The organism is Pseudomonas fluorescens (assembly GCF_003732425.1).
Classification (GTDB): Bacteria; Pseudomonadota; Gammaproteobacteria; order Pseudomonadales; family Pseudomonadaceae; genus Aquipseudomonas; species Aquipseudomonas fluorescens_BE.
The window spans coordinates 1-800,786 of the sequence record NZ_MOBX01000016.1; the positions used below are offsets into that span (position 1 = coordinate 1).

Below are 800,786 nucleotides of genomic sequence, written 5' to 3' on the forward strand. Positions count from 1 at the left end.
TTGATTTCTCGCGGAGTAACTTGTGATGCTGATAATCTTGTTGACTATCAGTCTGACTCCACAAGCACCCACACGAATTGCTTGATTCAGTTGTTAAAGAGCGGTTGGTTAAGATCTTTCGTCTCAACCGAGGCGCGCATTCTACAGCAGCCTCATTTGCTGTCAAGTGATTATTTTCAGAAGTTTTCGAAGATTTCTTCAACAACTTCAACCACTTGCGCTTCCGATCTCTCGTCAGCGGGAGGCGAATTCTACAGCGTTACACGCTGCTGTCAACACCTCTTTTTCAACTTCTTTTTGGCTTCGATGAACTGAAGCAACTCACTGTCGAAACCTACATAACTCATTGAATCTCAAGGAGTTTTCCGTTTCGACTGCGCCGGAAGTGGGGGCGAATTATAGACATCTGAAATTCGCCGTCAACACTTATTTTCAGCAATCACTCAGTTTTCAGAGTGATACGCGCAAACGCCTTCTTGCCCGCCTGGCAAACGTGGGTTGCGCCCAGTACATATATAAAGGAGCGATCAACAACCGCACCATCGACGCGCACACCACCCGACGCCAACAGATCACGCGCCGCCGCCGAGTTCTTCACCAACCCTGCCTTATTAAGGACGGCCGCGATCGGCATGTCCTCAGCAGAAGCCAACTCGATCTCCGGCAGATCGTCCGGCAACTCACCATCCTTCATACGGTTACCCGCTGCACGATGAGCACTGGCCGCAGCCTCTTCCCCATGGAAGCGCGCAACGATCTCTTCCGCCAGCTTGATTTTGACATCGCGCGGATTGGCGCCCGCCTCAACATCGGCGCGCAATGCATTGATCTCATCCATCGAGCGAAAGCTGAGCAGCTCGAAGTAACGCCACATCAATGCATCCGGGATCGAAACCAGCTTGCTATACATGACGCCCGGTGCTTCCTGGATACCGACGTAGTTACCCAAGGACTTGGACATCTTCTTCACGCCATCCAGACCTTCGAGCAGCGGCATGGTCAGAATGCATTGAGCCTCTTGCCCATAACCACGCTGCAACTCACGCCCCATCAGCAAGTTGAATTTCTGATCAGTACCACCCAGCTCGACATCCGCACGCAGAGCTACCGAGTCGTAACCCTGAACCAGCGGATAGAGGAACTCGTGAATAGCGATTGGCTGATTGGTGGTATAGCGCTTATCGAAGTCATCACGCTCAAGCATGCGCGCGACGGTGTACTGCGAAGTGAGGCGAATAAAGTCCGCCGGACCCATCTTGTCCATCCAGGTGGAGTTGAACGCGACTTCGGTTTTCGCCGGATCAAGAATCTTGAACACCTGAGTCTTGTAGGTCTCGGCGTTTTCCAGAACCTGCTCGCGAGTCAGTGGAGGACGCGTAGCGCTCTTGCCGCTCGGATCACCGATCATCCCGGTGAAGTCACCTATAAGGAAGATTACCTGATGACCCAACTCCTGAAACTGGCGCAGCTTATTAATAAGCACCGTGTGCCCCAAGTGCAGATCCGGAGCGGTCGGATCGAAACCAGCCTTGATACGCAGCGGTTGGCCGCGCTTGAGCTTCTCGACCAGCTCGGACTCGACCAACAGTTCTTCCGCACCACGTTTAATCAGCGCTAGCTGCTCTTCAACCGACTTCATAACAGACCCGCAAGGCTCAGATTCAAAGGGAACCAACCATACAAGATCGTGCACCAATTACAAGGTTTGCCCGGCGCACGGACACCAATCCACAGACGCAATGTCTGTAGACTTGCTTCAGAGATGATTTGGTTATATTTTATACAGTTATTTCATCTTCATCATGTCATTCATCTTTTCCAATTCATCATTTTTCAAAGTCAAAAATTACTTATGACCACAGAACAGTCTAAAGCGCCGCCGCTTTACCCGAAGACCCACCTGCTCGCCGCAAGTGGAATCGCCGCTCTTCTCAGCCTGGCACTCCTGGTATTCCCTTCCAGTGATGTAGAAGCCAAAAAGACGACCCTGAGCCTTGAACTGGAAAGTCCTGCTGAACAACTGACACACGATCAAGACGCTGCTGACGCGGTTCAAGCCACAAATGAGCCAGTAGCCTCGCCCTTTGCACAAATCGAAAACACTGACGAAAACGCTGCCGAGACTGCTGAAGCAGCACCGGCACCGACGCCTGTTGCTGAAAAACCGAAAGCCCCCGGGCATCGTGAAGTTGTCGTCGCCAAGGGCGATACGCTTTCGACCCTGTTCGAAAAAGTTGGCCTGCCGGCTGCGTCCGTCCATGAAGTTCTGGCCAGCGACAAACAAGCCAAGCAGTTCAGCCAGCTCAAGCACGGCCAGAAACTCGAATTTGAATTGAATCCTGAAGGCCAACTGACCAGCTTGCACAGCAAGGTCAGTGATGTCGAAACCATTACCCTGACCAAGAATGACAAGGGTTATGCCTTCAACCGGATTACCGCAAAACCGACCGTTCGCACCGCTTACGTCCACGGCGTCATCAACAGCTCGCTTTCACAATCCGCAGCCCGTGCCGGCCTCTCCCACAGCCTGACCATGGATATGGCCAGCGTCTTTGGCTACGACGTCGACTTCGCTCAGGACATCCGCCAAGGCGACGAATTCGATGTGATCTACGAACAGAAAGTGCTGAATGGCAAAGCGGTTGGCAATGGCCCTATCCTGTCTGCCCGCTTCACCAACCGCGGCAAGACCTACACCGCCGTGCGTTACACCAACAAGCAAGGCAACAGCAGCTACTACACGGCTGACGGCAACAGCATGCGTAAGGCGTTCATCCGGACGCCGGTGGACTTCGCCCGCATCAGTTCGAAGTTCTCCATGGGCCGCAAACACCCGATTCTCAACAAGATCCGCGCCCACAAAGGCGTTGATTACGCAGCGCCACGCGGTACGCCAATCAAGGCTGCCGGTGACGGCAAAGTACTGCTGGCTGGTCGTCGTGGTGGCTACGGCAATACCGTGATCATCCAGCACGGCAACACCTACCGCACGCTGTATGGCCACATGCAGGGCTTCGCCAAAGGCGTGAAGACCGGCGGCACCGTCAAGCAAGGCCAGGTTATCGGTTACATCGGCACAACTGGCCTGTCCACCGGCCCGCACTTGCACTATGAGTTCCAGGTCAACGGCGTTCACGTCGATCCGCTGGGCCAAAAGCTGCCAATGGCTGATCCGATTGCCAAAGCCGAACGTGCTCGCTTCCTTGCACAGAGCCAGCCGTTGATGGCGCGCATGGATCAAGAGAAGGCCACCATGCTGGCTTCGAGCAAGCGTTAAGCCATGGCTCTTTATATCGGTGTAATGTCCGGAACCAGTCTCGACGGTCTGGACATTGCCCTGATCGAACAGACCTCGGCGATCACACTAGTCGCCACGCATTACATTCCCATGCCTGAATCCCTGCGCACAGAGCTGCTTGCCTTGTGCGCCAGCGGCCCTGACGAAATCGCCCGCTCGGCCATTGCCCAGCAGAACTGGGTGAAGCTTGCGGCGCAGGGCATTCATACACTCCTCGATCAGCAGCAGCTCAAACCACGAGACATTCGTGCGATTGGCAGCCACGGCCAGACCATCCGCCACGAACCAGCACGCGGTTTCACCGTGCAGATCGGCAACCCCGCTCTGCTGACCGAACTGACCGGCATCACCGTAGTCAGCGACTTCCGCAGCCGCGATGTGGCGGCCGGTGGCCAGGGCGCCCCGCTGGTGCCTGCATTTCATGAAGCGTTGTTTGAAGAGCGTACGGGTAACCAGGCCGTGTTGAATATCGGCGGTTTCAGTAATCTGAGTCTGATTGAGCCGACCAAACCTGTAGCCGGTTTCGACTGCGGCCCTGGGAATGTGCTGATGGACGCCTGGATTCACCAGCAGCGCGGCAAAAACTATGATTGCAATGGCGACTGGGCAAAAACAGGCTCAGTGGAGCCGACGCTGCTACACACACTTCTCAGCGATCCGTTCTTCATCACCAAGGGACCGAAAAGTACCGGCCGCGAAGTGTTCAATCTGCCTTGGCTGGAACAACATCTCTCGCGCCTGCCAGCCTTTGCTGCCGAGAACGTGCAAGCCACCTTGCTTGAGCTGACCGCGTTGACGATCGTTGAATCTCTGCAAAACGCTCAAACCGATACTCAGGAGTTGTTGGTCTGCGGCGGTGGCGCGCACAACGTCACGCTGATGGAGCGTCTGGCCGAGCTGCTGCCGACCACCAAAGTCGCCAGCACTGCCACTCACGGCGTTGATCCGGACTGGGTCGAAGCCATGGCCTTCGCCTGGCTGGCCCATTGCTGCCTCGAAGGGATTGCCGCCAACCGCCCAAGCGTCACCGGCGCACGCGGGCTGCGGATACTCGGGGCCATCTACCCCGCTTAAAAAGCACGCACAGCAAAACGCCGCAGAACTGTGAGGCTCTGCGGCGTTTTGTTATCTGAAGCGAAGAGCGATCAGATCGAGAACGAAGATCCGCAACCACACGTCGTGGTGGCGTTCGGGTTCTTGATCACGAAGCGCGAGCCTTCCAGACCTTCCTGGTAGTCCACTTCAGCACCGGCCAGGTACTGGAAGCTCATCGGATCCACCACCAGGCTCACGCCTTCGCGCTCGACGATGGTGTCGTCCTCGGCCACATCTTCATCGAAGGTGAAGCCGTACTGAAACCCTGAACAACCGCCGCCCGTAACGAATACGCGCAGCTTCAAGCGATCATTCCCCTCTTCATCGACCAGGCTCTTCACCTTGTGCGCGGCACCGTGGGTGAATTGCAAAGCCGTGGGGGTGAAGGATTCGACGCTCATGCTGACTATCTCCCGGCGTTACGCCGCCATAATGCGTGATGACGCGCATTATCCGCTTGTCCGAGAAAATCGGTCAACTATTGTTACGGTATATCAATAAACCCGATCACCGGTTCTGAATGCAAAAAGGCCCGTTCAACGGGCCTTTTTGCTGTGCCGGATAAAGTCTTACGGCAGCATACCGGCGTGGGACAGGCCGAAACGCTCATCCAGCCCGAACAGAATGTTCATGTTCTGCACCGCTTGACCCGACGCACCTTTGACCAGGTTGTCGATCACCGACAACACCACCACCAGATCGCCATCCTGCGGACGGTGAACGGCGATACGGCAAACATTGGCACCGCGCACGCTACGAGTTTCCGGATGGCTGCCGGCCGGCATTACATCGACGAACGGTTCGTTGGCATAACGCTTTTCGAACAGCGCCTGCAAATCCACCGAGCGATCAACCACGGTCGCGTAGAGCGTTGAGTGAATGCCACGAATCATCGGGGTCAGGTGCGGAACGAAGGTCAGCCCCACGTCCTTGCCTGCCGCACGACGCAGACCCTGGCGAATTTCCGGCAGGTGGCGGTGACCTTTGACCGCGTAGGCCTTCATGCTTTCCGACGTCTCGGAGTACAGCGAGCCGACAGCCGCACCGCGACCGGCACCACTGACACCGGATTTGCAGTCAGCGATCAAACGCGAAGCATCCGCCAGACCGGCCTCGAGTAATGGCAGGAAACCCAACTGGGTAGCGGTCGGATAGCAACCCGGCACCGCGATCAGGCGAGCCTTTTTGATCTGCTCGCGATTGACTTCCGGCAGACCGTAAACCGCCTCGTCCAACAGCTCAGGCGCGCCGTGCGGCTGACCGTACCACTTGGCCCACTCTTCAGCGTCTTGCAGACGGAAGTCGGCCGACAGGTCGATGACCTTGGTGCCCGCTGCCAGCAATTCACCGGCCAATGCGTGAGCCACACCGTGCGGCGTGGCGAAGAACACCACGTCGCAAGCCCCGAGGGTCTTGATGTCCGGCACGCTGAAGGCCAGGCCGTCGTAGTGGCCGCGCAGGTTCGGGTACATGTCAGCCACGGCCAGACCGGCCTCGGATCGGGAAGTGATCACCACCACTTCTGCCTGCGGATGCTGCGCCAACAGACGCAGCAGTTCGACACCGGTGTAACCCGTGCCGCCGACGATACCGACCTTGACCATAACCTGCCCTCAAAGAACCCACTGGAAAGCCGTCGATAATAGGGGCCACGCAGCCCTGCGACAACCGTCAAGGTGACGTGCGGACGCTCAAGCCTCTACTATCCGGCTTACCGTGAATGAGGGAATAACCAAAAATGCTCTATCTATGGATCAAAGCGTTGCACATTGTCAGCGTCGTTTGCTGGTTTGCCGGGCTGTTCTACTTGCCGCGATTGTTCGTTTACCACGCGCAAAGCGAAGACACGATCAGCAAAGAACGCTTCAGCGTCATGGAACGCAAGTTGTATCGCGGCATCATGGGCCCGGCGATGATCGCCACGCTGATCTTCGGCGGCTGGCTGATTTACCTGAACCCGAGCATCTTCAGCATGGGCGGCTGGATTCACGCCAAACTGACCCTGGTCGTCTTGCTGATCGGCTACCACCACATGTGCGGCGCCCAGGTAAAGCGTTTCGCCCGTGGCGAAAACACCCGCAGCCATGTCTTTTATCGCTGGTTCAATGAAGTGCCGGTTCTGATATTGCTGGCTATCGTAATTCTGGTCGTGGTCAAGCCGTTCTAACTTCAACAAATACAGATCCTTGGGGTGTTCATAATGTCGCTGCCCGCTCTGCTCGAACAACGTCTGCGCCTGCCTGTCGTGGCAGCACCGATGTTCCTGATTTCCAACCCGGAACTGGTGCTCGCCTGCTGCCGCAATGGCGTGGTCGGCAGCTTCCCGGCGCTGAATCAACGCGAAAGCAGCGGATTCAAAGCCTGGCTGGAACAGATTGAAGCGGGGCTGGCGACTCTGGACAACCCGGCGCCCTACGCGGTGAACCTGATCGTCCATAGCAGCAACCCGCGCTTGCAGGCCGATCTGAGCATCTGCGTCGAACACAAAGTGCCGATCGTCATCACCAGCCTCGGCGCGGTGAAGGAGTTGGTCGACGCGGTGCACAGCTATGGCGGCCTGGTATTTCATGACGTCACCACTCGCCGACATGCCGAGAAAGCGGCCGAGGCCGGTGTCGACGGTTTGATCGCCGTGGCGGCCGGCGCCGGTGGCCATGCCGGGACCTGGAGTCCGTTTGCGCTGATCGCCGAGATCCGAGAGTTTTTCGATAAAACCCTGCTGCTTGCAGGATGTCTGAACCACGGTCATGAGATTCTCGCTACACAGCTGCTCGGTGCGGATTTGGCCTACTTCGGTACACGATTTATCGGCACCACGGAAAGTCACGCGCCTGACGCCTACAAGGAGATGCTGCTGACAGCCAAGGCTGCGGACATCATTCATACTCCAGCGGTCTCGGGAGTGCCGGCGAGTTTTATGCGTCAGAGCCTGGAGGCCGCCGGTTTCGATATGGCTGCGCTGCAAGGCAAAGGCGAGGTGAATTTCGGTGACAAGCTCAAACCGATCAGCGACGAAGCCAAAGCCTGGAAAACCGTCTGGTCGGCCGGGCAAGGCGTAGGACAGATCGATGACCTGCCGAGTGTGGATCAATTGATCGCACGACTGGACGCCGAGTATCGCCAGGCACAGGAACGCGCAGCCCGGCTACCGCAACGCTGGCCACGCTAAGAAAAATCAGGTCAGCCCCAACGGACTGACCTTACACTGCTGACCTTTCAATCCATTCGCGACAAGGATGCCTCGGCCATGAGCGAACCCCGTTACAAGATCGTATTCGACGGTGCTCTACAGCCCGGTGTCGATATCACCACAGCCAAACTCAATCTGGCGCGTTTGTTCAAGAGTGACGTTACCGCGATTGAACGCCTGTTCAATGGCAGCGTCGTCGCACTCAAACGTGATTTGTCCCACAGCGATGCGCAGGCCTATCTGCAAGCGCTGAGCAAGACCGGGATCGATGCGCGCATCGAAGCGCAAACAACCATCGAGCTGAACCTTGCCGATGTGCATGAGCATGCTCCGGCCGTGGCGGAACCTGACTCCCCTTACGCACCACCGCGCGCCAACGTCGGCGAGAGTCTGCCGGCGTTCGCCACCCTCAAGCCGTTCAGCGTCGAAGGGCGAATCGGTCGCCTGCGTTTTCTCGCCTGGACAATGGTCCTGAGTCTGGTGACCCTGCCCATCGTCGGCGTCTTCGCTCTGCTGGCTCTGGGGCTGGTCAGCGGTGATTCCACCACCGGCCTGATCATCGGCGGGATCTTCGCCTTCTTCCTGTTTATCGCCTTCCTGATTGTCAGCATTCTGTTCAGCGTTCAGCGTCTGCACGATATCGGCTGGTCGGGCTGGCTCTGGCTGCTGAACCTGGTGCCGTTCGTGGGTAGTTTCTTTCCGCTGGTGATCATGGTCGTACCGGGCAACTCCGGCGCGAATCGCTATGGCCCTCCCCCGCCGCCCAACAGCACCGCCGTGAAAGTGCTGTGCTCCCTGTGGATCGTGTTCTTCGCGCTGATCTTTGCCGGTGGCATGCTGGGTGGGATTTCGGCGATCCAGCAGGAGTACGAAAGCAATCTGGAAAGCAGCTACGAAAGTGGCTCGGTGACCACTGATGAAGTCGAAGTAGAAGCCCAATCACCTGTGGATTCCGCCGACGAAGCCGCCGAAGCGGCGCCGGCCCCTGTAGACTCTGCGAAAGAATGAACAGCGCTCCCCGCCGTGACACCCGCGTCGACGGCGCGGAGCTGTTGCGATGGAGAATTGCATGACCCGTTACGCTCTGATCACTGGTGCCTCCAGCGGCATCGGCCTGGCACTGGCCGAAGCGCTGGCCCGACGCGGCCGTAGCCTGATTCTGGTGGCCCGCCAACGTGATCAGCTGGAAAGCATTGCGATCGAATTGACTCAGCGCTTTGGCGTCGAGGTACTGTTCCGCGCCTGCGATCTGGGCGAGCCATTGCGTCTGTCCGGCTTCCTGCTGGAACTGGAAGAAGGTGACCGGCAGATCGACTTGCTGGTCAATTGCGCCGGCATTGGCACCTGCGGCCCGTTTCTCGCGCAGGACTGGATGACCGAGCAGGACCTCATCGAAGTGAACATCCTCGCCCTCACCCGACTCTGTCACGCCATCGGCAACAGCATGGCGCTGCAGGGCGGCGGGCAGATTCTCAATGTCGCCTCGGTGGCCGCCTTCAATCCTGGCCCATGGATGAGCACTTACTACGCCAGCAAGGCGTATGTGCTGCACTTCTCCGAAGCCTTGCGGGTCGAACTCAAACAAAGTGCGGTGAAGGTTTCGGTGCTCTGCCCCGGCCCGACACGTACGGCATTTTTCCGCACGGCGCAGCTGAACAGCGACAAACTCAAAGACAGCAAATTGTTGATGAGCCCCGAGGAAGTCGCCCTGTACACCGTGCGCGCCCTCGACAAGAACCGCGCCATCATCATTCCGGGGCGGCGCAACCGCTGGTTCGCGTTTTTGCCACGACTGGGCTCGCGCTGGCTCAATCGAACCATCGTCGGCATGGTCAACAAGGCTTACTGCCCGCGTTGAATTGTCCTACGGCAAATCACTGGGCGGGACCATTTCCCATGAGTACACTCAGACCAGCCCAAACAACGGAGAAAACAGCAGTGGATACTCTGTTCACCAAGATCATCAACCGGGAAATCCCGGCGAAGATCATTTACGAGGACGACCAGGTTCTGGCGTTCCACGATATCGCCCCTCAGGCACCGGTGCATTTCCTGGTGATCCCGAAGAAACCGGTGCGCACTCTCAATGACCTGACCGAAGACGATAAGGCACTGGCCGGGCATATTCTGTTCACTGCCCAGCGTCTGGCGTTGGAACTGGGCTGCGAAGAAGGTTTCCGAGTGGTGATGAACTGCAACGAAAAGGGTGGGCAGACCGTCTATCACATTCATATGCACGTACTCGGACAGCGCCAGATGAACTGGCCACCGGGCTAAGGCACGCCGCGACCTGTGTGTAGGAGCTGCCGCGGGCTGCGATCTTTTGATCTTCGAGGTATCAAAAACAGGATCAAAAGATCGCAGCCTTCGGCAGCTCCTACATAAAGCGCATCGCGCGCAGCAAATGACCCAGCGCAAACCTTCTCCGGCCGATTCAGTTAAACTGGCCGCCGAGATTCTTCCCGGAGGTCAGCATGACTACCCACCGTCACTACTCGCCGATTGACCGTCTTCTGCTGCAAGCCGATGCCGCGATGCGTACTCTGCTGCCTTTCAGTGGCCAGCCGTACCGTCCGTCGCCGGCGATTTTGCAACCGGACACGCAAATGAGCGACGAAGACACCCGCCACGTCGCCGGCCTGATGCGCATCAACCACACCGGTGAAGTCTGCGCCCAGGCGCTGTATCAGGGGCAGGCGCTGACCGCCAAGCTGCCACAGGTTCGCGAAGCCATGGAGCACGCGGCCGAAGAAGAGATTGATCACCTGGTGTGGTGCGAACAGCGCATTCACCAGCTGGGCAGCCATACCAGTGTGCTCAATCCGCTGTTTTACGGGATGTCGTTCGGGATTGGCGCAGTGGCCGGGTTAATCAGCGACAAGGTCAGCCTCGGTTTTGTCGCGGCGACCGAGCATCAGGTGTGCAAGCACTTGAACGAACACCTGGAACAGTTGCCGGCGGAGGATGAGAAGTCCCGGGCGATTCTGGAGCAGATGCGTATTGATGAAGAACATCATGCGGAAAGTGCGCTGGACGCCGGGGGTTTTCGTTTTCCGGCGCCGGTGAAGTTCGGAATGAGTCTGTTGGCCAAGGTGATGACCAAGAGTACTTATCGGATCTGAGGACTGTGTGGGTGCTGAAGGCCTCATCGCGAGCGGCGAAGGCCTGCAGCGTTCTGTGTTCCAGACATAAAAAAGGCGACTACCGCGAAGTAGTCGCCTTTTTTTGTGCCCGGGAATCTTAGGTCGGCATGTTGCGCGCGTAGAAGATTTCGAGCATTTCGTGTTTCACCCGGTCGGTCACCTGAGCGCGCTGCTCGGGAGACAGGTTGCTGGTGGCGTCGCCGAACAGGTAGTTATCCAGTTCGAAGTTCTTCAGCAGCATTTTGGTGTGGAACAGGTTTTCCTGATACACGTTCACGTCGGTCATCTGGTACGCGTCGCGGGTGTCTTCGGACAGGTAGTTCTGGATCGAGTTGATCTCGTGGTCGATGAAGTGCTTGTTGCCTTCAACGTCACGGGTGAAGCCGCGCACACGATAATCCACAGTCACGATGTCCGAATCGAACTGGTGAATGAGGAAATTGAGCGCTTTCAGCGGTGAGATGACACCACAAGTCGACACGTCGATGTCCACACGGAAGGTTGCAATACCGTCGTCCGGATGGATTTCCGGGTAGGTGTGCACCGTGATGTGACTCTTGTCGAGGTGGGCCAGGATAATTTCGGGCAACGGGCCCGGCGATTCTTCGATCTGGCTTTCAGTCGGGGTTACCGGCTCTTCAGAAATCAGAATCGTGACGCTGGCGCCCTGAGGTTCATAGTCCTGACTGGCAATGTTCAGGATGTTGGCACCAATGATCTCGACAACTTCTGTGAGAATCTGCGTCAGGCGTTTCGCGTTGTACTCTTGATTGATGTACTCAACGTAAGCCTGCTGGTCTTGCGGGGTTTCCGCGTAGCAGATGTCATAGATGTTGAAGCTCAAGGTCTTTGTCAGGTTATTGAACCCGTGGAGCTTGAGTTTGCTTTTCACCGTTAAAAACTCTCTATGTATGCGGCCCGGCCGCGTGATCAAGCATGCCCGTCAAGTGCGAACGACGCACCTGCGTAGGACGGTTAACACCTCTTCGCGATGGCGATTTTGGTTATCTGTTCAGGCGGATGACCTGTCGGCTGACCGATCACTGCCCTGAAAAAAGTGGCGCATTATGCAGACGTCAGCGGGGGATCGCCAGAGTCTGCACTGCTTTTATGATAGTTGAATGTCGGTTCAACCGAGTTCGACGATTTCGTAGTCGTGGGTGATCGCCACCCCAGCCGCACCAAGCATGATCGAGGCCGAGCAATATTTCTCGGCGGACAGTTCGATGGCGCGCTTGACCTGCGCTTCTTTCAAGCCACGGCCCTTGACCACGAAATGCATGTGGATCTTGGTGAACACCTTCGGATCTTCGGTTGCGCGCTCGGCTTCGAGGAAGGCTTCGCAGCTTTCCACGGCCTGGCGGGACTTCTTCAGAATGCTGACCACGTCGAAGTTGCTGCAACCGCCGACACCCAGCAGAAGCATTTCCATCGGACGAACACCCAGATTACGACCACCGGCGTCCGGCGGACCGTCCATCACCACGACATGACCGCTACCGGATTCGCCGAGGAACATGGCTTCGCCAGCCCATTGGATGCGTGCCTTCATCGCCCAGACTCCACTGTAAAAAAAGGGTCGCCAGCTTAGCACAGGGCTTGGCCCGGACAGCCAGCAACGCTCCTAGGACAGATGCTACTGCGCTGTAGGTAATTTCTCGAATTTGCGACGAAGTGTCTGTTAAGCTGGCGCCAATTCGCTGGCGCCCACGTCAGCTGCGTAGCGACCGCCTTCAGCGCCTCATAAAAAAATCAAACATCACCGTGCAGTCTTTTCGGGATACAACCATGGTTGCTATTACCCCCACACCCAAAATCAAGAACCTCGACAAGCTGTTGATGCATTGCCAGCGCCGTCGTCATGCTGCCAAGAGCAACATCATCTGTGCGGGCGATCGCTCGGACACGCTGTACTTCATCATCAAGGGTTCGGTAACGATCCTGATCGAGGATGACGACGGTCGCGAGATGATCATTGCGTACCTCAACGCCGGGGATTTCTTTGGCGAACTGGGTCTGTTCGAGCAAGCAGGCCAGGAGCAGGAACGCAGTGCCTGGGTGCGGGCCAAGGTCGAATGCGAAACAGCGGAAATCAGCTACGCCAAGTTCCGCGAATTATCGCAACAGGATCCAGACATTCTTTACGTGCTCAGCGGACAAATCGCACAGCGCCTGCGCAACACTACGCGCAAGGTCGGCGATCTGGCGTTCTTTGACGTGACCGGCCGAGTGGCACGCTGCCTGCTGGAGTTGTGCAAGCAGCCGGACGCGATGACACACCCGGATGGCATGCAGATCAAGGTGACCCGTCAGGAAATCGGCCGGATTGTTGGCTGCTCGCGGGAGATGGTCGGTCGCGTGCTCAAGGATCTTGAGGAACGTAACCTGGTCGATGTGAAAGGCAAGACCATGGTGGTCTTCGGTACGCGCTAAGCTCGAAAGTCAGGCGCTATAAATCTGCGCCAGCATCAAATGAAACAACTCATCGAGACGCGCCAAGGCCTGTGGCGCGTTGAATTTCTCGTGCAGGGCAATGTGGCTCTCCGCACGCACCCGCTGCTCAAGGCCACAGGCTTCGTTGAAGCGATTGACCGCCGCAACCATCGATTCTCGTTCGTTATCCATCAGCATCGCACCGTGCACCAGTCCGACCGAACGCTGTCCGCCCTGACTCTGTCGCCAGCGCTGGGCCGTACCGACCATTTTGCGGCCGTCGAGGTTGACGTTGAAACGGCCGTCGCAAAATGCACCGTCGATTTCACCCAACGATGATATGCCACCCAACTCATCCAGTAACTGACAGATCGGATCGCAGAGACGGTGGTAGCCGGTTTCGATGCGGTTCAGATCGCCTTCGCTGCGCGGTGGTGCATAGACCAGGGCGATGTTGATTGTCGCGGCAGATTGCGGGACGGGTTCGCCGCCGGTTTCACGCAGCAGGACTGGCCAGCCAGCGGCGGCGGAGATTTCGCAGGCATGGTCGAAACCGGGCAGACGATTGAGGCGGCGCGGCATGACCAAGGCGCGATCGCTGGGTTGCCAGAACAACAGGCCGAATTCCGCGTCGCCGGCGCAGACCGAGGCCAGCAAGTCCTGTTCGGCTTGCAGGCCGGCTTCGATGGTCAGGGGGATTGGCAGCGACATGGAAGGCTCCGGCAACATGGAAATCTTTAGCGGCTTCGATGGCCCCTTCGCGAGCAGGCTCGCTCCCACAGGGGGGAAATGCATTCCGAATGTGGGAGCGAGCCTGCTCGCGAAAGAGTCGACTCGGTCTGAAAGACTATCAGTCGAGGGTCGAACCGCTGATCGAAGTACCACGCTCCGGGAAGAACAGACGCTGCAGTTCAGTGCCCGGGTTTTCCGCGCGCATGAACGCTTCGCCGACCAGGAACGAATACACGTCGCTGATTTCCATCAGTTCGACATCGGCACGATTGAGGATGCCGCTCTCGGTAATCACCAAGCGATCACGCGGAATGCGCGGCAGCAGGTCGAGGGTGGTTTCCAGACTGACGTCGAAGGTGTGCAGATTACGGTTGTTGACCCCGACCAGCGGCGTATCGAGGGTTTTCAGCGCGCGTTCCAGTTCATCGCCGTCGTGCACTTCGACCAGCACATCGAGACCGACGCTTTTGGCAACAGAGGCCAGTTCGGCCATTTTCACGTCATCCAGTGCGGAGACGATCAGCAGCACACAGTCAGCGCCCAGGGCACGGGCTTCGACGATCTGGTAAGGATCGATCATGAAGTCCTTGCGGATCACCGGCAGTTTGCACGCGGCACGGGCCTGTTGCAGGTAGGCGTCGGCGCCCTGGAAGTAGTCGATGTCGGTCAGCACGGACAGACAGGTCGCCCCGCCCTTCTCGTAGCTTTTGGCGATGTCGGCCGGGATGAAGTTCTCGCGGATCACGCCTTTGCTCGGCGAGGCCTTTTTGATTTCGGCGATCACCGCTGGCTGCTTTTTCTTGGCCTGCGCCAGCAGTGCCTGGGCAAAACCACGGGGTGCATCGGCCGCCTTGGCCAGACTTTCCAGCTCGCTCAGGCTCACACGAGCGCTACGCTCGGCGACTTCCTGGACTTTGCGGGCCAGAATGTTTTCCAGAACCGTCGGTACACTCATCCCTCATTCTCCACTTTGAATACCGCGGTAAATGCACCCAGCTCCTCGAGTTTTTCCCGAGCAAGACCGGTGTGCAGGGCGTCGTGCGCAAGCTCAACGCCCTGTTTCAAACTACTCGCCACGTCGGCGGCGTACAGCGCGGCACCGGCGTTTAGCACAATCATTTCGGCGGCTTTCTGGCCGTTTTCGGTTTTGCGCTTGCCGAGAGCATCACGGATCAGCGCCAGCGACGCTTCCGGGCCTTCGACCGAGAGGCCGTGCAGACTCTGGCTCTTCATGCCGAGGTCTTCCGGCTCGACCCAATATTCGGTGATTTCGTTGTTCTTCAGTTCGGCAACAAAAGTCGGTGCGGCGAGGCTGAACTCGTCCAGGCCGTCCTTCGAATGCACCACCAGCACATGCTTGCTGCCCAGGCGCTGCAAGACTTCGGCCAATGGCCGGCACAGTGCCTGGGTGAACACGCCCACCACCTGATGTTTCACACCGGCCGGATTCGTAAGCGGGCCGAGCATATTGAACAGTGTGCGCAGGCCGAGATCGCGGCGCGGGCCGGCGGCGTACTTCATGGCTTTGTGGTGGGTCTGGGCAAACATGAAGCCGATGCCGACATTGTCGATGCAACGGGCAACCTGCACCGGCGTCAGGTTCAGGTAGATGCCGGCAGCTTCCAGCAAGTCGGCACTGCCGCTCTTGCCCGATACCGCACGGTTGCCGTGCTTGGCGACGGTGCAACCGGCCGCCGCGACGACAAACGAAGAGGCGGTCGACACGTTGAAGATGTTTGCACCGTCACCGCCGGTGCCGACCACATCGACCACGCCGTCGAGGGTCTTCAGTTCGACCTGGTCGGCCAGCTCGCGCATCACCGAGACGGCGCCGACGATCTCGTCGATGCTCTCGCTCTTCATGCGCATGGCCATCATGAACGCGCCGATCTGCGCGTCGGTGCATTGGCCAGTCATGATTTCGCGCATCACATCGCGCATCTCATCGGTGCTGAGGTCGAGGTGATCGACGATACGGCTCAGGGCTGTCTTGATATTCATGGGAAGTCCTTAGCGCGTGCCGCCGGTTTGTTTGAGGAAGTTGGCAAACAGCTCATGGCCCTGCTCGGTCAGGATCGACTCGGGGTGGAACTGTACGCCCTCAATGTTCAGGGTCTTGTGCCGCAGGCCCATGATTTCGTCGACCGAACCGTCATCGTGTTGGGTCCACGCGGTCAGTTCCAGGCAATCAGGCAACGTGTCGTGCTTGACGATCAGCGAATGATAGCGGGTGACGGTCAGCGGATGATTCAGGCCCGCAAAGACGCCCTTGTCCTCGTGGAATACCGGGCTAGTCTTACCGTGCATCACCTGACGCGCCCGCACGACATCGCCGCCAAAGGCTTGGCCAATGGACTGGTGGCCGAGGCAGACGCCGAGAATCGGCAGCTTGCCGGCAAAGTGCTTGATCGCATCAATGGAGATGCCGGCTTCGGTCGGCGTGCATGGGCCGGGGGACACCACGATGCGCTCAGGCTTGAGCGCTTCGATTTCAGCGATGGTCAGTTCGTCGTTGCGCACCACTTTGACTTCGGCACCCAGCTCGCCGAGGTATTGCACAACGTTGTAAGTAAAGGAGTCGTAGTTGTCGATCATCAGCAACATGGCGTGTCGAACCTCTTGAATTCTGATTTGAAAACAGCCTTCAGATCACTTGCCCGCAGGGCGCTGCACGATGTCGGACGCAGGAGGACGCGTCGGCACAGCGGCATTTCAAACAGGCAAGGAAGGCAAAGCGATACAGATCCGGCGGGGCCGGCAGAAAAGATTCAGGCGCGCCAACGCCAGCGGGCGTGTGCCTTGATGACTTGATCCAGAAGTTTGCTGGTGATCAACACGGGGAAGGTCTCGTTCATACGTTCCGGCACAGTAACTTAGCTGGGCGGAGCGTGCAATATGGCCGGGGCTGCGGGAGATAAAACCGGGGGAGGATTCGCGACCGATGGCAAAACGCCGGGAGTTTTTGGTACTGTCGTTTCGTTCACCTACAACAATAACTAAACGGACTTGCTCATGATCAAACAGACGTTGTTTGTACCGCTGGCCGGCTGCCTGCTCGCATTGGCCTGCGCCCAAGCGAATGCAGCACCCAATCCTTATTCGAATTTCATTGTTTTCGGCGACAGCCTGAACGATGCCGGGACCTTTACCGACACCGGCGGCCCGGCCGGCTCCACCGAGCGCTACACCAACCGTACCGGCCCGATCTATCAGAATGGCAGCGGTGAACTGTATTCATTGAATTCCACGCAGTTGCTCGGTGGACGCCTTGGCTTTTCGCCAGACCAGACAGCCTCTTCCAGTTCCGCCGTGCGCGCCGACAACGGCCAGCCGGACGGCAACAACTGGGCGGTCGGCGGCTATCGCACCGACCAGATTCTCGATTCGATCACCACGCAATCCGCCACCGGTGAACGCACCCGCGCCGGCTACCTGCCCTCGAACGGCTTCCGCGCCGACCCGAATGCGCTGTATTACATTTCCGGCGGCGGTAACGACTTCCTGCAAGGCCGGATTCTCAGCCTGCCCCAGGCCAACGCGGCGGCAGATCGACTCGCCGACAGCGTGCAGACCCTGCAAACCGCCGGTGCCAAATACGTGATGGTCTGGCTGTTGCCTGATGTCGGCCTGACGCCAGCAATCAACGGTACGCCGCTGCAAGCCTTCAGCAGCCAGCTCGCCACGCAGTTCAACAACCAGCTGGTTACTCGCCTGCAAGGGATCAACGCCGAGGTCATTCCGCTGAACATTCCGGTACTGCTGTCGGAGGTATTTGCCGATCCTGGCCGCTTTGGCCTGGCGACCGATCAGAACCTGACCGCAACCTGCTTCAGTGGCAGCAGCTGCACCGAGAACGCCCGTTACGGGATCAACAGTGCAACACCGGACCCGACCAAGCTGATTTACAACGACGGTGTGCACCCGACCGAGGCCGGGCAAAAGCTGATTTCCGACTACGCCTATTCCTTGCTCGCCGCGCCGTGGGAACTGACGCTGCTACCAGAAATGGCCCACGCCACGCTGCGCGCGCATCAGGATGAACTGCGCAACCAATGGCAGGCGGACTGGGAAAACTGGCAAGCGGTCGGCCAATGGCGGGCGATTGTTTCGGCGGGCGGCCAACATCTGGATGTCGACAGCCAAAGCAGCGGCGCCGGCGCCGATGGCAGCGGTTACAACCTCAACGTCGGCGGCAGCTACCGCTTGAATGAAGCGTGGCGCGTCGGTGTGGCGGGCGGTTTCTACCGACAGAATCTGGAGGCCGGTCATAACGATTCGGACTACAAACTCAACAGCTACATGGCCACGGCATTTGCCCAATTCCAGCAAAACCGCTGGTGGGCTGACGCGGCGTTGACCGGCGGCAAACTCGACTACGACAACCTCAAGCGCCAGTTTGATCTGGGCGTGAGCGAAGGCGCGGAAAAAGGCGACACTGACGGTAGCCTCTGGGCCTTCAGCGCCCGCGTCGGTTACGACATCGCCCAGCCGGGCAGCGCGTGGCACCTGTCGCCATTTGTCAGCGCCGACTACGCCAGCGTTGATGTCGATGGCTATTCCGAGAAGAGCAACCGCGCCACGGCGCTGACCTTCGATGATCAGACCCGCGACTCGAAACGTCTTGGCCTGGGCTTGCAGGGCAAATACAACATCACCCCGCAAACTCAGGTGTTCGGCGAGTACGCCCACGAGCGTGAGTACGAAGATGACGTGCAGAAGGTCAACATCGCGCTCAATACCTTGCCGGCGAATGACTTCACACTTGAGGGCTATACGCCACAAAGTCATTTGAACCGCTTGAGTCTGGGCGTCAGCCACAAGCTCACGCCGGATCTGGCCCTGCGCGGCGGTTACTCGTTGCGCAAGGATGATGACTTTACCCAGCAGGGCGTTAACGTCGGGGTCGTTCTGGACTTCTAAATCCCAGGCACAAAAAAAGCGGCGCCCTCACAGGCGCCGCTTTTTTATGGATCATTTTCTGGGGTGAGAGACATTTACCTGTGGTGAGGGGATTTATCCCCGACCGGCTGCGCAGCAGTCGCAAAGCCATTTCGCACGGTACACCTGAAGAATCCGTGTTGCAGGTTTTAGGGCCGCTTCGCGCCCCATCGGGGATAAATCCCCTCGCCACAATGAATCCCACACCACACATAAATCCCCATACCACACCAGCCCTCCCCCAAAGAGGGTTGGTGTCAGTCGGGGGTTTGCTCGGCGAGGGCCACGGCGCGGAACATCGCGCGGCGTTTGTTCAGGGTTTCTTCCCATTCCAGCGCCGGCACCGAGTCGGCAACGATGCCGCCACCGGCCTGTACGTGCAGTTCGCCGTTCTTGATCACCGCCGTGCGAATCGCAATCGCGGTGTCCATGTTGCCGTTCCAGGCAAAGTAACCGACCGCACCGCCATACACACCACGCTTGACCGGCTCCAACTCATCGATGATCTCCATCGCACGAATCTTCGGCGCGCCCGACAAGGTGCCCGCCGGCAGAATCGCCCGCAGTGCATCCATCGCCGTCAGCCCTTGTTTCAACTGGCCGGTGACGTTGGAAACGATGTGCATCACATTGGAATAACGCTCGATGACCATTTTCTCGGTGAGTTTTACCGAGCCGATTTCCGAGACACGCCCCGTATCGTTACGACCGAGATCGATCAGCATCAAGTGCTCAGCGATTTCCTTGTCGTCCGACAGCAGGTCTTCTTCCAGCGCCAGATCCGCTTCTTCGGTGGCGCCACGTGGGCGAGTACCGGCAATCGGACGCACAGTGATCAGATTGTCTTCAACCCGCACCAGTACTTCCGGCGAACTGCCAACGACGTGGAAGTCGCCGAAGTTGAAGAAGTACATGTACGGCGTCGGGTTGAAGCAACGCAGCGCGCGGTACAGATCGATCGGTGCAGCCTTGAAGTCGATCGACATGCGCTGCGACGGCACGACCTGCATGCAGTCACCGGCAAGGATGTATTCCTTGATGGTGTCGACGGCTTTTTCGTAATCGTTCTGAGTGAAACTCGAACGGAACAGCGGATCAGCCGCTTGCTGCTTGCTGAAATCCAGGCCACGGCGCGGGGTGATCGGCTGACGCAGTTTTTCCAGCAATGCCTGCAATTGCGCCTGACCTTGTTCGAAGGCATCCGCCTGCGCAGGGTCGGCCAGCACGATCGCGTGCATCTTGCCGGCGAGGTTGTCGAACACCACAACGGCGTCGGAGACCATCAGCAGAATGTCCGGCACACCCAGCGGATCCGGGTTCGGGCATTTGCCCAGACGCTTCTCGACATAGCGCACACAGTCGTAACCGAAGTAACCGACCAGACCGCCGTTAAAGCGCGGCAGGCCAGCGATGGTCGGCACGTTGTAGCGCGCCTTGAAGGTTTCGACGAAGGCCAGCGGATCTTCAACGTCGTGGCTTTCGGTCTCGACGCCATCAACGGTGATGCTCACGTGATGGTCGTGAACCCGCAGTACGGTGCGGCACGGCAGGCCGATGATCGAGTAACGGCCCCATTTCTCGCCGCCCTGCACCGATTCGAGCAGGTAGGAGTTGGGTTGGTCGGCCAGTTTCAGGTAGATCGACAGCGGCGTGTCGAAGTCGGCCAGGGTTTCGCAGGCCAACGGAATGCGGTTGTAGCCGTCAGCGGCCAAGCGCAGGAATTCTTCGCGGATCATAAGGTGCCTCGTGGTGTGAGGGGCAAATCAGTCAGGTATGCAAACGCGCCGGCAGGCCGGCCAGGAACAAGTCAGGCGCGCCAACGCCAGCGGGCCAGGGCCTTGATGACTTTCATCCAGAGTTTGCGAGTGACCACCACGATGGCGTTTCCAGAATGGGATTGAGCAGCGTCGGGCAACGTTATCTCAGCGGCGGAACCTAGGCAACCGGGAATTAGCTTGCGCAGATCGTCGATCACCAGTGCCGGCGATTCCTCGGCAATCGGTCGGCCGTGGTTGTAGCCATAACTCAGTGCCACGCATTTGACCCCCGCCGCTTTCGCCGCCAACACGTCGCTGCGCGAGTCGCCGACAAACAGCGACTGCGAGGCCGGGATGTTGGCCATTTTCATCACAAAGAACAGCGCCGCCGGGTCAGGCTTCTTCTGCGGCAAGGTATCGCCGCCGATGATCCACTTGAAGTAGCGGCCGATCTTCATTTGATCGAGCAGCGGCGCGACGAAGCGCTCCGGCTTGTTGGTGATCAGCGCCATGACCACGCCCTGCTTTTGCAGCCACTTGAGGGTGTCGCGCACGCCGGGATAGACCACGGTCAGCTCATGGCTCGCACCGTAGGCGTCCATGAATACTTCCAGCGCGTGCTCGGCCTCGACGTCATCCACCGCCGAATGATCGATGCCACCGGCCAAGGCGCGGCGCACCAGGACCGGCGCGCCGTTACCCACCCACTCGCGCACCGAATCGATGCCCGCCGGTTGACGGCCGAGGGAGAGCAGCATGGTGTCCACCGCGGCTGCCAGGTCCGGAACCGAGTCGATCAGTGTGCCATCCAGATCGAACATCACCAGCCGTGGCAGTTTCCCCGGGAACAGCTGCTCAAACCCACTCATGGGCGAGCCAGCGCCAGTTCGGAACGCATCTTGTCGATGACTTCCTGATAGTTCGGCGCATTGAAGATCGCCGAGCCGGCAACAAAGGTGTCAGCGCCAGCAGCGGCGATTTCGCGGATGTTGTTGACGTTGACGCCGCCGTCGATTTCCAGACGGATGTCGCGGCCCGACGCATCGATGATCGCCCGCGCTTCGCGCAGTTTGTCGAGGGTGCCGGGAATGAACTTCTGCCCGCCGAAGCCCGGGTTGACGCTCATCAGCAAGACCATGTCGACCTTGTCGATCACGTACTTGAGCACGTCCAGCGGGGTCGCCGGGTTGAACACCAGACCGGATTTGCAACCGCCTTCACGGATCAGCTGCAGCGAGCGATCGACGTGCAGCGTGGCTTCCGGGTGGAAGGTGATGTAGGTGGCACCGGCCTCGATGAAGTCGCCAACGATGCGATCCACCGGGCTGACCATCAGGTGTGCGTCGATCGGCGCGGTGACGCCGTACTTGCGCAATGCCGCGCAAACCATCGGACCGATGGTCAGGTTTGGCACGTAGTGGTTGTCCATGACGTCGAAGTGGACAAAGTCGGCGCCAGCGGCGAGAACGTTGTCTACTTCCTCGCCGAGGCGGGCGAAGTCGGCGGAGAGAATCGACGGAGCAATAACGAAGGGCTGCATGACGCACCTTTTCTGAGCTAAATCACGATGGCGCGCATTGTATACCTCAAGTTTCCGCGCGCGCACCGTGACCGCGATGATTGGGTTGTGCCATGACGGATGACCAGCGCTGACTCAATACGCCGCGCGGTAAATCTTCTCGATGTCGACAGCGCTGAGTTTGCGCGGGTTGTTGCGCATCAGCCGCTCGATCCCCGCTGCCTCCACGGCCATCGCCGGGATCGCCTCTTCCGGCACACCGAAACTGCGCAGGCCGGCAGGGATTTCCACCGCCACACATAAATCGGTCATCGCCTGCACGGCTTTGTCTGCTGCTTCGGCTGCACTCAGATGAGCAGTCTTCACCCCCATGGCTTCGGCAATATCCTGCATGCGTTCGACGCAGGCCATCTTGTTCCAGGTCATGACATACGGCAGCAGCAAGGCATTGCTGACGCCATGGGCAATGTTGAATCGCCCGCCCAGCGGATACGCCAGCGCATGCACCGCGCCGACCCCGGCATTGCCGAATGCCATGCCGGCCATCAGGCTGGCGGTGGCCATGTCTTCCCGGGCTTGCAGGTTGGCACCGTTGGCATAAGCCTTGGGCAGCGCGTTGGCGATCAGTTTGATAGCGCCGATGGCCAGCGAGTCGGTGATCGGCGAGGCGTTGACCGACAGATAGGATTCGATCGCGTGCACCAAGGCGTCGACGCCACTCGCAGCGGTGACGCTGCGCGGACAGGTCAGGGTCATCTGCGGGCTGACCAGCGCCACGTCCGGTAATAGAAAGTCGCTGACGATGCCTTTCTTCAGTTGCGCGACTTTGTCGGAAAGGATGGCGACATTGGTCACTTCCGAACCGGTGCCGGCGGTGGTCGGGATGGCGATCAGCGGCGGGCCCTTGCGTGGCACTTGGTCGACACCGAACAGGTCTTCCAGCGCACCGTGATAACCGGCGTACGCGGCAACACTTTTGGCGATGTCGATGGCACTGCCGCCACCGAGGCCGATCAAGCCGTCATGCCCGCCTTCGCGGTAAACGCGCATGCAGTCTTCGACGATGGCGATTTCCGGGTCCGGCAGTACGCGGTCGAAGATCTCGTAGTCACGACCGCCCAATTGGCACAGCGCCAGCTCCACGGTGCCGGACTTGACCAGCGCGGCGTCGGTGACGATCAGTGGGTTGTCGATATCCAGACGCGTGAGTTCGGCGGCCAGTTGTTCGATGGCGGCGGCGCCGGTGATCAGTTTGTGAGCGATTTTGAACTGGGACAGACTCATCGTGCGCAGCCTCTTATAGATGTGGGAGCTGGGCACAAGATTAGCTGGGGATTTGGGGTTGTCTGCTATTCAGGTGGTGAATGACCGCGCGAACCCTTTGAACGACTTCCCCCTGTAGGAGCTGCCGAAGGCTGCGATCTTTTGATCTTGATCTAAAAGCAAAATCAACAGATCACAGCCTTCGGCAGCTCCTACAGAGGACGATTCGGTTCCGGCAGGGGGCTGGGTTCAGACCTGGGCGGTGCGCAGTTTCTCGCTACGCCCGCGCAGCCACTCCAGGGTCAGCAGCAAAATGACGGAAAAGGCAATCAGCAACGTAGCAGCAGCCGCAATGGTCGGGCTGAGGTTTTCGCGAATTCCGCTGAACATCTGCCGTGGCAGCGTCGCCTGCTCAGGCCCGGCAAGAAACAGTGTCACCACCACTTCATCAAACGAAGTCGCAAAGGCAAACAGCGCCCCGGAAATCACCCCCGGCGCAATCAGCGGCAAGGTCACCCGGCGGAACGCGGTCAGTGGCGAAGCACCGAGACTCGCCGCCGCCCGCACCAGATTGTGGTTAAACCCCTGCAATGTCGCCGACACCGTGATGATCACAAACGGCACACCCAGCACCGCATGCACGACGATCAGCGAAAAGAAGCTATTGCCCAAGCCCAACGGCGCGAAGAACAGATAGCTCGCCACACCAATGATCACCACCGGCACCACCATCGGCGAGATCACCAACGCCATTACCAAGGATTTGCCAGGGAAGTCGCCACGGGTCAGGCCAATCGCCGCCAGCGTGCCGAAGACCATCGCAAGCACCGTTGCCGCCGGAGCGACGATGATGCTGTTCTTCAGCGCGCGCATCCATTCCGCCGAGGCGAAAAAGTCGTGATACCACTGCAGCGAAAAGCCCTGCAGCGGATAGACCAGAAAACTCCCGGAGTTGAACGACAACGGAATAATCACCAGCACCGGCAGAATCAGGAACAACAGAATCAGGCCGCAGAGGATCCGCAGGCTGTAGAACCACACCCGTTCAATAGGCGACATGTAAGGACTCAGCATTTCGAATTCCCCTTAGCTCAGGCGCAGGCGACTGGCGCCGACCAGCCAGCTGTAAATCAGATAAAGCACCACGGTCGCCAGCAGCAACAGCCCGCCCAGTGCGGTGGCCATGCCCCAGTTGATGCTGGTGTTGGTGTAGAAGGCGACGAAGTAACTGACCATTTGATCGTTCGGACTGCCGAGCAGCGCCGGGGTGATGTAGTAGCCGATGGCGAGGATGAACACCAACAGGCAACCGGCGCCGACACCGGCATAGGTCTGCGGGAAGTACACCCGCCAGAAACTGGCAAACGGATGGCAACCAAGGGAAATCGCCGCGCGCATGTAAGTCGGCGAGATGCCTTTCATTACGCTGTAGATCGGCAGGATCATGAACGGCAGCAGGATGTGCACCATCGAGATGTACACACCGGTGCGATTGAACACCAGTTCCAGCGGTTTATCGATGATGCCCATGGCCATCAGCGCGCTGTTGATCAGGCCGCCCGACTGCAGCAACACGATCCACGCCGCCACGCGTACCAGAATCGAGGTCCAGAACGGCAGCAGCACCAGAATCATCAGCAGGTTGCTTTGCCGCGATGGCAGGTTCGCCAGCAGGTAAGCCAGTGGATACGCGAGCAGCAGGCAGATCACGGTGATGACCAGACCCATCCAGAAGGTGCGGGCGAAGATGTCGAGGTAGATCGCCTGATCCGGGGTCGCCGGAGCGATTTCGCCGAGGTCGTCGATACGGTGATCGACCGCTGCCAGCAAGTAGTACGGGGTGATGCTGCTGGTGTTGCGTTTGACCGCTTGCCAGTAGGCCGGATCGCCCCAACGCTCATCGAGACCTTCGAGGGCTTCTTTATAAGAGGCCGGTTCGCTGGCGAAGGGCAGCGCCCGGGCGGTTTTGGTCAGCAGGCTGCGATAGCCGGCCAACTCCATGTTCAAGCGCTTGGACAGATCGCCCAGCGTCTGGTTTTTGCGGGCTTCGGCGAGATCTTCGCCGGCAGCCTTGTAGACCGGTTCAGCGGGCAGGCCACGGCCGTCCCAACTGGCGATGGCCGCCACGGTGCGCGGCATGCCGCCGACCACTTCGGGGTTGCCGACGCTTTTGTAGAGCAGCGCCACGATCGGCACCAGAAACACCAGCAACAGAAACAGCACCAGCGGCGCAATCAACGCCTGCGCCTTCCAGCGGTTGACCCGCTCGGCGTGCTTGAGCTTCTGCTTCAAGGTGGGGCTGTTGCCCTCGTTCAGGGGAACGGCGATGGCCATGACGTACTCCGCAAATCTTTGATCGTGACAGAGGTGGTGAACCACCGCTGTTGTGTTGAAACACAGCTACCTGTGGGAGCGAGCCTGCTCGCGAAGAGGCCAGCACGTTCAACATCTATGCTGGCTGATCTACCGCTTTCGCGAGCAGGCTCGCTCCCACAGGGGTGGGCAAGCCCACCCTCACCAGGTTCTGCTTATTTCGCCGCCCAGGAGTTGAAGCGCTGCTCCAGTTGCTCGCCGTTGTCAGCCCAGAAGCTGACGTCGATCTGCACCTGGTTGGCGATGTTTTCCGGGGTGGTCGGCATGTCTTTCAGAACATCCTTGGCCAGCAGCGGTACGGCTTGGGTGTTAGCCGGGCCGTAAGCGATGTTTTCCGAGTAGGTCTTCTGCTGCTGCGGCTGTACCGAGAAGGCGATGAATTTCTTCGCCGCTTCCGCGCGCTTGGCGTCCAGACCTTTCGGGATAGCCCAGGCGTCGAAGTCGTAGATGCCGCCGTTCCACACCACTTTCAGGTTGGATTCTTTCTGCACGGCAGCGATGCGACCGTTGTAAGCCGAGCTCATGACCACGTCACCGGAAGCGAGATACTGCGGCGGTTGCGCGCCGGCTTCCCACCATTGAATGCTTGGTTTCAACTCATCGAGCTTCTTGAACGCACGGTCCTGACCGTCCTTGCCGGCCAGCACTTTGTAGACGTCTTTCGGCGCCACACCATCGGCCATCAGAGCGAATTCGAGGGTGTACTTGGCGCCCTTACGCAGGCCACGTTTACCCGGGAATTTCTTGGTGTCCCAGAAATCCGCCCAGCTGGTTGGTGCGGTTTTCAGCTTGTCGGCGTTGTAAGCCAGTACGGTCGACCAGACGAAGAAACCCACGCCGCACGGCTGGATTGCGCCTTTGACGTAGTCTTCAGTCTTGCCGAACAGTGCCGGGTCGAGTTGTTCGAACATGTCTTCGTCGCAACCACGGGACAGCTCTGGCGATTCAACTTCGACCAGATCCCATGACACGCTCTTGGTGTCGACCATGGCTTTGACCTTGGCCATTTCGCCGTTGTATTCGCCGGCAACGATCTTGCCGTTGCCCGCCGCTTCCCACGGTGCATAGAAGGCTTTGACTTGCGCCGCCTTGTTCGCCCCGCCAAACGACACCACGGTCAAATCCGGGCCGGCGGCCATCGCGCTGGCCGCACCCATCAGGCCCAGGGTCAGGGCGGTGAACTTCAGGGATCTCAACATTTATTGTTCTCTCCACGTGCAGGGTTGGTGTTGGTATTGCCGGGGCGATTAATGCGCCTCTAGAAGTGGATCAAGCGCGCGAACGTGCTCGACCTGCCAGCCAAGCGGAACCACGTCACCGACCGCGAGCGCTGGATCGAGCTCGGCAATCGGTTGTTTCACGAAGAAGTCGGTCTTGCCGCAGACTTCCAGGCGCACCCGGACGTGGTCGCCCAGATAGATGAATTCCGCCACCCTCCCTGAGAAGCGGTTAACGCATTGATCGCTGGATCCGTTGAGGCTGACGCGCTCCGGACGGATCGACAGGGTCACCGGTTCGCCGGCCTGACCGACATTGACCGCCAGCGCCTCGACTTTTTCGCCACGGCCCAACTCGACCACGCAGCGCTCGCCGCTCTGGCTGAGCAGGCGACCGTTAAGGCGGTTGTTCTCGCCGATAAAGTTGGCGACGAAGGTGTTTTTCGGTTCTTCGTAAAGGGTCCGCGGCGGGGCGATCTGCTGGATTTCGCCTTGATGGAATACCGCCACGCGGTCGGACATGGTCAGCGCTTCACCCTGATCGTGAGTCACGTAGACCACGGTCACACCGAGGCGCTGGTGCAGGTGTTTGATTTCCATCTGCATGTGTTCACGCAGTTGTTTGTCGAGGGCACCGAGGGGTTCGTCCATCAGCACCAGTTGCGGTTCGAACACCAGCGCGCGGGCCAGCGCCACACGCTGTTGCTGACCACCGGACAACTGCGCCGGATAGCGCGAGGCGAACGCGTCGAGCTGAACCATGCTGAGGACTTTCTTCACGCGGTCACTGACGTCGCTTTTGTTCAGGCCACGGACGGTCAGCGGGAATGCGAGGTTTTCCGCGACAGTCATGTGCGGGAACAGCGCGTAGTTCTGGAACACCATGCCGATGTCACGTTTGTGCGGCGGCACGTTGTTGATCGAGCGCCCGGCCAGCAGGATTTCACCGGCGGTCGGCGTTTCGAAACCGGCGAGCATCATCAGGCTGGTGGTCTTGCCGGAACCGGATGGCCCGAGCAAGGTGAGGAACTCGCCTTTGCGAATGTCCAGGTTGAGGTCTTTGACGATCAGGTTCTCGCCGTCGTAGCTCTTCTGCACTCCACGAAAGCTGACCAGCACATCGCTGGCCCCTGCGTTTGTTTCGACCTGGCTCATACCCACACCTTTGTTGTTGATGACTGCTTGTGGATTAAGCCTAGTGGTTGCTGACAGGCACGCAAATCGGGGCGCAGGAGAGAATCGCCTCAGCCGGATGGAAGGTTGGGGGTAGGGATTGCCCTACAGGGATGGCGCGCATTGGCAAGCGAGCTACGAGCGCCAGGCTGCAAGCCGCAAGAACAAGCAAAAGCGCCTGTCGCTAACAGATATGCCCACACCCCCCCTCTGTAGGAGCTGCCGAAGGCTGCGATCTTTTGACCTTGTTTTTTAAGATCTAGATCAAAAGATCGCAGCCTTCGGCAGCTCCTACAGGGGATCGCGTTCAGGTCAGAGGAGTTTGTGTTCCATCGCGTATTTGACCAGTTCGGCCAGCGAGGTGATGTTGAGCTTCTGCATCAACCGCGCCTTGTGGGTGCTGATGGTCTTGCTGCTCAGGGCCAGTTGCTGGGCGATGTCGTTGACGTTGGCGCCCTGTGCCAGGCGCTCGAACACCGAGAACTCGCGTTCGGACAGCAACGAATGCAGCGGCCGCGCATCGGTCAGGCCGACTTCGAAGACCATGCGGTCAGCCAGATCCGGATCAATGTAACGCCCACCCGCCGCGACTTTGCGAATGGCGGTGAGCAACAGCGCCGGATCGCTGTCCTTGGTCGCATACCCGGCTGCGCCGACCTTCAGCGCCCGCGCGGCCATCTGCGCTTCGTCGTGCATCGACAGCACCAGAATCGCTGGCGGATTGTTTAACGCCCGGATCCGAGGTATCGCTTCAAGTCCGTTGACGCCGGGCATGGAGATGTCGAGCAAGACCACTTCGCACGGCACGTTGCGCAGGGTCTCGAGCAATTGCTCACCATTGCTCGCCTCGCCCACCACTTGCAGATCCTTGGCGAGGCCGATCAATTGCTTGATGCCTTCGCGGACGATGGTGTGGTCTTCGGCTACCAGTACACGGATCACTTGCACTCTCCTCGGTTGTTGTTTTAAGAGCAAAAGATCGCAGCCTTCGGCAGCACCTACAGGGGAACGCGATCAATGTAGGAGCTGCCGAAGGCTGCGATGTTTTAGCGATCTACCGGCACCCACACTTTAAGGCTGGTGCCCTCCCCCGGCTCACTCTCCAGCGTCAACCGCCCGCCCATGATCAGCACCCGTTCGCGCATGCCCACCAGACCAAACGAAGTCGGCCGGCCGGCAGCGGGGACAAATCCTACGCCATCATCACTGACCGTCAGACACAATTCATCGCCCTCGAGCGCCAGCGTCAGTTCCACAGTATGCGCCTGGGCATGGCGCATCACATTGGTCAGCGCCTCCTGCAGGATCCGGAACAGGCCAATCGCCTTGGCATCACTGAGCGCCGGCAGATTGTCCGGCACTTGCACCAGACACGGGATCTGCGTACGCGCCTCAAAGCGCCGCGCCTGCCACTCGATCGCCGAGGCAATCCCGGCATCGAGAATCGGCGGTCGCAGCGCCGTCGCCACATCGCGCACCAATTGAAACAACTGGGCGATCAGGCGCTTCATGCTGTTCAACCGTTCGTTCAGACCGGGATCGAGTTGCGCGTAAGCCAATTCGCACATCGACGTCTCCAGCTTCAGCACGGTCAACATCTGCCCCAGTTCATCGTGCACTTCGCGGGCGATGCGCGCCTTCTCTTCCTCACGCACGCTTTCAAGGTGCGCCGACAGTTCGCGCAGTTGCTCACGGGAGGCCGCCAGCTCCAGTTCGATACGCTTGCTCTCGGAGATGTCCCAGACGATGCCGTCCCAGACGTAAGCGCCATCCTCCAGTTGCCGGGTGATCGCCTTGATCTCGGCCCAGCGCTGCTCGCCCTGCCGCGTGAGGATCCGGCCTTGCCATGACCAGTCACTGTCGGTGTCCAGCGCCTGATCCTGGGTGCGGTGATAGCTGGCCTTGTCGTCGGGATGCACGAGGCTGCGCAGGCCTATGTCGCGATGGGCAATGGTGGCCGGGGCGTAACCGACCAGACTTTCGCTGCCCTCGCTGATGTAGGCAAAGTCGATCTGCCCGGTCACCGGCGCCCGCTCCAGCCGGAACACCAGCCCCGGCACGTTGGCGGCGATACCTTGCAGACGTGCCTCGCTTTCCTGCAACGCCGCCAATGCGCGTCGACGCTCGGTCACATCGGTGAGGTAAACCACCAGGTATTCGCTGTCGCGAAAGCGCAGAAAACTCAGTGACACGTCCGCCGGCAGAACACTGCCGTCGGCGCGCACGCAACTGGTTTCGAAACTCAGCGGCCCTTCTTCGCTGGCCCGCGCGCGCTTCCACAGATTGAGCCAGCGGTCCATGTGCAGACCCGGCTCGAAGTCGATCAATGGCCGCTCGATCAGTCCGCCGGAGGGATAGCCGAGCATGACTTCCGCCGCGCGATTGGCGTAGCGCACATGGCTGTCCCAGTTGACCCAGAGGATACCGACGGTACTTTGATCGATGGAGAACTGCGTCAACCGCAGCGCTTCTTCGCTGGCCGCGCGCAAGGCGATGTCTTCCCTGGCAGCCAGTAATCGCTGCTCAAGGCTGTGCTGTTGGCGGCGTTGCCAGAACACGATTGCGACACAACTGAACAGCATCACCGCAAACAACAGACTGAGGTTCTGCCAGAAGCCGGGCGACTCGGACAGTCGCGGGTATTTCGGTTGCAGCCATTGGTTGTGCAGCTGCTCCAGATCCTTGGCCGGGATCGCGCGCAAGGCACTTTGCACGATGCCGGCCAGCTCCGGCCAATCGCGCCGCGAGCCGACGCGCAGCAGTTGCGGCAGGCCGATATCGCCGACCACCACCAGTTCGGCGAACTCCGGCTCTACCGATAACCTTCCGAGTTGCGCCTCATCGACCACGGCGTAGGCGGCCTGCTGCGTCAACAGCAACTGCAAGGCCTGACGCTCCAGCGGCACGCCTTGCAGGTTCAGATGCGGAAAGTTGCTACGCAGATAGTCTGCAGTGCTGCTGGGCATGCGCACGGCGACGCGGACCTGGCTGTCGAGCTTCTCCAGATCGACCACGCCACTGGACTTCTGATCACTGACCACCAGTTGCGGCACGCGCATGTAAGGATCGGAAAACTGCCACAGGCGCAGTGCACTCGGAGTCTGGCTAAGGCCCGGAGCGATATCGATCTCGCCCTCGCGCGCGGCGGTTTCCAGTTGTGCAAGATCCTGGAAGTTACGCCAGCTCAGTTCGACATTGAGCGTCTTGGCCAACAACTTCATCAGCTCGACGTTAGCCCCGGACAGCCGCTGCAGGCGCCGGTCGTATTGTGCATACGGTGCTTGCAACACCAGACCGACGCGCAATTCATTGTGCTGCGCCAGCCATTGCTGCTGGCTCGCCGACAATTGCGCAACATGCGCCGGCGGCGCAGGCGCCGCCCAGCCCATCAAGGGAAACCACAAACAGCCGATAACCCACAGGCAGCAAAATCGCTTCATTGAAGTCTCGTACACTGACAAATTCTGACCAACCCATTAGGCTGCCGGGATACTTTCTGGCCTGGAATAACCGATGCCCTCTGTTTACCGCCTGGCAATGCCAGCATTGTGCCTGTCGCTGCTCCTGCCTTGTGCGTTTTCCGTCAACGCTGCCGACCCCGTCCCTGCGGTGGAAAAACCGGCGGAAGAAAAACCGGCCGAACGCCAGCCACTGCTTGAGCGTAGTCAGGAAGAGGCCGCCGCACTGGAACGTAAAGTCCCGGCGCAAGAACAGCAACAGTTGCAGGCCGGCAGCGACACCTTCCTTGCCCTGTGGAAACCGGCCAACACCGCCGAGCCCAAAGGCGCGGTGATCATCATCCCCGGCGCCGGCGAAACCGCAGACTGGCCGCAGGCAATCGGCCCATTGCGACGCAAACTGCCGGATGCAAAGTGGAGCAGCCTGAGTATCACCCTGCCCGACCTGCAAAGCGATGCCATCGCTCCGCGCGTGATCGAGCCCGTTGCCGCGCCGAAAGCACCGGAAAGCGGCAGCAAGGACGCCACCACCGCGCAGCCGATCGAGCAGGCAGCCGGTGGCGAAGCCGAAGTGGCGGATCAAGTGGTCGCCGAAACCACTGAAGAACAATCCAAGGCTGACGCCGAACGCATCTTCGCGCGCATCGACGCCGCGATTGCCTACGCCGAGCAGCAGAGCGCACGCAGCATTGTCGTGCTCGGACACGGCACTGGCGCCTATTGGGCCGCGCGCTACCTGAGCGAGAAACAAACGGCGCAGGTGGAGAAATTCGTCATGGTCGATGCGCAGATGCCAGCCAAGGCCAAGCCGCCCCTGGCCGAGCTGACGCCGACACTGAAGCTGCCGACGGCGGATATCTTCTACATGGACAAGCCGCTGGATCGCAACGCCGCACTGGAGCGCATGCAGGCGAGCAAGCGTTTGAAGACCTCGGCGTTCAGCCAGGTTGCGCTAAAGGCTTTGCCGGATAACAAGGCTGAGCAGGAACAGTTATTCCGCCGGGTGCGTGGCTGGTTGAATCCACAGAACACAGACTGATAAAAGCAAAAGATCGCAGCCTTCGGCAGCTCCTACAGGGAAATGCATTCCAAGGCAGGAGCTGCCGAAGGCTGCGATCTTTTAATCTTCAGCGGTTAGCGAAAATCCCGCCGCTCACGAATCAACGTGTAGGCAGTGTGCAGCTCCCGGGTTTTCTCGGTCGCTTCACGCACCTGCGCTGGCGTCGCTCCCGTGCCGGCAATCTTGTCCGGATGATGGCGACTGAGCAGGCGCCGATAGGCCCGTTTGATCTGCGCCGGTTCACTGGACGCCGACACGCCCAATACACGCATCGCCTCCTGATAGCTCACCGCAGCGCTGACGATCGGTCGTTTGCCCGGCTCGTAATCACCGGCTAGCGCCTGCACTTGATGCGGCGTCCAGCCCAGCCATTTGCCCCACTGCGCCAACAATTCACGCTCGCTGACGCCGGCGCGACCATCGGCCCAGACCATCCGCCAACACGCCCGCAAGACACCTTCGGCCGCGTGGGGTTGTGCGCTCAGACGCCGCAGATAGCCGCGCAGATTGTCATTTCCAGACTTGCCACGGTTAAACGCCGCAATGGCACGGCGCGTTGCCGGCTCACTCATTTCCAGCGCACGCATCTCGTTACGCGCCTGCTGGATATGCCCGTCGGTAACCCGCCCGTCACTCTTGGCCAGACGCCCGAGCAACACAAACAGCAGTTCGTCGTTGCGCAGCATCGGCCGCCCGCCGAGTTTTTCCCGCAGATGTCCAAAGCTTTGCAGGTTCAGACGCCGATCCAGCGCCTGCCCCAACAACGCACCAAGCATGGCCCCCGGAATGCTGGCGATCGCAAAACCCGCTCCGGCTCCAATCAGAGTCCCTGGCCACAACATGTCAGCGACTCGCTTCTATCAATGCTTCAGCTTCGGCCAGACGCTCGTGCGTACCGACGTCCACCCAGTGACCTTTCAGACGTTCGCCGCTCACTTCGCCAGCCGCCATAGCGTCGCGCAGCAGTGGTGCCAGTTTGAACGCACCGTCGGAGCAACCATCGAACAGCTGCGGATGCAGCACAGCAATGCCGCTGTAGGTCAGGGTTGCAGCATCAGGCTGGCCATCGATCACCTGACCGTCGGCCAATGTGAAATCGCCTTTGGGGTGATGCGCCGGGTTGTCTGCCAGCACCAGATGCGCCAAACCGTTAATCGGCTGGTGCAGGACGCTGAAGTCGTAATCGGTCCAGATATCACCGTTGACCACCAGGAACGCATCGTCGCCGAGCAACGGCAGCGCCCGGAAAATCCCGCCGCCGGTTTCCAGTGGCTCACCTTCCGGCGAATACTGAATGCTCACGCCAAACTGCGAACCATCACCCAGATAATCCTCGATCTGTTGACCGAGCCAGGCGTGGTTGATCACGATCTCGTTGAATCCTGCGGCCGCGAGGGCGCGCAGGTGATACTCGATCAATGGCACGCCACCCGCACGTACCAGGGGTTTCGGCGTGGTCAGGGTCAGCGGGCGCATACGCTCGCCTTTGCCTGCCGCCAGAATCATTGCCTTCATGCTGTTGCTCCACCCCGCAGGCTGGTAAATAGCACTTGCAACCCGGCCAGTTCAGGACGACGCGCAATCACCGCCTCTATATAAGAGAAGAACCGCGGCACGTCAGCGAGGTAGCGCGGCTTGCCGTCGCGGTGGCAGATGCGCGCGAAGATGCCGATGACTTTCAGATGACGCTGCACGCCCATCAGGTCGCTGGCACGCAGGAAGTCTTCGAAATCCGGCTGTACCGGAATGTTCAATGCCGAGGCTTGTTGCCAGTAGCTTTGCAGCCAGCCGCGCACGCGTTCTTCGGGCCAACTGAGGAAGGCGTCCTTGAACAGGCAGGTCACGTCGTAAGTCACCGGGCCGTAGACCGCATCCTGGAAATCCAGCACGCCAGGGTTCGGCTCGCTGAGCATCAGGTTGCGGGGCATGTAGTCGCGGTGCACCAGCACTTTGGGTTGAGCGAGTGCGCTATCGATCAGCAGATCGCTGACCTGCTGCCACTGCTGTTGCTGAGTCGAATCAAATTCGACACCGAGTTCACGCTTCACATACCACTCAGGGAACAGTTCCAGCTCACGGCGCAGCAGTGCAACGTCGTAGCTGGGCAACGGCGCGACCATCGGCAACTGCTGAAAAGCCAACAGCGCTTGCAGGGCGTCGCCGAACAATGCGTCGGCATTTTCGCCATCGATCACGTCGAGATAGGTCTGGTTGCCCAGGTCATTGAGCAAAAGAAATCCGCGCTCGAGGTCCTCGGCATAAATTTTCGGCACATTTATTCCGGATTTCGCCAGCAAAAAAGCGATATCCACGAACGGTTTGCAGTTTTCCTGGGGTGGCGGAGCGTCCATTACGACGAAGCTGCGACCCTCGCCCTCCCAGCGGAAGTAACGGCGGAAACTCGCGTCGCTGCTGGCCGCGGTCAACGTGGCCGGGGGCACGGGGCCCCAGCCTTGATCTGCAAACAGGATTGCCAACTGCTCATCGAGCCAAACTTTCAGGTGTTGCAAGCGTACATCTTGGTCAGGCATTGCAAGGGTCTCCGACGGCGCTAGCCGTCAAGCGGGTCATGCTTTATTATCCAGCATCTTTTTCAGACCATCGAGAGGCGTGCGGCCCACACCGCGGGCAGATGGCACGCAGGAAGCCCGGACTAATAAGATGGCATTGAAATCCCCCGCGTTTCGTAAAAAATTTCCGTTGTTGGTAACCGGCAGTCTGCTGGCTATGCAACCTCTGGCCAGTCAATTCGTTGTTGCCGCCGAGCAGTATGACTGCTCCGTCTCGGCTTCGGGTGGTTGGGCCTGTGCGCCCAAATCAACCGCTGCTGCGTTGCCACCGCGTCCGGTGCATGACGGCAGTGCCGTCAGCGCTACCGGCGAAGCGGCGACCGAGAACGGTTCGGCTGCCGACACAGCGCCTAAAACAGCGCTGGTCACCGAAGCCAAGGGCCGCGGTTTGAAATCCCGTAGCGAAGACTTCAGTCACCTCGACTGGGTTCCGCGCGAGAAGCTCACCGCCGCTCAACTGGCCGAGACCGGGCCTTACTGCTCTGGTGCCTATATCGAACCGATTCGTCCTGGCATGAATGACAAGACGAACAAAAGCGATGCTCCGACCTTTATCGGCGCAAAAGCCTCGCGCTATAACACCGATGATCAAGTCGGTACGCTGGCCGGTGATGTCGTCCTGCGTCAGGGCAGCATGCAGGTCGAGTCCGACGAGGCCAGCCTGTATCAGGCCGAGAGCCGCGCCGAACTCAATGGCGATGTGCGTATCCGCGACAACGGCGCGCTGATTGTCGGCGACCACGCCGATGTGCAGCTCGACACCGGTGAAGCCAAGGTCGACAACGCCGAATACGTGATGCACAAGTCGCGTATCCGCGGTAACGCGCTGTACGCCAAGCGTGCCGAAAACGCGATCATCCGTCTGAAGGACGGCACGTACACCACGTGCGAACCGAACAGCAACGCCTGGCAGCTCAAGGGCAACAACATCACCTTGAACCCGGCCACCGGCTTCGGTACCGCGACCAACGTGACGCTGCGCGTCAAAGACATCCCGATTCTGTACACGCCATACATCTATTTCCCGATCGACGACCGTCGTCAGTCGGGCTTCCTGCCGCCGACCATCGGCAGCGGCAGCGACACTGGCTTCATGCTGGTCACGCCGTACTACTTCAACCTGGCGCCGAACTACGACGCCACGTTGTACCCGCGTTACATGAGCAAGCGTGGCATGCTGGTGGAAGGCGAGTTCCGTTACCTGACCAAGTCGAGTGAAGGTCAGTTTGGTGCGGCGTATCTGAACGATGACGATACCGAGCGCAGCAAGCAGACGGACTACGAAAAAACCCGCTACATGTACAACTGGCAGCACAAGGGTGGTCTCGACTCCCGTGTGTTCACCGAAGTTGATTACACCAAGATCAGCGATCCGTATTACTTCCAGGATCTGCAGACCGATCAGATTGGTGTTAAATCCAGCGACTTCGTGAACCAGCAGGGCGCGGTCACCTACCGTGGTGACAGCTATACCGCCCGCCTGAATGCTCAGCAGTACCAGCTGGCTACTGTTTCGAACATCACGCCGTATGGCCGTCTGCCGCAGATCACCTTCAACGGGAAGCTGCCTTACCATCCACAAGGTCTGGATTTCACGTACGAAACCGAGATCGTGCGCTTCGAACGCGACCTGCTCAAAGGTAATTTCACCAATGAGGACGGTACAGTAGAGCGTCGCCTGGACTCGAACGTGTTCGGTCTGGCCCGTGCAAACGGTAACCGCTTGAATCTGAAGCCTGCAGTCAGTCTTCCGCTGAACTGGACTTATGGTTTCCTGAAGCCTTCGTTGAAGTATCAGTACACCCAATACGACCTTGACCTCGATGGCCAAGGTAAACGCGACGTTGCGTCACAAAACGCAGAGCAGGATCGCTTGAATGGCACATACAGTCGCGACCAGAATCGTGGCGTACCGATCGCCAGCATCGACAGTGGCCTGTACTTCGACCGCAACACGTCGTTCTTTGGCAAAAACTACCGCCAGACTCTGGAACCACGCCTGTTCTATCTCTACGTCCCGGAGAAAGACCAGTCCGACATTCCGGTCTTCGACACAGGCGAGTACACCTTCAATTACTCGTCGCTGTTCCGTGACAACCGTTTCGCCGGTTCCGACCGCGTCGGCGACGAGAACAAGCTGTCGCTGGGCGTGACCAGTCGCTGGATCGAAGATAACGGTTTCGAGCGTCAACGCATCAGTGTTGGCCAGGCTTTGTACTTCAAGGATCGTGAAGTTCAATTGCCAGGTATCGACGCCAAAACCCGTGACGACGCTAAATCCAACGTATCTCCATACGCGCTGGAATACGAATACCGCTGGAACCGCGATTGGCGCACCACTGCCGATTACAACTGGGACCCGGACAGCCGCAGCCCACGCTCCGGCAGTGCGATGTTCCACTACCAGCCAGAAGACAACCCGAACAAGGTTATCAACGTCGGCTATCGCTATCGCAACGACCAGATTCGTTACGACCAGAACACCGGTAAATGGTCGGTGGGCGGTGGTGACTACGGCACCCCTGGCCAGCCTGGCTACGTGAAGGACTACTACAAGATCCAGCAGCATGACTTCTCGGTCATCTGGCCGATCGTTCCACAGTGGAACGCGATCAGCCGCTGGCAGTACGACTACAACCGTAACCGTACGCTGGAAGCCTTCGGTGGTTTCGAGTACGACAACTGCTGCTGGAAACTGCGCCTGATCAACCGTTACTGGGTTTCCTATGACGAGTTCAGCCAGGAAGCTCCGCAAAACGAAAAAGGCGACCATGGCGTCTTCCTCCAAATTGTTCTGAAGGGACTCGGCGGCCTCACTGGCGCCAAGGTAGAGAGCTTCCTCGACAAAGGCATTCAAGGTTATCGTGAACGTGAAGACCAAGCTTTCTGATTGTCTGCGCCCGCTGATGCTGGGCGCGCTGTTCCTGGGTACTGCGGCTAATGCCGCAGTTCAATCCATCGACAAAGTGGTAGCGATCGTCGACAACGATGTGGTCATGCAGAGCCAACTGGACCAGCGCGTCCACGAAGTACAGCAGACCATCGCCAAGCGTGGCGGCGGCTTGCCGCCTCCTGGCGTACTGGATCAACAGGTGCTTGAGCGCCTGATCGTCGAAAACCTGCAACTGCAGATCGGCGAACGTTCCGGCATCCGCATCACTGACGAAGAACTCAACCAGGCAGTCGGCACTATCGCCCAGCGCAACAACATGTCGGCTGAGCAGTTCCGTGCCGCTCTGGCTCGCGACGGTCTGAGCTATGACGACGCCCGTGATCAGATCAAGCGCGAGATGATCATCAGCCGTGTGCGTCAGCGTCGTGTGGCAGAACGTATTCAGGTCTCGGAGCAGGAAGTGAAGAACTTCCTCGCTTCCGATCTGGGCAAAATGCAACTGTCCGAAGAGCTGCACCTGGCCAACATCCTGATCCCGACGCCGGAAAGCGCCAACTCTGAAGCGATTCAGAGCGCTTACCGTCAGGCCATGGACGTTTACCAGCAACTCAAGCAAGGCGCGGACTTCGGCCAGATGGCCGTGGCCAAGTCCGGCAGCGACAACGCGCTGGAAGGCGGCGACATGGGCTGGCGTAAAGCCGCGCAACTGCCACCGCCGTTCGACCGCGAGTTGAGCAGCATGGCCGTTGGCGACATCACGCAACCTGCACGCACGCCGGGTGGTTTCATCATCCTCAAGCTGCTGGAAAAACGTGGTGGCGAAGCACAGATGCGCGACGAAGTGCACGTACGTCACATTCTGGTGAAGCCAAGCCCGATTCGCGATGAAGCGAAGACCAAGGCTTTGGTTCAATCCTTGTACGAGCGCATTCTGGCCGGTGAAGATTTCGCCACACTGGCGAAAAACTACTCCGAAGACCCGGGCTCGGCGCTCAACGGCGGTGACCTGAACTGGATCGACCCGAACGTACTGGTGCCGGAATTCCGCGAAGTGATGGCCAAGACCCCACAAGGTCAGCTGTCCAAGCCGTTCCAGACCCAATACGGCTGGCACGTGCTGGAAGTCCTTGGCCGTCGCGCCACTGACAGCACCGAACAGGCCCGCGAGCAGCAAGCCATGACCGTCCTGCGTAACCGCAAATACGACGAAGAGCTGCAAACCTGGCTGCGTCAGATCCGTGACGAAGCGTACGTAGAGATCAAACTCCCTGGTGCAGACCAGGCAGCGCAGTGAAACCCAAGCGTTTCGCGCTGACACCCGGCGAACCAGCCGGCATCGGTCCCGACCTGTGCCTGCTGCTCGCCTCGCAAGCCCAACCACATCCCCTGATTGCCATCACCAGCCGCGACCTGCTCCTTGAGCGGGCCGCGCAGCTGGGGCTGGCTGTCAACTTGCTGGACGTCGGGCCGGATCACTGGCCGGATGCTCCGGCACCTGCCAACAGCCTGTACGTCTGGGATACGCCGCTCAGCGCCCCCGTGGTTGCCGGGCAACTGGACAAGGCCAACGCCGCATTCGTCCTCGAAACCCTGACCCGCGCCGGCAATGGCTGCCTGAACGGTGATTTTGCCGGGATGATCACCGCGCCTGTGCACAAGGGCGTGATCAACGAGTCCGGCATCGCTTTCTCTGGACACACGGAATTCCTCGCTGACCTGACCCACACCGCCCAAGTGGTGATGATGCTCGCCACCCGCGGTTTGCGCGTGGCACTGGTGACCACTCATCTGCCTCTGCGCGAGATTGCCGACGCAATCACACCCGAACGGCTGGAGCGCGTGACACGGATCCTGCACAGCGACCTGCAAAACAAATTCGGCATCGCCCGGCCGCGCATTCTGGTCTGCGGACTCAACCCGCACGCCGGTGAAGGCGGACACCTGGGCCATGAAGAAATCGACATCATTGAACCAACATTAGAGCGCCTGCGCGGCGAGGGCATGGACCTTCGTGGCCCGCTGCCTGCCGACACTCTGTTTACCCCCAAATATCTGGAGCACTGCGACGCAGTGCTGGCGATGTACCACGACCAGGGTTTGCCTGTGCTGAAGTACAAAGGCTTTGGCGCTGCCGTCAACGTGACCCTTGGCCTGCCGATCATTCGCACGTCGGTCGATCACGGCACCGCCCTGGATCTGGCCGGCAGCGGCAAGATCGACACCGGCAGCCTGCAAGTCGCCCTGGAAACCGCCTACCAGATGGCCGAGACCCGTTTATGACCGAGCAATACCAACACAAGGCGCGCAAACGCTTTGGCCAGAACTTCCTGCACGATGCCGGCGTTATCGACCGCATCCTGCGCTCCATCAGTGCCAAGTCTGAAGACCGCCTGCTGGAAATCGGCCCGGGCCAGGGCGCACTGACCGCCGGCCTGCTATCCTCCGGCGCACAACTCGACGTGGTGGAGCTGGACAAAGATCTGATCCCGATCCTCAACCAGCAGTTTGCCGGCAAGAGTAATTTCAACCTGCACCAGGGCGATGCGCTGAAGTTCGACTTCAACACGCTCAATGCCGCGCCGAACAGCCTGCGTGTGGTCGGCAACCTGCCGTACAACATCTCCACGCCGCTGATTTTTCACCTGCTGAACAACGCCAGCATCATTCGCGACATGCACTTCATGCTGCAGAAAGAAGTGGTCGAGCGTCTGGCTGCAGGCCCAGGCGGTGGTGACTGGGGTCGCCTGTCGATCATGGTTCAGTACCACTGCCGCGTAGAGCATCTATTCAACGTTGGCCCGGGCGCGTTCAATCCGCCGCCGAAGGTCGACTCGGCCATCGTCCGTCTGGTGCCGCACGCCGTACTGCCGCACCCTGCCAGGGATCATCGCCTGCTCGAGCGCGTTGTCCGCGAAGCCTTCAACCAGCGCCGTAAAACCTTGCGCAATACGCTCAAGCAATTGATGACCGCTGCCGAGATCGAAGCGGCCGGCGTCGATGGCAGTCTGCGCCCGGAACAACTGGACCTGGCCGCATTCGTGCGCCTGGCTGACAAGCTCAGCGAACAAGTCCCGGAAACTCCCGCCGCCGACTGACCGGCGATGAACGCTATCGGGCAGGACGCCACTCTGGTTTACTGCCCGATACTTGCCTAGACTGATTCCCCATCAGCTACGTCCCGCGTTCCGCTTCGCTTAAGGCCCTTTGCATGTCCGATTCCCGTTACCAGGTCGATGTCAGCGTCGTTACCCACTATCTGGCAGACCAATCGCAACCCGAGCACGACCGCTTCGCCTTCGCCTACACCATCACCGTGCAGAACAACGGAGAGAAGCCCGCTCGCCTGATGTCGCGGCACTGGGTAATCACCGACGGTGACGGACATGTCGAAGAAGTTCGCGGCGCGGGCGTCGTCGGCCAGCAACCGCTGATCGACGTCGGCAAAAGCCACACTTACAGCAGCGGCACGGTCATGACCACCAAGGTCGGTACCATGCAGGGCACCTACGAAATGGTTGCCACCGATGGCAAACACTTCGATGCCATCATCAAGCCCTTCCGTCTCGCCGTCCCCGGAGCCCTGCACTGATGACGACGTACGCCGTCGGCGACCTGCAAGGCTGCCTCGAACCGCTCAAATGCCTGCTCAAGCAAGTCGCGTTCGACCCGGCGCTTGATCGGCTCTGGCTGGTCGGCGATCTGGTCAACCGCGGCCCGCAGTCGCTGGAAACCCTGCGCTTTCTGTATGGCATGCGTGAATCGCTGGTCTGCGTGCTCGGTAATCACGACCTGCACCTGCTGGCAGCGGCGAAAAACATCGAGCGTTTGAAGAAGTCCGATACCCTGCGCGAGATTCTCGAAGCACCGGACAGTGCCGAACTGCTGGAGTGGGTGCGTCAACAAAAGCTTATGCACTACGACGAGCAGCGCGATGTCGCCATGGTCCACGCTGGCATTCCACCGCAGTGGTCGTTACGCCGCGCCTTGAAGTGCGCTGACGAAGTCCAGACGGCCCTGCGAGACGACAACATGCTGCTCGCCTACCTCGACGGCATGTATGGCAACGAGCCAGCGAAATGGGACAACGATCTCAAAGGTGTGGCCCGTCTGCGCGTCATCACCAACTATTTCACGCGCATGCGCTTCTGCACCGCCGAAGGCAAGCTCGACCTCAAGAGCAAGGAAGGTCTCGACACTGCCCCGCCCGGCTACAAACCTTGGTTTCAGCACAAGGATCGCAAAACCAAAGGCCTGCGCATCATCTTCGGCCATTGGGCGGCACTCGAAGGCAATATCCATGAGCCGGGCATCTCGGCGCTGGACACCGGTTGTGTCTGGGGCGGCAGCCTGACCCTGATGAACGTCGACAGCGGCGAGCGCGTGTCGTGCAAATGCGACGAACACGGCGGCCTCGCCCCGACCGTCGCACCACTTATCCCCGAAACTTCGCCAGTCAGCGTCCCGCGTTAGACTGCGCTTTCAGCCGAGCAACAGGAACCCGCCATGAGCGAATTCAAACGAATCCCCCCGGAACAGGCCCAGGCCCTGCGTGAGCAAGGTGCCGTTGTCGTCGATGTGCGCGACCCGGCCACTTTTGCCGCTCTGCACATCAGTGGCTCGAAGCATCTGGACAACCACTCGCTGCACGCTTTCATTCAAGGCGCCGACCTCGATGCACCGACCGTCGTCGTCTGTTACCACGGCAATTCCAGCCAGGGTGCCGCGGCGTACCTGATCAGTCAGGGTTTCTCCGACGTCTACAGCATGGACGGCGGCTTCGAGCTGTGGCGTACGACTTATCCTGCGGAAACTGCCCAAGGCGCCGCCGAATAATTTTTTTGTCACGTGCAGGCCCCGGCTGCCATGGGCCTGCGCCGACAGACGAACGGTCTTGCCACACATAATTACGTATCTCGCCTTTACCTCCCGAATTAGCAACTATCCTTAAGCCCAGGCCATCCAAAACAGGGGAGAGCCGGTACACCGGCGCACGGGTCATCGGGAGTGACTTTCGCGATTGTCGATCGCGAAAGTGTTCTGGGGGGTAAACAAGCAGCTGCCAAAACGGTTGTTTGCCAGCATCGACTGAGTGATCCGGCGTCGGCTCCACGTATCGAGCGAGGTGACGTCATGAGTATCTTTAGCCACTTCCAACAACGCTTCGAGTCCACACGCCAGGAAGAACTCTCGCTGCAAGAGTACCTGGAGCTGTGCAAGCAAGACCGTAGCGCCTACGTTTCCGCCGCCGAGCGTCTACTACTGGCCATCGGTGAGCCGGAACTGCTCGACACCTCGACCAATTCGAGGCTGTCACGCATCTTCTCCAACAAGGTAATCCGTCGCTATCCGGCCTTTGAAGACTTCCACGGGATGGAAGAATGCATCGACCAGATCGTCTCGTATTTCCGCCACGCCGCCCAAGGCCTGGAAGAGAAGAAACAGATCCTTTATCTGCTCGGCCCCGTCGGTGGCGGTAAATCGTCCCTGGCCGAGAAGCTGAAACAGCTGATTGAAAAAGTGCCCTTCTACGCAATTAAGGGTTCGCCGGTATTCGAATCGCCACTGGGTCTGTTCAACGCCACCGAAGATGGCGCGATCCTCGAAGAAGACTTCGGTATTCCACGGCGCTACCTGAACACCATCATGTCGCCTTGGGCGACCAAACGCCTGGCCGAATTCGGCGGCGACATCAGTCAGTTCCGTGTGGTCAAACTTTACCCGTCGATCCTCAACCAGATCGCCGTGGCCAAGACCGAACCGGGCGACGAGAACAACCAGGACATTTCCGCACTGGTCGGTAAGGTCGATATCCGCAAACTCGAGGAATACCCACAGAACGACGCCGATGCCTACAGCTACTCAGGCGCGCTGTGCCGGGCCAACCAGGGCCTGATGGAATTCGTCGAAATGTTCAAGGCACCGATCAAGGTGCTGCACCCATTGCTGACCGCGACGCAGGAAGGCAACTACAACAGTACCGAAGGTCTTGGCGCGATTCCTTTCACCGGGATCCTCCTCGCCCACTCCAACGAATCGGAATGGCACACCTTCCGCAACAACAAGAACAACGAAGCGTTCATCGACCGGATCTACATCGTCAAAGTGCCGTACTGCCTGCGCGTCAGTGACGAAGTGAAGATCTACGACAAACTGCTGTTCAACAGCTCGCTGGCCAAGGCTCATTGCGCGCCGGACACCTTGAAAATGCTCGCGCAGTTCACTGTGCTGTCACGCCTCAAGGAGCCGGAAAACTCCAACATCTATTCGAAGATGCGCGTCTACGACGGCGAAAACCTCAAGGACACCGATCCGAAGGCCAAGTCGATTCAGGAATACCGCGACTCGGCAGGCGTCGACGAAGGCATGAACGGTCTGTCGACCCGGTTTGCGTTCAAGATTCTCTCCAAGGTTTTCAACTTCGACCCGCATGAAATCGCCGCCAACCCGGTACACCTGCTCTATGTGCTGGAACAGCAGATCGAACAGGAACAGTTCCAGGCCGAGACGCGCGAGCGCTATCTGCGTTACCTGAAGGAATACCTGGCACCGCGCTATATCGAATTCATCGGCAAGGAGATCCAGACCGCTTATCTGGAGTCTTACAGCGAGTACGGCCAGAACATCTTCGACCGCTACGTGCTGTACGCGGACTTCTGGATTCAGGATCAGGAATACCGCGATCCGGAAACCGGCGAGATCCTCAACCGCGTCGCGCTGAACGAAGAACTGGAGAAAATCGAGAAGCCGGCCGGGATCAGCAATCCGAAGGATTTCCGCAACGAGATCGTCAACTTCGTATTGCGCGCACGGGCCAACAACAACGGCAAGAACCCGACCTGGCTCAGCTACGAAAAACTGCGGGTGGTCATCGAGAAGAAAATGTTCTCGAACACCGAGGACCTGCTGCCAGTCATCAGTTTCAATGCCAAGGCCAGCAAAGAGGATCAGCAAAAGCACAACGACTTCGTCACTCGAATGGTCGAACGCGGCTACACCGACAAACAGGTACGGCTTCTTTCCGAATGGTACCTACGGGTCCGCAAATCGCAATAAAGCAGCTGCAAGCTTCTAGCGACAAGCTGCAAGAGAACAGCAGAGACCGGTCTCGGGAACGGGAGAGCTTTCACTTGCAGCTTGAAGCTTATGACTTGAAGCTCCCCGGAGGGGTCTATGAGCTATGTGATCGACCGACGTCTCAATGGCAAGAACAAGAGCACGGTAAACCGCCAGCGCTTCCTGCGGCGTTACCGTGACCACATCAAAAAGGCTGTCGAAGAGGCGGTCAGCCGGCGTTCCATTACCGATATGGAACACGGCGAACAGATCAGTATTCCCGGTCGCGACATCGACGAACCGGTGCTTCACCATGGTCGCGGCGGCAAACAGACCGTGGTCCATCCGGGGAACAAGGAATTCACCGCCGGCGAACACATCGCCCGCCCGCCGGGAGGTGGCGGCGGACGCGGGCCGGGCAAGGCCGGCAATTCCGGTGAGGGCATGGACGAGTTCGTCTTCCAGATCACCCAGGAAGAATTCCTCGAGTTCATGTTCGAAGACCTCGAACTGCCGAATCTGGTCAAACGCAACCTGAGCGGCACCGACACCTTCAAAACCGTACGCGCCGGGATCAGCAATGAAGGCAACCCGTCGCGGATCAATATCATCCGCACCCTTCGCTCAGCCCATGCACGGCGCATTGCCTTGTCCGGCAGCAGTCGAGCGAAGCTGCGCGAAGTCAAAGCGGAACTTGAACGCCTGAGACGCGAAGAGCCGGACAACTTCGGCGATATTCAGGAACTCGAGGCGGAAGTCGAGAAACTCAGTGCGCGCATCCATCGTGTGCCGTTCCTCGACACGTTCGACTTGAAGTACAACCTGCTGATCAAGCAACCCAACCCCAGTTCGAAAGCCGTAATGTTTTGCCTGATGGACGTCTCCGGCTCCATGACCCAAGCGACCAAGGACATCGCCAAACGCTTTTTCATCCTGCTGTACCTGTTCCTGAAACGGAACTACGACAAGATCGACGTGGTGTTCATCCGCCATCACACCAGCGCCCGGGAAGTCGATGAAGAGGAGTTTTTCTACTCACGGGAAACCGGCGGCACCATTGTTTCCAGCGCCCTTAAACTGATGCAGGAAATCATGGCCGAGCGTTACCCGAGCAACGAGTGGAATATCTACGCAGCGCAGGCTTCCGACGGCGACAACTGGAACGATGACTCGCCGATCTGCCGCGACATCCTGATCAACCAGATCATGCCGTTTGTGCAGTACTACACTTATGTGGAGATCACCCCGCGCGAACATCAGGCCTTGTGGTACGAATACGAACGCATCGCCGAAGCCTTCTCTGACACTTTTGCCCAGCAGCAACTGGTCTCGGCCGGGGATATCTATCCGGTCTTCCGTGAACTCTTCCAGCGCAGGTTAGTGACATGACCGCCAAAGAGCAGAAGCGCCAACCCATTTCCACCGGCTCCGAATGGACGTTCGAGCTGATCCAGACCTACGACCGCGAAATCGCCCGGATCGCGGCCCGCTACGCGCTGGATACCTACCCCAACCAGATCGAAGTGATTACCGCCGAGCAGATGATGGACGCCTATGCCTCGGTGGGCATGCCGCTGGGTTACCACCACTGGTCCTACGGCAAACACTTCCTCAGCACTGAAAAATCCTACAGCCGTGGCCAGATGGGCCTGGCCTACGAGATCGTGATCAACTCCGACCCGTGCATCGCCTATCTAATGGAGGAAAACACCATCTGCATGCAGGCGCTGGTAGTGGCGCATGCCTGCTACGGCCACAACAGCTTCTTCAAGGGCAATTACCTGTTCCGCACCTGGACCGACGCGAGTTCGATCATCGATTACCTGGTGTTTGCCAAGCAGTACATCATGCAATGCGAGGAGCGCCACGGCATCGATGCGGTGGAAGATCTGCTCGACTCCTGCCATGCGCTGATGAACTACGGCGTCGACCGCTACAAGCGTCCTTACCCGATCTCCGCCGAAGAAGAACGCCGCCGGCAGAAGGATCGCGAAGAGCACATGCAGAAGCAGATCAACGATCTGTGGCGGACCATTCCCAAAGGCGCGGACAAGTACAGCGACAAGGACAACGCCCGCTTCCCGGCCGAGCCGCAGGAAAACATCCTGTACTTCATCGAAAAACACGCGCCGCTACTGGAACCGTGGCAGCGCGAGATCGTGCGGATCGTGCGCAAGATCGCCCAGTATTTCTACCCACAGCGCCAGACCCAGGTGATGAACGAAGGCTGGGCAACGTTCTGGCATTACACGCTGATGAACGACCTGTACGACGAAGGGCTGGTCACCGACGGCTTCATGATGGAGTTCCTGACTTCGCACACCAGCGTGGTGTTCCAGCCAGGTTTCGATAGCCCCTACTACAACGGCATCAACCCCTACGCGCTTGGTTTTGCGATGTATCGCGACATCCGGCGCATGTGCGAAGAGCCAACCGAGGAAGATCGTCGCTGGTTCCCGGAAATCGCCGGGACCGACTGGCTGTCGACCATCAAGTTCGCGATGAGCAGCTTCAAGGATGAGAGCTTCATCCTGCAGTACCTGTCACCGAAAGTAATCCGCGACTTGAAACTGTTCAGCATTCTCGATGATGACCAGAAGGACGATCTGCTGGTGCCAGCCATCCACGACGAACCCGGTTACCGGATCATCCGCGAAACCCTCGCGGCGCAATACAACCTCGGCAACCGTGAACCGAACGTGCAGATCTACAGCATCGACCGCCGCGGTGACCGCTCACTGACCCTGCGTCACCAGCAGCACGATCGCAAACCGCTGGGTGATTCCACTGAAGAGGTGCTTAAACACCTGCATCGCCTGTGGGGCTTCGATATTCATCTGGAAACCCTGCAAGGCGACCAGATCATGAAAACCCACCACGTTCCGCCACGCAGCGAGCACAGCGAAGGGGATTACGGTCGGCTTGACCTTGCCGTGATCCATCTTTGATCCGGTTCCAGCCTCCGAAAGTCTGACGCAAGGGTTATCCTGTCGGGCTAACGGAGGTTTTTTATGCAGATTTTCAAGGTTGGCGGTGCCGTACGTGATCGCTTGCTGGGCAAACCGGTCACGGACATCGATTGGGTCGTGGTCGGCGCCACCGCGGAAGAAATGCTCGCCCAGGGGTATCGCCCGGTTGGCGCGGATTTCCCGGTGTTTCTTCATCCCAAAAGCGGCGAGGAATACGCCCTCGCCCGCACCGAACGCAAAAGCGGGCGCGGCTATGGCGGCTTCACCTTTCACGCCAGCCCGGAAGTGACGCTCGAAGAAGACCTGATTCGCCGCGACCTGACCATCAACGCCATGGCCGAGGACGATCAGCACAATCTGACCGATCCGTACCATGGCCAACGCGATCTGGAAGCCCGGATCCTGCGCCACGTTTCTCCGGCGTTCGCCGAAGATCCCCTCCGAGTATTGCGCGTTGCTCGCTTCGCTGCGCGTTATGCCGGGCTGGGCTTTACTGTCGCACCGGAGACGCTGGAATTGATGCGCCAGCTCAGCGAGTCTGGCGAACTGCAGGCGTTGACCGCCGAACGCAGCTGGAAAGAAATCTCCCGTGCGCTGATGGAAGATCAGCCGCAGGTGTTCATTCTGGTACTGCGCGACTGCGGCGCGCTGAACGTACTGATGCCGGAAGTCGACGCGCTTTTCGGTGTGCCGCAACCGGAAGCGCATCACCCGGAAATCGATACTGGCCTGCACACCCTCAGCGTTTTGGAGCAATCGGCGCGGCACAAACAACCGCTGACGGTTCGTTGGGCCGGTCTGCTGCACGACCTCGGCAAAGGCCTGACCCCGCAAGCAGAATGGCCGCGGCACATCGCCCATGAGCACAACGGTTTGAAGCTGATCAAAGCGGTCAACGAACGCTTCAAGGCGCCGAAGGATTGTCAGGAATTGGCGTTGCTGGTCGGCCAGTACCACACCCATGGCCACCGCGCGCTGGAGTTAAAGGCTTCGACATTGCTGGAGCTGCTGCAGAGTTTTGATGTGTATCGCCGACCGCAGCGGTTTGAAGAGTTTATCGACGCGTGCGAAATGGATGCTCGCGGGCGCAAGGGGCTGGAGCAAAGAAGTTATCCACAGGCGGATTATTTGCGTGGCGCGGCCAGGGCTGCGCGGGAAGTCGCGGTGCAGCCATTGCTGGAGAAGGGATTCAAAGGCCCGGAACTGGGCGAAGCGCTGAAGCGTGAACGGCTCAAGGCGTTGAAAGCCTACAAAGAGAACGCCTGAAGCAAGATCAAAAGATCGCAGCCTGCGGCAGCCCCTACACAGGAATATGCGGTTCTCTGTAGGAGCTGCCGCAGGCTGCGATCTTTTGCTTTAAAGATTCTGCGGGGTCAGTTGCGCGCCACGCCACTCGAACGCTACTGGCGCCAGCACCTGATCAATCTGCGCTTCAGCCCACAATGTCGCGAAGCTTTTTCCCACACCCGGATGCACGCGATCCGGCGCAATCAACGACAGCGGCCACAAGACAAAAGCATTTTTCAGAATTTCCGCACGCGGCAAGACCAGACCGTCGAAATTTCCCACCAAATCGCCATACAGCAGCACGTCGATATCCAGCGGCAAGCCCTTGCGATCCGGCGCATAGCGGCCGTTATCCGCCTCGATGAATTTCAACCGCCGATCCAGCTCCATCAACGGCAGATCGGTATACGCCGAAATCACGAAGTTGAAGAACGGCCCGCTCTTGATTCCCACAGGCGCGCTCTCGAACACCGCCGAACAGCGGATATCCACCAGGAACGTCGCCAAAGCGTCGAGCCCGGCGCGCAAATGGGTTTCGCGCTCGATATTGCTACCAAGCCCGAGATACACCTGAGTCAGCGACATCCGCGCTCGATCTCCACGCCCACACCGCCCTTGGCGGCCGGTACTGCGCCGGGCTTGGTCAGCTTCAGGCGTACCCAAGTGATCTTGAATTCGCTCATCAGTACTTCGACCAGACGCTCGGCGAAGGTCTCGACCAACTGGAACTGTGCCTGCTCGGCAAAGGCCTGGATGCGCGTGGAAACGCTGGCATAGTCGAGCGCCAGAGTCAGGTCGTCACCGGCGGCAGCCGGGCGATTGTCCCAGGCGAAGCTCAGATCAAGTCGCAGGCACTGTCGGATGCCGCGCTCCCAGTCATAGGCACCAATCACGGTGTCGACTTCCAGGCCCTCGATAAACACTCTGTCCAAGCACTTCTCTCCGCTGCACGACAAGGGCGCGATGCGCCGTTAGAATCAGGGCGTCCTCGCCCGGAATAGTTAGCATGTTTTGGTTACTGGCGACTCTCGCCTACCTGCTCGGCTCGCTGTCCTTCGCCATTTTGCTCAGCCGCCTGACCGGAAATCCGGATCCGCGAATGAGTGGCTCGGGTAATGCCGGCGCCACCAACATGCTGCGCCTGGCCGGTCGCAAACTGGCGATCCTGACCCTGCTGGGTGATCTGTGCAAAGGCCTGGTGCCGGTGCTGATCGCAGCGGCGGTGGGCCTTTCGCTGCAGGATCAGGCGTGGATCGGCGTGTGCGCCGTCATCGGTCACCTTTTCCCGCTGTATTTCCGCTTCCGTGGCGGCAAAGGTGTCGCCACCGCCGCCGGCATGCTGCTCGGCCTGTATCCACCTGCCGCGCTGCTGGCCGTGTGCGCCTGGCTGCTGACGTTCTACCTGACCCGCACCAGCTCGCTGGCGGCGCTGATTGCCACGCCGCTAACCCTGCCATTGCTGGCCTGGCAGGAACCGGAAGCGCTGTTGCCGATGAGCGCACTGACCTTACTGATCGTCTGGCGCCACCGCGGCAATCTACGCGACCTGTTTGCCGGGCGCGAACGGCATTTTTAAATACCGTCGATGAGTGCCGCTCATCACAACGCCGACAATTGCTCCATCGGCCAGCGCGCCTGCACGCTGATCGCCAGACTTTCCTGCTGACCGGCCTGCAAACGCTGGCAACCGGCAAAGGCGATCATCGCGCCATTGTCGGTGCAGAACTCGGGACGTGCGTAAAACACATCGCCTTTCATATCGCCCAGCATCTTTTCCAGCGAAACACGCAACGCCTTGTTGGCGCTGACGCCGCCCGCAATCACCAGGCGCTTCATGCCGGCCTGTTTCAGGGCACGCTTGCACTTGATGGTCAAAGTCTCCACCACGGCCTGCTGGAACGCCAGCGCGATGTCGCAACGGGCTTGCTCGCTGTCGTCCCCGGCGCTGACGCATTGCTGCCAAGTGTTGAGGGCGAAGGTTTTCAAGCCGCTGAAGCTGAAATCCAGGCCCGGACGATCACACATCGGACGTGGAAAGGTAAAACGTCCTGCAACGCCCTTCTCTGCCAGCTTGGCGATTTCCGGCCCGCCCGGGTAATTGAGGCCCATCATCTTCGCGGTTTTGTCGAATGCTTCACCGGCGGCGTCGTCAAGCGTCTCGCCGAGCAAGCTGTATTGACCAATGCCATCGACCTGGACCAACTGCGTATGACCGCCGGAGACCAACAAAGCGACGAACGGAAACTCCGGCGGTTTTGGCTCCAGCATCGGCGCCAGCAAATGACCTTCCATGTGATGAACACCGAGCGCCGGAATGCCCCAGGCGAACGCCAGTGCTTGAGCGCAGGAAGCACCGACCAGCAACGCACCAACCAGGCCAGGGCCCGCGGTATAGGCGATCGCATCAATCTCGGTCGGCACGCAGTCGGCCTCGGCCAACACCTGACGAATCAAGGGCAGCATGCGTTTGACGTGGTCACGCGAAGCCAGCTCCGGCACTACGCCACCATAAGCGCGGTGCAGGTCGATCTGGCTGAACAGTGCGTCGGCCAGCAGGCCGCGTTCGCTGTCATATAATGCGACGCCGGTTTCGTCGCAGGAGGTTTCTAATCCCAGTACTAGCATGGGTTTGCGCCTTGTTTAGGCTGAATTCGAAGGCGCGCATAATAGTCGCCGCGTGATGCCCCGACCAGCGGTTTTCGATCAGAGGCTTTGCATTCCGAGCGATGAGGGGTTAACATCCGCAACCCTTAAAAACCGACGTCTTCAAGTGCTCTTTTGCCGCGAGGATGTTGACCCCGGTAATGAATGAAGGTAGCTCTGGATGCCAGCCGTCAAAGTTAAAGAGAACGAACCCTTCGACGTAGCTCTGCGTCGTTTCAAGCGCTCCTGCGAAAAAGCCGGTGTACTGGCTGAAGTTCGTAGCCGCGAATTTTACGAGAAGCCAACTTCTGAGCGTAAGCGCAAAGCAGCAGCCGCTGTTAAGCGTCACGCCAAGAAAGTTCAGCGCGAACAGCGCCGCGCCGTTCGTCTGTACTAATACACAGACGTTCGTAGCAAGCTTCTTGCCTAAGCCCGGCTCTCAGCCGGGCTAATGGCATTTGCGTAAAACGCTTGATGCTTCACCGTCGAAGCCGCACACGCGACCGAGACAAATCTGCTTCACGCGTCAGACCTGGCTCTTTTGCCAGCGGTGCACGTCTTTTCTGACGAGCCTTTCAAGGCTACTGACGAGCACACCCACTGATTCCTCTTACGACGATCAGCCCAAGGCACCTGCATGCGTGCCCGCTTTATTGAGCTATCCGAGGCCCTTGACCGGCCGTCAGCGGACTCAGCGCAACACTTTCAAATAGTCGACGACTGATGAGTACTAACGTCAGTGGATTTTCGGCAGATACACTTCCCGACAGCGATTACGCAGACGACACCGGTCGAGCCGCACATTTTGCGCGCTTCAAATAATGACCCGCGTCCGGCAGCCTTTCGCATCGGACTTATTACAGCGCAGACGACGAGAACGCCATGGCCGGGCTGATTCCCCAGAGCTTCATTGACGACCTGCTGAACCGCACCGACATCGTCGACGTGGTCAGTTCGCGCGTGCAATTGAAGAAGGCCGGCAAGAACTACACCGCCTGTTGCCCGTTTCACAAAGAGAAAACCCCGTCCTTCAGCGTCAGCCCCGACAAGCAGTTCTATTACTGCTTCGGCTGCGGCGCCGGCGGCAATGCCCTCGGCTTTCTCATGGATCACGACAACCTGGACTTCCCCCAGGCCGTCGAAGATCTGGCGAAAGCCGCCGGCATGGAAATCCCCCGCGAAGAAAGCGGCCGCGAGCGCAAGCCACGGCAGCCGACCGATTCGCCGCTGTATCCGCTACTCACCGCCGCCGCCGACTTTTACCGGCAGGCACTCAAGAGCCATCCGGCACGCAAAGCCGCGGTGGATTACCTCAAGGGCCGCGGCCTGACTGGCGAGATCGCTCGGGATTTCGGCCTCGGCTTCGCGCCGCCGGGCTGGGACAACCTGTTCAAACACTTGAGCAGCGATACTTTGCAGCAGAAGGCCATGATCGACGCCGGCCTGCTGATCGAGAACGCCGAAACCGGCAAACGCTATGACCGCTTCCGCGATCGCGTGATGTTCCCGATCCGCGACACCCGCGGGCGGATCATCGCTTTCGGCGGCCGCGTACTCGGCGACGACAAACCGAAATACCTGAACTCACCGGAAACCCCGGTCTTCCATAAAGGCCAGGAACTCTACGGCCTCTATGAAGCACGCAAGAACAACCGCAACCTCGACGAAATCATCGTCGTCGAAGGCTACATGGACGTCATCGCCCTCGCCCAGCAGGGGCTGAAGAATGCCGTCGCGACGCTGGGCACCGCGACCAGCGAAGAACATTTGAAGCGCCTGTTCCGCGTCGTACCGAACGTACTGTTCTGTTTCGATGGCGACCAGGCCGGCCGCAACGCCGCATGGCGGGCACTCGAAGCAACGCTCTCGAGCCTGCAGGACGGACGCCGCGCTCGCTTCCTGTTTCTGCCCGAAGGCGAAGACCCGGATACCCTGGTGCGCGCCGAAGGCACTGACGCCTTCAAGGCGCGGATCAATCAGCACGCTCAGCCGCTGGCGGATTATTTCTTCCAGCAACTGACCGAAGAGGCCGATCCGCGCTCGCTCGAAGGCAAGGCCCATCTGGCCACCCTCGCCGCACCGTTGATCGACAAGGTTCCGGGCGCCAACCTGCGCATTCTGATGCGTCAGCGCCTGACCGAAATCACCGGTCTGAGCAGTGAAACGGTCAGTCAGCTGGCGCAAAGTGCGCCCCAGGAAGCGCCGCCCGCCTACGATCCGGGCATCGATTACGACGCAATGCCGGACTACAGCGACTACCATCAGCCGCAGGCACAGGACATGTATGTGCCGCAGCAGGAGTGGACACCAAAGAAGTCCGGCGCTGGCGGCAAAAAGTGGGACAAAAAACCCTGGGACAAGAACGGCAAACGTGGCGGTGATCGCGATCAGCAGCGCCCGCGCACACCGATTGGCGTCGAGTCGCCAACCCTTACCGCCCTGCGCACACTGCTTCATCACCCGCAATTGGCCAAGCGCGTCGAAGATGCCGGGCACATTGCGGACGAGAATCAGACCAACGCCCAGTTACTTGTGGCGCTGCTCGAAGCCGTACAGAAGAATCCCAAGCTAAACTCATTTCAGTTGATCGCGCGATGGCACGGTACTGAACAGGGACGCTTGCTCAAGGCACTGGCAGAAAAGGAGTGGCTGATTGACGGCGATAACCTTGAACAACAGTTTTTCGACACCATTACTAGCTTGTCAGCCCGCCAACGCGAGCGAAATCTGGAACAGTTGCTCAGGAAAGCGCGTCAAAGCGAACTGAGCATTGAAGAGAAAAATCAACTGCGCGACCTACTAAGTCGCAATGTTTCCGCATCAAACCCGACCTCAACTGGCGCGTGAGGTCATAGCTCAGGTATAATCCTCGGCTTGTTTTTTGCCCGCCAAGACCTTCAGTGGATAGGGTGTTATGTCCGGAAAAGCGCAACAGCAGTCTCGTATTATTGAGTTGATCAAACTGGGTCGTGAGCAGAAGTATCTGACTTACGCCGAGGTCAACGACCACCTGCCCGAGGATATTTCAGATCCTGAGCAGGTGGAAGACATCATCCGCATGATTAACGACATGGGGATCCCCGTACACGAGAGTGCTCCGGATGCGGACGCCCTTATGTTGGCCGACGCCGATACCGACGAGGCCGCTGCGGAAGAAGCAGCCGCTGCGTTGGCAGCGGTGGAGACCGATATCGGTCGCACCACTGACCCTGTGCGCATGTATATGCGTGAAATGGGTACGGTCGAGCTTCTGACTCGTGAAGGCGAAATCGAAATCGCCAAGCGTATCGAAGAGGGCATCCGTGAAGTGATGAGCGCAATCGCGCACTTCCCTGGCACGGTTGACCACATTCTCTCCGAGTACACCCGCGTCACCACCGAAGGTGGTCGCCTGTCCGACGTTCTGAGCGGTTATATCGACCCGGACGACGGCATCGCGCCGCCTGCCGAAGTGCCGCCGCCGATCGAAGCGAAAGCAGCGAAGGCCGACGACGACACCGACGACGATGAAGCCGAATCTTCCGATGACGAAGAAGAAGCTGAAAGCGGTCCGGATCCGGTCATTGCCGCCCAGCGTTTCGGCGCCGTGGCTGACCAGATGGAAATCACCCGCAAGGCCCTGAAAAAGCACGGTCGCAACAACAAGGCAGCGATTGCCGAGTTGCTCGCACTGGCCGAGCTGTTCATGCCGATCAAACTGGTGCCGAAGCAATTCGAAGGCCTGGTCGAGCGTGTTCGCAGTGCCCTGGATCGCCTGCGTCAGCAAGAGCGTGCGATCATGCAACTGTGTGTACGTGATGCACGTATGCCACGCGCCGATTTCCTGCGTCAGTTCCCGAGCAACGAAGTCGACGAAAGCTGGTCCGACGCCCTGGCCAAAGGCAAGAGCAAATACGCCGAGGCCATCGGTCGCGTACAGCCGGACATCATTCGTTGCCAGCAGAAACTGATCGCGCTGGAAACCGAAACCGGTCTGACCATCGCAGAAATCAAGGACATCAACCGTCGCATGTCGATCGGTGAGGCCAAGGCCCGCCGCGCGAAGAAAGAGATGGTTGAAGCCAACCTGCGTCTGGTGATCTCGATCGCCAAAAAGTACACCAACCGCGGCCTGCAATTCCTCGATCTGATCCAGGAAGGCAACATCGGTCTGATGAAAGCGGTGGACAAGTTCGAATACCGTCGTGGTTACAAGTTCTCGACTTATGCCACCTGGTGGATCCGTCAGGCGATCACTCGCTCGATCGCCGACCAGGCCCGCACCATCCGTATTCCGGTGCACATGATCGAGACGATCAACAAGCTCAACCGTATTTCCCGGCAGATGTTGCAGGAAATGGGTCGCGAACCGACCCCGGAAGAGCTGGGCGAACGCATGGAAATGCCTGAGGACAAGATCCGCAAGGTATTGAAGATCGCTAAAGAGCCGATCTCCATGGAAACCCCGATCGGTGATGACGAAGACTCCCATCTGGGTGACTTCATCGAAGACTCGACCATGCAGTCGCCAATCGATGTCGCCACTGTTGAGAGCCTGAAAGAAGCGACTCGCGAAGTACTGTCCGGCCTTACTGCCCGTGAAGCCAAAGTACTGCGCATGCGTTTCGGTATCGACATGAACACCGACCATACGCTCGAAGAAGTGGGCAAACAGTTTGACGTAACGCGTGAGCGGATCCGTCAGATCGAAGCCAAGGCGCTGCGCAAGCTGCGCCACCCGACGCGAAGCGAGCATCTGCGCTCCTTCCTCGACGAGTGATACCAGAACCCCCGGCCCAGGCCGGGGGTTTTGTTTATATGGCAGATTAAATTCTTCGCAACGCCCCTCCCCCGCATACCCCGTCTACACTCGAAACAATCATCCCCGAGCCATAACGAGAGCGTTATGCCCAGATTGGCGTCCGTGCTTTTTTTGCTGTCACTGATGATCTGGACCGCAACGGCTGACGCGCTGACTCTGACCGATGAAGAACGTAGCTGGCTGGCGGCTCACCCGGACTTGCGCCTGGGTGTCGATGCGTCGTGGCCGCCCTTTGAGTTTCGCGACGATCAGAGCCGCTATCAGGGCCTGGCTGCCGACTATATCGACGTGATTCGCCAACGCCTGGCAATCAAATTGACGCCCATCGAACCGGTGAGCTGGACGGTGGTACTCGAACAGGTCAAATCGGGCAAGATCGACCTCCTGCCCGGCATCATGTCCACACCGGAGCGCCAGACTTACCTGTCGTTTACCCGCCCTTATCTCGACTTCCCTATCGTCATCCTCGCCCACATCGGCGGCGCGCAACCGCGCAAACTCGACGACCTGTACGGTTTGAAGATCGCCGTGGTGGAAAACTACGCCCCCCACGAACTGCTGCGCACTCACCACCCCGATCTGAATCTGGTGGCCATGCCCAATGTCAGCTCGGCGTTGCAGGCACTGGCGACCGACGAAGTGGACGCCGTCGTCGGCGACCTCGCGTCCAGCGTCTGGAGCCTGCGCCAGCTCAAGCTCGACGGTCTGTACGTCAGCGGCGAAACCCCGTATCGCTACCAACTGGCGATGGCCGTACCCCGCGACAACAAGGTGCTGGTGGGGATCCTCGACAAAGTCCTCGCGGACATGAGCCCTGATGAAATCAGCAGCATCCAGGAGCATTGGGTCGGCAACGTCCTTGATCATCGGACATTCTGGTCGGATCTACTGATCTACGGTTTGCCGGGTCTGTTGCTGTTGGTGACGATTCTCGCCGTGGTGATCCGCATCAACCGTCGTCTAAGCTCGGAAATCGCCCGCCGCATCGACCTCGAACAGGAACTGCGCAGCAGCGAATACCACTATCGCGGCCTGGTCGAGAGCCTGTCGGCCATCGCCTGGGAAGCGCGGATGAGCGACTTCACCTACAGCTATGTCTCGCCACACGCCGAAGATTTGCTCGGTTATCCACAATCCCACTGGCTGATCCCCGGTTTCTGGCACAACATCATTCATCCCGCCGATCTGACCCGCACCCAGAGTTACTGCAAAGAAGCCCTCAGTGAGGGTCGCGATCACATCGTCGACTATCGCGTGATCACCGCAGATGGTCGCTGCCTGTGGGTGCGCGACATCGTCAGCCTGATCGAGCACGGCCATGAGCCGGTGATGCGCGGTTTGATGATCGACATCAGCGAAATCAAGCGCACTGAAGAAGCACTGCGGCTCTCGGAGCAAAAGTTCGCCTCGGTCTTCCAGCAATGCCCGGATATTCTGGTGATTGCACGGCTGTCCGATGGCTGCCTGCTGGAGGTCAATGAAGCGTTTGAAGAGCAGATCGGGCTGAAAGCCGAAGAAGTCCTCGGGCAAACAGCGACCGAGCTGAATATCTGGGGAATTCCCGGCGTCGGCCCCGGATTGCTGCAGCGCCTGCAGGCAGGCAGCATTCGTAATCTGGAGATGCCTTTTCGCCGCAACAATGGCCAACTGTTTACCGGCCTGATTTCCGCCGAGCCGTTTGACCTCGACACAACCCCCGCGCTGGTTGTCGTAGTGCGCGACATTACCCAGCTCAAGGAAACCCAACAGCAACTGCAAACCTCCGAAGAGAAGTTCGCCAAAGCCTTCCACGCCTCGCCGGACGGCTTGTTGTTGTCCCGCCAGAGCGATGGCCTGCTGCTGGAGGTCAACGAAGGTTTCAGCCGCATCACCGGCTTCAATAGCGCTATGTCGGTGGATCGCTCGGCGCTGGATCTGGGGATCTGGGTCAATCTCAACGAGCGCAAACAGATGCTCGATCTATTGCATCGCGACGGCTTCGTCCGTGACTTCACCTGCCATATCCGTCGCAGTGACGGGCAGATTCGCCTCTGCGAAGTGTCCAGCCGTCCGCTGCCGATCGGTGACGAAGATTGCATGCTGACCATCGCCCGGGACATAACTGAGCGCCACCTGATGCAGGAAAAACTGCAACAGGCCGCGACTGTATTCGAGAGCACTGCCGAAGGTGTATTGATCACCGATACCCAACAACACATCAGCGCAGTCAACCGCGCGTTCACCGAGATCACCGGCTATAGCGAAAGCGAAGCACTCGGCCATACACCGCGCCTGCTCGCCTCAGGCCTGCACGACAGCGCGTTTTACGCGGCAATGTGGCACCAGTTGACCGATGAAGGTCACTGGCAAGGCGAGATCTCCAACCGGCGCAAGAACGGCGAGTTGTACCCGAGCTGGCTGACCATTAGTGCCGTACGTAACCGCGACAAGTTCATCACCCACTTTGTCGCGGTATTTGCCGATATCTCCAGCCTCAAGCATGCGCAGGCCAAACTCGATTACCAGGCTCACCACGACCCGCTCACCGGCCTGCCCAACCGTACGCTGTTCGAAAGCCGCTTGCTGATGGCACTGAACAGTCAGCAAGAAAACGGCGGCCAGGGCGCGGTGCTGTTCCTTGATCTCGATCGCTTCAAACACATCAATGACAGTCTTGGCCATCCGGTCGGCGATCTGCTGCTCAAGGGCATCGCCGTGCGTTTAAAGGAACAGCTGCGCGACATCGACACCGTCGCCCGTCTGGGCGGTGATGAATTCATTATTCTGCTCCCCGGCCTGCAGCAAGCCAGCGACGCCGACAACATCGCCACGAAGCTGCTCAACTGCTTCGGCGCACCGTTCCAGGCCGGCGAACACGAGTTTTTCATCAGCGCCAGCATCGGCACCAGCCTCTATCCGCGCGATGGTTGCGACGTGGCCACCCTGGTAAAGAACGCGGATGCGGCGATGTACCGCTCCAAAGCCAAAGGTCGCAACCGCGTCGAGAGCTACACCCGCGACCTGACTGCACAAGCCATCGAACGTGTGGCACTGGAGCACGAACTGCGCCGCGCCATCGAGCGTGAGGAGTTGTTCCTCTACTACCAACCGAAAATCAGTCTCGAAGATCACAGCCTGGTCGGCGCTGAAGCACTGATTCGCTGGCGTCATCCGACCTTTGGCGAAGTGCCGCCGGAACACTTCATTCCGTTGGCAGAAGAGAACGGGATGATTTTGCAAATAGGCGATTGGGTCCTGGAGACCGCCTGCCGGCAGATGTTCGAGTGGAACCAGATTTACGATAGCCTCGGGCCACTGTCGGTCAATCTCGCAGGCGCGCAATTGCGCCAGCCCAACCTGCTCGGGCGCATTGAGCAACTGCTCAAGGAAAACCGACTCAGGCCGGATTTACTGCAACTGGAAATTACCGAAAATTTCATCATGAGTCAGGCCGAAGAGGCGCTGGCGGTGCTGCATCAACTCAAACACTTGGGCGTACAACTGGCAATCGACGACTTCGGCACGGGTTACTCCTCACTCAGTTACCTGAAACGCCTGCCGCTGGACATCCTGAAAATCGACCAGTCCTTCGTTCGCGGACTCCCCGACGACCCCCACGATGCGGCGATTGTCCGAGCCATCATCGCCTTGGGTCGCAGCATGCAATTCACCGTGATCGCCGAAGGCGTGGAAACCCAGGCGCAACAACAATTCCTCGCGACCGAAGGCTGCGAGCAGATCCAGGGCTACATCGTCAGCCTGCCCCTGCCACCAGAAGAATTTGCTGCAACGTTTCTTCGTATTGCCGTATCCGATTTTTCGGATAGCACTGCCGAGAAACCGTCGCTATAATCCGCGACCTACTGAGGGCCTATAGCTCAGTTGGTTAGAGCAGAGGACTCATAATCCTTTGGTCCACGGTTCAAGTCCGTGTGGGCCCACCACATTCGAAAGCCGCGCTAAATGCGCGGCTTTTTTGTGCCTGCCACTTTCTGTTCACAAGATCGACCGCCTGTAAATCAACCATTAACCAGTTCGTTACTTCAGTATCCAGGCCACACCGCCGTGGCGCATCTGATGATCCGAAAAGGGAGTTTTCATGGTTGATGTTACTCGACGCTCATTCGTTGGATTCGCCGCAACTCTGCCGCTGCTGGCTCACACCCCATGGGCACAGGCTCAAATCGAAACTGTCCCGGCATCGTCGCCTTCCGATGACGTGTTGATCAACTTCAACGAAAGTCCTTGGGGACCCTCAGCGGCAGCCCGGCACGCGATGCAGCAAGGCATCGCCCTTTCGGGGCGTTATCCCTACAAGATCCAGTACCGACTCAATGCACTATTTGCCCAGCAGCAAGGCATTTCCGAGGATTTCGTCCAGACGTATTGCGGCTCCAAACAGGCCTTGCAGCATGCCGTGCATGCCTTCACGCAGCAGGGCAGTCTGGTGGTCGCCGCACCGTCCTACGAAGATCCCGCCCAAGCGGCTCGTGGCAGGAAAGTCACTGTTCACGAGGTGCCGCTGAACGCCGAGCATGCCCACGACCTGCCGCGCATGCTGGCTGCCGACCCTCAGCCCGGTTTGATCTACGTCTGCAACCCGAACAATCCGACCGGCACTCTCACGGCCCGCAGCGATATCGAACGTGCCCTGAAGGACAAACCCAAAGGCTCGATTCTGTTGGTCGATGAGGCCTACATTGATTTTTCGCAGGCCACGACGTGCATTCCCCTGGTCAAAGATCACCCCGACCTGCTGGTGCTGCGTACCTTTTCGAAAATCTACGGCATGGCCGGCGCAAGGCTCGGTATCGCGGTGGGCAATCCGGCGCTGCTGGAACAACTGGAAGTGTTTGGTAACTACAACGTCCCGGCCGCATCTTCTCTGTTGGGAGCAATCGCCAGCCTTGAAGACGCGTCGTTGTTGAGCCAAAGGAAACACAACAACACGCGCCTGCGCGAGGAAACCGTCGCGTGGCTGAATGCGCGGGTTTTTCGCTGCACAGCGTCCCAGGCCAATTGCTTCATGATCGACGTCAGGCGCCCGGCGAGTGACGTGGTCAAGGCACTGGCCGAGCGTCGCGTGTATGTCGGTCGCGTCTGGAAAGAATGGCCGACCTGGGTTCGGGTGAGTGTCGGCACGGACGATGACATGCGCCGGTTCCGAGAGGCGTTTGCCGAGGTTATGGCCTAAGCAACACGGGCGTGAAGTAACGGTCAGGTTTCAGCAGCTCAATATCGTCGACACGCAGGTGAAAACCCAATCATCGCCTGCAAGCGTCCCCTCTATTGAGCCTGTAACATGCGCAAGCCACCGATTCGCGCCAATGGAGCCGCCCCCTTGCCAGACATCCGCCCGCCCGTGCTTGATGAAATCGACCGTCAGCTGATCGCCGCCCTTCAGATCAATGCCCGTGAGAGCGTGGCCATGCTCGCCCGGCAATTGGGCATTGCGCGCACTACCGTGACGTCGCGGCTGGCGCGGCTGGAAAAGGCCAAAGTGATCACCGGTTATGGCGTGCGTCTCGGCCAGCGAGTGGTCGATGGTGGCTTGCAGGCGTATGTCGGGATCAAGGTGCAGCCACGCTCCGGCAAAGAAGTGTTGCGCCGGTTGAGTGCGATGGCGCAGGTACAGCAGCTGTGTGCAGTGAGTGGCGAGTTTGATTATGTGGCGTGGTTGCGTACGGATTCGCCGGAGCAACTGGATCAGTTGCTGGATCAGATTGGCAGTGTGGACGGGGTGGAGAAGACGACGACGTCGATCATTTTGAGTAGCAAGATTGATCGGGGGCAGCCGGTTTAAGGTTGTGTCCGGACTTCTCGGGTGGATTACAGGGCCTCTTCGCGAGCAGGCTCGCTCCTACATTTTGGTCGGTGTGTAGCCACCAATCGTCATATTGATCAGTTAATTAGCAAAACGACGACACTTTGCGTCTTATTAACGTGTTCTACGCTCCCTAGAATGGCTGGCATCTTTTCCTATACTCAGACGCGCATCCTGCATCGGGTCGCCAGCAAGGTCAGCCATGAACAAGAACAATCGCCATCCTGCAGACGGTAAGAAACCAGTCACCATTTTCGGCCCGGACTTTCCGTTCGGGTTCGACGACTGGATCGAGCACCCGGCCGGACTCGGCACAATTCCTGAGCACAATCACGGCGCCGAAGTGGCGATCGTCGGCGCTGGCATCGCCGGCCTGGTAGCGGCTTACGAGCTGATGAAGCTTGGTCTGAAACCGGTGGTCTACGAGGCTTCGAAGCTCGGCGGACGTCTGCGTTCGCAGGCGTTCAACGGCACCGACGGCATCGTCGCTGAACTGGGTGGCATGCGTTTCCCGGTGTCCTCCACCGCGTTCTATCACTACGTCGACAAGCTCGGCCTGGAAACCAAACCTTTCCCGAACCCGCTGACGCCGGCCTCCGGCAGCACCGTGATCGACCTGGAAGGCAAAACCCATTACGCACAAAAACTGGCGGATCTTCCTGCACTGTTTCAGGAAGTGGCTGACGCCTGGGCGGATGCACTCGAAGCCGGCTCGCAGTTCGCCGATATCCAGCAAGCCATCCGCGACCGCGATGTGCCGCGCCTGAAAGAACTGTGGAATACCTTGGTGCCGCTGTGGGACGACCGCACGTTCTACGACTTCGTCGCCACGTCCGAGGCCTTCGCCAAACTGTCGTTCCATCACCGCGAAGTTTTCGGTCAGGTCGGTTTCGGTACCGGCGGCTGGGATTCGGACTTCCCCAACTCGATGCTGGAAATCTTCCGCGTGGTGATGACCAACTGCGACGATCACCAACACCTGGTGGTCGGCGGCGTCGAGCAGGTACCGCAAGGCATCTGGCGGCATGTGCCCGAGCGTTGCGTGCACTGGCCCGAAGGCACCAGCCTGAAATCCCTGCACCGTGGCGCACCGCGTTCCGGTGTGAAGAAAATCGCTCACGCGCCGGACGGCCGTTTCGCGGTCACCGACAATAATGGCGACACCCGCGAATACGCCGCCGTACTGACCACCTGCCAGAGCTGGCTGCTGACCACCCAGATCGAATGTGACGAAACCCTGTTCTCGCAGAAGATGTGGATGGCCCTCGACCGCACCCGCTATATGCAGTCTTCGAAAACCTTCGTGATGGTCGACCGGCCGTTCTGGAAAGACAAAGACCCGGAAACCGGCCGCGACCTGATGAGCATGACCCTCACTGATCGCCTGACCCGAGGCACCTATCTGTTCGACAACGGCGACGACAAACCGGGAGTGATCTGCCTGTCGTACTCGTGGATGAGCGACGCGCTGAAGATGCTCCCGCACCCGGTGGAAAAGCGCGTTGAGCTGGCGTTGAACGCGTTGAAAAAGATCTACCCGAAAGTCGACATTGCCGCGCGCATCATCGGCGATCCGATCACCGTGTCGTGGGAAGCCGATCCGTACTTCCTCGGTGCGTTCAAGGGCGCCCTGCCCGGCCACTACCGCTACAACCAGCGCATGTACGCGCACTTCATGCAGGACGAGATGCCAGCTGAGCAACGCGGAATTTTCATTGCCGGTGACGACGTGTCGTGGACGCCGGCGTGGGTTGAAGGCGCGGTGCAGACGTCGCTCAACGCGGTGTGGGGGATCATGAAACATTTCGGCGGTTCTACACATAAAGAGAACCCGGGCCCGGGTGACGTGTTCAAAGACATCGGCCCTATCGCCCTGCCCGAGTAAGAGGAATCCCTGATGCGTGTAGCCCTTTACCAATGTCCACCGCTGCCCCTGGACCCCGCCGCCAACCTGCAACGCCTGCACCAAGTGGCGATGGAGGCCAAAGGCGCCGACCTGCTGGTGCTGCCGGAGATGTTCATGACCGGCTACAACATTGGCGCCGAAGCGGTCAGTACCTTGGCCGAGGTCTACAACGGGGAATGGGCGCAGCAGATCGGCCGCATCGCCAAGGCTGCCGGTCTGGCGATTGTCTATGGCTATCCCGAGCGTACCGCAGACGGGCAGATCTACAACGCCGTGCAGTTGATCGACGCAAGCGGTGAACGCCTGTGTAACTACCGTAAGACGCACCTGTTCGGTGATCTTGACCGCTCGATGTTCAGCCCCGGCGAAGGCGACTTTCCGGTGGTTGAACTGAACGGCTGGAAACTCGGCTTCCTGATCTGCTACGACCTGGAGTTCCCGGAAAACGCCCGTCGTCTGGCGCTCGCCGGCGCCGAGTTGATTCTGGTGCCGACGGCGAACATGATTCCGTTCGATTTCGTCGCTGACGTCACCGTGCGTTCCCGCGCCTTCGAAAACCAATGCTACGTGGCCTACGCCAACTACTGCGGCCATGAAGGCGAGATCCACTATTGCGGGCAAAGCAGCATCGCCGCACCGGATGGCAGCCGTATTGCTCAGGCCGGTCTGGATGAAGCGTTGATTGTCGGCGAACTGGATCGGCAGTTGATGGTCGATTCCCGTGCCGCCAATCGCTACCTCAGCGACCGCCGTCCAGAGCTTTACGGCGCGCTGAACAAGCGCTAATCCGCTAGCATGGGCACTTCACTGTTCTGGAAGTGCCCATGCCTGCGCCGACTCACCCCCGCCCTTATACCGAAACCCTGGCCAACGGCTTGCGCGTGACCCTGCGTCATGTGCCAGGCCTCAAGCGCAGTGCCGCTGCCCTGCGGGTGGCTGCCGGTAGCCATGACGTGCCATTGGCGTGGCCGGGGCTGGCGCATTTCCTCGAACATTTGCTGTTTCTCGGCACTGAGCGTTTTCCGGCGGACGAAGGGTTGATGGCCTACGTGCAGCGGCACGGTGGCCAAGTGAATGCCAGCACTCGCGAACGCACCACTGACTTTTTCTTCGAGCTGCCGACGCGTTCGTTCAGCGCCGGGCTACAGCGTCTGTCAGACATGCTCGCCAAGCCGCGTATGAATCCGGACGATCAGTTGCGGGAACGGGAAGTGCTGCAGGCGGAATATGTCGCCTGGTCACAGGATCCTGCAGCTCAGCAGCAGTTTGCGTTGTATGAGGGATTACCGGCAGAGCATCCGTTGCGCGGATTTCATGCGGGGAATCGGGACAGCCTGAAAGTGGAAATGCCAGCGTTTCAACAGGCCTTGAAAGATTTCCACCAGCAGTTCTATCGCACCGGGCAAATGAACTTGAGCCTGGTTGGGCCGCAAAGCCTCGAAGAGCTGCGTGCGCTGGCCGAGCAGTTCGCAGCGACTTTGCCGGTTGGGGATAAAATTACGCAGGCTGCACCCCCGCCGTTAGCGGTGAAAAGTTATCAACAGGTCGGTGAGCGACACGGCAATCTGTTATTTGCTTTTGAAGATTTGCCGGAGTCTTCCGGCGAGGCAATCGCATTCCTCTGCCATTGGCTGAACAGCGCCAAGCCCGGTGGGTTGCTGGCGCATCTGCAGGAACAGAATCTGGCGGATGATCTGAAAGCCGCGCCGCTGTACTGCTTTGCCGGGCAAGCCTTGCTGCATCTGGAGTTCAGTGCGCCAGCCGAATCGATGAGCGCGATGGGCGAGTATGTTTCGGATTGGCTGAATTTCTTCGCACAACAGGATTGGACGGCGCTGCGTGCGGAGTACGCGGCCCTGGTCCAGCGCCAGCAGCAAGTCAGCAGTGCGCTGCAACTGGCGCGGCTCGATACCGAGCAACGAGAACGCGGTCTATCCGACAGCGGCGTCTGCGCCCTCAAACATCTACTCCGTGAAATCGGCGTTGTGGATAACTTCAGCGCTCACTGGCGCTTACCCGCCGCCAATCCATTCCTGCGCGCCAGCGAACCGCTCGCCAATGCGGGCCTGATCCGTGGCCAGACCAGCGCACACCGCGGCCTGCGCACGTTTGCTCAGGATCGCTCGCGCGGCCGGCGTGAACGCTCGCCGATGCAGTTCAGCCAGGCACTGCCGGACAACGGCGAGGAAGGTGCGATTTATCTGCGTTGGCAGGTCGAGGCCGCCGCCAGTGCTGATCTGCAATCGCGCTTGCAACGCAGCCTTCGGCAAACGCAGCAAGATGCTCGGGAGGCCGGGGTCGAATTGTCGTTCAGCACGGTCAACACTCAATGGCTGCTCAAGCTCTCCGGCCTGCAGGAACCAATGCCCGGCGTCCTGGAGCATGCGCTGAAATGTCTGACGCAAGTTGATGCCGATTCGCCGCGTAGTGAGCCGGAAACGCCGCTGATCCCCATTCGCCAGTTGCTTAAAGCGCTGCCGGAACAGACGCTGGAATCGGTCAAAACCAGCGACGACGCCAAACACCTGTGGACAACTTCGCGCTGGGACGGCCTCGCGCTGGGACTGAGCCAACAGACCCAATCCGCCATGGGCCTGGCCCTGAGCCGTGTTCCCGGAATCCCGGACAATGAGCTGGCAGCGCCGACGGCGATCACCGCGCATAAACACTGGCGTCATGTCGATAACGCATCCAGTGAACACGCCGTGCTGCTGTTCTGCCCGGCCGCCAGTCACGACATCGCCGACGAAGCGGCGTGGCGACTGTTGGCGCAGTTGTGCCAGACGCCGTTCTACCAGCGCCTGCGCGTCGAATTACAATTGGGCTACGCGGTGTTCAGTGCGCTTCGCCAGATGAATGGCCAGACCGCCCTGCTGTTCGGCGTGCAATCCCCGAGTGCCAAACCTGCGGAGTTGCTCGAACACATTCAACAGTTCCTCAACGGTATGCCCGCGCTGATCGAACAGCGTGATGAGCTCAGCCTCAGCCAACAACGGCAAAACCTCGCGGATCAATTTGACGACGCCAACCTGTCCAGCAAAGAGGCCGCCGAGCTGCTCTGGCAGGCCAGGCTTGCTGGCCACTCGTCGGATTATCTGGTGCAACTGATCGCCGCCATCGGCCAACTCGATCACCAGGCAATGGGCGCAGCTGCGCAACGCTTGATCAACGCCGAAGGCAGCTGGGTTTGCCTCGCCAACGATCCCGCGCCTGGCACCCCATGGCAAACGACAAATTGATCATTACCGAGGCTGCAAGGAGCTTTCTCGAATATTCACAGGCAAACCCGGTGAAATTTTGAGTAACATAGCCGCCTAACTACTTGGAACATCTTCGCGCTGCCGTGGACTATACCTATGGACAGCGCTATCCCCCCCAACCTGAGGAGACACACTATGTCCTGGACTAAACCGGCTTACACCGACCTGCGTATCGGCTTCGAAGTCACCATGTACTTCGCCAGCCGCTGAGTTCTGCTTACGTAGAATGGCAGTGCAACGCCTCGGCTCGCCGGGGCGTTTTATTTTCCGCGTTGAAATGATGGAGTGTTCATGTTCGTCCAGATTCTGGGTTCGGCCGCTGGCGGCGGTTTTCCGCAGTGGAACTGCAACTGCGTCAATTGCGCAGGTTTTCGCGACGGCAGCCTGAATGCCAAGGCCCGCACCCAATCGTCCATCGCGATTTCCGATGACGGCGTGAACTGGGTACTGTGCAACGCCTCGCCAGACATCCGCGCGCAGCTGCAAAGCTTCGCTCCGATGCAACCGGGCCGCGCCCTGCGTGACACCGGCATCAGCGCGATCATTCTGATGGACAGCCAGATCGACCACACCACCGGCCTGCTCAGCCTGCGCGAAGGCTGCCCGCATCAGGTCTGGTGCACGGACATGGTTCACGAAGACCTCAGCACCGGTTTCCCGCTGTTCAAGATGCTCACCCACTGGAATGGCGGGTTGAACTGGAACCGCATCGAACTCGACCAGAGCTTCACCGTGGCCGCGTGCCCGAACCTGCGTTTCACCCCGCTGCCATTACGCAGCGCCGCGCCGCCGTACTCGCCGCACCGCTTCGACCCGCACCCGGGCGACAACATCGGTTTGATCGTTGAAGACCTGAACACCGGCGGAAAATTGTTCTACGCGCCGGGCCTGGGCAAGGTCGATGCGCCGTTGCTGGAGATCATGGCGGGCAGCGATTGCCTGTTAGTCGACGGCACGATGTGGGATGACGATGAAATGCAGCGCCGTGGCGTCGGCACCCGCACCGGTCGCGAGATGGGCCACCTGGCGCAAAACGGGCCTGGCGGCATGCTCGAAGTGCTGGAGCAGTTGCCTGAGCAGCGCAAAGTGCTTATCCACATCAACAACACCAACCCGATTCTCGACGAAGATTCGCCGGAGCGCGCGGAGCTGGCGCGGCGTAATGTTGAAGTGGCGTTCGATGGCATGAGTATTGTGCTGTAAGCCTTTGAGCCCGCTGCGCGGTCTATCGCCAGCAGGCTGGCTCCCACATTGGGTCTGTGGCGTTCACAAATCCCTGTGGGAGCCAGCCTGCTGGCGATGAGGCCCCAACAGACACAACAGATTCCAACGGTTGTTCCCCGGAGAACCGCAATGACCGACACCCCGTTGTCCCCCACCGAATTCGAAGCGGCCCTGCGCGCCAAGGGCGCCTACTATCACATCTACCACCCTTACCACGTGGCGATGTACGAAGGCCGCGCCACCCGCGAGCAGATTCAGGGCTGGGTCGCCAACCGTTTCTACTATCAGGTGAACATCCCCCTGAAAGACGCAGCGATCCTCGCCAATTGCCCCGACCGGGAAATCCGCCGCGAGTGGATTCAGCGCTTGCTCGACCACGACGGCGCACCCGGTGAGGATGGCGGTATCGAAGCCTGGCTGCGCCTCGGTCAAGCGGTCGGTCTCGACCCGGATCAACTGCGCTCCCAGGAGCTGGTACTGCCCGGCGTGCGTTTCGCTGTCGACGCATACGTCAACTTCGCCCGTCGCGCCAGTTGGCAAGAAGCCGCCAGCAGCTCGCTGACCGAACTGTTCGCGCCGCAGATCCACCAGTCGCGCCTCGACAGTTGGCCGCAGCATTACCCGTGGATCGACCCGGCCGGTTATGAATATTTCCGCACCCGCCTCGGTCAGGCGCGGCGTGATGTCGAGCACGGTCTGGCGATTACGCTAGAGCACTACAAGACCCGCGAAGGCCAGGAGCGCATGCTGGAAATTCTGCAGTTCAAACTGGACATTCTTTGGAGCATGCTCGATGCCATGAGCATGGCCTACGAACTGAACCGCCCGCCGTATCACAGCGTCACCGAACAACGGGTCTGGCATAAAGGAATCACCTTATGAGTTTCGATCGCAGCAAAGTCCCGACCTGGCGTCCCGGCTACCGCTTCCAGTACGAACCGGCACAGAAAGGCCACGTGCTGCTGTACCCGGAAGGCATGATCAAGCTCAATGAAACGGCCGCATTGATCGGCGGTTTGATCGACGGTGAACGCGATGTCGCGGCAATCATCGCCAAACTCGATGAGCAGTTCCCCGGCGTGCCCGAGCTCGGTGACGACATCGAGCAATTCATGGAGGTTGCCCGTGCGCAGCACTGGATCACCCTTGACTGATCTGCCGCCCAAGCCCGAGGTCGGCCTGCCGCTTTGGCTGCTCGCCGAGCTGACCTACCGCTGCCCGCTGCAGTGCCCGTACTGCTCCAATCCACTGGATTTTGCCGAGCAGGGCAAAGAGCTGAGCACCGAACAGTGGATCAAGGTGTTCCGCGAGGCGCGGGAGATGGGTGCGGCGCAACTGGGCTTTTCCGGGGGCGAGCCGCTGGTGCGTCAGGACCTTGCCGAGTTGATTCATGAAGCGCGGCAATTGGGTTTTTATACCAACCTGATCACCTCCGGTATCGGTCTGACCGAGCAGAAGATCAGCGATTTCAAGAAGGCTGGTCTGGATCACATCCAGATCAGTTTCCAGGCCAGCGACGAACAGGTGAACAACCTGCTCGCTGGCTCGAAAAAGGCGTTTGCGCAGAAACTGGAAATGGCTCGTGCAGTAAAGGCCCACGGCTATCCGATGGTGCTGAACTTCGTCACCCATCGGCACAACATCGACAAGATCGACCGCATTATCGAACTGTGTATTGCGCTGGAGGCCGACTTTGTCGAACTCGCCACCTGCCAGTTCTACGGCTGGGCGCAGCTCAACCGTGTCGGCCTGCTGCCAACCAAAGAGCAACTGGTGCGCGCCGAACGCATCACCAACGAATACCGCGCCAAACTGGAAGCCGAAGGGCATCCATGCAAGCTGATTTTCGTCACCCCGGATTACTACGAAGAACGCCCGAAAGCCTGCATGAACGGCTGGGGCAGTATCTTTCTGACCGTCACCCCGGACGGCACCGCCCTGCCCTGCCATGGCGCTCGACAGCTGCCGGTGCAATTTCCCAATGTGCGCGATCACAGCATGCAGCACATCTGGTATGACTCGTTCGGCTTCAACCGCTTCCGCGGTTACGACTGGATGCCCGAGCCGTGCCGCTCCTGCGACGAGAAAGAAAAAGACTTCGGCGGCTGCCGCTGCCAGGCGTTCATGCTCACCGGCGATGCGAGCAATGCTGACCCGGTGTGCAGCAAATCCGAACATCACGGCGTGATTCTCAAGGCCCGCGAAGAAGCCGAGACTGCCACTCAAACCATCGAACAACTGGCCTTCCGCAATGAACGAAACTCGCGCCTCATCGCCAAAGGCTGAGCCTTTCAGCGCCTCGCAAGCCGTCGCTGCCGGCATGGATTTCGCCGAACTGCAACTCGATGCCAACGGGCTGTTCTGGAATGAATACCGCCCGGAAGATGCCGCGTGCCGGATCTGGCATTGGCGTGATGGCGTGGCGAATTGTCTGACACCAGATGGTTTCAGCGTGCGCAGTCGCGTGTACGAATATGGCGGTGGTGCTTTTTGTCTGACGCCCGATGGGGTGGTTTTCGTTGCTGAGGCGGATCAGCAGTTGTATCACCAGGCGCTGAGTGGTGAGCCAGAGGCGCTGACGTCGGGAGAGTGCCGTTATGGCGATCTCCATTTTGCTTTCGGCCAGGTTCTGGCGGTGGAAGAACAGCAGGATCAACATCGACTCATAGCGATTGATCTGGCTGACGGTGTGCGGCATTTGTTGGCTGAGGGCGCGGATTTTTATGCGGCGCCAACCCTCAGCCCGGATGGCCAGCGCTTGGCGTGGATCGAGTGGAGCCGACCGCATCAGCCGTGGACGTCGACCCGGTTGATGGTGGCCAAGCGTTCAACTGGTGGCGCTTTTAATGCGCCGCGATGCATTGCCGGTGCTGAGCTTGAAGAATCCATTCAACAACCGCGCTTCGATGCCGAAGGTCGCCTGTATTGCCTGACCGATCGCGGTGGATTCTGGCAACCGTGGATAGAGACTGCCGACGGTTTGAAACCCATGCCCGCTGCGCCGGCCGATCATGCACCCGCGCCGTGGCAACTGGGCGGCTGCACCTGGTTACCGGTTGGCGATTCGTTTATCGCCAGTTGGAGCGAAGGCGGTTTTGGTCGCCTGACCCTCGGTGATGAAGACTTCACCGGCGACTACAGCCGCTTCCGTCATCTCGCTTTGGATGCACAATTTATCTACTGCATTGCCGCCTCGCCGATCAGCCCTGCAGCGGTCATCGCCATTGATCGGGCAACGCGCAAAGTGAATGTACTGGCCGGTGGCGTAGCGCCCTTGCCCGCAGAACGTATCAGCCGTCCGCAAACACTGCGTTATCCAAGCGGTTCAGGCGAAGCGCACGGGTTCTTTTATCCGGCCATGAGCGCCGAGACAAAACCACCGCTGGTGGTGTTCATCCACGGCGGCCCGACATCGGCATGCTACCCGATGCTCGACCCGCGCATTCAATACTGGACGCAACGCGGCTTTGCCGTGGCCGATCTCAACTATCGCGGCAGCAGCGGTTATGGCCGCAACTATCGGCAGGCCTTGCATCTGAGCTGGGGCGAGGTGGATGTCGAGGATGCTTGCGCCGTGGTGAGCTATCTTGCCGAACGGGGTTTGATCGACGGTGATCGCGCGTTCATTCGTGGCGGCAGCGCGGGCGGTTACACAACGTTATGTGCACTGGCGTTCAAGCAAGTCTTCCGCGCTGGCGCGAGTTTGTACGGTGTCAGCGACCCAGTGGCGCTCGGCCGGGCAACGCACAAATTTGAAGGTGATTATCTGGACTGGTTGATCGGCGATCCCCAGCAAGACGCCGAACGCTACGCTGCCCGCACACCTTTGCTGCACGCGAGCAACATCCGCGTGCCGGTGATTTTCTTTCAGGGTGAACTGGACGCTGTCGTAGTCCCGCAACAGACCCGCGACATGGTCACGGCGCTGGCGCAGAACGGCATCCCGGTCGAAGCGCATTACTACCCCGACGAACGCCACGGCTTCCGCCGCGCTGCCAATCAGGCGCATGCGCTGGAAAAGGAATGGGGATTCTATCGGCGGGTGATGGGGCTCGCAGACTGAAATCTGCGGCGCCCAATTCGCTAGCAGGCTAGCTCCCACAGGTTTTTTGTGTTGATAACACGATCAAATGTGGGAGCGAGCCTGCTCGCGAAAGCTATCTACGTGGCGCTGCAGAAACTAGCGCTTGGCGATGATATACACCGCATGCACGATCCCCGGAATATACCCGCACAGCGTCAGCAGAATGTTCAACCAGAACGCCCCGCCAAACCCGACCTGCAGAAACACACCCAGCGGCGGCAACAGAATGGCGATGATGATGCGAATGAAGTCCATGGGTCAGCTCCTGAATGGGGGTTGGCTCACATGAGCCATACAAGCTAATCGACCCGCGCCGTTCGTCAGGGTTCAGTGCAACTGCCATTTGATCGCCACCACCCCATACAAAAAAACGCCCCACGCCAAAAGAATCAGGCGTGGGGCGTGCGTTATACCGCGAGACGGTTCTGGAAACAGGCAGGAAAACTTCAGCTCAGACGGCAATCCCCTTGCGGCATTGCAGTTGCGCGGTGCGCACTCGCGAGAACGCGCGGCCCAGGCGCAGGAGCATTTCATCGATGTTGGTTTTGCTCACGGTGAGGGCAGGGGTGAAGCGCAAACAGTTGGCTTGCGGGGCGTAGAGCAACAAACCTTCGTGCAGGGCGGCGTGGACCACGGCCTCAGCGGAATCGTCCGACAGGGTCAGTCCGTAGAACAGGCCCTGGCCGCGCAATTCACCGTGGTCGTAGCGGTTTGCCAATCGGGCCAGTCCTTCGCGCAGATGCTGGCCGTTGTCGTTGACCTGCTGCAGGAAACTGCGGTCGTGCACGCTGTCGAGCACCACCAGCCCCGCCGCGGTCATCAGTGCGTTGCCGTGATGAGTGCCGCCGAGTTCGCCAGCGTCGAAACAGCATGCCTTGCCCCGCGCCAGCAGCGCCGCCAAGGGCACACCGCCGCCCAGGCCTTTGCCGAGCACGACGATATCGGCGCGTACGCCGTAAGACTGTTCGGCGAGCAAGGTGCCACAACGGCCGATGCCGGTTTGTACTTCGTCCAGAATCAGCAAAATGCCCAATTCACGGCACAACCGCTCAACACCTTTGAGGTAATGCTCGGTCGCCGGCACCACCCCGGCGTCGCTCTGGATCGGCTCAAGCATGATCGCCACGGTTTGCGCATCGACCGTCGCGTGGAGCGCCGGCAAGTCATTGAACGGCACCAGATCGAAACCCGGCAACAACGGCGCAAAACGATTGTGCAGATTGCAACTGTCCGACGCAGAAATCGTCGCCAGACTGCGGCCATGACAGCCTTGCTTCGCCACAATGATTCGCGAAGCGCCGCCACGATGCAGTTGGCCCCATTTGCGCGCCAGTTTGATCGCCGCTTCACAGGCTTCGCTGCCGCTGTTGAGCAGATAGGCCTGATCGCTGGAGGTGCTGGCGCACAGCCGTTCAGCGAGGCTGAGCATGCCGCGATTGTGCAGATTGAAGCCGGGATTGATCAGCGCCTGCGCCTGGCTGGCAATCGCTTTGACCAGCGCTGATGGGCTGTGGCCAAGACTGTTGGCGCCACCGGCCTGGGAAAAATCGAGGTACGCGCGGTCATTGCTGTCCCACAGCCACGAACCCTGACCACGCACGAACACCTGTTGCGGCCGTTCGACGCTGGGCATCAGGCGCTCGGAGCTAAGATTTTCGTTGATATCAGAGGGATCAGCCTCAAAAGCGAGGTCATCGAGACTCGGCGTCTGGCGCCGCAAACTGAACAGATTCATTGAAAAACACCGCGTTTAAGGTGTTTTGAACTGCCTATGCAAACACTGTCGAAGCGAACGCTATTCATCGCGCTTTCTGGCCCTGTAAGCCTTGTGAATGCGGTTAGACTAGGCTCATGAAGGCTTGCGGGCCATTTCGATTTCCCAGCATTTTCGATAAGCGTTACTTATGGATTTCAAACAACTGCGTTATTTCGTCGCGGTCTACGAAGAAGGCCATGTCGGCCGCGCCGCTGAGCGCCTGTCGATCTCGCAACCGGCGCTGTCGCAGCAGATCCGCCAACTTGAGCAGAACCTCGACGTCACCCTGTTCGAACGCAGCAGCAAACGCCTGCTGCCCACCCTTGCCGCGCACACGTTGTACAACCACGCCTTGCCGTTGCTCGACGGACTGCAGCGGGCACGTGAGGCGTTGGGCAACTTCAAGGGCCAGGCCTTGCGCACGCTGGCAATCGGCGTGCTGCAAACGGTTCACACCAGTCTCGTCCCGCAAATGCTCGAGCGGGTGCGCAAGGCACAGCCACATTTGGTGGTGCAGATCTATGAATTGACTGGACTTGAGATCGAACGGCGATTGCTCAACGGTTCTTTGGACATCGGCATCAGCTACCTGCCGCCGCGCCAACCCGGCCTGCACGGCGTGATGCTCTACGAAGATGAGCTGACGCTGGTCATCCCGGCGGATCATCCGCTGCGTGAATTCAAGAAAGTTTCGATGCGCCAGGCGGCTGAATTGCCCATGTTGCTGTTGGGCGAAGAGTTTCAGATCCGCCAGATCTGGCAGGCGCAACTGACCGCGCTCGGGCGTCGCCCGCAAGTGCAGGCCGAGCTGAACAACATGGTGGGGATTCTCGACAGCCTGCCGCACACCAAGCTGGCGACGGTGCTGCCGGGGCGTTCGCAAAAGGAGTACGACGATCAGGATCTGCTGTGGAAACCGCTGAGCGAACCACGGGTGCCGCTAAAGGTGGGTCTGGTGTGTCGTGATGTGCAACGCCAGCAGGCGTCTTTGGCGTTACTGCGGACGCTGCTCGAAGAAGTGATGGAGCGTGAGGTGAGACCGGCGCTGGATCCCTTGGCCTGATCACTTTTCTTCGGGCAAAAGAAAACCCCGCCGAAGCGGGGCTTTGCAGACTGTTTCCCTGACATCCATTTCACTCCGCCACCCTGGCAGAATCCTACGTGTCCGTGTTGTTGCTTTGCGCTTCCTGCGCGACGTCCATGAAATGTAGATTAGCCGTGGATCCAATCTACGCATATGGGAGAACAGCAGCACGTCATGTAAGACAATGCTTACATGACGTCATCGCATCAGAATTGCGCCGCATCCAGCAGGAACAGTGACTCGCTTCCGGCCTTCACCGACGCACTCAACGAGTGAATACGCGGCAGCAAACGGGCGAAGTAGAAGCGCGCGGTGCCCAGTTTGCTGGCATAGAAATCGTCTTGCGCTTCTTTGCCCAGCGAAGCTTTGGCCATCAATGCCCACATGTAGGCATACGCCGTGTATCCGAATGCTTGCAAATATTCGACCGAGGCCGCGCCAATTTCGTTCGGGTTGTTTTTTGCCCGGTCCAGCAACCACGAGGTCAGTTCGTCGAGGGTGTCGACGGCGGCGTTCAGCGGCTTGGTGAATTCACCCAGATCGGCGCTGGCCGTCGCGGTGAAATGGCGGATCTCGTCAGCGAACAGCTTGTAGAACGCCCCGCCGCTGCCGACGATTTTGCGACCGACCAGGTCCAGCGCCTGAATGCCGTTGGTGCCTTCGTAGATCTGGGTGATGCGCACGTCGCGCACCAGTTGCTCCTGGCCCCACTCGCGGATGTAGCCGTGGCCGCCGAAAATTTGCTGGCCGTGCACGGTGGTTTCCAGCCCCAGATCGGTGAGGAATGCCTTGGCCACCGGCGTCAGCAACGCGACCAGATCTTCCGCACGTTTGCGGGTAGTGGCGTCTTCGCTGAACTTGGCGGTGTCGAGTTGCATCGCCACGTAAGTGGAGAACGCGCGCCCGCCTTCGTTCGAGGCTTTCATGGTCAGCAACATGCGCCGCACATCCGGGTGGACGATGATCGGGTCAGCGACTTTGTCTTTGTTCTGCGCGCCGGTTGGCGAACGGCTCTGCAGACGGTCGCGGGCGTATTCGATGGCGTTCTGGTAGGAGCGCTCGCCAGTGGCCAGGCCTTGGATGCCAACGCCCAGACGCTCGTAGTTCATCATGGTGAACATCGCGGCCAGGCCTTTGTTCGGCTCGCCGACCAGATAACCCACGGCTTCGTCGAAGTTCATTACGCAGGTCGCGGACGCCTGGATGCCCATTTTGTGTTCGATCGAACCGCAGTTCGCCGGGTTGCGCGCGCCCAGGCTGCCGTCGGCATTGACCATGAACTTCGGCACCAGGAACAGCGAAATGCCTTTCGGACCGGCCGGGGCGTCCGGCAGTTTGGCCAGCACCAGGTGAATGATGTTTTCGGTCAGGTCGTGTTCGCCACCGGTGATGAAGATCTTGGTGCCGCTGACCTTGTAGGAACCGTCGGCCTGAGGCTCGGCCTTGGTACGGATAATCCCCAGGTCGGTGCCGGCGTGCGGCTCGGTCAGGCACATCGAACCGGCCCAGACGCCAGCGTACATGTTCGGCAGGTACGCGGCTTTCAGCTCTTCGCTGGCGTGGGCGTTGATCGACAGGCAGGCGCCGGCCGTCAGCATCGGATACAGACCGAACGACAGGCTCGCGGAGTTGACCATTTCTTCGACTTGGGCCGACACGGCTTTGGGCATGCCCATGCCGCCATAAGCCGGATCACCGCCAACACCGACCCAGCCGCCTTCGGCATAAGTCTGATAGGCCTGTGGGAAACCGGCTGGAGTGGTGACGGCACCGTCCGCCCAGTGGCAGCCTTCTTCGTCAGCGGCACGGCTCAACGGCGCGATGCTTTTGCTGGTGACCTTGCCGGCCTCTTCGAGAATGGCTTCAACGGTTTCGGCGTCGACAGTCTCGGCCAGGGCCGGCAGTTCGGCCCAGAGTTTGGCGACCTCGAACACTTCATTGAGGACGAAGCGCATATCGCGCAGCGGCGCTTTGTAGTCAGCCATGGCAAACCTCGCAAGATCTAAACAGGTGATTCGTGGAATGGTGTTTTCGTTGAGCCTGAGTGTACCTCAACAACTTTTGCGACACATAGGGTCAACCGGTGACCGATTTGTTATTTTTAGTCACCCAAAAATATCCTGCCTGGGCTCAAGGAAAATATGTGGCGAGGGAGCTTGCTCCCGCTTGAGTGCGCAGCACTCACCGATTGGGGCCGCTACGCAGCCCAGCGCGAGCGAGCTCGCTCGCCACGAGGACAATGTCAGAGGGCAAACATCTGCGCCGGCAGTTTCATCAAGCAATCACTTCCCGCCTCAATCGCCGCCCGATGCGCTGCCGTACGCGGCAATAGGCGCTTGAAGTAAAACTCGCACGTCGCCAATTTACCCCGCAGGTAATCCGCCTCACCCTCGCCAGCCTCCAGTTGCGCCTGCGCCACCAGTGCCATGCGCAGCCAGAGATAGCCGAGGATGATGTAACCGCTGTACATCAGGTAATCCACCGATGCCGCGCCCACTTCATCCGGGTTCTTCATCGCCGCCATCCCGACTTTCATGGTCAGGTCGCCCCACTGCTGGTTCAACTCATTGAGCTGTGCAACGAAACTGCCCAGTTGTGGGTGTTCGGCGTTGGCCGCGCAGAACTTGTGGACGATTTTGGTGAAACCGCGCAGCAACTTGCCCTGACTGCCCAGCACCTTGCGCCCCAGCAGGTCCAGCGCCTGTATGCCGTTGGTGCCTTCGTAAATCGGCGCAATCCGACAGTCGCGAACCAACTGCTCCATGCCCCACTCACGAATGAAGCCGTGACCACCGAACACTTGCATGCCGTGGTTGGTCACTTCCAGGCCGGTGTCGGTCATGAACGCCTTGCAGATCGGCGTGAGGAACGCCAACAGGTCTTCGGCCTCCTGACGCGCCTCGGCATCGCTGCTCAGATGCGCGACATCGAGCAACTGCGCGGTGAAGTAGGTCAGCGCGCGGTTGCCTTCGTTGAAAGCTTTCATGGTCAGCAGCATGCGCCGCACGTCCGGGTGGACGATGATCGGGTCGGCAGGTTTATCCGGGGCTTTGGCGCCGGTCAGCGAGCGCATCTGCAAGCGATCGTTGGCGTATTTGATTGCGCCCTGGAAGCTTGCTTCGCCCAGACATAAACCTTGCATACCAGTGCCGAGCCGCGCGTGGTTCATCATGGTGAACATGCAGTTCAGGCCCTTGTTCGGCTCGCCGATCAGGTAGCCCTTGGCGCCGTCGAAATTGAGCACGCAAGTGGCCGAGGCCTTGATGCCCATTTTGTGTTCGATCGAACCGCAGGACACGCCGTTGCGTTCGCCCGCCTCACCTGCAGCGTCCGGCAAGAACTTCGGCACGATAAACAGCGAAATCCCTTTGGTCCCGGCCGGCGCGTCCGGCAGCTTGGCCAACACCAGATGGATGATGTTGTCGCTCATGTCGTGCTCGCCGGCAGAGATGAAAATCTTGCTGCCGGTGACCGCATAACTGCCGTCAGCCTGGGGCACAGCGCGGGTCTTGATGATGCCCAGGTCAGTGCCGCAATGGGCTTCGGTCAGGCACATGGTGCCGGTCCACTGGCCGGCGGTGAGCTTGCTCAGGTAGGTGTCTTTCTGCTCGGCGCTGCCATGGGCATGGATCGCCGACATCGCGCCGTGGGTCAGGCCCGGGTACATGCCCCAAGACGTGTTGCTGGAGCCGACCATCTCGCTGATCACCAGCCCCAGCGAACTCGGCAGGCCTTGGCCGCCATAGGTCGGATCGGCCGCCAGACCGTGCCAGCCGCCTTCCACGTATTGTGCGAAGGCTTGCTTGAAGCCTGTAGGCGTTGTCACCACGCCGTTGTCGAAATGGCAGCCTTCTTCGTCACCGCTGCGATTGAGCGGCGCGAGCACGTTCTCGCAGAACTTCGCGCCCTCTTCGAGGATCGCGTTGATCATGTCCGGGCTGGCGTCGTCCGCGCCGAGCGCGGCGTAGTTGCTGTGGAAGTCGAAGACGTGGTCGATCAGAAAGCGCATGTCGCGCAGGGGAGCTTTGTACTCAGGCATGGTGGCTTCTCCGTCAGCAGATTTCTCCAACCTACTGCCGGCCACCACACCCCACAATCATTGTGCAGACGCTGAATGCGCCGTCATCACTCAACCTGCGGCGGTGTCCATGCGCACCGCACCGCGGCGGTTCTGCCCGTACGCCATCACGCAGTTACGCCCCGCGCCTTTAGCGGCGTACAGCGCCTCATCGGCGGATTTCAGCACTTGTTCCGGGTTGCGCTGCTCCACTCGTTCGGCGACGCCAATGCTCACCGTGACGGAAACGCTGGAGGCACCGGAGCCGGCGCGGCGCTGGCGACCTTGCTGATCATCCTGCGGACGGTTTTCCTGATTGCGCAGTTGAATGCTGTAGGACGCAATCGACTCGCGGATCACCTCCAGGTGCGGCATGCACTCCTCAAGGGTTTTGCCTGCGAACACCAGGGCGAATTCCTCACCGCCATAGCGATACGCCCTACCACCGCCGCTGATTTTCGACAGTTTGCTGGCGACCAGACGCAACACCTGGTCACCGACATCGTGGCCATGGGTGTCGTTGAATTTCTTGAAGTGATCGACGTCGCTCATCGCCAACACATAGTTGCGACCGAGGCGTTGCATGCGTTCATTGAGCGCGCGACGGCCCGGCAGACCGGTGAGTTCATCGCGGAAGGCCATTTGATAAGCTTCGTGCGCAACCGCGGCAGCGATCATCAACATCACCTGACTGCACATGATGTTCAGGGTAAACGGCAGGATGAAGGTTTTCGGCAGCATCCAGAACACGCCGAGCAGGCCAACCAATTGCGCCGCATGCAGCGGACGCGGATTGCGCCAGTACTGCCAGGCCAGCAGCAGGAACGCCGAGATAAACACTGGATACGAGAGCTGGATCAGACTCATCCACGCGCCGTGCAGCGCCGGCCAGCGGATCTCCGACAGCCACATCAGCAGCGCCTGGGGATAACTTTGCTCCAGGCCCAACGCGACACTGCCAAAGGCCAGCAACACGGCGAAGCGCGCGACCATGTCCTGAAACAGATGCGTGCGCTCCTGCCACGCGGCGAACAGGCCGAACAGCAACGGCAGCAGCAAACAGACGAGGTGGAAGACCACCGCAGCGTCTTCGCGGACCTTGCCGTTGTCGCGGTAATAATCGGTCTGGGTGTCGAGCAGAAAGTAGGCGATGTACACCGTGAGCATCAGAAACAGTTCGCGCTGACGGCGGTAAACCGCGCAATACGCGCCGCCCAATAGCAGGACCAGCGTGGGCAATACGTTGAACAGCGAAGTGAAGAACACACTGAGGTCTTTGACGTACGCAGCCGCCAACCCCGCAAGTAACAACAGCAGTGATGGCAGGAAATGACTGAAACGTACAGCGGAAGAACGCGGCAAGGGTAAAGCTCCGACCCGTCATGGCAAAAAGATGGCATTGTGCCTGCAATGCGTGCAGTTAAGCACACACAATGTGATCCAGATCACACGCAGTCTCTTTAACGGCAGAAAACCTGACTATCTGAGCGATTTGCCAAGTTTTTTGCCTCCAGCGAGCCGATGGCCATCATGAGTGATGGCCAGGCCTGGAATTATCCCTCACAGATCGTTGTAGAACGGCAACAGCGGCCCCTCCGCCGGGCTGCGCCCTTCGGCGCCATAGGGCTTGAGCGAGAACAAAGCGTCCGAAGCTTGGCGGGTGGTGACTTTCGGACTGGCTGGCCGTTGGGTCACGGCGTTTTCGTCACCGATCTCGCCTTGTGGCAGGACCAGCGACGGATGATCGAACGGCGCCCGCTCCCACGCCACGCGCGGATCGGTCAGGCCGACTTCCATGAATTTCACCAGTGCGTCGATCTCCTCTGGCGTCAGGTTGAGATTGGTCATGTCCGGATCAAGGTTCGAGGTGTTGTGCTGATTCGCCGCCGGGTGTTCGAAGCCGCTGGTGTTGTTGGCGTCCTCGCCACGACGGTCGCCGCCACGATTGTAGAACTCCATCACCTGCTTGAGCGTGGCGCGGCTGCCATTGTGGAAATACGGCCCGGTCAGCGCGATATTGCGCAGGGTCGGAGTCTTGAAGGCGCCGTCCACCGAATCGCGGAAGCCGACATTGGGCTTGAGCGAGGCGTCGCACGGGATCGCTGCGCTGAGTAGCGCTTCGAAGGTGCACACGTCGACGTCCAACGGATCGGGAATGCTGCCGCCCTGCAACACCTTGTTGTACTGACGGCTGAACGACCATGGATTGCCCCAGGCATCCGAGCCGCCGAGGGCCAGGTCTTCGGAGGTCGGACGCACGCCGGTGTTGTAGAAGCCGTTGTCGTAGAGCGTGGTCAGGTTATCGGCCATGACCATGCGTTCGATGCGTTCGCGCGGATGCATCAGCAAGCGGCTGGCAGCATTGGTCAGCTCCGGACCGCCATGGCAGTTCACACATTTGCCTTTGCCGAGGAACAGGTTCATGCCCTGAACCTGCTGCGCGTTCATCGCGGTTGAATCGCCCTGCAGGTAAGCGTCGATCGGCGCCTGATCAGAGATCAATGTCGATTCGTACATCTGAATCGCCAGACCGAAGAACAGCGGGAAGTTGGCCTCCATCTGCGTGTACGGCGCGCCGCCGACCAGCACATTCTGCGTTGCGTTCCACAGGCGCGGCTGGAAGGCGTTCTTGATCAGCTCGCGATAAGTCGGACGCCGCGCACCGGATACGGGCGCGAGCACGGAATCGCTGGAGGAGATCCGTTGTTGCTTGAGCATCAACTGGTCGAGCATGCGTCGACCGATGTCGGCAAAGGTGCGACCGCCGCAGGACATTTCCACCGCGCTGCCGGGTGGGCCTACCGCTTGCGAAGCGGCAGACGCATCGTTGAGTGCGAGTCTGACTTTGGTCGCCACGGGGTTGCGCTCGCTGGTCACGTAAATGCCGGCATCGGGATCACGATTGCCGAACGGCGAAAAACCGTTAAACACGTTGTTGGCCCGCCCGTCCCAGAAATTGCGCACGTTGAACGCGGCATTGATCACCGACGGCGCATTACGCCCGGTGCTACGCCGTACATTGATGCCGCCGACCTGAAAGATGCCGTCCGGTTGCTGCGTGCATTTGTCGAATCGCGGCTGATTGGGTTTGACGAAGTTGGCGTCGAACACGCCTTGCGAGCCGACCACGTCATCGCTCGAGTAAACGATCGGCGAGTTGCGATCCAGTGGATTACTCAGCACATGGGTCGGGAAATCGCTCTTTTTCAACGTGTAGTTCGGCCCACCCTTGCCGCCGGACAACGTCGCGTAGGACGCCACGTCACCGGGAATATCCGATGCGATAAAAGGCTTGTTGAAGATCGAGGCGACGTTGGCATTGGTGTGCGCCTGGCCGGGATTGAGCTGGTTGGTGATGCGGTGATCGACGCCGGCGTGGTAGTGGCAGGACGCACACGCTGTAGCACCATCGCTGCCGACTTCCATATCCCAGAACAACGCTTTGCCGAGCAGGATCGCGGCGGAGCGGTTGAGCACGTAGTCGGTCATCAGGTCGACCTTGCGCCCGCCCTCGGTTCCGGACGGGTCGGGCGGAACCATGCCGCGCAAGGACTGCAGGCTGGGTATTTCCGGGACGGGCGGATCGACTTCGGCCGGTGTAGCGGCCAGCGTGTGGAAGGTGGCGAGTGCGAGGGCTAACCAGACAAGTCGGCAGATGTTCATGTGCTTCACCCTGACGGTTGTTGTTATGCGTTGTGCCGGGCGAGAGGCGTCGTGGAGCAGGACTGGATGTCTCGTTTGCGCCGGTTAATGGGCGCAGTGCAATTAATTGGCCAGCCGCTGTAGAAACATTTTGCATCAATAAACTCAGGAGGCCGTGCGCTGACAGCCACCGTTTCTGCTGGGGAATCGCCCCCCAGAGTTGGGGACGGAATCCAGCGCAAAAAAAAACCGCTGCCCCGAGTAGGAGCAGCGGTTTTTCAAGCGACCGCGTTAAGGCTTAGTAGCCCAGTGCGAAGTCTTCTTCTTTCATGTCCATCAGGTTGTTGGCGCCCGACAGCATGGTGGCCACGTGGGTACGGGTACGTGGCAGGATGCGCTGGAAGTAGAAGCGCGCGGTTTGCAGCTTGGCGGTGTAGAACGCTGCATCGCCGCTGCCTTCTGCCAGCTTCTCGGCTGCTACACGCGCCATGTCGGCCCAGAAGTAAGCCAGGCAGGCATAACCGGAGTACATCAGGTAGTCCACGGAGGCCGCGCCGACTTCTTCGCGATCTTTCATGGCGGCCATACCGACCTTCATGGTCAGCTCGCCCCATTCCTTGTTGATGGCCGCCAGCGGTGCGACGAACTCTTTTACGGCTTCGTTGCCTTCGTTGTTCTGGCAGAACTTGTGGACAATCTTGGTGAAGCCCTTCAGCGCTTCGCCTTGAGTCATCAGCACTTTACGGCCCAGCAGGTCGAGTGCCTGAATACCGGTGGTGCCTTCGTACAGCATCGAAATGCGGCTGTCGCGAACGTTCTGCTCCATGCCCCACTCGGCGATGAAGCCATGGCCGCCGTAGATCTGCACGCCGTGGTTGGCGGATTCGAAACCGACTTCGGTCATGAACGCCTTGGCGATCGGGGTCATGAAGGCCAGCAGTGCGTCGGCTTTCTTTTTCTCTTCTTCATCGACGCCGTATTTGACGATGTCGACCTGTTTGGCGGTGAAATACACCATCGCACGGTTGCCTTCGGCGAACGCCTTCATGGTCAACAGCATGCGGCGTACATCCGGGTGCACGATGATCGGGTCAGCAGCTTTGTCCGGCGCTTTCGGGCCAGTCAGGGAGCGCATTTGCAGACGATCGCGAGCGTATTTCAGGCCGCCCTGGAAACCGATTTCGGCGTGGGCCAGACCTTGCAGCGCGGTACCCAGGCGAGCGGTGTTCATAAAGGTGAACATGCAGTTCAGGCCTTTATTCGCCGGGCCGATCAGGTAACCGGTGGCGCCGTCGAAGTTCATCACGCAGGTGGCGTTGCCGTGGATACCCATCTTGTGTTCCAGCGAACCGCAGCTCACCGCGTTGCGTGCACCGACGGTGCCATCGGCGTTCGGCAGGAACTTTGGAACGATGAACAGCGAGATGCCTTTGGTGCCGGCAGGAGCGTCCGGCAGGCGGGCCAGCACGATGTGGACGATGTTGTCGGCCATGTCGTGTTCACCGGCCGAGATGAAGATCTTGGTGCCGGAGACTTTGTAGGAACCATCAGCCTGAGGTTCGGCCTTGGTGCGCAGCATGCCCAGGTCGGTGCCGCAGTGCGGCTCGGTCAGGCACATGGTGCCGGTCCATTCACCGGAAACCAGTTTGGTCAGATAGGCTTCTTGCTGCTCAGGGGTGCCGTGCTCGGAGATGGTGTTCATCGCGCCGTGCGACAGGCCTGGGTACATGCCCCACGACCAGTTGGCTTCGCCAACCATTTCGCTCACTGCCAGACCCAGCGATTCAGGCAAGCCTTGGCCGCCGTGCTCAACGTCGTGAGCCAGGCTTGGCCAGCCACCTTCGACGAATTGCTTGTACGCCTCTTTGAAGCCAGTCGGAGTTTTCACGCCGGACTCGCTCCAGGTGCAACCTTCGAGGTCGCCCACTCGGTTCAGCGGTGCCAGTACCTGCTCACAAAACTTGGCGCCTTCTTCGAGAATGGCGTCAACCATGTCCGGAGTTGCGTCTGCGCAAGCCGGAAGGCTCTGATAGTGCGCTTCGTAGCCGAGCAGTTCGTCACGAACGAAGCGAATATCACGCAAGGGGGCCTTGTAGTCAGGCATAGCGATAAACCTCTGCTGATGTAACCGGGAATGAACGACCGTGTTGATTTGTTGTGACGGTCAAACAGTTGTTTGAAACATACGTTTACGCCGAAATCTTGTCAAGCGTCGATCTTTTGCCGTTCGTCATCGCATCTTGAAAACGTCGGACACAGCAAACCGCCATGCGCTCGATCGAGTCACGGGTGCTGAAAAAAGATTAGTTGAGGGAGAAGGACTTACAACGAAAAACGCCGCGACAAAGCGCGGCGTTGAGGATGCAGACGGCGAAAAATCAGGCGAAGGTGTCGATGATCGTACCGAGCATTTCGTCGGAAGCTTTGGCGACTTTCACGCCCAGCTCCACTTGAAATTTGCCTTGGGCCATTTGGACCATGTCGCTGCCCAGATCCATTTGCTGGCTGCGGTCAACGCCGCGCAGACGATCAACCTGCGCTTCCGAAGATTGGCTGGTGACCGAACGCTCAATGGTGTTGTTGGCAATCTGGCTGGCGGCCTGATCGACGCGGTTCTGCCCGCTCTGAATCGAGCTCAGACCTGCATAAAAAGCTGTGTTACCGGAGATTTCCATAGCAGTTCTCATCCTTGGGAAGGATCAATGGCGCCATTGAACCAGAGGCGTCAGAAAAACACCCGTCAAAAACACTAATGGCACAGTGCCTGCCCATAGAGAAAAGCTTAGTCGAGCAGATCCAGTTGTAAATGATCCGCCACGGTTTCTGCGCTCACGCTCTTGAGTTTCGGCACGCGCCCCAGGCACGGCGCCGGAATTCGCTCGGCTAACGTGGCGAGGTTCTCCTCCAGCCGTGAAGTCTTCGGATCGATGATATTGGCCACCCACCCGGCCAGTTGCAGCCCATCACGGGCAATCGCCTCGGCCGTCAGCAAGGCATGACTGATGCACCCCAGCCGCACACCCACCACCAGAATTACTGGCAGATTCAGCGCAATCGCCAGATCCGACAGATTGTCCTGATCCGCCAACGGCACGCGCCAGCCACCCGCGCCTTCGATCAAGGTGAAATCGGCATTCATCGCCAGAATCTCACGCATCGGCGCCAGCAACGATTGCACGGTCAGCGCCACACCCGCTTCACGCGCCGCCAGATGTGGGGCAATCGCCGGCTCGAACGCCACCGGATTGACCTGTTGATAACTCAGCGGCAACGAACATTCGGCCAACAGCGCCAGCGCATCGGCATTGCGCAACCCCTTGGGCGTGACGTCGCACCCGGACGCCACCGGTTTGCCCGCCGCCGTACTCAGCCCCGCCGAACGTGCCGCATGCAGCAGCCCGGCGGCAACTGTGGTCTTGCCGACATCGGTGTCCGTTCCGGTGATGAAATAGGCTGCGCTCATACGGGTTTCTCCAACACGGCGTAGACCACCTGATAAGTCGCCGGCAACCCCGACGCCTCACGGAACTGTTCGTAAGCTTCGACCAACCCGAGAATCCGCGCACGTCCGGTCAAACCACCCGGCCGCCCCGGATTCAAATTGTGCGCGCCCAAGGCTTTCAGCTCATGGGTCAGGCTGCGGACATCCGGGTAATGCAACACGTGGGGCTGTGTCTCCAGACTCAGCGTGCGCAAGCCACTGGTGGCGCACAATTGCTCATAGCGGGCGAACTCGCGGAAGCGGTTGACGTGCACCAGCCCGTCGACCTGCCGCCAGCTGTCGCGCAACTCAAACAACGTCCCTACACAAAGACTAGCAAACGCAAAGATTCCGCCCGGTTTCAGCACCCGAAAGGCTTCGCTGAGCACCGCATCGAAGTCCGCGCACCACTGCACGGCGAGGCTGGAGAAAATCAGGTCGCAGGTCGAATCCTGCAACGGCAGCCGCTCCGCATCACCGGCAATAAAATGTTCAGCGCCGCCCAGTGGCCGTGCGTGCTTGAGCATGCCCTCGGCAATGTCCAGCGCCAGACCGTGGCCCTCGGCAAAACGCGCGGCCAGTGCCCGGGTGAAATAACCGGTGCCGCACCCCAGATCCAGCCAACGCGCAGGCACGCATTTCGGCGGCAAGCGCTGAATCAACTGTGTACCGACATCACGTTGCAACTCGGCGACGCTGTCATAACTGGCCGCCGCGCGGGAGAAAGAGGCCGCGACCTGACGTTTGTCGGGCAAGCCGCCAGGCAGCACTAGAGACAAATCAGTCATCACCGCACTCATGGAGAAAAGCCTGGATAGCGCCCGCCAGTCCGTGGGGGTCTTCCAGAAGAAAGGCATGGCTGGCCTGTTCGATCAGGCCAATTTCGATATCCGGCAACAGGGCGAACAACGCCCCGGCCGCTTCCGCCGGGACCAGAGCGTCCTGTCCGGCGAACAGATGAAATTGCGGGCCGCGAAAGGCTTGCAGCGCTTCCCGGGTGTCCAGTTGCGCGAGCAGTTCCAGTCCCGCCATCAATGCAGCCGGCGCGGTATGAGGTGCGCCGCCGAGAATCATCCGCGACAAGCCGCGCGCATCTTGTGCGCCTTGAGCACAGAGCAGCGAGAAGCGTTTGAGAGTCAGCCGGGGATCGGCCTGACAACCGGCGAGAAATGCATCGAAGGTCTCGCCCGGCATCGCGTTCGGCCACTGCTCATGGGCAACGAAGGAAGGATTGCTCGCCAGTGTCAGCAAACCGCAGCAACGCTCGCCACGCCGGGCCGCCAATTCGGACGCGAGCATGCCGCCCAGCGACCAGCCACCCAGCCAGACGTCCTGAGGAATACGTTCATCGAGTTCATCGAGCCAGTCTTGCAGGTCACTGGAATCCAGCTCCGGCAGCGGCTCGATTTCCACGTTGAGATGCTCGTCGAGGCCCTGCAAAGCGGCGGCCAGAGGCTCCATCGGCGACACGCCGAGGCCCCAGCCGGGCAGCAGAATCAGGCGATTACGCATGGCTTGGCTCCGACGACAGTTGGGCAAAGCAATCGGCCAGTCCCTCTAACAATAGCTGCACCTGCGCCTCGCTGTGGGCGGCGGTCAGGGTCACGCGCAAACGAGCACTGCCGGCAGGCACGGTCGGCGGACGAATCGCGGTGACCATCAGTCCGCGCTCGCGCAACATCTGCGACAACCGCACCGCGCGCCCGGCATCGCCGATCATGATCGGCTGGATCGGCGTGAAGCTGTCCATCAGCTCCAGACCGATCTGCTCGGCGCCCTGGCGGAATTGGCGAATCAAGGTCTGCAGATGTTCCCGGCGCCAGTGTTCAGTGCGCAACAACTCCAGACTTTTCAGGGTCGCGCAAGCCAGCGCCGGGGGCTGGCTGGTGGTGTAGATGTACGGGCGGGCGAACTGGATCAGGCTTTCGATCAGCTCCTCGCTGCCGGCGACAAATGCCCCCGCCGTACCAAAGGCTTTGCCAAGCGTCCCGACCAGCACCGGCACGTCTTCCTGACTCAACCCAAAATGCTCGACGATGCCACCGCCGTTCGCACCGAGCGGCCCGAAACCGTGAGCATCATCGACCATCAACCACGCGCCTTTGGCCTTGGCTTCACGGGCCAATGTCGGCAGGTCAGCGAGATCGCCATCCATGCTGAACACGCCGTCGGTGACCACCAGCGTGTTGCCGGTGGCTTTTTCCAGACGTTTGGCCAGGCTCTCGGCGTCGTTGTGCAGATAGCGATTGAAACGCGCGCCGGACAACAGCCCCGCGTCGAGCAACGAAGCGTGGTTGAGGCGATCTTCCAGCACCGTATCGCCCTGCCCGACCAGCGCCGTGACCGCGCCGAGGTTGGCCATGTAGCCGGTGGTGAACAGCAGCGCACGCGGGCGCCCGGTGAGATCGGCCAGCGCTTCTTCCAGTGCGTGATGCGGACCGCTGTGGCCGATCACCAGGTGCGAGGCGCCACCGCCAACGCCCCAGCGCTCAGCGCCGGCGCGCCAGGCTTCGATCACTTGCGGGTGATTGGCCAGACCGAGGTAATCGTTATTGCAAAAGGCGAGCAACGGTTGGCCGTCGACCACCACTTGCGGCCCCTGCGGGGATTCGAGCAGCGGCCGCTGGCGATAGAGGTTTTCGGCACGACGGGCAGCAAGGCGTGCGGCGAGATCGAAAGACATGCAGGCCTCGATGTTCAAGTGACACAGATTCCCTGTAGGAGCGAGCCTGCTCGCGAAGAGGCCTTTACATCCAACATCAATGTCGAATGAGGCACCGCTTTCGCGAGCAGGCTCGCTCCCACAGGGGTTTTGCATTCCTTCAGAGGAATCCGCGCAGTTTTTTACACCGCGGCGTTATAGAACTGCTCGCTGCTCTTCTGCTCCACCAGCGCCTGCTCGATCGCGGCCTGATGCACCTCATCGGAATGCTCTTCACGGGCCTCCGGTTGAATGCCCAGACGCGCGAACAGCTGCATGTCCTTGTCAGCCTGCGGGTTGGCGGTGGTCAGCAGTTTGTCGCCGTAGAAAATCGAGTTGGCGCCGGCGAAAAATGCCAAGGCCTGCATCTGCTCGTTCATCGCTTCGCGGCCGGCGGACAGGCGCACGTGGGATTGCGGCATGAGAATGCGCGCCACGGCAAGCATGCGGATAAAGTCGAACGGGGCGACGTCTTCGGCGTTTTCCAGTGGCGTGCCAGCGACTTTCACCAGCATGTTGATCGGCACCGATTCCGGATGCTCAGGCAGGTTGGCCAACTGGATCAGCAGATTGGCGCGGTCATCCAGCGACTCGCCCATGCCGAGAATGCCGCCGGAGCAGATCTTCATCCCCGATTCACGCACATAGGCCAGCGTTTGCAGACGTTCGCTGTAAGTACGGGTGGTGATGATGCTGCCGTAGAACTCCGGCGACGTGTCGAGGTTGTGGTTGTAGTAATCGAGGCCGGCCTTGGCCAGTGCTTCGGTCTGATCCTGATCGAGGCGACCGAGGGTCATACAGGTTTCCAGGCCCATGGCTTTCACGCCTTCGACCATTTTCAGCACGTACGGCATGTCTTTGGCCGACGGGTGTTTCCACGCCGCGCCCATGCAGAAACGTGTCGAGCCGATGGCCTTGGCACGTGCCGCCTCTTCGAGGACCTTCTGCACTTCCATCAGCTTTTCTTTTTCCAGACCGGTGTTGTAGTGACCGGACTGCGGGCAGTACTTGCAGTCTTCCGGGCAGGCGCCGGTCTTGATCGACAGCAGGGTCGAAACCTGCACGCGGTTGGCGTTGAAATGTGCGCGGTGCACCGTTTGCGCCTGGAACAGCAAGTCGTTGAATGGCTGTACGAAGAGTGCTTTGACTTCGGCCAGAGACCAGTCGTGACGCAGGGTGGCAGTGGTGCTCGCGCTCATGGGTAGTTCCTTGGTTATGCTTGGCTGGCGGCTGCGGGAGAGGAATACCCACAGGCGCGACACGGATGTTCGGCATATTTAAGGAAGAGTCATGCGCTGTCAACCACGATACGAAGGACAGGTTTACATCTGTTTAAATAATGTACAGCACTGCCTACTTTGCGATGAGCTGGCGGAAGCAGAAATGCCAATCTGCGTGGCCTGCGAAACTGATTTGCCTTGGCTCGGTGACCACTGCGAGACCTGCGCCCTGCCACTCCCCGCCGCGGGCCTGATCTGTGACGAGTGCCTGCTAGAGCCGCCGGCGTTCGAGCAAGTGGTGGCGCCCTGGCAATATGGCTTCCCGGTCGACAGTTTGATTACGCGCTTTAAACACAACGCAAAATGGCCGTTTGGCCACCTGCTCGCCGACGTTCTCGGGCAATACCTGCAACATCGCTTCGACGAGGGTTTGCCAAGGCCTGATGGGTTGTTGCCGGTGCCGCTGGCGAACAAGCGCTTGCGTCAACGCGGGTTCAACCAGGCCGCTATGTTGGCGCGCTGGTTGAGTCAGTCGCTGGGACTGCCCTGCGAAGAACAGTTTTTGCGACGTACCAAGGATACCGACGCCCAGCAGGCTCTCGACGCCAAGGCGCGTAAAGGTAATCTGCGCACCGCCTTCAGCCTGACACCCGATTCCGCTGTGAAAGGCCGGCATCTGGCGCTGATCGATGATGTGCTGACGACTGGCGCTACCGCACAGGCCCTCGCCCGGTTGCTGATGAACGCCGGAGCGGCACGGGTTGATGTCTATTGTCTGGCCCGCACGCCAAAACCCGGAACCTGAAGCCAACACAATCCCCATGTGGGAGCGAGCCTGCTCGCGAAGAGGCCAGCACATTCAACACTAATGTCGGCAGACACTGCGCTTTCGCGAGCAGGCTCGCTCCCACAGGGTTCTGCGTCAGGCTTGACTCTCCCGTTGCAAGCGGCCAACTTCCCCCTCACCGCCACAGCAAAAAAGCACCCATCCATGTCCATGCCTTCCCTGCTCTCCCAGCACATCGTCCGCCGACCGCAGCGCATCGCCTTGCTGCAACACATCGCCGAACAGGGCTCGATCACCCGCGCGGCGAAAAGCGCAGGCCTGAGCTACAAAGCGGCGTGGGACGCCATCGATGAGTTGAACAACCTGGCGCAAAAACCATTGGTCGAACGCGCCGTCGGTGGCAAGGGCGGCGGCGGCGCGAAACTCTCCAGCGAAGGCGAGCGGGTTTTGCGCCTGTACCAAAAGCTGCAGGCCTTGCAGGCGCAGGTGCTGGAAGCGGCGGAAGACGCCAGCGATCTGGATCTGCTCGGTCGCTTGATGCTCAGAACCAGCGCGCGCAATCAGTTGCACGGCAAAGTCGTGGCGATTGAAGCGCAGGGCCGCAATGACCTGATCCGCCTCGAACTGGCCGAAGGGCTGTGCCTCGACGCGCAGATCACCCACGACAGCACCGTGCACCTGGAGCTGCAAGCCGGCACCGAAGTGGTGGCGCTGATCAAGGCCGGCTGGCTGGAATTGCTGAGCACCGAACAATCTGTAACGTCTGGTCACAATCTTCTCAAAGGCGTCATCGAAGCGATTCTTGATGCCGAGGATGGTCCGAGCGAAGTGCGCGTTGCCCTGCCCAATGGCCATACCCTCTGCGCCCTGGCGGAACCGCTGGACCTGCGCACTCGCGGGTTGAGCGTCGCACAACCGGTGCAGGTGCAGTTTTCGCCGTCCAATGTGCTGATCGGCACGCCGCTGTAATCAGGCGCTGCAACGAAAGCGTCATCGACGCTCATTAAGGTGGCTGCCAAAACCTAGCAGGGAGCCTGATGTGAGCCTATTAGAAGAAAACCAATCCACTGATCTGGAAAAAATGGTCGGCCTCAGCCGTCGCGGTTTCATCGGCGCCGGTGCGCTGTGTGGCGCCGCGATGTTCCTCGGCGGCAGCCTGTTGAGCCGCAGCGCGCTGGCCACTGGCGTCAGCGCCGGCAACAGCCGTCTGCTCGGTTTCGAGAGTATTCCGGCGGCGACCACTGACGTAATCAGCCTGCCCAAAGGCTACAAGTCTTCGGTGCTGATCAGTTGGGGCCAGCCACTGCACAAGAACGGCCCGGCCTTCGACCCGAGCGGCAACGGCACCGCCGCCGCCCAGGAAGTGCAGTTCGGCGACAACAACGACGGCATGAGCCTGTTCGCCTTCCCCGACGACCGCAACCGCGCGTTGATGGCGATCAACAACGAATACACCAACTACCGCTACCTCTACCCGCACGGCGGCATGCCGCAATCGGCCGAAGATGTGCGCAAGGCGCTGGCCTGCGAAGGCGTGTCGGTGATTGAAGTGCAGCGCAAGAACGGTCAGTGGCAGTTTGTTCAGGGCTCACGCTACAACCGGCGCATTCACGGCAACTCGCCGCTGCGCATCAGCGGCCCGGCGGCCGGTCATGATCTGATGAAAACGGCGGCCGACAAACACGGCAAGAAAGTCCTCGGCACCTTCCAGAACTGCGCCAACGGCAAAACGCCGTGGGGCACTTACTTGACCTGCGAAGAAAACTTCACCGACTGCTTCGGCAGCAGCAATGCCCAGCAGCCGTTCGACCCGGCGCAAAAGCGCTACGGCGTCTCGGTCGCCAGCCGCGAGATCAACTGGCACCCGTACGACCCGCGCTTCGACATGGCGAAGAACCCCAACGAACTCAACCGTCACGGCTGGGTGGTCGAGATCGATCCGTTCGATCCGCAATCGACCCCGGTCAAACGCACGGCGCTGGGCCGTTTCAAGCATGAGAACGCCGCACTGGCCGAGACCGACGACGGGCGCGCCGTGGTGTACATGGGCGACGACGAGCGTGGCGAGTTCATCTATAAATTCGTCAGCCGCGACCGCATCAACCATCGCAACGCCAAGGCCAACCGCGACATCCTCGATCACGGCACCTTGTACGTAGCCAAATTCGATGCCGGCGACGGCAATCCCGATCACCCGAAAGGTCAGGGCCAGTGGATCGAACTGACCCACGGCAAGAACGGCATCGACGCCAGCAGCGGTTTCGCCGATCAGGCCGAAGTGTTGATCCATGCGCGCCTCGCCGCCAGCGTGGTTGGCGCAACGCGCATGGACCGTCCGGAATGGATCGTCGTCAGTCCGAAGGACGGCCAGGTCTATTGCACGCTGACCAACAACGCCAAGCGCGGCGAAGACGGACAGCCGGTGGGCGGGCCGAACCCGCGCGAGAAAAACGTCTACGGACAGATCCTGCGCTGGCGCACCGACCGTGACGATCACGCGTCGAAGACGTTTGCCTGGGATCTGTTTGTGGTCGCCGGCAATCCGGGCGTGCATGCCGGGACGCCGAAGGGTGGCTCATCGAATATCACCCCGCAGAACATGTTCAACAGCCCGGATGGTTTGGGCTTCGACAAGGCCGGGCGCTTGTGGATTCTCACTGACGGTGATTCGAGCAACGCCGGCGACTTTGCCGGGATGGGCAACAACCAGATGCTTTGCGCCGATCCCAAGACCGGTGAGATCCGCCGCTTCATGGTCGGGCCGATTGGTTGTGAAGTGACGGGGATCAGCTTCTCGCCGGATCAGAAAACCCTGTTTGTCGGGATTCAGCATCCGGGGGAGAACGGTGGTTCGACCTTCCCTGAGCATTTGCCGAATGGCAAGCCGCGGTCGTCGGTGATGGCGATTACCCGTGAGGACGGTGGCATCGTCGGCGCCTGATACACAGCCTTCGTCGGAACGCCGCCCGGAGCAGGCTCGCTCCCACAGGGGGATCGCTTTCCTAATGTGGGAGTGAGCCTGCTCGCGATGGCTTCAGCGAAGACACCAACCACCTCCCCCGCTGCCATCTGCGCTACCATGCTGGGCCGGACGCGGCAGCCTGCTGCGCGCAGGAGTCAGCATGGCCCACCCGTTTGAAACCCTCACCCCCGACCTCGTGCTCGATGCCGTTGAAAGCATCGGCTTCCTCAGTGATGCGCGCATTCTGGCGCTCAACAGCTACGAAAACCGCGTCTATCAGGTCGGCATCGAAGACTCCGAACCGCTGATCGCCAAGTTCTACCGCCCGCAACGCTGGACCAACGAGGCCATCCTCGAAGAACACCAATTCACCTTTGAACTGGCTGATGTCGAAATCCCGGTGGTGGCGCCGCTGATCCACAACGGCGAAACCCTGCACGAGCATGCAGGTTTCCGCTTCACCTTGTTCCCGCGTCGCGGCGGCCGTGCGCCGGAGCCGGGCAATCTCGATCAGCTGTATCGCCTCGGTCAATTGCTCGGGCGGATTCACGCGGTCGGCGCGACCAAACCGTTCGAACACCGCGAAGCCCTCGCCGTGCAGAACTTCGGCCACGCCTCGCTGAACACCTTGCTCGAAGGCAACTTCATTCCGAAAAGCCTGCTGCCGGCCTACGAGTCAGTCGCCCGCGACCTGCTCAAACGCGTGGAAGATGCCTACGCCAACACCCCGCACCAGAACATTCGCATGCACGGCGATTGCCACCCCGGCAACATGATGTGCCGCGACGAGATGTTCCACATCGTCGACCTCGACGACTGCCGGATGGGCCCGGCGGTGCAGGACATCTGGATGATGCTCGCCGGTGATCGTCAGGAATGCCTGGGGCAGTTGTCGGAATTGATGGACGGCTACAACGAGTTCCACGACTTCGACCCGCGCGAACTGGCGCTGATCGAACCGCTGCGCGCCTTGCGCCTGATGCACTACAGCGCCTGGCTCGCGCGGCGCTGGGACGACCCGGCATTCCCACACAGCTTTCCGTGGTTCGGCACCGAGCGTTATTGGGGCGATCAGGTGTTGGCGTTGCGTGAGCAGCTATCAGCGCTTAACGAAGAACCTTTGAAGTTGTTCTGAATTAAAGATCAAAAGATCGCAGCCTTCGGCAGCTCCTACATGGATCGCATTCCCCTGTAGGAGCTGCCGAAGGCTGCGATCTTTTCGCTTTCTGACACGACACATCTATACAACCTCCTTACAATCCCTCCTTTGTTAGCTGCCTAAGCAAGGATTCTGCATGCAAGCCGCCAACCCGCGTCGCGGGTACATTCTGGGCCTGAGTGCCTACATCATCTGGGGCCTGTTCCCGATCTACTTCAAAGCCATCGCCGAAGTGCCGGCCGTCGAAATCATCATCCATCGGGTGCTGTGGTCGGCGCTGTTCGGTGCGCTGTTGCTGATGGTGTGGAAACACCCGGGCTGGTTGCGCGAATTGCTCGATAACCCCAAACGCCTGGCGATTCTGGCACTGAGCGGCACATTGATCGCGGCCAACTGGTTGACCTACGTATGGTCGGTGAATAACGGACGCATGCTGGAGGCGAGCCTCGGTTACTACATCAACCCGTTGGTAAACGTGCTGTTGGGGATGTTGATTCTCGGCGAACGCCTGCGCCGCATGCAGTGGCTCGCGGTCGGCCTGGCGGCGGTTGGCGTGGCGCAGCAGGTGTGGCAGGTCGGCAGTCTGCCGTGGGTGTCGCTGGTGCTGGCGCTGACGTTCGGCTTCTACGGCTTGATCCGCAAGCAGGCGCCAGTCAAGGCATTGCCGGGGCTGGTGGTGGAAACCTGGATGCTGGTTCCAATTGCTATCGCCTGGCTGCTGTTCAATCAGACCGCAACCAGCGCACAACCGGAATTCTGGACGACATCACAAGCCTGGTGGCTGGTCGCGGCCGGCCCGGTGACTTTGGTGCCGCTGGTGTGCTTTAACGCCGCCACCCGACACCTGCCCTACACCACCATCGGTTTTCTACAATACATCGCACCGACGTTGGTGTTGTTGCAGGCGGTGCTGCTGTTTGGCGAGCATTTGTCGTCCAGCACCCTGATCGCGTTCATGTTTATCTGGGCCGGTCTGGCTGTTTACAGCGTCGATGCGGTGATCAGTTTGCGCCGCCGCGCCTGATCAAAAAACGTACAAACCGCCGCAAGCCACGGTTCTCGTGGCCTGCATCGTTCCTTCCCAAGGTTATCCACAGCGTGATCCCCGCCGTTTGTGTGCAAGTCACTGAATACTGGCGATTTTTTGATCAGTTCCGCGCAAGCCCCGGCCGGCTTGACGCTGCGCCCGGTCTCTACAGGTTATCCACAGGCAGGTGCACGTTAAAACTGGATAACCCGGTCAGCGCTTAAACGTCTGTGCGTAACACCAGTTCAACCATCAGATCATCGGCCAGGGTTTCCAGCCGCGACTGCAATACATCCAGCGACAGGGTCAGCGGCACCGCGAGAATCGCTTCGGCGTGGAACAACGGCTCGCTGCTCATCGGTGCCGGACGCACTTCCGTCACCAACCGCTCAAGGTTAACGCCCTGTTCGCTCAACAGCCGGGTGATGTCGCGGACGATGCCGGGCCGATCGTTGCCGACCAATTCCATGGCAATCGGTTTCCAGGTGCAGGACTGCTCGATGCCGCTCTCGGCAATCAGCACGCGGATGCCGTGAGCCGACAGCGCTTGTAGGGCATCGACTAATTCGTCGTAAGCCTCTGCCGGCACCCCCACTCGAAGAATCCCGGCGAACTGCCCGGCCATCCGCGACATGCGGCTTTCCAGCCAGTTACCGCCGTGTTCGGCGATGCATTGGGCGATGCGCTCGACCTGCCCGGGCTTGTCCGGGGCGAATACGGTGAGTACGAGGTGGTCCATGGCGCAGCCCTCTTGTCATGACTTTTGTTGTAGAAGAGCAAGTATAGGCAAGGCACAGTCAGCCGCCTCAGACGCCCGAAACGACAAATCGTGTACAACTTTTTATATTTAACTGGAACAATCTATCTATTTTTTGAGAACATCCCGTTCCGCGACGTGACCGCAATGCGACATGAGGTCGCAGAACGACGTAATTAGTCTGATTTTCACAAGCGCAACTCATCATGTAGTATGCCGCAGCGCGCACTACATAACGCTGGATCGATGTCTGCCCAAGGCCTGTTCGCAACCCTGAAAGCCCCGTCAGCAAGGCCCCAAGCCGTTGATTGGTCCCAGCCCAGCCGCCAGCAATGGCATGTACTGGTCGGCAGGTTTGTGGTTTAAATGGCCAGAGGCTTCATTGTCAAATTGAAGAGCTGAAAAGCGAAATAGCTGAGCAGAGTGAGGCAAGCAATGACTGAACACGTTCAAGTCGGTGGCCTGCAGGTCGCCAAAGTCCTGTTCGACTTCGTGAACAACGAAGCCATTCCCGGTACCGGCCTCACCGCCGAAAAATTCTGGGAAGGTGCCGACAAGGTCATTCACGACCTGGCACCGAAGAACAAAGCCCTACTCGCCAAACGCGATGACTTCCAGGCTCGCATTGATGCCTGGCATCAGGAACGCGCCGGTCAGGCGCACGACGCCGTAGCCTACAAAGCGTTCCTGCAGGAAATCGGTTATCTGCTGCCAGAAGCGGCTGATTTCCAGGCAACGACGCAAAACGTCGATGATGAAATCGCCCGTACCGCCGGCCCGCAACTCGTGGTGCCGGTGATGAACGCCCGCTTCGCTCTCAATGCCTCGAACGCCCGCTGGGGTTCGCTGTATGACGCCCTCTACGGCACCGACGCGATCAGCGAAGACGGTGGCGCGGAAAAAGGCAAAGGCTACAACAAGGTGCGTGGCGACAAAGTCATCGCCTTCGCTCGTGCCTTCCTCGACGAAGCCGCGCCATTGGCTGCTGGCTCCCACGTTGATTCGACCGCTTACAAAATCGCTGACGGCAAACTCGTGGTCACCCTTAAGGGCGGCAGCAACAGTGGCCTGCGCGATGATGCGCAACTGATCGGTTTTCAGGGCGACGCCAACGCGCCTATCGCGATTCTGTTGAAACACAACGGCCTGCATTTCGAAATCCAGGTCGACGCCAGCACCCCGGTCGGCCAGACCGACGCCGCCGGCGTCAAAGACATCCTGATGGAAGCGGCCCTGACTACCATCATGGACTGCGAAGACTCCGTGGCCGCCGTCGATGCCGACGACAAAGTGGTGATCTACCGCAACTGGCTCGGCCTGATGAAAGGCGACCTGGCGGAATCCGTGTCCAAGGGTGGCCAGACCTTCACCCGCACCATGAACCCGGATCGCACCTACACCGCGCCGAATGGCGGTGAAGTGACTCTGCATGGCCGTTCGCTGTTGTTCGTGCGCAACGTTGGCCATCTGATGACCATCGATGCGATCCTCGACAGTCAAGGCAACGAAGTGCCGGAAGGCATTCTTGACGGTCTGGTCACTTGCCTGGCGGCGATGCACAACCTCAACGGCAACACCTCGCGTCGTAACACCCGCACCGGCTCGGTCTACATCGTTAAACCGAAGATGCACGGCCCGGAAGAAGCGGCGTTCACCAACGAGCTGTTCGGCCGTATCGAAGACGTGCTGGGCCTTGCGCGCAACACGCTGAAAGTCGGGATCATGGACGAGGAGCGCCGCACCACGGTCAACCTCAAGGCCTGCATCAAGGCGGCCAGCGAGCGCGTGGTGTTCATCAACACCGGTTTCCTCGACCGCACCGGCGACGAAATCCACACCTCCATGGAGGCCGGCCCGGTGGTACGCAAGGCCGACATGAAGGCTGAAAAGTGGATCGGCGCTTACGAAAACTGGAACGTCGATATCGGTCTGAGCACTGGCCTGCAAGGTCGCGCCCAAATCGGCAAAGGCATGTGGGCCATGCCTGACCTGATGGCCGCGATGCTTGAGCAGAAAATCGCGCACCCGTTGGCCGGCGCCAACACCGCTTGGGTGCCGTCGCCAACGGCTGCTGCGCTGCACGCGCTGCACTACCACAAGGTTGATGTGTTCGCCCGTCAGGCCGAACTGGCCAAACGTGCTCGTGCTTCGGTGGACGACATCCTGACCATCCCGCTGGCGGTCAACCCGAACTGGACGCCGGAGCAGATCAAGAACGAACTGGACAACAACGCCCAGGGCATTCTCGGTTATGTGGTGCGCTGGATCGACCAGGGTGTGGGTTGCTCGAAAGTGCCGGACATCAATGACGTCGGCCTGATGGAAGACCGTGCCACGCTGCGTATCTCCAGCCAGCACATCGCCAACTGGCTGCGCCACGGTGTGGTCACCGAAGCGCAAGTGATGGAAAGCCTCAAGCGCATGGCGCCGGTGGTGGATCGTCAGAACGCCAACGACCCGCTGTACCGGCCGCTGGCACCGGACTTCGACAGCAACATCGCCTTCCAGGCGGCGGTCGAACTGGTGATCGAAGGCACCAAACAGCCGAACGGCTACACCGAGCCGGTGCTGCACCGTCGTCGTCGCGAGTTCAAGGCCGCAAATGGTCTGTAATTTGCGCTGACGCTGGAAACGAAAAAGGCCCTGATCGAGAGATCAGGGCCTTTTTTTCTAAACGCAAAGTCAAAAGATCGCAGCCTTCGGCAGCTCCTACATGGGATCACCTGTAGGAGCTGCCGAAGGCTGCGATCTTTTGAACCTCAAATATTCAGGGCTCAATGCCCAATTCGTGTTTCACCAACTCAAGCAGCTTCCCCGTATCAATCGGCTTGAGCAAAAAATCCACCACGCTCAAATGCATCGCCGCAATCGCGTCTTTCACATCCGCATCGCCGGAAACAATGATGATCGGCAGCGCCGCCCGCACCGATTCGCGCACCTGCCGAATCAGTTCGAGGCCATCGACATTGCCCATGCGCAGATCGGTAATCACCAGCCCGATGGAAGGTTTTTCCGCGAGCATCTTCAGCGCCGTTTCGCCACTGGCTGCGGTCATGCAATGAATGCCGTCCAATGCGAGTATCTCCGACAACAGCTCCCGGGCATCCTTGTCGTCATCGACGATCAGTACACGCTGCGGCGGCAAGTCGGGTTCGAGCATTACAGCGCTGAGCGCTTCACGCTCGGCGTCGCTCAAAATATCGTGGTCGGACATGGCGTTCTCTACGTTTTCAAATCAATCACCTGGCACAGTCGTCAGACATCGCTAAGCAGAGCTTCAATGTGCACTTCGTCGGATTTTTTTCCAAGAGGCCGGAGGCCGAATTTCCGACTGTTTTTGTAGGGCACTTCCCAAATGTGCCGAACGGCAGCTCAAACCTAGACTTACGTCCAATGGGCACCCCGCCCGCAGGGGTCGACCATGGTCAGAACGATCCGACAACAACAATTCGAAAAAGACTGCGGTAATGGTTATGAGTAAAGCGGACGCCTTCACCCAGGCAGGGAAAACCGCGGTATTGCAAAACATCCAGGGCACCTTGCAATTCCTCCAGCGCTTCCCGCCCTTCAATCAGATGGAACACGCCCACCTGGCTTATCTGGTGGAGCAATGCCAGCTGCGTTTCTATGGCCAGGGCGAGAGCATCATCAAACCCGCCGACGGCCCGGTCGAACACTTCTATATCGTCAAGCAAGGTCGGGTGGTCGGCGAACGTCAGCACATCACCAAGCCCGGCACCGAGACCACGTTTGAAATCACCACCGGCGAATGCTTTCCGCTGGCCGCGTTGCTCGGCGAACGCGCGACCCGCACCGAACACCTGGCCGGCGAAGACACCTTCTGCCTGCAACTGAACAAACTGGCGTTCATCAAACTGTTCGCCCTCTCCAACGCCTTTCGCGACTTCGCCTTGCGCGGGGTCAGCAGCCTGCTCGATCAGGTCAACCAGCAAGTGCAGCAGAAAGCCGTGGAAACTCTCGGCACCCAGTACTCGCTGAACACCCGACTGGGCGAACTGGCAATGCGTCACCCGGTGACCTGCAGCCCCGACACGCCATTGCGTGAAGCGGTGAAGCTGATGCACGAGCAGCAGGTCGGCAGCATTGTTGCGGTAGATGAACACAAAGCCCCGCTGGGGATTTTCACCCTGCGCGATCTGCGTCATGTGGTGGCCGCCGGCGTCGGCGATTTCAGCGAAGCCATCGAGCGCCACATGACGCCCGCGCCCTTCTACTTGTCGCCGGATCACAGCGCGTTCGATGCGGCGATTGCCATGACCGAACGGCACATCGCGCACGTCTGTCTGGTCAAGGATCAGCGCCTGTGCGGCGTGGTCTCTGAGCGTGATCTGTTCTCGCTGCAACGGGTCGACCTGGTGCATCTGGCCCGGACCATCCGCAGCGCCCAGCGCGTCGAACAACTGGTCAGCCTGCGCGGCGAGATCGGCCAACTGGTCGAACGCATGCTCGCCCACGGCGCGTCCTCGACGCAGATCACCCACATCATCACCTTGCTCAACGACCACACCGTGTGCCGCGTGATCGAGCTGACCCTCGCGGAAAAAGGCGATCCCGGTGTGCCGTTCAGTTGGCTGTGTTTCGGCAGCGAAGGTCGCCGCGAGCAGACGCTGCACACCGATCAGGACAACGGCATTCTGTTCGACGCGCGGGACGCAGCACACGCGGCGGAGATTCGCGGCAAGCTGCTGCCAATTGCCCAGCAAATCAACCAAAGCCTGGCGCTGTGCGGCTTCACCCTGTGCAAGGGCAACATCATGGCCGGCAACCCCGAGCTGTGTCTGTCGCGGGCAGAATGGGCACGGCGCTTTGCAGCGTTCATTCGTGAGGCGACGCCGGAGAATCTGCTCGGTTCGAGTATTTATTTCGATCTGCGCGTGGTCTGGGGCGATGAAAAAAGCTGCGAACAATTGCGCCGCGGCATTCTCGACCAGGTCGGTGACAACCGTTTGTTCCAGCGCATGATGGCCGAGAACGCCCTGCGCAATCGTCCGCCGGTGGGGCGTTTCCGCGAATTCGTGCTGGCGCGCAAGAATGGTGAGAAAGCCACGCTGGACCTCAAGGTACAGGGGCTGACGCCGTTCGTGGATGGCGCGCGATTACTCGCGCTGGCCAATGGCATCGACGCCAACAACACCCTCGAGCGCTTCCGTCAGTTGGTTGAAAAAGACGTCATCGAGCGACTGGATGGTGCGGCGTATGAAGAGGCCTATCACTTCATTCAGCAAACGCGCATGCAACAACATCAACTGCAGACCCGGGAGAACCTGCCCTACTCCAACCGAGTCGACCCGGACAGCCTCAATCATCTCGACCGGCGCATCCTGCGTGAATCCCTGCGCCAGGCCCAGCGCCTGCAGAGCAGCCTGACGCTGCGGTATCAGCTATGAGCCTGTTCTCATGGCTGCGTCCGGCCAGCCCGGTGTTGCCGGTGGAGTGGCAACAGCGTCTGGCGAAGCTGCCGGTGATCAGCGAACTCGGCGAATGCAGCCTGCGTGAACAACGCTGGGTGGTGCTGGATCTGGAAACCACCGGGCTGAATCTGAACAAGGACCGTGTGTTATCGATTGGCGCGGTGGTGATCGAGGACGGCGCGATCGATTTCAGTCAGCAATTCGAACGGACGCTGCAATGTCGCGAGCTGAAGCTCAGTCCCAGCGTGCTGATTCACGGGTTGGGGCCGAATGCGATTGCGGCAGGCAGCGAGCCGGCCGAGGCGTTGCTCGAACTGATGGAGTTTATCGGCGACAGCCCGGTACTGGCGTTTCATGCGCCGTTTGATCAGCACATGCTCGGGCGTGCCTTGAAGGAGCATCTGGGGCACAAGTTGCAGCAGGTGTTTCTGGATGTCGCCGACATTGCACCGCTGGTGTGTCCGCAGGCGCACATTCGTGAGGCCGGGCTGGATGAGTGGATCGACTGGTTCAAGCTTGAGGTGTTCGAGCGGCATAACGCGAGTGCCGATGCGCTGGCGACGGCAGAACTGGCGCTGATCCTGTTCAGCCGGGCGCGGCAGCAGCAGATTCACAGTCCGTTGAATTTGCAGCAGCGGCTGAGTCAGTGGAAGCGGCGGCAGCAAGCTCCCTCCTTTTAGGTTGTCAGCGCCTGTTCTGCCTCTTCGCGAGCAGGCTCGCTCCCACAGGGTTTCGCATTCCAAAGTGGGAGCGAGCCTGCTCGCGAAGAAGGATGACGCGGTTTTACTGATGCCACCTGACCAGTGGCCAATTGCTAACCATTCCCACCTCTGCCACAATCGCGAACAATTCGCGTTAGTTAATATTTCCCAATCGGTGATGTCCGGTGTCGTCAGTCCCAAGCCCTAACAGTGAGCTCGTCGGTGCGCTGTATCGCGACCATCGCGGTTGGCTGCTGGCATGGCTGCGGCGCAATGTGGCGTGTCCGCAGCGTGCCGAGGACCTGAGCCAGGACACCTTCGTCCGCCTGCTCGGTCGCGACGCCATGCTGACCCCCCGCGAGCCGCGCGCCTTTCTGGTGGCGATCGCCAAAGGCTTGCTGTTCGACTACTTCCGCCGCGCGGCGCTGGAACAGGCCTACCTCACCGAGCTGATGCTGATCCCCGAAGGCGAACAACCGTCGGTGGAAGAACAGCAAATGATCCTCGAAGACCTCAAAGCCATCGACCGCTTGCTCGGCAAACTGTCGACCAAGGCCCGCGCTGCTTTCCTTTATAACCGCCTCGATGGCCTCAGCCATGCCGAGATCGCCGACAAGCTCGGCGTCTCGGTGCCGCGCGTGCGCCAGTATCTGGCGCAAGGCATTCGTCAGTGCTACATCGCACTGTACGGTGAGCCGACGTGAGCCCGACCAGTTCCAGACCGGTGCCAGCGCATGTGCTGGACGCGGCGATTGCCTGGCAACTGACCCTCGACTCGAGCAGTCCGCTGGAGCGCGAGGAGTTCGCCAAATGGCACGCGGCCCATGAAGAACACGCCCGTGCGTGGCGGCAACTGGGCATGCTCGATCAGCGTTTCAGTGTGGCCAAAGGCCCGGCCCGCAGCGCCTTGCTGCAATCGCGCGAAGGCATTCGCCGGCGGGTGCGCAGATTGGGCAGTGGGCTGGCCAGCATTGTGGTGCTTGTCGGTGTGGGGCTGTTTGCCAGCGAACGTTTTCTACCGCTGGATTACTGGCTCGCCGATCAACGCACCGCCACCGGTGAGCAGCGCACCGTGCGTCTGGCTGACGGCACTGTGTTGAATCTGAACACCCACAGTGCGGTGGATGTGCGGTTCGATGAGAGACGCCGGTTGATCGTGTTGCAGGAAGGCGAAATTCTCGTCGAGACCGGGCATGGCGATGCGCGCCCCTTCATCGTTGAAACCCGCGAAGGCAGCATGCGCGCCCTGGGTACGCGGTTTTTGGTCAAGCGTGAAGACCAAGGTACGCGCCTGAGCGTGTTGCAGTCGGCCGTGGCCGCACACCCGCAATCGAATCCTCAAGAGCAAATCCTCCATGAAGGCCAGCAAGTGCTGCTGCGCAGTGACGGGTTAGGCTCGATCGTCGCGCTCAATCCCGGCGCTGATGCCTGGACGCGCGGCATGCTGGTGGTCGATAACGCACGCCTCGGCGATCTGGTGCATGAGCTGGGACGTTATCGGCGCGGGCATCTGGGCGTGGCGCCGGACGTGGCGGATTTGCGCATCACCGGCAGCTTCCCGCTGCACGACACCGATAAGGCCCTGAGCGCATTGCTGCCGACGCTGCCGGTGCAGATCGAGCGGCATACGCCTTATTGGGTGACCGTGGCGAAGGCTGAAGCCAAGCCCTGAGTTCGAATTGAACCTGTGGCGCGGGAGCTTGCTCCCGCTCGGCGGCGAAGCCGTCGCAAAACCGCCCCATGCAATCGTCCTGAAGAAATGCCGGGGACCGCTTCGCGCTCCAGCGCGAGCAAGCTCCCTCGCCACAGGACTGTGCACCCTGCAGAAATAGGGCTGCTATCCAGTTAATCGAAATTATTTTCATCCAGCCCTATCACTTTCTGATTCTCATCCGGCACACAGGCAATTGAGAAATATTTCCATTCAGGAGCCGCCGTATGTCCCGTTCGCTAGACACCTTGTTGCGCCCCAGTCTGCTGGCCGTCGCCATCGCGCTCAGCGCGCCGCTGATCAGCAGTCCGTTGCTTGCCGCTGAACAAGCGTCCAGCGTGCGCGCCTACAATCTGCCGGCGGCGCCTCTGTCGACCACCCTGAACCAGATCGCCAGCCAGGGCGGCATCGCGCTGTCGCTGAGTCCGTCGCTGGCGGCGGGCAAGACCTCGGCGCCGGTCAGCGGCCAGTACGACGCGGCCGGTGCCTTGCGCGCGGCCCTGCGTGGCACCGGTTTGCAACTGGAACAAAGCAGCACCGGCACCTACACCCTCGTGGCCGTGCCTGAAGGAACATTGGCCCTGCCGGAAACTTCGGTCATCGGCGTGGAAAACTTCGAAAGCGCCTGGGGTCCGGTCGAAGGCTACACCGCCACCCGCACCGCCGCCGGCACCAAGACCGACACCGCACTCGTCGAAGCGCCGCGTTCGATCTCGGTGGCAACCCGTCAGCAAATGGATGACCGCAGCGTGCACAGCCTCGATGACGCGGTGCGCTACATGCCGGGCATCACCGCCAGCAGCTACGGCAGCGACACCCGCGCCGACTGGCTGCGGGTGCGCGGGTTCGAACCGACCCAGTTCCTCGATGGCCTGCCGCTGCCAAAAGGCGTGTACGCCAACCCGAAACAGGAAACCTGGAACCTCGACCGCCTCGCCCTGCTGCGCGGCCCGGCCTCCTCGGTTTACGGCCAGACCCCACCGGGCGGCTTGCTGGACATGGTCAGCCGTCGTCCAAGCGCTGAAGCCAGCAACGAAATCCAGCTGCAATACGGCAGCGACAACCACCGCCAGATCAACTTCGCCAGCACCGGCAAGATCGATGACGCCGGCCAGTTTCTCTACGGCCTCAGCGGTGTGGTGCGCGACAGCGGCACGCAGGTCGATCACGTCGACAACAAGCGCTACAACATCGCGCCGAGCCTGACCTGGAACATCGACGACGATACCAAGCTCACCCTGCTCAGCCAGTTCACCCGCGACGATACCGGCATCACCAGTCAGTTCCTGCCGATTCAGGGCACCAAGATCAAGTCGCCGTTCGGCGATATCTCTCACCACAAGAATCTGGGTGATCCGGACTGGGAATATTACGATCGCACTTACTACGCGCTGGGCTACGCCTTCGAACATCGTCTGAACGATGTCTGGCAGTTCAAGCAGAACCTGCGCTACACCAAGTCGGACCTGTCGTTCCAGTCGCTGACGCCGGGTTCCTACCCGTTCACCGAAGTGGATGATCAAGGCAACGTCGGGCGCACCAGCACCAGCGTCGAAGAAGACATCAGCCAGTTCGCCGTGGACAACAACTTCCAGGCCGACTTCGCCACCGGCGATATCCGCCACACCCTGCTGCTGGGCCTGGATCACCAGCGCAGCAACACCAACTACACCTCGATCTTCGGTGATGGCCTGACCACCAACGTCATCACGCCGATCTACGGTCAACCGATCGTACGTCCGGCGCGCTCGACGGCGTTTTACGATTACGACCAGAAGACCTACCAGACCGGCCTGTATATCCAGGATCAAATGGCCCTCGACCAGTGGCGTCTGACCCTTGGCGGCCGTGAAGACTGGGTGCACACCAGCACAAAATTCATCAACAAGGGCGATGCCACCAACACCCAGCGTGACAAGGCCTTCAGCGGCAACGCCGCGCTCAGCTACGTGTTCGACAACGGTTTCGTGCCGTACCTGTCGTACGCCGAATCCTTCCAGCCGACCACGGGCGCCGACGCCACCTCGACCGGTTCGCTCAAGCCGACCGAAGGCAAACAGTGGGAACTGGGCATCAAGTACCAGCCACCGGGCAGCAAAACCCTGCTGACCGCCGCCGTGTATGACCTCACTCAGAAGAACGTCTCGGTCAACACCTTCGTCAACAACGTGTCGATCACCAGTCAGACCGGCGAAGTGAAAGTCAAAGGCCTGGAGCTGGAAGCGGTATCCGACGTCACCGACAACCTCAAAGTTATCGCCGCCTACACCCTGGCCAAATCCGAAGTACAGAATGGCGTCGACAAGGGCAATCGCCTGCAACTGATGCCGAATCAGCAAGCCTCGCTGTGGACTGACTACACCTGGCACGCCGGCGTGCTCGACGGCTTCGGCATTGGCGGTGGCGTGCGTTACACCGGCAACACCTACGGCGACAAGGCCAACACCTGGCTGGGCAAGGCGGACGCCTACACCGTGTTCGACGCGAGCGTGCATTACGACCTCGGCCGCCTGGACAACAGCCTCAAAGGCGCGTCGCTGGCACTCAACGCGACCAACCTGTTCGACAAGGAATACATTTCCACCTGCGACAGCTTCTACTGCTACTACGGCGACACGCGCAGTGTCGTCGCCAGCGCCACTTACAAGTGGTAAGCGATTGAGCTGAAACAGGTCATTTCACCAGGCCGTCCCTCGTGGACGGCTTTGGTGTTTTTGAAGGTCATGAAATGAAAAGTAAAACAATTCGTCGCTGGTCGTTCGTCCACACCTGGACCAGCCTGGTCTGCACCGTGTTTTTGCTGATGCTGGCACTGACCGGTCTGCCGCTGATCTTTCATCACGAGATCGAGCACCTGCTCGGCGACGCGCCACAAGTGCGCGAGCTGCCGGCCGACACGCCACGGCTGAACCTGGCGCAACTGGTCGAGGCCGCCGAAAAACATCGCCCCGATGACGTCGTGCAGTACTTCGGTTTCGATGACGATGAGCCGAACGCCGTGCTGACGATCATGGCGAAAACCGCGGGCACCGAACCGAACTCCTCGCACACGTTCATGCTCGATGCACGCACCGGGGAGGCGCTGGAAACGCCTTCGGCCAACGGTGGTTTGATGCTGTTCATCCTGCGCCTGCACGTCGACATGTTCGCCGGGCTGCCGGGCAAATTGCTGCTGGCGTTCATGGGGCTGTTGTTTGTCGTGGCCATCGTGTCCGGGACGGTGTTGTACCTGCCGTTCATGCGCCGCTTGAAGTTCGGCACCGTGCGTCAGGACAAGTCGACAAGATTGCGCTGGCTCGACCTGCACAACCTGATCGGTGTCGTCACCCTGACCTGGGCGCTGGTGGTCGGCGTGACCGGCGTGATCAGCGCCTGTGCCGACCTGTTGATCGCAGCCTGGCGCAACGATGCCCTGAACACTTTGATCGCGCCTTATCGCGATGCCCCGCCACTGACGCATCTGGCGCCGGCCACGCGTTTGCTCGATATCGCTGGCGAAGTGGCCCCGGACATGCAGCCGGACTTCATTGCCTTCCCCGGCACGCGGTTTTCCAGTGAGCACCATTACTCGGTATTCATGAAGGGCGGCACGCACCTGACCTCGCATCTGCTGACGCCAGTGCTGATCGATGCCACCACGCTGCAGGTCACCGCCGTGGCCGAACGGCCGTGGTACATGGACGCCATGGGCATGTCGCAACCGCTGCACTTCGGCGACTACGGCGGCATGCCGATGAAGATTCTCTGGGCCACGCTCGATGTGCTGACGATCATTGTGCTCGGCAGCGGCGTGTATCTGTGGGTGGTGCGACGCAAAGCGGCGAAGCCTGTAGTGGAAACGGCGGAGGCGTCTGCATGAAGCCGCGTCAGTCGAGTTTCTGGAAGGTGTTCAGCACGCCGATCGTGATTGCGCTGCTCAGTGCGGCGGGATTGTTTGCGGCGTTGTTGGGGGATGGGGTTTGGGATGCGCTGAGTTGGGTTGGGCTGGGTGTTCCGGCATTTTTGGCGATCAGGGGATTGTTGCAGCGAAGCTAAAGAAACCTGTGGGAGCGAGCCTGCTCGCGAAAGCGCTCTGACATTCAACACCAATGTTGACTGTCCCGACGCATTCGCGAGCAGGCTCGCTCCCACATTGGTTCTGCGCTGGGCTTGAGGACGTGGCGTTACGCGCTATGCTGCCCCCTCACTGTCCTGATCGAGACCCTGCCAATGTCCGCCCCCAGCATGACCCTGTACCACAACACGCTCTCCCCGTTCGTGCGCAAAGTGATGGTGTTGCTGCATGAAACCGGCCAGCAGGATCGCGTGGCCTTGCAAGACTGCGTACTCAGTCCGGTCAGCCCGAGCGCCGAGCTGAATGTCGACAACCCGCTGGGCAAGATCCCCGCCCTGCGTCTGGCCGATGGCAACGTCATCCATGACAGCCGGGTGATCCTCGAATACCTCGATCAACAACACGTCGGCAATCCGCTGATCCCGCGCGAAGGCGCGGCCCGCTGGCGCCGCCTGACCCTCGCCTCGATGGCCGACGGGATCATGGACGCGTCGGTGATGGTGCGTTATGAGCTGGTGTTGCGCGCGCCGGAGAAGCATTGGGACGAATGGCTCGAAGCCCAGCGCGACAAGATCCGCCGCGCCCTTGCCGTGCTGGAGCGCGACGCGATTGCCGAGCTGACCAGCCACTTTGATGTGGCAGCGATCAGCGTGGCCTGTGCGCTGGGTTACCTCGACCTGCGCTTCCCGGACCTGGGCTGGCGGGATGCCAACCCGCAACTGGCCAACTGGTTCTTTGAGGTGAGTCAGCGACCGTCCATGATCGCCACGATGCCCAAGCCTTAAGTCGTCTGTTCCGGCCTCATCGCTAGCAGGCTAGCTCCCACAGTGGATTTGGGTATGGCAGAGAACTCTGTTTCACCACCAATCCTGTGGGAGCGAGCCTGCTCGCGAATGCACCACCTCGGTTCCGGAGGCAGCGCTGCAAAAATCAGCGTCACCAAAACCTCCACCTCTCGCTGATCTTCACGCAATCCCACCCGGCTCATTGCATCGCCCCCACATCAAACTCCAACGGCTTGGCCGATTTCTGCCCGATCCCGTACCAGTCCAGTTTGCGCGTCAGCACCATGAACACACCCAGCAGACCGAACAGCAACAACGAGCCCATCAACAACGCGTAATCCTCAGCGCTGAGCAATCCGTAGAGCAGGCCATACAACGCCGCCAGCCCCGCCGAAAAGCTCAAACCGTGACGCACACTGCGCAACACGTGGCAGACATAAAAGCCGATCAACAACACACAAGCGCTGGCCGACAACAGATACGCCGGGGCAAAACCGATGTGCTCCGACAACGACAGCAGCAACAGATAAAAGAACGCCAGCGCCACACCGACCAGCGCGTATTGCACCGGGTGCACGGCCAGGCTTTTGAGCACTTCGAACAGAAAGAAACCGGCGAACGTCAGGACGATGAACAGCAGCGCATATTTGATCGCCCGGTCACTCTTCAGATATTGATCCACCGGATCGATGAAACTCACACCAAAGCTGCGACCGTTGAACGCCTCGCAATCATTTCCGCTCACGCAACGGCTCATGGCGTCTTGCAGGTTGGTGGAGAAGAACGTGGTCTGCCAATCGGCGCTGAAACCCTGATCATTGATTTCACGTTTGCCCGGCAGGAAGTTGCCGACAAAGCTTGGATGCGGCCAGTTGGCGGTAAGACTGACGCTGCTGGTCTTGCCCACCGGCAACACTTGCAACGAACCGGTGCCTTGCAGACGCAGGTCGAAACCAAAGCTCAGCTCGGTGGTTTTGCTGGTGTCGAGCAGCGGCAGCGTGACCCGTACACCTTCACCGAGCCAACCGACTTGCGTACCTGGAACGAAGTCCAGACGCTGGCCATCGAGTTCCAGTTTCAGCGCATTTTCGATGCCGCGAATGTCGCTGATACCGACCGCGAGAAACGGTGCATCGAACTGGTAATCGGTGAAGTCTTCTTTGATGCCCAACTGTGCTGGCAGCGAAAAATGGCCGTTGATGCGGTTGTCGGCATGGAACAGCCGCGCTTCATAAATGCCCCGTGCACGCAGTTCGGTTTGCACCTGGCCGTCGAGTTCGAAACGCTCCGGCAGGAAGTACAGACGGCCGCGCTCTTCGCTTGGCTCGTCGTAGCGCTGATTGGTTTTGTCGTTGGTTTTCCAGTTGTGAATCACTTTGCGATACGGCACCACCATCACCGGGCCGCTCAGTTGCTGGCTGTAACTGGAGCTGCGGGCGATGTCTTCGAGCACACCGTCGCGCAACTGTTGGCGCTCGTCGATAACGCCGTCGATCATCAGCAGCGGGATCAGCAACAGCAGGATCAGCAGGGCAATGGCGCCGAGTTTGATCGTCAGATTCTTGTTCATGGGACTCTCCCTGTTTGGATGGGCAGAGTCTGCTGGTGCTGTATGAGGGCAATGTGGGGGGAATGTGGAGATTGTGTGGAGATATCAAAAGATCGCAGCCTTCGGCAGCTCCTACAAGTGTACGCAATCCAATGTAGGAGCTGCCGAAGGCTGCGATCTTTTGACGGTATCAAGGCAGGCGCAATGTCACCTCAACACCGCTCTCGACATTGCGAATCTGCATCGACCCACCATGCAACTTGACCACTTCTTCAACGAAGTTAAGCCCCAACCCGGTGCTTTTGCGCCCACTGTCCGGGCGTGGCAATGAGTAGAAGCGTTCAGTCAAACGCGGCAAAGCGTAGTCAGGAATCGCCGCCGTCTCATTGAACAATCGACATTCGATTTGCTCGCCCACCCGCTCGGCACAGAACCGCAGCAGCCCCTCAACCGGGGTGAAATCCAGCGCATTCTCCAGCAAGTTGCCCAGCGCCTGACGCAACAGAAACGGCTCGCCAATCAACAGCAGATCCGCCGCAATTGTCTGTTCGATGCGCAACTGTTTGCCTTCAATCCGCGCTGCCTGCCCCTGCAACAACTGATCAACCAGCGCCGCCAACGGCACGGCGACCCGCTCTTCAAGGCCCTGACGTTGTTCCACCTGCGCCAGATTGAGCAACCGTTCGATCAACTGCTGCATCCGCGCACTTTCGCTGTCGATGTTGCCGACAAACCGCAAGCGCTGAACCGGCGGCATATCGCTTTGCAGCAGTTCCGCCGCACCGCGAATTGCCGCCAGTGGACTTTTCAGCTCATGGGTCAGCGTGTGCACATAACGCTCGACGTAGGCCTTGCCTTCCAGTTGCGTGCGCATCTGTTCCACGGCGGTAGCCAGTTGTTCCAGTTCACCGCCACGATAATGCGGCACTTCTACCCGGCGGCCTGCGCTCACCGCTTGGGCATAACCGGTCAAACGGTGCAGCGCACGGCTCAGCCACCACGACAACAAAGCACCAAACAGCAAACCGAGGCCGATCAACCCGGCGCCATAAAACAGCAAGCGCCGTTCGGTGCGATCGACGTAGGGCTGCAATGAGCTGTTGGGCTTGGCCACGGTGACCACGCCGATGATCTGGCCGTTGTCGCGGATCGGCGCGCCGACGTGCATCACTGACGAACTCGCGTCATCCGGATCGCTGCGACTTGAGCGCGCGCCGTATTCGCCACGCAGGGTCAGGTAGACGTCGTTCCAGCGCGAATAATCCTGACCGACCGCAACACCACTGGAATCGAGCACAACGATGCCCTTGGCGTCGGTGACGTAGATACGGTGGTTGACCTGATTTTTCGGTAAGCCCCAGATCGTCGCTTGCGGCTGGCGCTCACCATAGGCACGCAGCAACTCGGGCCAGCGATTCTCACTGAGGGTGCCAGCCTTGAAATCATCACGGAGGATTTCCGCCATCAGGTTGGCGGTATCGACCAGGGTTTCTTCGGTGGACTGGCGCACGCCGGGGCGGATTTCTTCCATCACCGTGTTGAGCACGAAATACCCGGTGAGGCCGACAAACAGCACGTACACCAGAAAGATCCGCAGCCCCAGCGACATCAGCTGTGCCCCGGGCTGTAGCTGTAACCGAGGCCGCGATGGGTCTGGATCGGCTCGGCGTCGGCACGCACCAGCCGCAACTTCGCGCGCACACTTTTGATGTGGCTGTCGATGCTGCGCTCATAACCGGCGTCGGCCGCCACGCCCAGCGCATCAAGCAATTGCTCGCGACTAAACACTCGTTCGGGTTGTTCGAGCAGGCATTGCAGCAGGCGGAATTCGTGGCGGGTCAGGCTTAACGTCTGGCCGCGATAAATGATTTGAATCCGTTCCGGATCGATACGAAACAGCGCAGAACCGGCTTCTATAGCTGGACGCGGTGCCATGCGCTTGAGGATGGCCTTGACCCGCGCCGCGACTTCACGCGGGCTGAACGGCTTGACCACGTAGTCGTCGGCGCCGATCTCCAGGCCCACCACGCGATCAATCTCGGCATCGCGGGCGCTGAGGAACAGCACCGGCACTTCGCTGAAGCGCCGCAACTGCTTGCAGGTTTCGAAGCCGCTGATGTCCGGCAGGCCGATGTCGAGAATGATCAGATCGGCCGGGGTCTGGCGCTGATGTTCCAGCGCCGCTGCGCCGAGGCTCAGCCACGTGGTGGTGAAGCCCTCGCCCTGCAAGGCAAAAATCAGCGTGTCGGCAATCGCCGCTTCGTCTTCGACAATCAGGATATGAGGCATGGCGTCCGAGCCCGTGGGTTAGGTGCGCGAACGGTGCCCCAAGCCTGACGTTACGTCAATGAGACCACTTGGTTCAGCAGTCCGGCTTGTCCGCCGTGAAGCGCCGCGCCGGGTTCACCGCCGCGCCGAACTCGCGCAAGGCCTTGGCACCGATCAGCAGCGGATAGTTGAAGTTGCTGCGGTCGGTCAGGTTGACCTCGACGGTACGCTTGACGTTGCCCAGGCACAGCTCCAGATCGACCACCGGGCGTTTGGCGACTTCGGTACTTTCGCCCTCGTCCTCTTCATCCGAACGGCTCTTGATCTTGCTGATCCGCGCGACCTTGTGTTCGTAGACCTTGTTGCTGGCGTCCTTGGTGCCGAGGCGGAACCGTACCCATTCATCGCCATCGCGGGTGAAGGTTTCGATGTCCTTGGCCGACAGCGAGGCGGTCAGCGCGCCGGTGTCCATCTTGGCCTTGAGCACTTCACCGCCGATTTCCGGCAGCGCGATGTATTCGTAGCGCCCGTACAGGGTCGGCTCGGCGGCCATGACCGGCAGGGCGACGAGGGCAAACAGTGCAAGGAGGGATTTCACGTAAGGGGCTTCCTGAAAGAGTGGGCTCAGCGTCGAATTCTAGACAGCGGAAAACAATGGAAGTTGAAACAGCAGCCACCTTTGTGGCGAGGGAGCTTGCTCCCGCTCGGCGACGCAGTCGTCGTAAAACCTGTCTGTGCAATTAAGCTGATACACCGAGGCGCATGGATTCGGGGCCGCTTCGCAGCCCAGCGGGAGCAAGCTCCCTCGCCACCGGGTTCAGCGATGACTCAAGGGTAACCTCTCAAAAGTGAAACATTCGTCACCGCCGATTTGGCCTGTCGCGCGAAGCTGCTTATCATGGCGCGCCCATCCGCTTTCATAGAGTTGCTTATGCGCCGCCTGCTCACCGGCTGTTTCGTCACCCTGCTGCTGTTGCTCAACACCCTGATTCTGATCGGGCCGTTGCTGGTGTTTGCCCTGCTCAAACTGGTGGCGCCCGGCCGCTGGCGCGACTATGCGTCGGGCGTGGTGATGTGGATCGCCGAGACCTGGGCCGAAATCGACAAGCTGATTTTCCGCCTGTGCATCCCTACCCAATGGGACATTCGTGGCGGTGAAGACTTGCGCGGCGACACCTCTTACTTGGTGGTCAGCAACCACCAGTCGTGGGTCGATATTCCGGCACTGATCCAGACCCTCAACCGGCGCACGCCGTTCTTCAAATTCTTCCTCAAAAAAGAACTGATCTGGGTGCCGTTTCTGGGGCTGGCGTGGTGGGCGCTGGATTACCCGTTCATGAAGCGCTACACCAAGGCGTTTCTCGCGAAGCACCCGGAGCTGGCGGGCAAGGATCTGGAAATCACCAAACAGGCGTGCGAGCTGTTCAAGCGTCAACCGGTGACCGTGGTGAATTATCTGGAAGGCACCCGCTACACCGCGGCAAAAAGCACCCAGCAGCAATCACCGTTCAAGCACTTGCTCAAGCCCAAGGCGGGCGGCGTGGCGTTCGTGTTGGCGGCGATGGGTGAACAGCTGGATGCGATGCTCGATGTCACGGTGGTTTATCCACAGGCGAACATCCCGGGCTTCTGGGATTTGATCAGCGGCAACGTGCCGCGCGTGATCATCGACATCAAGACCCGCGAACTTGACCCGGCGCTGTGGCAGGGCGATTACGAGAATGATCCGGCGTTTCGTCAGACGATCCAGAACTGGGTCAACCAGCTCTGGAACGAGAAGGATCTGCGCATCGCCGAACTGCGCGGCGAGCGCGGCTGAATCAGCTACCGGTGCCGGCGCCCCAGATGCTGCCCAGACTTTGCAGCAGCGGGCCGCCAACGCCCTGATCCCCCAGATACTTGAGCAGCACCGGGGCAAACTGGCCGACCATGCCGCTGTCCATGCCCAGCGCGCCGAAGGCATTGTTCAGGTCATTGGTGTCCTTGACGTTGCCCAGCGCGTTTTCCAGCCCGGCTGACTTGCCCGACGAGCCCAGCAACCCGCTCAGCGCCGCCAGGTTGCCACCGCCGCCCGACAGCTTGTCGATGCCCGGCACTTCTTTGGCCAATTGCGAATAATCGGTGCTGCTCAATTGGTTCTTGGCCAGGCCCAGCATGGCGCTGGTGCCGCCGACGGCTTGCTGCGGGGTAACCCCCAGACCGGTGACGGCTTGCAGCAGACCGGCGGTTTCCGAGGTCGGCGCGGCGGCGGTGGCAGCATTGCCGCCCTGCATGCTCGAAGCCGCCTTGGTCACATCGTCCAGACTGAAACCGGCAAACACCGGACTGGCCGCAAGGGTCATCAGCGAAGCCATTGCAATACCGCGTGAAATCTTCATTCAGACATCCTCTTGCGCTGTGAAAACCACCCGTTGAACGGGCAGTGAAACTGCCGGTTTGACCGGGTATCCGCCGGCATGTTCCGGCGCGGCGCATCCATTTTCGTCCGGCCTGCGTATATAAAACGTGAAATCCCGGACACCCTCGCGATGAATGGCACAACCGCTGTCACTGAACTAGCCTGTGATCAGTCCGAGTCCAGCCCTCGTCGTTCGACCTTTGCCTGGAGAGTCGTCATTTCCATCGCCGACACCGATCAGTTGCGCCAGCTGTTGGCCCAGTGTGCACTGGGCGATCGTCGCGCCTTCGAAACGCTGTACCGCAGCGTCGGCCCGCGTCTGCATGGCGTGGCCCTGCGTTTTATGGGCCGCACCGATCTGGCCGAGGAAGTGCTGCAGGAAAGCTTCGTGCGCATCTGGAACAACGCCTCGCGCTACGAAGCGCACCTGTCGGCGCCGCTGACCTGGATGATCAACATCACCCGTAATCAGGCCATCGATCAGTTGCGCAAACATCGCGAACGGCCACTGACCGATCTCGAACAGGACACACTGCCGGACGAAAGCCCTTCGGCTCACGAGCAACTGAACAGCGCCCGTGAGGCCAAGGCGCTGAACCGTTGCCTCGAAACCCTCGAAAGCATGCAGCGCCAGTCGATTACCGCGGCCTACTTTCAGGGATTGTCGTGCTCGGAACTGGCCGAACACCTGGCCACGCCGCTGGGAACGGTGAAATCGTGGATTCGCCGTGGCCTGGAACGTCTGCGCCGGTGCCTTGAATCATGAACTACCAGACCCCTGCCCTGCGCCGCGCCCTCGCCGCCGACTACGCCATCGGCCTGATGTCTGCGCCTGCGCGGCGGCGCTTTGAACAGTTGCTACTGGATGACGCGGCACTGCGAGCCGAACTGGCGCAATGGCAGGAAAGCCTCGCCTCTCTCACCGAAGCGCTGCCAGAACATCCGGTTCCGGAACGCGTGTGGCACGGCATCACCGCGCGCATCGACCCGCAAGTGCTGCATGTGCCCGAGAAGCGGCCGTTCTGGAACTGGCTGCGGGTTACCGCCGCGCTGTGTTCGCTGGTGGTGCTGGTCTTCCTTGGCTCGCTGTACAACCGCGACGACGCCCGCTACCACGCCACGCTGCTGACCGCCGATGCGCAACCGGCGCTGAAGGTGGAAGCGCATGCGGATTATCTGCAGGTCGAGCCGCTGACATTGCCGGCGGTCGAGCCTGATCGAAGCCTTGAACTATGGGCAATTCCGGCTGACGGCAAACCGATCTCGCTCGGGGTCATTCCGGCGGGGGGCAAAGGCAAGGTTGAATTGAGCGAGGCGCAGAAAGCCTTGATCGGCAAGCCGATTGCGCTGGCAGTGAGTCTGGAGCCGAAAGGTGGTTCGCCGACCGGGCAGCCGACGGGGCCGGTTCTTTATCAGGGTGCTTTGGCGGCCCTATGAAACAAAGCCCCTCACCCTAGCCCTCTCCCAGAGGGAGAGGGGACTGACCGTGGTGTTCTCTCGAGTTTCATCGACCTGAAGTACCGAGCCGAAACTCGGGCCCGATAACAACGCAAATCTGCTCCCTTTCCCCCTCTCCCTTAGGGAGAGGGCTGGGGTGGGTAGCTTTTTACCTTGGATTTCAACAAAAAACGGCGACCCTGAGGTCGCCGTTTTGTATTGCGCTTAAGCCTTACGCCGCACTAAACAACTTATGCGGATCAATCACAAACTTCTTCGGCACACCGGCATCGAACTCGCCGTACCCTTCCGGCGCCTGATCGAGACTGATCACTTGCACGCCCACCACTTCGGCGATGTTGATGCGATCCCACATGATCGCCTGCATCAGTTGGCGGTTGTACTTCATCACTGGCGTCTGGCCGGTGTGGAAGCTGTGCGATTTGGCCCAGCCCAGACCGAAGCGGATGCTCAGGCTGCCCATTTTCGCGGCGGCGTCCACGGCACCCGGATCTTCGGTCACGTACAGGCCGGGGATACCAATCTTGCCGGCCACACGCACCACACCCATCAGTGAGTTGAGTACGGTGGCCGGGGCCTCGGCTTTGACGCCGTCGTGGCCATGGCCGCGCGCTTCGAAACCGACGCAGTCCACCGCACAATCGACTTCCGGTTCGCCCAGCAGTGCGGCGATCTGTTCGTGCAGCGGGGTGTCTTGCGACAGGTCGACCACTTCAAAACCCTGCGCCTTGGCGTGGGCCAGGCGGATGGTGTTGACGTCGCCGATGATCACTACCGCAGCACCGAGCAGACGCGCCGAAGCGGCAGCGGCCAGACCAACCGGGCCGGCGCCCGCGATGTAAACGGTGCTGCCCGGGCCAACGCCCGCAGTGACTGCGCCGTGGTAACCGGTCGGGAGGATGTCGGAGAGGCAAGTCAGGTCGCGGATTTTCTCCATGGCCTTGTCGCGGTCCGGCAGTTTCAGCAGGTTGAAGTCGGCGTACGGCACCAGCACGTACTCGGCCTGGCCGCCGGTCCAGTCGCCCATATCGACGTAACCGTAAGCGCCACCGGCACGGGCCGGGTTGACGGTCAGGCAGACGCCGGTGTGTTGCTCTTTGCAGGAGCGGCAGCGCCCGCACGCCACGTTGAACGGCACGGAGACCAAGTCACCGATTTTCAGGTTTTCGACGTCGGAGCCTTTTTCAATCACCTCGCCGGTGATCTCGTGGCCCAGCACCAGACCGGTCTGCGCCGTGGTACGGCCGCGCACCATGTGCTGGTCGGAGCCGCAGATATTGGTGGAAACCACTTTGAGAATGACCCCGTGCTCGATCTTGCGACCGCGCGGGTCCTGCATTTTCGGATAGTCGATTTTCTGTACTTCGACCTTGCCAGCGCCGAGATACACCACACCACGATTGCCAGACATGCTTTCACCTCGCTGTTGTTTTTATGGAACCGCGTTGCCCAGGCAGGCAGCGCGTTAAGTGCTCGGGTTATTGCTTGTTGGTTTTGCGTTGTTTGTTATGGCCCCTTCGCGAGCAGGCTCGCTCCCACAGTTGATCTTTGGTGTGACAGAGACCTGTGTTTCAACACAAATCCCTGTGGGAGCGAGCCTGCTCGCGAAAGCGATCTAAAGAACGACGGTTCTATTGGCGTTCAAAAACACCCGTCTCTCAATGTGATACCCAACGGCCCGCGCCAGTGTCAGGCCTTCAATATCCCGCCCCTTGGCAATCAGATCCTCAGGGTAATGACTGTGATCCACCGCCTCGACCCCTTGGGCAATGATCGGCCCTTCATCCAGATCGTTATTGATGTAATGCGCCGTCGCGCCAACCAGTTTCACGCCCTTGTTGTAGGCCTGGTGATACGGCTTGGCGCCCTTGAAACCCGGCAGCAACGAGTGATGAATGTTGATCGCCTTGCCATCGAGCTTGCGGCACAGCTCCGGCGACAGCACCTGCATGTAGCGGGCGAGGATCACCAGCTCGGCGCCGGACTCTTCGATCACCTGCCACACCTGCCGCTCCTGCGACGGCTTGTCGTTGGGGTCGAGGGGGAAATGGTAGTAGGGAATCTGGTGCCAGTCGGCCAAAGGCTTCAAATCCGGATGGTTGGAGACCACCGCCGCCACATCCATCGACAACTGGCCGATGCGCTGGCGGTAGAGCAAGTCGTTGAGGCAGTGATCGGCCTTGGAGACCATGATCACCACTTTCGGCCGGTAGTTCGGCGCGGTCAGTTCGAAGACCATGCCGAAGGCCTGGCCGCGTTCGGCGAGGCCTGCGCGGAAAGACTGTTCGTCGAAGCCGTCGGGCTGGCGGAATTCCACGCGAATGAAGAAACGCCCGGAGAGGCGGTCATCGAACGAGTGGTGCTCGGTGACGTAACAGCCCTGCTCGAACAGAAAACGCGTGACCGCGTCCACCGTGCCGAGGACGCTGGGGCAGTCGGCAGTCAGAATCCATGTGTCTGGGGCGCGGCTCATGGTGCGGTGACTCCTGTTTCAACAACGGTGAGCAGAGTGAACTCTGTGGCGAGGGAGCTTGCTCCCGCTGGGTTGCGCAGCGACCCCAAAATCAGCGACCGCATTTCTCCAGGAGAATGCGGGTACCGGTTTTGCGACTGCTTCGCAGTCGAGCGGGAGCAAGCTCCCTCGCCACAAATGCAGTCATGAGCCAAACGGGGTCAGGCCTGGACGCTGAGACCGTACTCGGCCGACGCATCCTGCAACCACAACCACCAGTAATCCGAAAAGCTGCGACGAATCAGCAGTTCCCAAGTGTCTTCAGCGGTGTGGCGAATCATCAGCTGCGATTTGGCGAACACCGTGCCGACCGCTTTACCGACCGGAAAGTTGTTCGGGTGCACGTCATAGCTGGTCGACTTCATCAGCACCTGACGCACGTTCGGCCCGCTCAGTTCGAGCACTTGCTGGCCGCCGCTGACGTTGACGATCGCGATGTGCAGATCACCCAGCGCTTCACGCAGTTTCTGCTCGGCGGCGAATTCTTCACCGCTTGGCACGATCAGCAGCCACTCATCCGGGCCCATCCATTGCAGGCTGGTTTCACCTTTGACGATGACGCTGAGGGCACCCGGCAGTTCAATGCCCAGGGCTTTGTGCACGCCAGCGGCGAACGCGGCATCGTGGCCATCGCCACGAATGGTCAGGTGGCCGAGGAGTTTCTTTTCCCGCACGATCACGCCGGCGTTCTTGCGGCCCTTGCCGACCAGGCTGGCGAGGTCGGCATGGTGCAGCGACGACTCGGCCTTGGCGCCGGTGGTCGGGCGTTGTTGGTACACATTGGCTGTGGTCATAAAGCACCTTTGCTGAATTCTGTTGGTTCCTGCGGAGGCTGATCTGCCGCTTTCGCGAGCAGGCTCGCTCCCACAGGGGAACGCGGTCGAATGTGGGAGCGAGCCTGCTCGCGAATAGCCGCCCGCCCACAGTTCTCGAGGCCGTCAAATGTTCTGGCGATCACCCTTCGGATCGAAGAACACCGAAGAAACGATTTCCGCCTCGATCACGCTGCCATCGGCCAGCGGTGCAAACACCCGCTCACCCATGCGCTTCAGACCGCCCTTGACCACACCCATGGCAAACGAATACCCGAGGGAGTTGTGCGCGTAGCTGGACGTCACGTGGCCGACCATGGTCATCGGGATTGCCTGTTTGGTGTTGAACACCAACTGAGCACCTTCCGGCAGCCATTTGGTCGGATCGATCGGCTTCAGGCCGACCAACTGCTTACGCTGATCCTTCACGCAGTCTTCACGGTTCATCCCGCGCTGACCGATCCACGAGAACGGTTTGGTGCGACCGACACACCAGCCCATGTTCAGGTCGTCCGGGGTCATCGAGCCGTCAGTGTCCTGACCGACAATGATGAAACCCTTCTCGGCCCGCAGGACGTGCATGGTTTCAGTGCCGTACGGCGTCAGGTTGTACTGCTTGCCGGCCTCGACGATTTTTTCCAGCACGCCCATCGCGTAGTCGGCCTGGACGTTGACTTCGTACGACAGCTCACCGGTAAACGAGATGCGGAACACCCGCGCCGGCACGCCGCCGACCAGACCTTCTTTCCAGGTCATGAACGGGAAGGCTTCGTTGCTCAGGTCGATGTCGGTCACGGCGCTGAGCAGCTTGCGGCTGTTCGGCCCGGACAGGGTCATGGTCGCCCAGTGGTCGGTGACGGAGGTGAAATACACCTTCATGTCCGGCCACTCGGTCTGGTGGTACAGCTCCAGCCACTGCAGCACGCGAGCCGCACCGCCGGTGGTGGTGGTCATGACGAAATGGTTGTCCGCCAGGCAAGCCGTCACGCCATCGTCGAAGACCATGCCGTCTTCTTTGCACATCAGGCCGTAACGGGCCTTGCCCACGTCGAGTTTGGTCCAGGCGTTGGTGTACACGCGGTTGAGGAACTCACGGGCATCCGGGCCTTGAATGTCGATTTTGCCCAGCGTCGAGGCGTCGAGCAGGCCGACGCTGTCGCGCACGGCTTTGCATTCGCGCTTCACCGCCGCATGTAGGTCTTCACCGTTTTTCGGGAAGTACCATGGACGTTTCCACTGGCCGACGTCTTCAAACTCGGCACCGCTTTTTACATGCCAGGCATGCAGCGCGGTGTAGCGCACCGGTTCGAAGATATGCCCACAGTGACGGCCGGCCACGGCGCCGAAGGTGACCGGCGTATAGTTCGGACGGAACATCGTGGTGCCCATCTGCGGGATGGTCACGTTCAGCGAACGGGCGGCGATGGCCAGACCGTTGACGTTGCCAAGCTTGCCCTGATCGGTGCCGAAGCCCAGTGCGGTGTAGCGTTTGACGTGCTCGACCGACTCGAAACCTTCGCGGGTCGCCAGTTCGATGGCGGCGGCGGTGACGTCGTTTTGCAGGTCAACGAATTGCTTCGGCGCCCGAGCGGTGCCCTTTTCATGCGGCACCTGGAACAGCGCCAGCGTCGGCTCTTCGAGCCGGCTCAGGGCTTTCGGCAGAGTGCCTTCGACCGCAGCGAAACCGGCTTCGCTGGCAGCGCGCACGCCACCCTCAAAACCATCGGCCAGCGAATCGCCGAGACCGTAAACGCCGTTGATACCACCGACGCACACGCGTTTCTGCGGGGCTTCACCCGGGATGAAACCGAGGATGTCTTCGCGCCAGGTCGGCTTGCCACCGAGGTGCGAAGCCAAGTGCACGACAGGGCTATAACCGCCGGAGCTGGCGACCACATCGCAGTCGAGCCATTCGCCCGGGCTGGTCACGGCATGTGCCTTCACATCAATCGCGGCGACGCGGGCCGCAGTAACGCGCTTGCTGCCACGGGCCTCGATCACGGCGCTGCCGGTGAGGATGCGAATGCCTTTGGCACGCGCCTCTTCCACCAATGCACCACGTGGATTGCTGCGGGCGTCGGCGATGGCCACCACTTGCAGACTGGCGTCGAGCCAATCCAGTGCCACGCGATAGGCGTGATCGTTGTTGGTCGACAGCACCAGTTTTTTACCCGGTGCCACGCCGTAGCGACGCACGTAAGTCGACACCGCACCGGCAAGCATGTTGCCCGGCACGTCGTTGTTGCCGTAGACCAGCGGACGCTCGCAAGCGCCGGTCGCCAGCACCACACGCTTGGCGCGAACGCGGTGAATGCGCTGACGTACCTGACCGATCGGTGCGCGGTCGCCGAGGTGATCGGTGAGGCGTTCGTGAATGGTCAGGAAGTTGTGGTCGTGGTAACCGTTGACCGTGGCGCGCGGCAACAGCAGCACGTCCGGGGTGTCCTTCAGTTCAGCGATGACGCTGGCAACCCAATCCATCGCCGGTTTGCCGTCAAGGCTTTCGCGGGAGTCGAGCAGGCTGCCGCCGAACTCTTCCTGCTCATCGGCAAGAATCACTCGGGCACCGCTGCGCGCAGCCGCCAGTGCAGCCGCCAGACCCGCAGGGCCAGCACCGACGATCAGCACGTCGCAGTGCTGGTTCATGTAGTCGTAAGTGTCCGGATCGACTTCGGTCGGCGAACGGCCCAAACCGGCAGCCTTACGAATGTACTTCTCGTAAGTCATCCAGAACGATTGCGGGTACATGAAGGTTTTGTAGTAGAAACCCGGCGGCATCAGCTTGCCGCCAACCTTGCCGAGAATCCCCATCATGTCGTTGTTGACGCTCGGCCAGCCGTTGGTGCTGGTCGCGACCAGACCTTGATACAGCGCCTGTTGCGTGGCGCGCACGTTGGGAATCTGGGTGGCTTCGGTCGCACCGATCTGCAGCACCGCGTTCGGCTCTTCGGCACCGGCGGCAAAGATCCCGCGAGGACGCGAATACTTGAAGCTGCGGCCAATGATGTCGACGCCGTTGGCGATCAGCGCGGCGGCCAGCGAGTCACCCTCGAAGCCTTTGTAGCTCTGACCGTTGAAGGTGAAGCTCAGCACTTTGTTGCGGTCGATCCGTCCACCGTTGGACAGGCGATTGGTCTGGCTCATACCTTCTCTCCCAGCGCCGTCGTGGCTGTTTTCGCCGAATCAGTCTTGTCGGTGAATTGCGGCTTGGTGCCGATCTTGTAGGTTTCGAGAATCTCGTAGGTCACGGTGTCGCGGGTGACGTTGAAGTACTGACGGCAACCGGCAACGTGATCCCACAGCTCGTGGTGCAGACCGCGCGGGTTGTCGCGGAAGAACATGTAGTCGCCCCACTCCTCGTCAGTGCAGGCGCCTGGATCGAGCGGGCGCGGAATGTGCGCCTGACCGGATGCGTGGAATTCCTCTTCGGAGCGCAACTCGCCGCAGTGAGGACAGAAGATATGCAACATGGGGATTTCTCCTGTTAGTGGGCAACCGCAGCAGCGCCGTGTTCATCGATCAACGCACCGTTGTGGAAACGGTCGATGGAGAAAGGTGCGGCCAACGGGTGCATTTCACCCTTGGCCAGACTCGCGGCAAACACGTTGCCCGAGCCGGGTGTAGCCTTGAAGCCGCCGGTGCCCCAACCGCAGTTGAAGAACATGTTCGGTACCGGGGTTTTCGAAATGATCGGGCAAGCGTCCGGCGTGGTGTCGACGATGCCGCCCCACTGCCGGTTCATGCGTACGCGGGACAACACCGGGAACATCTCGACGATGGCCTGAATGGTGTGCTCGATCACCGGGTACGAACCGCGCTGGCCGTAGCCGTTGTAGCCGTCGATACCGGCGCCGATCACCAGGTCGCCCTTGTCGGACTGGCTGATGTAACCGTGCACGGCGTTGGACATGATCACGCTGTCGATAATCGGCTTGATCGGCTCGGACACCAGTGCTTGCAGCGGGTGGGATTCGATCGGCAGACGGAAACCGGCGAGTTTGGCCATGTGCCCGGAGTTACCGGCGGTGACCACGCCGACGCGCTTGGCGCCGATGAAACCCTTGTTGGTTTCAACACCGATGCACACACCGTTTTCCTTGCGGAAACCGATCACTTCGGTCTGCTGGATCAAGTCGACGCCCAAGGCATCGGCGGCACGGGCAAAGCCCCAGGCCACGGCATCGTGACGGGCGACGCCGCCGCGACGCTGCACGGTGGCGCCCAACACTGGGTAGCGGGTGTTTTTCGAGCAGTCGAGGTACGGGATTTCGTCAGCGACTTGCTGGGCGTTGAGCAGCTCGCCATCGACGCCGTTGAGGCGGTTGGCGCTGACCCGACGCTCGGAATCACGGATGTCCTGCAAGGTGTGGCAGAGGTTGTAGACGCCACGCTGGGAGAACATCACGTTGTAGTTCAGGTCCTGGGACAGACCTTCCCACAATTTCATTGCGTGTTCGTAGAGGTGCGCCGACTCGTCCCACAGGTAGTTGGAGCGAACAATGGTGGTGTTGCGCGCGGTGTTACCGCCGCCAAGCCAGCCTTTCTCGACCACGGCGACGTTGGTGATGCCGTGCTCTTTGGCCAGATAGTAAGCGGTCGCCAGACCGTGCCCGCCGCCGCCGACGATGACCACGTCGTAGACCTTCTTCGGCGTCGGCGTGCGCCACATGCGCTGCCAGTTTTCGTGGTGGCTGAGGGAGTGTTTGAAGAGGCCGAAGCCCGAATAGCGTTGCATAGTCATTTACTCCAGAACGCTCAGCGGTAAACCGGGAAGTCTGCGCACAGGGCCGAAACCTGCTGGGCAACATTGGCCTCGACGTCGGCGTCGCCGAGGTTGTCGAGGATGTCGCAGATCCAGCCGGCCAGCACTTCGCACTGGGTCACTTTGAAGCCGCGCGTGGTCACCGCCGGGGTGCCGATGCGCAGGCCGGAGGTGACGAACGGCGACTGCGGGTCGTTCGGCACGGCGTTCTTGTTGACGGTGATGTGCGCGCGGCCAAGGGCGGCGTCGGCATCTTTGCCGGTCAGGCCCTGACGGATCAGGCTGACCAGGAACAGATGGTTGTCGGTGCCGCCGGACACTACATCGTAGCCACGTTTGATAAATACGCTCGCCATCGCCTGGGCGTTGTCGATCACTTGTTGCTGATAAGCCTTGAAGCCCGGCTCCAGCGCTTCCTTGAAGCACACGGCTTTACCGGCGATGACATGCATCAGCGGGCCGCCTTGGGCGCCGGGGAATACCGCGGCGTTGAGCTTTTTCTCGATCTCTTCGTTGGACTTGGCCAGGATCAGCCCGCCACGTGGGCCGCGCAGGGTTTTGTGCGTGGTGGTGGTGACCACGTCAGCGTAAGGCAGCGGGTTCGGGTACAGACCGGCGGCAACCAGACCGGCCACGTGGGCCATGTCGACGAACAGCAGCGCGCCGACTTTGTCAGCGATCTGGCGGAAGCGCGGGAAGTCGAGGGTTTTCGAGTAAGCGGAGAAACCGGCGACGATCATTTTCGGCTTGGATTCAACAGCCAGACGCTCGACTTCGTCGTAATCGATCAGTCCGGTGTCGGTGTTGATCCCGTACTGCACGGCGTTGTAGAGCTTGCCCGAGGACGACACTTTGGCGCCGTGGGTCAGGTGACCGCCGTGGGCCAGGCTCATGCCGAGGATGGTGTCGCCCGGCTGGATCAGCGCCAGGTATACGGCGCTGTTGGCCGAAGAACCGGAGTGCGGCTGGACGTTGGCGTAATCAGCGCCGAACAGTTGCTTGGCGCGCTCGATGGCCAACGCTTCGACTTTATCCACGTGCTCGCAGCCGCCGTAGTAGCGCTTGCCCGGATAACCTTCGGCGTATTTATTGGTCAGGCCGCTGCCCTGCGCTTGCATCACGCGTTTGCTGGTGTAGTTCTCCGACGCGATCAGCTCGATGTGATCTTCCTGACGTTGCTCCTCGGCATTCATCGCCGCCAGCAGTGCATCGTCGTAACCCTGGATCTGGTCTTGCTTGCTGAACATCGCGTCTCTCCCAGCGGCATCTGTGCGCCATTCGTCTCGGTAAGGCACTGGCAATGAAGGCAGTGCCCTTTGATGCCGATGGTATGACCGGCGCAGACAGCTCAAATGCCTGCGGACGCCACGCAAAGGTGCGTTTACGACATGGCAGAGAAAGCTCAGGCACACAATGCCTTCTGTGGCGAGGGAGCTTGCTCCCGCTCGACGGCGCAGCCGTCGCAAAACCTCAGCATGCGGTGTGCCTGATAGACCGTATGTTCTGGATTTGCGGCTGCTGCGCAGCCCAGCGGGAGCAAGCTCCCTCGCCACAGGTGTTAGACCAATACTGTGCGTAGCGTCAGCAAAAGCAGGAAATGCGCCGGGTAGAGGGCGTAGGCCCAACGGCGCATCGCTGGTGGCTGCAGATGTCGCCCATGTCGCAACAGGAACATTCCGAGCACTGGCGCAAACAGACAGGTGGCAATGCCGAGGATCGCAACGCTACTGCCGAACCTCGCCGAGTCAAACAGAACGTGCCATTGATTGGCGGCGAGACCAATCAATCCCGGCAGCAGGCTGAAATACCAGGGACGGCGAAACACCAGCAACATCGCCAGCGGCAACAGAACGCCGAAGAGCCCGAACATCAGTCGCTCCGGGAAAACAGCAGCCAGCACCAGCGCCGCCGCACCCAGCAATCGCGACAGCATTGCTTGATCCTGCCAGCCCCGCGCCACCAGCAGTCCCAGCGCCAGCGTCGGCATCACGTTCAACGTATCAGGATCAGGTAGGTACAAGCGGTAAGGAATCTCACTGACCGCGCTGAACAGCAACAACCAGCCCAGATAGCGCCATTCCATCTTCCGCGCCCCCTCACGCGCCAGATTCGCCGCCATCGCCAGACAGAACCACGGGAACGCCAGACGCCCTGGAACATACAGCCAATCGGCGCTGATCCCGACATATCGCAGGTGATCGAACAGCATGCTCAGTAACGCCATCCACTTGAGCAAATCCAATGCGCCGTCGCGTTTAGTCACGTGCATAATCAGGCCACAAACTGGTAATTTTCTGACAGCAACATCCCACGTGCTCCCCGGAAGATCTTCGGTAAAGTGCGCACCCTCATTGACCACGAGTCTTCACAAGAGTCTCGACCACGGAAGCCGGCCATGACCGACAAGAGCCAACAATTCGCCAGCGACAACTATTCCGGAATCTGCCCTGAAGCCTGGGCTGCGATGGAACAGGCCAACCACGGCCACCAGCGCGCGTATGGCGACGATGAATGGACCGCACGCGCGGCCGACCATTTCCGCAAACTGTTCGAAACCGATTGCGAAGTGTTCTTCGCCTTCAACGGCACCGCCGCCAACTCGCTGGCGCTGTCGTCGCTGTGCCAGAGTTACCACAGCGTGATCTGCTCGGAAACCGCCCACGTCGAAACCGACGAATGCGGCGCCCCGGAATTTTTCTCCAACGGTTCGAAACTGCTGATCGCCGGCACTGAAAACGGCAAGATCACCCCGCAATCGATCCGCGAAGTCGCGCTCAAGCGTCAGGACATCCACTACCCGAAACCGCGCGTGGTGACCCTGACCCAGGCCACTGAAGTCGGCAGCGTCTACACCCCGGAAGAAGTCCGCGCCATCAGCGCCACCTGCAAGGAACTGGGCCTGCACCTGCACATGGACGGCGCGCGCTTCTCCAACGCCTGCGCCTTCCTTGGCTGCTCGCCAGCGGATCTGACCTGGAAGGCCGGTGTTGATGTGCTGTGCTTCGGCGGCACCAAGAACGGCATGGCGGTGGGCGAAGCGATCCTGTTCTTCAACCACAAACTGGCGGAAGACTTCGATTACCGCTGCAAGCAGGCCGGGCAACTGGCGTCGAAAATGCGCTTCCTCTCGGCGCCGTGGGTCGGCATCCTCGAAAACGACGCCTGGCTCAAATACGCCCGCCACGCCAACCACTGCGCACAATTGCTGGCCGAGCTGGTCAGCGACATTCCGGGCGTAGAACTGATGTTCCCGGTGCAGGCCAACGGCGTGTTCCTACAACTGTCGGAGCCTGCCATCGCTGCGCTGACCGCGAAGAACTGGCGCTTCTACACCTTCATCGGCAAGGGCGGCGCGCGCTTCATGTGCTCATGGGACACCGAAGAAGAACGCGTACGCGAACTGGCCCGCGACATCCGCGAAGTGATGTCCGCCTGATTCATTGGCAAATGAACTCCCTGTGAGGGATTCCCTGTAATGAGGTGAGCCCCTGTGGCGAGGGGATTTATCCCCGTTGGGTCGCGAAGCGGCCCCAAAACCTGAGAACGCGGTCAACCAGGAAGTCCGCATTCTCAGGCTTTACGACTGCTGCGCAGCCGAACGGGGATAAATCCCCTCGCCACAACCGCCACTCCCCCAGCATCCTCAATCCTCCTTCCTCGCGCCCTGAAAGACTTGGTCTACAGTGTCTGTCGAGCCCTCCGCTCACATAACAATAAGCAGGAGCATCGGCATGTCGTTACAAGGCAAAACCCTGTTCATCACCGGCGCCAGTCGTGGCATTGGCCGTGAGATTGCGCTGCGCGCCGCCAGGGACGGGGCCAATATCGTCATCGCCGCCAAAAGCGCCGAGCCCCACGCCAAGTTGCCCGGCACCATTCACAGCGTCGCGGCGGAAGTCGAGTCGGCGGGCGGCAAAGCGTTGGCCCTGCAAGTCGATGTGCGTGATGAAGATGCCGTACGTCAGGCACTGGCTCAGGCCAACGAACATTTCGGCGGCATCGATGCACTGGTGAACAACGCCGGGGCGATCAAGTTGACCGGTGTGCAACACATCGAACTCAAGCGTTTCGACCTGATGCACCAGATCAACACCCGTGCGGTGCTGCTGTGCAGCCAGGCGGCCCTGCCCTATTTGAAAAAATCCGCCGGGCACATTCTCAACCTGTCGCCGCCGCTGAATCTGGCGAGCAAATGGTTTGCGCAGTTCAGTCCTTACACCGTGACCAAGTACGGCATGAGCATGCTGACGGTGGGCATGAGCGAGGAATTCGCCAGTTACGGGATCAGCGTCAATTCGTTGTGGCCGCAAACGATGATTGCCACGGCGGCGATCGAGTTTCAGTTGGGCAATCGCGAGTCGTTCAAACAGGCGCGTCTGCCTTCGATCATGGCGGATGCGGCGCATGTGATTCTGGATAGCAGCGGGCGGCAGATTACCGGGCGGTTGTTGATCGATGAGGAAGTGTTGCGCGAAAACGGCGCGACTGAATTTGATCACTACCGATTTGATCCGGGCAGCACCGCCACACTGATGCCCGACCTGTTCGTGGATTGAAACGCATAACCCCTGTGGGAGCGAGCCTGCTCGCGAATAGGCTGTGTCAAGCAGCGCACATGTTGAATGACACACCGCATTCGCGAGCAGGCTCGCTCCCACATTGGGTCTGTGCAACGCCTTAGAATTCGATCCGCACGTCGCCCTTCGGCACGCTGCAGCACGACAAGATAAACCCTTCCGCCTCATCGTCCTCGGTAATCCCGCCGTTGTGCTCCATCTCCACTTCGCCGCCCAGCTTCATCACCTTGCACGTGCCGCAAATGCCCATGCCGCACGCTTTCGGAATCATCAACCCCAGCTTGGCTGCCGCCGCGTGCACGGTCTCACCCGGTGCCACACGAATGCTCTTGCCGGACGCGGTGAATTCGACCTGATGCAGGTCCGCCGCATCGATTTCCGGCGCATCGGCGGCCTGTTCGGCCTGCTCGACCGCATCGGCACGGGCTTCCGGCGGTGTGGCACCGAACGATTCCTCGTGATAACGCGACATGTCGTAACCGGCCACTTCCAGCAAACGCTTGACCGCGTTCATATACGGCGTCGGGCCGCAGCAGAACACTTCGCGCTCGAGGAAGTCCGGCACCATCAATTCCAGCATTTTGTGGTTCAGATAGCCGCGATACCCGGCCCACGGCTCGCCCAATCCATGCTTCTCGCAGATCAGGTGCAGGCTGAAGTTGTCGATCCGCGACGCCATGTGCTCCAGCTCGCGGTGATAAATGATGTCTTTCGGCGAGCGGGCGCTGTGGATAAACGTCATGTCGACGTTGGCATTGGTGTCGTAGAACCAGCGCGCCATCGACATGCACGGCGTGATGCCGACGCCACCGCTCAGGTACAGCACTTTCGGGCTTGGGAAGTCGATGGCGTTGAACAACCCGACCGGACCGTGTACCGCCAGCTCCTGGCCTTCATGCAACGTGTCGTGCAACCAGTTGGACACCTTGCCGCCCGGCACTCGCTTGATCGTTACCGAAAAACTGTACGGCACCGACGGCGAACTGGAGATCGTGTACGAGCGCATGATCGGCTGGCCTTCGATTTCCAGCTCCAGGGTCACGAACTGCCCGGGCTTGAAGAAGAACAGGATCGGCTGGTCGGCCATAAAGCAGAAGGTGCGCACGTCCCAGGTTTCCTGGATGACTTTGACGCAACGGACGATGTGTCGGCCATTGGCCCAGGTCTGGGTGGTGACCGGATTCAGGAAGCTGTTGGACATGCTGTTCTCCACGGCCGACTGTCGGCCTTCATGTGGCGATTCTGCGTATAGCGCAGACCGCCCGTTTACCTATCCGCGACATCGGCATACTTATCGCGACCAGCCCCCAACCACCGGGGGTTGCGCGTCGGGAACAGATTGCACCATGTCGCCCATGGATAAGGTTCGGGGCAGCGCCGGCCCCACACTCGCCTCACACCAAGACAGATTCTTTACACCTTGCGTAGCAACCGTTAGCAGCACCCCTGATCAGCCACTTTTCGCCGGCCACGCAGATGGCCATGAGGATCACATCGATGGACGTCACCGCAAAAATCAGCCTGGGCGATCCGCTGGAACCCGCACGCAAGGCCACCGCACAAATGCTGCAAGAACGCGAGCGCACGTTCTCGCTGCCGCAACCGTTTTATAGCGACGAGCGGCTGTTCGATATCGACATGCAGGAGATCTTCCAGAAAGAGTGGTTGATCGCCGGCATGACCTGCGAAATCCCGGCCAAGGGCAACTACCTGACCCTGCAGGTCGGCAAGAACCCGATCATCGTTATTCGTGGCGCTGAAGGCGTCGTGCATGCGTTCCATAACGTCTGCCGCCACCGTGGCTCGCGCCTGTGCACCAGTGAAAAAGGCAAGGTCGCCAAACTGGTCTGCCACTACCACCAGTGGACCTACGAGCTGGACGGTCGCCTGCTGTTCGCCGGTACCGAGATGGGCGCCGACTTCGACATGAAGCAGTACGGCCTGAAACCGGTGAACGTGAAAACCGCCGGCGGTTACATTTTCATCAGTCTCGCCGAGAACCCGCCAGCCATTGATGACTTCCTGTCGACGCTGAACCATTACATGGAACCGTACGACATGGAGAACACCAAGGTGGCGATTACCACCACCTTGATGGAAAAGGCCAACTGGAAACTGGTGCTGGAAAACAACCGCGAGTGCTACCACTGCAACGCGTCGCACCCGGAACTGCTGAAAACCCTACTGGAATGGGACGACGTCACCGACCCGCGCGCCGATCAAGCGTTCAAGGATCACGTCGCCGCCTCCGCCGCTGCCTGGGAAGCCGAGAAGATCCCTTACGCCCACGCCAGTTTCGGCCTGCGCAACCGCATCGTACGCATGCCGCTGCTCAAGGGCACCGTGTCGATGACCCTCGACGGCAAACAGGGCTGCGCGAAACTGATGGGCCGCATCAAGAACCCCGATCTGGGTTCGATGCGCATCCTGCACCTGCCGCATTCGTGGAACCACTGCATGGGCGACCACATCATCGTCTTCACCGTGTGGCCGATCAGCGCGCAGGAAACCATGGTCACCACCAAATGGCTGGTGCACAAGGATGCGGTTGAGGGTGTCGATTACGACGTGGAACGTATGCGTCAGGTGTGGGACGCGACCAACGATCAGGATCGTCGTCTGGCCGAAGAGAATCAGCGCGGGATCAACTCCACCGCTTACCAGCCTGGGCCATATTCCAAGACTTATGAGTTTGGCGTGGTCAACTTCGTCGACTGGTACAGCGAACGGATGCTGAACAACCTCGGCGCCGAGCCAGCACCGTACCTCAAAGGCGTCCCGGTCCAGGGCTAAAAGCAAAGGCAAAGGCTTCGCGAGCAGGCTCGCTCCCACATTTGGAATGCGTTCCAACTGTGGGAGCGAGCCTGCTCGCGAAGAGGCCGGCCCAGTCACCACCTTATTTGGATGACCACCTCACACTGCCATCCTCACCAATAAACTCCTCAAATATCTCCTCTCCCACCAGCCTGATCTTCGCGTATCCATTCAACACCCGGACCGGATACGCCGGGTCATTCGCATTTTGCGTCTCCGACCACAGCACCCGCGAATGCCCGTCCAGCTCGCTGGCATTGCCATAGGGAATCGCCCCGTGCCCGGCACAGCGCGCATGCAGTCCGCCCTGCTGCGCATAGACGATGCCGTTGTGCAGATGCCCCCAATACCAGTAATCAGGCTCGCGCCCCAGGGCATCGCACACCGGTTGATACAGCGCGGTCTGATTGTGCCCGGAAATATCGAAGCCCTGATGATGGCTGAGCACCATGATCTTTTTGCGTTTCGGCAGGCCTTTCATCCACTGGATCTGCGGCTCGTTCAAGGTGCCGTCCATGTACAGGTTCATCGCATCAGACGCGTACGCGGAATCGAGTCCGACCACCAGCCAGTCATCGTTGATCAAAGCGAAGTAACTGGTGCCCTGCTGCCCCGGAAAACGCTTGGCCAGTTCCTTGAAATAGCCGTGGGCGCCGCTGTACATCTCGTGGTTGGAATTGAGGGTGAATGAGCCGTGGGTGCCCATCGGCCAACCGGCCATGTCGACGTCTTCCTGGGAATGACTGCCGGCGTAATACACATCGCCCAAATGAATGGTGAAATCAGCCTGGGCCAGTTGCATCTGATTGGCCACCGACACCGCCGGCGCATGGCTGTCGAACGGCCCGGTGCCCCAGTCGCCGGCGATCGCCAGGGTCACGTCGCGCTCCATCTGCACCACGGCGGGATCAGTGCCGAAGGTCGCGTGATGGCGCAGGTTTTCGATCCACTTCAACAGCGCCTCGCTCCACAGCAGATCCAGCAGTTCCCACTTGCGACACCCGAGCAGGCTGCCGTCCTTGAGCACCCGGGTTTGCAGTTGATCGCTTGACTGCGGTAATGGCTTGGCATTGCCGATGCGCAGGATCGACAAGCCGTGGGACAACTCCCACGGCACGCTCGGTTCGTCGCTCGGCAACTCGCCGTTCTTCAGCACGTATTGCGCCTGATCGTGTCCGCGTTGCAGCAGCTTGATGATCGCCTGAAACTCCTGCGGCTCCAGCTCGCTGACGAGCTTCATCCAGGCCATTTCCATACGCGTGAACAAACCGTGAATGCGCACTTTGACCTTGTCGTACTCGTGTTCCCAATGACTGACCAGTGACATGGCGTAATCCTCTCTCCGTAAGGCTTCACAGGGTTTTCATGAATTCGATCAGCGCACGCTTGTCGTCATCCGAGAGCGTCGTGCCATACAGGTGACCGCTGTTGTGATTGCCCTCCAGACGGGTGTCGTATTTGAAGTCCGCCGAGGCTTTGGCCTGGGCGCCGCTGGTGACGAAACCGACATTGACCGGGTCGTAAATATCCGAGCCGGTGATGAACACCTGCGGACGTTTTTCCGGCGGTTGCAGCAAGTCCCACAGGGTCGGCACCGAGCCGTTGTGCAGGTACGGCGCGCGCAGCCAGACGCCGTCAGTCGGGGTGTTGCTGTAGCTCTGGGTCTTGCGATACGCGCCGAAGTCGAACGGCGGTTTCTTGAAGGTGTGGAACGCGGTCACCAGACCGGTGGTGAACGAGTCGAGCCGATGTGGATCGGTGCCGAGCTGGTCGATGTTGGTCGTGACCTGTCCGGTGTCGGCACGGCCGAAGTCATGACAAGCCGCGCAGTTGGCGTCCCAGATCGGTTTACCCTGAGCGACTTTGGCCTGATCCAGCGCCCACGGCCACGCCGGCGCCTTGTGCCCGAGCAACCAGTTGGTCACGCGGTTGAAGCTCGGCGGCAGTACCGATTCCGGCGTCGCGCCCACGGCCATCGCGGCGGCGTAGTTGCGTTCGTGGATTTTGTTGTTATTGCCGTCCCAGTGCAGGTACATCGATTCCCGTGGTTTCTGGTTCCACACTTGCGGCAGGTCGACGGTGCCGATGGTCGAGTCATCCGGGAAGCCGAACACCACCATTTTCGTCGGGTTGAAGGTGTCGGTGCGGCCCGGGCCTTGTTGCGGACGCAGCTTCTGCCAGGCGTAGGCCTGCTTCTGTTTGAGCAAGGCGCTTTTCGCCATCGGCATGATCAGGTAGCGGTTGTAGAGCTTCTCGAAAAAGCCCAGCTGAAACTTGCTGTTGATCGCCGCCATCACCGCGTCGGTGGTGAATTTCGGATCGCTGGCGCAATCGTAGGCGAACCACTGGAAGGCCTGCAGTTGCAGGGTGTTGGCCGGCGCGCTCGGCACATTGACGGCGACGTCACTGGCATTGGCCCGGTAGGAGCCGGTGTGGCACAGCGCGCAGTTCGGCTCTACTGTCGGGTAGCCGATCTGCCGCTTGGCCATGCCGATCGGCAGGTCTTTGCCATTTTCGAAGAGGAAGCCGAAAACCTCCCAGCCGCCGGGTTTGGGCATTTTCTCCGGACACATCTGCGGCAACACGGCAAACAGGTAATACGGGATGCGTGCTTCGATACCGAGACCAATGGCGGCGTATTTGTAGTGGTCTTCGTCGGAGGCGTATTCCTGCTCAGGGACGACGCGGAGCATCTGATACCAGGTTTGGTAGCCGATGAAACCCAGCACCGCGATGACAACCAGCGTACCGACCTTAAAGGCGTGACTCTGCCATTGCCGCTGCCACGCCGCGCGCCATTCGCGCCAGCCATCGCAGAGCAGCGCCCATGGCCGGTTTTCAGGCGTGGTGCCGAGGTACAGCAGAATGCCGAGAATCAGAAAGAAGCTCAGATCACCCATCAACATCGGCACGAACACCGAGCCCTGGGTGCTGGTGTTGATCAGGTAGATCCAGAAGATCACGGCGATCAACCGCGTCAGTACGCACAGCCAGGAATGCACCACGTAGCGCGACGCGTTGAAGCCAGACGGCATGTAAAACACGCTGATGCCGACCAGCAGCATCCCGGCGTTTTCCAGCCACGGGTCAGACAGCTGCGGCGGCAGCCCGACCACTGATGTCAGCAACCCCGGCGCGAACAGCGCAGGGATGGCGAACACCATGTTCATTGCAATGCCTAGCCAGATGAAGCGTTGAAACCAGCGGATGTAGGTATCCATATCATCCATTTCCTTGTGCAGACCTGAGAAAGAAATCCACTGCTTAATCGGCCTTTGTGGCGAGGGAGCTTGCTCCCGCCGGGCTGCGAAGCGGCCCCAAAACCTGAGTGTGCGGTTTTCCTGAAACACCGCATCTGCCGGGTTTACGACTGCTACGCAGCCGAGCGGGAGCAAGCTCCCTCGCCACAGGGACTTCATCAACCAAGGGCCGTTTTCTCCAGGTGTTCAAGGATGATCGGATAGACATCAACCACCGCGTTCTTGCCGAACATGCAGTCGATGTGGCCGTAGCCCGGCACCACCTGCCGGCTGTAGCGCTCCGGGCCATGCATTTCGCACAAACGCTGGTAGGTCTTGAGGGTGCTTTCCGGCAGGTAACACTGGTTGTCGGCGCCGCTGATAAAGCAGATCGGCATGGTCAGCCGATCAAAGTGCGGCATGTACACATCGTTGCCTTTGAAATCCACCAGATGCCCTTTGCGCACGATCAGCGCCAGGTGCTCGAAGGTCTCGATGTTCGACTCACCGAACAACTCGTGCAGGTTGTCGTGCAAGGTTTCGTTAAGGGTGTCATGGCGATACAGCGACGCGTACATGAAGGTGATGCGGTGGCACACCGGGTTGGTGCAATAACCCTGCGCCTCGATCCGCGCGTAACCGTTGAGCGCCTTGTCGTAGAGTTTGTTGAACCAGTTTTCCTTGCTGTCGGCGTAAGCGGTCATCGACTTGATGCCGATCGCGTCGAGCATGCCCGGCAGGTGCAAACCGGCCTTCAATCCGGTCGCTGTGGCGACCACGGTGTCCGCAGCAATCTGCGAGCAGACCACCGAGCGTACGCCCTGCAAACCGGCGAGCAACGACATGAAGAAGGTCGTCGCACCGTAGCAATGCACCACGCATTGCACATCTTTGGCGTTGGTTTCCTGCTGAATCTGCGCGATGGCAGCCTTGAAATCGTATTGGGCGATCTGGTCGCCGTTCCACTCCTTCTTGCTCGCCGGCAACAGGATACTCACGCGGAAATCCAGCAACCACACGTCGTAGTCGTGTTTGCACAGGAATTCGAGCAGGTTGGTCTGGATGGTGTCGGTGGAAAAGATATTCGAGCCCACGCCCAGGCCATGCACCAGCATCACCGGGCCTTTGCTGCCGGCCTGGTAACGGCTCAGGCGCAGTTCCACGCCATCCTCGGTGGGGAAGAAATGCACCGCCGGGGTTGGCGCATCCAGCGGCCGTTTCAACCGTGGCGGCGCGTCGGGATTGAAGTAGATATCACCGGCAAACACCCCGCCGTAGCTTTCCCAGAGGATCCCGGCGAAGAACTTGCCAAAGCGTGCCAGGCCTTCGATGCGCTCACGCTCGTTGCGCGCATTGAGCACTTTCATGGTGGTCATCTGTTTGGCGAAATCGGTCGGATGAATGTGCATCACCCCGGAGCCGATCACTTCGCCGGTCTTGTCCGGCCCGCGATACAGCGTCACGTACAGCGTGCTGGTGTCGTGCCAGATATTCAGCACGCCGTTGTCTTCCGGCACGGTTTTGAAGGCGCTGAAGAAATAGTCGTTGCCGTCCTCGGCGGTCAGTTTCATGTCGTACTTCATGTGGCGCGTATCGACCTGTTGCTCGAATTGCTCGAACAGGTTGAACACGCCATTGCTGGCGGTCAGCGGTTGTGGCGACAGCGCCGGGGCATTCACCGTGCCGACAATGGTTGCCGCGTGCTCGGGCTCCTTGATCATGCGGTTGAGGTCGTTGGCGGTGATGGTCAGGGTGAAGTCGATCGGCGAATTGTCCGCCTCGCCGCGTTTGGCCGCCGCTTCGTAGACTTTCAGATCGGTGCTCTGCGCCGCAGTGAAGGCCCGGGAGAAATAGCCCTTCATGGTTTCGGTGAACTGCACGCCGAGGGTCGGTGGCGCCACCTGCTTGCGCGGCGCAGAAGGCAGCGTGTAGTCGATCCGCCAACCACGGTCGGCGGCGAGCAGGCCCATGTTGCGCTCACTCACAGCCGAGATGGTCAGCAGCGGATTAACCGCCAGCGACGTCGGAATCACCGCGCCATCGGTCACGTAGAGATTGGCGTAAACATCGGTGCCACTGGCGCCGCTGAACACCTGGCCCTTGTGATTGACCACGCCCTGCGCCGCGTCTTCGCCCATCACGCAACCGCCCAACGGGTGCACCGAGACGATGCTGTGCTTGAGCAGCTTGGTCCATATCGGGTTTTCCACCCAGACCCCGCCCAGCGCCTTGGTGCTCTGCTGCAAACGTTCGTTGCCGAGTTTGAAGTTCTCCTGCTCGCCAACGCCCGGCCAATCGATGCGCAGCTGATCCTTGCTATCGAGGACCATCCGCCCCTGGCCGCTGTCGTGGCTCATGATCAGGTAGGTCTGCATGTTGTGCAGTGCGCCGTAATACGGCCCGCGCAGAAAGCTTTCGGCTTCACGCTCCTTGTATTTGACCTTGCCGCTGAAGCTGTCATCCGTGGCCACGCCGATCATCTCGGCAAACCCGGCCATGGCCGGCACCATCGGCCGGCCGAGGGCGCCGGGGATCGAGCCTTCCTCAATGACCATACGGCTGCGCCAGTCACCTTCGGTGCGCATGTCGATGACCGAAGTGATGCACGGGCCGACCGGGTGCAGTTCCTTGGCCGGGTGCGCACCGAAACCGATGCCGTTGATGGTTTGTTCGCAGTTGTGGCCGAAGCCGAGGATGTCACCGTTGCCGCTCATGTTTTCGCCGAGCTGGCCGGACATCACCACGCCTTTGTCACGCGTGCGCAGAAGAATTTCCGTGGAGCCGAGGGTGCCGGCGGAGACCACGACGATGTCAGCCTTCACGAACAACGTTGGCGCAGAGAACTTCTCGCGGCCGCTGTCCAGGTACTGGAAGTGCACGATCCAGCCATCACCGTCGCGCTCCAGGTGCCGCACTTCGGCCTGGCAGAAAATCTCCGCGCCGTGGTTCCAGGCGTCTGGCAGGTAGTTCATCAGCGTGGTGTTCTTGGCCTTGTTGTTACAGCCCGACACGCAGTCGCCGCACTGGTTGCACGGCAGTTGCTCGACGCCGACATGGTTGAGGTTGTTTGGCAGTTTGTCGAAGGTCACGTTGATCGGCGGCTTGTAGAAATGCGCGCCTTGCTTGAGATAATCCGCGGATTTCTTGTTGGCGTCGAGTTTCGGCAGGTTGGGTGCAGTGCTCGGGTAGGGATTGGGTTTGAGCATTTCCCGGGCGCGGGCATAACCGTCCTTGAGTAGCGTGTCGCGGTGTTCGCGCACCGCTTGCGGCCAGCGCGGATCGTCGAATACGCCGGGCTCCGGCTCCAGGGCAACGTTGGCATTGATCAGCGACGTGCCACCGAGGCCGCAACCGACCACGACGTTCTGCTGGGCATTCACATGCAAGTCGAACAGCCCGGTGCGTGAGCCGATATGGCCGTCCGGGTCATGCACCTGCAGTTCCTCGGTGGCGGCGATCATGGTGTTGGGGTATTCGCCGGGCTGGATTTCCCGACCGCGTTCGAGCAGGCACACACGTTTGCCGGCACGGGACAGGCGCGAGGCAGCAATGCCGCCGCCGTAGCCTGAACCGATAACGATCACATCGTAGTGTTCCTTGATCTCGCTGATGGGCGTTGCGATCCGTGTCATGAGGTGGTTCCTCTAATCAGGCAGATGGGGGCAACTCTGCGGTTGCCTGCAATCAATGAACGAACGGGCACCTGGCCACCGGCTCAAGTCCGGCGACAGCACAGCGGTCTGACGGGTGTGGCGCGCTACAGGCGAGCGTGCTGATTGGCGGCGCGCCGGAGCGTGCGCTTGCGTGGCGAGGGCGGGGGGCGGTGCGGCTGACTATCCATCATGCGTTCTCCCAGAACCTGATGTGGATAACTGACGGCTGTCCTTGTGCCATTGCAGTGAAGACAGCGCGGGAATCGAAGTCAAGGCAACGTCTTAGAACTGTATGAAATGTGATCAATTGCCGTTTGGACTATACCGGGCGGGGCCTGCAGGGTTTGGCAAACAAGTTATCCACATAGCCACCCACAGCAAATGGGGGTAACTGTGGATGACTGGAAAAATAAACTGCTGATTTGTGAAGAAAAATCGTGACTTATCCAGAAGGACGGTTTGCCAGACGCATTGGCTGTTTTTTGATCATATCTTTGTAGACCACGGTTTTATTGGCCTGTAGCGGATGGCAAACACGTTATCCACAGAAGCGCCAACAGAGATCGGGGGTAACTTTGCTTGTGCTGTGGAAAAGCTCTGCAAGCTGTGTGAAACCCGGGTTTGCGCGCCGATTTCTCGCGCAATCAGATGGATTGACTATTTTTTGATCATATCGATGAAAGCCACGGTTTATATACGCCTCAGCAGAGAGCAAACATCTTATCCACAGAAGCGCCAACAGAGATTGGGGGCAACTTGATCAGTTATTCAGGAGAAAAAGCCCTGAAAATCCGTGACTTAGGCTGGTTGTTTTTTGATCGGAGGGCTGCAGGGCTTGATTGGCGTGGGGTGCGGGGATGGGCAAACACGTTATCCACAGATCCGCCAACAGGGATTGTGGGTAAATACCACGATATCGTCGGACTGCACATTCCTGTAGGAGCTGCGGCACGCTGCGATCTTTTGATCTTGATTTTAAAGATCAAAAGATCGCAGCCTCGTTTCACTCGACAGCTCCTACATGGGATTTGCGGTGTGTCAGCGGACGACGCCCTCTTCGATCAGCAGCTTGAGGATCGCTTCAGCACCGGCCTGCGCAGTAACGCCCTTTAGCACTTGCCCCCCGCCTCCACTGGCCTTGGCCGTCGCGGCTTTCATCCGGTCCGCCCCGCTTTTGGCCTTGATCACCTTCAAGCGTTTCGGCCGTGGCTTGGCCGGCTGCAAAGTGGCAACCGCGAGCAACTCATCGTCCACCACTTCGATGTCTTCAGCCTGCAACACTCCGCGTCGCGCCGGTCCATAGGCGCTCTGCCGAGGTTTTGGCGCAGCGTTATCCACAGTCGCCAGAAACGGCAGTTTCACTTTCAACCGGCGCCGCTGCCCACGCGGCAACGCTTGCAGCACTAGCGCCGAACCGTCATTGATCGACTCGACCTGCGCCAGGCCCACCACCAATGGCCAGCCCAGACCTTCCGCCAGCAGGAACGGCAACATCCCCGAACCCTCCCCGGTTTCCGCCTGACTGCCGGTCAGCACCACTTGCGCACCGGCATCGCGCAGATACGCGGTCAGCGCAGGCAGCGCATCGGCACCCGCGGGTTGTTCCAGCACGTGCAACTGCTCCAGGCCCATGCCCAAATAGGCGCGCAACGCCGGTTCCGCGACATCACCCGCATGCAGCACTTGCAGGTTATCCCCAGCCAGTTGCAGGCCTAGCTCCACGGCACGAGCATCCTGATCGGCGCGACGTGGCCGACCAGATGTCGGATGGGCGCCGATGGATACCAAGCTAATTACATTCGTCGTCATGGTCATGTCCTTAAGCCGCATCGCGCTTGGCGTCGTTGCGGTAAGCCTCAACCGCCGCGATCAAGGCCTGAAGAATCTCCGCGCTCTCGCCAATCACCGACAGGTCGGCGCGTTTGATCATGTCGCAACCCGGGTCGAGGTTGATTGCCACGACCTTGTCGCAAGCGCCAATACCTTGCAGATGCTGGATCGCCCCGGAGATCCCCACAGCGACATACACCCGCGCGGTGACCCAGGTGCCGGACGCGCCGACCTGGCGATCACGGGCCATGAAGCCATCGTCCACCGCCACCCGCGACGCGCCTTCGGTAGCGCCGAGCGCAGCGGCGGTTTCGTGGAACAGCGCCCAGTCCTTGACGCCGTTGCCACCGGAGAAAATGAATTCGGCTTCGGCCATCGGAATCGCCGCCGGATCCACGGCCACGGCGCCGAGATCTTCGATCCGCGACAGGCTGCGCGCCACGGTTGTGGATAACTCCACCGGCAGTGCTTCGTGACGGGTTTCGCTGACCGGTTCGGCGCATTCGGCCGCTGCCAGAATCAAGCGTGCGAGTGGACGGGCGAGGTCTTGCAGCCCGGCACCGGCGCGGCCGATGCACTCCTGATCCTTGACCTGCCAGACCCGCGTTGCCGGGCGTTCGCCCAATGCAGCGGTAAAACGGCGGCCGAGTTCGCCGCCACCGCTGCGGCTGTCCGGCAGTAGCCAGTGACGTGGGTTGAACTGGTTATCCACAGCGCGCAAACCTTGTACGCGTTGCTCCGGTGCATAACCGCTGAAAGCTTCACCTTCGAGCACCAACAAACGATCCACACCTGCGGTGGCGAAGGCGCTTTCCTTGTGCTCGCCAAAGACCACCGCCAACACCGCGCCGTCCTCGCCGGCAAGCTGATGGGCGAGGCCGAGCAAGTCGCGATCATGGCTGCTCAGGCGGCCGCCGACCATGTCCGGCACCACGCTGATATAGAACGCCGGGGCCGGCACCTGATGCAGCGGCAGTTGCACTTCAACCGTAGCCGAACGCTTGACCGCCCCGCCCTGTTGCGCGCCGCTGCGGTCGATCCGTTTGATGCCGTTGGGGCCGATAAAACCGATGCCGTGGAGGTTCTTGCGGATGATGCCGTTGGGTCCCATCCAGCTGTGTTGCGCCGGTTGCATCGCCGCATGCAGCGGATGCAGACGGTTACGCGCAATCCATTCGGCGCGCGGGTCGCGGCGGATAATGTCGCTCATCAGTGGGCCTCCGCAGGTTCACGTTTGGCCGGGGTGGCGGGCTTGTTCGGCGCGGCGTCTTCGAGCAGCGCGTCGGCCACCAATTCGGCAATGTCCTTGATCAGCGGACGCGGTTCGACCACGCCTTCGAGCATCGCCGTGCATTGTGGACAACCCACGGCCACCAGTTCGGCGCCGGTCTCGCGGATGTCTTCCATACGCATGTCGGGGATCCGCTGCTTGCCCGGAATGTCGGTGATCGGCGCGCCGCCACCGCCGCCGCAGCAGCGCGAGCGGAAGCCGGAACGTTGCATCTCTTTGACTTCGATGCCGAGGGCGCGCAGCACTTCACGCGGCGCTTCGTACTCGCCGTTGTAGCGGCCGAGATAGCAAGGGTCGTGATAGGTCACGCTGTTGCCTTTGTGCTGACCCAGATTGAGCGCGCCAGCCTGGATGATTTCCGCCATGTAGGTGCTGTGGTGCTGCACCAGGTAATTGCCGTCGAACGCGCCGTACTCGTTTTTCAGTACATGGAAGCTGTGCGGATCGCAGGTGACGATGCGGTTGAAGCTGTATTTGGCCAGGGTCTGGATATTGCGTTTGGCAAGCAACTGGAAGGTTGCTTCATCGCCCAGACGACGGGCCACGTCACCGCTGTCGCGCTCTTCAAGGCCGAGTACGGCGAAGTCGATTTTTGCCGCTTTCAGCACTTTCACGAACGCGCGCAAGGTGCGCTGGTTGCGCATGTCGAAGGCACCGTCGCCGACCCAGAACAACACGTCGGTGGATTTCTTCTCGCTGAGCAGATTGAGGTTCAGGTCCGCCGCCCAGTTCATCCGCCCGCCCGGGGCGAAACCGCCCGGGTTGTCGGTGGCAATCAGGTTTTCCAGGACTTCGGCGCCCTTGTTCGGGGTTGCGCCTTTTTCCAGGGTCAGGTGACGGCGCATGTCGACGATGGCGTCGACGTGCTCAATCATCATCGGGCACTCCTCGACGCAGGCGCGGCAGGTGGTGCACGACCACAGGGTTTCGGCATCGACCAGACCGTTGACGATCGGTTGATGTGGATTACCGCTGTGTTCGCCCACAGGCTTGCCCGGATACGGGCTGCCGGCGAATTTGGCATCGGTGCCACCGGCGAGGCCGACGACCATGTCCTGAATCAGCTTTTTCGGGTTCAGCGGCTGGCCGGCAGCGAAGGCCGGGCACGCCGCTTCGCACTTGCCGCACTGCACGCAAGCGTCGAAACCGAGCAACTGGTTCCAGGTGAAATCCTTGGGTTTTTCCACGCCCAGCGGTGCGGTCGGGTCGTTGAGGTCCAGCGGCTTCAAACCGGTGGAACGGCCGCCACCAAAGCGCTCGGCGCGACGGTGCCACGCCAGATGCAGGGCACCGGCGAAGGCGTGCTTCATCGGCCCGCCCCAGGTCATGCCGAAGAACAATTCCGACACGCCCCACAGCACGCCGACTCCCAAGATGGCCGCGAGCAGCCAGCCACCAAAGTTCTCCGGAAGAATCCCGGCCACTGGCAACGTCAGCAGAAAGAACGACGCCGAGAACGCCAGCAGGCTTTTCGGCAGACGCATCCACGGGCCTTTCGACAACCGTGCCGGCGGGTTGCGCCGACGCAGGTAAACGAAGATCGCGCCGACGAACATCACCGCCGTCATCAGCAGCAAGGCGTAACCAAGGATGCGGTTATGCAGGCCGAAACCGTGCACCAGAATCGCCAGCACGATCGACGCCACCGCGCCGCCCGCCGTGGCCACGTGGGTGTTGGCGATGTATTTGTCCCGCGCCACGACATGGTGCAAGTCGACCATGTAACGCTTGGGCATGGCGAACAGGCCGCCGATCAGATCGACCTTCGAGGCCCGGCCCCGACGCCACATCGCCACCCGCCGCAATGCGCCGAGGACACCAAGGCCCAGGGCTGCGAACAACAGGATTGGAAGAAGGGTGTTCAACATGGTGAAGCTCCCAAAGACCTCGGGGTCATTTGTGCGCTGGCAAGAGCAACGCACCTACTTGTGGCGAGGGAGCTTGCTCCCGCTGGAGTGCGCAGCGCTCCCAATACAGTCGCCGGTGTATGCCTGATACACCGCGACTACAGGTTTTGGGGCCGCTTCGCAGCCCAGCGGGAGCAAGCTCCCTCGCCACAGGTGATGGTGGTGATGCCGTTAGAAATCCTTGCAGAGCCGCAGGGCATCGTAGATCGCGGCGTGGGTGTTGCGCTGCGCCACGCAGTCGCCGATGCGGAACAGCAAGTAGCCGTCGCCCGCTTCGCTCAGCGAAGGTTGTGGCTGGATCGCGAACAACGCTTCGACGTCGATCTGGCCCTTGTTGCGCGAACCCTCTTTGAGCGCGTAGTAGATTTCCTCATCCGGACGCACACCGTTTTCCACCACCACCTGATCGACCACCCGCTCCTCTTTGGCGCCGGTGTACTCGTTCTCCAGCACCGCGACCAGTTTGTCGCCTTCGCGGTAGACCTTCTCCAGCATCATGTCGCCGGTCATGATCACTTCTTTCGGGTACATGCTGCGGTAGTAGGTCGGGAACGACGTACCGCCGATGGCCACGCCCGGTTTGATGTCGTCGGTGACGATCTCGACCTGGCTGCCTTTGTCGGCGAGGAAGTCGGCGACCGACATCCCGGTGAATTCGCAAATGGTGTCGTAGACCAGCACGTTCTTGCCCGGCGCGACCTTGCCGTCGAGCACGTCCCAACTGCTGACCACCAAGCCTTCGGCGGCGCCCCAGTGTTCGTTCTGCTCCAGGTACGGATGCCCGCCGACCGCCAGCACCACAACATCCGGACGCAAGTCCATGATGGTGTCGGCATCGGCCGCCGTGCCCAGGCGCAAATCGACTTTCAGTCGCGCCAGTTCCAGCTGGAACCAGCGGGTGATGCCAGCGATCTGGTCACGCTGCGGCGCTTTCGATGCGGTCGTGATCTGCCCGCCGATGAATTCTTTCTTCTCGAACAGGGTCACGTCGTGGCCACGCTCGGCGGCAACGCGTGCCGCTTCCATCCCGGCAGGGCCGGCACCGACCACCACGACTTTGCGTTTTGGCCCGGTGGATTTCTCGATGATGTGCGGCACGCCCATGTATTCACGGGACGTCGCGGCGTTCTGGATGCACAACACATCGAGACCTTGATACTGGCGGTCGATGCAATAGTTGGCGCCGACACACTGTTTGATCTGGTCGATCTGGCCCATCTTGATCTTGGCAATCAGGTGCGGGTCGGCGATGTGCGCGCGGGTCATGCCGACCATGTCGACGTAACCGCCTTCAAGGATGCGCGTAGCCTGGTTCGGGTCCTTGATGTTCTGTGCGTGCAGCACCGGCACCTTCACCACTTCCTTGATCCCGGCGGCCAGATGCAGGAACGGCTCCGGTGGATAACTCATGTTCGGAATCACGTTGGCCAGGGTGTTGTGTGTGTCACAACCCGAGCCCACAACACCGATGAAATCGAGCATGCCGGTGTCGTCGTAATACTTGGCGATCTGCTTCATGTCTTCGTGGGACAAGCCGTCCGGGTGGAACTCGTCACCGCAGATGCGCATGCCCACGCAGAAATCATCACCGACCTCGGCGCGCACAGCTTTCAAGACTTCCAGACCGAACTTCATCCGGCCTTCGAAGGTGCCACCCCATTCGTCGGTACGCTTGTTGACGCGCGGGCTCCAGAACTGGTCGATCATGTGCTGGTGCACGGCGGACAATTCGACGCCATCCAGACCACCGGCCTTGGCCCGGCGCGCAGCCTGGGCGTAGTTGCCGATCACCCGCCAGATTTCTTCCGGCTCGATGGTTTTGCAGGTCGCACGGTGTACCGGTTCACGGATGCCCGACGGTGACATCAGAGTCGGCCAGTGGAAACCGTCCCAACGTGAGCGCCGGCCCATGTGGGTAATCTGAATCATGATCTTGGCGCCGTGCTTGTGCATGGCGTCGGCGAGATTCTGGAAGTGCGGGATGATCCGGTCGGTGGACAGGTTGACCGAGCTCCACCACTGCTGCGGGCTGTCGATGGCGACCACGGAGGAGCCGCCACAGATCGCCAGGCCGATGCCGCCCTTGGCTTTCTCTTCGTAATATTTGACGTAGCGCTCGGTGGTCATGCCACCGTCAGTCGCGTAGACCTCGGCGTGCGCGGTGCTGAGCACGCGGTTGCGGATGGTCAGTTTGCCGATCTGAATCGGCTGGAACATTGCTTCGAAAGCCATGGCGGGTTCCTCGACTTACAACGGCTTGACGGTGAACAGGCCGTCGTCGTGGCCTTCTTCGGAGCCACCGTAGACTTGCTCGGCGACGGTGCGAATCTTGCTGCCGCGCGCCTCAAGAATCTGATCCATGGCCCCGGCAAACCAACCGGTGAACATGTAATCGACCTTGCGCCCGACCTTGCCGTAGACGTAGACGAATGCGGAGTGTTCGAGCTTGACGCTGGCAGTGCCTTTGTCGAGGTCGATATCCTGGATCTTGAACAGGCCCCAGCCGCGTTGCGACAGGCGCTTCATGTAGTGCTCGAATACCGCGACGCCTTCCAGGCCGTGGCATTCAGCTTCTTTTTCGCACCAGTGCCAGGCGGACTTGTAGCCGGCCTTGTAGAGGATTTCGGCATAGGCTTCAGCGCCCAAAACCTCTTCGATGCCCATGTGGTTGTTGACGAAGAAGTGCCGTGGTACGTAGAGCATTGGCAGGGCGTCGGAGGTCCAGACACCGGTCTCGCTGTCGACTTCGATTGGCAATTGCGGGGCGATCTTGGCCATGGAAACTTAACTCCAGAAATTTGGTTTGTTGCCCCCGGCGCGGACGGCCGGGGGAAAGGATTCAGAAGTGCGGTGGCTTATTCGCCCCAGACGTCTTTCAGGACGTTGACCCAGTTTTCGCCCATGATCTTGCGCACCACCCGCTCGGAGCGGCCGCGCTTGAGCAGGGTTTCGGTCAGGTTCGGGAACTCGCCGACGGTGCGGATGCCCAGCGGGTTGATGATCTTGCCGAAGCTGGTCAGACGACGGGCGTAGCCCTTGTCGTGGGTCAGGTATTCGAAGAAGTCCTGACCGTGCCCCTGGGTGAAGTCGGTGCCGATGCCGATGGCGTCTTCGCCAACGATGTTCATTACGTATTCGATGGCTTCGGCGTAGTCGTCGATGGTCGAATCGATGCCCTTGGCGAGGAACGGCGCGAACATGGTCACGCCGACAAAACCGCCATGGTCCGCGATGAACTTGAGTTCCTCATCGGACTTGTTGCGCGGGTGCTCTTTCAAACCCGACGGCAGGCAGTGGGAATAGCAGACCGGTTTTTTCGATTCGAGGATGACTTCTTCCGAGGTCTTGGAACCGACGTGGGACAGGTCGCACATGACGCCGACGCGGTTCATCTCGGCAACGATCTCGCGCCCGAAACCCGACAGGCCGCCGTCGCGTTCGTAGCAACCGGTGCCAACCAGGTTCTGGGTGTTGTAGCACATCTGCACGATGCCGACGCCGAGCTGCTTGAACACCTCGACATAGCCGATCTGGTCTTCAAACGCGTGGGCATTCTGGAAGCCGAAGAGGATGCCGGTCTTGCCCTGCTCCTTGGCGCGACGAATGTCGGCAGTGGTGCGCACCGGCATTACCAGGTCGCTGTTTTCGCGGATCAACTTCTGGCTGGCGGCAATATTGTTCACGGTCGCCTGAAAGCCTTCCCACACCGACACAGTGCAGTTGGCCGCCGTCAGACCGCCCTTGCGCATGTCTTCGAACAGCTCGCGGTTCCATTTGGCAATGATCAGACCGTCGATAACGATGCTGTCGGCGTGTAATTCGGCTGGGCTCATCAGGCGTCCCCTTATTGGCGATTCATGCGCCGAATCGTCTGCCGGCGCTTTGGGGCCAGCATATGCCTCGGTGCCGGGGCGACCGGGTGCAAAAACGACAGGGGAATTGCCGAAAGCGTCAATCCGCGACAAAGGGTCGCCGGACGCTCCGATCAGCTACCTGTTCAAGCCCGCCAGCTTGAGCCAGAATCTGGCGCATCTTGGGAAACACCACTGGATTAGAGCGGCGACAACAATGAAATCGATCTTCCTGGCTTTGGCTTTGATTGCGACCGGCGTACACGCCGCCGAAGAGTCCGACAACAACCCGTGCGACGCGGTGGAAAACGACGTCCAGACCCTGGAATGCTCGACCTACAGCCGCACCACCGCCGAAGACCTGCTCAAGGACAACTACGCCAGCCTCAACGAGCGCATGCAGACGGCGTACGGCAAGATCCCGACGCAACTGGCCGATATCACCGCCAAACTCAAAACCGCCCAGCAGCAGTGGCTGAAGACCCGGGATGCGGACTGCGCGGTAGAAGCGTTCCCGGCGACGGCGGGGAGCAAGGCCTTTACGATTGCGCAGAATGACTGCGTGGCGCGGATGAGTGATGAACGGTCGGAGTTTTTGGAGTCGATTGGGCAGGAATAGTCCTCAAAATTTGAAGGAAAATTGGAACTGCTTTTTGCATTTGCCTCGTGAATCTCTTCTTCTTACGGCACATGCCGACTTCGCCTACACCTATTGCGTGAAAGCTCCGATCTACGGGCCTTTCACGCAATATGCTGACAACAGTTCTTGATTGGTCGCTTTGAAAATATAAGTAAAGATTCGCGAATCTTATAAAAGACTTATATTCTTCCATGAACAGCATCCACTGGACACGAAAGGCCGTTAAGCAACTCTTGAAATTGCATTCTGTGCATCAGGTAAAGGTTCGGGATGCTGTTACGGCGCTTGCCGACATGCCTGATGTGGGCAATGTCAAAGCACTGATTGGCCATGACTACTCCTACCGCCTGCGTGTCGGCAATTATCGAGTGATGTTCGACTGGGACGGAGCAATCAAAGTGGTCAGTATTCAAGAGGTCAAAAAACGCGATGAACGCACCTACTGACATCCAAATCATTAATGACGCCGAGGGCAACCCCGCCTTCGTCGTCATCCCTTACGCGCAGTACGTTGCGCAAAAAATGCAGCCCGACCTGATTCCCCATGAGGTCGTCAGTCGGATGGTCGATGGGGCAACACCGATCCGTGCCTGGCGCGAACACCTCAACCTGACTCAAGAAGAAGTCGCCAAACGCATGGGTATTTCGCAACCGGCGTTTGCCCAGCAGGAAACAGTCGCCAAGCCTCGCAAGGTTACGCGTGAGAAAATTGCGTCGGCGTTCGGCATCACCGCCAATCAGCTAGAGCTGTAAGCTGCCCTCTTCACTTCAAGGAATTCCCCATGAACATCTGCGGCATCGAAATCAAAGGCAGCGAAGCGATCATCGCCGTGGCCGCTCTCGACGGTTCGGCCCTGAGCCACATTCCCCTTGCTACCAAGAAGATCGCTCTCGAAGACGATGACGACGCGGCCAACGTGAAGATGTTTGCGGCGCAGGTGGCGTCGTTTGTGCGCGAGAATTCGGTTGACCGGATTGCGATCAAGAAGCGCAGCAAGAAGGGTGAATTTGCCGGCGGGCCGACGACGTTCAAAATTGAGGGGGTGTTTCAGTTGCTGGACGGGTGTGAGGTGACGCTGTTGTCGCCGCAGACGATCAATGCACAGGCCAAGAAGCACAATTTCGAGCTGCCGGGGACGCTGAACAAGTATCAGCATGAGGCTTATAAAGCGGCGTGCTCGGCGCTCGTGAAGAAGTAAGCGTTTTTTCAGACAATGAAGATCCAAATGTGGGAGCGAGCCTGCTCGCAAAAGCGGTGGATCAGTCAATCCTGTATTGACTGACACGCCGTCTTCGCGAGCAGGCTCGCTCCCACATTGGTTTTGGGTACATCCATTCAGGCTTGGGCGGTACGGCGGTCTTCGCGGGGACAGCGGGCGAATTTTGCGCGGTAGCTGCGGGTGAAGTACGACGGTGATTCGAAACCGCAGGCGATGCTGACTTCAAGCACGCTCATGTCGGTCTGGCGCAGTAGCTGCCGGGCCTTTTCCAGGCGCAGGCGCAGGTAGAAGTTGCTCGGTGTGTCATTCAGATGCAGCCGAAACAAACGCTCAAGCTGCCGCCGCGTCACTTTGATCGATTCCGCCAGTTGCAGTGTGGTCAGCGGTGGTTCGCTGTGCTGTTCCATCTCGCCAATCACCTGAACCAGCTTCTTGTTGTTGATCCCGTAACGCGTGGCGACTTCCATGCGCTGGTGATCTTTGCGCGGACGAATGCGCCCCAGTACAAATTGCTCGCTGACCTGAATCGCCAGTTGCGGGCCGTGGGCCTGGGCGATCAGATCGAGCATTAAATCGATGGACGCCGTACCGCCCGCCGAGGTGATGCGTCGACGGTCGATCTCGAACAGCTCCTGGGTCACGCTGAGCTGTGGATAAGATTCCTTGAAGGCGTCGATGGCTTCCCAGTGCAAGGTCAGGCGATGGCCGTCGAGCAGGCCTGCTTCAGCGAGAACGAAGCTGCCGGTGTCGATGGCGCCGAGGGTCACGCCTTCGTTATCCAGCCGCCGCAACCAGTGTTCAAGGGTTGGCGTGGCGAACTTCAGCGGCTCGAACCCGGCCACCACCAACAACGTCGCGCCTTTCTTCAGCGGTTCCAGCGCCGCGTCGGCGTTGACCGACATGCCATTGCTCGCCAGCACCGCTCCGCCATCGGCACTGAGCACATGCCAGCGGTACAACTCACCACGAAAGCGGTTGGCCACGCGCAACGGTTCGATCGCAGAAATAAAGCCGATGGCGGAGAACCCCGGCATCAGCAAGAAGTAGAAATCCTGGGACATGTGCGCACTCGGTTAGCGGGTAGCGTGGGATGTTGATACGCCGATTGTCGTCAGCGTTCAAGCGCACAGGTCGCTACAGTGCAATTGCCAGTCGCCGCAGTGCGCTTTTACGGGGGCATAGCTGCGTAACTTGGCATCACCGGCGCATCAGACGCCGGAAACCACAATAAACGACCTGCCGAGGAACCCGACATGAAACGACTGATCAGCAGCTGTGTTCTTGCACTCAGCGGTACCGCTTTCTTGAGCGCCAGCGTCGTGGCGGCCGAACCCGCCTCGTGCCAGAACGTGCGCATGGGCGTGGTCAACTGGACCGACGTGATCGCTACCAGTGCCATGACCCAGGTCCTGCTCGACGGCCTCGGCTACAACACCAAACAAACCAGCGCCTCCCAGCAAATCATCTTCGCCGGGATCCGCGATCAGCGGCTGGACCTGTTCCTCGGCTACTGGAACCCGTTGATGACCCAGACCATCACGCCGTTCGTTGACGCCAATCAGGTCAAAGTCCTTGAGGCGCCAAGCCTGAAAGACGCCCGCGCCACCCTCGCCGTGCCGACTTATCTGGCCGACAAGGGCCTGAAAACCTTCTCCGACATCGCCAAGTTCGAAAAAGAACTGGGCGGCAAGATCTACGGCATCGAGCCAGGTTCGGGCGCCAATACGCAGATCAAGGCAATGATCGCCAAGAACCAGTTCGGCCTCGGTAAATTCCAGCTGGTTGAATCCAGCGAAGCCGGGATGCTCGCCGCCGTTGACCGCGCCGTGCGCCGCAAAGAGGCCGTGGTGTTCTTCGGCTGGGCGCCGCACCCGATGAACGTCAACGTACAGATGACGTATCTGACCGGCAGCGACGACGCCCTCGGCCCGAACGAAGGCATGGCCACCGTGTGGACCGTCACTGCGCCGAAGTACGCCGAGCAGTGCCCGAACATCGGTCGCCTGCTGACCAACCTGACGTTCACCGCCGAAGACGAGAGCCGGATGATGCAACCGCTGCTCGACCACAAGGACGCTTTCGAATCGGCCAGGCAATGGCTCAAGGATCACCCCGAAGACAAGCAGCGCTGGCTCGAAGGTGTGACCACGTTCGATGGCAAACCGGCCGCTGAAAACCTCCAGCTGACCAGTAAATAACCCCGACTGAAAGCCCCTCTCCCAGATGGGAGAGGCGCCTGAACCACGCTTCGCAGCCCCGAAAGGGCTGCGGACAGACCCATCACGCCTGAAGGAAACCGCACCATGAACCACGACGTCATCATCACCTGCGCACTCACCGGTGCTGGCGACACGACCGCCAAAAGCCCGCACGTGCCGGTCACCCCGAAACAGATCGCCGCTGCCGCCGTAGAAGCGGCCAAGGCCGGCGCCACCGTGGTGCACTGCCATGTGCGCGATCCACAGACCGGCAAGTTCAGCCGTGACGTGGCGCTGTACCGCGAAGTGATGGAGCGCATCCGCGAGGCCGACGTCGACATCATCGTCAACCTCACTGCCGGCATGGGCGGCGATCTGGAGATCGGCGCTGGCGAGAACCCGATGGAGTTTGGCCCGAACACCGATCTGGTCGGCCCGCTGACCCGTCTCGCCCACGTTGAAGAGTTGCTGCCGGAAATCTGCACCCTCGATTGCGGCACGCTGAACTTCGGCGACGGCGACACCATTTACGTTTCGACGCCTGCGCAACTGCGTGCCGGCGCCAAGCGCATCACCGAGCTGGGGGTGAAGGCCGAGTTGGAGATTTTCGACACCGGTCACCTGTGGTTCGCCAAGCAGATGATCAAGGAAGGCCTGCTCGACAACCCGCTGTTCCAGCTGTGCCTGGGCATCCCGTGGGGCGCCCCGGCGGACACCACAACCATGAAAGCCATGGTCGATAACCTGCCGGCCGACGCGGTGTGGGCCGGGTTCGGCATTGGCCGCATGCAGATGCCGATGGCCGCGCAAGCGGTGCTGCTCGGCGGCAACGTGCGGGTCGGTCTGGAAGACAACCTGTGGCTGGACAAAGGCGTGCTGGCGACCAACGGCCAACTGGTCGAACGCGCCAGCGAGATCCTCAGCCGCCTCGGCGCCCGGGTGCTGACCCCGGCGGAAGGTCGCAAGAAAATGGGCCTGACCCAGCGCGGTTAACCCTCAGCTCAAAAAATGGGGCTCTGACTGCCCCCCAAATTTCACCTGTAGGAGCTGCCGAAGGCTGCGATCTTTTGATTTTGTTTTTCAAGATCAAGATCAAAAGATCGCAGCCTTCGGCAGCTCCTACAGGGATTACCTTCCACGGGAAAATTCCTATGAGCTTTATCACCGAAATCAAAACCTTCGCCGCGCTGGGCAGCGGTGTCATCGGCAGCGGTTGGGTAGCTCGCGCCCTCGCCCATGGCCTGGATGTGATCGCCTGGGACCCAGCACCCGGCGCCGAAGCGGCGCTGCGTAAACGCGTAGCCAATGCCTGGGGCGCACTGGAGAAAAACGGTCTGGCGCCGGGCGCGTCGCAGGATCGTCTGCGCTTTGTTGCGACCATCGAAGAATGCGTGCGCGACGCCGACTTCATTCAGGAAAGCGCCCCGGAACGTCTCGAGTTGAAGCTCGATCTACACAGCAAAATCAGCGCAGCGGCCAAGCCTAATGCGTTGATCGGTTCGAGTACCTCGGGCCTGTTGCCGAGCGAGTTCTACGAGAGCTCAACGCACCCTGAACGCTGCGTGGTCGGCCACCCGTTCAACCCGGTTTATCTGCTGCCGCTGGTCGAAGTCGTGGGTGGCAAGAACACCGCACCCGAGGCCGTTCAGGCCGCGATGAAAGTCTACGAATCCCTCGGCATGCGTCCGCTGCATGTGCGCAAGGAAGTGCCCGGTTTCATCGCCGACCGTTTGCTCGAAGCGCTATGGCGTGAGGCGCTGCACCTGGTCAACGATGGCGTAGCGACCACTGGCGAGATCGACGACGCGATCCGCTTTGGCGCCGGCCTGCGCTGGTCGTTCATGGGCACATTCCTGACCTACACCCTGGCCGGTGGTGATGCCGGCATGCGTCACTTCATGTCGCAGTTCGGCCCGGCGTTGCAGTTGCCGTGGACCTATCTGCCGGCGCCAGAACTGACCGACAAGCTGATTGACGATGTGGTCGATGGCACCAGTGATCAGCTCGGTCGGCACAGCATTTCGGCGCTGGAGCGCTATCGTGATGATTGCCTGCTGGCGGTGCTTGAGGCGGTGAAAACCACCAAAGAAAAACATGGCATGGCGTTCAGCGAGTAATCACAAACCCTGTGGCGAGGGAGCTTGCTCCCGCTCGGCCGCGAAGCGGTCGTAAAACCAGCGAGTACGCCCTGACTGACACACCACGTTCAGAGGTTTCGGGACTGCTGCGCAGTCCAGCGGGAGCAAGCTCCCTCGCCACAAATATGTCCACCGCCAGCGATCTGTGGAGTTCCCTGATGCCTACCCTCACCACTTACCAAACCACCATCATCCCCGACTGGGTCGACTACAACGGCCATCTGCGTGACGCCTTCTACCTGCTGATTTTCAGCTACGCCACCGATGCCCTGATGGACCGCCTCGGCATGGACAGCAACAACCGCGAAGCCAGCGGCCACTCGCTGTTCACCCTCGAACTGCACCTCAATTATCTGCACGAAGTGAAGCTCGACACCGAGGTCGAAGTGCACACGCAAATCATCGGCCACGACAGCAAACGCCTGCACCTCTATCACAGCCTGCACAAGGTCGGTGGCGAGCAGGAACTGGCCGGCAACGAACAGATGCTGCTGCACGTCGACCTCGCCGGGCCGCGTTCGGCGCCGTTCAGCCCGGACACCCTGGGCCGTCTGCAAAGCATCGTCGCCGAACAGCAAGACCTGCCCGCTCCCGCTTACATCGGCCGCGTTATCGCACTGCCACCCGCCCGGTAATCCATCGATCTACAGGAACCCGCCATGCACACCGCTGCCGCTGTTGCCGACTTCCGTACTTATCCGTTGATCAGCGCGCTCGCTGGCGTGCAGACCCTGGCGGATCGCGTTGCCGTTGAATGGGCTGACGGTCGCGTCAGCCCGTTTCACCACGTCTGGTTGCGGGATAACTGCCCGTGCCCGCAGTGCGTCTACAACGTTACCCGCGAGCAGGTGCTCGAGATTGTCGATGCCGCTGAAGACCTCAAGCCTGCCGCCGCCCAAATCGACACCGACGGCTGTTTGCGCATCGACTGGCAGGACGGCCACCTCAGCCGTTTCGATCCGGGCTGGCTGCGCGCTCATGCCTATGACGATGAATCCCGCGCCGAACGCCTGGCCGGCAAGCCCAAGCCTTATCTGTGGCGCAGCGATCTGCAATTGCCGGTGTTCGAATACGCGGCACTGATGAACGACAACGCCGCACTGCTGCAATGGCTGCTCGCCGTACGCGACATCGGCCTGACGCAAGTGCGCGGTGTGCCCACCGAACCCGGTTCGCTGAAACTCATCGCCCAACGCATTTCCTTTATTCGCGAAAGCAACTTCGGTGTGCTGTTCAACGTGCAATCCAAAGCCGATGCCGACAGTAATGCCTACACCGCTTTCAACCTGCCGCTGCACACCGATCTGCCCACTCGCGAGCTGCAACCGGGGCTGCAATTTCTGCATTGCCTGGTGAATGACGCTGAGGGTGGCGAGAGCATTTTTGTCGATGGCTTTGCGATTGCCGATGCGCTGCGCAGTGAAGACCCGGCATCGTTTCAGGCGCTGTGTGAAATCCCCGTAGAGTTTCGCAACAAGGATCGCCACAGCGACTATCGCTGCCTGGCGCCGATCATTGCTTTGGATGCTTTGGGGCGCGTGACGGAGATTCGCATGGCGAACTTTCTGCGCGGGGCGTTTGATACGTCGGTTGCGCAGATGCCACGGTTGTATCAGGCGTATCGGCGCTTTATCGCGATGACCCGCGAGCCACGGTTTCGGCTGATGCAGCGGCTTAATTCCGGTGAGCTGTGGTGCTTTGATAACCGCCGCACGTTGCACGCGCGCAATGCGTTTGATCCGGCCACCGGGGCGCGGCATTTTCAGGGCTGTTATGTCGACCGGGATGAGTTGTTGTCGCGGATTCTGGTGTTGCAGCGCTAGACCATTCAAAGCAAAAAGATCGCAGCCTTCGGCAGCTCCTACATTGGAATGCGTTTTCCTGTAGGAGCTGCCGAAGGCTGCGATCTTTTGCCTTTCACAAAATGAAAAAAGCCCCGATACAAGCCGTGACAGGATCGGGGCAGAGGGTACTGTTGAGGAGCTGCCAAGCGAGGGTGACCAAACCTTCGTGTTGCAAGCTGAGCTCAGTGTGCCCACTCCCTGCAGCGGCGAGTTAGCCGAAAACGACCTGTTCATAGCCGTCGCAGCCACTGCGACAAATCGCCCTTGCCGTGCCCCGGCATGGCTACCAGAATCGAGCCACGACCTCCGTTATTGAAGAAGGATGCGCGTCATGATGTATGCCGATTTGATCGATCAGGAAGATTTGTTGGGCCAGCTCAAGGCGTTGGGTATTCAAGTACCCAGTGGCACTACCGCCGATCAGGCTTGCGAGTGCGCGGTGCGTGGTCTGGATAATGTTCGCGCGTTTGAACTGCGCAAGATGGTCAAGGACATGTACACCAGCGGTGCCAGTATCCAGCCGGCGGTGCGTCAGGCGATCGACAAACAATTACTGCCGGCATTGGCGGACTATCAGCAAAGCCATAGCGCCTGACAGCAGATCAAAAGATCGCAGCCTTCGGCAGCTCCTACATTGGAACGCATATCCCTGTAGGAGCTGCCGCAGGCTGCGATCTTTTGCCTTACAGCCTTACGCTGGCAAACGTCGACTCATTACGCGCCTGACTCAACGCCGACATCGGCCCCGACAGCGGCGACATCACAATCGCCTGCGGCAGCGGCAACATCGCCACTTGTTGAGTGGTGTTGGAGCCAACACGCTCGTCACGCGGCGGAATGCCGAAGTATTCGCGGTAGCACTTGGAGAAGTGCGGTGTCGAGACGAAACCACACACCGACGCCACTTCGATGATCGACATCGGCGTCTGCTTGAGCAGCTGCCGGGCGCGGATCAGGCGCAGCTTCAAGTAGTAACGCGACGGCGAGCAGTGCAGGTATTTCTGGAACAGCCGCTCCAGCTGTCGACGCGACACGGCGACGTACACCGCCAGTTCATCAAGATCGATTGGCTCTTCGAGGTTGGCTTCCATCAGCGCCACGATTTCCTGCAGCTTCGGCTGGTTGGTGCCGAGCATGTGCTTGAGCGGCACGCGCTGGTGATCCTGCTCGTTACGGATGCGTTCGTAGACAAACATCTCCGAGATCGCGGCGGACAGTTCACGGCCGTGATCGCGGCTGATCAGGTGCAGCATCATGTCCAGTGGCGCGGTGCCGCCGGAGCTGGTGAAACGGTTGCGGTCGAGGGTGAACAGGCGCGTGCTCATGGCCACGCGCGGGAAGGCTTCCTGCATCGCTGCCAGACATTCCCAGTGCACGCTGCAATCGAAACCGTCGAGCAGGCCGGCGCAGGCCAGAGCCCAACTGCCGGTGCACACAGCGCCAAGACGCTTGGACTGGCGTGCCTGGCTTTGCAGCCATGAAACGTGTTCACGGGTGACCGTGCGCTGAATGCCGATACCGCCGCAGACGATCACGGTGTCCAGCGGTGGCGCTTTGTGCATGGAGGCGTCTGGCGTGATTTGCAGACCGTCACTGGCCCACACCTGGCCGCCATCGACGGTGAGGGTGCTCCAGCGATACAGCTCGCGACCGGACAATTGGTTGGCCATGCGCAGGGGTTCTACTGCGGACGCCAGAGAAATCAGCGTGAAATTGTCCAGCAGCAAAAAGCCAATGGATTGAGGCGCACGGTTCTGGGGTTGGGCCCCGGAGTTGAACGACGTCATCGCGGTATCTCCTCACACAAAGCGGGTGATGGCCTCAGGCGGAGGCTCTTGTTATTGCCAGCGTTCTCGCGTGGGAGACGGGCTTTGTTATGACAGAGCAATTGCCATGCCTAAAATTGGATGGCCGTTCAATAACTCCTGAAAACGACGTCGCGACGTGTCTATACGAGACGTCCGACGAAAGGTATTTCGAAGTGCCATCAGCGTGGGTGAAAGCCCTGCCCCGCAGCGTGTGAGCAAATCGGTAGCACTTGTGGGAACTGGCCTGCGCGCAGTTTGTGGGGAGTGTAAACGCAGGCACGGGTGACGGACGGTAGGGGGTGCTGAAGGCATGTAACAGGTGGGAAAGACTCTTATCTGTTTGCGACGCGCTAAAAGGTGGCGTGATTTACTGTCTGTGTTCACTTGGTGAGCAGTTTTGACTGGTCTGGCCCCTTCGCGAGCAGGCTCGCTCCCACAGTAGACTTCCAGTGAACACAAAATGTGTGAACGCCAGGGTCCAATGTGGGAGCGAGCCTGCTCGCGAAGAGCACACCTCGGTGTCACTGATTCAGCACTCAACCGCGCTGACTGCTAACCCGCCCCGCGATGTCTCTTTATATTTGTCATGCATATCGGCACCGGTATCACGCATGGTGCGGATCACCCGGTCCAGCGAAATAAAGTGTTGTCCATCCCCACGCAACGCCATCTGCGCCGCGTTGATCGCCTTCACCGCGGCAATCGCATTGCGCTCAATGCACGGCACCTGCACCAGGCCACCGACCGGATCGCAAGTCAGCCCGAGGTTATGCTCCAGGCCAATCTCCGCCGCGTTGCACAATTGCTCAGGCGTAGCGCCAAGAATCTCCGCCAGCCCCGCCGCTGCCATCGCGCACGCCGAGCCGACTTCGCCCTGGCAACCCACTTCGGCACCCGAGATCGAAGCATTCTTTTTGCACAGAATCCCTACCGCCGCCGCACCGAGGAAGTAATCGACCACGTTGGCGTCAGTCACCGCTTCGCTGAACTTCATAAAGTAGTGCAACACCGCCGGAATGATCCCCGCCGCGCCATTGGTCGGCGCCGTGACCATGCGCCCGCCCGCCGCGTTTTCTTCATTAACCGCCAGGGCGAACAGGTTGACCCACTCCATCGCGCTCAACGTCGAGCCGATCACATTGGGCTTGCCCAACTCCTGAAGACTGCGATGCAACTTCGCCGCGCGCCGACGCACATTCAGTCCGCCGGGCAGGATGCCTTCGTGCTTGAGGCCCTGCTCGACGCAATCCTGCATCGCCCGCCACAGTTTCATCAGCCCGGCGCGGATTTCTTCCTCGCTGCGCCAGACCTTTTCGTTGGCCATCATCAATTCGGCGACGCGCAGATTGTTGCGTTTGCACAGCTCCAGCAGCTCGACCGCGCTGGAAAAGTCATAGGGCAATTCAGTGCGATCCAGATCGACCACACCGCTGGAGGCCTGTGCCTGATCCACGACAAAACCGCCACCCACCGAATAGTAGGTGTCGCGATGCAGTTCGCCGTGATCGCCCTCCGCAACAATCGTCATGGCATTGGGGTGGAACGGCAGGTTCTCGTCGATCAGGCGCATGTCCCGTGCCCAGACAAACGGCACCGACAAACGACCATCCAATAGCAGGGTATGCGTTTCGCGCAACGCCTGAATGCGCGGGCCGATCTGCGACGGGTCGATTGCGTCCGGCCATTCGCCCATCAGCCCCATGATCACCGCGTTGTCGCTGCCGTGACCAATGCCTGTAGCCGACAGCGATCCGAACAATTGCACTTCTATACGGCGCACTTGTTCCAACGGGTGTTTGGCCCGAAGCGACTCGACGAACAACGCCGCGGCGCGCATAGGTCCGACGGTGTGGGAACTGGAAGGGCCGATGCCGATTTTGAACAGGTCGAAAACGCTGATAGCCATTGCTGCAGAGCTCCTGAGGATGCCAATCCGGGGCGTGAAGCGCCCGCTGGCGGAGCTGCTACGCTCAAGCTGCGATCCGCCGGAATGCCCGCATCATCAGGCTTTTGTCGGGACGCACGGCGTCTGACACCGACGCACTCATGTCCACCAGCGCCGCGCCGTTTTCACCCCGGTTTTTCGCCGTTTTTGTGCGGTTCAGGTGGCCATTCGGGGCTGAAAAAAGCTGTAAGCGACGTCACTGACACTGGATGCGACCATCCCTGTACTGGATACGACCCCCCCTGTAGGCGTCAGATTTTCACTGGTACATGATCGTTATGACTCGATTGCAAGGCGCCGTGGTAGAGCTGTCTCCAGAACGCCATCCAACCGCAACCTATAAGTGCGGTGGTCCACAGTCGGAACACTGCCAAAAAAAACACCAAGGAGTCCATCCATGAAAGGTTCCCCGTCGTTGTTGTTGGCCGCCATGCTGAGTCTGCCGTTACTGGCGCAAGCTGCAGAACCGGCACAGTGCAGTACCGTTAACTTCTCCGATGTCGGCTGGACCGACATCACCGCTACCACCGCTACCACCTCTGTTGTGCTCAACGCCCTCGGCTACAAGACCAAGACCACCATGATCTCCGTGCCCGTGACCTACAAGTCGCTGGCCGACGGCAAGAACATGGACGTGTTCCTCGGCAACTGGATGCCGACCATGGAAAACGACATCAAGGCCTACCGCGACGCCGGCACCGTGGAAACCGTGCGCACCAACCTCAAGGGCGCCAAGTACACACTCGCCGTGCCGCAAGCGCTGTATGACAAAGGTCTGCATGACTTCGCCGACATCGCCAAATTCAAGAAAGAACTCGACGGCAAGATCTACGGTATCGAGCCTGGCAACGACGGCAACCGTCTGATTCAGAGCATGATCGACAAGGACGCCTTCGGCCTGAAAACCGCCGGTTTCAAAGTCGTCGAATCGTCGGAAGCGGGCATGCTCTCGCAGGTGGATCGCGCGCAAAAACGCGACACTGCCGTGGTTTTCCTCGGCTGGGCGCCACACCCGATGAACAAGCGCTTCAAGATTCAATACCTGACCGGCGGCGATGATTTCTTCGGCCCCGATTTCGGTGCTGCGACCGTGGCGACCAACACCCGCAAGGGTTACGCCGAGGAATGCAGCAACGTCGGTCAGTTGCTGAAGAACCTGGAGTTCACCGTCGACATGGAAAGCGAGCTGATGGGCAACATCCTCGACGACAAGATGAAGCCTGACGCGGCCGCCAAGGCCTGGCTGAAAAAGAATCCACAAGTGCTCGATACCTGGCTCGCTGGCGTGACCACCATTGACGGTAAACCTGGCCTGGAGGCCGTGAAAGCCAAACTCCAGTAATCGCTTATGCCGGGTGGGCTCGCCCACCCGGGCTGTTTATTTCCTTGCATGCGGACGTTCACTACCATGCTGATTGATCAGAAAATACCTTTAGGCCAGTACATCGCGGGCTTCGTTGAATGGTTGACGCAACACGGCGCCAATACCTTCGACGCAATCGCCGTGACCCTGGAAACGATGATCCACGGCGTGACGTTCGCGCTGACCTGGTTCAACCCACTGGTCTTGATTGGCCTGATCGCCCTGCTCGCGCACTTGATCCAGCGCAAATGGGGACTGACCGCTTTCGTTATCGCTTCCTTCCTGCTGATCCTCAATCTGGGGTACTGGCAGGAGACCATGGAAACCCTCGCCCAGGTCATGTTCGCGACCCTGGTCTGCGTGGTCATCGGCGTGCCGCTGGGCATCGTCGCCGCGCACAAACCGATGTTCTACACTGTAATGCGTCCGGTACTCGATCTGATGCAGACCGTACCGACCTTCGTTTACCTCATTCCTACCCTGACCCTCTTCGGGCTGGGTGTGGTCCCGGGCCTGATCTCCACGGTGGTGTTCGCCATCGCTGCGCCGATCCGCCTGACCTACCTGGGCATCCGCGATGTCCCGCAAGAACTGATGGACGCCGGCAAGGCCTTCGGCTGCTCGCGTCGCCAATTACTCTCACGGATCGAACTGCCTCACGCCATGCCGAGCATCGCCGCCGGCATCACCCAGTGCATCATGCTGTCGTTGTCGATGGTGGTGATCGCCGCACTGGTAGGCGCCGACGGACTCGGCAAACCGGTGGTCAACGCACTGAACACTGCTGATATCGCCCTGGGCTTCGAAGCGGGCTTGGCGATCGTACTGCTGGCGATCATGCTCGACCGTATCTGCAAACAACCCGACGCCAAAGTAGGGGGTGACGCATGAGCATAATTCGCTTCGAAGACGTCGACGTAATCTTCTCCAAAGATCCACGCGAGGCACTCAAGCTGCTGGATCAGGGCATGACCCGCAACGAGATTCTGAAAAAGACCGGACAGATTGTCGGTGTGGAAAAAGCCTCGCTGGACATCAACAAAGGCGAGATCTGCGTGCTGATGGGCCTGTCGGGTTCCGGCAAGTCGAGCCTGCTGCGCTGCATCAACGGCCTCAACACCGTGAGCCGCGGCAAGCTGTTCGTCGAGCATGAAAACCGTCAGATCGACATCGCCTCCTGCACCCCCGCCGAGCTGAAAATGATGCGCACCAAACGCATCGCCATGGTGTTCCAGAAGTTCGCCCTGATGCCGTGGCTGACGGTGCGCGAGAACATCAGTTTCGGTCTGGAAATGCAGGGTCGACCGGAGAAGGAACGCAAGAAGCTGGTCGATGAAAAGCTCGAACTGGTTGGCCTGACCCAATGGCGCAACAAGAAGCCTGACGAACTCTCCGGCGGCATGCAGCAACGTGTCGGTCTGGCGCGGGCGCTGGCGATGGACGCCGATATTCTGTTGATGGACGAACCGTTCTCGGCCCTCGACCCGCTGATCCGTCAGGGCTTGCAGGATGAACTGCTGGAACTGCAACGCAAGTTGAGCAAGACCATCGTGTTCGTGAGCCACGACCTTGATGAAGCGCTGAAACTCGGTAGCCGCATCGCGATCATGAAAGACGGCCGGATCATCCAGTACAGCGTGCCGGAAGAGATCGTGCTGAACCCGGCGGACGACTATGTGCGCACCTTCGTCGCGCACACCAATCCGCTCAACGTGCTCTGCGGACGCAGCCTGATGCGCACCCTGGACAAGTGCAAACGCATCAACGGTTCGGTGTGCCTCGATCCGGGCGGCGATTCGTGGCTGGATCTGGCCGAAGGCAACACCATCAAAGGCGCACGGCAGAATGGTTCAGTGTTGAACCTGCAGAACTGGGCGCCCGGGCAAGCGGTGGAAGGCCTGGAGCGCAAGCCAACGCTGGTGGATTCGAATATCGGGATGCGCGATGCGCTACAGATTCGTTATCAGACCGGCAACAAGCTGGTGCTGCACGATGACAATCATGTGGTGGGGATCTTGGGCGACAGTGAGTTGTATCACGCGTTGCTGGGCAAGAACCTGGGGTAAACACCGCAGACACAAAAACGCCGCGAGAGGATCGCGGCGTTTTTGTTAGTGCAGATATCGAGCTGTAAACAAAGAACCTGTGGCGAGGGAGCTTGCTCCCGCTGGGCTGCGAAGCAGCCCCAAACCAGACACCGCGGTGATTCAGACAGAACGCGTTATCCGGATTTACGACTGCTTCGCAGCCCAGCGGGAGCAAGCTCCCTCACCACAATGGTTCAGCGGTGCAGCTGACTGCACCGCTGAATCTCAAGGTTTAGCTGTACACCCGGCCAAGGAGCTGCCGATGGCTTTCAAACTGATCGAGCACATCCCGCGTGATCTGATCCTGCGTGAAGCCCATCAGGTCGTAATCCTGGCTGCCGTTGTGCAGGTACACCTCGGCGCGGTAGTAACGCTGGCGCGCTTCATCGGACTGCGCCGATTCGGTCGGGGTCGCCAGATAGCCGTCCAGGCTGACTTCGTAGACGAAAGGGTTACCCTCTTCCATCTCGACACGTACGCCCATGCAACGCTTGGATTTACCCAACAGCGTCTGCACTTCCAGGCCCTGTGCACGCATTTGTGCGGCAGCGTCTTCCAGCGCCGGGCTGACTTGCTTGTCCATGAAACGCTGCACCACCGATTGGCTCGGTTGCAGATCCAGTTGCGTCAAACGCTCGCTGAAACCACGACGACCGCGCTCAGCCAGTTGCGCCTGCTCCTGTTCGATCTGCACGTCCTGGCGCATGGCCTTGTGCAGGCCAAACATGAAGAACACCAACACCACCGAGAACGGCAGGCCGGCCAGCACGACCATGGTTTGCATGGCTTCGAAGTTACCGGCAAACAGCAGACCGATGGTCACCAGGGTGATCACCACCGACCAGAAGATCCGCAACCAGTGCGGCGCATCCTCATCGACGTTGCCGCCCTTGCAGGACAGATTCGCCATCATTACCGCGCCAGAGTCGGCCGGGGTCAGGAACAGCACGAAACCGACAAAGATCGACACACCGATGACGACTTTCGACGCCGGGTAGTGTTCAAGCAACTGATAAATCGCCATCGACGGCTGTTCCAGCGCCGTCTTGCCCAACTCAACCGCCCCCTGGTTCATCACCAGATCCAGTGCCGAGTTACCGAAGATCGACAGCCAGGCCAAGGTGAAGCCCAGCGGAATCAACAGCACGCCTGCCACCAGTTCACGCACGGTGCGGCCACGGGAAATACGCGCGATGAACATGCCAACGAATGGCGCCCAGGAAATCCACCAGGCCCAGTAGAACAGGGTCCACAGGCCCAACCAGCGGTCGGACTTGGCGTTGTCGCCTTCATAGACATAGAGGTCGAAAGTCTTCAACACCACGCCGTTGAGGTAGTCGCCGATGTTCTGCACGAAGCCGTTGAGCAGGTGCAAAGTCGGGCCGAACAGCAGCACGAAAATCAGCAGACCGCTGAACAGCACGATGTTCAGGTTGGACAGACGACGGATGCCGTTTTCCACGCCGGACACGGCAGCGATGGTCGCCACGGTGCTCATCACGATGATCACGATCAAAAGGTTAGTGTTGCTGTGTTCCATGCCGAACAGGTTTTCCAGGCCCGACGACACTTGCAGCGAGCCGATCCCCAGGTTGGTCACCAGACCCAGCAGGGTCACGAACATGCCGAAACCGTCCACCGCATGACCGGCCGCGCCTTTGACCCAACGCTCGCCGACCAGTGGATACAGCGCCGAACGCAGGGCCAGCGGCTGGTTATGACGGTAAGCGAAGTAAGCCACAGCCAGACCGACCAATGCGTAGATCGCCCAGCCATGCAGGCCCCAGTGCAGGAAGGTCAGTTGCACCGCCTGACGCGCGGCCAGGTTGGTGGCCGCTGCGCCTTCCGGCGGATTGAAGTAGTGGTCCAGTGGCTCGGACGCGCCGAAGTACAGCAGCGAAATACCGATACCCGACGAGAACAGCATTCCCGCCCAGGCGCCGTAACTGAAATCCGGGGTGTCGTCCTTGCTGCCCAGTTTGAGTTTGCCGTACGAGGAAAACGCCAGGCCCACCACAAACACCAGGTAAGCGGCGATCACCACCATGTAGTACCAGCCGAAGCTGCGCGACAACCAGGCCTGAGCGATACCCAACAGTCTGCCGGCCTCTTGCGGGGCGATAATCAGAATGGCGGTCAACAACAGAATCAGCGCGGTAGAGGTGTAAAACACCCAACCGTTGACCGTCACCTTCTCGGGCGGGGTCTTTATAAGCGAGGCAGAACTCATGGCACAAATGCTCCAGGCAGTGCGAGAGAAGAACACAAGGCAACACGGAACCCGACCAATCGGTTAGTTGGCAGCCGACCGGCGGGTGATATAAAGACACCCCGAAAAAAGCCCGAACCTGCCGAAATGGCGCTGCGAATCGCTTTCGTGGCCGAAGGTGTACGGACGTTCATCCGAAACCTGGCCCTGAGCGTCTTGCCCTTTCAACACGTCCATCGAATCGCGAACCGCGCCATGCCCCACGCAGGTTTCGAGCATTTTCGGATGTCGGTTTTATCGCCACTTACACGTAGGAAAAATCTGTAGACAGCGACGATTTGTCGCAGATCTTATTCTTTGTTGATTGAACGTTCAATCAAAACAAAATAGACTGGCCCTCAATCCGATAAGCGTTATTCGCCCGTCGGAAGGCCTAAGGAGATGTGCAAGATGCCCAAGGTCGGTATGCAACCCATCCGCCGCCAACAACTGATCGAAGCCACATTGCAGGCGGTCGATCAGGTCGGAATGGGGGACGCCAGCATTGCGCTGATCGCCCGTTTGGCCGGTGTCTCGAATGGCATCATCAGTCATTACTTTCAGGACAAGAACGGCCTGATTGCCGCCACGATGCGGTATCTGATGAATGTCCTCAGCGAGAACGTCACCGCGCGCCGTCAGGCGCTGGCAGATGACAGCCCACGGGCGCATCTGCAGGTGATCATCGAAGGCAACTTCGACGCCAGCCAGGTCAATGGCCCGGCAATGAAAACCTGGCTGGCCTTTTGGGCCACCAGCATGCACCAGCCGTCTTTGCACAGGTTGCAGCGGATCAACGATCACCGCTTGTATTCCAACCTGTGCTGCCAGTTCCGCCGTGTGCTGCCGCTCGAAGATGCGCGCAGCGCAGCGCGAGGATTGGCTGCGTTGATTGACGGCTTGTGGTTGCGCGGCGCTTTGTCGGGAGACGCTTTCGACACGGCGCAGGCGCAACAGATCGCTTACGAATACATGGATTTCCAATTGGCCAAGCAGGTGAGCTAGAGCACATAGAAAACGCTCGGCCCCTGAACTGTCACCGATCAGCGATGCCACAGTTACATGGCTCACCCGGTGACCAACGCCAACCACTTATGCACTTGCGAGGACACTATGGCCCGTTTCGAACTGCAAAAACTCTACATCGATGGCGCTTACTCCGACGCCTCCAGCGACGCCACCTTCGAAGCCATCAACCCGGCAAACGGTGAAGTCCTCGCACAAGTACAACGTGCGACCAAAGAAGACGTCGAGCGCGCCGTGGTCAGCGCCGAAAAGGGCCAGAAAATCTGGGCCGCGATGACCGCCATGGAGCGTTCGCGCATCCTGCGTCGCGCCGTCGACATCCTGCGCGAGCGCAACGATGAGCTGGCCGCGCTGGAAACCCTGGACACCGGTAAAGCCTTCTCCGAAACCAAGTACGTCGACATCGTTACCGGCGCTGACGTGCTGGAATACTACGCAGGCCTGGTGCCGGCTATCGAAGGCGAGCAGATCCCGCTGCGTGACACGTCTTTCGTCTACACCCGTCGCGAGCCGCTGGGCGTTGTCGCCGGTATCGGCGCGTGGAACTACCCGATCCAGATCGCCCTGTGGAAATCCGCACCAGCCCTGGCCGCTGGTAACGCGATGATCTTCAAGCCAAGCGAAGTCACCTCGCTGACCACTCTGAAACTGGCCGAGATCTACACCGAAGCCGGCGTTCCAAACGGCGTGTTCAACGTACTGACCGGCAGCGGCCGTGAAGTCGGCACCTGGCTGACCGAGCACCCGCGCATCGAAAAAATCTCTTTCACCGGCGGCACCGACACCGGCAAGAAGGTTATGGCCAGCGCTTCGGCTTCGTCGCTGAAAGACGTGACCATGGAACTGGGCGGCAAGTCCCCGCTGATCATCTGCGACGACGCCGACCTTGATCGCGCTGCCGACACCGCGATGATGGCCAACTTCTACAGCTCCGGCCAGGTCTGCACCAACGGCACTCGCGTGTTCGTGCCGAGCCACCTGAAAGCCGCTTTCGAAGCCAAGATCGTCGAGCGCGTTGCGCGCATCCGCATCGGCAACCCGGAAGACGAAAACACCAACTTCGGCCCGCTGGTCAGCTTCCCGCACATGGAAAGCGTGTTGGGTTACATCGCCAAAGGTAAAGAAGAAGGTGCCCGCGTCCTGTGCGGCGGCGAGCGTCTGACCGACGGCGAATTCGCCAAAGGCGCATTCGTGGCTCCGACCGTGTTCACCGACTGCACCGACGAGATGACCATTGTTCGTGAAGAAATCTTTGGCCCGGTGATGGCGATCCTCTCCTACGAGACCGAAGAAGAAGTGATCCGCCGCGCCAACGACACCGACTTCGGCCTGGCCGCCGGTATCGTCACCAAAGACCTGAACCGCGCCCACCGCGTGATTCATCAACTGGAAGCCGGTATCTGCTGGATCAACGCCTGGGGCGAGTCCGACGCAAAAATGCCGGTCGGCGGTTACAAGCAGTCGGGTGTTGGCCGTGAAAACGGGATCAGCTCGCTGAACAACTTCACCCGCATCAAATCGGTACAGGTCGAGCTGGGCGATTACGTCTCGGTGTTCTGATCTGACGCATATCTGAAGTTGGGGCCCTTGTGGCGAGGGAGCTTGCTCCCGCTGGGCTGCGAAGCGGCCCCAACTGCAGACACTGCGCTCATCCAGACGGAGCACGGTCGCAGGCTTTGCGACTGCTGCGCAGCCGAGCGGGAGCAAGCTCCCTCGCCACAGAAAGTGGCGCCTCGGCGACCTGACCACTATCAAAGAGGGTGCATCTAATGTCCCAAGAATTCGATTACATCATCATCGGTGCCGGCTCGGCCGGTAACACCCTGGCGACCCGTCTGACTGAAGACGAAGGCGTCACCGTCCTGCTGCTCGAAGCCGGCGGCCCGGATTACCGTCTCGACTTCCGCACGCAAATGCCGGCCGCGCTGGCGTTCCCGCTGCAGGGTCGTCGTTACAACTGGGCCTACGAAACCGATCCAGAGCCACACATGGACGGTCGCCGGATGGAATGCGGTCGCGGCAAAGGCCTCGGCGGTTCCTCGCTGATCAACGGCATGTGCTACATCCGCGGTAACGCGATGGACTACGACGGCTGGGCGAAACTGCCAGGTCTGGAAGACTGGTCGTACCTGGACTGCCTGCCGTACTTCCGCAAAGCGGAAACCCGCGACATCGGCCCGAACGACTACCACGGTGGCGAAGGCCCGGTCAGCGTGACCACGCCGAAGGCGGGCAACAACCCGCTGTTCCACGCCATGGTTGAAGCTGGCGTGCAGGCCGGTTACCCGCGCACCGAAGACTTGAACGGCTATCAGCAGGAAGGCTTCGGCCCGATGGACCGCACCGTGACGCCGAACGGCCGTCGTGCATCCACCGCCCGTGGCTACCTCGACGTCGCCAAGAAGCGCTCGACCCTGACCATCGTCACCCACGCCCTGACCGACAAGATTCTGTTTGAAGGCAAGCGTGCGGTCGGCGTGCGTTACCTGGTCGGCGACGCCGAAGAGCGTGTTGAAGCCAAGGCGCGCAAAGAAGTGCTGCTGTGCTCCGGAGCCATCGCTTCGCCGCAGATTCTGCAGCGTTCCGGTGTCGGTCCTGCCGAACTGCTGAAATCCCTCGACATCCCGGTCGTTCACGATCTGCCGGGCGTCGGTGAAAACCTGCAGGATCACCTTGAGCTGTATCTGCAATACGCCTGCACTCAGCCGGTTTCCCTGTACCCGTCGCTGCTCTGGTACAACCAGCCGGCCATCGGTGCCGAGTGGCTGTTCAACGGCACCGGTATCGGCGCCAGCAACCAGTTCGAAGCCGGCGGTTTCATCCGTTCGCGCCCGGAATTCGAATGGCCGAACATCCAGTACCACTTCCTGCCGGTGGCGATTAACTACAACGGCAGCAACGGTGTGAAAGAGCACGGTTTCCAGGCGCACATGGGTTCCATGCGCTCGCCAAGCCGTGGTCGCATCCAGGCCAAGTCGAAAGACCCGCGCCAACACCCGAGCATCCTGTTCAACTACATGGCCACCGAGCAAGACTGGCAGGAATTCCGTGACGGCATCCGCCTGACCCGTGAAATCATGCAACAGCCGGCGCTGGACGCTTTCCGTGGCCGTGAAATCAGCCCGGGCATCGAAGTGCAAACCGATGAGCAGCTGGACAAGTTCATCCGCGAGCACGCCGAAACCGCGTTCCACCCGTCCTGCTCGTGCAAGATGGGCACCGACGAGATGGCCGTAGTGGATGGCGAAGGTCGCGTGCACGGCATGCAGAGCCTGCGTGTGGTCGATGCCTCGATCATGCCGATCATCACCACCGGCAACCTGAACGCGCCGACGATCATGATCGCCGAGAAAATCGCCGACAAGATCCGTGGTCGCAAGCCACTGCCGCGTAGCAATGCTGCCTACTACGTCGCTGGCGGTGCGCCGGTGAAGGGCAAGCCGATGCGTGATATCACCCCGGCTGCTCAGTAAGACTTGGTACCGCATCAAGGCTGATCGCGAGCAGGCTCACTCCTACAAGGATCTCCAGTGAACACAAACTCTGTGGACACTGGAGATTAAGTGTAGGAGTGAGCCTGCTCGCGAAGGGGCCCTCACATTCAGTGCCAATTCCCCCGCTGCACAGTAAATCCTCCTACACCCCCTCTTCACTTGATCCTACCCCCACGCAGGCCTACTCTAGACCTCGCGCAACCGTTTCACCCCCTCCCCGCCGCTGCTCTACCGCTTCCCCCTGACAAGGAGGTTCCCGAATGTTCGATTTCCACCCCCAGCTCAAGCAGCGCTTTGCTGCCTTGCGCACGGGCGCTGAGTTCTTTTCCCTGCGGTATGTACGCGAATCCGGGCAATACCTGTCGGTGCGCAAGAATGTCGCCGAGCCGCCGAGCCTGAGCCGCGACGAAGGCGCGATGCTCACCGTGCGCGTCAACGGCGTTGAGGCCTACGCGGCGACCAACGACCTGTCGCAGCAAGGCCTGCAAGCCGCCCTCGAACGCGCCGAGCAGCAAGCCCGCCGCCTCAAGCCCCACGCCTTGCTCGACCTGCGCGAGCAGCCGGTGTCCAGCGATCGCGCTGATTACTTTTCGCCCAATCTCGAACAAGCCTTCCCGTCCCTGAGCGAATGCTTCGAGCTGCTCGGCGCGGAATCCGCCTCGGTGCCAAAGGATGAGCGCCTGGTGAACTGGCAAGTGAGCATCGGCATCACCCACGTCGAGCAGATTTACCTGAGCAGCGCCGGGGCTGAATTGCGCCAGGCCCAGCGCTTCGTCTACCCGGGCCTCGACGTCACCGCTTACGACGGCAACGACAGCCAGACCCGCAGCCTCGGCCGCGAGAACTTCGGCCAACAGGGCGGCGCTGACGTGATCAGCCGCTGCGGTTTGATCGGCGCCGGCCCGCAAGTCGCCGATCAGGCGCTGCAACTGCTGCTCGCGCCGAACACTCCGCAAGGCCCGCGCGACCTGCTGTTGATGCCGGATCAGATGATGCTGCAGATCCACGAATCCATCGGCCACCCGCTGGAGCTCGACCGCATCCTCGGCGACGAACGCAATTACGCCGGCACCAGTTTCGTCAAAGCCAGCGACTTCGGCAGCCTGCAATACGGCTCCAAACTGCTCAACGTGACGTTCGATCCGGGTATTCCCGAAGAACTCGCCAGCTACGGTCATGACGACGACGGCAGCAAGGCCAGCAAACAATTCCTGATCCGCGATGGCCTGTTGTTGCGCCCGCTGGGCGGTGCGCTGTCGCAGTTCCGCGCCGGTCTCGACGGCGTCGCCAACAGCCGCGCCTGTGGCTGGAACCGCCCGCCGATCGACCGCATGGCCAACCTCAATATCGAGCCGGGCGATCAGCCTCTGAACAAACTGATCGAAGGCATCGAGCACGGCATCCTGATGAGCACCAACCGTTCGTGGTCGATCGACGATGCGCGCAACAAATTCCAGTTCGGCTGTGAATGGGGTCAGTTGATCGAAAACGGTGAACTCAAAGGCGTGGTGAAAAACCCGAACTACCGGGCGATTTCCGCGCACTTCTGGAAAAGCCTGCGCGCCGTCGGCGACGCCAACACCGTCAAGGTGCTGGGCACGCCGAACTGCGGCAAAGGCGAACCGAACCAGGTGATCCGCGTCGGCCACGCTTCGCCGGCCTGCGTATTCAGCAACGTTGATGTGTTTGGGGGAGACGCCTGATGAGCATTTCGAAGAGTCAGTCCGACGCCTTCAAGATCATGGTCAATTGGCTGCGCGACAGCGTGCGCGAGCCGGAACAGTTCACCCTCAGCTACGCCGCCGAATCCTCGGCGTTCGTGCGTTTCAATCACGCCAAGGTGCGTCAGGCCGGGCAAGTGCAGCAGGCCAATATCGTCCTGAAACTGATCAACGACGGTCGTCACGCCGATTTGCAGGTCACGCTGTCCGGTGATCAGGAAGCCGACTTGCAACGGCTTGCCGAAGGCCTGCAACAACTGCGCGAAACCCTGCCGTTGCTGCCGCAGGATCCGTATCTGTTGCTCAATCACAACGGCTGGCAGAGTCAGAACGTGCAGGAACATCCGCTGCCGGACACTGAACAGGTTGTCGATGAAATCTGTGCTGCTGCTGAAGGTCTGGACTTGGTGGGCTTCTACGCGGCCGGCCCGATCAGCCGTGGTTTCGCCAGTTCAGCGGGGGCGTTCGGCTGGCATCAGGCCAACAGCTTCAACTTCGATTTCAGCCTGTTCCACGAGAACGGCGAAGCGGTGAAAGCCAGCTACGCCGGGCATGACTGGAGCAGTGAGGGTTTCGCCAAGCGCTTCGGCCAGGCCCGCGAGCAACTGGAATTTCTCGGTCGTCCGCTGCGCACCTTGGCGCCGGGGCAGTACCGCGCGTACCTGGCACCGGCGGCGCTGGAAGAAATCATGGGCATGCTGAGCTGGGGCGGTTTCTCGGCGCAGTCGATCGCCAGCAAGAGCAGTCCGTTGCAGAAGCTGTATGTCGGCGATCAGGCCTTCAGTCCGCTGCTGTCGCTGGATGAGAAAGTCAGCGAATCGTTGAGCCCGGCGTTTTCCGGCGAAGGTTATCCACGCAGTGATTTGCGCCTGATCGTCGAGGGCAAGGCCGGTGATCAACTGGTCGGCTCGCGCAGTGCTGCCGAATACGGTTTGACCGCCAACGGCGCCGGCGGCGGTGAAATGCCCAGTGCGTTGAACATGGCGGCGGGTGATCTTTCGCAAGCAGAGATCCTCAAGCAGTTGGGCACCGGGCTGTACATCAGCAACCTGTGGTACCTGAACTTCTCGGATCAACCGGCGGCGCGCATGACCGGCATGACTCGGTTTGCGACCTTCTGGGTCGAGAACGGCGAGATCCAGGCGCCGGTCAGCACCATGCGTTTCGACGACAGCGCCTACAGCCTGCTGGGTTCGCAGCTGGAAGCGTTGACCGTCGAGCGTGAGTTGTTGCTGTCGGCGAGTACGTACAGCCAGCGCAATACTTCGTCGGCATTGCTGCCGGGGGCGCTGGTCAGCCGCCTGACCCTTACGTTGTAAGAACAACACGCATCAACTGTGGCGAGGGAGCTTGCTCCCGCTGGGTTGCGCAGCGACCCCAATACCGGACAACACGGTGTTCCAGTAATGCCGCGTTGACCGGATTCACGACGGCTGCGCCGCCGAGCGGGAGCAAGCTCCCTCGCCACAGGGTTTCATGTCAGCACAAGAATCCGGATTAACCACCCCTCAGAGGTTCCATGCCCAACCGCCCGCCTCTCGACGCCATCACCGCACGCTGGTTGCCGTGGGTCGTCGCCATTGCGTTCTTCATGCAGTCCCTCGACGGGACCATCCTCAACACCGCGCTGCCCGCCATGGCTCGCGATCTGGCCGAAGATCCCTTGCGTATGCAGGGCGTGATCATCGCCTACATGCTCACCGTGGCCCTGCTGATCCCGGCCTCGGGCTGGATCGCCGATCGTTTCGGCACCAAGAAAATCTTCTTCGGCGCGATTCTGCTGTTCAGTTTCGGCTCGCTGCTCTGCGCCTTGTCGAGCAGCCTGAGCATGCTGATTGGCGCCCGGGTCATCCAGGGCCTGGGCGGCGCGCTGATGCTGCCGGTCGGGCGACTCGTCGTACTGCGCGCCTATCCGCGATCCGAACTGGTGCGGATCATGGGCTTCATCACCATCCCCGGCCTGCTCGGCCCGCTGATCGGCCCGACCATGGGCGGCTGGATGGTCGAATACCTGACATGGCACTGGATCTTCCTGATCAACCTGCCGGTCGGCGTGATCGGTTGCTACGCGGTGTGGAAATTCATTCCCGACCTGCGCGGCACCGAGCGCACGCGTTTCGATAGTTTGGGTTTCCTGCTGTTCGGCGCGGCGATGATTCTGATCACCATCGCCATGGAAGGCCTTGGCGAGTTGCACTTGCCGCACCTGCGGGTGATGTTGCTGCTGTTCGGCGGCATGGCCTGTCTGGCGGCGTACTGGTTACGCGCCGGGCATATCGAAAACCCGTTGTTCGCACCGTCGCTGTTCAAGACCCGCACCTTTGCCGTCGGCATTCTCGGCAACTTGTTCGCACGTCTGGGCAGCGGTGCCTTGCCGTTTCTGGTGCCGTTGCTGCTGCAAGTGGCGCTGGGCTATTCGCCGTCGCAAGCAGGGATGAGCATGCTGCCACTGGCAGCGGCGGCGATGTTTGCCAAGTGGATGGCGCGACCGCTGATCGAGCGGCTCGGCTATCGCATCGTGCTCACTGGCAACACCTTGGCACTGGGGATCATGCTGGCAAGCATGGGTCTGGTCAGCGAACAGACGCCGTACTGGCTGCTGCTGTGCCTGCTGGCGATTCTCGGCGCGATCAACTCGCTGCAATTCACCGCGATGAACACCGTAACGCTGATCGATCTCGACGACGCCAGCGCCAGCAGCGGCAACAGTTTGCTCTCGGTGGTCGCGCAATTGTCATTGAGTCTGGGGGTGGCGTGCGCCGGTGCGTTGCTCGGTGGCTTTACGGCAGAGATCGGCAACGATGGCGTGGAAACCGTGCTCGGCGCGTTCCAGCTGACCTTCGTTACCGTCGGGATCATGGCGATGCTCGCCGCGACGATCTTCTCGCAACTGTCGAAAGAAGATGGCCGCCGAGCCAAACGCCCGGAAGAACACATCGAACACTAGCGACAACTTTTGTAGAGAGCTTTTGTGGCGAGGGAGCTTGCTCCCGCTGGGACGCGAAGCGTCCCCCTGCTCTTAACCTCAAAAAGCAGGGGACTGCTGCGCAGTCCAGCGGGAGCAAGCTCCCTCGCCACAAGTAAATCCTTCACTTCTGGTTTTAGTCGCTGTTCGTCCAGAACTTTCGAAGAATGTGGCACGGGGCTGCTACACTGCGCGACATTTTGTTTTGCAGGCCAGTCCCGTGACCACCATCGCCACCGCTTTTAATACTCTGCCGCTGTCCGCCGCCATGCTGGCTAACCTCGAATCCCTCGGTTATGCCCAGATGACGCCGATCCAGGCGCAGAGCTTGCCGGTGATCCTCAAGGGGATGGACCTCATCGCTCAGGCCAAGACCGGCAGCGGCAAGACCGCCGCGTTCGGCATCGGCCTGCTCAACCCGATCAACCCGCGCTACTTCGGTTGCCAGGCCCTGGTGATCTGCCCGACACGCGAGCTGGCCGACCAGGTCGCCAAGGAAGTTCGTCGTCTGGCCCGCGCCGAAGACAACATCAAGGTCCTGACCCTGTGCGGCGGCGTGTCGTTCGGCCCGCAAATCGCTTCGCTGGAGCACGGCGCGCACATCATCGTCGGCACTCCGGGTCGTATCCAGCAGCACCTGCGCAAAGGTTCGCTGGTGCTGGATGGCCTGAACACGCTGATCCTCGACGAAGCCGACCGCATGCTCGACATGGGTTTCTACGACGCCATCGAAGACATCATCGTCAAGACCCCGGAGCGTCGTCAGACCCTGCTGTTCTCCGCCACTTACCCGGTGGGCATCAAGCAACTCGCCTCGAAGTTCATGCGTGATCCGCAAACGGTGAAAGCCGAAGCGTTCCACGATGACACGCAGATCGAGCAGCGTTTCTACGAGATCTCCCCGGAAGATCGCATGAGCGCAGTGACCAAAGTCCTGCACCATTTCCGTCCGGCGTCCTGCGTGGCGTTCTGCTTCACCAAGCAGCAGGTTCAGGAAACCGTTGATCACCTGACCGCCAAAGGCATTTCCGCCGTCGGCCTGCACGGCGATCTGGAACAGCGTGACCGCGATCAGGTACTGGCGATGTTCGCTAACCGCAGTACGTCGGTACTGGTCGCCACCGACGTCGCCGCCCGTGGTCTGGACATCGATGCGCTGGACATGGTGATCAACGTCGAACTGGCGCGCGATTCGGAAATCCACATTCACCGCGTTGGCCGTACCGGTCGTGCTGGCGAAAAAGGCATTGCCATCAGCCTCGTTGCTCCGGGCGAAGCGCACCGCGCACAAGCCATCGAACAACTGCAGAAATCGCCGCTGAACTGGGATCAGGTCGATAACCTCAAGTCCCAGGGCCTCGCCCCGCTGCAGCCGCCGATGACCACGCTGTGCATCGGTGCCGGTCGTAAAGACAAAGTGCGTCCGGGCGACATCCTTGGCGCATTGACCGGCGATGCCGGCATTCCGGGTGCACAGGTTGGCAAGATCGCGATTTTCGACTTCCAGGCTTATGTGGCCGTGGACCGCACCGTGGCGATGCAGGCCTTGCAGCGTTTGAACGACGGCAAGATCAAGGGCCGTTCGCTGCGCGTACGCATCCTCTGACCCCCTGTTGATTCACCTGTGGCGAGGGAGCTTGCTCCCGCTGGGCTGCGAAGCGGCCCTAAAACCAGCCAACGCGATTTCCAGGAATACCGCGTTGACTGGGTTTACGACGGCTACGCCGCCGAGCGGGAGCAAGCTCCCTCGCCACAAAAGCCGCCCAGGCTGATTATCGAAAATTGAGGACACCGTTTTGCGCTCTACCGAAGTCGTGATCATTGGCGCTGGCGCCGCTGGGTTGATGTGTGCACTGACCGCCGCCGGGCGCGGGCGTCAGGTCTTGCTGCTCGACCACGCAAACAAGGCCGGCAAGAAAATCCTGATGTCGGGCGGTGGCCGCTGCAATTTCACCAACATGTACACCGAACCGAGCAATTTCCTCTCGCAGAACCCGCACTTCTGCAAATCGGCACTGGCGCGCTATACCCAGTGGGATTTCATCGGCATGGTCGCTAAACACGCCGTGCCGTACCACGAGAAAAAACTCGGCCAGCTGTTCTGCGATAACAAGTCCAGCGACATCCTCGGCATGCTCCTCGACGAGTGCGATCAGGCCGGCGTCGAGCTGCATCTGGACACGTCGATCCAGACGATCGAGAAAGTCGAAAGCGGTTATCTGCTCGACACCACCCTCGGCCAGATCCAGTGCCAGTCACTGGTGATCGCCACGGGCGGTCTGTCGATCCCGACGCTGGGCGCCACCGGTTTCGGTTACCAAGTGGCCAAACAGTTCGGCCATGAACTGCTGCCAACCCGCGCTGGGCTGGTGCCGTTCACCATCACCGATCAGCTCAAGGAGCTCTGCACCGAGTTGTCCGGGACGTCGGTGGATTGCCTGGTCAGCTGCAACGACCAGAGCTTTCGCGAAAACATCCTGTTCACTCACCGTGGCCTCAGCGGCCCGGCGATTCTGCAGATTTCCTCGTTCTGGGAATCTGGCGATACGGTGGAGATCAACCTGCTGCCGGATCACGACGCGGCGAGCTGGTTGCAACAACAAGTGGCCGAGCGCCCGAACAGCGAACTGAAAACCCTGCTCGGTGAAATCTTCACCAAGAAGATGGCCAATTTGCTGGCAGACAACTGGTTTGTGTCCAAGCCGATGAAGCAGTACACCCATGCGGAACTGGCGGAAATCGCCGATAAGCTGGGCAGCTGGAAAGTCGTGCCGGCGGGCACTGAGGGTTATCGCACGGCCGAAGTCACACTCGGTGGCGTTGATACCCGCGAAGTGTCGTCCAAGACCATGGAATCGTTGAAAAGCCCTGGCCTGTACTTCATCGGTGAAGTGCTCGACGTCACCGGGCATCTGGGCGGCTTCAACTTCCAGTGGGCGTGGGCCTCCGGCTACGCTGCCGCCCAATACGCCTGATCCAAAATCAAACGCAATACCCTGTAGGAGCGAGCTTTTGTGGCGAGGGAGCTTGCTCCCGCTGGGCTGCGAAACGGCCCCAAACCATATATAGCGGTTCACTAGATGTAGCGCATTGACCGATTTTACGACTGCTGCGCAGCCGAGCGGGAGCAAGCTCCCTCGCCACAGTCAGCAATATCCTCACTACCTATGCACGTGTAAGGAACACTTTTTGCTGTCAGATGTGATCGGCGCCATTGCGTCGGCGTCATTACTGGCTCAATTTAGCGGCATCGCCTCGGAAGGCCTTCGCACTTCATGTCCTCGACCTCGTTTCGTCAGTCTTTGCGGCGCCTGTGGGCGCTGGATAAATTCAGCTACAGCGTGCGGGTGTTCATCGCCCTGACCGGCAGCATGGCGCTGTGTTGGTATCAGGATGAAATGGGCCTGCTGATCCCGTTGTTCCTCGGCATTATCGCCAGCGCCCTGGCCGAGACCGACGACAGTTGGCAGGGCCGCCTCAACGCCCTCGCCGTAACGCTAGTGTGTTTCAGCATCGCCGCGCTGTCGGTGGAGTTGCTCTTCCCCTACCCCATCGTATTTGCCATTGCCCTGGCGCTGGCCAGCTTCGGCCTGACCATGCTCGGGGCGCTTGGCGAGCGTTACGGGGCGATTGCTTCGGCGACGTTGATTCTGTCCGTATACACAATGATCGGCGTTGATCAGCGCGGTGGCGCGGTCACCGATTTCTGGCACGAACCGATGTTGCTGGTCGCCGGTGCGGCGTGGTACGGCTTGCTATCGGTGTTGTGGCAAGCGATGTTTTCCAACCAGCCAGTGCAGCAGAGTCTGGCGCGGTTGTTCCGCGAACTGGGTTTTTACCTGAAGCTGAAATCGGCACTGTTCGAGCCGATCCGGCAGATGGATGTCGAGGCCCGGCGTCTGGAACTGGCCCAGCAAAACGGCCGCGTGGTGGCAGCGCTGAACAGTGCCAAGGAAATCATTCTGCACCGCGTCGGCAATGGCCGCCCCGGCTCGAAAGTCAGTCGCTACTTGAAGCTGTATTTCCTCGCTCAGGACATCCACGAACGCGCCAGTTCCTCGCACTATCCGTACAACGCACTGGCCGAAGCGTTCTTCCACAGTGACGTGCTGTTCCGCTGCCAACGCCTGTTGCGCCAGCAAGGCAAAGCCTGCCGCGCCTTGGCCGAATCGATCCAGATGCGTCAGCCGTTCATTTACGACGCCAGTTTTGCCGAAGCCCTGAGCGACCTCGACGCCTCCCTCGAACACCTGCGCATCCAGAGCAATCCGGCGTGGCGCGGATTGCTGCGTTCGCTGCGTGCACTGGCAGCGAACCTTGGCACCCTCGACCGTTTGCTCAGCGACGCGAGTAACCCCGACGCCTTGGCCGATGCGACCGACAGCAGCTTGCTCGACCGCTCGCCGCGCAACCTCAAAGACGTTTGGATTCGCCTGCGTACGCAACTGACGCCGACCTCTCTGCTGTTCCGTCATGCCCTGCGCCTGCCATTGGCACTGAGTATCGGTTACGGCATGGTGCATTTGATTCACCCTTCGCAGGGCTACTGGATCATCCTCACCACGCTGTTCGTCTGCCAGCCGAACTACGGCGCAACGCGGCGCAAACTCGGTCAGCGGATCCTTGGCACCGCCATCGGCCTGACCGTGGCGTGGGCGCTGTTCGATCTGTTCCCGAGTCCGCTGGTGCAGTCGTGCTTTGCGATCGCTGCCGGCGTGGTGTTCTTTACCAACCGCACCACCCGCTACACCTTGGCCACCGCCGCGATCACCATCATGGTGCTGTTCTGCTTCAACCAGGTCGGTGACGGTTACGGGCTGTTCCTGCCACGGCTGTTCGATACCTTGCTCGGCAGCCTGATTGCCGGCCTGACGGTGTTCCTGTTCCTGCCGGACTGGCAGGGCCGACGCCTGAACAAAGTGCTGGCCAACACCCTGACCTGCAACAGCATCTACCTGCGCCAGATCATGCAGCAATACGCCGCCGGCAAGAGTGATGACCTCGCCTATCGGCTGGCCCGCCGCAACGCACACAACGCCGATGCGGCGCTGTCGACGACGCTGGCGAACATGCTCATGGAACCGGGGCATTTCCGTAAGGAAGCGGACGTGGGTTTCCGCTTCCTGGTGCTCTCGCACACGTTGTTGAGTTATCTGTCAGGTCTGGGCGCGCACCGCGAGACGCAGTTGCCGCCGGATGTGCGTGAGCATTTGATTGATGGCGCCGGGGTGAAACTGGCAACAAGCATCGACGAAATTGCCCAAGGGCTGGCGAACAAACAGCCGGTGGCGATTCAAAGTGACGAAGAAGAAGCGCTGGCCAACGAGCTGGAGCAAATGCCTGATGAGATTGATGAAGGGCAGCGGCTGGTGCAGACGCAACTGGCGTTGATTTGCCGGCAGTTGGGGCCGTTGCGGACGTTGGCGGCGCACCTGATCAAGGACACCAGTGAGGTCAGCGCTGGCTGACAGAGCGTCATCGCGAGCAGGCTCGCTCCCACACTGGATTTATGCACGACACAGACCCCATGTGGGAGCGAGCCTGCTCGCGAAGAGGCCATCAGACACCCAGCAAATTCAGGATCAGAAACTCACATCCCATGCTGCCTCAACAACTTGTCATAACTGCCATCCGCCTTCATCGCCGCTATCGCCTTGTCAAACCCCGCGACAATCTGCTCATGCTGCGGATTCTTCAGGCTCACCAATATATGCAGGCTGTTCTCACTCAACGGCTTGGGTAAAAACTCCACCGAATTGCGCACCTTGGCGGATTCCCGCGCCAGGTAATACTTCGCCACATACTCATCCTCCAGCGTCAGCTTGACCCGATCCGCCGCGAGCATGCGCACGGCCATGGCGAAGTTGTGCACAGGGACTTTCTGCAACGCCGTATCGGCATCGAACGGCGCCGAGTAGGCGTAGCCGCGCACCACCGCAATTGGATAGGTGTGCAGTTGCTGCAGGTTGGAGTAGTCGAGTGGCGTGTCTTTGCGCTTGAGAAAGCGGATGCGGTTGAGCAGGTATTCCCCGGAAAATTGCCCGAGCTTGGTCCGCTCGTCGTTGTACCAGGCGTTGACCAGCACATCGTAACGGCCCTCACCCACACCAAGCAGCGCCCGTGCCCACGGCACTTGCTCGTAACCGCTGGCGTAACCGGCTCTGGACAGCGCGGTGCTGACAATGTCGGTGGCCAGGCCGCCGTTGACCAGCGTGTCGTCGGTAAAGGGTGGCCAGATATCAAACACCAGCCGCAGTTTCTCCGCTGCGGCGGTCTGAGCCAGCAAGAGCAATCCGATCAAAGCAAAGGCTCGATGCAAACGCGGCATGCTTGAAATCCTTAGCGGGCACATTGCCCAGCATGTTTTCAGCCAAAACCCCAAGGCCCCTTACCGGCAAAACCCAGGCCCTAACATTAGCTCATTGCAGCCAGTGCACAGGGCTCTCCAGCAGATTACACAAAGTCGCCAGGGCTGCGAGAAAGGAATGATGGCATTTTGACCTTTGTCACAGACTCTTACGCCATACAGACATCTTTGGCGTCTGCGCTTAGTATCGGGCGACACGTTCAAGGAATCGGCAAATGACAATCGAATGGGTCTGCAAACATCACAGTGATCTGGGCAAGGAACAGCTGTACGCGCTGTTGAAGCTGCGCTCGGACGTGTTCGTGGTCGAACAGAAGTGCGCCTATCCGGACCTCGACGGTCAGGATCTGGAAGGCGATACCTACCATCTGATGGGGTGGGAGGATGACCAGTTGATGGCGTACCTGCGCCTGCTGGACCCGGAATCCCAGGGCGGCGACGTGGTGATCGGCCGCGTGATTACCGCACCGCAGGGTCGCGGCAAAGGGCTGGGCCACGAATTGATGGAGCAGGCGCTGAAGCAGGCCGAAAAGCATTGGCCGCAAGTGCCGATCTATCTATCGGCGCAGGCGCATTTGCAGGGTTATTACGGCAAGTACGGGTTTGTGGTGGCGGGGGAGGAGTATCTGGAGGATGACATTCCGCATATCGGGATGCGTCGCCCTTAAGTGCCCCTTCGCGAGCAGGCTCGCTCCCACAGGGAAACGCATTCCAACTGTGGGAGCGAGCCTGCTCGCGAAGGCGTCAGCTCAGGCGCTGCAGGACTCAGGGATATTCAAGAACAGCCTTGATCTGCCGCAAATTGCGCTCGATCCACCCGCGATCAATCGCCCCCCACTCGCGAATCCGATAGCGCCCGGCGTGATTACGCGCGCCCTCCTCCTGTTCGAATTCACAGACGATATCCAGATCTGCCAACGCGGCAATCGTGTCCTGCGCCGTGCGCCGGGGCATGCCGGTCACTTCGGTCAGCGTCGGCACACTCGGTGCCAGACCGCTGTCGATCAGGTACGCCACGTACAAGCGGCGGTAGAAACTGCTTTTGGTCTTGCTGACGTCCATCCACACCTTCCTGGTTGCGTACTGTTAAGCCTGCATATCCCGCCAGGTTAGGTACACGCGCAGATCAAACTCGACCTGGTGATACCCCGGCAGCATGTGCTCACACAATTTATAGAACGCCTTGTTGTGATCCGATTCCTTGAAGTGCGCCAGTTCATGCACCACGATCATTTTCAGAAAGTCCGGCGCGGCGTCCTTGAACAACGAGGCGATACGAATCTCTTTCTTGGCCTTGAGCTTGCCGCCCTGCACCCGTGAAACCGTAGTGTGCAGACCGAGGGCGCGGTGGGTCAGGTCGAGGCGGTTGTCGAACAGCACTTTGTCGATGGCCGGGGCGTTGCGCAGGTATTCCTGCTTCAGGTCCAGCGCGTAGCTGTACAAGGCCTTGTCGCTCTGCACATCGTGCCGCCCTGAATAGCGTTGATTGAGGTATTCACCCAGACGCCCTTCGGCAATCAGTTGGCGCACCTGGTCCTGCAATTGCGCGGGATAAGCCTGGAGGTACTTCAACACAGTCATGGACGAGCGACACGGTTGGAAAAAGGTCTGCCAGTGTAGCGAATTCAACCGGGCAGCGCGCTCCAGTCAAACGGTTCGGCGAAGCTGAGCGCATCCTCGGCCATTAATGGCCGCGCGACGAGGAAGCCCTGCACGTATTCGCAACCGTGGGCTTGCAGCCATTGGTATTGCTCGATGGTTTCCACCCCTTCGGCAATCACCAGCAAGCCATATTGTTTGCACAGACTGATCACCGTACTGACCAGTGAGGCGTCGCGCTTGGAGTCTGGCAATCGGGCAATGAGATGGCGATCAAGCTTGAGCGTATCGAGTTCCAGATCGCGCAGATGCGCCAACGAACACGGTCCGGAACCGAAGTCATCCAACGCCACGCGCACGCCCAGATTGCGCAGCAAACGCAGCTGTTTGCGGGTTTCGTCGGGATTCTGCATCAGCGCTTCTTCGGTGACCTCGACCTCCAGTTGCCGGGGCTGCAAGGCATGTCGCTCCATCACCTGACGCAACTCGGTAACCAGATTCGGCAGGCTGAACTGGGTGTTGCTCAAACTCACGCCAAGCACCAGATCTTCGGCAAACAGAGTTTCCCAGGCTTTGCGCTGGCCGGCGCCGCGATGATAAATCCAGCTGCCGAGGCGACTGATCAGCCGTGCCTCCTCCAGCAGCGGCAAGAACAATCCCGGCGGCACATCGCCGACGCTCGGATGCTGCCAGCGCAACAACGCTTCAAAACCGCGAATCTGGCCAGTGTCGATAGCCACTTGCGGCTGATAGACCAGATTGAAATCACGGTTCTCGATGGCGGCACGCACGCTCTCTTCGAGCATCAGTCGCGAACGCGCCCGACCGTTCATTTCATGATCGTAGAAACGATATTGCTGACGTCCGGCGCGTTTGGCCTCATACATGGCGATGTCGGAGGCACGCAGCAATCCGTCAAGGTTCGAGCCGCAGTCCGGGTAAGTGGCGATACCGATACTGGCGCCTAGGGCGATGTCCAACCCTTCAATCTGCTGACAGATCGACACCCGTTCGATGAGTTTCTCGGCAATCTTCGCCGCTTGCTCGGGAAACTCCAGATCCAGCAGCGCGGTAAATTCATCACCGCCCATGCGCGCAAGAATGTCGAACGGCCGCAGGCAGGCTTTCAACTGCTCGGAGACCCAGCGCAATACGCGATCGCCAGCGTCGTGACCGAGGGAATCGTTGACCCGTTTGAAGCCGTCTAGATCCAGATAGAGCAACACCCAACTGCTGTCGCTGCGCTCGCCGCGCAGCAGCAGATTTTCAACAGTCTGGTAAAAGCCGCGACGGTTGAGCAAACCGGTCAGTGGATCGGTCACCGCTTGAAATTCGAGCTGCTGGTGCAAGTGCCGCACCACCGACATGTCCAGTACGGTCACCACCATCGCGTGTTGTTCGGAGGGCAGCGCGGCGCAGGACAGCGCAACCGGCACTTGCTGGCCGGGCGCGGTGCGTAGCAAGGCGTCGTGCAGCCTTAACGTCTCGCCACGCTTGTAGCCGGCATAAAACTCGGAATCGGCCCACAGCGGGATGTGCGGTTTCTGTAGGTAGTCGAGAAATTCCTTACCCTCCAGCTCCTTCACCGGCGCATTCAGCAAGCGTGAAATCGCCGGATTGGCGAAGCGGATCAAACCGTCCTCGCCCACCACCAATATCCCCTCGGCAGCGTTATCCAGCACCGAAGCATTGAAGGCGCGCGCCAATTCCAGATCATGACTCAGGCGCTGCAACGCGCGGCGATTGCGCTGGTGTTCCAGCAACGCCTGCACCTTGGGCTTGAGGATCTGCGGGTCGAACGGCTTGAACAGGTAATCTACCGCGCCACTGGCATAGCCCTTGATCACGGCGCCCTGCGACTGTTCGTTGGCGGTCAGAAAGATAATCGGCGTCAGGCGCGTACGTTGGCTACCGCGCATCAGCCGCGCCACTTCAAAGCCGTCCATGCCCGGCATCTGCACATCCAGCAGCACCAGATCGACGTCATGGGAGAGCAGAATATTGAGCGCTTCAAAACCGGAGGCGGCGGTGAGGACGTGCCAATCCTGGCGCTGCAATAACGCGCGCATGCTGATCAGATTTTCAGGGTAATCATCAACGATCAAAAGGACAGAGCTGCCTTCACCTGGCGGGGGTTGCGCGCATTCCATGCTGCTTCTCTTGTCGGGACTTCAGGGCGATTCCGGTAAAACCGTACATACATCGAGCCTTCACTCTAGTCGCGGATCCGAAAAAGCAGAAGCTGTCATCAAGCCATCATTTAACCAAAGCGTGAGTTTGCCGACTAACGGTCACCGCTGAAGCCCCCGGAAACCGGCAGAGATGGCATTTCGACAGGATGTTGACGTCAATCATCTGCCAAACGGGCATTAACAAAAACCCCCTCTACGCTTATAAAGGCCGCCCGAAAAGGCGCGGGCTAGAGCTTCTGGCACCCGCGTTCAGGATGAACTGAGTGGAAGAACCGACATGATCGACCTCGCAACCTGGAACCTCAGCGTTCCCGTTGGCAGCCCGCCATACACCGTCGAAACCTCCAAACTGGTGAACGGCTTCAAAGATCAGTACTTCCATTCCGACACCGGCACCTTGTTCTTCTGGTCACCGGTTACCGGGTCAAAAACCGAAAACGCCATCTATCCCCGCACCGAACTGCGCGAAACCTACAGCAACGGTACCCTGCGCAACTGGTACTACCCGGACGCCGACAACCTGCTGCGCGCGACCGTCACAGTGAACAAAGTACCAAGCTCCGGCAAGATCGTCATTGGCCAGATTCACGCGTATGAAAGCCAGAAGCCGATGGTCAAACTCGAGTACCAGTACAAGACCAAAACCGAAACCGGCAACCTGGTGATCAAAGTCCGCATGCACCCGGATGATGACGAAAGCCGCGTCATCACCCTGGCCACCGGAATCAAACTGGATCGCGAGTTCAACTACCTCATCCACCTAAGCCCCGGCGGCGCACTCGGCATCAGCGCGGCGGGTTATCAGTGGGACTCACAGATCAGCGCGACGTGGCGCAACAAGCCGTTGTACTTCAAGGCTGGGGTGTATGTGCAGGACAACACCGGGTACACCAGCGAAGGTGGCCAAGTGACCTTCAGCAAACTCGATATCGATCACGACAAATAATCCCTATTGGCACACATCCCTGTGGCGAGGGAGCTTGCTCCCGCTGGGGCGCGCAGCGGCCCTAAAAAAGCGAGGCCTGCTGCGCAGTCCAGCGGGAGCAAGCTCCCTCGCCACAGTGTTATTTATTGCCAGTCGGAGATCCTTTAAACGGGGTTGTTTAGATTGGTCGGCGGTTACTTCCCGAAGCCTACAACAGCTTGCGTCGTTGCCTACGGGTACGCCAGAATCCGCCGGCTTGTGCGCCTGGCGGGCCATCGGTAACTTGATTTGCGTCACTGATTTCCAGTGATCGGGTTTAGTAGCCCGTGGTTACGCGAAGCGTATGTGCATCCGTTCAGTCAGGTATTTCTAAACCTGCACTTGATGGTAGCTGTTCGCAGGGCGCCTTCGGGTGCGCCGGTCGCGTCTCCCCGGTCTACTAACCTGCGTTCAGCTGCCACCCCTTCGTTTAGTAGCGATCCGGTGTCGGCTCCATTTACCGGAGACGAAACATGATCAGATCAACGCCTCACCCGCCGGTCACCGACCCGGCCTCCCCGTACGAATCCCTCGACTCAAAAAAACTCAACGACGCCGCCGAACGCGCCCTCGACCATTACCTAAAACCGTCCGCCTTCATCATGGCCAGCCCCCATAAACCCGAGCCCATGTACCTCGCCAACCCGAAGTACAACACCGAATCCCTGCTGGCCAACGCCAGCGAAACCCTGGGTTCCGCCAGCGAAATGCTCAACAACTTCGCCGCGATGCTCGACACCTCAAACCGCAAGACTGCGCTGGGCATCGCGCAAGTCGTCATGCTCGGTGAACTGGCAGTGAATCAAGCGCTGGATCATGTCGAGCTAAAGGAATAACCGGCCACAAAAAAAACCCGCCTCTCGGCGGGTTTCTTTTAAAGCAGTTTAACGCTCAGGCTTAGTTAACCTTGGCGTTCAACTCACCCTTCAGATAACGCTGGTACATCGCTTCCAGCGAGATCGGTTTGATCTTCGAAGCATTACCGGCAGTGCCGAACGCTTCATAGCGAGCGATACATACGTCACGCATCGCAGTCACGGTCGCGCCGAAGAATTTACGTGGGTCGAATTCGCTCGGGTTGGTGGCCATCAGGCGACGCATCGCACCGGTAGATGCCAGGCGCAGGTCGGTGTCGATGTTGACCTTGCGCACGCCGTACTTGATGCCTTCGACGATTTCTTCAACCGGCACGCCGTAGGTTTCTTTGATGTCGCCGCCGTACTGGTTGATGATCGCCAGCCACTCTTGTGGCACCGACGAGGAACCGTGCATCACCAGGTGGGTGTTGGGGATGCGCTTGTGGATTTCCTTGATACGGTCGATCGCCAGCACGTCGCCGGTAGGTGGCTTGGTGAACTTATAGGCGCCGTGGCTGGTGCCGATGGCGATGGCCAGGGCATCAACTTGAGTGCGCTTGACGAAGTCAGCGGCTTCTTCCGGGTCGGTTAGCATTTGGCTGTGATCCAGAACGCCTTCAGCGCCGATGCCGTCTTCTTCACCGGCCATGCCGGTTTCCAGCGAACCCAGGCAGCCCAGCTCGCCTTCTACCGAAACGCCGCAGGCGTGAGCCATGGCTACGGTTTGTTGGGTAACGCGGACGTTGTAGTCGTAGTCGGTCGGGGTCTTGCCGTCTTCGCCCAGCGAGCCGTCCATCATCACCGAGCTGAAGCCCAGTTGAATCGAGCGCTGGCAGACGTCAGGGCTGGTGCCGTGGTCCTGGTGCATGCACACCGGGATGTGCGGGAATTCTTCGATCGCGGCGAGGATCAGGTGACGCAGGAATGGCGCGCCGGCGTATTTGCGAGCGCCGGCCGAAGCCTGGACGATCACCGGGGAGTCAGTCTTGTCAGCGGCTTCCATGATGGCGCGCATCTGCTCAAGGTTGTTGACGTTGAAAGCTGGAACGCCGTAGCCGAATTCGGCTGCGTGGTCCAACATCTGGCGCATGCTGATAAGTGCCATTGTGTGTGTCTCTCCCGGTTGAGGGTCGTTAATCGTGCCAGCCTGCCGGAGCGGCGGCGGCTATTCAAGTGATTGCAGATCGGGGGTTGAGGCCCGGTCTGGTGATTCGATAAAGCAAAATCTGTATGCGTATTGACCTGTGGCGAGCGAGCTTGCTCGCGCTCGGCTGCGAAGCAGTCGTGAAACCTGCCAACACGGTCATTCTGAAACACCGAGCCATAAGGCTTTGGGACCGCTTCGCGCTCCAGCGGGAGCAAGCTCCCTCGCCACAAAGGCCATTACCACAATGAATCTGTGGCGTATTCGATTACTGCGCTTTACAGCCGCGGCCAATCAAATCATTGGTGGCGACCCAGTACACCAGGCCTTCTTCACCCTTGACGTGAAACGCCAGCATGCCATCGCTGTACAGCATGCCCGAGGCGCCCGGCTCTTCTTTCAGGCGATAGACCTGATCACCGCCACCCAGTCGAACGTCGACTTCCTTCTGGCCGGCATCGGCGTAACGCCAGAGCACTTTGGCCTGGCTGTCGCAGGTCCAGGTGGTCCAGTTATCCGCCGGGGCGGACGACTGAAACAGGTTCAACTGCGCGCAACCGCCCAACAATGCCAACGCCGCAATGGCGATCAAGCCTTTCATCCGTGTTCCTCGACTGACGGCGCATGCCGCCAGCCCTGAGTTAAAGAGTCAGACCCGTCAAGGACAACCATGTTCCTTGGCCGGGGTTTGCGTCTCGTACTTGTCCAGACCGTCCGGCCCAGAGCGCTTGTTCAGCACCGGGTTGGTTTCGGCCTGCCAGTCGGCCTGATAGCAGCCCTTCTGCGACTCGCTCGGCGCCGGCGTGGCTTCGGCCTTCGGGTTACTCCCGCAGGCCGCCAGCGTACCGGTCAGCAACAACAGCGCTAACGACTTGACCATGTAAACACTCCTTTGCCTGGCCAAACGGGCGGCCTCAGGCCTTGGCCCGGCTTTCCAGGACTTCAACGGCTGGCAGCACTTTGCCTTCGACGAATTCGAGGAACGCGCCGCCACCGGTGGAAATGTAGGAGATTTGCTCAGCCACGCCATATTTATCGATCGCGGCCAGGGTGTCGCCACCGCCAGCAATGGAGAACGCCGAGCTTTCAGCGATGGCCTGAGCCAACACTTTGGTGCCGTTGCCGAACTGATCGAACTCGAATACGCCGACCGGACCGTTCCACAGAATGGTCTTGGACGATTTCAGCAGTTCGGCGAAGTTGGCCGCGGTTTGCGGACCGATGTCCAGAATCATGTCGTCAGCGGCGACGTCAGCGATCAGCTTGACGGTGGCTTCAGCAGTTTCGGCGAATTCCTTGGCAACCACGACGTCAACCGGCAGCGGCACGCTGACCTTGGCGGCGATGGCGCGGGCGGTGTCGAGCAGATCCGGCTCGTACAGCGACTTACCGACCGGGTGACCGGCCGCCGCGAGGAAGGTGTTGGCGATGCCGCCACCGACGATCAGTTGATCGCAGATCTGGCTCAGGCTGTTGAGCACGTCGAGTTTGGTCGAGACCTTGGAGCCGGCAACGATGGCCGCCATTGGCTTGGCCGGAGCACCGAGGGCTTTGCCCAGTGCATCCAGCTCAGCAGCCAACAGTGGACCCGCAGCGGCGACCTTGGCGAACTTGGCCACGCCGTGGGTCGAACCTTCGGCACGGTGAGCGGTGCCGAACGCGTCCATCACGAACACGTCGCACAGGGCGGCGTATTGCTGGGCCAGTTCGTCAGCGTTCTTTTTCTCGCCTTTGTTGAAGCGCACGTTTTCGAACAGCACGATGTCGCCGGCCTTGACGTCAACGCCGCCCAGGTAATCGGCCACCAGCGGCACTTCACGGCCAAGGGCCTTGCTCAGGTAGTCAGCGACTGGCTTGAGGCTGTTCTCGGCGGAGAACTCGCCTTCGGTCGGACGGCCCAGGTGCGAGCAGACCATCACCGCCGCGCCTTTTTCCAGGGCCAGCTTGATGGTCGGCAGCGAAGCCAGGATACGCGCATCGCTGGTGACAACACCGTCCTTGACTGGGACGTTGAGGTCTTCGCGGATCAATACGCGCTTACCTTGCAGATCGAGGTCGGACATCTTCAACACGGTCATGGGTCGCACTTCCTACGGTTTTTTTGAAGTTGCTGTTTGCAGATAGTGTTCTGCAACGTCCAGCATTCGGTTGGCAAAACCCCATTCGTTGTCGAACCAGGCCAGGATGTTCACCAGCCTTGGGCCGGAAACACGGGTCTGACTGGCATCGACGATGGCCGAATGTGGGTCATGGTTGAAATCACAGCTTGCGTGGGGAAGCTCGGTGTAAGCCAGCAGGCCTTTGAGCGGGCCGTTGGTGGCGGCTTCGCGCAGGATCCGGTTGACCTCGTTGGCGTCGGTCGCGGTGGCGGTCTGCATCGTGATGTCGAGGCAGGACACGTTGACCGTCGGCACGCGTACGGCTTTGGCCTGAATTCGCCCGGCAAGTTCCGGCAGCAGGCGCTCGATACCGCGCGCCAGACCAGTGGACACCGGGATCACCGACTGGAACGCCGAGCGCGTGCGGCGCAGGTCTTCGTGGTGATAGGCGTCGATCACCGGCTGATCGTTCATCGCCGAGTGAATGGTGGTGATCGACACGTAATCGAGGCCGATCGCCTTGTCGAGCAGACGCAACAGTGGCACGCCGCAGTTGGTAGTGCAGGAGGCGTTGGACACCAGCAGTTCGTCGCCGGTCAGGCAATCCTGATTGACGCCGTAAACGATGGTGGCGTCGACATCCGCCTCGCTGGCCATCGGCTGCGAGAACAGCACGCGCGGCGCGCCGGCGTTAAGGAAACGCTGGCCGTCTTCACGGGTGTTGTAGGCGCCGGAGCATTCGAGCACCAGATCGACGCCCAGCGACGCCCAATCGATGCCTTCGGGGGTGGCACTGCGCAGGACCTTCACGCAGTCGCCATTAATATGCAGACAATCGCCTTCTACTCGCACTTCGCCCGGAAAGCGGCCGTGAGTGGAGTCGAAGCGTGTCAGGTATTCGATGCTGGCCATGTCGGCCAGATCGTTGATTGCGACAATTTCAAACCCGGCCTTCTCGCCTCGCTCAAACAACGCACGCAAGACGCAACGACCAATCCGGCCGTAGCCGTTGAGTGCAACTTTGTAAGGACGCGGTTGAGGCATGGGGTTCTCGATAGTGTTCGCTAACAACATAACCCCATGTAGGAGCTGCCGAAGGCTGCGATCTTTTGATCCTGTTTTTTAAGATCAAGATCAAAAGATCGCAGCCTTCGGCAGCTCCTACAGGGGAACGCGGTGGCCGGGGCCACCGCATTCGTACTGCTTAGTCTTCCAGCAGCTCTTCAGCCTGACCCAGGATGTTTTCCAGGGTGAAGCCGAACTCTTCGAACAGTGCCGAAGCCGGCGCCGATTCGCCGTAAGTGGTCATGCCGATCACGCGACCTTCCAGACCCACGTACTTGAACCAGAAGTCGGCGTGAGCCGCTTCGATCGCGATACGCGCGCCAACCTGCAACGGCAGCACGGCTTGTTTGTAGCCAGCGTCCTGAGCATCGAACACACTGGTGCAAGGCATCGAAACAACACGCACCTTGCGACCTTGCTCGGTCAGTTTGTCGAAGGCCTGAACCGCCAGACCGACTTCCGAACCGGTGGCAATCAGGATCAGCTCAGGCTCGCCTGCGCAGTCCTTCAGCACGTAACCGCCACGGCTGATGTCGGCAATCTGGCCGGCATCGCGTTCCTGGTGCTGCAGGTTCTGACGCGAGAAGATCAGCGCCGAAGGGCCGTCCTTGCGCTCCAGAGCGTTTTTCCAGGCCACCGCCGATTCAACGGCATCGGCTGGACGCCAGGTGTCGAGGTTCGGCGTGGTACGCAGGCTGGTCAGTTGCTCGATCGGCTGGTGCGTCGGGCCGTCTTCGCCCAGACCGATAGAGTCGTGGGTGTAGACGTGGATCACGCGCTTCTTCATCAGTGCCGACATGCGCACCGCGTTGCGGGCGTACTCCATGAACATCAGGAAGGTCGCGCCGTAAGGCACCAGACCGCCGTGCAGGGTTACGCCGTTCATGATCGCGGTCATGCCGAATTCGCGCACGCCGTAGTACATGTAGTTACCGCTGGCATCTTCAGCGCTGACGCCTTTGCAACCTTTCCACAAGGTCAGGTTGGAACCAGCCAGGTCAGCGGAACCGCCGAGCAGTTCCGGCAGCAGCGGGCCGAACGCGTTCAGGGTGTTCTGGCTGGCTTTACGGCTGGCGATGGTTTCGCCTTTGGCCGCGACTTCAGCGATGTAGGCCGAGGCTTTTTCCGAGAAGTCTGCCGGCAGTTCACCGCTCAGACGACGGATCAGCTCGTTGGCTTCGGTCGGGAATGCAGCGGAGTAAGCAGCGAAACGCTGATCCCATTCGGCTTCGGCAGCACGACCTTTTTCCTTGGCATCCCACTCGGCATAAATGTCGGCCGGGATTTCGAACGGGCCGTGGTTCCAGTTCAGCGCCTGACGGGTCAGGGCGATTTCCGCGTCACCCAGTGGGGCGCCGTGGCAGTCTTCTTTGCCCTGCTTGTTCGGCGAGCCGAAACCGATGGTGGTCTTGCAGCAGATCAGGGTCGGCAGCGGGCTCTTGCGCGCGGTTTCGATGGCGGTCTTGATCTCTTCCGGGTCGTGACCGTCAACGTTGCGGATCACTTGCCAGTTGTAGGCTTCGAAACGCTTCGGGGTGTCATCGGTGAACCAGCCTTCAACTTCGCCGTCGATGGAGATGCCGTTGTCGTCGTAGAAGGCGATCAGTTTGCCCAGACCCAAAGTACCGGCCAGGGAAGCGACTTCGTGGGAAATGCCTTCCATCATGCAGCCATCACCCAGGAACACGTAGGTGTGGTGGTCGACGATGTTGTGGTTTGGACGGTTGAACTGCGCTGCCAGAACTTTTTCTGCCAGAGCGAAACCGACGGCGTTGGCCAGGCCCTGACCCAGCGGGCCGGTGGTGGTTTCAACGCCCGGGGTGTAGCCGAATTCCGGGTGGCCCGGGGTGCGGCTGTGCAGTTGACGGAACTGCTTGAGGTCTTCGATCGACAGGTCGTAACCGGTCAGGTGCAGCAGCGAGTAGATCAACATCGAGCCGTGGCCGTTGGACAGCACGAAGCGGTCACGGTCGGCGAACGATGGATTGCTCGGGTTGTGCTTGAGGTAGTCGCGCCAAAGCACTTCGGCGATATCTGCCATACCCATAGGGGCACCGGGATGGCCGCTGTTGGCTTTTTGCACGGCATCCATGCTGAGGGCACGAATGGCGTTGGCACGCTCACGACGGCTAGGCATCGCTGATCTCCTGGGTTCTGGTAAGTCGAAACGGAAAAAAGGAGGGCATTTTCCCTCACCGGGGCGCCTCGGGGCAATGACAGATAGTCATCGGGGGGCGTTTTTCCAATGGATAGCGGCGCTTTCTGTTGGTGAAACCTTTCCGCTACTCGTTTGTAGAGTTAACCGCTTGGTGAGAAGTGCCATTTATCGAGCAATATCAAAACTTTTTGATATTGCCCTTGCGATGAATTGCCCCCCTCTCTAGACTGCCAGCCCTATGAACTTACGCGTGCCTTCCATTCGCCATGACGATTGCGACGAGCTGGCGGCCCTGTGCAAGGCCGGCGGCGATCCGTTGCGGCTGAATGTATTGCGCGCGCTGGCCAACGATTCGTTCGGCGTTCTGGAACTGGCGCAGATTTTCGGCATTGGCCAGTCCGGCATGAGCCACCATCTCAAGGTGCTGGCCCAGGCTGATCTGGTGGCGACGCGCCGCGAAGGCAATGCGATTTTCTATCGCCGCGCCTTGCCCCACACCGAACTGCTTGGCGGCAAGTTGCACGCGGCACTGTTAGAAGAAGTCGACAATCTGGTGCTGCCTGACGATGTGCAAGCGCGTATCGAGCAGGTTCACGGCCAACGTGCCGCGGCCAGTCAGGACTTTTTCGCCCGGGTGGCGGAGAAATTCCGCGCCCAGCAAGACTTGATCGCAGGCCTGCCGCAGTACCGTGACAGCGTGCTGGCCCTGCTCGACAAACTGAACTTCAATGGTGCTGCCACGGCCATTGAAGTCGGCCCCGGCGATGGTGCTTTTCTGCCGGAACTGGCCCGTCGCTTCGACACCGTAACCGCGCTGGACAACAGCCCGGCGATGCTCGAACTGGCGCGTCAGCTATGTGAACGTGAACAGCTGGCTAACGTCAGCCTGCAATTGGCCGATGCATTGAATGGCACAAGCCTTCAGGCCGATTGCGTGGTGTTGAACATGGTATTGCACCATTTCGCCGCGCCGGCCGATGCGCTCAAGCACATGGCCGACCTGCTGCAACCGGGCGGTAGTCTGCTCGTGACAGAGTTATGTAGCCACAACCAGAGTTGGGCCAAGGAGGCCTGCGGTGATCTGTGGTTGGGGTTTGAACAGGACGATTTGGCCCGTTGGGCCACCGCTGCGGGACTCGTTCCCGGGGAAAGCCTCTATGTAGGCTTACGTAATGGTTTCCAGATCCAGGTTCGCCACTTTCAGCGACCGGCTGGCGACACTCACCATCGGTAAATTCAGGAAAACATCGAGATGAGCGAATACTCCCTCTTCACCTCCGAGTCCGTGTCCGAAGGGCATCCGGACAAAATCGCCGACCAGATTTCCGATGCGGTGCTGGACGCCATTATTGCCCAGGACAAACACGCACGCGTTGCTGTGGAAACCCTGGTCAAGACCGGCGTGGCCATCGTTGCCGGTGAAGTGACCACCAGCGCCTGGGTCGATCTGGAGCAGATCGTTCGTGACGTGATTTGCGACATCGGCTACACCAGCTCCGAAGTCGGCTTCGACGGCGCGACGTGCGGCGTGATGAACATCATCGGCAAGCAGTCCCCAGACATCAACCAGGGTGTTGACCGCGCCAAGCCTGAAGATCAGGGCGCCGGCGACCAGGGCCTGATGTTCGGCTACGCCAGCAACGAAACCGACGTTTTGATGCCAGCCCCGATCACCTTCTCGCACCAACTCGTGCAGCGCCAGGCCGAAGCCCGTAAATCGGGTCTGCTGCCTTGGCTGCGTCCGGACGCCAAGTCGCAAGTGACTTGCCGTTACGAAGGCGGCAAGGTTGTCGGTATCGACGCGGTTGTTCTGTCGACCCAGCACAACCCTGAAGTGTCGTACAAAGACCTGCGCGAAGGCGTCATGGAGCTGATCGTCAAGCACGTGCTGCCTGCCGAACTGCTGAGCAAAGACACCCAGTTCCACATCAACCCGACCGGCCAGTTCATCATTGGCGGCCCGGTAGGTGACTGCGGTCTGACTGGTCGCAAGATCATCGTCGACAGCTACGGCGGCATGGCCCGTCACGGCGGCGGCGCGTTCTCCGGTAAAGATCCATCGAAGGTTGACCGTTCGGCTGCGTACGCTGGCCGTTATGTTGCCAAGAACATCGTCGCTGCCGGCCTGGCCGAGCGTTGCGAGATTCAGGTTTCCTACGCGATCGGCGTGGCTCAGCCGACTTCGATCTCGCTGAACACCTTCGGCACCGGCAAGATCAGCGATGACAAGATCATCAAACTGGTCCGCGAAGTGTTCGACCTGCGTCCATACGCGATCACCACCATGCTCGACCTGCTGCACCCGATGTACCAGGAAACTGCAGCGTACGGCCACTTCGGTCGCGCGCCAGAGACCAAGACCGTTGGCGAAGACACCTTCACCACGTTCACCTGGGAAAAAACCGACCGCGCCGACGCCCTGCGTTCTGCTGCTGGTCTGTAAGACTTTCCCCGCGGTACAAAAAAGCCCCGCACGGTTTGCGCCGTGCGGGGCTTTTTCATGCGTGTTCAATACCCTGTGGGAGCGAGCCTGCTCGCGAAGAGGCCCGAACAGACCACATTACTTTGCAACCGAAACACCCGGCAAAACACCCCGCCAACCCACTTCAAAATCCTCGCCTAGCCTTCAAGCATTCCCCCTGAGCAAGGACGCTCAACATGCTTGCCACGCTGCGCCTGTTTTCAATTCTCCTGCTGAGTTTCATCCACCCGATCGCCTACGCCGTTTGCCCTGACTGGTCTGCCGCAACCGCACAAACCCGGATCAGCGCCCTGCAAAAACAGATCGACCAATGGGACGACGCCTACCACCGTGAAGGCCGCTCGCTGATTGCCGATGAACTCTACGATCAGTCGCGCCTGCGCCTAAGTGAGTGGCAGCACTGCTTCGATTTGCCATCCACGCCTGCGCCACTGCGCACGGCCTCAGGCTCAGGCTCAATCGCACACCCCATCGCTCATACCGGTCTGGATAAGTTGCACGAGGCGGCTGCCGTGGAAACGTGGCTGCGCGACCGCCGGGATGTCTGGGTACAACCCAAGATCGATGGCGTCGCGGTGACGCTGATTTATCGCGCAGGCGTTCTGCATCAGGCCATCAGTCGTGGTGACGGGATTCGGGGCCAGGACTGGACGCCATCCGCGCAGAGGATCGGCGCCATTCCTCAACGCCTGACGCAACCGCTGGACCTGCTGGTGCAAGGCGAACTTTATTGGCGCTTGAACGAACATGTGCAAGCCAAAACCGGCAGCGTCAACGCTCGCGCCACCGTCGCCGGACTGATGGGACGCAAATGCCTGAATACAGAACAAGCCGCCGGAATCGGGTTCTTCGCCTGGGACTGGCCGCAAAGTCCCTTGGACTTGCCCAAGCGAATATCCGGATTGGCGGCGCTGGGTTTCGCCACGACGGCACCCTACAGTCAACCGGTGAGCGAACTCGCCGAGGCACAGAAATGGCGCGATCACTGGTATCGCTCACCTCTGCCCTTCGCAACCGACGGCGTGGTTCTGCGTCAGAGTCAGCGCCCACCCGCCGAACGCTGGCAGGCACGTGCACCCTACTGGGCCATCGCGTGGAAATACCCGTTCGCGCAGGTACTGGCCGAAGTCCGCAAGGTCAACTTCAAGATCGGGCGCACCGGGCGCATCACCCCGGTGATCGAGCTGAACCCGGTCATGCTCGATTACCGAGAGATCAAACGCGTCAGCGCCAGTTCGTTGAAACGCTGGCAAACCCTGGATATTCGTCCCGGTGATCAGGTGGCTATCAGCCTCGCTGGCCTGACCATTCCCCGGCTCGACGGCGTTGTGCTGCGGACCACCAAGCGGGCAGACATCGACATCCCCAACGCCGACGACTTCCATGCGTTGAGTTGCTGGCACCCTACCCCCGGTTGTGAAAGCCAATTTCTCGCCCGCTTGACCTGGCTCAGTGGCAAACAAGGGCTGGCGATGCAGCATGTCGGTCGCGGCACCTGGGAGAAACTTTTCGAAACAGGCCGCCTGAATAACCTGCTGGATTGGTTGACCCTCGATGGGCCGGAGCTTGCTAACATTGCCGGCTTCGGCGAGCGCAGCAGCGCCCGCCTGATGCACAGTTTTCACAGCGCCCGCCAACGCCCCTTCGCGCAGTGGCTCAAGGCCTTGGGCTTGCCGCCAACCGGTCAGGCACACCTGCCCGATTCATGGCAGGCGCTGGCACAACGAGACACCGAACAATGGCAGGCAGAACCCGGTATCGGCCCCGGTCGCGCAGCGCAATTGAGCGCCTTCTTCCGCGACCCGCAGGTGTTAGCCTTGAGCGATACCTTGCGCACCGCCGGCATCGACGGTTTCTGAGCACGCAATCCCGGTACCCCGGGAACCCAACCACCACCGAGGCGCTCCAACAGCGCAGTGCCGCCCCGACCCGATTGCCTTTGCACATGGAGCTTTTATGAAATTTCTCGCACCGCTCGCCATGCTGACCCTTTGCGGCGTGATGGCCGCCCCTGTCATGGCCGACGAAGACGCCCCGGGCCTGACCGGTTGTGCCGCCAAGAAGCAGGGCATCATGAACCAGATCGAACAGGCCAAATCCCGCGGCAATGCCGATCAACAGGCGGGTCTGGAAACTGCCCTGCGTGAAGTGACCGAACACTGCACCGACGCGGGCCTGAAGAAAGAACGCGAAAACAAGGTGCTCGAAGCCAAGCACGAAGTGAGCAAGCGTCAGGCCGATCTCGACAAGGCGATGAAAAAAGGCGACCCGGACAAGATCAACAAGCGCAAAGACAAACTGGCCGAATCGCGCAAAGAACTGCAGGACGCGCTGGACGAAATCGATAAGTAATTGATGACCCTGTGGCGAGGGAGCTTGCTCCTGCTGGGCTGCGAAGCGGCCCTAAAACCATTCAACCGCGCGGCCACAGGCAGACCGGTTAAATTGATTTACTACGGTTTCGCCGCCGAGCGGGAGCAAGCTCCCTCACCACAAGGCTACTCAGCAGCCTCAACAATCAATGATCGCGAAACTGTTTATGGCAAGCGCTGCAGGCATCTTCAACTTTCTGCACCGCCGGCCCGAGGTTGCTGGCCTTGTACGGCTGAACCTGGCTGGCAATCACCAATTCACCGGTGGCGGCTTCAAGGTTGCGGGCCATTTCCTGAAAGCGCGCCTGTTGTTTCCAGACATCGTCCTTGGCGCTGGTGTGATCTTCTTCGCGCACCTGCGGGAAATGCTTCCATGGCTCATGGGACAACGCATCGAGCTTGACCGCGCCTTCGGCGAACTTCGGCCCGTCGAACGGAATGCGCCCACGCAACATGCCACCCAGGTCTTCGCCGGTCTTGAGCATTTGCTTGAAGATCGCCTTGCGCTGGCCCAGTGGAGAATTCGGGTCGACACCGCCACAGGCGGACAAGGTCAGACAGGCCAGCAATACAACAGAAATGCTTTTAAGAGTCATGGTGGCTTCAGGTCACAGAATTCGGCGGCCAGTATCCTCGCGTCACCGTCAAACACCAATAGCCCTATTAAAAATACGGGTTGTTCGAGCGCATGGAGCACTTGGGCAACCAGCACAGGAATTACTCCATGAACAGCCCTTTCAAGGCCTGGCGTCACCCGCTGATCGCAACCCTGCCACTGCTGGCAATCCTTGCTGGCTGCAACGGTGGTGACAACGCCAAGCCGAAAACCCATGCACTGGCCACTTATTCCAGCGCCACCTGGGAAGCACTGCCAGCAGTGTCCGACAGCGATCTGGTCGCCGGTTTCGGCTCATGGCGCAGCGCCTGCACCCGCCTGAAGGCTGATCCGGTCTGGGGCACGACCTGCGCAGCAGCGGCCAATGTGCCGCAGAGTGCCAGCGAAATTCGCGCCTTCCTCAAGCAGAACCTCGACGTGTTTGGCCTGCGCGCTGAAAACGACAACCCCAACGGCTTGATCACCGGCTACTACGAACCCGTCTACCCTGGCAGCCTGAAGCCCACTGAAGTGGCCAACGTGCCGGTGTATGGCGTGCCGGAAGACATGATCATCGTCTCGCTGGACAGTATTTACCCAGAGCTGAAGGGGAAACGCCTGCGCGGTCGCCTTGAGGGTCGAGTACTCAAACCTTACGACGATGCCGCCACCATTGAAGCCAAAGGTGTGAAAGCCCCCGTGGTTGCCTACCTGACCGACCCGATGAACCTGCAATTTCTGCAGATCCAGGGTTCCGGGCGAATTCAGACCGAGGACGGCAAACAGCTGCGCATCGCCTACGCCGACCAGAACGGCCATCCGTATCGTCCCATCGGCCGCTGGCTGGTCGAGCAAGGCGAGTTGAAGAAAGAAGACGTGACCATGAGCGCGATCAGCAACTGGGCCAAGGCCAATCCGTCGCGCATCCCGGAACTGCTGGGCAGCAACCCGAGCTATGTGTTCTTCACTCGCAACCCGGACAGCAACGAAGGCCCCCGTGGTTCGCTGAACGTGCCGTTGACTGCCGGTTATAGCGCGGCGGTGGATCGCAAGGTGATTCCGTTGGGCAGTCTGCTGTGGCTGTCGACGACAAAACCGGATGGCACGGCGCTGGTGCGCCCGGTGGCGGCGCAAGATACCGGCGGCGCTATTGCCGGCGAGGTGCGCGCGGATCTGTTCTGGGGTACGGGTGATGCGGCCGGACAACTGGCCGGGGACATGAAACAGCAGGGGCAGATCTGGATGCTCTGGCCGAAAGGCGCGGCGCTGCCGCAAGTGCCGCAGGTGGCCGACAAACCTTAAAAGCAAAAGATCGCAGCCTGCGGCAGCTCCTACAGGGTTGAACACATATCCCGTGTAGGCGCTGCCGCAGGCTGCGATCTTTTAATCTTGCTTTATCTACACCGACACGAAGAAGAACGAAGCAATCAATCCCATCCCCACAAACCACACCAGTGACCGCAGGATTGCCCAGTCCGCCAGGTAGCAAATGATGTACAGCAGGCGACTGGTGATAAACAGTACGGCCAAAACATTCACCGTCACCAACTCCGCGGTTCCCACCAGGTGCGCAACGATCACCGCCGCCGCAAACGCCGGCATCACCTCAAAACTGTTCAGTTGCGCCGCGTGCGCCCGCCGGGCCACACCCCCCACACTGTCGAGAAAATCCCGGGGATCATGATTATCCCGCAGCCTGAAACCGCCCGAGGCCTTGGCCACAATCGTGCACACATACGGCAGAAAAATCGCGATCAACACACACCACAGAGCCACCGTCATAACGCCGTCCTTTTTCGAGTCATAGAATTCGCGAGCGGTCAGAGCTTCATTACCAGCATGCCGATCAGCACCAGCCCACAGGCTAAGAGCCGCGGGCGGCCGAAAGGTTCTTTCAAGTAGCGCATGCCGAACAGCACCACCAGAATCACGCTGATCTCGCGCAATGCCGCCGCTTCCGCAATCGAGCCCAACTGCATCGCCCATAGCACCAGAGCGTAGCTGAACAACACGCAGAACCCGACGGCCAGCCCCAGCTTCCATTGCTCACGCCAGAACTGCATGAACGCCGGGCGCTTGGCGACCCACGCCAGCAGTGGAAATGGCCAGGCGCTGAGCAACGTGACCCACACGAGGTAATCGAGCGGATGCGACCAGCGCCGCAACGCCTGGCCATCGATGTAGGTGTAGCAACCGATGCACAAACCGATCAGCGCCACCACCGGCAGCATCGACCACGGCAAATGCTTCCCGCCACCGCCTTGCCACAGCAGACAAACCATGCCGAACGGGATCAGCATGATCCCGAAAATCTGCTGCGTGGTAAGCACTTCTCCGGCGAAGATCAAGGTCAGCGCCAGCACCACCAACGGCGATAATCCGCGCATGAGCGGATAGACCAAGCCGAGATCGCCCACCCGGTAGGCCTGAATCAGCAGATAACGATAGAGCAGTTCGAAAGCCGCCGACGCGAGGATCCACGGCCAGATTTCCATGGGAGGCAAGCTCACGAATGGCAGCGCGATGGCGACTACCAACAGCGCCACGGTGTCCATGCACGCCACCACCAGCAGCCGCTCAGCGCTGAATTTGATCAGGGTATTCCACGCCGCATGCAACAGCGCCGCCACCAACACCAGAACTGTCGCAAGCACGTTTCACTCCTTGTTCTTATTGTTGAGCCAATTAGTCAGATTATTGATTCGCGATGTGTCAGCAGCTGTTTATACTGCAAGCGACCACGCCGCACTCAGTTGCGCACAGAAAAATACCAATAATTCCCGCCTGCACCGCCCTCCTTCGAGCTCGGTCATTGGCCTGCGTATGCCTGATCAAAGCGTCAAGACTACCGACAGAGACCTTGCGCATGCCACTCGCCTTGCTTGCCCTCGCTGTTGCCGCGTTCGGCATCGGCACCACCGAATTCGTCATCATGGGCCTGCTGCCCGATGTTGCCCGCGACCTCGCCGTGAGCATTCCACACGCGGGCCTGCTGATCACCGGCTACGCGCTGGGCGTGGTGTTTGGCGCGCCGATCCTGGCGATCGGCACCGCGAACATGCCGCGTAAAGCGACGCTGCTGGGGATGACGCTGATGTTCATCCTCGGCAACGTGCTCTGCGCACTCGCACCAAACTACGCGACGCTGATGGCCGCTCGCGTGGTCACGGCGCTGTGCCACGGCGCGTTCTTCGGCATTGGTTCGGTGGTTGCCGCCGGGCTGGTTGCACCGAACAAACGCGCGCAGGCGATTGCGATGATGTTCACTGGCCTGACCTTGGCCAACGTCCTCGGCGTGCCGCTGGGCACGGCGCTCGGGCAGTACGCCGGTTGGCGCTCGACCTTCTGGGCGGTCGCGGTCATTGGTGTGATCGCCGCCCTGGCGCAGTGGCTGTGGTTGCCGAAACACATCCCGATGGACAAGGCCAACCTCGCCAGCGAGTTCAAGGTGCTGGGCAAGATCAACGTGTTGCTGGCACTGGGCATGAGTGTGCTGGCGTCGACCAGCCTGTTCAGTGTGTTCACCTACATTGCGCCGATCCTGCAGGACATCACTGGTGTCAGCCCGCACGGCGTGACGGTGATGTTGCTGTTGTTCGGCGTCGGTTTGACCGGCGGCAGCATGCTAGGCGGGCGCTTGGCCGATAGCCGCTTGTTGCCGTCGCTGGTCGGCGTGGCCTTGGCGGTGGTGGTGATTCTGGCGGCGTTCAGTCAGACCAGCCGCTCGGTGGTACCGGCGGCGATCACGCTGGTGCTGTGGGGGATTTTTGCTTTTGCGCTGTGCCCGATCCTGCAACTGCTGATCATCGATCAGGCCCATGAAGCGCCGAACCTCGGTTCGACCTTGAACCAGAGCGCTTTCAACCTGGGTAACGCGGCGGGTGCGTGGATCGGTGGGCTGGTGGTTGCCAGTGGCGCGGATCTGGCGGACTTGCCGTGGACGGGGGCGCTGGTCGGCGTGCTGACCGTGCTGACGGCGCTTTTCTTTATCTATCTGCAACGTCGCGGCGCTGCAGCGGTCAATGTGTCCGGCTGAACTGAGCATGATTGCCATGCACCCACTCACCTGTGGCGAGGGAACATGATGTGTCCTTGACCTGTGCCAGCCCATCCAACCACCGCACCGAAGATTCGGTGCGCTGTCTTTCCACCCCTCATCCAAAGGACCCCGGATGCTTGAACTTGTCGCCGCTTTTATCTGTTTGACCACCCTCCTCACCTTCGTCAACTTCCGTTTCATCGGCCTACCGCCGACCATCGGCGTGATGGTCACTGCTCTGCTGTTCTCGCTGATCCTGCAAGGCCTGAGCGTGCTCGGTTACCCCGGTCTCGAAGAGCGCGTACAACAACTGATCGGCCAGATCGACTTCGGCGATCTGCTGATGAACTGGATGCTGTCGTTCCTGCTGTTCGCCGGCGCCTTGCACGTCAACCTCAATGACCTGCGCAGCTATCGCTGGCCCATCGGCCTGCTGGCGACCTTTGGCGTGTTGATCGCCACCGCCGTGATCGGCAGCCTCGCCTATTACATTTTTGCCCTGTTTGGCTGGCACGTGAGTTTCCTTTACTGCCTGTTGTTCGGCGCGCTGATTTCGCCGACTGACCCGATCGCGGTGCTCGGCGTGCTGCGTACGGCCAATGCGTCGAAACCGCTGAAAACCACCATCGTCGGCGAGTCGCTGTTCAATGACGGCACGGCCGTGGTGGTGTTCACCGTGTTGCTGGGCATCGCCCAACTCGGCGAAACCCCGACCATCAGTGCCACGGCCATGCTATTCGCCCACGAAGCCATTGGCGGCGTGGTGTTCGGTGGGCTGATCGGTTATCTGGTTTACCTGATGATCAAGAGCATCGAGCAGCACCAGATCGAAGTGATGCTGACCCTCGCGCTGGTCATCGGTGGTTCGGCGCTGGCTTCCGAACTGCACGTTTCCGCACCGATTGCGATGGTGGTTGCCGGCCTGATCATCGGCAACCTGGGGCGCAATCTGGCGATGAACGACATGACCCGCAAATACCTCGACGGCTTCTGGGAATTGCTCGACGACATGCTCAACGCGCTGCTGTTTGCGCTGATCGGCATGGAGCTGTTGCTGCTGCCATTCAACTGGCTGCACCTGGCGGCGGCGAGCTTACTGGCGGTGGCGATTCTGCTGTCGCGCCTGCTCACCGTAGCCCCGGCAATCCTCCTGCTGCGGCGCTGGCGCACAGTGCCGCGCGGCACGATCCGGGTGCTGACCTGGGGCGGATTGCGTGGTGGGGTTTCGGTCGCACTGGCCCTGTCGCTGCCACTGGGCGAGCAGCGCGACTTGCTGCTGAGCATCACCTACATCGTGGTGTTGTCGTCGATTCTGATACAGGGCCTGACCATTGGCAGGGTTGTCCGTGGCGTAACGGGCCAGCAAGAAATCAACGCTGAAAACTCCGCACACTGACGCATCACACGGCGCCGTCGTGGAGCTACCTCCACGACGGCGCGCCCTCAATTAGCGCGCAGCACCGCATCAACCTCTTGCGCAGCACGCAATAGCCTGCTGTCGTCTCTAAACCCCCCAATCATTTGCAGGCCAACGGGTAACGCCCCGGCATTGCGCACGAGCGGAATGTTGATTTGCGGCAAGCCAAACGCCATCCAGAACTTGCTGAAATCGGAAGGCCCGGTGGCTTCAAGGCCCAGCGGGGCGACGATGCCACAACTCGCACCCAATACGGCGTCAAAAGGCTGGAATATCGGCTCCAAAACGGTGGCCAACTTTGCCAGACGCTTCTTTGCCGCGGACTCTTGCTCCCAGGTTGTCAATCTGGCGCGTTCGATCATGGCTAACAGTTCTTTACTGAGTTTGTCCGGATGCATTTGCAGTTCTTTGGAAAGTGATCGGGCGCCCTCGCAATCGTTTATCAGCAGATGGTCATCAAATACCGTCGCAAACTCCTCAGGCAGCAACACCTCGCTCACCTGATGTCCGGCTGAGCGCAGCTCTTCAACCGCAGTTTCCAGAGATCTGGCCACGTCTTCGTCTACCTGATCCCAACGCGCCGTACGACAGAAGCCGAACGAGCATAAATTGCGTTCATGAGCACGCTGCGGGAAACCAGGTATCAAGACCTGAGCCATCAGCTCCAGATCACGAACAGACCTGCCATACCAACCCACCGTGTCAAAGCTCGGCGCTAACGGTTTGACCCCCTCCAGAGAAACCAGACCATACGAAGGCTTGAACGCACACAGTCCGCAATAGGCTGCCGGTTTGATCAATGAGCCGGCGGTCTGGGTTCCCAACGCGAGCGGGAAAAACCCGGCCGCCATCCCCGCTGCCGACCCGGCACTCGAACTGCCGGGGGTTCTGCCAAGATCATGCGGATTGCGGGTTGGGCCGGTATGCATGTAAGCGAATTCGGTTGTATGAGTCTTGCCCATGATGACTGCCCCGGCCTGGCGCAGCAGCGCAACGACATGGGCGTCACGCGAGGGACGGTTTTGCTCATAGATCGGCGAGTAAAAACGGGTGGGATGATCGACCGTGTCATACACGTCTTTGATCCCCACGGGCACACCTGCCAAGAGCCCTTTCGCGCTTCCGTTTTTTAATTGGCAAGCCTGACTGCGCACCGCGTCCGGATCGAACGAAACGAAGGCATTTATGCTGCGCTCGCGCGCTTCGACACATTCAAGAAAGTGCTCGGCTACTGCCTCTGCGCTCACGACATCCGCACGAACCATTTCAGAAATGGTGGTGGCATCCGTTTGATTAAAATTGTGCATATCGCTCCTTGGACTTCCCGTCGAAAGGCACCCGAGGGAAGTGCGCTTTATGGACGTTTCAAGTTGCATAAACTGACTGCAAATCAGTGAAGCCTTTTATCTCGATAGGGTTTCCGGCGGGGTCCAGGAAGAACATGGTCGCTTGCTCGCCAGGCTCTCCTGGAAAACGAATGGTGGGTGAAAGAACAAATTTCACCTGGCCTTCGATCAAGCGGTCCTTCAAGGCAACCCAGTCCGACAACTTCAATATCACCCCAAGGTGGGGCATCGGCACGTTGTGTTCACCTACTTTCCCGGTGTTGGTGACTGCAAACGGTTCGCCCAGATGCAGCGACAATTGATGCCCGAAAAAATTGAAATCAACCCAGGTCTCAGTGCTGCGACCTTCCTCACACCCCAGCAGATCACCATAGAACTGGCGGGAGACCTGTAAATCGCGGACGTGAAAAGCGAGATGAAAAATCGACTGCATCGGTAGCTCCTGAACATCGCCGGAAAGTGAAAATAACGGGCAGGGTTGAAGACTGTGCGGTTTCCATCAAAAGAGATAGCATGTAATTTTTTCGCTATCGAAAGTATTTCTTATGGATACGCGTTATCTGAAAAGCCTCATCACCGTCGTGGAATGTGGCTCCATCGCCCATGCCGCGCGCGTGGAAGGGTTGACGGCAGCAGCGGTCAGTCAGCGAATTCTCGCGCTGGAACGGCAACTCGGTTTTGAACTGCTATCTCGCGTCGGGCACGCAGCCAAGCCGAGCCAGGCCTGTCTGGGTTTATTGCCCAGGGCTAAACGCATCGTTCGCGAGATTGAATTGCTGGCGGGAGATGCCGACGTGGGAGGGCTAACGGGGCAGTTGCGAATAGGCGCAATCTCTACTGTGCTGACCGGTCTGCTTCCAGGCGCATTGCGCGCACTGACCGAGCTGGCGCCGGGGCTGACGCCAGTCATCGTCCCGGGAACATCGCGATCGTTGTATCAAGCGCTGCTCTCTGGAGAAGTCGACGCGGCCATCCTGGTAGTTCCACCGTTCGAATTACCAAAAGCCCTGCGGGCGGTATCACTTCGCAAGGAGCCTCTGGTTTTTCTGTCGAAGGAAAAACCTTCCGACAGCATCCCGACTCAACTGATGACCCAACCGTACATCCGCTACGATCCTGATTCGTGGGGCGGGCGGCATGCCGAACATTACTTGGCGGACAACGGCTTGCTGCCGACGCCGCTGGTCGATCTGGATGCACTGGAGACCATTGCCATGCTCGTGACTGAAGGGCTCGGCGTGAGCCTTGTGCCTTATTGGTCTGGCTTCGAACACTGGGGCCACAAGTGTATGGTCACCCCGGTTGGCAATGATCGCTATGACCGAGAGATTGCCCTGATCAGCCACATTCAGACTGACCGGCCCAAGATGATGAGCGCTTTGTCCAAAGTGCTTTCACCAGCACAAGCCTGACGGACTCAATCTGGCTTGGACTCGGCTTGATCTTCCTCAGGGCCGGTGGATTTCGGTGTTCCGCTTTCGCTGCGGATCTGCGCATGGCTGATCAGCGCGAAGATGAAACTGCCGCCGATGATATTCCCCGCCAGGGTCGGCCCCGCGAACACCATCCAGAAATCACTCCACGGCAACTCGCCAGCAAACACCAGATAGGACACCTCTGCCGAACCAACGACGATGTGGGTGAAGTCGCCGAGCGCCATGAGGTAGGTGATGAGGATGATGATCCACATCTTCGCGCTCTCCATCGACGGGATCATCCAGACCATGGTGGCGATCATCCAGCCGGAGACGATGCCTTTGGCGAACATCTGGCTGGCATGGTTTTCCATGACCTTGCGGCCGATTTCGAGGAAGGCATGGTCAGTCTTGGTGTCGAAGATCGGCAGTTCGAGCATCACGTACGCGACCAGAATCGTGCCGCAGAGGTTGCCGACCAGCACCACCGTCCACAGGCGGATCAGCCGGCCGAAGTTTTGCAGGGTCGGTTTGGTCATGACCGGCAGCACGGCGGTCAGGGTGTTTTCAGTGAACAGTTGCTGGCGGGCGAGGATCACTGCGAGAAAGCCTGCGCAGTAGCCGAAACTGGCAATCACCTTGAATTCGTCGCCGTCGGGCAACCGCGAAGTGAGCAGGCCCATGCCCATCAGCGAAAGGCCCATGGTCAGGCCGGCGGCCAGTGCCGACCACCACAGCGCGGCGATGCTGCGCTCCAGTTCCTGATCGCCCTGAGAGCGGATGATTTCATGCAGAACCGCCGCGCGGGGCGGCTGGCTTTTCTCGACTTCGTGCTGTTCTTTGGCCGAGAGGTCGGGGGTCTTGCCGTCGGTGGGAGTGGTCATGGCGTGGGAACCGGTGGGGGGGTGTCGTTTACCTACGACATTCGCACCATGAAATACGTTCTGTAGGCGCCGAGCAAATCTTTGGGCGTACGCGGAAAATGTAGGGGTCAGCGTTATGCTTGCGAAGTTAGCGCCGCCGATCTCAATCAGCGATCGCCGCGTTGTCCTGAAACTGGTCTTTGACGTACTTGATCTCGGTCCGTCCGTGCGGTGCCGGCAGGCCGTCTTCACCGAGGTTTACGAAAACCATCTTCTCGACGGTGAGAATGCTCTTGCGGGTGATCTTGTTGCGGACTTCGCACGTCAGGGTGATCGAGGTGCGGCCGAATTCGGTGGCGGTGATGCCCAGTTCGATGATGTCGCCCTGGCGCGAGGCGCTGACGAAGTTGATTTCGGAAATGTACTTGGTCACCACGCGCTGATTGCCCAACTGGACGATCGCGTAAATCGCCGCTTCTTCATCGATCCAGCGCAACAGGCTGCCACCGAACAGGGTGCCGTTGGGGTTGAGGTCTTCGGGTTTTACCCATTTGCGGGTGTGGAAATTCATCTTCACTCCTGAGTGTCTTGCCGAACGATGAGCGGTATCTTGGCAGACTGAGCGGTCAGGCTCCATGCGGCTTCGACTATGGTCGTCATTAACGATCTTCATCTGGCCGACAGAAACCCTTTGGAAGATCAGTCTAGACGGCTATAATCGCCCCCGTTTCAAAACGGTAACGTTCACTTGCTACCGTTTTCCCGCCACCTGTCCGAGGGGCGCTGCAGCAGGTTCAACCTGTCAGGCTCGGATGGGGCGTTGACTGGCTCAGGCCGGACACTAAACGCACAACGGCGCCCATTCGCATACATTACGAATGGAGGCTCTTCATGAGCGCTGTTATCACGCCTGCAGATTTTACCGATTACAAAGTTGCCGACATGTCCCTGGCTGCCTGGGGCCGTCGCGAAACCATCATCGCCGAATCGGAAATGCCGGCTCTGATGGGTCTGCGTCGCAAGTACTCCGGCGAACAGCCGTTGAAAGGCGCCAAGATCCTCGGCTGCATCCACATGACCATTCAGACTGCCGTGCTGATCGAAACCCTGGTTGCCCTGGGTGCCGAAGTACGCTGGTCGTCCTGCAACATTTTCTCCACTCAGGATCAGGCTGCTGCCGCTATCGCTGCTGCCGGTATCCCGGTTTTCGCCTGGAAAGGCGAAACTGAAGAAGAGTACGAGTGGTGCCTGGAGCAGACCATCCTGAAGGATGGCCAGCCATGGGACGCCAACATGATCCTCGACGACGGCGGCGACCTGACCGAGCTGCTGCACAAGAAATACCCGGCCGTTCTGGACCGCGTTCACGGCGTGACCGAAGAAACCACCACCGGCGTACACCGTCTGCTGGACATGCTGGCCAAGGGCGAGCTGAAAATCCCGGCCATCAACGTCAACGACTCGGTGACCAAGTCTAAGAACGACAACAAGTACGGCTGCCGTCACAGCCTGAACGACGCGATCAAGCGCGGTACCGACCACCTGCTGTCCGGCAAGCAAGCGCTGGTCATCGGTTACGGTGACGTGGGCAAGGGCTCCGCTCAGTCCCTGCGTCAGGAAGGCATGATCGTTAAAGTCTCCGAAGTTGACCCGATCTGCGCCATGCAGGCGTGCATGGACGGTTTCGAACTGGTTTCGCCGTTCATCGACGGTATCAACGACGGTTCCGAAGCGAGCATCGACAAAGCGCTGCTGGGCAAGATCGACCTGATCGTGACCACCACCGGTAACGTCAATGTTTGCGACTCGAACATGCTCAAAGCCCTGAAGAAGCGCGCCGTTGTCTGCAACATCGGTCACTTCGACAACGAAATCGACACCGCTTTCATGCGCAAGAACTGGGCATGGGAAGAAGTGAAGCCACAGGTACACAAGATCCACCGTACCGGCCCGGGCGCTTTCGACGCACAGAACGACGACTACCTGATCCTGCTGGCCGAAGGCCGTCTGGTGAACCTGGGCAACGCCACCGGTCACCCAAGCCGCATCATGGACGGTTCGTTCGCCAACCAGGTACTGGCGCAGATCTTCCTGTTCGGCCAGAAGTACGCCGACCTGTCGCCAGCCCAGAAAGCCGAGCGCCTGACCGTTGAAGTACTGCCGAAGAAACTCGACGAAGAAGTGGCCCTGGAAATGGTTCGCGGCTTCGGCGGCGTGGTCACTCAACTGACCAAGCAACAGGCTGACTACATCGGCGTAACCGTCGAAGGCCCGTTCAAGCCGCACGCTTACCGCTACTAAGTAACCGGCTGCTTTATTTGTCGGACTGGCTTGTTGTGGCGAGGGAGCTTGCTCCCGCTGGGCTGCGAAGCGGCCCCGAGATTTTGGGAGCGCTGCGCGCTCCAGCGGGAGCAAGCTCCCTCGCCACATAAGCACGCTCCTACAGATGAAACATACCGTAGGCTTTCGTGTTTCCAAGGGTATGACCATGTCCCAAGACCGTCGCTACAGCTTCGAGTTCTTCCCGACCAAGACCGATGCTGGGCATGAAAAGCTGCTCAACGTTGCCCGTCAGCTGGCAACGTACAATCCCGATTTCTTCTCCTGCACCTATGGCGCTGGTGGTTCGACCCGTGATCGCACCCTCAACACCGTTCTGCAACTGGAAAGCGAAGTCAAAGTACCGGCCGCTCCGCACCTGTCGTGCGTCGGCGACAGCAAGGACGACCTGCGCGGCCTGCTGAACGAGTACAAGGCTGCCGGCATCAAGCGCATCGTCGCGCTGCGTGGCGACCTGCCGTCCGGCATGGGCATGACCAGCGGTGAGCTGCGTCACGCCAATGAACTGGTTGAATTCATTCGTGAAGAAACCGGCGATCATTTCCACATCGAAGTCGCTGCCTACCCGGAGATGCATCCGCAAGCACGCAACTACGAAGACGATCTCGCCAACTTCGTGCGCAAGGCTCGCGCCGGCGCCGACAGCGCGATCACCCAGTACTTCTTCAATGCCGACAGTTACTTCTACTTCGTCGAGCGTTTGCAGGCGCTGGGTGTGGATCTGCCGATCGTGCCGGGGATCATGCCGATCACCAACTACAGCAAACTCGCGCGCTTCTCCGATGCCTGCGGTGCGGAAATCCCGCGCTGGATCCGCAAGCAACTGGAAGCCTATGGCGATGACACGCAAAGCATTCAGCGCTTTGGTGAACAAGTCGTCAGCGAGATGTGCGAACGCCTGTTGCAGGGCGGCGCTCCGGGGCTGCACTTCTATTCCATGAACCAGGCTGAGCCTAGCCTGGCGATCTGGAATAACCTGAAGTTGCCGCGCTGAAGCAGCGGCAAGCTTCAAGCTGAAAGCGATAAGCAAGATCAAAAGATCGCAGCCTTCGGCAGCTCCTAGAGGGGTGTCGCAGCTGCGATCTTTTGCTTTTAAAGGCCCGAAACAGAGCTTGTGCAGGCACTTTCTGGCTCTTTCGCGTTTCTCGTCGTAATCTCAAGCCATGCCTTTGATCACGCAATTATTCGCCGTGCTGGTTTTTGCTTGCCTGAGCTTCGCCGCTCGAGGCGAGAAGTTGCGTATTGTCACCGAGCCGTGGGCGCCTTACGTCTACGAAGAGAACGGTAAAAACCTCGGACTGGATTACGAAACCACGGCCATTGTCTTCAAACGTCTGGGCATCGAAGTCGAATGGCAGTTCCTGCCATGGAAGCGCTGCCTGTCGATGCTTGAGACCGGTCAAGCCGACGGTGCCCTGGACATTTTTCACAGTGACGAGCGCGACGCCACCCTCCTCTACCCGAGCGAGCCGCTGTCGGACGTCGAGTTCGTCCTGTTCTACGCCAACGACCGGCCGCACCCGTTCAGCAAACTCGAAGAACTCAAAGGCCTGACCATCGGCACCTCGCCGGGTTACCTGTATAGCTCCGATTTCAGCGAATCAACATTGTTTACCCGCGAACCGGCACCGACCCACGAAGCCAACTTCGGCAAACTGGCGCGTGGTCGCATCGACTTGCTGATCACCGATCGCCGCGTCGGTCAGCATTTGCTCGATCAGCTGAATATTCGCGATCAGATCACTGAAAACCCCACTGTCATTAGCCGCCAGAGCCAGTTTCTGGCGGTTCGGCGCAATGCTGGCATGGATTTGCTGGTGCAGCGTTTCGGCGCCGAGCTCAAGCGATTCAAGCGCGAACCGGCCTATGCCGAGCTGAGCGCCCGGTATGGCGCGGCTCCCGTTATGGCTGCGCCGCTGGGCAATGCCACGGCCAGCGGCAAAACCGTTGAGCAGCAGGAAAGCAGCGCGCAGTGATTGCTCTGTTATACTCCGGCGTTCCCGCCAGGCTCACGCCCGGACGCCCGGAACCGTAACAGGCCTCTCGACCCGCTACAGCGCAGCTTTGCAGCCCGCGCGAGCGCTCCAGACGTGCCTTCGGAACCGCAGCAGGACCGGACGGGATTGCGTCCTCTTAAACGCCATTCGCGCCAGGCAAGACTCCCATTGGGCCAAGCCCTAACTAAAACAGGATTACTCATGTCCTTTGCTTCCCTCGGTCTCTCCGAGGCTTTAGTCCGCGCCATCGAAGATGCGGGCTATACCGAGCCTACTCCGGTGCAACAGCGGGCCATTCCCGCCGTGTTGCAAGGTCGCGACCTGATGGTTGCGGCACAGACAGGTACCGGTAAAACCGGCGGTTTCGCCCTTCCGATCCTGGAGCGGTTGTTCCCCAACGGTCACCCGGACAAATCCCAGCGTCATGGCCCGCGCCAACCGCGCGTACTGGTCCTGACCCCGACCCGCGAACTCGCGGCCCAGGTTCACGAGAGCTTCAAGATCTACGCCCGTGACCTGAAATTCGTCAGCGCCTGCATCTTCGGCGGCGTCGGCATGAACCCACAGGTTCAGGCCATGTCCCGTGGTGTCGACGTGCTCGTTGCCTGCCCGGGTCGTTTGCTCGACCTCTGCGGCCAGGGCAGCGTTGACCTGTCCCACGTGGAAATCCTCGTCCTCGACGAAGCTGACCGCATGCTCGACATGGGTTTCGTGCACGACGTGAAGAAAGTCCTCGCGCGCCTGCCGTCCAAGCGTCAGAACCTGCTGTTCTCGGCGACTTTCTCCAAGGACATCACCGACCTCGCCGGCAAGCTGCTGCACAACCCGGAACGCATCGAAGTGACGCCGCCGAACACCACGGTCGAGCGCATCGAACAACGCGTGTTCCGTCTGCCGGCCAGCCACAAGCGTGCGCTGCTGGCGCACCTGATCACCGCCGGCGCGTGGGAACAGGTACTGGTCTTCACCCGTACCAAGCACGGCGCCAACCGTCTGGCCGAATACCTGGACAAACACGGCCTGCCGGCTGTGGCGATCCATGGCAACAAGAGCCAGAACGCGCGCACCAAAGCGCTGGCCGACTTCAAGGCCAACCAGGTGCGCATTCTGGTTGCGACCGACATTGCCGCACGCGGTCTGGACATCGATCAGTTGCCACACGTGGTCAACTTCGAACTGCCGAACGTCGATGAAGATTACGTGCACCGTATTGGCCGTACAGGCCGTGCCGGTCGTTCGGGCGAGGCGATTTCGCTGGTCGCGCCGGACGAAGAAAAACTGCTGAAAAGCATCGAGCGCATGACCAAGCAGAAAATCGCCGACGGCGACCTGATGGGCTTCGACTCGAGCACCATTGAAGCCGAGAAGCCGGAAGCGCGTGAGCGTCCGGACATGCGCAACCCGCGCAACCCACGTGGCCCACGCGGCGACGGCCCGAATGGCGGCGGCGGTGGCGGCGGTCGTAAAGACAAAGGCAAAGACAAGGGCAAGGAAAAACCGGCCGGTGAACGTGGCGAGCGCCCTGCCCGTCAACAGAAGCCGCGCGAAGGTACGCCGAGCCGCGAACAGCGTCCGAGCCAACCGCCACGTGCAGCGGCGGATCGTGCACCGGACGAGTTCCTCGACGACGATATCGATAACTTCGGTAACCGCGTTGACTACGTGCCAAAGCCTGCTCCAGCCGGCGGTCGCGGCCGTCGCCCAGGCGCACCGGCTCAGGGCGCAGGCGCTGGCACCGGCGCACCACGCGGCGGCCAGCCGCAAGGTCGCCAGAACGGTCCGCGCAACAGCAACGGATCGAGCACCGGCACCCCGCCAGCCAAACGCAGCGGCCCGCGCAACGGCGCACCGCGTGATGGTCAGTCGGGTCGTCGTGACGAGTCTTCGTCGCGCAATCGTCGCCCGGCCCGTGATGATCAGCCACGTACCGAACCCGCCGTGCAGAGCCCGCGCAGCAACGGTCCGAAGATCATGCACAAGGAATCGAAAGCCGACCGCTTCCCGACACCTGAGCAGCTCGATCAACTGCCAAGCCGCCCGCGTGGCGAAAAACCAGCACTGCTGACCCGCAATCGCTGAGTTTTAAGCTGCAATGAAAAATGCCCCGACTCGCAAGAGCCGGGGCATTTTTTTGCTGCCGCGAATATCCCTGAATCACCCCAATCCCCCCTGTTTACACCAAACACCGTGGCGAGGGGATTTATCCCCGATCGGCTGCGAAGCAGTCGCAAAACCATTCAATGCGGTATGCCTGATACCCCTCGGCTGGAGGTCATGGGGCCGCTGCGCGACCCATCGGGGATAAATCTCCTCGCCACAAACGCCGGCTCCCTACAGGGATCAGTGTTGTGAAGGGCAATAAAAAACGCCCCCAGCCTTTCGACCGGGGGCGCTTTTTGTGGCAGGGCGAAAGTTATTTAACTTTCACGCCTTCCAGCGAGATGTCCAGATCCGCAGTTTGCGAGGTAGGACCTGGGCCCTTGATCCCGAAATCGTTCAGGTTGAGGGTGGTCTTGGCATTGAAGCCAGCGCGCTCGCCGCCCCATGGATCCTTGCCTTCGCCGTTGAACGTAGCCTTGAAGGTCACAGGCTTGGTCACACCGTGCAGGGTCAGGTCGCCAGTCACGTCAGCAGTCTTTTCACCGGTCGATTTAACGGCGGTGGAGACGAACTTGGCGTCAGCGAATTTGCCCACGTCGAGGAAGTCTTTGCTGGCGATGTGCTTGTCACGCTCGGCGTGGTTCGACCACAGGCTGGCGGTTTTCACATCGACGGAGATCTTACTGGCTTCAGGCTTGGCCGAATCCCACGAGAACGTGCCGTCGAAGTCTTTGAAAGTACCGTGGATGAAGCTGTAGCCCAGGTGGCTGATTTTCCAGTCAACGAAGGCGTGCTGACCTTCCTTGTCGATTTTGTAATCCGCTGCCATGGCCTGACCAGCCGAGAGCAGTGCAGAACCGATTGCCAGAGCGGCCAGAGTCTTTTTCAACATGCTTTCTTTTCCTTTGAGTCGAGGTTGAACTTCAGGCTTTGCGACCGAGCATTCGCGTCAGGGTCGCATCACGATCGATAAAGTGGTGCTTCAATGCTGCCAACGCATGGAGACCGGAAAAAATTACCAGTGCCCACGCCAGCCAGAGATGAATCACCCCAGCGGTATCTGCCTGATCCGGTAGCCCGGAAACCAGTGCAGGAACTTCAAACAAGCCAAACACCGGGATCCCGACACCGTCTGCGGTGGAAATCAGGTAACCGGCAATCATCACAGCGAACAGCGCCAGATACAGAAACCCGTGGCCAAACTTGGCGCCGATACGGGTCATGCGGCTGTAGCTTTGCAGCGTCGGCGGCGGTGGGCTGATAAAGCGCCACAGCACCCGCAACACCATCACACCCAGCAGCACCAGACCGATGCTTTTGTGCAGGTCCGGCGCGTCTTTACGCCAGGTGCTGTAGTAATCCAGGCCGACCATCCACAGGCCGAGCGCGAACAGCCCGAAGACCACCAGCGCCACGCCCCAGTGCATGCAAATGCTGACCCAACCATAACGCGAAGAAGAGTTACGTAGCTGCATTGCCCAAATCCTGTGAGAACTGCGAACCAAGACTAGCGAGTTATCTATCGAATTAAAGCGGAAAATTTCGCTTTGAAATATCGAGAAATACGATCAAGAGTCTGAAAGTGGCGTGTTAAGGAAAGATTAAAGGCTACTGTGTCGCGGGGCGCTCGGGGCGGCGGGGTCGATTCTCAGCGATGGGGACGTGAAGTGCGCAGTGCTTAAAATGGGAGTTTTAACCCCCATTTTCATGATTGATCAGTTCCTGAAAACCGGCGGCGGCTGTAAACAGTCAGCGCTATATGGATCTATCTGGCACTTATGGGCAAGTTCAGAGCCGTACTTTCCTGAAAAATAATCGCCATTTACACAGCCGTGAAGTGCTACTAACAGAATTATCATCGCAAGCGCTTTCATAGAACATCTCCATTTTTTTCAAGCATAAAATGTGAGATCAAGCACCCGCCGTCATTCCGTTCGGATTGTTTTGTGGGAAATATCCTGCGAAGAGGTAGGCCACCGAGGATGAGCGGCTGAGGCTGTTACGAGATGTATTAAAAGGCAAAAAAACGCGGCCTCTTGGGCCGCGTTTTTTTTGCAGCGAAGGCTTACTGCGCCTTGGTCTCGGTCGTTGCAGCAGGCTTGGCTGCTGGCTTTTTCGCCGGTTCAGCCTTTTTTGCCGCTGGTTTGGCCGCAGGCTTTTTCGTTTCGGCTTTCGCAGCAGGCTTCTTCGCTGCAGGCTTGGCCGCTGCTTTCTTCGCCGGCTCGGCTTTCACCGGGGTTGCTGGCTTCGGCGCTTCCACCGGAGCGGGCGCAGGGGTTGGCGCAGGTGCTGGAGCTGCTGGCGCTGGAGCTGGAGCTGGCTCTGGAGCCTTCACAGGCTCAGGCTTCTTCTCGTCATCCGAACCACCGAACAGGTTGCTGAAGAAGTTGCCCTTCTTCGCCGCCACGGCACCCGCCGCGCCTGCCGCTGCTGCAGCCGGCACCACTTTCGCCGGTTCAAACGACTTGCCCGCTGCCAGATCTTCAACCTGACTCGCTGCACGCTGACCGGTGCGCAGTGCGCCTTCCAGAGTGCCCGGGTACAAGGTGTCGGTGTGTTCGCCAGCGAACGCTACGCGTTGCAGCGGACGTTCCCACAGGCGCCAGAACTTGCTGATCTGGCCCGGACCGTAGGCCAGGTAGGCGCCGCCCATCGACGGGTCGGTGCTGTAGCGACGGATTTCATAACCGGTGAACGAGCCACGGGCCTGTGGATAAAACGCGTGCAGACGGATCAGCACCTGATCGACCATCTGCTTGTCGCCGAACGCCTGCATCACGCGGGAGTTGTCGCCAGACAGGTTGATCACCACGTTGGCGCCACCCTTCAGCGCCGGCTCGATCCACAACATACCCAGACCTGCGTTGCTGTAGATTTCGCCGGACATGCGCGCCTTGCTTTCCCACACTGGCGTCTTGAACTTCAGCATGATCTGGTCGCGCCAGCCGTAGTTGGTGCCCTTGATCGCCGCCATATGCTGGGCATCCAGCGCCGGCGTCAGCTGAATCTTACTCAGCGCGCGCAGTGGCACGGCCAACACCACGTAATCAGCCTGATAACCGACACTGCCGACCTTGACGGTCACGCCGTCCTTGTCCTGGCTGATAGCGGAAACCGGCGAGTTGGTCTTGATGGTCTTGATCTGTTTGACGAACGCCTGCGCCAGCACCTGGCTGCCGCCGACCAGACGCGAAGCACGCAGGTCACGGTCGGAGATGCCGCGATACACGCGGTTCTGCTGGGCGAAGTACAGCAGCGACAGGCGCGAAGGCTCGTCGTAGTGGGTGCGGATGTCTTGGTTGATCAACTGACGCGCGGTGGCTGGCAGGTTCTGCTTGTCGAGCCAGCTCGACACGTTGATTTGGTCCAGTGCGTGCAGCGTGCTGGTCGCCGCCGGGTTCTGCGGGTCGTCGATGGAACGCGCCAGATCGTCGAGGGTTTTCTGGTAGCGCTTCAAGGCATCGGCGGTGGCCGGCTGCTTGGTCGCCAGATCAGCGGCGGAGAAATACTCGCCGTCGATCAGATAACCTGGGGTACGCACGAATTCCGGCGCCGGCGTGGTGCCCAGCTTGAACGTCGAGACATACTTGTTCAGCACTGGCTGGGTCTTGTCGTTGCCGATCCACTCGCTGGTGGCCATACCGGAGCGACCGCCCAGGCTCGGTTTGGCTTCCAGCAGGGTGACCTGCCAGCCTTTGTTTTGCAGCTCATAAGCGGCAGTCAGGCCCGAGAGGCCGCCGCCGATCACGATTGCAGTTTTATCCTTGGCCAGCGCTGTAACGCTGAACAGCCCCAACATCACCAGCGCACAGGCGCGCAGCCAACCGACAGACATTCAGCGAACTCCGGAAATACACGTAGGAAAAAGCAGTTTTGCGGGTCAGACGACCCAAAGAACCGCGAAGAATACGTTAGCCATCAAAACGCCGCCAGCGACGTCTATCGGCTCATACAAAGTAGCTCAATCGACACAATGGGTTGTTCCCGCGCGATGCATTGCATAGGCTTGCGCGATTGTTTGCCCGCGCCTGACGCGAGCCGCCTCGAGGAGACTGTAAATGGGCCTGAATAACCAGTGGATGCAACGCGACCTCGCGGTGTTGTGGCATCCCTGCACCCAGATGAAAGACCACGAACAGCTGCCGCTGATCCCGATCAAGCGCGGTGAAGGCGTCTGGCTTGAAGACTTCGAAGGCAAGCGCTACCTTGACGCGGTCAGCTCGTGGTGGGTCAACGTATTTGGCCACGCCAACCCGCGCATCAATCAGCGCATCAAGGATCAGGTCGATCAGCTGGAGCACGTGATTCTGGCCGGTTTCAGCCATCAACCGGTGATCGAGCTGTCCGAACGTCTGGTGAAGATGACCCCGGAAGGCCTGAACCGGGTGTTCTACGCCGATAACGGTTCGTCCTGCATCGAAGTCGCGCTGAAAATGAGCTTTCACTACTGGCTCAACCGCGGCCAGCCAAACAAAAAGCGCTTCGTCACCCTGACCAACAGCTACCACGGTGAAACCATGGCAGCGATGGCGGTCGGCGATGTGCCGTTGTTCACCGAGACCTATAAAGCCCTGCTGATGGACACCATCAAGGTGCCGAGCCCGGATTGCTACGGGCGTCCCGAAGGCATGAGCTGGGAAGAACATTCACGCAACATGTTCGCCGCCATGGAACAGACCCTGGCCGAGAACCATGACAGCGTCGCGGCAGTGATCGTCGAGCCGCTGATTCAAGGCGCCGGCGGCATGCGCATGTATCACCCGGTGTATCTGAAATTGCTGCGCCAGGCCTGTGATCGCTACGGCGTGCACCTGATCCACGACGAAATCGCCGTCGGCTTCGGCCGCACCGGGACCATGTTTGCCTGCGAGCAGGCCGGCATCCGTCCGGATTTTCTTTGCCTGTCGAAAGCCCTGACTGGCGGTTACCTGCCGCTGGCGGCGTGCCTGACCACCGACGAGGTCTACAGCGCGTTCTACGACGACTACCCGACCTTGCGCGCGTTCCTGCATTCGCACAGCTACACCGGCAATCCGCTGGCCTGTGCGGCGGCACTGGCGACCCTGGATATCTTCGAGCAGGACAACGTCATCGAGAACAACAAGGCCCTGGCCCAGCGCATGGCCTCGGCGACCGCGCATCTGGTGGATCATCCTAACGTCTCGGAAGTGCGCCAGACCGGCATGGTCCTGGCCATCGAGATGGTCAAGGATAAAGCCACGAAAGAGGCCTACCCTTGGCAGGAGCGACGCGGTTTGAAGGTGTTCCAGCATGCCCTGGAGCGTGGCGCGTTGCTGCGGCCGCTGGGCAGCGTGGTGTATTTCCTGCCGCCGTACGTGATCACCCCGGAGCAGATCGACTTCCTCGCCGAAGTCGCCAGCGAAGGCATCGACATTGCCACGCGTGACAGCGTCAGCGTGGCCGTGCCGAAAGACTTTCATCCCGGCTTCCGCGATCCGGGCTGATTTCTGAGGATTCAGACCAACCCTGTGGCGAGGGGATTTATCCCCGTTCGGCTGCGTAGCAGCCGTAAAATCAGCACATGCAATAGTCCTGACTCACCGCGATTGCAGATTTTGGGGCGGCTTCGCCACCCAACGGGGATAAATCCCCTCGCCACAAGAGCTCTGCATTGCAGCAACTACGCGCCAATTTTTAGAGACCCGAAATGAGACTGTCCCGCTTCTTTATCGACGCCCCCCTGAGCACCGGCGAACACGAACTGCCCGAGGCCCAGGCGCATTACATCAGCCGCGTGCTGCGCATGGCCGAGGGCGATGCGGTGCAGTTGTTCGACGGCTCCGGCCATGAGTTTCGTGGTTCGCTGGTGGAAGTCGGCAAGAAGCGCGTGACCATGCAGATCGACGAACAACTCGCCGGCCAGGTCGAATCGCCGCTGCACATCCACCTCGGCCAGGGCCTGTCCCGGGGTGAGCGAATGGACTGGGCGATTCAGAAAGCCACTGAGTTGGGCGTAAATGAAATCACCCCGATCTTCAGTGATCGCTGCGAAGTTCGACTCAAGGACGAACGCGCCGACAAACGCCTGCTGCACTGGCGCCAAGTGGCAATCAGCGCCTGTGAGCAGTGCGGGCGCTCGCGGGTGCCGGTGATTCATCCGCCGGTGTTGTTGGCGGACTGGATCAAGCAGACCGAAGCTGAGTTGAAACTGGTGCTGCACCCGGTGGCGGAGCCGTTGGTGAGTCACGCCAAACCGACGACGCTGGCGTTTCTGATCGGGCCTGAAGGCGGTTTGACGGATGCTGAAGTCGAGCAGGCCAAAGGCAACGGTTTTCACGCCGCCCGCCTCGGCCCGCGCGTGCTGCGCACCGAGACCGCGCCGGTGGTTGCACTGGCGGTAGCCCAACAACTTTGGGGTGACTTCTAAGGCCCCATCGCTGGCAAGCCAGCTCCCACAAGAGATCCTGAGTTCGCACAAATTTTGTGTTCACTGGATATCTACTGTGGGAGCGAGCCTGCTCGCGAAAGCGGTGTATCAGCCAACATCAGCATCAACTGTACTGACGCCTTCGCGAGCAGGCTCGCTCCCACAGGGGAATGTGGATGATTCGGTTTAGAGGACGTAAAACATAATCGCCACAAAGTGCAGCAAACTCCCGGCAATCACGAACAAATGCCAAATCCCGTGGGCATGCCGCAACCGGTGATCCAGGGCAAAAAAGATAATCCCCACGGTGTACAAAACCCCGCCCGTGGCCAGCCAGGCGAAACCGGTGGTGCCCAGCGCCGCCAGTAACGGCTTGACCGCCACCAGCACAATCCAGCCCATCACCGCGTAAATCACGATCGACAGAATCCGTGCTTCCGAACGCGGTTTGATCTCCTGCAAAATGCCGATCAGCGCCAGCCCCCAGACAATCCCGAACAACGTCCAGCCCCACGGCCCGCGCAGGGTCACCAGACAGAACGGCGTGTAGCTGCCGGCAATCAGCAGGTAGATCGAAAAGTGATCGACCTTCTTCATGATCGCTTTCTTGCGCCCGCGCACGCTGTGGTACACGGTCGAGGCGCTGTAGAGCACCAGCAAGGTAAACGCGTAGATCGCCACGCTGACAATTTTCCACGGACTGCCGTCCAGGCAGGCAATCACCAACATCCAGACGCCGCCGACAAAAGCCGCCACTGCCCCGACCAGATGGGTCCAGGCGTTCAATCGTTCTCCGTGATACATGTATTGCTCACCTCACATTCGTTACCGCAGCGCGCAAGGCTCGGGCCTTGAGCGTAAAAGCGCAATCAAAAGATCGCAGCCTTCGGCAGCTCCAACCTTCGAACGCATTCCAATGTAGGAGCTGCCGAAGGCTGCGATCTTTTGATCTTCAAGGCACAATCGACGCATTCTAAAAAGAGTCCGCGCCATGCTGATCGACGAAGAGTTGACCCTGAAAAAACTCGAGGTGTTCCTCGCCTTCATGCGCACCGGCAACCTCGCCCGCGCCGCTGCCGAGTTGCAGACCAGCAACGTCAGCGTGCACCGCGCCATTCACTCGCTGGAAAGCGCCCTGCGCTGCCCGCTGTTCAAACACGAAGGGCGCAACCTGACGCCGCTGGAAAGCGCTTACGTGCTCGAAGAACGCGCACAGAAGTTGATCAACGACGTCGTCGAAAGCGTGCGCCTGACCCGCGAAGCCGCCGGGTTCTCGGCTGAACGCTTCAAACTCGGCTCGCTGTATTCGCTGACGGTGAAAACCGTACCGCAACTGATCATGGGCCTGAAAATCCGCCGCAGCGAACTCAACATTGATCTGATCCTCGGCTCGAACATCGACCTGCTCTACAAGCTGAAAAACATGGAAGTCGACGCGATTCTGGTGTCGCTGGACGACAGCATCAACGACCCGGATTGCGAGCAGATTGCGCTGTTCTCCGACGACATCTTCCTCGCCACGCCGGCGGATTCAAAATTCGCGCAACGCAGCGAAGTCGATCTGGCCGAGGTTCGTGATGAAACCTTTATTACCTTGACCCAGGGCTTTGCCACCCATCAGGACGGCAACCGGGTATTCAAGCAGGCGGGGTTCGAACCGAAGGTGGCGATGCAGGTGAATGACATTTTCACGCTGTTGAGTATGGTCAGCTCGGGGGTGGGTTATGCGTTGCTGCCAGGCAGGATTGCGGCGGTGTATGAGAATCGGGTCAAGCTGATTCCGTTGCAGGAGAAGTACCGGTTGCAGCAGCACATTGGGGTGGTGTTTTTGAAGGCCAAGGAGCGGGATCCGAATTTGCTGGCGTTGCTGGCGGAGTGTCGGATGTATGCGAATCGGCAAGCCTGATACCGAGTTGTCCCCTTCGCGAGCAGGCTCGCTCCCACAGGAAAATGCATTCCAAATGTGGGAGCGAGCCTGCTCGCGAAAACGTCAGCCCGGTCAGCCCATCAAGCCACGCATCAGCAAAAACAACAGCGAAGGCCCAAGCAGGCAGCCCAGCGCGGTGTAGAACGCCGCAGTCAGGCAACCATACGGCACCAGCTTCGGATCGGTCGCCGCCAACCCGCCGGCCACGCCGCTGGACGTGCCCATCAAGCCGCCGAAAATCACTGCACTGCGCGGATTGTTCAGGCCAATCATCGGCGCCACGAACGGCGTCATCACCATCACCAGAATCGCCTTGATCAGCCCCGCCGCAATCGACAGCGCCATCACCTCGGAACTGGCGCCAATCGCCGCGCCGGTCACCGGGCCGACGATGTAGGTCACCGCGCCAGCACCAATAGTGGTCAGGCTCACGGCATCGGTGTAACCGAACGCCATCGCCACGCCAACCCCTGCCACGAAAGATGTTCCTACACCGACAAACAGCGCCAGTACCCCGACGAACCCTGCACGTTTCAGCTCATCGACACTCACGCCGAAGGCCGTGGCGACAATCGCGAAATCGCGCAGCATCGCGCCACCCAACAGACCGATACCCGACAACAACGGAATATCCACCACGCCTTTCTGCCCACCGGTCAGTGCCCCGCCGACATACGACAGCACCAGCCCCAGCAGAATGGCGATGGCCGAGCCGTGCAAACGGCCCTTGGTGAAGGTGTTGGACATCCAGTAGGAGACCCACATGGTCAGCCCGACAATCAGAAACCCGCTGATCAAACCGTAGCCGGTGATCACTTTCATCATCGATTCGTACATGGCGATTACCCCGCAGTCTTGGCTGGAGCAATCGGGGTCTGCTCCTTGTTACCCATGCGCGTCAGCACGGGCACCAGGGCAAAAGCGATCACCACTGCGAGGGTGCCGGCGAGAATCGCCATCGGCCCGCCCTTCAACGCGCCATAGACGTTTTGCTGCGCGGCCATGGCGACCACGATCGGAATGTAGATGGCGCTCCAGAACTCGACGCCCTGCTCAGTCTTGCCCTTGAGCCAGCCGCTTTTGTTCAGATAACTGCCGAGGCCGATCAACAGCAGCATCGCAATGCCGACGCCGCCGACGTTGGCCGGGACGCCGATCAGCTTGCCGAGCAGTTCACCGACCCAGATACCCACCAGCGTACAAAAGGCGAGAAACGCCACACCGTAAATAATCATTGTTGTAGTCCTCAAAGTGCATCGTCGAATGTTGTTTTTGTTGTTCGAAGCTTGAGTCGGCGGTTTTAGAGTTGGCGGCCACCCTCCTCTCGCAATAGCGCCTGCAAGGTGTCGAGACGAGCACTGTCGAAGGCAGTGACGGTGCCCTGCTCGAACACCCGGCGCGCCAGCCCGGTCAGCACCGCACCGGGCGGCAGTTCGATCTGTAACCGTACGCCGCGCTCGTAGGCGCTTTGCACGGTGCCGCGCCAATCCACCACGCGGCACATGTTGAAGGCGAGGTCGTCGCGCAGCGCTTCTACTTTGGTCACAGGGCGCGCGCGACTGCCGCTCAGGTAAGCGATTTTCGGCGTTTTCAGTTCAACCATGGCGAAAGCTTCGGCAAGGGTTTGCGCCGGTTCGTCCAGCAGCGGACAGTGCGACGGCACACTCACCGCCAAACGTTTTGCCAGACCGGCGCCACGACTGCGCGCCAGTTCAGCCACCGCTTGCATGGCCTCGTCACTGCCGGCAATCACCACCTGATTGTCGGCATTGATGTTGGCCAGATACACCGGCGAATCCTTGCTGTGCACTTGCGCCAGCAGCGTTTCGACTGTGGATAACTGCAGACCGATAATCGCGGTCATGCCGTAGCCTTGTGGATAAGCCTGCTGCATCAACTCACCGCGCAGGCTGACCAGATGCAGCGCATCGCTGAAGCTCAATGCACCCGCAACCACCGCTGCCGGATAAGCGCCGATGGACAGGCCCGCGACGTAATCCGCCATGAGTCCGTCGTGCAATAACTGACGCGATGCTGAAACGCCGGCGATCAGCAGGCACAGCTGAACCGCCCTTGTCGTGCGCAACGCTTCGCTGGAATCGAGCAGCGAAACATCTTCGCCGAGCACATCGCTGGCCTCGGTCAACGTTTCCCGGGGCAAGCGCTGGAGCATGCCCGCTTGCTGCGCACCCTGGCCGGGGAACACCAGCAGACTGCTCACGCTGCCTGCTCCTGCGGGTTCCACGGGTCAGCCACCAAACAGGCCTGATACTCGTTTTTCAGCAGCACTCGCGCCGAACCACCGGCCCATTCACGCAACGCCACAGCACCGAACGGCGTCTGCAATTGCAGGTCGACCCGGCACGCGGCTTGATCGAAAAGCTCAACCAGTTTGCGTGCCTGATTACGCGTGATCAGTTGCGGTGTCCGCAGAATCAGATCGAGGTCACTGGCCGCGTGCATCGCGATAAAACCACTGGCCAATTCAAACCCGACACTGCCGCTGACACCCCAGATCCAACCGCAATCGTCGAGCATCGGCCGCAATTGTTTGAGTGCCTGCATGACCGGCAGATCGCGCTCGCACTCAACATGACAAAGCGCTTCGGGACTGACCCGACAGGCAATCGAATCGACCGCCATAAACGCCGCCAGCCGCTGTTCGCGCAATACACCGCGCACGCCGACCGCGACGAAACCGTCAGCACTCAACGCCCGCCGTACCACCACCGGTTGCCCGGCGGCCAGCGACTCGACTGCCCACAACGGCGCATCCGCCGGCAACTGCGCCGGGCTCATGCCCCAGAGCAAGTCGTGGGCCAGAGGCGTGTTCACCACTGTGCCCTCAGCAGTTCGCGAACCTTGCTGGAGGCCGCACGGTTTTTCGCGCCGAGGCGATTGCTCAAGTCAGTGCTGGAGATATCGCTGATGGCCTGTTTCAGGCATTCGTTCACCCGTGCCAGATCCTCTACGGTCGGCTGTTCAATCTGCTGCACCGACAGGGTTTCCCAGAGCAATCCGAGGCTGGCGTAGCTGTCGATGTCATACGCCATCGGCGGCACACTGGCGGCCAGCGCTTCCAGCTCTTCAACACTGCGCAAGGTCACCCGCGCCGCCGACGCCTTGCCCATTGCATGCACCATCACGCCCGGATCGCGCAGCGCAATCAAACGATTGGCCTGATAACCATGAGCGAGAAACGCCCCGGACATGGCTTTGCCCACCAGCAGCGCAATCACCGGGTGCCCGGCCAGCCGTGCGCGGGCATAACTGTCTGCCGCACCGGCCAACGCCTGATGAATGCCGAGCGCTTCTTCGCGCCGACCATAAGCCTGGCTCGGTACATCGACGATGGCGATGATCGGACGCTTCTGCGCTTTATCACGATCAGCACTGATCGCGTCATCCACAGCCTTGGCCAGACCCCAGCCTTCGAGCAAACCGACTTCGCCGTTGCGCGCACGCGGGAAACGACTGTCCGGGTCAGCGACCACAGCGATAAAGCGGCCCAGCTCACCGTCGGCCACCTTCAACGATGGCGGCAACCCTCCGATGTTTTTAGCGCCCGCGCTCAAGGCGTTAAACCAGTTCAAACCGCGCAGTGAGTAACCGCTCATGAGCGCTCTCCTTGATACAGATCGCGAACCACCGACGGTTCGATTTGCGGGTCAGTGTTCAGACTGCTCAGGCGTTGCAGAAACCACTCGGCGCGCTGGCTACGCGGTTGCGCCGGCAAACCTTGCTGGAGCAATTCGCCGACCTGCTGACGAATCTTCGCCACGTCATCGGCGACATAACGATCCACCAGACCACTGGCGAAACGCTGTTCGCCACCGGTCAGGCTCCAAATGAAGGGCCGGTCGCGGGAGTCGTATTCTTCGATCCCTGCCTCTTGCTCGATCACTTGCGGGCCGTTCAGTCCGAGGCGTGCTTCCTGGGTCACCAGCAAATAGCTGCACAGTGCCGCCGCAATCGACATACCGCCAAAGCAACCGACACTGCCGGCGACCACGCCAACCACCGGTTGGTACTGCTGCAGATCGACAATCGCCGCGTGAATATCGGCAATCGCCGCCAGCCCGAGATTGGCTTCCTGCAAACGCACACCACCGGTTTCCAGCAGCAACACCGCGCGCGTCGGGATGCCTTTACGGTTGTCTTCAGCCGCCAGCTCCAACGCGCCAGCAATCTTCGCCCCGCCGACTTCGCCGAGGCTGCCGCCCTGAAATGCACCTTCAATCGCGGCGATGACCACCGGTAAACCGTCGAGGCTGCCCTTGGCGATCACCACGCCGTCATCGGCCTGCGGCACCACGCCCTGGCGTTCAAGCCACGGCGACATCACCCGTTGAAACGGATCGAGCAATTCGCGAAAGCTGCCGGCGTCGAGCAAGGCTTTCGCCCGTTGCCGCGCGCCGAGTTCGACGAAGCTGTGTTTGTTGAGCAACGCTGCGCTGTCAGTCATGGCCGATCTCCTCGAAACCTTGTTCCAGACGCAAGCGCACCACCCCCGGCGTCGCGCCGAAATCGTGGATATCGATGGCCATGGCCGGCGGCGTGGTGCCGTCGAACATCCGCGCAAACAGGTGCTGCCAGCGCAGTTGCGCGCCGTTGACCGAGGTCTGCACATTGATCGTCAGCTTGCCGGCCAGACCCGGTTCGATCAGTACTTCCAGATCCCCCGAACCGACACAACCGACCAGCGCACGCCCGCGTGGCGGCTGCCCGGCGGGGAATTCAAACGATAGGGTTTCCATCAAAACGCTCCCTGAAGGATGCCGTCGCGCTCGATGCGATCGAGCAGCAGCGTGGCGGCGAGCAAGTCGGCGGCGCCACCGGGCGAGGCATTCAATGCGATGAGTTGTTGATCCAGTTCGTGCAAGCGGCGACGACCGCTGAGGCTCGCGCTGCCACCGGCGTCGAGCACCGCTTGCGCGCCGCTTTGCATGGCGTACAGGCCTTCCTCGCCGGCGCGGTAGAGCACGCAGGTATCGGCGAGATCGGTCATGATCGCGAGCAAGGCGTCGAGTCGGGCGTTCTGCTCGCCGTGGCCGTTGGCGCGACTGCGTTTGAGTTGTGGCAGGCCGCGTTGCAGCACCGAAGGGAAGCCGAGTTGTGCTTCTTCACGAGCACCGCGTGCGCCATAACGCAGGGCGACTTGCGCGCCGTGGCTTAACGGATTGGGTGCGTAGCGGTCATCCAGCAAGGCCAGACGTGCGGCGCGCAGGGTTACGGCATTGGCGCTGGAGGATTGCGGTTCCAGTGCAGCGGCGGTCACCAACAGACCCAAGGCCCAGATCGCCCCGCGATGCGTATTCACGCCGTTGGTGGTCGCGAGCATCGATTGCTCACCTTCGCGACCGATCCGGCCAATCGCTTCGCGCAAGGTTGAATCGACTTCGCCGATTGCAACCGCCGCTTCAGCCATCTCCTTGAACGCCGGCCACAACGACAGCGCCGAAGCGTGCATCAGGCCCAGGTGCAGATCGGTGTGCGCGCCATTGCCGCGACGGTCGACCAGTGCCGGTTTTGGCGACAGATCGGCTTCGTCGATCAACGCGTCCACCGCCAGATCGGCCAATCGATCAGCCAGGGACAGCGGTTTCGCTTGCAGATTAAATGCGTGCATTACCAGCTCCTGAATTTGGCGGGCGGGTTGTACAGGCCGCCAGACCACTCGACCAGATCGGCCACGCTTTTCGCCGCCAGCAGTTCGCGGGTGGCGTCGGTGCGGCGGATGCCGAGGTCTTCGGGCAAGGCAATCAGGCCTTCGCGGCGCATGCGTTCGGTGTCTTTCGGGTTGTGGCGCAGGCCGATGGCAGTGACACCGGCGACGGCGGCGATCATCGCCTGGCGCTCTTCCAGCGAGCGCGCCTTGTACAGGTAGGCGATGCCTTCTTCGGTGAGCAGGTGGGTGACGTCGTCGCCGTAGATCATGATCGGCGCCAGCGGCATGCCGCTTTTCTTCGCCACTTCCACGGCGTCGAGGGTTTCGACGAAGGTCGGTTTGCCGCCCTCCTGGAAGGTTTCGACCATTTGCACCACGAGTTTTTTGCCGCGTTCGAGCATCGGTTGCTGCGCATCGTCGTGGCGCATATCCAGCCAGGCCGGGGTGCCGTGACGCCGACCGCGCGGGTCATGGCCCATGTTCGGTGCACCGCCGAAACCGGCGAGGCGACCACGGGTGACGGTCGAGGAATGACCATCGCCGTCCACTTGCAACGTCGCGCCGATAAACAGGTCCACCGCGTACTGCCCGGCGAGTTGGCAGAACATCCGGTTGGAACGCAGCGAGCCGTCGCGGCCGGTGAAGAACACGTCGGGGCGCGCGGCGATGTAGTTTTCCATGCCCAGTTCAGTGCCGAAGCAATGCACGCTTTCGACCCAACCGCTCTCGATCGCCGGGATCAGCGTCGGGTGCGGGTTGAGCGTCCAGTTGCGGCAGATCTTGCCTTTGAGGCCGAGGGATTCACCGTAGGTCGGCAGGATCAATTCGATGGCGGCGGTGTTGAAACCGATGCCGTGGTTGAGCGACTGCACGTTGTGTTTTTCGTAGATGCCGCGGATCGCCATCATCGCCATCAACACGTGCACAGGTTTGATGTGCCGCGGGTCGCGGGTGAACAGCGGCTCGATGTAGAACGGCTTGTCGGCCACCACCACGAAGTCGACCCATGAGGCGGGGATGTCCACGCGCGGCAGTTCGCTGACGTCGTCGACCAACTGGTTGACCTGGACGATGACGATGCCGTCGCTGAACGCGGCCGGTTCGATCAGTGCCGGGGTGTCTTCTGTGCTGGGGCCGGTATAGATGTTGCCGGCGCGGTCGGCCATGAACCCGGCCGAGAGCACGACGTTGGGAATCAGGTCCACCACCAGCCGCGCGTAGAGTTCGATGTAGGTGTGGATCGCGCCGATTTCCAGCAAACCGTCTTCGAGCAACTGGCTGATGCGCAGGCTTTGCGTGCCGGCGAAGGAGAAATCGAGCTTGCGGGCGATACCGCGTTCGAACAGGTCGAGGTGCTCGGAGCGACCGACGCTGGGCATGATCATGTGCAGGTCGTGAAGTTTTTCCGGATCGGCTTTGGCCAGCGAGCGCGAAAGAAAATCCGCCTGCTTCTGGTTGTTGCCCTCCAGCACCACACGGTCGCCGGGATGAATCAGCGCTTCGAGCGCGGCGACGATCTTGTCGGTGGGCAACACCACACCGTCGGCCAGCCCACGCACCTTGTCGAGGCGGCGCTGCTTCTCATCGCGCCGCCGCGTCCAGCGCGAGTCGGGGGAAATTGTTGTTGTCATGCTCACTCCACGGGGTTCGCTGTCGTGGAGCTAAGGTAGGCGTGTGGGGTGGGGGCATCAATCAAGCGCGGTGGTGAATCATTACGCTGAGCGTAACGTTCGCCGACGCCTGCGCGAGCAAGGTTTTGAGTTGTTCACCCAAATTCTGTAGGAGCTGCCGAGTGAAACGAGGCTGCGATCTTTTGATCTTCAGAATCAAGATCAAAAGATCGCAGCGTGCCGCAGCGCCTACAGGAGAACGCATTCCAAATGTGGGAGCGAGCCTGCTCGCGAAGGGGCCAGTGAGATCACCACATTACTCAGTCATGTCGGCACTAGCCTGTCCAACACCCGATTCACAGCCATCTCCGCCACCATCACCACCTGCGCAATACCTTGCACAGTCTTGCGGTGCGTGCCGTCCACCGTTGCCGCGTGATTGTTGAGCATGACCGTGGCCGAGCCAAGGGTTTCACTGGCGTCGGCCAGCAGGGATTCGGTGTCGGCATGGGGGTTGGCCATGTACAGCGTGTTGGGGGTGTAAGGCGTGGCCATCAGGTCGGCGTTGGTAGGGCCGAGGTAATGGTCGAGGGCGCGTTCGGCGGCTTCGTGGAATTTCTTGGAGTCGGGGGATTCGTAGGGGGATGCCGGGTCTGCGAGCGGGGGGTTAGGCGTTGGTTTAATCATCTTCAGGTTCCGAAATTAAGCTGGAACCGCTTCTCTGCTAAAAGAAGGGGTGGCAGCTGAACGCAGGTTAGCAGACCGGGGAACCTAAGGAAGCCGGCGCGCCGAAGCGCCCTGCGCACAGCCGCCATCGAATGCAGGCGCTGAGCCTGGCGATGATGTATGTGCACCCTTAGATTAACCACGGGCTGCTAAACCCGATCACTGGAAATCAGTGACGGAATCAAGTTACGCAGCATGCCCAAGGCGCACAAGCCGGCGGATTCTGGTGCATGCGTAGGCAGCGGCGCAAGGATTTGTAGGCTGGGGAGCCGTAACACCGGGTGTCTTTAAACAACGCGACTAAAAGGCGTTTATTGCGCACAGAGATTGAGGATTTGTCTGTCGGATTGGAGTGTGGCGACGGGCGCTTTCGCGAGCAGGCTCGCTCCCACAGGGGGTCTGTGTCGTACGCAAAATCCGGGATCACTGAAGATCCAATGTGGGAGCGAGCCTGCTCGCGAAGAGGCCAGCAAGATCACCGCAAACTCAGGATCAGTGAACCAGTCCCGCATCCACCAACAACTGCTCCAGCCCCAACAAATCCGGCACCTTCGCCACCTGCTCCCCGACCTGCACCGCCGCCTGCTCCAGCGAGCACAACGGCACGTCGACATAACTCAGCTGGCTATCAAGCTTGTACGAACGCGGAATCCCCTGCACCAGCAGCGCAATGAACTTCAGCTCCGGCAACCCGCCCAGCGCATTGAGAATCACGATCCGCGCGCGCTCGCCAATGACGATTTTCTGCCCGCAGGCCGATTCAAAACTCAGCAGCGGGATCTGCCGCTCACGCCACGTCACACGGCCCAGATACCACGACGGCGTATCCAGATCGAAGGCACTGGCCTGATAGTCAATCAACTCAGCGACAGCGACGTTAGGCAGGATCAAATTGCGATCCGCCAGCGGCAGCAGCAGGCCGGTGAGTTGGCTGGTGCGCTGATTGTGGCGGCGCTCATGCATGTTTCTTGCTCCACTGGGCAATGCTTTCAAGCAACACCGACTCCTGATACGGCTTGCCGAGGTAGTCGTTGACGCCGATGGCCATCGCACGGTCGCGGTGTTTCTGCCCGGTGCGCGAGGTGATCATGATGATCGGCAGGTGTTGCAGGCGTTCGTCGTTGCGCACCTGAGTGGCGACTTCGAAGCCGTCCATGCGCGGCATTTCGATGTCGAGCAGCATCAGGTCGGGCATGTGTTCTTCGAGCAGCAGCATCGCGTCGACCCCGTCCTTGGCGGTCAGCACGTTCATGCCGTGACGCTCGAGCAAGCGGCTGGTGACCTTGCGCACGGTGACCGAGTCGTCGACCACCATCACCAGCAGCGGTTTTTGCGGTTCACTGTCGATCTCCGGCAGCGTCGGCGCCTGCACAATCCGCGCCTGCATCGCGCGGATCGGCGCGAGCAAATCGAGAATCAGCACCACCCGGCCATCGCCGAGAATCGTCGCGCCGGACACGCCTTGCACCGCCGCAAATTGGGCGCCGAGGCTCTTGACCACGATCTCGCGGGTGCCGGCCATGGCATCGACCTGCACCGCGATGTGCCGGTCGTTGTAATGCACCAGCAACACCGGCAACGGCAGATTCTGCCCGAGCAGTTTCGGCCGTGGCGCGGTTTTCAGCAGCTCGCCCAGGTAGCACAGTTCATAGGTCTGGCCGCCGTAGTGGTAGCGCGGCGGATCCTGGCGGAAGTGCCCTTCCAGATCATTCGGCAGAACACGGACGATGCCTTCGATGGTGTTCAGCGGGATCGCGTATTGGTCCTCGCCGCACTGCACCATCAACGCGCGGTTGACCGACACAGTGAACGGCAGCCGAATGCGGAAATGCACGCCCTGCCCCGGCACCGAGTCGATGCTCATGGTCCCGCCCAACTGGCGGACTTCTTCGTGCACCACGTCCATGCCGACGCCGCGTCCGGAAATCTGCGTGATCTTTTCCGCCGTGGAAAAACCCGGCTGGAGGATGAACTGCAACACGTCGCGGTCGCTGATCTCGGCATTTGGCGCGAGCAGACCCCGTTTGATCGCCTTCTTGCGCACCGCTTCCAGCGGCACCCCGGCGCCGTCGTCGCGAATATCGAAAACGATGTCGCCGCCCTCGCGGGACAGGTCCAGGCTTATCGTGCCCTGCGCCGGTTTACCCGCCGCCAGCCGCACTTCGGCCGACTCCAGACCATGGTCGACGGCGTTGCGCAGCATGTGCTCCAGCGGCGCGGCCATGCGCTCGAGTACGTTGCGATCCATCTCGCCCTCGGCGTTGCCGACGACAAAGGCGACGTCTTTGTTCAGCTCTTCGGCGACCTGGCGGACGATGCGTTTGAGGCGCGGCAGCATGCGCTCGAACGGCACCATGCGCGTGCGCATCAGGCCTTCCTGCAATTCGGTGTTGATGCGGCCCTGTTGCTGCAACAGGTTCTCGGCGTCGTGGTTGCGGCGGTCGAGGGTTTCCTTGAGGTCGAGCAAATCTGAGGCCGATTCGAACAGCGCCCGCGACAGTTGCTGCAACTGCGAATGGCGGTCCATTTCCAGCGGGTCGAACTCTTCGTAGCCGAGGCGTTCGGCATCCACTTGCTGACGGCTGAGAATCCGTCCCTGAGTTTCAGTGTCGAGGCGGCGCAACTGATCGCGCATGCGCTCGATGGTGGTTTCCATCTCATTCAGGGCAATCTGTGCGTCGTTGACTTGCTGCTCGATACGGCCACGGAAGATCGAGGTTTCGCCGGCCAGATTGACCAGCTCATCAAGCAGTTCGGCGGAGACCTTGACCATGTCCGCACCAGCGTCGGCGGCTGGCGGCGCCACGTCAGTCTTGACCGGCACCGGCAACACTGGCGGCGTGTCGGGCGTCACCGGGTGGCTGAAATTCTGGATCGCATTGATCAGCCGATCGGCCGGCGGGCACGGTTGCCCGGCGCGCACGCCATCGAGCATTTGTGCCAGCCGATCATGGCCGCGCTGCACCAATGCAAACAGTTCCGCCGAGGGTTGCAATGCCCCGGTAGAGAGACTTTCGTAAAGGTATTCCAGCTCATGGGCGAGGTCGCCAATCGGGCCGATCTCGACCATCCGCGCGCCGCCCTTGAGCGTGTGCAAATCGCGCAACAGGGTTTCCACTTCCTGACGATTGCCCGGCTCGGCCTGCCAGCGCAGCAGCGCGGCGCCGGAGTTTTCGATGATGTCGAAACCTTCTTCGAGGAAGATCTCCAGCAATTCCGGATCGTGCCCGGCGCTGTCGTGATCGGCCACTGGCTGGGGCGTTTCGCTAACGCTTTGGCCCTGGCGCAGCTGACGCAGGGTTTCGATCAAATCGTCTGCTGGCGTCAGTGGCTGATGCTGTTGCAGTTGCTCCACCAGCAGCGCCAAACGCTCATGGCTCTTGAGCAGCAAGCGCCCCAACGCTTCGCTGTGGCTGTAGCGACGATCGACCAAACCTTCGTAGAGGCTTTCCAGTTCCTGAGCCAGATCGCCGATGATCTCGACTTCGGCCATCCGTGCGCCGCCCTTGAGGGTGTGCAAATCGCGCTGCAACGAGGACAGCGGCGCGGCGTTGTCCGGGTCATTGAGCCAACGCTGCAAGGCCTGGCCGGCGCTGTCGAGGATGTCCACGGCCTCTTCGATAAAGATCTCGACGATCTCGTCATCCGCTGCAAACGGGGTGGCCGCCTGCTGCAACTCCGCCGTGGCGCTACCCAGTTCACGGATGCTCAGGGTGCGGCTGCCATCGCTGCGAATCAGGCCCATGGACGACGGATCAAGGCTTTGATCGAGCAGATCATGCAACGCCCGGATCCGTGCCGGTTGCGGGGTGACTTCCTGGCCTGCGGCCAGTTCGTCGAGCATGTTGATCAGTGCTTCGTGGGCGTTCTGCGCTTCGCGGAAAAACTGTTCGCTGACCGCCAGGCTGCTTTCTTCCACCGCGCCATAGAGGTCGAGCAAGGCTTCACAGAGCACATCCACCGGCAGCAGATCGGCCAGGTGCGCGCCTTCGCCGAGGGTGGTCAGTTCATCCAGCAAGGCGCTGAGTTCCTGACGCTCGCCGGGGTGTTGCTGCCAGCGCTGTAACAGACTTTCGGCGTCGAGCAGGATGTCCATGCCTTGAGCAAGGAAGTTGTTGATCAGTTGCGGATCGCGTTTGATCCGCAGGCCGCTGTGTGGCGCATCGAGGATCGACGCCAGGCGCTCGGCGAGCAGGGTTTCCGAGCGTTTGATCAGCGACTGCGCACCGACAATCGGCGCCAGCGGATCATGCTTGAGCTGACGCAGGCCGACGCGGAGCAGGCCCTCGGCTTCGAGCAGCAATTCCACCTCGTCGAGGTCCAGCGGCAACTGGTGCGCCTTGAACTCGCGGGCCAGTTGATCGAGCGGTGCAGCGAGTTCGGCAATCGGCAATACGCCGGCCATCGAGGCGCTGCCCTTGAGCGTATGCAGGGCGCGTTGCAGTTCGTCGCTGGCGGGCAACGGCACATGTTCGGCGGCTTGATCGAGGAAGCGGTTGAGGCTGGCGAGGTGGGTTTCCGCTTCGTTACGGAAGATCTCCAGCAACAGCGGATCGAGCGCCGCCACATCGTCGACGTCTTCGGCGGCCAGCGGCTCGTCACCCTTGGCCAAGGCGTGAGCGCGTGCGGCGAGCTGGTCGACATCGCTGCGCTGTCGCTGACTGTTAGTGGCGAATTCGTTGATCAGTTCCGGCAGCAACAGCACCGTGTCGGTGAGCAGTTGCTGCACCACCGAGCCGGGCTCGACGCTCTGTTCCAGCACACGGTTGAGCAGGTTTTCCACCGCCCAGGCCAGTTCACCGAGGATCAGTGCACGCACCATGCGCCCGCTGCCCTTGAGGGTGTGGAAGGCGCGACGAAGTTCAGTCAGCGCGGCGCGATCCTGCGGATTGGCCGACCAGCGCGGCAGGTATTCGTGGAGGACTTCGAGGACCTCATCGGTCTCTTCGAGGAACACTTCGCGCAGCTCATCGTCGACCGGTTCTTCATCGGCCGGCGGCGGCATCAGGCTGCCGGGTGTAATCAGTGCAGGTGGATTGACCGCTGACACCGGGCTGGCCAAAACATCGGCCAGCGACTGCACGGTTTCCGGGTCATCGAGCGCCTGCATGTCCTGCATCACCAGCGCTTCGCTGGGGCTGAGCACGTCGTCGAGTACCGGCACATGCTGCGCGCCGGGCTGTTCATCGGGAAAGAAACCGAGACTGGCGAGGGACTTCTGCGCGACATCCAGCAACTGCTCGCTCGGCGCCTGCGGGTCGTCGCTCAAGCGTTCGAGGTAATACTCGAGGCTGCTGATGACATCGGCCAGATGATCGAGTTGCTCCCAACCCGGTTCGTGCGGATCGAGCAGCAGATGTTCGCGGATAAACCCGTTGCAGGCCTCGACCAGACTCGCCGCGCGGTTCAGCGGAATCATCGCCAGTGCCCCGCGCACCTGGGTCAACAGCGCCGGCAGTGGTTGCAGTTGCTGGCGATCCCAATCGGCGTCGATGTAGTCGACGATCATGTCCTTGGCCTGTTGCAGGCAGATGCGTGCTTCCTTGATCACGATCTGATGGATCTGCGTCAGGTCGGTGGTCGGCAGGCGCGCGTCTTCCGGACTTTCCGGTTCGACGGTGCCGACCATCCCGGCCAGGGTCGCTTCGACGTAGAGCAAGGCGCCGGCGACGTCCATCAGAACGGCGTCGTTCGGTTCACGCTGGCCTTGGGCGATGCTCAAGACCACCGCCAGTTGATCGATGATCACTTTGCGCGGCTGGCCAAAGCCGAGCACCGCGAGAGTGTCGGCGATCTGCCGCAGCGGTGCGAGCAGGCTTTCCAGATCCGAGGTGTGCTGGCGGTCGCTGCGCACGAACAGGTCGAGGCGCTCTTTGACCCGCACCAGTTCTTCACACAACGCCGCCAGCACCGAGCGCATCGCATCGCGGTCGGGGCCGGCCAGGCGCGCGCGTTCTTCGTCGACCATCGCGCTGTCGGGCAACGCGTCGTCCAGGGAGTAGCGATCTTTCATGGTCAGCATCTGCCCGGTGGGATGTTCGGCTTTGGCAATATAGAACAACAGGCTTTTCAGCAGCTCTGGCGGTGGCGCCTGGTTGAGGCCGGCCATGCCGTGCTCGAGCAGGCGCTTGAGCTCTTTGTCGGCATCCTTGAACAGGCTGCGCAGCGCCGGGCTGTTGGCGATGACGCCTGCGCGCATGCCTTCGACCAGCGCCGAGGCGACTTGCCACAGCGGGCTCAGCGGCGAGTCAGCGCTCAGCGCTTCGAGGCGGGTGAAGACTTTCGCCAGATAATCGAGGTGGGTCTGGTCATCCTGTTCGCGCAGCAAACCGACCAAGGCCATTTGCAGCGTCTGCCGCAGTTTGCGCAACACGTTCGGCAGTTCTGCCGGCTCGAGCAGTGCCAACGCTTCTGCGTTTAGCGGCGCCAGTTCGGGCAGTTGCGGGCTGAACAGGCTGGTTTCCGAGAGCAGGCTTTCGCCACGGGCACTGCGCAGATCGTTGATCAGCGGCAGCACCACCAACGGCAAATCTCTCCGGGCGCTCTGCACGCGGTCGAGGTAAATCGGCAATTGCCCGAGGGCTTGCAGCAACAGGTGCAGGGCTTCGTCGCGATGGCTGACGCGCTCATGCTGCAAGGCTTCGACCAGATGCTCCATTTCTTCGGCGAGCAAGGCTGCGCCGTAGAACTCGACCATCTGCAAACTGCCGTGGACCTGATGGATGTAATCCAGGCACTCGTCCAGCCCGGGAAAGGCCTGCGGATCATCGAGCACGGCTTCAATCGCCTGATGCGCCAGCTTCAGCGTTTCGGCAATTTCGCCTTTGACCCATTCGAGGGCCACATAGTCGTGCCGATCACCCATAACCACTCCACTCACGCTTTATCTGTCGCCGCCGGCAAGGTGAATCCGGACACCGAACGCCGTAACTGACTGGCCATTTTCGTCAGGTTGCCGATGCTCTCGGCGGTGGCCGTGGAACCGGACGAGGTCTGCGAGGTGATCTGCTGGATCACGTTCATCGTCAGCGAGATCTGCCCGGCCGAAGTCGTCTGCTGCTGCGCTGCGTTGGAGATGCTTTGAATCAGCGCCGCGAGGGTCTTCGATACGCCTTCGATTTCTTCCAGGGCCACACCGGCATCCTGCGCCAGTCGCGCGCCACGCACCACCTCGGTGGTGGTTTGTTCCATCGAGATGACCGCTTCGTTGGTGTCGGTCTGAATTGCCCGCACCAGGGTTTCGATCTGCCGCGTGGCGGCGGACGAGCGCTCGGCCAAGCGTTGTACTTCGTCGGCGACCACGGCAAAACCACGCCCGGCATCACCGGCCATCGACGCTTGAATCGCCGCGTTGAGGGCGAGGATATTGGTTTGGTCGGCGATGTCGTCGATCAGGCTGACGATGTCGCCGATTTCCTGCGATGACTCGCCGAGGCGCTTGATGCGTTTGGCGGTGTCCTGAATCTGCTCGCGAATGTTGTCCATGCCGTGGATGGTGTTGTGCACCACCTCGTTGCCCTTGTTGGCGATTTCCACCGAGCGCTCGGCGACCGCCGAAGACTCGGCGGCGTTGGCCGAGACCTGATCGATGGATTCGGCCATGTCGCTGATCGCGGTCGAGGCTTCGGAAATCTGCTGCGCCTGATGCTCTGAGGCCTGGGCCAGGTGCATGGCGGTGGCCTGGGTTTCCTGAACGGCGGCGGCGACCTGGCCGGCGGTGAGGTTGATGGTCGCGACCAGGTCGCGCAACTGGTCGACGGAATAGTTGATCGAGTCGGCGATGGTGCCGGTGAAGTCTTCGGTCACCGAGGCAGTCACGGTGAGGTCACCGTCAGCGAGGTCTTCAATTTCGTCGAGCAGACGCATGATCGCGTTCTGATTGCGCTCGTTCTTCTCGGCGGTTTCGCGCAACTGGCGGTTGGTTTCCCGGACCATGACCAGACCGATGAGGATGATCGAGGCCAGCGCCAGCAAACCGAGGACGTAACCACCGATGGTGTCGGTGTTGCGCCCACCGGCAAGATTTTCGAAGCGAGTGGCCAAGTGCGAGGCTTCGTCGAGCAGGGTTTGCGAGAGGCTGAAGATGTTGCTCGCCGACTCCCGCACTTTGAACAGCTCCGGCGAGGTTTCGAGGATTTCATCGACCGAGCCGGAGACGAACTGGAACAGCTCGGAGATTTCGCTCAGGCGTGCACGGGCATCGCGGTCTTCGACCTGGCTGATTTTCAGCGCCGGGTTGCCTTGCAGCATGCCGTTCAGCACTTGGCCGAAACGGGTGGCATCGCGGCCAAAGGCATCGGCGGCTTGCTGGGAGTTTTCGTCGCCGGCAAGCACGGTGTTGACCGCGCCGAGGATGCGTTCGGCGAGTAGCGATTGGCGCTGGGCCATCGCCACTTGCGCCGCCGGAGCACCGCGTTGCAGAAGGATTTCGACGACTTTTTCGTATTCGATCTGCAACTGCGGCACGGTTTCGGCCAGCGTCGCGGCGACCTGATGCAACGACAGCACGGTCTGTTCGCTGGACAGGATGGCGTCGGTGTTTTTCAGCAGGCGTTCCCAATCCAGCTGCACGGCGCGCATTTCCGGGCGCACGGTGGCCGGCGCGGGCGGCAGGCCGGTGGCCGGGTCACCCTTCTTCAGGTAACCCCAGCGCTGAGCGAAATCGTTACGCGCATCGCTGAGCAACTTGAACGCGGCAGCCTTGCCGGCGGCGGCTTCGGTGGCGTTTTTGGCGATACGTTGCGAGAGCACGCGCAGCTCACCGGCGTGGCCGATGTACTGTTTGTCGTAGTTCGCCTGGGTGTTGAGGTAAGCGAAGTTGGCGAACAGCAGCATGATGAACACGATCAGTGCGATGAACAGCACGATGATCTGCGAGCGACTGCGCGATCCTTCCGCCGGCTTGCCTGTTTTTGCTTTTATCATCGGTCCTCGCCCTTAACCCACACCTTTGAGGCCTGCTGCAATCCCTGTGGGAGCGAGCCTGCTCGCGAAAGCGCTGGGTCAGCCAATATTTATCTTGCCTGACACGCCCTCTTCGCGAGCAGGCTCGCTCCCACAGGGGACGGTGTTGAATCGGTTATATCGCAACGCTCATGAACACCGGGGATTTCGCCAACGCGAACAAACTGAACACCCGCCAGTTCTGCTCACGGCGGAAATAGCCTTTGACGAATTCGGCCTTCGAGCCCTGGCGCTTGCTGATCGACAGCGGTTCAAAACTGCCCTGCTCAAAATGCTGCAGGCCGATGACTTCATCGACCATCAACCCGGCGAACACATCGCCATGTTCGACCACCAACACCCGCCGCTGTTTACGCAACGGCGACAGTTCATGACCGAAGAAGCCGCACAGATCCATGATCGGCAGCAGCCGCCCACGCAGGTTAGCCACCCCTTTGACCCACGGCTTGACCCCGGGCAATTGCGTGAAGCGCGGCTCGTGCAGCACTTCACTGACTTCACCCATCGGCGCCACATACCAATGCTCGCCGAGGCGAAAGCCGATGCCGCTCCAGCGATCCTGGCGCGCCGCTTGCGACGGCAAGTCCGCCGCCAGCAAGCGGCAGCGCTGGTCGATCTGCCAGAGCAGTTCGAACGCAGTCAGCGATTCGCTCATGGTCGCGCGATCAGCCTTTGAGCACGTTGTTCAGGGTCTTGATCAGGGTGTCTTCGTCGACCGGTTTGGTCAGGTAATCCTTGGCGCCCTGGCGAGTGCCCCAGACCTTGTCGGTTTCCTGATCCTTGGTGGTGATGATGATCACCGGGATGTGACTGGTGTCGGCATCCTTGGTCAACTGACGGGTGGCCTGAAAACCATTGAGGCCGGGCATGACAATGTCCATCAGCACGGCGTCGGGTTTTTCCTGACGGGCCAGGGCCACGCCGTCGGCGCCATTCTCGGCCTTCAACACTTCATGGCCGTGCTTTTCGAGCATGCCGGTCAGTTTGTACATTTCAGTCGGCGAATCATCGACGATCAGGATACGTGCCATGGTCTTCCCCATTTTTCTTGTCGACACCCGGCCCGCTGGCCGCGTGTCTCTGTACGTGTGTTACTGCGGCAAAACGGCGGCGAAGCCCGGAACATGGGCCTGAATCGCGTTGAGCAGTTCTTCCTTGCTGAAAGGCTTGGTCAAAAATTGATCAGAACCGACAATCCGCCCCTTGGCCTTGTCGAACAGCCCGTCGCGCGATGACAGCATGATCACCGGTGTGGCCTTGAACGCACTGTTGTTCTTGATTAAAGCGCAGGTCTGATAACCATCCAGACGCGGCATCATGATGTCGACAAAAATGATCCCCGGATGGTTGTCGGCGATCTTGGCCAATGCGTCGAAACCGTCGATCGCCGTGATGACTTCGCACCCCACATTTTTCAACAAGGTTTCGGCGGTGCGACGAATCGTTTTCGAGTCGTCGATGACCATGACCTTCAAGGCGCTGGACTGCTGTTCCATAAGGGGGCTCTACCGTCGCCTTTGCGAATCAAATTGTCCGTTTTGCGATGAGTAATGGCTGGAAACCCTTGATGTTCAAGGGCCAGCACTGCATGGCAGCCTTTTTAGCACAGTCTCCAGATGCAATCTATCGACGGGTTTTCCCTTGACCGCAAACCCGCCCGGCGCCACTCTGGCGGCACTTTTTTCATACCGATCCGCTAGCCAATTTTCGAGGAAAACCCAATGAGCGTTCGCGTCGGGATTGTCATGGACCCTATCGCCAGCATTTCCTATAAAAAGGATAGCTCGCTGGCCATGCTGCTGGCCGCGCAAAAACGTGGCTGGGAACTGTTCTACATGGAACAGCGCGACCTGTATCAGGCTGAAGGTCAGGCCCGGGCGCGCATGAAGCCGCTGAAGGTCTTCGCCAACCCGGAAAAATGGTTCGAACTGGACGCCGAACAGGACAACCTGCTGAGCGATCTGGACGTGATCCTGATGCGCAAGGATCCGCCGTTCGACATGGAGTTCGTTTACTCCACCTACCTGCTCGAACAGGCCGAAACCGCTGGCGTGCTGGTGGTGAACAAACCGCAGAGCCTGCGCGACTGCAATGAAAAGCTGTTCGCCACGCTGTTCCCGCAGTGCACGCCGCCGACCATCGTCAGCCGCCGCGCCGACGTGCTGCGCGAGTTCGCCGCCAAACACGGCGACGTGATCCTCAAGCCGCTGGACGGCATGGGCGGCACGTCGATCTTCCGTCACCGCGCCGGTGACCCGAACCTGTCGGTGATTCTGGAAACCCTGACCGCCCTCGGTGGCCAGCAGATCATGGGCCAGGCCTACCTGCCGGCGATCAAGGACGGCGACAAGCGCATCCTGATGATCGACGGCGAGCCGGTGGATTACTGCCTGGCGCGGATTCCGGCGCAGGGCGAAACCCGTGGCAACCTCGCCGCCGGTGGCCGTGGTGAAGCGCGTCCACTGACCGACAAGGATCGCTGGATCGCCGCACAAGTCGGCCCGACCCTGCGTGAAAAAGGTCTGCTGTTCGTTGGTCTGGACGTGATCGGTGAAAACCTCACCGAAATCAACGTCACCAGCCCGACCTGCATCCGTGAAATCGACAACGCTTTCGGCACTGACATTGGCGGCATGTTGATGGACGCGATCGCCAAGAAGCTGCAAGCCGCCGGCAAAAAGCCACAAGCTTGATGCACGTCACATGCAGTCTGTCGCTTGAAGCGTGAAGCCCAAGGCGTGAAACCAACATTGCGTTATCATGCGCAGCCTCTGAAAAACGCGATGTTGGTTTTCTTGTCATGACCCTCCCGTCCGATCTGCCCGCTGAACTCGCCCATCGTGGCGTGCGCCCGGCCGATCGCCTCGGATTTACCCTGTTTCTCGCGGCGCTGATCCATTTGGCACTGCTGCTCGGCGTCGGTTTCACGATGGTCGAGCCCAAGCAAATCAGCAAAACCCTGGAAATCACCCTCGCCACCTTCAAGAGCGAAAAGAAGCCGGAGAAGGCTGACTTTCTCGCCCAAGAGAACCAGGAAGGCAGCGGCACGCTGGACAAGAAGGCGACCCCGAAGACCACCGAGGTCGCGCCGTTCCAGGACAATCAGGTCAAAAAAGTCACCCCGCCACCGGCCGCCAAACCGGTAGTGCAAGAGGCCGCGCCCAAGGCTGCCGTGACCACGGTTGCGCCGAAGCCGAAAAAGGCGCCGACCAAGAAAGAAGAAAGCAAAACCGAGGTCAAACCGACGGTCGACGCACCGGAGTTCGACAGCTCGCAGCTGTCCAGCGACATCGCCAGTCTTGAAGCCGAATTGGCCAAGGAACAACAGCTGTACGCCAAACGCCCACGGATTCACCGTTTGAGCGCGGCGTCGACCATGCGCGACAAGGGTGCCTGGTACAAGGACGACTGGCGCAAGAAGGTCGAACGCATCGGCAACCTCAATTACCCCGAGGAAGCCCGGCGCAAGCAGATCTACGGCAATTTGCGCCTGATGGTCTCGATCAACCGCGACGGTTCGCTGTATGAAGTGCTGGTGCTGGAATCCTCCGGCCAGCCGCTGCTGGATCAGGCGGCGCAGCGCATCGTCCGACTGGCGGCGCCGTTTGCCCCGTTTACCGGGGACTTGTCGGATATCGATCGTCTGGAAATCATTCGTACCTGGAAATTTGCCAGGGGCGACAAGCTCTCGAGCAACTGAATATTCCTGTAGCGATGAGATTCATTGTGGCGAGGGGATTTATCCCCGTTCGGCTGCGCAGCAGTCGCAGAACCATCATTCACGGAGTGTCAGGCAGACCGTATCAACGGATTCAGGGCCGCTTCGCGCCCCAACGGGGATAAATCCCCTCGCCACAAATGCCATGTTCCAACAAGGGGTCTGTGTTGTTGTCAGCATCTCCAGCTTGTCAGTTTGCCCCCCGAACGCCACACTAGCGCACATGAAAAACGTCAGCCCCAGCTACCTCAAGCATCACTTCCTGATCGCCATGCCACACATGGCCGACCCGAACTTTGCCCACACCTTGACCTACATCGTCGAGCACACAGCCAATGGCGCTATGGGGATTGTGGTCAACCGGCCGCAAGAGCTGAATCTGGCCGACATTCTTGAGCAATTGCGCCCAGACATCGACCCGCCAGCACTGTGCCAGCACGTGCCGATCTTCATCGGCGGCCCGGTGCAGACTGATCGCGGTTTTGTCCTGCATCCAGCGGGCAAAACCTTCCAGGCCACCGCGCAACTGGACGGTGATCTGGCCCTGTCGACCTCGCAGGACGTGCTGTTCGCCATCGCTGACGGCGTCGGCCCGGCGAAAAGCCTGATTGCCCTCGGTTACGCCGGTTGGGAAGCCGGGCAACTGGAAGCCGAATTGGCCGACAATGCCTGGCTGACCTGCCCGTACGACGCCGACATCCTCTTCAACACCAGCAGCGAATTGCGCCTCGAAGCGGCGGCCAGGCATTTGGGGATCAATCTCAGCCTGCTGACCAGCCAGGCAGGTCACGCCTGATGGCCCTGCGCCTGATTCTCGGCTTCGACTACGGCACCAAGCAGATCGGCGTCGCAGTCGGCCAGGTAATCACCGGCCAGGCCCGCGAGCTGTGCACCTTGAAGGCACAAAACGGCGTGCCGGACTGGAACCAGGTCGAAGCCCTTATAAAAGAATGGAAACCCGACGCCGTCGTCGTCGGCCTGCCGTTGAACATGGACGGCACACCGAGCGACATGTGCGTACGCGCGGAGAAATTCGCCCGCCGCCTCAACGGCCGCTTCAATCTGCCTTTCTATACCCACGACGAACGCCTGACCACGTTCGAAGCCAAGGGCGAACGCCTGGCCCGTGGCGGGCAGAAAGGCAGTTACCGCGACAACCCGGTGGACGCCATCGCCGCCGCTCTGCTGTTGCAGGGCTGGCTCGATGAAAACACTGCATTGTTTGAATCCTGACAAGCGCTTCGGCGCTTTTCTTTTGGCTATAACCCGAGCCACGTCCGGCAGGACGCAGCTCGGACTCAAGAAGGAGCAACCATGAGCCTGCCCAATCCCGCCGATCTGATCAGCCAGATGGCGACCCGCCTCAAGGCGCACCTGGCCCAGCGTGGCATCAGCGAACCGCGCTACATCGGCATTCGCACTGGCGGCATCTGGGTCGCGCAAGCCTTGCTCAAGGAATTGGGCAGCGACGCGCCATTGGGCACGCTGGATGTTTCCTTCTACCGCGACGACTTCAGCCAGAACGGCCTGCACCCGCAAGTGCGCCCGTCCGCCCTGCCCTTCGAGATCGAAGGCCAGCATCTGGTGTTGATCGACGACGTACTGATGAGCGGCCGCACCATCCGCGCCGCCATGAACGAATTGTTCGACTACGGCCGCCCGGCCAGCGTGACCCTGGTCTGCCTGCTGGACCTGGACGCCGGCGAGCTGCCGATCCGCCCGAACGTGGTCGGCGCGACCTTGTCGCTGGCCGCTCACGAGCGGGTCAAGCTGTCCGGCCCTGAGCCGCTGACGCTCGAACTGCAAGATGTCACCCTTTAATCCGCCCTATTGAGAGTCCCCCTCGCGATGACGCCTCTAGATACCAAGCGCCCGCTGCAGCTCAATGATCAGGGCCAGCTGCGCCACTTCCTCTCGCTCGACGGCCTGCGCCGCGAGTTGCTGACGGAAATCCTCGACACTGCCGACTCGTTCCTCGAAGTCGGTGCCCGGGCGGTGAAGAAAGTCCCGTTGTTGCGCGGCAAGACCGTGTGCAACGTGTTCTTCGAAAACTCCACGCGCACCCGCACCACCTTCGAACTGGCGGCCCAGCGGCTGTCGGCGGACGTGATCACCCTGAACGTGTCGACTTCGTCGGCAAGCAAGGGCGAAACGCTGCTCGACACCCTGCGCAACCTCGAAGCCATGGCCGCCGACATGTTTGTCGTGCGCCACGGTGATTCCGGCGCCGCGCACTTCATCGCCGAGCATGTCTGCCCGCAGGTGGCGATCATCAACGGCGGCGACGGCCGTCACGCCCACCCGACGCAGGGCATGCTCGACATGCTCACCATCCGTCGGCACAAGGGCGGTTTCGAAAACCTCTCGGTGGCCATTGTCGGCGACATCCTGCACTCGCGGGTCGCGCGCTCGAACATGCTCGCGCTGAAAACCCTCGGCTGCCCGGACATCCGCGTGATTGCGCCGAAGACCCTGCTGCCGATCGGCATCGAGCAATACGGCGTGAAGGTGTACACCGACATGACCGAAGGCCTGAAAGACGTCGACGTGGTGATCATGCTGCGCCTGCAGCGTGAACGCATGACCGGCGGCCTGCTGCCGAGCGAAGGCGAGTTCTACCGACTGTTCGGCCTGACCACCGCGCGTCTGGCCGGGGCCAAACCGGATTGCATCGTCATGCACCCGGGGCCGATCAACCGCGGTGTGGAGATCGAGTCAGCGGTGGCCGACGGCCCGCACTCGGTGATCCTCAATCAGGTGACCTACGGCATCGCGATTCGTATGGCCGTGTTGTCCATGGCCATGAGCGGGCAAACCGCCCAGCGCCAATTCGAGCAGGAGAACGCCCAGTGAAGCTCAGCATTCTCGGCGCACGCGTCATCGATCCAAGCAGCGGCCTGGATCAAATCACTGACATTCACGTTGAAGCCTGCAAGATCGTCGCCCTCGGCGCCGCTCCGGCGGGTTTCACGGCAGTGGAAACCATCGACGCCCAAGGCCTTGTCGCCGCTCCGGGCCTCGTCGACCTCAACGTCGCCCTGCGCGAGCCGGGCTACAGCCGCAAAGGTTCGATTGTCAGCGAAACCCGCGCAGCGGCCGCCGGCGGTGTAACCAGCCTGTGCTGCCCGCCGAAGACCAAACCGGTGCTCGACACCTCCGCCGTGGCCGAGCTGATCCTCGACCGCGCTCGCGAGGCCGGCAACACCAAGGTGTTCCCGATTGGCGCATTGAGCAAAGGCCTGGATGGCGAGCAACTGGCGGAACTGGTTGCCCTGCGCGACGCCGGTTGCGTGGCGTTCGGCAACGGCCTCGAAAGCTTCCGCAACACCCGCACCCTGTGCCGGGCGCTGGAATACGCGGCGACCTTCGACCTGACGGTGATTTTCAACTCGCAGGATCACGATCTCGCCGAGGGCGGTCTGGCCCACGAAGGCGCCGTCGCCAGTTTCCTCGGCCTGCCGGGGATTCCGGAAACCGCTGAAACCGTGGCCCTGGCCCGTGATCTGCTGCTGGTCGAGCAGACCGGCGTGCGCGCGCACTTCAGCCAACTGACCAGCGCACGCGGCGTGGCCCTGATCGCTCAGGCCCAGGCACGCGGCTTGAAGGTGACGGCGGATGTCGCGTTGTATCAGCTGATTCTGACCGACGAAGCGCTGATCGACTTCAGCAGCCTGTATCACGTGCAGCCGCCACTGCGCACACGTGCGGATCGCGATGGTCTGCGTGAAGCGGTGAAGTCCGGCGTGGTCTCGGCGATTTCCAGCCATCACCAGCCGCACGAACGCGACGCCAAACTGGCACCGTTCGGCGCAACCGAGCCGGGCATCAGCAGCGTTGAGCTGTTGCTGCCGCTGGCGATGACGTTGGTGGAGGATGGTTTGCTGGATTTACCGACCTTGCTGGCGCGGCTGAGCGCAGGCCCGGCCGAGGCGTTGCGCCTGCCGGCGGGCAAACTGGCGGTCGGTGGTGCGGCAGATATCGTGCTGTTCGATCCGCAGGCTTCCACAGTCGCCGGTGAACACTGGTTGTCGAAGGGTGAGAACTGCCCGTTTGTAGGCCACACGTTGCCGGGTGTGGTTCGCTACACCTTGGTGGATGGGCGGATCAGTCACCAGGCGTAAATCTCTGTGGCGAGGGAGCTTGCTCCCGCTGGACTGCGCAGCAGGCCCTCTTTTAAATCAAGAGAGGGGCCGCTTCGTGACCCAGCGGGAGCAAGCTCCCTCGCCACAACTTACTGGAAAGCGCCGCGGTTCTGGGCGTTACGCACCGACACCTGATCATTCAGCGTCCAGAAGTCATACAGCACGCCAATAAAGAACAACCCGCCCGTCAGCAGGTACAGCAACCCGCTGATCCACTTGCCTTGGTACATCCGGTGCACGCCGAACACGCCAAGGAACGTCAGCAGAATCCACGCCACGTTGTACTCGATCGGCCCTGCGGTAAAACGCAGATCCGCCTCACGGTCCATCGCCGGGATCAGGAACAGGTCGATCAGCCAGCCAATGCCCAGCAAACCGAAGGTGAAGAACCAGATCGTCCCGGTCACCGGTTTGCCGTAATAGAAGCGGTGAGCACCGGTAAATCCGAAAATCCACAGCAGATAACCGATGATTTTGCTGTGCGTATCTTGCTGCTGAACAAATTGTTGATAGGGGTTCATGAAGACCTCGATTCACACGATAGATAAATATTCTTGAATTCTTTGTGACTTTTTTACAGGTAGCCGACGTACGGCAAATGTTACCGTTACTACCGTCAAAGCCTTATAGCACCTGACTTCTGTCCGACAATTGCGTCCATTTGCCGCTTATTTGGTTCCGTTGGCCTCCAACTGAATCGACCAACGGACTCGGAATGAAAAAAAACTCTGTTATAAAGTTGCGCGCTATCACTAAAGAGCCACGCCTAATGCGACCATTTTTCAAGACATGGCTAACCATTTGCCTATTAATGCCACTGGCCGCCCACGCCACCAATCGTGAGCAACGTCTTCCCAACGTTAACGGTTTCACCCCTAAATCCCATGCTTCGGCTCCTTCGAGCAAAAGCAGCAAAAGCAAAACCACCACGCTGAGCAGCAAAAGCCACAGCAAGCTGGTGCCACCGATGGCGAGCAAGGAAAGCAGCAATGTGCTGAGCCGTGCGGTGAACGTCCTCGGTACCCCTTATCGTTGGGGCGGCAGCAGCCCAAGTAAAGGCTTCGATTGCAGCGGTCTGGTGAAATACGCGTTCAACGACGCCACGTTCGACCTGCCACGCACCTCCAACGCCATGGCCAGCGGTCACGGCGAGAAAGTCGAGCGCAAGGATCTGAAGCCGGGCGACCTGATTTTCTTCAACATCAAGAGCCGCCGGGTCAACCACGTTGCCATCTACCTGGGCAACGACCGCTTCATCCACGCCCCGCGTCGTGGCAAAGCGGTAAGCATCGATACGCTGAACAAGCCTTATTGGGAACAGCATTACGTGGTGGCCAAGCGTGTGTTGCCGAAAGAGCCTGCCGGCAAGCAGATGCGCGTGGTTCAGCGCTAACAAACGATCAACTGTGGCGAGGGAGCTTGCTCCCGCTTGAGTGCGCAGCGCTCACAAGCTTTTGGGGCCGCTGCGCAGCCCAGCGGGAGCAAGCTCCCTCGCCACAAATTTGCATTCCAACCCTCAGAAATTATCCGGCGTACGTGCCTTCTCCCGCGCATGCTCGCGGCTGATCAAACCCTTGGTCACCAGATCCTTCAGGCACATGTCGAGAGTCTGCATCCCCAGCGACCCACCGGTCTGAATCGCCGAATACATCTGCGCGACCTTGTCCTCACGGATCAGGTTACGGATCGCCGACGTGCCCAGCATGATCTCGTGCGCCGCCACCCGCCCGCCGCCGACTTTCTTGATCAGCGTCTGCGAAACCACCGCCAGCAACGACTCCGACAGCATCGAGCGCACCATCGACTTCTCGTCCCCGGGAAACACGTCCACGACCCGGTCAATGGTTTTCGCGGCAGACGTGGTGTGCAAGGTGCCGAACACCAAGTGCCCGGTCTCAGCAGCGGTCAGGGCCAGACGAATGGTTTCCAGGTCACGCATCTCGCCCACCAGAATCACGTCCGGATCCTCACGCAATGCCGAACGCAAAGCTGTGGCAAAACTGCGGGTATCACGGTGGACTTCACGCTGATTGATCAGGCATTTGCGCGATTCGTGAACGAACTCGATCGGATCTTCAATGGTGAGGATGTGGTGATGCCGATGGGTATTGAGGTAATCGATCATCGCCGCCAGCGTGGTCGACTTGCCCGAGCCGGTCGGCCCGGTCACCAGCACCAGCCCGCGCGGCGCATCGGTGATCTTGCGAAAGACGTCGCCCATGGCCAGGTCTTCCATGCTCAGTACTTTCGACGGAATGGTACGGAATACCGCGCCGGCGCCTCGGTTCTGGTTAAAGGCGTTGACCCGGAAACGCGCCACACCCGGCACTTCGAAGGAAAAATCGGTTTCCAGGTGTTTCTCGAAGTCGACCCGCTGGGTGTCGTTCATGATGTCGTAGATCAATTCGTGCACTTGCTTGTGATCCAGCGCCGGCAGATTGATCCGCCGCACATCGCCATCGACGCGGATCATCGGCGGCAGACCGGCCGACAAGTGCAGGTCGGAAGCGCCTTGTTTGGCGCTGAAGGCCAGCAGTTCAGTGATATCCATAGCGCTCCTCAATTCCAGTAGAATGCCGCGAACCTTCAGACCGCCGGCGCCTCTTGATGTCCACGATAGCAGACAACATTCTCCAGGTTGGTTCGCGCATCCAGACCGCGACCCAAGCCGCACACCGTCCTGAAAACAGCGTCCAGCTGCTCGCCGTGAGCAAGACCAAGCCCGCCGCAGCCCTGCGCGAAGCGTATGCCGCCGGCCTGCGCGACTTTGGCGAGAACTATCTGCAGGAAGCCTTGGGCAAACAGCTCGAACTGGTCGACCTGCCCTTGATCTGGCACTTCATCGGCCCCATTCAATCGAACAAGACTCGCGCCATCGCCGAGCATTTCGACTGGGTGCACTCCGTGGATCGCCTGAAAATCGCTCAACGTCTGTCCGAACAGCGCCCGGCCGAACTGCCACCGCTGAACATCTGCATTCAGGTCAACGTCAGCGGTGAGGCGAGCAAGTCCGGCTGCACCCCGGCCGACCTGCCAGCACTGGCCGCAGCCATCAGCGCCCTGCCCCGGTTGAAACTGCGCGGTTTGATGGCGATTCCCGAGCCGACCGAAGATCGCGCCGAGCAAGACGCGGCCTTCGCCGCCGTACAGAAGCTGCAGGCGAGCCTCAAGCTGCCGCTCGACACATTGTCCATGGGCATGAGCCACGACCTCGAGTCGGCCATCGCCCAAGGCGCCACCTGGGTGCGTATCGGTACTGCCCTGTTTGGTGCCAGAGATTATTCCCAGTCTTGAACGATTCCAGATAAGGACCACACATGAGCAACACACGTATTGCGTTTATCGGTGCGGGCAACATGGCGGCCAGTCTGATTGGCGGCCTGCGCGCCAAGGGTCTGGAAGCAGCGCAGATCCGCGCCAGCGACCCGGGTGAAGAAACCCGCGCCAAAGTCAGTGCCGAACACGGCATCGAAACCTTCGCGGACAACGCCCAGGCCATCGACGGCGTCGATGTGATTGTGCTGGCAGTCAAGCCGCAGGCGATGAAAGCCGTGTGCGAGGCGATTCGCCCAAGCCTGAAGCCGAATCAACTGGTGGTGTCGATTGCCGCCGGCATCACCTGCGCGAGCATGACCGCCTGGCTCGGCGAGCAGCCGATCGTGCGCTGCATGCCGAACACCCCGGCGCTGCTGCGTCAGGGCGTCAGCGGTCTTTACGCGACCAGCGAAGTGACCGCCGAGCAACGTCAGCAAGCCGAAGAGCTGCTGTCCGCCGTCGGCATAGCCCTGTGGCTCAACGAAGAACAGCAACTTGATGCCGTCACTGCGGTGTCCGGCTCCGGCCCGGCGTACTTCTTCCTGCTGATCGAAGCCATGACCGCTGCCGGCGTCAAACTCGGCCTGCCGAAAGACATCGCAGAACAACTGACCCTGCAAACCGCCCTCGGCGCCGCGCACATGGCGGTTTCCAGTGACGTCGACGCCGCCGAATTGCGCCACCGCGTGACCTCGCCAAATGGCACCACGGAAGCTGCAATCAAATCATTCCAGGCCAATGGCTTCGAAGCCCTGGTCGAAACCGCACTCGGCGCCGCCGCGCACCGCTCGGCCGAAATGGCCGAACAACTGGGCAAATAAGGAGCCTTACATGATTGGATTGAACACCGCAGCGGTTTACGTGCTGCAAACCCTCGGCAGTCTGTACCTGCTGATCGTGCTGCTGCGCTTCGTCCTGCAACTGGTGCGGGCGAACTTCTACAACCCGCTGTGCCAGTTCGTGGTCAAGGCGACCCAGCCGCTGCTCAAGCCTCTGCGCCGAATCATCCCGAGCCTGTTCGGTCTGGACATGTCGTCGCTGGTGCTGGCGATTCTGGTGCAACTGGCGCTGATGGCGCTGACCCTGCTGCTGACTTACGGCACCACCGGCAACCCGCTGCAACTGGTGATCTGGTCGCTGATCGGCGTGACCGCGCTGTTCCTGAAGATCTTCTTCTTCGCCCTGATCATCAGCGTGATTCTGTCGTGGGTCGCGCCGGGCAGCCACAACCCGGGTGCTGAACTGGTCAACCAGATCTGCGAGCCGGCGCTGGCGCCGTTCCGCCGCTTCCTGCCGAATCTCGGCGGTCTGGACCTGTCGCCGATCTTCGCCTTCCTCGCGTTGAAGCTGATCGACATGCTGGTGATCAACAATCTGGCGGCAATGACGATGATGCCGGAAATCCTGCGCTTGCTGATGTGAGCTGGTTCCGATGGGACGGTGACGACTTGATCCTCGAGTGTCACCTGCAACCGGCAGCCCGTAGCGATGATTTCGCCGGGCTGCACGGTGATCGGTTGAAGATTCGCCTGACTGCGCCGCCGGTTGAGGGCAAGGCTAATGCGTACCTGATGGGCTTTCTGGCCAAGGCGTTTGGGGTATCCAAGAGCCAGGTCAGTTTGCTCAGTGGTGAGTTGAACCGGCAGAAGCGGGTGAAGATCTGCTCGCCGAAGAAGCTGCCGGATTTGCCTGACCTGGTACGCCCCTGATCTCCTGTGGCGAGGGGATTTATCCCCGTTGGGTGGCGAAGCCGCCCCCTGCATTCTGGAAGACAAACCAGGTTGGCAGGTTTACGACTGCTGCGCAGCCGAGCGGGGATAAATCCCCTCGCCACAGATGAATGAAGCAGCGCCTGATCGTTGCTTGCCGCTAACCCCCCCGGTCTTTAGACTTACGCCTCATTTCAACGAGAGCAGGGTCGATGCCAACTGCCTTTCCCACCGATTCTGTTGGTCTGGTGACGCCGCAAACCGCGCACTTCAGCGAACCGCTGGCCTTGGCCTGTGGTCGTTCGCTGGCCGCCTATGACCTGATCTACGAAACCTACGGCACGCTGAACGCGCAAGCGAGCAACGCCGTGCTGATTTGCCACGCCTTGTCCGGCCATCATCACGCAGCCGGCTATCACAGCGTCGACGACCGCAAACCCGGTTGGTGGGACAGCTGCATCGGCCCGGGCAAACCGATCGACACAAACAAGTTCTTCGTGGTCAGCCTGAACAACCTCGGCGGCTGCAACGGCTCCACCGGCCCGAGCAGCATCAACCCGGAGACCGGCAAACCGTTCGGTGCCGACTTCCCGGTGCTCACCGTGGAAGACTGGGTGCACAGCCAGGCGCGTCTGGCCGACCTGCTCGGCATCCGCCAGTTCGCCGCAGTGATCGGTGGCAGCCTCGGCGGCATGCAGGCGCTGCAATGGACCATCACCTACCCGGATCGCGTGCGTCACTGCCTGGCCATCGCCTCGGCACCGAAGTTGTCGGCGCAGAACATCGCCTTCAACGAGGTGGCGCGCCAGGCAATCCTCACCGATCCGGAATTCCACGGCGGTTCGTTCCAGGAAGCCGGCGTGATCCCCAAGCGCGGCCTGATGCTGGCGCGGATGGTCGGGCACATCACTTACCTGTCCGACGACTCCATGGGCGAGAAATTCGGCCGTGGCCTGAAGAGCGAAAAGCTCAACTACGACTTCCACAGCGTCGAGTTTCAGGTCGAAAGCTACCTGCGTTATCAGGGCGAAGAGTTCTCCGGGCGTTTCGACGCCAACACTTATCTGTTGATGACCAAGGCGCTGGATTACTTCGATCCGGCGGCGAACTTCGACGATAACCTGGCGAAAACCTTTGAAAACGCCACGGCCAAATTCTGCGTAATGTCGTTCACCACCGACTGGCGTTTCTCCCCGGCGCGTTCACGGGAACTGGTGGATGCACTGATGGCGGCACGCAAAGACGTCAGCTACCTGGAAATCGACGCACCGCAGGGCCACGACGCCTTCCTGATTCCGATCCCTCGCTACTTGCAGGCGTTCGGCAATTACATGAACCGAATCACGTTGTGAGAAAGCCATGAGAGCTGATCTGGAAATCATCCAGGAATGGATCCCCGCCGGCAGCCGCGTCCTCGACCTCGGTTGCGGTGACGGCGAGCTGCTGACCTGGCTGCGCGACAACAAGAATGTCACCGGTTATGGCCTGGAAAACGACGCCGATAACATCGCCGAATGCGTGGCCAAAGGCATCAACGTCATCGAGCAGGATCTGGACAAGGGGCTGGGCAACTTCGCCAGCAACAGTTTCGACATCGTCGTCATGACCCAGGCCCTGCAAGCGGTGCACTACCCGGACAAGATCCTCGACGAAATGCTCCGGGTCGGCCGTCAGTGCATTATTACTTTCCCGAATTTCGGTCACTGGCGCTGCCGCTGGTACCTGGCGAGCAAGGGGCGCATGCCGGTTTCCGAGTTCCTGCCGTACACCTGGTACAACACGCCGAACATTCACTTCTGCACCTTCGAAGACTTTGAAGAACTTTGCCGCGAACGTGATGCGAAGGTCATTGATCGGCTTGCCGTGGATCAACAGCACCGTCACGGGTGGGCCAGTAAGCTATGGCCTAATCTGTTAGGTGAGATCGGTATCTACCGCGTCAGCAGCCCGCAGCTTGCAGACCACAAAGTCGCGGTCTGAATCCCGTCATTTCGAGGAGCACGATCATGGGTCGTTTAGCGTTGTTGTTATTAACTGCCTGCCTGAGCGCCAGCGCCCTGGCGGCCGACGTCATCAAGGGCGAGCGTCAGGAAACCTTTGGCGACGTCACGGTGCACTACAACACTTTCAACTCGACGTTTCTGACGCCGGACATCGCCAAGGCTGCGGAACTGGTGCGCAGCAAGAATCAGGGCGTGATCAATGTCTCGGTGATCAAGGACGGCAAACCGCTGATCGCCAACGTCACCGGCACGGTCAAAGACCTGACCAGCCAGAGCGTGCCGCTGAATTTCCGCCAGATCACCGAACAGGGCGCGATCTACTACATCGCCCAGTACCCGGTGGAGCAGCAGGAAACCCGCACTTTTGAAATCAAGGTGCAGAACGGCGACAAGATCAACACTATCAATTTCAACCAAGAACTCTTTCCCGGCGAATGATGAACATCAAGCAGCTCGTACTGGCCAGCCATAACGCCGGCAAACTCAAAGAACTTCAGGCCATGCTCGGCGACTCGGTGCAACTGCGCTCGATTGGCGAGTGGAGCAAGGTCGAGCCGGAAGAAACCGGTCTGTCGTTCGTCGAGAACGCGATTCTCAAGGCGCGTAACGCCGCACGTATTTCCGGGCTGCCAGCGCTGGCCGACGATTCCGGGCTGGCCGTGGACTTCCTCGGCGGCGCGCCGGGCATCTACTCGGCGCGTTATGCCGACGGCAAGGGCGACGCGGCGAACAACGCCAAATTGCTCGATGCGCTGAAAGATGTGCCGGAAGCCGAACGCGGCGCGCAGTTCGTCTGCGTGCTGGCACTGGTGCGTCACGCTGACGATCCGTTGCCGATCCTCTGCGAAGGCCTGTGGCACGGACGCATTCTGACGGCCGCCAGCGGCGAGCACGGTTTCGGCTATGACCCACTGTTCTGGGTGCCGGAGCGTGACGTGTCCAGCGCCGAACTGAGCCCGGCCTACAAGAACCAGATCAGCCACCGCGCCCGTGCAATGGATCTGCTGCGCCAGCGTCTGGGCCTGAAATGACCGACAGCCCCTCCGCGTCGTCGCTGATCATCGGCGGCGCCGCCTCTTCGCCTCGGGCGCCGCTGCCAACGCTGCCGCCCCTGGCGCTGTACATCCACATCCCGTGGTGTGTACGCAAATGCCCGTATTGCGATTTCAACTCGCATACCGCCAGCCCGGTTTTGCCGGAGCAGGAATACGTCGACGCCTTGTTGGCCGATCTCGATCAGGATCTGCACGCGGTTTACGGTCGTGAAATCAGCTCGATCTTTTTCGGTGGCGGCACGCCGAGCCTGTTCAGCGCCGAAGCGCTTGGCCGGTTGCTGGAAGGCGTCGAACAACGCATTCCGTTTGCCCGCGACATCGAAATCACCCTGGAAGCCAACCCCGGCACGTTCGAGCAAGAGAAGTTCGTCGCCTACCGCAAGTTGGGGATTAATCGCCTGTCGATTGGCATACAGAGTTTCCAGCAGGAAAAACTCAAGGCGCTGGGCCGCATTCACAACGGTGACGAAGCGGTGCGCGCGGCCGGTATGGCGCGTCAGGCCGGGTTCGATAACTTCAACCTCGACTTGATGCATGGCTTGCCCGATCAATCGCTGGAAGATGCTTTGAGCGATCTGCGCCAGGCCATCGCACTGAATCCGACGCACATCTCCTGGTATCAGCTGACACTGGAGCCGAACACGGTGTTCTGGAACCAGCCGCCGGTGCTGCCGGAAGACGACACGCTGTGGGACATTCAGGAAGCCGGGCAGGCGCTGTTGGCCGAGCACGGTTACGCGCAATACGAAGTGTCGGCTTATGCCCAGGCCGGGCGTCCGGCGCGGCACAACCTCAATTACTGGAGTTTCGGCGACTTTATCGGCATCGGCGCGGGTGCGCACGGCAAGCTCAGCCATCCGGACGGGCGCATCGTTCGTACCTGGAAGACGCGCCTACCGAAGGACTATCTCAACCCGGCGAAAAGCTTCCAGGCTGGCGAAAAAGCGCTGACCAATGACGAAATGCCGTTCGAGTTTCTGATGAATGCTTTGCGCCTGACTGCCGGCGTCGAATCGCGCCTGTATCCGGAGCGCACCGGGCTGTCGCTGGAAAGCCTCGCTGAAGGCCGGTCAGCGGCAGAACAAAGCGGTCTGTTGCAGGTCGAACCGTCACGTCTGGCGGCCACCGAGCGCGGACAGCTGTTCCTCAACGACTTGCTGCAACAATTTCTGAACTGAGCCCAACCCTCAACTTCAGCCCCAAGGAAAAACGCATGGATTTGATACTCGACCTGCTCGCCACCGTCTCCCGCTGGAGCCGCAGCAATCTCTCGGAAATCGCCCTGGCGCTGGTCGGCTGCCTGCTGGTGCTGTTCGGCGCTGACTTCAAAGGCTGGGTCGAGCAACGCCTGGGCAGCATCGCCGGCGCCTTGCGCGTGCCGCTGATGGCACTGCTCTGCGTGATCGGTAGCGGTGCAGCGCTGATTTACGCTACGCCGTGGGTGATCAAGGGTTTGAGCCAGTTCAACAACTACAGCCTGGCGCCGGTGTTGTTAGTGGTGCTGGTGTTGATCGGCGTAGTCGCCGACCGCCGCTAACTCCGCAACGCCCCAAAACAACTGTGGGAGCGAGCCTGCTCGCGAAGGCGTCATGTCAGCCAACATCACTGCTGAATGACCGATAGCTTTCGCGAGCAGGCTCGCTCCCACAGTTGATCGCAATGACAGGGAAGCTCATGAGTAAAAAACTGCTGGATGAGACGAGCAAATTTCTTAGTTACGTACTGCGCCACGAGCCTCAGGCGATTGGGCTGACGCTGGATTCGGAGGGTTGGGCAGATATCGAAGCACTGATCAGCGGCGCTGCGCGTGATGGTCGAAGCCTGGATCGCTCACTGATTGAAAACGTCGTAGCGAGCAGCGACAAAAAGCGCTTTTCGATCTCAGAAGACGGCCAGTCCATTCGCGCCGTTCAGGGCCATTCGACGAAAAGCGTAGCGCTTCAACTGGAGGAAAAGCAGCCACCGCAAACGCTGTATCACGGTACGGCGACGCGCTTCATGGACTCTATCAGCCAGCAAGGCTTGATCCCGGGATCGCGTCACCACGTGCATCTATCGGAAGAATCCGCCACTGCCTCAGCCGTAGGGCAACGCTATGGAACCGTGGTAACCCTAAAAGTCGCCGCGCAGCAAATGCATGAGCAAGGCTTCAAGTTTTATCAGGCCGAAAATGGCGTCTGGCTGACAGCACACGTGCCGGTCGACTTCATTTCCTCCTGACCATCCCCCAAAAACAACGGTAGGAGCTGCGGCACGCTGCGATCTTTTGATCTTGAAAAACAAAATCAAAAGATCGCAGCGTGCCGCAGCTCCTACATTGGGTATTGCGTAATGCTCAGGACTGCTTTTCGAACTTCAGGTCCCACACGCCATGGCCAAGACGTTCGCCGCGGCGTTCGAACTTGGTGATCGGCCGTTCGGCCGGGCGTGGTACGCATTTGCCGTCTTCGGCGAGGTTGCGATAGCCCGGAGCGACGTTCATCACTTCCAGCATGTATTCGGCATACGGTTCCCAGTCGGTGGCCATGTGCAGAATGCCGCCAACCTTCAACTTGCTGCGCACCAGTTCAGCGAACGAGGCCTGAACGATACGGCGCTTGTGGTGACGGCTCTTGTGCCACGGATCCGGGAAAAACAGCATCAGGCGATCGAGGCTGTTGTCGGCGATGCAACGGTTGAGCACTTCGATCGCGTCGCAATCGTAGACCCGCAGGTTGGTCAGGCCCTGAGTCAGCACGCCATTGAGCAGCGCGCCAACACCTGGACGGTGCACTTCAACACCGATGAAATCCTGATCCGGTGCCGCCGCAGCCATTTCCAGCAGCGAGTGGCCCATGCCGAAACCGATCTCCAGCGAGCGCGGTGCCGAGCGGCCGAACACTTGATCGTAATCCACCGGGGCATCGGCCAGCGGCAGCACATACAGCGGCGCGCCCTGGTCCAGACCGCGTTGCTGGCCTTCGGTCATGCGCCCGGCGCGCATCACGAAACTCTTGATGCGGCGGTGTTGGCGCTCGTCGCCTTCTTCCGTCTGGACAGGCGTGTCGTTCGATTCAGTCATCAATGGCTCTTACTTGATCAGACCATCCAGCGGCGAAGAGGCGCTGGCATAGAGTTTTTTCGGCATACGGCCAGCGAGGTAGGCCAGACGACCTGCAACGATGGCGTGTTTCATGGCTTCAGCCATCATCACCGGCTGTTGAGCGTGGGCGATGGCCGAGTTCATCAGCACCGCATCGCAACCCAGTTCCATGGCGATGGTTGCGTCGGACGCAGTACCGACACCGGCATCGACCAACACAGGAATCCTGGCTTCTTCGAGGATGATCTGCAGGTTGTACGGGTTGCAGATGCCCAGACCGGAACCGATCAGGCCGGCCAGCGGCATCACCGCGATGCAGCCGATTTCTGCCAGTTGACGGGCAATGATCGGGTCATCGCTGGTGTAAACCATCACGTCGAAGCCTTCCTTGACCAGCGTTTCCGCGGCCTTGAGGGTTTCGATCACGTTGGGGAACAGGGTCTTCTGGTCAGCCAGGACTTCCAGCTTCACCAGGTTGTGGCCGTCGAGCAGCTCACGGGCCAGGCGGCAGGTGCGCACGGCTTCGATGGCGTCGTAGCAACCGGCGGTGTTCGGCAGGAAGGTGTAGCGCTCCGGCGACAGTACGTCGAGCAGGTTCGGCTCGCCTTCGATCTGGCCCAGGTTGGTGCGGCGCACAGCGAAAGTGACGATCTCGGCACCCGAGGTTTCGATGGCCTGGCGGGTTTCTTCCATGTCACGGTACTTGCCGGTACCGACCAGCAAACGCGACTGGTAAGTACGACCGGCCAGCACAAAAGGCTTGTCGCTACGAACGATGCTCATGGGGAATCCTCTTTAAGGGTGAGGGTCTTGCAGAATTCTGTGCCCTTGCGGGCCGGGCGACTAGCCGCCGCCGATGGCGTGCACCACTTCAACGTTGTCGCCGTCATTAAGTGTGGTACTGGCATGCTGGCTGCGCGGGACAATATCCAGATTGAGTTCAACTGCTACCCGGCGTCCGGTCAGTTCCAGACGGGTAATCAGGGCCGCAACGGTTTCACCGTCGGGCAGTTCAAGGGATTCGCCGTTCAACTGAATGCGCATGCGCTAGGCCGCCATCATTTTTAGGGGCTGGCATTCTAGCCCGATCATGACCTAAAGGTCAGCACCAAGCGTCAAGCGGTTGGTTGCAAGCGCCAGGCGGCGAGACCCAGGCAAACCCATCCGACCAGAAACGCCAAGCCACCAAACGGGGTAATGATGCCGAGCTTGCTGATGCCGGTCATGGTCAGCACATACAGGCTACCGGAGAACAACAAGATGCCGACGGCGAAGGAAATGCCAGCCCAAGTGACCAGTCGCCCCTGAATCTGCGTGGCCAACAGCGCCACACCGAACAGTGCCAAGGTGTGCACCAGTTGATAGGTGACGCCGGTATGGAAAATCGTCAGGTACTCGGGGGTCAGGCGGTTTTTCAGGCCGTGAGCGGCGAATGCGCCCAAAGCGACTCCGGTGAAACCGAAAAAAGCGGCCAGCATCAAAAAGCCACGCAGCATTGGGAACTCCAGTCAGACGCGATCGGCAGGGTCTGTATAATGGCCCGCTCCACCGGTTCGGCCAAGCCATCTCTATGCTGCGTACTATTTTCCGTCGTCTCACGAAGGCCCTGCTCTGGTTCGCAGGCGGCAGCGTCTTGCTGGTGCTGGTGTTTCGCTTCGTGCCGCCGCCGGGCACGGCGTTGATGGTCGAGCGCAAGGTCGAATCCTGGGTCGATGGCGAGCCAATTGACCTGCAGCGCACGTGGAAGCCGTGGGACGAGATCTCCGACGACCTCAAAGTGGCGGTCATGGCCGGTGAGGATCAGAAGTTTCCCGAGCATTGGGGCTTTGATTTCAGCGCGATTCAGGCTGCATTGGCGCACAACGAACTCGGCGGCTCGATTCGCGGCGCCAGTACCTTGAGCCAGCAGGTGTCGAAAAACCTGTTTCTGTGGGCCGGCCGCAGCTATCTGCGTAAAGGGCTGGAGGCGTGGTTTACCGCGCTGATCGAAGTGTTCTGGCCCAAGCAGCGGATTCTTGAGGTGTATCTGAACAGCGTCGAGTGGGATGACGGGGTGTTTGGTGCTGAAGCGGCGGCCCGGCATCACTTTGGCGTGAGCGCCAAGTCGCTGACACGGCAGCAGGCGAGTTATCTGGCGGCGGTTCTACCGAATCCGCGTGTCTGGAGTGCCAGCCATCCGACCGCTTATGTGTCGCGCCGGGCCGGGTGGATTCGGCAACAGATGAGTCAGTTGGGTGGAGATAGCTATTTGCTGGGCCTCAACGATTCGCGCCGGGCACCTTGGTCGCGATAACACCGAGGATCGAAATGTAGGAGTGAGCCTGCTCGCGATAGCGGTGCATCAGTGACGGCAATGCTGACTGCCACACCGCTATCGCGAGCAGGCTCACTCCTACAATGGTTTTGTGTTGAAGCAGAAACGAAAACGCCCCGATCATCGCTGATCGGGGCGTTTTTTATTGCCGAGGCGCCGGTTTAGGCGGCGATCGACAACTTGAGCTTGTTCATCGCGCTCTTCTCGAGCTGACGGATCCGCTCGGCCGACACGTTGTACTTCTGCGCCAAGTCATGCAGCGTGGCTTTCTCTTCAGCCAGCCAGCGCTGGTAGAGGATGTCGCGGCTACGTTCGTCCAGCACTTCCAGCGCTTCGTGCAGGTTGTGGTTGGAGTTATCGCTCCAGTCGGCATCTTCCAGTTGACGTGCCGGGTCGTACCGGTGGTCTTCCAGATAGTTGGCCGGCGACTGGAAAGCGCTGTCGTCGTCGGCTTCAGCAGCCGGGTCGAAGGCCATGTCATGGCCGGTCAGGCGACTTTCCATCTCGCGCACTTCACGCGGTTCAACGCCGAGGCTTTCCGCCACACGGTGGACTTCCTCGTTGTTCAGCCACGCCAGACGTTTCTTCTGGCTGCGCAGGTTGAAGAACAGCTTGCGCTGGGCCTTGGTGGTCGCGACTTTCACAATGCGCCAGTTGCGCAGGATGAACTCGTGAATTTCCGCCTTGATCCAGTGCACGGCGAACGACACCAGACGCACACCCATTTCCGGGTTGAAGCGCTTTACGGCCTTCATCAGGCCGACGTTACCTTCCTGGATCAGGTCAGCCTGAGCCAGACCGTAGCCGGAATAGCTACGGGCAATGTGTACGACAAAACGCAGGTGGGCGAGCACCATCTGCCGAGCCGCCCCCAAATCCTGCTCATAGTAGAGACTCTCGGCCAGTTCACGCTCCTGCTCCGGCGTCAGCAATGGAATGCTGTTGACGGTGTGCACATAGGCTTCCAGGTTCGCACCCGGAACCAACGCATACGCAGGTTGCAAAGAATTGGTCATGCGAAAAAACCTCCCACTTACATACTCGTGCCTCTCGGCACTGCGAAAAATTGACCGGGAATTCAAGTGCAAGTTCCCAAAAAAACCGCAAGGTCAATCACGCGCAAAAAAGATTCTACTTCGGCGCCAGCTCCCTGAGATGACGTGCGACTGCAATCCATGCACCGATATAACCCAACAGCACCGCGCCAAGCAAGAGCGACAGACCATCGGCAACTGGCACTCCGGCCAGCGCGAAATCACTGCCGTACAAGCCGGCCAGCCCAACCACCGCATCGTTCAGCCAGTTCAGGCCGAACGCCAATACGCCCCAGGACAGCAGCCCCGCACCGAAGCCATACAACGCGCCCATATAAAGGAAGGGACGACGCACATAACTGTCAGTGCCGCCGACGAGTTTAATCACTTCTATCTCGGTGCGGCGGTTTTCAATATGAAGACGAATGGTATTGCCTATCACCAAAAGTAATGCAGAAACCAGCAGCACCGTCAGACCGAAGACAAACCGATCGCCAAGCTTGAGGATGGCGGCCAGACGCTCGACCCAGACTAGATCAAGTTGCGCCTGTTGTACCTTGGGCAACTCGGAAAGTTTTTGTCTTAATGCTTCCAGGGTCGGCTTGTCGACCTCGTTCGGGGTGACCAGCACCACGCCCGGCAACGGGTTCTCCGGCAGCTCGCGCAGGGCTTCGCCCAGTCCGGACTGTTGCTGGAACTCTTCCAGGGCCTGATCACGGCCGACGTATTCAGCATCAGCGACACCAGGCATGCCTTTGATCTGTTCACGCAACGACTCGCCCTGCTCCGGGCTGGCATCGAGTTGCAGGTACAACGAGATCTGCGCCGCACGCTGCCACGAACCGCCAAGACGTTCGACGTTGTTGAGCAACAGCGAAAGCCCCATCGGCAGGCTCAGCGCCACCGCCATCACCATGCAGGTGAAGAAGCTGCCGATCGGCTGTTTGCCGAGACGGCGCAGGCTGTCGAGCAGACTAGCGCGATGGCTCTCGATCCACGCGCGGAACAGTGTGGCGAAGTCCGGGCCATCGTCTTCGTCGTGTTTTTTCTTCTTCGGCGGCTGCGGGTCGGCGGCTTTCGGGGCCACGCGCTCGGAAACCTTCGGACTGCGTGTTGCACTCATACCCCAGCCTCCCCGTCGCCGATCAATCGACCGCGTTGCAGGGTCAGCATGCGGTGCCGCATGCGCGCGATCAGCGCCAGGTCGTGACTGGCGATCAGCACGCTGGTGCCCAGCCGGTTGATGTCTTCGAATACACCCATGATTTCCGCCGCCAGGCGCGGGTCGAGGTTACCGGTCGGTTCGTCCGCCAGCAGCAAGGCCGGGCGGTGAACGATCGCGCGAGCGATGCCCACGCGCTGTTGTTGACCGGTGGACAGGTCGCCCGGGTACAGATCGGTTTTATCCGACAGCGCCACACGCTCCAGCGCCGAATCAACACGCTTGGCGATTTCGGCCTTGGACAGCCCGAGAATCTGCAGCGGCAAGGCGACGTTGTTGAACACCGTGCGATCGAACAGCAACTGGTGATTCTGGAACACCACGCCGATCTGCCGGCGCAGGAACGGGATCTGTGCGTTGCTGATGGTGCTCAGGTCTTGCCCGGCGAGCAGCAGTTTGCCGCTGGTCGGACGTTCCATCGCCAGCAACAGGCGCAACAAGGTGGACTTACCGGCACCGGAGTGGCCGGTGACAAACAAGAACTCGCCACGACGGACTCGAAAGCTCAGCTCATGCAAGCCGACGTGACCGTTCGGGTAGCGTTTACCGACCTGTTCGAAACGAATCATGAACGCTCCCGCTCGGCAAACAATGCCTGGACAAAGGGTTCGGCTTCAAAGGTACGCAAATCGTCGATGCCTTCACCGACGCCGATGTAGCGGATCGGCAGGCCAAACTGCTTGGCCAGGGCGAAAATCACCCCGCCCTTGGCGGTGCCGTCGAGTTTGGTCAGCGCCAGACCGGTCAGCTCGACGGTCTGGTTGAATTGCTTGGCCTGGTTGATGGCGTTTTGACCGGTACCGGCGTCGAGCACCAGCAGCACTTCGTGCGGCGCATCGGCGTCGAGTTTGCCGATGACGCGGCGAACCTTTTTCAGTTCTTCCATCAGGTTGTCTTTGGTGTGCAGACGACCGGCGGTGTCAGCGATCAACACGTCGATGCCACGGGCCTTGGCGGCCTGCACGGCGTCGAAGATCACCGAAGCCGAGTCGGCGCCGGTGTGCTGAGCGATCACCGGGATCTTGTTGCGCTCGCCCCATACCTGCAATTGCTCCACGGCGGCGGCGCGGAAGGTGTCACCGGCGGCGAGCATGACTTTCTTGCCTTCCAGTTGCAGCTTCTTCGCCAGTTTGCCGATGGTCGTGGTCTTGCCAGCGCCGTTGACGCCAACCACCAGAATCACGAATGGCTTGTTCTGCGAGGCGATTTTCAGCGGTTGTTCGACCGGTTTGAGCATCGCCGCCAGTTCGGCCTGCAGGGATTTGTACAGCGCGTCGGCGTCGGCCAGCTCTTTGCGGGCAACCTTCTGGGTCAGGCGCTGAATGATCTGCGTGGTGGCTTCGACGCCAACGTCGGCGGTCAGCAGACGGGTTTCGAGGTCGTCGAGCAGATCGTCGTCGATGGTTTTGCGGCCGAGGAACAGACTGGCCATGCCCTCGCCGATGCTGGCGCTGGTTTTGGACAAGCCTTGTTTGAGGCGAGCGAAGAACCCGGCTTTGGTTTCTTCGGTGCGCGGAGTTTCGACGGGCGCTTCAGCCACTACTTCAACTGGAGTGACAGGAGCAGCGACAATCGGTGCAGGTGCAGGTGCAGGTGCAGGTGCAGGTGCAGGTGCAGGCTCGGCTTGCTGAACGAAAGGAGCAACCGGAGCAACAGGCTCAGCAACAACCGGCGCAGGCTCGACAACCGGCGCAACTACAGGTGCCGGAGCCAGCTCGGGCACAAACGCAGCAGGCGCAGGAATTTCCGGGGTAATGTGCGGCGCAGCCTCTTCAACCAACGCCACCGGCTCTTCCGCCACTGGCAAGGTCAGCCATGGCTCGGCCGCCGGAGTCAGCGGCAGTTCAGCCGCCACAGGCGCTTCAGGCTCGGGTTCTGGCTCGACCGGTTGTAGCACCGGCTCGGCAAGCGGCAGCACAATCGGTGCCGGCTCTTCTTCTATTACCGGAACCGGCGCCGGGGCAGGCTCAGGAATCGCGGGCGGCTGTTCGACGACGGGTTCCTGCGGTTTCTTACGCAGCCATCCGAACAGGCTTTTCTTCTCGCCAGCCGCAGCTGGGGTCTTCTTGTCGTCGTTGGAACCAAACATGGAGGACGGCTATCTCACGGTAGCGACGCGCCATAAGGGCGCCCCGGCAAATAAATATTCGATGCAGAACAGACTGTGTTTCATCCAGCTTGTTCACGCGCAACATTTTGTCGAAGCGCCAGCGGCACCTCAAAGATTCGTATTAACGAAGGACTAAACCGGCAAAATCGGCGAAAAAGCGAAGTTTAGTCGATAAACCACAGCTTTCTGCCGCCAACCTATACAGCCTTATCAAGCCTGAAAACCTGATAGGCGTGGTCGCCGGTAAAACGGATCAGTATCCTAGCACCTCCTCGCCCGCCTAGGCTAAGACCAAGCGGGCAGCCCAACAGGTTAAAAAACGAATGAATGCTCTAGCCCGCCGCGCTGCAGGCCTGCTGCTCAGCACAGTCTGCCTGCCCCTTTCGGCCCTGGCGGCCGACACGCAACCGACCCACGAATTCACCCTCGACAACGGCCTCAAGGTCGTTGTGCGCGAAGACCATCGCGCGCCGGTGGTGGTGTCGCAGGTCTGGTACAAGGTCGGCTCCAGCTACGAAACCCCGGGCCAGACCGGTCTGTCCCATGCGCTTGAGCACATGATGTTCAAGGGCAGTGAAAAAGTCGGTCCCGGCGAAGCCTCGTTGATCCTGCGTGACCTGGGCGCCGAAGAGAACGCTTTCACCAGCGACGACTTCACCGCTTATTATCAGGTGTTGGCCCGCGACCGTCTGGGCGTGGCCTTTGAGCTGGAAGCCGACCGCATGGCCAATCTGCGCCTGCCGGCCGACGAGTTCGCCAAGGAGATCGAAGTCATCAAGGAAGAGCGCCGTCTGCGCACCGATGACAAGCCGATGTCCAAGGCCTACGAACGCTACAAGGCCATGGCCTACCCGGCCAGCGGCTACCACACGCCGACCATCGGCTGGATGGCCGACCTCGATCGCATGAAGGTCGAGGAGCTGCGCCACTGGTACCAATCCTGGTACGTGCCGAACAACGCCACACTCGTCGTGGTCGGCGACGTCACCCCGGACGAAGTGAAAACCCTCGCGCAACGCTATTTCGGCCCGATCGCCAAGCGCGACGTGCCGCCGGCGAAAAAGCCGCTGGAGCTGGCCGAACCGGGCGAACGCCAGATCACCCTGCACGTACAGACTCAGTTGCCTAGCCTGATGCTCGGTTTCAACGTGCCAAGCATTGCCACGGCTGAAGACAAACGCTCGGTCAACGCCTTGCGCCTGATCTCGGCGCTGCTCGACGGCGGTTACAGCGGGCGCATCCCGACGCAACTGGAGCGCGGCGAAGAGTTGGTCTCCGGCGGTTCGTCGAGCTACGACGCCTACACCCGTGGCGACAGCCTGTTCACCCTGTCGGCAACCCCGAACACCCAGAAGAAAAAGACCATCGCGCAAGCCGAGGCCGGTCTGTGGAAATTGCTGGAACAGCTGAAAACCACTGCACCGTCCGCCGAAGAACTGGAGCGCGTGCGTGCACAAGTGATTGCCGGTCTGGTGTTCGAACGTGATTCGATCACCAGCCAGGCCACTGCGATTGGCCAGCTGGAAACCGTCGGCCTGTCGTGGAAACTGATGGACACCGAACTCGCCGATCTGGAAAGCGTGACTCCGCAAGACATCCAGAACGCCGCCAAGCTGTATTTCACCCGCGAACGTCTCAGCGTCGCCCACGTTCTGCCACTGGAGACGACTCATGAGTGAGCGCAAATCCCCACGCCTGCTACTCGGCCTGATCGCCGTGGCGGTGATCGGCTCCGCCGCGTTCTATTTGATGCCCGGCGCTGACAGCAATGCCAGCGAAGCCTTGGACAACGCCAAGTCCAGCCAGAAGCTGCAATCACTGACCGAACTGGACGGCAAAGCTCCGGCCAGCCGCAAACTCGACGTACAAACCTGGAACACCGCCGAAGGCGCCAAGGTACTGTTCGTCGAAGCCCATGAACTGCCAATGTTCGACATGCGCCTGATCTTCGCTGCCGGCAGCAGCCAGGACGGCAATGCGCCGGGCCTGGCGGTGCTGACCAATGCGATGCTCAACGAAGGTGTCGCCGGTAAAGACGTCGGCGCCATCGCGCAAGGCTTTGAAGGTCTGGGGGCGGATTTCGGCAACGGTGCTTTCAAGGACATGGCGCTGGCTTCGCTGCGCAGCCTGAGTGCTGCCGACAAGCGTGAGCCGGCGCTGAAGCTGTTTTCGGAAGTGGTCGGCAAACCGACTTTCCCGGCCGACTCCTTCGCGCGCATCAAGAACCAGATGCTCGCCGGTTTCGAATACCAGAAACAGAACCCCGGCAAACTCGCCAGCCTCGAGCTGATGAAGCGCTTGTACGGCGACCACCCGTACGCGCATTCGAGCGATGGCAATCCGCAAACCGTACCGAAGATCACTATTGCGCAACTGCGTGAATTCCACGCCAAGGCCTACGCGGCAGGCAATGCGGTGATCGCATTGGTCGGTGACCTGTCCCGCGCCGAAGCCGAGGCAATTGCCAATCAGGTTTCCAGCGCCCTGCCCAAAGGCCCGGCACTGGCGAAGATCGCGCCGCCGCAGGAACCGAAGGCCAGCATCAACCACATCGAGTTCCCGTCCAAGCAAACCAACCTGATGCTCGCGCAACTGGGCATCGACCGTGACGATCCGGATTACGCCGCGCTGTCGATGGGCAACCAGATCCTCGGTGGCGGTGGTTTCGGCACACGCCTGATGAGCGAAGTGCGCGAGAAACGCGGCTTGACCTACGGCGTGTACTCGGCGTTCAGCCCGATGCAGGCGCGCGGCCCGTTCATGATCAACCTGCAGACCCGCGCGGAAATGAGCGAAGGCACGCTGAAACTGGTGCAAGACGTGCTCGCCGACTACCTGAAAACCGGACCGACGCAGAAGGAGCTCGACGACGCCAAGCGCGAACTGGCCGGCAGCTTCCCGCTGTCCACCGCGAGTAACGCCGATATCGTCGGCCAACTCGGCGCCATGGGCTTCTATAATCTGCCGTTGAGCTACCTGGATGACTTCATGCGTCAGTCGCAGAGCCTGACCGTCGAACAAGTCCGCGACGCCCTGAACAAACACCTGAGCACGGACAAAATGGTCATCGTCACCGCTGGCCCGACCGTGCCGCAAAAGCCGTTACCGGCCCCATCTGATAAACCTGCCGAGCAACCGCTCGGGGTTCCGGAGCATTAATGGCTACCCGATCGCCTAAAAAACCTGCGCACAACGTCCACAACGGTGTGAACCAGCTGCGCATCATTGGCGGCCAATGGCGCAGCCGCAAGCTGAGCTTCCCCGATGCGCCGGGCCTGCGCCCGACGCCGGACCGTGTCCGTGAAACTCTGTTCAACTGGCTGGCGCCGTACGTTGAGGGGGCCAAGGTACTCGACCCGTTCGCCGGCAGTGGCGCGCTGTTTCTCGAAGCACTGTCCCGTGGCGCAGCCATGGGTCAGGCGCTGGACGCCAGCAACATTGCCGTCTCCAGCCTGAAAGAACACCTCGGCACCCTGCGCTGCACCAATGGCCAGGTACAGACTGCTGATGCCCTGCGTTATCTGGAAAGCCAGACCGCCAGCGCCTTCGACCTGGTGTTCCTCGACCCGCCGTTCAACCAGAACCTGCTGCCAGCCGTTTGCACACTGCTGGAAGAGCGCCAGTGGTTGGCCGCCGATGCGTGGATCTACACTGAAAGCGAAACCGCGCCATCGCTCCTCGGCCTGCCGGGCACCTGGCGCCTGCACCGCGAGCAGAAATCCGGGCGGGTGCATTACGCGTTGTGGCAGCGCGGCGCCTGATCCCGGCGTCGAGCTGATCGCAGCATTGGCAATAAATAGATACCGCACATCGCCTCTCGAATATCGCCAAAGTGGTTGCCGCAATCTGCGTTAATCACTTCGGACGATTCATGTATGGATACGTTATGCAGCAGGATGCTGCTCATTCTTGGCCTGGCGCCCTTGATGTCCCTGGCCGCCCCAACCCCAACGACTCATCAGTTCACCCTGGACAATGGTCTGCACGTGCTGGTGCGCGAAGACCATCGCGCGCCGCTGGTGACCTCGCAACTCTGGTTCAAGGTTGGCTCTGCCGACGAGCCACCGGGGTACAGCGGGTTATCGCACGCCCTCGAACACATGCTTTACAAGGGCAGCGCGAAAACCTGCGCCGGTGAAGCATCGGCGATTCTGCAAACCCTGGGCGCGCGGGAAAACGCGTTCACCAGCAAAGATGCCACGGCCTACTACCAGACGCTGACGCCACGTTATCTGGGGCTTGCGTTTGAGCTGATGGCCGACCTGATGTCGACCGCACACTTGCGCGCCTCGGACCTGATCCCGGAGATGGCAGTGATTCGTGAAGAGCGACGCTCGCGCACCGACGACAATGTCCAGAGCCTGGCATTTGAACGTCTCACCGCGGTAGCGCATCTGGCCAACAGCTATCGCACACCGATCCTTGGCTGGATGCATGACCTGCATCGGTTGAGTGCCGACGATCTGCGCCACTGGTATGAAACCCGCTATGCACCCGGCAATGCCACGCTGGTGGTGGTGGGTGATGTGACGCTCGATCAGGTCAAACCGCTGGTTGAGCGCTACTTTGGCAAGCTGGCGAAACGGCCCGTACCACCCGCCCTGCAGCCCCGGGAACTGACTGAGCCCGGTGAGCGCAAATTGACCCTGTACCTTCCCGTCCACACGCCGCGGCTGATCATGGTATTCAATGTGCCGGGGCTCGCCACGGCCGATCATCGCCGTAGTGTGGACGCCCTGCGCCTGATCGACATGCTGCTGGGCGGCAGCCACAGCGCACGCCTGCAAAAACGCCTGCACCTCACCGAGCAACTGTTCAGCGAGGTCGGCACCGCGTATGACCCGCTGACCCGTGGTGACAGCCTTCTGTCCCTGTCAGCAGACCTTGGCGGTGCCCATGCAGCCGATCTCGATACTGCCGAGAAACGGGTCTGGCAATTGATCGAAGAACTGCGCACCACTGCGCCCACAGCCGAGGAACTGGAGCGCGCACGTACACAATTGATCGCCAGGCACTTCTATCGCCAGGACTCCATCGTGGATCAGGCTCATGAGTTGGCCACACTGGAGAGTATCGGCCTGCCCTGGCAACTGATGGATCAGGAGGCTGACGCACTCGCACAAGTGACACCCGACGATATCCGGCAGACCGCAGCAACATTTCTGACCCGTGAACGCCTGACGGTGGCGCATGTGTTCAGGGAGGCCGGAAATGAGAAATGATTTCCTGCGCTCAGGCTACGCACTGCTCGGCCTCGTGATCGCTACCGGCCTCACAGGCCTTCAAGTACTGGCGAACACGGCACTGGTGGCGCCGGCAAACTTCCCTGCGCCACGCCTGCAATCGCTGCTGGATCTGGCACCCGACACCGGCACTGCGCGGGCGCTGTCGATCAAAGGCTGGAAAACCCTGACCGGCACCAAGGTGTTATTCATCCACACCACAGCGATGCCGATGTTCGATCTGCACGTCAGCTTCGCCGCCGGCAGCGCGCGGGACGGTGACATGCCGGGGCTCGCCGCTGCCACCATGAGCATGCTCACTGAAGGCGTGCCGGGCAAAGACTTGCCCGCCATTGTCGAGACCTTCGACGGCTTGGGTGCACAGCTGACAATGACCATTGATCATGACCGGGCCGACTTCGCTTTGCGCAGTTTGAGCCATGCGCAAAAACGGGCGCCCGCACTGGAGTTGCTTGCGCAGATCCTCGGTGAACCCTTGCTGACTGAGGGTGCGCTGAAGCGGGTGAAAAACGAGCTGCGGGACGAGCTCAACGCCAGATCGGTGGAGGCGGGCAATTCGCCCGAGCAAGCGATCAAAACAATGCTCGCGCCGCACAGTTCATGGTCGCTGCCGTTCTACGGCACTGAGCAGGGTTTGCAAACGGTGACCCGGGCAGCCGTACAAAACTTCCACCGACGCTTTTATCGCGCCAGTCATGCGCAAATCACACTGGTCGGTAGCCTGACGCTGGCGGAGGCAAAGGCGCTAAGCCTGCAAATCAGCGATGCCTTGCCGGTCATGTCAGCGGACACTCCCGCGACTCCCATGCCAACGCACGATCTTATCGGCACCGAAACGAGCCGGCATGAAGAGCAGTCATTGACTCAGACCCACCTGCTGCTCGGTCAGCCCAGCGTGTCGCGACAGCATCCGGACTATGCCGCGCTGTATGCCGCCAACCTGATTTTCGGAGGGTCACCCAATAGCCGACTGATGAACGCACTGCGAGAAAAGCACGGGCTGGTATACGACGCGTACTCGCAGAATACGACGTGGGCAACGGCAGGCTTGATGACCATTTCGCTGCAAGTCAGCGCGTCTCTGAGCCAGGCGGCGCTGGCGTTGACTGAAGCACTGTTCAGCGATTTTCTGCGTGATGGGCCGACGGAACAGGAAGTCGCCCAGATCAAGTTGCAAGTGGCCAACATGAGCGCACTGACCAGCGCCAGCAACAGACAGATCCTCCGGCAACTGGTGGCGATCAATCGCCATGATCTGCCACTTGATCTCGATTACACCGCGCAACAGGTGCAACGCCTGACACCCGGGATGATTCACGAGGCGCTGAACCGCCACTGGGCCGCTGACCGCTGGCGCAGAATGACGATCGGGGCAACCGTCGATCAGCAACCCCTGCCGACTCCGCCGGGCGGCCCCTCCCAGAGCATGTGTCGCGCCGAAGCAGGCTTTGTGGCAAGTTAGGTTACCCATTGAAAAGCGGAAGGCCTCCAGCGCCTGCCGCTTCGCGCAAGACCTTGTCGAGATCTGCCGTGCAACCCAGCTCACTGTCCCCCCACCCTCACTTCAATCCAGCCTTCGGTCTGGGCAATCCACACCTGCAAACCCTGTGGGGGCCGCTGTGGCGCAAAACCGTTCACCTTGATCGCCAGCGTGAGCGCCTGTGGCTTGAAGACGGTGATTTTCTCGACCTCGACTGGTACGGCCCGCACACGGTCGACGCCCCCCTGGTGTTGGTGCTGCATGGCCTGACCGGTTCCTCGAACTCACCTTACGTCGCCGGCATTCAAGCGGCGCTCGCCGCACAAGGCTGGGCCAGTGTCGCGCTGAACTGGCGCGGTTGCTCGGGCGAGCCCAATCTGCTGCCGCGTAGTTATCACTCCGGCGCCAGCGAAGACCTCGCCGAAGCCATTCGGCACCTGCGTGCCCGGCGACCGATGGCACCGTTGTATGCGGTCGGCTATTCCCTTGGCGGCAATGTGCTTCTCAAACATCTCGGTGAAGCCGGCAGTGCAAGTGGGGTACGCGGCGCGGTGGCCGTGTCGGTGCCGTTTCGCCTCGACCAATGCGCTGATCGCATCGGCCAGGGATTTTCCAGGGTTTATCAGGCGCACTTCATGCGCGAGATGGTCGCTTACATCAAGAACAAGCAACGCCAGTTCCAGCACGACGGACGCGACGATGGCGTGGCGGCCCTGGCGGCACTCGGTTCACTGGAAAACATGCGCACCTTCTGGGATTTCGACGGCCGAGTGACTGCGCCATTGCACGGCTTCAGCGATGCCGAGGATTACTACCGTCGCGCGTCGAGCCGTTACTTTCTCGCTGAGATCCGCACGCCGACCCTGATCATTCAAGCAGCGGACGATCCGTTCGTGTTCCCGCACAGCTTGCCGCAGGCCAGTGAGTTGTCGCCGTCGACCGCTTTCGAATTGCAGGCCCGCGGCGGGCATGTCGGCTTCGTCGACGGCTCGATTGGTCAGCCCGGTTATTACCTGGAACGCCGCATCCCCCAGTGGCTGGCCAACCTGCCGTCATGATCAATCAAGGCGAGTCGATTCGATTCTGGCAAACAGCGCCGCTGGCCGGGGTCGAGTTGTTGTCGGCGCGCTATATCGAGCAGCGTTTCGCCCCGCATGTCCACGATGGATTCGTGATCGGCATGATCATGGCCGGCGCGCAGCGTTATCGCTATCGCGGCGCCGAGCATCTGGCCGGCAGCGGTACGCTGGTGTTGATCAATCCGGACGAGTTGCACACCGGGCACAAGGGCACCGAGGATGGCTGGCGGTATCGGGCGTTCTATCCCGACACCGCGCAAATCGTTTCGCTGCTGGATGAGCTGGAACTGTCCACCACCAACCTGCCGGCGTTCGGCGCCACGCTGTATCGCGATGCGGATCTGGTCAACGGGTTTGCGCAATTGCACCGCTTGCTCGAAAGCCCGGCCACCGCGCTGCAACAGCAAACGCTGTGGCGCGAGATGATGTTGCTGCTGTTGCAGCGCCATGCGGCAGTGCCAGTGCCCGGTCGAACCGGCAAGGAACACCGCGCGGTGCTGTTGGGCAAAGAACTGTTGCACGCGCAACTGGCGGCGCCACCGTCACTGGAAGAACTGGCGGCGGCGGTCAATCTGTCGCCGTTCCATTTCGCCCGGGTGTTCCGCCGCGCGACCGGCATGCCGCCGCACACTTGGTTGATGCAACAGCGCATCGCCCAGGCTCGCGCACTCCTGCAGCACGGCTGCTTGCCGGTGGAAGTCGCCACGCAACTGGGATTCGCCGATCAGAGCCATTTGAGCCGGCAGTTCAAGCAGGCTTATGGCGTCGGGCCCGCCGCCTACCGTAGCGCCCGGCAGTTTCCTTCAGACACCGAATAACCAATGAGGGAGCGAGCCTGCTCGCGAAAGCGGTGGTTCACTCAACATTCATGCCGAATGGTCCGACGCCTTCGCGAGCAGGCTCGCTCCCACAGGTATTGATTATTCGCCCGTGGCGATACCGCGCGAAGGCTCGTTGATCCACTCACTCCACGATCCGGCATACAACGATCCCAACGGATAACCCGCCAGGCACAGGGCAAACAGGTTGTGACACGCCGTCACGCCAGAACCGCAATACGCAACCAGATCCGCTGGCGAACGCTCACCGAGCTTGGCGGCAAAACGCTGCTTGAGCTGATCCGCGGGCAGGAATCGCCCATCGCTGCCGAGGTTGTCGGTGAACGCCGCGCATTGCGCGCCCGGAATATGCCCGGCAACCGGATCAATCGGCTCGACCTCGCCTTTGAAACGCGGCAAAGCCCGGGCATCGATCAACGTCAGCGCCGGTTGCCCGAGCCGCTGTTGCAGTTGCTCGGCGCTGAGCAGCAGGCTCATGTCCGGCTGACCACTGAAAGTGCCGCGACTGACCGTCGGTGCATCCAGGCTCAGCGGCAGCCCCGCCGCATGCCACGCCTTGAGTCCGCCATCGAGAATGCACACGCCATCACGCTTGCCCAGCCATGCCAGCAACCACCACGCCCGCGCGGCGTAGGCACCGGGGCCGTCGTCATACAGCACCACATCGCTGTCAGGGTTGATGCCCCAGGCTTGCAGACGCTCGATCAACGCCGCCGGCTCGGGCAACGGATGACGACCGGTCACGCCTTTGACCACGGTGCCGCTGAGGTCACGCTCCAGATCGGCGAAGCTCGCCCCGGCAATGTGCCCTTCGGCATAGCTGCGCTGACCGTAGTCCGGGTCTTCGAGGGCAAAACGACAATCGAGAATCACCAGCCCCGGCTGCGCCTTGCGGGCATCCAGTGCTTCGGGGCTGATCAGTTGCGCAATCGGCATAACGGGCTCCTGGGATTTCAACAGAATTGTTTATTTCACGTCTTCGAGGGCCTGGGCCAGCGGCACGTAGAACTCCTCGAACAACGCATTGACCTCGTCACGCGCCTGCTCGGTGACAAACCCGGCTTCCAGCACCAGCACCTGATACACGCCACGTTTAATGGCTTGCTCACTGAGGTGGTTGGAGTTTTCGCGGGTGGTGCACAGGAAGCGCACCCAGGACGTCAGGATGATCCAGGCATTGAGGGTCAGGGATTCGATCTGCACGCGATCCATATCGAGAATCCCGGCGGCAACAAAACCTTCGTAGATCGCGGCGCCTTGAATCACGCAGCGCTGTGAGAAGCGCCGATAACGGGCGGCCAACTCTGGATCGCTGTCGAGCAGATGCTCGAGATCGCGGTGCAGAAAACGGTAGCGCCACATCGCTGAGAGCAATTCCTTGAGATAGAACCGCTTGTCCTCGACCGTCGCCGCGCGCCCCTGCGGCGGGCGCAAAAAGCTGTCCACGAGGCTTTCGTACTCACTGAACAACACGGCGATGATCGCCTGCTTGTTGGGGAAGTGGTAGTACAGATTGCCCGGAGAAATCTCCATGTGGGCGGCAATGTGATTGGTGCTGATGCTGCGCTCGCCCTGCTGATTGAACAGCTCAAGGCTGTTCAGCACGATACGCTCGCTGGTTTTTATTCGTGGGGCCATGGCTTGAGCTTTAATTCAGAGTGCGTTGGGGGGCATCTTACGACCTAACCGGAAATGGATAAAACACTGCTGTGCAAGGAAGTCATTTGACTTTCTAGAGCATAGACTCTAAAAAGTTCATCACTACAATAAATCCGGAGCAGACCATGACTGCCGACGTTGCTTACCTGCAAACGCTGCAACAACCGCTGGCCGAACTGGACCGGTTGTTCGAGGCGCAGCGGGCTGCGTATGCCGCCAACCCGATGCCGCCCGCCGCCCAGCGCCGGCAATGGCTCAAGGCACTGAGTGATTTGCTCAGCAACGAGCGTCAGGCATTGATCGAGGCGATCAGCTCCGATTTCAGCCATCGCAGTGCCGATGAAACCCTGCTCGCCGAGCTGATGCCGAGCCTGCACGGTATTCATTACGCCAGCCGCCATCTCAAGGGCTGGATGAAAGCCTCGCGACGCAAGGTCGGTATGGCGTTCCAGCCGGCCTCGGCGAAAGTGGTGTATCAGCCACTCGGTGTGGTTGGCGTCATCGTGCCGTGGAACTACCCGTTGTACCTGGCCGTCGGTCCGCTGGTCGGCGCCTTGGCAGCGGGTAACCGGGTGATGCTCAAACTCAGCGAATCAACCCCCGCCACCGGACTATTGCTCAAGGAATTACTGGCGCGGATCTTCCCCGAAGACCTGGTCTGCGTGGTGCTCGGTGAAGCCGACATCGGCGTGGCGTTCTCGCGCCTGCGCTTCGACCACTTGCTGTTCACCGGCGCCACCAGCATCGGCAAACACGTGATGCGCGCCGCCGCCGAAAACCTGACCCCGGTCACCCTGGAACTGGGCGGCAAGTCGCCAGCCATCGTCTCCCGCGATGTGCCGCTCAAAGATGCCGCCGAGCGCATCGCCTTTGGTAAAACCCTCAACGCCGGCCAGACCTGCGTTGCACCGGATTACGTGCTGGTGCCGGAAGATCGGGTCGGCGCTTTCGTCGAAGCCTATCGCCAGGCCGTGCAGGGTTTTTACCCGACACTGACCGACAATCCGGACTACACGGCGATCATCAACGAACGCCAACTGGCGCGGCTCAACGGCTACGTCAGCGACGCCACCAGCAAGGGCGCGCTGTTGATTCCGCTGTTCGAGCAAGCTCAGGGCCGACGCATGCCGCACAGCGTGCTGCTGAATGTCAGCGACGAGATGACGGTGATGCAGGACGAAATCTTCGGCCCGCTGTTGCCGATCGTGCCGTATCAGGATCTGGAGCAGGCATTTGCTTACATCAATCAGCGGCCACGTCCTCTGGCTCTTTACTACTTTGGCTACGACAAACGCGAACAGAACCGTGTGCTGCACGAAACCCATTCCGGCGGTGTGTGCCTGAACGACACCTTGCTGCACGTTGCTCAGGACGATATGCCGTTCGGCGGCATTGGTGCTTCCGGCATGGGCCACTACCACGGCCACGAAGGCTTCCTGACCTTCAGCAAAGCCAAGGGCGTGCTGATTAAACAGCGCTTCAACGCGGCCAGGCTGATTTACCCGCCCTACGGCAAATCGATTCAGAAACTGATCCAGAAGCTGTTCATTCGCTAAACACTTGTCACCGCCGGGTAATAAAAACAATGCACCCAAGCCTGACCGAAACACCCACCCTGTCACGCCGTGGCCTGCTGAAGTTCAGCCTCGGCGCCACGGCGTTCCTCGCCACCGCCGGACTCGGCGCCAGCCTCAGCGGCTGCTCGTCGAGCGTCGCGGCCAACGGTTTCGTGTCGTTGCGCGACGGCGACCTGCTGTTTCTGCGCGCGCTGATTCCGGTGATGCTCGACGGCGCCGTGGCGGCGGAAAAGATGCCGGCCGCCGTCGATGGCACGCTCAAGTCGTTGGACGACAGTCTCGATCACCTCTCGCCGGAAATGCTCAAACTGACCCGGCAACTGTTCGACGTACTCGGCATGGCGGTGACGCGCGGGCCGCTCACCGGGATCTGGGGCAGTTGGGAAAACGCCAGTGCCGAGGCCATGCGGCATTTCCTTGATCGCTGGGAAAACAGCTCATTGAGTTTGCTGCGCATGGGGCACAGCTCGTTGCAGCAGATGGTGATGATGGCCTGGTACACCCGCGCGGAGTCCTGGGCGCATTGCGGTTATCCCGGCCCGCCCACGGTCTGAAACCGTATCGCCCCCTTCGCGAGCAGGCTCGCTCCCACCTTTGCAATGCATTCCCCTGTAGGAGCGAGCCTGCTCGCGATGAGGCCCGCCATAACAACAAAAACAAGAGAACCTGATCGATGCCCGTACCCGACCCGTTCCGCGAAGGCCTCGCCCGAGGCTGGAAAACCTACAACGGCGCCCAGTTGAGCGACGACCTCACCCTTGAGGCCGACGTGGCCATCATCGGCAGCGGCGCCGGTGGCGGCACCACGGCGGAAATCCTCAGCGCCGCCGGCTACAAAGTCTTGCTGATCGAAGAGGGGCCGCTGAAAACCAGCTCCGACTTCAAAATGCTTGAAGACAAGGCCTACAGCAGCCTCTATCAGGAAGGCATCGGCCGCATGAGCAAGGACGGCGCGATCACCATCCTGCAGGGTCGCGCAGTCGGCGGGACGACGCTGATCAACTGGACGTCCAGTTTCCGTACCCCGGCTCCGACCCTCGAACACTGGGCCAAGGAACACAACGTCAAAGGCCACAGCCCTGCCGAGATGGCGCCGTGGTTCGAGAAAATGGAGCAGCGCCTCGGCGTCGCCCCGTGGATGGTGCCACCCAACGCCAACAACGACGTGATCCGCAAAGGCTGCGAGCAACTTGGCTATAGCTGGCACGTGATCCCGCGTAACGTGCGCGGCTGCTGGAACCTCGGCTATTGCGGCATGGGTTGTCCGACCAACGCCAAGCAATCGATGATGGTCACGACCATTCCGGCGACGCTGGAAAAGGGCGGCGAGCTGCTGTATCTGGCCCGCGCGGAGAAACTGCTGATCAACGGCGACAAAGTCACTGGCCTGCAATGCGTGGCGATGGATGAACGTTGCGTCGCGCCGACCGGACGCAAAATCACCGTCAAGGCGAGGCATTACGTGTTGGCCGGCGGCGGCATCAACAGCCCGGCGCTGCTGTTGCGGTCGGACGCTGCGGACCCGCATAAAACCTTGGGTAAACGCACTTTCCTGCACCCGGTGAACATGTCCGCCGCGCGCTTCGACGAGGTCATCAACCCGTTTTACGGGGCGCCGCAGTCGATCTACTCCGACCATTTCCAGTGGAAGGACGGCACCACCGGGCCGATGGCCTTCAAACTCGAAGTACCACCGCTGCATCCGGCGCTGGCGGCCACCCTGCTCGGCGGCTTTGGCGCAGAAAGCGCGCAACATATGGCGGACCTGCCGCACACCCATGCCATGCTGGCCTTGCTGCGTGACGGGTTTCACCCGGACAGTACGGGCGGTGCAGTCGAGTTGCGTGGCGATGGTTCGCCGGTGCTCGACTATCAGGTCTCACCCTACGCCTGGGAAGGCTTGCGCCGGGCCTTTCACGTCATGGCCGAAATCCAGTTCGCCGGCGGCGCAAAATCGGTGATGCCGATGCACGCCGACGCCCGTTACGTGAACACCCTAGCCGAGGCCCGCACGCTGATCGATGGTTTGAGCCTTGAGCTGTACCGTACGCGTCTGGGCAGCGCGCATGTCATGGGCGGCTGCGCGATGGGCGAAGACCCGAAAAGCGCAGTCACCGACAGTCTCGGCCGGCATCATCAACTGGCTAATCTGTCGATCCACGACGGCTCGCTGTTTCCCACCAGCATCGGCGCCAACCCGCAGCTATCGGTGTATGGCCTGACCGCGCAACTGGCGACTTCTCTCGCCGATCGGTTGAGAAACCCGTGAAAAAACCGATTAATCGCCTCGTCTATAGTGCTTTCTTACCCAACAGGCGACTTGGCCGACCGGGACGGCTGCGATACCATCCGACTCCCCAACGGACTCCCGCCAGGACGACGCGATGAACCGAGTGTTGTACCCAGGTACCTTCGACCCTATTACCAAGGGCCATGGCGATCTGGTCGAACGCGCCTCGCGCCTGTTCGACCACGTGATTATTGCGGTCGCTGCCAGCCCGAAGAAAAACCCGCTGTTCCCGCTGGAACAACGGGTCGAACTGGCTCGCGAGGTCACCAAACACCTGCCAAACGTGGAAGTGGTCGGCTTCTCGACGCTGCTGGCGCACTTCGCCAAAGAGCAGAACGCCAATGTGTTCCTGCGCGGTCTGCGTGCGGTGTCGGACTTCGAATACGAATTCCAGCTGGCCAACATGAACCGTCAATTGGCCCCGGATGTGGAGAGCCTGTTTCTCACCCCATCCGAGCGTTATTCGTTCATTTCCTCGACGCTGGTGCGGGAAATTGCCGCGCTGGGCGGCGATATCAGCAAGTTCGTCCACCCGGCCGTGGCCGACGCACTGACCCTACGCTTCAAAAAGTAGGAGCTGCCGAAGGCTGCGATCTTTTGCTTTTAAAAGATTGCGGTCTCGTGCCCTTGATCGCAGCCGCGTGCACTGCGCTCGCCAATGCGGCACAATTGCGCGCATTGATTTATAGCGCCCGGGCCTACCGCCCCGGCTGGAGTTAGCATGTCCCTGATCATCACCGACGATTGCATCAACTGCGACGTCTGCGAACCCGAGTGCCCGAACGCCGCCATCTCCCAAGGCGAAGAGATCTATGTGATCGACCCGAACCTGTGCACCCAGTGCGTCGGCCACTACGACGAACCACAATGCCAGCAGGTCTGCCCGGTGGATTGCATTCCACTGGACGAAGCGCATCCGGAAACTGAAGAACAGTTGATGGAGAAATACCGCAAGATTACCGGCAAGGCCTGATTAAACAGCTTTATAGCGCTCTTTCGGGCCTCTTCGCGGGAAGGCTCGCTCCCACATTGGAATGCATTTCAAATTGTGGGAGCGAGCCTGCTCGCGAAAGGGCCATCAGCTTCTGCGCAAATCCCTGATCAGCTCACTCACGCTGCTCAAACCCCTCCCCCGTACACCCCAGACAGCGCACAAACGCCGCTTTCGCCGGATCGACCACCAACGCCTGCCCAGCATCACCAATCCCGCCACCCAGTGCGGTAAACGGCAACGACACGACAAACGCCCCCGCACCGATCACCGTCGCCACCACCAATAAAGGTCGGGCAATCAGCAAGTCGCCGAGCATGGCGTAGGCCGGTGGATTCTGGAGGGTGTAGCGCGGGTCACCGCTGCCGTTTTCCGAGGCCTGAACCGCCAGACTGGAACACAGCAGCAGCGCAATAACGAGGACTTGCAAGGACTTCATGGCACGATCCTTCGGGCTGAACAGTGAGACCACTCACTATAGACCGTAGGACTTTTTCAGCTTTTTGCCTCAGGTCTGGCAGCGCGGGCAAAACACACTGGCGCGCTGACCCAGCTTCACTTCTCGCAAACCGGTGCCGCAGACCTTGCAGTGTTCACCACCACGGCCGTAGACAAACAGTTCCTGCTGGAAATAGCCCGGCTGGCCGTCGCCGCCAATGAAATCTCGCAACGTCGTGCCACCACGCTCGATGGCGGCGGCCAGAATGCGTTTGATCTCGATCGCCAGCTTCAGATATCGCGCCCGGGAAATGCCCCCGGCCTCGCGGCGCGGATCGATCCCGGCGGCAAACAACGCTTCGGTCGCATAAATATTGCCGACCCCGACCACCACTGCGTTGTCCATGATGAACGGCTTGACCGCCATCGACCGCCCGCGCGATAGCTGAAACAAGCGCTCGCCATCGAACAGATCGGTGAGTGGCTCAGGCCCCAAGCGAATCAGCAGTTCATGATTGAGAGGGTCGTTGCTCCACAACATCGCACCGAACCGGCGCGGATCGGTGTAGCGCAGCGCCAGCCCCGACTCCAGTTCGATATCTACGTGTTCATGCTTGAGCGCCGGCAAACCGACTTCGACCAGACGCAAATTGCCCGACATGCCCAAATGGCTGATCAGCGTGCCGACTTCGGCGTTGATCAGCAGATACTTGGCGCGGCGCTCGACCAGCACGATGCGCTGCCCCGACAGGCGCACATCGAGGTCGTCGGGGATCGGCCAGCGCAGCCGCCGGTCACGCACGATCACCCGACTGACACGCTGGCCTTCCAGGTGCGGGGCAATCCCGCGACGGGTGGTTTCGACTTCCGGCAGTTCAGGCATAGGGTCCTCGAATCAATGCGCGCCGAGGTCGCGGATCGTCTGTTTGAGGGTTTCGAAGTCGTAATCCGACAGCCCTACGTAATCGAGTACCAACGGCCCGACGGCGTTCCATTCAAAATCTTCGGTCTGGTTGCCCAACACGCGGTAAGACGCACAAATGTGCTCGGCCATCTTCAGGATCGCCAGCAGGTTTTTCAGCTGACTGTTGCGCGAAGACTCATCGTTGAAAATTGCCAAGGCGTTGTGGTGATTGGCGATCGCCGCGCTGACATGCTCCGGCAGGCGCCAGGACTTGGCGGTGTAGTAGCCGACCACGGCGTGGTTAGTGTTGAACTCGCTGTTCTCGGTGTCGACGACACGACATTCGGCGCTGGCATTGGCGTAGGCCGTTTCCAGCACCGACATATAGTTAGGAAAGCGCTGCAGCATCAGCGGCACGCCACAGTCGTGGAACAGACCCAAGGCATACGCCTCATCGCCGGCCTGAGTGCCGATACGCTTGGCCAGAGTCAGGCAGGTCATCGCCACGTCCTGGGCGGTGTCCCAGAAACGGTTGAGGGTGACGATGGTGTCGTCGTTCATCTCGCCCTTGATCGACTGCGCGTTGATCAGGTTGATGATCGAACGGCTGCCCAACAGGTTCACCGCACGCTGGATCGAGGTGATCTTGTTGCTCAGGCCGTAATACGGCGAGTTGACGATTTTCAGCAGCGAGCCGGACAGGCCGGGATCCTGGGAGATCAGCCTGGCGATCACCTCCAGGTCCGGGTCGGGCATGTACTGCTCCATTTGCAGATCCACCATGATCTGCGGTTGCGCAGGCACGCTGATGCCTTGCAGCGATTGTTGAATCTGTTCGGTGGTCAGCTCTTGGGACATAAGTACACACTCTGGGACAGGCGGCGATTCTAACCTCTAAAAACCGCACAACGACACACCAGTGGGCAATTGTCAGGAACTTTCATTCACGCCCAGGCTTCGGAATCTGTAATGCCCAACGGGTCACTCCGGCCCATTGCGGCGGCAAACTCCCACAGACTCAGGAGCTTATCGATGGCCACTTCCCTCAACGGCAAACGCGTCGCCATTTTAGTAACAGACGGTTTCGAACAGGTCGAACTGACCGGTCCCAAGCAGGCACTGGAGCAAGCGGGCGCGCAAGTCGACATCCTTTCCGCCGAGGCCGGCAAGGTCAAAGGCTGGAACCACGACAAACCGGCGGACGACTTCGAGGTCGACCAGACTTTCCAGAGCGCCAGCAGCGAGCAGTACGACGCGATCGTCCTGCCGGGCGGCGTGCAGAACTCCGACACCATCCGCATCGATCAGGACGCCCAGCACCTGGTCAAGACTGGCGCGTCTGCCGGCAAACCGATAGCGGTGATCTGCCACGGCGGCTGGCTGCTGATTTCCGCCGGACTGGTTAACGGCAAGACCATGACCAGTTACAAAACGCTCAAGGATGACCTGGTGAATGCCGGGGCCAACTGGGTCGATAAAGAAGTGGTCAAGGACGGTCACCTGATCAGCAGCCGTCAGCCGGATGATATTCCGGCATTCAGCAAGGAGCTGATCAACGCACTGTCTGCGTAGTACTCACAACCGCCTTCGCAAGCAGGTCGAATCGTCGCTCCCACATGGGTCTTGTGTCAGTCACAAATCCCCTGTGGGAGCGAGCCTGCTCGCGAAGAGGCCATCAGCGTTTCATCGCTCATCAAACCCGGCACAAGTCGCAACACGCTATACTCCCGCTCTTTTTTCCGGAGCGACGTCATGTCCCTGCCTAGCTTGCGCCTCAAAGCCAACGCCGACCGTCGCCTGCGCGCCGGTCACCTGTGGGTCTACAGCAACGAAATCGATGTAGCCGCCACGCCGCTGCACGGCTTCCACGCCGGTGACCAGGCCATCCTCGAAGCCGCCGGCGGCAAGCCGTTGGGCATCGTGGCGATGAGCCCGAACAACCTGATCTGCGCCCGCCTGCTGTCGCGCGACATTAAAGTTGCGCTGGACAAATCGCTGCTGGTGCACCGTCTGAACGTAGCCCTGTCGCTGCGCGAGCGCCTGTTCGACAAACCGTTCTACCGTCTGGTCTACGGTGATTCCGACCTGTTGCCAGGCCTGGTCGTTGACCGTTTCGGCGACATCCTTGTGGTGCAGATCGCCTCGGCGACCATGGAAGCGCATAAAGATGACGTGATCGCGGCCCTGACCCAAGTGCTCAAGCCAAGCGGCATCCTGTTCAAGAACGACTCCGCCGCCCGTGATGCCGAAGGCCTCAATCGCTACGTCGAAACCGTGTTCGGCCTGGTTCCGGAGTGGGTGGCGCTGGAAGAGAACGGCGTGAAGTTCGAAGCTCCGGTCATTCAGGGTCAGAAAACCGGCTGGTTCTACGACCACCGTATGAACCGTGCACGCCTGGCCCCCTATGCCAAAGGCAAACGCGTCCTCGACCTCTATAGCTACATCGGAGGCTGGGGCGTGCAGGCTGCGGCGTTCGGCGCCAGCGAAGTGTTCTGCGTCGATGCCTCGGCTTTCGCCCTCGACGGTGTTGAACGCAACGCCGCGCTGAACGGTTTCGCCGACAAGATGACCTGCATCGAAGGCGACGTCTTCGAAGCCCTGAAAGAACTGAAAGCCAGCGAAGAGCGCTTCGACGTGATCGTGGCCGACCCGCCAGCGTTCATCAAACGCAAGAAAGACATGAAAAACGGCGAAGGCGCCTACCGTCGCCTGAACGAGCAAGCCATGCGCCTGCTCAACAAGGACGGCATCCTGGTCAGCGCGTCGTGCTCGATGCACTTGCCGGAAGATGACCTGCAGAACATTCTGCTGACCAGCGCCCGTCATCTGGATCGCAATATCCAGCTGCTCGAGCGTGGCGGCCAGGGCCCGGATCACCCGGTGCACCCTGCCATCGCCGAAACCCGCTACATCAAGAGCATCACCTGCCGCCTGCTGCCCAACAGCTGATTTCGCGGATAACGGGGAGCCAGCAGGCTCCCCGTTTTGGTTTCAGGCACCGCCCTTCCCTTCGCTATCTCCCTCGACTTCCTACAATTATATTCCCGCACACATGCAGGAAATTTCCTTACGCCTTTTAATTACTGAAACTTACCCTACAAGTTCATTCCCTACTAAAGATTGCTCCGACAAAATTACTGGAAATTTCCTACTTAATATCCCCTTGCCAATAATCCATTACAAACTATTATGAAGTTGTCACCACGAGGTGACTTCAACTATCAATGAACAAGGAGTTCACATCATGAAAAGTATTTCTCTGGAAAGTAAAAAAATCGCAAACCTGGCTTTTCTGGTTGCCCCTAAAGCCCGCTAAGTAAGTCAGGACGCTGTGGAGTGCCGGCATCCCGGCGTCCTTTTTGACTTTTTCCAGAGTGAATCAACCTACATGCACATCAATCCTTACTTATTCATATTGCCGCGTTCTCCCGGACAAGTTGTGTGGAACTATAAAAACCATACACAACACGAACTCGACCTTAACTACGCAACTCGCCTTGCACAACTAATCAACAACCCCGAACTGTTCGACACCCACAACATAATAGACACACAACTATTGAGTGCGGACATTCTAACCGTTTCAAAAACAGACAATCCGCAATGGGGCTGGGACGAGCTGTCGAAGATTTATCACGTCGGCACGCAAAACATTCCCAGCGAACATACCCCACAGAATATTCACGAGTGGTCCCGACAATATCTCGCGCATTGCAATGAAGTATTGGCCACTCCAGCGCCCGCGACAGATCGCCCGACGCTTGAAACCGAACAGCGTATAACCCTGCCAGCGCCGTGCGCATTGAATGACGACAGCCTGGGAAATGTGCTGCTCCAGCGCAAAACCTGCCGCTCCTACACGGGCGCAGCGATAACCCTGAATGACGTCGGCACCCTGCTTTATCTCTCCCTCGGCTATCTCCATGAACGCGACCATGATCGCGACGACAGCATCGTCCAAGGGCTCAGCGCTCGGCGAAGCAGTCCGTCCGCGGGGGGCCTGAACGCTTGCGAAGGCTTTCTGCTGGCGCAGAACGTCGACGGCCTGGAGCCCGGTATCTATGTCTATCATCCGGCCGATCACACCCTGAGCCGGATTAATCCCCTGCCTGAACCAGCGCTGGGCCAATTGCTCGGCGGGCAGCACTTCATCAACAACCTGCCGCTAGGGTTGTTCATCACCGCCCGTTTTGACCGCCTCTGGTGGAAGTACGAACACTCGCGGGCCTATCGCATGGCCTTCGTTGAAGCAGGCCATTTGTCGCAAACCTTTCAACTGGTCGCCACGGCACTGGGCCTCAACACCTGGCTGACCGGTGCATTTGCCGACCAGCAGGTCGAAGCACTGCTCAATCTCGAGGGCAGCGCTGAACAACCACTGTTCTTTGTTGGCTGTGGACAAAGCGACGGGCAAGTGATGTGCGCCGAAATGCGCGAACTGTTGCGCGAGGGACAGGCATGACCCTGTCGATCGCCGACCCGGATCAAGCGCCGGTGTCCTGGGCGCTCAAATTTACCTTGGGAGACTGGGAGAACCGGGCCTCGGTGCGCAGCAGTACTCATGACTATCAATTGCCCGACGATGTGCCGCTGCAACTGCAAACCCGCCACTGGTTCCCACCGGCATTTCTGCCTTATCTGGCACATCCGGCCATCCAGGCGGCGGGGCGCGACGTACAGCATCGACTGGCAGCCAACCATCTGGTGCATTTTCTCGATTACACCACCTTGCTCGAACACCGCATCGTCAATCGTGCAGTGGAAGTCATCGTGCACCGGGAACTGCCCCTTTACGTACCTCTGCCGATGAAGCACGCCGCGCTGCAGCTCTACACCGACGAGGGTTATCACGCGCTGTTCTCCAATCGTCTCGCCGAGCAAATCGCCGCGTTCTACGGGTTCAGCGGACGTCCGACGCTTCCGAAGCGCATCAGCCGCCTCAACGCACTGATCGCCCGCACCCCGGAAAACAACCGGCCACTGGCATGGTTTCTGCTCGGCTTCGTCTCGGAAACCATCATTGCCCGGGAGCTGCTGGATGTCTGCCGCGACAGCCTGGTGTCCAGCGTGAACGACATGCTGCGCGACCATCTGACCGACGAAGCCCGCCACAGTCGTTACTTCAGCGAAGTGTTCCATTATTTCTGGCTGTCGATGAACAGCCGCCAGCGTACGTTTGTAAGCCGAACACTGCTGGAGATCATCGGGATTTTTTTCGAAGCCGACGAACGCTGGCTGCAACAGAGTCTGCGAGGAGCCGGCATCGCTGACAGTGAGGTGACGGAGATCGTCGGTGGCATGGCATCGGTGCAGGCCAATCGTGCGCGTGCACGGTCAGGCGCCATCGCGACACTGGAGGCACTGCGCAAGGCCGGTTTTTTCGCGCTCCCCCATAACCAGAAACTTTTCGCCAAGGCAGGACTGATCGATGGATAAAGGACAATCCGTGGCAACCGCCCGACAGCGCCGCGCCGCTGTCAGCCTGTTGCTGACCATGGTGCTGCTGGGTGTGTTTCCACTGGATGTTCTGCTGCCTTCCTTTCCGGCACTGGCGACGCACTTTCTCCGTTCACCGGCAGACATCGCACTGTCCATCAGCCTGTTCGCCGTGGGAATCGCGTTTGCCCAGGTTTTGATTGGCCCCCTCTCAGACGTGATCGGCCGCAAGGGCCTGTTACTCGCCGGCATGAGCGTATCGATGCTGGGTGCGTTCGGTTGCGTGATGACCTCCGATTACACGCTGTTCCTGGTATTTCGGGTGATGCAGGCCTTGGGCTGTGGGTGTTTCGTGCTATCCCAGGCGCTAGTGCAGGATCTGTTCGAAGGTGAGGAACGCGACCGGTTGCGGATCCTGATGGTCACGGCGACCGGAATATTCATCTCGGTGTCGCCGCTGGCCGGGACCTTTCTCCAGGCCACACTCGGTTGGCGCGGCAGCTTCTGGGTCTTTACTGCGCTGTCCGCCATGGTGCTAATCAAGGCCTGGCTGTTTTTACCGAGCAGCCGTCCAGCCTCGGGTGGTTCGCCGATCGGCGTCATTCAGTCCTACCGACGCGTATTGGGCGACTTCGAATTTGTCAGCTACTGGCTGATTTCGGCGTTTGCCTTCGCCTGCCACTTCTCGTTCATCGTGATTTCGCCGCTGATTTTCATGGATCAACTGCAGCTCGCGCCTTATGACTTTTCACTGATTCTGCTGGTTTACGGTGCGGCCTACGTTGTCGGCGGGATCCTCGCCGCAGTACTCAATCGACGGATCACACCGGCTCAGCAAATCTTCAGCGGTCTGAGCCTGATACTGCTGTCGGGACTGGCAATGCTGTACCTGGCAGCCAATCATGCGCTGGCGCCGGCCACGGTGTTGATTCCGATGCTGATCTGCACCGCCGGCACCACCATTGCCCGCCCCGCCGCCACCTCTCGGGCCATGAGCCTGTTTCCCGAAAACGCCGGCACCTCGGCCTCGGCGGGCAGTACGATCATCTTTATTAGTGGCGGGCTGATCAGCGCGTTGATCAGTCTCAGTCCGGCCAATCTGCAATCGACGCTGGGCTACAGCTTTGTGTTGCTGAGCGCGATCGCGCTGGTGCTCAACAACCGGCTCAGCCGTCGCGCCAGAAACCTTGAGGCCGGTGTCGTCGCGCAGACCGGCGGTGATTAAAGCCGCCGGTCGTCATTTCAAATACGCCGTCTGCACTGGAACAACGCTTTGCGCCATTCCCTCCAGACGCCAGCGGTGTAGAATCGGCTGATTCATCGCCATTCATCCCCCGGCGGGTTTATGAGCTCAGGCTGAGACCAGCGGCGATCCCGCAACGTCATCGGCAACTTCACGGACACACGGTCATTTCTGAGTGTTCCAGACGTCTATAGAAGCTCACTCCCCTTTGATACCTGATTAGCCGCCCGGAGTGCTCCATGCCAGATTACCGCTCGAAAACATCCACCCACGGCCGCAACATGGCCGGTGCCCGCGCACTGTGGCGCGCCACGGGGATGAAAGATGACGACTTCAAAAAGCCGATCATCGCCATTGCCAACTCGTTCACCCAGTTCGTGCCGGGCCATGTGCACCTGAAGGATCTGGGCCAACTGGTCGCCCGTGAAATCGAACGCGCCGGCGGCGTGGCCAAGGAATTCAACACCATCGCCGTGGATGACGGCATCGCCATGGGCCACGACGGCATGCTCTATTCGCTGCCGAGCCGCGAAATCATCGCCGACTCCGTCGAGTACATGGTCAACGCCCACTGCGCTGACGCCATCGTCTGCATTTCCAACTGCGACAAGATCACCCCGGGCATGCTGATGGCTGCTCTGCGCCTGAACATTCCGGTGATCTTCGTTTCCGGCGGCCCGATGGAAGCCGGCAAGACCAAACTCGCTTCCCACGGCCTCGACCTCGTCGACGCCATGGTGATCGCCGCCGACGCCAGCGCTTCTGACGAGAAAGTCGCTGAATACGAGCGCAGCGCCTGCCCGACCTGCGGCTCGTGCTCCGGCATGTTCACCGCCAACTCGATGAACTGCCTGACCGAAGCACTGGGCCTGGCATTGCCGGGCAACGGTTCGACCCTCGCCACCCACAGCGACCGCGAACAACTGTTCCTGCAGGCTGGCCGCACCATCGTCGAGCTGTGCAAGCGCTACTACGGCGAGAACGATGAATCGGTATTGCCGCGCAACATCGCCAACTTCAAGGCGTTCGAGAACGCGATGATGCTCGACATCGCCATGGGCGGTTCGACCAACACCATCCTGCACTTGCTCGCTGCCGCCCAAGAGGCGGAGATCGATTTCGACCTGCGCGACATCGACCGTCTCTCGCGCAGCGTGCCGCAACTGTGCAAGGTTGCACCGAACATCCAGAAGTACCACATGGAAGACGTGCACCGCGCCGGCGGCATCTTCAGCATCCTCGGCTCGCTGGCCCGCGGCGGTTTGCTGCACACCGACCTGCCGACCGTGCACAGCCGCAGCATGGAAGAAGCCATCGCCAAGTGGGACATTACCCAGACCAGCGATGAAGCCGTGCACCACTTCTTCAAGGCCGGTCCTGCCGGTATTCCAACGCAGACGGCGTTCAGCCAGTCGACCCGTTGGGAAACTCTGGATGACGACCGTGAAAACGGCTGCATCCGCAGTTTCGAACACGCCTATTCGCAAGAAGGTGGTTTGGCCGTGCTGTACGGCAACATCGCTCTCGATGGCTGCGTGGTGAAAACCGCCGGTGTTGACGAGTCGATCCACGTCTTCGAAGGCAACGCGAAGATCTTTGAAAGCCAGGACAGCGCCGTACGCGGCATCCTCGCTGACGAGGTGAAGGAAGGCGACATCGTCATCATTCGCTACGAAGGTCCGAAAGGCGGCCCGGGCATGCAGGAAATGCTCTACCCGACTTCGTACCTGAAATCCAAAGGTCTGGGCAAAGCCTGCGCGCTGCTCACCGACGGCCGTTTCTCCGGCGGTACGTCGGGTCTGTCCATCGGCCACGCTTCGCCAGAAGCCGCCGCCGGCGGCGCGATCGGCCTGGTGCAGGACGGCGACAAGGTGCTGATCGACATTCCGAACCGCTCGATCAACCTGTTGGTCAGCGACGAAGAACTGGCGGCACGCCGCGCCGAGCAGGACAAGAAAGGCTGGAAGCCTGTTGAAGTGCGTCCACGCAAAGTGACCACCGCCCTCAAGGCCTACGCCCTGCTGGCGACCAGTGCCGACAAAGGTGCTGTGCGTAACAAAGCGATGCTCGACGGGCTTTAAGCCTTAAGCGTCGAATAAAAAAATGCCCCGCCTGAGTGCGGGGCATTTTTGTGTCTGACCGAAATCCCAAAGTCACGGCAGATCAAACTGTGGGAGCGAGCCTGCTCGCGAATACGGTATGTCAGAAACAGAGAAGGTGACTGACACTACGCTTTCGCGAGCAGGCTCGCTCCCACACTGGCCCTGTATCTGTTACTGGATTTCTTCTGGCTTGACGATCACCCAGTTCTTGTCCGCCGTCACCGGCAACCCTTCTTTCGCCTGCGCCGCTGCATGCTTGGCCATCATGCCGTTCAGCTGAGTCATGTATTTGTCCTTGCGGTTGACCCACAAGTGAATCCCGCCCTTGGCCACGTCGACATCGTGAAACAGCATGTAACCATCGCTGGTCGGGGTATCGCCGCCAACCAGTACCGGTTTCTTCCATTCGTCGATGTAAGTGAGAATCGCCGCGTGCTTGCCAGCCATCCAGGTGGCCGGGGTCCAAAGGTACGGGGTCAGTTCGAGGCCAAGGTTGGCCTTCTCGTCATATTTGCCAGCGGTGATCTGCTTGCGTGCGGTGGTCAGCTCATGGGTCTCGCGGTTCTTGAGTAGCAGACTCACGCCGATGACATTTTGCGGTTTGACGTTGTAGCCATACTTCGGATCCGCCGCGACCATACGCACCAGTTCTTCCGAGGCGGCGGTCATCACGTAGACCTCTATGCCGTTCTCCATCAGCTTGTTGTACAGCTCTTGCTGGCCGGTGAAGATCTTCGGCGGATTGACGTCGAGTTTCTTGACCACATCGCCTTCGTAATAAGTCGCCGGCACCGGTTTGCCCGAAGCCATCAGCTCATCGACGTAACCCTTGAGCTCTTTGAGGGTGAAGCCGGAGAACACCTGCGCCACCCACGGGTAGCAGACCATGTCGTCGACTTCGCAGAGGCGATAGTAGTAACTGAACAGACTTTCCTTGTGGTCGGCGGTGTCCTTGAACGGCATCAGTTTCAGCGAAGGGTCGAGTTTGTCGCGGGTGATCAGGCCCTTGTTTTCCATGAACGGCAGCAACGACTCTTCGAGGTCGTAGCGGTAACTGGTGTTGTCCATGTCGAACACCGCGTAGTTACCCTTGTTGGCGTTGGCGGCGATCATCGCGTCCAGTGCCTTGGCCTGATCCGCCGGCCAGTGTTTCAGGTCGGTGGCGAACGCCTGAGTAGCCAGGCCCATGCCCACAGTCAGTGCGACAGCCAGAAATTTCGGTGCAAACTTCATAAGCCTCTTCTCCCTGATTCAAAGACATCGACGCTAACAAATAAGTGTGACAGTCCTCGTCTGTCAGCGACCGCCCGCGTCCCCATTGCGCCAGATGCATTGCCAACAGCGACATGCGCTTATTCCAAAAACGACGGACGACCTGCGATTTCGGTATTAATTCATTGCAAATCAAGCTGTTAGGCTTGCCGGTTCGCAGTTGCCCAAGGAGGCGACTGGCACAAGTCTTATCGGAGTCTTCATGAATCTGCCGCTGATCCTCAATCTGCTGGTGTTCCTCGCCCTGCTCTTCGGTCTGGCGCAAACCCGCCACACCACGTGGAGCCTGGCGAAAAAAGTCCTGCTCGCGCTGGTGCTCGGCGTGGCGTTCGGCGTAGCGCTGCACACCGTTTACGGTGCCGGCAACCCGGTGCTGAAAGCGTCGATCGGCTGGTTCGATCTGGTCGGCAACGGCTACGTGCAGTTGCTGCAAATGATCGTCATCCCGCTGGTGTTCGCCTCGATCCTCAGCGCCGTGGCGCGTCTGCACAACGCCTCGTCGCTGGGCAAGATCAGCTTCCTGACCATCGGCACCCTGCTGTTCACCACCGCGATTGCGGCGCTGATCGGCATCGGCCTGACCAACCTGTTCGGCCTCACCGCCGAAGGCCTGGTCGCCGGCACTCAGGAAATGGCCCGTCTGCAAACCATTCAGACTGACTACGCGGGCAAGGTTGCCGACCTGAATGTGCCGCAACTGCTGCTGTCGTTCATCCCGCAGAACCCGTTTGCCGATCTGGCGCGGGCCAAGCCAACCTCGATCATCAGCGTGGTGATTTTCGCTGCATTCCTCGGGGTCGCGGCGCTGCAGCTGCTCAAGGATGACGTCGAGAAAGGTCAGAAAGTGATCAACGCCATCGACACCCTGCAAGCCTGGGTGATGCGTCTGGTGCGTCTGGTGATGAAGCTGACCCCGTATGGCGTGCTGGCGCTGATGACCAAAGTGGTCGCCGGTTCCAACTTGCAAGACATCATCAAACTCGGCAGTTTCGTCGTGGTGTCGTACCTCGGTCTGGGCCTGATGTTCGTCGTGCACGGTTTGCTGGTGTCGGCGGCCGGGATCAACCCGCTGCGTTTTTTCCGCAAGATCTGGCCGGTGCTGACGTTCGCGTTCACCAGCCGTTCCAGCGCAGCAAGCATTCCGCTGAGCATTGAAGCGCAGACCCGTCGTCTGGGGATTCCGCAATCGGTGGCGAGTTTTGCCGCTTCGTTCGGCGCGACCATCGGCCAGAACGGCTGTGCGGGTCTGTACCCGGCGATGTTGGCGGTGATGGTTGCGCCAACGGTTGGCATCAATCCGCTGGATCCGCTGTGGATCGCGACGTTGGTGGCGATTGTCACGCTGAGCTCCGCCGGTGTGGCGGGCGTGGGTGGCGGTGCGACGTTTGCCGCGCTGATCGTGCTGCCGGCGATGGGCTTGCCGGTTTCGCTGGTGGCGTTGCTGATTTCGGTTGAGCCGCTGATTGATATGGGCCGCACGGCGTTGAACGTCAGTGGCTCGATTACCGCTGGGGCGATTACCAGTCAGGTGATGCAGCAGACCGATAAAGAATTGCTGGATGCCGATGAGCATGCGGAGCTTGCTCAGGCTTAACTGCAACACATACTTGTGGCGAGGGGATTTATCCCCGTTGGGTTGCGTAGCGACCCCATTATTTTGGGGCTGCTGCGCAACCCAACGGGGATAAATCCCCTCGCCACAATTTAGGCTTTTTCCCAAACTTCGAAGTTGTACGCGGGCTTATCTTCAACCGCCGGGTTTTCAACGTTGGAAACCAGCTTCCACTGGTTCAAATCAAACGCCGGAAACCACGCATCCCCTTCCGGGCTCAACGCCACGCGAGTCAGATACAGACGATCCGCCTGCGCCAGCCCTTGCGCATACAACTGCGCGCCACCAATCAGCATCAGCTCATCGACGCCCTGCGCCTTCGCCCACTCCTCGGCGCGAACCACGGCGGCCTCCAGCGATGAGTAGACCTCGGCACCTTCGAGCACCAGACCGGTCTGACGGCTGACCACAATGTTCAAGCGCCCCGGCAATGGCCGACCGAGCGAATCCCAGGTCTTGCGACCCATGATGATCGGCTTGCCCAAGGTGGTGGCCTTGAAGTATTTGAAGTCCCCCGGCAGGTGCCAGGGCATGCTGTTGTCGACGCCGATCACGCGGTTTTCACCGAGGGCTGCGATCAGGCTGAGGGGCAGTGATTTAGTCATGCCGGCGAGGATACCAGAGCCGCGCTTACCCCGATAAGCGCCACAGCGGTTATGCTCTTCAATCAATTTAGCGACGGGAAGCCGCGTGACTGAACTGACTCCACTGCAAAACCTCTGGCTCACCGAAACCGTGCGTCTGCGCGAAGAACACGCAGGCACTCTGGATGATCTGGAAGCCAACCGACTGGCGCGCACGGCCGGCGGTGATCTGCCGAGCCGTATTCAGCGCCGGGCGCTATGGCTGGCCGACCGCGACGGGCTGACCGCTGCCCTCAAACACTGGCTGCAAGGTGCGCGCCTGGCGCTGGTGCTGCTGATGATTTTCGCGGTGCTCAGTGGCGCCTGTCTGGCCTTCGCCGCGCTGGGGCAAACACCGGTCAATGTGTTCTGGGCCTTGGGCAGTCTGCTCGGATTGAACCTGATCCTGCTGCTGAGCTGGGCACTGGGGTTGATCTTTGCCGGTGAACACGGCGCCACCCTCGGAAGACTGTGGCTGTGGCTCAGCGAGAAACTTGCCCGCGACGCCAAAGCCGCGCAACTGGCGCCGGCCTTGTTGTTGGTGCTGCAACGCAAGAAACTCAATCGCTGGGCGCTCGGTACGCTAGTCAACGGCTTATGGTTGCTGGCAATGCTCAGCGCACTGGTGCTGCTACTGACGCTGATGGCGACCCGGCGCTACGGCTTCGTCTGGGAAACCACGATTCTCAGCGCCGACACCTTTATCCACGTCACCCATGCGCTCGGTTATCTGCCATCGCTGCTCGGTTTCAATGTGCCGACGGTGGAGATGATCCGCGCCAGCGGCGACGGCGCACTCGATATCGAAAGCGCTCGTCAGGCCTGGGCGACGTGGTTGGTCGGCGTGTTGGTGGTGTACGGCGTACTGCCACGTCTGCTATTGGCACTGTTGTGTTTCTGGCGCTGGAACAGCGGCAAAGCCGCGTTGCATCTGGACTTGAACCTGCCCGGCTACGCGCAATTGCGCGAACGTCTGATGCCAACCAGCGAACGCCTCGGCGTCAACGACCCGGAGCCGACGCAACTGCACCGCGTCGAAAGCAGTGTCGGCGAACTCGCCAGCGAAGGCGCGTTACTGGTCGCCATCGAACTCGACGAACAACGCCAATGGCCGCCCGCGCTGCCAAAAAATGTCAGCAACGCCGGCATTCTCGACAGCCGCGAATCCCGCCACAAACTCCTCGAACAACTCAGCCGCTTCCCGCCGGCGCGTCTGGCGATTGCCTGCGACCCACGGCGCTCGCCGGATCGTGGCAGCCTCGCCTTGATCGCCGAACTGGCGCGCAGTGCGGGCGAAACCCGCGTCTGGCTGCTGCAAGCGCCGCCCGGCGAAGCACTGGACGCTGAACGCCTCGGTGACTGGCACGTCGCGTTGCAACAACTGGAGTTGCCGTTTGCCGATTGCGCGCCGTTGAACTGGCTGGAGAACGGTCATGACTGATGCCTTCAAAGCGCCGCTGAAACTCGCGGTGGTCGGCCACACCAACGTCGGCAAGACATCGCTGCTGCGTACGCTGACCCGCGATGTCGGCTTCGGCGAAGTCTCCCATCGCCCGAGCACCACCCGGCACGTCGAAGGCGCGCGGTTGTCGGTGGACGGCGAACCGTTGCTTGATCTCTACGACACGCCGGGCCTGGAAGACGCCATCGCCCTGCTGGATTTTCTCGAACGCCTGGAACGCCCCGGCGAACGCCTCGACGGCCCGGCGCGGCTGGCGCGGTTTCTCGACGGCAGCGAGGCGCGCCAGCGTTTCGAGCAGGAAGCCAAAGTGCTGCGGCAACTGCTCGCCTCCGACGCCGGTCTGTATGTGATCGACGCCCGCGAGCCGGTGCTGGCCAAGTACCGCGATGAACTGGAAGTGCTCGCCAGTTGTGGCAAACCGCTGCTGCCGGTGCTGAATTTCGTCAGCAGCGCCAACCATCGCGAGCCGGATTGGCGCGAGGCGCTGGCGCGGCTCGGGCTGCATGCGCTGGTGCGTTTCGACAGCGTCGCACCGCCGGAGGATGGCGAGCGACGGTTGTATGAAAGCCTCGCGCTGCTGCTGGAAAATGCCCGGCCGCAGCTGGAACGATTGATTGCTGATCAGCAGGCTCAGCGCCTTGCGCGTCAGCAAAGTGCGGCGCGTTTGATCGCCGAGTTGCTGATCGACTGCGCCGCGTGTCGGCGCAGTGTGGTCAGTGAAGCGGAACAGGAACAGCACGCCATCAGCGAATTGCGCAAGGCCGTGCGTCAGCGTGAGCAGCGTTGTGTCGAAGCGTTGCTCAAGCTCTATGCGTTTCGCCCGCAAGATGCGGCGGCCAGTGATTTGCCGTTGCTAGACGGGCGTTGGGGCGATGACCTGTTCAACCCGGAAACCTTGAAGCAACTTGGTGTGCGCGTGGGTGGCGGGATTGCAGCCGGCGCGGCCGCCGGGGCTGGCGTCGATTTGCTGGTGGGCGGGATTACCCTCGGCGCAGCGGCGTTGGCAGGTGCGATTGCTGGCGGTGCGCTGCAAACGGCGCGCAGTTATGGCAGTCGTTTGCTGGGCAAGCTCAAAGGGCAGCGGGAATTGACGGTGGATGATGGCGTGTTGCGGCTGTTGGCGTTGCGCCAGCGGCAGTTGCTGTTGGCGCTGGATCAGCGCGGGCATGCAGCGATGGACGCGGTTCAGGTGGCGACACCGCAGGATAAAACCTGGCGTGAGGGTAAGTTGCCGGAGGCGTTGAGCAAAGCGCGGGCGCATCCGCAGTGGTCATCGTTGAATCCGCAGGCGAAGTTGAATCAGGCTGAGCGGCAGGAGCAGATTGAGTCTCTGGCCACAGATTTGTAGCGCTTGATCTGGCGCCATCGCGAGCAGGCTCACTCCTACAATGGATCGCGCTCATCTTGTAGGAGTGAGCCTGCTCGCGATAGCCGCAACTCAGTCCAGAGACTCAAATTGTCAGCAGCCGCGCCGCTTTCTCCTTCAATACACCCAGATCCATCACCGGCACCGCCCTCTCCTTGGCCAGCTCATCCCACTGCCGCATCCGCAAACTCACCGCACACAACGGATCACGCTCAAACACATTCGCCTCAGCCTCCGTCATCACCCCACCCTGATACGCCAACGTCCTGCGACTCGCCTCACTCAACCGCTCAAAATACCCCGGCTCACGCAACGTCAAATAACGCTTGGCCTCAACGTGATACTCCACCAACCGCGCCATCCGCTCGCTGAACCCGGCCTCACGCAAATAATCCGCGCCAAGCCGTTCATGGCTGACCACGCCATAGCCGCCCATGTTCTGCGCACCCTCGGCACACAGATGGCCGATGTCGTGGAAGAACGCGGCGAGCACCACTTCATCATCAAAACCTTCAGCCATCGCCAACTGCGCGGCCTGAGACATGTGTTCGATCTGCGACACCGGCTCGCCGATGTAATCGCTGGTGCCAAAGCGTTCATACAACCCAAACACGCGGGCAATGACTTGCTCGTGACCTGTCATCAAACCTCCTCCAGCAACTGCGCGATGTTGCGCTCGGCCATGGCCGGACCGACGCTCATGCCGACGCCCGTGTGCATCAACGCCACACTCAGCCCCGGCGCCGGACGCAGGAATGAAAACGGCCCCGGCCCCCGGGAACCATAGACGCCCTGCCAACGCTCGACCACTTGCACCTTGCAGCCCAGCGTCTGCTCGGCCAGTTCGAGCATCCAGTTGTCCACTTGCTCGGCGTTGAACGGTGAAGGGTCGCTGCCGTAATGGTGCGAGTCGCCGATGATCAGTTCGCCGTACGGCGTCGGGCTGATCAGCAGGTGGATGCCGTTGTCGTGCAGGTGCGGTTGCTCGCGCAGGATCTGCGCCTGCACCGCCGCCGCTTCTGGTAGATCCGCGAACGCGCCGTAATGCACGCAACTCAAGCCGGTGAGCAAGGCGTGTTGCAGATTCAGCTCGACCTGCGGTTTGGCGCGGAGCATTTGCAGACGGCAGATTTGCGGCTCGAGTGCGGCAATCGGCTCGGCGAGCAAGGTCTGATAATCGTGGCCGGAGCAGACGATGATCTGCTTCGCCGTGAAGCTGCCGGCGGTGCTATGTAGACGCCCCGGTTCGACGTCGCGCACCAGCGTGGAGAAATGAAACGCCACGCCAAGGTCGCGGCGCAGGTAATCGATCAGTGCCGGAATCGCTTCGCGCGAATACAGCTGTTGATCGTCCATGCCGTGCAACGCGGCGCGGTGGTGGCTGAACTGGCCTTGATACAGATCGCGCAAGGCAGCGCCGCGCAGCAACTGGATGTTGTAACCGTGCTCCACGGCGCGACCGTTGCAGAAGGCTTCCAGCAGATGTTCTTCGGCTTCAGTGCGGGCGAACAGATAGGAACCGTTGCGCTTGATCTGCAAACCGGCGAGTTGCGCCCAGTCGCCCCAGATGTCGCGGCTGGCCTTGGCCAGTTCGAGCATCGGTCCGGGTGGCTGGCCAGTGACCAGCGCCTGGCCGAAGTTGCGCACCGAGGCGCCGAGGGGGGTGGCGGTGCGTTCGAAGACGGCGACCTTGAGGCCGCGTTTGGCGGCGGCGTAGGCGTGGGAGAGGCCCAGAATGCCGGCGCCGACGATGAGCAGGTCTTGGTGGTGTGTCATTTAGAAATGTCCTGCATGAGAGACCGCTTTCGCGAGCAGGCTCGCTCCCACAGGGATTTTTAGTGCCCACAGCATTTGCGTTCACTGAAGATCCAATGTGGGAGCGAGCCTGCTCGCGAAGGGGCCCTGTCAGTCGATAAAGATCTTACTTGGCCGCCACTTTCTCGGACTTGCCGTCATAACGCTTGCGCCATTCGGTGAGGATCTCGTCGCGATTCTTCGAGGCCCAGGCAAAGTCGTTCTTGATCAGGCGCTGCTCGTAGTCGGCCGGCAGTTCGGTCTGCGGCTTGGCGATGCCCGGCTGGGCGAGGACAGCGAAGTTCTCCTTGTACAGATCCATCGCCTCGGCGCTGGCGGAGAAGTCGGCGAGTTTCTTCGCCGCGTCTTCATGCGGCGTGCCTTTGATCACGGCGGTCGCTTCGATCTCCCAACCCAGACCTTCCTTCGGCAGGATGATGTCCAGCGGCGCGCCCTGACGCTTCAGCTGCACGGCCGGGTATTCAAAGGAAATGCCGATCGGGAACTCGCCCGCCGCTGCCAGTTTGCAAGGCTTGGAACCGGAGTGAACGTACTGGCCGATGTTCTGGTGCAGACCGTCCATGTAGGCCCAGCCCTGTTTCTCGCCGAAGGTTTGCAGCCAGGCGCTGACGTCGAGGAAACCGGTGCCGGACGACGCCGGATTCGGCATGACGATCTTGCCCTTGTATTCAGGCTTGGTCAGATCCTGCCAGCTCACTGGCTTGGTCAGGCCCTGCTTCTCGGCCTCGACGGTGTTGAAGCAAATGGTCGCGGCCCACACGTCCATACCGACCCAGGCTGGCGGGTTGGCGGCATCGCGGTAGTTCGCACCGATCTTGCCGAGATCCTTCGGCGCGTAGCTTTGCAGCATGCCTTGCTGATCGAGGATCGCCAGGCTCGAAGCGGCCAGGCCCCAAACGGCGTCAGCCTGCGGACGGGCCTTTTCGGCGAGCAGTTTGGCGGTGATGATCCCGGTGGAATCACGTACCCACTTGATTTCGACGTCCGGGTTGGCCTTTTCGAAGGCTTCCTTGTAGGACTTCAGTTGTTCGGCTTCGAGGGCGGTGTACACCGTCAACTCGGTTTTTGCCGCGAAGGCATTCAGGCTGAAAGTAGCGAGCACAGCAGCGGCCAGGGCCATAGGCTTGAACATGATCGTTTTCCTGTCTTTTGAGTTGAAGGGCAGTTGAAGGTGCAAATCAGTGACCCGGCGCGGTTTGCCGCCAGGCCTGGGAACGGCGCAGCAAGCCGCGCGAAGCCCACGCCAGCAGCAAGGACACGCCCGCCGAGGTGAACAAAATCAGAGTCGACATCGCCGCCGCGCCGCCAACGTTGCCGGCGTCATCCATGTTCAGCACCGCCACCGCCGCGAGGATAGTGTCGGGGCTGTAGAGGAAGATCGCCGCCGACACCGTGGTCATCGCCGAGACGAACAGGTAGCGCACGATGTCGAGCAATGCCGGCAGGCAGATCGGTACGGTCACGCGCAGGTAATGCCGGTACAGCGGCGCCTTGAGCGACAGCGCGGCGGCTTCGAACTCGGCGTCGAGCTGACGCAGCGCGGTGGTCGCGGTCATTTGTGCGGTGGTCAAATAGTGAGCAATGGTGCAGACGATCAGCAGCGTCATCGTCCCGTAGAGCACGTGCAACGGGTTGCCGGTCAGGTTGAAAAAGAAGACGTAACCCAGACCGAGCACCAGCCCCGGCACCGCCATCGGCACGAAACTGAGCATGCGCAGGGCCAGATTGAGGCCGCGCTGGCTGCGGGTTTTCTCCATCAGGTAAGCGCCGGTGAAGATCAGCACGCTGCCGATCAACGCTGTACCCAACGCCATCTTCAAACTGTTGCTGTAGGCCAGCCAGCCACCGCCGGCGGTTTCATTGAACTGGTAGTGGTTGAGCGACAAAGACAGGTTGTACGGCCAGAACTTCACCAGCGACGAAAACACCGCCATGCCGAACACCAGCAACAACGCCGCACTGATCAACAGGACAATCGCCAGATAGCAGCCATCGCGCAGCTTCGACGGCGCCGGTTTAAACACCTGCGCGCGGCCACTCATCGAGTCGCCGTGACGTCGACGCAACCAGGCATCGACGCCGAAGCTGAACAGCGCCGGCAGCAACAGCACCATGCCAATCAACGCGCCGCGACCGAATTGTTGTTGGCCGACCACAGCTTTGTAGGCTTCCAGCGCCAGCACTTGATAGTCGCCACCGACCACCACCGGCACGCCGAAATCGGTGATGGTCAGGGTGAACACCAGACAGAACGCGGCAAACACAGCCTGACGCGTCGCCGGCCAGGTGATGCTGCGAAAGGCTTTGGCCGGACTTGCGCCCATGCTCGACGCCGCATCGAACAGTCGCGCATCGGCCAGCGACAACGCCGAGAGCAGAATCATCAACGCATGGGGGAAGGTGTAAATCACCTCACCCAGCACAATTCCCCAGAACCCGTAGATGTTGTCCGAGAGCAGACCGCGCAACATGCCTTGGTTGCCGAACAGATAGACCAGCGCAATGCCCGGCAGCATCGACGGCGCCATCAGCGGCAGCAAGGAGATGCCGCGCCAGATGCCCTTCGCCGGAATCATTGTGCGTTGCAGCGCGTAGGCAAACAGATAGGCCAGCGGTACGACGATGGCCGCAACGCTAAGGGAAACTTTCAGGCTGTTGCCGAGCAGCCAGTGAAAATTCTCGCTGCTGACCAATTCCTTCGCCGCAACCCAGCCACCGCCCTGCCCGGCTTCACTGCTGAAGCCGCGCCAGAAGATCGCCAGCAACGGCAGCAACACCGCGACGCCGAGCAACAGCAGCAAGACAACTTTGCCGCCGACGACAAAAATGCGGTCGCCGATCTCGGCTTTCGAAGTCTGCCGCACCTGCTTGTGCGGTAGCGGCAGCGCGAGATTGCTGTTCATCAGGCAAACACCTGCAGGCTGCGCGGCGGCAACGCGACCATGATTTGCTGAGCGCCGAGGCGCGGCATGGCTTCCGGCGCCAGTTCGGCGAGTAGTGCGTGACCGGGCAATTGATCGAGTTCGAAGCTCATGCGGCAGCGGTTGCCGAGAAAGGTGATCTCGCGAACTTTGGCCGGGAACAGGTTTTCCTCATGCACCAGCGGATTGACGTTGATCGCTTCCGGGCGGCAGAACAGTCGGCCCGAGGCGCCGCTGACGCTGCCATCCGCCAGACGCACATTCATCCCGCCGACCCGGGCATGACTGTCGCTGCTGCGCTGGAACGGCAGCCAGTTGCCCTGGCCGACAAACTCAGCCACGAACGGCGTGGCCGGGCGGTTGTAGATTTCCTGCGGGGTAGCGTACTGCTCGACACGACCGTTGTTCATCACGGCGATGCGGTCGGCCATCAGCATGGCTTCGTCCTGATTGTGCGTGACCATCAGGGTGGTGATGCCGAGATTGCGTTGCAGCTGGCGCAGCTCGGTGCACAGATGCTCGCGCACCCGGGCGTCGAGGGCCGACATCGGTTCGTCGAGCAACAGCAGCGACGGTGCCGGCGCCAGAGCACGGGCCAGTGCAACCCGTTGCTGTTGACCGCCGGACAATTGGCCGGGGTACTTTTTCTCACTGCCGGTGAGGCCGACCAGTTCCAGCATCTCACCCACACGGCGGCGCACTTCGTCGCGACCGCTGCCGGCGAGGCCGTAGGCAATGTTCGCTTCGACGGTCAGATTGGGGAACAGCGCGTAGGACTGGAACAGAATCCCGTAGTCCCGCGCTTGCGGGGCGAGGTGCGAGACGTCGCGGTCACCGAGGTACAACTCGCCACTGTCCTGTTTCTCCAGACCGGCGATGCAGCGCAGCAGCGTGGTCTTGCCGCAACCCGACGGGCCGAGCAGGCACACCAGTTCACCGGCGGCGACGTCGAGGGAGACGTTATCCAGGGCAGTGAACGCGCCGAAGCGTTTCTGCACGCCGCGCACTTTCATCGGTGCGCCGGGGCTGGTCAGGGTGGTTGCGATGGCAGGATTCATGGGACAGACCTCATCAAGCAGATGGGGCCAATCCTAGAGTTGTAATGCGTCCGTCATGTGGCAGTGAGGCAAAAACTGGTGATAGTGGTATTCGGGGATTTTGGTTCAGATTGTGTGTTGCCTGGGCTGACGCCTTCGCGAGCAGGCTCGCTCCCACAGGGGATAGTGTTCACAACCCAAATCCAATGTGGGAGCGAGCCTGCTCGCGAAGAGGCCAGCTCGCACACTGAAGATCTCAGGCCGGGGACATTTCCTGCGCCAACCCAAGAAACGCCGCCGGCAACCGCGCGCCCTTGCGCTCCTTGAGGCAATACAGATATTCAGGAATCTGCGGCGCATTCTCGATGGTCAACACGTGCAACTGCGGATCATGCGGCACTTCCTGCCGGGCAATGATGCTGATGCCGATATTGCGCAGCACCGCCTCACGGATCGATTCACGGCTGCCGATTTCCAGCAACGGACCGAAACTGACCCCGGCACTCGCCAGCAACTCTTCCGTCAGCCGCCGCGTGGTTGAACCCGACTCGCGCATCAACAAGGTATGCCCGGCCAGAGCGCTCAACGTCACATGCTCATGGGCCGCCAGCGGATGATTGCGATGCACCGCCAGTACCAGCGGATCAGTGCCGAGCACCCGGCGAATCAACCGCGCATCGTCGAGCAACTGCGACGAAGCGGCGACGTCCACCCGGTAATCCTCCAACGCTTCGAGCACCTGCTGCGAATTACCGATTTCCACCGACACTTCCACTTGCGGCAAGCGCTCGCGAAAGGTCTTCACCAGATCGAGGATGTAATACGGCGCCGTAGCGGCAATCCGTAACGTGCCCTGCACCTGACCGCTGTTGCGCAGGAAAAACTCGATGTCCGCCTCTTGCTGCAACAGCGCCTTGACCATCGGCAGCAACCGCGCGCCTTCATCACTGACGCTCAGACGGCGGCCGCCACGGTAGAACAGCTCCACCGAGTACTGACTTTCCAGATTGCGAATTTGCGTGGTCACGGTCGGTTGGCTAAGGCCGAGCTTCTTCGCCGCCAGCGTGATGCTACCCAGGCGGGCGACCATGTAAAACGCTTTCAGCTCGGCACTCAGCACAACCATCCCTCATCGTCTATTTGCGCAACAGGCGCAAACCGTTGAACACCACCAACAGGCTCACGCCCATGTCGGCGAACACCGCCATCCACATGGTGGCAAGTCCGGCGAAGGTTACCCCAAGAAAGATAGCCTTGATCACCAGTGCCAACGCGATGTTCTGTTTCAGGATGCTCGCGGTATTGCGCGACAGGCTGATGAACGCGGGGATCTTGCGCAGATCGTCGTCCATCAGGGCGACATCGGCGGTTTCAATCGCGGTGTCGGTACCGGCCGCGGCCATGGCGAAACCGATCTCGGCGCGGGCCAGTGCCGGGGCGTCGTTGATGCCGTCGCCGACCATGCCGACGCGATGGCCCTGCTTGTACAGGTCTTCGATGGCTTGCAGTTTGTCGGTCGGCAGCAAGTCGCCGCGAGCCTCGTCGATGCCGACCTGCGCGGCAATCGCCTGCGCGGTGTGGACGTTGTCGCCGGTGAGCATCAGGGTTTTCACCCCGAGTTCATGCAACTGGCGGATCGCTTCGCGGCTGGTTTCCTTGACGGTGTCAGCCACGGCGAACAGCGCCAGCGGGCCGGAACTGTCGAGCAGCAGCACCACAGATTTGCCCTGCTTCTCCAGTGCGAAGAGTTTTTCTTCCAGCGCTGGCGAGCACAGACCGAGTTCTTCGACCAGGCGATGGTTGCCCAAATGGTAAGTCTGGCCATTGATTTGACCTTTGACGCCACGCCCGCCCAACGCTTCGAAGTTATCCACAGTCAGCGCGGCGAAGTTTTTATCCACAGCGGCGTTAGCGATGGCCAGCGACACCGGGTGATCGGAACGCCCGGCCAGTGCGGCAGCAATTGCCGGGGCCGTGGCGTCGGCGGTCGGGTCGAGGGACAGGTAATCGGTCTGCACCGGTTTGCCGTGGGTAATGGTCCCGGTTTTATCCAACGCCAGATAGTCGAGCTTGAAACCACCCTCCAGGTACACGCCACCCTTGACCAGAATGCCTTTGCGCGCCGCTGCCGCGAGGCCGCTGACGATGGTCACCGGGGTGGAAATCACCAGTGCGCATGGGCACGCGACCACCAGCAACACCAGCGCGCGGTAGATCCAGTCGAACCACGCCGCGCCCATGAACAGCGGCGGAATGATCGCCACGGCCAAGGCAAAGACGAACACCACGGGCGTGTAGATTTTCGAAAATTGATCGACGAAACGTTGAGTCGGTGCGCGCGCGCCTTGGGCCTGTTCGACGGCGTGGATGATTCGCGCCAGCGTCGAATTGTTCGCCGCTGCGGTCACCGTGTATTCCAGCGAACCGGCCTGGTTGATGGTGCCGGCGAAGACTTTATCGCCGACGGTTTTTTCTACCGGCAGGCTTTCCCCGGTGATCGGCGCCTGGTCGATGGTCGAACTGCCGCTGACCACTTCGCCGTCCAGCGCGATACGCTCGCCGGGTTTCACCCGCACGCGGGCACCGAGTTCGACGCTTTTCACTTCCTGTTCAAGCCAGGTGCCGTCGGCCTGCTGCACCGTGGCCTGTTCCGGGGTCATCTGCATCAAGCCACTGATGGCGTTACGGGCACGGTCCAGCGAGCGCGCCTCGATCAATTCGGCCACGGTGAACAGGAACATCACCATCGCCGCTTCCGGCCACTGCCCGATCAACACCGCGCCGGTCACCGCGATACTCATCAGCGCATTGATGTTGAGGTTGCGGTTCTTCAGGGCGATCCAGCCCTTTTTGTAGGTGGTCAGGCCGCCGCTGAGGATCGACACCAGCGCGATGATCGCCACCACCCAGGTCGGTGCAGCATTGGTGAAGTGGATCACTTCGGCGGCGAGCGCACCGACACCGGACAGCGCCAGCGGCCACCAGTGTTTTTTCACCTGCGCAGAGGCCGGCGCTTCGACACCCGCCTCCAGCGGCTCGGCATGCATGCCGAGGGATTTGATCGCATCGATGATCGGCGCGTTGTCCGGCAGCGTGTGGGTTACGCCGAGCACGCGGTTGATCAGGTTGAATTCCAGTTGCTCAACGCCGGCCAGTTTGCCGAGCTTGTTCTGGATCAGCGTCTGCTCGGTCGGGCAGTCCATCGCCTCGATGCGGAAACTACTCAGCCGCGCATCGGCGCTGGTCTTCTCGCTCAGTTGCACTAACGCAGGCGCGGCGGCTTTCGACGAGCAGCAAGAATCGCCGCCATGTGAATGGTTATGCACAGGCTGCAATTTGTGGCTGTGATCGTGTCCGTCGCCGGGCTTGTGGGTGTGCTGGGAATCGCTCATTGGTCGCGTCCATGAAGGTGCCTGTTGCCAAGTAAAGACCCTGTAGCCACTATAGGGTCAAGCACCCATTTGGAGATGACCGTCATGAAGATCGGCGAACTGGCGAAACTCACCGACTGCGCCGTGGAAACCATCCGCTATTACGAGCGCGAAAACCTGCTGCCGGAACCGGCGCGCAGCGACGGCAACTACCGCGTCTACACCCAGGCCCACGCCGAACGCCTGACCTTCATCCGCAACTGCCGCACCCTCGACATGACCCTCGAAGAAATCCGCAGCCTGCTCGCCTTGCGCGACAGCCCGCAGGACCAGTGCGAAAGCGTGAATACGCTGATCGACGAGCACATCCAGCACGTGAAGGCGCGAATTGATGGGTTGCTGGCGTTGCAGACACAGTTGCTCGACCTGCGCCAACGTTGTGGCGAAGGGCCGGGTGCGGATCAGTGCGGGATTTTGCAGCGGCTGGAGGTGAGTGGCGGGGTTGTCGCGACGGAGGTTGAGCATTCCCACGTAGGCCGCAGCCACGGCCATTAAGAACACCCCAAACCTAATGTAGGAGCTGCCGAAGGCTGCGATCTTTTGATCTTGCTGTTTATAAGATCAAAAGATCGTAGCCTTCGGCAGCTCCTACATAGGGGTACTGCGTATTGCTCGTCAGACCGCCATTGGCGCGGTCATTGGCGCGTGGTGCTCATAACCTTCCAGCGAGAAATCGCTCGGCTCCACCAGCTCCAGCCACTCCGGCTGATACACACCCGTTTTGGCAAACTCCGGCACGCGATCCGAGATTTTAAGCTTCGGCATGGCGAACGGCTCGCGCTTGAGCTGTTCGTTGAGCATGTCCAGATGGTTTTCGTAGACGTGCGCGTCACCGATGAAATAGGTGAACCAGCGCGGCGTGTAGCCGGTCAGGCGACCGATCAGGCTCAGCAGCGCAGCGCCTTCGGTGAGGTTGAACGGTGTGCCCAGGCCCAGATCGTTGGAACGGATGTAGAGGGTCAGAGAAATCTCTTTGGTCTCGACGTTCGGGTGGAACTGGTACAGCAGATGGCACGGCGGCAGGGCCATTTCATCGAGCTGGGCGACGTTCCAGCCGTGGAACAGAATTCGGCGGCTGCCCGGATCCTTGATGATCGTATCGACGCACTGGCGCACCTGATCGATGGCTTTGTACAGCACCACGTAAGCCTGGCCGTCTTCTTCGCCTTGAGCGATCTGCTTGTAGCCGTTGCTCAGCGTTTGTTCGATGGCGGCGGTGTTGCTCAACGGGATCTGCTTGTACGCCGGCCACTTGCGCCATTGCACGCCGTAAATTTCGCCGAGGTCGTCGTCGCCCTGACGGAACGGGTTGGCCAGCCACTGCGCGTTTTCGTTGGCGTTCTGGTCCCAGACCTTGCAGCCCAGCGCCCGGAATTCAGCGGCGTTGTTGACGCCACGGAGAAAACCGCACATCTCGCCGATGGCCGATTTAAAGGCCATTTTGCGCGTGGTGATCGCCGGGAAACCTTCCTGCAGATCGAAACGCAGCATCGCCCCCGGAAAACTGATGGTGTTGATGCCGGTGCGGTTGGCCTGCTTGGTGCCGTTCTGGATGACATGCGAGACCAGTTCGAGATATTGCTTCATGAGTTACCTGTGTCCTTTGAGCCCCGGCGTCGCGCGCCGGGGTTCGTAGTTTAAGCCGTCGGTGCGAGCGGTGCTGCCGGCGCGCGACGATAGGCCAGCCAGATCAGGAACAGCCCGCCGATGATCATCGGCACGCAGAGCACCTGGCCCATGGTCAGCCAGTTCCAGGCCAGATAGCCCAGTTGCGCATCCGGGACGCGGACGAACTCGACGATAAAACGGAAGATGCCGTAGAACAGCGCGAACATGCCGGAAACGGCCATGGTCGGGCGCGGCTTGCGCGAGAAAATCCACAGGATCAGGAACAGCGCCACGCCTTCGAGCGCGAACTGATACAGCTGCGACGGGTGACGCGGCAGTTGCGCCGGATCGCTGAACGGCGGGAAAACCATGGCCCACGGCACGTCGGTGGCCTTGCCCCATAACTCGGCATTGATGAAGTTGCCGATACGCCCGGCGCCCAGGCCGATCGGCACCATCGGTGCGACGAAGTCCATCAACTGGAAGAACGACTTGCCGTTACGCTTGCCGAACCACAAGGCCGCCAGCATCACGCCGATGAAACCGCCGTGGAACGACATGCCGCCCTTCCACACTTCGAAAATCAGCGTCGGGTTGGCCAGGTAAGCGCTCAAATCGTAGAACAGCACATAGCCCAGACGTCCGCCGACAATCACGCCCATCGACAGCCAGAAGATCAGATCGGAGAGCTTCTCCTTGGACCAGGTCGGGTCGAAGCGGTTGAGCCGGCGCGACGCCAGCAGCCACGCACCGCCGATGCCGATCAGGTACATCAGACCGTACCAGTGGATTTTCAGCGGACCGATGGCCAGGGCCACCGGGTCGATCTGCGGGTAAGGCAGCATTGCGACTCCTCGTTAGAGTTGAAACCAAAATTCCCGGGCGACGCTGCCACCTCAGGATTAAGCCAGGATTGCGACGCGATTAAAGCAGGAAGCTCAAGCCCACGCTGAACAGCAAAGCGGCGAACAGCCGTTTCAGCAAGCGCGGCGACAATCTGTGCGCCAAACGCGCGCCGATGCGGGCGAAGACCATGCTGGTCAGGGCGATGCCCAACAACGCCGGCAAATAGACAAAACCGAGACTATGCGGTGGCAACAACGGATCGTGCCACCCCAGAATCATGAAACTTAATGCACTGACCAAAGCAATCGGCAGACCGCAGGCCGATGACGTCGCCACCGCTTGCTGCATCGGCACGCTGCGCCAGGTCAGGAACGGCACGGTCAGCGAACCGCCGCCCACCCCGAAAATCGCCGAGGCCCAACCAATCACACTGCCGGCCACGGTCAGACCGAGTTTGCCCGGCACCGTTCGGCTGGCCTTGGGTTTGATGTCCAGCGCCAGTTGCACGGAAATCACCAGGGCGAACACACCGATGATTTTTTGCAGGTTGGGTCCGGAGATCGCTTCTGCGGTCAGCGCACCGAAACCGGCGCCCAACAGAATACCGACAGCCATCCACCTGAAGATCGGCCAGCGCACTGCGCCGCGACGGTGATGTTCACGCACGGCGTTGACCGAGGTGAAGATGATCGTCGCCAGCGATGTTCCGACCGCCAGATGGGTAAGAATCGACTGATCAAAGCCCTGCAGAGTGAAACTGAACACCAGCACCGGGACAATAATGATCCCGCCGCCAACCCCGAACAGCCCGGCCAGCACGCCCGCACAGGCGCCCAGCGCCAGATAGAGCAGAAATTCCATGACCGTCTCCCCAGACCGCATCCGCAAAACCGGAGCGGCATGGTAACGGATGCATGGCCTTTGGCTCCACTTGCGATGGATGCACGGACGCCGGATGCGTAGAGTGAGCAAAAAACACACAAGGACCACCTTATGTGCCTGATAGTTTTCGCCTGGCGCCCGGGCCATGCCCAGCCGCTGATCGTCGCGGCCAACCGCGACGAGTTCTACGCCCGGCCGAGCCTGCCACTGGCACCATGGCCGGAGGCACCGCATGTACATGCCGGGCGCGATCTTGAGGCCGGCGGCACCTGGCTGGGGATTGGCGCCAACGGACGCTTTGCCGCGCTGACCAATATTCGCGATCCGCATCAACCGCCAGCGCGCAAGTCACGGGGTGAGTTGGTCGCGCGGTTTCTGACCGCTGATGCGTCGATTGATGATTATTTGAGCGATGTGGTCGGACGTGCGCCGGAATATGCCGGGTTCAACCTGCTGCTGGGCAATAGCCATGAGCTGTGGCACTTCAATGCGCGGATGTCGGAACCGGTAATGCTGGAGCCGGGGGTTTACGGGCTATCAAATGCGGGGCTGGATACGCCGTGGCCGAAACTGCTCAAAGCCAAGGCTGCACTGACTGCGGTGCTGGATGATCCGCAGCCTGAACGGTTGCTGGAACTGCTGGGCGATGCGCAGACCGCACCGTTTGCCGAGTTGCCGGATACCGGGGTGGGCCTGGCGACGGAGTCATTGTTGTCGAGTGTGTTTATCGCCAGCCAGAGTTACGGCACCCGGGCGAGTACGGCGTTGATCGTGAAGGCGGATGGGTCGCGGCGGATGGTCGAGCGGAGTTTTGGGCCGTATGGCGGACATCTTGGGGAAGTTGAGCTTTGCGTCTAAGAGCAAACCCTCACCCCAGCCCTCTTCCGGAGGGAGAGGGGGCCGACCGAGGTGTCTTGAGCCATGCATCGACCTGAAAGACCGAGTTGATTATGGATTCAACACGCACCTTCAAGTCGGTTTGAATCGATTATGGATTCAACACAGCACTTCCAGCCCGGTGCGGTTCGATTATGGATTCAGCACAACACCTCAAGTCGGTTTGAATCGATTATGGATCCAGCAAAACACTTTCAGGTCGGCGTAGTTCTGCAGCATCCCCAATCAGTCCCCTCTCCCTCTGGGAGAGGGTTAGGGTGAGGGGCTTTTGATCTTCAGAGGGCCTTGATGACCGCCGGCGGATGCATCTTCGACAACCCGAGGTTCTTCAGCGCCAATTGCAGCGAGCTGTGGATAACTTGCGGGTTATCAATGGTCATCAGCTCCGCCAACAACTCCTGAGCCTTGCTCAGATTGACCTGACGCAGCATCCACTTCACCTTCGGCAAGTTGGTCGCGTTCATCGACAGGCTGTCGAAACCCATCGCCATCAACAGCACCGCCGCCGCCGGATCACCGGCCATCTCGCCGCAGATGCTCACCGGTTTGCCTTCGGCATGGGCATCGCGCACCACGGTTTGCAGGGCTTGCAGCACCGCCGGGTGCAGGTAGTCGTAGAGATCGGCGACACGCGGGTTGTTGCGGTCGACCGCCAGCAAATACTGGGTCAAGTCGTTGGAGCCGACGGACAGGAAGTCGACCATCCGCGCCAGTTCCTTGGTCTGATAGACCGCTGCCGGAATCTCGATCATCACGCCAATCGGCGGCATCGGCACGTCGGTGCCTTCGTCACGCACTTCGCCCCAGGCCCGGTGAATCAGGTGCAGGGCTTCTTCGAGCTCGTGGGTGCCGGAGATCATCGGCAGCAGAATGCGCAGGTTGTTCAGGCCTTCGCTGGCCTTGAGCATCGCGCGGGTCTGCACCAGGAAGATTTCCGGGTGGTCGAGGGTGACGCGAATGCCACGCCAGCCGAGGAACGGGTTGTCTTCCTTGATCGGGAAGTACGACAGCGACTTGTCACCGCCGATGTCGAGGCTGCGCATGGTCACCGGTTGCGGGTGGAACGCGGCGAGCTGCTCGCGGTAGATCGCCAGTTGCTCCTTCTCGCTCGGGAAGCGCTGGTTGATCATGAACGGCACTTCGGTCCGGTACAGGCCGACACCTTCGGCGCCGCGCTTCTGCGCTCGCGCCACATCGGCCAACAGGCCGGTGTTGACCCACAGTGGCATGCGGTGGCCGTCGAGGGTCACGCACGGCAGGTCGCGCAGGGTGTCGAGGCCCAGCGCCAGTTGCTTCTCTTCTTCGACGACTTCGGCGAATTGCTTGCGCAGCACTTCGCTCGGGTTGGTGTAGACCTCGCCGCGTGTGCCGTCGACGATCATCTCGATGCCGTCGACCTTGGCGTACGGCAGGTCGACCAGACCCATGACCGTCGGAATGCCCATCGCTCGGGCGAGGATCGCGACGTGCGAGTTACCCGAACCGAGCACCGAAACCAGACCGACCAGCGTGCCTTCCGGCACTTCGCCGAGCATGGCCGGCGTCAGTTCTTCGCTGACCAGAATGGTTTTTTCCGGGTAGACCAGGTTCTGCTGACGCTCTTCCTGCAAATAGGCGAGCAGGCGGCGACCGAGGTCTTTGACGTCCGACGCACGCTCACGCAGGTAGGCGTCGTCCATCAGTTCGAAACGGTTGACGTGCTCAGTGACCACCTGACGCAGCGCGCCCTGCGCCCACTGGCCAGTCTTGATCACAGTGGTGATTTCGCTGCCCAGAGAAGCGTCGTCGAGCATCATCAGGTAGACGTCGAACAGTGCGCGCTCTTCCGGACGCAGTTGGGTCGCGAGTTTGGCGGACAACGCGCGCATGTCGGCGCGCACGCCTTCGATGGCGGTCTTGAACAGCGCCAGCTCGGCGTCGATGTCGGTGATGGTCTTGTCGGGCACCACGTCGAGATCGGCCGGCGGCAGCATGACCACCGCAGTACCAACTGCGGCACCCGGCGAACCCGGCACGCCGACGAATTTGGCTTCCTGGATACCCTTGCCCTGACGGCCCAGGCCACGGATCGACCCGGTGGCCTCGGCGTGGGCGATAACCCCGGCGAGCTGCGCGCTCATGGTCACGAGGAAGGCTTCTTCACCTTCGTCGAACTGGCGGCGTTCTTTTTGCTGGATGACCAACACGCCGACGACGCGGCGATGGTGAATGATCGGTGCACCGAGGAACGAGGCGTAACGCTCCTCGCCGGTTTCGGCGAAGTAGCGGTAGCGCGGGTGATCCGCGGCGTTTTCGAGGTTCAGGGGTTCTTCACGCGTGCCGACCAGACCGACCAGACCTTCGTTGGGTGCCATGCTGACCTTGCCGATCGAGCGCTTGTTCAAGCCCTCGGTGGCCATCAGGACGAAGCGGTTGGTTTCGGGATCAAGCAGGTAGACCGAGCAGACCTGGCTGCCCATGGCCTCTTTGACGCGCAACACAATAATCCCCAACGCCGCCTTGAGATCCTTGGCGGAGTTAACTTCCTGGACGATCTTGCGCAGCGTATTGAGCATGGCTCGGGGTCGAACTCCGTCGTCAGTCGCGCGCTAAAAGGCGCGGGGCAAGCTCTTTGAGGGCGCGGCGATACACCTCGCGCTTGAATGTCACCACCTGGCCCAACGGATACCAATAGCTGACCCAGCGCCAGCCATCGAACTCCGGTTTACCGGTCAAATCCATCCGCACCCGCTGCTCGTTGGAGATCAGGCGCAGGAGAAACCATTTCTGTTTCTGGCCGATGCACAGCGGTTGGCTGTGCGTACGCACCAGACGTTGCGGCAAACGATAGCGCAACCAGCCCCGGGTACAGGCCAGTATTTCAACATCTTCACGTTCCAGGCCAACTTCTTCGTTCAGCTCGCGGTACAAGGCGTCTTCCGGCGTCTCTTCAGGGTTGATTCCCCCTTGCGGAAACTGCCAGGCATCTTGATTGATACGGCGAGCCCATAGCACCTGGCCGGCGTCATTCGTCAGAATGATCCCGACATTGGGGCGGAAACCATCGGGGTCGATCACGGCAACAACCTCGCAAACGCATGTCGCCGCATTGTTCCACAAAGGTTGATAAGGCGGCAACGAGGCTTCCTACCTTATGTGCACTCTTGTGAAAAGACCGTATTCTTGTCGCCTTTTTACTGACTTTTCAGCGGGTAACTGCAATGCGCCTGGCTCTATTCGATTTGGACAACACCCTTCTGGGCGGCGACAGCGATCACGCCTGGGGCGACTATCTGTGTGAACGTGGCTTCCTCGACCCGGTTGCGTACAAGGCGCGCAACGACGAGTTCTATCAGGATTACCTGGCCGGCAAACTGGATAACGCCGCGTACCTGAACTTCTGCCTGGAGATCCTCGGCCGCACCGAAATGGCTGTGCTCGAGCAATGGCACAGCGATTACATGCGCGACTGCATCGAACCGATCGTGCTACCGAAGGCGCTGGAGCTGCTGAAACAACACCGCGACGCCGGCGACAAACTGGTGATCATCACCGCAACCAACCGTTTCGTGACCGCGCCGATTGCCGTGCGCCTGGGCGTTGAAACCCTGATCGCCACCGAATGCGAAATGGTCGATGGCCGCTACAGCGGGCGCAGCACCGACATTCCGTGTTTCCGCGAAGGCAAGGTGACACGCCTGAACCGCTGGCTGGAAGAGACCGGGTATTCGCTGGATGACAGCTATTTCTATAGCGACTCGATGAATGATTTGCCGCTGCTGGAACAGGTGGCGAATCCGGTGGCGGTGGATCCGGATCCAAATCTGCGCGCTGAAGCCGAGAAGCGTGGCTGGCCGGTGATCAGTCTGCGCGGCTGATATCGATTTCGCGAGCAGGCTCGCTCCCACATTGGATCTGTGTCGTGCACAAATCCCCTGTGGGAGCGAGCCTGCTCGCGAATTGGGCTGACACGGTCTCAAGCCTTAAACAGGCTTGGCTCCCATCAACCCGGCAATGGCGAGAAATCCGATGCCGCTGACAATCGCCAGCGCCAACGTGAATTTCCGGTTACCTACCCCGCTAGTCCATAGCCGATTAAGCCGCACCAACAGCCACACTGCACTCAACGTGGCCACGGCATAGATCACGCTGGACCCCAAAATCCACAACTGCCCCAATGGCCAGCCAATCAGATGCACCAGCCACCAGCCGGTGAAGGGCATGCTGAACATGCCGATCAGCATCAAACACCAGATGAACAACCAGGGACGCTGCATTGTGCTGGCCGCGCCTTTACCGCGATTACGCCAAGTCAGGGCGGCGAGCCCTAGCCCGCTCGCGAGGATCACCACGGTCGCCGCGACGTGAAGGACTTTCAGGGTGGTCAGGGTTTCCATGTGTTCGTCTTCCTTGGGCCATGCCCCTCAGCGTAGCCGCTCAGCCAAGAAACAGCTGATAGGCCGGGTTCTCGCTTTCATCCCAGTACGGGTAACCGATTTCCTCAAGCGCCGCCGGCACCAGATGACGCTCGTCGTGCGGGACTTGCAGGCCGGCGACCACGCGGCCATCGGCAGCGCCGTGGTTGCGGTAGTGGAACATCGAGATGTTCCAGCGCCCACCGAGTTTGTTGAGGAAGTTGAACAGCGCGCCCGGACGCTCCGGGAACTCGAAGCGAAACACCACTTCGTCAATCACGTGCGCCGCATGCCCGCCGACCATGTGGCGGATGTGCAGCTTGGCCAGTTCGTTGTCGGTCAGGTCGAGCACCGGGAAACCTTGTTCGGTCAGGCTCGCCAGCAATGCACTGCGCGGGTCGTTTTCCGGGTGGGTCTGCACGCCAACGAAAATGTGCGCTTCGCTGCCGGTGTTGTAGCGGTAGTTGAATTCGGTGATCTGGCGCTTGCCGATCGCTTCGCAGAACGCCTTGAAGCTGCCGGCCTTCTCGGGGATGGTCACGGCGATGATCGCTTCACGGCCCTCGCCCAGTTCGGCGCGCTCGGCAACGTGACGCAAGCGGTCGAAGTTGACGTTGGCACCCGAGTCTATGGCCACGAAAGTCTGGCCGCTGACGCCGCGCAACTCGACGTACTTCTTGATCCCGGCCACGCCCAAGGCGCCGGCAGGTTCGGTGATCGAGCGGGTATCGTCGTAGATATCCTTAATTGCTGCGCAGATCTCGTCGGTGCTGACGGTGATCACTTCATCGACGTAGTCTTTACAGATGTCGAAGGTGTGCTGGCCGATCTGCGCCACTGCTACGCCGTCGGCAAAGATGCCCACGGTCGGCAGCACCACGCGCTCGCCGGCAGCCATCGCCGCTTGCAGGCAGTTGGAATCATCCGGTTCAACGCCGATGACTTTGATGTCCGGGCGCAGGTATTTCACGTACGCAGCGATGCCGGCGATCAGGCCGCCGCCGCCGACCGGAACGAAAATCGCATCCAGTGGCTGTGGGTGCTGGCGCAGAATTTCCATCGCCACGGTGCCCTGCCCGGCAATGGTGTGCGGATCATCGTACGGGTGGATGTAGACGTAGCCTTTTTCATCGACCAGTTTCAGCGAGTAAGCCAGGGCTTCCGGGAACGAATCGCCGTGCAGCACCACTTTGCCACCGCGCGAACGCACGCCTTCGACCTTGATCTCGGGGGTGGTCTTGGGCATGACGATAGTGGCTTTGACGCCCAGCACTTTCGCCGCCAGGGCCAGACCTTGCGCATGGTTGCCCGCCGACGCGGTCACCACGCCACGGGCGCGCTCTTCGTCAGTCAACTGGGTGAGTTTATTGTAGGCGCCGCGAATCTTGAACGAGAACACCGGCTGCAAGTCTTCACGCTTGAGCCAGATGTCATTGCCCAACCGCTCGGAGAGCTGGCGAGCGTTCTGCAACGGGGTTTCTACGGCAACGTCATAAACGCGCGAGGTGAGGATCTTTTTGACGTACTGTTCGAGCATCGGAAAGCATCACTGAGCGGGTTGGGCAGGGCCAAGGAGTCTAACCCGGCTTTTGGGCACACGACCACACGATTCCAGAGGTTTTATCCCTGTGGCGAGGGAGCTTGCTCCCGCTGGAGTGCGAAGCGCTCCCCTGCATTTTTTCAGACAGCCCCCATGCACAGGTTTTGCGACTGCTTCGCAGCCGAGCGGGAGCAAGCTCCCTCGCCACAAAAGCCGCACCCTCCGAAACAATGCTGTCTGCCAATCGGGCAATGACCTGCCTCGCCCCCGGGCCTATAATGCCGGCCTTTCCGTTCTCACCTTGCCCGCTTCCGGAGCCCGCATGACCCAGGATCAACTCAAACAGGCAGTGGCTCAGGCCGCCGTCGACTTCATCCTTCCGAAACTCGACGACAAGAGCATCGTCGGGGTCGGCACCGGCTCCACCGCCAACTGCTTCATCGACGCCCTGGCCCAGCACAAGGGCGCGTTCGATGGCGCGGTCGCCAGCTCCGAAGCCACCGCCGCGCGCCTGAAGGGCCACGGGATTCCGGTGTATGAGCTGAACACCGTCAGCGACCTGGAGTTCTACGTCGACGGCGCTGACGAAAGCGACGCGCACCTGAACCTGATCAAGGGCGGCGGCGCTGCCCTGACCCGCGAGAAGATCGTTGCCGCCGTGGCCAAGACCTTCATCTGCATCGCCGACGCCAGCAAGCTGGTGCCGGTACTGGGCGAGTTCCCGCTGCCGGTCGAAGTGATCCCGATGGCCCGCAGCCACGTCGCTCGCCAACTGGTTAAGCTGGGCGGCGACCCGGTGTACCGCGAAGGCGTGCTGACCGACAACGGCAACATCATCCTGGATGTGTTCAACCTGCAGATCACCAACCCGGTGGAGCTGGAAGCGCAGATCAATGCAATTGTCGGCGTGGTGACCAACGGGCTGTTCGCGGCGCGTCCGGCTGACCTGTTGTTGCTGGGCACCAGTGAAGGCGTGAAAACCCTCAAGGCTGAGTAAGCCCGGTCAGCCACATATTTGTGGGCAGATGAAATACCCCTGTAGGAGTGAACCTGCTCGCGATAGCGGTCTGTCAGTTGATATTGATGTCGACTGACACACCGCTATCGCGAGCAGGCTCACTCCTACCTTGGTTTCGGGATGCTGGTTAGGGCTGGGTTGGTTTTTTGAAGACGTAAAACAGATTCGGCTCACTCACCAGATACAACGTCCCGTCATCATCCATCGCAATGCCCTCGGCCTGCGGCACGGCTTTCTTCAAACCCTGCCGACCACCACTGATGGACATGGTACTCAACGGGCGCCCATCGACATCCAGCTCCAGAATTAACCGCGACTCATCCGACAGCGCCAGCAAATGCCCGCTGCGCTCGTCGTATTGCAGGCTCGACAGATCGCGCACAAACATCCCGGCGTCGCGCTTGGGGTCGTTGATCACGTGCACCGCGTAGGACTTCTCCGGATTGAAATGCGGAAAGCCATGCACTTCGTAGATCAGCATCGGATTACGCTCTTTCGCGACAAACAGGCGCTTGCCCACCGAGTCGTAAGCCAACCCCTCGAAGCCCTTGTTGCCAGCCATGTGCACGCCGAGGGTCATCTGTTCGGCATCTGCAGCATCGAGGAAGGTGGTGTCATCTTGCAGATGAATCTTGATCAGCCGCTGCTGGCGCTCGTCAGTGATCACGTAGGTATCGGCGCTGATGTACTCGACCGCCTCCGGATCGCCGAAGCCAATCAGGGCGATGCGCCGCAGAATCTTGCCTTCCAGCGACAACTCGACCAGTTCGGCATTCTTGTTGGTCACGGTGAACAGGCTTTTGCGCACCGGATCGAAGGTCAGCGCCGAAACATCGGCCTCCAGCCCATCGATCACCCGCGCCTCGATGTCTACGCGATATTGATCCAGGCCGATGGCCTGACTGTTCAGCGGCTGCCACCACGTATGCAGGTTGAACCAGGCGCGCTCGAAAAGGCGCATGTATTGGCCGATCGCGATCAACGCGATCAGGGCAATCACCGAGAAGATGATGATCAGAGGCTTGGGGCGGGCAAGTCGACGCATTCGGGGTGGGCTCGGGATCAAAACAGGCGGATGAAATATCACGCCTGTCTGAACTGAAGCTTAATGGCCACTTGCCTGTCAGGACAATCAGACCTATCTGAAATTGCCGCGAGGACAGTTATTTCTGTTTTTCGAAGCGATAGAAAAGGTTCGGTTCGCTGACCATGTACAGCGTGCCCGCCTCGTCCATGGTCACGCCTTCGGCGCGGGGGATGGTGTTTTTCAGACCGTTGAAGCCGCCAAGCAGGGTCATGAAGCTGACCTGCTCGCCCTTCTCGTCCAGTTCCAGCAACAGATGCGAGTCGGCGGACAGCACGAGTGTGTGCTGAGTGCGCGGGTCAATCGCCAACGCCGAAAGGTTGCGAATATCCAGCTCGTCACTGACGAGTTTTTGCTTGTCGCCCTTGAGTGCCTGGCTGCCATCGCTTTTCCAGGTGAACAGCGCCGGTGGCCGCTCCTCGCCCAGCAGCAGTTGCTGGTTGTGCGAATCCCAAGTGATGGCTTCGAAGGCTTTGTTCTGGTCTTTCGACGGGCCGAGATCGTATTTCGGGAAATCGGCGATGTTCAATTCGCGGGTGTCCGCATCGACTTTGACGATCGACAGCATGTGCTGGCGCTCATCGACGATGGCCATCAGGCCGTTTTCCATAACGGTCAGGCCTTCCGGATTGCTCCAGCCCACCAGCGGCATCTTGCGCAGCACCTCACCCTGCAGGGTCAGTTCGGCGAGAAACGGGTTTTTACCCATGACCGAAAACAGCGTTTTGGTTTGCGGGTTGTACGACAGGTCTGAGGCCTCATCCTTCTCCATGCCCGTCAACGGCTTGGCATCAATCACCACCCGATAGTCCGGCAGCCAGATGCTGTCTTTCTGCTCAGCCTGGCTTTCGAAGCGTTCCTGCAGCCACAGCACACCGCGATCATCCCAATGCATGGCAAACGCCAGGGCATAAGCGGCGGCAAGCACCAGCAATAGCCAGACATACCAACGCAGGGCGAAACGTGAACGGCGGGAGGGTTTGAGCTGAGTTTGAGATGACATCGAAGGACGAGTTCCGAAAATTCAGGCTATGGGTAATAGCACAAAGAGGCCGGCCTCAGACGGCAGAATGAGAGGAATTATCCGTACACGATGTGAAAAAAACGGCAAATGGCGGGATTGCCCTGCACCATTGCGGGCCACAACACATTAACCAAACAGCAATGGACACTTGTGGCGAGGGAGCTTGCTCCCGCTGGGGCGCGAAGCGGCCCTGCTTTTCACTAAAAAAGCAGGGGCCTGCTGCGCAGTCCAGCGGGAGCAAGCTCCCTCGCCACAGTTGCGGTGTATCCCTATCGGTTAGCGCACGCTGCTGGTGAAGCTGCTCGCGCCGACCAGTTCGAGAACGATGTCATCGCCAACGTTCAGCGGGCCGACACCCACTGGCGTGCCGGTGAGGATCACGTCACCGGCCTGCAGCGAGAAGCAGCCGGCCATGTGCTGGATCATCGGCACGATCGGATTGAGCATCGCGCTGCTGTTGCCGTCCTGGCGTACTTCGCCATTGATGGTCAGGCGAATGCCGATGTCAGTCAGGTCAGCGAAGGTGCTGCCGACCACGAACGGGGCGATCACTGCCGCGCCGTCGAACGACTTGGCGATTTCCCACGGCAGGCCCTTGGCTTTCAGCTCGGCCTGCTTGTCGCGCAAAGTCAGATCCAGCGCCGGGGCAAAACCGGAGATCGCGTCGAGCACTTCTTCACGGCTCGGCTTGGTCGACAACGGCTTGCCGATCAACACCGCGATTTCGGCTTCGTAGTGCACCGAACCGCGCTCGGTCGGAATGCTGAAACCACCTTCAAGCGGCACCACACAACTGCCCGGCTTGATGAACAGCAACGGCTCGGTAGGCACCGGGTTGTCCAGTTCCTTGGCATGTTCGGCGTAATTACGGCCAATGCACACGACTTTCCCGATCGGGAAGTGAATGCGCGTGCCGTCGACGTACTGGTGCTGATAGCTCATTTACCGACTCCTGCCTTCATTGATTCATCAAAGATTGCCGATCAAACCGCAAAAATCTTGCCCGGATTCATGATGCCGTTCGGGTCGAACACCGCTTTGACCGCTTTCATGTACTCGATTTCGACCGGGGAACGGCTGTAGGTCAAGTAGTCGCGTTTGGTCATGCCCACACCGTGTTCGGCGGAAATCGAGCCGTTGTACTTCTCGACGGTTTCGAACACCCACTTGTTGACGGTCGCGCACTTGGCGAAGAACTCGTCCTTGCTCAGGTTATCCGGCTTGAGGATGTTCAGGTGCAGGTTGCCGTCGCCGATATGGCCGAACCAGACAATTTCGAAATCTGGATAGTATTCGCCGACGATCGCGTCGATTTCCTTCAGGAACGCTGGCACTTTCGACACGGTGACCGAGATGTCGTTCTTGTACGGCGTCCAGTGCGAAATGGTTTCGGAGATGTACTCGCGCAGCTTCCACAGGTTCTGCAGCTGGGTTTCGCTCTGGCTCATCACGCCGTCCAGCACCCAGCCCTGTTCGACGCAGTGCTCGAAGGTTTCCAGTGCGCTGTTGGCCACTTCTTCCGTGGTCGCTTCAAACTCCAGCAGCGCGTAGAACGGGCAGTCGGTTTCGAATGGCGCCGGTACGTCGCCACGACCCATGACTTTGGCCAGGGCTTTGTCGGAGAAAAATTCGAACGCAGTCAGGTCGAGCTTGCCCTGGAAGGCGTGCAGCACCGGCATGATCGAGTCGAAATCGGCGGTGCCGAGGACCATGGCGGTGAGGTTTTTCGGCGCACGATCCAGACGCATGGTCGCTTCGACCACGAAACCGAGGGTGCCTTCAGCGCCGATGAACAACTGCCGCAGGTCGTAACCGGTGGCGTTCTTGATCAGGTCTTTGTTCAGTTCCAGCACATCGCCCTTGCCGGTGACGACTTTCATGCCGGCGACCCAGTTGCGGGTCATGCCGTAGCGAATCACCTTGATCCCGCCGGCATTGGTGCCGATATTGCCGCCAATCTGACTCGAACCTGCGGAAGCGAAGTCGACCGGGTAATACAGGCCCTTTTCTTCCGCGACGTTCTGCAAATGCTCAGTGACCACACCCGGCTGACAAACAGCGGTGCGGTCGGTGAGGTTCACGTCGAGAATCTGATTCATGTAGTCGAACGACACCACCACTTCGCCGTTGGCGGCCACCGCAGCAGCGGAAAGCCCGGTGCGCCCGCCCGACGGCACCAGCGCCACCTTGTGCGCGTTGGCCCAACGAACCACGGCCTGCACCTGCTCGATGGTCTTGGGAAACACGATGGCACTTGGCGCCGGGGCGAAGTGCTTGGTCCAATCCTTGCCGTACGTATTCAGGGAGTCGGCATCGGTCAGGACCTTGCCAGGCTCGACCAGGGTCTTCAGTTCATCAATCAGGGCAGGATTGGTCATCGACAGAACTCTCGAACAATTCATGGTCATCCTGAGAACGCTTCACGTCGCAGGAATGAGTGTTTAGCGGGGAGGCTATGCTAGCATATCGACCCCGCAGGACAGTGCCCAAGGCCAGATCCGCGGAGACGACTTTCTTGTCGTCCGGGTCAGCGTCTGTTGACCATTTCCTGCCATTTTTCTCCGGGATACAGGTTTACGCAGATGAGCAAGACTTCTCTCGATAAGAGCAAGATCAAGTTCCTTCTTCTCGAAGGCGTCCACCAATCGGCTGTCGACGTCCTCAAGGCGGCGGGCTACACCAGCATCGAATACCTGACAGGTTCCTTGCCGGAAGCCCAGCTCAAGGAAAAGATCGCTGACGCTCACTTCATCGGCATTCGTTCGCGCACCCAACTGACCGAAGAGATCTTCGATCACGCGAAGAAGCTGGTCGCGGTCGGCTGTTTCTGCATCGGCACCAACCAGGTTGACCTGAGTGCTGCCCGTGAGCGCGGTATCGCCGTGTTCAACGCGCCGTACTCCAACACCCGCTCCGTTGCCGAGCTGGTGCTGGCCGAAGCGATCCTGCTGCTGCGCGGCATCCCTGAGAAAAATGCTTCCTGCCACCGCGGTGGCTGGATCAAGTCCGCAGCCAACTCCTTTGAGATCCGTGGCAAGAAACTCGGCATCGTCGGCTACGGCTCGATCGGTACGCAGCTGTCGGTTCTGGCGGAAGGTCTGGGCATGCAGGTGTTCTTCTACGACACCGTGACCAAGCTGCCGCTGGGTAACGCCACTCAGGTCGGCAACCTGCACGAGCTGCTGGGCATGTCCGACATCGTCACCCTGCACGTTCCGGAAACCGCGGCGACCCAGTGGATGATCGGCGAGAAAGAAATCCGCGCCATCAAGAAGGGCGGCATCCTGATCAACGCGGCGCGCGGCACCGTGGTCGAACTGGACGCCCTGGCGGACGCGATCAAGGACAAGCACCTGATCGGCGCAGCCATCGACGTGTTCCCGGTGGAGCCACGCTCCAACGACGAAGAGTTCGAAAGCCCGCTGCGTGGCCTCGACAACGTGATCCTGACCCCGCACATCGGTGGTTCGACCGCCGAAGCGCAAGCCAACATCGGTCTGGAAGTGGCAGAGAAACTGGTCAAGTACAGCGACAACGGTACGTCCGTTTCGTCGGTGAACTTCCCGGAAGTGGCCCTGCCGGCTCACCCTGGCAAGCACCGCCTGCTGCACATCCACGAGAACATCCCGGGTGTGATGAGCGAGATCAACAAGGTCTTCGCCGAAAACGGCATCAACATCTCCGGTCAGTTCCTGCAGACCAACGAGAAGGTTGGCTACGTGGTGATCGACGTCGACGCCGAGTACTCGGATCTGGCGCAAGAGAAGCTGCAGCACATCAACGGCACCATCCGTAGCCGCGTATTGTTCTGATCCAGCGTTGAGCGACAAAAAAGGGAGCCTTCGGGCTCCCTTTTTCATGCACGCCGAAAAAGTTATTCGACGTTGATGGTGATTTTCTTGGAGACGATTGGCGGGTCGAATGCCATGTGACCGCTGTCGCCAAGTTCCAGCTGCAAGGTGTGTTTGCCCGGGGCAAGCTTGATGTCAGCCTGGGTCTGCGCCTTGCCGAAGTGCATATGGTTGGCATCGGTAGGGACGACCGAACCGGCAGGAACAATTTCCTTGGCGTCGATCAGCAGGTGATGGTGACCAGTGTTTTTGGTGACATCACCAGCCGGTGCCAGCGCGATGTCCTTGGTACCGAACTTGACGGTGAAGGTCTGCGAAACCGTGGCTCCGTCTTCGGGAGAAACGATGAACACTTCAGCGCCTTTAGGGGCCGGTGTCGCCGCGCTGGCCAGCACCGAAACACCCATCAGGACACCCGCCAACGCTGCACGTGACATAAAGCTTTTCATTTTCTTCTCCAGTTTTTCCGTAAAATCCGCAGGGTCATGACAACTTCATGACCATTTGTTGTCGAAGGCACTCGACAACCATAGCAAAGCGAGCCTGACTCAGAGCGTCGCGATAATGATTTCAAAGGAGTGACCATGCGCTTTCTGCCTGGCCTGATCTGCCTGCTACCCCTTCTGAGCCCTTTGGCTCACGCCGAACTGATTGATGACGTCAACGACCGTGGCGAGCTGCGCATAGCCCTTGAGGCTAATACACCGCCCTTCAATTTCAAGGAAGGCGACACACTCACGGGGTTCGAGGTCGAGCTTGGGCAAATGCTGGCCAACGAACTGGATGTACGCGCCGACTTCATCGTCACGGATGAGGCCGACCTGCTCCAGGGCGTTGAAAGCGGCAAGTACGATGTCGCGCTCAACCACATAGCACTGACACCGGAGCTCAAGGATCGTTTCGACTTCAGCGAGTCTTACGGCAAGGTCGATGCGCAGTTGCTGGCGAAGAAGGATGAACAGCCACGGCCGATGGTGCTGGTGCAGTCATTAACTGAAGAGAAGCCGAAAGCGGACGCGCCGGTGGACTTGGCGATTCCGTTCCAGAAGGGTAATCCGGCGTTTCAGGCCAGCCTCGAGAGTGCGATGCAGCGGATCAAGGCGGATGGACGCCTCGCGGCGCTGACCGCGAAGTGGCTCACCAAACCCGAGTGAACACTAAACCTGTAGGAGCTGCCGAAGGCTGCGATCTTTTAAAAGCAAGATCAAAAGATCGCAGCCTTCGGCAGCTCCTACATGGGTTTCGACATGGGTTTTAATCGAGTTGGGTCAGGGCCAGCGCGGCCTGCGGCAGTTCGAGTTCGCTGAAGACTTGCACGCCATGGCGCTTGAGCAGCGCAGCCGTTACGCCTTCGCCGGAGACTTTGACACCGCTGAACGTACCATCATAGGTCAGCAGGTTTCCGCACGATGGGCTGTTGGCCTTGAGCACCGCCACACGAATGCCGTGTTTCTGCACCAATGCCAGCGCCTGCCGTGCACCATCCAGAAACTGCGCACTGACATCCTCGCCATCCGTGGTGATCACCGCCGCGACGCCATCGAGCACTTCACCACCCTGCCCGCCCGGAATCTCCGCCGCCGCCCGTGGCGTCGGCAAACCACCCGCGACCTCCGGGCACAACGGCACCACCCGCCCTTCGGCAATCCACTGTTCGAGCAAATCAAACGGCCCGCTGGCCCCGCCGTCGTAACGCACGCGATGGCCCAACAGGCAGCGGCTGACCAGAATCTTTTCCATTTCAGAAAGGCTCGTTGCCACGGCGGCGGAACCAGCCGGTCAGCGACAGGCGCTCGCGGTTCGCCGGCAGTACTTCGTGGGGCACTTCGCCGGAGAGAAACACCACCAGACAACCGCCGGTAGGTTGCACGTCATGCACGCGATCGTCTTTCAGATACATGCGCAACTGACCGCCATCCTCCGGCAGCCACGCGTCATTGAGGTAGACCACCACCGAGACCATACGCTTGTCATCGTCGCGAAAACGGTCAACATGCCGGCGATAAAACGCACCCGGCGGATATAGCGCGAAATGGCACTCAAAGTCCTCAAGCCCCAGAAACAAGCCACGGTTGAGCGCTTCGCGCAGGCTGTCCATCAGGTTCAGATAGCGGTCGCTGGAATCGGCCTGGCCTGGGTCGATCCACTGGATGTGGTCGCCGCGAATACCCTCGCGAATCTCTGAAAACGGCCCACGACCGACCGCCGCCGGCGCCAGTTCACCCTCAGCCTCACGTTTACGGCACTCGGCCGCCAGCTCGCGGGTCAAACCGGCGGGCAGGAATATGTTCTGCTGCGACCAGCCGTGTTCGGCCAGGTCGTCGACGATGCGTAACAGCAGTGGGTGTTCAGAGGATATTTGCATGGCGCGCATAGTATGTCGGCGGCAAGAAATCCGACAGAGCCACGCGGCGGCTTGCTACGAATTCTCGACAAGTACCGGCACCGCACGGAGAATAGTCCGCTGCTGACAGGAGTCCCTATGCGCCGTTTGCTTTTTTCACTGTTGATGTTCTGCGTTTTGCCCGCCTGGGCGGACGGCCACGATCAGTTGTACAAGGTCGCCGGCTGGCCAGATCAACGTGCGCATTTCAACGATGCCCTGACGGCCGCACAGCAGCGCTATCAGAACAGCCTGCCGCCCGCCGTGTTTCAAGCCTTGGTGAATAACAGCAACCAACGCTTTGCCCCGCAGGCCGTGGATCAACGCGCCGAGGCGCAATTGCGGCAGAACCTCGCCGATCCGAAACCGGCCCTGGCCTTCTTTCAATCGCCGCTGGGCAAGAAAATCGTCGCTGCCGAATTGCTCGCGACCCGCCGCGATCAACTGGCAAAGAACGCCAAGGGTCTGCCGAAAATGCAGGCCAGCGACAGCCGCCTGCTGATCATCGGCCACCTCGCCCAGGCCTTGCCGGCCCGTGAAGCCGGCGCCGAAGTGAGCCTGGCGATTGCCGGCGTCGCGGCGGACAGTTTGAGTTCGATGATCCCGGGGCTGCTCGGCGGCGGTCAGGCGCAAGGCATGCTTAATGGTCAGCGCCAGCGCTTGATGGATCAGATCGGCGCGGACATGAACAACACGTTGCTCTACGTCTATCGCGACCTGTCGGATGAAGAGCTGGAAGAGTTTGCGACGTTTGCCGAATCAACTGAGGGCAAGGCGTATTACCGGGCCGCGCTGGCAGCGATTCGGGCAGGACTTGCGGTCGGGCAATGATCTTTAGCGCCTGACCGACCGCCTTCGCGAGCAGGCTCGCTCCCACATGGGATTCGGGATGTTCACAAATTTTGTGTCCACTGAAGATCCAATGTGGGAGCGAGCCTGCTCGCGAAGAGGCCCTCATAGACGCTAAAGATTCCGGCCTCTGATGCGCTTGCTCAGAAACTCGAAATACTCCTCACGCATCTCCACCGTCTCATTCGCCAGATGATGCCGCGCCTCGGCCAGCAGCAAAATCTGTGGCCGGTCGAACTTCCACTTCAACACCTGCAAATTGTGCTGCCAGTCCACCGTCATGTCCGCCTGCCCCTGAATGATCAGCGGCCGTCGCGGACTTTTTTTCGCGTGCTCGACGCGGATGATCCAGCGTGACAGGGCGCCGACCCATTTGGTCGGCAAGCGCCGAGGCTGCAACGGGTCGGCCTGGAGAAACGGCAGGAAATCCGGGTCATTGGAATTCTCGCTGAAGCGTCGGGTGACGCCTCTGACAAACGGCCTGAGCAGGTAATAACTCAGCTGCGACCAGCCCCACGCCCGTGGCCGCACCAGTGGCGCCAGCAAAATCACCTGGCCTTGCGCCGGGCTGTTTTCGCCATGGTTGAGCAGGTGATCGACCACAATCGCCCCGCCGGTGCTCTGACCGCACAAATGCCATGGCTGCGGCAGCGCGATCGACTGTGCCTCGGCGAACAGCGCTTGCAGGACATCCTGGTATTCAGAGAAATCACGGATGCTCGCGCGCGGCCCGCTCGACAGGCCATGCCCCGGCAAATCGCAAGCGATCACTGCGAAGTCCTGATCCAGCGCCCACTCGATCACATGGCGATAGAGCCCGGTGTGATCGTAGTACCCGTGCAGCAGAAACAGCGTCGCCTTGACCTTTTCCGGCCACCAGCAATGGCTGACCAGTTCATAACCATCGACCTCGAAACGACCCATGCCACGCCAGACATCCCGCTCGGGGAAATCGGTTTGGTAAAAGCGCTGATAGGCCTTTGCCTCGTCCGACAACGGCTGCCACTCGGCCAATGGCTTGAGGCTGGCGCGTAAATGATCGGGATCGAAAGTGGCAGGCATGCGGGAATTCCAAAGCGGTAAACAGACTTTATCGGCCTGCGATATTCATCTGTAGAGGCAGACATGGCAAGCTAGCCCGCCTCTGAGGAACCAAATCCATGCGTTCGCCCTACCGCACCGCACTGTTTGCCAGCCTGCTTGCGCTGATTTGCGCCGGGGTGCTGTGGGCGGCGTACGACTGGTTTCAGGGGCGTTATCTGCGCGCGTTCAGCGAACACACGGCAGTGTTTTCCGGTGATCCGCTGCGCCTTCCCGACAATCTCGCCGGCCCCGGCAAGATCCGCCTGGTGCACTTCTGGGACCCGGCCTGCCCGTGCAACGTCGGCAATCAGCAACACTTGACCGAGATGATCGAGCAGTTCGGCGCCAAAGGCGTTGAGTTCTTCGCCGTGCAGAAAACCGGCAGCCACGGTCAGTTACCCGCCACCCTCAGCAGCCTGAAAACCATCACGATATTGCCCGGCTCCGAACAGGTTCCGGCCAGCCCGGCTGTGGCGATCTGGGATCGCAGCGGCAAACTGGCTTACTTCGGCCCCTACAGCGAAGGCCTGACCTGCAACTCCAGCAACAGTTTTATCGAACCGATTTTGAATGCCCTGACGGAAGATCGTCCGGTCAATGCCACGCACACCCTGGCGGTCGGTTGTTACTGCCCGTGGCCGGTGGAAACGCGGTAAGGCATTCCGGACTTTTCAAGGACAGCGCTGCACGGCACGGAAGGTCTGTGCTAATTGTTTGCAGTCCGACGGGCGGCAATCCCGCTTGCACAAGGAGTCATCATGAAGCGCGTGTTCACCGTTCTTGCCTTGCTCATCGTTGTGCTGCTTGCCGGCGTCGGTTGGTATGTCTACAGCAAACAACCGACGCGCCAGGGCCAGGTCGAACTGCGCAACCTGCAGGGCTCGGTGACCGTGCGCTACGACGAACGCGGCGTGCCACACATTCGTGCCGAGAACGAAACCGACCTGTACCGCGCCCTCGGCTATGTGCATGCCCAGGATCGCCTGTTCCAGATGGAAGCCATGCGCCGCCTCGCCCGCGGTGAACTGGCGGAAGTGCTCGGGCCGAAACTGCTCGACACCGACAAACTGTTCCGCAGCCTGCGCATCCGTGAGCGCGCCGCCAGTTATGTCGCCAGCCTCGACAAGCAGTCGCCGGCATGGAAGGGCCTGCAAGCCTATCTGGATGGTATTAACCAGTATCAGGACACCCACGCAGCACCGATCGAGTTTGACGTGCTGGGCATCCCCAAGCGGCCGTTCACCGCGGAAGACAGCATCAGCGTCGCCGGCTACATGGCCTATAGCTTTGCTGCAGCATTTCGCACCGAGCCGTTGCTGACTTATGTGCGCGATCAACTCGGCGCCGATTACCTCAAGGTCTTCGATCTCGACTGGCAACCCAATGGGGTGCTGGCCAACGGTCACGCCAAGCCAGCGCCGGCCCTCGCCGCCGGCGACTGGAAAGACCTCAATGCCCTCGCCCGCCTCAGCGAACAGGCGCTGATCGACCATGGCCTGCCGCAATTCGAAGGCAGCAATGCCTGGGTCATCGCCGGTAGCCGCAGCCAGAGCGGCAAGCCACTGCTGGCGGGTGATCCGCACATTCGCTTCTCGGTGCCATCGGTGTGGTACGAGGCGCAATTGTCGGCGCCGGGCTTCGAGTTGTACGGCCAGCATCAAGCACTGGTGCCGTTCGCGTTTCTGGGGCACAACCTGGATTTCGGCTGGAGCCTGACCATGTTCCAGAACGACGATCTGGACCTGATCGCCGAGAAGGTCAATCCGGACAATCCGAATCAGGTCTGGTATCGCGGCCAGTGGACCGACATGGTCGTCACCCAACAGCAGATCAATGTGAAGGGCCAGACGCCGGTGACCCTCACCCTGCGCCAATCGCCCCACGGCCCGATCGTCAACGATGCGCTCGGCAGCGCCGCCGGCAAGACGCCAATCGCGATGTGGTGGGCCTTCCTCGAAACACCGAACCCGATCCTTGAAGGCTTCTACCAACTCAATCGCGCCGACACCCTGGCCAAGGCCCGCGCCGCAGCGGCGAAAGTCCAGGCACCGGGACTGAACCTCGTCTATGCCAATGCCAAGGGCGATATCGCCTGGTGGGCCTCGGCGCTGCTGCCCAAGCGCCCGGCCGGGGTACGGCCGGAATTCATTCTCGACGGCAGCAGCAATCAGGCCGACAAGGACGGTTTCTATCCGTTCAGCGCCAACCCGCAGGAAGAAAACCCGGCGCGCGGCTACATTGTCTCGGCCAACTTCCAGCCAGTGTCGCCGACCGGCATGGCGATTCCCGGTTACTACAACCTCGCCGATCGCGGGCAGCAACTCAATCGCCAGCTCAGCGACAAGAACGTGAAGTGGACCAACGAAGCCAATCAGAAACTGCAACTGGGCACCGCCACCGGTTACGGCCCGCGTTTGCTCGCGCCGTTGCTGCCGGTATTGCGTGAAGTCGTCAGCGATCCGGCGCAGCTGAAACTGGTCGAGCAACTGGCGCAGTGGCCAGGCGACTATCCGCTGGATTCGGTCAGTGCGACGCTGTTCAACCAGTTCCTCTACGACCTCGCCGATGCGGCGATGCACGATGAGTTGGGCAACGATTTCTTCGAGACACTGCTGTCGACGCGGGTGATCGATGCGGCGCTGCCGAGACTGGCAGCGAATGCCGATTCACCGTGGTGGGACAACCGCAGCACGCCGACCAAGGAGACCCGCGCCGATATCGTCCGCGCGGCGTGGCAGGCAAGCATGCAGCACTTGAAGCTGACCCTCGGCGATAACTCTGCCGAGTGGAAATGGGGCGCGGCGCATACCCTGACCCATGGCCATCCGCTGGGGCAGCAGAAGCCGCTGGAGCGGATTTTCAATGTCGGGCCGTTTGCGGCGCCGGGCAGTCATGAAGTGCCGAACAACCTCTCGGCGAAGATCGGTCCCGCGCCGTGGCCGGTGACTTATGGGCCGTCGACGCGGCGGCTGGTGGATTTTGCCGATCCGGCGCATGGCCTGACGATCAACCCGGTCGGCCAGAGCGGTGTGCCGTTCGACAGTCACTATGACGATCAGGCTGAGGCGTATGTCGACGGGATGTATGTGCAGGCGCATTTCAATGCCGAAGAGGTGACGGCGAATACGCGCAGTACCTTGAAGCTGTTGCCGGCGCGGGCTGCGCAGTAGTTCTGCACTGGCCACTTCGCGAGCAGGCTCGCTCCCACATTTGGAATGCATTCCCCTGTGGGAGCGAGCCTGCTCGCGAAAGGGCCATCAGCAACACCTTAAATCTCAGAGCAGCACCGCAAAATTCAGCCGAAACTGCTGTGGCGTCACGCCCAGCCGGCGGTTGAACACACTGCGCATATGTTGCGCATCGCGAAACCCGCACTGATAGGCCACCGTTTTCAACGGCGCTGCCGTGCTCTCCAGCATCACCCGTGCCGCATCCACCCGCGCCCGTTCGACAAACTCCGCCGGGGTGACCTTGGCTTCCCGGGCGAACACCCGCGAGAAATTGCGCGCACTCATGTTCGCGGCGTTGGCAAGATCGGCAATCGTCAGGTCACCCGTGAGATTGGCCAGCACATACAACTGCACCAGCGCCACCGCCGACGTCGGTTCCGCGTGCGGCGTGAGGAACGGGCTGAACTGCGACTGCCCGCCGGAACGCTGGGTGAACACCACCAGCCGCTTGGCCACGCTCAACGCCACTTCAGCGCCGTGATCCCGTGCCAGCAGGTACAGCGACAGATCAATCCCCGCCGTGACTCCGGCCGAGGTGTAGAGCGTGCCGTCCTCGACATACAATCGGTCGGCCTCGACCTGGGTAGTCGGACACAACTGCGCCAACGCCTCGGCATCGTTCCAGTGCGTGGTGACGGTGCGCCCTTCCAGCAGTCCGGCCCGCGCGAGCATGAACGCGCCGTTGCAGATCGAACCAAAACGTCGCGCCCGGCCACAGGCCTCGCGCAGCCAGACGTCGAATGTCGCGCCAAAATCCATGAACGGCAGTTGCGGGCCACCGGCGACCAGCAGCAGGTCATAGGCTTCCAGAGCTTCGCTGAAATGGCGGTGAGCATTGAGGGTCAAGCCATTGGAGCAGGCCATCGGCCCGTGCTCGACGCCGATCACCAGCAGACGATAGTGATCCTCGGGGGCGAGAAACCGGTTGGCCTCGGCGAACACATCCATGGGCCCGGTCACATCCAGCGACTGCACGCCCGAGAACACCACGATGGCGACGGTTTTGTTCATTTTGAATTCCCCTGTAACCCTGTGGCGAGGGAGCTTGCTCCCGCTCGGCGGCGCAGCAGTCGTAAACCCGACTGACTCGATCTCTCTGACAAAACCGCATCGACTGTATTGGGGCTGCTGCGCAGCCCAGCGGGAGCAAGCGCCCTCGCCACAATGGATTGCATTCCAACCTATGAAGGGCAGTTGGCACGATTTGCAGGTGGATTGGCAAGGATCGCAGCCATGGGTCGATTGTCCGCTTTGAGTGTCGGGAACAGACTTCCCGCATCAGCGCCACAACGGCGTTTCAGTGAGGAAACCGCCCATGACCACGACCATCGCCGGCATCAAAATCCCTGACAGCGCCCTCGCCCGGGCCACCACCGAATACATCCGCGACATCGAATCCGACCTGCTCTACCACCACTCGCGCCGGGTCTTTCTGTTCGGCGCACTGAGCGGCGAGCGCCAGCAACTGGCCTACAACCCGGAGTTGCTGTACGTCGGCGCGATGTTCCACGACTTGGGTCTGGTCGAAGGTCATCGCAGTGATGACGAGCGTTTTGAAGTGGACGGCGCCAACGCGGCGTCGGCGTTTCTCAAACCGTACGGGTTGAGCGATGACGACATTGAGCAGGTCTGGCTGTCGATTGCCCTGCACACCACGCCGGGCGTGCCGAAGCATCTGCGTCCAACCGTGGCGCTGGTGACCGCAGGCGTGGAAATGGATGTGTTGGGCATGGACTACGCAGCGTTCAGCACCGTACAGCGTGAGGCGGTGGTGCATGCGCACCCGCGTGGAGAAGGGTTCAAGGAGTGCATCATCTGCGCGTTTGCCGACGGTTTGCGTCATCGTCCGCAGACCACGTTCGGCAATGTGAAGACCGATGTGTTGAAAGATCAGCAGGCGGGGTTCAAACCGATGAACTTCGTTGAAGTCATCCGCCAATCACCCTGGACTTCCTGAAACCGACTGTGGAATGACTCCTGAGGCGAGGGAGCTTGCTCCCGCTCGGCGGCACAGCCGTCGCAAAATCAACAACCTCGCAATGTCTGACTCTGCGATTGGGGCGGCTCCGCCACCCAGCGGGAGCAAGCTCCCTCGCCACAAAAAGCCTGGCGCCATGCTACAAAAAAAAAGCCTCACTACCTTTGCAGGGAGTGAGGCTTTTTTACCAGAGGGCTTACGCCGCTTCCGGCGCCGGGGCGCGACGCACGTCCGGCTGTTTCCAGGAATCGGCAGCGCTTTCTTCGATGGCTTGCTGGATCGCCTTCTTGCGCGCTTCTTCGGCACGGCGGCTGAAGAACCAGACCATGAAGGTCACGATCGACACCGCGAGCAGAATCAGACTGGCCACGGCGTTGATCTCAGGCTTCACGCCCAGACGCACCGCCGAGAACACTTCCATCGGCAGGGTCGTCGACCCCGGACCGGAGACGAAGCTCGCCAGCACCAGGTCATCCAGCGACAGCGCGAACGACATCATACCGCCCGCCGCCAGCGAGGGCGCGATCATCGGGATGGTGATCAGGAAGAACACCTTCCACGGCCGTGCACCAAGGTCCATGGCCGCTTCTTCGATCGACAGGTCCAGTTCACGCAGACGCGCCGACACCACCACCGCCACATACGCCGCACAGAACGTGGTGTGAGCGATCCAGATGGTGACGATGCCACGTTCCTGCGGCCAGCCGATCATCTGCGCCATCGCCACGAACAGCAGCAACAGTGACAGACCGGTGATCACTTCCGGCATCACCAACGGCGCGGTGACCAGACCGCCAAACAGCGTGCGGCCCTTGAAGCGGGTGATACGGGTCAGCACAAACGCTGCCAGCGTGCCCAGCGCCACCGCCGCAACGGCGGTGTAGCAGGCAATTTCCAGCGAGCGCAGCACCGAGCCCATCAGTTGCGTGTTGTCGAGCAGGCCGACGTACCACTTGATCGACCAGCCGCCCCACACCGTCACCAGTTTCGAGGCGTTGAACGAGTAGATCACCAGGATCAGCATCGGCAGGTAAATGAACAACAAACCCAGGACCAGCATCAGGCTGGAGAAACGGATGCGCTTCATTCTTTGCCCTCCATTTCTTTGGCCTGACTGCGGTTGAACAGAATGATCGGCACAATCAGGATCGCCAGCATCACCACCGCCAGCGCGGACGCCACCGGCCAGTCACGGTTGTTGAAGAACTCTTGCCAGAGCACTTTACCGATCATCAGGGTTTCCGGACCGCCGAGCAGTTCCGGGATCACGAACTCGCCCACCACCGGGATGAACACCAGCATGCAGCCGGCAATAATCCCGTTCTTGGACAGCGGAATAGTGATTTTCCAGAAGCTGTTGAAGGTGCTCGAACCGAGGTCCGATGCGGCTTCGAGCAGACTGTTGTCGTGCTTCACCAGGTTGGCGTACAGCGGCAGGATCATGAACGGCAGGTACGAGTAAACAACGCCGATGTACACCGCAAGGTTGGTGTTGAGGATCTGCAGCGGCTCATCGATCAAGCCCATGCTCATCAGGAAACCGTTGAGCAGACCGTTGTTGCTGAGGATGCCCATCCACGCGTAAACGCGGATCAGGATCGCCGTCCAGGTCGGCATCATGATCAACAGCACCAGCACCGTTTGCAGCTCTTTACGGGCGGTGGCGATGGCGTAGGCCATGGGATAACCGATCAACAGGCACAACAGCGTGCTGATAAATGCCATCTTCAACGAGCCGAGGTAAGCGGCGATGTACAACTCGTCGCCCGCCAGCATCGCGTAGTTGCCCAGGTTCAGCAGCAATTGCAGCTTCTGCTCGGCGTACGTGTAGATCTCGGTGTACGGCGGGATGGCCACGTCGGCTTCGGCGAAGCTGATCTTCAGGACGATGAAGAACGGCAGCATGAAGAACAGAAACAGCCAGATGAACGGGACCCCGATGACCAGTTGCCGGCCATTGGGGATTATTCGGTTGATGCGGCGTTTGAATTTGCGCATGTTCATGAGCGAAGTACCACGCCGCTGTCGTCTTCCCACCACACGTAAACCTGATCGCCCCAGGTCGGACGCGCGCCGCGACGTTCGGCGTTGGCGACAAACGACTGCACCAGTTTGCCGCTCGGCAATTCAACGTAGAACACCGAGTGCCCGCCGAGGTAGGCGATGTCGTGGACCTTGCCGCTCGACCAGTTGTATTCGCAGGTCGGTTGATCGGCGGTGACCAGCAGCTTCTCCGGACGGATCGCGTAGGTCACGGACTTGTCCTGCACCGAGGTGCTGATGCCGTGGCCGACATAGATCTGCCGGTCGAGGTCTTTGCAGGTGATGGTCGCGTGACCTTCGGCATCGTCGATCACTTCACCTTCGAAGATGTTGACGTTGCCGATGAATTCGCAGACCAGACGGCTGGTCGGGGTTTCATAGATGTCGATCGGGCTGCCGATCTGGGCGATCCAGCCCAGGTGCATGATCGCGATACGCTCGGCCATGGTCATGGCCTCTTCCTGGTCGTGGGTCACCATCACGCAGGTCACGCCGACGCGCTCGATGATTTCCACCAGCTCCAGTTGCATCTGCGAACGCAGTTTCTTGTCCAGTGCGCCCATCGGCTCATCGAGCAGCAGCAGCTTCGGCCGCTTGGCCAGCGAACGTGCCAGCGCCACACGCTGACGCTGACCGCCAGACAGTTGGTGCGGCTTGCGCTTGGCGTACTGGCTCATCTGCACCAGCTTGAGCATCTCGGCCACACGGGCATCAACCTCAGCCTTGGGAATCTTGTCCTGCTGCAGGCCGAAGGCGATGTTCTGCGCCACGGTCATGTGCGGAAACAAGGCATACGACTGGAACATCATGTTGATCGGACGTTCGTACGGCGGCATGTCGGTGATGTCGACGCCGTCGAGGAAAATGCGCCCCTCCGTGGGCCGTTCGAACCCTGCCAGCATCCGCAGCAGAGTGGATTTGCCCGATCCCGAACCGCCGAGCAGGGCGAAGATCTCGCCTTTCTTGATTTCCAGGGACACATCGTCCACGGCAATCGTCTCGTCGAACTTCTTCGTGACCCGGTCGATTTTGACCAACACCTGTTTAGGTGTCTGGTCGCCCTCGAGGGCTTTCTTATAGGCGCCGGAGGCAACTGCCATTTACGAAACTCCCAGAAAAAAAGAGTGCAGTTCGCCCAATGCGGACGAACCCAGGATAGTTGTGCCTTATTTGCCCGACTTGACCTTGGTCCAGCTGCGGGTCATCAAACGTTGAATATTGGGCGGCAACTCGGTCGACACGTAGGTCTTGTCGAGGACTGCCTGCGGTGGATAAACCGCTTCGTCGGTGCGGATGGACTGTTCCATCAGCTTGTCCGAACCCGGGTTGGGGTTGGCGTAACCGACGTAATCACTGACCTGAGCGATCACCTCAGGTTTCAACAAATAGTTGATGAAGGCGTGTGCCTCTTTGACGTTGGACGAGTCCTTCGGAATCGCCAGCATGTCGAACCACAGCGCTCCGCCCTCTTTCGGGATCGAATAGGCGATGTTGACGCCCTTCTTCGCCTCTTCGGCACGGTTCTTCGCCTGGAAGATGTCCCCGGAGAAACCGATGGCCACGCAGATATCGCCGTTGGCCAGGTCACCGATGTACTTGGACGAGTGGAAGTAGGTCACGTACGGACGCACGGCGAGCAGCTTGGCCGTGGCTTTTTCGTAGTCCTTGGTGTTGGTGCTGTTGGCGTTCAGGCCCAGATAATTGAGCATGGTCGGCATCATTTCATCGGCCGAATCGAGGAACGCGACGCCGCAGCTGTGCAGTTTCTTGATGTTTTCCGGTTCGAACAGCACGCTCCAGGAATCGATCTTGTCGATACCGAGCACTGCCTTGACCTTGTCGACGTTGTAACCGATGCCGTTGGTGCCCCACAGGTACGGCACGGCGTACAGGTTGCCGGGATCGTTCTGCTGCAGACGCTTGAGCAGCACCGGGTCGAGGTTGGCATAGTTTGGCAACTGCGCCTTGTCGAGCTTCTGGAATGCGCCGGCCTTGATCTGCTTGCCGAGGAAGTGGTTCGACGGCACGACCACGTCGTAACCGGTACGCCCGGCCAGCAGCTTGCCTTCCAGGGTTTCGTTGGAGTCGAAGACGTCGTAGACCGGTTTGATTCCGGTCTCTTTTTCGAAGTCGGCCAGGGTGCTCTCGCCGATGTAATCGGACCAGTTATAAATATGCACCGTACCGGCGGCCTGGGCTCCGACAGCGATCGTCAGGCCGGCAGTGGCCAGCAGGGCTTTGCGCAAAGAAGAAAAAATAGGCAAGTGGAGGTCCTCTAAATTAGTTGGGCCCAAGTTGCCCCGCGCTGCATGACAGCCATGGCTGCCCGGCAACAAAACCGGCGCGCAACTTACCCTCGAAAAACCGTTCCTGCAAAACTTCCTGTCATTTAATTAATCCGCTGGCCGCCCTCGCGGGGAATGACGGCCAGCGGTTGTTGCGTCAAACCGGCTTATTTACCGGATTTGATCTTGGTCCAGCTGCGAGTGATCAGGCGCAGGGTCGCTGCGTCCAGGTCGCTGATCGCGTAGAGCTGTTTCTTCACTTCAGCCGACGGGTAGATGCTCGGATCGCTGGTGATGTCCTTATCCACCAGCGGCGTGGCAGCTTTGTTGCCGTTCGGGAAACGCACGGCGTTGGTGATGCCCGCCATCACTTGCGGCTCAAGCAGGTAGTTCATGAACTTGTAGGCGGCTTCGACGTTTTCGGCATCCTTGGGAATGGCGACCATGTCGTAGAAAGTACCGGCGCCTTCTTTTGGAATGGTGTAGGCCAGCTTGACCTTGTCACCGGCTTCCTGAGCGCGGGTCTTGGATTGTTCCAGGTCACCCGAGTAACCGACGGCGACGCAGATGTTGCCGTTGGCCAGGTCCGAGATGTACTTGGAGGAATGGAAGTAGGCAACCGAAGGACGAATCTTCAGGAACAGGTCTTCGGCAGCCTTCAGGTCAGCCTTGTCCTTGCTGTTGGTCGGTTTGCCCAGATAGTGCAACGCCGCCGGAATCATTTCGGTCGGCGCGTCGAGGAAGCTTACGCCGCAGCTTTTGAGCTTCTCGATGTTTTCAGGCTTGAACACCACATCCCAGGAGTCGATCTTGTCGATGCCCAGCGCTGCCTTGACCTTGGCCGGGTTGTAGCCGATGCCGATCGAGCCCCACATGTACGGGAAGGCGTGCTTGTTGCCTTGGTCGCTGGCATCGCCAACAGCCTTGAGCAGGTCTTCGTCGAGGTTCTTCCAGTTCGGCAGCTTGGACTTGTCCAGCTCCTGGTAAACACCGGCCTTGATCTGCTTGGCGAGGAAGTTATTGGAAGGCACCACAATGTCGTAACCGGACTTGCCGGCCAGCAGCTTGGCTTCCAGGGTTTCGTTGCTGTCGAAGACGTCGTAGACGACTTTGATCCCGGTGGCTTTTTCAAAATTGGCCACGGTGTCCGGGGCGATGTAGTCGGACCAGTTGTAGACGTGCAGCACTTTGTCGTCCGCGTGAACCGCACCCGCCATCATGCCCGCCACGGACAGCGCGAGAAGTGTCTTGCCAGCAAGCTTTTTACCTAATGCCTTCATGCGTCATGCTCCAAATTTTTCTTTTTTGAACCACTTTGTTCAGCGGCCGAACCCGGACAACTGGAACCGCGGCTAGTCTGGCAAGATCCGAGGCGGTCTTTCAAGAAAAGACCGGCCTTTCTGACAGCTTTGAGCGAGAGTGCCGCAGCTCCCCCGCTCAGAGCCTAGCACTTAGCCTTGCAACGCACTGAGGGTCAGATCCAGACACTTGCGTGCTTTTGTAACCAGTTCATCGATCTCCGCTTTGCTGATCACCAGCGGCGGCGCGATGATCATGGTGTCGCCCACAGCGCGCATGATCAGGCCGTTGTCGAAGCAGAACTGACGGCAGATCATACCGACGCCCTTGCCCTCGTAACGCTTGCGCGTGGCCTTGTCCTGCACCAGCTCGATCGCGCCCAGCAGACCGACTCCGCGAACCTCACCCACCAACGGGTGATCGTTCAGTTCCCGCAGACGTTTCTGCAAATACGGTGCCGTTTCGTTGTGGGCGTTCTCGATAATTTTTTCGTCGCGCAGAATGCGGATGTTTTCCAGACCCACCGCTGCCGCCACCGGGTGACCGGAGTAGGTGAAGCCGTGGTTGAAATCGCCACCTTCATTGAGCACCGCCACCACCGAGTCGCGGACGATCAGGCCACCCATCGGGATGTAGCCGGAGGTCAGGCCTTTGGCGATGGTCATCATGTCCGGCTTGAGGTCGTAGAAATCGCTGCCGAACCACTCACCGGTGCGACCGAAACCGCAGATCACTTCGTCCGCCACGAACAGGATGTCGTACTTGGCGAGGATTTCCTTGATGCGCGGCCAGTAGGTGTCGGGCGGAATGATCACGCCACCGGCACCCTGAATCGGCTCGGCAATAAAGGCACCGACGTTGTCGACGCCGACTTCGAGAATCTTCTCTTCCAGCTGATTGGCCGCCCAGATGCCGAACTCTTCCGGGGACATGTCGCCGCCTTCGGCGAACCAGTACGGCTGTGCGATGTGAACGATGCCCGGGATCGGCAAGTCGCCTTGTTCGTGCATGTAAGTCATGCCACCCAGGCTCGCGCCGGCCACGGTCGAACCGTGGTAACCGTTCTTGCGGCTGATGATGACTTTCTTGTTCGGCTGGCCCTTGATCGCCCAGTAGTGGCGGACCATACGCAGCATGGTGTCGTTGCCTTCGGAGCCGGAACCGGTGAAGAACACGTGGTTCATGCCTTCCGGCGCCACGTTGGCAATCGCCTTGGCCAGTTCCAGTGCCGGCGGGTGCGCGGTCTGGAAGAACAGGTTGTAGTACGGCAGTTCGCGCATCTGTTTGGCGGCCGCGTCGGCCAGCTCATCGCGACCGTAACCGATGGCCACGCACCACAGACCGGCCATGCCGTCGAGAATCTTGTTGCCTTCGCTGTCCCACAGGTAAACGCCCTTGGCGTTGGTGATGATCCGCGGGCCTTTCTCTTTCAGTTGCTTGAAGTCACTGAACGGGGCCAGGTGGTGATCATTGCTGAGTGCTTGCCACTCGCGGGTTTGCGGGTTGTTGCTGGTCATGCCAATTCTCCTTGTTATCGGTGAAGGCGCGGCTGCTGCCAGCCGCGCCTGGCGTATCAGACGGCGAAGAGCAGGTACTCACGCTCCCAGGAACTGATCACGCGCTTGAAGTTTTCATGCTCGGCCCGTTTTACCGCGACGTAGCCAGTGATGAAGGTTTTACCCAGGTATTTCTCGATGGTGGCGCTGTTTTCCATACGCTCCAGCGCGTCTTCGATGGTCAGCGGCAGGCGCAGGTTGCGGCGTTCATAACCACGACCGACTACTGGCGCGCTCGGGTTGAGGCCTTCGACCATGCCGATGTAACCGCAGAGCAGGCTCGCGGCAATCGCCAGGTACGGGTTGGCGTCGGCGCCCGGCAGACGGTTTTCCACACGGCGGTTCTGCGGCCCGGCATCCGGTACGCGCAGGCCCACGGTGCGGTTTTCTTCGCCCCACTCCACGTTCACCGGTGCGGAGGTGTCCGGCAGGAAGCGGCGGAACGAGTTGACGTTCGGCGCGAACAGCGGCAGCAATTCCGGGATCAGTTTCTGCAGGCCACCGATGTGGTGCAGGAACAGCTGGCTCATGGTCCCGTCTTCATTAGAGAAGACGTTCTTGCCGGTTTCGATGTCGATGATGCTCTGGTGCAAGTGCATCGCACTGCCCGGCTCGCCGGTCATTGGCTTGGCCATGAAGGTCGCGGCCACGTCGTGCTTGAGCGCCGCTTCACGCATGGTGCGCTTGAACACCAGAATCTGGTCGGCCAGCGACAGGGCGTCGCCGTGACGGAAGTTGATTTCCATCTGCGCCGTGCCGTCTTCATGGATCAGCGTGTCGAGGTCCAGCTCCTGCAGTTCGCACCAGTCGTAGACGTCTTCAAACAGCGGGTCGAATTCGTTCGCCGCTTCAATCGAGAACGACTGACGCCCGATTTCCGGACGGCCCGAGCGGCCAATCGGTGGCTGCAACGGATAGTCAGGGTCGTCGCTGCGCTTGGTCAGGTAGAACTCCATTTCCGGCGCCACGATCGGCTGCCAGCCCTTGTCGGCATAGAGTTTCAGAACTTTCTTGAGGACGTTGCGCGGCGACAGCTCGATCGGGTTGCCTTGCTTGTCGTAGGTGTCGTGGATCACTTGCGCGGTCGGCTCGATGGCCCACGGCACCAGGTACACGGCGTTCTGGTCGGGGCGGCAGATCATGTCGATGTCGGCCGGGTCGAGCAGTTCGTAATAGATGTCGTCTTCGACGTAGTCGCCGGTCACGGTCTGCAGCAGCACGCTTTCTGGCAGGCGCATGCCTTTTTCGGCGATGAACTTGTTGGTCGGCGAAATCTTGCCCCGGGTGATACCCGTCAAGTCGCCGATCATGCATTCGACTTCTGTGATCTTGTGGTCTTTCAACCAATCGGTGAGCTGGTCGAGGTTGTTACTCATAAATGCCTCTGGGCTGAGTCTCCTGACATGATGTCAGGCAAAGTTTGACGCTTTGAGCGTCGCGTTAAAGGGCGGCTTGCTTGTGCGCAGTGCGGGCTTACGCCGGGCACCGCGCATAGACAATGAAAGAGGAGCTTACCTGCCCTTTACGCTGGCGTTGCATTTCCTGTGCACACACAAGGCGTGCAGAATCATGAGCACGGCTTGGCAAGCGGCACAGGCTTTGAGGGTGAAAGCGATCTATATTGGAAGGGGACGCCATAAACTGGATGCTTTCCCGTACGTCCAGAATATCGGACGCTGGCGCTTGAACGGCCATGGACGGGAACATCGTCGCTAACGGGCGAGCCATACTGGCTGCGCTATCGACGGATTTGTCGCCACTGATGTGATGAGCATGCAGACCGGACTGTTGCGAGCAGTCGGTGATGCCGATTAACGGCAGGCGAGACATGAAGCACCCCGGTATTATTGCTGTTATGGGTTTGATCGGAGCTTAGCCTTGTTCATTTTTTTACACAACACCCCCGTAAAAAATACAACACGGCCTGCTCAAGCCCGCGGGTGGCAAGCTTCATCAGGACAAAAAACTGCCCAAAAATGCCCCACAAATGCCCTCGCAGCGCTTTTTTAGGGCAAAAAAGGCCTCGCTTGACTTCGGCAGGCCGTTCGGGTTGACTGAAACCAGAAAAGATCAATGATTGATATTTTTAACAACAAAGGTGTTGCATCATGTCGGTACCCCCGCGTGCCGTTCAGCTTAACGAAGCGAACGCGTTCCTTAAGGAACATCCTGAGGTTCTGTACGTTGACCTTCTGATTGCGGATATGAATGGTGTGGTGCGCGGCAAGCGCATTGAACGCACCAGCCTCCACAAGGTTTACGAGAAAGGCATCAACCTGCCGGCCTCTCTATTTGCTCTGGATATCAACGGTTCTACGGTGGAAAGCACCGGCCTGGGCCTGGACATCGGCGACGCCGATCGTATCTGCTATCCAATCCCCGATACCCTGTGCAACGAGCCATGGCAGAAGCGCCCCACCGCGCAACTGTTGATGACCATGCACGAACTCGAAGGCGACCCTTTCTTCGCCGATCCGCGCGAAGTGCTCCGTCAAGTTGTTGCAAAGTTTGACGAGCTGGGCCTGACCATCTGCGCTGCTTTCGAACTCGAGTTCTACCTGATCGACCAGGAAAACGTGAACGGCCGTCCACAGCCGCCACGCTCGCCGATCTCAGGCAAACGTCCGCACTCGACGCAGGTCTACCTGATCGACGACCTCGACGAATACGTCGACTGCCTCCAGGACATTCTGGAAGGTGCCAAAGAGCAAGGCATCCCGGCCGATGCCATCGTCAAGGAAAGTGCCCCGGCGCAGTTCGAAGTGAACCTGCACCACGTCGCCGACCCGATCAAGGCATGCGACTACGCGGTACTGCTCAAGCGTCTGATCAAGAACATCGCCTACGACCATGAAATGGACACCACCTTCATGGCCAAGCCGTACCCGGGCCAGGCGGGCAATGGTCTGCACGTACACATTTCGATTCTGGACAAAGCCGGCAAAAACATTTTTGCCAGCGAGGATCCCGAGCAGAACGCCGCGCTGCGTCACGCGATCGGCGGTGTGCTCGAGACCCTGCCGGCGCAGATGGCTTTTCTCTGCCCGAACGTCAACTCATACCGTCGTTTCGGCGCGCAGTTCTACGTACCGAACTCGCCGTGCTGGGGCCTGGACAACCGCACCGTGGCGATTCGCGTACCGACCGGCTCTGCCGATGCCGTGCGGATCGAACACCGCGTCGCCGGTGCCGATGCCAACCCGTACCTGCTGATGGCCTCGGTTCTGGCCGGCGTGCACCACGGTTTGACCAACAAGATCGAGCCGGGCGCGCCTGTCGAAGGCAACAGTTACGAGCAGAACGAACAAAGCCTGCCGAACAACTTGCGCGATGCCCTGCGTGAGCTGGACGACAGCGAGGTGATGGCCAAGTACATCGATCCGAAGTACATCGATATCTTCGTCGCCTGCAAGGAGAGCGAGCTGGAGGAGTTCGAACACTCCATCTCCGACCTTGAGTACAACTGGTATCTGCATACCGTTTAAGCGGTTGTAGCGCCAAACAGAACGCCGTCGGCTCTCGCAGCCGACGGCGTTTTTTTATGGCCGAACATAATCCCCTGTGGCGAGGGAGCTTGCTCCCGCTGGGTTGCGCAGCAGCCCCAAGCCCCTGCGACTCGGTATGTCGGGAAATACCGGTCGGCTGGTTTTGCGATTGCTGCGCAGTCGAGCGGGAGCAAGCGCCCTCGCCACAAGGACTGTGTTGCATTCGGGCTGGGCGCTCCGCGTACAATGCCCGCTGCCCCGCAGGAGACTTCCATGACGCGACCCGCCCCCGTCCGCAAACCCCGCGCCCGCAGTCAGGCGCGCATCGATTCGATACTCGACGCCGCGCGCACGCTGCTGGCGACCGAGGGTGTGGCCAGTCTGTCGATCTACAGCGTCGCCGAGCGCGCGCAAATTCCGCCCTCCTCCGTGTACCACTTCTTCGCCAGCGTACCGGCATTACTCGAAGCGCTGACCGCCGATGTGCACGCCGCGTTCCGCGCCTGCCTGCAAGCACCGATCGATCACGAGGCCCTGCGTGACTGGCGTGATCTGTCGCGACTGGTCGAGCAACGGATGCTGGAGATCTACGACGAAGACGCCGCCGCCCGGCAGTTGATCCTCGCGCAACATGGTCTGACCGAAGTGACTCAGGCTGATCGGCAACACGACATCGAACTGGGCGACTTGATGCACAAGCTGTTCGACCATCACTTCGAGTTGCCGCGCCTGCCGAGCGATGTTGATGTCTTTGCCTTGGCGATGGAGCTGGGCGACCGCGTGTACGCGCGTTCGGTGCAGCAGCATGGGCAAATCACACCGCGCATGGCCGAGGAAGGAATGAGAGTGTTTGATGCTTACATCGGGCTGTATCTGCCGCCTTACCTGCCCAAAAGAATTCTCTAGCGTCTTTACCGGCCTCTTCGCGAGCAGGCTCGCTCCCACATTTGGAATGCGATCCCCTGTGGGAGCGAGCCTGCTTGCGAAGGCCGCGCCGCAAATTTCAAGACAGACACAAAAAACCCCGAAGGGCTCACGCCCTCCGGGGTTGTTTTTTGCTCACCGGCTTACAACTTGGCGATCGACACCTCGGTGGATTTCACAAAGGCGATCACTTCGCTGCCCACCGCCAGTTCCAGCTCCTTGACCGAACGGGTGGTGATCACCGAAGTGACGATACCCGAAGCAGTCTGCACGTCGATTTCCGACAGCACGTCGCCGAGGACGATTTCCTTGATCGAGCCTTTGAACTGGTTACGGACGTTGATGGCTTTGATAGTCATGATATTTCTCCTGAGGTCGAAATAAGCGGCAAGTGGCAAGCTTCAAGCGGCAAGCAAAAGCACAGCGCTTCTACTTGTAGCTTGTAACTTGAGGCTCGCAGCTGCTTCATTGCGCCCAACGCAGTTGCGTAGGCAGGGGTGAAACAGGTTCCGGCGCCGGCGGTTCGCCGGGCAGGGACAGAACACGGTTAAGCACTTCGGTTTCCAGCGCCGCCAGCCGATGCGAGCCGCGTACCCGTGGGCGCGGTAGTTCGACCTGCAGGTCGAGGCCGACTTCGCCGTCCTCGATCAGAATTACCCGGTCGGCAATCGCCACCGCTTCGCTGACGTCGTGGGTCACCAGCAGCACGGTGAAGCCGTGTTGCTGCCAGAGACGTTCGATCAGTTGCTGCATCTCGATCCGGGTCAGCGCATCCAGCGCGCCGAGCGGTTCGTCGAGCAACAGCAGGCGCGGTTGATGGATCAGCGCCCGCGCCAGTGCAACGCGCTGCTTCTGTCCACCGGACAACGCTGCCGGCCACTCATTGGCGCGATCGGACAGACCGACTGCCTCCAGCGCCTGCAAAGCTTGCGGGCGCCAGTTGCCCTTGAGTCCAAGACCGACGTTGTCGATGATCTTCTTCCACGGCAGCAGACGTGCTTCCTGGAACATCAGTCGCGTGTCTTCCCGCGCATCGCTCAGCGCTGCAGCGCCGGCCAACAGGTCACCGCCAGTCGGCTGATCAAGCCCGGCGAGCAAGCGCAGCAAGGTGCTTTTGCCGCAACCACTGCGCCCGACGACAGCGACGAATTGCCCCGCCGGAATGTGCAGATCAATGTCACGCAGCACCTGCCGCGCGCCGAAGGTTTTCTGCAGATTGCGCACCACCAGCGGAATCCCGCGCAGCAGGCGTGGAGGTTGTTGAGCGGTCATGCCGCACCTCCTTTGGCAACCTGATAGGCCGGGTGCCAACGCAACCACACACGCTCAAGTCCACGGGCGGCAAGGTCGGCGAGTTTGCCGAGCACCGCGTAAAGCAGGATCGCCAGCACCACCACGTCGGTCTGCAAGAACTCCCGGGCGTTCATCGCCAGATAGCCGATGCCGGAGCTGGCCGAAATAGTTTCGGCGACGATCAACGTCAACCACATAAAGCCCAGGGCGAAGCGCACACCGACCAGAATCGAAGGCAGCGCACCCGGCAGAATCACCTGCCAGAACAGGCTGAAACCGCTCAAACCATAACTGCGCGCCATCTCCACCAGCGCCGGATCGACGTTGCGGATGCCGTGATAGGTGTTGAGGTAAATCGGGAACAGCGTGCCCAACGCCACGAGAAAAATCTTCGCCGACTCGTCGATGCCGAACCACAGAATCACCAGCGGAATCAGCGCCAGGTGCGGCACGTTGCGGATCATCTGCACCGAGCTGTCGAGCAGGCGCTCACCCCATTTCGACAGGCCGGTGATGAAACCCAGGACCAGACCGATGCTGCCGCCGACGGTGAAACCGAGTGCCGCGCGCCAGCCACTGATCGCCAGGTGCGTCCAGATTTCGCCGCTGCGCACCAGGCTCACGCCAGCTTCGATCACCGCCACCGGTGCCGGCAGAATCCGTGTCGACAACCAACCGGCCGACACCGACAACTGCCATACCGCCAGCAACAACACCGGCAACGCCCAGGGCGCGAGGCTGTGGATGATTTTATTCATGGCGCGCCTCAGCTCTGCGACGCGGCTTTGGGAAGAATGTCGTTGGCGACCATCTCGCCAAACGGGCTGACATAACCGGCGCTTTTCGGCAGTTCCGGGCGCTCGATGTCGAGGTGCGGGAACAGCAGTTCAGCGATGCGGTACGACTCTTCGAGGTGTGGATAACCGGAGAAGATGAAGGTATCGATGCCCAGATCGGCGTATTCCTTCACGCGAGCGGCCACGGTCGGGCCATCGCCGACCAGCGCCGTACCGGCACCGCCGCGCACCAGACCGACGCCGGCCCAGAGGTTCGGGCTGACTTCGAGGTTGTCACGACTGCCACCGTGCAGTGCAGCCATGCGTTGCTGGCCGACCGAATCGAAACGCGCCAGCGAAGCTTGAGCACGGGCGATGGTGTCGTCGTCCAGATGCGAGATCAGCCGATCCGCCGCTTGCCACGCTTCAGCGTTGGTTTCACGGACGATCACGTGCAGACGAATGCCGAAGCGCACGGTGCGGCCGAGCTTGTCGGCTTTGGCGCGCACCTGTGCGATCTTCTCGGCAACGGCTGCGGGCGGCTCGCCCCAGGTCAGCACCATTTCCACTTGTTCTGCAGCCAGATCCTGCGCGGCCTCCGACGAGCCACCGAAATACAGTGGCGGACGCGGTTGCTGGATCGGCGGATAGAGCAACTTGGCGCCTTTCACGCTGATGTGCTGACCGTCGTAATCAACGGTTTCGCCTTCCAGTACCCGGCGCCAGATGCGGGTGAACTCCACAGAGGCCTGATAGCGCTCTTCGTGGCTGAGGAACAAACCGTCGCCGGCCAACTCTTCCGGGTCGCCACCGGTGACCAGATTGAACAGCGCACGGCCGCCGGACAGACGATCGAGGGTGGCTGCCTGGCGTGCAGCGACCGTCGGGGAAATGATCCCGGGGCGCAGAGCAACGAGGAACTTCAGACGCTGGGTCACCGGAATCAGCGATGCCGCCACCAGCCACGAGTCTTCGCAGGAGCGCCCGGTGGGAATCAGCACGCCGCCGAAGCCCAGACGATCCGCCGCTTGCGCGACCTGTTGCAGATAACCGTGGTCGACGGCGCGGGCACCTTCGGCGGTGCCAAGGTAATGGCCGTCGCCGTGGGTAGGCAGGAACCAGAAGATATTGAGGCTCATGGAGTGGTCTCCTTGGGGATTCGAATTACTGCGCCTTGGCCACAGCGGCCGGTGGTGTCCAGATCACGTCCTTGATGCTCAGCGGCTTGGGAATCAGCTTGAGCTGGAAGAACGTGTCAGCGATTTTTTGCTGCGCGGCGACCACTTCCGGGGTCAGGAACAGCGCGCCGTAGCCCTGGCGCTTCACCGAGGTCAGGGTGATGTCTGCCGGCAGGCCGAGCAGTGGCGTAACTTGTTGGGTGACATCTTCAGGATTGGCCTTCGACCACTCGCCAACCGCGCGCACTTCTTCCACGAGGGTCTTGATCACCTGAGGATTTTTCTCGGCGTAAGGCTTGGTCGCGAGATAGAACTGATGGTTGTCGACGATGCCTTTGCCGTCGCGCAGGGTGTGCGCTAGCAGTTGTTTCTCGGCGGCTGCCTGGTACGGGTCCCAAATGACCCAGGCGTCGACGCTGCCACGTTCGAACGCGGCGCGGGCATCGGCTGGCGGCAGGAATACAGTTTGAATGTCGGAGTATTTGAGACCGGCGTCTTCCAGGGCGCGCACCAGCAGGTAGTGGACGTTGGAGCCTTTGTTCAGGGCGACTTTCTTGCCCTTCAGATCGGCCACCGATTTGATCGGCGAGTCTTTCGGTACAAGGATCGCTTCGCTGTTCGGCGCGGGTGGCTCGTAGGCGACGTAGAGCAGATCGGCGCCGGCCGCCTGAGCGAAGACGGGCGGGGTTTCGCCGGTGACGCCGAAGTCGATCGAGCCGACGTTCAGACCTTCCAGCAACTGCGGGCCGCCGGGGAATTCAGTCCATTGCACGTCGACGCCTTGGGCAGCCAGACGTTTTTCCAGCGTGCCTTTGGCTTTGAGCAGCACCAGCGTGCCGTACTTCTGATAACCGATCCGAAGTGTCTCGGCTTGAGCTTGAGTGATGGCGCCGAAGGTGACAGCCGCAGCAAACAGAGCGACCAGACCACGACGCAAAAATACAGTGCGCATAGCGCTCTCCTTTTTGCTGTTGGGTTTTGGCTGCACCTGCTTGCCCGTTAGCGGGCGAGTAAGGCCAGTACTTCAAATTTCGGTAAGGCTTAAATGCTCCATCGAGCACTCAATAAACGTTCGTTCAACAGGCCCGGTTCCAGCGGTTTCGGCCGGCGGGCCATGGCGCCGATAAACTGATCCAGCGCCTCATGCAGTCGCTGCTCCAGCGCCGGAGCCAGTTGCGCCGCAGCACTGCCTTCGCCGTAAGCGATCTGGCTGTCCTCGGCGAAAATCCCCTGAAGCATTTCCTGGGCTTTCAACGCCGACAGCACCGGTTTGAGCGCGTAATCGACCACCAGCATGTGGGCGATGCTGCCGCCCGTGGCCATCGGCAAGACAATCTTGTGGTTCAAGGCGCGCTCCGGGAGCAGATCCAGCAGCGTTTTCAACGCGCCGGAAAACGAAGCCTTGTACACCGGTGTGGCGATCAGCAGGCCGTCGGCGTTTTCGATCTGTTGCAGCAGGTCGAGCACTTTCGGGCTGTCGAAGCGTGCATGGAGCAAATCTTCGGCCGGGAAGTCCCGCACCTGATAACTCACCACTTCCACCCCTTGCGCCTGCAACCAGCGTTGCGAGCGTTCCAGCAGCACCCCGGAACGGGAGCGCAGGCTGGGACTGCCACCGAGTGAGACGACCAGCATTGAGACAATTCCTTAAGCGTTACAGGCGATTCGCGGGTTGCGATCTCGCTTCGATGGGAGTGACCTTACCAGCTGATTTATATATCCATAAATCATATTTATTCATTTGGTTATGCATTTTGGAGATATGCGATTTACATTGTTAAGGGCGAAAAAAAGGCCGTCGTAACGGCCTGAAATCCCCTGCTTAGTGGTTCTGAATTCTGTGCTGCCCGGACTGACGCCTTCGCGAGCAGGCTCGCTCCCACAGGGGACTGCAATTCAAATGTGGGAGCGAGCCTGCTCGCGAAAGCGCCGGTAGCTAAAACAAATATCTCACTGGATTCACTTATTCGGCTGTGGCGTCAGGCGCAGATACGGCTTCACCGCGCGATAGCCCTTCGGAAAGCGTTGTTTGATCTCTTCCTCATCCTTGAGCGACGGCACGATCACCACCTCTTCACCGTCCTGCCAGTTGGCCGGGGTGGCCACCTTGTAGTTGTCGGTGAGCTGCAGCGAATCGATCACTCGCAGAATCTCGTGGAAGTTGCGCCCGGTGCTTGCCGGGTAAGTGATGGTCAGACGAATCTTCTTGTTCGGATCGATGACGAACAGCGAACGCACGGTCAACGTGTCGTTGGCGTTCGGGTGGATCAGGTCATACAGATCCGAGACCTTGCGATCGGCATCGGCCAGGATCGGGAAGTTGACGATGGTGTTCTGGGTTTCGTTGATGTCTTCGATCCACTTGTGGTGCGAGTCCACCGGGTCGACCGACAGAGCAATGGCTTTGACGCCGCGTTTGCTGAACTCATCCTTGAGCTTGGCGGTGAAACCCAGCTCAGTGGTGCACACCGGGGTGAAGTCCGCCGGGTGGGAGAACAGCACGCCCCAGCTATCGCCCAGCCATTCGTGGAAACGAATCTTGCCGGCGCTGGAATCCTGTTCGAAATCGGGGGCGATGTCGCCGAGTCTGAGGCTCATGGTGCTGCTCCTGATGAGTTGTTCGAGACCTCAACTGTAGCTCGGGTTTTGCCATCATGAAAAAGAATAAATAATGAGATATCTAGATCATTAGAGAATATTAAACTTCTGTTCACTGGACGCTGGCAGGCATCCCGACGAACATCGGCCGCAAGGTTCGAGAAGGCCTTGAGTTGCTGTAAAGAGGGAAATTTCGGGGAGGGCTTACGGGGGTGAGCCTGACTCGAAAACGCAAAAGCCCCGTCCGGCGCGATGCCGGACGGGGCTTTTTTTACATCAGGTGCAGGAACTCGCTATTACAGCAGCGGGATCGAGTAGCTGACGATCAGGCGGTTTTCATCCTGGTCACGCTGACCTGGGATGTCGTTGCGCCACATGGCGTTTTTCCACATCACGCCAACGTTTTTCAGCGGGCCTTCAGGCACTACGTAACCAACGGTGATGTCGCGTTCCCACTCGGAACGGCCGGTCGCGTTGGTGTTGACTTGACGGTCGCCGACTTTACCAGTGGTGTCGATGTTATCGCCACGCAGGTAAACCACACCGGCGGTCAGGCCTGGTACGCCAACTTTGGCGAAGTCATACGAGTAGCGAGCTTGCCAGGTACGTTCACCTGCGCGAGCGAACTTGGCGATCTGCATGTCGGTCGTGATGTAAGCCGACGAGCCGTCACCCTGGTTCAGCCAAGGGAAGTCGCTGTTGCCGTTGCTGACCTGATAACCGCCACCGAAGGTGTGACCTTCAACGGTGTACAGGAACAAGCCGCTGTACAGGTTGTTGTCTACCTTGCCTTTAGTGATGCCAGTGCCGTAGTCACCGGTAGTGTAGTAGGCAGGGTCGTTACCGTTGGCGCCATCGTCACGGCTGTTGAAGTAACGGAAGTCAGACTTCAATACACCCGGGCCGATTGCCCAGTTGTGCACCAGACCCAGGAAGTGTTGCTTGTAGTAGTCCTGCAGATTGCCGTAGTAGTACTGGGCAGTCAGGTCTTTGGTGATTTTGTAGTCGCCACCACCGTAGATGAACTTGTTGCTGTCACGACCGGCAGCGGTGTGAGCGTTGGAGCCAGCAATCGACAACTCTTCGTTGTTGCTCGAGTTACGGCCCTTGGCGTGCTCGATTTGACCAGCAACCAGCGTCAGATCCTTGATCTCGTTGGAAGTGATCTGGCCACCCTGGAAGGTTTGCGGCAGCATACGACCGTCGTTGGTCACGATGACCGGCAGTTTTGGCTGCAGAGTGCCCAATTTCAGTTCGGTCTGAGAGATCTTGGCTTTGGCAGTCAAACCCAGGCTGGAGAAGTTGTCGACCGCTTCACCGTTGGACTTGCTCGGGAATACAGTACCGCCATAGGAAGTCGACGAAGCACCGTTGGTGCCGCCACCCGAGTCCAGACGCACGCCCACCAGGCCGATGGCGTCGATACCGAAGCCTACGGTGCCTTGGGTGTAACCGGAGATGAACCGCAGATCGAAGCCTTGGCCCCATTCTTCTTGCTTGTTCTGAGCCTTGGCAGCTTTGGTATCGCCATCACGGTTATCAGTGTTGATGTAGAAGTTACGCAGCCCCAAAGTAGCTTTGCTGTCTTCGATGAAACCGGCGGCGCCTGCCTGCTGCGCCATAACCCCTACGGCCACAGCCAGGGCCAAGGTGGACTTGTTCATGTATCGCTCCTCTCGTTTCTAATTCTTTTGCTTTTTTTTACTGTCGGTTCCGGATCGATTGCCCGAAATCCTCAACGCTTGATCGCGGCGGACCATTTACCCCCAGTCAAAGCCGCGAAAGGATACCCCGGCATAGTCCAGAAAAGAATTGTTTCACTCTTTTTCAGAGCGCTTGGGCATATGGAAAGACACCGCAGACTGGAGGTATCGGCTTCAACACCGATTCCTGAAGCCTTCAGATTGTCGAGGGACAAAAATGCCAAAACACCGCAGCGTCTTTTGAATACCGGACGGGTCTACTTTAGGCTTTCGTCGAAGAACACAAAAAGAATAAAAAACACCGTAAGACTTATTTTTTGGAATATAGAAAAAATGCGCAAAAAAAACCTTGCCGAGCGGCAAGGTTTTTTTCAGGACTTGTTACAGGAAGCTGTAGGTGTAGTTGAAGATCAGGCGGGTCTGATCCTGATCGGCAATATTGATTTCGCTGCCGCGATAAACACCATTGCGCAATGTCACACCAAAACCTTTGAGAGCACCCTGTTGAACGGTGTAATCAATCCGCATGTCTCGTTCCCACTCGGACATATCGCTACCGGTGCCATTCGTTGCCTTGATGTTGTCACCATGCAGGTAAGCGATAGAGGCTTTGAGACCCGGTACACCCAGCCCTGCGAAGTCATAGGAATACTGACCGAAAGTGGTGTTTTCACCCGCTCGGACGAAACCGTTAATCATGGAGTCAGTGAACAGATAGAAACTGGCACCGCCGGCACCTTCAGGGCGACCGTTGCCATCGACCACGTTGCCTTGGTTCAGGTAGACGAAGCCACCGTCATCGTTGACGCGTTGATGGCCGAGCAAGAAGGCGTTGCCACCCAAGGTGTACGTGAACATGGCGCTCCAGGTCTTGTTATCGACCTCGCCCGGGTTCTTGGCATAACCACCGTTGTTATTGAAGCGGTAGCCTGCGTCCCCGTTTTTGCCATCGGAACTGCTGTCGAAATAGCGGATATCGGTCTTGAACGACTGGTTGGTGCCGATCGGAAGCACGTGTACCAGGCCAAAGAAGTTCTGCTTGTAATAATCCTGCAGGTTCGAATGGTAGTACTGCAGGGTCAGGTCTTTGGTGACTTTCCAGTCAGCACCGGCATAGCGGAACTGGTTACTGTCCTCGGTACCACCCGCTACCGCCAGGCCAGTGCTGTTTGTCGAGGCGCGACCCACAGCGTGCTCGAGCTGACCAGCATTGAAGGTGACGTTGTCGATTTCCTTGGAGGTGATCGTGCCACCCTCGAAGGTTTGAGGCAGCAGACGGCTATCGTTAGCAACCAGAATCGGCAAGCTAGGTTGCAGAGCGCCACCCAGGTGAGCTTCGGTCTTGGACAGACGTGCCTTGACGTTACCCGCTACGCGGCTCCAGGACTGCGTTGCTGAACCGTCGGAATCACTTGGGCTAAACGAGTTATTGTCTGGGTGATGCCCACGGCCACCATCCAGGTGAATGCCGCTGAGCGCCTGCACATCAAGACCAAAACCGACGGTACCTTGAGTGAAACCGGACAGGTAATCAAACTTGAAGCCCTGCGCGGCTTCTTTCTGATCTGCGCCGCCATCACGGTTGTCGTTGTTGAAATACATGGTGCGGGAACTGATAGAAGCCTTGCTGTCTTCGATGAAACCCGCGGCACCTGCCTGCTGCGCCAATACCCCAAAGGCCACAGCCACGGCCAAGGTGGACTTATTCATTGTTAAGCTCCTCTCGTTTCTAATTCTTGTTGACCTGGCCCGGATCGATGCCCGGGTTCCAAAGGTTAGCGATTAGCGCCAGAGCGTGACCCACAAGTCAATCGTAACTTTGTGTGTCTACGACCATAGTCTAATCAGCGGTTTTTGGTCCCTGCAGGTTCATGAGTTCGTCATGAATCTGAAAAGAATGGACACCTTCTTTTCTAATACCCTTTAGGAATTTAAGCCCTGTATTTGCACGCTCTGGTACTCCCCACTACAACGCGCGGATTAATTCCTGAAGAGTATTAAGCTGCCCTGTCTGAACGGATTTGCCCTGAAACAATCCTGTAACAGTTTCATCACCCCAGCAGCCAACCCAGCGCACTATCCGGATCAATTGTTACAGTTTGTGTGTCGGGAGAATTTTTTCACGCAAGGCGCAGCCGCCGTCCTTGCCGGAGAGCACCAAGTCATTTCAGCCGGGGATTTCAGCGGAGGGAATCAGAAGGAGAGGTTCAGAGTGGAATGCACAACAGGTGCAGCAATGTGGGGACTTTTTAGCCTGCCCCCACTCGCCACACCCTGATGAATCAAAGGGTCTTTTCGAAGATCTTCGAATTACGCTGAAAGTTGTACAGCGAAGCCCGCGCCGCTGGCAGGCGTTCAACGCTGCTCGGCTCGAAACCGCGCTCGCGGAACCAGTGCGCGGTACGGGTGGTGAGGACGAACAGCGTCTTCAAACCCTGCGCCCGCGCACGGGTTTCAATGCGCTCCAGCAGTTCATCGCCGCGACCGCCGTGGCGGTACTCCGGATTCACCGCCAGGCATGCCAGCTCACCGGCGTCGGAATCGGCAATCTGATACAGCGCCGCACAGGCGATGATCATGCCTTCACGCTCGACCACGCTGAACTGCTCGATCTCACGCTCCAGTACTTCGCGCGAGCGACGCACCAGAATCCCCTGCTCTTCCAGCGGACTGATCAGGTCGAGCAAGCCGCCAACGTCTTCAATCGCCGCCTCGCGGACCAGTTCGAATTGCTCTTGGGCGACCAGCGTACCGCCACCGTCACGGGTGAACAGTTCGGTCAGCAGTGCGCCATCCTCGACGTAACTGACGATGTGGCTGCGCGCCACACCGCCTCGGCAGGCTTCGGCGGCGGCATCGAGCAGTTCCGCCTGATAATTGCTGCTGCCCAGACGCTGCAAATGCGCCGGTACTTGCTGTGGACGCAACTCGCGCACCAGTTTGCCGTTCTCGTCGATCAGACCGAGGTCAGCCCCAAACAGCAGCAGTTTGTCCGCGCCCAGGTCGATGGCAGCGCGGGTGGCGACGTCTTCGCAGGCGAGGTTGAAGATTTCACCGGTCGGCGAGTAACCCAACGGCGACAGCAGAACGATCGAACGCTCGTCGAGCAGGCGATTGATGCCCTTGCGGTCGACCCGGCGCACTTCGCCGGTGTGGTGATAGTCGACACCTTCGAGCACGCCAATCGGCCGCGCGGTAACAAGGTTGCCGCTGGCCACGCGCAGACGCGAGCCCTGCATCGGCGACGACGCCATGTCCATCGACAAACGCGCTTCGATGGCGATGCGCAATTGGCCGACCGCATCGATCACACATTCCAGAGTTGCGGCATCGGTGATGCGCATGCCGTGGTGGTAATGCGGGGTCAGGCCACGGGCGGCGAGACGGGTTTCAATCTGCGGGCGCGAACCGTGCACCAGCACCAGGCGCACGCCGAGGCTGTGCAGCAGGACGATGTCGTGGACGATGTTGCCGAAATTCGGATGCTCCACGCCGTCGCCGGGCAGCATGACGACGAAGGTGCAGTCGCGGTGGGCATTGATGTAGGGGGACGCGTGACGAAGCCAATTGACGTATTCGGGCATGAACCTGGGCCTGTAATAAATAGCAGCCGAAAAAGGAGCGAAACGGAAAACGCACAGCGGGCTGATGGTTATCGTCGGAACAGGCTTGGCGACACGCGCGCTCTCCTCATGAATACGGGTTGGATTTCCACTAATTTAACGACTTGCCCTGTAGGAGCTGCCGCAGGCTGCGATCTTTTGACTTTGTTTTTAAAAGACAAGATCAAAAGATCGTCCGATCGCGGCCCGAGCCTTCGGCAGCTCCTACAAGAGATGCGTTCAATTCTTCAGGCAGTAATGTTCAATCAGTTGCCGTAATAGATGCACGGTAGGCTGCAAACGTGACATTTCAAGGTACTCGCCGGGCTGATGCGCACAGGCAATGTCGCCGGGGCCGAGCACGATGGTTTCGCAGCCAAGGCGCTGAAGATAAGGCGCTTCGGTGCCGAACGCTACTGCTTCGGCGCTGTGACCGGTGAGTTTTTCGGCGATGCGCACCAATTCGGCGTCTTCGGCCTGCTCGAACGACGGCACTTCCGGGAACAAAGGCTTGTAGTCGATCTTCACTTGGTGGCGTTCGGCGACCGGGTTGAGTTTGCGCAGAATCTCCGCGCGCAGGACTTTCGGGTCCATGCCCGGCAGCGGCCGCAGATCGAATTCCAGCGAACACTGACCGCAGATGCGGTTGGGATTATCGCCGCCATGGATACAGCCGAAGTTCATCGTCGGTTGCGGCACGCTGAACTGCGGATTGTTGAATTCACGCTGCCATAGCAGACGCAGGCCGCGCAGTTCGCCGATCGCATCGTGCATGGCTTCGAGGGCGCTATGGCCCAGGCGCGGATCCGACGAATGGCCGCTCTGCCCGAGAATGTCGATGCGCTCCATCATGATGCCCTTGTGCATGCGGATCGGCTTGAGCCCGGTCGGCTCGCCGATCACCGCCGCACGGCCGATTGGACGCCCGGCCTCGGCCAACGCTCGGGCTCCGGACATCGAGCTTTCTTCATCGCAGGTGGCGAGGATCAGCAACGGCTGCTTGAACGGTTGATCGAGCAGTGGTTGCACTGCCTCGATGATCAGGGCGAAAAAGCCCTTCATGTCGCAACTGCCCAGACCGACCCAACGGCCATCGACTTCAGTCAGCTTGAGCGGATCGGTCTGCCACAACGCATCGTCGTACGGCACCGTGTCGCTGTGCCCGGCCAGCACCAGCCCGCCGGGGCCACTGCCGAAGCTGGCGAGCAGATTGAACTTGCCCGGGCTGACCTGCTGGATATCGCAGTTGAAACCCAGATCACCCAGCCAACCGGCGAGCAAATCGATCACCGCGCGGTTGGACTGATCGAGGTTCGGTTGGGTGCAGCTGACCGATGGCGCGGCGATCAGCGCAGCGAACTGGTCTTGCATGGACGGCAAAGGCATCGCTGACTCCCAACTCCCGAATTGAAGTCCATCATAGAACCATCCGGCGCTCGGAATAAACCGCCGCAGGGCGTAGGAAGTTTGAGTCCTGTACACTGCACGGCCTTGGCAGCCACATATTCCCCGGCTGCGCTCCCGATCCTGGATTTTCCGGCCATGCAGAAAGAAACAGAAATCAAACTCCGCGTCAGCCGCGAAACCCTCGCCGCCCTGCGCGAGCACCCGCTACTGAAAAAACGCAACAAAAGTGGCTGGGAACGCCGTGAGTTGATGAACCAGTACTTCGACACCCCCGAGCGCGATCTGGCCCAGGCCAAAGTCGCCCTGCGCCTGCGCAAGGACGGTGACGAAGTGATTCAGACCCTCAAGACCCGTGGCCAGAGCGTTGCCGGTCTGTCCGAACGCAATGAATACGACTGGAAGTTGCCGAAAGCCAAGCTCGACGTGAAAAAACTCGACGGCGAATGCTGGCCCAAGTCACTGGCCGAGCTGGACAAGAAAACCCTGAAGCCGATCTTCACCACTGATTTCGTCCGCGAGCGCGCCGAAATCGCCTGGGGCCGTGGCAAGACCAAAGTGGTCATCGAAGCCGCGCTGGATCTCGGTCACGTGGTAGTCGGCAAGCAGAAAGAAGAAATCTGCGAACTGGAACTCGAGCTGCGCGAAGGTGAGCCTGCCGCGCTGCTGGAACTGGCTGCCGAGCTGGCCGAAACCCTGGCATTGATGCCGTGTGACATCAGCAAGGCTGAGCGCGGCTATCGTCTATACGACGCCAACAGCTACTCGCTAAGCCTGCCGGCAGCGGAGCTGACCCCGGAAACCCAACTCGACGACGCCTTCGCCGCACTGAGCTGGCACTTGCTTGGCAGCAGCCAGCGTCTGGCTGAACAGTACCGTTTCAACGGCCACTGGCGCCTGTTGCTCGACTGGGTCGAAAACCTCGCGGAAATGCGCGCCCTGCTCAGCAGCCTCGGCCAGGCCGCACCGCGTCAGTCGACCCACAACTTGCGCGTCGCGCTGGATGCGTTGCTGGAAGACTGGCGTCCGCTGGTGCAGGCCGGTATCGAAGATGAGGACGTACGCAAGGCTGCGCCGGAGCAGTTCCTCGAAGAACTCGAAGACCCGCGCTGGGGCCTGTTCTCGCTGAGCACGTCGCGCTGGCTGCTGGCTCGCACCTGGACCGCCGACCGCAACGTTCGCGGCAACCGTCAGGGTGGCGCACAGTTGCACAGCTGGTTGCCACGCCTGTTGGGCGAAGAAGCCACGGCTCTGCAACTGCAACGTTATCAGCAGCAGCCGGAAGATCTGGCTGAGCAACTGCCGCGTATCGAGCGCATTCAGGTCTGGCTGCACCACGCGCGCAACGTGCTGGAAATCCCGGAAATGGATCGTCTGTACGGCGAGCTGAACAAGTTGGCGCAACTGGCCAACGAGCCGACCATTACTGACGAACTGCTCGATGCACGCAAGCAGCAGGCGATTGCGGTTTACCAGAATCGCGCGTGGAAAATGCTCCTGCGCATGTAATGCTCAGTAACACCTGAACACTGTGGCGAGGGAGCTTGCTCCCGCTGGAGGCCGAAGGACTCCCAACTCCTGCGATTGCAGATTTTGGGGGCCGCTTCGCAGCCCGGCGGGAGCAAGCTCCCTCGCCACAAAGGCCGCCAGCACTAGACAGGCAGGCTGGTGGTGGACTTGATTTCGGAAAGCGCCACAATCGAATTCACTTCCTGAATCCCCGGCACCAGCGACAGCTTCTCAAAGAAGAACCGCTCATACGCCTCGATGTCCGCCGCGACAATCCGCAACAAAAAATCCACCGCGCCCATCAGCACATAACACTCGAGCACTTCCGGAAAGCCGCGAATCGCCTCGGTAAACTCGGTGAAGTTCGAACGCCCGTGGGCGTTGAGTTTGATCTCGGCAAAGATCTGCGTGTTCAGGCCGATCTTCTTGCGATCGAGCAAGGTCACCTGGCCACGAATGATCCCCTCCTCCTTCATCCGCTGAATCCGCCGCCAGCATGGCGATTGCGACAGACCGACCTGCTCGGCGATCTGTGCGCTCGACAGTGAGGCGTCCTCTTGCAGGAGGGCGAGAATCTTGCGGTCGTAGCCGTCCAGCTCACTGTGCATAGAAAAACCTCTAATCGAAGATCATGCGAATTAATCCATTCGATCAATCGCCAATAACGTCGATCATAGCCAAGAAATACCCGCCACCGAATGTAAAAATTCCTCCAGAAATTTTGGAGACTCGCCATGCCACACCTCGAAGCCGTCACCTCCCCGCCAACCCGCGCCGATGTCTGGAATGTCAGCAACGCTCATTGCCTGGCGCAATATCAGATTCTCGCCGAGGCCGAGCCGGATCTGCTGGTGCGGGTGCTCAACCTGTTCGCGCTGCAGTTCCTCACGCCCGAGCAGGTCAACGTGCAGCGCATGGATGATCTGTTGTCGATCGACCTGGTCATGGGCGGCCTGAGCTGGCATCGCGCGCAAGTGATCGCGGAAAAACTTCGTAACCTGATCAGCGTCTGTTCGGTGAACCTGCAAAACGCCGAAAGTACTTGGGACGCGCCGGCACAAGCCGCTGGCTGACAAATCCGGCAACGGCTTCGTCGGGTAGTGGCCCAACGGTCTGCGGGGCCGCGACTATCCTTTTGCGCACTGTCGCTCAAAAGGAAGCCCGCATGTCCGTTCAACTTGCCACTCAGGACCGCTGGCTGGAACTCAACGAGGTGCTGCGTGAACTGGTCGCCCAAGGCTTTATCGGCCAGGATGCGGCCGAGCAGGCGCTGAATGCCCGTCGCCGTCACGCGGCCCACGCCCAGATGCATCCGCTGGAGTTCATCGCCAGTCAGCAACTCGACGACCTCAGTCGTCCAGGCAAACACCTCGACCTGGAAAGCCTGACCCTGTGGCTGGCGCAGCAGGCCGGCCAGCCGTACCTGCGCATCGACCCGTTAAAGATCAACGTCGCCGCGATCACGCCGTTGATGTCTTACGCCTTCGCGCAACGGCACAAGATTCTCGCCGTGGCGGTCGATCGCGACTCGGTCACCGTGGCCAGTGCCCAGCCTTATGTCACTGGCTGGGAAGCCGATCTCACCCACGTATTGAAGCTGCCGATCAAACGGGTGGTGGCCAACCCGACGGATATCCAGCGCTTCAGCGTCGAGTTCTTCCGCCTGGCCAAATCGGTCAGTGGCGCCAGCAATGCCGATGCCCAGAGCGGCAACCTCGGCAACTTCGAACAACTGCTCAACCTCGGCGCCAGCGATCAGGAACCGGACGCCAACGATGCGCACATCGTCAACATCGTCGACTGGCTGTTCCAGTACGCCTTCCAGCAGCGCGCCAGTGATATCCACATCGAGCCGCGTCGCGAACAAGGCACCGTGCGCTTTCGCATCGACGGCGTGCTGCATAACGTCTATCAATTCCCGCCGCAGGTAACCATGGCGATTGTCAGTCGCCTGAAAAGCCTTGGTCGCATGAACGTCGCCGAGAAGCGCAAACCCCAGGACGGCCGGGTCAAGACCAAGACCCCGGACGGCGGCGAAGTCGAGCTGCGGCTTTCAACGCTGCCCACCGCGTTCGGCGAAAAAATGGTCATGCGGATTTTCGACCCGGAAGTGCTGCTCAAGGATTTCGACCAATTAGGCTTCAGCGCCGACGATTTGCGCCGCTGGCAGGACATGACCCGCCAGCCCAACGGCATCATTCTGGTCACCGGGCCGACCGGCTCGGGCAAGACCACCACGCTGTACACCACGCTGAAAAAACTGGCGACGCCTGAGGTCAACCTGTGCACCATCGAAGACCCGATCGAAATGGTCGAACCGGCGTTCAACCAGATGCAGGTGCAGCACAACATTGACCTGAGTTTCGCCGCCGGGGTGCGTGCGCTGATGCGGCAAGACCCGGACATCATCATGATCGGCGAGATCCGCGACCTGGAAACCGCTGAAATGGCGATACAAGCGGCGCTCACCGGGCACCTGGTGTTGTCGACCCTGCACACCAACGACGCCCCCAGCGCCATCAGCCGTCTGCTCGAACTCGGCGTGCCGCATTACCTGATCAAGGCCACCGTGCTCGGTGTCATGGCCCAGCGTCTGGTGCGCACGTTGTGCCCGCACTGCAAAGCACCGCTGACGCTGGCAGAGGAAGACTGGCAAACCCTGACCCGCCCGTGGCAAGCACCGCTGCCGGGCAACGCGCAACGTGCCATCGGTTGCGTGGAATGCCGCGACACCGGTTATCGCGGCCGCGCCGGGGTCTACGAGATCATGCAACTGAGCGACAGCCTCAAGGCGTTCATCACCCCGGACGCCGACCTCACGGCGATTCGTCGGCAGGCGTTCAAGGAAGGCATGCGCAGTTTACGTCTGTCCGGGGCACAGAAAGTCGCGGCGGGGCTGACGACCGTTGAGGAAGTGCTGCGAGTGACGCCGCAAAGCGAGCAGAAATGAGCAGATACGGGACGGCAGGGAACCGGATCGGGGAAGTAGCGATCCAAGGCCCTAGTTAACCCCCAGGAGTCATCACATCATGCGTCTCAAACTTGCTGTCGCCACTCTGGCCTTGCTGTCCCTTCCCGTTGGTTCGGCCATGGCGGACAGCTTTTGGCGTAACGTCATCTCGTCCGGTGCCACTACCGGTTCGACCTACCTGACTTTCAAGGATCACAAGCTGATCATCGCCGCACAGGACGATGCCGGCAGCTTCGTTGCCAGTGATGGCGGCATTCGTGGGCCCTATCTGGAAGCCGCGATGCAGAAAGTCCGCGCCGACAATCCGGGCCTGCAGGCCACGGACATGGAACTGGCGAACGCGATTCTGGCGAAGAACGCGGTGGCTTCCGAGTAAGCCTTGCCCCGACAAAAATGCCGCTCGATCGAGCGGCATTTTTTTAAAGCGAAATCAAAAGATCGCAGCCTTCGGCTGCTCCTACAGGGATCAGGGTAGGAGCTGCCGAAGGCTGCGATCTTTTGATCTTCAGCGGTAATCGTCCACCGGGACACAGGCACAAAACAGGTTGCGATCCCCGTAAACGTTATCCACCCGATTCACCGCCGGCCAATATTTGTGCGCCTTGGTGTGCGCATCCGGGGTGATGCCCTGCTCGATGCTGTACGGCCGTTCCCAAACTCCGGTGACATCCGCCAGGGTATGCGGCGCCCGTTTCAACGGGTTGTCCTCGGCCGGCCAGTTGCCGTTTTGCACTTCGGTGATTTCTGCGCGAATGCTCAGCATCGCACCGATAAAACGATCCAGTTCAGCCTTGGATTCACTCTCGGTCGGCTCGACCATCAAGGTGCCCGGCACCGGAAACGACATGGTCGGCGCATGGAAGCCGTAATCCATCAGACGCTTGGCGACGTCTTCTTCGCTGATCCCGGTCAGCGCTTTCAAGGGCCGCAGGTCGAGAATGCATTCGTGAGCCACGCGCCCGTTGCGCCCGGTGTACAACACCGGGAACGCGCCGGATAAATGCTCGGCCAGATAGTTCGCCGCCAGAATCGCCACCTCGCTGGCATCCGCCAGTTGCGGGCCCATCATGGCGATGTACATCCAGCTGATCGGCAGAATGCTCGCACTGCCCCATGGCGCCGCGCTGACCGCACCGTTCTGCGCCAGTGGCCCGTCGATCGGCACCACCGGATGATTGGCGACGAACGGCGCCAGATGCGCACGAATGCCGATCGGCCCCATGCCCGGCCCGCCGCCGCCATGGGGGATGCAGAAGGTCTTGTGCAAATTCATGTGCGACACATCGGCGCCGATGTCCGCCGGCCGCGTCAGCCCGACCTGCGCATTGAGGTTGGCGCCGTCCATGTAGACCTGACCGCCATGCTTGTGGATAACCTCGCAGATCTCGCTGATGCCCTCCTCGTACACACCGTGGGTCGACGGATAGGTCGCCATCAGGCACGACAACTTATCCCCAGCCTCGGCGGCTTTCGCTTTCAGATCTTCCAGATCGACGTTGCCGGCCTCATCGCACTCGACGATCACCACGCGCATCCCGGCCATCTGCGCCGAGGCCGGGTTGGTGCCATGGGCCGAGGACGGAATCAGGCAGATCTCTCGTGCCCCCTGCTGACGGCTCTCGTGGTATTTGCGGATCGCCAGCAGCCCGGCGTACTCGCCCTGAGCGCCGGAGTTGGGCTGCATGCAGATCGCATCGAACCCGGTGATTGCGCACAGCCAGCGCTCCAGCTCCTCGATCATCAATGTGTAACCGACGGCCTGCTCGCGGGGCGCAAACGGATGCAGATTGGCGAATTGCGGCCAGGTGATCGGGATCATCTCGCTGGTGGCGTTGAGTTTCATGGTGCAGGAGCCCAGCGGGATCATTGACTGGTTGAGCGCCAGATCCTTGTTCTCCAGTTGTTTGAGATAGCGCAGCATCTCGGTTTCGCTGTGGTGGGCGTTGAACACCGGGTGACGCAGGTAGGGTGTGTTGCGCTGCAGGTTGTCGGGTATGCCTGCAGCGAGGTTCTCAGCGTCGAGTTCGTCAACATTCAACCCATGATCGGCACCGAGCAGCACATCGAACAATTTCGCCACGGTGCGCTCATCGCAGGTTTCATCGAGACTCAGTCCGACCCGGCCGCGCCCGAGAATCCTCAGGTTGATCTGCGCAGCCTGGGCGCTCTCGATGATCGCCGTTTGCGCACCGCCGACCTCCAGCGTCAGCGTGTCGAAGAACTGCGCATTGACCCGACTGATCCCCTTGCGCTCAAGCCCGGCGGCCAGAATGCAGGTCAGCCGATGCACGCGCTGGGCGATGCGTTTCAAACCTTCCGGCCCGTGATACACCGCGTAAAAACTGGCGATGTTGGCCAGCAATACCTGCGCCGTACAAATGTTCGAGTTGGCCTTCTCGCGGCGGATATGTTGCTCACGGGTTTGCAATGCCATGCGCAACGCGACGTTGCCCCGGGCATCTTTCGACACGCCGATGATCCGCCCCGGAATCGCCCGTTTGTATTCCTCGCGGCTAGCAAAGAATGCCGCGTGCGGGCCGCCATACCCCATCGGCACGCCAAAACGCTGGGATGAGCCGAACACCACATCGGCGCCCAATTCACCCGGTGGCGTCAGCAATAGCAAACTGAGTAAATCCGTCGCTACACAGGCCAGCGCTTGCTGCGCATGCAAATGGTCGATCAGCGGGCGCAGATCACGCACCTCGCCATGGGTGTCGGGATACTGCAGCAGCGCACCAAACACCTGGTGCTGTTTGAGGTTATCCACAGCATCGATGATCAATTCGAAGCCGAAACCTTCGGCGCGGGTCTGCACCACCGAAATGGTTTGTGGATGACAGTTTTCATCGACGAAAAACAGATTGCTCTTCGACTTCGCCACACGCTTGGCGAGTGCCATGGCTTCGGCAGCCGCCGTCGCTTCATCGAGCAGCGAAGCGTTGGCCAACTCGAGGCCGGTGAGGTCGATGGTCAGTTGCTGGAAATTCAACAGCGCTTCGAGCCGGCCTTGAGCGATCTCCGGTTGATACGGGGTGTACGCGGTGTACCAGCCGGGATTTTCCAGCACATTGCGCAGGATGACGGTTGGCGTGAGGGTGCCGTGATAGCCCATGCCGATCAGGCTGGTCCAGACCTGATTCTGTTCGGCGTAACCGCGTAATTTGGCCAGCGCCGCTTGTTCGTCGAGGGCCGGTGGCAGATCCAGTGTGCGGTTAAGGCGGATGGCCGGCGGTACAGTCTGTTCGATCAGTTCGACCCGACTGCCGAGGCCGAGGCTGTCGAGCATCGCCTGTTGTTCGGCAGCATCGGGGCCGAGGTGTCGGCTTAGGAAGGCTTCGGGGTCGCGTAACTGGCTCAGGGACGGCAACTGGGACATGACGGGCTCTCTCTTGGCTGGCGCTCGGCGTCAATGCAACACGGTCAAACCAGCATAGCAGCCCGTGTCTAACGCAAATTTCAAGAACAGACCCCATTCCCTGTGGGAGCGAGCCTGCTCGCGAAGGCGCACTGTCAGTTGACATCCATGTGGCTGACCCACCGCCTTCGCGAGCAGGCTCACTCCCACAAGGGATTTTCGTCGCCCATAAAAAAGCCCCGACAGGTCGGGGCTTTGCGGTGTCGCTCAAAGCTTACTCGCCGATGGCAGCCTTGTAGCCGGCAGCGTCGAGCAGTTTTTCCAGGTCGGCGGCGTTTGCTGGCTTGAGTTTGAAGATCCACGCACCGTACGGATCGGAGTTCAGCAGTTCCGGAGAAGCGCTCAGCTCTTCGTTGACGGCGATGACCTCACCAGCGATCGGCGAGTAGATGTCGGAAGCGGCTTTCACCGACTCAACCACACCTGCCTGATCTTCAGCGGCGAATTTGTTACCCACTTCAGTCAACTCGACGAACACCACATCACCCAGCGCTTCCTGCGCGTGATCGCTGATGCCCACGGTGACGGTGCCGTCGGCTTCCAGACGTGCCCATTCATGACTTTCGGCAAAACGCAGTTCAGCGGGGATATTGCTCATCTTCGGTGTCCTCTGGAATTGGGTCAGCGGTCATGCCCGCCGGAAAAGGTTAGATCAAAGTTTTGCCATGGCGTACGAAGGTCGGTTTGACCACCCGTACCGGGTACCACTTGCCACGGATTTCCACTTCGGCGCGGTCGGCGGTGGCCATCGGAACACGCGCCAGGGCAATCGATTTGCTCAGCGTAGGAGAGAAACTACCACTGGTGATCTCTCCTTCGCCAACATCGGCGATGCGAACCACTTGATGAGCGCGCAAAACACCGCGTTCTTCCAGCACCAGGCCGACCAGTTTGTGCGCAACGCCGGCGGCTTTTTCCGCTTCCAGCGCGGCGCGGCCAATGAACTGGCGCGTGGCGGGTTCCCAGGCAATGCTCCAGGCCATGTTCGAGGCCAGTGGCGAAACGTCCTGATGAATGTCCTGCCCGTACAGGTTCATCCCGGCTTCAACCCGCAGGGTGTCGCGGGCACCGAGGCCGATCGGGGAAATGCCGGCACCGACCAGGTCGTTGAAGAACCCCGGCGCCTGATTGGCCGGCAGGCAGATTTCCAGACCATCTTCACCGGTATAGCCGGTACGCGCGATGAACCAGTCACCGTCGGTGTAGCCTTCGAAAGGTTTGAGATGCTGGATCAGCGTGGCGCGGGACTGGGTCACCAGTTCGGCAATCTTGTGCCGGGCCTGCGGACCCTGAATGGCGAGCATCGCCAGCTCGGAGCGTTCGTGCAGTTGCACGTCGTAACCGCCGAGCTGCGCGTTCATCCAGGCCAGATCCTGATCGCGGGTCGAAGCGTTGAACACCAGACGATAAGCGTCGTCGAGGCGGTAGACAATCATGTCGTCGACGATGCCGCCGCGCTCGTTGAGCATGGTGCTGTACAACGCACGGCCGGGGCGGTGCAGGCGGTCGACATCGTTGGCCAGCAAATGCTGCAGCCAGGCCTTGGCCTGGCTGCCGGTGACATCGATCACGGTCATGTGGGATACATCGAACACCCCGCAATCGCGGCGCACTTCGTGGTGCTCCTCAACCTGCGAGCCGTAATGCAGTGGCATGTCCCAACCGCCAAAATCGACCATCTTCGCGCCGAGGGCGAGATGCAGGTCATACAGAGGCGTACGCTGTCCCATGGGTTTCTCCTTCCGGGCGTGGCGAAGGTGCGGACAGCCGCTGCACGGGTGAAAGCCGCGAAATAGAAGGCTTTCAGCCGATTTCAGCGAACGGGTCTCTCAGACGAACCGCACCGAATGCCGCGCATTGTAGCCGCATGATTCAGGACTGACGACTAAGTGTTTCGGTGCGCCGAGCGCCGGATCAATCCGATAACCGGCAATAAGCCGACCAGAACCAGGGTCAACGCCGGCAACGATGCCCTCGCCCATTCGCCCTCACTGGTCATTTCAAAGATCCGCACCGCCAGCGTGTCCCAGCCAAACGGGCGCATCAGCAGGGTCGCGGGCATTTCCTTGAGCACATCGACGAACACCAGCAACGCCGCGCTCAGCGTGCCCGGCAGCAACAACGGCAGATACACTTTGAAAAACAGTCGTGGCCCACTGACACCGAGGCTACGTGCTGCTTCGGGCAAAGAGGGCCGTATACGCGCCAGACTGCTTTCCAGCGGCCCGTACGCCACCGCAATAAAACGCACCAGATAGGCCATCAGCAATGCCGCCAGACTGCCAAGCAGCAGCGGTTTGCCCGCACCACCGAGCCAACCGGAGAGCGGAATCACCAGCTCGCGATCCAGATAACTGAACGCCAGCATGATCGACACTGCCAGCACCGAACCCGGCAAGGCGTAGCCCAGGTTGGCCAGACCAACGCCGGAGTTGATCGCCTGCGTCGGCGCCAGCCGCCGGGCAAACGCCAATAACAGCGCAACGCTGACGGTAATCAGCGCCGCCATGCCGCCCAGATACAAGGTGTGCAGGATCAGCCCGGCGTAGCGCTCATCCAGATCGAAACGGCCGCGCTGCCAGAACCAGACGATCAGTTGCAGCACCGGAATGACGAAGGCGCAGGCGAACACCAGTGCGCACCAGCTCATCGCCGCGAAGGCCTTGAGCCCGCGCAAGTGATACAGGGCTTTCACCCGTGGCCGTTCGTTGCTCGCCCGATTGGCGCCACGCGCGCGACGTTCGCCGTAGAGCACCAGCATCACCACCAGCAGCAACAGGCTGGCCAGTTGCGCCGCACTCGGCAGGCTGAAGAAGCCGTACCAGGTTTTGTAGATCGCCGTGGTGAAGGTGTCGAAGTTGAACACCGAGACCGCGCCGAAATCCGCCAGGGTTTCCATCAGCGCCAGCGCCACGCCAGCGCCAATGGCCGGACGGGCCATCGGCAACGCCACCCGCCAAAAGGCTTGCCACGGCGATTGGCCGAGCACTCGCGCCGCTTCCATCAGACCTTTGCCCTGGGCGAGGAACGCCGTGCGCGCCAGCAGGTAAACGTAGGGATAAAAGACCAGCACCAGCACGATAATCACCCCGCCGGTGGAGCGCACGCGCGGCAGGCGCAGGCCGGTGCCGAACCATTCGCGCAGCAGGGTCTGCACGGGGCCGGCAAAGTCGAGCAGGCCGACGAAAACAAAGGCCAGCACATAGGCGGGAATGGCGAAGGGCAACATCAGCGCCCAGTCGAGCCAGCGCCGACCGGGGAATTCGCAGAGGCTGGTGAGCCAGGCGAGGCTGACCCCGAGCAACGTCACACCGACCCCGACGCCAACAACCAGCGTCAGGGTATTACCGAGCAGGCGCGGCATCTGGGTTTGCCACAAGTGCGACCAGATTTGCTGGTCGATGGTCTGCCAGGAGAGCAGCAGAACGCTCAGGGGCAACAGCACCAGCGCGGCGATGGCGAAGACGACGGGGTACCAGCGGCGTTGGGCGGGGTGGGCCAAAAGAGCTCTCAAAAATTACAGGGCCGACACAGGTTCTGCGCCGGCCATATTCTGTGGCGAGGGAGCTTGCTCCCGCTCGGCTGCGAAGCAGCCGCGAAAGATTACCAGATCAACTCAGACTAGCGGCGAGGACGCCTTAGGGCCGCTTCGCGCCCCAGCGGGAGCAAGCTCCCTCGCCACAGAGAAATCACTGGGTATCGTACGAGTGACCGGGTCAGTTCCAGCCCGCCCGATCCATCATCCGGATCGCCTCAGCCTGACGCTTGCCCGCCACTTCCACCGGCAAAGTATCAGCGATGAACTTGCCCCACGCCGCCACTTCTTCGGAAGGCGCCACCGCCGGGTTGGCCGGGAATTCCTGGTTCACGTCAGCGAAAATCTTCTGCGCCTCAGGCGTGGTCATCCATTCAACCAAAGCCTTGGCCGCTTCCGGGTGCGGCGCATGTTTGGTCAGGCCGATGCCCGACAGGTTCACGTGCACGCCACGATCGGCCTGATTCGGCCAGAACAGCTTCACCGGCAGCTCCGGCTTCTGCTTGTGCAGGCGGCCGTAGTAGTAAGTGTTGACGATGCCAACATCGCATTGACCAGCGTTGATCGCTTCGAGCACCGCAACGTCGTCAGAGAACACGTCAGTGGACAGGTTGTTCACCCAGCCCTTGAGGATCTTCTCGGTCTTCTCGGCGCCGTGGACTTCGATCATGGTGGCGGTCAGCGACTGGTTGTAGACCTTCTTCGCCGTGCGCAAGCACAGACGCCCTTCCCAGTTCTTGTCGGCCAGCGCTTCGTAGGTGGTCAGCTCACCCGGCTTCACGCGTTCGGTGGAGTAGGCGATGGTGCGCGCGCGCAGGCTCAGGCCGGTCCAGGCGTGGGTGGACGAGCGATATTGCAGCGGAATGTTGGCGTCGATGGTTTTCGAGGTGAACGGTTGCAGGATGCCCATCTGCTCGGCCTGCCAGAGGTTGCCTGCGTCAACGGTGAGCAACAGGTCGGCAGTAGCGTTTTCACCTTCGGCCTTGATGCGCTGCATCAGCGGCGCTTCCTTGTCGGTGATGAACTTGATCTTCACCCCGGTCTTGGCGGTGTAGGCATCGAAGACCGGTTTGATCAGTTCATCGATGCGCGACGAGTAAACCACCACCTCATCAGCGGCCTGGGCCGTTGTGCTGCCGATCAGGGTCAGGGCCAGTGCGGTCAGAAGACGCTTGGGTGCCAACATGGGAGTGGTCTCTCGGTCGGGAAATGTGGGCCAAATGATAAGGACTCACATTTACCACCTCAATCGAACTCTTGTTGAAGGAGTTACCAGATGTTGCACAGCCAGCATCAACTGCCTCCTGTGGCGAGGGAGCTTGCTCCCGCTGGAGGCCGAAGGACTCCCGTTTCGGCCAGCACCGAATTTGGGGCCGCTTCGCAGCCCAGCGGGAGCAAGCTCCCTCGCCACAAGGTCGTGTAAATCTCAGGGTTTGGCGAGGGCCGGAAGATCCCCGGTCAACCCGAGAGCTTCACGCACAAAAAGAGCCTTCGCCTCCGGCATCTGTTCAACCAGCTTCAACCCGGCATTACGCAGCCAGCGCACCGGCAACGGATCAGCCTGGAACAACCGCTCAAAGCCCTCCATCGCCGCCATCAGCGCCAGGTTGTGCGGCATGCGCCGGCGCTCGTAACGGCTCAGCACTTTCACATCCGCCAAACGCTCACCGCGCTCGGCCGCCTGCAACAGCACTTCCGCCAACACCGCCGCATCAAGGAAACCCAGGTTGACACCCTGCCCCGCCAACGGGTGAATGGTATGCGCCGCATCACCGATCAACGCCAGGCCTTCAGCCACGTAACGTTTGGCATGACGCTGACGCAGTGGCACGCACAGTCGCGGATCGGCACTGATCACTTCGCCGAGGCGACCTTCAAAGGCGCGCTCCAGCTCACGGCAGAAATCCGCTTCTTGCAGCGCCATCAAGCGCTCGGCTTCGCTCGGCGTGGTCGACCAGACGATCGAACACCAATCCTGTTGCCCGTCACGCTCCAGCGGCAGAAACGCCAACGGCCCGTGATCGGTGAAACGCTGCCAGGCGGTCATCTGGTGCGGTTTGCTGCTGCGCACGCTGGTGACGATGGCGTGGTGCATGTAATCCCACTCGCGCGTGGCCATCCCGGTGAGGCGGCGAACCGCCGAATTGGCACCATCTGCCGCGATCACCAACGGCGCGCGCAACTGACGACCATCGGCCAGCGTCAGCAGCCAGTCATCGCCGGAGCGGCGCATCTGTTCCAGCCGCGCATTAGCGAGCATGCCCAAATCGCAATCGTGCAAACGGTCGAGCAAGGCATCCTGTACCACACGGTTTTCGACGATATGACCGAGCACATCGGCATGCACGCTGCTCGCCGAGAAATGAATCTGCCCGGTGCCGCTGCCATCCCAGACGTGCATGTCGGTGTACGGGCTGCTGCGGCGCTTGGCGATGCCGTCCCACACGCCGAGGCGTTCGAGGATGCGTTGGCTGGCGGCCGACAAGGCGCTCACACGCGGTTCGAATGCCGCATCGACATCGAAGGGTTTGACGCTCAACGGGCTACCGTCGAGCAGCAGGACTTCCAGCCCGCTGTCCTGCAACGCCAACGCCAGGGCGCTGCCGACCATTCCGGCTCCGACAATCAGCAGATCTGCGCGCATTTCCATGCTTTAAGCCTGTCTCGCTTGCGGCTTGAGCCGCACGTAAAGGGTTTTACCGACCCGCGCCACGAGGTTGCCGGCGCCGTCATGAATGTCGACCTGCAACTGCGGCAGGTATTTCTCGCCATCGGCGGTTTGCCGGCGAATCTCGGCGAGCAGTGTCTCGTCGATGCTGAACCGGGCGAACACCGGGCCTTTGCCCGGCGCAATAAAGTCGATGTCAGCGGCTTTGTCCCAGACGATGTAGCGCGAACCGAGGTTTTCCATGAGCATCAGCATGAAGAACGGATCGACCATCGAATACAGGCTGCCGCCAAACTGGGTGCCGACATAGTTCCGGTTGTACCAGCCCAACCCCATCGACACCTGAACGTCGCGGAAGTCATCGCTGATATGCCGAACCCGAACACCGGCGCCAAGGTACGGCGGGTAGAACGTCATCACCCAGCGCATCAGTCGCGCCTTGCCGAATGTTGCGGTCAGCCACTTAAGCATCCGGTCGGGTTCCCAGACCCATCGCCTGACGGGCAAACCAGCGCTTGGCCGGCGGCAACAGATCGAGACCGAGCAGGCCGATGTTACGCCCCAGCGAAACCAGCGGCTGGGTGCTGCCGAACAGGCGCGTGACCTGATCGGAGAAACCGACGGTCAGGTCCTGATCGAGTCGCTGACGCTCGCGATACGCCTGCAAGGTGGCGAAGTCGCCCAGCGGTTTATCGCTGGCCAACAGTGCAGCGGCCAAGGCATCGGCATCACGCAACGACAGATTGAAACCCTGCCCGGCAATCGGATGCAGGCTATGCGCGGCGTTGCCGAGCACGGCCAGATGCGAACGTACTTGTTCTTCGGCCTCGACCAGCGTCAGCGGATAAAGATGCCGTGCGCCAACCTGTTTCAACGTGCCGAGGCGATAACCGAATACGCCCTGCAATTCGCTGAGGAAATCGCGCTCGCTCAAATCCGCCAGACGCTGCGCGTCCATTCCCAGACGGGTCCAGACCAGTGCGCAGCGGTTGTCCGGCAGCGGCAGCAGCGCCATCGGCCCTTCGTCGGTGAAACGCTCGAAGGCCATGCCGTTGTGCGCTTCGCTCGGGGTGATGTTGGCGATCAGCGCGCTCTGGTTGTACGGGCGCTTGCGCACGTTGATGCCCAACTGTTCGCGCAGCCCGGAGCGACCGCCATCGGCGAGCACCGCGAGGTCGCATTCAAGAGTGGTTTCATCGTTGAGGGTCAGGCGATAGCCGTCGGGCAGCGGTTCCATGCGCGTGACTTCCGCCGGGCAGCGCCAGCTGATCACGTCTTTGTCGATGTGCTGCCACAGGCACTGGCCGAGCCAGGCGTTTTCCACCACGTAACCCAAAGCCGGTACGCCTTCTTCCATCGCCGACAAACGCGCGGTGGAGAAGCGGCCACGATCAGAGACGTGAATCTGCTTGATCGGCTCGGCGCGACGGGAGATTTCCTGCCACACGCCCAGCCGTTGATAAATCTGCCGCGAACCGAAGGACAGCGCCGACGAACGTGCGTCGTAGCTCGGCTGCCAACTGTCGCCCGGAGCGAACGGCTCGATCAGGACGATCTTCCAGCCTCTCGCCTTGGCGCCGGCCTGCAGGGCCAACGCCAGACTGGCGCCGACCAGACCGCCACCGATAATTGCCAGATTGACTCGACTCATGCCGCGTGTGTCCTTGCTTGCGCCATCAGCGCTTCGATTTCAGCGACGGTTTTCGGCACGCCGCTGGTGAGGATTTCACAACCGGTTTTGGTCACCACCACGTCGTCCTCGATGCGTACGCCAATGCCGCGCCATTTCTTCGCGACGTTCTGATTGTCCGGGGCGATGTAGATGCCCGGCTCCACGGTCAGCGCCATGCCGACCTCGAGCACCCGCCACTCGCCGCCGACCTTGTACTCGCCGACGTCGTGTACATCCATGCCCAGCCAGTGACCGGCGCGGTGCATGTAAAAGGCTTTATAGGCTTCGCTGGCGATCAACTCGTCGACCTCGCCTTGCAGCAATCCAAGTTTCACCAGCCCCGTGGTAATCACTCGAACCGTGGCTTCGTGCGCCTGATTCCAGTGCTTGTTCGGGGCGATTTCGGCGAACGCGGCTTCCTGCGAGGCCAGCACCAACTCATAGATCGCTTTCTGCTCGGGCGAAAACGTGCCGTTGACCGGCCAGGTGCGGGTGATGTCACTGGCGTAGCAGTCGATCTCGCAACCGGCGTCGATCAACACCAGATCGCCGTCCTTGAGCAGCGCGTCATTCTGCTGATAATGCAGGATGCAGCTGTTGCGCCCGGCGGCGACGATCGAGCCGTAGGCCGGCATCTTCGCCCCGCCCTTGCGGAATTCGTAATCGAGTTCAGCTTCGAGGCTGTACTCGTAAAGCCCGGCCCGACTGGCCTGCATCGCGCGGATATGGGCTTGCGCCGAGATCCGTGCGGCTTCGCGCATCACCTTCACTTCTGCCGCCGATTTATACAGGCGCATGTCGTGCAGCAGATGATCCAGGGCAACGAATTCGTTCGGCGGCTGAGCGCCGAGGTGGGCCTTGGAGCGGATCACATTGATCCAGTCCATCAGGTGCCGATCGAATTCGGGGTTGCTGCCCATCGCCGAATACACCCGGTCGCGGCCTTCGATCAGGCCCGGGAGAATGTCGTCGATATCGGTGATCGGGAAAGCGTCGTCGGCACCAAATTCGCGGATCGCGCCTTCCTGGCCTGCGCGCAAGCCATCCCACAATTCGCGTTCGGCGTTGCGTTCACGGCAGAACAGCACGTATTCGCCATGTTCGCGGCCAGGCATCAAGACGATGACGGCTTGCGGCTCGGGAAACCCGCTGAGGTACTGGAAGTCGCTGTCCTGGCGATAGACGTGCTCGACGTCGCGGTTGCGAATGGCGACCGCGGCGGCGGGCAGGATCGCGATGCTGTTGGGTTCCATCTGCGCCATCAGGGCCTTGCGGCGACGGCTGTATTCCGCTTTCGGGATATGGGTCATGGGCAGATGGCTTTCCCTGGCACGCGATTAATGCAGCGACGGCTTGGCGGCTGGCGGCACGTCGGCTTTCTTGGTTTCCGAGAACAGCAGCAACGGCGCAACGCGCAGGTACTCCATGACTTCCATGTAGTCGGTTTCGCCGTCTTCGGATTCTTCGAGAGCATCCTGCACTTGGGAAATGGCGGCCAGATCCTGCAGCACTTCGGTGGCTTCAGTGCTGAGCATGCTGCTGTCGCGGCAGTTCAGGCCGAAACCGCTGAGGAAGCCCTGGCACCATTGGCCCAGAGCAGCGGCGCGGTCAGCCAGCGGCGCGTCATCAGTCGGCAGCAGCAGAACGACAGTGACGTCGTCGCCGGTCAGTTCGCCTTTGACCATCTCTTGCAGGCCGATCAGGGCGTTGCGGACGTTGTCCTGGATGTCGCCTTCGAGCAGTTCGGCGGCGTCGATCAACCAGCCTTCGTTATCGAAGCCGGCACCGGCGCAACTGCGCCCGAGCAGCAGGCCATGCAGTTCGGCAGGCGAGACGTTGTGGCCGCTGGAGGTCAGCAGGGTGGCAAAGGCTTGGTACGGGGAATTCGCAATGGTCATGGGCAGCTAGGCGCCAGACGGCGCTATGTCTAGAATGAAGGCCTTGTATCCTACATCGACAGACTCGCCAAGACTATTAAAGGCTGTCCGCCAGCTACCTCCCATCAGACGAACACGTGGACACAATGGAAGACACCGACCTGCAAGCGCTGATGGCCAGACTCGAACTGCTGATTGGCCGAGTCGAGCAACTAAAGAGTCAAAATGCACTCTTACTAGCTCAGGAAAAGACCTGGCGCGAGGAACGCGCTCACCTCATTGAAAAAAACGAAATCGCCCGGCGTAAGGTCGAATCGATGATTTCGCGCCTCAAGGCCCTGGAGCAAGACTCATGAGTTCAAGCAATAGCGTCACCGTGCAGATCCTCGACAAAGAGTATTCGATCATCTGCCCGCAGGAAGAACGCAGCAATCTGGTCAGTGCCGCGCGCTATCTGGACGGCAAGATGCGCGAGATCCGCAGCAGCGGCAAAGTCATCGGTGCCGACCGCATCGCCGTGATGGCTGCGCTGAACATCACCCACGACCTCTTGCACAAAGAAGAGCGCCCGGATATCCAGGCCAGCGGTTCGACCCGTGAACAGGTGCGCGACTTGCTCGATCGTGTCGATCTGGTCCTCGCCGACGATCAGAACACCAGCAAGGGCTGATTCAACCGGCCGCTTGCGGTATACTCGCGGCACTCCCTGGGGTGCTTGCCAGTTGACGATGTCCCTGAGCCGATTCGCACTACCCTGGAAGTTGCACGTTGGGCTGGTGTGCATGTCCGCTAGACGGAAAGCCTTAAAGTCTACTGCATCTTCCACCTTGAACTTTCGGGTTCAAGGGCTAAGTTGACAGCGGTTCATCCGGGGAGCCTGATTCGAATCCGATGTCGGTGAAAACCGCCATCGGATTTTTTATGCGTACGTTTTCGTCCAACCTGCCGAAGCCGAACCATGACCGAACCCGCGCTGCTGCCCCGCCCGCAACTCCGCCGCCTGCTGCGCAAGGCACGCCGCTCACTGAGCAAAAGTGAACAACGCCAGGCTGCCAAAGGCCTGTACCGGCAATTGGCACAAGACCCGCACTTTCGCCGGGCGAAACATATCTCTCTGTATCTGCCCACCGACGGCGAAATCGATCCGCGCCTGCTGCTGCGTGAAGCGCAGCGTCGGGGCAAAGCGACTTATCTGCCGGTGCTCAGCGCCTGGCCGCGAACCAAAATGGTTTTCCAGCGGATTCGTCCCGGCGAGAAACTCAAACCCAATCGTTTCCGCATTCTCGAACCGCGAGCCAATCTGGCTCGGCAACGCAAGGTCTGGGCGCTGGATCTGGTGTTGTTACCGCTGGTAGGGTTTGACGATGTCGGCGGGCGACTGGGGATGGGCGGCGGTTTTTACGATCGCAGCCTGGCGTATCTGGCTCGACGCAAAAGCTGGCGCAAACCAACGCTGCTGGGCCTGGCCCATGAATGTCAAAAGGTCGAACGCTTGGCGCAGGCGAGTTGGGATGTACCGTTACAAGGCACGGTCAGCGACAAGGCGTGGTATTTCGCGGGATAGGACGCCGCGCAGAACAGCGGCGTCGAAAAAGCCGTTTCAGCGCTTGAAGGCTGTCGACTGTTGCACCTGTTGCGCGACTTCAATCGGCGCATCGGCCTTGTTGGACCACAGGCTCTGCGCGTAACCGGTAGTCACGACGCCCAGGCCGAACAAAATTACCAAAGTCCATAGTAAATCCGGTTTGCGTTTCATCGATTGCCCCCCTCAAGGCACATCATCACGATGACAGCAGCGGTTTCCGTTTGTAGGCCGTGCAGCAGCGTCAAGCTTTAAAGGCCGGCATTTTGCGACAACGTGAACCTGCGCGCAAACGCTGACGTCAACCGACTGTCGGTTTGTCATAAAATTGCCGGACAACCTGCCCAATGACCGTTTCAGGAGCAAAAAACCATGGCCTATTGGCTGATGAAGTCCGAGCCCGACGAACTCTCGATCAAAGGTCTGGAAAAGCTCGGCACAGCGCGCTGGGACGGGGTTCGCAATTATCAGGCGCGTAACTTCCTGCGGGCGATGGCGGTGGGCGATGAGTTCTTTTTCTACCATTCCAGCTGCCCGGAACCGGGTATTGCCGGAATCGGCAAAATAATCGTGGCGGCGTACCCGGATCCCACCGCACTGGAACCGGAGAGTCATTACTTCGATCCGAAGGCCACAGCGGAGAAAAATGCCTGGAGTGCGATTGACGTTGAACACGTCGAAACGTTTGCGCGGGTGTTGAAGCTCGATTACCTGAAACAGCAGACCGCGCTGGCGGAAATGCCGTTGGTGCAGAAGGGATCGCGGTTGTCGGTGATGCCCGTTACACCAGAGCAATGGGCGGCGGTGATTGCGCTGCGCTGACGCGCGAAAAAAGATCGCAGCCTTCGGCAGCGCCTACATTGGAATGCGTTTCCCTGCAGGAGCTGCCGAAGGCTGCGATCTTTTGACTTTAAATGCTTACTGAATGATCAGGTTGTTGAACAACAGATCCTCAACCACCGGCTTGCCGGTCTCGTCATTCATCACTTGCTGGGTCTGTTTCAGCGCTTCCTGACGCAGCTTCTCTTTACCTTCGATACTGCCCATCGCCTCGGTGGTCTGCTGAGTGAACAGCGCCACCAGTTGATTGCGGATCAACGGCTCGTTGGCCTTGACCAGTTTGGTCGCCTCTTCGCCAGTCACGCGCAATGCCACATCGGCCTTGTAGACCTTGAGCTTCGGCGTGCCGTCCAGCCCGTAATTGCCCACGAAGGGCGGGCTCAGGGTGATGTAGTTGACCTTCGGCGCCTCGCCTTCTTTAGCTTCTTCGGCCAGCGCTGCCACAGGCAGAGACAGGGCCAGCAACAACATGATCCACGCTTTCACAATTCGCTCCTTATCCGGTTTGCGGCCTAGCATAACGACCCGCCGCGCAAGCACAAGCTTATGGCTGACTATCAGGGCCGGGCATGCTCGTTGACCCGTTGACTGACACATCTACACTTATCGGCCATCACTCCCAAAGGAATAGCCCTGATGAAAGCCGTGCTGTGCAAAGCCTTCGGCCCTGCCGAATCGCTGGTGCTGGAAGACGTCGCCAGCCCCGCCCTGAAGAAGAACGAAATCCTGCTGGACGTGCACGCCGCAGGGGTCAACTTCCCGGACACGCTGATCATCGAGGGCAAGTACCAATTCAAGCCGCCCTTCCCGTTCTCGCCGGGTGGTGAAGCGGCTGGCGTGGTTCGCGAAGTCGGGGAAAAGGTCAGCCACCTCAAGGTTGGTGACCGGGTCATGGCCCTGACCGGCTGGGGCAGTTTCGCCGAGCAGGTCGCGGTGCCAGGCTATAACGTGCTGCCGATCCCGCCGTCGATGGACTTCAACATCGCCGCCGCATTCAGCATGACCTACGGCACCTCGATGCACGCGCTCAAGCAACGCGCCAACCTGCAACCGGGCGAAACCTTGCTAGTGCTCGGTGCATCCGGTGGTGTCGGCCTGGCGGCGGTGGAAATCGGCAAAGCCATGGGCGCCCGCGTCATCGCCGCCGCCAGCAGCGCGGAAAAACTTGCCGTGGCCAAGGCTGCCGGCGCCGATGAGCTGATCAACTACAGCGAAACCAGCCTCAAGGACGAAATCAAACGCCTAACCGATGGCCAGGGCGCCGATGTGATCTACGACCCGGTCGGCGGCGACCTGTTCGACCAGGCCATCCGCGCCATCGCCTGGAATGGTCGCCTGCTGGTGGTGGGTTTTGCCAGCGGGCGCATCCCGGAACTGCCGGTCAACCTTGCCCTGCTCAAAGGCGCGGCAGTGCTCGGTGTGTTCTGGGGCTCCTTCGCCCAGCGCCAGCCGCAAGACAACGCGGCGAACTTCCAGCAATTGTTTGGCTGGTTTGCCAAGGGCAAGTTGAAGCCACTGGTGTCGCAGGCCTATCCGCTGAGCAATGCAGCGCAGGCGATCAATGACCTTGGCCAGCGCAAGGCGGTGGGCAAGGTGGTGGTGCAGGTGCGCTGAAACACTTCAACGACCGGGCGACGCTGGCATGTCGCCCGGCATCAGTTGTTCCTGAACCTTCTCGCTTCGCGACTGGATCAACTGCCCCTTGTCGTCGAAGCGCAAAACAATCAGCCAGTCGTAGACATCCACCGGCCATTTCGGCTGACCGATCAACGCCGGGCCATCACCGCCGAAAGCGGCAATCAGCTTATTGATATGGCCGTGGTGCCAGGCAATCAGCACGGTTTTCGCCTGATTGTGCTTGCGCAGAAGACTGACCAGTTTGTCGACCTCGTTATTGGCGCAGGGCTGTTCGATGGGCAGTTGCAAGCGCTGGGACAGTGGAATCAGCGTCTGACGAGGTCGCATGCTTTCCGCGCTGTCGGCGGTAGCGATCAGACGCTGAGGAGTGAGCGTCTGGCCATCCAGTTTCAACGGGGTGAAATAGTCGGCATAAGCCGCCGCGCGCTGTTCGCCCCGGGCATTGAGTTCACGGCCGACATCAGGCTTTTCCGCATGACGGACGATCAACACGGTGACGTTACGAAGGCCTGGCGCCGCAGAACCTTGGGCGAAGCTCAGTGCCAACACTGAAACAGTCACCGCTGCGACCATCAACAGTCTGGGCAATAGCTTGCGAACTTTAGGGGTCATCGTTTATCTCGCGAAATGAGTCGATCCGTGGATCGCGAGTCTAAGACACAACATTCCGAGCGCGACAAAAACGCCCTGTTCTTACAGCTGAGCGACAGGTTCGTAAAGGAACGCGCGACTTCCAACATTTTCCGCTATTTGCTCGATGCGAACCGGTGCTATTTTCGGTAACGAAACTGTAACATTCGCATCCGCAGTCAAAACAAGAAATCTGGAGCTCTTGAATGTTTGCTTTCTTTCGTCCTGCCGCACATCAGGTTCCATTGCCTGAAGAAAAAATAGACAGCACGTACCGACGCCTGCGCTGGCAGATCTTCGCCGGTATTTTCATTGGCTACGCGGGTTATTACCTGCTGCGCAAAAACTTCTCCCTGGCCATGCCGTACCTGATCGACGAAGGCTACAGCCGCGGCGATCTGGGTCTGGCGATGTCGGCGATTGCCATCGCCTATGGCTTGTCGAAATTCCTCATGGGCCTGGTGTCCGACCGCTCCAACCCGCGCTACTTCCTGCCGTTCGGCCTGCTGGTCTCGGCCGGGGTGATGTTCATTTTCGGTTTCGCGCCTTGGGCGACGTCGAGCGTGACCATGATGTTCATCCTGCTGTTCATCAACGGCTGGGCCCAAGGCATGGGTTGGCCGCCAAGTGGGCGGACCATGGTGCACTGGTGGTCGCAGAAGGAACGCGGCGGCGTGGTGTCGGTGTGGAACGTGGCGCATAACGTCGGCGGCGGCCTGATCGGTCCGCTGTTCCTGCTCGGCATGGGCCTGTTCAACGACTGGCACGCGGCGTTCTACGTACCGGCAGCGGTGGCGCTGGGCGTGGCGGTGTTTGCTTTCATTACCATGCGCGACACCCCGCAATCGGTCGGCCTGCCGCCAATCGAGAAGTACAAGAACGATTACCCGGAAGGCTACGACGCCAGCCACGAAGACGAATTCAGCGCCAAGGAAATCTTCGTCAAATACGTGCTGCGCAACAAAATGCTCTGGTACATCGCCATGGCCAACGTCTTCGTTTACCTGCTGCGCTACGGCGTACTGGACTGGGCACCGACCTACCTCAAGGAAGCCAAGGGTTTCACCGTCGATAAAACCTCGTGGGCCTATTTCTTCTACGAGTGGGCGGGCATTCCGGGCACGCTGCTGTGCGGCTGGATGTCGGACAAGATCTTCCGTGGCAACCGTGGCCTGACCGGCATGGTGTTCATGGCGCTGGTGACCGTGGCGACCCTGGTGTACTGGCTGAACCCGGCCGGCAACCCGACCGTCGACATGATCGCGCTGTTCTCGATCGGCTTCCTGATCTACGGCCCGGTTATGTTGATCGGTCTGCAGGCGCTGGAACTGGCACCGAAGAAAGCCGCCGGCACGGCTGCGGGCTTCACCGGTCTGTTCGGCTATCTGGGCGGTTCGGTCGCGGCCAGTGCGGCGATGGGCTACACCGTTGACCATTTCGGCTGGGACGGTGGTTTCGTGCTGCTGGTGGGTGCTTGCCTGCTGTCGATGGCCTTCCTGGCCCCGACGCTGTGGCACAAGCAAGTCGCCAGTCAGAGCCGTGAAGCGGTCGCTTGATCGCTTTGTGATTTACAGCGCTTGAGCCGCGCCTCCAGATTGCGGTCTGGCATGGCGTGGCTGCGCAGGGCGTGGGCGGTCTGCTCGACATAATCGCGAGTGGTACCGTAGCGCCCGCAAGCGCTTTCGAACACCTGGCTCAGCACGTGATCCGGCAGGTTGCCGGCATAGCTGGGCAAGTGTCGCTCCAGAACGAACCCCAACGCCTGTACCTGACTGCCATCTTCGAGCCGGCAGTTGAGCCAGTGTGGCCGATAGGACGGCACCGGCATCTCGCGTTTCCACAAGGCGTACAGCGCCGCGTCGAGATTGTCTTCCGGCAAACGATAGGCGAAGCCGCTGCACGAACCGCCGCGATCCAGACCGAACACCAGCCCGGGCATTTCCGGTGTGCCGCGATGCTCGTGCGACCACAGGTACAAGCCGCGATGGTAACCATGCACGCGCCCACGTACGCGCTCCACTGCCGAACATTCCGGCCGCCAGATCAGCGAACCATACGCGAACAGCCACACCGGCCCGCCCTTGTGGCGCGCCATGGTCGATTGCATGGAAGCGAGAAGTTGTTCGTGCGTCAGTTGCGGCCCAAGATCGAGCCGCGGAGGGTAATTCAAATTCAGAAAAGCGTTTTCAATGGCGCTCATGGCGAATAGCGTTCAGCTCCCCGCGGGTAAAGAATTACTTAATAGAACGCACCGCTGTAACAATAAGGCACATAAGTTTTAAGGCAATTTGAGTGCCATGGCACAGTTCTTAATTGATTGCCCGATTGGTATATAACCTAGCGGTATTTGTGCAATTACATAAATACCGATCGGCTATATAGCGAGTTATAACGAATCAGGAGCGAGGGGCGTAAGCGAATACGTCTGCGCGCATCTGATGAGCGTCCATCCCCGCTTCAACCAGCGCGTCCAGCGTGCCGTAGACCATGGCCGGCGAGCCGCTGGCGTAGACGTGCAGCGGTTTCAGGTCGGGGAAATCTTCACAGACTGCTTCGTGCAACATCCCGCAGCGCCCTTCCCAGCCGCATTGATCGCTGACGACTTTGTGCAGGAACAGATTGGGCAACTTCAACCATTCGTCCCAATGCTCGATCTGGTAGAAATCTTCCGGACGGCGCACGCCCCAGTACAGATGCACCGGGTGCTTGAAGCCGTTGGCGCGGCAGTGTTCGATCAGGCTGTGAATCTGGCCCATGCCCGTACCGGCGGCAATCAGCACCAACGGCCCGTCGGGCAATTCGGCCAGATGCGTATCGCCGAAGGGCAGCTCGACACGCACCATCGCGTTGCGTTGCAGCTGTTCGATCAGGCTCAGTGCACTGGCTTCGCGCGCCAGCACATGGATTTCCAGATCACGCCCGCCGTGCGGTGCCGAGGCCATGGAGAACGCTGATTTCTCACCGTTCTCGCGCTCGATCATCAAATACTGCCCGGCGTGATAGCGCGGTGGCTTGCCGGCCGGGGCACGCAGACGCACGCGCCAGGTGTCGCCACCAACCTCGCGGCATTCGATAACCTGACACGACAGGCTGCGCACCGGCAGTTCTCCCAGCGCGAGCACGCCATCCCACAGCAGGATGCAGTCTTCCAGCGGCTCGGCTATGCAAGTGTAGAACTCGCCGTGGTCATGGACCTTGCCGGCCTGCTCGATCCGGCCTTCGACCAGCAGCGCCGCACACACGTGACAATTGCCGTTACGGCAGCTTTGCGGGCAGTCGAAGCCCAGGCGCCGCGCGCCATCGAGAATCCGCTCACCGGGCCGTATCTCAAGCACCGCTCCGGAAGGCTGCAGGGTTACACGCATCAATCTATTCCTAACTGATTCCAGATGGCATCGATCCGTTGGGTGACGGCGTCGTCCTTGACGATCACGCGGCCCCACTCGCGAGTGGTTTCGCCCGGCCACTTGTGAGTGGCATCCAGGCCCATTTTCGACCCCAGGCCGGAGATCGGCGAGGCGAAGTCGAGGTAGTCGATCGGCGTGTTATCGATCATCACCGTGTCGCGCTTGGGGTCCATGCGCGTGGTGATGGCCCAGATCACGTCGTTCCAGTCGCGGGCGTTGATATCGTCGTCAGTGACGATAACGAACTTGGTGTACATGAACTGTCGCAAAAACGACCAGACACCGAGCATCACGCGCTTGGCATGCCCCGGATACGACTTCTTCATCGTCACCACGGCCATGCGATATGAGCAGCCTTCCGGCGGCAGGTAGAAGTCGGTGATTTCCGGGAACTGCTTCTGCAGGATCGGCACAAACACTTCGTTCAGCGCCACGCCGAGGATCGCCGGCTCATCCGGCGGACGGCCGGTGTAGGTGCTGTGGTAGATCGGTTTGATCCGGTGAGTGATGCGCTCGACGGTGAACACCGGGAAGCTGTCGACTTCGTTGTAGTAGCCGGTGTGGTCGCCGTACGGGCCTTCATCGGCCATTTCGCCCGGATGAATCACGCCTTCAAGGATGATCTCGGCGGTGGCCGGCACCTGCAGGTCGTTGCCACGGCACTTGACCAGTTCGGTGCGGTTACCGCGCAGCAGTCCGGCGAAGGCGTATTCGGAGAGGCTGTCCGGCACCGGCGTCACCGCGCCGAGGATGGTCGCCGGATCTGCGCCCAGCGCCACGGATACCGGGAACGGCTGGCCCGGATGCTTCTCGCACCACTCGCGGAAGTCGAGGGCGCCGCCACGGTGGCTGAGCCAGCGCATGATCACCTTGTTGCGGCCGATCACTTGCTGACGGTAGATGCCGAGGTTCTGGCGCTCTTTGTTCGGGCCTTTGGTGACGGTCAGGCCCCAGGTGATCAGCGGGCCGACGTCGCCGGGCCAGCAGGTCTGCACCGGCAACATCGCCAGGTCGACATCGTCGCCTTCGATGACCACTTCCTGGCACACCGCGTCTTTGACGACTTTCGGCGCCATCGAGATGATCTTGCGGAAGATCGGCAGTTTCGACCACGCGTCCTTCAAGCCCTTCGGCGGCTCGGGTTCCTTGAGGAACGCCAGCAGCTTGCCGATTTCACGCAGTTCGCTGACCGACTCGGCGCCCATGCCCATGGCCACCCGCTCAGGGGTGCCGAACAGGTTGCCGAGCACCGGAATGTCGTAACCGGTAGGCTTTTCGAACAGCAGCGCCGGGCCCTTGGCCCGCAGCGTGCGGTCGCACACCTCGGTCATTTCCAGCACCGGCGATACGGGAATCTGGATGCGTTTCAACTCTCCGCGCTGCTCAAGCTGCTGCACGAAATCCCGAAGATCCTTGAATTTCATTGACGATGGCACCCTCAAAATAGGCGTACATCCTACCTGCTCTGACGAGCAAACAGCAGCCCGTCAGTGCCCGGCATCGCTCAATTCTGGCTTGTCCCCAGCAGCACCGGCGCAAACAACGGACTCAACCGGGCGCTGCCAAGATCCGACAGGTGATCTTCATCCTTGTACTGCGAGTGGCCATTGACCTCGATACTGCAAACGTCATTCGCACACATCAGCGGTGTCGGATCGATCACATGGACCCCCGGATCAGCAGCGCTCATGGAATCGAACAAGGCACTGAGGAACTGCTGCCGCGCCAGATGCTCCTGGAGCGGGCGACCCAACCCCTCGGCCGAACGCCCGATCCGCGCCAGACTGGTCAAGCGATTGATGATGCCTTTACGCTGCAACGGCACTTCCTTGAACAACCAGACCTGCACGCCCGCCTCTCGCAGCGCGGCGACTCGCGCTTTGAGTGCAGCGGCCATGCGCTGTTCGGCCTGAGCCGTATTGTCGTGGGGATTGAGCAGCACCTTGTTATCGCCGTCTTCGCGACCGTAGACATAAAGGCTCCAGTTGGAAGCCAGCACCACGTCCTTGACGCCGAGGCTGCGCACTCGCTCCATGGTTTGCTCGTTGAAATCCTTGCAGCGCTGACGCGGATCATCACTGAGAATCGGCGGGCAGGCGCTCATGCTGTACAGCCACACGGGACGCCCTTCGCGCCGCGCATTGCTTTCGATGGCTGGCAGCAACGCGGCGGTGTGACTGTCACCCCAGAACAATTGGGTGGCCGGCACATCCTCGTTGCCGCCCACCAGGCATGCCTTGTCCAGCGATTTGTCCTGGGTGACCAACATGCACTTCATCTGCCCGGCCCGCCATTCCCGCGACTGTGCATATTCCAGCGCTTTGCCGGTCAGTCGCTGGGGCACACCGTCGGCAGAACGGATCGCCGAACCCGTCGCCACCAGCGCGACGATGGCAGCCAAGGCCCCCGTCAACATGGCGTTACGTCCGGCAAGCAGGCGTTTTTCCCGGAACGGCAACTCGATGTAACGCAGGCTCAGCCACGCCAGGCCGAGTGCCAGGGCCATCCAGCCGAACGCTTCGACAGGCTGGATACCATCAATGGAAATTGCGTTGGCGTAGACAAAAACCGGCCAATGCCACAGGTACAGCGAATAGGAGAGCAAGCCGATCCAGACCAATGGCCGCAGGCTCAACAGCCGCGCGGTGAAGCTCGCACCTTGCGCGCCCGACCAGATCAGCGCAGTCGTCCCCAGCACTGGCAGCAATGCCGCCCAGCCTGGAAACACCGTGGACTTGTCAAACGTGAACACCGCGACCAGCACAGCAGCCAGACCGGCAAGGCCGACCGCTTGATACAGCCATGGGCGCACGGCTTGTTTCGGTGCAGGTGTCACCGCGAGCATCGCCCCGCAGAGCAACTCCCAGGCGCGGGTCGGCAGCGAGAAAAAGGTGAACTCCGGTTTGTGCTCGATGTTCGCGATATTCAAGCCGAACGACACCAGCAACACCGCAAACAGCATCCAGCGCCAATGCCGGACATACCGGATCAGCACCGCCATCAGCAGTGGAAAGAAGATGTAGTACTGCTCTTCAACCGCCAGCGACCAGGTATGCAACAGCGGTTTCAGGTCGGAGGCCGGTTGGAAGTAACCATCCTCGCGCATGAACAGGATGTTGGAGATGAACAGTGACTGATAGCGCACCGTTCGCCCAAGTTCGGAGAAGTCCTTGGCCGTCAGCAGCAACCAGCCCAGCGCCAACGTGACCAGCATGACCACGCTCAGGGCGGGAATGATGCGACGGGCACGGCGTGCCCAGAAATCAATGAAACTGAAGCGCTGTGCGCTGATTTCACGGAACAGAATGGTGGTGATCAGGAACCCGGAAATGACGAAAAAGACGTCGACCCCGACAAAGCCGCCACTGAATGTACTGAATCCGAAATGAAACAGTACGACAGGAATAACCGCCAGTGCCCGTAATCCGTCGATATCACGGCGATTGCCAAACGTGTGCATGAAAAACCTTTCTCTTTTTGGATACAAAGTCCCTGGAAAGCGCGAAAGTTATCAGCAGCGTACATTTCAATCCAGACACAAATAATGCGGCGCAAAAAAAAACGCCCCTTTCGGGGCGTTCTTTTTCAAACGGCTTGCGTATTACTTGCGCTTCATCGACAAGAAGAACTCGTCGTTGGTCTTGGTCGTTTTCAGCTTGTCGACCAGGAACTCGATGGCAGCCACTTCGTCCATCGGGTGCAACAGTTTGCGCAGAATCCACATGCGCTGCAGTTCGTCGTCGGCAGTCAGCAACTCTTCGCGGCGGGTGCCGGAGCGGTTGATGTTGATGGCCGGGAACACGCGCTTCTCGGCGATCTTGCGATCCAGAGGCAGTTCCATGTTGCCGGTACCCTTGAACTCTTCGTAGATCACTTCGTCCATCTTCGAGCCGGTTTCAACCAGCGCGGTGGCGATAATGGTCAGCGAGCCGCCTTCTTCGATGTTGCGCGCAGCACCGAAGAAACGCTTTGGCTTCTCGAGGGCGTGGGCATCGACACCACCGGTCAATACCTTGCCGGAGCTCGGGATCACGGTGTTGTAGGCACGGGCCAGACGGGTGATGGAGTCGAGCAGGATCACCACGTCCTTCTTGTGTTCGACCAGGCGCTTGGCCTTCTCGATCACCATTTCGGCAACCTGAACGTGACGGGTCGGCGGCTCGTCGAAGGTCGAGGCAACCACTTCGCCGCGCACGGTGCGCTGCATTTCGGTCACTTCTTCCGGACGTTCGTCGATCAACAACACGATCAGATGAACTTCAGGGTTGTTACGGGCGATGTTCGCGGCGATGTTCTGCAGCATGATCGTTTTACCGGCTTTCGGCGGTGCAACGATCAGACCACGCTGGCCTTTGCCGATCGGGGCGCACAGGTCGATGACACGACCGGTCAAGTCTTCGGTGGAGCCGTTACCGGCTTCCATCTTCATGCGCACGGTCGGGAACAGCGGGGTCAGGTTCTCGAAGAGAATCTTGTTTTTCGCGTTCTCGGGACGATCGAAGTTGATCGTGTCGACCTTGAGCAGGGCGAAATACCGCTCGCCTTCCTTCGGAGGGCGGATCTTGCCAACGATGGTGTCACCGGTGCGCAAGTTGAAACGGCGGATCTGGCTAGGCGAGACGTAGATATCGTCCGGGCCGGCCAGGTAGGAAGCGTCAGCGGAGCGCAGGAAGCCGAAGCCGTCCTGGAGAATCTCCAGCACGCCATCACCGGAGATTTCCTCGCCGCTTTTCGCGTGCTTTTTCAGCAGGGAGAAAATCACGTCCTGCTTGCGCGAACGGGCCATATTTTCTATGCCCATCTGTTCGGCCAATTCGAGCAGTTCGGTAATCGGCTTTTGCTTGAGTTCAGTCAGATTCATATAGGAATGACGTAATCATTTATGGAGGGGGGAAATTAAGCTTTTGGCTTAATGAGGCCGCGCCGCAGAGAAGGCGACAGGATCGCGTACTTATTCGAAAAGGAGTGCGTCGGCGACGGCTAGCAGGGGGCAGTGGAGAAACCAGTGCGGGGCCGAATGTACCACCTGAGTTTCGGAGCGTCTAGCCCTGAATACGCAAAAAGCCCCGCTAATTGCGGGGCTTTTTTTCAGGCACTTTGCAGCGACGCTTAGATGTTGGCGTCGAGGAAAGCAGCCAGTTGCGACTTCGACAGGGCGCCGACTTTGGTCGCTTCAACGTTGCCGTTCTTGAACAGCATCAGGGTCGGGATACCGCGCACGCCGTGCTTGGCCGGGGTTTCCTGGTTCTCGTCGATGTTCAGTTTGGCAACGGTCAGCTTGCCTTTGTAAGTCTCGGCAATCTCGTCCAGAACCGGAGCGATCATTTTGCAAGGACCGCACCATTCAGCCCAGTAATCGACCAGGACAGCGCCTTCGGCCTTGAGTACGTCGGCTTCGAAGCTAGCGTCGCTAACGTGTTTGATAAGATCGCTGCTCATGGAATTCTCCAGGTTGTAAGCAAAAAAACGTGGCCCATCATAGCCGCCCTTCCCCTGTTCAGGAAGCCGCAGTTGATTGAGTCTTGCTATGGCACTCGATGAGTTTGGGTATAGCTCAAGTCACGCCGTGGCGGGGGCGATAAAGGCAATACCGGTGCGCAGGGCGGCGTTGCGCACGTGCTCCTGCATGGCTTTTTGCGCCGCACCGGACGCCCGGCGCGCGAGGGCACGGAGGATCTTGCGGTGTTCCTGCCAGGTTTCCATGGCGCGCTCGGCGCGGATGAACGGTAGTTTCTGGCTTTCGAGAAAGATCTCGGCGCTGGCGGTAAGGATGTTCAGCATCGCCTGATTACCGCTGGCCAGCAGGATCCGACGGTGAAATTCGAAGTCCAGTTTTGCCGCCGCTTCAAAGTCTCCGGCGCGTAATTGCTCACGCATCGCTGCAACATTGTCTTCCAGCGCATCCAGATCGAACGTGCTTAACGTGACCGCCGCCAGCCCTGCAGCGAAGCCTTCCAGCGCATAGCGCAACTGAAAGATATCCAGCGGCGAGGCTTGCGCCGCAAATGGCCAGCCCGGCGTCTGCGCGCCACGCGGCAACTCTACCGGCGACTGCACAAACACGCCTTTACCTGGCTGAATACTGACCACACCTAGCGCACTCAGCGAGGACAACGCCTCACGCAACGACGCCCGACTGACGCCCAACTGGAGCGCCAGATCCCGTTGCGACGGTAAAGCATCGCCCGCACCGAAACCCTGCTCGGTGATCAGTTTGCGGATCGCTTGCAGCGCCACTTCGGGTACCGCACGGGAAATCGAGTTCATGGTTTTTCAGACGCGCCAGGCCAATGTGCGGCTAGTTGTAAAGCTATTCGCCGAGTCCGGCAAGTCGTGCCCCAGCAGGGTTCGGTGAACCACGCCGGTGCGCCATGGCAGTGCGAAAAACAACCTGACTGTTCAGACCAGTAAGACCGAACAAAGCCGCTGAAACCGCGGTCTGCCGTGCCGAAACCGGTGTATTGGCACGGCCCATGCTCTGTCCGATCGCAGAAATCACTTCCCGCCGATCCGGAGATTGTCCATGACCAAGCGTTACAGCGCCCTCCTCGCCGCCTTGTTTTCCTCCCTGTTGCTCAGCCAGGCCCCCGCTCACGCCGACGGACTGGACGACGTGGTCAAACGCGGCACGCTGAAAGTCGCCGTGCCTCAGGACTTCCCGCCATTCGGCTCGGTCGGCCCGGATATGAAACCTCGCGGTCTGGACATCGACACGGCAAAACTGCTGGCTGACCAGCTCAAGGTCAAACTCGAACTGACCCCGGTGAACAGCACCAACCGCATTCCGTTCCTGACCACCGGCAAGGTCGATCTGGTGATCTCCAGCCTCGGCAAAAACCCTGAGCGCGAAAAAGTCATCGACTTCTCCCGCGCCTACGCACCGTTCTACCTCGCCGTGTTCGGTCCGCCAGACGCTGCGATCGCCAGCCTCGACGACCTCAAGGGCAAGACCATCAGCGTCACCCGTGGCGCCATCGAAGACATCGAATTGACCAAAGTCGCCCCCGAAGGCGTGACCATCAAGCGCTTCGAAGACAACAACTCCACCATCGCCGCTTACCTCGCCGGCCAGGTTGACCTGATCGCCAGCGGCAACGTGGTGATGGTCGCGATCAGCGAAAAGAACCCGAAACGCGTGCCGGCGCTGAAAGTGAAGCTCAAGGATTCGCCGGTCTACGTCGGCGTGAACAAGAACGAAGCGGCGCTGCTGGCCAAGGTCAACGACATCCTGACCACCGCCAAGGCTGACGGCGCACTGGAAAAGAATTCGCAGACCTGGCTGAAAGAGCCACTGCCGGCCGATCTCTGATCGACTGCGCGGGAGACTTTCATGGCTTATCAGTTCGATTTCATGCCGGTGGTGGAAAACACCGACCTGCTGCTGCGCGGGGCGCTGTTCACCCTTGAGCTGACAGCCATCGGTGCGTTGCTCGGGGTCGGCGTCGGGATTGTCGGGGCGTTGGTGCGGGCGTGGAACATCCGCCCGTTCTCGGCGATCTTCGGCGTCTACGTCGAGTTGATCCGCAACACGCCGTTCCTGGTGCAGTTGTTCTTTATCTTCTTCGGCCTGCCGTCGCTTGGCGTGCAGATTTCCGAGTGGCAAGCGGCGGTGCTGGCGATGGTGATCAACCTCGGTGCCTATTCCACGGAAATTATCCGTGCCGGCATTCAGGCGATTCCGCGCGGGCAACTGGAAGCTGCAGCGGCGCTGGCGATGACGCGCTTCGAAGCGTTTCGCCACGTGGTGCTGCTACCGGCGCTAGGCAAGGTCTGGCCGGCCCTGAGCAGCCAGATCATCATCGTCATGCTCGGCTCGGCGGTGTGTTCGCAAATCGCTACCGAAGAGCTGAGCTTTGCCGCCAACTTCATTCAGTCGCGCAACTTCCGCGCCTTTGAAACCTACGCGCTGACCACCCTGATCTACTTGTGCATGGCGTTGCTGATTCGCCAGTTACTGAACTGGATCGGCCGGCGCTATATCAGTCGAAGCAGGAGCAGCGTATGAGCGACTTCACCTTCTGGGACATCCTGCGCAACCTGCTCACCGGCCTGCAATGGACACTGGCGCTGTCGCTGGTGGCGTTCATTGGTGGCGGGATCGTCGGGTTGCTGATTCTGATCATGCGTATCTCGAAAAGCGCTCTGCCGAGCAGCATTGCCCGCACCTGGATCGAGCTGTTCCAGGGCACGCCGCTGTTGATGCAGTTGTTTCTGGTGTTCTTCGGTGTGGCCTTGGCCGGGATCGAAATCTCGCCGTGGATGGCGGCAGCGATTGCGCTGACCTTGTTCACCAGCGCTTATCTGGCGGAGATCTGGCGCGGCTGCGTCGAGTCGATCTCCAATGGCCAGTGGGAAGCCTCGGCGAGTCTGGCGCTCAATCCGCTGGAACAGCTGCGCTACGTGATTCTGCCGCAAGCGCTGCGTATCGCTGTGGCGCCAACCGTGGGCTTCTCGGTGCAAGTGGTCAAGGGCACCGCCGTGACCTCGATCATCGGCTTCACCGAGCTGACCAAGACCGGCGGCATGCTCGCCAATGCCACCTTTGAACCGTTCATGGTCTACGGCCTCGTCGCCCTCGGCTACTTCTTGCTCTGCTACCCCTTGTCCCTCAGTGCGCGCTACCTGGAAAGGAGACTGCATGCCTCTGCTTAGAATTTCCGCCCTGCATAAATACTACGGCGATCACCACGTGCTCAAAGGCATCGACCTCAGCGTCGAGGAAGGCCAGGTGGTGGCGATCATCGGCCGCAGCGGCTCGGGCAAATCCACCCTGCTGCGCACCCTCAATGGCCTGGAATCGATCAACGACGGCGTGATCGAAGTCGACGGCGAATACCTCGACGCCGCCCGCGCCGATCTGCGCAGCCTGCGGCAGAAAGTCGGCATGGTCTTTCAGCAGTTCAACCTGTTCCCGCACCTGACCGTGGGCGAAAACGTCATGCTCGCGCCGCAGGTGGTGCAGAAAGTGCCGAAAGCCAAGGCTGCGGAACTGGCGCGTGAAATGCTGGAGCGCGTGGGTCTCGGGGAAAAATTCGATGCCTTCCCGGATCGGCTGTCCGGCGGCCAGCAACAGCGCGTAGCGATTGCCCGGGCATTGGCAATGTCGCCGAAAGTGTTGTTGTGCGATGAGATCACCTCGGCGCTCGACCCGGAACTGGTCAATGAAGTGCTCAGCGTGGTGCGGCAACTGGCCAAAGAAGGCATGACGCTGATCATGGTCACCCATGAAATGCGCTTTGCCCGCGAGGTTGGGGATAAGTTGGTGTTCATGCACCACGGCAAGGTGCATGAGGTGGGGGATCCGAAGGTGTTGTTTGCCAATCCGCAGACGGCGGAACTGGCGAACTTCATTGGTACCGTTGAAGCCGTCAACTGACCCTGCACCGCCCTGTGGCGAGGGAGCTTGCTCCCGCTCGGCTGCGCAGCAGTCGTAACCCGCCGACCGCGATTTACCTTTATTACGAGGTGAATGGCTTTAGGGCCGCTACGCAGCCCAGCGGGAGCAAGCTCCCTCGCCACAGAAGCGGTGTTGGATCAAGGGTTTGAGTTGTGCGCGTTGGCGTCAGCGTTTGATCGTGGCACGATGTCGAGGTTATCGACCGAGACCCCCTGACCATGCCGCAATCCCAAGCCAAGAATCTGTCCCTGATCGCCGCAATCGACCTGGGCTCGAACAGCTTTCACATGGTCGTGGCCAAGGCCCAGAACGGTGAGATCCGCATTCTCGAACGCCTCGGCGAGAAGGTTCAGCTCGCCGCCGGCATCGACGATGAGCGCCATCTCAACGAAGAATCGATGCAACGTGGCCTCGATTGCCTCAAGCGTTTTGCCCAACTGATCAACGGTATGCCGCTGGGTGCCGTGCGCATCGTCGGCACCAACGCCCTGCGTGAAGCGCGCAACCGCCTCGAATTCATCCACCGCGCCGAAGAAATCCTCGGCCACCCGGTGGAAGTCATCTCCGGTCGTGAAGAAGCGCGGCTGATTTATCTGGGCGTGTCGCACACCCTTGCCGACACCCCGGGCAAACGTCTGGTCGCCGACATCGGCGGTGGCAGTACCGAATTCATCATTGGCCAGCGTTTCGAGCCGCTGCTGCGCGAAAGCCTGCAAATGGGCTGCGTCAGCTTCACCCAGCGCTATTTCAAGGACGGCAAGATCACCCCGGCCCGTTACGCCCAGGCTTACACGGCGGCGCGGCTGGAGATCATGAGCATCGAACACGCCCTGCACCGCCTGACCTGGGACGAGGCCATTGGCTCCTCAGGCACCATCCGCGCCATCGGCCTGGCGCTGAAGGCCGGCGGCCACGGCACGGGCGAAGTGAATGCCGAAGGCCTGGCGTGGCTCAAGCGCCGCCTGTTCAAGCTCGGTGATGTCGACAAGATCGATTTCGAAGGCATCAAGCCTGATCGCCGGACAATCTTCCCGGCCGGCCTGGCGATTCTCGAAGCCATATTCGACGCCCTCGAACTGCAACGCATGGATCACTGCGACGGTGCACTGCGCGAAGGCGTGCTCTACGACCTGCTCGGCCGTCATCATCATGAAGACGTGCGCGAACGCACCCTGACCTCGCTGATGGAGCGTTACCACGTCGACCTGGAACAGGCAGCGCGGGTCGAGCGCAAAGCCTTGCACGCGTTCGATCAGGTCGCGGTGGACTGGGAGCTGGATGACGGCATCTGGCGCGAACTCCTTGGCTGGGCGGCTAAAGTGCACGAAGTCGGGCTCGACATCGCCCACTACCACTATCACAAGCACGGCGCCTACCTGATTGAGCACTCGGACCTCGCCGGTTTTTCTCGTGAAGACCAGCAAATGCTTGCCCTGCTGGTGCGCGGCCACCGCCGCAACATTCCCAAGGACAAGTTTGCTGATTTCGGCGACGACGGCGACAAGCTGATCCGCCTGTGCGTACTGCTGCGCTTTGCGATCCTGTTCCACCACATTCGTGGCACCCAAGCGATGCCGCAGGTGGTGTTGCATGCGAAGGGCAACACCCTGGATGTGGAATTCCCGGAGAACTGGCTGGATGAGAACCAACTGACTCAGGCGGACTTCGGGCTTGAGGCGGATTGGCTGACGCGAGTGGGCATTGTCCTCACCGTCCACTAATCCTTGTGGCGAGGGAGCTTGCTCCCGCTGGGGCGCGAAGCGGCCCTTTCTTTAAAAGCATGGGCCTGCTGCGCAGTCCAGCGGGAGCAAGCTCCCTCGCCACAGGTGGGTGAACGACAGGTACAAAAAAGGCGATCCCGTGGGATCGCCTTTTTTATTGGGCTGAAGGTCAGCTGCTCACCGGCAAAATCGGGCTGCCCAACCGCTCCAGCAACGTCGCCTGCGCACTGCGCGGGTTCTGATTACCCGTTGGCGTGTTGCGGATGTAACGACCATCCGACTGCAGGCTCCAGCTGTGGGTGTTGTCGGTCAGATACAGCTCCAGCTCTTTCTTCACCCGGGTCAGCAGCTTCTTGCCTTCGACCGGGAAGCAAGTCTCGACGCGCTTGTCGAGGTTGCGCTCCATCCAGTCGGCGCTGGAGAGGAACATCTGCTCGTCGCCGCCATTGAGGAAGTAGAACACCCGCGTGTGCTCAAGGAAGCGGCCGATGATCGAGCGCACGTGGATATTGTGCGAAACCCCGGCGATGCCCGGACGCAGGCAGCACATGCCGCGCACCACCAGATCGATGCGCACGCCAGACTGGCTGGCCTTGTACAGGGCGCGGATGATCTTCGGATCGGTCAGCGAGTTGAACTTGGCGATGATGTGCGCCGGTTTGCCGTCGAGCGCAAATTGCGTCTCGCGGGCAATCATGTCGAGCATGCCCTTCTTCAGGGTGAACGGCGCATGCAGCAGCTTCTTCATGCGCAGGGTTTTACCCATGCCGATCAACTGGCTGAACAGTTTGCCGACGTCTTCGCACAGGGCGTCGTCGGAGGTCAGCAGGCTGTAGTCGGTATAGAGGCGGGCGTTACCGGCGTGATAGTTACCGGTGCCGAGGTGCGCGTAACGCACGATCTCGCCGGCCTCGCGACGCAGAATGAGCATCATCTTGGCGTGGGTCTTGAAGCCGACTACGCCATAGATCACCACGGCACCGGCCGCTTGCAGACGGCTGGCCAGTTGCAGGTTGGATTCTTCGTCGAAACGCGCACGCAGCTCGATGACCGCCGTCACTTCCTTGCCGTTACGCGCGGCGTCGACCAGCGCATCGACGATCTCGGAGTTGGCACCGGAGCGGTACAGGGTCTGGCGCACAGCGAGAACGTGCGGGTCTTTCGCCGCCTGACGCAGCAGGTCGACCACCGGGGTGAACGACTCGAACGGGTGCAGCAACAGGATGTCCTGCTTGCTGACGACGCTGAAAATGTTCTCGCTGTTCTGCAGCAGTTTCGGGATCTGCGGGGTGAACGGCGTGTATTGCAGCTCCGGATGGCTGTCCAGACCGGTGATGCTGAACAGACGGGTCAGGTTGACCGGGCCGTTGACCTGATACAGCTCGGTCTCGCTCAGGTTGAACTGCTTGAGCAGGTAGTCCGAGAGGTGTTTCGGGCAAGTGTCAGCGACTTCCAGACGCACCGCATCACCGTAACGCCGCGAGAACAACTCGCCACGCAGGGCGCGGGCCAGGTCTTCGACGTCTTCGGAGTCTAGCGCCAGGTCGGCGTTTCGGGTCAGACGGAACTGGTAGCAGCCCTTGACCTTCATGCCCTGGAACAGGTCATCGGCATGGGCGTGGATCATCGACGACAGGAACACATAGTTGTCGCCAGGGCCGCCGACTTCTTCGGGCACCTTGATAATCCGTGGCAGCAGACGCGGCGCCGGGATGATCGCCAGACCGGAATCGCGGCCGAAGGCGTCGATACCTTCCAGCTCGACGATGAAGTTCAGGCTCTTGTTCACCAGCAACGGGAACGGGTGCGTCGGGTCGAGGCCGATCGGGGTGATGATCGGCGCGATCTCGTCGCGGAAGTAGCGGCGCACCCAGGTTTTGATCTTGGTCGTCCAGTGGCGGCGACGGATGAAGCGCACCTGATGCTTTTCCAGCTCCGGCAACAGAATGTCGTTGAGGATCGCGTACTGGCGGTCAACGTGGCCGTGCACCAGTTCGCTGATCCGCGCCAGCGCCTGATGCGGCTGCAGACCGTCGGCACCGGCCTGTTCACGGGCGAAGGTGATCTGCTTTTTCAGGCCGGCGACGCGGATCTCGAAAAATTCGTCAAGGTTGCTGGAGAAGATCAGCAGGAACTTCAGCCGCTCCAGCAGCGGATAGGACTCGTCCAGCGCCTGTTCCAGCACGCGGATATTGAATTGCAGTTGCGAAAGCTCACGGTGGATGTACAGGCTGCTGTCATCCAGGCCCGGGATCGCAATCACTGGCGCCGCCGCGACAGGTTCGGCGACTGGCGCGGGTGGCGCAGGCTCCAGCTCTGGCGGGGTTTCGGTCATTTGCTCGACCACCGGTTGAGCTTCTTTTACTGCAACTTCCGTGAGTCCTTCGGTATTCATTGAATGTTCCTGGGAGGGCTATTTCTGCTCTCGTAACAATTGAGCGGCGCGGACAGCAAAGTAAGTCAGGATGCCATCAGCGCCGGCACGTTTAAAGGCGGTCAGTGATTCAAGAATTACCGCCTCGCTCAACCAGCCATTCTGGATCGCCGCCATGTGCATGGCGTATTCGCCGCTAACCTGATAGACGAAGGTCGGCACTTTGAAGGCATCTTTTACCCGGAAAAGAATGTCGAGGTACGGCATGCCCGGTTTGACCATGACCATGTCCGCGCCTTCAGACAAGTCCGCACCGACTTCGTGCAGCGCTTCGTCACTGTTGGCCGGGTCCATCTGATAGGAGGCCTTGTTGGCCTTGCCAAGGTTCGACGCCGAACCGACCGCATCGCGGAACGGGCCGTAATAGGCGCTGGCGTACTTGGCCGAATAAGCCATGATCCGCACATTGACGTGGCCGGCAATTTCCAGCGCTTCGCGGATCGCCTGAATGCGACCGTCCATCATGTCCGACGGCGCCACCACCTGCGCGCCGGCTTCAGCATGGGACAACGCCTGACGGACCAGTGCGTCGACGGTGATGTCGTTCTGCACATAGCCTTCTTCGTCGAGGATGCCGTCCTGGCCGTGGGTGGTGAACGGATCGAGCGCCACGTCGGTGATCACGCCAAGCTCCGGGAAACGCTCACGCAGGGCGCGGGTGGCGCGCTGAGCGATGCCCTCGGGGTTCCAGGCTTCAGCAGCGTCGAGGGATTTCAATTCAGGCGGAGTGACCGGGAACAGCGCCAGCGCCGGAATCCCCAGCTCGACCCACTTGGCCGCCTCTTCGAGCAGCAAGTCGATCGTCAGCCGCTCTACCCCGGGCATCGAGGCTACGGCTTCGCGGCGGTTTTCACCGTCGAGCACGAACACCGGCAGGATCAGGTCATCGACCGTCAGCACATTTTCCCGCACCAGCCGACGCGAAAAATCATCACGACGATTGCGACGCAGGCGGGTTGCAGGGAACAGTCGGTTGGCGGGGGTAAAGCTCACGGCGAACTCCTGAGCCCGCGCAAACGGGCGAGCGTGACAGTTATAGACGGCCATTATGACCAACAGATGACAGTTGTGTGCACCCCGTGACACGTAGCCGCATTCCATTCTCAGCGTAGGAATTGTTCACGTCGAGACACATTTGGACACTTTCATGAATGTGTCCGAAGGGTTAGGCTGCGCGTTCATTTCGCCAGCACCCAGACAATGCTCCAACAATTTCTGCATGACTTTGGCTATTTTGCCTTGTTCCTCGGCACGTTCTTCGAAGGCGAAACCATTCTGGTGCTCGCGGGCTTCCTCGCGTTTCGTGGATACATGGACATCAACCTGGTGGTGGTCGTGGCGTTCTGCGGCAGCTATGCCGGCGATCAGCTGTGGTACTTCCTGGGGCGCAAGCACGGGCGCAAATTACTGGCGCGCAAACCGCGCTGGCAGATGATGGGCGACCGCGCGCTGGAGCACATTCGCAAGCACCCGGACATCTGGGTGCTGAGTTTCCGTTTCGTCTACGGTCTGCGCACGGTGATGCCGGTGGCGATCGGCTTGTCGGGCTATCCGCCGGGACGTTATCTGCTGCTCAACGGTATCGGTGCGGCGATTTGGGCGACCGCGCTGGCTGCCGCTGCTTACCACTTCGGGGCGGTGCTGGAAGGCATGCTTGGTAGCATCAAGAAATACGAGTTGTGGGTGTTGGGTGCGTTGCTGGTGCTGGGCGTTGGCTTGTGGCTGCGCCGCCGCTTCAAGAATGCGCGGCTGGCCAGGCAGGTTTACGCCGACGAGCAAGCCGCGAAAGCTGCACTGCTGAACCAAGCCGAAGCGTCCAGGCCTGCCGAACCGAAGACGCCAGCCGAGTAAATCGCTGGCGATTTGCTACAGCCCGCCGGCACTGAGCGGGCTGGCCGGCCCCTTCAGTCAGATACGTCACTTTTATCCTCGCTGCGCTGGCGCATTCAAGTTCGCCAGCGGCGTTCTCACGCCAAAAATCTACCGCTCGTTCCGCAGCAGGCAACCCCAAATAATGAACACCCCGCCGTTGTTGCGATCCATGTAGAAAGCGTTCCTTGCAGGTGCAGCCACCACTTCAGCCTATGGCAACGCACGACAATTTAGTGGACATTTAGCGCCATGAATCTGGAGAGAAACCCATGAGCAAAAAAGTTGCAGTGATCCTGTCCGGCAGTGGCGTGTACGACGGCGCCGAAATCCACGAAAGCGTCATCACCTTGCTGCGCCTCGACCAACGCGGCGCGCAGGTGCAGTGCTTCGCCCCGAACATCGCGCAGTTGCACGTGATCAACCACCTGACCGGCGAAGAAATGCCCGAATCGCGCAACGTCCTGGTGGAGTCGGCGCGCATCGCCCGCGGCAACATCAAGGACATCCGCGAAGCCGACGTCGATGACTTCGATGCGCTGATCGTGCCGGGCGGTTTCGGGGCGGCGAAGAACCTCTCGAACTTCGCTATTGAAGGCGCTGGCTGCAGCGTGCAGCCGGAAGTGCTGGCACTGGCCGAAGCTTTTGCCGAAGCGGGTAAACCGGTCGGCCTGATGTGCATTTCTCCGGCACTCGCGGCGAAAATCTACGGCCCAGGCGTGACCTGCACCATCGGCAATGACGCCGACACCGCCACGGCGATGAACAAGATGGGCGCCACTCACGAAGACTGTGCGGTGACGGAAATCATCGAAGACAAAGCACGCAAATTGGTGACGACCCCGGCTTACATGCTGGCGCAGAACATCAGTGAAGCGGCTTCGGGGATCAACAAACTGGTCGACCGCGTGCTCGAACTGACCCACGAAAACGACGCCTGATCGAAATTGCTGGACACCCTTTGTGGCGAGGGAGCTTGCTCCCGCCGGGCTGCGTAGCAGCCCAAACTATTCAACCACACGGTGCCAAATACACTCGTTTTACAGGGTTTACGACGGCTGCGCCGCCAGGTGGGAGCAAGCTCCCTCGCCACAGAGATCCGGTTGAATCAGGGTTTGCGGGTCAGGCGTGTGAGAATGCGGTCCAGCGCATTGGCAAACGCCTGCTTCTCGCGATCTCCAAACGGCGCCGGTCCGCCGCTCATCTGGCCTTGTTCCCGCAGATCAGTAAACAGATTGCGTACCGCCAGGCGTTCGCCCATGTTCTGCGCATCGAATTCCTTGCCGCGCGGATCCAGCGCCGCGACGCCCTTCTTCACCAAACGATCGGCCAGCGGGATATCGCTGCAAATCACCAGCTCACCCGGCACCGCGTGCTCGACCAGATAATCGTCTGCCGCATCCGGGCCGCTCGGCACCACGATCAGTTTGACGATGGCCAGCCCCGGCTTGATCTGCGGCTGCCCGGCCACCAGCACCACTTCGAACTGACGCTTGAGGGCGAACTTCACCACCAGATCCTTCGCCGCTCGTGGACAAGCGTCGGCATCGATCCATACACGCATTTTTCCAACCTCCAAAAACAATTCGCGAGCAGGCTCACTCCCACAAGGTTAACGCTAAACCTGTGGGAGCGAGCCTGCTCGCGAATGTGAGCCCCAGCGAATGCCGTTAAGCGGCGACCCGCTTCTTCTCAGCCAGACGACTACGGCTATACAGCACGATGATCGCCACAATCGCCACCGCCTGCGCCGCCAGCGAATAGGCATCGGCATGAATGCCCAGCCAGTCGAAATCAAAGAACGCCACCGGCCGCGTGCCGAAGATCCCGGCTTCCTGCAACGCCTTCACGCCATGCCCGGCAAACACCACCGACAGCGCACACAGCAGCGCGGCGTTGATGCTGAAGAACAGCGTCAGCGGCAGTTTCGCCGAACCGCGCAGGATTACCCACGCCAGACCGACCAGCAGCACCAGCGCCGTCGCACCACCGGCGAGCACCGCGTCATGCCCGGCTGGTCCGGCCTGCAACCACAAGGTTTCGTAGAACAGGATCACTTCGAACAACTCGCGATACACCGAGAAGAACGCCAGAATCGCGAAGCCGAAACGCCCGCCACCACCGACCAGACTGCTCTTGATGTAATCCTGCCAGGCCGCCGCATGCCGGCGGTCATGCATCCACACGCCCAGCCACAAAACCATGACACTGGCGAACAGCGCCGTCGCGCCTTCAAGCAGTTCACGCTGCGAACCGCTGACATCGATCACATACGCCGCCAGCGCCCAGGTGCCGAGGCCGGCCAGCAGCGCCAGGCCCCAACCGACGTTGACGCTGCGCACCGCCGATTGCTGGCCGGTGTTGCGCAGAAAGGCGAGGATCGCCGCCAGCACCAGAATCGCTTCCAGACCTTCGCGCAGCAGAATCAGCAAACCGGAGATGTAGCTCAGCGACCAGCTCAAGCCATCACTGCCGAGCAATCCGGCGGACTCTTTAAGCTTGGCTTTGGCGGTGTCCAGGCGCTGCTCGGCCTGCTCGACCGGCAAGCCGTCCTGCAACGATTGGCGGTAAGCCATCAGGGATTTTTCGGTGTCCTTGCGCACGTTGGCGTCGACGTTATCCAGCGAGCTTTCGACCAGCTCGAAGCCTTCCAGATACGCCGCCACCGACAGGTCGTAGGCCTGATCGTGTTCGCCTGCACGGTAGGCCGCGAGGCTCTTGTCCAGGGTCGCTGCGGTGTAGTCGAGCAGTTGCGCCGGGCCACGCTTGACCTGCGGCGGTTGCGCACGCTGGGCGCGGAACGTCGCGGCGGCTTGCGCGCCTTCGGCCATTTGCACCTCGGCCGGGGTCTGACGAGCCAGATCGGCGATGTTGTAGGTCTTCTCCGCTTTGGCCGCCGCCGGATCGGCGCTGAAGCCGGCGATGTAAGTCGCCAGATCCCAGCGCTGCCGATCGTCGAGCTGATCGGCAAACGCCGGCATGTCGGTGCCTTCAACGCCCTGACCGAGGGTGTTGTAGATCGCATACAGACTCAGGTGATCCAGGCGCGCCGCATCCCGCAGATTGGCCGGTGCCGGGGTCATGCCGAGGCCCGCCGGGCCGTCACCGGCGCCACTGTCGCCGTGGCACACCGAGCAATTTTGCGCATAGAGCGGCGCACCCCGGGTGGGATCGGGGGTGATGATCGGCGCCTGGCTGACTTCATACGCCACCGCCAATTGCGCGCCGAGCTGCCGCGCCTGACGGGCCACTTCGACGCCGTCTTGCTTCGCGGTGATCGCTGCGTGCAAGGCGCTGACACCCTGCTCCAGCGCAGCCTTTTCAGGCTTGGCCGGCATGCCGGCGATCAAGCCTTGCAGCGCCCGCGTGAACTCCAGTTGCTCGCGGTATTCGGCATCATCGACCACCTTGCCCGCCGCTACCGTCGGCGGGTAGTCGGCGCTGATGTAATCGAGCAGGTGCAGCGCTTGCGGTGCGCCTTCCACGGTATCGGCCAGCAGATTGAAACTGCTCAGGGCAAACAACGGGAACACCAGCCAAGCCAGAAAACGGGACGAGGCAGTCATGAAGAATTCTCAAATGGAAATGCGAAGTTACATATTGTTCACTTCGAACGCGTTTCCCTCAAGCTTTGTCGACGTAACGCCACACATGACGCGAGCCATCGGCCTACAAAAACGCCAAATCACTTAGCCACTATTGCACCCTATACTGCCCGACCTGTCGTATTTCCCGCTCAAGGATGACCCCTTTCATGCGCCATCGCTTGCACTTGCCCCTGTTGATCGCCGCCGTTGTGCAACTGAGCGGCTGCGGTGCGTATCGCAATTACGATCTGGAACTGCAACAGACCACCGAGCAGTTCAAGGCCGGCAACATCAACAGCGCTCTGTCCGTGATCGAAGCGAACAATCCGGCCCCGGAAAAAGACCTGCTCTACTATTTCGAAAAGGGCGCTGTACTGAGTGCCGGCGGCGAATTTGCGCAGAGCCAGACAACCTGGCGCAGCGCCGAGCAGATGATCATCGAGCGCCAGGACACGATCGAAACCACCGGCGACAAGTTGCTCGCCGCCATGGGCGACCACTGGGGCAGCATCATCAATGACAAGTTGCGCCGCTACGATGGTTACGACTACGAAAAAGTCATGCTGACCACGCAAATGGCCCTCAACCAACTGACCATGAATGATTTTGACGGCGCCCGTGCCGACATCAAGAAAACCCACGAGCGCGAAACGCTGATCGCCCGGCAACGGGAGCTGGAATACGAAAAAATCGAAGAAGCGGCCAAGGCCCAGGGCGCGCGCGTGCATTACAAGGACCTGCAAGGCTACCCCGTGGTGATGCTCGAATCGCCTGCGGTGATTGCTCTGAAAAACGGTTACCAAAGTGCATTCAGTCACTATCTCGCCGGCTTCACCTACGAAGCGCTGGGCGAGAAAGATCTGGCAGCACCCGGTTATCGTCAGGCAATTGAACTGCGTCCGGACATGGCGTTTTTCCAACAGGCATTGCGCGACCTCGACAGCCCTGGCCTGAAGGCAGACGAAAGCGATGTGCTGATCATCGTGCAGAGCGGCCTGGCGCCGGCCCGCAGCTCCGTGCGCGTGCCCTACCCGGTGAAGCTCGCGGACGGCCAGGTCATCGTCGCCAATATCTCGTTCCCCATAATGGTGCCCGACACCTCGACGCCTTCATTCAACCAACTGAGCATCGATGGTCGTCAGAAAAAGCTGATTGCGGTCAACAGCATTACCGACATGTCCTTGCGCACCCTGCGTGACGACATGCCGGGCATTATCCAGCGCACAACCTATCGGGCATTTCTGGCGGCCGATGTTCAGGCTACGGACAATCGACGCGATCCGAGCAAAGCCTCCTACGTCACCCACTGGGATGCTTTCGAGCATGCCGACACGCGCACTTGGCGCACCTTGCCCAACCTTACTCAAGTCGTGCGCCTGCGCCTGAAAAAAGGTGAGCACCTGATCAGCCTGCCTAACGCCCCCGGCGCTGCGCCCTTGAGACTCCGCATCGACCAGAACCGCCAGGTCATCGGCCTGCGTGCTTTGGGTGATCGGGTGTTTGCCAATGGCAGCGCCTTCCAGTCCAGCGGGGCACCGGCAAGCAGCGTGGTATCCAACCTGAAATAAGTAATGGCACCCAACCAACCAGTGCAATTAAAAAGCTATTACATAGCCATCAGCACCCGCTTATAATGCCGCGCCCTCGTTATTGCGATCGGGCATTAAAGCTCCTCAGGTTATGAGGAATTGGCAGGAGGCCAGCGCCACTGTCGATGGGTCACACCAGCCCGACCAGCATTCGCGGCTGTATTACTCCAGGGAAGAAGTACCCCCATGGCATTCCGCGCTCCCACACTGATTGCGCTCAGCGCCGTCACTCTGCTGTCCGGCTGTTCGGCGTTTCGCAACTATGACTCCGAACTGGCACAGACCAACCAGCAACTGGCCACCGGCAATGTTGACGCCGCGCTGACCCTGCTGGAAAAGAACAACACCGGCCCCGACAAAGACCTGCTCTATTACTTCGAGAAAGGTGAATTGCTGCGCGCCAAAGGCGACCTGTCCGGTAGCCAGAACGCCTGGACCAGCGCCGATCAGGTGGTGGGCAAGTGGGAAGATTCGGTCAAGCTCGACACCGACAAGTACCTGGCCCAGTTCGGCAGCTTCCTGGTCAACGACAAGGTGCGTCGCTACGAAGGCTACGACTACGAAAAAGTCATGCTGACCACGCAGATGGCCCTGAACCTGCTGGCAGTCAACGATTTCGACGGCGCGCGCACCGCCATCAAGAAAACGCACGAACGTGAAGCAGTGATTGCCGACCTGCGTGACAAGGAATACCTCAAGAGCGAGGAAGAGGCCGAAAAAGAAGGCATCAAGACTCAGTACAAGGACCTGCAAGGATATCCGGTCGCCAGTCTCGACGCGCCGGAAGTGGTGGGTCTGAAGAACAGCTACCAGAGTGCGTTCAGCCACTACCTGGCCGGCTTCGTCTACGAAGCCCTGGGCGAGAAAGACCTGGCTGCACCGGGCTACCGCAAGGCCGCCGAGCTGCGCCCGAACACGCCGCTGCTGGAGCAGGCGCTGGTCAACCTCGACAAGCCGGGCAAGTCCGACGACAGCGACATCCTGATCGTGGTGCAAAGCGGTCTGGCACCAGCGCGCGACTCGATCCGCGTGCCGCTGCCTTTGCCGATTTCCAACAACGTGGTGATCACACCGCTGTCGTTCCCGATCATCAAACCAGACACCTCCACCGCGCCGTTCGCGCAGATCGGTGTCGATGGCCAGCAAGTCAACCTGACTGCTCTCAACAGCACCACTGCCATGTCCCGCCGCGCCCTGCGTGACGACATGCCGGGGATCATCCTGCGCACCACCGTGCGGGCGATCACCAAAGGCGTGGCGCAGAAGCAGATCAACGAAACCAACCCGCTGGCCGGTCTGGCCGTCGGTATCTCTTCAGCTGTGCTCGAAGGTGCCGATACCCGTACGTGGCGCACCCTGCCGGACAACACTCAAGTGGTGCGTCTGCGCTTGAAGAAAGGCGAGCATCAGGTCAGTCTGCCGAGCGCCGTGGGTGGTTCGGTGGTCAAGGTCACCGTCGACCAGCGTTATCAAGTGATCAGCCTGCGCGCCGTGGGCAATCAGGTGTTCGCCAGCGGTCTCGCCGCCCACGTGATCCCGAGCGCCGGCGCGACCAACGTCGCCAGCCTCAAACAACCTTAAGAACGGAGTCTTTGCATGCGCTTCAAACTCATCGCCGTCGCCACCCTCGCCTTGCTGGCGAGCGGCTGCGCCACCCCGCCACCGCCAGAGCCGGGCAGCGCCGCGAGCAAAGTCGTGGCCATGGGGCCGCAGAAACACATCGTCGTCGGCGCCATGCGCGTCGCCCGCGAAAACGGCTTCATGACGGTCAACGTGCAGTTGAGCAACACGCTCAACAGCAACAAGATTTTCTACTACCGCTTCGCCTGGCTCGGCGCGGAAGGCTTCCCGATTGCCGAAGAAGAAGTGTGGAAAAGCCAAATGATGTACGGCGCCCAGACCAGCTTCATTCAAGGCATCGCCCCGACCCCGAAAGCCGTGGACTTCCGTCTGGAAATCAAGACGCCGTAAGCCTGCCACCCTATTCCTGTTTTAGAGAGCACTCCCATGTTTGCACGCTTTTCCTGCATCGCCGTTATCGCCCTGCTGGCCTCCGGTTGCGCCAACACTTCGCCGACCCTGGGCAGCAAGAACATCAGCTACGGCGACACCAAAGCGGTTGAAACCGTGACCAACGAATTCGGTTCGACCGACCTGCAAATGATCGCCGAGTCGATGACCCGCTCGCTGGCCCAGTCCGGCATCCTGCAGGGCCGTCCGGTGGTTCAGGTCTACGACGTGAAGAACAAGACCAGCGAGTACATCGACACTCGCGAAATCACCACCAGCATCAAGACGCAGTTGATGAAAACCGGCGTGGCCCGCTTCGCCAGCGACAACAACGCCATGCAGAGCCAGGTTGACCAGCTCAAGCTGCAAAACCAGAGCGGTCTGTACAAGAAGAGCACCGTGGCCAAGACTGGCAACATGGTTGCCGCCAAGTACCGCATCGAAGGCTCGATCAGCTCGATCGTCAAACGCAGCAGCGATTACAAGGACGTCTTCTACAAATTCAGCCTGCAACTGATCGACGTTGAAAGCGGTCTGGCCGAGTGGATGGACGAAAAAGAGATCCGCAAAACCACGGAGCGTTAAGCAATGCGCGCATGGATTGGCATGATGGCCCTGGCTTGCGCGTTCAGCGCGCAGGCGGCCCCGAAAGTCGCAGTGACGGATCTGGCCTATCAGGAGCGTGTGGAGCAATACATCCACATCGTTTCGGCCCAGAGCAATCACCGCGACGGTTATTACAGCTCCAGTGGTTCTTCGAGCTACAACGAGATCGAAGCAAGCACCAGCTACATCGAGCAAGGCGAGCTGCGCAAATTCACCGGCGACATCAAGGGTGAAATTTTGCGCACCGGCATGTTCCAGCTGGTGCAAGGCACGCCTTACACCGCGTCCTCCAAAGGTGACGTCTACGACGTGATCAAGCGCATCAAGGCCGGCAACTTCAAGGGTGCCGACTATGTGCTGTTCGGCACCGTGTCGGACATCGACTTCACCCAGGACATGAACGAGCTGGCGCACACCGACAGCTATTCGGCGGTGCTGGGTCTGACGCTGGTGGCGGATTTCAGCCTGATCAACACCAAGACCTTCGAGATCACCTCGGCCTTCACGGCGATGGGCGAAGCGCAGGACACCAAACTGGTGAACGGCCGCGATATCAAGATCTCGCTGAACCGCCCACGGGTGGTGCGTGACGTGTCGAAGGCGCTGGGTGAGGACGTGGCCGGGCAACTGAGCATGCAGCTCGGTGGCGGCGGTTACGAGCAGCCGCGTGAGGCGCCGCAGCGCAACAATCTGCCGCGTGATACTGCGCCGGTGATTTTGCACTGACTCTTGGCTGAACGCGTTCTGTGGCGAGGGGCTCTGTGGCGAGGGGATTTATCCCCGTTGGGTCGCGAAGCGGCCCTCGCTATTGATTCAAGACGATTGGGACTGCTGCGCAGTCCAACGGGGATAAATCCCCTCGCCACAAAAGCTCGCTTGCCCCGATGTCTCGGTAGAAATAAAAAAGGCGACCTCACGAGGTCGCCTTTTTTATTGCCTGCGAGGTTTACGCCGCCGCTTTACGCAACGTCGCCATAAACGCTGCCGCACCAATGAACAGCCCGGCAAACGTGCGGTTCATACGCTTCTGCTGCTGCGGTGTGCGCAACAGACGCAACACCTTCGACGCCAGGCCGGTGTAGCCCGCCATGACAATCAGGTCGACGAAGATCATCGTCACACCGATCACCACATACTGAATCAGCAAAGGCGCATGCGGGTTGATGAACTGCGGCAGCACCGCGAGCATGAACACCAAAGCCTTGGGGTTGCTGATGTTCACCAGAAAGCCACGAAACACCAGCGCCAGCGGCTTGCCGATCGGCCGCACCGCCGCGTCATCGCTCATGTCCATGGGCAGCGCGCGCCATTGCTTGATAGCCAGATACACAAGGTAAGCGACACCAAACCATTTGATCGCGTGGAAAGCCGTTGCCGAAGCGGTCAGGATTGCGCCAACGCCGGCGCCGACAATCGCGATCTGCACCGCCAGACCGATTTGCAGGCCGAGGGCGTTCCAGTAACCGCGCCAGAAACCGTATTGCAGACCGCTGGACATCGACGCAATGGCGCCAGCCCCCGGGGAAAGACTGATCACCCAGCAGGCGGCAAAAAACGCCAGCCATGTTTGAAGCTCCATCGCACACCTCGCATCTGAATCGTGACAGACGCTCAAGCTAATGCGGATTGGGGCTAAAAGCAAAAGATCGCAGCCTGCGGCAGCTCCTACATTGAATGCGATCCCTGTAGGAGCTGCCGCAGGCTGCGATCTTTTGATCTTGCTTTAAGACTTACTTCTCGAACCCGCTCGAAGGGAATACATCGGTCCCGCGCCAACGTCGCACCGATCGCTGGAAGAACAGACTATTGGGCACTTGCACCATGGCGCTGCCCGTCCCGAGTTCTTCAGCCTCGATCAACGTGGTGTAGAGCAGATTGATCGCCACCACGCGGCCTTTGACGCCCGGCTTGTCAGTGGTGTCGACCAACTCGACCACATCACCCAACCGGAAGGGTCCGACGGTAAAAATCAGAATCGCGCAGAGCAGGTTCGACAGCACGCTCCACATCGCAAAGAACGCCACCGCCGCCACCGCGACGAACCCTGACAGCGCCGTCCACAATACCGTGGCCGAGACACCAAGGCGTTCCAGTACAAAGATCAGCGCACTGCCCATGATCAGCCAGCGCAACACGCCGCGCAGCGGCATCAGCAATTGCGGCGGGAACGGATAGCGCTCGCCCAGACGGGTCAGGCACTTGGCGACGAAGCGCTGCGCGACGTAACCGGCCAGCAGGATCAGCAGAATCTGCACGCCAAACCAGACCGGTTCGACCCACTCCGCCGGCAGCGGCAGCTTGAACGCTTCCATCAGGACAGCGCCTCCAGCTCCGCTTGCATGCTTTCCAGCGTCTCGAGCGCTTCCATCCACGCTTCTTCCAGCTCGGCTTCGCGAACCTTCAACTTGGCCTGCTCGGCGAGCAGATCACGCAACTCGTTCTTGCGCGCTGGCTCGTAGATGTCGCTGTCGCCGAGGCTGGCGTCGACCTTGGCCAGTTTCTCGTGAAGCTTGCCCAGCTCGGCTTCGAGCTTGTCGGCTTCACGCTTGTGCGGGGCCAGTTGCTGACGCAACGCAGCAGCCGCCTGACGCTGGGCCTTTTTGTCGGTCTTGTCCGGATTGACCGGAGTATTACTGACCGGCGCGTTGCGCTGACGGTATTCCACCAGCCAGCGCGCGTAGTCTTCGAGGTCGCCATCAAACTCTTCGACCTTGCCGTCAGCGACCAGGTAGAAGTTGTCGGTAGTGCTCTTGAGCAAGTGCCGATCGTGAGACACCACCAGCACCGCGCCGCTGAATTCCTGCAGCGCCATGGTCAGCGCCAGGCGCATTTCCAGATCGAGGTGGTTGGTCGGTTCGTCGAGCAGCAGCAGGTTCGGCCGCTCCCAGGCAATCAATGCCAGGGCCAGACGCGCCTTTTCACCACCGGAGAAATTCAGTACCGGCTCATCGATGCGCGCACCACGGAAGTCGAAACCACCGAGGAAATCGCGCAGGGTCTGCTCGCGCTCGGTCGGCGCCAGACGCTGCAGGTGCAGCAACGGGCTGGCCTTGGAGTCCAGCGAGTCGAGCTGATGCTGGGCGAAATAACCGACCACGGTGTTCTCGCCACGGGTCAGGCGCCCGGCGATCGGTGACAGCTCGCCGGCGAGGTTCTTGATCAGCGTCGATTTACCCGCACCGTTCGGGCCGAGCAGGCCGATTCGCGCACCCGGGGTCAGTTGCAGCTTGACCTTTTCCAGGATGATTTTGTCACCGTAACCGAGACGCGCATCCGACAGATCGATCAGCGGACTGGATATCTTGGTCGACTCGCGAAAGACGAAGTCGAACGGCGAATCGACGTGGGCCGCGGACAGCTCTTCCATCCGCTCCAGCGCCTTGATCCGGCTCTGCGCCTGACGGGCCTTGGTCGCCTGGGCCTTGAAACGGGCGATGTAGCTTTCCATGTGCGCACGTTGCGCCTGCTGCTTCTCGTAGGCCTGTTGCTGCTGGGCCAGACGCTCGGCACGGGCGCGTTCGAACGCGGTATAGCCGCCGCGATACAGGGTGATTTTGCGCTGATCGACATGCGCCACGTGATCGACGACTTCATCGAGGAAATCACGGTCGTGGGAAATCAGCAGCAAGGTGCCCGGGTAGCTTTTCAGCCACTCTTCAAGCCAGATGATCGCGTCGAGGTCCAAGTGGTTGGTCGGTTCGTCGAGCAACAACAGGTCCGACGGGCACATCAATGCCTGCGCCAGATTCAGACGCATCCGCCAGCCACCGGAGAAATCTCCTACCTGGCGATCCATCTGCTCATTAGTGAAGCCGAGACCGGCCAGCAATTTGCGCGCTCGCGCATCGGCGGTGTAACCATCGGCGCTGTCGAGTTCGGCGTGCAGACGGGCCAGCGCGACGCCGTCGTGAGCCGCTTCGGCCACGGCGAGGTCACGTTGCACCTCGCGCAGACGCAGGTCGCCGTCGAGCACATAGTCGACCGCCAGGCGTTCGAGAGTGTCGACCTCCTGGCGCATGTGCGCGATGCGCCAGTCGGCCGGCAGCAGGCAGTCGCCCGAATCCGGGTGCAACTCGCCACGCAGCAGGGCAAACAGGCTGGATTTGCCGGCGCCGTTGGCACCGATGAGGCCGGCTTTGTGGCCGGCGTGCAGGGTCAGCTCGGCGTCTTCTAGCAGACGTTGCGGGCCACGCTGTAAAGTCAGGTTCTGAAGTCGGATCATAATGGCGGCGGAGTCTACCAGCTTCGCTCACAACTGGCGCGAGTAGCACGATGTCCTCTGACCTGTGGAGCTTTTCCCTTGCCACCTACGCCCGCCCGGGCGTGGAAGATGCCTGCCTGCAACTGCAAACGGCGGGCGTCAATGTGTGCCTGCTGCTATGCGGCTTATGGCTGGAGCAGCGCGGGGTGATCTGTGATGAACAACGTGTAAGCCTGCTTCAGACGCTGACCGAGCCTTGGGATACCGAGGTGGTGCAGCCGCTGCGCGCACTACGGCTGCAATGGAAAGCGCGGGCCGTTGAAGATGCGGTGCTGAAAGGCATGCGCGAGCAGATCAAATCACTTGAGCTCGAAGCTGAGCGAGCGTTGCTGTCACGACTGGAGGGTGTTGCGCAGGAGTGGGGGCAAAACGGCGCAGGCTCGAAGACCTGGCTAGAAGGATTGGCCGGCTCGGCGGCCAGCCCGAACCGCGACGCGCTGCAAGTGCTGCGCGTCGCGGCAACCGGCGCTTAGGAAGCGCTGGTCGGGTTGTTGCTGACGCTCGACGCAGCGGCTGGCGATGGCGCAGTCGAAGGGGTCGAGGTGGTACCGGCTGGGGCAGCGGCGGCTGGAGTGGCTGGCGCGGCAGGCTTGGCAGCTGGAGTAGTAGCCGGTTTGGCAGCGGCTGGTTTGGCAGCAACTGGCTTTTTCACGGCGGGTTTTGCAGCTGGTTTGGCGGCCGGTTTGGCAGCAGCAGGCTTGGCAGCCGTGGTTGCTGGTTTAGCAGCGGAGGCCGGTTTCGCGGCTGGTTTGGCTGCCGGTTTGGCGGCGGCTTTCACTGCTGGTTTGGCGGCTGGCTTGGCGGCAGTTTTGGCAGCGGGTTTAGCTGCAGCTGGTTTGGCAGCGGCGGTTTTGGCAGCAGGTTTTGCGGCTGGTTTAGCGGCCGGTTTCGCCACAGCTTTCGCCGCCGGTTTGGCAGCTGCGGTTTTCGCTGGAGCGGCTTTGGTCGCTGCTGGTTTTGCGGCTGGTTTTGCAGCCGGTTTGGCGGCAGCAGTTCTCGCGGCAGGCTTGGCGGCAGCTGGTTTTGCAGCAGTGGTTTTAGCCGCAGGTTTTGCAGCGGTTTTGGCAGCTGGTTTAGCCGCTGCTTTTACCGGTGCCTTGGCCGCAGTTTTTGCAGCAGGTTTAGCCGCTGCAGTTTTCGCCGCTGGCTTGGCGGCAGCCGGTTTGGCAGCTGCTTTCTTCGCCGGCGCCGCTGCTGGTTTGGCGGCACGGGTGGACAGTACTTTGCCCACGGCTTCTTGAACGCGACCCACACCCTGGGCCAGTTTCAGGCTTTCCTGAGCATCGCGCTTGAGTTGCAGAATGTAGCTGCGAGTGTCGGACTGACGATCCTTCAAGGCATCGAGCAGGTCTTCCAGTTCTTTCACGGCGGCCTTGGCTTTGTTCTGCGCCTTGGCTTTACCGGCAGTGGCTGCGTCCTGCAATTTGGTGCGGGATTTGTGCAGTTTTTCTTGTGCCTTGCCGCGTTGCTTTTCCAGTTTGGCGAGCAGTTTTTCAGCATCAGCCAAGGCTTGGGAGCAAGCGTTTTCCAGATGCTCGAGCAGGCTGCCCGAGAGTTGTTGGAGTAAGTGCAACGGAGTATTTACAGGCTTCTTGGTGGCCGACATGGTTTACCTCCTGGCTGACGTGGGTGCGGCTCATACTAGACCTCTGCAGTTACCGCCGCTAGGGCATCTTGACAGTATCGATTGCGTTGCGTTGCACCGAATCAAAAATGTTCTACGCGAAGTCAAAAGCAGTTCACCGTTGCAGAGGTGCGCGCTGGCATAATCCACCGCATCTCAGGACGGAGAGTGCCCATGTCGCGCTACTTTTTTTTAACCCTCTGCATGGTTTTTTCGGCCGCTCACGCTGACGAAAAAACCACCGCGAACGATGCTCACGATCTGGCCTACAGTCTCGGTGCCAGCCTCGGTGAACGACTGCGTCAGGAAGTCCCGCAACTGCAGATCCAGGCGCTGATCGATGGCCTGCAGCAAGCCTATCAGGGCAAGCCGCTGGCACTGAGCGAAGCGCGCATCGAACAGATTCTGGCTGATCACGAAGCGCAAAATGCCGAGCACTCAGCACAACCTTCGAGCGATGCGGCGATGGAAAACGAGCAGCGTTTTCTCACCGCTGAAAAAGCCAAACCGGGTGTTAAGGAACTGGCTGACGGCATCCTGCTCACCGAGCTGACACCAGGCTCTGGCGCCAAGGCCGGCCCCGATGGAAAAGTGCAGGTGCTGTATGTCGGACGGCTGCCGGACGGCACCGTGTTCGACCAGAACAGTCAGCCACAATGGTTCAACCTCGACAGCGTGATTGCCGGCTGGCGCACCGCGTTGCAGAACATGCCGGTAGGTGCGAAATGGCGGCTGGTGATTCCATCGGATCAGGCCTATGGCGCTGACGGTGCCGGCGACTTGATCGCACCGTTTACACCGCTGGTGTTTGAAGTGGAATTGCGTGGCGCGACGAGTTGAGCAGGCAATAAAAAACGGTGCGCTTTGGGGCGCACCGTTTTTTTGATCAGGGTTCGGATCAGGCCTGAACCGGATCCTCTTCCTTGTGTGCCGTATGCAGCACTTCAATCAGGCAGTCCTCAAGTTCGAAGCGCTCGTGCAACAGGCCACCGAGTTCCTTGAACTTCTCGGCGACGCATTTGCCCTCATCGCACAAGTCATTGAACGCGAGCAGCTTCTCGGTGATGACGTCGATGCGCGGATAGAGCGTCTCGGCGAGTTCCAGACCACGCTTGTCGTTGAACGCCTTGGCTTCGCCGGTCAGCTGTTCGTAGATTTCGAAGTGCCCGGCCGACACGTAATCAACCAGCACGCCGCAGAATTCCTGCAAGGGCTTGCGGCTCTCGGACAGCGACTCAGGCTGCGCGCCGAGCTTGTCGTAGGCGCCGATCAGATCTTCACGCTCTTGCAACCAGCGGTCGATCAGCAGATGAACCCCACCCCAACGTTCCTGAGCATTCTGACAACTTTCGAGCATGGCGATCTCTCTTCCCTTGTGGGTCATGCTGCTCTACACCCGCGCCCCTCTTTTGATTTTGGCTTGGGGGACGGCCGGGCAGAGCGTCATCGAGCAACATAAATCCAATGACACGTGCGGGCCAGATTATGCCCGCACGCCTATGGCTTCAAGGTACGCAGGAGATAAAGTTCATACAAGTGTTTAATCCCGCAGCGGCACCGGGTGCGACGCTTCGCCGCTGAGCGGTCGTTGCAGCGCACTCCAGACCAGACGCAACAATTGATATACCGCCAGAATTGCTACCGCGAAAAAGAACAGCAGGCTCCACTCCGGGATGCTCAAGTCAAACAGCGTCCATGAAATTTCCGCACAATCGGCACCGCCGCTAAACATCCTTTGCAGCGCACAGATCCACGGCAGACCACCGAGCAATGTCTCGGGGGCTGGCGAGCAATTGAGCAATTGCAGCAGGGGATCGCTCTGTATCAATACCTGTCGCCAGGCCGCCGTGGTACCTCCCAGGCTCGCGCCCAGTGTCAACAGCCAGTAAAAACATAAACCGACACGCTTGGGGCCATGCACCGCCGCCAGACCACTGGTGGCGCACAGCAGCGTGAGGAAAAGGCGCTGCACCAGGCACAGGCTGCACGGCGTCAGACCGACTGCATATTCAAGATAATAGGAAGCTCCCAGAGCAAAGGCCCCCGCAGTGAAAGCCATGAAGAACAAGGAGCGTGAGCAGGCCAACGACATGGCTTTTCCGTAACAGTAGAGACAGGCGGTTACGGTAGAGGAAAGCGAGTCAGCCTTTCAAGGCAAGGTCCTGCGGACAGTTCACCAGAGGTGTAGGGAAAACCCGACAGGATCAAGAGGAATCGGTGTAGTCCGTTGTAGGAATTTGCCTCAGACACCCGCTGAAGTTGAAATTTCAGCCACAAAAGATAAGCGAGGGAGCGAGCTCCCTCGCCACTTCACGCGTGAGCCGGAACCGGCAACGGCGCGGCCAGCAGGCGCTCATCCAACAGGCCAAGGCCTTCTTGAAACAACCGATTGCTGCGCTCGGTATCGCCCAACTGGGCGAGCAGGCGCGCCAGCTCCGCACAGGCTTCCGGATTGCGCTGCACACGCAGGCTGCTTTCCAGATAATCCCGCGCCTTACCCCACAGACTGGCTTGCAGACACAGTCGGCCGAGGGTCAACAGCAGGCTAGGATCGTGCGGATGATCCTTCAACCAGCCCTCGGCGGTTTGCAACTGACGGGCCGGATCGCTGCCGCGAACCAGACCGTAGAGACGGGCCAGATGGCTGTCGTACTTGCGTTTGAGGGCAGTGCGCAGCACTTCTTCCGCTTCGACCTGAGCGCCCAACTGCCGCAGCTGTTCGGCGTACGCCAGCACCAGCGGTGGCTCCTGACGTTGCGCCGAGGTGAGCTGTTCCCACGCGCGCGTGAGCGACTGTAGACCAACGCTCCCATCCTCTTCACGCTGTGCGGCCAACGAAAGGTTTTCACCCCAGGCGCGGCGCTCGAGTTCGGCCAGTTCGGCGCGCGGCAGGACTTTGTCCTTGCGCAACTCCGGCAGCAAACGAATCACCGCCGACCATTCGCCGCGCTGCTGATACAAGCGCTGCAACTGGCGCAACGTCTGCGCATTGTGTGGGTGGCGATCATGCATAGCCTGCAGGGTCACCAAGGCGCCATCGGTGTCGCCACGGTCAGTCTGCAACTGCGCGTGGCTCAGGGCGATGGCCAGCTCCGCCTGGGGTTGACGTTCAAGGGCGCGCTCCAGCAACCGATCGCACTCTTCGTATAGACCCTGCTCGTTGGCCGCGCGGGCGGCACCGAGGTAATACAGCAACGGCTGGCGCTCGGCTTCAGCCGCTCGAGACAGGTGACGCTGAGCGCTGGCCCAGCGACCTTCGGCCAGATCCAGCTGGCCGTGCTCAATCGCCACCTGCACGCGGCGACTGCGGTTGCGTCGCGACCACGGATTGACCACGCCAGTCGAGGTCATGACCAGTTCGACCAACGCCTTGATACCCCAGATCAGCAGCCACAACACCGCGATCACCGCCAGTGTCGCCCACAGACTCGACTCGTAGCGGAAGCTCTTGTAGGCCACCAGCACGTAACCGGAGTGCTCGGCAATCGCCAGACCCAGCGCTGCTGTCGCAGCGATCACCAGAAACACGATCACATACAGGCGCTTCATGGTGTGCTCTCCTGCGCGGTGTTGGCGGCAGGCTTGGCGAAGGGTTTCACCGATTCTTCGGCGTTGACATTGCGTCGCTCAAGGTAGGCTTGCACCGCACTAAGGGTGCCGGCCAAGTCCGGCGTCGCGACCGTCACCGGTTCCTTGCTCAGCTCGCCAACCTGTTCCAGCATCACTTTGCTTTGCGGATTGTCCGGGTTGAAATTGCCCTTGAGCACATCCCGCGCCTCGGCCAGCGCCTGGGTGTAGACCGGCGCCTGACCGTTGAGGGCTGCCCACTGCGCCTGCTCCAGTGCCAGACTCAGGGCCAGACGTACCTGACTCAGGCTCTGCCCGGCCAGCAGCGGTCGCACATTCTTGTCAGCATTGAAATCGATACGGATGTAGCGCGAGACCTGATCCCACCACTGCGCCCAACGACTGGCGCCGTCACCGTCGGCGCTCAGGCCCAGCAGCGATTCGCCGCGATCCTTGTACTCCGGCGCCAGCTCGGTGAGGTCGATGACTTGATCCCGCAATGCGCCGAGACGCAGGAACAGACCGGTGCGATCCGGTTGCGAAGTACTGCGCAGCGCCACCAGGGTTTTCGCCACTTGCTCGCGGGCAGCGAAGGAGCCGGGATCGTTTTGCTCACGGAGGATTTCGTCAGCGCCCTGCACCAGCGCCTGAGCGCTGCTTATGTCCTGCAACGCCGACAAACGCAGGCTGGCCAGACGCAGCAGGTGCTCGGCCTCGGCCAGACGCCAGTCCTTGCGGCTGGCACCCAGCACAGTTTCCAGACGTTGATTGAGGCGCTGTTGATCGCCCTGAAGCTGCGTCACCAGACGCTGGCGCTCGGCAAGTTCGTCGGCACCCGGCAACTGCGCAAGGCGCTCGGTCAGACGCTGTTCGTTGAGTTTCAGGCTCTGTGCCTGATCATTCAACGCCTGCACCTGACCCGACTGTTGTTGCGTATTGGTCTGCAGATGACGGACCTGCCAGACACCCCAGCCGCCGATAGCGACACCGGCGGCACCGAGCAACAGGGCGACGATGGCCAGTCCATTGCTTCGGCGCGGCTCTGTTGCCGGCGGTGGAGTTTCAACCTGGGGTTCAATCACAGGCTGGACGTCATCTTTTGGCAAGGCTGTTTCGCTCACGTATCCATCCTTTGCATTAGGAAACGGGTTCGGGATACTCCCGCAACGCCGTCAGCAAAGCCGCGGCACTCGCGCCGCGGCAATCCACAACTGTTTGAGCCCCGGCGGCACGTGCCAGCTCGGCGACCCTTGGGCTTGGTACAAACAACGGCAACGACGCGATGGTTGGCCAGGCATCGCTGGCCATTTGGCGCAGGTGCTCGAAACCCTGTCCACTGCTGACCACCAGCCCGTTCAAGCGTTCCGCTTCGATCCGCCGTGGCAGCTCATCCGGGGCATAGGCTGGCAGGTCACGTCGATACAATTCCAGATACTCGACACTAGCACCTAGCTCACGCAAGCGCTCGGCGAGCAGTTCACGCCCACCCTCACCGCGCAGGATCAACACCAGCGCACCGGGCTGGCTGACCGCTTCACGCAGACGCGGTAATTTCAGCAACGCTTCGCTGTCATCGCCGGCGGCCGGGAAGTTCGCATCCAGCCCGTGATCCAGCAGAATCTGCGCAGTCGCAGCACCGACGCTGAACCAAGGCATCGTCAGCGCAGACGAGCCGGCGAGCAGATCCAGCGCAATACGTGCCGCCGGTTTGCTGACCACAATCACTGCGCTGCAACTTGGCAACTGTGTAATCGCCCGACGTATTTTGGCAGAGACCGGCAGCGGGGAAATTTCCAAAAGCGGCAGGCAACTGCTGAAAATCCCCTGCGCGGCCAACGTCTCAGCCAGCGCCGCACAGTCTTCTGCAGGGCGCGTCAGCAGCAGGCGCCAGTCCGTCACTCGTGACCTGCCTCGCCGTAAACCGCTTTGAGAATGTCGTCGGCGCCTTGGCTGAGCAGGTCTTCGGCAACCTTCACGCCCAGTGCTTCGGCGTCCGTGCGTGGCGCACGTGCCTCGGCGCTGAGCAACTTGCCGCCACTCGGCTCACCGACCAGACCACGCAGCCACAACTGCTCGCCTTCGAGCACGGCGTAGCAGGCGATCGGCACTTGGCAGCCGCCATTCAAATGTTTGTTGAGAGCACGCTCGGCGGTGACGCGCGACGAGGTGTCGGCGTGATGCAGCGGTGCGAGCAAAGCGTGGATTTCGGTGTCGGCACTGCGGCATTCGATGCCGACTGCACCTTGGCCACCGGCCGGCAGGCTGTCGTCAACACTGATCGCCGAGGTAATGCGATCTTCGAAGCCGAGGCGGATCAGACCGGCCGCGGCGAGAATGATCGCGTCGTACTCACCGGCATCAAGTTTGGCCAGACGGGTGTTGACGTTGCCGCGCAGGAAACGGATTTCCAGATCCGGGCGGCGAGTCAGCAGCTGTGCCTGACGACGCAGGCTGGAGGTGCCGACGATGGCGCCGGCGGGCAACGCATCAAGGCTTTGATAGGTATTGGAAACGAAAGCATCGCGCGGGTCTTCACGCTCGCAGATGCAGAACAGACCGAGGCCTGCCGGGAAGTCCATCGGCACATCTTTCATCGAGTGGACGGCGATGTCGGCTTCGTTTTCCAGCAACGCAGTTTCCAGTTCCTTGACGAAAAGCCCCTTGCCGCCGATCTTCGACAGTGGTGAGTCGAGCAGCTTGTCGCCACGACTGACCATGGGCACCAGCGTCACCAGCAGGCCCGGATGGGCCGCTTCCAGACGGGCTTTGACGTATTCGGCCTGCCAGAGGGCCAACGCACTTTTACGGGTGGCGATGCGGATTTCGCGAGAGGACATGGATCAATCCGTACTGAATAGATACGGCGGATAATAACAGCTCAGCCAAATCCACTTTGACTTGAATCAGAGTCGGCGCGGCCTCCCTGGCCCGCAATGCCCGGTAAAAAGGAGGTGGAGCTGCCCGGAGTGACCGGATTACAGGCCCTGCATCATCTTGCGCACACCAGCCACATGCCGACGGCTGACAATCAGCGCATCACCATTGAGACCTTTGAGGAACAGCTGGAAATGCCCCAGCGGCGTGCGTTGCAAACGTTCGATGCGGTCGCGGGCGACCAGCGCGTTGCGGTGGATACGCACAAAGCGCTCGCCGAATTCGTCTTCGAGGGCCTTGAGCGGTTCGTCCAGCAGCACTTCACCGGCCTCGTGGCGCAAGGTCACGTATTTGTGGTCGGCGATAAAGTAGACCACCTGATCCAGCGGGATCAGTTCAATGCCTTTGCGGGTGCGGGCGCTGATGTGGCTGCGCGGGCCGGTGCCACTTTCGGCAGCGGGACGGGTCAGGGCCGAGAGTTGCGTCCGATTGGGACGTTCAGCCCGTTTCAGGGCGTCATGCAGATGTTCGGTTCGCACGGGTTTCACCACATAGCCCACGGCGCTGGCCTGTAGGGCTTCCACGGCAAATTCATCGGGGCTGGTGCAAAACACCACGGCCGGCGGCGTTTCGCGTTCACACAGACGAGCAGCAACCTGCAGGCCATCGAGGCCCGGCATGCGAATATCGAGCAACACGATATCCGGCTTGTGGCTGTCGATCAGTGCCAACGCCTCTTCGCCATTCGTGGCGCCGGGCTCCAGAACTGTATAACCCTCGAGCTCGCTCACCATTCGGCTGAGGCGCTCGCGAGCCAGTGGTTCGTCATCAACGATCAGGACATTCATATTGCGCTGGATTCCTGCGTGAGTCTCGCACAAGGATAGCGTAGACAGGTGAAGTGACGTCCGTCACCGCGATCCACGCTAAGACTAGCCCGAGCGCCAAAAAGTGCCGTACGTCGGCCAGCAATATTTGCCAGTGTCCGGATCGTACTGCTCAAAGCCCGCTGTTTCCTGCGTTTTTCACGGGGAATGCCGAAGGACAATTACACCCATCTCCTCTTCTTATAGTCGGTGGCCAGACCTTCGCCCGATCCAAGTCACACCGACCCTTATGTCCAACTGTAGACGCTCGTCGGGCCGATATTGCTCAATCGAAAAATATCGTTGCGCAAAACTCCCCGAACCAACACCGACTATGACGCACACAATGAGAAAAAAACGTATCGACCAGTGTCAGCGACAGGATTGGCAACCCTGTTATTATCCGCGCCAGCGTTTCACGCCTTCTTTCTTCAAGCCGATACGAGCGAATTCATGAGCACTGACAAGACCAATCAGTCCTGGGGCGGCCGCTTCAGTGAACCCGTCGACGCCTTCGTCGCCCGCTTCACCGCCTCCGTCACTTTCGACCAGCGCCTGTATCGCCACGACATCATGGGCTCGATCGCCCACGCCACCATGCTGGCCAAGGTCGGCGTGCTGACCGATGCCGAGCGCGACAGCATCATCGACGGCCTGAAAACCATTCAGGGCGAAATCGAGGCCGGCCAGTTCGACTGGCGCGTCGACCTCGAAGACGTGCACATGAACATCGAAGCACGCCTGACCGATCGCATCGGCGTCACCGGCAAAAAGCTGCACACCGGCCGTAGCCGTAACGACCAGGTCGCCACCGACATCCGCCTGTGGCTGCGTGACGAAATCGACCGGATCCTCGCCGAGATCACCCGCCTGCAAAAAGGCCTGCTGGAGCAAGCCGAGCGTGAAGCGGCGAGCATCATGCCGGGCTTCACCCACCTGCAGACCGCGCAGCCAGTGACCTTCGGGCACCACATGCTGGCCTGGTTCGAAATGCTCAGCCGCGACTACGAGCGTCTGGTCGACTGCCGCAAGCGTACCAACCGCATGCCACTGGGCAGCGCCGCGCTGGCCGGCACCACCTACCCGATCGACCGCGAATACACCGCGCAACTGCTGGGCTTTGATGCCGTGGGCGGCAACTCGCTGGACAACGTCTCCGATCGCGACTTCGCCATCGAATTCTGCTCGGCCGCGAGCATCGCGATGATGCACCTTTCGCGCTTCTCCGAAGAGCTGGTGCTGTGGACCAGCGCGCAGTTCCAGTTCATCGATCTGCCAGACCGCTTCTGCACCGGCAGCTCGATCATGCCGCAAAAGAAAAACCCTGACGTGCCGGAGCTGGTGCGTGGCAAGACCGGCCGTGTGTTCGGCGCACTGATGGGCCTGTTGACCCTGATGAAAGGCCAGCCGCTGGCCTACAACAAGGACAACCAAGAAGACAAAGAGCCGCTGTTCGACGCCGCCGACACCCTGCGCGATTCGTTGCGTGCCTTTGCCGACATGATCCCGGCGATCAAGCCAAAGCACGCGATCATGCGTGAAGCGGCGCTGCGCGGCTTCTCCACCGCGACCGACCTGGCCGACTACCTGGTACGCCGTGGCCTGCCGTTCCGTGACTGCCACGAAATCGTTGGCCACGCCGTGAAGTACGGCGTCGACACCGGCAAGGATCTGGCCGAGATGAGCCTGGAAGAACTGCGTCAGTTCAGCGATCAGATCGAGCAGGACGTGTTCGCCGTGCTGACCCTGGAAGGTTCGGTGAATGCCCGTGACCATATCGGCGGCACTGCGCCGGCGCAGGTCAAGGCTGCTGTGGTGCGTGGTCAGGCGCTGATCGCCAACCGCTAAAAGCCCAAGCAGGCTGGCTCCCACATTGGACTGTATTACTGTGGGAGCCAGCCTGCTGGCGATGGCTGACTTCAGAACGCTACAAAACTCACTTTTTGGCCGCGATCATCGCCAAAAACGCCGGCATCGCCGCCTCCTTGTCCGCCGCAATCTTCTGCACATGCGGATTCTGCTCAAGCCGTTCCAGCAGCGCCTTTGCCTGCGGCATCTCAGCCAGAAAATCAATCCCGAACAGCTTCTGCCCGACCGCACAGGCCAGCGGCACGCTGTAGAGGAAATACAGATCGGCAATGCTCAGGCTGTCGCCCGCCACGTACGGGGCGAATTTGCCGTGCCGGCCCAACGCCGCGAAGCCGAGCAACAGTTCGGTCTTGGTCTTTTCCTTGATTGCATCCGGCAGAGTCATGCCGAAAAACGCTTCGCCATAACAGGCGCGCCCCGGCAGCTCGATGTACAGCTCGATTTCCTTGGCAATCGCCAACACCTGCGCGCGCTCGAACGGATCGCTCGGCAGCAGTGGCGCACCTTTCTGAGTTTGTTCGAGGTACTCGAGGATGATCGCGGTTTCATTGATGAAACCGGCGTCTACGCCGAGCACCGGCACCTTTCCACGCGGGCTGATGGCCAGCGATTCCGCGGTTTGCGCTGGATAGAACGTCACCTCTTCGAACGGCAGGCCCTTTTCCAGCAACGCCAGTTTGACCATGTTGTAGTAGTTGCTGACTGAGAATCCGTAGAGCTTGAGCATCACATAGCCTCCAGGCCGTGCAGGGTGGGCAGTGCCTGTTTATAGATCGCCCAGGCGTTTCCCGCCAGCAGCATCACGCCGCTGAATGCGGGTAAACTGGCGCCTTTCCATGAGGAGCCTGCCATGAGCGAGCCGACAAACATCGACAACGACGAAGAAGAGTTCACCGAGGCTACGTTGATCGAAGCCATCGAGAACCAGATCGAAAGCGACAACCCGCCAGCGGCCAAAGCGACCTTCAACAAGCTGACACTGGTGGGCGTGGAGCGCGAAGAGATCCTCAATCTGATGGCGCACGTGCTGGCCTACGAGATTGACGCGATGCTTGATGAAGACCGCGCATTCAATACCGAATGGTACGAAGCGGCGCTGCGCGCATTGCCGGATCTGCCACCCGAAAAGCAGTAAGCCAAACAGATCCCCCCAGTGGGAGCGAGCCTGCTCGCGAATACGGTGCATCAGCAAAAACAACGCTCAATGACACACCGCTTTCGCGAGCAGGCTCGCTCCCACAAGGTTTGTTACGTATCCATCCGGCCAACTCCCGCCTCACGACTACACTGGAATCCGCCTCAAGACAAAATCCCTGATCTGAGCACTGGACATGCCGCAAAAGCGGGTTCACCTTAGGGGCGCTGTCGTCCAATTCCTAGAAAGTCTGGAGTCCTTATGTCGCTTACCCCTGAGTTGGTTGCCGAACTGGAAGTCCTCGCACTCTTCAACCTGGACAGTTCCCAGGAAGGCCTGAAAATTCATCAGACCGCTGCCCCGAAACACATTGCCGCCGCCAAACGCCTCTTTGAAAAAGAACTGACCGACCAGCCCGATGGCGGGTATCTGACCAGCCTCGGTCGCGACGCTGCACAAAATGTGCAAACCGTGCTGACGATTCTGAGAGAGCAAGAAACCGCCTGATCCCCCTGACTTTGCCCACGGGAACTCCTGCCACGGGATTTCCGCGGGCTTGCCCTGCCGCCCGCGATAGAAATCTGACGTCAAAAAACAAATTCAGCTAAAAGTCCCGCTGTGCTAAGGCTAAACTGCCTCCCATTCCGAGACCCTCTACGTCCGAGCCTGCGAGCCGGTTTGAGCTGACATGACGCGCACCCACGAAATCCGCCCCGACCTGGACGAAGGCATCGACCGCAAGGTACTCAGCCAGCTGCGCGCGCGCTTTCTCAAATTCAATGAAGGCCGCCTCGGCCGCGCCCTCGAAGGCTTGTCGACCCGCCAACAGAGCGTGTTGACGCTGTTGCCGCTGTTCTTCCACGTCAATCATCCACTGCTGCCGGGTTACGTCTCGGGCAGTACGCCGGCCGGCCTGTCGAATTACGAGCCAGACGCCAACACCCTCGCCGAAGCGCAACGCCTGACCCGTTCGTTCTCCTACAAGCCGCGCCACGGCAGCAATCCGCCGCGACCGATTCACGGTCTGTTCCTGATGGGCAGCCTCGGCACGCTGGCGCAAGCCGACCAGAGCGACATGGACGTGTGGGTCTGCCACGCGCCGGATCTGAGCGAAAGCGAACTCGCCGAGCTGAGCAAGAAATGCCAATTGCTCGAAGCCTGGGCGGCGAGCCAGGGCGCTGAAGCGCACTTCTTCCTGATCGACCCGGAGCGCTTCGTCAAAGGCGAACGCGACTCCCAGCTCAGTTCGGAAAACTGCGGCACCACCCAGCACTATCTGCTGCTCGACGAGTTTTATCGCACCGCAATCTGGCTGGCCGGGCGCACGCCGATCTGGTGGCTAGTGCCGGTTTACGAAGAAACCGCCTACGACCGTTACACCCATACCCTGCTGTCCAAGCGCTTCATCCGGGCCAACGAAACCCTCGATCTTGGCCACTTGGCGAGGATTCCGCCGGGCGAGTTCATCGGCGCCGGCTTGTGGCAGTTGTTCAAAGGCATCGAGTCACCGTACAAATCGGTGCTCAAGCTGCTGCTGACCGAGGTCTACGCCAGCGAACACCCACAGGTGCAGTGCCTGAGCCTGCGCTTCAAAAAAGCCGTGTTCGCCAACCAACTGGATCTGGATGAACTGGATCCGTACATGGTCGTGTACCGGCGTATCGAGGAATACCTCACCGCGCGCAACGAGCCGGAGCGGCTGGAATTGGTCCGCCGCGCGCTGTACCTGAAGGTCAACCGCAAGCTCACCGGCAACAGCCGCACCCAGAGCTGGCAACGTTCGCTGCTGGAACGGCTGGCCAGTGAATGGCATTGGGATCAGCGGCAGCTGACACTGCTCGACAGCCGCAGTCAGTGGAAAGTCCGCCAGGTCAGCGCCGAACGCCGCGCGCTGGTCAATGAGCTGAACTACAGCTACCGCTTCCTGACCCAGTTCGCCCGCACCGAGCAGACCGTCAGCCTGATCAACAAACGTGATCTCAATGTGCTCGGGCGCCGGCTCTATGCCGCCTTCGAACGCAAGGCCGACAAGGTCGAGTTCATCAACCCCGGCATCGCCCCGGATCTGGCCGAAGACACCCTGACCCTGGTGCAGTCGCGCAACAAAAAAGAACCCGGGCAAACCCAGTGGGGCCTTTATAACGGCAGCCTCACGGCACTTGAGTGGGAACACTTCGCGCCAATCAAGCGCAGCCGCGAATTACTCGAACTGCTGACGTGGTGCCACCGTAACGGCGTGATCGACAGCAGCACACGTATCGCTTTGCATCCTGGCACCAGCGACTTGAGCGAGTTCGAACTGTTCAACCTGCTTGGCAGCCTGCAACAGTGCATCGCCCTGCCCCTGCCCACGGTGGCCGAAGAGCCGCTGCTGCGCGCCGCGATGCCGAGCGAAGTGCTGATGCTGGTCAACGTCGGCATTGATCCGCTCAAACATCACCGCGACCTGAACATCCTGATGACCACCGAGCGCACCGACTCGCTGAGTTACGCCGGCGTGCGCGAAAACCTCGTACTGACCCTGGATCAAGTCACGCTCAACAGTTGGAACGAAGTGCTGGTCAACCGTTTCGACGGGCCGCATGCTCTGCTCGATTGCCTGCGCGACTACCTCAACAACCTGCCGCGCGGGCCGTTGCAGCCGTCGCTGAAGGTGCGTTGTTTCTGTCACAACCGCGCGCAATTCATTGCCCGCCGTGTCGAGGAAATCGTCGACACCGCGCAGAACCTGCTGCTCAGCGAGTTGAACCACCGCTACCTGATTCAGGTGCAGCAGCATTATCACGTGCTGGAGTTGGTGCCGGGCCAGGTCAATCACGTCGCCCTCGCCACCTTGCCAGCGTTGCTCGATTACCTCGGTGAAGAGCAGCCGCGCTATAGCCCGCTGCACCTCGACCCGATGGCGCTGGAAGATCACGACCTCGCCCTGATCCTGCCGATGGGCCAGCCAGAGTGCATTCAGGTGTTCTACCGGATCACCGAGCAGCAGGCCGAGCTGTACGTGCTGGATGAGTTCAACGCGCTGTGGCAGCAACATTTGCCCTATCACGATGAGCAGAGTCTGTTGGTGCCATTGCAGCGTTTTCTGCAATCGATCCTGTTCCGCCGGGAAGCCGTGCTACCGATGGACGCCGGTCCGGATGCCCGTCTTGAAACTTTGTATTACCAGTTATTGCCTTCGGGTCCGGGGCGCGCACGACGGGTCGAAGCGCGACCGGCACCGCAGACGCCAGTGAACAAGCCGTTCTACGACGTGCAGGCGATCGTCGGCAAAGCCGCGCCGGGCGAAGTGCAGGTCACTCTCTATTGCAATCAACGGGAATTCAGCGAGCTGGAACATGGCGACCAGCTGTTCAGCGTGGTCGCCCGGGAGATCGTCGAGCAGCGCCGCGAGAGCGAGCGCTATCGCTGTTACATCACCGACCTCGACCTCTCGGGCCTGCTCGGTGATGGGCAAAGTTCAAGCAATCTGTATTTGCGCTATAAGGCTGACCTGGAACGCGCCCTGAACGAGGCGCTCGAACAGTTCTGAGGCGGGCTTACTCGCGGAAATCACCGCCGTTGGCCGGCTGCGATTCAACTTCCAGCAAAGTCAGTTTGAGGGTCTTGCCACCCGGTGCCGGCCAGTCGATGTGCTGACCGACCTTCAGGCCCAGCAGCGCACTGCCGACCGGCGCCAGGATCGAAATCTTGCCTTCATCGGCGTTGGCATCCTTGGGATAGACCAGCGTCAGGTGGTAATCCTTGCCACTGCCTTCTTCGCGGCAATGCACACGGGAATTCATCGTCACGACATCGGCGGGCACTTCATCGTGACCGACCAGCGTATCGGCGCGGTCCAGTTCGGTTTGCAGCGCGATCACGCCCGGCAGCGTGTCATCCAGGCTGTCGATCAGGCGTTCCAGACGTTGCACGTCCAGACGGGTAAGGGTGATGGAAGGTGCGGTCATGATCCGGGCAGACTCCTTTCTTCTGCACACAAAAAAAGCAAAACCCCGCCAAAAAAGACGGGGTTTTCACCAGGCCTCGATGGGTTGAGGCGTGTTCGGACACTATCACAGCTCAAAAAATATACAAGTCACCCTCCAGACCGGAGGAGACCCTTGTGGCGAGGGAGCTTGCTCCCGCTGGGGCGCGTAGCGGCCCTGAAATGCCTACGACTGCTGCGCAGCCGAGCGGGAGCAAGCTCCCTCGCCACAGATCGGATCAGGCTCGGGATTTTCGTGCGGCAGCCTGCTGGCAGATGACCCGACGGCGCTGATCGTCCGCCGAGCGCCATTCGCGAATATCCTCGACATGGCGAAAGCAGCCGAGGCAAACCTTCTGCTCATCCAGCCGGCACACGCCACTGCACGGCGAAGGCACGGCCGGGCTGATGTTGCTGTAGAGCGGCTTGGGCGGACGAACAGGAACGGTGTCGGTCACGGAATCACAGACCTTCGAAGTCGAATTCAGCGCCGGCCTGTTGCTTGACGATGCGTTCGAGCATTTCGCCCAGTTGCTCTTCGCTCTTGTCGCACATCCAGCGCTCGCTCTCTTCGTCGTAGTCGAAGTGGAAACCGCCGGACACCGCCGCCAGCCACAACTGACGCAACGGCTCCTGGCGGCTGAAGATCAGCTGCGAGCCGTTCTCGAACTTGACGGTCAACACGCCGGCCGAACTTTCCAGATCGATATCCAGGTCGCTGTCATCAAAGATATCTTCCAGCGTTTGCTGGGTAGCATCGACCAGATCGTGAAAACGGGCTTCGGACAAACTCATTGCGGCAACCTCAAAAAATGTCTGATCAGGCTCAAGCGCCGAAAGATACGGACGCTGCCAGCCGATTGCAAAGATTAACGACCAAGCACCCTGCCCCACTCCTGACACCAAACCCTTGTAGGAGTGAGCCTGCTCGCGATAGCGCAGTGTCAGTCAACATATATGTCTCTGACACTCCGGTATCGCGAGCAGGCTCACTCCTACAGGAGATTGCGGCGATTCGGGCAGCTTTGGGCAAGCCCCGCCGGACGGGAACCCCCTCGCATAGGCAAGCTGCCGGGTGGCCGGTATACTCCGGCGCAATTAACGCATTTTCAAGGATTTCGCCATGAAGCGCCTGATCTCTTCCCTTGCTGCGCTCGTCGCGGTTGCCTGCCTCGTTTCGGCCTGTGGTCAAAAAGGCCCGCTGTACCTGCCGGATGACGATCAGGACCCGGCCGAGCAAGCCCAGTCTTCGCAGAAGCAGCCGTCCAAAGCACACAAGCACGACGTTTACCAATAAGGGATCGCCATGGACGCTTTTAACTACCGTGGCGTGGAGCTGTTCGCGGAAGGTGTGGCGCTGTCCGCCATCGCTGACCGCTTCGGCACGCCCACTTATGTTTACTCGCGCGCGCACATCGAAGCCCAGTATCTGGCCTACGCCGATGCGCTGGCCGGCATGCCGCACCTGGTCTGCTTTGCCGTCAAAGCCAATTCCAACCTCGGCGTACTGAATGTCCTGGCCCGCCTCGGCGCTGGTTTCGACATTGTCTCCCGTGGCGAACTGGAGCGTGTACTGGCCGCTGGCGGCAGCGCTGACAAGATCGTCTTCTCCGGTGTCGGCAAGACCCGTGACGACATGCGTCGCGCCCTCGAAGTCGGCGTGCACTGCTTCAACGTCGAGTCCACCGACGAGCTGGAGCGCCTGCAAGTGGTCGCCGCCGAGCTGGGCGTTCGCGCCCCGGTTTCGCTGCGCGTGAACCCGGACGTCGATGCCGGCACCCACCCGTACATTTCCACCGGTCTCAAAGAGAACAAGTTCGGCATCGCCATTGCCGATGCCGAAGACGTGTACGTGCGCGCCGCGCATCTGCCGAACCTGGAAGTGGTGGGTGTTGATTGCCACATCGGCTCGCAACTCACCACTCTGCCACCGTTCATTGATGCACTTGATCGCCTGCTGGATCTGGTCGACCGTCTTGGCGACTGCGGCATTCACCTGCGCCACATCGATCTCGGTGGTGGCCTGGGCGTGCGTTATCGCGATGAAGAGCCGCCATTGGCTGCCGACTACATCAAGGCTGTGCGCGAGCGCTTGAACGGCCGTGATCTGGCGCTGGTGTTCGAGCCGGGCCGTTTTATCGTCGCCAACGGCGGCGTACTGCTGACGCAAGTCGAGTACCTCAAGCACACCGAGCACAAAGATTTTGCCATTGTCGACGCGGCAATGAACGACCTGATCCGCCCGGCGCTGTATCAGGCGTGGATGGACGTCACCGCGGTCAAACCGCGTGACACCGCTGCGCGCAAATACGACATCGTCGGCCCGATCTGCGAAACCGGTGACTTCCTCGCCAAGGACCGTGAACTGGCGCTGGAAGAAGGCGACTTGCTGGCCGTGCATTCGGCCGGTGCCTACGGCTTTGTGATGAGCTCCAACTACAACACCCGCGGCCGTGCCGCTGAAGTGTTGGTAGACGGTGATCAGGTTTTTGAAGTGCGCCGCCGCGAAACCGTGGCCGAGCTGTTTGCCGGCGAAAGCCTGCTGCCGGAGTAACCCATGCTGCTGCGTTTTACCAAAATGCACGGATTGGGCAATGACTTCATGGTTCTCGACCTGGTCAGCCAGCACGCGCATATTCAGCCAAAGCATGCCAAGCAATGGGGCGACCGCCACACCGGCATCGGTTTCGACCAGTTGCTGATCGTCGAGGCGCCGAGCAACCCGGACGTGGATTTCCGTTACCGGATCTTCAATTCCGATGGCTCGGAAGTCGAGCAGTGCGGCAACGGTGCACGCTGCTTCGCGCGTTTCGTGCTCGACAAGCGTCTGACCGCCAAACGGCAGATCCGCGTCGAGACCAAGGGCGGCATCATCGAGCTGGACGTGCGTAATGACGGCCAGATCGGCGTGAACATGGGCGCCCCGCGCCTGGTGCCGGCGGACATTCCGTTCGAAGCGCCGGCGCAGGCCAGCAGCTATCAGCTGGAAGTCGACGGCACCACGGTCGAACTGGCCGCCGTGTCGATGGGCAACCCGCACGCCGTATTGCGCGTGCAGGACATCAACAGTGCACCGGTGCATGAGCTGGGGCCGAAAATCGAACACCATCCGCGCTTCCCGGCGCGGGTCAATGTCGGTTTTCTCCAGGTCATCGACCGCAACCGCGCGCAGCTGCGCGTGTGGGAACGTGGCGCCGGGGAAACCCAGGCCTGCGGTACCGGCGCATGTGCAGCGGCTGTCGCTGCGATCAGCCAGGGGTGGATGGATTCGCCGCTTTTGATCGACCTGCCCGGCGGGCGTCTGTCCATTGAATGGGCTGGCCCTGGCCAACCGGTGCTGATGACCGGTCCGGCAGTGCGTGTATACGAAGGACAAGTACGTCTTTGAGTGAGCAGAAACCATGACCGATAAGCCTCAGGTACCCGCCCGACAGTCCGACGAATCAGCGTCCGAGAGCCTGGAGGCGGCAGCGGTTGCCGCATACCTGGAGGCTCATCCGGACTTCTTCGTCGAGCATGAAGAACTGCTGCCCGCCATGCGCATTCCCCATCGACGCGGTGACACCGTGTCCTTGGTCGAACGGCAGATGACCATCCTGCGCGACCGCAACATCGAGATGCGCCATCGCCTCTCGCAGTTGATGGACGTCGCCCGCGACAACGATCGCCTGTTCGACAAGACCCGCCGTCTCATTCTGTCCCTGATGGACGCCGCCAGCCTCGAAGACGTGGTGATCAGCGTCGAAGACAGTCTGCGTCAGGATTTTCAGGTGCCCTTCGTCAGCCTGATCCTGCTCGGTGACAACCCGGCGCCGGTCGGTCGCTGGGTCAGCCACGCCGACGCACAAGTCGCCATCGGCGGCTTGCTCACCGAAGGCAAAAGCGTCAGCGGCAGCCTGCGCGAGCATGAACTGGACTTCCTTTTCGGTGAAGAGCAGCGCAAGCAGATCGGTTCCACCGCCGTGGTTGCGGTCAGCCATCAAGGCATTCACGGCATTCTGGCGATCGCCAGCCGTGATCCGCAGCACTACAAAAGTTCGGTCGGCACGCTGTTCCTCAGCTACATCGCCGAAGTCATGGGCCGCGTGCTGCCACGGGTCAATAGCTCCCTGCGCTCGGTACGCTGAACATGGAACGGCAACTGGACGCTTACTGCGAACACCTGCGCAGTGAGCGACAGGTGTCGCCGCACACGCTGTCGGCTTACCGCCGCGACCTCGATAAAGTCCTTGGCTGGTGTGTGAAGCAGAACATCGGCAGCTGGGCCGCGCTGGATATCCAACGCCTGCGCAGCCTGATCGCCCGCCTGCATGCGCAAGGCCAGTCTTCGCGCAGCCTCGCCCGCCTGCTCTCGGCAGTGCGCGGGCTTTACCACTATCTGAATCGCGAAGGCCTCTGTGACCACGATCCGGCAACCGGTCTGGCACCGCCGAAGGGCGAACGTCGCCTGCCGAAAACCCTCGATACCGACCGCGCGTTGCAATTGCTTGAAGGTGCAGTCGAGGATGATTTTCTTGCGCGGCGCGATCAGGCGATTCTGGAGTTGTTCTATTCCTCCGGCCTGCGCCTGTCCGAATTGACCGGACTCAATCTTGATCAGCTCGACCTCGCTGACGGCATGGTTCAGGTGCTCGGCAAGGGCAGCAAAACCCGGTTGCTGCCGGTGGGCAAAAAGGCCCGTGAAGCACTGGAACAATGGCTGCCGTTACGGGCGATGACCAACCCCGCAGACGACGCCGTGTTCGTCAGCCAGCAAGGCCGGCGGCTCGGCCCGCGAGCGATTCAGGTACGAGTGAAACTCGCCGGCGAACGCGAGCTGGGGCAGAACCTGCACCCGCACATGCTGCGGCACTCCTTTGCCAGCCACCTGCTGGAATCCTCGCAGGACCTGCGCGCGGTGCAGGAATTGCTCGGCCACTCCGACATCAAGACCACGCAGATCTACACCCATCTGGACTTCCAGCACCTGGCGGCGGTCTACGACAGCGCCCACCCACGGGCCAAACGCATGAAAGGCGACGATTCATGAGCATCCAATTGATCACCTTCGACCTCGACGACACCTTGTGGGACACCGCCCCGGTGATCGTCAGCGCCGAAGCGGTATTGCGCGAATGGCTGAGCGAACATGCGCCGAATCTGGGCGCGGTGCCGGTGGAGCATTTGTGGTCGATTCGCGAGCGGGTGCTGACCAATGAGCCGGGACTCAAGCATCGCATCAGTGCTTTGCGTCGACGGGTGTTGTTTCATGCGCTGGAAGAAGCCGGCTATGCCCATGGCGAAGCAACCGACCTGGCGGACAAGGGTTTTGAAGTATTTCTGCATGCGCGGCATCAGATCGAAGTGTTCCCCGAAGTCGAGCCAGTGCTGGAGATTCTTGCCAACCATTACGCCCTCGGCGTGGTCACCAATGGCAATGCCGATGTGCGTCGATTGGGCCTGGCGGATTACTTCAAGTTTGCCTTGTGTGCGGAAGATATCGGCATCGCCAAACCGGATGCGCGCCTGTTTCATGAGGCGTTGCAGCGCGGTGGCGCCACGGCAGAAACCGCCGTGCATATCGGTGATCATCCGGGTGATGACATTGCCGGGGCGCAGCAGGCGGGGATGCGCGCGATCTGGTTCAATCCGGCGGGCAAAGTCTGGGAAGCCGAGCGTCAGCCCGATGCAGAAATTCGCAGCCTGACCGATTTGCCAGCCGTTCTCGCACGCTGGAATGCCATTTCCGCCTGATATAAAAGTGTTTTTTGTGGCGAGGGAGCTTGCTCCCGCTCGGCTGCGCAGCAGTCGTAAAACCAGCCAACACTGTATTCCTGAAAAAATTTGTTTGCAGATTTTGGGGTCGCTTCGCAACCCAGCGGGAGCAAGCTACCTCGCCACAATGTCGCAGTGAACGAGCGCTTTTATTTCAGGCATGAAAAAGCCCGCAGCGACGGCGGGCTTTTTCAGCAAGCCAGCGGCACGCCTCAGATAGGGCGGCTACCGTACTTATTGTCCGGCTTCTTGGGCGGATCGGCGACCACATTGGCCTCCACTTCCTGAACCTTGCCGCCGCGCGACAGGAACTCTTCCATGGCCTTGGCCAGGGCGTCGCGTTCCTTGTTCTTGGCTTCAATGCTCGGCAACTCGTCTACCGACACCGCGGCCTTGGCTTTGCCTTTGGCTGCCGGAGCCGGCGTATCGTCGCCACCATCGTCGTCAGCAACGTCTTCCGCTGCTGCTTCAAGACCTTCCTCGGCCTCGTCTTCGTCGCCTACTTCGAGGTCGTCGTTTTCCAGATCATCGTCGCTCATGTTCTACCTCATGACTTGCGAAAAGCAGATTAGTTATAGACCAGCTTTGGCAACTGTCGAAAGTCGCCGTTAAAAAATCAGTAACCATTGGTGACCAACGGTTTACGCCCCTTCACCGTGCAAGGTGGCGAGGACTTTTCGAGCACCGCCATGATCACGGTGCTCGCCCAGATAAACGCCTTGCCAGGTTCCCAGTGCCAGGCGACCTGCCGAAACCGGCAGACTGATCTGGCAGCCAAGCACGCTGGCCTTGAAGTGCGCCGGGAGGTCGTCCAGGCCTTCGTCGTTATGCTCATAGCCGTCTGTTCCTTGTGGGATCAGACGATTAAAAAATCGTTCGAAGTCGCGACGTACCGCCGGATCGGCGTTCTCGTTGATGGTCAACGACGCCGAGGTATGCTGCAGCCACAAATGCAACAGACCAACCCGGCACTCCCTGAGTTCAGGCAGCCCGGCGAGTAACTCGTCCGTTACCAGATGAAAGCCCCGGGGCCTTGCCCGCAGGGTTATCAGAGTCTGTTGCCACATACAGTTCTCCGCACGTTCGGGGCGCATTCTAGCGCGCTCTGGGAAAAAACAAAGGCCCTAATATTCCTGCAATTGCGTAAGCCATTGCCCGCAGAAAAACGCCCGTCGTAAACACGACCAAAGACGTACGAAAAATCCTTTCAGCTGCTCTCTCTGCGACAAATTCCAGACAAAAAAATGCCCGGCGAACCGGGCAAGTTTTTTAGTGCGCGTACTTACAGGTTGTAGCCGCGTTCGTTGTGTTGTGCCAGATCGAGGCCAACCGATTCTTCTTCCTCGGTCACACGCAGACCCATCACAGCGTCCAGAACCTTGAGGATGATGAAGGTGACGATCGCGGTGTAGATCACCGTGAAGCCGACGCCTTTGATCTGAATCCAGACTTGCGCGCCGATATCGGTAACGGTGCCGAAGCCACCCAGAGCCGGAGCGGCGAACACGCCGGTGAGGATTGCGCCGAGGATACCGCCGATACCGTGTACGCCGAATGCGTCGAGGGAATCGTCATAACCGAGTTTGCGTTTCAGGGTGGTGGCGCAGAAGAAGCACACCACGCCTGCCGCCAGACCGATCACCAGTGCGCCCATCGGGCCCACGGTGCCAGCCGCCGGAGTGATCGCTACCAGACCGGCAACCACACCCGAAGCAATGCCCAATGCACTTGGCTTGCCGTGGGTGATCCACTCGGCAAACATCCAGCCCAGCGCAGCCGCAGCGGTCGCGATCTGGGTAACCAGCATCGCCATACCGGCAGTGCCGTTGGCCGCCGCAGCGGAACCGGCGTTGAAGCCGAACCAGCCGACCCACAGCATCGCCGCGCCCATCAGGGTGTAACCGAGGTTGTGCGGGGCCATCGGGGTGGTCGGGAAGCCTTTGCGCTTGCCCAATACCAGGCAGGCGATCAGACCAGCCACACCGGCGTTGATGTGCACCACGGTGCCGCCGGCGAAGTCGAGTACGCCCCAGTCCCACATCAGGCCGCCGTTGCCGGACCAGACCATGTGCGCGATCGGCGCGTAAACCAGGGTGAACCAGATGCCCATGAATATCAGCATCGCGGAGAACTTCATCCGCTCGGCGAACGCACCGACGATCAGCGCCGGGGTGATGATCGCGAAGGTCATCTGGAAGGTGATGAACACCGCCTCAGGGAACAACGCCGCAGGACCGGTCAGGCTCGAAGGCGTGACACCGGCGAGGAACGCCTTGCCCATGCCGCCGAAGAACGAGTTGAAGTTGACGACGCCCTGCTCCATGCCGGTAGTGTCGAACGCAATGCTGTAGCCATAAATGACCCACAGGATGCTGATCAGACCGGTAATGGCGAAGCACTGCATCATCACGGAAAGAATGTTTTTCGAGCGAACCATGCCGCCGTAGAACAGCGCCAGGCCCGGGATGGTCATGAACAGCACGAGGGCTGTCGAGGTGAGCATCCAGGCAGTGTCGCCGGAATTGAGGACTGGGGCCGCCACTTCGTCTGCCGCCATTGCAAGGCTTGGCATTACGATGGACAACAGGGCTCCTAGCCCTGCGAATTTACGCAGAGTCATATTGTTTTCTCCTGGGGCGTTGGGGGTTTGTGGCGGCGCTTAGATCGCGTCGGTATCGGTCTCGCCGGTACGGATGCGGATCGCCTGTTCCAGATTGACCACGAAGATCTTGCCGTCACCGATCTTGCCGGTGTTGGCCGCCTTGGTGATCGCCTCGATCACCCGATCCAGATCCTTGTCGTCGATGGCCACGTCGATTTTCACCTTGGGCAGAAAATCGACCACATATTCCGCGCCGCGATACAGCTCGGTGTGACCCTTCTGCCGGCCGAAGCCTTTGACTTCAGTAACGGTAATGCCCTGCACGCCGATTTCGGACAGCGACTCGCGCACGTCGTCCAACTTGAACGGCTTGATGATGGCAGTGACTAGCTTCATGAAAACTCTCTCCCGAATTGGTGGACTTGCCCCAGGAAAACAAACCCGACTCAAGTCTAAGCGCAGTGCCTGGCTTTGTAACGCATCGTCGGCCTTACCTGCCCGACTGACGCCAGCTAACCGCTGCCGACGAAACTCCCCGCTCCGTCTGCCGCACTGCATTCGTCACAGCGACTGCATCAGTGCATGGGTCACAGGTGACTAAGCAGAAACCTTGCCATCTCGCCAAAACCCACTGATTTCAATCCCTTGGCCGCTGCCGCAGGCGCTCCCGTGCAAAAGGCGTCGCGGATACGCACAACAACAGTGCATCGCCATCCGTCCGCTTGCGCGAAAAGCGTGCATCCCTGCCTGCGAGATTGACTATAGACACTGCGTGATACACTGCCGGCCATTGTTTACAGGACACTTACCATGCTCGCGCCCAAAGACTTCCTCGACGCCCTGAGCGGCACCGCCTCCCGCCTGTTCAGCGGCGACACCCCGCTGCCGAAAGCCGAAATCGAAAGCCAGTTCAAAATGCTGCTGCAAAGTGCGTTCGGCAAACTCGATCTGGTCAGCCGTGAAGAGTTCGATAGTCAGATGGTCGTGCTGGCCCGCACTCGCGCTCGCCTCGAAAGCCTCGAAGCGAAGGTCGCCGAGATGGAAGCAAAGCTGACGCCACCTGCTGAGTAACTCCGCAATCCCCTGTAGGAGCTGCCGAAGGCTGCGATCTTTTGATCTTCAGCCCTTCAACCATCCCGGCAACGTCCTACAACTTGCACCACCGCCGTCCGATTGCGCCGAAAAGCCCAGGTTTCTAAGCTCACCCGATGCTGAATGTTCAGCACCGGGTTTGGCGACCTGGATAGCTTAAGGCGCACGACAACCATGATGGCGGCTACATTTACCGCCACATCGTTTCATGGCGGTTGTGCGTGGGAGACCTTCGGGTCTGCCGGGTTCCTTTTGCTCCGGTTCGCCAACCCGCGTACAACTGCCACCCAATCGTTTGGCGACGATTGAGGGCAGCCCCTTAAGCAAGAGGAACTGCTCTATGAATCAAGAAGAGACTTATCTAACGCCGCACACATTCACCCGCCACAAACTCCCCCTCCACGCCCTCCTCATCCAGAACCAACCCTGGTTCTCCGCCCGCGACCTCGGTCGCTTACTTCACATCTACCTAAACGAACGCATCCTGCGAAAACTCGACTCAGACCAATACCAGACCCGCAAAACCCTGATCCACAACCAAATCGAAAACACCCTGCTGATCAGCGAATCCGGTATCTACGCCCTCCTCGTCTACCACTACTGTCCCGAATACCGAGCCTTGCGCGAATGGCTCACCCACCAAGTCATCCCCACCCTGCGCGACACCCAACATCCCACCACAAGCGAACGCCCACACCTCAGCTTGCTCAACTGGCCGGACATGACATTGAGTTTGCTGCACTGGAATAACCAGCCATGGATTCGGTTGCAGGATGTGCCGTTGATGGTGGTGGAACGTGAAGAGCCGAAGCGCCCAATAACGGGGCCTTGGTGGAAAAGGGCTTCGCGGATGCTGCAGTCGCTATAAGCCCGCATGCCTGAGCTGGGCCCTGCGCAAATCGTAAGTCGACTGAAGACTCATCCAGAACTCAGGCGTCGTGTTGAGATGAATGGCAAGTCTGATTGCCAAGTCGGCGCAGATCCTGAGCTGGCATTTCACAAGCTTTTCGATCTCACTTTCCGGCCATTTCGTGGGCATGGCCAGATCCATGACCGTCATGCCCAGCGGTTCCATGAACTCCTTCTTCAGAATCGCTCCCGGATGAATCGGACGCATACCGTTGCGGTTCATTTTTCGTCTCCAGAGGCTGCATTGAGCGGCCAAACTGGAGCATCCGACTCCGCGATACAAGACCGTCGAAACCCTTTCGCCAGCGTCCTACAACTATTAGGGCACGGCCCTACAAACATCAGCGTCTGCGCCCAGTTACGCAGCCCTTACGCATGTCATTACATTGGCAAACGAAATACGCCCATCAAGATGGAGGTATCTGTGAAGAATAAGAAGAGGAAGGAAAAGCTATTTCAGATTGTTGATTTGCACCTCGAAGCACTCCGTTTGGCTGGGGATATGTCAGCCAATCAACGGCGATTTATTGAAGTTGCTGTTACATGTGGGCCAGCGCTTGAGCCAAGCGGCGCGCTGGCCGGTAGAAGGTCCTGAGTGAAAAATAAAAAAGGCGTCCATAGGACGCCTTTTTTGTGTTTGGAGGAGTAGTCGCAGCGATTCTTTAGCTCCTGGCTTTGCAGCCTTGGGTTCAGAATCCGACGAGCTGGCCCGTCGTCACTACTTCAGAGAAACCAGAGTTCTCTGCTGCCAAAAATGCGGGGGAGCTTTTACTGGTGCCCAGTCCCGACGAATGCGCAGTTGCAGTCCTCGAACGGGAGGATCCGTCAATGCCGGTCGAGAGTCAACGCTCCAATTCAGAGAAGCAGTGACACGCCACTGGGTTTTGATACGTCTTGTAAACCTCTATTCCAGCACTGAAACCCGGCTCAACTACCCTTCAAAAACCCGCAGGAAGCGGCTCCCCGATTCAGCTCAAGGAACGACCATGTCCCTCTCCATCGTCCACAGCCGCGCCCAGATTGGCGTGGAAGCCCCCGCTGTCACCGTCGAAGTCCATCTGGCCAACGGTCTGCCGTCGCTGACCATGGTCGGGCTGCCCGAGGCGGCGGTGAAGGAGAGCAAGGATCGGGTGCGCAGCGCCATCATCAATTCCGGGCTGCAGTTTCCGGCGCGGCGGATCACCCTGAATCTGGCACCGGCGGATTTGCCCAAGGATGGCGGGCGGTTTGATCTGGCGATTGCCTTGGGGATTCTGTCGGCGAGCGTACAGGTGCCGTGTCTCACGCTGGACGATGTGGAATGCCTCGGTGAGCTGGCGTTGTCCGGTGCTGTGCGGCCGGTGCGCGGGGTGTTGCCAGCGGCACTGGCGGCGCGCAAGGCCGGGCGGGCGCTGGTGGTGCCACGAGCAAATGCCGAGGAGGCGTGTCTGGCTTCCGGGCTGAAGGTGTTTGCGGTGGATCATCTGCTGGAGGCGGTGGCGCATTTCAACGGCCATACGCCGGTGGAGCCTTACGTGTCGGATGGTTTGATCCATGCCGCCAGACCTTATCCCGACCTCAACGAAGTGCAGGGGCAAAAAGCAGCAAAGCGAGCGCTGCTGATTGCGGCAGCGGGTGCGCACAACCTTCTGTTCAGCGGACCACCGGGAACGGGCAAGACATTGTTGGCCAGTCGATTGCCGGGGTTGCTCCCGCCGTTGTCCGAATGCGAAGCCCTTGAGGTTGCGGCGATTCAATCTGTCGCCAGCGGCGTGCCGTTGACCCATTGGCCACAGCGGCCGTTTCGCCAGCCGCACCATTCCGCATCCGGTCCCGCGCTGGTGGGTGGCAGCTCAAAACCGCAACCCGGCGAAATCACCCTCGCCCACCATGGCGTGCTGTTTCTCGATGAGCTGCCGGAGTTTGATCGCAAGGTGCTGGAGGTGCTGCGCGAGCCGCTGGAGTCAGGGCATATCGTGATTGCCCGAGCCAAGGATCGCGTGCGCTTTCCAGCGCGCTTTCAGTTGGTGGCGGCGATGAATCCGTGTCCCTGTGGATATCTTGGCGAACCGAGCGGCAAGTGTTCGTGCACACCGGACATGGTTCAGCGCTACCGCAACAAGCTTTCAGGGCCGCTGCTGGATCGGATTGATCTGCACCTGACGGTGGCGCGGGAAGCGACGGCGTTGAATCCGACGTTTAAGCCGGGCGAAGACAGCGCCACTGCCGCGCAACGTGTTGCCGAGGCGCGAGAACGGCAACTGAAACGTCAGTCCTGCGCCAACGCCTTTCTCGATCTGCCGGGACTGAAAAGGTACTGCAAGTTATCCACAGCCGATGAAACCTGGCTGGAATCCGCCTGTGAGCGACTGACCTTGTCGCTGCGCTCAGCCCATCGTTTGCTCAAAGTCGCCAGAACCCTGGCAGACCTTGAACAAGTCGATGCAATCAAGCGTGAGCACTTGGCCGAAGCGCTGCAATACCGGCCGGCGACGCCTTAATGCTCGGTCAGATCAACCAGCGGCGTTTGCCGCACTTCGGTTTCGCGCCCGGCCTGAATCTCGGTCACACGCTTCAAGGCGTTATCCACAGCACCTTTGTCTGCGAGCAGGCTGTAGCTGATCTGGAACTGTTTGTGTTCCTTCGGTGCAATGGTTGGCACCAGATTCAGCGGACGCTGATAGCGGCGGTTGTAGGAAAAACTGGTGCCCGGCTCCAGCCCCGTGACATAGCCCTGTCCTTGGGTATCGGTGTTTTTCCACAGGGAGAACACCGGCAACTGCTGCGTGTTGAAGCCAACGGAAACACCGAGGCTGCCCGCCTTGTTGTGCAACACAGTCAGGGTTTCGCCTTTGGCATCGGCGTAAGGCACGACGTTGTAGACGGTTTCGTCGTAGTCCTTGGTGGGTGCGCGGTAGGTCTGCCAGTCGGGCAAATCGCCTTTGGCCTTGTCGTTGAAAGGCGAGACCTGTTTTACCGGTGCAGCAAAACGGGCGCCCTGCTCGAGGAACGGCGTGCTGAAGTTGCTGTGATACAGCGCCTGGTATTCCTTTGGATAATCGCCGTTGTTGGTCAGCGTATCGTTGAGTGCAAAACGCACGCTACCGGGCTCGGTGACCAATTGCGTGACGACCGAGAAGTCGACTTTCTTGAAGGCCTGCTCTTTCAGCTCGCCGCGCAGACTGATCGCGTAGGGTGGTTTTTCGTCGATGTGCAGCGTGACAGTACTGGCCGGGATGTTGGCGGCGCGCCCATGGAGGGTCAGCAACTCGCCATTGTCCATGCCGGGATGGCCGACCCATTCGTAACCACAGCGGGTTACCAGTTCATTGAAGCCTTCCAGCCAGCCGAGACCGCCGCGCCCGTTAAGCTCGATAAAGGCCGGGTTGACCACGTCCTTGACCGGCGAATCCCAGCCCATGCGCACGTCGCCAACGGAGGCGTGCAGAACGTTCATGCCACGCGTTGGCACTACCGAGAGTTTCATCGTGCCGTTATCGATGTCGACGATGCTGACGCCTTCCTGCCGCCCACCGTGCAACGTACGCAGGCTCACGGAGAAGGGTTTGTCGGTTTTCACGCCGAGCTGCTCGCTGGTGATGGTCCAGTTTTGTGCGGGCTTGTTGGCATCGAGAAGGACGTAATCCCAGGCCATGGCGTGGGAAGCAGCAGTGAATGCGCCGAGGGCGACGGCAAGTTTGAGCGGGGACATGGCAGCAGCCTTTATTGGAGTTGTGCCATTTTTATAGCGCTGCGGAAACGTTTCAGCAAGCGTATTAGATCGATAGATTGCAGGTTCAGCCGAAGATCTTCAGTGATGCATTCGCGAGCAGGCTCACTCCTACAGGGATCTTCAGTGATCACAAACATTGTGACCACCCGATATGCCTGTAGGAGTGAGCCTGCTCGCGATAGCTATTTCAGCCCTACATCAACGGAAGCGATCAACTTCGGAACGCAAGTCCGCCGCCAACTTCTCAAGCTCCTTGGCGGTCACGGCCAAGTTGGAAACCACTTCACGCTGCTCGCTGTTGGCCAACGCAATGCTCTGCAAATTGCTGCTCAACAACGTCGCGGTGCTGCTCTGCTCCTGAGTCGCCGTGGTAATCGCCGCAAACTGCTGCCCCGCCGAACGGCTCTGCTCATCGATACGCGCCAGCGCCGACGCCACGTTGGCGTTGCGCGACAAGCCTTCCTGCATCAGCACATTGCCCTGTTCCATGGTGCTGATCGCGTTGCCGGTTTCCTGCTGGATGCTGTGGATCATGCTGGAAATCTCGTCGGTCGCCTGACGGGTGCGCGAAGCCAGGCTGCGCACTTCATCGGCTACCACGGCAAAACCGCGACCTTGCTCGCCGGCACGGGCGGCTTCAATCGCAGCGTTGAGCGCCAGCAGGTTGGTCTGTTCGGCAATCGAGGTGATCACGCTGACAATGCCGCCGATTTCCTGGGAGCGCTGGCCCAAGGTGTTGATCACGGTAGCGGTCGTGTTCAGCGCGCCAGCGATTTGCTCCAGAGAGGACGAAGCTTCTTCCATCGAGCTGCGACCGATCTGCGTCTGCTGGGCGTTTTCCTGCGCCAGGCGTTGGGTGGCGCCCATGTTGTCGGCGATGTCCAGCGAGGTCGCGCTGAACTCTTCAACCGCGCCCGCCATGCTGGTGATCTCGCCGGACTGCTGTTCCATGCCTTCGTACGCGCCGCCGGACAAACCGGACAACGCCTGAGCGCGGCTGTTGACCTCCTCCGAGGCGCGGCGGATGTGCTCGACCATGGTCGACAGCGCCTGGCTCATCTGGTTGAAGGCGCGGGACAACTGACCGATTTCGTCGTTGCTCGACACGTTCAGACGCACGCTCAGATCACCGGCGCCCAAGGCTTCGGCCTGACGCACCAGGTCACTCAACGGAGCCAATTTGCTGCGCAGCAGCCAGACCACAGAACCGACCGCCAGCAGCATCGCCAGCAGGCTGCCAATTGCCAGTTGCGTACCGACGCTCCAGGTCACCGCGCGGATCTCGGCTTTCGGCATGCTCGCCACGACCGCCCACGGCCCACCGTCGAACGGCACCGAAACGCTGTAGAAGTCTTCAGCCTTGTCGCTCCAGAACTGGCCTTTGCCCGGGGTTTTGGCCAAGCCGCCAATCACCGTAACCGCCTGATCCAATGCCTGCACGCCCGCCGGGGCCACCAGCCATTTATTTTGCTCATCCAGCAGCGCCAGCGAGCCGGTCTGGCCGATGCGGAAGCGCTTGAGGTTGTCGAACTGAGCGTTCTGCGCATCGGTGTAATCAAAGCCGACAAACAGCACGGCAATCACTTTGCCGCTGCCATCACGCACTGGCGTGTATTGAGTCATGTAGGAACGATCAAACAACAGGGCGCGACCGACATAACCCTGCCCGGCCATCAGCTTCGCATAGGCCGGGTGAGCGTGATCGAGCAAGGTGCCAATGGCGCGGCTGCCGTCCTGCTTGGTCAGGGAGGTGCTGACGCGGACAAAGTCTTCGCCACTGCGCACGAACAGCGTGGCGACGCCGGCGGTCATCTGCTTGAACTCGTCGACTTCCTTGAAGTTGTTGTTCATCACTTCACTGCCCAAGTGCAGGCCCGGTGTCTGGGTGCCGGCGACGGTCACCGGTTCACTCGGGTGAATGCTCAAACCTGCGCTGAAACGCTTTTCGAACAGCCCGCTCAGACGCTGGGTGCTTTCGCGCAGCGTGCCGTGGAAGGTGCTCAATTGGTCGGCGAGCAGACGCGCTTCACTGGCGAGATGCTCTTCACGGGTAGCAAGGTTGGCGGTATCCAGCGAACGCAAGGCGAATACCGTACTGCCGCTTATGACTATCGCCAGTATCACGGCGAGCGCGAGGCCCAGCTGCGAGGCGATCCGAGCGCGAGGTTGAGACATGATCAGCTCCTGGCCGAACTTGCCGATCCTCCTTGATCGCAGCTCGGATAATTTTCTAATGGGGGTGAATCTTGGATACCGGCACGACGGTTCCACATGCACGTATTCGGCGGCAGAGCCGAATACTTGAGCGGACAGTAGGGTTATGGCATAAGGCCGGCATTGTGGCGGCTCTAACGTTTCAGCTCAAGCGTGTTACATCCGGCAGCGCCATGGCACGGACTTCGCCTTGCAGAAAGTCGCTGAGGCGGCGCAAACGTTCACCTCCCGAACGCGTCTTTGGCCACACCAGGTAATAATTCAGTCCGCTGGCGACCGCGGTTGGCCACGGCAGGCTCAGTCTTCCTTGCGCCACGTCTTCGGCGACCATCAACAGATCGCCCATCGATACACCGTAACCACGTGCCGCCGCGATCATCCCCAACTCCAGCGTATCGAACACCTGTCCGCCCTTGAGCGAGACTTGATCGGCCAACCCCATATGCTCCAGCCAACTGCGCCAGTCGCGGCGGTCGGGTGTCGGGTGCAGCAATTCGGCACTGGCCAGCCGGGCCACGTCCCAGGGTTGATCGTTCAGCAGATTCGGTGCGCCCACCGGGATAAGCTCTTCGGGGAACAGCAGGCTGGCTTCCCAATCTGGCGGAAAATGACCGTCGCTGAGCAACACGGCGCAATCGAACGGCTCATTATTGAAATCAACCGAATCAACATCCATCCACGCGCTGGTCAGTTGCACTTCATTGCCCGGCTGCAAATGGCGGAACCGACTGAGCCGAGCCAACAACCAGCGCATGGTCAGGGTCGACGGCGCTTTCATGCGCAGGATGTCGTCTTCGGCGCGCAAGGTGTTGCAGGCGCGTTCCAGCGCCGCGAAGCCGTCACGGATACCCGGCAACAACATCCGCGCCGATTCGGTCAGTTGCAGATTGCGTCCGCTGCGGTGAAACAACCGACAGGCGAAATGCTCTTCGAGCGTACGAATATGTCGACTGACCGCGCTTTGGGTAATCGACAGCTCCTCAGCCGCACGGGTGAACGAGCTATGCCGCGCCGCCGCTTCAAATGCGCGCAGGGCATACAAGGGAGGAAGACGACGAGACATTCGGAAAGCTCCTACAGCGGGTTAATGCCAACTTGGCAGAATCCTCTCATGATGAGTTTTAATCATGCCACCCATCCTTTTTATCCTTTTGTGCATTGCCTTCCAAGCGCCGAGAATCGACGGTCTCCTGTTCCCTCTGAAACTGAGTGGTGATGACCATGCAGCATCCCGTGCGTACCGAACTCTGGGCCATCCTGCGGCTGTCGGGGCCGTTGATCGCTTCACAGTTGGCGCACATGTTGATGGTGCTGACTGACACCCTGATGATGGCGCGCATCAGCCCCGAAGCTCTGGCCGGTGGCGGTCTGGGCGCGGCGAGCTATTCCTTCGTGTCGATCTTCTGCATCGGCGTGATTGCGGCGGTCGGCACGCTGGTGGCTATTCGCAAAGGCGCCGGCGACATCATTGGCGCCGCGCGGCTGACCCAAGCCGGGCTGTGGCTGGCCTGGTTGATGGCGCTGGGCGCGGGCTTGTTGCTGTGGAACCTCAAACCGGTGTTATTGCTGTTCGGCCAGACCGAAACCAACGTCGATGCCGCCGGGCAGTTTCTGATTGCCCTGCCCTTCGCCCTGCCCGGCTATTTGAGCTTCATGGCCTTGCGCGGTTTTACCAGCGCGATTGGACGGGCGACTCCGGTGATGGTCATCAGCCTTGGCGGCACCGTGGCCAACTTCCTGCTCAATTACGCATTGATTACAGGCATGTTCGGCCTGCCCAAACTCGGCTTGATGGGCATCGGCCTGGTCACGGCGATTGTTGCCAGCTGCATGGCGCTGGCGCTGGCCTGGCACATACGCCGGCATCCGGCCTACGACGCCTATCCGTTGCGCGCCGGCCTGTCACGGCCGAACCGGCAATACCTCAAGGAACTGTGGCGCCTCGGCCTGCCGATTGGTGGTACTTATGCGGTGGAGGTCGGTTTGTTCGCCTTCGCAGCGTTGTGCATGGGCACCATGGGCAGCACCCAGATGGGAGCGCATCAGATCGCCCTGCAAATCGTCTCGGTGGCGTTCATGGTACCGGCGGGCATGTCGTACGCGATCACCATGCGTGTCGGCCAGCATTACGGCGCCGGGCAACTGAGTGATGCGCGGATGTCCGGGCGGGTTGGCATCGCTTTCGGCGCGGTGGTGATGTTGGGTTTCGCCATGGTGTTCTGGTTGCTGCCGAACCAGTTGGTCGGGCTGTTCCTCGACCATAACGATCCGGCGTTTGCCGAGGTGATTCGTCTGGCGGTGAGCCTGTTGGCCGTGGCGGCGTGGTTTGAATTGTTCGACGGCACGCAGACGATTGCCATGGGCTGCATCCGTGGACTCAAAGATGCCAAGACTACTTTTCTGGTCGGGCTTGGTTGCTATTGGTTGATCGGCGCACCGGCGGCGTGGTGGATGGCATTTCACCTGAACTGGGGACCGACGGGGGTCTGGTGGGGGCTGGCGCTGGGCCTGGCGTGCGCGGCGGTGAGTCTGACGCTGGCGTTTGAGTGGAAGATGAAGCGGATGATTCGGCGGGAACCGCAATCTCAGGGCTTTAACATCCCTCAGACTGAATGAGTTTCGGTTTGTGGGAGCGAGCCTGCTCGCGAATGCGGTCGGTCAGACAAATCATCTTTGCCTGACACACCGCTTTCGCGAGCAGGCTCGCTCCCACAGGGGTTCATGCCTAATCCGGAGATTGTGTTCAGCTGACGATTTCGAGCGCTGGTTGTTGGCTTGAGCCGAAGGTCAGATATTCGACCAGCTCCACCAACGGCAACGGCCGGCTGATCAGATAGCCCTGCACCTGATCGCAGCCAAACCCACGCAGCAGTTCCAGTTGCTCCGGCGTCTCGACCCCTTCCGCCACCACTTCCAGATGCAGGTTGTGCGCAAGATTGATCATCGCGTGCACCAGTTTGCGATTCTCTTCACGCTGTTCCATGCCACCGACGAAGCTCTTGTCGATCTTCAGCAAGGTGATCGGCAGGCTGTTGAGGTGCACGAACGACGAGAACCCGGTGCCAAAGTCATCCAGCGAGAAGCGCACGCCGAGGCGGCCGAGAGCATCCATGGTCTGTTTGACCAGATCGCTGCGGCGCATCACCGCGGTTTCGGTCAGTTCGAATTCCAGCCACTGCGCCTCTACGCCACGTTCGGCGATCAAGCGGCTCAATGTCGGTAACAGCTGACTGTCCTGAAACTGGCGGAACGACAGGTTGATCGCCATGTGCAGCGCCGGCAGCCCGCGCTCGCGCAGCGCCTGCATGTCTCGCAGCGCTCGGGAAATCACCCAGTAACCCAACGGCACGATCAAACCACTCTGCTCGGCCAGTGGCACGAATTCACTCGGCGGCAGCAGGCCGCGCTCGCTGTGACGCCAACGCACCAAGGCTTCGAGGCCGACAATCTGGCCATCCTGCATGTTCAGACGGGGCTGGTAATGCAGCTCCAGCTCATCGCGGCGCAAGGCCCGGCGCAGTTCGCTTTCCAGATCAGCCATGCTCCGCGCATTGCGGTTGATGCGCTCGTTGAAGATATGAAAGGTGCAGCCCTGCGTACTTTTCGCCTGCTGCATGGCGATGTGCGCGTGCCACATCAGCGGGTCAGCGCCGCCCTGCGCCCGGGCATGGGCGATGCCGAGACTGGAGCCGATCAGCAGGCTTTCGCCATCGACCCAGTAAGGTTCGGCGAGCGCTTCGGTGATGCGTTCGGCCATCCACTCGGCGCGTTGTGGCGCACGACGGGTATCGATCAGCAAGGCAAATTCATCGCTGCCGAGGCGCGCCAGTTGATCGCCCGCCTCGAGCTGACTTTTCAGCCGCGCCACCACTTGCAGGATCAAGCGGTCGCCCGCCTGATGGCCAAGCGCATCGTTGGCATGACGGAAGTTATCGAGATCGAGATGCCCGAGGGCCAGGCCGCGACCGTCGTTTTCCGCGAGGCGCGCGGCGAGCAAGGTCTGGAAACCCTGACGGTTGGCGATGCCGGTCAGCGGATCCTGTTCGGCGAGACGTTGCAGGGTGTTTTCGAGAACGCCGCGTTCGCGCACATGACGCAGGCAACGCCGGAGCATGTCGGCGTCGAGGGCGTCGAACACCAGCCAGTCGCTGACGCCAACGGGCGCGGTGTCCGGTTCATGTTCCAGCAGCAAGACCGTCGGCAGGCTGCAACGGCCCGGTGCCGGTTGCAATGCCGGAATGGTCAGCAACACCGCGTGGCGGTTGTCTTCGAACAAACGGCTGACCGACTCCCAGCTCGGCGCGCTGATCAGCACCGCCGCGCTCCCCAACGGAGCCAGACACTTGCGCAATAACGCTGTCCACGCTGGCTCTTCGGCCAGTAGCAGCAAACGCAAGGGTTCGACAGGCGTAGACAAGCTAGCTCCCTAGACTCTGCAATGATGTGGGCGGGGCATTATGCCGTTGCGATGTTCAATGACAACGATTATCAGAACGTTATTTTGTGTCACGAATGACAACATTAGCCGCAAAATCACCGTGCATCCTCCGCGAAAGTAACAAAACCGGCAAATTTGAATCGCGTGGTACGTCACAAGTCGGACAGAGCAGCACAAATCGCTGAGCCTGTTAAAATGCCGGCCCATTTCGTCAACGACTCCCGAATTTTCGTATGTCCCGACTCAATCCCCGGCAGCAAGAAGCCGTGAACTACGTCGGCGGCCCTCTATTGGTGCTCGCCGGTGCTGGCTCCGGCAAAACCAGCGTGATCACCCGCAAGATCGCGCACCTGATCCAGAACTGCGGCATCCGTGCCCAGTACATTGTCGCCATGACGTTTACCAACAAGGCTGCGCGCGAGATGAAAGAGCGGGTCGGCACCCTGCTGCGCGCCGGCGAAGGTCGCGGCCTGACCGTCTGCACGTTCCACAACCTCGGTCTGAACATCATCCGCAAGGAACATGTGCGACTGGGCTACAAACCCGGTTTCTCGATCTTCGACGAGACCGACGTCAAAGCCTTGATGACCGACATCATGCAGAAGGAATACGCGGGCGACGACGGCGTCGACGAGATCAAGAACATGATCGGCGCCTGGAAAAACGACCTGATCCTGCCGGCCCAGGCCCTGGAAAATGCGCGCAACCCCAAGGAGCAGACCGCTGCCATCGTCTACACCCACTACCAGCGCACGCTCAAAGCGTTCAACGCGGTGGACTTCGACGACCTGATCCTGCTGCCGGTGAAGCTCTTTGAAGAGCACGCCGACATTCTCGAAAAATGGCAGAACAAGGTGCGTTACCTGCTGGTCGACGAATATCAGGACACCAACGCCAGTCAGTACCTGCTGGTGAAAATGCTTATCGGCAAGCGCAACCAGTTCACCGTGGTGGGCGACGACGACCAGTCGATCTACGCCTGGCGCGGCGCGCGGCCGGAAAACCTGATGCTGCTCAAAGACGACTATCCGTCCTTGAAAGTGGTGATGCTCGAGCAGAACTACCGCTCCACCAGCCGCATCCTGCGCTGCGCCAACGTGCTGATCTCGAACAACCCGCACGAATTCGAAAAGCAGCTGTGGAGTGAGATGGGCCACGGTGACGAGATTCGCGTGATTCGTTGCCGTAACGAGGATGCCGAAGCCGAGCGCGTGGCCATGGAAATCCTCAGCCTGCACTTGCGCACCGACCGTCCCTACAGCGACTTTGCGATTCTCTATCGCGGTAACTATCAGGCCAAGCTGATCGAACTGAAGCTGCAGCACCACCAGGTGCCGTACCGCCTGAGCGGCGGCAACAGCTTCTTCGGCCGCCAGGAAGTGAAAGACCTGATGGCCTACTTCCGCCTGATCGTGAACCCGGATGACGACAACGCCTTCCTGCGGGTGATCAACGTGCCGCGCCGGGAAATCGGCTCGACGACCCTGGAAAAACTCGGCAACTACGCCACCGAGCGCAAGATCTCGATGTACGCCGCCACCGACGAAATCGGTCTCGGCGAGCATCTGGACAGCCGCTTCACCGATCGCCTGTCGCGCTTCAAGCGTTTCATGGACAAGGTCCGCGAGCAGTGCGCCGGCGAGGATCCGATCTCGGCCCTGCGCAGCATGGTCATGGACATCGACTACGAGAACTGGCTGCGCACCAACAGCTCCAGCGACAAGGCTGCCGATTACCGGATGGGCAACGTCTGGTTCCTGATCGAGGCGTTGAAAAACACCCTCGAGAAGGACGAAGAAGGCGAAATGACCGTCGAGGACGCCATCGGCAAACTGGTCCTGCGCGACATGCTCGAGCGTCAGCAGGAGGAAGAAGACGGTGCCGAAGGCGTGCAGATGATGACCTTGCACGCCTCCAAAGGGCTGGAATTCCCCTACGTGTTCATCATGGGCATGGAAGAGGAAATTCTCCCGCACCGCTCCAGCATCGAAGCCGACACCATCGAAGAAGAACGCCGCCTGGCCTACGTGGGCATCACCCGCGCGCGCCAGACCCTGGCCTTCACCTTCGCCGCCAAGCGCAAACAGTACGGCGAGATCATCGACTGCGCGCCGAGTCGCTTCCTCGATGAGCTGCCGCCGGACGATCTGGCCTGGGAAGGCAACGACGACACACCGACCGAAGTCAAAGCCGTGCGCGGCAACAACGCATTGGCCGATATACGCGCGATGTTAAAGCGCTAGAATTGACCCCTTTTTACTAGACCTTCGGCGCACAAAGCGCCAAATGAGGACAGCTTCATGGAAGCATTGCACCAGAAAATCCGCGAACAAGGCATTGTGCTTTCCGACCAGGTCCTGAAGGTCGACGCCTTCCTGAACCACCAGATCGACCCGGCCCTGATGAAGCTGATCGGCGACGAATTCGCCACGCTGTTCAAGGACTCGGGCATTACCAAGATCGTCACCATCGAAGCCTCGGGCATCGCCCCGGCGATCATGACCGGTCTGAACCTCGGCGTGCCGGTGATCTTCGCCCGCAAGCAACAGTCCCTGACCCTGACCGAAAACCTGCTGTCGGCGACCGTTTATTCGTTCACCAAAAAGACCGAAAGCACCGTGGCCATCTCCCCGCGTCACCTGACCAGCAGCGACCGCGTGCTGATCATCGACGACTTCCTGGCCAACGGTAAGGCGTCGCAAGCGCTGATCTCGATCATCAAGCAGGCCGGCGCGACCGTTGCCGGACTGGGCATCGTCATCGAGAAGTCGTTCCAGGGCGGCCGCGCCGAACTGGATTCGCAGGGTTATCGCGTTGAGTCGCTGGCCCGCGTGAAATCGCTGAAGGATGGCGTCGTTACCTTCATCGAATAACCAGCAACATCGCAGCTCCCCTGTAGGAGTGAGCCTGCTCGCGATAGCGTAGTGTCAGTCGATATTCGTCGACTAATCCGGCACTTTTGCGAGCAAGCCCGCTCCCACAGGTAAGTCTCAAGCCTTCGACAAATTCATTCTGTACCCCGCCCCCGGCACCCCTTCATGCAACGCAGCTTGAATATCCGCATACAAGGCATTCGCCTCGCCGGTAGTAATTGAGCGTGAACAATCACGCAGCACAACATGCAAAAGCACGTTCTCCTGTCCCGGTAACATTCCGAGTCGCTCAATAGCCTGAACTGGTAAATCCGAACGCTGCCAACGCCCCTTGATTCGCATCTCCTCAATCCAGTTTGAGCAATCACCCGCCGCTTGCAACATCCTCTCGGTCAATACCTCTTCACTCAATCCCGGCGTTACCGCCAACGAGATATCGCGGGCAATCGACGGCAAACGAGATACCGCAGTCCACGGATCCAGATCATGCATCTGCGCCTGCACGCGAACATTCTGATCACGCAACAAACGAATATCAGGAATGCCTTTGCGCAACATCGTCAGGCGATCCAGCCCCATCCCAAGAGCGAGCCCGCCATGGCGCAGCGGATCAATCTGCAAACGCTGTAATAGCGACTTCGCGATACGCCCGCACTCCAGAACCTCGACCGGCGCGCCATCATTTAACACATTCACTTCAATTCCGCCCTCGGTGTAGTGATGGGGACTATCGCTATAAACCCAGGATTTTTCAGGAACGGCCGACTGCAGAATATCGCCCACAAGACGCAGCAAATGCTCATGGGATGCCAGCTCCGGGTCGCCCAAAACCCAAATGTCCATTTGATGAGGCTCGGCACAGTGCCAGCGATCTCGGCTATCACGCCTGAAGGTGATACCCGGTGCCGCCAGCAAAATAGTTTGTCCCGGCTGACGAGCCTCGGCGGCCTGCTGAAGCGCCGCAGGAATCTGGCTCGTGGTCTGCGTTCGCAAAAGCGAATGCTCATCCACCCAACGTGTGTGCTCACTGCCGAGGGTAATTTCTGTCGGGTCGTAACCAAGCAAACCGTAGTTTTCTTCTGCAGACACAATCCTTGGCCCCACCTGCAACTGGGCTGGGGGCCAGCCCTTTTCTGCGAGTCCTTGAAGGACTTCATTGAGCAGTAGTCGGACTGCGTGGTCAGGTTGGTTTTTTTCGGTTAAGTCAGTCAGGAGTAAGGCTTGGTGGACAGATTCGTCTGTCAGGTATTTCTTTGATGTGTGCACTGTGTGCCCCTGTGTTCATGGTTGGCATGAGCCCCGAAAACAAAGCCCATAAATAAAACCTAACCAGACAAGACCTTTCACCACAATTGAAAAACCTTGAATTTACAACTTTCAGAATAGCCCTACAGACGCGATCTTCTTAAATAACCGAACCACCCATCTCTAAAAACAAGACATACGAATTGATTCTTAAAAAGCGAAAATAATTATTTAAAATAATTACCAACTTATGCATTAATCCGCTCACCCCCATGCGACATGGGGGATCACAACAAAATCAAAAAAAGGAAAATCAAATGCAAACTGAAAAAATCACAAAAGAAAATCTTAATCGAATCACTTCTGGCCCGGACAATTTTGGATGGGCACCGTTGGCTTGGGCGTATACCGAAGATTAATTGAAAGCACCGCGCGGCAACCGCCCTTGCCGCGTACTTCAGAAAAAGGAGGGTTTTATGGCACCGCCAGATATAGCGTCGACGCTCTTCAATCATGAAGAATTTTCGATTATCGCCGACTCGAATGAGTTCCTCAGAGAATGCGAGCTTTTGGGATTCGCAACGGCCAATATTGCTCAATTAGAGGTATTTCCAAAAAACAGCATCGTTTTTTCTTTCAGTAATGAAGCTGCAAAAATGACATTTGAGATCGCCAAAAAACAGAGCGAAAAAAATCATTTTCTGCGCGACCCAAGTATTTGAGCCATCCTTAGCCGCGGCACTTTACAGCCTAGAGCTTCTGATGGACAGCGACTTTCAGCAATCACTCTGCTCGCAGCGAGATGTATTGAATATGCTTAACTCCTACCAGACGTTTTCGTTGTCTGGTAACGATTCCAATGCAGAAGTATCTATTCTTCCCCATGCACAGCCTTATGCATTGCTTGGCGAAGATGTGACCGAGAACTTCGTGCAGTCCGTCGCAGAATTCTTTGAGGTTCATTACGCACACATGAACCCTTTAGAGCCCTGCCCTTTTATATTTTCAGGCACGTTAAATATTTCTGGAATACTGACTGTACTTAGAAAGCCTAATCCCGAATTACCTGCCGGTCTAAAAACATCTCTAAAATGGCTAAGCGATCGAATATCAAACGAAGAGGCTTCGCTCACAATAAAAGAAAACAACATAACTTCATTAAAAATAAATAATGAAAAACATATAAAACTTCTGGATCTCGCTGCTGGCAAACGCGGACTGAAACTTACGGAATTTGCCATCGGCGTTAACGATTCCATCTCGAACAAAATTGATTACAAAATCAACTCCCAGATGAATGAGGGTATCAGTGGTATTCATTTAGCTATTGGTGATGGTTCCTCTGGCTACCACATAGACTTTCTTAGCCCATCCGTGAGCGTCCATCCAATACACTCGTTTGCATGCGCCTAACCTGTAGGAGCCGAGCTTGCTCGCGATAGCGTAGTGTCAGTCGATATATTCGTCGGCTGAAACACCGCTATCGCGAGCAGGCTCACTCCTACAGTTGTTTTGGGTCCGGTAGTTATTGTGCGGTGGCTTTAAGGCCGGTGAGCAGTAATCGCTGAAAGAGGTCTTCTTTCAGGCCTTCCGGGTTTGTGAGTTGCATGCGTTCGAGGTGTTCGGGATACAGCGAAGCCTCCGGCGCATCGAGGGCTGCCTTGCCCAGTTCCAGAATCTCAGTGAGTTTGAATTTGCTCTTCAGCCAGTTCAGCGCCCGCAGCAAATCCCGTTCGATCGCGGTGAAATCGCAGCCCAGCGGATACTCCGGAAACAGGTTCGGATGCCGCGCGGCGATCGCCTGCAAACGTTGGGGCGTGTTGTCGGCGAAGCGTGGGTCGAGACGGAAATTCTTTGGCAGTTTGCCGACTTTTTGCGCTTGCTCGATCAGGCCCTGCTGAAAGCGGGAGTCGCTGATGTTCAGCAGCGATTCAATGACGACCGCGTCGGATTTACCGCGCAGATCGGCAATGCCGTACTCGGTCACGACGATGTCACGCAGATGCCGTGGGATCGTGCAGTGACCGTATTCCCAGACGATGTTGGAACTGACATCGCCCCCGGATTCACGCCAGCTGCGCAGAATCAGAATCGACCGCGCATCGTGCAACGCATGCCCCTGCGCCACGAAGTTGTACTGCCCGCCGACTCCGCTGAGCACCCGTCCGTCATCTAGCTGATCCGCGACGCCCGCGCCCAGCAACGTCATGGTGAACACGGTGTTGATGAACCGTGCATCAAGGCGCTGCAAGCGCTTCAATTCTTCCTGCCCGTACAGCTCGTTGATGTAGCTGATGCGGGTCATGTTGAATTCGAGACGTTTGCTCTGCGGTAACTCGCGCAGGCGCTCATAAAAACTGCGCGGGCCAAGGAAGAAACCGCCATGCACCGAGATGCCGTCAGTCTGCGCGGCCTCATCGAGGGTGCCAGCATTGGCCTGTTCCTGCGTCTGCACGTCGGGATAGACCTTGCGCCGGATAATCCCGGCGTCCGCCAGCACCAGCAGACCGTTGACGAACATTTCACTGCAGCCATACAGGCCCTTGGCGAACGGCGCGGTGCCACCCTCCCGTTCGATCAACTGCGCCCACTGACTGAGATTGATGTCATCGAGCAATGCTGAGTATCCGGCGTTATCTGCCTGACGTGCGAGCAGTGCGGCGGTCAGCGCATCGCCCATCGAGCCGATGCCGATCTGCAACGTACCGCCGTCGCGCACCAGCGTACTCGCGTGCAAACCAATGAAATGATCCTGAAACCCCACTGGCATGTTCGGCGTGGAAAACAGCGTGCTGCTGTCCTTCGCGTCGATCAGCAGGTCGAAGGTGTCGATATCAACTTCGGCGTCACCGGGCATGTACGGCAGATCGGTGTGCACCTGGCCGACCAGCAAAATGGTTTCCCCGGCGTCGCGGCGCTTGGCGATCATCGGCAACAGGTCGAGGGTGATGTCCGGGTTACAGCTCAGGCTCAGACGGTCCGGGTGTTCACTGCTGCTGGCCAGCAGTTGCGCCACCAGATTCAGACCGGCCGCGTTGATGTCGCGGGCGGCGTGGCTGTAGTTGCTGCTGACGTAATCCTGCTGGGCCGGCGCGCTGTTGAGCAGGCTGCCGGGCTGCATGAAAAACTGCTCGATACGGATGTTGGCGGGCAGGCTGTCACGGTGCAGATCGGCGAGGAAATCAAATTCCGGGTAATCACCGAAGACGCGCTCGACGAAGGGTTCGATGAAGCGCTTCTGCAAACCATCGCCCAGCGTCGGACGGCCCAGGCACAGGGCGGTGTAGATCGTCAGGTAGCGCTCGGGCAGGGCTTTGATCCGCCGGTACAGCGCGTTGACGAAGTGATTGGGTTTGCCCAGGCCCAGCGGCATGCCCATGTGGATATGCGCCGGCAACCGCGCCAGCACGTCGTCCACTGCCTGTTCGATCGAACACAACTGCACCATCTGAAGCCTCCTGCCCGTTCCGTGAATAGGGGTACGACCGAGATTGCCGGTTGTTTGCTGCAATGAACAGCCCTGTATTTGCTTTGAGGATTGGAAGGTTCATATCAAGCAGCGTGTTACGAGCACTTTTTACTGCGACAACCGGACATACCTTCGAAAGGCGAGATAAAAAACCTCTCAAATGTAACGAGACATAACTATCGAATAGAAAAATATTCATAAAAATCAAAAGTTTGAAAATGGTCTTAAGAGATTTTTCCACGACTATTATCTTTTGTGGATCCAATTTTTGCTTGGGATGGTTGACCATTCTCATGGCTAATAGCTATCGTATGGCCAACGACACAACAATTTTGTTGCATGATGATCCCAACTCTAGTAAATCCTCATTCAAGCCCTTGGGCGGTCCTCCCGGCCGGAATCCATGCTGCATCACTCCGAGAAATCGAGGATGTATTCACCTCGAATGCAAAGCGGAGGCGCCTTTTCGCCGGACTAAGGCTGGCCTGCATTGCACTGCGAGATGCCGGATGTAAGAAGCTGTATGTCGACGGGAGTTTTGTGACGGCCAAACCCATCCCTGGAGACTACGACATCTGCTGGGAGCCTGCCGATGTAGACCCGAACCGCTTAGATCCTGTGTTCCTCGATTTCGAGGACAAAAGACGGAATCAGAAGCTGAAGTATGGCGGTGAATTTTTTCCGTTCACTTGGCAGGTCGAACCGGGAAAAACTTACTTCGAATATTTTCAGAACGATAGGTTTACAGGGCAGCCGAAAGGCATTCTATCCATCGATTTGACTTGCGAGCCCCTTTAATGAGGGAGAGCACGAGCATGATATACAACGAAAGACAATATGCATCCTCACAAAAGCAGCTTGAAAATTTATCCGCTGCTCTAGGAAGTTTTCAGCCATCTGGACTCGAATGGTTGGACTCCGCTCAAGCTAGAGCCATTGAGTCTCAGATCAGGGAAATCAGGTCGGAAATCCGAGAGTATGAGCTTATAAAGGAAGGAAAGGTTTCCTACTCCGAGTGCTCCGGACTTTCTGAGCTACCAAAAGCCCTGATAACTGCACGCATCGCTTCAGGCATGAACCAAAAAGACTTAGCTGACAAACTAAAGTTATCTGTTCAGCAGATTCAAAGGTATGAAGCTTCAAATTACATGGCAGCTAGTCTCTCGAGACTTATAAGCATTGCAGAAATTTTAAATGTAAAAATCAAAGAATCTTGGACTGGCGCAAAAGCAAATGATGCCAGTACCGTTTACAGCTGGAGCAACACTGAAAATATAGACTGGGAAATGTTCCCAGCGAAAGAAATGATCAAAAGAGGATGGATAGCCAACAGCACTGGAGCTGGAAAAACAGAATTAGTGAGATCTTACTTCTTAGGTAATGGAGGAAAAAACTCACCGGTTCTACATAGAAAAAAATTCCATGGCGAAAATAAGCCTAATGAATATTCTCTCTTGGCTTGGCAAGCTCGCGTTCTGGAAAAGGCTAGAGGAAAAATTGAATCTGGCGACATTAACGAATACGAGCACACTGATACATGGTTGAAAGATCTAGCAAGATTAACAACTAGAAATGATGCCCCCCTTGCAGCTCGGGATTTTTTGGCTAAAAAGGGCATTGTCCTAATTGTTGAACGTCACCTTCCTGGCACTTACTTAGATGGTGCTGCGATGACGCTCGAAACGGGCAATCCGGTAGTTGCCATGACGATACGACATGATCGTCTAGATAATTTCTGGTTCGTTCTTTTTCATGAGCTTGCCCATGTATCACTTCACCTATTTGATTCATTACAAATGGATTTTTTCGACGAAGAAAGCAAAGACCAGGGAGATAATGTAGAAAAAGAAGCTGATGATTTTGCCTTAGAGTCTCTGATATGTAGCAAATCTTGGGACAGCTGCATTTCAAGATTCGCAATGACAAACGAATCAATATTACAAGATGCCAAACGGCTGGATATCCATCCTAGCATCATTGCTGGAAGGATAAGAAAAGAGAGCGGGAACTACAGCATCTTCTCGGATTTACTCGGCCAAGGAAAAGTTAGACCTTGCTTTGAGGAAGAAATATGAAATTTAACAAACAAAAATACGTCCCTGTATTGAAGTGGCGCCAAGGTGAATACCAAGCACTTTTCCTACTTAAGGATGAAATCAAAGATTGCGTTGTCCCGCTAATCGTCATCCCTCCTCGCGAGTATGATTTCGAGGAACAACGAATGAAAAAAACCATTCATGAGCACGTGGAAACTTTTCCCAAACGCCTCAAACAAAAATGGTCAACGCGATTGGCAATGGTCGATATCCATGAATCCCTAGAAAATGAAAAAATGGATGATGGAAGGCAGGTAGCGGATTTTGTTCTTCAAGAAGCCGCAGCAATAAGTTGTAAGGTGATACCCGTTATCGGCTTAACAAAAAGTCCGGGGTATTTAGCTAGCGTACGAAGTTTTGTCTCTGCACATGGTTGTGGCGTAGCGCTCAGGGTGAAGCTGGCAGAACTTAACCTGCCGAATATAGACAATGATATTTCAAAGCTTCTACGGTCTCTTGAAGTATCTTGGAGCAGCGTCGATCTAATCATTGATCTTGGCGATCCAGGAAATTTCCAACCTTACCCAATATTTGCAAAAATAATCTCAGAAGCAACAGCAAAGATCGGTGGCTACAACCTTTCGAGATCAATTACCTTAGTAGGTACTTCTTTAAATCTTACCGTAGTAAAAAAACCTGGAGCAACTCAAATTCGACATGAGTGGCCCCTTTATAAAGCGTTCCGTATAGAGCTCGAAAAAAACGAGCTCACCCCAAATTTTGGAGATTATACAATCGAGTCTCCGGATTTCGCAGACAGTGTAGATATGCGCATGATGAAACCAGGAGGAAAAATAGTATATACGACAGCAGATTCTTGGCTTATTCCAAAAGGCGGATCCTTTAGAGATAATAACTCTCAAATGATTGGGCACTGCGCCGCAATCATCTCATCTGGACACTATATGACAAGAGCGTTTAGCTCTGGCGACGAACGAATCGAAGATACTGCTAAAAAAATTAACAATTGCGGAAATCTAACCACTTGGAAATTCGTCGGAGTAAACCATCACATCACATATATTGTACGCCAGCTCGCCAATCAGTACGCAACATGAATTTTTCTTTAATTAATTGCGTAAGGTGCTTAGCTGTCATCTTTTCCGGAAGAAGTCTGTAGAGCGTCTCACGGGAGGATTTCAAGCTTTTCTCATCAATACCAAGCTGAGTCAGAATATCAATTATTTCCTTCCTCCAGAGAAAATGCGCCATAGCGTGAATTTCAAGCTGGGGATTTTTTTTTGCTCGACGAATAGTTTTGAATGCGACTCCGCCTTTACTACCCTTTGTTGCAAGGATTACTCCGCACCAATCCGGCAGCATAACTAACAACTTATCTAGATGATTAGGCGCCGTAATGATAGAAACCTTTTCAAAACACCTAGAATACTCAGCCAGCTGCTCTGGCAAACGAGACAAAGTATCTTTTGAGCTCTTTATCTCGTACCCATGTATTAGCCCATTGAGTACAGCGATATCGGCTCTAGCTTTTCCGTGCGCAATACCCAACTCATCTATAACAAGAGTATTTGGGCATTCATGATAATGGCGGAGTTTTTTTTGGTGGAAATGATGTCTAATCTCAAAATCACGACTTTCCATATTCCCTCCCTTATTACTACAGTTTTCACTGGTATGATCGGGTAATGGGTACACACCCATTTCCACAGCGCGCCATTTTACAGAAACTGAACCTTATCGCTAGGCAGTTTAGTCGATTGCTATGGAGTTTCTACCGAACGGCAGAGAGAAGGACTTCATTCAATCGATTTGGACTCGAACGTAGCAGGCACAAAAAAACCGTCCGAAGACGGTTTTTTTCGTCAGAAGCGCGCCTTACTTGAGGCCGGACATCTTCTGGATCGCGCCTTTGAGCTCGTCATCCGAGCAATCGGCGCAGGTGCCTTTCGGTGGCATGGCGTTGATACCGGTGATGGCCTTGGCCAGGATACCGTCGAGGCCGCCCTGGTGATCGGCACGTTCTTTCCACGCAGCGGTGTCACCGATTTTCGGCGCGCCCAACAGGCCGGTACCGTGGCAAGCATTGCAATGCTTGGCAATCACTTCGTCCGGGGTTTTCGCCCCGCCACCGCCGCCTGCGGAAGCGGCGACTTCCATCCCCTTGCATTCCTTGCCTTGCACACACACCTGACCGACCGGCTCGAGGCGTTTGGCAATGTCGTCATTCGTCGCAGCTTGAGCGCTGACAGCCCAGAGGGCCAGTACGGTTGCTGGTACAGCCAGCATTTTCATAATTAGATTCACGCGTTCACCCTCAATGGTGGCTATTCACGCCTGCGGCCACGGTTCGCAGGCGGGCGGAAGTATAGCGGGTAGCCCGCCACACTGAAACAACCCCATAGTCGAAGGGGTTATACCGCGCAGTCGAAAAACTGTGCGGATGCCTTTGCCATCATGGCCTGGCACCTCTGTGTTAAAAATTCGCCGGCGTGGCTGCGCTGATTAGTCGCGCAGGCGCGTCGAACGGATTACGGAAACGATGCGGCTTGGTACTCTCAAAATAGTAGCTGTCACCGGCTTCGAGAATAAAAGTTTCCAGACCCACCACCAGTTCCAGACGACCTTCCACCAGAATCCCGGTTTCTTCGCCTTCATGGGTGAGCATTTCTTCGCCAGTGTCGGCGCCTGGTGGATAGATCTCGTTGAGGAAGGCGATGGCGCGGCTGGGGTGCGCGCGGCCGACCAGTTTCATGGTCACGGCGCCGTCGGAGATGTCGATCAGCTCGTTGGCCTTGTAGACGATCTGGGTCGGGACTTCCTGCAGGATTTCTTCGGAGAAGAACTCGACCATGGACATGGGGATGCCGCCCAGTACCTTCCTCAGCGAACTGATCGAAGGACTGACGCTGTTCTTTTCGATCATCGAAATGGTGCTGTTGGTGACGCCCGCGCGTTTGGCGAGTTCACGCTGGGAAAGCCCTTTGAGCTTGCGGATCGATTGCAGTCGTTCACCGACGTCCAAGGCGGGAGCCTCCTGATGTTGTAAGAATATTGAGCGTTATCATGGCGACAGCGTTCAGTATTTACAACACTTGGCCCCCGCAGCGGCGTCAAGCCTCGGAATAGAGCCTTGGCACTCGACGCAGGTTGCAAAAGATCTGGTACGGAATGGTGCCCGCCCACTGCGCCACTTCGCTGGCGAGGATGTTTTTGCCCCACAGCTCAACGCTCGAACCGAGGCCGGCTTCCGGCACGTCGGTGAGGTCGATACAAAGCATATCCATCGACACGCGCCCGAGAATGCGACTACGTTTACCAGCCACCAGCACCGGCGTGCCGGTCGGCGCCTGACGCGGATAGCCGTCGGCGTAGCCCATGGCAACCACGCCGACGCGCATCGGCTTGTCGGTGATGAATTTGGCGCCGTAGCCGATCGGCTCGCCGGCCGGCAGTTCACGGACGCAGATGACTTTCGACTCCAGGGTCATCACCGGCTGCAGACGGTCAGCCACGGCGTTGGCCTCTTCGAACGGGGTCGCGCCGTAAAGCATGATGCCCGGGCGCACCCAGTCGCTGTGAATCTGCGGCCAGCCGAGCACGGCCGGCGAGTTGCGCAAGCTGACCTCGGCGGCTAGGCCCTGACGCGCCGCTTCGAACACCGCGACCTGATCGGCGCTGCTTTGCTCGTGCAGTTCATCGGCGCGGGCGAAGTGGCTCATCAACACGATCTTCGCCACTTTGCCGCTGGCCAGCAGACGCTGGTAGGCCGCTGGATAATCCTTCGGATGCAGACCAACGCGGTGCATGCCCGAATCGAGCTTCAACCACACAGTGATCGGCTTGCTCAGTGCCGCCTGCTCGATCGCTTCGAGCTGCCACAGCGAATGCACCACGGTCCAGAAATCATGCTCGACGATCAACGCCAGCTCATCGGCCTCGAAGATGCCTTCGAGCAGCAACACCGGGGCCTTGATGCCGGCAGCGCGCAACTCCAGCGCTTCTTCGATGCAGGCCACGGCAAAACCATCAGCTTCAGCCTCCAATGCCTGGGCGCAACGCACCGCGCCATGGCCATAGGCATCGGCCTTGATCACCGCAAGCGCCTTGGCGCCGGTGACTTCGCGGGCAATTCGGTAGTTGTGGCGCAGGGCTTCTAGGTCGATCAGGGCACGGGCTGGACGCATGGCGGCAGACTTCTAGGCGGTCATGGGAATAAAAACCGGCGCAGGCTGACGGCGTGAACCACCAACAGCGCCGGGAGAGGGATCTTTGAAACCGTTACGGCAGCGCGGCGACGATGGAAATCTCCACCAGAATGCTCGGCTTGGCCATCTTCGCTTCGACAGTGGCACGGGCCGGCGCAGCGCCCTTGGGCAGCCACTGGTCCCACACCGAGTTCATCCCGGCAAAGTGTGCTTCGATGTCGTTCAGGTAGATCGTCGCCGACAGCAGATGCTGCTTGTCAGTGCCCGCCAGATCGAGCAAGCGCTCGATATTGGCGAGGACGTCGCGGGTCTGCTGTTCAATCCCGGCGTCGAAGTCGTCGCCGACCTGCCCGGCCAGATACACGGTGCCGTTGTGGCTGACGATCTGACTCATGCGCTCATTGGTGAGCTGGCGCTGGATTGCCATGTTTTGCGGACTCCTGGGTCTTGTTGCCGTAACGGGAAATATCGAGGCCTTCGGCGCTGATCTGCGGCTTTTTCTTCGCCATCAGATCGGCCAGCAAACGACCGGAACCGCACGCCATGGTCCAACCAAGCGTGCCGTGGCCGGTGTTGAGGAACAGGTTCTTGAACGGCGTCGCGCCAACGATCGGCGTACCGTCCGGCGTGGTCGGACGCAGGCCGGTCCAGAAACTCGCTTCGGCCAGATTGCCACCCTGAGGATAAAGGTCGTTGACGATCATCTCCAGGGTTTCACGGCGACGCGGGTTCAGCGACAGGTCAAAACCGGCGATCTCGGCCATGCCGCCCACACGAATACGGTTATCGAAACGGGTGATCGCGACCTTGTAGGTCTCGTCAAGAATGGTCGAGGTCGGGGCCATCGCCGGGTTGGTGATCGGCACGGTCAGCGAGTAACCCTTGAGCGGGTACACCGGAGCCTTGATGCCCAGTGGCTTGAGCAGTTGCGGCGAGTAGCTGCCGAGCGCCAGCACGTAGCGGTCAGCGGTTTCCAGCTTGCCATCGATCCACACACCGTTGATGCGATCACCGGCATAGTCGAGTTTCTGAATGTCCTGGCCGAAGCGGAATTCCACACCCAGCTTCACGGCCATTTCGGCGAGACGCGTGGTGAACATCTGGCAATCGCCGGTCTGGTCGTTCGGCAGGCGCAGGGCACCAGCGAGGATGTCAGTGACGCCCGCCAAAGCCGGTTCGACGCGGGCAATGCCGGCGCGGTCGAGGACTTCAAACGGCACGCCGGATTCTTTCAGCACGGCAATGTCTTTGGCGGCGTTATCCAGTTGCGCCTGGGTGCGGAACAGCTGGGTGGTGCCGAGGCTGCGGCCTTCGTACGCGATGCCGGTTTCAGCACGCAATTCGTCGAGGCAATCACGGCTGTACTCGGACAGACGCACCATGCGTTCCTTGTTCACCGCGTAACGATTGGCGGTGCAGTTGCGCAGCATCTGCGCCATCCACAAGTACTGGTCGATGTCGGCGGTGGCTTTGATCGCGAGAGGGGCGTGGCGTTGCAGCAGCCACTTGATCGCCTTCAGCGGCACGCCCGGCGCAGCCCACGGCGAGGCGTAGCCCGGCGAGACCTGGCCGGCGTTGGCGAAACTGGTCTCCATGGCCGCGGCTGGCTGCCGGTCGACCACCACCACTTCAAACCCGGCACGGGCCAGATAGTAAGCACTGGCGGTACCGATGACGCCGCTACCCAAGACCATAACGCGCATTTTGTATCCCTCATCGCGGCTTTTCGCCGAGCTGTGTTGTTAGAGCAATGATGCGCGCAGTGTAAAAAAGAAATGCCAGTGCTTTTCACTATATAAGCGCCTATATTTGGCGACAATTCTCGGCAAAAACCCTTTTCACGGAGGCGCATCCCCTATGCGTACCAACACTCAGACCAAACGTGAGCTGGACAAGATCGACCGCAACATCCTGCGGATCCTGCAGGCGGACGGACGGATTTCCTTTACCGAACTCGGGGAAAAGGTCGGTCTCTCCACCACGCCTTGCACCGAGCGGGTGCGGCGTCTGGAGCGCGAAGGAATCATCATGGGCTACAACGCCCGGCTGAATCCGCAGCATTTGAAGGGTAGCTTGCTGGTGTTCGTCGAGATCAGCCTCGACTACAAATCCGGCGACACTTTCGAAGAGTTCCGCCGCGCGGTGCTGAAACTGCCGCATGTGCTGGAGTGCCACTTGGTATCAGGGGATTTCGACTACCTGGTGAAGGCGCGGATTTCCGAGATGGCGTCTTACCGCAAGCTGCTGGGCGACATTCTATTGAAGCTGCCGCATGTGCGTGAGTCGAAGAGTTATATCGTGATGGAAGAGGTCAAGGAGAGCCTGAGCTTACCTATTCCGGATTGAAGATCGGTGGCGCTCCATTCGCGAGCAGGCTCGCTCCCACAGGGGAATGCACTCCAAATGTGGGAGCGAGCCTGCTCGCGAAAGCGTCCCCTCGGTTCCGAGTGAGCGCGTTAAACCAACACCTGCCGATTCGCCGCCATGTACTCGAATATCTGCTTCTCGACGCGCGGATGAATCAGCTCCACCGGCCGTCGCTCATTCGGGCAAGGCAAGGTCTTGGTCGTCCCGAACAACCGGCAAATCAACGGTCGCTCCTCATACACCGTGCAGCCATTCGGCCCCAGATGCACACAGTTCAGTTCTTCCATCGCCGCATCCTGCTCGGCGCGACTCTTGCGCGGCAGACGGGCCATTTCTTCGGGCGAGGTGGTTACCGGGCCACAGCAATCGTGACAGCCGGGCACGCACTCGAACGAGGGAATCTGCTGGCGCAAGGTGCGGATTTTCTGGCTGTTGCAGCTCATTGCAGCGTTGACCGAAGAGGAATAGGCGGCAATTGTGCCGCAAAAGCCGCGATCCAGACACCGCAGGCCGACCAATGTTGCCCACGTTCGGGCGTGCGGCTTATGCTCCGTCAAATTTTCTCGACACTTAGCCGTTGGATGACGCCCATGACTGCCCGCGCCTACACCTCCGCGAGCCAACCGCACGTTGCCTCTTACTACGCCGCCAGTAGCTTGCCGCAGCCTGATCACCCGGTATTGCAAGGTGACGTGCTGGCCGATGTCTGCGTGGTCGGCGGCGGTTTTTCCGGGTTGAACACGGCGCTGGAACTGGCTGAACGCGGCCTCAGCGTGGTGTTGCTGGAAGCGCACAAGATCGGTTGGGGCGCCAGTGGCCGCAACGGCGGGCAGCTTATTCGCGGGGTCGGTCACGGTCTCGATCAGTTCGCCAACGTCATCGGCGCTGACGGCGTGCGCGAGATGAAACTGATGGGCCTGGAAGCGGTGGAAATCGTTCGCCAGCGCGTCGAGCGTTTTCAGATTGCCTGCGACCTGACCTGGGGCTACTGCGACCTCGCCAACAAACCGTCCGATCTTGAAGGCTTTGCCGAAGACGCCGAAGAACTGCGCAGTCTTGGCTATCGCTATGAAACCCGCTTGCTGCAAGCCAGCGACATGCACACGGTGGTCGGTTCCAAACGCTACGTCGGCGGCTTGATCGACATGGGTTCCGGACATCTGCACCCGCTGAATCTGGCCTTGGGTGAGGCAGCAGCAGCGCAGCAACTGGGCGTGAAACTATTCGAACATTCGGCAGTAACCCGTATCGACTACGGCCCTGAAGTGCAGGTGCATACAGCCCAAGGCTCGGTGCGCGCGAAGACGCTGGTACTCGGCTGCAATGCCTATCTCAACGATCTAAACCCGCAACTCAGCGGCAAGGTTTTGCCCGCCGGCAGCTACATCATCGCCACCGAGCCGTTGAGCGAAGCGCAGGCGCACAACCTGCTGCCGCAGAATATGGCGGTCTGCGACCAGCGTGTGGCACTGGATTACTACCGGCTCTCGGCGGATCGCCGCTTGCTGTTTGGCGGTGCCTGCCACTACTCGGGACGCGATCCGAAAGACATCGCGGCGTATATGCAGCCGAAGATGCTGGAAGTATTCCCGCAACTAGCTGGCGTGAAGATCGATTATCAGTGGGGCGGCATGATCGGCATCGGCGCCAATCGCTTGCCGCAGATCGGCCGGCTCGCGGATCAACCGAATGTGTATTACGCCCAGGCGTACTCCGGGCACGGGGTGAATGCCACGCACCTGGCGGGCCAGTTGCTGGCCGAAGCGATCAGCGGGCAACACAGCGGTGGCTTTGATCTGTTTGCCAAAGTGCCGCACATCACTTTCCCGGGCGGCAAGCATTTGCGTTCGCCGCTGTTGGCGTTGGGGATGTTGTGGCATCGCCTCAAAGAGTTGGTCTGATTGATCGTTCCCACGCAGAGCGTGGGACCGATCAGTGGTTCTCAAATCCGCCAGAACGGCTTCAACCCCTCCTCCAGCGCCTGCTCACGGGTCAGCCCGATGTCCTTGAGCTGATCCGCCGTCAGCGCCAGCAACGCCTTGCGCGTGTGCAGACGATGCCAGAACAGATCCCAGCGACTCAGGCCGGACGGCGTATTGCGCATGAGATTGCGCGCATTGTCCTTCTGCCCTGCCGCCAGTTCCTGACTGTGTAACGTCAGCCGCACATCGCTCAAGCCGTTCATTTTCAATGCTCCTGTTTACTTGGGTAGCCAGAGATTCCATGATGCGCGGGCGAGCAAAACCGTTACAGATTCAAAGCAACTGTATTAACTCCATACAGATTTGCCGCTTTACCGACTGAATTGTCGATTTTTGCCACATCTGTACTGGTTTATCGAATCACCGCACCGAGGCAGCGCCATGACCCTTTATGTAAATCTCGCCGAATTGCTCGGCACGCGCATCGAAAACGGCTTCTATCGCCCCGGTGACCGGCTGCCATCAGTGCGCGCCTTGAGCGTCGAACACGGGGTCAGTCTGAGCACGGTGCAGCAGGCTTATCGCATGCTCGAAGACAGCGGCATGGCGACGCCGAGACCCAAGTCCGGCTACTTTGTGCCGGTCGGCCGCGAGCTGCCAGAGCTGCCCGCCGTCGGCCGTCCGGCGCAGCGGCCGGTGGAGATTTCGCAGTGGGATCAGGTGCTGGAGTTGATTCGCGCGGTACCGCGCAAGGATGTCGTACAACTGGGTCGCGGCATGCCGGATATCAGCTCGCCGACGATGAAGCCGCTGTTGCGTGGGCTGGCGCGGATCAGCCGCCGTCAGGACATGCCCGGCCTGTATTACGACAACATCCACGGCACCCTCGAACTGCGCGAACAGATTGCCCGGCTGATGCTCGACTCCGGTTGCCAGTTGAGTGCCAGCGATCTGGTGGTCACCACCGGTTGCCACGAAGCGCTGTCCACCAGCATCCATGCGATCTGCGAGCCGGGTGACATTGTCGCGGTGGACTCGCCAAGCTTTCACGGCGCCATGCAGACCCTCAAAGGCCTGGGCATGAAAGCCCTGGAAATCCCTACCGACCCGCTCACCGGGATCAGCCTCGAAGCGCTGGAGCTGGCGCTGGAACAATGGCCGATCAAGGTCATCCAGCTCACGCCCAACTGCAATAACCCGCTCGGCTACATCATGCCGGAGTCGCGCAAACGCGCCCTGCTCAACCTCGCGCAGCGTTTCGACGTGGCGATCATCGAGGACGATGTGTATGGCGAACTGTCCTACACCTACCCGCGCCCTCGCACGATCAAATCCTTCGACGAAGACGGCCGTGTATTGTTATGCAGTTCGTTTTCCAAGACCTTGGCGCCCGGGCTGCGCATCGGTTGGGTTGCGCCGGGACGTTATCTGGAGCGGGTGCTGCACATGAAATACATCAGCACCGGCTCGACCGCGCCGCAGCCGCAGATCGCCATCGCCGAATTCCTCAAGGCCGGCCATTTCGAACCGCACTTGCGGCGCATGCGCACGCAATACCAGCGCAGCCGCGACCTGATGATCGATTGGGTGACCCGCTACTTTCCGGCGGGCACCCGCGCCAGCCGGCCGCAAGGCAGCTTTATGTTGTGGGTCGAATTGCCAGAGGGTTTCGACACCCTGAAACTGAATCGTGAGTTGCTTGACCAAGGCGTACAGATTGCCGTCGGCAGCATCTTTTCCGCCTCAGGCAAGTACCGCAATTGCCTGCGGATGAACTACGCTGCCAAACCGACAGCGCAGATCGAAGAGGCGGTGCGCAAGGTCGGCGAGACCGCTGTCAGATTGCTGGCGGAAGCCGACTGACCTTTTTCCAGAGAACCGCGTCCATATGCCGTCCCTTGCCGCCAACCGGAATGATCCTACGTGAGCTTCAGACAGCCCCTACTCGCTTTGCTGTTACTCGCCTCGTTCCTGAGCGGCTGTGCCAGTCTCGATGTTCCACGTGAGCCAAGCCAGGCGCTGCCAGCGTCCGATTCCAGCTTCGGCCGTTCGATTCAGGCGCAAGCGGCGCCCTACCAAGGCCGCTCGGGTTTTCGTCTGCTGTCCAACAGCACCGAAGCGTTCACCGCTCGCGCCGAGCTGATTCGCAACGCCCAGACCAGCCTCGATCTGCAGTACTACATCGTCCATGACGGCATCAGCACGCGGATGTTGGTAGAGGAATTGCTCAAGGCGGCCGATCGTGGCGTGCGTGTACGCATCCTGCTCGACGACACCACCAGCGATGGCCTCGACCAGATCATCGCCACGCTGGCGGCGCATCCGCAAATCCAGATTCGTCTGTTCAACCCGCTGCATCTGGGCCGCAGTACCGGCGTCACTCGCGCGGCGGGCCGCTTGTTCAACCTGTCGCTGCAACACCGACGCATGCACAACAAGCTATGGCTGGCGGACAACAGCGTGGCCATCGTTGGCGGACGCAATCTGGGTGACGAGTACTTCGACGCCGAGCCAAATCTGAATTTCACCGATATCGACATGCTCAGCGTCGGGCCGGTGGCCGATCAGCTCGGGCACAGTTTCGACCAATACTGGAACAGCGCCCTGAGCAAACCAATTGACGAGTTCCTCACCAGCAAACCGACCATCAAGGATCTGGAGAACACCCGCGCACGCCTGGAGGAGTCGCTGGAAGACACGCGTAAACAGAATCACGCTCTGTACCAGCAGTTGATGACGTTCAAGACCGAGCCGCGTATGGATATCTGGCGTAAAGAACTGATCTGGGCGTGGAATCAGGCGTTGTGGGATGCGCCGAGTAAGGTCTTGGCCAAGGGTGAGCCAGATCCGCAATTGCTTCTGACCACGCAGTTGGCGCCTGAACTCACTGGCGTCAGCAAAGAGCTGATCATGATCTCCGCCTACTTTGTGCCGGGACAGCCAGGGCTGGTGTATCTGACCGGGCGCGCCGATGCCGGGGTGTCTGTCAGACTACTGACCAATTCGCTGGAAGCGACAGACGTGCCGGCGGTGCACGGCGGTTATGCGCCGTATCGCAAGGCGCTGCTGGAGCATGGGGTCAAACTCTATGAACTGCGACGCCAGCCTGGAGACGGTGGCGGTAGCGGCCCGCATATCTTCTACAGCAAGTCATTTCGCGGCTCCGACTCAAGCCTGCACAGCAAAGCGATGATCTTTGATCGCCAGAAGTCGTTTATCGGCTCGTTCAACTTCGACCCGCGCTCGGTGCTGTGGAACACCGAAGTCGGGGTCTTGGTCGACAGTCCCGAGTTGGCCGAGCACGTGCGCGAATTGGCCTTGCAGGGCATGGCGCCGGCGTTGAGTTACCAAGCGAAATTGCAGGATGGCCATATCGTTTGGGTCACCGAAGACAACGGCCAGATGCATACGCTGAGCAAAGAGCCGGGGAGTTGGTGGCGACGGTTTAATGCGTGGTTCAGCACCACGGTCGGATTGGAACGCATGTTGTAATCCGACATAGATCCACTGTGGCGAGGGAGCTTGCTCCCGCTGGGCTGCGCAGCGGCCCCAAGATGTTGTGAGCGCTGCGCACTCAAGCGGGAGCAAGCTCCCTCGCCACAGGTCATCACTCAATTCAGAATCAGGTCAAGCAGGTTCGGCCACAGTTCCAAATGCACCTTGCCGCATCAGCAGAATCACCAGTCCAAACGCCCCAGCCGCCATCAACAGCGGCAACGCATGCCCGCTGATCCACTGACTGCCCGCGCCCGCCGCGAGCGGCCCGACCAGACAACCGACACCCCACAATTGCGCGATGTGCGCATTGGCACGCACCAGCGCATCGTCACGATAACGCTCGCCAATCAGAATCAGCGACAGAGTGAACAAGCCACCGGCACTCGCCCCGAAGAGCACCCACAACGGCCAGATCAACAGCGTATCGAGCAACAGCGGAATCGCCAGACTCGACAGCATCAGCACCAGCGCGCAGCCGGCGAACAACGTGCGTCGCGACAGATAATCGGCCAACGCGCCAATCGGCAACTGCAGCAATGCATCACCCACCACCACCGTGCTGACCATGGCCAGCGCTATCTCGGCAGTGAAGCCCTGCTGCAGGCAATACACCGGCAGCAACGTCAGGATCATCGCCTCGAACGCGGCGAACAACGACACCGCCCAGGCAATTGCCGGCAACTCGCGGGCGAAGGCCCACAACTCTCGGAACGTTACGCTGCTGGCCTCGCTGCTCGGTGCACCGCTGCGGCCCAGCAAGAGCAATGGCGACAGCAACAGCAAAGCGACACCGACCCAGAAACCGTAATCATGCTCGGTGCCCAGCGCGCCTAACAGCAACGGACCCGACAGTTGGCTCAACGCATAGCTGCTGCCATACAGCGCCACCAGTCGCCCGCGCCAGTTCTCGACCACCAGTTGATTGATCCAGCTCTCGCCGAGGATGAACACGATGGTCAGGATCACCCCGATCATCAGCCTTAACACCAACCAGATCGGGTAGCTCGGCAGCAACGCCAACAGACCGATCGACAGCGCCCCGGCCCACAGGCACAGGCGCATCAGGTTCGCCGTGCCGAAACGTGCTGCCAGATGGCTGGAAATCTTCGCGCCCAGCAGCACACCAATCGCCGGCATTGCCGCCATCACGCCGATGGCGAAGGCGCCGTAGCCCCAACCTTCGAGGCGCAACGACACCAACGGCATGCTGACCCCCAGGGCCAGGCCGACACTCAAGACAGACGCCAACACGGCGAAATACGTCGCCCACCGCATGTTCCACGCTCCTGTGGATAGTTATTTTTAGAGGCCACATCAAGCAAATGTGGGAGCGAGCCTGCTCGCGAATACGGCTGCACATTCAGCACATAGACTGACTGATACAGCGCTTTCGCGAGCAGGCTCGCTCCCACAGGGGATCTGCTTCGTCTGGAGGATCTGCTCTCGCGAACAGAACCTCTTAACGTCTTACAGCTTGATCCACGTCGCTTTCAGCTCGGTGTACTTGTCGAACGCGTGCAGCGACTTGTCGCGACCGTTACCCGACTGCTTGAAGCCGCCGAACGGTGCGGTCATGTCACCGCCATCGTACTGGTTGACCCACACGCTGCCGGCGCGCAATGCCTTGGCGGTCAGGTGCGCCTTGGAGATGTCCTGGGTCCATACCGCAGCGGCCAGGCCATACGGCGTGTCGTTGGCGATCTGGATCGCTTCTTCAGCCGTATCGAAAGCGATGACCGACAGCACCGGGCCGAAGATCTCTTCCTGCGCGATCTTCATCGCGTTGCTCACGCCGTCGAAAATCGTTGGCTCGACATAGGTGCCACCGGTTTCCTGCAGAATGCGCTTGCCGCCGGCGACCAGTTTGGCGCCATCGGTGTGGCCGGATTCAATGTACGACAGCACGGTGTTCATCTGCTGAGTGTCGACCAGCGCACCGACGTTGGTGGCCGGATCCAGCGGATTGCCCGGTTTCCAGGTTTTCAGCGCCTCGATCACCATCGGCAGGAATGTGTCCTTGATCGAACGCTCGACCAGCAGACGCGAACCGGCGGTGCAGACTTCGCCCTGGTTAAAGGCAATGGCGCTGGCAGCGGATTCGGCAGCGGCTTGCAGATCCGGCGCATCGGCAAAGACGATGTTCGGGCTCTTGCCGCCAGCTTCCAGCCAGACGCGTTTCATGTTCGATTCGCCAGAGTAGATCATCAGTTGCTTGGCGATCTTGGTCGAACCGGTGAACACCAGCGTGTCGACATCGTTGTGCAGAGCCAGCGCCTTGCCGACGGTGTGACCGTAGCCCGGCAGCACGTTGAGCACGCCTTTCGGAATGCCGGCCTCAACAGCCAGCGCAGCGATGCGGATGGCGGTCAGTGGGGATTTTTCCGACGGCTTGAGGATCACCGAGTTACCGGTCGACAGCGCCGGGCCGAGCTTCCAGCAAGCCATCATCAGCGGGAAGTTCCATGGCACGATGGCACCGACGACACCCACTGGCTCGCGGGTCACCAGACCCAGTTGATCGTGCGGCGTGGCCGCCACTTCGTCGTAGATCTTGTCGATCGCTTCACCGCTCCAGCTCAGCGCCTGCGCCGCGCCCGGAACGTCGATGTACAGCGAATCGCTGATCGGCTTGCCCATGTCGAGGGTTTCGAGCAGGGCCAGTTCTTCGGCGTGCTGCTTGAGCAGGCCGGCAAAACGGATCATGGTGGCTTTGCGTTTGGTCGGTGCCAGGCGCGACCAGACGCCGGAATTGAACGTGGTGCGGGCGTTTTCCACGGCGCGCTGGGCGTCGGCGGCGTCACAGCTGGCGATCTTGCCGAGCAGACGGCCGTCGACCGGGCTGATGCACTCGAAAGTCTCGCCGGAGACGGCGTCGGTGTATTCGCCATTGAGGTAGGCGCGGCCTTCGATTTTCAGGTCGCGGGCGCGTTGTTCCCAGTCGGCACGAGTCAGGGTGGTCATGTGAGTGTCCTCCTCTTGTTCAATACGAGCGCCGCGCGATCGTCGCCAGCGTCCTCAAAAATTCTGCCCGGCCAGCCTGCATTTCGGCCCAAGGCACCCGCCACCCTAAACCAGCGGCCGGGGTTGTTTCAATATATTTGACATAAGGCGGTTATACGGCCTTGCGGTGTTCATTTTAATAAACATAGACTTCCGCCCATTCCAACCATCGCGCCGTCATCACGGGAGAAAACAACAATGAACATCCAGAACGTCGTCGACATCAGCCTGACCAGCAGCGAAGCCGAACGCTATCGCCCAGACCCGGCCAAAGTGCTCAAGGGTGATCCTGAACAAGCCGTGTTTCATCAATACGAAAGCCCTTGTGGGCAGATGGGCGTCGGCGTGTGGGAAGGTGCGGTGGGTCAGTGGACGGTGAATTACACCGAGCATGAATACTGCGAAATCCTGCAGGGGGTTTCGGTGCTGCGTGACAGCGATGGCAATGCCAAGACCTTGCGGGTTGGTGATCGCTTTGTAATTCCGGCGGGGTTTCGCGGGACATGGGAAGTGCTGGAAGCGTGCCGCAAGATCTATGTGATTTTTGAGAAAAAATAACTATGTACCGCACGGCCTGGCGAAACTGATCAGAAAATCGGGAGGCCTGAAACAGGCACCGAACTCACGCATAAGGAAATGCGATATGACCAATGAAGAAGCACTGCAACAAATTCGACACCTGATCGGTACCCGCTTCGTACCCAGCGTAGTGGCTTACATCCGCGAGCTGACGGGCATTACAACTATTCGTGCCGGGCACGTTCGCACCACCGATATCCGTACTAATCGCCTGAACATTAACGAGGATCCAGCAGGCAATATCCATTCATTCAGCTTTAACTGAGATCAGTCCACACCCAGACCTGTGGATCAATCCACGGTAGCTCCAACAAAAAAGGCCCGTATCGTGAGATACGGGCCTTTTTCGTAAGTCCGGAAAAATCAATTACTTGATTTTGCCTTCCTTGTAGATCACGTGCTTGCGAACAACCGGATCATATTTCTTGATCTCGATTTTGTCCGGGGTAGTACGCTTGTTCTTGTCGGTAGTGTAGAAGTGACCAGTACCGGCGCTCGAGATCAAACGAATCAATTCACGCATGATTAGCTCCCTTAAATCTTGCCATCGCGGCGAAGTTCGGCGAGCACGACAGTGATGCCACGCTTGTCGATGATACGCATGCCTTTGGCAGATACGCGCAGACGCACAAAACGTTTCTCTTCTTCAACCCAGAAGCGGTGATGCTGCAGGTTCGGCAGGAAACGACGACGGGTTTTGTTGTTTGCGTGGGAAATGTTATTCCCAGTCACCGGACCCTTACCGGTAACTTGACATACTCTCGACATGCCTCAGCCCTCTAAAACCACATGCCCAACCCGGCATGGGTTGGCCGCTTAATCTCTCAGTCATTTGGCGCCAGGCGCCGCGTTTCTTTAGAGGTCTTACCGGCTACACCTACAGTGAAGGAACCGGGCCCCTAGAAAAGAGCGCTGCTTTATACCAGAAAGACTTCGCAGCAACAACAATCGGTGTGCAATCAATCGGTAAAAAGGCGTTTTTTCAGCCTGCGAACGCCTTGGATAAAGGCTGGCATCGATTTTTACCACTCGTCGCAGAAAACCGCTCTTGCCGGCGATCCCGACTTTTTGCCGCGCGCCGCGGTCTGAAAAACCGCCATCACTGTGCCCCGAAAATGCAAAAAGGGGATAGTCATTTGTAATCCAGACCTCTAGGGTAGGCCTTTTCCAGACTGCACTTGCAGATGGGCCTTCGATCTGTAAAAGGAAACCGACCATGCGCCTCGCTGCCTTACCCCTGTTGCTCGCCCCGCTCCTGCTGAGCCCTCTGGCCCAGGCCGCCGCGCTGAGCGTCTGCACCGAGGCCAGCCCTGAAGGGTTCGACGTGGTGCAGTACAACTCGCTGACCACCACCAACGCCTCGGCCGACGTACTGATGAACCGCCTGGTGGATTTCGACACCGCCAGCGGCAAAGTCGTGCCGAGCCTGGCCGATAGTTGGGAAGTCAGCACCGATGGCCTGACTTACGTCTTCAAGCTACACCCGCAGGTGAAGTTTCATACGACTGACTATTTCAAGCCGAGCCGTGAGCTGAGCGCCGAAGACGTCAAATTCAGTTTCGACCGCATGCTCGATCCGGCCAACCCGTGGCACAAGGTCGCCCAGAGCGGCTTCCCGCATGCGCAATCGATGCAGTTGCCAGCGCTGATCAAGAAGATCGACGCGCTCGATCCGCTGACCGTGCGCTTCACCCTTGATCACCCGGATTCGACGTTCCTCGCTACCCTGAGCATGGGCTTCGCCTCGATCTACTCCGCCGAATACGCTGACAAACTGATGAAGGCCGGTGCCACGGACAAGCTCAACAGCCAGCCGATCGGCACCGGCCCGTTCGTGTTCAATCGCTTCCAGAAAGACGCGGCGATTCGCTACAAGGCCAACCCGGATTACTTCGGCGGCAAGCCTTCGGTGGACCCATTGATCTTCGCCATCACCCCGGACGCCAACGTGCGCCTGCAAAAGCTGCGACGCAATGAATGCCAGATCGCCCTGTCGCCAAAACCACTGGACGTACAGGCAGCGCTGAAAGAACCGACGCTGAAAGTCGAAAAAACTGACGCCTTCATGACCGCTTTCGTTGGCATCAACAGCCAGCACCCACCGCTGGACAAGCCAGAGGTACGTCAGGCCATCAACCTCGCCTTCGACAAGGCCAATTACATCAAGGCTGTGTTTGAAGACACCGCCGAAGCCGCCAACGGCCCTTACCCGCCGAATACCTGGAGCTACGCGAAGAATCTGCCGGGCTATCCGCACGATGTTGCCAAAGCCAAGGCGCTGATGGCCAAGGCCGGTTTGAAAGACGGCTTCCAGACCACCATCTGGACGCGTCCGTCAGGCAGCCTGCTCAATCCAAACCCAAGCTTGGGTGCACAGATGTTGCAGTCGGATCTGGCGGAAATCGGCATTCAGGCGGAAATCCGCGTGATCGAGTGGGGCGAACTGATTCGTCGCGCCAAGGCGGGCGAGCATGATCTGCTGTTTATGGGCTGGGCAGGCGACAACGGCGACCCGGACAACTTCCTCACGCCACAGTTTTCCTGCGCGGCGGTCAAGTCGGGCACCAACTTCGCTCGGTACTGCAACGCCGATCTCGACAAGCTGATCAGCGCCGGCAAGACCACCAGCGAGCAAGGCGTGCGCACCAAACTGTATGAGCAGGCGCAAACGCAGATTCAGCAGCAGGCGTTGTGGCTACCGCTGGCGCACCCGACCGCTTATGCGCTGACGCGTAAAGACGTGCAGGGTTACTCGGTAAGCCCCTTTGGCCGCCAGGACTATTCGAAGGTAAACCTGAAATAACCTGCCCTGCACATCACCTGTAGGAGTGAGCCTGCTCGCGATGGCGTCATTTCAGTCAACCCATTCGGTGACTGGAAAATTGCTATCGCGAGCAGGCTCACTCCTACAGGGGTTTAGCGTTTTTCCCCTGAACTTTACATCCAGCCACACTCCGCCATCGATAACGGCTCACCATCGCCCACGATGAAGTGATCGAGCACCCGCACATCAATCAGCTCCAGCGCCTTCTGCAAACGCTTGGTCAGCAATCGATCGGCCTGACTCGGGTCAGTGTTCCCCGATGGATGGTTGTGGCACAGGATCAACGCAGCGGCGTTATTGGCCAAACATCGCTTCACAACCTCGCGTGGATGCACGCTGGTGTTGTCGATTGAGCCGCGAAACAGTATCTCGAAATTCAGTACTTGATGTTTGGAGTCGAGAAACAGGCAACCAAACACCTCATGCGGTTCGTGACGCAGCATCGATTTCAGATAATCGCGAACGACCTGAGGGTTTTCCAGGGCTGGTTTCTGCCGGGATTTCTCAGCCAGATGCCGCCTGTTCATTTCCTGAGCAGCTTGAAGTTGCGCAAACTTCGCCGGCCCGAGCCCCAATTGTTTGCTGAATGAGTCCTGATCGGACTCAAGCAGCAAACGCAGGCTGCCGAATTGAGTCAACAGGTTGCGCGCCAGATCCACAGCACTTAGTCCGGGCAAGCCAGTACGCAGAAAAATCGCCAGTAACTCAGCGTCCGATAGGCTCGCTGCCCCGTGTTCCAACAACCTTTCCCGCGGGCGTTCCGCCGCAGGCCAATCGCGAATACTCATAGCACTTCCCTGTCTGTGGGCGCCGCTGTTCCGTAGCGGTCGCTGTGATATCTTAGCCCATCTTTTTTGCGGGCGAATTCACCCTGGGGAGGGGGTTTCGCCACGTATGTCACCCACGAAATGAAAGGCAGACCTATGCAGCGGCTGTATCGGAAACGCATCGTTCTGGGCGTCGGCGGCGGCATCGCGGCCTACAAGAGCGCCGATCTGGTTCGTCGCCTGATCGATCAGGGCGCCGAAGTGCGCGTGGTCATGACCCATGGCGGCGCCGAGTTCATCACCCCGCTGACCATGCAAGCGCTGTCCGGCCACCCGGTCCACCTCGACTTGCTCGACCCGGCCGCCGAGGCCGCGATGGGCCACATCGAACTGGCGAAATGGGCCGATCTGGTGCTGATCGCCCCGGCCACCGCCGACCTGATCGCCCGCCTGGCCCAAGGCATCGCCAACGATTTGCTGACCACCCTGGTGCTGGCCACCGACGCCGTTGTGGCTGTCGCGCCGGCAATGAATCAGGCGATGTGGCGTGACCCGGCGACCCAGGCCAACCTGCAACTCCTTGAAAGCCGTGGCCTGAAGACCTTCGGCCCGGCCTCGGGCAGCCAGGCCTGCGGCGACGTCGGCATGGGCCGGATGATGGAGGCCACCGACCTCGCACAATGCGCGGCGGACTGCTTCCAGCGGCAGGCGCTGACCGGTAAACACGTGGTGATTACCGCCGGCCCGACCCAGGAAAACATCGACCCGGTGCGCTACATCACCAACCACAGCTCCGGCAAAATGGGCTTTGCCCTCGCCGAAGCCGCAGTGGAAGCCGGCGCCCGTGTCACGCTGATCAGCGGCCCGGTACACCTGCCGACGCCGGATCGCGTCACGCGTATCGACGTGGTCAGCGCCCGCGATATGCTCGCGGCCTGTGAGTCGGCGATCCCGTGCGACGTATTTATCGCCTCGGCAGCGGTCGCGGACTACCGTCCGGAAGTCGTCGCCCCGCAAAAACTCAAGAAAGATCCTACGAGCGGTGATGGCTTCGTCCTGCAAATGGTGCGTAACCCGGACATCCTGGCCACCATCGCGACCCGTCCCGACCGTCCGTTCAGTGTCGGTTTCGCCGCCGAGACCGAACACCTGCTCGACTACGCTGCACGCAAGCTGAAGGACAAGAATCTCGATTTGATCGTCGCCAACGACGTCGCCAATCCGAGCATCGGCTTCAACAGCGAAGAAAACGCCTGCAGCGTGATTGACCGTGCGCTGCACGCCACGGTTTTCGCCCAGACCAGCAAGAGCAAGATCGCTCGCCAACTGGTCACTTTTATCGCCGAACGTCTGAACCAGGTTTAATTTACATGCACGCTTTGCAAGCCAAGATCCTCGACCCACGCATCGGTACCGAATTCCCGCTGCCGCAATACGCCACCCCGGGCTCCGCCGGCCTCGACCTGCGCGCCATGCTGGAACAGGACATCGTGATCAAACCGGGTGAAACCGTGCTGATCCCCACCGGTCTGTCGGTATACATCGGCGACCCGAACCTCGCCGCGCTGATCCTGCCGCGCTCGGGCATGGGCCATAAGCACGGTATCGTGCTGGGCAACCTCGTCGGCCTGATCGACTCGGACTACCAGGGCCCGCTGATGGTGTCCTGCTGGAACCGTGGCCAGACCGATTTCACCATGACCGTCGGCGAACGCCTGGCGCAGCTGGTGCTGGTACCGGTGGTGCAGGCGCATTTCGAAATGGTTGAAGAGTTCGTCGAAACCGAACGCGGCACTGGCGGTTTCGGCCATACCGGCACCAAATAACAGATAACCCGTTACTGTGGCGAGGGATCTTGCTCCCGCTTGGGTGCGCAGCGCCCACAAGATCTTTGGGGCCGCTACGCAGCCCAGCGGGAGCAAGCTCCCTCGCCACAAAAAATGCGCTACATCGGCAGCAGGTTTTAACACCGAAAATCAGGGTTTTGCCGGCCGAAAGCCACGCCCGCCGAGGCATCATGGCCCTTTCACACCACGAACTCTCTGTGGAAAACGCCGTCATACCCTTCAGTTTGAGCCTGCCGTCGAACGATTCGTCGGTCTGTCCCGCCACTTTCGAGATGGAGCATTTCCGTAGATGAGCACCCCAGCCAAGATCGCCCCGAAGCTGCCCGACAGCATTTTCCGCGCCTATGACATTCGCGGCACCGTGCCGGAATTCCTCAATGCCGAAACCGCTTACTGGATCGGCCGCGCCATTGGTTCGCAGAGCCTGGCCCAAGGTGAGCCGAATGTATCCGTCGGTCGCGACGGCCGTTTGTCCGGTCCTGAGCTGGTTGCAGAACTGATTCGCGGTATCGCCGAAAGCGGCTGCCACGTCAGTGATGTCGGCCTGGTGCCGACGCCAGCGCTGTACTACGCCGCCAACGTCCTGGCCGGCAAATCCGGGGTGATGCTCACCGGCAGCCACAACCCGTCGAACTACAACGGCTTCAAGATCGTCATCGCTGGCGACACCCTCGCCAACGAACAGATCCAGGCCCTGCACGAGCGCCTCAAGACCAACAACTTGAGCAGCGGCACGGGCAGCGTCACCCAGGTCGAAATCCTCGACCGCTACAACACCGAAATCGTCCAGGACATCAAACTGGCCCGGCGCATGAAGGTCGTGGTCGATTGCGGCAACGGCGCGGCTGGTGTGATCGCCCCGCAACTGATCGAAGCGCTGAATTGCGAAGTCATCCCGCTGTTCTGCGAGGTCGATGGTAACTTCCCCAACCACCACCCGGATCCGGGCAAGCCTGAGAACCTCGTCGACCTGATCGCCAAGGTCAAGGAAACCAACGCCGATATCGGCCTGGCTTTCGACGGCGACGGCGACCGTGTCGGTGTGGTGACCAACACCGGCAGCATCGTTTACCCCGATCGCCTGCTGATGCTGTTCGCCCGCGACGTGGTGGCGCGCAACCCGGACGCGGAAATCATCTTTGACGTCAAATGCACCCGCCGCCTGGTGCCGCTGATCAAGGAATACGGTGGTCGTCCGCTAATGTGGAAGACCGGTCACTCGTTGATCAAAAAGAAAATGAAACAATCCGGTGCTCTATTGGCCGGTGAAATGAGCGGGCACATCTTCTTCAAGGAGCGCTGGTTCGGTTTCGACGATGGCATCTACAGCGCCGCACGGCTGCTGGAGATCCTCAGCAAGGAAAAATCCACCGCGGAAGAGCTGTTTGCGACCTTCCCGAACGATATTTCTACGCCGGAAATCAATATCCATGTGACCGAAGAGAGCAAATTCAGCATCATTGATGCACTGCACGACGCCCAGTGGGGCCCAGGCGCTGACCTGACCACCATTGACGGCGTGCGAGTCGATTACGCCAAAGGCTGGGGCCTGGTGCGCGCGTCCAACACCACACCGGTGCTGGTGCTGCGCTTCGAGGCCGATGACGAGGCTGAATTGCAGCGCATCAAGGATGTGTTCCACGCCCAACTGAAACGCGTTGCACCTGATCTCCAACTACCGTTCTGATTCACCCGGAGCCCTGAATGACCCTCGAACGCGAAGCCGCCGCCCACACCGCCCAGGTCCTGTCCGAAGCGTTGCCTTACATCCGACGTTATGTCGGCAAGACCCTGGTGATCAAATACGGCGGCAACGCGATGGAAAGCGAGGAGCTGAAAACCGGCTTCGCACGCGACATCGTCTTGATGAAGGCCGTGGGCATCAACCCGGTCGTGGTTCACGGCGGCGGCCCGCAGATCGGTGATCTGCTCAAGCGCCTGTCGATCGAAAGCCACTTCGTCGATGGCATGCGCGTCACCGACGCCGCAACCATGGATGTGGTGGAAATGGTCCTTGGCGGCCAGGTCAACAAAAGCATCGTCAACCTGATCAACCGTCACGGCGGCAGTGCCATCGGCCTGACCGGTAAAGACGCCGGGCTGATTCGTGCGAAGAAGCTCACGGTGACCCGCCAGACCCCGGAGATGACTCAACCGGAAATCATCGACATCGGTCAGGTCGGTGAAGTGGTCGGCATCAATACCGAACTGCTGAACCTGCTGGTCAAAGGCAACTTCATCCCGGTGATTGCGCCGATCGGCGTCGGTGAAAACGGCGAGTCTTACAACATCAACGCCGACCTGGTGGCCGGTAAAGTCGCCGAAGCGCTGAAAGCGGAGAAGCTGATGCTGCTGACCAACATCGCCGGCCTGATGGACAAGTCGGGCACCGTGTTGACCGGCCTGAGCACGCAGCAGGTCGACGACCTGATCGCCGACGGCACCATCTACGGCGGCATGCTGCCGAAGATCCGCTGCGCACTGGAAGCGGTTCAGGGCGGCGTGGGCAGCTCGCTGATCATCGACGGCCGTGTACCGAATGCGATCCTGCTGGAAATCTTCACCGACACCGGTGTGGGTACGCTGATCAGCAATCGCAAGCGTCCTTAAGCAGTAACGCACACAAAAAGACCCCGCTCAGCCAGGCTGAGCGGGGTCTTTTTTTGCCTGCAACCTCTGTGGCATAGCATTTTGTGGCGAGGGAGCTTGCTCCCGCTTGAGTGCGCAGCGCTCATACGCCTTTTGGGTCTGCTACGCAGCCCAGCGGGAGCAAGCTCCCTCGCCACAAAAGCTCACTCCACAGTTCAGACGCCGAACTGAGCGCGATAGGCTTCCACGGCTGGCAGGTGTTGCTTGAGTTGCGGATCATCGGCGAGGAATTCCAGCACCTGATTCAGCGAAACAATGCTGATCACCGGAATGCCGAAGTCGCGCTCGACTTCCTGAATCGCCGACAACTCGCCGTTGCCACGCTCCTGACGGTTCAGGGCGATCAGCACGCCAGCCGCCTTGGCGCCGTCCTGAGACGCGATGATCTGCATCACTTCGCGGATTGCCGTACCGGCGGTGATCACGTCGTCAATGATCAGCACGTCGCCAGTCAACGGAGCGCCGACCAGGCTGCCGCCTTCGCCGTGGGCCTTGGCTTCCTTGCGATTGAAGCACCATGGCAGGTCACGGCCGTGGTGCTCGGCCAGTGCGACGGCAGTGGTCGCCGCCAGCGGGATGCCTTTGTAGGCCGGGCCAAACAGAACGTCGAAAGAAATGCCGCTCTCGGCAATGGCTGCAGCGTAGAAACGCCCCAGCTGCGCCAGGGCCGAACCCGAGTTGAACAGGCCGGCGTTGAAGAAGTAAGGACTGGTGCGCCCGGACTTCAGGGTGAACTCACCGAAGCGCAAAACGCCGCGATCGATGGCAAAACGAATGAAATCGCGCTGATACGCTTGCATGAAAAAAACCCCAAATACCACGGATTTAGCTAATTAGCTTGACGCCGTGTATCATACACGCACGCGATTTTTGGGGCCATTTATGCGGATCATCAGTGTGAACGTCAATGGTATTCAGGCTGCAGTCGAGCGTGGTTTGCTCAGTTGGCTGCAAGCACAGAATGCCGACGTCATCTGCCTGCAGGACACCCGTGCCTCCGCCTTTGAACTGGATGACCCAGCCTTCCAACTGGATGGCTACTTCCTTTATGCCTGCGATGCTGAAGTCCCTGCCCAAGGCGGCGTGGCTTTGTACTCGCGGTTGCAACCGAAGGCTGTCATCAGCGGTCTCGGTTTCGAGACGGCCGACCGCTACGGGCGCTACCTGCAAGCAGATTTCGACAAAGTCAGTATTGCCACCTTGCTGCTCCCTTCGGGGATGAACGGCGATGAGGACTTGAACCAGAAGTTCAAGCTCATGGACGACTTCGGCAAGTACCTGGACAAACAGCGGCGCAAACGTCGCGAGTACATTTATTGTGGCTCGCTGTACGTGGCACAGCAGAAGCTCGACATCAAGAACTGGCGCGACAGCCAGCAATCCCCGGGCTTCCTGGCGCCAGAACGCGCCTGGATGGACGAGATTGTCGGCAACATGGGCTATGTCGATGCCCTGCGCGAAGTCAGCCGCGAAGGCGACCAGTACAGCTGGTGGCCGGACAATGAACAGGCCGAGATGCTCAATCTGGGCTGGCGCTTCGACTACCAGATCCTGACCCCAGGCCTGCGCCGCTTCGTGCGCAGTGCGCGCCTGCCACGTCAGCCACGGTTCTCGCAGCATGCGCCGTTGATCGTCGACTACGACTGGACGCTGACCATCTAAGCGTCGATTCGCCGACACAAAAATGCCCGTATCGAAAGATTCGGGCATTTTTTATGCGTCAGACCAGGGAAAGCGGGCTAACGCTCGTCGCTCGCGACGCTATGATCAAACAGCGGCAAAAAACGGTAGGGCCAAGTACAGCTTGATCACGATGACGTTAATGATGTCGATAAAGAACGCCCCCACCATGGGCACAACGAGAAACGCAATCTGCGAAGGCCCGTAGCGCTGCGTCACCGCCTGCATGTTGGCGATAGCCGTTGGCGTCGCGCCCAGACCAAACCCGCAGTGCCCCGCCGCCAATACCGCCGCATCGTAATTGCGGCCCATCATTCGGAACGTCACGAAAATCGCAAACAGCGCCATCACCAAAGCCTGCGCAGCCAGGATGATGAAGATCGGCAATGCCAGAGCGGCGAGATCCCACAGCTTGAGCGACATCAAGGCAATCGCCAGAAACAGCGACAGGCTGACATTGCCCAGCACCGACACTTCACGCTCGAATACCTGATACAGGCCCAACGCCGATAGCCCATTACGTAGCACCACACCTACGAACAAAACGCAGACAAACGTCGGCAACTCGAAGGCGGTTCCATGAAGCAGGCCATTGAGAACGTTGCCGGCCAATAAACTGACAGCGATCAGAGCCAGCGTCTCGATGAACGAAAAGGGGGTAATCGAGCGCTCTTTGTTCGGCTGTTCGAAGCCCTTTGGCAACCGAGGCGTTTCCTGAGGCTGGCAACCCGGCACCTGCACATGCTTGATGAGCAGACGAGCCACCGGCCCACCAATCAAGCCACCCAGCACCAGGCCGAATGTTGCGGAGGCAATCGCAAGCTCGGAGGCCGAAGCCAGACCGTACTTTTCACTGAACACCGCACCCCACGCCGCCCCCGTACCGTGACCACCTGCCAACGTGATCGAGCCCGTCAGCAGGCCCATCAACGGATCAAGTCCCAGCGTTTTGGCCAGACCAATGCCCAAGGCGTTCTGAACCACCAGAAGCCCGGTAACCGCCAGGAGAAAAATGCCGACTACGCGACCACCCTTCATCAGGCTGGCAAAGTCTGCGCTCAAACCGATAGTGGCAAAGAATGCCAACATCAAAGGCGTTTGCAGTGAAGTATCGAATCTGATTTCTATATCAAAAGTACGCAGCATCAATAAAACCAGAGCAACCACCAAGCCACCGGCGACGGGTTCAGGAATATTGTAATTACGCAGAAATCCGACTCGTGCAGTAAGTCCGCGCCCCAGTAAAAGCACCAGAGAGGCGGCCACGAGCGTTCCATAAAAATCGAGCTGAATCATTGGGATTATTCTTGGCTGTATATTCATCAGGCGCACTTTTACCCGCGCACGCCCACAGAATCGGCTGATTGTCTCAACACTGATTGATTTGGAATTCAAGAACCTTCGATGGCTTGAATATATCGAGATATTTCTGAAACAACGTTGTACGGAGTAACCTTAACAATCGCCAAGTCTTATTGCCAAGGACTGAGATCGCACTAAAGCACTACAGTTGTGACTAAAAGTGTAGGAGTTCAATGCACATATAAAATATCTACTACCGCTTGTCGCAGGTAGAACTAGTCCTACACGAAAGAGTAATTAGTCGAGTTGCAAAAACCCAAATGCCCCGACAAGTCAGGGCATTTGTATTAAAACCTTGCGAATTCCGGAGGCTTCGAATTGATCGTTATTTGATCAGCCGCCAGGTGAATGGATAACGATAAGGGAACCCTTCATTGGCTTTCACCCCCGCGATGATCGTCAATATCAGCGCCCCAATGGCCAGCAGGCCCAGCAGGAAGAAGCCAATAATCAGCAACATCAGCAGAAAGCAGATAGCCGCAGCAATCGCCACGGTAATCTGAAAATTCAGCGCTTCTTTGCCCTGAGCATCAATGAACGGGTCCGTGTCGCGCTTCATCTGCCACAGAATCAAGGGTCCGATCAGATTGCCGAACGGAATCCATATCCCCAGCAAGGCGGACAAGTGACAAAACATCGCCCATTGGCGAACCTCCTGGCTCGGCTTGGGCAGCAGCTCTTGCTCGTCACTCATCGCGTCCTCCTTGCGGTTAAAAACCTGCTCAGTCGGCCAGTGCAGCCTTTTGCAGTTCGAAGATTTCGTTCATGCCTTGTTTGGCCAGTTCCAGCATGGCGTTCAAGTCTTCAGGCTGGAATGGCGCGCCTTCGGCGGTGCCCTGCACTTCGATGAAACCACCGGTGCTGGTCATCACCACGTTGAGGTCAGTCTCGGCAGCGGAATCTTCAAGATAGTCCAGATCCAGCACAGCCTCGCCCTGATACATGCCGACCGATACCGCACCGATCATTTGCTTGAGCGGGTCGCCGCCCTTCAGGCCGCCACGTTTCTTGATCACTTTCAGCGCATCAACCAGGGCAACCATGGCGCCGGTGATCGAAGCAGTGCGGGTGCCGCCGTCAGCCTGGATCACGTCGCAGTCGACGTACAGGGTAACGTCGCCCAGCTTGGACATGTCCAGCGCAGCGCGCAGGGAGCGGCCGATCAGACGCTGGATTTCCAGGGTGCGACCGCCCTGCTTGCCACGGCTGGCTTCACGCTGGTTACGCTCGCCGGTGGCGCGCGGCAGCATGCCGTATTCGGCGGTCAACCAACCTTGGCCCTGGCCTTTGAGGAAGCGCGGCACGCCGTTTTCGACGCTGACGGTGCAGATGACTTTGGTATCACCGAATTCGACCAGTACGGATCCCTCGGCGTGTTTGGTGTAGTTGCGGGTAATGCGGATCGAGCGGAGCTGATCGGCAGCGCGACCACTTGGACGTTTCATAGGGAATACCTGTACTGGGGACGGAAAACTGCCGAGCATTATAGAGCGCTGCACCGCGCCTGGGCACTCGTTAAAAATACCGACCGACGATCGAAGGACCTGAAACACCCATTACCGACGGGCTGCAGCCCTTTGTCACACCGTGTGTTTGGGCGCATTCGCCGCACTGCGCTACAATCCTGCGCCTTTGCTGCCAGTCGGCTTAAATTCATTGATATCGAGCCTGCGGAACATCCCTGCTGCGCCGATCTGCATTGCGAGGTCACCGCCATGGTGCACAGCATGACCGCCTTCGCCCGCGTCGAAAAAGCCGGCGCACAGGGCACCCTGAGCTGGGAGCTGCGCTCGGTCAACAGCCGCTACCTTGAACCCCACCTGCGTTTGCCTGAGTCGTTTCGCGACCTCGAAGGCGCGGTGCGTGAAGCACTGCGTCAGGGCCTGTCGCGGGGCAAACTCGAATGCACCCTGCGATTCACCGAAGAAAGCACCGGCAAAACCCTGCAAGTCGATCGCGAACGCGCCGCGCAACTGGTCGCTGCGGCGGAGACCGTTGCCGGCCTGATCAAGAACCCTGCCGCACTCAATCCACTTGAAGTACTGGCCTGGCCCGGCGTACTGGTGGGCGATGCGACCGACCCGCAGGCGCTGAGTGCCGACGCACTGGCTCTGTTCAATCAAGGTTTGAAAGAGTTGAAGGCCGGCCGCGAGCGCGAAGGCGCGGAGCTGGCTCGCCTGATCAACGAACGCCTGACATCCATTGAAGAAGACGTTGTGACCCTGCGCGAACTGGTGCCGCAGATGCTGGCCACCCAGCGCCAGAAAGTTCTCGACCGCTTCGCCGACATGAAGGCCGAGCTGGATCCGCAGCGCCTGGAACAGGAAATGGTCATCCTCGCGCAAAAGAGCGATGTGGCCGAAGAACTGGATCGCCTGAGCACCCACATCATCGAAGTGCGCCGGGTGCTCAAATCCGGTGGAGCGGCCGGTCGCCGCCTGGATTTCCTGATGCAGGAACTCAACCGCGAAGCCAACACACTGGGCTCCAAGGCCTTCGACCCGCGCAGCACCCAAGCCGCCGTCAACCTCAAGGTGTTGATCGAGCAGATGCGTGAACAAGTGCAGAATATTGAGTAAGGCTATCCCGACATGACCCACAGCACCGGCACCCTGTACATCATTTCCGCCCCATCGGGCGCGGGCAAGAGCAGTCTGGTCAAGGCGTTGACCGACGCCATTCCGGAAATTCGCGTTTCGGTTTCCCACACCACCCGCGCCATGCGTCCAGGTGAAGTGGACGGCGTGAACTATCACTTCGTGACCCGCGAAGAGTTCGTGAAGATGGGCGAGCATGGCGACTTCCTCGAACGCGCCGAAGTCTTCGGCAACTTCTATGGCACCTCGCAAAGCCGCCTGCAGCAGACGCTGGACGAAGGTCACGACCTGATTCTGGAAATCGATTGGCAGGGCGCCGAGCAAGTGCGCAAGCTGATGCCGCAGGCACGCTCGGTCTTTATCCTGCCGCCGTCGCTTCAGGCCCTGCACCAGCGCCTGACCAACCGCGGCCAGGACAGCGACGAGATCATTGACGGGCGGATGCGCGAAGCGGTCAGCGAGATGAGTCACTATGTCGAGTACGACTACCTGATCATCAACGACGATTTTGCTCACGCACTGGACGATCTGAAGGCGATTTTTCGCGCCAATCAACTCCAACAGAAACGCCAGCAGGTACGTTTCGGCAAATTGCTGGCCGAATTGCTCGGTTAATCAGCACTTCCCAAAACAGCTGCAAGCGCTTTACATTGGTGCTTGCAGCGCGTTGAAGGGCTTGGTCAAAAAATCAGCGCTTCCCTAATCGCTGGTGATTTTTTAAACTGTTGAGTCCGCTCGCCCAACCGGGCAGCGCGCATATTGCATTCGCTCCGAGGAATACCATGGCCCGCGTAACCGTTGAAGACTGCCTAGAACACGTGGAAAACCGCTTTGAGCTGGTCATGCTCTCTACCAAGCGTGCCCGTCAACTGGCCACCGGCGGCAAAGAGCCACTGGTTCAGTGGGAAAACGACAAGCCTACCGTTGTAGCGCTGCGTGAAATCGCTGAAGGCCTGATGAGCTACGAGTACATCGCCGAGCAGGAAATCGTCCAGGATGAGCCGCTGTTCGCAGCGTTCGAGGACGAGTCCAACGAGGCCGTCTAAGCCTATGCCTGGTCGACGTAGCACGGCGCGGGATCACAGCTTGCGGCAGGATTTATCATGCCGAGCATAGACGCCCTCGCCGATCGCTTATCGACCTACCTCGGCAACGACCAGGTCAACCTGGTCCGCCGAGCGTATTTCTACGCCGAACAAGCCCACGACGGCCAACGCCGCCGCAGCGGTGAGGCGTACGTCACGCATCCTCTTGCCGTGGCGAATATTCTTGCCGACATGCACATGGACCATCAGAGCCTGATGGCCGCGATGCTGCATGACGTGATCGAAGACACCGGTATCGCCAAAGAAGCGCTGCAAGCGCAGTTCGGTGAAACCGTGGCCGAACTGGTCGACGGGGTCAGCAAACTGACCCAGATGAATTTCGAGACCAAGGCCGAAGCCCAAGCGGAAAACTTCCAGAAAATGGCCATGGCCATGGCGCGCGACATCCGCGTGATCCTGGTCAAGCTCGCCGACCGCCTGCACAACATGCGCACGCTGGAAGTACTGTCCGGGGAAAAACGCCGCCGGATCGCCAAGGAAACCCTCGAAATCTACGCGCCCATCGCCAACCGGCTGGGCATGCATGCGATCCGCATCGAATTCGAAGACCTCGGCTTCAAGGCCATGCACCCGATGCGTTCCGCGCGGATCTACCAGGCGGTCAAGCGCGCCCGGGGCAACCGCAAGGAAATCGTCAACAAGATCGAAGAATCCCTCGGCCATTGCCTCGCCATCGACGGCATCCAGGGTGAAGTCAGCGGTCGTCAGAAACATCTCTACGGCATCTACAAGAAAATGCGCGGCAAGCGTCGGGCCTTCAACGAGATCATGGACGTCTACGCGTTCCGGATCATCGTCGACAAGGTCGATACCTGCTACCGCGTGCTAGGCGCTGTACATAATTTGTACAAACCGTTGCCGGGTCGCTTCAAGGATTACATCGCGATTCCCAAAGCCAACGGCTATCAGTCGCTGCACACCACGCTGTTCGGCATGCACGGCGTACCGATCGAGATCCAGATCCGTACCCGTGAAATGGAAGAGATGGCCAACAACGGCATTGCCGCCCATTGGCTGTACAAATCCAGCGGTGACGAACAACCAAAAGGCACCCATGCCCGCGCCCGTCAGTGGGTCAAAGGCGTGCTGGAAATGCAGCAACGTGCCGGCAACTCGCTGGAATTCATTGAAAGCGTGAAGATCGACCTGTTCCCGGACGAGGTCTACGTGTTCACGCCCAAAGGCCGGATCATGGAGCTGCCGAAAGGCTCCACGGCGGTCGACTTCGCGTACGCGGTGCACACCGACGTCGGCAACAGCTGCATCGCCTGCCGGATCAACCGGCGTCTCGCGCCGCTGTCCGAACCGTTGCAAAGCGGCTCCACGGTCGAGATCGTCAGCGCTCCCGGTGCGCGGCCAAACCCGGCGTGGCTCAACTTCGTGGTCACCGGCAAGGCACGCACGCACATCCGTCATGCGCTGAAACTGCAACGCCGCTCCGAATCCATCAGCCTTGGCGAACGCCTGCTGAACAAAGTGCTCAACGGTTTCGACAGCTCGCTGGAAAAAATCCCGGCCGAGCGCGTCAAGGCCATGCTCACCGAGTATCGCCTCGAACTGATCGAAGACCTGCTCGAAGACATTGGCCTGGGCAACCGCATGGCCTATGTGGTCGCCCGCCGCCTGCTTGGCGAAGGCGAACAGTTGCCAAGCCCGGAAGGCCCGTTGGCGATTCGTGGCACCGAAGGTCTGGTGCTCAGCTACGCCAAGTGCTGCACACCGATCCCGGGCGACCCGATTGTCGGGCACCTGTCGGCGGGCAAAGGCATGGTCGTGCACCTCGACAACTGCCGCAATATCAGCGAAATCAGGCACAACCCGGAAAAATGCATCCAGCTCTCGTGGGCCAAGGATGTCACCGGCGAATTCAACGTCGAACTGCGCGTCGAGCTGGAACACCAGCGCGGCCTGATCGCTCTGCTGGCCAGCAGCGTCAACGCGGCCGACGGCAATATCGAGAAAATCAGCATGGACGAACGCGATGGTCGCATCAGCGTGGTCCAGTTGGTGGTCAGCGTCCACGACCGTGTGCACCTGGCCCGCGTGATCAAGAAGCTGCGCGCCTTGACCGGGGTGATCCGCATCACCCGCATGCGTGCATAACCTGCCTATTACAAGGAGTCATATATGACCAAAACCGTAATCACCAGCGACAAGGCCCCGGCCGCCATCGGTACTTACTCCCAGGCGATCAAGGCAGGCAACACCGTTTACATGTCGGGCCAGATTCCGCTGGACCCAAAAACCATGGAACTGGTGGAAGGCTTCGAAGCCCAGACCGTACAGGTGTTCGAGAACCTCAAAGCCGTGGCCGAAGCCGCCGGCGGTTCGTTCAAGGACATCGTCAAACTGAACATCTTCCTCACCGACTTGAGCCACTTCGCCAAGGTCAACGAGATCATGGGCAAGTACTTCGACCAGCCATACCCGGCCCGCGCCGCCATCGGCGTAGCTGCCCTGCCAAAGGGTTCGCAGGTTGAAATGGATGCCATTCTGGTCATCGAGTGATGCGCACGGCGCGGCCTTCAACCGCCGCGCCGACTGCTCAGCAAGAAAAGGTTTTGAAAGGATTCCACCATGCGCAAAGCGCTAGCTCTCCCGCTGCTCGCCATTTTCCTCGGCGGCTGCGCCAGCAACCCTGCCGACCGTGACATCAGCGGCACCTGGATCAACCAGGTGGCGATCGATGCCGCAGCCAAGGGCGGCCCCCTGCGCGAAGCGCTTCAGGCTTACGGCCCGAACCTTGAGTGGGACGTCAACACCAAGGCCGGTCAAGCCCGCTACACCAACGGTTTTGAGAACGTCGAAGGACGGCTGCTGGGCGAACAGTCCGGCGCCTGGAAAGTCGACTTCTATGGCAGCTCCGCCAGTGAGCTGAAACGCGACGGCGGGCAACTGCAGCAAGCCGCCAGCGAGAACGAACCCGAGCAGGTTTTCGACCGTGCCCAGATTCCTGTGCCGGAAGGTGCACCGATCGGTGCCAGTTTCGAACGTGCGCTGTATTCGGCCTACATGGGCGGTAACTGGACAATCGCCAGCGGTCAGGGCGAAGGCGGCACCGTGCAGTTCCAGGCTGACGGCCAGGTGTCCGGCCTGCCCGGCGCCGACCGTTATGCCTTGTGCCTGGCGGGCGATTGCGCGTCGATGAGCAGCACCAACGACAACATGTGGTTGCAGCTAAACGGTCAGGGCAACGCCTATATCTTTGCGCGCAAGGGCAAGGAGCTGGAGATCTTCCAGGCGGTGAACACGGCACTGGCGGATGAAATGCCGCAATACACGCCGGGCGAGCGCAAGTGGTTGCTCGAAAAGCAGTAAGCACACTCGGAAGCACCGCAGATCCAATGTAGGAGTGAGCCTGCTCGCGATAGCTATTTAACAGTCAGCATATGTGTTGAATGTTAAGGCCTCATCGCGAGCAGGCTCACTCCTACAGTTGTATTGGGGGTGCCTGGGAGTCAGCACTTACCTTCGAGGATCGCCGCGTAACCTTCGCGGTAGCTTGGGTAAGTCGGCATCCAGCCCAACGCTTTAGCCCGGGCATTGCTGCAACGCTTGCTGCCCGTGCGCCGAACGCTGGCGTCTTCCGCCCATTCGGTAACGCCCAGATACTCTCGCAACCAGGCCACCACTTCGGCCAAGGGCGCCGGTGCATCGTCGACGCCGATGTAGAAATCCTCCAGCTTCACGCCCTGTCGATCCTTCTCCAACAGAAACGCCAGTAATCCCGCCGCGTCGTCAGCATGAATCCGATTGCCATACAGCGGCGGCTCCACCGCCACGCGATAACCGCGACGTACCTGGGTCAGCAGCCATTCGCGGCCCGGGCCGTAAATCCCGGTCAGGCGCAGGATGCTCGCAGGGATGCCGCTGTTTAGAGCCACCTGCTCCGCCTCCAGCATCAAGCGCCCGGAATAACCGGCAGCGACGGTTTCTGATTGCTCATCCACCCACGCACCATCCTGCTGCCCATACACACTGCTGCTGGACACGAAGACCAGCCGCTCAGGCACCTGCCCGTAATCCTCCAGCCAGCTCAGGACATTCTGCAAACCCTGCACATAAGCCGCACGATAACCGGCCTCATCGTGATCGGTGGCAGCGGCGCAATACACCAGATAGTCCACGGCACCCACCGGCCAGGTCACCGGGCACTCTTCGTTGAACAGATCGCCGGCAACGCCAATCACCCCGTCGGGCAGCTTCGAAACATCCCGGCGCAAGCCATGAACTTCCCAGCCAGCCGCCAGCAATTGCCTGGCCAGACGACTGCCGACATCACCACAACCGGCAATCAAAACAGAAGGCGCGGACATCAAAAAACTCCTATCGGAAAGACACAGACTAGCGCTGGCAAAGGACGGACGGCTAGCAATGAAGGAAAAAAAGATACTCTATTACTTTTGTTAACAAGAATTACTTGCAATAATGCACGCCACTTTTGTTCTCGGCCTTACGAGGCCTGGTAGAGCATCACCGTTTTTCTATCTCAGGTCCGGCCAGCATGACACGCAATCAAATCCCCGCTTCGCCAACCAATCGACCTCGCGCCTGGAGCGCAGTGGCGGCTTTGCTGCTCAGCCTGATGCTGGCACCGACCGCCGCTTTCGCCGACGCCCAGGCACCGGCCACTCCGGCCGCCACCGAGCAAAGCGCACCTGCCGCCACTCCGGCTGCCCCGGCCGCTACCGATCCGGTACAGGCTGTTGATGCTGCCGACGTCCCTGAAGTCCTCGAAGCCGACAACTCCCTGGGCATGGCCCACGACCTGTCGCCGTGGGGCATGTACCAGAACGCCGACATCATCGTGAAAATCGTGATGATCGGTCTGGCCATCGCGTCCATCATCACCTGGACCATCTGGATTGCCAAAGGCTTCGAGCTGATGGGCGCCAAGCGTCGTCTGCGTGGCGAAATCGCCGCCCTGAAGAAAGCCACCACCCTTAAAGAAGCCAGCACCACGGCGGCGAAGGAAGGCACCCTCGCCAACCTGCTGGTGCACGACGCGCTCGAAGAAATGCGCCTGTCGGTCAACAGCCGCGAGAAAGAAGGCATCAAGGAGCGCGTCAGCTTCCGTCTCGAGCGCCTGGTGGCAGCCTGCGGTCGCAACATGAGCAGCGGCACCGGCGTCCTCGCCACCATCGGTTCCACCGCGCCGTTCGTGGGCCTGTTCGGTACCGTGTGGGGCATCATGAACTCCTTCATCGGTATCGCCAAAACCCAGACCACCAACCTCGCCGTCGTGGCGCCAGGTATTGCCGAAGCACTGCTGGCCACCGCACTGGGTCTGGTTGCGGCGATTCCTGCGGTAGTGATCTACAACGTTTTCGCCCGCTCCATCGCCGGTTACAAAGCGCAGGTTTCCGATGCCTCGGCAGAAGTTCTGCTGCTGGTCAGTCGCGACCTCGATCACCAGCCTGAGCGCAGCTCGCAACCGCACATGGTGAAAGTGGGGTAATCGGCCATGGGCCTGCATTTGAAAGAAGGCGCAGACGACGATCTGGCCGAGAACCACGAAATCAACGTCACGCCGTTCATCGACGTGATGCTGGTGTTGTTGATCATCTTCATGGTGGCCGCTCCATTGGCCACTGTGGATATCAAAGTCGACCTGCCTGCTTCGACCGCCAAACCGGCGCCGCGGCCAGAAAAACCGGTGTTCCTCAGCGTCAAGGCTGACCAGCGCCTGTACATCGGTGACGACGAAGTCAAAGCCGAAACCCTTGGCGCCGTACTCGACGCCAAGACCCAGGGCAAGAAAGACACCACCATCTTCTTCCAGGCCGATAAAGGCGTGGATTACGGCGACCTGATGAGCGTGATGGACAAACTGCGCTCGGCCGGTTACCTGAAGGTCGGTCTGGTCGGACTTGAGACGGCAGCCAAGAAATGATCACCACGCGCCATAAGCTGACGCGTTACAGCGGTAGCCTGGCCGTGGTGCTGGGCGTTCATGCGCTAGCCATCGCGCTGGCGCTGAACTGGACCGCCCGCCCGCCCATCGAATTGCCGCCGCAGGCAATGATGGTCGAGCTGGCCCCGGTTCCGGCCCCGCCACCGCCTGCTCCGCCGAAAGTCGTCACACCGCCGCAGCCACCGGCTCCGGTTGAAGAGTTGCCGATTCCGAAGCTGGCCGAAGCCCCGAAAGCTGAAATCGCGGTGCAGAAACCCAAACCGAAGCCAAAGCCTAAACCGCCGAAGCCGGTCGAGAAGAAGCTGCCTGATCCACCGAAGGAAAAACCTTCCGAGGAGAAACCGGCCGACACGCCACCGACTCCAGCGCCGACGGAGAAATCTGCTGCACCTGCGCCGGGTCCGTCACCGGCTCAATTGGCCGCCAAGGCCAGCTGGCAAGGCACCCTGCTCGCGCATTTGGCCAAGTACAAAAAGTACCCGCAAAGTGCTCAGGCACGGGGCAAGGAAGGCTTGAACCGACTGCGTTTCGTGGTAGATGCCGAAGGTAATGTGCTGTCGTTTGAACTGGTGGGCCGCTCCGGCAACGCCGATCTGGACCGGGCCACCCTGGAAATGATCCGCCGCGCACAACCGCTGCCCAAGCCACCGGCTGACATGTTGACCAATGGCTCGATCGAAATTGTTGCGCCGTTTGTGTACTCGCTCGAACGCCGCCGCTAAGCAACACCGCAGTACCTGTAGGAGTGAGCCTGCTCGCGATGGGGCCGTGTCAGTCAGTCATTTATCGCCTGACACACCGCTATCGCGAGCAGGCTCACTCCTACAAAGGTTCTTCGTCAGCCGTAAGAAACCCACCAAAAAGGCACCGAAAGGTGCCTTTTGCATATCTATCCACGGCAAACCCACATTGCCCGGTGTCGCACGCCTCCCTCAGTCTGATAACGTGCGTCTATCGATTGCAGCCGGTATGCTTGGCCCGCATCTTCATGGACGCTTGCTATGACCCTCACAGAATTACGCTACATCGTTACCCTCGCCCAAGAGCAGCATTTCGGCCACGCCGCCGAACGTTGCCACGTCAGCCAGCCGACCCTTTCGGTGGGCGTGAAGAAACTTGAAGACGAACTCGGTGTGCTGATTTTCGAGCGCAGCAAAAGCGCCGTGCGCCTGACCCCGGTTGGCGAAGGCATCGTCGCCCAGGCGCAGAAAGTGCTGGAACAAGCCCAAGGCATTCGTGAACTGGCCCAGGCCGGAAAGAACCAGCTGACTGCCCCGCTGAAAGTCGGCGCGATCTATACCGTCGGCCCGTATCTGTTCCCGCACCTGATTCCACAACTGCACCGGGTCGCCCCGCAGATGCCGTTGTACATCGAAGAAAACTTCACCCACGTGCTGCGCGACAAACTGCGCAACGGCGAGCTCGACGCGATCATCATCGCCCTGCCGTTCAACGAAGCCGACGTGCTGACCCTGCCGCTCTACGACGAGCCCTTCTACGTCTTGATGCCGGCCCAGCACCCGTGGACGCAAAAAGAAACCATCGACGCCGGCCTGCTCAACGACAAGAGCCTGCTGCTACTCGGCGAAGGCCACTGCTTCCGCGATCAAGTGCTGGAAGCGTGCCCGACCCTGACCAAGGGCAACGACGGCGCCAAGCACACCACGGTCGAATCCAGCTCGCTGGAAACCATTCGGCACATGGTTGCCTCTGGCCTGGGCATCTCGATCCTGCCGTTGTCGGCCGTCGACAGCCATCACTACGCCCCGGGCGTGATCGAAGTGCGACCACTGTCGCCGCCGGTGCCGTTTCGCACCGTGGCCATTGCCTGGCGCGCGAGTTTCCCACGGCCGAAAGCCATCGAGATCCTCGCCGACTCCATTCGCCTGTGTTCGGTGGCCAAGCCAGCGGCACCGGTTACAGCCGGTTAAGCGAGCGTCATGACGGAGCTGTCGCAAGTGTCGGTGACGGCACTCAAGGGTGTCGGCGAAGCCATGGCCGAGAAATTGGCCAAGGTCGGTCTGGAGAATCTGCAGGACGTGCTGTTTCACCTGCCGCTGCGTTATCAGGATCGCACCCGCGTGGTGCCGATCGGCGCACTTCGGCCGGGACAAGACGCCGTGGTCGAAGGCACCGTCAGCGGCGCCGATGTGGTCATGGGCCGCCGCCGCAGCCTCGTCGTGCGCCTGCAGGACGGCACCGGCGGCCTCAGCCTGCGCTTCTACCATTTCAGCAATGCGCAGAAAGAAGGCCTTAAGCGCGGCACGCGGGTTCGCTGCTACGGCGAAGCCCGGCCCGGCGCGTCAGGCCTGGAAATCTACCACCCGGAATACCGCGCCATCACCGGTGACGAACCGCCGCCAGTGGATGAAACCCTGACCCCGGTCTACCCGCTCACCGAAGGCCTGACCCAGGCGCGTCTGCGTCAGTTGTGCCTGCAAACGCTGACCCTGCTCAAGCCAGACACCTTGCCCGACTGGCTGCCGACCGAACTGGCGCGCGACTATCAACTGGCACCACTGGCCGATGCGATCCGCTACCTGCACAACCCGCCCGCCGATGCCGACGTCGACGAACTCGCCCTCGGCCATCACTGGGCCCAGCATCGTCTGGCCTTCGAAGAACTGCTGACTCATCAACTGTCGCAACAACGTCTGCGCGAAAGCATGCGTTCGCTACGCGCGCCAGCGATGCCGAAAGCAACCAAATTGCCGCCGAAATATCTGGCCAACCTCGGCTTCAACCCGACCGGCGCGCAACAGCGCGTCGGCAACGAAATCGCCTACGACCTCAGCCAGCACGAACCGATGTTGCGGCTGATTCAGGGTGACGTCGGCGCAGGCAAAACCGTGGTCGCCGCCCTCGCTGCATTGCAAGCACTGGAGGCCGGTTATCAGGTCGCGCTGATGGCGCCGACCGAGATCCTTGCGGAACAACACTTCATCACCTTCAAGCGCTGGCTCGAACCGCTGGGCATTGAAGTCGCGTGGCTGGCCGGCAAGCTCAAGGGCAAGAACCGCGTCGCTGCGCTGGAACAAATCGCCAGCGGCACGCCGATGGTGGTCGGCACTCACGCGCTGTTCCAGGACGAAGTGCAGTTCAAGAATCTGGCGCTGGTGATCATCGACGAACAGCACCGCTTCGGCGTGCAGCAGCGTCTGGCGCTGCGGCAGAAAGGCGTCGGCGGGCGCATGTGCCCGCATCAACTGATCATGACTGCCACGCCGATTCCACGCACGCTGGCGATGAGCGCCTACGCCGACCTCGACACTTCGATCCTCGATGAACTACCGCCGGGTCGAACGCCGGTCAACACCGTGCTGGTCACCGACACGCGCCGCGTCGAAGTCATCGAACGGGTGCGCAGTGCTTGCGCCGAAGGGCGTCAAGCCTATTGGGTGTGCACGCTGATTGAAGAGTCGGAAGAGCTGACCTGTCAGGCCGCCGAAACCACGTTTGAAGACCTCACCCTCGCCCTCGGCGAACTGAAAGTCGGGCTGATTCACGGGCGCATGAAACCCGTCGAGAAAGCCGCCGTCATGGCCGAATTCAAGGCCGGCAACCTGCAACTGCTGGTCGCTACCACGGTGATCGAAGTGGGCGTCGACGTGCCCAACGCCAGCCTGATGATCATCGAAAACCCCGAGCGTCTTGGCCTCGCGCAACTGCACCAATTGCGCGGCCGGGTTGGCCGGGGCAGCGCCGCCAGCCATTGCGTGCTGCTCTACCATCCGCCGCTGTCGCAGATCGGTCGTCAGCGCCTGGGCATCATGCGCGAGACCAACGACGGCTTCGTCATCGCCGAAAAAGACCTCGAACTGCGCGGCCCCGGGGAAATGCTCGGCACCCGCCAGACCGGCCTGCTGCAATTCAAGGTCGCCGACCTGATGCGCGACGCCGACTTATTGCCCGCCGTACGCGATGCCGCGCAAGCACTGCTGGAACGCTGGCCGACTCATGTCAGCCCATTGCTCGACCGCTGGCTGCGCCATGGGCAGCAATACGGCCAAGTGTGAGCACCGTCGCAGTTTCTGAACCCTCGTTCCAACCAAGCTGGTTATACTCCTGCAATTGTTTCAAAAACGGATACAGACCATGACCGAAGCTGCTCTCGCCCCCGAATCTCCGCACGCTCCGTCTGTTATTCGGCTGCTGCTCAACAAGCTGGGCGTTGCCTACGAAGAAGTGCTCGACCACCATGGCCTCAATGCTTCGCGCAAAGTGCAGGCGGTGTTGCTGGACGACGCGGTCGGTGCGCTGATGGTGCTGTTTCCTCAGAGCCAGTTGCTGGATCTCAATCGCCTCGCCGAACTGACGGGCCGTCGCCTGACCGCCGTCTCCACCGAGCGCCTGGAAAAGATGCTCGGCAAACACAGCCTGAGCCTGCTGCCGGGCCTGCCGGCGCTGACCAGTTCGCCGTGCCTCTACGAAGAAAGCCTGCTGCGCGAACCGAAGTTGCTGATCAACTCCGGCGAGCCGGGCCTGCTGCTGGAAATCGCCAGCGAAGACTTCAAGACCATGCTGACCAAGGCCAGCGCCGCCAACTTCGGCGAAGCCCTGAGCAGCATCCGCCCGAACCTCGACCGCCCGGACGATGACCGCGAGGAAATCACCCAGGCCGTGCAGGCGTTCACCGCGCGGCGCATTCAGCAGCGTCTGGAAGCAACCATCGAGATTCCACCGCTGGCCGAAACCGCGCAAAAAATCATCAAGCTGCGCGTCGACCCCAACGCCACCATCGATGACATCACCGGCGTGGTTGAAACCGACCCGGCGCTGGCCGCGCAAGTGGTGAGCTGGGCGGCGTCGCCGTACTACGCCTCGCCGGGCAAGATTCGTTCGGTGGAAGACGCGATCGTCCGCGTGCTCGGTTTCGATCTGGTGATCAACCTCGCGCTGGGCCTGGCCCTCGGCAAGACCCTGAGCCTGCCGAAAGATCATCCGCAACAAACCACGCCGTACTGGCAGCAGTCGATCTACACCGCCGCCGTCATCGAAGGCCTGACCCGCGCCATGCCGCGCGCCCAGCGCCCGGAAGCAGGCCTGACTTACTTGGCCGGTCTGCTGCACAACTTCGGTTACCTGTTGCTGGCCCACGTGTTCCCGCCGCACTTCTCGCTGATCTGCCGTCACCTGGAGGTCAACCCGCACCTGTGCCACAGCTACATCGAGCAACACCTGCTCGGTATCAGCCGTGAACAGATTGGCTCGTGGCTAATGCGCTACTGGGACATGCCCGACGAACTGGCCACCGCCCTGCGCTTCCAGCACGACCCAAGCTACGACGGCGCCTACGCCGAGTACCCGAACCTCGTCTGCCTGGCCGTACGCCTGCTGCGTAGCCGTGGCATCGGTTCGGGGCCGGATGAAGACATCCCCGACGCCCTGCTCGAACGTGTTGGTTTGACGCGCGACAAGGCTAACGACGTGGTCAGCAAAGTGCTTGAGGCTGAAGTGCTGCTGCGCGAACTGGCCTCGCAGTTCAGTCAGGCCTAAACGCAAACAGGCCCGCTCCCCCAGGATTTACACAATCCCCTGTGGGAGCGAGCCTGCTCGCGAAGAATCCACCTCGGTCCAACTGACTCATCGCAACCCCTGTGGCGAGGGAGCTTGCTCCCGCTCGACTGCGCAGCAGTCGCAAAACCAGCCGGCAGGGTGTGTCAGGCAAAACTCGGCTTTCAGGATTTGGGGCCGCTCCGCAGCCCAGCGGGAGCAAGCTCCCTCGCCACAAAAGCTCTTCTCATCAAGACTCGGCTCAAACCTTAGGCTTAGCCTTCCTCGGCTTCAAATACTTCATCAACCCCTGAAACCACATCACCAGCGCCGGATTACCCTTCAGCTGAATCGACTTGTCCTGAATCCCCTGCATAAACGCCAACTGCTTGTTCTTCGCCTGCATCGTGGCAAAGCCATAACCGGCATCTTTAAACGCAATCGCAAACGCCGGCTCAGCCACCACGCCAGACTTGCTGGTGATGCGCTGATCCTTGACCACGAAATGCCGCGCCACTTTCCCATCCAGCGTCTGCAGCTGAAACACCAGATCCTTGTCACCCAACTGCTGCTGGAACGCAGGATTTGTCCGGCTGGCCTTACCCATCAACAAACCCATCATCCACAGAAGAAAACGAAATTTCATGCGCACAGCCTCAAAAGGAAAATGAACGGCCGGGGCAGTGTAAGGGATTCGGACGATAACGCCAGTATCTGACTCTATTGGAGGATGATGCAGACCATTTCCCGCACGATGACCGCCAAGTCACGATTCCGTAAGCAACGTCCTACACCTGCACTGATCGTTCCCATGCTCCGCGTGGGAATGCATCCCGAGACGCTCCCATTCACCTTTCCTACACCTGTTGAAACACATCCCTGTAGGAGCTGGCGAAGCCTGCGATCTTTTGATCTTCCGGCCCGCGAATTTATGGGAAATTTCCTGCAAAGTGCGGGGCTGTCCATGAACTAGGCGAGTTGGCTGGCTATCGATAGGCTCTGTGGGTCGCCGCAAAATCGGTGACTCGGACGTGCAAGTCCGGTATCGGTGCACATCGGTTATAGCTATTCACCGAGCGTTTTCTTATGCTCGCGAACTGTTATGGCGGCTGTGTATGGGAGGCCTTCGGGTCTGCCGGTTTCCGAGTCCGGTCTTGCACACCTATACACAGCTGCCACCCTTTCGAAGCAAGCGAAACGGTGTTGGCTCCATAACTCGGAAAATACCTATGATCAAACCAACACCCAATCCCCCCGAAAACCCAGACGTTTCGCCCTACGAAACCCTGGAATCAAAGAAATTCCACGAAGCCGCCGAGCGCGCCCTCGACCACCATTTCAAACCAGCCGTCGAACCACATCCCAAACGTGAGAGCGGCCTCTTCAAACTCTCCCCCGGCACCGACGCCGAAGCCCTCATGGCCAACGCCTCCGAAGACCTCCTGTCCATCAGCGTCATCGCCTGCGACCTCGCCGACGACCTCCACGGCTCCCGCCGCTCGGTGGCCCTTGCCCTGAGCAGAATGGCGGACGGTGTGCGACTGATGGTGGAAGGGACGCTCGACCAGATTGAAGTGCGAAGCGTGGCAGCCAAGCCGTAGCGAGATTTGCGGATGAAAAAAAGGGGACGCCAAGTCCCCTTTTTGCAACTGCCTGTAAAAATCCAGGCACAAAAAAACTGCCAATCACGGCAGCTTTTTTGAGAATCCGAAACCTTCAGCCGGCCAGGCGACCGACAGGCTCAAAATCAATGCCTTTGGACAGTGCAACATCCAGAAAGCGGCTGCGCTTACCGGAACGTTTGGCCAAAACCTCACGAGCTTCAGCCTGGAACCGGGCAGCCATCATAGGCTTTGGTTCATGTTTGGACTTTTTCATGGAAACCCTGCGGGTATCGCGATTTGACCGGATATTAGAGGCGCGACGCCCCCAATAACAAGTCAACTACAAGGGAATATTGAGTCCTTTTCTGTCAGCGGACAGGTAAACAAAACGCAGGAAACGCTTTTAAACCAATCATTGCATCAACGATTCATAGGCAACTGAAAACGCATACGAACAATGCAATACGCGAAGTCTTCACGAAACAACCGGCCAACCATTTCGCAGTGCCCATCAGCGTATTGTTTCCAAAGCGGATCGTCGAAGGCTGCTCCGCCCAATCGCTCCATCGAAGTCGCCAGACCTTTTTCCCGGTCCTGCCCAGCCATGGCCGTGGCGGCTTTGTAAAAACCGTCCAGCGGTAACCCGGTTTGCAGAGCAATCAACTCTCCCAAACGTGCGTTGGTTGTTTGCACCAGACACCCAAGCCTATCAATCGGCGCTTCAGCACCCGGGAACGTGCCTTGATAGATCTCCTCGCAAAACCCTTCTTTGAAGCGCACCCAATTCTTCTGCACGTCTTTGAGTTGCATCTTTTCCGCAGGCGCTAAACTGACCAGCGCTTTCTTATATTGCTCATTCAAGGCTGCATCGACTTTCTCGAAAGTCTGCTGACCGCAGATGATCAAATCGCGATTGGTAAAGCTGTCAGGATTGCAGGCTTCCTGCGCATGCGCTGGAACTAGCGAAGCAGCCAAAAAAACACCCGCGATCAGCTCAAAGAACGTCTTGAGTTTGATCATGATCCGGATCCGCCAACACTGCGCTCAACCACCCTCGCCGGGATCTTCGAAGCCTTTCCCGCTTCCGACATACGCGATGCATATTGCTTGTACGCCGGCACCGCTCGCTCTTTATCGTTCATAGCCCAATAGCTATCTGCGAGATTCAGGTAAGCCACCGTCCGCTCTGGGTTGTGTGCAATTACCGCATTCAACAGTTCAATGGACTCAGCGTAATAACCCGCCTCGCCCAGTAGAAACCCGAGGTCGTTGGACCAACCTGGACGCTGCTGGTAGTAGTACTTTGCGACGATATAGCTATCCGGGGGACAAGTGTCATGCGAGCCACCGCCCATCAACGAGTAGCTCATCGTATCCTTGAAGGAAAATTCATCACCCTTTCGGTAGGCTGCCAGCGCCATATTCAGCAAATCAGCCGAATCGACGGTCATCAATTTCTTTCTCACGCCTTCAATACTGCCAGTACGAGCAACCTGCAGCTTCTGCAGCGCTTCACGCCCATCGAAAGCAGCGAGAGTGATGGGGCCTAATGTCTGCACCGGCAACTCCACTACGCTAACAAGCGACCGGTCACAGGAGTCGTTATTCGCCACTTCCAGTAGAGCTTTCAGCTCAAACTGCTTTGAACCTCTATTGAAGGCGAACAACAGGTTGAAGTTGTAAACCGCGTTATCTTCTTCGCTGGTTACCAGCGCGATGTAATCCCCAGCCTCAACGAACGGCTGCTTGACCACAGCTTCTTCAGCCTGCGGATCAATGACAGTCATGACGCCTGGGCGACCTTTGAGTACATGGACGCTGAAGACACCCTGAAGCGCAGACGAGTATTGACTCTTGATCAGAGGCAGCGCCTTCGACGTATCGAGCAAGATGTCCTCATCACGTGTCTGTACCGGCGCAATCAACAATCGGTTAGAAACTTCGTCCGCATCGCCCGCCAGCACAAACACCTTTTGCCGTGATGCATCACCCAGCAAGCTAGCCGGAATTTCCTTCAGGACTTGTGGGGCAGCGAGTGCGTATGAAGTGGTTAGCAGCCCAAGGCTCAACACGATAAAGCGGAAGAACATATTCACTGTTTCAGTCCCTGAATTTCAGATCGCTCAACGACGCGTTGCGGAATCTTCTGCGCTTTACCGGCGGCGCTCATTGCGTCGCGGTACTCGCGATAATAACGCTGCGCTTCTTCTTGCCGATCAAGTCGCCACAGCGAATCAGCCATGTTCAGCATCAGCACTGTGCGTTTGCCGACAGCTTCAACGCCTCGATAAAACTTCAGCGCCAACTCATCGTTGCCGCCCTCGGCCAAGTAGAAACCGAGGTCATTGTAAGCCTGAACATTTTGCGTCGGGGGATGACATGCCATGTAGGATTCGGGGCTTAAAAAGTCCAGGCTGCCTTCGATGGAGTCAGCCCGGGCCTGCGCAGTTTTAATCGTCGAGATATATTTCAACCAGTCCTTTGGGGACTGCGTTTCCAGGATGGGCGTGAGGACTTCGCCATCTTCCGAAAACCACTGATTACCAACCCATTTGCCTAGACAAAACCGAGGAGAGCGCTCAGCCAGCACGCAACCGGTCTCCATCGAAATCACATCGCAATGCTGTTGCGACACCAGTTTTTCTTCTTGATTCTCATCCGACAACATGCCGAAGACCACCGGGTCGAGCAACAAGGTTTTCTTGTCAGGGCTGAGCCAATCGGAGTGTCCATCGGCGCCAACGTCGGCGCTGAAGACCGGGAAGGTTTTGCCGTTGGCGGTGAACCATGCGGTCAGTGATTCCACACCGGGCATCGTCCATTTGGTCGCTCGAAACGTCACGGTGTGTCCGTCGATACCGACTATGGGCGGGTCCTCGGCAAGAGCGCTTGTGGCGGCAAAAAGGCAGCTGATCATCACTACCCACTTAAGGCTGACCATAGACGATCCTCTTCACCGCCGGGCTTTCTGACATTAACTGTCTCTTCGTAACACCATAGGCCTTGATCAACTCTTCCCGAGATCCCTTCGAGCCAAAAGAGCGTTGGTTATTATCGAAGCTGTATTGCTCCAATCGCCCTGCTGTCGAGTAATACCCATGCCACTCCGCGCAGGCACCACAACCGCCATATCCGCCTATCGAAACAAGACTGCCCTTGGTGCCTTCCACGCAATCCATCGCCACAACAACATTGCTCAACATTTTCGTCTTCGCACCGTCGGAAGTGAGTTGTGAAACTTTGCTGATATCGCGTCGAAGCACCTTACTACCGATGTTGATGGTCTGGTCGGAGCAAACCGGGATGACGTGGGTTTGCGCACCATCCACCGTCACCGATCGGCAGGACGACACCAACACCACTTCAACACCGCCGCACTGCATGACATCGCGCTGGGTAAAGGCGTCCGAAGGCGCGGCGAGAGCTGGCAGAGAGAGCAGCAGCGAAAGACTGCCCGCGAGAAGACGGCTCATCCACTCACTCCTCATCCATCGGCGACGATTCCACGTCGGTCATGCTTAGCAGCCGAAACTCATTGTTCACAAACTCGTAGTAACGATCCCGGTTACCGCTTTCCAAAGCGTTCCCTTGGGCGTCCTCTTCACCGTCGAGCGTGATGCCGGACACGATAATCAAGCGGCTCTCGGGCTGGTAAACCATGCCGAACGTGTTGCCGTCGTAAGCATTCGGCAGACCGCCAACGACTTCCCCAGTCTGAGCGTCCAGCACTTCGCCGCAAATGGCGCTGCCGCCACAGCCGAGCCTGTGCAGGATGTAATGGCCGGCGAAGTTGACCTTGCCTTTCAGGGCTAGCACCCGTGCCTGATCCATCATTGGGCTGCTGTTTTCTTGCGGCACCAGCTTATGGTTAGGGCCGGTGAAAACTGGCGTGACGGTGTAATCCTTGAAGGCTGGATCGGCAGCGAATGCCATGGACGCGGCAGCCAATATCAAGCTGCCGAGAAGAACCGAAAATCCTTTCACGTAGTAACTCCGTAAATGCAGTGGGGACCGTCGACTTACTCAGACTGCCCTTCATAAAGCTGTGTCTGCGGATTGAATTGCCACAGATGGGGCCGGGTCATGGCCTCTTTGCCCTTGTAGCGGATCTGGTCGCGCTTATCGCGGATGTAGGAGTAGATCTCGATGTCTTTTACATCGCCGCCGTTCTTGGGCGGTCCGTCCAGTACCTTGACCTCGGCGAAGTAATCGCCGCCGACATGCTTCAAGTAACCGTGGCACTGGATAAGGAAGGCGAAGGTCGAGTCACCCGCTGAACCACGGCTTGAGTAGGAGGTAAAAATGAAGTCCTCCTGTCCGTCGCCGTTGAGATCGCCGCGATACACCACCTTGCCCTCCTCCAGACTGAATCCATCAGTTTGAAAACTTGAATGTATGTCCAGGACGTAATCGGGTCTTTCCACCCATTGCGAGAGAAAATTCTTCGTATCGGTCTCCGAATTGCACAGATCCGTCGCCATGCTCACCATCGGCAACCAGGCCAAACAAATCAACAACAGTCGTTTCACTTCGCATCCTTCGAATTGATCAATTCCAAATACCCATCCCGATACACCACCTCACACCCCACCCACGCCGGATCCACCTGCGGTATCACTGCCGACGGCTTGCGCAACTCACGCAACAGAGTCGAGCCATGCGACAAGCGTCCGCCCATCCGCGCAATCACCGCCCGCGCGGTTTGGTAATGCGCGTGCCGCCCCGGATCGAGGGTGTCTTCGAGCAGGATGTCGGCGCCGAGGATGCCTTGCACCTGCCCCGGATAAATCATGAACCCGGTGGCCTGCTCAGCACCTTCGCGACCGTCCTGCCAAAAGCTGCCATCGCGGGTGCGCACATCGGGGTGCGGTGCAAACCAATGTTCGCGATCCGCCAGCGGCATGGCGTGGTGCAGGCGGAAGAAGATGCGCATCAGGTTGTCGCGATACCACTCGCGTACTTGCAGGTAGTAGCCGCGCAGGCCCGGCAGACCGCTCGAATGCGCGAGGCGGATCAGATTTGGCCATTGCGGGAATGGCTGTAGCGGCAGTTCGCTCGACGCGGGTCGAGGGGTGGCCGGATCGGTTTCCCAAGGCAATCGATGCGGACTGTTTTCAAGATTGTCGTAAGCGGTTGGCGGGCGCCCAAGCCAGTCGCCGCCACTACTGGCCAGCGCCGTGGCGATGCACAGATTGCCTTGCACCACGAACACGTAAAACCGGGTGAACCAGTCCGCCAATTGCTGACCATCGGCAGCTTGGGCGACGAGTTCGGTGAGCTCCTGATCGAAGCGCTGCAAACCATTTTCAAGGTTCAGCAAATGCGCGCGAGCCTTGCGTTGCATACGCAAAAACAGCGGCAACGAACGCAGCATTTTGAGCGGTTGCCACGGCAGATGCGGAGTCGCGCCACCGACTTCACCGGCGTAGTTATCGGCGCTGATGCCCCAGTCGGCCAGCCGGGCAAGAAACAGATCATTGTTGATGTAGGAAGCGCCGCCGAACACGGCAGTGAACGGCTCGTTGTCCTGCAACACTCGCGCATCCCACCGCGCCATGATCGCCGGAATACTCGCTGCCGCGCGGCGCTGAGCGTACTCGACAAAAACGCTCGGTTGCGGTGGCAAGATCTCGGCGATGTTCGCGGCGGTGAGGTGCCGGCGCCAGCCGTAATCGCTGATCGGCCGGTATTGCAGCAGCCACAGTTGCGCACCGTCCCAGGCCCATTCGACGTCGCCGGGCACGTAGTGGAACACGCGCAACACGTCTTGCAGAAATTGCCATAGCCGCTCTTCGGTCAAGCCGTGGGACGGCGTGAACGTGCCGCTGCGCCACGCATCGCCGAGCCGCGAAAGCGTTGCCCGCGAGGGGCTGACATGACCGTCGGCGAGCGATTCGAGATGGCCTTCAACCCATTCGAGTTCTACCGAAAGATGGCGCACGAAGGCAATCCCGGACACTACCGGGGTGATGAAGCGCTGCACCACCACTTCCTCGACGCCTTCAGCAGTCAATTCGGCGATGCGTTTCGGCACATTGGCGGTCGGCTCGCGCAGATAGGTGGTGCTCAAACCGGCATTCGCCGAGTCGGCCTGATCCTCGCCATAACTGGAGGAGCGCACCGCCCAGGTCACGTCGGGTTGGGCGGCGAGAAACGCGGGCAGACGCGGATCAGCGCAATCGTTGAGCGTCAGCGCTGTCGGCACCGGTTGCCGCGCCAGTTCAGCCAAGCGCAAACGCCCGCCCTTGGTGTGCGCGACAAACCCGCGCTCGCCCGACTCCAGCCACTGCGCGAATTCGGCGGGCGAGTCGATCCACGGGTAATGACCCCAACCGGGTTTGAGGCTGATGATCAGATCGGCGCGGGCAAGAATCGCCGACCATGCCGCCGCTTGCTCGATGCCGAGTACGGCGTCCTGATCGCCCCAAACCAGCTCGACCGGATCGCTGATCCACTCCAGCAGCGGCAACGCGGTGTCGGCGCGAATCAGATCCCAATGCGGCACGAACGCACGGCAGCGCGCATAGCCGGCGCCCATGCGCTGGTACTGCGCGGGCGTCCAGGTCTGGTTGGAGAACTTGCGCGCGAACAGCGTGGGTTTGTTCGACAGTAGCCAGTGAATGGTCTTGCGGATCGGCAGCGGCGACATCAGTGCCGGTAACCGCCGCTGCCAGAGAAACGCCCCGACCGGCGCCAACAAAACACTGCGGGAAAAGTGCCCGGGCCGACGTTGCAACGCATGTAGCACCAGCAATGCATTGACCCCGACTGCCATGATCGCGCTGCCCTTCTGCGTCATCGCCAACAAGGTCTGCGCGTAGTCCGCCAGATCCTCGCAAGGTGGCAGCGGATTGGCGCCGAAGCCCGGCAACTCCAGCGGCACCACGTCGTAGCGCTGGAAGTGCGGCAGCACGTCATCCCACCAATCGGTGGCGCTGCCGTTGCCGGCCAGCAGATACATCAAGGGCTTGCTCATGGACGATCCTCAGGTCAGATCGCGCAGAGCGGTGTCGAGGGTTGGATAGCGGAATGTGTAGCCGGCCTCGGTCAAACGCTGGGGCACCACGCGCTGACCGTCGAAAAACAGCTGAGCCATCTCCCCCGCCATTGCACGCACTGGCGCGGCGGGAATGTGCAACCACACCGGACGCTTGAGGACCTTGCCGGCCTGCTCGGCGAACGCTGCCTGACTGACCGTCTCGGGCGCGACCATGTTGTAGGTGCCGCGCAGAGTGTCGTCGTTGAAAGCCCGCGCGATCACCTGAAGCACATCGTCGCGATGCACCCAGCTCATGATCTGCCGACCGTCGCCCATACGCCCTCCGAAACCCAGGCGGAACGGCAGCAGCAATGGCGACAACGCACCACCCGGACCGAAGACCACGCCGAGACGCAGCACCACCTGACGCACGCCAAACTGGGTGGCCGGTTGCGCGGCGGCTTCCCAACGCGCGCAGAGTTCGGCCATGAAACCGTCGCCCTTGCTGGCGCGTTCGTCGAGGCTTTCGCTGGCATCGCGTACGCCGTAGAAGCCGATGGCCGAGGCTTGAATCCACAGCGTTGGTTTGTGCTTGGTGTTCTTCAGCCAGGTCATCAGTGCTTCGGTGGTGCCGACTCGGCTGGCGAGTAGTTGCGCCTGACGCTTGGGAGTCCAGCGTGGGCCGGCGACGGGCGCGCCGGCGAGATTGATCACTACGTCGAAGGCTTCGTCATGACTGAGTTCGCTGAGCGAATGCACGCAGCGGACGCGGCCGTTGAATAGATTGGCCGCGCTCAACGGATCGCGCGTCAGTACGCTGACCGAGTGGCCCGCGTCGAGTAATTGATTGGCCAAGGCTTCACCGATAAACCCGGTGCCGCCGGTGATCAGCACGCGCTTGAAAGCGCTGCCGGCAAACGGGTTGGATTGGCTCGGAGTCTTTATTGAAGGGGATTTTCGGCGGTCATGCCGATACAGCCAAAACAACGGTGGCAGTAAAACCAGCAACGCAAAACCGTCGAGCCACAGGTGCGACCAGACCTGTTGTTGCGCTGAAAGCCACATGTCCTGCGGCGCCCATAACAGGATGCCGGCGATCAACCAGACCCACGCTGCCGGGTTTTTCAAGCGATTGCCCAAGTGCACCAGCGCGAGCATGTACAGCGAATAACTTTGCAGCGTCGCGCCGAACAGCGCGAGCCACCAGACTTGTTGTTCGTGGCCGGCGGCGGGTACTGCGTCGGTGCCCCAGAATGCGAGTTCGAGGGTGTGCAGATAGCCGTCGAGTAAACCGGAGTGACCGGCCCAGGTCAGGGTGAGTCCGGCGAGTATGTGCACGATTGCGGCGGCGTATAGCCAGAGCACTAACGCAGGGCGAAGCGAGGTCGAGGGGGCTGGCATTCCGTGTCCTGAGCGCATTCCTTGGGGGGTGGGGAGTTTAAAGGAAATGCGTGAGGTTTCGGGAGTTGTCAGTAGCAGTAGCTGGGTTTGATTGGTGTGGTGGAGTTTTTCTTCAAGTGTTCCAAACCAAAACTCGCGCCTTCACTACCCTTCGCGAGGGCCATTTGGTAACAGGCCATGGCTCGGGATGGATCTTTGGTACCCCATTCGCCGCTCGCGAAGGTAGATGCCAACTTGCTGATCGCGTTGGCATTGCCCATTTTCACGGCGCCCATCAGTGCTTGCTCTGCAAGCGCAGGATTTTTGCAGGGGCCGTCTGATGTTAGTTCATTGCCATCGCAGTAAAACTCGGAAAGTCCCATCGCACCGTTCGGCAACGCAGTGGCCGCTGCTTTGAATAGTGACTCCAAAGTATCCGTCGGCACCTGCGGCGCCATGCCCGAGAGGCTCAAAACAGCTGCTTTATAACTGGCGAGTGGGTCCCCGGAGTGCGCTGCACATAACAAGTTTTCTAGCGTGGCCTCAAACAACTCAACGGTGCGAGGCTGGTCCTCCGGTGCACCCAATGCTTCGAACGCCTCGGCACGCTGGAAACAGTAACTCTCTTCCTTGCTCATCGTCGGCGTACTGGCCGCGACCAGGTCTTTCTCGCGAATAGACCAGTCTTCAACGCCTTCAAGCACCCAGCACGCCTGACGGGAAAAATTGAAGGCTTTGACATTGCTCCAGCCGGCGCGTCGATCCACAACAGTGGAGTGGCTGTCGTCGTATTCCCAAATCACAACACCCGGGGTTTTACGAGACTCGATAGGCGCCATCAACGGATAAACCAACCCAGCCCCCTTCTCGCCCGTGGTCACCGGTTCGAAACGACCCGGCTCGGACTTTGGCTTTAACACCAACGATTTGACGGTAAGCGCAGTGAGCCGGCGCTGTGCTTCTATATCGGCAGAAAATACTGCCAGGAACGGTAAGAAATCCTCGGATGGGCAAGCGTCGCTGGCATTGCCTTTATCGGATAGATGCGCGGACTGTTCCGGCGTAATCTTGTCCAGATACGCCGAACGCTCACGACTCATTCTGGCGATGCACGAGTTGACGGCGAACACATGCGCCGGCATCCCCGCCTCGATCTCGAACGCCTCCAACGGACAGTTCGCATCGCGCAATTTCAGCCACGCACGTTGCGACTCCTTGACCTTCGCCGCGTACTCCGCGCCCAACGCCGGATCTGTTCGATAGTCAGACTCAAGCCGCGTCATCAACTGCTTGTAGCTGACGTTCAATTGCGCATCGGCAGCCTTCTTCGCCGCCTCCGAGCACGGCACCATTTCTAGGCTTGAGGTGACATCGCTGCAGTCGTCCTGCGCATAGGCCGCTGAAGCGGGCAGCAGTACGGCCAGCAGGGTTAAAACAAAACGGTTCACTGTGTTCATCCTTGAGTCATTCAGGTTTTGCGTTTGGTGAATCGGGTGATGCATTGCTTGGGTAGGTTCATTTCCCAGTAAGTGCTGAGCAACGCTTTACGTTTTTTTGTCGACGCGCAGGTTAACGAAGCCATCGCCGCAATCCGGCTGCAACTCTTCGAAGGTGCCGGTTTTGACTTGGTAAATGAACACCCGGTAGTAGTGGTAAGTGCCCATGCCGTCCTCGAGTTGCCAGACCGCGAAATCCTGGGCGCCGTCGAAATTGAAATCATCGAACTGCACATGGAGTTCGTTTTCGGCTTCAAAATCGATTGTTCGCGACTCGCTGTGCGTTTCGCTTTTAACCGCGATGTTCAGCTTGAAGCCTTCGAGAACCAGCGTCGCGTCGACGCCTTTGGTTGGACTGAACGTGGTGGTTTGGGCTAACGCTGGGATCGTCCACATCAGGCCGAGCAGCGATACCGCCAGAGTTTTGAATCGCATGTACTGCCCTACTCCCACTTGCATCCGGACTCGAGAGAGGAGTCGATGCTGGTGCTGATTCCGAAGCTATAAGCCTTACCGTTGGACCGCTTCGTGTAAGACATCGAGACGATCTGCGAACCTTGAGTCATCAACTCATAAGTCCCCGTGACCTTGCCATTGACGATTTCGGACCAAGTTCTGGTGTGCTGCCAAGGCGCGTCCGGATCGAGGACTTCATTCTGAGAATCCGTCAACACAATGGAAATGGGCTCACTTGATTTGGCGTACTTCACGAAACCACCAGACCATTTGCTGGCTTCGTCGTAGTAGGTACGGAGTTCGAGCTTTACCGGGCTCGATTGGGATAGTTCGAAGCAAAGTGATTCGGTGGTGACTGCGCTTTGAGCGCCTAAAGGAAATAGCGCAAAAAAGAGAAAGAAAAGTTTGTTCATGCTCATCCAAGTCGACGCTTTCGCGCGAATGCACTGGCTTGTCCGTTTCAACGTCTGCTCTTGTCCGGTGCCAAAGCCAATTGGCGAGCACGCTCTATCGTCGCGCGAATTAGGCAGGCATCGGACCACTCACCGAAAACTGATTTATGCAATTTCGGGTCGGCCTGGCACTCCGCATCTCGAAATTTCATCCAGGCTCTTTGAGTTTCCCTCAGTGCTTTCTGACCGCTTTCGTCCAGCCGACCCATACGATCCCGATATACAGAATTCAGCAATGCATCCGCGTCAGGAACCATCAGATCAAGAACACCATTTCCCGAGGGAAACCACTCGACGTCCGCCAATGCCTGTTCGCTCTCATTGTTCCAATTGTAGAGGCCGTTTTCTTCGATCTTCAGTGTGGCGGATCGCTGATGGTGATTCGTCGGATCGCTCACGCTGACCTCCGAGCGATAAACAATTTCCAAATAGATAGGGTCGGTTGTGCGCTGAGGATCATTCAATAGCGTTTGCCGAACAATGGCCCGTTGCTTTTTGCTCTCAGTGATCTCTATCGAAAAGCACGGATCCGGCCCAGGACTTTCTGCGGACGCCCTCCTCTCCAGGCATTGATTACGAACCGCCATTGAAGGGGTATCCGAACCGCCACCCACATCAACGACTCTGACAAGCAACCGGACTTCCGGATCCTTGGAAAAGTCGGCCTGAAGGATGGTGGCAATCATCGTGCCCTCAGCCATGACCACAGGCGACAGTATTGAAAGTAAAAAAATGAGGCTGAATCTGAAAATCTGCATTCCTTGGCGTCCGTAAAAAACTCAGTGATCCGTTCAATTCTGAAAGGGCCTGCGACAGAAGATAGAGTCAGAACCGACAAACGGGCCAGATCTATTTAAGTTCTCAACCAAATTCAAAGCGGTCGAGCGCAACAAATAAATCCGTATCCTTTACCATTGACTAACCTCCCTCTGCATATCAGCATTCCTTAACAAATATATTCTCATGAATTGAAAAGCAATGAATTCACGAGGAGCGCTCAAAAAAACCGCTCCATGTTATCTCAACCTATCCGTGGATAAAGTTGCCACCATCGATATCAGAATAATTTTTCTACGGCGCCACGATCGTATCTGACAAACTTTTTCGCTAAGCCATCAATTGAAACATCTAGATAAACGGGAGCCGTCAGCGCACCTACATTATAAACAGAAAATACAAGACTTGAACCAAACGAGTATTTCCCAGCCCCACTCCTTAGAATTACCTTCGGAACTGAAGTACTCAAATCTTTTTTGTCTTTATAAATGCGAAACAACTCCGCACTGCCGATTTCCGCTTCTTTTACCTCTAGCGACATTGGGGGTATTTTCAAAACCGGCGCTATAGAAACACTGGCAGTCTCACTTTTCCACTGATCTGAAAATTCATACACTGTATCTTCATACCCCTCTACCAGAGGGCGACTCAATCCACACACAGCCTTATTAATCAGAATTCCGTTTTGCTCATTTCTAATACTTGCATAAATGCAATCTACTAAAATCTGATTTTCGTTCCTGCTCAAAGTGAAATATGCTTCAAAAGGCGAGCGCGATGCCAAATTTTCATAATGCAGCGCCTTACCACCGTTAAAATCTACAAGTTCTCTAACGTTTTCTCCCTCACTACCAACGACACCTTCAATTTTTTTGCTACCATTTGCCCAGGTTACATTTAAAAACTTATTCTTCGAATCAGCAAAGTAAACATCATCTTGATTTGCCAACACCACATTAGTCATTACTAAAGCAACGACAGCCATGGCAGCCCGAATTTTAAGCGTCATATTTATTTCGTCTCCGGCGCATTGGAAGTGGCTCTTAATATAGCTTCAAATTTTACAGCATAACTTGCAATTAAAACTTTCTGGTCAGACCCATTTATTATCCTACGAGCACCCTCATAATCTTTTGTGGTGTTATTGATATAATCACCAAGCTTCTTACCTGTAAATATACCTTCTTTCATCCCCCAAATCATAATTGGAATCGAGTTCTCAAAACCGGCGGCCTCATCGGGATTGCCAACAAAGTCAATACCAAAATAGTCCTTCGCTTTCTGGTAATTTTTCTTCCAAGTCAGATGGACAAGACCACGACCACGATACTTGAAACCATCACCCTGTACCGTATTGCCATTTTCTACCGCAGTTTGTCTGCGTACAGGTGTATCCGCAAGCACCGGATCATATTTATCAAAATATGAAGCATCGCCATATTCCGGAGCAGCACTGAAGTACTCAGGAATCATAAATTGATAAGCTTCGTGACGAGCAGTTGCAAACATATAAGACCATTCATATATCGTATAAACATCTTTCGTCTTATCTATATATTTATTAATATTTTCAACTATCAGACGAAGATTAGACTTAGATGCAGGAGAGAGATCTGGCGCCCCAGGTTGAAATGAAGCGTGCTGCTCGGCATACATAGCAACAAACCGATCGACATCAATAAGATTAGAACGACTCATGAAATTACTCAGCATCTCAATTGGATGAAAATGCCAAATCAAATCCGTACTCACACTAGCCTTGCCAATCAGATCATCCCAAAAAACATACTTTGTGATCCTTTCCTTTTCGTGCTTTAACGTTTTTGGAGCGTCCTCTAGCAGTTCATCAAGTCGGCTCCATTTAGCAGCATCTGCTTTGCTTTTCCATTCTGTAGGATGATGAGCAATGAGCTTCGCCCAACTTTCTCTTGTCTCTGCATTTTTCAATGCTTCAGCAAGCTCCCCCGGATCAACATCTCCATCATGGTTGGTATCCATTTTAGCGAAGAGATCTTTGAAAAATTGCGGCATGGCATCAGGATCGAGGAATCCATCCGCAGTGGAATTCAACTCTTCGACAACATGAAACCCTAACTTCCTCCAGTCATGCTGAGTGATTATTTCTGCCCCTATTTTTTTTATTAATCCTGCCACCAGCAGTCCATCTTCCACTACGCTAACTTGATAGTAATCCTCCCCACCTTCTTTTATCAGTGGTGCCTTTGTCAATTCGATCGCATGCTCTTTTTTTAGCTGCGTGGAACCTGTCGCCGGAGCTCTTTTCTTGAGCTCTGCCCCTGCCAATAGATGCAGATACTTTTTCCCGATTTTCAGGCCAGCGGTGTTTTCCAAAAACTCTATTACATTAGATTCTGCGGTGAATATCTCGACGTGAACCTGATATTTGCTCGAAACACCGCCATCCTCTCCGGTAAGATTTTGCGTCTGTCCAAGATATCCGATCGGATCACCAGCCTTAATTCCTATACTGGCGGGCACGACCGCGTCAAAATTAGTAGGGATTACATCCCAAGCAACATACTCATTTTCTACGATTGCCCAAAAACTAGGAGGAAGGTTTCCGTTCCCAGCAACGCTACCGCTGCTCGTGCATTTCGCCATTCGACGAATTGTCCCCGAGACGTTGAGATTCAAAACGTCCTTACTCTCAAACTCCAAGACACTTTGCGGGGTAAGTTGTAATGTCCCCATTTTGGCCCCTGAAGGTTGCCCATTTTGGGCTGAGACTGGATCTTGATAAATATCCAATCTCTTCAATGCAGTACCCTTAACTTTGCCTTGCCAATACTTTGGCTTTAGGCGCTCCGGGATCGGGTCTGCCAACCATATCCGGGCAGGTTTGGAGTTCTTGTAGGGCTCACCATCTTTCAAATAAGCGAACCAGACCTCTTTGCCAGCTTGGCGAACTTTGTGACCATTTTTTTTCACGCTACCGGACAGGATTTTCCCTTTCGCATAGGTAACGTTGACTACATCCTTCTGATCCAATATCTCAAGCTTAGTCCCAGCAACAAGCTTGCCAACATTCTGAATACTGTTGGTTTCGGGGAAATCATCGTAAGCGTTGAAGTCACTTACTTTCATGGTCACTTGCGGCTTCGGAGTTTCTTCTTCCGTTAGGGGATAACGCTTGAAGGGCAGAAGATGCATGTACAAGCTATAAAAATTCAGCTTGTTTTGCTTACCTTTATTCGTACCTTCTTCTGGGTTTGGCGCAGTGCAGTACTCATGTCGCACCAGACAGAAGGAATTGGAATACTTCAGTTTTTTCTCGTTTTCGCCGAACGTAGACTCTAGATAGTCTTCGTTAAGTCGATAGGCCACCACCTCGCCGTCGGCCATGCAGCGGATCGGTTCGTTCAAGATGCACTGGGGAGCGCTGGCATTGCTGATGTGTATACCACCGTGCCAGAACTTGTTGCTGCCCAGCAGGTAGTTGCCAGCAGTTTCGCCCTCGAGAGCTTTGTAAACCTCCTCCGCGTCGGTGAACTGCTTACCGTCACCTTTTCTGAACGGATATTGAAAGTTCATCAAGGGCGCAGGTCCTGCCGGGGCAGGGGCAGCCGCTGGGGCCGGGGCCGGGGCTGGCGCGGCACCTGTCCGATACTCCTCCTTAGCCCTTAAAAACTTTGTTGGAACAGGCCAGTAGTATGCAGGTGGGTTCCGCCCAAAGAACGCTTCCGAAGGTCCGTTAGTGGTCTGAGCACCAAAAATTTTTCCCTGGCCCGTCTCTGCGTTGTACTCCATGACAATGCCGGTATGAAACAGGCGACGATTGCCTCCCGTTAGAGGAAGGATGTCAATCCAAAGAGCAATGTCCCCTTTCTTGACCTCTGTCGGTGGCACCACGGTGTAAAAGCGAGAGGAGGCATTCATAGCTCTCGTCTCCTCATACTCAATCTCGTAGCCCGCGCCAGTGAGCAGAAGATTCACCATATGGGAGCAATCGATCAGTTTTTTCCCCGCAGCATTGGTTTGGGTGCCATTGCCCCCCATCAGGTAGACGTAATCACCGCCGGTGTACTGATTTCTTAAATCGAGTGGTTCGGACATTTGTGCATCCTGCAAATTAATAGCAATAGCTGGTCTTGATAGAAGCAGCGTTTTGCGCGTTTAAACGTTTCAAATTTCCGGCAGCGGTGTCGTTACCCTTGTCAGCGGCGAGGCGATAGCAGGCAAGCGCTCTGGAAATGTCTTTAGTAACGAGCTGCCCTTTTTCAAACGAGTAACCCAAGTAATTCATCGCATCGACCGAACCCATTGAGGCGGCGCGAATAAGCTCCTTTTCGGCTTGTTCTGGGTGTTGGCAACGTCCTTCAGGTACAGGGTTGTTCCCATAGCAATAAAAAGTCGAAAGCGAGGCTGCACCGTCGGCAAGCGTTGTCGCGGCAGCCTTGAAAAACGCCTCAACTTTTTCCGTTTCCAACTGTGGTGCCATGCCGGAAAGACTCAGGCCCGCAGCACTCAAACTTGCTTGTGGGTCTCCAGAAGCAGCAGCGCACACATAGTTTTCCAGCGCAGCCACAAACAGCTCGCCGGTCAGCCGATACTGCTCCAGCCCACCTAGCCCAGCGAAGGCTTGCGCGCGCTGATAACAAAAATTCTCGGCCGTGTTCATGGTCGGGGTACTTGCCACAACAAGATTTTTCTCACTAATCGACCAGTCCTCAACTCCCTCTAGAACCCAACACGCTTGGCGAGAAAAGTTAAAGATTTTGATGTTGCTGTTACCTGCACGCTTATCAACAACGTTGAAATGACTGTCGTCAACCGCTTCGACTTCGACACCTTCGGTCTTTTCTGTGGCTACGGGTGCCATCAGTGGAAATGCCAACGTCGAGCTCTTAACCCCCGTCGTTTGCGGATCAAAATTTCCGCTCTCCCCGGTAGGTTTCAAAACCAGCGACTTCACCGTCATCGCAGTCAACCGCTGCTGAGTTTCAGCATTCGCAGAAAACGCCGGCAGAAACTGGGAAAAGTCCTCGGACGGACATTCATCCGCATAAGCGCTGCCATGAAACAGGCTCAACAGCGACGCGGTGAAAACCGCTATCGCGATGCCATTGCTCTTCTTCAAAACACGATTCATGTCGATCACTCGGAAAACACAAAAAAAGCCTTCGGTTTAACTTTCTCAGGCGGCGCATTCAACAACGCCTGATCCATCAAACTCCCCGCCTTATCCTTATCCGCCGCCCCCGGCAGCACCGGCGGTTTAATCCCGATGCCAGTACCCGACCCAGCCGAGCCACCCGCATTGATCTTGATCACCGGCCCAACCACCGTAACCCCACCGCCATCGAGCTTGATAAAGCTCCCACCCCCAAGAATGGTCAGCTCCGTCCCCGCCTCAATAACGATCTTGTCCCCAGCCTTGAGGTGAATCTCTTTCCCCACGCTGGTCAGCTGCGCCGTGCCCAACTTCACATGCTGGTTCTGCCCAACCGTGAGGTGATCATCCAGCTTCGCTTCAACCTTACGGTCGGAAATCGTGGTGCGGTGTTCTTCAGCCTTCAGCTCGGTGTAGGTGTTCTTCACCACCGTGTCGTGACGTTCATTACCGACCCGAATCTTCTGGTCATGCTCAACGTTTTCATCCCAATCGCGCTGCGCATGAATGTAGATCTGCTCCGCACCTTTCTTGTCTTCAATGCGCAGTTCGTTATAGCCGCCACCACCCGGTGAGCTGAGGGTTTTGAACACACTGCGAGTCTTGTTCGCCGGCAGTGCATACGGCACCGGGTTTTCCTTGTGGTACAGGCAGCCGGTCACCAGCGGTTGGTCGGGGTCGCCTTCGAGGAAGGTGACGAGGACTTCCATGCCGATGCGCGGGATGCTGATGGCGCCGTAGCGGTCGCCGGCCCAGGAGCTGGAGACGCGCAGCCAGCAGCTGGTTTTGTCGTCGGCGAGGCCTTCGCGGTCCCAGTGGAATTGCACTTTGATGCGGCCGTACTGGTCGCAGTGGATTTCTTCGCCTTTGGGGCCGGTGACCATGGCGGTCTGGCTGCCGAGTACGCGTGGTTTCGGGTGTTCGAGGGCCGGGCGGTAGAACACGTCCCACGGGGTGGCGAGGAAGGTGTTGCGGTAGCCCTGGTGGAAGTCGTCCTTGTTGTCGGTGGTGTCGCTGGTCACGCCTTCTTCGAGGACTTGCGGCTGTTTGCCTTCGTGGAAGATTTCGGTGAGCAGCCACAGGTCGTTCCACTCGCTGCGCGGGTGGTCGGACATGGCCATGAAGTGGCCGCTGACCAGTTTGGTCTGGTCGCCGCGACCTTCGGCCTGGCGGTAGTCGGCGCGGTGGCGTTCGAGGGCGCGCTGGCTGAGGAACTTGCCGCGCGCGCGGTCGATGAAGCGGCCGGGGTAGTCGTAGTCTTCCAGATCCGGCTCGGTGCTCTCGCCTTCAGGTTTGTACGCCGCTTCCATTTGCAGGCGCGGTTTTTCGAAGTCGTAGTCACGGCGCGTGGTGCGGCTGGTGCGGGTTTCCAGGCGCAGTTTGAAGCCTTTGATCACCGGTTCTTCGGCGACCATGCCGCTGCCTTGCACGTACGCGGTCGGCTGGCCGAGGTCGGGGAACACGGTCTGATCGTCGCCGAACACCAGCAGGTGGCCTTTTTCGCTGTGCTGGAAGTGGTAGTGAATGCCTTCCTCTTCGCACAGACGCTGGACGAAGTGCAGGTCGGTTTCGTCGTACTGCACGCAGTAGTCGCGATCCGGGCACGGCTGGCTGAGCTGGAAGCTGTAGGCGTTGCCCTTTATCCCGTGTTCGTCGAGGATCAGCGCGATGATTTTCGGCGCCGACATCTGTTGGTAAATGCGCTGGTTAGTGCGGTGATGCAGGTATTGCAGTTGCGGCACCATCGACACTTTGTAGCGGGTCAGGCGCTTGCCGGCATCGCCTTGGGCAACGCGGTAGATCTGGCCGTGAATGCCTGAGCCTTGCGGATCGAATGCGAGAAAGGCTTGCTTGTGCAGCAGTTGTTCGAGGTCCAGGTCAGGGTTTTCGCTGACCAGTTCGAGGTCGAAGCGATACGGCTGGCTGATGCCTTCGGTGCCGGTGAACGACAGTACTTGCAGGTCGCCGACGTAGTCTTCGACCTTGAGGCTGAAGTGGGTTTCGTTAGCTGGGTTGAACATAAAGTGCTCCCTGTTCGAATGTCGTCCGTTACGCCCGAAGTCGCAACCGTTGCAGCCAAGACGAAGTGGCGCCCAAGGCGTCACGCAATTGTTGGGCAGTGATGGTGCGCTCTGCCGGGTCGAAGCTCAGCGCGGTTCGCAGCGCTGGCCAGCCGTGTTTCGGTAAGTTCGCCGGCGCATGCAGCTCGCGCTCCAGGTGCTCGTCGCGGGCCTGGGTCGAGGGCAAGCGGCGGAACGGGTGTTTGCCGCTCGCCAGTTCATAGATCACGCAGGCCACGCCGTACACGTCCGCGCTGGCCGACAACGGTTGGCCCTCAAGCAGTTCGGGGGCGGCGTAGCCCGGGGTCCAGGCGTTGAAACGCTCGCGGCTCAGGTGCGGCAGACCGGGCAGCACGCCCTCGTCTGCCTGGCCGAGACCGAAGTCGAACAGGCGCAGGCCGTCTTCGCTGAGCATGACGTTGCTCGGTTTCATGTCACCGTGCAGCACGCCGCGACCGTGGGCGTAGGCCAGCGTGTCGAGCAGCGGCAGCGCGATGTCGCGCGTTTCTTTCCACGGCAGGCCGAGGGGCCGCTCGCAGAGCAATTTGTCCAGGGTCAGGCCACGCATGTATTCCATGGTGATGAAGGCCCGCTGGCAGTCGGTGTCGACTTCAAAGGTGTGTGCACGCACGACGTTGTCGTGGCGCAGGCGTCGGGTCAGGGCGAACTCGCTGTAGAGCAAGGCACTGGCGTCCGGCGATTCGGCAAATTCTTCGCTGAGGATTTTCAGCGCGATGTAAGGGTCGGGATCGCCGAACTGTTCGTGCAGCAGATCCCGCGCCCGGTAAACGGCGCCCATGCCACCGGCCCCGAGCAGGCGCTCGAGGTGGTAGCGACCGGCGAGTACATCCGGCAGTGCTCCGATGCTGGCCTTGGTCGGCGCCAGCAACGGCTCTGCTTTGTTTTCCTTGGCGAAGGCGAAGTAGGTCAGGTTGTTGGCCTGTTCTTCGCTCATCAGCAAGTCATCGATGGGTGATTCGATTTTGGTCATTGGCGGATCACCACGGCTGTCAGGTTGTCGCGCGCGGCGCCACGCAGGGCGCCGTCGAACAAACGTTCCAGCGCCACGTGCGGCGCGCTGAGGCTGAGGGCGTTGCCGAGGGCATCGCTGCTCAGGCCTTGATACAAACCATCGCTGCAGAGCAAAAACGCATCGCCCGGATAGACCTCGAGTTCCAGCACATCCAGGGTCAGTGTTTCGGCAGCGCCGACGGCTCGGGTCAAGGCCTGAGCCGCTGGGTGCGCTGCCGCTTGTTCGACGCTCATTTGCTGTTCGTCGATCAATTGCTGTTGCAGCGAATGATCCTTGGACAGCTGATACAGCCGCTGCCCGCGCCACATGTAGCAACGGCTATCACCGGCCCAGATGCAGGCCGCACGATTGCCTTCCACCAGCAGCGCGACGACGGTGCTGCCCATGATGCTGTCGTGACGTCCGGCGGTGACGGTCAACTCTTGCCCCAAACGCCGGTTCAGCCAGTGCAGGCACTGGCGAATGGCTTTGAGGCGTTCGTCGAAGTCTTCGTGCTGCGGCAGTTCAGCCAGGCTGGCGACGATCAACTGGCTGGCGATGTCGCCCCCCTGATGACCGCCCATGCCATCCGCGACCACCCACAGCCCCTGCTGTGGCGAGTCGAGGAAGGCATCTTCGTTGCGCGCCCGCACCTTGCCCGGGTCGGTACGCGCCGCGCTGCGCCAGGCACTGGCCACCAGCATCAGAGCTGCACCGGCATACGGAAGGTGCGCAGCACGCCCATGTCGAACGGGTTCGGCGTGCGCTGGCTGGTCAGCAGGTAGTTGGCGCGCAGGCCACCCACATCGGCTTTCAGCACCAGCACGTCGCGACCGGTCAGGTACTCGGTCTGCATCAGGTCGAACAAACGGAACAGCGACCACGGGCCGGAGTTCTTCTCGATGCCGATCGGGCGCCCGGCCATTTTGTCCATGACCAGACTGGTGCGACCGTCTTCAGCATCGGTCGGCCATTTGAACGACATTGGCAGGATCGGACCGTGGCGGTATTCCATGGTCTTGTCGCCGAACTTGAACTCGGAACGGCTGACGGCCGGGTCGAGGGTGTACGGCTCCAGTTTGAACTGCACGGTCGGCTCGGCCGGGTTGATCGAGAAGAAGCTCTGACGAATCGTCAGCGCCGCCGCCATCTGGTCGAGATACATCTTCGATACCGGCAGGCTGTGACCGTCGACGCTGCGCATGCGGTAGTTGCCCGGATCACCGCTGACGAACGGACGCAGGTAGCTGTCGAAGAAGCGGTCGACGGTGCCTTGAGCGCGGAAGAACTCGCGGAAATCGCTGATCGCCACGTCGCTGGTGCTGCTGGCGCTGAACGGGTAACGCTTGCTGATGGTTTTGCCATACACGCTGTACAGCTCGTTCTGATAACGACCGTTCAGGTATTGGTAGGCATCGTTGAGCACCAGACGCCAGGAGTCTTCGGCCAGCACGTTGAACCACACGCTGAGCGGACGCGGCAGACGGCTAGACGCATTGCGCAGGTTGGTCAGCGCATCACGCTGGCCGCTCATGCGGGTTTTCGCCATTTCGAACGCGGCTTGTTCCGGCGTGCTGGAACGGGCCAGACCGGCCAGTTGCAGTTGCAGGTCGTTGAGCGCGCTCAGTGCAGGGGTCAGATCTGCAGCCGGGCCGTTGTTGTCATCGAGCAAACGATGCAGCGGTTCGAAGCGACGTTGCAGCGATTTCTTCGCGGTGTCTGGCAGGGTCTTCGCCACGTTCAGGGCCGAAGCCTTGTCCGCTGCGGCGGCTGCAAGTTTGCCAACCTTACCCAGTTTGCCTTTCTGCCCAGCCAGCGCATCAGCAGCGTCGCCAGCTTCTTCGACAGGGTCTGCAGCAGCCTGGAAGCGCGTGTTCTCGCGCACTTCGGTGAGCAAGGCCAGCACCGGCGAATTCGCCGAGGTCAGGCCTGCCAGTTGCTCAGCGCCTTCACCAGCATCGCTGATTGGCGGCAATGCAACCTGGCCGACGGCTTCACTCCAGTAGTTGGCGTAGTCGCGGAAGTACAGCTGCTCCAGCTCGACCATCAGGCGACGCAAGTCCATGTCGCTGATGCCCGCGCCTTCACCCAGCACCCAGTTGTCACGCAGGATGTCGGTGACCAGCGCCGAACCCTGTACCGAGAAATACTGCTGATAACCGGATTGCGTGTAGAAGCCCGGGATCACGTATTCGGTGCCGATAAACAGCGAGCCTTGTGGGCCGAGGTGTTGGCTGAAACGATAGTCCGGCAGGTTGCGCGCTTGCTCACGGAGCATGCGGTAAACCACGGTGGCCAACGATTCGCTGCGCAGTACCTGACGCGCCTGAGTGACCAACTGGTCGTTCAGCGGGTAGATAAACGGCTGCTTCAGCAAGCGATCGAGGTGCGCATTCAGACCGTTCTGCACGGCGGTGTTGCCGGTGTAGCGCGTTGACCAGTCAGTGGCGACCCAGTCCTTGAGCCACGCGGCATCGCGACGGTCTTTCATGTTCAGCATCAGGTACGCGCGCAGGCTGTTGAGCAGGCGGTCGCGGTCCTTCATGTTGGCGCGGATCTGCCCTTCGAGCATGGTCGCAACCCGTGGCAGCAGCTGCTTTTCAAGCTCGCGCTCGTAAGCCTCTTTGACCACTGGGTTGACGTCTTCACCCTGATACAGACCACCACGCTCGTGGTAGGAAACGTCGCCCTTCTTCGGGAACACCTGGGTCGCGGCGTAGCTGGTGTCGAGGGTTTTCAGCACGCCCATGGCGTCATCGCGCGGCGACAAAGCCGTGCGTTGCTGCGTCCAGTTCTGCGCCAGATTGCGCAGGTTTTCCAGACGCTCGTAGTTCGCCGAGAAACCGCCCGCCCAGAGCATGCCAAACAGTGCCAGCGAGGCCAGTGCGCCGACATACAGCGCACGCTGGCCCCAATGGATGCGGCTGCGCTCACGCTTGTCCAGACCGGCCAGATCGGCTTCGGGGAAAATCACTTGGCTGAACAAGTGATGGATGAACCGCGAACGACCGCTGCGCAGGGTCGGCAGCACGCCGGCGCTCATGCCGAGGCTGGCGCCGATGCCGGCGGTGGTCGCATCCATCTCTTGGGTCAGGTGCGGCGCGCTGGTCAGGTAGAAACCACGCAATTGCGTGGCACGCTGATAACGGTTGCCAGTGAACGCCATGTCGACGAACAGGCACAGGCGCTCGCCGATCTGCCCCAGTTGATGCGGGAAGTCGAGGATGCGGCCACGGCGCTGAGTGTCGCGCTCGGAGTGCATGCGCATGATCACTTGGCTGTTGAGACGGCGCAGCAGTTCTTCGAACTCGTTGCGCAGCACAGCAACGTCAGTGCCGACCTGGTCCTTGCGGAAACTGGTGCCGAGTACCTGATCACTTTCCTCGCGGGTCAGTTGATCGAAGAACTCGTCGAAGCCCAGCAGCTTGTCAGCCTTGCTCAGGACCAGATACACCGGCACGTCGACGTGCAGTTTCTGATGCACGTCTTGCAGACGGCCGCGAACCTGACGCGCGAGGGTGTCGATGTCCTGCTCACTGCCGCCGAGCAGGGTTTCCACCGGAATGGTCACCAGCACGCCGTTCAATGGACGCCCGCGACGACGCTTGCGCAGCAGTTCCAGCAGTGTCGTCCAGGCGCTGCCGTCGACTTCCGCGTCAGGCTGGGTCATGTAGCGCCCGGCGGTGTCGATCAGCACACCATGGTCGGCGAAGTACCAGTCGCAATGACGGGTGCCGAGGGTGTCGCGGGTCAGCTTGCGGTCGATCTTGTTGATCGGGAATTCCAGACCGGAAAAGTCCAGCAAGCTGGTCTTGCCGGAAGCCTGCGGACCGATCAACAAGTACCACGGCAAGTCATTGCGCCAGCGCTCGCTGCGGCCGCGATACAGGCTCGACGTCTTCAGGGTTTTCAGGGCGTCTTTGAAGCGCGCCTTCAACTCCTTCTGTTCTTCGTCGATCAGCTCTTCGCGGCGAATGCGGTCCTGGCCGTCCTCGCTTTCTTCCTCGGCTTTCTTGCGGATACCCGCGCGCCAGCTGACGAAGACCATGGTCAGGCCCCAGATCAGGAACAGCACGCTGATGGTCAGCAGACGTGAGGTCGCGCTCTCCCAGAACTTGTAATCATCAACCGCCAACAACGGGCCGACGAACCACACCAGCAGCGCCACGAACAGCACCAGCAGCAAGGTCCAGACCCAGGTCTGGCGCAGGAAGGCGCCGACTTTCTTGAAAAACTTTTTCATCACACGTCCCTGTTTACGGCTGCGACTGCGGTTGCACCGCGGCCGGATCAAGCGGCTGATAAGGTTGCAGAACGGTGTCGCGCTGCTCGCCCAAGACCCAGGCGAAGCCCGAATACATCACCACCAGGCAGACAAAAGTGAACAACACCACCATCCACGCCGGCACGATGCGCACCAGGTTGCGACGCTGATCGTTCAAGCCTTCCCAGTGCGGCGACAACTCGCGCGGCACGTCGCCACGCAACTGACGGATCTGCCGGTACAGGGCGTCACGGATGCCTTCAAGCTCGAGCATGCCGCGTGCCTGGACGCGGTACTTGCCCTCGAAACCGAGGGACAGGCACAGGTACATCAGCTCGAGCATCGGCAGGTGCTTGACCGGGTTCTTCGACAGTCGATCGAGCAACTGGAAGAACTTCTCGCCACCAAAGGTCTCGTTGTGGAAGCTGCTCAGCAGGCTCATCTGCGACCATTCGCTTTCGTTGCCCCACGGCGTGGTCACGACAGCTTCGTCGACCACGGTGCAGAGCACGTAACGCGCAGCCATTACCTGGCTGCTTTCGGCGCCGTTGTGCAGGGCGCGTACTTCAAACAATTTCAGCCCGGCAGTCAGACGCTCGTTGAGTGCGTACAAGTCTTCGCGGGTTTCGCTGTGCTTGAGACGCACCACTTCCGAAAGCAGCTCGGACGAGGCCGCCACCAGCGAATTGAGACTGATGTTGAACGCTTCCGCCGGGCGCAGGCGCGCGGCGTAGATCATGCGTTCTTCCAGTTGCTCGAAACGCGGTGGCGCGGCGAAGTCGGTCAGCGGACTCGATGCCGGTCCGTGGCCCTGACGATCGAGCAGGACGGTTTTGTCGTCCTGGTTGTAATCCGTTTCCTTGATCATGTCGGTCAGTTCCTGATGGCCCAGAATTTCAGTTCAAGCTCGGCGAATTCGCCGGACACGTGGAACGCGAAACCGCCGGAGCGCTCGAGTTGTGCCAGGTCTTCGGAACTGAGTTCGAGGATGAAATAGGTTTTGTTCGAATGGAACGCGATCTGCCGCGGGGCCACCGGCAACGGTTTGACCTTGATCCCCGGCAAGTGCAGGTTGACCAGTTGGCGGATGCGCTCCACCGGGCCGACCTTGAGGTGCGCCGGCAAGCGGTGGCGCAGTTCTTCGGAGTCGCAGTTGGCACTGGCCGCCAGCACGAACGACGCCGAGCCGAGCAATTTGTGGTCGTGCAACGGCGAGACGATGATGCCGTACTGACGCGCTTGCAGGATCAGTTCGATGGCGTGCTGTTCGAGCACCATCGACAGCACCTGACGAATCGCTTCCATCAGTTTGCGGAAGCTCCCACCCTGATCGGCGTGGGAGTAGCGACTGTCCAGACGCGGACGTTTGCTCTCGCCGGAGAAGGTCGCCAGATCGCCAAGCATGGTCAGCAGCGTGCGGTACAACTCTTCCGGGTGTACCTGCTCCAGGCCGAGGTAGTGGCGCAGCAGCAGTTCGGTGCGGTTGATCAGTTGCAGCATCATGAAGTCGCCGACTTCCGCACCACCGACCTTGCCATTGGAGCGAATCCGCTCGGCAATCGTGTCGCCACGGTGGCTGAGCATGCTGATGACTTCTTTCAGGCACGACAGCAAGTAGCTGGAGGCGTGAGCCTGAATGTAGGTCGGCACGAAGTCCGGGTCGAGGCTGATCACGCCGTCGGGCGTGGTGTCGAGTACGTCGCAGATCTTCAGTTTTACGTAGGCCTGATCGCTCTGTTGCTCGCCGAGCAACAGTTTGAAGTCCGGGCGACCGCAGCTGACCTGGCTGGCGGAATCGTCGCCGGCGTTGGAGTCGGCCACTTCGGCGTCATATGCGGTGTAACGCGCGAGCACGTCGGACTGCTCCGGACGGCGCGACTCGATGTGGTTACCGGTGACCAGCGGCAACGCCAGGTAGATCGGCGTGTTGCCGGTGTTCGGCGGTACGTCCAGGGCCAGCGGCTCGGTGTTGCCACCGAGTTCGAACAGGCTGCCGTCCGGCAGAATCCCCGAGGCTTCACTGATCACCAGTTTGCCCATGTTGAGGAACTGCAGGTCGATCTCCAGATTGAGAAAACCCCAGGTGTAGCCACCCAGCAACTGAGTGCGGGTTTTCATCTGGTGATCGTAATAGCGATCGTTGTGCTGGAAGTGCTGCGGCCGCAGCAGCATGCCTTCCTGCCAAATGACTTTATGGGTATTCATGTTCAGTCATCCGCCTTGGCGAGCACTTGATGGGTGTTACGGATGCCGGTCTGGTCCAGAGTCAGATCGACTTCGGTGACTTCCAGCGGAGTGATCTGAACCGTGTGGCGCCATTGGGTTTCCGGCAAGTCGCGGTATGCGGCAAGAACGCCAACATAAAGGCTGCCCTCTTCCACCTTGAGCTTCATTTCCACGGTTTCACCCGGGCGCAGTTCGAGTTCTTCGCTGGCCACCAGATCCGGGTTGAGGGATTCCTTGGCGCGCTCGTAGAGGCTGAAGAAGTCAGCGTTCTCGAAGGTCACCGGGTGCTTGAGTTCGAACAGGCGCACGACGATCGGCGACGGCCGACCGTTGAGGTCCGGGTTGAGCTGATCGCTGCCGGTCAGCTTCAGGTTGATCTTGGTTACTTTCGAGTACGGCGACAGCGACGAGCAACCGGCGAGCAGCACCAGTACGGTGAGCGCAGTCAGCGTCTTGAAAAAAGCGGTCGAGCGGCGAGACATGCGCATCATCCTTGGTGGTCGGTGTGGAGGGTGGAGATCAGGCGGATCTGTTCTTCGTAAGCCTGGGCGAAGTCGCGGGCCAGCAGACGCTCACTCCAGTCATCGTCCTGACGCAGCGCCTGGTGATATCGACCGAACGCTCTCCAGCGCCCGCCCGAGGTGGCGATCAACGGCTTGTTGTCGCGCTCGAAACGCAGGGTCAGTTGTTCCGGCGAAAAATGCTCCAGCGTGCCGCGTACGGCGGCGCGGCTGGCGGTCAGCAGTGCAACTTGATGCGCCTGCAGATCGCGGAACGCGCGGGAGATCGCTTGCTCGGCCGGCAGATGGCCGGGCTTGCTTGGCTGCAACAGAATCTGCAGCGCTTCGCTCGGATCGACGGCGAATTTCAGCGGATTCTTGTTGGTGCCTTGCACGGTGGTCTGGGCCAGACGCAGTTCGTTTTTCAGCTCCGAGCGGGTGCGCAGGCTCTGCTGCAAACCGCCGATGCTTTGGCGCAGCAAGCGCGCAGCGTTCAGCGCCAGGGCTTCGCGCTCGTCGTGGCTGAGGCCTTTGACGTCGACGCCCAGCGCCGCACCGAAGTGCTCCCAGAAACCTTCGCTCTGACGCTCAACGGCTTTCGGCGCCGGAGCGGGCTCAGGTTCGACCGGAGCGGCAATCAGCTCCGGCACCATCAGGCTTTCCATGTCGATGCGCGCGTAGTCGGCACGCTGACGGGAGTCTTCAGGTTTGGTGTTCGGCGCCAGCAGTTCGTCGATTTCCGAGTACACACGCTCTTGCTGCTCAAGGGCATTGAGCGGATCGAGATCGAGGAACGCGTCGTCAGGGATGATGCTGCCGGCCGCGCGCGGGCGACCGACTTCACCGTCGAAGGTCGCCGGGTCGCGCACCAGCCGCGCGCGAATCTCGAAGTCACCCAGCACGTAGGTGCTGCCGTGTTCGATGCGCACCGGTTCGCCCTTGTGCAGACGAGCGCCGCTGTCACCGTCCTGGACACCGTTGCTGCTGGTGTCGGTGAGGAAGAACGTGCCTTCGCGGTAGCTGACAATCGCGTGGTGATTGGACAGATGACGCTTGCGGTCAGGGATGATCCAGTCGCAGTCCTCGCCCCGCCCGATCACGCCGCCAGCCTGTTTAAAGGTCTTCTGGCACAACTCGGTGGGCACGAACTGCTTGGTGTTCAGCATTTCGAAAACCAATTCCATGTTTGATGCTCCTTGCGGTCACTTGCCGCGATTGACCGCTTGCGGATCACCCAACGGGCGATAGTCGTTGTCGTTGAATTTGTAATTGCCGCTACAGCCGCCCAGGCCGCATAGAACGACGAGGGTCAGCAGGACAGCGTGCCAGTGACGAACAGACATCAGAGGGTCTCCAGGTGTAGACAAAGCACAAAGCGCCGACCCTTGCGGGCGGCGCTGAAATGAGTTTTTGAGGTGTTCTCGAAGGCTCTACATCGGGGCCTTGAGCCAGACCACCGAGGTGTACGCACCTCCTGTGGTGAAGGAGCAACCTGTGGCGAGGGAGCTTGCTCCCGCTGGGCTGCGAAGCAGCCCCAAAACCAGTCACTGCGGTGCATCGGGGAAACCGTGCTCACCGGGTTACGACTGCTGCGCAGCCGAGCGGGAGCAAGCTCCCTCGCCACAGGCAATCTGCAAGCCCTAAGCAAATCATTGGCCACAGGAATGCGGCTCGCCGCAGCGATCAATTTGAGATCAGCCATCGAAGTCACCCAGATTGATATTCAGACGGCCGAGGCGGTACAGCAGCGTGCGTCGCGGCAGGCCCAGTTCGCGGGCGGCGAGGGTCTGGTTGCCGTCGTTTTTGCGCAGGCAATCGAGCAATAACGTGCGTTCGACCTGCTCGAGACGTTCGCGCAAATTCAGGTGGCTGTTGTCTTCCGGCATCGGCTCCATGCGCAGGGAGAAATGCTCGGCGAGCAACTCGCCGCCTTCGCACAGCAACACCGCACGCTCGACCAATGCCTTGAGTTCACGCACGTTGCCGGGGAAGTTGTAGCCGGACAGGTGCTCCAGCGCCGCGCTCGACCAACGCACCGGATCGCGTTGCAAATACGTGCAAGTCTTCTCGGCGAAGTGCTGGGCCAGTTCAAGGATGTCGCCGTCGCGCTGACGCAGGGCCGGCAGCTCGATCGGGAATTGCGCGAGGCGGTAGTACAAGTCTTCGCGGAATTTGCCTTCACTGACCAGCGTCGACAAATCGCGGTGGGTCGCGGCGATGATGCGTACGTCGATCTTATGGGTGTCGTTGGAACCCAGTGGACGAATCTCACCTTCCTGCAACACGCGCAAGATCTTCGCTTGCAACGACAGCGGCATGTCGCCGATCTCGTCGAGCAGCAGCGTGCCGCCATTGGCCGCATCAAACAGGCCGGCGCGGTCGCGATCGGCGCCGGTGAACGCGCCTTTGCGATAGCCGAACAGCTCGCTTTCCAGCAGGTTTTCCGGGACCGCCGCACAGTTCTGCACGATGAATGCCTGGGAGCGGCGCGGGCCGCAATCGTGAATCGCCCGCGCGACGACTTCCTTGCCGGTGCCGGTTTCGCCGCGCAACAGCACGGTGTAGGGGCTGTGCAGGACTTTGCTGATCAGCGAGTGGGTCTGGCGCATCGCCGCGCTTTTGCCGATCAAGCCATAGCCACTGATGCTCGGCACGCTGCGCACAACCGTTGCCGACTCTGCCAACGGCTGACGCAGGCGTTGCAGCAAATGCAATTGGCCCAGCACGAACGAGCCGAGCTGGCCGAGGGAATCGGCGAAGCCTTGCAGGTGGGTGCGACGACGGCTGGCGCACAGCAGCAAGCCTTCAACCGCCTTGTGCTGATTGACCAGCGGCACGCACAACAGCGACTGCCACGGCGAAGCCGCCGCCGGCAGAAAACTGGTTTCGTGCAGGCTGCCGCTCAAGTCGTCGAGGCACACCACGCGGTTCTGGCACAGGGCGAATTGCAGCAGTTGCTCACCGTTGTAATCCGCCGGCAGGCTCGCCGCTTCACGCGGTTGCAAGGCGCCGTCGAGGCATTCGGCGTTCATTCCCAGGCACGTGTGGGTGGCATCGAGCAAATACAGCTGCGTCAATTCGCAACCGCTCAGCTCGGCCAGACCGCGCACGAAGTCACCCAGCAACGCAGCACCGTCCGCCGCCCGCGACAGACTGGCGAACTGCGCCAGCAACGCTTCGGCATAGACCAGTGGCTGCGGCACCTGAGTGAACATCACACCCACCTCAGGCGAACTCGCAGGTCACGCTGGCTTCGCCGTCGAGCGTGGCATGCACGCGCTTGAGGCTTTCACCGGTGGCCATGGCGTCGAGCAAGCGGTCAGCCACCAGCGGCAGCACATGCTGATCGAGCAAATGGTCGATCAGGCGCGCGCCGCTGTCGCTCTGCGTGCAACGCTCGGACAGGTGATCGACGAGGTTCTGGCACCAGCTGAAATCCAGCTGACGGCGATTCAGGCGCTCGCCGAGGCGACCGAGTTTGATCTCGATCAGCTCGCGCAGCACCGGGCCGCCGACCGGGTAGTAAGGCACCACTTTCATCCGCGCCAACAGCGCCGGTTTGAAGTGCTTGCTCAGTACCGGGCGAATGGTTTCTTCGAGGACTTCGGCGGTCGGCCGTGCGCCGTTTTCGCAGAGGTCGCTGATCTTGTCGCTACCGAGGTTCGAGGTCATCAGGATCAACGTGTTACGGAAGTCGATCTCGCGACCTTCGCCGTCGTTGGCCACGCCTTTGTCGAAGATTTGGTAGAACAGGTTGAGCACGTCCGGATCAGCCTTCTCGACTTCATCGAGCAGCACTACCGAGTACGGTTTCTGCCGCACGGCTTCGGTGAGCATGCCGCCCTCGCCGTAACCGACATAACCCGGTGGCGCGCCGATCAGACGAGAAACGGTGTGTTTCTCCTGGAATTCGGACATGTTGATGGTGGTGATGAAACGATCGCCGCCGTACAGCAGGTCAGCGAGGGCCAGTGCAGTTTCGGTTTTACCGACGCCGCTCGGGCCGACCAGCAAGAACACGCCGACCGGTGCGTCAGGTTTGTTTAGGCCGGCAGCGGTGGCGCGCATCGAGCGATCCAGTGCGTGCACGGCTTGTTCCTGACCACGGATGCGCGTGCGCAGGTCAGTGGCGAAACTGGCGACTTTGGCGTTGTGCTCACGGGCCAGTTGCGCCAACGGCACGCCGGTCCAGGCGCTGATCACTTCGGCGACCAAACGCGGGCAGACTTCGAAGCTGACCAGCCGCTCTTTGACTTGTGCGGCGGTCAGGGCGCTGTGGGTTTCGTTGAGCTGGGCTTCCAGCGCTTCGACGCTCTGGCCTTCTTCAACTTCAGCGGCGATGGTTTCGATCACGGTGCCTTCGGCGTCTTCTTCAACACTGACGGTCGGCTCGACGGCAGCGGCTTCACGGGCCTTGGCCAGTTGCTGACGCAGTTCCAGCAGGCGCTCAGCCAGTTGCTTTTGCTCAGTCCACAGGCTTTCCAGCGCAACCATTTCAGTTTCGGCTTCGTCCAGACGCGCTTCCAGTGCCTCCAGCGCTTCGTGGTCGATCAGCAGACCGGCCTCGGCATCGCGACGCAGCGCCTGACGCTGACGACCACCTTCGGCCAGTTCGCCACGCAGGCGCTCAAGGCTTTCCGGGGCGGCGGCGAGGCTGATGCGTACGCGGGCGCAGGCGGTGTCGAGCACGTCGACGGCTTTGTCCGGCAGCTGGCGACCGGCCAGATAGCGCGCGGACAATTCCGCCGCCGAGACCACCGCGTCATCACGCAGGTAGATGCCGTGGCTCTTCTCGTAAACCTGAGCCAGACCACGGAGGATGGTCACCGCTTCGCTGACGGTCGGTTCGTGCAGTTGCACCGGTTGGAAACGCCGGGCCAGGGCCGGGTCTTTCTCGAAGTATTTCTTGTACTCGGCCCAAGTGGTCGCGGCGATGGTGCGCAGTTCGCCACGGGCCAGTGCCGGTTTCAGCAGGTTGGCCGCGTCGGAACCGCCAGCATTGCCGCCTGCGCCGATCAGGGTGTGGGCTTCGTCGATAAACAGAATGATCGGCTTCGGCGAGGCTTTGACTTCATCGATCACGCCTTTGAGACGACGTTCGAATTCACCTTTGACGCTGGCGCCGGCCTGCAACAGGCCCATGTCCAGCGACAGCAGCTCAACGCCTTTGAGCACTTGCGGCACTTCACCGGCAGCGATGCGCGAAGCCAGGCCTTCGACGATCGCGGTTTTACCGACGCCGGCCTCACCGACCACGATCGGGTTGTTTTTCCGGCGACGGGCAAGGATATCGACCATCTGACGGATCGCGCCGTCACGGCACAGCACCGGGTCGAGCTTGCCGTCGCGGGCCTGTTGCGTCAGGTTGTGGGTGAAGCGCTGCAGCAGCGATTCGCCCTGGGCGGCCGGTTTGCCATTGGCTGCCGGTTGCTCCTGTTGCGACAGGGCAAATTCTTTCAGGCGATCGATGTTCAACTTGGCGAGCAGCGGCTGATAGCGGCTGCCGGCATAACGCATCGGATTGCGCAGCAGAGCGAGGATCAGCGCCGCATCTTCAACCTGGGTCTGACCGAGTTCGAGGTTGGCTACCAGCAGCGCGTCTTGCAGCCACTGCACCAGTTCCGGGGCAAACACCGGATTGCGCGATGCACTGTGCTCGACGCGCGATTGCAGCGCGGCGCTCAGTTCACCGGCGTCGACGTCTGCATCCTGCAGTGCCCGCGACAGCAAGCCGTTCGGACGCTCGAGCAGGCCGAGCAGCAAGTCTTCGACGAGGATCTTGCTGCCGCCACGGGCCACGCAACGCTCGGCAGAACGTTCCAGATCACGACGGGTTTCGGCGTCCAGCGCCTGGATGAGTTGTTGCAGGTCTACGTTGATCATGGCTCACGTCCTTAATGAATTTTGCTGCCCAGGGTCACCACGCCGTCCGCTTTTTCGCGGCCCAGCCAACTGGTCCAACCGAGGCGACAGGCGTTCTGCTCACCGATGCGCAGTTCGCGGATTTCTTCCTGGCGCAGAACCAGGCGGATGTCGTAATCAAGCGGGTCACGCAGGGTGAACCGCACCAGCGCGCAGAGCGGCTGGTAACCGAAACCGATCGGCAGGAATTCATGGAATCGCTGCCAGTCGAGTTCGGTGATGTGAATGCGGAATTTGCCGCTGCGGTCGCGCACGTGTTCGCCAAGCACGAGGTCTTCACCGAGCAGGCTGTTGGCGCGGCCCAGACGATTGCGCTGCTCTTCGAGAATTTCCACGCGGCGCTCGATGCACTGCTCGATGACCAGGTCTTCGTGCTTGAAGTAGTAACGCAGCACGGCTTCGATCAGCGCCGCCGAGTGCGCCCGCAGGCTGAGCAGGCCGAGGTAAGGCAGCAGGCGTTTCCAGTTGAGTTCCTTGGCCTTGCGGATCTCGTCGCCACCCAGACCGATCAGGGCGAACAGCTGCGAGGAGAACGGGTCGATCGCGCCGCTCTGGAAGCTTGCGCGATAACGGTACTTGCGCCAGATCGGCAGCATCAGCCGTTGCAGGCGATGGTGGAACAGGTCGAGGAAATTGCGTGTCGGGTTGCCGTCCTCGCTGTCGCCCAGGGCTTGTTCGCCGTAGAACGCCGGCAGCGGCGAGCCCGAGCCGACCAGACCGATCAGGTTGAAACGCATGCGCGCGCGCATCTGCCCGTGTTCTTCGAAAAACTCGACGCGATCAACGTCGCTGCGCGGAAAGCCCAGGCTCGGGTTGGCCTGAAACTCCACGTGGTCGTACAGATCGTCTTCGCTCAGGTACGGGTGTGCCTCGCGCAGCCGGTCGATCACCAGCAGCACGGCCTGAAACAGCGAGTACTCGCGTATTACCTTGGTCAGCCCGCTTAAAGCAGGGGCTGCAGGCCCATACGTGGTGTCCATTGGTACACCTCTCCCTGTGTGCTTTTTACGCGCAGCTCATGGAATGAATTGAGACTGGCGTAAAGCGCGAAAAACTCGTTAAGAACCGAAGCGAAAACGAACAGGTCGCCTTCGCCGATGTACCCTTCCGGGTCGATGGTCAGTTCGGTGCGCAAACCGCGCACCGGCAACCCACGGTGCAAGCGGTCGACGTGGTGATGCTTGATGTGCTTGAGGCCGCCGAGCAGGCGCTTACTGACCTTCTCCGCGTGCTGGTCGTAGTAGCGCGGCAGGTCGTAGGTTTCGAGAATCACCTTCAACGCATTGACGTCGGCCAGCGACAGATAGTTAAGCGACATGTTGCTGATCAGCTTCCAGAGGAAGTCACGGTTCAGCGGTGGCGCGAAACTGGAAGTGGCCGGGGTGATGTTGCGGAAGCTCAAGAACTCCGGCGTCTCTTCGCAGGCCATGCAGATGTCGCCAAGCTTGAGCTTGCGCGGCAGGTTCTGGTTGGTGCAGATCAGCTCGATCGACAGGGTTTCGTGGGCTTCGGTGTGGCGGATGCCGAAGCTCAGGTAAGTGTCGAGGCCGTCGTGCAACAGCGAAGAGCGCTGGCGAATGCTGTAGTGCGGACGGCTGTTGGGCACGTCGAAACTCGGGTCGTGCTCGAAGGATTCGAACGGCACGTACTCCTGATAACCGAGGCCGCCGGGCTTCCAGCCGGTCACGGTTTCCACCGAGAACACACCGCAGTTTTCCAGATCGTATTCCGCCGGCAGCAACAGATATTCGTCCTGCTTGCCGTCGAGGCGGATCGGCAGCGCGTCGTGGGCGAACAGGTTGGCAATCGGCGTGCAGAACAGCTTCACGTTATCCAGGGTCGGCCGCATGCGCATGATGCCGCTCTTGCGGATATCAAAGCGCAGCTCAAGGCCGCGCATCTGCTTGAGGGTGTCTTCCGGCAGCGCGTTGATGATGTCCAGGCCGTTGACGTCGACGAACAGGAATTTGTCCTGGAAGGCGAAGTATTCCTGCAGGTAGCGATAACCACGGAAGGTGTTCAGCGGGTACGGGATCAACGCCTCTTCTTCGGCGAAGCCCACCGGTTTGACCCGATCACCGGGAATCTTGAACGCCATCGGCTTGCCGCTGACGCCATCAATCGGTTTGCCGGCGCCGTCGAGCGGGATCAACTCGATACCTTCGAGGTTGCGCAGCAGACTCAGATAAAGCATCTGGCTGATGTAGCGCTCACCGGCAAAGTGCAGGCGCAGTTTGCTCAGTTCCAGCTCACCGAGGTGGCCGTCGGCACTCATTTCCAGACGCAGGCTGAGCAGCGAACCGTCGCCCTTCACCGAGTAATTCAGCGCGGCCAGATCCAGTGGTAACACTTCGGTCGGGTAGCAGGTGCGGAAGCGGCAACGCACGTCTTCAATCGGTTTGCTCTCGATCGGTGTATCGCGCTCGACCAGCAGCGCCGGGCCGGAACGCTTGAGCGGATCGAACTGCAAAATGCTGAACGCCGGCAGCGGGCGCATGTAGTTCGGCCACAGCAGCTGCATCAGCGAATGGCTGAGCTCCGGCAGCTCGTCATCGAGCTTCTGCCGCAGACGCCCGGTGAGAAACGCAAAGCCTTCGAGCAACCGCTCCACATCCGGATCCCGCCCGGCCTGCCCCAGATACGGCGCCAACGCCGGACTACGCTCGGCGAAACGGCGACCGAGTTGGCGCAGTGCGGTGAGTTCGCTTTGGTAGTAGTGGTTAAAGGACACGGGTTACCTGCCTGTGGTTGGAATCGGGGAAATCTGATGGCTGGTGCAATTCTGCGCTGTTCGTGCGACTGGCATACTCGAGAGTTCGAGAGAAATCGCCAGTCTTCGACAGCCGAAAAATCATCTCAGGCAGGTGACTGGTTCAAATAAATACTTCCAATCACGTGCATGATCGGAATCATCATCACGCACACGAACATCATGATTTTATGCGTCTTCCTTTCCCTGACTCGCGCAGAAATCCCGGACAAAGCAACTACCAAGCAAATAATTGCCAAAGTGCCAAACAAATCGCTATCAGCCACTCCGGCCAAGTAACCTTGAATAGTCACTTATTGAACTCCATGAAATTCCATCGATAAAACAAAAAAATACTCAAAAAATCTTCGGCCATTGAGCCGGTGCTGAGATTTTTATAATTCCAACCTGCTTCAGCCTTTCGATAAAGCCCGGTCTCGATCAGCATGCCCGCGTACCCAGAGTTCTGCGGGTCAGCCATGTTTGCACCCATCCACTTCTGTATCGTTGTGATTGGACGAAAGCTGGCACCAGAGGTATTTCCTTGCCGGATCTCAATTTCCGTTTCAGTAATACGGACAACCATCTGAATGTGGTGCGCGAGATCAGCTGGACGATCCTTCGCCTGCGCTAGGATATCGCCAGGTAACAATCCCTCTACGGACTCCACTGCCAAGGTGTTTTCACCGACTCGCTGCATGTCGGGAGCACCGTAAGTCAACATAACCATTTCACTGAATCCAAACATATTGGACGCATATCTGTCATGGTTCGCTGCCGCGTAGTTCTCCATGTTACGGTATGTTCGGACACCCGTTTTCAACTTGACTGGTAGCCCACGCTTCGACGCGAACTCACACAACACCCTAAGTGCAAAATCTTCGCACGTAAATTTATTGTTAGTGACTGCGCCTTCTCTGTTCCAATACTGTTCATTGATCAATTTTTCTGCAATCAATGGCGCATCATTGTGAAAGTCGGCAACGTCTGCATCAGTCCAAAAAGCCGTTGTTTTCCAAAAAACCTTATAGGTCACTTTTTTTGGAGTCTTGTCCGCTTTCGGAGTCAAAGCAACCGAGCGAGCCATTAACGTCGACAGAACTTCTGCACTCATAGTGCCGCTCCATCAATCGCCGCGTGGAAGTCGAAAGTTTCACCCTCTTTTCCTCCGACTAACTCGGTTCTGCCCATTGCATCACTTTGACCGGTGATGACTTTCCCTTTGGAGGTTGTAATTTGATAAGGAATATCCGACAGCGGATTTCCATCCTGATCTTCCATCACCACCTGTTGTGTATGTGAAAACAGCATCAGCGGCGACGGCGGCACAAACGGCGCCGGCGTATGCGAATTCCCGATAATCACCGTCGAAGACCCAGCCGTAACCTTGTTACCGTGGGAGCCTACGGAATCAACAGTGGCAGCAGACTTACCGTTGATTTTCACCGTCGTGGCCAAACCACCAACCATCGCACCACCACACGCGGAGGCATCGCCTTGGCGGGCGGCCGCGAGGCCGTCGAAGAACACGTCGCCGGAACCGGCGGCGATCGGGTTGGTACCGTGGCCAGGAAGTGGGCAAGCGGTGGGGTCGGATACGCGTGCTGCAGGTTTGCCAGACATCGGGGTTCTCCTTAGGTGACCTTCACTTGTCCGCTGCCATCCAGGCGCGCGGAAAAACTGACCTGACGCTTGAAACCTTCAACTTCCAGCAGGCCTTCGATGCTGAAGGCGAGGCGAAGCTGATCGTGGTCACGCGGCAGGGAAATGACACGCACATTGCTCAGGCGCGGCTCGTAGGCTTCGATGAAGTTTTCGATGGCCAGACGGGCCTGACTCAGGGAGTCGTGCAGGCTCAGACGCATGTCATTGAGATCGGGCAACCCGTAGTCGGACAGCGTTTGCACGCTGCCGGCCCGGGTGCTGAGCATTTTGGCCAGATGGGCAGCCACTGACGCCATGGCACAAGCCTCAAGGCTGTTGCCCTTGCGTAGTTGCGCGTCGCCGTTGAGGCGTTCGAACAGGCTGCCGTATCCGTCCATGAGTCGCTCTTACTCTTTGTCCAGCTTGCCAACCAGCGACAGGGTGAAATCGGCACCCATGTACTTGAAGTGCGGACGCACGTTCAAGCTCACGCGGTACCAGCCCGGCTCGCCTTCAACGTCGCTGACGATCACTTGCGCAGCGCGCAGCGGACGACGGCCACGGACTTCGGCGCTCGGGTTTTCCTGGTCGGCGACGTACTGACGGATCCACTTGTTCAGTTCCAGCTCGAGGTCGGTACGCTCTTTCCACGAACCGAGTTGCTCGCGCTGCAGCACTTTCAAGTAGTGAGCCAGGCGGTTGACGATCATCATGTACGGCAGTTGGGTGCCGAGCTTGTAGTTCAGCTCTGCCGCCTTGCCTTCTGCGCTGATGCCGAAGAACTTCGGTTTCTGCACCGAGCTGGCGGAGAAGAACGCCGCGTTGTCGGAGCCTTTACGCATGGTCAGGGAGATGAAGCCTTCCTCGGCCAGTTCGTATTCACGACGGTCGGAAACCAGAACTTCAGTAGGAATCTTGGTTTCGATTTCGCCCATGCTTTCGAAGTGGTGCAACGGCAGGTCTTCAACAGCACCACCGCTCTGTGGGCCGATGATGTTCGGGCACCAGCGGAATTTGGCGAAGCTGTCGGTCAGCTTGGTGCCGAACGCGTAGGCAGTGTTGCCCCACAGGTAGTGCTCGTGGCTGTTGGCAACGGTTTCCTTGTACACGAACGATTTGACCGGGTTTTCTTCCGGATCGTACGGGTTACGCAGCAGGAAACGCGGCACGGTCAGGCCAACATAACGGGAGTCTTCCGAAGTACGGAAGCTCTGCCATTTGGCGAATTGCGGGCCTTCGAAGTGGTCTTTCAGATCTTTCAGATCCGGCAGACCGGTGAAGCTTTCCAGACCGAAGAACTTCGGACCGGCCGCAGCGATGAACGGCGCGTGGGACATGCACGAAACGCTGGCCACGTACTGCATCAGCTTCACGTCTGGCGAGCTTGGCGACATGTAGTAGTTAGCGATGATCGCGCCCACAGGCTGACCACCGAACTGGCCGTATTCAGCGGTGTAGATGTGCTTGTACAGGCCCGACTGCATGACTTCCGGCGAATCTTCGAAATCGTCCAGCAGGTCTTCTTTGGAGACGTTGAGGATTTCGATTTTGATGTTTTCGCGGAAGTTGGTGCGGTCGACCAGCAACTGCAGACCACGCCACGACGATTCCAGAGCCTGGAAGTCCGGGTGGTGCAGGATTTCGTCCATCTGACGGCTGAGCTTGGCATCGATCTCGGCGATCATACGGTCAACCATGGCCTTCTTGACCGGCTCACCGTTGTTCTGCGGCTTGAGCAGCTCTTCGATGAACGCCGACACACCGCGTTTGGCGATGTCGTAGGCTTCGTCGTCCGGAGTCAGACGGGTTTCGGCGATGATGCTGTCGAGAATGCTGTATTCGCCGCTGGCGGCGCTCTTCTCTTGTGCTGCGCTAGTGCTCATTGTGTTGGCTTCCTTGGCTGGAGTCTCAGGCGTCCGGGGCTGCGGCGTTCAGGCCCAGCTCACCGAGTACGCGACCGCGGGATTCGTCGTCGGCGAGCACGCCTTCGATCGCTTTACGGAACGCAGGTGCGTTACCCAGCGGGCCTTTGAGGGCCACCAGCGCATCGCGCAGTTCCATCAGTTTTTTCAGCTCAGGCACTTGCTCGACCAGGCTGGCCGGGTTGAAGTCCTTCATCGAATTGACGCGCAGTTGCACAGCCAGCTCGTCGGCCTCGCCATCTTCCTGCAGACGGTTCGGCACGCTCAGCGTCAGACCCAGTTCTTGCTTGGCCAACACTTCGTCGAAGGTCATCTTGTCGATGCTGATCGGCTTGCGATCTTCGATTTTGCGATCGTCCTTGCGGTGGGTGTAGTCACCAATTGCCAGCAGCTTCAGCGGCAGTTCAATCTCTTCCTGAGCACCGCCGGTGGCGGGTTTGAAGGTGACGTTGATGCGTTCCTTGGGGGCTACCGAGCCTTCTTTGGCCATGGCTTTTCTCCTTGCGGTTGTGGCCCTGGGGCCTATTCGAGTACCACTTCGAGGTCGAGGTGGCACAGCCTGCGATAAATCTCTTCCTTGCGTTCACGTACGGCATGGTTCTGCGGCAACAACTCGCAGCAACTGTGCAGCAGGTGCAGCACTTCCAATGCAAGATCGGGCTCCCAGGCGTGCAGGCCTGAGTCCTGTAATGTCTGATCGAGGGTTTCCAGCTGGTTCTTGGCCAGTTCGTACTTCTTGGCCATGAAGCACAGGCGTGCGAGGGCGAACTGCCAGAAGAAGCGTTCGCGCCCGCCGTGGGCCGACTGCAAACCCTGCTTGAGGGTCTGCACGGCAGGCTTCAAGCCTTCCTTGCGCAGCAGCGGCAGGACTTCCTCGAGGGCCTTTTCCCAGGCCGGCTGGGTTTCGACGTTTTCGCTTTCGACCTTGCGCGGCGCGCTGGCGCTTTGCAGGTGCGGCATGACGTTGGCGGCGATCCACGCCCGGGTGGACGGATCGGCAAACGGCGCGCCGTCATGGAAGCGCAACTCGACAATGCCGGGCAGCCGTTGAACCAAAAGCGCGAAGTGGATTTCCACTTCGCGCATTGCCAACTCGGCGTTGAGGTTCTGGAGACACTCCCAGACCATCCTCTGGCCATCGAACCAGAACGGCGCCTTCGCCAGGCTCGCCTCCAGTTCCACCAGCAGGTCGGCGTATTTGCCCTGATCGAAGCGGTCCTGGTAGAGCTTGAGTTTTTCCAGCGGCAGACCGCGCAACACGGTGATCTGTTCGGCGTTGCGCTCGGGTACTGCGTCGATGGTCATCCACAGCAACGTGCGATTGAGGCGCAGGGCGCGCAGGTCGGTGGCCTTCTGCTTGAGCCACCAGGCGCACAACGGCCGGGCACTTTCCTGTTGCGCGCGCAGGGCTTTATGCGCGTCTCGTTCGTTGTCGATCGGTGCGCCGGGGGTGAGCAACTGGCTCGCGGCCTGTTTGACCTGAGCCACCGCCGCACCGACCACACCGGGGGCCGGCTGGTTGTCGGCCGCGCGCTGGATCATGGTTTTCAGGCGACGGGAGATCGGCAGCAGCAGCGGCGAGTCATCGCCCAGGTGTTCAGCGCAGGCCGCTTCGAGACCGGACAGGTGCTCGGAGAGCTGCCGGAACATCGGCAACTGCTCTTTGATCGCAATGTTTTCGGTGATGACCTGCTCGAGACGCGGCACCAGCCAGCCAATGGCCGCGGCACGTGTGCGGGGTTTGAGCGGGTGAACGTCGGCCCAGTTGTTTTCCGACAAGTGGTGCAGCAGACCGAGGCCGGCCAGCAGCCCGGGGAAGGATTCGCGCTGGTACAGCGACCAGGTCAGCCAGGCGCCGACACGCAAATCCTTGGATTGGGTCCGCAGCAGATTTTCGCTGTTTTCGCGAATTTTCAGCCAGTCGATCTGCCCGCTTTCGTGCATCGACGAGGCTTTGGCCAGCTCACTTTCCAGCGCCTCGAATTCGCTCGAAAAACGAACGTCTTCGCCCGCGAAATTCTCTTTAGAAACAGAGACTTTTGCGAGTTCTAGGTAATGGGCGGAAAGTTTGCTTGAGTAGGACATCCATGGCCTTTATTAAGGATTACAGTCAGGCGCCTATTGGAGTAACCGCGGCGCGGGACAGTATCGAAGAGCAGTGCAGCGACTCATCCAATTGAGATGTGCTCTTTCAAGTGGGCGCATCGTAATCACTATGATGGCCACTAGCAAGCATCTGATTAAACAACAAGACGAAGTGTTCATTGGGGTGTGTAGGAGATCGCCCTATATGTCGCAAGGGAATCCCTGATAGTCATTTATATTCGCCACATTTCTCTCTCCCTTGCCAAAGCCCTGAGCTAGAGCGCTTCTGCGCGGCGAGACGACATCCTGCCGGACGCCCTTCCCATTACAGGGCGGCAAGCATGACAACTCTTGAAAAAAATAGAAGTAGGAGACTTCCTAAAATGCATCGGCCTCTTTGAATAATTCAGCGAGGACAATGACGAACAGAAAAAGTGCCATCAATTTGATGGCAAATTACTTTGTGAAACTTTCAGCAGGCCGGAAAAACTGCACATTCGTGCTAATTCAATAGTTATCGAACTCCCCTCCTCCAGTCATCTCCTTCAATTCATACAACACTTTACAACCCGGAAGTCTCTGACAAATGTCAGAGACGGTTCTTACATCAATTTATTTCCCCCGCAGCTAGCGTGCCTTGGCAAATTTTTTACGCGTGGCGATCAGGGACGATCGAACACCGCGCATCGACTCATTTTGCTTAAGGACAAGCGTATGTTCAGCACGGGCAATTGCGCGCCTTTTACCCTGCAGATTCCCGGAGTTCGCCACGACTTCAAGGTGCTCGCATTTGATGGTGATGAAGCCATCAGCTGCCTGTACGCCATCCGGGTCGAACTGGTCAGTGAACGAGCGGATATTGATCTAGAAGGTCTGCTCAGTCAGCCGGCGTTTCTGCAATTCGGGTTTAACCAAGAAGGCATTCACGGACGCATTGAAAATGTGCGGATGGGTGAAGCCGGAAAACGCCTCACCAATTACCAACTGACGCTGGTGCCGGCGTTGTACTACTTGCAGTTCAGCCATGACCAACGGATTTTTCAGCAGCGCACGGTGCCGCAGATCATCGCGCAGGTGCTCAAGGGTCACGGTATTCAAGGTGATGCGTTCACCTTTCATGTCACCCCGAACCCGCCACGCGACTATTGCACTCAGTACGAGGAAAGCGACTTTGAATTTATCCAGAGGCTGTGCGCTGAAGACGGGATCGCCTGGCATCACCAGCATTCGGCGGACGGCCATTTGCTGGTGTTCACCGATGACCAGGTGTTTCTCCCCAAGTTGGCCGCGCTGCCATATCTGCAGAAATCAGGCATGGTGGCCGAACATCAGGTCATCAGCCGATTCTGGGTGCGCAACAGTACGCGCACTAGCACCGTCACCCGTCGTGACTACGACCTGAAACGCCCGAGCCTGTTGCTTGAAAGCGGCTTCACCGCCGGATTCACTCCAACGCTGGAGGACTACCGTTATCCGCTGCTGATCGAGAACGCAAGGCGCGGCAAGCAAATTGCCCGTCAGGCACTGGAGCGCCACCGTAGCGATTACGAACTGGGCGACGGCGAAAGCGATCAGACGAATCTGCGCTGTGGCCACTTGTTTGAGCTAACCGGGCACCCGCGTAAAAAGTGCAACGACCTGTGGCTTCTGCTCAGCGTCGGCCATGAAGGCCGACAGCCACAAGTGCTTGAGGAGTCCAGTCCCACCGACGTCAAAACCGCCGATGGCTTTACCCAGGGCTACCGAAATCGCTTTAGCGTGATTCCCGCTGAGGTGGTTTTCCGGCCTCCGCTGCCTGCACCACGCCGCCCGCTGGTGATCCAGACCGCACGGGTTACCGGCCCTGAAAACGAAGAAATTTACTGCGATGAGTTAGGTCGCGTAAAGATCGAACTTCCTTGGGATCGCAAAGAACTCAACAGTGAGCGCAGCAGTTGCTGGGTACGCGTGGCGAGCAGTTGGGCCGGAGATCATTTTGGAGCTGTGACCATTCCGCGGGTCGGCATGGAAGTCGTGGTGTCCTTTTTGGAGGGTGACCCGGACAAACCGCTGATCACCGGTTGTGTGGCCAACAGAGTTACCACGCCGCCCTACTCTTTACCCGACCACAAGACCAGAACCGTCTTGCGCAGCGAAAGCTCGCCGCGCAATGGCGGCTACAACGAACTGTCGATTGAAGATCGCGCGGGACAGGAACTGATCTACCTGCGCGCGCAACGCGACATGGCGCAAAAAATCGGCAACAGCCTTCAACTGGAAGTGGGCAACGAACGCCGCGAAACCATCAATGGCAGCAGTTACACCCAGGCTGGAAAGTCTCTCGACATCGAGGCCGGCCAGCAAGTGCATCTGAAGGCCGGCGCCAGTGTGGTGCTGGATGCCGGCGCCAGCATCACTCTGAAAGCCGGCGGCCATCACCTCGTGATCGATGCGGGCGGCATTTTCAGCAGCACGGAAATTGAAACGGGACGCAAGCCACACGACAGTGAAGTCCCCCACCTGCTGCTGCCTGGACTGGATGGCGCATTACCCGTTGCGCCAGCGGTGCACACACGCGCAGACGACGAACTCGAAGAAGAGGAGGAAGAAGTCGAGCTGGAGGATGAAGCGCCGGGCGGCATCACCTTGCGCATCGGAGTGTTTTTCGATGGGACAGGGAACAATAAGGCCAACAGCGAAACAGTCGCCGCTTGCTACGCGCCGGATGCCAATCTCGCGGAGGCGGCCGAAGAGATACAGAAACACTGCGCTGCTTACGGTTACGACGGGGATGGAAACTCGCCGGATAACAGTTATGGGAATGATGTGAGCAATATTGTGCGGTTGTATGAGTTGTATACCGACCATACGTACGAAGCTTTACCGGATACCACTAAAAGCGCATCGATAGCGGTTTACATCGAAGGCATTGGTACCAAAAGCAATGGCACCGACTCTCTCTACTCACAAGCAACAGGTCGAGGCGAGACAGGAGTAGTAGCACGCGTCGAACAATGCCCAGCGGTTATCAAGGAGCAGATAAGCCTGCTTGTGGAACGAAATCCGCAGTTAGTAATTCAACAGATCGAATTCGATATTTTTGGTTTCAGTCGAGGAGCTGCAGCGGCAAGGCACTTTGCCAATGAGGTGTTCAAAGGTAGTGGGGGGCTTCTTGCCAAATCGTTTCCAAATGGCATCGAAGGTTTGGTAAACGGCTTTAGCTGGCGTCCGAAAATCGACACGCAGATCAACTTCATCGGGCTGTTCGACACCGTCGCAGCAATCGCCAACCCATGGCTGCTGGATTTTACCGGCGCTAACAGTAGGAACCCCGGGCTCGAATTAAGGCTGCCGGAAGGTTGCGCCAACAAGGTGGTGCATCTAGTGGCGCGTGATGAATACCGTGAGAATTTCGCGCTTAACAGCTTGGGCGAAATTGATCTGTTATTGCCCGGCTCACACTCCGATCTCGGCGGTGGATACTTACCCAGAGCCAAGGAAAAACTTCTGCTGAGCGACCCAATCACCAGCACCATCAGCCAAGGCAAAGAAGCGACCCGTAGTGGGGCCTATATCGCAGCTGAGAAGGAAGCGTTTTCATGGTATGCAAAGGGTGTTATCGATGATGACGGTTCGGGTAACCAGTTACAGGTGGCTGTGTGGGAAAGACCTGTTGCGCAAACAACAGAAAAGGGAAGAACCAACCCGGATCCCCAGAAGCAGGTTTACGCGGCAGCCCGCATTGAGCGTCCCGTTCATGGTGAGCTGTCGCTGGTGTATCTGCGCATCATGCGTGAACTTGCGCTCAGAAACGGTGTGCCATTGAAAGTTATCCCTGAGACATCCGCTCTTAATCTGCCCGAAGAGTTGGTACTCATCCATAAGAAACTCCAGGCTTACGCCTTAGGTGAGTCCTCCGTTGAAGGACTGACTATTGAAGAAAGAGCTTTGCTACGGAGCCGATATATACATCTTTCCGCTCATTGGAACGCGGCCAAAAATCTGAACAGCAGTGATATGAGCATTGTGTTCATAAATCGACCGGCTAAAAAAAACCAACGGGTGGTGCACCTGAATGAATGACTTCAATCGACCCATCATCAAAGGTGTGTGGCTTTTCTTAGGATTTGTACTGGCTGGCTGCATACAAAATATCTCCCAAGCGTCGGAAAAAACATCCTGGTTCCTTGGCTTTGGAGCACCCAGCTACATGGAGGTCTGGATTGAAACCGCCGATGTCGTGGATGTTCGGGAACGAGTGTTCCGGCGTGCTGGAGCTGGTATTGCGTCGGTACAAACGCCCGTTGGCCTCAAAGGAAAGCCCGCTGGCTGGCCAGAAAACCCCGGCAGAGGCAAAGGCAGATATGTAACCGGCGCCGACTTGCCACGCCTGATCTACGTGCGATGGCAATCACTTGCCGAATCTCAAACCTATGAGGCTTACATCGTCATTCCGGAATCCGCCCGGGAAATCATGCGCAAGTCCGAAAAAGCTTTCTGCAGGTTTGGTGGGGAGTGGATCACCGAATCCCGCGACAATATGGGTATTGGACTTGCGCCGGGGGGCATAGTGAAGGTCTGGCTTGGAGGGACTTGCCTGAAGGCAGTTGAGATTGCCCGGGTTGAAGGGACCGTCAACAAGCAGGGCCCGGATCAAGGAAAAAGTCAGGGCCGCTATGCACTACCTCTTTCACCTGAGTCCAGAGCCTATATCGAAAAATTCGGAATTCCCTATGGCTCGTGGTAACTACAATGCGGCTAACACACCGAGCATTCCGCGAGACCGCACCCAAACGGTCGCAGTTTTGCTGTTGGGATTACTGCTTGCGGGTTGCACGCAAGCCTATGCTCAATCTGCGGATAAAAAGCCATGGTTTCTTGGTTTTGGAGCACCAGACTATATGGAAGTCTGGATTGAAACTGCAGACGTTGTAGATGTCCGAGAACGTGTTTTCCGACGCGCCGGAGCCGGGATAGCGTCGGTACGAAGGCCGCACAATTACAAGGGCCACCCCGCGGGCTGGCCAGAAAATCCTGGCAGTGGCGCGGGTCGTGATGTCATCGGTGCCGACCTACCCCGATTGATCTATGTGCGCTGGCAGTCGCTGGTCGAACCTCAAACCTATGAGGTCTATATCGTCATTCCCGAATCGGCCCGGGAAATCATGCGCAAGCCGGAAAAAGCTTTCTGCAAGGCTGATGGGAAATGGATCACCGATTACCGCAATGACATCGGTATTGGTTTGGCACCCGGCGGAATTGCCAGGGTCTGGCTTGGAGGGCCCTGCTTGAAGGCTGTCGAGATTGTCCGCGTGGAAGGAACGGTCAATCCGAAAGGTCCTTACGAAGGTAAATCCGGCGGTAAACATCGACCTCTTTCTGATGCATCCAAAGCCTATACCGAAAAATTCGGTATTCCCTTTGGCTCGTGGTAAACACAATCCGGTGATCTCACCGTGGAATCCAAGCCATAACATAACCAAATACTTAAGTCCGCTTTTCGGTTTTCTGCTGGCGGTTTGCACTCAGACTCATGCTCAAGCGAAAGACAGACTGCCCTGGTTCCTTGGCTTCGGAGCACCGGACTACATGGAGGTCTGGGTCGAAACCGCCGATGTGGTGGATATTCGAGAGCGAGTATTCCGACGTGCCGGAGCCGGAATTGCTTCGGTGAGAGCTCCCGCTGATAACAAAGGTACGCCCGCAGGGTGGCCAGAAAACCCCGGAAGTGGCGCAGGGCGGGATATCACCGGCGCCGACCTGCCCCGCTTGATCTACGTACGCTGGCAATCACTGGCCGAACCTCAGACTTATGAGGCCTATATCCTCATTCCCGAGTTAGCTCGGGAAATCATGCGCAAACCCGAGAAAGCTTTCTGCAGGCTTGATGGGAAATGGATCACTGACTACCGCGACGACGTCGGAATCGGCTTGGCTCCCGGCGGCATAGTGAAGGTCTGGCTTGGAGGGCCTTGCCTCAAGTCTGTAGAGATTGCCCGGGTCGAAGGGAGTGTAGTGAAGCAAGGCCCGTATCAAGGAAAAAACGAGGGACGGTACGCCCTGCCTCTATCACCGGAATCAAAAGCCTACATCGAAAAATTCGGCATCCCCTTCGGGAGCTGGTAAGGAGCACTACCTCATGGAATTGAAACCCCTGTTGTTCGCAGCATTGATCTGGCTTCCCGTTACTCAAGCCTCCGCAGATACCCCGCCACTGGACGGTCATTACTATTTAAACGGCGCAATGGAAATGGGCGCCGAGTTGCTGCTGCGCAAGGACGGCACGTTTGACGCCGGCGTGGCGTATGGCAGTGCTGACGGGTTTGCCAAGGGTACCTGGCAGGTGGAAAACAACACCGTGACGCTGAAGAGCGAAACCAAACCGGCGTCGAACGGCGATTTGTCGGCCCTGTTTCAGGATCTGCAACTGGCGATCGAGCCGAACTGCCTGGCCGTGGATTTCGGCAACGGCAAGGCCTGCTTCCGGCGTCAATAAGCCGATTGGCAGGCACAAAAAATGGGCACCCGACCGCAATCGGTGTGCCCATTTTTTATTGCGCTGCTCCCCGTTATTCAGGGAGTTCGCCGCAATTAAGGATTAACGCTGTCTTTCAACGATTTGCCTGGCTTGAACGCAACGGTGTTGCTGGCCTTGATTTTAACCGGCTCGCCGGTTTGCGGGTTTTTCCCGGTGCGGGCGCCGCGGTGGCGTTGCAGGAAGGTGCCGAAGCCGACCAGCGTCACGCTGTCCTTGCGATGCAGGGCGCCGGTGATTTCTTCGAGAACGGCGTTGAGTACGCGGTTGGCCTGCTCTTTGGTCAGATCTGCTTTTTCAGCGATTGCAGCGGCGAGTTCTGGTTTACGCATTAGTGAAGCCCCTTTGACGGTTTTTTGTTGTTATGTCCGTGCTGTTCTCGTTGGAACAGCGCCCAAGGCGCCGCAGGCTCTACTCTGCGGCAGACGGGAGTGAGAATGGCACGCGGATACCGGCGGCGCCAGTCTCCCCGCGACCTTTGTAAGGGCAAAAGCGGGGTGATTCCGACAGAACGACCGGTATTTACGCCAGCAGGGCTGGAAGCAGTTTGTTCAGGGCGAGTTTTTCCATGACCGCCGCACCGGTCAGCGCGTAACCGAGCAATTGGCCGTCGGCGCTGTGACACAGGGCTTTGATGTCGGCGCCCTGCCCTTCAACCGTCCAGACGCCTTCGCTGCCCCGTGGCGGTGGCGAAACCACCAGAGGGCACACCGGGGTTTTCACGGTGATCGGCATCGGCCCGTAGCTCACGGCGGTCGGGTTTCCGGCGAGGGTTTGTGCCAGTGCTCGCGCACAGCTCATCAGGGGCATCACGTACAACAAATTCAGCCCGTCGACCTCGGCGCAGTCGCCCAGCGCGTAAATATTGGCGTGGGAGGTCTTCAGGTACCGGTCGACCACGACGCCGCGATTGACCTGTACGCCGGCAGCCGCCGCCAAATCGATGCGTGGGCGCAGGCCGATGGCCGAAACCACCACGTCGCAAGGAATGACCTGACCGTCGGACAGGTGCGCTTCGAGGCCATCAGCGACTTTCTGCAATCGGGTCAGCACCGGGCCGAGATGGAATTTCGCACCAAGACTTTCCAGCCCAGCCTGCACCGCAGCGGCAGCGGCCGGGTGCAGTAACATCGGCATGACCTGTTCGCACGGCGCCACCAGTTGCACTTCGTAGCCGCCAAGGATCAGGTCATTGGCGAATTCGCAGCCAATCAGGCCGGCGCCGAGCAACAGCACCCGGCGCTTGCCGGCCGCCGCTGCGCGAAAGCGCGCGTAGTCTTCAAGATCGTTGATCGGGAACACCAGATCGGCGCCATCGCCCTCGATCGGTACGCGCACGGTTTCTGCGCCCCAGGCGAGGATCAGATCGCGGTAATGGACCGCCTCCTCGCCAATCCACAAGCGCTTGTGGCCGGCATCGATGCCGCTGATGCGCGTGTGGGTGCGCACTTCGGCCTTCAACTGCTCGGCCATGGCGCCCGGTTCGGCCATGCTCAGGCCGTCGGCGTCCTTGTTTTTGCCGAAACCGGTGGAGAGCATCGGCTTGGAGTAAGAGCGGCCGTCATCAGCCGTGATCAGCAGCAGCGGGGTTTCACTGTCGAGCTTGCGAAACTCGCGGGCCAGGTTGTAGCCCGCCAGGCCGGTGCCGATGATGACGACAGGTGCGCTCATGCCTTACTCCTTGTGATTTGCTTAGTTGATTTCGATCATTTCGAAGTCCATCTTGCCGACGCCGCAGTCCGGGCACAGCCAGTCTTCCGGCACATCCTGCCAAGCGGTGCCCGGCGCGATGCCGTCATCCGGCCAGCCGTCGGCTTCGTTGTAGATCAGGCCACAGACGATGCATTGCCACTTTTTCATTCAGGTACTTCCTCAGGGTTCAGGCTTGGTGCCGACGCGGACGGTCGATGGGTGTTGCGCTGCCATCCGGCTCAGGGCGTTTTGTACTGATGGAGCCGGGCAGATGCAAGCCTGTTCGGCGCAACGGCGACCCGGATCAATCAATATCGCAGCTCGCCATGGTAAGCTCGCCGCCTCATTTGCGGCCAATAATGACTCATTGTGCAACATTCAAATGCCTGCCCGGCCCCGCTCTGGCTGACTCAAAGCCGACTGACGCGCCTTCCCGATTCGTTGACCCTCGACTGGCTGTTCGACGAAGGCTCCCTCACCCGCCGGCTGACGCGGCTGTCCGATGATGGCTTCAGCGTCACACCGTTATTCGAAGGCTGGGACACCCTGCGCAGCGACGAATGCGCTGCACTGGATCTGGCTGAAGGCAGTGAAGGCTGGGTACGCGAGGTGTATTTACGCGGTCATGGCGAGGCTTGGGTATTCGCCCGTAGCGTCGCTTCTCGCGCCGCCTTGCAGGGCGATGGCTTGCACATGGATGAACTGGGCAGTCGCTCGCTGGGCGAACTGCTGTTTTGCGACCAGGCGTTCCAGCGCCGCGCCATCGAAGTTTGCCACTACCCTGAACAATGGCTGCCACCAGCGGCGAAAGCGCCCGAGCTGTGGGGTCGCCGCTCGCGTTTCGACCGTGGCGCGCTGAGCGTACTGGTCGCGGAAATCTTCCTGCCGAGTCTGTGGAACGCCGCCCGCGCCCATCCGGAGAACTGCTGATGTATCAGAGCCTGCTCAAGTCCCTGAACCGCTTGAACCCGCGCGCCTGGGATTTCATTCAGTTGACCCGGATGGACAAGCCGATCGGCATTTATTTGCTGCTGTGGCCGACCCTGTGGGCACTGTGGATTGCCGGCAAAGGCTCGCCGTCGCTGGCCAATATCGTGATTTTTGTCCTCGGCGTGGTGCTGACCCGCGCCGGTGGCTGCGTGATCAACGACTGGGCTGACCGCAAGGTCGACGGCCACGTCAAACGCACCGCGCAGCGGCCGCTGGCCAGTGGCAAGATCAGTTCGAAAGAAGCCTTGGTGTTCTTCGCCCTGTTGATGGGCGTGAGTTTCCTGCTGGTGCTGTGCACCAATGCGCCGACCATCTGGTTGTCGCTAGGCGGTTTGGCACTGGCCTTCACCTATCCGTTCATGAAGCGTTACACCTATTACCCGCAAGTGGTGCTGGGCGCGGCATTCTCGTGGGGTATGCCGATGGCGTTCACAGCCGAAACCGGTGAGTTGCCGGCGGCGGCGTGGCTGCTGTGGATCGCCAACTTGCTGTGGACGGTGGGTTACGACACCTACTACGCGATGACCGACCGTGACGACGATTTGAAGATTGGCGTGAAGTCGACCGCGATTTTATTCGGCGAGGCGGACCGGGTGATCATCCTGAGCTTGCAGGCTCTGTCGCTGGGTTGCCTGTTGCTGGCGGGGTCGAAGTTCGAGCTGGGCGTCTGGTTCCATCTCGGCTTGCTGGTGGCTGCCGGGTGTTATGCATGGGAGTTCTGGTACACCCGCGATCGCGACCGCATGCGATGCTTCAAGGCGTTTTTGCACAATCATTGGGCCGGGTTGGCGATATTCGTCGGGATCGTGCTGGATTACGCATTGCGCTAAACGCAAATCAATGTAGGAGTGAGCCTGCTCGCGATAGCGGTGTATCAGTCGGCATTTTCGCTAACTGATACACCGCTATCGCGAGTAGGCTCACTCCTACAGGGTGGCCAGATTATTTCTGCGATTCGTGGACGACATGCCAGACGTCTTTCATGCCATCGCCCTTCATTTCTCCAGGCTTTTCATCCTTCATGAAGGTGTACAGCGGTTTGCCGTCGTAGGCGTACTGCATCATGCCGTCATCGCGTTTGATGACCGTCCACTTGCCCTCAGCCTTGGCTCCCGCCGGCGCCATCATTGGCGGCCAGTTCTTCGCGCAATCGCCGTTGCACATCGACTTGCCGCCAGCGTCCTTGTCGAACGTGTAAACGGTCATGCCTTTGTGGTCGACCATCATGCCGTCCTTCATCATGGCCGGCTCTGCGGCCATGGCAAATCCAGGCAGCGTCAGGGCGGCAGCCATCAGCAGTGCTTTGAAAGAAACAGTCATTTGAGTCATGGAAACCTTCTTTTGTGGTTGTCAGGATTCGGACTTAGAGCTTAGTTCAGGATTTGCACAATCGCCGCCGGACTAAAATACTGTCACACGACTGCAATAATTCCGTTATCTAATGCGGCGCAAGACAGTTAAATGACAAGAGGATTAAGGCATGGTTGGCAGGAGCATTCTGATCGTCGACGACGAAGCGCCCATTCGCGAAATGATCGCCGTTGCGTTGGAAATGGCCGGCTATGACTGCCTTGAGGCAGAGAACTCGCAGCAGGCCCACGCCATCATCGTCGACCGCAAGCCGGACCTGATCCTGCTCGACTGGATGCTGCCCGGCACCTCCGGCATCGAGCTGGCCCGTCGTCTGAAACGTGATGAGCTGACCGGGGACATCCCGATCATCATGCTCACCGCCAAGGGCGAAGAGGACAACAAGATCCAGGGGCTGGAAGTCGGCGCCGACGACTACATCACCAAACCGTTTTCCCCGCGCGAACTGGTCGCACGCCTGAAAGCCGTGCTGCGCCGCGCCGGCCCGACCGACGGCGAAGCGCCGATCGAAGTCGGTGGTCTGCTGCTCGACCCGATCAGCCACCGCGTGACCATCGACGGCAAACCGGCCGAGATGGGCCCGACCGAATACCGTCTGCTGCAATTCTTCATGACCCACCAGGAACGCGCCTACACCCGTGGCCAGTTGCTGGATCAGGTCTGGGGCGGCAACGTCTATGTTGAAGAGCGCACCGTCGACGTGCACATCCGGCGCCTGCGCAAGGCCCTCGGCGACGCTTACGAAAATCTGGTACAAACCGTGCGCGGCACCGGCTACCGGTTCTCCACAAAAGCATAAAAACAGCTGCAAGCTTCTAGCTACAAGCGGCAAGAAACAGCGAGCCGCTCTGACTTGTAGCTTGCAGCTTGAAACTTGACGCTGCGGCTAAGGACGCCCCCGTGAATCAAAACTGGCATGGCACCCTGATTCGCCACATGCTGCTGCTGGTCACCGCCTGCCTGGTGATCGGTCTGATCACCGGCTATTACGGCTGGAGCCTCGCGGCGGGCCTGGGGATTTATCTGGCCTGGACGCTCAAGCAATTGCTGCGTCTGCACGAATGGCTGCGCCAGCATCAACCCGACGAAGCACCGCCCGACGGCTATGGCCTATGGGGCGAAGTGTTCGACAGCATCTACCACCTGCAACGCCGTGACCAACGCGTACGCGGACGCCTGCAAGCGGTGATCGACCGGGTTCAGGAATCCACTGCCGCGCTGAAAGACGCGGTGATCATGCTCGACAGCGACGGCAACCTGGAATGGTGGAACCGTGCTGCCGAAACCCTGCTCGGTCTCAAGACTCCACAGGACAGCGGCCAACCGGTGACCAACCTGGTGCGTCATCCGCGCTTCAAGGAATACTTCGAGCAGGAGAGCTACGCCGAGCCGCTGGAAATCCCCTCGCCGACCAATGATCGCGTACGCATTCAGCTGTACCTGACCCGCTACGGCAACAATGAACACTTGATGCTGGTGCGCGACGTCACACGTATCCATCAGCTGGAACAGATGCGCAAAGACTTCATCGCTAACGTCTCCCACGAATTGCGCACACCGCTGACGGTGATCTGCGGCTATCTGGAAACCCTGCTCGACAACGTCGAGGAAGTGAATCCGCGCTGGAGCCGCGCCCTGCAGCAGATGCAGCAACAGGGCGGGCGCATGCAGACGCTGCTCAACGATTTGTTGTTGCTGGCGAAACTGGAGGCCACCGATTACCCGTCAGACAACCAGCCGGTGCAGATCGACACCCTGCTGCAATCGATCAAGAGCGATGCGCAGCAATTGTCCGGCGCGAAGAACCAGCGCATCACGCTGGAGGCCGACGCCGGCCTGTTGCTCAAGGGCAGCGAGGCGGAGTTGCGCAGTGCGTTTTCCAACCTGGTGTTCAACGCAGTGAAATACACCCCGGCCGAGGGCAACATCCGCATTCGCTGGTGGGGCGACGATCAGGGCGCGCACCTGAGCGTGCAGGACTCCGGGATCGGCATCGACAGCAAACACCTGCCGCGCCTGACCGAACGCTTCTACCGCGTCGACTCCAGCCGCAACTCCAACACCGGCGGCACCGGGCTGGGTCTGGCCATCGTCAAACACGTGTTGCTGCGCCACCGCGCGCGCATGGAGATCAGCAGCGTGCCCGGTCACGGCAGCACGTTCACCTGCCATTTCGCCCCGGCCCAAGTGGCCCAGGCACGGGCCATCAGCGCCGCCGAGTAAGACCGACCGGCACTCGCCACTAGGCAATCGCCATGTCAACCGCTACATTGGCTGACTTGTGCCTGCCTTTCAGGCGCGATTTTTCTCTCTCTTGAATCACACGGAACCCGCAAAACTCCATCATGGACCCTTCCCCTGGCTTGTCCCTCGCAACAATATTCGCCGATTTCGGCATGATCCTTTTTGCTCTGATCCTGGTTTTGCTCAACGGCTTTTTCGTTGCGGCGGAATTTGCCATGGTCAAACTGCGCTCGACCCGGGTCGAGGCCATCGCTGATCAGAACGGCTGGCGCGGACACATCCTGCGCACCGTGCACAGTCAGCTCGATGCGTATCTCTCGGCGTGTCAGCTCGGTATTACCCTCGCCTCCCTTGGCCTGGGCTGGGTCGGTGAGCCGGCCTTCGCGCACATTCTCGAGCCGCTGCTGAGCGCGGTCGGCGTGCAGTCGCCTGAGATTGTCAAAGGCGTGTCGTTCTTCACCGCGTTCTTCATCATTTCGTACCTGCACATCGTGGTCGGTGAGCTGGCCCCGAAGTCGTGGGCGATCCGCAAACCCGAGTTGCTGTCGCTGTGGACGGCGGTGCCGCTGTACCTGTTCTACTGGGCGATGTACCCGGCGATCTACCTGCTCAACGCCAGCGCCAACGCGATTCTGCGCATCGCCGGCCAGGGCGAACCCGGTCCGCACCACGAACACCATTACAGCCGCGAAGAACTGAAACTGATCCTGCACTCCAGCCGTGGTCAGGACCCGAGCGACCAAGGCATGCGCGTATTGGCCTCGGCGGTGGAAATGGGCGAGCTGGAAGTGGTCGACTGGGCCAACTCCCGCGAAGACCTGATCACCCTGGAGTTCAACGCGCCGCTGAAAGAAATCCTGGCGATGTTCCGTCGCCACAAGTTCAGCCGTTACCCGGTGTACGACAGCGAGCGCCAGGAGTTCGTCGGCCTGCTGCACATCAAGGACCTGCTGCTGGAATTGGCGGCGCTGGACCACATTCCCGAGTCGTTCAACCTGGCTGAGCTGACCCGTCCGCTGGAACGCGTGTCGCGCCATATGCCGCTGTCGCAGTTGCTGGAGCAGTTCCGCAAGGGCGGCTCGCACTTCGCCGTGGTCGAGGAGGCTGATGGCAACATCATCGGCTACCTGACCATGGAGGACGTGCTGGAAGTGCTGGTCGGCGACATTCAGGACGAACACCGCAAGGCTGAGCGCGGGATTCTGGCGTATCAGCCGGGCAAGCTGCTGGTGCGCGGCGATACGCCGTTGTTCAAGGTGGAGCGCTTGTTGGGCATCGACCTCGACCACATCGAAGCGGAAACCCTTGCCGGGCTGGTCTACGAAACCCTGAAACGGGTGCCGGAAGAGGAAGAAGTGCTGGAAGTCGAAGGCCTGCGGATCATCATCAAGAAGATGAAAGGGCCGAAGATTGTGCTGGCGAAGGTGTTGATGCTGGATTGATGGCGGTTGCAGGGTAGCTTTTGTGGCGAGGGGATTTATCCCCGTTGGACGGCGAAGCCGTCCCGAAACCATTGAATGCACCCTTCAGGGATTGCGCGAATGCCGAATTCAGGGCCGCTACGCGCCCCAACGGGGATAAATCCCCTCGCCACAGTCGATCTTCACTGGATTTATTGCTTGCCCAACGCAAAGTTGGGCAACGCCCCCAGCGGCTGGATGAACTGATACGGAATCGACACCAGCCCCTCGCCGGTATTGCGCTGCACCACAAAGTGCAGATGCGGGCCGCTGCTGTTGCCGGTGTTGCCTGACAGGGCCAGCGGACTGCCCACCGTCACCCGCTGCCCTTCGCGTACGCTCACCGAACCTTGCTTGAGGTGTAGATACACGCCCATCGTCCCGTCATTGTGCAGTACCCGGACGAAATTTCCCGACGCATCAGTGCCGCGCCCGCTCTGTGCATTCTCGACTTTCACCACCACCCCGGCCCGCGCGGCGATGATCGGCGTACCCACCGGCATGGCGATGTCCATCGCATAGCGATTCTTCGGCCCGTAGTGGCTGTACTGACCGTTGGCGCCCTGACTCAGGCGGAATGGGCCGCCGCGCCATGGCAGCGGATAGCGATAGCCCTGAGCGGTTCCGCCAGGGTCGCCGAGGGAATAGTGAAATTGCGGCGTGTACACCAGCGGCTGCTTACCGGATACCGCCGTCAGCAACGCCAGCCGCGTATTGCTGCGCGCCGGCAGCACCCGGCGGATGGTTTGCGCCGGTGCACCGCGCACATTACTCATCCCGGTAAACGCCAGTGCCACCTCGACCGGCGCGTAAAGATCGTTGCGCACGAAGACCACGTCGGCGCCCTTCTGCTTCTTGATATCGAGATACACCTGCCGCTCCAGGCGCTCGACCATGCGGTCCTGAAACACGAACACCTGCGAGCCTTTGCTCGGCCGGTCGCTGTACGAGACCACGCCGTTGGCATCGGTGGATTTGTAAATGGTCATGGCCACAGCCGAGGTGGAGGCCACGAAGAGACCACAGAAAAACAGCAGGCGCGCGAGCATGGGCAAGAGTCTGTCGAAGTAAGGCCTGGGAATGAGCCTAGCAGCTGAGACAGACCAGGCTAGTCGACAGATGTTTCAAATTGCCGCCCGATCCAGAAGCATTTTTACCTTGACGAAGAGGACGCTCAGGTCCAAGCTTCATACATCCATACGTATATACATATGGATGTAAATTTTTCCATTCGCTGAGAGTCAATGAAATGGCCTATATCAATCCAGAAGATGTAGTTGCTCCGAAAAGCAGCTGGAAGCTAAAAAAGGTAATTCACAACACAAAACAAGGCGGCTGGAGTGCAGCTGAAGGATCATGGGATGAGCGGGAAGTGCTGGCTCTGCGTTGGAACGGATCTGACAGTGAGACCGGGGTGGGCAACCCTCAATCGCGGGGCCACGCTACATGGTTCGTTGTGCCAGATGAGCTGGAAAGCGGGCTGCGAAAAGTCATAGAACAACTCGCTGATTCGCAAATTGCAGACTGTGTGATTAGCAAACCAGATGACTATGATGTAGGGGCCTGGCGGGCAGAAATTACTCTTACAACCATCGCAAAAGAGCATTTCAAAAACTGGCAGCTGACCTTCATTTTGCCAAGTCTTGCATACCGGATCTGTTACTCAGACAAGGGTTATGCAAAGGCTGTGGAAGGAGAGTTACGTGGTGCCTTCGTAGACGGGAAATGGGAAGGCGATGTCTACTCAAATGGGATTCCCGAATGCGACAATCCAACATCAATTGATGCAGTCAAGGATGCATTCGTGCAAAACATCAATCGCGCAGCTCAATTGGCAGGCTTTAAAGGTTGATCCGAAATAACGAAGTCTGCCAAGCGAAATGCAAACACAAAAAAGAGATCACAGCCTGCGTTATTCCTTACTCAATGAAAGTATGGATTAACGCAGGTTGTGATCTCTTTTTATGTGACGCTTACGCGCCCGGAACGAAGTGCTTCTGCGCTGTGCCGCGGGCGATCAGACGCGAGATGTAATCGAGCTTCTGCGCATCCTGGTCGACGAAACGGAACGTCAGTTGCAGCCAGTCGCTGTCGGGTTTTGGCTCAAACGCGACGACGGCGTGCAGGTAACCGTTAAGGCGGGCTATTTCCGCGTTGTCGCCCTGCTCCAGATCAAGCACGGCGCTGTCGAGGATCTGCGGCAGGGTCTCGGTGCGTTTCACCACCAGCAACGCTTCCTTGATGCTCAGGGCCTTGATCACGCATTGCTGAGTACCGCTTGGCAGACGCAGTTGGCCCTGACCGCGACCACTGGCCGGAGCGGACGCGGCGGCTGGCGCCTTGACCGGAGGGCTGTTGAGCAGGCCACGGGACGGCGCAGCGGCCGGCGCAGGTGCAGCAGCAGCCGGTTTGGCGAACGGGTTGACCACCGCCGTAGCCGGGGCGCCGCCGACCACGGCAGGCTTGCCACCGGTCAAGGCGCTCAGGGAATCGTTGCCGAACGCCGAGTTCATTTTGGTCGGCGCGCTGTTCATCAGGGTGTCGAGCTTGCCGACCTTGTTCAGCGCCTGCTTGACCTTGGTCAGCAGTTGCTCGTTGGTGAACGGCTTGCTGACGTAGCCGGAAACGCCGGCCTGAATCGCCTGCACGACGTTTTCCTTGTCGCCACGGCTGGTCACCATGACAAACGGCATGGTCTTGAGGTTGTCTTGCTCGCGGCACCAGGTCAGCAGCTCGAGACCGGACATTTCCGGCATTTCCCAGTCGCACAGCACCAGGTCGAACGCTTCCTTGGCCAGCATGGCCTGAGCCTTCTTACCGTTGACGGCGTCCTCGGTGCGGATCCCCGGGAAGTAATTACGCAGGCACTTTTTCACCAGGTCACGAATGAACGAAGCATCGTCCACGACCAACACACTGATCTTGCTCATCCAACACCCCTATTAAAATCCCGGCAAGCATAACGCTGGCTGATGGCACATTGCCAAAACTCTTCAGTCACGCCGGGACTTTTCGTTCGCGGGTGCTGCTTTTTAATTCGGTTCTGCCCATGAAAAGCACAAACAAAAACGCCCGGCCAAAGGGCCGGGCGCTTTTCTCAGGCAATCTTACTTATCGTCAGCATTACCCGGAACATTAGCGGTTTCGCCGCTTGTGCCTTCAACTTCTTCTTTCATGCGCTTGAGGCCCATGTGGCGCACGTCGGTGCCGCGCACCAGGTAGATGACCAATTCAGAGATGTTGCGCGCGTGATCGCCGATGCGCTCCAGCGAACGCAGCACCCAGATAATGCTCAAGACACGCGAGATAGAGCGTGGGTCTTCCATCATGTAGGTGGCCAGCTCACGCAGCGCAGTCTTGTATTCGCGGTCGATGATCTTGTCGTACTGCGCCACCGACAACGCCAGATCGGCGTCGAAGCGGGCAAATGCGTCCAGCGCATCACGGACCATGTTGCGCACCTGGTCGCCGATGTGACGAACCTCGACGTAACCGCGCGGCGCTTCGCCTTCTTCGCACAGCTGAATCGCACGGCGAGCGATCTTGGTCGCTTCGTCACCGATGCGTTCCAGGTCGATCACCGACTTGGAAATGCTGATGATCAAACGCAAGTCGGACGCCGCCGGCTGACGACGGGCAAGAATGCGCAGGCATTCTTCGTCGATGTTGCGTTCCATCTGATTGATCTGGTCGTCGATCTCGCGCACCTGCTGAGCCAGGCCGGAGTCGGCCTCGATCAGCGCGGTCACCGCGTCGTTGACCTGCTTCTCGACCAGCCCGCCCATGGCCAGGAGGTGGCTGCGCACTTCCTCCAGCTCGGCGTTGAACTGCGCGGAGATGTGGTGGGTAAGGCCTTCTTTACTAATCATGTTGGCGTCCTTGGAGCGTCCGGTAAGGTGCGGTGGGCCGCAGCGTCAATTCTGTGAATAACCCGCAACTGTCAGCCATAACGACCGGTGATGTAGTCTTCGGTCTGCTTCTTCGCCGGATTGGTGAACAGGGTGTCGGTGTCGCCGAATTCCACCAGTTTGCCCATGTACATGAACGCCGTGTAGTCGGATACCCGCGCGGCCTGTTGCATGTTGTGGGTCACGATGACGATGGTGAACTTGGACTTCAGCTCGTAGATCAGCTCTTCGACTTTCAGCGTCGAGATCGGGTCGAGGGCCGAGCACGGTTCGTCGAGCAGCAGCACTTCCGGCTCAACCGCGATGGTGCGGGCGATGACCAGACGTTGCTGCTGACCACCGGACAAACCGAGTGCCGAGTCGTGCAGACGGTCTTTAACCTCGTCCCACAGCGCGGCGCCTTTCAACGCCCACTCGACCGCTTCGTCGAGGATGCGCTTCTTGTTGATGCCCTGGATGCGCAGACCGTAAACGACGTTTTCGTAGATGGTCTTCGGAAACGGGTTGGGCTTCTGGAACACCATACCGACGCGACGACGCAGTTCAGCCACATCTTCGCCTTTGCGATAGATGTTGTTGCCGTACAGGTTGATCGCGCCTTCGACGCGGCAGCCGTCAACCAGATCGTTCATGCGGTTGAAGGTGCGCAGCAGCGTCGACTTACCGCAGCCGGACGGGCCGATGAACGCGGTCACGCGCTGTTTCGGGATGTTCATGCTGACGTCGAACAGCGCTTGTTTCTCGCCGTAGTACAGGCTCAGGCCCGGCACTTCGATAGCCACGGTTTCCTGCGCCAGGTTCAGGCTCTGCTTGTCGCGGCCCAGGGCAGACATATTGATGCCGTGGGTATGTGTTTCGTGCTGCATGGGAGGCTCCCTGTGCTAACAAATTCGGTTCGGTTTTTGTGGGAGCCAGCCTGCTGGCGATTCAGGCGCTGCGGTTTGTCTATGAAACCGCGGTGATGCCTTCGCGAGCAGGCTCGCTCCCACATAAAAATCAGTGCTGCAAAATCAGCTATCCAGTGCTTTGTACTTTTCGCGCAGGTGGTTGCGGATATACACCGCCGACAGGTTCAACGTGGCGATCACCAGCACCAGCAACAGCGCCGTGGCGTACACCAGCGGACGGGCCGCTTCGACGTTCGGGCTCTGGAAGCCGACGTCATAGATGTGGAAGCCCAGGTGCATGATCTTCTGGTCCAGGTGCAGGTACGGGTAGTTGCCGTCCACCGGCAGCGACGGCGCCAGTTTCACCACGCCCACCAGCATCAGCGGCGCCACTTCACCGGCGGCGCGAGCCACGGCGAGAATCATGCCGGTCATCATCGCCGGGCTGGCCATCGGGATAACGATCTTCCACAAGGTTTCAGCCTTGGTCGCGCCGAGGGCCAACGAGCCTTCACGCACGGTGCGCGGAATACGCGCCAGACCTTCCTCGGTCGCGACGATCACCACCGGTACCGCCAGCAGCGCCAGGGTCAGCGACGCCCAGAGCAGACCCGGGGTACCGAAGGTCGGTGCCGGCAGTGCTTCCGGGAAGAACAAGCGGTCGACCGAACCACCCAGCACGTAAACGAAGAAGCCCAGACCGAACACGCCGTAAACGATCGCCGGAACGCCGGCGAGGTTGTTCACCGCGATACGGATGATCCGTGTCAGGGTGTTCTGTTTGGCGTATTCACGCAGGTACACCGCCGCCAGTACGCCGAACGGGGTGACGATCATCGCCATGATCAGGGTCATCATCACGGTGCCGAATATCGCCGGGAAAATCCCGCCTTCGGTGTTCGCTTCACGCGGGTCGTCCGAAAGGAATTCCCAGATCTTGCTGAAGTAGAAACCGACCTTGGTGAAGGTGCCCATCGCGTTCGGCTGGTATGCGTGAACCACTTTGCCCAGGCCGATTTCAATCTCTTTGCCGTTGGCGTCACGAGCAGTCAGGGCATCGCGGTTGAACTGCGCATGCAGATCGGCCAGACGCGCTTCGATGTCCTGATAACGCGCATTCAGCTCGGCACGCTCGGATTCCATGTCCGCCTGCGCGGTGGCGTCGAGTTTGCCTTCCAGTTCCAGTTTGCGACCGTGCAGACGGATGCGCTCAAGACCTGCGTTGATGGCACCGATGTCAGTCTTTTCCAGCGACTTCAGTTGCGCAGCCAGACCGTTCACACGGTTGATCCGCGCTTGCAGCTCAGGCCATGCCGCCTCGCCTTCGGCGATGACCTTGCCATCCTGTTTGACGTTGACCAGGTAGCCGTAGAAGTTGCCCCACTCGCGACGCTCGATCGCCATCAACTCGGGCGGCGTGGTCTGGTTGGTCAGCCACTCGCCGACGATCCAGGTGAAGTCGTTGCCGTTCAGGTCACGGTTGCCGACCTTGATCAGCTCGCGGGTCATGAACTCCGGGCCTTCATCCGGCACCGGCAAACCGGCGCTCTTCAGACGGGCACGTGGCACTTCTTCTTTCTGTACCACTTCACCAATGACCAGGTGATTGGCCTGACCCGGTACGTCGTAGCTGGCGTGGACCAGGTCCGCCGGCCAGAAGTGACCCAGACCGCGCACGGCAATCACCGCCAGCAGGCCAATGGTCATGATGACCGCGATGGACACCGCGCCACCGCTGATCCAGACGCCCGGGGCGCCGCTCTTGAACCATCCTTTCAGGGAGTTCTGTTTCACAGACTTCTACCTTTGCTTAAAGCGACGAGTATTTCTTGCGCAGACGCTGACGAATCAGTTCTGCCAGGGTGTTCATGATGAAGGTGAACAACAGCAGCACCAGCGCCGAGAGGAACAGCACGCGGTAGTGGCTGCCGCCGACTTCCGACTCGGGCATTTCCACCGCGACGTTGGCGGCCAGGGTGCGCAGGCCTTCGAACAGGTTCATTTCCATGACCGGGGTGTTACCGGTGGCCATCAGCACGATCATGGTTTCGCCGACCGCACGGCCCATGCCGATCATCAGCGCCGAGAAGATGCCCGGGCTGGCGGTCAGGATCACCACGCGAGTCATGGTTTGCCACGGCGTGGCACCCAGGGCCAGCGAGCCGAGGGTCAGGCCACGCGGCACGCTGAACACGGCGTCTTCGGCAATCGAGTAGATGTTCGGGATCACCGCAAAGCCCATGGCCAGACCGACCACCAGAGCGTTGCGCTGGTCGTAGGTGATGCCCAGGTCGTGGGAGATCCACATGCGCATGTCACCACCGAAGAACCAGTTCTCCATGAACGGGCTCATGTACAGCGACAGCCAGCCCACGAACAGGATCACCGGAATCAGCAGCGCACTTTCCCAACCGTCCGGGACTTTCAGGCGGATCGACTCAGGCAGGCGGCTGAAGGTGAAACCGGCAACCAGGATGCCGATCGGCAGCAGCATCAGCAGGCTGAAGATGCCCGGCAGATGTCCTTCCACATACGGCGCGAGAAACAGACCGGCGAAGAAACCGAGGATGACCGTCGGCATCGCTTCCATCAGCTCGATCACCGGCTTGACCTTGCGGCGCATGCCCGGGGCCATGAAGTAGGCGGTGTAGATCGCCGCGGCAACGGCCAGCGGTGCAGCCAGCAACATCGCGTAGAACGCAGCTTTCAGGGTGCCGAAGGTCAGTGGCGAGAGGCTCAGTTTCGGTTCGAAATCGGTGTTGGCGGCGGTCGATTGCCAGACGTATTTAGGCTCGTCGTAGTTCTCGTACCAGACCTTGCTCCACAGGGCGCTCCACGATACTTCCGGATGCGGGTTGTCGAGCAGCAGCGGTTGCAGCTTGCCGCCGGCTTCGACGATCACACGGTTGGCGCGTGGCGACAGACCGAACAGGCCCTGACCTTCCACCACCTGATCAACCAGCAAAGTACGGTGCGCGGTACTGTGGAACACGCCGAGCTTCCCGCTGGCATCCAGCGCGAGGAAGCCTTTGCGACGCTCTTCGGCGGAGATTTCAACGATCGGCGTGGTGCCCATCTGGAAGGTACGAATCTGCTTCAGGCGCAGCTCACCATCGGTGTCACGGGCCATGAACCACTGGGCCAGACCACCTTTGGAGTCGCCGACGATCAGCGAGATACCACCGACCAGTTGCGTGGTTGCAGTGACTTCGGCGTCGGCGTTTTCCAGCAGTTTGTAGCGACCGTTGAGGCTCTTGTCGCGCAGGCTGAACACATCGGCCTGAGCACGACCGTTAACCACGTACAGCCACTGCTGGCGCGGGTCGACGAAGATGTTTTTCACCGGCTCGGTCATCTGCGGCAGATCGATGCGCTTCTGCTCGTTGGTGACTTCACCGGTCATCATGTTTTCTTCGCTGGTCAGCGACAACACATTGAGCTGCGAACCGGTCGAACCCACCAGCATCAGGGTCGTATCAGTGGCATTCAGGCTGACATGTTCCAGCGCACCGCCAGCTTCGTTGAGGGCGATCGGCGTTTCGCCGTACGGATATTCGATGGCCGGGGTGATGGTTTTCTTGCCATCGGGGTAGCTGACTTTGTAGGTGTGACGGAACACCAGCGCCTGACCGTTGGACAGACCCACGGCCACCAGCGGATGGCCCGGCTGGTCTTCACCAATCGAAGTCACGGTAGCGCCGGCAGGAACCGGCAGATCGACGCGCTTCAGTTCAGCGCCACTGTCGATATCAAAGAACAATGCCTGGCCCTTGTCGGAAACGCGCATGGCCACCTGATTCTGCTCTTCGAGCGAAATCATCAACGGCTTGCCGGCGTCCTGCATCCAGGCCGGGGTGATCGAGTCTTTCGCGGTCAGGTCGGCACCCTGAAACAGCGGCGCAACCACGTAGGCGAGGAAGAAGAAGATCAGGGTGATGGCTGCCAGCACCGCAAGGCCGCCAACGAGGACGTACCAGCGGGTGAAGCGATCCTTGAGCGCGCGAATGCGGCGCTTGCGTTGCAGCTCAGGCGTATTGAAATCAATGCGCTTGGGAGGATTCGTAGTCATTTGGGAATTGGCCAGATCATTCATGCGCTCACCCTAGCGATCCTGTATGACAGAAAGATGACAATGCAGTGACGCAGCAAATCCACCGCCAGCGGGCACTGGAGGAGGATCAAGAAATTCGAAGGGTTTTAGCCCTTTTGGGACCCGCTTGAAACCTGTGTAGGAGCTGTCGAGGGAACCGAGGCTGCGATCTTTTGATCTTGCGATCAGAGGCCAGATCAAAAGATCGCAGCCTCGTTTCACTCGACAGCTCCTACAGGGTTCCTGCAGGTCCGGGGGGTTAGCCCGGACCTAAGGTGTTACTTTTTTGCGACTTCAGCGCCGCCTTCCTGCAGACCCAGGTCAGCCAGTGCTTTTGCAGCAACCTTGGCTGGCAACGGGATGTAGCCGTCTTTCACCACAACTTCCTGGCCCTGCTTCGACAGCACCAGTTTCACGAACTCGGCTTCCAGCGGGGCCAGAGGCTTGTTCGGGGCTTTGTTGACGTACACGTAGAGGAAACGCGACAGCGGGTACTTGCCGTTCAGGGCGTTTTCTTCGGTGTCTTCGATGAAGTCAGTGCCGCCCTTCTTGGCCAGAGCAACCGTCTTCACGCTAGCGGTCTTGTAGCCGATGCCCGAGTAACCGATGCCGTTCAGCGAGGAGCTGATCGACTGCACGACCGACGCCGAACCTGGTTGTTCGTTGACGTTTGGTTTGTAGTCGCCTTTGCACAGGGCTTCTTCTTTGAAGTAGCCGTAGGTGCCGGATACCGAGTTACGACCGAACAGTTGCACTGGCTTGTTGGCCAGGTCGCCGGTCACGCCCAGGTCGCCCCAGGTTTTCACGTCGGCTTTGGCGCCGCACAGACGGGTCGACGAGAAGATCGCGTCAACCTGTTCCATGGTCAGGTGCTGGATCGGGTTGTCCTTGTGCACGAATACAGCCAGGGCATCCACGGCAACCGGGATAGCGGTTGGCTTGTAGCCATACTTCTGCTCGAAGGCCGCCAGTTCGGTGTCTTTCATCTTGCGGCTCATCGGGCCCAGGTTGGAGGTGCCTTCAGTCAGCGCTGGTGGCGCGGTGGCGGAGCCAGCGGCCTGAATCTGGATGTTGACGTTCGGGTATTCTTTTTTGTAGTTCTCAGCCCAGAGGGTCATGAGGTTGGCCAGGGTATCGGAGCCGACGCTGGACAGGTTGCCCGACACACCAGTGGTCTTGGTGTAGCTCGGGATAGCAGGGTCAACAGCGGCAACCGCGTTGGCAGTCGCAACGCCAGCAGCGACAAAAGTCATTGCCGCCATCAAACGCTTCAGTTTCATGCCTTACTCCTAGCAGATAGGGTGTGTTAAGTCGGGGCCAAGTATCAGCAGGCCGTGTGAACACTCTATGGCTGAAATATGACAATTGGATGAAAGGCCAGCATCCGGGTTTTACAAGATGATTCGAGTTGCCCCCCATTCGCGAGCAGGCTCGCTCCCACAGTTGAAATGCATTCCAATGTGGGAGCGAGCCTGCTCGCGAAAGGGCCGGTACTGCTGGAGGAAATTCCGGATCAGCGCCCCTTCTTCCAGAGCCACGCCCCGACCAGAATCCCCATCGCACACAGCACTGCCACATAGTAGGCCGGGCCCATCGCGCTTTCTTTCAGCAGCAGACTGACCACCATCGGCGTCAACCCGCCGAAGATCGCGTAAGCCACGTTGTACGAGAACGACAATCCGCTGAAGCGCACCACCGGCGGGAACGCTTTCACCATCACGTACGGCACCGCACCGATGGTGCCGACCAGGAAACCGGTCAACGCGTACAGCGGGAACAGCCAGTTCGGGTGATCGGCGAGGCTGTGATAGAAGGTCCAGGAGCTGATCAGCAGGCCCAGGCAACCGAACACAAACACGCGCCCGGCACCAAAGCGATCCGCCAGCGCGCCGGAAATGATGCAGCCAATGCTCAGGAACACGATCGCCAGACTGTTCGACTGCAACGACTCGGTCGGCGAGAAGTGATAGACCGTTTGCAGCACGGTCGGAGTCATCAGGATCACCACAACGATCCCGGCAGACAGCAACCAGGTCAGCAGCATCGAGATTGCAATCGCCCCGCGATGATCGCGCAGCACCGCGCGCAGCGGCACCTCTTCGGCCAGCGCCTTGCGCAATTGCAGTTCAGCGAACACCGGGGTTTCGTGCAGCCAGCGGCGCAGATAGACCGAGAACAGGCCGAACACGCCGCCGAGCAGGAACGGGATCCGCCAGGCGTAATCGGACACTTCGGCAGGCGTATAAATGCTGTTGATTGCCGTAGCGACCAGTGAGCCGAGCAGAATACCGGCGGTCAGGCCGCTGGTGAGGGTGCCGCAGGCGTAGCCCATGTGCTTTTGCGGTACGTGTTCGGAAACGAAGACCCACGCACCCGGCACTTCGCCGCCAATCGCCGCGCCCTGAATGACCCGCATCAATAGAAGAAGGATTGGCGCCCACATGCCGATCTGCGCGTACGTTGGCAGCAGACCCATGATCAGGGTCGGCACGGCCATCATGAAAATGCTCAGGGTGAACATCTTCTTGCGCCCCAACAGGTCGCCGAAGTGCGCCATGACGATGCCACCCAGCGGCCGCGCGAGATAGCCGGCAGCAAAAATGCCGAAGGTCTGCATCAGGCGCAGCCACTCGGGCATGTCGGCCGGGAAGAACAGCTTGCCGACCACGGTGGCGAAGAAGACGAAGATGATGAAATCGTAGAATTCCAGCGCGCCGCCGAGGGCCGACAGCGACAGAGTCTTGTAATCATTGCGGGTCAACGGTCGTGCGGGTTGCTCGGGCTGCGCGAGGCTCGAAGGCGCTGTGGTCATGGCAAGGGCTTCTCTTATAGTCGGATCTGCCGCCACAACAACGCTGGCGGTGGCTTGGGCAGGTTCGGCACGATAGCAAATTGTTCGAAAAAGCACATAGAGACGCGTAATTGACGGTCGAAATGAGAACCGGATGGTCGTCGCGGAGTCTACCGACCGATATACTCGCAACCTGCTCCGGTTTGTAGGGGGTTGCTGTGCGAAAACGTCGTTGGCCCGGCCTTTGCTCGGGATTAGCCGGTTTCGCAGAGTTTCTCCTTAGGCGCCTGATGGAAAACGTGACGAACGTAGTATGTTCGGTGCTGAATCGTTTTTCCCGAAGACGGCTACCACCAGCAATACCAACAAGAGTCACGGGTCAGAGGCACCCCCGGCATGATAGAGCTCGAACAAGAAGATCCGATCCCGCAAGGCGACCTGGCCTTGCAAATCACCGCACTCCCGCGCGAAACCAACGGCTTTGGCGATATTTTCGGTGGCTGGCTGGTAGCGCAGATGGATTTGGCCGGCACCGCAATGGCCAGCCGTGTCGCTGGCGGCCGTGTTGCCACGGTTGCCATCGACCGCATGGCGTTCCTCGTGCCCGTGGCTGTCGGTGCGCAATTGTCCTTTTATACCCAGACCCTGGAGATCGGCCGCAGCTCGATCCAGATGATGGTCGAAGTGTGGAGCGACGACCCGCTGTCCAGCGAGTGGCGTAAAGTGACCGAAGCGGTTTTCGTCTTCGTCGCCATCGACGGCAGCGGTCGCACTCGCTCGGTTCCACCACGCGCGCGCTAAACCTCGCGGCCGTTTGACGGTCGATAGTTGTCCTTGTTACTGATCGAGAGCTGTCCCATGAACACGCCCAACGTTGAAGCCGTGAAACTGGATGAACTGAACTGCTGGCGCATCCGCCACGGTCAGGCCGAAGTGCTGGTGGCCCAGCAAGGCGCGCACATCCTCAGTTATCAGATCGATGGCCAGCCGCCGATCATCTGGCTCAACGACAAGGCCGACTTCAAGACGGGCAAAAGCATTCGCGCCGGTGTGCCGGTGTGCTGGCCGTGGTTCGGCAAGTTCGAACGCAACCCGCAGAGCGTGCAGGCCATGTACGCCGGCGAGCAACCGGCACCCGCGCACGGTCTGGTGCGGGCGATGGATTGGGAGTTGGGCGGCATCGAATCAGAGGCTGACGGCGTCAAGGTCGAATTCAGGCTGCCCTACCCCGAAGGTGGCCTGCCGGGCTGGCCGCATCAGGTCGATCTGACCCTGACCTTGCATCTGTCCGAACAACTGAGTTTCAGCCTGACCAGCCACAACCGTGGCAGTGACACCGTCAGCCTGAGCCAGGCGCTGCACACTTACTTCGCGGTCAGTGACGTGCGCAATGTGCACGTCGATGGCGTGAATGGTTTGAATTACATCGAGACGCTGGATGACTGGAAAACCAACAGCCAGCAAGGCGATCTGCATTTTGCCGGTGAGACCGACCGCATCTACCTTGATGCGCCGCCACAACTGAGCATCGTCGACCCGGCCTGGGAGCGACGCATTGTGCTGACGGCTACCGGTTCGCGCACGGCAGTGATCTGGAACCCGTGGATCGACCGCGCAGCAGCGCTGGCCGACATGGATAACGATGGCTGGCAGCGCATGCTGTGCATCGAGACGGCGAATGTGATGGATGACGTGGTGACTTTGGCGTCGGGTGCGAGCCACACCATGGGCGTGAGTGTCGCCAGCAAAGCACTTTAAGATCAAAAGATCGCAGCCTTCGGCAGCGCCTACAGGGGAATGCATTCCAATTACAGGAGCTGCCGAAGGCTGCGATCTTTTGCTTTAGAGATCAGATTCCTGCACCACCCGCACCTTATCCGCTTCCAGCGCATACGCCGCATCGGCCAGGTCATTGCTGACCTTCTCGACCTTCAGCGTGCCGGTCACCCACAGCGGCGTGTAGATATCGTCCAGCTTCAAGCCTTTCGGATAACGCACCAGCACCAGTTGATTCGGTGGCGGTGGCGGCACATGGATGCACGCGCCCGGGTACGGCACGAGGAAGAACAGCGTGCTGCGGCCCTTGGCGTCGGACTCCAGCGGCACCGGATAACCCCCGATGCGGATGTGCTTGTCATTCATCGACGCCACGGTTTTGGTCGAATACATCACCGCCGGCAGACCTTTGGCCTGCTTCATCCCGCCCTTCTCGGTGAAGGTGCCGGTGGCTTCCGGGGAGTTATGGTCGATTTCAGGCATGGCCTCGAGGGCCTTTTGGTCCGACTTGGGCATCAGTTCGAGCCAGTCGGTTTCCGGCAGTTCGCCGGCGTGGGCCAAACCGCTGCCCAGGAAAAGGAGAGTCAACAGAAGACGGCGCATGAAGGTGCTCGGTATAGAAAGAAAGGAACAGTGAATCGCCGAGCATTCTAGCCCTCCCGGCCACTTTGGCAGAGAGGGCTTTGTCGCTTTGGATCAGTTCTTTTTGATCAGGCCGTAGATCACCAGCAACACGATGGCGCCGACCAGTGCGCCGATGAAACCTGCGCCCTCGCCGGCGTGATAGATGCCCAGAGCCTGGCCGCCGTAAGTGGCTGCCAGCGAACCGCCGATACCGAGCAGGATGGTCATGATCCAACCCATGCTGTCATCGCCCGGTTTCAGGAACCGAGCCAGCAGGCCGACGATCAGGCCGATAAAGATGGTTCCGATAATTCCCATGGCATTTCCCTCTGAATAGTAGATATGCGAAGCCTAGTCAGACTTTGGCATCCTGCCATGAGAGAACGGCGGCCCCTGAATGGTTCCGCCGCTGCCACATGAAACTGTCGTTACTCGGCGATCAGCGCTTCGACCTTGACGATCTGCGCCTGCAGCGTGGCCATGTCGGCGCAGCGCAGGTTGGCGTGACCGACCTTGCGCCCGGCCTTGAAGGCCTTGCCGTAGTGATGCAGATGGCAGTCTTCGATAGCGATGACTTTCTCCACCGGCGGAACCACACCGATGAAGTTGAGCATTGCGCTCTCGCCGACCTTGGCCGTCGAACCCAGCGGCAGGCCGGCAACGGCACGCAGGTGGTTTTCGAACTGGCTGCACTCGGCGCCTTCGGTGGTCCAGTGCCCGGAGTTGTGCACGCGCGGGGCGATTTCGTTGGCCTTGAGGCCACCGTCGACTTCAAAGAACTCGAACGCCATCACGCCCACATAATCGAGCTGCTTGAGCACACGGCTGGAGTAGTCTTCGGCCAGCGCCTGCAACGGGTGATCGGTGCTGGCCACGGACAGCTTGAGGATGCCGCTGTCGTGGGTGTTGTGCACCAACGGATAAAACTTCGTTTCACCATCGCGGGCACGCACGGCGATCAGCGAGACTTCACCGGTGAACGGCACGAAGCCTTCCAGCAGGCAGGCAACGCTGCCCAGCTCGGCAAAGGTGCCGACCACGTCTTCCGGCTTGCGCAGGACTTTCTGGCCCTTGCCGTCGTAACCCAAAGTGCGGGTTTTCAGCACGGCCGGCAGACCGATTGAAGCCACGGCGGCGTCCAGATCGGCTTGCGACTGGATGTCGGCGAAGGCCGGAGTCGGAATCCCCAGGTCCTTGAACATGCTCTTCTCGAACCAGCGGTCGCGAGCGATGCGCAGGGCTTCGGCGCTCGGATAAACCGGCACGAATTGCGAGAGGAATGCCACGGTTTCGGCCGGGACGCTTTCGAACTCGAAGGTCACCAGATCGACTTCATCGGCCAGTTGGCGCAGATGATCCTGATCGCCGTAATCGGCCCGCAGGTGTTCGCCCAATGCGGCCGCACAGGCGTCCGGCGCAGGGTCGAGGAAAGCGAAGTTCATACCCAGCGGAGTGCCCGCCAAGGCCAACATGCGACCCAACTGGCCGCCACCGATTACACCGATCTTCATCTCAACAACCTCAGGCAATACGTGGGTCTGGATTGTCCAGGACGCTGTCTGTCTGCTCGGCACGGAAGGTTTTCAGTACCGCGTGGAACTGTGGATGCTTGGCGCCGAGGATGCTCGCCGAGAGCAGAGCAGCGTTGATCGCGCCAGCCTTGCCGATGGCCAGGGTGGCGACCGGAATGCCCGCTGGCATCTGCACGATCGACAGCAGCGAGTCGACGCCCGAGAGCATGGCCGACTGCACCGGCACGCCCAGCACCGGCAGGTGGGTCTTGGCCGCACACATGCCTGGCAGGTGGGCTGCACCACCGGCACCGGCGATGATCACCTCGATGCCGCGGCCTTCAGCCTCTTCGGCGTACTGGAACAGCAGATCCGGGGTGCGGTGGGCAGAGACCACTTTGACCTCGTACGGGATGCCGAGCTTTTCCAGCATATCGGCGGTGTGGCTAAGGGTGGACCAATCGGACTTGGAGCCCATGATCACGCCAACCAGTGCACTCATCGTCGCGCCTCTTCTCTCTGGAGCGCCCGCAGGCGCGTCATAAAACAACAAGCCACGCAGGTTGCGTGGCTTGATTGTACGAAAAATGGCCGGACGTACCGGCCGAAGGCCGCGCAGTATACCGCAAAGAAAGCAATAAACAGCCCCCTGCGCGACCATCTGTCATCTGCCGCAAAAGCCCGGTTTTATTGACCTGAAGGTCAGCGACAGAACACCGCAAATCCCCTGTAGGAGTGAGCCTGCTCGCGATGGCGGTGTGTCAGTCACATCGTCGCTGAATGTGCTGACGCTATCGCGAGCAGGCTCACTCCTACATTGGATCTCTGTTCAGGTCAGGAAGCTTGTGCAGCACCGCCCTCGAGCTTGCGCCAGAGCAGGCGCACGTTGGCCTTGCGCACCAGCGCGCAACGATAGAGGCGGATCTCCAGCGGCACATGCCACTGCGGGCCGCCGCAGACCACCAGTTCGCCACGGGCCAGTTCAGCGCGAACGCTCAACTGCGGCACCCAGGCGATGCCGAGGCCTTCCAGGGCCATGCTCTTCAGGCTGTCGGCCATGGCCGTTTCGTAGATCGTGGTGAAACGCAGCTGACGCTGACGCAGCAAACCGTTCACCGAACGCCCGAGAAACGCCCCGGCGCTATATGCCAGCAACGGCACACTCGCGTCACCTTCCAGATCGAATAAAGGCTTGCCCTCGGCGTCCGCCGCGCAAACCGGCAGCATCTCGGTCTGGCCCAAATGCAGTGACGGGAAGATCTCCGGGTCCATCTGCATCGCCGCATCCGGGTCATAGAACGCCAGCATCAGATCGCAGCCGCCTTCACGCAAGGCATGCACCGCGTCGCCGACGTTGGTCGCGACCAATCGCGTGGCGATGTTCAAGCCTTCATTACGCAACTGCGCGATCCAGCGCGGGAAGAAGCCCAGCGCCAGCGAGTGCGCGGCAGCCACTTGCATCACTTCACCCTGCCCGCCTTCCAGATGATGCAAATGGCGCAGCACTTCCCCGAGCTGTTCGACCACGGTGCGTGCGGTCACCAGAAACAACTGCCCGGCCGCCGTCAGTTCGACCGGCGTGCGCGAGCGATTGACCAAGGTCAGCCCCAACGCGGCTTCAAGGCTACGGATCCGCCGGCTGAATGCCGGCTGGGTCACGAAGCGCCGTTCAGCCGCCTGCGAGAAGCTGCGGGTGGCGGCCAGAGCACTGAAGTCCTCAAGCCATTTGCTTTCCAGATTCATCACGTCCTCCCGGACACGCACCAAAACAGGTCACACGTCTGCCGCGCACGCGGCGTCACACGGGCATTATGCCGAATGTGCATAGGGCAGTGCTGAACAGCATTGGCCCAAAAATTCCCACAAGCCTAGCATTCGCAGCGTTCCGGCACAGACCGGGTCCATATCGAGATGATTTCTATCATGTCCTCCGCTGCATCTTTCCGCACAGAAAACGACCTGCTTGGCGCCCTCGAAGTACCGGCTCAAGCGTATTACGGCATCCAGACCCTGCGAGCGGTGAACAACTTCCGCCTCTCGGGCGTTCCGATTTCGCATTACCCGAAACTGGTTGTCGGCCTGGCAATGGTCAAACAGGCCGCTGCTGACGCCAACCGCGAGTTGGGTCACCTGAGCGAAGCCAAGCACGCTGCCATCAGCGAAGCCTGTGCCCGATTGATCCGCGGTGATTTCCACGAAGAGTTCGTGGTTGACATGATTCAAGGTGGCGCCGGTACTTCCACCAACATGAACGCCAACGAAGTGATCGCCAACATTGCGCTTGAAGCAATGGGTCACCAGAAAGGCGAGTACCAGTACCTGCACCCGAACGACGACGTCAACATGGCGCAGTCGACCAACGACGCCTACCCAACGGCGATCCGCCTGGGCCTGTTGCTCGGTCACGACACCCTGCTGGCCAGCCTCGACAGCCTGATTCAGGCGTTCGCGGCCAAGGGCAAAGAGTTCGATCACGTCCTGAAAATGGGCCGTACCCAACTGCAAGACGCCGTGCCGATGACCCTCGGCCAGGAATTCCGCGCGTTCGCCACCACCATGGGCGAAGACTTGGCGCGTCTGAAGACGCTGGCCCCGGAACTGCTGACTGAAGTGAACCTGGGCGGCACCGCGATCGGGACCGGCATCAACGCCGACCCGCGTTATCAAGCGCTGGCGGTCCAGCGTCTGGCCCTGATCAGCGGTCAACCGGTAGTGCCGGCGGCCGACCTGATCGAAGCGACTTCCGACATGGGCGCCTTCGTGCTGTTCTCCGGCATGCTCAAGCGCACCGCGGTCAAGCTGTCGAAGATCTGCAACGACCTGCGTCTGCTGTCGAGCGGTCCACGCACCGGCATCAACGAAATCAACCTGCCAGCGCGTCAACCAGGCAGCTCGATCATGCCCGGCAAGGTCAACCCGGTGATCCCGGAAGCTGTTAACCAGGTGGCCTTCCAGGTCATCGGTAACGACCTGGCGCTGACCATGGCAGCCGAAGGCGGCCAACTGCAGTTGAACGTGATGGAGCCGCTGATCGCCTTCAAGATTTTCGACTCGATCCGCCTGCTGCAACGCGCCATGGACATGCTGCGCGAGCACTGCATCGTCGGCATCACTGCCAACGAAGCCCGCTGCCGCGAACTGGTCGAACACTCGATCGGTCTGGTCACCGCGCTGAACCCGTACATCGGCTACAAAAACGCCACCCGCATCGCCCGTATCGCCCTTGAAAGCGGCCGCGGCGTGCTGGAACTGGTGCGCGAAGAAGGTCTGCTCGACGAAGCCAGTCTCGCCGACATCCTGCGCCCGGAAAACATGATTGCTCCGCGTCTGGTTCCGCTCAAAGCCTGAGCCGACGCGTTACGTGTAGCACCGCTCACCAGGTCGAGGGACTAGACACCTCTCACCTTTTGAGGGCCTGGGGATCAGTCCCCAGGCCCTTTTTTTTAACTTTTTGCGGGCAGGACGTTAGATGTTTTGTGCTTTTGACACCGCCAAGATCGCAGCCTTCGGCAGCTCCTACATTGATTGACGTGCACCTGTAGAAGCTGCCGAAGGCTGCGATCTTTTGATTCTGCAGCACCTCGTTTCGTCGCTTGCACCACGACTGTGCAGACGGGCGCGCCACTGATCGGTATAGTGCCGCCCCTCTTCGCATGAGCGGTCGTCGGTAACGAGGCCATAACCCATGTGAAACCCGAACTAATAACAAACCCGCGAAATGGATCCGGGACGAAACCTTCGCCTCACCCGTCGTGCCGCGCGCACACCGGTGTAACACGATGTTTCTTCCATCCAGCATTTGCTCACACAAAAAACAGCGAGGAAAAATCCATGCTCGAAGTCATTAACGACTTCCTCTCAGGGAAAGTACTGATCGTGCTCATTGTCGGGCTCGGTAGCTACTTCACGATTCGCTCGCGTTTCGTTCAATTGCGCCACTTCTTCCACATGTTCGCGGTGTTCCGCGACAGCCTGAAAAGCAGCGGCGGGCAACTCAGCTCGTTCCAGGCCCTGATGCTCAGCCTCGCCGGCCGTGTCGGTGCAGGCAACATCGCCGGTGTCGGCATTGCCGTAACCCTCGGTGGGCCGGGTGCGGTGTTCTGGATGTGGGTGACCGCACTGGTCGGCATGTCCAGCAGCTTCTTCGAATGCACCCTGGCTCAGGTGTACAAGCGCGCCGATGGCGACGGCCTGTACCGTGGTGGCCCGGCCTATTACATCCAGCACGGCCTGAAACTCAAAGGCATGGCGGTGGTGTTCTCGATCCTGCTGCTGGTCACCTACGGCTTCGCCTTCATCGGCCTGCAGTCCTACACCGTGACCCACTCGCTGCAGAACGCCTTTGACTTCGATCCGCGCCACACCGGTATCGTCCTGGCGGTGCTGCTGGCCATCACCTTCATCGGTGGCATCAAGCGCATCGCCGCAGTGTCCGACCTGCTGGTACCGGTCAAGACCCTGGCCTATATCGGTGTGACCCTGTACGTGATCGGCACCCAGATCGAACACGTGCCAGCCATGCTGGAAACCATCTTCAAGAGCGCATTCGGCCTTGACCCGGCCTTCGGCGGCCTGCTCGGCAGCGCCATCGTCATGGGCGTGAAGCGTGGCGTGTTCGCCAACGAAGCGGGCCTGGGCAGTGCGCCAAACGTCGCCGCCGTGGCCTCGGTGAAACACCCGGGCGCACAGGGCGTGGTTCAGGCTTTCAGCGTGTTCCTCGACACCTTCGTGATCTGCACCTGCACCGCGTTGCTGATCCTGCTGTCGGGCTTCTACACCCCGGGCTTCGAAGGTGACGGCATCGTCCTGACCCAGAACTCGCTGGCCGCCGTGGTCGGTGACTGGGGCCGCATCTTCGTCAGCGTCGCGCTGTCGTTGTTCGTCTTCACCTGCATCCTCTACAACTACTACCTGGGCGAGAACAGCCTGCAGTTCCTCAGCCGCAACCGCGCCTTGCTGATGGTTTTCCGCGGTCTGGTGCTGGCGCTGGTGGTATGGGGTTCGATGCAAGACCTGTCGACCGTGTTCGCCTTCGCTGACATCACCATGACCTGCCTGGCCTTCGTCAACCTGATGGCCCTGGCCATGCTGTTCAAGGTCGGCATGCGTGTAATGCGCGACTACGACGAGCAGCGCCGCGCGGGCGTCAAGCAGCCAGTGTTCGACTCCAGCAAATTTGCCGATCTGGACCTCGACCTGAAAGCCTGGCCGGCCGACGCGCCAGCCACCGGCAAGACCGAAGCCGAGCCGCAAGGCGTGCCTGCAGCGCAACGCTGACAGGTGAATGACGGGCGCATCCCCTGCGCCCGTCAGTTATTGTGATGCAATAACTTGTAGGAGCGAGCCTGCTCGCGATAGCGGTTGATCAGTCGACATTAATGTTGAATGGCATGCCCCTTTCGCGAGCAGGCTCGCTCCCACAAGGACCTCATCCTTTCGGAGAATCCCCATGAATTCGTCGACCTACCCCGCCGCCCAACACGTCATGGTGCTCTACACCGGTGGCACCATCGGCATGCAGGCCAGCGCCAACGGTCTGGCCCCGGCATCCGGTTTCGAAGCGCGGATGCGCGACTACCTGCACAGCCAGCCTGAACTCGTTGTGCCGCAGTGGCGCTTCCGGGAAATGTCGCCGCTGATCGACAGCGCCAACATGACCCCGGCCTATTGGCAGCAACTGCGTGAAGCAGTGGTCGATGCCGTGGATGTGCAAGGCTGCGACAGCGTGCTGATCCTGCACGGCACCGACACCCTGGCTTACAGTGCGGCGGCGATGAGCTTCCAGTTACTGGGGCTGAATGCTCGCGTGTGCTTCACCGGTTCCATGCTGCCGGCGGGCGTTACCGACAGCGATGCCTGGGAAAACCTCGGCGGTGCGCTGGTTGCCCTCGGCCAAGGTCTGGCGCCGGGCGTGCATCTGTACTTCCACGGCGAACTGCTGGCGCCGACCCGTTGCGCGAAAGTGCGCAGCTTCGGGCGTCATCCGTTCAAGCGTCTGGAGCGTCAGGGCGGCGGTGTGAAAGCCGCTTCGATTCCATCGGCGTTGAATTACAACCAGCCAAAGCAACTGGCCAAGGTTGCCGTGCTGCCACTGTTCCCCGGCATCAGCGCCGAAATCCTCGACGGTCTGCTCGACAGCGGCATCCAGGGTTTGGTGCTGGAGTGCTACGGCAGCGGCACCGGGCCGAGCGACAACCCGCAATTCCTCGCCAGCCTCGGCCGCGCGCGGGATAACGACGTGGTGGTGGTTGCGGTCACGCAATGCCATGAAGGTGGCGTCGAGCTGGATGTTTACGAAGCCGGCAGCCGTTTGCGTGGCGTTGGTGTGTTGTCCGGTGGCGGCATGACCCGCGAGGCGGCGTTCGGCAAATTGAACGGATTGCTGGGCGCAGGCCTGGAAACCGCTGAAGTCCGCCGACTGATCGAACTCGACCTGTGTGGCGAACTGATCTGACACAACGCAATACTCTGTAGGAGTGAGCCCCTGTGGCAAGGGAGCTTGCTCCCGCTCGACTGCGAAGCAGTCGCAATATTTTGGGGCCGCTGCGCGCGCCAGCGCGAGCAAGCTCCCTCACCACAACAGCCCTCCCACAGTTTGATCGGCGTCCGGCATGCAACTTGCTGCGCCACAGCCATCCCCAAGGCTGGAAGATCTTATGCTGCACTCCCACCTCACCACCCTCAACGCAGTTTCGCTGGTGCTCAATACCTTCAAGGCCGAAGGCTTATCGAGCGAGGCGTTGCTGGCCGGCAGCGGCATCAGTGCGGCGGATCTCAGCCGTGCCGACACGCGCATCACCACCAATCAGGAGATGCAGGTCTGCGCCAACGCGGTCGCGCTCAAGCATGACATCGGTCTGGAACTGGGCCGGCGCATGCATGTTTCCTGCTACGGCATCCTCGGTTACGCACTGCTGACCTGTGCCACCTTCGGTGACGCTTTGCGCCTGGCGATTCGTTATCCGGCGCTGTTGGGAACACTGTTCGAACTGAGTCTGGAAGACGACGGCGAACGTGTCTGGTTCGTCGCCGCCGATTATCGCGAGAGCCCGGCGATGGCGGTGTTCAATGCCGAGTTCTGCCTGGTGTCGCTGAAAGTCATTTGTGATGACCTGCTCGGACATCCGCTGCCCTTGCTCGCCACCCGATTCGAACACGCCGCACCGGACTATCGCGACAGTTATGCCGAGCACTTCGACTGCTCGCTGCATTTCGCCGCCAAGGACAACGCCTTCGCCTTCGACCGTCACTGGCTCGACCAACCGCTGCCGCTGGCCGATGCCATCACCCATCAAGCCATGGCCGAACGTTGCCGCAAGCAGAACCTTGAGTTCACCGGACGCCAAGCGTGGCTCGGGCGCATCCGTCAGTTGCTCAGCGCTCAATTGAACGCTGCGCCGGGGCTGGAAGGTCTGGCGCAACAGATGAAGTGCTCGCCACGCACGCTGCGCCGGCATCTCAAGGACATGGGCAGTAGCTATCAGGAACTGCTCGATGAACTGCGCTTCGAGCGGGCCAAGCAGATGTTGTGTGAGGATCAGTTGCCGATCTACCGCATCGCCGAAACCCTGGGCTTCAGCGAGACCGCGAGTTTTCGCCATGCCTTCGTGCGCTGGAGCGGCGTGGCGCCGAGCCAGTTCAGGGCCTGAAGGGGCGAATTGCGGTCAGGACTTTTGGCCATATCCATCCCCTTTTGGCCTTTCCTGCCGTTCTCTGATTCGCCGCGCGCCGCAACACTGAGGTCAACCGAATCAGCCCTGCGGAGAACAACAAATGCTGACGATCTACTCGGACGATCACCACCTGCACCATGGCCGCTGCGAACTCATCGATGGTCAGCTCAAGCCGTGCTTCGAGATGCCGTCACGCGCCGATCATGTGCTGCAACGTGTACAGAATCAAAATCTCGGCCCGGTCGAGGCGCCGAAGGATTTCGGTCTGGAACCGATCGCCCGCATCCACAGCCGCGACTATCTCGACTTTTTCAAAGGCGCGTGGGCGCGCTGGACTGAATTCAACACCGACGGCGATCTGCTGCCCTACACCTGGCCGGCGCGCACCCTGCGTGCAATCAAACCGACCAGCCTGCATGGCCAGCTCGGCTATTACAGCTTCGATGGCGGCGCACCGATCACCGCCGGCACCTGGCAAGCGGCGTACAGCGCAGCGCAAGTCGCGCTGACCGCGCAAGCAGAAATCCAGCGTGGCGCGCGCAGTGCCTTCGCCCTGTGTCGCCCGCCGGGACACCACGCCGCCAGCGATTTGATGGGCGGTTATTGCTACCTCAACAATGCCGCCATCGCCGCTCAAGCGTTCCTTGATCAAGGCCACCAGAAAGTCGCGATTCTCGACGTCGATTACCACCACGGCAACGGCACCCAGTCGATTTTCTATGAGCGCAGCGACGTGCTGTTCACCTCGATCCACGGCCACCCGGAAGCGGAATTCCCGTTCTTCCTCGGCTACGACGATGAGCGCGGCGAAGGTGCCGGTGAAGGCTTCAACTTCAACTACCCACTGCCGGCCGGTTCCGCTTGGGACGTGTGGAGCGCCGCGCTCGATCAGGCTTGCGACGAGATCGAGCGCTATGGCGCGGAGATCATCGTTGTTTCGCTCGGCGTCGACACCTTCAAGGACGACCCGATCTCGCAGTTCAAACTCGACAGCCCGGACTATCTGGCCATGGGCAAACGTATCGCCGCACTCGGCAAGCCAACGCTGTTTGTGATGGAAGGTGGCTATGCGGTGGAAGAAATCGGCATCAACGCAGTGAACGTACTTGAAGGTTTCGAAAGCGCTGAGTAACCCGAAAAACGGCTGAAGACCCGCGCTCGCGGGTCTTTTTTTGCCCGCAAGATTTATGTACCGCACGCCACCACGACCCGACCTCTACCTTGCCCTGATATGAATCTCTATCGTCAGATCAGGAATTGCCCATGCCCGATTTTCCCCGACTCAATACCGTTGATGTAGTGACTCAACTGATGACCGGCCCCTCATTGCGCGAGGTCGCTTCGAAAACGCTGAAACCGGCACTCAAGGCGCTGTACCCGACGCTGGACATCGATCCGCAGCAAGCCATGGTGGTAACACCGTCATGGGTCATTGAGGACAAGCGCATCGTCCCGGGCCGCGAGCAGATCGAATCGCTGACCGATGCTCTGGTCCGGCTCTCGCTGAACGGAACCACCGTGACCTACCTCGATGCAGAGCACTTTCTGACGTTGCAGCCCGGCAAACTGGCGATCCAGCTACCGGTAAAGATTGACGCCGTCGGCCGCCTGCTCAACGAACTCGCGCCTCTCATGTTCGTTTCCTTCAAAGAACAACATATCGCTTATTGGGGCACATTCACCGCTGCGCATCAGCCACGCTGGCAGCAAATGTCGGACGCACTGCGCAACGTGTGGAATGTCAGCGCCCAAACTGGCTGGGATACCGATCAACGGGCCATGGCTCAGGCCGTTTTCAAGGTTCCGGACAAGGAGCAGCGTTTGCCCGCCGACCCCTACAAGACGCGTGCCTGCCTGATTGACCTCGATGAGAGCGAAGCCGCTGACGAAGACCACGGGCACCTGACGCTGCTGGACAGCGCCGTACTGATCGGGACCGTCGGGCAGCGCACGATGATCCTGACGTATTCAGTGATCCATGGTTTCCAGAGTTTCGACTCGCTGGATGAACTCGGCGAAGCACTGCCGCGCAAATACTGGCAACGCACCTCGACCCACAAGCTCAAGTGGCGGCTGGTGGAACCGCAAGGCGACTTCTTCGATCACCAGGCCTGCACGCTGATCGCGCTGGAGGGCGACGCTCTCGGCGAGATCAATTACTTCGAAGGGCCATCGTTTGATCTGCTCAACCCGCACACCGGTCGCGCCCGGCAACCGCCTCCAGCCATCAAATCCGATGTCGACCATCTACGCCCGATGCTGCCTGCCTGGCTGGACAACGCCGCGCCCGACGATCAGGCCGCTTTCAGTCGTTATCTGCTGGACCTGACGGTGCTGCAGCAGGAGAACAACGGTCAGTCTTTTCAGGCACAGGTTGCAAGCCTGCAAACATTCACTCGCGAGGCCCTGATACGGCAGATTCTCAAGGAACACCCGACCGCGAGCGACGTGAACGTCGACAACATCGAGATCAGCATCACCAGTCTTGAGGTCTGGGGTACGTTCGTCTTGCCGGGCCATATTCAAACCAAGAGCCTGTCGCTGACCGAGCTCGCCCTGCAAAACCTGGCAGGTCTGCCGCTGGGCAATAAAACCGTCCGCTACAAGGACGACAGTGCACTGCCGGACTGGATGATCGTGGCTTATGTCGAGCAACTGGTGAGCAGCGTCGACATTGGCAAAACCTACCCCGCGCACTTGAAGAAGCTTCTGGTCGACGATGCTGTGCAGTCGGCTGCCTTGCAGAAGCTCTACACCCGCCAGTTGGTTCTCGAACTGCCGCTGCTGGCACTGCAACACAAGATCCGCGGCACAGCAGGTATCGATGAACAGGGTTACCGATACGTGGTCGCCGCGCTCGACGACCGCGCCGAAGCGCGTCAGGTCGGCGGGCAAGAGATCGTCATCCGGCCATTGGCGTTCGTAGCCCATCGCATGAATTCAGCGGCCGACACCGTGACCAACATGTTTGTCATCGGCCCGCGCGACGTCAGCAAGGGACCCTGTGTGCTTTATCGGCCGCTGTTCGACATGGCACTGATTCAGTACCCCAGTCACGCCAACCTGCTCTATGCAATCCGCCATTCACGACAACTGCGTGAATCGGTACTGGCCTGGTTACCGGACGATGTGCGATTCAATTACAGCCAATTCGTGTTTACCGCTAAATTGCCGTCGATCTGGACGATCCCGCAATTGTTGGTCAACCCGCTTACCGCCCTTGATATGTCCGGCCCCGTCACTCTGGGCACTGCCGTCATCGAAGGTGACACTCTGGTGAACTTGCACACCACTAACGCTCAGGCTGTCATCACTCAAGCCGATCGCCAGTCCGTCTCCAATGCCGAATCACGTTGGGCCACACTCAAAAGCGGCGGCTGGGTGCTTTTCAATGCGGCATTGCCATTTCTGGGTCGCAGTGTCGGCACGGCGGCATGGATCTGGCAGCTCATGGACGACTTGCAGGAGATCAGCGACGTCGCCAATCAAGAGTCCGGCAAGTTTGCCTGGACGGCACTGGCCGATATTTTCCTCGCGCTGGGCATGGTGCTGGCTCATCGCGCAGCGGTTGGCGACACGCCCCCCGCCGAATCGGCCTATGTGGAACCAGAGGAAGCGCCGCTGGCAACAACCCCACGCCCTGCTCCGCTCAAACCGCTGCGCTTGCCCGACATCAGCAACATCGAACTGCCCGCTGCCCATGAATCCTCTGTCAACACCATGGCCGCGCTACGGCGCTCGCCGCTAGCGCTGGCTTCACTGCTCGATCGCTTCAACATCGCCAAACCCGAAGGGCTCGGTGATGCCGCCAGCACAGGTCGGCATCAGTACCTCTACGCACACCAGAGCAAATGGTATGCCCCCGTCGGCAAACGCTGGTTTGAAGTGTTGATCAATGACAACGAAGACGTGCAGATCATCGACTCGCGTCAGCAACCGCTACAGACAGGCCCCTTGCTGACCCATACCGAAGGCGGCCAATGGGTCGTCGACCTGCGCTTGCGCCTGCGCGGAGGCGGGCTGCGCAATCGCCGCAAGGAAGCCAAGAGTAAAAGCGACAAGCAAGCCAAGAAACTGAGCACCGAGCTCAAGGCTTTCGATCTGGCGATGGAGGACAAACAGACCCGACTCGATCAAGCTCACAGCGCAATGCTCAATGCCCAGCCACAAACCAGCGCAGCGGCACGCCAAGCGTATCTGGACACCCTCGATGCGCAGAGCAAGGACTACGGCGCAAACATCGAGAAAATCAAGGCATTGAACCTTGCGCAGGACATTCCCAACTATCGCACGACGATGATCGAGCGGCTGGAGATGCAGTTGTTTTTTTGCCAGCAATGGCTCACCCAGCATTCCACCGACTATCAGACCAATGTCGCGAAGGCGATGGCGATGATTACGGACGACGCCCGCGTCGAGCGACAGGCGTTTATCGAGACCTGTGAACAAATGACCGATCAGACCCAGGGCATCATCGAAAAGGTCGAGTCGGCGCATAGCCGGTTCCGGGAACTCGAACTACTGGGCAAGGACGCCGTGGAAACCCTGGCCGTTTATCGAAAGGCGCTGCCGACCTACGATTTGAATGATCTCAAGCTGCTGCAGATCAGCCTGGGCCAAGAGATTTGCATCAGGCCCGGCGAGGCCGCGAGCCGCGCCGATGCGCAGCAGATACTGGAAACGCTCATTGAAGACGCTGCACTGAATATTCAGAGCTCACTGAACCTGACCGCTGACGAAAGCCTGAGCAATCTGCGCGAACGAGTCGACGCCCTGAGCAATGTGTCGCAACAATTTACCGCGGTGGATCAACGCTTCGCCGATTTCGCCAGGGAGTTTCCCGAGCACATTCAGACAGCTCGACTGGGACACGTGCGCGCTCGAGTCATCGAGTTCAAGGCTCAAACGGATGTGCGACTGGCAGACCTGTTGCGTAATAAACACTTACTGGAACCTCAGCCCGGCCCGTCGAGACCCCCTTCAGGCTCGGGATCGAGCCGAAAAATCATCAAGACCCGATTCAAAGGCACCCTGGTCGGCGAACGAAAAAAGAGTATTGATGGCCAAGACACCGATATGGTTGAAGTGCGTAGCGAGCTGACCGGGGTGATCGCCACTTTTCATGAAAAATCGCCTGGGGAGTGGGTCGAACGCGGCAAGACGCAATTGCCTCGCCCCCGGCCGAATCTTAAAAAAAACATTGAGGACGGGCAGGCCTTGATCGACGGCCTGCCCGAGTTCGAACAGCGTACCGAGGCCCGCATCAAACACGCCCGACGACTTCCGGTCGAGATTGAAGAGGCTTTTCACAATCATGCTGCCCGCCTGCGCAAGGCAAACGCTGCGATCGATGAGGCGTTGACCGCAAGCAATCTCACTGCCGGCTCGTCACCCGGGACAGAAACCCTCGGTCACGCCCTCAACGATGCCGCGACCCGCCTTGACAAAAAAGGCACCCGCCTGCGCAGTCAAATGATCAAACAGCAACCCCCTACGGCAGCAGGGGTCGAGTGGCTGAAAAACCACGGTGAAGTCCAGATCAGCAAAACCGTTACTCGACGCAGGTTGAGAAAAAACGCCAACGACTTCCTCGATGAATACGAAGTACGCGATGTGAACACCAAGAACGTACTGTGCTATGCGCACTTTCACTATCCCAGTGTCGACGCCCCGCTAACGCCCATCGGCGCCGCACATGTGAAAACCGTGGCACAGCGTCGCCTCGGTGGTAAGTACGACCTGCGAAGCATGAACAATCAGCAAGTGATCGAAATTCATCGCAGCGAGATTCTTTCAAGTCAGCTGGCCGAAACCGTGTTCTTCACACCCGCCAAACCCGCTGCAACCGGGTCAGAGCCGCTTTGATGGCAGCCTCCGGCACAGCAGCAAAGCCCAGCACCAGACCGGCGCGCTGGTCGGCTGACGTCAAGGAGTCGGGCAACCAGTAATTGCTCAGACCGTTGATTTCGACATCCACGCGGGCGGCCTGCTCGATCAATTGCTGTTCGCGTGCGATGCCGTCCACCGCCACGGTCAGGTGCAATCCGGCAGAAACAGCAGGTAGAGGACCCACACCGGGGATCTGCGCCGGCCAACCGTCGAGCAATGTATTACGACGGTTAAGCGCAGCCCGGCGCATCCGGCGGATATGCCGCTGGAAATGCCCGGCCGCCATGAACTCGGCCATCACCGCTTGCGTGCTCACCTCGGAATGCCGGACATCCACGGCCCGGCGTTGCGAGAAGGCATCCACCAGCGCCGGAGGCAGCACCAGATAACCGAGGCGCAATGCCGGAAAGGCAACCTTGCCGAAGGTGCCGACATACAGCACGCGCCCCTGTCGATCGAGCGCTGCCAACGGCGCCAGCGGCGCACCGGTGTAGCGGTATTCGCCATCGTAGTCGTCCTCGACGATCCAGCCTTGGTTGCGCTCGGCCCACGCGAGCAGCTCGAGGCGCCGGGCAAGGCTCATCACCACGCCGGTCGGGTACTGATGAGAGGGCGTCACATACGCCACCCGACAGTCCCCGGTGGCCGACAACGCCGAGCAATCCATGCCTTCTTCGTCCACGGCAATGCCGTGCAAACGACCGCCCGCCACCGCAAACGCATGACCGGCCGCGCGGTAGCCCGGATTCTCGATCGCCACGCCATCGCCCGGCTCTACGAGCAACTGTGCACAAAGGCTGATGCCTTGCTGTGCGCCGCTGGTGATCACTATTTGTTCAGGCGAGCACTGCATGCCGCGCGAGCTGCGCAGATAGGCCGCGATCATTGCGCGCAAACGCGCATCGCCGGACGGATCGCCATAACACAGTTGCTCAAGATCCGGTTTGCGCCAGAAAGCCGCATTCAGCTTGGCCCACACCTCAAACGGGAACAGATCAAACGCCGGAACCCCGACCCGAAAGGCGCGCGGCGGACCGCTTGGTGGCTTGGACAAATGGTTGTTTTCGATGCGCGAAAAACCACCGCTGTGGATAACTTTACTGGATGGAACCACAGGTAAATCCAGCCAATTTGTGGATAAGGCTGTGGGTAAGCCTGTTGAAAACCCTGTGGATACTTTTGTGGATAATTTTTTCGGCGAAGCCATTACCGGCATCAATTGTGCGACATAGGTGCCGTCCCCCACTCGCCCTTCGATAAACCCCTCGGCATAAAGCTGATCGTAGGCTCGCACGACGCTGTTGCGGGAGATCCCCAACGCTGCCGCCAGATCGCGACTGGCCGGCAACCGCGTGCCACTCGCCAGCCGTCCATCCAGTACCCGCAGGCGCAAAGCCTGATAAAGCTGGCGGCTCAAACCCTGACGGCGATCAAGCTCAATACCTGCCGGGTTGAATGGCATCGATAACGGCGGCGAATCGGACATGGTAATGGACCTATGAAATTGGTCATTAATGGCTCTTACAACAGACCAATAGCCTGCCTACGATGCTGGCATTCGCCAAGGAAAATCTGTCCATGTACACGCCACGCGCCTTTGCCATCGAAGAGTTGTCCCAACTGCACGAACTGATCCTCGCCACCCGCCTCGCCATTCTGGTGAGCCACGGCGAAAGTGGCTTGCAGGCCAGCCATGTGCCGGTGCTGCTGCATTGCGAGCAAGGCGAGTACGGCACGCTGTACGGGCACCTGGCCCGCGCCAACCCACAGTGGAAAGACCTGCGCGACGGCGCCGAAGCCATGCTGATCTTCGCCGGCGCCGATGCCTACGTCAGCCCGGGCTTTTACCCGAGCAAGGCCGAACACGGCAAAGTCGTGCCGACCTGGAACTACACCGCCGTGCACGCCTATGGCCACGCTGAAACCTTCAGCGATGGCGGGCGCCTGCTCGACATCGTCAGCACCCTCACTGACCGCCATGAAGCCGGCCGCGCCCAACCGTGGGCAGTCGCCGATGCGCCCGCCGACTACATCGACGGCATGCTCAAAGCGATTGTCGGTTTTGCCATTCCGATCGACCGTCTCGAAGGCAAGCGCAAGCTCAGCCAGAACCGCAGCGCCGAAGACATTGCCGGCGTGCGCGAAGGCCTGGCGGCCAGCCCGGAAATCAATGATCAAACCCTCGCCCGATTGATGCGCTAAGGAAATTCCCATGAGTCAGATCGACATTCGCCCGGTCAGCGCCGACGACCACGCCGCGTGGCTGCCGCTGTGGCAGGCCTACCTGCGTTTCTACAATACCGAACTGCCAGACGCTGTAACCGACAGCACCTGGCAGCGCTTTCTCGACCCGAGCGAACCGACCCACGCCGCCCTCGCCTGGGCTGGCGGTAAAGCGGTAGGCATGGTGCATTACATCTATCATCGTTCGAACTGGAGCATCGAAAACTCCTGCTACCTGCAGGACTTGCTGGTAGTGCCGGAGACCCGTGGCACGGGCGTCGGCCGCCTGCTGATCGAACACGTCTACGCCACCGCCAAGGCTGACGGCTGCTGCAAGGTTCATTGGTTGACCCACGAAACCAACGCCACCGCGATCCAGCTCTACGAGCGCATCGCCGAACGCCCAGGCTTCATCCAGTTTCGCCAAGCCCTTTAAGGAGACGCACGCATGACCGCTTCACTCGCTGACTGGAAAGGCGTCCCCGCCCCCACCGCCACATTGCTTGAGGGGCGTTTCATTCGCCTGGAACGGCTCGACCCGGCGCGCCACGGTGACCAGCTGTTCGCCGCACTCGAAGGCCCCGGTGCCGACCCGAAACTCTGGGATTATTTGCCTTACGGCCCGTTCCCCGAGCGCGCTGCGTTCAACGCCTGGCTGAACAACCACGCAGCCGCCAGCGACCCGTATTTCTTCAGCGTCGTTGATCGCGCCAGCGGTCAGGTGCAGGGCATTCTCAGCCTGATGTCGATTGTCCCGGCCCAAGGCCGTATCGAAATCGGCCACGTCACCTTCGGCGCGCCGATGCAGCGTTCGCCGAGAAGCACCGAAGCGGTGTACCTGTTGGGCAAATATTCCTTCGACCTCGGCTACCGCCGCCTCGAATGGAAATGCAACAACGGCAACGCCCGCTCCAAGTACGCCGCCGAACGTCTGGGTTTCAGCTTCGAAGGCGTGTTCCGCCAGCACATGGTGGTCAAGGGGCAGAACCGCGATACCGCGTGGTACTCGATTCTGGATGGCGAGTGGCCGGCGATTGCGGCAGGTTTCGAGCGGTGGCTGTCGGATGAAAATCAGACGCCCGACGGGCAGGTGAAAGGCTTGGTGGAATGCCGTAGTTAAATCGTCAAAGCAAAAGATCGCAGCCTTCGGCAGCTCCTACACGGGATTGACGTTCACCCTGTAGGAGATGCCGCAGGCTGCGATCTTTTGATCTATTTTCAACCCAGCTTTTGCGCAAGCACCGCAATGTGTTCCGGCCCGATTCCGCAGCAACCGCCCAAATGGCTGGCACCGCGCTGCTGCCAGTCAAGTGCCCAGTGCAAGTAACCCGGCGGATCCAGGTCATCGCGCAGCGGATCAAGTCCGTCATTGGCGGTGGCTTCTTCAGGCTGCGGTGGAAACGCATTGGCGTAGGCACCAAGGTGAATGTTCACCCCCAGACGCTCGAAGGTGTCACGCGCGGCATCAATCGCGGCACCGATCACTTCTGGCTGACTGCAATTGAACAACAACGTCTCGACGCCCAATTCAGCCGCCACCGCAGCGGCTTCGGCGACTGGCTCACCGGAGCGCAGGCGCGGCACTTCATCAGTGTCTTCGTCCTTCAAGGTGAACGACAACCAGAACGGTTTGCCATCCTTCGGCAACCCGGCGTGAATGGCTCGCACCTCGACGATCGAACTCTGGGTTTCCGCCAGCCACAGATCAACGTGCGGTGCCAAACCCTGGACCAATGGCGCCAGCAACTCGGTCACTCGCCCGGCGTTGAACAGATCCGGACGATAGGAGCCAAACAGCGGCGGTAATGAGCCAGCCACCCGCACGGATTTCCCCGAAGCCTGCACCGCACGCCGCGCCAGCTCACCGGCCAATGCTGCCAGCGCCTGCCCTTCGGCGGCGAAACGCTCTTCGCCAATATGGAACGGCACCACGGCGTAACTGTTGGTGGTAATCACGTTGGCGCCACTGGCGATATAAGCGGCATGTACCGCCTCGACCGCTTGCGGCGCCTCGCTCAACGCCAGCGCTGACCACTCCGGTTGACGAAATGGCGCCCCGGCGCGCTGCAACTCACGGCCCATGCCGCCATCGAGAATAATCGTGCTTCCTGCGCCCATATGCTTTTCACTCATATGCTTATGAAAATAACTCACTATCAGAGTCGTTCTTATAACTATTTAATACGCACCATCCGGTTAATAACAACCTCTTTTTTGCTCAGGGATCGACTGTGAAATTTCAACCGCTACTGGCCTTGGGCCTGACCATTCTGGCCGCCTCCACGCAAGCCTTTGGTGGCACTACGCTGGACCGTATCGAGCAAAAGAAAGAACTGGTTGGCGTGCTGATGGAAAGCTATCCACCATTCTCGTTTCTCAATGACCAGAACCAGCTTGATGGCTTCGACGTTGATGTTGCCAAAGCCGTGGCTGACAAGTTAGGCGTGAAGTTGCGACTCGAAACGCCGTCGTGGGACGTCATTGCCGCCGGCCGCTGGAGCGGGCGCTACGATATCTGCATCTGCTCGATGACGCCGAGCAAGGCCCGCGCCGAAGTGTTCGACTTCCCGGTCGAGTACTACGCCTCGCCGGCAGTGATTGTGGTCAACGCCAAGGATGAGCGGATCCACGATGCCAAAGATCTGAGTGGCAAAAAAGTCGGCCTCACCAGCGCTTCCAGTTACGAAAGCTATCTGAACAAGAACCTGGTCATCGAAGGCGCCGAAGACACGCAGTTGCAGTACCCGTTCGACGATGTGCAGATCGCGCCGTACGATACCGACAACGTCGCCTTTCAGGATTTGGGGCTCGGGGCCGGCGTGCGCCTGGACGCCATCCTCACCAACCTCGTCACCGCGCAACCACGCCTTAACGAAGACAAACGCTTCAAACTGGCCGGCGCGCCGCTGTACTCGGAGCCGAACTCGGTGGCCATCGAAAAGGGTGACGCGCAATGGGATGCCAAAGTGCGCGAGGTGTTCGCGCAACTGAAACAGGACGGCACCCTGAGCAAGCTGTCGCAAAAATGGATCGGCGCTGATATCAGCCAATGACTTCTTTCCCGACGCCTCCACAGCCACCGCAACCGGTGGCTGAAACTCGCCTGCAACGCTTGTTCGGTTTTCGTACGCGGCTGTACCTGACCTGGGCAGCGCTGTTCTGCCTGTTCGCCGGGTTCTTCCTGAGCTTCGACCTGAAGTTCTCGATCATCCTCGACAAACTGCCCAATCTGGTCGGCCTGCACCTGGCGCCCAACGGCTTTTTGCAGGGCGCGGCGCTGACGCTTTTCCTCTGTGTATGCTCGATTGTTGCCTCGTCCCTGCTGGGCTTCATCACGGCATTGGCACGTCTGTCAAAAAGCGCCGTGGCGTTCGGCATCGCCAGTTTTTACACCTCGTTCTTTCGCGGCACGCCACTGCTTATTCAGATCCTGCTGATCTACCTGGGCTTGCCGCAACTGGGCATCGTGCCTGGCGCCATCGTCGCGGGCATCATTGCCCTGTCGTTGAACTACGGCGCCTATCTCAGCGAGATCTTTCGCGCCGGCATCCTCGGTGTCGACCACGGCCAGCGCGAAGCTTCATTGGCATTGGGGATGCGCGAGACGGTGATTTTCTGGCGCATCACCCTGCCGCAAGCCATGCGCACGATCATCCCGCCCACGACCAATCAGTTCATCTCGATGCTCAAGGACTCGTCACTGATTTCGGTGATGGGCGTCTGGGAAGTGATGTTTCTCGCCCAGTCCTATGGGCGCTCAAGCTACCGCTACATCGAAATGCTGACGACGGCGGCGATCATTTACTGGCTGATGTCGATTGGCCTGGAGCTGATTCAGGCACGCATGGAGCGGCATTACGGTAAGGCTTACGTGCGTCGTGATCAGTGACTCATCACCTCAAAGACATCATTCTGTAAAACCCCTTCGCTATACAGGACGGCCCGCTTATAACAAAAAGGCCGTCCGACCATGCCGTTCCCGCCCCAGCGCCTGTCTCTCGCCATTGCCCTGTTGATCGCCGCCACGTCGGCAAACGCTAAAACCGTGCAGATCGACACCGCCACCACGGCAGCGCAAACGCTGGGTGGCAGCGACACGTTGACGATTTCCGCACCGGGCAGCATCACCAACAGCGGCAAAGCCGTGAGCCTGAAAGACAGCACCAGCGGCGCCGGTGTGGTGATCGATAACGCCGGCAAAATCGTTTCCAGCGGTGGCCGGGCCATCGACAGCAGCGGTGACCTGACCCAGGCGCGCAACTACACGATCTACAACCGCAGCGGCGGGCAGATTCTCGGCGCCAACGACGCCTTGCGCATCGACAGCAATTTCGCCAGCGGCAGTCTGTTGATCGACAACAGCGGTGTGATTCGCTCCAGCACCGGCCAGGGTCTGGATCTGGATGCGCTGCGCAGTGACGGTGTGCAGACCACCATTATCAACCGCGCGGGCGGGCTGATTCGCGGCGACGCCAGCGACGGCATGAAGACCGGGGCAAATGCGACGATCAGCAACTATGGCGAGATTTCGACCGGCGACTCGCACAATGCCGACGAGAAGTTCGATGGCATCGATATCGACTCCGCGAGTGGTGTCAGCGTGATGAACTACGGGGTGATTTCCGGCGGCCGGCATGGCATTACCACCGATCTTGGCGCGACGCTGATCAACTACGGACAGATTACTGGCCGCAACGGTTCCGGCTTCGGCTCCGACGGCGATGGCACGGTGATCAACCACGGCACCATCACCGGCGCCTACTCAGGCTTGCAAGCGAACGGTGACGGCGACGGTGTCGACATCGACAAGATCGCCCATATCGAAAACTACGGGACCATTCAGGGCGTCGGTGCGGGCGGTGTGGACAAGGGCGGTTTCGCCAACGGCAGCGAAGGTATCGCCCTGGGGGGCGGTTACATTCTCAACGCCAGCGGTGCACTGATCAGCGGTGCCGACAGCGCCATTCTGGTGGACGATGGCAGCGGCGGCTCGGGGCTGGCAGCGACCACTCTGGAAAACTTCGGCACCATTCAAGGCCTCAACGGTTTCGGCGTGAAGTTCGTCGGTGAGTTCGCCGACAGCGTCATCAACGGCGGCACAATCAGTGGCAGCAATGGCCTGGCGCTGGATCTGGGCGGCGGTAACGACAGCCTGACCTTGCGCAACGGCAGTCGCTTTGTCGGCGTGGTCGACGGCGGCAGCGGTTACGACCGCGTGGTGATGGATGACGCGCCAGGCGGCAGCTTCGGCGCCAGTCGCCACTTCGAATGGCTGGAGGTCAAGCAAGGCGCGTGGACGCTGACCGGCAGTGGCGATTTCAGCGACGGCGGCGCGGTGCGCAACGGCGCCACCCTGATCAACCAAGGCAGCATCGCTGGCAACCTGAGCGTCGACGTCGGCGGTGTGTATGCCGGTGGCGGTTCGGTGGGCAATCTCAACGTCAACGGCACGTTGCGCACCGACACCCGTCTCGGCCGCGCCACGATCGTTCGCGATTTGAACCTGGGCAACGCTGCCACCCTCGCCTATGGCGTCAACGCCGACGGCAGCAGCGCACCGGTACAGGTCGGCGGCATCGCCAATCTCAACGGCGCAACGCTCGCCGTCAATCCCGACAGCGGCACCTATCCCTGGCAAAGCCACTACACCGTGCTGCAAGCGGCGCAGGTCAACGGCACCTTCGGCAAGGTCAGCAGCGACTACGCATTCCTCACGCCGACCCTCGCCTACACGCCAACGCAGGTCGATCTGACCTACACCCGCAATGATGTGGCGTTCAATGAGTTCGCCATGACCGGCAACGGCAGCAACGCCGCCAACAGCCTGGCCTCGATCGGCAAAGACAACGCCTTGTACAACGCTTTGCTCAATACCAGCCAAAGCAGCGCTGGTGCGGCGATCGAACAACTGGCAGGCGCCAGCAACGCCAACCTGACCAGCGCCACCCTCGGCGCCAGCAGTCAGGTCGGCAGCAGCATGCTTTCGGCGATGCAGCAAATGGGCGGCAGCCCGGGGCTGATGGTCGGCCTCGATCAGCGCGACACACCCGTGCTGGCAGCCAATGGCGTGCCGTCCGAGGCGCGCAATCTGAATGATCCGAATGCTCGCGGGCGGCTCTGGCTGCAAGGCATCGGCGGCTACGGCAAACTCGATGGCGAGCATGGCAGCAGCGGTCTCGAACAACGCACCAAGGGCAGCGTGCTGGGTGCCGACTGGTCACTGAATCCGGCGTGGCGCCTGGGCATACTGGGTGGCTATTCGAAAACCGATCTGGACGCGACCGGCGTCGACGGCAACGTCGAGAGCTGGCACGCCGGTGTGTATGCATTGCATCAAAACGGCCCGATGTCGCTGCGTCTGGGCGCGGCGTACAGCGGTCATCAGGGTGAAAGCAAACGCACCATCGCCTTCAATGGTTTCAGCGACCGCCCGAAAGGCGACTACGACGCCGACAGCCAGCAAGCCTTCGCCGAACTCGGCTACGCCATGGGCAGCGGTCGCCTCAGCGCCGAGCCGTTCGCCAGCCTCGGCTATCAGCGCTACCACCGCGACCGCTACCAGGAAAAAGGTGGCGCCGCCGCGCTGCAAGTCGACAGCCAGACCCAGGACAACTTCAGCAGCACCTTCGGCCTGCGCCTGGCGCACCTGAGCAGTCTGGACAACGGCATGAGCGTGACACCGCGCATGGCCGTCGGCTGGAAACACACCTACGGCGATGTCAGCAGCTCGACGCGGCAGGCGTTTGTCACCGGTGGCACGGCGTTCAGTGTCGATGGCAGCTCGCTGGATCGTGACAGCCTGGTGCTGGAGGCTGGGCTGGATGTGGGGATCTCTGCGCGGCATACATTGGGTGTGGGATACAGCGGTGAGATCGGCAGCAACAGTCGCAATCACGGCTTGATCGGGCAGTGGCAGATGAGTTTTTGAGGTTGAACAACCGGCGGGGTCTTGATTGGTCGTAGGAAAAAGCACCGCAGCAGCCGAGTAAAAGTCTTGGTTGCGGATCTAGCGGTCATTTTCCACAGAACGATGCGATGTCGCCTGCAAGCGCGCGGGAAGTAGCCGACATCGGATTTTCGGGTGCATCAATAGAGTTGGGTCTTCTCCCAAAGAAAGGCTCTACTCGATGCCCGTCCAACATACGTACCAAGCAAAAAAAATCGCGCTGGCGATCGCCTTAACGCTGGGATGCTTCCCCTCCGCTCACGCTGAACTCGCTCCCGTTCCAGCGCCAAGTGCCGACGGATTGATCGGGATACTCGACGCCTTCGTCGGTGATTCTGACACCGTCAAACACCCGCCCACCAAATCAAAGGTCAGTGCCACCGACGGTATTTCCCTTCGATTTGATGACCGCAACGACCTTATTACTCTGGGCAGCCGAGGCAGCTTTGCCGGGCTGGTCGATGGCGGCGGCGGTGTCAATGTCCTGCAACTCGATGCTGCAAAGGGAACGCTGGGGAGAACCACCAACTTCGATGGACTGGAGGTCAAGCAAGGCGCATGGCGTCGAAGTGGCGACGGCGATTTTAGTGTTGGCGTCCTGGTCAGGCCAAAAGCATCACTTATCAATGAAGGGAACATTTTCGGGGAAGCGGTAGCCGGGGGGATTCTGATCAACACCGGTTCGATCGTCGGCAATGCCACTGTTCTGAGTACCGGCGACCTCACCAACAAAGGGCTCATTGGCGGTGACGTCACTGTGCAGGAAAATGGTCATTTTGCGGGTTGGGGCACGCTGAAAAACCTGAACGTCAGCGGTCGTCTTTCGGTCGATGAGGTCTACCGCGCACCAACGCTTACGGGAGACCTGAACCTGTCCCGAACAGCAGTGCTTTCATACGCCGTGGATGCCGCCGGAAGCAGCCCGACGATAGTAGTCGGCGGCACTGCCCGCCTCGGCGACGCAACGCTGAAACTGGTCACTGCCGGTGATTACCCGCAAAGCAGCCAACACACCATCCTCACCGCTACATCAGTCGAGGGTCGCTTCGCCAACATCGAAAACAAACTGGCTTTCATGACACCAGAGTTGCATTACGACGAGCAAAAGGTCGGGCTGACTTACTTCCGTAACGAGGTAGACATTGAGAGCGTGGCGACGACAGACAATGGTCGTGCGATTGCCAATAGTATTGAAGAGCCACAATCCCCTCCGACATCTGCAACACCAGCATTGTTGACTGCGTTGCCAGTTGATTCAGTTACAGCTACGCCGCCAGCACCGACATCAGTTGCGGTTGCGGAGCAGCCAACTCCTCGACCTGAAAAACCGGTAAACGCAGCAGTCGCCGCATTACTGACCAGCGACAAAAGCACCGCCCCGATCGCCCTCGAACAACTCGCCGCCGGCAGCAATGCCAATCTCGCCAAAGCCACCCTGAGCAGCATTACTCCGGTGAGTGCGAGCATGCTTTTGGCCATGCAGCAACTGAATAGCCGCTACGGCTCTGCCTACAGTTCCGGGAGCTCGCCGCGTCAGGCCGCCGGGGCTGCCGATTCCGGGCGGGTGTGGATTCAGGCGCTCGGCCATGGCGGCAAGGTCGACCGCAACGTGGACAGCACCCTCAAACACGCCACCCAAGGACTGGTCATGGGCGCCGACTGGCGGCTCGATGAGCAATGGCATGTCGGCCTGATCGGCGGTAAATCGCAGACCAGACTCGACGCCCGCCAATACGATGGCGACCTCGACAGCTGGCACCTCGGCGCCTACGCCGTACGCCAGGACGGACCATTATCGCTACGCCTCGGTGCGACCTACGCCAGTCATGATGGCGCGAGCAAACGTCGCCTGGCCTTCAATGGCTTCAGTGATCGTCTCAAGGGCAATTACGACGCCAATACCCAGCAAGCTTTTGTCGAACTGGCGTTCAACGCTGGTCGTCACAATGCGACACTCGAGCCGTTCGCCAGCGTCGGCTATCAGCGCTATCAACGCGACAGCTACCGTGAAAAAGGCGGGGATGCGGCGCTGAAAGTCTTCGGACAAACCCGTGACAACCTCAGCAGCACCTTTGGCCTGCGCACGGCGAAAATCAACCGGCTGGATAACGGCATGACGCTGACGCCGCGATTCAGTGCCGGCTGGAAACACACCTTTGGCGAGATTGACAGCGACACCCGCCAGCAACTGGTCAAGGGTGGCAAACGCTTTGAGATCGCCGGGGCGGCGCTGGATCGAAACAGCCTGTCCGTGGATGCCGGCCTCGACCTCGGGCTGTCTGCCAGTCACACGGTCGGTGTTGGTCTCACCAGTGAGATGGCCACTGACAGCCGAACTCACGGCGTGATGGGCCAATGGCGCATGGCGCTCTGACGGATACAGCTCCTACAGGGTTGAAAACAAGATAAAAAAAGGGGGGCACATGCCCCCCCGAGGTTTAAAGCGTTGGATCGCGGCGGTTATTTCAGCCTTCGATCTCGATCAGAATTTCACCCGGATTCACCCGATCACCCTTGGCCACATGAATCGCGGTGACCTTGCCGGCAACCGCAGCCTGGACTTCGGTTTCCATCTTCATCGCTTCGGTGATCAACACAGCCTGGCCCGCCTTGACGGTGTCACCCTCCTTGACCAGCACATCAACGATGTTGCCTGGCATGGTGGTGCTGACGTGGCCCGGCGCCGAGGCTTGCTTGCGCTTGCTGCTACCGCCGCTGACGAACTCGTTGAGCGGTTCGAACACCACCTCTTCCGGCATGCCGTCGATGGACAGGTAGAAGTGACGCTTGCCTTCCGCCTTCACACCGACACCGGTGATGTCGACGCGGTAAGTTTCGCCGTGGACGTCGATGACGAACTCGGTCGGCACGCCTTCGCCGCCCGCCGAAGCGACCTTGCCGGCTTCAGGAATCGGCAGCAGCACTTCCGGGGTGAGGGTGCCGGCGGCACGCTCTTCGAGGAATTTGCGGCCGATGTCCGGGAACATGGCGAAGGTCAGCACGTCTTCTTCCGACTTGGCCAGGGCGCCGATATCCGCACGCAGCTTGGTCATTTCCGGCTTGAGCAGATCAGCCGGACGTACGTCGATGACTTCTTCGCTGCCGATCGCCTGGCGACGCAATTTCTCGTTCACCACGCCAGGGGCTTTGCCGTAACCGCCCTGCAGGTACAGCTTCACTTCGTTGGTGATGGTCTTGTAGCGCTCGCCGGCCAGCACGTTGAAGAACGCCTGGGTGCCGACGATCTGCGACGTCGGGGTCACCAGCGGCGGGAAGCCGAGGTCTTCACGCACCCGTGGAATTTCCGCCAACACTTCGGCCATGCGGTTGAGAGCACCCTGCTCTTTCAACTGGTTGGCAAGGTTGGAAATCATCCCGCCCGGCACCTGGTTAACTTGCACACGGGTGTCGACAGCAGTGAATTCGCTTTCGAACTGGTGATATTTCTTGCGCACGGCGTAGAAGTACAGACCGATCTCTTGCAGAAGCTCGAGGTTCAGCCCGGTGTCGAACTCGGTGCCCTTGAGCGCTGCGACCATCGACTCGGTGCCCGGGTGGCTGGTGCCCGAGGCGAAGCTGGAGATGGCGGTGTCGATGTGGTCGGCGCCGTTTTCGATCGCCTTGAGCTGGCACATGGTCGCCAGACCCGCGGTGTCATGGGAGTGGATGAACACCGGCAGCGATTGCTCGGCTTTCAATGCGCGAACCAGTTCACCAGTGGCGTACGGGGTCAGCAGACCGGCCATGTCTTTGATCGCCACCGAGTCGCAACCCATGGCTTCCATCTGCTTGGCCTGCGCCACGAACGCATCAATGGTGTGCACCGGGCTGGTGGTGTAAGCGATGGTGCCTTGGGCGTGTTTGCCGGCAGCCTTCACGGCTTCGATCGCCACACGCAGGTTACGCACGTCGTTCATCGCGTCGAAGATGCGGAACACGTCGATGCCATTCACGGCAGCCTTGGCGACGAAGGCTTTGACCACATCGTCGCTGTAGTGGCGGTAGCCCAGCAGGTTCTGCCCGCGCAGAAGCATTTGCAGACGTGTGTTAGGCAGTGCCGCGCGCAGTTGGCGCAGACGCTCCCACGGGTCTTCCTTCAGAAAACGTACGCAGGCGTCGAACGTCGCGCCGCCCCAGCATTCCAGCGACCAGTAACCGACTTTGTCGAGCTTGTCGCAGATCGGCAGCATGTCTTCGGTGCGCATGCGGGTGGCGAGCAGCGATTGGTGAGCGTCGCGCAGGATGGTGTCGGTAACGAAGATCTTCTTAGTCATTGGTATCTCCTCATAGCGGCAAGCTTCAAGCTACGAGCTGCAAGAAAAAGCCGAGTCGCTCTCACTTGAAGCTTGTCGCTGACAGCTCGCAGCTGCATTTATAGGCCTGCGTGGGCGGCGATGGCGGCGGCGATGGCCAGGGCCAGCTCTTCGGGTTTGCGCTTGATCGAGTAGTTGGTCAGTTCAGGGTGGCTTTCAACGAAGCTGGTATTGAACTGGCCGCTACGGAATTCCGGGTTGCGCAGGATTTCCTGGTAGTACGCGGCGGTGGTCTTCACACCTTGCAGACGCATGTCGTCGAGGGCGCGCAGGCCACGGTCCATCGCCTCTTCCCAGGTCAGCGCCCAGACCACCAGTTTCAGGCACATCGAGTCGTAGAACGGCGGAATGGTGTAGCCGGTGTAGATCGCCGTGTCGGTGCGCACGCCCGGACCGCCGGGGGCGTAGTAACGGGTGATCTTGCCGAAGCTCGGCAGGAAGTTGTTCTTCGGGTCTTCGGCGTTGATACGGAACTGCAACGCGAAACCACGGTGCTGAATGTCTTCCTGCTTTACCGACAGCGGCAGGCCGGAGGCGATGCGAATCTGTTCGCGGACGATGTCGATACCGGTGATTTCTTCGGTGATGGTGTGTTCCACCTGCACCCGGGTGTTCATCTCCATGAAGTACACCTCGCCCTCGGCGAGCAGGAACTCCACGGTGCCGGCGTTCTCGTAACCCACAGCCTTGGCCGCACGCACCGACAGGTCGCCGATGTAGGCGCGCTGTTCCGGGGTCAGTTGCGGACTCGGGGCGATTTCGATCAGCTTCTGGTTACGGCGCTGGATCGAGCAGTCCCGCTCGAACAGGTGCACGACGTTGCCGAAGCTGTCGCCGAGAATCTGCGCTTCGATGTGCTTGGGGTTGACGATGCATTTTTCCAGGAACACTTCCGCCGAACCGAAGGCTTTGGTCGCTTCGGAAATCACCCGAGGGAAATTTTGTTCAAGTTCTTCGCGGCTGTTGCAGCGACGGATACCGCGACCGCCACCACCGGAGGTGGCTTTGAGCATCACCGGGTAACCGATGCGGTCGCCTTCGGCCAAGGCTTCTTCGATGTCGGCGACATTGCCTTCGGTGCCCGGCGTCACCGGTACGCCCGCCTTGATCATGCTGCGGCGCGCTTCGGTCTTGTCGCCCATGCGGCGAATGACTTCTGCCGACGGGCCGATGAATTTGATCCCGCGCTCGGCGCAGATGTCGGCCAGTTCGGCATTTTCCGAAAGGAAACCGTAACCGGGGTGCAGTGCATCGCAACCGGTTTCCACCGCCAGGTTCACCAGCTTGCGCGGGTTCAGGTAACCGGCCAGTGGCTCGGCACCGATGCTGTGAGCCTCGTCCGCACGCTTCACATGCAAGGCATGGCGGTCGGCGTCGGAAAAAATCGCAACCGAGCGAATGCCCATTTCGGCGCAGGCTCGCACGATTCGTACGGCAATCTCACCACGGTTGGCGATCAGGATCTTTGTTATCACTTGGAGGTTCCCTTGAGCCGGTGGCACCACGACCTGCTAGACCCAGGTCGACGCGTGACCAAATGTTTCAATTTAGTCGCAGGTCCACACTAGCGCTCATGAGGGATTAACAAAAATGAATAAAAATTGGGTCAGGCATAAGCAAAGACTTATAGTTAAACCATCAGCCAGCCGTCAGAGCCTATAAAGAATGCGTAAGTCCTTGATGCGTATGACATTGCGTCAATTACAGATCTTCAACGAAGTGTGTGATTTACGCTCTTACAGCCGCGCCGCCGAGGAAATGTCGCTCACGCAACCGGCCGTCAGCCTCCAGATTCGTCAGCTAGAAGAGCTGATCGGCCAGCCATTATTCGATTACGTCGGCAAAAAACTCTACATGACCGAAGCCGCCGAAGCCCTTCAGCGCGCCAGCCGGGACATCTTCGGGCGCCTGGAAAACCTCGATATGCAGCTGTCGGACATGCAGGGTTCGCTGCAGGGCCAGCTGAAACTGGCGGTGGAATCCAGCGCCAAATATTTCGTTCCGCATCTGTTTGCCGCATTCAAGCGCCAGCACCCGGAAGTGAATCTGCAACTGACCGTGGTCAACCGCGGACAAGTGATTCGACGGCTGTCGGACAACCGCGACGACTTGGTGATCATGTCGATGGTGCCGCAGGACATGGGCCTGGAATTCCTGCCCTTCCTCAACAACCCGATTGTTGCCGTGGCGCGCCCGGATCACCCGTTGGCGCACATGGGACCGCTGCGTTTGCAGGATCTTGAGCCCTACACGCTGCTGATTCGCGAACCCGGCTCGGGCACACGACTGGCCTGCGAAGAGTATTTCAAAGAGAAACGCGTGCACTTCACCCAGACCCAGGAAGTGGCCTCGGCCGAAGCGCAACGTGAATGTGTGCAGGCGGGTCTGGGCCTGGCGCTGTTGACGCGCCACGCCCTGAACCTGGAGCTGGCGACCGGCGGTCTCGTCGAGCTGCCGGTCGAAGAACTGCCGCTGCTGCGTAGCTGGTGCCTGGTGCAAGCCAAAGCCAAACGCTTGTCACCGGTGGCGCACGCCTTCCTCGCGTTTATCCGCAGCGAACGGGCGCAGATCAGCGCGCTGGTTGAGCGCTTCGACGGGAAGTTGCGGGAGCAGCCTGCCAGTGGTTGATCTCGGGAAAATCGCCGATTTCGGCTTGAAGCTGGCGAAGTTCGAAGCGATCTTCGATAGCGCGGCGAAACTCCATGCGGCGCTGGTCTTCCTGCTGACGGCGGGTTTTCGCGGCGCTGTTGCGTTCTTCGTAGGGCTGAGCCATTTCGATTCTCCCAAGGCGAGTACGGGAGTTTCACGATAGGCGGGTGGGATGACGGTTTGGCTTCTTCGGGGTTACAGACTGATGAAGGTTTACTTCGAAAAGCAAAAATCGCAGCCTTCGGCAGCTCCTACATTGGAATGCATTTCCCTGTAGGAGCTGCCGAAGGCTGCGATCTTTTGATCTTAGTCATCGAGGGCTTTCACGGCTTTCGGCGACAAGCGCAAGCTACGCAAACTGCGCTTCACACTCTTGAGGTGGTTGACCAGACTCGGCCCACGCGCCATCGCTACGCCCATCGCCAGCACATCGATCACCACCAGATGCGCGATACGTGAAGTCAGCGGCGTATAGATTTCCGTGTCTTCGTGCACATCGATCGCCAGATTGACCGTCGACAGTTCGGCCAACGGTGTCTGACTCGGGCATAGGGTAATCAGCGACGCCCCGCTCTCGCGAACCAGATTGGCAGTGATCAGCAGATCCTTGGAACGCCCTGACTGGGAAATGCAGATCGCCACGTCGGTCGGTTTCAGCGTCACCGCCGACATCGCCTGCATGTGCGGATCGGAATACGCCGCCGCGGTCAGCAGCAACCGGAAGAACTTATGTTGCGCGTCCGCCGCCACCGCACCCGACGCGCCGAAGCCGTAGAACTCGACCCGCTGCGCCTGCGACATCAACGTCACCGCGCGCTGCAGCTCCACCGGGTCGAGCTTCTCGCGAACCTCCATCAAGGTGTGCAATGTGGTGTCGAAAATCTTCAGGCTGTAATCGGCGACTGAGTCGTCTTCATGGATCGCGAACTGGCCGAAGCTGGCACCGGCGGCCAGGCTTTGCGCCAGTTTGAGCTTGAGATCCTGGAAACCGGAGCAACCAATGGCGCGACAGAAGCGCACGATGGTCGGCTCACTGATGCCGACGCTGTGAGCGAGGTCGGCCATGGAACTGTGCATCACCGCCGCAGGGTCAAGCAGCACGTGGTCGGCGACCTTGAGCTCCGACTTGCGTAACAGGTGACGTGACTGGGCGATGTGTTGCAGCAGATTCAAGGGGCTGGACTCTTCTTATGGGCAAGGATGTAGCACGCTTGTAGTTATACTACATGAATTGGCTTTTTGCCTGCTCAATGCGTAACTCCATGTCCCCATATCAGGCGCGATGGGCTGTATGTAGCCCTTAAAACGGATTGTCCTGCGCGCGCAGAAGCCCGGCCAGACTGGCAGCCTCCACAGGCCGGCTGATCAGGTAACCCTGCACTTCATCGCAACATTCGGCGCGTAAAAATTCCAGCTGCTCTTGGCGCTCGACACCTTCAGCCACCACCTTCAGCGACAAACCATGGGCCATCGCGATGATCGCGCGAGTGATCGCCGCGTCTTCACTGCCCTCGCCCAGACCGCGAATGAAGGCCTGATCGATCTTCACGTAATCCACCGGAATGCGCTTGAGGTAACTCAGCGACGAGTATCCGGTGCCAAAATCATCGATGGCCAGTTTCACCCCCAGATCACGCAGTTGCTGAAAGGTCGCGATGATGTGCTCAACGCTGTCGAGCAACTGGCTCTCGGTCAGTTCCAGTTCGAGGTAGTGCGGTTCCAGGCCGGTTTCCTCCAGCACCTGCCGCACCAGACTGACCAGTTTGCCCTGACGCAATTGATGCACCGACAGGTTCACCGAAACACGGATCGGTTCCAGCCCCTGACGCTGCCATTCACAGGCCTGCCAGCACGCCTGACGCAGAACGAATTCGCCAATCGGCCCGATCAGACCGGTTTCCTCAGCCAGCCCGATGAAGTCCCCCGGCGGCACCCGGCCCATTAGCGGGTGATCCCAGCGCACCAGTGCTTCCGCCGCATTCAAGCGCCCGGTTTGCAGGCACAGCTTCGGCTGATAGAACACTTTCAGTTGCTTGTCTTCGATAGCTTTGCGCAGATGGTTTTCCAGCTGCAAGCGCTCAAGGGTGCTGGCCTGCAAGCTGTCGGTGTAGAACTGGAAGTTGTTCCCGCCCAGATGCTTGGCATGTTGCATGGCCATATTCGACTGGCTGACCAGTGCGGAGATTTCCCGGGCGTTGTCCGGCAGCATGCTGATGCCCATCGAAGCGCTGACCACCAGTTCATGCCCCTCGACCGTCAGTGGCAGGCGCAACTTGCTCGACAGGCGCGTGGCGACCCGCGCCAGACTCGACAGATTGCCGTAGGCATCGAACAGCACGGCAAACTCGTCGCCGGATAAACGGGCGATGGTGTCCGCTTCCGGCAAGGCGTTGACCAAGCGGCGCGCCATTTTCTGCAGCAACTGGTCGGCAATCTCATGGCCGAGGCTGTCGTTGAGCAATTTGAAGCGATCCAGATTGATGTGCAGCAACGCCAGGCTGCGTCGGCCCTGACGCGAGCGCTGCTGCGCTTCATGCAACCGCTCGCGGAACAGCGAGCGGTTGGCCAACCCGGTGAGTTCGTCGTACTGGGTCAGATAGCGCATGCGCTCTTCGGATTCGCGCCGTGCCGACAGATCGGCGAAAAAGCCCACGATATGGCTGACATTTCCCCGACTATCGCGCACCGCATTCAGTTGCAGCCACTGCGGATACAGCTCGCCGTTCTTGCGCGTCTCCACCAGTTCGCCCTGCCAACTGCCGTGCTGCTCCAGCGCATGCCGGATTGCCACGTAATGGCGGCGCGCATCGCGGCTGCATGGCAGCTCGACGACGTTGCGCCCGAGCATGTCTTCAATGTCGTAACCGGTGACGCGGCTGAACGCCTGATTGATCGCGATCAGCGCATAGTTCGGGTCGAGAATGACGATGCCTTCACTGGCCGCCTCGAATACGGTCGCCGCCAGGCGCTGCTGCTCTTCGAGGCTTTTGCTGGCACTGATGTCGCGGCGGGTGCCGACCATGCGGATCACCCGGCCACTGTCGCTGCGCTCTACGGCGCGGCCACGGTCTTCGATCCACACCCAATGGCCATCGCCGTGACGCACGCGGTATTCGATCTGATAGTCCTCGGTGCGCCCCTTCAAGTGCTCGATCAACGCGTATTTCAGCGACGGCACATCGTCGGGATGCAGACGTGGCTTGAGGTCGCGCAAAAGCGCTGTGACGTATTCCGGAGCGAGGCCGAAAAGCTCCTGAATCTGCGTGTGGTGGACTTCGTCGGTTTGCAGGTTCCAGTCCCACAACCCCAGCTCACTGGCCTTCAACGCCAGCGCCAGCCGCGCTTCGCTTTTGCTCAGGGCCTGATTGGCCACGTCCAGCTCAAGGCTGCGCTGGGCGACGCGGTCTTCGAGTTCGACCTGCGCTTCACGCAACTTGCCCTCGGCGCAGCGGCGCTGGTCGATTTCGTTGGCCAGTTCCTGATTGAGTTGATCGCTGCGCGCCTGCGTCTGTTGCAGGTGTTCGATCAAGTGCTGATTCTGGAAGCGCCGCAGCAAGCCACGATCAATCAGCCGATTGACCTGCCACGCGACCACGCTCAGCGAGCCGAGCAGGATCAGGCCGAGCCAGCCCCAACCGCGCGCCTGCTCGTCGCCGCCCCAGAACAGATAACCGATCGCCGGCAACAGGCAGGGCAAGGTAAACGACAGAAACGCCGGCAGGCTCACCGCATAAGCGACGCTGGCCGAGAGGGTTGCGGCGCCGATCAGGCCGAACACCCACGCCTGCTGAATGAAGTTGTCGGCGGGCACCAAGGCGATGCCGGCACCGGCCAGGGTCAGCCCGGTCATGGTCGAGCCGAGCAGAAACATTCGCCGCCAGATCGGTTGCGCCTGACGATCAGGGATCGCCGAATCGAACGCTGCCACCTGAATCACCCGCAACGCCACCAGCGACAGCAACCACACCAGCCAGACGCTGACCACGAAGTAGCGCTGCGGGCTCCAGAGCAAACCGGCGCAGACCAGACCATTGATCAACATGAACAGCGTGGGCAACAACGAGCCCTGATACAGCAGACGCGTGCGCTCGACCGCCATCTCGACGGCATAGCGCTTGCGGATAACCCGGGGTTCCACAGAGGGGCCCGACAGTTCGGAGCTGAGGGTCATGGGCAACGTTCTTGTTCTTATAAGGAGGGCGTGCGCCCGAAACGTGGACGGAGCATACACAAGCCGATCCCGTTGCCAAACTGCTCCACATCATAATTTCAGCGAAACCGTTCCACCCTTTGCCACCGTTCAAACCCTTGAAGCGCGGCGGGCCGATGCCTGTAGCCAGTGACCGACCGGTCGTCATCGACGGGAGTTTCATCGGCTAATGCAAAGCTCGGTTTGCCCGGGCCTGCGGCGCACCCTAGAATGCCCCGATGCGCGATGATCTCTCCCTTCTGCTGAACTCCCTCAACGATGCCCAACGCCAGGCCGTAGCAGCCCCCGTTGGCCGTCAGTTGGTCCTGGCCGGCGCCGGTTCCGGTAAAACCCGAGTGCTGGTGCACCGTATCGCCTGGTTGATCCAGGTCGAAAACGCCTCGCCCCACTCCATCCTGTCGGTGACTTTCACCAACAAGGCCGCTGCCGAGATGCGTCATCGCATCGAGCAGTTGCTGGGCATCAACCCGGCCGGCATGTGGGTCGGCACCTTCCACGGCCTGGCGCACCGCTTGCTGCGGGCGCACTGGCAGGAAGCGGGCCTGAGCCAGACTTTCCAGATTCTCGACAGCGATGACCAGCAACGCCTGGTCAAGCGGGTAATCCGCGAGCTGGGCCTGGACGAGCAACGCTGGCCGGCGCGTCAGGCGCAGTGGTTCATCAATGGCCAGAAAGACGAAGGCCTGCGTCCGCAACATATTCAGGCCAGCGGCGATTTGTATCTGGCGACCATGCGCGGCATCTATGAAGCCTACGAGGCGGCGTGCCAGCGTGCCGGCGTCATCGATTTCTCTGAACTGCTGCTGCGTGCCCTCGACCTGTGGCGCGATCACCCGGGCCTGCTGGCGCATTATCAAAAGCGCTTCCGCCATATTCTGGTGGACGAATTCCAAGACACCAACGCCGTGCAGTACGCCTGGTTGCGCCTGCTCGGCAAGGGTGGCGACAGCCTGATGGTGGTCGGCGACGACGACCAGTCGATTTACGGCTGGCGTGGCGCGAAGATCGAGAACATTCATCAGTACTCTTCCGACTTCCCGGATTCGGTGACCATTCGTCTGGAGCAGAACTACCGCTCCACCGCCGGCATCCTCAAGGCTGCCAACGCCCTGATCGCCAACAACACCGGGCGTCTGGGCAAAGAGCTGTGGACCGACGGTGGCGACGGCGAAGCAATCAATCTGTACGCCGCGTTCAACGAACACGACGAAGCACGCTACGTTGTCGAAACCATCGAAAGCGCGCTGAAAACCGGCCTCGCTCGCAGCGATATCGCGATTCTGTACCGCTCCAACGCCCAATCGCGCGTTCTCGAAGAAGCCTTGCTGCGCGAACGCATTCCGTACCGCATCTATGGCGGTCAGCGCTTCTTCGAACGTGCCGAAATCAAGAACGCCATGGCCTACCTGCGTTTGCTCGAAGGTCGGGGCAACGATGCAGCGCTGGAACGAGTAATCAACGTGCCGGCCCGTGGTATTGGTGAAAAAACCGTCGAAGCGATCCGCGAGCACGCCCGTCACAGCGATGTGTCGATGTGGGAAGCGATGCGCCAACTGGTCGCCAACAAAGGCCTGACCGGTCGCGCGGCGGGTGCCCTCGGTGCGTTTATCGAACTGATCGAGAACCTCGCCGCCAAGTGCGCCGAGATGCCGCTGCACCTGATGACGCAAACCGTCATTGAGCAGTCCGGCCTGATCGCTTATCACGAAGCGGAAAAAGGCGAGAAAGGCCAGGCCCGGGTAGAAAACCTTGAGGAACTGGTCAGCGCCGCGCGCAACTTCGAGAACACCGAAGAGGACGAAGAACTGACGCCACTGGCGGCGTTCCTCGGCCACGCTTCGCTGGAGGCCGGTGACACCCAGGCCGACGAACACGAAGACAGCATTCAGTTGATGACCCTGCACAGCGCCAAAGGCCTGGAATTCCCTTACGTGTTCCTCGTGGGCATGGAAGAAGGCCTGTTCCCGCACAAGATGAGCCTGGAAGAACCCGGTCGTCTCGAGGAAGAGCGGCGTCTGGCCTACGTCGGGATTACCCGGGCGATGCAGAATCTGGTGATGACCTATGCTGAAACCCGGCGCCTGTACGGCAGCGAGACCTACAACAAGGTTTCGCGTTTCGTACGCGAAGTACCGAAAGGTCTGATTCAGGAAGTACGCTTGTCGAACAGCGTCAGCCGACCGTTCGGCGGCAATCAGTCGATGAGCGGCAGCAACCTGTTCAGTGGCAGCGAAATCCCGGAAACAGGTTTCAGCCTCGGTCAGGCGGTACGCCATTCGATCTTTGGTGACGGCGTGATCCTCAACTTCGAAGGCGCCGGTGCACAAGCGCGGGTACAGGTGAACTTCAGCGAAGGTAGCAAGTGGCTGATGCTGGGTTACGCGAAGCTGGAAGCGATCTGACGCCGGTTTCGCTTTTCTGTGGGAGCGAGCCTGCTCGCGAATGAAATCGCTGCGGTTGATCTGATAGACCGCGGTGCAGCATTCGCGAGCAGGCTCGCTCCCACAGGGTTCGGTGTTCTGACCAACAATCCCGCGGAACCTATCTCCTTTTCCTACAGCCAAAAGTACACGCTCTTATTGCCTCGCGAAGCTGAACGCGACCTGTCAGGCAAAAGCCCGAAACACTCTCTCGCTAGCCAGTAACACTTCAGCTGTGCAACATGGCGCGCGTGTCTCCACAAACGGGAATACCCTTTATGAAACGTTTTCTTAGCATCGCCATGGCGTTGTGCATCGGCCTGACGATGAGCCTCGACGCCAACGCCAAGCGCTTTGGTGGTGGCAAAAGCGCCGGCGCTGCGCCGACGCACCAGACCAGCCAGATGGCTCCTTCTTCTCCAGGCGTCGGCGGTGCCGCTGCGACCGCAGGTGCTGCCGGTGCCGCAGGCGCTGCCGCCAAGGCCGGCGGTGCTTCGAAATGGCTCGGCCCTCTGGCCGGCATCGCCGCCGGTGGCCTGCTCGCGTCCATGTTCATGGGCGGCGGCTTCCAGGGCATGCAGATCTTCGACATCCTGATCATGGCCGTGATCGCGTTCGTGATCTTCCGCTTCATCGCCGCGCGTCGCCGCAAGCAGCAAGAGCAATTCGCTCCGGCCGGCGCGCCGATGCAGCGTGAAGTGTTCGAGCAGAAACCTGCTGCCATGGGTTCGATCTTCGGTGGTTCGGCTGCACCTGCTGCCGCCCGTCCGGTGATCAACGCGCCGGCCTGGTTCAACGAGCAGAACTTCCTTGAAGCTGCACGCAGCCACTTCCAGTCGCTGCAACAGCACTGGGACGCCAACGAAATGGACAAGATCGCCGAGTTCGTGACCCCGCAAATGCTTGAGTTCCTCAAGCGTGAGCGTGCAGATCTGGGCGACGCGTTCCAGTCGACCTACATCGACAACCTCCAGGTACAACTGGACGGCGTGGATGACCGTGCCGACAAGACCATCGCCACCCTGACCTTCAGCGGTGTTTCGAAGACTTCGCGCTTCGATCAGGGCGAAGTGTTCAGCGAAAGCTGGAACATGGAGCGTCCGCAGGGCGACAACCAGCCTTGGCTGGTGGCCGGTATCCGCCAGAACGGCTGATCCCTGTCCACGCTTCACTTGCGGTAATAAAAACCCCAGCCTCGGCTGGGGTTTTCTATTTCGCGGTTGCATCTATAGCGAGCTACTGTATAAACCGGCCCATATAAACCGCGCCATTCAAGCAAGAGGATCCCGGACGTGGAAGAAATCATCGAACAACTGCGCGAAGCCAACGAACCCGTACCGGTTCCTTTGGAATTGCCAGACGAAGACCAACTCGTTGAGATCGAAGAAGAACTCTTCATCAACATCCCGTTTGTCTTCAAAGAGTTTTTGCTGACCGTCAGCGATGTGGTGTACGGCAGCCTTGAGCCGGTGACCGTCACCGACCCGCAATCGCACACTTATCTGCCGGATGTCGCAGCCAATGCATGGGACATCGGCGTGCCGCGTGACCTGATCCCGATCTGTCAGGACGGCGACAACTACTACTGCGTCGAAGAAGACGGCACCGTGGTGCTGTGGTCCGGCGAAGAAGAGCTGATCACCGAAGAATCCTGGGAATCGGTGTGGCACTGGGCGCGGGACGTCTGGCTGGAAAGCTAATCGGCCAGCCGCCCCGGCAGGTCAATGTCCCGACGACTCCTTGTGGTTGTCGAGGGTTTCCAGCAGCGCCACCTGCATCCGTGTGTGCACGCGGATGAACCAGCGCCAGAGCAGCGCCGCCACGGCGGCCGCGACCACGGCGATCAGCACCAGCAACTTGTTGGTCGGCAGAATACTGGCCGACAAGGCTGCCAACAGCAGGAAAATCACCAGCAGCGAGAGGATCGGGATCACTTCGGAGATCACCCGCCGCACTCGCTGCGTGTGACGCCCGGCCATCTCTGGCTTCACGCCCATCTCCGCCAACAGCATCGACAGCGCCTTGAGCTTGCGATACGCCGCAATCAGGAACGGCAACGACAGCAGCAGCGCCCCGCCCCAGATCAACGCCTTCTGCCAGCTCGGATCGCTGATCCAGTCCTGCAGCCACAGCGAAATGCGCTCGGCGAAATACGCGCCAGCAAAGAAGATCGCAATCACCAGCGCCAGATTGACCCCGACCTGCAGCAAGATCTTGCGGATAATCGACGCCAGCATCGCGCCCTCGCCTTGCGGCTGGATGCTGCGCAGCCACTCACCGTACATACCCAGCACACGCCCCAAACGTTTGGGTACGGCCCCGGACAGCTTGATCGACAGCGGATCCGCCGCGCGAATCAGATACGGCGTCAGCAGCGTGGTGATCACCGACACCGCCACGGCGACCGGGTAGAGGAAGTTACTGGTCACCTGCAACGTCATCCCGAGCGCGGCGATGATGAAGGAAAATTCGCCAATCTGTGACAGGCCCATCCCCACGCGCAGTGAGGTGCGTCCGTCATTGCCGGCGATAAACGCTCCGAGGCCGCAGGACAACATTTTGCCGAGTACGACAGCTACGGTAATTACCGCAATCGGCCACGCGTACTCGAGCAGAATCAGCGGATCCAGCATCAAGCCGATGGCGACAAAGAAGATCGCACTGAACAGGTCGCGGACCGGTTCGATCAACCGCTCGATCTTCAGCAATTGCCGCGACTCGGCCATGATCGCGCCGATCAGGAACGCGCCAAGCACCATGCTGTATTCGAGTTTGACCACCAGCAGGCAGAAGCCGAAACACAGCCCCAACACGGTGATCAACAACATCTCGTTGCTTTCGAATTTGGCCACGTAGGCCAGCAGACGCGGTACCAGCAGAATGCCGATCACCAGCGCGACGATCATGAACAGCGACAGTTTGCCGACCGTGGAAAACACTTCGCCGGAGCTGACCGTGCCGCTGACGGCAATGCTCGATAGCAGCGCGATGATGCCGATGCCGAGGATGTCTTCGACGATCAGTACGCCGAAGATCAACTGCGCAAAGCGCTCGTTTTTCATCTTCAGATCATTGAGGGCCTTGACGATGATGGTGGTCGAGGAGATCGCCAGAATCGCGCCGAGGAACAGCGAGTCCATGGTGTTCCAGTCGAACCAGCGACCGATTTCGTAGCCGATCCAGATCATCAGGACGATCTCGAGGAACGCCGCAATAAACGCTGTGGCGCCGACCTTGAACAGCTTGCGCAGGCTGAACTCCAGGCCGAGGCAGAACATCAGGAAAATCACCCCCAGCTCGGCGAGGGTCTTGATGGTTTCTTCGTCGTGGATCAGACCGAACGGCGGGGTGTGCGGGCCGATGATGAAGCCGGCGACGATGTAGCCGAGCACCACCGGCTGTTTGAAGCGATGAAACAACACGGTCACCACACCTGCGACCAACATGATCACTGCCAGATCCTGAATAAAACTGATGGCATGCATGGCGTGGGCTCCTTGAATGACGAGACTCGCCGGCAGACGTCAGAAAGGTCTGGGCGAGTGAAGTAAAAATCCGCTTTTCGTGTGGGAATTGCCTTTGTAAGGGGCTTTTGCAGGTTAACACCGCGACTTGCGGCTGGAAGGCGGTGCAATATATGGAAACAGATCGATCCCGGCGTGACGGCGTCCCGTTGCCCGGCGTCCCGATAACGGTGCTTTTGAAAAGCGACCAGGCACCCGCAGAGGTGCTTCCAGTAATCAGCCTTGATCCGTGAGAACGTTATGGAACCCGGAAACGCCCAGCTGTCGATGACGGTACTGATGACCCCCGACATGGCCAACTTCTCTGGCAATGTCCACGGCGGCACCCTGCTCAAATACCTCGACGAAGTGGCCTACGCCTGCGCGAGCCGTTATGCCGGCCGCTACGTGGTGACGCTGTCGGTGGATCAGGTGATTTTCCGTGAGCCGATCCATGTCGGCGAACTGGTGACCTTCCTCGCGTCGGTCAACTACACCGGCAACACCTCGATGGAAGTCGGCATCAAAGTGGTCACCGAGAACATCCGCGAGCGCTCGGTGCGCCACACCAACAGCTGCTTCTTCACCATGGTCGCGGTGGATGACCAGCGTAAGCCGGCCGCCGTGCCGCCGCTGCAACCGCAGAACAGTGAAGACAAGCGTCGTTATATGCAGGCGCAGCAGCGTCGGCAGATTCGCCAGGAGCTGGAGAAGCGGTATCAGGAGATCAAGGGCGACGCCTGAGATTCGTAACACTCAGACGACCGCTTTCGCGAGCACGCTCGCTCCCACAGGGTTGACGCTGAACCTGTGGGAGCGAGACTGCTCGCGAATGAGGGCAACGCGGTCTTACAGACTGATCGCCGTCGCCTCGAACTTCACCCGTGGATGCGCAATGCGATCCTGCGCCCGCACCAACTGCAGCTCATAACTGGCGCAGGCTTGAGTCTCCAGCAGCACCTCATGCACCGCCGCCGCGGTGAATTCGAACGCTGCCACCAGAGTGTCACCCAGCAGCACTCGCGCCAGGAACAGGCCGGACGTCAGATCGCCCACGCCCACCGGCTGCCGCGGAAACGCCAGCAGCGGACGGCGCAGATGCCAGCTGCCTTCGGCCGTCACCAACAACATCTCGAAGCCATCGGCCGGTTTACCCGGATAATCCAGATGCTTGACCAGCACGGCTTTCGGCCCGCGCGCCAGCAACGCCCGCGCCATCGCCAGGCAATCGAACAGCGACTGCGGCTTGCGCCCGGAGAAGCTATCCAGCTCCAACTGGTTCGGACACATGATGTCCGCCACGGCCGCCGCCTCTTCCAGCAAGAAATCGCTGACCTCGGTCGGCACGCTGCAACCCTTCTCCGGATGCCCCATCACTGGATCACACAGATACAGCGCCTTCGGATTGACCGACTTGATCCGCTCGACACCGCTGAGAATCGCCCGGCCTTGCGCCGCGCTGCCAAGATAACCGGACAGCACCGCATCGCAATTGCCCAACTCGCCAATCGCCGCGATACCCTCGACCAGCTCGGGAATCTGTTGCGGCGCCAGCACTTCGCCGGCCCACTGGCCGTATTGGGTGTGGTTGGAAAACTGCACGGTGTTGAGCGGCCAGACATTGACCCCGACCCGCTGCATCGGAAAAACCGCGGCGCTGTTGCCGGCGTGGCCGAACACCACGTGGGACTGAATGGCGAGCAGATGAGGCGTACGTTTCATTCGGGTCATTCCGTAAAACGATTGAAATTCAAGCCGCGCAGTATGCGACGAAACACAGCCTGTACGACAGACCGGCGACGCAGTTAAGCTGACGCTATCTTTTGGAGTTTGATGTTGATGCTGACCCTGGAAAACATCTTTGTGCTGATACTCTTCGCCGCTGCCGGCGCCTGGCTGTGGCACAACCACGGCTTGCGCGAACGCGCGCTGGAGCGGGTCAAACAGCATTGCCTGAACGTGCGGGTCGAGCTGCTCGACGGCAACGTTGCCCTGAAGAAGATCGGTTTCATCAAGGACGCCAACGGTCGCCGACGACTGGCGCGGGTGTACAACTTCGAGTTCACCGTGACCGGCGAAACCCGGCATAACGGCACCGTCACCCAGTTTGGCGCGCACAGTGCGCAGATCGAACTGGCGCCCTACCCGGCACCGTTCGACGACACGCCGCCGGTGGTTGAAGTGCACAAGCCTCGGGCGGAAGTGATCGAGTTGAGCCAGTGGCGGCAAGAACACACCAAATGGAAACCGTGAACGACTGTAGGAATTGCCGAAGGCTGTGATCTTTTGATCTTAACCCTCCCGGCACCCCGACAACGTTCTCTGAAGCACCTCAACATCCTGCACTTCACTGAAGATCAGCTCGATTCGCGAATCTTTTCGCCATTCACTGGCCTGCCAGCTCAACGCTGCATTCTCCAGCGCATTCGCCGACACCCAGCCATCTGCGCTGTGGATAACCAGTTTCGCCCTGATCCAATCGAGATTCGCTAGCCAATCGGCAATGCGCCGTTTGCCGAATCTCTGCCCCGGATGCCAACGCCAACCCACGCTCCAGCCCCCCTCTTGCGCCTGACTCAGGCAAATCGGCACCGTCGGGTCGCTCCAGACGGCCGGCATTTGCGCCAATCCTTGGGGCACCAGCAGATTATCCACTCCGATGACCGCTTGCGCCGCCAGCCCCGGTAGCTCGTTCAAGGCGAGCCGTGCCTGCTGCGTCCAGATCTGCCGGACCGGCGGAAGCTGACCGGCGATTTTCTGCCGCTCACCTTCATCAAGGTTTTCCGCCTTGTTCAGTAGCAACAAACCCGCACTGGCCAACGCGGCCTGCTGCGCTGCCGGCAATACTTTGCCCGCGTTGAGCGCCTGAGCATCCAGCACCAGGACACATGGCTGCACCGCCAGCACACCCTGCCACGGCGCCTCGTTCAACTGTTTAATCAACTGCGCCGGATGCCCCAGTCCGGACGGTTCGATGAACAGGCGATCCGGCTTCGCCTTGCGCAGCAACCGTCCCAGGCCAATCTGAAACGGCGCGCCGTTGACGCAACACAGGCAACCGCCGGCCACTTCGCCCAGTGCGATACCATCGGCGTCGCTCGTCAACAGGGCGGCGTCGAGACCGATCTGGCCGAACTCGTTGATCAATACCGCCCAACGTTCGCCTTCCGGGCGCTGGGCCATGAGCTGGCGAATCAGGCTGGTCTTGCCGGCGCCCAAAGGGCCAGCAATGACATGGGTAGGAATGTTCTGCAACATGGCTAGACGTTTTCTGAGGAGATCCAAGATGCGTTGGAGGGGATGGTCGTTGCTGTTGGCGCTGCTGTCGAGCGAAGCATGGGCCCAGGCCTGCGTGGTGCACAGTCAGGGCGAGCGGCTCGACGTCAAAGTCTGTCAGCAGAACCGCAATATCCCGGAGAAACTGTTCAATGACGGTTTCTGTCAGCCGACGCTGGCCGGGCAGAAGGTCGAAGTGCAGTACGTCGATCAGTGCCCGAGCGGTGCATTTGGCGTATGCAGCAACGCGCAAGTCGCCAATATGCCTTATCGCCAGGATATCCACTATTACGGCGTAGCCACGGACGCGGCATATCTGCAGCCATATTGCGAAGGCCAGAGCCAAGGTGCGTGGCTCAAGCCTTGAGGCGTCAGCCGAGCCAGTCGAGGGTCAGTATCAGACGGCGCTCGCCCGCCGCCGGCTGCGGCGAGCGGTGGATCAGGCCGAAGCCTTCATTGCCGTGCCATTTCTCGCCTTTCAACAGTGCCACGTCGCCGCTGTCGAGTTGCTGTATTTGCATGTGGGGTTCGGCGTTGGCCTGCCCCAGTTGACTGCGATCCATCGCACCTTCCTTGAGCCATTGGCTGCCGACGCCCGCATAAGTCGTGATCAGGCGCACCGGCACGTGATCGACATGGAAACGTGGACACATGGCTTTATCGAGCACCCGCAGGCGCAGGCCTACACGCTTTGCCCCCAGTAAGCAGGCGAATGCGCTGACCAGCCATTTCAGGTCGGCGATAAAACCCTCGTAGCCTTCCAGATCACGGAAGCCTGATGCCAAGCCAGTGAGATCAGGTTCGGCGTCCTCATCCGGTAACTCAAGGCACAACGATTCCGCCAAGGGTTCATTCAGCGACAGCAGCAGGTGGGCGAACTCGCTGATGTGCAACGGCAGTTGACGTTGCCAGACGGCAAGGTTGGTGTCGTCTTCGAGGATTCGCGTCAGCGCCTTCGGTGTCGAACCTTGATGCTGATCGCGTGTGCGGTTTTGCTGCAATTTAAGCGCTAGCATCAGGCGGCCTCTTCGTGCCAAGAGCCAAAGGGATCCAGGAACGAACGCCAGCCCTCTACACCGAGCGCCATCTCTTCATCGGTGAGCAGACACGCATCCAGTTCGGCTGAGAGCTGCAGGAAATCGATGTTCTGACCGATAAACACCAGTTCCTGACGGCAGTCTCCTACGCTCGGCGTCCAGTTTTCCATGATCGCGGCGGTGCTTTCCTGGTCTTGCGGCCACTGCTCCTTTGGCACGAAACGCCACCAGCGCCCGGCAAAACCGTGGCGCATCAAACCACCGGCCTGCGACCAACTGCCGGCGTCAGTGGGTTTGCTCGCCAGCCAAAAGAAGCCTTTGGAGCGCAGCAATTTACCGTTCAGCCAAGGACGATCGATGAAGCTGAAGAAGCGTTGCGGGTGAAAGGGCCGGCGGGCGCGATAGGCTGTGGAGGCGATACCGTACTCGTCGGTTTCCGGCACGTGCTCACCGCGTAATTCCTGCAGCCAGCCCGGTGCCTGTGCAGCCTTCTCGAAGTCGAAACGTCCGGTATTGAGGATTTTTTCCAACGGCACCTCGCCCATCACCATCGGGATGATTTCCGCTTGGGCGTTGAGACGCTGGAGGATCGCGATCAACTCCTCACGCTCGCGCTGGCTGATCAAGTCGATCTTGCTGATCAACAGCACGTCGGCGAACTCGATCTGTTCGATCAACAGATCTGTGATGGAGCGCTCGTCTTCCTCGCCCAGGATTTCGCCACGGGAGGCGAGGCTTTCCGCTGCCTGGTAGTCCGGCAGGAAGTTCACACCGTCGACTACAGTGACCATGGTGTCCAGACGCGCGATGTCGGAGAGGCTTTGGCCGTGCTCATCGCGGAAGGTAAACGTCTCTGCCACGGGCAATGGCTCGGAAATCCCGGTGGATTCGATCAGCAGATAATCGAAGCGATCTTCACGAGCGAGCTTGCTGACTTCTTCCAGCAAGTCTTCGCGTAACGTACAGCAGATACAGCCGTTACTCATTTCGACTATTTTTTCTTCTGCACGATTCAGGCTGACATCGCGCTGAACTTCGCTGCCATCAATGTTGATCTCGCTCATATCATTAACGATAACAGCCACGCGCAAACCGTCTCGATTACGTAGTACGTAATTCAAAAGTGTACTTTTTCCGGCGCCGAGAAATCCTGAAAGTACGGTGACGGGCAACTCTGCTGACATTGGATAATCCTCTTTAGAAGGCAGCCAATCAGCGCTTTTGCTGCGCGTGGCGTTTTCGCGGTTCCCACGGTGTATCACGTAGAAAACCAACGCTTTGAAATCGGCCTGCCCAGGCTTAATGTGGATTTATGTTATAGTATAACAACAGTAAGAAACCAGCCTTCTCTTGTCTTGATCGACAAAGACCCGGAAGCTGTGCCCATACCGAACCCGGAAATCACCATGAAAAATGCGCTGAAATGCTCGATCTTGAGCCTTGGGTTGTTGCTGGCTGGTAACGCTTTTGCGCAATTGCCATCACTCGCCAGCTGCACACGCAGCGCCAACCTGCTGGCCTGTGTCGACGCCGATGGCAACGCCTATAGCGTCAACACCGTCGGCAACACCCTTTATCTGCGCGGTTTTGAGAAGAATGGCCGGCGTTATTGGGCGCAGACCAACAGCCGTTTCGGTCAATTGACCTTCTTCACCGGGATCGCCTCTGATGGCGAAGCCTGGGTTGGCTACACCCGACGTGTCGGCTGGACGACCATCAATCGCTTCTCCAGCTCGGGCGGCAGCAGTGCGAAATTCACCTGCAGCCGCATTGCCGGCTGCTAAACCGGCGTGTATTGCTGCGCTTGCTGCCAGGCAAGGTAGCTGTCGATCGGCGGATTCTTCGCAAAGTAACGCTGCAACCCTTCAAACAATCCGTTGGCCACGGCCTGCTGATGTCGCGCCGTGACCAGCCGTTGACTGTCGCGCGGATTGGAAATGAAGCCTGTCTCCACCAGAATCGAAGGTACATCTGGCGATTTCAGAACCGCGAATCCTGCCTGTTCCACACGTTTCTGATGCAGTGTGGTGATGCCGGCCAGACTGCCAAGTACCGTGCTGCCCAATTGCAGACTGGCGGCGATCGTAGCGTTCATCGACATGTCGAGAATCACCCCCGCCAACATCGGATCCTTATCTTTCAGATTGAGCAGACGGGTAGCGCCGAGCAGGTCCGCACCATTCTCCCGCTGCGCCATGAAGCGCGCCGTCGCCGATGTCGCACCGCCTTCCGACAGGCAATACACCGACGCGCCGGAAGCAGTCAGACGCGGCGCTGCATCGGCATGCACTGAGATAAACATGTCAGCCTTGTGCTGACGGGCGATCTCCACGCGTTTGCGCAACGGCACGAAAAAATCGTCATTGCGCACCAGTTTCACATCGAAGCCCTTCTCTTTTTTCAGGCGTCTGGCGAGCAATTGCGCGATGGAAAGCACCACATCCTTTTCCCTTTCACCCTTGGCGCCAACTGCGCCGGGATCCTTTCCACCATGCCCTGGATCGACGACAACCATGATGTCTCGTCTTGGATGCACCTTCATTTGAGGTGTTTCACGTGGAACCATTGGAATCTTGGGCACGGATTTTGCGCTGACCAAATCCAGAACCAGGCGATGACCTTGGCCTTTCTGCGGCGCCAAAAGGAAGCTGTTCAACAGCACCGGATTGCTCAGATCCAGAACAATTCGCGTACCGCCGTGGCCAGAAGGCCCGGAGCGAATCGAACGAATCACCGTACCGTTCAGCGCCAGTTGGCTGAAATCTGCGACAACACTCGCACCCGACACATCAATAATCAGACGCTGAGGGGCCATGAGCGTGAAGGTTTTGTAGCGCACCGGACCGCTTAGATCGAACACCAATCGCAGTTTTTCATCAGAGCGCCACAGTCGGGCGCTGCGAATCTGCGTGGCGGAAACACTGAAAGGGAGGGCGAAGGCAACGCTGGCCAGGATCAGATTAAGCAAATGGCGTCTGTGCATATGAAAGCCTGTTCATGAAAAAGGCGTCGTGATTTGAATTGTTATAATGTAACATCCAATTCAATCAACACGATGGTCCCGAACATGAATTCGATGACACTTCCGGATATCGCCGCGCAGGTCGCACGCCAAGCGTTGCCACTTGAATGGGTGGGCATGCACGGCATTGCATTACCTGTCTTGATAGAGGGTCAGCGCTTGAGCGCGAAGGCTGATGCGGGTGTCAGTCTTGATGATGGCGAGGCACGCGGCATTCATATGTCGCGGCTGTATCTGGCCTTGGAAGCACTCGAACAGAAGAATCTGTCCCCTGCTCTACTGCATCAGGTGCTCAAGGGTTTCCTGCAAAGCCACGAAGGTTTATCCACCCGCGCTTACCTGAATATCCATAGCGATTTGTTGCTAAAGCGGCCGGCGTTAATCAGTCCATTGGCCGGCTGGAAGTCTTATCCCGCGAGCATTTTCGCCAGTCTGATAAATGAAGTGTTCCACGTGGAACTCAAAATCGAAGTGCCCTACTCTTCAACTTGTCCTTGCTCTGCGGCCTTGGCGCGACAGTTGATCCAGCAACAATTCATCGACGACTTCGCTAACACAGCCCTTCATCACGCAGACGTTCTGGCTTGGCTTGGCTCGACCCAAGGCATCATTGCCACGCCACATAGCCAACGCAGCACTGCACAACTGCACCTTCACCTCGACGAATTCATTGATGAGTTTCCTCTGAGCGTGATCATCAATGACGCTGAAGCTGCCCTCGGCACCGCCGTACAAACCGCCGTGAAACGCGCAGACGAACAAGCGTTCGCCCTCGCCAACGGGCAGAACCTGATGTTTTGCGAAGACGCGGCGCGCCGTCTGAATCTGGCCCTGCGACGTACTCCGGGGGTCAGTGCATTTCACCTGCGTGTGATCCACGCTGAAAGTCTGCACGCTCACGACGCCGTCGCCGAAAGCCACTGGCAGCGTGAGCAAGCATGATCCGCTGCCAATCCCTGAGTTGGGGCGCACCCGGCCAACCACTGACCGCGCCCCTGAACCTTGAGCTCGACAGCGGCAGCCTGACGGCGATCATCGGCGCCAACGGCTGTGGCAAAAGCAGCCTGCTGAAAGTGATCGCCGGATTGCAGAAGCCTTTGGCAGGCACAGTCGCCCTGAGTGTTCCACGTCAAAGCGGGCTGTCCTTTCTGCCCCAGCAACAGCATCTGGATCGCCAATTCCCCATCAGTCTCGAAGAGTTGGTCGCCGCCGGATTCTGGGGACGCAGGCTCTCGACTCAACTACGAAGCCAGCGCCTGAAAGACGCCCTGGACAACTGGCACCTTAGCGGACTCGAACACCGTCCACTCATGGCCCTGTCCGGTGGTGAACTACAACGCGCCCTGCTCGCTCGACTGAGCCTGACCGACGCGCCCGTGCTGCTGCTCGACGAACCCCACGCGGCACTCGATGAAATCGGTCAGCAGTTGCTCTGGCAGCACATCCACGCCTGGCATGGCGAAGGTCGAACACTGGTCGTGGTGTGCCACGACCTCGCCGCCGTGCGCCAACACATTCCCGAAACGTTGCTGATCAAAAACCGCGACTGCGTGTTTGGCGCGAGCGCAGAACTCATTCAGCAAACACCTCAAACACAGGTGGCCTGATGCACACCGTCGCCCACCTCTGGCAACCGTTCAATGAGTTCGTGTTCATGCGCCGCGCTCTGCTCGGCGGCCTGGTATTGGCGTGCAGCACCGCGCCGCTCGGCGTGTTCTTGATCCTGCGAAGGATGAGCCTGATCGGTGACGCCGTGGCCCACGGCATCCTTCCCGGCGCGGCCTTGGGTTTCTGGTTTGCCGGGCTGAGCCTGCCCGCGCTGACGCTGGGAGGCTTGGGCGCCGGTCTGAGCATGGCCGGCCTCGCCGCCTGGATTACCCGCCGCACCGGTCTGCGCGAAGACGCCAGCCTCGCTGCGATCTATCCGATCTCGCTGGCCAGTGGCGTGCTGATACTCGGCATCGCAGGCAAACGCCTCGATCTGTTGCACCTGTTGTTCGGCTCAGCATTGGCCGTCGACGGGCCGACCCTCACCGGCATGCTGTGGGTGTCCGGACTCAGCCTGATCGCCATGGCCCTGATCTACAAACCGTTGCTGCTCGACACCCTCGACCCACTGTTCTTGAGAACCGTCAGCCGCCTCGGCCCACTGGCCCATGGCGTCTTCCTGACGCTGGTCGTACTCAATCTGGTGATCGGTTTCCAGGCCATCGGCGCGCTGATGGTGGTCGGTCTGATGATGCTCCCCGCCGCGGCTTCGCGATTCTGGAGCCGCCGTCTGCCACCCCTTATCGCCATCGCGGCCGTCATCGGTTGCCTCTCGGTCTGGTTCGGCTTGCTGCTGTCGTTCTACTACTCGTTGCCGAGCGGCCCGGCCATCGTGCTGGTCGCCGGCCTCGGCTATCTGTTGTCGGTGGTATTCGGGCCGGTGCACGGTCTGTTGCGCCGCCCGCCTTTGCTCACATCCCAATGAGGTGTTTCCCGATGCGCGCTCTACTCGTGCTGTTCAGCCTGATGCTGTCGATGTCATTGTCGGCCGCGGAAAAACTGCCGGTGGTCACCAGCTTCAGCATCCTCGCCGACATGGTCCATCAGGTCGGCGGCGAGCATGTCCAGATCACCAACATGGTCGGCCCGGACGCCGACGCACACACTTACGAACCGACGCCAGACGATGCCAAAGCCCTGCTAAAAGCCAAACTGGTCATCAAAAACGGCTTGGGGTTTGAGCCATGGCTGGATCGTCTGCTCACCAGCACGGATACCAAAGCCACGGTCGTCAGCGCCAGCCACGGCGTGATTCCACGCTCGCTGGATGAAGACGGCGAAACCGTTCCCGACCCGCATGCCTGGCACAATCTGGCCAACGCCGAGTTGTATGTCGCCAATATCAGCAAAGCCCTGATTGCTGCCGATCCGGCGAATAGAGCCGACTACGAACGCAACAGCAAAACCTACCTGAAGCAGATCTACGCCCTGCTCGCTGAGGCCAAGGCCAAACTCGGTGCGCTGCCACCCGGCAACCGCAAGATCGTCACCAGCCATGATGCCTTCGGTTATCTCGGTCAGGCGTACGGCATCGACTTCATGGCACCGCAAGGTCTGTCCACCGAACGCGACCCCGCCGCCGCCGAAGTCGCGGCGCTGATTACCCAGATTCGCCAGGCCCACGTCAAAGCGGTGTTCATGGAAAACATCAAGGACGCACGCCTGCTCAAACAGATCGCCGACGAAAGTGGCGCGCACATTGGTGGCACGCTCTACTCGGATGCCCTCGCTGCCAGCGGTCCCGCCAGCACTTTCACCGGTCTGTTCGAATACAACCTCAACACCCTTTACGACGCACTGAGCCAGCCATGATCCGCAAGAATCCTTCAGGTGATTTGCCGCACATTGCCGAGTCGGCCTACGTCGATAAAACCGCGATCATCTGCGGCAAGGTGGTGATCGGCGAGAACGTTTTCGTCGGTCCCTACGCGGTGATCCGCGCCGACGAAGTGGACGCCTCGGGCGAGATGCAGCCGATCACCATCGGCGCCAATTCGAACATCCAGGACGGCGTGGTCATTCATTCCAAATCCGGCGCGGCGGTGACTATCGGTGAGTACAGTTCCATCGCCCACCGCTCGATCGTGCATGGCCCCTGCGTCGTCGGCGATCGCGTGTTCATCGGCTTCAACAGCGTCCTGTTCAACTGCGTCGTCGGCAACGGTTGCGTGGTGCGGCACAACTCGGTGGTCGACGGTCGGGATTTGCCGGACGCCTTCTATGTGCCCTCCACGACTCGCATCGGCCCGAACACCGACCTCTCGCAATTTCCACCGGTGAGCGTCAGCGCCTCGGAGTTTTCCGAAGATGTGGCGCGCACCAACGTCGATCTGGTGCGCGGCTACAAAGCCTTGCAGAACGAGTTCTGAACCATGGACAGCGTGCTGATTCGCAACGCAAGACTGGTCAACGAAGGACGCGAGTTTGACGGCGATCTGTTGGTCAGCAATGGGCGCATCGTCAAGATTGCCCGCAGCATCGAAGGCGAAAACGCCAAGGTGGAAATCGATGCGAAGGGCCAATGGCTGCTGCCGGGGATGATCGATGACCAAGTGCATTTTCGAGAACCCGGTGCGCCGGCCAAGGGCAGCATTCACACCGAGTCGCGGGCGGCGGTCGCCGGTGGCATCACCAGCTTCATGGACATGCCCAACACCCACCCGGCCACCCTCACCCTCGACGCACTGGCGGATAAAAAGCGCCGGGCAGCAATCAACTCAGTGGCCAACTACGGCTTTCACTTTGGTGTGAGTCAGGACAACCTCGACACGGTGGCGGCACTCAATCCCTGCGAAGTGGCAGGCGTAAAAGTGTTCATGGGGGCGTCGACCGGCAACATGCTGGTGGATGATCCGCAGATCCTTGAACGGCTGTTCGCCGAGGTGCCGACGATCCTCTTGGCTCACTGCGAGCATACGCCCAGCATCGATGCCAATGCGGCCAACTTGCATGAGCTGTTCGGCGATCACTTGCCGCCGGCGGCGCATGCGTTGATCCGTAATGCCGAGGCCTGTTATCGCTCTTCTTCACTGGCGGTTGATCTGGCGAAACGTCACGGCACGCGCCTGCACGTTTTGCACCTGACCACGGCGCGCGAACTGGCGTTGTTCGAAGACAGACCGCTGGGGCAAAAACGCATTACAGCGGAAGTCTGCCTGCACCATTTGCTGTTTGATGATCGCGACTACTCCCACCTCGGCAACCTGATCAAATGCAATCCGGCGATCAAGACCCAAGCCGATCGCGATGCGTTGCGCGCGGCCCTGAACAGCAATCGACTGGACGTGATCGGCAGTGACCATGCACCGCATACCTGGGATGAAAAGCAGCAACCTTATGCGCAGGCACCTTCGGGTTTGCCATTGGTGCAGCACGCGTTGCCGGCACTGATGGAGTTGGTGGCGGACGATGTGCTGCCAATCACTACGTTGGTGGCGAAGACCAGCCACAGTGTCGCGGATCTGTTTGCGATTCCCGATCGTGGGTATCTACGTGAGGGGTACTGGGCCGATCTGGTATTGGTAGAGCCGCAAGCGCTGGAAGTGAGTCGACAACCCATTCTGTCGCAGTGCGGATGGACGCCGTTTGCCGGGCGCAGCTTTCGCCATCAGGTGAGTACGACGATTGTGTCGGGGAAGATTGCGTGGCGGGAAGGTCGGGTGAACGAGGCGTGTCGGGGGTTGGCGCTGAGGTTTATGCGCTGAATGTGATGACGCTTTCGCGAGCCGGTCGATTCGTCGCAGCGTCGCTCCCACATGTGGAATGCATTTCCCTGTGGGAGCCAGCCTGCTGGCGATGCTTTTTATGCGCGGGGTTTAACGGCGCCGCAGTCCTGGCCTAGCCAGACTGCACGGGTTTCCAGACTGCCCTTCTGGTTGATCCCGATGGCGTTGAACGTGCCGTTGGCCACGGTGGTGAATTCACGATCACTGAGGAATGTCGCCACCCCGGTGCCCTGCGCTTTCGGGCAACTGAAGCGGAATTTCCACTGATTGCCGGTGCGATCGGTGATCTGCTGTTTGCAGCCCGATTGCGGGTCGGCCAGCGGAATATCGTTAGTCGCCACCTGCTCCGGCGTGAGGCAGGCACGAATACCCTTGCCGCCGATATTGATCCCGTTCTTCTCCAGCGCCGCGCGCTGTTGCGGGGTCATCTGGCCCTGTAACTGGCCGAGGATCGATTGCACATCCATCGGCTGGTCATCGACCTTGACGTTGCTCGATGTCATTTCCCACAGCCCCGGCTGCAGCATCTGCGCCTGCGCAACCACCGGCAATGCCAAACCCAGGCCCAGCGCCAAACCCAGCAGACGAACGTTCATCGAAAAACTCCTGATCAGTAGTGGCCGTTAGACGTCGGCCGATTGCTTCGGTTCATGCCCCAATTAAATAGCGACATTCGCGACAGAACATGGTCTGTTAAGGCATTAGAATCTTGCGGAGCAAGGCTGCCCCATGGATTATTTTGGACCGCACATTTTCGGTTATCTGATCGCCCTGATACACACCTTTGGTTTGATCGCCGCCGTTCACGCGGTGCTCACCGTGCGCACGGCTCAAGGCTCGATCGCCTGGGCATTGTCGCTGATCTTCATTCCCTATCTCACGCTTATTCCGTACCTGGTGTTCGGCCGTAGCACCTTTGACGGTTACATCAAGGCACGGCGCCAGGCCAACGAACAAATGCGCCAGGCCATCTCCGAGTTGAACTGGCGCCCATGGGTGGAAGAAGCCCTGACCGCGCGCGCCTCAAATGCCTACGCTTCGCTGCGCGCAATGCCCAAACTCGGACGCATGCCGTGTCTGGCGAACAACGAAGTGCAATTGTTGATCAACGGTACAGCCACCTTCGAGGCGATTTTCCACGCGATCGATCAGGCCAAACAAGCTGTGCTGATCCAGTTTTTCATCATCCACGATGATCGGCTCGGTCAGCGCCTGCGTGATCTGCTACTGGAGAAGGCTGCTCAAGGCGTAGCAATCCATCTGCTTTACGACGGCATCGGCAGCCACGCCCTGCCCCACAGCTACGTGCAGACGTTGCGTGATGGCGGCGTCGAGGTCAAAGCCTTCGCCACACGCAGCGGCTGGCTCAATCGCTTTCAGGTCAACTTTCGTAACCACCGCAAGATTGTCGTGGTCGACGGCGTCGTCGGTTTTGTCGGCGGGCATAACGTCGGCGATGAGTACATGGGCGAAAAACCACCGCTGGCGCCTTGGCGCGATACGCATGTGAAGGTACGCGGCCCGGTGGTCGCGTGCATGCAGGAATCCTTTGCCGAAGACTGGTTCTGGGCCGCGCGCGCCCTGCCGCCACTGATCCTGCCTGACGAGTACCCGGATGACGGCGTGCTCTGCCAACTGCTCGCCAGCGGCCCGGCGGATGCCTACGAAACCTGCTCGCTGTTCTTTGTCGAAGCGATCCACGCGGCGACCGAGCGAGTGTGGATCACCAGCCCGTATTTCATTCCGGACGAGGCCGTATTCGCCGCATTAAGATTGGCCGTGTTGCGCGGCGTCGACGTGCGATTGCTGCTGCCATCGCGTCCCGATCACCGCATCGTTTACGCCGCGTCCAGTCTCTACGCCTTTGAAGCCGTGCGCGCCGGCGTGCGGGTATTCCGCTACGAACCCGGTTTCCTGCATCAGAAAGTGGTGTTGATCGACAGCGAAATCAGCGCAATCGGCAGCGCCAATCTGGACAACCGTTCGTTCCGGCTGAATTTCGAAGTGATGCTGCTGACCGTCGACACTGACTTCGCCGCCAGCGTGGAAAACATGCTCATCGCCGATTTCGCGCAAGCCTACGAGGTCGCCCAAGAAGAAAGCCGGGAGATCCACCGCCTGCAACAGATCGGCATGCGGGTCGCCCGGCTGATTTCACCGATTCTTTAAGCCCCTGCCACATGGAGAAGGCTCAACAAGGGTCAAGGGTTATAGATGTCGTCGCGCGTCCACGGCAATTCATGGCTGCCATCCGCATGCGCCTTCACCGCGAGGATCTGGTGCAGGTTGATCCAGCCGCGCGCAAACGCATAAGCGCAGCCGGCCAGGTACAGGCGCCAGATGCGCAGCGCTTGATCCGGCACCAGTTTGCCAGCGGCTTCAAGGTTGTCCTCCAGCCGCTCGCTCCAGTGGTCCAGCGTGCGCGCGTAGTGCAAGCGCAGGCTTTCAACGTCGACAATCTCCAGACCGGCTTCGCTGATCTCGGCCGAGATCATCGCCAGGTGCGGTAATTCGCCGTTGGGGAACACATACTTCTCAATGAAATCCCCGGCACCGCGTCCCACCGGACGACCATCAGTGTGTTTGGCGGTGATGCCGTGATTCATCACCAGACCGCCCTCCTTCACCGCGCCGAACAGGGTCTTGCAGTACTCGGCCAGATTGGCGTGGCCAACGTGTTCGAACATGCCGACGCTGACCACCTTGTCGAAACGCCCGTCCTGAGGCAGATCGCGATAGTCGAGCAATTGCAGTTCGACCTGCTCTTCCAGGCCCTCGGCTTTGACCCGCTCGCGAGCCAGTTCCAGTTGTTCCTTGCTCAACGTGATACCAAACACCTTGGCGCCGAATTCACGCGCGGCATAACGCGCCAGACCACCCCAGCCGCAGCCGACATCCAGCAGATAGTCACCCGGCTGCAAACGCAGCTTGCGGCACAGGTGGCGGAATTTGGCTTGTTGCGCCTGCTCGAGGGATTCACTGCCCGTTTCGAAATATGCGCAGGAATAGGCCATGTCGCTGTCCAGCCAGAGCTGGTAGAACGCATTGGACAGATCGTAGTGATAGGAAATGGCTTTGGCGTCGGTTTCCTTGTCGTGCACCGAACGCACTGGCTGACTGTCGTCGTCTTCGCCGAGCAAAGCGTTGCTCAATTCGTCGCAGACCCGGATGACCTCGCTGATCGAGCCCTCCAGCTCAAGTCTGCCTTCAACAAATGCCGCTCCGAGCGCATCAAGGCTTGGATGGGTGAACTGGGTGACCATTGTCGGGTCCTTGACCACGATGGTAACGCTGGGCGACGGCCCCAGATTGAACTCATGGCCATCCCAGAGTCGCAGGCGGAGCGGAAGCTGCAGATTCTGTAAGGCCGGTGGAAGTTGCGCGAGCATGGAAAATCCCCCCCTTGTTTCAGACGTCAGATCTGAGGGTAGACCATCCGGGAAAAATAGCAGGCTATCGATTTGATTAGCCTTGGCTATCGATGCAGACGCTCCAGCAAACCGTCCTGTATCCACTGTTTCAACCAGGTAACCGCTTGAAGTGGCGCGCCCTCACCATAAGTGACTGCTAACTCGGCGCACAGTTCGGAGAAACTCCAGCCACTGTTGAGCAAGCCCGCGAGGGCCGAGGCTTGCGGCGGATCGAGGCTGCGGTAATTGCAGATCAACTCATTGCGCCAGATCAGACAGATCTGAGGGATTTCGAGCGCCTCGCTGTCAGGGAATTCCTCTTCTTCCTTTACCGAGCGCCATAATGAAAGGCTATTGAAGCGGCACTCCAGCCACTGCATGGACGGCACCGCCCTGACGCGCAATTCCGGCCACTCCTCCGCAGCCAAAGCCGCCATGTCCTCAATCGTCAGCGGCGCAGCGGCAGGTGCATCGAAGGCCAATGTGAAGGCCCATTCGAGCGCAATCAGCTCGGCCAGCGGCGCACTCTGCTCCGGCACCAGATGCTCGCGGACAAAGCCTTCGAAGCCTTTGCCCAACCAGCGCAGGCTGAAATGCGCTGACGGAAACTGGCGGATGTACGCAGCGGCGAGTCGGTCGAATTCCTCGTCGCCCATCCAGTGCAGGATCGTCGGAAAGTCATTGCGCAAGACTTCCAGTAGACGCGCCTTGTAGGCGTTGTGATAGATCGCCAGTCCCGTGCCGACATCCAGTGTCGGGCCACCGATCAGAGTCTCGCCCAAGGTCGGATTTGCGCTGAGGTCTTCTTCGAGCAGAAACGCTTCAAACGCCAGTTGCCACTCTCTCAGGCGCATTGCTGCCTCCCGGCCAGTACCTTGTTGCCGAGCTCACGGGCCGTTTGCAGTTCATCGAGCAGCGCTTCGAAGGGCGGAAAATGATCGTCGCGTTCCAGCAACGTGGCCACCGGGCCGAAGTGTTCGAGCGTGCGTTGATAGAGCGCCCAAACCGGATCGCTCACCGGATGGTCGTGGGTGTCGATCACGTAATCGCCGTAATCACTGTGCCCCGCCAGATGCAATTGGCGAACTTTATCGATGGGCAGGCTGCTGATGAAAGCCCACGGATCGAAGCCATGATTGCGTGAACTGACGTAGACATTGTTCACGTCCAGCAGCAATTCACAGCCGCTCTCGCGGCTCAGCGCTGCGAGAAATTCCCACTCGGTGAAATCATCCGAGGCACCGCGCACGTAACTGGAAACGTTCTCCAGCACCAATGGACGCTGCAGAATGTCCTGAACCTGTATCACCCGAGCAGCAATGTAATCCAGGCTTTCTTCGGTGTAAGGCAACGGCAGCAGGTCGTGTAACTGATGGGCATTGCCACGGCTCCAGCACAGGTGATCAGAGATCCATGCCGGTCGGACCCGTTCGGCCAATTGCTTGAGTTGTTGCAGATAGTCCGGATCGAGGGCATGCGGCCCGCCGATGGACAGGGATACGCCGTGCATCACCAGCGGATAGCGCTCGGCGATGGCGTCGAGGTAATAAAGAGCCTTGCCGCCCTGCACCATGAAATTTTCCGAGACCACTTCAAACCAGTCGACGTCCGGCGACTGCTCAAGGATCTGCTGGTAATAGGCGCTGCGCAAACCCAGGCCATAACCCAGAAAAGGAAGAGAAGCAGACATGTGCGGACTCCTGATAAAAAGTGGCCGCAGTGGCGCAAACCACTGCGGCAACACTTGCCGGTCAGTTATTCGCCGACCTTGCCACCGGCTTTTTCGCATGCCGCCTGAGTCATCGCCTTGAAGCCCTGGCCTTTGCAGGAACCCATGCCTTTGCAGGCGTGGTCTTTGGTTTTGCAGTCGTTCTGGCCTTTACACGCGTTCACGCCGTAGCAATGGACTTGGGCATCGGCAGCCATCGCATTCGTGGCAACACCGGCAAACATTGTGGCGGCGGCCAAAGCGAGAGCGGCACCAGCAGCAGCGGTCTTGATGGTCATTTTTCTTATCCTCGGTAATCGTCAGGGGCGTCGGCTGGAAGGTTGTTCAGTCCCGACATAGCACTAGAGAGAGCCGCCCCGATGGCGTTACAGAGGATCGAAAAATAATTTCAACGGTCTTTTTCCAGCTTGAGCAACGGCTCCTGAAAGCGCAGCAAGCGCCCGGCATTACCAAGGACCAGCAATGTGCTGAGGTTGTGCAACAGCGCGGCAATCATCGCCCCGGCGGCACCCAGCCAACCGAATGCAGCGAACACGACGATGGCCAGCGTCCAGCCCAGGCCGATGATCACGTTGACCTGCAACGTCTTGCGGCACTGGCGGCTGAGCCGTACACAAGTACCGAGGCGGCGCAGGTCACTGCCGATCAAGACGATGTCGGCCGAGGCCAGTGCGATGTCCGCTCCGCCCGCGCCCATCGCCACACCGACCACGCCCGCCTTGAGCGCGAGGGAATCGTTGATGCCGTCACCGACCACCATCGGCCGGAAGCCACTGTTGATTTCCTTGAGTACGCGGTTGAGTTTGTCCTCAGGCAAGGCTTGGGCTTCCACCTCATGCAAGCCGACGTCTCTGGCCAGCGATTGCGCGACACTTTGGCGATCGCCAGTCAGGAGCAATTGTCGGCCCAGACCCAACTCTCGCAATTCGTCGAGGGCGAAACGGGCTTCCGGCTTAACCGTGTCGGCGAGCAACAACCAGGCGAGGAATTCACCGTTCAATGCCAACCCGGCGATGGGTCCGTCGTGATCGGGAACCGTTGTCGTGGTGATGCCCAGTTGCGCGAACAACTCCGGTCGGCCCAGCGCGGCTACACCCTGCGCGGTCTTGGCCACCACGCCGAGGCCTTGGCGCTCGTGAATATCAGTCAGGGGTAAAGACTCTTCCTGACTGACCAACCCCGCGAGCGCACGACTGACCGGGTGGCTGCTCGCTGCGCCGAGGCTGGCGGCGAGCGCGATGATCACGGATGACTCTGCGCGCGGGTCGTTGATCGATTGCAAGCGCAGAGTGCCGTAAGTCAGAGTGCCGGTCTTGTCGACCACCAGCGAGGTCAAGTCGGCCAATTCCTCAAGGAACGCCGAGCTGCGGATCAAAATGCCGTGACGTGCGGCCACCGCCACACCGGCAATCGCCGTGGCCGGAGCCGACAGTACCAACGCACACGGACAGGCAGCGACCAATACCGCGAGCATCGCTTGCGCATCGTGAGTGATAAACCAGGTTACCGCCGCCAGCAGCAACACCAGCACCATGTAGCTGCCGGCGTAACGTTCGAGCAAACGGGTGATTGGCGGTTTCGAGCGTTCGGCGTTCTGCATCAATGCAATGACCTTGCCCAGCGTCGACTCGCCACCGATGCGCGTCACTTCGATACGCAGCAGGCCGTCGAGGTTGATCGCACCGCCGAAGACCGACAGGCCGACGCCCGCCTCGACCGGCACCGATTCACCGGTAATCGAAGCGGTGTCGAGACTGGCTTGGCCGGACAACACTCGGCCATCGGCGGGAATCCGATCACCGGCGCGCACCTCAACGGTGTCGCCGGCCTTCAACGTGCCGTTGTCCACTTCGATGATCGAGCCATCTGCTTGAACCTTGCGCGCATGGCTGCGCGTCAGTTGGCCAAGGGCATGGATCGCCTCCTGCGAGCCGATGACGCTACGCTCCTCGAGCACATGGCCGAAGATCATGATGATAGGCAGCAACGCCGCCGTCAGCAGATCACCGGTCGCCCAGGCGCCAAGCATCGCCAGGGCGATCAGTTGATCGGTGATGCCGTGCAGGCTCGGATAGCGCAGGCTGTACCACGCCGAACGCATCACCGGCACGCCCACCAATAACGATGCAAACCCAAGCAGCAACTGACTGACACCGGTTTGCTCGGGCATCTGCCAGCGCCAGATCAAACCCAGACCCAACAGGCCCAGCGCGAGCATAGCCAAGGTCAGTTGCCGTGCAGCGCGGCGTTGTTCGGCCGAGGACAACAGGCTCGGTGCGGCGGTTGTCGCAGTCATTTACTGGCTCCCTGAATGATCAGGCGGGAATCGTCTTTCGGGTCGACCGTGGTCACCGATCCGGCCTGGCCGAGAATCTTCGGCATGCGCTCGCGGTACAGGCGCAGGAGCATTTGCGGGTCGGTAGTGTTGGCCAGACTCGACACCGTAGCCGTGTCGGCAGAGGCTTTGGCCAAGCGCTCACCAGCCTGCGCGTGAGCGACTTGCAGCGTGCGGTCGGCTTGTTCGTTGGCGGTCTGGGTCAGTTTCTCGGCGTCGGTGCGCGCGTTGGCCACGGCTTTGTCGGCCTGTTGACTGGCGGTCAGCACCGCGTTGAAAGCACTGACAGCGGGATCGGGCAGACTCGATTGCACGTCGACTCGCGCCACTTCGATGCCGATGCCCTGCCCGTCTGCCTTCAACTCGGCCAAACGTTTGTTGATGCCTTGCACCAGATCGCCACGCAGTTTTTCCCGACGTTCCGCGGCTTGATTGTCAGCGCCGATCAACTCCGGGCGAGCGACCAGAATGGTGTCCAGATCGCGTGCGGCCGTCAGCGCCACCGCGCTGCGTGTCACCAGACGATCCAGCGCCGGCAAGACATGCTCGCCCTGCAACACGAAGTCGTAAGGGTCAGTGACTTTGTAAAACACCCGCACATCCAGTTGCACCACGCCGGCATCACCGGTCAGTAAATAACCGGATCCAGCCAATGCATCGCTCAGGGGGGTGGCAAAGGAAGCGAGCCGATCGGCCTTTAACGCCTCATCACTGCGCAACAGATTCTCGACGCGACGCTCGATCACCCGATCGGCTGCCGGCAGCAAAATCACCTGTTCGAATGGCTGCGGCCAGGCCAATAGCAGACCGGCATTCTGGATGCGATCCAGCGCGCCGAAATGCAAAACCACTGCGCGATTTTGCGGATCAATTTGCCGCACATTGGAAAACACCCAGGCCAATGCCGCCAGGATCGTTACCGCGTACAAGGCAAAAAATGCCAAACGCCCGGCCTGAATCCATGGACTGTTCAGCGCATGTGTTCCACGTGGAACTTCTTCATTCATGGCTGCGATCCGGATTTGCTGTCGAGTGTCGGCGGGCCGTCAACCAGTACACGGAATGGCGCGGCGTCGGTACGCAGAATCAGTTTGGTGTCCGGCGTGACGATGGTGCCGAGGGTGTCGAGTGAGCGCAGCAGGTTGTAGAGCTGCGGCGAACTGGCGTACGCACGACCATAAATCTGCGCCGCTTCGACGCGAGACTGCGCTTCGATTTCTGCCGCTTTTACCGTTGCGTCAGCCTGCACAATTCGCGCATCGCGCTCGGCAGCAGAACGGATTTGCGCGGCCTCTCGTTTGCCGATGGCCGTACGTTCAGTGGCGATTGTTTCACGCTCGGCGCGCATACGATCGACCGTGGCGGTGAGTGTCACCGACGGCAAGGTCAAACGCTCGATGCCGACTTGCACAACCCGCACGCCATACGTCGCGAGTAATTGCTGATCGATCTGTTGGCGCAACTGGGCTTCAAAATCGGCGATACGCACCTGACTGGCATCAGTGTTCACCAGATTCGCCAGATCAAAACTGCTCGCGGTGGTTTCCAGCGCCGAGCCGACAAAGGTACGAATCTGCCGCGCGGCTTCGTCCGGCTGATTCTGCACCGCACGCATAAAACGCTGCACGTTGTCCGCATCGCCCTGCACCTGCCACGCCACGTAGGCCTGCACGATGATGCGCAAACCGTCACGAGTGCCGACATCCTGCAAGCCGCTGGACGTCGTGCGCAAACGCAGGTCGACCGGAATCGCCGCCTCGAACGGCACCGGCCAACGCCAACTCAAACCCGGATCAAGCAGTACCCGCGATGGATTGCCAAAGCGTGTAATAACCGTGGCCTCGCCGGAACGCACCTGCACCAGGCTCGCCGCCGCAATGGCAAACGCTACCACTAAGACTGCCCAGCCCATCCGCCGCCAAGGAAAAGGCCCCGCCTCTTCCGGTGCACCGTGATGATGTCCGTGGTGATGGTGATGCCCGCCGTGACCGTGATCGTGGCCACCGTGGTCATGATGATCGTGTGTGTGCGACTGGCTCAATGGGCGACTCCTGGTTGAGCGGTGGTGCGCGCAGGCGTCGGGTCAGCCGGCAGCGTGAACGTACGCAGGTCGATGGTCGGCGCATTGCTGCTGCCGCCCAGACGGTGGTCGAGTATCAGCAATCTCGCTTTGCTCAGGCCTTGGCCGAGCTGGCCAAGGTATTGCTCCAGCACAAAGGCCTGGCCGGCACTGGCGTAGGCCTTTTGCTCGGCGCTGAAGCGCAGATCCGCCGCCTGCGCCGTGGCACGGGTTTCCCGCGCATTGGCGCTGGCTTGATCGCGAGCTAGGCTGGCCTGCAACTGCGCCTGATTGCTCGCTTCAGCAGCCGCGCCACGCTCGCGGGAGATCAATGCCTGCGCGCCGATCTGCGCAGCTTGCACGCTGTGATAGGCATTGGCGGCACCGGCCGGCGGGTGAATGGCTTCGACGACCGTGGCGAGAATTTCAACGCCACTGTTGAGTGATTGCAGATCACGCTGCACCGCGCGACCGATCTCCTCGCCCAGCCCGACCCGGTCTTGACCGAGTAAACCGTCCAGCGTGCGCGAGGCAAAGTCGTGCACCAGAATCCGGCTGGCGGTGCTGCGGATCAGCGTTGGCACATCCGCGCTGTTGTACGTCGCCGCCAGTGCGGCCTGATCGCTGAGGCCGATGCGATAGACGAAGCGCACGTCCATGTTGACGATCTGAAAGCTCTGCTGCTCGCCACGGCTGCTGGCGATGACTTGCGACTTGTCGTTGACGTGACTGGCGTCCCACAAACGGTTGGCGGTGATCGGCGCAGGGCCTTCAGCGGGGTCGGCTTGCAGCGGAATAGGGTTGTCGCCGACGCTGGTGGCCAGTTCATGCACCACGCCATTTTCGATGATCAACACCCGCCCCAGCGGCCAAGGCAAACCGCTGTGCAAACCGGGGCCAAATACCTGCACCGGTTTGCCGAAACGCTCATAAATACCACGGCCCTGTAGCGGGATTTCGTGGAGACCGGTGAGCAGCCAACCCACTGTGGCGACCAGCGCCAGCACCGGTAAAAAGGCGCGGCGCATGTAACTGAACGCCCAGATCTGCCGCAGATCGATGCCAAAACGGTTGTGCAATTCATGCTGCAACGCGAGTAGAGGTTGTGGTGGCCAGCGCAGCATATCGGCGACAAAACTGCGCGCCAGCAGGGTCGGCTCAAGCTGCTCGCGACGAGGACTGAAAACTGAAAGAACGGCACGCAATAACAACTCGATCGCGACCAATCCCGGCAAGATACCGCTCAACACAGCAACGCGAACTGGCCACACCGCGTTCTCGCCAGCGAACAACAAACACAGCGCGCCAAGCACCAGACTGATGATCGCCACACGCGTCAGTTGCGCGAGTGAACCTGCTTCGGGCCATTGCGCCGGGTTTTCCTGAGCCAGTTGCCGCTCCAGCACCAGCAAACCGAACGCCAGCAACAATGCAAACGCTGCACCCACCGTTGCCGATAGACCCACGGCAGCAGCCGGCAATGTCAGATTCCACACCTGCTCGATACTCAGCACCGTCAGCAGCGCCCAGCCACCCAACCACAGCGTCGCCGCGCCGATCTGACCAAGCAGATGCAGACCGCGCTGACTCAAGCGATTCAGCAGCCGCTCATACCACCCTTGCGGCGCGGGTTGTTCCTCCACGACAAGCGGCGCCAGCACAACAGGATTGATCACCCGCGCACGCCATCGCGTCACCCACCACGCCGATTGCAGCCCGGCAACCAGCACCAGCAGCGCGGCGCTCTGATTGACCAGCAGCGGCAGCCACAATGACTGCGGGGCAAACAGCCCGACAAAAAACGCCAGCACCCACCCGGCCCCGGCCAATCCGCCGAGGCCGATCGCCCAACGGCGCAGACGCCGGCTCTGCACGGCCGCCTGCTGAAAGCGCGGCAGTGCGGTCACTTGCGTGCCATCCACTTCCAGATCGACTTGCATATCACCCCAAATTCATTAGTCCATGCTGCACATCGTTACGATATAACGAAAAGAGTGAAATATTCGTACACAATCACGCTTATTCAAAGACGCCCAACCTGTCGTTTGCCTGAAGCCTTGACCGAAATGTCCGGAAGCGCACATATTACGATCGTAATTTTTATCCGGAGCTACTTTTAGCGATCCGCATCCATCCATCAGGAGCAAGTGCATGAGCAACTATGACGTGGTGATTCTGGGCGGCGGCCCCGGTGGTTATAACGCGGCGATCCGCGCCGGCCAGCTGGGCCTCAAGGCCGCGTGCGTCGAAGGTCGGGCAACCCTCGGCGGCACCTGCCTGAACGTTGGTTGCATGCCGTCCAAAGCCTTGCTGCATGCATCTGAGCTTTACGAGGCGGCGATGGGTGCGGAATTCGCCAACCTCGGCATCGAGGTCAAACCGACGCTCAACCTCGCGCAGATGATGAAACAGAAAGACGAAAGCGTGGCCGGCCTGACCAAAGGCATTGAATTTCTGTTTCGCAAGAACAAGGTCGACTGGATCAAGGGCTGGGGCCACATCGACGGCCCCGGCAAGGTCACAGTGACCGACGCTCAGGGCGGCAAAGTCGAACTGACCGCGAAGGACATAATCATCGCCACCGGCTCCGAGCCCACTCCCCTGCCCGGTGTCGAGATCGATAACAAACGCATCCTTGATTCAACCGGCGCGCTTTCCCTGAGCGAAGTGCCCAAACACCTGGTGGTGATCGGTGCCGGCGTCATCGGCCTCGAACTGGGCTCGGTATGGCGGCGACTGGGCGCGCAGGTCACCGTGGTCGAATACCTCGACCGCATCTGCCCGGGCGTCGATGGCGAGGCCGGCAAAACCCTGCAACGCTCGCTGAGCAAACAAGGCATCGCGTTCAAGTTGAGTTCGAAAGTCACCAGCGCCACCTCATCAGCCGAAGGTGTGCAGCTCAGCGTCGAACCGGCCGCTGGCGGTACGGCCGAGTTGCTGGAAGCCGATTACGTGCTGGTAGCCATCGGCCGCCGCCCTTATACCCAGGGTCTCGGTCTGGAGAACGTCGGCCTGAGCACCGACAAGCGCGGCATGCTCGCCAACCAACAGCACCGCACCGAAGCCGCCGGGGTCTGGGTGATCGGCGACGTGACCTCCGGGCCGATGCTCGCGCACAAGGCTGAAGACGAAGCGATGGCCTGCGTCGAGCAGATCCACGGCAAGGCCGGCGAGGTCAATTACGACCTGATCCCCAACGTGATCTACACCAAACCGGAACTGGCCAGCGTCGGCAAGACCGAAGAACAGCTCAAGGCTGAAGGACGCGCCTACAAGGTCGGCAAATTTCCGTTCACCGCCAACAGCCGGGCGAAGATCAACCACGAGACTGAAGGCTTCGCCAAAGTCATCGCCGACGAGCGCACCGATGAAGTCCTCGGCGTGCATCTCGTGGGGCCGAGCGTGAGTGAGATGATTGGCGAATTTTGTGTGGCGATGGAGTTCAGTGCTTCGGCGGAGGACATTGCGTTGACGTGCCATCCGCATCCAACGCGGTCAGAGGCGTTGCGCCAGGCGGCGATGAATGTCGAGGGGATGGCGACGCAGATGTAAGTTCCAGAATGTTGATTGGCTGGCCCACCGCTTTCGCGAGCAGGCTCGCTCCCACATTCGACCGCAGTCCTCCAGAAGGAACACGGTCAACGGTGGGAGCGAGCCTGCTCGCGATTGGGGACAACTCGGTCTCAAGCCGGAAGATGCCCCAACGGTAAAGCCCCCGGCGTCTTCACCGTGTGAATCGCAAAATTGCTGCGGATGTCGCTCACCCCCGGCAGCTTCAACAGACAGCCGCTGAGAAAACGGTCATACGCGCGCAAATCGGGCACCACCACTTGCAGCAAAAAATCTGATTCCCCCGACACCAGAAACGCCGAAATCACTTCCGGCAACGCCGTCACGGCTTTGTAGAACGCCTCGGCCTGTTCATCGTTGTGGCGCTCGACCTTGACCCCGACAAACACCGTCAGCCCCAGCCCGACCTCATCGCGATCGAGATTGGCCTGATAGCCACGTATCACCCCGGCTTCCTCGAGCATTCGCACCCGGCGTAGACACGGCGAGGCCGACAAGCCGATTTCATCCGCCAACTCGACATTGCTCAGGCGTCCGTTGCGTTGCAGCGCCGCGAGAATCTTGCGGTCGAAGGCGTCGAGTTTCATGGTTGGCAGATCCCGATAGTCATGGCGTTGAAAACCAGCAGATTATGCCAATACGGTGTGCTTTTGAAGCTGACTACGCAAGCACCTGCCCCGCCCTTCGGCCCTAGACTTGGCGCACCGAATCGACAACGAAAGGGCTGCAACATGGCGAGTCTCTGGCTGTTCTTCCTGGCATTGGCGGTGGTCTATCTATTGCCCGGCCCGGACATGATCCTGCTGCTGCAAACCGGTGCCCGGCAGGGACGCGGCGCGGCGCTGGCCACTGCTATCGGTCTGGGCGTTGCCCGTGGTTGTCACGTGGCCCTGGCGGCATTGGGGCTGGCGGCGTTGTTCAAAGCGGCGCCGTGGACGTTCGAGGTGGTGCGATTGGCGGGGGCGGCGTATCTGCTGTGGATCGGCATTCAATGCCTGCGCAGCACCCTGTTGCCGAACCTGAATACCGGTGAGGCTGGTGAGGCGCACGGGCAATGGCGCGAAGCCGTCCGACGCGGTTTGCTGACCAACCTGCTCAACCCCAAAGCGCTGCTGTTCTGCTCGGTGCTGCTGCCGCAATTCATCGTCAATGACGGCGCGCCGGTACTGAGCCAATTCGCCGTACTCGGCATGCTGCTGGTCGGCGTCGGCCTGCTGTTCGACAGCGCCTACGCCCTCACCGGCGCCGCGCTGGGTCGTTGGCTGCAACACAGTCCAACGGCCCAACGCGTACAACAATGGCTGTTCGGCAGCCTGTTGATCGGTTTCGCCGTGCGCCTGACGTTCGTCCAGCAGGCTTAGCCTTTGCGGGCCTTACGCTGGCGACGGGTGATCAGCAGCAACGCGGCGGCCGTGACCAGTACAATCGCGCCGATCTGAACCGGCCACTTATACGGCCGCAGCGACGAGCGCACAGCATCGGTTACCTGGGTGACGTAACGCTTGTCGGCGTTTTCGAAATCCGGGTACGGGCACTGATTGCCGAAATCAACGGCCCACGGTACGAACGGACCTTCCTTGATGTAACGCTGATACAACGCGCTCTGATCTTCCAGGCTGCTGTTCCAGCCGGCCGCGTTGCACAGCACGGCAGCGAATGCCTGACTGGTGTGCGGCAGATTGTCAGCGGCGCGCCCGGCCAGCTCGGTGGCGACGAAACGGTAGTGATAGCGCTGATCCGGTTTCGCTTCGCTTGCAGCCTGACGTTGCACTTCGGCCTCGCTCACCAGCGGGCCGACTTTCAGCTCCGTGGTTTCCAGACTGTAGTTGCCACCGAACGTGGCGTAGTCCGGCGCCATCTCGTAACCGAGAATATCCATGCCCCACTCGCGGGCCGTCCACGCGGCGTTGTACAAGGCACTGGCGCGTTTGGTCGGCCACCATGCGGCATCGGCCTTCAGCCGTTGTTCGCCGTACAGTCGAGCCTTGTTTTGCAGGTCGGGATTGTCGAAATAAGCCACCGCGTCGGCGTAATGCCCTTCGCGCAACAAGCGTCGACCGAGCAAATTGCGCAGGCTGGCGGCGACCGGCAGCGGTACATAGTTGTCGCGCTGCTGCTGGGTCAACGCTGGCGGCGCCGGGACGTTGTCGTCGACGTATTTTTTCAGCTCTTCGACCGTCAGCACGCGTTCGGCCACGGTGGCGGCGTCGAACCAATAGGTGCTGTTGCTGCGATACAACTGCACGAAGGCTTGCAGATATTCGCCGCGCTGCAACGCAAGAATCGCGCTTTCGCCTTCGACCCGGCACTTCGGCTGAACGCTTTCAAACGCCCAGTCCGGCGTACGTCGATAACCCCAGTCTTCGTTCTGCGGGAAGACCTGCGCGGCTTTGGCATAAGCTGCCGCAGCGGTATTTTTATCGCCGTCGCGTACCGCCAGTTTCGCCCGTAACCACCATGCCAGGCCGCCGTCACCGGCATTTTCAAGGAAGGCCTTGGCGCCGGCGTAATCGCCCTGTTGATAACTCATCGCCGCCAGACGATCGGCATTTTCGAGGCTGCCGCGGGTGCTGTTTTGCAGCAGCTTGACCAGTTTCTTCTCGTTCGGCGGCTCATCGCCAAACGACCAGCCCTGGCGGCTGACCAGCGATGCCGTGACCAGTTGCTGCACGGCCTTGTGCTGCAGCAACTCGGCGAGTTTGGCCTCGGGCAACTCCGCCAGTTCATTCATCAATTGCTTGAGCGAGGTGTAACCCACGCCCGAGCCGTGAAGGTTTTGTGCTTCATACAACTCGATGGCGCCGCTCCAGTCGCCGCCAGAACGCAGCACCCGAGCCTCTTCGCCGAGACTGGCGACACCCAGCTCCAGCGGATCGCTGAAACCGTCGATGCTCATCTGCCGGGTCTGGCGGAAGGCGTCACGCGCTTGCTCCAGCGCCTCGACCGCATCCGCGCCTTCGCTGCTCATGGCGAACCAGCTGCGGCCCAGCGAATACGCCGCCCACGTGCTGCGCAACGGACGCTGGTCCGCCGGCAGTGCCAGAAGCTTGCTGAAATACTCGACGGCAAGTTGATGATCCCCGGTGGCAAACGCCACCGCACCGGCCACGTACAAGCGGATTTCCGCCGGCAGACTGGCGCCCTGCGCCTCGACCTGACGCGCATCGGTCAGGCCGCGCAATTGCTTGACCAAACCTTGCTGCTCGGCGCTCAGGCCGGCTTGTTCGGCAATTTCCCGAGACTCGGCGGCGGCGTTTTCCTCGCCGTACACGTCGTTGGGATTGTGCGTCGCAGCGGTGACGTTCTTCAGCCCGGCGATGGCTTTGCCGAGGCGACTGAGTTCGAAGTTGAAGTTACCCTCAGGCAGGTCCGCGAGGGTCTGACCGCGATTGTCGAGCAGGCGCATCGGGAAATCCGGCCCACAGGCCAGTGCCGAACCCAGCGGCAGGCAGAGGCTCAGGCAGAGCAGATGGCGGGGCCAGTTACGGGTCAACATGCGAACCTCCTTGATCAATATTGGCGCAACGCGCCCAACCGATAGCGCGCTGCCCACCCGCCGGCAAGCGGCCGTCGCGCAGGCGGGTGAAGGTAAGCAGATCGGGGCTTTGTTGCAACGAGTAACCGGCGAGCGCATCGGCGCCTTCGCAGCTTTTCGCCTTCAACGTGATCTGCGCGGGCCAGGCAGTGTCGAGGTTGCCGGGGTTGTCGAGCTGGATGTCGTAGAGACCGTCGTGTTCGCTGACCGTCACGCCGAGCCGACTGGCGAGTCGATCACCACGGGCGACCGCGCGCAGGGTGGTCAGGCTCCAGGCGCGGCGATCATTGGCCAGCGGCAAGCGGAACCAGATCAGCCCCGCCAGATGCGCCGGCGGGTCTTTGCGCAATGCCTGAGCGAGTTGGCTCAATTGCAGCGGATCAGCGAGCAATTCCCGCCGCTCACCGCCACGCTCAAGTTGCACTTCGCTCTCCACCACCGGCGCCCCGCCAGCATCCGGCAACAGCGCTACGCCGTACGCCGGCAGCGCCAGATAAAACGGTTTATCGGTGATACCTGCCCAGGCCTTGGCCCATTTCAAGGCTTGATCAGGATCGAACAAACCCCGACGCGGATCGCTGACGGCATGCACTTGCAGCACGCTGCTGTCGACGGTTTGCAGCAGCGCCGGCAATTGCGCACTGTCGAGCCAGGCCGGCAGCGCCGTGATGCTCAGCGGGATATTTGTCGGCAACGCCGCACGCAGATGTTTGAGAAATTCAGCGTAGGCCGGCAAACGTGCGTTACCGGCATCGTGATCGATCTCGACGCCGCTCAGCGCCAGGCCTTGCGTCTGCCAATCGGCGAGTACCTGAAGAATTTGCGTGGTGACTTGTTCCTGATCCAGCGACCTGAGCTGGCCGTCGAGACGGATCACCGCAATCAGCGCACGACCATCGGCTTTCAGTAACGGCGCATCGATTCGCGCGCGGCTCCATCCGGCATTGGGAAAGGCTTGCAGGGCGAGCACGCGCAGCGTCGAGAAGTCATCGTGGCTGTCACGCAGCGCCGCCTCGTGGGCCGGCGTCCATTGGCGTTGCCAGATGTAGAGTTGTTGGTCGAGGGGTGGCGCGTCTTGCTGTTTACAACCCACAAGCAAGATGCCCAAGAACAGCCCCACAATAAATCGCATACCTTCCAACCCCCTGACACCACAAGGCTGCAAGGTTACACAAAAATCCTGTAGGCGCTGTCGAGTGAAACGAGGCTGCGATCTTTTGATCTTGTTTTTTAGGATCAAGATCAAAAGATCGCAGCGTGCCGCAGCTCCTACAGGGGTGCGGCGGGTTTGCGGGCGATGATCACCTGGCTTTTCGCAACCACCGCATCCAGCGCCTGTTTGATCTGCGCGCCGCGCGGCGAATCCAGCACAGCTTGCCAGGTGTCCGCCCAGTGGTTGAGCAGCGGATGATCCGGGTTACTGAAATCGACCTTGGCTTCCCAGAACAGCAACATCCACATCGACCAGTAAAAACCGTACTGGCTGTGGCTGATGACCTCCAGCCCGGCCTCGCTGACCATCGCCTTGAACTGTTCTTCGCTGATGATGCGAATGTGGTTGGGCTTCTGGAAATACTCGGCGGCGGCGATGTCTTTTTGCAGGTCTTCGGAGCTTGGGTGCGGCACGCTCAGCAGGTACAGGGCACCCGGCTTGCCGACGCGTACCAGTTCGGCAAGGAACTGCGCCGGATCGTCGACGTGCTCGATCACTTCAGTGGAGACCACACGCGTGGCCGTGCCGTCGGCGATCGGCAGCGGATTGCAGTCGGTGACGTGGCATTCGATGTCCCGCGCTGGCGTATCGCTGAGACGCTGACGGGTCGCTTCGACCTTGGCGCCATCAATGTCGGCGATGATGATCTTCGCTCCACGCATGCCGCAAAAATGCACGTTGCCGCCATCGCCGCAGCCGACGTCGAGCAAGGTGTCGGCGGCGGTCACCGGAAAGCCTTTGAACAGCTCGCCGGTTTCCTGGTTGAACCAGCCACTGAGCATCGCATCGTGCAGGCCGAGCATGTACGGATCGGTCTTCTCGGCGACCGCCGCGACAGGCGGCGCGGCGACCGGAGCAGGCGTGCCCGCCGTGAGTTTCTTCAAAAGGCTCAGCATGAGGTGGCTCCAGAGGATGGGATGGCGGTTCGGGACGTGCCGAGGCGTTTGACCAGCGCAGCGCCACGGTTGCGCATCGGCATTTCGATAACGCGATAATTCAGTTCGCTGAGCAGCACGATCAGGCCGAACGCCAGCAACAATGTGACGATCGGATGCCCGGCGGGGCTTGGCAAACCGGCGTTCTGCAGACGGAAGATCAGTTCACGCACCAGTTGATAGGCCGGAATGTGGATCAGGTACATACCGTAGGAGCGACTGCCGACCCACGCCAGCACACGCTGCACAGCACCGGCAGGCATCAGGTAGTCGCGGTTGTACGAAGCGATCCACACGAGCAAGGCGCCGAGTACGGCAATCGATCCGATGCGGTAAGGGGCAAAAGTGAAACGGTCGGTGGCCATGAAGCTCAACAGTGATCCGATGGCGATCAATGCCGAAATTCCGGCCCACGGTCGATGCAAGAAGGTCGGCTGCCAGCGTTGATAACTCGGCTGCGCGCTCCACATCGCCAACAACACGCCGAGGGCCAGCGCGTCTGTCCGCACGACCATCAGTAACGGCGTGCGCACGGTCAGAATCTGCACCGCCACCAGCACCAGCAATGCCCAGACCAGACGCTGGCGAAACAGCAGAATCAACAGCGGGAACAGCAGATAAAACTGCTCCTCCAGCGCCAGGCTCCAGTAAACGAAACTGCTGCCGTACTCGTAATGAAAGAAGCTGTCGGCAAAACGGAAGTTCGCGTACTGCAGCACCCCGGCCAGCGTCGCTTGCAGGTTCGCGGACAACGTCCCGAACGCCCCGGAACGGTTGAGAAACACGCAGGCCAGCAACATCAGCGCCAGCCACAACCAGGCCGAGGGCAACAGGCGAAACGCCCGGCGCAGCCAGAAATTGCGCGTTTGCTGCCAATATTCCCGGCGAGTCGTACAACCTTGCAGCGTCGGGATCAGGCTACGGGCGATGACAAAACCGGAGATCGCGAAGAACAGATCGACGCCCCACCACGGCTGCGCCCAGCCATGAATCTTCTCCAGCAACGGCACCGGGTCGGTGAACAGGCTGCCCTGCATGTGGTGGAACAACACGCCCAGCACAGCAATCGCGCGCAGGACTTCAATGTCCATAATCCGTTTGCTGCTCATGCTTCGGGGGTTTCCAGGGCCATGGTGCGCTGTTCGAACAATTGCGCGAGGAACACTTGCAGACGCTGTTGTGCCACAGCCTGACTGCAGAAACCTTGCAGGCTGCTGACGGCTTGCGCCGACATCTGTGCGTAACGCGCCGGGTGGTTTTTCGCCACGTCGTAACTGGCCTTGTAGGCTTCACACAACGACGCCCAGTTGGTTACGTAACGCAAGGTGCGAAAGGCTCGGCGCGGGTCGTGCGGCCAGGCGGTGAGTTCGTCGGTGGACTCGATCAGAAAGGCATTGTCAGTGCTCAGGTAATCGATCATCGCCGTGGTGCGCGGCGCCACCGCCGGTTTGCCGCAGGACATGAACTCCATCAGCGGCAAGCACTGACCTTCGCCATACGAGGTGTTGACCACGTAACGGGTGGCCTGCACCAACCGTTCGTAATCCGGGTCGGCGAGATAGCCGTAGATCAACACGATGCGGCAGCGGTAGGACTGGTTTTTGTACAGGTGATGCAGGATGTCGCTGAGCGCTTCTTCGGCATCGTGATGGGTCAGTTTCAGGACCAGCGTGGCGTCTTCGACGTCGCGGAAACTCACACAGAAGGCGCTGAGCATGTCTTCCCAGTTCTTACGCCCGTCGCCAGGATTGAACACCGAGGTGTACACCACGCCGTCGAGCAACAGTTCCTGCGCGGTGACCGGCGCGGAGAAATCGATGCCGGGGCCGGTGCGCAAATGCGCCGGGCCGAACGCATTCAAATCGAGCGTGCGGCTGTCCGCTACCAGCCCTTTGATCGTCAGGCGCAACGGCTCCGTCGTGGTTTGCCCCTGCAACTGCGAACCGCGCGCGGCAAAGCGATCCCACACCGGTGCCGGCACCGCAACGATCGGGTAGTCATCCGTCATCGCTTCGCGCACGGCGTTGACCGTGTAACTGGAATGGGTGATCGCTGCGCCACAGGCTGCCAACACCGTGCGCCAGTCGTTGCGAGGCTCACCGGCAAACGGCTCGTTGGGGATGGTGCTGAATTCCCACGCAAACACCGGCAACGTCGGGCACGCCAGGTGCACCGGGGTGCGATGCGGCGGCGAGAACGACAGAAAGACACACGGCTCGCCACGGCTCAGGCATTCCAGGTACAGCGCATCGACCTCAGCTTGCGGATCGAGCACTTCCACCACTTGCCCGAGCCGTTCGAGCACCGGACGGTATTCCTTGAGCACGAAGTAATAGCTGTACTCCGAACGCCCGAGGTTCTGCGCGATGGTGTGCTGGTTGGTTTCCGAATGAATGATGATCAGCATGAGGCGTTATCCGTCACGGGCGCGGCATCGACAGCCTCGGGTGCCAGCGCGAAAAAGTCCGCCATGCGCTTTTGTACCGGGGCGAACGCGCAGTAATCGTGCATGCGTTCGATGGCGGCCATGGACATCCGCTGATAATCCTGAGGCTGGGTCTTGGCCATCCGATAGCTGTGTTCGTAGGCGTTTTTCAGCGAGCCCCAGTCCGGGCGATAGCGCAAAGTACGGTAGATGATGCGGGTATCCTGCGGCCAGATCGTCAGCTCTTCGCTGGACTTGATCACGAATGCCACCGCGTCATCGATGTAGTCTTCCATCGCCGTGTGAGCGGGGGCGATCACCGGTGTGCCGCTGGACATGAACTCCATGAGCGGCAGGCACAGACCTTCACAGCGCGAGGCGTTCACGTAGAAACTTGCGGCCTGATACAGCCTGGCGTACTGCGTGTCGTCGAGATAACCGTGCATCACCACCACCCGGCAGGCGAACGGGGTGAGTTGCGCAAGCAATGTCATCAACTCGCTGTAGTAGGAAGCCAGATCGTTCTGCGTAATCTTCAACACAAGCGTCGCGTCGGACGTTTCGCGAAACGCCCAACAGAATGCGGTGATCAGTTGATGCCAGTTCTTGCGGCCATCCTTGGGGTTGAAGACAGTGACATAAACCACACCGTCGACCGTGGTTTCGACCACCGAAGTGGTGTCCGGCAAGTTCAGCGTCACCGGTTCTACTACGGGTAACGGCAGCGGCCCACACACGGCCGGCAGGCGTTGTTCCAGCCAGCCGTGCAGCGTATCCGGCACCAGGTCGCGAACACCTTCCCAATACCAGTTATAGAGAAATTTCACCCGTGGCACCGGCTCTGCCTGCGCGTGTCCAAGATCCAGCGCCCATAGACGCAGGTAATGCCGGGCAATGACGAAGCGGCGTTTGAGGGTCAGCGGTGGCGGACGTGCGGCTTCGATTTCGGCCGCCAGCGCGGCTTCCTCTTCCGGCGTGATCGGCGTAGGGATCAGCGCATCGGCGCAGAGGCCGAGGGTACGGGTATCGAAAATGCAGCCTTTGATCGCCAGCGACGTGCCGGGTTTGACCGGCAGACTGAGCGTCTGCTGACGAATTGCCGCGAAGTTTTCCCACAGCGGCGTGGGCAAAACCAACACCGGGAAGTCTTCGCCCATGGCACGACGGATGGCTCGAGCGGTGTGGCTCGACAGCGTGATAACCCGCCCATGGCGAGCGAGCATCTGCGTCCAGTCCTGACGCGGGTCGTTGTCCCACTGTTCGTCAGGAATCGAGTCGAACTCCCAGGCCACCACACACACTGTCGGGCATTCGAGGTCGACCGGGGTTTTCTGCGGCGGAGTGAACGACAGAAACAGGCTGTCTTCGCCGGCGGCGAGCAGTTGTCGATACAGCGGATCGACGTCGGCGGTAGACGACACCACGTGCACATGCCCAAGACTTTCCAGCACCGGGCGATAAGCTTTGAGCACGAAGTAGTAACTGTATTCCGGACGGCCGAGACTCTGGCCGATGGAACTGTCATTGACGTCCGAGTAAAGAATGAAATTCATGGCATCCCACGATGAAGCCGCCGTCCTGGCAACCTCATGTCATGACGACCGGGCGTTGGATCAAGTCGGCATCGCCGCAGCTTGTCCAGCAACCTCAGACCCGCCTTCGTTTTTGTTTTAGTGGTCAGTTTCACCCCGTTGCGCTACGCCCACGGCAGACCGGAGGAAATAGCGACGAGGGCCATTCTAAACACATCCATCAAGGATCCGGGAACCGCCGGACGGGAATAAATCGTACTACGCTAACGAGAACTGACCGGTCACGGTTTGGCCGGTTGAAATTGCTGCGCAATTGGCACAGATTGGTGACAAACAACTACAACAACTGACTTCGCCTGTCTTTCACCCGGTTTTTCCTTAGGTCTGACAGACCTCTCCTTAAAGCCTGTAAGAAAGTGGCGCAAGTTCAAGACCAAGGGGTCGCTGTTTGAAAAAGCGTCTGTTCGTCACGGGTCTCAGTGGATTCGTGGGACAACATATTCAGTCGCGTCTGGCATTGCCGGATTCGTCGTGGGAGCTGCTGCCTGCCCCGTCCACCTACGACCTTACCGATCCGCACAGTCTCACAGACCTCTGGCCGCAACTGCCTGATGCAGTCATTCATCTGGCCGGGCAGACATTCGTCCCCGAAGCCTTCCGCGATCCGGCACGCACCCTCGAAATCAATCTGCTTGGCACGCTCAATCTGTTGCAAGCTCTCAAGGCGCGCGGTTTCGCCGGCACGTTCCTGTATGTCAGTTCCGGTGACATCTACGGCCAGGTGAGCGAAAGCAACCTGCCCATCACTGAGCAGCAACTACCCTGCCCGCGCAACCCCTACGCGGTGAGCAAGCTCTCGGCCGAGTTTCTCAGCCTGCAATGGGGCCTGAGCGAAGGCTGGCCGGTGCTGGTGGCGCGTCCGTTCAACCACATCGGCAGCGGCCAGAAAGAAAGCTTTGTCATCGCCAGTGCCGCGCGCCAGATCAACCGCATCAAACAGGGCCTGCAAGCAGCGCAACTGGAAGTTGGCGATATCGACGTGACGCGAGATTTTCTCGATGTCGGCGATGTGATTTCGGCCTATTTCGCGCTGTTGGAAAAAGGCACACCAGGCCAGGTCTACAACATCTGCTCGGGCCGTGAGCAAAGCATCCGCAGTCTCATCGAGCAGCTCGGCGATCTGGCCGAAGTCGAGATGCAACTGGTTCAGGACCCCGCGCGCATGCGTCGCGCCGATCAGCGTCGCGTTTGCGGCAGCCATGCCAGGCTGACCCAGACCACAGGATGGACGCCTGCAATCACCACACAACAATCCCTGCGGGCGATCCTGTCCGACTGGGAGAAGCGAGTAGAACAAGAATGACTAAAAGTGCACTGATCACAGGGATCACCGGCCAGGACGGCGCGTATCTGGCCAAATTGTTGCTCGACAAGGGCTACAAGGTTCACGGCCTCGTCGCACGACGCAGCAGCGACTCGCGCTGGCGTTTGCGCGAGATGGGCGTCGAAGCCGACATCGTCTATCTGGACGGTGACATGGCCGATGCCTGTTCGGTACAGCGTGCAGTCATCAAGTCGGCGCCAGACGAGGTCTATAACCTCGCCGCGCAAAGTTTCGTCGCCGCTTCGTGGGATCAACCCGTGACCACCGGCATCGTCGACGGTCTGGGCGTTACCCACCTGCTCGAAGCGATCCGCCAGTTCAGCCCGCACACTCGGTTCTATCAGGCATCGACCAGCGAAATGTTCGGTCTGATCCAGGCCGAGCAGCAGGATGAGAACACGCCGTTCTATCCGCGCAGCCCTTACGGCGTAGCCAAACTCTACGGCCACTGGATCACCGTCAACTACCGCGAAAGTTTCAACCTGCACGCCAGCAGCGGCATCCTCTTCAACCACGAATCACCGCTGCGCGGCATCGAGTTCGTCACCCGCAAGGTCACCGACGCTGCCGCACGCATCAAGCAGGGCAAACAGCAGGAGCTGGCCCTGGGCAATATCGATGCGAAACGCGACTGGGGGTTTGCCGGCGATTACGTCGAAGCCATGTGGCTGATGCTGCAACAAGACAAGCCTGACGATTTTGTGGTCGCCACCGGCGTCACCACCACCGTACGGGAAATGTGCCGCATCGCCTTCGATCACGTCGGCCTCAACTACCGCGATTACGTGAAGATCGACCCGGCGTTCTTCCGCCCGGCCGAAGTCGAAGTGCTGCTCGGCAATCCGGCCAAGGCTCAGCGCGTGCTGGGCTGGAAGCCGAAAACCGACCTGGATACCTTGATCCGCATGATGATGGATGCGGACATGAAACGCGTCGCCAAGGAGTAGGCCATGCTGATTCCCGTGATCCTGTCCGGCGGTGCCGGCACCCGTTTGTGGCCGGTATCTCGCGAGGGCCATCCGAAACCGTTCATGAATCTGCCCGACGGCCAGTCGCTGCTGGGCAAGACCTACCAGCGTGCGGCAGCGTTGCTCGACGGTTGGGGCGACATCGTCACGGTGACCAACCGCGAGTACTACTTCCAGAGCAAGGATCACTATTGCGCCGCCCACGTGTCGCGCCATCGCGGGCACTTTCTGCTGGAGCCGACCGGGCGCAACACGGCGCCGGCCATTGCGGCTGCCGCGTTGTCGCTGCAAGCGCTGCACGGTGACGACGCGATCATGGTGGTGATGCCCGCCGACCATTTGATCGTCAATCAGGACGCGCTGAAAACCGCGGTCGAGCACGCGGTCAATCTGGCCAAAGACGGCTATCTGGTGACCTTCGGCGTGATCCCGACCGCGCCGGAAACCGGCTTCGGTTACATCGAAACCGGCGCGCCGCTGGATGCCAGAGGCGCGGCGAAAGTGCAGCGTTTCGTCGAGAAACCCGACCTGCAAACCGCGACCCATTATCTGGAAAGCGGCAACTTCCTGTGGAATTCAGGCATGTTCTGCTTCACCACCGCCACGGTGATTGCCGAGCTGCAATTGCATGCGCCTGAACTGCTGGAGCAGACCCGCGCCTGCATGGCCGCCAGCGCGCCGATCGAAACCGTCGGTTGCCTGCAGCAGGAACTGGAGCCGGCGCTGTTCGCGCAAATCACCGACATTTCCATCGATTACGCATTGATGGAGCGCTCGGAAAAAGTCGTGGTCGTGCCCGCCGGTTTCGACTGGAGCGACATCGGTTCCTGGGGCGCCGTCGCGGCACTGGTGCCGGCCGACGCCGACAACAACCGCGCCAGCGGCGAAGCGATTTTCATCGACAGCCACAACAACTTCGTCCAGAGCGACGGCCGGCTGGTAGCGGCGGTGGGTGTGGATAACCTGATCGTGGTCGACACCGCCGACGCCGTACTGGTGGCCCACGCCGACCGTGCGCAAGACGTCCGCCGCGTGGCCAAGCAACTCAAGGAAAAAGCCCACGAAGCCTATCGTCTGCATCGCACCGTCAGCCGTCCGTGGGGCACCTACACCGTGCTCGAAGAAGGCCCGCGCTTCAAGATCAAACGCATCGTGGTCAAGCCTGGCGGCAAGCTCTCGCTGCAAATGCACCATCACCGCAACGAACACTGGGTGGTGGTCGAAGGCATGGCCAAAGTCACCAACAATGGCTCCGGCACCACGCTGGTGGCCAAGAATGAATCGACTTTCATCGCCGCCGGCCACAAGCATCGCCTGGAAAACCCCGGCGTGATCGATCTGGTGATCATCGAAGTGCAAAGCGGCGAATACCTGGGAGAGGACGATATCGTCCGCTTCGAAGACCAATACGGCAGGACGGTTTAGATGCTGCTTTCCCTGTTCCGCTCGCTGCATGGCTACCGGGGTTTCATCCTCGGCAGCGTGCAGCGAGAGTTTCAAGCGCGGTACCGCAATTCGTTGTTCGGCGCCCTGTGGCCGATTTTCAATCCGCTGTCGATGATCGTCGTTTACACCGTGATCTTTTCCCACATCATGCGCGCGCGTTTACCCGGCGTGGATGACAGCATGGCCTACAGCGTCTACCTCTGCGCCGGGCTGCTGGCATGGGGACTGTTCTCTGAAATCACCTTGCGCAGCCAGAACATGTTTCTGGAAAACGCCAACCTGCTGAAGAAAATCAGCTTCCCGCGCATCTGCCTGCCTGTGATTGTGCTGTGCAACGCCGGGATCAACTTCGCGATCATCATCAGCCTGTTCCTGGGCTTTCTGCTGATTACTGGACGCTGGCCAGGCATGGCGTTGCTGGCGCTGATTCCATTGATCGCCCTGCAAATGATGTTCTGCGCCGGACTGGGCATGGTCCTCGGCGTGTTGAACGTGTTCTTCCGCGATGTCGGCCAGCTCTTCGGCATCTGCCTGCAATTCTGGTTCTGGCTGACGCCGATCGTGTACCCGATCACGATCCTGCCGGAATGGGTGCAGCGCCTGCTGCAACTCAACCCGCTGACCAATCTGTTCAGCAGTTATCAGAACCTGTTTCTCTATGGTCAGTGGCCGGTCTGGAGCTCGCTGCTGCCGATCTTCGTCACGGGCGTGCTGTTTTGTCTGATCGGTCTGCGGCTGTTTCGCCAGCGCGTCGGCGAAATGGTGGATGAACTCTGATGGGGCATATTCGCGTCACCGGCCTGAGCAAGGCCTATAAACAATACCCCAACCGCTGGAGCCGCCTGGCCGAGTGGCTGATCCCGTTTTCGCCGATCCGGCACCGCCAGCACTGGGTGCTGCAAGACGTCGAATTCGAAATCGCCCCCGGTGAAGCCGTGGGCATCGTCGGCGCCAACGGGGCCGGCAAAAGCACCTTGCTGAAGATGATCACCGGCACTACCCAACCCACCAGCGGCAAGATCGAATTGCACGGTCGCGTGGCCGCACTGCTGGAACTGGGCATGGGTTTCCACCCGGACTTCACCGGTCGTCAGAACGCAATCATGGCCGGCCAGTTGCTGGGCATGCAGCTCGAAGAAATCGAGGCGCTGATACCCGACATCGAGCTCTTCGCCGAGATCGGCGACGCCATCGACCACCCGGTACGCACCTATTCCAGCGGCATGCAGATGCGCCTGGCGTTCAGCGTGGCCACGGCTCGGCGCCCGGACATCCTTATTGTCGATGAAGCGCTGTCGGTGGGCGATGCCTACTTCCAGCACAAGAGCTTCGAACGTATCCGCAGCTTCCGCAAATCCGGCACTACGTTGCTGATCGTCTCCCACGACCGCTCGGCCATTCAGTCAATCTGCGACTCGGCGATCCTGCTCAAGGATGGCCGCATGGCCATGTACGGCAAACCCGAACCGGTGCTGGATTACTACAACGCGCTGATGGCCGAGCGCGAAGGCCAGATCGTGCGTCAGGAAATGCTCGCCGGGGGCGAGGTGCAAACGGTATCAGGCACTGGCGAAGCAGCCATTCTCGGCGTGCGTCTGCTCGATGAAAACGATCGCAGCATCGACGCCGCCGAAGTCGGCCAGCCAGTGGTACTCGAAGTCAAAGTCGAAGTGCGCAAGGACATCGAACGACTGGTGCTGGGCTTTATCCTCAAGGATCGTCTGGGCCAGATGATGTACGGCATCAACACCCATCGTCTGGACAAGGCGCTGACCGACCTGCACGCCGGCGAGCGCTTCACCTATCGCTTTGCCTTCGTCATGGGATTGGGCAAAGGCAATTATTCCGTGTCACTGAGCCTGTCGCGCTTGGACTCTCACCTCGATCGCAATTTCGAATGGCGTGACTACGGGCTGGTGTTCCACGTGATCAATAATCGTCAGGAAGATTTTGTCGGTTGTTCATGGCTTGGCGCCAGGACCACCATCACGCGCGACACCGAAGTGCGGCCTGTCGAGCGCTTGCCATGACCCGACTGCTCGTCGAATGCACCCACGTGTTCAAACACCCGACTGTCAACTCGGGGATTCAGCGCGTAGTGCGCAACGTCATCAAGCAACTGCCCGCGCATGCCGAAGGTGTCGAGTGCATGCCGGTGGTAGTACTCAACGGCGAACTTTACCGCGTACTGCAACTGGCGCCGCTCGATACACCGTTTTTCAACACACTGGACACTCTTGGTGGACGACTTGAACGTCTCGCCCATCGCTTCTGGCAATGGCATCAGCGGCGCGATGCACAGTGCACTTCGAAACTGGCGCGACGGATTTTGTATGTCGGCTATCGGCTGAGCCTCTTCGGCGCGTTCGGCCTGCCGATCCGCCTGATTCGACGGATCAACCGCAGGCAATTGCTCAAACGCTGTTCACCCCTGCAGCATCAGCCGGGCGATCAATTGGTGCTGCTGGACTCATCCTGGCACTCGGATTTTTTTGCCCACGTCGAGCGACTGAAACGCGACGGCGTCGGCATGATTGCGGTGATCTACGACCTGATCCCGCTGACTCACCCACAGTTTTACGACACGCGTCTGGTCGAGGTTTTCAACGAATGGTTCGACTGGATCACTCGCACGGCCGATGGCTACATGGCGATTTCTGCCACGGTGCGCGATCAGGTGCGGGAAGAATTGCAGCGCAGAATCGGTGGCGAACAGGCCGATCAGCGCTGGTTCGATTTCTTTCACCTGGGTTCCGAACTGGATCTGCATACCGACCAGGCCAGTGTCGATCCGCGCCTGAAGCAATTGTTCACGACCACCGATCCGGTCTACCTCATGGTCAGCACCATCGAGCCACGCAAGAACCACGCGTACCTGCTTGATGCCTTCGAGCGTGCCTGGGCCACTGGCTCAACGGCCCGGCTGTGCATCGCCGGGCGGGTCGGCTGGAAATGCGATGCCCTCCTCGCCCGAGTGCACCATCATCCTGAGCTGAACCAGCGTCTGTTCATGTTCAACGACCTCAGTGATACCAGCCTTGAACACGCTTACGCCCACGCCAGTGCGCTGGTGTTTCCCTCGTTCGTCGAAGGCTTTGGCTTGCCCCTGGTGGAAGCCATGCAGCGTGGCTTGCCAGCGATGGGCAGCGATATCGCGGTGTTCCGCGAAATCGGCGGCGAGTTCATGGCGTACTTTGATCTGCAGGATCCGCAAAGCCTTGCCGACCTGATCAACCAATGCCAGCGCAGCGGCCAGTTCCCGGCCGTTCGCGATGTCACGGACTGGCGATGGATTGGCTGGCGTGAAGCCAGTCTGCAATTGGCCGAACGCAGTGTGCGTAACGTCCTGGAAGCGCCGGCGGCGCCAGCGAGGCAGCATGCGCATAGCGCTTAACGCTCGCATTCTCCAGGCACCGCGCACCGGCATCGGCCATTACGTTGCCGAACTGGTCAACGCCTTGCGCAGCGAGCCAGATATTGACGTGACGTTGTTCCACGGCTGGGGCTGGAGCTCGGCGCTGCCGGAAGCGGCCATGCCCGGTTACTCACGCCTGACGCCACTTTTTCGGCAGATTCCCGGGGCCTATCAGGCGCGCCGCTGGCTGGAGCAGAAACGCTTTGATCAGGGGCGCGCGCGAGGCATCGACCTCTATCACGAACCGAGCCTGTGGCCGCTGGCCTTCGACGGCCCGACCGTGATCACCCTGCACGATCTGACTCACCTGCATTTCCCCGAGACCCAGCCCCCGGCACGACTCAAGGAGATCGAGCGCCGATTGGCTCAGGGTGTGCAACAGGCGCAGGTGATTCTCACCGACTCGCAAGCCATTGCCGACGAGGCCCAAGACTATTTCGGCCTGCCAGCCGAGCGTTTTGTGGTGGCGCCACTGGGCGTCGCCGAGCGCTTTCATCCGCGCGAAGCAAGCGCCATTGACGCGGTGCTCAAGGCGCACGCGGTGGCGGCGCGGGAATATTTCCTGTGTGTGGGCACGCTGGAACCGCGCAAGAATCTCGGCCTGGCCCTGCGCGCCCACGCCCTGTTACCCGAAGCCGTGCGCCAGCGCTTTCCGCTGCTGATCGTCGGCATGGCCGGGTGGCAGCGCGAACAGTTCAGCGAACCCTTGCGCCAGGCGCTGGCCAGCGGGCACGTGTGCCTGCTCGGTTATTTGCCCGACGAACAAGTGGCGCAACTGCTGGCCGGCGCCCGCGCGCTGATTTTTCCGTCGTTGTATGAAGGTTTTGGTCTGCCGGTACTGGAGGCCATGGCCAGCGGCACACCGGTGCTGCTCACGCGCTCTTCGGCAATGCCGGAAGTCGCGGGCGCAGCGGGCAACTATATTGAAGCTGACGATGCAGAAGGCCTGCGTGATGCGCTGAGCCGACTGATCGACGATCAAGTGCATTGGCAGGCATGCCAAGAAGCCGGATTGCAGCAATCACGGCTTTTTTCCTGGGAACGTTGTGCACAGGCCACGGCCGGTGCCTATCGCCAGGCCATGGGAGGTTGAATGCGAGTTCTTCATTTTTTCAAGACGTACCTGCCTGACTCGGTCGGCGGCATTGAGCAAGTGATCTTCCAACTCTGCGAAAGCGGCGCCCAGCACGGCATCGACGGCCAGGTGCTGACGCTCAGCGCCGACCCCAATCCCCCTGTGGTGCAACTCGGTCAGCACGAAGTGCACCGGGCCAAACTCGATATTCAATTCGCCTCCACCGGTTTTTCCTGGAGCGTGTTCAAACAGTTTCGCGAAATGGCGGCCGAGGCGGATGTGGTCAACTACCACTTCCCGTGGCCATTCATGGACCTGGTGCACTTCGCCAGCGCGACGAATAAACCGAGTGTGGTGACTTATCACTCGGACATCATTCGCCAGAAGCACCTGCTCAAACTCTATCGCCCGTTGATGAACCGCTTCCTCGCCAGCGCCGACCGCATCGTTGCCGCTTCGCCAAACTACCTGCACACCAGCGATGTGCTGCAGCAGTTTCAGAACAAGACCCGGGTGATTCCCTACGGTTTGAACAAGGCCGGTTATCCACAGCCGGACACCGAGCGGATGAACCGCTGGCGCCAGCAACTTGGGGATAAGTTTTTCCTGTTTGTCGGGGTGATGCGCTATTACAAAGGCCTGCACATCCTGCTCGATGCCCTGAAAGACGTGGACTACCCCGTGGTCATTGTCGGCGCCGGGCCGCTGGAACTGGAACTGCACGCTCAGGCGCAGGCGCTGGGCCTGCGCAACATTCATTTCCTCGGGCGCCTGGGTGACGAGGACAAGGTCGCGCTGTTGCAACTGAGCTACGCCATCGTCTTCCCGTCGCACCTGCGCTCGGAAGCCTTTGGCATTTCCTTGCTGGAAGGTGCGATGTACGGCAAGCCGATGATTTCCAGCGAGATTGGCACTGGTACCAGCTACATCAATATCCACAACGAAACCGGCCTTGTAGTACCACCGAGTCATCCACAGGCGTTTCGCGAGGCGATGCGCACGCTGTGGGAAGACCCGGTGCGCGCCGCCGCCATGGGTGTCAAAGCTGAAGCGCGCTATCGGCAGTTATTCACAGCCGATGACATGGGCCGCAAGTGGACGGAGCTGTATCAGGAATTGCTGGAAGAGAAATCTTTGTCCTACGCCTGAGCGTGGGTTGAACACCGATCCCCTGTAGGAGCTGCCGAAGGCTGCGATCTTTTGATCTTGTTTTTAAAAATCAAAATCAAAAGATCGCAGCCTTCGGCAGCTCCTACATCGGTTGAGCATTACAGGTCTAATACCAACGGTTGTGAGCTTTGTGCCGGAACCGCGCAGCAGATCAGCACATGCCCCGCTTCCGGAACGTCCGCCGGCACCTGTGGATAATTCACCGCGCCACTGACCAGCCGGGTCTTGCAGGTACCGCACGAACCGCCGCGGCAACTGAACTCCGGGCGTAATCCGCGGCTTTCCGCCAGCTCCAGCAAACTGCCGCCATCGGGCTGCCAGCGCGCCTCTTTCGCCGAGCGCTCGAACACCACCGGAACCGAGGTGGTTGCTGCGGGCGGTTGTTCGATCACGATCGCGTCCGGATCGGCCTGACGTTTCAGGGTCGACGGGCCAAAGGTTTCCGCATGAATCTGCGCGTCGCGCACATCCAGTTCGCGCAAGGTGTCGTACAAGCCTTGGGTGAAACCACCGGGGCCGCAGAGGAAAAAGTCGAGCTGATCGAAATCTTCGGCATCCAGCAGGTTCCTCAGCACCGCGCCGTCGATGCGCCCATGTACATCAAAATCCTCGCCCTCTTGCAGATCCGCTTCCGGCTGGCTGAGCAGACGCAGGACCCGCACAGCGTCGCCCGCAGTTTCGAGCAACCGATCCAACTCCTTGCGAAACGGCTGGTCCGCCAGACTGCGTGAACTCTGCAGCAACAACGTCGGACGAATCCCCCGCGTGCGTAAGCCCTGGTACACCACTTCGCGCAGCATCGACAGCAACGGCGTGATGCCGACCCCGGCGGCCAACAGCACCAACGGCCTGCGCTCCAGCGGCGCGACAGTGAAATGCCCTTGCGGTGCCCGCGCCTCAAGTACATCGCCGACGTGAATCTGCTCATGCAGATGCGAGGAAATCAGCCCTTCACGTTTGACGCTGATCCGGTAGAAACCATCCGACGGCGCACTCGAAAGGCTGTAGGTGCGAATGTGCACCTTACCGTCGAGGGTGAAACGCAGCGGCAGATGCTGGCCGGCGAGAAATACCGGCAAACCGGCGCCATCGGTCGGCTCCAGATAAATCGAGCGGATGTTACGGCTCTCCGCTTCGATCCTCGCCACGCGCAACGGCCGCCATTGATTACCCAGAGCCTGCGCCTGCAAACGCGCGTCGGCTTCGGCCCAGTTACCGGTCAACAGACTGGTCGGCGACATGCCGTCGAAGCGCCAGCGCAACGCCAGAGCTGCCGGACGCCGCACCAGTTTCTCCACCTCAAATGTCCACAGCCGTTCCGCGCCCTGAAAGGCTTCGATCTGCGGATCATCGAGAAGGATCTCGGTACGCCCGCTGAGTTGCAGCAGATCGCCTGTGGAAAAGTCGATGAACAGCAAGCCGGCCCTGGGATTGAGCAGCAGATTGCCGAGGGTGTTGAAATGCAGGTTGCCGGCGAAATCAGGGATGGTCAGACGATTGCCTTCCACGCGGACGAAACCGGCCTGACCACCCCGGTGGGAAACATCCACCGCACGCTGGCCGTCGACATCGACATAACTGGCGACGAAGAACGTATCGGCGCCAGTGATCAGCGCGATGGCTGCGTCATCGAGGCCGTTCAGATGCTCGGCCGGGCGTGTCTGCGGATCCGTCAGCGGCACCCGCTGAAACTGGCGCAGTTGAATGTATTGCGGGCAGTTGCCGAAGGCCTGATCCACGCTCACGTCAAAACCATCAGCGCTCAGATTGCCGACATGGCCATTGAGGCGATTGCGCCGGCGGGTGTGTAACTCGATGCCAAGCAAACCGATCGGCTCGCCGTCACGCAGTTGCGCCGGATCATCGGCAGCAGGCTGGCTGGCGAAATGCAGATGCTCGGGATCCGGCGACCGGGCGAACCCCGGCGCACCTTCGAGCACACTGGCCCACGGCCGCCCCTGCGCATCGACTGCGCCGTACAGCATGAAAGGCAATTGCTGATAGAACTCACGGTGCTGATCCGGCATCCAGGTGCGAATCACCTTACGCCCGAAGGCTTCCATGCGTTCGGCAACGCCGACATGGGCCTGCAATTGCTGTTCGCCAGCGTGCCACGGTGAACGTTCCATCACGACCTCTCCCCTGCACCGTCGGCACAGTGTGGATTGCGAAAATCAGGCAGTGGTTTGCAGACCGGCCACCGTACGCGGCATGCCGACGAAACCAGGTAAGGCTTCAACCCGGGCCAGCCAGGCGCGGACGTTGCCGTAGTCGTCCAGCGACACGTTGCCTTCCGGTGCATGGGCGATGTAACTGTAGGCCGAAACGTCGGCAATGCTCGGCTCGTCGCCGGCCAGGTACGCGGTTTTGCCCAACTCGATGTCCATCACCTTGAGCAGGTTATGCGCCCGGGTAATCGCTTCTTCAGCATTCAACTGTGCGCCAAATACCGTGACCAATCGTGCAGCAGCAGGTCCGAAGGCAATCGGCCCGGCAGCGGCCGACAACCAGCGCTGCACCCGTGCCGCACCGACCGGATCGGTTGGCAACCAACGGCCGTGGCCGTATTTCTGCGCCAGGTACACCAGAATCGCGTTGGAATCGGCCAGCACCACGCCGCCGTCGTCAATCGCCGGTACCTGGCCAAAACTGTTGATCGCCAGATACGCCGGCTGCTTGTGCTCACCCTTGGCCAGATCAACGAAGATCAGCTCGGTCGGCAGTTGCAGCAGGGACAACATCAGCTCGACACGGTGGGCGTGGCCGGAACGTGGAAAGTTGTAGAGTTTGATCGCTTGCATGGTCGACTCCGCTGAACAGGGGCGCCGCTGCGGGAATGAGAGCGCCGATGGAGGCCATCTTCCCCTTAGCGCGAAAAGAACAGAATCACCAGCAACTGCAATCGATTATTTCATTGGATGCAATAACGCGGCGCCTTTCAAAGCAGGATGTTCGCGCAAGGCCTTGGCGGTGAAATCGACAAAACTGCGAATCCGCGCTGGCGCCTTGCGCCCGCCCTGATACACCACGTGGATCGGCAATGGCGGCAGTTCGAATTCAGCGAGGACGATTTCCAGCTCACCGGTGGCGATTTTGCTCGCCACTTGATAGGACAACACCCGAGTCAAGCCCAGCCCCATGCAGGCTGCGGTAATCGCTGCCTGATTGGCGGTCACGATCAGACGCGGCTCAGGACGCACGCTGAGCGCTTCGCCAGCGTCGATAAACGGCCAACTGCGTTGCTGGCCAATTGCTGAAGTCGCCACCACTGGCGCGCCCGCCAACGCATGGGGATGAGCCGGTCGGCCATACCTGGCGAAGTAGTCCGGCGAGCCGCAAATGACCCGACGCACCTCACCCACACGAACAGCATGCTGACTGCTGTCCGGCAGATCACCGATGCGCACCGCGACATCGATGCCCTCCTCGACCATGTTGACGATCCGATCGACCAGCACCGCGTTGATCGTGACGTCCGGATACTGCGCGAGATAACGCGCCATCAGCGGCGTCACAAACAAATCACCGAACAACACCGGCGCCGTGACCGTCAGTTGTCCACGCGGCTCGGCATGACTGCCCGCCGCCGAATCCTCCGCCTCCTGCACCTCTGCGAGAATCCGCCGACAGTCTTCCAGATATCGCTGCCCGGCTTCGCTCAAATGCACACTGCGCGTAGTACGAATCAGCAACTGCGTACCGATGCGCTGCTCCAGCGCCGCCACCGCTCGCGTGACGCTGGCCGCCGACAGACCCAGACGTCGCGCGGCAGAGGAGAAGCCTTGCTCCTGGGCGACGGTGGTGAAGATGTGCATTTCCTGGAAGCGATCCATGGTGCCCCTCAAGTCAGATACAAAAATCGCAGCCGAAGCTGCGATTTTTTTGTGCCGATATCAGCTGTGGATAACTTATTCCACCGTCACCGACTTCGCCAGGTTACGCGGTTGATCGACGTCCGTGCCTTTGAGTACCGCCACGTAGTACGACAGCAACTGCAGCGGGATCGTGTAGAGGATCGGCGAGAGAATGTCGTGGATATGCGGCATCTGCACCACGTGGGTGCCTTCGCCGTTAGTCATCCCGGCTTTTTCGTCGGCGAACACGATCAGTTCGCCGCCACGGGCGCGGACTTCCTGCAGGTTGGATTTGAGCTTTTCCAGCAGTTCGTTGTTCGGCGCGACGGTAACCACCGGCATGTCGTTATCCACAAGTGCGAGCGGGCCGTGTTTCAGTTCACCGGCCGGGTAAGCCTCGGCGTGGATGTAGGAGATTTCCTTGAGTTTCAGGGCACCTTCCATCGCCACCGGGAATTGCGCGCCACGACCGAGGAACAGGGTGTGGTTCTTCTCGGCAAACAGCTCGGCGATTTTTTCCACGGTGCTGTCCATGGCCAGCGCTTCGCCGAGGCGGGTTGGCAGACGACGCAGTTCTTCAACCAGACGTGCTTCAACGCCGTCGGCCAACGTGCCGCGCACCTGACCCAGCGACAGGGTCAGCAGCAGTAGACCAACCAATTGCGTGGTGAACGCTTTGGTCGAGGCCACGCCGATTTCGCGGCCGGCCTGGGTCAACAGGGTCAGGTCGGATTCGCGTACCAGCGAGCTGATACCGACGTTGCAGATCGCCAGGCTGGCGAGAAAACCCAGCTCCTTGGCGTTGCGCAGTGCAGCCAGGGTGTCAGCGGTTTCGCCGGACTGCGAGATGGTCACGAACAAGGTGTCCGGCTGCACCACCACTTTGCGGTAGCGGAATTCGCTGGCGACTTCGACCTGGCATGGGATGCCGGCCAGTTCTTCGAGCCAGTAACGGGCGACCATGCCGGCGTGATAACTGGTACCACAGGCGACGATCTGCACATTGCGCACCTTGGCGAACAGTTCAGCGGCTTGTGGGCCGAACGCTTGCACCAGCACCTGATCGTTGCTCAGGCGACCTTCGAGGGTGCGCTGAACCACCGCCGGTTGCTCGTGGATTTCCTTGAGCATGTAGTGGCGAAACTCGCCCTTGTCGGCCGCTTCGGCACCATCGCTGTACTGCACGGTCTGGCGCTCGACGGCGTTGCCGTTAATGTCCCAGATTTGCACGTTATCGCGACGAATCTCGGCGATATCGCCCTCTTCCAGGTACATGAAGCGGTCAGTGACCTGACGCAGGGCCAACTGGTCGGAGGCAAGGAAGTTCTCGCCCAGACCCAGACCAATCACCAGCGGGCTACCACTGCGCGCGGCAACCAGACGATCCGGTTGTTTGGCGTTGATCACGGCCAGGCCGTAAGCACCATGCAGTTCTTTGACGGTGGCTTTCAGCGCGACGGTCAGGTCCGGCTGATCCTTGAGTTTGTGGCTGAGCAGGTGGGCGATGACTTCGGTGTCGGTGTCCGATGTAAACACGTAACCCAGCGCTTTCAGTTGTTCACGCAGGGCTTCATGGTTTTCGATGATGCCGTTGTGCACCACCGCGATATCGCCGGAAAAATGCGGGTGGGCGTTACGTTCGCACGGTGCGCCGTGAGTAGCCCAACGGGTGTGGGCAATGCCGAGACGGCCGACCAGCGGGTGTTCGGCCAGCGCCGCATCGAGTTCGCTGACCTTGCCCGGACGACGCATGCGCTCAAGGGTTTCGTCGTTGGTGAAGACCGCCACACCGGCGCTGTCATAGCCGCGGTATTCAAGGCGCTTGAGGCCTTCGAGCAGGATGGCGGTGATATTACGTTCAGCAACTGCGCCGACAATTCCACACATGTTTATTTCTCCTGACTGACAGCCGCGCAAATCACGGTGATACCGCGGGCCTGAATCTGATCGCGTGCATCGATAGGCAGGCGATCATCGGTGATGAGGGTATGGACGCTGCTCCACGGCAGCTCCAGGTTGGGAATCTTGCGACCGATCTTGTCGGCCTCGACCATGACGATGACTTCCCGCGCCACTTCAGCCATGACCCGGCTCAGTCCCAGCAATTCATTGAAAGTCGTCGTGCCGCGCACCAGATCGATACCGTCTGCGCCAATGAACAACTGGTCGAAGTCGTAAGAGCGTAGTACTTGCTCGGCGACCTGGCCCTGAAAGGATTCCGAATGCGGATCCCAGGTGCCACCGGTCATTAACAGCACCGGTTCGTGTTCGAGTTCGCTCAAGGCGTTGGCAACGTGCAGGGAATTGGTCATCACCACCAGACCGGGCTGCTGGCCAAGTTCCGGGATCATTGCGGCGGTGGTGCTGCCGCTGTCAATAATGATGCGCGCGTGCTCGCGGATGCGTTTCACCGCCGCGCGGGCAATCGCCTGTTTGTATTTGGAAACGCTCTGCGCAGTTTCCGCGACCAGCTCCTGCGGCATGGTGATTGCCCCGCCATAGCGGCGCAGCAACAGACCATGACTTTCCAGCGCGGCGAGATCCTTGCGAATCGTAACTTCGGAGGTTTCGAAGCGCTTGGCCAGTTCATCCACACTGACTTCGCCCTGCTCGTTGAGCAAAGCGAGGATGTTGTGGCGGCGTTGCGGCGTGTTGCGTTTCGACATGGCGACTTAAGTTTCGTTTCGAAAGATAACGGAAGCAATCAAAACCTATCGCCCCTAAATCGTCAAGCGGTCCCTCAAAAAAAATCGCACCCCCCAACAGTCCCGCGTAGGAGTTGCCGAAGGCTGCGATCTTTTGATCTTCAAAAAGCCTCTGTGGATAACTCAGCTCTTCTTGATCTTCGCCGGCCGCTTCCAGCCGTCGATGTTCTTTTGCCGCGCGCGACCCACCGCCAACTGCGCGTTATCCACATTCTGCGTAATGGTCGAACCGGCCGCCGTAGTCGCACCATCAGAGATATCCACAGGCGCCACCAGCGAGTTGTTGGACCCGATAAACACATCCGCACCCAACACGGTTTTCCACTTGTTGGCGCCGTCGTAGTTGCAGGTGATGGTGCCGGCGCCGATGTTGGTACGCGCTCCGATCTCGGCATCGCCCAAATAAGTCAGGTGCCCCGCCTTGGCGCCCTCACCCATATGGGCATTTTTCAGCTCAACGAAGTTACCCACATGCGCACGCGCTTCAAGCACAGTGCCTGGACGCAGACGTGCGAACGGGCCGGCGTCGCTACCCTCGCCCAGAATGGCACCGTCGATATGACTGTTGGCTTTGATGACCACGCCTTTACGCAAGGTGCTGTCCTTGATCACGCAGTTCGGACCGATCACCACGTCGTCTTCGATGACAACGTTGCCTTCGAGGATCACGTTGATGTCGATCAGCACATCGCGACCGACGGTCACTTCACCACGCACGTCGAAGCGCGCCGGGTCGCGCAGAGTTACGCCTTGGGCCATCAAACGACGGCCAGCGCGCAACTGGTAATGACGCTCCAGCTCGGACAACTGCTTGCGATCGTTAGCGCCCTGCACTTCCATCGGATCGTGCGGTTGTTCGGTGGCGACAACCAGACCATCGTTGACTGCCATCTCGATCACGTCGGTCAGGTAGTACTCGCCTTGGGCGTTGTTGTTCGACAGACGGCTCATCCAGTCGGCCAGGTGATTGGCCGGAACGGCGAGAATGCCGGTGTTGCCTTCGGTGATTGCACGCTGCGCTTCGCTGGCATCTTTATGCTCAACGATGGCGGCGACCTTGCCGTCAGCGTCACGCACGATTCGGCCATAACCGGTCGGGTCTTCCAGCTCAACGGTCAACAGCCCCATCTGTCCCGGAACTACGTGCTTGAGCAGACGTTGCAGGGTTTCGACTTCAATCAACGGCACGTCACCGTAGAGGATCAGCACGGTGTCGGCAGTAATGAACGGCACCGCTTGAGCGGTGGCGTGGCCGGTGCCGAGTTGCTTGTCCTGCAGGACGAAATTCAGATCATCAGCGGCCAGACGCTCGCGCACCACGTCGGCACCATGGCCGATGACCACATGAATGCGTTGCGGATCAAGTTGCCGGGCGCTGTGGATAACATGGCCCAGCATGGAGTTGCCGGCAATCGGATGCAGCACTTTCGGCAGTGCCGAACGCATGCGGGTGCCTTGACCGGCCGCGAGGATAACAATTTCAAGAGACATAACTGGCTACCAATCCTGGGTGGTCAGCAACTGCGACCGGGTTTCGGGAATTCGGAAAAGAAAAAAGGGTAGCCGAGGCTACCCTTTTTTATCAATCGCACAACAAGCGGCTGACGGATTAACCGCCAAACTTCTTGCGGATCTGCTGGACGGTGCGCAGCTGAGCTGCAGCCTCGGCCAGACGTGCGGAGGCAGCTCCGTAGTCGAAATCTGCGCTCTTCTCGTGCAGAGCAGCTTCGGCAGCCTTGAGAGCTGCTTGGGCCTGAGCTTCATCCAGGTCGGCGGCGCGTTGCACGGTATCGGCAAGCACCTTGACCATGTTCGGCTGAACCTCGAGGAAACCACCGGAGATGTAGAACACCTCGGCTTCCCCGCCTTGCTTGATCAGGCGGATCGGACCTGGCTTCAGATTAGTGATCAGCGGCGCGTGACCCAGAGCGATACCAAGATCACCCAGTGCACCGTGCGCAATCACCATCTCGACCAGGCCGGAAAAGATTTCCCCTTCCGCGCTGACGATATCGCAATGGACTGTCATAGCCATCTGATTGCCTCAACCTAAATTAGCGCCCGTTGCCGGGCGCCGGGATTACAGTTTCTTGGCTTTCTCGATCGCTTCTTCGATGCCGCCAACCATGTAGAACGCTTGTTCTGGCAGGTGGTCGTAGTCACCGTTGAGGATGCCTTTGAAGCCAGCAATGGTGTCTTTCAGGGAAACGTATTTACCCGAAGCACCGGTGAAGACTTCAGCCACGAAGAACGGCTGCGACAAGAAGCGCTGGATCTTACGAGCACGGTTTACCAACTGCTTGTCGGCTTCCGACAGCTCGTCCATACCCAGGATCGCGATGATGTCCTTCAGCTCTTTGTAACGTTGCAGAACGTACTGAACGCCGCGAGCGGTGTCGTAGTGGTCCTGGCCGATTACGTTCGGGTCCAGCTGGCGCGAAGTCGAATCCAGTGGATCTACCGCTGGGTAGATACCCAGGGAAGCGATGTCACGGGACAGAACGACGGTGGCGTCCAAGTGGGCGAAGGTGGTCGCTGGCGACGGGTCGGTCAAGTCGTCCGCAGGTACGTATACCGCCTGGATCGAGGTGATCGAACCTTCCTTGGTCGAAGTGATACGTTCTTGCAGAACGCCCATCTCTTCAGCCAGGGTCGGCTGGTAACCTACTGCCGAAGGCATACGGCCCAGCAGTGCGGATACTTCAGTACCGGCCAGGGTGTAACGATAGATGTTGTCGACGAACAGCAGAACGTCGTTACCTTCGTCACGGAACTTCTCGGCCATGGTCAGGCCGGTCAGTGCTACGCGCAGACGGTTTCCCGGCGGCTCGTTCATCTGACCGTAAACCAGTGCCACTTTGTCCAGAACGTTGGAGTCCTTCATCTCGTGGTAGAAGTCGTTACCCTCACGAGTACGCTCACCCACACCGGCGAACACGGAATAACCGCTGTGCTCGATGGCGATGTTACGGATCAGTTCCATCATGTTTACGGTTTTGCCTACACCGGCACCACCGAACAGACCGACTTTACCGCCTTTGGCAAACGGGCAAACCAGGTCGATAACCTTGATGCCGGTTTCCAGCAGGTCGTTGCCGCCTGCTTGCTCAGCGAACGAAGGCGCTGGACGGTGAATGCCCCAACGCTCTTCAGTGTCGATCGGGCCAGCTTCGTCGATCGGGTTGCCGAGGACGTCCATGATCCGGCCCAGGGTCGCTTTACCGACCGGTACGGAGATGGCTGCGCCAGAGTCGGTAACTTCCAGACCGCGCTTCAAGCCCTCGGTGGAACCCATCGCAATGGTGCGAACCACGCCGTCGCCCAGCTGTTGCTGAACTTCCAGAGTGGTTGCGGCCGCGCTTTGTACAGTCAGCGCGTTGTAGATGCTCGGTACGCTGTCGCGTGGAAATTCCACGTCGATAACGGCGCCGATGATTTGAACGATACGTCCGCTACTCATAGCTGGATCCTCTGAATATTTGAACCGTTAAACCGCGGCAGCGCCGCCGACGATTTCCGAGATCTCTTGGGTGATCGCAGCCTGACGCGCCTTGTTGTAGATCAGCTGCAAATCGCTGATCAAATCACCGGCGTTGTCGGTAGCGTTCTTCATCGCGATCATCCGCGCAGCTTGTTCAGCCGCGTTGTTCTCGACCACCGCCTGGTAGACCTGCGACTCAACGTAGCGGACCATCAAGCCGTCAAGCAGCTCTTTGGCATCCGGTTCGTAGAGATAGTCCCAGTGGTGCTTGAGATCCTGATCCGGGGTAGCTACCAGTGGAATCAACTGCTCCACGGTAGGCTGTTGCGTCATGGTGTTGATGAACTTGTTGGACACCACGGACAGGCGGTCAATACGGCCGTCCAGGTAGGCATCCAGCATCACCTTGACGCTGCCGATCAGATCATTGATCGACGGCTCTTCACCCAGGTGGCTGATAGCTGCAACGACGTTACCGCCGAAGTTGCGGAAAAAGGCCGCACCCTTGCTACCAACAACACACAGATCAATCTCGACGCCGTTTTCGCGGTTTACCGCCATGTCCTTGACCAGGGCCTTGAACAGGTTGGTGTTCAAGCCGCCGCACAAACCACGGTCACTGCTCACAACGACATAGCCGACACGCTTGATGGCGCGGTCGATCATGAACGGGTGGCGGTATTCCGGGTTGGCGTTGGCCAGATGCCCAATTACCTGGCGGATACGCTCCGCATAAGGACGGCTAGCAGCCATGCGCATTTGTGCCTTGCGCATTTTGCTGACCGCCACTTTTTCCATGGCGCTGGTAATCTTTTGCGTGCTTTTGATGCTCGCAATCTTACTGCGAATCTCTTTTGCGCCTGCCATGTAACACCTATCAGGTTAGCAAGCGGGAGCCTCGCGGCTCCCGCTGCGGCTTACCAGGTTTGGGTGGCCTTGAACTTCTCGATACCGGCTTTCATGCCAGCGTCGATTTCGTCATTGAAGTCACCTTTAACGTTGATCTTGGCCATCAAATCGGCGTGATCGCGGTTGAAGAAAGCAATCAGCGCTTGTTCGAAGCTGCCGATCTTGGCGATTTCAATGTCAGTCAGGAACCCACGCTCAGCGGCATACAGCGACAGCGCCATGTCAGCGATCGACATTGGTGCGTATTGCTTCTGCTTCATCAGCTCGGTAACGCGCTGACCATGCTCAAGTTGCTTACGGGTCGCTTCGTCCAGGTCAGAAGCGAACTGGGCGAATGCCGCCAGTTCACGGTACTGAGCCAGAGCGGTACGGATACCACCGGAGAGCTTCTTGATGATCTTGGTCTGAGCGGCACCACCCACACGGGATACCGAAACACCGGCGTTCACTGCAGGGCGGATGCCCGAGTTGAACATGGCCGATTCCAGGAAGATCTGACCGTCGGTGATGGAAATCACGTTGGTCGGAACGAACGCGGAAACGTCGCCAGCCTGGGTTTCGATGATCGGCAGTGCGGTCAGGGAACCGGTTTTGCCGGTCACTGCGCCGTTGGTGAACTTCTCTACGTACTCTTCCGAAACGCGGGATGCGCGCTCCAGCAGACGGGAGTGGAGATAGAACACGTCGCCTGGGTAAGCTTCACGGCCTGGTGGACGGCGCAGCAGCAGGGAAATCTGGCGGTAAGCCACTGCTTGCTTGGACAGATCGTCATAAACGATCAGCGCGTCTTCACCGCGGTCGCGGAAGAATTCACCCATGGTGCAACCGGAGTACGGTGCCAGGAATTGCAGCGCAGGAGATTCCGAAGCACTGGCAGCCACGATGATCGTGTTGGCCAGGGCGCCGTTTTCTTCCAGCTTGCGAACCACGTTGGCGATGGTCGATTGTTTCTGACCGATGGCTACGTAGACGCAGAAAATGCCGCTGTCTTTCTGGTTGATGATCGCGTCGATCGCCAGAGCGGTTTTACCGATCTGACGGTCACCGATGATCAGCTCACGCTGGCCACGGCCGACAGGGATCATGGCATCGACAGCCTTGTAGCCAGTCTGTACAGGCTGGTCTACCGACTTACGCCAGATCACGCCCGGTGCAACTTTCTCGACCGCGTCGGTCAAGGTGTTGCCCAGTGGACCTTTGCCGTCAACAGGGTTACCCAGTGCGTCGACTACGCGACCCAGCAGTTCCTTACCAACCGGAACTTCGAGGATGCGGCCGGTGCACTTGGCGCTCATGCCTTCAGCCAGAGACTGGTAAGCGCCCAGTACAACGGCACCTACGGAGTCTTGCTCCAGGTTGAGGGCCATACCGTAGACGCCGCCCGGAAACTCGATCATCTCGCCGTACATAACGTCGGCCAGACCGTGAATCCGCACGATACCGTCAGATACGCTGACGACAGTGCCTTCGTTACGGGCTTGGGAGGTCACATCGAGCTTGTCGATGCGGCCCTTGATAATTTCACTTATTTCGGAAGGATTGAGTTGCTGCATTGCTCTGCTGCCCCTTCAAACTCAAGATTTCAATGCTTCGGCAAGTTTCGCGATTTTGCCGCGAATCGAGCCATCGATAACCAGGTCGCCGGCGCGGATAACGACACCACCTATAAGGGCAGCATCCTCCGCAACTTGCAGGCGCACTTCCCGGTTGAGTCGTGCACTGAGAACCTTGGCGAGTTTGTCTTGCTGTTCTTGGTTCAATGCAAAAGCACTGGTCACTTCAACGTCTACCGACTTCTCTTGTTCGGCCTTGTACAGGTCGAAAAGAGCGGCAATCTCCGGCAGAAGCGGGAGACGGTCGTTTTCGGCAACGACATTGATGAAGTTCTGTGCCTTGGCATCAAACTTGTCGCCGCACACGTCAATAAACGTGGCGGCCTTTTCTGCGCTCGTCAGTCGCGGGGCCTTGAGCACGCGCTGCATGGTGTCGTCTTGCGACACCGCTGCAGCCAGGCCGAGCATGGCTGACCAATTGGCCAGTTGCTGGTGGGCCTGAGCGTGCTCGAAGGCCGCCTTAGCGTAAGGTCGGGCCAACGTGGTCAGTTCTGCCATGATCGCCCTCGCTTAGATTTCAGCAGCCAGTTGGTTAACCAGCTCTGCGTGCGCGTTTTGATCGATTGTGGCACCCAGGATCTTCTCGGCGCCGCCGACAGCCAGCAAGCCCACTTGGGCGCGCAGCTTGTCTTTGACACTGTTCAGTTCCTGTTCGATCTCGGCTTGAGCCTGAACCTTCACACGGTCAGCATCGACACGGGCCTTTTCAACGGCCTCTTCGACAATCTGGTTACCGCGTTTCTTGGCTTGCTCGATGATTTCAGCTGCCTGAGCTTTCGCTTCGCGCAGTTGCTGACCCGCTTTTTCTTGGGCCAACTCCAGGTCGCGAGCTGCACGGCTGGCAGCGTCCAGACCATCAGCGATCTTCTTTTGACGTTCGTGCAGAGCAGCGATGACCGGAGGCCATACATACTTCATGCAGAACAGTACAAAAATCAGGAACGCAACGGACTGGCCAATCAGGGTCGCATTAATGTTCACGCCAACACCTCGCAGTTACGTTGTCCATCACACCAAATTACTCGGAAGAATCCGGGTAATTAGCCAGCGATCTGACCAACGAACGGGTTCGCAAAGGTGAAGAACAGAGCGATACCAACACCGATCATGGTTACGGCGTCGAGCAGACCGGCAACGATGAACATTTTAACTTGCAGCATTGGAACCATTTCTGGCTGACGCGCTGCGCCTTCCAGGAACTTGCCGCCCAGCAGGCCGAAACCAATTGCGGTACCCAGTGCGCCCAGGCCGATCAACAGTGCAACAGCGATAGCGGTTAGACCAACTACAGTTTCCATCTTTCCTCCCGACTTTTACGTCGTATGGTTTAGGTTTTTTAGATTAAAGCGGTAAAACAAATCGTTTCAGGTGCCCTGTGAAGAGCCCCTTCCCGTTTGACCGGGAAGGACATCAGACTAGTCGAGACTGGCCTTAATGGTTTTCTTCGTGCGCCATCGACAGGTAGACGATGGTCAGCATCATGAAGATGAACGCCTGCAGCGTGATGATCAGGATGTGGAACACAGCCCACGCCCACTGCAGAACAACGCCCAGGCCGCTCAGCCAGAGCAGGCCGCTGCCGAACATCACAGCGATCAGAATGAACACCAGCTCGCCGGCATACATGTTGCCGAACAGACGCAGAGCCAGAGAGATCGGTTTGGCGATCAGGGTCACGAATTCCAGCAGGAAGTTCACCGGGATCAGCAGGGCTTGAACGAAGATGTTCTTGCTGCCGAACGGGTGCAGGGTCAGCTCGCCGATGAAGCCGCCGAAGCCCTTGACCTTGATGCTATAGAAAATGATCAGTGCGAAAACCGAGAACGCCATGCCCAGGGTCGCGTTCGGGTCGGTAGTCGACACGGCGCGGAACGGGATGTGGTGGTCACCGGAGATCAGGATGGCCAGCTGAGGAATCCAGTCGACCGGTACCAGGTCGACGGCGTTCATCAGGAACACCCAGACGAAGATGGTCAGTGCCAACGGTGCAATCACCGGGCTACGGCCATGGAAGCTGTCTTTCACGCTGCCATCGACGAATTCGACCAATACTTCAACGAAGTTCTGCAAAGCACCCGGCTGACCCGAAGTCGCTTTCTTTGCCGCCATGCGGAAAAGAAGTACGAAGATCAGACCCAACGCGACCGACCAGCCGAGAGTATCGACGTGGAAAGCCCAGAAGCCCATTTCTTTGGCTTCTGCTGCGGTATGGGCAAAGCCCCAGCCGCCGTTAGGTAGCTGACCGAAGGTCAGGTTCTGCAAGTGGTGCTGGATATAGCCCGAAGCGGTTGTTTCTGCCATGGTTGCCTCAAACGCCCTAAGGTCTCGAAAGTCTTGTTCTCATCAGCAGGGGAGCGAACCAGCTGACCGACTGAGTCAGCACGAACGCGCCGAATACTGCTATCGGCGCCAGTGGCTTCACACCTGCAAACACCAGTGCAAAGAGCACTGCCGTCAAAATCAGTTTGCCTGCCTCGCCGGCATAAAAAGACCGGACGATGGACTGGGCTGCTCGGGCGCCGGAAAACCGAAATGCCTTGTGAGCGAAATAAACATTGGGCAGCAAGGCTATCAGGCCTCCGCAAAGTCCCGAGTATCCGGCAACGACTCCGTGCCATTGCCAGAGCGCCAAAGCGGCAATCAGCAAAATGACAAATTGAGCCATCAACACCGGAAAAACCGCCAGGCGATGGAACGGCAGGCGGTTTGGCTTGCGGGTTTCCATCACATTTGCTCTCCAATGGTCGGCTGCCAGAATTCAATAACTTGGCATAATTTGTGCCGACAAAATGCGCGCAGAGTATAGGGGCGGTTCTGCCCCTATTCAACTGTCAGGTAGTGATTTCCGACTGCTCGCTACATGTGGAAATGTTTCAGCGGATGTGTGCGAGCACACCTTGAAGCTCATCGAGGGAGTTGTAACCGATCACCAACTGACCCTTTCCCTTCTTCCCGTGGCGAATCTGCACCGCAGAGCCTAGGCGCTCGGCCAGACGCTGTTCGAGGCGAGCGATATCCGGGTCGGGTTTAGTGGCTTCGACAGGCTCCGGTTTACCGCTCAACCACTGACGAACCAGTGCCTCAGTCTGGCGCACGGTCAGGCCGCGTGCGACAACATGTCGCGCCCCTTCCACCTGCTGATTGTCGGGCAGACCGAGCAAAGCACGGGCATGACCCATTTCCAGGTCGCCGTGGGACAGCATGGTCTTGATGACTTCCGGCAGCGCAATAAGCCGCAACAGGTTAGCCACAGTCACGCGGGACTTACCCACAGCCTCGGCGACTTGCTGCTGGGTCAGCTGGAATTCCTGCTGCAAACGCTGCAGGGCCACCGCTTCTTCGATCGGATTGAGGTCTTCACGCTGGATGTTCTCGATCAGCGCAATGGCAATCGCGGTTTCATCCGGCACATCGCGAACCATCGCCGGGATGGTTTCCTGCCCGGCCTGCTGACTCGCGCGCCAGCGGCGTTCACCGGCAATGATTTCGAAGCGGCCACCGCCAATCGGGCGAACCACGATCGGTTGCATCACACCTTGAGCCTTGATTGACGACGCCAGTTCTTCCAGTGCTTGCGGATCCATGTCCCGGCGCGGCTGATATTTGCCACGCTGGAGCAGGTCCAGCGGCAGGTGTTGCAGCTCGCGGGTGTCAGCTTGCGCCGCTTGTTCTTCCAGCGCGCTGACCGTCGGACCACTCAGCAGTGCATCCAGTCCACGTCCGAGACCTCGTTTCTTGACGGCCATGGGGATTCCTTAAGTTGCCTGAGCGGCGGCGATGCGTGAATTTTTGCGCTGACGGCGAACCATCTCGCCGGCCAGGGCCAGATAAGCCAGAGCGCCGCGCGATTGCTTGTCATAGGCCAGCGCCGGCATACCATAGCTCGGTGCTTCGGCCAGGCGGATGTTGCGCGGGATCACTGTGTCGTAGAGCTGCTCGCCGAAGTGTTCCTTGAGCTGCGCCGAAACATCGTTCATCAGGCTCAGGCGCGGGTCGTACATGGTGCGCAGCAGGCCTTCGACTTTCAGGTTCGGATTGAGCAGTTCAGCGATGCGCTTGATGTTATCCACAAGGTCACTCAAGCCTTCGAGTGCAAAATACTCGCACTGCATCGGGATGATCACCCCGTCAGCGGCGACCAGTGCGTTCAGCGTGAGCATCGACAGCGACGGCGGGCAGTCGATCAGAATGTAATCGTAGTTTTCACGGATCGGCGCCAGCGCGCTGCGCAGACGGCTTTCCTTCATCTGCATTTCCAGCAGCACCACTTCGGCCGCAGTCAGGTCGCGGTTGGCTGGCAGCAGTTGATAACCGCCGTGCTCGGAATAGTGCATGGCCTGGGCCAGGTCGCATTCGCCGATCAGCAGGTCGTAGACCGAGTTTTCCAGGCCGTGTTTATCCACACCGCTACCCATGGTGGCGTTGCCCTGTGGATCGAGATCGATCAACAGCACCCGACGCTTGGTCGCGACCAGGGATGCTGCGAGGTTGATGCAGGTGGTGGTCTTGCCCACACCACCCTTCTGGTTCGCTATCGCGAATACCTTAGCCATTCTTGCTTGTGTTCCCAATCATGCCGTGCGGCGCAGTATCAGCAGATGGCGTTGGCCTTGGCAACCGGGTACGGCCAGGGCGTGTTCGCTATCGAGTTTGAAGTCTGCCGGCAATGCTACCAGCTCATCGGCCGGATGAACGCCCTTCATTGCCAGCCAGCGTGTATCGGCATCGCCGAGGTGGCGAGTCCAGTTGGTGAAGTTTTCCATGCTGCTGAACGCCCGGGAAATGATCCCGTTGAATGGCTGGGCTGGCTGCAAGGCTTCGACACGACTGTGGATAACTTGCAGGTTATCCAGTTTGAGTTCGAGTTTGACCTGGGTCAGGAAGCGGGTTTTCTTGCCGTTGCTGTCCAGACAGGTCACTTGCGCGTCCGGATACAGGATCGCCAACGGGATACCCGGCATGCCGCCGCCGCTGCCGACGTCGAGCCAGCGGCCGTTTTCGATGAACGACATCACGCTCAGACTATCGAGCAAGTGCCGCGAAACCATTTCGTCCGGATCGCGCACAGCGGTCAGGTTGTAGGCCTGGTTCCATTTGATCAACAGGGCCAGATAACCCAGCAGCAATTCGTGCTGGGTTTCAGTGAGGTTGACACCGAGCTCGCGGGCTCCTGTGGATAACTCTTCGGCGTGTTGCGAAGTGACCTTAGAACTCAAGCGCTTTGCTCCAACTGACGGCCCGCGCCGCGTTTTTTCAAATGAATCATCAACAGCGAAATCGCTGCCGGGGTCACGCCCGGGATCCGCGAAGCCTGGCCAAGCGTCTCTGGACGAGTCGCGCCGAGCTTGCTCTGGATCTCCTTGGAGAGACCGGAAATGTTGGTGTAATCGATATCCACAGGCAGTTTCGTGTCTTCACTGGCGCGCAGACGGGCGATTTCGTCCTGTTGACGGTCGATGTAACCGGCGTACTTGGTCTTGATTTCAACCTGTTCGGCGACCTGTGGGTCTTCGGCGCCGTTGCCGGTCACTTCGACTAGACCAGCGTAGTCGATTTCCGGACGACTCAAGAGGTTGAGCAAGTTGTATTCGTGGGTCAGCGGCGTGCCGAATCTCTCGGCAATGGCATCGCCCTGCTGCGTACCCGGGCGAACCCAGGTGCTTTTCAGACGCTGCTCTTCGAGTTCGATGCTTTCGCGTTTCTTACAGAAGGCCGCCCAACGCGCATCATCGACCAGGCCGAGCTCGCGACCTTTTTCGGTCAGACGCAGGTCTGCGTTGTCCTCGCGCAGAATCAGGCGGTACTCGGCACGGGAAGTGAACATGCGGTACGGCTCTTGGGTGCCGAGAGTGATCAGGTCGTCGACCAACACGCCGATGTACGCTTCATCGCGACGCGGACACCAGGCTTCTTTGCCCTTGGCGCGCAGTGCCGCGTTGGCCCCGGCCAGCAAACCCTGGGCACCTGCTTCTTCGTAACCGGTGGTGCCGTTGATCTGTCCGGCAAAGAACAAACCGCCGATGACTTTGGTTTCGAGGCTGTACTTCAGGTCACGCGGATCGAAGTAGTCGTACTCGATCGCATAGCCCGGACGCACGATGTGCGCGTTTTCCATGCCGCGAATCGATTGCACGATCTGCAATTGCACATCGAACGGCAAGCTTGTGGATATCCCGTTCGGATACAGCTCATGGGTGGTCAAACCTTCCGGTTCGATAAACACCTGATGGCTTTCCTTGTCAGCAAAGCGGTGGATCTTGTCTTCGATCGACGGGCAATAGCGCGGGCCGATGCCTTCGATCTCGCCGGCAGCCGAATACATCGGCGAACGGTCGAGGTTCGCCGCGATGATTTCGTGAGTGCGGGCGTTGGTGTGAGTAATCCAGCAGCTGACCTGGCGTGGATGCTGTTCTTTGTTGCCCATGAACGACATCACCGGGATCGGCGTATCGCCGGGTTGCTCGGTCATCACCGAGAAATCCACAGACTTGCCGTCGATACGCGGCGGCGTACCGGTTTTCAGGCGACCGACACGCAGTGGCAGTTCACGCAGACGGTGAGCCAATGCGATCGAGGGCGGATCACCGGCGCGGCCGCCGGAAAAATTCTGCAAACCGATGTGGATAAGTCCGCCGAGGAACGTACCGGTGGTCAACACCACGGAATCGGCGAAGAAGCGCAGACCCATCTGGGTGACAACACCACGGACTTGTTCTTGCTCGACGATCAGGTCATCAGCAGCCTGTTGAAATATCCACAGGTTCGGCTGGTTTTCCAGGATTTCGCGGACAGCGGCCTTGTAAAGAATCCGGTCGGCTTGCGCACGGGTTGCCCGCACGGCCGGGCCTTTACGGCTGTTCAACACACGAAACTGGATGCCGCCCAAATCGGTAGCCATGGCCATCGCGCCGCCGAGGGCGTCGATTTCCTTGACCAGATGGCTTTTGCCAATACCACCGATGGCCGGGTTGCAGCTCATGGCACCGAGGGTTTCCACGTTATGCGTCAGCAACAGGGTTTTAGCCCCCATACGTGCTGAGGCCAGTGCTGCCTCGGTACCGGCATGACCGCCGCCGATGACGATCACTTCAAAACGGGAAGGGAAATCCACCACGCACCTCGTGCCTGCTTAAGTAGGTCATTCAGGAAATAGTTTGAGATCAGGTTTCTGGACCTGGTCGACAAGTATAGGGACTTCGCCCTTCCTAAAGAACCCTTTGCACAAAGTTTAACCAGCTGTGGAGAACTCGAGGTTAAAAGAATAAAAAAGAGAGAAATTTATAAAACCTTTGTTTTTATGTTTATTCTTACTGAGCGACCTTTCTGTGGATAGATTGCTACAGGCCTTTATATTCAATGTGTACAGAGTTTCAAAACCCTGTGCTCATGTACCAATGAGGCCCTTGGATAACCGGTGTAAGCCTGTGGATGAAAGGGGTGGTTATCCACAGAGGGGGTTATATCCAGTTTTGAAGCCCTGTTATCAACTGACCTTAGTGGCAGTTATTCACAGGGCTTAATCCACAGAAAATTCATAATCGGATGAATTCCGGGCACGAAAATACCGCTCGAACTGGAGAATCAGTCGGGCACTGAGGCTGATATTTAGAAAGAAGAAACAAAAACGGGCCACGAACGGGCCCGTTTGAATGCACCGGCGGGTTACTTACCGATGCAGAAGCTGGAAAAGATCCGCCCCAGCAGATCATCGGAGCTGAAGGCCCCGGTGATTTCACCCAGAGAGTGCTGGGCTTGGCGCAGATCTTCGGCCAGAAGCTCACCAGCCCCCGCCAAAGTCAGCTGTGCGCGACCATGTTCCAGCGCCGCACTGGCGTGGCGCAAGGCTTCCAGGTGCCGGCGGCGAGCACTGAAACTGCTTTCAGAGGTTTGCTCGTACCCCATGCAGGCCTTGAGATGATCACGCAGTACTTCCAGTCCTTCACCTGCCGATTTGGCGCTCAGGCTGATGGTCACGTGGCCGTCATCGCTGACTTCCAGGGCAATGGCCTCGCCCGTAAGATCTGCTTTATTACGAATCAGAGTGACCTTCGCCGGATCGGGGCGTACTTCAAGAAATTCCGGCCATAAGGCGAACGGGTCCAACGCTTCTGGCGCCGTCGCATCGACGACCAGCAACACGCGATCTGCTTCTCCGATGGCCTTCAGTGCCCGCTCGACGCCGATCTTTTCTACCTGATCATCGGTGTCGCGCAGACCGGCGGTATCGACAACGTGCAGTGGCATGCCGTCGATGTGGATATGTTCGCGCAGGATATCTCGCGTGGTGCCGGCAATCTCGGTGACGATCGCCGCTTCCCGACCGGCCAAGGCATTCAACAGGCTGGACTTGCCGGCATTTGGACGACCGGCAATCACCACGGTCATGCCATCGCGCAACAACGCACCCTGCCCGGCCTCGCGCAGCACTGTGGATAACTCATCGCGCACTTTGTCGAGCATGCTCAGCACATGGCCGTCGGCGAGGAAGTCGATTTCTTCTTCCGGGAAGTCGATCGCGGCTTCGACGTAGATGCGCAGACCGATCAGTTGTTCGGTCAGGTTATGCACACGTTGGGAAAACGCGCCCTGTAATGAACGCAGGGCATTGCGCGCAGCCTGTGCAGAACTGGCCTCGATCAAATCGGCAATCGCCTCGGCCTGGGCCAGGTCGAGTTTGTCATTGAGGAAGGCACGTTCACTGAATTCACCCGGACGGGCCAAGCGACAGCCCAATTCCAGGCAACGCTTGAGCAGCATATCCAGCACGATCGGGCCGCCGTGGCCCTGCAGTTCCAGCACGTCTTCGCCGGTAAACGAGTTTGGCCCCGGGAAATACAGCGCCAGACCTTCATCGAGCACTTGCTGGTCGTCACTGAAAAACGGCCCGTAATGGGCGTAACGCGGTTTCAGTTCACGGCCGCTGATGGCTTGCGCTGCAACACTGGCCAACGGCCCGGAAATACGGACGATACCCACCCCGCCGCGACCTTGAGCGGTGGCGACGGCGGCAATGGTTTCACGAGGTGTGCTCATAAACCGGAATCCAGACAAAAGTGGCAGATAGCAAAACGCCCCACTAGGGGGCGTTTTGAGTGGTGTTATCCACAGTGCAAGTTACGCCTCGGCTTTTTTCGTCGCCGCTTCGATCTTACGCGTGATGTACCACTGTTGTGCAATCGACAGGCAGTTGTTCACAACCCAGTACAGCACCAGACCTGCAGGGAACCACAGGAAGAAGAAGGTGAAGATGATTGGCATCATTTTCATGACCTTCGCCTGCATCGGATCCGGCGGAGTCGGGTTCAGTTGCTGCTGGATGAACATGGTTGCACCCATGATGATCGGCAGAATGAAGAACGGATCCTTGATCGACAGGTCAGTGATCCACAGCATGAATGGCGCCTGGCGCATTTCCACGCTTTCCAGCAGAACCCAATACAGCGAAAGGAAAACCGGCATCTGCACAAGGATTGGCAAGCAGCCACCCAGCGGATTGATCTTCTCTTTCTTGTACAGCTCCATCATGGCTTGCGACATTTTCTGCCGGTCATCGCCATGTTGCTCTTTCAGAGCAGCCAGTTTCGGCGCAACGGCACGCATGCGCGCCATCGATTTGTAGCTGGCAGCCGACAGAGGGAAGAAAATACCCTTGATCAGCATGGTCAGGAAGATGATCGACCAGCCCCAGTTACCGACAATGGCGTGGATGTGTTGCAGCAGCCAGAAGATTGGCTGGGCAATGAACCACAGAATGCCGTAGTCGACGGTCAGTTCCAGACCTGGGGACAACTCTTTCAGCACAGCCTGGCTTTTCGGACCGGCGTACAACACAGCGCTGGTTTCAACTTTGGCACCCGGAGCAGCGGTCAGCGTAGGACCGGTGTAACCGATGATGTAGTTGCCTTTGCTGTCTTTACGGGTCTGGACGATGTTGTTTTCGCCCTTGGCCGGAATCCACGCAGTCACGAAGTAGTGTTGCAGCCAGGCTACCCAACCACCGGTGACGGTTTCTTTGAGCTGCGCCTTGTCCATGTCCTTCATGGACACTTTCTTGTACGGCTCCGAACTTGTCCACAGGGCGGCGCCCAGGTAAGTCGCGGTGCCAGTAGCGGTTGTGGACGAAGGATCGGCGCTGTTGTCGCGCTTCAACTGGGCGAACATCGCGCCATTCCAGGGCTGAGCGCTCTGGTTATCCACAATGTAGGAAACGGCTACGTCATACAGGCCACGTTTCAGAGTGAAACGCTTGATGTAGTTGACGCCGTCCTTGCTGAACTTCAGGTCGACGACCAGTTGGTCCTGACCGTCAGCCAGTTGATAAGTCTTCTTCTCCGAGGAGTAGACCGGACGACCGGCCGGATTTGCGTCCGGGCCGTTGGTGCCGATCAGACCGCTTTGTGCCAGATAAACACGTTCGCCGCCGTTATCGAACAGTTGGAACGGCACATCAGGACGATCCTGACGACGTGGATACAGAGGCAAGGTCAGTTGAGCAACATCGCCACCCTGTGGATCGATCGCGAGATCGAGCACGTCGGTTTTGATCTGGATCAGATCCTTGCTGGCGGCTACCGGAGTTTCGGCAGGTACGCTGGTATCGCTAGCGGCGCGCGGAATATCGTCACTAGCGGCAGCATTATTGCCAGTGGCGGTGTCCGGCAAACCGGATGTAGTCGTACTGGAAGCAACATTCTGAGTCGGCAGGGCAGCCTGGCCATAGTCCTGGTTCCATTTAAGAACCATAACGTAGGACACGATTGCCAGGGCGACGATCAGGATCGTGCGTTTGATATCCATGATTACTCGGCCATCGAAGAAGAACGGGAGGTAGGGATAGGTGGAACCGGGTCATAACCACCGGGATTCCACGGATGACAGCGACCTAAACGACGAAAGGTCAGCCAGCCACCGCGCAGAAGGCCATGATTTTCGATGGCTTCATACGCGTAGCAGGAACAACTGGGGTAGAAACGACAGTGGCTGGCCATCAAAGGACTAATGGCATAGCGATAAAACTGGATCGGAACGAGGGCCAGTTTACGCATCTGGACTGTCTACCCCTACAGTTTCGGTTTTGACTTCTGGAACTGGCTTGCTGCGTGCCAGACGCTTCCAGAGCTTGCCGAAATGCTGAATCAATTCGGGGTTTTCTACATCGCCCAGACCTTTGCGCGCGACGATAACGATGTCCCAGCCGACCAGTGAATCCTGGTGCAGACGGAACGATTCGCGCATCAAACGTTTGAGGCGATTGCGCTCAACGGAGAGCTTTACGCTCTTTTTCCCGATAACCAGCCCGAGACGGGGGTGATCAAGATCGTTGTTGCGTGCAAGGAGCAGGAGATTTTTCCCCGGAACCTTGCCGGTAGGGGAGTCAAAGACTGCCTTGAAATGCCGGGGAGTAAGCAGACGCTTTTCCCGACTGAAGTCCTGACTCACCTCCAGTACCGGATTATCAAACTGCCAGACGCGCACGACCTTTGGCGCGACGACGCGACAGGACTGCGCGGCCGTTCTTGGTAGCCATGCGAGCACGGAAACCGTGGGTACGAGCGCGTTTGATAGTGCTTGGTTGGAAAGTACGTTTCATGTCGTGTTACCTGGTTCGTCCACAACGGGCCGGAATGGCCCCCGTTTTAAGAGACCGGGGATTCTAGAGAAAGCAAGCCTTCAGGTCAATTTCCAACCAGCGTTTCCTTATAAATAGATCTTGCGGCTGTCTCTGGCTGAATGCCTGTCTGCCAAACATAAAAATAAAGAAGGGAATTATTTAAAGCTTTTCTGTAAAGCTTATAAAAGCTAGGCACGCCATCTTCTGTGGATAAGTGTCATCAGGCCTTATTGGGCCTGATGTACAGAGAATGACAACTACAGTGGAAAACCGTGTTAAGCCTGTGCTGCGCTATCGGATAACCTGTGTGTGAAAAGGCCTGTTATCCACAGGCAGGTTATCCACCGAGTTCAACCCCCAGTTGTCCAGTGCCCTTAGAGGCGGTTATCCACAGAGCTTATTCACACACCGTTGGTCGCCTTTTTTCGATTTAACGCATTGATAAATCATGGTCACCGGGCAACCTGCATGTGGATAAGTGGGCTGCTCGCCGCTACAATGGCCGCTTGTTTTTGCCTCACCGGCTTTCAACTTAGGGGATATCCGTGTCAGTGGAACTTTGGCAGCAGTGCGTGGAGCTTTTGCGCGAGGAGCTGCCTGCCCAACAATTCAACACCTGGATCCGTCCACTACAGGTCGAAGCCGAAGGCGACGAGTTGCGCGTCTACGCACCGAACCGTTTTGTGCTGGACTGGGTCAACGAAAAGTACCTGGGCCGCGTCATTGAACTGCTGGATGAGCATGGCAACGGCATGGCGCCGGCGCTCTCCTTATTAATAGGCAGTAAGCGCAGCTCGGCACCGCGTGCCGCACCGAATGCACCGCTGGCCGCCGCACAGGTTTCCCAGGCTCAGGCCAATGCCGCACCTGCGAATATGCCGGCAGCCACACAGACGCCTGCACCGACGGCCAAGCGCTCTACGCAGAAAAGCCCGGAAGTCAGCGATGAACCGTCTCGCGACAGTTTCGACCCGATGTCCGGTGCCGCTTCGCAGCAAGCCCCGGTTCGCGCCGAACAGCGCACCGTGCAGGTCGAAGGCGCACTCAAGCACACCAGTTACCTGAACCGCACCTTCACCTTCGAAAACTTCGTCGAAGGTAAATCCAACCAGCTCGCCCGCGCGGCGGCCTGGCAAGTGGCGGACAATCCCAAGCACGGCTACAACCCGCTGTTCCTTTATGGCGGCGTCGGCCTGGGTAAAACCCACTTGATGCACGCGGTGGGTAACCATCTATTAAAGAAGAACCCGAATGCCAAGGTCGTGTACCTGCATTCCGAGCGTTTCGTGGCCGACATGGTCAAGGCGCTGCAACTGAATGCGATCAACGAGTTCAAGCGCTTCTACCGTTCGGTGGATGCTTTGCTGATCGACGATATTCAGTTCTTCGCCCGCAAAGAGCGCTCGCAGGAAGAGTTTTTCCACACCTTCAACGCCCTGCTTGAAGGTGGGCAGCAGGTCATTCTCACCAGTGACCGCTACCCGAAAGAAATCGAAGGCCTTGAAGAGCGCCTCAAATCGCGCTTCGGCTGGGGCCTGACGGTTGCTGTCGAGCCGCCAGAACTGGAAACCCGCGTAGCGATCTTGATGAAGAAGGCCGACCAGGCCAAAGTCGAGTTGCCGCATGACGCCGCGTTCTTCATTGCCCAGCGCATTCGCTCCAACGTCCGTGAGCTCGAAGGCGCGCTGAAACGCGTGATCGCTCACTCGCACTTCATGGGCCGCGACATCACTATCGAGCTGATTCGCGAATCCCTGAAAGACCTGTTGGCGTTGCAGGACAAACTGGTCTCTGTGGATAACATTCAGCGTACCGTCGCCGAGTACTACAAGATCAAGATATCGGACTTGCTGTCCAAGCGCCGTTCGCGCTCGGTGGCTCGTCCGCGTCAGGTGGCCATGGCCTTGTCCAAGGAACTGACCAACCACAGCCTGCCGGAAATCGGCGATGTGTTTGGTGGCCGCGACCACACGACCGTGTTGCACGCCTGCCGCAAGATCAACGAACTTAAGGAATCCGACGCGGACATCCGCGAGGACTACAAGAACCTGCTGCGTACACTGACCACTTGATGAACACCAGCGCAGCTTATTAAGGCAAGGGACTAGACCATGCATTTCACCATTCAACGCGAAGCCCTGTTGAAACCCCTGCAACTGGTCGCAGGCGTCGTCGAGCGCCGACAGACCTTGCCGGTACTCTCCAACGTGCTGCTGGTTGTCGAAGGCCAGCAACTGTCGCTGACCGGTACCGACCTCGAAGTCGAGCTGGTTGGTCGTGTGCAACTTGAAGAGCCGGCTGAAACAGGTTCCATCACCGTGCCTGCGCGCAAGCTGATGGATATCTGCAAAAGCCTGCCCAACGACGCGCTGATCGACATCAAGGTCGACGAGCAGAAGCTGGTCGTGAAGGCTGGCCGTAGCCGCTTCACCCTGTCGACCCTGCCTGCCAACGATTTCCCGACCGTTGAAGAGGGTCCGGGTTCGCTGACGTGCAGCCTTGAGCAAAGCAAGCTGCGTCGCCTGATCGAACGCACCAGCTTCGCCATGGCCCAGCAGGACGTGCGTTATTACCTCAACGGCATGCTGCTGGAAGTGTCCGAAGGCATCATCCGCGCTGTGGCCACCGACGGTCACCGTCTGGCCATGTGCTCGATGAAAGCCGATATCGGCCAGCCGGATCGCCATCAGGTGATCGTGCCGCGCAAAGGTATCCTTGAACTGGCACGTCTGCTCACCGAGCCAGATGGCAACGTCAGCATCGTATTGGGTCAGCACCACATCCGTGCGACCACTGGCGAGTTCACCTTTACCTCGAAACTTGTCGACGGCAAATTCCCGGACTACGAGCGCGTACTGCCGAAGGGTGGCGACAAACTGGTGCTGGGCGATCGTCAGGCCCTGCGTGAAGCGTTCAGCCGTACCGCGATTCTGTCCAACGAGAAGTACCGTGGTATCCGTCTGCAACTGGCCAGCGGTCAGTTGAAGATCCAGGCCAATAACCCGGAGCAGGAAGAAGCGGAAGAAGAAGTGGGCGTTGAATACAACGGCGGCTCTCTGGAAATCGGCTTCAACGTGAGCTACTTGCTCGACGTGCTGGGCGTGATGACCACCGAGCAGGTTCGTCTGATCCTGTCCGACTCCAACAGCAGTGCGCTGGTGCAAGAGTCCGACAACGACGATTCGGCTTACGTTGTCATGCCGATGCGTCTGTAATCAGCTGACCCTGGATGTCCTTAAGTCGTGTTTCGGTCACCGCGGTGCGCAATCTGCACCCGGTGACCTTCTCCCCCTCCCCCCGCATCAACATTCTTTACGGCGCTAACGGCAGCGGCAAAACCAGTGTTCTGGAAGCCATTCACCTGCTGGGGATTGCCCGTTCGTTTCGTAGCACGCGGCTGTTGCCCGTCATCCAGTACGAGCAACTTGCCTGTACGGTGTTCGGTCAGGTCGAATTGGCCGAGGGTGGCCATAGTGCGTTGGGGATATCGCGCGATCGCCAGGGCGAGTTCCAGATCCGCATCGACGGTCAGAACGCTCGCAGCGCTGCGCAACTGGCGGAGATTCTGCCACTGCAGTTGATCAACCCCGACAGCTTCCGTCTGCTCGAAGGGGCACCGAAGATTCGTCGGCAGTTTCTCGACTGGGGCGTGTTCCACGTCGAACCGCGTTTCATGACCACCTGGCAGCGTTTGCAGAAGGCCTTGCGCCAGAGAAACTCCTGGCTGCGGCATGGTACACTTGACGCCGTTTCGCAAGCGGTTTGGGACAGGGAACTGTGCCAGGCCAGCGCTGAAATCGATGAATACCGCCGCGCCTACATCAAAGCCTTGAAACCAGTCTTTGAACAAACCTTGAGCGAACTGGTTGAGCTTGAGGGTTTGACGCTCAGCTATTACCGAGGCTGGGACAAAGACCGGGAATTGAGTGCCGTACTGGCTGGATCCGTGCAACGGGATCAGCAAATGGGTCATACCCAGGCCGGACCGCAACGGGCTGACTTGCGTCTTAGATTGGGCGCACACAACGCCGCGGACATTTTGTCCCGGGGTCAGCAGAAGTTGGTGGTCTGTGCACTACGGATTGCCCAAGGGCATTTGGTCAGCCAGGCCCGCCGCGGTCAGTGTATTTATCTGGTGGATGACTTGCCGTCCGAGCTGGACGAGAGCCATCGTCGCGCGCTGTGCCGCTTGCTGGAAGACTTACGCTGCCAGGTGTTTATCACCTGTGTAGATCACGAATTATTGAGGGAAGGCTGGCAGACGGAAACGCCAGTCGCTCTGTTCCACGTGGAACAGGGCCGTATCACCCAGACCCACGACCATCGGGAGTGAAGGCATTGAGCGAAGAAAATACGTACGACTCAACGAGCATTAAAGTGCTGAAAGGCCTGGATGCCGTACGCAAACGTCCCGGTATGTACATTGGTGACACCGACGATGGCAGCGGTCTGCACCACATGGTGTTCGAGGTGGTCGACAACTCGATCGACGAAGCCCTCGCCGGCCATTGCGACGACATCAGCATCATCATCCACCCGGATGAGTCCATCACCGTTAAAGACAACGGCCGTGGCATCCCGGTAGACGTGCACAAGGAGGAAGGCGTTTCCGCCGCCGAGGTCATCATGACCGTCCTCCACGCCGGCGGTAAGTTCGACGACAACTCCTACAAGGTATCCGGCGGTCTGCACGGTGTAGGTGTGTCGGTTGTGAACGCTCTGTCCGAAGAACTGGTCCTGACCGTTCGCCGCAGCGGCAAGATCTGGGAACAGACCTACGTCCACGGCGTACCTCAGGCACCGATGGCCATCGTTGGCGACAGCGAAACCACCGGTACCCAGATCCACTTCAAGGCTTCCAGCGAAACCTTCAAGAATATTCACTTCAGCTGGGACATCCTGGCCAAGCGCATTCGTGAACTGTCCTTCCTCAACTCCGGTGTCGGTATCGTCCTCAAGGATGAGCGCAGCGGCAAGGAAGAGCTGTTCAAGTACGAAGGCGGCCTGCGTGCGTTCGTTGAATACCTGAACACCAACAAGACTGCGGTCAACCAGGTGTTCCACTTCAACATTCAGCGTGAAGACGGCATCGGCGTGGAAATCGCCCTGCAGTGGAACGACAGCTTCAACGAGAACCTGTTGTGCTTCACCAACAACATTCCGCAGCGCGATGGCGGTACTCACCTGGTGGGTTTCCGTTCGGCACTGACGCGTAACCTGAACAACTACATCGAGCAGGAAGGTCTGGCGAAGAAGCACAAAGTCGCCACCACCGGTGACGATGCCCGTGAAGGCCTGACTGCGATCATCTCGGTGAAAGTGCCGGATCCGAAGTTCAGCTCGCAGACCAAAGACAAGCTGGTTTCTTCCGAAGTGAAGACCGCGGTCGAGCAGGAGATGGGCAAGTACTTCTCCGACTTCCTCCTGGAAAACCCGAACGAAGCCAAGCTGGTCGTGGGCAAGATGATCGACGCCGCCCGTGCCCGTGAAGCCGCGCGCAAGGCCCGTGAAATGACCCGCCGCAAAGGCGCGCTGGACATCGCCGGCCTGCCAGGCAAACTCGCCGACTGCCAGGAAAAAGACCCGGCACTGTCCGAACTGTACCTTGTGGAAGGTGACTCCGCGGGCGGCTCTGCCAAGCAGGGACGTAACCGCAAGACCCAGGCGATCCTGCCGTTGAAGGGCAAGATCCTCAACGTCGAGAAAGCGCGTTTCGACAAGATGATCTCGTCCCAGGAAGTGGGCACCTTGATCACCGCACTGGGCTGCGGTATCGGTCGCGACGAATACAACATCGACAAGCTGCGTTATCACAACATCATCATCATGACCGATGCTGACGTCGACGGTTCGCACATCCGTACCCTGCTGCTGACCTTCTTCTTCCGTCAGTTGCCGGAGCTGATCGAGCGCGGCTATATCTACATCGCCCAGCCGCCGCTGTACAAGGTCAAGAAAGGCAAGCAAGAGCAATACATCAAAGACGACGACGCCATGGAAGAGTACATGACGCAGTCCGCCCTGGAAGATGCGAGCCTGCACCTGAACGAAGAGGCCCCGGGCATTTCCGGTGAAGCCCTTGAGCGTCTGGTAAACGACTTCCGCATGGTGATGAAGACCCTCAAGCGTCTGTCGCGCCTGTACCCGCAGGAGCTGACCGAGCACTTCATCTATCTGCCGGCCGTGAGTCTGGAAATGCTTGGCGACCACGCCAAGATGCAGGACTGGCTGGCCCAGTACGAAGTCCGTCTGCGCACCGTCGAGAAGTCCGGTCTTGTCTACAAGGCCAGCCTGCGTGAAGACCGTGAACGTGGCGTGTGGCTGCCGGAGGTCGAACTGATCTCCCACGGCCTGTCGAACTACGTCACCTTCAACCGCGACTTCTTTGGCAGCAACGATTACAAAACCGTCGTCACCCTTGGCGCTCAACTGAGCACCCTGCTCGACGACGGCGCGTACATCCAGCGTGGCGAGCGCAAGAAAGCCGTTACCGAGTTCAAGGAAGCCCTCGACTGGCTGATGGCCGAAAGCACCAAGCGCCACACCATTCAGCGATACAAAGGTCTGGGCGAAATGAACCCGGATCAGCTGTGGGAAACCACCATGGACCCAAGCGTGCGTCGCATGCTGAAAGTGACCATCGAAGACGCCATTGGCGCAGACCAGATCTTCAACACCCTGATGGGTGATGCGGTCGAACCTCGTCGTGACTTCATCGAGAGCAATGCGCTGGCGGTTTCGAACCTGGATTTCTGATCCCGGTTTGCGTCAAACAAAAAGGCCAACGCATTGCGTTGGCCTTTTTTATTGTCTGCGATCTTTAACTTTTATTCGGACCCCGTCGCCACACTCTCCAACCGATAGCCATACCCATAAATCGTCAACAACTGCCAACCCCGATCCGCCGTCAGCCCAAGTTTGTTACGCAGCCGATAGATATGCGTGTCCAACGGTCGTGACGACGCCATCTCCTCATGTGGCCAGAACCGCTCATACAAATAATCCCGCGATAACGGCCGTCCCAGATTGCTGAACAGACACCGGGCGAGCCGATACTCCCGCTCAGTCATAACGATAGGCTTGCCTTCGCGGGTGACCGTCAGTTCCGCATCATCAAACGTCAGATCATTGAAGCTCAGCACTTCAGTCGCGGCGCTGCGCGGCTGGCTATGTCGACGTAGTACTGCGGCGACTCGGGCTTTCAGTTCATTGGGGCGGAACGGTTTACTCACATAATCGTCGGCGCCAGCGTTCAAGGCCTGGACGATATCGCTCTCGCCATCGCGACTGGTCAGCATGATCGCCGCCGGCGGTGCTTCCATGTGTTCGCGAGTCCAGCGCAGCAGGGCCAGGCCGGTCAGGTCGGGCAGTTGCCAGTCAAGGATCAGCAGGTCGAAGGTTTCCCGGCGCAACTGGCGCAGCAAGTCCTCGCCGCGTTCGAAGCTGTGCAGCGACCACGGCTGATCGCCAGCGTCGGCCATTTGCTGAAGGGTTTGCTCGACCCGGCGCAGTTCGGCGGGTTCGTCGTCCAGTATCGCAACGCGCATACGCGGTGGTTCCTTGTTGCTTGGGCAGTTGGCCGATAACCATAGTCGCTCGGCCATTGCCGTGAAAGTAAGCGGTCCGCCATTGGTCGACGTCCGCTATGATTCTTCAGGTCTACGTCTCTGACCTGTGACCCATGAAACCATTCATCCCGCCCTTCCCTTTTTCCCCATGAACAACCATCGCCGGCGCGAAAGCCGTGAGCCTAGCCAAGTGCAGCGACTGTTTCGACAGTTGGTGCGCGAGTGGTTGTGGATAAGTCTAGTGCTGTTGCCACTGACTGCGCTGTTGTCGCATCGCGCGCAAGTCAACTTGCACGATGCGACTCCCGTCATTGGGGCGTCGTTATCAGTAGGACTGGTGGCCTGTGTGCTTGGTTTGCTGCTGTGGCAACCGCGACGGGCACTTTGGCTAACACTGATCGGCATGGCGTGCGTGCTGTTGACCAGTGCCGGACTGGCGGAAATGCGTCGTTGGTGGTCGCCGACACCGGCGGTGCTGGGCATGTTGTTCGGCTATCTGATCTGGAACTGGCGGCGCCTGAGCGTGGTGCTGACGTATTTCGGCTGGGAGCTGGCACGGCTGGACAGCGAGCCGAAGGTATTCCCCGAACGCCGTCGCGCGCAATTCACCGGGGCTGATCGTTTGCAGGGCCAGATCATGGCGCTGGAGCAGGCCATGAGTCGCACCCGAGATACCCGGCGCTTTATTGCTGACGGTCTGGAGTACTTGCCCGTCGCCACACTGATCAGCGATCCCAAAGGCCAGATCCTGTTGGGCAATCGCAAGGCGCGCCAGCTATTCGAGCACAACCTGGTGGGGGCCGACGTCCTCGATCAACTGGCGCGCCTCGGTTACCCGGAGTTGTCCACAGAGTTGCGCCCGTCGCTGTCGGCCATGCCGCTGTTGGAGTTTCGCGATTACAAGGAACGTAGCCTGCGTCTGGAGCGCGCCGCCCTGCTGCCGGTGGACGGAGACACGCCGATCGGTTGGCTGCTGAGCCTCACCGATCTCAGCGCCGAACGTGCTGCCGAGGAACAGCGCGGCGTATTGCTGCGCTTTCTGTCCCACGACCTGCGTGCCCCACATTCGGCTATCCTCGCCCTGCTCGATGTTCATCGCCATCAGGCCGGAGCGGATTCACCATTGTTCCAGCAGATTGAGCGCCAGGTGCGTCGCGCACTGGATCTGACCGATGGTTTCGTCTTGCTGGCGCGTGCCGAGTCCGAGGCCTATCAGTTCCAGCCGAGCCTGTTCGCAATGTTGGTGCTGGATGTGCTGGATCAGGCGTTGCCCATCGCCCAGCAGAAATGCATCGAACTGCTGCACGACATGGATGAGCAATCCCAGGAGCGCCTGATCATGGCTGATCAGGGGTTACTGACGCGTGCGCTGTTCAACTTGCTGGAGAATGCGGTCAAGTACAGCCCGGCAGACACCACGATTGAACTGCGGGTCAGATGCCACGGAGAGTGGCTACGTTGCGAACTGACGGATCAGGGCAAAGGCATCGCTGAACAAGAGTTGCCTGATCTGTTCAGTCAGTACCGGCGCTTTTCCTCGGCACAAGGGATCGACGGTGTGGGCTTGGGCCTGTCGATGGTCAAAGCGGTAGTCGATCACCATGGCGGCAAAATCGAATGCCGCAGTGTGGTCGATCAAGGCACCACGTTCCTGCTTGAATTACCGCTGATCCCCGAATAACAGGCACAAAAAAACCGGCTATATCAGCCGGTTTTTTTACATCCGAAAAAACTTATGCACCTTTTACGGTGTTTTATGAGCTTGAGAAATATATAAGCAAATCAATAACTTAATTTGAATATTCAAGCCTTTTCAACAAAACCGTACACAGGTTATCCACAAAATCTCAGACAGCGACCTGATCACTTGCCGCCGGTGCTTGTGGGGCTGGTGGCAGTGAACCCATTTCCCGTTGGGTCTTCTCGTTCCACGCTTGCACGCGGTCGTTCAGCTCGGCGATGGCGCGCGGGCCAGTGCCTTCGGCGTACATCGGTTCACCGATGACCACGGTGATCACCCCGGGCGTTTTGCCCCAACCGATTTTCGGCCAGAACTTGCCGGCATTGTGTGCAATCGGCAGTACCGGAAGCGCCGCATTCACCGCCAGCGCGCTGCCACTGCGGGAGAACTTGCCGACAGTGCCGTAAGGAACGCGCGTACCTTCAGGGAAGATCAGCACCCAAACGTTGTCCTTGAGCAGCTCATCACCTTTGGCGGCGACTTGTTTCAGCGCGGCTTTCGGGTTGTCGCGATCAATCGCGATCGGCCGCAGCATGGCCATGGCCCAGCCGAAGAACGGCACGTAAAGCAATTCGCGCTTGAGCACTTGGCTCAGCGGCGAGAAATAAGCGGAGAGAAAGAACGTCTCCCAAGTGCTCTGGTGGTTCGACTGAATCACGCAGGGCCGGTCAGGCACGTTTTCCGCACCTTTGATTTCGTAACGGATACCGAGAAACACCTTGGTCAACCACAAGGCGCAACGGCACCAGTACACGTTGATAAAACGATAACGCGCCTTGAATGGCAAAAACGGCGCGATAAAAAAACTCAAGCTGCACCACAGCAGGGAGGTGGTGCCCAGCAGCAGGTAAAAGAGAAAGATTCTGATGGCCCGCAGTATCGACATAGTGACGTTTACCGTTACGGGGCAATGCCCGAGTGTTCAAGCGCACTCCCGATCAATCCCTGGTCAGGAATTTCAGAAGTACTCTAGTTGTGGATAAGTTCTGCGGCAATCGCCGCCAGATCGTCAAAAATCAGAGTGCCAACCGGCAGGGTTTTGCCCTGAGTCTTTTCGCCTTTTCCGGTCTTTACCAAAACTGGCTGTGAATCGACGGCTTTGGCGGCCTCCAGGTCACCAAGGCTGTCGCCGACGAACCAGACGTTCGCCAGCGTCACGTTGTAATGCGCCGCGATGGTTTTCAACATCCCCGGTTTCGGCTTGCGGCAATCGCAACCTTCGTCCGGCCCATGCGGGCAATACACGATCAAACCGACTTCACCGCCCTGCTCCGCGACCATCTCGCGCAGGCGCGCATGCATGGCATCGAGGGTGGCGAGGTCGTAGTAGCCGCGAGCAATGCCCGACTGGTTGGTGGCCACCGCCACCGTCCAGCCGGCCTTGCTCAACTGCGCAATCGCCTCGATCGAGCCGGGCAACGGAATCCACTCCGCCACTGACTTGATGTAAGCGTCGGAGTCGTAATTGATCACTCCGTCCCGATCGAGAATCAGCAGTTTCAACAGCAGTCCCTCAACCCAGCAGCGAAATATCGGCAACACCGAGGAACAGACCACGCAGACGCGCCAGCAGCGCGTAACGGTTGGCCCGCACATTGGCGTCGTCGGCATTGACCATCACCGCGTCGAAGAACGCATCGACGGGCTCACGCAATGCCGCCAGGCGTGCCAGCGATTCGTTGTACTGACGCGCTGCAGCCATTGGCTGCACCGCTTGATCCGCTTGCTGGATCGCCGAGTACAGCGAGAACTCGTTGGCGTTGTCGAAGTACTTGGCTTGCACCTCGGTCGGTACCGCGCCTTCGAGTTTGCTCAACAGGTTCGATACACGCTTGTTCACCGCCGCCAGCGCTGCCGCTTCCGGCAGTTTGCGGAAGGCTTGCACTGCTTGCACACGCTGGTCGAAGTCCAGCGCCGAACCCGGCTTCAGGGCACGTACCGACAGGTAAGTGGCCACTTCAACGCCTTCGTCTTCGTAACGTGCACGCAGACGGTCGAAGATGAATTCCAGCACGGACTCGTTGAGGCCGGCAGCCTTGACCTTGGCACCGAACGCGGCCACGGCGAAGGCCACGGCGTCGTTCAGGTCCAGATCGAGTTTCTTCTCGATCAGGATACGCAGCACACCCAGTGCTGCACGGCGCAGGGCATACGGGTCTTTGCTGCCGGTTGGCAGCATGCCGATACCGAAGATCCCGACCAGGGTGTCGAGCTTGTCCGCGATCGCCACGGCCGCACCGGTCAGGGTTGCCGGCAGTTCAGCACCGGCACCGCGTGGCATGTACTGCTCGTTGAGCGCCAGCGCGACGTCTTCCGGCTCGCCATCATTGAGGGCGTAGTAGTAACCGGCGACACCTTGCATCTCAGGGAACTCGCCGACCATTTCGGTGGCCAGGTCGCACTTCGACAGCAGGCCAGCGCGAGCGGCCCACGAGGCGTTGCCACCAATGCGTGCGGCGATGTACGCAGCCAGTTTCGATACGCGCTCGGCCTTGTCGTAGACGCTGCCGAGTTTTTCCTGGAACACCACGTTCTTCAGGCGATCATTGAAGGCTTCGAGCTTCTGCTTCTTGTCTTGCTTGAAGAAGAACTCGGCGTCGGTCAGGCGTGGGCGAACCACTTTCTCGTTACCGGCGATGATCTGCTGCGGGTCTTTGCTTTCGATGTTGGCCACGGTGATGAAACGTGGCAGCAACTTGCCGTCGGCATCCAGCAGGCAGAAGTACTTCTGGTTGTCCTGCATGGTGGTGATCAGCGCTTCTTGCGGCACGTCGAGGAAGCGTTCCTCGAACGAGCACACCAGCGGCACCGGCCATTCAACCAGCGCGGTCACTTCGTCGAGCAGTGCTGGCGGAACGATTGCTGTGCCTTCCTGACGGGTGGCCAGTTCTTCGGTGCGCTTGCTGATGATTTCGCGACGCTCGTTGGCGTCAGCCAATACATAAGCGGCACGCAGGTCAGCGAGGTAGCTCGACGGCGAACCGATGCGCACGCTTTCCGGGTGATGGAAGCGGTGACCACGGGAATCTCGGCCAGCCTTCTGCGCGAGGATGGTGCAGTCGATGACCTGGTCACCGAGCAGCATCACCAGCCACTGGGTCGGACGCACGAATTCTTCCTTGCGCGCACCCCAACGCATGCGTTTCGGGATCGGCAGGTCATTCAGCGAATCTTCGACGATGGTTGGCAGCAGGCTCGCGGTCGGCTTGCCGGCGATGCTTTGGCTGTAACGCAGTTTCGGGCCGCTCTGATCGATTTCACTCAGATCGACGCCGCACTTCTTGGCGAAGCCCAGGGCTGCCTGAGTCGGGTTGCCTTCAGCGTCGAATGCCGCCTGACGTGGCGGGCCGTCGAGGTTGATGCTGCGATCCGGCTGTTGAGTAGCCAGCGCAGTGATCAATACAGCCAGACGACGCGGCGCGGCGTAGACGGTTTTAGTCTCGTAGCTCAGGCCAGCGGCTTGCAGGCCCTTGTCGATACCGGCGAGGAACGCTTCAGCCAAGGTGTTCAGGGCTTTCGGTGGCAGTTCTTCGGTGCCCAGTTCAACCAGAAAATCTTGCGCACTCATTGTGCTGCCTCCAGCTTGGCCAGTACTTCGTCACGCAGGTCCGGGGTCGCCATCGGGAAGCCCAGCTTGGCGCGCGCCAGCAGGTAGGCTTGCGCAACGGAACGCGCCAGGGTGCGCACGCGCAGAATGTATTGCTGACGCGCGGTCACCGAGATCGCCCGGCGCGCATCCAGCAAGTTGAAGGTGTGCGAAGCCTTCAACACCATTTCGTAGCTCGGCAACGGCAGCGGCTGGTCGAGTTCGATCAGGCGCTTGGCTTCGCTTTCATAGAAGTCGAACAGTTCGAACAGTTTGTCGACGTTGGCGTGTTCGAAGTTGTAAGTGGACTGCTCCACTTCGTTCTGGTGGAACACGTCGCCGTAGGTCACTTTGCCGAACGGGCCGTCAGCCCAGACCAGGTCGTAGACCGAATCCACGCCTTGCAGGTACATGGCCAGACGCTCGAGACCGTAGGTGATCTCGCCAGTCACCGGGTAGCACTCGATGCCGCCCGCCTGCTGGAAGTAAGTGAACTGAGTCACTTCCATGCCGTTGAGCCAGACTTCCCAGCCCAGACCCCAAGCGCCGAGGGTCGGCGATTCCCAGTTGTCTTCGACGAAGCGAATGTCGTGGACCAGCGGGTCGAGGCCGACATGCTTCAGGGAGCCCAGGTACAGTTCCTGGAAGTTGTCCGGGTTCGGCTTCAGGACCACCTGGAACTGGTAGTAGTGCTGCAGACGGTTCGGGTTTTCGCCGTAACGGCCGTCAGTCGGACGGCGGCTTGGCTGCACGTAGGCGGCGTTCCAGGTTTCCGGGCCGATGGCGCGGAGGAAGGTCGCGGTGTGGAAAGTGCCGGCGCCTACTTCCATATCGTAGGGCTGAAGTACCACACAACCTTGCTCGGCCCAGTATTGCTGGAGCGCGAGGATCAAGTCTTGGAAGGTACGCACGGCTGGCGTAGGCTGGCTCACGAAATTCACCTGTTTCTTGGGCTGCGATTTAAAGAGCGGGAGTATACCCGATTCGTTGCTGCGCACGCCCCCTGGAGCCTTATGCCACGCTGCTTTTGGTGTACCGAAGATCCGCTGTACATGGCTTATCACGACCAGGAGTGGGGCACGCCGCTACGCGATGCGCAGGGTTTGTTCGAGTTGCTTTTGCTCGAAGGGTTCCAGGCCGGGCTGTCCTGGATCACCGTACTGCGCAAACGCGAGCGTTATCGCGAGGTGTTGTTCGGCTTTGACGTGCAGCGCGTGGCACAGATGAGTGACGCCGAAATCGACGAATTGATGCTCGATCCGGGGATCATCCGTAACCGCCTCAAACTTAACGCCGCCCGGCGCAATGCCCAGGCCTGGCTGGCGCTGGAGGATCCGGTGGCGTTCCTCTGGTCGTTCGTCGGTGACCAGCCGATCATCAATCATTTCAAGGATCGCAGCGAAGTCCCGGCGATTACCCCCGAAGCTGTGGCGATGAGCAAGAGCTTGAAAAAGGCCGGGTTCACGTTCGTCGGTCCGACCATTTGCTACGCGCTGATGCAGGCCTCGGGCATGGTCATGGATCACACTCGCGATTGCGACCGCTACGCGCAGCTCGCCAACGGCGGTTAGAATGGCCGCCTCGCGCACCGCACAAGATCAGGAGTGACCTGTGGAAAAGTTTAAAGGCGCCTTGCTGGTAGGCGCTCTGCGGCTGTTTGCCCTGCTGCCATGGCGGGCCGTGCAGGCCGTGGGCTCGGCGATCGGCTGGATCATGTGGAAAACCCCCAACCGCTCCCGCGACGTGGTGCGGATCAACCTCGCCAAATGTTTTCCACAGATGGATGCGGCCGAACGTGAACGTCTGGTCGGGCAGAGCCTGAAAGACATCGGCAAGTCGTTGACCGAAAGCGCCTGCGCGTGGATCTGGCCAGCGCAGCGTTCGATCGATCTGGTGCGCGAAGTCGAAGGCCTCGACATCCTCAAGGATGCGCTGGCCTCGGGCAAAGGCGTGGTCGGCATCACCAGTCACCTTGGCAACTGGGAAGTGCTCAACCACTTCTATTGCAGCCAGTGCAAACCGATCATTTTCTACCGTCCGCCAAAGCTCAAGGCGGTGGACGAATTGCTGCGCAAACAGCGTGTGCAACTGGGCAACAAAGTCGCCGCGTCGACCAAGGAAGGCATCCTCAGCGTCATCAAGGAAGTGCGTAAAGGTGGTGCAGTGGGCATTCCCGCCGACCCGGAACCGGCCGAATCCGCCGGGATCTTCGTGCCGTTCTTCGCCACTCAGGCGCTGACCAGCAAATTCGTGCCGAACATGTTGGCCGGTGGCAAAGCGGTCGGCGTGTTCCTGCATGCGCTGCGCCTGCCCGATGGCTCTGGCTACAAAGTCATCCTCGAAGCCGCGCCGGAAGCCATGTACAGCACCGACACCGCCGAATCCTGCGCAGCGATGAGCAAAGTCGTCGAGCGCTACGTCGCCGCGTACCCGAGCCAGTATATGTGGAGCATGAAGCGCTTCAAGAAACGTCCGCCGGGCGAAGAGCGCTGGTACTGAGCTGATTGGCATGATCTGTGGATAACCTCACTGGCGAGGTTATCCACAACCGTTCATCAAAGGGCGCAAGAAGATGTCCGAACAACGCAAATCCTTCCGCATCAAGATCACCCACGACAGCTTCGGCGAATGCCTCGGGCAGACGCGCAACTTGTCGCCTGCCGGGGTGTTTGTGCAGCATCCGGTTTTGGCTTGTTTGCCCAAAGGCGCAGTGGTTTACGGCCAGGTGCAGGGTTTACCCACAGGCGCGCCGCGGGTGCGGATGGAAGTGGTGACGGTGGATGCCGACGGTATCGGTCTTCGTTACCTTTGATTCACTGCGCCTGACGATCCAGCTTCTTCAGAAACACCGTCATTTCCTTTTCGGCCTGCTTGTCGCCATGGGCGCGGGCCGCTTCCAGGCCCTGTTCCCAAGCCTGACGCGCGGCGGCGTGATCACCCAGCGCCAGTTGCGCCTTGCCCAATAGTTTCCACGCGGCCGAATACTTCGGATCGAAACCGACACAGCGCTCAAAGTGCTCGGCAGCCTTGGCGTTTTCACCCAGATCCAGATAGCCCTTGCCCAGGCCGAAGCGCAACAAGGAGTTATCCACACCCTTGGCGAGCATTTTTTCCAGGGATTCGAGCATCGGTGGATTCCTTGAATGAGGTGTGTCAGGGATGAGTCTTGCTATGGGATACCGCTATCGCGAGCAGGCTCACTCCTACAGGGGAACGCATTCCAAAGGTAGGAGTGAGCCTGCTCGCGATGACGCCAGTCTGATCACCCGATAATCCGGATCAGAAGAAACTCAACCCCACGTGGAACAGCTTCTCCACATCGCGAATATGCTTTTTATCCACAAGGAACAGAATCACATGGTCACCCGCTTCGATCACCGTGTCATCGTGGGCGATGATCACTTGTTCATTGCGAATGACCGCGCCAATCGTGGTGCCCGGTGGCAGGCCGATCTTCTCGATTGGTTTGCCGATGACCTTGCTCGACTTCGCATCACCGTGGGCAATCGCCTCGATGGCTTCTGCCGCACCGCGGCGCAATGAGTGCACGCTGACGATATCGCCGCGGCGCACGTGCGCCAGCAGCGTGCCGATGGTCGCCAGTTGCGGGCTGATGGCGATGTCGATATCGCCGCCCTGAATCAGATCGACGTAGGCCGGATTGTTGATGATCGTCATGACCTTCTTCGCCCCCAGCCGTTTGGCCAGCAGCGACGACATGATGTTGGCTTCGTCATCGTTGGTCAGGGCGAGGAAGATATCGGCGTCGGCAATGTTCTCCTCCAGCAGCAAATCACGATCTGATGCACTGCCCTGCAGCACCACCGTACTGTCGAGGGTGTCGGAGAGATAACGGCAACGCGCCGGGTTCATCTCGATGATCTTCACCTGATAGCGGCTTTCGATGGCCTCGGCCAGACGTTCACCGATTTGCCCGCCGCCAGCAATGACAATGCGTTTGTAGGTTTCGTCGAGGCGGCGCATTTCGCTCATGACCGCGCGAATATTCTCACGGGCGGCGATGAAGAAGACTTCATCATCCGCTTCGATCACCGTATCGCCTTGCGGCAGGATCGGTCGGTCACGGCGGAAAATCGCTGCCACGCGGGTCTCGACATTTGGCATGTGTTCACGCAACTGCCGCAGTTGCTGACCCACCAACGGCCCGCCGTAATAGGCGCGCACCGCGACCAGTTGCGCTGCACCCTCGGCGAAGTCGATCACCTGCAAGGCGCCGGGATGCTGGATCAGGCGCTTGATGTAGTTGGTCACCACTTGCTCGGGGCTGATCAGCACGTCGACCGGAATCGCTTCGTTCTGGAACAGTTGCTCCTCGCGATTGAGGTAGGACGCTTCGCGCACCCGGGCGATCTTGGTCGGGGTGTGGAACAGCGTGTGGGCGACCTGGCAGGCGACCATGTTGGTCTCGTCGCTGTTGGTCACGGCCACCAGCATGTCGGCGTCGTCGGCGCCGGCTTGACGCAGCACCGAGGGCAGTGAGCCACGGCCCTGCACGGTGCGGATGTCGAGGCGGTCGCCAAGATCGCGCAGGCGTTCGCTGTCGGTGTCGACCACCGTGATGTCGTTGGCCTCGCTGGCCAAATGCTCGGCCAGCGAACCGCCGACCTGTCCCGCACCGAGGATGATGATTTTCATCCAGTCACTCCGTTGAATCCGTTTAGCCGCGCGCGGCGGCGATCTTGATCAGCTTGGCGTAGTAGAACCCGTCATGCCCGCCCTGCTGGGCCAGCAGTTGGCGCCCATGGGGCTGTTTGATCCCGGCGCTGGTGGCCAGGTCGAGTTCGCGAGCACCGGGGGTGCGCTCGAGGAACGCGGCGATGACTTCGGTGTTCTCGGTCGGCAATGTCGAGCAAGTGGCGTACAGCAGGATGCCGCCCACCTCTAGGGTTTTCCACATGGCGTCGAGCAGCTCACCTTGCAGTTGCGCGAGGGCGACGATGTCGTCTGGCTGACGGGTCAGCTTGATGTCCGGATGGCGGCGGATCACGCCGGTCGCCGAACACGGCGCGTCGAGCAGGATGCGCTGGAACGGTTTGCCGTCCCACCACTTCGCCGTATCGCGGCCGTCGGCGGCGACCAGCTCAGCGTTCAAGCCGAGGCGTTCGAGATTTTCTTTCACTCGCACCAGACGCTTGGCTTCCAGATCCACCGCGACTACGCCGGCCAACGCTGGTTCGGCTTCGAGGATGTGGCAAGTCTTGCCACCGGGCGCGCAGCAGGCGTCGAGCACGCGTTGACCCGGCGCCAGATCGAGCAGATCGGCGGCCAGTTGCGCGGCTTCGTCCTGCACGCTGATCCAGCCTTCGGCGAAACCCGGCAGGCTGCGCACGTCGGCAGCCGCTTCGAGAATGATGCCGTCGCGGCTGTAAACGCATGGCGTCGCAGCGATACCTGCTTCAGTCAGCAGACCGAGATAGGCGTCGCGGCTGTGATGGCGGCGATTGACCCGCAGGATCATCGGCGGGTGCGCGTTGTTCGCTGCGCAGATGGCTTCCCACTGTTCCGGCCAAAAGGCTTTCAGGGATTTTTGCAGCCAGCGCGGGTGGGCGGTACGCACCACCGGATCACGTTCCAGCTCGGCGAAAATCGTTTCGCTTTCGCGCTGGGCATTGCGCAGCACAGCGTTGAGCAGGCCTTTGGCCCACGGCTTTTTCAGCTTGTCGGCGCAACCAACGGTTTCGCCGATGGCGGCGTGGGCCGGCACGCGGGTGTAGAGCAATTGGTAGAGACCGACCAGCAGCAGCGCCTCGACATCGGCGTCGGCGGCTTTGAACGGTTTCTGCAAAAGCTTCTCGGCCAGCGCCGACAGACGTGGCTGCCAGCGCGCGGTGCCGAATGCCAGATCTTGGGTGAAGCCGCGATCGCGATCTTCGACCTTGTCCAGTTGCGTCGGCAGCGAACTGTTCAGCGAAGCCTTGCCGCTGAGCACGGCGGCGAGTGCCTTGGCGGCGGCCAGACGCGGGTTCATTGCGTGTCCACCGCTGCACCCAGCACAGTGCCAACGGCGAATTTCTCGCGACGGCTGTTGAACAGGTCGCTGAAGTTCAGCGCCTTGCCGCCGGGCAATTGCAGGCGGGTCAGGCACAGTGCCTGTTCGCCGCACGCGACAATCAGGCCGTCCTTGCTGGCGCTGAGGATTTCACCCGGCGCGCCGTTCCCGTCGGCGAGTGTCGCCGCCAGCACTTTCAGCGCTTCACCGTTGAGGGTGCTGTGGGTAATCGGCCATGGGTTGAAGGCGCGCACCAGGCGTTCCAGCTCAACCGCCGGACGACTCCAGTCGATGCGTGCTTCGTCTTTGTTCAGCTTGTGCGCATAAGTGGCGAGCTCGTCGTTCTGCACTTCGCCTTCCAGCGTGCCTGCAGCCAGACCGGCGATCGCCTTCACCACGGCCGGCGGGCCCATCTCGGCGAGGCGGTCATGCAGCGTGCCGCCAGTGTCTGCGCCGGTGATCGGGGTGACGACCTTGAGCAGCATCGGCCCGGTGTCGAGGCCCGCTTCCATGCGCATCACGGTCACGCCGCTTTCGGCATCACCCGCTTCGACGGCGCGCTGAATCGGCGCCGCACCGCGCCAGCGTGGCAGCAAGGAGGCGTGGCTGTTGATGCAGCCCAGACGCGGAATATCGAGCACCACTTGCGGCAGGATCAGGCCGTAGGCGACCACCACCATCAAATCCGGCTTCAGAGCGGCGAGTTCAGCCTGAGCATCAGCGTTGCGCAAAGTCGGCGGCTGCAACACCTGGATATTATTTTCCAGCGCCAGCTGTTTAACCGGGCTCGGCATCAGTTTTTGTCCGCGACCAGCCGGACGATCCGGTTGGGTGTAGACCGCAACGATCTCGTAAGGGCTGCTCAGCAGGGCCTTGAGGTGTTCAGCGGCAAATTCCGGGGTGCCGGCAAAAACGATGCGCAGTGGCTCAGTCATGAAGGGCGTCTCATAAAAAGAAAAAGGCTTGCCGCAGCAAGCCTTTGAAGGGGGGCATCAAGCGTTCTGGCGGTGCTGCTTTTCCAGTTTCTTCTTGATCCGGTCGCGTTTGAGCGTGGACAGGTAATCGACGAACAATTTGCCGTTGAGGTGGTCGCATTCGTGCTGGATGCACACGGCGAGCAGGCCTTCGGCGATCAGTTCATAGGGCTTGCCGTCGCGGTCCAGCGCCTTGATCTTGACCTTTTGCGGCCGGTCGACGTTTTCGTAGAAACCCGGTACCGACAGGCAGCCTTCCTGGTATTGATCCATCTCTTCGGTCAGCGATTCGAACTCAGGGTTGATGAACACCCGCGGTTCGGTGCGGTCTTCGGAAAGGTCCATCACGACGATACGTTTGTGCACGTTGACCTGGGTCGCGGCAAGGCCGATGCCCGGCGCTTCATACATTGTTTCAAACATGTCATCGACCAACTGACGCACTTCGTCGTCCACTACGGCCACAGGCTTGGCGATAGTGCGCAGACGCGGGTCCGGGAATTCGAGGATGTTTAAAATGGCCATAGGCTTTGATTGCTGCACACGTTGAGTAAAGTCGGGCGATGGCCTGGCAGGTCCGAAGATGCAGGCTACCGTTGTGAAGCGTAGCTTGTGCATTTTGCACAAGCGAGCCACGGGGGCTCTGACGGTTCACGCGAATGCACATGATAAAGGGATTCACTGCATGAGGAAAACACTACTCGCCCTGCTGCTGTTGGCTTCGGCCGGCGTGGCGCACGGGCAAGTGCAACTCAGGGATGGTTTTCCACAGCAATACACGGTGGTTTCGGGGGATACGCTCTGGGACATTTCCGGCAAATACCTGCGCGAGCCCTGGCAGTGGCCACAACTGTGGCGGGCCAATCCGCAAATCGAAAACCCCAACCTGATCTACCCCGGCGACACGCTGACGCTCAGCTACGTCAACGGCCAACCGCGTCTGACGCTCAATCGTGGCGAGTCGCGCGGCACTATCAAGCTCTCGCCACGTATTCGCACCAGCCCGGTGGCCGAGGCGATTCCGAGCATTCCGCTGAAATCGATCAACAGTTTTCTGCTGAGCAACCGCATCGTCGACAAGGTCGAGGATTTCGACAAGGCACCGTACATCGTCGCGGGTGACGCCGAACGCGTGCTCAGCGGCACTGGCGACCGCATCTTCGCGCGGGGCCATTTCGACCCGAATCAGCCGGTGTACGGCATCTTCCGCCAGGGCAAGGTCTACACCGACCCGCAGACCAAGGAATTCCTCGGGATCAACGCCGACGACATCGGCGGTGGCGAAATCGTCGCCACCGAAGGCGACGTTGCCACCCTCGCCCTGCAACGCACCACTCAGGAAGTACGCCTCGGCGACCGTTTGTTCAGTGGCGAAGAGCGTTCGATCAACTCGACCTTCATGCCCAGCGCGCCAACGACCAGCATCAACGGCGTGATCATCGATGTGCCGCGCGGCGTCACCCAAATCGGCGTGATGGACGTGGTCACCCTGAACAAGGGCAAGCGCGATGGTCTGGCCGAAGGCAACGTGCTGGTGGTGATGAAAACCGGCGAAACCGTGCGTGACCGCATCACCGGCCAGCCGCTGAAAATTCCCGACGAACGCGCTGGATTGCTGATGGTGTTCCGCACCTACGACAAACTCAGCTACGGCCTCGTGCTCAACGCATCGCGCTCGCTGGCGGTGCTCGACAAGGTACGCAATCCGTAAGCGTGCTTCACAAGTTACCAACAGAGTTATCCACAGCTTGTTCCGAATGGTTCGGGGCTTATAACGATCAAGGATGATCCATCATGTTGCCTGTCTGTACGCCGATTTCCCCGGCGGAACTGGAAGCGCGCTTGCGCCTGCACCGCTTGCCGGATGTCGGCCCCAAGCGTTTTGCGAAATTGCTCGAAGCCTTCGGCTCGGCCTCCAAAGCCATCAGCGCGCCGGCCAGTGCCTGGCGTTCGTTGGGATTGCCCTCGGCAAGTGCTGAAGCGCGGCGTTGTCCCGAAGTTCGCGACGGCGCCAGCCATGCAATGCGCTGGCTAGAGGGGTCGGAACATCATTTGCTGATGTGGGACCAGCCGGACTATCCGGCGTTGCTGGCGCAGATTCCTGACCCGCCGCCACTGTTATTCGTTGCGGGTGATCCGCTGATTCTGGAAAAGCCGCAACTGGCGATGGTGGGCAGTCGCCGCGCTTCGCGTCCGGGCATGGATACGGCGGCGGCGTTTTCCCGCAGCCTCGCCGGGGCCGGATTTGTCATTACCAGCGGTCTGGCGCTGGGCATCGATGCCGCCGCGCATCAGGCCGCGCTGGATGTTGGCGGGTTGACGGTCGGTGTGCTCGGCACGGGGCTGGAAAATTTTTATCCACAGCGCAATCGGCGCCTGGCTGACGCGATGATTGCGTCCGGCAGCGCGGTGCTTTCGGAATTCCCGCTGGACGCCGGGCCGACGGCGAGCAACTTCCCGCGGCGGAACCGGATCATCAGTGGTTTGTCCCTCGGCGTGCTGGTGGTCGAGGCGAGTGTGGCCAGTGGCTCGCTGATTACCGCGCGGCTGGCGGCAGAACAGGGGCGCGAGGTTTATGCCATTCCCGGTTCGATTCATCATCCCGGGGCGCGCGGTTGCCATCAATTGATTCGCGATGGCGCGGTGCTGGTGGAAACCATCGAGCATATCCTCGAAGCCCTGCGCGGTTGGCAGCATCTGCCACTATCCACTGACACGGCGAACGTCGATCACCCGTTGCTCAGCCTGCTCCACGCGGCCCCGCACACCAGCGAAGGCTTGGCCGACAGCAGCGGCTGGGCGTTGCCCAAAGTGCTGGCGGCACTCACCGAACTGGAAATGGACGGCCGTGCAGTGTGTGAAAACGGTCGCTGGTTGGCCAGGACACGCTAGGTTTTACAAGGAAGATCGGTAAACTGCGCGAAACCTGTTTGCGGAGAGTTTTTTCATGGTTAACAGTTGGCGTGTGCAACAAGCCGCACGAGAGATTCGCGCCGGGGCGGTGATTGCCTATCCAACCGAAGCCGTCTGGGGGCTGGGTTGCGACCCGTGGAACGAAGAGGCCGTGGATCGGTTGCTGGCGATCAAGAATCGTTCGGTAGACAAGGGCCTGATTCTGGTCGCCGACAACATTCGCCAGTTCGACTTCCTGTTCGAAGACTTCCCGCAGGAGTGGATCGACCGTATGGCCAGCACCTGGCCGGGGCCAAATACCTGGCTAGTGCCGCACCAGAATCTGTTGCCGGAATGGGTCACCGGGGTGCATGACACCGTGGCACTACGGGTCAGTGATCATCCGCAAGTGCGCGATCTGTGCTCGATGGTCGGGCCATTGATTTCGACCTCTGCCAACCCGCAGGGCCGCCCGGCGGCGCGCACCCGATTGCGTGTCGAGCAGTATTTCCGTGGGCAGATCGATCTGATACTGGGCGGGCAACTGGGTGGGCGCAAGAACCCCAGCGTGATCCGTGATCTGGCGACCGGCAAAGTCATTCGTCCCGACTGATCCAGCCTCGAACATTTGTAACGTGTAGTACTCCTAGCCTTGGCGGCGAGGAGTACTACACGTGCCTGCGATTTATCCTGCAATGACGCTTCTTGTTGCGTCGGAAAAATCCTCAACTGCCTGAATTAACTGAATTTTCCCACCTGATTATCAGACCGCGTTTCGTGGCGGTATCGCCAAAAGCAACCATCCTTTCCCTGCACTCGAAACACTTCGATAAGTTAAGGTCTGCGGAGAAAGAATGGACACTACGGATTTGCAACTCACGGATTACCTGCAGGCGCTCCAGGTGACGTTAAACAGTCATCAGGAGGGGTGTCGTATCGTGATGCTTGAAGCGGGGTCGGATACCCAAGTGTTCGATCGGTTTATCGAACGGCAATTTCGGCTTCGGCTGCAGCATTACATGCTGACGTCCAGGGCGCGGATGCTCGAAACCCGACTGGTGACACGGTCGCGCAGCACCCACTTTCTGCTGTATCGGCACGAGCAACTGCTGGCGGTATTGAGGGCCACTCCGGCGCCGTTCGAGTGGGCATCGCTGGCGCAGCAACATGTTTCGCCTACGGTGGCGTTGTCACGCCATGTCGAACTCAGTCGCTTGATCTCGCTCGCGCCCAGCCAACAGCCCATTGCCGTCAACAGTCTGCTGGCGGCCGCTGCCGAGTGGGCCATAAAACAGGGTTATCAAGGTGTCACAGCGTTGTGCAGGGCATCGCAGCTGCGCCTGTACCAGCGTTTCGGTCTGATGCCGGTCGCCTCTAATCCCTTGCCTATTGAGCAGCGCGCACGCGGTGATTACTGGGTGTTGTCAGCCGAGTGGCGGCAAATCCTTGCAGCGGTTCAACAGTCTGATCCCGCGACTGTCGGTCATTGGGCGCAAAAACCGTTGGCGAGTCATCCACCGAGGTTTTGAACACGCTCGAACCGTCCTGCCAGTCAGGGTTGTGAAACCCTGACTGGCAGGACGTCGGGAGGTATCAAGGCAGCAGGACGGTGGAACCGGTGGTGCGTCGCGCCGACAGTTCGGTTTGCGCCTTCGCCGCATCAGCCAGCGGATAACGCTGGCTGACATCCACCTTCAACTTGCCGCTGATGATCATCTCGAACAGTTCATCGGCCATTCGCTGCAGGTTCTCGGCATTGTTGGCATAAGTCGCCAGTGTCGGCCGGGTTACATAGAGCGAGCCCTTGGCGGCAAGAATGCCCAGGTTCACCCCGTCCACCGCGCCGGAAGCATTACCGAAGCTCACGACCAGGCCGCGTGGCGACACGCTGTCGAGGGACGTCAGCCAGGTGTCCTTGCCGACGCCGTCATAGACCACCGGGACTTTTTTGCCGTCAGTCAATTCGAGCACGCGCTGTGCAACGTTTTCATGGCTGTAATCGATCGTCGCCCAAGCGCCGTTGGCCTTGGCCAGTTCGGCTTTCTCTTTGGAGCTGACGGTGCCGATCAGCTTCACGCCTAACGCTTTGGCCCATTGGCAGGCCAGTGAACCGACACCGCCGGCCGCCGCGTGGAACAGAATGGTTTCGCCACCCTCGAGCTCATAGGTCTGGCGCAGCAGATATTGCACGGTCAGGCCCTTGAGCATTACGCCGGCAGCCGTTTCGAAACTGATTTCGTCGGGCAGATGCACCAGATTGTCTTGGGGTAGCACATGCAATTCGCTGTAAGCGCCCAATGGACCGCTGCCATAGGCGACGCGATCACCGACCTTGAAGCGGGTGACGTCGCTGCCCACGGCATCGACGATGCCCGCGCCTTCAGCGCCCAAGCCGGACGGCAAGGCGGGTGGCGCGTACAGACCGCTGCGGTAATAGGTGTCGATGAAGTTCAGGCCGATCGCCTTGTTGGCCACGCGCACTTGATTCGGGCCGGGTGCGGCGGGTTGGTAATCAACATATTCGAGCACTTCCGGGCCGCCGTGGGCGTGGAACTGGATACGCTTTGCCATCTGCCTGCTCTCCGTGGGTCTTTTGTGAGCCCCCTATCCAACTCCCATGCTTGATCTTCGTCAACTGCGGCGGGCTGTTGTGCGGTGGTATGCTACGCGCCCATTTGCGTCGCCCGTCTGCCGGGGCGCCGCCCGATTCAAGGTGAAGCCATGACGACCCGCACCGACGCCGTAAAGGCCTATCTGCTCGACCTGCAAGACCGCATCTGCGCGGCTCTCGAAACCGAAGACGGCGGCACGCGCTTTGTCGAAGACGCCTGGACCCGGCCGGCTGGCGGTGGCGGTCGTACCCGCGTGATCGAGAACGGTACGCTGATCGAAAAGGGCGGCGTCAACTTTTCCCACGTCTTCGGCAGCGGTCTGCCACCGTCGGCCAGCGCTCATCGGCCGGAACTGGCTGGTCGCGGTTTCGAAGCGCTCGGGGTGTCGCTGGTGATCCATCCGCACAACCCGCACGTACCAACGTCTCACGCCAATGTGCGCTTTTTCATCGCCGAGAAGGAAGGTGAAGAGCCCGTCTGGTGGTTCGGCGGCGGCTTTGACCTGACCCCGTATTACGGCAATGAAGCAGATTGCATCCACTGGCACCGCATTGCCGAACAGGCCTGCGCGCCTTTCGGGGCAGACGTTTATCCGCGCTACAAGGCCTGGTGCGACACCTACTTCCACATCAAGCATCGCCACGAACCACGCGGCATCGGCGGCCTGTTCTTTGATGATCTGAATGAGTGGGACTTCGACACCAGCTTCGCCTTCATGCGGGCGATTGGCGACGCTTACATCGATGCCTATTTGCCGATCGTGCAGCGCCGCAAGAACGATGCCTTCACGGCTCAGCAGCGCGAGTTCCAGGAATTCCGTCGTGGCCGTTACGTCGAGTTCAATCTGGTCTACGACCGTGGCACCTTGTTCGGTCTGCAGTCGGGCGGGCGTACCGAGTCGATCCTGATGTCGCTGCCGCCGCAAGTGCGCTGGGGTTACGACTGGAAAGCCGAGCCTGGCAGCGAAGAAGCACGCCTGACCGAGTACTTCCTGCAAGACCGCGACTGGCTGGCCGAGGCCTGAGGACATCTGATGGATCGTTACGTCGTTTTCGGTAACCCGATCGGCCACAGCAAATCGCCGATGATTCACAAGCTGTTCGCCGAGCAGACCGGCCAGCACCTCGACTACAGCACATTGCTGGCGCCGCTCGACGATTTCGCCGGCTGCGCCACGGCGTTTTTCCAGGAAGGGCGTGGCGCCAACGTCACCGTGCCGTTCAAGGAAGACGCCTATCGTCTGGCCAACAGCCTGACCGCGCGCGCGCAGCGTGCCGGTGCGGTCAACACCTTGAGCAAACTGGCCGATGGCACGCTGCTGGGTGACAACACTGACGGCGCCGGGCTGGTGCGAGATCTGACGGTGAACGCCGGGTTCAGCCTGACCGGCAAGCGTATTCTGCTGCTCGGCGCCGGTGGTGCGGTGCGAGGGGCATTGGAGCCGTTGCTGGCGGAACAACCGGCCTCGGTGATCATCGCCAATCGGACGGTGGACAAGGCTGAGCTGCTGGCCGAGTTGTTCTGCGACCTCGGGCCGGTCTCGGCCAGTGGTTTCGACTGGTTGCGTGAGCCGGTGGACGTGATCATCAACGCCACCTCGGCAAGCCTGAGCGGCGACGTGCCGCCGATTGCGCCGAGCCTGATCGAGCCGGGCAAGACCCTCTGTTACGACATGATGTACGGCAAGGAGCCGACCGCATTCTGCCGCTGGGCCAGTGAACAAGGCGCGGCGGTGGCGATGGATGGCTTGGGGATGTTGGCTGAGCAGGCGGCTGAGGCGTTCTTCCTGTGGCGTGGCGTGCGCCCTGATACCGCACCGGTACTCGCCGAGCTACGCCGCCAGTTGGCCCAATAAATAGCCATGTGGGAGCGAGCCTGCTCGCGAAAGCGGTCTGTCTGACACATCAATGTTGGATGTGCCGCAGTCTTCGCGAGCAGGCTCGCTCCCACAAGGATTACCTCGATCGCCAATCAATCCTCAAACCGGATCGGGCATTTCTCCGGCCCTTCCAGCTTCCGCAACTCCTCCACCACCTGCGTCCGCGCCCCGCGCAAGGTCAAGCTGCGATTCTGACTCAGCAAGCGTCGCGCCTCCTGATGCAGCATCTCCACCCCCGAATAATCGATGAAGTTGATCTGCTGCGCCTCGATCACCACTCGCGCACCGTGCATGCGCTGCAGGCGCACTTGCAGGTAATGGCTGGCGCCGAAAAAGATTGAACCGCCGACACGCAACACATCGTCTTCGCCGTCACGCCAATGCTGCACGCGCGGTTGCGAGGTGCGCTTGAGGTAGAAAAACAGCGAGGCCAGCACACCGGCATAAATAGCCGTCTGCAATTCCAGCAACAAGGTCGCCAGACAGGTCAGGGCCATGACCACGAACTCGGCGCGGCTGACGCGCAGCAATGAGCGAATGCCGCGATGATCCACCAGTCCCCAGGCAATCAGCAGAATGCTCCCGGCCATCGCCGGGATAGGAATGTGCGCGATCAGCCCCGCGCCAAAAATCGCAAACAACGCCACCCAGATCGCGGAAAACACCCCGGCCAATGGCGAACACGCGCCCGCTTCGTAACTGAGGCCCGAGCGGGTGAACGACCCGGCCGACAGCGATCCGGAGAAGAACGCGCCGACGATATTCGACAAGCCCTGTGCACGGACTTCCTGATTGGCATCGAGCAATTGCTGCGACCGCGCCGAAATCGAGCGCGCAATCGACAGACTGGTGACCAGCCCGAGCATGCCCACTGCCACGGCACTGGGCAGCAACCGCAGGATCAAGTCCAGATCCAGCGGCAATCCACTGAACGGTGGCAACCGCCCAACGAATGCGCTGACCAGATGCACATGGTCGAACATCGCCGGCCACAGCCATACCAACAAGCTGGCCAGTACCAAAGTGATCAACAGCGTCGGCCAGCGCGGCAGCAGTTGTTTGAGCACCAAGCCGACGATTACGGTAGCTACGCCCAAGACCAGGGAAGGCTTATCCACAGCCCTGAGGTGTTGCAGCAGATCCATCAAACTGGCCAGTGCAGTGGCTTTCGCCGGTAACTCCAGGCCCAACAGGTTCGGCAACTGGCCGATAGCAATCACCACCGCCGCGCCGAGGGTGAACCCCAGCACCACCGAATGCGAGACGAAATTCACCAGCGCGCCGAAGCGCAATAAACCGAGCAGCCACTGGAAAATTCCCGCAAGCAAGGTCAGCAGCAGGATCAGGGTGATGTAATCCTGCGAGGCCGGCACCGCCAAGGGACTGACACTGGCAAACAGCACAATCGAAATCGCCGCCGTCGGGCCGCAGATCAAATGCCACGACGATCCCCACAGGCAGGCGATCAGCACCGGAATGATCGCGGCATACAATCCGTACTCGGGTGGGAGGCCGGCGATCAACGCGTAGGCAATCGACTGGGGTAACGCGAGAATCGCACCACTGAGACCGACGATCAGATCCCGTCCGACGCTGGCGCGGGTTTGTCGCGGCAACCAGGTGAGAAAGGGGAAGAGAGAGTGGCGGCTGGGGAAGGCCATGGGTCCTCGCGGTTGGAGTTTTGTTCAAGGTTATCAGGGTGTCAGGGGAAAGACCCCTCACCCTAACCCTCTCCCGGAGGGAGAGGGAACTGACCGTGGTGAATGAGGGAGGTACGCCGACCTGAGATATCCAGTCGAACTCAGGTTCTGAACAGCATAAGGATCGGCTCCCTTCCCCCTCGCCCCCTTGGGGGAGAGGGTTGGGGTGAGGGGGCAAAAATCTCAAGCCGGGCACAACTCCAGCAACCCTGCGATCAAAGCTTTGCCTTAACCGCCGCCAACGCATCCTTGCCATCCACGGTCTTCACCCCATCCAGCCACTTGTCCAGTACTCCCGGATTCGCCTTGATCCACGCCTTTGCCGCTTCGGCATTGCTGACTTTTTTGTTCACCACCTCGGCCATGATGCTGTTCTCCATTTCCTGAGTGAACGATAGATTGGTCAGCAATTTACCCACGTTCGGACAGGCCTCGGCGTAACCCTTGCGGGTCAACGTGAACACACTGCCGGTGTCGCCGAAGTATTTCTCGCCACCCTTCAGGTAATGCATCTTCAATTGCACGTTCATCGGGTGCGGGGTCCAGCCGAGGAAGGTGACGAATTTCTGTTTCTTCACCGCTCGCGACACTTCAGCCAGCATCGCCTGCTCGCTGGACTCGATCAGCTTCCACTGGCCCATGTCGAAGTCGTTCTTCTTGATGATTTCCTGCAGCGAGATATTTGCCGGCGCGCCCGAGCCGATGCCGTAGATCTTGCGCTCGAACTTGTCCGCGTATTTGTTCAGGTCGGCAAAGTTATGCACACCGGCATCCCACACGTAGTCCGGTACAGCGAGAGTGAATTCGGTGCCGTCGAGGTTCTTCGCCAGTTGCGTGACATCGCCGGTGGCGACGAACTTGTCGTAGAAGCCCTGCTGCGCCGGCATCCAGTTGCCGAGAAAGACATCCACCTGGCCGTCTTTCAAACCGCCGAAGGTAATCGGCACCGCGAGGGTGTCGACCTTGGCCTTGTAGCCCATGCCGTCCAGCAGAAACCCGGTGATGGCGTTGGTCGCGGCGATGTCGCTCCAGCCCGGGTCGGCCATTTTCACCGTGTCGCAGCTTGGCTCGGCGAAGGCCGAGGCGCTGCTCAGCGCGAGCAGGCCAACCGTCACTACTGTGGATAACTTACGCATGGACTTCCCCTTAACATTATTGGTTTTGGCAGGGTTGTGGATAACGTGCTTTGCGCTCCAGATCATCGAGGTCGATGTGGTTGCGCATGTACTGCTGACTGGCGTCCACCAGTGGCTGGTGATCCCAGCTCTTCAGCTTGCCGATGGTCAACGCGTCGGCGACAAATCGGCGACGGCGCTGGCTGGCGAGGACTTGCCGGTGAATCGCCGGAATGTCCCATTTGGCCCGTGCTTCGGCGAGAAAATCGTCGAAAAGCTGGCGATGCTGTGGCGATTGGCTGAGTTCTTCCAGTTCACGCGGATCGTTATCTACGTCGAAGAGCAGGCAAGGGTCGCTTTCACTGTAGATAAATTTGAAGGCGCCGCGGCGGATCATCATCAGCGGGCTGATGGTGCCTTCTGCCATGTATTCGCCGAACACTTCGTTATGACCGCCCTGCCCTTGCAGGTGTGATACCAGCGACCGGCCATCTAGCGGCAGACTAGGGTCCAGGACGCCGCCGGCCAGTTCAACGAAGGTCGGCAACAGGTCAGCGGTCGACACGGCTGCGCTAACCCGCCCGGCATCGAACTGGCCTGGGGCACTTATCAACAGGGGCACGCGGGCCGCCATTTCGTACCAATGCATTTTGTACCAAAGGCCCTTTTCCCCGAGCATGTCGCCGTGGTCACCGGAGAAGACAATAATGGTGTCATCGATCAGCCCGGTTTCTTCGAGGGTTTGCAGAAGTTTGCCGACGTTGGCGTCGATATAGCTGCACGCACCGAAGTACGCCCGGCGTGCATCGCGGATCTTATCCACAGGTAGCGGCTTGTCCCACAGGTCGTACACCTTGAGCAAACGCTGCGAGTGCGGATCGAGTTCGTGTTGATCCGGCGTCATGGGAAGCGGGATATCGGCATCGTCGTACAAATCCCAGAATGCCTTGGGAATCGTGTACGGGTCGTGTGGATGGGTCATCGACACGGTCAGGCAAAACGGCTGGTCGCCCTCCTCGCGGATGTGATCGAACAGGTATTGCTGCGCCTTGAACACCACCTCTTCATCGAAATCCAGTTGATTGGTGCGCACGCACGGCCCGGCCTGCAGCACCGAAGACATGTTGTGATACCAGCTCGGCCGCACATCCGGCTCATCCCAGTTCACGGCCCAACCGTAGTCAGCCGGGTAGATATCGCTGGTCAGGCGTTCTTCATAACCGTGCAGCTGGTCCGGACCGCAGAAGTGCATCTTGCCGGACAGCGCGGTGCGGTAGCCGAGGCGGCGCAGGTAGTGCGCGTAGGTCGGAATGTCGGCGGGGAAGTCGGCGGCATTGTCGTAGGCGCCGATCTTGCTCGGCAACTGGCCGCTGACCAAGGTGAAACGCGACGGCGCGCACAACGGGCTGTTGCAGTAAGCGGCGTCGAACACCACGCCTTGGGCGGCGAGGCGGGAAAGATTCGGCAGTTTGATCGGCGAAGGGCCGTAGAACGGCAACATTGGCGCGGCCATCTGATCGGCCATGATGAAAAGAATATTTTTGCGCTTCATGTGATCGCGGCATTCCATAGTGAATATTTATGCGACATTGCTGCGATCGAGCATGGAGCCCATGCTATATCCGGTAAAGCCCGCGCCGGACAATGACTAGGATAAGCACAGCTTATGTATGACGCCTTGGGAAACCTGTCTCTCGATCTGTTGCGAGCCTTCGAGGCCGCAGCCCGGCATCGCAGTTTTACCGCGGCGGCAGTCGAGCTTGGCACTACGCAACCAGCAATCAGTCAGCAGATCAAACGGCTGGAAGAACAGCTCGGCACGCGGTTGTTTGACCGGATCTACCGAGGGATCGGGCTGACCGAGGTGGGTGCGATCCTGTTCGAGCAAGTTACCCTCGGTTTACAGAATATCGACGCAGGATTGAGCGCAATCAGCTCACAACAGCAACATGAGGTGCTGCAAGTCGCCACCGATTTCGCCTTCGCCGCTTATTGGCTGATGCCACGCCTGCACCGCTTTCACGAAGCCAATCCGCAGGTCGACGTCAGCCTCGTGACCAGCGAACGCAACCACAATATGCTGCGCACCGATATCGATGTGGCAATCCTGTTTGGCGACGGGCGCTTCAAGCAGGGCGAAAGCCATTGGTTGTTCAGCGAAGAAGTGTTTCCGGTGTGCAGCCCGCAATTACTCAAGGAACGCGCCCTACCCTTGCCTGCTCAGGCGTTGCTGGAGTTTCCGCTGCTGCACCTGCGTGGGGAAAACAGCAGCAACTGGTTTGACTGGAGCGGTCTGTTTCGCCAGTTGGGCATCACTTCGCCGCCAGCACCGGGGCAATTGCGCTTCGACAATTACACGCTGTTGATTCAAGCGGCGATTGGCGGGCAAGGCGTGGCGATTGGCTGGCGCCACCTTGTGGATAACTTGCTGAGTCAGGGTTTGCTGTGCCGACCCATTGCCGAAACGACCCTGTCGCGCCTCGGTTATTACGTAGTGCTGCCGCAGCGCAAGCGTCGGGGGGCGCTGATTCAGCAATTTGTCGATTGGTTGATGGCGGAACAGGCAACCAGCGCGCAATCCTTGAGTGGACTCGCACTACCTTCGATTGCGGTTTGAAGGTCAAAAGATCGCAGCCTTCGGCAGCTCCGACACGGATCACATGTAAGCGCTGCCGAAGGCTGCGATCTTTTACGAATCTGAAGCCGCAACGAAATTCACATGCTGCCCTACATGCAAATTCAGCCTTAGCTCATCGGCAATCCCCACCGCCACGCGATTCAGCCGCTCCAGCGGTTCGGCCAGTCCCGGTTCCAGATTGCCGCCGACCTGACTGAAATGCTCAATCGTCAGCCCGGCCACGCCATGGGGCGCATTGACCAGCGTCCAGTGCAGCGGGCTGCTTTGCACGGCTTCGCGAATTTCTTCGGCAGCATGACGTTGCAGGCGATCATCAACATCCGGCTCATCGAGTACGGCAAAGTCGCCCACCAGAAACAGCCGCGACACACTGGCCGCTTGCAGGCCATCGACCAGTGCGTCGACGGCCAGTACTTGCTCGACCGGTCCGAGCACAACCGAGCGTTCAACCTGATCGCTGCTGAACGGCAACCCCGGCGCATCCAGTAAACAGATAACCGCCGAACTGCCGGCCACACTCTGATTGACCCGTTCCGAGTCGAACAAATCGCCCGTTTTGGTGCGCAATCCAGGACGCGGCGCGAGTGCGGTCAAATCGTCGAGGATGGCGATGACTTCGTGCTGACGACGCAGCAATTCAGCCATCAACGCGCTGCCCAGGCTACTCATGGCACCATAGAGCACCACTTTTACCGCCGGGGTTTCGGCATTTTTCATGGCTGATCCCTTTTCTTATCCCTTGTATGGCGTGTGACATACGAGCAACGCCGAGGGTTCGAATCGATTCAGAGGCTTTCAGATGCAAGCGATCAAGGGCTATCACGCCCACATCTATTTCGACGCGGAAACCATCGATCAGGCGCGGACCTTGTGCGAGCAGGCCGCGCAGTTGTTTCCGCTGAAAATGGGCCGCGTCCACGAACGACCGGTCGGCCCGCACCCGGACTGGAGTTGCCAACTGGCCTTCGGCCCCGAACTGATTGCTGATGTGCTGCCATGGCTGGCGCTGAACCGCAAAGGCCTGGTGGTGTTTCTGCACCCGGACACCGGCGATGACTTGCTCGACCATACGGAGCACGCGATCTGGATGGGCGCGATCCGAACGCTGGACCTGTCTGTTTTTTGATCAAATCGTTTCTTCTGCCTCGCCTGGCAGATGCTCGTCCAGATGCAGCCAGGGCAATTGGCTGTCAGTCCAGATATGCCGCTCGGCCGGTGCCAACCCCGGCTGATCCAGCGTGGCGATGGTCACGTCGATGCTCTGCGGGCTGAGCAACGTCACCAATGCCAGTTGCGCACCGCAGTCGGGGCAGAAGAACCGCGCGCAACGGGCCGACGAGTCATAACGCGCCGGCGCAGCGGCGAGCCATTGAAAATTCGCTGCCGGCACGGTGATCCAGGTGGTGACGATGCCGCCACTGACCTTGCGGCAGATCGAACAATGGCAATGGGCGATGTCCTGCAACCCCCCGCTGAACTGATAACGAATGTGTCCGCAATGGCAGCCGCCGCTGTGCAATTCGCTCATGGTCAAAGCCCTCCTTCCCGTGTTCATTGACTCTGGATCGCATCCGACGGCCGGTTGACCGTTCGTTCAAAGCTTTCTGCAGCGAAAGGTAGCTGAAAGCTTCCCCGATTAGGATCGCCTCCACTTCCGGCAACAGACCGGTTGGCCAACGCGTGTGATACCTCGCACGAACGGCCCAATTAACAACAACAATGGTGATTCTGATGTCCTCTGTAGCCCGCCTCCTCGCTTCAACTCCGCCCGTACGTCTCGTGCTTCCCGTTCTGTGCTGATCGGCCCGATCTGCTCATTTAACTAGCCGCGCTACGCCTGGAGTATTCCCATGCTGACTTTCCTTGGCTTCGCCATGGTCATCACGTTCATGTTCCTGATCATGACCAAGCGCCTGTCTGCGCTGATCGCTCTGATCATCATCCCGATCGTCTTCGCCCTGTTCGGTGGCTTTGCACCGAAGATCGGCCCGATGATGCTCGAAGGCATCACCAAGCTGGCGCCGACTGGCGTGATGCTGATGTTCGCCATTCTGTATTTCGCCCTGATGATCGACTCCGGCCTGTTCGACCCGGCCGTGCGCAAGATCCTCAAACTGGTCAAGGGTGACCCGCTGAAGGTTTCGGTCGGCACCGCCGTACTGGCGCTCGTCGTTTCCCTCGATGGTGACGGCGCGACCACTTATATGATCTGCGTGGCCGCCATGCTGCCGCTGTACAGCCGCATCGGCATGAGCCCGCGGATCATGGCCGGTCTGATCATTCTCGCCGGTGGCGTGATGAACATGACCCCGTGGGGTGGCCCGACTGCCCGTGCCGCGAGTGCGCTGCATGTCGACCCGTCGGACATCTTCGTGCCGATGATCCCGGCCATGGCCGCGGGTGTAGTGGCGATTCTGGTTATCGCTTATTTCTACGGTAAACGTGAGCGGGCGCGTCTGGGTGAATTGCACTTGGTCGGCGACGACATCGATCACAGCGAAATCAGCGTGTCGCAATTCCCGGATGCGCGCCGTCCGAAACTGATCTGGTTCAACGGCGCCCTGACCTTCGGCCTGATGTGCACCCTGATCGCCGGCCTGTTGCCGTTGCCGGTGCTATTCATGGTGGCGTTCAGTATCGCGATGATCGTCAACTACCCTTGCCTGCAAATGCAGAAGGATCGCGTCGCGGCTCATGCCGGTAGCGTGCTGGCAGTGGTCGGGCTGATCTTTGCGGCGGGTATCTTCACCGGTATCCTGTCGGGCACCGGCATGGTCGATGCGATGTCGAAGAGCCTGTTGGCGGTGATCCCGGATTTCCTCGGCCCGTACCTGGCGGTAATCACGGCGCTGGTGAGCATGCCGTTCACCTTCTTCATGTCCAACGATGCGTTTTACTATGGCGTGTTGCCGGTGTTGGCTGAAGCCGCCAGTCACTACGGGATCACCGCAGTGGAAATGGCCCGTGCCTCGATCGTCGGTCAGCCCGTCCACTTGCTGAGCCCGTTGGTGCCATCGACGTATCTGTTGGTGGCCCTGGCTGGCATTGATTTTGGTGACCACCAGCGTTTCACCCTGAAATGGGCGATTCTGGTTTGTATCTGCATTCTGATTGCTGCACTGCTGTTGGGGACTTTCCCGGTGTTCAGCACTCTATAAGCCCAAGACTCACCGTTTCGGGTCCTGGCTTCGTGGTTTGAAGCCCGGACCTTTTTCGGTTTAACACTCGCTCAAAGGAATACACATGGATTGGCTGACCAACCCCGAAATCTGGGTTGCCTTCTTCACCCTGACCGCCCTGGAAATCGTTCTGGGCATCGATAACATCATCATGATTTCGATCCTGGTCAGCCGCATGCCCAAACACATGCAGCAGCGCACCCGGATCTTCGGTCTTGGCCTGGCCATGGTCACGCGAATCCTGTTGCTGCTGTCGATCACCTGGGTCATGCGCCTTACCGCCGACCTGTTCGAAGTGTTCGGCCAGGGCATTTCCGGTCGTGACCTGATCTTGTTCTTCGGTGGTCTGTTCCTGCTGTGGAAGAGCTCGCAAGAGATGTACCACGCGCTGGAAGGCGAAGACGAAAGCGACGAAACCCCAGGTGGCAAGGGTGGCAACTTCCTTTACACCATCATCCAGATCGCGATCATCGACATCGTCTTCTCGCTGGATTCGGTAATCACGGCGGTGGGCATGGTGTCCCACGTGCCGGTGATGGTCGCGGCGATCGTCGTGGCGGTGCTGGTGATGATGCTGGCCTCGGGCAAGATCAGCGAGTTCATCGACAAGCACCCATCGCTGAAAATGCTGGCGCTGTCGTTCTTGCTGGTGGTCGGTACCGTGCTGATTGCCGAGTCGTTCGACGTGCACGTGCCGAAAGGCTACGTCTACTTCGCCATGGCGTTCTCGCTGGCCGTTGAAGCGATCAACATCAAACTGCGCGGCGCGATGGCCAAGAAGAGACAGCAGCAGGATCCGGTGAAACTGCGCAAGGACATTCCGGGCCAATAACCCGGTAATCCAGGCGCACGCAATACCCCCTGTGGGAGCGAGCCTGCTCGCGAAAACGGAGTGTCAGTCGACAACAATGTTGGCTGATCCACCGCTTTCGCGAGCAGGCTCGCTCCCACATTTGTTTAGGTGCACTGAATAACCTGGGTCAGACACAAGACCTGTAGGAGTGAGCCTGCTCGCGATAGTGGTCTGTCAGTCACAACAAAGTTGAAGCTGATGGCCCTATCGCGAGCAGGCTCACTCCTACAGGGGATCGTGTTGATTTCAGTTGAAGCGGATGAAGCGCTTTTCATGACACTTTTGTTTCAATCAACACTTTAGCTGTGCAATGCTGGCGCCCAGACCGTTAGCCAACTACAGCTTAAGTATCAGAACGTAGAAACCGCGCGGTACCGTCAACTTGCCTCTCTGGGGCGCTGCTATTACAGGGGGTCTGCATGCTCACCCTGCTCAATCTACTTTCCGCCGTCGCCCTGTTGATCTGGGGCACGCATATCGTTCGAACCGGCATCCTGCGGGTGTACGGCACCAACCTGCGCCATGTGATTGGCCAGAACATGTCCAAGCGCTGGCTCGCCTTCGTCGCCGGCATCGTCGTGACGGCGATGGTGCAGAGCAGCAACGCCACTGCCATGCTCGTGACCTCTTTCGTCGGCCAGGGCTTGATGGCGCTGACCCCGGCGCTGGCGACCATGCTCGGCGCCGACGTCGGTACCGCGCTGATGGCGCGGGTACTGACCTTCGACCTGTCGTGGCTGTCGCCACTGCTGATTTTCCTCGGGGTGATTTTCTTTCTGTCGCGCAAACAGACGCGGCTCGGGCAGATGGGCCGTGTGTCGATCGGGCTGGGGCTGATCATTCTCGCGCTGCAACTGATCGTCGAAGCCGCCGCACCGATCACCCACGCCCAAGGGGTCAAGGTGATCTTCGCCTCGCTGACCGGCGACATCCTCCTCGACGCTTTGGTCGGCGCGTTGTTCGCGATGATTTCCTACTCGAGCCTCGCCGCCGTGCTGCTCACCGCGACGCTGGCCGGGGCCAGTGTGATCAGCCTGCCGGTGGCGATCGGCCTGGTGATCGGCGCCAATATCGGCAGCGGCATTCTCGCGTTCATGAGCACCAGCATGCAGAACGCTGCCGGCCGGCAAGTGGCGCTGGGCAGTCTGCTGTACAAACTGATCGGCCTGCTGCTGATCATTCCGGTACTCGACCCGCTGGTGCACTGGATCGACAGCCTCGATTTCAGCCCGCAGGAAATGGTCATCGGCTTCCACCTGCTCTACAACACTGCGCGCTGCCTGATTCTGCTGCCGTCGGTGGGACCGATGGCGCGCCTCTGCGCGTGGCTGCTGCCAGAGCGGCCGGAGGTCAACGGCACCGCCAAACCACGCCATCTCGATGCGACCGCGCTGGTCACGCCGAGCCTGGCGCTGGCCAACGCCGCGCGGGAAACCCTGCGCATGGGCGATCTGCTCGACAACATGCTCGACGCGACCCTCGATGTGCTGCGCGGCAAGCAGACCGCTGTCACCCAGGAAATGCGCCGACTGACCGACGACGTCGAAGCGCTGTACAGCGCGATCAAGCTGTACCTGGCGCAGATGCCCCGCGAAGACCTCGGCGAGCACGACAGTCGGCGCTGGGCCGAGATCATCGAGCTGGCGATCAATTTGAAACTGGCCGCCGACCTGATCGAACGCATGCTGCGCAAGATCCAGCAGCAGAAAACTTCGCAGCGCCGCTCGTTTTCCGAAGAAGGTCTGGAGGATCTCGCCGGATTGCAGCAGCAATTGATCGCTAACCTGCGTTTGGGGCTTTCGGTATTCCTCAGCGGCGACCGCGAAAGTGCGCGGCAATTGCTCCGTGAGAAACGCCGCTTTCGCGCGCAGGAACGTCGTCTGGCCCATGCGCATGTCAGCCGTTTGCAACGCAAGATCGTGCAGAGTATCGAAACCAGTTCGCTGCACCTGGAGTTGATTGCCGACATGAAACGCTTGAATTCGCTGTTTTGCGGCAGTGCGTATGTGGTGCTGGAAACGGCGGATACCGGGGCGCTGGCGGCGGATGATATTGCCGACATTACGCATTCGCCTTGAACGTCTGGGGCTGGGTTTAGTCAGTTACATTGATTCAGCCTTCAGGCCGCTATCGCGAGCAGGCTCACTCCTACAGTGGGGAATGCATTTCAAATGTGGGAGCGAGCTTGCTCGCGAAGGCGATCTGACTGACGACACGGATCTCCAAATCAGCCGTACGGAAGCCTGTTATGCGTTGCCTGTTGTTCGCCTGTCTGTTGCTCGGTTCCCTGCCCGTCTTTGCCCTGGATCGTTTTCAGGTCGAAGGCTATGCGCTGCCCAACGGTTTGCAGTTGCTGCTCAAGCCCGGCACCGAGCGCGGGCATGTGGCGATCCGGCTCGTGGTTGGCGTCGGCCTCGACGATTTCGATTGCGATGACAAGGAGCTGCCGCACTTGCTTGAACACTTGTTGTTCAGCGGCATCGACGCCACGGGCGAAGGTGGTTTAGAGGAACGGATGCAAGCGTTGGGCGGTGACTGGAATGCGTTTACCAGTAACGCCGACACCACGTTCGTCATCGAGGCCCCGGCGAAAAACCAGCGCAAGGTGCTCGACCTGTTGCTCGATCTGCTCACGCAAACGCGCATTGACGACAATGCGATCAACGCCGCTAAACGCGTGGTCGAGCGTGAGGACGGCGGCCATTACACGCGCCTGCAACGCTTCCTCGATCGTCAGGATCTCGGCCACACCGCGAGTAATCAACTCGCGGTTGAACTGGGCCTCAAATGCCCGCAACGTGCTGAAGTCGGTCACCTGACTCAGGAGCAGCTGGAGAAGGTGCGCAAGGCTTGGTACGCGCCGAACAATATGACCCTGATCGTCGTCGGCGAACTCGACAAACTGCTGCCGGCCTATCTGGAACGTACCTGGGGCGCACTCGAAGCGGTGGAGCCGAGCGACCACCGTGCGTTGCCGGACATCAGCACCCGCGCCGCCCATGAGCGCACGCTCACCCGTGGTTTTGTCGGCGACAGTGCCAAGCTGCACTGGCTGGTGCCGGAGCCGGTGCTGGACGATCAGTACGACCAGACGTTCGATATCCTCAAGGATTATCTGGACTGGGCGCTGTATCGGCAGATTCGCCTCAACCACGGTTTGTCGTACGGGCCGTGGGCCGAGCGCGAAGTGTTTGGCGGCGTCGGCTTCATGAGCCTGAATGCCGATCTGGATCGTGATGACGTCGACGAAGCCATTCAGGTGCTGGAAGACCTCAAGGCCGACCTGCTGAAAAACGGCCTCGATCCGGACACCTTCGCGCGGATCAAACAGGCTTCCATCGCCCATCAGGCCTGGGCGGTGCAGGGCAACAGTGCGTTGGCGGATTATTACTGGAGCGCGCTCGGTGATTACCAGGACGGCCGCTTTGCCAATCCGGCGCGCGAGCTGCAAGGGGTTACCCTGGAAACCGCGAACAAGGCGATGCGCGAGTTGCTGTTGCAACCGGGGTATCTGCGGATCGAGAAGCCGTTGATCAGTGATGATCAGGTTTTGTGGTTGAGTGCGGGCGGCTTGGCTCTGGTGCTGTTGATCCTGATTGGCTGGCGTGTGCACCGCCGCCGTAAAACGACAGGAGCCCCGTAACCTGTGGCGAGGGAGCTTGCTCCCGCTGGGCTGCGAAGCAGCCCCAATACAGTCACCTCAATAGTTTCAGATACAACGCATCGTCAGATTTTACGACTGCTGCGCAGTCGAGCGGGAGCAAGCTCCCTCGCCACAGGTGCTCGCGATTTTACTGACCGTCAGCCTCGCCACAGCGCCCGGCGGGCGGTAATCTGTCGAGGTTTTTTCCCTTCAAGTCGTGAACCGCCCAAATGCCAAAAATACAGCTCCTGATCCAGCGCATTCTCGAACTGATGAAGCGCTATCCGGGGGTCATTGCGCTTGGTGGTTTCATCTCAGGCGTTGGCAGTTTCATCATGGTCGATCGTCAGCAGGGTCTGGCGAGCTGGATCACCGTGATCATGTTGCTCAGCTGGATCTGGCTGATGCTGGAAAACACCCTGACCGGCCTCTTCACCCGTATCTTCAAGCGCGAGATTCCCCAGCCGCTGCTGCGCTATGCGACGCAGATGATCCATCAGGAAAGCCTGTTTTTCGTCTTGCCGTTCTTCTTTATCACCACGACGTGGAACAGTGGTCAGCTGTTCTTCACCGGCCTGCTCAGCGTTGCCGCCCTGATCTCCATCGTCGATCCGCTCTATTACAAATGGCTGGCGCCACGACGCTGGGCGTTTCTTGCGTTGCACACCCTGACCCTGTTCGCCGCCCTCCTCACCGCGTTGCCGGTGATCATGCACCTGACCACCGCGCAGAGCTTCAAATGGGCGCTGGGCATTTCCGTGCTGTTGTCGTTCCCGAGTCTGGCGTCGATCTTCCCGATCCGCACGGTGCGCAATGCCTTGGCAATCCTGTGCATCACGGTCGGCATCGGTGGCGTGGGTTGGGTGCTGCGCTCGTGGGTGCCGCCGGCGACGCTGTGGATGACCGACGTGGCGATCAGCACGCAAATGCAGGACCGCACCCCCGGCGCCAGCCTCGACACGGTCAGCGCCGAGCAGATTCGTGGCGATGGCCTCTACGCCTACACCGCAATCAACGCGCCGCGCGGGCTGGATGAGCGGATTTATCACGTCTGGCAATTCAACGGCAAAGAGGTCGACCGCATCGCCCTCGACATTCACGGTGGGCGCAAGGAAGGCTACCGGGCCTGGACGCACAAGCAGAACTTCCCCGGCAACCCGGCGGGCAAGTGGCAGGTGCGGGTGCTGACCGAGGATGGCCAGGTGATCGGCGTGCTGCGCTTCGAAGTTACGGACAGCACAGCGATCAAAGAAAAGTAATCCGGTTCGTGCTATTACGTTAGTTCGCATAAAGGCCGAACAAGCACGGAGCTTATGACCAGCAGCTCGATCAGCGGCAATGCCCAACTGGACACGTCGATCAGCCCTGCCCGCTTGCGGGTCACCGGGGACTGGACGCTTGCCCATTACGCCGAGCTCAAGACGCTTAGCGAAAAGCTCCACGGCCAGTACGACGCCGACACGCCGATCGATCTGAACAGCCTCGGCGCCCTCGACACCGCTGGCGCCTCGCTGCTGGTCGAACTGCTCGGTTCCGAACGCCTCGGCCAATCCGCCGAACACCCCGATTGCACCCTGACTTCCGCCGACCGCGCGCTGCTGCAAACCGTGTACTGCTCGATGACCGATTTCTGCGTGCCGATCAAGGAACCGGAAATCAGCGTCAGCGTGCAATTGCTGACACGCATCGGTCGCGCCGTCGACACGGTCTGGCAAGACACCCTGCAACTGCTCGGTTTTGTCGGCCTGATCATGGAAACCATCGCTCGCAACCTGTTCCGACCCAAGCGCTGGCGCATCACGCCGATGATTGCGCACATCGAGCAGACCGGCCTCGACGCCGCGCCAATCGTGGCGTTGCTGACCTTTCTGGTCGGCGCGGTGGTGGCGTTTCTCGGCGCGACGGTGCTGGCCAGTTTCGGCGCGACGATTTTTACCGTGGACCTGGTGGGCTTCTCGTTCCTGCGCGAGTTCGGTGTGCTGCTCACGGCGATCCTGATGGCTGGGCGCACCGCCAGTGCGTTCACCGCACAAATCGGTTCGATGAAGGCCAACGAAGAAATCGACGCAATCCGCACCCTCGGCCTCGACCCGATGGAGCTGCTGGTAGTGCCGCGGGTGTTGGCGATGCTGGTGGCGCTGCCGATGCTGACGTTCCTGGCGATGCTCTGCGGGATCGTTGGTGGCGGCGTGGTCTGCGCGGTGTCGCTGGATATTTCGCCGGCGATGTTCCTGACGCTGTTGCAATCGGACATCGGCGTTCAGCACTTTCTCGTAGGCTTGGTGAAGGCGCCGATCTTCGCGTTCATCATTGCCGCGATTGGTTGCCTGGAAGGCTTCAAGGTCAGCGGCAGCGCCGAGTCGGTCGGCGCGCACACCACGTCTGCGGTGGTGCAGTCGATTTTCGTGGTGATCGTGCTCGATGCGGTGGCTGCGCTGTTCTTCATGGAGATGGGCTGGTGAGTCGTCTACCCCGCGCGCCCTCGGAGGCGGTGATCGAAGTCCGTGGCCTGTGCAATCGCTTCGGCAGCCAGAGCGTGCACGAAAACCTCGATCTGGACTTGTACAAAGGCGAGATTCTCGCCGTGGTCGGCGGTTCCGGCAGCGGCAAATCGGTGTTGTTGCGCAGCATCGTCGGCCTGCGCCGGCCCAGCGAAGGCATCGTCAAAGTGTTCGGCAAGAACCTGCCGAGCCTGTCCGAGCATGAGCGCTCGCTGGTCGAGCGACGCTTCGGCGTGCTGTTTCAGAAAGGCGCGCTGTTCTCCTCGCTGACGGTCACCGAGAACGTCGCCCTGCCCCTTATCGAACACGCCGGCCTCAGCCGCAACGACGCCGAGCACTTGGCTGCGGTGAAACTGGCGCTGGCCGGGCTACCGCTGTCGGCAGCGGACAAATACCCGGCCTCGCTGTCCGGCGGCATGATCAAACGCGCTGCTCTGGCCCGGGCCCTGGCGCTGGATCCGGACATTCTGTTTCTCGATGAACCCACCGCCGGCCTCGATCCGATTGGCGCGGCGCAGTTCGATCAATTGATCCTGACCCTGCGCGATGCGCTCGGCCTCAGCGTGTTTCTGGTGACCCACGACCTCGACACGCTCTACACCATCACCGACCGCGTGGCCGTGCTGGCGCAGAAAAAGGTCTTGGTCTCAGGACCCATCGACGTCGTCTCGGAAACCGACGACGCGTGGATTCACGAATACTTCCACGGCCCGCGCGGCCGCTCGGCGCTGGACGCCGCCAAATTGCTCAACGAGGTCTGACATGGAAACCCGAGCGCATCATGTGTTGATCGGCCTGTTCACGGTGATCGTGGTGGCAGGCGCCCTGCTCTTCGGTCTATTCCTGGCCAAGTCCAGCGTCGACACCGAGTTCAAGGATTACGAGATTGTCTTCAGCGAGGCGGTCAGTGGCCTGTCCAAGGGCAGCCCGGTGCAGTACAGCGGGATCAAGGTCGGCGATGTGATCAACCTGCGCCTTGATCCAAAAGACCCTCGGCGCGTGCTGGCGCGGATTCGTCTCGGCGGCGACACGCCGGTCAAGGAAGACACCCAGGCCAAACTGGCGCTGGCCGGGATCACCGGGACGTCGATCATCCAGCTCAGCGGCGGCACGCCGGAAAGCCCGAAGCTGCGTGGCCATGACGGCAACCTGCCGACCATCGTCGCCTCGCCCTCGCCTATTTCGCGGCTGCTCAATGACTCCAACGATTTGATGACCGGCATTACCGCACTGCTGCAGAACGCCAACCAAATGTTCTCTGCCGAGAACGTCGAGCGCGTGAGCAAAACCCTCGCCCATCTGGAGCAGACCACCGGCACCATCAACGATCAGCGCGGCGACATCAAACAGGCCATGCAGCAACTGGCGACCGTCGGCAAACAGGCCGGCAGCATGCTCGAACAGACTTCGTTGCTGATGCGCAATGCCAACGGCCTGATCAACGATCAGGGCAAACAAGCGCTGGGCAGCGCCGAGCAGGCGATGAAGTCGCTGGAGCAAAGCACCGCGACGATCAGCACCCTGCTGAACAAAAACGAAAACTCCCTCGACAACGGCATGCAGGGTCTCAACGGTCTGGCCCCGGCAATTCGCGAACTGCGCGAGACGCTGACCTCGCTGCGCGCCATCTCGCAACGCCTTGAGGCCAATCCCAGCGGCTACTTGCTGGGCCGTGACAAGAACAAGGAATTCACGCCATGAAGCTGACTCGACTTGCCCTCCTCGCCAGCTTCACGCTGATCAGCGCCTGTTCGATTCTGCCCCAGTCCGAGCCGTCGGATGTCTATCGCCTGCCGACCGCCCAGGCACCCGCCCCGGCCCGTTCGGCGGCGACTCAGCCGTGGTCGCTGCGGTTGAACAAGTTGCAGGCGAGTGAAGCGTTGAACCGGCCGACGATTGCGGTGATTCCGCAAGGTGATGTGATCAGCAGCTACAAAGGCTCGCGCTGGAGCGATCCGGCACCGGTGCTGGTGCGTAATCGCTTGCTCGACGGGTTTGCCCGTGATGGTCGGGTGACGTTGCTCAGTACCGATGACAGCAACTTTGCGGCGGATCTGGAATTGGGTGGGAGTTTGCAGGCGTTTCAGACGGAATATCAGGGCACGCAGGCCAGCGTCGTGGTACGGGTCGATGCGTTGCTGGTGCGCGGCTACGACCAGCGGATTCTCGCCAGTCGCCGCTTTGAAGAGCGCCAGCCGTTGAACGATGTGCAAGTGCCGGCGGTGGTCGCCGGGTTTGGCCAGGCCAGTGATCGCCTGACTGCCAAAGTCGTGGCTTGGGCCGTGGATCAGGGCCAGAAACTCGCCCCTCCAAAACCCTGACTCTACAGGGATGCCTTTGTGGCGAGGGAGCTTGCTCCCGCTGGACTGCGCAGCAGTCCGATCTTTCAGGGCCGCTTCGCGCCCCAGCGGGAGCAAGCTCCCTCGCCACAGAGAATGTGTTCGCCCAAGGTTCTGGTGATCAGCCGAAGAACCAGTAGCAGACGCCAATCGCGCCGAGTACACCGGCCAACTCGGCCAACAACGCACAACCCACCGCATGCCGCGCGCGCTGAATACCTACCGCGCCGAAATATACTGCCAGCACATAGAACGTCGTTTCCGTGCTGCCCTGCACCGTCGCCGCGACCAGCGCCGGGAAGCTGTCGACGCCCGAGGTCTTCATCGTCTCAATCAACATGGCCCGCGCCGCGCTGCCGGAAAACGGTTTGACCATCGCCGTCGGCAGCGCATCGACAAATCGCGTGTCCCAACCGGCCCATTCGACCAGATGCCGAATGCCATCCAGACCGAAGTCCAATGCCCCGGACGCTCGTAGCACACCGACCGCACAAAGCATCGCCACCAGATACGGAAGCAGGTTTTTCGCGACATCGAAGCCTTCCTTCGCGCCTTCGACGAACGCCTCGTAAACCTTGACCTTACGCAACGCGCCGATGATCAAAAACAGCATGATCAAGCCGAACAGCGTGAGATTGCCGAGGATCGACGACAATCCAGCCAAAGCCGTCGCGGAAAGGGTGCCAAGCAACGCCATGAAGCCACCCAGCAACAGCGCGCCCGGCACCAGATAGGCCAAGACCACCGGATCCCAGATCCGCAGGCGCTGCATGAACGCTACCGAGAGAAAGCCGACGATCGTCGAGCAACTGGTCGCCAGCAGGATCGGCAGAAACACCAGCGTCGGATCCGGCGCGCCTTGCTGGGCGCGGTACATGAAAATCGTCACCGGCAGCAGGGTCAGGGAGGAGGCGTTGAGCACCAGGAAGAGGATTTGCGCATTACTCGCTACTGTGGCGCTGGGATTGAGCTCTTGCAGCGCCTTCATGGCTTTCAAGCCGATGGGCGTGGCCGCGTTGTCCAGACCGAGGCCGTTGGCGGCGAAGTTCAGGGTGATCAGGCCAAGGGCAGGGTGGCCGGGTGGAACCTCCGGCATCAGTCGTAGAAACAGCGGGCCGAGGACCTTGGCCAGCCATTCGACGATCCCGGCCTTCTCGGCAATACGCAGGAAGCCCAACCAAAGGGTGAGGGTGCCGAACAGCAGCACCATGACTTCGACCGAGAGTTTGGCCATGGCGAAAATGCTTTCCACCATCGCCGCAAAGATCCCGGCGTTGCCGCCGATCAGCCACTGCGCCAGCGCCGATACGGCTGCCACGATGAAGAAGCCAAGCCACAGGCCATTAAGCATCAGTCAAATCCCCCGAAGAATGCCGCGAATGATAGCGGTGTCGCCAGAAACGACAAACCCCGGATTTCTCCGGGGTTCGTATGGATCTGCCGCCCCCCGATTTACCGGGTGGCCTCAATCTACTGTAGGAGCTGCCGAAGGCTGGATCTTTTGATTTTGTTTTTTAAAAGCAAGATCAACAGATCGCAGCCTGCGGCAGCTCCTACAGGTGGGTGTCAGTTCTTGGAAATCTCGCCTGCCGGCAGTTTTTCCTTGCTGCGCCAGTGCGGCAGGGAGTTCCAGTAGCGCTGGCCCTTGGCGTCGTCGTACATGCCTTCCCAACGCGCGATAACCAGTACCGCCAGGGCGTTACCAATCACGTTCAGTGCGGTACGGGCCATGTCCATGATGCGGTCGACACCGGCGATGAACGCCAGGCCTTCCAGCGGAATGCCGACGCTGCCCAGGGTGGCCAGCAGCACCACGAAGGACACGCCCGGTACGCCGGCGATGCCTTTGGAGGTGACCATCAGGGTCAGGACCAACAGCAGTTGCTGGCTGATCGACAGGTCGATGCCGTACAGCTGGGCAATGAAGATCGCCGCGATGGACTGGTACAGAGTCGAACCGTCGAGGTTGAACGAGTAACCGGTCGGCACCACGAAGCTGCAGATGGCTTTCGGTGCGCCGTAGGCTTCCATCTTCTCGATCACGCGCGGCAGCACGGTTTCCGAAGAAGCGGTGGAGTAGGCCAGCACCAGCTCATCCTTGAAGATGCGCATCAGCTTGATCACCGAGAAGCCGAACAGCTTGGCGATCAGGCCCAGCACCACGAAGGCGAAGAAGGCGATGGCGACGTAAACCAGGATCACCAGTTTCGCCAGCGGCAGCAGCGAGGCGAAACCGAAGTTGGCCACGGTCACCGCGATCAATGCGAATACGCCGATCGGCGCGTAGTTCATGATCATGTGGGTGACTTTGAACATGCTTTCCGAGACACCCTGGAACATCTTCACCAGCGGCTCGCGCAGGTCCGACTGCAGGCTCGACAGACCGAGACCGAACAGCACGGAGAAGAAGATGATCGGCAGCATTTCGCCGCGGGCCATGGCCGCGAAGATGTTCGACGGGATCAGGTTGAGGATGGTCTCGATGAACGCATGTTCATGTTGTACTTCGGCGGCGGTCGCCTGGTACTTGGAGATGTCGACCGTACCCAGGGTGCTCATGTCGATGCCGGTGCCCGGGTGGAACAGGTTGGCCAGCAGCAGGCCGACAACGATGGCGATGGTGGTGACGATTTCGAAATAGATGATCGTCTTCAGGCCAATCCGCCCGAGTTTCTTGGCGTCGCCCACGCCGGCGATGCCGACGATCAGGGAAGAGATGACGATCGGGATCACGATCATCTTGATCAGACGGATAAAGATATCGCCTGCCGGTTGCAGGACGTTGCTGATCCACCAGGCCTTTTCGGCACTGAAGTGGTTGAGCAACGCACCAATTGCAATCCCTAGAACCAGACCGATGAGGATCTGCCAGGCGAGGCTGATTTTTGCCTTCTTCATTATCTTTACCCTTACTTGCGTTTGACTCAGGCACATGCAGGAACTGGAACGCTCTTTAGCGGAAAAGTCTGTGCATCTGCCTCCGTATAAGGTGCCCCGAAGCGCGTATTTACGGCTCTTCGGCAGGCGAAAAAAGGCGCAACTATTCCGATGCAAGGTTGCGCCGTCTAATGCCGTAAACGCCTACCCTATGCCGAATCGGCATGAGCTTTTTTAAATGAAACTGGCGTCCCAACCGGTTCGATTGTGACATTTCGGCCGGCATAAGTGCCGTGAACCGGCCATCACAGCGTAGATTGGTTGTTTTTTGAACGAGAAAAATCGACAAAAATTTTAGGAAAATGCCTACGAAGGCAGACTAGAAGTCCCACTGTTTAAACGGGTTTTTTGTCGATATACGGTCGCCAGGAAACACCGCGTAATGTTTTCGCGCGCAGTGTCAGCGATAAAAAGGATGAGCTGGACGCTCTGGATCAATATTTTGCGTGTTTGAAAGCTCAGCGCAAGTCCGTCGAACCGCTGTGGGCTGGCGAACTTGCGACGCAGCTTTTACCCTGACCCGGCCCTTGCGCAGGCACTCCCTGTACCCGTAGGTCACTCCGACCCAGCAACAGTCAGAACGTCCCGGCCCCTTGGTCATGCGCCTGCCTTCCTCAGGTGGGCGCAATGGAAGGCAGCAGGGCTGCTGCCTTCATGTTCAAGTCAGTACCACTTCGGATCTTTCTTCAGGGTTTCCATCAAAAGATCCTGCATGCCCTGATCGGGTTTGCCGAGGAAGCGGTAGGTGGCATGTCGCGTTGGCGACTTGTCGGCCGGCAGTCCTTCGGGTACATCGACGAGCATGGCGTAAGCGTCTTTCTTGTCGAAACTGAAGGCGACGATCAAGCGGTGATTCAGGCACTTGTCTGCAGATTCACAGAGCGGCCCGACCAGATACTGATCGCCGTCTTCAGTCACGGCATTCATCTGCTGGTCAGGCGTGCCGGACAGGTTCATCACCCATTCCGGCAGGCGTTCTTCCTTCTTCACCACGCCTTCCCAGGTTTCCCGGTACTGCGGGTCGGAACTCAACAGTTCGTTGACCCTCATCTGGCCGTCATTGGCCGCCATCGCCATGGCACTACCGCCCAGAAGCAGGGCGGCTGCCAGTGTCTTTAACGAGATCATCGTTAACCTCGGCCGCGGCGGCCAAAGAAGAAGGAAGCGATGAACATCACCAGGAACACGACAAAGAGAATCTTGGCGATACCCGTGGCGGTGCCCGCGATACCACCGAAGCCCAGTACTGCAGCGATGATGGCAATGATCAAGAATGTAATTGCCCAGCTCAACATGGTGATTCTCCTTACTTCTCTATTTAGGGGTGTTACGTTTTCCGGCGCTGCGCGCCTGAATTCATGTGTTCTTTAAAAAACCCAACGCTCTTCACGTGGCAGTTGATCCAGCGGCTGCGCCTGATCGACATCCATCATGCGCATCGAGGCGCTCTCGGCCTGAGTGCTGCTGACGGCGCTGAAGTGCGTTTGCGTGCTGTGCTGGATCGAGATCAGCGGCTCAACCTGCTGGCTGTTTTCCCAGCGCAGGTATTGCTGACAGGCGATCAGGGTGATCAACAGCGCCAGTACGCCAAACAGGCCTTGCTGGATATGCAGTGGCGAGATACGCACTTGGGCGGCACGTTGGCGAGTCATCCTGGGTTCCTCACTCTTATTCGGTTAGGGCAATTCATTTCTGCCCGGGCTGAGTGAGGTATTGCAGCCTGCATGCCAGTTTTTTATTTGAAAAATATTCAATAAAATCAAAGAGTTATAAGTGAGAGAAAAAACGTTTGCGACGCATCCTGCACGATGTGTCATCTGGGATCGTGCGCAATGCACGATTTTTTCGTAGGAGATTTCATTCTTATGGAATTGAGAGCGGGGCGCAGATGTCAGAAAAGTACGCAGGGAATGCCCTGCAAATCGCTGATTGTTTAAAAAGCCAACAAAATCAACGTATTGGCCGTAAAGGCAGGAGAGAGCTACCCTCCTATGGCTGGCATCGTTCAGAATCAACCATGCAACTTGCCCGATTTTTCCGGGACTAACCCAAGACCAATCACTATGGAGCGTAGGAAAAATGGAATCTGCCACTGAGCATCAAGGCCGCATTCTGCTGGTGGACGACGAATCCGCCATCCTGCGTACCTTCCGTTATTGCCTAGAAGATGAGGGCTATACGGTTGCCACTGCCAACAGCGCGGCGCAGGCCGAGGCGCTGCTGCAACGCCAGGTCTTCGACCTGTGCTTCCTTGATTTGCGTCTGGGCGAAGACAACGGTCTCGACGTGCTGGCGCAAATGCGCATTCAGGCGCCGTGGATGCGTGTAGTGATCGTCACTGCGCATTCGGCTGTCGATACCGCCGTGGATGCGATCCAGGCTGGCGCCGCCGACTATCTGGTGAAGCCGTGCAGCCCGGATCAGCTTCGTCTGGCCACCGCCAAGCAACTGGAAGTGCGCCAACTGTCGGCGCGCCTTGAAGCCCTCGAAGGCGAGATCCGCAAACCGAAGGACGGTCTCGATTCCCACAGCCCGGCGATGAAGGTCGTACTGGAAACGGCCCGTCAGGTCGCCAGTACCGATGCCAACATTCTTATCCTTGGCGAGTCCGGCACCGGTAAAGGTGAACTGGCCCGCGCGATCCACGGCTGGAGCAAGCGCGAGAAGAAATCCTGCGTCACCATCAACTGCCCGTCGTTGACCGCTGAACTGATGGAAAGCGAGCTGTTCGGTCACAGCCGTGGCGCGTTTACCGGTGCCAGCGAAAGCACCCTGGGTCGAGTCAATCAGGCTGACGGCGGTACGCTGTTTCTCGACGAGATCGGCGATTTTCCCCTGACGTTGCAACCGAAGTTGCTGCGTTTTATTCAGGACAAGGAATACGAGCGGGTAGGCGATCCGGTTACCCGTCGTGCCGATGTGCGCATCCTCGCGGCGACCAACCTCAATCTGGAAGACATGGTCCGTGACGGCCGATTCCGTGAAGACCTGCTGTATCGTCTGAACGTCATCACTCTGCACCTGCCGCCACTGCGCGAGCGTGCCGAGGACATTCTCACACTGGCCGATCGCTTCCTCGCGCGCTTCGTCAAAGAGTACGCACGTCCGGCACGCGGCTTCAGTGATGAAGCGCGCGAGGCGCTGCTCGGCTACCGCTGGCCCGGCAACATTCGTGAGCTGCGTAACGTGGTCGAGCGGGCGAGCATCATCTGCCCGCAGGAACGCGTGGAGATCAGCCACTTGGGCATGGCCGAGCAACCGGCCAACAATGCGCCAAGAGTCGGTGCGGCGTTGAGTCTCGACGAATTGGAGAAAGCGCACATCGGCGCGGTGCTCGCCACCGCCGGCACCCTGGACCAAGCGGCGAAAACCCTGGGCATCGACGCATCGACCCTGTATCGCAAGCGCAAGCAGTACAACCTGTGAGCGCCCGACGATGAAACTGGCGATGAAGTTGCGGACCCGTTTGTTCTTGAGCATTTCCGCGCTCATCACCGTGGCCTTGCTCGGGCTGCTGCTCGGGCTGGTCAGCGTGATGCAGATGGCGGGAACGCAAGAGGCACTGGTGCGCAGCAACTTCGTCACTTTGGATCTGGGGCTCAAGTTGCGCCAGACCCTGGGTGATCAACTGATCATCATGATGGCTGAAAAGCCCGACCCGGTGGCGTTCGAAGCGTCCAAACAGCACTACTTCCAGTTGCTGGATGAGGGCATTGCCCAAGAGCAAGAGGGTGATGGACGGCATCACGGGTTCAGTCAGGCCAAAGCGGATTACCTGAACTTCCTGCAAACATTCGATTTGTCGCGTGACCCCGCCGGTTCGATGAGCAGCAGCGCCGACTTCAGAGAGCGCTTCAATACACTGCGCAACGGGCTGATCGCCGAACACAAACATGCGCTGGACAACATCAACGCGGTACAGCATGAGGCACGCGACCGCGCGTTGCTGATCGCCGGTCTGCTGGGCTTTGTCGGGCTGGCGGTGCTGATCATCGGTTTCATCACGGCTCACGGCATCGCCCGGCGTTTCGGCGCGCCGATCGAGGCGCTGGCGAAAGCCGCGGACAATATCGGCCAGGGCAATTTTGAAGTGACCCTGCCGATTTCTTCGGCGATGGAAATGAACCTGCTGACCAAACGCTTTGGCCTGATGGCCGAGGCACTCCGCGAGCATCAGGCGACCAATGTCGACGAATTGCTCGCTGGTCAGCAGCGCTTGCAGGCGGTACTCGACAGCATTGATGACGGCTTGCTGATGATCGACCGGCAAGGGCATCTGGAGCACCTCAACCCCGTCGCTCAGCGCCAGTTGGGCTGGGAAGATGACCGTCTCGGCCAAGGCCTGGGCACGGCCCTGGAACGTCCGGAGCTGGACGCGCAGTTGCAGCTGGTATTGCGTGGCGGCACGTTGGAGCGGGCGCCGGAGGATTTGAGTATCGAGGTCGACGGCGAATCACGCCTGCTGACCTACAGCCTGACCCCGGTCAGCCACACCCAAGGTCATATCCTCGGCGCGGTGATGGTGTTGCACGATGTCACCGAGCAGCGCGCCTTTGAGCGAGTACGCAGTGAATTCGTCTTGCGCGCTTCCCACGAACTGCGCACGCCGGTCACCGGTATGCACATGGCGTTCGGTTTGTTCCGCGAACGGGCTAAGTTTCCAGCGGAGTCGCGCGAGGCCGATCTGCTCGACACCGTGAACGAGGAAATGCAGCGCCTGATGCAGTTGATCAACGACTTGCTGAACTTCTCGCGCTATCAGAACGGCCTGCAGAAACTCACGCTCGCGCCTTGCTCCATTGAGGATTTGCTGGAGCAGGCGCAACTGCGCTTTGCCGACTCGGCGGCGGCCAAGGGCGTTGCCCTGAATGTCGAAGTGCAGGGGCCGTTACCGCGGCTGCAGGCCGATCAGGCGCAGCTCGATCGGGTGCTGGATAACCTGATCGACAACGCTTTGCGCCATACCGCCGGTGGTGGTCAGATCCGCTTGCAGGCACGGCGTCATGGTGAGCGGGTGATTATCAGCGTCGAAGACAACGGCGAAGGCATTGCCTACGGCCAGCAGGGGCGGATCTTCGAGCCGTTCGTACAGGTTGGGCGCAAGAAGGGCGGTGCCGGTCTGGGCTTGGCGCTGTGCAAGGAAATCGTCCAGTTGCATGGCGGGCGCATGGGTGTTTATTCGCGGCCGGGGCAGGGCACGCAGTTTTATATGGCGCTGGCGGTTTAGGCTTCGTCATCCATGCGTCGGCCAGCGAGGCGCCGGCCACGGGTAATCAGTTCGATGAACTGCACCGCGCTCAGCGCATGGGCGAACAACCAGCCCTGACCGAACTTCACCCCTTCACTGCTGAGTAATTGCGCTTGTGATTCCAGCTCGATGCCTTCAGCAATCACCTTCAGATCCAGCGCCTGCGCCATGTGAATGATGTGCGGTGCGACGCCGCTGCTGGCCGCGTCATGGCCAAGTGCATCGATGAACGCCTTGTCGATCTTCAGGCAATCGACCGGCAAGGTTTGCAGGTAGGCGAGGCTGCAATAGCCAGTGCCGAAGTCGTCGATCAAAACTTGGTGACCGACATCGCGCAGCGCTTGCAGGTTCTCCCTGGCCACCACCACATCAATCAGCCCGCGCTCAGTCACCTCGAAGGCTATCTGCCGCGCGGCTACACGATGGAGCGTGAGCAGTCGCGCCATGACCTGGCCGATGCGCGGCACCATCACGTCGCAGGCGGCGAGGTTGACCGAGATATACAGTTGCGGATTGGCCCGCAGCACCGGACCCAGTTGTTCCAGCAAACGCTGGAGGACAAAGTCGGTCATCTGCCGGATCTGGCCGGTATTTTCCGCCATGGGGATGAACAGGTCGGGACTGGTCAATGTGCCGTCCGGGCGACGCCAGCGCAGCAGGGCTTCGGCGCCGACGCAGTTGCGGCTGTCGAGGTCGAAAATCGGTTGATAGAGCACCTGCAGCTCGCCACGGCGGATCGCACCGTGTAGTTCGGCATCCAGAGATTGACGCTGGCGCACCAGTAGGAACACGAAAAAACCGACAAAGGCGCCGAGCAGCAGACATGCCGGGATGATCCACCACCAGATAGCCGGAATGTGCATGCCGGTTCTAGGTGTGATCAGCACCAGCTGATACTCCGGGTTGTCGGTGGGCATGCGGTAGATCAGCCGGGTTTGCGTGACTTGCAGGGCGTCGCGAGTTTTCGGTGGCCAATGTTCCTTGGGCGGCCAGGCTTGCGCCGTGCCAAGCACCGGGATCGCACGGGTGCCATGGTCGAGTACCACCAGCAGGCTGCTGCCGGGGGACAGGTCGACCATGTCGGTCAGATGCCCCCGTGAGGTGGCCACGCGGAAATTGCCGCGCCCCAGCATCAGCGCTGCGCGGTTTTCATCGGGTTCGGTGGTGGTGTTCAGCCAATAGCTGTAGGTCGGGCCTTTGATATCGGGCGCGCGGACCACCGACAGGCCTTCCTGGCGCGGGCGGTTGGAGCAGATCCGCGAGGCGTCCATGTAAGCCGCTTCGTAGACGAAGCGGTAGTTGAAGGTGACTTGCTGCAGGGTGGCGATCATTTCATCGTCACAGCTGCGCAAGGGTTGCGCTTCGAGATCGTCGAGACTTTCACGCAACTGGCCGAACAATTGTTCGAGGCGGGCGAGGAAGCGTTCGCCTTGCGCGTTCATTTGCTGGCTTTCGCTTTGCTCAACCTGACGCATCGCCACGAACATACCGCCGGCGATCAGCAGGCTGGCACTGAGGACAGCCGCGATCATCGCCAAAAACCAGGGGCGATAAAACCAGCTACGCAGCGTCTCTCGGGTAGCAACCATCATGGAATATCCGAAGAATTACCAATGAGTTATAGCTGCTGATTGCCAATTCGCCCTGACCGTCGGGCGGGCGTCATTATTTTGTCTGATTGAGTACCAGCAACAGCGCCGCCGTTTGTGCATCCGGCGTGCCGTCGAAGCGCGCAGGGCGGAAGTGCATCTGGAAGGCGGCGAGGACATGGCGCGTCGCGACGTCGAGTTCACCGGTCTGCGGCGTGTCGTAGCCGAGGTGTGCCAGTTGCGCCTGAAACCAGCTGATGCTTGGCAGTTCGCTGCTGTTGAACAGCATTTGCTGGCGCGCTACCGCCTGTTCGTTCGGCCATATGCCCAAGCCTTCGGCAGCGAGGCGCTTCCACGGGAACAATGGCCCCGGATCGAGTTTGCGCAGTGGCGCGATGTCGCTGTGGCCGATGATGTGACGCGGGCTGATGCCGTTGCGCTTGCTGATGTCTTTGAGCAGGACGATCAACGATTGAATCTGCGCTTCGCTGTACGGGTACCACAGCCGCCCGGTCGGGGTGTCCTTGAAGCCCGGGTTGACGATTTCGATGCCGATCGAGCTGGAGTTGAGCCAGGTACGGCCTTGCCACTGGCTTTCGCCGGCGTGCCAGGCGCGCTGGTTTTCGTCCAGCAGCTTGTAAATGGTGCCGCTCTTGTCGTCGCCGATCAGGTAATGGCTGCTGACTTCGCCGTGGGTCAGCAATTGCAGCGAGCGTTCCAGCGAGGCCGAGGTGTAGTGGACGATTACGAACTGGATACGGCTGTCGTAATTGGCTGAAGGATGGCTGGTGTCGTAACGCGGGGCGCTGGCACAACCGGCCAGAACGAGCAGCGACGCGAGGAGGGCAGTGAATTTCATGGCAGAGGACGGTACACGCAAGACAGTAATGCAACAGTGTAACGTACTGCCTTGCGTCTCGACGGTCAGCGGGCGGATTTAAACAAAATGGAACAATTTGCTCAGCCCAGCTCGACCCGGTTGCGTCCCGCGTTTTTCGCCCGATATAGCGCCTGATCGGCTCTTTTCAGCACCAGGTCGCTGTGTTCTCCGGCACGGAATGTCGCCAGCCCTATGGAAATAGTGATCGTCACTCGCTCGCCCTTGAAGTGGAACGGGCAGGCTTCGATGGCGGCGCGCAGGGTCTCCAGCAGTTTGGCACCGACCGCTGGCGGCGTCGCCGGCATCAACAGAACGAACTCCTCCCCGCCGAAACGGGCAATGAAATCCGAGCCACGCAGGCGTTTGCGCAGCACGGTGGCGATGATTTTCAGCACCTTGTCGCCGGCCAGATGGCCGTAGTTGTCGTTGATGCGTTTGAAGTGATCGAGGTCGAGCATGGCCAGGCTCAGGGTATTGCCGTGCTGTTGCCACTGCTTGATTTCATGTTCGAGACGTTCGCTCCACGCGGCGCGATTGGGCAAGCCGGTAAGCGGATCGATCAAGGCTTTCTGCCTTTGTACTTCAAGATGTTCGCGGAAACCCTGGGCTTCCTGCTCCATATGCGCCACGCGTTCCGACAGGCTTTTCAGTCGCGTTGCGACTTCCTGCTCACGGGCGTCGCGCTGCTTCTGGTGCTGGTCCATGGTGCCGAGCAGGCCTTCGAGATGATTCTCCAGCACGTGCTTGAGGTCTTCCAGGTCCGCTGCTTCTTGCACGCTGGTCTGCAAGCCGTCGACTTGCTCGCGGATTTGCGTGTCCATGGCCTTTGCTGCCGAACTGTTATCGGCATGGCCTGCGCTGGCCGCTTGCAGGTTGCTCTGGAACGCTTCGAGGCGTTCGTTGAGTTGTTGCAGATAGGCTTCGAATTCGTGCTGACCGCTGTCGGTGATCGCCAGCATCAACGTCGCCAGATCGTCGAGGATCGGGATCAGTTCGTACCAGTTCAAGCCGTGTTTCAGCCGTTCGCGCATGGCCTCGGCTTGCGGGCGGTGACGCTCCGGCAGGGTCAGGTCGTCGAGCAGACCGATCAGGGTGTCTTCGATGTGCTTGGCCACGGAGCTGTAGGACGGCTCCGGTGTGTCCGGCAGGGCGAACAGGATGTCGTGTTCGGCTTGTTCCGGGTCAATGGCCGCCAGCGCCTGCGCGATGGGTTCGGGCAGGGGCAGGCTGTCGAGGATCAGTGGCGATGGATCACCGGGGTGGATCAGTTCATCGGGGTTGACCGCCTCAGCTGTGATCGGCGCTTGAGTCGGCGCTGAAGCCGGGGCGAATACAGGCCCGGGCTTGAAGCGCTCCGCCTCCGGTTCGTCCGGTTCACTGATAACTTCGCTGACGACCGTGGGCGGCACAAAGGCCACCACAGTTGCCGGTTCCAACCGGGTCGGGGCGGCTGGCGTGGTTGGTTCGACAACAGGCGCAGGTGCTTCGCTGACAGGAGCTGCCGGTACCGGCTCAACCGCCGCGACAGCGGCGGGCTGTACGGTTTCTGGTGCGGGTGACGGTGCAGCCAGCGGTTGCACTGGCGGCGCGGGTTGAACCTGCGCGGGCGATTCTGCCGCGTGCGCTTCTTCACTATCGCGACTGCCAAACAGACGCTGCAACAACCCCGGGCGCCCCGGTTCCGCCGGCGTCTCCAATTGGCTTAATGCCTTGCCCTGCAAACCACTGAGTTCACTCAGCAACAGCGGCATTTCCCGCGCCGAGCCGACGCGGCTATCCAGCTGTTTGGCGAATTTCTTCAGTGGCTGGGCGACATCCCGCGGCAGCGGCAGAGCCTGCAATTGGGTGACCAGCGACGTCAGTGCGGTGCTGACTTGATCGATGCGGGTTTCGCGGCGCTGCTCGGAATCGAGCACGGCTTTTTCCAGGCGCGGCAACAGGGCGGCGAGGCCGGCGTCCATGTCGTCGGTGCGCACCACATCACGCATTTCCTTCATGCATTGATCAACGACCTTGTCGGTGCCTTCTGCCGCCAGGGTGCTGCGCACCAGACCGCGCCGCAGCAAGTCGAGCCTGGCGGCCCAGCGCCGTTCAAGCTTGTCCTGCTGTTCGATGCTTTTGAGGTACTTCTCTTTCCAGCGCTGGGCGTCGTCGCTCATTCAGGGGTTCCGCGAGGGGCAGGACTCAACGCGGGCAATGCATCGGCCGTGAGCGAACCCGGCAGACGAATCTCTACCGCGACCGGCAGGTGATCGGAAATCGGTTGTGCCAGCACTTCGACCTTTTCCAGGGTCAAGGTCGGGCTGAGCAAAATATGATCAAGGCAACGCTGCGGGCGCCAGCTGGGGAAAGTCGCTTCCACCTGCGGGGCGAGCAAGCCGAGATCGCGTAACGGTGACTGTTGTAGCAAATCGCTGGCGTGGGTGTTCATGTCGCCCATCAACACCTGATGCTTGTAACCGCCGATCAGCTCACGAATGTAGCCCAGTTGCAGGCTACGCGTTCGCGCGCCGAGGGCCAGGTGCATCATCACCACCACCAACGCTTCCGGGCCTTCGCCGAAGCGCAGCAGGATTGCGCCACGACCTTTCGGGCCGGGCAGCGGGTGATCTTCGATCGCCCACGGTTTCAGGCGACTGAGCACGCCATTGCTGTGCTGTGCCAGTCGACCGAGGTTGCGGTTGAGTTGTTGATACCAGTAGGGGAAGGCGCCGAGATGCGCCAGGTGTTCGACTTGATTGACGTAGCCTGAGCGCAGGCTACCGCCATCGGCTTCCTGCAGGGCGACCAGATCGAAGTCGCCAAGCAGATCGCCGATCTTTTGCAGATTGCCTGAGCGTCCGGTGTGCGGCAGAAGGTGCTGCCAGCTGCGGGTCAGGTAATGCCGATAACGCTCGGTGCTGATGCCGACCTGGATATTGAAACTGAGCAAGCGCAGACGCTGGTCTGCTGGCAAGCCCGTCGATGCCAGGTGATGCTCGTTGACCTGCGGTTCATGCAGGCCAACGGTGCGTTCGGTCTTCCAGCGGCGCATGGCGGTTGCCGCGCTTAGTTGGCAGCAGCCTTGGTTGCCGCTCGCTCTTTGGCGACCAGTTGGTCAGCCAGTTTCAGCGCCTGCTCGGCACCACCGGCAGAGCCGATGTCGAAGCGGTATTTACCATTGACGATCATGGTTGGTACGCCAGTGATTTCATACTTCTTGGCCAGTTCACGGGCCTTGACGATCTGACCTTTGATGGCGAACGAGTCGAAGGTTGCGAGGAACTTGTCCTTGTCCACGCCTTGAGTGGCTAGGAAGTCAGCCATGTCGTTCTTGTCGGTCAGCTTTTTGTGTTGTTTTTGGATGGCTTCGAAAACCGCAGCGTGAACCTTGTGCTCGACACCCATGGCTTCCAGGGTCAGGAACATCTGGCCGTGAGCGTCCCATGGGCCGCCGAACATGGCCGGGATACGCACGAAGTTGACGTCCGATGGCAGTTTCTCAACCCATGGGTTGATTACCGGCTCAAAGGCGTAGCAGTGCGGGCAGCCGTACCAGAACAGCTCGACCACTTCGATCTTGCCAGGCTCTGCAACCGGTACCGGGTTGGCCAGCTCGACGTAAGGGGCGGCTGGGGCTTCGGCGGCTTGAGCGGTCACGCCGAACAGGCTGGCAGCGACGAGGGCGGCGCTGATGATCAGATTACGCATGCTTTACTCCTGGACAATTTGGGTCGCCTCGCGCGACCTGTTTTCAGACAGATCCTGGCGGGCATGAGTTCTGTAGTGTAACGGCAGCGGCCACAAAAAAGGGCGGCCAAAGCCACCCTTTTTATACTTGCTGCGACGGATTAATCGAGCGTTAACGTTGCGCGAGATCTATCGCTGCCAAGTGCGGTCTTAATGCAGGCCTTGAATGTAGCTGGCGACTGCGGCGATGTCTTCATCGCTGAGCTTGCGCGCGATGGTGCGCATGGTCATGGCATCACCGTCATTGGCGCGACCGCCTTCTTCCTTGCGGAAATCAGTCAGTTGCTTGGCGATGTATTGAGCGTGCTGGCCACCCAGGTGCGGGAAGCCGGCGGCGGCGTTGCCGGCACCGTTAGGGGAATGGCAACCGGTGCAGGCTGGCAGGCCTTTGTCCAGGTTGCCGCCACGGAACAGGGCCTCACCGCGCGCGACGATCTTCGGATCGGCGGCACCGACGCTGCCTTTCTGGCTGGCGAAGTAGGCAGCCATGTCAGCCAGATCCTGATCGCTCAGGTTGGTCAGCAGGCCGGTCATTTCCAGAACGGTGCGCTTGCCCGACTTGATGTCGTGCAATTGCTTGTCGAGGTAGCGTTCACCTTGACCGGCCAGTTTCGGAAAGTTTGGCGCCATGCTGTTCCCGTCCGGGCCATGGCAGGCTCCGCAAACGGCGGCTTTTGCCTGGCCTGCTGCGGCATCACCGGCAGCATGGGCGAAGCCCGAGATTCCCACGGTCAACAGCAGACTCACGATCAATTTGTTCATCAGCTAATCCAACTACGGCTAAGGGTTAAGTTATGGACCGGGCTTACTCGCTCATCCAAAGGATGATGGCTTGGTAATCCTCGGCACTGCAGTCCATGCACAAACCACGCGGCGGCATCGCCTTGAAACCCTGGGTCACGTGTTGCACCAGCGTCCCCATACCTTTCGCCAACCTCGGCGTCCAAGCTTCCTGATCGCCTCTTTTGGGCGCCATGGGTAGTTGGCCGGAATGACAGGCACCACAAACACGGTTGTACACAGCTTCCGGATCCTGTGTAGCCTGTGCGCTGTAAAGCGGCATCAAGACTCCGGCAGCCAGCAGCCATTTCGTCATAAAACGACCTTTTCAGGGTTGAGAGCGTTCTGCGTTCTAATGCGCAATCAAGGTCTGTCGCTCTCGTGAACTTCATCCTTCGCTGGGACAAAGCACACACAAAATCTGCGGCATTATATACTGGCGTCACTGAAACGGAAGCGACACCGCGTTCCGCGCCCAATCCCGGCGCCGCCCACATCGGAAATCCCATGCAACTCAAGAATCCCATCCTCGGCCTGTGCCAACAGTCCACGTTCATGCTCAGTGCCGCCAAAGTCGATCAATGCCCTGACGACGAAGGCTTCGAAGTGGCGTTTGCCGGTCGTTCCAACGCCGGCAAATCCAGCGCACTGAACACCCTGACTCACGCCAGCCTGGCGCGCACCTCGAAAACCCCGGGTCGCACACAGCTGTTGAACTTCTTCAAGCTAGACGATGATCGGCGTCTGGTCGACCTGCCAGGCTACGGTTACGCAAAAGTACCGATCCCGCTCAAGCAACACTGGCAGCGTCACCTTGAGGCTTATCTCGGTGGCCGGGAGAGTTTGAAAGGTTTGATTCTGATGATGGACATCCGTCATCCAATGACCGACTTCGACCTGTTGATGCTCGACTGGGCCGTTGCGGCCGGCATGCCAATGCACATTTTGCTGACCAAGGCCGACAAACTCACCTACGGCGCAGCCAAGAACACCCTGCTCAAAGTGCAGTCGGAAATTCGCAAGGGTTGGGGTGATCTGGTCACCATCCAGCTGTTCTCGGCACCAAAACGCATGGGCCTGGAAGAGGCCTACACTGTACTGGCCGGCTGGATGGAGCTCGCAGACAAAGGCGCCGAGGCGGCAGCCGAGTAAGACAATTTCAAAACTGTCTGTGGTGCTTTTAAAGCAGCATGACGGCATCACAGCCAGTTTTTGGGCAAAAAAAGCCCCGGATTTCATTGGGGAGGGAGAAATTCCGGGGTTTAAGTTCCGAACCGCTAGGGCGGGGTTCAGATATCTGCCAACACTTAACACAACATAGGAGCATCGAAGGGCTTCACCAGCCATTCAGTATCTCTGAGTAGTGTCCTTCCAGATTAGTTCAGATTTTTTTCAAAAAGCTTTGGAATAATCCCAAGCGCTTTTCGAAATAAGCAGGTTTTACCGGCGTTGCCGCGACGTTGTGTCGCGGCAGAACCATCATCAAATGGCTCAGTGAGCCTCATCCCAGTTGTTGCCCACACCGACCTCGACCAGCAGCGGTACATCCAGTTTCACCGCTTCGCTCATGTGCACGCGGATTTCTGCGCTGACCTGTTCGACCAGATCCTCGCGAACCTCCAGCACCAGTTCATCGTGCACCTGCAGAATGACTTTGGCGTCCAGCCCGGATGTCGCCAGCCAGTTATCCACCGCCACCATGGCTTTCTTGATGATGTCGGCAGCGGTGCCTTGCATCGGCGCGTTGATCGCCGTGCGTTCGGCGGCGGCGCGTTCCTGCGGTTTGTTCGAGTTGATTTCGGGCAGGTACAGGCGACGGCCGAAGAAGGTCTCGACATACCCCTGATCCGCCGCTTGGGCGCGGGTGCGATCCATATACTCGCGCACGCCGGGATAGCGGGCGAAGTAGGTGTCGATGTAAGCCTTGGCGGTCTTGGTGTCGACGCCGATGTCCTTGCCGAGCTTCTGCGCACCCATGCCGTAGATCAGGCCGAAGTTGATCGCCTTGGCGCCACGACGCTGATCCGAGGTCACCTCGTTGAGTTCGACCTTGAACACTTCGGCAGCGGTGGCGGTGTGCACGTCCAGATTGTTGCGGAAGGCATTCATCAGGCCTTCGTCCTTGGACAAGTGCGCCATGATCCGCAGTTCGATCTGCGAATAGTCCGCCGCCAGCAGTTTGTAGCCCTTTGGCGCTACAAACGCCTGACGGATGCGGCGGCCTTCAGCGGTGCGCACCGGGATGTTCTGCAGGTTCGGATCGCTGGAAGACAAACGCCCGGTCGACGCCACAGCCTGATGATAAGAGGTGTGGATACGCCCGGTGCGCGGGTTGATCTGCTCTGGCAGACGATCGGTGTAAGTGCTTTTCAGCTTGCTCATCGAACGGTGCTCCATCAGCACCTTCGGCAAGCGGTGATCGTCTTCAGCGAGTTTCGCCAACACTTCTTCGGCGGTGGACGGCTGACCTTTGGCGGTCTTCTTCAGCACCGGCAGACCGAGCTTTTCATAGAGAATCACGCCCAGTTGCTTCGGCGAGCCGAGGTTGAACTCTTCCCCGGCGATCTCGAACGCTTCGCGCTCCAGCGCGACCATTTTGTTGCCTAACTCGATGCTCTGGATGCCTAGCAGCTCGGCATCAACGAACGCACCCTGGCGCTCAATGCGCGCCAGCACCGGCACCAGCGGGATTTCGATATCGGTCAGCACGCTGGCCAGGCTCGGGATTGCGCTGAGTTTTTCGAACAGCGTCTGATGCAAGCGCAGGGTGATGTCGGCGTCTTCAGCGGCATACGGCCCGGCCTGTTCCAGAGCGATCTGGTCGAAGGTCAGCTGCTTGGCGCCTTTGCCGGCGATGTCCTGGAAGCTCACGGTGGTGTGATCCAGGTACTTCTGCGCAAGGCTGTCCATGTCGTGGCGGGTGGCGGTGGAGTTGAGCACGTAGGATTCAAGCATCGTGTCGAAGGCAATGCCGCGCACGTTGATGCCCTGGCTCTGATCGCCGCCGATGGCGCAGTTGGCCAAAATGTTCATGTCGAACTTGGCGTGCTGGCCGACCTTGAGTTTGCTCGGGTCTTCCAGAATCGGCTTGAGTGCGCGCAGCACGGTGTCGCGATCCAGCTGCTCCGGCACGCCGATGTAGGAGTGGGTCAGCGGGATGTACGCGGCTTCGTTGGCCTGCACGGCGAACGACAGGCCGACCAGTTGCGCCTGTTGCGCGTCGATGCCGGTGGTTTCGGTGTCGAAGGCGAACAGCTTGGCGTTGTTGAGCTTTTCCAGCCAGACGTCGAAGCGCGCCTGATCGAGGATGGTTTCGTAAGCGGCTTCAGCCGGAGCGGCAGGCGCTTCTTCCGCTGGCGCGCTGAACAAATCGCCGGCCGGCGCAGGCTCGGCAGCTGCGCTCAGTTCCAGACGCTTGGCGTCGCGATCCAGATCATTGATCCAGCTTTTGAATTCCAGCAGGGAGTACAACTCGTAGAGCTTGGCCGGGTCTTCCGCGCCCATTTGCAGGTCGTCGAGTTCGATGTCCAGCGGCACGTCGACCTTGATGGTCGCCAGTTGATAGGAGAGGAACGCCATCTCCTTGTGCTCTTCGAGCTTGGCCGGCAGGGTTTTCGCGCCGCGAATCGGTAGCGTCGGGACGATGTCGAGGTTCGCGTACAGCTCGGTGAGGCCGCCGTTCACACCGACCAGCAGGCCTGACGCAGTCTTCGGGCCGATGCCGGGAACGCCCGGAATGTTGTCGGACGAATCGCCCATCAACGCCAGATAATCAATGATCTGCTCCGGTGCGACGCCGAATTTCTCCTTCACGCCCTCCACGTCCATCGAGCTACCGGACATGGTGTTGACCAAGGTAATGTGACCGTCGACCAGTTGCGCCATGTCCTTGTCGCCAGTGGAGATGATCACCGGGCGGTCCGCTGCCGCGCTGCTGCGGGCGAGGGTGCCGATCACGTCGTCGGCCTCGACGCCTTCCACGCACAGGAGCGGGAAACCGAGGGCAATCACGCTCTGGTGCAGCGGCTCGATCTGTACGCGCATGTCGTCGGGCATGCTGGGGCGGTTGGCTTTGTAGTCGGCGTACATCTCATCGCGAAATGTCCCGCCCTTGGCGTCGAACACCACGGCGAACGGGCTGTCCGGGTACCGCTTGCGCAGACTCTTGAGCATGTTCAGCACGCCTTTGACCGCACCGGTCGGCAGGCCTTTGGAGGTGGTCAGTGGTGGCAGCGCGTGAAAAGCGCGGTACAGGTAAGACGAACCGTCCACCAGGACGAGGGGGGCTTGGCTCATGAGCAGGATCAACCTTTTCGGCGGGTCCGGCGCTAGAATAGCGGGACCGTTGACGACAAAGGGACAAGGTTATCATGCGTACGTTAAATCGCTTGCTGCTGGTCGGTCTGATTGCTGCCTCACCGTTGGCCGCGATGGCGGCGGATGATGCGCCCGCTTCGGAGCCGGAAGTTACTATCAACACGCACACGGAAGGCGACAAGGTCATCCAGGAATACAGTCGCAGTGGCTTCGTCTACGCGATCAAGGTCACGCCGAAGGGTGGCAAACCGTATTTCCTGGTGCGCGCCGATGGCACGGATGCGAATTACATTCGCTCCGACCAGCCGGATATGCTGATTCCGTCGTGGGAAATCTTTACCTGGAAGTAAGTTTCCCGACTTTTAATCGGCGTCGCCTGAGCGCGACGCCTGAACTGAGCAGTTTTTAACCATGTCTGTGTTCACTCCCCTGGCTCGGCCCGAGCTGGAAACCTTTCTCGCCCCTTACGGGCTTGGCCGTCTGCTTGATTTCCAGGGGATCGCCGCCGGCAGCGAAAACACCAATTTCTTTATCAGCCTGGAGCAGGGCGAGTTCGTCCTGACCCTGGTCGAACGCGGCCCGGTGCAGGAAATGCCGTTTTTCATCGACCTGCTCGATGTGCTGCACGAAGCCGATCTGCCGGTGCCTTACGCACTGCGCACCACTGACGGCGTCGCGTTGCGTGAACTCAAGGGCAAACCGGCCCTGTTGCAACCGCGCCTGTCCGGCAAGCACATCAAGGTTGCCAATGCGCAGCATTGCGCGCAGGTCGGCGAGTTGCAGGCACATCTGCACCTGGCGACCCAGGGCGAGCGCATGATCAAGCGCAAGACCGATCGTGGCCTGGACTGGATGTTGAAGGAGGGCAGCGAATTGCTCTCACACCTGAGCGATGAGCCGCGTGCCTTGCTGCAAAAGGCCCTCGATGAAATCACCGAGCGCAAAGACAAGATTCTCGCGCTGCCTCGGGCGAACATTCATGCCGACCTGTTTCGCGATAACGCGATGTTCGAAGGTACGCACCTGACTGGTCTGATCGACTTCTACAACGCCTGCTCGGGGCCGATGCTCTACGACGTGGCGATTGCCTTGAATGACTGGTGCTCGGACGAGGACGGTTTGATCGATGGCCCGCGTGCTCGCGCTTTCCTTGGCGCCTATGCGGCGTTGCGACCGTTTACGGCGGCGGAGGCAGAGTTGTGGCCGACGATGCTGCGCGTGGCGTGTGTGCGGTTCTGGCTGTCGCGGTTGATCGCGGCGGAGCAGTTTGCCGGGCAGGACGTGTTGATTCACGATCCTAAGGAGTTCGAACAGCGCTTGGCGCAGCGGCAGCAGGTCAATACACCGTTACCGTTCGCCCTTTAACTTGTGGCGAGCGAGCTTGCTCGCGCCGGGCTGCGAAGCGGCCCCAAAATGTAGGCAGTCAGCCTTATTTTTGTGAGTGCTGCGCACTCAAGCGGGAGCAAGCTCCCTCGCCACAGTTATTGTGGGGTTACAACGATTCCAGGCACCCTGCCAGATCATTGCCCAGCTTCTCCAGCACCTGCTCATACCCCTGAGCCGTCGCCGGGGTGTATCCGCCCAGCGCGTCCAGCTCCGCCAGCTTCACCGGCAAACCTGCCACCAATGTTTCGGCCAGACGCGGACGCAACGGCGGCTCGCTGAACACACAAGTTTTGCCCACTTCCTGCAAGCGCTTGCGCATCGCCGCGACATGTTGCGCGCCCGGCTGCACTTCGGCCGCCACACTGAACACGCCGGCGTGCTTCAGGCCGTAAGCCTCTTCAAAATAATCAAACGCCTCGTGAAAGACGAAGTACGGCTTGCCTTCAACACTGGCCAGGCGCTTCTTCAAACGCTGATCCAGCGCATCCAGACGCTCATCGAATGCCTTGGCATTGCTCTGATAACGCTCGGCATTCGCCGGGTCCGCAGCGCTCAAGTCAGCGGCCATCTTGTCGGCAATCACCCGCGCATTCACCGGTGATAACCACAAATGCGCATCCAGCGTGCCCGGGCGGTGATCGTGATCATGTTCGTCGGCGTCTTCGGCGTGGGAATGGCTGTCCTCAGCAAAACGTCGCAGTTTCATCCCCGGCAGATCCTGCACGGCGACGCTCGGCAGCGTCCGGCCATTCAGCACACGGGGCAGAAAACCTTCCATGTCCGGGCCGATCCAGTAGAGCAGATCCACCGATTGCACCTTCCGTACGTCGGATGGCCGTAGGGCGTAATTGTGTGGCGAAGCACCCGGCGGCAGCAGCACTTCGGGAATCGCCACGCCGTCCTGCACGGCCGCTGCAATCAGCTGCAACGGTTTGATGCTGGTGAGGACTTTGACCTCGGCCTGAGCCGAACCGATCAGCAGAAAACTGGCGACAAAAGCCACAAAAACAGAAAAAAGTCGGGACACGATGACCACTCAAGGAGGCGAGAACGGGTAACATAATAACGTCTCTATCAAAACTCGTCGCCGCCCATGCCTATTACACCGATTGCCAGCCGTCCCCACGACCACTCACATTGCGTGCACAGCGCTTTGTCCGAGGCCGATACCTTGTGCGCCCAGAAAGGCTTGCGCCTGACCGCGTTGCGCCGCCGGGTGCTGGAACTGGTGTGGCAGAGCCACAAGCCGCTGGGCGCCTACGACATTCTCGCGGTGCTCAGCGAGCAGGACGGCCGCCGCGCTGCGCCGCCGACCGTGTACCGCGCGCTGGATTTCCTCTTGGAAAACGGCCTGGTGCACCGCATCTCCTCGCTCAACGCCTTCGTCGGCTGCGTGCACCCGGAGCATGCGCATCAGGGCCAGTTCCTGATCTGCCGCGATTGCCACGCTGCTATCGAGCTTGAGCAAAAAGTGATCAGCGACGCAATCATCAACAGCGCCAAAGACGTTGGTTTCATCGTCGAAGCGCAGACCGTCGAAGTCGTCGGCCTGTGCTCCGGTTGCCAGGGGGCTTGATGAGCAACGCGCTGATCCGTCTGGAGCAGGTCGCCGTCACGTTTGCCGGGCAGGCTGTGCTGGACAACATCGAGTTGAGCGTCGAGCCGGGGCAGATCGTCACCCTGATCGGCCCCAACGGCGCCGGTAAGACCACCTTGGTGCGCGCCGTGCTTGGCCTGTTGAAACCGGACAGCGGCAGCGTCTGGCGCAAGCCGAAACTGCGCGTTGGCTACATGCCGCAAAAACTCCACGTTGATCCGACGTTGCCGTTGTCGGTACTGCGCTTTCTGCGCCTGGTGCCGGGCGTTGATCGTCCGCGTGCGTTGGCCGCGTTGAAAGAAGTCGGCGCCGAACACGTCATCGACAGCCCGGTACAAAGCGTTTCTGGTGGTGAGATGCAGCGCGTGCTGCTCGCTCGGGCGCTGCTGCGCGAGCCTGAGTTGCTGGTGCTCGATGAACCGGTGCAAGGCGTCGACGTCGCCGGCCAAGCCGAGTTGTACAGCCTGATCACCCGACTGCGCGACCGCCACGGCTGCGGCGTATTGATGGTGTCCCACGATTTGCATCTGGTGATGAGCACCACCGATCAGGTGGTCTGCCTCAACCGTCACGTCTGCTGCTCCGGGCATCCCGAGCAGGTCAGCGGCGATCCGGCGTTCGTCGAGCTGTTCGGCAAGAACGCGCAGAGCCTGGCGATCTATCACCACCATCACGACCACGCTCATGACCTGCACGGTTCGGTGGTTAAAGGGCCTGTGATTGGCCAGCCTCACGTTCACGGAGACAACTGCAAGCATGGCTGATTTTCTGTTGTATGCCCTGCTTGCAGGTCTGGCGTTGGCGATTGTGGCAGGTCCGTTGGGGTCGTTCGTGGTCTGGCGGCGTATGGCCTATTTCGGCGACACCCTGTCCCACGCGGCCTTGCTCGGTGTGGCGTTGGGCTTTCTGCTGGATGTCAGCCCTGCGGTTGCGGTGACGGTCGGTTGCCTGCTGCTGGCGGTGCTGCTGGTCACGCTTCAACAGCGCCAACCGCTGGCGTCCGACACGCTGTTGGGAATTCTCGCACCGAGCACCCTCTCTCTCGGCCTGGTGGTACTAAGCTTCATGCATGAAGTGCGGATCGACCTGATGGCGTATCTGTTCGGCGACCTGCTGGCGATGAGCCCGACTGATCTGGCGTGGATTCTTGGCGGCAGTGCGGCGGTGCTGGCGTTGCTGGTGACGTTGTGGCGGCCATTGCTGGCGATCACCGTGCACGAAGAGCTGGCCAAGGTTGAAGGTCTGCCGGTGGCGGGCCTGCGCATGGCGCTGATGCTGTTGATTGCGGTGGTGATCGCGGTGGCGATGAAAATCGTCGGGGTGTTGCTGATTACCTCGCTGCTGATCATCCCGGCCGCTGCGGCACAGCGTCACGCCCGCTCGCCGGAGCAGATGGCACTGGGCGCGAGCCTGCTGGGCATGCTCGCCGTGTGTGGCGGGCTGGCGCTGTCATGGTTCAAGGACACTCCGGCCGGGCCGTCAATCGTTGTGACGGCGGCCGCACTGTTTCTGTTGAGTTTTGTTCTGCCCCGTCGTGGGGTGTAGACTTGGCCGCTTTTTGCGCAAATAGAGAGTCGCAGGAATGAAGCCGTTCGCCTCCCGTTATCTGCTCCTTGTCGCATTTTCCGTGCTGCTGGGCGCCTGCCAAAGTACGCCGCCGGTGGCCGAAGCCCCCGATGCGCGCGCTACGGCCATCGCACAGCTGGAGCAAAGCCTGGCCAGCAGCGAACTGGCCACGGCAGAAGACCAATTGGCCGCTTTGCAGAAAGAAACCCCAAACGACCAATCCCTTGAGCAATATCAGCGGCAACTGGCCGAGGCCTATTTGCGTCGCAGCCAGATCGTTCTGCAAAAGGGTGATGTGAATGCGGCCGCTACGGCGCTGAGCCGTGCCCGTGCACTGATGCCGAAAGCTCCGGCGCTGACCGGTGGCGTCAACGGCGCCATTACTGAAGCACGCAAGGCTGAGCTGGAAAAGGCTGAAGCCGCGTTGCTGGCAGCCGAAGCCAAGCCGAAAGCCAAGGTGATCGATCCGACCGCGGAAAGCACCACGGTTGCGTTGAACATCACCGATAGCCGCAAACTTCGCCGGCAACTCGATGCGATCGCCGCCGATGTGGTGAATTATGAGTGTGCTGTGACCATTCAGGCGCCGCGTACCCAGGATTATCCTTGGCTGGCGACATTGCTGACCAAGCGCGTGAAGAAACTCAATCCGGATTTTGATCTGAAGATTGTGAAGCAGACCGTGCGCACAGTACCGGCACAGATGGTCTTGAGTCCGCGTAAACCGTAAAAGAGATCGCAGCCTGCGGCAGCTCCTACATGGGATTGAGATACACCCTGTAGGAGCTGCCGAAGGCTGCGATCTTTTGCTTTTTTACGCAGGAATTGCTTTCGCCTTAGGCTCCCGATCCCAAACCCGATGCTGCCCGATCGCCGCAAAGAACGGCTTGGTCAACGCCGGCACATCCTTGCCCTGCAGCAATCCAGCATCCGCCTCCAGCTTCAACAGATCCTGCAACTGCTTGGCCTCGCCGTGCAGCGCGATTGCCTTCAGGTGCTTGTACGCTTCCAGCAGGTAATGCAACGCCACGCCATCGCCGCTCAACGCTTTCACCGACGCCGCGCCGCCCGGCACAAATACCGCATCGAAAATCACCGACGGCATGCCTTCCATCGACGCATCCACCGCCAGGGTTTTGCCGTCTGCGGTTTTCACCGGCGCAGAAGTCGGGCCGAGCAATTTGGCATGCGCACCTTCAGCGGCCAATGCCTTCTTCATTGCATCAATCGCTGCGCCATCGACGCCGTTGGCAGCAAGAATCGCCACTTTTCGCGTCTTGATGTTTTCTGGTAACAGATTCGCCTGACTCAAAGACGGCGAATGATCGAAGGAAACCTTGCGCACCTCGACCGTGCCTTTACTCGGCGCCGGCAGGCCCAGGTTGGCCGCCACACGCTTAGCCAGTTCCAGATCGATGTTGGCGAGAATCTCGTTCACCTCCCGCGCGCGGATGAACTCACGTTCGACCTTGCCCAGCTCGAAGCTGTAGGCGGCGATGATGTGTTCCTTCTCGTGCGGGCTCATGCTGTTGAAGAACAACCGTGCCTGAGAGAAGTGATCGCTGAACGACTCGCTGCGCTGGCGGATCTTGTTGGCATCAATGCGCTCTGGATAACTTTCGAAGCCACCGTCCTGCGCGGCTGGCGGGGTTTCTTTTGGCCAGCCGCCATCGATCGAGTTCGGCTCATACGAGGCGCGGCCCTTGTCGATCACCGTGCGGTGCTGAGCATCGCGCTGGCCGTTGTGGAAGGGCGCGACCGGCCGGTTGATCGGCAACTCATGAAAGTTCGGCCCACCGAGTCGGCTGATTTGCGTATCGGTGTAGGAAAACAGCCGACCTTGCAGCAACGGGTCGTTGGAGAAGTCGATGCCCGGCACGATGTGCCCGGGGCAGAACGCAACCTGCTCGGTCTCGGCGAAGAAGTTGTCCGGGTTGCGATTCAAGGTCATCTTGCCCAGTGGCGTGATCGGCACGATTTCTTCGGGGATCAGCTTGGTCGGGTCAAGGATGTCGAAATCGAAGTCGTGCTCGTTTTCCTCTTCGATGATCTGTACGCCGAGTTCCCACTCTGGGTAGTCGCCCATCTCGATCGCTTCCCAGAGGTCGCGACGGTGGTAATCGGTGTCCTTACCGGCGAGTTTCTGCGCCTCGTCCCACACCAGCGAGCAGGTGCCGGCGGTAGGGCGCCAGTGGAATTTGACGAAGCGTGATTTGCCCTCGGCATTGATCAGGCGGAAGGTGTGCACGCCGAAGCCCTGCATGCTGCGCAGGCTTTTCGGGATCGCCCGGTCGGACATCGCCCAGATGACCATGTGCGCCGATTCCGGCACCAGGGATACGAAGTCCCAGAAGGTGTCGTGGGCCGAGCCGCCGGTAGGGATTTCGTTGTGCGGTTCCGGTTTCACCGCGTGAACGAAGTCGGGAAACTTGATCGCGTCCTGAATGAAAAACACCGGCATGTTGTTGCCGACCAGGTCGAAGTTACCTTCATCAGTGAAAAACTTCACCGCGAAACCGCGTACGTCACGCACGGTATCGCCGGAGCCGCGCGGGCCCTGCACCGTGGAAAAGCGCACGAACACCGGGGTCTTTTTCCCCGGGTCTTGAAGGAAACCCGCCTTGGTCAGTGTCGAATGGTTCTCGTAGGCCTGAAAGAAACCATGCGCGCCGGTGCCGCGTGCGTGAACGATGCGCTCCGGAATGCGTTCATGGTCAAAATGCGTGATCTTTTCCCGCATGATGAAGTCTTCAAGCAGCGACGGCCCACGCGGGCCGGCCTTGAGAGTGTTCTGGTTATCGGCGACCTTCACGCCCTGGTTCGTGCGCAGGGCCTGGCCGGTGGCGTCGGAGCGAAACTTCTCGAGGCTGTCGAGTTTGGCGTTGGTGTTGGCGCGATCCGGGGCATCGGTTCCGGCCATCTGGCTTTTGTCGGTCGTAGGCTTCTTGCTCATCAGACGTAAACTCCTCGGTTGACCCCGATCCTTATCGGGGACTCTTGAGTGGTTCCCGGGCACGGCACCCAGGGTTTTCAAGTCGCTTACTAAGTGACTGATGAGGCAATGCCGGCGTTCCTTTTTTATGACCTTTGATCTTGTTATTGCCAAATCGAAGGTTAATTGCGAAATAAATGCTAAGAACCTCTATACGGACAGGCTAAAATGCGCGCCCGGCTAACCGCTGATCCTTTTCTAACGCGCCCCACAAGGTTCGCTACGTGATCGAGTTTCAAAACGTCCACAAGACTTACCGCGTCGCCGGTAAGGACATTCCCGCGCTGCATCCGACCAGTCTCTCCATCGAGAACGGGCAGGTGTTCGGCCTGATCGGCCATTCCGGTGCGGGCAAAAGTACCCTGCTGCGTCTGATCAATCGCCTGGAAGACTCCAGTGGCGGCAAGATCATCGTCGACGGCGAAGAAGTCACCGCACTGGACGCCAATGGCCTGCGCCGTTTCCGTCAGCAAGTCGGGATGATCTTCCAGCACTTCAACCTGCTCGCCTCCAAGACCGTGGCCGACAATGTTGCGTTGCCGTTGACCCTGGCCGGCGAACTGTCGGGCAGCGAGATCGACCAGCGTGTTGCCGAATTGCTGGCGCGGGTCGGTCTATCCGACCATGCCAAAAAATACCCGGCGCAATTGTCCGGCGGCCAGAAGCAGCGTGTTGGCATCGCCCGCGCCCTGGCGACCAAGCCGAAGATTCTGCTGTGTGACGAGGCCACCAGTGCCCTCGACCCGCAGACCACCGCATCGGTCCTGCAACTGTTGGCCGAGATCAACCGCGAGCTGAAACTGACCATCGTCCTGATCACCCACGAGATGGATGTGATCCGTCGCGTTTGCGACCAGGTGGCAGTGATGGACGCTGGCGTGATCGTCGAGCAAGGTTCGGTGGCCGATGTGTTCCTGCATCCAAAACACCCGACCACCAAGCGTTTCGTCCAGGAAAGCGAGCAGATCGACGAAAGCGAACAGCGCGATGACTTCGCTCACGTGCCGGGTCGTATCGTGCGTCTGACCTTCCAGGGCGAAGCGACCTACGCGCCGTTGCTCGGTACTGTCGCCCGGGAAACCGGGGTCGACTACAGCATCCTCGCCGGTCGCATCGACCGCATCAAAGACATTCCGTACGGGCAATTGACCCTCGCCGTCACCGGTGGCGACATGGAAGCGGCCTTCGCCCGCTTCACCGCCGCTGACGTTCATATGGAGGTATTGCGCTAATGGAAGACCTGATCAGTTTCTTCACCAATATCGACTGGTACGAAATCTGGCTGGCCACCGGCGACACGATGCTGATGCTCGGCGGTTCGCTGCTGTTCACCGTGCTGCTGGGCCTGCCGCTGGGCGTGTTGCTGTTCCTCTGCAGCCCGCGTCAGTTGCTGGAAAACCGTGGCCTCTACGCGTTCATGTCGCTGGCGGTGAACATCCTGCGTTCGCTGCCGTTCATTATTCTGTTGATCGTGATGATCCCGTTCACCGTGCTGATCACTGGCACGTCGCTGGGCGTGGCCGGTGCGATTCCGCCGTTGGTTGTCGGTGCGACGCCGTTCTTCGCGCGTCTGGTGGAAACCGCGCTGCGTGAAGTCGATCGCGGCATCATTGAAGCGACCCAGTCGATGGGCGCGACCACCCGGCAGATCATCATGAATGCCTTGCTGCCGGAAGCCCGACCGGGCATCTTCGCGGCGATTACGGTGACGGCGATTACACTGGTGTCCTACACGGCGATGGCCGGTGTGGTCGGCGCCGGTGGTCTGGGTGACCTGGCCATCCGTTTCGGCTACCAGCGTTTCCAGACTGACGTGATGATCGTCACCGTGGTGTTGCTGTTGATTTTGGTGCAAGTGTTGCAGATGGTCGGTGATCGACTGGTCGTGCACTTCTCGCGCAAGTAATCCGGATTTGAAAGCATGAGCCGGCCATTCGCTGGCAGGCGCCAGACGGGCGCTTTGAAAAGGAGTTAGCTGAATGAAAAAACTGATCGCTGCTTTTGCTGCCGTTGCAGCATTCTCGGCCCACGCCGAAACACTGACCGTTGCCGCCACCCCGGTGCCGCACGCGGAAATCCTCGAGTTCGTGAAGCCGGCCCTGGCCAAAGAAGGTGTGGATCTGAAGGTCAAGGTTTTCACCGACTACATCCAGCCGAACGTGCAGGTCGCGGAAAAACGTCTGGACGCCAACTTCTTCCAGCACCAGCCGTACCTCGATGAGTTCAACAAGGCCAAGGGCACCAATCTGGTCGCTGTGACCGGTGTGCACCTGGAGCCGCTGGGCGCCTACTCGAGCAAGATCAAAGATCTGAAAGACCTGCCAGGCGGCGCTAACGTGGTAATTCCGAACGACGCCACCAACGGCGGCCGTGCGCTGTTGCTGCTGGCCAAGGCAGGCGTGATCACTTTGAAGGATCCGACCAACATTCTGTCGACCGTCAAAGACATCGCGACAAACCCGAAAGACCTGAAAATCCGTGAACTGGAAGCTGCGACCATCCCGCGCGTGCTGACCCAGGTCGATCTGGCGCTGATCAACACCAACTACGCGCTGGAAGCCAAGCTCGATCCGTCCAAGGACGCGCTGGTGATCGAAGGTAACGACTCGCCTTACGTGAACATCCTCGTATCCCGCCCGGACAACAAGGACAGCGACGCGATGAAGAAACTGGCCGCTGCGCTGCACAGCCCGGAAGTGAAGCAATTCATTACCGAGAAGTACAAAGGCGCAGTTTTGCCGGCGTTCTGATTTAGATTGCTGCAATGAAAAGGGGACGCCAATGGCGTCCCCTTTTTTGTGCCTGAAGGTGGCTGTGGGACAGCCCTTGTGGCGAGGGAGCTTGCTCCCGCTCGGCTGCGCAGCAGTCGTAAACCCTGCGAATGCGGTGTAATTGTCGAATCGCGGTGGCAAGATTTGGGGCCGCTTCGCAGCCCAGCGGGAGCAAGCTCCCTCGCCACATAGTTCCATCCGGGCGTTATTTGCGGCTAAGCATCACCGGCAACTGCGCAACCAGTTTGGCGTTGTTCAGCGGCGCCCGAATAAACCCGCGCTGCGTACCATCCGGGCCGATCACCGCCAGATTGCCGCTATGGTCGACGGTGTAATTCGGCTTGCTGGTATCTGCCGGAATAAACGGAATACTCACCGCGTTCGCCACCTTCTGCAGCTCTTCGATCGAAGTCGGCGTCAGACCAATGAATTGCGGATCGAAGTAACCGAGGTACTGCTTCAACTGCTTGGGGTTATCGCGGTTCGGGTCAACGCTGACCAGCACGATCTGCAACTTGTCCACGGCATCCTTCGGCAGTTCGCTTTTGATCTGGCGCAGTTGCGCGAGGGTGGTCGGGCAGATGTCCGGGCAGAACGTATAGCCGAAAAACAACAGGCTCCACTTGCCTTTCAACTCATTGATCGCCACCGGTTTGCCGTCCTGATCGGTCATCGTCACGTCCGGCAGATTGCGACTCTGAGGCAGCAGGATAATGCCGGCGTCAATCAGCGCCGTCGGGTCACCCTGGCCTTTGCCGCTCAGCACTTTGTTGACGGTCAGTCCCAGGATCAGCGCGATCACGGCGACGAGGATGAAGACGGTTTTCTGGGTTCGAGTCATAGGTTCAACAGTAAGTAGTGGTCTACGAGCAGGGCGATGAACAACAGGAACAAGTACCAAATAGAGTACTTGAAGGTGTTGATCGCCGCGTGCGGCCGAGTGCCACGGTACAGCACCACGGCCCATTGCAGAAACCGTGCGCCCAGCGCCAGCGCGCAAATCAGGTATAGCACGCCGCTCATGTGGATCACGTACGGCAGCAGGCTCACCGCCAGCAGCGCAAAGGTGTAGAGCAGAATGTGCACCTTGGTGTAGTGCTCGCCGTGGGTGACCGGCAGCATCGGGATGTCGGCCTTGGCGTACTCCTCTTTGCGATGGATCGCCAGCGCCCAGAAGTGCGGCGGGGTCCAGGCGAAGATGATCAGCACCAGCAACAAGGGTTCGGCGCTGACGTGGCCGGTGGCGGCGGTCCAGCCCAGTAGCGGCGGGGCAGCGCCGGCGAGGCCACCAATGACGATGTTCTGCGGCGTCGCGCGTTTGAGAAAACCGGTGTAGATCACCGCATAACCGAGCAGCGAAGCCAGGGTCAGCCACGCCGTCAGCGGATTGGTGAAGGTCAGCAGCAAGGCCTGACCGAGCAGCGCCAGCACCAGTGCAAAGGTCAACGCCGCCGCCGGCGAAACCCGGCCCTCGGCCAGCGGCCGTTTGTGCGTGCGCGCCATCACTGCATCAATGCGCCGATCGACCACATGATTGACCGCCGCCGCGCCACCGGCACACAGGGCAATCCCCAGATTGCCGAACACCAGCACCGTCCACGGCACCCCGGCGCGAGTCGCGAGGAACATGCCGACCAGCGAGGTGATCAGCATCAGCACCACGACTTTCGGTTTGGTCAGCTCCAGATAGTCACGCCAGATCGCCTGATGGGGGCGCTCGCCAATCAGAATCGCCACGGCGTTTCTCCTTTTATAGTGATGGGCGCGGCCGCGTGTTTACGCGGACTCAGGCGCCAGCGCGCAAGCACTGGTTGTTTGACCCGGACCAGACTGGTGCGCGCGTGATAGTTGACCAGCACCATGGTCAGCAACAATGCGGCGCCGCCGGCGTTATGCGCGACCGCCACCGGCAGCGGCAGATGGAACAGCACGTTGCTGATACCGAGGGTGATTTGTGCGGCGAGGGCGACGACGACCAACCCGGCCAGTCGCGTCATACCGACGACTTTCAATTGCCAGGCGAGACCGAGCAGCACCAGCGTCACCAGCAGCGCACCGATACGGTGAGTCAGGTGAATCGCCGTGCGCGCATCACTGTCGAGTTGTCCGCCCAGGTAATTCGGGCCGATGTGCTGGGTCAGGTGAAAACCGTTGGCGAAATCCGCTGGCGGCAGCCATTGGCCGTGACACGTCGGGAAGTCGATGCACGCCACCGCCGCATAGTTGGAACTGACCCAGCCACCCAGCGCGATCTGGCCAATCACCAACAACAATCCCGCCGTCGCCCAATACTGCAAACGCTTGGGCACGGTCAGCGCCGGCAGCACGCCGGACAATCTCAAGGTCAGCAAAAACAACAGACTCAGCGTCGCAAAACCGCCAAGTAAATGTCCGGTAACCACCTGCGGCCAGAGCTTGAGCGTCACCGTCCACATACCGAAAGCCGCTTGCGCAATCACCACTGCGAGCAGAAATAGCGGCAGTTTCAACGGCTGCCCCGGATGACGTCGATTGACCCACGCGCGTCCGGCCAGAATCGAAATCAGCAGGCCGAGGGTGCCGGCGAAGTAGCGGTGGATCATCTCGTTCCAGCCCTTGTGCGCCTCCACCGGCGAGTCGGGGTAATGCAATTCGGCATGGGCCAGTTGGGCTTCGCTTTTCGGCACGCTGATAAACCCGTAGCAGCCCGGCCAGTCGGGGCAACCGAGGCCGGCGTGGGTCAAGCGCGTATAGGCGCCGAGCAACACCACAATCAGTGCCAGCAGGGTGGCAAACAGCGCGAGGCGAAATCCAGGTTTGGCCATGACGATGCCCTTATCCGATGTTCGACAGTTTCAGCAGGTGACGCAGGTCGTTGAGCAGATCCTTGCCTTTCACATTCGGCTCGTAACGCAGCACGAGGTTGCCGTGCGGGTCGATGATCCACAGCTGCGGTGTGGCTTTGTCGCCGGTGGTTTTGCTGAACGTCGTAGCGTCCAGCGGATAGCGTTGCAGCTGTGGATATTCACGGGTCAGCTTGGCCTCATAATCGGCGCTCACCGGTTGCGCCACGGCGAGGGCATGGCTGGCGCGGCCGGCATCGCGGCCGAGGCCGATCTGGATCTGCCGCGCCAGGTACACCAGTTGCTGGCAGTCCACCGCGCAATCCTTCGGCGCGGTGACCAGCATCTGCCAGCGCTCTTCCTCGGCCTGCACGCCGAGGTCGGCGCGGGTCTGGCCGTTGCCGATCAGTTCGCCGTGATAGCTGCGACCCTCCGGTACCCAGAACTGCAATTTGTACATACCGGTGGCGAGCACCATCGGGCCGATCACGCCGAGCAATATCAGCAGCAGCTGAATGCGCCCGCGACGACGGGTGGCGGCAGGTTTCGCCTCAGACATGCTGGGTGGATTCATGGCCGTTCCCATGGTGCTTCTCCTTTGCGTTGTGCAAGCCCAAATAGATGTAGAGACCGAGCAGGGCGGTGGCCATGGCGAACCACTGCACGGCGTAACCGAGGTGTTTTTCCGGGCCCATGGCGACCACCGGCCAATCGGCCTCGTAGCTGGCCGGGCCGGGTTCGGCGCGTAATTCGTAGGTGAAGCCGTCGCGCTCGAGGGTTTTCCACAGCTTGCTCGGCTCGACGGCGGTGATGGTTTGCGGCCAGGTGTTGCTGACCGGGTCGGCGTGAAGCTGGAAGGTCACGCCGGGGGCGACGTAGACCCAGGCATCGATATTCAGCGCCTCGGAAGGCGTGGTGAATTGCGGCGGCACGCGTCGATCTGGCCACGGCAGCCAGCCGCGATTGACCAGCAGCCACAGGCCGGTGCGTTGATCCTGAAACGGTTGCAGCAACTCGACGCCGACCTTGCCGTTGCGTTGGCTGTTGTCGAGCAGCAGGCTGTGGGCCGCGTCGAACTGGCCGTGCAGATGCACGCGGCGATAGGCCGGATCGGCACTGTTCAGCAACTCGCTGCTGGCCATCGGTTCGGCCGCGCGGCGTTCGGCGTAACTGGCGAGCAGGGCGGTTTTCTCCGCCCCCCGGCTCAGTTGCCAGAAGCCCAGCGACACCAGCAGCGGCAGCAACAACGCCACCACTACGGTCGGTATCACGCCCGGACTAAAGCGCTTCATGGCTGTGCCACAAAGTCAGTTGTCGCGATCGCTATACTCAACTGCATCGCCTGTCCCCCGGAGTTCTTCCCATGCTCAAAACAGCGATCGTCCTGATGCTGATTGCCACGGTGATCAGCCTGTTCAGCGGCCTGTTTTTCCTGGTCAAGGACGACAGCAGCTCGAATCGCCTGGTCATCGCCTTGAGTGTTCGGGTGGCATTGGCCGCCATCACCGTCGGCTTGATCGCCTGGGGTTTCTACAGTGGCCAACTGGTGTCCCACGTTACGTGGTAGCTGCAAGCGGTCAGCTACAAGCTACAAGTTAGAAGCTTTACCGCTTTGAGCTTGAGGCTTGCCGATGTTGTTAAAGCACATAGACGAAGATGAACAAGCCGATCCACACCACGTCGACGAAGTGCCAATACCAGCTCGCCGCTTCGAAGCCGAACTGGTGCTCGTTGTCGAAATGGCCCTTCATGATCCGCATCAGCATCACGAACAGAATGATCGTGCCGATGGTCACGTGGGCGCCGTGGAAACCGGTGAGCATGAAGAACGTCGCGCCATAAATGCCCGAACCGAGGGTCAGCCCCAGTTCGTGATAGGCGTGCATGTATTCCTCAGCCTGGAAACCGAGAAACGCGCAGCCCAGCAGCACGGTGATCGCCAGCCAGATTTTCAGCGCGCCGCGATGGCCCTTCTTCAACGCATGGTGGGCGATGGTGATGGTCACGCTGGAGCTGACCAGCAGGATCGTGTTGATCAGCGGCAGGCCCCACGGGCTGATGACTTCTTTTGGAGGCGGGAATAGCTTCGGATCCGGCGTGTGCAGCAGCGGCCAGGTGAACTGGAAGTTCGGCCACAGCATGTGCGCGATGCCTTTGGTGCCTTCACCGCCGAGTGCCGGCCCGGAGACGTGGCGCACATAAAACAGCGCACCGAAGAAGGCAATGAAGAACATCACTTCGGAGAAGATGAACCAACTCATGCCCCAGCGGAACGAGCGATCCAGCTGAGCGCTGTAGAGTCCCGCGCGGCTTTCCTTGATCACCGTACCGAACCAGCCGAACAGCATGTACGCCAGCAACAGGCCACCGACGAAAAAGATGTAAGGACCGTGGGATTCCGGGCGCGTCGCTTTCAGATCGTTGAACCAGACTGCCAGGCCGTACACGGTAATGGCCATGCCGAAGGTGGCGATGATCGGCCATTTGCTCTGGGCCGGTACGTAATAGTGCTCATGAGTTGCCATTTATTGTTCTCCTTATCGGGCACGCTCAACCGCCAGTGTTTACAGCCACCGGCGGATGTCGGGCGGTGATATCGAACAGCGTGTAGGACAGCGTCAGGTGCTTCACATCCTTGGGCATGTCGCGGTCAACAATGAAACGCACCGGCATCTCGATCTGCTGACCGGGCTGCAGCACCTGCTGGGTAAAGCAAAAGCATTCGGTCTTGTGGAAATACGCCGCGGCGTTACTCGGCGCGATGCTCGGCACGGCTTGCGCACTCATCGGTTTGTCGGTGGGATTACGCGCGATGAAGATCATCTCGTTGACCGCGCCGGGGTTGGCAGTGAGTTCGTCATGTTTGGGGTAGAAGTCCCACGGCATGTCGGCGGTGTTGGTCGACAGAAACTGCACGCGGACCTGGCGCGAGGTGTCGACCACCTGCTCGCCCTCGTACTGCCCACCGGTCTTGCCGTTGATGCCGAAGGCTTTGCACATCACGTCGTAGATCGGCACCAGGGCAAAACCGAAGACAAACATCGCCACCACCACTGCGAGCAGACGGGTGACCAGTTTTTTCAGCGAGATCGAGTCAGCCATGGTTCATGCCTCTCTCGAAGGTGCGAGTGAGCCTTTGTGGCGAGGGAGCTTGCTCCCGCTGGGTTGCGCAGCAGCCCCAAAGATTTTTTGGGTGCTACGCACCCAAGCGGGAGCAAGCTCCCTCGCCACAGGGATTGCTTTAGCAGAGGAGCGTTTCATTTCACTTCCGGCGGCGTGGTGAAGGTGTGATACGGCGCCGGTGACGGCACGCTCCACTCCAGGCCTTCCGCGCCATCCCACGGCTTGGCCGGTGCCGGCGCGCCACCACGAATGGTCTTGATCACAATGAACAGGAAGAAGATCTGCGTAGCGCCGAACATGAACGCGCCAATCGAGGAGACCATGTTGAAGTCGGCGAACTGCAGGTTGTAGTCCGGAATTCGCCGAGGCATTCCCGCAAGCCCCACGAAGTGCATTGGGAAGAAGGTCAGGTTCATGCCGACAAACGATAGCCAGAAATGCAGCTTGCCAAGGGTTTCGTCGTACATGTGGCCGGTCCATTTCGGCAGCCAGTAGTAGGTCGAGGCGAAGATCCCGAAGATCGCCCCCGGCACCAGCACGTAGTGGAAGTGCGCGACCACAAAGTAGGTGTCCTGGTACTGGAAGTCCGCCGGGGCGATGGCCAACATCAAGCCGGAGAACCCGCCGATGGAGAACAGAATCACGAACGCCACGGCAAACAGCATCGGCGTCTCGAAGGTCAGCGAGCCTTGCCACATGGTGCTGGCCCAGTTGAACACCTTCACCCCGGTTGGTACCGCAATCAACAGCGTGGCGTACATGAAGAACAGCTCGCCCACCAAAGGAATGCCGACCACGAACATGTGGTGCGCCCAGACAATGAACGACAGGAACGCAATGCTCGCCGTTGCGTAGACCATCGAGGTGTAGCCGAACAGCGGCTTGCGCGAGAAGGTCGGGATGATCGAGCTGACGGCGCCGAAGGCCGGCAGGATCATGATGTACACCTCGGGGTGCCCGAAGAACCAGAACACATGCTGGAACAACACCGGGTCACCGCCACCGGCAGCACTGAAGAAGCTGGTGCCGAAGTGGATGTCCATCAGCATCATCGTCACGCACCCGGCCAGCACCGGCATCACCGCGATCAGCAGGAACGCGGTGATCAGCCAGGTCCAGACGAACAGCGGCATTTTCATCAACGTCATGCCGGGGGCGCGCAGGTTGAGGATGGTCGCGACCACGTTGATCGCGCCCATGATCGAGCTGATCCCCATCAAGTGGATGGCAAAGATGAAGAAGGTCACGCTTTCCGGCGCGTACGTCGTCGACAGCGGCGCATAGAACGTCCAGCCGAAGTTCGGCCCGCCACCGGGGGTGAACAGGGTCGACACCAGGATCAGGAACGCCGCGGGCAACAGCCAGAAGCTGAAGTTGTTCATCCGGGGCAGGGCCATGTCCGGCGCGCCGATCATCAACGGGATCATCCAGTTGGCGAGACCAACGAAGGCCGGCATCACCGCACCGAAGACCATCACCAAGCCATGCATGGTGGTCATCTGGTTGAAGAACGCCGGTTCGACGATTTGCAGCCCTGGCTGGAACAGTTCGGCGCGAATCACCATCGCGAACGTACCGCCGAGCAGGAACATGGAGAACGCAAACCACAGGTACAGCGTGCCGATGTCCTTGTGGTTGGTGGTCAGCACCCAGCGCATCAGGCCTTTGGCGGGGCCGTGGGCGTGGTCGGCATGACCATGGTCATCGATGACAGCGCTCATGGCCGGTCTCCTTTACGTGAGTGGGCGGGGCGGGCCGGGGCGTGTTGCCCCGGCCGGTTCACGAGGTACGCGATAGACCGGCTCATTTGCTTTCCGCCTGTTTCAGCTCCAGCACTTCTTTTGGCGTGACCATGTCGCCCTTGTTGTTGCCCCAGGCGTTACGTTCGTAAGTCACGACCGCTGCGATATCGACTTCCGACAGCTGTTTGCCGAACGCCGCCATGGCGGTGCCGGGCTTGCCGTGGAAGACAATGCTCAGATGATCCTTGATCGGCCCGGTGGCGATTTTCGAGCCTTTGAGTGCCGGGAACATCGGCGGCAGACCCTGACCTTCGGCCTGGTGACAGGCGACGCAAGTGGTGTGATAGACCTTGTCGCCGCGTTCCTTGAGTTCGTCGAGGGTCCATTCCTTGCTGGTCAGCTCTTTAAGCTGCGCGGCTTCGGCTTTGCGCTCGGCGAGCCACTTCTCGTAATCGGCCTTCTCCTTGACCTCGACCACGATCGGCATGAAGCCGTGATCCTTGCCGCACAGTTCGGCGCACTGGCCACGGTAGAGGCCGGGCTTGTCGACACGGGTCCAGGCTTCGTTGACGAACCCCGGGATCGCATCGCGCTTGACCGCAAAGGCCGGCACCCACCAGGAGTGGATAACGTCGGCGGAGGTCACGAGGAAGCGCACCTTGGCCCCGGTCGGCAGCACCAATGGCTTGTCGACCTCGAGCAAGTAGTGCTCGCCCTTGGCTTCCTTGTTGTGGATCTGCTCGGCGGGGGTGGCCAGGTTGCTGAAGAACTCGACGTCCTGACCCAGGTATTTGTAGTGCCACTTCCACTGATAACCGGTGATCTGGATATCGATATCCGGCTCACTGGTGTCGTACATTTTGATCAGGGTGGCAGTCGCCGGTACGGCCATGGCCACCAGAATCAGGAACGGTACGACAGTCCAGAGAATTTCGACGGTGGTGCTTTCGTGGAATTTTGCGGCGACCTGCCCGGTTGAACGGCGGTGCACCATCATCGACCAGAACATGGCGCCGAAGACGATGACCCCGATCACCACACAGATCCAGAAAATGGTCATGTGCAGGTCGAATACTGCGTGACTGATTTCAGTCGCTCCAGGCGCCATATTCACAGTCCAGGCTGCGTTGGCCTGGCTGAAAATCGACCACAACAGGAGGCCCATCCAGACGTGTGGATGTCGCATCATTGCGGGTTCCCCTTATCGTTCTTGTTATCCCGTAGGCGCAACGCCTGCGGCAAGGGAGCGGCTGCATCAGACTACGAACTTGAATCGCCGGGCCTTGCTGCGTGGGCAGTCGGGCATCATCAGCTAACTCCATTCACTGGCGAGTATAGACAGCGACGGGAAATTGCAATGTGCACACGTAAATCAACTGAAACAGCTGGCACTTGCGTTCAAGGGCACGAATGGAGAAGGATGCAGACGAGTGGTGGCAAACCGATATAACGCAGGTGCATCAAGGATGAAATAATTATGACAAATGCGTCTTAGCATTTTTCGTAAGCCAGCTAAGTTATGTCTTCCCTATTTCATTGCCTTGTTTCCTGGAGTTTTCATGAACACCGCCGCATTGCGCGAGCAGATCCAAAAAGCCCAACAACACGAAAAAGATACCGGCCTGCTGACCCGTCAGCTGGAAAGCAAGCTGCCTCATTTACACCCGGCGATCCAATTGCCGGAAGCCGACGCCCAAGGCGTGCTGACGCGTTTTGTCGCCGCCTACATCGATGAAGTGCCAGACCTGCTGGATGCAGCCAATGAAGTCGCCAGGGAAGCGGGAATCGAATCACAGATCAAACCGGTGCTGAAAATCGCCGAGCAGTATTTCCTCCAGCCGCCGGCGATCATGGCCGGTCACGTTGGCCTGGACAGCCTGCTGGACGAAGCCTATCTGGCGCACCGTTTTGTCGAAGAGGTCAACGACCTGTACATCAAGCATTTCGGCCAGCCACTGATCCCCTTGGACATGACGGTCGCCAACTTGATTGCTCACCAACTGATCGGTGAGGAATTTGCCAACCAACTAGACGAAGCGGTGCATCACGCCATCGACGAGATGCTCAACGATGAGAGTTTCGCGCTGGAATCGGTAGAGGCTTACCGCGAAAAACTCAGCAGCCCGGACACCGGCGCCGCGTGGAAACGCTGGCCGTGCATGGGTCGCCGACTGGGTGTTGGCCTCGAGCTCGACCAGCCCGCCGCGTAACCCTCATACACCATAGATGTAATGTGGGAGCGAGCCTGCTCGCGAATGCGGTCGATCATTCAACATCTCTGTTGGCTGATAAACCGCTTTCGCGAGCAGGCTCGCTCCCACAGGGTTTGTGTTCACAATGGATTATCTAGCCGGCCGCACCGATGCCAGTGTTAGTGCGAATCCGCCCTTCAAGCCGTCGCTTCAACCCACGCGACTCAATCAACAGCTTCGACCCCTTCGCCGCATTCGCCCGGCCCCACTCTTCCAGCAACTCCAGACACGAATGGTCGATGTAGCTCAGATTATTGAGCGGCACATGCACCGTCGTCCCCTGCGGAATACTGCCCAGCACTTGCGTCAACGCCGGCACCTTGAGGAAGGTCGCCGCGCCGACCAGACGCAACTCCATTTCGCCGTCCTGCGGCAGATCGATCAGGCTGATCTTCAGGCGCGAAGCCTTGAACGCCAGTTTCAACAAGGTCAGACCGAAACCGATCAACACGCCCGTCAGCAGGTCAGTGAAGATGATCGCCAGCGCTGTCGCCGCGTAGGTGAACATCGGCATCCGTCCATAGCGGCCCAACCCTCGAAACGCTTTGAGGTCGACCAGTTTGAACCCGGTGTACACCAGCACACCCGCCAGACTCGCGACCGGAATGCTTTGCAGCACACTCGACAGCAACAGCACGAACGCCAGCAGCCACAGACCATGGAAGATCGTCGAGTAACGCGTGGTCGCGCCGGCCTGGACGTTGGCCGAACTGCGCACGATCACCCCGGTCATCGGCAGCGCCCCGACCAGACCGCAGAGCATATTGCCGACACCTTGCGCCGACAGTTCACGGTCGAAGTCCGAGCGCACGCCGCTGTGCATGCGATCCACCGCAGCAGCGGACAACAGCGTTTCGGCACTGGCGATGAAGGCCACGGCGAACGCGGCGATCAGCAACGTCGGATCGGCCAGACTGAGCAGATCTGCAGGCTTGAGCCAATCGATGGCCTCCGCCAGATTCGCCGGCACTTCGACGCGCTTTACCTGCAAAGCGAGCAACAGACTGGCCCCGGTCGCCAGACCCACACCGAGCAATGCACCCGGAACGAAGCGCAACGAATGTGGGCGAAATTTTTCCCACAGCCACATCACCGCAATCGTCGACAGCCCGAGCAGGCCGGCCTGCCAGCCAAACGACGGCAACGCCTGCGCCACGGCCGCCGGGAACGCCGTGAGGTTGTCCAGGCCAGAGGGCTTCGGCGAGGCATCGAGCATCACATGCACCTGCGACAGCACGATCAACACGCCAATCCCCGCCAGCATCCCGTAAACCACGGCTGGCGCCGTAACCCGAAACCAGCAACCGAGCTTCAAGCGCCCGGCGACCAGTTGCAGGAAACCGGCGAGCAATAGAATCGGCCCGAGCATTTCGATGCCGTGCTGGCGCACCAGCTCGAACACCAACACCGCCAGACCCGCCGCCGGTCCGCTGACCTGCAACGGCGACCCCGCCAGCCAGCCGACCACCAGACCGCCGATGATCCCGGTGATCAAACCCTTGGCCGGCGGTAACCCTGACGCAATCGCGATACCCATGCACAGCGGCAAGGCGACCAGAAACACAACCACTGAAGCGAGCAGCTCCCGTGGCAACACCGCTTTCAATTGAGCCGCACGCATGGCGATTCTCCCGAAGTTTTCTTCAGGCATGGCTTCGCCGAACCGCTGAAACAGCGGCCGGCGTCAAACCACACAGATTTTTAGGAAGATTTAGAAGCGCGCTTTGGGCGTCGCCACCGGAATCGGATGGCTACCGTCGAGCGGCAGGAAACATCCCTGATCCGCGTCGTAAGCTTTGATTTCGCTGGTTTCGATGTTGTAGACCCAGCCATGGATGAACAGATGACCGTTCGCCATGCGCGAGGCTACCGAAGGATGGGTACGCAAGTGCTGCAATTGGGCGATGACGTTTTCCTCGGTGAGGATCGGCATGCTTTCTTTTTCGTCGGCGCAGTTACAGTTTTCATGAACCATGGTTTTGGCCACTTCGGCGTGGCGCAACCAGGCTTTGACCGTCGGCATTTTTTCCAGACTGTCCGGATTGAGCACCGCGCGCATGGCGCCGCAATCGGAGTGGCCGCAGATGATGATGTGCTGCACGCCGAGCGCCAGCACCGCGTATTCGATGGCGGTGGATACGCCGCCGTTCATCTGGCCGTACGGCGGGACAACGTTGCCGACGTTACGGGTGACGAACAGATCGCCCGGCGAGCTCTGGGTAATCAGCTCAGGGACGATGCGCGAGTCAGCGCAGGTGATGAACATCGCTTTTGGCGCCTGGGCCGTGGCGAGTTTCTTGAAGAGTTCTTCCTGCTGCGGGAAGACCTCATGATGAAAATGCAAAAAGCCGTCTACGATCTGTCGCAGCGCTGCATCGGCGGATTCCGCCACAGGGGCTTGCGCCGACGCAGCCAACGGCTGTTTATCCTTGTCACTCATGATTCATCCTCTTTGGCGGATTAGGGGAGTCATTCCCATGTATTCCGGTATGAAGCCAGTGGCTGTTTAAACATCCGGGTCATCCCGACCCGTCAGTCACTCGATGAACAAGGTAGCCGCCGAAACTTAACTCAAACTGAATCAAGCGCTCTAGAACGTGTGTTCCAGGTCACAAAAAACGTGACTGGCGGTTTCGACGGAAGGATTCCAACCCCTCAACCATAGGCCAATTGTCGCTAAATCAACGACATCTGGCGACCCGGCGGACAGAAGGCTGTGCAATCGAGGTTATAGCCTTCGCGATGATTCATGCCGAGACGCTTGATGGCTTTGGCAAATCGTTGCGCGAGCAGGTCGGCGAATACCCCTTCACCGCGCATGCGTGCGCCAAAACGGCTGTCGTAGAGCTCGCCACCACGGCTCTGCCGGATCAGGCTCAGCACATGCGCGGCGCGCTGCGGATAGTGCGCCGCCAGCCATTCCTCGAACAACGGTGCCACCTCCAGCGGCAGGCGCAGCATCATATAGGCCGCGCTTTGCGCGCCCGCTGCGTGGGCCTCGTTGAGCAGGTTTTCGATTTCACTGTCGTTGATCATCGGGATCATCGGCGAACACAACACACCCACCGGAATGCCAGCCTCGCGCATCACCCGAATCGCCCGCAACCGCGCTTTGGGTGCAGCGGCACGCGGTTCGAGGATGCGTTTCAGTTCGTCATCCAGCGTGGTCAGGCTGATCATCACCGCCACCAGCCGTTGCTGCGCCAGTTCGCTGAGCAGGTCGAGGTCGCGCAGGATCAGCGAGCCCTTGGTGACGATGGTTACCGGGTGCTTATAGCGCAACAGCACTTCGAGGGTCTGACGGGTGATTTTGTGTTCGCGTTCGATCGGCTGATACGGATCGGTGTTGGAGCCCAGATTGATCGGCGCACATTGGTAGCCTTTTTTCCCGAGCTGTTCTTCCAGCACTTGGGCGGCGTTGGTCTTGGCGATCAGCCTGGTTTCGAAATCCAGCCCGGGTGACATGTCCCAATAGGCGTGGCTGGGCCGTGCGTAGCAATAAATGCAGCCATGCTCGCAGCCTCGGTAGGGGTTGATCGAACGGTCGAAGGGCAGGTCCGGCGAGGTATTGCGAGTGATGATGGTTTTCGCGGTTTCGATCATCACCTCGGTGCCTTGGGTCAGCGGCACTTCCTGATACCAGCCGTCGTCTTCGGCCACCGAACGGTTCGGCGCGAAGCGGTTGTGCGGGTTGGTCGCGGTGCCGCGACCGCGAGGCGGGAGGGGATTGATCATTGGGCAGGCTCCTGATCTGTATATGCATACAGTACATGAGCTGGCGCACTGTGATCCAGTACCGTTCGGCGATGGGATACTTGCTGACTGGCAAAGTTTATATATATATATGTGCACAGGCAAAGTACAACCCGAGATACATATGTTCCGTTGTCGCGACAAGTTATCGAAGATAGTCTTGGCTACTTCCATTGGCAGTTGCCAGATAACTAAATTAAAAGGATTTAATTCATGTCTTACCTCAATCAACGTGGTGTTTTTATGCAAATGATGCAACCGAATGCATCGGAACCCAACACCATTATTTCGATGCAACTCGCGCGCAAGGAACTGGGCTGGAACGCTGAGCAGGAGCTGCCCACCGAGACACTGGTTGACTCGATCTACGTGACGGCGGTATCCAGCGACCGTGGCAAGACGTTCACTGTTCGCACCAACAAGAAAGATGTGGATGGTGATGGCGATATTGATAACGACGACAAAGCAAAGTTGATTGCACTGGCCAAGGCTTATGTAAATATCGTCAATCCGTAAAATTAAAGGTTGTTGCAATATCAGTAATTAAAAACCCTGCATGAATGGTTCATGCAGGGTTTTTGTTTTTAATGATGATCGGTGACTTGGCCAAGATCATCAGTGGACGTAGTTTTCATATCGTCACTGCGTAACCCGGCCACTTCTTTGGCGCTGACCGGCGCGCCTTTGTTGCCCCAACTGCCACGGATGAAACTCACCACATCCGCCACTTCCTGATCCGACAGCCGCCAGGCGAAGCCCGGCATGGTGAACGTCGAAGGTGCCGTGTGCGTCGCCGGCAACGTACCGCCCTTGAGCACGATGTGGATCAGCGAGGCCGGATCTGCCGATTGCAGCACCGGGTTGCCCGCCAGCGCCGGGAACACCCGGGTGTAGCCGTGGCCATCGGTGCGGTGGCACGCCGCGCAGTTGTCGATGTACACCGCAGCACCACGCTGACTGTCGTCACCGTTCCACAACGCTTTGGCGGCTTTTTCGTCGTACTGATGTGGCTGATCATTTGGATCACTGGCCGGCAACGACTTGAGGTAGCGGGCAATCGCGGTCAGGTCGGCATCGGTCATGTATTGCATGCTGTGGGTGACCACGTCGCTCATGCCGCCGAACACGGCACTGCGATCACTGCGACCAGTTTTGAGGAACTGCACCAGTTGTTCCTCGCTCCAGCTGCCGAGGCCATCCTTATGATCGCCGCGCAGGCTTTTGGCGATCCAGCCTTCCAGCGGCGCACTGCCGGCGAGGAAGGTTGTGCCGTCAGCCGCACTCAGGGATTTTTCCTGCATGGTCAGCGCGCGTGGCGTATGGCAGGCGCCGCAATGACCGAGGCCTTCGACCAGATACGCGCCACGGTTGATGACGGCGTCGTCACCGGTTGCCTGGTATTCCTCGACCTTCGGCGCAAACATCCAGCGCCAGCCCATCAGCGGCCAGCGCATGCTCAACGGCCACGGAATGTCACTGGCCTTGTTCTCTTGCGCCACCGGTTCTACACCGTGCATGAAATACGCGTACAGCGCTTGCATGTCGGTTTCGCTGACACGGGCGTACGACGGATACGGCATCGCCGGGTACAACGTACTACCGTTTTTGGCGACGCCATGGCGTACGGCTTGATCAAAGTCTTCGAAGCTGTATTCACCGACGCCGGTTTTATCCGGGGTGATGTTGGTCGAGTAAATCGTGCCGATCGGCGTTTCCATCGGCAGGCCACCGGCGAACGGCTTGCCGCCCTTGGCGGTGTGGCAAGCCACGCAGTCACCGGCGCGGGCGAGGTATTCGCCCTGTTTGATCAAACTTTGATCAACTTCAGCCGCATGCAGTGAGGCACTGCCGAGCAACGCCAGGGTCGCGATAACGAGAGTCTTCATGGTCATCGCTCCTTAAGCCTGAACCAGCGGGCCGGGGTTTTTCAGGTACTGCTCGCGAATTGCCTTCGCCGACCAGTAGGTCAACGCCGCGACCAGCCCGGTCGGGTTGTAACCCAAGCCCTGCGGAAATGCCGAGGCACCCGGAACGAAAACGTTATGCACGTCCCAGCTCTGCAGGTAGCGGTTCAGGGCGCTCTTCTTCGGATCGGTGCCCATGATCGCGCCGCCGTTGAGGTGGGTGGTCTGGTAGGACGCGGTGTTGAAGTGATCGCCGACTTTCTTGCCGATCACGGCAATGGCTTTCGGCCCCATCGCTTCGGCGACCTTGCCCATTTTCTCGACCATGAAGCGGTTCATCTTGATGTCGTTTTCCTGCCAGTCGAAGGTCATCCGCAACAGCGGCAAGCCGTAGGCATCGCGGTAGACCGGATCGAGGTCGAGGTAGTTGCCCCGATAGGACTGATGCGCGCCGTGGGCGTCCATCGACACCTGATGGGTGTAGTAATCGGCGGTCGCGCGTTTCCAGGCACTGCCCCACGCGGGTGTGCCCGGCGGGTTCGAGGTGCCGGCAATCGGCCGGCTGCCAGCCTGGTTGACCCACATCGGCGAGCCGCCAACGAAGCCGTGCGGGCCGTGGTCGAAGTTGTCGGCGTTGAAATCGTCCAGCGCCACGCCGTTGCCGCCGGCGCCGATGAAGTTGTTGGTGTGGGTGTCCTTGTCGAAGAACGCCTTGATGGTCGCCATGTTCTGGTAGGCGAAGTTACGCCCGACCACGCCTTCGCCGCTGATCGGGTCGTACGGTTTACCGATGCCGGACAACAGCATCAGACGCACGTTGTGCAACTGGAAAGCGCCGAGGATCACCAGATCCGCCGGTTGCTCGATCTCGCGGCCCTGGCCGTCGATGTAGGTCACACCGGTGGCTTTGGTTTTCGTGCTGTCGAGGTTGACCCGCAGCACGTGCGAGTTAGGCCGCAGTTCGAAATTCGGCAACGGCTTGAGCGCCGGCAGAATGTTCACGTTCGGCGAGGCCTTGGAATACATGTAGCAGACATAACCGCTGCAGAAACCGCAGAAGTTGCACGGGCCCATCTGCGCCCCGTAAGGGTTGGTGTACGGCCCCGACGTATTTGCCGAAGGCAGGTTGTAGGGTTTGTAGCCGACCTCTGTCGCCGCTTTGCCGAACAGCTGTGCGGACACCGTGTTCTTCTGCGCTTCCAGCGGGAACGGATTGGAACGATCCGGCGCGTACGGGTTGCCGCCCTTACCCTGACCGACCAGTTGGCCCTTCACCGTCCAGGCCTGGCCCGAGGTGCCGAAGACTTTTTCGGCGAAATCGAAGAACGGCTCCAGTTCTTCATAACTGACGCCGAAGTCTTGAATGGTCATGTCCTTGGGGATAAAGCTTTTGCCGTAGCGCTCTTCGTAGTGGCTGCGCATGCGCAACTCGATCGGATCGACCCGGAAGTGCACACCCGACCAGTGCAAACCGGCGCCGCCGACGCCATTACCCGGCAGAAACGCACCCAACTGGCGGTTCGGCAGGGCGATGTCGTTGACGCTGTGGCGGATGGTGACCGTCTCTTTCGAGATGTTCTGAAAGAGTTTTTTGCGCACGCTGTAGGTGAGTTCGTCGATCACCTGTGGATAGTTGCCGTCGGGATAAGTGTCCTGCATCGGCCCGCGCTCCAGCGCCAGCACGTTCAAACCTGCTTCGGTCAGTTCCTTGGCCATGATCGCGCCGGTCCAGCCAAAACCGACGATCACTGCGTCGACCTTCTTCATTACCATTGCCATGTGCTTACGCCCTCTCGCCGCGAATCGAAACTGCCGGGAAAGGGTATTGCTCGTTGCGTTCCACCCAATCCATGAAATCGGCGCGGGCGCCGGGGAAGCCGATCATGGTCCAGCCGACCATGCCTTTGTTGCCGCCGTGGATCGGGTCGCAGAAGAACCCTTCCTTGGTGTTTTGCAGCAGCAGATTGAAGAAAATCTTCGCTGGAACGGCGTCGAACTGCGGTTTGCCGGCTTCGAGTTGCTTGAGCAAATCGTCTCGGGTAGCGCTGTCTTGCTCAGCAAATACTTTACCGTTGAGGGATTTTGCCCACTGATCCGTGGCGGCGATGCCGAGGCGATAGATCTCTTTGGGCACCAGTTTGCTCTGCCAACCCATTTCCGGCGCAGCGTCGGCATTGAACGGGCCTTGCATGTACCACAGGGCACCGGCGGCGTAGGGCGTGTTCATCTGCCGGTCGATGTATTCCGGCACACCGGCCTCGAGTGCGCCCGGGCCTTGGGCATCGTTGGGGATCAATTGCGCGACGGCGGCATTGATGAACGCCCATTCCTCAGCGGTGAAGTAGCTCGGCTGGTAAACACTGGCGTCCGCGCGAGCAGGTTGCGGCGCGGGCGCAGCAGGTTTGGCTTCAGGCGCTGCTTGCAGGACGCTGCTGCCCAGACCGCTACCGGCCAGGGTGACCACCGGAATCAGGGTCAGGGATTTGCGCAAAAACTCACGCCGCGGGTTGTCTCGACTTTCATCAGACATGGGGTGCACCTCATCAGGCATCAGGAGAAGCCGTTTCTACGAACGGCTTGAGGATTTTTCGTCGCGACGTGACGGTATGACCCGGAAAAGGGGGACGCGTCTGCAACATCGTGTGACAAATGGTAGCAGGCTAAGCTTCTGGATGAATCGATTCAGTGGAAAAAACAGTAGTTTTCTGGATGCCAGTGAATGAAACCCTGCAGATTCACGATTCTTTGACAAGCGCCTCACAGGGCTTTGACCGCTCAACATCGAAGCTGCGGTTCCTCTCACCGATGAACCCCGACACGGTTACCCCAGCATGTCCCGAGTGCGTTTTTTTTCCGCTTTGTGCTTATCGCTTTTAGTGCTGTTGCCCTGGATGCCTGCCCAGGCTGCGGCAACCGCGACGGCTCGTCCTGCTGATTGGGCGCAACCGGTCGAAGTGCAATACAACCTGTTCCAGATGTCGCCGACGCTCTACCGCAGCGCCTTGCCCGATGGCGGCGCGGTACCTTTGCTGAAAAATCTCAAAGTCGCCACGGTGATCAACTTTCTTCCGGAAGCGGACAGCAACTGGTTGTCCGAACCGGGCATCAACCAGGTGCAATTGCCTTACCGCACCAACCATGTCGATGACGCCGATGTGCTCAAGACCCTGCGCACGATTCAGTCCGCCGAAGCCAACGGTCCGGTATTGATGCATTGCAAACACGGTTCCGACCGCACCGGCCTGATGGCGGCGATGTACCGGATTGTGGTGCAGGGCTGGAGCAAAGAAGACGCCTTGAGCGAGATGACTCAGGGTGGTTTTGGTGAGAGTGGGCACTTTCGCGATAGCGTGCGCTACGTGATGCAGGCCGATGTCGACAAGCTGCGCACCGCTCTGGCCAATGGCGATTGCAGCACCAGTGCGTTTGCCACCTGCTCGATGAAGAGCTGGTTCCAGTCGGTCAACCTCAAATAAGCCGTACCCTCCACGGCGTTGCACCGTGGAGGGTGATTCGCTGGCTCAGTCTTCGGACTTTTTCTTCAGCTTCGGATTCGGAAAGAACTGCACGGCCTGGACGGTCTTGTCCGGCGCCGGTTTGTTCAGCGCGCTGGTATTGACCCGCGTGCCCAGTTCTTTCGGTACCGACAGCCCTTGCTCGTTCAGCGTATCCGAGTAACCGCAGGCCACACATTCACGGTGCGGCACGCTGTCCTCGTTCCACATCATCAACTTGTCCGGCTCGCTGCACGCCGGGCAGACCGCCCCGGCGATAAAGCGTTTCTTGGTAATCACAGGTGCCTCACTCATGCTGCCGCGTCCTCACTCAGGCCGCTGTGGCGCAAGAGTGCGTCAATCGATGGCTCACGGCCACGGAAGTCGACGAACAGCACCATCGGTGCCTGCGAACCGCCGCGCGCCAGGATCGCTTCGCGGAAGGCTCGGCCGGTTTCAGCGTTGAGCACGCCGTCCTCTTCGAACTTGGAGAAGGCATCCGCCGACAGCACTTCAGCCCACTTGTAGCTGTAGTAACCCGCCGCGTAACCGCCAGCAAAGATATGCGCGAAGCTGTTCGGGAAGCGGTTATAAGCCGGTGGACGCATCACCGACACTTCGTCACGCACGCCTTCCAGCACCTGCAATACGCTACGGCCGTCGCCATGAGTGGCGTGCAGTTCGAAGTCGAACAGCGAGAACTCGAGCTGACGGACCATCATCAGGCCGGACTGGAAGTTTTTCGCCGCGAGCATTTTTTCCAGCAGGTCCTGTGGCAGCGGCTCGCCGCTTTCGTAATGACCGGAAATCAGCGCGAGGCCTTCCGGCTCCCAGCACCAGTTTTCCATGAACTGGCTCGGCAGCTCGACCGCGTCCCACGCCACACCGTTGATCCCGGAAACCCCCGCGTGATCCACGCGGGTCAGTAGGTGATGCAGGCCATGGCCGAATTCGTGGAACAGGGTGGTCACTTCGTCGTGGGTGAGCAGCGCAGGCTTGCCGCTGTCGGCCGGGGTGAAGTTGCACACCAGGTTGGCCACCGGGCTTTGCAGTACGCCGTCAACGGTGCGACGACGGTCGCGGGCGCCGTCCATCCACGCACCGCCACGCTTGTTGGCGCGGGCATAGAGGTCGAAGAAGAAGCGGCCGACGTGCTGGCCGTTTTCCTTGATCTCGAACAGGCGTACGTCCGGGTGCCAAGTGTCGAAGCCTTTCTGCTCGGCGATTTCGATGCCGTACAGACGCTGGACGATGGCGAACAGACCGCCCAGCACTTTGTCGATCGGGAAGTAGGCGCGCAGGGTTTCCTGGGCGACGCTGTAGCGTTGTTCGCGCAGCTTTTCACCGTAGAAACCGCTGTCCCAGCTTTGCAGGTCGGCGCAGCCCTGTTCGGCAGCGTAGGCGCGCAGCTGTTGCAGATCCTGCGCAGCGAACGGCTTGCTGCGCTTGGCCAGATCACGCAGGAAGCTCAGCACTTGATCACTGGACTCGGCCATTTTCGTCGCCAGGCTCAGCTCGGAGAAGCTGGCAAAACCCAAGAGTCTGGCCAGTTCCTGACGCAGGTCGAGAATCTCTTCCATCACCGGACCGTTGTCGTTCTGACCGGCGTTCGGGCCTTGATCCGAGGCGCGGGTGCAGTAAGCGGCATAGACCTCTTCACGCAGCGCGCGGTCTTGCGCGTAGGTCATCACCGCGTAGTAGCTCGGGAATTCCAGGGTGATCAGCCAGCCGTCGAGGCCTTTGGCCTGTGCGGCAGCAGCCATTTGCGCCTTGGCCGAATCGGTCAGGCCGGCGAGGGCGGCTTCGTCGGTGACGTGCTTGGTCCAAGCCTGAGTGGCGTCGAGCAGTTGATTGGAGAAGCGGCTGCCCAGCTCGGACAGTTTGCTCTGCACTTCGGCGTAGCGCTTCTGTTCAGCTTCCGGCAGGTCGATACCCGACAGACGGAAGTCACGCAGGGCGTGTTCCAGAATAGTCTTTTGCGCCACGTCGAAACCGGCGGCTTCCGGGCTATTGGCCAGCGCTTCATAAGCCTGGAACAGCTCGCGGTTCTGGCCCATCTCGGTGGAGTAGGCGCTCAAGGCCGGCAGGCACGACTCGTAAGCTTCACGCAGTTCGGCGCTGTTGCACACGGCGTTGAGGTGGCTGACCGGGCTCCAGGCGGCGCCGAGTCTGTCATTGAGTTCGTCCATCGCCAACACCAGGCCGGCCCAGGTAGGGTTCTCGACTTGAGTCTTGAGAATTTCGGCGATGGCGGCGCGGTTGTCGGCCAGGATCGTTTCGATGGCGGGCAGGACGTGTTCGGCACGGATCGTGGAGAACGGCGGCAGGTCGTAGGACTGCAGAAGAGGGTTGTTCACGCTCACGGTTGGCACCTTGGCTGGGGAAACATTGCCCCATCTTAATTACAATCGGCATTCACCGCAGCTATCGGCGACAGAGAGAGAAATTATCGTGTCCGTTCGCAAGTACCAGAATCACACCCCAAGCCTTTGCAAAGGCGCGTTTGTCGACGCCTCGGCGGTGGTCATCGGCGACGTCGAAATCGGTGAAGACAGCTCGGTCTGGCCGCTGACCGTGATCCGTGGCGACATGCACCGTATCCGCATCGGTGCGCGTACCAGCGTGCAGGACGGCTGCGTGTTGCACATCACCCACGCCGGCCCGTTCAACCCGGACGGCTTTCCGCTGCTGATCGGTGATGACGTGACCATCGCCCACAAAGTCATGCTGCATGGCTGTACCGTCGGGAGCCGCGTCTTGATCGGCATGGGCAGCATTGTCATGGACGGCGCGGTGGTCGAGGACGATGTGATTATCGGTGCCGGCAGCCTGGTGCCGCCGGGCAAGCGTCTGCAAAGTGGCTTTCTTTATGTCGGCAGCCCGGTGAAACAGGTGCGTGCGCTCACCGACAAGGAAAACGCCTTCTTCACCTACAGCGCGGCGAACTACGTGAAGCTCAAGGACCTGCATCTGGCCGAAGGCTACGACCAGCTCTGAATCGCCTTACACCTGCTCAGGATTTCTCATGCATTACCAGACCGTACTGTTCGACCTCGATGGCACCCTGACCGACCCGCGTGAGGGCATCACCCGTTCCATCCAGTTCGCCCTCGCCAGGCTCGGTATCGATGAGCCGGACCTGACCAAACTGGAACACTTCATCGGCCCGCCGTTGTTGCAGGCGTTCATGCAGTTCTATGAGTTTGATGAAGCCAAGGCCTGGCAGGCGGTGAATTTCTATCGCGAGCGCTTCAAAGTGACGGGCCTGTACGAGAATCGTGTGTTTGATGGCGTCACGCCGTTGCTGGAAACCCTCAGTGGCCAGGGCCGGCAGCTGTATATCGCCACCTCGAAGCCGTGGGAATTTGCCCGCGAGATTGCCCGGCATTTTGATTTTGCCCGGCACTTCAAGGTGATCTACGGCAGTGAGCTGGATGGCACGCGGACCAACAAGGTTGAGTTGATTGCGCATCTGATCGAGGAAGAAGGGCTGGATCCGGCCAATACGTTGATGATCGGTGACCGTAAGCATGACCTGATCGGGGCGCGCAGTAATGGGCTGGATGCGGCGGCGGTCGGGTATGGGTTTGGCAGTTTTGAAGAGTTGAGTGCCGAGGCGCCGACTTATCACTTTGAAACGCTGGCCGAGTTGCATCAGGCTTTTTTGCAGCGCTGATCAGATTGCTATCGCGAGCAGGCTCACTCCTACATTTGGAATGCATTCCCCTGTAGGAGTGAGCCTGCTCGCGATGACGCCTTTCCAGCCACCTCAGACTTGCGGATCTGCCAACGCTTTCAGTGCCGCCTTTCGCTCAGTCACCGGTAACCGACCCAACCTTTCAACCTCCGCATAAAACCTCAGCCAATCCCCCCCGACCTGCCTGAACAGCGCCGCAAACGCCGGCACCCACTGGTCATACAGCCCAAACGGCAACAACCGCGCATTGTTCAGCGGCGCATTCACCCAGGCGTCATAACGTTTGTCTCCGGCCCACTGACTGTCTCTCATCAGCCGATAATCCCGGCGAAACTGCTCGAACTCCGCCGCTTTGCGTTCGCGTATCTGCTCTGGCGGCAATGGCTGCGCATACAAACTCTCCAGCCGGGAGCGGGTATCAAGCACCAACTCAATGAACTGATCGCGCTGCTTCAACCGCGAGTCGTTATCCGCCGGCAACCCACGAAACGCCCGCCACTGCCGCGTGCCTTCCTGCTCGACAAACGTGGCAAAGGATTCGTTGAACTCGGTGTCGTCCTTTACATAGAAGCGCTGGTGCGCCAGCTCATGAAAGATCAGCGTGGCCAAGCGCTCGTCGCCCCAGCCCATCATCGAATTGAGGATCGGATCATTGAACCAGCCGAGCGTCGAGTAGGCCTCGACCCCGCCAATCGACACGTCCATGCCTTGCAAGCGCTGGATCGCCGCCTCGCCCCGCGCGGCGCTCTGGCTGTAGTAACCGCGATAGGCCACGCAGCCGGCAATCGGGAAGCAATGGTTCTGCGGCGTCAGGGAGAACTCCGCCGTAGCGAACACATTCCACACCACGTACGGGCGTTGGATGTCGGCGTACAGGCGATAGCTCTGGTTGTCCGGCAAATGCAGATGCTCACTCGCAAAGGCGCGGGCCTTCTGCGATTGCGCCAAGTGCTTGCGCAGTGTCGCGTCGCGGCTCGGATCGTTGATCACCTTTTCCACAGGCTCGCGCGCCCGCAGCAATTGCAGCTGACCGCTGGCCAACTGGCTGTAATAGCTGACGCTGGCGCAACCGTTGAGCAACAAAAACAACACACCCGGAAACAAAATCCGAAAAACGCGATCAAGTAACCCAAGGCTTGGAAACGGCCTGATCAAAATAAGAATTCCCCCCGGAGAGTCTGCCCGCAAGACTATCCCGCCTTAAGGAGCACCGCTATGCGCATGTTGATGCTGTCAGGAGGCCTGCTGACGCTGGCCGGTTGTGCCGGATTCGGAATGCCCGACCCAGATCCTTCGCAAGCCTGGATCGATCTCGATGCCCGGCAGCAGGACACGGCGCTGCAAGCGCTGCAAGTCGACACCCAGGCGACCGCTGACAAACGCTACTTCGAAGTGCAGCCCGGCAGCCATGAGTTGAAGGTGCGTTATCAATTTCCGGTGGCGGCGACCAACATCGGTCCCGACGCTGAGCCGCTGTGGCGCGATTGCCAGTTGAGCGTGAAATTCAAGGACTTCAACGCTGGCCAGCGTTATCAGTTGCAGGCCGGCAGTATCGGCTTCCGGCCATGGGCCAAGCTTTATGACGAGCAGCGCAAAGTGGTTGGCCAAGGTACTCCAGCGGGCTGCCAGAAGACCTGATCGGCGTTATGCTTGATGTCCACATCAAAGGACATTGATCATGCGCAGGTTGACGTTATTGCTCGCTGCAAGTCTGCTTGCCGGCTGCCAGAGCCCGCTGCCAGCGGCGGATCCCGGCAAAGCCTGGGTCGACTTTGCGATGCCGACACCCGGCGGCAAAGTGTTGATGGCGGAACGGCTGGACAATGTGCGCCTGCAGGACGGGCGCTTCTTCCAGGTCGCGCCGGGCAGCCATGAGCTGACGGTACGCTTTGATTTCGAGATTTTCGGTGGTGGCCAGGGTATGAACACCGATCCACAGGAACGGCTGTGTTACATGACAGTGCCTTATGATCACTTTGAGGCCGGGCAGCGTTACCGCCTTGAAGCCCGGTCGCTGGCCTTCACGCCAAGCGCCCGGCTGATCAATCGTCAGGGGCAGATCGTTGCCAACGAACGGCAGATCAACTGCGTGCCGTGAGGTGAGTCAGCTGTCGTTCTTTTGATAGATGATTTTCTTGCGGCCATAGTCGCAAGTGCCGACAACCATGGCGATGTCGTGTTTGGCCGCCTCTTCCTTGCTGACGATTTCCAGCGTGTAGGAGGGCACGGCTTTGGCCTGGATCTTTACTTCGATTTCTTTTTTCAGTTCTTCGCAGTCTTTGGGTGCCGCAATGACAGAAGTGGCCAGTGCACTGCAGAGAATCGCCAAGCCAATACGTTTCATGAGTGAAGCTCCCTGAGGCAGCGCGCACGGGCGTGCGCTGAAGCTGCTGTCATTTATTCGACCACATTTTTACCTCGAGGGTTCTGACTTCGCTCACAACTTCAGGTTTGATCTTCAAACAGCATTCGCGAGCAGGCTCGCTCCCACAGGGAGTCGTGTAGCACACACTTCCAATGTGGGAGCGAGCCTGCTCGCGAAGGCGTCAGCCCTGTCAGCGAAAAATCAACTGACCAGCGAAGCCTCAAGGGTAATCTTCGCATTCAGTACCTTGGACACTGGGCACCCTTCCTTGGCCTTGTTGCTCAGCTCTTCGAACTGCGCCTGGGTCGCCCCGGGGATTTTCGCCTTAAGGATCAGCTTCACCGCCGTAATCGCGAACCCGCCGTCAACTTGATCGAGGGTTACTTCAGCCTGAGTATCAATGCTGTCGGCCTTCAGGCCCGCATCGCCCAGAATCATCGAGAACGCCATGGAGAAACAACCGGCATGCGCCGCGCCGATCAGTTCTTCCGGGTTGGTGCCCTTGCCGCCTTCGAAGCGCGCCTTGAAACCGTAAGGGGCTTCTCTGAGGACGCCGGTTTCAGTGGAAATCGAGCCGATACCGGTTTTCAGATCACCTGCCCAATGTGCCGATGCTTTCTTCACGATAGCCATGTCTTCCTCCTCGTCTCTGGCGCGGAAACGCCGCGTCGTCGTGGTTTTTGCTTGCAAGGCTTCTGAGGATAGACGCCGGAACAAAGTTCAGCCCGGTTGAATCGTTGACTTTTTTAGTAGGAAATTTCGACTCGGCTATTGAAACTCGGGTATATGCCCTCATTGCATAAAACACGCTTATGAATTCGGCAGGTTTTCGTTCGTATCAACAACCTGCCTCCCGACTCGGAGACGCAGGTTTATGAAGCAACTGTCCGAAGTAAAGTTTTCCACCCTTGATCTGGTGCCAGTGCGCGAGAACGGCAGCCCGGCGCAGTCGCTGCGCAACTCGCTGGACCTGGCGCAGCACGTCGAGAAACTCGGTTACACGCGGTTCTGGGTGGCGGAACACCACAACATGGACGGCATCGCCAGTTCCGCGACGTCGGTGTTGCTCGGGTATCTCGCGGGCGGAACGTCGACCATCCGTGTCGGCTCCGGTGGCGTGATGCTGCCCAACCATGCGCCGCTGGTGATCGCTGAGCAGTTCGGCACCCTTGAAAGTCTGTATCCGGGCCGGATCGATCTCGGCCTGGGCCGCGCGCCGGGCTCCGATCAGATGACCGCCCGCGCCTTACGCCGTGAACGTTCGGGCAGCGCCGATGACTTCCCCGAAGACGTCGTCGAACTGATGCGCTACCTCGGCCCGCGCACCCCGGATCAGCGCGTGATCGCGATGCCGGGCACGGGCACCAATGTGCCAATCTGGCTGCTCGGCTCCAGCCTGTTCAGCGCTCAGTTGGCTGGCGAGCGTGGTTTGCCATATGCCTTCGCCTCGCACTTCGCCCCACGCTTCATGCACGAGGCGATTCGCGTCTACCGCAATCACTTCAAACCGTCGGCGGTGCTCGACAAGCCGTATGTGATGCTCGGTGTACCGCTGGTCGCGGCGGATACTGATGAACAGGCCGATTACCTGGCGACGTCGGTGTACCAGCGCATTCTGGCGTTGATGCGCGGGCAGAGCCTGGTGCAGCGTCCGCCGGTGAAAACCATGGACGGCCTATGGCTGCCGCATGAACGTGAAGCCGTCGGCGATTTCCTCGGCCTGGCGATGGTCGGCAGCCCGCAGAAGATCCGCGCCAAGCTGGAAGTGCTGGTCGAGCAGACACAGGCTGATGAGCTGATTTTCACCTGTGATCTGTATGAACACGCCGATCGAGTGCATTCGTACGAGTTGCTGGCGCAGGTTATGAAGGGCTGAGAAGCCCCTCACCCTAGCCCTCTCCCGGAGGGAGAGGGGACTGACCGGGTTGTATGTTCGAGGTACGCCGACCTGAAATATCCAGCCGAACTCAGGGTCTGAACAATCCCCGATCGGCTCCCTTTCCCTCTCGCCCCCTTGGGGGCGGTCCGACGTTTCGGGAGGGCTGGGGTGAGGGGGGGCGATTTCAAACCCACCAAAAATCCCAAATCCCGGACACAAAAAAGCCGACGCCTTCACGTCGGCTTTTGCATTTCAGTCGCGATCAACCGCGCTTGTAGACGATTTCCTTGGAGCCAGCTTCGCAGGTGCCAACGACTTTGCCGCCATCGGCCCCTTTGTCGACAATCTCCAGCGAATACCCGGAAACGCCCTTGGCATCCAGCTTCGCCGCAATTTCGCTTTTCAGCTCTTCACAAGGCTTACCGGCAGCAAACGCACCACCCGCAAGGCCCAACAAACCTACTGCCAACATGAACTTCTTCATCGGTCGCACTCCCTGGTCGGATTAAAAGAGGCGGGCATCGAGGTTGACCCGATGCAGCCACCCTGTAGCGCTTTGCCATTCCTATGGCACTCGGCCAGCGCGCAAGTTCAGAAGACTAGACCAAACTCAGCTGCTGGCAATCTTGAAGCCGACTTTCAATGTCACCTGAAAGTGCGCTGCCTTGCCGTCCTTGATATGGCCACGGGTCTCGGTGACTTCAAACCATTCCAGGTTGCGAATGGTCTTGTTTGCTTCAGCAATTGCGTTGTTGATGGCATCTTCGATGCTGCTGGTGGATGAACCGACCAGCTCGACTTTCTTGTACGTGTGATGGTCACTCATAACGAACTCCTTGGCGTGTGGAATTGAGACTAGCAGTGAATCTGCACTGTTGATTTCGGCGGCGCTGAGCAGGCGAAGTTCAGATTTTCTGCACTTTCTCAAACCGCTGAAGTCCCAACCAACACACGCCACTCATTACCAATGCAGGAGAGCCACCATGGCCAACACCTCTTTACGTAAAGCCTCGTTGCAAAGCATGGAAGCCGAGATCGAGAGTCTGCTCAAATCGTTGGAAAGCTTGAAGGACGACGCTTCGGACGAGTCGCGCAAGACCCTCAAGGCGCTGAAAAGCAATGCCGAAAGTGCGCTGAAACACTCGCGTCACCTGCTCAGTGATGCCTATGAAGAAGTCAAAGTGAAAACCCGCGAAACCGGGATCGCCACCCGTGATTACGCCCAGGAACACCCGTGGACGACGGCCGGTGTGGCGGTCGGTGCGATCGGTCTGCTCGCGGCTTACTTGCTGTTCAAGCGCGGCGAGTGATCCGTCTGGCGCAGCTCGTTCTTGAGCCATTGCGCCAGTTGCCGGGCGCGCCCGTCTGCGGCGCGCTTGGGTAGCCACAACGCCAGTTGCGCCGGGGTTTCACAGAAGCCCCATGGCGCAACCAGGCGACCAGCCTTCAAATCTTCCGTCACCAGCGGCTCCGGCGCGATGGCCACGCCAAGACCTGCCACTGCTGCTTCCAGCAAGTAATACAGATGCTCGAAACCCTGTCCTGACTTCAGCGCTTTGGCGTCGAGGTGGTTCTGTTGTGCCCAACTTGGCCAGGCTTGCGGGCGCGAAGTGGTGTGCAGCAAGGGTTCGTTTAGCAGGGCCGAGGCTGGCGCGGTTTGCAGACGTTGATAGCCGCTGAACAGCGGACTCATGACCGGACCGATGCGTTCTGCCGCCAGTTCATAGACCTGCATGTCCGCCGGCCACGGTGGTTCGGCGAACAGCAGTAAAGCGTCCAGTCCCGGACGGCGAGGGTCGAGATCGCCTTCACCGGCTGACAGGTGTAGACGCAAGTCCGGAAGATCAGCATTCAACCGCCCCAGACGCGGAATAAACCAGCGCGCCAACAGACTGCCAGAGCAACCCAAGACGAACGGCGCATCGGCGGTACTCTGCGTCAACTCCGCACAAACGCTGCGCAACCGGTCAAACGCCTCGCCACTGGCATCGCGTAGCCGCACGCCGGCATCTGTGAGTTTCAAGCCGCGGCCATCCTTGACGAACAGACTGACGCCCAAGTGCTCTTCCAGCACCTTGAGCTGACGACTGACTGCACCATGGGTGACGTGCAACTGCTCGGCAGCCTGACTGACGCTGTTCAGCCGGGCGGTGGCTTCGAACGCACGCAAGGCGTTCAGCGGGGGAAGGTCGTGGCTCATGGTATCTGTGAGTTTTCCTGACAGGTTGTGGCGATCTTATCGGTTTTCAGCTTAGAAGGTCAGGGGTAGAGTGGTCGTCATTGTCTTCTCACCCGAATTCACCTGGAGCGACTCATGACCCAGACTTCGAACACCTCTGATCTGCGTAATGGCCCTGACGCCAACGGCCTGTTCGGCTCGTTCGGTGGCCGCTACGTGGCAGAAACCCTGATGCCGTTGATCCTCGATCTGGCCCGCGAATACGAAGCGGCCAAGGAAGATCCGGCGTTCAAAGAAGAATTGGCCTACTTCCAGCGTGACTACGTCGGACGTCCGAGCCCACTGTATTTCGCCGAACGCCTGACCGAGTTCTGCGGCGGCGCGAAGATTTATCTCAAGCGCGAAGAGCTGAACCACACCGGCGCGCACAAGATCAACAACTGCATCGGCCAGATCCTGCTGGCACGGCGCATGGGCAAGAAACGCATCATCGCCGAGACCGGCGCCGGCATGCACGGCGTGGCCACTGCCACCGTCGCTGCACGTTTCGGTCTGGATTGCGTGATCTACATGGGCACCACTGACATCGAACGTCAGCAGGCCAACGTCTTTCGCATGAAGCTGCTGGGCGCTGAAGTGATCCCGGTCGTGGCCGGCACCGGCACCCTGAAAGACGCGATGAACGAAGCGCTGCGTGACTGGGTGACCAACGTCGACAACACGTTCTACCTGATCGGCACCGTGGCCGGCCCGCACCCTTATCCAGCAATGGTTCGCGACTTCCAGGCCGTGATCGGCAAGGAAACCCGCGATCAGTTGCAGGCTCAGGAAGGTCGTCTGCCGGACAGCCTGGTGGCGTGCATCGGCGGTGGTTCAAACGCCATGGGCCTGTTCCACCCGTTCCTCGATGACAAGAGCGTTGAAATCATCGGTGTTGAAGCGGCCGGTTACGGCATTGAAACCGGCAAGCACGCGGCGAGCCTGAATGGCGGCGTTCCGGGTGTGTTGCACGGCAACCGTACTTTCCTGCTGCAGGACGACGACGGCCAGATCATCGACGCCCACTCGATTTCCGCCGGCCTCGATTACCCGGGCATTGGCCCTGAGCACGCGTGGTTGCATGACATCGGCCGCGTTCAGTACACCTCGGTGACTGACGACGAAGCTCTGGATGCGTTCCACAAATGCTGCCGCCTGGAAGGGATCATTCCTGCTCTGGAAAGCGCCCACGCCCTGGCTGAAGTGTTCAAACGCGCACCGAAGCTGCCGAAGGATCATCTGATGGTGGTCAACCTCTCCGGCCGTGGCGACAAAGACATGCAGACCGTCATGCACCATATGGAACAGTCCCAGCAGGAGAAACACTGATGAGCCGCCTGCAAACCCGTTTTGCCAGCCTCAAAGAACAGAATCGCGCCGCGTTGGTGACCTTCGTCACCGCCGGTGATCCGGACTACGACACTTCGCTGGCGATCCTCAAAGGTTTGCCGGGTGCTGGCGCCGACGTGATCGAGTTGGGCATGCCGTTCACCGACCCGATGGCCGACGGCCCGGCGATTCAACTGGCGAACATCCGTGCCTTGGGCGCCAAGCAGAACCTGGTGAAAACCCTGCAAATGGTTCGCGAGTTCCGCGAAGGCAACAGCGACACCCCGCTGGTGCTGATGGGCTACTTCAACCCGATCCACATGTACGGCGTTGAGCGCTTCATCGCCGAGGCGAAAGAGGCCGGCGTCGATGGCCTGATCGTGGTCGACATGCCGCCTGAGCACAACGCCGAGCTGTGCGACCCGGCGCAGGCCGCCGGTCTGGACTTCATCCGTCTGACCACGCCGACCACTGACGATGCGCGTCTGCCGAAGGTGCTCAATGGCAGCTCCGGCTTCGTTTACTACGTGTCGGTGGCGGGTGTCACAGGTGCCGGCGCGGCGACGCTGGAGCATGTCGAAGAGGCGGTGACCCGTCTGCGTCGCCATACCGATCTGCCGATCAGCATTGGTTTCGGCATTCGTACGCCAGAGCAAGCGGCGTCCATCGCGCGTCTGGCCGACGGTGTGGTGGTGGGTTCGGCCTTGATCGATCACATCGCCAATGCGACCACGCCAGACCAGGCCATCGACGGCGTGTTGAGCCTGTGCTCGGCACTCTCCGAAGGCGTGCGTAAGGCCCGCGTCAGCTGAAGGTAAAGTTCCTGATACAGAGGAATTAGCGCCTCGCGGCACAGACTAATTCAGCAAGACCGAGGGATTCAGAACCACGTTCTGAATCCCTTTTTGCTGTTTGTGCCGTGAGGAAAGACCCGATGAAAATGCCGAAACGTCTGATGGCCGGACTGGGCGTGCTGATGATCAGTGCGACACCGCTGCTGGCCAGCGCCGATCCGCGCGACGATCACGACCGCGGCGGCCCACAGCAGGGCCAATACTACATTCATGGTAATGACCATCGCGATGATCATCGTGGCCCGCCAAACGATCACCGTGGCGGCCCGCCGCCGCACGACTTCGGCCCGGTGCGCCAGACCATTCGTGACAATCATGGCTACTTTGTCCGCGGTGCGCCGCCGCCTCCGGGGATTCATCTGGAGCGTGGCCGGCCGTTGCCGCACGGCTATTACGGCGAGCGTCTGGATAGTCGCGCTTTGGGTCGTTTGCCGGTGTACCCGGGTTATGAATGGCGCCGGGCTGGGGGCGATATTGTGCTGATCGCGGTGGGTACCGGGATCGTCTACGAAATTCTCGATGGTGTTTTGTATTAATCGTCAGTCAGTCAAAGGTCGCAGCCTGCGGCAGCTCCTACAGTTGATTATGTAGGAGCTGCCGCAGGCTGCGATCTTTTGCTTTTAAGGCAGCTCCAGTCCGCCGGAGGCCTTGTGCAGTTTGCGCAGATGCGCGCCGATCTGCTTCACATTCTCCTCACTGGCCGCAATTTCCGCGGCCCGCTTCGGCTCCAGCAACTTGCGCACTTCCGCGTCCAGATCACCGGACAGTGCCAGCAGCTTCTTCTGCCGCTGACTGCTCTCTGCTTCGAGTCGACTGAACTCGGTCGGCTGCGGCAATCCGTAACCCTTGGAATCGAGCAGTTCCGCCGGACGACTGAGGAAGCCGCTGTTGGCGAGGATTTCCTGCAAGGTCGCGTTGGCCTTATCCATCCCGCCGTTTTCCAGTTCCCGCGCGCCAAGATAACGCTGTTTGACCTCATCCTGAGCCAGCAGCAACTGGCGCCGATAACTGGCCTGCTCCAACAGCAGCAGGGCGGCGCTGGTGCGCAAGTCGGCGCGCTCAAACCACTCACGGCGTTCTTCGGCTGTCAGCGAAAGCCATTCCTCGACGGTGTTCTGTTTGATCGGCAATTGCTTCTTCAACACATCGAACATCGCCTGATAGCGATCGCGGAACGAGTCGAAGCGATAGCCCAGACGCAACGCTTCTTTCGGATCATCCAGCACACTGGTATCCGCCAGACCGCGGCCCTTCATCACTTCCAGCAAGCCGTTGGGCATGATGCTGTCCAGACCCACGAACTGTGTGTTGTTGCTGCCGCTGCGCAACAGCTTCAGGCCTTCCACCGCACAGTTGTTGGAGAGGAAGAAATAGTTACCGTCGTAGCTCCAGTGCATTTCCGCAGCGTGTTCGACCACGCCTTCGATCTCGTCGCGTGACAGATTCAGCGGCACCGAGGCGAGGCTGCGCAGTTCGGTTTTGGTGTATTCGTCGATGACCTGCGCGAGCGGCAAGACGAACAGGCGTGACGGGTATTTGCCAACCAGGCCGTCCCAGCTCGACAGCTGCACGTCGCCGACAAAGGCGCGGTAGGACAGCACCAGATGCTGATCGAGGTCGAGCCGGCAATCCGGCCCACGCGGACGCCCCGGCGCGCAAATCACCAGGCGTAACATGCTGTGGCCCCAGCGGCTGACCCAATTCTGATTGGCCTCGGCCAGCAGATAGTCAACGGCATACACCCGCTCGGGATCGACCTGCCCCAAAGGTTGCTTGGCGAAATCATTGCCGGCATTGAGGAAGGAGAAGGTCTTGCTGCAAGTGTCCTTCTCCGGCGGCGCCCAGCCGAAGTGCTCCTGGTAATAGCGATACAGTGCCGGACGACGGCAGGCGTAGCTCGGGTCGAGGAGGAAATACTCCATGTTGACCGCGACGAACTCCTTGGGACTGGAGATTTCGTACAGGTCCGGGCTGCGCGCGATCTGTCGGTTGTGCTGTTCGCGTTCACCACGGCGGCCGACGTATTGCTGCCAACCGGCGAGATCGAGCAGGCGCGGATCATCGCTGAGGGTGAAACGCCGGCCGTTCTGGCCGCGACACTCATCGGGAATGCCGATCAGCCCGGCACTGTTGAAGCGGCGGCTGCAGCGCTGGATCAACGTGCGTTCGGCACTCGGCCAGAGGCGCGCGCGATCATAAATGTGGGTGATTTCATGCAGCACCGTGGCGAGCAGTTCCTGGCGCACAGTGCCGTGGGGGCGATTGGTTTTTTCTTTGGCCGCGCTGCCGTCAGTCAGGCTGGCGAGCAGTTTGCGATTCAGATCGAGTTCGGCGACCAGCGTGGCCTGACCATAGGCGTTGGCGGGCATGTCGTCGGTCCAGCCGACATCGATGCGCCGATCCAGCCGTTCGATGAAGCTCGGCGGCAGCTTTTGCATCGCCTCATCGATCAGCGCCTGGCTGGCCTGTTGTTGGGCAGGGCTCAGACCGTCGGTCTTGAGCCGCAGTTGCAGGCCGGCGTGGGCGCTGTTGCCAAGCAGCAAGAGCGCCCCGGCCAGCAGCCAGGTGCCGAGTGACTTCACAGTGCGAGAATGGCTTCAGCGAGCACCTGATCACTGGCGTCGCGTGCTTCCGGCACGCGAGTGCGCAAGGTATTGAGCGCGGCTTCCAGGTGCGCGCCACGGATATCGCCATTGGACGCTACGAAACTGGCAGCATCGTCGTGGGCTTCGCGGATGATTTTCGAATCGCGGATCGACGTGGTGGTGTCGGAGGTGAAATCGATGGTGCGCTGGGAGGCACGAACGATGATGTTACTGGTGGCTACCAGGGTGTGCGCCTGGGCCACGTCGGCCAACAAAAACAGGCCAAGGGCGGCAGCAATCAGCGGGCTACGCATGGAACGACTCCGGAAGGGCAAGGATAACAGGGGTACAGGATAACTATTGGACGAGAATTGCCTCTGCCAGTTCAAGGTCACTGACATGAAGTTTCGGCCGGGTTTTGCGCAGGTAATGCAGCGCGGATTCCAGTCGAGCACCTCGCCATTCACCATCACTGGCAACAAATGCGGCCGCGTCATCGTGGGCGGCGAGCAGCAGTTTACGGTCGAAAGGCGCGGAAGACACCATGCTGGTGGCGTAACCACTGACGACGGTGCCTTGGGTCGACGCATTAAAGGCATCGAAGGCATCCACCGACGTCGCCCAGCCAGCGGTTAGCAGAACAGAAGGGATCAGCAAATTTGAAAGAAAACGCATGAGACTCGGTATTGGTTAGCGAGCCCAAAGGCTAGCGCAATGCCCGGACCAGAGCCAGCGCCGAAAAAACATCGGGACACGACCAGCGTGTCCCGAACGGTGTCAGTCGCTTAGATCGTCAGGATGGCTTGAGCCAACTGCGCGTCGGTAGCTTGTAGCTGTGGCGCCTGATGACGGATGTGATCCAGCGCGCTTTCCAGTTTCACACCACGGATTTCGCCTTCGCTGGCCACGAAGCTGGCAGCGTCGTCACGGGCGGCAAGGACGATTTTGTCATCACGGAACGACGAGGTGACGTCGGAGGTGGCGTCGGACGAGGATTTCAGCGCACCGACAACAGCGTCGGTGGTCACGATGAAACTGGTGGCGCTGGCGTTGGCAGCCACGGCCAGCAGGGCGGCAGCACTGAGCAGACGAAGACGGGACATGGGGGAACTCCTGTGGATAAACCGTATTGAGAGGTGGCTCGGTATCTGAGGAGTCAGACGCCAGTGACACAGCATTCGCCACGTTCTGCGTGGATATTAGGCCTGCTTTGCGCGGTTCGCACAGTGGGCAAAATGCTAGCGCCAGAACGGTTTATCCAGTTCGTTCAGGCGATCGGCGTGGCTGAGGCCTAGATCGGCTAGATCTCGACTGTCGAGTTGGAACAGCAGGCGCCGCGTTCTGGCGCGCTCCAGGGACTCCCACAGGCCGCGAAACAAGCGCCGCAGAGCGTTGGGGCGAGCAACCGGCAGGCTCGAAGTTTCTGAAACATCCTGTAAGTCTTTCATGGCGTATTCCTTTTGCCGGTGAAGGCGGAAGGTCATGTTGAGCCTGTGCGAGACAAAGATGCAGATACACTCGAGTAAAATTGTACTGGTTCAGTTAATGATAAATAAAACTGTACCTGTCGGCTGTATCAGCAGGTGTACCGGGATTTTCTACCCCCGAAAACGACGAAACCCGTCGTGGTTTCCCACGACGGGTTTCGTTTGTTCAATTCGGTTGCTGGCGGTGGGTCTAACGACCAGAGCCAGCGACGCTACTTAGCGCCAGAACGGCTTGCTCAGCTCTTCGTAGCGTTGTGCTTCGCTGATACCGGCGTCAGCCAGCAGACGCGAATCCAGACGAGCCAGTTGATGGCGGCTGGAGATGCGGCGCTGCCACAACATCAGGTTGGCGATAACGCGCAGAGGCAGGGAAGCCTGGGTTTTTGCAGCTTTGTCTTCGAAGAACAGTTCGGAACTGAGTGTACGTTCCATGGTTGACATCCTTCCGCTTGTGGCGGGATCAGGTAGTGGTTTAACTGGTGCCCATGATCCTCTCGTTTGCCAAGTCTCTCTAGATACAGTTCAACTGTATTGTGAGTGACCAGTTAACTGTTTATAGGGGGTGTACGGGTCAAAATTGAGCAAACTGTACCTGTCTGCACTTAAGTAGTGCATTTTCGCTCAATTTCATCAGATAGGTAGGTGATTGCTGTAGGAAAAGACCGGTACAGCAGTACAGTTTTTGTCAGTCGAGAGGTTTGCCAAAAGCCGCTGGGGCAAACTGTGTTTGCCCCAGCGGTTTATCTGTGCGAATTACACCGCGAGCATGCGCCCGGTTTCTTCCAGGTTGATGTGCCAGCTCAGCGCTTCACGCAGAATGTGCGGGGTGTGGCCACCGATTGCACAAGCCTTCGTGAAGTAATCATCCAGCGCCGGGCGGAAGTCCGGGTGCACACAGTTATCGATGATCACCCGTGCACGTTCCCGCGGCGCCAGACCGCGCAAATCGGCCAGACCCACTTCGGTCACCAGAATGTCGACGTCATGCTCGGTATGGTCGACGTGGCTGACCATCGGCACCACGCTGGAAATCGCGCCGCCCTTGGCGATCGATTTGGTCACGAACACCGCCAGATGCGCGTTGCGTGCAAAGTCGCCGGAACCACCGATGCCGTTCATCATCCGCGTTCCGCAGACGTGAGTGGAGTTGACGTTGCCGTAGATGTCGAACTCCAGCGCCGTGTTGATCCCGATGATGCCTAGGCGGCGCACCACTTCCGGGTGGTTGGAGATTTCCTGCGGACGCAGCACCAGTTTGTCCTTGTACTTCTCCAGATTGCCGAACACATCGCTGTTGCGCCGCTCCGACAGGGTGATCGAACTGCCCGACGCGAAGCTCAGTTTGCCGGCATCGATCAGATCGAAGGTCGAGTCCTGCAGCACTTCGGAGTACATGGTCAGGTCTTCGAACGGCGAATCGATCAGGCCGCACATCACCGCGTTGGCGATGTTGCCGATCCCTGCCTGCAACGGGCCGAGCTTGTTGGTCATGCGTCCGGCGTCGACTTCCTGCTTGAAGAACGTGATCAAGTGCTCGGCGATGGCGTTGGTGTCGACATCCGGAGTCGACACGGTGGACGGCGAATCCGCCTGCTGGGTGATTACGATGGCGACAATCTTCTCCGGCGGAATCGGAATCGCGGTGCTGCCGATGCGGTCGTCGACTTTCACCAGCGGGATCGGCGTGCGCGTCGGGCGATAAGTCGGGATATAGATGTCGTGCAGACCCTCAAGGTTGGCGTTGTGCGCCAGGTTGATCTCGACGATCACCTGTTTGGCGAAAATCGCGAAGCTCGCTGAGTTGCCCACTGAAGTGGTCGGCACGATGTGGCCTTGCTCGGTGATGGCCACGGCTTCGATGACCGCGATATCCGGCAGCTTCAATTGCTGATTGCGCAGTTGTTCAACGGTTTCCGACAGATGCTGATCGATGAACATTACCTGGCCGGCATTGATTGCCTTGCGCAAGGTGCTGTCGACCTGGAACGGCATGCGCCGCGACAGCACACCGGCCTCGGTCAGTTGTTTGTCGAGGTCGTTGCCCAGGCTGGCGCCGGTCATCAGGCTTATTTTCAGCGGCGTGACCTTGGCTCGCTCGGCCAGTGCGTGAGGGACAGCTTTGGCTTCGCCCGCGCGGGTGAAACCGCTCATGCCGACGGTCATGCCGTCCTCAATCAGAGCGGCTGCGTCGGCGGCGCTCATCACTTTATCCAACAACGAAGGCAGGCGAATACGGTCACGGTACATGGATTATTATCTCGGGAAGCGAGTAGCAGGATGCGCAGTCTAGTGAATTTGACGGGCGCCTGTCCCGCTACCAAGGTCGCAAACGAGGCGTCTATTTAGCGGGTTTCAAGTAAAACACCGTTACCGGATCTGCAACAACGCGGCAAATTGTCCGACGTTTTGCGCAAACAAAAACGCCCCGACAAGTCGGGGCGTTCGATCTTGCAGCGGGAATTACTCGACCGCTTTGACCATGTCTTCGATGACTTTCTTCGCGTCGCCGAACACCATCATGGTCTTGTCCAGATAGAACAGTTCGTTATCCAGACCGGCATAACCGCTGGCCATCGAGCGCTTGTTGACGATGATGGTCTTGGCCTTGAACGCTTCGAGAATCGGCATGCCGGCAATCGGCGACTTCGGATCGTTCTTCGCGGCCGGGTTGACCACGTCGTTCGCGCCGAGCACCAGCACCACGTCAGCCTGGCCGAACTCGGAGTTGATGTCTTCCATCTCGAACACCTGGTCGTAAGGCACTTCGGCCTCGGCGAGCAGAACGTTCATATGACCAGGCATACGGCCCGCCACCGGGTGAATCGCGTACTTCACGGTCACGCCACGATGGGTCAGCTTCTCGGTCAGCTCTTTCAATGCATGTTGCGCGCGCGCCACTGCCAGACCGTAGCCCGGCACGATGATCACGGTGTCGGCGTTGGTCAGCAGGAAGGTTGCATCGTCAGCCGAACCGGATTTCACCGGACGCGCTTCTTTCGCACCGGCCGGGCCAGCGTCGGCCGTGTTGCCGAAACCGCCGAGCAGTACATTAAAGAAGGAACGGTTCATCGCCTTGCACATGATGTACGAGAGGATCGCACCGCTCGAACCCACCAGCGAACCGGCAATGATCAGCATCGAGTTGTTCAACGAGAAGCCGATACCCGCCGCCGCCCAGCCCGAATAGCTGTTGAGCATCGACACCACCACCGGCATGTCGGCGCCGCCAATCGGGATGATGATCAGCACGCCCATCACGAACGCCAGTGCCAGCATCAGCGCGAACGCAGTGAGGTTACCGGTGAACATAAAGGTCAGACCGAGTGCCAGCGTTGCCAGGCCCAGCACCGCGTTGAGCTTGTGCTGACCGGCAAACTGTACCGGTGCGCCTTGGAACAGGCGGAACTTGTACTTGCCCGAGAGCTTGCCGAAGGCGATCACCGAACCGGAGAAGGTGATTGCACCGATCGCCGCGCCGAGGAACAGCTCCAGACGGTTGCCCGCCGGAATCGAGTCGCCCAGCTGTTTAACGATACCCAACGATTGCGGCTCAACCACCGCAGCGATAGCAATGAACACCGCCGCGAGGCCGATCATGCTGTGCATGAAGGCAACCAGTTCCGGCATCTTGGTCATTTCAACGCGTTTGGCCATGATCGAACCGGCAGTGCCGCCGACCAGCAGGCCGACGATCACGTAACCGATACCGGCCGTCGCCAGCTCAGCGCCCAACTTATAGATGAGGCCGACGGTGGTCAGAATGGCCAGCGCCATGCCAAGCATGCCGAACAGGTTGCCGCGTCGCGAGGTAGTCGGGTGCGACAGACCTTTGAGGGCCTGGATAAAGCAGATCGACGCGATCAGGTAGAGCGTCGTGACGAGATTCATGCTCATTACTTCGGCGCCTCTTCTTTTACTTTCGGGGCTTTCTTCTTGAACATCTCAAGCATGCGGCGGGTGACCAGGAAGCCACCGAACACATTCACCGCAGCCAGTGCCACGGCGAGGGTGCCCATGGTTTTGCCCAGCGGCGTGACGGTCAGCGCAGCGGCGAGCATGGCGCCGACGATGACGATTGCCGAGATGGCGTTGGTCACCGCCATCAGCGGTGTGTGCAGCGCAGGTGTAACGTTCCAGACCACGTGGTAACCGACATAAATCGCCAGCACGAAGATGATCAGGTTGTAGATACCGGGGGAGATAAGCTCTTCCATCGTCTGAATCCCTGCTTAGGCGTTTTTGCGGATGACTTGGCCGTCGCGGCACATCAGGCACGCGGCGACGATGTCGTCTTCGAGGTTGACGTCGAACTGGCCTTCTTTGGTGAAGACCAGCTTGAGGAAGTCCAGCAGGTTGCGCGCGTACAGTGCCGAAGCGTCTGCTGCGACTTCACCGGCCAGGTTGGTCGGGCCGCAAATGGTCACGCCATTTTCGACGACGACTTGGTCGGCCACGGTCAGCGGGCAGTTGCCGCCCTGAGCGGCGGCGAGGTCGATGACCACCGAGCCCGGTTTCATCTGCGCCACGGTGTCCGCGCTCAACAGCGTCGGTGCCTTGCGGCCCGGAATCAGCGCGGTGGTGATGACAATGTCAGCTTGTTTGGCGCGTTCGTGCACTGCCTGCGCCTGACGCTGCATCCAGCTCGCCGGCATTGGCCGCGCGTAACCGCCGACACCGACGGCGCATTCGCGCTCTTCATCGGTCTCGTAAGGCACGTCGACGAACTTGGCACCGAGGGATTCGATCTGTTCCTTAACGGCCGGACGTACGTCGGACGCTTCGATCACCGCACCCAGACGTTTCGCCGTGGCAATTGCCTGCAACCCGGCCACACCGGCGCCGAGAATCAGCACGCGCGCCGCTTTCACGGTGCCCGCAGCGGTCATCAGCATTGGCATGAAGCGCGGATAATAGTGAGCGGCCAGTAACACCGCCTTATAGCCGGCAATGTTCGCCTGCGACGACAACACATCGAGACTCTGCGCGCGTGAGGTGCGCGGCGCGGCTTCGAGGGCGAACGCGGTAATGCCGCACTCGGCCATCTTCGCGATGGTTTCGTTGTTGAACGGGTTGAGCATGCCCACCAACACCGTACCGCGCTTGATCAGTGTCAGTTCGGCATCGCTGGGTGCGACCACTTTGAGAATCAGCTCGGCGCCAAACGCATCATTGGCACTGCCAATGGTTGCGCCTGCCGCTTCATAGGCACTGTCGACAACGCTGGCGTTAACGCCGGCGCCGGTTTGCACAGTGACCTTATGACCTTGGCTGATCAGCTTTTTAATGGTTTCCGGGGTTGCAGCAACCCGTGTTTCACCGGTCTGGGTTTCGAGAGGAACACCAATGTGCACGTCAAATCTCCTGCGTGATCTTATTGAGTAAACCCATGCACTACGGATGGTGCGACTGGGGCGGCCGATCAGCACGATCCCGCCAAATCAGGGCGGGGCGCGGCATTTTGCAGGCGAACTTTATGCCCTTCAAGGGATTATGACGGGTGACGGAAAATTAACTACAAGTCATCCCGTGACCGAATGTCGCAGATGGCCAGCGCAATCCCTTGCAGGCCGTGCCTTGTAAGGATTCTGGCTGAATATGGAAAAATTTCTCATCGGTGGCGTGAATAGGCAGCAATGCGTCGCCGATGGAGGCTCAAAGCCACGTCGTCAGGCGCTTGTGGGACGTCTGTACGACTTTCGGATACAGTCAGTGAAATTGCGACAAATAGTTATATCTGTAGGGCTTTTATTTTCCTGACTACCGGGTTAATTATCGCTGCAGGCCTTATCCTTCAAGGCTGTAGCTTTGCGCCTGGTTCACCAGCCAGTCACGAAATGCCTTCAATGACGCCGATTCGACCTTTCGCTCGGGAATCATCAGGTAATAAGCCTTGATGCTGGAGAGGGCCTGCGGGTTGGCTATTACCAAGCGTTTTTCCGCCAGTTCACGCTGAATCAGGAACGGCGGAATCAGCGCAATGCCCATGTCGTGCATGGCTGCCTGAGCGAGCATGGAGAATAGCTCGTAGCGCGGGCCTGTCATGTCGCGGGGGATATTCAGCTGTTGCGAGTTGAACCATTGGCGCCAGGCGTAAGGGCGCGTGGTCTGCTGCAGCAGCGGCAGTTCGGCGATGGCTGCGGCTGTCAGAAGCGTCTTGTTGCCGAGTAGGGCGGGGCTGCACACCGGCATCGGATTCTCGCCCATCAGCCTGTGGGATTCGGTACCTGACCAATCGGCGTCACCGAAGTAGATCGCCGCATCGAATTCAGTATCGGCAAACAGAAAGGGCCGGGTGCGGTTGGTCAGATTGACGGTGACTTCCGGATGCTTGAGCTGGAAATCCTTGAGCCGTGGCAGCAGCCATTGCGTACCGAAGGTCGGCACCACCGCCAGTTCGATCACGTTGGTGCCTTGCTGGCCCATCACTGACAGCGTGTCGCGCTCAACCGCATCGAGTTGCGTCGCGACCCGGCGGCTGTAGGAAAGTCCCGCTTCGGTCAGCTTCACCCCACGTCGCGAGCGTCGGAACAGTTCCACACTGAGGAACTCCTCGAGGCTGGCGATCTGCCGGCAAATGGCGCCTTGAGTGAGAGAAAGTTCCTCGGCGGCTCGGGTAAAGCTCTCGTGGCGCGCGGCAGCTTCGAAGCTGATCAGGGCGGTGGTGCTGGGGATCTTTCTGCGCATGTACGTCAACCTCACTAATGCGCCGCATAAAAGGCATTTCGCGACGTTTCGGAGTGAGAAATTAGCACAACAGAATGCGAAATCCTCGTTTGCCGCGACAGCGAACCGCGCCTAGGATCAATGCCACGTTAATTCACCCGATTTGCGAGGACACACTCATGGGCGGTAAAGCTAGCTTCAACTGGATCGATCCCCTGTTGCTGGATCAACAGCTCACCGAAGAGGAGCGCATGATCCGTGACACCGCCGAGCAGTTTGCTCAACAGAGCCTCGCACCACGTGTTCTTGAAGCCTTCCGTCATGAGAAAACCGACCCGGCGATCTTCCGCGAAATGGGCGAAGTCGGCCTGTTGGGCGCGACCATCCCTGAGCAGTACGGCGGCAGCGGTCTGAACTATGTCAGCTATGGCCTGATTGCCCGTGAGGTCGAGCGTGTCGACTCCGGCTACCGCTCGATGATGAGCGTGCAGTCGTCGCTGGTGATGGTGCCGATCAACGAATTCGGTACTGAAGCACAGAAGCAGAAGTACCTGCCGAAGCTGGCGTCCGGCGAATGGATCGGCTGCTTCGGCCTGACCGAGCCCAACCACGGTTCGGATCCGGGCGCGATGATTACCCGTGCACGTAAAGTTGACGGCGGCTACAGCCTGACCGGCGCGAAAATGTGGATCACCAACAGCCCGATCGCCGATGTGTTCGTGGTCTGGGCCAAAGACGATGCCGGTGACATTCGTGGCTTTGTCCTGGAAAAAGGCTGGAAAGGCCTGAGTGCTCCAGCGATCCACGGCAAAGTCGGTCTGCGCGCGTCGATCACCGGTGAGATCGTCATGGATAACGTGTTCGTGCCGGAAGAGAACATCTTCCCGGACGTACGTGGCCTGAAAGGTCCGTTCACCTGCCTCAACTCCGCACGTTACGGCATCTCTTGGGGGGCGCTGGGCGCTGCCGAGTTCTGCTGGCACACCGCGCGTCAGTACACCCTGGATCGTCAGCAGTTCGGTCGTCCATTGGCCGCCACTCAGTTGATCCAGAAAAAACTGGCCGACATGCAGACCGAAATCACCCTGGCCCTGCAAGGCTGCCTGCGCCTGGGTCGTATGAAGGATGAGGGCACTGCTGCGGTCGAGATCACTTCAATCATGAAGCGCAACTCGTGCGGCAAGTCCTTGGATATCGCCCGTATGGCTCGCGACATGCTCGGTGGTAACGGCATTTCCGATGAGTTCGGCGTGGCCCGTCATCTGGTCAACCTGGAGGTGGTGAATACCTATGAAGGGACTCACGACGTTCACGCGCTGATCCTTGGGCGTGCGCAAACCGGTCTGCAGGCGTTCTATTAACAGGAGAGCGAGCATGGGCGCGCTGTCGCATCTGCGGGTACTGGATTTATCGCGCGTGTTGGCCGGGCCGTGGGCCGGGCAGATTCTCGCCGACCTTGGCGCCGAGGTGATCAAGGTCGAGCGCCCGGGTAATGGTGACGACACTCGCGCCTGGGGACCGCCCTTCCTTAAAGACGCTTATGGCGAGAACACGTCGGAAGCGGCTTATTACCTGTCGGCCAACCGCAACAAGCAATCGGTGACCATCGACTTCACGCGTCCCGAAGGCCAAAAGTTGGTGCGGGAGTTGGCGGCGAAGTCGGACATTCTCATCGAGAACTTCAAGGTCGGTGGACTCGCGGCTTATGGTCTGGATTATGAGTCGCTGAAGGCGATCAATCCTGATCTGATTTACTGCTCGATCACTGGTTTTGGTCAGACCGGGCCGTATGCCAAGCGCGCGGGTTATGACTTCATGATTCAGGGCTTGGGTGGGCTGATGAGCCTGACCGGGCGTCCTGAGGGTGATGAAGGCGCCGGACCGGTGAAGGTTGGTGTCGCGTTGACCGATATTCTCACCGGTCTGTATTCGACGGTAGCGATTCTCGCAGCACTGGCACATCGCGACCATGACGGCGGTGGTCAGCACATTGATATGGCGTTGCTCGATGTGCAGGTGGCGTGTCTGGCTAACCAGGCGATGAACTACCTGACGACGGGAAATGCACCGAAGCGCTTGGGCAATGCGCATCCGAACATCGTGCCTTATCAGGACTTTCCTACGGCTGACGGTGATTTCATCCTCACCGTGGGCAATGACGGGCAGTTCCGCAAGTTTGCCGAAGTGGCGGGGCAACCGCAGTGGGCGGATGATCCGCGGTTCGCGACCAATAAACTGCGGGTGGCGAACCGCGCGGAGCTGATTCCTTTGATTCGTCAGGCTACGGTGTTCAAGACGACTGCCGAATGGGTTGCTCAGCTGGAGAGGGCGGGTGTGCCGTGCGGGCCGATCAATGATTTGTCACAGGTGTTCGAAGATCCTCAGGTCAAAGCGCGTGGATTGGCGATAGAGATGCCGCATGCATTGGCGGGGATGGTGCCTCAGGTGGCCAGCCCTATTCGTTTGTCGCAGACGCCAGTCGAGTATCGGCATGCGCCACCCTTGTTGGGCGAGCATACGCTGGATGTTTTGCAGCGGGTGTTGGGGATGGGCGTGGGTGCGGTGGCTGATTTAAAGGCGGCTGGGGTGCTGTAAACATTCCTTCTATATAGAGGCGCAGCGGTTTCTTCCTATATTGAGCTGCGATTGGCTGTTTTTTAGCCAATCCGCAAGTGATTGAAAGAAAAGCGAAATTAACGGTTGACGGCAGATTTCAGATGTCTATAATTCGCCCCACTTCCGGCGCAGTCGAAACGGAAAACTCCTTGAGATTCAATGAGTTATGTAGGTTTCGGCAGTGGGTTGCTTCAGTTTATCGAAGCCAGAAAGAAGTTGAAAAAGAGGTGTTGACAGCAGCGTGTAACGCT

The 800,786-nt window shown here is 59.8% G+C and carries 728 protein-coding genes, 1 tRNA gene, 1 other RNA gene, 2 pseudogenes and 1 riboswitch; of the genes and pseudogenes, 327 read left to right on the forward strand and 405 right to left on the reverse strand.

Going from position 1 to position 800,786, the window contains the following annotated elements; genetic code table 11:
* Positions 1-439: 439 nt before the first annotated feature.
* Positions 440-1,639 carry a tyrosine--tRNA ligase gene (tyrS, locus tag BK670_RS25615; protein ID WP_123453972.1) on the reverse strand — a complete coding sequence of 400 codons (1,200 nt, stop codon included), beginning with the start codon at positions 1,637-1,639 and terminating at the stop codon, positions 440-442.
* A 213-nt stretch (positions 1,640-1,852) separates the two neighbouring features.
* On the opposite strand from tyrS, the gene BK670_RS25625 reads away from it, so the two are divergent.
* Together BK670_RS25625 and BK670_RS25630 are read left to right on the forward strand one after the other, a co-directional pair.
* A complete protein-coding gene (locus BK670_RS25625) occupies positions 1,853-3,277 on the forward strand; it encodes a peptidoglycan DD-metalloendopeptidase family protein (protein ID WP_123453974.1) in 1,425 nt (474 codons plus the stop codon).
* Positions 3,278-3,280: 3 nt separating this feature from the next.
* Entirely contained in the window at positions 3,281-4,372 is a 1,092-nt protein-coding gene (locus tag BK670_RS25630; RefSeq protein ID WP_123453976.1) for an anhydro-N-acetylmuramic acid kinase, read from the forward strand.
* A gap of 71 nt (positions 4,373-4,443) precedes the next feature.
* Here BK670_RS25630 and erpA read toward each other — a convergent pair whose 3' ends face one another.
* Positions 4,444-4,794 carry an iron-sulfur cluster insertion protein ErpA gene (erpA, locus tag BK670_RS25635; protein ID WP_008077999.1) on the reverse strand — a complete coding sequence of 117 codons (351 nt, stop codon included), beginning with the start codon at positions 4,792-4,794 and terminating at the stop codon, positions 4,444-4,446.
* A 168-nt stretch (positions 4,795-4,962) separates the two neighbouring features.
* Positions 4,963-5,997 carry an N-acetyl-gamma-glutamyl-phosphate reductase gene (gene argC / locus BK670_RS25640; protein ID WP_016983465.1) on the reverse strand — a complete coding sequence of 345 codons (1,035 nt, stop codon included), beginning with the start codon at positions 5,995-5,997 and terminating at the stop codon, positions 4,963-4,965.
* Positions 5,998-6,131: 134 nt separating this feature from the next.
* Here argC and hemJ point away from each other — a divergent pair, with 134 nt between their 5' ends.
* From hemJ to coq7, 6 genes are all read left to right on the forward strand, one after another.
* A complete protein-coding gene (gene hemJ, locus BK670_RS25645) occupies positions 6,132-6,560 on the forward strand; it encodes a protoporphyrinogen oxidase HemJ (protein WP_123453979.1) in 429 nt (142 codons plus the stop codon).
* A 33-nt stretch (positions 6,561-6,593) separates the two neighbouring features.
* On the forward strand, positions 6,594-7,562 hold the full coding sequence (locus tag BK670_RS25650; protein WP_123453981.1) for an NAD(P)H-dependent flavin oxidoreductase: 969 nt from the start codon (positions 6,594-6,596) through the stop codon (positions 7,560-7,562).
* 78 nt (positions 7,563-7,640) lie between these two features.
* The gene (locus BK670_RS25655; protein ID WP_123453983.1) at positions 7,641-8,591 is read left to right on the forward strand and encodes a DUF805 domain-containing protein; all 951 of its coding nucleotides are present in this window, start codon (positions 7,641-7,643) and stop codon (positions 8,589-8,591) included.
* Between the two features lie 61 nt (positions 8,592-8,652).
* Complete coding sequence (locus tag BK670_RS25660) at positions 8,653-9,441, forward strand: SDR family NAD(P)-dependent oxidoreductase (RefSeq protein WP_016983469.1); 789 nt, start codon at positions 8,653-8,655, stop codon at positions 9,439-9,441.
* Positions 9,442-9,521: 80 nt separating this feature from the next.
* Complete coding sequence (locus BK670_RS25665; RefSeq protein ID WP_003228789.1) at positions 9,522-9,860, forward strand: histidine triad nucleotide-binding protein; 339 nt, start codon at positions 9,522-9,524, stop codon at positions 9,858-9,860.
* Between the two features lie 197 nt (positions 9,861-10,057).
* Positions 10,058-10,705: a 2-polyprenyl-3-methyl-6-methoxy-1,4-benzoquinone monooxygenase gene (coq7, locus tag BK670_RS25670; protein ID WP_123453985.1), complete on the forward strand. Its 648-nt coding sequence runs from the start codon at positions 10,058-10,060 to the stop codon at positions 10,703-10,705.
* Between the two features lie 118 nt (positions 10,706-10,823).
* Here the strand turns inward: coq7 and speD are convergent, their stop codons facing one another.
* Both speD and BK670_RS25680 read right to left on the reverse strand, forming a co-directional pair.
* Positions 10,824-11,618, reverse strand: a complete 795-nt coding sequence (gene speD / locus BK670_RS25675; protein ID WP_016983471.1) for an adenosylmethionine decarboxylase — start codon at positions 11,616-11,618, stop codon at positions 10,824-10,826.
* A 237-nt stretch (positions 11,619-11,855) separates the two neighbouring features.
* On the reverse strand, positions 11,856-12,278 hold the full coding sequence (locus tag BK670_RS25680; protein ID WP_003228794.1) for an OsmC family protein: 423 nt from the start codon (positions 12,276-12,278) through the stop codon (positions 11,856-11,858).
* 236 nt (positions 12,279-12,514) lie between these two features.
* Between BK670_RS25680 and crp the strand changes: the two genes are divergently transcribed.
* Positions 12,515-13,159 carry a cAMP-activated global transcriptional regulator CRP gene (gene crp, locus BK670_RS25685; protein ID WP_008088598.1) on the forward strand — a complete coding sequence of 215 codons (645 nt, stop codon included), beginning with the start codon at positions 12,515-12,517 and terminating at the stop codon, positions 13,157-13,159.
* A gap of 9 nt (positions 13,160-13,168) precedes the next feature.
* Here the strand turns inward: crp and BK670_RS25690 are convergent, their stop codons facing one another.
* The 4 genes from BK670_RS25690 to BK670_RS25705 form a co-directional block, all read right to left on the reverse strand.
* Complete coding sequence (locus tag BK670_RS25690) at positions 13,169-13,870, reverse strand: lipoate--protein ligase family protein (protein WP_123453987.1); 702 nt, start codon at positions 13,868-13,870, stop codon at positions 13,169-13,171.
* Positions 13,871-14,009: 139 nt separating this feature from the next.
* Positions 14,010-14,846, reverse strand: coding sequence for an indole-3-glycerol phosphate synthase TrpC (trpC, locus tag BK670_RS25695; protein ID WP_123453989.1), 837 nt, complete (start codon positions 14,844-14,846; stop codon positions 14,010-14,012).
* The gene (trpD, locus tag BK670_RS25700; protein ID WP_095050325.1) at positions 14,843-15,892 is read right to left on the reverse strand and encodes an anthranilate phosphoribosyltransferase; all 1,050 of its coding nucleotides are present in this window, start codon (positions 15,890-15,892) and stop codon (positions 14,843-14,845) included. The genes trpC and trpD overlap by 4 nt, the downstream gene beginning before the upstream one ends.
* Positions 15,893-15,901: 9 nt before the next feature.
* A complete protein-coding gene (locus tag BK670_RS25705; protein ID WP_123453991.1) occupies positions 15,902-16,495 on the reverse strand; it encodes an aminodeoxychorismate/anthranilate synthase component II in 594 nt (197 codons plus the stop codon).
* Between the two features lie 408 nt (positions 16,496-16,903).
* Between BK670_RS25705 and estP the strand changes: the two genes are divergently transcribed.
* Positions 16,904-18,811, forward strand: coding sequence for an esterase EstP (estP, locus tag BK670_RS25710; RefSeq protein WP_123453993.1), 1,908 nt, complete (start codon positions 16,904-16,906; stop codon positions 18,809-18,811).
* A gap of 275 nt (positions 18,812-19,086) precedes the next feature.
* Here estP and trpE read toward each other — a convergent pair whose 3' ends face one another.
* From trpE to BK670_RS25765, 10 genes are all read right to left on the reverse strand, one after another.
* A complete protein-coding gene (trpE, locus tag BK670_RS25715) occupies positions 19,087-20,565 on the reverse strand; it encodes an anthranilate synthase component I (RefSeq protein WP_123453995.1) in 1,479 nt (492 codons plus the stop codon).
* Positions 20,566-20,636: 71 nt separating this feature from the next.
* Positions 20,637-21,455, reverse strand: a complete 819-nt coding sequence (locus tag BK670_RS25720; protein ID WP_123453997.1) for a phosphoglycolate phosphatase — start codon at positions 21,453-21,455, stop codon at positions 20,637-20,639.
* Complete coding sequence (gene rpe / locus BK670_RS25725) at positions 21,452-22,126, reverse strand: ribulose-phosphate 3-epimerase (RefSeq protein ID WP_007918813.1); 675 nt, start codon at positions 22,124-22,126, stop codon at positions 21,452-21,454. Before rpe ends, BK670_RS25720 begins: the two co-directional genes overlap by 4 nt.
* 114 nt (positions 22,127-22,240) lie before the next feature.
* Entirely contained in the window at positions 22,241-23,389 is a 1,149-nt protein-coding gene (locus tag BK670_RS25730; RefSeq protein WP_123453999.1) for an iron-containing alcohol dehydrogenase, read from the reverse strand.
* 228 nt (positions 23,390-23,617) lie between these two features.
* Positions 23,618-24,442: an ABC transporter permease gene (locus tag BK670_RS25735; RefSeq protein ID WP_016985352.1), complete on the reverse strand. Its 825-nt coding sequence runs from the start codon at positions 24,440-24,442 to the stop codon at positions 23,618-23,620.
* A 12-nt stretch (positions 24,443-24,454) separates the two neighbouring features.
* Positions 24,455-25,702 carry an ABC transporter permease gene (locus BK670_RS25740; RefSeq protein ID WP_123454002.1) on the reverse strand — a complete coding sequence of 416 codons (1,248 nt, stop codon included), beginning with the start codon at positions 25,700-25,702 and terminating at the stop codon, positions 24,455-24,457.
* Between the two features lie 194 nt (positions 25,703-25,896).
* Complete coding sequence (locus BK670_RS25745) at positions 25,897-26,940, reverse strand: ABC transporter substrate-binding protein (protein WP_123454004.1); 1,044 nt, start codon at positions 26,938-26,940, stop codon at positions 25,897-25,899.
* 48 nt (positions 26,941-26,988) lie between these two features.
* Positions 26,989-28,113 (reverse strand): ABC transporter ATP-binding protein, encoded by a 1,125-nt coding sequence (locus BK670_RS25750; protein WP_123454006.1) that lies wholly within the window; start codon positions 28,111-28,113, stop codon positions 26,989-26,991.
* 330 nt (positions 28,114-28,443) lie between these two features.
* On the reverse strand, positions 28,444-29,073 hold the full coding sequence (locus tag BK670_RS25760) for a response regulator (RefSeq protein ID WP_093441901.1): 630 nt from the start codon (positions 29,071-29,073) through the stop codon (positions 28,444-28,446).
* 104 nt (positions 29,074-29,177) lie between these two features.
* Positions 29,178-31,571 carry a PAS domain-containing sensor histidine kinase gene (locus BK670_RS25765; RefSeq protein ID WP_123454008.1) on the reverse strand — a complete coding sequence of 798 codons (2,394 nt, stop codon included), beginning with the start codon at positions 31,569-31,571 and terminating at the stop codon, positions 29,178-29,180.
* Positions 31,572-31,644: 73 nt separating this feature from the next.
* Here BK670_RS25765 and BK670_RS25770 point away from each other — a divergent pair, with 73 nt between their 5' ends.
* On the forward strand, positions 31,645-32,628 hold the full coding sequence (locus BK670_RS25770; RefSeq protein ID WP_123454010.1) for an alpha/beta hydrolase family protein: 984 nt from the start codon (positions 31,645-31,647) through the stop codon (positions 32,626-32,628).
* Between the two features lie 95 nt (positions 32,629-32,723).
* Here BK670_RS25770 and BK670_RS25775 read toward each other — a convergent pair whose 3' ends face one another.
* The 3 genes from BK670_RS25775 to BK670_RS25785 are packed head-to-tail and all read right to left on the reverse strand — an operon-like array spanning position 32,724 to position 35,180.
* Positions 32,724-33,491 (reverse strand): TerB family tellurite resistance protein, encoded by a 768-nt coding sequence (locus BK670_RS25775; protein WP_123454012.1) that lies wholly within the window; start codon positions 33,489-33,491, stop codon positions 32,724-32,726.
* Between the two features lies 1 nt (position 33,492).
* Positions 33,493-34,164 (reverse strand): N-acetylmuramate alpha-1-phosphate uridylyltransferase MurU, encoded by a 672-nt coding sequence (gene murU / locus BK670_RS25780; protein WP_123454014.1) that lies wholly within the window; start codon positions 34,162-34,164, stop codon positions 33,493-33,495.
* The gene (locus BK670_RS25785; protein WP_123454016.1) at positions 34,161-35,180 is read right to left on the reverse strand and encodes an aminoglycoside phosphotransferase family protein; all 1,020 of its coding nucleotides are present in this window, start codon (positions 35,178-35,180) and stop codon (positions 34,161-34,163) included. The genes murU and BK670_RS25785 overlap by 4 nt, the downstream gene beginning before the upstream one ends.
* Positions 35,181-35,310: 130 nt before the next feature.
* On the opposite strand from BK670_RS25785, the gene BK670_RS25790 reads away from it, so the two are divergent.
* From BK670_RS25790 to BK670_RS25840, 11 genes are all read left to right on the forward strand, one after another.
* Positions 35,311-38,109 (forward strand): LPS-assembly protein LptD, encoded by a 2,799-nt coding sequence (locus BK670_RS25790; RefSeq protein ID WP_123454018.1) that lies wholly within the window; start codon positions 35,311-35,313, stop codon positions 38,107-38,109.
* A complete protein-coding gene (gene surA / locus BK670_RS25795) occupies positions 38,084-39,406 on the forward strand; it encodes a peptidylprolyl isomerase SurA (RefSeq protein WP_185036833.1) in 1,323 nt (440 codons plus the stop codon). Before BK670_RS25790 ends, surA begins: the two co-directional genes overlap by 26 nt.
* Positions 39,403-40,392, forward strand: a complete 990-nt coding sequence (gene pdxA / locus BK670_RS25800; protein WP_123454020.1) for a 4-hydroxythreonine-4-phosphate dehydrogenase PdxA — start codon at positions 39,403-39,405, stop codon at positions 40,390-40,392. The genes surA and pdxA overlap by 4 nt, the downstream gene beginning before the upstream one ends.
* Positions 40,389-41,207: a 16S rRNA (adenine(1518)-N(6)/adenine(1519)-N(6))-dimethyltransferase RsmA gene (rsmA, locus tag BK670_RS25805; protein ID WP_123454023.1), complete on the forward strand. Its 819-nt coding sequence runs from the start codon at positions 40,389-40,391 to the stop codon at positions 41,205-41,207. The genes pdxA and rsmA overlap by 4 nt, the downstream gene beginning before the upstream one ends.
* 113 nt (positions 41,208-41,320) lie before the next feature.
* Positions 41,321-41,701 carry a Co2+/Mg2+ efflux protein ApaG gene (gene apaG / locus BK670_RS25810; protein WP_123454025.1) on the forward strand — a complete coding sequence of 127 codons (381 nt, stop codon included), beginning with the start codon at positions 41,321-41,323 and terminating at the stop codon, positions 41,699-41,701.
* On the forward strand, positions 41,701-42,582 hold the full coding sequence (locus BK670_RS25815) for a symmetrical bis(5'-nucleosyl)-tetraphosphatase (RefSeq protein ID WP_123454027.1): 882 nt from the start codon (positions 41,701-41,703) through the stop codon (positions 42,580-42,582). The genes apaG and BK670_RS25815 overlap by 1 nt, the downstream gene beginning before the upstream one ends.
* A gap of 33 nt (positions 42,583-42,615) precedes the next feature.
* Positions 42,616-42,945, forward strand: coding sequence for a thiosulfate sulfurtransferase GlpE (gene glpE / locus BK670_RS25820; protein WP_123454029.1), 330 nt, complete (start codon positions 42,616-42,618; stop codon positions 42,943-42,945).
* A gap of 297 nt (positions 42,946-43,242) precedes the next feature.
* Positions 43,243-45,165: a PrkA family serine protein kinase gene (locus tag BK670_RS25825; protein ID WP_122594815.1), complete on the forward strand. Its 1,923-nt coding sequence runs from the start codon at positions 43,243-43,245 to the stop codon at positions 45,163-45,165.
* A 117-nt stretch (positions 45,166-45,282) separates the two neighbouring features.
* Positions 45,283-46,554, forward strand: coding sequence for a YeaH/YhbH family protein (locus BK670_RS25830; RefSeq protein WP_123454031.1), 1,272 nt, complete (start codon positions 45,283-45,285; stop codon positions 46,552-46,554).
* Positions 46,551-48,113 carry a SpoVR family protein gene (locus tag BK670_RS25835; protein ID WP_123454033.1) on the forward strand — a complete coding sequence of 521 codons (1,563 nt, stop codon included), beginning with the start codon at positions 46,551-46,553 and terminating at the stop codon, positions 48,111-48,113. Before BK670_RS25830 ends, BK670_RS25835 begins: the two co-directional genes overlap by 4 nt.
* Before the next feature lie 63 nt (positions 48,114-48,176).
* Entirely contained in the window at positions 48,177-49,400 is a 1,224-nt protein-coding gene (locus BK670_RS25840; protein ID WP_123454035.1) for a multifunctional CCA addition/repair protein, read from the forward strand.
* Between the two features lie 90 nt (positions 49,401-49,490).
* Here the strand turns inward: BK670_RS25840 and folK are convergent, their stop codons facing one another.
* On the reverse strand, positions 49,491-50,006 hold the full coding sequence (folK, locus tag BK670_RS25845; RefSeq protein WP_123454037.1) for a 2-amino-4-hydroxy-6-hydroxymethyldihydropteridine diphosphokinase: 516 nt from the start codon (positions 50,004-50,006) through the stop codon (positions 49,491-49,493).
* A complete protein-coding gene (gene folB, locus BK670_RS25850; RefSeq protein WP_064390789.1) occupies positions 49,997-50,353 on the reverse strand; it encodes a dihydroneopterin aldolase in 357 nt (118 codons plus the stop codon). The genes folK and folB overlap by 10 nt, the downstream gene beginning before the upstream one ends.
* Positions 50,354-50,427: 74 nt before the next feature.
* On the opposite strand from folB, the gene plsY reads away from it, so the two are divergent.
* Entirely contained in the window at positions 50,428-50,997 is a 570-nt protein-coding gene (gene plsY / locus BK670_RS25855; protein WP_123454039.1) for a glycerol-3-phosphate 1-O-acyltransferase PlsY, read from the forward strand.
* A gap of 23 nt (positions 50,998-51,020) precedes the next feature.
* Here the strand turns inward: plsY and tsaD are convergent, their stop codons facing one another.
* The gene (tsaD, locus tag BK670_RS25860; RefSeq protein WP_102356239.1) at positions 51,021-52,046 is read right to left on the reverse strand and encodes a tRNA (adenosine(37)-N6)-threonylcarbamoyltransferase complex transferase subunit TsaD; all 1,026 of its coding nucleotides are present in this window, start codon (positions 52,044-52,046) and stop codon (positions 51,021-51,023) included.
* Between the two features lie 199 nt (positions 52,047-52,245).
* On the opposite strand from tsaD, the gene rpsU reads away from it, so the two are divergent.
* The 16 genes from rpsU to BK670_RS25945 all read left to right on the forward strand — a co-directional run bounded on the left by rpsU (position 52,246) and on the right by BK670_RS25945 (position 73,121).
* Complete coding sequence (rpsU, locus tag BK670_RS25865; protein ID WP_002551877.1) at positions 52,246-52,461, forward strand: 30S ribosomal protein S21; 216 nt, start codon at positions 52,246-52,248, stop codon at positions 52,459-52,461.
* 485 nt (positions 52,462-52,946) lie between these two features.
* A complete protein-coding gene (dnaG, locus tag BK670_RS25870) occupies positions 52,947-54,911 on the forward strand; it encodes a DNA primase (RefSeq protein WP_123454041.1) in 1,965 nt (654 codons plus the stop codon).
* 67 nt (positions 54,912-54,978) lie between these two features.
* Positions 54,979-56,823 carry an RNA polymerase sigma factor RpoD gene (gene rpoD, locus BK670_RS25880; protein WP_123454045.1) on the forward strand — a complete coding sequence of 615 codons (1,845 nt, stop codon included), beginning with the start codon at positions 54,979-54,981 and terminating at the stop codon, positions 56,821-56,823.
* Positions 56,824-56,949: 126 nt separating this feature from the next.
* Positions 56,950-60,696 (forward strand): bifunctional diguanylate cyclase/phosphodiesterase, encoded by a 3,747-nt coding sequence (locus BK670_RS25885; RefSeq protein WP_123454048.1) that lies wholly within the window; start codon positions 56,950-56,952, stop codon positions 60,694-60,696.
* 15 nt (positions 60,697-60,711) lie between these two features.
* Positions 60,712-60,788, forward strand: a tRNA-Ile gene (locus tag BK670_RS25890).
* A gap of 155 nt (positions 60,789-60,943) precedes the next feature.
* Positions 60,944-62,038, forward strand: a complete 1,095-nt coding sequence (gene ptaA / locus BK670_RS25895) for a pyoverdine biosynthesis transaminase PtaA (protein ID WP_123454050.1) — start codon at positions 60,944-60,946, stop codon at positions 62,036-62,038.
* Positions 62,039-62,185: 147 nt separating this feature from the next.
* On the forward strand, positions 62,186-62,647 hold the full coding sequence (locus BK670_RS25900; protein ID WP_007910086.1) for an Lrp/AsnC family transcriptional regulator: 462 nt from the start codon (positions 62,186-62,188) through the stop codon (positions 62,645-62,647).
* 223 nt (positions 62,648-62,870) lie between these two features.
* On the forward strand, positions 62,871-64,553 hold the full coding sequence (locus BK670_RS25905; protein ID WP_123454052.1) for a flavin monoamine oxidase family protein: 1,683 nt from the start codon (positions 62,871-62,873) through the stop codon (positions 64,551-64,553).
* 12 nt (positions 64,554-64,565) lie between these two features.
* Positions 64,566-65,360 (forward strand): carbon-nitrogen hydrolase family protein, encoded by a 795-nt coding sequence (locus tag BK670_RS25910; RefSeq protein ID WP_123454054.1) that lies wholly within the window; start codon positions 64,566-64,568, stop codon positions 65,358-65,360.
* 38 nt (positions 65,361-65,398) lie between these two features.
* Positions 65,399-67,813: a pyrroloquinoline quinone biosynthesis protein PqqF gene (pqqF, locus tag BK670_RS25915; protein ID WP_123454056.1), complete on the forward strand. Its 2,415-nt coding sequence runs from the start codon at positions 65,399-65,401 to the stop codon at positions 67,811-67,813.
* 156 nt (positions 67,814-67,969) lie between these two features.
* Positions 67,970-68,044 (forward strand): pyrroloquinoline quinone precursor peptide PqqA, encoded by a 75-nt coding sequence (pqqA, locus tag BK670_RS25920; protein ID WP_003422658.1) that lies wholly within the window; start codon positions 67,970-67,972, stop codon positions 68,042-68,044.
* An 81-nt stretch (positions 68,045-68,125) separates the two neighbouring features.
* Positions 68,126-69,037: a pyrroloquinoline quinone biosynthesis protein PqqB gene (pqqB, locus tag BK670_RS25925; protein WP_103520389.1), complete on the forward strand. Its 912-nt coding sequence runs from the start codon at positions 68,126-68,128 to the stop codon at positions 69,035-69,037.
* 150 nt (positions 69,038-69,187) lie between these two features.
* On the forward strand, positions 69,188-69,940 hold the full coding sequence (gene pqqC / locus BK670_RS25930) for a pyrroloquinoline-quinone synthase PqqC (protein ID WP_003228879.1): 753 nt from the start codon (positions 69,188-69,190) through the stop codon (positions 69,938-69,940).
* A complete protein-coding gene (gene pqqD, locus BK670_RS25935; protein ID WP_123454058.1) occupies positions 69,937-70,212 on the forward strand; it encodes a pyrroloquinoline quinone biosynthesis peptide chaperone PqqD in 276 nt (91 codons plus the stop codon). The genes pqqC and pqqD overlap by 4 nt, the downstream gene beginning before the upstream one ends.
* Complete coding sequence (gene pqqE / locus BK670_RS25940) at positions 70,205-71,344, forward strand: pyrroloquinoline quinone biosynthesis protein PqqE (RefSeq protein ID WP_404942494.1); 1,140 nt, start codon at positions 70,205-70,207, stop codon at positions 71,342-71,344. Before pqqD ends, pqqE begins: the two co-directional genes overlap by 8 nt.
* Positions 71,310-73,121, forward strand: coding sequence for an alpha/beta hydrolase family protein (locus tag BK670_RS25945; protein WP_123454062.1), 1,812 nt, complete (start codon positions 71,310-71,312; stop codon positions 73,119-73,121). The genes pqqE and BK670_RS25945 overlap by 35 nt, the downstream gene beginning before the upstream one ends.
* 117 nt (positions 73,122-73,238) lie before the next feature.
* Here the strand turns inward: BK670_RS25945 and BK670_RS25950 are convergent, their stop codons facing one another.
* Positions 73,239-73,397, reverse strand: coding sequence for a YqaE/Pmp3 family membrane protein (locus BK670_RS25950; protein ID WP_003228885.1), 159 nt, complete (start codon positions 73,395-73,397; stop codon positions 73,239-73,241).
* Between the two features lie 196 nt (positions 73,398-73,593).
* Positions 73,594-74,877: an aspartate aminotransferase family protein gene (locus BK670_RS25955; RefSeq protein ID WP_123454064.1), complete on the reverse strand. Its 1,284-nt coding sequence runs from the start codon at positions 74,875-74,877 to the stop codon at positions 73,594-73,596.
* Positions 74,878-75,046: 169 nt separating this feature from the next.
* On the opposite strand from BK670_RS25955, the gene BK670_RS25960 reads away from it, so the two are divergent.
* Positions 75,047-75,961, forward strand: a complete 915-nt coding sequence (locus tag BK670_RS25960; RefSeq protein WP_123454067.1) for a LysR family transcriptional regulator — start codon at positions 75,047-75,049, stop codon at positions 75,959-75,961.
* Positions 75,962-76,188: 227 nt separating this feature from the next.
* Here BK670_RS25960 and BK670_RS25965 read toward each other — a convergent pair whose 3' ends face one another.
* The 11 genes from BK670_RS25965 to bioB form a co-directional block, all read right to left on the reverse strand.
* Complete coding sequence (locus tag BK670_RS25965) at positions 76,189-77,967, reverse strand: acyl-CoA dehydrogenase C-terminal domain-containing protein (protein ID WP_123454069.1); 1,779 nt, start codon at positions 77,965-77,967, stop codon at positions 76,189-76,191.
* A 257-nt stretch (positions 77,968-78,224) separates the two neighbouring features.
* Complete coding sequence (locus tag BK670_RS25970; protein WP_123454071.1) at positions 78,225-80,021, reverse strand: acyl-CoA dehydrogenase C-terminal domain-containing protein; 1,797 nt, start codon at positions 80,019-80,021, stop codon at positions 78,225-78,227.
* A gap of 90 nt (positions 80,022-80,111) precedes the next feature.
* On the reverse strand, positions 80,112-81,401 hold the full coding sequence (locus BK670_RS25975) for a GGDEF domain-containing protein (protein WP_016983164.1): 1,290 nt from the start codon (positions 81,399-81,401) through the stop codon (positions 80,112-80,114).
* Positions 81,402-81,599: 198 nt separating this feature from the next.
* Positions 81,600-83,702, reverse strand: a complete 2,103-nt coding sequence (locus BK670_RS25980) for a cytochrome-c peroxidase (protein ID WP_123454073.1) — start codon at positions 83,700-83,702, stop codon at positions 81,600-81,602.
* A 277-nt stretch (positions 83,703-83,979) separates the two neighbouring features.
* Positions 83,980-85,785: a phenylacyl-CoA dehydrogenase gene (locus BK670_RS25985; RefSeq protein WP_123454076.1), complete on the reverse strand. Its 1,806-nt coding sequence runs from the start codon at positions 85,783-85,785 to the stop codon at positions 83,980-83,982.
* Positions 85,786-86,059: 274 nt separating this feature from the next.
* Positions 86,060-86,356: a pyrroloquinoline quinone biosynthesis protein PqqE gene (locus tag BK670_RS25990; RefSeq protein ID WP_093429944.1), complete on the reverse strand. Its 297-nt coding sequence runs from the start codon at positions 86,354-86,356 to the stop codon at positions 86,060-86,062.
* Between the two features lie 107 nt (positions 86,357-86,463).
* Positions 86,464-87,144 (reverse strand): dethiobiotin synthase, encoded by a 681-nt coding sequence (bioD, locus tag BK670_RS25995; protein WP_123454078.1) that lies wholly within the window; start codon positions 87,142-87,144, stop codon positions 86,464-86,466.
* Positions 87,141-87,950, reverse strand: a complete 810-nt coding sequence (gene bioC / locus BK670_RS26000) for a malonyl-ACP O-methyltransferase BioC (protein ID WP_123454080.1) — start codon at positions 87,948-87,950, stop codon at positions 87,141-87,143. Before bioC ends, bioD begins: the two co-directional genes overlap by 4 nt.
* Positions 87,943-88,674 (reverse strand): alpha/beta fold hydrolase, encoded by a 732-nt coding sequence (locus BK670_RS26005; protein WP_123454082.1) that lies wholly within the window; start codon positions 88,672-88,674, stop codon positions 87,943-87,945. The genes bioC and BK670_RS26005 overlap by 8 nt, the downstream gene beginning before the upstream one ends.
* On the reverse strand, positions 88,667-89,845 hold the full coding sequence (gene bioF, locus BK670_RS26010) for an 8-amino-7-oxononanoate synthase (protein ID WP_123454084.1): 1,179 nt from the start codon (positions 89,843-89,845) through the stop codon (positions 88,667-88,669). Before bioF ends, BK670_RS26005 begins: the two co-directional genes overlap by 8 nt.
* Positions 89,846-90,006: 161 nt before the next feature.
* Entirely contained in the window at positions 90,007-91,062 is a 1,056-nt protein-coding gene (bioB, locus tag BK670_RS26020) for a biotin synthase BioB (protein WP_123454086.1), read from the reverse strand.
* 91 nt (positions 91,063-91,153) lie between these two features.
* Here bioB and BK670_RS26025 point away from each other — a divergent pair, with 91 nt between their 5' ends.
* From BK670_RS26025 to rarD, 5 genes are all read left to right on the forward strand, one after another.
* On the forward strand, positions 91,154-91,888 hold the full coding sequence (locus BK670_RS26025) for a ComF family protein (protein ID WP_123454088.1): 735 nt from the start codon (positions 91,154-91,156) through the stop codon (positions 91,886-91,888).
* 186 nt (positions 91,889-92,074) lie between these two features.
* Positions 92,075-92,839, forward strand: a complete 765-nt coding sequence (locus BK670_RS26035; RefSeq protein ID WP_123454092.1) for a TOBE domain-containing protein — start codon at positions 92,075-92,077, stop codon at positions 92,837-92,839.
* 70 nt (positions 92,840-92,909) lie between these two features.
* The gene (locus BK670_RS26040; RefSeq protein ID WP_123454094.1) at positions 92,910-94,811 is read left to right on the forward strand and encodes a PhoX family protein; all 1,902 of its coding nucleotides are present in this window, start codon (positions 92,910-92,912) and stop codon (positions 94,809-94,811) included.
* A 181-nt stretch (positions 94,812-94,992) separates the two neighbouring features.
* Positions 94,993-95,967, forward strand: a complete 975-nt coding sequence (locus BK670_RS26045) for a serine/threonine protein kinase (RefSeq protein ID WP_110720743.1) — start codon at positions 94,993-94,995, stop codon at positions 95,965-95,967.
* 160 nt (positions 95,968-96,127) lie between these two features.
* Positions 96,128-97,015: an EamA family transporter RarD gene (gene rarD, locus BK670_RS26050; RefSeq protein ID WP_123454096.1), complete on the forward strand. Its 888-nt coding sequence runs from the start codon at positions 96,128-96,130 to the stop codon at positions 97,013-97,015.
* A gap of 223 nt (positions 97,016-97,238) precedes the next feature.
* Here the strand turns inward: rarD and BK670_RS26055 are convergent, their stop codons facing one another.
* A complete protein-coding gene (locus BK670_RS26055; RefSeq protein ID WP_123454098.1) occupies positions 97,239-97,757 on the reverse strand; it encodes a glycine cleavage system transcriptional repressor in 519 nt (172 codons plus the stop codon).
* Positions 97,758-98,210: 453 nt separating this feature from the next.
* On the opposite strand from BK670_RS26055, the gene BK670_RS26060 reads away from it, so the two are divergent.
* Complete coding sequence (locus tag BK670_RS26060; RefSeq protein ID WP_123454100.1) at positions 98,211-100,388, forward strand: malate synthase G; 2,178 nt, start codon at positions 98,211-98,213, stop codon at positions 100,386-100,388.
* Between the two features lie 154 nt (positions 100,389-100,542).
* Here BK670_RS26060 and BK670_RS26065 read toward each other — a convergent pair whose 3' ends face one another.
* Positions 100,543-100,989, reverse strand: coding sequence for a response regulator (locus BK670_RS26065; RefSeq protein ID WP_123454102.1), 447 nt, complete (start codon positions 100,987-100,989; stop codon positions 100,543-100,545).
* Between the two features lie 259 nt (positions 100,990-101,248).
* Between BK670_RS26065 and BK670_RS26070 the strand changes: the two genes are divergently transcribed.
* The 8 genes from BK670_RS26070 (at position 101,249) to BK670_RS26110 (ending at position 110,458) form a co-directional block, all read left to right on the forward strand.
* Complete coding sequence (locus BK670_RS26070; protein WP_311197075.1) at positions 101,249-103,183, forward strand: putative nucleotidyltransferase substrate binding domain-containing protein; 1,935 nt, start codon at positions 101,249-101,251, stop codon at positions 103,181-103,183.
* On the forward strand, positions 103,180-103,887 hold the full coding sequence (locus BK670_RS26075) for a 3'-5' exonuclease (RefSeq protein WP_123454107.1): 708 nt from the start codon (positions 103,180-103,182) through the stop codon (positions 103,885-103,887). Before BK670_RS26070 ends, BK670_RS26075 begins: the two co-directional genes overlap by 4 nt.
* A 206-nt stretch (positions 103,888-104,093) precedes the next feature.
* Entirely contained in the window at positions 104,094-104,612 is a 519-nt protein-coding gene (locus tag BK670_RS26080; RefSeq protein WP_123454109.1) for an RNA polymerase sigma factor, read from the forward strand.
* A complete protein-coding gene (locus BK670_RS26085) occupies positions 104,609-105,580 on the forward strand; it encodes a FecR domain-containing protein (protein ID WP_123454111.1) in 972 nt (323 codons plus the stop codon). The genes BK670_RS26080 and BK670_RS26085 overlap by 4 nt, the downstream gene beginning before the upstream one ends.
* Before the next feature lie 266 nt (positions 105,581-105,846).
* Positions 105,847-108,273 (forward strand): TonB-dependent siderophore receptor, encoded by a 2,427-nt coding sequence (locus BK670_RS26090; protein WP_123454113.1) that lies wholly within the window; start codon positions 105,847-105,849, stop codon positions 108,271-108,273.
* Positions 108,274-108,347: 74 nt separating this feature from the next.
* Positions 108,348-109,478 (forward strand): PepSY-associated TM helix domain-containing protein, encoded by a 1,131-nt coding sequence (locus BK670_RS26095; RefSeq protein ID WP_123455113.1) that lies wholly within the window; start codon positions 108,348-108,350, stop codon positions 109,476-109,478.
* Positions 109,475-109,654 carry a hypothetical protein gene (locus tag BK670_RS26100; RefSeq protein WP_123454116.1) on the forward strand — a complete coding sequence of 60 codons (180 nt, stop codon included), beginning with the start codon at positions 109,475-109,477 and terminating at the stop codon, positions 109,652-109,654. The genes BK670_RS26095 and BK670_RS26100 overlap by 4 nt, the downstream gene beginning before the upstream one ends.
* A gap of 174 nt (positions 109,655-109,828) precedes the next feature.
* On the forward strand, positions 109,829-110,458 hold the full coding sequence (locus BK670_RS26110) for a glutathione S-transferase (protein ID WP_123454118.1): 630 nt from the start codon (positions 109,829-109,831) through the stop codon (positions 110,456-110,458).
* A gap of 199 nt (positions 110,459-110,657) precedes the next feature.
* On the opposite strand, the gene creD is transcribed toward BK670_RS26110, so the two are convergent.
* From creD to rloA2, 4 genes are all read right to left on the reverse strand, one after another.
* Complete coding sequence (gene creD, locus BK670_RS26120; protein ID WP_123454122.1) at positions 110,658-112,028, reverse strand: cell envelope integrity protein CreD; 1,371 nt, start codon at positions 112,026-112,028, stop codon at positions 110,658-110,660.
* Between the two features lie 169 nt (positions 112,029-112,197).
* On the reverse strand, positions 112,198-113,616 hold the full coding sequence (gene creC, locus BK670_RS26125; RefSeq protein ID WP_123454124.1) for a two-component system sensor histidine kinase CreC: 1,419 nt from the start codon (positions 113,614-113,616) through the stop codon (positions 112,198-112,200).
* The gene (gene creB, locus BK670_RS26130; protein WP_123454127.1) at positions 113,616-114,296 is read right to left on the reverse strand and encodes a two-component system response regulator CreB; all 681 of its coding nucleotides are present in this window, start codon (positions 114,294-114,296) and stop codon (positions 113,616-113,618) included. The genes creC and creB overlap by 1 nt, the downstream gene beginning before the upstream one ends.
* Positions 114,297-114,369: 73 nt before the next feature.
* Positions 114,370-114,873 (reverse strand): retropepsin-like aspartic peptidase RloA2, encoded by a 504-nt coding sequence (gene rloA2, locus BK670_RS26135; protein WP_007909997.1) that lies wholly within the window; start codon positions 114,871-114,873, stop codon positions 114,370-114,372.
* Between the two features lie 333 nt (positions 114,874-115,206).
* On the opposite strand from rloA2, the gene BK670_RS26140 reads away from it, so the two are divergent.
* Positions 115,207-116,094 (forward strand): acyltransferase, encoded by an 888-nt coding sequence (locus BK670_RS26140; protein WP_123454129.1) that lies wholly within the window; start codon positions 115,207-115,209, stop codon positions 116,092-116,094.
* A 1-nt stretch (position 116,095) separates the two neighbouring features.
* On the opposite strand, the gene BK670_RS26145 is transcribed toward BK670_RS26140, so the two are convergent.
* Complete coding sequence (locus BK670_RS26145; protein WP_123454131.1) at positions 116,096-116,653, reverse strand: DUF2780 domain-containing protein; 558 nt, start codon at positions 116,651-116,653, stop codon at positions 116,096-116,098.
* A gap of 150 nt (positions 116,654-116,803) precedes the next feature.
* Here BK670_RS26145 and BK670_RS26150 point away from each other — a divergent pair, with 150 nt between their 5' ends.
* Positions 116,804-117,439 (forward strand): RNA polymerase sigma factor, encoded by a 636-nt coding sequence (locus BK670_RS26150; RefSeq protein WP_123454133.1) that lies wholly within the window; start codon positions 116,804-116,806, stop codon positions 117,437-117,439.
* Positions 117,436-118,110 (forward strand): anti-sigma factor, encoded by a 675-nt coding sequence (locus BK670_RS26155; protein ID WP_123454135.1) that lies wholly within the window; start codon positions 117,436-117,438, stop codon positions 118,108-118,110. The genes BK670_RS26150 and BK670_RS26155 overlap by 4 nt, the downstream gene beginning before the upstream one ends.
* Before the next feature lie 232 nt (positions 118,111-118,342).
* Here the strand turns inward: BK670_RS26155 and fdhA are convergent, their stop codons facing one another.
* The 8 genes from fdhA to BK670_RS26195 all read right to left on the reverse strand — a co-directional run bounded on the left by fdhA (position 118,343) and on the right by BK670_RS26195 (position 128,486).
* On the reverse strand, positions 118,343-119,542 hold the full coding sequence (gene fdhA / locus BK670_RS26160) for a formaldehyde dehydrogenase, glutathione-independent (protein WP_064589551.1): 1,200 nt from the start codon (positions 119,540-119,542) through the stop codon (positions 118,343-118,345).
* 204 nt (positions 119,543-119,746) lie between these two features.
* The gene (purU, locus tag BK670_RS26165; RefSeq protein ID WP_064589552.1) at positions 119,747-120,604 is read right to left on the reverse strand and encodes a formyltetrahydrofolate deformylase; all 858 of its coding nucleotides are present in this window, start codon (positions 120,602-120,604) and stop codon (positions 119,747-119,749) included.
* 200 nt (positions 120,605-120,804) lie between these two features.
* Positions 120,805-121,437: a sarcosine oxidase subunit gamma gene (locus BK670_RS26170; RefSeq protein ID WP_008086919.1), complete on the reverse strand. Its 633-nt coding sequence runs from the start codon at positions 121,435-121,437 to the stop codon at positions 120,805-120,807.
* Between the two features lie 144 nt (positions 121,438-121,581).
* Positions 121,582-124,599, reverse strand: a complete 3,018-nt coding sequence (locus BK670_RS26175; RefSeq protein WP_123454137.1) for a sarcosine oxidase subunit alpha — start codon at positions 124,597-124,599, stop codon at positions 121,582-121,584.
* A complete protein-coding gene (locus tag BK670_RS26180) occupies positions 124,596-124,925 on the reverse strand; it encodes a sarcosine oxidase subunit delta (RefSeq protein WP_123454139.1) in 330 nt (109 codons plus the stop codon). The genes BK670_RS26175 and BK670_RS26180 overlap by 4 nt, the downstream gene beginning before the upstream one ends.
* Positions 124,926-124,939: 14 nt before the next feature.
* The gene (locus BK670_RS26185; protein ID WP_095187127.1) at positions 124,940-126,190 is read right to left on the reverse strand and encodes a sarcosine oxidase subunit beta; all 1,251 of its coding nucleotides are present in this window, start codon (positions 126,188-126,190) and stop codon (positions 124,940-124,942) included.
* Positions 126,191-126,210: 20 nt separating this feature from the next.
* Positions 126,211-127,464, reverse strand: a complete 1,254-nt coding sequence (locus BK670_RS26190) for a serine hydroxymethyltransferase (protein WP_007913117.1) — start codon at positions 127,462-127,464, stop codon at positions 126,211-126,213.
* Positions 127,465-127,775: 311 nt separating this feature from the next.
* Positions 127,776-128,486 carry a TraX family protein gene (locus BK670_RS26195; protein ID WP_123454141.1) on the reverse strand — a complete coding sequence of 237 codons (711 nt, stop codon included), beginning with the start codon at positions 128,484-128,486 and terminating at the stop codon, positions 127,776-127,778.
* A 126-nt stretch (positions 128,487-128,612) separates the two neighbouring features.
* Here BK670_RS26195 and BK670_RS26200 point away from each other — a divergent pair, with 126 nt between their 5' ends.
* Together BK670_RS26200 and BK670_RS26205 are read left to right on the forward strand one after the other, a co-directional pair.
* Positions 128,613-129,653, forward strand: coding sequence for a threonine aldolase family protein (locus BK670_RS26200; RefSeq protein WP_016772826.1), 1,041 nt, complete (start codon positions 128,613-128,615; stop codon positions 129,651-129,653).
* A gap of 295 nt (positions 129,654-129,948) precedes the next feature.
* On the forward strand, positions 129,949-130,773 hold the full coding sequence (locus BK670_RS26205; protein WP_123454142.1) for an SDR family oxidoreductase: 825 nt from the start codon (positions 129,949-129,951) through the stop codon (positions 130,771-130,773).
* Positions 130,774-130,894: 121 nt separating this feature from the next.
* Here BK670_RS26205 and gbcB read toward each other — a convergent pair whose 3' ends face one another.
* Positions 130,895-131,995, reverse strand: coding sequence for a glycine-betaine demethylase subunit GbcB (gene gbcB, locus BK670_RS26210; protein ID WP_123454143.1), 1,101 nt, complete (start codon positions 131,993-131,995; stop codon positions 130,895-130,897).
* Positions 131,996-132,291: 296 nt separating this feature from the next.
* On the opposite strand from gbcB, the gene gbcA reads away from it, so the two are divergent.
* Positions 132,292-133,587, forward strand: coding sequence for a glycine-betaine demethylase subunit GbcA (gene gbcA, locus BK670_RS26220; protein ID WP_016772823.1), 1,296 nt, complete (start codon positions 132,292-132,294; stop codon positions 133,585-133,587).
* Between the two features lie 103 nt (positions 133,588-133,690).
* Here gbcA and BK670_RS26225 read toward each other — a convergent pair whose 3' ends face one another.
* The 9 genes from BK670_RS26225 to BK670_RS26270 all read right to left on the reverse strand — a co-directional run bounded on the left by BK670_RS26225 (position 133,691) and on the right by BK670_RS26270 (position 149,361).
* A complete protein-coding gene (locus BK670_RS26225; RefSeq protein WP_123454144.1) occupies positions 133,691-134,935 on the reverse strand; it encodes a metallophosphoesterase family protein in 1,245 nt (414 codons plus the stop codon).
* Between the two features lie 25 nt (positions 134,936-134,960).
* Positions 134,961-136,829 carry a c-type cytochrome gene (locus BK670_RS26230; protein WP_123454145.1) on the reverse strand — a complete coding sequence of 623 codons (1,869 nt, stop codon included), beginning with the start codon at positions 136,827-136,829 and terminating at the stop codon, positions 134,961-134,963.
* A gap of 197 nt (positions 136,830-137,026) precedes the next feature.
* A complete protein-coding gene (locus BK670_RS26240; RefSeq protein ID WP_123454147.1) occupies positions 137,027-140,479 on the reverse strand; it encodes a GMC oxidoreductase in 3,453 nt (1,150 codons plus the stop codon).
* Between the two features lie 1,059 nt (positions 140,480-141,538).
* Complete coding sequence (etfB, locus tag BK670_RS26245; RefSeq protein ID WP_123454149.1) at positions 141,539-142,309, reverse strand: electron transfer flavoprotein subunit beta; 771 nt, start codon at positions 142,307-142,309, stop codon at positions 141,539-141,541.
* A 10-nt stretch (positions 142,310-142,319) separates the two neighbouring features.
* Positions 142,320-143,540 carry an electron transfer flavoprotein subunit alpha gene (gene etfA, locus BK670_RS26250; RefSeq protein WP_123454151.1) on the reverse strand — a complete coding sequence of 407 codons (1,221 nt, stop codon included), beginning with the start codon at positions 143,538-143,540 and terminating at the stop codon, positions 142,320-142,322.
* Positions 143,540-145,489 (reverse strand): dimethylglycine demethylation protein DgcB, encoded by a 1,950-nt coding sequence (gene dgcB, locus BK670_RS26255; RefSeq protein WP_123454153.1) that lies wholly within the window; start codon positions 145,487-145,489, stop codon positions 143,540-143,542. Before dgcB ends, etfA begins: the two co-directional genes overlap by 1 nt.
* Positions 145,490-145,699: 210 nt before the next feature.
* Positions 145,700-147,760 (reverse strand): dimethylglycine demethylation protein DgcA, encoded by a 2,061-nt coding sequence (dgcA, locus tag BK670_RS26260; RefSeq protein WP_123454155.1) that lies wholly within the window; start codon positions 147,758-147,760, stop codon positions 145,700-145,702.
* A gap of 15 nt (positions 147,761-147,775) precedes the next feature.
* The gene (locus BK670_RS26265) at positions 147,776-148,306 is read right to left on the reverse strand and encodes a DUF5943 domain-containing protein (protein WP_008083165.1); all 531 of its coding nucleotides are present in this window, start codon (positions 148,304-148,306) and stop codon (positions 147,776-147,778) included.
* 77 nt (positions 148,307-148,383) lie between these two features.
* Complete coding sequence (locus BK670_RS26270) at positions 148,384-149,361, reverse strand: dipeptidase (RefSeq protein ID WP_123454157.1); 978 nt, start codon at positions 149,359-149,361, stop codon at positions 148,384-148,386.
* Between the two features lie 235 nt (positions 149,362-149,596).
* Between BK670_RS26270 and BK670_RS26280 the strand changes: the two genes are divergently transcribed.
* The 4 genes from BK670_RS26280 to BK670_RS26295 all read left to right on the forward strand — a co-directional run bounded on the left by BK670_RS26280 (position 149,597) and on the right by BK670_RS26295 (position 151,218).
* Entirely contained in the window at positions 149,597-149,998 is a 402-nt protein-coding gene (locus BK670_RS26280; RefSeq protein WP_123454162.1) for a lysozyme inhibitor LprI family protein, read from the forward strand.
* A 212-nt stretch (positions 149,999-150,210) separates the two neighbouring features.
* Positions 150,211-150,465, forward strand: coding sequence for a type II toxin-antitoxin system RelE family toxin (locus tag BK670_RS26285; protein ID WP_123454164.1), 255 nt, complete (start codon positions 150,211-150,213; stop codon positions 150,463-150,465).
* The gene (locus BK670_RS26290) at positions 150,449-150,772 is read left to right on the forward strand and encodes a helix-turn-helix domain-containing protein (protein ID WP_123454166.1); all 324 of its coding nucleotides are present in this window, start codon (positions 150,449-150,451) and stop codon (positions 150,770-150,772) included. The genes BK670_RS26285 and BK670_RS26290 overlap by 17 nt, the downstream gene beginning before the upstream one ends.
* A 29-nt stretch (positions 150,773-150,801) precedes the next feature.
* On the forward strand, positions 150,802-151,218 hold the full coding sequence (locus tag BK670_RS26295) for a DUF3010 family protein (RefSeq protein ID WP_123454168.1): 417 nt from the start codon (positions 150,802-150,804) through the stop codon (positions 151,216-151,218).
* Positions 151,219-151,355: 137 nt separating this feature from the next.
* On the opposite strand, the gene BK670_RS26300 is transcribed toward BK670_RS26295, so the two are convergent.
* The gene (locus tag BK670_RS26300) at positions 151,356-152,300 is read right to left on the reverse strand and encodes a GlxA family transcriptional regulator (protein ID WP_123454170.1); all 945 of its coding nucleotides are present in this window, start codon (positions 152,298-152,300) and stop codon (positions 151,356-151,358) included.
* A gap of 192 nt (positions 152,301-152,492) precedes the next feature.
* On the opposite strand from BK670_RS26300, the gene BK670_RS26305 reads away from it, so the two are divergent.
* From BK670_RS26305 to BK670_RS26340, 6 genes are all read left to right on the forward strand, one after another.
* Positions 152,493-153,437 carry a choline ABC transporter substrate-binding protein gene (locus BK670_RS26305; protein ID WP_123454172.1) on the forward strand — a complete coding sequence of 315 codons (945 nt, stop codon included), beginning with the start codon at positions 152,493-152,495 and terminating at the stop codon, positions 153,435-153,437.
* 105 nt (positions 153,438-153,542) lie between these two features.
* On the forward strand, positions 153,543-154,430 hold the full coding sequence (cdhC, locus tag BK670_RS26310) for a 3-dehydrocarnitine:acetyl-CoA trimethylamine transferase CdhC (RefSeq protein WP_123454174.1): 888 nt from the start codon (positions 153,543-153,545) through the stop codon (positions 154,428-154,430).
* A gap of 158 nt (positions 154,431-154,588) precedes the next feature.
* A complete protein-coding gene (locus BK670_RS26320) occupies positions 154,589-155,554 on the forward strand; it encodes an L-carnitine dehydrogenase (RefSeq protein ID WP_123454176.1) in 966 nt (321 codons plus the stop codon).
* A gap of 179 nt (positions 155,555-155,733) precedes the next feature.
* Positions 155,734-156,210, forward strand: a complete 477-nt coding sequence (locus BK670_RS26325) for a thioesterase family protein (protein WP_123455118.1) — start codon at positions 155,734-155,736, stop codon at positions 156,208-156,210.
* Between the two features lie 24 nt (positions 156,211-156,234).
* Positions 156,235-157,398 carry a gamma-butyrobetaine dioxygenase gene (locus BK670_RS26330; protein WP_123454178.1) on the forward strand — a complete coding sequence of 388 codons (1,164 nt, stop codon included), beginning with the start codon at positions 156,235-156,237 and terminating at the stop codon, positions 157,396-157,398.
* Positions 157,399-157,750: 352 nt separating this feature from the next.
* A complete protein-coding gene (locus tag BK670_RS26340) occupies positions 157,751-158,014 on the forward strand; it encodes a hypothetical protein (protein WP_016983943.1) in 264 nt (87 codons plus the stop codon).
* An 88-nt stretch (positions 158,015-158,102) separates the two neighbouring features.
* Here the strand turns inward: BK670_RS26340 and gbdR are convergent, their stop codons facing one another.
* Together gbdR and BK670_RS26350 are read right to left on the reverse strand one after the other, a co-directional pair.
* Positions 158,103-159,206: a choline metabolism transcriptional regulator GbdR gene (gene gbdR / locus BK670_RS26345; protein WP_007949927.1), complete on the reverse strand. Its 1,104-nt coding sequence runs from the start codon at positions 159,204-159,206 to the stop codon at positions 158,103-158,105.
* A 550-nt stretch (positions 159,207-159,756) separates the two neighbouring features.
* Entirely contained in the window at positions 159,757-161,133 is a 1,377-nt protein-coding gene (locus BK670_RS26350) for an L-serine ammonia-lyase (protein ID WP_123454180.1), read from the reverse strand.
* Positions 161,134-161,569: 436 nt separating this feature from the next.
* On the opposite strand from BK670_RS26350, the gene BK670_RS26355 reads away from it, so the two are divergent.
* The 3 genes from BK670_RS26355 (at position 161,570) to choV (ending at position 164,601) form a co-directional block, all read left to right on the forward strand.
* The gene (locus BK670_RS26355) at positions 161,570-162,514 is read left to right on the forward strand and encodes a choline ABC transporter substrate-binding protein (RefSeq protein ID WP_007918300.1); all 945 of its coding nucleotides are present in this window, start codon (positions 161,570-161,572) and stop codon (positions 162,512-162,514) included.
* Between the two features lie 66 nt (positions 162,515-162,580).
* The gene (gene choW / locus BK670_RS26360; protein WP_016983941.1) at positions 162,581-163,426 is read left to right on the forward strand and encodes a choline ABC transporter permease subunit; all 846 of its coding nucleotides are present in this window, start codon (positions 162,581-162,583) and stop codon (positions 163,424-163,426) included.
* Entirely contained in the window at positions 163,423-164,601 is a 1,179-nt protein-coding gene (gene choV, locus BK670_RS26365) for a choline ABC transporter ATP-binding protein (RefSeq protein WP_007918297.1), read from the forward strand. The genes choW and choV overlap by 4 nt, the downstream gene beginning before the upstream one ends.
* A 253-nt stretch (positions 164,602-164,854) precedes the next feature.
* On the opposite strand, the gene betT is transcribed toward choV, so the two are convergent.
* Positions 164,855-166,852 (reverse strand): choline BCCT transporter BetT, encoded by a 1,998-nt coding sequence (betT, locus tag BK670_RS26370; RefSeq protein ID WP_123454182.1) that lies wholly within the window; start codon positions 166,850-166,852, stop codon positions 164,855-164,857.
* Between the two features lie 429 nt (positions 166,853-167,281).
* Here betT and betI point away from each other — a divergent pair, with 429 nt between their 5' ends.
* The 9 genes from betI (at position 167,282) to yccS (ending at position 181,544) form a co-directional block, all read left to right on the forward strand.
* Complete coding sequence (betI, locus tag BK670_RS26380) at positions 167,282-167,875, forward strand: transcriptional regulator BetI (RefSeq protein WP_123454186.1); 594 nt, start codon at positions 167,282-167,284, stop codon at positions 167,873-167,875.
* Between the two features lie 108 nt (positions 167,876-167,983).
* Positions 167,984-169,456 carry a betaine-aldehyde dehydrogenase gene (gene betB, locus BK670_RS26385; RefSeq protein WP_123454188.1) on the forward strand — a complete coding sequence of 491 codons (1,473 nt, stop codon included), beginning with the start codon at positions 167,984-167,986 and terminating at the stop codon, positions 169,454-169,456.
* 209 nt (positions 169,457-169,665) lie between these two features.
* Complete coding sequence (gene betA, locus BK670_RS26390) at positions 169,666-171,369, forward strand: choline dehydrogenase (protein WP_123454190.1); 1,704 nt, start codon at positions 169,666-169,668, stop codon at positions 171,367-171,369.
* 281 nt (positions 171,370-171,650) lie between these two features.
* Positions 171,651-173,093, forward strand: coding sequence for a TldD/PmbA family protein (locus BK670_RS26395; RefSeq protein ID WP_123454192.1), 1,443 nt, complete (start codon positions 171,651-171,653; stop codon positions 173,091-173,093).
* Complete coding sequence (locus tag BK670_RS26400; RefSeq protein WP_123454194.1) at positions 173,093-174,430, forward strand: TldD/PmbA family protein; 1,338 nt, start codon at positions 173,093-173,095, stop codon at positions 174,428-174,430. Before BK670_RS26395 ends, BK670_RS26400 begins: the two co-directional genes overlap by 1 nt.
* Positions 174,431-174,630: 200 nt before the next feature.
* Positions 174,631-176,058: a multidrug transporter subunit MdtD gene (gene mdtD / locus BK670_RS26405; RefSeq protein WP_123454196.1), complete on the forward strand. Its 1,428-nt coding sequence runs from the start codon at positions 174,631-174,633 to the stop codon at positions 176,056-176,058.
* 238 nt (positions 176,059-176,296) lie between these two features.
* A complete protein-coding gene (gene dbpA, locus BK670_RS26410) occupies positions 176,297-177,682 on the forward strand; it encodes an ATP-dependent RNA helicase DbpA (protein ID WP_123454198.1) in 1,386 nt (461 codons plus the stop codon).
* Positions 177,683-177,872: 190 nt separating this feature from the next.
* Entirely contained in the window at positions 177,873-179,051 is a 1,179-nt protein-coding gene (locus tag BK670_RS26420; protein ID WP_123454200.1) for a BaiN/RdsA family NAD(P)/FAD-dependent oxidoreductase, read from the forward strand.
* 300 nt (positions 179,052-179,351) lie between these two features.
* Entirely contained in the window at positions 179,352-181,544 is a 2,193-nt protein-coding gene (gene yccS, locus BK670_RS26430) for a YccS family putative transporter (protein WP_123454202.1), read from the forward strand.
* Between the two features lie 122 nt (positions 181,545-181,666).
* On the opposite strand, the gene BK670_RS26435 is transcribed toward yccS, so the two are convergent.
* The gene (locus BK670_RS26435; protein WP_123454204.1) at positions 181,667-182,404 is read right to left on the reverse strand and encodes a substrate-binding periplasmic protein; all 738 of its coding nucleotides are present in this window, start codon (positions 182,402-182,404) and stop codon (positions 181,667-181,669) included.
* A gap of 254 nt (positions 182,405-182,658) precedes the next feature.
* On the opposite strand from BK670_RS26435, the gene BK670_RS26440 reads away from it, so the two are divergent.
* Positions 182,659-183,111 carry a GNAT family N-acetyltransferase gene (locus tag BK670_RS26440; protein ID WP_123454206.1) on the forward strand — a complete coding sequence of 151 codons (453 nt, stop codon included), beginning with the start codon at positions 182,659-182,661 and terminating at the stop codon, positions 183,109-183,111.
* A 97-nt stretch (positions 183,112-183,208) separates the two neighbouring features.
* Here BK670_RS26440 and BK670_RS26445 read toward each other — a convergent pair whose 3' ends face one another.
* Genes BK670_RS26445 through BK670_RS26455 form a run of 3 tightly spaced genes read right to left on the reverse strand, consistent with a single transcriptional unit; the run spans position 183,209 to position 186,192 of the window.
* Complete coding sequence (locus tag BK670_RS26445) at positions 183,209-183,505, reverse strand: winged helix-turn-helix domain-containing protein (protein WP_007913779.1); 297 nt, start codon at positions 183,503-183,505, stop codon at positions 183,209-183,211.
* Positions 183,506-183,529: 24 nt separating this feature from the next.
* Complete coding sequence (locus BK670_RS26450) at positions 183,530-184,024, reverse strand: M48 metallopeptidase family protein (RefSeq protein WP_034153713.1); 495 nt, start codon at positions 184,022-184,024, stop codon at positions 183,530-183,532.
* A 44-nt stretch (positions 184,025-184,068) separates the two neighbouring features.
* A complete protein-coding gene (locus BK670_RS26455) occupies positions 184,069-186,192 on the reverse strand; it encodes a putative bifunctional diguanylate cyclase/phosphodiesterase (protein WP_123454208.1) in 2,124 nt (707 codons plus the stop codon).
* Positions 186,193-186,511: 319 nt separating this feature from the next.
* Here BK670_RS26455 and BK670_RS26460 point away from each other — a divergent pair, with 319 nt between their 5' ends.
* Together BK670_RS26460 and BK670_RS26470 are read left to right on the forward strand one after the other, a co-directional pair.
* Positions 186,512-187,180, forward strand: coding sequence for a polysaccharide lyase family 7 protein (locus BK670_RS26460; protein WP_123454210.1), 669 nt, complete (start codon positions 186,512-186,514; stop codon positions 187,178-187,180).
* A gap of 491 nt (positions 187,181-187,671) precedes the next feature.
* Positions 187,672-188,034 carry a DUF6124 family protein gene (locus tag BK670_RS26470; RefSeq protein ID WP_123454215.1) on the forward strand — a complete coding sequence of 121 codons (363 nt, stop codon included), beginning with the start codon at positions 187,672-187,674 and terminating at the stop codon, positions 188,032-188,034.
* A 61-nt stretch (positions 188,035-188,095) separates the two neighbouring features.
* Here BK670_RS26470 and fba read toward each other — a convergent pair whose 3' ends face one another.
* The 6 genes from fba to tkt form a co-directional block, all read right to left on the reverse strand.
* Positions 188,096-189,160 (reverse strand): class II fructose-bisphosphate aldolase, encoded by a 1,065-nt coding sequence (fba, locus tag BK670_RS26475; RefSeq protein ID WP_007913760.1) that lies wholly within the window; start codon positions 189,158-189,160, stop codon positions 188,096-188,098.
* Positions 189,161-189,467: 307 nt separating this feature from the next.
* Positions 189,468-189,800 (reverse strand): MliC family protein, encoded by a 333-nt coding sequence (locus BK670_RS26480; protein WP_123454217.1) that lies wholly within the window; start codon positions 189,798-189,800, stop codon positions 189,468-189,470.
* Between the two features lie 57 nt (positions 189,801-189,857).
* On the reverse strand, positions 189,858-190,079 hold the full coding sequence (locus BK670_RS26485; protein WP_007913756.1) for a hypothetical protein: 222 nt from the start codon (positions 190,077-190,079) through the stop codon (positions 189,858-189,860).
* 34 nt (positions 190,080-190,113) lie between these two features.
* Positions 190,114-191,277, reverse strand: a complete 1,164-nt coding sequence (locus BK670_RS26490) for a phosphoglycerate kinase (protein ID WP_090287056.1) — start codon at positions 191,275-191,277, stop codon at positions 190,114-190,116.
* A 12-nt stretch (positions 191,278-191,289) separates the two neighbouring features.
* Positions 191,290-192,342, reverse strand: coding sequence for an erythrose-4-phosphate dehydrogenase (gene epd / locus BK670_RS26495; RefSeq protein ID WP_123454219.1), 1,053 nt, complete (start codon positions 192,340-192,342; stop codon positions 191,290-191,292).
* A gap of 160 nt (positions 192,343-192,502) precedes the next feature.
* Positions 192,503-194,500, reverse strand: a complete 1,998-nt coding sequence (gene tkt, locus BK670_RS26500) for a transketolase (RefSeq protein ID WP_123454221.1) — start codon at positions 194,498-194,500, stop codon at positions 192,503-192,505.
* 259 nt (positions 194,501-194,759) lie between these two features.
* On the opposite strand from tkt, the gene BK670_RS26505 reads away from it, so the two are divergent.
* The 4 genes from BK670_RS26505 to BK670_RS26520 all read left to right on the forward strand — a co-directional run bounded on the left by BK670_RS26505 (position 194,760) and on the right by BK670_RS26520 (position 199,355).
* Positions 194,760-195,755 (forward strand): ArsR/SmtB family transcription factor, encoded by a 996-nt coding sequence (locus BK670_RS26505; protein ID WP_123454223.1) that lies wholly within the window; start codon positions 194,760-194,762, stop codon positions 195,753-195,755.
* An 18-nt stretch (positions 195,756-195,773) separates the two neighbouring features.
* On the forward strand, positions 195,774-196,964 hold the full coding sequence (gene metK, locus BK670_RS26510) for a methionine adenosyltransferase (protein WP_034153622.1): 1,191 nt from the start codon (positions 195,774-195,776) through the stop codon (positions 196,962-196,964).
* A 215-nt stretch (positions 196,965-197,179) separates the two neighbouring features.
* On the forward strand, positions 197,180-198,862 hold the full coding sequence (ligB, locus tag BK670_RS26515; RefSeq protein WP_123454225.1) for an NAD-dependent DNA ligase LigB: 1,683 nt from the start codon (positions 197,180-197,182) through the stop codon (positions 198,860-198,862).
* A 97-nt stretch (positions 198,863-198,959) separates the two neighbouring features.
* Entirely contained in the window at positions 198,960-199,355 is a 396-nt protein-coding gene (locus tag BK670_RS26520) for a DUF1090 domain-containing protein (RefSeq protein ID WP_123454227.1), read from the forward strand.
* A 166-nt stretch (positions 199,356-199,521) separates the two neighbouring features.
* Here BK670_RS26520 and BK670_RS26525 read toward each other — a convergent pair whose 3' ends face one another.
* Positions 199,522-199,971 (reverse strand): c-type cytochrome, encoded by a 450-nt coding sequence (locus BK670_RS26525; protein ID WP_093429862.1) that lies wholly within the window; start codon positions 199,969-199,971, stop codon positions 199,522-199,524.
* Between the two features lie 128 nt (positions 199,972-200,099).
* Here BK670_RS26525 and mltA point away from each other — a divergent pair, with 128 nt between their 5' ends.
* Complete coding sequence (mltA, locus tag BK670_RS26530) at positions 200,100-201,272, forward strand: murein transglycosylase A (protein WP_123454230.1); 1,173 nt, start codon at positions 200,100-200,102, stop codon at positions 201,270-201,272.
* Positions 201,273-201,368: 96 nt separating this feature from the next.
* On the opposite strand, the gene BK670_RS26535 is transcribed toward mltA, so the two are convergent.
* Entirely contained in the window at positions 201,369-201,752 is a 384-nt protein-coding gene (locus BK670_RS26535) for an MAPEG family protein (RefSeq protein ID WP_123454232.1), read from the reverse strand.
* A 38-nt stretch (positions 201,753-201,790) separates the two neighbouring features.
* Complete coding sequence (locus BK670_RS26540; RefSeq protein WP_123454234.1) at positions 201,791-202,624, reverse strand: EamA family transporter; 834 nt, start codon at positions 202,622-202,624, stop codon at positions 201,791-201,793.
* A gap of 212 nt (positions 202,625-202,836) precedes the next feature.
* Between BK670_RS26540 and BK670_RS26545 the strand changes: the two genes are divergently transcribed.
* Together BK670_RS26545 and BK670_RS26550 are read left to right on the forward strand one after the other, a co-directional pair.
* Positions 202,837-204,006, forward strand: coding sequence for an MFS transporter (locus BK670_RS26545; RefSeq protein WP_123454236.1), 1,170 nt, complete (start codon positions 202,837-202,839; stop codon positions 204,004-204,006).
* A 136-nt stretch (positions 204,007-204,142) separates the two neighbouring features.
* Complete coding sequence (locus BK670_RS26550; protein ID WP_123454238.1) at positions 204,143-205,405, forward strand: cation:proton antiporter; 1,263 nt, start codon at positions 204,143-204,145, stop codon at positions 205,403-205,405.
* A gap of 47 nt (positions 205,406-205,452) precedes the next feature.
* Here the strand turns inward: BK670_RS26550 and BK670_RS26555 are convergent, their stop codons facing one another.
* Positions 205,453-206,733 (reverse strand): amidase, encoded by a 1,281-nt coding sequence (locus BK670_RS26555; RefSeq protein WP_123454240.1) that lies wholly within the window; start codon positions 206,731-206,733, stop codon positions 205,453-205,455.
* Positions 206,734-206,791: 58 nt separating this feature from the next.
* Entirely contained in the window at positions 206,792-207,205 is a 414-nt protein-coding gene (locus BK670_RS26560; RefSeq protein ID WP_123454242.1) for a VOC family protein, read from the reverse strand.
* Between the two features lie 112 nt (positions 207,206-207,317).
* Between BK670_RS26560 and BK670_RS26565 the strand changes: the two genes are divergently transcribed.
* A complete protein-coding gene (locus BK670_RS26565) occupies positions 207,318-208,184 on the forward strand; it encodes a LysR family transcriptional regulator (RefSeq protein ID WP_123454244.1) in 867 nt (288 codons plus the stop codon).
* A gap of 5 nt (positions 208,185-208,189) precedes the next feature.
* On the opposite strand, the gene BK670_RS26570 is transcribed toward BK670_RS26565, so the two are convergent.
* The gene (locus BK670_RS26570) at positions 208,190-209,071 is read right to left on the reverse strand and encodes a formate/nitrite transporter family protein (protein ID WP_123454246.1); all 882 of its coding nucleotides are present in this window, start codon (positions 209,069-209,071) and stop codon (positions 208,190-208,192) included.
* 142 nt (positions 209,072-209,213) lie between these two features.
* The gene (locus BK670_RS26575; protein ID WP_123454248.1) at positions 209,214-209,621 is read right to left on the reverse strand and encodes an acyl-CoA thioesterase; all 408 of its coding nucleotides are present in this window, start codon (positions 209,619-209,621) and stop codon (positions 209,214-209,216) included.
* Between the two features lie 198 nt (positions 209,622-209,819).
* Positions 209,820-209,918: riboswitch (S-adenosyl-L-homocysteine riboswitch) on the forward strand.
* Positions 209,919-209,941: 23 nt separating this feature from the next.
* On the opposite strand from BK670_RS26575, the gene ahcY reads away from it, so the two are divergent.
* The 4 genes from ahcY to BK670_RS26595 all read left to right on the forward strand — a co-directional run bounded on the left by ahcY (position 209,942) and on the right by BK670_RS26595 (position 215,466).
* Positions 209,942-211,351, forward strand: a complete 1,410-nt coding sequence (gene ahcY, locus BK670_RS26580) for an adenosylhomocysteinase (protein ID WP_122604399.1) — start codon at positions 209,942-209,944, stop codon at positions 211,349-211,351.
* Positions 211,352-211,538: 187 nt separating this feature from the next.
* Entirely contained in the window at positions 211,539-212,384 is an 846-nt protein-coding gene (metF, locus tag BK670_RS26585; RefSeq protein WP_123455120.1) for a methylenetetrahydrofolate reductase [NAD(P)H], read from the forward strand.
* A gap of 169 nt (positions 212,385-212,553) precedes the next feature.
* Positions 212,554-213,366 (forward strand): substrate-binding periplasmic protein, encoded by an 813-nt coding sequence (locus BK670_RS26590; protein ID WP_123454250.1) that lies wholly within the window; start codon positions 212,554-212,556, stop codon positions 213,364-213,366.
* A gap of 222 nt (positions 213,367-213,588) precedes the next feature.
* A complete protein-coding gene (locus BK670_RS26595; protein WP_123454252.1) occupies positions 213,589-215,466 on the forward strand; it encodes an RNA helicase RhlE2 in 1,878 nt (625 codons plus the stop codon).
* 334 nt (positions 215,467-215,800) lie between these two features.
* Here BK670_RS26595 and BK670_RS26600 read toward each other — a convergent pair whose 3' ends face one another.
* From BK670_RS26600 to BK670_RS26610, 3 genes are all read right to left on the reverse strand, one after another.
* Positions 215,801-216,379 carry a YceI family protein gene (locus tag BK670_RS26600; protein WP_038358767.1) on the reverse strand — a complete coding sequence of 193 codons (579 nt, stop codon included), beginning with the start codon at positions 216,377-216,379 and terminating at the stop codon, positions 215,801-215,803.
* A 31-nt stretch (positions 216,380-216,410) separates the two neighbouring features.
* On the reverse strand, positions 216,411-216,962 hold the full coding sequence (locus tag BK670_RS26605; RefSeq protein ID WP_123454254.1) for a cytochrome b: 552 nt from the start codon (positions 216,960-216,962) through the stop codon (positions 216,411-216,413).
* Between the two features lie 590 nt (positions 216,963-217,552).
* Entirely contained in the window at positions 217,553-219,322 is a 1,770-nt protein-coding gene (locus tag BK670_RS26610; RefSeq protein ID WP_123454256.1) for a flavin monoamine oxidase family protein, read from the reverse strand.
* A 223-nt stretch (positions 219,323-219,545) separates the two neighbouring features.
* Here BK670_RS26610 and BK670_RS26615 point away from each other — a divergent pair, with 223 nt between their 5' ends.
* Complete coding sequence (locus BK670_RS26615) at positions 219,546-220,952, forward strand: adenosylmethionine--8-amino-7-oxononanoate transaminase (RefSeq protein WP_123454258.1); 1,407 nt, start codon at positions 219,546-219,548, stop codon at positions 220,950-220,952.
* Between the two features lie 203 nt (positions 220,953-221,155).
* Complete coding sequence (locus tag BK670_RS26620; protein WP_123454260.1) at positions 221,156-221,875, forward strand: 16S rRNA (uracil(1498)-N(3))-methyltransferase; 720 nt, start codon at positions 221,156-221,158, stop codon at positions 221,873-221,875.
* A 186-nt stretch (positions 221,876-222,061) separates the two neighbouring features.
* On the opposite strand, the gene trhA is transcribed toward BK670_RS26620, so the two are convergent.
* On the reverse strand, positions 222,062-222,679 hold the full coding sequence (trhA, locus tag BK670_RS26625) for a PAQR family membrane homeostasis protein TrhA (protein WP_123454262.1): 618 nt from the start codon (positions 222,677-222,679) through the stop codon (positions 222,062-222,064).
* Between the two features lie 187 nt (positions 222,680-222,866).
* Here trhA and BK670_RS26630 point away from each other — a divergent pair, with 187 nt between their 5' ends.
* A complete protein-coding gene (locus BK670_RS26630; RefSeq protein WP_123454264.1) occupies positions 222,867-223,781 on the forward strand; it encodes a LysR family transcriptional regulator in 915 nt (304 codons plus the stop codon).
* 93 nt (positions 223,782-223,874) lie between these two features.
* On the opposite strand, the gene madM is transcribed toward BK670_RS26630, so the two are convergent.
* The 16 genes from madM to pilG all read right to left on the reverse strand — a co-directional run bounded on the left by madM (position 223,875) and on the right by pilG (position 242,266).
* On the reverse strand, positions 223,875-224,639 hold the full coding sequence (madM, locus tag BK670_RS26635; RefSeq protein WP_025109167.1) for a malonate transporter subunit MadM: 765 nt from the start codon (positions 224,637-224,639) through the stop codon (positions 223,875-223,877).
* Positions 224,640-224,644: 5 nt separating this feature from the next.
* Entirely contained in the window at positions 224,645-225,037 is a 393-nt protein-coding gene (gene madL, locus BK670_RS26640) for a malonate transporter subunit MadL (protein ID WP_016984760.1), read from the reverse strand.
* Between the two features lie 65 nt (positions 225,038-225,102).
* On the reverse strand, positions 225,103-226,023 hold the full coding sequence (mdcH, locus tag BK670_RS26645) for a malonate decarboxylase subunit epsilon (protein WP_123454266.1): 921 nt from the start codon (positions 226,021-226,023) through the stop codon (positions 225,103-225,105).
* Positions 226,020-226,640 (reverse strand): malonate decarboxylase holo-ACP synthase, encoded by a 621-nt coding sequence (locus BK670_RS26650; protein WP_123454268.1) that lies wholly within the window; start codon positions 226,638-226,640, stop codon positions 226,020-226,022. The genes mdcH and BK670_RS26650 overlap by 4 nt, the downstream gene beginning before the upstream one ends.
* Positions 226,634-227,419 carry a biotin-independent malonate decarboxylase subunit gamma gene (mdcE, locus tag BK670_RS26655; protein WP_123454270.1) on the reverse strand — a complete coding sequence of 262 codons (786 nt, stop codon included), beginning with the start codon at positions 227,417-227,419 and terminating at the stop codon, positions 226,634-226,636. Before mdcE ends, BK670_RS26650 begins: the two co-directional genes overlap by 7 nt.
* Positions 227,416-228,267 carry a biotin-independent malonate decarboxylase subunit beta gene (locus BK670_RS26660; protein WP_123454272.1) on the reverse strand — a complete coding sequence of 284 codons (852 nt, stop codon included), beginning with the start codon at positions 228,265-228,267 and terminating at the stop codon, positions 227,416-227,418. The genes mdcE and BK670_RS26660 overlap by 4 nt, the downstream gene beginning before the upstream one ends.
* The gene (locus tag BK670_RS26665; protein ID WP_007913697.1) at positions 228,260-228,559 is read right to left on the reverse strand and encodes a malonate decarboxylase subunit delta; all 300 of its coding nucleotides are present in this window, start codon (positions 228,557-228,559) and stop codon (positions 228,260-228,262) included. The genes BK670_RS26660 and BK670_RS26665 overlap by 8 nt, the downstream gene beginning before the upstream one ends.
* Positions 228,559-229,431 (reverse strand): triphosphoribosyl-dephospho-CoA synthase, encoded by an 873-nt coding sequence (locus tag BK670_RS26670; RefSeq protein ID WP_123454274.1) that lies wholly within the window; start codon positions 229,429-229,431, stop codon positions 228,559-228,561. The genes BK670_RS26665 and BK670_RS26670 overlap by 1 nt, the downstream gene beginning before the upstream one ends.
* On the reverse strand, positions 229,431-231,101 hold the full coding sequence (gene mdcA / locus BK670_RS26675; protein ID WP_098966058.1) for a malonate decarboxylase subunit alpha: 1,671 nt from the start codon (positions 231,099-231,101) through the stop codon (positions 229,431-229,433). Before mdcA ends, BK670_RS26670 begins: the two co-directional genes overlap by 1 nt.
* A gap of 303 nt (positions 231,102-231,404) precedes the next feature.
* A complete protein-coding gene (locus tag BK670_RS26680) occupies positions 231,405-231,767 on the reverse strand; it encodes a DUF6124 family protein (RefSeq protein ID WP_123454276.1) in 363 nt (120 codons plus the stop codon).
* A 531-nt stretch (positions 231,768-232,298) separates the two neighbouring features.
* Positions 232,299-232,769 carry a chemotaxis protein CheW gene (locus BK670_RS26685; protein ID WP_123454278.1) on the reverse strand — a complete coding sequence of 157 codons (471 nt, stop codon included), beginning with the start codon at positions 232,767-232,769 and terminating at the stop codon, positions 232,299-232,301.
* Positions 232,762-238,671, reverse strand: a complete 5,910-nt coding sequence (locus BK670_RS26690; protein ID WP_123454280.1) for an Hpt domain-containing protein — start codon at positions 238,669-238,671, stop codon at positions 232,762-232,764. Before BK670_RS26690 ends, BK670_RS26685 begins: the two co-directional genes overlap by 8 nt.
* A gap of 11 nt (positions 238,672-238,682) precedes the next feature.
* Positions 238,683-240,731 (reverse strand): methyl-accepting chemotaxis protein, encoded by a 2,049-nt coding sequence (locus BK670_RS26695; protein WP_123454282.1) that lies wholly within the window; start codon positions 240,729-240,731, stop codon positions 238,683-238,685.
* 154 nt (positions 240,732-240,885) lie between these two features.
* Positions 240,886-241,425 (reverse strand): chemotaxis protein CheW, encoded by a 540-nt coding sequence (locus BK670_RS26705; protein WP_123454284.1) that lies wholly within the window; start codon positions 241,423-241,425, stop codon positions 240,886-240,888.
* 10 nt (positions 241,426-241,435) lie between these two features.
* On the reverse strand, positions 241,436-241,801 hold the full coding sequence (gene pilH / locus BK670_RS26710; protein ID WP_007913674.1) for a twitching motility response regulator PilH: 366 nt from the start codon (positions 241,799-241,801) through the stop codon (positions 241,436-241,438).
* 60 nt (positions 241,802-241,861) lie between these two features.
* On the reverse strand, positions 241,862-242,266 hold the full coding sequence (gene pilG / locus BK670_RS26715) for a twitching motility response regulator PilG (protein WP_007913673.1): 405 nt from the start codon (positions 242,264-242,266) through the stop codon (positions 241,862-241,864).
* A gap of 225 nt (positions 242,267-242,491) precedes the next feature.
* Here pilG and gshB point away from each other — a divergent pair, with 225 nt between their 5' ends.
* From gshB to BK670_RS26750, 7 genes are all read left to right on the forward strand, one after another.
* On the forward strand, positions 242,492-243,463 hold the full coding sequence (gene gshB / locus BK670_RS26720) for a glutathione synthase (RefSeq protein ID WP_123454286.1): 972 nt from the start codon (positions 242,492-242,494) through the stop codon (positions 243,461-243,463).
* Positions 243,464-243,570: 107 nt separating this feature from the next.
* Positions 243,571-244,470: an energy transducer TonB gene (locus BK670_RS26725; protein ID WP_123454288.1), complete on the forward strand. Its 900-nt coding sequence runs from the start codon at positions 243,571-243,573 to the stop codon at positions 244,468-244,470.
* Positions 244,471-244,711: 241 nt separating this feature from the next.
* The gene (locus BK670_RS26730; protein WP_123454290.1) at positions 244,712-245,284 is read left to right on the forward strand and encodes a YqgE/AlgH family protein; all 573 of its coding nucleotides are present in this window, start codon (positions 244,712-244,714) and stop codon (positions 245,282-245,284) included.
* Positions 245,284-245,721, forward strand: a complete 438-nt coding sequence (ruvX, locus tag BK670_RS26735) for a Holliday junction resolvase RuvX (protein ID WP_064589634.1) — start codon at positions 245,284-245,286, stop codon at positions 245,719-245,721. Before BK670_RS26730 ends, ruvX begins: the two co-directional genes overlap by 1 nt.
* A gap of 81 nt (positions 245,722-245,802) precedes the next feature.
* A complete protein-coding gene (pyrR, locus tag BK670_RS26740) occupies positions 245,803-246,309 on the forward strand; it encodes a bifunctional pyr operon transcriptional regulator/uracil phosphoribosyltransferase PyrR (RefSeq protein WP_123454292.1) in 507 nt (168 codons plus the stop codon).
* A gap of 27 nt (positions 246,310-246,336) precedes the next feature.
* A complete protein-coding gene (locus BK670_RS26745) occupies positions 246,337-247,341 on the forward strand; it encodes an aspartate carbamoyltransferase catalytic subunit (RefSeq protein WP_007913665.1) in 1,005 nt (334 codons plus the stop codon).
* Positions 247,338-248,609, forward strand: coding sequence for a dihydroorotase (locus BK670_RS26750; protein ID WP_123454304.1), 1,272 nt, complete (start codon positions 247,338-247,340; stop codon positions 248,607-248,609). Before BK670_RS26745 ends, BK670_RS26750 begins: the two co-directional genes overlap by 4 nt.
* 110 nt (positions 248,610-248,719) lie before the next feature.
* On the opposite strand, the gene BK670_RS26755 is transcribed toward BK670_RS26750, so the two are convergent.
* Positions 248,720-249,151 (reverse strand): NINE protein, encoded by a 432-nt coding sequence (locus BK670_RS26755; RefSeq protein ID WP_123454306.1) that lies wholly within the window; start codon positions 249,149-249,151, stop codon positions 248,720-248,722.
* Positions 249,152-249,399: 248 nt separating this feature from the next.
* On the opposite strand from BK670_RS26755, the gene BK670_RS26760 reads away from it, so the two are divergent.
* Positions 249,400-250,023 carry a C40 family peptidase gene (locus tag BK670_RS26760; protein WP_123454308.1) on the forward strand — a complete coding sequence of 208 codons (624 nt, stop codon included), beginning with the start codon at positions 249,400-249,402 and terminating at the stop codon, positions 250,021-250,023.
* Positions 250,024-250,146: 123 nt separating this feature from the next.
* Here BK670_RS26760 and BK670_RS26765 read toward each other — a convergent pair whose 3' ends face one another.
* Positions 250,147-251,181, reverse strand: a complete 1,035-nt coding sequence (locus BK670_RS26765) for a type IV pilus twitching motility protein PilT (RefSeq protein ID WP_123454310.1) — start codon at positions 251,179-251,181, stop codon at positions 250,147-250,149.
* A gap of 56 nt (positions 251,182-251,237) precedes the next feature.
* Here BK670_RS26765 and BK670_RS26770 point away from each other — a divergent pair, with 56 nt between their 5' ends.
* From BK670_RS26770 to BK670_RS26820, 11 genes are all read left to right on the forward strand, one after another.
* Positions 251,238-251,924: a YggS family pyridoxal phosphate-dependent enzyme gene (locus BK670_RS26770; protein ID WP_123454312.1), complete on the forward strand. Its 687-nt coding sequence runs from the start codon at positions 251,238-251,240 to the stop codon at positions 251,922-251,924.
* A 23-nt stretch (positions 251,925-251,947) separates the two neighbouring features.
* Positions 251,948-252,766, forward strand: coding sequence for a pyrroline-5-carboxylate reductase (gene proC / locus BK670_RS26775; protein WP_123454314.1), 819 nt, complete (start codon positions 251,948-251,950; stop codon positions 252,764-252,766).
* A 10-nt stretch (positions 252,767-252,776) separates the two neighbouring features.
* Positions 252,777-253,367: a YggT family protein gene (locus BK670_RS26780; RefSeq protein ID WP_123454316.1), complete on the forward strand. Its 591-nt coding sequence runs from the start codon at positions 252,777-252,779 to the stop codon at positions 253,365-253,367.
* Entirely contained in the window at positions 253,364-253,654 is a 291-nt protein-coding gene (locus tag BK670_RS26785; RefSeq protein ID WP_064589645.1) for a DUF167 domain-containing protein, read from the forward strand. Before BK670_RS26780 ends, BK670_RS26785 begins: the two co-directional genes overlap by 4 nt.
* A gap of 212 nt (positions 253,655-253,866) precedes the next feature.
* Entirely contained in the window at positions 253,867-255,006 is a 1,140-nt protein-coding gene (gene metX, locus BK670_RS26790) for a homoserine O-succinyltransferase MetX (RefSeq protein ID WP_123454318.1), read from the forward strand.
* A gap of 7 nt (positions 255,007-255,013) precedes the next feature.
* On the forward strand, positions 255,014-255,634 hold the full coding sequence (metW, locus tag BK670_RS26795; protein WP_008083798.1) for a methionine biosynthesis protein MetW: 621 nt from the start codon (positions 255,014-255,016) through the stop codon (positions 255,632-255,634).
* Positions 255,635-255,660: 26 nt separating this feature from the next.
* Positions 255,661-256,095, forward strand: a complete 435-nt coding sequence (locus BK670_RS26800; RefSeq protein ID WP_123454321.1) for a DUF4426 domain-containing protein — start codon at positions 255,661-255,663, stop codon at positions 256,093-256,095.
* Positions 256,092-256,688, forward strand: coding sequence for an RdgB/HAM1 family non-canonical purine NTP pyrophosphatase (rdgB, locus tag BK670_RS26805; RefSeq protein WP_123454323.1), 597 nt, complete (start codon positions 256,092-256,094; stop codon positions 256,686-256,688). Before BK670_RS26800 ends, rdgB begins: the two co-directional genes overlap by 4 nt.
* Positions 256,685-257,890: a radical SAM family heme chaperone HemW gene (hemW, locus tag BK670_RS26810; protein ID WP_123454325.1), complete on the forward strand. Its 1,206-nt coding sequence runs from the start codon at positions 256,685-256,687 to the stop codon at positions 257,888-257,890. The genes rdgB and hemW overlap by 4 nt, the downstream gene beginning before the upstream one ends.
* Before the next feature lie 35 nt (positions 257,891-257,925).
* Positions 257,926-258,249 (forward strand): DUF3392 domain-containing protein, encoded by a 324-nt coding sequence (locus BK670_RS26815; RefSeq protein ID WP_007913629.1) that lies wholly within the window; start codon positions 257,926-257,928, stop codon positions 258,247-258,249.
* A gap of 137 nt (positions 258,250-258,386) precedes the next feature.
* Entirely contained in the window at positions 258,387-258,932 is a 546-nt protein-coding gene (locus BK670_RS26820; protein ID WP_123454327.1) for an RNA 2'-phosphotransferase, read from the forward strand.
* Positions 258,933-259,047: 115 nt separating this feature from the next.
* On the opposite strand, the gene trmB is transcribed toward BK670_RS26820, so the two are convergent.
* From trmB to BK670_RS26840, 4 genes are all read right to left on the reverse strand, one after another.
* Positions 259,048-259,773 (reverse strand): tRNA (guanosine(46)-N7)-methyltransferase TrmB, encoded by a 726-nt coding sequence (gene trmB, locus BK670_RS26825; protein ID WP_123454329.1) that lies wholly within the window; start codon positions 259,771-259,773, stop codon positions 259,048-259,050.
* A gap of 9 nt (positions 259,774-259,782) precedes the next feature.
* Entirely contained in the window at positions 259,783-260,577 is a 795-nt protein-coding gene (locus BK670_RS26830; protein WP_123454331.1) for a thiazole synthase, read from the reverse strand.
* Positions 260,578-260,637: 60 nt separating this feature from the next.
* Positions 260,638-260,838 (reverse strand): sulfur carrier protein ThiS, encoded by a 201-nt coding sequence (gene thiS, locus BK670_RS26835; protein ID WP_123454333.1) that lies wholly within the window; start codon positions 260,836-260,838, stop codon positions 260,638-260,640.
* A gap of 71 nt (positions 260,839-260,909) precedes the next feature.
* Positions 260,910-261,290 carry a DUF423 domain-containing protein gene (locus BK670_RS26840; protein WP_123454335.1) on the reverse strand — a complete coding sequence of 127 codons (381 nt, stop codon included), beginning with the start codon at positions 261,288-261,290 and terminating at the stop codon, positions 260,910-260,912.
* 74 nt (positions 261,291-261,364) lie between these two features.
* On the opposite strand from BK670_RS26840, the gene mtgA reads away from it, so the two are divergent.
* Entirely contained in the window at positions 261,365-262,087 is a 723-nt protein-coding gene (gene mtgA / locus BK670_RS26845) for a monofunctional biosynthetic peptidoglycan transglycosylase (protein WP_123454337.1), read from the forward strand.
* A 182-nt stretch (positions 262,088-262,269) separates the two neighbouring features.
* On the opposite strand, the gene rpoH is transcribed toward mtgA, so the two are convergent.
* From rpoH to ftsY, 4 genes are all read right to left on the reverse strand, one after another.
* Positions 262,270-263,124, reverse strand: coding sequence for an RNA polymerase sigma factor RpoH (rpoH, locus tag BK670_RS26855; protein ID WP_003229146.1), 855 nt, complete (start codon positions 263,122-263,124; stop codon positions 262,270-262,272).
* Between the two features lie 115 nt (positions 263,125-263,239).
* Complete coding sequence (gene ftsX, locus BK670_RS26860; RefSeq protein ID WP_099757424.1) at positions 263,240-264,265, reverse strand: permease-like cell division protein FtsX; 1,026 nt, start codon at positions 264,263-264,265, stop codon at positions 263,240-263,242.
* Positions 264,262-264,933 carry a cell division ATP-binding protein FtsE gene (gene ftsE, locus BK670_RS26865; RefSeq protein WP_003229148.1) on the reverse strand — a complete coding sequence of 224 codons (672 nt, stop codon included), beginning with the start codon at positions 264,931-264,933 and terminating at the stop codon, positions 264,262-264,264. Before ftsE ends, ftsX begins: the two co-directional genes overlap by 4 nt.
* Positions 264,930-266,453 carry a signal recognition particle-docking protein FtsY gene (gene ftsY / locus BK670_RS26870; protein ID WP_123454339.1) on the reverse strand — a complete coding sequence of 508 codons (1,524 nt, stop codon included), beginning with the start codon at positions 266,451-266,453 and terminating at the stop codon, positions 264,930-264,932. The genes ftsE and ftsY overlap by 4 nt, the downstream gene beginning before the upstream one ends.
* Before the next feature lie 344 nt (positions 266,454-266,797).
* On the opposite strand from ftsY, the gene BK670_RS26875 reads away from it, so the two are divergent.
* From BK670_RS26875 to BK670_RS26905, 7 genes are all read left to right on the forward strand, one after another.
* Positions 266,798-268,153 carry a M16 family metallopeptidase gene (locus BK670_RS26875; RefSeq protein WP_123454341.1) on the forward strand — a complete coding sequence of 452 codons (1,356 nt, stop codon included), beginning with the start codon at positions 266,798-266,800 and terminating at the stop codon, positions 268,151-268,153.
* Entirely contained in the window at positions 268,146-269,633 is a 1,488-nt protein-coding gene (locus tag BK670_RS26880; RefSeq protein WP_123454343.1) for a M16 family metallopeptidase, read from the forward strand. Before BK670_RS26875 ends, BK670_RS26880 begins: the two co-directional genes overlap by 8 nt.
* On the forward strand, positions 269,633-270,235 hold the full coding sequence (gene rsmD, locus BK670_RS26885) for a 16S rRNA (guanine(966)-N(2))-methyltransferase RsmD (RefSeq protein ID WP_123454345.1): 603 nt from the start codon (positions 269,633-269,635) through the stop codon (positions 270,233-270,235). The genes BK670_RS26880 and rsmD overlap by 1 nt, the downstream gene beginning before the upstream one ends.
* 114 nt (positions 270,236-270,349) lie before the next feature.
* Positions 270,350-271,696, forward strand: a complete 1,347-nt coding sequence (locus BK670_RS26890) for a M16 family metallopeptidase (RefSeq protein WP_123454347.1) — start codon at positions 270,350-270,352, stop codon at positions 271,694-271,696.
* Entirely contained in the window at positions 271,686-273,179 is a 1,494-nt protein-coding gene (locus BK670_RS26895; protein WP_123454349.1) for a M16 family metallopeptidase, read from the forward strand. The genes BK670_RS26890 and BK670_RS26895 overlap by 11 nt, the downstream gene beginning before the upstream one ends.
* A gap of 68 nt (positions 273,180-273,247) precedes the next feature.
* Entirely contained in the window at positions 273,248-274,255 is a 1,008-nt protein-coding gene (locus tag BK670_RS26900; protein ID WP_259697595.1) for a hydrolase, read from the forward strand.
* Positions 274,252-275,094, forward strand: coding sequence for an AraC family transcriptional regulator (locus tag BK670_RS26905; protein ID WP_123455125.1), 843 nt, complete (start codon positions 274,252-274,254; stop codon positions 275,092-275,094). Before BK670_RS26900 ends, BK670_RS26905 begins: the two co-directional genes overlap by 4 nt.
* A 102-nt stretch (positions 275,095-275,196) precedes the next feature.
* Here BK670_RS26905 and BK670_RS26910 read toward each other — a convergent pair whose 3' ends face one another.
* Together BK670_RS26910 and BK670_RS26915 are read right to left on the reverse strand one after the other, a co-directional pair.
* Complete coding sequence (locus BK670_RS26910) at positions 275,197-276,051, reverse strand: sulfurtransferase (protein WP_123454351.1); 855 nt, start codon at positions 276,049-276,051, stop codon at positions 275,197-275,199.
* 30 nt (positions 276,052-276,081) lie between these two features.
* Complete coding sequence (locus BK670_RS26915; RefSeq protein WP_007913599.1) at positions 276,082-276,753, reverse strand: TetR/AcrR family transcriptional regulator; 672 nt, start codon at positions 276,751-276,753, stop codon at positions 276,082-276,084.
* A gap of 128 nt (positions 276,754-276,881) precedes the next feature.
* Between BK670_RS26915 and BK670_RS26920 the strand changes: the two genes are divergently transcribed.
* The 5 genes from BK670_RS26920 to BK670_RS26940 all read left to right on the forward strand — a co-directional run bounded on the left by BK670_RS26920 (position 276,882) and on the right by BK670_RS26940 (position 281,614).
* Complete coding sequence (locus BK670_RS26920) at positions 276,882-278,330, forward strand: coniferyl aldehyde dehydrogenase (RefSeq protein WP_473086928.1); 1,449 nt, start codon at positions 276,882-276,884, stop codon at positions 278,328-278,330.
* Between the two features lie 29 nt (positions 278,331-278,359).
* The gene (locus BK670_RS26925) at positions 278,360-278,905 is read left to right on the forward strand and encodes a twin-arginine translocation pathway signal protein (protein ID WP_123454355.1); all 546 of its coding nucleotides are present in this window, start codon (positions 278,360-278,362) and stop codon (positions 278,903-278,905) included.
* A 119-nt stretch (positions 278,906-279,024) separates the two neighbouring features.
* Positions 279,025-280,620: a GMC family oxidoreductase gene (locus tag BK670_RS26930; protein ID WP_123454357.1), complete on the forward strand. Its 1,596-nt coding sequence runs from the start codon at positions 279,025-279,027 to the stop codon at positions 280,618-280,620.
* 115 nt (positions 280,621-280,735) lie between these two features.
* Positions 280,736-281,215 (forward strand): pantetheine-phosphate adenylyltransferase, encoded by a 480-nt coding sequence (gene coaD, locus BK670_RS26935; protein WP_003229157.1) that lies wholly within the window; start codon positions 280,736-280,738, stop codon positions 281,213-281,215.
* Between the two features lie 147 nt (positions 281,216-281,362).
* Complete coding sequence (locus tag BK670_RS26940) at positions 281,363-281,614, forward strand: YfhL family 4Fe-4S dicluster ferredoxin (RefSeq protein ID WP_003195146.1); 252 nt, start codon at positions 281,363-281,365, stop codon at positions 281,612-281,614.
* 133 nt (positions 281,615-281,747) lie between these two features.
* Here BK670_RS26940 and BK670_RS26945 read toward each other — a convergent pair whose 3' ends face one another.
* The 3 genes from BK670_RS26945 to BK670_RS26955 form a co-directional block, all read right to left on the reverse strand.
* Positions 281,748-282,071 (reverse strand): multidrug transporter, encoded by a 324-nt coding sequence (locus BK670_RS26945; RefSeq protein ID WP_123454359.1) that lies wholly within the window; start codon positions 282,069-282,071, stop codon positions 281,748-281,750.
* A 69-nt stretch (positions 282,072-282,140) separates the two neighbouring features.
* Positions 282,141-282,953 carry a bifunctional DNA-formamidopyrimidine glycosylase/DNA-(apurinic or apyrimidinic site) lyase gene (gene mutM / locus BK670_RS26950; RefSeq protein WP_123454361.1) on the reverse strand — a complete coding sequence of 271 codons (813 nt, stop codon included), beginning with the start codon at positions 282,951-282,953 and terminating at the stop codon, positions 282,141-282,143.
* A 12-nt stretch (positions 282,954-282,965) separates the two neighbouring features.
* Entirely contained in the window at positions 282,966-283,778 is an 813-nt protein-coding gene (locus tag BK670_RS26955; RefSeq protein WP_185036839.1) for an HDOD domain-containing protein, read from the reverse strand.
* Between the two features lie 228 nt (positions 283,779-284,006).
* Between BK670_RS26955 and BK670_RS26960 the strand changes: the two genes are divergently transcribed.
* The 6 genes from BK670_RS26960 to ilvD all read left to right on the forward strand — a co-directional run bounded on the left by BK670_RS26960 (position 284,007) and on the right by ilvD (position 291,734).
* Entirely contained in the window at positions 284,007-284,546 is a 540-nt protein-coding gene (locus BK670_RS26960) for a type 1 glutamine amidotransferase domain-containing protein (protein ID WP_123454365.1), read from the forward strand.
* A 180-nt stretch (positions 284,547-284,726) separates the two neighbouring features.
* Complete coding sequence (locus BK670_RS26965; protein ID WP_123454367.1) at positions 284,727-285,923, forward strand: class I SAM-dependent rRNA methyltransferase; 1,197 nt, start codon at positions 284,727-284,729, stop codon at positions 285,921-285,923.
* A 439-nt stretch (positions 285,924-286,362) separates the two neighbouring features.
* Positions 286,363-287,436, forward strand: a complete 1,074-nt coding sequence (locus BK670_RS26970; protein WP_123454369.1) for a SagB family peptide dehydrogenase — start codon at positions 286,363-286,365, stop codon at positions 287,434-287,436.
* Positions 287,433-288,410, forward strand: a complete 978-nt coding sequence (locus BK670_RS26975; RefSeq protein ID WP_123454371.1) for a diiron oxygenase — start codon at positions 287,433-287,435, stop codon at positions 288,408-288,410. The genes BK670_RS26970 and BK670_RS26975 overlap by 4 nt, the downstream gene beginning before the upstream one ends.
* Complete coding sequence (locus BK670_RS26980) at positions 288,403-289,635, forward strand: MFS transporter (protein ID WP_123454373.1); 1,233 nt, start codon at positions 288,403-288,405, stop codon at positions 289,633-289,635. Before BK670_RS26975 ends, BK670_RS26980 begins: the two co-directional genes overlap by 8 nt.
* 257 nt (positions 289,636-289,892) lie before the next feature.
* Positions 289,893-291,734 (forward strand): dihydroxy-acid dehydratase, encoded by a 1,842-nt coding sequence (ilvD, locus tag BK670_RS26985; RefSeq protein ID WP_123454375.1) that lies wholly within the window; start codon positions 289,893-289,895, stop codon positions 291,732-291,734.
* A gap of 192 nt (positions 291,735-291,926) precedes the next feature.
* Here the strand turns inward: ilvD and BK670_RS26990 are convergent, their stop codons facing one another.
* Entirely contained in the window at positions 291,927-292,988 is a 1,062-nt protein-coding gene (locus tag BK670_RS26990) for an HAD family hydrolase (RefSeq protein WP_123454378.1), read from the reverse strand.
* 241 nt (positions 292,989-293,229) lie between these two features.
* On the opposite strand from BK670_RS26990, the gene BK670_RS26995 reads away from it, so the two are divergent.
* Complete coding sequence (locus BK670_RS26995; RefSeq protein WP_095049438.1) at positions 293,230-294,621, forward strand: L-cystine transporter; 1,392 nt, start codon at positions 293,230-293,232, stop codon at positions 294,619-294,621.
* A gap of 110 nt (positions 294,622-294,731) precedes the next feature.
* On the opposite strand, the gene BK670_RS27000 is transcribed toward BK670_RS26995, so the two are convergent.
* Positions 294,732-295,244, reverse strand: a complete 513-nt coding sequence (locus tag BK670_RS27000; protein ID WP_123454380.1) for a dihydrofolate reductase — start codon at positions 295,242-295,244, stop codon at positions 294,732-294,734.
* A gap of 85 nt (positions 295,245-295,329) precedes the next feature.
* Here BK670_RS27000 and BK670_RS27005 point away from each other — a divergent pair, with 85 nt between their 5' ends.
* Together BK670_RS27005 and BK670_RS27010 are read left to right on the forward strand one after the other, a co-directional pair.
* Positions 295,330-296,703 carry a DUF2868 domain-containing protein gene (locus BK670_RS27005; protein ID WP_123454382.1) on the forward strand — a complete coding sequence of 458 codons (1,374 nt, stop codon included), beginning with the start codon at positions 295,330-295,332 and terminating at the stop codon, positions 296,701-296,703.
* Positions 296,696-298,072 (forward strand): GTPase/DUF3482 domain-containing protein, encoded by a 1,377-nt coding sequence (locus tag BK670_RS27010; RefSeq protein WP_123454384.1) that lies wholly within the window; start codon positions 296,696-296,698, stop codon positions 298,070-298,072. Before BK670_RS27005 ends, BK670_RS27010 begins: the two co-directional genes overlap by 8 nt.
* Before the next feature lie 103 nt (positions 298,073-298,175).
* Here BK670_RS27010 and BK670_RS27015 read toward each other — a convergent pair whose 3' ends face one another.
* The 7 genes from BK670_RS27015 to BK670_RS27050 form a co-directional block, all read right to left on the reverse strand.
* Positions 298,176-298,733, reverse strand: coding sequence for a phosphonate degradation HD-domain oxygenase (locus tag BK670_RS27015; protein ID WP_123454386.1), 558 nt, complete (start codon positions 298,731-298,733; stop codon positions 298,176-298,178).
* Positions 298,733-299,866: a TIGR03364 family FAD-dependent oxidoreductase gene (locus tag BK670_RS27020; RefSeq protein ID WP_123454388.1), complete on the reverse strand. Its 1,134-nt coding sequence runs from the start codon at positions 299,864-299,866 to the stop codon at positions 298,733-298,735. The genes BK670_RS27015 and BK670_RS27020 overlap by 1 nt, the downstream gene beginning before the upstream one ends.
* Before the next feature lie 145 nt (positions 299,867-300,011).
* On the reverse strand, positions 300,012-301,037 hold the full coding sequence (locus tag BK670_RS27025) for a putative 2-aminoethylphosphonate ABC transporter substrate-binding protein (RefSeq protein WP_123376160.1): 1,026 nt from the start codon (positions 301,035-301,037) through the stop codon (positions 300,012-300,014).
* Between the two features lie 46 nt (positions 301,038-301,083).
* Positions 301,084-302,808 (reverse strand): putative 2-aminoethylphosphonate ABC transporter permease subunit, encoded by a 1,725-nt coding sequence (locus tag BK670_RS27030; protein WP_123454389.1) that lies wholly within the window; start codon positions 302,806-302,808, stop codon positions 301,084-301,086.
* Positions 302,808-303,884, reverse strand: coding sequence for a putative 2-aminoethylphosphonate ABC transporter ATP-binding protein (locus BK670_RS27035; protein ID WP_123454391.1), 1,077 nt, complete (start codon positions 303,882-303,884; stop codon positions 302,808-302,810). The genes BK670_RS27030 and BK670_RS27035 overlap by 1 nt, the downstream gene beginning before the upstream one ends.
* Before the next feature lie 235 nt (positions 303,885-304,119).
* The gene (locus BK670_RS27045) at positions 304,120-304,983 is read right to left on the reverse strand and encodes a LysR family transcriptional regulator (RefSeq protein ID WP_123455127.1); all 864 of its coding nucleotides are present in this window, start codon (positions 304,981-304,983) and stop codon (positions 304,120-304,122) included.
* Between the two features lie 16 nt (positions 304,984-304,999).
* Entirely contained in the window at positions 305,000-307,255 is a 2,256-nt protein-coding gene (locus BK670_RS27050; protein WP_123454395.1) for a heavy metal translocating P-type ATPase, read from the reverse strand.
* 84 nt (positions 307,256-307,339) lie between these two features.
* On the opposite strand from BK670_RS27050, the gene cadR reads away from it, so the two are divergent.
* Entirely contained in the window at positions 307,340-307,789 is a 450-nt protein-coding gene (cadR, locus tag BK670_RS27055; protein ID WP_123454397.1) for a Cd(II)/Pb(II)-responsive transcriptional regulator, read from the forward strand.
* A gap of 120 nt (positions 307,790-307,909) precedes the next feature.
* Here cadR and BK670_RS27060 read toward each other — a convergent pair whose 3' ends face one another.
* The 3 genes from BK670_RS27060 to BK670_RS27070 form a co-directional block, all read right to left on the reverse strand.
* Complete coding sequence (locus BK670_RS27060) at positions 307,910-308,881, reverse strand: thymidylate synthase (protein ID WP_008088441.1); 972 nt, start codon at positions 308,879-308,881, stop codon at positions 307,910-307,912.
* A 50-nt stretch (positions 308,882-308,931) separates the two neighbouring features.
* Positions 308,932-309,747, reverse strand: coding sequence for a prolipoprotein diacylglyceryl transferase (gene lgt / locus BK670_RS27065; protein WP_103304351.1), 816 nt, complete (start codon positions 309,745-309,747; stop codon positions 308,932-308,934).
* Between the two features lie 79 nt (positions 309,748-309,826).
* Positions 309,827-310,609: a sulfite exporter TauE/SafE family protein gene (locus BK670_RS27070; protein WP_123454399.1), complete on the reverse strand. Its 783-nt coding sequence runs from the start codon at positions 310,607-310,609 to the stop codon at positions 309,827-309,829.
* Between the two features lie 132 nt (positions 310,610-310,741).
* On the opposite strand from BK670_RS27070, the gene BK670_RS27075 reads away from it, so the two are divergent.
* A complete protein-coding gene (locus BK670_RS27075) occupies positions 310,742-311,488 on the forward strand; it encodes an NRDE family protein (RefSeq protein WP_123454401.1) in 747 nt (248 codons plus the stop codon).
* Between the two features lie 314 nt (positions 311,489-311,802).
* Here BK670_RS27075 and ptsP read toward each other — a convergent pair whose 3' ends face one another.
* Together ptsP and BK670_RS27085 are read right to left on the reverse strand one after the other, a co-directional pair.
* Positions 311,803-314,082: a phosphoenolpyruvate--protein phosphotransferase gene (gene ptsP / locus BK670_RS27080; protein WP_123454403.1), complete on the reverse strand. Its 2,280-nt coding sequence runs from the start codon at positions 314,080-314,082 to the stop codon at positions 311,803-311,805.
* Positions 314,083-314,104: 22 nt separating this feature from the next.
* Positions 314,105-314,584, reverse strand: a complete 480-nt coding sequence (locus BK670_RS27085) for an RNA pyrophosphohydrolase (RefSeq protein WP_003229203.1) — start codon at positions 314,582-314,584, stop codon at positions 314,105-314,107.
* A 143-nt stretch (positions 314,585-314,727) separates the two neighbouring features.
* On the opposite strand from BK670_RS27085, the gene BK670_RS27090 reads away from it, so the two are divergent.
* On the forward strand, positions 314,728-315,384 hold the full coding sequence (locus BK670_RS27090; protein WP_123454405.1) for a histidinol-phosphatase: 657 nt from the start codon (positions 314,728-314,730) through the stop codon (positions 315,382-315,384).
* 105 nt (positions 315,385-315,489) lie between these two features.
* Here the strand turns inward: BK670_RS27090 and BK670_RS27095 are convergent, their stop codons facing one another.
* Together BK670_RS27095 and ilvA are read right to left on the reverse strand one after the other, a co-directional pair.
* The gene (locus tag BK670_RS27095; RefSeq protein WP_123454407.1) at positions 315,490-315,903 is read right to left on the reverse strand and encodes a DUF2269 family protein; all 414 of its coding nucleotides are present in this window, start codon (positions 315,901-315,903) and stop codon (positions 315,490-315,492) included.
* Positions 315,904-315,943: 40 nt separating this feature from the next.
* On the reverse strand, positions 315,944-317,458 hold the full coding sequence (gene ilvA / locus BK670_RS27100; protein ID WP_041072159.1) for a threonine ammonia-lyase, biosynthetic: 1,515 nt from the start codon (positions 317,456-317,458) through the stop codon (positions 315,944-315,946).
* 325 nt (positions 317,459-317,783) lie between these two features.
* Between ilvA and rpiA the strand changes: the two genes are divergently transcribed.
* On the forward strand, positions 317,784-318,458 hold the full coding sequence (gene rpiA / locus BK670_RS27105; RefSeq protein WP_007913886.1) for a ribose-5-phosphate isomerase RpiA: 675 nt from the start codon (positions 317,784-317,786) through the stop codon (positions 318,456-318,458).
* A gap of 148 nt (positions 318,459-318,606) precedes the next feature.
* On the opposite strand, the gene BK670_RS27115 is transcribed toward rpiA, so the two are convergent.
* The 4 genes from BK670_RS27115 to BK670_RS27130 form a co-directional block, all read right to left on the reverse strand.
* Positions 318,607-319,524: an SdiA-regulated domain-containing protein gene (locus BK670_RS27115; protein WP_123454409.1), complete on the reverse strand. Its 918-nt coding sequence runs from the start codon at positions 319,522-319,524 to the stop codon at positions 318,607-318,609.
* A 118-nt stretch (positions 319,525-319,642) separates the two neighbouring features.
* A complete protein-coding gene (locus tag BK670_RS27120) occupies positions 319,643-320,566 on the reverse strand; it encodes an SdiA-regulated domain-containing protein (protein WP_123454411.1) in 924 nt (307 codons plus the stop codon).
* Positions 320,567-320,863: 297 nt separating this feature from the next.
* A complete protein-coding gene (locus BK670_RS27125) occupies positions 320,864-321,529 on the reverse strand; it encodes a fumarylacetoacetate hydrolase family protein (protein ID WP_123454413.1) in 666 nt (221 codons plus the stop codon).
* Positions 321,530-321,570: 41 nt separating this feature from the next.
* The gene (locus tag BK670_RS27130) at positions 321,571-322,965 is read right to left on the reverse strand and encodes an FAD-binding oxidoreductase (protein ID WP_123454415.1); all 1,395 of its coding nucleotides are present in this window, start codon (positions 322,963-322,965) and stop codon (positions 321,571-321,573) included.
* A gap of 204 nt (positions 322,966-323,169) precedes the next feature.
* On the opposite strand from BK670_RS27130, the gene serA reads away from it, so the two are divergent.
* Positions 323,170-324,399 carry a phosphoglycerate dehydrogenase gene (gene serA / locus BK670_RS27140; protein ID WP_064116317.1) on the forward strand — a complete coding sequence of 410 codons (1,230 nt, stop codon included), beginning with the start codon at positions 323,170-323,172 and terminating at the stop codon, positions 324,397-324,399.
* Positions 324,400-324,461: 62 nt separating this feature from the next.
* On the opposite strand, the gene BK670_RS27145 is transcribed toward serA, so the two are convergent.
* A complete protein-coding gene (locus tag BK670_RS27145) occupies positions 324,462-324,887 on the reverse strand; it encodes a DUF4399 domain-containing protein (protein WP_123454417.1) in 426 nt (141 codons plus the stop codon).
* A 135-nt stretch (positions 324,888-325,022) separates the two neighbouring features.
* Between BK670_RS27145 and BK670_RS27150 the strand changes: the two genes are divergently transcribed.
* Entirely contained in the window at positions 325,023-325,592 is a 570-nt protein-coding gene (locus BK670_RS27150) for a transporter substrate-binding domain-containing protein (RefSeq protein ID WP_123454419.1), read from the forward strand.
* Positions 325,593-325,692: 100 nt separating this feature from the next.
* Here BK670_RS27150 and BK670_RS27155 read toward each other — a convergent pair whose 3' ends face one another.
* Positions 325,693-326,178, reverse strand: a complete 486-nt coding sequence (locus tag BK670_RS27155; RefSeq protein WP_123454421.1) for a 2-thiouracil desulfurase family protein — start codon at positions 326,176-326,178, stop codon at positions 325,693-325,695.
* A gap of 1 nt (position 326,179) precedes the next feature.
* A complete protein-coding gene (locus BK670_RS27160; RefSeq protein ID WP_123454423.1) occupies positions 326,180-326,812 on the reverse strand; it encodes a 2OG-Fe(II) oxygenase in 633 nt (210 codons plus the stop codon).
* A gap of 108 nt (positions 326,813-326,920) precedes the next feature.
* Between BK670_RS27160 and BK670_RS27165 the strand changes: the two genes are divergently transcribed.
* Complete coding sequence (locus BK670_RS27165) at positions 326,921-327,652, forward strand: DUF2059 domain-containing protein (RefSeq protein ID WP_123454425.1); 732 nt, start codon at positions 326,921-326,923, stop codon at positions 327,650-327,652.
* Between the two features lie 132 nt (positions 327,653-327,784).
* Here the strand turns inward: BK670_RS27165 and bipL are convergent, their stop codons facing one another.
* Positions 327,785-328,732, reverse strand: coding sequence for a phospholipase BipL (gene bipL / locus BK670_RS27170; RefSeq protein WP_123454427.1), 948 nt, complete (start codon positions 328,730-328,732; stop codon positions 327,785-327,787).
* A gap of 98 nt (positions 328,733-328,830) precedes the next feature.
* Here bipL and BK670_RS27175 point away from each other — a divergent pair, with 98 nt between their 5' ends.
* Both BK670_RS27175 and BK670_RS27180 read left to right on the forward strand, forming a co-directional pair.
* Positions 328,831-329,409, forward strand: coding sequence for a DUF6436 domain-containing protein (locus tag BK670_RS27175; protein ID WP_123454429.1), 579 nt, complete (start codon positions 328,831-328,833; stop codon positions 329,407-329,409).
* A 102-nt stretch (positions 329,410-329,511) separates the two neighbouring features.
* Entirely contained in the window at positions 329,512-331,923 is a 2,412-nt protein-coding gene (locus tag BK670_RS27180; protein WP_123454431.1) for a penicillin acylase family protein, read from the forward strand.
* Between the two features lie 105 nt (positions 331,924-332,028).
* On the opposite strand, the gene BK670_RS27185 is transcribed toward BK670_RS27180, so the two are convergent.
* The gene (locus tag BK670_RS27185; protein ID WP_123454433.1) at positions 332,029-332,994 is read right to left on the reverse strand and encodes a GlxA family transcriptional regulator; all 966 of its coding nucleotides are present in this window, start codon (positions 332,992-332,994) and stop codon (positions 332,029-332,031) included.
* A gap of 304 nt (positions 332,995-333,298) precedes the next feature.
* On the opposite strand from BK670_RS27185, the gene BK670_RS27190 reads away from it, so the two are divergent.
* Complete coding sequence (locus BK670_RS27190) at positions 333,299-333,940, forward strand: HD domain-containing protein (RefSeq protein WP_123454435.1); 642 nt, start codon at positions 333,299-333,301, stop codon at positions 333,938-333,940.
* Between the two features lie 217 nt (positions 333,941-334,157).
* On the opposite strand, the gene BK670_RS27195 is transcribed toward BK670_RS27190, so the two are convergent.
* From BK670_RS27195 to BK670_RS27225, 7 genes are all read right to left on the reverse strand, one after another.
* The gene (locus BK670_RS27195) at positions 334,158-335,048 is read right to left on the reverse strand and encodes an ABC transporter permease subunit (RefSeq protein WP_123454437.1); all 891 of its coding nucleotides are present in this window, start codon (positions 335,046-335,048) and stop codon (positions 334,158-334,160) included.
* Positions 335,045-335,926 (reverse strand): ABC transporter permease subunit, encoded by an 882-nt coding sequence (locus BK670_RS27200; RefSeq protein WP_185036840.1) that lies wholly within the window; start codon positions 335,924-335,926, stop codon positions 335,045-335,047. Before BK670_RS27200 ends, BK670_RS27195 begins: the two co-directional genes overlap by 4 nt.
* 35 nt (positions 335,927-335,961) lie before the next feature.
* Positions 335,962-337,104: an ABC transporter ATP-binding protein gene (locus BK670_RS27205; RefSeq protein WP_034151965.1), complete on the reverse strand. Its 1,143-nt coding sequence runs from the start codon at positions 337,102-337,104 to the stop codon at positions 335,962-335,964.
* Between the two features lie 66 nt (positions 337,105-337,170).
* Positions 337,171-338,268, reverse strand: a complete 1,098-nt coding sequence (locus BK670_RS27210) for a polyamine ABC transporter substrate-binding protein (protein WP_123454441.1) — start codon at positions 338,266-338,268, stop codon at positions 337,171-337,173.
* A gap of 188 nt (positions 338,269-338,456) precedes the next feature.
* Positions 338,457-339,569 (reverse strand): polyamine ABC transporter substrate-binding protein, encoded by a 1,113-nt coding sequence (locus BK670_RS27215; RefSeq protein WP_090287291.1) that lies wholly within the window; start codon positions 339,567-339,569, stop codon positions 338,457-338,459.
* A gap of 171 nt (positions 339,570-339,740) precedes the next feature.
* Complete coding sequence (locus BK670_RS27220) at positions 339,741-341,105, reverse strand: aspartate aminotransferase family protein (protein ID WP_123454443.1); 1,365 nt, start codon at positions 341,103-341,105, stop codon at positions 339,741-339,743.
* Between the two features lie 56 nt (positions 341,106-341,161).
* Complete coding sequence (locus tag BK670_RS27225) at positions 341,162-342,520, reverse strand: glutamine synthetase family protein (protein ID WP_007967993.1); 1,359 nt, start codon at positions 342,518-342,520, stop codon at positions 341,162-341,164.
* Positions 342,521-343,252: 732 nt separating this feature from the next.
* On the opposite strand from BK670_RS27225, the gene BK670_RS27230 reads away from it, so the two are divergent.
* Together BK670_RS27230 and BK670_RS27235 are read left to right on the forward strand one after the other, a co-directional pair.
* A complete protein-coding gene (locus BK670_RS27230) occupies positions 343,253-344,629 on the forward strand; it encodes a glutamine synthetase family protein (protein WP_123454445.1) in 1,377 nt (458 codons plus the stop codon).
* Positions 344,630-344,902: 273 nt separating this feature from the next.
* Entirely contained in the window at positions 344,903-345,535 is a 633-nt protein-coding gene (locus BK670_RS27235; RefSeq protein WP_123454447.1) for a TetR/AcrR family transcriptional regulator, read from the forward strand.
* 161 nt (positions 345,536-345,696) lie between these two features.
* Here the strand turns inward: BK670_RS27235 and BK670_RS27240 are convergent, their stop codons facing one another.
* The 11 genes from BK670_RS27240 to argE all read right to left on the reverse strand — a co-directional run bounded on the left by BK670_RS27240 (position 345,697) and on the right by argE (position 358,089).
* Positions 345,697-345,912 carry a TOBE domain-containing protein gene (locus BK670_RS27240; protein ID WP_007967989.1) on the reverse strand — a complete coding sequence of 72 codons (216 nt, stop codon included), beginning with the start codon at positions 345,910-345,912 and terminating at the stop codon, positions 345,697-345,699.
* Between the two features lie 106 nt (positions 345,913-346,018).
* Positions 346,019-346,825 carry an aliphatic sulfonates ABC transporter ATP-binding protein gene (ssuB, locus tag BK670_RS27245; RefSeq protein ID WP_123454448.1) on the reverse strand — a complete coding sequence of 269 codons (807 nt, stop codon included), beginning with the start codon at positions 346,823-346,825 and terminating at the stop codon, positions 346,019-346,021.
* Positions 346,822-347,604, reverse strand: coding sequence for an aliphatic sulfonate ABC transporter permease SsuC (ssuC, locus tag BK670_RS27250; protein ID WP_123454450.1), 783 nt, complete (start codon positions 347,602-347,604; stop codon positions 346,822-346,824). The genes ssuB and ssuC overlap by 4 nt, the downstream gene beginning before the upstream one ends.
* An 8-nt stretch (positions 347,605-347,612) precedes the next feature.
* Positions 347,613-348,761 (reverse strand): FMNH2-dependent alkanesulfonate monooxygenase, encoded by a 1,149-nt coding sequence (gene ssuD / locus BK670_RS27255; protein ID WP_123454452.1) that lies wholly within the window; start codon positions 348,759-348,761, stop codon positions 347,613-347,615.
* A gap of 25 nt (positions 348,762-348,786) precedes the next feature.
* Positions 348,787-349,752 (reverse strand): sulfonate ABC transporter substrate-binding protein, encoded by a 966-nt coding sequence (locus tag BK670_RS27260; protein ID WP_123454454.1) that lies wholly within the window; start codon positions 349,750-349,752, stop codon positions 348,787-348,789.
* Positions 349,753-349,841: 89 nt separating this feature from the next.
* Complete coding sequence (gene ssuE, locus BK670_RS27265) at positions 349,842-350,435, reverse strand: NADPH-dependent FMN reductase (protein ID WP_123454456.1); 594 nt, start codon at positions 350,433-350,435, stop codon at positions 349,842-349,844.
* 324 nt (positions 350,436-350,759) lie between these two features.
* A complete protein-coding gene (locus BK670_RS27270; RefSeq protein WP_077574963.1) occupies positions 350,760-351,398 on the reverse strand; it encodes a peroxiredoxin in 639 nt (212 codons plus the stop codon).
* A gap of 296 nt (positions 351,399-351,694) precedes the next feature.
* Entirely contained in the window at positions 351,695-353,062 is a 1,368-nt protein-coding gene (locus BK670_RS27275) for an OprD family porin (RefSeq protein WP_123454459.1), read from the reverse strand.
* Positions 353,063-353,482: 420 nt separating this feature from the next.
* The gene (locus tag BK670_RS27280; RefSeq protein ID WP_123454461.1) at positions 353,483-354,811 is read right to left on the reverse strand and encodes an OprD family porin; all 1,329 of its coding nucleotides are present in this window, start codon (positions 354,809-354,811) and stop codon (positions 353,483-353,485) included.
* Between the two features lie 572 nt (positions 354,812-355,383).
* On the reverse strand, positions 355,384-356,685 hold the full coding sequence (gene argA, locus BK670_RS27285; RefSeq protein WP_123454463.1) for an amino-acid N-acetyltransferase: 1,302 nt from the start codon (positions 356,683-356,685) through the stop codon (positions 355,384-355,386).
* Positions 356,686-356,943: 258 nt separating this feature from the next.
* On the reverse strand, positions 356,944-358,089 hold the full coding sequence (argE, locus tag BK670_RS27290) for an acetylornithine deacetylase (RefSeq protein ID WP_123454465.1): 1,146 nt from the start codon (positions 358,087-358,089) through the stop codon (positions 356,944-356,946).
* 156 nt (positions 358,090-358,245) lie between these two features.
* Between argE and BK670_RS27295 the strand changes: the two genes are divergently transcribed.
* Positions 358,246-359,616 (forward strand): CYTH domain-containing protein, encoded by a 1,371-nt coding sequence (locus BK670_RS27295; protein ID WP_123454467.1) that lies wholly within the window; start codon positions 358,246-358,248, stop codon positions 359,614-359,616.
* A gap of 143 nt (positions 359,617-359,759) precedes the next feature.
* Here the strand turns inward: BK670_RS27295 and BK670_RS27300 are convergent, their stop codons facing one another.
* The gene (locus BK670_RS27300) at positions 359,760-360,224 is read right to left on the reverse strand and encodes an Lrp/AsnC family transcriptional regulator (RefSeq protein ID WP_095119879.1); all 465 of its coding nucleotides are present in this window, start codon (positions 360,222-360,224) and stop codon (positions 359,760-359,762) included.
* Positions 360,225-360,350: 126 nt separating this feature from the next.
* Between BK670_RS27300 and BK670_RS27305 the strand changes: the two genes are divergently transcribed.
* The 3 genes from BK670_RS27305 to BK670_RS27315 all read left to right on the forward strand — a co-directional run bounded on the left by BK670_RS27305 (position 360,351) and on the right by BK670_RS27315 (position 362,963).
* Positions 360,351-360,689 carry a hypothetical protein gene (locus tag BK670_RS27305; protein WP_123454469.1) on the forward strand — a complete coding sequence of 113 codons (339 nt, stop codon included), beginning with the start codon at positions 360,351-360,353 and terminating at the stop codon, positions 360,687-360,689.
* A gap of 92 nt (positions 360,690-360,781) precedes the next feature.
* Positions 360,782-362,566 carry a type IV pilus assembly ATPase TfpB gene (tfpB, locus tag BK670_RS27310; RefSeq protein WP_123454471.1) on the forward strand — a complete coding sequence of 595 codons (1,785 nt, stop codon included), beginning with the start codon at positions 360,782-360,784 and terminating at the stop codon, positions 362,564-362,566.
* 76 nt (positions 362,567-362,642) lie between these two features.
* Positions 362,643-362,963, forward strand: coding sequence for a DUF2388 domain-containing protein (locus BK670_RS27315; protein WP_171057234.1), 321 nt, complete (start codon positions 362,643-362,645; stop codon positions 362,961-362,963).
* A gap of 129 nt (positions 362,964-363,092) precedes the next feature.
* Here the strand turns inward: BK670_RS27315 and gcvP are convergent, their stop codons facing one another.
* From gcvP to BK670_RS27365, 10 genes are all read right to left on the reverse strand, one after another.
* On the reverse strand, positions 363,093-365,966 hold the full coding sequence (gene gcvP, locus BK670_RS27320) for an aminomethyl-transferring glycine dehydrogenase (RefSeq protein WP_123454473.1): 2,874 nt from the start codon (positions 365,964-365,966) through the stop codon (positions 363,093-363,095).
* A 253-nt stretch (positions 365,967-366,219) separates the two neighbouring features.
* Positions 366,220-366,603: a glycine cleavage system protein GcvH gene (gene gcvH / locus BK670_RS27325; RefSeq protein ID WP_123454475.1), complete on the reverse strand. Its 384-nt coding sequence runs from the start codon at positions 366,601-366,603 to the stop codon at positions 366,220-366,222.
* Between the two features lie 49 nt (positions 366,604-366,652).
* Positions 366,653-367,735 (reverse strand): glycine cleavage system aminomethyltransferase GcvT, encoded by a 1,083-nt coding sequence (gcvT, locus tag BK670_RS27330; protein WP_123454477.1) that lies wholly within the window; start codon positions 367,733-367,735, stop codon positions 366,653-366,655.
* Between the two features lie 155 nt (positions 367,736-367,890).
* Positions 367,891-369,507, reverse strand: a complete 1,617-nt coding sequence (locus BK670_RS27335; RefSeq protein ID WP_123454479.1) for an ABC transporter permease — start codon at positions 369,505-369,507, stop codon at positions 367,891-367,893.
* Between the two features lie 214 nt (positions 369,508-369,721).
* Positions 369,722-370,726 (reverse strand): extracellular solute-binding protein, encoded by a 1,005-nt coding sequence (locus tag BK670_RS27340; RefSeq protein ID WP_016772637.1) that lies wholly within the window; start codon positions 370,724-370,726, stop codon positions 369,722-369,724.
* 240 nt (positions 370,727-370,966) lie between these two features.
* Entirely contained in the window at positions 370,967-372,184 is a 1,218-nt protein-coding gene (locus tag BK670_RS27345; protein WP_185036841.1) for a 2-octaprenyl-3-methyl-6-methoxy-1,4-benzoquinol hydroxylase, read from the reverse strand.
* Between the two features lie 9 nt (positions 372,185-372,193).
* Entirely contained in the window at positions 372,194-372,679 is a 486-nt protein-coding gene (locus BK670_RS27350) for a DUF4442 domain-containing protein (protein ID WP_123454483.1), read from the reverse strand.
* Positions 372,672-373,859 carry a 2-octaprenyl-6-methoxyphenyl hydroxylase gene (gene ubiH / locus BK670_RS27355; protein WP_123454486.1) on the reverse strand — a complete coding sequence of 396 codons (1,188 nt, stop codon included), beginning with the start codon at positions 373,857-373,859 and terminating at the stop codon, positions 372,672-372,674. The genes BK670_RS27350 and ubiH overlap by 8 nt, the downstream gene beginning before the upstream one ends.
* The gene (pepP, locus tag BK670_RS27360) at positions 373,856-375,190 is read right to left on the reverse strand and encodes a Xaa-Pro aminopeptidase (RefSeq protein WP_123454488.1); all 1,335 of its coding nucleotides are present in this window, start codon (positions 375,188-375,190) and stop codon (positions 373,856-373,858) included. Before pepP ends, ubiH begins: the two co-directional genes overlap by 4 nt.
* A gap of 27 nt (positions 375,191-375,217) precedes the next feature.
* Entirely contained in the window at positions 375,218-375,778 is a 561-nt protein-coding gene (locus BK670_RS27365) for a YecA/YgfB family protein (RefSeq protein ID WP_123454490.1), read from the reverse strand.
* A 125-nt stretch (positions 375,779-375,903) separates the two neighbouring features.
* On the opposite strand from BK670_RS27365, the gene BK670_RS27370 reads away from it, so the two are divergent.
* From BK670_RS27370 to BK670_RS27385, 4 genes are all read left to right on the forward strand, one after another.
* Positions 375,904-376,113, forward strand: a complete 210-nt coding sequence (locus tag BK670_RS27370) for a TIGR02449 family protein (protein WP_007911197.1) — start codon at positions 375,904-375,906, stop codon at positions 376,111-376,113.
* Positions 376,110-376,427: a cell division protein ZapA gene (locus tag BK670_RS27375; protein WP_093429754.1), complete on the forward strand. Its 318-nt coding sequence runs from the start codon at positions 376,110-376,112 to the stop codon at positions 376,425-376,427. The genes BK670_RS27370 and BK670_RS27375 overlap by 4 nt, the downstream gene beginning before the upstream one ends.
* A gap of 30 nt (positions 376,428-376,457) precedes the next feature.
* A non-coding RNA gene (gene ssrS / locus BK670_RS27380) (6S RNA) lies at positions 376,458-376,636 on the forward strand.
* A gap of 79 nt (positions 376,637-376,715) precedes the next feature.
* Positions 376,716-377,321 (forward strand): 5-formyltetrahydrofolate cyclo-ligase, encoded by a 606-nt coding sequence (locus BK670_RS27385; RefSeq protein WP_123454492.1) that lies wholly within the window; start codon positions 376,716-376,718, stop codon positions 377,319-377,321.
* A gap of 36 nt (positions 377,322-377,357) precedes the next feature.
* Here the strand turns inward: BK670_RS27385 and BK670_RS29715 are convergent, their stop codons facing one another.
* A complete protein-coding gene (locus tag BK670_RS29715) occupies positions 377,358-377,513 on the reverse strand; it encodes a hypothetical protein (protein ID WP_016985917.1) in 156 nt (51 codons plus the stop codon).
* A 198-nt stretch (positions 377,514-377,711) separates the two neighbouring features.
* On the opposite strand from BK670_RS29715, the gene BK670_RS27390 reads away from it, so the two are divergent.
* Positions 377,712-378,161, forward strand: coding sequence for an EVE domain-containing protein (locus BK670_RS27390; protein ID WP_123454494.1), 450 nt, complete (start codon positions 377,712-377,714; stop codon positions 378,159-378,161).
* A 96-nt stretch (positions 378,162-378,257) separates the two neighbouring features.
* On the opposite strand, the gene BK670_RS27395 is transcribed toward BK670_RS27390, so the two are convergent.
* Positions 378,258-378,665, reverse strand: a complete 408-nt coding sequence (locus tag BK670_RS27395; RefSeq protein WP_027610485.1) for a flagellar basal body-associated protein FliL — start codon at positions 378,663-378,665, stop codon at positions 378,258-378,260.
* A 150-nt stretch (positions 378,666-378,815) separates the two neighbouring features.
* Between BK670_RS27395 and BK670_RS27400 the strand changes: the two genes are divergently transcribed.
* Complete coding sequence (locus tag BK670_RS27400) at positions 378,816-379,793, forward strand: NADPH:quinone oxidoreductase family protein (RefSeq protein WP_123454496.1); 978 nt, start codon at positions 378,816-378,818, stop codon at positions 379,791-379,793.
* Positions 379,794-379,799: 6 nt separating this feature from the next.
* Here BK670_RS27400 and BK670_RS27405 read toward each other — a convergent pair whose 3' ends face one another.
* Entirely contained in the window at positions 379,800-380,429 is a 630-nt protein-coding gene (locus tag BK670_RS27405; protein WP_123454498.1) for a flagellar basal body-associated protein FliL, read from the reverse strand.
* Between the two features lie 224 nt (positions 380,430-380,653).
* Between BK670_RS27405 and glpT the strand changes: the two genes are divergently transcribed.
* A complete protein-coding gene (gene glpT / locus BK670_RS27410) occupies positions 380,654-382,003 on the forward strand; it encodes a glycerol-3-phosphate transporter (protein ID WP_123454500.1) in 1,350 nt (449 codons plus the stop codon).
* Here the strand turns inward: glpT and BK670_RS27415 are convergent.
* The 7 genes from BK670_RS27415 to BK670_RS27445 all read right to left on the reverse strand — a co-directional run bounded on the left by BK670_RS27415 (position 381,979) and on the right by BK670_RS27445 (position 390,121).
* A complete protein-coding gene (locus BK670_RS27415) occupies positions 381,979-382,647 on the reverse strand; it encodes a gamma-glutamylcyclotransferase (RefSeq protein ID WP_123454502.1) in 669 nt (222 codons plus the stop codon). The genes glpT and BK670_RS27415 overlap by 25 nt on opposite strands.
* Before the next feature lie 196 nt (positions 382,648-382,843).
* A complete protein-coding gene (locus BK670_RS27420) occupies positions 382,844-383,812 on the reverse strand; it encodes a CDP-6-deoxy-delta-3,4-glucoseen reductase (RefSeq protein ID WP_123454505.1) in 969 nt (322 codons plus the stop codon).
* Positions 383,812-385,278 carry a 4-hydroxy-3-polyprenylbenzoate decarboxylase gene (ubiD, locus tag BK670_RS27425; RefSeq protein WP_039757427.1) on the reverse strand — a complete coding sequence of 489 codons (1,467 nt, stop codon included), beginning with the start codon at positions 385,276-385,278 and terminating at the stop codon, positions 383,812-383,814. The genes BK670_RS27420 and ubiD overlap by 1 nt, the downstream gene beginning before the upstream one ends.
* An 80-nt stretch (positions 385,279-385,358) precedes the next feature.
* Entirely contained in the window at positions 385,359-387,314 is a 1,956-nt protein-coding gene (locus BK670_RS27430) for an acyltransferase family protein (RefSeq protein ID WP_123454507.1), read from the reverse strand.
* Positions 387,315-387,455: 141 nt separating this feature from the next.
* Positions 387,456-388,715 carry a transcription termination factor Rho gene (rho, locus tag BK670_RS27435; protein ID WP_003229334.1) on the reverse strand — a complete coding sequence of 420 codons (1,260 nt, stop codon included), beginning with the start codon at positions 388,713-388,715 and terminating at the stop codon, positions 387,456-387,458.
* A gap of 248 nt (positions 388,716-388,963) precedes the next feature.
* Entirely contained in the window at positions 388,964-389,293 is a 330-nt protein-coding gene (trxA, locus tag BK670_RS27440) for a thioredoxin TrxA (protein ID WP_003206727.1), read from the reverse strand.
* Positions 389,294-389,413: 120 nt separating this feature from the next.
* Positions 389,414-390,121: a FadR/GntR family transcriptional regulator gene (locus tag BK670_RS27445; RefSeq protein ID WP_123454509.1), complete on the reverse strand. Its 708-nt coding sequence runs from the start codon at positions 390,119-390,121 to the stop codon at positions 389,414-389,416.
* Between the two features lie 256 nt (positions 390,122-390,377).
* Here BK670_RS27445 and BK670_RS27450 point away from each other — a divergent pair, with 256 nt between their 5' ends.
* The 5 genes from BK670_RS27450 to ppx all read left to right on the forward strand — a co-directional run bounded on the left by BK670_RS27450 (position 390,378) and on the right by ppx (position 394,972).
* Positions 390,378-391,163: a transporter substrate-binding domain-containing protein gene (locus tag BK670_RS27450; RefSeq protein WP_007911166.1), complete on the forward strand. Its 786-nt coding sequence runs from the start codon at positions 390,378-390,380 to the stop codon at positions 391,161-391,163.
* A 21-nt stretch (positions 391,164-391,184) separates the two neighbouring features.
* Positions 391,185-391,859: an amino acid ABC transporter permease gene (locus BK670_RS27455; protein ID WP_123454511.1), complete on the forward strand. Its 675-nt coding sequence runs from the start codon at positions 391,185-391,187 to the stop codon at positions 391,857-391,859.
* Positions 391,856-392,506, forward strand: a complete 651-nt coding sequence (locus BK670_RS27460; protein WP_123454513.1) for an amino acid ABC transporter permease — start codon at positions 391,856-391,858, stop codon at positions 392,504-392,506. The genes BK670_RS27455 and BK670_RS27460 overlap by 4 nt, the downstream gene beginning before the upstream one ends.
* Complete coding sequence (locus BK670_RS27465; protein ID WP_123454515.1) at positions 392,493-393,230, forward strand: amino acid ABC transporter ATP-binding protein; 738 nt, start codon at positions 392,493-392,495, stop codon at positions 393,228-393,230. The genes BK670_RS27460 and BK670_RS27465 overlap by 14 nt, the downstream gene beginning before the upstream one ends.
* Before the next feature lie 239 nt (positions 393,231-393,469).
* Complete coding sequence (gene ppx, locus BK670_RS27470) at positions 393,470-394,972, forward strand: exopolyphosphatase (protein ID WP_093429742.1); 1,503 nt, start codon at positions 393,470-393,472, stop codon at positions 394,970-394,972.
* Positions 394,973-395,141: 169 nt separating this feature from the next.
* On the opposite strand, the gene ppk1 is transcribed toward ppx, so the two are convergent.
* Together ppk1 and hemB are read right to left on the reverse strand one after the other, a co-directional pair.
* Entirely contained in the window at positions 395,142-397,367 is a 2,226-nt protein-coding gene (gene ppk1, locus BK670_RS27480; protein ID WP_123454517.1) for a polyphosphate kinase 1, read from the reverse strand.
* Between the two features lie 18 nt (positions 397,368-397,385).
* Positions 397,386-398,399, reverse strand: coding sequence for a porphobilinogen synthase (hemB, locus tag BK670_RS27485; RefSeq protein WP_008084506.1), 1,014 nt, complete (start codon positions 398,397-398,399; stop codon positions 397,386-397,388).
* Positions 398,400-398,606: 207 nt separating this feature from the next.
* On the opposite strand from hemB, the gene BK670_RS27490 reads away from it, so the two are divergent.
* Entirely contained in the window at positions 398,607-399,257 is a 651-nt protein-coding gene (locus BK670_RS27490; RefSeq protein ID WP_123454519.1) for a DedA family protein, read from the forward strand.
* 290 nt (positions 399,258-399,547) lie between these two features.
* Entirely contained in the window at positions 399,548-400,216 is a 669-nt protein-coding gene (gene elbB, locus BK670_RS27495) for an isoprenoid biosynthesis glyoxalase ElbB (protein ID WP_123454521.1), read from the forward strand.
* A 167-nt stretch (positions 400,217-400,383) separates the two neighbouring features.
* On the opposite strand, the gene BK670_RS27505 is transcribed toward elbB, so the two are convergent.
* Together BK670_RS27505 and BK670_RS27510 are read right to left on the reverse strand one after the other, a co-directional pair.
* On the reverse strand, positions 400,384-400,839 hold the full coding sequence (locus BK670_RS27505) for a YaiI/YqxD family protein (protein WP_007911138.1): 456 nt from the start codon (positions 400,837-400,839) through the stop codon (positions 400,384-400,386).
* Positions 400,840-400,945: 106 nt separating this feature from the next.
* Positions 400,946-402,841: an FTR1 family protein gene (locus BK670_RS27510; protein ID WP_123454523.1), complete on the reverse strand. Its 1,896-nt coding sequence runs from the start codon at positions 402,839-402,841 to the stop codon at positions 400,946-400,948.
* Between the two features lie 188 nt (positions 402,842-403,029).
* Here BK670_RS27510 and BK670_RS27515 point away from each other — a divergent pair, with 188 nt between their 5' ends.
* The 5 genes from BK670_RS27515 (at position 403,030) to BK670_RS27535 (ending at position 407,793) form a co-directional block, all read left to right on the forward strand.
* Complete coding sequence (locus BK670_RS27515; protein WP_123454525.1) at positions 403,030-404,430, forward strand: COG3014 family protein; 1,401 nt, start codon at positions 403,030-403,032, stop codon at positions 404,428-404,430.
* A gap of 207 nt (positions 404,431-404,637) precedes the next feature.
* Entirely contained in the window at positions 404,638-406,032 is a 1,395-nt protein-coding gene (locus BK670_RS27520; RefSeq protein WP_123454527.1) for a COG3014 family protein, read from the forward strand.
* 15 nt (positions 406,033-406,047) lie between these two features.
* Positions 406,048-406,422 (forward strand): YcfL family putative periplasmic lipoprotein, encoded by a 375-nt coding sequence (locus BK670_RS27525; protein WP_123454529.1) that lies wholly within the window; start codon positions 406,048-406,050, stop codon positions 406,420-406,422.
* Positions 406,423-406,458: 36 nt separating this feature from the next.
* A complete protein-coding gene (gene lpoB, locus BK670_RS27530) occupies positions 406,459-407,046 on the forward strand; it encodes a penicillin-binding protein activator LpoB (protein WP_016772610.1) in 588 nt (195 codons plus the stop codon).
* A 3-nt stretch (positions 407,047-407,049) separates the two neighbouring features.
* Positions 407,050-407,793, forward strand: coding sequence for a penicillin-binding protein activator LpoB (locus tag BK670_RS27535; RefSeq protein ID WP_123454531.1), 744 nt, complete (start codon positions 407,050-407,052; stop codon positions 407,791-407,793).
* Positions 407,794-408,013: 220 nt separating this feature from the next.
* Here the strand turns inward: BK670_RS27535 and BK670_RS27540 are convergent, their stop codons facing one another.
* The 3 genes from BK670_RS27540 to BK670_RS27550 form a co-directional block, all read right to left on the reverse strand.
* Positions 408,014-408,646 carry a LysE family transporter gene (locus BK670_RS27540; RefSeq protein WP_095049367.1) on the reverse strand — a complete coding sequence of 211 codons (633 nt, stop codon included), beginning with the start codon at positions 408,644-408,646 and terminating at the stop codon, positions 408,014-408,016.
* A 151-nt stretch (positions 408,647-408,797) separates the two neighbouring features.
* Entirely contained in the window at positions 408,798-409,379 is a 582-nt protein-coding gene (locus tag BK670_RS27545) for a mechanosensitive ion channel family protein (protein WP_123454533.1), read from the reverse strand.
* Entirely contained in the window at positions 409,379-411,289 is a 1,911-nt protein-coding gene (locus BK670_RS27550) for an ATP-binding cassette domain-containing protein (protein WP_123454535.1), read from the reverse strand. The genes BK670_RS27545 and BK670_RS27550 overlap by 1 nt, the downstream gene beginning before the upstream one ends.
* A gap of 50 nt (positions 411,290-411,339) precedes the next feature.
* Here BK670_RS27550 and BK670_RS27555 point away from each other — a divergent pair, with 50 nt between their 5' ends.
* Positions 411,340-411,801, forward strand: coding sequence for a TIGR02444 family protein (locus tag BK670_RS27555; RefSeq protein ID WP_123454537.1), 462 nt, complete (start codon positions 411,340-411,342; stop codon positions 411,799-411,801).
* Here the strand turns inward: BK670_RS27555 and BK670_RS27560 are convergent.
* A complete protein-coding gene (locus BK670_RS27560) occupies positions 411,798-412,934 on the reverse strand; it encodes an AlgP family protein (RefSeq protein WP_123454539.1) in 1,137 nt (378 codons plus the stop codon). The genes BK670_RS27555 and BK670_RS27560 overlap by 4 nt on opposite strands.
* A gap of 192 nt (positions 412,935-413,126) precedes the next feature.
* Here BK670_RS27560 and BK670_RS27565 point away from each other — a divergent pair, with 192 nt between their 5' ends.
* Positions 413,127-413,792, forward strand: a complete 666-nt coding sequence (locus BK670_RS27565) for an FKBP-type peptidyl-prolyl cis-trans isomerase (RefSeq protein ID WP_123454541.1) — start codon at positions 413,127-413,129, stop codon at positions 413,790-413,792.
* Between the two features lie 58 nt (positions 413,793-413,850).
* On the opposite strand, the gene rsd is transcribed toward BK670_RS27565, so the two are convergent.
* The 8 genes and pseudogenes from rsd to BK670_RS30380 all read right to left on the reverse strand — a co-directional run.
* Positions 413,851-414,309, reverse strand: a complete 459-nt coding sequence (rsd, locus tag BK670_RS27570; RefSeq protein WP_123454543.1) for a sigma D regulator — start codon at positions 414,307-414,309, stop codon at positions 413,851-413,853.
* Positions 414,310-414,492: 183 nt separating this feature from the next.
* Positions 414,493-415,044 (reverse strand): disulfide bond formation protein B, encoded by a 552-nt coding sequence (locus BK670_RS27575; protein WP_123454545.1) that lies wholly within the window; start codon positions 415,042-415,044, stop codon positions 414,493-414,495.
* A gap of 218 nt (positions 415,045-415,262) precedes the next feature.
* The gene (locus tag BK670_RS27580) at positions 415,263-416,501 is read right to left on the reverse strand and encodes a heme biosynthesis protein HemY (protein WP_123454548.1); all 1,239 of its coding nucleotides are present in this window, start codon (positions 416,499-416,501) and stop codon (positions 415,263-415,265) included.
* Positions 416,498-417,640, reverse strand: coding sequence for a uroporphyrinogen-III C-methyltransferase (locus BK670_RS27585; protein ID WP_123454550.1), 1,143 nt, complete (start codon positions 417,638-417,640; stop codon positions 416,498-416,500). Before BK670_RS27585 ends, BK670_RS27580 begins: the two co-directional genes overlap by 4 nt.
* 16 nt (positions 417,641-417,656) lie before the next feature.
* Entirely contained in the window at positions 417,657-418,418 is a 762-nt protein-coding gene (locus tag BK670_RS27590; RefSeq protein WP_123454552.1) for a uroporphyrinogen-III synthase, read from the reverse strand.
* The gene (gene hemC / locus BK670_RS27595; RefSeq protein ID WP_123454554.1) at positions 418,415-419,356 is read right to left on the reverse strand and encodes a hydroxymethylbilane synthase; all 942 of its coding nucleotides are present in this window, start codon (positions 419,354-419,356) and stop codon (positions 418,415-418,417) included. The genes BK670_RS27590 and hemC overlap by 4 nt, the downstream gene beginning before the upstream one ends.
* Before the next feature lie 138 nt (positions 419,357-419,494).
* Complete coding sequence (locus BK670_RS27600; RefSeq protein WP_123454556.1) at positions 419,495-420,241, reverse strand: LytR/AlgR family response regulator transcription factor; 747 nt, start codon at positions 420,239-420,241, stop codon at positions 419,495-419,497.
* Positions 420,238-420,378: pseudogene (locus tag BK670_RS30380) on the reverse strand (sensor histidine kinase); the annotation flags it as partial. The gene BK670_RS27600 and the pseudogene BK670_RS30380, both read right to left, overlap by 4 nt.
* A 334-nt stretch (positions 420,379-420,712) precedes the next feature.
* Between BK670_RS30380 and argH the strand changes: the two are divergent.
* Positions 420,713-422,107: an argininosuccinate lyase gene (argH, locus tag BK670_RS27610; protein WP_123454558.1), complete on the forward strand. Its 1,395-nt coding sequence runs from the start codon at positions 420,713-420,715 to the stop codon at positions 422,105-422,107.
* Between the two features lie 88 nt (positions 422,108-422,195).
* On the opposite strand, the gene BK670_RS27615 is transcribed toward argH, so the two are convergent.
* Positions 422,196-422,855 carry a glutathione S-transferase family protein gene (locus tag BK670_RS27615; RefSeq protein ID WP_123454560.1) on the reverse strand — a complete coding sequence of 220 codons (660 nt, stop codon included), beginning with the start codon at positions 422,853-422,855 and terminating at the stop codon, positions 422,196-422,198.
* Entirely contained in the window at positions 422,855-422,980 is a 126-nt protein-coding gene (locus BK670_RS30035) for a hypothetical protein (RefSeq protein WP_259697596.1), read from the reverse strand. The genes BK670_RS27615 and BK670_RS30035 overlap by 1 nt, the downstream gene beginning before the upstream one ends.
* On the opposite strand from BK670_RS30035, the gene BK670_RS27620 reads away from it, so the two are divergent.
* From BK670_RS27620 to BK670_RS27630, 3 genes are all read left to right on the forward strand, one after another.
* The gene (locus tag BK670_RS27620) at positions 422,979-423,263 is read left to right on the forward strand and encodes a hypothetical protein (protein WP_123454562.1); all 285 of its coding nucleotides are present in this window, start codon (positions 422,979-422,981) and stop codon (positions 423,261-423,263) included. The genes BK670_RS30035 and BK670_RS27620 overlap by 2 nt on opposite strands.
* A gap of 261 nt (positions 423,264-423,524) precedes the next feature.
* On the forward strand, positions 423,525-423,770 hold the full coding sequence (locus BK670_RS27625) for a TIGR02647 family protein (RefSeq protein WP_003229392.1): 246 nt from the start codon (positions 423,525-423,527) through the stop codon (positions 423,768-423,770).
* A gap of 181 nt (positions 423,771-423,951) precedes the next feature.
* Complete coding sequence (locus BK670_RS27630) at positions 423,952-426,795, forward strand: class I adenylate cyclase (protein ID WP_123454564.1); 2,844 nt, start codon at positions 423,952-423,954, stop codon at positions 426,793-426,795.
* A 7-nt stretch (positions 426,796-426,802) separates the two neighbouring features.
* Here the strand turns inward: BK670_RS27630 and rnk are convergent, their stop codons facing one another.
* The 3 genes from rnk to cyaY all read right to left on the reverse strand — a co-directional run bounded on the left by rnk (position 426,803) and on the right by cyaY (position 428,025).
* Positions 426,803-427,213: a nucleoside diphosphate kinase regulator gene (gene rnk, locus BK670_RS27635; RefSeq protein WP_103521296.1), complete on the reverse strand. Its 411-nt coding sequence runs from the start codon at positions 427,211-427,213 to the stop codon at positions 426,803-426,805.
* 256 nt (positions 427,214-427,469) lie between these two features.
* Positions 427,470-427,688, reverse strand: a complete 219-nt coding sequence (locus tag BK670_RS27640) for a DUF1289 domain-containing protein (RefSeq protein ID WP_123454566.1) — start codon at positions 427,686-427,688, stop codon at positions 427,470-427,472.
* Positions 427,689-427,692: 4 nt separating this feature from the next.
* A complete protein-coding gene (gene cyaY, locus BK670_RS27645; RefSeq protein ID WP_123454569.1) occupies positions 427,693-428,025 on the reverse strand; it encodes an iron donor protein CyaY in 333 nt (110 codons plus the stop codon).
* A gap of 328 nt (positions 428,026-428,353) precedes the next feature.
* Here cyaY and lptM point away from each other — a divergent pair, with 328 nt between their 5' ends.
* The 6 genes from lptM to BK670_RS27680 are packed head-to-tail and all read left to right on the forward strand — an operon-like array spanning position 428,354 to position 432,963.
* On the forward strand, positions 428,354-428,527 hold the full coding sequence (lptM, locus tag BK670_RS27655; RefSeq protein ID WP_007911098.1) for an LPS translocon maturation chaperone LptM: 174 nt from the start codon (positions 428,354-428,356) through the stop codon (positions 428,525-428,527).
* A 9-nt stretch (positions 428,528-428,536) separates the two neighbouring features.
* Positions 428,537-429,784 carry a diaminopimelate decarboxylase gene (gene lysA / locus BK670_RS27660; protein WP_123454573.1) on the forward strand — a complete coding sequence of 416 codons (1,248 nt, stop codon included), beginning with the start codon at positions 428,537-428,539 and terminating at the stop codon, positions 429,782-429,784.
* Between the two features lie 3 nt (positions 429,785-429,787).
* The gene (gene dapF / locus BK670_RS27665; protein ID WP_095119833.1) at positions 429,788-430,618 is read left to right on the forward strand and encodes a diaminopimelate epimerase; all 831 of its coding nucleotides are present in this window, start codon (positions 429,788-429,790) and stop codon (positions 430,616-430,618) included.
* A 13-nt stretch (positions 430,619-430,631) separates the two neighbouring features.
* Positions 430,632-431,357 carry a DUF484 family protein gene (locus BK670_RS27670; protein ID WP_123454575.1) on the forward strand — a complete coding sequence of 242 codons (726 nt, stop codon included), beginning with the start codon at positions 430,632-430,634 and terminating at the stop codon, positions 431,355-431,357.
* Positions 431,358-431,359: 2 nt separating this feature from the next.
* Entirely contained in the window at positions 431,360-432,259 is a 900-nt protein-coding gene (gene xerC / locus BK670_RS27675; RefSeq protein ID WP_007950060.1) for a tyrosine recombinase XerC, read from the forward strand.
* The gene (locus BK670_RS27680; protein ID WP_123454577.1) at positions 432,256-432,963 is read left to right on the forward strand and encodes an HAD family hydrolase; all 708 of its coding nucleotides are present in this window, start codon (positions 432,256-432,258) and stop codon (positions 432,961-432,963) included. Before xerC ends, BK670_RS27680 begins: the two co-directional genes overlap by 4 nt.
* Positions 432,964-433,196: 233 nt before the next feature.
* On the opposite strand, the gene sutA is transcribed toward BK670_RS27680, so the two are convergent.
* From sutA to glnK, 4 genes are all read right to left on the reverse strand, one after another.
* Entirely contained in the window at positions 433,197-433,523 is a 327-nt protein-coding gene (gene sutA / locus BK670_RS27690) for a transcriptional regulator SutA (protein ID WP_007920420.1), read from the reverse strand.
* Positions 433,524-433,625: 102 nt separating this feature from the next.
* Positions 433,626-434,051 carry a secondary thiamine-phosphate synthase enzyme YjbQ gene (locus BK670_RS27695; protein ID WP_007920418.1) on the reverse strand — a complete coding sequence of 142 codons (426 nt, stop codon included), beginning with the start codon at positions 434,049-434,051 and terminating at the stop codon, positions 433,626-433,628.
* A gap of 215 nt (positions 434,052-434,266) precedes the next feature.
* Complete coding sequence (locus BK670_RS27700) at positions 434,267-435,604, reverse strand: ammonium transporter (RefSeq protein ID WP_123454580.1); 1,338 nt, start codon at positions 435,602-435,604, stop codon at positions 434,267-434,269.
* Positions 435,605-435,643: 39 nt separating this feature from the next.
* Complete coding sequence (gene glnK, locus BK670_RS27705; protein WP_002555808.1) at positions 435,644-435,982, reverse strand: P-II family nitrogen regulator; 339 nt, start codon at positions 435,980-435,982, stop codon at positions 435,644-435,646.
* 414 nt (positions 435,983-436,396) lie between these two features.
* Between glnK and BK670_RS27710 the strand changes: the two genes are divergently transcribed.
* Together BK670_RS27710 and BK670_RS27720 are read left to right on the forward strand one after the other, a co-directional pair.
* Positions 436,397-436,657, forward strand: a complete 261-nt coding sequence (locus BK670_RS27710) for an accessory factor UbiK family protein (protein ID WP_123454582.1) — start codon at positions 436,397-436,399, stop codon at positions 436,655-436,657.
* A 361-nt stretch (positions 436,658-437,018) separates the two neighbouring features.
* Complete coding sequence (locus tag BK670_RS27720) at positions 437,019-437,546, forward strand: BRO-N domain-containing protein (RefSeq protein ID WP_123454584.1); 528 nt, start codon at positions 437,019-437,021, stop codon at positions 437,544-437,546.
* Here the strand turns inward: BK670_RS27720 and BK670_RS27725 are convergent.
* The gene (locus tag BK670_RS27725; RefSeq protein ID WP_123454586.1) at positions 437,541-437,810 is read right to left on the reverse strand and encodes a HigA family addiction module antitoxin; all 270 of its coding nucleotides are present in this window, start codon (positions 437,808-437,810) and stop codon (positions 437,541-437,543) included. The genes BK670_RS27720 and BK670_RS27725 overlap by 6 nt on opposite strands.
* Before the next feature lie 763 nt (positions 437,811-438,573).
* Here BK670_RS27725 and BK670_RS27730 point away from each other — a divergent pair.
* The gene (locus BK670_RS27730) at positions 438,574-440,067 is read left to right on the forward strand and encodes a YifB family Mg chelatase-like AAA ATPase (protein WP_123454588.1); all 1,494 of its coding nucleotides are present in this window, start codon (positions 438,574-438,576) and stop codon (positions 440,065-440,067) included.
* Here the strand turns inward: BK670_RS27730 and BK670_RS27735 are convergent.
* The 3 genes from BK670_RS27735 to BK670_RS27745 all read right to left on the reverse strand — a co-directional run bounded on the left by BK670_RS27735 (position 440,064) and on the right by BK670_RS27745 (position 444,576).
* Positions 440,064-441,278 (reverse strand): aldose 1-epimerase family protein, encoded by a 1,215-nt coding sequence (locus BK670_RS27735; RefSeq protein ID WP_123454590.1) that lies wholly within the window; start codon positions 441,276-441,278, stop codon positions 440,064-440,066. The genes BK670_RS27730 and BK670_RS27735 overlap by 4 nt on opposite strands.
* 219 nt (positions 441,279-441,497) lie before the next feature.
* Positions 441,498-443,474 (reverse strand): methyl-accepting chemotaxis protein, encoded by a 1,977-nt coding sequence (locus BK670_RS27740; RefSeq protein WP_123454593.1) that lies wholly within the window; start codon positions 443,472-443,474, stop codon positions 441,498-441,500.
* Between the two features lie 181 nt (positions 443,475-443,655).
* Entirely contained in the window at positions 443,656-444,576 is a 921-nt protein-coding gene (locus BK670_RS27745; protein WP_123454595.1) for a LysR substrate-binding domain-containing protein, read from the reverse strand.
* A 152-nt stretch (positions 444,577-444,728) separates the two neighbouring features.
* On the opposite strand from BK670_RS27745, the gene BK670_RS27750 reads away from it, so the two are divergent.
* Entirely contained in the window at positions 444,729-446,129 is a 1,401-nt protein-coding gene (locus tag BK670_RS27750; protein WP_185036834.1) for a NorM family multidrug efflux MATE transporter, read from the forward strand.
* Between the two features lie 127 nt (positions 446,130-446,256).
* Here BK670_RS27750 and BK670_RS27755 read toward each other — a convergent pair whose 3' ends face one another.
* Entirely contained in the window at positions 446,257-447,930 is a 1,674-nt protein-coding gene (locus BK670_RS27755) for a putative bifunctional diguanylate cyclase/phosphodiesterase (RefSeq protein ID WP_123454599.1), read from the reverse strand.
* A gap of 254 nt (positions 447,931-448,184) precedes the next feature.
* Between BK670_RS27755 and rep the strand changes: the two genes are divergently transcribed.
* Positions 448,185-450,194, forward strand: a complete 2,010-nt coding sequence (gene rep, locus BK670_RS27760; RefSeq protein WP_123454601.1) for a DNA helicase Rep — start codon at positions 448,185-448,187, stop codon at positions 450,192-450,194.
* A 57-nt stretch (positions 450,195-450,251) separates the two neighbouring features.
* Entirely contained in the window at positions 450,252-450,824 is a 573-nt protein-coding gene (locus BK670_RS27765) for a xanthine phosphoribosyltransferase (protein WP_003229440.1), read from the forward strand.
* Positions 450,825-450,941: 117 nt separating this feature from the next.
* Here the strand turns inward: BK670_RS27765 and srmL are convergent, their stop codons facing one another.
* Positions 450,942-452,090, reverse strand: coding sequence for a PheS-related mystery ligase SrmL (gene srmL, locus BK670_RS27770; RefSeq protein ID WP_123454603.1), 1,149 nt, complete (start codon positions 452,088-452,090; stop codon positions 450,942-450,944).
* 398 nt (positions 452,091-452,488) lie between these two features.
* On the opposite strand from srmL, the gene BK670_RS30040 reads away from it, so the two are divergent.
* Both BK670_RS30040 and BK670_RS27775 read left to right on the forward strand, forming a co-directional pair.
* Positions 452,489-452,791, forward strand: coding sequence for a hypothetical protein (locus tag BK670_RS30040; protein WP_259697597.1), 303 nt, complete (start codon positions 452,489-452,491; stop codon positions 452,789-452,791).
* Positions 452,733-453,482: a CgnE/CgnB domain-containing protein gene (locus tag BK670_RS27775; protein ID WP_473086927.1), complete on the forward strand. Its 750-nt coding sequence runs from the start codon at positions 452,733-452,735 to the stop codon at positions 453,480-453,482. The genes BK670_RS30040 and BK670_RS27775 overlap by 59 nt, the downstream gene beginning before the upstream one ends.
* Positions 453,483-453,594: 112 nt before the next feature.
* Here BK670_RS27775 and BK670_RS27780 read toward each other — a convergent pair whose 3' ends face one another.
* Entirely contained in the window at positions 453,595-455,517 is a 1,923-nt protein-coding gene (locus BK670_RS27780) for an acetyl-CoA hydrolase/transferase C-terminal domain-containing protein (RefSeq protein WP_123454605.1), read from the reverse strand.
* 363 nt (positions 455,518-455,880) lie between these two features.
* On the opposite strand from BK670_RS27780, the gene BK670_RS30385 reads away from it, so the two are divergent.
* From BK670_RS30385 to BK670_RS27795, 3 genes are read left to right on the forward strand one after another with little or no spacing between them, the layout of a single operon-like run.
* On the forward strand, positions 455,881-456,336 hold the full coding sequence (locus tag BK670_RS30385; protein WP_123455132.1) for a DUF6932 family protein: 456 nt from the start codon (positions 455,881-455,883) through the stop codon (positions 456,334-456,336).
* Between the two features lie 17 nt (positions 456,337-456,353).
* Positions 456,354-457,613: a helix-turn-helix domain-containing protein gene (locus BK670_RS27790; RefSeq protein ID WP_123454607.1), complete on the forward strand. Its 1,260-nt coding sequence runs from the start codon at positions 456,354-456,356 to the stop codon at positions 457,611-457,613.
* Positions 457,610-458,692 (forward strand): beta family protein, encoded by a 1,083-nt coding sequence (locus tag BK670_RS27795; RefSeq protein WP_123454609.1) that lies wholly within the window; start codon positions 457,610-457,612, stop codon positions 458,690-458,692. The genes BK670_RS27790 and BK670_RS27795 overlap by 4 nt, the downstream gene beginning before the upstream one ends.
* Here BK670_RS27795 and BK670_RS29525 read toward each other — a convergent pair.
* The 6 genes from BK670_RS29525 to dadA all read right to left on the reverse strand — a co-directional run bounded on the left by BK670_RS29525 (position 458,649) and on the right by dadA (position 463,503).
* On the reverse strand, positions 458,649-459,236 hold the full coding sequence (locus tag BK670_RS29525; RefSeq protein ID WP_185036835.1) for a sce7726 family protein: 588 nt from the start codon (positions 459,234-459,236) through the stop codon (positions 458,649-458,651). The two genes, BK670_RS27795 and BK670_RS29525, sit on opposite strands and share 44 nt — an antisense overlap.
* Positions 459,237-459,470: 234 nt before the next feature.
* The gene (locus BK670_RS27800; RefSeq protein WP_123454611.1) at positions 459,471-459,887 is read right to left on the reverse strand and encodes a c-type cytochrome; all 417 of its coding nucleotides are present in this window, start codon (positions 459,885-459,887) and stop codon (positions 459,471-459,473) included.
* Between the two features lie 181 nt (positions 459,888-460,068).
* Positions 460,069-460,617: a cupin domain-containing protein gene (locus BK670_RS27805; protein ID WP_007920393.1), complete on the reverse strand. Its 549-nt coding sequence runs from the start codon at positions 460,615-460,617 to the stop codon at positions 460,069-460,071.
* Positions 460,618-460,705: 88 nt separating this feature from the next.
* Entirely contained in the window at positions 460,706-461,779 is a 1,074-nt protein-coding gene (gene alr / locus BK670_RS27810) for an alanine racemase (RefSeq protein WP_123454613.1), read from the reverse strand.
* 94 nt (positions 461,780-461,873) lie between these two features.
* The gene (locus BK670_RS27815; protein WP_038359209.1) at positions 461,874-462,227 is read right to left on the reverse strand and encodes a RidA family protein; all 354 of its coding nucleotides are present in this window, start codon (positions 462,225-462,227) and stop codon (positions 461,874-461,876) included.
* Complete coding sequence (gene dadA / locus BK670_RS27820) at positions 462,199-463,503, reverse strand: D-amino acid dehydrogenase (protein ID WP_123454615.1); 1,305 nt, start codon at positions 463,501-463,503, stop codon at positions 462,199-462,201. Before dadA ends, BK670_RS27815 begins: the two co-directional genes overlap by 29 nt.
* Positions 463,504-463,657: 154 nt before the next feature.
* On the opposite strand from dadA, the gene BK670_RS27825 reads away from it, so the two are divergent.
* Positions 463,658-464,146, forward strand: a complete 489-nt coding sequence (locus BK670_RS27825; RefSeq protein WP_003177284.1) for an Lrp/AsnC ligand binding domain-containing protein — start codon at positions 463,658-463,660, stop codon at positions 464,144-464,146.
* Positions 464,147-464,256: 110 nt separating this feature from the next.
* Here the strand turns inward: BK670_RS27825 and BK670_RS27830 are convergent, their stop codons facing one another.
* A complete protein-coding gene (locus tag BK670_RS27830) occupies positions 464,257-464,610 on the reverse strand; it encodes a YkgJ family cysteine cluster protein (RefSeq protein ID WP_123455134.1) in 354 nt (117 codons plus the stop codon).
* A gap of 147 nt (positions 464,611-464,757) precedes the next feature.
* Here BK670_RS27830 and BK670_RS27835 point away from each other — a divergent pair, with 147 nt between their 5' ends.
* Complete coding sequence (locus tag BK670_RS27835) at positions 464,758-466,068, forward strand: NAD(P)/FAD-dependent oxidoreductase (RefSeq protein ID WP_123454617.1); 1,311 nt, start codon at positions 464,758-464,760, stop codon at positions 466,066-466,068.
* A 41-nt stretch (positions 466,069-466,109) separates the two neighbouring features.
* Here BK670_RS27835 and BK670_RS27840 read toward each other — a convergent pair whose 3' ends face one another.
* Positions 466,110-466,352, reverse strand: coding sequence for a DUF1127 domain-containing protein (locus tag BK670_RS27840; protein ID WP_123454619.1), 243 nt, complete (start codon positions 466,350-466,352; stop codon positions 466,110-466,112).
* A 178-nt stretch (positions 466,353-466,530) separates the two neighbouring features.
* Here BK670_RS27840 and BK670_RS27845 point away from each other — a divergent pair, with 178 nt between their 5' ends.
* Both BK670_RS27845 and BK670_RS27850 read left to right on the forward strand, forming a co-directional pair.
* On the forward strand, positions 466,531-467,952 hold the full coding sequence (locus tag BK670_RS27845; protein ID WP_123454621.1) for an aminotransferase-like domain-containing protein: 1,422 nt from the start codon (positions 466,531-466,533) through the stop codon (positions 467,950-467,952).
* 60 nt (positions 467,953-468,012) lie between these two features.
* The gene (locus BK670_RS27850) at positions 468,013-469,581 is read left to right on the forward strand and encodes a phospholipase D family protein (protein ID WP_123454623.1); all 1,569 of its coding nucleotides are present in this window, start codon (positions 468,013-468,015) and stop codon (positions 469,579-469,581) included.
* Positions 469,582-469,716: 135 nt separating this feature from the next.
* Here the strand turns inward: BK670_RS27850 and BK670_RS27855 are convergent, their stop codons facing one another.
* Entirely contained in the window at positions 469,717-470,862 is a 1,146-nt protein-coding gene (locus tag BK670_RS27855) for an MFS transporter (RefSeq protein WP_123454625.1), read from the reverse strand.
* A gap of 192 nt (positions 470,863-471,054) precedes the next feature.
* The gene (locus tag BK670_RS27865) at positions 471,055-472,548 is read right to left on the reverse strand and encodes an aldehyde dehydrogenase (protein ID WP_123454629.1); all 1,494 of its coding nucleotides are present in this window, start codon (positions 472,546-472,548) and stop codon (positions 471,055-471,057) included.
* Positions 472,549-472,785: 237 nt separating this feature from the next.
* Between BK670_RS27865 and BK670_RS27870 the strand changes: the two genes are divergently transcribed.
* The gene (locus BK670_RS27870) at positions 472,786-473,145 is read left to right on the forward strand and encodes a cupin domain-containing protein (RefSeq protein ID WP_123454631.1); all 360 of its coding nucleotides are present in this window, start codon (positions 472,786-472,788) and stop codon (positions 473,143-473,145) included.
* 85 nt (positions 473,146-473,230) lie between these two features.
* Positions 473,231-473,431 carry a hypothetical protein gene (locus BK670_RS27875; protein ID WP_123454633.1) on the forward strand — a complete coding sequence of 67 codons (201 nt, stop codon included), beginning with the start codon at positions 473,231-473,233 and terminating at the stop codon, positions 473,429-473,431.
* Between the two features lie 102 nt (positions 473,432-473,533).
* Here BK670_RS27875 and rpmG read toward each other — a convergent pair whose 3' ends face one another.
* Positions 473,534-473,689: a 50S ribosomal protein L33 gene (gene rpmG / locus BK670_RS27880; RefSeq protein WP_003177274.1), complete on the reverse strand. Its 156-nt coding sequence runs from the start codon at positions 473,687-473,689 to the stop codon at positions 473,534-473,536.
* Between the two features lie 11 nt (positions 473,690-473,700).
* A complete protein-coding gene (gene rpmB, locus BK670_RS27885; RefSeq protein ID WP_007920377.1) occupies positions 473,701-473,934 on the reverse strand; it encodes a 50S ribosomal protein L28 in 234 nt (77 codons plus the stop codon).
* A gap of 448 nt (positions 473,935-474,382) precedes the next feature.
* Here rpmB and BK670_RS27890 point away from each other — a divergent pair, with 448 nt between their 5' ends.
* Positions 474,383-475,969, forward strand: a complete 1,587-nt coding sequence (locus BK670_RS27890; protein WP_123454635.1) for an ABC transporter substrate-binding protein — start codon at positions 474,383-474,385, stop codon at positions 475,967-475,969.
* A 134-nt stretch (positions 475,970-476,103) separates the two neighbouring features.
* Here BK670_RS27890 and radC read toward each other — a convergent pair whose 3' ends face one another.
* Positions 476,104-476,778, reverse strand: a complete 675-nt coding sequence (gene radC, locus BK670_RS27900; RefSeq protein WP_123454637.1) for a RadC family protein — start codon at positions 476,776-476,778, stop codon at positions 476,104-476,106.
* Positions 476,779-476,913: 135 nt separating this feature from the next.
* Between radC and coaBC the strand changes: the two genes are divergently transcribed.
* From coaBC to argB, 4 genes and pseudogenes are all read left to right on the forward strand, one after another.
* The gene (coaBC, locus tag BK670_RS27905) at positions 476,914-478,122 is read left to right on the forward strand and encodes a bifunctional phosphopantothenoylcysteine decarboxylase/phosphopantothenate--cysteine ligase CoaBC (RefSeq protein ID WP_007920365.1); all 1,209 of its coding nucleotides are present in this window, start codon (positions 476,914-476,916) and stop codon (positions 478,120-478,122) included.
* Positions 478,123-478,127: 5 nt separating this feature from the next.
* Positions 478,128-478,583, forward strand: coding sequence for a dUTP diphosphatase (gene dut / locus BK670_RS27910; protein WP_016985816.1), 456 nt, complete (start codon positions 478,128-478,130; stop codon positions 478,581-478,583).
* 331 nt (positions 478,584-478,914) lie between these two features.
* Positions 478,915-480,291: pseudogene (locus tag BK670_RS27920) on the forward strand (phosphomannomutase/phosphoglucomutase); the annotation flags it as partial.
* 17 nt (positions 480,292-480,308) lie between these two features.
* On the forward strand, positions 480,309-481,214 hold the full coding sequence (gene argB, locus BK670_RS27925) for an acetylglutamate kinase (protein ID WP_003229488.1): 906 nt from the start codon (positions 480,309-480,311) through the stop codon (positions 481,212-481,214).
* Between the two features lie 194 nt (positions 481,215-481,408).
* Here argB and pyrE read toward each other — a convergent pair whose 3' ends face one another.
* On the reverse strand, positions 481,409-482,053 hold the full coding sequence (gene pyrE, locus BK670_RS27935; protein ID WP_008062842.1) for an orotate phosphoribosyltransferase: 645 nt from the start codon (positions 482,051-482,053) through the stop codon (positions 481,409-481,411).
* An 82-nt stretch (positions 482,054-482,135) separates the two neighbouring features.
* Here pyrE and BK670_RS27940 point away from each other — a divergent pair, with 82 nt between their 5' ends.
* Positions 482,136-482,915, forward strand: coding sequence for an exodeoxyribonuclease III (locus BK670_RS27940; protein WP_007920349.1), 780 nt, complete (start codon positions 482,136-482,138; stop codon positions 482,913-482,915).
* A gap of 105 nt (positions 482,916-483,020) precedes the next feature.
* Here the strand turns inward: BK670_RS27940 and gltS are convergent, their stop codons facing one another.
* The 3 genes from gltS to rph form a co-directional block, all read right to left on the reverse strand.
* Complete coding sequence (gltS, locus tag BK670_RS27945) at positions 483,021-484,229, reverse strand: sodium/glutamate symporter (RefSeq protein ID WP_123454643.1); 1,209 nt, start codon at positions 484,227-484,229, stop codon at positions 483,021-483,023.
* A 391-nt stretch (positions 484,230-484,620) separates the two neighbouring features.
* Positions 484,621-484,989: a DUF4870 domain-containing protein gene (locus BK670_RS27950; RefSeq protein WP_123454645.1), complete on the reverse strand. Its 369-nt coding sequence runs from the start codon at positions 484,987-484,989 to the stop codon at positions 484,621-484,623.
* A gap of 28 nt (positions 484,990-485,017) precedes the next feature.
* The gene (rph, locus tag BK670_RS27955) at positions 485,018-485,740 is read right to left on the reverse strand and encodes a ribonuclease PH (protein ID WP_016985814.1); all 723 of its coding nucleotides are present in this window, start codon (positions 485,738-485,740) and stop codon (positions 485,018-485,020) included.
* Between the two features lie 270 nt (positions 485,741-486,010).
* Here rph and BK670_RS27960 point away from each other — a divergent pair, with 270 nt between their 5' ends.
* From BK670_RS27960 to BK670_RS27985, 6 genes are all read left to right on the forward strand, one after another.
* Positions 486,011-486,874, forward strand: coding sequence for a YicC/YloC family endoribonuclease (locus BK670_RS27960; RefSeq protein WP_123454647.1), 864 nt, complete (start codon positions 486,011-486,013; stop codon positions 486,872-486,874).
* 12 nt (positions 486,875-486,886) lie between these two features.
* On the forward strand, positions 486,887-487,507 hold the full coding sequence (gmk, locus tag BK670_RS27965; protein ID WP_123454649.1) for a guanylate kinase: 621 nt from the start codon (positions 486,887-486,889) through the stop codon (positions 487,505-487,507).
* Positions 487,508-487,674: 167 nt separating this feature from the next.
* A complete protein-coding gene (gene rpoZ, locus BK670_RS27970; RefSeq protein WP_123454651.1) occupies positions 487,675-487,938 on the forward strand; it encodes a DNA-directed RNA polymerase subunit omega in 264 nt (87 codons plus the stop codon).
* Between the two features lie 57 nt (positions 487,939-487,995).
* Entirely contained in the window at positions 487,996-490,101 is a 2,106-nt protein-coding gene (gene spoT / locus BK670_RS27975) for a bifunctional GTP diphosphokinase/guanosine-3',5'-bis pyrophosphate 3'-pyrophosphohydrolase (RefSeq protein ID WP_007920338.1), read from the forward strand.
* Positions 490,102-490,125: 24 nt separating this feature from the next.
* Positions 490,126-490,506: a RidA family protein gene (locus BK670_RS27980; RefSeq protein ID WP_003229509.1), complete on the forward strand. Its 381-nt coding sequence runs from the start codon at positions 490,126-490,128 to the stop codon at positions 490,504-490,506.
* A gap of 69 nt (positions 490,507-490,575) precedes the next feature.
* Positions 490,576-491,316, forward strand: coding sequence for a putative periplasmic lipoprotein (locus BK670_RS27985; RefSeq protein WP_123454653.1), 741 nt, complete (start codon positions 490,576-490,578; stop codon positions 491,314-491,316).
* A gap of 140 nt (positions 491,317-491,456) precedes the next feature.
* Here the strand turns inward: BK670_RS27985 and BK670_RS27990 are convergent, their stop codons facing one another.
* Positions 491,457-492,314 (reverse strand): SDR family oxidoreductase, encoded by an 858-nt coding sequence (locus BK670_RS27990; RefSeq protein ID WP_123454655.1) that lies wholly within the window; start codon positions 492,312-492,314, stop codon positions 491,457-491,459.
* 188 nt (positions 492,315-492,502) lie between these two features.
* On the opposite strand from BK670_RS27990, the gene exbB reads away from it, so the two are divergent.
* The 6 genes from exbB (at position 492,503) to BK670_RS28020 (ending at position 499,408) form a co-directional block, all read left to right on the forward strand.
* On the forward strand, positions 492,503-493,456 hold the full coding sequence (exbB, locus tag BK670_RS27995; RefSeq protein ID WP_123454657.1) for a tonB-system energizer ExbB: 954 nt from the start codon (positions 492,503-492,505) through the stop codon (positions 493,454-493,456).
* A 6-nt stretch (positions 493,457-493,462) separates the two neighbouring features.
* The gene (gene exbD, locus BK670_RS28000) at positions 493,463-493,891 is read left to right on the forward strand and encodes a TonB system transport protein ExbD (protein ID WP_007920333.1); all 429 of its coding nucleotides are present in this window, start codon (positions 493,463-493,465) and stop codon (positions 493,889-493,891) included.
* Positions 493,888-494,634, forward strand: a complete 747-nt coding sequence (locus BK670_RS28005; protein WP_093429658.1) for an energy transducer TonB family protein — start codon at positions 493,888-493,890, stop codon at positions 494,632-494,634. Before exbD ends, BK670_RS28005 begins: the two co-directional genes overlap by 4 nt.
* A gap of 279 nt (positions 494,635-494,913) precedes the next feature.
* Complete coding sequence (locus tag BK670_RS28010) at positions 494,914-495,843, forward strand: hydrogen peroxide-inducible genes activator (RefSeq protein ID WP_007920331.1); 930 nt, start codon at positions 494,914-494,916, stop codon at positions 495,841-495,843.
* Positions 495,844-495,852: 9 nt separating this feature from the next.
* The gene (gene recG / locus BK670_RS28015; protein WP_123454659.1) at positions 495,853-497,928 is read left to right on the forward strand and encodes an ATP-dependent DNA helicase RecG; all 2,076 of its coding nucleotides are present in this window, start codon (positions 495,853-495,855) and stop codon (positions 497,926-497,928) included.
* 79 nt (positions 497,929-498,007) lie between these two features.
* Positions 498,008-499,408, forward strand: a complete 1,401-nt coding sequence (locus tag BK670_RS28020; protein WP_123454661.1) for an aminoacyl-tRNA deacylase and HDOD domain-containing protein — start codon at positions 498,008-498,010, stop codon at positions 499,406-499,408.
* A gap of 259 nt (positions 499,409-499,667) precedes the next feature.
* On the opposite strand, the gene BK670_RS28025 is transcribed toward BK670_RS28020, so the two are convergent.
* Positions 499,668-500,051, reverse strand: coding sequence for a helicase (locus BK670_RS28025; protein WP_123454663.1), 384 nt, complete (start codon positions 500,049-500,051; stop codon positions 499,668-499,670).
* A 583-nt stretch (positions 500,052-500,634) separates the two neighbouring features.
* Between BK670_RS28025 and BK670_RS28030 the strand changes: the two genes are divergently transcribed.
* The gene (locus tag BK670_RS28030; RefSeq protein ID WP_123455136.1) at positions 500,635-501,006 is read left to right on the forward strand and encodes a DUF6124 family protein; all 372 of its coding nucleotides are present in this window, start codon (positions 500,635-500,637) and stop codon (positions 501,004-501,006) included.
* A gap of 115 nt (positions 501,007-501,121) precedes the next feature.
* Here the strand turns inward: BK670_RS28030 and BK670_RS29720 are convergent, their stop codons facing one another.
* From BK670_RS29720 to tssA, 36 genes are all read right to left on the reverse strand, one after another.
* Complete coding sequence (locus BK670_RS29720) at positions 501,122-501,283, reverse strand: hypothetical protein (protein ID WP_185036836.1); 162 nt, start codon at positions 501,281-501,283, stop codon at positions 501,122-501,124.
* 146 nt (positions 501,284-501,429) lie between these two features.
* The gene (locus BK670_RS28035; protein ID WP_123454665.1) at positions 501,430-502,029 is read right to left on the reverse strand and encodes a lysozyme inhibitor LprI family protein; all 600 of its coding nucleotides are present in this window, start codon (positions 502,027-502,029) and stop codon (positions 501,430-501,432) included.
* On the reverse strand, positions 502,026-503,099 hold the full coding sequence (locus BK670_RS28040; RefSeq protein ID WP_123454667.1) for a tetratricopeptide repeat protein: 1,074 nt from the start codon (positions 503,097-503,099) through the stop codon (positions 502,026-502,028). Before BK670_RS28040 ends, BK670_RS28035 begins: the two co-directional genes overlap by 4 nt.
* A 2-nt stretch (positions 503,100-503,101) precedes the next feature.
* Positions 503,102-503,950: a tetratricopeptide repeat protein gene (locus BK670_RS28045; RefSeq protein ID WP_123454670.1), complete on the reverse strand. Its 849-nt coding sequence runs from the start codon at positions 503,948-503,950 to the stop codon at positions 503,102-503,104.
* Positions 503,937-504,482 (reverse strand): hypothetical protein, encoded by a 546-nt coding sequence (locus BK670_RS28050; RefSeq protein ID WP_123454672.1) that lies wholly within the window; start codon positions 504,480-504,482, stop codon positions 503,937-503,939. Before BK670_RS28050 ends, BK670_RS28045 begins: the two co-directional genes overlap by 14 nt.
* 4 nt (positions 504,483-504,486) lie before the next feature.
* The gene (locus tag BK670_RS28055) at positions 504,487-504,942 is read right to left on the reverse strand and encodes a hypothetical protein (RefSeq protein WP_123455138.1); all 456 of its coding nucleotides are present in this window, start codon (positions 504,940-504,942) and stop codon (positions 504,487-504,489) included.
* Positions 504,943-505,028: 86 nt separating this feature from the next.
* Positions 505,029-505,538, reverse strand: a complete 510-nt coding sequence (locus BK670_RS28060) for a hypothetical protein (RefSeq protein WP_259697599.1) — start codon at positions 505,536-505,538, stop codon at positions 505,029-505,031.
* Entirely contained in the window at positions 505,535-507,985 is a 2,451-nt protein-coding gene (locus BK670_RS28065; RefSeq protein WP_123454674.1) for an alpha/beta fold hydrolase, read from the reverse strand. Before BK670_RS28065 ends, BK670_RS28060 begins: the two co-directional genes overlap by 4 nt.
* A 9-nt stretch (positions 507,986-507,994) precedes the next feature.
* The gene (locus tag BK670_RS28070) at positions 507,995-509,389 is read right to left on the reverse strand and encodes a TIGR01777 family oxidoreductase (RefSeq protein WP_123454676.1); all 1,395 of its coding nucleotides are present in this window, start codon (positions 509,387-509,389) and stop codon (positions 507,995-507,997) included.
* Between the two features lie 68 nt (positions 509,390-509,457).
* Complete coding sequence (locus BK670_RS28075; RefSeq protein ID WP_123455141.1) at positions 509,458-510,816, reverse strand: lysozyme inhibitor LprI family protein; 1,359 nt, start codon at positions 510,814-510,816, stop codon at positions 509,458-509,460.
* A 96-nt stretch (positions 510,817-510,912) separates the two neighbouring features.
* Positions 510,913-511,299: an XAC2610-related protein gene (locus BK670_RS28080; protein WP_259697600.1), complete on the reverse strand. Its 387-nt coding sequence runs from the start codon at positions 511,297-511,299 to the stop codon at positions 510,913-510,915.
* Between the two features lie 8 nt (positions 511,300-511,307).
* Positions 511,308-511,733, reverse strand: a complete 426-nt coding sequence (locus tag BK670_RS28085) for a hypothetical protein (RefSeq protein WP_123455143.1) — start codon at positions 511,731-511,733, stop codon at positions 511,308-511,310.
* Positions 511,734-511,780: 47 nt separating this feature from the next.
* Positions 511,781-512,530: a lysozyme inhibitor LprI family protein gene (locus BK670_RS28090; RefSeq protein ID WP_259697601.1), complete on the reverse strand. Its 750-nt coding sequence runs from the start codon at positions 512,528-512,530 to the stop codon at positions 511,781-511,783.
* A gap of 299 nt (positions 512,531-512,829) precedes the next feature.
* Positions 512,830-513,558: a hypothetical protein gene (locus tag BK670_RS28095; RefSeq protein WP_123454678.1), complete on the reverse strand. Its 729-nt coding sequence runs from the start codon at positions 513,556-513,558 to the stop codon at positions 512,830-512,832.
* Positions 513,559-513,560: 2 nt separating this feature from the next.
* A complete protein-coding gene (locus BK670_RS28100; protein ID WP_185036837.1) occupies positions 513,561-516,623 on the reverse strand; it encodes a hypothetical protein in 3,063 nt (1,020 codons plus the stop codon).
* A gap of 16 nt (positions 516,624-516,639) precedes the next feature.
* Positions 516,640-517,659, reverse strand: coding sequence for a tetratricopeptide repeat protein (locus BK670_RS28105; RefSeq protein ID WP_123454680.1), 1,020 nt, complete (start codon positions 517,657-517,659; stop codon positions 516,640-516,642).
* A gap of 5 nt (positions 517,660-517,664) precedes the next feature.
* Positions 517,665-519,701 carry a type VI secretion system Vgr family protein gene (locus BK670_RS28110; protein WP_123454682.1) on the reverse strand — a complete coding sequence of 679 codons (2,037 nt, stop codon included), beginning with the start codon at positions 519,699-519,701 and terminating at the stop codon, positions 517,665-517,667.
* Positions 519,702-519,729: 28 nt separating this feature from the next.
* Positions 519,730-520,731 carry a serine/threonine-protein kinase gene (locus BK670_RS28115; protein WP_123454684.1) on the reverse strand — a complete coding sequence of 334 codons (1,002 nt, stop codon included), beginning with the start codon at positions 520,729-520,731 and terminating at the stop codon, positions 519,730-519,732.
* Entirely contained in the window at positions 520,728-521,456 is a 729-nt protein-coding gene (locus tag BK670_RS28120) for a PP2C family protein-serine/threonine phosphatase (protein ID WP_007920303.1), read from the reverse strand. The genes BK670_RS28115 and BK670_RS28120 overlap by 4 nt, the downstream gene beginning before the upstream one ends.
* The gene (gene tssM, locus BK670_RS28125) at positions 521,456-524,995 is read right to left on the reverse strand and encodes a type VI secretion system membrane subunit TssM (RefSeq protein WP_123454686.1); all 3,540 of its coding nucleotides are present in this window, start codon (positions 524,993-524,995) and stop codon (positions 521,456-521,458) included. The genes BK670_RS28120 and tssM overlap by 1 nt, the downstream gene beginning before the upstream one ends.
* 13 nt (positions 524,996-525,008) lie before the next feature.
* Positions 525,009-525,884: a type IVB secretion system protein IcmH/DotU gene (gene icmH / locus BK670_RS28130; protein WP_016985783.1), complete on the reverse strand. Its 876-nt coding sequence runs from the start codon at positions 525,882-525,884 to the stop codon at positions 525,009-525,011.
* Positions 525,885-525,889: 5 nt separating this feature from the next.
* Positions 525,890-527,221, reverse strand: coding sequence for a type VI secretion system baseplate subunit TssK (tssK, locus tag BK670_RS28135; protein ID WP_064389585.1), 1,332 nt, complete (start codon positions 527,219-527,221; stop codon positions 525,890-525,892).
* A 2-nt stretch (positions 527,222-527,223) separates the two neighbouring features.
* Positions 527,224-527,724, reverse strand: coding sequence for a type VI secretion system lipoprotein TssJ (gene tssJ, locus BK670_RS28140; protein WP_123454688.1), 501 nt, complete (start codon positions 527,722-527,724; stop codon positions 527,224-527,226).
* A gap of 5 nt (positions 527,725-527,729) precedes the next feature.
* Positions 527,730-528,926 (reverse strand): type VI secretion system-associated FHA domain protein TagH, encoded by a 1,197-nt coding sequence (gene tagH, locus BK670_RS28145; protein WP_123454690.1) that lies wholly within the window; start codon positions 528,924-528,926, stop codon positions 527,730-527,732.
* Positions 528,927-528,944: 18 nt separating this feature from the next.
* Positions 528,945-529,085, reverse strand: coding sequence for a hypothetical protein (locus BK670_RS28150; protein WP_003229566.1), 141 nt, complete (start codon positions 529,083-529,085; stop codon positions 528,945-528,947).
* 351 nt (positions 529,086-529,436) lie between these two features.
* A complete protein-coding gene (locus BK670_RS28160; protein WP_123454694.1) occupies positions 529,437-530,957 on the reverse strand; it encodes a sigma-54 interaction domain-containing protein in 1,521 nt (506 codons plus the stop codon).
* 10 nt (positions 530,958-530,967) lie between these two features.
* Positions 530,968-533,625 carry a type VI secretion system ATPase TssH gene (tssH, locus tag BK670_RS28165; RefSeq protein ID WP_123454696.1) on the reverse strand — a complete coding sequence of 886 codons (2,658 nt, stop codon included), beginning with the start codon at positions 533,623-533,625 and terminating at the stop codon, positions 530,968-530,970.
* Positions 533,626-533,636: 11 nt separating this feature from the next.
* Positions 533,637-534,644: a type VI secretion system baseplate subunit TssG gene (tssG, locus tag BK670_RS28170; RefSeq protein ID WP_123454698.1), complete on the reverse strand. Its 1,008-nt coding sequence runs from the start codon at positions 534,642-534,644 to the stop codon at positions 533,637-533,639.
* The gene (gene tssF, locus BK670_RS28175) at positions 534,608-536,395 is read right to left on the reverse strand and encodes a type VI secretion system baseplate subunit TssF (RefSeq protein WP_122842179.1); all 1,788 of its coding nucleotides are present in this window, start codon (positions 536,393-536,395) and stop codon (positions 534,608-534,610) included. Before tssF ends, tssG begins: the two co-directional genes overlap by 37 nt.
* A 125-nt stretch (positions 536,396-536,520) precedes the next feature.
* Positions 536,521-536,727 carry a hypothetical protein gene (locus BK670_RS28180; RefSeq protein ID WP_259697602.1) on the reverse strand — a complete coding sequence of 69 codons (207 nt, stop codon included), beginning with the start codon at positions 536,725-536,727 and terminating at the stop codon, positions 536,521-536,523.
* Entirely contained in the window at positions 536,724-537,527 is an 804-nt protein-coding gene (locus BK670_RS28185; RefSeq protein WP_123454700.1) for a hypothetical protein, read from the reverse strand. The genes BK670_RS28180 and BK670_RS28185 overlap by 4 nt, the downstream gene beginning before the upstream one ends.
* Complete coding sequence (locus BK670_RS28190; RefSeq protein ID WP_123454702.1) at positions 537,524-538,036, reverse strand: PAAR domain-containing protein; 513 nt, start codon at positions 538,034-538,036, stop codon at positions 537,524-537,526. Before BK670_RS28190 ends, BK670_RS28185 begins: the two co-directional genes overlap by 4 nt.
* An 11-nt stretch (positions 538,037-538,047) precedes the next feature.
* Entirely contained in the window at positions 538,048-538,455 is a 408-nt protein-coding gene (tssE, locus tag BK670_RS28195) for a type VI secretion system baseplate subunit TssE (protein ID WP_123454704.1), read from the reverse strand.
* A 9-nt stretch (positions 538,456-538,464) separates the two neighbouring features.
* Positions 538,465-539,940: a type VI secretion system contractile sheath large subunit gene (tssC, locus tag BK670_RS28200; RefSeq protein ID WP_016772499.1), complete on the reverse strand. Its 1,476-nt coding sequence runs from the start codon at positions 539,938-539,940 to the stop codon at positions 538,465-538,467.
* A 25-nt stretch (positions 539,941-539,965) separates the two neighbouring features.
* Complete coding sequence (gene tssB, locus BK670_RS28205; RefSeq protein ID WP_003229587.1) at positions 539,966-540,469, reverse strand: type VI secretion system contractile sheath small subunit; 504 nt, start codon at positions 540,467-540,469, stop codon at positions 539,966-539,968.
* Between the two features lie 32 nt (positions 540,470-540,501).
* Positions 540,502-542,064, reverse strand: coding sequence for a type VI secretion system protein TssA (tssA, locus tag BK670_RS28210; RefSeq protein WP_007920270.1), 1,563 nt, complete (start codon positions 542,062-542,064; stop codon positions 540,502-540,504).
* Between the two features lie 714 nt (positions 542,065-542,778).
* Between tssA and tssI the strand changes: the two genes are divergently transcribed.
* From tssI to BK670_RS28235, 5 genes are read left to right on the forward strand one after another with little or no spacing between them, the layout of a single operon-like run.
* A complete protein-coding gene (gene tssI, locus BK670_RS28215) occupies positions 542,779-546,126 on the forward strand; it encodes a type VI secretion system tip protein TssI/VgrG (RefSeq protein WP_123454706.1) in 3,348 nt (1,115 codons plus the stop codon).
* Positions 546,119-546,790, forward strand: coding sequence for a DUF2931 family protein (locus tag BK670_RS28220; RefSeq protein ID WP_123454708.1), 672 nt, complete (start codon positions 546,119-546,121; stop codon positions 546,788-546,790). The genes tssI and BK670_RS28220 overlap by 8 nt, the downstream gene beginning before the upstream one ends.
* A complete protein-coding gene (locus BK670_RS28225) occupies positions 546,777-547,478 on the forward strand; it encodes a DUF2931 family protein (protein WP_123454710.1) in 702 nt (233 codons plus the stop codon). The genes BK670_RS28220 and BK670_RS28225 overlap by 14 nt, the downstream gene beginning before the upstream one ends.
* Complete coding sequence (locus tag BK670_RS28230; RefSeq protein ID WP_123454712.1) at positions 547,426-548,169, forward strand: DUF2931 family protein; 744 nt, start codon at positions 547,426-547,428, stop codon at positions 548,167-548,169. Before BK670_RS28225 ends, BK670_RS28230 begins: the two co-directional genes overlap by 53 nt.
* A 13-nt stretch (positions 548,170-548,182) precedes the next feature.
* Positions 548,183-548,539 carry a hypothetical protein gene (locus tag BK670_RS28235; protein ID WP_110718151.1) on the forward strand — a complete coding sequence of 119 codons (357 nt, stop codon included), beginning with the start codon at positions 548,183-548,185 and terminating at the stop codon, positions 548,537-548,539.
* Between the two features lie 95 nt (positions 548,540-548,634).
* Here the strand turns inward: BK670_RS28235 and BK670_RS28240 are convergent, their stop codons facing one another.
* The 3 genes from BK670_RS28240 to BK670_RS28250 all read right to left on the reverse strand — a co-directional run bounded on the left by BK670_RS28240 (position 548,635) and on the right by BK670_RS28250 (position 550,438).
* Entirely contained in the window at positions 548,635-548,910 is a 276-nt protein-coding gene (locus BK670_RS28240) for an HU family DNA-binding protein (protein WP_003213368.1), read from the reverse strand.
* Between the two features lie 190 nt (positions 548,911-549,100).
* On the reverse strand, positions 549,101-550,249 hold the full coding sequence (locus BK670_RS28245) for an NAD(P)/FAD-dependent oxidoreductase (RefSeq protein ID WP_123454714.1): 1,149 nt from the start codon (positions 550,247-550,249) through the stop codon (positions 549,101-549,103).
* 21 nt (positions 550,250-550,270) lie between these two features.
* Positions 550,271-550,438 carry a rubredoxin gene (locus BK670_RS28250; RefSeq protein WP_064589849.1) on the reverse strand — a complete coding sequence of 56 codons (168 nt, stop codon included), beginning with the start codon at positions 550,436-550,438 and terminating at the stop codon, positions 550,271-550,273.
* Between the two features lie 201 nt (positions 550,439-550,639).
* Between BK670_RS28250 and BK670_RS28255 the strand changes: the two genes are divergently transcribed.
* Positions 550,640-551,200 (forward strand): chorismate--pyruvate lyase family protein, encoded by a 561-nt coding sequence (locus tag BK670_RS28255; RefSeq protein WP_123454716.1) that lies wholly within the window; start codon positions 550,640-550,642, stop codon positions 551,198-551,200.
* Positions 551,200-552,090 (forward strand): 4-hydroxybenzoate octaprenyltransferase, encoded by an 891-nt coding sequence (gene ubiA, locus BK670_RS28260; protein ID WP_123454718.1) that lies wholly within the window; start codon positions 551,200-551,202, stop codon positions 552,088-552,090. Before BK670_RS28255 ends, ubiA begins: the two co-directional genes overlap by 1 nt.
* 112 nt (positions 552,091-552,202) lie before the next feature.
* Here the strand turns inward: ubiA and BK670_RS28265 are convergent, their stop codons facing one another.
* Complete coding sequence (locus BK670_RS28265) at positions 552,203-552,589, reverse strand: COG4315 family predicted lipoprotein (RefSeq protein WP_123454720.1); 387 nt, start codon at positions 552,587-552,589, stop codon at positions 552,203-552,205.
* Positions 552,590-552,740: 151 nt separating this feature from the next.
* Between BK670_RS28265 and phoB the strand changes: the two genes are divergently transcribed.
* From phoB to BK670_RS28280, 3 genes are all read left to right on the forward strand, one after another.
* Positions 552,741-553,430: a phosphate regulon transcriptional regulator PhoB gene (gene phoB, locus BK670_RS28270; RefSeq protein ID WP_007896474.1), complete on the forward strand. Its 690-nt coding sequence runs from the start codon at positions 552,741-552,743 to the stop codon at positions 553,428-553,430.
* A gap of 137 nt (positions 553,431-553,567) precedes the next feature.
* Entirely contained in the window at positions 553,568-554,854 is a 1,287-nt protein-coding gene (phoR, locus tag BK670_RS28275) for a phosphate regulon sensor histidine kinase PhoR (RefSeq protein ID WP_259697605.1), read from the forward strand.
* 122 nt (positions 554,855-554,976) lie between these two features.
* Positions 554,977-556,317 (forward strand): hemolysin family protein, encoded by a 1,341-nt coding sequence (locus BK670_RS28280; protein WP_007920256.1) that lies wholly within the window; start codon positions 554,977-554,979, stop codon positions 556,315-556,317.
* A gap of 170 nt (positions 556,318-556,487) precedes the next feature.
* Here the strand turns inward: BK670_RS28280 and BK670_RS28290 are convergent, their stop codons facing one another.
* The gene (locus BK670_RS28290; protein WP_123454724.1) at positions 556,488-557,384 is read right to left on the reverse strand and encodes a peptidoglycan DD-metalloendopeptidase family protein; all 897 of its coding nucleotides are present in this window, start codon (positions 557,382-557,384) and stop codon (positions 556,488-556,490) included.
* Between the two features lie 200 nt (positions 557,385-557,584).
* Here BK670_RS28290 and BK670_RS28295 point away from each other — a divergent pair, with 200 nt between their 5' ends.
* Entirely contained in the window at positions 557,585-558,187 is a 603-nt protein-coding gene (locus BK670_RS28295) for a hypothetical protein (protein WP_123454726.1), read from the forward strand.
* 121 nt (positions 558,188-558,308) lie between these two features.
* Here the strand turns inward: BK670_RS28295 and BK670_RS28300 are convergent, their stop codons facing one another.
* From BK670_RS28300 to BK670_RS28330, 7 genes are all read right to left on the reverse strand, one after another.
* Positions 558,309-559,265, reverse strand: coding sequence for a response regulator (locus tag BK670_RS28300; protein WP_123454728.1), 957 nt, complete (start codon positions 559,263-559,265; stop codon positions 558,309-558,311).
* A gap of 177 nt (positions 559,266-559,442) precedes the next feature.
* The gene (phoU, locus tag BK670_RS28305; protein WP_016985766.1) at positions 559,443-560,204 is read right to left on the reverse strand and encodes a phosphate signaling complex protein PhoU; all 762 of its coding nucleotides are present in this window, start codon (positions 560,202-560,204) and stop codon (positions 559,443-559,445) included.
* A gap of 71 nt (positions 560,205-560,275) precedes the next feature.
* A complete protein-coding gene (gene pstB, locus BK670_RS28310; RefSeq protein WP_103302696.1) occupies positions 560,276-561,109 on the reverse strand; it encodes a phosphate ABC transporter ATP-binding protein PstB in 834 nt (277 codons plus the stop codon).
* Between the two features lie 144 nt (positions 561,110-561,253).
* Positions 561,254-562,924 (reverse strand): phosphate ABC transporter permease PstA, encoded by a 1,671-nt coding sequence (pstA, locus tag BK670_RS28315; protein ID WP_123454730.1) that lies wholly within the window; start codon positions 562,922-562,924, stop codon positions 561,254-561,256.
* 16 nt (positions 562,925-562,940) lie between these two features.
* Complete coding sequence (locus BK670_RS28320) at positions 562,941-564,974, reverse strand: ABC transporter permease subunit (RefSeq protein ID WP_185036842.1); 2,034 nt, start codon at positions 564,972-564,974, stop codon at positions 562,941-562,943.
* Positions 564,975-565,498: 524 nt separating this feature from the next.
* Positions 565,499-566,500, reverse strand: coding sequence for a phosphate ABC transporter substrate-binding protein PstS (locus tag BK670_RS28325; RefSeq protein WP_123454734.1), 1,002 nt, complete (start codon positions 566,498-566,500; stop codon positions 565,499-565,501).
* 233 nt (positions 566,501-566,733) lie between these two features.
* The gene (locus BK670_RS28330) at positions 566,734-568,032 is read right to left on the reverse strand and encodes an MFS transporter (RefSeq protein WP_095119761.1); all 1,299 of its coding nucleotides are present in this window, start codon (positions 568,030-568,032) and stop codon (positions 566,734-566,736) included.
* Between the two features lie 375 nt (positions 568,033-568,407).
* Between BK670_RS28330 and BK670_RS28335 the strand changes: the two genes are divergently transcribed.
* Entirely contained in the window at positions 568,408-568,812 is a 405-nt protein-coding gene (locus BK670_RS28335; RefSeq protein ID WP_003229628.1) for an acyl-CoA thioesterase, read from the forward strand.
* Positions 568,813-568,869: 57 nt separating this feature from the next.
* Entirely contained in the window at positions 568,870-569,769 is a 900-nt protein-coding gene (locus BK670_RS28340) for a D-hexose-6-phosphate mutarotase (RefSeq protein WP_123454736.1), read from the forward strand.
* Between the two features lie 84 nt (positions 569,770-569,853).
* Here BK670_RS28340 and BK670_RS28345 read toward each other — a convergent pair whose 3' ends face one another.
* The 5 genes from BK670_RS28345 to BK670_RS28365 form a co-directional block, all read right to left on the reverse strand.
* Positions 569,854-570,390, reverse strand: a complete 537-nt coding sequence (locus tag BK670_RS28345; RefSeq protein ID WP_007920225.1) for a DUF3299 domain-containing protein — start codon at positions 570,388-570,390, stop codon at positions 569,854-569,856.
* Positions 570,391-570,483: 93 nt separating this feature from the next.
* Entirely contained in the window at positions 570,484-570,729 is a 246-nt protein-coding gene (locus BK670_RS28350) for a GlsB/YeaQ/YmgE family stress response membrane protein (protein ID WP_007920223.1), read from the reverse strand.
* Positions 570,730-570,839: 110 nt separating this feature from the next.
* A complete protein-coding gene (locus BK670_RS28355) occupies positions 570,840-571,922 on the reverse strand; it encodes a 5-(carboxyamino)imidazole ribonucleotide synthase (protein WP_047596872.1) in 1,083 nt (360 codons plus the stop codon).
* Positions 571,923-571,932: 10 nt separating this feature from the next.
* Positions 571,933-572,424, reverse strand: coding sequence for a 5-(carboxyamino)imidazole ribonucleotide mutase (purE, locus tag BK670_RS28360; RefSeq protein WP_007954291.1), 492 nt, complete (start codon positions 572,422-572,424; stop codon positions 571,933-571,935).
* A gap of 332 nt (positions 572,425-572,756) precedes the next feature.
* Positions 572,757-573,665 carry a LysR substrate-binding domain-containing protein gene (locus BK670_RS28365; RefSeq protein ID WP_095113189.1) on the reverse strand — a complete coding sequence of 303 codons (909 nt, stop codon included), beginning with the start codon at positions 573,663-573,665 and terminating at the stop codon, positions 572,757-572,759.
* A gap of 180 nt (positions 573,666-573,845) precedes the next feature.
* Here BK670_RS28365 and aspA point away from each other — a divergent pair, with 180 nt between their 5' ends.
* The 6 genes from aspA (at position 573,846) to BK670_RS28395 (ending at position 585,460) form a co-directional block, all read left to right on the forward strand.
* Entirely contained in the window at positions 573,846-575,270 is a 1,425-nt protein-coding gene (aspA, locus tag BK670_RS28370; RefSeq protein ID WP_123454738.1) for an aspartate ammonia-lyase, read from the forward strand.
* A gap of 483 nt (positions 575,271-575,753) precedes the next feature.
* Entirely contained in the window at positions 575,754-577,199 is a 1,446-nt protein-coding gene (locus BK670_RS28375; protein WP_123454740.1) for an alanine/glycine:cation symporter family protein, read from the forward strand.
* Between the two features lie 172 nt (positions 577,200-577,371).
* A complete protein-coding gene (locus BK670_RS28380; RefSeq protein WP_123454742.1) occupies positions 577,372-578,376 on the forward strand; it encodes an asparaginase in 1,005 nt (334 codons plus the stop codon).
* Between the two features lie 202 nt (positions 578,377-578,578).
* On the forward strand, positions 578,579-579,571 hold the full coding sequence (locus tag BK670_RS28385) for an AraC family transcriptional regulator (RefSeq protein ID WP_123454744.1): 993 nt from the start codon (positions 578,579-578,581) through the stop codon (positions 579,569-579,571).
* Between the two features lie 124 nt (positions 579,572-579,695).
* Positions 579,696-580,727, forward strand: coding sequence for a histone deacetylase family protein (locus BK670_RS28390; RefSeq protein ID WP_123454746.1), 1,032 nt, complete (start codon positions 579,696-579,698; stop codon positions 580,725-580,727).
* Between the two features lie 131 nt (positions 580,728-580,858).
* A complete protein-coding gene (locus BK670_RS28395) occupies positions 580,859-585,460 on the forward strand; it encodes a dermonecrotic toxin domain-containing protein (protein WP_123454748.1) in 4,602 nt (1,533 codons plus the stop codon).
* Here BK670_RS28395 and pdxR read toward each other — a convergent pair.
* Positions 585,417-586,970: a MocR-like pyridoxine biosynthesis transcription factor PdxR gene (pdxR, locus tag BK670_RS28400; RefSeq protein ID WP_123454750.1), complete on the reverse strand. Its 1,554-nt coding sequence runs from the start codon at positions 586,968-586,970 to the stop codon at positions 585,417-585,419. The two genes, BK670_RS28395 and pdxR, sit on opposite strands and share 44 nt — an antisense overlap.
* 92 nt (positions 586,971-587,062) lie before the next feature.
* Here pdxR and BK670_RS28405 point away from each other — a divergent pair, with 92 nt between their 5' ends.
* From BK670_RS28405 to BK670_RS28415, 3 genes are read left to right on the forward strand one after another with little or no spacing between them, the layout of a single operon-like run.
* Positions 587,063-587,686, forward strand: a complete 624-nt coding sequence (locus BK670_RS28405) for an FMN-binding negative transcriptional regulator (RefSeq protein WP_123454752.1) — start codon at positions 587,063-587,065, stop codon at positions 587,684-587,686.
* 10 nt (positions 587,687-587,696) lie between these two features.
* Entirely contained in the window at positions 587,697-588,143 is a 447-nt protein-coding gene (locus BK670_RS28410) for a GNAT family N-acetyltransferase (RefSeq protein ID WP_123454754.1), read from the forward strand.
* A gap of 12 nt (positions 588,144-588,155) precedes the next feature.
* Complete coding sequence (locus tag BK670_RS28415) at positions 588,156-588,827, forward strand: GNAT family N-acetyltransferase (RefSeq protein ID WP_123454756.1); 672 nt, start codon at positions 588,156-588,158, stop codon at positions 588,825-588,827.
* Positions 588,828-588,925: 98 nt separating this feature from the next.
* Here BK670_RS28415 and BK670_RS28420 read toward each other — a convergent pair whose 3' ends face one another.
* The gene (locus tag BK670_RS28420; protein ID WP_123454758.1) at positions 588,926-589,825 is read right to left on the reverse strand and encodes a homocysteine S-methyltransferase family protein; all 900 of its coding nucleotides are present in this window, start codon (positions 589,823-589,825) and stop codon (positions 588,926-588,928) included.
* Between the two features lie 113 nt (positions 589,826-589,938).
* On the opposite strand from BK670_RS28420, the gene BK670_RS28425 reads away from it, so the two are divergent.
* The 4 genes from BK670_RS28425 (at position 589,939) to BK670_RS28440 (ending at position 597,027) form a co-directional block, all read left to right on the forward strand.
* Positions 589,939-590,760, forward strand: a complete 822-nt coding sequence (locus BK670_RS28425; RefSeq protein ID WP_123454760.1) for an ABC transporter substrate-binding protein — start codon at positions 589,939-589,941, stop codon at positions 590,758-590,760.
* Positions 590,757-591,596 (forward strand): amino acid ABC transporter permease, encoded by an 840-nt coding sequence (locus tag BK670_RS28430; RefSeq protein WP_123454762.1) that lies wholly within the window; start codon positions 590,757-590,759, stop codon positions 591,594-591,596. The genes BK670_RS28425 and BK670_RS28430 overlap by 4 nt, the downstream gene beginning before the upstream one ends.
* A gap of 81 nt (positions 591,597-591,677) precedes the next feature.
* Entirely contained in the window at positions 591,678-594,635 is a 2,958-nt protein-coding gene (locus BK670_RS28435) for an autotransporter outer membrane beta-barrel domain-containing protein (protein ID WP_123454764.1), read from the forward strand.
* A 199-nt stretch (positions 594,636-594,834) separates the two neighbouring features.
* Positions 594,835-597,027: an autotransporter family protein gene (locus tag BK670_RS28440; protein ID WP_123454766.1), complete on the forward strand. Its 2,193-nt coding sequence runs from the start codon at positions 594,835-594,837 to the stop codon at positions 597,025-597,027.
* 91 nt (positions 597,028-597,118) lie between these two features.
* Here the strand turns inward: BK670_RS28440 and oadA are convergent, their stop codons facing one another.
* Positions 597,119-598,927 (reverse strand): sodium-extruding oxaloacetate decarboxylase subunit alpha, encoded by a 1,809-nt coding sequence (gene oadA / locus BK670_RS28445; RefSeq protein WP_123454768.1) that lies wholly within the window; start codon positions 598,925-598,927, stop codon positions 597,119-597,121.
* A 98-nt stretch (positions 598,928-599,025) separates the two neighbouring features.
* Entirely contained in the window at positions 599,026-600,441 is a 1,416-nt protein-coding gene (locus BK670_RS28450; RefSeq protein ID WP_025112637.1) for an acetyl-CoA carboxylase biotin carboxylase subunit, read from the reverse strand.
* A gap of 190 nt (positions 600,442-600,631) precedes the next feature.
* Here BK670_RS28450 and BK670_RS28455 point away from each other — a divergent pair, with 190 nt between their 5' ends.
* Positions 600,632-601,594: a LysR family transcriptional regulator gene (locus BK670_RS28455; RefSeq protein WP_123454770.1), complete on the forward strand. Its 963-nt coding sequence runs from the start codon at positions 600,632-600,634 to the stop codon at positions 601,592-601,594.
* On the opposite strand, the gene BK670_RS28460 is transcribed toward BK670_RS28455, so the two are convergent.
* The 3 genes from BK670_RS28460 to BK670_RS28470 form a co-directional block, all read right to left on the reverse strand.
* The gene (locus tag BK670_RS28460) at positions 601,536-601,739 is read right to left on the reverse strand and encodes a PA3496 family putative envelope integrity protein (protein ID WP_123454772.1); all 204 of its coding nucleotides are present in this window, start codon (positions 601,737-601,739) and stop codon (positions 601,536-601,538) included. The genes BK670_RS28455 and BK670_RS28460 overlap by 59 nt on opposite strands.
* A 182-nt stretch (positions 601,740-601,921) precedes the next feature.
* Positions 601,922-602,788 carry a transcriptional regulator HexR gene (hexR, locus tag BK670_RS28465; protein WP_007962240.1) on the reverse strand — a complete coding sequence of 289 codons (867 nt, stop codon included), beginning with the start codon at positions 602,786-602,788 and terminating at the stop codon, positions 601,922-601,924.
* 127 nt (positions 602,789-602,915) lie between these two features.
* Positions 602,916-605,786: a putative bifunctional diguanylate cyclase/phosphodiesterase gene (locus tag BK670_RS28470; RefSeq protein ID WP_123454774.1), complete on the reverse strand. Its 2,871-nt coding sequence runs from the start codon at positions 605,784-605,786 to the stop codon at positions 602,916-602,918.
* Positions 605,787-606,043: 257 nt separating this feature from the next.
* On the opposite strand from BK670_RS28470, the gene uvrD reads away from it, so the two are divergent.
* From uvrD to BK670_RS28490, 3 genes are all read left to right on the forward strand, one after another.
* The gene (gene uvrD / locus BK670_RS28475; protein WP_123454775.1) at positions 606,044-608,227 is read left to right on the forward strand and encodes a DNA helicase II; all 2,184 of its coding nucleotides are present in this window, start codon (positions 606,044-606,046) and stop codon (positions 608,225-608,227) included.
* Positions 608,228-608,523: 296 nt separating this feature from the next.
* Positions 608,524-609,399: a Tim44 domain-containing protein gene (locus tag BK670_RS28485; RefSeq protein WP_095049619.1), complete on the forward strand. Its 876-nt coding sequence runs from the start codon at positions 608,524-608,526 to the stop codon at positions 609,397-609,399.
* Between the two features lie 138 nt (positions 609,400-609,537).
* A complete protein-coding gene (locus BK670_RS28490) occupies positions 609,538-609,945 on the forward strand; it encodes an SMI1/KNR4 family protein (protein ID WP_047596914.1) in 408 nt (135 codons plus the stop codon).
* 21 nt (positions 609,946-609,966) lie between these two features.
* On the opposite strand, the gene BK670_RS28495 is transcribed toward BK670_RS28490, so the two are convergent.
* Positions 609,967-611,730, reverse strand: coding sequence for a cation:proton antiporter (locus BK670_RS28495; RefSeq protein WP_123454779.1), 1,764 nt, complete (start codon positions 611,728-611,730; stop codon positions 609,967-609,969).
* Positions 611,731-612,009: 279 nt separating this feature from the next.
* Here BK670_RS28495 and BK670_RS28500 point away from each other — a divergent pair, with 279 nt between their 5' ends.
* The gene (locus tag BK670_RS28500; RefSeq protein WP_003229693.1) at positions 612,010-612,492 is read left to right on the forward strand and encodes an acyl-CoA thioesterase; all 483 of its coding nucleotides are present in this window, start codon (positions 612,010-612,012) and stop codon (positions 612,490-612,492) included.
* 105 nt (positions 612,493-612,597) lie between these two features.
* Here the strand turns inward: BK670_RS28500 and pdxY are convergent, their stop codons facing one another.
* Positions 612,598-613,470 carry a pyridoxal kinase PdxY gene (gene pdxY / locus BK670_RS28505; protein WP_123454781.1) on the reverse strand — a complete coding sequence of 291 codons (873 nt, stop codon included), beginning with the start codon at positions 613,468-613,470 and terminating at the stop codon, positions 612,598-612,600.
* 117 nt (positions 613,471-613,587) lie between these two features.
* Between pdxY and BK670_RS28510 the strand changes: the two genes are divergently transcribed.
* The gene (locus BK670_RS28510) at positions 613,588-614,001 is read left to right on the forward strand and encodes a DUF3301 domain-containing protein (protein ID WP_123455150.1); all 414 of its coding nucleotides are present in this window, start codon (positions 613,588-613,590) and stop codon (positions 613,999-614,001) included.
* Between the two features lie 39 nt (positions 614,002-614,040).
* On the opposite strand, the gene BK670_RS28515 is transcribed toward BK670_RS28510, so the two are convergent.
* A complete protein-coding gene (locus tag BK670_RS28515; protein WP_123454784.1) occupies positions 614,041-615,006 on the reverse strand; it encodes a CobW family GTP-binding protein in 966 nt (321 codons plus the stop codon).
* A 28-nt stretch (positions 615,007-615,034) separates the two neighbouring features.
* Between BK670_RS28515 and BK670_RS28520 the strand changes: the two genes are divergently transcribed.
* Positions 615,035-615,391: an NADH:ubiquinone oxidoreductase gene (locus BK670_RS28520; protein ID WP_123454786.1), complete on the forward strand. Its 357-nt coding sequence runs from the start codon at positions 615,035-615,037 to the stop codon at positions 615,389-615,391.
* 4 nt (positions 615,392-615,395) lie between these two features.
* On the opposite strand, the gene BK670_RS28525 is transcribed toward BK670_RS28520, so the two are convergent.
* Positions 615,396-616,040, reverse strand: coding sequence for a DUF1826 domain-containing protein (locus BK670_RS28525; RefSeq protein WP_123454789.1), 645 nt, complete (start codon positions 616,038-616,040; stop codon positions 615,396-615,398).
* Positions 616,040-617,245, reverse strand: a complete 1,206-nt coding sequence (gene zigA, locus BK670_RS28530) for a zinc metallochaperone GTPase ZigA (protein WP_123454792.1) — start codon at positions 617,243-617,245, stop codon at positions 616,040-616,042. Before zigA ends, BK670_RS28525 begins: the two co-directional genes overlap by 1 nt.
* A 222-nt stretch (positions 617,246-617,467) precedes the next feature.
* Here zigA and BK670_RS28535 point away from each other — a divergent pair, with 222 nt between their 5' ends.
* A complete protein-coding gene (locus BK670_RS28535) occupies positions 617,468-617,845 on the forward strand; it encodes a glutamine synthetase (RefSeq protein WP_123454795.1) in 378 nt (125 codons plus the stop codon).
* Here BK670_RS28535 and BK670_RS28540 read toward each other — a convergent pair.
* Positions 617,842-619,044 carry an N-acetylmuramoyl-L-alanine amidase gene (locus BK670_RS28540; protein ID WP_123454797.1) on the reverse strand — a complete coding sequence of 401 codons (1,203 nt, stop codon included), beginning with the start codon at positions 619,042-619,044 and terminating at the stop codon, positions 617,842-617,844. The two genes, BK670_RS28535 and BK670_RS28540, sit on opposite strands and share 4 nt — an antisense overlap.
* 84 nt (positions 619,045-619,128) lie before the next feature.
* Between BK670_RS28540 and folE2 the strand changes: the two genes are divergently transcribed.
* From folE2 to BK670_RS28570, 6 genes are read left to right on the forward strand one after another with little or no spacing between them, the layout of a single operon-like run.
* On the forward strand, positions 619,129-620,025 hold the full coding sequence (gene folE2 / locus BK670_RS28545; RefSeq protein WP_123454799.1) for a GTP cyclohydrolase FolE2: 897 nt from the start codon (positions 619,129-619,131) through the stop codon (positions 620,023-620,025).
* Positions 620,022-620,690: a metal ABC transporter ATP-binding protein gene (locus tag BK670_RS28550; RefSeq protein ID WP_123454801.1), complete on the forward strand. Its 669-nt coding sequence runs from the start codon at positions 620,022-620,024 to the stop codon at positions 620,688-620,690. Before folE2 ends, BK670_RS28550 begins: the two co-directional genes overlap by 4 nt.
* The gene (locus BK670_RS28555; protein ID WP_123454804.1) at positions 620,690-621,556 is read left to right on the forward strand and encodes a metal ABC transporter permease; all 867 of its coding nucleotides are present in this window, start codon (positions 620,690-620,692) and stop codon (positions 621,554-621,556) included. Before BK670_RS28550 ends, BK670_RS28555 begins: the two co-directional genes overlap by 1 nt.
* Before the next feature lie 11 nt (positions 621,557-621,567).
* Positions 621,568-622,443, forward strand: coding sequence for a metal ABC transporter substrate-binding protein (locus BK670_RS28560; RefSeq protein WP_123454806.1), 876 nt, complete (start codon positions 621,568-621,570; stop codon positions 622,441-622,443).
* Positions 622,440-623,000, forward strand: a complete 561-nt coding sequence (locus BK670_RS28565; RefSeq protein WP_123454809.1) for a gamma carbonic anhydrase family protein — start codon at positions 622,440-622,442, stop codon at positions 622,998-623,000. Before BK670_RS28560 ends, BK670_RS28565 begins: the two co-directional genes overlap by 4 nt.
* Before the next feature lie 3 nt (positions 623,001-623,003).
* Positions 623,004-624,335: a dihydroorotase gene (locus BK670_RS28570; protein WP_123454811.1), complete on the forward strand. Its 1,332-nt coding sequence runs from the start codon at positions 623,004-623,006 to the stop codon at positions 624,333-624,335.
* Between the two features lie 98 nt (positions 624,336-624,433).
* On the opposite strand, the gene BK670_RS28575 is transcribed toward BK670_RS28570, so the two are convergent.
* Entirely contained in the window at positions 624,434-624,952 is a 519-nt protein-coding gene (locus BK670_RS28575) for a DUF3617 domain-containing protein (protein WP_034152149.1), read from the reverse strand.
* Positions 624,953-625,085: 133 nt separating this feature from the next.
* On the opposite strand from BK670_RS28575, the gene cls reads away from it, so the two are divergent.
* Positions 625,086-626,525: a cardiolipin synthase gene (cls, locus tag BK670_RS28580; RefSeq protein ID WP_123454813.1), complete on the forward strand. Its 1,440-nt coding sequence runs from the start codon at positions 625,086-625,088 to the stop codon at positions 626,523-626,525.
* A 32-nt stretch (positions 626,526-626,557) separates the two neighbouring features.
* Here cls and cfaB read toward each other — a convergent pair whose 3' ends face one another.
* The 8 genes from cfaB to hflK (BK670_RS28620) form a co-directional block, all read right to left on the reverse strand.
* Positions 626,558-627,745, reverse strand: a complete 1,188-nt coding sequence (gene cfaB, locus BK670_RS28585) for a C17 cyclopropane fatty acid synthase CfaB (RefSeq protein WP_123454815.1) — start codon at positions 627,743-627,745, stop codon at positions 626,558-626,560.
* An 86-nt stretch (positions 627,746-627,831) separates the two neighbouring features.
* Positions 627,832-628,620, reverse strand: coding sequence for an HvfC/BufC N-terminal domain-containing protein (locus BK670_RS28590; protein ID WP_123454817.1), 789 nt, complete (start codon positions 628,618-628,620; stop codon positions 627,832-627,834).
* Complete coding sequence (gene bufB, locus BK670_RS28595; protein ID WP_123454819.1) at positions 628,611-629,456, reverse strand: MNIO family bufferin maturase; 846 nt, start codon at positions 629,454-629,456, stop codon at positions 628,611-628,613. The genes BK670_RS28590 and bufB overlap by 10 nt, the downstream gene beginning before the upstream one ends.
* A 65-nt stretch (positions 629,457-629,521) precedes the next feature.
* Complete coding sequence (bufA2, locus tag BK670_RS28600) at positions 629,522-629,773, reverse strand: BufA2 family periplasmic bufferin-type metallophore (protein ID WP_123454821.1); 252 nt, start codon at positions 629,771-629,773, stop codon at positions 629,522-629,524.
* Between the two features lie 110 nt (positions 629,774-629,883).
* Entirely contained in the window at positions 629,884-631,791 is a 1,908-nt protein-coding gene (locus tag BK670_RS28605; protein ID WP_123454824.1) for a heavy metal translocating P-type ATPase, read from the reverse strand.
* Positions 631,788-632,837, reverse strand: coding sequence for a protease modulator HflK (hflK, locus tag BK670_RS28610; protein WP_123454827.1), 1,050 nt, complete (start codon positions 632,835-632,837; stop codon positions 631,788-631,790). Before hflK (BK670_RS28610) ends, BK670_RS28605 begins: the two co-directional genes overlap by 4 nt.
* Positions 632,834-633,871 carry a protease modulator HflC gene (gene hflC, locus BK670_RS28615; RefSeq protein WP_123454829.1) on the reverse strand — a complete coding sequence of 346 codons (1,038 nt, stop codon included), beginning with the start codon at positions 633,869-633,871 and terminating at the stop codon, positions 632,834-632,836. The genes hflK (BK670_RS28610) and hflC overlap by 4 nt, the downstream gene beginning before the upstream one ends.
* Positions 633,868-635,829 (reverse strand): protease modulator HflK, encoded by a 1,962-nt coding sequence (gene hflK / locus BK670_RS28620; protein ID WP_123454832.1) that lies wholly within the window; start codon positions 635,827-635,829, stop codon positions 633,868-633,870. The genes hflC and hflK (BK670_RS28620) overlap by 4 nt, the downstream gene beginning before the upstream one ends.
* Positions 635,830-636,040: 211 nt before the next feature.
* Here hflK (BK670_RS28620) and lpdA point away from each other — a divergent pair, with 211 nt between their 5' ends.
* Positions 636,041-637,441, forward strand: coding sequence for a dihydrolipoyl dehydrogenase (gene lpdA / locus BK670_RS28625; protein ID WP_123454834.1), 1,401 nt, complete (start codon positions 636,041-636,043; stop codon positions 637,439-637,441).
* Positions 637,442-637,572: 131 nt separating this feature from the next.
* On the opposite strand, the gene BK670_RS28630 is transcribed toward lpdA, so the two are convergent.
* The gene (locus BK670_RS28630) at positions 637,573-638,046 is read right to left on the reverse strand and encodes an Lrp/AsnC family transcriptional regulator (RefSeq protein ID WP_123454836.1); all 474 of its coding nucleotides are present in this window, start codon (positions 638,044-638,046) and stop codon (positions 637,573-637,575) included.
* A gap of 144 nt (positions 638,047-638,190) precedes the next feature.
* Here BK670_RS28630 and BK670_RS28635 point away from each other — a divergent pair, with 144 nt between their 5' ends.
* Positions 638,191-638,820, forward strand: a complete 630-nt coding sequence (locus tag BK670_RS28635) for a LysE family translocator (protein ID WP_123454839.1) — start codon at positions 638,191-638,193, stop codon at positions 638,818-638,820.
* On the opposite strand, the gene BK670_RS28640 is transcribed toward BK670_RS28635, so the two are convergent.
* The 6 genes from BK670_RS28640 to BK670_RS28665 form a co-directional block, all read right to left on the reverse strand.
* Positions 638,817-640,955, reverse strand: a complete 2,139-nt coding sequence (locus BK670_RS28640) for a hypothetical protein (RefSeq protein WP_123454841.1) — start codon at positions 640,953-640,955, stop codon at positions 638,817-638,819. The two genes, BK670_RS28635 and BK670_RS28640, sit on opposite strands and share 4 nt — an antisense overlap.
* Positions 640,942-642,126, reverse strand: a complete 1,185-nt coding sequence (locus BK670_RS28645; protein WP_123454843.1) for a DUF3142 domain-containing protein — start codon at positions 642,124-642,126, stop codon at positions 640,942-640,944. The genes BK670_RS28640 and BK670_RS28645 overlap by 14 nt, the downstream gene beginning before the upstream one ends.
* A gap of 137 nt (positions 642,127-642,263) precedes the next feature.
* Positions 642,264-643,103, reverse strand: coding sequence for a class I SAM-dependent methyltransferase (locus BK670_RS28650; protein ID WP_123454845.1), 840 nt, complete (start codon positions 643,101-643,103; stop codon positions 642,264-642,266).
* On the reverse strand, positions 643,097-644,251 hold the full coding sequence (locus BK670_RS28655; RefSeq protein WP_123454848.1) for an acyltransferase family protein: 1,155 nt from the start codon (positions 644,249-644,251) through the stop codon (positions 643,097-643,099). Before BK670_RS28655 ends, BK670_RS28650 begins: the two co-directional genes overlap by 7 nt.
* The gene (locus tag BK670_RS28660) at positions 644,248-645,549 is read right to left on the reverse strand and encodes a glycosyltransferase (RefSeq protein WP_123454850.1); all 1,302 of its coding nucleotides are present in this window, start codon (positions 645,547-645,549) and stop codon (positions 644,248-644,250) included. The genes BK670_RS28655 and BK670_RS28660 overlap by 4 nt, the downstream gene beginning before the upstream one ends.
* Positions 645,543-647,120: a glycosyltransferase gene (locus BK670_RS28665; protein WP_123454853.1), complete on the reverse strand. Its 1,578-nt coding sequence runs from the start codon at positions 647,118-647,120 to the stop codon at positions 645,543-645,545. Before BK670_RS28665 ends, BK670_RS28660 begins: the two co-directional genes overlap by 7 nt.
* 427 nt (positions 647,121-647,547) lie before the next feature.
* Here BK670_RS28665 and BK670_RS28670 point away from each other — a divergent pair, with 427 nt between their 5' ends.
* Genes BK670_RS28670 through BK670_RS28705 form a run of 8 tightly spaced genes read left to right on the forward strand, consistent with a single transcriptional unit; the run spans position 647,548 to position 656,536 of the window.
* Positions 647,548-648,462 carry a GDP-mannose 4,6-dehydratase gene (locus BK670_RS28670; protein ID WP_123454856.1) on the forward strand — a complete coding sequence of 305 codons (915 nt, stop codon included), beginning with the start codon at positions 647,548-647,550 and terminating at the stop codon, positions 648,460-648,462.
* On the forward strand, positions 648,459-649,430 hold the full coding sequence (gene gmd, locus BK670_RS28675) for a GDP-mannose 4,6-dehydratase (RefSeq protein WP_011336673.1): 972 nt from the start codon (positions 648,459-648,461) through the stop codon (positions 649,428-649,430). The genes BK670_RS28670 and gmd overlap by 4 nt, the downstream gene beginning before the upstream one ends.
* Before the next feature lie 3 nt (positions 649,431-649,433).
* Positions 649,434-650,876 (forward strand): mannose-1-phosphate guanylyltransferase/mannose-6-phosphate isomerase, encoded by a 1,443-nt coding sequence (locus BK670_RS28680; RefSeq protein WP_123454859.1) that lies wholly within the window; start codon positions 649,434-649,436, stop codon positions 650,874-650,876.
* Entirely contained in the window at positions 650,877-651,674 is a 798-nt protein-coding gene (locus BK670_RS28685) for an ABC transporter permease (protein ID WP_123454862.1), read from the forward strand. It abuts the gene before it with no gap.
* Positions 651,674-652,927 (forward strand): ABC transporter ATP-binding protein, encoded by a 1,254-nt coding sequence (locus BK670_RS28690; RefSeq protein ID WP_123454863.1) that lies wholly within the window; start codon positions 651,674-651,676, stop codon positions 652,925-652,927. The genes BK670_RS28685 and BK670_RS28690 overlap by 1 nt, the downstream gene beginning before the upstream one ends.
* A complete protein-coding gene (locus tag BK670_RS28695; RefSeq protein ID WP_123454865.1) occupies positions 652,924-654,291 on the forward strand; it encodes a glycosyltransferase family 4 protein in 1,368 nt (455 codons plus the stop codon). The genes BK670_RS28690 and BK670_RS28695 overlap by 4 nt, the downstream gene beginning before the upstream one ends.
* Positions 654,275-655,405, forward strand: coding sequence for a glycosyltransferase family 4 protein (locus BK670_RS28700; RefSeq protein WP_123454868.1), 1,131 nt, complete (start codon positions 654,275-654,277; stop codon positions 655,403-655,405). Before BK670_RS28695 ends, BK670_RS28700 begins: the two co-directional genes overlap by 17 nt.
* Positions 655,406-656,536: a glycosyltransferase family 4 protein gene (locus tag BK670_RS28705; RefSeq protein ID WP_123454870.1), complete on the forward strand. Its 1,131-nt coding sequence runs from the start codon at positions 655,406-655,408 to the stop codon at positions 656,534-656,536.
* Positions 656,537-656,655: 119 nt separating this feature from the next.
* Here BK670_RS28705 and BK670_RS28715 read toward each other — a convergent pair whose 3' ends face one another.
* From BK670_RS28715 to rpmH, 24 genes are all read right to left on the reverse strand, one after another.
* The gene (locus BK670_RS28715; protein WP_123454873.1) at positions 656,656-658,686 is read right to left on the reverse strand and encodes a pyridoxamine 5'-phosphate oxidase family protein; all 2,031 of its coding nucleotides are present in this window, start codon (positions 658,684-658,686) and stop codon (positions 656,656-656,658) included.
* 45 nt (positions 658,687-658,731) lie between these two features.
* Complete coding sequence (locus BK670_RS28720) at positions 658,732-659,358, reverse strand: glutathione S-transferase family protein (RefSeq protein ID WP_123454875.1); 627 nt, start codon at positions 659,356-659,358, stop codon at positions 658,732-658,734.
* Between the two features lie 105 nt (positions 659,359-659,463).
* The gene (locus BK670_RS28725; protein WP_123454877.1) at positions 659,464-660,390 is read right to left on the reverse strand and encodes a LysR family transcriptional regulator; all 927 of its coding nucleotides are present in this window, start codon (positions 660,388-660,390) and stop codon (positions 659,464-659,466) included.
* A gap of 75 nt (positions 660,391-660,465) precedes the next feature.
* Positions 660,466-662,298, reverse strand: a complete 1,833-nt coding sequence (gene glmS / locus BK670_RS28730) for a glutamine--fructose-6-phosphate transaminase (isomerizing) (RefSeq protein WP_123454880.1) — start codon at positions 662,296-662,298, stop codon at positions 660,466-660,468.
* A 2-nt stretch (positions 662,299-662,300) separates the two neighbouring features.
* Positions 662,301-663,077 (reverse strand): DeoR/GlpR family DNA-binding transcription regulator, encoded by a 777-nt coding sequence (locus tag BK670_RS28735; RefSeq protein ID WP_064116539.1) that lies wholly within the window; start codon positions 663,075-663,077, stop codon positions 662,301-662,303.
* A 162-nt stretch (positions 663,078-663,239) separates the two neighbouring features.
* Complete coding sequence (gene glmU, locus BK670_RS28740) at positions 663,240-664,607, reverse strand: bifunctional UDP-N-acetylglucosamine diphosphorylase/glucosamine-1-phosphate N-acetyltransferase GlmU (protein WP_123454883.1); 1,368 nt, start codon at positions 664,605-664,607, stop codon at positions 663,240-663,242.
* Positions 664,608-664,725: 118 nt separating this feature from the next.
* Entirely contained in the window at positions 664,726-665,151 is a 426-nt protein-coding gene (locus BK670_RS28745) for a F0F1 ATP synthase subunit epsilon (RefSeq protein ID WP_007954164.1), read from the reverse strand.
* Positions 665,152-665,196: 45 nt separating this feature from the next.
* Positions 665,197-666,576: a F0F1 ATP synthase subunit beta gene (gene atpD, locus BK670_RS28750; RefSeq protein WP_025112247.1), complete on the reverse strand. Its 1,380-nt coding sequence runs from the start codon at positions 666,574-666,576 to the stop codon at positions 665,197-665,199.
* A gap of 27 nt (positions 666,577-666,603) precedes the next feature.
* Positions 666,604-667,464: a F0F1 ATP synthase subunit gamma gene (gene atpG, locus BK670_RS28755; RefSeq protein WP_008084419.1), complete on the reverse strand. Its 861-nt coding sequence runs from the start codon at positions 667,462-667,464 to the stop codon at positions 666,604-666,606.
* A gap of 50 nt (positions 667,465-667,514) precedes the next feature.
* On the reverse strand, positions 667,515-669,059 hold the full coding sequence (atpA, locus tag BK670_RS28760) for a F0F1 ATP synthase subunit alpha (RefSeq protein WP_007911958.1): 1,545 nt from the start codon (positions 669,057-669,059) through the stop codon (positions 667,515-667,517).
* 21 nt (positions 669,060-669,080) lie between these two features.
* A complete protein-coding gene (locus BK670_RS28765; RefSeq protein ID WP_007911956.1) occupies positions 669,081-669,617 on the reverse strand; it encodes a F0F1 ATP synthase subunit delta in 537 nt (178 codons plus the stop codon).
* A gap of 12 nt (positions 669,618-669,629) precedes the next feature.
* Entirely contained in the window at positions 669,630-670,100 is a 471-nt protein-coding gene (locus tag BK670_RS28770) for a F0F1 ATP synthase subunit B (RefSeq protein WP_003229781.1), read from the reverse strand.
* A gap of 59 nt (positions 670,101-670,159) precedes the next feature.
* Complete coding sequence (gene atpE, locus BK670_RS28775; RefSeq protein ID WP_003097235.1) at positions 670,160-670,417, reverse strand: F0F1 ATP synthase subunit C; 258 nt, start codon at positions 670,415-670,417, stop codon at positions 670,160-670,162.
* Positions 670,418-670,550: 133 nt separating this feature from the next.
* Positions 670,551-671,420, reverse strand: coding sequence for a F0F1 ATP synthase subunit A (gene atpB, locus BK670_RS28780; RefSeq protein WP_007911917.1), 870 nt, complete (start codon positions 671,418-671,420; stop codon positions 670,551-670,553).
* Between the two features lie 16 nt (positions 671,421-671,436).
* Positions 671,437-671,844 carry a F0F1 ATP synthase subunit I gene (locus tag BK670_RS28785; protein WP_003229783.1) on the reverse strand — a complete coding sequence of 136 codons (408 nt, stop codon included), beginning with the start codon at positions 671,842-671,844 and terminating at the stop codon, positions 671,437-671,439.
* A gap of 148 nt (positions 671,845-671,992) precedes the next feature.
* A complete protein-coding gene (locus BK670_RS28790) occupies positions 671,993-672,865 on the reverse strand; it encodes a ParB/RepB/Spo0J family partition protein (protein WP_123454885.1) in 873 nt (290 codons plus the stop codon).
* A gap of 9 nt (positions 672,866-672,874) precedes the next feature.
* The gene (locus BK670_RS28795) at positions 672,875-673,672 is read right to left on the reverse strand and encodes a ParA family protein (RefSeq protein WP_007911909.1); all 798 of its coding nucleotides are present in this window, start codon (positions 673,670-673,672) and stop codon (positions 672,875-672,877) included.
* Between the two features lie 18 nt (positions 673,673-673,690).
* Positions 673,691-674,335, reverse strand: coding sequence for a 16S rRNA (guanine(527)-N(7))-methyltransferase RsmG (gene rsmG, locus BK670_RS28800; protein WP_123454887.1), 645 nt, complete (start codon positions 674,333-674,335; stop codon positions 673,691-673,693).
* Positions 674,332-676,230, reverse strand: a complete 1,899-nt coding sequence (gene mnmG / locus BK670_RS28805) for a tRNA uridine-5-carboxymethylaminomethyl(34) synthesis enzyme MnmG (RefSeq protein ID WP_123454889.1) — start codon at positions 676,228-676,230, stop codon at positions 674,332-674,334. Before mnmG ends, rsmG begins: the two co-directional genes overlap by 4 nt.
* Before the next feature lie 551 nt (positions 676,231-676,781).
* Positions 676,782-678,152 carry a tRNA uridine-5-carboxymethylaminomethyl(34) synthesis GTPase MnmE gene (gene mnmE / locus BK670_RS28815; protein WP_123454891.1) on the reverse strand — a complete coding sequence of 457 codons (1,371 nt, stop codon included), beginning with the start codon at positions 678,150-678,152 and terminating at the stop codon, positions 676,782-676,784.
* Positions 678,153-678,233: 81 nt separating this feature from the next.
* Entirely contained in the window at positions 678,234-679,916 is a 1,683-nt protein-coding gene (yidC, locus tag BK670_RS28820; RefSeq protein WP_123454893.1) for a membrane protein insertase YidC, read from the reverse strand.
* 2 nt (positions 679,917-679,918) lie between these two features.
* On the reverse strand, positions 679,919-680,164 hold the full coding sequence (gene yidD, locus BK670_RS28825; RefSeq protein WP_010465488.1) for a membrane protein insertion efficiency factor YidD: 246 nt from the start codon (positions 680,162-680,164) through the stop codon (positions 679,919-679,921).
* Positions 680,157-680,558 carry a ribonuclease P protein component gene (gene rnpA / locus BK670_RS28830; RefSeq protein WP_042704971.1) on the reverse strand — a complete coding sequence of 134 codons (402 nt, stop codon included), beginning with the start codon at positions 680,556-680,558 and terminating at the stop codon, positions 680,157-680,159. Before rnpA ends, yidD begins: the two co-directional genes overlap by 8 nt.
* A 16-nt stretch (positions 680,559-680,574) precedes the next feature.
* On the reverse strand, positions 680,575-680,709 hold the full coding sequence (gene rpmH / locus BK670_RS28835) for a 50S ribosomal protein L34 (RefSeq protein ID WP_003213577.1): 135 nt from the start codon (positions 680,707-680,709) through the stop codon (positions 680,575-680,577).
* 566 nt (positions 680,710-681,275) lie between these two features.
* On the opposite strand from rpmH, the gene dnaA reads away from it, so the two are divergent.
* From dnaA to gyrB, 4 genes are read left to right on the forward strand one after another with little or no spacing between them, the layout of a single operon-like run.
* Positions 681,276-682,802: a chromosomal replication initiator protein DnaA gene (gene dnaA, locus BK670_RS28840; RefSeq protein WP_123454895.1), complete on the forward strand. Its 1,527-nt coding sequence runs from the start codon at positions 681,276-681,278 to the stop codon at positions 682,800-682,802.
* Positions 682,803-682,841: 39 nt separating this feature from the next.
* A complete protein-coding gene (gene dnaN / locus BK670_RS28845; protein WP_007911887.1) occupies positions 682,842-683,945 on the forward strand; it encodes a DNA polymerase III subunit beta in 1,104 nt (367 codons plus the stop codon).
* A gap of 14 nt (positions 683,946-683,959) precedes the next feature.
* Complete coding sequence (gene recF, locus BK670_RS28850; protein ID WP_123454898.1) at positions 683,960-685,063, forward strand: DNA replication/repair protein RecF; 1,104 nt, start codon at positions 683,960-683,962, stop codon at positions 685,061-685,063.
* A 5-nt stretch (positions 685,064-685,068) separates the two neighbouring features.
* Positions 685,069-687,486, forward strand: coding sequence for a DNA topoisomerase (ATP-hydrolyzing) subunit B (gene gyrB / locus BK670_RS28855; protein ID WP_093429549.1), 2,418 nt, complete (start codon positions 685,069-685,071; stop codon positions 687,484-687,486).
* Between the two features lie 71 nt (positions 687,487-687,557).
* On the opposite strand, the gene BK670_RS28860 is transcribed toward gyrB, so the two are convergent.
* Positions 687,558-688,277, reverse strand: a complete 720-nt coding sequence (locus tag BK670_RS28860; protein WP_123454900.1) for a response regulator transcription factor — start codon at positions 688,275-688,277, stop codon at positions 687,558-687,560.
* Positions 688,278-688,446: 169 nt separating this feature from the next.
* Here BK670_RS28860 and BK670_RS28865 point away from each other — a divergent pair, with 169 nt between their 5' ends.
* The gene (locus tag BK670_RS28865; RefSeq protein ID WP_123454903.1) at positions 688,447-689,979 is read left to right on the forward strand and encodes a sensor histidine kinase; all 1,533 of its coding nucleotides are present in this window, start codon (positions 688,447-688,449) and stop codon (positions 689,977-689,979) included.
* Positions 689,980-690,145: 166 nt separating this feature from the next.
* On the opposite strand, the gene BK670_RS28870 is transcribed toward BK670_RS28865, so the two are convergent.
* From BK670_RS28870 to glyQ, 4 genes are all read right to left on the reverse strand, one after another.
* Positions 690,146-690,925 carry a lysophospholipid acyltransferase family protein gene (locus BK670_RS28870; RefSeq protein WP_123454905.1) on the reverse strand — a complete coding sequence of 260 codons (780 nt, stop codon included), beginning with the start codon at positions 690,923-690,925 and terminating at the stop codon, positions 690,146-690,148.
* A gap of 83 nt (positions 690,926-691,008) precedes the next feature.
* Entirely contained in the window at positions 691,009-691,548 is a 540-nt protein-coding gene (gmhB, locus tag BK670_RS28875; RefSeq protein WP_185036843.1) for a D-glycero-beta-D-manno-heptose 1,7-bisphosphate 7-phosphatase, read from the reverse strand.
* A 4-nt stretch (positions 691,549-691,552) separates the two neighbouring features.
* Positions 691,553-693,607 carry a glycine--tRNA ligase subunit beta gene (gene glyS, locus BK670_RS28880; protein ID WP_123454912.1) on the reverse strand — a complete coding sequence of 685 codons (2,055 nt, stop codon included), beginning with the start codon at positions 693,605-693,607 and terminating at the stop codon, positions 691,553-691,555.
* Complete coding sequence (glyQ, locus tag BK670_RS28885) at positions 693,604-694,557, reverse strand: glycine--tRNA ligase subunit alpha (protein WP_003187265.1); 954 nt, start codon at positions 694,555-694,557, stop codon at positions 693,604-693,606. Before glyQ ends, glyS begins: the two co-directional genes overlap by 4 nt.
* Positions 694,558-694,638: 81 nt before the next feature.
* Here glyQ and tag point away from each other — a divergent pair, with 81 nt between their 5' ends.
* The 3 genes from tag (at position 694,639) to BK670_RS28900 (ending at position 696,437) form a co-directional block, all read left to right on the forward strand.
* Positions 694,639-695,196 carry a DNA-3-methyladenine glycosylase I gene (gene tag / locus BK670_RS28890; RefSeq protein WP_123454914.1) on the forward strand — a complete coding sequence of 186 codons (558 nt, stop codon included), beginning with the start codon at positions 694,639-694,641 and terminating at the stop codon, positions 695,194-695,196.
* Between the two features lie 40 nt (positions 695,197-695,236).
* Positions 695,237-696,124 carry a lysophospholipid acyltransferase gene (locus BK670_RS28895; protein ID WP_123454916.1) on the forward strand — a complete coding sequence of 296 codons (888 nt, stop codon included), beginning with the start codon at positions 695,237-695,239 and terminating at the stop codon, positions 696,122-696,124.
* Positions 696,125-696,197: 73 nt separating this feature from the next.
* Positions 696,198-696,437, forward strand: coding sequence for a PilZ domain-containing protein (locus BK670_RS28900; RefSeq protein ID WP_123454918.1), 240 nt, complete (start codon positions 696,198-696,200; stop codon positions 696,435-696,437).
* Position 696,438: 1 nt separating this feature from the next.
* Here BK670_RS28900 and BK670_RS28905 read toward each other — a convergent pair whose 3' ends face one another.
* The 5 genes from BK670_RS28905 to def all read right to left on the reverse strand — a co-directional run bounded on the left by BK670_RS28905 (position 696,439) and on the right by def (position 701,134).
* Positions 696,439-696,753, reverse strand: coding sequence for a tetratricopeptide repeat protein (locus BK670_RS28905; RefSeq protein ID WP_123454921.1), 315 nt, complete (start codon positions 696,751-696,753; stop codon positions 696,439-696,441).
* A 151-nt stretch (positions 696,754-696,904) separates the two neighbouring features.
* Entirely contained in the window at positions 696,905-698,281 is a 1,377-nt protein-coding gene (trkA, locus tag BK670_RS28910; protein ID WP_123454924.1) for a Trk system potassium transporter TrkA, read from the reverse strand.
* Between the two features lie 22 nt (positions 698,282-698,303).
* Complete coding sequence (gene rsmB, locus BK670_RS28915) at positions 698,304-699,614, reverse strand: 16S rRNA (cytosine(967)-C(5))-methyltransferase RsmB (RefSeq protein ID WP_123454926.1); 1,311 nt, start codon at positions 699,612-699,614, stop codon at positions 698,304-698,306.
* Positions 699,611-700,570: a methionyl-tRNA formyltransferase gene (gene fmt / locus BK670_RS28920; RefSeq protein ID WP_123454929.1), complete on the reverse strand. Its 960-nt coding sequence runs from the start codon at positions 700,568-700,570 to the stop codon at positions 699,611-699,613. Before fmt ends, rsmB begins: the two co-directional genes overlap by 4 nt.
* A 57-nt stretch (positions 700,571-700,627) precedes the next feature.
* Positions 700,628-701,134, reverse strand: a complete 507-nt coding sequence (gene def / locus BK670_RS28925) for a peptide deformylase (protein WP_038359594.1) — start codon at positions 701,132-701,134, stop codon at positions 700,628-700,630.
* A 160-nt stretch (positions 701,135-701,294) separates the two neighbouring features.
* Here def and BK670_RS28930 point away from each other — a divergent pair, with 160 nt between their 5' ends.
* The 4 genes from BK670_RS28930 to BK670_RS28945 all read left to right on the forward strand — a co-directional run bounded on the left by BK670_RS28930 (position 701,295) and on the right by BK670_RS28945 (position 705,030).
* Entirely contained in the window at positions 701,295-702,320 is a 1,026-nt protein-coding gene (locus BK670_RS28930; protein ID WP_123454932.1) for a LysM peptidoglycan-binding domain-containing protein, read from the forward strand.
* Between the two features lie 80 nt (positions 702,321-702,400).
* Positions 702,401-703,501 carry a DNA-processing protein DprA gene (gene dprA, locus BK670_RS28935; protein ID WP_123454934.1) on the forward strand — a complete coding sequence of 367 codons (1,101 nt, stop codon included), beginning with the start codon at positions 702,401-702,403 and terminating at the stop codon, positions 703,499-703,501.
* A 55-nt stretch (positions 703,502-703,556) separates the two neighbouring features.
* A complete protein-coding gene (gene tsaC, locus BK670_RS28940) occupies positions 703,557-704,114 on the forward strand; it encodes an L-threonylcarbamoyladenylate synthase type 1 TsaC (protein ID WP_007962683.1) in 558 nt (185 codons plus the stop codon).
* A gap of 256 nt (positions 704,115-704,370) precedes the next feature.
* Positions 704,371-705,030: a GNAT family N-acetyltransferase gene (locus BK670_RS28945; protein WP_259697603.1), complete on the forward strand. Its 660-nt coding sequence runs from the start codon at positions 704,371-704,373 to the stop codon at positions 705,028-705,030.
* 64 nt (positions 705,031-705,094) lie between these two features.
* Here the strand turns inward: BK670_RS28945 and BK670_RS28950 are convergent, their stop codons facing one another.
* On the reverse strand, positions 705,095-706,072 hold the full coding sequence (locus BK670_RS28950; RefSeq protein WP_123454938.1) for an NADPH:quinone reductase: 978 nt from the start codon (positions 706,070-706,072) through the stop codon (positions 705,095-705,097).
* A 150-nt stretch (positions 706,073-706,222) separates the two neighbouring features.
* Between BK670_RS28950 and hemF the strand changes: the two genes are divergently transcribed.
* Both hemF and aroE read left to right on the forward strand, forming a co-directional pair.
* Complete coding sequence (gene hemF / locus BK670_RS28955; RefSeq protein ID WP_123454941.1) at positions 706,223-707,137, forward strand: oxygen-dependent coproporphyrinogen oxidase; 915 nt, start codon at positions 706,223-706,225, stop codon at positions 707,135-707,137.
* 9 nt (positions 707,138-707,146) lie between these two features.
* Positions 707,147-707,968 carry a shikimate dehydrogenase gene (gene aroE, locus BK670_RS28960; protein WP_123454943.1) on the forward strand — a complete coding sequence of 274 codons (822 nt, stop codon included), beginning with the start codon at positions 707,147-707,149 and terminating at the stop codon, positions 707,966-707,968.
* Positions 707,969-708,084: 116 nt separating this feature from the next.
* On the opposite strand, the gene BK670_RS28965 is transcribed toward aroE, so the two are convergent.
* The 3 genes from BK670_RS28965 to betC form a co-directional block, all read right to left on the reverse strand.
* Positions 708,085-709,653, reverse strand: a complete 1,569-nt coding sequence (locus BK670_RS28965; protein ID WP_123454946.1) for a SulP family inorganic anion transporter — start codon at positions 709,651-709,653, stop codon at positions 708,085-708,087.
* A gap of 254 nt (positions 709,654-709,907) precedes the next feature.
* Complete coding sequence (gene choX, locus BK670_RS28970) at positions 709,908-710,828, reverse strand: choline ABC transporter substrate-binding protein (protein WP_123454948.1); 921 nt, start codon at positions 710,826-710,828, stop codon at positions 709,908-709,910.
* Positions 710,829-710,844: 16 nt separating this feature from the next.
* Positions 710,845-712,359 carry a choline-sulfatase gene (gene betC, locus BK670_RS28975; RefSeq protein WP_123454950.1) on the reverse strand — a complete coding sequence of 505 codons (1,515 nt, stop codon included), beginning with the start codon at positions 712,357-712,359 and terminating at the stop codon, positions 710,845-710,847.
* Between the two features lie 114 nt (positions 712,360-712,473).
* Between betC and BK670_RS28980 the strand changes: the two genes are divergently transcribed.
* Positions 712,474-713,424 carry a choline sulfate utilization transcriptional regulator gene (locus tag BK670_RS28980; protein WP_123454952.1) on the forward strand — a complete coding sequence of 317 codons (951 nt, stop codon included), beginning with the start codon at positions 712,474-712,476 and terminating at the stop codon, positions 713,422-713,424.
* Positions 713,425-713,496: 72 nt separating this feature from the next.
* Here BK670_RS28980 and BK670_RS28985 read toward each other — a convergent pair whose 3' ends face one another.
* The gene (locus tag BK670_RS28985; protein WP_123454954.1) at positions 713,497-714,162 is read right to left on the reverse strand and encodes an NAD(P)-dependent oxidoreductase; all 666 of its coding nucleotides are present in this window, start codon (positions 714,160-714,162) and stop codon (positions 713,497-713,499) included.
* A gap of 82 nt (positions 714,163-714,244) precedes the next feature.
* Here BK670_RS28985 and BK670_RS28990 point away from each other — a divergent pair, with 82 nt between their 5' ends.
* Complete coding sequence (locus BK670_RS28990; protein ID WP_123454956.1) at positions 714,245-714,571, forward strand: DOPA 4,5-dioxygenase family protein; 327 nt, start codon at positions 714,245-714,247, stop codon at positions 714,569-714,571.
* Here the strand turns inward: BK670_RS28990 and BK670_RS28995 are convergent, their stop codons facing one another.
* Complete coding sequence (locus BK670_RS28995; protein WP_123454958.1) at positions 714,572-714,973, reverse strand: GFA family protein; 402 nt, start codon at positions 714,971-714,973, stop codon at positions 714,572-714,574.
* Between the two features lie 322 nt (positions 714,974-715,295).
* Between BK670_RS28995 and BK670_RS29000 the strand changes: the two genes are divergently transcribed.
* The 9 genes from BK670_RS29000 to BK670_RS29045 all read left to right on the forward strand — a co-directional run bounded on the left by BK670_RS29000 (position 715,296) and on the right by BK670_RS29045 (position 725,942).
* Positions 715,296-716,603: a CitMHS family transporter gene (locus tag BK670_RS29000; protein WP_007911819.1), complete on the forward strand. Its 1,308-nt coding sequence runs from the start codon at positions 715,296-715,298 to the stop codon at positions 716,601-716,603.
* Positions 716,604-716,688: 85 nt separating this feature from the next.
* Positions 716,689-717,456, forward strand: a complete 768-nt coding sequence (locus BK670_RS29005) for a TerC family protein (protein ID WP_123454961.1) — start codon at positions 716,689-716,691, stop codon at positions 717,454-717,456.
* Positions 717,457-717,896: 440 nt separating this feature from the next.
* The gene (locus BK670_RS29010; protein WP_123454963.1) at positions 717,897-719,555 is read left to right on the forward strand and encodes a Na/Pi cotransporter family protein; all 1,659 of its coding nucleotides are present in this window, start codon (positions 717,897-717,899) and stop codon (positions 719,553-719,555) included.
* A 170-nt stretch (positions 719,556-719,725) separates the two neighbouring features.
* Entirely contained in the window at positions 719,726-721,120 is a 1,395-nt protein-coding gene (locus BK670_RS29015; RefSeq protein ID WP_123454966.1) for a M16 family metallopeptidase, read from the forward strand.
* 230 nt (positions 721,121-721,350) lie between these two features.
* Positions 721,351-722,379, forward strand: a complete 1,029-nt coding sequence (locus BK670_RS29025; protein WP_123454969.1) for a DUF5924 family protein — start codon at positions 721,351-721,353, stop codon at positions 722,377-722,379.
* A gap of 54 nt (positions 722,380-722,433) precedes the next feature.
* On the forward strand, positions 722,434-723,582 hold the full coding sequence (locus BK670_RS29030) for an ABC transporter permease (protein WP_123454972.1): 1,149 nt from the start codon (positions 722,434-722,436) through the stop codon (positions 723,580-723,582).
* Entirely contained in the window at positions 723,579-724,382 is an 804-nt protein-coding gene (locus BK670_RS29035; protein ID WP_123454974.1) for an ABC transporter ATP-binding protein, read from the forward strand. Before BK670_RS29030 ends, BK670_RS29035 begins: the two co-directional genes overlap by 4 nt.
* A 1-nt stretch (position 724,383) precedes the next feature.
* On the forward strand, positions 724,384-725,322 hold the full coding sequence (locus BK670_RS29040; protein ID WP_123454977.1) for an MlaD family protein: 939 nt from the start codon (positions 724,384-724,386) through the stop codon (positions 725,320-725,322).
* Positions 725,319-725,942 (forward strand): ABC-type transport auxiliary lipoprotein family protein, encoded by a 624-nt coding sequence (locus tag BK670_RS29045; RefSeq protein WP_123454979.1) that lies wholly within the window; start codon positions 725,319-725,321, stop codon positions 725,940-725,942. The genes BK670_RS29040 and BK670_RS29045 overlap by 4 nt, the downstream gene beginning before the upstream one ends.
* 139 nt (positions 725,943-726,081) lie before the next feature.
* On the opposite strand, the gene BK670_RS29055 is transcribed toward BK670_RS29045, so the two are convergent.
* The 5 genes from BK670_RS29055 to BK670_RS29080 form a co-directional block, all read right to left on the reverse strand.
* Positions 726,082-727,311 carry a nucleoside recognition domain-containing protein gene (locus BK670_RS29055; protein ID WP_123454981.1) on the reverse strand — a complete coding sequence of 410 codons (1,230 nt, stop codon included), beginning with the start codon at positions 727,309-727,311 and terminating at the stop codon, positions 726,082-726,084.
* Positions 727,312-727,526: 215 nt separating this feature from the next.
* A complete protein-coding gene (gene gltP, locus BK670_RS29065) occupies positions 727,527-728,858 on the reverse strand; it encodes a glutamate/aspartate:proton symporter GltP (RefSeq protein ID WP_034152229.1) in 1,332 nt (443 codons plus the stop codon).
* 702 nt (positions 728,859-729,560) lie between these two features.
* The gene (locus BK670_RS29070; RefSeq protein ID WP_123454984.1) at positions 729,561-730,025 is read right to left on the reverse strand and encodes an inhibitor of vertebrate lysozyme family protein; all 465 of its coding nucleotides are present in this window, start codon (positions 730,023-730,025) and stop codon (positions 729,561-729,563) included.
* 2 nt (positions 730,026-730,027) lie between these two features.
* The gene (locus tag BK670_RS29075) at positions 730,028-730,192 is read right to left on the reverse strand and encodes a DUF1328 domain-containing protein (protein WP_003177151.1); all 165 of its coding nucleotides are present in this window, start codon (positions 730,190-730,192) and stop codon (positions 730,028-730,030) included.
* A gap of 72 nt (positions 730,193-730,264) precedes the next feature.
* Positions 730,265-730,549: a hypothetical protein gene (locus BK670_RS29080; RefSeq protein ID WP_123454986.1), complete on the reverse strand. Its 285-nt coding sequence runs from the start codon at positions 730,547-730,549 to the stop codon at positions 730,265-730,267.
* A 427-nt stretch (positions 730,550-730,976) separates the two neighbouring features.
* On the opposite strand from BK670_RS29080, the gene algB reads away from it, so the two are divergent.
* Both algB and BK670_RS29090 read left to right on the forward strand, forming a co-directional pair.
* On the forward strand, positions 730,977-732,323 hold the full coding sequence (gene algB, locus BK670_RS29085; RefSeq protein WP_016986437.1) for a sigma-54-dependent response regulator transcription factor AlgB: 1,347 nt from the start codon (positions 730,977-730,979) through the stop codon (positions 732,321-732,323).
* Positions 732,324-732,333: 10 nt separating this feature from the next.
* Positions 732,334-734,124 (forward strand): KinB sensor domain-containing domain, encoded by a 1,791-nt coding sequence (locus BK670_RS29090; protein ID WP_123454988.1) that lies wholly within the window; start codon positions 732,334-732,336, stop codon positions 734,122-734,124.
* On the opposite strand, the gene BK670_RS29095 is transcribed toward BK670_RS29090, so the two are convergent.
* The 7 genes from BK670_RS29095 to BK670_RS29125 form a co-directional block, all read right to left on the reverse strand.
* Positions 734,121-735,734: an EAL domain-containing protein gene (locus BK670_RS29095; protein ID WP_185036844.1), complete on the reverse strand. Its 1,614-nt coding sequence runs from the start codon at positions 735,732-735,734 to the stop codon at positions 734,121-734,123. The genes BK670_RS29090 and BK670_RS29095 overlap by 4 nt on opposite strands.
* Before the next feature lie 76 nt (positions 735,735-735,810).
* Entirely contained in the window at positions 735,811-736,593 is a 783-nt protein-coding gene (locus tag BK670_RS29100) for an N-acetylmuramoyl-L-alanine amidase (RefSeq protein WP_123454995.1), read from the reverse strand.
* A gap of 101 nt (positions 736,594-736,694) precedes the next feature.
* Positions 736,695-738,773 carry a diguanylate cyclase gene (locus tag BK670_RS29105; protein WP_123454997.1) on the reverse strand — a complete coding sequence of 693 codons (2,079 nt, stop codon included), beginning with the start codon at positions 738,771-738,773 and terminating at the stop codon, positions 736,695-736,697.
* Complete coding sequence (locus BK670_RS29110; RefSeq protein WP_123455000.1) at positions 738,770-739,648, reverse strand: endonuclease/exonuclease/phosphatase family protein; 879 nt, start codon at positions 739,646-739,648, stop codon at positions 738,770-738,772. Before BK670_RS29110 ends, BK670_RS29105 begins: the two co-directional genes overlap by 4 nt.
* A gap of 14 nt (positions 739,649-739,662) precedes the next feature.
* Positions 739,663-740,304, reverse strand: coding sequence for a thiol:disulfide interchange protein DsbA/DsbL (locus tag BK670_RS29115; RefSeq protein ID WP_122604722.1), 642 nt, complete (start codon positions 740,302-740,304; stop codon positions 739,663-739,665).
* A 189-nt stretch (positions 740,305-740,493) separates the two neighbouring features.
* Positions 740,494-741,105 (reverse strand): c-type cytochrome, encoded by a 612-nt coding sequence (locus tag BK670_RS29120; RefSeq protein WP_123455002.1) that lies wholly within the window; start codon positions 741,103-741,105, stop codon positions 740,494-740,496.
* 43 nt (positions 741,106-741,148) lie between these two features.
* On the reverse strand, positions 741,149-741,439 hold the full coding sequence (locus BK670_RS29125) for a c-type cytochrome (protein ID WP_038365005.1): 291 nt from the start codon (positions 741,437-741,439) through the stop codon (positions 741,149-741,151).
* A gap of 191 nt (positions 741,440-741,630) precedes the next feature.
* Between BK670_RS29125 and yihA the strand changes: the two genes are divergently transcribed.
* Positions 741,631-742,275 (forward strand): ribosome biogenesis GTP-binding protein YihA/YsxC, encoded by a 645-nt coding sequence (gene yihA, locus BK670_RS29130; RefSeq protein WP_123455004.1) that lies wholly within the window; start codon positions 741,631-741,633, stop codon positions 742,273-742,275.
* A gap of 339 nt (positions 742,276-742,614) precedes the next feature.
* Here yihA and polA read toward each other — a convergent pair whose 3' ends face one another.
* Positions 742,615-745,419, reverse strand: coding sequence for a DNA polymerase I (polA, locus tag BK670_RS29135; protein WP_123455007.1), 2,805 nt, complete (start codon positions 745,417-745,419; stop codon positions 742,615-742,617).
* Between the two features lie 74 nt (positions 745,420-745,493).
* Here polA and BK670_RS29140 point away from each other — a divergent pair, with 74 nt between their 5' ends.
* The gene (locus BK670_RS29140; protein ID WP_008081231.1) at positions 745,494-745,790 is read left to right on the forward strand and encodes a DUF2782 domain-containing protein; all 297 of its coding nucleotides are present in this window, start codon (positions 745,494-745,496) and stop codon (positions 745,788-745,790) included.
* A gap of 61 nt (positions 745,791-745,851) precedes the next feature.
* Positions 745,852-746,805, forward strand: coding sequence for a homoserine kinase (locus BK670_RS29145; protein ID WP_123455009.1), 954 nt, complete (start codon positions 745,852-745,854; stop codon positions 746,803-746,805).
* A 127-nt stretch (positions 746,806-746,932) separates the two neighbouring features.
* On the opposite strand, the gene BK670_RS29150 is transcribed toward BK670_RS29145, so the two are convergent.
* Positions 746,933-747,862: a zinc ABC transporter substrate-binding protein gene (locus tag BK670_RS29150; protein ID WP_221178383.1), complete on the reverse strand. Its 930-nt coding sequence runs from the start codon at positions 747,860-747,862 to the stop codon at positions 746,933-746,935.
* Between the two features lie 57 nt (positions 747,863-747,919).
* Between BK670_RS29150 and BK670_RS29155 the strand changes: the two genes are divergently transcribed.
* Genes BK670_RS29155 through BK670_RS29170 form a run of 4 tightly spaced genes read left to right on the forward strand, consistent with a single transcriptional unit; the run spans position 747,920 to position 750,719 of the window.
* Complete coding sequence (locus BK670_RS29155; protein ID WP_007911760.1) at positions 747,920-748,402, forward strand: Fur family transcriptional regulator; 483 nt, start codon at positions 747,920-747,922, stop codon at positions 748,400-748,402.
* On the forward strand, positions 748,402-749,187 hold the full coding sequence (gene znuC / locus BK670_RS29160; RefSeq protein ID WP_103302927.1) for a zinc ABC transporter ATP-binding protein ZnuC: 786 nt from the start codon (positions 748,402-748,404) through the stop codon (positions 749,185-749,187). Before BK670_RS29155 ends, znuC begins: the two co-directional genes overlap by 1 nt.
* The gene (gene znuB / locus BK670_RS29165; protein WP_123455011.1) at positions 749,180-749,968 is read left to right on the forward strand and encodes a zinc ABC transporter permease subunit ZnuB; all 789 of its coding nucleotides are present in this window, start codon (positions 749,180-749,182) and stop codon (positions 749,966-749,968) included. The genes znuC and znuB overlap by 8 nt, the downstream gene beginning before the upstream one ends.
* Before the next feature lie 37 nt (positions 749,969-750,005).
* Positions 750,006-750,719, forward strand: coding sequence for a PA5502 family lipoprotein (locus BK670_RS29170; protein WP_123455013.1), 714 nt, complete (start codon positions 750,006-750,008; stop codon positions 750,717-750,719).
* A gap of 84 nt (positions 750,720-750,803) precedes the next feature.
* Here the strand turns inward: BK670_RS29170 and katE are convergent, their stop codons facing one another.
* Positions 750,804-752,945, reverse strand: coding sequence for a catalase HPII (katE, locus tag BK670_RS29175; protein ID WP_123455154.1), 2,142 nt, complete (start codon positions 752,943-752,945; stop codon positions 750,804-750,806).
* Positions 752,946-753,205: 260 nt separating this feature from the next.
* Here katE and BK670_RS29180 point away from each other — a divergent pair, with 260 nt between their 5' ends.
* The 3 genes from BK670_RS29180 (at position 753,206) to BK670_RS29190 (ending at position 755,731) form a co-directional block, all read left to right on the forward strand.
* Positions 753,206-754,213, forward strand: coding sequence for a methionine ABC transporter ATP-binding protein (locus tag BK670_RS29180; RefSeq protein ID WP_123455016.1), 1,008 nt, complete (start codon positions 753,206-753,208; stop codon positions 754,211-754,213).
* Complete coding sequence (locus BK670_RS29185; RefSeq protein ID WP_016986455.1) at positions 754,213-754,887, forward strand: methionine ABC transporter permease; 675 nt, start codon at positions 754,213-754,215, stop codon at positions 754,885-754,887. Before BK670_RS29180 ends, BK670_RS29185 begins: the two co-directional genes overlap by 1 nt.
* A gap of 73 nt (positions 754,888-754,960) precedes the next feature.
* Positions 754,961-755,731: a MetQ/NlpA family ABC transporter substrate-binding protein gene (locus tag BK670_RS29190; RefSeq protein ID WP_123455018.1), complete on the forward strand. Its 771-nt coding sequence runs from the start codon at positions 754,961-754,963 to the stop codon at positions 755,729-755,731.
* A 226-nt stretch (positions 755,732-755,957) separates the two neighbouring features.
* Here BK670_RS29190 and BK670_RS29200 read toward each other — a convergent pair whose 3' ends face one another.
* Genes BK670_RS29200 through BK670_RS29220 form a run of 5 tightly spaced genes read right to left on the reverse strand, consistent with a single transcriptional unit; the run spans position 755,958 to position 759,866 of the window.
* Positions 755,958-756,593 carry an SCO family protein gene (locus BK670_RS29200; RefSeq protein WP_123455021.1) on the reverse strand — a complete coding sequence of 212 codons (636 nt, stop codon included), beginning with the start codon at positions 756,591-756,593 and terminating at the stop codon, positions 755,958-755,960.
* Positions 756,590-757,489 (reverse strand): heme o synthase, encoded by a 900-nt coding sequence (cyoE, locus tag BK670_RS29205; protein WP_038365028.1) that lies wholly within the window; start codon positions 757,487-757,489, stop codon positions 756,590-756,592. Before cyoE ends, BK670_RS29200 begins: the two co-directional genes overlap by 4 nt.
* Positions 757,477-758,556 carry a COX15/CtaA family protein gene (locus BK670_RS29210; protein ID WP_123455024.1) on the reverse strand — a complete coding sequence of 360 codons (1,080 nt, stop codon included), beginning with the start codon at positions 758,554-758,556 and terminating at the stop codon, positions 757,477-757,479. The genes cyoE and BK670_RS29210 overlap by 13 nt, the downstream gene beginning before the upstream one ends.
* Positions 758,557-758,566: 10 nt before the next feature.
* Positions 758,567-759,160, reverse strand: coding sequence for a hypothetical protein (locus BK670_RS29215; RefSeq protein ID WP_123455026.1), 594 nt, complete (start codon positions 759,158-759,160; stop codon positions 758,567-758,569).
* On the reverse strand, positions 759,126-759,866 hold the full coding sequence (locus tag BK670_RS29220; RefSeq protein ID WP_123455030.1) for an SURF1 family protein: 741 nt from the start codon (positions 759,864-759,866) through the stop codon (positions 759,126-759,128). Before BK670_RS29220 ends, BK670_RS29215 begins: the two co-directional genes overlap by 35 nt.
* Positions 759,867-759,937: 71 nt before the next feature.
* Here BK670_RS29220 and BK670_RS29225 point away from each other — a divergent pair, with 71 nt between their 5' ends.
* Complete coding sequence (locus tag BK670_RS29225; protein ID WP_123455033.1) at positions 759,938-760,141, forward strand: twin transmembrane helix small protein; 204 nt, start codon at positions 759,938-759,940, stop codon at positions 760,139-760,141.
* Positions 760,142-760,211: 70 nt separating this feature from the next.
* On the opposite strand, the gene BK670_RS29230 is transcribed toward BK670_RS29225, so the two are convergent.
* From BK670_RS29230 to coxB, 4 genes are all read right to left on the reverse strand, one after another.
* Positions 760,212-761,099, reverse strand: coding sequence for a cytochrome c oxidase subunit 3 (locus BK670_RS29230; protein WP_123455035.1), 888 nt, complete (start codon positions 761,097-761,099; stop codon positions 760,212-760,214).
* A gap of 25 nt (positions 761,100-761,124) precedes the next feature.
* Positions 761,125-761,676, reverse strand: a complete 552-nt coding sequence (locus BK670_RS29235; RefSeq protein WP_095190261.1) for a cytochrome c oxidase assembly protein — start codon at positions 761,674-761,676, stop codon at positions 761,125-761,127.
* Positions 761,677-761,831: 155 nt separating this feature from the next.
* Positions 761,832-763,418 (reverse strand): cytochrome c oxidase subunit I, encoded by a 1,587-nt coding sequence (gene ctaD, locus BK670_RS29240; RefSeq protein WP_123455037.1) that lies wholly within the window; start codon positions 763,416-763,418, stop codon positions 761,832-761,834.
* A gap of 82 nt (positions 763,419-763,500) precedes the next feature.
* A complete protein-coding gene (gene coxB / locus BK670_RS29245) occupies positions 763,501-764,628 on the reverse strand; it encodes a cytochrome c oxidase subunit II (protein WP_123455040.1) in 1,128 nt (375 codons plus the stop codon).
* Between the two features lie 370 nt (positions 764,629-764,998).
* On the opposite strand from coxB, the gene BK670_RS29250 reads away from it, so the two are divergent.
* Positions 764,999-765,649 carry a hypothetical protein gene (locus BK670_RS29250; protein ID WP_123455043.1) on the forward strand — a complete coding sequence of 217 codons (651 nt, stop codon included), beginning with the start codon at positions 764,999-765,001 and terminating at the stop codon, positions 765,647-765,649.
* Between the two features lie 136 nt (positions 765,650-765,785).
* Here the strand turns inward: BK670_RS29250 and BK670_RS29255 are convergent, their stop codons facing one another.
* The 3 genes from BK670_RS29255 to BK670_RS29265 all read right to left on the reverse strand — a co-directional run bounded on the left by BK670_RS29255 (position 765,786) and on the right by BK670_RS29265 (position 769,426).
* Positions 765,786-767,312 carry a SulP family inorganic anion transporter gene (locus BK670_RS29255; protein ID WP_123455045.1) on the reverse strand — a complete coding sequence of 509 codons (1,527 nt, stop codon included), beginning with the start codon at positions 767,310-767,312 and terminating at the stop codon, positions 765,786-765,788.
* 90 nt (positions 767,313-767,402) lie between these two features.
* Positions 767,403-768,131 carry a carbonic anhydrase gene (locus BK670_RS29260; protein ID WP_123455047.1) on the reverse strand — a complete coding sequence of 243 codons (729 nt, stop codon included), beginning with the start codon at positions 768,129-768,131 and terminating at the stop codon, positions 767,403-767,405.
* 236 nt (positions 768,132-768,367) lie between these two features.
* A complete protein-coding gene (locus BK670_RS29265; RefSeq protein ID WP_123455049.1) occupies positions 768,368-769,426 on the reverse strand; it encodes a PA0069 family radical SAM protein in 1,059 nt (352 codons plus the stop codon).
* Between the two features lie 231 nt (positions 769,427-769,657).
* On the opposite strand from BK670_RS29265, the gene BK670_RS29270 reads away from it, so the two are divergent.
* Positions 769,658-769,960 carry a hypothetical protein gene (locus tag BK670_RS29270; protein WP_123455052.1) on the forward strand — a complete coding sequence of 101 codons (303 nt, stop codon included), beginning with the start codon at positions 769,658-769,660 and terminating at the stop codon, positions 769,958-769,960.
* Positions 769,961-770,028: 68 nt separating this feature from the next.
* On the opposite strand, the gene BK670_RS29275 is transcribed toward BK670_RS29270, so the two are convergent.
* Genes BK670_RS29275 through BK670_RS29285 form a run of 3 tightly spaced genes read right to left on the reverse strand, consistent with a single transcriptional unit; the run spans position 770,029 to position 773,878 of the window.
* Positions 770,029-771,330, reverse strand: a complete 1,302-nt coding sequence (locus BK670_RS29275; protein ID WP_123455054.1) for a c-type cytochrome — start codon at positions 771,328-771,330, stop codon at positions 770,029-770,031.
* A 12-nt stretch (positions 771,331-771,342) separates the two neighbouring features.
* Positions 771,343-773,127: a GMC family oxidoreductase gene (locus BK670_RS29280; protein WP_123455057.1), complete on the reverse strand. Its 1,785-nt coding sequence runs from the start codon at positions 773,125-773,127 to the stop codon at positions 771,343-771,345.
* A 4-nt stretch (positions 773,128-773,131) separates the two neighbouring features.
* Entirely contained in the window at positions 773,132-773,878 is a 747-nt protein-coding gene (locus BK670_RS29285; RefSeq protein WP_123455059.1) for a gluconate 2-dehydrogenase subunit 3 family protein, read from the reverse strand.
* Positions 773,879-774,179: 301 nt separating this feature from the next.
* Between BK670_RS29285 and BK670_RS29290 the strand changes: the two genes are divergently transcribed.
* A complete protein-coding gene (locus BK670_RS29290) occupies positions 774,180-774,824 on the forward strand; it encodes a dual specificity protein phosphatase family protein (protein ID WP_123455062.1) in 645 nt (214 codons plus the stop codon).
* A 45-nt stretch (positions 774,825-774,869) separates the two neighbouring features.
* Here BK670_RS29290 and BK670_RS29295 read toward each other — a convergent pair whose 3' ends face one another.
* Together BK670_RS29295 and prlC are read right to left on the reverse strand one after the other, a co-directional pair.
* On the reverse strand, positions 774,870-775,157 hold the full coding sequence (locus BK670_RS29295; RefSeq protein WP_007911710.1) for a YheV family putative zinc ribbon protein: 288 nt from the start codon (positions 775,155-775,157) through the stop codon (positions 774,870-774,872).
* Complete coding sequence (prlC, locus tag BK670_RS29300; protein ID WP_123455064.1) at positions 775,154-777,205, reverse strand: oligopeptidase A; 2,052 nt, start codon at positions 777,203-777,205, stop codon at positions 775,154-775,156. The genes BK670_RS29295 and prlC overlap by 4 nt, the downstream gene beginning before the upstream one ends.
* 88 nt (positions 777,206-777,293) lie before the next feature.
* Between prlC and BK670_RS29305 the strand changes: the two genes are divergently transcribed.
* Together BK670_RS29305 and BK670_RS29310 are read left to right on the forward strand one after the other, a co-directional pair.
* Positions 777,294-777,839: a gamma carbonic anhydrase family protein gene (locus tag BK670_RS29305; protein WP_123455066.1), complete on the forward strand. Its 546-nt coding sequence runs from the start codon at positions 777,294-777,296 to the stop codon at positions 777,837-777,839.
* Positions 777,840-777,867: 28 nt separating this feature from the next.
* On the forward strand, positions 777,868-778,518 hold the full coding sequence (locus BK670_RS29310; protein ID WP_123455069.1) for an HAD family hydrolase: 651 nt from the start codon (positions 777,868-777,870) through the stop codon (positions 778,516-778,518).
* Between the two features lie 93 nt (positions 778,519-778,611).
* On the opposite strand, the gene BK670_RS29315 is transcribed toward BK670_RS29310, so the two are convergent.
* On the reverse strand, positions 778,612-779,694 hold the full coding sequence (locus BK670_RS29315) for an aminopeptidase (protein ID WP_123455070.1): 1,083 nt from the start codon (positions 779,692-779,694) through the stop codon (positions 778,612-778,614).
* A gap of 60 nt (positions 779,695-779,754) precedes the next feature.
* Between BK670_RS29315 and BK670_RS29320 the strand changes: the two genes are divergently transcribed.
* Together BK670_RS29320 and BK670_RS29325 are read left to right on the forward strand one after the other, a co-directional pair.
* Complete coding sequence (locus BK670_RS29320; RefSeq protein WP_123455073.1) at positions 779,755-780,177, forward strand: PA0061/PA0062 family lipoprotein; 423 nt, start codon at positions 779,755-779,757, stop codon at positions 780,175-780,177.
* A 40-nt stretch (positions 780,178-780,217) separates the two neighbouring features.
* Positions 780,218-780,637, forward strand: coding sequence for a PA0061/PA0062 family lipoprotein (locus BK670_RS29325; protein WP_123455075.1), 420 nt, complete (start codon positions 780,218-780,220; stop codon positions 780,635-780,637).
* Between the two features lie 6 nt (positions 780,638-780,643).
* Here BK670_RS29325 and BK670_RS29330 read toward each other — a convergent pair whose 3' ends face one another.
* A complete protein-coding gene (locus tag BK670_RS29330; RefSeq protein WP_123455077.1) occupies positions 780,644-780,883 on the reverse strand; it encodes a DUF1161 domain-containing protein in 240 nt (79 codons plus the stop codon).
* Positions 780,884-781,105: 222 nt separating this feature from the next.
* On the reverse strand, positions 781,106-781,537 hold the full coding sequence (locus tag BK670_RS29335; RefSeq protein WP_034152273.1) for an OsmC family protein: 432 nt from the start codon (positions 781,535-781,537) through the stop codon (positions 781,106-781,108).
* A gap of 241 nt (positions 781,538-781,778) precedes the next feature.
* On the opposite strand from BK670_RS29335, the gene BK670_RS29340 reads away from it, so the two are divergent.
* Positions 781,779-782,780, forward strand: coding sequence for an LLM class flavin-dependent oxidoreductase (locus BK670_RS29340; RefSeq protein ID WP_123455079.1), 1,002 nt, complete (start codon positions 781,779-781,781; stop codon positions 782,778-782,780).
* Between the two features lie 265 nt (positions 782,781-783,045).
* Here BK670_RS29340 and BK670_RS29345 read toward each other — a convergent pair whose 3' ends face one another.
* Positions 783,046-783,267 carry a DUF1161 domain-containing protein gene (locus tag BK670_RS29345; protein WP_123455081.1) on the reverse strand — a complete coding sequence of 74 codons (222 nt, stop codon included), beginning with the start codon at positions 783,265-783,267 and terminating at the stop codon, positions 783,046-783,048.
* A 126-nt stretch (positions 783,268-783,393) separates the two neighbouring features.
* Positions 783,394-783,609 (reverse strand): dodecin, encoded by a 216-nt coding sequence (locus BK670_RS29350; protein WP_016985551.1) that lies wholly within the window; start codon positions 783,607-783,609, stop codon positions 783,394-783,396.
* A 157-nt stretch (positions 783,610-783,766) separates the two neighbouring features.
* Here BK670_RS29350 and BK670_RS29355 point away from each other — a divergent pair, with 157 nt between their 5' ends.
* Entirely contained in the window at positions 783,767-784,093 is a 327-nt protein-coding gene (locus BK670_RS29355; RefSeq protein ID WP_007911686.1) for an ElaB/YgaM/YqjD family protein, read from the forward strand.
* Here the strand turns inward: BK670_RS29355 and BK670_RS29360 are convergent.
* Positions 784,066-784,983 (reverse strand): LysR family transcriptional regulator, encoded by a 918-nt coding sequence (locus BK670_RS29360; RefSeq protein WP_123455083.1) that lies wholly within the window; start codon positions 784,981-784,983, stop codon positions 784,066-784,068. The genes BK670_RS29355 and BK670_RS29360 overlap by 28 nt on opposite strands.
* A 114-nt stretch (positions 784,984-785,097) precedes the next feature.
* Here BK670_RS29360 and trpB point away from each other — a divergent pair, with 114 nt between their 5' ends.
* The 3 genes from trpB to BK670_RS29375 all read left to right on the forward strand — a co-directional run bounded on the left by trpB (position 785,098) and on the right by BK670_RS29375 (position 787,720).
* Positions 785,098-786,330, forward strand: a complete 1,233-nt coding sequence (gene trpB / locus BK670_RS29365; RefSeq protein WP_123455086.1) for a tryptophan synthase subunit beta — start codon at positions 785,098-785,100, stop codon at positions 786,328-786,330.
* Complete coding sequence (trpA, locus tag BK670_RS29370; protein WP_123455088.1) at positions 786,330-787,142, forward strand: tryptophan synthase subunit alpha; 813 nt, start codon at positions 786,330-786,332, stop codon at positions 787,140-787,142. Before trpB ends, trpA begins: the two co-directional genes overlap by 1 nt.
* Positions 787,143-787,264: 122 nt before the next feature.
* Positions 787,265-787,720 (forward strand): anti-virulence regulator CigR family protein, encoded by a 456-nt coding sequence (locus tag BK670_RS29375; RefSeq protein ID WP_123455092.1) that lies wholly within the window; start codon positions 787,265-787,267, stop codon positions 787,718-787,720.
* Between the two features lie 84 nt (positions 787,721-787,804).
* Here BK670_RS29375 and BK670_RS29380 read toward each other — a convergent pair whose 3' ends face one another.
* The 11 genes from BK670_RS29380 to BK670_RS29430 all read right to left on the reverse strand — a co-directional run bounded on the left by BK670_RS29380 (position 787,805) and on the right by BK670_RS29430 (position 797,940).
* A complete protein-coding gene (locus BK670_RS29380) occupies positions 787,805-789,766 on the reverse strand; it encodes a DUF7844 domain-containing protein (protein ID WP_123455094.1) in 1,962 nt (653 codons plus the stop codon).
* Positions 789,763-790,083: a DUF2388 domain-containing protein gene (locus tag BK670_RS29385; RefSeq protein ID WP_034152281.1), complete on the reverse strand. Its 321-nt coding sequence runs from the start codon at positions 790,081-790,083 to the stop codon at positions 789,763-789,765. Before BK670_RS29385 ends, BK670_RS29380 begins: the two co-directional genes overlap by 4 nt.
* Before the next feature lie 43 nt (positions 790,084-790,126).
* On the reverse strand, positions 790,127-790,444 hold the full coding sequence (locus tag BK670_RS29390) for a DUF2388 domain-containing protein (protein ID WP_099757646.1): 318 nt from the start codon (positions 790,442-790,444) through the stop codon (positions 790,127-790,129).
* Positions 790,445-790,554: 110 nt separating this feature from the next.
* Positions 790,555-790,872 carry a DUF2388 domain-containing protein gene (locus tag BK670_RS29395; RefSeq protein WP_007911658.1) on the reverse strand — a complete coding sequence of 106 codons (318 nt, stop codon included), beginning with the start codon at positions 790,870-790,872 and terminating at the stop codon, positions 790,555-790,557.
* Between the two features lie 135 nt (positions 790,873-791,007).
* Positions 791,008-791,217 carry a DUF1127 domain-containing protein gene (locus BK670_RS29400; RefSeq protein ID WP_123455097.1) on the reverse strand — a complete coding sequence of 70 codons (210 nt, stop codon included), beginning with the start codon at positions 791,215-791,217 and terminating at the stop codon, positions 791,008-791,010.
* A 255-nt stretch (positions 791,218-791,472) separates the two neighbouring features.
* On the reverse strand, positions 791,473-791,688 hold the full coding sequence (locus BK670_RS29405; RefSeq protein WP_003220409.1) for a DUF1127 domain-containing protein: 216 nt from the start codon (positions 791,686-791,688) through the stop codon (positions 791,473-791,475).
* Between the two features lie 321 nt (positions 791,689-792,009).
* Entirely contained in the window at positions 792,010-793,503 is a 1,494-nt protein-coding gene (locus BK670_RS29410; protein WP_123455100.1) for an acetyl-CoA hydrolase/transferase family protein, read from the reverse strand.
* 213 nt (positions 793,504-793,716) lie between these two features.
* Positions 793,717-795,150 (reverse strand): NAD(P)(+) transhydrogenase (Re/Si-specific) subunit beta, encoded by a 1,434-nt coding sequence (locus tag BK670_RS29415; RefSeq protein ID WP_007911651.1) that lies wholly within the window; start codon positions 795,148-795,150, stop codon positions 793,717-793,719.
* Positions 795,150-795,470 carry an NAD(P) transhydrogenase subunit alpha part 2 gene (locus BK670_RS29420; protein ID WP_003187417.1) on the reverse strand — a complete coding sequence of 107 codons (321 nt, stop codon included), beginning with the start codon at positions 795,468-795,470 and terminating at the stop codon, positions 795,150-795,152. The genes BK670_RS29415 and BK670_RS29420 overlap by 1 nt, the downstream gene beginning before the upstream one ends.
* 15 nt (positions 795,471-795,485) lie before the next feature.
* Positions 795,486-796,607, reverse strand: coding sequence for a Re/Si-specific NAD(P)(+) transhydrogenase subunit alpha (locus tag BK670_RS29425; protein WP_123455102.1), 1,122 nt, complete (start codon positions 796,605-796,607; stop codon positions 795,486-795,488).
* A gap of 433 nt (positions 796,608-797,040) precedes the next feature.
* Entirely contained in the window at positions 797,041-797,940 is a 900-nt protein-coding gene (locus tag BK670_RS29430; protein ID WP_123455105.1) for a LysR family transcriptional regulator, read from the reverse strand.
* Between the two features lie 158 nt (positions 797,941-798,098).
* On the opposite strand from BK670_RS29430, the gene BK670_RS29435 reads away from it, so the two are divergent.
* A complete protein-coding gene (locus tag BK670_RS29435) occupies positions 798,099-799,280 on the forward strand; it encodes an acyl-CoA dehydrogenase (protein ID WP_007953903.1) in 1,182 nt (393 codons plus the stop codon).
* Between the two features lie 13 nt (positions 799,281-799,293).
* The gene (locus BK670_RS29440) at positions 799,294-800,514 is read left to right on the forward strand and encodes a CaiB/BaiF CoA transferase family protein (protein WP_123455108.1); all 1,221 of its coding nucleotides are present in this window, start codon (positions 799,294-799,296) and stop codon (positions 800,512-800,514) included.
* Positions 800,515-800,786 lie beyond the last annotated feature (272 nt).

Excerpts from the sequence above, each read along its gene's own strand:
- BK670_RS27960 (WP_123454647.1), top strand. The coding sequence starts at position 486,011 with ATGGTGCACAGCATGACCGCCTTCGCCCGCGTCGAAAAAGCCGGCGCA.
- trpA (WP_123455088.1), top strand. The coding sequence starts at position 786,330 with ATGAGCCGCCTGCAAACCCGTTTTGCCAGCCTCAAAGAACAGAATCGC.
- gcvP (WP_123454473.1), bottom strand. The coding sequence starts at position 365,966 with ATGTCCCAGTTGCCGTCCCTGAGCCAGTTACGCGACCCCGAAGCCTTC.
- BK670_RS27305 (WP_123454469.1), top strand. The coding sequence starts at position 360,351 with ATGCCACACCTCGAAGCCGTCACCTCCCCGCCAACCCGCGCCGATGTC.
- BK670_RS27030 (WP_123454389.1), bottom strand. The coding sequence starts at position 302,808 with ATGAACAGCAATCTCGCGCTGCCGCTACCGCACAAGCAGGTGCGGCAG.
- BK670_RS28990 (WP_123454956.1), top strand. The coding sequence starts at position 714,245 with ATGCAAGCGATCAAGGGCTATCACGCCCACATCTATTTCGACGCGGAA.
- etfA (WP_123454151.1), bottom strand. The coding sequence starts at position 143,540 with ATGAGCGACATTATCCGCCGCGACCCGCGCGCCGAATGGATTGCGCGT.
- creB (WP_123454127.1), bottom strand. The coding sequence starts at position 114,296 with ATGCCTCATATCCTGATTGTCGAAGACGAAGCGGCGATTGCCGACACG.
- BK670_RS28985 (WP_123454954.1), bottom strand. The coding sequence starts at position 714,162 with ATGAAAAATGCCGAAACCCCGGCGGTAAAAGTGGTGCTCTATGGTGCC.
- BK670_RS28690 (WP_123454863.1), top strand. The coding sequence starts at position 651,674 with ATGGGGCATATTCGCGTCACCGGCCTGAGCAAGGCCTATAAACAATAC.
- BK670_RS26960 (WP_123454365.1), top strand. The coding sequence starts at position 284,007 with ATGGCCACTTCCCTCAACGGCAAACGCGTCGCCATTTTAGTAACAGAC.
- BK670_RS27990 (WP_123454655.1), bottom strand. The coding sequence starts at position 492,314 with ATGTCCGCGCCTTCTGTTTTGATTGCCGGTTGTGGTGATGTCGGCAGT.
- BK670_RS27145 (WP_123454417.1), bottom strand. The coding sequence starts at position 324,887 with ATGAAAAGCTTTATGTCACGTGCAGCGTTGGCGGGTGTCCTGATGGGT.
- BK670_RS25885 (WP_123454048.1), top strand. The coding sequence starts at position 56,950 with ATGCCCAGATTGGCGTCCGTGCTTTTTTTGCTGTCACTGATGATCTGG.
- ubiA (WP_123454718.1), top strand. The coding sequence starts at position 551,200 with ATGTATCAGAGCCTGCTCAAGTCCCTGAACCGCTTGAACCCGCGCGCC.
- ubiD (WP_039757427.1), bottom strand. The coding sequence starts at position 385,278 with ATGAAATTCAAGGATCTTCGGGATTTCGTGCAGCAGCTTGAGCAGCGC.
- BK670_RS29290 (WP_123455062.1), top strand. The coding sequence starts at position 774,180 with ATGTCCCGAGTGCGTTTTTTTTCCGCTTTGTGCTTATCGCTTTTAGTG.
- betB (WP_123454188.1), top strand. The coding sequence starts at position 167,984 with ATGGCCCGTTTCGAACTGCAAAAACTCTACATCGATGGCGCTTACTCC.
- BK670_RS28865 (WP_123454903.1), top strand. The coding sequence starts at position 688,447 with ATGAACAACCATCGCCGGCGCGAAAGCCGTGAGCCTAGCCAAGTGCAG.
- BK670_RS25740 (WP_123454002.1), bottom strand. The coding sequence starts at position 25,702 with ATGGCCATCGCCGTTCCCCTGAACGAGGGCAACAGCCCCACCTTGAAG.
- BK670_RS28390 (WP_123454746.1), top strand. The coding sequence starts at position 579,696 with ATGCTGACGATCTACTCGGACGATCACCACCTGCACCATGGCCGCTGC.
- BK670_RS25680 (WP_003228794.1), bottom strand. The coding sequence starts at position 12,278 with ATGAAGGCACGCATCCAATGGGCTGGCGAAGCCATGTTCCTCGGCGAA.
- serA (WP_064116317.1), top strand. The coding sequence starts at position 323,170 with ATGAGCAAGACTTCTCTCGATAAGAGCAAGATCAAGTTCCTTCTTCTC.
- BK670_RS25980 (WP_123454073.1), bottom strand. The coding sequence starts at position 83,702 with ATGAACATCTGCCGACTTGTCTGGTTAGCCCTCGCACTCGCCACCTTC.
- BK670_RS27725 (WP_123454586.1), bottom strand. The coding sequence starts at position 437,810 with ATGAACCGCAACGGTATGCGTCCGATTCATCCGGGAGCGATTCTGAAG.
- BK670_RS29525 (WP_185036835.1), bottom strand. The coding sequence starts at position 459,236 with ATGGAAAGTCGTGATTTTGAGATTAGACATCATTTCCACCAAAAAAAA.
- BK670_RS29190 (WP_123455018.1), top strand. The coding sequence starts at position 754,961 with ATGAAAAAACTGATCGCTGCTTTTGCTGCCGTTGCAGCATTCTCGGCC.
- BK670_RS28575 (WP_034152149.1), bottom strand. The coding sequence starts at position 624,952 with ATGAACGTTCGTCTGCTGGGTTTGGCGCTGGGCCTGGGTTTGGCATTG.
- BK670_RS26780 (WP_123454316.1), top strand. The coding sequence starts at position 252,777 with ATGATTGGATTGAACACCGCAGCGGTTTACGTGCTGCAAACCCTCGGC.
- BK670_RS26905 (WP_123455125.1), top strand. The coding sequence starts at position 274,252 with ATGATCAATCAAGGCGAGTCGATTCGATTCTGGCAAACAGCGCCGCTG.
- BK670_RS28055 (WP_123455138.1), bottom strand. The coding sequence starts at position 504,942 with ATGGCATTCGCTGCCGATCCAGCCTTCAAGGATTACACCGTCACGCCA.
- folK (WP_123454037.1), bottom strand. The coding sequence starts at position 50,006 with ATGTCGCTGACTCAGGTGTATCTCGGGCTTGGTAGCAATATCGAGCGC.
- BK670_RS27710 (WP_123454582.1), top strand. The coding sequence starts at position 436,397 with ATGCTCGCGCCCAAAGACTTCCTCGACGCCCTGAGCGGCACCGCCTCC.
- rsmB (WP_123454926.1), bottom strand. The coding sequence starts at position 699,614 with ATGAACCCGCGTCTGGCCGCCGCCAAGGCACTCGCCGCCGTGCTCAGC.
- BK670_RS27155 (WP_123454421.1), bottom strand. The coding sequence starts at position 326,178 with ATGGAAAAGATTCTGGTCAGCCGCTGCCTGTTGGGCCATCGCGTGCGT.
- BK670_RS28330 (WP_095119761.1), bottom strand. The coding sequence starts at position 568,032 with ATGACCACAGCGCCTTCGAGCCTCGCGCAGCCCGAGCAACCCGCACGA.
- BK670_RS28185 (WP_123454700.1), bottom strand. The coding sequence starts at position 537,527 with ATGAGTGCAGAAGTTCTGTCGACGTTAATGGCTCGCTCGGTTGCTTTG.
- recF (WP_123454898.1), top strand. The coding sequence starts at position 683,960 with ATGTCCTTAAGTCGTGTTTCGGTCACCGCGGTGCGCAATCTGCACCCG.
- BK670_RS27735 (WP_123454590.1), bottom strand. The coding sequence starts at position 441,278 with ATGTCCCCGCTCAAACTTGCCGTCGCCCTCGGCGCATTCACTGCTGCT.
- BK670_RS27385 (WP_123454492.1), top strand. The coding sequence starts at position 376,716 with ATGACCGAACCCGCGCTGCTGCCCCGCCCGCAACTCCGCCGCCTGCTG.
- BK670_RS28340 (WP_123454736.1), top strand. The coding sequence starts at position 568,870 with ATGAACACGCCCAACGTTGAAGCCGTGAAACTGGATGAACTGAACTGC.
- argH (WP_123454558.1), top strand. The coding sequence starts at position 420,713 with ATGAGCACTGACAAGACCAATCAGTCCTGGGGCGGCCGCTTCAGTGAA.
- pqqD (WP_123454058.1), top strand. The coding sequence starts at position 69,937 with ATGAGTTTCGATCGCAGCAAAGTCCCGACCTGGCGTCCCGGCTACCGC.
- BK670_RS27620 (WP_123454562.1), top strand. The coding sequence starts at position 422,979 with ATGAGCGAGCCGACAAACATCGACAACGACGAAGAAGAGTTCACCGAG.
- gltS (WP_123454643.1), bottom strand. The coding sequence starts at position 484,229 with ATGATTCAGCTCGATTTTTATGGAACGCTCGTGGCCGCCTCTCTGGTG.
- BK670_RS28045 (WP_123454670.1), bottom strand. The coding sequence starts at position 503,950 with ATGGTCAGCCTTAAGTGGGTAGTGATGATCAGCTGCCTTTTTGCCGCC.
- BK670_RS26340 (WP_016983943.1), top strand. The coding sequence starts at position 157,751 with ATGATGTATGCCGATTTGATCGATCAGGAAGATTTGTTGGGCCAGCTC.
- BK670_RS27545 (WP_123454533.1), bottom strand. The coding sequence starts at position 409,379 with ATGGAAGCGTTCAAGCTGCCGCTGCCGGCGGAGTGGGTCGAACCGGTC.
- BK670_RS28515 (WP_123454784.1), bottom strand. The coding sequence starts at position 615,006 with ATGTTGCAGAACATTCCTACCCATGTCATTGCTGGCCCTTTGGGCGCC.
- BK670_RS26485 (WP_007913756.1), bottom strand. The coding sequence starts at position 190,079 with ATGGTCAAGTCGTTAGCGCTGTTGTTGCTGACCGGTACGCTGGCGGCC.
- BK670_RS27350 (WP_123454483.1), bottom strand. The coding sequence starts at position 372,679 with ATGCTTAAGTGGCTGACCGCAACATTCGGCAAGGCGCGACTGATGCGC.
- betC (WP_123454950.1), bottom strand. The coding sequence starts at position 712,359 with ATGAAGCGCAAAAATATTCTTTTCATCATGGCCGATCAGATGGCCGCG.
- BK670_RS26615 (WP_123454258.1), top strand. The coding sequence starts at position 219,546 with ATGGGCCTGAATAACCAGTGGATGCAACGCGACCTCGCGGTGTTGTGG.
- BK670_RS28120 (WP_007920303.1), bottom strand. The coding sequence starts at position 521,456 with ATGCTGGTGGCCAGTGCCTGGCGCAGCGCGGCGCGTACCGACCCGGGC.
- BK670_RS29335 (WP_034152273.1), bottom strand. The coding sequence starts at position 781,537 with ATGGCTATCGTGAAGAAAGCATCGGCACATTGGGCAGGTGATCTGAAA.
- coaBC (WP_007920365.1), top strand. The coding sequence starts at position 476,914 with ATGCAGCGGCTGTATCGGAAACGCATCGTTCTGGGCGTCGGCGGCGGC.
- BK670_RS29435 (WP_007953903.1), top strand. The coding sequence starts at position 798,099 with ATGGGCGGTAAAGCTAGCTTCAACTGGATCGATCCCCTGTTGCTGGAT.
- BK670_RS28645 (WP_123454843.1), bottom strand. The coding sequence starts at position 642,126 with ATGCGATTTATTGTGGGGCTGTTCTTGGGCATCTTGCTTGTGGGTTGT.
- rpmB (WP_007920377.1), bottom strand. The coding sequence starts at position 473,934 with ATGTCGAGAGTATGTCAAGTTACCGGTAAGGGTCCGGTGACTGGGAAT.
- BK670_RS26560 (WP_123454242.1), bottom strand. The coding sequence starts at position 207,205 with ATGCAGTCGATTTTTCATCTCGCTTTTCACGTCCGCGATTTACAGGTC.
- coxB (WP_123455040.1), bottom strand. The coding sequence starts at position 764,628 with ATGATGCGACATCCACACGTCTGGATGGGCCTCCTGTTGTGGTCGATT.
- BK670_RS27010 (WP_123454384.1), top strand. The coding sequence starts at position 296,696 with ATGACTGATGCCTTCAAAGCGCCGCTGAAACTCGCGGTGGTCGGCCAC.
- BK670_RS26470 (WP_123454215.1), top strand. The coding sequence starts at position 187,672 with ATGATCAGATCAACGCCTCACCCGCCGGTCACCGACCCGGCCTCCCCG.
- pqqC (WP_003228879.1), top strand. The coding sequence starts at position 69,188 with ATGACCGACACCCCGTTGTCCCCCACCGAATTCGAAGCGGCCCTGCGC.
- bioF (WP_123454084.1), bottom strand. The coding sequence starts at position 89,845 with ATGTCTTTCGATCTCGCCGCACGCCTTGCTGCCCGTCGTGCCGAAAAC.
- BK670_RS26195 (WP_123454141.1), bottom strand. The coding sequence starts at position 128,486 with ATGCACGTGACTAAACGCGACGGCGCATTGGATTTGCTCAAGTGGATG.
- BK670_RS26980 (WP_123454373.1), top strand. The coding sequence starts at position 288,403 with ATGGATAAAGGACAATCCGTGGCAACCGCCCGACAGCGCCGCGCCGCT.
- BK670_RS26070 (WP_311197075.1), top strand. The coding sequence starts at position 101,249 with ATGAGTAAAGCGGACGCCTTCACCCAGGCAGGGAAAACCGCGGTATTG.
- BK670_RS29010 (WP_123454963.1), top strand. The coding sequence starts at position 717,897 with ATGCTCACCCTGCTCAATCTACTTTCCGCCGTCGCCCTGTTGATCTGG.
- gcvT (WP_123454477.1), bottom strand. The coding sequence starts at position 367,735 with ATGGGACAGCGTACGCCTCTGTATGACCTGCATCTCGCCCTCGGCGCG.
- BK670_RS28380 (WP_123454742.1), top strand. The coding sequence starts at position 577,372 with ATGAATTCGTCGACCTACCCCGCCGCCCAACACGTCATGGTGCTCTAC.
- BK670_RS26875 (WP_123454341.1), top strand. The coding sequence starts at position 266,798 with ATGAATGCTCTAGCCCGCCGCGCTGCAGGCCTGCTGCTCAGCACAGTC.
- BK670_RS26180 (WP_123454139.1), bottom strand. The coding sequence starts at position 124,925 with ATGTTGCATATCTTCTGTCCTCACTGCGGCGAGTTGCGCTCCGAAGAG.
- BK670_RS28680 (WP_123454859.1), top strand. The coding sequence starts at position 649,434 with ATGCTGATTCCCGTGATCCTGTCCGGCGGTGCCGGCACCCGTTTGTGG.
- BK670_RS28590 (WP_123454817.1), bottom strand. The coding sequence starts at position 628,620 with ATGCGCCTGAGAGAGTGGCAACTGGCGTTTGAAGCGTTTCTGCTCGAA.
- trpC (WP_123453989.1), bottom strand. The coding sequence starts at position 14,846 with ATGAGTGTACCGACGGTTCTGGAAAACATTCTGGCCCGCAAAGTCCAG.
- estP (WP_123453993.1), top strand. The coding sequence starts at position 16,904 with ATGATCAAACAGACGTTGTTTGTACCGCTGGCCGGCTGCCTGCTCGCA.
- BK670_RS27940 (WP_007920349.1), top strand. The coding sequence starts at position 482,136 with ATGCGGATCATCAGTGTGAACGTCAATGGTATTCAGGCTGCAGTCGAG.
- BK670_RS26225 (WP_123454144.1), bottom strand. The coding sequence starts at position 134,935 with ATGTCACTGGTCAGTCATTGGGAACACGAGTACGACAAGGTCAAAGTG.
- BK670_RS29375 (WP_123455092.1), top strand. The coding sequence starts at position 787,265 with ATGAAAATGCCGAAACGTCTGATGGCCGGACTGGGCGTGCTGATGATC.
- BK670_RS27115 (WP_123454409.1), bottom strand. The coding sequence starts at position 319,524 with ATGCGTCGACTTGCCCGCCCCAAGCCTCTGATCATCATCTTCTCGGTG.
- BK670_RS28065 (WP_123454674.1), bottom strand. The coding sequence starts at position 507,985 with ATGAGCAAGCCCTTGATGTATCTGCTGGCCGGCAACGGCAGCGCCACC.
- BK670_RS27745 (WP_123454595.1), bottom strand. The coding sequence starts at position 444,576 with ATGTCTCGTCGTCTTCCTCCCTTGTATGCCCTGCGCGCATTTGAAGCG.
- BK670_RS27300 (WP_095119879.1), bottom strand. The coding sequence starts at position 360,224 with ATGCACAGTGAGCTGGACGGCTACGACCGCAAGATTCTCGCCCTCCTG.
- BK670_RS25625 (WP_123453974.1), top strand. The coding sequence starts at position 1,853 with ATGACCACAGAACAGTCTAAAGCGCCGCCGCTTTACCCGAAGACCCAC.
- BK670_RS28435 (WP_123454764.1), top strand. The coding sequence starts at position 591,678 with ATGCCGTTCCCGCCCCAGCGCCTGTCTCTCGCCATTGCCCTGTTGATC.
- BK670_RS27550 (WP_123454535.1), bottom strand. The coding sequence starts at position 411,289 with ATGATCCGACTTCAGAACCTGACTTTACAGCGTGGCCCGCAACGTCTG.
- BK670_RS29215 (WP_123455026.1), bottom strand. The coding sequence starts at position 759,160 with ATGGGAACGGCCATGAATCCACCCAGCATGTCTGAGGCGAAACCTGCC.
- BK670_RS27740 (WP_123454593.1), bottom strand. The coding sequence starts at position 443,474 with ATGTCTCAACCTCGCGCTCGGATCGCCTCGCAGCTGGGCCTCGCGCTC.
- gcvH (WP_123454475.1), bottom strand. The coding sequence starts at position 366,603 with ATGAGCAATATCCCCGCTGAACTGCGTTTTGCCGAAAGTCATGAATGG.
- atpD (WP_025112247.1), bottom strand. The coding sequence starts at position 666,576 with ATGAGTAGCGGACGTATCGTTCAAATCATCGGCGCCGTTATCGACGTG.
- pilH (WP_007913674.1), bottom strand. The coding sequence starts at position 241,801 with ATGGCACGTATCCTGATCGTCGATGATTCGCCGACTGAAATGTACAAA.
- BK670_RS28365 (WP_095113189.1), bottom strand. The coding sequence starts at position 573,665 with ATGAATCTGGAAAGCAAATGGCTTGAGGACTTCAGTGCTCTGGCCGCC.
- glyS (WP_123454912.1), bottom strand. The coding sequence starts at position 693,607 with ATGAGTGCGCAAGATTTTCTGGTTGAACTGGGCACCGAAGAACTGCCA.
- BK670_RS28265 (WP_123454720.1), bottom strand. The coding sequence starts at position 552,589 with ATGACTCAAATGACTGTTTCTTTCAAAGCACTGCTGATGGCTGCCGCC.
- folE2 (WP_123454799.1), top strand. The coding sequence starts at position 619,129 with ATGAATTCGATGACACTTCCGGATATCGCCGCGCAGGTCGCACGCCAA.
- BK670_RS29270 (WP_123455052.1), top strand. The coding sequence starts at position 769,658 with ATGTCTTACCTCAATCAACGTGGTGTTTTTATGCAAATGATGCAACCG.
- BK670_RS28295 (WP_123454726.1), top strand. The coding sequence starts at position 557,585 with ATGGCCTATATCAATCCAGAAGATGTAGTTGCTCCGAAAAGCAGCTGG.
- BK670_RS25970 (WP_123454071.1), bottom strand. The coding sequence starts at position 80,021 with ATGCCTGAGTACAAAGCTCCCCTGCGCGACATGCGCTTTCTGATCGAC.
- BK670_RS29145 (WP_123455009.1), top strand. The coding sequence starts at position 745,852 with ATGTCTGTGTTCACTCCCCTGGCTCGGCCCGAGCTGGAAACCTTTCTC.
- ctaD (WP_123455037.1), bottom strand. The coding sequence starts at position 763,418 with ATGAGCGCTGTCATCGATGACCATGGTCATGCCGACCACGCCCACGGC.
- BK670_RS25705 (WP_123453991.1), bottom strand. The coding sequence starts at position 16,495 with ATGTTGCTGATGATCGACAACTACGACTCCTTTACTTACAACGTTGTG.
- BK670_RS27765 (WP_003229440.1), top strand. The coding sequence starts at position 450,252 with ATGGAAGCATTGCACCAGAAAATCCGCGAACAAGGCATTGTGCTTTCC.
- BK670_RS27505 (WP_007911138.1), bottom strand. The coding sequence starts at position 400,839 with ATGCGTGTATGGATCGATGCCGACGCTTGTCCACGAGCGGCGAAGGAT.
- BK670_RS28100 (WP_185036837.1), bottom strand. The coding sequence starts at position 516,623 with ATGTCCGAACCACTCGATTTAAGAAATCAGTACACCGGCGGTGATTAC.
- BK670_RS28110 (WP_123454682.1), bottom strand. The coding sequence starts at position 519,701 with ATGTTCAACCCAGCTAACGAAACCCACTTCAGCCTCAAGGTCGAAGAC.
- purE (WP_007954291.1), bottom strand. The coding sequence starts at position 572,424 with ATGAGTGCACTGGTTGGCGTGATCATGGGCTCCAAGTCCGATTGGTCC.
- BK670_RS29115 (WP_122604722.1), bottom strand. The coding sequence starts at position 740,304 with ATGCGTAATCTGATCATCAGCGCCGCCCTCGTCGCTGCCAGCCTGTTC.
- BK670_RS28025 (WP_123454663.1), bottom strand. The coding sequence starts at position 500,051 with ATGAAATTTCGTTTTCTTCTGTGGATGATGGGTTTGTTGATGGGTAAG.
- tag (WP_123454914.1), top strand. The coding sequence starts at position 694,639 with ATGCCACGCTGCTTTTGGTGTACCGAAGATCCGCTGTACATGGCTTAT.
- BK670_RS26525 (WP_093429862.1), bottom strand. The coding sequence starts at position 199,971 with ATGACTCTTAAAAGCATTTCTGTTGTATTGCTGGCCTGTCTGACCTTG.
- BK670_RS27575 (WP_123454545.1), bottom strand. The coding sequence starts at position 415,044 with ATGTCGTTGGCCTGCTCACGCTCCTTGTTCTTCATGGCTTTCACTGCG.
- BK670_RS26450 (WP_034153713.1), bottom strand. The coding sequence starts at position 184,024 with ATGACTGTGTTGAAGTACCTCCAGGCTTATCCCGCGCAATTGCAGGAC.
- BK670_RS29285 (WP_123455059.1), bottom strand. The coding sequence starts at position 773,878 with ATGTCTGATGAAAGTCGAGACAACCCGCGGCGTGAGTTTTTGCGCAAA.
- BK670_RS26590 (WP_123454250.1), top strand. The coding sequence starts at position 212,554 with ATGCCTTTGATCACGCAATTATTCGCCGTGCTGGTTTTTGCTTGCCTG.
- spoT (WP_007920338.1), top strand. The coding sequence starts at position 487,996 with ATGCCGAGCATAGACGCCCTCGCCGATCGCTTATCGACCTACCTCGGC.
- BK670_RS27120 (WP_123454411.1), bottom strand. The coding sequence starts at position 320,566 with ATGTCATCTCAAACTCAGCTCAAACCCTCCCGCCGTTCACGTTTCGCC.
- rnk (WP_103521296.1), bottom strand. The coding sequence starts at position 427,213 with ATGACCGCACCTTCCATCACCCTTACCCGTCTGGACGTGCAACGTCTG.
- BK670_RS28495 (WP_123454779.1), bottom strand. The coding sequence starts at position 611,730 with ATGCATGCCATCAGTTTTATTCAGGATCTGGCAGTGATCATGTTGGTC.
- BK670_RS29715 (WP_016985917.1), bottom strand. The coding sequence starts at position 377,513 with ATGAAACGCAAACCGGATTTACTATGGACTTTGGTAATTTTGTTCGGC.
- BK670_RS29260 (WP_123455047.1), bottom strand. The coding sequence starts at position 768,131 with ATGAGTGACAAGGATAAACAGCCGTTGGCTGCGTCGGCGCAAGCCCCT.
- bioB (WP_123454086.1), bottom strand. The coding sequence starts at position 91,062 with ATGAGCGCGAGCACCACTGCCACCCTGCGTCACGACTGGTCTCTGGCC.
- BK670_RS25945 (WP_123454062.1), top strand. The coding sequence starts at position 71,310 with ATGAACGAAACTCGCGCCTCATCGCCAAAGGCTGAGCCTTTCAGCGCC.
- BK670_RS26660 (WP_123454272.1), bottom strand. The coding sequence starts at position 228,267 with ATGACTGACAGCGCAGCGTTGCTCAACAAACACAGCTTCGTCGAACTC.
- BK670_RS29250 (WP_123455043.1), top strand. The coding sequence starts at position 764,999 with ATGAACACCGCCGCATTGCGCGAGCAGATCCAAAAAGCCCAACAACAC.
- zigA (WP_123454792.1), bottom strand. The coding sequence starts at position 617,245 with ATGTCAGCAGAGTTGCCCGTCACCGTACTTTCAGGATTTCTCGGCGCC.
- bioD (WP_123454078.1), bottom strand. The coding sequence starts at position 87,144 with ATGAGCGCAGCCTATTTCATCACCGGAACGGACACCGATGTCGGCAAG.
- BK670_RS25690 (WP_123453987.1), bottom strand. The coding sequence starts at position 13,870 with ATGTCGCTGCCAATCCCCCTGACCATCGAAGCCGGCCTGCAAGCCGAA.
- BK670_RS29100 (WP_123454995.1), bottom strand. The coding sequence starts at position 736,593 with ATGAAATTCACTGCCCTCCTCGCGTCGCTGCTCGTTCTGGCCGGTTGT.
- murU (WP_123454014.1), bottom strand. The coding sequence starts at position 34,164 with ATGAAGGCAATGATTCTGGCGGCAGGCAAAGGCGAGCGTATGCGCCCG.
- BK670_RS29140 (WP_008081231.1), top strand. The coding sequence starts at position 745,494 with ATGCGTACGTTAAATCGCTTGCTGCTGGTCGGTCTGATTGCTGCCTCA.
- bipL (WP_123454427.1), bottom strand. The coding sequence starts at position 328,732 with ATGCCTGCCACTTTCGATCCCGATCATTTACGCGCCAGCCTCAAGCCA.
- BK670_RS26325 (WP_123455118.1), top strand. The coding sequence starts at position 155,734 with ATGCCTACCCTCACCACTTACCAAACCACCATCATCCCCGACTGGGTC.
- BK670_RS26600 (WP_038358767.1), bottom strand. The coding sequence starts at position 216,379 with ATGTTGAAAAAGACTCTGGCCGCTCTGGCAATCGGTTCTGCACTGCTC.
- ilvD (WP_123454375.1), top strand. The coding sequence starts at position 289,893 with ATGCCAGATTACCGCTCGAAAACATCCACCCACGGCCGCAACATGGCC.
- BK670_RS28785 (WP_003229783.1), bottom strand. The coding sequence starts at position 671,844 with ATGGAAACCCGCAAGCCAAACCGCCTGCCGTTCCATCGCCTGGCGGTT.
- BK670_RS26455 (WP_123454208.1), bottom strand. The coding sequence starts at position 186,192 with ATGGAATGCGCGCAACCCCCGCCAGGTGAAGGCAGCTCTGTCCTTTTG.
- BK670_RS29410 (WP_123455100.1), bottom strand. The coding sequence starts at position 793,503 with ATGTACCGTGACCGTATTCGCCTGCCTTCGTTGTTGGATAAAGTGATG.
- glmS (WP_123454880.1), bottom strand. The coding sequence starts at position 662,298 with ATGTGTGGAATTGTCGGCGCAGTTGCTGAACGTAATATCACCGCCATC.
- BK670_RS27365 (WP_123454490.1), bottom strand. The coding sequence starts at position 375,778 with ATGACCATTGCGAATTCCCCGTACCAAGCCTTTGCCACCCTGCTGACC.
- BK670_RS28005 (WP_093429658.1), top strand. The coding sequence starts at position 493,888 with ATGATCACCACGCGCCATAAGCTGACGCGTTACAGCGGTAGCCTGGCC.
- bioC (WP_123454080.1), bottom strand. The coding sequence starts at position 87,950 with ATGACTGATTTGTCTCTAGTGCTGCCTGGCGGCTTGCCCGACAAACGT.
- BK670_RS28230 (WP_123454712.1), top strand. The coding sequence starts at position 547,426 with ATGCATCCAAAGCCTATACCGAAAAATTCGGTATTCCCTTTGGCTCGT.
- madM (WP_025109167.1), bottom strand. The coding sequence starts at position 224,639 with ATGTACGAATCGATGATGAAAGTGATCACCGGCTACGGTTTGATCAGC.
- BK670_RS26240 (WP_123454147.1), bottom strand. The coding sequence starts at position 140,479 with ATGACACGGATCGCAACGCCCATCAGCGAGATCAAGGAACACTACGAT.
- BK670_RS26435 (WP_123454204.1), bottom strand. The coding sequence starts at position 182,404 with ATGCCGCGTTTGCATCGAGCCTTTGCTTTGATCGGATTGCTCTTGCTG.
- BK670_RS28860 (WP_123454900.1), bottom strand. The coding sequence starts at position 688,277 with ATGCGCGTTGCGATACTGGACGACGAACCCGCCGAACTGCGCCGGGTC.
- BK670_RS27125 (WP_123454413.1), bottom strand. The coding sequence starts at position 321,529 with ATGAGCTATCAGCACCAGTACGTCGACGGCACGCGCATTCACTTCCCG.
- BK670_RS28685 (WP_123454862.1), top strand. The coding sequence starts at position 650,877 with ATGCTGCTTTCCCTGTTCCGCTCGCTGCATGGCTACCGGGGTTTCATC.
- ligB (WP_123454225.1), top strand. The coding sequence starts at position 197,180 with ATGCTTGCCACGCTGCGCCTGTTTTCAATTCTCCTGCTGAGTTTCATC.
- BK670_RS28965 (WP_123454946.1), bottom strand. The coding sequence starts at position 709,653 with ATGGCCTTCCCCAGCCGCCACTCTCTCTTCCCCTTTCTCACCTGGTTG.
- apaG (WP_123454025.1), top strand. The coding sequence starts at position 41,321 with ATGTCCGATTCCCGTTACCAGGTCGATGTCAGCGTCGTTACCCACTAT.
- BK670_RS25835 (WP_123454033.1), top strand. The coding sequence starts at position 46,551 with ATGACCGCCAAAGAGCAGAAGCGCCAACCCATTTCCACCGGCTCCGAA.
- tssA (WP_007920270.1), bottom strand. The coding sequence starts at position 542,064 with ATGTCCTACTCAAGCAAACTTTCCGCCCATTACCTAGAACTCGCAAAA.
- BK670_RS26565 (WP_123454244.1), top strand. The coding sequence starts at position 207,318 with ATGGATACGCGTTATCTGAAAAGCCTCATCACCGTCGTGGAATGTGGC.
- rarD (WP_123454096.1), top strand. The coding sequence starts at position 96,128 with ATGCAAGCCGCCAACCCGCGTCGCGGGTACATTCTGGGCCTGAGTGCC.
- metX (WP_123454318.1), top strand. The coding sequence starts at position 253,867 with ATGCCAACTGCCTTTCCCACCGATTCTGTTGGTCTGGTGACGCCGCAA.
- BK670_RS26945 (WP_123454359.1), bottom strand. The coding sequence starts at position 282,071 with ATGAAGTCCTTGCAAGTCCTCGTTATTGCGCTGCTGCTGTGTTCCAGT.
- BK670_RS29225 (WP_123455033.1), top strand. The coding sequence starts at position 759,938 with ATGCTCAAAACAGCGATCGTCCTGATGCTGATTGCCACGGTGATCAGC.
- BK670_RS29090 (WP_123454988.1), top strand. The coding sequence starts at position 732,334 with ATGAAACTGGCGATGAAGTTGCGGACCCGTTTGTTCTTGAGCATTTCC.
- BK670_RS29230 (WP_123455035.1), bottom strand. The coding sequence starts at position 761,099 with ATGGCAACTCATGAGCACTATTACGTACCGGCCCAGAGCAAATGGCCG.
- BK670_RS25955 (WP_123454064.1), bottom strand. The coding sequence starts at position 74,877 with ATGAATCTGTTCAGTTTGCGGCGCCAGACGCCGAGTCTCGATGACCTC.
- BK670_RS28440 (WP_123454766.1), top strand. The coding sequence starts at position 594,835 with ATGCCCGTCCAACATACGTACCAAGCAAAAAAAATCGCGCTGGCGATC.
- dnaN (WP_007911887.1), top strand. The coding sequence starts at position 682,842 with ATGCATTTCACCATTCAACGCGAAGCCCTGTTGAAACCCCTGCAACTG.
- BK670_RS25785 (WP_123454016.1), bottom strand. The coding sequence starts at position 35,180 with ATGCCTGACCAAGATGTACGCTTGCAACACCTGAAAGTTTGGCTCGAT.
- BK670_RS27695 (WP_007920418.1), bottom strand. The coding sequence starts at position 434,051 with ATGTGGCAACAGACTCTGATAACCCTGCGGGCAAGGCCCCGGGGCTTT.
- BK670_RS27750 (WP_185036834.1), top strand. The coding sequence starts at position 444,729 with ATGACCATGCAGCATCCCGTGCGTACCGAACTCTGGGCCATCCTGCGG.
- BK670_RS27035 (WP_123454391.1), bottom strand. The coding sequence starts at position 303,884 with ATGAATCCTGCCATCGCAACCACCCTGACCAGCCCCGGCGCACCGATG.
- BK670_RS26840 (WP_123454335.1), bottom strand. The coding sequence starts at position 261,290 with ATGCTGCGTGGCTTTTTGATGCTGGCCGCTTTTTTCGGTTTCACCGGA.
- BK670_RS26930 (WP_123454357.1), top strand. The coding sequence starts at position 279,025 with ATGCCCGTACCCGACCCGTTCCGCGAAGGCCTCGCCCGAGGCTGGAAA.
- BK670_RS26535 (WP_123454232.1), bottom strand. The coding sequence starts at position 201,752 with ATGACGGTGGCTCTGTGGTGTGTGTTGATCGCGATTTTTCTGCCGTAT.
- BK670_RS27195 (WP_123454437.1), bottom strand. The coding sequence starts at position 335,048 with ATGAAGCGCATCCGTTTCTCCAGCCTGATGCTGGTCCTGGGTTTGTTG.
- argE (WP_123454465.1), bottom strand. The coding sequence starts at position 358,089 with ATGCCTTTGCCGTCCATGCAAGACCAGTTCGCTGCGCTGATCGCCGCG.
- BK670_RS26915 (WP_007913599.1), bottom strand. The coding sequence starts at position 276,753 with ATGGCCCCACGAATAAAAACCAGCGAGCGTATCGTGCTGAACAGCCTT.
- BK670_RS29120 (WP_123455002.1), bottom strand. The coding sequence starts at position 741,105 with ATGAACAAATTGATCGTGAGTCTGCTGTTGACCGTGGGAATCTCGGGC.
- BK670_RS26305 (WP_123454172.1), top strand. The coding sequence starts at position 152,493 with ATGAAACGACTGATCAGCAGCTGTGTTCTTGCACTCAGCGGTACCGCT.
- rsmA (WP_123454023.1), top strand. The coding sequence starts at position 40,389 with ATGACCGAGCAATACCAACACAAGGCGCGCAAACGCTTTGGCCAGAAC.
- BK670_RS27730 (WP_123454588.1), top strand. The coding sequence starts at position 438,574 with ATGTCCCTCTCCATCGTCCACAGCCGCGCCCAGATTGGCGTGGAAGCC.
- BK670_RS26290 (WP_123454166.1), top strand. The coding sequence starts at position 150,449 with ATGAACGCACCTACTGACATCCAAATCATTAATGACGCCGAGGGCAAC.
- BK670_RS27225 (WP_007967993.1), bottom strand. The coding sequence starts at position 342,520 with ATGAGTAACAACCTCGACCAGCTCACCGATTGGTTGAAAGACCACAAG.
- BK670_RS25950 (WP_003228885.1), bottom strand. The coding sequence starts at position 73,397 with ATGGACTTCATTCGCATCATCATCGCCATTCTGTTGCCGCCGCTGGGT.
- BK670_RS27515 (WP_123454525.1), top strand. The coding sequence starts at position 403,030 with ATGCGCCATCGCTTGCACTTGCCCCTGTTGATCGCCGCCGTTGTGCAA.
- ppx (WP_093429742.1), top strand. The coding sequence starts at position 393,470 with ATGCCGCAATCCCAAGCCAAGAATCTGTCCCTGATCGCCGCAATCGAC.
- BK670_RS27875 (WP_123454633.1), top strand. The coding sequence starts at position 473,231 with ATGACCAATGAAGAAGCACTGCAACAAATTCGACACCTGATCGGTACC.
- BK670_RS26975 (WP_123454371.1), top strand. The coding sequence starts at position 287,433 with ATGACCCTGTCGATCGCCGACCCGGATCAAGCGCCGGTGTCCTGGGCG.
- BK670_RS25630 (WP_123453976.1), top strand. The coding sequence starts at position 3,281 with ATGGCTCTTTATATCGGTGTAATGTCCGGAACCAGTCTCGACGGTCTG.
- ilvA (WP_041072159.1), bottom strand. The coding sequence starts at position 317,458 with ATGCTCGAACAGTACGTCAAAAAGATCCTCACCTCGCGCGTTTATGAC.
- BK670_RS25960 (WP_123454067.1), top strand. The coding sequence starts at position 75,047 with ATGGATTTCAAACAACTGCGTTATTTCGTCGCGGTCTACGAAGAAGGC.
- BK670_RS28070 (WP_123454676.1), bottom strand. The coding sequence starts at position 509,389 with ATGCCAGCCCCCTCGACCTCGCTTCGCCCTGCGTTAGTGCTCTGGCTA.
- BK670_RS28375 (WP_123454740.1), top strand. The coding sequence starts at position 575,754 with ATGCTCGAAGTCATTAACGACTTCCTCTCAGGGAAAGTACTGATCGTG.
- BK670_RS27950 (WP_123454645.1), bottom strand. The coding sequence starts at position 484,989 with ATGAGTGACGAGCAAGAGCTGCTGCCCAAGCCGAGCCAGGAGGTTCGC.
- pstB (WP_103302696.1), bottom strand. The coding sequence starts at position 561,109 with ATGCAGCACGAAACACATACCCACGGCATCAATATGTCTGCCCTGGGC.
- dgcB (WP_123454153.1), bottom strand. The coding sequence starts at position 145,489 with ATGTTGAACACCCTTCTTCCAATCCTGTTGTTCGCAGCCCTGGGCCTT.
- BK670_RS28420 (WP_123454758.1), bottom strand. The coding sequence starts at position 589,825 with ATGGGCGCAGGAAGCACGATTATTCTCGATGGCGGCATGGGCCGTGAG.
- BK670_RS27445 (WP_123454509.1), bottom strand. The coding sequence starts at position 390,121 with ATGAACTCGATTTCCCGTGCGGTACCCGAAGTGGCGCTGCAAGCGATC.
- BK670_RS26330 (WP_123454178.1), top strand. The coding sequence starts at position 156,235 with ATGCACACCGCTGCCGCTGTTGCCGACTTCCGTACTTATCCGTTGATC.
- BK670_RS28090 (WP_259697601.1), bottom strand. The coding sequence starts at position 512,530 with ATGCAGATTTTCAGATTCAGCCTCATTTTTTTACTTTCAATACTGTCG.
- pdxR (WP_123454750.1), bottom strand. The coding sequence starts at position 586,970 with ATGTCCGATTCGCCGCCGTTATCGATGCCATTCAACCCGGCAGGTATT.
- rph (WP_016985814.1), bottom strand. The coding sequence starts at position 485,740 with ATGAAACGTCCAAGTGGTCGCGCTGCCGATCAGCTCCGCTCGATCCGC.
- BK670_RS26965 (WP_123454367.1), top strand. The coding sequence starts at position 284,727 with ATGTCCCTGCCTAGCTTGCGCCTCAAAGCCAACGCCGACCGTCGCCTG.
- BK670_RS28470 (WP_123454774.1), bottom strand. The coding sequence starts at position 605,786 with ATGACCCTCAGCTCCGAACTGTCGGGCCCCTCTGTGGAACCCCGGGTT.
- BK670_RS28430 (WP_123454762.1), top strand. The coding sequence starts at position 590,757 with ATGACTTCTTTCCCGACGCCTCCACAGCCACCGCAACCGGTGGCTGAA.
- thiS (WP_123454333.1), bottom strand. The coding sequence starts at position 260,838 with ATGCGCATTCAGTTGAACGGCGAATCCCTTGAACTGCCCGACGGTGAA.
- BK670_RS29325 (WP_123455075.1), top strand. The coding sequence starts at position 780,218 with ATGCGCAGGTTGACGTTATTGCTCGCTGCAAGTCTGCTTGCCGGCTGC.
- tssK (WP_064389585.1), bottom strand. The coding sequence starts at position 527,221 with ATGAATACCCATAAAGTCATTTGGCAGGAAGGCATGCTGCTGCGGCCG.
- BK670_RS28350 (WP_007920223.1), bottom strand. The coding sequence starts at position 570,729 with ATGGGAATTATCGGAACCATCTTTATCGGCCTGATCGTCGGCCTGCTG.
- BK670_RS28020 (WP_123454661.1), top strand. The coding sequence starts at position 498,008 with ATGACCGAAGCTGCTCTCGCCCCCGAATCTCCGCACGCTCCGTCTGTT.
- BK670_RS27180 (WP_123454431.1), top strand. The coding sequence starts at position 329,512 with ATGAAGCGCGTGTTCACCGTTCTTGCCTTGCTCATCGTTGTGCTGCTT.
- BK670_RS27840 (WP_123454619.1), bottom strand. The coding sequence starts at position 466,352 with ATGAACGGCTTGAGCGATGTGCGGCTGACGTTACACAGTCAGGAACTG.
- BK670_RS26110 (WP_123454118.1), top strand. The coding sequence starts at position 109,829 with ATGTCCGCCCCCAGCATGACCCTGTACCACAACACGCTCTCCCCGTTC.
- BK670_RS27050 (WP_123454395.1), bottom strand. The coding sequence starts at position 307,255 with ATGAGCGATTCCCAGCACACCCACAAGCCCGGCGACGGACACGATCAC.
- BK670_RS25965 (WP_123454069.1), bottom strand. The coding sequence starts at position 77,967 with ATGGCTGACTACAAAGCGCCGCTGCGCGATATGCGCTTCGTCCTCAAT.
- BK670_RS27185 (WP_123454433.1), bottom strand. The coding sequence starts at position 332,994 with ATGAACAAAACCGTCGCCATCGTGGTGTTCTCGGGCGTGCAGTCGCTG.
- BK670_RS29420 (WP_003187417.1), bottom strand. The coding sequence starts at position 795,470 with ATGGAAGAGCTTATCTCCCCCGGTATCTACAACCTGATCATCTTCGTG.
- BK670_RS28630 (WP_123454836.1), bottom strand. The coding sequence starts at position 638,046 with ATGAAACTCGACGCCTTCGACCGCAAGATTCTCGCGGCGCTGCAACGC.
- metF (WP_123455120.1), top strand. The coding sequence starts at position 211,539 with ATGTCCCAAGACCGTCGCTACAGCTTCGAGTTCTTCCCGACCAAGACC.
- BK670_RS29395 (WP_007911658.1), bottom strand. The coding sequence starts at position 790,872 with ATGTCCCGTCTTCGTCTGCTCAGTGCTGCCGCCCTGCTGGCCGTGGCT.
- gbcA (WP_016772823.1), top strand. The coding sequence starts at position 132,292 with ATGGACGTCACCGCAAAAATCAGCCTGGGCGATCCGCTGGAACCCGCA.
- tfpB (WP_123454471.1), top strand. The coding sequence starts at position 360,782 with ATGTCCGTTCAACTTGCCACTCAGGACCGCTGGCTGGAACTCAACGAG.
- BK670_RS29055 (WP_123454981.1), bottom strand. The coding sequence starts at position 727,311 with ATGCTTAATGGCCTGTGGCTTGGCTTCTTCATCGTGGCAGCCGTATCG.
- BK670_RS26705 (WP_123454284.1), bottom strand. The coding sequence starts at position 241,425 with ATGAGCGAATCGCTGACTGCGTTCGAACTGCTCTGGCAGATCGACCAG.
- yidD (WP_010465488.1), bottom strand. The coding sequence starts at position 680,164 with ATGCGTAAACTGGCCCTCGTTCCGATCCAGTTTTATCGCTATGCCATT.
- choV (WP_007918297.1), top strand. The coding sequence starts at position 163,423 with ATGAGCATAATTCGCTTCGAAGACGTCGACGTAATCTTCTCCAAAGAT.
- polA (WP_123455007.1), bottom strand. The coding sequence starts at position 745,419 with ATGAGCCAAGCCCCCCTCGTCCTGGTGGACGGTTCGTCTTACCTGTAC.
- BK670_RS28790 (WP_123454885.1), bottom strand. The coding sequence starts at position 672,865 with ATGGCCGTCAAGAAACGAGGTCTCGGACGTGGACTGGATGCACTGCTG.
- BK670_RS28085 (WP_123455143.1), bottom strand. The coding sequence starts at position 511,733 with ATGAACAAACTTTTCTTTCTCTTTTTTGCGCTATTTCCTTTAGGCGCT.
- BK670_RS26505 (WP_123454223.1), top strand. The coding sequence starts at position 194,760 with ATGAACTTACGCGTGCCTTCCATTCGCCATGACGATTGCGACGAGCTG.
- BK670_RS28765 (WP_007911956.1), bottom strand. The coding sequence starts at position 669,617 with ATGGCAGAACTGACCACGTTGGCCCGACCTTACGCTAAGGCGGCCTTC.
- BK670_RS26880 (WP_123454343.1), top strand. The coding sequence starts at position 268,146 with ATGAGTGAGCGCAAATCCCCACGCCTGCTACTCGGCCTGATCGCCGTG.
- BK670_RS27000 (WP_123454380.1), bottom strand. The coding sequence starts at position 295,244 with ATGACTAAATCACTGCCCCTCAGCCTGATCGCAGCCCTCGGTGAAAAC.
- BK670_RS29390 (WP_099757646.1), bottom strand. The coding sequence starts at position 790,444 with ATGCGTTTTCTTTCAAATTTGCTGATCCCTTCTGTTCTGCTAACCGCT.
- coaD (WP_003229157.1), top strand. The coding sequence starts at position 280,736 with ATGAACCGAGTGTTGTACCCAGGTACCTTCGACCCTATTACCAAGGGC.
- BK670_RS26665 (WP_007913697.1), bottom strand. The coding sequence starts at position 228,559 with ATGGAAACCCTATCGTTTGAATTCCCCGCCGGGCAGCCGCCACGCGGG.
- lgt (WP_103304351.1), bottom strand. The coding sequence starts at position 309,747 with ATGCTGCCTTACCCGCAGATCGACCCGGTGGCCCTGGCCATCGGTCCG.
- znuB (WP_123455011.1), top strand. The coding sequence starts at position 749,180 with ATGGCTGATTTTCTGTTGTATGCCCTGCTTGCAGGTCTGGCGTTGGCG.
- BK670_RS25910 (WP_123454054.1), top strand. The coding sequence starts at position 64,566 with ATGCGTGTAGCCCTTTACCAATGTCCACCGCTGCCCCTGGACCCCGCC.
- BK670_RS28245 (WP_123454714.1), bottom strand. The coding sequence starts at position 550,249 with ATGAGCGCACCTGTCGTCATCATCGGCACCGGCCTGGCGGGCTACAAC.
- BK670_RS28540 (WP_123454797.1), bottom strand. The coding sequence starts at position 619,044 with ATGCACAGACGCCATTTGCTTAATCTGATCCTGGCCAGCGTTGCCTTC.
- pqqF (WP_123454056.1), top strand. The coding sequence starts at position 65,399 with ATGCCTGCGCCGACTCACCCCCGCCCTTATACCGAAACCCTGGCCAAC.
- BK670_RS28695 (WP_123454865.1), top strand. The coding sequence starts at position 652,924 with ATGACCCGACTGCTCGTCGAATGCACCCACGTGTTCAAACACCCGACT.
- BK670_RS29385 (WP_034152281.1), bottom strand. The coding sequence starts at position 790,083 with ATGCGTAGCCCGCTGATTGCTGCCGCCCTTGGCCTGTTTTTGTTGGCC.
- BK670_RS28320 (WP_185036842.1), bottom strand. The coding sequence starts at position 564,974 with ATGCAGGACGCCGGCAAGCCGTTGATGATTTCGCTCGAAGAGCAGAAT.
- tssM (WP_123454686.1), bottom strand. The coding sequence starts at position 524,995 with ATGAAAAAGTTTTTCAAGAAAGTCGGCGCCTTCCTGCGCCAGACCTGG.
- BK670_RS30385 (WP_123455132.1), top strand. The coding sequence starts at position 455,881 with ATGATCCCAACTCTAGTAAATCCTCATTCAAGCCCTTGGGCGGTCCTC.
- gmk (WP_123454649.1), top strand. The coding sequence starts at position 486,887 with ATGACCCACAGCACCGGCACCCTGTACATCATTTCCGCCCCATCGGGC.
- ptaA (WP_123454050.1), top strand. The coding sequence starts at position 60,944 with ATGGTTGATGTTACTCGACGCTCATTCGTTGGATTCGCCGCAACTCTG.
- tssG (WP_123454698.1), bottom strand. The coding sequence starts at position 534,644 with ATGGACACCACGTATGGGCCTGCAGCCCCTGCTTTAAGCGGGCTGACC.
- dapF (WP_095119833.1), top strand. The coding sequence starts at position 429,788 with ATGCTGCTGCGTTTTACCAAAATGCACGGATTGGGCAATGACTTCATG.
- BK670_RS27345 (WP_185036841.1), bottom strand. The coding sequence starts at position 372,184 with ATGCGCGCAGATCTGCTGATTGTCGGAGCCGGAATGGTCGGCAGCGCC.
- phoU (WP_016985766.1), bottom strand. The coding sequence starts at position 560,204 with ATGATTAGTAAAGAAGGCCTTACCCACCACATCTCCGCGCAGTTCAAC.
- BK670_RS28650 (WP_123454845.1), bottom strand. The coding sequence starts at position 643,103 with ATGCTGAGCCTTTTGAAGAAACTCACGGCGGGCACGCCTGCTCCGGTC.
- BK670_RS28160 (WP_123454694.1), bottom strand. The coding sequence starts at position 530,957 with ATGTTCACTCAGGTGCCGCAGCCACTGGTCTATGCCGAAGCGTTGCTG.
- BK670_RS29025 (WP_123454969.1), top strand. The coding sequence starts at position 721,351 with ATGCCAAAAATACAGCTCCTGATCCAGCGCATTCTCGAACTGATGAAG.
- BK670_RS26550 (WP_123454238.1), top strand. The coding sequence starts at position 204,143 with ATGCTTGAACTTGTCGCCGCTTTTATCTGTTTGACCACCCTCCTCACC.
- ppk1 (WP_123454517.1), bottom strand. The coding sequence starts at position 397,367 with ATGAATACCGAAGGACTCACGGAAGTTGCAGTAAAAGAAGCTCAACCG.
- tssB (WP_003229587.1), bottom strand. The coding sequence starts at position 540,469 with ATGGCCAAAGAAGGCTCGGTAGCCCCCAAGGAACGCATCAACGTCACC.
- BK670_RS26140 (WP_123454129.1), top strand. The coding sequence starts at position 115,207 with ATGCGCCGCCTGCTCACCGGCTGTTTCGTCACCCTGCTGCTGTTGCTC.
- tssJ (WP_123454688.1), bottom strand. The coding sequence starts at position 527,724 with ATGTCTCGCCGCTCGACCGCTTTTTTCAAGACGCTGACTGCGCTCACC.
- BK670_RS27400 (WP_123454496.1), top strand. The coding sequence starts at position 378,816 with ATGAAAGCCGTGCTGTGCAAAGCCTTCGGCCCTGCCGAATCGCTGGTG.
- purU (WP_064589552.1), bottom strand. The coding sequence starts at position 120,604 with ATGAGCCGCGCCCCAGACACATGGATTCTGACTGCCGACTGCCCCAGC.
- BK670_RS26895 (WP_123454349.1), top strand. The coding sequence starts at position 271,686 with ATGAGAAATGATTTCCTGCGCTCAGGCTACGCACTGCTCGGCCTCGTG.
- BK670_RS27165 (WP_123454425.1), top strand. The coding sequence starts at position 326,921 with ATGCGCCGTTTGCTTTTTTCACTGTTGATGTTCTGCGTTTTGCCCGCC.
- tagH (WP_123454690.1), bottom strand. The coding sequence starts at position 528,926 with ATGGAATTGGTTTTCGAAATGCTGAACACCAAGCAGTTCGTGCCCACC.
- BK670_RS27630 (WP_123454564.1), top strand. The coding sequence starts at position 423,952 with ATGACGCGCACCCACGAAATCCGCCCCGACCTGGACGAAGGCATCGAC.
- cadR (WP_123454397.1), top strand. The coding sequence starts at position 307,340 with ATGAAGATCGGCGAACTGGCGAAACTCACCGACTGCGCCGTGGAAACC.
- BK670_RS28525 (WP_123454789.1), bottom strand. The coding sequence starts at position 616,040 with ATGCTAGCGCTTAAATTGCAGCAAAACCGCACACGCGATCAGCATCAA.
- betA (WP_123454190.1), top strand. The coding sequence starts at position 169,666 with ATGTCCCAAGAATTCGATTACATCATCATCGGTGCCGGCTCGGCCGGT.
- BK670_RS28080 (WP_259697600.1), bottom strand. The coding sequence starts at position 511,299 with ATGCGATTCAAAACTCTGGCGGTATCGCTGCTCGGCCTGATGTGGACG.
- tkt (WP_123454221.1), bottom strand. The coding sequence starts at position 194,500 with ATGCCTAGCCGTCGTGAGCGTGCCAACGCCATTCGTGCCCTCAGCATG.
- BK670_RS28280 (WP_007920256.1), top strand. The coding sequence starts at position 554,977 with ATGGACCCTTCCCCTGGCTTGTCCCTCGCAACAATATTCGCCGATTTC.
- BK670_RS25825 (WP_122594815.1), top strand. The coding sequence starts at position 43,243 with ATGAGTATCTTTAGCCACTTCCAACAACGCTTCGAGTCCACACGCCAG.
- etfB (WP_123454149.1), bottom strand. The coding sequence starts at position 142,309 with ATGACGACGAATGTAATTAGCTTGGTATCCATCGGCGCCCATCCGACA.
- BK670_RS28510 (WP_123455150.1), top strand. The coding sequence starts at position 613,588 with ATGCTGACCCTGGAAAACATCTTTGTGCTGATACTCTTCGCCGCTGCC.
- BK670_RS26145 (WP_123454131.1), bottom strand. The coding sequence starts at position 116,653 with ATGAAGATTTCACGCGGTATTGCAATGGCTTCGCTGATGACCCTTGCG.
- BK670_RS28455 (WP_123454770.1), top strand. The coding sequence starts at position 600,632 with ATGCGTAAGTCCTTGATGCGTATGACATTGCGTCAATTACAGATCTTC.
- trpB (WP_123455086.1), top strand. The coding sequence starts at position 785,098 with ATGACCCAGACTTCGAACACCTCTGATCTGCGTAATGGCCCTGACGCC.
- BK670_RS25720 (WP_123453997.1), bottom strand. The coding sequence starts at position 21,455 with ATGAGTGGGTTTGAGCAGCTGTTCCCGGGGAAACTGCCACGGCTGGTG.
- BK670_RS27535 (WP_123454531.1), top strand. The coding sequence starts at position 407,050 with ATGCGCGCATGGATTGGCATGATGGCCCTGGCTTGCGCGTTCAGCGCG.
- ahcY (WP_122604399.1), top strand. The coding sequence starts at position 209,942 with ATGAGCGCTGTTATCACGCCTGCAGATTTTACCGATTACAAAGTTGCC.
- BK670_RS27615 (WP_123454560.1), bottom strand. The coding sequence starts at position 422,855 with ATGCTCAAGCTCTACGGATTCTCAGTCAGCAACTACTACAACATGGTC.
- BK670_RS28930 (WP_123454932.1), top strand. The coding sequence starts at position 701,295 with ATGAGGAAAACACTACTCGCCCTGCTGCTGTTGGCTTCGGCCGGCGTG.
- BK670_RS28705 (WP_123454870.1), top strand. The coding sequence starts at position 655,406 with ATGCGAGTTCTTCATTTTTTCAAGACGTACCTGCCTGACTCGGTCGGC.
- trxA (WP_003206727.1), bottom strand. The coding sequence starts at position 389,293 with ATGAGCAGCGATCTTATCAAACACGTTAGCGACGCTAGCTTCGAAGCC.
- BK670_RS26295 (WP_123454168.1), top strand. The coding sequence starts at position 150,802 with ATGAACATCTGCGGCATCGAAATCAAAGGCAGCGAAGCGATCATCGCC.
- BK670_RS26095 (WP_123455113.1), top strand. The coding sequence starts at position 108,348 with ATGAAAAGTAAAACAATTCGTCGCTGGTCGTTCGTCCACACCTGGACC.
- glpT (WP_123454500.1), top strand. The coding sequence starts at position 380,654 with ATGTTTGCTTTCTTTCGTCCTGCCGCACATCAGGTTCCATTGCCTGAA.
- BK670_RS28950 (WP_123454938.1), bottom strand. The coding sequence starts at position 706,072 with ATGGCAAAGCGTATCCAGTTCCACGCCCACGGCGGCCCGGAAGTGCTC.
- BK670_RS29015 (WP_123454966.1), top strand. The coding sequence starts at position 719,726 with ATGCGTTGCCTGTTGTTCGCCTGTCTGTTGCTCGGTTCCCTGCCCGTC.
- BK670_RS27130 (WP_123454415.1), bottom strand. The coding sequence starts at position 322,965 with ATGACCAATCCTGCCCTGATTGATGAACTGAAGACCCTGGTCGAGCCT.
- rpsU (WP_002551877.1), top strand. The coding sequence starts at position 52,246 with ATGCCAGCCGTCAAAGTTAAAGAGAACGAACCCTTCGACGTAGCTCTG.
- hemW (WP_123454325.1), top strand. The coding sequence starts at position 256,685 with ATGACCGACAGCCCCTCCGCGTCGTCGCTGATCATCGGCGGCGCCGCC.
- BK670_RS26940 (WP_003195146.1), top strand. The coding sequence starts at position 281,363 with ATGTCCCTGATCATCACCGACGATTGCATCAACTGCGACGTCTGCGAA.
- BK670_RS27700 (WP_123454580.1), bottom strand. The coding sequence starts at position 435,604 with ATGACTCTGCGTAAATTCGCAGGGCTAGGAGCCCTGTTGTCCATCGTA.
- BK670_RS27220 (WP_123454443.1), bottom strand. The coding sequence starts at position 341,105 with ATGACCAGCAACAACCCGCAAACCCGCGAGTGGCAAGCACTCAGCAAT.
- hflK (WP_123454827.1), bottom strand. The coding sequence starts at position 632,837 with ATGAATGAAGAAGTTCCACGTGGAACACATGCGCTGAACAGTCCATGG.
- BK670_RS25815 (WP_123454027.1), top strand. The coding sequence starts at position 41,701 with ATGACGACGTACGCCGTCGGCGACCTGCAAGGCTGCCTCGAACCGCTC.
- BK670_RS28035 (WP_123454665.1), bottom strand. The coding sequence starts at position 502,029 with ATGATCAAACTCAAGACGTTCTTTGAGCTGATCGCGGGTGTTTTTTTG.
- radC (WP_123454637.1), bottom strand. The coding sequence starts at position 476,778 with ATGAGTATTCGCGATTGGCCTGCGGCGGAACGCCCGCGGGAAAGGTTG.
- BK670_RS29295 (WP_007911710.1), bottom strand. The coding sequence starts at position 775,157 with ATGAGTGAGGCACCTGTGATTACCAAGAAACGCTTTATCGCCGGGGCG.
- BK670_RS26990 (WP_123454378.1), bottom strand. The coding sequence starts at position 292,988 with ATGAAGTTTGCACCGAAATTTCTGGCTGTCGCACTGACTGTGGGCATG.
- BK670_RS28715 (WP_123454873.1), bottom strand. The coding sequence starts at position 658,686 with ATGGAACGTTCACCGTGGCACGCTGGCGAACAGCAATTGCAGGCCCAT.
- BK670_RS26890 (WP_123454347.1), top strand. The coding sequence starts at position 270,350 with ATGGATACGTTATGCAGCAGGATGCTGCTCATTCTTGGCCTGGCGCCC.
- BK670_RS27025 (WP_123376160.1), bottom strand. The coding sequence starts at position 301,037 with ATGTTCAAGCCTATGGCCCTGGCCGCTGCTGTGCTCGCTACTTTCAGC.
- BK670_RS29400 (WP_123455097.1), bottom strand. The coding sequence starts at position 791,217 with ATGAAAGACTTACAGGATGTTTCAGAAACTTCGAGCCTGCCGGTTGCT.
- BK670_RS27625 (WP_003229392.1), top strand. The coding sequence starts at position 423,525 with ATGTCGCTTACCCCTGAGTTGGTTGCCGAACTGGAAGTCCTCGCACTC.
- exbB (WP_123454657.1), top strand. The coding sequence starts at position 492,503 with ATGACACGCAATCAAATCCCCGCTTCGCCAACCAATCGACCTCGCGCC.
- BK670_RS26190 (WP_007913117.1), bottom strand. The coding sequence starts at position 127,464 with ATGTTCAGCAAGCAAGACCAGATCCAGGGTTACGACGATGCACTGCTG.
- BK670_RS28415 (WP_123454756.1), top strand. The coding sequence starts at position 588,156 with ATGACCGCTTCACTCGCTGACTGGAAAGGCGTCCCCGCCCCCACCGCC.
- recG (WP_123454659.1), top strand. The coding sequence starts at position 495,853 with ATGACGGAGCTGTCGCAAGTGTCGGTGACGGCACTCAAGGGTGTCGGC.
- BK670_RS25840 (WP_123454035.1), top strand. The coding sequence starts at position 48,177 with ATGCAGATTTTCAAGGTTGGCGGTGCCGTACGTGATCGCTTGCTGGGC.
- BK670_RS26755 (WP_123454306.1), bottom strand. The coding sequence starts at position 249,151 with ATGAACCCCTATCAACAATTTGTTCAGCAGCAAGATACGCACAGCAAA.
- BK670_RS27205 (WP_034151965.1), bottom strand. The coding sequence starts at position 337,104 with ATGGCAGTTGCCTCCGGCGCCTATAAGAAAGCCCTCGAGGGCGACCAG.
- BK670_RS28570 (WP_123454811.1), top strand. The coding sequence starts at position 623,004 with ATGGACAGCGTGCTGATTCGCAACGCAAGACTGGTCAACGAAGGACGC.
- BK670_RS26170 (WP_008086919.1), bottom strand. The coding sequence starts at position 121,437 with ATGACCACAGCCAATGTGTACCAACAACGCCCGACCACCGGCGCCAAG.
- BK670_RS25765 (WP_123454008.1), bottom strand. The coding sequence starts at position 31,571 with ATGAAGCGATTTTGCTGCCTGTGGGTTATCGGCTGTTTGTGGTTTCCC.
- BK670_RS26075 (WP_123454107.1), top strand. The coding sequence starts at position 103,180 with ATGAGCCTGTTCTCATGGCTGCGTCCGGCCAGCCCGGTGTTGCCGGTG.
- BK670_RS28105 (WP_123454680.1), bottom strand. The coding sequence starts at position 517,659 with ATGAATCGTGTTTTGAAGAAGAGCAATGGCATCGCGATAGCGGTTTTC.
- exbD (WP_007920333.1), top strand. The coding sequence starts at position 493,463 with ATGGGCCTGCATTTGAAAGAAGGCGCAGACGACGATCTGGCCGAGAAC.
- lpoB (WP_016772610.1), top strand. The coding sequence starts at position 406,459 with ATGTTTGCACGCTTTTCCTGCATCGCCGTTATCGCCCTGCTGGCCTCC.
- atpB (WP_007911917.1), bottom strand. The coding sequence starts at position 671,420 with ATGGCAGAAACAACCGCTTCGGGCTATATCCAGCACCACTTGCAGAAC.
- BK670_RS26280 (WP_123454162.1), top strand. The coding sequence starts at position 149,597 with ATGAAATCGATCTTCCTGGCTTTGGCTTTGATTGCGACCGGCGTACAC.
- mdcA (WP_098966058.1), bottom strand. The coding sequence starts at position 231,101 with ATGACAACAACAATTTCCCCCGACTCGCGCTGGACGCGGCGGCGCGAT.
- icmH (WP_016985783.1), bottom strand. The coding sequence starts at position 525,884 with ATGATCAAGGAAACGGATTACAACCAGGACGACAAAACCGTCCTGCTC.
- BK670_RS28870 (WP_123454905.1), bottom strand. The coding sequence starts at position 690,925 with ATGTCGATACTGCGGGCCATCAGAATCTTTCTCTTTTACCTGCTGCTG.
- def (WP_038359594.1), bottom strand. The coding sequence starts at position 701,134 with ATGGCCATTTTAAACATCCTCGAATTCCCGGACCCGCGTCTGCGCACT.
- BK670_RS27890 (WP_123454635.1), top strand. The coding sequence starts at position 474,383 with ATGCGCCTCGCTGCCTTACCCCTGTTGCTCGCCCCGCTCCTGCTGAGC.
- BK670_RS26605 (WP_123454254.1), bottom strand. The coding sequence starts at position 216,962 with ATGCAGCTACGTAACTCTTCTTCGCGTTATGGTTGGGTCAGCATTTGC.
- BK670_RS26830 (WP_123454331.1), bottom strand. The coding sequence starts at position 260,577 with ATGAGCATCGTTCGTAGCGACAAGCCTTTTGTGCTGGCCGGTCGTACT.
- dadA (WP_123454615.1), bottom strand. The coding sequence starts at position 463,503 with ATGCGCGTTATGGTCTTGGGTAGCGGCGTCATCGGTACCGCCAGTGCT.
- BK670_RS28720 (WP_123454875.1), bottom strand. The coding sequence starts at position 659,358 with ATGCAAGCGATCAAACTCTACAACTTTCCACGTTCCGGCCACGCCCAC.
- BK670_RS27095 (WP_123454407.1), bottom strand. The coding sequence starts at position 315,903 with ATGGAAACCCTGACCACCCTGAAAGTCCTTCACGTCGCGGCGACCGTG.
- BK670_RS26680 (WP_123454276.1), bottom strand. The coding sequence starts at position 231,767 with ATGATTAAACCAACGCCTAACCCCCCGCTCGCAGACCCGGCATCCCCC.
- BK670_RS29080 (WP_123454986.1), bottom strand. The coding sequence starts at position 730,549 with ATGACTCGCCAACGTGCCGCCCAAGTGCGTATCTCGCCACTGCATATC.
- BK670_RS26745 (WP_007913665.1), top strand. The coding sequence starts at position 246,337 with ATGACGCCTCTAGATACCAAGCGCCCGCTGCAGCTCAATGATCAGGGC.
- BK670_RS27835 (WP_123454617.1), top strand. The coding sequence starts at position 464,758 with ATGACTGCCCGCGCCTACACCTCCGCGAGCCAACCGCACGTTGCCTCT.
- znuC (WP_103302927.1), top strand. The coding sequence starts at position 748,402 with ATGAGCAACGCGCTGATCCGTCTGGAGCAGGTCGCCGTCACGTTTGCC.
- mutM (WP_123454361.1), bottom strand. The coding sequence starts at position 282,953 with ATGCCTGAACTGCCGGAAGTCGAAACCACCCGTCGCGGGATTGCCCCG.
- pyrE (WP_008062842.1), bottom strand. The coding sequence starts at position 482,053 with ATGCAAGCGTATCAGCGCGATTTCATTCGTTTTGCCATCGATCGCGGC.
- BK670_RS27190 (WP_123454435.1), top strand. The coding sequence starts at position 333,299 with ATGACCACGACCATCGCCGGCATCAAAATCCCTGACAGCGCCCTCGCC.
- yidC (WP_123454893.1), bottom strand. The coding sequence starts at position 679,916 with ATGGATATCAAACGCACGATCCTGATCGTCGCCCTGGCAATCGTGTCC.
- ftsX (WP_099757424.1), bottom strand. The coding sequence starts at position 264,265 with ATGAGTGCAACACGCAGTCCGAAGGTTTCCGAGCGCGTGGCCCCGAAA.
- BK670_RS27460 (WP_123454513.1), top strand. The coding sequence starts at position 391,856 with ATGAGCGACTTCACCTTCTGGGACATCCTGCGCAACCTGCTCACCGGC.
- BK670_RS26060 (WP_123454100.1), top strand. The coding sequence starts at position 98,211 with ATGACTGAACACGTTCAAGTCGGTGGCCTGCAGGTCGCCAAAGTCCTG.
- BK670_RS26730 (WP_123454290.1), top strand. The coding sequence starts at position 244,712 with ATGAAAAACGTCAGCCCCAGCTACCTCAAGCATCACTTCCTGATCGCC.
- BK670_RS28605 (WP_123454824.1), bottom strand. The coding sequence starts at position 631,791 with ATGACTGCGACAACCGCCGCACCGAGCCTGTTGTCCTCGGCCGAACAA.
- rpoZ (WP_123454651.1), top strand. The coding sequence starts at position 487,675 with ATGGCCCGCGTAACCGTTGAAGACTGCCTAGAACACGTGGAAAACCGC.
- glpE (WP_123454029.1), top strand. The coding sequence starts at position 42,616 with ATGAGCGAATTCAAACGAATCCCCCCGGAACAGGCCCAGGCCCTGCGT.
- atpG (WP_008084419.1), bottom strand. The coding sequence starts at position 667,464 with ATGGCAGGCGCAAAAGAGATTCGCAGTAAGATTGCGAGCATCAAAAGC.
- BK670_RS26035 (WP_123454092.1), top strand. The coding sequence starts at position 92,075 with ATGTCCATGCCTTCCCTGCTCTCCCAGCACATCGTCCGCCGACCGCAG.
- BK670_RS26320 (WP_123454176.1), top strand. The coding sequence starts at position 154,589 with ATGAGCTTTATCACCGAAATCAAAACCTTCGCCGCGCTGGGCAGCGGT.
- BK670_RS29360 (WP_123455083.1), bottom strand. The coding sequence starts at position 784,983 with ATGAGCCACGACCTTCCCCCGCTGAACGCCTTGCGTGCGTTCGAAGCC.
- BK670_RS26820 (WP_123454327.1), top strand. The coding sequence starts at position 258,387 with ATGAGTAAAAAACTGCTGGATGAGACGAGCAAATTTCTTAGTTACGTA.
- BK670_RS29355 (WP_007911686.1), top strand. The coding sequence starts at position 783,767 with ATGGCCAACACCTCTTTACGTAAAGCCTCGTTGCAAAGCATGGAAGCC.
- algB (WP_016986437.1), top strand. The coding sequence starts at position 730,977 with ATGGAATCTGCCACTGAGCATCAAGGCCGCATTCTGCTGGTGGACGAC.
- BK670_RS29320 (WP_123455073.1), top strand. The coding sequence starts at position 779,755 with ATGCGCATGTTGATGCTGTCAGGAGGCCTGCTGACGCTGGCCGGTTGT.
- BK670_RS29265 (WP_123455049.1), bottom strand. The coding sequence starts at position 769,426 with ATGATCAATCCCCTCCCGCCTCGCGGTCGCGGCACCGCGACCAACCCG.
- BK670_RS29405 (WP_003220409.1), bottom strand. The coding sequence starts at position 791,688 with ATGGAACGTACACTCAGTTCCGAACTGTTCTTCGAAGACAAAGCTGCA.
- gbdR (WP_007949927.1), bottom strand. The coding sequence starts at position 159,206 with ATGACGTCGTTCAACTCCGGGGCCCAACCCCAGAACCGTGCGCCTCAA.
- epd (WP_123454219.1), bottom strand. The coding sequence starts at position 192,342 with ATGCCTCAACCGCGTCCTTACAAAGTTGCACTCAACGGCTACGGCCGG.
- BK670_RS27160 (WP_123454423.1), bottom strand. The coding sequence starts at position 326,812 with ATGCGCGCCATGCAAATATCCTCTGAACACCCACTGCTGTTACGCATC.
- ubiH (WP_123454486.1), bottom strand. The coding sequence starts at position 373,859 with ATGAGTCGAGTCAATCTGGCAATTATCGGTGGCGGTCTGGTCGGCGCC.
- BK670_RS29330 (WP_123455077.1), bottom strand. The coding sequence starts at position 780,883 with ATGAAACGTATTGGCTTGGCGATTCTCTGCAGTGCACTGGCCACTTCT.
- trpE (WP_123453995.1), bottom strand. The coding sequence starts at position 20,565 with ATGATCCGCGAAGAATTCCTGCGCTTGGCCGCTGACGGCTACAACCGC.
- mdtD (WP_123454196.1), top strand. The coding sequence starts at position 174,631 with ATGCCCAACCGCCCGCCTCTCGACGCCATCACCGCACGCTGGTTGCCG.
- BK670_RS26090 (WP_123454113.1), top strand. The coding sequence starts at position 105,847 with ATGTCCCGTTCGCTAGACACCTTGTTGCGCCCCAGTCTGCTGGCCGTC.
- BK670_RS26685 (WP_123454278.1), bottom strand. The coding sequence starts at position 232,769 with ATGCATGAGCGCCGCCACAATCAGCGCACCAGCCAACTCACCGGCCTG.
- BK670_RS28250 (WP_064589849.1), bottom strand. The coding sequence starts at position 550,438 with ATGAAAAAGTGGCAATGCATCGTCTGTGGCCTGATCTACAACGAAGCC.
- bufA2 (WP_123454821.1), bottom strand. The coding sequence starts at position 629,773 with ATGACCATCAAGACCGCTGCTGCTGGTGCCGCTCTCGCTTTGGCCGCC.
- metK (WP_034153622.1), top strand. The coding sequence starts at position 195,774 with ATGAGCGAATACTCCCTCTTCACCTCCGAGTCCGTGTCCGAAGGGCAT.
- BK670_RS26005 (WP_123454082.1), bottom strand. The coding sequence starts at position 88,674 with ATGCGTAATCGCCTGATTCTGCTGCCCGGCTGGGGCCTCGGCGTGTCG.
- BK670_RS28290 (WP_123454724.1), bottom strand. The coding sequence starts at position 557,384 with ATGCTCGCGCGCCTGCTGTTTTTCTGTGGTCTCTTCGTGGCCTCCACC.
- BK670_RS25790 (WP_123454018.1), top strand. The coding sequence starts at position 35,311 with ATGGCATTGAAATCCCCCGCGTTTCGTAAAAAATTTCCGTTGTTGGTA.
- BK670_RS26285 (WP_123454164.1), top strand. The coding sequence starts at position 150,211 with ATGAACAGCATCCACTGGACACGAAAGGCCGTTAAGCAACTCTTGAAA.
- BK670_RS26575 (WP_123454248.1), bottom strand. The coding sequence starts at position 209,621 with ATGAATTTCCACACCCGCAAATGGGTAAAACCCGAAGACCTCAACCCC.
- trkA (WP_123454924.1), bottom strand. The coding sequence starts at position 698,281 with ATGAAAATCATCATCCTCGGTGCGGGACAGGTCGGCGGTTCGCTGGCC.
- BK670_RS27525 (WP_123454529.1), top strand. The coding sequence starts at position 406,048 with ATGCGCTTCAAACTCATCGCCGTCGCCACCCTCGCCTTGCTGGCGAGC.
- BK670_RS28550 (WP_123454801.1), top strand. The coding sequence starts at position 620,022 with ATGATCCGCTGCCAATCCCTGAGTTGGGGCGCACCCGGCCAACCACTG.
- BK670_RS28980 (WP_123454952.1), top strand. The coding sequence starts at position 712,474 with ATGTATGACGCCTTGGGAAACCTGTCTCTCGATCTGTTGCGAGCCTTC.
- BK670_RS29185 (WP_016986455.1), top strand. The coding sequence starts at position 754,213 with ATGGAAGACCTGATCAGTTTCTTCACCAATATCGACTGGTACGAAATC.
- BK670_RS29350 (WP_016985551.1), bottom strand. The coding sequence starts at position 783,609 with ATGAGTGACCATCACACGTACAAGAAAGTCGAGCTGGTCGGTTCATCC.
- BK670_RS26970 (WP_123454369.1), top strand. The coding sequence starts at position 286,363 with ATGCACATCAATCCTTACTTATTCATATTGCCGCGTTCTCCCGGACAA.
- atpA (WP_007911958.1), bottom strand. The coding sequence starts at position 669,059 with ATGCAGCAACTCAATCCTTCCGAAATAAGTGAAATTATCAAGGGCCGC.
- betI (WP_123454186.1), top strand. The coding sequence starts at position 167,282 with ATGCCCAAGGTCGGTATGCAACCCATCCGCCGCCAACAACTGATCGAA.
- BK670_RS27175 (WP_123454429.1), top strand. The coding sequence starts at position 328,831 with ATGCGTTCGCCCTACCGCACCGCACTGTTTGCCAGCCTGCTTGCGCTG.
- pyrR (WP_123454292.1), top strand. The coding sequence starts at position 245,803 with ATGAGCCTGCCCAATCCCGCCGATCTGATCAGCCAGATGGCGACCCGC.
- BK670_RS26025 (WP_123454088.1), top strand. The coding sequence starts at position 91,154 with ATGCGCTGTCAACCACGATACGAAGGACAGGTTTACATCTGTTTAAAT.
- ssuD (WP_123454452.1), bottom strand. The coding sequence starts at position 348,761 with ATGAGCCTCAATATCTTCTGGTTCCTGCCTACCCACGGCGACGGCCAT.
- BK670_RS29170 (WP_123455013.1), top strand. The coding sequence starts at position 750,006 with ATGAAGCCGTTCGCCTCCCGTTATCTGCTCCTTGTCGCATTTTCCGTG.
- BK670_RS28050 (WP_123454672.1), bottom strand. The coding sequence starts at position 504,482 with ATGAGCCGTCTTCTCGCGGGCAGTCTTTCGCTGCTGCTCTCTCTGCCA.
- BK670_RS29030 (WP_123454972.1), top strand. The coding sequence starts at position 722,434 with ATGACCAGCAGCTCGATCAGCGGCAATGCCCAACTGGACACGTCGATC.
- BK670_RS27240 (WP_007967989.1), bottom strand. The coding sequence starts at position 345,912 with ATGACTATCAAAGCCATCAACGTCCGTAACCAGTTCAAAGGCTCGATC.
- BK670_RS26480 (WP_123454217.1), bottom strand. The coding sequence starts at position 189,800 with ATGAAAGGCTTGATCGCCATTGCGGCGTTGGCATTGTTGGGCGGTTGC.
- BK670_RS26595 (WP_123454252.1), top strand. The coding sequence starts at position 213,589 with ATGTCCTTTGCTTCCCTCGGTCTCTCCGAGGCTTTAGTCCGCGCCATC.
- sutA (WP_007920420.1), bottom strand. The coding sequence starts at position 433,523 with ATGAGCGACGATGATCTGGAAAACGACGACCTCGAAGTAGGCGACGAA.
- argA (WP_123454463.1), bottom strand. The coding sequence starts at position 356,685 with ATGCCCGAATACGTCAATTGGCTTCGTCACGCGTCCCCCTACATCAAT.
- BK670_RS28745 (WP_007954164.1), bottom strand. The coding sequence starts at position 665,151 with ATGGCTATGACAGTCCATTGCGATATCGTCAGCGCGGAAGGGGAAATC.
- trpD (WP_095050325.1), bottom strand. The coding sequence starts at position 15,892 with ATGAATATCAAGACAGCCCTGAGCCGTATCGTCGATCACCTCGACCTC.
- hemJ (WP_123453979.1), top strand. The coding sequence starts at position 6,132 with ATGCTCTATCTATGGATCAAAGCGTTGCACATTGTCAGCGTCGTTTGC.
- BK670_RS26065 (WP_123454102.1), bottom strand. The coding sequence starts at position 100,989 with ATGTCCGACCACGATATTTTGAGCGACGCCGAGCGTGAAGCGCTCAGC.
- atpE (WP_003097235.1), bottom strand. The coding sequence starts at position 670,417 with ATGGAAACTGTAGTTGGTCTAACCGCTATCGCTGTTGCACTGTTGATC.
- BK670_RS28030 (WP_123455136.1), top strand. The coding sequence starts at position 500,635 with ATGATCAAACCAACACCCAATCCCCCCGAAAACCCAGACGTTTCGCCC.
- BK670_RS28335 (WP_003229628.1), top strand. The coding sequence starts at position 568,408 with ATGATAGAGCTCGAACAAGAAGATCCGATCCCGCAAGGCGACCTGGCC.
- BK670_RS25905 (WP_123454052.1), top strand. The coding sequence starts at position 62,871 with ATGAACAAGAACAATCGCCATCCTGCAGACGGTAAGAAACCAGTCACC.
- BK670_RS27405 (WP_123454498.1), bottom strand. The coding sequence starts at position 380,429 with ATGACCCCTAAAGTTCGCAAGCTATTGCCCAGACTGTTGATGGTCGCA.
- rpoH (WP_003229146.1), bottom strand. The coding sequence starts at position 263,124 with ATGACCAATTCTTTGCAACCTGCGTATGCGTTGGTTCCGGGTGCGAAC.
- BK670_RS29430 (WP_123455105.1), bottom strand. The coding sequence starts at position 797,940 with ATGCGCAGAAAGATCCCCAGCACCACCGCCCTGATCAGCTTCGAAGCT.
- BK670_RS25650 (WP_123453981.1), top strand. The coding sequence starts at position 6,594 with ATGTCGCTGCCCGCTCTGCTCGAACAACGTCTGCGCCTGCCTGTCGTG.
- BK670_RS26910 (WP_123454351.1), bottom strand. The coding sequence starts at position 276,051 with ATGCCGATTGCGCAACTGATCAGCCCCGAAGCACTGGATGCCCGCAAG.
- BK670_RS27680 (WP_123454577.1), top strand. The coding sequence starts at position 432,256 with ATGAGCATCCAATTGATCACCTTCGACCTCGACGACACCTTGTGGGAC.
- BK670_RS25655 (WP_123453983.1), top strand. The coding sequence starts at position 7,641 with ATGAGCGAACCCCGTTACAAGATCGTATTCGACGGTGCTCTACAGCCC.
- BK670_RS26185 (WP_095187127.1), bottom strand. The coding sequence starts at position 126,190 with ATGCAACGCTATTCGGGCTTCGGCCTCTTCAAACACTCCCTCAGCCAC.
- BK670_RS27540 (WP_095049367.1), bottom strand. The coding sequence starts at position 408,646 with ATGGAGCTTCAAACATGGCTGGCGTTTTTTGCCGCCTGCTGGGTGATC.
- lysA (WP_123454573.1), top strand. The coding sequence starts at position 428,537 with ATGGACGCTTTTAACTACCGTGGCGTGGAGCTGTTCGCGGAAGGTGTG.
- gbcB (WP_123454143.1), bottom strand. The coding sequence starts at position 131,995 with ATGTCCAACAGCTTCCTGAATCCGGTCACCACCCAGACCTGGGCCAAT.
- BK670_RS27560 (WP_123454539.1), bottom strand. The coding sequence starts at position 412,934 with ATGTCGGCCACCAAGAAGCCTGTAAATACTCCGTTGCACTTACTCCAA.
- BK670_RS27150 (WP_123454419.1), top strand. The coding sequence starts at position 325,023 with ATGCGCTTTCTGCCTGGCCTGATCTGCCTGCTACCCCTTCTGAGCCCT.
- BK670_RS27070 (WP_123454399.1), bottom strand. The coding sequence starts at position 310,609 with ATGGAATTTCTGCTCTATCTGGCGCTGGGCGCCTGTGCGGGCGTGCTG.
- BK670_RS28355 (WP_047596872.1), bottom strand. The coding sequence starts at position 571,922 with ATGAAGATCGGTGTAATCGGTGGCGGCCAGTTGGGTCGCATGTTGGCC.
- BK670_RS28700 (WP_123454868.1), top strand. The coding sequence starts at position 654,275 with ATGCGCATAGCGCTTAACGCTCGCATTCTCCAGGCACCGCGCACCGGC.
- tsaD (WP_102356239.1), bottom strand. The coding sequence starts at position 52,046 with ATGCTAGTACTGGGATTAGAAACCTCCTGCGACGAAACCGGCGTCGCA.
- creD (WP_123454122.1), bottom strand. The coding sequence starts at position 112,028 with ATGAACAAGAATCTGACGATCAAACTCGGCGCCATTGCCCTGCTGATC.
- BK670_RS27815 (WP_038359209.1), bottom strand. The coding sequence starts at position 462,227 with ATGGCAATCCAGCGCCAGCTCACCAATGAGCGCATGAGTCAGATCGTC.
- BK670_RS25745 (WP_123454004.1), bottom strand. The coding sequence starts at position 26,940 with ATGTTGAGATCCCTGAAGTTCACCGCCCTGACCCTGGGCCTGATGGGT.
- BK670_RS28665 (WP_123454853.1), bottom strand. The coding sequence starts at position 647,120 with ATGAATTTCATTCTTTACTCGGACGTCAATGACAGTTCCATCGGCCAG.
- BK670_RS27980 (WP_003229509.1), top strand. The coding sequence starts at position 490,126 with ATGACCAAAACCGTAATCACCAGCGACAAGGCCCCGGCCGCCATCGGT.
- BK670_RS28555 (WP_123454804.1), top strand. The coding sequence starts at position 620,690 with ATGCACACCGTCGCCCACCTCTGGCAACCGTTCAATGAGTTCGTGTTC.
- BK670_RS25660 (WP_016983469.1), top strand. The coding sequence starts at position 8,653 with ATGACCCGTTACGCTCTGATCACTGGTGCCTCCAGCGGCATCGGCCTG.
- BK670_RS27375 (WP_093429754.1), top strand. The coding sequence starts at position 376,110 with ATGAGTTCAAGCAATAGCGTCACCGTGCAGATCCTCGACAAAGAGTAT.
- BK670_RS26555 (WP_123454240.1), bottom strand. The coding sequence starts at position 206,733 with ATGCACAATTTTAATCAAACGGATGCCACCACCATTTCTGAAATGGTT.
- ftsY (WP_123454339.1), bottom strand. The coding sequence starts at position 266,453 with ATGTTTGGTTCCAACGACGACAAGAAGACCCCAGCTGCGGCTGGCGAG.
- BK670_RS27510 (WP_123454523.1), bottom strand. The coding sequence starts at position 402,841 with ATGACTGCCTCGTCCCGTTTTCTGGCTTGGCTGGTGTTCCCGTTGTTT.
- BK670_RS26620 (WP_123454260.1), top strand. The coding sequence starts at position 221,156 with ATGAGACTGTCCCGCTTCTTTATCGACGCCCCCCTGAGCACCGGCGAA.
- BK670_RS29310 (WP_123455069.1), top strand. The coding sequence starts at position 777,868 with ATGCATTACCAGACCGTACTGTTCGACCTCGATGGCACCCTGACCGAC.
- BK670_RS28240 (WP_003213368.1), bottom strand. The coding sequence starts at position 548,910 with ATGCGTAAACCAGAACTCGCCGCTGCAATCGCTGAAAAAGCAGATCTG.
- tssH (WP_123454696.1), bottom strand. The coding sequence starts at position 533,625 with ATGATCAACGTAGACCTGCAACAACTCATCCAGGCGCTGGACGCCGAA.
- BK670_RS27015 (WP_123454386.1), bottom strand. The coding sequence starts at position 298,733 with ATGACAGGTCACGAGCAAGTCATTGCCCGCGTGTTTGGGTTGTATGAA.
- BK670_RS28560 (WP_123454806.1), top strand. The coding sequence starts at position 621,568 with ATGCGCGCTCTACTCGTGCTGTTCAGCCTGATGCTGTCGATGTCATTG.
- gmd (WP_011336673.1), top strand. The coding sequence starts at position 648,459 with ATGACTAAAAGTGCACTGATCACAGGGATCACCGGCCAGGACGGCGCG.
- BK670_RS25730 (WP_123453999.1), bottom strand. The coding sequence starts at position 23,389 with ATGAGTCTGTCCCAGTTCAAAATCGCTCACAAACTGATCACCGGCGCC.
- fmt (WP_123454929.1), bottom strand. The coding sequence starts at position 700,570 with ATGACTGAGCCACTGCGCATCGTTTTTGCCGGCACCCCGGAATTTGCC.
- BK670_RS27465 (WP_123454515.1), top strand. The coding sequence starts at position 392,493 with ATGCCTCTGCTTAGAATTTCCGCCCTGCATAAATACTACGGCGATCAC.
- plsY (WP_123454039.1), top strand. The coding sequence starts at position 50,428 with ATGTTTTGGTTACTGGCGACTCTCGCCTACCTGCTCGGCTCGCTGTCC.
- pepP (WP_123454488.1), bottom strand. The coding sequence starts at position 375,190 with ATGACCCATATCCCGAAAGCGGAATACAGCCGTCGCCGCAAGGCCCTG.
- madL (WP_016984760.1), bottom strand. The coding sequence starts at position 225,037 with ATGATTATTTACGGTGTGGCGTTTCTCGCCTTTTGTACGCTGGTGGGT.
- BK670_RS29155 (WP_007911760.1), top strand. The coding sequence starts at position 747,920 with ATGCCTATTACACCGATTGCCAGCCGTCCCCACGACCACTCACATTGC.
- hemF (WP_123454941.1), top strand. The coding sequence starts at position 706,223 with ATGACGACCCGCACCGACGCCGTAAAGGCCTATCTGCTCGACCTGCAA.
- mltA (WP_123454230.1), top strand. The coding sequence starts at position 200,100 with ATGAACAGCCCTTTCAAGGCCTGGCGTCACCCGCTGATCGCAACCCTG.
- BK670_RS25775 (WP_123454012.1), bottom strand. The coding sequence starts at position 33,491 with ATGTTGTGGCCAGGGACTCTGATTGGAGCCGGAGCGGGTTTTGCGATC.
- BK670_RS26690 (WP_123454280.1), bottom strand. The coding sequence starts at position 238,671 with ATGGGTGATCGGCACGACTATGTGGCCCTCGAATGGGTCAAAGGCGAA.
- rho (WP_003229334.1), bottom strand. The coding sequence starts at position 388,715 with ATGAATCTGACTGAACTCAAGCAAAAGCCGATTACCGAACTGCTCGAA.
- BK670_RS28900 (WP_123454918.1), top strand. The coding sequence starts at position 696,198 with ATGTCCGAACAACGCAAATCCTTCCGCATCAAGATCACCCACGACAGC.
- BK670_RS26150 (WP_123454133.1), top strand. The coding sequence starts at position 116,804 with ATGAATGGCACAACCGCTGTCACTGAACTAGCCTGTGATCAGTCCGAG.
- BK670_RS26205 (WP_123454142.1), top strand. The coding sequence starts at position 129,949 with ATGTCGTTACAAGGCAAAACCCTGTTCATCACCGGCGCCAGTCGTGGC.
- creC (WP_123454124.1), bottom strand. The coding sequence starts at position 113,616 with ATGTCGCTGGGGCTGCGGATCTTTCTGGTGTACGTGCTGTTTGTCGGC.
- cdhC (WP_123454174.1), top strand. The coding sequence starts at position 153,543 with ATGAACCACGACGTCATCATCACCTGCGCACTCACCGGTGCTGGCGAC.
- BK670_RS29005 (WP_123454961.1), top strand. The coding sequence starts at position 716,689 with ATGGATTGGCTGACCAACCCCGAAATCTGGGTTGCCTTCTTCACCCTG.
- BK670_RS27060 (WP_008088441.1), bottom strand. The coding sequence starts at position 308,881 with ATGAAGCAATATCTCGAACTGGTCTCGCATGTCATCCAGAACGGCACC.
- BK670_RS29000 (WP_007911819.1), top strand. The coding sequence starts at position 715,296 with ATGCTGACTTTCCTTGGCTTCGCCATGGTCATCACGTTCATGTTCCTG.
- BK670_RS25750 (WP_123454006.1), bottom strand. The coding sequence starts at position 28,113 with ATGAGCCAGGTCGAAACAAACGCAGGGGCCAGCGATGTGCTGGTCAGC.
- BK670_RS27230 (WP_123454445.1), top strand. The coding sequence starts at position 343,253 with ATGTCGGTACCCCCGCGTGCCGTTCAGCTTAACGAAGCGAACGCGTTC.
- BK670_RS27555 (WP_123454537.1), top strand. The coding sequence starts at position 411,340 with ATGTCCTCTGACCTGTGGAGCTTTTCCCTTGCCACCTACGCCCGCCCG.
- gshB (WP_123454286.1), top strand. The coding sequence starts at position 242,492 with ATGAGCGTTCGCGTCGGGATTGTCATGGACCCTATCGCCAGCATTTCC.
- BK670_RS27235 (WP_123454447.1), top strand. The coding sequence starts at position 344,903 with ATGACGCGACCCGCCCCCGTCCGCAAACCCCGCGCCCGCAGTCAGGCG.
- BK670_RS27985 (WP_123454653.1), top strand. The coding sequence starts at position 490,576 with ATGCGCAAAGCGCTAGCTCTCCCGCTGCTCGCCATTTTCCTCGGCGGC.
- rpmH (WP_003213577.1), bottom strand. The coding sequence starts at position 680,709 with ATGAAACGTACTTTCCAACCAAGCACTATCAAACGCGCTCGTACCCAC.
- BK670_RS26155 (WP_123454135.1), top strand. The coding sequence starts at position 117,436 with ATGAACTACCAGACCCCTGCCCTGCGCCGCGCCCTCGCCGCCGACTAC.
- BK670_RS28520 (WP_123454786.1), top strand. The coding sequence starts at position 615,035 with ATGCGTTGGAGGGGATGGTCGTTGCTGTTGGCGCTGCTGTCGAGCGAA.
- lptM (WP_007911098.1), top strand. The coding sequence starts at position 428,354 with ATGAAGCGCCTGATCTCTTCCCTTGCTGCGCTCGTCGCGGTTGCCTGC.
- uvrD (WP_123454775.1), top strand. The coding sequence starts at position 606,044 with ATGCGCGATGATCTCTCCCTTCTGCTGAACTCCCTCAACGATGCCCAA.
- cyaY (WP_123454569.1), bottom strand. The coding sequence starts at position 428,025 with ATGAGTTTGTCCGAAGCCCGTTTTCACGATCTGGTCGATGCTACCCAG.
- BK670_RS29070 (WP_123454984.1), bottom strand. The coding sequence starts at position 730,025 with ATGATCTCGTTAAAGACACTGGCAGCCGCCCTGCTTCTGGGCGGTAGT.
- BK670_RS27845 (WP_123454621.1), top strand. The coding sequence starts at position 466,531 with ATGACCCTTTATGTAAATCTCGCCGAATTGCTCGGCACGCGCATCGAA.
- hflK (WP_123454832.1), bottom strand. The coding sequence starts at position 635,829 with ATGCAAGTCGATCTGGAAGTGGATGGCACGCAAGTGACCGCACTGCCG.
- tsaC (WP_007962683.1), top strand. The coding sequence starts at position 703,557 with ATGGTTAACAGTTGGCGTGTGCAACAAGCCGCACGAGAGATTCGCGCC.
- BK670_RS28460 (WP_123454772.1), bottom strand. The coding sequence starts at position 601,739 with ATGGCTCAGCCCTACGAAGAACGCAACAGCGCCGCGAAAACCCGCCGT.
- dgcA (WP_123454155.1), bottom strand. The coding sequence starts at position 147,760 with ATGGCTTTCGAAGCAATGTTCCAGCCGATTCAGATCGGCAAACTGACC.
- BK670_RS26545 (WP_123454236.1), top strand. The coding sequence starts at position 202,837 with ATGCCACTCGCCTTGCTTGCCCTCGCTGTTGCCGCGTTCGGCATCGGC.
- BK670_RS28095 (WP_123454678.1), bottom strand. The coding sequence starts at position 513,558 with ATGACGCTTAAAATTCGGGCTGCCATGGCTGTCGTTGCTTTAGTAATG.
- BK670_RS28640 (WP_123454841.1), bottom strand. The coding sequence starts at position 640,955 with ATGTTGACCCGTAACTGGCCCCGCCATCTGCTCTGCCTGAGCCTCTGC.
- BK670_RS26350 (WP_123454180.1), bottom strand. The coding sequence starts at position 161,133 with ATGGCTATCAGCGTTTTCGACCTGTTCAAAATCGGCATCGGCCCTTCC.
- BK670_RS26670 (WP_123454274.1), bottom strand. The coding sequence starts at position 229,431 with ATGCACGCATTTAATCTGCAAGCGAAACCGCTGTCCCTGGCTGATCGA.
- BK670_RS28635 (WP_123454839.1), top strand. The coding sequence starts at position 638,191 with ATGGCGAGTCTCTGGCTGTTCTTCCTGGCATTGGCGGTGGTCTATCTA.
- rdgB (WP_123454323.1), top strand. The coding sequence starts at position 256,092 with ATGATGAACATCAAGCAGCTCGTACTGGCCAGCCATAACGCCGGCAAA.
- BK670_RS27580 (WP_123454548.1), bottom strand. The coding sequence starts at position 416,501 with ATGAAGCGCCTGTATGTGATCGTGTTTCTGGTGATCGCTGCGACAGCA.
- BK670_RS28535 (WP_123454795.1), top strand. The coding sequence starts at position 617,468 with ATGAAAAATGCGCTGAAATGCTCGATCTTGAGCCTTGGGTTGTTGCTG.
- BK670_RS28485 (WP_095049619.1), top strand. The coding sequence starts at position 608,524 with ATGAAACGTTTTCTTAGCATCGCCATGGCGTTGTGCATCGGCCTGACG.
- BK670_RS29235 (WP_095190261.1), bottom strand. The coding sequence starts at position 761,676 with ATGGCTGACTCGATCTCGCTGAAAAAACTGGTCACCCGTCTGCTCGCA.
- choX (WP_123454948.1), bottom strand. The coding sequence starts at position 710,828 with ATGCGTAAGTTATCCACAGTAGTGACGGTTGGCCTGCTCGCGCTGAGC.
- metW (WP_008083798.1), top strand. The coding sequence starts at position 255,014 with ATGAGAGCTGATCTGGAAATCATCCAGGAATGGATCCCCGCCGGCAGC.
- BK670_RS29095 (WP_185036844.1), bottom strand. The coding sequence starts at position 735,734 with ATGGTTGCTACCCGAGAGACGCTGCGTAGCTGGTTTTATCGCCCCTGG.
- rpe (WP_007918813.1), bottom strand. The coding sequence starts at position 22,126 with ATGCAGCCCTTCGTTATTGCTCCGTCGATTCTCTCCGCCGACTTCGCC.
- tssI (WP_123454706.1), top strand. The coding sequence starts at position 542,779 with ATGTTCAGCACGGGCAATTGCGCGCCTTTTACCCTGCAGATTCCCGGA.
- BK670_RS27090 (WP_123454405.1), top strand. The coding sequence starts at position 314,728 with ATGCGCCTGGCTCTATTCGATTTGGACAACACCCTTCTGGGCGGCGAC.
- fdhA (WP_064589551.1), bottom strand. The coding sequence starts at position 119,542 with ATGTCTGGCAATCGTGGTGTGGTGTATCTCGGCGCTGGCAAGGTCGAA.
- dut (WP_016985816.1), top strand. The coding sequence starts at position 478,128 with ATGCACGCTTTGCAAGCCAAGATCCTCGACCCACGCATCGGTACCGAA.
- BK670_RS26445 (WP_007913779.1), bottom strand. The coding sequence starts at position 183,505 with ATGGACGTCAGCAAGACCAAAAGCAGTTTCTACCGCCGCTTGTACGTG.
- BK670_RS28410 (WP_123454754.1), top strand. The coding sequence starts at position 587,697 with ATGAGTCAGATCGACATTCGCCCGGTCAGCGCCGACGACCACGCCGCG.
- ssuE (WP_123454456.1), bottom strand. The coding sequence starts at position 350,435 with ATGCTGGTCGTCTCACTCGGTGGCAGTCCCAGCCTGCGCTCCCGTTCC.
- ssuB (WP_123454448.1), bottom strand. The coding sequence starts at position 346,825 with ATGACCGCTCAACAACCTCCACGCCTGCTGCGCGGGATTCCGCTGGTG.
- BK670_RS27520 (WP_123454527.1), top strand. The coding sequence starts at position 404,638 with ATGGCATTCCGCGCTCCCACACTGATTGCGCTCAGCGCCGTCACTCTG.
- BK670_RS28325 (WP_123454734.1), bottom strand. The coding sequence starts at position 566,500 with ATGAAACTGAAGCGTTTGATGGCGGCAATGACTTTTGTCGCTGCTGGC.
- BK670_RS28235 (WP_110718151.1), top strand. The coding sequence starts at position 548,183 with ATGGAATTGAAACCCCTGTTGTTCGCAGCATTGATCTGGCTTCCCGTT.
- BK670_RS27825 (WP_003177284.1), top strand. The coding sequence starts at position 463,658 with ATGCGTACCAACACTCAGACCAAACGTGAGCTGGACAAGATCGACCGC.
- BK670_RS27870 (WP_123454631.1), top strand. The coding sequence starts at position 472,786 with ATGAACATCCAGAACGTCGTCGACATCAGCCTGACCAGCAGCGAAGCC.
- BK670_RS28995 (WP_123454958.1), bottom strand. The coding sequence starts at position 714,973 with ATGAGCGAATTGCACAGCGGCGGCTGCCATTGCGGACACATTCGTTAT.
- BK670_RS28220 (WP_123454708.1), top strand. The coding sequence starts at position 546,119 with ATGAATGACTTCAATCGACCCATCATCAAAGGTGTGTGGCTTTTCTTA.
- BK670_RS28905 (WP_123454921.1), bottom strand. The coding sequence starts at position 696,753 with ATGCTCGAATCCCTGGAAAAAATGCTCGCCAAGGGTGTGGATAACTCC.
- BK670_RS25830 (WP_123454031.1), top strand. The coding sequence starts at position 45,283 with ATGAGCTATGTGATCGACCGACGTCTCAATGGCAAGAACAAGAGCACG.
- BK670_RS27780 (WP_123454605.1), bottom strand. The coding sequence starts at position 455,517 with ATGGTGCAGTTGTGTTCGATCGAACAGGCAGTGGACGACGTGCTGGCG.
- BK670_RS26925 (WP_123454355.1), top strand. The coding sequence starts at position 278,360 with ATGCACCCAAGCCTGACCGAAACACCCACCCTGTCACGCCGTGGCCTG.
- rpoD (WP_123454045.1), top strand. The coding sequence starts at position 54,979 with ATGTCCGGAAAAGCGCAACAGCAGTCTCGTATTATTGAGTTGATCAAA.
- BK670_RS28395 (WP_123454748.1), top strand. The coding sequence starts at position 580,859 with ATGCCCGATTTTCCCCGACTCAATACCGTTGATGTAGTGACTCAACTG.
- coq7 (WP_123453985.1), top strand. The coding sequence starts at position 10,058 with ATGACTACCCACCGTCACTACTCGCCGATTGACCGTCTTCTGCTGCAA.
- BK670_RS29340 (WP_123455079.1), top strand. The coding sequence starts at position 781,779 with ATGAAGCAACTGTCCGAAGTAAAGTTTTCCACCCTTGATCTGGTGCCA.
- BK670_RS26800 (WP_123454321.1), top strand. The coding sequence starts at position 255,661 with ATGGGTCGTTTAGCGTTGTTGTTATTAACTGCCTGCCTGAGCGCCAGC.
- fba (WP_007913760.1), bottom strand. The coding sequence starts at position 189,160 with ATGGCACTTATCAGCATGCGCCAGATGTTGGACCACGCAGCCGAATTC.
- mtgA (WP_123454337.1), top strand. The coding sequence starts at position 261,365 with ATGCTGCGTACTATTTTCCGTCGTCTCACGAAGGCCCTGCTCTGGTTC.
- BK670_RS27830 (WP_123455134.1), bottom strand. The coding sequence starts at position 464,610 with ATGAGCTGCAACAGCCAGAAAATCCGCACCTTGCGCCAGCAGATTCCC.
- BK670_RS26995 (WP_095049438.1), top strand. The coding sequence starts at position 293,230 with ATGAATCTGCCGCTGATCCTCAATCTGCTGGTGTTCCTCGCCCTGCTC.
- BK670_RS26815 (WP_007913629.1), top strand. The coding sequence starts at position 257,926 with ATGGATTTGATACTCGACCTGCTCGCCACCGTCTCCCGCTGGAGCCGC.
- BK670_RS25770 (WP_123454010.1), top strand. The coding sequence starts at position 31,645 with ATGCCCTCTGTTTACCGCCTGGCAATGCCAGCATTGTGCCTGTCGCTG.
- BK670_RS27865 (WP_123454629.1), bottom strand. The coding sequence starts at position 472,548 with ATGACCACCCTGACTCGTGCCGACTGGGAACAACGCGCCCGCGACCTG.
- argC (WP_016983465.1), bottom strand. The coding sequence starts at position 5,997 with ATGGTCAAGGTCGGTATCGTCGGCGGCACGGGTTACACCGGTGTCGAA.
- BK670_RS29255 (WP_123455045.1), bottom strand. The coding sequence starts at position 767,312 with ATGCGTGCGGCTCAATTGAAAGCGGTGTTGCCACGGGAGCTGCTCGCT.
- rep (WP_123454601.1), top strand. The coding sequence starts at position 448,185 with ATGTCCCGACTCAATCCCCGGCAGCAAGAAGCCGTGAACTACGTCGGC.
- BK670_RS26725 (WP_123454288.1), top strand. The coding sequence starts at position 243,571 with ATGACCCTCCCGTCCGATCTGCCCGCTGAACTCGCCCATCGTGGCGTG.
- aspA (WP_123454738.1), top strand. The coding sequence starts at position 573,846 with ATGTCCTCCGCTGCATCTTTCCGCACAGAAAACGACCTGCTTGGCGCC.
- argB (WP_003229488.1), top strand. The coding sequence starts at position 480,309 with ATGACCCTCGAACGCGAAGCCGCCGCCCACACCGCCCAGGTCCTGTCC.
- rsd (WP_123454543.1), bottom strand. The coding sequence starts at position 414,309 with ATGCTCGAAAGTTGTCAGAATGCTCAGGAACGTTGGGGTGGGGTTCAT.
- phoB (WP_007896474.1), top strand. The coding sequence starts at position 552,741 with ATGGTTGGCAGGAGCATTCTGATCGTCGACGACGAAGCGCCCATTCGC.
- BK670_RS27370 (WP_007911197.1), top strand. The coding sequence starts at position 375,904 with ATGGAAGACACCGACCTGCAAGCGCTGATGGCCAGACTCGAACTGCTG.
- BK670_RS28655 (WP_123454848.1), bottom strand. The coding sequence starts at position 644,251 with ATGAGCAGCAAACGGATTATGGACATTGAAGTCCTGCGCGCGATTGCT.
- BK670_RS29075 (WP_003177151.1), bottom strand. The coding sequence starts at position 730,192 with ATGTTGAGCTGGGCAATTACATTCTTGATCATTGCCATCATCGCTGCA.
- BK670_RS26055 (WP_123454098.1), bottom strand. The coding sequence starts at position 97,757 with ATGGACCACCTCGTACTCACCGTATTCGCCCCGGACAAGCCCGGGCAG.
- BK670_RS27455 (WP_123454511.1), top strand. The coding sequence starts at position 391,185 with ATGGCTTATCAGTTCGATTTCATGCCGGTGGTGGAAAACACCGACCTG.
- BK670_RS27390 (WP_123454494.1), top strand. The coding sequence starts at position 377,712 with ATGGCCTATTGGCTGATGAAGTCCGAGCCCGACGAACTCTCGATCAAA.
- BK670_RS27415 (WP_123454502.1), bottom strand. The coding sequence starts at position 382,647 with ATGAGCGCCATTGAAAACGCTTTTCTGAATTTGAATTACCCTCCGCGG.
- BK670_RS25985 (WP_123454076.1), bottom strand. The coding sequence starts at position 85,785 with ATGCCTGACTACAAGGCCCCCTTGCGTGATATTCGCTTCGTTCGTGAC.
- BK670_RS26570 (WP_123454246.1), bottom strand. The coding sequence starts at position 209,071 with ATGACCACTCCCACCGACGGCAAGACCCCCGACCTCTCGGCCAAAGAA.
- BK670_RS27565 (WP_123454541.1), top strand. The coding sequence starts at position 413,127 with ATGTCGCGCTACTTTTTTTTAACCCTCTGCATGGTTTTTTCGGCCGCT.
- BK670_RS26230 (WP_123454145.1), bottom strand. The coding sequence starts at position 136,829 with ATGGATACCTACATCCGCTGGTTTCAACGCTTCATCTGGCTAGGCATT.
- BK670_RS27795 (WP_123454609.1), top strand. The coding sequence starts at position 457,610 with ATGAAATTTAACAAACAAAAATACGTCCCTGTATTGAAGTGGCGCCAA.
- BK670_RS29210 (WP_123455024.1), bottom strand. The coding sequence starts at position 758,556 with ATGGCCAAACCTGGATTTCGCCTCGCGCTGTTTGCCACCCTGCTGGCA.
- BK670_RS30035 (WP_259697596.1), bottom strand. The coding sequence starts at position 422,980 with ATGGCAGGCTCCTCATGGAAAGGCGCCAGTTTACCCGCATTCAGCGGC.
- BK670_RS27340 (WP_016772637.1), bottom strand. The coding sequence starts at position 370,726 with ATGTTGGCACCCAAGCGTCTTCTGACCGCACTGGCCCTGACCCTGATC.
- BK670_RS29720 (WP_185036836.1), bottom strand. The coding sequence starts at position 501,283 with ATGAAAAAGTCCAAACATGAACCAAAGCCTATGATGGCTGCCCGGTTC.
- BK670_RS26100 (WP_123454116.1), top strand. The coding sequence starts at position 109,475 with ATGAAGCCGCGTCAGTCGAGTTTCTGGAAGGTGTTCAGCACGCCGATC.
- BK670_RS27295 (WP_123454467.1), top strand. The coding sequence starts at position 358,246 with ATGCAGAAAGAAACAGAAATCAAACTCCGCGTCAGCCGCGAAACCCTC.
- BK670_RS26045 (WP_110720743.1), top strand. The coding sequence starts at position 94,993 with ATGGCCCACCCGTTTGAAACCCTCACCCCCGACCTCGTGCTCGATGCC.
- rsmD (WP_123454345.1), top strand. The coding sequence starts at position 269,633 with ATGGCTACCCGATCGCCTAAAAAACCTGCGCACAACGTCCACAACGGT.
- BK670_RS29110 (WP_123455000.1), bottom strand. The coding sequence starts at position 739,648 with ATGCGCCGCTGGAAGACCGAACGCACCGTTGGCCTGCATGAACCGCAG.
- BK670_RS27260 (WP_123454454.1), bottom strand. The coding sequence starts at position 349,752 with ATGCGCACTGTATTTTTGCGTCGTGGTCTGGTCGCTCTGTTTGCTGCG.
- BK670_RS26695 (WP_123454282.1), bottom strand. The coding sequence starts at position 240,731 with ATGATAAAAGCAAAAACAGGCAAGCCGGCGGAAGGATCGCGCAGTCGC.
- yihA (WP_123455004.1), top strand. The coding sequence starts at position 741,631 with ATGCAACTCAAGAATCCCATCCTCGGCCTGTGCCAACAGTCCACGTTC.
- elbB (WP_123454521.1), top strand. The coding sequence starts at position 399,548 with ATGAGCAAAAAAGTTGCAGTGATCCTGTCCGGCAGTGGCGTGTACGAC.
- tssC (WP_016772499.1), bottom strand. The coding sequence starts at position 539,940 with ATGAGCACTAGCGCAGCACAAGAGAAGAGCGCCGCCAGCGGCGAATAC.
- cfaB (WP_123454815.1), bottom strand. The coding sequence starts at position 627,745 with ATGCTCGCGCAACTTCCACCGGCCTTACAGAATCTGCAGCTTCCGCTC.
- BK670_RS28010 (WP_007920331.1), top strand. The coding sequence starts at position 494,914 with ATGACCCTCACAGAATTACGCTACATCGTTACCCTCGCCCAAGAGCAG.
- BK670_RS28725 (WP_123454877.1), bottom strand. The coding sequence starts at position 660,390 with ATGGATCGCTTCCAGGAAATGCACATCTTCACCACCGTCGCCCAGGAG.
- pqqB (WP_103520389.1), top strand. The coding sequence starts at position 68,126 with ATGTTCGTCCAGATTCTGGGTTCGGCCGCTGGCGGCGGTTTTCCGCAG.
- BK670_RS29275 (WP_123455054.1), bottom strand. The coding sequence starts at position 771,330 with ATGAAGACTCTCGTTATCGCGACCCTGGCGTTGCTCGGCAGTGCCTCA.
- ruvX (WP_064589634.1), top strand. The coding sequence starts at position 245,284 with ATGGCCCTGCGCCTGATTCTCGGCTTCGACTACGGCACCAAGCAGATC.
- BK670_RS28345 (WP_007920225.1), bottom strand. The coding sequence starts at position 570,390 with ATGCGCCGTCTTCTGTTGACTCTCCTTTTCCTGGGCAGCGGTTTGGCC.
- choW (WP_016983941.1), top strand. The coding sequence starts at position 162,581 with ATGCTGATTGATCAGAAAATACCTTTAGGCCAGTACATCGCGGGCTTC.
- BK670_RS26400 (WP_123454194.1), top strand. The coding sequence starts at position 173,093 with ATGAGCATTTCGAAGAGTCAGTCCGACGCCTTCAAGATCATGGTCAAT.
- BK670_RS28405 (WP_123454752.1), top strand. The coding sequence starts at position 587,063 with ATGTACACGCCACGCGCCTTTGCCATCGAAGAGTTGTCCCAACTGCAC.
- BK670_RS29440 (WP_123455108.1), top strand. The coding sequence starts at position 799,294 with ATGGGCGCGCTGTCGCATCTGCGGGTACTGGATTTATCGCGCGTGTTG.
- BK670_RS26300 (WP_123454170.1), bottom strand. The coding sequence starts at position 152,300 with ATGTCCCAGGATTTCTACTTCTTGCTGATGCCGGGGTTCTCCGCCATC.
- alr (WP_123454613.1), bottom strand. The coding sequence starts at position 461,779 with ATGCGTCCAGCCCGTGCCCTGATCGACCTAGAAGCCCTGCGCCACAAC.
- BK670_RS26765 (WP_123454310.1), bottom strand. The coding sequence starts at position 251,181 with ATGGATATCACTGAACTGCTGGCCTTCAGCGCCAAACAAGGCGCTTCC.
- ssuC (WP_123454450.1), bottom strand. The coding sequence starts at position 347,604 with ATGAATAAAATCATCCACAGCCTCGCGCCCTGGGCGTTGCCGGTGTTG.
- BK670_RS27600 (WP_123454556.1), bottom strand. The coding sequence starts at position 420,241 with ATGAATGTCCTGATCGTTGATGACGAACCACTGGCTCGCGAGCGCCTC.
- BK670_RS26355 (WP_007918300.1), top strand. The coding sequence starts at position 161,570 with ATGAAAGGTTCCCCGTCGTTGTTGTTGGCCGCCATGCTGAGTCTGCCG.
- BK670_RS29045 (WP_123454979.1), top strand. The coding sequence starts at position 725,319 with ATGAAGCTGACTCGACTTGCCCTCCTCGCCAGCTTCACGCTGATCAGC.
- BK670_RS29200 (WP_123455021.1), bottom strand. The coding sequence starts at position 756,593 with ATGACTCGAACCCAGAAAACCGTCTTCATCCTCGTCGCCGTGATCGCG.
- BK670_RS26460 (WP_123454210.1), top strand. The coding sequence starts at position 186,512 with ATGATCGACCTCGCAACCTGGAACCTCAGCGTTCCCGTTGGCAGCCCG.
- phoR (WP_259697605.1), top strand. The coding sequence starts at position 553,568 with ATGCTGCTGCTGGTCACCGCCTGCCTGGTGATCGGTCTGATCACCGGC.
- BK670_RS28500 (WP_003229693.1), top strand. The coding sequence starts at position 612,010 with ATGGAACCCGGAAACGCCCAGCTGTCGATGACGGTACTGATGACCCCC.
- pilG (WP_007913673.1), bottom strand. The coding sequence starts at position 242,266 with ATGGAACAGCAGTCCAGCGCCTTGAAGGTCATGGTCATCGACGACTCG.
- trhA (WP_123454262.1), bottom strand. The coding sequence starts at position 222,679 with ATGTATCACGGAGAACGATTGAACGCCTGGACCCATCTGGTCGGGGCA.
- mnmE (WP_123454891.1), bottom strand. The coding sequence starts at position 678,152 with ATGAGCACACCTCGTGAAACCATTGCCGCCGTCGCCACCGCTCAAGGT.
- BK670_RS28795 (WP_007911909.1), bottom strand. The coding sequence starts at position 673,672 with ATGGCTAAGGTATTCGCGATAGCGAACCAGAAGGGTGGTGTGGGCAAG.
- BK670_RS29220 (WP_123455030.1), bottom strand. The coding sequence starts at position 759,866 with ATGAAGCGCTTTAGTCCGGGCGTGATACCGACCGTAGTGGTGGCGTTG.
- lpdA (WP_123454834.1), top strand. The coding sequence starts at position 636,041 with ATGAGCAACTATGACGTGGTGATTCTGGGCGGCGGCCCCGGTGGTTAT.
- proC (WP_123454314.1), top strand. The coding sequence starts at position 251,948 with ATGAGCAACACACGTATTGCGTTTATCGGTGCGGGCAACATGGCGGCC.
- BK670_RS25990 (WP_093429944.1), bottom strand. The coding sequence starts at position 86,356 with ATGGAAATCTCCGGTAACACAGCTTTTTATGCAGGTCTGAGCTCGATT.
- erpA (WP_008077999.1), bottom strand. The coding sequence starts at position 4,794 with ATGAGCGTCGAATCCTTCACCCCCACGGCTTTGCAATTCACCCACGGT.
- trmB (WP_123454329.1), bottom strand. The coding sequence starts at position 259,773 with ATGACTGAATCGAACGACACGCCTGTCCAGACGGAAGAAGGCGACGAG.
- xerC (WP_007950060.1), top strand. The coding sequence starts at position 431,360 with ATGGAACGGCAACTGGACGCTTACTGCGAACACCTGCGCAGTGAGCGA.
- BK670_RS27720 (WP_123454584.1), top strand. The coding sequence starts at position 437,019 with ATGAATCAAGAAGAGACTTATCTAACGCCGCACACATTCACCCGCCAC.
- BK670_RS25735 (WP_016985352.1), bottom strand. The coding sequence starts at position 24,442 with ATGCTGAGTCCTTACATGTCGCCTATTGAACGGGTGTGGTTCTACAGC.
- BK670_RS26760 (WP_123454308.1), top strand. The coding sequence starts at position 249,400 with ATGCGACCATTTTTCAAGACATGGCTAACCATTTGCCTATTAATGCCA.
- BK670_RS28565 (WP_123454809.1), top strand. The coding sequence starts at position 622,440 with ATGATCCGCAAGAATCCTTCAGGTGATTTGCCGCACATTGCCGAGTCG.
- dnaG (WP_123454041.1), top strand. The coding sequence starts at position 52,947 with ATGGCCGGGCTGATTCCCCAGAGCTTCATTGACGACCTGCTGAACCGC.
- BK670_RS27275 (WP_123454459.1), bottom strand. The coding sequence starts at position 353,062 with ATGAACAAGTCCACCTTGGCCCTGGCTGTGGCCGTAGGGGTTATGGCG.
- BK670_RS28115 (WP_123454684.1), bottom strand. The coding sequence starts at position 520,731 with ATGACCAAAATCGAATCACCCATCGATGACTTGCTGATGAGCGAAGAA.
- glmU (WP_123454883.1), bottom strand. The coding sequence starts at position 664,607 with ATGTCTCTTGAAATTGTTATCCTCGCGGCCGGTCAAGGCACCCGCATG.
- betT (WP_123454182.1), bottom strand. The coding sequence starts at position 166,852 with ATGAGTTCTGCCTCGCTTATAAAGACCCCGCCCGAGAAGGTGACGGTC.
- pdxY (WP_123454781.1), bottom strand. The coding sequence starts at position 613,470 with ATGAAACGTACGCCTCATCTGCTCGCCATTCAGTCCCACGTGGTGTTC.
- BK670_RS27670 (WP_123454575.1), top strand. The coding sequence starts at position 430,632 with ATGACCGATAAGCCTCAGGTACCCGCCCGACAGTCCGACGAATCAGCG.
- BK670_RS28300 (WP_123454728.1), bottom strand. The coding sequence starts at position 559,265 with ATGAGCAAGATCAGTGTGTTGGTCGTGGACGATGCTTCGTTCATTCGT.
- cls (WP_123454813.1), top strand. The coding sequence starts at position 625,086 with ATGGATTATTTTGGACCGCACATTTTCGGTTATCTGATCGCCCTGATA.
- BK670_RS27270 (WP_077574963.1), bottom strand. The coding sequence starts at position 351,398 with ATGAGCCTCAGACTCGGCGACATCGCCCCCGATTTCGAACAGGATTCC.
- BK670_RS28385 (WP_123454744.1), top strand. The coding sequence starts at position 578,579 with ATGCTGCACTCCCACCTCACCACCCTCAACGCAGTTTCGCTGGTGCTC.
- ftsE (WP_003229148.1), bottom strand. The coding sequence starts at position 264,933 with ATGATTCGTTTCGAACAGGTCGGTAAACGCTACCCGAACGGTCACGTC.
- BK670_RS27855 (WP_123454625.1), bottom strand. The coding sequence starts at position 470,862 with ATGCGGTGGGCGACGTATTTCGCCGTGTTGGCGTCTGTCTTGAGTGTC.
- aroE (WP_123454943.1), top strand. The coding sequence starts at position 707,147 with ATGGATCGTTACGTCGTTTTCGGTAACCCGATCGGCCACAGCAAATCG.
- tssE (WP_123454704.1), bottom strand. The coding sequence starts at position 538,455 with ATGGACGGATACGGCAGCCTGTTCGAACGCCTCAACGGCGACGCGCAA.
- BK670_RS27790 (WP_123454607.1), top strand. The coding sequence starts at position 456,354 with ATGATATACAACGAAAGACAATATGCATCCTCACAAAAGCAGCTTGAA.
- BK670_RS27450 (WP_007911166.1), top strand. The coding sequence starts at position 390,378 with ATGACCAAGCGTTACAGCGCCCTCCTCGCCGCCTTGTTTTCCTCCCTG.
- BK670_RS27800 (WP_123454611.1), bottom strand. The coding sequence starts at position 459,887 with ATGAAAATGCTGGCTGTACCAGCAACCGTACTGGCCCTCTGGGCTGTC.
- BK670_RS29415 (WP_007911651.1), bottom strand. The coding sequence starts at position 795,150 with ATGAGCATGAATCTCGTCACGACGCTCTACCTGATCGCGTCGATCTGC.
- rpiA (WP_007913886.1), top strand. The coding sequence starts at position 317,784 with ATGACCCAGGATCAACTCAAACAGGCAGTGGCTCAGGCCGCCGTCGAC.
- BK670_RS28040 (WP_123454667.1), bottom strand. The coding sequence starts at position 503,099 with ATGTTCTTCCGCTTTATCGTGTTGAGCCTTGGGCTGCTAACCACTTCA.
- ptsP (WP_123454403.1), bottom strand. The coding sequence starts at position 314,082 with ATGCTCAATACGCTGCGCAAGATCGTCCAGGAAGTTAACTCCGCCAAG.
- BK670_RS28735 (WP_064116539.1), bottom strand. The coding sequence starts at position 663,077 with ATGTCGAAACGCAACACGCCGCAACGCCGCCACAACATCCTCGCTTTG.
- rpmG (WP_003177274.1), bottom strand. The coding sequence starts at position 473,689 with ATGCGTGAATTGATTCGTTTGATCTCGAGCGCCGGTACTGGTCACTTC.
- gltP (WP_034152229.1), bottom strand. The coding sequence starts at position 728,858 with ATGAAGAAGGCAAAAATCAGCCTCGCCTGGCAGATCCTCATCGGTCTG.
- BK670_RS27280 (WP_123454461.1), bottom strand. The coding sequence starts at position 354,811 with ATGAATAAGTCCACCTTGGCCGTGGCTGTGGCCTTTGGGGTATTGGCG.
- hemC (WP_123454554.1), bottom strand. The coding sequence starts at position 419,356 with ATGTCCTCTCGCGAAATCCGCATCGCCACCCGTAAAAGTGCGTTGGCC.
- BK670_RS27490 (WP_123454519.1), top strand. The coding sequence starts at position 398,607 with ATGCTCCAACAATTTCTGCATGACTTTGGCTATTTTGCCTTGTTCCTC.
- BK670_RS26395 (WP_123454192.1), top strand. The coding sequence starts at position 171,651 with ATGTTCGATTTCCACCCCCAGCTCAAGCAGCGCTTTGCTGCCTTGCGC.
- BK670_RS28190 (WP_123454702.1), bottom strand. The coding sequence starts at position 538,036 with ATGTCTGGCAAACCTGCAGCACGCGTATCCGACCCCACCGCTTGCCCA.
- BK670_RS26175 (WP_123454137.1), bottom strand. The coding sequence starts at position 124,599 with ATGAGCCAGACCAATCGCCTGTCCAACGGTGGACGGATCGACCGCAAC.
- BK670_RS26630 (WP_123454264.1), top strand. The coding sequence starts at position 222,867 with ATGCTGATCGACGAAGAGTTGACCCTGAAAAAACTCGAGGTGTTCCTC.
- oadA (WP_123454768.1), bottom strand. The coding sequence starts at position 598,927 with ATGACTAAGAAGATCTTCGTTACCGACACCATCCTGCGCGACGCTCAC.
- BK670_RS29125 (WP_038365005.1), bottom strand. The coding sequence starts at position 741,439 with ATGACGAAATGGCTGCTGGCTGCCGGAGTCTTGATGCCGCTTTACAGC.
- BK670_RS29040 (WP_123454977.1), top strand. The coding sequence starts at position 724,384 with ATGGAAACCCGAGCGCATCATGTGTTGATCGGCCTGTTCACGGTGATC.
- BK670_RS26770 (WP_123454312.1), top strand. The coding sequence starts at position 251,238 with ATGTCCACGATAGCAGACAACATTCTCCAGGTTGGTTCGCGCATCCAG.
- BK670_RS27020 (WP_123454388.1), bottom strand. The coding sequence starts at position 299,866 with ATGACACACCACCAAGACCTGCTCATCGTCGGCGCCGGCATTCTGGGC.
- tyrS (WP_123453972.1), bottom strand. The coding sequence starts at position 1,639 with ATGAAGTCGGTTGAAGAGCAGCTAGCGCTGATTAAACGTGGTGCGGAA.
- BK670_RS27075 (WP_123454401.1), top strand. The coding sequence starts at position 310,742 with ATGTGCCTGATAGTTTTCGCCTGGCGCCCGGGCCATGCCCAGCCGCTG.
- BK670_RS29345 (WP_123455081.1), bottom strand. The coding sequence starts at position 783,267 with ATGAAGAAGTTCATGTTGGCAGTAGGTTTGTTGGGCCTTGCGGGTGGT.
- mdcE (WP_123454270.1), bottom strand. The coding sequence starts at position 227,419 with ATGAGCGGTTACTCACTGCGCGGTTTGAACTGGTTTAACGCCTTGAGC.
- BK670_RS26440 (WP_123454206.1), top strand. The coding sequence starts at position 182,659 with ATGACAATCGAATGGGTCTGCAAACATCACAGTGATCTGGGCAAGGAA.
- BK670_RS27430 (WP_123454507.1), bottom strand. The coding sequence starts at position 387,314 with ATGCACACGTTTGGCAATCGCCGTGATATCGACGGATTACGGGCACTG.
- BK670_RS28225 (WP_123454710.1), top strand. The coding sequence starts at position 546,777 with ATGGCTCGTGGTAACTACAATGCGGCTAACACACCGAGCATTCCGCGA.
- BK670_RS26490 (WP_090287056.1), bottom strand. The coding sequence starts at position 191,277 with ATGACCGTGTTGAAGATGTCCGACCTCGATCTGCAAGGTAAGCGCGTA.
- BK670_RS28660 (WP_123454850.1), bottom strand. The coding sequence starts at position 645,549 with ATGCTGATCATCATTCATTCGGAAACCAACCAGCACACCATCGCGCAG.
- BK670_RS26265 (WP_008083165.1), bottom strand. The coding sequence starts at position 148,306 with ATGGCCAAGATCGCCCCGCAATTGCCAATCGAAGTCGACAGCGAGACC.
- BK670_RS26200 (WP_016772826.1), top strand. The coding sequence starts at position 128,613 with ATGACCGACAAGAGCCAACAATTCGCCAGCGACAACTATTCCGGAATC.
- bufB (WP_123454819.1), bottom strand. The coding sequence starts at position 629,456 with ATGTCTGCTTCTCTTCCTTTTCTGGGTTATGGCCTGGGTTTGCGCAGC.
- BK670_RS29280 (WP_123455057.1), bottom strand. The coding sequence starts at position 773,127 with ATGGCAATGGTAATGAAGAAGGTCGACGCAGTGATCGTCGGTTTTGGC.
- BK670_RS26520 (WP_123454227.1), top strand. The coding sequence starts at position 198,960 with ATGAAATTTCTCGCACCGCTCGCCATGCTGACCCTTTGCGGCGTGATG.
- BK670_RS28150 (WP_003229566.1), bottom strand. The coding sequence starts at position 529,085 with ATGTCTGTTCGTCACTGGCACGCTGTCCTGCTGACCCTCGTCGTTCTA.
- BK670_RS26270 (WP_123454157.1), bottom strand. The coding sequence starts at position 149,361 with ATGAGCCCAGCCGAATTACACGCCGACAGCATCGTTATCGACGGTCTG.
- BK670_RS26610 (WP_123454256.1), bottom strand. The coding sequence starts at position 219,322 with ATGTCTGTCGGTTGGCTGCGCGCCTGTGCGCTGGTGATGTTGGGGCTG.
- crp (WP_008088598.1), top strand. The coding sequence starts at position 12,515 with ATGGTTGCTATTACCCCCACACCCAAAATCAAGAACCTCGACAAGCTG.
- BK670_RS27420 (WP_123454505.1), bottom strand. The coding sequence starts at position 383,812 with ATGCGTGTAACCCTGCAGCCTTCCGGAGCGGTGCTTGAGATACGGCCC.
- yccS (WP_123454202.1), top strand. The coding sequence starts at position 179,352 with ATGTCCTCGACCTCGTTTCGTCAGTCTTTGCGGCGCCTGTGGGCGCTG.
- BK670_RS29105 (WP_123454997.1), bottom strand. The coding sequence starts at position 738,773 with ATGAGCGACGACGCCCAGCGCTGGAAAGAGAAGTACCTCAAAAGCATC.
- glnK (WP_002555808.1), bottom strand. The coding sequence starts at position 435,982 with ATGAAGCTAGTCACTGCCATCATCAAGCCGTTCAAGTTGGACGACGTG.
- BK670_RS27215 (WP_090287291.1), bottom strand. The coding sequence starts at position 339,569 with ATGAAGGCATTAGGTAAAAAGCTTGCTGGCAAGACACTTCTCGCGCTG.